The sequence below is a fragment of the Acetivibrio saccincola genome (assembly GCF_002844395.1).
Taxonomy (GTDB): domain Bacteria; phylum Bacillota; class Clostridia; order Acetivibrionales; family Acetivibrionaceae; genus Herbivorax; species Herbivorax saccincola.
In genome coordinates this window covers 1,614,804-2,537,549 of record NZ_CP025197.1, presented here as the reverse complement: position 1 = coordinate 2,537,549, position 922,746 = coordinate 1,614,804, and the positions used below count along the sequence as shown (strand labels likewise).

Here is a 922,746-nt window from a genome sequence, read left to right as displayed (position 1 = left end):
TTTTTAAGTAAGTATGAAGGGCGGTCGTTTGTATTATGAATAATAATTATTTAAAACAATATGTTGGAAGAAGAGTTGTTTTGTATCTTTCCCTTTGGTCAAAAATTTTAAGGCTGGGTACAAGGGGAGTAATAAGTGATTGTAAGGGTGGATGGGTAGAGATAAAAAAGAACAGGAAACTTGAATACATCAATGTGGGCAAAATTTACAGTTTTAGACTTCTTGATTAAAATAAGCCTCTTTATAATAAAACAGAGAATTAATTAAGGTGGAGACTTTGCCCCACCTGTTGTTATAAGAAAGTTTTATCCTTTTTGATATTTTTGTACGGCTGATTATAAAAATTATTTTATTATAAGCCGTTTATTTTATTATAAGCCGTTATTTTTTATAATGTCCCTATATAAATAGCCGCTATTTTTTATTGTTCTTTTAAGGTTTTCACGGTTCACATGTATAATACCGAATTTTTTAGAATAACCAAAACTCCATTCAAAATTATCCATTAAAGACCATAAGTAATAGCCTTTTAAATTTACTCCTTCTTCAATGGCTTTATGCGCTTGTATTAAGTGTTCTTTAATGTAATTCATCCTTTTAACATCGTTAATATTGCCGTTTTCATCTATTTTGTCGTCAAAGGCTGCACCGTTTTCACTTATAATTATATCTATTTTGTTGCAGTCATTATCAAGGCGTAAAAGAAGGTCATACAAGCCTTTTGGATATATAATCCAACCCATTTCGGTTTTTTCAAACTGGGAAAGCTCATTATTTATTTCTACAAAACCATTAACGGGGTGGTGCTTTACAAATTCTGATGTGTAATAATTTATTGCCAAAAAGTCTATATCTGCACCAATTATTTTCATGTCTTCTGGAGGAAAATCAAAATGAGCTCCCCTGTCTCTATAAAACTTAACCACATCCTCCGGATACGTGCCTTTAAATACAGGATATATAAACCATTTATTCAAAACCCCGTCCGCTAATTCACAAGCCTCTATATCTTCTTTTTTATCTGATGCAGGATATTTTGTTGAAAAGTTTGGTGCTATACCGATTTTACCCGGAAGGTTAAGCTGCCTGTATGCGCCAACGGCTTTACCGTGTGAAAGCAGAATATTGTGAAATACCTCCAAAGCGGTTTTTAAATCTTTAATTCCGGGGGCGTGAACACCCATCATGTGACCTAAAAATGCCACTATCCATGGTTCGTTTTGAGTAATCCAATAGGGAACAACATCTCCTAATTTTTCAAATAAAAGACCGGCGTACTCAACAAAATAATCAGTTACATCCCTGTTGGCCCACCCACCAATATCTTGGAGTTTTTGAGGCAAATCCCAGTGATAAAGGGTTACAGAAGGCTTAATACCGTTTTTCAACAGCTCATAAGTAAGCCTTTTATAAAAGTCCAATCCTTTTTCATTATACTGACCCTTTCCCTCAGGAAAAATCCTGGGCCAGGAAATAGAATATCTATAGGATTGGATTCCAATCTCTTTCATTAAAGCAATATCTTCTTTATAACGGTGGTAGTGGTCGCAGGCAACATCACCGTTATCGCCGTTTAGAATTTTTCCTGGTGTATGGGAGAAACGGTCCCATATGGATTCGCCTTTTCCGTCCTCGTCAAAGGCACCTTCAATTTGATAAGATGCAGTAGCACAGCCCCATATAAAATCTTTTGGAAATACAATTCCAGGCATATTTTCACATCCTTACAATATATTTAAAAAAGTTTATATAAAATTGCCTTATTCCACATTATATTTAAGGGATAAGTTAAAAACAAGGGGGTAGTACTAAAATAATTATCGGAAGAATTTATACATATAATTAAAATATCTGTATAAATTATATCACGAAGCATTTACGTAGCTTAGAAATAGACCTCTTGTATGCAAGGATTATTTGTGCTATAATTTATGAAAACTATAAATAAAAAAAGGCAATGATAGAGAGAGTAGGCAGCTTTTAGCTGTTTAAAGAGAGAAAGTACCATGGGCTGAAAGTATTTTCAACATGCCGGCTGTTGAAGTTCACTCTGGAGCCGTATCCTGAACATTGATGATAAGTAGGGATATACCGGTTGCAACCGTTACCTGCAATGAGTGTTTATACATCTTTTGATGTATAAAAAGTTGGGTGGTACCGCGAAATAACCTTTCGTCCCATGTGGGAAGGAAGGTTTTTTATATGCTTACTTTAAAAATATGATATTTTTTCATATACAAAATTTTAATTTCTTGATGTTTAATATCTAAATTATAAGGAGGAGTAAAAGCATGAAAGAGCAGCTAAACGGCATTAGAAGCAAAGCAGAAGCGGAAATTGCAAATATTAAAACCATACCGGATTTGGAAAATGTAAGAGTTAAATACTTAGGAAAAAAGGGAGAACTTACTTCTGTGCTAAGAGGTATGGGATCCCTTGCGCCTGAAGAAAGACCTGTAATAGGTCAGTTGGCAAATGAAATAAGGAATTTTTTAGAAAACAGGATTGCTGAGGTTAAAAAAGAACTTGCAAACAAAGAGAGGGAATTAAAACTTCAGAAGGAAGTTATAGATGTAACCATGCCTGGTAAAAGAAAAAATTTAGGCAGAAAACACCCTCTTACCAATGTTATAGATGAAATTACTGAGGTTTTTGTTGGAATGGGCTATGAAATTGCGGAAGGTCCTGAAATTGAAAGGGATTACTATAATTTTGAAGCGTTAAATATTCCTGAAAATCATCCTGCAAGGGATGTTCAGGACACATTTTATATAAATGGGGATATACTTTTGAGGACTCAAACTTCACCTGTTCAGATAAGGGTTATGGAAAACAAAAAACCTCCCATTAAGATAATTTGCCCTGGAAGGGTTTACCGCTCTGATGCAGTGGATGCAACCCATTCCCCGATATTTCATCAGATAGAAGGTCTTGTGGTGGATAAAGGTGTTACAATGGGGGATTTAATTGGAACATTAAAGGTATTTGCAAAAAGCATATTTGGTGAGAAAACAGATATAAGGTTAAGACCTCACCACTTTCCTTTCACTGAACCTAGTGCAGAGGTTGATGTTTCATGCTGGACTTGCGGTGGAAAGGGATGCAGGGTGTGTAAAGATGAAGGCTGGATTGAAATTTTAGGTGCAGGAATGGTACATCCAAAAGTTTTAGAAATATGCGGCATAGATCCTGCTGTTTACAGTGGTTTTGCCTTTGGGCTCGGGGTTGAAAGGACAGCTATGGGAAGATTTAATATTGATGATTTAAGGCTATTATATGAAAATGATATAAGATTTTTAAAGCAATTCTAAAATAGATTTTGATAAGGAAAAATAGATTTTGAAAGGAGTAATATGGTATGAAAGCACCAATAAGTTGGCTTAAAGATTATGTTGATATAGATATAGAAACTAGAGAATTTGCAAATAAAATGACTATGTCCGGCTCTAAAGTTGAAGGAATTGAGGTACAGGGAGAAGAAATCAACAAGGTTGTAGTTGGTAAAATTTTATCAATAGAAAAGCACCCTGATGCAGATAAGCTCCAGGTTTGTAAAGTGGATGTAGGAAATGAGGTTATTCAAGTTGTGACAGGGGCAGACAACGTAAAAGAACAGGACCTTATACCGGTTGCCCTAAGTGGTGCAACTTTATCAGGAGGAATAAAGATTTCCAAGGGGAAGCTGAGGGGAGTGGTATCAGAAGGTATGATGTGTTCCATAGAGGAGTTGGGATTTACAAAGGAAGATTATCCGGATGCTCCTGAGAACGGCATTTATATTATAAAACAGGATTACCCCCTAGGAACTGATATAAAAGAGGTTTTAGGATTAAATGATACCATTTTGGAGTTTGAAATAACATCCAACAGACCTGATTGCATGAGCATCATTGGTCTTGCAAGGGAGGCGGCTGCGACTCTTGGCAAGGAGTTTAGAAAGCCTGAAATAAAGCTTGAAGAAAAGGGAGATGAGGCAAATAAATATGCTACAGTGGAAATAAAGGACCCTGATCTTTGTCCAAGGTATATAGCAAGGATAGTAAAGGATGTAAAAATTGAGCCTTCCCCTAAATGGATGAGAGACAGGCTTAAAGCAGCAGGGGTAAGACCTATCAACAATATTGTTGATATCACAAACTATGTTATGTTGGAATATGGTCAGCCTATGCATGCTTTTGACCTTAGCTATTTAGAAGGACAAAAGATTATTGTAAGAAGGGCTAGGGACGGTGAAGAAATAACAACTTTAGATGATGTAGAGAGAAAACTTGATTCCTCCATGCTGGTAATTGCAGATGAAAATAAAGCTGTGGCAGTGGCAGGGGTTATGGGTGCAGAAAATTCAGAAATCCGGGAAGATACCAGGACAATTTTATTTGAGTCTGCTAATTTTGAAGGTTCATCAGTGAGAACCACTGCAAAAAAACTTGGACTTAGAACAGAAGCATCAGCAAGATTTGAAAAGGGTTTGGATGTTCAAAATACATTATTGGCTATTAACAGGGCTGCCCAGCTAGTGGAAGAGCTTAATGCAGGTGTTGTGTGTAAAGGCATAATTGACTGCTATGAGAAAAAGCAAAAGGAGAGAGTACTTAAATTTAGCCCTGAAAACATAAATAAACTTTTAGGCACAAATATTCCAACAGAGGAAATGATAAAAATACTTAAATCATTGGAATTTGAAGTTGATGAAGAGAATTTGACTGTAAAGGTGCCAAGCTTCAGGCAGGATGTGGAAAGGGAAGCTGATTTAGCTGAGGAAGTGGCCAGATTTTATGGTTACAACAACATAGAGCCTACCCTTTTATCCGGCAAATCCTCCACATTAGGGAAGAAAACTTTTAAACAAAAGGTAGAAGATATCATTATAGATACAATGATTTCATGCGGGTTATTTGAAATATACACATACTCTTTTACAAGTCCTAAGGTGTTTAATAAGCTTAAACTGCCGGAAGAAAGTCAGCTTCGCAACACCATTGTAATTCAAAATCCTCTTGGGGAAGATTTTAGCATTATGAGGACAACAACCATTCCGGAAATGCTTCAAGTGATTAGCACTAATTACAATAGAAGGGTGGAAGAAGGGGCATTTTTTGAAAAATCCTTTGTATACATTCCAAAGGGACAGCCGGTTGAAGAGCTTCCTGAAGAGAAGCCTGTATTGACACTTGGAATGTACGGGGAAGCAGATTTTTATACCCTTAAAGGTGTTGTAGAAGAACTATTTTCAGTCCTTGGTATAACACAATATGATTTTGCACCGGAAAAAGAAAACCCTGTATTTCATCCTGGAAGGGCTGCAGTTGTAAAAATAAATGGTGAGTATGCAGGTACAATAGGGGAAATTCACCCTGATGTAGTAGAGGAATTTGAATGTCCCCAAAGAACATATATAGGTGTTATTGAAATTGATAAGCTTGTTGAAAATGCATTTTTAAAGCCTGAATACAAACCGCTTCCTAAATACCCGGCGGTGACAAGGGATATTTCAATGCTTGTAAAAGACGAAGTTTTAGTAAAAGAGATAGAGGATATCTTAAAACAAAGGGGTGGCAAAATTTTAGAAAGCATTGAACTTTTTGATGTTTACAAAGGTGAACAGGTACCGGAAGGTATGAAAAGCGTTGCTTATTCCCTGACATTCAGGGCAGCGGACAGAACCCTTACCGATGAAGATGTAAATAAAACAATGAAAAAGATTCTTGACGGACTGAAAAAGAACATTAATGCAGAACTAAGATAAACTTTAGAATTACAAATTTTTCAAAAAATATTATTAATAAGTTGTATTTATAAAGGAGGAGGCTAAAAACCTCCTCTATTTATTGCATTTGCTGTCCAGCCAATTGTTTTTCAGCCATTTCAATCATTCTTTTAACCATCTGACCGCCTATAGGACCGCCTTGTTCACCATTAACCCTTGATGGCAGGTCTCCTTTATAGTGGTCATTATTTTCTTTTACAAATTCTAAACGTCCTATTTCTTCAGCGCACTGCATTTTAAATTTAGTAAGAGCATCTCTGCTTTCAGGTACTAATGGCGTATTTCTTCTAGCCATATCTTTCACCAACCTTTTTAATAAAATGTTTTATTTTGTGTTTCAACATTATTTTTAGCAAAAAACAAAATAAAACACATAGAAATATGCGCTAATTTTATCTAAGTCTTGCAAAAATCTATTTTTTTGACGTATCACTAATTGAGAGTGAATTTTATACAATTAAAAACTTTATCATTCATTCATCTAATAAGAATTCTATTGCACTTAAAGGCATGTTTTGTTAAAATAAAAACAAATTTAATTTTAATTATATTACAAAATAAGGTTATAGAAAATATATGGAGGTTTTGTTGTATGGAAAAAATAAAATTTGACTATTCAAAAGCAGGGGAGTTTGTTAAAGAAAGTGAAATAACATATTTTAAAGACATTGTTAAGACATGCCATGAAATGCTTCACAACAAGACAGGAGCAGGCAATGATTTTTTAGGATGGTTAGACCTTCCTTTAAACTATGACAAAGAAGAATTTGCAAGAATAAAGGCAGCAGCCCAAAAAATAAAATCCGATTCAGATGTATTGGTTGTTATAGGAATCGGAGGATCATATTTAGGGGCTAAGGCAGCCATAGATATGCTTTCACACACATTCTACAACCAACTGCCAAAAGAAAAAAGAAATGCGCCTCAAATTTATTTTGTAGGAAATAATATTAGTTCTACATATATTGCAGACTTATTAGAAGTTATTGAAGGAAAAGATATATCGGTAAATGTTATATCAAAGTCCGGAACTACAACAGAGCCGGCAATAGCCTTTAGAATTTTTAGGGAGTATATGGAAAATAAATATGGAAAAGATGGAGCCAGAAAGAGAATATATGCTACCACTGACAAAGAAAAAGGTGCATTGAAAAAGTTAGCTGATGAAGAGGGCTATGAGACTTTTGTAGTACCTGATGATGTAGGAGGAAGATTTTCTGTTTTGACAGCTGTAGGTTTACTCCCTATTGCCGTATCAGGTGCGGATATTGATAAAATAATGGAAGGAGCAGCTGATGCTTGCAAACTATATAATAATCCTAACTTAGAAGAAAATGACTGTTACAAATATGCAGCTGTGAGAAATGCATTATATAGAAAAAACAAAACCATTGAAATAATGGTAAATTATGAACCGTCATTACATTATTTTACCGAATGGTGGAAGCAGCTTTACGGGGAAAGTGAAGGAAAAGATCAAAAGGGTATTTTCCCGGCAGGTGTTGATTTTACAACAGATCTTCACTCAATGGGACAATATGTACAGGACGGTTTGAGAAATATATTTGAAACTGTTATAAAGGTGGAAAAACCAAGAAAGAACATTGTAATAAAAGAAGACAAGGAAAATCTTGACGGACTTAACTTTATTGCAGGTAAAGATGTTGACTATGTGAACAAAAAAGCATTAGAGGGAACAATGCTTGCTCACAATGACGGGGGTGTTCCTAACCTTCTGATTACTGTACCGGAACTTAGTGAGTATTACTTTGGAAGCTTGGTTTACTTTTTTGAAAAGGCCTGCGGTATCAGCGGCTATATTTTAGGTGTAAATCCTTTTGACCAGCCAGGTGTTGAAGCATACAAGAAAAACATGTTTGCCCTCCTTGGAAAACCAGGATATGAAGAAGAAAGAGAAAAGCTTGAAGAGAGGTTAAAAGAATAAGAAAATGATATTTTTTAAATTCATATCAGGTAGGAAAAATTTCTTACCTGATATTTTTATATAGCAAAGTTTAACTATTCATAACATCAATTACCTTTACCAACAATATCCTCTAGATTTTGGATGTACAAGAGTGTATGATATTTTATAGGGGGTGTTTATTTATGTTTTTTAATTTTAATGATGATTGTGATTTAGTTCCAGTGACTTATTCCATAAGAGGTTATAAAAAAAGAGAATCAACTTTTCTAAAAAAATTTTTAAAATATTTTTTCTATATTTCAACCATTTTGATATTAGGGGTAGTAGCAATCTTAGGGTATATAAAATAATAAAAAATTTATTAAAAAATTTATCTTTTACCTATTGACAAATAGTAAGAAGCCGAGTATAATTATTTTTGTTGTTAAAATTCATATGCGGATGTGGCGGAACTGGCAGACGCGCTAGACTTAGGATCTAGTGTCTCACGGCGTGGGGGTTCGACTCCCTTCATCCGCACCAAAGGGTTTAAGAAACTGAAATTTCTTAAGCCCTTTTTTGTATTTTGTAGAAGAAATCAACTCAAGATAGCCGGTTTGAAATAGTAAAAACACCTTTGAGATAAATTATGAATATTGGACTAATTCGAATAAGAGTGTATAATAAAGGATGATAAGGTTGACCTTAAAGGACCGAAATAACGGTAATTTTTCACACAATTTATTATCAAATTATATTTAGGGAATTGAGTTGGAATATGAAAAAGTTAGTAATTGGTATATTAGCGCATGTGGATGCAGGTAAAACTACATTATCAGAAAGCCTGCTTTATTTAAGTGGGAAAATAAGAAAAATAGGAAGGGTAGACAATAAAGACGCCTTTTTAGATAACTATGAACTAGAAAGAGCGAGAGGTATTACTATTTTCTCCAAACAGGCTGTATTTGAAATAGATGACAGGCAGATTTTTTTATTGGACACCCCGGGACATGTGGATTTTTCGGGAGAAATGGAAAGAACCCTTCAAGTATTGGACTATGCTATTTTAGTGATAAGTGCTGCAGACGGGGTTCAAGGACATACCAAGACATTGTGGAGGCTTCTTAATATATATAATATCCCTGTTTTTTTATTTATAAATAAAATGGACAGGGAGGATGTAGACAAAGACAAATTAATTAAAGAAATAAAAGAACAGTTAGATGACGGATGTATTGATTTTGGAAAGGCTGGTACAGGGGAGTTTTATGAACAATTGGCTATGTGTGATGAAAAAACTATGGAAGCTTATTTAGAGGATGGAAAGATTGAAAACAGCCTCATAAGTAAAGCAGTGGCAAAAAGAAAAGTGTTTCCCTGCTTTTTTGGATCAGCTTTAAAATTAGAAGGTATTGAAGAATTTACAAAAGGCATTATAAAATATTCCATTATTCCTAATTACCCCCATGAATTTGGAGCTAAAATATTTAAAATAACAAGGGACGGGCAGGGCAACCGTCTTACTCACATGAAACTTACAGGGGGGAAGCTTAAAGTCAGGGATGTTTTAACAAATGGTGTATGGGAAGAAAAAGTAAATCAAATCCGCATTTATTCAGGAGAAAAATTTGAGGCGGTAAATGAGGTAGAAGCAGGAGATGTAATTGCAGTAACAGGACTTACTAAGGCAAGACCGGGAGAGGGACTTGGGATAGAGGAGGCTTCAACTTTCCCTGTATTAGAACCTGTACTGCGGTATCAGATTATACTTCCAAATGGCTGTGACCCAAGGGCAATACTACCAAAGCTTCGTGAAATTGAAGAAGAACAGCCGGAGATTCAAATTGTCTGGGATGAACATTTGCAGGAAATCCAGGCAAAGGTTATGGGGGAAGTGCAGATTGAAATTTTGCAAAGCCTTATAAAAGAACGCTTTGATGTTGATGTAGCCTTTGGTGACGGAAAGATTCTCTATAAAGAGACCATTTTAAATACCGTTGAAGGTGTGGGGCATTTTGAACCCCTGAGGCATTATGCAGAAGTTCACCTGTTATTAGAGCCCGGAGAAAGGGGAAGCGGTTTAAAATTTGATACAAAATGCAGTGAAGATATGTTATCTAAAAACTGGCAAAGACTTGCTTTAACTCATTTAAAAGAAAAGGAGCATAAAGGTGTTTTGACAGGTTCGCCAATTACAGATATGAAAATAACTTTGGTTTCAGGTAAAGCCCACAATAAACACACAGAAGGCGGCGATTTCAGGGAAGCCACCTACCGGGCAGTACGCCAGGGATTAAAGGAAGCAGAGAGTATTCTACTTGAGCCGTATTATGATTTTTATCTGGAACTTCCTGAAAAAATGGTAGGAAGGGCCATGACTGATATTGAAAGAATGAACGGCACCTTTGAAATATCCCGGTCAAATGGTAGTATGACAGTTCTTGTGGGCAGTGCCCCTGTTAGCACAATGAGAAATTATCAAAAAGAAGTACTTGCTTATACAAAGGGGCTAGGCAGGCTATTTTGCAGCCTGAAAGGATACGATATATGCCACAATCAGGAAGAGGTAATACAATCCATAGGATATGATTCTGAAAAAGATGCTGAAAACCCAACAGGTTCTATATTTTGTCAGCAGGGAGCAGGTTTTTTTGTAGAGTGGTACAGGGTAAAAGAACATATGCATTTAGAAAGCTATCTTAAAAAAGAAACAAATTTAGAAACAGAAACAGATGAAAGCAAAAAAACGAATTATTCAGAAGAAAAAACAATTAGTTTAGAGGAAATTGACAAAATTATAAATAAAACCTTTTACGCCAACCAGGGAAAAAAGTCCGGGTGGAAAAAAAGAAAAGCACCTACCTATAGTTATTATAAAACATCCAATTATGTGGGTAAAAAGGAAGAGAAAAAGGATGAGTACCTCTTAGTGGATGGATACAATATTATATTTGCATGGCAGGAGTTAAAAGAGCTTGCAGATGAAAACATGGATGGGGCAAAAACTAAATTACTGGACTTACTTAGTAATTATCAGTGGATTAGAAGGTGTGAAATTATTGTAGTGTTTGATGCATACCGTGTTGAAGGGCATCGTGAAGAGGTAATGGATTATTACAACATCCGGGTGGTATACACCAGGGAGGCACAAACAGCAGACGAGTATATAGAAAAATTTGCCCATGACAACAAGAAAAAATATGATATAACAGTTGCCACATCAGATAGTTTGCAGCAAATTATTGTGCAGGGTGAAGGGTGTGCTTTACTTTCTGCAAAAGAGCTTAAAGCCGAGATTATACAAGCTAATAAAAGAATGCAGGAGGAGTACGAAGAAAAGAAGGGTATAGACCGGAATTATCTAATGGATTCACTATCTAAAAAAGCAAAGAAACAAATGGAGGATATGGTCAAAGGGGAGGGGTAAAATTTTTAAGGGCAATTTCTAAAAGCTTTTCTTTTTCATTTAACAAAGGATTTTCAATAACAATGTCCAATAGAGCATGTAAAATATTGCCTATTTCTTTTCCCTCTTTAAAGCCAAGGCTGATTAAATCATTGCCGTTTATAGCCAAGTCCTTTAATTTAAAACACTGCTTATTTTTAATTATATCAAAATAAATTTCTTTAATTTTATTTAACTTTTCAATTCCCTCTTTTGAATACTTGAGATTCTGACCCTTTCTGTCTGCTTCCTGTACTTTTAAAAGGTCTAAAAAAATATCTTCACCAACAATATTCATAGCCTTTTTTACAGATTTGTGGGTAGGTGCAATTACCCTGTCGTGGTGTTTTATAAGGGTTAATACTTTGTATATTGTTTTGTTGTCAAATTTAAACCGTTCAAGGACTTTTTTTGCAATGGAAACGCTTTTTTTACCATGGTTGTAAAAGTGGTCAATTCCCTTGGAATCGGTGGTTTTGGTTACAGCTTTTCCAGTGTCGTGAAGCAGCATTGTCCATCTTAAATGTTTTTTATTTTCGACATTTGAGACGGTGTGCAGAGAATGAATTGCCACATTGTATAAATGATAAGGGTGGTTTTGGGAAGTTTCAAAACATATTTCAAACTCCGGCATTATATATTTTAAAATTCCTGTATCTTTTAGTATTATCATATGAAAAGGATTGTCAGAGCACAGTATTTTTGATACCTCGTCCCTGATTCTTTCAAAACTTACCTGGCTTATAAGATGGCAGTTTTCTTTGATTTCATTTATAGTGCTTTCATCAATTTCAAATTTTAAAGTTGCAGAAAAACGGACGGCTCTCAGCATCCTTAAAGGGTCTTCTAAAAAACGTTCTTTTGCTTTTCCAACAGAGCGTATTGTTGAATTTTTTATATCTTCAATACCTGAAAAAGGGTCAATAAATCCCTCTTTTGGGTGATAAGCTATTGCATTAATTGTAAAATCACGCACCGATAAATCGCCTTTTATGCTTTGTTCTTTTCTGTATGTGGTTATTTCATAATTTTTTTTGTTCAACACCACAGTAACTGTTCCATGTTTTAAACCGGTATCAATTGTTTTTGGAAACAGTTTTTTTATGTCTGATGGTTTTGCATTGGTGCTAATATCCCAATCTGCAGGTTTTCTTCCCATTAAAGAATCCCTGATGCATCCGCCGACCAAATATGCTTCATAATTATTGCTGTTTAGTACATCAATTATGTGTAGAATATCATTGTGTAAAGTTAGAGGTTTTTTTTCCTGCATAGCAACTTTCCTTTTCTTTTAAAATATTTCTTATTTAAATTATTTGAATTATAAATAATTATAATGCATATTTTTACTATTATCAAAATTATCAATAATAAAATCAATGACAAGGGATAATATGGAAATAGATTGTTAAAAAAATGTCCCGTGCATTCCAAGAAGAGACGGGAGAATGCCACGGGATTTAGGGGAGTAACTTTTTAAGAATTGCTATTACTAATAATACAACAAAATATTATATTATGTAACACTCCGTTAAAACTTCTTAAAATTCGACAAAAATTTATAATAAAAGCAACAGACCACTTACTAAAAAACTTTACTTCTCTACTATAAGCTCCCAAAATACTGAGTTTTCCCATCTTGTACCTTTTTTTACAAGGGTAAAATTGTCATTGCTGTATTTTGAAAAGTACAATTTATTGCCTTGTTTATTTAAGTCCCAAAAAAACACTTTTAAGTCATTGTTAAAGTAGTCAACGGATTTTTCGTCTTTAATTCCTACCAGGAAACTGTATGATGGATTAGAGTCCCCCCATATTTTAACTGACATTGACTTTTCCTTTCCAATGAAATTTTCAAATTCATCAGTTGTAAGAGTACTTCCAAATTCGGGAGTGGAGTATACGTTTTGGGAATCCATAAATTTTATGTGTTTTCCATACAGCTTATTTGTTGGCAGCATACATATATAGGATGTCCCCATGTAAATATCCGAAATAAAATCAAAAGTTGTGTCTAAAGTTATTTTTGAAGGTGAAAACAAATAACTTCTTACAACTTTGGCATATATCTCAGATGGTGAATTATTAATGGTAAGGTATGTTTCTTCCACTATTTTCAAACATGATAAATGGTGTTTTTCTTCTTTTTTTAAAAACAGTTCAGTTTCTTTATCAGCATCATAAAATTTTAAACTATTTAATATTTCGTTTTCGTGGTTTCCGCCGGAAAAATAATATTTGCCGGAAGGGTTTTTAGATACCCTAAAAACATATTCCCAGTCAGAAGTCCCATTAGCTAAAGAATAGTACCGGTTTGAAGGGATTTTGTTGTCGGTTATTACGTACCATCCGTTTATATTCCAAGTACCCCAATCTTTTTCGGTAAAACTTGTAAGAAGAATTTTACCATCGGGTAATTTTGAATACATACTTAATGTTTTTTCGTCTTCTAACATTACAATTAGAGATGGGAGGTCAGAGGTTGGAGTGGGATTGGATGTTAGATTAGCGGTAGAAGTTGAAGTTAGATTAGAAGTTGGAGTACAGGTTGAAGTTAGAGTATAGTTAGAAGTTGGACCGGGATTATAAGTTGAAGTATTGCTAAAAGTTTCGGTTGGAGTAGAAGTATAAGCTAAACCGGGAGTTGGAGTAGAAAGCCCTGGTACAGGTGTTGTTTTATTTCCGTTATGCGTCCAAAGGGTTGTAAGTGTGGCAATGGAAACTAAAGCAGCAATTAGTATTGAGAAAATTTTGAGTAATTTCATAGCTACCTCCTGTGAACTGATATGGTAGTAAAATCTTCGGCATAGTTTTCCGGATATATTATATATTTTACCAAGTATTGTGTAAAAAATACCCAAGAGTATGTAAGGGGGGCGGGTTAGCGTAAAGTTATTGTAGGGAATGAGACATAAAATACCATATATAATTGAAAAGAAGATGACATCCTGTTAAGATATTAATTAACCAAAAATAATAAATAGAAAGGATGACATCTTCTATGTATAATAGTATACAACATTTTAATGAATTTGGGGTAAAAAGAATTGAAAAAAAGATAAAAAATTTTATTGAAGAAGGAAAAGACTTAGCTGATCTTGTTCTTGGTCTAAAAGAAGATTTATTTAAACTTGGACGCGATATACTTAAAGAAGTGCTTGAAGATATGGATGAATATTTCCGTAACTGTGAAATAAGGAAACAGTATTGGGAAATTATAAGAAAAGATAAAACAGCTATTTTAACGACATTTGGAACACTAAGTTATAACAGGACATATTTTAAGCATAAGGAAAATGGTAATAGACAACACCTAGTCGACAGGATTGTAGGTGTAGAACCACATGACAGAGTAAGTGCCGATGTTGTAATTAATGCAATAGATGAAGCAGCTGACAGCAGCTACAGAAAGGCAGGAGAAAAGGCGACATATATTGATGAAATCAGCAAACAAGCAGTGATGAATAAAATACATAATATTGAAATAGTTGAGCCTGAAATAAAAGTAGATAAAAAGAGAGAAGTAAAAATATTGTATGTTGAGGCCGATGAGGACCATGTAGCATTACAACAAAAAAGTATATTGAGACAGAATGAGAAGGGCAAGAGAAATACAATTATGCCAAAACTTGTATATGTGCATGAGGGAATTGACTTTGAAAAAAGTAATAAGAAGAGAAAAGTATTAAAGAATGTTCGATATTTTGGGGGAGTGTATAAGAATTCAGAAGATTTGTGGCTTGAAGTATCGGAATACATATATAAACAATATGACGTTGATTTTTTAGAGACGGTGTATATATCAGGAGATGGGGCGTCATGGATAAGGCAAGGAGTTAACTGTCTTTCAAAGAGTAAATTTGTACTTGATAGATACCATCTTCAAAAATACGTAAGAGTTGCGACCACACATTTAAATGATGAAGCAATAAGCCAAGATTTACAGGAGGCTTTGAATTTATCTGATAAAAAAATGCTAACAAAGGTTTTTAAAAAGATAATTGAAAAGACAGGCGATAATGAAAATAAAATAAAGGCTATAAAAAATGCAAAGCGATATATTTTAAATAATTGGGATGGTATAGAAATAAGGTCAAACAGAGGAATAGTGGGTTGTAGTGCTGAAGGTCATGTGAGTCATGTATTTTCATCCCGTTTAAGTTCAAGACCTAAAGGCTGGTCGAGAAAAGGAGTAGAAAAGATGTCAAAGCTAATAATATACAAGAAGAATGGCGGTAAGGTATATGACATAGTTATGGCACAAAAACAAAAAAAGTTAGCATCTAGTAGGCAAGAAATTCAGGAAAAATTAATTAAGGAATTAAAGAAGTCATCAAACAGGTATGAGAGTGTATGGAATAGTAATTTAACTGTTATTCATAAGGGGTGTAAAACTGGTTTATATAAAGAATTAAGGCGTATTATAGGTATATGCGGATAGGGATGAGGTAATAATAAAGCAAAAATTACGGGAAAGTTTACAAGTAAGCCTATCCAATAGGAATTATACATATCTAAAAAAAGACAAAGAAAAAGAAAAAACATAAAAAAAGAAAAAGAAAAGAAAAAAGCAAAACTTTAGTACCATGACCCGCGGAGCCCTACTACTTGTCAAGGCCGGGCTTTGCCCGCTTGTTTTAGCCTTGACAAAATGGAAAATGGTACAATAGAAATACTTTTTTCTTTTAAAAGTAGCGTTAAAATGTGAAGGAACATAGATAACAAAACGTACTAATTTGTCACAAGTATTGAGTAAAATGAATTCTTTATAGAAAGAAAGAGTTATATGGTATAATAGACAATAAGTTAGAGGAATTATAAAAGAAAATAAGGCTCAAAATGATGTAAAACACTTTCGTTACTAAGAGACCGTTATTTGAAATAGTTGCACAAATAAAAAATGGGATGCCATCTACTTTTCTTTTTCCTACAATAAATTGACGCTATCGGGGGGCGGCTAAACTCTTGACCTTTTATAAAAAAGCTGTTATTGTAATTTCAGAAGGAAGAGAAAACATTGTGTAAACTTATGAGGAAGTAGGAGCGTAAGCCGGGCAATGAATAAGAAAATAAAAGATGAAATGACTGACAGGCTGTTTGAAGCAATATTACTCCTTAAAAACATAGATGAATGTTATAGCTTTTTTGAAGATATTTGCACTATATCCGAGATAAAGGCAATGGCACAGAGGCTTGAAGTCGCAAAAATGCTAAGGGAAGGGAAGACATATAGCGATATAAGTGAAAAAACCGGAGCAAGTACAGCGACAATAAGCAGGGTGAACAAGGCCTTGATTTATGGTGCCGATGGATATAAACTCATTTTAGACAGATTGGATAAAGAATAAAGTCCTTTTATTTTAGTATTTTGTATATTGATTAAATTTTGAAAATAAGATATCATTACAGTAATAATATTTCAATATAACGATAATTTTTGTAATATTTTTTAAAACTTTAGGGGAAAGTCTTAGTTAAAGTAGGGAAGATATTAATGTTAAGCAGAATATTTGTCAGTTTGTTGATTTTATCAGCATTGACTTCAGATGGAACGGTAAATTTAACAGAATATTTATTTGGTCCTTATTTATACTCAAATACAGGGCTTGTTGCAGTGTCTGAAAAAAAAGATACATGTTTAGGTAAGGAAAAAAATGATGAATCGTCATTTAGTACAGTTTATGACAGTTCACATATTACAAAGGTAAAAAATAATTATAATAAATTTAATTTTAATGTATTTTGGTTATACTTTAATTATACATTGTACCAAAATATATATACAAATTTCAATTCTGAAATTTCCTATTGGCCTTTATCCTTTAAAAAAGGCAAAAAAATAGTGCTGAATTCATCTGATTTATCCCCTCCAGCAATGTAAACAATAATGTAAAAACATTGATATTTTTCTAAAATGCCGTACCATTTATTTGATTTTGCGGCACAACCTACGAAAATGCTATGCCCTTTTTACAAAGAAGTGAGGTGGAAATATGCTGTATTTGCTAGTCATACTTTTGGCAATTATCCTTGGGGTGCTTTTTGGGACTTTTAAAAGAAAAAAGTTAGATATATCATATATTAGGCTGGAAAAAGTGTGGCTGGCATTTCTTGCCTTTGGAATACAGACCATTACAAGGATTTTTTCAATGAAAGGGGTTTCTTTTCTTGTAAAATACAGCTGGCTGACCCAGGGGGTAGTTTTTGTACTGCTGTTTGTTGCCTTGTGGTATAACAGAAAGCATTTGGGCTTATGGATAATAGCATTGGGCGCTTCGCTGAATGCATTGGTTATGATGGTAAATGGGGGAAGAATGCCGGTATCTTTGGAAAAATTGGTAAAGGTGGATATGCCGGAATTTATAGAATTAATAAAAAGCGGTGCAGATAATAAACATGTTGTTATGAGTGAAGCAACAAAGCTGAATTTTTTGGCAGATATATTTTATTTACCCGGGTTTTTAGGTAAAGGGGCGTATGTGCTTAGCATCGGTGATTATATTGTAGCGGCGGGTCTTTTTATATTTGTATTTGGAATGGTTAGCGGTTCATATAAAAAACATGAAGAGGTAAAAATTTAATTTGGAGGTTTTGGTATGTTAAAGATAATTGAAAAAATTATAGGAAGTTATAGTGATAGAGAGCTAAAAAGAATAATGCCTATTGTTGAAAAAATAGAAAGTTTAGAGGAAAAAATGCAGGCTATGAGTGATGATGAGCTAAAAGCAATGACTCCTCATTTTAAAAAGAGACTTAAAGAAGGCGAAACATTAGATGATATTTTGCCGGAAGCTTTTGCGGTGGTAAGGGAAGCTTCAAAAAGGGTATTGGGAATGAGGCATTTTAAAGTTCAATTGATAGGCGGCATTGTTCTTCACCAGGGAAGAATTGCAGAGATGAAAACAGGAGAGGGTAAAACATTGGTTGCAACCCTTCCGGTTTATCTCAATGCTCTTGAAGGAAAAGGCGTTCATGTGGTTACTGTAAACGATTATCTTGCAAAGCGTGACAGTGAGTGGATGGGAAAGGTATACAATTTTTTAGGACTTAGTGTGGGACTTATTATTCACGGTCTTGACAATGCAACAAGAAGAAAGGCTTATGCATGTGATATAACTTATGGGACAAATAATGAGTTTGGATTTGACTACCTAAGGGATAATATGGTGATTCACAAAGAAGATATGGTTCAAAGGGAGCTAAACTATGCAATAGTTGACGAGGTTGACAGTATTTTAGTGGATGAGGCAAGAACCCCCCTTATTATATCAGGTGCAGGGGATAAATCTACAGAACTCTACACTATGGCGGATACCTTTGTAAGAAGGCTTAAAGCAAAGGTATTTAAAGAAACAGATGATAAACAGCATATGGATGATATTGAAGCAGATTATATTGTGGATGAAAAGGCTAACACAGCTACACTTACAAATGATGGAATAAAAAAAGCAGAAGAGTTTTTTGGAGTGGAAAATTTATCTGACCCTGACAACATGGCTATATCCCATCACGTAAACCAAGCCTTAAGGGCACACGGGCTTATGCACAGGGACAGGGACTATGTTGTAAAGGATGGTCAGGTAATTATTGTTGATGAATTTACCGGGCGTTTGATGTATGGAAGGCGCTACAGCAATGGACTTCACCAGGCAATTGAGGCAAAAGAAGGGGTGAAGGTGGAAAGAGAGAGCAAAACACTTGCTACCATTACATTCCAGAACTATTTTAGAATGTATAAAAAGCTGGCAGGTATGACGGGAACAGCACAGACAGAAGAGCAGGAATTTAGAAGCATTTATAACCTAGATGTAATAGTTATTCCGACAAACCTTCCGGTTGCCAGGGTAGATATGCCTGACTGTGTTTATAAAACTGAGAGAGGTAAGTTTAATGCAGTTATAGATGATGTAGTTGAATGCCATAAAAGAGGTCAGCCTGTACTAATTGGTACAATATCCATTGAAAAGTCAGAAATTTTAAGCCTCATGCTTAAAAGAAGAGGAATACCCCATCAAGTTTTGAATGCAAAATACCATGAAAAAGAGGCTGCCATAATTGCACAGGCAGGTAAATTAGGAGCAGTTACAATTGCCACCAACATGGCGGGGCGTGGTACTGACATTGTTCTTGGTGGTAATCCGGAATATATGGCAAAGCAGGAAATGAAAAAAATGGGCTATGGCGACAATTTAATTAATGAGGCCACCGGATTTAACGACACTAATGATGAAGAAATACTTGAAGCAAGGAAAGTTTTTAGAAAATTATACGATGATTTCAAAAAAGTAACAAGTGCTGAACGTGAAAAGGTGATAGAAGCCGGCGGGCTTTATATAATTGGTACAGAAAGGCATGAGTCAAGACGTATAGATAACCAGCTGAGGGGACGTGCAGGACGTCAGGGTGACCCTGGGATGTCAAGATTTTATATTTCCTTAGAAGATGACTTAATGAGGCTTTTTGGCTCAGACAGGTTAACTAAGGTTGTTGATACCCTTGGGCTTGAAGAGGATCAGGCCATTGAAAACAAAATGCTTACTAATGCCATTGAAAATGCTCAAAAGAGAGTGGAAGGGAAGAACTTCTCAATTAGAAAAAATGTACTTCAATATGACGATGTTATGAACAAGCAAAGGGAAGTTATTTATGCCCAGAGAAGAGAAGTTTTAGACGGCAAAAATATTAAAGACAATTTTATTAAAATGATGAAAGAAATTGCCGATAGAATGGTTACACTGTACTGCAGCGAAAGCCCATACCCTGATTCCTGGGATTGGCAGGGATTAAGGACGTATGCAGAAAAACCTTACCTTTATGAAGGTGCCCTTGAATTTAGCAAAGAAGAACTGGAGAATATGACCCAGGAAAGCCTTAAAGAAAAAATAATTAAAATAATGGTTGAAAAATATGAGGAAAAAGAAAAAGAAATTGGTTCTGAGCTTATGAGGGAACTGGAAAGGGTAATTCTATTAAAGGTTGTTGACCAAAAATGGATGGATCACATAGATGCAATGGACCAGTTGCAGCAGGGTATCAGGCTTAGGGCATTTGGTCAAAAGGACCCTGTAATTGAGTACAAATTTGAAGGATATGAAATGTTTGAAGAGATGGTAAGAAACATCCAGGAAGATGCCGTGAAAGTTATTTTAAATACCCGGGTTGATAAAAACCGTGTGCCGGAACGTCAAAGGGTTGCCCAGCCAATATCTGCATCCCATGGAGATCAGGGAAGGCAGCCGGTTGTAAGAAGCAGTAAAAAAGTAGGAAGGAATGAAAACTGTCCTTGTGGAAGCGGCAAAAAGTACAAAAAGTGCTGCGGAATGAACTAGTAAGAGGGCTTTACATGAGGTGGGTTTTATATGGATTACCAGGAAGCTGTTAATTATGTGAATGAAAGGGCGCTGCTGGGCATTAATCTTGGACTTGATAGGATAAAAACTTTACTGGATTTAATGGGGAATCCTCAAGAAAAACTAAAATGCATACATGTTGCAGGTACAAATGGGAAAGGTTCCGTTATAGCCATGATAAGCAGCATATTAAATGAAGCAGGATACAATGTGGGGGGATTTATTTCTCCCTACATTGAAAGTATAGAGGACTCTATTTTGGTAAATGGCAAAAAAATTTCAAAGGAGGATTTTGTAAAAAGCCTTCAGTATGTAAAAGAAAAAGCCCGGTTAATGGGTAAAGATGGTTATTTTCTTACAGAGTTTGAAATACTTACTGCCACTGGATTTTGGTATTTTTATAATATAAATTGTGATATTGTTCTTTTAGAAGTTGGCCTTGGAGGCCGCCTTGATTCCACCAACGTCATAGAAAGTCCTTTAGTATCGGTAATATCTAATATTGACTATGACCATACTGGACAATTAGGAAACACTTTGACTGAAATTGCTTACGAAAAAGCAGGTATTATAAAAAAAGACTCTTTAGTGGTATTATATCCCCAAAAAGAAGAAGTGGAAAAAGTTATTGAAGAAGTTTGCAAAAAAAATAATGCCTTTTTAATAAAAACTGATTTTAGTAAAATAAATGTTAAAAAATCTTCTATAGAGGGTCAGGAATTTGACTTTGGAAAGAGAAAGTCCATTAAAATAAATTTATTAGGCAAACATCAGATAAATAATGCTGCATTGGTCATAGATACCATAGATGCACTTATAAAAAAAGGCTACAGTATAAGTGAAAATGCTATAAAAAGAGGGCTTTTTCTGGCTAAATGGCCTGGAAGACTGGAAGTTTTGAAAAAAAACCCTTTATTTATTATAGACGGAGCCCATAATCTAAGTGGGGCTAAGGTTTTGAAGGAAAATTTAGAAACATATTTTCCTCATAAAAAAATTATATTTATTACAGGGATTTTTAAAGATAAAGATTATGTTTCAATGATAAAAGAATGTTCTTATATAGCTTCTAAATTTATAATTATAAACTTAGAGAGTAAAAGAGGGCTTGATGCGGAAGAATTAGCAAAAATAGCAAAGCGCTATTGTAATAATGTAGTAATTAGTGATACAATAGAAAGGGCAGTTAGGACGGGTATCAATGATGCATCAGCAGACGATGTTGTCTGCGCCTTTGGTTCCTTAAGTTTTGTTGGAACCATGAGAAGAATGTTTAAAACATAAGGTTTTAAAGGCTGGTCGTTAAGCTAGAGGAGGTGGCGTCGTGGATATTAATAAAGAACTTTTAAACTATCCTCCGTTGGATTTGGATAAACTGTTGGAAACCAACAAAGACATGCCTGATAATATCAAAAATTCCATTGTTCTTTATAATAAGGCTTTGGAGGATTTTAAAGCTAAAAGTGAAGATATTGCAATAATACAGCTTAAAAAAGCCATTTCATTAAACCCTGAATTTCATGAAGCAATAAACCTTTTAGGACTTGTTTATATTTATGCAGGAGATTTAGAAAATGCCGCTGGTGCATTTAAAAAAGTAATAAACAAAGAAAAAAGCTGTATAAAGGCCATTGAGTATTTAAAAGAAATTGACCCGGATTATGAAATTCCATTTAAAAACAAAGACGACACTAAAGGCAGCAGAGTAAAAAAGAAAAGTAAGAGGCAAGATAGCAAAATTAAAGAGAAAAAATACATTTCTAAAGATAAATCACTTGATTTCGAAAATTTAAAAATAAATGATTTTGTTAAAACCGGAGCAGGATTTTTAATTGGAGCTATTTTAACCCTTGTAATAACCCTGGTCATTTATCCTGAGAGGGAAAGCGGCGGCGGGGTTGAAAAAGATGAAAATGTGCCACCTCAAACAATCAGTGAAGATGAAATATACGAAGAAAAATACCATAAGTTAAGTGAAGAATACTCTGTTTTAAGCAGCCAGTTTGAACAACTGAAAAAAGAAAGTGAATACTATTTAAATGCCTACAGGCTGATTGAGGCAGAGAATTTTTTAAAAGAGGAGAAATATGTGGAAGCTGCTGATAATCTTGTCCTTATAAAAAATTTTGAATTTAATGAAAAGGACAGTGAAAAATTTAATAAACTGTACCAAGAAGTTGTTGACAAGGCAGCATGGATTGCATTTAAAGAGGGACGGGATTTTCTAGAGGCTAAAATATACAAAGATGCTTTAGAAAAGTTTCACAAAGTAGAATTATATGTGGATGACTGGGAACACCTTCACTACACTTTCTTTTACATGGGCGTCTGCTATGAAAATCTAAATGATACTCAAAAAGCATTAGAATATTATAAAAAGGCTGTTGAAAAATATCCTGGAAGTCATGGGGCAAATCTTTCACAAGACAGGATAAGGGAAATAGAGAATACTTTTTAGAATTGTCTTTATTTTTAGCCGGATTTATTATATTATTAGATTAGGCATTCTAAATATAGCATTGTGTGCATAAGATAAAATGTTGATTAAAAATAATTGTTACTATGCATGTGATTTTTTTATGCATTTAGAATCTTTATGCACTTAAAAAGAGAAGAGATACTATTCTAATAAGAGTTTAGGAGGAAAAAAAATGTACTATAAGAGTACAAGAGGGGGACTAAATTCAATATCGTCTGCAGAGGCGATAAAAATGGGGATTGCGCCAGACGGGGGATTATTTGTACCTGAAAGGTTGGTAAAGTTTTCTTTAGACCAGATTAATAGTTTAGTTGAATTGGATTATAGAGAGAGGGCTGTTTATATATTAAAAGAGTACTTAACGGATTACTCTTATGACGAGATTGTTGAATGCGTTAATAATGCGTATTCAAGTGATAAATTTGAAAATCCTGAGATAGCCCCGGTGATAAAACTCAATGAAAATGTGAGCATTTTAGAGCTGTGGCACGGTCCTACATGTGCATTTAAAGATATGGCACTTCAAATTTTGCCATGGTTTTTAATAAAGGCAGTCAGAAAGACCAATGATGACAGTGAGATAGTGATTTTAGTTGCTACATCCGGAGATACAGGTAAAGCTGCTTTAGAAGGGTTTAAGGATGTTGGCGGAACAAAAATAATTGTATTTTATCCTCAGGATGGCGTAAGTGAAGTACAAAAAATGCAGATGGTTACCCAGGAAGGTGGTAATGTATTTGTAGTTGGTGTTGAAGGTAATTTTGATGATGCACAAAGTGGTGTAAAAGCTATTTTTACAAATAAATCCCTTATAGAAAAAATGGAGAAAAGTAATTATAAGTTTTCTTCAGCAAATTCAATAAACTGGGGAAGACTGGTGCCTCAGATTGTATACTATTTTTCTTCTTATGCAGATCTTGTGAAAGAAGGAGAAATAAAAACAGGGGACAAAGTTAATTTTGTAGTGCCCACCGGAAATTTTGGAAACATACTTGCTGCATATTATGCAAAGGAAATGGGGCTTCCTGTGAACAAACTCATATGTGCATCAAATGAAAACAATGTTCTTACAGAATTTATAAATACGCGTGTATATAATAAAAACAGAAAATTTGTAAAAACAATATCTCCTTCAATGGATATATTGATTTCCAGCAATTTAGAAAGGCTATTGTATGAATTGACAGGACATGATTCTGATGTTTTAAACAAATGGATGAAAGAGCTTGCAGATGAAGGTGTTTACAGTATAGATATTGCAACCGGCAGAAAGATAACCGAATTATTTTGGGCAGGCTACTCAAATGAAGAGGAAACTTTAAAGACCATTGAATGTATATATGATGAATACAAATATGTTGTTGATCCCCATACTGCCGTTGCAATAGATGTATACGACAAATATGTGATTTCGACAGGGGATATTACCAAAACCGTCATTGCATCTACAGCAAGCCCTTTTAAATTTAATGAGAGTGTAGCAAAGGCAATTTTAGGCGAAGACAAAATAAGAGGAAAAAGTGAATTTGAGCTACTTAAAGTTTTGTCTGATGAATGTTCTTTAAAAATTCCTAAAGGGCTTAGGGATTTAGATAAAAAAACAACCCTTCACAATAATTTCTGCAGTAAATCTGCCATGATGGCTGAAGTGGAAAAGATTCTTAAAATATAAATGTAAATGCTTAAAAAATGTTTAAAAATATAATTGTTTTTTATAAAACAACAAAAATGAGGGAAGAATTTTCTTCCCTTATTTTTTATAAATATTTTTAATTACGGTTTTAATTATATTAAAAAATTTTTTAAAAAGTTAAAACTTTTTTAAATTCTTTGTGTATATATAATCAGACGCTATAAAGTAATTAAAGTGGTGAAGGGCGGTTACACCTTTGGAGGCATCTGAGAAAAAAATTATAAAACTCTGTAAAGAGAACAGGAGAGAGGGGTTTGAACTTCTCTTTAAAAGATTTGAAAACTACATATATAAAATATGTAAAAGTTTTACATACTCAAAAGAGGATGCTTTAGATATTATGCAGGAGGTTTTTTTGAAGATTTATAAATCCTTTGAGTCCTTTGATGCCAAAAAATCATTATCTCCATGGGTGAAAAGAATTACTGTAAATACTTGTATTAATTATAAAAGGGACAACAATAAAAGATATGGTGATGTTTCAATTAATGTAAGTATGGATGATGAAAAGAATACTTTTGAAAATGTCATTTCAGATGACATTAATACAGAAGATATGGCAATTTATACAGATACTAAAAAACTTTTAGAAAATTTAATAAGAAAGCTGCCTGAAGAAGTAAGAATGGCTATAATTTTAAAGCATATAGAAGGCTTAAGTTACGAAAAAATTGCCAAAATCATGAATTGTCCTGAGGGCACTGTAAAGACATATGTATTTAGAGGGAGGAAACTGCTAAAAGAAGGCCTTTTAAAGAAAGGTGCATGGGAGGTATGAAAATTGGAATGTAAAGTTGATTCATATATCATACAAGAATATTTAGAAAAAACTATAGCTCCATTGGAGAAAGTGTTTTTTGAAGAACACCTTAAAAAATGTAAAAAGTGCAGACTTGAGTTAACGCATCTAAAGCTTTTGTTTTTTGAAATGGAAAACTTAAAAGAAACAGAGGATATTCCTAAAGATGTAGAATATGTAAGAAAAGATATATTGGATGAAATCTTTAAAGATTCTTTTGAAGGCTTTAAAATAAGAGAGTTTATTAAAAATCAAAAAGAAATGGTAAGCCTTTCGACAAATTTTACCAACTTTCTGCCCGGCAAAAAACTTGTTAAAAAAGGATTTGAGAAAGCTAATATTTGTATTAAGTCAGCTTCTAAAAAAGGAGTTAAGTTTGGCTTGAGGTATGGGTTAAAATTAATTCAAGAGAGGATATAACAATGTGGGCATTGACTGTTTTAGGATATATTCTTTTAATACTTCTAGTTATTTTATTATTACTTCTTATAGTTCCTGTAAAATATTCTTTTACAGGTGAAAAATATGAAAGTGCTTTTATAAAGGGGAAAGTGTCTTTATTATTAGGTTTTGTAAAGCTTTATTACTATAATGATTTTGAAAAAAAGAATATAGCAAAAATCACTCTTTTAGGTTTTCCGGTGAATATTTCTTATAAGAAGAAAAGAAAGAAGAAGAGACGCCCTAAGAAGGATAAAAGCTATAATTATTTAAATAAAAGGTTTTTAAAATCTTCGCTAAAAACCATTGGGAAGGTAATACTTCATATAAAGCCTAGTAAATTAGAAATATCAGGGAAAATAGGCTTTGATGATCCTTATTATACAGGTCTTATATGCGCTTTTAGAAATATTTTTTATCCAAAGTTTAAAAATGCAAAAATAAATATTGATACCGTGTTTGAAGATGAAATTTTTGAAGGAAGCTTCTTAATCCAGGGGCGGGTAATATTGTTCTATGTAGTATATATGGTTCTAAGGCTTTATTTCCTGGCACCTGATAAAATAAAACACAAAAAAATGAAATTTAAGGAGGTAGCGAATTATGATACCAAAATTTGACTTAAATGAAAATATCAGTACAATATTAGAAAAGCTAGAAAAATTTCTTACATCAAAGACAGTGGTGGGAGAACCTATAGAGATAGGAGATACCAAATTAATCCCATTTATATCAACTAGTTTTGGATTGGGAACAGGTGGTGGAGGTGGGAAAGATGAGAAAGGAAATGACGGGACCGGAAGCGGTGTCGGGCTGGGTGCTAAAATTACTCCGGCAGCTGTTTTGGTAATTAGAAAAGAGGATGTACAGCTAATACCTATTAAAAAGAATTCAGGTATAGAAAAGCTTGTGGAAATGGTACCGGATATTTTGGTAAAGTTGGATAAAGGAAAAAAAGAAAAAGAAGAAAAGTTTTAGAGTATAATTAAATAAAAAAGCAGGGTTCAGTTTATAACCTGCTTTTTTTGTTTAAAATTATTTAAAAATAAATATAATGGGTGTATAATGAATTTGTTTCTTTTATTTAATTTGGGGTAAAAATAATACTATAAAGGGTGAAGTGATTAAAAGAATTTAGGAGGAATAATTATGAAAAATGGAAAAGTAATTACTCTTACAAGAGAAAATTTTGATGAAGAAGTGATCAATTCAAGTGATGTTGTACTGGTGGATTTTTGGGCTCCCTGGTGCGGGCCATGCAGGGCTATAGGTCCTATAATAGATGAATTAGCGGAGGAATATGATGGTAAAGCAAAAATAGCAAAACTAAATGTAGATGATGAGGGGGAACTGGCTGCTAAATATAAAATTATGAGTATTCCTACAATAATAATATTTAAAAATGGTGAGGCGGTAGAAAAACTACTTGGCGCAAGGTCCAAATCAGACCTGTCCCAGCTAATTGATAAGCATATGTAAAATCTACAAATTATACATATATCAATATATTATTACTAATATAGGTAAAGCGGAAAAGGAATGCCTCTGCCTTACCTATATTTTCTACATATTACAGTTAAGAGGTGATTTAATAAAAGTTTTTTAGCGGAAAAGAAGGATTTTGAATTATAAAGTTGAATATAATAAATATTCAGCCTTTTTAGAACATAATATTTGCAAAAGAGCCTGGTTTAAAAAAATAAAGTATAGGAGGAACTGCAAGATGGCTGGGGAAAAGAGGTTTGGTACAGCACTTTTTGGTTTTAAACAATCAGATGTAAACTCTTATATTGAAAAAATTCTCAGGGAATTTGATGATAAATTAAAGGAAAAAGAGAATGAAATAACAGAACTAAAAAATCAGTGCAGGGAACTGAGGATAAAATATGAAGATATGGCAAGAAAGGCAGAACATTTTAATGAAGACAGGGCTAAAATTGCAGATGTTTTAATTAAAGCACAGGAAAAAGCAGAGCTGATTTTACAAGAGGCAAGAAGACAAGCTGATGAGGAAAGAAGAAGACTTTCACAAATGACAGAGCAGGAAAGAGAAAGATTAGTTGACATGAAGGAGGAAATAAAATTATTAAAGAAGGAAATTAGCAACACATTGAGGAAATACGAATCAGATTTGGACAAAGTGGTAGAGTTTGCTGAGAAAAAAGCGAATGGAAGTGACTTTCCAAACTTAAATAAAATTGACAGCCAAAAAGACGATTTATCCGAAGAGATAATTGAAGAAATTATGGAAGAGTATGCAGCAAAAACTGAAGCATCTACAGAAACTGAAGAATGATTTTTTATTTAAGTGCATATATTTATTTTGTAGTTTTTATGGTTTAAGTATAAAATATTTAGTATCTTCCTTCCTTTGCTTTCATGAGTAAGGGATTTTTTGTTATTTAAACAATTAAATTGTATTAAAGTTAGTTTTATTTAATCAGTTTTAATTAATAAATTATATAATAATTTTAATATAATAAATTATTTATAATTTAATTATTTTATAAAAGGAGTGATATTTGTGGAGGAAATTTTAGAAATATTAGAAAACAATAGTAAAGCAACTCCGGAAGAGATAGCTGCAATGACAGGTAAAAATTTAGAAGAGGTTAAAGATGCAATTAAAAAATTTGAAAAAGATAATGTAATATTAAAATATAATACATTGATTAATTGGGAAAAGACAAGCAAGGAAGTTGTTACCGCATTAATAGAGGTTAAGGTAACACCTCAGATGGGAGAAGGATTTGACAAAATTGCAGAAAGAATATATAAATATCCTGAGGTAAAGGACTGCTACCTTATGTCAGGAGGATTTGATTTAACGGTCATTGTTGAAGGGAAATCCATGAAGGAAGTTGCACTGTTTGTTGCAGAGAAGCTTGCACCTCTTGACTCAGTTTTAAGTACATCTACTCACTTTGTTTTGAAAAAATACAAAGATAAAGGAACTATTTTTGAAAAAGGTCCGCAAGATGACAGGGAGGCAATAGTACTATGAATATATCAGACATGATTACACCTTCAGTTAAAAACATACCACCATCGGGAATCAGGAGATTTTTTGACTTAGTTAACGAAATGAAAGATGCAATTTCTTTAAGTATAGGGGAGCCGGATTTTATAACACCTTGGACTGTAAGAGAGGCTGGTATTCATTCTCTGGAAAAAGGCTATACTCACTATTCCCCCAATGCAGGTTTTATTGAATTAAGAAAAGAAATTTGTAATTATTTAAAAAGAAAATATTCTTTAGAATACAACCCCAAAAACCAGGTTATTGTTACTGTAGGGGGAAGCGAGGGTATAGATATAGCATTAAGGACTCTTGTAACAAAAGGGGACGAAGTTATCATACCTCAGCCGAGTTTTGTATCCTATAAACCCTGTACGGTTTTTACAGGCGCAACTCCTGTAATTGTTAACTTAAGACATGAAGACGAGTTCAGGTTAACCCCGGAGCTTTTAGAAAGTGCAATTACAGAGAGGACAAAGGCATTAATTCTTCCTTTTCCCAACAATCCTACCGGCGCAATTATGACCAGAAAGGATTTAGAAGGTATAGTAGAGGTACTTAAGGATAAAAATATAATTGTTATTTCAGATGAAATTTATTCAGAATTGACTTATAACGGAAAGCATGTTTCAATAGCAAACTTTCCGGAGATGAAAGATAAGACAATTCTGATAAATGGTTTTTCCAAGGCTTTTGCCATGACTGGATGGAGACTTGGATATGTATGCGGGCATCCGGAATTGATAGAAGCAATGTACAAGGTGCATCAGTTTGCCATAATGTGTTCACCAACTACAGCACAGTATGCAGCTATAGAAGCCCTTAGAAATGCTGATGCAGATGTGGAGAGGATGGTAAGGGAATATAACAGGAGAAGAAAAGTGCTTTTAAAGGGATTTAGGGAAGCTAGACTTGAGTGTTTTGAAGCACTAGGGGCTTTTTATCTCTTTCCAAGCATTAAGTCAACGGGAATGACTTCTACTGAATTTTGTGAAAAACTTCTTATAGAGGAAAAGGTAGCTGTTGTTCCAGGAGATGCTTTTGGTGAATGTGGGGAAGGATTTGTCCGGGTTTGTTATTCAAGATCCATGGATGATATTGTTGAAGCTGTAAACAGGATAAAGAGATTTGTTAAAAGAAACAAAAAATAAGGTAAAAAAAGATTCGTACTACATTTTTTGTAGTACGAATAGGAAGTTAAATTATATATAAATTTGTGCAGGATGATTTTTATTAAGAACGCAAATATATAATTTGCGCTCAATCAACTATTTAGTGCTAAAAATTGCTAAAAAACATGGGTAAAAATAGTTTATAAGTGCTTTAATTTTATGAAGCGCATGCATCTGGCTTCAATTGTTGTAACATATAGTTGGCAATTAATTTGTCAAGTTCCTGACTTGTAGTTAAAATTTTAATATTATCCCCTGAGTCAAGAACAGAGTGCAATTTTTCCCTGAGGGATTCAATACTCTCCAAAACACCGCCTCCAATTATAAGTTTTTATATAAACAAATCAATAGGTAATTGATTTGTTTTAGTAACTATTACAGATTAATATTTTATTAGCGTAATATTTTAATACTTAAATAAAACTTGTTTATTAGTAAAAAAATATGATAAAATAGATTTTGTCAGGCAGTTCTTATATCCATACTTTATTTTACAGCAACAATCTGTTGCTGTCAATAATAATTCGGAAAAAATGCAAACAATCTGTTGCTTGATATAAAAATATTAAAAAATGGTGTCAAATTGTAGTAATAAGGTGGTATTTTAATGTCTTTCTCAACGATGATAAAACGATTAAGGGAAGAAAAAGGACTTTCACAAAAAGATGTAGCAGAACACTTAGGAATTACCCGTCAGGCAATTGCATCATATGAATTAGCTAAAAGGGAACCGGACTACGAGACACTCCACAAATTAGCTGATTTCTTTGGTGTCTCTGCTGACTATTTATTAGGGCGCTCAGGCAGCAAGGATAAAAATGCTGTAACTGTTGGGAAAAATATCGATTTAATAAAAGGTGACCGTACATATGAGGAGTTGTCCCAAGATATAAGTCGAAAATTAGGAACATTAATATTTCCTGAAATGCTCGAATTGTATGCAAAAGGAGAGAGGATGCCTTTTATAGGTACAATTAAGATTTTGGCTAAATATGCTCAGGTCAGGGATACTTTCTTTTATGAGCACAATACTCCTGAAAGCTATGAAAAGGAAAAACAGCTTTATGCTTTAGAAATGAGTCAGGAGAAACTGGCAGAGGTAACTAAAGAGACGGGATTTGCACTTGAACATGTTAAGGATAAAGAACTAATAATGTGGTTGACTAAAGAAAGCAGCCTTCCTTACATAATGCTTGCTAAACAAATTGAAGAATCAGGATTAACTCCGGAGGCATTAAAACCACTTATAGACAGTATAAACAACTCCAAAAGAATTAATAGTAAATAAGATAAACGAAACAGATTCATAGATAAAAGATACAGATTGAAATGATATAAATGATTATGAAGAAGTTCATTACTTTCAAGACTAATCATAGACATTTACCTATTAATATAGTAGAATTAAAACTGTATTTTAACATTATTTAGAGGGAGTTGATTTATAATGCTTCAAATTGAAGAAATTAAGCATGAGCTTCAAAATTACAAAGACAAATTAGAAGAAATGAGGGTTTCTCTTTGACATTGAAGGAAAAAGCAATGAAATAGAAGAACTTGAACAAAAAACCACAGAACCTGATTTTTGGAATGACCCTCAGAAATCCCAGGATATTTTGCAAAAATTAAAGACATTAAAAAGTCAATTGGAAAAATATAATGAAATCATTTCTAAATGGGATGATTTGTATACTTTATGCCAACTGGCTATTGAAGAAGAGGATGAAGGTGTTATTAGTGAAATAGAAAATGATTTTAAAGAATTTAAAAAAGAGTATGAAGATCTTAAAATACACACCCTTCTGACAGGTCCTTATGATAAAAACAATGCGATACTGACTTTGCATGCCGGAGCAGGAGGCACAGAGGCTCAGGATTGGGCTCAGATGCTTCTTAGAATGTATACCAGATGGGCTGAAAGAAAGGGCTTTAAGGTAACTGTTCTCGATTGCCTTGATGGTGATGAAGCAGGTATAAAAAGTGTTACAATACAAGTTGAAGGTGAAAATGCTTATGGGTATTTAAAAGCAGAAAGAGGTGTACACCGCCTTGTCAGAATTTCACCTTTTGATGCAGGGGGAAGACGGCATACCTCCTTTGCATCCTTAGATGTTATACCGGAATTAAGCGATGAAATAGAAGTAGATATTAATCCTGAGGATATCAGGATAGATACCTACCGTTCAAGCGGTGCAGGAGGTCAGCATGTTAATAAGACAGAATCAGCTGTAAGGATAACTCACTTGCCTACAGGTATTGTGGTTACCTGCCAGAATGAGCGTTCCCAGCATCAAAACAAAGACACCGCTATGAAAATGTTAAAATCAAAACTTATGGCTCTTAAAGAGAGGGAACAAAAGGAAAAAATTGAGGACCTTAAAGGGGTTCAGATGGAAATAGCCTGGGGCAGTCAGATAAGGTCATATGTATTTTGTCCGTATACAATGGTTAAAGACCACCGGACCAATTATGAAGAGTCAAATGTTGATTCTGTAATGGATGGGAATCTTGATGGAATGATAAATTCATATCTTACCAGTATTGCCGGGAAATAATTTTACAATAAATTCTATAGCAAATTCAACAAAAAGTATTTAGTAAAAGTTTTAGTAGAATTTAAAGGGTTCTATTAAAACTTTTACTTTTATTTGTAACCACATTTATTTAGAACCAAAATTAACCTTTTTTATTTGAGAAAATATTTTATTTGGGAAAATATTTCCGGGTATTCTGCAAACAATAAAACAGCAGGATGGGTTAAAATGTCATTTTTTAGATTTAGAAAAGAGGCTTGGCTAATTAATGCATTTGCACATAAAACCTTCCGCAGAGTATCTTTGGTAAAAGCTACTCTGCTGTCTTCTAAAAACACTTCATTTCTTTTAATGTCAAAGGATTGTACAATTGTGTCTAATATATACATAAGCCTGTTGTCAGTATAATCTGTCCCTGGTGCTAAAAAATCATTGATGGATATAAAAAGTGAATACACTTTATTACTGTATATTATATAAGATGAACAAGCCAGCCTGTACCTGTCCCTTTTGTCAAGGTAATTTATTAATTTATTGACAAAGATAGCATCCCCTTCTTTTTTAAAGGTGGTGGTTAATGTTTTATAAGGTCTTCCTTTATAGGGGATATTGTAGCCTTTTAAATATTTATCTAAGGAAGCATCCTCTATGATAAGTTTAAATAAGCTTTCCTGTGAGTGAGTTGGAAAAGGTGCAAATTCCCCTGTAAAAATATCAAGGGTTGTGGAGTATTCACGACTGCTTACATAAAATGCGGCAGAGTCCATAGTTTTTGATTTATTGGTGATAGTCCAGTGGGCAGGGTAGAGGAAAGAATACTCATTTAAATTATTAGTAAATACATTAAATGTAACATTTTCGTTATAAACATCTATTTTATCGGAATTGGTAATTTCAAAGGATGAAACAATTTTTCTAAATATATTAAGTATAGCCTCAGATGCTTCTTTATAATAGCTATTTAAAGAAACTGTAAAGAGTTTTAAATTTTGAATAATATAAACATCTGTCACATACAATGCATCATTATCCATTTCTATTTTATATTTCAAAAAATCATAGTATTCACCGGAGATATTAATTTTTCCGGAGTCCAATACCGTTAATTTATCATTATATAAATACTTTAACTCACCTTTTTTGTAAATTACATATACATCAGCTGGATATGCATGATTAGGGTTTAGAGTTTCAGCAGTAATTGAGTAGTGGGTATTATGGTTTATTTTAAAGCTTACATAATCTAAATTGCTAATAATATTATTTTGAAGGTATGGGATGGATGTGGAAGGATGATAAATTTTGTAATTATGCTTTTGGTTTTTGTATTCAACAAACTCCACATTTGTTTTATCAAAATTAGGGTAAATACCTTGGTTTGCCCTTTTTACTGCCTCTTTGTCTTTAAACACATCCAATGTATCATTGGTATTTGTAGAATTTGGGATGGAAAGTCCCTGAATTAAAAGACTTATTCTATTTATATTCTCCCCGGTAAGAAAACCTTTTTTTCCTGTAATATTAATGGAATATATGGTCATGTTTAGAGATGAGGGAATTGTTATATTTATGTTTGTTTTTTCAGTAAAGGATTGTTTGTCTTCTTCTATGGTGTTAAAAAGAATTATATTGGAGTTTTCCCCAAAAAGTATTTGATTGTGTTCTTCAAATATTTTTATGTAAGTTTCAGATGAAGGATTTACCTGGCTGTCAAAATAGAAATTATTTTTACTGTGTTCAACCAATGCTTTGAAGTGGCTTATTTTATATTCAAATATTTTATAGAAAATTTCTTTGTTGGAAGATGTATTATCCCCTGTAATCTGACGCATATTATTTAAAGCCTGGTTATTAATTATATCCGAAGTTATTAATAAAGTAAACTCCCCTTTTTTATCCACCAGAGTTATTGAATTGTCACTTCCGGTATACTCTTTGCCGTACAAGAAAAAGCCGGCATCCTCTGAAACAGAGAATGAAAAAACATTACTATTATAGTATAAATTTGATTTACTTGCATATGTAAAATTAAAAAACAGGCACCAAAACATTAAGAGTATCCAAAAAAACATATGTATCTTTTTCATAACATACCCCTGTTCCACTATACTATAGTGTTTTATTAATTTATGCTGTGGTATTAAAGTATTATGTCAAGTATTATGTTATCAAAAGGGAAGGGTACAAGCAATAATTGTTACTCTATTGTAAAGCAATTGAAATAAATTTTCTATGAATTGAAGTGTTGCAAAACATATGATATCATTTTATAAAATAATGGCGGCAGGTAATTTTATCTTTTTATATCAATAAAATTATACTTGTGAGAAATTCCTGTAAGAAAGGTGGAATTCTAGGTGAATGTTGGAATAGTGGGTGCAGGTAAAGTTGGCTATGCTTTAGCATTAGCCTTTTATAATAAAAATATTAACATTTCAGGAATATATAGCAAAAGCAGTAAGTCAGCACTGGAGCTGAACAAAAAAATATCAGCTGACTTACCCAATGATATAATTAAAACGGTAAAAAGATCAGAAATTGTGTTTTTGTCTGTATCTGACAATAGCATTAGAAGTGTTGCAGAAGAGATAGCTTCAAAGGTTTCAAAAAAATATATAGAAAATAAAGTTTTCTTTCATTTAAGCGGTGCATTAACTTCAGATGAATTAAAGCCTTTAAAGGATTTAGGGGGACATACCGCCTCACTTCATCCGGCCCAGACCTTTGCATCAAAAGAAGATGGCTGGAAAAAACTTTACAATATATATTTTGGGTTTGAAGGGTGCAATATTTCGAAAGAATATGCAAAGACTATTGTTGAAGGTTTTAATGGTACAATGGTATGTATAGAAAAAGAGGATAAAACCCTTTATCATGCCGCAGCATGTATTATTTCAAACTATACCGTTACCCTTTCTTATATAGCAAGTGAAATATTAAATGGTTTGGGTTTTGGAAAAGAGGCAGCAGGGAAGGTGTTTCTCCCCTTAATAAAAGGTACTGTGGAAAATTTAGAAAGCCGCGGGGTTTTAGATTCCATTACAGGACCTATAGAAAGAGGGGATGACAAAATTATTGCAAAGCATATTGAAAAAATAAAATCTTTTGATAAAGACATTTTGAATATATACAAAATGCTAGGACAAAGAACTTTAAAAATGGTTCAGGAAAAAGGTATATTAGAAAAGGAAAAAGAAATGAAATTAACGGAAGTGTTAAATGTAAATTAAATATATGGAGTTGTTTTAAGTATGGATATGGAGTATTTAAGAGAGCTTTTAAACAACGTAAAAAACGGAAGTGTAAGTGTTGATGACGCCCTTAAAGATTTGAAAAAACTTCCATTTGAAGATATAGGTTTTGCAAAAATTGACCACCACAGAAATATCAGAAACGGCTTTCCGGAAGTGATTTATTCCGAAGGAAAAACCATAGAGCAGATAAAGGAAATTGTTAAAAAGCTGATTGAAAAAAATAATAACATTATGGCAACTAGGGCAGATAAAAAAGTTTATGAAGGTATAAAGGAGATTGTCGGGGATGCAGTATATTATGAGGCGGCAAGGATAGTGGTGGTAAAGAGAAGGGAGATTTTGAAGAGTAAAAAAACCATTGCAGTTGTTTCAGCAGGTACTTCTGATATCCCGGTGGCAGAAGAGGCGGCAGTTACGTGTGAGGTAATGGGAAATGTTGTTGAAAGAGTTTATGATGTAGGTGTTGCAGGTATTCACAGGCTTTTTGCAAAGTCTGATGTGATAATGAAAGCAAATGTTTTGGTGGTGGTTGCAGGTATGGAAGGAGCCCTTGCCAGTGTAGTAAGCGGGCTTGTGGACAGACCGGTTATTGCAGTTCCCACCAGCGTTGGATACGGGGCAAGCTTTAGAGGATTGTCTGCCCTTCTTACCATGTTAAACAGCTGTGCAACAGGTATAGGGGTTGTCAATATAGATAACGGGTTTGGGGCAGGTTATCTGGCAGCTTTGATAAACAGGTGATAATTAAGAATTCAGAAAGGATTGGGAGCAATGAGAGTACTGTATTTTGACTGTTTTTCAGGAGTTAGCGGGGACATGATGCTTGGTGCCCTTTTGGATTTAGGAATAGATCAAAATAAATTTTTGGATGAGCTTAATAAACTGAATTTACCAGGTTATGATATTATTATAGAAAAAAAGGTTATAGACTCCATTACAGTAACAGATGTTAATATTATTGTAGAAGGAATTGAAGATTCCAGCGGTGATCATCATAACCACCAACACAATCATAGTCATGACCACAACCACAGTCATGGGCATAATCACAGCCACAGTCATGACCACAACCACAGTCATGGGCATAATCACAGCCACAGTCATGACCACAACCACAGTCATGGGCATAATCACAGCCACAGTCATGACCACAACCATAATCATGGGCACAGTCATGGCCATAGTGACGGTCATTTTCACCATCATTACCATCCGTCAAGGAACTTAGAAGATATTGAAAAAATCATAGATGAGAGTACTTTAAAACCTAATGTAAAGGAATTTGGAAAAAAGGTTTTTAAAGAAATTGCCAGGGCGGAAGCTAAAGTTCACAATAAAGGGATAAATGAAATACATTTTCATGAAGTGGGAGCTGTTGATTCAATTGTAGACATAATGGGAGTGGCTATTTGTATAGACCTTTTAGGAGTGGACAAAATCTATTCATCTCCCTTAAGGGATGGAAACGGTTTTATAAAATGCCAGCACGGGGTATTGCCGGTTCCCGTACCGGCAGTGATGGAGATGCTTAAAGGAAGTGAAATACCCTACATAACAGAGGATATAGGTACAGAACTGGTAACCCCTACAGGAATAGCCCTTATAAAATGCCTGTGTTCAGAATACGGGGTTACGCCTCCAATTAAAATAGAAAAGACAGGCTATGGTGCCGGAAAGAGAAAAATAGGAAGGCTTAATGCTTTAAGATGTGTCCTTGGCACATTAATGGATGAATCTAAAAGAGATGATGAAATATATGTTTTAGAGACAAATATTGACGATATGAACCCTGAGTTTTTAGGCTATGTAATGGAAATGCTTTTAGAAAACGGGGCACTTGAGGTGTTTTACACCCCTGTTTATATGAAAAAAAACAGGCCCGGGGTGGTGCTTACTGTACTTTCACCTAAAGAAATTGAAGAAAAACTTTCAAATATTATACTAAGGGAAACTTCAACCCTGGGAGTCAGGAAAACTGTTTGCAAAAGACAGACACTTACCAGGGAAGAAAGAACCGTAATGACTAAATACGGGGAAGTAAAAGTCAAAATATCTTTAGTAAATGGCTTAGAAAAAGTAAGTCCTGAATATGAAGATTGTAAAAGGGTAGCTAAGGAAAAAAACATTCCTCTGTGGAAGGTATACGAAGAGGTGAAAAATGCTGTACAATAAATTTTCCCAATACTTAAAAAAAAGGTACAATGCAAAAGTTTACAAGCTTCCTGTAAATTTGCCTGTCACCTGTCCAAACAGGGATGGAAGAATAAGTAAAGAAGGCTGTATTTTTTGTGGAGAAGAAGGGACGGGATTTGAAAATTTACCTAATTATCTTTCGGTTAAAGAACAGCTTTTGCAAAACTTAAAGTACATAAGAAAAAACTACAATTCAGAAAAGTTTATAGCATATTTTCAAAACTATTCAAATACGTACCTTCCTTTGGAAGATTTTAAAAGATATATTGCAGAAGCCTGTATGGACGGTGTAGTGGCTATATATATTTCAACCCGTCCGGACTGTATATGGAAGGAGTATATTGAATATTTAAAAGATATTAAAACTACTAAGGGAATAGATATTGTTATAGAACTTGGTTTGCAGACAGTTAATTACCACACATTAAAAAAGCTAAACAGAGGGCATCTTTTAGCTGAGTTTATACATGCAGTGCTTTTAATAAAGTCATACGGGCTGGAGGTTTGTGCCCACTATATTGTTGACATTCCCATGGATTCGATAGATGATACAATAGAAGGGGCAAGAATACTCTCAGCCCTTAGGGTGGAACAGGTAAAATGTCATTCCCTTTATATTTTAAAGGATACCCCCATAGGAGAGATGTACCAAAGAGGAGAGATTACACCTGTCAGTATGGAAGAATACATTGAAAGGACTATTTCTTTCCTGGAATACCTAAGCCCTGATATAGTTGTACAAAGGCTTATCGGACGGGCACCGGAGGAGCGGACACTTTTTTGCAACTGGGGAAGAAGCTGGTGGAAAGTCCAGGAGCTATTGGAAAAGAAAATGGAAGAGGAAAACAGGTTTCAGGGAAAAAAATATAATTACCTTAGTTCTGTAAGTTTTTTTGACGGTTAAATACACTTGCAAGCAAAATGCTATAAATAAAATACATTACCGGTTTAGTCATATTTCTTAATTTTAATTACTTTAATTATTTTAATTATTGTTCTTTAGATAATTGTCAATTGCTTCGGCAGCTTTTTTACCTGCACCCATTGCCATAATAACCGTTGCTGCACCGGTTACAATATCCCCGCCGGCAAAAACACCTTTTTTACTTGTAGCCCCGGTGTTTTCATCAGTGGCAATGCCGCCCCATTCTTTAGTTTTCAATTCCTTTGTGCTGGATGATATAAGTGGGTTAGGACCTTGTCCGATTGCAATAATTACACTGTCTACGTCTATAATGTGTTCAGTTCCTTCTTTAGGGACAGGTCTTCTTCTGCCTGTTGAATCAGGTTCTCCAAGTTCCATTTTTATGCACTCTATTCCTTTAATCCATCCGTCATCTGTACCAATAATTTTAGTTGGATTTTCCAAAAAATTAAATATAATTCCCTCTTCCTTTGCATGATTTACTTCTTCCAGTCTTGCAGGCATTTCTTCCTTAGAACGCCTGTATATAATATATACATTTTCAGCTCCAAGCCTTTTTGCACTTCTTGCCGCATCCATTGCCACATTCCCGCCTCCCACAACTGCAACGTTTTTGCCAATGTACACGGGAGTGTCATATTCAGGAAATTTATAAGCTTTCATGAGATTTACCCTTGTAAGAAATTCATTTGCCGAATACACTCCGTTGAGGTTTTCGCCGGGTATCCCCAAAAATTTTGGAAGTCCGGCACCGGAGCCTATGAATACGGCATCATAGCCTTCAGCAAGTAATTCATCTATAGAAAAAACTTTTCCAATAACCATGTTGGTCTTTATTTCTACCCCCATATCTTTAAGGGAGTCTATTTCTTTTTTTACTATGCTTTTAGGCAGCCTGAACTCAGGAATACCATATACCAATACACCGCCGGGTTCGTGAAATGCTTCAAAAATGGTGATATTGTATCCCATTTTAGCTAAATCCCCGGCACATGCCAGGCTGGCAGGTCCTGAGCCTATTATTGCAACTCTTTTATCATTTTTCTTTGGCACATCCGGTTTTGAATCCACATTATTTATATACCAATCGGCAACAAAACGTTCTAGTCTTCCAATGCCTACAGATTCGCCTTTTTTCCCTCTCACACAAACCTTTTCACACTGGTTTTCCTGGGGACACACCCTGCCGCAGACAGCAGGAAGGCTGTTGGTTTCTTTTATTTTTTCATATGCCTCCTGAAATTTTCCTTCAGCTACAAGTTTTATAAAATCAGGAATTTTTACATTTACAGGACAGCCTGATACACAAGGTCTGTGTTTGCATTGGAGGCATCTTTGTGCTTCTTCCACAGCCATTTCTTCTGTATAGCCTAAAGCAACTTCCAAAAAATTTTTAATTCTCTCATTAGGATTCTGTTCAGGCATAGGAACTTTTTTAGGTGACATATTAGGCATCGCTACCGCCTCCTAGCTTGCACTGGTGTTTTTTTACAACTTCTGCTTCATGTTTTTTGTACATACTTTGCCTCCGTATAGCCTCATCAAAATCAACTTTATGCCCGTCAAAATCAGGACCGTCTACACATGCAAATTTTATTTCCCCGCCAACTGTTACCCGGCAGCCGCCGCACATTCCGGTCCCGTCAATCATAATAGGATTCATGCTTACAATTGTTTTTATATTATATGGCCTTGTAAGTTCACTTATAGCCTTCATCATCACCAAAGGACCTATTGCAATTACCAGGTTGTATTCATTTCCTTCTTCAATTAATTTCTTTAGTATATCTGTTACAAAACCTTTTGTCCCGTTAGAACCGTCATCAGTGGTAACAAAAAGTTTATTGCTGACTGCTTTCATTTCTTCTTCAAGTATTATAAGTTCTTTATTTCTAAAGCCAATGATGGCATGTACTTCAGCCCCAAGGAAATTTAATTTTTTTGCCTGAGGGTATGCAATTGCTGTACCAAGTCCTCCCCCTATAACAGCAGCTTTTTTTACATTGTCCAGTTTTGAAGGGATACCTAAAGGACCTGCAAAGTCAAGTATAGTATCACCTTCATTCAATGAACCCAATTCCTTGGTTGTTTTCCCCACTTCTTGAAATATTATCGTTACAGTTCCCTTTTCACGGTCAAAATCTGCAATTGTTAAAGGAACCCTTTCACCTTTTTCATTTATCCTTAAAATAATAAATTGCCCTGGCTCAGCTTTTTTTGCAATGTGTGGAGCATATATATCCATTAATTTAACTTGGGAATTCAAAATTCTTTTATTTACAATTTTAAACATATTTATCCCCTTTACAAAAGTGTTGTTATACTAATTCTAATTATTATATTCCTTTTAGTCAATTAGTATACTGATATTGTATACTAATATTTATTATGGAATTGTAATTACCTGACGGACTTATTATTTTTTAAAAAACAAATAAAAAACCATGGACAAAAGAACGTATGTTTGGTATAATTTAAATATAGAATTTTTGTAAGTTTTGTGAGAGGGTGGTTTTATGAACAAAGTGATTTTAATGGGGAGGCTTACCAAGGATCCTGAGCTGAGGTATACTAATGTAAACAATATACCGGTATGCCGTTTTACATTAGCTGTTGACAGAAGGTTTCAAAGACAGGGAGAAGAGAGACAGGCGGATTTTATACCTATAGTTGCCTGGGATAAGCTGGCAGAGTTTTGTTCTAAATATTTTATTAAGGGTCAGCAGGTTGCAGTAACAGGAAGGCTTCAGCTGAGAACTTGGGATGACAATGAGGGCAAGAGGCATTATGTAACTGAAGTTATTGCAGAAGAGGCATATTTTGCAGATAGTAAGAGAGAGTCAGGTACTGACAATATTTCAGATAATTATGTGGCAGAAAATGATGATAGTGACAGCGATATTGATGATGAATTGCCATTTTAATCTGACTTTAAAAAATCTTTTCCTGTACAATAGGGCATAGGATGTGCTTTTTATAAAAAATGTGGTATTATAGGAGCTGTAGTGCTAAGAGATTAGTACGCAGCTTTTTTATTATATTTTAATAATGTTTTTTTCCTGCAGCAAACTGACACTAACTACAGCAAAAATAACAGTTGACACGAATTTGCACAATAATATATAATATAAGGTGTGCTATATTTTAGTTGTTTCCATTTAATCCGTGTTATAGGATATAATTTAGCTATGTAGCACAATTGTTGCCATCGGAGGGAGGGAAATACATGTCTGAAATCAGAGTTAAAGAGAATGAATCTCTTGACAGTGCTCTAAAGAGGTTTAAGAGACAATGTGCCAAGGCAGGCGTATTAGCAGAAGTTAGAAAAAGAGAGCACTATGTAAAACCAAGCGTAAGGAGGAAGAAAAAATCTGAAGCAGCAAGAAAAAGAAAATTTAGATAAGTGTAAATTGTATTTCTAAGGCAATATTTTAAAATGCTGAGAGTTATGATTGTGTGGTAAGTCGGAAGTGCTTCAGGCAGGAGGAAATAAGAACCCTTGATGGTGATTAAAAATTTAATATCTTCCGTATTTCTAAATAAAAGGTACAAAAGGTACTTCCGAATGGCAAACACTGAAAAGGAAAATTTAAAATCATAAAATGAATATAAAAAAGTCCGATGAAAGTCGGGCTTTTTATAATATTGTAAAAGTGTATAGAAATATTGTAAAGTATAAAAAGTAAAGGATTAAAAGGTAACGAAGACATTTATGCAAGGTCGTTTTTGGGGTGATCGGGTGGAAATAAAAAAGATATGGGATACAAGGTATGTCCCCTTTGAAAAAGCTGAGAAGCTGGCATGTGAAGCCGGAATTTCAATTTTTCTGGCAAAGATTTTTTTAAGCAGAAGGATGGACTGTGCTGAAAAAATAGATAAATTTTTAAATTCAACATTAGAGGATTTAAATGACCCTTTTCTTTTAAAAGATATGGATGTTGCTGCAGAAAGGATATCTAAGGCTGTAAGGAAAAGAGAAAAAATATTAATTTATGGCGATTATGATGTAGATGGTGTTACCAGCACCTCTATTTTATATAAGTTTTTAAAATCACAAAATGCCCTTGTAGATTACTATATTCCCAACAGATTTGAAGAAGGGTACGGGTTTTCCCAAAATTCCGTTGAAAAAGTTTTAGACATGGGAGTGGATTTAGTTGTAACTGTTGACTGTGGTACAACCTCCATAGAAGAGACCAGGGAATTGATGGAGAAAGGAATAGATGTGATAGTTACAGACCATCACGAATGTAAAGAAAAATTACCTCAAGTAAAAGCTTTGGTAAACCCCCAAAGACCGGACTGTTTGTATCCTGATAAGAATTTATCCGGGGTAGGGGTTGCTTTTAAACTTGTAAAAGCACTTTCTTTAAAAATGAATGTAGAAATTAAACAATCAGAATATTTAAGCTTAGTGGCCCTTGGAACTGTTGCCGATGTAATGTCCCTTACCGGTGAAAACAGGATTTTGGTTAAGTATGGAATAGAAGAGATAAACAACACTTCAAATTTAGGGCTTAAATCACTCAAGGAGGAAGCAGGTGTTTCAGGAAAAAAAATCACCTCCACCCACATAGGGTATATAATAGCCCCAAGACTTAATGCTGCAGGAAGAATCGGGGATGCAGCAATGGTGGTGAAGCTTTTGACAACTGAGGAAGAGGGGGAGGCAAAAGAAATTGCCTTAAAATTAAATGAATTAAACAAAGAAAGGCAAAAAATAGAAACAGAAATTTTTGAAGAAGTGATAAATAAAATAGAGGCGGAATGTGATATAAAAAAAAGCAGCATTATGGTAGTACCGGGAAGGGATTGGCATCAAGGGGTAATTGGGATTGTTACATCTAAAGTTGTGGAAAAATACAATAAGCCCTGTATATTAATCACTGTGTCTGACGGAACAGGGAGGGGATCTGGAAGAAGTATAGAAGGAATAAACTTATTTAATGCCCTTACCTTTTGCCAGGAGGTTTTGGAAAAGTATGGAGGACACGAAATGGCTGTGGGGCTAACTTTAAAAGAAGAAAAAATTGATGATTTTAGAAGACTTATAAATGAGTATGCTAATTTATTTATTGATGAGTCAAAATTTACACAGAAAATAAAAATAGATACCTCCATAGAAGCACAAGAGATTACTTTAGAAAATGCGCACCAGCTGTCTTTATTAGAACCTTTTGGAGTTGACAACCCGGAGCCGGTATTTAAATTTGAAAATGCAAAAATTGCCGAAATAAATGCAGTGGGAAGTGATAACAGCCACCTGAAGCTTAAAATAGAGAACAATGGTGTTAGAGTGAATGCAATTGCATTTAAAATGGGGCATTTGGCAAAAGTATACAAAAAATCCGATGTATTAGACATTGTATGTACATTAGATATAAATAGCTGGAATGGGGTTAAAAGTGCACAGCTAAAAGTTATAGATATAAAGCCGGCTTTTGAAATTATGCTAAGTAACAAATTCTTTTTTACCCTTGACCGCTCTTTAAGCTTTGAAGAAGATGCATTAGAAGAAAATTTTGAAAATTATATCAATAAAATTCCTTTAATTAAAAAGGAAAAAGATTTAAAAGAATATATATATAATTATAATTTGCAAAAGAAAAGAGCGGTGATTATTTTAAATTCCATTGATTCTGTAAAAGAAATTATAGATTTTGTTAAAAGCTGTGCTTTTGAATTTAATTTTAAATACTCCATGAGCTTTTCAGAAGTAAAAATTAATGACTCTACCCTGCATATACTGGTAAATCCTGACCCCTCTAGACTGGACCTATCAAAATTTGATAAAGTAATAGTACATGGACAGTGGTTTTGTGAGAAATATTTAATTAAAGTATTAAATAGTATTGATTTAAGTAAAATTTATATTTATAATAAAATAAATTTTAATTTTAACAAAGATAGTATTGTTCCTAACAGGCAGGAGATGGTTTTTGTTTATAAACACATTAAAGCAAATTATGGTAATAGTTTTGTTATAGATAATTTATTTGCTTTTTCAGATTCTGTATCAAAAAAGTATGGCATCAATATGAATTATTTTAAAGCAAAAAAAATTATTCAGATTTTTAGTGAATTATCCTTTTTAAAAAGTGAATTGTACGGTAAATACGGAATGACTATAAATATGCCGGATACTCATAAACAAAAGAGAAATATTGAAGATTCATTTCTTTATAGAAGTTTAAATGCTCTTTAAAGAAATGAAAAAATTTGCATAAAATTTATGGTACAAATTTATAGTATAATAAATTTTATTAAATAGATTTATTGGGAGGAAAACTATGGATTTAAAATCAAAATTACGTCAAATTATGAACTTTCCCAAAGAGGGCGTTAATTATGTCGACATTACAACGGTGCTGCAGGATTCAGAGGCTTTAAAAGAATGTATTGATAAAATGAAATATGAAATGGAAAACTTTGGAGAATTTGATGTTATAGTGGGACCTGAATCCAGAGGCTTTATTTTTGGAACCCCTTTAGCATACTTAACAGGAAAGGGGTTTGTACCAATAAGAAGAAGGGTAAACTTCCTTATACAACCATATCTGTGGAATACCAGCTGGAATATGGTACTGATATTTTAGAAATACATAGCGATGCAATATCTAAAGGACAAAAGGTTGTAATTGTGGATGATTTACTTGCAACCGGCGGGACTACAGAAGCCAACATAAAACTTGTAGAGCAGCTGGGGGGCAAAATTGTAGGAATTATATACTTTGTAGAACTTGGATTTTTAAAGGGTAGGGAAAAATTACAAGGTTATAATGTAAAATCAATAGTCCAGTTTTAATTGTGTGAAGGGTTTTTGGAGGAATTTTAATGTGTGATGACATTAACAGGTTAGTGGAAAGGATAAAAAAATATAATTCTAATTGTGATTTTGATCTGCTCAAAAAATCATATGATTTTTCAAAGAAAGCACATGAAGGCCAATGCAGGGTATCTGGAGAGCCATTTTTCACACATCCATTAGAGGTAGCTTTTATTTTAGCGGATCTGGAGCTGGATTGTACTTCAATAATTGCCGGGATTCTTCACGATACCATAGAGGATACTGACCACACTTATGAGGAAATAAAAGAGATGTTTGGTCAGGAAGTGGCAGACCTGGTAGATGGCGTTACAAAACTGGGTAAAATTCCTTATACAACTAAAAGGGAGAGGCAAGCTGAGAATTTGAGAAAAATGTTTCTTGCCATGGCAAAAGACATAAGGGTTATTCTCATTAAACTTGCTGACCGCCTTCACAATATGCGGACTTTAAAATACATGAAAGCTGAAAAACAAGCTGAAAAAGCAAAGGAAACTTTAGAAATTTATGCCCCAATAGCTCACCGGTTGGGGATTTCTAAAATTAAGTGGGAGCTTGAAGATATTTGTTTGAGATATATTGACCCAAAGGGCTATTATGATTTAGTGGAAAAAATAGCCAAAAGAAGGAACGAAAGGGAAGATTATATAGAGAATATTTTAAACGTATTAAGAGAAAAACTGAATGAAATTAGTGTACAAGGTCATCTTGACGGAAGACCTAAGCATTTTTACAGTATATACAGGAAAATGGTAAATCAGAATAAAACATTAGAAGAGATATATGACCTTTTTGCTGTAAGGGTTATTGTGGATACTGTAAAAGATTGTTATGCAGTACTAGGGCTTGTTCATGAAATTTTTAAACCTATGCCCAGAAGGTTTAAAGACTATATTGCAATGCCAAAGCCTAATATGTATCAGTCTTTGCATACAACCGTCATAGGTCCTGAAGGGGTACCTTTTGAAATACAGATAAGAACCTGGGAAATGCACAGGGTGGCAGAAGTGGGGATAGCAGCCCACTGGAGGTATAAAGAGGGTGGCAAAGACAGTGATTTAGATAAAAAACTTGCATGGCTAAGGCAGCTTTTAGAGTGGCAGAAAGATGCCCGGGATGCAGATGAATTCATGGAGAATTTAAAGGTTGACCTCTTTACAGACGAAGTTTTTGTTTTTACACCTAAAGGTGATGTTATAAACCTTCCTGCCGGTTCAACGCCCATTGACTTTGCATATGCAATTCACAGTGCAATTGGGAATAAAATGGCAGGTGCCAAGGTAAACGGTAAAATAACCCCTATTGAATATGAATTAAAAAACGGGGATATAGTAGAAATTATAACATCTTCCAGTGTTCACGGGCCAAGCAGGGATTGGCTGAAAATTGTTAAAAGCTCACAAGCCCGGAATAAAATTAAACAGTGGTTTAAAAAAGAAAAAAGAGAAGAGAATATTATCAGGGGTAAGGAAATGATTGAGAAAGAATTAAAAAAACAATCCCTTACCTTTAACGAGTTGTTTAAACCTGAATGGGTTGAAATTGTACTTAAGAAATATACTTTTCTTTCACTGGATGATCTTTATGCTGCAATAGGTTATGGGACATTAACTGCAAACAAAGTAATTTCGAGGCTTAGGGAAGAGTATAGAAAGACCGTTAAGGCAGAAGAAATTGCAAAAAACATTGCTAAAACAGCTAAAAAATCTAAAGAAGGACAGCGGAAGAAGAAACTGCCTGAAAATGGAGTAATTGTAAAAGGCATAGAAAACTGTTTAGTTAGAATTGCAAAATGCTGTAATCCGGTACCGGGGGATGAGATTGTAGGCTATATTACAAGGGGGAGAGGTGTTTCCGTTCACAGGACCGACTGCCCTAATGTAACCAATACCATAGACGGTGACACAAGGCTTATTGAAGTTTCCTGGCATACTGCCAAAAATGTGTCCTACAATGCAAACATTACAATTATGGCTAATGACAGGACAGCTCTTTTGATGGATATAACAAATGTTATTGCAGATTCAAAAATTCCTCTAAAGGCTATAAATGCAAGAACCACCAAAGACCAGGTTGCAATTATGAGCCTTACATTAGAGATAACAAATACAGAACAGCTTGAAAATATAATTAAAAGAATAAGAAGGGTGCAATCGGTTTTTGAAGTGACGAGAGGCAACAACTGAGGGTAAAGGAGAGTTAATATGCGGGCAGTGGTGCAGAGGGTAACATATTCTAAAGTTACAGTGGAAAATAAGACAGTTGGCGAAATTGGTAAAGGACTTAATGTTCTTTTGGGTATAGGAAAAGAAGACGGACAAAAGGATATTGAGTATCTGGTGGATAAAATAATAAATTTACGTATTTTTGAAGATGAAAACGGTAAAATGAATGTCTCATTAAAAGATATAAACGGCCAGCTTATTGTTGTATCCCAATTTACATTGTACGGGGACTGCAGAAGAGGAAGAAGGCCAGGGTTTGATAGGGCTGCAAGACCGGAGGATGCAGAAAAAATTTATAACCGGTTTATAGAAGAGTGTAAAAAACATGGAGTAAAAGTTGAAACAGGAAAATTTCAGGCTATGATGTCTGTGGAAATACATAATGACGGTCCTGTTACCATACTTTTAGACAGCAAAAAAGAATTCTAATTTTATAGGGAGGTTTTTTTATGCAAATAGAGCGTTTGTCAACAGGAATGTTTGATTCTAATTGTTACATTGTTTATAATAACAACGAAGGAATTATTATAGATGCCGGTGTTAGTGCCGATGAAGTTATGAAGGTTTTAGATGAGAAAAAGATAAAAATAAAATACATTGTCCTCACCCATGTTCATATTGACCATATATGCCATGTGGATGACCTTCGTGAAAAAACGGGAGCTGAAGTTTTAGTTCATGAAAATGACAGTAAAAAGCTTTTACACCCGTCGCTAAACGGCTCTGAATTATACGGGCAGGCTATGTCTTTCAGACCTGCAGACATGGTTTTAAAAGACGGGGATGAAATTAGTGCCGGAGGAATTGATTTCAAAATAATACACACTCCGGGTCACTCCTCAGGGTGTATTTGTATAAAGGCGGGAAACAGCTTATTTACAGGAGATACACTTTTTAAAATGGCAAGGGGGAGGACGGATTTAGGAGATGGGAATGAGGAGGAAATACTTTCATCTATAACAAATAAACTTATGATTTTAGATGATGAGACAATTGTCTACCCAGGTCATGGTCCTGCTACAACCATCGGGGCTGAGAGGGTATTTTATTGATAGAAAACTAATAATTAATTTGGAGGTTAGTAATGTTAACAAAATCGCCAAAAGGAACAAAGGACATATTGCCAAATGAGGTATATAAGTGGCAGTATATAGAAAAAGAAATAGCTAAAGTTTGCGAAAATTTTGGATACAGGGAAATTAGAACCCCTATTTTTGAGCATACAGAACTATTTCAAAGAGGGGTTGGAGATACAACGGATATAGTTCAAAAGGAAATGTATACATTTTTAGATAAAGGGAAAAGAAGCATTACCCTAAGACCTGAAGGAACAGCAGGTGTTGTTAGAAGCTATATTGAACATGGAATGGCTTCTTTGCCCCAGCCAATAAAGCTCTATTACAATATCACTGCTTACAGGTATGAAAATGTACAAAAAGGGCGCTACAGGGAATTTCATCAGTTTGGGGTGGAAGCCTTTGGGTCTGAAGGACCTTCCATAGATGTAGAAGTAATATCAATGATTGATGTTCTTTTAAACAGGTTAGGCATTTCTGATATTGAACTTAATATAAACAGTATCGGGTGTAAAAAGTGCAGAAGTGATTATAATGCTAAGTTAAAGGAGTACATAGAGCCTAAATTGCAAAATTTGTGCAAGACATGCGTGGAGAGATTCGACAGGAATCCTTTAAGGATTATTGACTGCAAAGAAGAGCATTGCAAAGAAATAACAAAGGATGCCCCGGCTCTTGTGGATAATTTATGTGAAGAATGTCATGAGCATTTAGAAGGGGTAAAAAGAGGGTTGGAAAATTTAGGAATTGAATACAATATAGATAAAAATATTGTTCGGGGTCTTGATTATTATACAAAGACGGTTTTTGAATTTGTATCAAAAAATATCGGCTCCCAGGGAACTGTATGCGGAGGAGGCAGGTATGACGGGCTTGTGGAAATTTGTGGCGGTCCGCCAACCCCCGGTATAGGGTTTGCCATTGGTTTAGAAAGACTTCTTATGGTTATGGAAAATCAAGGTATTGAATTTACAGCCCCTAGAAGTACCGATATTTTTATTGCAACCATAGGGGACAAAGCTCAAAATTATGCCCAAAAGCTGGTGTATGATTTAAGGAAAGAGGGAATTAATGCTGAAACTGACCTAATGGGAAAAAGCGTTAAGGCTCAGATGAAATATGCAAATAAACTCGGGGCTTATTATTCCATTGTGTTAGGTGATAATGAAATTGATACAAATAAAGCCTTTTTAAAAAACATGGATACAGGTGAAGAGAAGGAAATCAGTTTAGATACAGTTATTGACAGGCTTAAAAACATAAAAGCAGAATCTGTTATTAAGGAGCCAAACAAAATAGGTCATACTGAAATATAAAAATATGTTTAAATAAAATTTAAAAGAGAATAGAATAGGGAGTGAAAATATGGGAGAATCAATTTGTGGTTTAAAGAGAACTCATTATTGTACTGAAGTTACAGTTAATGATGTAGGTAAAGAAGTTACAGTAATGGGATGGGTTCAAAGAAGAAGGGATTTAGGAAAACTTATATTTGTAAGTTTAAGGGATAGAAGTGGTATTATACAGGTAGTATTCAGCGATGAGACAAAAAAAGAGATATTTGAAAAGGCAGAGAAAATAAGAAGTGAATTTGTACTTGCAATAAGGGGAAAAGTTGTAAAAAGAGCAGATGATGCCATTAACCCTGATATGATTACCGGTGAAATAGAAATATGGGCGGAGGAACTTAGAATATTAAGTACAGCAGAAACACCGCCTATGTATATTGAGGAGAATTTACAGGTAAATGAGGCTTTAAGGCTGAAATACAGGTATCTGGATTTAAGAAGGCCTGATATGCAAAGAAATATTATGTTAAGGCACAGGGTGGCAAAAGTTGCAAGGGATTATTTTGATGCCAATGGTTTTCTTGAAATAGAGACGCCAATGCTTACAAAGAGTACTCCTGAAGGTGCAAGGGATTATCTTGTTCCAAGCAGGGTTCACCCGGGAAAGCTGTACGCACTTCCCCAGTCACCCCAGCTATTTAAACAGCTTTTGATGGCAGCAGGTTTTGACAGATATTTCCAAATAGTAAAATGCTTTAGGGATGAAGATTTAAGGGCTGACAGACAGCCGGAATTTACCCAGATAGATTTGGAAATGTCCTTTGTAGATGTGGAAGATGTAATTAAAATTAACGAAGGATTTATCAAAAAGCTTTTTAAAGAAGTTTTAGATGTAGAGGTAAATTGCCCGTTTGAGAGAATGAGCTATAAAGAAGCAATGGAAAGGTTTGGGACGGACAAACCGGATACAAGATTTGGCTTAGAACTTGTAGATTTATCCCATATAGTTAAAGACTGTGGATTTAGGGTTTTTTCAGATGCAGTGAAAAATGGCGGAAGTGTCAGGGCTATAAATGCAAAGGGATGCGGTGGTAAATTTAGCAGGAAAGAAATAGATGCCTTAGGTGAGTATGTAAAAAATTACAATGCAAAGGGAATGGCCTGGATAGTAGTGGAAGAAGACGGTTTAAAATCACCCATTACAAAGTTTTTAAATGAAGAGGAAATTAGGGCTATACTGGAAAAAGTTCATGCAGAGCCTGGGGATCTTATTTGCTTTGTAGCAGATAAAGACAAAATTGTATTTAGTGCCCTTGGTGAATTGAGACTTGAGATAGCAAGAAAGCTAAATTTAGTTAATGATAAAGAGTTTAAATTTTTGTGGATTACAGAGTTTCCTCTTTTTGAGTATGATGAGGAAGAAGAGCGGTATGTGGCAAAACACCATCCATTTACTGCACCTATGGATGAAGATATAAAATATATTGAAACAGAGCCTGAGAAGGTAAGGTCTAAGGCATACGATTTAGTTCTAAACGGTAATGAAATTGGTGGCGGAAGTGTAAGGATACATGATCAGGAGCTTCAAAAAACAATGTTTAAATGCTTAGGATTTACAGAAGAAGAAGCAAAGGAAAGATTTGGTTTCTTATTAGAAGCATTTAAATACGGAACACCTCCCCATGGGGGAATAGCCTTTGGACTTGACAGGCTGGCAATGCTAATGGCAGGGTGCAGCAGCATCAGGGATGTAATTGCTTTTCCAAAAGTTCAGAATGCCTCCTGTCTTATGACAAATGCTCCTGATGTTGTTGATGAAAAGCAGCTTGAAGAACTTCATGTTAAATTTGACATTAAAGATATAGATAATCAACAGTAAGGGGTATTTCTTTAATGTTAAATTATATTTACATACTTGAAATGTATCTATAAATTATATAGAATTTATATAATATGTACTGTTGCTGTTTATATGCAGGTATTAGTGCACGTCACTGATACAAAACAGTTTACTACAAGTAATACTATAAATAGTATTACTATAAAAAAGGAGGGCTTTGCTACGTCAAAAAAGAGTATTATGAAAGAAGCCTTAGATTGGGCTATTCATATAGCAATAGCAGTACTTTTGGCGGTCTTAATTGTGAACTTTGTTGCACAGGTTACTGTAGTGCAGGGAAGTTCTATGGAAAATACTCTTTCTGAAAAAGACAGGCTTCTTATCGAAAAAATAAGCATAAGATTTGGCAAAATTAAAAGAGGCGATATTGTAACTGTAAATAACCCTGAGGGGGATGATGGTATATATTTAAGAAACAGCCCTATAATAAAAAGGGTTATCGGTATTGAAGGTGATTTGGTAGAAATACGTGATGGAAGCGTCTATGTCAATGGTGAAATTTTAGAAGAAGATTATATAAGAGGCAATGAGACTTATCCAATAAATGAAGAATTTAGCAGTGTCCTGGTTCCTGAAGGCTATGTATATGTGATAGGAGATAACAGGATTATAGGTCAAAGCAGTGACAGCAGGGAATTCGGACCTGTAAAAACCAAGTATATCGGTGGAAAAGCTGTCTTAAGATTTTTTCCTTTTAACAGAATAAGTCTTTTAAGGGATTGACAGATTATTGCTGCGTGTCTTTATGCAGTTTGAAAGGGGCGTGAATGTAGCTTTAGTGAGCTGCTGTCTTATGAATAGGTTATTAAATATGGGATTAGATGTTGGTTCCACTACAGTTAAATTAGTTTTACTTGACCAAAATGATGAAATAGTATTTAGTAAATACAGAAGGCATTATTCCGATATTAAAAACACCATATTTGAGCTTTTAAGCGAAACATGTAAAAAATTCTCAAATAACTATATTACAATAATGGTAACAGGTTCAGGGGGGTTGTCTGTCTCCCGGTGGTTGGAAATCCCTTTTATTCAAGAAGTTATCGCAAGCACAAAGGCAATTCAAAGATTTATACCCCATACAGATGTTGTTATAGAACTAGGTGGAGAAGATGCTAAGATAACATACTTAGGTGAAACTGTTGAGCAGAGGATGAATGGTACTTGTGCCGGCGGGACGGGAGCATTCATAGACCAGATGTCATCTCTTTTAAAGACTGATGCTGAAGGGCTAAACCAACTGGCAAAAGATTATAAAGTTATTTATCCCATTGCGTCCAGGTGCGGTGTTTTTGCCAAAACCGATGTACAGCCTTTGATAAACGAAGGGGCTTCAAAGGAGGATATAGCTGCTTCTGTCTTTCAGGCAGTTGTTAATCAGACAATAAGCGGACTTGCCTGTGGAAAGCCAATTAGGGGTAATGTGGCTTTTTTAGGAGGTCCTCTGCAGTTTTTATCTGAGTTAAGATTAAGATTTGTAGAGACTTTAAAGCTTGAAAAACATCAGGCTATTTTTCCTGAAAATGCCGAGCTCTTTGTTGCATTAGGTGCAGCATTAGAGTCAAAAAATATGAAAGTTATTCCGGTAAAGACATTGGAAAAAAGGCTTGATGCTTTAAAAAATATAGAGGTTCATGAAGTTGAAAGATTACAGCCGCTGTTTGAAAACAGTGAAGAGTTGGAGAAGTTTCAAAAAAGACACAATGTCAATAAATTAAAGAGAAGGGATTTAAAAACTTATGAAGGAGAGTGCTTCCTTGGGCTGGATGCAGGTTCTACAACCACAAAAGCTGTGCTTATTGACAGGGAAGGTGCGCTTTTGTATTCCTTTTATGGAAGCAATAACGGAAGCCCTGTTGCATCAGCTATTAATATTTTGAAAGAAATTTATTCCCTTATGCCAAAAGGGGCTAAAATAGTAAATTCAGCAGTTACAGGGTATGGGGAGGCACTTTTGAAAGCTGCTTTAGGCTTTGATATTGGCGAAATTGAGACAATTGCCCACTATAAAGCTGCTGAGGCTTTTTTGCCAGGGGTGGATTTTATCCTTGACATTGGCGGACAGGATATGAAATGCTTAAAAATCAAGAATGGAGTAATAGACAGCATAATGCTGAATGAAGCCTGCTCTTCAGGCTGTGGTTCTTTTATTGAAACTTTTGCCTATTCTTTAAATATGGACGTGACGGAATTTGCCAAAGCAGCATTGATGGCAGAAAAGCCTGTTGATTTAGGTTCAAGATGCACTGTTTTTATGAATTCTAAAGTGAAACAGGCTCAAAAGGAAGGGGCAACTGTAGGAGATATTTCAGCAGGTCTTTCGTATTCTGTTGTAAAAAATGCCCTTCAAAAAGTAATAAAAATAAGAGACCCAAAGGAAATGGGAGAAAAAATAGTTGTACAGGGCGGTACTTTTTTAAATGATGCAGTGTTAAGGTGTTTTGAAATTGTATCTGAAAAAGAGGTGGTAAGACCTGAAATTGCAGGTCTTATGGGTGCCTATGGTGCTGCCCTTATTGCTTTGGAAAGAAATGTTCCCGGTGAAAAAAGTTCACTTATTACCATGGAAAACCTTGGTGAGTTCAATACCCAGGTGGATATGAAAAGGTGCGGCAAGTGTGGGAACAATTGTCTTCTTACAATTAATACCTTCAATGACGGAAGGAAGTTTATTTCAGGGAACAGATGTGAAAAAGGTGTAGGTTTGGAATCTAAAAATGAAGACATTCCCAATCTATATGATTATAAATACAAGAGACTCTTTTGTTACAAGCCCCTTGGTAAGGAGGAGACTTGCAGGGGTACAGTGGGAATTCCGAGGGTTTTAAATATGTACGAAAACTACCCCTTTTGGTTTACATTCTTTACACATTTAAATTTCAGGGTAGAGCTTTCTCCAAGGACCACAAAAAAGATATATGAGCTTGGAATGGAAACAATTCCTTCTGAGTCTGTTTGTTATCCAGGAAAACTGGTTCATGGGCATATAATGAGTCTTGTAAACAAAAATGTGGACTTTATATTTTACCCCTGTATTCCCTATGAGAGAATAGAGTTTGAGGATGCCACCAACCACTATAACTGTCCTATAGTTACTTCATATCCTGAAGTTATAAAAAACAATATGGATGTATTAAGGGAAAAAAATATAAAATTTAAAAATCCATTTTTGCCTTATGATGATGATTCAAGGCTGATTGAAAGGCTTTATGAGGAGCTTAAAGAGTTTAATATATCAAAGTCAGAAATAAAAAAAGCTGTTATTTTAGCAAGAAAAGAAGATGAGAAAGTTAAAGAGGATATAAGAAAAAAAGGTGAGGAAGTTTTAGAATACCTTAAAAATACAGGTAAGAAAGGTGTGGTTCTGGCAGGGCGCCCATATCACATAGACCCTGAAATTAACCATGGAATCCCAAATATAATAACAGAGTACGAAATGGCTGTTTTAACGGAGGATTCCATAGCACATTTAGGAGAAGAAAAAATCCAATTAAGGGTTGTAGACCAGTGGACTTACCATTCAAGATTATACAGGGCAGCTAATTTTGTTAAAGACAGAGACTTTCTTGAAATTATACAGCTTAATTCCTTTGGCTGCGGTCTTGATGCAGTGACAACTGACCAGGTGGAAGAAATTTTAAATAGCAGTGATAAAATATACACCGTTTTAAAAATAGACGAAATAGACAATTTGGGGGCAGCCAGGATAAGAATAAGATCCCTGAAGGCAGCTGTTGATGAAAGGGATAAAAACAATTTTACCCCGGTTAAAAGGGAGTATAGCTGTAAGAAGGTTTTATTTACAAAAGAGATGAAAAAGACACATACCATTTTAGCACCACAAATGTCGCCTATACACTTTCAATTTTTAGAAGAAGCTTTTAAAGCATCCGGGTATAATGTGGAGGTTTTGCCTTCTGTTGATAAAGAAGCCATTGATGAAGGACTTAAATATGTAAATAATGATGCATGCTATCCTTCAATAATTGTTGTGGGTCAATTGATGAAGGCTATAAAATCCGGGAAATATGATGTTAACAACACCTCCCTTATTATAACCCAGACTGCCGGCGGCTGCCGGGCTACCAATTATATAGCATTTATAAGAAAGGCTTTAAAGGATGCGGGTCTTTCCAATATACCTGTAATTTCTTTGAATTTTGCAGGTCTTGAGAAAAACCCTGGATTTAAATTTACACCGGGGCTTATAAACAAGCTGTTAATAGCTCTTGTTTACGGGGATCTTCTTATGAAAGTTTTATACAGGGTCAGGCCTTATGAAAAAATAAAAGGTTCTGCCAACCTTTTATATAATACATGGGTTGAAAAATGCAAGGAATCTGTGAGGAATGGTAGACATAAGGAATTTAAAGAAAACATTTACAACATTGTAAGGGATTTTGATAATCTTAAAATAACTGATGAAAAGAAGCCAAAGGTTGGTTTGGTTGGGGAGATACTTGTTAAATATCATCCTACAGCCAATAATGATATAGTTGATATTGTTGAAAGGGAAGGGGCAGAGGCTGTTGTTCCCGATTTAATAGGCTTTTTACTGTATGCAGCCTATGGTGCTTCTTTTAGATATTCCCATCTTTCAGGTAAAAAGATTGATGCAGTGCTAAATAACGGGGCGATAAAATTAATTGAATTCTACAGAAGGCATATGAAAAAGGCTCTCTCAGAAAGTAAGCGCTTTCATCCCCCGGTTTCAATAGAAGAATTAGCAGAACTTGCATCCGGTGTATTGTCAATAGGAAATCAGACGGGAGAAGGATGGTATTTGACAGCTGAGATGATTGAGCTTATTTTATCCGGTGCACAAAATATAGTTTGTATGCAGCCTTTTGCATGTTTACCCAACCATGTTACCGGAAAGGGAATGATTAAAGAGCTGAAAAGACGGTATCCAAAGGCAAACATTACAGCGGTGGATTATGACCCGGGTGCTAGCGAGGTAAATCAAATAAACAGAATAAAGCTGATGCTTTCTACTGCATTTGATGAATTCAAGAAAACTCAGGTGCATGATGATGTCAAGTTAAAAAGCATATAAAACCAAACATAAAAAAGGATTGCCTGTTAGTTTATTTTAAAAACAAAGGGGATGGATAAACTACATTGTAATGCCAGGTATGGAGCTTTGTGCAGGCAATCCTTTTGTTATTCAATTTTTTATGTATGGATTTTTATAAAGTTAACAGGCTATCTATACTTTGGATATTAATATATGGATCATTTACATCGTTGCTTTTACAAAATGTAAATTCATTGAGAAGATTTTTGTGCCCGCAGCACTCACATTGAAAATTCAGACCGTTTAGTTTGGAAACTTCAGATTTAGGCAGGTTTAAAATAACAGATTTACAATTGTAGCACATTAAAGATTTGAAATCAAACATGAAAGTTCCTCCTTTAAATGATATGTTATAGATTTATGGAATTTAATAATGGAATTACTACAGAGTTTAAACCGAGATAAAACTATTGTATTACAGATTGACACACAGTTAAAGCAAACGACTATAATAGTTACTAACCGACATAAAATTAAAAGGATATAAACAGTTTGTTGCAATTAAAAATTAAGAAAGTCAAGACTTGAAACACTGTGTTGACATATTCCTCAAAGGCGTATTATCATTATATAACTTTTCTTTTTACAAATCAAGTCCTAGAATTCTAAAATTTTGGTCCTATTTTAGTCCTAGAATAATTTATTTTTAAAAAGAATATATTTTACTGATAAAAATTAATTTAATAAAAATTAATTTAACCAAAAGCCTAAAGAAAATATTTTATGAGTAACGGAGGAGAAAAAATGGCAGAAAAAGCAAAGATACGGTTGGGAACGCTTTCTGTTGTAAAAAAATCCATCCTTTTATTTATTGCATTTTTATTAGCAATTAAAACAGGTATAATTTTTGGGGATTTTTTTTATAATTCAGAAAATGAAAATATTGAAAGGGTGGATGTTGAAACATTCAGAAGTACATTAAACATTACCTTACCTGTCATTGAAACCATATACAATAGCGGAAGTATTAGTCTTTCATTTTCCGGGCAATTGAGAAGCATTATAAAAACTATATTTCATTTTGATTTAGGATACCCTATAACTGTGCTAAATGCCCAGTCCCCGTATTTTCACAGCTTTTACATAAACGGGTATAATGCTTATTTAAACCAAGGTGAAACCTATGAACCGTATGTGTACATTGCTGATTTAGACATAGATGAGAATGAAAGGGAAAATGATTTTCCCAATATAGAAAGCAGCATAACTTATAATTCAGAGGAAGATGAAAATGACAACAAGGGTGACTCTGAAAAAAATGCAGTAACTATAGGAGATATAGCAATTAATAATTATGAAACGGATTTTCATATAGATGTTGAAAAGATAATGGAAACACCTTTAAAACTGAATTCTCATAAAAAAGGACCGAAAGTATTGATTTATCATACCCACACAACAGAAAGCTTCATAACAGAATTAGAACAATTAGAACAAAGCGGTATTCCAAACAGGACTACAGATGCTACAAATAATGTTGTCAGAGTGGGGGAAGAACTGGCACAGATTTTAAGGAAAAAATATAATATTGAAGTTATACATAATTCTACGGTACATAACTATCCAAGTGATACAGGTGCATATGGAAGATCTTTAAATACAGCCTCAAATATTTTAACCAGCTATCCTTCTATACAAATTGTTATAGATATTCACAGGGACGGGATGGACGGGAAAAAACTGCGTACGGTAACTGAAATAGACGGGAAAAAAGCTGCCAAAATAATGTTTGTGGTGGGAACTAATGCTACAGGCTTAGAACATCCTGAATGGAGGGAAAATTTAAAGCTGGCTATAACCCTTCAAAGTATGCTAGATGAAAGATACCCGGGGCTTACAAGACCTATTTATATAAGTAAGAACAGATACAACCAGCATTTATCCAAAGGTGCCTTAATAGTTGAAATAGGAGGGGATGGCAATTTAATAAGTGAGTGCTTAGAGAGTACAAAATACCTTGCTGAAGTAATTAATGAAGTTTTAAACTAATTCTATTTGGTGATAATACTATTATAATATACTGTTATTACAGAATTACTGTAACTTCAGAATAATACTTAAAAATACATAAGAAAAGCCGGTGTGAGGATGAAAAGGTTAGAAAAGTACAGGGCTCTGAGAATTGCACGGAAAAAATGCATATTCATATCTTTATTATGTTTTATTATAATTATTACAGGTATTCTTACAGTGGACTATTCTATAAATGCGTTGATGAATGGTGAAAACGGGATTAAACTTTTTGCCGTTAAAAAAACAGGAGACGGATGCTATCTTATTAAAATTTTTAATAAAGACCTGTATCTTAACATTAATTATATAAAAGAAGATTTTAACAAACTTTTAGAATGGCTAAATATTTCCTGTTCACTTGTTATTTGTTATGCTATAATAGTATGTCGGTATTTAAAATTTTAATTTATACTTCCTAAAACATCAGGAGGATGAATAAATGTCAAATGTAAGACAAGATAAAATTAGAAATTTTTGCATAATTGCACATATTGATCATGGTAAATCCACACTTGCAGACAGAATGTTAGAGATTACAGGCGTTTTAAGTCAAAGGGAGATGGAAGACCAAATATTAGATAATATGGATATAGAAAAGGAAAGAGGTATTACAATAAAAGCCCAGGCGGTAAGAATGTTATACAAGGCAAAAGACGGGGAGGAATATATATTAAACCTTATTGATACGCCAGGGCATGTGGATTTTAATTATGAAGTATCAAGAAGCCTTGCAGCATGTGAAGGTGCAATTCTTGTAGTTGACGCTGCCCAGGGGATAGAGGCGCAAACATTAGCAAATGTTTATCTTGCATTAGAACATGATTTAGAAATAATTCCTGTAATAAATAAAATTGATTTACCGAGTGCAAGACCTGATTTTGTGAAAAAGGAAATAGAAGAGGTAATAGGACTTGATACTTCTGATATTCCTTTAATATCTGCAAAGAATGGAATAAATATAGAAGATGTATTAGAGCAGGTTGTTAAAAAAGTGCCTTCTCCTGCTGAAAGTCCGGATAAGCCTTTAAGGGCATTGATTTTTGATTCTTTTTATGACAGCTACAAAGGTGTAATTGTGTATATCAGGCTAAAAGAAGGAACTATTAAAGTAGGCGATAAAATAAAAATGATGAATACCGGTAAAGATTTTATTGTGACTGAATTAGGCTATTTAAAGCCTGGGGGTATGGCACCATGTGATTCTTTAATAGCCGGTGAAGTAGGCTATGTTGTGGCAAATATTAAAAATGTAAAAGATACAAGGGTGGGGGATACCATTACATTATTGGACAATCCTGCAACCAATCCTTTACCGGGTTATAAGAAAGTCAACCCTATGGTGTTTTGCGGTATCTACCCTGCTGACGGCTCAGAATACGGGGATTTAAGAGAGGCGTTAGAAAAACTTCAATTAAATGATGCATCTCTTATATTTGAACCTGAAACATCGGTTGCATTAGGTTTTGGATTCAGATGTGGTTTTTTAGGACTTTTACATATGGAGATTATCCAGGAGAGATTAGAGCGTGAATTTGATTTTGACTTAGTTACCACAGCTCCTAGCGTTGTCTACAAGGTAAAGAAGAAAAACGGTGAAGTACTTGATATTGATAATCCAACAAACATGCCTCCTTTGACGGAAATTGACTATATGGAAGAGCCAATTGTCAAGGCTTCCATCATGTCACCTTCAGAATTTGTGGGAAATATTATGGAACTTTCCCAGGAGAGAAGAGGAATTTATAAAGATATGTCTTATATAGACGACAATAGAGTGATGCTCACATATGAGATACCTTTAAATGAAATAATATATGATTTCTTTGATGCACTAAAATCAAGGACAAGGGGCTATGCTTCATTGGATTATGATTTAATAGGATATAAAAAGTCAGACCTTGTAAAACTTGACATTATGTTAAACGGTGAAATTGTAGACGCCCTTTCCTTTATAGTTCACAAAGACAAGGCATATTCAAGGGGAAGGAGAATTGCAGAAAAATTAAAAGAAACAATTCCAAGGCAGCAGTTTGAAATACCTATACAGGCATGTATAGGTGGTAAGATAATTGCAAGGGAAACTGTAAAAGCATACAGGAAAGATGTTTTGGCTAAATGTTACGGCGGGGACATTACCCGTAAAAAGAAACTTTTAGAAAAGCAAAAAGAAGGTAAAAAGAGAATGCGTCAGGTAGGAAGCGTGGAAGTGCCCCAGGAGGCATTTATGAGTGTTCTCAAACTGGATACTTAAAATGACAGGCTTTAACAGAAGTGGTGTAAGAGATGAAAAGAAGCGTTAGTTTATATATTCATATACCTTTTTGTAAGTCAAAATGTTTTTATTGTGATTTTAATTCTTTTCCGTGCAGGGATGAACTTATTCCTGCATATTTTAATGCATTAGAAAAGGAATTAATGCAATATGAAAAAAAACTAAAGGATTACAAAATAAGTACTGTTTTTATTGGCGGGGGAACACCTTCTGTAGTTGACCCAAATAATATATATAAATTAATGTCATTATTAAATGAAAATTTTGATGTAGATATAGACTTAGAAGCAACAATTGAGTCTAATCCTGGAACACTTTCGGAGGAGAAACTTGATGCATATATAAAAAGCGGGATTAATAGGCTTAGCATCGGTCTTCAGGCAGTCCAGAAAAACCTTTTAAAAGAACTGGGAAGGGTTCATGAACTGGAAGAGTTTGACATAGGATATAAACTGGCGCTAAAGGTAGGTTTTAAAAATATCAATACAGACCTTATTTTTGGAATACCCTGGCAGACTTTAGAGGATTGGGATGAAACACTGGAATATGTAATAAAATGCAACATTCCTCATTTGTCTTGTTATAGCCTTAAAATTGAAGATGGCACAGTGTTTGGGGACAAACTTAATAGAGGTGAAATAACCCCGGTTAGTGACGAATGGGACAGAAAGATGTATTGGATGGCAATAGAAAAACTTGGCAGAGAAAAATACCACCACTATGAGATATCCAATTTTTCTAAAGAAGGTTTTAAATGCAGGCACAATCTTGTGTATTGGAAATGCTTAGAATATATAGGAATAGGGGCGGGTTCCCATTCCTATTTTGACAATATAAGATATAATAATATAGTAGATTTAGATAAATATATAGATAGAATGAATAAAAATATACCAGTTATAGAGAATGAACAGTTGATACAAAAAGAAGACAGCATTTCAGAATATATGATATTAGGTCTTAGGCTTACAGAAGGTATCTCTTTGGAAGATTTTGAAAACAAGTTTAAAATGGGAATATTTGAGGTATATAATAAAGAGATAGAAAGCCTTATAAAGAGAAATCTTATTAAAATAGAAGACGGCAGGCTAAAACTTACATCTTCAGGTTTGGACTTGGCAAATCAAGTGTTTATGGAATTTTTATAATGGTATAAATTATAAAACATCTTGACAAAAGAAAATTAGGGTGGTATTTTTAAAATAGAATTAGCACTCAACTAAACAGAGTGCTAACAAAGGAGAGATGCAAATGTTTTTGGACGAGAGGAAAAAAAGCATATTGCATGCCATTATAGATGATTACATCAATACTGCAGAGCCTGTTGGGTCAAGAACACTTGCGAGAAAACACGGGCTTGGTTTGAGTTCTGCTACCATAAGGAATGAAATGGCTGATTTAGAAGAAATGGGATATTTAACTCAGCCCCATACTTCAGCCGGCAGGATTCCTTCAGATAAAGGGTACCGTTTTTATGTTGATCAGCTTATGGAGTCCAGTGAGCTTACCGTAGAAGAGATGTACAGTATAGAAGATGCCATGGAAACTCAGATAAATGAATTAAGCCAGCTGTTAAAGCAGGCATCCGGCGTTATGTCGCAAATTACCAAATACACATCCATGGCTGCAACTCCAGGAAAACAAAACAGCATATTAAAAACTGTGCAGGTGGTGCCTGTAGAAAAGGGAAAGGCTCTTATTGTGGTTTTAGCAAATGCAGGGATTATAAAAAATAGTTTGATAAATATTCCTGAAACAGTTCTGCCGGAGCATTTAACAACTGTTTCCAACATATTTAACGATAAGTTAAAAGGACTTACCATAGATAGTATAAATGCCTCTGTTATAAAAGAAATAGAGCTGCTTTTGGGAAATGAAAGAAGTGTTTTACATCCTGTGTTAAACGGAGTGGTTGACTGTATAAATCAAATTGATTGTCCTGAAATTTATCTTGATGGCACAATCAATATGCTTAATTATCCGGAGTTTAGCGATGTTGTAAGGGCAAGGGAATTTTTAAATCTCATGGCTGCTAAAGATGTATTAAGAAAGATTCTTAATAATGTTAATAGGCAGGGGGACTATATTACAGTTACCATTGGAGAAGAGAATAAAATTGTAGAGATGAAAGACTGCAGCCTTGTTACCACCACATACTCCTTAGGGAATGTAGTGGTAGGGACATTAGGAGTAATTGGTCCTACGCGTATGGAATATTCAAAGGTACTGGCAGCTATGAATTATATGAGGAAAAGGGCAAGTGAAGAAATTAAGAAGTTAATTGGAGAAGGTGAAGAAAAAATTTAAAAAATCTTAATATAGGGAGGTGCGGGTATTTAAATGGCTAAAGACAAAGAGCTGTATGACAAAAATGAAGAAGTAAAAAACAATGAAACAAATTTAGAAGAAACTTTAGAAAAGGCAGAAGAAACAGTTGAAGAAACTGTAAAAGAATCAGTTAAAGAAGATTCTACCGCCTGTGATAAATCAGATAATGATAATTTAGATAAGGAAGTTCACCGGTTAAAGGCTGAACTTGATGAAAAATCAAAGCAGTGTGAAGAATATGTAAATATGTTTCAAAGAGTAGCTGCAGAGTTTGACAATTACAAAAAGAGAACTGCAAAGGAAAAAAGTGAAATATATGACAGTGCCTTGATAGATGTAGTAAAGGCTTTTTTGCCTGTTATAGATAATATTGAAAGGGCTGTTGATGCCTTAAATAAAGGAGCAGATTCTAATACATTAGAAGAAGGTATTAATTTAATTTATAAGCAGTTTAAAGAAGTATTAGGAAAACTTGAAGTTACTGAGATAGAAGGTGTGGGAAGTACCTTCGATCCAAACAAGCATAATGCTGTTATGCATGTGGAAGATGAATCTTATGGTGAAAATATAATTGTTGAAGAATTGCAAAAGGGCTATAGATGTAAAGATAAAATAATAAGGTATAGCATGGTTAAAGTTGCCAACTAAATTTACTCAATACTACTATAGAAGGAGGATACAGTTTATGTCGAAAGTAATTGGAATAGATTTAGGAACTACCAACTCATGTGTAGCTGTTATGGAAGGAGGAGAACCTGTCGTCATTCCAAATTCAGAAGGAAGCAGGACAACAGCATCCGTTGTTGCTTTTTCCAAGACAAATGAAAGATTGGTGGGGCAGGTAGCTAAAAGGCAGGCTATAACAAATCCTGACAGAACTATTATGTCTGTAAAAAGAGACATGGGTACCGATAGAAAAATAACTATAGATGATAAAAGTTATACACCCCAGGAAATATCTGCAATGATTTTACAAAAAATAAAAGCAGATGCAGAAAGTTATTTAGGTACAAAGGTAACTAAAGCTGTTATTACAGTACCGGCTTATTTTAGTGACTCACAAAGACAGGCTACCAAGGACGCAGGAAAGATAGCCGGATTAGAAGTGTTGAGGATAATAAATGAGCCAACTGCTGCAGCTTTAGCTTACGGGCTGGATAAGGAAAAGGATCAGAAAATACTGGTATTTGACCTAGGGGGAGGAACTTTTGATGTTTCCATATTAGAAATAGGAGACGGTGTATTTGAGGTATTGGCTACAAGTGGTAATAACAAGCTTGGGGGAGACGATTTTGACGACAGAATAATAAAATATTTAATAGATACTTTTAAGGCGGATACAGGTATTGATTTATCACAGGATAAAATGGCAATGCAAAGGCTTAAGGAAGCAGCTGAAAAAGCAAAAATAGAGCTTTCAGGAGTTACGACAACTAATATCAATCTTCCGTTTATTACAGCGGATTCCACAGGACCAAAGCATTTAGATGCTACTTTGACAAGAGCTAAATTTGAAGAAATAACTGCTGATTTAGTTGAAAAAACTATGGAACCATTAAAAAGGGCGATGAGTGACGCCGGTCTTGAGGCAAATGAAATAGATAAAATACTTTTGGTGGGAGGTTCTACAAGAATACCTGCAGTTCAGGAGGCAGTTAAAAAATATTTTGGAAAAGAACCTTTCAAAGGAATAAACCCGGATGAATGTGTTGCTATAGGAGCTGCCATTCAGGCAGGTGTACTTACCGGCGATGTAAAAGACTTGCTTTTATTAGACGTTACACCGCTGTCTTTAGGTATTGAAACATATGGCGGGGTATTTACAAAACTTATTGAAAGAAACACTACAATACCAACTAAGAAGAGCCAGATTTTCTCAACAGCTGCAGACGGTCAGACAGCGGTAACTATAAGGGTATTCCAAGGTGAAAGGCAAATGGCTGCAGACAACAAACTCCTAGGTGAGTTTAACTTAGACGGTATTCCACCGGCACCAAGGGGAGTGCCTCAAATTGAAGTAACATTTGACATAGATGCCAATGGTATTGTTAATGTTTCAGCAAAAGACAAAGGTACCGGAAAAGAGCAAAAAGTTACCATTACAGCAAGTACCAACCTTTCTGAGGAAGAAATAGACAGAGCCATTAAAGAAGCGCAGAAATTTGAAGAAGAGGACAAAAAGAGAAAAGAAGCTGTTGAGATTAGGAATAATGCAGATTCCATGGTGTTTCAGTCAGAAAAAGTCCTAAATGATTTAGGTGATAAAATAAGCAGTGAAGAAAAATCAAAGATTCAGGGTGAGATTGAAAAAGTAAAAGAGGCATTAAAAGGTGACGATACTGACGCCATCAAAAATGCGACTGAAAGTTTACAAAAAGCCTTTTATGAAATATCCCAGAAAATATATCAGCAAAATCCCCAGGGAGCTCAGCAAGATGCTGGTATGGGAGGAAGCGCAGGAGAAAGCGGGGATGCCGGAGGCGGACAGGAAAATGTGTACGAAGCAGACTATGAAGTTGTAGATGATGAAGATGAGAAAAAGTAAACAGTCTTTAGTACATATATAATCCAAGTTATGAAAATAACTTGGATTATATATGATGAAGGAAGGATTAATTCGGAGGAGTTGATTGGATGGCTCAGAAAAGGGATTACTATGAAGTTTTAGGGGTTGATAGGAATGCATCGGAAGCAGAGATAAAAAAAGCATATAGAAGATTGGCAAAAATGTATCACCCTGATATGAATCCCAATGACAAAACTGCCGAAGCTAAATTTAAAGAAGCTGCAGAAGCGTATGAGGTATTAAGTGATCCCCAAAAGAGAGCCCAATATGACCAGTTTGGCCATGCATTTAGCGATGCAGGCGGGTTTAGCGGGTTTGGCGGTGGTTTTAGCGGCGGCTTTACTGATTTTGATTTTGGAGATATATTTGAAACATTTTTTGGAAGTTCAATGTTTGGAGGAAGAACCAGATCAACAAGAAGAGGTCCCCAAAAAGGGACTGATTTACATTTTGAGATGGAATTGTCTTTTGAAGAGTCGATATTTGGAGTTGAAAAAGAAATTCCTATAAATAAAATGCATGTATGCTCAAAATGTGATGGAAGTGGTTCAAAGCCTGGAAGCAAACCTTCGACATGTCAGCAGTGTGGAGGAGCAGGACAGGTTCAATACAAGCAAAGAACTCCCTTTGGGCAGTTTGTGAACATTAAAACCTGTGATGCCTGTCACGGGGAAGGAAAGATTATTACAAACCCCTGTAGTGAGTGTAATGGAAGGGGAAGGGTGAAAAAGAGCGCAAAAATAAAAATAAAAGTACCGGCGGGAATTTCAGATGGTCAGGTTATTCCACTAAGGGGTGCAGGAGAGCCTGGTTCTAATGGAGGACCTGCGGGGGATATTTATTTTACCATCAGGGTAAAACCCCATCCAATATTTACCCGTGAAGGGAATAATATATTTTGTGAAATACCCATCACTTTTACACAGGCAGCACTGGGGGCAGAAATAGAAGTACCTACTGTTTACGGAAAAGAAAAGTTTGTTATACCTGAAGGGACTCAAACAGGTACAAGGTTTAGACTAAAAGGAAAAGGAGCACCTAATTTAAGAACAAATATAAAGGGAGATCAATATTTTACTGTAAATGTTGAGGTGCCCAGAAAACTTAATGAAAAGCAAAAAAGCGTATTAAGGGAGTTTGCGGAGTTAATCGGGGATGAAGTTCATGAGCAGAGGAAGAGTTTTTTTGATAAAATGAAAAATGCATTGGGTATGTAGTGTTTAAAGATGCTGTTTGGAGGAAAAACAATGAAATGGTACGAAGTTATAATAAAGACAACTGAAGAAGCACAGGATGCAATATGTGAGATGCTATCTTCCATAGGTGCTGCAGGTTCTTCCATTGAAGATCCCAATGAAATAAAAAGGGAAATTTTAAAAAAAGATTCTTTGGACTATGCAGATGAAGAATTTATAAATACTTTGGGAAATACTGTGGTGATTAAATCTTATTTTTCACAGGAAAAAGACATTTCTAAAATTGTGGATTTAATAAATGAAAAATTACTTTTTATAAAAAAATTTCTTGATACAGGTGAAGGTTTTGCAGGATACTTTGAGGTTGATGAAGAGGATTGGAGTACATCGTGGAAAAAGTATTATAAACCCTTTCATATTTCAGACAAAATGGTAATAAAGCCGTCCTGGGAAGTTTATTATAAAAAAGATGATGAAATAGTTATTGAGCTTGACCCAGGTATGGCTTTTGGAACAGGTACCCATGAAACTACAAGTATGTGTGCAATGCTGCTGGAAAAATATACAAATAAGGGAGACAGGGTTATTGATGTGGGATGTGGAAGCGGGATTTTATCAATAATTGCTTCTAAATTAGGTGCATCCCATGTTACAGCCCTTGATATAGATGAAGTGGCAGTAAAAATTACAAAAGAAAATTCTATAATAAATAAAGTTGAAAATGTCCATGCTGTAAAAGGCGTGTTAACTGATATAGAAAAAATAAAATCAGATTTAATAGTGGCCAACATTATTGCCGATGTAATAACAGGACTTTCTTCTGATATACCTTTTTATTTAAAAGAAGGAGGGATTTTTATTACATCGGGTATTATTAAAGAAAGAAAACAGGAAGTAATAGATGAGTACAGGAAAAAAGCATTTACCTTAGAAGAAGTGCTAGAACAAGGAGAATGGGTGGCGATTGTGTTCAGATGTCCAAATTCTTTGTAAAAAGTGAAAACATCTCATCTGATTTAATTACCATAACAGGTGAAGATGTTATTCACATAAAAAAAGTATTGAGATTAAAGAACGGAGATAATATAATAGTATCAGACGGGCTGGGAACTGATTATAATGTTGAGATACATGAAATACATTCACATAAGGTTGAGACAAAAATTATCAGTTCTTATAAAAATATTTCAGAACCGCCTGTAAACACAATTCTTTTCCAAGGCATACCTAAATCTGACAAAATGGATTATATAATACAAAAAGGAGTGGAATTAGGTGTAAACAAAATAGTTCCTGTTGTTACGGAAAGGACAATTGTGAAAATTTCAAAGGATAATTACAAAAAGAAGCATGAAAGATGGAACAGGATTTCCATGGAAGCAGCAAAACAATGCAACAGAGGAATTGTACCTGAAGTAGGATATCCGGTAAACTTTAAAGATGTAGTAGAGACACTACCAGGAGACGCTTTAAAAATATTGCCCTATGAGAAGGAAAAATCTCAAGGAATAAAGGGGATTTTAAAGGAAAAGTCAAATAATAAAGATATATATATTTTTATAGGACCGGAAGGAGGATTTTGCGAAAAGGAAATAGAATTAGCACTTAAAAACGATTTTAATATCATTTCTTTAGGACCAAGAATACTTAGGACAGAAACGGCTGGAATTGTTGTTTTATCAATACTAATGTATGAATTAGGAGATGTGGGTTATGTCTGAACTAAGATTTGTTGTTGTTGATGATGCTGTATTTATGCGTACTCTTTTAAAGAAAATGATAGAAGAAGTGGAAGGCTACAAGGTAGTCGGAGAGGGCTCTAATGGTTATGAAGCCATTGAGCAGGTGAAAATACACAAACCAGATATTATAACACTAGACATTACAATGCCGGAGATGGACGGGATATCTGCTATAAAGGAAATACTAAAATACAGTCCGCACACCGGGATAATAATGGTTTCAGCAATGGGACAGCAATCCATGGTCGTTGAAGCTATAAAGATGGGAGCTAAAGATTTTGTTGTCAAGCCTTTTGAAAAATCCAGGGTTTTACAGGCAATAAAAAATGTTATCGAAGGATAATTTATAGTATTTTTATTTTGTTTGCAGCTTTAAAAAGGTTGTGTTATAATACGTATTGAAAAAATACGTATATATTTTGGAATTTATAAATATCTAAAGACATAGGCAAATATTATTTTGGGTATGTCTATGTACAGCTGTGCCTGTGCATAGGTATACTTATGCATAAATATATCTATGCATAAACATACCCTGGTATTAAGTCCATATAGAAAAGGATGAAAAAAATGGTTCATAGTATGACAGGTTTTGGCCGGGGAAGGTCCCAGGGGGATGGTAAGGAATTCTTAGTTGAAATAAAAACAGTTAACCATAGATATTGTGATTTATATATAAAGATTCCACGGCAAATTTCATTTTTAGAAGATAAGATAAGAGAAAGAGTAGGAAAAGTTATATCAAGGGGAAAAGCAGATATTTACGTAAGCTTTGATGATTTTTCAGAGGAATCTAAAAGCATACTGATAGATGAAGGGCTTGTAAAAGCATACATAAGGAGTATGGAGCTTTTAAGGGATAAATACGAACTAAAGGATGATATAACTGTATCCCTCATTGCAAAGTTTCCGGAGGTTATTAAAGTTGAGAAAGCAGAGCAAGACGAAGAAGAGCTTTGGGAACTTTTATCAAAAGCACTGGATGATGCCCTAAAAACATTAATTGATATGAGAAGGGCTGAGGGAGAGGGATTAAAGGCTGATTTAGTTGAAAGGACATTTTTAATTGAAAATATTATTAATGAAATAAGCATAAGATGCCCGGAAATTGTGAAAGAATATAAGTATAGATTAGAAAACAGAATAAAAGAATTGTTAGGACAGCAGGTAGTTGATGAGAATAGAATGATGATGGAAATTGCTATTTTTGCTGACAGGTGCAATATTGATGAAGAGCTTGTGCGCTTAAAAAGCCATGTTTGTCAGTTTAGGGATACATTAGAAATGGATGTGCCCATTGGAAGAAAGCTTGATTTTTTAGTTCAGGAGATGAACAGGGAGGCAAATACAATTGGCTCAAAGGCAAATGATTTATTTGTATCAAAAAAAGTTATAGAAATAAAAAGCGAGTTGGAAAAAATAAGGGAACAAACACAAAATATAGAGTAGTAACACGGGTAACGGGAGGAGTATCGATGAAATTAATAAATATAGGTTTTGGAAATATTGTTTCTGCTAACAGGCTTGTAGCAATTGTTAGTCCTGAATCAGCACCTATAAAGAGGATAATACAGGAAGCACGGGATAGGGGAATGCTTGTAGATGCTACTTACGGACGCAGGACAAGAGCAGTTATAATAACTGACAGTGACCATATTATATTATCTGCAGTCCAACCGGAGACAGTTGCTCACAGATTAAATGCTAAAGATGCAGAAGTAGCGGATGAAGATATTGATGAGTAAACCTACTCAATCCCACAGTTAAATTTAAAAGTCTCTTTCTTTAAAAAGAGGTAAATTTTAAGCTTAAATAGAATTTACCATAGCTTTTTGTGCTGTATTTTGTATATGTTTATATTTCTATTTTTGTTAATATGAGGGAAGGAGATGTGAGAGCATTATGAAAAAAAACAAGACAATGATTGATCCGCCAATAGGTTCATTGCTTGAAAAAGTGGACAGCAGATATACATTGGTGGTAGCGGCTGCAAAAAGAGCCAGACAGCTGACAGATGGCGCTCCAAAGCTTACAGAATGTGAGTCTGATAAAGCTGTTTCTGTTGCTATTAATGAGATTGATGAAGGGAAGATTACATACATCAGGACAAAGAGCGGGATAAAATAGTTATAATAGTATGTTTTATTACGGGGAGGAGCTGAAACTGTGCTCAAAGGGAAGACTGCAGTTGTTGGAGTTTGCGGTGGTATAGCGGCATATAAAGCTGTTGAAGTTGTGAGCAGGTTAAAAAAACTTGGTTTAGATGTAAATGTTATAATGACAAAGAATGCTGCTGAATTTGTTGATTCTCTTACATTCAGATCTATATCTAATAATCCTGTGACAATAGGGATGTTTGATGAACCTCAATATTGGGATATAGGGCATATTTCCCTTGCCAACAAAGCGGATTTTATTGTTGTGGTGCCTGCAACTGCCAATATTATAGGAAAAGTTGCGGGGGGTATTGCCGACGACATGCTTTCTACAACTATAATGGCAACCCGGGTACCTGTTATTTTTGTGCCTGCAATGAATCACAATATGTATGAAAATCCAATTGTCCAATCTAATATAGAGAAGCTAAAAAATCTTGGCTATGTATTTATGGAGCCGGCATCAGGTCTTATGGCATGCGGGACAAAAGGTAAAGGCCGTTTGCCAGAGCCTTCTGATATTGTAAAATTCATAGTTGATTTTTTTGAATCTGAAAATGCCGGTATAAATGAGCTTAAAAATACCAATGTAAAAAAGGATTTAAAAGATTTAAGTATTTTAGTTACTGCAGGTCCAACCAGAGAAGCCATTGACCCTGTCAGGTACATAACAAACCGTTCTTCAGGTAAAATGGGATATGCTATTGCAGAATGCGCATTAAAAAGGGGTGCAAAGGTAAAAATTGTATCAGGACCTGTAAATATCCCTGTACCTTCCGGGGCAGAAGTGGAAAATGTAATAAGTGCCCGGGAAATGTACCAAAAAGTTATGGAGAGTTATAAAGATTATGATGTTTTAGTAATGGTGGCAGCTGTGGCTGATTACAGATGTGAGGAAATTTCACAAAAGAAAATAAAAAAATCCCAGGAGGAAATGACCATTAAGCTTGTAAAAAATCCTGATATAGCAAAAGAATTAGGTAAAGTAAAAGACAATAGAATTTTAGTAGGGTTTAGTGCTGAGACTGATGATGTAGAGAAAAATGCACTTGAAAAACTTCAATCTAAAAACATGGATATGATAGTTGCCAATGATGTAACACAAGAGGGGGCAGGATTTTCCACCGACACCAATATTGTAAAAATTATAAAAGGAAAAGAATATATAAAGAGCTTTCCTATAATGGATAAAACAAAAGTTGCTGATGTTATTTTAGATGAAATATTATTAATAAGAAGCACCAAGGGGTGTTAAATCTTAACTTACCTTGGTGTTTTAATATAAATTTACACAATAAGACATTGTTGCTGATTGTATTAAGGAGGTATTTGTATATGGAAGTAAAGAAAACCATGGAAAAAATAGTGGCACTGGCTAAAAATAGAGGATTTGTCTATCCAGGTTCAGATATATATGGAGGACTGGCAAATGCCTGGGATTATGGGCCTTTGGGTGTTGAGCTAAAAAACAACATAAAAAATGCCTGGTGGCGTAAATTCATACAGGAAAATCCATACAATGTAGGTGTAGACTGTGCCATATTGATGAATCCACAAGTTTGGGTGGCTTCAGGTCATGTGGGAGGATTCAGTGACCCTTTAATTGACTGCAGGGATTGTAAAACCCGTCACAGGGCTGATGAATTAATCGAGGAATGGAATAAGGCTAATAATGTTAGCGTCAATGTAGATGGTTGGGAAAACCAGCAGCTTATGCAGTATATTAAAGAGAATTCAGTAAAATGCCCAAAGTGCGGTTCAAGTAATTTTACAGACATAAGAAAGTTTAATCTTATGTTCAAAACATTCCAGGGAGTGACTGAAGATTCACAATCTGAATTATATTTAAGACCGGAAACAGCCCAGGGAATATTTGTGAACTTTAAAAATGTTCAAAGAACAACAAGAAAGAAGATTCCCTTTGGAATAGGCCAGATTGGAAAATCCTTTAGAAATGAAATAACACCGCGTAATTTTATATTCAGGACCAGGGAATTTGAACAGATGGAACTGGAATTTTTCTGTGAGCCGGGTGAAGACCTTAAATGGTTTGAGTATTGGAAGGACTTTTGCTATAATTGGCTTGTAAGTTTGGGAATTAAAGAAGAAAACCTTAAAATGCGGGATCATAGTAAAGAAGAATTATCCCATTACAGTAAAGCTACTACAGATATTGAATACAAATTCCCGTTTGGCTGGGGCGAACTTTGGGGAATTGCAGATAGGACAGATTATGATTTAAAGCAGCACAGTGAGCATTCTAAAGAAGATTTGTCCTATTTTGACCCAACAACAAATGAAAAATACATACCTTATTGTGTTGAACCATCGGTAGGAGTAGACAGGGCTTTCCTTACATTCTTATGTGAAGCATATGATGAGGAAGAGTTAGAAGACGGGGATGTAAGGGTTGTTTTAAGATTTCATCCTGTTCTTGCACCTGTAAAAATTGCAGTTCTCCCCCTTTCCAAAAAGCTGGGAGAGGAGGCATGGAAAGTTTATGAGATGCTTTCCAAAAAATATGTATGCCAATACGATGAAACCGGAAGTATTGGTAAAAGATACAGAAGACAGGATGAGATTGGAACACCATACTGCCTGACATATGATTTTGATTCCCAGGAAGATGCAAGTGTAACAATAAGGGACAGGGATACAATGGAGCAGGTAAGAATAAAAATAGATGAATTAAATGAGTATTTTAGCAGCAAATTTGACTTTTAAAGACTTTGTAAATGACAAAAAACTTTTTTAAATTAAAAAAAATAGTGAAATATTATTTTTATATGTTATAATTATATGGGCTGTGGGAAATTATTCTTATTGTAAGATGTATATTTTATAAAGTTCTATGTGCTAAATATATTTAGCTCCAGCTTAAGAAATAAAAGCTTATAAGTTTAAGAAACTTTAGATGAGGCTGTTCTTCATCTGAAAATAAAAGGGGCACTTTTCTAAACAGAAAAAATATATAATAGGAGGTTTTTTATATGGCAAAATACGTATATCTTTTTAGCGAGGGCAATGCATCAATGAGAGAGCTTCTTGGCGGTAAGGGAGCGAATCTTGCTGAGATGACCAGCTTAGGTCTTCCTGTACCAAGAGGTTTTACAGTAACCACAGAAGCATGTACAAGGTATTACGACGATGGTAAAGTAATTGCAAAGGAAATTGAAGAAGAAATATATGCTACAATGGCAAAAACTGAAGAAATAGTTGGGAAAAAATTCGGTGATCCAAACAACCCTCTACTTGTTTCAGTACGTTCTGGTGCAAGAGCATCCATGCCGGGTATGATGGATACAATACTAAATCTTGGTCTTAATGATGAAGTTGCTGAAGGATTGGCAAAGCTTACTAATAACGAAAGATTTGCATATGACAGCTATAGAAGATTTATCCAAATGTTTGGCGAAGTGGTAATGGAAATTGATAAGTCCAAGTTTGATGAAATTTTTGACGGGGTTAAAGAACAAAATGGTATTACACTTGATACAGATTTAACAGCTGAAAACTTAAAAGAAATTGTTAAAAAATACAAAGAGTTATTTAAAAATGAAAAGGGATTTGATTTCCCACAGGATCCAAAAGTTCAGTTAATGGAAGCTATAAAGGCTGTATTCCGTTCATGGGACAACCCAAGAGCTATAGTATATAGAAGGCTAAATGATATACCGGGGGATTGGGGTACTGCAGTAAACGTGCAGGAAATGGTATACGGAAACATGGGTGAAGATTCCGGTACAGGTGTTGCATTTACAAGAAACCCATCCACAGGTGAGAAAAAGCTTTATGGTGAGTTTTTGATGAATGCACAGGGTGAAGACGTTGTTGCAGGTATCAGAACTCCACAGCCGTTAGAACAATTAAAAGAAGTAATGCCCGATGTATACAATCAGTTTGTAGAGATTGCTGAAAAGCTTGAAAAACACTATAGGGACATGCAGGATATGGAGTTTACCATTGAAAGAGGAAAGCTTTTCATGCTCCAGACAAGAAGTGGTAAGAGAACAGCGACAGCTGCATTGAGAATAGCAGTTGAACTTGTGGAAGAAAATATGATTTCCAAAGAAGAAGCTGTTATGCAGGTTGATCCAAAGCAGTTAGATACCTTGCTGCATCCTAATTTTGAGCCAAATGCATTAAAGAATGCGACTCCAGTGGCTAAAGGACTTCCAGCATCTCCAGGGGCAGCTACAGGAAAAGTATATTTTGATGCAGAGTCTGCTGTTAATGCACATAAAAATGGTGAGAAAAACATAATTCTTGTAAGGCTTGAAACATCTCCTGAAGATATTGAAGGTATGCATGTATCAACGGGAATACTTACAGCACGCGGAGGAATGACATCTCACGCAGCTGTTGTGGCAAGAGGTATGGGTACTTGCTGTGTAGCAGGTTGTGGTGAGATAAGAATAAATGAAGAAGAAAAATACTTTACTGACAAAAATGGCAATAAATATCATGAAGGAGACTGGATTTCCCTTGATGGTTCAACAGGTAATGTTTATGGAGAGAAACTTCCAACAGTAGAGCCTGAAATGACAGGATACTTTGCTACTCTTATGGAATGGGCAGACGAAATCAGACAATTAAAAGTAAGGACAAATGCGGATAATCCTGCAGATGCTACTCAGGCAAGAAAGTTTGGTGCTGAAGGTATCGGACTTTGCCGTACAGAGCATATGTTCTTTGAAGCAGACAGAATTCCTGCAATGAGGGAAATGATTGTTTCAAGAACAGAAGAGCAGAGAAGAAAAGCTTTAGACAAACTTCTTCCAATGCAAAGAGGTGACTTTGAAGCACTTTTCGAAGCAATGGAAGGATGTCCTGTGACAATAAGGTTATTGGATCCACCGCTGCATGAGTTCCTTCCACAAGAAGACAGCGATATAGAAAAACTTGCAAAAGAAATGGGTATTTCTTTTGACGAATTAAAGGGAATAATAAATGAACTTCATGAGTTTAACCCAATGATGGGTCACAGAGGATGCCGTTTGGCTGTTACTTATCCAGAAATAGCTGAAATGCAGACCAGGGCTATTATAGAAGCAGCTATAAATGTAAACAAAAAAGGTATGAATGTTGTACCTGAAATTATGATTCCTTTAGTTGGTGAAGTTAAAGAGTTGAAATATGTTAAAGATGTAGTTGTTAACACTGCAAATGAAATTATAGAAAAAGAAGGAGTAGACTTAAAATATCAGGTTGGTACAATGATAGAAATTCCAAGGGCAGCTATTACAGCAGACGAGATAGCAAAAGAAGCAGAATTCTTCTCCTTTGGTACAAATGACCTGACACAAATGACCTTTGGATTTAGCCGTGATGATGCTGCTAAATTCTTAGATGACTACTATAGAAACAAGATATACGAATTTGACCCATTTGAAAGAATTGACCAAAAAGGTGTAGGAAAACTTGTTGAAACAGCAGTTAAACTTGGAAAGCAAACAAGACCTGATATTAAATTAGGTATTTGCGGAGAGCATGGTGGGGATCCTTCCTCTGTTGAATTCTGCCACAGAGCAGGTTTACAATACGTTTCATGTTCACCGTTCAGAGTGCCTATAGCAAGACTTGCAGCAGCTCAGGCTGTTATAAGGGAAAAGAACAGTAAATAAGAATTATAAATAAAAGACAAGGATGTTGTTGCAAAATGCAGCAACATCCTTGTTTTTTTTATTGTTATATACATGACTTATATAAATATGGCATACAACCTAAAGTCTATCACCTTTCTATTCCTTTTGAATAAGATATTAAAGTGATTCTAAATAAACTATCAGATGGGAGAGGTGTTGTATGCGGTATTTTTACGGGGACAAAACTCCGCTAAGAATTTTAGATGAAATAGAACTGTGGAAGCGTCAGGAAAGTGAGCATACCATTGTAATCCGCCAGATTGTACCCAATTTAGAAAGGGATTTTGAAGAAAAACTTAAAAATTGGGAATTAAACCTTTCCAAAACAGCGGCAACTGCAGTGCGCTACATTGAAGAGGTTATCAGATGCAAGGGAATGATTTCTCCTGTTTTATACCAAAGCATTAGAAAATTTACTATTTTTGCCCTTAATCAAAGTTTAAGTTTTGTAGTTTTTCTAAACCTGCTTGTTGCAGAAAGTGAAGCGGTAAGATGTAATGAAATAGCAGTGGCTGTAATTAACCATATCAGGCGGGAATCTGAATATTTTATCGGTATCGCAAAAGCTTCTTTACACTGTTTTTAATAACATTTATAAATATTTTGTGAAATTTTTTATATAGATTTTTTTAAGTGGCGTAAGCTGCTTTTTTTGTTTTTTGCTAAACTATTGAGTATTGGTGCTATTTATAATACTATATTGCTATAGGCATTTTTAAATTTTTATAAAAGCTTTGGAGGAAAAATATATGAAAAGGATATTCTACTTCTTTGTATTAATGGCGTTATTATTAAATTGTGTATTTGTTTTTGCAGAAAATGCTGATAAAGCTCCTCAATTTTATGATATTGCATTTAACGGGGAGTATTATGTTGCAGTAGGGGAGAAGGGGAGTGTTATAACCTCTCGTGATGGGCTGGACTGGTCTTTAGGCAGTGTAGGCAGTGACAAAAACCTGTATGGGGTAACATGGGGGCTGAATAAGTTTGTTGCGGCAGGTGAAGAGGGTGTAATATTTACTTCAGAAGACGGGAAAAACTGGACTAAAAGGGATTCTGGTATATCATCTGATATATATGGAATAGAGGGCAATGGGGACAAATTTATAGCAGTGGGTGATATGGGGAAGATACTTGTATCACCGGATGGAATAAGATGGTCAAGAATAAGGATGGCTACTATGGAGGTACTTAAAAAGGTAAAGTGGGTTAACGGGATTTTTTTAGTAGTTGGGGAGGACAAGATTATTTTATCTTCAGATGACGGTATTTCATGGGAACAAATAAATATAGACCACTCAGATATAGCTTTTAATGATGTTGTGTGGAATGGTAAGGAATACCTGATAGTGGGGAATAAAATGAGCATTTTGACATCTGAAGACGGGGTGAGCTGGGAATATAGTGACCACCTGGAAGTTGCAGATAAAGAACTTACTGATAAAAATTTAAACAGTATTTTGTGGTATAAGGATAAATTTATAGCAGCAGGCCAGGACGGAATTATTATGTTTTCAGTGGATGGAACAACATGGACGGAGGAAATGGAAGTTACCAAAAAGTGCATAATGTCACTTTCTACAGATGGAGACATGCTGGTAGGAGTTGGGAAGGATGGGATCATTGTAGTATCTGAAAACGGGGAGGATTGGGAAAACCTGACTAAATTAACTGCAGGGGAAAAACAGTATACCCTTTTAGAAAATGAAGAGAAATCTTTCCAGGTTTTAATGGAATTTCCCTTTAATATGAATTTGGATATTACCCGATATATAGAGTGGGAAGTCTCTGATGAAAATGTAATAAGATTAGAAAAGGGGAATGTGATAAAAGCTTTAAATGAAGGCAAGTCAAAAATTAAAGTGTTTTATGACGAAAAGACATTAGAAGTGCCGGTAACTGTTGAAAAGCCAAGGGATGATATAAGTGATGCAGGGGAAAATGTAAATAAAGACAGAGAGGAAAAAGATATCCGGCAGCTTCAAAAAGATTTATTAAAAAAAATAATTGAAGTTATTATAAGGCTTACAATAGTTATTATATTGACTTTTATAATTATGCATTTTGTAAGAAAAATCAAGAAAAAATAAGAAAAATTCCAAGGAGGAAAAACTTATGAAAAAAGCCATAAATCCCAATGTTATTGCAGTATTTTTAGTAGTATTAATGCTAACCGTCTGGACTTTTACATTAACTTTTGTCAGTGCTGATAATGAGTCAAATCTGATACTGGAATTTGATAAGACAGAAGCTGAAGTGGGTGAAATTATAAAGGTAACAGCCAGGGTGAATAACATAAAAAAATTAGCAGGTTATCAGATAAATATAAGCTATGACCCTGATGTTGTTGAAGTGGTAAATCCTGATACAGGAAGTACTTCTTCAGTTATTGTTACAGGTGATTTGATAACTGACTCTAGGTTTCTTCCCCTTCCTGTTTTATCAAATGATAAGGATACAGGTTTAATTGCAATAGGCAGGATATATATAAATTTACCAGAGTATCAGGAAAAGGGACAGGTAAAAGAAACCGGTATTTTGTTTGAAACAGGATTTAAAATATTAAAAAAAGAAAAGACAGAAATTAAACTTACAAATGAAAGACTCCCCGGAGGCATAGACGGGACTGTTCTATTTGATTGGGAAGGAAAGCATATAAAAGATTATGAAGTTATAGGGGCTATTCAGGAAATAAATAAGTTAGAAATTCCCACATCAGAGATTACACCGGAACCTACCCCGGATCCAACTCCCCAGGAACCGACGGCAACTCCTTCTTTAGATCCAACTTCTGAACCTTCTTTAAAGCCAACTACAGAGCCTGAAGGTGAGATTTTGCCATTAGCTCCAAAACTGGATAACAGCACAGGGGAGGCAAGTGTTACGGCAGAGATAAAAGATATAATGGAAGCCTTTAACAATGCAAAAACAGAAGAAGGAATTAAAAAGCTTGTTTTAAATGTTGAAAGGGTTTTAGGTGCCAAATCATATGTTATAGAGATTCCTACGGATTTATTATCATATAATGATTTAGTTCACAAAATTTTAATTACCACAGAATTTGGAAACATAGAAATGCCGTCAAACTTTTTTAGTCAAAAAGGAGTTTCTGATAAGATTATAAATAGTGCCACTGTTTCTTTTTCCATCAAAACATCTGATTTGGAAGGATTGGATGAAGATATAAAAAATAAAATAGGTATAAGACCTGTTGTTGAAATTGATATAATGGCTGATGGAGAATTGATTCAGTGGAATAGCCCTCTTATACCCATAAAAGTTTCAATACCTTATATGCCGTTGGAAGAACCGGAAAACTATGAGTTTATTGTGGTATGGCATATCAATAAAGGTACCGGCGGGATAATGCCTGTTACAAGCGGCAAGTATCAGACTTACCCGGTTGGCGCAGTTGAATTTATGACTAATAATTTTGGTAAGTTTGCAGTTGCCTATAATTATAAGACATTTGATGATATAAGTTCATATTCATGGGCTAAAAATCAGATAGAAGTTCTTGCTTCTAAAGGAGTAATAAGCGGGATGTCTGAAACTACATTTGCTCCTGGAGAAGACATAAAAAGAGCTGATTTTATTATTCTTTTGATAAAATCTTTAGGGTTATACTGTGAATTTGAATCTAATTTTAGTGATGTTTCACCTGAAAGTTATTACTATGAATATGTTGGCATGGCCAAGGAACTAGGGATCACCTCCGGTGTTGGAAACAATATGTTTAAGCCTTTGAAAAAAATAACCAGACAGGATATGATGGTACTTACGGCTAATGCTTTAAAAATTGCAGGCAAAATTTCAGATACCGGTAATGAGTCTGATATATCTAAGTTTTCTGACAAGGATAAAATTGCATCTTATGCTGTTGAAGGAGTTGCTACACTGGTTAAAAAGGGTATAGTAGTAGGCAGCGGGAATATAATAAATCCCCTTGGAAATGCTACAAGAGCTGAATTGGCTGCTATAATATACAAAATATATTATATTTAAATTTAAAAAATTAAAAATACCGTTGCATTAATAAAAAAATTGTGTTATAATCTTCTCGTTAAAAGAAGATTGCGGGATTGTGTAATGGTAGCACGAATGACTCTGGATCATTTTGTGAGGGTTCGAATCCTTCTCCCGCAGCCATGAAAAAAGCTTTAAAACTTGTTACGAGTTTTAAAGCTTTTTTGAATTTTAAATCTTTTTTAAATATTATAAAAAGTTATGGCATGATAATTTTATGCATGTCCAAAGCAAAAGTTTACATATCATGAGGGTTTAAAGGAATATCATCAATAAATAATACGGCACTTCCTGCAGGTTCAAAGCCCGATTCAGTAGAAAGGTACAGTGTTATAGTATGTTCACCCTTTGTTTTAAAGTGAACATTTTTCCAAATAAGTATGTTTGAAAAACAATTGTTTTTTACTTCAACAGCGCTTAAACCTGTCTCGTGTATTTTTTCGTTATTTGGGTTGGTAAGCCTGAATTTAAAATTATTTATACCATTTGGTACATTTGCCACAGTGGTGTATGTAACAAATGTTAAAGGTGCAGGAGGTGCCTTTAAGAACGGGTTAAAAAGCAAACTCCGCCCCTGAAGTCTGGTTATTTCACTAAATATAAGGATGTTTACAATTGCCGGTGAAATATAAATGTTAATCGCCACCTTTACATAAATTGATATATTTATTTTACTTTATGAATTGTAATTATTCAAGGATATATATTTTTAAAAAAATAGAATTATTCTACCGATATTCATATTATGATATAATAATATTATTTCCGTTTTGGAAGTTATTTGTTAATCCCTTTATACAAAAACTTACTTTACAAAATAATTAAGATGGGAGAGGTTGCAGTTGAAAAAAACTTTTGTTCTTGATACCAATGTACTTTTGCAAACGCCTTATGCACTGTATTCTTTTGGAGACAATACAATAGTTATACCGGAGGTAGTACTGGAAGAGTTGGACAAATTTAAAAAGGAAAATACAGAACTTGGAGCAAATGCCCGTCATGCTGCAAGAATATTAGATGATTTGAGGGAAAAGGGGAACTTAAATAAAGGTGTAAAATTAGAAAACGGAGGCACATTAAGGATTGAGCTTAATTATAGAAATGTAAAAATACCTGATAGTTGGGATGATTCAAATAATGACAACAGAATATTAAAGCTGTGTAAGGGGCTGCAGGAGGATAAGGAAAATGTCTTTTTGGTTACTAAAGACATATTTGTAAGAATAAAGGCGGATATATTGGGAATTACTGCCCAGGACTTTTTTGCAGAACAAGTTCCGGAGTATGAGAAGCAGTACAGAGGCAGACAGGAAGTATATACCACCAAGGAAAAACTTGATGATTTCTATTCTAAAGGATATATGAACAAAGATGATATCTATGTCTATACCTCCGGCTATACAGAGAAGGTTATCCCGGAGTTAACTGTAAATGAATTTTTGTTGATACACTCAGAGACAAATGAAAAACAAACTGCATTAGGACGCTATGACGGTAAAAATATAGTCCCACTGGCTTTTTTGAAGGAAAGACCATTTGGCGTATGCCCCAGGAATGCTGGACAAAAATTTATGCAGGAAGCACTTATGACGGATGCCGACAAAGCCCCCCTTGTCATTATTAAAGGTCCTGCAGGAACGGCTAAAACTTTTTACTCATTAGCTGTGGGCTTGCATAAAATTATGGTTGAGCAAAATAAAATGTACAGGAAAATTTTAGTATGCAGACCTAATGTAAAGCTGGATGAGGATATAGGATTTCTTCCCGGGACAGAGCAGGAAAAGATAGCTCCGTATTTAAGACCTGTCATTGATAATTTGGAAGTTTTGATTGATAATGATGAAAATGAGAGATATTCCAGTGAAAAGGAACTAAAAGACAAAATTGATGAACTTTTTGACAGGAAAATAATTACTGCTGAAGCAATTGCCTTTATAAGGGGAAGATCCATAGTAAAGCAATGGGTTATAATTGATGAGGCACAGAATTTGACGCCAAAACAGGTTAAGGGAATTATAACCAGGGCAGGAGCCGGCACAAAAATAATACTAATAGGTGATCCGGAACAAATTGACCAGCCTTTTCTGGATATCCGCACCAATGGATTATGTTATGCTTCTGAGAGAATGAAAGGAAGTCACTTGTGCTATCAGTTAACTCTTTTTGATGAAGAATGTGAACGCTCAGAACTGGCATATGAAAGTGCAAGACGCATGTTGTAATTAAGGAGGATTTTTTTTAGATTTGAAGAATTATAAAAGACTTGTGAATATCTTTGGTAAAAAATTTTTACTTTTTCTTTTACTGTTTCTCAATAATATAAACAAATATTGAGTATAATAATGAGTAAGAGCATTTAAAATAATAGATTTTATAAAATACAATTATAATATTTTGTATAGCAAAAAGGGGAGGTTTGGCAGGGTTTGGAGGAGAATATGGAGGAGAATGGTATGAGAGTTTTAATGCTATCATGGGAGTATCCACCCAGGATTGTGGGAGGTATATCAAGGGTTGTGCATGGATTAGCCCAGAAACTGGGTGAGAGAGGAAATGAAGTTCATGTTATTACCTGTTGGGAAATGGGAACAAAGGAATTTGAAAAAGACAAAGATGTATATATCCACAGGGTTCATTCTTATGACGTTACACCTAATAATTTTGTTGACTGGGTGCTACAATTAAATTTTTCTTTATTAGAACATAGTATAAAGCTTATAAATGAAACTGGAAAATTTGATATTATTCATGCTCATGACTGGATAGTTGCATTTGCAGCAAGGGTTTTAAAACATTCTTATTTTATTCCCCTTATTTCTACCATCCATGCAACTGAGTATGGCAGAAATTGCGGAATACATGATGATACCCAGAGATATATAAACAGTGTTGAATGGTGGATGGCTTATGAATCATGGAGAATTATTGTAAACAGTGAGTATATGAAGGAAGAAGTAAAGCATGTCTTCCAGGTGCCTGAAGACAAAATAGACATAATTCCAAATGGAGTTGATTTGGATAAATTTGATGGATATGAAAAGGACATGGATTTTAGAAGAAAATATGCCAGGGATAATGAAAAAATTATATTTTTTGTAGGCAGGCTTGTTAATGAGAAAGGTGTACATGTTTTAATTGATTCTGTTCCTAAAGTTTTACAATATTACAATGATGCTAAATTTGTCATAGCAGGTAAAGGACCGCAGCTTGAACATTTAAAAGCCAAAGCAAATTATATGGGAGTATCCCATAAAGTATACTTTACAGGTTATGTAAGCGATGAAGAACTTTCAAAAATATATAAATGCGCTGATGTTGCAGTTTTTCCAAGCCTTTACGAGCCTTTTGGAATAGTGGCATTAGAAGGGATGGTTGCAAATGTCCCGGTTGTTGTTTCGGATACCGGAGGCTTAAGCGGTATAGTGGAACACGGGGTGGATGGGATGAAATCATATACAGGAAATGCAAATTCCCTTGCAGACAGCATACTGGAGATTCTTCACAAACCCGATAAAGCGGAAAAAATGAAAGAAAATGCATTAAAGAAAGTTCACAGCATTTACAACTGGAAGGTTATTACAGATAAAACCATAGAAGTATATAAGAACATTATAAATGAAAGTAAAAAGGCTAATTGGAGTATGTCTATAATGAAAAACAAATTAGATTAATTATAGTTTTTTCATATATAATGTTGACCTTTTTAATTATATTAGGTAAAATTAAATTGAATGCAGTTGATTAAATTAAATATTTTTATTATTATATATATGTATAAAAATATAAATATATATGCATAAAGATATAAAAATTCTATAAAATTCTAATTTGGAAGTTGGGATTCTAATTTAGATTTATGGGTATATGTTTGCCGGGAAGGTATTTCTTTTCCCCTGTATTGAAAATATCATTTTAATAGATTGTTGGTGAATTAAGTTTACCAAATATAAGAGAACCTTGAAAAGTAAATATATCAAGTTCCTATTAGACGTGGTTGTTTTAGATTATGCGCAGCACTTTATATTTTTGTACACCAATACAATTTTCCTGCGATTCTTTAACAAAAAATCCAGTAATTCAAACCTAACCTTTTTTATCTTATAATCAGTTCTTTATATTCCAAAAGCACTAATGTTACCTTTGTAATTAATTATATGGTACTTATTTAAGAATTATTTTCAGATAAACATAAGCTTTAGACACATAATCTATAAAAGTACTGTTATTTTATAGTGTCTAAATATGCAATTAAGTATGTAATGCGTACTAATGGGAAGGAGATATATTTCTTTTAGGGTCTTTATATTTGTGTAAATTTATATATTAAATTTTATCTATAAAGGAGGAAAAAGGAATGTTAAAAAGATTAACATTGGTAACTGTCCTCATTTTTGCAATGTTAGCTACCCAAGTAGTTACTTTTGCATGGACAGACATTGTTACCAACACAAACTTCAAAGGGGGCGTGGGTCTTCCTTGGCACGTTGTTGAGGACTATCCAGCAAAGGCAGAATTTGACATTTTAGATGGCGAGTACGTAATAAATATAATTGATCCGGGAGAGGCTCAATGGGGTATTCAATTTAGGCACAGAAAAATTCCTATTGAATCAGGAATGCAGTACAGAGTATCATTTACAGTACAGGCTGATAAAAACTGTAAAATCTATTCAAAAATAGGCGAAATGGACGAGCCATACACTGAGTACTGGAATAACAACTGGAATTCTCATGAATTAAGAGCAAACCAGTGGTATACTCATGAGGCACAGTTTACAGGTAATGCTAATAATCCTATAGCAGAGTGGGCTTTCCACCTTGGTGACGGTGAAGGCACACAGTATGATAAGGCTACTGTTAAGGCAGGTACAACTATAAGATTTAAAGAGGTAAGGTTACAGGGTAATGGTTATGTACCTCCACCAACACCTCCACCAACACCAAGAAAACAAATCCGCGTAAATCAGGTGGGTTATTATCCAGATGCTAAAAAAGTTGCTACTTTAATAGGTTCTGCAAGCACATGGGAATTAAAAGACAGCAGCGGAAGAACAGTTAAAAGCGGAAGCACTAAATCATTTGGTTTAGATAAAGACTCAGGGGATACTGTTCAGTTAATTGACTTCTCAGACTTTACACAAGAAGGAACTTACTACTTAGAAGCTGGCGGAGAAACCAGTTATGAGTTTAAGATATCAAAAGATATTTACAGCGACCTAATGTATGACGCATTAAAGTATTTCTACTACAACAGATCTGCACAGCCAATAGAAGCAGCTTACTCACATGATCCAAGCTTTGCGCGTCCGGCAGGACATACTAGGGACGTTGCAAAATGTGTTGAATTTGCTGAGTCAAGTGACAGATATGGAGAAACTTATTCCCTTGATGTTACCGGCGGATGGTATGATGCAGGTGACTACGGAAGGTACGTTGTTAACGGTGGTATATCAGCATGGACACTTTTGAACATGTATGAGCGTGCTCTAGCAAAGGGTACAGCGGATAAATACTACGGAGACAACACAATGAACATTCCTGAAAGCGGCAACAGAATACCTGACATACTTGATGAAGTTCGTCCGGAGTTAGAATTTATGTTAAAAATGCAGACTGACAGAGGTAAGAGAGCAGGTATGGTTCACCACAAAGTTCATGATGACCGTTGGACAGCTTTAGGATTATCACCTGCTGACGATGCTGATAGAGAACGTGTATTAAAGCCACCAACAACAGCTGCAACATTGAATATGGCTGCATGTGCTGCAATGGGTTCACGTCTGTATAAAGACATAGATCCATCATTTGCAAATGAGCTTATAAGCGCTGCAGAAGTAGCATGGGAAGCAGCAGTTAAGAACCCTGCAATTTATGCTCCTTTTATATCAACTATGGGTGGAGGACCTTATGGTGACGACTATGTAGAAGATGAATTCTACTGGGCAGCATGTGAATTATATATAACTACCGGTAAGTCACAATATTATGATTATATTAAGAAATCAAGTCATTTCTTAGAAATGCCTGTTGAATTAACAGGTGGAGAAGCAAAACATGGTTTTGTAGGAGCTTTTGACTGGGGTAACACACAAGGACTAGGAACAATATCACTTCTTCTTAACGAAGATGTATTGTCATCAAGTGAAAGAACTACTTTAAAGAACAACATTAAGAAAGCTGCAGATGCATGGATTGCTATTCAGGAAAAGCAAGGTTATGGAATTACTATAGAGCAAAGACCTATACTTCTTGATGATCCAAGCTTAGTTGGTTATCCATGGGGTTCAAACTCATTTGTAGTGAACCAGTGTATAGTATTTGCATATGCTTATGATATATCTGGAGAGGGTAAATACTATAACGCATTGACAACAGCTATGGACTACATAATGGGACGCAACCCTAATAACCAGTGCTATGTATCAGGTTATGGTTCTGTGCCACTAGAAAATCCTCACCACAGATGGTTTGCGTACCAGCTGGATCCTAAGTTCCCTAAGGCACCTCCAGGATGGTTGTCAGGCGGACCTAACTCAGGATTACAAGACCCATGGGTTAAAGGTATGGGTTGGAAGCCAGGTGGATTCCCACCACAAAAATGCTTCTTAGACAATATTGAGTCCTGGTCAACAAACGAAGTTACAATTAACTGGAACGCTCCTTTAGCTTGGGTAACAGGTTACTTAACAGAATTATCCGATAATGGTCATCCAGGTGGTCCAGGTAGTGGTGTACTTCTAGGTGACCTTAACGGAGACGGGGACAGAAACTCAATGGACGCTACATTAATGTCAAGACTAATACTTGAAATAAATGTAAATGCAGACAGAAAAGCAGCAGACATAAATGGAGATGGAATCATTGACACAATAGACTACTCACTATTATCCAGACACATACTAGAAATTAGTTTTATAAAAGACTAAAAAAAGTTATATAGATTAATACATGGGTAAAGTAAAAAAGAGGAATGGCAGCTGCCATCCTCTTTTTTTAGGTATTTTTATTTATAATATAGGGAAATGCTAAGAACACATGCATTACATATAGTTTATATACACAATATAAGCAAATAATTGTTTATATTTATTAGAAATATGCTATAATAATAAGGTTATTAATTATTTTGTGAGAATTATATACCGGACTTTTTAAAAAGTCTCGCTTTAATACATATATAAAATAAAATGGAGGTTTAGTTGTGGCAAGGAAAAAGAAAAAACTAAGGATTATTCCCCTGGGCGGTTTAGGTGAAATCGGAAAAAACATCACTGTGTTTGAATATGGGGAAGATATCATTATTGTGGACTGTGGAATAGCATTTCCCGAAGATGATATGCTGGGTATTGATTTGGTGATACCTGATGTAACTTATTTAACCAAGAATAAGGAAAAAGTAAAAGGATTTGTTTTAACCCATGGTCATGAGGACCATATAGGGGCACTGCCTTATATACTCAAAGATTTAAATGTGCCTTTGTATGGTACTAAATTAACATTAGGTTTGGTTGAACAAAAACTTGAGGAGCATGGATTATTAGGAAGTGTAAAGCTTAAAACCGTAAAGCAGTCAGATGTGATTCAATTGGGATGTTTTAAGGTGGAATTTATAAGGTCAAGTCATAGCATTGCAGACTCTGTGGCTCTTGCAATATTTACCCCTGAAGGTGTTATTGTGCATACCGGGGACTTTAAAGTGGACTATACGCCTATAGAAGGTGAACCTATTGATTTGGCAAGGTTGGCGGAGTTAGGCAAAAAAGGGGTTTTGCTCCTTATGGCAGACAGTACAAATGTGGAAAGAGAAGGGTATACCATGTCTGAGCGGACAGTAGGGCAGACTTTGGATGAAATTTTTATGAACAGCAAAAGCAGGATATTGGTTGCTACCTTTGCTTCTAATGTACACAGGGTACAGCAAATAATAAATGCTGCAGTAAAGTTTAAAAGAAAAGTTGCCATCTGCGGCAGAAGCATGGTTAATGTGGTAAATGTAGCAATGGAACTTGGGTATATGAATGTTCCGGAGGGCGTGATTATTGATATTGACAATATTAATAAATATCCACCGGAAAAATTAGTTATCATTACAACCGGAAGCCAGGGTGAACCCATGTCAGCACTGTCAAGGATGGCAGCAGGTGAGCATAGAAAAGTTGAAATTGTAGCCGGGGACCAGGTTATTATTTCAGCAACCCCTATACCGGGAAATGAAAAATTTGTTTCAAGGGTTGTAAATGACTTGTTTAAAAAAGGTGCTAAGGTGATATATGAAGCCCTGGCAGATATACATGTGTCCGGACATGCCTGCCAGGAAGAATTAAAGCTTATTCACAGCCTTATAAAGCCTAAGTACTTCATCCCGGTGCATGGGGAGTACAGGCATTTAAAACAACATGGGAACCTTGCCCACGAACTGGGCATGCCAAAAGAAAATATTTTTATAATGGACATAGGCAATGTATTAGAAATAACCGATGGTGTAGCAAAATTAAACGGCAGTGTTCCTTCCGGAAGGGTTTTAGTTGACGGGTTAGGAGTTGGGGATGTTGGGAACATTGTTCTTCGTGACAGAAAACATCTTTCACAGGATGGATTGATTGTGGTTGTAATATCAATTGAAAGCAGTACCGGGGAATTGGTTGCAGGTCCGGACGTTATCTCCAGGGGTTTTGTCTATGTGAGAGAGTCGGAGGACCTTATGGAGGAAATCCGGGAGATTTCCAGAAGAGCATTGTTAAAGTGTGATGAAAGGAAAAAAAGCGATTGGGCAACAAAAAAGAGCATTATAAGAGATGCATTGAGGGATTATTTATATGAAAAAACCAAAAGACGGCCTATGATTCTTCCTATAATCATGGAAGTGTAGCAGATTTAGTGTAATGATTGAAGTGCAAAAATAATTTAACAGAGAAAAAAATAAATATAAATAAACAAGAATAAGCTTCAGGTGGCGGGAAAGGCTGCTGTCTGAAGCTTTTTTATTTAATTTTAGTTAAGAAACAGTCAAAAAACCACAAAAACGAGAATAATAAGCAGAAGGATTTTTGTCTAAAATGTAGAATATATTTTAAACACAAACTTATACATTTGGCAAAATTATTTATCAATTCTAAAGAATCCAAGTGGTAATCCAGGTAATGATAAATTAAATAGCGGGGTTATGGATGTAGATTAAAATGTAAAGAAGGTGCAATGAATGAAATTAAATCTATCATTAGATTTATCTAAGAGAATTACTATTTTTGTAGGTATCCTTGTATTACTTGTATCTTTGTCCATTGGATTAATTTCCATTAAAGTGTCTTCCACAGCTATTGTAAAAGAGGTGGAACAGGCAATGCTTCAATATGCAAATGAAGGTGCCAGCCACATTGAAACGCGTATAAATGTTAATCTGGCTGCTTTGTATGAAGTTGCAAACAGATACAGGACAAAGACAATGGACTTAAGAATTCAAAAAGAATCATTACGGGAAGATGTGGAGAGGTTAGGTTATTTGGATTTGGCAGTGGTAATGCCTGACGGGACGGCACATTATGTTTTAGGTAAAGAAACAGCACAGGTGGGGGACAGGGAATATGTAAAAAAAGCCTTTCAGGGAGAAGCGAATATTTCTAATCCGTTAATAAGCAGGATAACAAACAGTGTAGTGGTTATGTTCGCTGCTCCAATAGAAGTTGATGGAAAGGTGGAGGCTGTTTTAATTGGAAGAAAGGACGGAGCTATATTAAACGATATTACAGATGAGATGGGATTAGGCGACATGGGATTTGCTTTTGTATTAGGACCTGACGGCACCTTTTATTCTCATCCTGACAGGGAATTTGTAATGGAGCAAAAGAATATATTTGAAGACATTGAAGAAGGGGGAAGTCTAAAAAGCTTAGGTGAGGTTGTTAATAATATAGGTATTGGAAACAGCGGCTTGGCAAATCATGAATTTTTAGGAAAGGAATATATAACTGCCATAGCAAAAATTCCAAATTCCAACTGGGTTCTAGGGGTTGCGGCAGACAAAAAAGAGGTTTTGCACAGTGTTACATATTTAAAAAGAATAATATTGCTAATTTTTTTAATTGTGTTCATTTTAGGTATGACAGCTTCTATAGCATTGACCAGGACAATTTCAAATCCAATAAAATATTTAGTTGATATAATTAAAAGAATGTCTGAATATGACCTTACATTTGATGAAAATCATAAAGCTATGAAATATGTAAACAGGTCCGATGAAATAGGGATAATAACAAGGTCAGTGTTAAAGATGCAAAATAATCTTATGACACTTATTAAAAGCATTTCAGAGATGTCTGACAGGCTTACTTCTTCTTCAGAAGAATTGTCATCCAACAGTCAGCAATTATCTTTAGCAGCCGGAGAAATAGCAAAAACAATAGAAGAGATTGCAAGAGGAGCCACCAATCAGGCAAAAGAAAATGAACAAGGTGTGGGTAGCATTTCAGAAATAGGGAGTTATATAGAAGATACCCATACCATAAGAAATAATTTAAATGATGCCATGTTAGCGTAAAGTTATTGTAGGGAATGAGACATAAAATACCATATATAATTGAAAAGAAGATGACATCCTGTTAAGATATTAATTAAGCAAAAATAATAAATAGAAAGGATGACATCTTCTATGTATAATAGTATACAACATTTTAATGAATTTGGGGTAAAAAGAATTGAAAAAAAGATAAAAAATTTTATTGAAGAAGGAAAAGACTTAGCTGATCTTGTTCTTGGTCTAAAAGAAGATTTATTTAAACTTGGACGCGATATACTTAAAGAAGTGCTTGAAGATATGGATGAATATTTCCGTAACTGTGAAATAAGGAAACAGTATTGGGAAATTATAAGAAAAGATAAAACAGCTATTTTAACGACATTTGGAACACTAAGTTATAACAGGACATATTTTAAGCATAAGGAAAATGGTAATAGACAACACCTAGTCGACAGGATTGTAGGTGTAGAACCACATGACAGAGTAAGTGCCGATGTTGTAATTAATGCAATAGATGAAGCAGCTGACAGCAGCTACAGAAAGGCAGGAGAAAAGGCGACATATATTGATGAAATCAGCAAACAAGCAGTGATGAATAAAATACATAATATTGAAATAGTTGAGCCTGAAATAAAAGTAGATAAAAAGAGAGAAGTAAAAATATTGTATGTTGAGGCCGATGAGGACCATGTAGCATTACAACAAAAAAGTATATTGAGACAGAATGAGAAGGGCAAGAGAAATACAATTATGCCAAAACTTGTATATGTGCATGAGGGAATTGACTTTGAAAAAAGTAATAAGAAGAGAAAAGTATTAAAGAATGTTCGATATTTTGGGGGAGTGTATAAGAATTCAGAAGATTTGTGGCTTGAAGTATCGGAATACATATATAAACAATATGACGTTGATTTTTTAGAGACGGTGTATATATCAGGAGATGGGGCGTCATGGATAAGGCAAGGAGTTAACTGTCTTTCAAAAAGTAAATTTGTACTTGATAGATACCATCTTCAAAAATACGTAAGAGTTGCGACCACACATTTAAATGATGAAGCAATAAGCCAAGATTTACAGGAGGCTTTGAATTTATCTGATAAAAAAATGCTAACAAAGGTTTTTAAAAAGATAATTGAAAAGACAGGCGATAATGAAAGTAAAATAAAGGCTATAAAAAATGCAAAGCGATATATTTTAAATAATTGGGATGGTATAGAAATAAGGTCAAACAGAGGAATAGTGGGTTGTAGTGCTGAAGGTCATGTGAGTCATGTATTTTCATCCCGTTTAAGTTCAAGACCTAAAGGCTGGTCGAGAAAAGGTGTAGAAAAGATGTCAAAGCTGATAATATACAAGAAGAATGGCGGTAAGGTATATGACATAGTTATGGCACAAAAACAAAAAAAGTTAGCAGCTAGTAGGCAAGAAATTCAGGAAAAATTAATTAAGGAATTAAAGAAGTCATCAAACAGGTATGAGAGTGTATGGAATAGTAATTTAACTGTTATTCATAAGGGGTGTAAAACTGGTTTATATAAAGAATTAAGGCGTATTATAGGTATATGCGGATAGGGATGAGGTAATAATAAAGCAAAAATTACGGGAAAGTTTACAAGTAAGCCTATCCAATAGGAATTATACATATCTAAAAAAAGACAAAGAAAAAGAAAAAACATAAAAAAAGAAAAAGAAAAGAAAAAAGCAAAACTTTAGTACCATGACCCGCGAAGCCCTACTACTTGTCAAGGCCGGGCTTTGCCCGCTTGTTTTAGCCTTGACAAAATGGAAAATGGTACAATAGAAATACTTTTTTCTTTTAAAAGTAGCGTTAAAATGTGAAGGAACATAGATAACAAAATGTACTGATTTGTGACAATCATTGAGTAAAATGGATTCTTTATAGGAAGAAAGAGTTATATGGTATAATAGAGAATAAGTTAGAGGAGTTATAAAAGAAAATAAGGCTCAAAATGATGTAAAACACTTTCGTTACTAAGAGACCGTTATTTGAAATAGTTGCACAAATAAAAAATGGGATGCCATCTACTTTTCTTTTTCCTACAATAAATTGACGCTATCTGATGCCATAGAGAATGTTGACATTCTTAAAAATGAGGGGATTTATGTATTAGGACATCTGGTGGAAAAGACAGCTGAAAACAGCAAGGCAAGTGAAAGGATAAACAGCGTTGTTTTTGAGACAAATGAAAGCGCAAATAAGATTGAAAAGGCCGGTGAAATGCTAAAGGATATTGCAGCCCAGACTAACATGCTTGCATTAAATGCTTCTATAGAAGCTGCCAGGGCAGGGGAGGCAGGAAAAGGGTTTGCAGTTGTTGCCGGTGAGATTAGAGGGCTGGCAGAGGAGTCAGGAAAAGTTACAAATGAAATTTTAAAAATAATTCAAGAACTTTCTGATAAAAGTAAAAAGGCGGTTGTTTCAATTGAACAGGCAGCGGACATTGTAGAATCACAAAATAAAATTGTTGAAAATACATCTAAAAAATTTGAGGGTATTACTAATGCCATTGAAATAATGAAAAAGGAGCTTAAAGCATTAAATGAGTCCAGTGAAAAAATGGAAAGAAAAAAAGAAGAGATGATGGATGTGATTTCAAACTTAGCTGCAATTTCCCAGGAAAATGCAGCAGGAACCCAGCAAGCTTCTGCCTCAGTGGAGGAACAAACAGCATCTATTATGGAAATTGCAGAATCCACAAACTTTTTAGCTGAATTGGCAAATAAAATGATGGTGGAAATAGAAAAATTTAAATATTAGTTTTAAAATGATTTACATAAATTTTTAGTTTATTCAATTTTAATAATCTTTTGGGTAAATTCTTGCCCGGCTTTTTTATATTCAGGGTTTTTATAGCCCAATACATACAAATCAGTCGAAATACTTTCCAATTCAAGCATCCTTTTTAAAAGAGGGTTGCAGTAGTTTTTAAAATTGGCGGTTTTTTGAATCAAGGGTATGGAGGACTTCTTTTTAATAAGGGACATTAAATATTTGCCGGATTCATTAAACCCAAGTATTCTGGCATATTGTGGACCAAATTGAATAAAATTTTTTATATCATTTGAAGTAATTCCTATCATTATACTCATAAGAATTCTCTGCACTCTTGTAATGGTATACCGTTTTGTGCATATTTTACCTACCAGTTCATTGTATGTACCGGTGTTATCTGCTGCTCTTTTTATTCTGTTTTCCAAACCTTCTTGTACATATGCCGTTTCTTTTATGTAATTTGCAGGCATTTTTCTTATTAATGCAGAAATAACGGGGTAGAAGCAAGAAGCAAAAACAGGTCCCCTGCCGTTAGAAAATTCTTCATCCAGTATTTTAAAGCTGGATTTTGGTAATGTTTCTGAAATATTCTGCAAAGAAAAGTCCTGTGTATTTAGAAGGTGTTTTCTGATAGCTGTGGCGCTTGAAATACTTCCGGTTATTTTTTCAGTATTATAATCATTATTGATTCTTTTTATTGTAAAAGGTACTATTTTACTGTTTAAACGCTTTAAAGCTTTTAAATACTCTATTCCAAGGATGTTATTTGATTTGTCCAATAAATTATCAATGCCTTTATAAAATTTATCTATGTTTTTGTAAAGTTCTTTTTCTGTGTGAAAATATTTTAATAAAGCAAAGTTTTTTGCCGCCGGGTAAGATAAGCCTTTTTTAAGCTCATTTTTTAAAAGTGATTTATATAATAAAGGTTCGTCACAGAGGATGCCGGCAATGTCATCAAGAGGCTTTATTTTCCCTGTTTCACTTCCAAAACACAAATAATCTGTAATACCAATATCATTTAATATTTTTACAGCCCCGTAAGCAAAATATTCAGCACTGGCCAGTGCATAGGGTACAGGAAGTTCAATTACCAAATCTGCACCGCCCAGCAGGGCCATTTTTGTCCTTGCCCATTTGTTTACAATTGCAGGTTCCCCTCTTTGGATGAAATTGCCGCTCATTACACAAACTACATATTCGGCACCGGTGATTTTTTTTGCTTCCTTGATATGATAAAGATGCCCGTTGTGAAAAGGATTATATTCTACAACCAGCCCTAGTACTTTCATATAAAAAATCCTTTCTTTAATGGGGTAGTAACCTTATTATATATCAAATTTTTAACCAAATAAACATTTCTATTTTCTTTTTTCCTCCTTTTCTAAAACATCAATGTTATTTAATGTTACCCTGCCCTTTATACCGGAAAGGGATTTGTTTTTTTCATTTACAACCATTTCAAGTTCATGAATGGAGTAGTCAAGTTTATTTGTCCTTTCAGGCCGGTTTTTTTGTATGGAGGTTTTATAAAAAGCCCAGGAAGCTTTGAGATTTTGCAGGTCTTTTTCTGAATCCTCCCAATTTTCTGTTAGGGCATTTAGCATTACACTTCTGGTATAGTGGCGAAGTCTTTTTATTTCAGGTGAGTAAGGGGTATCAAAGAGAAGGTATAAATCTGGAATGTATGAGTAGAGATTATTTGCAGCCATCAGGGAATTTAGGCGGTCTCTTTTTAAAATCATATTTGTAAGATTGTTTAGCGATACACTAAAATTATCAATAAGTTCCCTGGGTGCATTTATTTCCATGGCAGAAGAGGTAAAATTGTTCCACTGGTAATGTAGGTCATTTATTATGCTGTCAGCATTTTTCCAATCATTTTGCTGATTATTTTTACTTTCTTCTTTTTTCCTCTTTTCATTTTCATCTTCATCTTTATCCTGATTGTTTTTTTCCTCTTCTCCTTCTCCCTTCTTTTCTTCTTTACCGTTATCCTGGTTATTTTCACTTTTTTCTTCCTTTTTATCCTCCTTATCTTTTAAGTCTTTGGTGTCTTTATCCTTTTCAACATTTGAAGCAGGACCCTCTAATGCTAAAAATATTTTTTCAATGCTTTCTTCTATTTTTTCTAAATCTTTAGGGGCCTCCTTTATATTTTTTTCAAAACTTATCTGCTCATGCCTTGACTGCTGACTGTTTGCAGAATTTCCACTGCATCCAGTAAAAGCTGTAAGCATTATGGCAAAGATAATAATAATTTTATTTTTCATTAAAAACATTCCTCCATTTCTATTGATATTTTATAAATATTATTCTCAAAAAACTTTTAAAAAACAAAAGTTTTCAGATGGTATTTTATTATAATGGCTTTTTATTTATAGAAAGGTTTAAGAAAAAATTACATAGAGGATTTTAAATGATATTGTCTAATTTAAAAAGTATTGACGTAAATTATTAAAAATACAATAAAAGGTAATGATTGTAGGATATTTAACAAAAATAGGAGGTAATTAAATGTATGTTACTGTAAACTTATCATCAAGGGAGGCCGGTGAAATTAAATGTTTCTTAGAAAAGTTTTATGAAAAAGAGCTGGATATAGATGATGGAGTGGAACAGTGGATTTATGTTTACAAAAAGCCTTTAGATGCTATTGAAATGATAAGCACCGTCATTGATAACAGCGATAAACACAAAATTTCCGTCTGTGTGCAAGTTGACAAGAACGATGTACATCTGGTAACATATGAGAATTATAATGATATAATTAAAGCATTATTGTATTTATATTATAAAGAAAACGGGGAAATATGAAGAAAGTGCATAAATTTGTTTTGTAAAAAAGATGGTTTTACAATAGAGATATAATATTTAATTTTTTTATTGTTTGAATTTGGGAGGAATAATATGGTGCTAAAAGAAGCAGTGGCATGTATAGGGGATTTAGACAGGGAATTGATGAGTAAGGCAAAAAAAAGGCTGGACAGTCTTACAAAGCCTTTAGGAAGTTTAGGTAGGCTTGAGGAATTGGTACAGCAAATTGTAGGTATAAAAGAGGAAATGTTTCCTGATGTACATAAAAAAACCGTTATAATTATGTGTGCAGATAACGGTGTTGTTGAAGAAGGGGTCAGCTCTTGTCCTAAAAGTGTTACAGCTACGGTAACCCGGAATTTTTTAAGGGGGATTACCGGTATAAATGTTTTTACTAAATTTTTAGATGCAGATATAGCTGTAGTAGATATAGGAGTTGATGACGATATTGAATGTGAGGGGATAATAAAAAGAAAAATAAGAAAAGGAACATGGAATATAGCAAAAGGACCTGCCATGACCAGGGAAGAAGCTGTAAAGGCAATTGAGACAGGTATATCCATAGTTAAGGATTTAAAAGAAAAAGGTGTTGGATTGCTTGGAACAGGTGAAATGGGAATAGGAAATACAACTACAAGCAGTGCTGTTTCAATTGTTCTTACAAAGGCTGAGGCAGAAGAGATGGTGGGTTGTGGTTCGGGTCTTTCCTCTCAAGGCTTAAAAAACAAAATAGAAGTTGTAAAAAAAGCTATCCGGCTAAATAAGCCTGATGCCAGTGATGTAATAGATGTTATTTCTAAAGTTGGGGGATTTGATTTAGCTGGTCTTATCGGCTGTTTTATTGGTGCTGCGGCATACAGGATTCCAATAGTTATAGATGGTTTTATATCTGCTACAGCGGCACTGGCAGCCGTTAAATTAGAGCCAAAGGTTAAAAACTTTATTATTCCTTCCCATGCTTCGGCAGAGCCGGGGTGCAAAAAAGTAATGGAAGAGCTGAAACTAAAGCCAATGCTTCACTTAGGTATGAGACTTGGTGAGGGTACAGGGGCGGCTTTGGCTTTTAATATTATTGAATGCGCTTTGTATGCGTATAAAAATATGGGGACATTTGAAGATGCTAACATAGAGCAGTATGTAGAACAAGTTTGAGGATGTGGTGTTTTTGGAGAGTAAAAAAGAAATTAGAAAAAGGGCACTAGAGCTTAGAAAAGCACTTTTAAAAGAGGAGGTAATTGAAAAAAGCAAAATTATTACAAACAAAATAATAACCCTGGAGGAATTTTTAGAAAGTAAAAATATTATGGCTTATATGGATTTTTCCAATGAAGTTTCAACTAAGTTTTTAATAGAAAAATGTTTTGAAATGGGGAAGAAAGTTTTTTTACCAAAAGTTGCTTATAAGTCAAAAAGGAGATACCTTGAAGTTTATGAAGTAACAGATATAAAAAACCAGTTAAGTAAGGGTACATATGGTATTTTAGAGCCAAATGGGAATTTTACAGGAAAAGTTGATGAAAAAATAATAGATATGGTTGTGGTTCCGGGAGTTGCTTTTGATGAAAAAAGAAACAGAATTGGCTTTGGGGCAGGGTATTATGATTCTTTTTTGAAAAATACAAAAAAAGAATGCCATAAGGTGGGGATTGCCTTTGAAATTCAAATTTGCCCATATATACCTGCAGAAGAACATGATGTACCGCTGGATATGATTGTTACAGAAAAGAGAGTAATAAAATAAAGATTTTTTAAATAAGTTCCTAATTTTTAGGGACAATTTTTATATTAAAAAATTAGTGCATATATTTAATTAGAAAATCATATTATTAAAAGTCGGTATCTATGGAAAATAAAAAATTAAAATGCAAAATTGTTATAAAAAAATATAAGGATAAAAGTAAAGAGAGGGAAATTATCATTAAAAAATTAATAAAGCTTTTAATGGAGTGAGGCACCATATGTGACTTTTATAAAACAGCTATTTATGTAAGGGAAAGCAGGGACGACAGGGGAGAAAATTATGAGACCATTGAAATCCAAAGGGATCTCCTTATAAAATACGTCAAAACCAATAATTTAGGGGAGATAAAGAGGGTATATATAGATGACAATGTATCCGGGGCAGGCTTTGAAAGAGAAGGTATAAAAGCTTTAAAGGAGGATGTATTAAATAAAAATATAAATCTCCTTGTATTAAAAGACTTATCCCGTTTAGGAAGAAATAATGCTAAAACCCTCTTATTCCTTGACTTTTTAGAAGAAAACGGGGTAAGGGTAAAGACTTTTGACGGAAGATATGACAGTTTAAAAGATAATGAGACAGTTGGTATTGAGACTTGGTATAACGAAAGATATATTCAAGACATTTCCAGAAAAATCAGGGCAAGTTTAAGATTTAAAATTGAAAAAGGTGAGTATATTGGAAAGGCTCCTTATGGTTATGAAAAATCCCCCTCCCATAAAAATAAACTAATTGTAAAAAGGGATGAAGCGGTAGTGGTTAAAAAAATATACAGTCTCTATGGGGAAGGTTATGGATATTCTTACATAGCAAATTTTTTAAACAAAGAGGGATGTCCTTCACCAAGCGGGGGAGCTTGGAATGCTACAACAATTAGAAGAATTATTTGCAGTAGTGTCTATGCAGGGGATACTGTACAGGGGATAAGTGAGAAGGTAAGCTTTAAAAGCAAAAAGACAAGAAGGCTTCCGGAGGATAAATGGGTAATAACCAAAAACACTCATGAGCCAATTATTGAAAGAGAAGAATATGCAAGAATACAGGAGATTAGACAAAATAGAAATAAGAGATTAACCCCTCATAAAGGTAAGCTGCATACATTTAAAGGGCTTTTGTACTGTGGGGGATGTGGAAAGCTGATGCATGCAAGAAAGCGGAAAGAAAGGCCTATGGGCTACATCTGCGGAAGCTACAGTAAGCTTGGAAAGTCTTCATGCACCAGCCACCATATAAACGAAAGGGATTTATGTGAAATAGTTTTAAATGATTTAATTGAATTTTTAAAAGATGAAGATGTGATAAAGGTTTTAAGCAAAAACAGAGAAAAAAACGATAAAGATATTTTAATTGATACACTAAAAAAACAAATTGAGCATAAAAAAAGACAGCAGGAAATAATTTACCAAGACAGGCTTGAAGGGAAAATATCTGAAGACTTATTTTTGAGAATTAATAAAAAAACAGAAAACAATATTTTACTTTTAAAAAAGGAAATTGAAAATATAGAGAAGAGAAATATTAAAATTAAGGATATAGATGTTTTTTTAGAATCTATAAAAAATAATCTTTGCCAAAAGGGAATTAACCATGAAATGGCAAAGCTGGTTATTAATAAAATAGTGGTTTTTGAAAAAGGGGAAGAGTATATAGAAAAAATATGGAATTTAAATATTTCAGATGAGGAGAAAAAGTTTATAAGAGAAAGTGGTGCCGTTATAATTGAGTATGCCTTTTAAAAAATCAGCTTTTGTGGGAGTGTAAATAATTTTGTGGGTTTAGATTTTATGTAAATCCTTCTCAGCAAGAAACATTAATTAATTTTAGTTTACAGAATATATAACTGCATTTTGTTTTTCATTATAGAGTTTTGCCAATTATTAAAGTTTTATACATAAATTTTTTAATAATTGGCAATACTTATTTGTCTAGCAAATTTAAAAAAGTAAAAACATAAAAGTACAATGTTAATTTAATTTGCTTTTTGTCAATAATTCTATTGAGGCCCGGCTCTGCCGATACCCTGCAATGCTGGGAAGCAACAGGGAACCTACAACCGGGCTGAAACCATACAAGTTTCAGGGAAGCGTATAAAATCCTATATAAGATTCTATATTTTTTATGATGAAGGAGCTTTGCAGTGTTTAATTTTAGTGCTAACCACATGGTAATGATAAATTGCAAAGAATTAGATAGATACAATATTTTTACAATGAAGGATCTTGACACTAACCGGGTTTATTTACTCTATGACTTCAGGAAAAAACATGTCTTTAAAAGAGACAAAATATATTGTGTTTCCGGAAAAGTCAACTCTGCAGACAAATTATACCTTGTACTTGAAAATTCAAAGGAAGATATTAAACATAGTAAAACCGCCATATAAAGTTTTCAAGGAACACTTAATACTTTATTTGTCTTTCTGTTTTAACTAACATAATTGTCAAGGCGTCCTGGGTATTGAATTATCAGTTGATTCAATACCCTATCCCAATTTTTATAACGTTGGGTCCATTTTTTTATCACATTTTTTGAAGCCATATATAGCATTTTTTCTAAAGAATCATCTGATGGAAACATAGTTTTTGATTTTGTTACCTTACGGTACTGCCGGTGTAATCCTTCAATGACATTAGTTGTATAGATAATCTTTCGGATTTCTTCTGGAAATTTATAGAATGGACTTAGTACATCCCAATTATTTTCCCAGCTCCGTATCGCAAAGGGCTAGCTTTTTCCCCATTTTTCTTTTAATTCATAAAACTTCTCTAAGGCAACCTCTTCATTAATAGCTTTGTAGACATTTTTAAAATCATTACTAAAGGCTTTTATGTCTTTGCAGGATACATACTTAAAGGAATTACGCAGTTGATGTATTATGCATCTTTGTATTTCTGCCATAGGAAACGCAGCATTTATAGCTTCTTTCAGTCCTGTAAGTCCATCCACGCAAAATAGCATTACATCCTGTACACCCCTGTTTTTAAGATCATTCATTACACCAAGCCAGAATTTTGATGATTCATTTCTACAGTTGTCGGTATTTTTTGCACTACGTTCTTCCTTAGCATAACCAAGCTTTTCTTCTAATTCAGCTTCCATAAGCTCTTGTATAATGTCTTTAAAAATGTCTTTAAGATAGTTCGTGACATCAGTCACACTTTGGAAATTATTTCCCTTCACTATTGCTTTTATCTGTTCTTTTGATAATGTTGACATAAAAAATTCCTCCTTAGCTTTTATTGTTTGTAATTCTTGCCAAGAAGGAATTTAATTATTCATTCATACACAAAATTTGTTACATTCTCGCTTTTGTCATTTAAAATAAAATATTTCATAAGCTTATAACCTTCATCAATATAATTATTTGTACTTGCCGCCTGCACCTCGTCATACCCGGTAAGGCCGGATTTTTTACTTTTGGATTTTTGATAAAGTAAATATGGTACAGGCTCTGATGTATGGGTTCTTAGTGATAGTGGGGTAGGATGGTCAGGAAGAATTAAAATTTTATAATCATGGTATTTTTGAAGCCCATTTAAAATTGTGCCAACAACCTCTTCATCTATTAATTCTATAGCTCTTACTTTATTCTCTATTTCATACCTGTGCCCACACTCATCAGGAGCTTCTATGTGAAGGTATACAAAATCACGTCCTGACTCTAACTGTTCCAGTGCTGCTAAAGCTTTACCCTTAAAGTTAGTGTGGATATTTCCTGTAGCTCCTTCCACCTCTACAATATTTAGCCCTGCTAAAATTCCTATTCCTTTAATAAGGTCAACGGCGGATACAACAGAGCCCTGTATTTTGTACATATCATAAAACTTAGGAAGATTAGGTTTTTTACCTTCCCCCCATAGCCATATTGAATTGGCAGGTTTAAGTCCTTTAGAGATTCTCTTTTTGTTTACCGGGTGGTCTTTTAATATATCATAGCTTTTAACCATCATATCCAAAATCATTTTATTTTCAGGAAGGTAGTTTCCTATCTTTTTATCTAATATATCGTGGGGGGGTGTCAAATTTAAATTTGTAAAGCCCCAATCCCAAACCATACAGTGTCTGTAGCTTATTCCAGGGTAAAAGGAAATTTTGTCTGTTTTAAAATGTGTGTTTATTTCTTCTATAAGTATTTTGGCTTCTTCTGAACTTATTTCATCAGAGCTGTAGTCCACCATCACTTTATTTTTATATTCCCCTTCATGGGAAAGGGTAACTAAATTGCACCTTAATGTTACATCAGTAGCGGATAATTTAATTCCCATACTGACAGCTTCTAAAGGTGACCTTCCTGTATAATACATAAGAGGGTTATATCCCATAACCGAAAGGTTGGCTACATCACTTCCGGGAGGTAAGCCTTCCGGCACCGTTTTAACCATGCCAACTTCAGCATTTTGGGCTAAAAAATCAATATTGGGCTTTTTAGCACATTGCAAAGGTGTTTTATTATTTAATTGTTCTATAGGGTAATCTGACATACCATCCCCTAAAATTAATACATATTTCATACATTATCAGTTCCTTTTTAATTATATTTATTAAAAAAATTTTCACATTTTAAAAACATCTATATAAGGCTTATTCCTATATTATTTAGTATGTTTTTGTAATGTGAATACTATTTTATTATAGCAGATTTAAAAATATATGCATAGAAAAAATTGCATACCTTTAAATATTAATTTATAATAGTTTTATAGGCGAATTAAAGGTGAATAATAAAAGTAGCAAAACTGCTATAAGTTTATTAGGAGTGATACAAAAAATGAATTCCATTGATTTTAAAAAAATGCTAAAAGAACGGGGATATAAACTTACACCACAAAGACAGGCAGTTTTGGATATAATAGCAAAACACGATGGTGAGCACCTGAGTCCGGAGGAAATTTATGATCTTGTAAAAGAAACCCAGCCAGAAATAGGTCTTGCAACAGTCTATAGAACACTTCTTCTTTTAGATGATATGGGTCTTGTTTACAAGCTGAATCTCGACGATGGGTTAACAAGATATGAACTTAATAATCAAAAAGAAGATCACCGTCACCATCATCTTATTTGTATGGGTTGTAAAAAAATATTTGAAGTTCAGGAAGATTTATTGGACAATCTTGAAGAACAGATTCTTAGAAAGAACAAATTCAAAGTAGTGGACCACAAAGTTAAATTTTATGGCTACTGTGAAGATTGTTCAAAAGAATAAGAATGATTTTAGTAAGGATATAATATAAAATTTAATACAGAGGCTAAAAATACTTGCTTATGAGGTGATAACATGATAAAAGAAAAAATAGCAGAATGGATTAAAAGGTACAGAATGATTGCAATTGTGAAAGGTGTTGGCAGTTTGTACATTGAAGATACAATAAAAGCCCTTTATGACGGGGGAATAAGGGTGGTGGAGATAACACTTCAAAATGAAGATTCCCTAAAGAGTATCACTAAAATAAGAAAAAGCAATATGGGTGGAAAGATAGTATGTGGTGCAGGTACTGTAATGAATAGCCAGCAGGCTCATAGCGCTGCTGTTGCCGGGGCACAGTTTATAAGCTGTATACATTCAGATGAAGATTTAATAAATGAGATTAAAGGAATTGATAAGGTATGTATTGCGGGAGCACTAACGCCTACAAATATAATATCTGCAAAGGAAAGCGGAGCGGATTTTATTAATATATTTCCAGCGGTATCAGTTACTCCTGACTATTTTAGACAAATTAAAAGCCCTTTTGGAGATCAATTGTTGTTTGCAGTGGGAGGAATAGATTTAAGTAATGCCTACAGCTTTTTAAGGGCAGGAGCCTTTGGAATAGGTGTAGGGAAGAATCTGGTAAACCCACGTTTTATTAAAGAGGGCAATTACCGTGCCATAACAGAGGAAGCTAAAAAATATATTGAAATAATAAACAGCATAGTTTAAACTAAAATAAAAATAAAAAAATCACCTTTTTGCTAAAGTTAAAAAGGTGATTTTTTTAGCTAAACCAAAACGCCTTTTAAAAGTGTTATCTAAAAACAGCTAAGAATATACCTGCGGCTACTGCAGAGCCAATTACCCCTGCTATATTAGGTCCCATGGCATGCATGAGTATGAAGTTTCCAGGGTTTGATTCTGAAGCTACTTTCTGTGATACCCTTGCTGCCATTGGAACTGCAGATACTCCGGCAGAACCAATAAGAGGGTTAACTTTGCCACCGGTAGCATAGTACATGATTTTACCAAATAACACACCAAATGCTGTACTTAAAGAGAATGCAGCCAAGCCTAGGAAAATAACAAACAGAGTCTGACGGTTTAAAAAGTTTTCTGCTGTAGCAGTAGCTCCTACAGAAAGACCTAAGAATATAGTTATAATATTAATTAATTCGTTTTCTGCTGTTTTGCTTATTCTCTCAACTACGCCGCTTTCTCTAAATAAATTTCCAAGCATCAGCATCCCTACAAGAGGAGCAGCATCCGGAAGGAATAAGCAAATAAGAATTGTAACAACTACAGGGAATATAATTTTTTCCCTTTTAGATACAGTCCTCAACTGACCCATCACAGTCTCTCTTTCCTTCTTAGTTGTAAACAGCTTCATAATAGGAGGCTGAATCATAGGAACCAAAGCCATGTATGAATATGCAGCTATGGCTATAGGACCTAACATTTTAGGAGCTAACTGGGTTGTTACATATATTGCTGTTGGACCGTCAGCCCCACCTATAATTGCTATTGCTGCAGCCACTTCTTCGCTAAAACCAAGGAGCAGGGCACAAATAAATGTTACAAAAATACCAATTTGAGCTGCTGCACCCAAAAGTATACTTTTTGGATTTGATAAAAGAGGACCAAAATCAGTCATTGCCCCTATGCCCAAAAATATAAGAGGGGGATAAACTCCAAATTTAACTCCTAAATATAAAAAGTCCAAAAGTCCTCCCTTATTAAAAACTTCAATTAAATCAATTTTGCCGCTTTCAGTAATAAACAGTTCCGGATGGTATAAGTTTGCACCGGGCAAATTGGTTAAAAGCATACCAAAAGCTATTGGAAGCAGTAAAAGCGGCTCATATTCCTTGGCTATAGCAAGGTAAAATAATACGCATGATATAAAAATCATTATAAAATGTCTGTATTCTCCTATTACAAATCCGGATTTTGATATAATATCCCCAATAATATTAATAAAGTCGTTTAACATGTGCAATTCATCCTTTTTTTGTTACTTTTTTTACTTAACTTTTAAAAAACTTATATAAATTTTTTAAAAAAAAATTTTATAATTTATTTGATATATACTCACTTCTGCTTACTGTATTCCAAACCGGAGAGGTTTGGGGAATGCGCTTAAAAGAAGTAACCCTTACTTTTACATCTGAACTGCTTCCCATATATGCCGTAACGGCAGCTGTTAGAACAGCAATTAGAGAATTGTCAGATGAGTAATCAGATGAATCATCAATAAAATCATCTTCTTCAATTTCTAAATAGGAAGATTCATCAGAAATTTCTTCAACGGTATCAGATGTTTTTTTTCTTTTATAATTAAGTAATGGGAAAAAACTCATCAATACACATAGAACTATTAGTGATAAAAAAACAATTGATGTTCCTATAAGAGTTATGGTAAAAGCAAATTTCAATGTTTCCCAATCTGCCAACGCTTAAACACCCCCTAAAATCTAATTTAATAGTCCAATGTTAAAAATAACACAATAAAAGTTTTAAGTCAATATAAAATGTGCCATTTTACTATCCTGCAAAGGTATGAAAGGCATGAATTAAAGGCAACACTAAAAATAAGATTTATTGAAGTAATTTGTGGTATAATAATATTAAATGTATTTACAAAACTTTTTTGTTGTAGTATTATTCAAGCTAAGTGATATATTATTTAAATATTGCATTAATGTCATGTATTAGAAATAAGCTTTAGTTTGGTACAGTAAGTTTTATAAGTTATATTTTCTACATATATCACATATATTGGGGGGTTACAATGATGAAACAACAGGAAAAGACTACACTTAACGAGCTTAAAAAAATGATACAGATTTTAATTGAAGAGAATGAAAAACTTAATGTTGCTGTTAGTGAATTAAAAGAAGAACAGAAAAAAATACAGGAAGAGATAAAAATACAAAATATTGTGTTGAACAGTTTGCCTGTCCGTACAGAAATTCTAAACTAAGCAACTTTATTTATATAGCGGGGTGAGCTAATGCACAGCAAAACAAAGGTTCTTATAATTGATGATGATGTTAACATATGTGAGCTTATAAAATTATATATGGAAAAAGAAGGTTTTGAAGTAGCTACAGTTTATGACGGAATTAAAGCCTTGGAAGTTTTTAAAAGTTTTGCACCTAATATAGTAGTGCTGGATATTATGCTCCCGGGAGCAGATGGATGGCAGGTGTGTCGGGAAATAAGAAAAATAAGCAACATTCCTATAATGATGTTATCAGCAAAAGGAGAGACATTTGACAAGGTGCTGGGCTTAGAACTTGGGGCAGATGACTATTTAGTCAAGCCTTTTGAACCAAAGGAGCTGGTTGCAAGGCTGAAGGCTATATTAAGAAGATACAATAATAAAGATATAGATTCAAAAGAGGTGGTATATCCAAACTTTGTTATTAATAAATCAAATTATACCCTCAAAATAAATGACAAAGAACTGGAACTTCCGCCAAAAGAACTGGAGCTGCTTTTCTTTTTGGCATCGCATCCTAATAAGGTTTTTACCAGGGAGCAGCTTTTAGAGCATGTGTGGGGTTTTGATTTTTATGGGGATTCAAGAACGGTGGATGTTCATATAAAAAGAATAAGGGAGAAAATTGACCAGGAGGGTCAGTGCTGGCAGCTAAAAACTGTATGGGGTGTGGGATATAAATTTGAGGTGAAATAATGTTAAAAACGTTGTTTAGCAAAATAGTGGTAATTTTTATAGTAATTTTGCTTATAAGCACATCCATAACAGGCGTAATGCTGTACTTTTTTTTAGGTAATTTTGTTTCCCAGGAAAAAGAATATGAATTGAATGAAAGTGCCAGCATTATAAATAATTATTTAATTTATGTAAATGAGAATTCAAACACCGGAAATATAGCAATACATAGATTACATAGATACTATTTTGAAGAACTTTTAAAAACTTTTAGCTACAATACAGATTCAATTATATGGATAGTATCCCCTGATGGAAAAATCCTTGAGAGTGTGGGAACAGACAGGCTGGGGGATGAGATAGTAAGTAAGCTGTATGAAGGCGGGATATTCAGGTTGCCTGACGAAAGGCAGTATCACAGGGTTATGCAGGGGAATGAGGATTATATAAGGGAAAGAGGGGATTTTTATGGTTTGTTTAAAGAAACAGGTGTTTCCTGGCTGACAGTTGCAAGACCCTTAATAATTGACGGGGAAGTTGTACTGGCTGTTTATCTTCACACCCCTATTCCTGAAGTTGAACGGGCAAGAACCGTTGTTTTTAATTTTTTTATCTTTTCAGTAATTGTTTCAGTTATCATATCTGTTATTCTTATATACATATTTTCATTGAGATTATCAAGCCCTCTTAAAAAAATTAATGAGGCAGCAAAGCTTATTGCAAACGGGGAATTTGGAAAAAGACTTGATATATCATCAAGTGATGAGATTGGCGAATTGGCTGATAGTTTTAACAATATGGCCAGTGCCTTAGAGAAAATTGAAGAAATGAGAAGAGGTTTTATTGCCAATGTATCTCATGAATTAAGAACCCCCATGACATCTATACGCGGGTTTATAGAAGGGATATTAGACGGTACAATACCGGAAGAAAAACACCGTGATTATCTTAATATTGTAAAAGATGAGACAATGAGGCTTAACAGGCTTACAACGGATCTCCTTGATTTGGCAAGGATGGAATCTGGAGAGATGGAATTGCATATGGTAAGTTTTAACATCAATGAACTTATCAGAAGAAGCATTATAAAAATGCAAAGTCATATAATTAAAAAGAAAATTTTTGTAAAGGCTAATTTTGAAAAGGAAGATATGTTTGCAGAAGGGGATGTGGATTCCATTGAAAGGGTTATATTAAATCTTATTTACAATGCAGTTAAGTTTGTAGCAGAAGAGGGAAGAATAATTTTAACTACAAAATATTATAAAGACAAGATTTTAGTTTCTGTTGAGGATAATGGAATTGGAATAAGTGAAGATGAAATTGATTTAATATGGGAAAGATTTTATAAGTCTGATAAATCAAGGGGCATTGAAAAAAAAGGAACAGGACTGGGACTTGCCATTGTAAAAAACATAATACAAGAACACAAGCAGGAAATCTGGGTTGAAAGTGAATTGGGGGAAGGCACAAAATTTAGTTTTACCCTTAACAGAGGTATTAGTGTAAAGTAGAGAAAACTTAATTATTATTAACAAATTATTCATAGCTTTTTAAAATTCCTTTTATACAATATAATTAGCAAAGTTATTTGGCTAATAATATACAATGAAAGGAGTGTTTAGTTATGGATGATTATATCAGGTACAGTGGCGGGTTTGATGATATGGAAGAAAATAATGAAAACCATTTGAATAAGGACCCTTTGAATGAAAATCATTTAAATGAGAGTTATTTAAAAGAGAATGATGGAGTTTATAGTGAATATGAAAAGTATAATTCCTTTGAAAGTCATTTACAAAAGGAAAGTGAAAAAGAACTAAATGAAAACCATATTGAAGACCATGAAGAGAATAGCAGTGAAGATTATGATGCAAACATTTATAATGCATATGGAAGTTATTTAGAGGAAAACAGTGAAAATAGTCATGCAAATGAAGAATATGGTCATTACAGTTCAGAAGAGCATTTAAAAGAATCTCCTTTTTATAGTGAAAGTTATACCAAGCCTAAAAATAAAAAAAGCCCTGTTTTAATGCAGATGATTGTTGTTGCAATAATTAGTTCCCTTCTTGGAGGAGCAGTATCAGGCTTTGTGTTTACACGGCTTTCTAAAAACCCTGTAAGGCCGGATATAGAATCTATTTTTAGCAGTGGGGACGATACAGCTCAAAGTGCAACAAATTTAGATTTAGATAAAAGGTTAGAGTCAGATTATTATAGAAAGGTCGTTGTTGAAAGCGCTGAATCACCTGTTGTTGCCATAGCAGAAAAGGTAGGACCTTCAGTTGTGGGTATTAGTGTTACTTCACAGAAGCTTCAAGGGGATTTCTGGTTCTTTGGCACAAGGGAGACTACAGAGCAGGGTTCAGGTATCATAATTAGAAGTGATGGCTATATAATGACAAATAACCATGTTATAGAAGGTGCTTTAGAGGGTTCATCAAATGAAATTGCACAGGGTGCTAAAATAGAAGTTATTCTTCCTAATGAAAGGGAAAAAGCTTATCCGGCAAAAGTTGTAGGAAGGGACAGTAAAACGGATTTGGCAGTACTAAAGATTGAAAAGAACAATTTACCTGTAGTTGAATTTGGTAATTCAGATGAAGTAAAAGTAGGTGAGCTTGCAGTTGCAATAGGTAATCCCGGGGGCTTAGAGTACATGGGTTCTGTTACAGTAGGGGTTATTAGCGGGCTTAACAGGACAATACCTATTGCAGATGACAGGTACATGAAACTTATACAGACAGATGCCTCCATTAATCCGGGTAATAGCGGTGGAGCACTTGTAAACTCAAAAGGTCAGCTTATTGGAGTAAATACGGCAAAAATAGGTGGATATGATTATGAAGGATTAGGATTTGCAATACCTGTAAATAAAGCTAAAGAAATTACAGACAGCCTTATTGAGTATAATTATGTAAAAGGAAGACCATTAATAGGAATTATGGTTGAAACCAGATATACAGAAGAAGTTGCAAAGAGAAATAATTTGCCGATGGGAGTTTTGGTAGATGAAGTTACACTATACAGTGCAGCTCATAAAGCCGGAATAAAGAGAATGGACATAATTACCAAATTTAACGGAGTGCGGGTTAAGAGTTTAGAAGAGCTAAATAACGAGAGGGATAAGTATAAGCCGGGTGACATTGTCACAGTTGAAATTTACAGAGATGGCAAGACAATAGAGCTTGAACTGGAAATAGGCGAGGAAAAAGGATGATCTCTTTTTAAAATGGAAAACTAAATATTTAAGCCTTTTTAGCACATATTCTGCTTTATAAAATTGCCCCTTCTTTTTACCTAAGGAAGGGGTTTTTTTTGAAACAATTTATTATGAAGGATTTTGAGAAATTATATAGAATATATATATTGACAATCAAATTATCACATTAAATGTTACATCTTGCAATTCATATCTGGTATTATTATCTTTTATTGGGAGGCAATTCATGAAAAAAAGATTTATAGAATATATAAATTATGTCCTGACGGGCTTAGTTTTAGTTTATGCATTAGTAAAATTTATAAAAACTTCAGACTTTGCATACATTGCCATAGCCTTTGCTGTTTTAGCCACCGGAATTTTTACACTATTATCTGTTAAACCAAGCAATAATAAGTATATAAAAAGCCCCAATATAATATATGAAGTTAAGGATAATGCTTTAACTGCCTACATTAAAGAATTAGACCAGACGAAAAAAGAACTTAATCAAAAAAACGAGGAACTTAAAAAACTTTTTAATGAAATGCAGTATGGATACCTCCAGACGGTGATGTCACTGGCAAATTCCATTGAGGCAATGGATGCGTACACCAGGGGACACTGTCAGAGAGTTATGGAAATATCCTGCGAAGTTGCCAGGGTACTAGGATTGGGTAATGAAGAGATAGAAGATTTAAGATATGCGGCGATACTTCATGATATAGGAAAAATAGGGGTGCCAACTAATATTTTAAATAAAAACGGAAGTTTGACTAAGGAGGAGTTTGAAGAAATAAAGAAACATCCGGAAATTGCATATAATATTCTAAAAGACGTTAAATTTTTAAGTAAAGCTTTAAACGGGATATTACAGCATCATGAGAGGTATGATGGAAAAGGGTATCCAAATGGGTTAAAAGGCGAGGAAATATGTATTTTTGGAAGAATAATGTGTGTAGCAGATGCTTTTGATGCAATGACAAGTGACAGACCTTACAGAAAAGGGATGAAAGTAGAAGATGCAATGGCGGAATTAGAAAGGTGCAAGGGAACCCAATTTGATCCTGATATAGTGGATATGTTTTTATTTTTGATGGATGGTGAGAAAAAAATACAATATGACAATACCGTATATGATAATATCGTAAAAAAACATTGAAACAATAGCGGAAACAATGGAGAAAAGGTATTGAAAGTGCATTTAAATTATGATAATTTATTTGAATAGTAACATATGTTTAAATTAAGGACATTATTTTTGGAGGGGATTATTAAAATAAGTAAAGTGTCCGTTTAAGAATGACATAATGGAGGTAAATAATGAGCCGGAGAAGAAAGAAAAAAATATTATTTGTTTCAGCTGAAGTTTTTCCTTTTGCAAAGGTAGGGGGATTGGCAGATGTAGCAGGTTCTTTGCCTAAGTCTTTGGCTTTGGCGGGATGTGATATAAGGGTGGCTATGCCCCGTTATAAAAATATAGAATCAGGTATGAAATACATTAAGGATTTTCCCGTTGAGATTGGACCAAGGCTTGAGACTTGTATTATAAAAGAGGGGAAAATCAGTTTTAAAAACGGCGGCAAAAATAAAACTATTCCTGTTTATTTTATAGATAATTATCACTACTTTAATAGGCAGAATATATATAGCTATTATGATGATGAAGAGCGCTTTGCCTTTTTTTGCAAAGCTGTTTTGGAAATGCTGCCTGAAATTGGTTTCAAACCTGATATAATACACTGTAATGACTGGCATACAGGACCTATATGTATGCTTTTAAATGAAAAATATAAAAAAGACGAATTTTACAAGGATATAAAGACATTATTTACAATTCATAACCTTCAGTACAGGGGTGATTTTTCTAGGAAAACCTTAACCCTGTTTGGCATGACGGATGAGCTGTTTGTACCGGAAAAAACTGAATTTTACGGTATGTTTAGTTTTATGAAAACAGGGCTGGTATATGCAGATGCTATAAACACTGTAAGTGAAGTATATGCAAAAGAAATCCAGACCCCTGAGTACGGAGAAAAACTTGAAGGACTATTGAGAAGCAGAAAAGAGGATCTTTTCGGTATTCTAAATGGAATAGATTATGAAGTTTTTAATCCTGAAACAGATGAATATATTTATAAAAATTATAATGAAAATACTATAAAATATAAAAAGGATAATAAGTATGCACTGCAAAAAGAGGTAGGCTTACCAAAAAGAGACGTACCTTTGATTGGTTTAATTTCAAGGCTGGTTCATCAAAAGGGACTAGACCTTATAATTGATGTAATTGATGAAATGATGAAAAGTGAACTGCAATTTATACTCCTTGGCTCAGGAGAAAAACGCTATGAAAAGGCATTTTTAGAATTACAGGAAAAATACCCTGAAAAAATGTCAGTGAATATAGGTTTTAATGAAACCCTGGCAAATAAAATCTATGCCGGCAGTGATTTATTCCTGATGCCCTCACGCTTTGAACCCTGTGGTTTGGGTCAGATGATAAGTTTTAGATATGGTACAATTCCAATAGTTAGTGAAACAGGGGGATTGGCGGAGACGGTAATTGATATTGAAAAGGATAAAGAAAAGGGCAATGGTTTTACATTTAAAGAGTTTTGTGCAGAAGAAATGATAAGGACAATTAAAAGAAGTATAAAATTCTATAATGAAAACAAAGAAAAGTGGAATACCCTGGTAGCAAATGCCATGAAACTGGATTTTTCATGGGAAAGATCTGCTAAAAAGTATTTGAAACTATATGAAAATATAATTAATAAAGATAAATAAAATTAAATTTATTTAGTTTTGTTTAATGTATTTATTGGCAAAAACAGATATTATATTTATTAAGTTTTTTGTAAAATACGTAAGGAGAAATTATAGTGGAGAAAAAAGAAAGAGTAAAAAAAATAATGCAAATATTCGATAATGATTATGAAGATGCAAAATGTACCCTGGACTATAAAAATCCTTTACAGCTACTTATATCTACCCAGCTGGCAGCCCAGTGTACAGATGAGAGAGTAAATATTGTAACTGAAAAACTATACAAAAAATATAAAAATGCACATGATTTTGCCAATGCAGATTTAAAAGAGCTGGAAAATGATATAAGGTCCACAGGTTTTTTTAGAAATAAGGCAAAAAACATTAAAGAAACCTGCAGGATTTTAATTGAGAAGCACAATGGTGAAGTACCGGATAATTTAGAGGATTTATTAAAGCTTCCGGGAGTAGGACGGAAAACTGCAAATGTTGTTTTAGGAAATGCATTTGCAATCCCGGGTATTGTTGTTGATACTCATGCAAAGAGGTTAAGCAACAGGATAGGTCTTAGCTGCAATACTGATCCTGAGAAAATTGAATTTGATTTAATGAAAATTGTTCCAAAAGAAAGCTGGACAAAATTCTCACATCAATTGGTGTTTCATGGTCGCAGTGTGTGCAAGGCAAGGAAGCCGGATTGCAAAAACTGTAACATTTTAGAATATTGTAATTTTGGCCAAAGTCAAAAAGAAAATATCCAATAAATAAGATACTTATTAAAAAGCAATGGATTAAAGTCAACTATACAAGGATGTGTATTCATGAATAAAATCAATAAATACGAAAGAGTATATGTTAATTTAACATGGGTTTTTATATTACTTGCATTTATTCAAATGGTAATTAGAGATAATTTTTTAGTAAATGCAAAAATAATTACCCTTAACGGCATATGCTCTATTTGCACTGTTATTTTCTTAATTGCCATATTAATGTTTAATTTATGCAAAATATATCTTTTAAAAAAAGATATGTTTTACAACAGACCTATGTATAATTTACTGAGGCTGCTGGAAATTTCGTATATTTTAGCTTCAGTTATTATTTTTGGTTTTCAGCAGTGGGTGTATATACTACTTGTATTCCCTGTCCTCATAATAACATTGGAAATGGGAAAGGGAAAGGTAAGATATTTTCTGGTATATTCTTTAATATCAGCAGTTGTATTTCAAGGATTAAAAATATATTCTAGCGGTGGAATTGGAATTGGTGGCATTTATTTTTACTTTTCAACAATAGTTTTCTTACATGCTATACTTTTTATATTTTCAGAACTATGCGGGAAAATACATGAAGATAATTATGAAAGCCAGCAGCAAAATAAAATGCTGCTTTCTGAGCTTACCGACAGATATAAGCAGCTGGAAGATGCACAAAAAGAAATAAAAAATCAAAATGAGAAATTAAGGGATACAAATTTAAAGATGGAAGATACAAACAGAAAGCTGACAGAGAGCCTGGCAGAATTATATACTGTACAGCAGATTTCAGAAGTTATAAATTCTATTTTTGATATAGAAAAACTCTTGCAAAATGTTAATGACATAATTATAGGGGTAATGGGAGTAAAGTACTCCACCATTTTGATGTATGATGAAAACAAGAATATATTTAAAATTCACACCACAAATATAATTGACCAAAAGGAGCTTATGATTATAAACGATAACATTAATTGTAAAATTTTATTAGATTCATTAAACAGCGGAAAGCCTGTAATTGAAAATTTTGTAGACCCGGAAGAATATCCTTTTGTTAAAAACAGAGGTATCAATTCATTAATTTGTATACCCCTTATAACAACACCAAAGAAATTTGACAAAACCCAGAATGCTACAGAGACTAAAAAGATGGGACTTGTTTTAATTGAGCATAAATTAGCAAATGCATTTGACAATAATAATTTAAGGCTTATGAATCTTATTGGGAAACAAGTGGGAATAGCATTGGAAAATGCTGCATTATATGAACGGATGAATGAGATAGCTACTTTTGACAACTTAACAAAAATATATAACAGGCTTTCATTCCAGAAAAAGCTTGAAGAAGAGTTTGAAGCTGCAAGAAAAAACAATTACTCACTTTCTCTTGCAATTTTTGATATAGATCATTTTAAAAAATTCAATGATACTTATGGGCATTTATTTGGAGATAAAGTTTTAAAGCATATTGCAGCTGTTATTAAAAACTCTTTGAGAAGCGGGGAAATTTTTGCAAGATTCGGGGGAGAGGAATTTATAATACTGTTTCCTAAAACAGATATAGAAACAGCTGCAGAAACAGTTGAAGAGCTTAGGGAAAAACTTGAAAAAACCACCATCAGGGATGAACTGGTATCTGCATCTGTTACTGTGAGTTTTGGCATATCTTGCTATCCGCATTTTGCCTCCAGTGAATCAGAACTTATAAAAACGGCAGATGATGCATTATATCGTGCAAAAGAGGCAGGCAGGAATTGTGTTAAATTAGCTTGCAGAGAAAAAAGTGAAGTATTATAAATGTCTTAGTGCAGGAGAATCACAAAAAAAAGCTTTTTTGTATATTATGTAGTGATGGGTTTAAATTCCTGTACTAGGAGGAGTGGTGTATGAGAATATTAGTTGTAAAAATGCCAAAGTTTCTTGGTAACATCATAAGGCGGGTATTTAAAATGGACTGATTTATTTATTAGAAATTACAACTTAAAAAAGTGTATCACTTAAAAAAGGATACACTTTTTTAAATTAAAGATTATATTTGTTGATTTCAGGTTATAATACAAGCACTACACAGCTCTTGTAACCTTATTTGAACGCAAGCATTTTGCACATATGTTTATTGTTTTTGAAGTACCCTTATCAACAACTTTTACCTTTCTTATATTTGGTTTCCAAGCCCTGTTAGTCTTCCTGTTTGAGTGACTCACCTTTGAACCAAAATGTTTTCCTTTATCGCATACATCGCATTTAGCCATTTATATTTACACCTCCTTTTAATCCTGGAGAAATATTTATACACTGAATTAAAATAAACCAACACCTATTTTAACATATATTTTGGTTTCACCGCAAGCTTTTTTAAAAAAATCTGGTTCATTTTATTGAAAAGTAGAAGAATATAGTTTAACATTGGTAGTATAAATTAATTATAATAGGAAGAACCTATAAATCCTTTAAATTTAAATTGAAGTTTTGCAACTAAATACCTGATATATTATAATTATAGTTAAAAATAAAGGTATGTGAAAAGTTATGAGTGATATATTGGGTGATATATTCAGTAAGTGTATAACTTCTGTTAAAGGTATAGGGGCTAAACGTGCAAAGCTTTTTAATAAGCTGGGTATTTTTAATGTTGGGGATTTAATATTTTATTTTCCCAGGGATTATGAAGACAGAAGCTGTGTAAAAAAAATTGCCGAATTAGAAGACGGAGAAAGGTGTACTTTTATTGGTATTATAGATTCAAAGGTAAGAGAAAAGCACATTAGAAAAAATCTTAGTATTTATGAGGTCAGTATAGGAGATGATACAGGGAAAATTACGGCAGTTTGGTACAACCAGCATTTTATAAAGAATGTCTTCAGACCAGGCGAAAAATATATTTTCTACGGGACGGTTTTAAAAAAAAATACCGGTCTTGAAATTCAAAATGCCATTTATGAAGAAGAGAATAAAAAAGATAAGTTAATGGGGATTGTGCCTGTTTATCCATCTACAAAAGGGCTGACCCAGAACATCATCCGGTCTTCAATTAAAGCTGCTTTAGAGCAAGCTTTTGGGAAGCTTGAAGAAGTTCTTCCGGAGTGGGTAAAAAGAAAATATAATCTTTTAGATTTAGATTATTCTATTTTTAATATCCATTTTCCAAAAAGCAATGAAGATTTTTTAAAAGCCCGCTACCGACTGGTATTTGAAGAGCTTTTTTTGCTGCAGCTTGCCCTTTTATCTATAAAAAACACATTAGCCAAGGATAAAAAGGCTATTAAATTTAAAGGGTACAGAGAAAAGATAGAAAAATTTATAAATAATATAGGTTTTAATCTTACAAATGCACAAAGAAAAGTGTTTGATGAAATAGAAAGAGATATGGAAAGTGACAAAGTGATGAACAGGCTTGTTCAGGGGGATGTGGGTTCAGGCAAAACCATTGTTGCCGTCATTGCCCTTTATAAAGCAGTGATAAACGGGTATCAGGGAGCATTGATGGTGCCTACGGAAATTTTGGCAAGACAGCATTTTGAAACTATACAGCATTTATTTTTAAAAGAAGGAATAAAGGTTGATTTACTGGTGGGAAGCCAAAGAACAAGGGAAAGGGAAGAAATATTAAAGGATATTGAAGAGGGAAGGACGGATGTGGTTGTAGGTACCCATGCTATTATACAGGACAATGTGAAATTCTCCAGGTTAGGGCTTGTTATAACAGATGAACAGCACCGTTTCGGTGTAAGACAGAGGGCAACGCTTTCAAATAAAGGGGACAACCCTGATATGATTGTAATGACAGCCACACCTATACCAAGAACTTTGGCACTTATTTTGTACGGGGATTTGGATATATCTATTATTGATGAGCTGCCTCCGGGGAGAAAACCTGTTGAAACCTATGTTGTAAATAGCAGTATGAGAGACAGGGTAAATAATTTTATAAGAAAAAAGGTTTTAGAAGGAAGACAAGCTTACATCGTTTGCCCTTTAATTGAAGAGTCTGATTCAATGGATTTAAAATCAGCAGAAAAGTTGGCTGAAAAAATTAAAAAAGAAGATTTTAAGGACTTGAATGTAGGACTCATCCATGGAAAAATCAGCCCAAAACAAAAAGATAGTGTGATGGAGAGTTTTTTAAAAGGAGAAATAGATATATTAGTCAGCACAACTGTTATTGAAGTTGGGGTAAATGTCCCTAATGCGGCGGTAATGGTTATTGAAAATTCTGAAAGGTTTGGTTTGTCCCAGCTCCATCAATTAAGGGGCAGGGTTGGAAGAAGCGAGCACCAGTCCTATTGTATTTTATATAATGAGGGAAAAGGTAAAGTTGCAAAGGAAAGAATGAAGGCAATAAAAGAAAACAATGATGGCTTTGTAATATCCCAAAAAGATTTGGAAATACGGGGGCCTGGTGAGTTTTTTGGAACCAGGCAGCATGGTATTCCCCAGCTTAAAATAGCCAATTTATACAGTGATATGGATATTTTAAAAAAGGCTCAGGAAGCCGCTTTAGAGCTTATAAATAGAGACCCGGACTTTATAATGGAGGAACATTTTTTATTAAAAAAGAAGATAATAAATGAATTTGGGGATAAAATAAATATATTAAGTTTAAATTAAATGTTTTATAATGGTTGACAATGATATATGATAGTATAAAATAACATTATAGAAATGAAAATGGAGGAAAGGGTCATATTAAGGGTAATTTCGGGAAGTGCTAAGGGACATAAATTAAAAACTATTGGCGGAAAAGAGACAAGGCCAACTGCTGACAGAGTTAAGGAATCGGTTTTTAATATAATATCAGGTTTTGTAGCCGGGGCAAGGGTTCTTGATTTATATTCAGGAACCGGTAATTTAGGGATTGAGGCATTAAGCAGGGGGGCAGTTTTTTCCTTGTTTGTTGAAAAAAGCAGGGAATGTATTTTGACAATAAAACACAATCTTCTTCATACTAAACTTAGTGAGAAGTCATCTGTTATGGCTATGGATGTATTTACTGCCCTGGATAAGCTTTCTAAAGAAAGCAGAAAATTTGATATTATATTTTTAGATCCTCCATATAATAAAAATCTTGTAGAGAAAACCTTAAAATGTTTAGTAGAAAGTGATATAATAGAACAGGACGGGATAATTATAGCAGAACATGACTTAAAAGATGAAGTGCCCCAGGAAGCGGGACATTTAAAAAGATTCCGGTATCAAAAGTATGGAGATACCGCTGTATCTTTTTATAGATGACAGCTGATTTTGCTGACAATTTATTTATTACAAAAAAGAATGGAAGGTAATGAAAGTGAGAATATTTGTATATCCGGGGAGTTTTGATCCTATAACAAACGGCCATTTAGATATTATTAAAAGGGCGTCTGAGTTATGTGACAAGCTAATAGTGGCAGTTTTAGTTAATAACAGTAAAAAACCTGTTTTTTCGCTTGAAGAGAGGGTGGAATTAATAGAGTGTGCCGTAGAAGGCATTGACAATGTTGAAGTTGAAAGTTTTACAGGTCTTTTAATAGACTTTATGAAAAAAAAGAATGCCACGGTTATTGTAAAAGGTTTAAGGGCTGTGTCTGATTTTGAATATGAGCTTCAAATGGCTCTTCTGAATAAAAAGCTTGATCATAATGTTGAGACTTTATTTATGATGACAAATATAAATTATTCATTTTTAAGCTCAAGCTCCGTCAGGGAGTTGGCGAAGCATAACGGCAATATTGACGGGCTTGTTCCTGACTGTATAATAGATAAAGTACTAAAAAGACTCAGAAGTAACTGAGAAAAATAGGAGGGACGCAGATGGAGATACTTTCGATTTTGGAAACATTAGAAGACCTCGTGGAAAAGAGTGTATCTGTACCTTTTTCAGGCAAATGTATGATAGACAAAGAAGAAATCCTTGAAATTATCAAGGAGATCAGGCTTAAACTTCCTGATGATATTAAACAGGCTAAATGGGTTAAGGAAGAAAGACAGAGAATTCTTCTTGAAGCCCAGAAGGAAGCTAATGAAATAATTAAAGATGCGGAGAACAAAATTTCATCTTTAGTAGATGAACATGAAATAACAAAAAGGGCATATGAGCAGTCTAATGAGATTGTGTCTAATGCTCAAAAAAATGCCAAAGAAATAAGGCTTGGTACAAGAGAATATGCAGACAGTGTTTTAAATAAAGTGGAGGAAATTTTATTGGAAACTCTTCAAGTGATAAGGTCTAATAGAGAAGAGTTAAAATAATCTTATAGTTCTAAATCTAAATTTTTTAGTAAAGTATCTGTATTAGCATTAAAATTAAAAAATAAAGGTCTTTGTTTGTCATCAAGAACCAGAAGATACGGGCTATCCTCCTTAGAGGGAAATATTACATAAATTTCATTTAAAGTTCCATCAATCCACTTGTTTTTTACAAACACCGATGGTTCTAAGGGTATTCTTATGATGTATCCTTTATTGGGAATTGCATTTACTTTAGGATACATACCTGTTATACTCTTTAAATACTCAATTGCTTCATTGTGAACTATATTGTTTACAGATAGTGATTTAATTACCTGCCCTTTATCTATATCAAAAATTTCAATATTTTTACTTTCTTCATTAAGTGAAATTGCAAAGTTTATAAATGCAAAAGCAGATTGCTTATTAAATCTATTTGTTTTATCTGTATTTACAGCATTATAAATAATTGAAATCATACAAAATACAAATAAAGCAAGAGAAGTATAGATTTTCAGCTGTTTTTTATTAATTTTAAACATGAATAAAATCACCTCTATAGTTATCTATTAAAGAGAGGTGGATTTTATTCCAAATTTTAATTTTTAAATCATTTTAATACGGGGTTATGGAATTTTTCCTGAACATTGATTTAACATTTAATGGTTTTAACCTTTAACATAATATACATGGTTACAATTATTAATATTGCAAAAATTAAAATTTTAGCCCAAAGATAAGGAACAAAAATTATAGTTGAAGTACCTGTCCCAATCCAAAAAAAAGAAATGGATGTTATTTTAGTTTTAAGGGTAAGTCCTTTTTTTTCCATATAATCATTAACATACTTTCCTAATACTTTGTGGTTAATTAACCAATTATAAAATTTTTTTGAGCTTTTCATATAACAAACGGCAGCAACCAACAAAAACGGCGTTGTTGGGAATATAGGCAAGGTAATACCAATTACTCCCAGTACTACGCAAACCGTTCCTATGGCAATTAATATTTTTCTTGATGTACTTTTTATTTTTACCACCCTTTTTACCACATTTGTTTTAGTTATGTTAAAGCTATATTTATATTATACTACATATTTTTCATGGCAAAAACTTTTTTAAAATGGGTAAAATTTCTATTGACCTTTATTATAGCTAACTTATAAGAGTTAAAATACCATAAATGTATTACATTATCAAGATTATTGCTAAAACATTTAATGTGGGATAAAATTAAAAAATAAAGATTGGGTGGAAACTTCAATTAACGGGAGGAGAATAAGTTATGGTTAAGCATATTGTAATGTGGAAACTAAAAGAATATGCTTGTGGAAATACAAAAGAGAAAAACGCACAAATAATAAAAGAAAAACTTGAATCATTAAAAGATAAAATTCCGGGAATTTTAAAAATTGAGGTAGGAATAGATTTTTCAAAAACTGAAAATAGTGCAGATGTAGTTTTGAGACATTTGACTTGCGTTTTCTGAAATTATAGGTGACAGCGAGACAGATTCCGAGCTTTTGAGAAACCACAAGGCACTGCTATTTTCAAAGGATAAGATGATTAAGGCAAATGACATTAAAACTTTAGAGGAAAGAAACAAGCTAATTATACCAGAATAAATTAAAATAACAGGGCTGTTGCAGGAGGGGTTAGACTTTCTGCACAGCCTATTTTTTTAAGTTGAATTGGTTGTAATTTAGGTTAAACAGGAGGAATTACTTAAAAACTTTAGTAAAAATACATCTATAATCTATTTCTAATGCATTTACAACGTCTTCATCCACTATAATATAGTCCTCCAATATTCCGTTAACTTTAAATACTTTATAATAACCTGCCTTTTCCCTGTCGATTTTAAGGGTTTTTAGTGTGCCGTTTTTGTAAAACTCTGAATTTTTAGACAGACAGTTAATTTTATCGGGTACAATCAGCCAATAAAAATGGGATGTCATCTTGTTTACATCCGTCAGACAAACAGGTTTAAAAAATATGCTTTTTACTTTCATTTCATTTAATACTGTCCAAAACCTGTTTGAAATTAAAGGCAGCGGTTCTTCAATAAAATCAGGGTATATTCCCTTATCTTCGATATAAAACACTACAGGATCTGGATCAATAAACTGTAAACGATTTGTTTTCACATAATCAATATTTATAACTTTATTTGTGCCTTTAATTTGTATGGCATCGGATATTCTTTTGTCACTTTTTAAAATATAATAGTCCTTCATATAAACTGCCTCCTGTAAACCCTATAAACCATAATACTCCGGCAATCCTAACAGTTTTATTCCCACCAAACCGGCTCTTTCTATCTTTTCTTTAATTTCTTCACTAACAACCCAAAACCTGTTTAATATGTCTTTTATTTTAAATATTTTATAATTGCCCACCTCTCTGTCGTTTATTACAAAGCTTCCTACAATCTTCTTAAGTCCGGAAAATTCCGATACCGTATGTTTGCTTTTTTCCCATACAACACAGTTTAAGGGTCTTACAAGCATAAGATAATACAGGTGTGTTTCATCGGCATCATTATATAAATAAATTGGTTTATAAAAAACATTGTTTACCCCTGCATCATCTAAAATATCCTTAAGCCTTGCGGAAACAAGGGGTAGATTGTATGTATAAATGTCCGGCATTTCTTTGCCTAATTTTTCAAAATATATAAATTCTTCTTGATCATTTATATACTGCCATTCATCAAATAAGTATGCTCTTTTGTCAATGGCTGTAGGAACAGGTCCAAGCCTTATCTCGGAGTTTCTATCCCACGCATTGGATTCTATTGTATAATATTTTTTCATAGCATTAACCCTTCCCCGTATGGTATTTATAATCTTCTTTTGCCAAAAATCTCTCAACTATCTGTTTGCCGTCCGGCGACGGCTCAAAATCCGTTATATCTGACTTTATTTTTTCCTGTAATTCTTTAAGCTTATTATCTATGAGATTCTTAGCTTCTTCCCTTCCTTCCGGAGTTTGACCCAAACACCCTTCTTTTCTGCTCTTTGCCAAAATCTCATATTCTATTTCAGCTAAATCCTGTACCAGTTTTTTTTCGTAACTGGGAATTCCCTTTTCAGGTTCAAAATCATGATTTCCCTTATGATACTGGATTTTACTTTTTTCAATTGCTGCTGCCGCTATATCATATTTACTCTTGTCCGATAAATCCGAAAAAGCCATGCCGTGTTTTTTCTTAAATGCAACGGGATCAACCGAGGGAGCACTTATCAAGTTGTCGGTGGAATTTATATCAATACCGAAATAGTTTCCCAATCTGTTTATTCTGAGGGTAAAAGCATAAGGACCAACGGATATTAGGTGGTGTATTTCTTCTCCTATATCAATTTCTAATTGATTATTGTCAAATTCCTCCAAAGGCACATTGACGGTAAACCTGTTGGTGCCGTGTTCGGCTTTATAATTCTCAGCATAGTTAGCGCTTCTTTCAGAGGGGGTATTCATTTTTTCCAAATCTTTATCGGTAAATGCTTCTTTTTCTTTTTCACATAAATGTTGCTTCACTCCGTCCGAGCTGCCGAAATTTTCGCCACAAAAGGGACAGAAACTTCCTTCTTCTTTTACCATAATATCTTTCATAATTTTCCTTTCCGCTTGCTTTAAATCTGCATCCGTGTATTTTTTTTCTTCCAATTTATCTATTTTTTCTTCTAGTTCTGCTATTTTCTTTTCATTTTCTTCAACATTAATGCCACTATTAATTTCAAATTATAGTTCAGTAATTATGCCTTCATACGTCTCAACTTTCTCTTTTGCATCGCTGGTCAAATCTGTAAGATTATTTTTCCATTCCTGTATCATCCTAGCTTTTTCTGCTTTAACTCTTTGATACCGTTGTTCAACGGTTTTAATAATATCATCCTTTAAAATAGCTTTCTCAGCTCCGATAACTGCTTTTGATCCACCCACAGCATTACCCCCTACTTAACAACAGTAACTTCTTCTAATTGTTCTTCAGATAGATTAAGACGGTACAAATCCTTTTCATAAACCTTAATTTCTTTTACTTTGTTATTGGCAAACTTAGCATTATCAAATTTAAAGGTTGTAAAATCTATATTAATAAATTCAGTTCCGGTTAAATCTGCATTGGATAGATCTGCGCCTATTAGTTTGGTACGGAAAAAAACCGCTCCCATAAAATTATTTCCACTCAAATCAGCATTCTCAAGATTTGTTTCATAAAATTTAGTATTTGTTAAGAAAGAGTTTTTAAAAGTACAATAGGATAAATCTGAACTATAAAGCTTTGCATTATTCAAATTACAATTCATAAATTGTGCCCTGGCTAAGATTGCAAGTCTTAAACCAGCTTCTTGGAAATTGGAGTTTTCTAATACGGTATCACTAAAATCAGTTTCAGGAAGACTACTTCTATAAAAATTCACACCATTAATAATTGATTTAACAAATACACTTTCAATAAGACTTGCACCCTCAAAATTTGAATCAGACAGGTTGCTGCCGGAAAAATCAGCGTTATGGCAGGTTATTCCTTTATAATTTCCACCTGACAAATCCAGATTTTGAAGAACTGAATAAGAATAATTTTTTTCTCCGTACTCCAGCCATTCCTTTATCTTCTTTGAATCCTTCACCCTTGTATCCATTTTATAAATAATTTCATTATATCCTTTTTCCTGTCCCAGCCTTATTTCCAGTACCTCTTCCTTGTCTAACGCCTTAAATTCTTCAGTCTTTACCGCCTCTTTTATTGCTCTTTTAGTGAAGTTCAAAAGCTTTACGTCACAGTGTATAACACCTTTCTTCCATACTTGATCCATATCCGAAGCGTTTATATTGCTCATATATTTTTTGCTTATTTCAAACAATCTCCCGTAAAAATCGTCCAAAAAGTCATATAACCATCCTACGTTATATGAAATTTTACACTCTTCTCCTTCTTCTAAAAACCATTCGCTTCCGTATGCTTGTACCACGTAATCCCTGCTTTCCTTCTGCAAATTATGTATGTTAAAGGAATAGGTTATATATGCTATCTTTCCCTTTCTGCCTTCTTTTTGCATTTCTTTTATCTTTCTGCACAGTGTACGGAAATTCTCTACAAAAGCTTCCGTCAATTCTTTTCTGTGATCATCTATATATTTTTCTATATTTTTTTTCATCTCCCGAACGTACGGATTGATATATTCCTCTTCAAAATGTTTCAATGCTTCAGACCTTTCCACAATTTTCAACCCCTTTTTAATGAAAATGTTACCATTTATAGCATATCAATATATAAACAGGGTTTCAATTTTTTTCAGAAGATTGATTAACGTAAAAATAGCCGCCAGGTAAAGTGCCGGCGGCCATGAACTTAAAAGTCAAAGTTGTTTGGATCGGGACCCACCCTGTAACCTCTGTCAAGTTTATTTATACTCAACATATCTTCTTTAGAAAGTTCAAAATCAAATATTTCTAAATTAGATTTAATTCTATCTATATTGGCTGACTTAGGAATTGTAATTATACCCATTTGGATATTCCATCTAAGTACAATTTGTGCATGGGTTTTATTATATTTCTTTGCCAGTTTATCAATTAAATCAATATTTAAAATTTCTCCTTTCATAAGAGGGCTCCAGGCTTCGATTTTTATATTTTTCTTATTACAATAATCTAAAAGTTCCGGCTGTATAAGGTAGGGGTGAAATTCCACCTGATTTACCATAGGTGTTATTTTTGTGTTTGGCAGTAAATCTTCTAAATGATTTATTAAAAAATTGCTGACACCTATAGCCCTTATTTTCTTTTCTTCATATAAATATTCAAATGCCTTCCAGGTTTCATTGCTTAATTCTTTAGGCCAGTGAATTAAATATAAATCAAGATAATCTGTTTGAAGTCTTTCTAAAGATTCATTAAATGATTTTATTGTACTGTCATATCCCTGGTCCGGGTTGGCAACTTTTGATACAAGAAAGATTTCTTCTCTTGGAACAGTACTTTTTTTAATGCCTTTTCCAATAGCCTCTTCATTTCCATATGCAGATGCTGTATCAATATGTCTGTATCCAATTTCAAGTGCTTTTACAATTAAATCCGAGGTAGCTTCGCTATTTTCCAGCCTGTAGGTACCTAAACCTATTATAGGCATTTGAACGCCGTTGTGTAGAGTAACTGTTTTCAATTTAATCCTCTCCTTTTAAAAAGTAATGTACTGGCTATTATTGTTACAAAAAAATACTAAAGTATGTATTAAGGTACTGACATGTGGTACTTTGTTATTATATACCCCGTTATATAAATTTAAAAACCAAAAGCAAGATTTAAAAGCAATTATTAAGCAAATTGCGATGTTGAAAACAATTAATAACACAAGCTCATAGAACAGTGCAAAAAAGCCTTCCCCTAAAAAGATGAGAGGAATGCTGATTTGATACACAATAAAAATATGTTACAACGCAATTTGCTTATCATAAGAATCTATTGATTAAGTTAATTTAATCATTTATAATTAAAATGTATTTTTTAAAATGCATTTTGTGAAAAAACATGGCTTGTAATATTTAAAAAAAACTTGTAATATTTAAATAAAAATATGAAAGGTAGTACTCATGTAGTACGGCTTTTTATATAAATATTAATATTTTATAAGGGTAGAATGGAGAGGAAATGAAATGCCTATTACTGAACTACTATCGCGTAATGCTGATATGTATGGAAATGAGACTTGCTTAGTTGAGATAAATTTAGAGCTTCAGGAGAGAGACAATGTAATTTGGAAAGAGTATGAGCTTATAGAAAATAATCCTGCAGGTGAATACCGCCGGGATATGACTTGGCGTGTTTTTGAAGAAAAAGCAAACCGTTTGGCTAATTTACTGATAAAGAGAGGTATTAAAAAAGGGGATAAAGTAGCCATTCTTTTAATGAATTGTTTAGAATGGCTGCCTATTTATTTTGGGATATTAAAATCTGGTGCAGTGGCAGTTCCTTTAAATTTCAGATATACAGCGGAGGAAATAAAATATTGTCTGGAGTTATCAGGATCCTCTGCTTTAATTTTTGGACCTGAATTTATTGGACGTCTAGAGAATATTTATGAGGAAATACCCCAAATAAAACTGCTTCTTTATGCAGGAGAAAACAGACCTTCTTTTGCAGAAAGTTATGACCGCCTTACTGCTAACTGTTCCTCAGAACCTCCACAGGTTGATATAACTGACGCTGATGATGCGGCAATATATTTTTCATCAGGTACTACCGGTTTTCCAAAAGCTATTTTACACAGTCATGGAAGTTTATTGTCAGCATGTTATACAGAACAAAATCATCACCGTCAAACTCGTGAAGATAATTTTTTATGTATACCGCCCCTCTACCATACAGGTGCTAAGATGCACTGGTTTGGGAGTCTGCTTTCAGGCAGCAAAGCTATATTGCTTCGTGGAATTAAACCGGATTGGATATTAAGGACAGTGTCTGAAGAAAAAATCACCATTGTATGGCTTTTAGTTCCCTGGGCACAGGATATTCTTGATGCCATTGAAAGAGGGGATGTAAAGTTGGAGGACTACCAGCTTTCCCAGTGGAGGCTGATGCATATTGGTGCACAGCCGGTTCCGCCAAGTTTGATTCAGCGTTGGAAAAAGTACTTTCCAAATCATGAATATGATACAAACTATGGTCTCAGTGAATCCTGCGGACCTGGATGTGTGCATTTAGGTATAGAAAATATTCATAAAGTCGGGGCTATCGGAAAGCCAGGGTACAACTGGGAGGCCAGAATTGTCAACGAAAAGGGAGAAGATGTGGCACAGGGAGAAGTAGGGGAATTAATAGTTAAAGGGCCAGGTGTAATGAAATGTTATTATAATGATCCAAAAGCAACTGCTGCAATACTGAAAGATGGCTGGCTATATACCGGTGACATGGCAAAAATGGATAAGGATGGATTTATCTACCTGGTGGACAGGAAAAAAGATGTAATTATAAGTGGCGGCGAAAATATATATCCTGTACAAATTGAGGATTTTCTCCGTTCCCATGATGCAATTAAAGATGCAGCGGTTATTGGTCTTCCTGACAAACGCCTTGGTGAAATAGCAACTGCCATTATAGAATTAAAGCCAGGTATGGAGTGTACGGAAGAAGAAATAAATAGTTTTTGCAAGGAATTACCCCGTTATAAACGTCCGAGGAGGATTATTTTTGACAAAGTACCCCGTAATCCTACAGGTAAGATTGAAAAGCCGCGTTTGAGGGAAAAGTATGGTGCAACTTGTTTAGTTGCTGCCCAGGTTGAAATAGAAAAAGCTAAAAAACAATGTAAATAATAAGGGGGCAAATGCCTCCTTATCTCTATTTGCTGCTATAGAAGTTATGTGCTGAAAATTATTACAGCTATCAATAGTAGTTTATTATATGAAAGGATTATAATAAAACAGGGGAGACCTATGGCAAAGATACTTATTGTTGAAGATGACGAAAGTATTGTAATCAATTTAACTGAATACTTATCCGATGAAGGTTATGAAGTGGAATGGGCGGCAGGTCAAAAAGAAGCTATTGAGAAAATAATCAAGAAAAAGTATGATTTGATTTTGCTGGATATATCTTTAAAGGACGGAAACGGTTTTGCCGTTTGTGCAGCTGTAAAGGAAAATACAAGTACTCCGGTTATTTTTTTAACTGCTTCAGATGATGAATACAGTGTAGTGACAGGTCTTGACATGGGAGCGTATGATTACGTGATAAAGCCTTTTCGTCCAAGGGAACTTTTATCCCGTATAAGAAATGTTTTAAGAAGAAGTGGGGAGAGTATACCGGTAGTAAAACTTGATAATATATGCATAGATACAGTTAAAGGTTTAGTTACAAAAAACGGGGAAGAAATTTATCTTTCAGCGTTGGAATATAGATTATTGTTGGTATTTATCAATAACAAGGGTATTGTTTTGTCCCGAAGCAGGCTCATTGAAGAAATTTGGAGCATTGCCGGGGAGTATGTAAACGACAATACATTAACTGTGTATATAAAACGCCTGCGTGAAAAAATAGAAGATGACCCCCAAAATCCAAAAATAATAAAAACCATTCGCGGGCTTGGATACAAGGTTGGTGAGTAATGTGAGTTTTTTTAGGAATCCTGAGATAAAAAAAAGCCTTTTATTTTTTTCTATTCTAACATTCCTTGCTACCGGTATTAGTTTTATATATGGAAATAAGTGCGGCATTTTTACTTTTATTCTATGTTTAATGTTTATTTTAAGCCATTTTATAATTACATATAAAAGATATACAAAAATTGCACAACTAAGCAATAAGATTGATAAAATCCTTCACGGGAAAGATTTTATAGATTTAAATGAATACTCAGAGGGTGAACTTTCAATTTTACAGGATGAAGTACAAAAGCTTATTATAAGATTAAAAGAGCAGGCGGAAATGCTAAAAAAAGAAAAAGTATACCTGGCGGACTCTCTTGCCGACATATCCCACCAAATCAGAACCCCTCTTACATCAATAAATATATTGTTATCTCTTTTATCAAAAAAAGAACTTCCCTATAAAAAAAGGCAGGAGCTTGTAAATGAAACTGAGATGCTGCTTTCAAGGATAGAGTGGCTTATATCTGCACTTCTTAAAATATCGAGATTAGATGCAGGCACTGTTACTCTTCAGCGGAAAACAGTGTTGGTTTCTGAACTGATTAAGCTTTCCATAGCACCCATTGCAATACCTTTAGAACTTAGGGAGCAGCAGATTGAAGTTAATATAAACGGGGACGAGACCTATAAAGGAGACTTGTCCTGGTCTGTTGAAGCCATTGGGAATATAATAAAAAACTGTATGGAAAACACGCAAAAGGGCGGAAAAATAACAATACAGGCAGAAGAAAATCCTATTTATACAGAGATTGTAATAAGTGATAACGGGCCGGGTATAGATAGGGAGGATTTACCACATTTATTTAAACGGTTTTATAAAGGTAAAAATGCCGGCAGCCATAGTGTTGGGATAGGTCTTGCCCTTGCAAGGACAATTATTGCAAATCAAAATGGTACCGTTAAAGCAGAAAACAAAATGGATGGGGGCGCCAAATTTACAGTAAGGTTTTACAAACAAACAATTTAATATACTAATGCTCTAAGTGACATAGGGGAAGAAGAATTGCAAATGCCATAGGTAGTGTCTTTACTATAGTGTTTGTAACAATGGTTTACTCCATGAGAAAAATTAAAAAGGATAATCCTATAGATGCGTTGAGAAATGAAAATATATAATTCCGGAAAGGGAAGTAGCCAGTAGGTATTTAGTATGATATAATTCTTATGAATTTCGGCTAACATTTAAATATAAATAATTTCTTTAACTTTAGGAGGTTATAAATGAAAAAGGTACCATTAGATGAGCTAAAATCCCGCATGGAAAGATTCCGTAAGATAATGGATGAGCAGAATGCCGGCTGGGAAATGGCAGTTATTTTTAGTAAAGTGAACCTTTATTATTTTACCGGCACCATGCCGGAGGGGATGCTTTTAATCCCACGGGACGATGAGGCAACCTTGTGGGTTAGAAGAAGCTTTGAAAGGGCCATGGATGAATCCCTTTTCCCTAACATTAAACCAATGAGAAGTTTTAGGGATGCAGCTCAAAATTTTACAAGCATCCCGGATACCATATACCTTGAGACGGAGTTTGTACCTCTTGGCTTTTATGAGAGGTTTCAAAAGTATTTTCCCTTTAAAAATGTGAAATCTCTAGACAGGCAGATTTCCGGCATACGGTCGGTTAAAAGTCCTTATGAGATGGAAATAATGGAAAGGTGCGGAACTATCCATAAAAAGATACTGGAAGAACGTGTACCTGAAATTCTTGAAGAAGGAATGAGTGAAGTTGAGTTTGCAACGAAATTATATTCAATAATGGTGGAAGAAGGGCATCAGGGAATAGCACGTTTTGGAATGTTTGATACAGAAATACTTATCGGACATATTTGTTTTGGGGAAAGTTCCATTTACCCAACCTACTTTAATGGACCTGGAGGAAATTATGGACTGAGTCCTGCAGTACCACTTTTAGGTAGCCACGAAAGAAAACTTAAAAAAGGTGACTTGGTATTTGTTGACGTTGGCTGTGGTGTGGAAGGTTATCATACAGACAAGACAATGACGTATATGTTCGGCAAACCCCTTCCTGATGAGGTGGTGGCACAGCACAAAACTTGCGTTGATATACAGGACAAAATTGCATCAATGTTAAAGCCAGGGATAGCTCCGGCTGATATTTACAGAGATATAATGGGTAGTCTTTCCGAGGAATTTAAACAAAATTTTATGGGTTTTGAAAAAAGAAGTGTAAAGTTTTTAGGCCATGGAATAGGACTTCATGTTGATGAAATGCCTGTTATTGCAGAAGGTTTTGAAGAGCCTCTCAAAGAGGGTATGGTGCTGGCTTTAGAACCTAAAAAGGGCATTGAAAACGTTGGAATGGTAGGAATTGAAAATACTTTTAAAGTCACCAATGAGGGTGGAATATGTATAACAGGAGATAGCAAAGGTTTGATACCTGTATTTTAGAAACTGCTCCAACAAGCCATATATATCTGTATTTATAAGTCAAAACCTAAATATTTAAAATATTTAGGTTTTGACTTATAAATTTAATTCCTGTTTTAAGTGACGTTTTTGTTATTTTAAAGTCACTGCCCTGTCACTTAAGAAAGATATAATTATGGCATAAACTAAAAATAGGAGATGAATGGCATTATGGAATTGTTGAGAGTAGAAAATCTTACAAAAACATATGGAAAAGGGGAAAATGAAGTAAGGGCATTAGACGGGGTAACATTTTCAGTAAAAAAAGGTGAGTTTATAGCAATCATAGGACCTTCCGGATCGGGAAAATCTACACTATTGCACATTTTAGGCGGGGTGGACAAACCAACCAGCGGAAAGGTTTATGTGGATGGTCAGGATGTCTATGCAAAAAATGATGAACAACTTGCAGTCTTCCGCAGAAGACAAGTTGGACTTATATATCAGTTTTACAATCTTATTCCTGTGCTAAATGTTATAGAAAACATTACCCTGCCTGTGCTTATGGACGGCAGGAAAGTAAATAATGAGAGATTGGAAGAACTTCTTGAGACGCTAAATCTTAAGGGCAGGGAAAATCATCTTCCAAATCAGCTTTCAGGAGGCCAGCAGCAGCGCGTATCCATAGGCAGGGCATTAATAAATGCTCCGGCTGTTGTTCTTGCCGATGAGCCTACAGGGAACCTGGATTCAAAAAACAGTCAGGAGATTATTGAACTTTTAAAACTTTCAAACAAGAAATACAATCAAACTTTGATTATAGTTACACATGATGAGAACATTGCCCTGCAGGCTCAGCGCATTATTGCCATTGAAGATGGAAAAATCACCCGAGATGAGGTGATTGGAAGGTGAATATAATTAATAAAGTAACTCTTCAAATTCTCAAAAGAAATAAAATAAGAACCATTGTAACTATTATAGGGATTATTTTATCTGCATCAATGATTACGGCGGTTACCACTTCGGTGTCAAGCCTACAGAATTTTTTGCTGGATGTGGCCATTTCCCAGGACGGGGATTGGCACGGTGCGGCATATAACGTAAAAAAAGCACAGATTGATGAATTAGAGGAAAACCCCGATGTAGAGTCTTATACATGGCTCCAAAATATCGGTTATGCAAAGCTGGAAGAATCACGGAATGATTATATGCCGTATCTTTTTATCGGGGGAATGGACAAAACCTTTATGGATGTAATGCCCGTTAATTTAATAGAGGGAAGAATGCCGGAAAGCAGGCTAGAGATAATTCTTCCTCAACATTTAGAAACTAATGGCGGTGTAAAATATTCAATAGGCGATGAGCTTTTACTGGATATTGGAAGCAGGATTTCCGATGGCTTTGAACTGGATCAAAGTGTTGGATATCTGAATGGTGAAAATGGCGGAATGGAAGAGACTGAAGAATTGGTGATAAGAGAACAGCGTATATTTACCGTGGTGGGGTTTTATGAACGTCCCAGCTTTGAACCTTATGTTGGTCCCGGATATACCGCTTTGACTTTATCAGATAATGCCGGTGCTGACAATTATGATGTCTATATCAAAGTAAAAAAAATAAAAAATATTTATAATTTTTTAGATGCCAATTTTCCTGAAAACAAAAGAGAAACTAACAGAGATTATCTTATTTTTAGCGGTGTTTCAGATGATATCGGTTTTAATAAGGTATTGTACGGACTTGCCGGGGTTTTAATTGCCCTTATAATGTTTGGCTCAATTTCATTAATATACAATGCTTTTTCCATATCCGTAAGTGAGAGGACAAAGCAGTTCGGCCTTTTATCATCTATAGGTGCAACCAAGAGGCAGCTGTTAAGAAGTGTGCTTTTTGAGGCATTTATCTTAAGCATAATAGGTATACCGCTGGGCATATTATCTGGAATTGCAGGAATAGGGGTAACATTAAAACTTACAAGAAATTTATTTATGTCTTTTTTACAATATAATTCAAATGTGGAACTGCATTTATATGTATCGGCAGGTGCTGTGGTTGCCGCAGTACTGATAGGGTTTATTACAGTGCTGATATCTGCGTATATTCCTGCAAGACGCGCCGTAAAGTTATCTGCCATTGATGCCGTCAGGCAAAATAATGACGTTAAGATTAAGGCAGGAAAGGTGAAAACCTCAAAGCTTACTTACAAGCTGTTTGGATTTGAAGGTATGATTGCTAGGAAGAATTTTAAACGCAACAAGAAAAAGTATCGTGCTACAGTAGTTTCCCTTTTTATGAGTGTGGTTTTGTTTATATCTGCCAGTAGTTTTTGTGCATATCTTACAAAGGGCACCAATTCTGTTATAGATGAGAAAGAATATGATATTATTTATACCTTTACGCCTGACATTAGTGAAAAGTGTTCATTAGAGGAGTTGTTTGAAGAATTATCCGGGGTAAAAGGAGTTAAAGACAGCAGTTATGCATATTTTGAGCATAAAAATATTGAAGTTCCAGTAAATAGTCTAAGTAAAGAATATATAAATTACCGCAAAAAAATATACGGGGAAAACTATCCTTACTACAAGTCAGGACATGAAGAATTTAGTGCTTCAATATATTTTATTGATAATGGCTCGTATGAAAAGTTTCTGAATAAAAATTCATATGATAAAGAATTATATTTAAATTCTGATGAGCCGTTAGCTGTTATTAGGGATTTTACAAAACATAGTAATGAAAGTAAATATTATACATTCCATATATTAGAGGAAGAAATTGGAGAAATTAAATTGAGACAGATTAAAAAAATAGAAGGGTATTATTACAACGGAAAATATACTGATGATGCAGGAGAGACAATTTACTTTTTTAGCAGTGAAAATGCTGAAAATGGGGAAGAGGAGATGAAATTAACCTTTGATGAGGCAACTGAGGAATTAAATTTAAAAATTGGTGTTGTTTCAGATGAAAAACCATTTTGTGTGGATAACAACTTTGGAGATACAATAACATTTATGTACCCCTACAGTGCTATTTCAGCTTACACCGACAGAAATATTGAAAGTGTGGAAGCAATATTGTATTTTAAGGCGGATGATCACAAGTCTGTATATAATAAAATGTGCAGCATTTTAGAGGAAAAGGAATTACCGGTTTCAAGGCTGTATGATGCTGCTGAAAACGGGGAATCTATGAGAGCATTGGTAACCGTTGTTAATGTTTTTTCCTACGGATTTATAATTTTAATATCACTGATAGCACTGGCAAATGTGTTTAATACAATTTCAACAAACATTGCCCTCCGCCGCCGGGAGTTTGCAATGCTAAGGTCTATAGGAATGACCCAAAAGGGATTTAATAAAATGATGAATTATGAATGCCTGCTCTATGGAATTAAGGGGTTGATGTATGGTATTCCTGTATCCTTTGGTGTAACCTATCTTATTTACCGGAGTATCATTGAAGGATGGGAGACGGGATTCTTTGTCCCTTGGTATAGCGTTGTTATTGCCATAGGCAGTGTTTTTGCAGTAGTTTTTGCAACAATGATTTATTCCATGAGAAAAATAAAAGATGATAATCCTATAGATGCTTTAAGAAATGAAAATATATGATTTTTAATGAATTTAACTAATGAGATTTATAAAAGGCCGGTCAATAAAATGACTGGTCTTTTTAAAAAGTTTACAAATGCGTATTATTCTATCTTTCATAATGGCAGGTTTTAAAGTAATTGTTGAAATAGTTAAAAGAAAAATATAGAATAGGTTTAGGCACTTATAAAATACTATATTAATAAATAAAGGAGAGATTATAATTATTTTTTAAGTAAGTATAGTGTATTATACAAAAAAAACATCTTAAGTTCTGGATGTATATGAGCGTTATTTAAATGCAAAACAAAGAAAAGAAAATATTGATATCATGGGCAGACATTGAAGAGAGGTGTTTTATAGTACAAATGAATTTAGAAGAATTATTATTTAATTTTGATTGTTTATCTGTATATAGAAAATTTTTAGAAGACAAGATAATTGAAAAATTATATAAACTCATTGATTATATTAATAATGACCAACCACAATTTAATGTATTTACAAGATTATACAATGAGTTTTTTATTGAACTTATTGCATCAAATTCAACTGCTACACTTAAAGAATATGTAATTGAAAAAATTATATTTGATGAAAATCCCTTTTCTATGCTGGCAGAAAAAGAATGTTTTGAGGATATTGATAAACAATTGGTAAAGGCAGTTTCAAGGGATTTAGACAGTCTTTATGCCATATCTTCTATAACTTCCGGTGAAATTAAAGAATTTGCCTTAAAGAAAATTTCCGGTAGCAGGTTACAAAGAGATGCAATAAATGGCCTTGCTTCTTGGGAGTTTGAGAAGAAAAGTAAGTGCAGCAAAAAAACATTTTCAGTCCAATGCAATGATGTATTTAATGAATTTTATCTGAATAGCACATGGGGAGAAAAGGTGAAAAAACTTGCGGACTTTTATTATAAAAACGGCTGTGGGATATTTGCCAGATACAGTGCTTTTGTATGGGAGCGCAAGGAAAATGGTGGATACCTAAGAGGAATTGAATCCCCTGACCCTATCCGTTTATCAGATTTTATAGGTTATGAGGAGCAGCGCCTTGATGTGATAAAAAACACAGAAAAGTTTGTTAATGGGCTTCCTGCAAACAATGTTTTGTTATATGGGGACAGGGGTACGGGAAAATCATCAACTGTAAAGGCTATAGGAAATGAATATAGTGAATCAGGACTAAGAATTATCGAAGTTTCAAAAAAGCATCTTACGGATTTTCCTGCAATAATAAGACAGGTAAAAAACAGAAAGTGCAAATTTATCATTTTTGTTGATGATCTATCCTTTGAAGATACCGAAGAGAGTTATACCGTTTTAAAGTCAGTCCTTGAGGGAGGGGTAGAGAACAGACCGGACAATGTATTAATTTATGCCACTTCCAACAGAAGGCATCTTATTAAGGAGAAATTCAGTGAGAGAGCGGGCTTAAAGTCTGACAGCCTTGATGATGAAGTAAGGGCCAGAGATACCATACAAGAGAAGCTTTCACTTTCAGAGAGGTTTGGAATTACTGTGATTTTTTCATCACCGGACAAGAAGGAGTTTTTGGAGATTGTGGAGGGTCTTGCAGAAAAAAGGGGCATTAATGTAGACAAAGACTGGCTTCAAAAAGAAGCAATAAAATGGGAACTTATGTACAACGGTAGGTCTGCAAGGACAGCAAAGCAGTTTATTGATTGGTTAGAGGGAAGTGAATTTTTAAATAATTAGATGTGTATTAAGACATAAAAAAACTATGTATTAAAAAAGGAGCTGTGTACAAGCAGTTTTTCAGCTGCTTATACAACAAGCTCCCTTTTTATTTACTTATAAATCCTTATTAGTCTTCTTGCTTATAAAGCTCAACTAATCTCTGTAAGTGCTCATAACGCTCTTTAGCTAAAGCTTCAGATTTATTAAAGAGTTTTTCAGCACGTTCTGGGAATGTGCGTGTCAATCGTGTGAAACGTATTTCGTTGTTTAAGAACTCCTGGTAAGTTCCATCACCCGGTTTGGATGAAAGCGTAAACGGATTTTTGCCTTCAGCCTTAAGAGCAGGGTTGAATGAGAACAGATTCCAGTAACCACTTTGCACAGCTTTCTTCATTGCTGTCTGACAGTGGTTCATTCCACCCTTAATTCCATGAAGTTCACATGGAGCATAGGCAATTATTAATGAAGGTCCGTTGTAAGCTTCAGCTTCAGCAATTACTTTAATAGCCTGAGCTGGGTTCGCTCCAAGAGCAATTTGTGCCACATACACGTATCCGTAAGTCATAGCTATTTCTGCTAGGTTTTTCTTTGGAGTTTCTTTACCTGCAGCAGCAAATTGACAAACTTCACCTATTGTAGATGCTTTAGATGTCTGACCTCCTGTATTTGAATACATTTCTGTATCAAATACCATAACATTTACGTCTTCACCTGTAGCAAGTACATGGTCAAGTCCGCCAAATCCAATGTCATATGCCCAGCCGTCTCCACCAAAGATCCATATGGATTTCTTGGACAGATATTGCTTTTTCTCAAGAACTTCTTTAGCAAGGTTACATCCTGCATTTGCAGCCTTTTCAAGCTCAACAATTAATGCATCTGCTGCAGGCGCGTTATCCCTTGTGTTGTCCTTAGTTTCTAAGAACTTAGCAATAGCAGCTTTAAGTTCATCAGAAGCTTTATCTGAAGCAGCTATTTTTTCCACTTTGGCAATTAATTCTTCACGTATAACTTTTTGTCCAAGGTACATACCAAATCCATGCTCAGCATTATCTTCAAATAATGAGTTTGCCCAAGCCGGACCTTTTTTAGAGTCTTTATTTACTGTATACGGGCTGGTAGCAGCAGGACCTCCCCATATGGAAGAACAACCTGTAGCATTGGATATATACATTTGTTCACCAAATAATTGAGTAACTAAGCGAGCATAGGATGTTTCTGCACAGCCTGCACAGCTTCCTGAGAACTCAAGAAGTGGCTGGTTAAACTGTGATCCTTTAACGGTAGTTGCCGCCGGTACTCCAGGCTTTTTGCTTACATTTGCTACTAAATAATCAAATACTGGCTGTTCATGGGATTGAGATTCCCTAGGTACCATCCTGATAGCATCCTTAGGACAAACAGTGATACACTCGCCGCATCCCATACAGTCCATAGGACTTACACTCATTGTAAATTTATATTCGCTTGCCTTTGGTCTTGTATCAGCAAGTTTTATATTAGATGGGGCAGCTTTTATTTCTTCCTCGTCTAACATAAACGGACGGATTGTAGCGTGTGAACATACATATGCACAGCTGTTACACTGGATACATTTTTCAGGATCCCACTCAGGCACGCTTACTGCAACAGCACGTTTTTCGTATGCAGAAGCGCCAAGTTCAAATTCTCCGTTTGCATAATCCACAAAGGCAGATACCGGTAAATCGTCACCTTTCATCAATGAAATTGGTATCATTAGGTTTTTAACCATCTTAACTGTTTCAGGACGTCCTGTAATTTCAGGAGCAGGAGCGTCTGATTCAGGATTTGACCAGGAAGCCGGTACTTCTACTTTGTGAAGTGCATCTACACCGGCATCAATTGCCTTGTAGTTCATTTCAACAACTGCGTCACCTTTTTTACCATAAGATGCTTTAGCTGCTTCTTTCATGTATCTTACAGCATCCTCGATAGGCAATATATTTGCCAGTTTAAAGAATGCAGATTGAAGGATTGTATTGGTACGTTTACCCATTCCAATTTCAATTGCCTTGTCAATGGCATTTATTGTGTATACCTGAATGTTATTGTCTGCAATGTATTTTTTAGAATCAGCATCTAATTTTTCACCTAATTCTTCATCAGTCCACTGACAGTTAATCAAGAAAGTTCCGCCTGGTTTAACTTCTTGAACCATTCTGAATCCTTTCAATATATATGAAGGATTGTGACAAGCCACAAAGTCAGCCTGATTTATATAGTAAGGACTCTTAATTGGTTTATCTCCAAATCTTAGGTGGGAGATAGTTACACCGCCGGTTTTCTTGGAGTCATACTGGAAGTATGCCTGAACATACTTATCTGTGTGGTCACCAATAATTTTAATGGAGTTGGTGTTTGCACCCACAGTCCCGTCTCCTCCAAGACCCCAGAATTTACACTCAACTGTGCCTTTTGCCGCTGTAATAGGAGCAGGTTTAACTTCCGGTAAACTCAAGTGTGTAACATCGTCTACTATTCCCACTGTAAAGCGTGGTTTAGGTTCATCTTTATTAAGTTCTGTGAAAATGGCAAATACAGAAGATGGTGGAGTATCTTTAGAGCCAAGTCCATAACGTCCGTTTGTAACAACTATGTCATTAAGTCCTGCTTCACGAAGTGTTGTAGCAACGTCAAGGAATAAAGGCTCACCTAATGCTCCGGGTTCTTTTGTACGGTCAAGTACTGCAATCTTTTTAACCGTCTTAGGAAGAACTTTAAGGAAACTATTAGAAACCCAAGGACGGTATAGACGTACCTTTATCAGTCCAACTTTTTCTCCAGCAGCATTTAGATAATCTACCACTTCTTCAACTACATCACAGAAAGAGCCCATTGCAACGATAACACGGTCAGCATCCGGTGCTCCGTAGTAGTTAAATAAATCATAGTTTGTACCAAGTTTTTCATTTACTTTTGCCATGTATTTTTCAACAATAGCAGGTAAATTATTGTAGTAAGGGTTGCATGCTTCACGGTGCTGGAAGAATATATCCCCGTTCTCGTGTGAACCACGCATTTTTGGATTTTCAGGATTTAATGCACTGTTGCGGAAAGCCTTTACAGCTTCCATATTGCACATTTCTTTTAAATCTGAATAATCCCATACTTCAATTTTTTGAATTTCATGGGATGTACGGAAACCGTCAAAGAAGTTGAGGAACGGAACCCTGCTCTCAATTGCAGCTAAGTGTGCAACAGCACTTAAGTCCATAACTTCTTGAGGATTTGATTCAGCAAGCATTGCAAATCCTGTCTGACGGCAAGCATAAACGTCACTGTGGTCGCCAAATATACTCAAAGCATGTGTAGCTACAGCACGTGCTGACACGTGGAATACGCCAGGAAGTAATTCGCCGGCTATTTTGTACATATTTGGAATCATCAACAGAAGCCCCTGTGAAGCTGTAAATGTTGTAGTCAGTGCACCTGCAGCTAAAGAACCGTGAACTGTTCCAGCAGCGCCTGCTTCAGATTGAAGTTCAACAACTTTTACCTGGTTACCGAAAATATTTTCCCTTCCTGCAGCAGACCATTGGTCGACATAATCAGCCATTGGACTTGAAGGTGTGATTGGGTAGATGGCAGCAACTTCAGTAAATGCATAGGCTACGTGTGCAGCAGCGGTGTTGCCATCCATTGTTTGTTTTTTTCTTGCCATTTTTTATTCCCCCTTTTAATAGTTTTACATTTCATACTAAAGATTTTGCTTAAATATTTACTGTAAATTTTGCATACATGATAATGTATACAAAATACATTGTTAAGAATAAAGGTGTGTTTGTTTTTTATTATACCTTCCTTTAAGTATAAAGTTTTTAGGAGATATTTTTAAAGAACATATCAGTACGGCATAATCATATAATGTTATCTTATAAATAAATCATATATGCCCTATATGTTAAATTATAAACAAACCTTTTCTTAACTCATTCTATTTTAGCACTTTTTTAAAAAAAAACAAAGTCTTAATTTGTTGAAAATGAAAAGTACTGTCTTAATTTACCGCAATCTGTCATTAATATTTTATGCACCATTATTTCCCTTATTAACATTGACAATAAAAATGAAAAAAGTATAATTATAATATGCTTTTATTCAATTTTACCATAAATCAATAAAACAATAAAAGCGAAATTTTAAGTAAAGCGAGGGGATAAAAAATGGGTGAAAGCTCTTATAATCCGTATGTAGTTGCACAGACACAGTTTGACACTGTGGCAGATTTAATCGGACTTGATGAACCCACCCGTGAATTGCTGCGCCAGCCAAGCAGGGAATTTCACTTTACAATTCCTGTGAAAATGGATGATGGTTCATGTAAAGTTTTTAAAGGTTACAGGGTACAGCATAATGATGCAAGGGGACCTGCTAAAGGCGGGATACGTTTCCATCCTGATGAGACAATTGATACTGTCCGTGCATTATCTATGTGGATGACATGGAAGTGTGCTGTTGTTGATATACCACTTGGCGGGGGCAAGGGCGGAGTGGTTTGCGATCCGCGTAATTTATCTGAAAGTGAGCAGGAAAGACTCTGCCGTGGATATATAAGACAGCTTGCTAAAAATATAGGTCCAAATAAAGATGTACCTGCTCCTGATGTTATGACAAATGCCCAGCATATGCTTTGGATGATGGACGAATATGAGACACTAACCGGTGCCCATTATCCTGGAGTAATTACCGGAAAACCTGTGGGCATGGGCGGTTCACTAGGACGCAGGGAAGCTACCGGATATGGTGTGATTTATACATTGAGGGAAGCATTAAAAGTCCTTAATATTGATATAACAAAAACAACTGCCAGCATCCAGGGTTTTGGTAATGTTGCAGAGCATGCTGCCCGCCTGTATTCAAAAATGGGTGGAAAAGTTATTGCCATATCATCATGGGACAATGTTGACAAAAAAGCTTATACTTTCCGTAAACTTGATGGATTAGACATTGAAAAGATGGCAGAAATTAAAGATGCTTTTGGTACTATTGATAAAGAAAAAGCAAAAGATTTAGGGTGTGAAGTTTTAGACGGTGGGGAATGGATATCCCAGGATGTTGACATATTGCTTCCATGTGCATTAGAAAACCAGATAATACCAGAGACGGTTGCTAAAATAAGTAGCCAGGTAAAGGTTATTTGTGAAGGTGCTAACGGTCCTACTACACCTGATGCGGATGCATTAATTAAGGAAAGAAATATTTATCTGATCCCTGACTTTTTATGCAATGCCGGTGGTGTTACATGCAGTTATTTTGAACAGGTACAGTGCAATATGAATTATTTCTGGCCAAAGGAAGAAGTTTTAGAAAAGCTTGACCAAAAGATGACATCTGCTTTCCATGCTGTACATAACCTTGCACAGGAAAAAGGTTTGTACATGCGTGATGCAGCATATGTAATTGCCATTAACCGTGTTGCTGAAGCTGTAAAACTCCGCGGATGGGTATAATTAAAACTAGGACGTGTATATTTAAACTTTAAAAAAACAAGGCTTGGATGATCTTAAAAATCATTCAAGCCTTATATTTTAATAAAACCGGCTATACTTTTTAATTGTTTATGGGTTATCTATATATTTGTAGGTTGTGCCATTCCGCCTGCTGCGCTTCCTGCATTATCAAGGATTTGTCTAAACTTGCTGGATGCATTGGAGACTTTTTCGTATAAGTCTACAGCTGGTACCGGGTTTTGTTCTATAGCGGCAAAATACGCTTTTGCCATATTTACAGTTGCCAGAGGATCTATTATTGCTTTATTTAAAGCCCATACAACAAGGGCGATAAACAGCACACCAAAAAAGCCCATATTCAAAGAACTTGCAAACAAGGCAAAAGAAACTATATATAAAATAGCTTTTAATACCCACAGCATAAGAACTGTTTTAACTGCACCAACACCTATAGCTTTCCAGTTTTGAGCATATAAGACAATTCCATCTGCCGAGGTTTTCCATATGTTGGCCTCTGGATTGTTTTCCCTGCTAACAAAAATATATCCTAAAATGCACTCATCAATGTAATTGCATGCTGTTTCTACAACTAAATTAAAAAGACGTATTATAAATGCGGCTCCAGGAATTATAGACAGAAAAGAACCAATAGTGTTAAATATCCGGATTACCTGTCGTACTGCTCCTCTTATTAGAATATCCAAAACTGCAACGGATGCAGCAGCACCGATATTTGATTTAACTTTTTCTATTCCGTATTTAACCTGTCCCTTTTCAGGCATATTGCCTGTTGTTAAGTATTCAGTTATAACTGCAATATGTGCTGCCTTTAAAAAGTATAATACAAAGTGTCCCGCCGCTTTTGTCCCGCCGCTTTTACAATTCCAAAAATACCTGCAATGCCTAGTAAAAATAAAATAGCCGCCACTTGGGGAGAGCCAATTGCGCCGGAGATAAAAATCAATATTCCCAGCCACAGCATTGCAGCTATTGCAGTCACCACATAAATGCCAAATCTAATTCCCAAAAACGGCAAAGTTTTTAGTAAAATACCTACAGTTCCTTTTTTCATAAACAGACCTCCTTGTCTTTTTTCAAAGGAAAGTTTTTGGAATTTGAGATAAAAAAGATAAGTAGTAACTTTAAGACTTGTGCAGTTTAGATTTAGTTAAAAAATGAACTTTCATAAATAATTATATAATAAGTGGAAAGAATTTTCAAGAAAAATTTTCAAAAATAACATTTTATAAGCACAAAAAATACACAGGCTGTAGCCTGTGAGAAATCTTAAGTTTTAGCCTGTGTGAAATTTTAAAGGATTAAAGTATATATCTATAATTAAAGTATATATCTATATATATAATTTATATTATAAACAGCAAGTGTTTATAAAGTTAATTTACAGGCAATTTACTGATTTCTTCTAAAATATATCTTTGTATCAGATTATAATCTATTGAATTAATTTCCCCATCGCAGTTTACATCTGCATTTATTAATCCTTCGGGATAGGGGAAACTGTCTATTATCTCTAAAATATATCTTTTTAAAATGGTCAAATCGCTGGAATTAACAATGTTATCCCCGTTTACGTCTCCATACAGGGTTTCTTTAGATGAATTTTTAAAGAAATCATATACTAAAGTAGTCAATGTATCCCCGCCTTCTTTAGGATGGTCCCCGCTTAACTCCCATATCATAATGCCTCCTAAATTTTTTTCTTCCACATAGTCTAATCTTATTTGAAGAGCTTCTTCATCAATATAGCTGTACATGGTGGAAGAGATGCTGTTCCATATATAAGGAGCTTTGGCATATTCATCCCAAAGTCTTAAAAATGATGAATCAGGTAAATTTAATAAATCTTTTATGTAGTGAAATGGTTTTGTCCCTAAAGGTTCATGAGAGGTACCAAAAAGCCCGTCTGAACTTCCGGTTATATTTGTCCAGCCTGTGGCATAGAAGGGTATTCCTAAGTTTAGTTTGTGTTCAGGAACTCCTAGTTTTAAATATTCATTTACCGTCCAGTCAATATTCCCCCTCTCTTTCCTGTAAGGGGAAGAAGGGTCAGAAGGATTTGTGTAAAGGGGGGACAAATGGTTTGTTGTATTTTCCCAGGAACCGCTGTAGTCATATGTCATAAGGTTTATAAAGTCAAGGTACTGATGAAATTTATCAGGTTCCATATTTCCAATTGCCGAACTTCCGGCAGGTGCTGCTATTGTAAGAAGATAATGCTTTCCATCCTCTTTACCCGCATCGTCAAGTTTTTCCCTTAAAGTTTTTAAAAGAAGGGTAAAATTTTCCTTGTCCTCAGGTCTTGTTATATTTGTAGACATACCTCCGCCTACAGGGTATTCCCAATCAATATCCACTCCGTCAAATTGATACTTTCGTATAAAATCAACACAGCTTTGGGCAAATAGTTCCCTTGATTCATTTGTAAGAGCCACATCTGAAAAATATGTAGAAAGTGTCCAGCCGCCTACTGATATTAAGGTTTTTACGTGGGGGTATTGCTCTTTATATTTCATAAGCTGTCCAAAATGCCCTCTTACAGGGGTTTCCCATGTGTCATCTCCAAAAGGCTTTTCAATGGCAGCCCATGTATCATGTATGGCTATTTTTCCGTCTTCAATTTTGGCAAAGGCATAATTTATATGGGTTATTTTGTCCCACGGGATATGTGAAACTTCGTAATAATTGTCTTCAAGGTATATACCCCATTCAGAAAAATATCCTACTATGTTTTTGGACTGGGCATAAGTTTTAACAGAAAAGAAACTTAAAATTATTAAAGATATAAATAAAACACATAGAAAAAAGTTTTTGTTACCAATAGCTCTCATTTTTATCCTCCCTAAAAAAATGATAAAATCAAAATACCAAAAATTAGGCAGTTTAAACTGATGAGAAATTAAAGTAAATAGAAATGGTGAGAATTGTGCTGCTACCTAAAATAATTATATCATATCCAATGTTTTGAAACAAACAGGATTGTTTTTAAATTTTCATATGTAAAGATTCACATGTACAGATTTTAGCTGCTATATGGTATAATTCTATAGAAAAAATAAGATATTGCTTTTTAAAAATTAAACTTCTGTTTTTTTAAAACTATTTTTTTGAGGTGAAAGAATGCTTGAAGTTTATGCCGTGGAATTAAAAAATGAAGTGGATAAAAATTTATATGAAAAGGCTTTATGCTATATTCCTGAAAAAAAAGAAAAGAAAATAAAGAGATTTTTAAGATATGAAGACTCATTAAAAACCCTGATTGGGGAAGTGTTGATAAGAAAAATAATTATGACAAAGCTTAAATTAGCAAATGATGAAATAATTTTAAAAACCAACGAATTTGGTAAGCCCTACCTTGAGAATTATGATGAGTTTCATTTTAATATATCCCATTCAGGAAAATGGGTTGTATGTGCTGTAAGTGACAAACCTGTAGGAATTGATGTGGAGAAAATAAAGGATATAAATATTAAAATTGCAGACAGGTTTTTTTCAAAGGAAGAGGCGGAAGATTTATACAAAAAAGAAGAGAGTGAAAGGCTTAAATATTTTTTTGATCTCTGGACTTTGAAGGAAAGCTATATAAAGGCAGACGGAAGGGGATTAAACATCCCCCTTGATTCATTTTCCTTTAAAATAAAAGATGAAGAGATAATTTTTGAGACTCAAAATAATTTGAAAAACTGTTTTTTTAAAAGATATAAAATTGACCACCACTATAGATTGTCTATATGTTCTTTAACACCTAAATTTCCTAAAACCATTCAAATGGATGAAGGGGAATATTTACTGTCTGAATTTTTAAGCCTTTGTGAAGATTTTTCTAAAAAGGGTGAAAAACAAAACTATAAAAGCTATCAACGAAATAATGGAAATTGATGCTAAAACATTAAAGAGAGAGATAATAAAGTGCTGATGCCAGGAAAGGGTGCTGCCCGGGTATAAAAAATTAAATACAGGAACGGCGGAAGAAGAAAGACTTATAAATTTTGCCCCAAAGAAAGTATAAATGGCAGCAAAAACTCCTTGAAGAAGTTTTCCAAAGAGGTACGGCTTTAAGCTGATACCTGCTTTACTTATCATGCTGTAAACCTGGAAATGAATAGAAATACCTGCCCAGCCCATAATGAAACTTACACAGATTAATTTCTGGATAAAAGGGCTGCCGGCTTTACTTGCTAAATGCGCCCCGGTTGTAATTTCAAAAAAACCGCTTAAAAGGGCTGTTATTATTTCCTTATTTATACCTGTTGAATACAAAATGGAAAATATAATATTTGATAAATAAGAAATAAAACCCGTTTCAATTAAAATATTTATAAAAACTGAAAAAAAAGTAATAAATCCTCCCACAGTTAAGATAGTCTTAAGTGAGTTTTGGATTGAATCCCCTAAAATTTTAGGAAGGCTTAGGTTGCTTCCGTTTAAAGAATTATTTAATTCTATTTTAAATCTTTGAATTAAATTTTTATTATTTTTATCCCTGTACTTTATCCTTTTGCACTCTAAATCTTTACCATAAAATCTAAACAATATTCCCACAGTAAGGCTTGCTAAAATGTGGCATACAAGAAGGAGGGAGCCAAGACTTTGCATTTTAAACATTCCTACAGCCACAGCACCTGTAATAAAAAGAGGACCTAAATTATTTGTAAATGCCAGAAGTCTTTCAGATTCAACTTTAGTTAAAAGTCTTTCATTCCTTAAACCTGCAGTAAGTTTGGCACCAACAGGAGCGCCGCAGCTAAGTCCCATGGCAAGGGTAAAAGATGCGCATCCGGGGATATTAAAAAGAGGGCGCATTATAGGTTCTAAAAGAATACCTAAACATTTTACAAAACCTGTCTTACTCAAAATATCCGATGCAACTAAAAAGGGAAAAAGGGATGGAAATACAGTTTTAAGCCAAAGGTTCAAACCTTCGCCCGCTGACTCTACAGCTGTATTTGGAAAAACAATAAGAAGAAGTATAAATAAAATACATGCTGCCGGGAGAAAAAAAGATTTAATATATATTATATATGAATTTTTCTTAATAAAAGATAATAAATTCATGAAACACCTGAATTTTAAAATAATCCCTGTATAAGTTTATTTTATTTATTGCAAAATATGCCATATGGTAAGCTTTAAATTTTAAATTAAAATTTATATTTAAAAATAAGGTAAGATTTTAGTGCAAAGAAATGAAGGATTTTTAAAAAATATATAGAAGTATTAATATAAGTAATGCATAAATAATGCCAAAATCCAATGTTTTTCACTCAAAGATTAGTTAATTTTTTGAAGTCTTTATTTAAGCCAATAACCTAACAGCTGATTCTCTAAATTTTAAAATTTTCTAACAAATGTATATTATTACAACAATACATAGCGGGGTATTGAAGTGTCCAATTTTAAATCAGATATTGCAAATTTAGACAGGATAATTAAAAAAACCGTCAGAGCTATAAACAAAAGCAAATCCCAGATATATGATATTGCAGAAGGGGCACGGAAAGAGTGCGGGCGCTTAGAAAATGAGCTTGACGAATTGAAAAAACTTGTATCAGAAACCATGTCAAAAGTAAGCTTTTTAGAAGGTGAATTGCGGGAAAGCAAAAAAAAATTAATGTTTTTAAGCAAAAATCACGATAAATATCCAAAGGAAGAAATCAAAAAGGCATATGAGAAAGCTGATGATTTGAGAGTACAGCTTATTATATTAAAAGAAACCGAGCGCCACTACATTAACAGGAGAAACGAGCTGGAAATAAGACTTAAAGATGCTTACAGGACAGTGAAAAAAGCAGATGGTCTTATTTCTAATATAAGTGTTTCTTTAGAGTGCCTTACAGGGGATTTGCAGAATGTAAGTGTAAAGCTTGAGGATATACGCCAAAGACAGCTGATGGCACTTAAAATAGTAAAGGCCCAGGAAGAAGAAAGACAAAGGATTGCCAGGGACATTCATGACGGGCCGGCACAGCTCATGTCAAACGTGGTTATGAAAGCAGAAATTTGTGAACGCCTGGTGGAAACAGATCCGGTTAAGGCAAAGGACGAAATAAGAGGGCTAAAGTCTGTGGTGAGAAATTCACTTCAAGATATAAGAAGGATAATATATGATTTAAGACCAATGTCATTGGACGATTTAGGTCTTATACCAACACTGCAAAGACATATAGCGGCATATCAGGAAGAATCAAATACCGTTGTGATGTTTAATACCAAAGGTGTCTGTAAAGATTTAAAGCCTGTAATTTCTCTGACGATATTCAGGATTGTCCAGGAGGCAATAAACAATATAAAAAAGCATTCTGATGCTAAAAATGTAGAAATAGATTTGGAATTTTCCGAAAAAGAACTGATGCTTAATATCTCTGATGACGGAAAAGGTTTTGACATATCTTTGATAGATATGAAAAACCATAATATAAATGGCGGCTTTGGTCTTTTAAGTATGAGAGAAAGAGTGGAATTATTGGGAGGGATGTTTGAAATTTCTTCTGGCATCGGAAAGGGAACTGTCCTTAAAATTACTGTACCTTTAATTTCAAAAGAGGAGGTCTCAAATGAATAAAACATTGGAGAAAATACATGTTGCCATAGCAGATGATCATGCCATGGTGAGGGAAGGGCTAAAACAAATATTAGAGCTGGAAGATGATATTGAAGTTATAGCACAGGCATCAAATGGAGAAGAAGCATTGGACATTGCAAGGGAAAAACAGCCAGATGTTATATTAATGGATATTAACATGCCGGGGATGAATGGGTTGCAGGCAATAAAGGAGATAAAAAATGAAAAGGTGCCGTCAAAAATTATTGTTTTAACTATACATGAGGACAGGGAGTATTTGTTTAAAACCCTGCATATGGGTGCAGAGGGGTATGTTTTAAAAGATGCGGATCCTAATATTTTAATAGAGGCTATCCGGAGTGTAAATTCGGGAGAGGCTTATATACAAGGGAATATGACAAAAGAACTGATTAAAGAGTTTAAGAGGATTACTTCAAATACCAAAGAGAAAAGTGAAGACAGCAACTTAACTTCAAGGGAAAAAGAAGTTTTGGCGCTGATAGCAGAAGGACTGATTAACAGGGAAATTGCAAAAAGACTTTATATCAGTGAAAAAACCGTTAAAAACCATGTTTCAAATATATTTAAAAAGCTTAATGTGACAGACAGGACACAGGCTGCAATATATGCTTATAAAAATAACATTACAAGCCAGACAACCCAGGATCACCTTTAGTATTAAAATAAATTTTGTGTAAAACTTCACTATGAAAAATTAAATTTTTTAAAAAAGACCAATATACACCCTTTAAAATCAGGCCATATTGGTCTTTTTTTTGTAAAATATACAGAAACGGTATAGGACAGCCTACTTTAAAATAATGTACGCAACATTATTGTAATATGAATAAAATATGGTATACTAATTATTACTGACAAAAATTCTGATAAAAAAAATTTAAATATGAATATAATATTATTGGTGTGATAGATAGGAGAGATATAGTATGAGAGATAGTGCAAAAATAAATGAAATTTACAAATTCTGGATTGAAAGTGACTACTTTGACCAGGAGACAAAAGAAGAATTACTTGCTATTAAAGACAATCCGGAAGAAATTGAAGAAAGATTTTATAAAGATTTGGAGTTTGGAACCGGCGGACTTAGGGGAATTATAGGTGCTGGAACTAACAGGATTAATATATACACCATAAGAAAGGCTTCCCAAGGTCTGGCAAATTATGCAAAGGATCTTGGAGGAGAAGACAAGGGAATTGTAATTGCATATGACTCCCGCTACAAATCATCAGAATTTGCCATGGAGGCAGCTAAAGTTTTTGCCGGAAACGGCATTAAAGTATATCTTTTTGATGAGTTAAGACCAACACCTGAACTCTCTTTTGCAGTGAGGTACTTAAAGGCTGCCGGCGGGATTGTGATAACTGCCAGCCACAACCCAAAGGAGTATAATGGTTATAAAGTGTATAGTGAAGATGGCGGACAGCTGGCAGTGGAAGGTGCCAACAAAGTTTTTTCTTATATTGAAGAAATTAAAGACATTACAAAAGTAAATATTATGGATGAAAAAGAAGCAATTAAAGAAGGCTTAATTAAAATCATTGGAAAAGAAGTGGATGATGCATATATAAACAGCCTTAAAACCCTTTGCGTTAATGCACAATTGGCAAAGGAAACAGGAAAAGACTTTAAGATAATTTATACTCCTTTGCATGGAGCAGGAAATAAACTTGTAAGAAGAGTTTTAGATGAAATAGGATTTAAGAAAGTGCTGATTGTAAAAGAACAGGAACTTCCTGATCCTCAGTTTTCTACAGTTAAGTATCCAAATCCGGAAGAAATAGACGCTTTTGAGCTGGCTATTGAAATGGCAAAAAAAGAAAATGTAGATATGATTTTTGGAACAGACCCTGATGCTGACAGGGTGGGTGTAATAGTGAGAAACAAAGACGGGGAGTATGTACCCCTTACAGGCAATCAGGTGGGGTGTTTGATGCTTGAATACATACTTTCTCAGAAAAAAGAAAAGGGCGAGCTTCCTGAAAATGCATTTGTGGTTAAAACCATTGTTACCACAGAGCTTGCAAAAGAAATAGCAAAGCATTATGGAGTGGAATTGATAGAAGTTTTAACTGGATTTAAATTTATTGGTGAAAAGATTAAACAGTTAGATGAATATGGTGATAAAAAGTTCATATTTGGCTTTGAAGAAAGCTATGGATATTTAGCAGGTACTTTTGTAAGGGATAAAGATGCGGTTTTAGCATCCATGCTCATTGCTGAAATGGCAGCTTACTATAAATCCAGGGATATGTCATTATATGAAGGACTTTTAGAAGTTTTAGACAAGTATGGTTATACCCTTGAAGGAATTAAATATTTTACCTTGAAAGGTAAAGAAGGGTTGGAGAGAATTAATTCTGCAATGCAGAAATTAAGAGAAGAAAAGGTTACAGAGTTTGGAAAGTACAAAGCTTTAGCTGTAAGAGATTATGAAGTTGGGGAGAGAGTTGAAGTTGAAAGTGGGGTAAGTGAAAAAATCCTACTTCCCCAGTCAAATGTATTGTACTATGAAATGGAAGATAACGCATGGTTCTGCATAAGACCATCGGGTACCGAACCTAAAATAAAAGTATACTTTGGGGTAACAGGAAGCAGTATGGATGAATCTAAAGAAAAGCTGGAAGATTTACAGAATGATGTGCTTTCCGTTATTGAAAAGATGCTTTTTGTTCCCTGTTGTTAATAAAAAGTGCTTTTAGATTAGAAGGAATGATTATCTGTGGGAAAATTTGTGCATTTGCATACGCATACTGAATACAGCCTTCTTGACGGGGCAAATAGAATAAAAGACCTTATACTCCGTACAAAAGAACTTGGTATGGACAGCATTGCAATTACAGACCATGGCGTAATGTACGGAGTTGTAGACTTTTATAAAGAGGCCGTCAAAAACGGTGTAAAGCCTGTTTTAGGCTGCGAAGTTTATACAGCAAGGAGGTCCAGGTTTGACAAAGAAGCAGGTTTAGACTCAGAGCCGGGGCATATGATTCTTCTTGCTAAAAATAATTCAGGATATAAAAATTTAATGAAAATTGTGTCTATAGGGTTTATTGAAGGTTTTTATTACAAGCCCAGAATTGATATGGAAGTTTTAGAAAAGTACGGGGAAGGTCTTATAGCATTAAGCGGGTGTCTTTCAGGGGACATACCCAGGGCACTTTTAAACAATAATTATGAAAGGGCAAAAGAAATTGCCCTAAAGTATAAAAGTATATTTGGAGAGGACAGTTTTTATCTAGAGATTCAAAGTAACGGTATAGAAGAGCAAAGAATTGTAAACTCACAGCTTGTAAAACTAAGCAGGGATACCGGTATTCCCCTAATTGCTACAAATGACGTGCATTATTTAAGAAGGCAGGATGCAAAGGCACATGAAATACTTTTATGTATACAGACGGGAAAGAGTATAAATGATGAAGACCGTATGAGATTTTCCACAGATGATTTTTATCTAAAGTCTCCTGAAGAAATGGCGGAGGAATTTAAAAACATTCCCGAGGCAATTTCAAATACAGTGAAAGTTGCAGATATGTGTAATGTGGAACTGGAATTTGGGAAATTACACCTTCCACATTTTCAGGTTCCGGAAGAACAGGATTCTTTTGAGTACCTGAGAAACCTTTGTTATGACGGTTTAAAGAAATTATATAAAGATGAATGGAATAAAGAAGAAATTATAAAAAGGCTTGAATATGAACTGTCTGTAATAAAACAGATGGGATATGTGGATTATTTCCTTATTGTGGGAGATTTTATAAAATACGCAAAGGACAACAATATAATGGTAGGACCGGGAAGGGGTTCTGCAGCAGGAAGCCTTGTTTCCTACTCTTTAGGCATAACAACCATTGACCCTTTAAAATACAATCTTATTTTTGAAAGGTTTTTAAATCCGGAAAGAATAAGTATGCCGGATATTGACATCGATTTTTGTTATGAGAGAAGGCAGGAAGTTATAGACTATGTTGTAAAAAAGTATGGGGAAGACCGGGTTGCCCAGATAATTACATTTGGAACTATGGCAGCCAGGGCTGTAATAAGAGACGTGGGAAGGGCTTTGGACATTCCATATGGTGATGTGGATAAAATTGCAAAAATGATACCTTTCCAAATAGGAATGAGTATAGAAAAGGCTTTAGAATTAAACCCTGAGCTTAAGAACCACTATAATAATGATGAAAGAACCAAGGAATTAATTGACACTGCAAAACTTTTAGAAGGTATGCCGAGGCATGCCTCTACTCATGCTGCAGGTGTTGTCATATCAAAGGAACCTATCACAGAGTATGTACCCCTTCAAAAAAATGATGAGTGTATCACTACTCAATTCAGCATGGGTCTTTTAGAGGAATTGGGGCTTTTAAAAATGGATTTTTTAGGTCTCAGGACTCTTACGGTAATAAGGGATGCAGTGAACTTAATATATGAAAATTATAATAAAAAAATAGATATAGATAATTTGGACATGAATGATCCCAATGTATATAAACTAATTGGGGAAGGAAGGACATCGGGGGTTTTCCAGCTTGAGAGTTCCGGAATGATCCAGTTTATGAAAGAGCTTAAACCAGCCTCCCTAGAGGATGTTATAGCAGGTATATCCCTTTACAGGCCGGGGCCTATGGATCAAATTCCAAGATATATAAGGAACAAGAATAATCCCGGGGAAATAAAGTACCACCACCCCCTTTTGGAGAATATACTCAATGTTACTTACGGATGCATGGTTTATCAGGAGCAGGTTATGCAAATAGTGCGGGATTTAGCCGGATACTCCATGGGAAGGTCAGACTTGGTGCGTCGTGCAATGGCCAAGAAAAAGGCTGATATAATGGAACAGGAGAGAAAGAATTTTATATACGGGATAAAAGATGAGGACGGGAATGTAATAGTAAAAGGTGCAGTTGCAAACGGGGTTGATGAAGATACCGCCAATAAAATATTTGATGAAATGATGGATTTTGCAAGTTATGCCTTTAATAAATCCCATGCTGCAGCCTATGCAGTCATTGCATATCAGACAGCATGGCTAAAGTGCTATTATCCTGTTGAATTTATGGCTGCACTTTTAAACAGCTTTTTAGGAAGCAGTGATAAAATAGCCCAATATGTCCATGAATGTAAAAATTTAAAAATAGATATTTTACCCCCTGATATTAATGAGAGTAATTTAAAATTTACCGTTGTAAACGGAAAAATCAGATTTGGTCTTACAGCAGTTAAGAATGTAGGGGAAAACCCTGCAAAGGCTATAATTGAAGAGAGAAAAAGAGGGGGAAATTTTAAAAGCCTTATAGATTTTTTAGAAAGAATTGATGGAAAAGACGTAAATAAGAGATGTATAGAGAGTTTAATTAAAAGCGGGGCTTTTGACTGTACTAAAGTCTACAGATCAAAACTTTTGGCTGTTTATGAAAAAACAATGGACGGGATAGCACAAAGAAAGAGAAAAAATATAGAAGGACAGCTTTCCCTCTTTGATTTTTCAAAAGAAAATCCGGATAAAAATAATATTTTAGAGGGCACATTAAAAGATAAAGATATATATCCTGATATAGAGGAGTTTTCAACAAAGGATTTACTTTCCATGGAAAAGGAGATGTTAGGGCTCTATATTTCAGGTCATCCTTTAAAGGATTTTGAAAAGGAAATAAAAGAAAGGGTTACTCTTTTTAGCTCAGATCTTATTGTTAATACTGAAGAGAGTAATGCCGATATACCTTTGAGGGATTGCAAAAAAATAACCGATGGAAAAAATGTATATGTAGGAGGAATAATTACATCAAAGGTTACCAAAACCACTAAAAACGGCAATTTAATGGCCTTTATTACATTGGAAGATTTATTTGGCACCATGGAAATAATTGTTTTCCCAACAACCTTAGAAAGATACATGGGTTTAATAGATGAGGAAAATATTGTCCTTATAAAAGGACGGATAAGCATGAAGGAAGAAGAACAACCTAAGATAATATGTGAAGAAGTAAGTACATTGAGAAAAAAGAAAGTAAAAAAACTGTATTTAAGGATAAAGAATGGCATAGATGATGAGATTATTAACTCTACTTTGAGTTTATTAAAATTTTTCAGTGGCAAGGTTCCGGTGATTTTATACAATGAAGATGAGAAAAAAACAAAAGTTTTAGAAAGAGATTGCTGGATAAATTTAAGCGACACAGTTATATCTGAGCTAAAAGAAAGACTTGGGGATGAAAATGTTAAGCTGGTAAATTGACAGATGTAAAAAACTTTACTTAAAAATTAATATTGATTTTTAATTCAAATTAATATATAGTTATGACGAGGTGGTTCTATTTGGATAGGGAATTAGATAAAATATTAGGAGATTATGTTGTGATAAAAGCTGAAGAAGACGGAGTCAGCATTATCGGTCTTACAAGAGGCAAGGATACAAAGTTTCACCATACAGAAAAGTTGGATAAGGGTGAGTTGCTTATAGCCCAGTTTACCGAGAATACTTCTGCGATAAAAATAAGAGGAAAAGCTAAAGTATTATGTCGGCATGGAGAAATTAGTTCCGGTGAATAATGAAAAAGGGGCGTGTTTATATGTGGACAGTGGTATATATGGCTCAAAGTAAGGAAGTAGCTGATAATATGCAGGACTTGTTGTCAAAGGAAGGTATTTTGGTGAAATTGAGACCTATAAACAAAAACCGTGAGACCAGTGATGACTACTATGAGGTGCTAGTGCCTGAATCGGAGGTAGAAGAGGCACATAGCGTGATTATTGAAAAGGGATATTAAAATTTTATAAATATTTCTTTGCTGTACCCCGTGTTATTAAATTTTATTAACACGGGTTAAATATTTTATGGAGGTGCCGTTATGAGTCAGGTAAGGAAAATAGGAGTACTAACCAGTGGCGGGGACGCACCTGGTATGAATGCAGCAATAAGGTCTGTTGTAAGGGCCGGGCTTTATTACGGTTTCAGGGTTTATGGTATAAGAAAAGGATATGAAGGGCTTATTAACGGTGATGTTGAAGAGTTAAATGCCAGGTCAGTGGGAGACATACTGCATAAAGGTGGTACCATTTTACAAACTGCCAGATCCCCCCGGTTTACAACTGAAGAGGGACAAAAAAAAGCTGTTTCCATGGCCAATGTTTTTGATTTAGACGCCGTTGTTGTGATTGGAGGAGACGGCTCCCATAGGGGTGCGAGGGATCTAAGCAGGCATGGTGTAAATGTAATAGGTATTCCGGGGACAATTGACAATGATATTGGTTCAACGGATTATACCATTGGGTTTGATACTGCCTTAAACACTGTACAGGATGCATTGGACAAGATTCGTGATACTGCATATTCCCATGAAAGATGCAGTATTTTGGAGGTTATGGGAAGGCATGCAGGATATATTGCACTAAATGTTGGAATATCCGGCGGGGCAGAAGCTGTTATTTTGCCGGAAATAGCAGGTTCCCTTGATATTGATAAAGATGTAATAAAACCTATAATTGAAGCCAGGAACAGAGGCAAAAAGCACTATATAGTTATTGTGGCTGAAGGGGCTGAAGGAAAGGCCATTGAAATAGAAAGGGCAGTAACGGAAAAAACAGGATTAGAAGCCAGGGCAACAATATTAGGACATATTCAAAGAGGAGGAAGCCCTACGGTACACGACAGAGTAACTGCCAGCGTTATGGGTGTAAAAGCAGTGGAGGTTTTAATGAATGGCGGGAAAAACAGAGTAATAGCCATAAAGAATGGAAAACTAGTGGATATTGATATAGACGAAGCTTTAGAGATGAAAAAATCCTTAGATGAGGAAATGATTAAAATATGCAAAATCTTATCTTTATAACAAGGATTTACAATATAGTTGATTTTTTACATCATAGTAAATTTTACATTTACAGGACGGTGAAATTTGTTGATTACTGAAACTAATTTAATTGTTAGGTATGCAGAGACAGACCAGATGGGAATAGTGCATCATTCCAACTATCCCATTTGGTTTGAGGCAGCCAGGACAGATTACATAAAAAAAATGGGTCTTCCCTATTCCAAAATAGAGGAAAGGGGATTTTTGCTTCCTTTAATTGAGCTGAATTGTAAGTACAAAAGTGCTGCTAAATATGAAGATGAAATAGTGGTAAAAACCCAATTAAAAAAAATTACATATACAAGAGTTACCTTTTATTATGAAGTGATAAGAAAAAGAGACGGGGAATTGTTGACTACCGGTGAAACCATGCATGTATGGACTGACAAAAATTTAAAACCGGTAAATATAAAAAAGCATGCTTTAGACATATATGAACTCTTGAGCAAAAACAATCAGTGATTGCTTAAAAAAGATGGTTTTGGCACAATATGGATTGACATATTGGTGTTTCTTGACTTTTACATAGAAAATCATGTATAATAATTATATAAGTATACTCCTTGGGACTTCGACACACGATGACTTTTTCTATGTACTATAACGATGCCGTAAGCAATGTTGATTTTCTACAAACCAATCTATTTATATGAAGCTTGAGGAGGTAATTTTATGCGTAAAAAAATATATTTTTGCATTGCAATACAGTTTGTATTATACATTATTCTACAGTCATTTCTGGGGGTTTCTTTGTTCTATGGAGGAAAAGTTTATGCAGCACCGGGAGATCCGGGAATTGAGCTTGTAAAAAATGGGAATTTTGATTTTTATTTTAACCATTGGCGCTTTAAATATAACAGTGTATTAGGTGCAAAAGCATATAATATAATTAGCCCTAAAAACTTTACCAGATCGGCAGTTACAGGTATTTATAATACCGGGCATACAGATTGGGCAATTCAATTTTTTCAGAATGATATTCCTTTAAAAAAATCTTATAAATATGTTCTTACTTTTGATGCTTTTTCTACAATTCCAAGAAAAATAGCAGTTGAATTAAAAAACCCTGTAACCGGTGAAAAATATTTTAGTAAAATTGAAAGTCTTGGTACTAAAAACAAAAAGTATAGAATGGAATTCATAATGGCAAGTACTGATAATCCTGAGGCACAACTGGTATTTAATATGGGAAGTATAGAAGACCAAATAATAAATGAATTTCATGAAGTTACAATTACCCAAATTAGTTTAAAAGAAGAGGAGATGAAAAAGAAAGAAGATATGGATACAGAAGTCCAGTCTAGCCTGGCTTTGTCCCGGACTGTAAAAGAAGAGGTGGAATTTGGGGATACAGAAAACATGAAAATTGCTCAGGAAGGTAGTTTTTTGATACCATTATCCACCAAGACAGAAAATTCAAAAGAAATTGTACTGGCATTGGATAATTCCGGAGCTTTTAACTCATATTATGAAGAAATTAATTCACCTTTTAACTATGGTATTTATGCAAGTGAAAAGCTTAATTTTCAAGGGCTTTTTGCATATGTAAATGGAAATACTTATTCTAAGGATTTTGTTGACCTGACAAATGAAATTACCATTACCGGTACTTGTGCTTCTTTTACTCACTATATAGAAGGAGAATATGATATAAATGAAATAAAAACCATTTCAGAACCTGTTGAAATGCCGCATTTTTTTGGAAGTTTAGTTGAGGAAGCATTAGAAAACGCCCAGGTATTTGATCCTGAGGATTTTCCGGATGATGCAGCTGTGCCGATGCCAGGGCAGCCAGAGGTACATATAAGGTATGAGCCGTCACAAAATAATTTTAGAATAGTGGCAAATAATAAGGCTACGTTTTATATAGATTCCTCAATGTACTTTAAAGCTAATCTTATAATTTCTTTAGATGAGGTTGTTATAAAAAATATCAGTGGTAGTTTCTTAGTTGCTGACGGTGACATTTCCATACAAGGTAATAATCTTTTACCTGCAGGGCCTGATGAGAGGGTATTTGTGTATTCCATAGGAGGAAATATAAGGTTTCAAACATCTTTTTCAACATTATATGGCATTGCATATGCACCCGGAATTGCAGAAAACCCTAATAGTGGAAATGTTATTCTCCAGGGAATTAATAATGATATATATGGTAGTTTGGCAGCTAAAAACATTAGTTTTGAAGGACAAAATACCCAATTTAATTATGGCCTTGAAGGGATAGCTGAAATTATAGAAAGGCATTTTCAAAGTCCTAATAATGCCAATTTAATTAAAAAAGCAGCCAAAGAACTTGTAGACAAGTTTACAGGTACAAAAACAAAGATGGGAATTATTCAGTATACCGGTTCTGCCAATGATAACGATTTTAAACTGTATGATTTAAGTGAAGAATCCAATGCCATGCTTTTAAAAGATAAAATTGACGGATTTGATTTGGGGGCATCAGGAGAAAGCAATATGGGCGATGCTTTAAGAAGGGCCAACTATATGCTGGCTGGTTCAGGAAGTGGAGAAAATAGTTCAAAACAAATAATAGTACTTACAGGTTCAGCACCAAATAAGTGGACCAGCAGTAATGGGGAAAAAACAATACCTAAGCTTGATGACGGACCTGCAGTCCACCTGGCAGGAGACGGGACTTCGGACAGTGACGGAAGTTCGTTGGAATATGCAAAGACTGTTGGAGAAATTGTGAATGAAAATGATATAGAAGCTGTTTTTGTAAACTTTTCACAAGACAGAATTGAAGAAAAAATAGAAAAAATTGCTGTATCAAGTGGGGCAAAAAAGGTATTAAATACAGACAAGCATTTTTATACTGCTGACTCAATAACTGAATTAGGAGACATTTTTGATATAGTATCGTCTTACTTTTCAGAGAATGCAGCAACAGCATTGATATTGGCAGATATTGAATATGAAGCTCTTTTACCTGAAGGAGTTTTTGTAGTGGAAGTACCTGAGAATATGGAAGTTTCCACTGTAAATGTAGACGGGGTTCAAAGAAGCAAAGTAAAAGGAATAATCAAAGATGTTAATCTATCATCTACTGATGGAATAGAGTATAAAATTCCGGAACACTCATTTGATATAAAAGTAAGATTTTTAAAACCTGGTGAAGTTGTATTTTCCGGAGAAGATGAATTGATAAGGTACATATTTAAGTTAGAAGGCGCCGGTGGGGAAGATATGACCAAAACCATTGAAGAGAATTTTGGCGGACTGACTGTATATGTAAAAATGACTATAGATATAAGCTGATTTACATAAAAACAGTAAAAACAAAATAAAGTGAGGGTGGATTATGAAAAAAACGGTAGCAATAGCAACAATAATTGCAGTAGTATTTTTAATTGGTGTAGTAAAGCCGGATACATATGCAAAAAGTGAAATAGGAGTGTATTTAAATCAGGAAGTTCTTGAATTTGATGTAGCCCCCTATATAAAAAACGGAAGGACAATGGTGCCTTTCAGGGTGATATTTGAGGCCATGGAACTGGAAGTCAGCTGGAATGCTGCAACTAAAACAGTTTATGCAAAAAATGACACAACAGAAATTATTTTAGGGATTGGGCAGGATTATTCCTATGTAAACGGGTTTAAAAGAAAATTAGATGTACCTGCTGAGATTATTAATGGAAGAACCTTTGTACCATTGAGATTTGTTGCGGAAAATTCCGGGGCAGAAGTTAAATGGGATGGCGAAACAAGAACAGTTTATATTACTAATGTGTTTAAAAGATACAACTTAGGAGACATGGTGCATTTTGAAGATTTGGAGTTTTCTTTAGAAAGTGTGGATACATCCAAAGAAGGAGGGATCATAACCGTCAGAGGAAAAAGTAACCAGCCTAAAAGAATGATGATAATTGAGGCTTATGACAAGTCAAAAAGAATAGCCAGCGGTATTACCAGTGAGATAAAGGAGGGGGATGCGGGGGAATTTAAAGCAGTTATATATACATCACAGGATTTTAAGCCGGAGTTAATTGTTGTGAAGACATTAAATAAGGACAGGAATGTTGTAAGAATTGCCAAATACAATTTATAACTTATGGTATTACAATTAATAAATTACAACAAATTACAACCAATAAAGCATAATCAATAAAATATAACCGGCAGAACACAATCTATATACTTTAATCTGTAAACTTATATATATAAACTATATATACAAACCATATATAAACTACAATATATAAACAATTAAAAGAATAAATAATGTTTTAAAAAGGGAGTTGTGCTTTAAATGAATAAAAAATTTACAAAAATATGTCTGCTTTATTTAGTGATGGTTGTAGCGCTTACTCAATTAAGTTTTGATTTAGGTGGTATGTCTCTAAATAAAGTTTATGCTGGTGCAGAAAATGAAATTATAAGAAACGGGGATTTTAGCAGTGGCTCTTCCCAGTGGTCACTTTTTGTAGACTGGGCTGCTAGTGCTAATGCATACAGTATTGTTACTGGAGACGGGGGAGGTAACAGTATTTCACGGACAGGGGTGTCAGGTTTAGGAGATTATGACTGGTCAGTTAAGTTATACCAAAACAATATTACCATTGAAAACTCAAATAAGTATTTGCTGTCTTTTGAGGCTTGGGCTTCAGTAAACAGAGAAATAAAAGTCAAGATAGAGAATAGTAGTAACTATACTTCTTATTTTGAAAGAATCATCTACCTGGAGACTTCAAAAAGAGAGTATTCATTTGAGTTTACCATGAATCACCCTACAGACCCGGCAAGCCAGTTGGCATTTAATTTGGGCTATACAAATAGCTTAGAAAATCAATATCATGATATCTATATTGACAATGTCAGCTTAATATTATTAGAAAGTGTACCATCACCAACGCCAACACCGTCATCAACACCAAAACCAACACCAAAACCAAAGCCAAAACCTGTGCCTACACAGCCTTCTGAATCAGATGATATACAGTCTAATATTAATCTTTCAAGGGATACATTAAATAAGGTTGACCTTGGGAGAATAGTGGATGTGGAGTTTGTACAGGAAGGAAGCTTAGTGGTGGAGGGAGTAATTGAGGCACCCAAGGAAATAGTTATGGTTTTGGATAATTCAGGTACATTTAATTCCTACATAAAAAATGTTCCATGGCCGTTGGATTATGGTATATATGCCCATGATACATTATCAGTGGAAGGATACGATGTAAATATAAACGGAAGTACTTATTCAAAAGACTTTGTATGTACATCACACAGCATCAGGATTACCGAAAAATGCTCATCATTTTCCACCTTTATTACAAGCCCGGAAATTGATGTGGGGGAATTTGAAAACCTTACTGTTCCTGTGGACATGCCCCACTTTGATGCCAGATTAACGGAGGATGCCATAGTATTTGATTCCAGTTATTTTGAAGACGGTGTCAGAGAAATACCTATGCCGGGGCAGGAAGGTATTTTATTAAGATATGAAGCAAGTGAAAACAGGTTTGACATTGTTTCAAATGGAAGTAATACTTTTATAATTGACTCTACTATGTATTTTAAAGGGTCACTTAGAATATCTTTAATGGAAACAAAGAATTTAAATGACTGTTTCCTCCTTGCAGACGGGGATATAGTTATTCAAGGAGCTAACTTCAGGCCTTCTGGTCCTGATGATAAATTATTTATATATTCAAGAGAGGGAAATATAAATATTGAAACCATCAACTCAGAAATAAACGGAATAGTTTATGCTCCTGGAAAATCTGACGACCCGGAAACAGGAAGAATTACTTTTTTAGGAGATAACAATATTATAAACGGAAGTTTGGCTGCTAAAAACTTTAATTTCACCGCCCATAACCTGAAGGTTAATAATCCCGGCAATAAATACGAAGAAATTAAAGAAGAATATTTTCAGGGCGTAAACTACCTGTATGCAATAAAAAATGCAGCAAAAAGTTTTGTAGACAGGTTTACAGGAACCAGGACAAAAATAGGAATAATACAGTACTCTGACTCTGCCAATAACAATGACTTTATATTATATGACCTATCTAAACCAGAAAATGCAGAAGTATTAAAGAACAAAATTGACAGCATCGAATCTCCTGTTACAGGGGAAAGCAATATGGGAGACGGTATAAGGAGAGCTAAATATCTATTAAAAGACCCACGCCAGACACTTAAATATGCTTCAAAACATATGGTTGTTTTGGTAGGTTCGGCACCAAATAAATGGACCAGCAAGCATTTACACAATGAAGAATTTATGCTGCAAGATGGAAATGCATCATTCTTAAAAGGAGACGGGACAAAAGATAGTGACGGAAAATCTTTAGAATATGCAAAAAAGGTGGCGGAAGATTTAGCAGATGAAAACATTACTCCTACATTTATTGACTTTTCACCTGAAGACAAGGATATAGAAAGTCAATTAGATGAAATTGCAGCTTCCAGTGGTGCAAAATTTGTAAGTTCAACAGGAAAGCATTTTTATAAAGCTGACTCAATATCTAAGCTTTCAGGGGTATATGACAACATTTATATGAAGACAATATTTGATACAAGTTTAAACAGCGTTATTTTTGAGATGGTGTTTCCAAGTGGTGTTGAAATTATAGATATACCTGAAAGTATGGTTTTAGAGGAAGTAATGGTTGGCGGGAAAGCCAGACAGAAGCTTACCGGAGCAATTAACAATATTTCATTTAATTTTGATGGCTCTAAGTATATTTTAAGCAATATGGGATTTAAGTTGAGAGTAAGATACACTGAAGTTGGAGAAATAATTTACAAAGGTTCAGATGCGAAAATGACTTATATGATTAATTACATTGACGGAAAAGGAAAAGAACAACTAGAAATTCTTGAGGAGTATTTTGAAGATATGATTGTAAATTCTGTATTTGAAATAGACATAAACTAATAATTTAAGAAGTAGTACTAAAAAATAATATTTAAATTAAACTGTTAAAAATGCCCGGCTTTTTTGGGAGCTAGGGCTTTTTTTCTATTTGACACAGAATAGCAAAAGCCTTAGAATTTAAATATAATTAGGCTAGCAATAAAAACAACTAATTGTAGCTAATAAAAAAGTATAAGTTAAAGAAAGGATGGGAAAATATGCAGCAGTACGATTTACCCCTTAGTGAGTTAAAAAAATACAAGCCGGATTTGACAAGGCAAGAGGATTTTGAAGAATTTTGGAAAGACAGTTTAAAAGAACTTCAAAAAACTAAATTAAGTTACCAGCTTTTAGAGTACAAATATCCTGTTAAGGGGATAAAAGTTTATAAAATATTATATAAAGGATTTAATAATGCAGATATAGACGGATGGTTTGTAATTCCGGAAGGAGATGGGAAACACCCGGGTGTTGTAACCTATCATGGATACAACTGGGCTTTTGACGGTAATCTCCACAGGACAGTTGATTTGGCGTTAAAAGGATATGCGGTGCTGCACATGCTTACAAGGGGTCAACAGGGAATGAGTGCCGACAATGTAGTATCAAGTTCCGGATTTCCTGCCGGATGGCTTACAAAGGGCATATTAGATAAAAATGAGTACTACTACAGAGGGGTTTATTTAGATGCAGTGAGGGCTGTGGAAGTATTAGCATCAATGGATGGTGTTGACAGCACAAGGATAGGAGTTATGGGTTCTAGCCAGGGAGGGGCAATAACTTTAGCTGTATCAGCTCTTTCAGATATACCAAAAGTAGCTTTGGCAGAATACCCTTTTCTTTCAAATTTTGAAAGGGCAGTTGAAATTACCCCTACAGGACCTTATTTAGAAATACCGGAGTTCTTTAGAAGAAACAGCGCCCCTGAAATAGAGGAAAAGGCAATGAAAACTTTGACATACTTTGATGTTATGAATTTAGCCCCCTGGATTAAATGTCATACATGGATGTGCATAGGCTTAGTTGATCAAATTACACCTCCTTCTACAGTATTTGCAGCATATAATCATCTTAATTGTAAGAAAGATATTTCTATATTTAAATATTTCGGGCACGAGTACATTCCGGGAGCCGTGGAACCTCAATTAAAACTCTTAATGGATATTTTACAAAAGTAGAGAATTTTCTTTAAATTGAAGTGTTATAACACCACCATTTTTATAAAATGGTGGTTCTTTATTAGTTAATGTTAACAAATTTGAAACATCTATAGTATAAAATTAATTTATACCCTAGAGGAAATACAATTAAACCAGTAAAGTTTTATAACTATAATAAAGAAAAAGCGTTATTGTACCATATACAAAAATTGTTGATAAAGTTACAGGATTTAATTTTGGTGCAGATGACTATATTACAAAGCCCTTTGATGTCCGGGAAGTAATTGCAAGGGTAAAGGCCTCTTTCAGACGGATTAAAGAAATCCAGGGAAAAATGCAGCACCAGGACAAATATACGATAAAAAAAGATACATATATTAATGTTGATGGACGTGAAATAATAAGAAATGACAAAACCATACCTTTAACGACAAAGGAATTTGATTTAATATATTTACTTTTACAAAATAAAGGCAGAGTGTTTTCCAGAGATGAACTTTTAGACAGGGTGTGGGGGTATGATTATGCCATAGGCACCCGGTCTGTAGACATTCATATTCTAAGGCTGAGAAAAAAATAGGGGACTCTGACGGCTCAATAATTAAGACTGTTTTCGGTGTGGGTTATAAGATGGAGTGAGAGGGCTTTAATGAGGTTTTCTATAAGGGATAAGATTCTTTTAAGTTATATATGTATTTTTGGCATTGCATTTTTAATTATGATTTTTTTTATAAACAGTAGAATAATTAAGAGTAATGAAAATGTGATTTTGACTGATTTAGAGAAGGGGGAAAATGATGTTAACATATATTCACGTCAATTTATCCTTATAAAGGATATTTCTGATCCAATAAGTAAATTTCCGCTAATTTCCATGGACTTACTTAAGGATTTAAATGAAAAAATGAATACAGAAGGTGTAATGTACTATAGAGACGGGAGCATTGCCGGTGATGACTGTCATATGAGCATATTGTCAGATGACACCCAAGACATTAAATTTGCACTAAAAGAACAAAGTGCAGTTACAATTTTAGATAATGGGGGAAGAAAGGTAGCGGTATTTTCAATTCCCATTATAATCGAAAACACTTTAATAGGTGTATACAGATTCTCTAAAGATTATTCAGGCTTATATCAGTATGGGTATTCACTTATAAAGTCAATCAGCATCTTTGCTGTTTTTATAGGCGGCGGAATTGTTGTTGTTTCTCTTTTAATTTCCCGTAGTATATTAAATCCTCTTTTAAAACTGAGGGATTATTCAAAGGTTATTGGAAAAGGGGAGTTTCAAGTAAAAGTGGATATCAAATCTAATGATGAAATTGGGGAACTGGCTGAGCAGTTCGTGAAAATGAAAGACCGGATTTACTCTCAAATTCAAGAAATAAAAGAAAGGCACGAAAAATTAAAGGAGATAGAAAGCTATAGAAAACAATTTTTTGACAATGTTACTCACGAATTAAAGACTCCTCTTACAATAATATCCGGTTATGCCCAGATGATAGAGGAATCAAATTTAATTGACAGCCTTCCAAACAAAGGTACCTGTGTAGAAATAACATTGCCCATAAAAAATTAACATCTTTGAAACAACTATATAATATACTCTCTTTAAAGTATGAATTATAAAAAAGGAGAGGTGTAAAATGAATTCAAAAAGAAAATAGCAGAAAACCATAATTTTAATGGCTGTTACATTAATATGTACAACTATTGGAACCTTATTTTTTTGGAATTTGACAAAGGCAGAAGAGAGTAAGACTTTAGTACTGCCGCCAAAAGAGAATGAGCTTTGGAATCCGGTGCTGTCTAAGACTGTTGTAACAGGAGTAAAGACTTTTAAAATGATTCCTAACAAAATATTAGGTTATTTAGAGGAAAACAATATTTTGCTGCGTAATCCAATGGATAAAAGAATTCCGGAACCTATAAGAAATAGAAAGCTCTGTATATATGATGCTTACAATGACGGCTATAAAGATTTATTTTTAAGTGATGACAGTAGAATAGAAGGTGCCGCTGTAGTGGGGATATCTCCGGACCGGACAAAACTTTTAATTTCGGATAAAATTCTCGGTATTCTTTTAAGTGACAAGGATTATATATTTGAGCCCAGTGAAAAAGAAAATAATTGTGAGTTGTATATTTATGATTTAGCCACAGACAGCAGTTATAAAATAACCGAATTTTTGCTAAGATATGCTAAGACATTTAACGGAGTTGGATGGTCAGATGACGGAGGCTATATTACATATTGTTTAAAAAGAGATGAAGAAAAAACATATGATTTTTTTGTTTATGATATAGCTGAGAAAAAAACGGAAAAATATACTTTGTCAGAAGAAGCGGATAAATATAGCTACATTGATTTACCTAAATATTCCAAAGAGGGGCAGTGTATATTTTTTATAGGCGGTGGTAACTCAGGTTCAAAATTATATAAAATTGATTTAACTGAAGAAATACCAAAAGTGGAATGGCTGGCTGATGATGTTGCGTTTTATAACGTATTAAAAGATGAAAAAAACATAGTTTTTCTAAATTCTTTAAGGGAACCCCGTACTTTAAAAAGAGGTGTGTATTTTTTAGATATAGAAACAAAAGAAATAAAAACTTTATCAGAATATCAGACCAAAAACCATTCCGGATATGATATTTCCCCGGACGGCAACAGAATAGTTTACTTTTATGACTGTGAAGGCAGCATTGATGTTAAAGTTGCAACTCTTTCCGGCAAAGGAATAAAGGACAGCACTACCATATATAAAATGGTAAATAATCCAAGTGACATATGGTGGAGGGTTCTTTGGAACGGTAACGGCACTAAGGTTTTGTTGTCATCTAATAAATCCATGGAATCTTCTGATGAATTAGAAAATTATATTATAGAGTTAGAGTATAAGTAGAAGCAATGATATTTAATATTTAGGATAAGGTGTACGAATAGGATAAGGTGACGAAAACGTATAAATTTCCGGTAATATTTTATGGAGAGCTGCTACACTAATAGATAAGTGGGCAGCTTTTTTTAGTTTTTTAATTCTTGACACGGGGTATAATTGCTAGTATAATATTCACTGTTGGTTTATGAGGTGAAGATATGATATTTGATATAAGCGGTATATTAAAAACTGATGGCGGTGAGTTGCCAATTGAAATAAATCAATTGATGGAGGGTTTAAACGCCATCGCAGATGATTTAAGTTTTGAATCACCTGTTAAATTTAAAGGCAGCATTTTGAACAGTGGAGGGGTTTTAAAGCTTAAAGGTAAATTAAGTACTTTGTATAAATCAAAGTGTTCAAGATGCTTAAATGATGTGGAAGCTGAAATAAATACAGACATTAAGGAAGATTTTTTTGAAGAGGGAAAAGGTGAAGAAGAAGCTTATACATATAGGGGTAAATATGTTGAGCTTGAAAAAGTCTTTAAGGACAATATAATATTAAATCTTCCGGCAAAGCAGGTATGCAGAAAAGAGTGCAGGGGGCTTTGTCCTTACTGCGGGGCTAATCTTAATGAAGAAACTTGCAATTGTAAAAACGAAGAAATAGACTTGCGTTTGGAAGCTTTGGGAGATTTTTTTAAGAATCAGGAAAATAATTAATTTTATGTACAAGTGCCTATTGTATGAATATGAGGAGGTGTAATAAATGGCAGTTCAAAAGCGAAAATGGTCTAAGGCAAGGACAGGGAAGAGAAGATCCCAGTGGAAATTATCTGCACCTAATTTAGTAGAATGCCCACATTGCCACGAATTAAAAATGCTTCACAGAGTATGTAAAGAGTGTGGACACTATACAGTAAAACATAAAGGTGAAAAGAAATCAATTGAGGTAATAAGTGTTGAATAGAAAAAAGGCAGCAGGTAAAAACTGCTGCTTTTTTCTTAAGGTAAAAGGATTGGAATTGTTTTTGTAGTATTATAATTTGTAGTATTGTAAAATAAAAAATGATTTTTGTGGACAAAATGTAACTATAACAGGATTTGTACAGCATAGTGTGTTATTTGAGGGAGGTAAGTAAGTTGGCAAAACCTATTGTTGCAATTATTGGAAGACCCAATGTAGGTAAATCTACTTTTTTTAATTATTTAGCAGGAAAAAGAATTTCCATAGTTGAAGATACCCCAGGGGTTACCAGGGACAGGATATACACAGAGGTGGAGTGGAGAGGCAGAAAGTTTACCCTTATTGACACCGGGGGGATAGAGCCTTATGCTCAGGATAAGATAATGCTTGAGATGAGAAATCAGGCTGAAATAGCTATTGAAACAGCTGATGTAATTGTATTTTTAGTTGATTTAAAAGATGGTGTTACCCCTTCAGATAAGGAAGTGGCATCTATGCTAAGGAAAACAAAAAAACCTGTAATTTTAGCAGTAAATAAAGTTGACAATATAGGGGAGCCCCCGGCTGAAATTTATGAGTTTTATAATTTAGGACTTGGGGAATTTATAGCAGTATCTTCAATTCATGGACTGGGTATGGGAGATTTATTGGATGAAATACACAAAAATTTTCCTGAGGAAAAAGAAGAAGAAGCTGATGACGATGTTATTAAAGTTGCTATAGTTGGAAAGCCCAATGTGGGCAAATCCTCCCTTTTAAATAAAATAACAGGGGAAAACAGAGTTATTGTAAGTGATGTTCCGGGAACTACAAGGGATGCTATAGATGTGCATGTGGAAAATGAGAAAGGAAAATTTACCTTCATTGATACTGCAGGAATAAGAAGAAAAAGCAAAATACGCGAAAATATAGAAAAGTATAGTGTTATAAGATCATGGACTGCGGTGGAAAGGTCAGATGTATGTGTTATTATGATAGATGCCCAGGAGGGGGTTGCAGAACAGGATACAAAGATAGCGGGTTTTGCCCATGAACAGGGTAAAGCATCAATAATTGTGGTTAATAAGTGGGATTTAATTGAAAAAGAAACCGGCACTTTAGAAGAATATACAGAGAAAATCCGCAACAAGCTAAGTTTTATGACATATGCACCTGTTTTATTTATATCAGCAAAAACAGGTTTGAGAATTAATAAATTATATGATTTAATTGAATATGTCCACAGTCAGGCATCAGTAAGAATAGCGACGGGAGTTTTAAACGATGTTTTAAATGAAGCTATTGCAATGGTACAACCACCTTCAGATAAAGGCAGGAGGCTTAAAGTATACTACATAACCCAATCTTCTGTAAAACCGCCAACCTTTATTCTTTTTGTAAACAGAGCAGAGCTTATGCACTATTCCTATGAAAGGTATTTAGAAAATCAGCTTAGGAAAAGTTTTGGATTTGAAGGAACTCCCATAAGATTTAAATTAAAACAAAAGGGTGAGGGATAATTTTATGGTTATAAAGGCTGTTTTAACTTTTTTAATAGGTTATCTCCTTGGAAGTGTAAATACGTCTTTAATTGTAGGCAAGTTTTATAAAGTGGATGTAAGGCAGCATGGAAGCGGAAATGCCGGTATGACAAATACATTAAGAACCCTTGGGAAGCTTCCGGCTATCTTTGTTATAATAGGGGATGTATTAAAAGGTGTTTTGGCATGCATAATTGGCAATATTATACTGACTGATGCGGTAGAAATACATGATAGTTTTGGGGCTATGGTAGGAGGAATAGGAGCAATATTAGGACATAACTGGCCGGTGTATTTTGGTTTTAAAGGGGGGAAGGGGGTTCTTACAGCCTTTGCAGTTATAATGACCACAAAGCCTCTCATTGGACTTATACTTTTGGCGTTTTTTATTTTAATAGTGCTTATAACCAGGTATGTTTCTTTAGGCTCAATAGTTGCAGCAATGCTTTTTCCGGCAGTTTCGTTTTTTATGGAGAAGGAATTTATTTATATCATATTTGCAGGTTTGATAGGTTTACTTGTTATTACAAGGCATAAATCAAATATTGAAAGGCTTATAAACGGGAAAGAGTCAAAACTGGGTGCAAAAAAAACATAAGGATTTTTGGCAGGGAGGTTTTTATAAATGAATAAAAATATATCCATGATAGGTGCGGGGAGCTGGGGAACTGCACTTGCAATTCTTCTTGCAAAGTCAGGTTATAAAGTAAAAATGTGGTCTTGCTTTGAAGATGAAATAGATATGATAAATAATTTAAGAGAGCACAAGGAAAAACTTCCAGGAATAAAAATCCCTGAAGGAGTATTTTGTACAGGTGATATAGAAGAGTCTTTGCATGATTCTAAAATAGTGGTGATGGTTGTGCCATCTCATACTATACGGGAAAATGCAAAAAACATATCAAGTTACATAAAAAAAGATACCATCATTGTAAACTGCTCTAAAGGAATTGAAACAGAAACGGGATTGAGATTATCACAGGTAATATGTGAAGAGATACCTGATGCCAATGTAGTTACTTTATCAGGACCAAGTCATGCAGAAGAAGTTGCAAATGGTATTCCTACTACGGTGGTGGCAGCATCTGAGGATATAGGAGCGGCGGAATTTATACAAGATATCTTTATGACCCCTTTATTCAGGGTATATACAAATTCTGATATTGTGGGGGTGGAAATCGGCGGGGCGCTAAAAAATGTTATAGCCCTGTGTGCCGGTATTTCTGATGGATTAGGATTTGGGGATAATACAAAGGCAGCTTTGATGACAAGGGGATTGGCAGAAATATCAAGGCTGGGAATTTCCATGGGGGCAAATCCCCGGACATTTGCAGGGCTTTCAGGAATAGGTGACCTTATTGTTACATGTACCAGTATGCACAGCAGAAACAGAAGAGCCGGGATACTTATAGGACAGGGGAAAACTCCGGAAGAGGCCATGAAAGAAGTTAAAATGGTGGTGGAAGGGGTTACTACCACAAAAGCTGCATACAATCTTGCTAAAAAAAGAAATGTAACCATGCCCATAACCTTTGAGGCATATGAAGTTTTGTTTAACGGAAAAGACCCTGGAAGTACTGTAAATGCCCTTATGATGAGAAATAAAAAAGATGAGATGTTTTAAATTAATAAAAAATAATATTGGTTGTAAATAAGAGATATTTAAAAGAAGGCAGAGAAAATCTGTCTTTTTTTTTTATCCTTTTTGTAATAATAAATGGATATGCACAATATATTTATATTGATAAAGGTACTAGTACTTAAACCTTAAGTTGTTTTTTGGATATTTCTTAAAAAATGCAAAGGTTTTAGGTAGAAAATAACATTACTTTAGATCCAAAATAAAAGTAAGGGGGTTCTATGGGTTGGAAAAGTATAATATATACCAGCAAATATCGGAAAGAACACAGGGTGACATATATATAGGTGTTGTAGGACCGGTCAGGACGGGAAAATCCACATTTATTAAAAGATTTATGGACTTGTTGGTAATACCCAATATTGAAAATGAGTATTCAAAGGGAAGAGCAAAGGATGAATTACCCCAAAGTGCTTCAGGACGCACAATAATGACTACTGAGCCAAAGTTTGTTCCAAATGAAGCAGTGGAAATTGTACTTGATGAAAATATAAAATTTAAGGTAAGACTGGTTGACTGTGTGGGTTATATGGTAAAAGGTGCGGTAGGGCATATGGAAAATGATGCTCCAAGAATGGTTTCCACCCCTTGGTTTGACCATCAGGTTCCATTTGTTGAAGCTGCTGAAGTTGGAACAAAGAAAGTTATAAATGACCATTCTACAATAGGACTGGTAGTAACAACAGATGGAAGTATAACTGATATTGAGAGGGAAGATTATGTTGAAGCAGAGGAACGGGTTATAAATGAATTAAAAGAAATAAACAAGCCTTTTATAGTTCTTTTAAATTCAACAAGCCCGGGGGATGTAGAAACTGAAAGTTTGAGACAAGAACTTGAGGAAAAATATCAAGTTCCTGTAGTTGCAGTAAACTGTGCACAGCTTAAAATAGAGGATTTAAATAATATAATGGAGAGTGTACTCCTTGAATTTCCTATCAGGGAAATTGGCATTAACATTCCAAAATGGATAGAGTCTTTAGAAGATGAGTACTGGCTTAAAGTTGATATGATTAATGCCGTAAGGGATGTATTTGATGGAATTGAGAGAATACGAGAGATAAAAGGGGCAGTAGAAAAATTTGATGAGTATGAGTTTATTAAAAAAGCCTATGTAGACAACATAAATTTAGGAAGTGGAAATGCCTTAGTAGAGATTAATGTTGAAGACGGGCTTTTTTACCGGGTGCTAAGTGAAATGACTGAAATTGAAATTAGCGGTGAACATAAATTAATAAGCCTTATGAAGGATTTGGCCAGGGTGAAAAAAGAGTATGACAAAATTGAGTATGCACTTAATGATGTAAAGCTAAAAGGCTACGGTATAGTGACACCGCAAATTAGTGAACTGACATTGGAACAGCCTGAAATAGTAAAACATGGCAGCAGGTTTGGAGTAAAACTTAGGGCAAGTGCGCCGTCTATTCATATGATAAGGGCTGATATTGAAACTGAGATAGCACCTTTGGTAGGTACGGAAAAACAGTCTGAAGAACTTGTAAATTATCTATTGAAAGAATTTGAGGGAGAACCGGAAAAATTATGGCAGTCCAATATTTTTGGAAAATCCCTTCATGAGCTTGTAAGCGAGGGGCTTCAAAATAAATTAGGCAGAATGCCGGAAGATGCACAGTTAAAACTACAGGAAACCCTTCAAAAAATAATTAATGAGGGAAGCGGAGGCCTTATTTGCATAATACTTTAATTAAAAATATACTTAAAAAGGCACTGATATATTAAATGGCAGTGTCTTTTTTTATCAAATAAAAAAAATTGCCGGACGTGTTATTAAACTTTTAAAAGATATCTTAGTTTTATAATAACTTGTTTAAAAATGGTATGGGTAAAGAGACGGAAATAAATTTATAAATGATTAAAAACCATTGTGCAATAAAAAGGCGTATTGCGCAATGGTTTTTATTTGTATATCATAATATAAGAAACCATTTATAGCAATGAATTCACAAAAAAGATACAATTTTTTTGGAGGATGCTATGTATAAGTATAGTAAAATAGTAGATAAGATTGCAAAAGAGGGAATAAAATATGCAATTGTTGATGTGGACAACACAATAACAAAGTCAAATGTATTGGATTTGTTTTTATTTTTACAAAAAAAGAGACTAAAATCTTTATACAAGCCCTGGGCTGTATTTTTTTGCCTTACAAAAATTCCAATATATCTTTTACTGGATTTCTTTAATAGAGAATTATTTCAAAAAGCCTTTTATAAAAATTATAATAAATACACCCTTAATGATTTAAATAAGGGGGGAAGGGAGCTTTTTAATGAAATACTTAAAAACAGGTTTATACAGGATGTTCATGATTTGATATTTTATTTAAAAGATAATGGAATAAAAGTTATTTTGTTATCCACCTCTATAGAACCGGTGATAAAAGAATATGGAAAATATTTTAATGTCAAATATAAATGCTTAGAGGTATTTGAATCCGGTGGCAGAGCCTTTGTAGATTTAACTCATTTAAAAAATTTTAAAGAAAATTATATAAAAATGTTCAATAAAGATGAAATTATTTCAATTGCAGATTCAAAACATGATAAAAAAATTCTTATGTACTCTAAATATGCTATAATTGTAAATAAAAGAACAAAAAAGTGGATGAACAAAATAAACAGCCTGGCATTTGTAAGGGATGGGTGATTATGACTATAATATTTATATCTTTATGGACGCTTTCAATATTTTTAATATTGAAAGACCCTAAAAATGAAGAAATGAGATGGGCTTCCATAACTGCTTTTATAGGTGGTTCGGGAGCCTTTGGAAGAGCACTTATTGAAAACTTTATTCCTTACTTTCAAAATCACATAAATATACATGAAAATGTTCTGACCGTGTCAGGTTGGATATATGTATGCTGTACTTTACTTAACATTTTGTTTTTGCCGTATGCTTTTTTAAGATTTAGCTTTACATATGTAATAAAGGAAAACAAAATAAAAAGCATTCTAAAATACTTATTTATTCTGCCCCCGGTTTTTGCACTGATAAATACAATAAACAACGGGAATTTGTTTCCAAAACCGAAATACAATTATATTATTATTAATTTATATGCCATACCATATATTTTAATTGGGTTCTTCATTATTGTAAAAAGAATGATTAGACAAAAAAGTCCAGGTGAAAGAAAGCGGTATTCAGTTGTTTTGCTTTTTACAAGTCCGGTGCTTTTTCAAATGTTTTCTGTTTATTTGTCCAGGCTTGTGGGGTATGTAGAAAATTTCAGGTTTAATATGATTTTCTTTGTTATTATGTTGCCATTTTTTGTTTATTTTTTATTAAGTTCAGGAGTATTGGATGTAAGGCTTAAACTTGAAAAAATTCAAAGGGACTATTCATTAAAAGTAATGTCATCCGGGACAATGATTCTTAATCACGCACTTAAAAACAATGTTTTAATTATTTCCACCTGTCTTCACAATTTAAAAAGTGATTATGAAAAATTAAATAAAAATGTGCCTGAAGAAATCGGGATTATTGAAGAAACTTCTCAAAGTATGCTGGAAATTATAAATAGAATAAAGGAAAAAACAGAAGATTTTAAGCTGGTTATGAAAAATAAAAATTTAAAAGAAATGCTGGATGGGGTTATTTTCATTGTAAATAATGAAATTAGCAGTTCCATTGAAGTAGACATAAATTCAAATTGTGAAGATGATATTTTCATTTATTGTGATGATATACACACTAAAGAAGTAATTTATAATATAATTAAAAATGCCGTTGAATCTATTGAAACTAATAAAAAAGGGAAAATCCGTATTAATGTCTTCAAGGACAAAAAATCCATTACCGTTTCTATATCTGATAATGGCAAAGGGATAAGTAAAAGCGAATTAAATTATATTTACAAGCCCTTTTATACCACCAAAAAGTTTAGAAATAATTTAGGATTAGGACTTACCTATTGTGCACATGTTATGCAAAAACACGGCGGTAACATTTTTATAAAAAGTAAAGAAAATCTTGGGACAACTGTATTTCTTACATTTCCTGCAAAAAGGGAATAAGCATATTAAAGGATAAGGAGGGGATGTGGTGATAAAGGTGATTGCTGTTGATGATGAGCAAAACTGGCTTATTGCGATATCTAATCTTTTAAATAAAGAAGATGATATAAGGGTGGTTGGAACTGCTGACAGCAAGGAGTCTGCAGTAAAATTAATAAAGGATAATTTAAGTTTTGATGTAATATTGATGGATATTAGTTTAAGTAGCAATAAATATGACGGGATAGAGGCGGCTTTAGAAATAAAAGAGCTTAAGAAAGATGCTAAAATTATCATGCTGACATCTTTTGAGGAAAAAGAATTAATTATAGATTCATTTACTGCAGGTGCGGTTAAATATGTGAAAAAAACCGATTATAAAACTATAGCAGATGAAATAAGGGAAGTTTATAATGAGAAATCCTCTTATAAAGCATATGAATTATTAATTGCTGATTTTAGTAAATTAAAAAAAGAGGAGCAATTAAAAGATTTAACAAGTGCAGAAAAGGAAGTATTTGAGCTTTTAGAAAAAGGTTATACCAGATCTGAAATACAGGAAAAACTTATAAAAACAGAAAACACAATAAAAACACAGATAAGAAACATATTGAAAAAACTTGGGGTTAAAAATAGCAAAGAAGCAGTAAGAAAAGTACAAACAAAGGGTATTTTAGAAAAGAAAAAGTATAAAAGTGATAATGGATAAGTTTTGCAGGGTGATAAAAAATAACCCTTCTAAATTTAGAAGTAAAAGGATATAATTAAGGTAAAAGAAAAGAGAATTGCCACATGAAGAGCAACATAGGGATATTTGTAGACAACAGTTTTATATAGGGGAGATAACGGGACAGATTTGATTTTTAAGTAACATGATTTGTGCAGGCAGACTGTATAGCCATATAAGGCTGTACAGTCTGTTTGCATTTTATGTACAGAAAATAAATAACCTCTGTTGTTTTTTTAAGATAAAGTATATAATATTATTTATTGGACGTATTATTTTTCGATGAAGGGGGCTTATAGTCAATGCTAAAAAGGATAGTTCTATTTTTAATATCTATATTATTAATTTTTAATTTTACTGCATGCAGCAGTGATATTGTTAATGAAAATAATGAGAATGATGAAGAGGATTCTTTAGAAATAGAAAAAGATGCAAGTCTTGAAGTCTGGATTATGAAAAACAGTAAAAATTCACAGAAGGATTTTATGAATTTAATAAAACCTTTTTTACGCAAAAATCCTCATATTAAAGTTAACACCACGGTAATAGAGTGGAACCAGGCACTTTTAAAAATAACCGATGCTGCTAAAAATGACAAAATGCCTGATGTTGTACAGCTGGATATGGAATGGGTGGCAGCTATATCATCTTTAGATGTTTTAGCTGATGTGTCCGGGGTAATTAATACAGGTGATTTTGTAAAGGCGTCTTTAGATGTAACAAATATAAAAGGGGAAGAAAAAATAACAGCGGTACCATGGTTTTTAGATACAAAAGTACTTTTTTACAGGAAAGATGCTTGTGAGATGGCAGAAGTAGATGCTTCAAGGGATTTTTCCACTTGGAATACTTTTAAAGAATCATTAAAAAAACTTAATAAGCTGGAAATAGGGGATGAAGAAATAGCTGCATTAGGCGCCTTTGGAGGAAAGGATTTAAATCCTGTAGACGACTTTTCATGGTGGATTTACAGTGCCGGCGGGAATTTTTTAAATCCCGACGGAACTAAATCAGCATTTAACAGTCCAAAGGTACTGGAAGGGATAAAATTTTACAGTGAACTTGCATTAGAAGGGTTAATTGACAGGGAGTCATTGGAAAAAACATACGAAGAAGTGGAAGATATGTTTATTGAAGGGAAATACGCTACTGCATTTTTAGCATTATCTGCAGTAAATAAGTTAGAAAGTCTTGTGGAAAAAGAAAGTGATGAGGAGGAGACAGAAGAAGATTCTTTAACTGATAATATAGGTGTTGCCATGGTTCCGGCAGGTCCTGAAGGCAGGGTATCATTTTTAGGGGGAAGCTTTTTGGCTGTGTCCAAATCATCAGAAAATTTAGATGATGCAAAAGAACTTATAAAATTTTTAGCAAGTGAAGATGCCCAGATTGATTATGCTAAAGTGACAGGAAAATTGCCGGCTTTAAAAAAGGCATGTGAAAACCCGTTTATAAAAGACCATCCAATGCGGGGGGTTTTTAAAGAGCAGTTAGAGTATGGAAGGGCATATCCTGCAATACCACTTTGGGGACCTGTAAAGGTTTGTTTAAATGATGCCATTAAAAAGATATGGGACAATGTATTAAATAATAATGAAGATGCTTATAGTTTTAGCCATACGGAGATAATAGCAGAGGATACGGAAAAATTGATAAATATGGTTCTAGGACATGAAGAAGAAATTGAAGAGCCTGAAGAAGAATCTAAAGAAGAATCTAAAGAAGAATCTAAAGAAGAATCTAAAGAAGAATAGTACTATAAAACTTTTTTAAAAAATGTATCAGTGAAAGAGGTACTGTTATGAATGAGAAAACCATTAAAATACTTGAGTTTGATAAAATAATAAATAAATTGGTGGATTTGGCTACATCCAGCCTTGGGAAAGCCTTGGCAAAAGATTTAATGCCTGATACGGATTTTAACAGGGTAAAAGAACTTTTAAAGGAGACATCTGACGGGGTAAGTTTTATTTTTAGGAGAGGAGAGCCTCCTTTAGGCGGAATTTATGATATAAGGGACAGCATAAAAAGGGCAGAGTTAGGTTCTATGTTAACCCCGGGAGAGCTGTTAAAAATATCCGGTGTCCTCCGGGCTGTGAGAAACATGAAAAATTATGCTTCAAAAGACAGGATTGAAGCAGAACAAGACAACGTAGTAAAGGAGCTTATAAGTCTTTTAGAGACAAACAGGCCCTTAGAGGAAAGAATAAGCAACTCAATTATTAGTGAGGAAGAAATTGCAGATACGGCAAGCAGCACATTAAACAATATAAGAAGACAGATAAGAAATGCCCAGGAGTCTATAAAGGACAAATTAAACGATATTATAAAATCCCCTAAATATCAAAAATATATGCAGGAATCAATTGTTACAATGAGGGGGGACAGATATGTTATTCCTGTAAAGCAGGAGTACAGGGGGGAAATCCCGGGTCTTGTGCATGACTCTTCTGCCAGCGGTGCTACCATTTTTATAGAGCCGATGGCGGTTGTTGAGGCAAATAATAAGATAAAAGAACTTAAAATCAAAGAACAGGCTGAAATTGAAAGAATACTAAAGGAAATAACAGAAGAAGTGGCGGGAATGGGAGAAGGGTTAAAATCCAATGTCTCTCTTTTGGCAAAGCTGGACTTTATTTTTGCAAAGTCAAAACTTAGTTTAAATTATAAATGCACATGCCCTAAAATTAATAGTGAGGGTAAAATTGTCATAAAAAAGGGACGCCATCCCCTTCTAGATGTTAAAACCGTGGTGCCTATAGATTTTTGGATTGGGGAGGATTTTGATACCTTAGTTATAACGGGACCTAATACAGGAGGAAAAACCGTTACATTAAAGACGGTGGGACTTTTTACCCTTATGATGCAGGCAGGGCTTCATGTTCCGGCAAATGAGGGAACCAGCCTTAATGTTTTTAATAAAGTTTATGCAGATATTGGAGATGAACAGAGCATTGAGCAAAGTCTCAGTACTTTCTCATCCCATATGAAAAACATTGTAAATATACTAAATAATGTAGATGACAATACACTTGTTTTGTTTGACGAATTAGGTGCAGGGACTGATCCTACAGAAGGGGCGGCCTTAGCAATATCAATACTTGAAAATGTAAGACAAAGGGGTGCTGTTACAGTTGCCACCACCCACTACAGCCAGCTTAAAGTATATGCTTTAACTACAAAGCATGTGGAAAATGCCTGTTGTGAATTTAATGTTGAAACACTGCAGCCTACATACAAGCTGCTTATAGGAGTGCCCGGAAAGAGTAATGCATTTGCCATATCTAAAAGATTAGGTCTTAGGGAAGATGTTATTGAAAGGGCAAAGGAATTTTTAACAAGGGAAGATATTAAATTTGAAGATATGCTCCAGTCCATTGAGAAAAATTTAAGCCAGACGGAAAGCGAAAAACAGATGGCGGAAAAGTACAGGCTTGAAGCAGAAAAACTAAAAAGGGAAATTGAAGAAAAAAAAGAAAAGCTGAATAAAAGCAGGGATAGGTTAATAAAGGAGGCCCGAGAAGAAGCAAGAAAGATTCTTCTTGAAGCTAAGAGGGAATCAGAAGAAATAATTTCTGAGATAAAGAAACTCCAGAAGGAAAGTCAGATTGAATTAAGGCAAAAAAAGGCAGAAGAAATGAGACTGAAGCTTAAAAATAAAATTGATGACATAGAAGGGAAGCTTTCAAGTGAATTAATAAAAAGAAATAAATCATATAAGGTTCCTAAAAATTTAAAACCCGGCGATACAGTTTTAATTGCTGACCTTAACCAAAAGGCAACTGTAATTGCACCTCCTGACAAGGAAGGGGAAGTGTTGGTACAGGCGGGGATAATGAAGGTAAATGTTCATATATCAACTTTAGAGCTTATAGATGAACAAAAGGATGTTATAGAAAAATCAGGGCTAGGTGAAATAGGTACATCAAAGGCTAAAAATATTTCTACGGAAATAGATATAAGAGGTTTAACCTTAGATGAAGCTTTGGATAAAGTTGATAAATATTTGGATGATGCAATTATTGCAGGTCTAAAGGAAGTATCAATAATACATGGTAAAGGGACCGGGGTTTTAAGAAGCGGTATACAAAAGTACTTAAAATCCAACCCCCGTATAAAATCCTTCAGGCTTGGAAAATACGGGGAAGGGGAGTCAGGTGTTACAATTGTTGAAATAAAGGATTAGTGATAAATTTTCCTTCCCATGCATATATAGAGGTATAGATGCTTTACTGCTTTGTTGCATTTTCAGGGAAGCAAAGGGCACAATTTTAAAAAAGGTGCAATTTTATGCAAATTACCAAAAATATAAAATTTGCTTTTACAACTGCTTTATTTTTTTTAGTGGCGGTGCCGGGTACTTTTTTATTTTTTAAAATTTCAATTTATTTAGCGCCGTTTATTATAGCCTTTGTTATATCAACTTCCATTGAGCCGGTAATAAGATTTTTAATGAAAAAAGCCAAAATATCCAGAAAGGCAGCTGCAATTATAACGGTTTTTTCTGTTGTTACGGTAATAGGGGCGGTTTTGGTTTTACTTACAATAAGACTTTATAAAGAAGCGGTGAGCCTTTCTCAAATGTTGCCGGAGTATGCAAATACTTTATACAGGAATATAAATGAATTTGCCGGGAAGTTTTTAAAATTTTACACCACCCTTCCGGAAGAAATAAGTATATCCATAGAAAACATGTTTAAAAATTTTATACAAGCTTTCATGCTATTTCTAAATTCTGTAGCAAAAAATATTTTAAGCATTGCTGTTCTCCTGCCACAGGTCTTTATATTTTTATCAGCGACAATTTTATCTACATATTTTTTTTCAAGTGACAGAACCGGTATATTAAATTTTGTAAGGGAAAATCTTCCTGAAAACTGGATAGATGTTTTATTGAGAATTAAAAAAGATATATTCATGACACTTTGGGGATATGTAAGAGCCCAGATAATTATGGCGGCAATAACTTTTCTGCAGCTTTTTACCGGGTTTTATATAATGGGAATAAAACACTTTATTTTATTGGCATTAATCCTGTCGCTATTAGATGTACTGCCGGTTTTAGGTCCCGGCAGTGTAATGATTCCCTGGGCAATATATGAATTTTTTGCCGGGAATTTAAAAAGATCCGTTGCTATACTGGTGTTATACGGCATAGCTTTAACTGTCAGGCAGTTAATTGAACCTAAAATTCTTTCAAAGGAGATAGGTTTACATCCGTTGGTTGCTTTAATGTCTTTGTATATTGGTTTTTTGGTATTTGGATATATTGGCTTGATAGCAGGTCCTGTTGTGGTTTTGCTTTTTAAAAATGTAGTTTTGAAAAAGAAAAGTATTAAAGAATTTATATCTCAGTCGAAATTATAGTATAATATTATTTGCATTTTATTTTTATTTAAAAAAGCTTTAAGGACGATGACCTAGAGCTTTTTAAGAAAATCTTTTTTTAAAGCTGAATTTCCTTTTTTGGAGCAAAATTATCTTCCATGGTCCATTTTACGGCAATTCCGTTTTTAAGTCTGAATACAACAAATATAATACCTTATTCATCAGCCTTATAAAAAAGCATTCCTCGTACTCTGGGCTGATCCTTGTCTGTTGTTATATATACTATATGGAGCTTACTTTACAAAAATTAAACCCCATGGTATAATCAGTCTAAATTATATGCAAGAGGGGTGAAGTGTTGGTATTTTCATCAATTACATTCCTGTACTATTTCCTACCTATAGTGGTAGTACTATATTTTATTACACCCATGCCAAATGGTTCTCCAAAATTACGAAATATTACTTTACTTGTGGCAAGCATTGTGTTTTATGGATGGGGAGAACCAATATACCTTCTGCTTATGGTAGCAGAAATTTTTATTTTATGGTTCTTTGGGCTTAAAATTGATAAATATAGAGGAAAATTTAAATCCAAGTTATTTTTAATTCTTTCACTGGTTGTAGGGTTAGGAATTCTAGGATTTTTTAAGTATGCGGATTTTTTCTTATATAATGTTAATAGATTCACTCATATAAATATTCCATTATTAAGACTTGCTCTTCCTATTGGAATTAGTTTTTATACATTTCAAACATTATCCTATTCAATTGATTTATATTGGGGTAAAACTAAAGTACAAAAAAATCCTTTGGATTTTGCAACCTATGTGATGCTATTTCCTCAACTAATAGCCGGTCCAATTGTGCGTTACGTCGATGTAGCGGCTAAACTGAAAACCAGAGAACATACTCTTGAGCGTTTCTCATCCGGTTCAAGACGTTTTATTGTCGGTCTTGCAAAAAAAGTTCTCATATCCAACCTGATGGGGGAATTGGCTCAAATAATGTATCAAAGCCAAGAGTCCAGTATGTTGGGTGCATGGATGTATATTATAGCATATACTTTACATATTTATTTTGACTTTTCTGCATATTCAGATATGGCCATAGGTATGGGCCGTATGTTTGGATTTAACTTTTTGGAAAATTTTAACTATCCTTACACTGCAAAAAGCATAACGGAATTTTGGCGTAAATGGCATATATCCCTCTCATCATGGTTCCGTGATTATGTATATATACCACTTGGCGGTAATCGCACGAGTAGGTCAAGGTTTATATTTAATATACTTTTTGTATGGTTTTTGACAGGTTTTTGGCATGGAGCGGGCTGGAATTTTATTTTTTGGGGACTGTACTACGGGATGCTTCTTCTTATAGAAAAGTTTTTCTTAGAGAAGCTACTCAACAAAGCATCTAAATGGCTAAAGCACATCTATGTTATGCTTATAGTAATGGTGGGTTGGGTATTTTTTGACACCCCAAACCTACTAATGGCTAAAAATACACTTGCAAAAATGTTTGGTTTTGGTGCAGATATGATTGCAGGTGAAGAATCCCTGTATTACCTGCGCAGCTATCTGGTTCTTTTCATCATTGCCATAATTGGCTCTACACCATTTCCCAAACGAATTGCTGCTAAATTTGAAAGTATGAAAGCAATGGTAATAATTGAACCTTTATATATCGCTGCATTATTGATTATTTCTACTGCTTTTCTTGTAGACGGTTCATTTAATCCTTTTATTTATTTTAGATTTTAGGGAGGTGTGAGTATTTGAGTTATTATGAGAAAAATATAACAATTAAATCTTTTTTAACTCTCCTGCTAATTGTGGTAATTATTGGTGGTTTATACATATTAAATTTAATTAATAAGCCCCCTGAAGTTTTAAAAAGTGAACGTCGTACACCTTCATCACTGCCTAATTTAACTTTGCAAAATATTTTATCTGCAAAGTATATGGATGAATTTGAAAACTTTGCTGCTGACAATTTTGTATTTCGTGATAAATTTCGAACTGTAAAAGCAGCTGCTGTATTTTACTTGTTCCAACAGACAGATAAGTCTGGGTTATATTATGACGATTTAGTTGGTCTGGGGAAGTTCGAGCAATTAAACGAAAAGTCACTTCGTGAAGTTGCAGCCAAAATAAAAAAAATTTCTACTGGACTTAAAGGGATGAATATTTATTATTCTTTTATTCCGGACAAGGATATTTATGCCGAAAAAAATTACCCTGGTTTTGATGTCAACATGGCTCTGACAATACTGTCAAATGAACTGCAAGAAATGACTTTAATTGACCTAACAGATACTCTCTCGGCCAAAGACTTTTATAAAACGGATTTTCATTGGAACCAAGTGAAGTTAGAAAACGTTGTATTTAAGATGGGTGAAATTATGGGGTTTAATATTGATATCAGTTCATTTAACCCTGTTAAAGCAGGAGAGTTTCAGGGTGTATATTCCGGTCAACTGGCATTACCATTCTATAATGATGAAATGATATACTTAGTACCTAATGACCCTGTGTCTATATATTATCTGGATGAGAAATCTCTTAAATTCCAACAGGGTGATATTTATGACATAAAAGCATTTAACGGGCAGGATCCATATGATATTTTCCTACGGGGAGTTCAACCTCTTATTGTTTTAGAAAACCCTAATTCTGCAACGTCCCGTGAGCTATATTTATTTCGGGATTCATTTTCATCTAGCCTTGCCCCGTTATTGACTTCGGCATATCGGAAAATAACACTGATTGATTTGCGGTATATTGATTTTTCATATTTATTAGATTATATTTCTTTTAAGGAAGGATCAGATATAATGTTTTTATATAGTTCGCTAATATTAAATAATCCGTGGGATTTGCGTATTAGGTAAATTTGCGTATAGGTATAAATATATATTTTACTAAAGGACATATAAAAGGAGGGAGGTAAACTATGATTAGAAGATTAATTTATTTTTCATTTTTGGTGGTAATTTTGTTTGTTGCAAGTACAGCATGTACAACACAAACCCCACCTCAGCCGGAAGCAAGCCAGAGTCCTAAAAGGGAGGAGTCCTTTGAGCCAACAATTGAAAAAGAACCGGAGTGGATAACGGAGGACAATGATTCCTTGCAAATAGAAGAAACACCAACATCAACCCCTTCTGTATCCGATGATAGAGTTAATTATGACGAATATTTTACTAACAGTGTATTTGTAGGGGATTCCGTAATGGAAGGTTTTGCACAATATGTTCGTGCACAGCGCAATTCAGGCGTAGATATGCTTTCTAACGCCCAATTTCTTACATCGCTTATGGGAATAACAGTATACGATGTAGTAAACTACACGACAGGCGCCAAATGCTACTTTACGTATAGGGGTAAGGAACAACCTCTGGAAACTATATTACAAGAAATGGGTGTGAGCCGTGTATTTATAATGCTGGGTATGAATGATATTGCAAATGGATTTTCCACCGTTGATACCACTAATAATTATCGTAAAATGATTGATTTAATTAAGAATACAAACCCGGATTTGGATATCGTTGTACTAACCCCGACTCCCAAAACAGCTTCAAAGTGGTTACCGGATTACACTACTAATAGAAATTTTGGCAGTCCGTTACTTAATGAACTTGCAGATATGCTTAAAGCAATGTGCGAAGAAAACGGAATAAAAGTGGTAGATGTTAATGCTGCAGTTAGAGGACCGGATGGACACTTGCCGGATGAATATAGCAGAGATAATTTTGTACACATCAACAATGAGTGTTCAGCTGTGATACTTGATTTTTTGAGGGAATTTGCTAAGATACAAATGGAGGGATAAAATGTTTAGAAGAATTTTATATTTTAGTGTTTTATGTTTTTTAATTTTATCAGGTTGTACCAAAACAACTGTTGAACTTCCGGCACCTGATATATTATATTCAGATGTAGCAGAAGCAGCAATGCTTTCTGAAATGATAGAACTTACCTCTGAGGAATTGCAAAATCTAGTGGGGATAGATCCGGAAGACTACGTTGAATTTGCGGCATATCAAGCGGGCTGGGGTACTTCAGCAGACGAGATAATTATTATTCAAGCTGTAGACAGTTCAAAGGCCCACGATATTGAGGCAAAATTAAAAGAGCGTGTAGAACATAAACGTAAGTCTGCCGAGTCATATCTTACAGAAAATTTACCTATTATTGACGCTGCTATAGTGCGTTGTGACGGGAATACAGTTTCTATGCTGATAACTGAAAATATAGATGCTGCTAATTCTGTATATGAAAAGTTTTATAAGTAGAATTAAAAAGAAGATGACATCCTTCTTACCGTTGACATGGATTGTGTATAGATATATAATTTTAATATATGTTTTATTCGGCAATGATGAGAAGAGTAGATTGCAGGGATTCTTACCAAGAGAGAAAGCACCATGGGCTGGAAGTGCTTTTGTAAGAAGTGCAATTGAAGACCACCTCAGAGCTGAAGCGTTGATTACGTTATAATCACAATGAGTAACAATTAGGGTGGAACCACGGGCTAAAGTCTCGTCCCTTGCTTTTGGGATGCGGCTTTTTATTTTTGTATCTTTAGTTGTTTTACGGAGAATAAAAAATTAAATGTCATAAGTATTTATATAGGAGGTATGGTTTATGGTTAAAGTTACACTTAAAGACGGCAGTGTTATAGAGTATAAAAAAGGTATTACAGCAAAGGAAGTGGCTGAGAGCATAAGTGCAGGACTTGCAAGAGTTGCCCTTGCAGCTGAAATTAATGGGGAAGTAAAGGATTTGGGCTACCAAATAAATGAAGACTGCAGCTTAAACATACTTACATTTGACAGTGAAGGAGGAAGAGAAGCGTACAGGCATACATCTTCCCATATTCTAGCACAAGCAGTAAAAAGACTTTATCCTGATGCAAAACTTGCAATAGGTCCGGCAATAGATAATGGTTTTTATTATGATTTTGACGTGGATAAACCTTTTACAACTGAAGACCTTGAAAAAATAGAAAATGAAATGCAAAAAATAATTAAAGAGGATTTAAAGCTTGAAAGATTTACCCTTCCAAGGGATGAGGCAATAAAACTCATGGAGGAGAAAGGGGAAAAATATAAAGTAGAATTAATTAATGATTTGCCTGAAGGAGAGACCATTTCTTTTTATAAACAAGGGGAATTTGTTGACCTTTGTGCAGGACCTCATGTTGAGTCCACCGGAAAAGTTAAGGCTTATAAATTATTGTCTGTTGCAGGGGCTTATTGGAGAGGAAGCGAAAAAAATAAAATGCTTCAAAGAATTTACGGTACTTCCTTTACCAAAAAGAGTGAGTTGGATGAATATCTCCACAGGTTGGAAGAAGCAAAGAAGAGAGACCACAGAAGGCTTGGAAGGGAACTGGATTTATTTGATATATACGAAGAAGGACCTGGATTTCCGTTTTTCCTTCCAAAGGGAATGGTATTAAGAAATATACTTGAAGACTACTGGAGAAAAGAACATAAAAAGAATAATTATCAGGAAATAAAAACCCCTATCATTTTAAATGAAGATTTATGGCACCGTTCAGGGCATTGGGACCACTATAAAGAAAATATGTACTTTACAAAGATTGATGAAGGGGATTTTGCCATAAAGCCCATGAACTGTCCCGGAGGAATGCTTGTTTATAAGAGAAAACTTCATTCATACAGGGACTTGCCCCAAAGAATTGCAGAGCTTGGTTTGGTTCACAGGCATGAATTGTCAGGGGCACTTCATGGATTAATGCGTGTAAGATGCTTTACCCAGGACGATGCACATATTTTCATGACTCCTGACCAGGTAAAAGATGAGGTTTTAGGAGTAATAAACATGATAGACAGTTTTTATAAAGTTTTTGGATTTAAATATCATGTAGAACTTTCAACAAGACCTGAAGACTCAATGGGCACTGATGAGCAATGGGATTTAGCTATAAATTCATTGAAGGACGCACTGGAGACAAAAGGAATGGAATATAAAATCAATGAAGGTGACGGGGCATTCTACGGTCCTAAGATAGATTTTCATTTGGAAGATTCCATCGGGCGTACATGGCAGTGCGGTACAATACAGCTTGATTTCCAGATGCCGGAAAGATTTGATTTAACTTATGTGGGACCGGACGGAGAAAGGCACAGGCCTGTTATGATACACAGGGTTGTTTTTGGAAGCATAGAAAGATTTATTGCCATTTTGACAGAGCATTATGCTGGGGCTTTTCCAACCTGGCTGTCCCCTGTTCAGGTAAAGATACTTCCTTTAATTGACAAGCACGTTGAATATGCTTTAAAGGTTCAAAAAGAACTTGAAGATAAGGGAATAAGAGTTGAAGTGGATGCAAGGAATGAAAAAATAGGATATAAGATAAGGGAAGCCCGTCTTGAAAGAGTGCCCTACATGCTTGTAATAGGTGATAAAGAACTTGAAAACAACGCTGTGGCAGTAAGGTCCAGGAAAGACGGGGATATTGGAACTATGCCGGTTTCTGAGTTTATTGAAAAAATATTAGAGGAAGTTGAGGGATTGATATGAGCAGGGCTGACGAGATTTTTATTTCCATGTGCAGGGACATCCTTCAAAACGGGTTTTCTTCTGAAGGACAAAAAGTAAGAGCTAAGTGGGCTGACGGAACGCCGGCCCACACAATTAAAAAATTTGGTGTTGTAAACAGATATGATTTAGAAAAGGAATTTCCCATTTTAACACTAAGACCGACAAATTATAGGGCGGCCATTGATGAACTTTTGTGGATATGGCAGAGAAAGTCCAACAATATAAAGGACTTAAACAGTAAAATATGGGACAGCTGGGCGGATGAAAACGGCTCTATAGGAAAGGCCTACGGTTATCAGCTAAAGATAAAGCATAAATACCCTGAAGGGGAGTTTGACCAGGTTGACAGGGTGATATATGATTTAAAAAACAATCCCTACAGCAGAAGGATTATAGTTAATATGTACAATCATGCGGATTTAAATGAAATGAATTTATACCCCTGTGCCTACAGCATAACTTTTAATGTTACAGGTAACAAGCTCAACGCCGTTTTAAACCAGAGGTCTCAGGATGTTTTGGTTGCAAACAACTGGAATGTATCCCAATATGCTATTTTGGTGCATATGTTTGCAAAGGTATGCGGTTTGAAGGTGGGGGAACTTGTCCATGTTATAGCCGATGCCCATATATACGACAGGCACATACCTTTAATTGAGGAGTTAATAAGCAGGAAAACCTATGATGCACCAAAACTGATAATTAATCCCGATGTAAAGGATTTTTATGATTTTAAAGTAGAGGATTTTGTTTTGGAAGGATATAAGGCAGGACCCCAAATAAAGAATATTCCTGTGGCAATATAAAGAAGCAGGTATAATGGAGGTTTAAACATGAAAGCAATAGTTGCAGTTGATTTAAATTGGGGGATTGGTTATAAGGGAAATCTTTTAAAGCCTATTAAACCTGATCTAAAGCGTTTTAAAGACCTTACAATAAACAAAGTGGTGGTTATGGGGCGGGAAACATTTGAATCCTTGCCTAAAAAACAGCCTTTAAAAGACAGGGTAAATATTGTACTGACTAAAAGAGGTTTAGTTAATGATGAAGGGGTTGTTGTGTGCAGCAGCCTTGAACAGTTATTTAATGAGCTTTTAAAATATAACACAGATGATGTATTTGTAATAGGGGGGGAGTCGGTGTACAAACAACTCCTTCCCTATTGTACAAAAGCTTATGTGACAAAGATACAAAACACATATACTGCAGATAGGTACTTTGAAAATTTAGATGAAAATGACAGTTGGAAACTGGTATATAAAAGTGATTTATATACCTTTGACGGTGTTGGGTTTTATTATACAGAGTATGAAAGGCAAGACAAAGAACAAATGCACCTATGAAGGAAAAATATTCAAGAATAATACTGTCTATTGCAACATAATGCCAATTGTGATACTATTTTATTAAGCAGTTTTCTAAAAACTTCTTAGTAATATCTGGCATTTCAGATTAAAAAAACAGGAGGATAACAATGGAGAGAAAATTATTTAAAGGTATCCTTTCCCTTGCAGTTGTACTTGCCATTTTAATGACTTTTTTAACAACCGGGATCTTTGCTTTATCTGCTAAAGACGGGATTGAAAGCATTATAAATAAAGCACAAAATTCTTCTTTAGAAGAGAGAGATGAATTTGTATATGGTTTAACACAAAGTGAATTGGATGTACTAAGAAGTGAAGTGAAAAAATTTACAAAAGGTCAAAAAAACTCACTTTTACAAAAACTAAACAGAAATGATGATTTTGATGTACTTATGAGAAATATATTACTTGCAGATGAAGAAATACAGTTGGTTTTAGAAGACGTTATTTATAAACTGGAAAACAGGGTAAAAAGCGACCTTGAAAAGTTTGCCAAAGAAGCTGTCTTTCTGACATCTGTAGAGGAAAAAAGCAGAGATGTAATAAGGTTTATTGTAAATGACCTTATAAAAGTAAATGAGGATACATATTTAGAATATGTTGAAAATGTAAAAAACCTTTTTTTGGGCATGAGCGAAGATGAGCTAAAAAGTGCTTTTTTGGAGTTTTCCGACCTTGAAGAGTCTCAAAGGGAAGGGGTTCCCACCATTATAATGATTTTAAACCAGGAAGATTTTGATGTAGACTTAAGTGGATTTCAGTCCATTGCACATGATATGAACAAAATGATAATGAATTGTGAATATGACAGCCTTGGTACAAAGATGCTTTTAAAGATGTTGGAGTATTTTTCAAATATTGGTGCAACATCTGTGGTGCATGATAAAGATGGGGATGTCTACAAAGTTAAACTAAGCCTGGACATACCTTCAAATATAAGAAATGCCATAGACAGGGAACTTAGGACAACTGCTATATTGGGAAAAGACATAAAAACCCTTGATGATTTGCTCATAGAAATAGAAGAGCTAATAAATAAACATGACAATACTGAGATTTATAATTTTAAGAAACTTTTAAAAGAAGAATTTAAAATGGTGTATAGAGGTAATTTGCCGGTTCCTGAAACAGGTGACCCCGGCAGTGACCCAAAAGATCCGTTACCTTCAAAAGATCCTTCTGATGAAAATGAAGATGAAGGTACGACCGGTGATGACAAGGGTGATAAAAATGACGATAAATCGCCAAATGTCACTCCAAAGCCTGAAGAGGTGGAAGAATCAGATGACAAATTGCCCGGTACTGTTACATTCACCGATATTGAAAATCACTGGGCAGAGGAAAATATAATAGGACTTGCCAAATTAGGTATAGTAACCGGTTATACCGACGGCAGCATAAAGCCCAATAACAATATAACAAGGGCGGAAATGGCGGTAATTGTTGTAAAGGCAGCTTCCCTAGAGCCTGCTGATGAGATAAATTTAAGCTTCAAGGATAAGGACGAAATTCCCAACTGGGCTGCAGGATACATTCAAACAGCCGTTGATAATGGAATAATAACGGGATATGAAGATAACACATTTAAGCCTTCTAAAAATTTAACCAGGGAAGAAATGGTTGTATTAATTATTAAAGCATTTGATATTGCAGTTGAGGAAGGTTTACAGCCTCCAAAATTCAAAGACACAGATGAAATAGGCTCATGGGCATTAAATTTTGTAGCAAAATCCGTTGATTTAAATATTGTTTCAGGTTATTTGGACAATACATTTAAGCCTAAGAGAAATGTGACCAGGGCAGAGACATTTACAGTGCTTTATAATATTCTTAAAACCAAGTAGTAATGAGTGAAAAAGCTTTTATAAAGGGTTTATAAAAAAAGAAAACCCCTTCGTGGCAAATGTTATTTTATGTTCATGAAGGGGTGTTTAATTTATTATAATCGGGAGGTTTTTTATGGTTGTTTTAGAATTTGAATCTTATGAAAAAACAATTCCTGAAATTTTAGATAAAATTAAAGCATATGAAATTTTAGAAAAACAAGAAAATATACTAATAAAACCTAATATTGTAAATATGTCTCCTTTTCCAATAACAACTTCACCTGAAATATGCGGTGAAATTATTAAATATATAAGAAAACACAGCAGTGCTGCCATAATAATCTGTGACGGCTGTGGAGAGCCGGATTATACCACATTAGATGCCTTTAATCACTTAGGGTACAAAGAAATCTCAGATAAATATGATGTTAAGCTGGTGGATTTAAACAATGTCCCTTTAAAAAAATACACCAACCCAAATTGCACAGTCCACAAAGAAATGTATCTTCCAAGGTTGATAGAAACCCATTTTATTATTTCCGTCCCTGTTTTAAAAGCCCACTCTTTAGCTCAGATAACAGGGTCTATGAAAAATATGATGGGACTTCTTCCACCAAAGCATTACAAAGGAAGATACGGTATTTGGAATAAAGCAATTTTTCACAACAGAATTCATGAGTCCATTGTTGATTTAAATAAATATGTAAGTCCACATCTTACCATATTAGATGCAACGGTGGGGATGGCAGAGTATCATTTAGGTGGAGCTAAGTGCAGCCCACCGGTAAATAAAATAGTGGTCGGGTTTGATGCTAAAGAAGTGGACAGGAAAGCTGCTGAACTTCTTGGATTTGATTGGAGAGATATAAAGCATTTAAGATAAATGTTAAAATTTAGTACCGGGTAATGCTATGTGGTTTTAAGTAAAATATATAGCCTTACCCGGTATTTTTTTGTGATTTTGTGGCAATAATATTAAATAAACTAAGTATGTACATAGGCGGAAAAGGAAAAATGGGGACTGAAAAGTTTATATATGAGTCTATCAAAAAAAATATAGATATTTTAAAAAGATGTTATGGATGCAATGATGATATAGAGATAACATATTTTAAAATAAAGGGAGAAAGTGATCTTTCTTGTGCAAGTATATATTTTAAAGATTTGGTAGACAAAAAGTTATAAATGACATATCTTTAAAAATTACAAATTTAAAAGATGAAGTTTCTAAAAAGAGAATTAAAGTAGAGGGCGCGGCTATTAAAGAACTAATTGTGGGTTTTAGCTGGGCAAAAGAGGGGAGAAGTTTTGACGATTTATATTCAGAATTGTTATCGGGAAATTGTGTTTTTTAGCTGAAGGGGAGAATAAATTTTACTCTGTTTTTACAAGCCGTATAGAAAGAAGGGGTATTGAAGAGCCTACCACCCAGTCGGTGGTAAGGGGACCAAGGGAGGGTTTTTCTGAGGATATAGCAAAAAACATATTAATTATCAAAAAAAGAATTAACAATAATTCTTTAAGGATGATAAATTTAAATGTGGGAAGAGTATGCAAAACAAAAGTAGCCATAATGTACATAGAGGGAATTGCAAAAAAAGACATTGTCAATGAGGTAAAAAAGAGAATTGAAAAAATTAAAGTTGATGCAGTACATGACAGCAGCTACATAGAAGAGCTTACCAAAGATGACCCCTATTCAGTGTTTCCCACTTATTTAAGCTTGGAAAAATCTGATTCGGTTTCAGCTGCATTACTGCAGGGAAAGGTAGCAATATTAGTGGATGGGACACCCTTTGTACTAACTGTTCCTGCGGTTTTTTTTGATTTTTTGCAAAGTAGTGAAGACTACTACCACCACTATATAGTGGCTTCCATGATGCGTATTATAAGGTTTATAACTTTTTATTTTGTTCTTTTGGTGCCGTCTGCATATGTGGCGATAACCACATATCATCAGGAAATACTGCCTACCGCCTTACTTATAAATATTGCGGCACAAAGGGAGGATGTTCCTTTCCCGGTGCTGTTTGAAACATTTTTAATGGAGTTTACATTTGAAATTCTCTGTGAGGCAGGTATAAGAATACCAAGGGCAATAGGAGCTGCAATTTCAGTGGTGGGGGGAGTGGTAATAGGACAGGTTGCTGTGGAAGCAGGGATAATGTCAGCAGCTGTTGTTATAGTTGTTTCATTTACTGCAATATCAAGTTTTTCCATACCAAACTATGAGATGTCCAGCGCTTTAAGGGCGGTAAGGTTTGTTTTTATGATTTTAGCAGGGGCATTAGGCTTATATGGGCTTTTTATGGGGATAATTATATTGTGGCTGCATCTTTGCAAAATTAAGTCTGTTACAGTACCGTATGTAACACCTTTAACGCCCTTTATTCCCAGAGAAAACAAAGACACTTTAATAAGATTTCCCCTTATGGAAAACAAAAAACAAGACAGTTGGAATTGGAAAGCCTAAATTAACGAAAAAATAAAATTTTTGAAAAAGCCGGGGATAAATGCAAAGTTTCCAGCCAGATTATAAACCTGCGTGCTATTGCAGTTGGTGAAAATGCCAACGAATCTCCTGTTATTTTATTTGAAAAGGAAGGGGTGGATATTGATGAGGCAATGCTGAAAATGACATCTAAATCCTCCAGAAAGCTATTTAATTTGCATTTAAGAATGCTTGTAATAAGTGAGGAAGTGGCAAGACGGGGCATCAAAAATGTAGTAGAGTATTTTCTTAGGAATAATGAATACCGCGGTATGGAAGCAATTTTCTTACCACCCATGCAATGACAGAGGTACCCCCCTATGCCATAAACGCTCTTTTAATTATTGCAGTTGTTATAGCTGTTTTGTATGGTATTGAAACCATTGGTCGTGTTTCAGAATTAATACTGTATTTTGTAAGCGGATTTATTATAATTGTTGTTTTACTTTTACTGCCTAATGTAAAAATAGAAAATATACAGCCTGTATTAGAATATGGCATTATACCTGTATTTGAAGGTTCTATATTTTTGTCCAGCTTTATTACTTTGCCCCTTGTCAATATTTTAATGGTATATCCTAAAAATGTATATAATGTAAAGACAGCTAAAAAAGCCATTATAAAAGGTTATTTATTATCAGCTTTTTTTATATTTATAACATTACTTATGACAATATTAGTGCTAGGCTATGCTATAGCAGCGTCCACCCAGTATCCCACATATCTTTTATTATATTTATAATGACGGAAGTGATTTTTCCCAATGTAATTTATCAAGGATTTATGCTAGAATAATTTTAGTTTATATTTTCCTTGCTTAATTTAAAAAGAGGGGTAGAAAATACAATGCAAAAACTAAAGACGCTGTTTCCTGAAGTTTTTAATGACAGGGAAATAGATATTTCTTTTAAAGATGTTAAAATAGAAAAAATAAATGCATATAAAAAATCCAGGAAACTAGAAATTTTTATTACTTCAGATAAATACATTCCTGCTTTTTGTATTGATAAATTAGAGCAGGGTTTAAAAAACTGTTTTTCATTAGAAGAAATTTATATTAGACCTGTGTTTAGTTTAGATTTAGCTTTAGAAGAAGTTTTAGAATGCTATTGGGATGATATTTTGCATTTTTTAAATAAACATGCAGCCATGTGTAAAGGGATTTTAAAAGACTGCGAGTGGAAGTTAGACGGTAAAGTATTGGAGGTATATCTTAAAACAAAGGGGACAAAGATACTTAAACACAGGAAATGTGATGAAATTTTAGAAAAAATAATAGAAGAATCCTTTGGTGTAGATGTAAAGGTGGAGTTTAAAGATTTTAAAATGGACGAGGAAGAAAAAAAAGAATATATGGAGCTTAAGGAGAAGGAGGAGAGCAGGGTTGTAAGTATTGCTGTTTCTGAAAGACCTGCTGCAAATAATAAAAGTAATTATAAAACCAAGGATGAAAACGTCAAACTTTCCGGTGGTGCAGTTTATGGGAAGGTATTTAAGGAAGCTTCCATTGCCATGTCAGAGATAACCCAGGATTCCGGAAGGGTTGTTATATCCGGGGAGGTTTTCCGGACAGAGGAGAGGGAGCTAAAAAGCGGCAAGATTCTTTACATATTTGATTTAACGGATTATACATCTTCAATTACTGTAAAAATTTTCTTACAAAAGGACAAGCTGGCGGATATAAAGGGGGCAATAAAAGAAGGAGCGAATTTAAAAGTACGGGGGGATGCCCAGTACGATAAATTTTCAAAAGAGCTTACAGTACTTGCAACGGATATTTTAAGCCTTCCAAAAGAAGAAAAACATGATAGCGCAGAGGAAAAAAGAGTTGAGCTTCATCTTCACACCCAGATGAGTGCTTTAGATGCAGTAACTTCAGTTAAGGATGTTATAGAAAGGGCAGCAAAATGGGGGCATAAGGCTATAGCCATTACCGACCACGGGGTGGTTCAGGCATATCCTGATGCATATTATGCCGGGAAGAAAAACAATATAAAAGTATTATATGGTATGGAGGCATATATACTTGGTGATAATGTACCCGTTGCCTACAACGTTAAGGGACAGCCTTTGGACGGGGATTTTGTTGTCTTTGATATAGAAACCACAGGGCTTAATGCCTACACTGAAAAAATTACAGAAATAGGTGCAGTCAAAGTAAGAAATGGCAAGATTATTGAAGAATACAGTTCTTTTGTAAATCCTGAAAAACCTATACCTAAAAAAATTGTTGAATTAACCGGGATTACAGATGAGATGGTAAAAGATGCACCTAAGATTGATAAAGTGCTTCCTGAATTTTTGGAATTTATAAAAGATTCTGTGGTTGTAGCCCACAATGCCTCTTTTGATATGGGCTTTATAAGACATAATTGCAGGGTACTTGGATATAATTTAGATTTTTCTGTAATTGATACATTAGAGCTTTCAAGACAGTTGTTCCCGGAGCTGAAAAGGCACAGACTGAATAATGTTGCAGAGTACCTGGGAGTGAGCCTTGAAAATCATCACAGGGCTTTAGATGATGCAAAGGCATGTGCCGGCATTCTTATAAAATGTATTGAAATATTAAAAGAAAAGGGAGCAGAAAAAACCGATGATATAGAAGAAGCATTAGGAAGCAGTGTAGATTATAAAAAAGCAAAGACGTACCATGCAATAATACTTGCAAAAAACCAAATAGGACTTAAAAATTTATACAAAATTGTATCTAAGTCCCATCTTGAATATTTTCATAAAAGACCCAGAGTGCCTAAAAGCCTTCTAATAGAGCATAGAGAAGGTCTTATACTGGGAAGTGCATGTGAAGCAGGGGAACTTTACAGGGCTATTTTGGAAGGAAAAAGCGAAAGGGAAATTTCACAAATTGTAAAGTTTTATGATTATTTAGAAATCCAGCCTTTGGGAAATAACCAGTTTCTCATTAACAATGGCAGCGTAGGGAGCCAGGAAGAACTAAAAAATATAAACAAAAAAATCGTTGAACTTGGGGAAAAGTATAACAAGCCTGTGGTTGCCACCTGTGATGTTCACTTCTTAGATCCTAAAGATGAGGTTTTCAGAAGAATACTTATGGCAGGCCAGGGCTTTGCTGATGCAGACAACCAAGCTCCCCTTTATTTCAGGACAACTGATGAAATGCTTGAAGAATTCAGCTATCTCGGAGAGGAAAAATGCTATGAAGTGGTTATAAAAAACACCAATAAAATAGCTGATATGTGTGAAGATATTATTCCTGTACCGGAAGGAACATTTCCGCCCAAAATTGAAGGGGCAGAGGAAGAGATAAGAGTTCTTTCTGAATCTAAAGCAAAGGAGATTTATGGTGAAAACCTTCCGGATATAGTGAAAAAGCGTATGGAAAAAGAGTTGAATTCAATTATAAAAAATGGTTTTTCAGTAATGTACATTATATCCCAAAAACTAGTGGCAAAATCATTGGAAGACGGATATCTTGTGGGTTCAAGGGGATCGGTGGGGTCATCTTTTGTTGCATACTTAATTGGGATTACTGAAGTTAATTCACTGCCTCCCCACTATATTTGCGGGGATTGTAAGTATTCTGAGTTTATTCAGGATGGCAGCTACGGGTGCGGTTTTGACCTTCCGGACAAAAATTGTCCAAATTGTGGTAAGTCCTTAAAGAAAGACGGGTATGATATTCCATTTGAAACTTTTTTGGGATTTGACGGGGATAAGGAGCCGGATATAGATTTAAACTTTTCAGGGGAGTACCAGCCTGTAGCTCATAAATACACAGAGGAGCTTTTTGGTGAAGGACATGTTTTCAGGGCAGGTACCATTGGAACTATAGCTGAAAAAACAGCCTTTGGGTTTGTAAAAAACTATCTTGATGACAGGGAGATTGTGGCTACAAATGCGGAGATAAACAGGCTTGTAAAAGGATGTACCGGAGTAAAAAGAACCACTGGGCAGCATCCGGGGGGGATTATGATTGTGCCGGATGATAAAGATATACATGATTTTTGCCCTATTCAAAGACCGGCAGATGATACTTCATCAGAGGTTATAACAACCCATTTTGATTATCATTCAATAAGTGGATGTCTTTTAAAACTTGATATATTAGGTCACGATGACCCTACAGTTATAAGAATGCTGGAAGATTTAACGGGAGTAGATGCCAGAGATATTACCATTGGTGAAAAAAATACAATGGGTATTTTTAGCAGTACAGAGCCTTTAGGAATAAAACCTGAGGATATAAACAGCCAGGTGGGGACTTTTGCAATTCCTGAGTTTGGAACAAAATTTGTAAGGCAGATGCTTGTGGATACCAAACCAACTACATTTGCGGAGCTTATAAGAATATCCGGATTGTCCCACGGTACTGATGTGTGGCTGAATAATGCCCAGGATCTTATTAGAAACAATATTACCACCCTGTCTAATGTTATAAGTACAAGGGATGACATAATGCTGTATCTTATTCAGGCAGGATTAGAGCCTAAAACAGCTTTTAAAATTATGGAAGATGTAAGAAAGGGAAAAGGCTTAAAGGAAGAGTATGAAAAAGAAATGAGGGAAAAAAATGTACCCGCATGGTACATAGATTCATGTAAAAAGATAAAGTATATGTTCCCCAAAGCCCATGCAGCTGCTTATGTAATGATGGCTTTTAGAATTGCCTGGTTTAAAGTAAACTACCCTAAGGAATTTTATGTAACTTATTTTACGGTAAAGGCAGATGATTTTGATGCAGAGCTTATGTGTAACGGCCAGGATAAGGTGCGGAACAAAATAAAAGAGCTTGAACAAATGGGGAATACCCTTACCCAGAAGGAAAAAAATGTGTTGACAATTTTAGAGGTTGTAAATGAAATGTATGCAAGGGGTATTAAATTTTTGCCGGTGGATTTATATAAATCTGATGCAACAAAATTTAAAATAGCTGGTGACGGGATAAGACCGCCTTTAAATTCCCTACAGTGTCTTGGCAATGCAGCTGCACAAAATATCGTTGAGGCAAGAGAAGAAGGGGAGTTTATTTCCATTGATGATTTGAGAATAAGGGCTAAAGTAAGTAAAGCTGTTATAGAAATACTGCAAAAAAACGGATGTTTAAAAGGTTTACCTGAAAGTAACCAAATAAGCTTATTCTCCTAAATAAAGGGAATAAAAAAATAAATATAATAAAATTATTGATAAATACAAATAATAATGGTATAATACATTTGAGCTAAAGCATAATAGGTAGTAGCACAAGGGCAAAGAGTGGGGAAGAACCCACTCTTTCGTATTATTTTGAACCCTTGGGTGTTTGATTTTAAATGAGCTTTATATGGAGGTAGATATGTCTAAAAGGAAAATAGTAGAAATTGCCACTAATTTAGCGGAGCCTGTGGTAAAAAAGCACTTATTTGAATTGGTAGACGTTGAATATGTAAAGGAAGGACCCAATTGGTACTTGAGAATTTACATAGATAAACCAGGTGGGATAACCATTGATGATTGTAAAGTGGTGAGTGAAGAAGTAAGCGATTTACTTGACAAAGAGGACCCGATACCTCAAAGTTATTTTTTAGAGGTTTCTTCACCAGGGCTTGAAAGGCCGTTAAAAAAAGACTCTGATTTTGAAAGATTTAAAGGGGAGTTAGTTGAGGTAAAGCTGTTCAAGGCAATTAATGGCAAAAAGAAATATGTAGGTGAACTAATTGGTTTGATAGATAATAAAATAGTTATAAATCTAGACAGCGGGGAAACAATGGAATTTGAAAGAGAAGAAGTTTCATTGGTAAAGAGAACGATAATATTTTAGTTGTCATATGAAATAAGGCGAGGAGGTTCTAAAATGAGTGCGGATTTAATTCATGCATTAGAACAATTAGAGAAAGAAAAAGGAATTGATAAAGAAACATTAATTGAAGCTATAGAAGCAGCTCTTATATCAGCATATAAAAGAAATTTTGGTTCTTCCCAGAACGTCAGGGTTTTAATTGACCGGGACAGTGGGGAATTTAAAGTATTTGCATTAAAAAAAGTAACCCAAAGTCCAAAGAATATTAATTTTGATATCTCAATTGAGGAAGCTAAAAAAATAAATCCTGACTTTGAAGAAGATGATGTTGTAGAGATAGAAGTAACTCCAAGGAAATTTGGAAGGATAGCAGCCCAGACAGCCAAGCAGGTTGTTGTGCAACGTATAAGAGAGGCTGAAAGGGGAATTATTTTCGACGAATTTGCCAATAAGGAAGGGGAAATAGTTACAGGAATTGTCCAAAGGACAGAGAGAAGAAATGTAATTATAGATTTAGGAAGAGCCGAAGCAATATTAGCGCCGTCAGAGCAGGTACCTGGTGAGGAGTATAAGTTTAATGACAGGATAAAAACGTATATAATAGAAGTTAAAAAGACAACCAAAGGTCCTCAGATTATGGTATCCAGAACCCACCCGGGGCTTGTAAAAAGATTGTTTGAACTTGAAGTGCCTGAAATATACGAAGGAATAGTTGAACTTAAAAGCATTTCAAGGGAACCAGGCTCCAGGACAAAAGTAGCAGTGTATTCAAGGGACGATAATGTTGACCCTGTAGGGGCTTGTGTAGGGCAAAAAGGCACAAGGGTCCAGGCTATTGTTGATGAGCTTAGGGGGGAGAAGATAGACATAATAAACTGGAGCAGTGACCCGAAGGAATATATTTCAAGCAGCTTAAGTCCTGCAAAGGTCATAAGGGTGGATGTGAATGAAGAGGAGAAAAGTGCAAAAGTAACGGTACCGGACTTTCAGCTGTCCTTAGCAATAGGAAAAGAAGGTCAAAATGCAAGGCTTGCTGCCAAACTAACCGGCTGGAAAATTGATATTAAGAGTGAATCCCAGCTTAGGGCAGATATTGAGCAAAAGCTCTTTAATATTAACAGTGAAAGTGCAGGAGATGAATATTCAGAAAGGGACGGCGGGGAAGAAGTTCTAGAAGAAAATTTAAAAGGGGGCGCCGGGGAAGAGGTTCCTGAAGAAGGTTTAGAAGGAGACATCGGGGAAGAAATTCCTAAAGAAGATGTAGAAGCCGGTGATGAAATTTCTGAAGAAGGGACTTCAGAGAGGGATTTAGATGAGAACATTGTTTAAGTGTATAAAAAAGGTTTGAATTTTCTGACCTTTTACTGGTGAAAATGAACATGTAAGTTTAGGAAGTGATACTCTATGAAGAAAAAAAGGATTCCAATGAGAATGTGTATAGGATGTCAGGAAATGAAACCTAAAAAAGAGTTAATCAGGGTGGTAAAGAACAAAGAAAATGAAATATCCATTGACTTTGTTGGCAAGAAGCCTGGCAGAGGAGCCTATATTTGTAAAGACATTGAGTGTTTTGAAAAGGCAAGGAAGAGTAAAGGATTTGAAAGAGCATTTGAAACTTCTATTGAAAGTGAAATATATGAAGCATTAAAAAAAGAATTGGGGACGGAAAATGACAAATAGGATATATTCTTTTATGGGGCTTGCAAGGAAAGCTAACAAATTGGTTTCAGGTGATGAAACATGCGAAAGACTTTTAAAGAGCGGCAAAGTTAAATTAATTGTCGTGGCAGAAGATGCTTCATTTAACACAAAAAAGAAGTATGAAAATGCTTGTTTTCACAGGAGAGTGGAAATGAGAATATTTGGGACAAAAGAATTATTGGGAAAATTTATTGGCAAAGGAATAACTTCGGTGGTGGCCATATTGGACAAAGGGTTTTCCAATAATCTTTTGAAAATGATAGACGATGAAAATAATGCTTGCGGGGGTGAAGATATTGACAAGAAAAAGAGTTTATGAAATTGCCAAAGAGCTGAATACCACCAGTAAAAGGCTGATTGAAAAACTATCTGAAATAAACATAGTTGTTAAAAACCATATGAGTCTTCTAGAAAGTGATGAAATAGATTCTCTATATGACTATATCGGGGTTATAAGACATGATGAGGAAAAAGAAGAAGCTCAAGCCACCAATAAGAAGCCAATACCTATAATTGATGAGGAGTTAAAGGAAGAGCTGAAAAAGGAAGCCAAAAAAGCGCCTAGAATAATACGAAAAGTAGAGATAAATTTAGATTCTGAAGAAGATTTGAATAAGTCCGGAGACAAGGGACAGAAAAAAGATGGAAAAGATAAGCATAAAAAAGCTCCATATGTTAAAGTGGCTACATCTACATCAGGTTTAAGACCAGGACTTGTAAGGGAGACAAAACTTGAGCCCAAAAGACCTGTTACAAAAACTTCTGAGAAGGAAAAGGAAGCTGAAAAGAAAAAGACTGAAAATGAGGTTAAAGACGCTGTGGTAAGTGAAAAGAAGAACGATACTGCTGTTTCTGACAAAGATTTAAAACAAGGGGAACAGAGCAGGGAAAAGCAATTGGATACTGTTAAACCCGTTGAAGCCCCTAATGAAGAAAAACAAAAGAATAAGTCAAAAAAAGCAGAAGAAAGTGAAGATAAAAAACAGGAGGCTGCTGATAAAAAATCCAAAGAAAGCAAAAAAAGCAGCAAAAAGACAGAGAAAGTTAAAGAGCAAAAGGGCAGTAAGGAAAGCGAAAGTCATAAGGCTGACTCTAAAATTAAAGATGAAAGCAAAAAAGATGCAAAAGATACAAAGCCCGCTGCAAAAGTGGCAAAAGAAGATAAAGGTAAAGAAACCAAAGAGACAATTGTAAAAGACAAAACTTCCAGTAAGGAGGCAAAGAAGGCTCAAGAGATGTCAAAAGCTGATTTGAAATCTATACAAAAAGAACAATCAGACACCCGTCAACGTGGGGAAAGACGGGATTTTAAAGAAGGCAGGGAAGGCAGAAGGGATATTAGCAAGACCAAAAAAGCCTATAAAACCAAAAACAAGCCAAATAAAAATATTTTTGCTGCCAAAAAAGAGGTGGCAGGAGTTTTGTCTGATGATGAAATTTTAGACGAGTTTTATGACGAAAAGGTAAAGAAACCTAAAAAAGCAAAGAAAGACAATAAAAAAGACAAGAAAGAAAACCAGGTTCCGCCAAAAGCTGTTCTTACATCTGTGAAGCTGGGCGAGACAATGACAGTTAAAGAGTTTGCAGAAGCCATCAAAAAAACATCTGCCGATGTAATTAAGCGCTTGATGAAATTAGGTGTAATGGCAACGGTGAATCAGGAAATAGATTTTGATACTGCTGCAATAATAGCAGATGAATATGGCATTACTGCTGAAAAAGAAGTTGTTATAACTGAAGAAGATATACTGTTTGATGATTCTGAAGACGATAATGAAGATGAATTGGTACCAAGACCTCCTGTTGTTGTTGTGATGGGGCATGTTGACCATGGTAAAACTTCATTATTGGATGCAATTAAAGAGACAAATGTTACCGAGAAAGAAGCAGGTGGAATCACTCAGCATATTGGTGCATATACAGTTAATATTAATAATAGAAATATAACTTTTCTTGATACACCAGGGCACGAAGCTTTTACAGCTATGAGAGCAAGGGGTGCCCAGGTAACTGACGTAGCAATACTTGTGGTTGCAGCTGACGATGGTGTTATGCCTCAGACCATAGAAGCAATTAACCATGCTAAGGCGGCAAATGTTTCAATAATTGTAGCAATCAACAAGATAGACAGACCTGAGGCTAATCCTGACAGGGTGAAACAGGAATTGGCTGAACATGGACTGCTTATTGAAGAATGGGGTGGAGACACCATTTGTGTAGAGGTTTCAGCTAAAAAGAGAATAAATATAGACTATTTACTTGAAATGGTACTTTTAGTTGCAGATATGCTTGAACTAAAGGCAAACCCAAATAGACAGGCAAAAGGAACTGTAATTGAGGCAAAACTTGATAAGGACAGGGGACCTATAGCCACCATGTTAGTTCAAAGGGGAACGCTGCATCATGGGGATTCAATTGTTACAGGGACATTGGTTGGCAGGATAAGGGCAATGACAGATGATAAGGGTCAGAGAATAATGGAAGCCGGTCCGTCAACACCTGTAGAAATACTCGGACTTCCGGAAGTACCGGAGGCAGGAGAAACCTTTTATGCAATAACTGATGAAAAAATTGCAAAGCAGCTTGTTGAAAAGAGAAAACAAAAGCTTAGGGAACAAATGTTAAATCCTACTGTTAAAGTTTCACTGGATGATTTATTTGAGAGGATTAAAGCAGGTGAAGTAAAAGAACTGAATATAATTGTAAAAGCAGATGTGCAGGGCTCTGTTGAAGCTATTAAACAGTCCTTAGAAAAACTTTCAAATGAGGAAGTAGGAATTAAGATAATCCATGGAGGAGTAGGAGCGGTCACTGAGTCAGACGTAACATTAGCACAAGTATCAAATGCAATTATAATTGGTTTTAATGTGGGAACTGCAGGGAATGTAACAGAAATTGCAAAAGATGCCGGAGTGGATATAAGGCTTTATACAGTTATTTACGATGCAATAGAAGATGTTGAGGCAGCTATGAAGGGATTGCTTGACCCTACTTACAGAGAAGTTATTACCGGTCATGTTGAAATAAGACAGCTGTTTAAAGCTTCCGGTGTTGGTACCATTGGCGGTGGATATGTACTTGACGGGAAAATCATTAGAAATAGCGGTGTAAGGGTACTAAGAAACGGCATTGTTGTCCATGAAGGAAAACTTGCTTCCTTAAAAAGGTTTAAAGATGATGTAAAGGAAGTTGTCCAGGGCTATGAATGCGGACTGTCTTTAGAAAAATACAATGATATAAAGGTAGGGGACGTTATTGAAGCCTACGTTATGGAAGAAGTCAGAGAATAAAAAAGAAAATTACTTTTAGGAGTGTTTGTAATGGACAGAACTATGCGGATTTCAGAAGGGATAAAGAGGGAAATTAGCAATATTATACACACTGAACTTAAAGACCCAAGGCTTTCAAAGCTTATTAGTGTCACCCATGTAAAGGTAACAAAAGATTTGCGCTATGCAAAGGTGTTTGTCAGCATTATGGCAGATGAAGAAGAAAAAAAAGAAGTGTTTAAGGGTTTAGAAAGTGCAGCAGGTTTTATAAGACGGGAGATAGGAAGCAGGCTTCAAATACGTTATTCACCGGAAATTATTTTTGAAATTGATGATTCCATTGAATATGGTGCCAGGATTTCTAAATTGATAGAAGATATAAAAGAAAAAAAAGAAAGTGATTAAGATATTTAACTTTGTTAGTAATTTGAAAGGATTGGGGAGTTGTAATGATGACTAAAAATATCATTATTTCAAAGATAAAAGAAGTAAAAACCCTTGCCATCCTGCCCCATGTGTCTATAGACGGGGATGCACTTGGTTCAAGTATTGCCCTTGCATATGCAGTAAAGGAGCTGGGAATTGAACCGGTAATTTACATTGAAGAGGAAATTCCTTCAAGCTATGGGTTTTTGCCTGGCATAGAATTTACAAAAGTTTACCAAGGTGAAAAAGAAAACTACGACCTTGTACTGGCATTGGATACAGGGGATACCGGCCGCCTTGGAAAGCGAATTGACATTTTTAATGCTGCATCTTATACCATTAATATAGACCATCATATGACAAATACCGAGTTTGCCGATTTGAATTATGTTCAAACCAGTTCGTCGGCTACAGGGGAAATAATATACCAGTTTATAAAAATGATGGGAATTCCATTAACTAAAGAAATATCTACCTGTATTTATGTTGCTATAGCAACAGATACAGGTGGATTCAGATACAGCAATACCACATCAATTACTCACCAGATAATATCAGATTTAATAAATAATGGTGTTGATGTGGCGGAAGTTTCACAGCTTTTATTTGAAACGGTGTCTTTATCTAAGACAAAACTTACAGGAATGGCTGTACAAACTTTGGAAATATTAGAAAATGGAAAAGTAGCTTTTATAACGGTTACGGAAAGTATGATAAAAGATGCAGATGCAAAGGAAGAGGACTGCGACGGCATTGTAAATATTGGAAGAAATATAAAAGGTGTGGAAGTTGCAGTTCTTGTTAGAGAGAAGGAAAATGAAAGTTATAAAATAAACTTAAGGTCTAAAAAGTATGTTGATGTATCCATAATAGCAAATAAACTTGGTGGAGGCGGGCATAAAAATGCTGCCGGGTGTACAATAGAGGGAAATATGGAAGATATAAAACAAATACTTTTAAAGGAGATAAGGGAAGTTTTATAATGAACGGTGTAATTAATGTACTAAAGCCAACTGGCATGACTTCCTTTGATGTGGTTGCATATTTAAGAAGAATACTTAAAATAAAAAAGGTAGGGCACACCGGGACACTGGATCCTTGTGCTGCAGGGGTTCTTCCTGTTTGTTTGGGCAAGGCTACTAAGGCTGTTGAATTTTTAATAGATAAGGACAAAATTTACAGGGCTGGGCTTAAATTGGGTATTTCCACTGATACCCAGGATGCAACAGGTAAAATAATAAAAGAAAGCCCTGTTGATGTTTCAAAAGATGAAATAGAAAGGGCTATAATGTCTTTTGTTGGAAAATACAGCCAGGTACCTCCTATGTATTCTGCCATAAAGGTTAATGGGAAAAAACTATACGACATTGCAAGGGAAGGAAAGGTTATAGACAGAAAGCCCAGAGAAGTGGAAATTTATTCTATTGACATTATACAAATAAAAAAAGATTCAGTTATTTTTGATGTAGAGTGTTCAAAGGGGACTTATATCAGGACTCTTTGCGATGATATAGGGAACAAATTAGGCTGCGGAGGGCATATGTCCTTCCTGCTTAGAAAGAAAGCCGGGGTTTTTGACCTTTCCACTACACTGACTTTGGAAGAAATAAGGGAGCTGGCTGCCCAAGGCACCCTGCAGGAAAAAATAATCCCGGTGGATGAAATATTTAAGGATTATGATAAAATAGTGCTGAATTTAAAGGATACAAAGAAATTTACAAACGGTGCAAAGATAAAAATAAGTGATGAATTCAAAAAAAAGAAAAACCTAAGGGTTTATGGATGGGATGGCAAATTTTTGGCATTTGGCCAAGTGATTAAATTTAACGAAGATATTTTACTAAAGTCAAGAAAAATGTTTATATGATATAAGTTAGGGATGAAAGTATGAAAACAATATATGCTTCAACTTCAGATTACAGTTTTAAAAAACCCACAGGAGTAGGTTTGGGGAACTTTGACGGTTTACATTTAGGACATATGGCACTTATAGATACATTGATAAATGAATCAGATTTGCATTCCTTAGAATCTGTGGTGTATACATTTGTGAAGCATCCGGAGAATATAATCAGGAAAAAGCTTTTTACACCCTTAATAACCACATTGGAAAAAAAGATAGAGATTTTAAGCAAAAGAGGACTTGATTATGTATATTTTGAAAAATTTGACGAGAAATATTCAAGAATCAAGCCTGAGGATTTTGTAGAAGGTATTCTTGTAAAAAAGCTAAAAATGAAGCTTGCGGTGGCAGGCTACGACTACAGGTTTGGCTATAAGGGTGAGGGGGATATAAATCTTTTAAAGGAACTTGGAAAAAGACATGGTTTTAAAGTAATAGTTATACCACCTGTCAAACTAGAGGATGAAATAGTAAGCAGCACCAATATAAGAAAGTACATAAAAAAAGGGGATATGCATAAGGCTTTCTTGCATTTAGGAAGACATTATTCCATAAAAGGGCAGGTGGAAAGAGGAAAGGGAATAGGAAGGACTTTAGGTTTTCCCACAGCAAATATAAGTCCTAAGAGCTATCTGGTTTTTCCTAAAAAGGGAGTGTACATAACTAAAGTAAAAATTGAAGACTGTATTTATCCTAGTGTAACTAACGTGGGGAATAATCCTACTTTTGGAGGAAATAGCTATATAAGTGTAGAAACTTTTATAATGGATTTTAATAAGGATATTTATGGCAAAGAAATAGAGGTCTTTTTTATTGAAAAAATCAGAAATGAGAAAAAGTTTAGCACTATAGAAGAGCTTATTATAGAAATGAAAAAAGATTTATTAAAGGCCAGGAAATATTTTAGGAGTGAATATTGTACATGAAGAGAATTGTAAGTGTAAGTATCGGTTCTTCACTTCGTGATGAGAGTGTAGAGATTGACATTTTAGGGGAGAAGCATCACATCCAAAGAATTGGAACGGACGGGGATATAGAAAAAGCAATTTCCATAATAAAGGAATTAGATGGAAAAGTTGATGCATTTGGTGTAGGAGGAATAGATTTATATCTTACCGGGGTTACCAACAAAAAACATGTAATAAAAGAGGCTATTCCAATAATTAATGCACCCAAAATTACGCCTATATGCGATGGAAGCGGGGTTAAAAATACGCTTGAATACAGGGTTATAAATTACCTGAGGGATAATAATATAATCCCCCTTAAAGACAAAAAAGTATTGGTAACATGTGCTACAGACAGGTTCAGGATGACAGAAGCTTTTATAGAAAATGATTGTAATGTTTTAATAGGGGATTTGATTTTTGCATTAGGTATACCTATGACTATAAAAAAAATAGAGGTTTTTAAGGTACTCCTTAAAATTTTTATACCTCTTATATCAAAACTGCCTTTTAAAATACTGTATCCTACAGGAAGCAAGCAAAGTGAAAATAACCATGAAAAATTTAAAAAGTATTATGAAAATGCAGATATAATAGCAGGGGATTTTCACTATATAAAAAAATATATGCCAAAATCCTTAGAGGGGAAAATAATTATTACAAACACAGTGACATCTAAAGATGTAAGCCTTCTTAAAAGTTTAGGTGTTGATACCCTTGTTACAACCACACCTAACTGGGGTGGAAGGTCTTTTGGTACTAATGTGGTAGAGGCAATAATATTAAGTAATCTTAAAAAGAAATGGGATGATTTAAAGGAAAGTGATTATAACTTAATGATAGATAAATTAGGAATTATGCCAAGAATAGTACGTTTTAAAGAGTCTTAAAAAACACCCTATAAAAGCTTAGTTGGGGAGATTGCCCCAACTAATTTAAAATTAATCAAAACTTTTTTTTAGCATGTATCCTAAAAACATACCTTGGATCAGCGTAAATGCAAGAATTCCCAATACGCTTGGAAGATTTAAGTTAAATTCATGGCTATTATCTTCTGCACTTGATTTTTCATGTGTCCGCGGGTATTTTCTATAATACCTTATCTGATTCATAAAATCCCTCCATTACTACTATTATTTCAATATAAAACTTTTTTATTTATGATAAATAATTTTAAAAAAATTTTAAAAAGATATTTTTTCAAAAAAAATATTGTTATATTACAGTGTTTTTGGGAGAATAGATAATAAGGGAATTTATTATAAATGCAAGAAAAATACATAGAATAAAAGGGAGGATTAATTTAATGTTTAAAGACAGCCAGGCTAAAAAGATAGCATCTTTTAATGGAATAACCCTATTTTGGATACCAACAAATAAGTTTAAAACCAATTCAATAAATATTTTTTTCCACGATAATTTAACAAATGCAAATGCATCAAAAAATGCGTTGATTCCTGCAGTTTTAAGAAGAGGATGTACTAAATATCCTTCCATCCGGGATATTTCCCTTTATTTAGATGAGCTATACGGGACTTCATTTGACTGCGGAGTGACAAAAAAAGGGGAGAATCAGATAATTCAGTTTTATATAGAGTATATTTCAGATAAATACATCAGTGAGAATATTGATATAACTAAAAAGGCTTTTGACTTTTTGATGGAAATTATAACAGAACCTGTTTTAGAAGACGGATGTTTTAAAAATGAATATGTTGCCCAGGAAACAGAGAAAATGAAAGAGTTAATTAAAGGTCGGGTAAACAATAAAATGCACTATGCTGTAGAAAGGTGCTTAGAAGAGGTTTGTAAAGGTGAGCCCTTTGGAATATATGACTATGGAAGCTTGGAAAATTTAGAATCAATAAATTGCAAAGACTTATATGAACACTATTTAAAATTTATAAAAACCCTTCCTATGTATGTTTTTGTATCAGGGGATTTAAAACCTGAAGATATAGACTATATTAAAGATAACTTGTTTAAAATAGACAGGGAAGAAGTAATAGACATAAAGGAAGCAGAAATAGAAATTGCAGTGGACAAGGTAAAAAATGTAACAGAAACTTTTGATGTAAATCAAGGAAAACTCTCACTAGGGTTTAGAACAAATACTTACCCAAATGATGAAGAGTATTATAAATTAATTTTATATAACAGCATATTAGGCGGGGGAGTGCACTCAAAACTATTTCAAAATGTAAGGGAGAAAGAAGGTCTTGCTTATTATGTTTTTTCTCGCCTTGAAAAATTTAAAGGGCTTATGGTTATAAGCAGCGGTATTGAAATTGAAAATAAAGATAAGACAATTGAAATAATAAATAAACAGTTAGAAGATATAGCAAAAGGGAATATTACAGAATATGAATATGAAGCGGCACAAAAAAGCATTGAAACAGGTATAAAATCCATTAAAGACAGCCAGCTTCAATTAGTTGATTTTTACTTAAGTCAGTATATTACAAAATCAGAAGATACTCCGGATATGGTTATTGAGAAGGTAAAAAATGCATCAATAAAAGAGGTGGCTGATATTGCATTAAAGGTAAAACTTGATACAATTTATTTTATTACAAACAATGAGAAGGAAATTTAAACACAAAAAATTTTAAATTAAAAGGAGGATTTATCCGTGGAAATAAAGACAATAAATTATGATAAAATAGATGAAACAATGTATCTTTATCAGCATAAAAGCGGGCTTAAAGTCTTTGTAATACCTAAAAAGGGATATTCTAAAAAATTTGCCGCTTTTGGTACTCATTACGGTTCCATTAACAGTGAGTTTGTGGTAAACGGGGAAAGAGTAAAAGTACCTGACGGGATAGCTCATTTTTTAGAACACAAGCTTTTCGAACAAAAGGACGGAAGTGTTATGGATAAATTTTCAAAGCTTGGCTCTAATCCCAATGCATACACCAGCTTTTCCCAGACGGTTTATCTTTTTTCATGCATAGATAAGTTTTTTGAAAATTTCAATCTTTTATTGGACTATGTGCAAAACCCGTATATTACCGAAGAAAGTGTGGAAAAAGAAAAAGCCATTATTGGCCAGGAAATAAGAATGTATGAAGATAATCCTGACTGGAGGGTGTTTTTTAATCTTTTAGATGCATTTTATAAAGAAAATCCTGTAAAAATTGATATAGCAGGAACCATTGAAAGCATATCCAAAATAGACAGGGAAATTTTATATAAGTGCTATAATACCTTCTATCACCCGTCAAACATGGTAATTGTTGTAGTTGGGGACGTAGAAGTTGAAAAGGTTTTTCAGATGGTGGAAGAAAATATATTTAAAAGTGAAAAGGATATTGAGATTGAAAGGATTTTTCCCAAAGAGCCTGATGAAATTAATAAACATTACAAAGAACAAAAACTTGCCGTTGCAATGCCTCTCTTTCTAATGGGTTTTAAAGATGTTAATTTTGAATCTAAGGGAATTAACTGCTTAAACAGGGAAATTGCAGTAAAAATTCTTCTTGAAATTATTTTAGGAAGAAGTTCGGATTTATACACAGAGCTTTATAATGAAGGTCTTATTAACAACACATTTGATTTTGACTACAGCATTGAAGAAAATTATGCTTTTTCATCTTTTGGAGGGGAATCAAAAGATCCTCTTTTGGTTAAAGAAAAAGTTATTTCTAAGATAGAAGATTTATGCAAAAAAGGTATTGATGAAAAAGATTATCAGCGCATTAAAAAGGCAATGAGGGGAAGATTTATAAGGCAGCTGAACTCTGTTGACAGGATAGCACATATGTTTATGTCTGTGTATTTTAAAGAAGTAAATATTTTTGATTATTTGAATGTATATGACCAAATAACTTTTGACTATGTGGAAAAGGTATTTAGAGAACATTTTAATAAAGAGAGATTAGCTGTTTCTGTAATAAAACCTATTTCATAAATTAAAAAATGCTACCAATAGATACAAAAGAGTAGAAATAGAGTTAACAGGAGGACAAAAATGAATTATGTAAGATTTCCTAATTTATGGGATTTAAAAATACCGGTTAACAGGGTGGCCTTTGAAATATTTGGTATAGAAGTTTTGTGGTATGGAATAATTATTTCTATAGCATTTGTTACAGCTGTTTTTTTGGGAATGAGAAACCGGGAAAGGTTTGGAATAAAGGAAGAGCAGATTTTAGATATTGTGCTTTTGGGGGCACCCTCAGGAATAATAGGGGCAAGGCTTTTTTATGTTATATTTAACTGGGATGAATTTGGAGGGGATATACTAAAAATAATAAATATCAGGACAGGCGGGTTGGCTATATACGGAGGGCTGATTGGTGCAGTATTGTCTTCATACATATACTGTAAGATAAAAAAAGTGGATTTTTTAAATCTTTTAGATCTGGGAGGTCCGTATTTCCTGCTGGCTCAGGCGATTGGGAGATGGGGAAATTTTACTAACAATGAGGCTTTTGGTACTAATACAAATTTACCCTGGGGAATGACAAGTGAAATTATAAAAAGAAGGATAGAGCTGTCAGGCATTCCTGGTATGGATCCTGATTTGCCTGTCCATCCAACTTTTTTATATGAATCTTTGTGGAGTTTTGCAGCTTTTTTGTTTCTTATGTGGTATAGAAAGAAATACAAAGTAAAAGGAGAATTGTTTTTCCTGTATATGATTCTCTATGGAGCAGGGAGATTTTGGATAGAGGGTTTGAGAATAGACAGTCTTTACATAGGGCCTTTCAGAGTGTCCCAATTACTTGCAATATCGTTTGTTGTCGTATTTGGTGTAATTTTTATAATAAGACGTAAAAAATATGGAGTTGTTAGCAGATAATGTTACAGCAGTGTTACAATTTTTTATCAATATTGACATGCTGCTGGTAAATTTCTATAATTAAAAGGAAAGCAAGCCACTAGTTAATAAAAAAACACTATTTGTGTCAAAAAAACTAAGGGTTTGTTGAAATACTAAGAATTAAATATTTTCTACAAAAGATAATGGTGGTGTTAAAATGGTCCAAAGTGAGATTAGACTGCTGCAGGATAAGTTAAACAGCATGATTGACTGTGAAGACGATTATGCAAAGATATATGAAATGAGTGTGCAATTGGATTTACTCATTGCAAAGTATTATGATGAACAGCTAGGCGGCAGACACAAAATATCAGGTGCCGGCTGTAAAAACAAAAACTAAAAATACTAGTAAACATCTTCAAAAAAGGTAGGACAGAAGTCCTATCTTTTATTTTTTTTAGAAAAAATTTTAAATTTCCTCTTGATTATTATGCGTTTATAGACTAAAATTAAATTATAAGTGGTGAGAAGTGGAGTGAAGTGGTGGAATGTGACAAGATGTGAGGTGAAATAGTTGTTTTATGGTGAATACCAACACTCAGTTGACGCAAAAGGCCGGGTTATCATACCATCTAAGTTTAGGGACGGACTTGGGGAAAGTTTTATTCTAACCAAAGGTCTTGATAACTGTTTGTTTGCGTATTCATCAAAAGAGTGGGGAGAACTTGAAGCAAAACTAAGATCACTTCCTTTCACCGATAAAGATGTAAGAGCTTTTGTAAGATTCTTTTTTGCAGGAGCTACTGAATGTGAATTGGATAAACAGGGTAGAATACTAATACCTAACAATTTAAGGCAGCATGCAAAATTGGAAAAGGATGTATATATAATAGGAGTGTCCACCAGGGTTGAAATATGGGACAAGGCTGAATGGGAGAGATACTGTGGAGATGACAATATTAGTCCTGAAAGCATTGCAGAAAAAATGTCTATGCTGGGAATTTAAAAAAGAATTTTTGAAAGGAATAGTTTGATGGAGTTTCATCACAGCCCTGTATTGCTGAAAGAAGTTATAGAAAAACTTAATATTAAGCCTGACGGGATTTATATAGATGGGACTATAGGGGGTGCGGGACACTCTTTAGAGATATATAAGAGGCTAAATAGCAAGGGAATTTTAATTGGGTTAGACCAGGATGAATTTGCTGTAAAAACTTCTGAAATAAGGCTTAAAAGTGCAGGTGGACAGGCAGGAATTATACTTGTAAATACAAATTTTAAAAATATAAAAGATGTTTGCTTTGAAAACAACATTCAAGGTGTGGACGGGATACTTCTAGACCTTGGGGTCTCCTCCCATCAATTGGATGAGGGGGAAAGGGGATTTAGTTATAAAAAAGATGCCCCTTTGGATATGAGGATGGACAGAAGGGGAAGGCTGACAGCAAAGATATTGGTAAATGAGTACAGCAAAGAGCAGCTAAGTGAAATAATACAAAATTACGGCGAAGAAAGATGGGCTAAAAGAATTGCAGAATTTATTGTTGATGCAAGGGAAAAGAAGCCAATTGAAAGTACAGGCGAGCTGGTAGATATTATTAAGGCTGCAATACCAAAAGGGGCAAGGAGGGAAGGACCCCACCCTGCAAAGCGCACTTTCCAGGCTTTAAGAATAGCAGTAAATGATGAATTAGGAGTACTTGAAAAGGCAGTTAGTGATGGAATAGAACTATTAAAGCCGGGGGGAAGATTTTGCATTATATCCTTCCATTCACTAGAGGACAGGATAGTTAAAAACACTTTTTATAACAGAGCAAAACCATGTACATGCCCTCCGGAATTTCCGGTATGTATATGCGGGAAAAAGCCTTTGGTAAAAATTATAGGGAAAAAGACCATCATACCATCAAAGGAGGAGATTGAGAAAAACCCAAGGGCAAGAAGTTCAAAATTGAGAGTGGTTGAAAAAATATAGTATATAATCCTTAGAAAGTTTTTTCTGAGGGTGGAAATAAAACAAAAGAAAAATTAAAAAAACAACAAAAGAAAAAATTATAAAACTACAAAAGAAAAGCAAATGGTAAATTACAAAAGAAGAAAGTTTTTAAAAGACAAAGGAAAAATATTTTAGGAAAACAAAAGAAGAAGTATTAAAAAACAAAAGAAAAGGAAAAAAGACACTTTACAAAAGACAAATTTTCATTAAAGGAAGATAGTAAAGCTAAAAAAGAGCTTAAGTTGTTTTGTTCCGGGGGAAGTGCTTTTTTAAAAAGAAAAGCCAAACCCCTGGATTTATTGTCTGTTGGTAATTTTATACTTTAAAGTGTTATAACCTTCAGGAAGGTGAATAAAATGTTAGATAATAAACAGTATATACACGGAACAGCAGCAAGAAAGCTTGAATATGACGTTTACAAAGAAAATAAGGTGCTAAAATCCAAGAAAAAACAGAGGAACAATAATAAAGTAAAGATTAAGTATGTATTGGTTTTACTGTTTATATCCACTTTAGCGGGTTTTGTAGCTTACAGGTATGCTAAAATTACTGAATTAAATTATATTATAAATCAGCAAATTGTTGAATATAATGAAATTAGGGAAGAAAACAAGAACATAGAACTTGATATAAAAAACAGTATTGATTTAAACAATATAAGGGAAGTTGCAAAAACAAAGCTGGGAATGCAGGAGCCTGACAGGCATCAGATTACATATATAAGTATACCAAGGGATGACTCTACGGTGGTTTTAGATGATGAAAATCAAAATAAAGAAAATCCTGGAGTGCTGGACACCTTGGTGGGAAAAATAAAGAGTGTAAGCAGTTTTATACACTAAGCTTGTTTTTGCATACTTACTAAAGGAGGGGCTTTGGTGAATGGTGCTACATTAATGATGAAGAAGAGGCTATTATTTTTAATGGTAGCTTTTTCTCTTTTTATATTGGGGCTTTTATTTAGAGTGGGTTGGATTCAAATGGTTCGGGGGGAAGAACTTCAGGAAATGGCTTTCCAGCAGCAAAACAGCAATAGGGAAATAACCCCCAAAAGAGGGACTATTTATGATAGAAATGGCAATAAACTTGCAGTTAGTTCAAGTGCTGAAAGGATAGCTGTAAACCCCCAGGATTTGCCAAAAGATAAAAAAGAGCGGGAATTCATTGCAGAAAATCTTGCTTTGATTTTGGAAATGGATAAAGAAGATGTTTTAGAGAAGATGAATAAAAACAACAGATACCAGGAGATAAAAAGGCATGTCAGCAAAGAGGTTGGAAATAAAGTTAGGCAGTTTAGAAGTGAAAATAATATAAAAGGTATTTATATAGATGAAGATTCTAAAAGGGTTTATCCCCACAATAACCTGGCATCCCATATATTGGGTTTTGTAGGATATGACAACCAAGGACTTGACGGTATAGAAAGGGTAATGGATAAATACTTAAAAGGGGTACCGGGAAAGATACTAAGTGAAGTGGATGCCAGGGGAAGGCAGACACCTTTTTACGAGGAGAAGCGCATCGAACCTCAAGACGGTCTGGATGTGGTACTAACCATAGATAAAGACATACAGTATATTGCCACAAGGGAATTGGAAAGGGCAATAGATGATAATAAAGTGCTAAAGGGTGGTATAGTTATTGTAATGGACCCTAGAAACGGGGATATACTTGCTATGGTTTCAAAGCCGGACTATAACCCTAATAACCCCAGGGCGTGCCCGCCAGGTGAAGATCCGGAAACATGGGACGGAACCACCAGTGAAGATATTGAAAAACTTCAGGAGACTGTTTGGAGAAACAGGGGATTGGTTGACACTTATGAGCCGGGTTCCACATTTAAAGCAATTACAGTGGCAGCAGGTCTTGAAGAGGGGATTATAAGCCTTGATGATATTACAAATGATAGTCCTATTGAGGTGCAGGGACATACAATAAGGTGCTGGAGAACTCCCCCCCATGGGGAACAGACTTTAAGGGAAGCTGTGTATAACTCCTGCAACCCCTCCTTTGTAAGGATAGGGGAAAAGCTAGGTATTTCAACTTTTTATGAGTATGTAAGAAGCTTCGGGTTTTATGATAAGACAGGAGTTCCACTGCCCTACGAAGGGGAAAGTAATATTCATAAAAATCCTACTTTGATAAATATGGCAACTACAACCTTTGGTCAAAGATTTACAATAACACCTGTTCATTTGGTTAATGCATATTGTGCCATTGCCAATGGGGGAAATCTTATGAGACCAAGGCTTGTTAAAGAGCTGAGGGACAGTGAAGGGAATATAGTGGAAAAATTTGAGCCTGAAGTTATAAGACAGGTTATTTCCAAAGAAACTTCCAGTGCAATGAGGGAACTTTTAGAAGGTGTTGTTTCAGAAGGTACCGGAAGAAACGCCTATGTAAGGGGCTACAGGGTTGCCGGGAAAACAGGAACTTCAGAAACTCTTGAAGAAGGGGTTTATATAGCGTCCTTTGCAGCATTTGCACCGGCAGATAATCCGGTTATATCTGTTTTGGTTGCACTAAACCATCCTACAGGTCATTCCTATTATGGAGGTCAGATAGCTGCTCCTGTGGCAGGAAGAATTATAGAGGATACTTTGGACTACTTAAATATAGAGAGAAGATATACAGAAAAAGATGAGCAAATGATGGCAGAGGAAGTATTTGTACCGGACATCAGGGATAAAACTTTAAATGAAGCAAAGCTGATACTCAGGGAATATGGTTTAGATTACAGGATTGAAGGGGACAACAGCAGCGGAGACATTGTGGTAAAAGAGCAGACTCCAAAGCCTGGAGCTGTTATATCAAAGCAGTCAACGGTTATAGTTTATACTTACAAACCTGAAACCAAAAAAATGGTGAAGGTGCCTGACCTGACCAACAAAACTGTAGAAGAGGCCACAAGGACATTAAGAGATATGGGGCTTAATATAAAAATAAACGGAATTGGTTCTGCCATAAGCCAGAGTGTTGAACCTGGAGAAGAGGTACAGGAAGGTGAAATAATAGCAGTTGATTTCATAATTCTTGATACCCACTAAAATGCTTTAAACGTATAAAATTTACCATTGATATCACATAAAACAATAAACATTATACTAATGAGTATTGGAGGATTTTATGCTACTGAAAGATATTGTTAAAGGATTGGATATTGCAGGGATAATAGGGGATACTGATATTGAAATTAAAGATATTGTTTATGATTCCAGGAAGGCTAAGGAAGGTTCTTTATTTGTCTGTATAGACGGGTTTAAAACCGACGGGCACAAATTTGTGCCCCAGGCACTGGAAAATGGGACAAAGGCCTTTTTGGTTCAAAAGGATATAGAGGTGCCGGAAGGTACTACTGTGGTAAGGGTAAGGGACACAAGATACGGGCTGGCTCATGTAGCGGCAAATTTTTATAATCACCCTTCAAAGAAGTTTAATTTAATTGGAATTACCGGAACAAAGGGAAAGACAACCAGCACATATATGGTAAAGTCAATTCTTGATGTTTACGGGCACAAAACCGGACTTATTGGGACGATATCCAACAAAATAGGGGAAGAGACTCTCCCGGCAGACAGGACCACACCGGAAAGCAGCGATTTACAGCAGCTTTTTGATGAAATGGTTCAAAAGGATGTTAAGAGTGTGGTGATGGAAGTGTCATCCCATGCATTAGAGCTTTATAGGGTGGCATTAAGTGATTTTGATATAGGTGTTTTTACAAATCTCTCAAAGGACCATTTGGATTTTCATGAAACTTATGAAAATTACTTAAATGCAAAAGTTAAATTGTTTGAAATGTGTAAAAAAGGTCTTGTTAATATAGATAATGAATATGGAAAAGAGGTTTTAAAAAGGGCAGAGTGTGAAGTTTATACCATAGGAATTGACAATGATGCGGATATAAAGGCTGTTGATATTATAAAGCACCCTGACAGGGTAAGTTTTAAAGTTATTACCCCATGGTTTACAGGGGATGTGGAGGTAAATATACCTGGAAAATTCAGCGTATATAATGCATTAGCTGCCATAGGAAGCTGTGCCCTTATTGGAGTTCCCTTTGAATACATAAAGGAAGGTTTAAAGAAAGTTGTAGTTCCGGGGCGGGCTGAAGTGGTAAATATAAACAAGGATTATACAGTTATCATTGACTACGCCCATACCCCTGATAGCTTAGAAAATATCCTTACAACCATAAAAGAGTATGCCAAAGGCAGGGTGGTATGTGTCTTTGGGTGCGGAGGGGACAGGGACAGGAGCAAAAGAGCTGATATGGGAAGGATTTCAGGTGAACTTGCAGATTTTACGATAATTACTTCTGACAACCCGAGGACAGAGAATCCGGAAAAGATAATTGAAGATATAGAAAAAGGCATAAAAGACACAAATGCTGAATATATAAAAATTATAGACAGACGTGAGGCGATAAGGTATGCCCTTTTAAATGCAAAGGCAGATGATGTTATTTTGCTTGCCGGCAAAGGGCATGAAACATACATAATACTAGAGGATAAAACCATTCATTTTGATGAGAGGGAAGTAGTAAAGGAAATACTTAGAGAGTAATTAATACTGGAGGAACAAAAATGCAGCAATTAAAATGTGCAGAAATACTTAATGCTACAGAAGGAAAACTGTTATCAGGAAGGGATGATAGCACTTTTAGCGGAATTTCTACAGATTCAAGAAATATTAAAGAGGGGGATTTATTTATTCCTCTTAAAGGAGAGAGGTTTGACGGCCATGATTATGTAGAAGAGGCTTTAGCTAAAGGTGCATTTGGTGCTTTAACTGAGAAGGATATAGAACCGGATGGGGAAAAAGTTATAATTAAAGTTGACGATACATTAAAGGCACTAAGACTTATAGCAGCTTTCTACAGATCAAAGTTTAACATCCCCTTTATAGGTATTACCGGAAGTGTAGGAAAAACAAGCACTAAAGAAATGGTGTGGAGTGTACTTAGTAAAAAATTCAATGTATTAAAAAACCAGGGAAATTTCAATAATGAAATAGGTGTACCTTTGACGATATTTAGATTAGAGCCCTTTCATGAGGCGGCTGTAGTTGAAATGGGAATGAACAATTTAGGAGAAATAAGCCGTCTTACATCAATGGTAAAGCCTGACATTGCCATAATAACCAATATCGGGGTATCCCATATTGAAAATTTAGGCTCTAAAAAAAATATTTTAAGGGCAAAGATGGAGATTTTAGAGGGCTTAAATAAAAAAGGATTGGTAATACTTAATGGTGATGATAATTTATTATTTGGACTAAAGGGTCTTCTAAATTTCAGGACTGTTTTTTATGGATTTGAAGAAGGTTTAGACTACCAGGCATATAATGTCAGGTCATTAGGAGAGAAGGGTTCGGTATTTGAAATTGAAATTAATAAAAAAGAATATGAAGTAAAAGTCCCGGTACCCGGGATACATAATATTTATAATGCCTTGGCTTCCATAGCGGCGGGGGTTGAACTTATGATACCTGAGGAAGATATAATAAAGGGAATAGAAGAGTTTAGTCCTGCTAAAATGAGGCTTGATATAATTAATAGTAATGGTATAAAAGTAATTAATGATGCCTATAATGCAAGTCCTCAGTCAATGGAGGCGGCATTGGTTGTTTTAAAGGAAGTATCCTCAGGACAAAGGTCAATTGCTGTTTTGGGGGATATGTATGAATTGGGGGAAATGACGGAGGAGGCACATATTCATATTGGGAAATTTGCAGCAGAACAGGGAATAGATTATATTATAGCAGTAGGGGATAATGCAAAAAGCATTTGTAAAGGTGCACTTTCCATGGGTGTGGATAAGGAAAGGGTTTTAAAATTTGAAAACAATAAAGAGACAAGTAAGTTTTTGGGAAGTTTTATTAAAGAAGGTGATGTAATTTTGGTTAAAGGTTCACGGGGAATGAAAATGGAAGAAATAGTAAATAAATTGACATCTTAAATAAAAGAATGTAAATTAATATAGTGTTTTATACAAGAGAAAATTTTCATAATTATTGGGGGAGATGAAATTGAATTTTATACTTACCAGGTTGTCAACCCATGTGATTTTTTTTATCCTGACTTTTATTTTTTCTATTATTTTAGGACCTGTATTTATACCTTTATTGACAAAATTAAAATTTGGTCAGACAGTAAGGGATGACGGACCTAAAAGCCACTACAAAAAAATGGGGACTCCTACTATGGGGGGAGTGATTTTTTTAATACCTGTTTTGATAATGTCACTTTATTATGGGATAAAAAATACTGAAATATTACCCCTTGCATTCGTTACCATTGGATTTGGATTGGTAGGTTTTATTGATGATTTTATAAAAGTTGTAAAAAAGAGAAAAGACGGTCTTTATTGGAAACAAAAAATGCTGGGGTTATTATTGGTTGCTGTTAGTTTTTCTTTTTATATTTACTATAAAGGGATAGGTACTGAAATTATAATACCCTTTTTAGGAATTGACAGAACCATAAATTTGGGATGGTTTTTCATACCATTTACAGTGCTGGTGCTGATATCAGCTACAAATTCCGTAAATATCACCGATGGTTTGGACGGTCTTGCAGCAGGTGTGACTTTGATAATAACGGTATTTTTTACTATAGTTGCTACAGCAAGTAATGAGTGGGAGCATGTTAAAATATTTTCTTCCATTGTATCAGGAGGCTGCTTGGGATTTTTAGCATTTAACGCCCATCCTGCCAGGGTCTTTATGGGGGATACAGGGTCGCTGGCATTAGGGGGGGCAGTGGGTGCTATTTCAATTGCAATGAATATGCCTCTTATATTAATTATTGTCGGAGGTATTTATGTAGTAGAGTCATTATCTGTGCTGTTGCAGGTATCCTATTTTAAAATGACAGGAAGAAGGATATTAAAGATGGCTCCTATACACCATCATTTTGAGCTTTCAGGCTGGAAGGAAACAAAAGTAGTTATGGTATTTTATATTATTACAATTATTTTATGTGTCCTTGGTTTTTTTGCTTTGTAAATTAAAATGCCTTCTACAGGTTCAAGGGGGTATATGATGAATTCTAAAAAACCATTTGATTTTTTAATATTTATGACGGTTTTACTGCTTCTGTCATTAGGAACGATAATGGTGTTTAGCTCAGGTGCTCCACATGCCTACCACCATATGCAGGGGGATACCTACCACTTTTTGAAAAGACAGCTGGTTTATCTTCCCATAGGACTTTTTGCAATGTTTGTGACTATGAATATTGACTATAGAAAGCTTGGGAAACTTTCACCCCTTTTATTAATTGGAAGTATAGGTCTTCTTGTTCTTGTACTTGTTCCGGGGATAGGTGCTGTATACAATGGGGCAAGAAGATGGATTAATATCGGTGGGCAGACTGTTCAGCCTTCTGAATTTGCAAAGCTTGCTGTTATACTGTTTTTCTCGCATAGCCTTTCTAAAAGAAGGGAAAAATTAAAATATTTTTTCAGAGGGCTGTTTCCATATCTTATTTTACTTGGTATATTTGCCGCTTTGTTGATGAAGCAGCCTCACCTTAGTGCTACCCTTGTAATTTGTTCAGTTGCAGCAATAATACTCTTTTGTGCAGGTGCTAAAATCAGGCATTTTGTTTTATTGGGTGTTCCTGCCGTAGCCGGTGTTTTTGCACTGGTGATAACATCCCCGTACAGATATAAAAGACTTGTTTCCTTTTTAGACCCTTGGTCGGATCCCCAAGGCGGAGGGTGGCAGGTTGTTCAATCCCTTTATGCTATAGGGTCAGGTGGTCTTTTTGGAAGAGGCCTTGGGAAGAGTTTGCAGAAATTTTTATACATCCCGGAGCCTTACAATGACTTTATTTTGGCAGTTTTAGCCGAGGAACTGGGGTTTATAGGAGTTTTTACCGTTTTACTTTTATTTTTGATATTCATTTGGAGGGGAATAAAGATTTCGATAAATGCTCCGGATGTTTTTGGATGTTTGTTGGCTGCGGGGATTACTTCATTAATAGCTGTACAGGTTATAATTAATGTGGCTGTTGTTACATCTTCTATGCCTGTAACAGGAATGCCTCTTCCCTTTTTTAGTTATGGGGGAACATCCCTTGTATTTTTACTAAGCGGGATTGGCATTTTGCTAAACATATCAAAGCATTCAAATTATGACAGGGTTTGAGGTGAAAGATTTTGAGAGTACTTATAAGCGGGGGAGGAACTGCAGGGCATATAAACCCTGCCATTTCCATTGCAAAACATATAATGAAAAAAAACAACCAGGCGGAAATTTTATTTGTGGGAACGGAAAAAGGTCTTGAAGCAAAACTGGTTCCTAGGGAAAATTTTTATTTAGAAACCATAAAGGTGAGGGGATTTAAGAGAAAACTTTCTTTAGATACCCTTGTTACGGTAAAGGAACTGTTTCAAGGACTTGTTGAAGCAAGGAAAATAATAAAGGATTATAAACCTGATATTGTCATTGGTACAGGTGGGTATGTATGTGGTCCTGTGGTATTTAATGCTGCAAAGATGAAAATCCCTACGTTAATTCATGAGCAAAATGCATTTCCAGGGGTGACAAACAGAATTTTATCAAGGTTTGTTGACAGGGTAGCAATTAGTTTTAAGGAGGCGGAAAACTACTTCAAAAAAAAAGAAAAGGTTGTATTTACAGGAAATCCTTTAAGAAGTGAAATGCTTGAAGTAGATAAAGCTGCATCCCGCCAAAAGCTTAAAATCAAAAAGGATGAATTTTTTGTAGTGATATTTGGGGGAAGCAGAGGAGCGGAAAAAATAAACCAGGAAGTATCAGAACTTATTAAAGCATATGGAAGAAAAATTGATTTTAAGCTGTTATTTGCAACAGGTGAAAGACAATATGAAAAAATATACGAAAGCCTTAAAAAGTACCTGACAGAAAATATAAATATAGTACCCTATATTTATGATATGGCAAATGTTATGGCTGCTTCAGATTTAGTTGTAGCAAGGGCAGGGGCAATGACATTAAGTGAACTTACTGCACTTAAAATTCCTTCAATACTAATCCCGTCCCCGTATGTTACGGCAAATCACCAGGAACATAATGCCAGGGCTTTAGAAGAAAAAGGGGCGGCAATTGTTATATTGGAAAAAGACCTTACGTCTGATATATTATATAAACAGATATTGAGTTTAGCTCAGGATAAAAACACCTTAAAGAAGATGTCTTCTAATGCAGGGAAGCTTGCTATAACCGATGCGGCAGATAAAATTTATACAATTGTAAGTGAGATTACCAATAAAAAATAGTATAAAAAAGCCTTAAAAAAGAACTCAGAAATGAGTTCTTTTTTAAAGCCTTAGTATAATAAAAGATATGGTAAATACTGGCTTTTTCCTCATAAATGATAAAAGTAACACTTTTGTAAACCACGCATAAAATAGTAATATACTTTATAGTTATAATATTTAAATATAATAAAGAATAACCACCCGGCAGTGGAGGTGCTTATATGAGTAAATTAGTGATAACAGGAGGTCGCAAAATAAAGGGAACATTGTCTGTTGACGGATCAAAAAATGCTGTCTTGCCTATACTTGCTGCTACAGTATTAAACGATGGAATAAGCGTTATAAAAAATTGTCCAAGATTGAGAGATGTGGAAAGAATGCTGGAGATTTTAAGGAAGATAGGTTGCAAGGTCACCTTTGAGGAAGGTGTGGTAACAGTTGATTCTTCAACTATAAACAGCACTGAAGTTCCCGAAGATCTCGCAGTAGAAATGAGGTCTTCAATTATTTTTTTAGGTCCCATTTTATCAAGGTTTAAAAAAGTGACTATTGCCTACCCAGGTGAATGGGTAGGTTTATAGGCACTTTTTACTGATGACTTTATCTATTTTGCGTATAAAGAAACAGCATGATTTTTTTAAAAATTAAATACTGTTTAGAACCCTTATAACCTGTATATTATTAATTCTTTTAATTAAAGGTATACATGATAAGCCAAGAACCAAAACTATGAAAACACTTATTGGCAGCAAAATTATAAATGGAATTTGATACATATAATTACCAATCATTACACTAAAATAGCTATGGAGAATCTTAGTAGATACAATGGACAAAATATATCCCAGCAGTAATCCTACTGTTGTAAGTATGGTTATTTCATATACTATTATATGTTTTAAACTTGAAGGCATTAAACCTATAGCTCTTAACATGGCATATTCTTTTTCTCTCAATTGTATTCTCATAAACACGGTAGTTGCACAATTAATTGCAGTAACTGAAACTGTTATAAAAAATATTAATGCAAATATAATTGGGTTTGTCTAAACCACTCATTACATTAAGCAGTGTACTTTTTCCTGATCCTGATGCTCCGGTAATAGCCACCACTTGCCCTTTATCTATTGATAAATTCATATTTTTTAATGCATCAACACTGTTACTTCCACTGCCATACTTCAAATTTACGTTTTTAAGTTTAATAATATTCATTAACTTACCCCTCTTTCTATTCTGCCAGAATATAAGGACTGTTTATAAATTCATTTACATTTCTTGTATCAAGAATTTTAGTACGTGTTCCAAAAAATTCTGTTTGATAAATTAACTTTAAAGAAATACTTTTTATAAGATCTTTGATTTCCTCTTCTTCTAAACCCCCTACATAAATATAAACATCACAAGGGATAAGTGAATTTCCAAGCCGGTTTACCGACTGAACCATAATACATGAAGCTGAATAAGAGTATAAAAACCTGTCTTTATATTTATCATCAATTTCATATACCATGGAATCAACCTGTACAATATCAAATATGCTTTTGTTTTTTGCCTTTACGTTATAAAATACTTTAACATAATCATTCTTATCATTTGATGGAAGTACTTCTGAATCTGTAAGATATTGTGTATCATTACTGGGGGAATTTTTATACTCTTCAGAATAATGATAATTTATACTATTAAACTCTATATCATCAACGACATACCAATTAGCAGAATTAAGGGAAAAGCTAACCGGTGATAAAAATTGAGTATAAACCAGTATTATTAATGCTATCAAAATAAAAATACTTATTATAACAATTTTGTTTTTAAATACTTGCATATGACCCGCCCTTACAATTTAACAAAATTCTTTAGTCAAACAGGTAAATAGTAACATAATGTTTATTATAAATACATTTACCAACAATACTATAAATACATTTAATACCATACCATTTAATAACTTAAAAATCAATACTTATTTTTGTTTTTTATTCAGAATATGCAAAGTGAAAAATCATATAAAAACTTTGATAATGTATTGACAATCTACAAGTTATAGAGTAAAATATAATTAAAGTTGACATTGAGAATCGTTTTCAATAAGAAAAGAGAGAATAAAGGAGATGGAGAAATGAATACAGTAGTGCTATGCGATATTAAAGAGCCAACTAAATGTGTTATAAAAAAACTACCTGAAATCGGATTATTAAAATCAATGGGTTTTAGAGAAGGGACGGTAATAACTTCAATGACAAGACAGCCTTTTGGAGGTCCTGTAGTGGTAAGACTTGGCAAAAGAAATGTTGCCCTTTCAAGGGATATAGCAAAAAAAATTGAAGTTAAATATGTAAGCTAAGAAATATCATTTAAAATATTTAATTTTCTTTATTTTGTATTCTTGGGATTAATATATTTTAAAGAGATAAAAGCCTTTCGTATTTTTAAAATATGAAAGGATAATTTATTGCTTTAAACAGGTGAGGCGGTGAAATTATATGAGTTGTCATTCAGAAAAAAAATCAAATGCAGCTTTTGATAATGAGTTAAAAGTATTGCTTATGGGGAATCCCAATGTGGGGAAAAGTGTTATATTTTCAAAACTTACAGGAATGAATGTTATAGCATCGAACTATACAGGAACTACCGTCAGTTTTACAAAAGGTGAAATAAATATTAACGGCAGGAAAGCAACTTTAATTGACGTTCCTGGGGTTTATTCATTAAAATCCACTTCTAAAGCTGAAGAAGTGGCGGTAAGTATCCTTGAAAATGAAAATGCAGATGCAATTATCTGTGTTATAGATGCAACAAATTTAGAAAGAAATTTATACCTTGCATTAGAGTTAAAGGAGAAAAATATCCCAATGGTTTTTGCCGTTAACTTAAGTGATGTTGCTGCAAACCAGGGCATAGAAATAGATATTGAGGCTTTAGAAGAGGAACTTGCTGCCCCTGTTATCCCTACTATAGCTATAAGAAATAAGGGGCTTAGGGAGATATTAAATAAAGTATCAGAAGCTATTTACTCCAATAAAAAAACAGATGAAGAAAGAGAAAAGCTTACTGAAGATGAGCTGTGGAAAAGGTCCGAGGATATAGCTAAAAAGGTACAAAAAATAAGAGAGTCTGACCCTACTTTTTTAGAAAAAATGGGAGATCTTATGCTAAAGCCTTTTCCGGGAATACCCATTGCATTTTTGGTTATAGCACTAATGTTAGGTGTAGTAGTTGGAGGGGGAAAAGCCTTAAGAGGCGGGATACTTCTTCCAATTATAAATAATTTATATGCCCCCTTTGTGAAATCTTTAGTTTCAAAATTTGTCTCTGAAGGAATATTGTACAATATTCTGGTAGGTGAATTCGGGGTATTGATAAAAGGTATAGAGTGGCCGTTTGCCCTTGTACTTCCTTACGTATTTTTGTTTTATGTTGCTCTTTCTTTCTTAGAGGACAGCGGCTACTTGCCAAGGTTAGGGGTACTCGTGGATGGTATTTTAAAAAGAATAGGGCTAAATGGTGGAAATATCATCCCGATAATTATGGGATATGGATGTGCAGTGCCGGCTATTTTAGGGAGCAGGGCTGCAACAACTAAAAAAGAAAGAATCATAATAGCTTCTATTGTTTCCCTTTCAGTCCCATGTGTTGCACAGACAGGTGCATTTATATCTCTTTTAGGTGAGCAGTCTGTTTTGGCTTTAATAGCTGTGTATTTAATTTCATTCTTTGCCATGTTTGTAAGCGGGGTTATTGCTAAAAAACTAATTCCGGGAAAATCCGACCCTATACTTTTGGAAATACCAAACCTTTTAATGCCGGATATTAAGGCACTGTTAAAGAAAATATCCATCAGGACAAAACATTTTATGATTGAAGCTGAAATACCTATGGTGATAGCAATAGTTTTTGCGGCTTTGGTAGTTGAAACAGGTGTTTTAAATGCAGCAGCAGGTTTCATTGAACCATTTGTGGGAGGATGGCTGGGTTTACCAAAGGAAGCTACTTTAGGACTGATTTTGGGAGTTTTAAGAAGGGAATTTGCAGTTTTGCCATTACTTGAACTAAATCTTTCTACCATACAGCTTTTGGTAGCATCAGTTGTAGCGCTTTTTTACCTCCCGTGTCTGTCTGTTTTTGCTGTATTAATAAAGGAGTTTGGTGTTAAAACCGCCCTTATAATAAGCAGTTTTACATTTGTTACAGCCCTTGTTGTTGGCGGATTGATTAATCAGATTTCAAATATAATAAGTTTATTATTGTAAGTTTGTTATTATGAATTTACGGAGTGGAGTAGAAAATGAAATTAATACCCTTTATGACTAAAGAACTGGAAAAGATATTTTCAAAAAGCACTGTATTAATGAAATTATACAGCGCTTATTATAAAAAAATTGTAAAAAAAGAAGTGGAGCTGGCAGGGATTGATAACAATGATTCAGTACTTTTTATAGGTGGGGGGTCAATTCCGTGTACAGCCTTGCAAATGGCTTCTATGACAGGGGCAAGGGTGATGATAATTGATGTGGACCCTGTTGCAGTTGAGGGGGCAAATAAAATTATTTCAAAACTTAATCTTTCCCATCGTGTTAAAGCCCGGCTGATATCCGGACAGAAAATAAATGCCGGTGATTTTTCGGTAATTCATATTGCCCGTCAGGCAATGCCCCATGATGAGATAATGGAAAACATTACAAACAAACTTTCAGATGATACCAGGATACTTTTAAGAAGCAATTTGTTTTGCTTTGAAAAGCTGAGAAAAATCCATGTTGATAACTGTAAATATATATATATACAGCAAATTAAACAGGGATTCTTGGGATTAAAATCTACTTTTATGTTTACCATTAAGAAAGACAGGAGAAGTGAAAGTGAAAGTAAAAAGGTTAATTCTTATACTGATAGCTTTAATCCTGATTTTGCCGGTACTCTGGTCAGCTGATTATAAACTTATGTTTGATAATATTACCAAAATAAGCTTAAGAGCACTGAGTGTTATTTGCTTTCTTCAGCTTTTCACAATACTTTTAATTAATTTACAGTGGATACACTTAGCTAAAGCGTCAGGATTAAAAATCAAATTTAAAGATATTTTCCATGTAAATATGTACGGTACCATAGCAGAATCAATAACCCCGTCTGTTAAAGCAGGCGGGGAGTTTTTAAAAGCGTACATTTTAAAGGATAAATTTAATGTACCTTATAGCAAAGGCTCTGCTTTAATTGTTTTACAAAAAACAATAAGTATGATTGTTTTTCTGTTTATGAACATTTTGGCAACTATTTTATTTTTATATTATGTAAGCCATAAAGAGAACCATTTTAAAATATTAATTTTATCCTTGCTTTTTCTTTTTCTATTGATTTTTTTGTTGGTATTTTCAATAATAAATCCAAAGATAATGGTTGGTATAGCTTCTAAAATACCTTTTATAAGAAAAAAACATATTAATAAGCTGGATGGCGGACTTACAACTTTTAAAAATACAATAAAAAAGGCTTTTAAGCAAAAGAGGGTTCTTTTTTATCAATTGGTACTGTCATTAATTATATGGAACTTGTTTCCTTTAAAAGCTTATCTGGTTTGTGTTTATTTATCAATTGATATAAGCTATATTCCCATTTTGGCCATAACTTATTTAACATACATGATAGGGATGGTACCCCTTTTGCCGGGAGGACTTGGAAGCTTTGAAGCATCTGCGGTTTTGTTTTTATCTTCTATGGGTGTTGCAGCTTATGAATCTTTGGCTTTTGCCCTTATTTTCAGGTTTGTAACTTTCTGGTTTGTATTTTTAGCAAGCGGTATTTATGTACTGCTGTACAAAATATCAGGTGCATTATCCCGTTGAATTTTTTCTTTACAGGTTGAGAAGAAATTGTTATTATTATTTGTAAAAGGGTTAGAATCTATATAAAACATATTTATTTTAGCTTGTTTTTAATAAACTAATTAAAGGAGAAAGCAAAATATGAGTCACATTCACATATCAGACGGAGTAATCTCTGCCTTTTGGGGATTGGGAGGTTACTTAATTGTTGGACTTATTATATTTCTTATTTTACGAAAAGTTGAGAAAACAGATTTAAAGAAAAAAATTCCTATGACAGGAGTGGTTGCAGCTTTAATGATTGTAGGAATGTCGGTACCCCTTGGTCCTCTGCCCGTTCATTTGAGCTTAGCTGTTTTGTCGGCTATTATAGCAGGACCGGCACTTGGGTTTATTGCAATATTTGTAGTAAACTTTTTACTTGCTTTTTTTGGGCATGGAGGTATGACAATTGTTGGTCTTAATACAATTATAATAGGTGCTGAAGCTTTTGTGGGAAGTATGCTGTTTAGACTTTTGTCCAAAAAATTGACTCCTTTTAAAAGTGCAAGTATTGCCACTGCAATTGGAGTAATTGTATCTATGACCATGATGATTGGCCTTATAGGCATTACTACCGGAGGGTATGAGGTTTTTTTACATAAGTTTTTAGATCACCATCATGAAGTGGAACACTCTAATGAAGGGGTGCACCAAAAACATGAGGACGGCCACTTGCAGCAGCAACATGGCGGAGAGTATAATGAAGAGGGGCATGATGTAAAAGATGTGAAATTTTTGTTTTTTTCAGGATGGACTGCTATTGTAATAATTTTATTATTGGGAATTTTTACAGAATCAATGGGAACAGGATTAATAGTAAAATTCTTTAATAAGATAAGACCTGATATAACAGGTGAATCAAATACGGCAGTGACTGATAAATAATTATATATAAAAAGGGTTGTTTAAGATAAATAAACTTACAGAGGTATTTTAAAATGCATCATTTAGCAGAAATAGACAATATATCAATTACAGGAAATAGTGTGATTCATAATTTAAAAGCTGTCAGCAAAATGATTTTTGCTCTTTTTATTTTAATATCTATTGTGGTTTCTGACAGCATAGTCCACATAGGGGGGATTATGCTTATTCTTATTGGAATATTGGTATTTTCGAGAATACCTCTTAAAACTGTGGGGGTTTTAGTATTATATCCGGCTTTTTTCAGTCTGGTTTTTGCATTGATAATGATGCAGCAGTCCTTTGAGCATGGTCTGATTGTAATATTTAAGGCAGTGGGGGCGGCACTTAATATGATATTGCTTATAACAACCACATCTTATGTGGATATATTTAGGGTTTTATCTCTTTTTCTACCCAAACTTTTAGTGGATATATTTCTTTTTACATACAGAGCCTTGTTTATATTTATTGATCAAATAGAGAATTTAATTAAAAGTATGAGACTTAGAGGCGGCTACAGGGCTTTTAATATTTTTGCGAATTTAAAAAATGTAGCAGGTGCTATAGGTGTTATGGTTATACATTCAATAGATATGAGCAACCGCATGTATCAGATTTTTTCCTTAAGGGGATACAGCGGCGGGATTATAAACTGGCATGAAGATAAAAAATTCAAACTTTTAGATTTTTTGTATGTACTAATATCTATAATTATTCTAGCGGGAGTGATTGTTTTTTGAATCCTATTGTAAAGGTAAATTGTTTAAAACACTTTTATCCGGATAAAACGGAAGTTCATCTATGCGGCTTGGAGTTTTTGGTAAACCCGGGGGAGAGAGTGGTTATATTAGGTCCTAACGGGGCAGGGAAAACTACTCTTATTTCTCATATTCTTGGCTTACTAAAGGCGGTGGACGGGGAAGTTGAAGTTTTAGGAATGGATCCTTATAAAAATTTTGAGAAGGTTAGAAAGTACATAGGTGTGGTGTTTCAAAATGTGGATGAGCAGATTATAGGGCCTACGGTATATGATGATATAGCTTTTACAATGAGAAATGACAAGGTGGATAAAAATGAAATTGATAAAAGAGTAAGGGAGATAGCTGCTTTATTAAAAATAGAAGATATCTTAAATAAAATTCCCCATTATTTAAGCGGCGGGCAGAAGAAAAAAGTGGCACTGGCAGGTGCCATTGCAAACAAACCTAAAATACTGGTAATGGATGAGCCTTTTAATTCTTTGGATGTTAGTTCAAAAAGTGATATTCTGTTCCTTTTAAACAAAATAAATAAGGAGTTTGGAATAACACTTATTATAACCACCCATGATTTAGATATTGTACCGGAAATAGCAGATAAAATTTACTTAATAAGTGACGGCAAAATAATAAGCGGGGAGGGACCAAGGGAGCTTTTTAGCAATGTTGGAATTTTTGAAGATGTTGGACTTGAGCCCCCTATTTTGTCAAAACTTTTTCACAGCTTAAGAGAAGAAGGGATAAATGTGAAAATACCTGTAAACATAAAAGAGGCAAAGGAACAATTGCTAAGTGTTATAAATTATAAAAAGGTATAGATTATAAAAAGCAATAGCGGTTTTGGTGTCATTATATCAAGGTAAAAAAAGGTAATGAAAGGATAAAAAAAAGACCGTGGCATTCCAAAAAAAATGAGAGGGGAGAATGCACGGTTTTGGGGAGTAATTAGGGGAGTAAATATGTAAATATTAAATTGTTTTTTCATTGTCAGTATACATATCGATAAAAATAAAAAAAAACTTTAGTCTTTTTTAAAAAAATTTTTAAATAATAAAAACTTTTGTTTTGTTATTTGTTACTCATTCAACATAAACTGTAATTGGAACAAATTTAATGAATAATAATGTTTATTACATATTTTTAATGTGAGGTGAAAAAAATGGGATGTCTGGGTAATATTATATGGCTTATATTTGGAGGTTTGGTAGCGGCATTAGTGTGGATGCTGGCAGGGCTGATTATGTGTATAACAATTATTGGTATTCCTTTTGGAATTCAATGCTTTAAAATTGCTTCCTTTGTGCTATGGCCCTTTGGAAAAGAAATAGAAGCCGGTAATTTTGGAATAGGCGGGCTTTTTTTGAACATTATTTGGATAATTTTTTTTGGCTGGGAAATTACATTAATACATCTTCTTATTGGTATAGTATTATGCGTTACAATTATAGGAATACCTTTTGGGATTCAGCATTTTAAACTTGCTAAACTGGGATTTATACCATTTGGTGCTAATATTAAGTGATATATAAAAGTATTCTTATAAATCACATAATCCAGGCATATGCATATTTTATAGTATACTTAATGTTTTTTGGAGGGGTTTATTATGGCAAAAGGCAAAATAAGGCGTATGTTTCCTGGAGGCAATACATCCTATGGTTTTTTTAGCTATTATGACTACATACTACCTCAAGACGAGGCGGAAAGGATATTTTGTATTAAAGGCGGACCAGGAGTTGGAAAATCAACTTTTATGAAAAAAATAGGGGAACAGTTTCTCGATATGGGATATGACGTGGAGTTTATGCACTGTTCAAGTGACAGTGACAGTATAGACGGGGTTGTTATACCTGCAAAAAAAACGGCGCTTTTAGATGGTACAGTGCCACATGTAGTGGATCCTAAAAATCCCGGAGTAGTGGATGAAATTATTCATTTAGGTGACTTTTGGGATGAAGATGGAATAAGGAAAAATAAAGACAAAATAATAAAAGGCAACATGGAAGTTAAAGAAAATTTTAAAAGGGCATACAGGTATATAAAAGCTGCATATTTAATTTATGATGACAGCAGTGAAATGGTAAGAAAATATACTGATATTTCTAAAATCAATAAGATAAGTCAGGAATTTATAAACATTATATTTAATGACATAGAAATATCAGATAGGGTGGGGAGAGAAAGAAAACTTTTTGCAAGCGCTATCACTCCAAAGGGACTTGTGAATTATCTTTCTACAGTATTAGATACAGATAAAATTTATTGTGTCAGCGGAAAGCCAGGTACAGGGACGGAGGTATTCCTTGAAAAAATAAAAACAGCCGCAACAGAAAGAGGATTTGATGTAGAATCTTTTTACTGCGCACTGGATCCTTTTAAACTTGAACATTTAATAATAAGGGAGCTAAATATTTCATTTACAACATCAAATGAATACCATTTTGCAGATGTTGAATTTGAAGAATGTATTGATTTTGATGAATTTACTAATAAGTCTTTCATAAATGAACTGGTACTTGAAGAAAACAAGCAGAATTTTGGTTTTTTGTTGGGGACAGGAATTAAAAATATTGTAAGGGCAAAAAGCATACATGATGATATAGAAGCTTATTATGCACCAAATATGGATTTTGAAGCTGTTAAACTGTGTATGGAATCCACCATGGCAAAAATTACATAAAACTAAAAGGGCAGTTTAACATAATTATAGGCAGGGTTCAATTTATTCCCTGCCTGTACTTTAGTTTTAAAATTAAATGATTTTTTTTAGTACTGCGTTGTGGGCTTTTATCTCAAAACCGTCATTTAGAACCTGGAGGGATACAAAATCTTTATATTTTTGTTTTAGTGCAGTACTTATTAAATGGTCGGTAAGTGAAGGGTTTTTAGGTAGCAGACTTCCATGGGAATATGAGCAGTATACATTTTTATAAACTGCCCCTTCAAAGCCGTCTTCACCATTGTTGCCATGTCCTTTTATGACTTTTCCCAAAGGCTTTACATTTTCGCCAAGATAGGTTTTTCCTGAATGGTTTTCAAAACCGGCTATTTTTCCATCATAGATTTCATTTATCAAAAAATCACATTGAAAAACATAGTTTCCCACCAGCCTTTCTTCCCCTTCTATTGTCCAAAAATCCAATGCCCCTAATAGTTCTGTTTCTCTTTTGTCCTGTGTAACAATATATTTCCCCAAAAACTGGTACCCCCCGCAAATTGCCAGGAATACTTTATCATTATTTATTGCGTTTTTAATTTCATTTCCCTTTTCCTTTATTAAATCATCCAATACAATTTTTTGCTCATAATTTTCCCCGCCGCCTAAAAATATTATGTCATATTCACAAGACTCAAATGCATCACCTAAGGATACATTTGAGATATTTACCTGTATCCCCCTCCAAATACAGCGCTTTTCTAAAGCTATTACATTCCCGCGGTCGCCATAATGATTTAAAATATCAGGGTAAAGGTGACAGATATTTAAATTATACATGTTACTTCCAAAACTCCTTTAATTTAAATTTTTTCTTTAAAAAACCCCTTATATCCAATAATGCAGTATAAGTGGGGAGTATGTAAAAACTATTTCCCTTTTCTGTATTTGAAAGCCCCTTATTAATAAGCTCTTCATAGTCTTTTATAATTTCTATTTTATCACTGTAAATTCCTGCATATTTTAATCTCAGCGCCATGTCTTCAGCCCTGCTTCCGGAAGCATAAAAGCATGAAATATCATCCTGAATCTTTGAAAACTCTTCAAAATCCACATCCCAAAGCCAGGAAACATCTATCCCGTCCCCCGGTTTGTCATTTACTAAAAAGGCTATCTGGTTCTTTTTTGGCTCAGCTAAAAGAAAATTAATTACCTGGTTAAATCCTGCAGGATTTTTTACAAGAATTAATTTTATAGCTTTACCGTCAGTTTTAATTGTTTCCATCCTGCCAAAAGTACTTTCAAAGCTTTTAAGGGAATTTATAATGCTTTCAGGTGTAACCTCCAGGATATGTGCTAAGGAGATTGCTGCAAGGGCGTTGTATACATTATAAAGACCAGGCAGGTTAATTTTGGTCTTGTAATTTTCTTCACCTATTGAAAACTCCATTTCTGTGTATGAACTGTTTAATTCATCAATTTTTAAACAGGTTACATGGGAAGAGGGACGGCTGTAGCCGCAGGAGGTACATGTAAATGTACCTAAATGCCCATAGATCCTGTTTTTGTACTCATATTTACCCATACAATAAATACAAAAAACCACATCAGAAGTTAAAGGATTATCTATGCCTTCATATGCATTTTCATCAAACCCGTAGTAAAATATTTCACCCTTATGCTTTTGAGCCAATGAAACACAAAGAGGGTCATCGGCGTTTAAAATAAGCTTTGCCTCCGGTGATTTTTCTATCCCTGATTTTACATTATTTAAAATTGTATCTAGCTTGCCAAAGCGGTCTAACTGGTCTTTAAAAAAGTTTGTCACCACTAAAATATCCGGTTTTATGTCATTGGTTATTACATTAAAGGCTGCTTCATCAACTTCAATTAGTGCAGTTTTGCATTTACTTTTTCCTTTTAAATTTACAGAGTCAATTAATGTGGTTATTATCCCGCTTACAAGGTTTGCACCTGATTTATTTGTAATATGGTCTATTTTATTTTTATCCATTATTTTACTAATAATGCCTGTTGTAGTGGTTTTTCCATTTGTTCCTGTAACCATTATTATTTTAAGGTATTTTGAAATATGTTTAATTATGCCCGGATAAATTTTTTGAGCAACTTTACCAGGTAAAGTAGTACCACCCCGGTTTAAAATCCGCAGTGAAAAAATTAATAATTTGGTAACCGCTATAGCAAAAGTAAGTCTAAGATTCATTTACATCCCTGCTTTTAGTAAAATTTTTATCTTTAAAGATTATAACACAAACATTTTAATTGTGAACAAGTATTTTTATAGGGAAGTATTTCCCTATAAAAATATTTGATACCTATTTTGTGAAGTGATAAAATATAAAAATAGATATTGAGTGTTTGTGCCGGTAAACTTACCTATACAGGTGGGTGCGAAATAGGTCCAAGGCCTATAGACATGCATATTAAAGCTTTAAGACAAATGGGAGTTAAAGTGCATGATGCGCATCATGGTTTTTTGTACTGTGAAGCTGATAAACTCAGAGGCTGTGATATACAATTAGATTTCCCCAGTGTGGGGGCTACAGAAAACATAATGTTAGCAGCTGTATTTTCAGAAGGTGAGACGGTGATACGTCAGGCAGCAAAGGAACCTGAAATAGTTGACCTTCAAAACTTTTTAATTAAAATGGGAGTTAAAGTTTCAGGAGCAGGAACAAGTGTAATAAGAATTACCGGAAGTAAAAAGAAACTTAATAATGTGGAGCACAGTGTGATACCTGACAGGATTGTAGCAGGTACATATTTGGTAGCAGCGGGAATTACAGGAGGGGATTTAACTTTAAAAAACATTGTGGCAGAGCATATATCTTCTATTGTATCCTACTTAAGGGAAGCAGGCTGTTGCATTGATTTAAAAAGAGATTCATTACATATTTATGGACCAGCAAGACCTAGGTCCATAGATGTGATAAGAACCCTGCCCTATCCGGGTTTTCCTACAGATATGCAGTCCCAGTTTGTATCCCTTTTATCAATTGCAAAAGGAACCAGCATTGTTGTGGAAACTATTTTTGACAACAGATACAAACATGTGGAAGAACTTCTTAGAATGGGAGCGGATATAAAATTAGAAGGTCGGCTTGCGGTGATAAAAGGAGTGGAAAAACTTACCGGGGCAAATGTGTGTGCCAGGGACCTGAGGGGAGGAGCTGCACTGGTTTTAGCCGGTCTTGCAGCTGAAGGGACAACGGTGATAAGTGGTATAAAACACATAGACAGAGGCTATGAAGATATAGAACTGAAGCTTTCTAATGCAGGTGCTTTGATAGAAAGAAAAGATTGAGGGAATACAAATGAAAAGAGAAGAGATTTACACCAAAAAAAAGAAACAAAAGAATAGAAGAATTATTAAAAGACTTTTTATCATTATACTTCTGGCTGCATTGTTGGTTGGTGTTGCCCTGTCGCCACTATTTTATATAAATAGCATTGAAGTTTATGGCAATAAGCATTATAATAGCATTGAAATAATTAATGCATCAAATGTAGTATATGGGGCCAATTGGTTCAGAGAGCTGGTGAAAACCTCTGATATCAAAGGTTTGTTTACATTCAGGTCAACAAAATCAGAGGAAAGCATATTGGACAGATGTTCCTATGTAAAGGATGTTGCAGTACGTATGTTTTATCCAGGCAGGGTAAAGATAACAATTACAGAGAGGGAGCCGGCTGCTGTCGTACCCTATATTAACACAAGTCTTGTAATTGATAATGAAGGATTTGTTGTCGATGCAGGAGATGAAAAACATTGGGAAAACCTACCCATTATCGAAGGCTTGGATGTAAATGGATATAGCTTGGGTAAAATGATTAGTGCAGATAATATAAAAGGTATAGATGCTTTTAATAAAATTTTTGATGTAATAAATTTTACACAAAGAAAAAGCAGTGGCGAAAGTTTTACCAATAAATTAGATGAATATATATGTGAAGTTGATGTTTCGGATCTAGATAATGTATTAATTCTTCTTGACTGGAGGGTAAAAGTTAATTTAGGAGCATATAATCAATTGGATGAATATAAAATTATGCTTTTAAAGGAAATATTTTTTAATAATATTGACGAAAATGAAAAGGGATATTTGGACTTGACAACAGGAGAAAACCCTACTTTTATACCTGAATAAGTTAAGGTGAAAAATAAAAAAATACAATAGAAAAGGGGAAAAATAATGATTCCGCTACTAGGTTTAATAATTGGAATTATATTGGGGATTTTTATTCCTTTTGATATTCCTCCCCAGTATTCAAGCTATGTGGCTATAGCTATACTTGCTGCATTAGACTCGGTTTTTGGAGGGGTTTATTCAAGCCTTAGAGGGACATTTAAAATGAAAATATTTCTTTCGGGTTTTTTTGGAAATGCTTTGCTTGCAGCAGGCTTAGCTTATATTGGGGATAAATTAGGCATACAATTATATTTGGCAGCAGTTTTTGCTTTTGGAAACAGATTGTTTTTGAATTTTGCGGGAATCCGTAGATTTCTATTGAACAAAGACAGAAAAAAAGATAATATAGAAAGTGGTAGTGTTTAAAGATTTTTTATGGAATATAAATTTTCTTTCAATTATATTTGAATATAGATGAAATAGTTTAGGAGGCCTACATAAAGTGTATGATATAATATGTGCTATTGATATCGGCACATCAAAGGTATGTGCTGTAGTGGCTAAAGTGGATAAGTTTGGAAATATTGAAGTTTTAGCTAAATCAATGAAACCTTCCAACTGTGTAAAAAAAGGTGTTATTGTTGATATTGATGAAGCCTCTAGTGTCATAAGAAGCTGTATAGCAGAAATTAAAGCAATTAAAAATATTGAAATAAACTCCGCCTATGTAAATATAATGGGAAATCAAGTTAGCATAATCCCAAACAAAGCCTCAATTGAAACTTCAAGTGCAGGACATGAAATTAGTAAAAGAGACATTTTGAGAGTTTTGTCCGCCGTGGAAAGAGTGGAGCTTTCTAAGGATCGTCAGATTATAGATGTTGTTCCTATACAATACATTGTTGACGGCTGCGATGAAATTGTTGATCCGCTGGGGATGACAGGGCTAAGCCTTGAAGTTGAAGCTGACATTATAGCTGGAAAAATCACCTCTGTTCAAAATATAGTAAAAAGTATGCAAAAAGCCAATGTGGAAGTGGACGGCATTATTGTTGAGGCTTTGGCTATAAGTGAGTTATCCTTAACTTCTCAGGAAAAGGAGATGGGGGTTGTTTTAATTGATGTGGGTGGAAGCATAACAAATATTTCAGTATTTAAAAATGAAAAGGTGGTTTTTAATGATTCCATTCCTGTGGGGGGAGCCCACATAACAAATGATATATCAATAGGGCTTCGGATATCTTTGGATGAAGCTGAAAAGCTAAAGAGGGAATACGAACTTGCCCTTACTTCATTGATTAAAAATGATTATGAAATTACTGTAAATGACATAAATGACAATAAAAAAAGAGAAATAAAAGTATCCCAGGTTATTGAAATAATTGAAGCAAGGGTTCATGAAATTTTTTACTTATGCAAAGAACTACTGGATAAAAATGGCATATTAAATGGTTTTGATGGAACTGTTGTTTTAGCAGGCGGGGGAATTTCATATGTTGACGGCAATATGCAGCTGGCATATGAAGTTTTTGGTTTCCCTGTAAAAGTGGCAACTCATAAAGTGTCCGGCATTTCAAAACCTGAATATCTCACTTGTGCAGGTACAATAAAATATGCAGCTAAGAGAATGAAACTTAGCAAAAAAGAAAGTGAGAATAAAAACAAACTGCCAGAAGAGCCAAAAGAAAAGTTTAAAATTTTAAAAAAGATATACAAATTTTTTACTGGATTATTTTAGCGTTGACACTGTTTTTTTCAATATACTTATTATTGTTTTTAGATTATAATAAATATTATTGATAATGTTGTAATGTTAAAGAAAAATAAGACGATATAGTTTAAAAGTTTGGCAGGTTTGTTTTTTAAATAAGCCTTAATGTAATAAAAGTGTAAAAAAGTGCATCGAAAATTAAAATACAACCTTGCGTAACACTAAATAATAATATATTATTTAATTTGGGAGAATATATGCAAATGGCATTATATGCAAAAAACAGCTTGGAAAATAATAACTTGAGATTTTGTATAAAACAGTTGTATAAAACAGCATGGATGGGTAGTGCAATTACAAATGAGAAGAAGGGGGACTAAAGTTGCTGGAATTTGATGTTGATATGGAACAATTTGCGCAAATCAGGGTTATAGGCGTAGGTGGCGGTGGTAACAACGCTGTTAACAGAATGATTACAGCTGGGCTTCGTGGAGTTGAATTTATATCTATAAATACTGATAAACAAGCTTTGTTTTTATCTAAGGCAAATACCAAAATTCAAATTGGAGAAAAGCTTACAAAAGGCCTTGGGGCAGGAGCTAATCCTGAGATTGGTGAAAAGGCTGCTAATGAAAGCAGGGACGAGATTGCGCAGGCAGTAAAAGGTGCAGACATGGTTTTTGTGACAGCAGGTATGGGTGGGGGAACCGGAACGGGAGCGGCTCCGGTGGTAGCACAAATTGCAAAGGAAATGGGAATTCTTACTGTAGGAGTGGTAACTAAGCCTTTTATGTTTGAAGGCAGAAAGAGAATGCAGCAGGCAGAAAGAGGGGTTGAAGCTTTAAAAAGTACAGTTGATACATTAGTTACAATACCCAATGACAGACTTTTGCAAATTGCCGAGAAGAAAACTTCCATTGTAGAAGCATTTAAAATTGCAGACGATGTATTAAGACAAGGTGTGCAGGGTATATCTGACTTAATTGCCGTACCGGGATTGGTAAACTTAGACTTTGCAGACGTTAAGACTATTATGTTGGATACAGGACTTGCCCATATGGGTATAGGCAGGGCATCAGGGGACAACAGGGCAGAAGAGGCTGCAAAGCAGGCTATTCAAAGTCCTCTTTTAGAAACTTCCATTGAAGGGGCAAGGGGCGTTCTCTTAAATATTACAGGAGGACCTGATTTAGGTCTCTTTGAAGTTAATACTGCTGCTGAATTGGTGCAAAAATCTGCAGACCCGGATGCAAATATCATTTTTGGTGCTGTTATTGATGAAAACTTACAAGATGAGATATTGATTACTGTAATTGCAACGGGATTTGAAAAGTCACCTGTGCTGAAAAAACCTGAAAGTCCTGCATTAGCTAAAGAAGAAAAGTTATATACCGGCATTAACAGGGAAGAGCCGGTGGCAAGCCAGGTGGAAACAGATGAATTAGAAATTCCTACATTCTTAAGGAGAAACAGATTTAAATAACAGCAAAGGGAATAAAATTTAGAAGTTTCAAAACACCTACAAAAAATTAAATTAAAAGTAAGTATTTTAAAAATTATTAAAAAGGCACATGAAAATACATGGGTATTTTACGTGTGCCTTTTTATTTTATATTATTAAAACACATCCACACTTTTTTTAGCACAATCTCATCGAAATTTTTGTATATATTTAGTTTTTTTTCTACAGCTTCCTTTGACAAAATAAATATCATTTTAAATGTATAATTAATAATAAATAAACATGCTTTTGCATATAACTTATTAGGGTACCGTCTTTATATACATAAATTTGTATGTTTATATTTAATGTCTACATTTATATATAGATAAACCTTTTAAAATGAGTTTATATATTTTTCTTTAAGGAGGGTTAAAATGGAAATATACATCGATATATTGATACTGCAAAATGTTGTTATGAACTATTTAATATTGTTCATGACTTCTAAGCTGTCTAAAACTAGAATATCCAATTTACGCTTATTGTTAGGTTCTCTGGTGGGAGCATCTTATGTTGTGTTTTTGCTTTTATTTCCGGAGATGAAAATATATTATACTACAGTAGCAAAAATACTTCTTTCTTTATTTATTGTTGCTGTTACTTTTTATCCTCCTGAATTTAAAAGTTTTATGAGAATATTAGCTATATTTTACATATCGACTTTTATTTTTGCCGGCGCTGCCTTTGCATTTTTGTACTTTAATAAAACAGGCGGGCTGATTCAAAACGGCATATTTTATATTTTTGCTGATTCAAAATGGTCTATGATGTTTTTTTCATCGGTAACAGTTTGTATAATTGTAAAAATATTTTGGGATTTGATACAGGAAAGATTCATAAAAGACAATTTGTGTATACCATTAAAAATTGTATTCGAAAATGGCATCATTGATTTACATGCACTGGTGGATACAGGAAATTCCCTTCATGACCCGTTGACAAATGCTCCTGTTGTGGTAGTTGAGTTTAATGCAATAAAGGATATATTGCCGAAAGATATTCAAAACATATTTGAAGAGTCAAAAGAAGAGGATTTGGTACGTGCTACAGAAATAATTTCAGATTCAAAATGGTTTTCCCGGTTCAGGCTTATACCTTTTACATCTCTTGGAAAAGAAAACGGAATGCTTATAGGCTTTAAACCTGACTATATTGAAATAGGGGAGAATACTGACAAAAAGGGGGTATCCGATGTTATTATAGGCATTTACAACAGGACTTTGTCAAAAAACAATAACTACAATGCACTTTTAAGCCCGGAACTGGTTTAAAACCATATTTAACTAATATTTACACTAAATTATGAAGGGAGAAGCTTAATAATGAATATTTTAAAAAAATTAAAACTTTTTGCAATGATAAAATATATAAATTTTCTAAAAAGGTTTAAATTATACAAAAAACCACCTATTTACTATATAGGAGGAAGTGAAGCCCTTCCGCCACCTCTTAGCAATGATGAAGAAAGTTATCTTTTAAATAAACTTGAAAAAAGGGACTATGGTGTTAAATCCATTTTAATAGAAAGAAATTTAAGACTGGTTGTGTATATAGCCAGAAAATTTGAAAATACAGGTGTAGGGGTAGAAGATTTAATTTCCATTGGAACTATTGGCTTAATAAAAGCTATAAACACCTTTAATCCCTCTAAAAATATAAAATTGGCCACATATGCATCCCGCTGTATTGAAAATGAAATACTAATGTATTTAAGAAAAAATAATAGAATGAAGACAGAAGTATCAATAGATGAGCCTTTAAATATTGACTGGGATGGTAATGAATTGCTTTTATCAGACATTTTAGGTACTGAGAATGATTTAATTCACAGAACCATTGAAGATGAAGTTGACAAAGAATTATTAGAAATTGCAATGAAAAAGCTATCCATGAGAGAAAAGAAAATAGTGGAACTCAGGTTTGGACTTAATAACGGCGGTGTGGAAAAAACCCAAAAAGAAGTGGCTGATATGCTTGGAATATCCCAGTCATACATATCAAGGCTGGAAAAAAAGATTATAAGCAGGTTGAGAAAGGAGATAAGCAGGATGATTTAATCCTTAAAATACCATATTTTTTTAAATGTAGTAATTGCAATTGGTACAAGGTTTGTCAAGGTGTTTAGATGAAATTTTATGCCTTTTTTTACAGTATAAAAACAGCCTCTGTGGTAATAATGATACTGACTTAAATATATTGCCGGGAGGTTATTTATGCTAATCAATAAAGTTGAAATATGCGGAGTAAATACATCTAAACTGCCAGTATTGTCAAATGATGAAAAAAAGGTTCTCTTTGAAAGGATGCATAAAGGAGATGCCACGGCAAGAGAGGAATTTATCCGGGGAAATTTAAGGCTTGTACTAAGTGTTATTCAAAGATTTAACAATAGAGGGGAGTATGTTGACGACCTTTTTCAGGTAGGATGCATAGGTTTAATAAAAGCTATAGATAATTTTGATGTTTCCCAGAATGTGAAGTTTTCCACATATGCTGTTCCTATGATAATAGGAGAAATAAGAAGGTATTTGAGGGACAACAATTCAATCCGGGTAAGCAGATCCCTAAGGGATATTGCGTACAAGGCGCTGCAGGCAAAGGAAAGGCTTACAAACAAAAACTCAAAAGAGCCTACAATAGAAGAAATTGCAAAAGAACTTGGAATACCAAAAGAAGATATTGTATTTGCCCTTGATGCCATACAAGACCCTATTTCACTGTTTGAATCGGTGTACCATGACGGCGGGGACGCCATATACGTTATGGACCAGGTTAAGGATGAAAAAAACCACGATGAAAACTGGCTTGAAGGAATTGCATTAAATGAAGCAATGCGGAAGTTAAACGACAGGGAAAAGCTTATATTAAATTTAAGGTTTTTTGACGGAAGAACCCAGATGGAAGTGGCTGAGGAAATAGGAATTTCCCAGGCCCAGGTTTCACGTTTAGAAAAGACTGCACTAATGCATATGAGAAAATATATATAACCGGTATTTTTTTAAGTGTAAAAGGGGTCAATTTGTATTTGTGAGGTGCTTTATTATGAACAGGACATCGGATTTCAGGCAAAAGGAAGTTATAAATATCAGTGATGGCAAAAGACTTGGTTTTGTATGTGATGTGGAAATTGATTTAAAGAGCGGGAGGTTAGAGTCAATTGTAATCCCAGGTGGCAACAGGCTGTTCGGGATTTTAGGAAAAGACAGTGAGTACATTATACCTTGGGAAAGGATAAAAAAAATAGGAGAAGATATAATTTTGGTGGAAATAGATGAAAGGCTCATTTAAATCCCTTTATTGCGGATTTGTAAAGTATATAGTATAATAGGCTTTGAAGTTGTACTTTACGTTTTTTTAAAACTGTATTTTGGAGGATTGCTATGAAATGCCCGTATTGTGGATTTGATGAAGACAAAGTAATTGATTCAAGGCCTACCGAAGAAAACACTGCCATAAGGAGAAGGAGGGAATGTCTGGGCTGTCAAAAAAGGTTTACCACCTATGAAAAAGTAGAAAGCCTGCCTCTTATGGTTATTAAAAAGGATAAAACAAGACAGGTTTTCAATAGGGATAAGATTATGACAGGGCTTTTGAGGGCCTGCGAAAAAAGGCCTGTGTCCGTTAATGATTTGGAGAAATTAGTGGACAGTATAGAAAGCCAATTTTATAATTCTCTTCAAAGAGAAGTTACTTCAAAAGATATTGGGGAAATGGTAATGGCAAAACTTAAAAAACTTGATGAAGTAGCTTATGTAAGATTCGCTTCTGTTTACAGGCAATTCAAAGATATAAATACATTTATGGAAGAACTGAATAAATTGCTAAATGAGAAGTAGCAAAATAAGTCAAATCTATTTTTTTACTGACAAGCCCTCTTTGATATGGTATAATAATCATGTAAAAAAATATTATAACGAGGTGCATAACTATGAAAAAAATTGCGTTAGGTTTAGTTGCAGGCGTAGTTTTAAGCGCAGGTGTTTTTGCTTTTGCAGCAGCTAATCAATGGGTTGCAGTAAGTCCTAATTTTAAGGTACTTGTACGCGGCGATGTCTTTGAATCAGATCCTCCCCCGGTAGTTATAGAAGGAAGGACGTACTTACCCCTAAGGGCAATGGCTGAAGCTTTAGATGTTGATATTTATTGGGACGGGGATGCAAGGGAAGTACTTGTAGACATGGGCGTTAGCGACAGTGGAAATAAAGAAGAACCTAAAAAAGTTAAATATGAAGACATCAGTATAAAAAGCGATACAATTGAAGCTAAACCTGGAGATACTATAAAAATTCCCGTAAAATTTTCAAATGTACCTTCAGAAGGAATAAACAGCGGTTTTTTGAAGATATTATTTGATAATGATAAACTTGAAGTTTTAGATGTAGTGGGCGGGGAGATAATGAATGCCCCTGAAAAGGATTTTCAATTTAACATAATGAATGATAAGGGTGCAATTACTCTTTTATACGTTGAGGCAGAACAGCAGCGTAAAGGAATGATAACAAAGGACGGCACATTTATAACTATAGAAGCTAAGGTTAAGGAAAATGCATCAGAGGGTTCTGTAAAACTTTCTATAGACTCAGGTAATTTTGAAGATTATGATTTTAACCCTATTGGATTATCACCTTCACTAGGTGAAGTAATAATAAAAAAATAAATACATAAACTTTACACATAAAAAGTGGGGGGAAACACAACGGTTTCCTCCTGCTTTTTTAATATACGGCAAAAATATTATAACTTTTTCTATAATTTGTGATATAATATTCTTAAAGAAAGTCATTTTATCTAAAGAGGCATAATTCTTATTAATATCAAACCTTTTTATATTGTCATTTATATTACATTTAGTAAAAGCCCTACTTATAAAAATCTGGTCTTATGAGGTGAAATATGCTTTCTAAAATTAAAAGTCTGGGTTTAAAGGGTATGGATGGGTATGTTGTTTTAGTGGAAACAGACATATCCAACGGACTTCCGACTTTTGATATGGTGGGTTTAGGAGATACTGCCGTTAAAGAATCAAAAGAACGGGTAAGGGCAGCCATTAAAAATGCAGGATTTAAATTTCATGTAAATAAAATAACGGTGAACTTAGCACCGGCTGACAAAAGAAAAGAGGGTTCTGCCTTTGACCTTCCTATAGCACTGGGGATATTGGCGGCAACGGGACAGGTGAAACTTAGCAATACAGGAAATAGTGCTTTTTTAGGTGAATTGTCTTTAGATGGAGGAATAAAACCTGTTAAAGGAATACTTCCAATGACTATAAGTGCAAAGGAAAATGGGATTGAAAATATATTTTTGCCTGTGGAAAATGCAGATGAAGCGGCAATTGTATCAGGTATAAATGTCTATCCTGCAAAAACCATTAATGATGTTGTGAATCATTTAAACGGAATTGAAAGTATAGAAAAATATGATAGAGACAAGGATAATATTTTTAAATACAATATATCTTATGATGTGGACTTTTCTGACGTAAAGGGGCAGCAGGCTGTAAAGAGAGCCCTTGAAGTAGCGGCCTCCGGAGGGCATAACCTGATTATGGTGGGGGGACCGGGCTGCGGAAAGACCATGATGGCCAGGAGACTTCCAACAATACTTCCTTCTATGACTTTTGAAGAAGCTTTGGAAGTCACTAAAATTTACAGTATTGCAGGAGTGCTGCCGGAAAGGACACCTCTCATAACCCAAAGACCCTTCAGAGCACCTCATTATACCATATCAAGTGCAAGCCTTATAGGCGGGGGAAGAATTCCAAAGCCAGGAGAAATAAGCCTTGCCCACTATGGGGTTTTGTTTTTAGATGAGTTGCCGGAGTTTAATAAAAATGTATTAGAAGCTTTAAGACAGCCTTTAGAAGATGGTATTGTCACAATTTCAAGGGTTAATGCAACTTTAACCTACCCTGCAAGAACCACCTTAATATGTGCGGCAAATCCCTGTAAATGCGGTAATTACCTTGAACCTTCAAAGGAGTGTACCTGTACCCCTAAAGATATTCAGCAGTATTTTGGAAAGATTTCAGGTCCTTTGATGGACAGGATAGACATACATATAGAAGTTTCTTCTGTAAGTTATAAGGAGCTTAACAGTAAAGAAGAAAGTGAAAAATCCGAAGATATTAGAAAGAGGGTTAACAGGGCCAGAAAAATCCAGCAGGAAAGATATAAAGATATTAATATATATTCTAATGCAGAACTTTCCCATTCAATGATTAAGAAGTATTGCAAATTAGACGATAAATGTAAAAGTATATTGGAAAATGCATTTGAAAAATTGGGTTTAAGTGCAAGGGCTCATGGGAAAATACTTAAAGTTGCCCGGACAATAGCTGATATGGAAGAGTCAGAGGATATAAAGGTTAATCATTTGTTGGAAGCTATACAGTATAGAAGCCTTGACAGAAATAATGATATTTATACTTGACTATAAAATAAATACATGATAAATTGATTTGAGTAAATGGACAAAAAAGGCTTCATTTATTTATAAAATAAAGGAGTGCTAAAAGGTGGATGACAAGCTGTATTGGGTATGGCTTAGTTCAATTCCAGGCATTGGAGCAGTTAAATCAAAAAAACTTTTAGAGCATTTCCAAAGTCCTTACAACATCTGGAGAGCAGAGGAAAAACAGCTAATAGAATTGGACTTTCTTACAAACAGGGATGTTCACAATTTAGTAAGCAATAAAATAAAGGAAGATGCAAAGAAGCATTTAGAGAATATTTTTAAAAATGATATAAAAATTTTAACCATTAATGACCAGCTATACCCACCTTATCTTAAGCATATATATGATCCACCTGTTGTACTGTATGTAAAGGGAAGTCTTAAAAAGGACGAAAAATATTTAGCAGTTGTAGGTTCCAGAAGAGCCACTTCATATGGTTTGAGTATGGCTCAGACCATTTCAAGGGAGCTTACAGAGTATGGAATTACAGTTGTAAGCGGAATGGCTCGGGGGGTGGATTCCTATGCCCATAAGGGTGTTATTGGTGCCGGAGGAAGGACTATAGCGGTACTAGGTTGCGGTCTTGATATAGTATATCCTTATGAAAATAAAAATCTTATGCATTCCATTATAGAAAACGGAGCCTGTATATCAGAATATTTACCGGGAACAGCCCCTTTAGCAGGCAATTTTCCTGCACGCAACAGAATAATAAGCGGCATGTCCCTTGGGGTAATAGTAATTGAAGCAGGAGAGCGCAGCGGTTCCCTTATTACAGCTGATTTTGCCCTTGAACAGGGAAGGGAAGTATTTGCACTACCTGGAAATGTGTGCAGTTTAAAAAGTGCGGGAACCAACAGGTTAATTAAAGAAGGGGCAAAAATAATAACAAGTATTGAGGATATTTTAGAAGAAATAAATATAAATTTTAGCGATGAAAATATAGAAGAATTTTTTGAAAAGAATATTTTAGATGAAAAATTTTTCAGAGGACTTAACCAGGAAGAAAGGACGGTTGCATCATGTCTTAAAAATGAGCCTTCTAATATAGATTTAATATCTAAAAAGACAGGCTTTAGTGTTCAGCTTGTCAGTTCTATATTAATTATGTTAGAGTTAAAAGGGATAGTGGAACAGCTTCCTGGGAAGATATACAAATTAAAATATTAATATTTACTTGAGTAATGACAATATATAATATTATAATAATATATTGTTATCGGATATAATTTTAACTGGAGGAAAAAGATGGCTGAAAAATTAGTTATTGTGGAATCACCTGCAAAGGCAAATACCATTAGTAAATTTTTGGGAAAGGGCTACAAAATAGTTGCTTCTGTAGGACATGTGAGGGATCTTCCTAAAAGTCAGATAGGGATTGACATAGAAAAGCAGTTTGAGCCTAAGTACATTACCATAAGAGGAAAGGGAGAAATAATTGCAAAATTAAAAAAAGAAGCCAAAAATGCCAAAAAGATATATCTTGCCACCGACCCGGACCGGGAAGGTGAAGCTATTTCCTGGCATTTAGCCCATTTGCTTAAACTGGACAGTGAAGAAGAATGCAGGATAACTTTTAATGAGATAACAAAAAATGCAGTTAAAAATGCACTAAAATCCCCTAGAAAGATAGATATGTCCTTGGTTAATGCCCAGCAAGCCAGAAGGATATTAGACAGAATAGTGGGATATAAAATAAGTCCTCTTTTATGGAAAAAAGTTAAAAAGGGCTTAAGTGCAGGCAGAGTTCAATCGGTGGCAACAAGACTTATTTGTGACAGGGAAGAAGAAATAGAAAATTTTGTACCGGATGAGTACTGGAGCATAACAGCTGAACTTAAAAAAGAAAAGGACAAAACAACTTTTAATGCAAAGTTTTATGGAGCCGGAAAGAAAAAAATTGAATTAAAAAATGAAGAAGAAGTAAATAAAGTATTAGATGAGATAAAAAAAGAAAAGTTTGTAGTTGGGAAAATTAAAAAGGCTGAAAAGAAAAAGTCACCTGTTGCACCCTTTATAACAAGTACAATGCAGCAGGATGCCTCTAGAAAGCTTGGTTTTACAAGCAAAAAAACCATGATTGTGGCACAGCAGTTGTATGAAGGAATTGATATTAAAGGCATTGGTACAACAGGGCTTATTACTTATATCCGTACAGATTCTACAAGGATATCGGATGAGGCATTAGAGCAGACAAAGAGCTATATAGAAAAAAAATATGGAAAGGAATATTTATCTAATGAAAAGAGGGTATATAAGAGCAAGTCAAAAGCCCAGGATGCCCATGAGTGTATAAGACCCACTGATGTGAATGTACAGCCGGATGACATAAAAGACTCACTGTCAAGGGATCAGTACAGGCTTTATAAGCTTATATGGGAAAGATTTGTTGCAAGCCAAATGGCCTCTGCAATTTATGACACTGTGAGTGTGGATATTAATGCAGGGGAATACTTATTTAAAGGAAGAGGTTCAACAATTAAATTTAAAGGTTTCCTGGTGCTGTACCAGGAGAGCCAGGATAATGAAGAGGAAGAGGAAAATGCTATATTGCCTGAGCTTTCTGAAGGGGAAGTTTTAGAAAAGAAAAATATCATCCCCAAACAGCATTTTACCCAGCCCCCTCCAAGATATACCGAAGCAACACTGGTGAAAGCTTTAGAGGAAAGAGGTATTGGAAGACCCAGTACCTATGCTCCTATAATTTCAACCATTCAATCCAGGGGATATGTGGTAAAAGAATCTAAAGTGCTATTGCCCACAGAACTAGGAAAAATAGTAAATGACATTATGAAAACATGCTTTCCTGAGATAGTTGATATAGAGTTTACAGTGCAAATGGAGAAAAAGTTAGATGATATAGAAGAAGGGGATAAGGAATGGGTAGAAATTATTCAAAATTTTTATAACCAGTTTGTACCGATGCTGAAAGAAGCAGAAGAAAAAATAGGCAATATTGAAGTTCCGGATGAAGTTACAGATGAGATTTGTGAAAAGTGTGGAAGAAATATGGTTATAAAGATGGGACGGTATGGAAAATTTCTTGCCTGTCCGGGTTTTCCTGAATGCAGGAATGCAAAGCCCCTTTTAGAAGATGCAGGGGTAACCTGTCCTAAATGTAAAGGAAAGGTATATGTTAAAAAGACCAAAAAAGGCAAAAAATATTTAGGATGTGAAAACAATCCAAAATGCGATTTTATGACATGGGAAAAACCTGCAGGGGAAAATTGCCCTAAATGCGGTAATTTCTTAACCAAAAAGTATTCAGGGAAAAAAGCCCAGTTTAAATGCAGCAATGAAGAATGTGATTTTACCAAAGTTGGGGAAGATAAAAATAAAAAAGAGTAGGGATTAGGATATGGCTAATTATATAAGCGTAATAGGGGCAGGACTTGCCGGATGTGAAGCTGCCTGGCAAATAGCAAAAAGGGGGATAAAGGTAAAACTGTATGAGATGAAGCCGGTTTCATTTTCTCCGGCTCACAATTTAGATACTTTTGCAGAGCTTGTTTGCAGCAATTCCCTCCGCTCAAACCAGCTGGAGAATGCTGTTGGTCTTTTAAAGGAAGAGATGAGACTTCTTGATTCTTTAATAATGAAATGTGCGGATAAGACAAAAGTTCCGGCAGGTGGTGCCCTTGCTGTGGACAGGGAAGAGTTTTCAAAGCTTGTGACAGAGTATATTAAAAATAACGAAAACATTGAAGTGATACATGAAGAGGTAAAGGAGATTCCTAAAGAGGGAATAACTATAATTGCTACCGGGCCTCTAACTTCAGAGTCCCTTGCAAAGGCCATTGAAAATATGATTGGCAATAACTACCTTTATTATCTTGATGCAGCTGCACCAATTGTTACATTTGATTCCATTGATATGAGCAAGGCTTTTAAGGCGGCAAGGTACGGTAAAGGTACAGACGACTATATAAATTGCCCTATGACAAAGGAAGAATACGAAGCTTTTTGGGAGCAGCTGGTAAATGCCCAGGTGGCAGATGTTAAAGAATTTGAAAAGGATATGGTTTTTGAGGGATGTATGCCGGTAGAGAGGATGGCAAAAAGGGGAATTGACACATTAAGGTTTGGTCCTTTAAAGCCTGTAGGTCTAATTAACCCTTCTACAGGAAAAGAGGCGTATGCTGTTGTGCAATTAAGGCAGGATAATACATCAGGTACTCTTTATAATATGGTGGGTTTTCAGACCCAGTTAAAGTGGCCGGAGCAAAAAAGAGTGTTTAGAATGATACCCGGTCTTGAAAATGCTGAATTTGTAAGGTACGGTGTTATGCACAGGAATACTTTTATAAATTCCCCTAAACTTTTAGACTCTGTTTATCGATTAAAAGATAAACCCAATATATATTTTGCAGGTCAGATTACAGGTGTGGAAGGCTATGTTGAATCTGCATCATCGGGCTTAGTGGCAGGAATAAACGCTTCTATGGATATGTTAAATAAGGATAATGTTGTATTTCCAACAACTACAGCAATAGGAGGTCTTAGCCGTTATATATCGGACAAAAACATACAAAACTTCCAGCCTATGAATGTAAATTTTGGTTTAATGGACGGTCTTGAGGTAAAGATAAGGGATAAAAGGAAGCGGAATTATGAAATTTCAATGAGAGCCCTTAATGTTATTAAAAATATTATTTTAAATTTTACTGTTGAAATTTAAAATAAATTGTGATAATATCATTATAAGGTTGTTATCCTTAAAATTCATAAAATTCATTAAACAGTTCGAACAGTTTAACTTGTAAGGTTAGGATGGCTAAAAAATAAATTGCAGTATTTATACTGGAGGTTATTTTTTAGCTATTCTTTAAGTTTATTCAGTTTAAAGTGCGTTCCTTAAGTCACATTATAGTTATGCAAATTCTTATAATAAACTAAATATTTTGAAGTATTTTATACAGCATTAGCTCTACGTCTAAATATAAAACAAATTTTGCGCAGTCCCTTTAGGATATCTAAGGAGGTGTCTTTGGGTGCTTGAAAGAATACTGTACCGTACTAAGCCACTGGAAAAAACACTAGATGCAGCATTACTTAGGAACGAGGCCATTTCTCAAAACATATCTAATGTTGATACCCCTGATTATAAAAGGAAAACAGTGGTTTTTGAGGAATATCTTAATGATGCTTTGGGAAAAAACAGTATCAGTGGAATAAAAACAGATCACAGGCACATACCTATTGGTGCAAGAAATTTTGATGATATTGAAATAAGGGTAAGTGAAGATAAAAGCAACTTTGATATGAGGCTTGACGGCAATAATGTGGATATAGACAGTGAAATGGTACAACTTGCTAAGAACGCAATTAAGTATGAGGCACTAATTCAAAGAATAAGTTCTGATTTTCGCAGGATAAAATCTGTAATAAACGAAGGGAGAAGATGATAGATGGGTTATTTCAGGTCTCTTGATATAGCAGCATCAGGACTCACAGCTCAAAGACTCAGAATGGATACAATTTCCCAAAACATAGCAAACGTGAATACTACCAGGACTGAAAATGGCGAACCTTACAGAAGAAGAACCGTTATTTTTGAGGAAAAATCTCAAAACACTCCTTTTGCTGAGTATTTAAATGATGCAAATCAAGCAGGGAAAGGCGTAAGGGTTTCGCGGATTGTAGAGGACAATACGCCTTTTAAGAGGATATATGATCCAGGTCATCCAGATGCTGATGAAAATGGATATGTACTTATGCCAAATGTTGATGTTATTACTGAAATGGTGAATATGATATCAGCTACAAGGGCATATGAAGCAAATGTGACTGCAATAAACACTTCAAAAAATATGGCAATGAAAGCTTTAGAAATTGGAAGATAGTAGTTTTGCAGCATCTATTACATAGCCCTAAGGAGGAAGAAAAGTGGATATAAGGATTGTTAACCCTATAGGAAGGGAATTCGGGTCTGTTTCAGGTACAAGTCTTATAGGAAATAAATCCAATGAAAATATAATAGGGGGCTTTGCTGAGTATCTAAATAAAGCCCTTAAAAAAGTAAGTGATCTTGAAAAAGAATCCCAAATGTTAACTGAGGATTTTGCAGCAGGAAGAACTGATAACATTCATCAGGTTATGATTGCTGCAGAAAAATCAGAAATTGCCCTTCAGTTTACAATGCAGATAAGAAATAAGATTTTAGATGCTTATAATGAAATAATGAGAATGCAGATTTAAGACCAGCCTTACTAATGATGATAACCCTTAAAGGTGGTGTACTAATGCCGGAATCTCTCTCAAAGATACAAAATCAAATAAATGAATTATGGCAAAAACTTGACAAGTCTCAAAGAAATAGAATTCTGATAACCTCCGGTATTCTCCTGGTTGTTTTTACGGCAGCTATAATTATGCTTACAAGAACAACCTATGTACCCCTTATGGTGATTGAGGACTACAGGGATGCTCAGGAAATAGAAAGAGTTCTAGAAGAAAAAAACATAAAGTATAAACATGGAGACAGAGGAAGAATACTGGTGGATTCAAAGGATAAAAACAAGGCTGAATTTGCAATTGCATCTTCGGGACTTACTTCTTCAGGGATGACTTTTGAAGACGCCTGGAATTTACTTAGTATAAGTTCTACTGAAAGTGATAAAAAACAGTTGTGGCAAAATTTTAAAAGAAGTAGTTTAGTTGCCAAACTTAAAATGTTTGACAATGTAAAGGATGCTGACGTGGATTTGGCTTTACCTGAAGATTCTATGTTTTTTTCAGGGGACTCACCTAAGGAAGCAACCGCCTTTGTAAGAATTACACCAAAGGGGGAAATTACTCCCGAGCAGGTAAACGGCATTATCCGGGTTGTGGCATCTTCCATTGAAGGATTAGAGCCAAAAAATGTTACAGTTGTAGATAACAATTTTAACATTTTAAATTCTGATATGGAAGAAGGGATTAATGTCCCGTCTACCCAATATAAGCTCACTGCTAAAGTAAAGGAAGATTTAGAGAGAAATATAAGAAAACTCTATTCAGGACGCTCAAACAACTATGATTTTATAAGTGTCGTTGCAAATCCTGTTTTAGATTTTGACCAGGTTTCAACAACGAGGAATGAAATAGAAAAGCCCACAGGTCTTGATGAAGCAATAGTAAGCAGCCAGACAACTAAAGAGACCTTAGAAAACGGTACCGGAGGGAATGCTCCGCCGGGGATGGATTCCAATCCGGGAGTGGGTGAGATACCTGAATATCCTATGGATGGGGGAGAAAATTCTTCATATGAAAAGAAGACTGAAATAATAAACAGAGTATTTACTGAAACTTTAACCAAACAAGAAAAAGCAATAGGGATACTTAATCCTGAAAAATCTTCAATGACTGTAGCCCTTTGGTATGGTCAGAGAGTTCCCGATGACAGTAATATTACTCCTGAGTTTATAGAACAGCTCAGGGAAGATGTGAGCAATGCAACAGGAATACCGGTTTCAAGAATTTCAGTGAGTAAATACCCGTTAGCTCCGGAAGAGGAAGTTGTAGAACCATGGAGTGACAGGATAAAGAGATTTATTGATACATATGGGTTTTTTATATTGATGATTTTGCTTATAATTGCTTTGATGATTGCAGTGATGCCAAGAAAGAAAGAGGATACCGGGCTTGTACCGGAACTTGCTACAGCGGACGGGCCGGACTTGGCAGTACCTGAAGAACAGCTTCCGGAAATCACCCTTGAAGAAAGTTCAGAAGTTAAAAAGCAAATTGAAAGGCTTATCAAAGAAAAGCCAGATGCAGTTGCAAATCTTTTGAGAAATTGGTTTGCCGATGATTATGATTAAGTTTATAGTATTGGCTAATAATTACAGACAAAGTTTGGGGGTAGTACATAGTGGCTCACAGAGGAACAAAAGCGGAACTTACAGGCAGGGAAAAAGCTGCAATGCTGCTTATTGCACTAGGACCGGAAAAGTCAGCAGAGATATTTAAGTATCTTAAAGAAGAAGAAATAGAACAGCTAACTTTGGAAATAGCCAATATAAGAACTGTAAGTCCGGAACAAAAGGAAAAAGTTTTAGAGGAGTTTTACCAGATTTGCCTTGCTCAGGAGTATATAGCTGAAGGCGGGATAAATTATGCAAAGGAAATACTTGAAAAGGCTTTAGGAACACAAAAGGCATTAGATGTCTTAAATAAACTTACGGTGTCCCTTCAAGTCAGACCTTTTGATTTTGTGAGAAAAGCAGATCCTTCACAGCTTCTCAATTTTATTCAAAATGAACATCCTCAGACAATAGCTTTAATTTTAGCTTATCTGAGACCCCAGCAGGCATCTGTGGTACTTGCGGCACTCCCACAGGAAAAGCAGGCAGATGTAACCAGGAGAATTGCCACCATGGACAGGACATCTCCTGAAGTTATAAAAGAAATTGAAAGAGTTTTAGAAAAGAAATTGTCTGCCCTTGTTACAGAAGACTTTACTGCTGCAGGTGGTGTGCAGGCAATTGTTGATATATTAAACAATGTGGATAGGGGAACCGAAAAGAATATAATGGAAACTCTAGAAATTGAAGATACAGAATTGGCAGAAGAAATCAAAAAGAGAATGTTTGTATTTGAAGATATCGTTACACTGGATCCACGTGCAATTCAAAGATTTCTTAGAGAGGTTGAAAATACACAACTTGCAATTGCTCTGAAAGGGCCGGTATCGGAAGGAGTTAAAAACAAAATATATGCTAATATGTCTAAACGTATGGCTGAAATGATTAAAGAGGAAATAGAATTTATGGGTCCTATGAGGCTTAAAGATATTGAAGAAGCACAGCAGAAAATTGTTAACATCATAAGGAAACTTGAGGAAGCAGGCGAAATAGTAATTTCCAGAGGAGGAGGCGACGAAGTCTTTGTATAACAAGATATTCAAAAGTTACCAGATAAGTGTCGGGGTTCCTATACAGATAAAAAGTCCGGTTAATTACAACAATGTTAAAAAAGCAAATAATTTAAAATTTGATGTACTGCCAAATATAGATGATATTAAGGAAGAAGAGGCTTATGAAAAAATTATACACAGGGCAAAAGAAGAAGCAGAGGCCATCATTAAAGAAGCAGAACGTGAGGCGGTTAAGCTTATTGAAGTAGCCCAAATTGAGGGGGACAAATTAAAAAAGTCCATTGAAGATGAGGCAAGGGCAGAGGGTTTTAAAAAAGGTTATGAAGAGGCTAAAAGGCAGTATGAAAGTTTAATAGAGGAAGCAGAAGAAATAAAAAAGAATGCAGAGGAAGAGTACAGGGAACTTTTAAATGGTGTGGAAAGTGATGCTGTAAATGTGATTTTAGATATTGCAAAAAAAGTAATAGGCGAAGAAATTTCTTTAAATAAAGATATTATTTTAGAAGTCTTGAGAAAAGGCTTTGAAAAGTGTTCCAATAAAGATGACATAACAATTAAAGTTTCACCGGAAGACCATGATTTTGCGGTGAAAAACAGGGAAAAAATTCTCTCTTTAGCAGGAGGGGTGGGGAAACTTGACATAAAGAAAGACCCTTCTTTAAATGCAGGGGACTTAATAATTGAAACACCTTATGGTTCTGTGGATGCAGGTATTTCTACAAAACTTAAAAAAATTGAGGACACTTTTACAAAGCTTATAGGGAAAAAATCTTAAAAATACCTTTAAATTAGAAGGAGCTGCTATGTCAGGTATAAATCTTTTAAAGTATCAAAAAGCTTTAGAAAGCAGTGATTTTATAGAGTGCAGCGGAAAAGTATCTAAGGTGGTAGGACTTACAATTGAATCTGTTGGTCCTGAAGTTAATATTGGTGAACTTTGCAAAATAAAAGGGCAAAAAAAGACCATATTGGCAGAGGTGGTAGGGTTTAAAGATAACAAAGTGCTTTTGATGCCCTTAGGAGATATGAGTGGAATTGGTCAGGGTAGTACAGTGATTTCAACAGGAGAATTTTTACGTGTAGAAGTTGGAAAAAACTTAGTGGGAAGAGTTATTGACTGGATGGGAAATCCTATTGATGACAAAGGAGATATTAAAGCAGAGTGCTATTACCCGGTTGACAACCCGCCACCCCTGCCTTTAGAAAGAAACAGGATAAAACAGCCGCTACCTTTGGGGATAAAGTGTATAGATGGTCTTTTGACGGTGGGCAAGGGTCAGAGGGTAGGTATATTTGCAGGAAGCGGTGTGGGTAAAAGTACACTTATGGGTATGATAGCAAGGAATGCAAAGGCTGATGTTAACGTAATTGCTTTAATAGGAGAGCGTGGCAGAGAGGTAAGGGAATTTATAGAAAAGGATTTGCAGAAGGAAGGTTTAAAAAGATCCGTTGTGGTGGTAGCAACTTCTGACCAGCCTGCACTGATAAGACTAAAAGGAGCACTGGTGGCTACAGCTGTTGCGGAATATTTCAGGGATCAGGGAAAAGATGTACTGCTTTTAATGGATTCTTTGACCAGGTTTGCAATGGCTCAGAGGGAAGTGGGGTTGGCAGTAGGAGAGCCCCCGGTATCAAGAGGGTATACACCTTCAGTTTTTGCCGTTCTTCCTAAACTTTTAGAAAGGGCAGGAAACTCAGATAAAGGTTCTATAACAGGTCTATATACAGTTCTTGTTGATGGTGATGATTTAACAGAGCCGGTAACGGACACCGCCAGGGGAATTTTAGATGGGCATATTGTTTTGTCAAGGAGCTTAGCCAACAAAAACCAATACCCTGCAATAGATGTTTTAGCAAGTGTCAGCAGGGTTATGTCTGAAATTGTAACTGATGAACACAAAAAAATTGCTGCGGAAATAAAAAAAGTAATGGCAGTGTACGGCGATGCTGAAGACCTTATAAATATCGGGGCATATGTTAAAGGAAGCAATGAGAAAATTGATTATGCAATAGATGTTATAGACGATATAATAGGCTTTATTGAACAGGAAGTAAATGAAAAATTTGAATACAATGAAGTGATAAATAGGCTAAAAATTATTTTAAAGTAGAAGTTTAGAGGCTGGTGGTGCAAATGGGCTTTGTATTCAGACTGCAGTCAGTTCTAAATATAAAAAAACAAATAGAAGACGGTCTTAAAAATGACTTGGGTAAAGCCATTATTGAATATGAAAACCAGAAAGAAATTTACAATAAAATTGAAGAGGAAAAGAAAAACTATGTAGACTCTGTTAAGACAAAATCCCAGGAAGGTATTAGTGTAGGGGATTTGCAAAAATATGGAAACTACATTGGTTTTTTAAACAATAAAGCTAAAGAGCAGATGGTGAATGTTAAGAATGCACAGGATAATGTCGATAGATATAGAGAAAAACTTATAAAAGCTTCACAAGAAAGGAAAATAATGGACAAATTACGTGAAAAAAAATATACGGAGTATATAAAAGGGCAGTTTAAAAAAGAGCAGCAGATTAGTGAAGAAATTTCAAATTACAAATACGTTGAAAATTTAGGATAATTTTAACTAAAGCAGGAGATAAAAATGGCAAAGAAAATAAAAAATATTTATAAAGGCTTAAATGAAAATAATGAAAAAAATAGTTTTTTATTTGGGCTGTTTGCATTTCTTACAGCATTAGCCGTTGTAATTGTAATAGTTTTAGGAGTTTTAAGTCTTATTATAAAAAGTAATTTTAACGGTATAGCAGATAACAACAGAAATGAAATCAAAAAAATCCCCATTTTAAGGAGGGCTTTGCCAGAAGCTCCTGAGGACTATGATCCCTATGACCCAAAAAACTTGTCTGAAAAAGAGTTGATAGAGGCATATGAAGAGTTTAGAAAAAGAAACGGTGAACTTATAAAAGAGATGGAAGAAATGGAGAAAACCATTTCAGAGCTCAAAAATATAGAGGATGAATATAAAGAGCTGGAAGATAAATATGAAAAATTAAAGAAGGATTTTGAAAGTGAAAAGAGTCGCATCAGCGAAAAAGAGTTAATAGCTGACAGGATACTGGCATCCGGGAATCCGGAAGATTTTAAAGAATACTTTGCAATGATTAATCCTGAAAATGCTCAAAAAATATATGAAGAGATAATTATACAAGAGGCAAAAGATGAAGAAGCTATGGAGTTTGCAAGGATTTATCAAAATATGGATGCCGGTGCAGCAGCTAAAATATTTGAGGAACTTGGGGATGCAAAAATTGATTTGGTTGTTGAAACACTAAAAAATATGAACAATAAAAATGCAGCACTTATATTAGAGGAAATGAATGAAAGCTATGCAGCTAAAGTTACCGGAAAACTTTCAGAAAAGTACAATGTGGTATTGGAATAGCGGTGCTGGAAAAACATAAAGTTTATAAATCCAATGGATAAGACAGTGGCTTATGTCACTGACTTTATAAAAAAACAACCGTAATAAGGAGGTGAGATGATGGTAGAAAGGAGCTTAGCTTCAAGTCTTTTTTCAATATCCTCTGGCAGGGCAGAAGGCTTTTATAAAAAAGCTAATGACAATTCCTTTTCCATGTTCAGCAATGTCTTAAATGATGCCGTTGACAGAAACTTAAATGCCGGTAAAGGCAAAAAGACTGCTTTATCCGGCAGTACTAAAAAGGAAAACATTAGTCTAAAGGCAGATTCAAGTTCTCAAACTGAATCAAAAAAAGAAGCAGTAACAACCAAAAGGACAAACAGCTCTAAAGAATCAGAAACTTTAAAAGACAATGAAAAGAAAGAGGCTATAAAGAAGTATCTGGCAGAAAACTTAGGAATAAGCATCCAGGATTTAGAACTCTTACTTAGGGAATTTCAAATTGACATTTTAAATTTTGATGAAAATCTAGAATCATTTAACAGTTTAAAAGAGTTCTTAGGTCTTGACTTAAGTGAAGAAAAGGCATTGCTAAAACTTATAGGGATGGCAAAAGAAGAAGCTGGAGAACAAGGGGTTTTTATAACAGAGAATTTAGAAGCAAATGAAAGCAGGGAAAACTGGATAGAAATCCAGGGCTTTCAAGTGGAAGTAAAAGAAGATACAGCAAATACTGACATGGAAAAATTAAGCTTTAAAATTAAAGAAAGCTTAAAGGAGTTGTCCGGTAAAGACAATGAGGATCTTTCAGAAAAATTATATGAAAATGAAGAAAAAATCATGGAAAGCACCAAACCTTCAATTGAAAAGGCTGAAGCAGAAGTAAAGAAAGATGAAGTATTAGATGCTAAAGGTTACAACAAGTATGCAGAGACAAAAAAGGTAATTTCACAAAAAAACAATTTAGATACCGATGAAGAAAGCAAGATGGAGGGGCATTTATTTCACCGGGATGACATAGCACCGGAGAAAAAGGATGAAGACTTAAGCCAGATGGAATTTAGAAACTTGTTTTCTGAAAACATAAGTGGTGTTGACCGGCTGAAAGAGACAGCTGTAAGTCAGAAAACAGAAGCCGTTCCCAGAAGGGAAATAGCATTTCAAATTGTAGAAAAAGCAAAAGTCCTTCTAACCGGGGACAAAAGTGAAATGATTATGGATCTAAAGCCTGACCATCTTGGTAAATTGTCATTAAAACTTGTAACAGAAAGAGGAATTGTAGTTGCTAAATTTGTTGCAGAAAACGAAGAAGTACGTGCAGCAATAGAAGCAAATATGGACACATTAAAAGAATCACTGGAAAAGCAAGGATTTTCCATACAGGAATTCAGTGTATCTGTAAATCACAATAAAAGCAGAAACCAGGACGGATACCGTGAAAATCAAAAGGTATTGACAAAACAGGAAAGGGAAGACAGAGGAGCAATAACAGGCAATGTGACCGGCAGGGATGTGGAGATGGAAATTCTTAAAACCAATCCATACCAATTAAATGGAAGCAGTATAAATTTAATTGCCTGAGGAAAGGAGGTCAGATATGGCTGTAAATGGTGTATCACATCAAAAAACCATACAGGATATTATAAATGCAACAGAGAATAAGGCTAAAGAAAGAAATACCGGAAACGGCCTTGGAAAAGATGATTTTTTAAGGCTGTTAATTACCCAGCTTACCCATCAGGACCCTATGAATCCTGTGGACGACAAGGAATTTATCGCCCAAATGGCTCAGTTTAGTGCATTAGAGCAAATGCAGAATATGAGCAGTGATTTTTCTCAAATAAAAGCTTTCAGCATGATTGGAAAAACTGTGACTGCTTCTGTAATCAATAAAGGGACAAATGCGAAAGAGCTGGTACATGGTATAGTTGAAAGCGTAACTATAGAAAACGGCAAGTCGGTTTTAAGTGTTAACGGAAAAGATGTACCGGTTGACAGTATTATTTCCGTTGAAGATGAAAGTATAACATACAATTATGAAGACATATCAAAATATGCAGGTCTTATAGGTCACAAAGTTGAGGGTATTTTATACGACAGTTCCACATCTGACATGATTGGGGTGGCCGGTGTTCTAAAAGAAATTCAAAGAGGAATATATGAAAACTACGGAGTTTTAGACGGAGTATCTGTAAATGTTGCAGCTATAAACACTGAGCATCCGTCAACTGACCCGGATTTTAGGACAAATTATTTAAACAGCAATATAGGACAAAAAGTAAATTTAATTATTTCTGACGGCAAAGGTACTGAAGTTCCTGTCACAGGAATTTTAAACTGCTTTAACGTGGAAGACAGCGGTAGGATAACAGCAGTTTTAGACGGAGTGCAAATATCAGTTGACAGCATTTACAAAATAAAAGAAAGACCGGACAGCATAAATGAAGATACAGCCGGTGAGGGAGGGGAAGCGGGATAATGATTATAAACAATAATTATTATGCCAATGTGGGAAGAATATCCCGTCAAAATAAAGCTGACCTTCCAAAAAGACCTGAGAGCCGGCAGATTGGAAGTTTTGAAGAGATACTTAAAAGCAAGACAGAAGAAAAGCTTAATGTGACATTTTCAAAACATGCAAAAGAAAGGCTTGAAAGCAGGGAAATTAAACTTACCGACGCACAAAAGGAAAAAATATCAAAGGCCATCGAAAAAGCCAGAAACAAAGGAGTAAGGGATTCACTTGTATTGATGGATAATATGGCATTTGTGGTAAGTGTAAAAAACAATGTAGTTATAACCGCCGTAAACAATGAAGAGCTTAAGGAAAATGTATTTACCAATATTGACGGTGCAGTAATAGTATAAAATTATTAATTAAGTCATGCAGCCGGACCCTTTTAGGGAAGCTGCCTATTCCCGATTGACAGAAGGAATAGACTGACTTAAAGGAGGTCGTAAAATTATGATGAGATCCATGTTTTCAGGAGTGTCAGGGCTCCGTACCCACCAAACAAGAATGGACGTTATAGGTAACAATATTGCAAACGTAAACACAGTAGCTTTTAAGTCAGGAAGGGTTACTTTCCAGGAAGTGTTTAATCAAACCCTAAGCGGCGCCAGTGCTCCTGATGCAACCACCGGACGTGGGGGTACAAATCCTATGCAGGTAGGACTGGGTATAGGCATAGGTACTATAGATACCATAACCACAAGAGGAAGTATTGAAAGGACGGACAACCCTACAGACCTTTCCATAGAAGGAGACGGATTCTTTATAGTAAGAGGCGGAAGCAGTGATACATTCCGCTTTACCAGGGCAGGGAATTTCGGAATTGACAAGCATGGAAACCTTGTAACCGGAAACGGGATGAATGTATATGGATGGCAAGCCTATGAAAGGGAAGCAGATGGTACATATACATTTGATACAGAAAACCCTATAGAACCAATAAATCTTTTTTCTGATTCCCATAACGGCAATAAGAGAATGATTGCTGCAAGGGCTACCACCAGTGCGGTATTTGTAGGAAACCTTGACTCATCTTATCCGGCTATAGATCCTGGAGACAGGGATGATACTAATATACAGTTTATGGTTCCAGTTACTGTATACGACTCTCTGGGTAATGACTATAAAATAAATATAAATTTCTGGAAAGAAAGTGTTGCAGGAGGAGAAACAACTTGGTACTGGGAAATACCTTCTAGTGGAGACTTAGATACTGCGGCTAGCGGAAGTATAAGGTTTGACAGCAAAGGTCAAATTATCAAAGATAATGAAGATGAAGTTTTTCCATTAATAACAATTGAGCCGGATGAAAGTGTAGGAAGCGAACCTATAGAAATTAAACTTGATTTTTCAGGGCTTACAATGTATTCAGGAGACAGCTCTGTAAAGCCTATAAGTGTTGACGGATACTCAACAGGATCATTGGTTACTTTCAATATAGGCGCTGATGGAATAATAACTGGAATTTACAGCAATGGCCAGCAGCAGCCTTTAGGTTTAATTGCACTGGCATCCTTTGAAAACCCGGCAGGGTTACAAAAAGTTGGAAACAACATGTATCTTCCAACCACCAACTCAGGTGATTTTACCAAAGCTGTAAGGGCAGGTATGGGAAGTGTAGGAACTTTGAATCCGGGAACTTTAGAAATGTCAAATGTTGACCTCTCTAGAGAGTTTAGTGATATGATTATAACTCAAAGAGGATTCCAGGCAAACAGCAGAATTATAACCACATCAGATGAAATGCTTCAGGAATTGGTTAACTTAAAACGATAGTAAATAAAAAAAGTTAAAAGTTTCTGCTTAAGGTGGGAGGATTTTTCCCACCTTAGGTAGAATAGAATTAAAGACATGAAAATCATAATTTTTTACCACTCAAAATATTTCAAAAAACATATTTAAAGCCTAAAAAACTACAAAGACCAGCATATTTTACATATAAATTTACATTAAAGAATATTTTTCTCATAAAGTTATAAAATTACTATTGAGTTTTTGAGGTAGAGGTATTATGATTAATATAACGAGGTTAGATGGTTCTAAGTTTGTTCTAAATTGTGAATATATCGAAACTCTTGAAAAAACTCCGGATACTGTCATTACTACAACAAATGGCAAGAAAATAGTTGTTGCCGAAAGTGTTGAAGAAATTGTGGAAAAGGTAATACAGTATAAGAGCAGGATTATTTCCCTTATAAAACAACATCAATAGTTATCCTATTACATTGTCATTATGTAAAGTCTGTCTTATTGCCTTGCTGCCCAATATAAAGTCAATTTAAAACATTAAAGGGGGCATAAAATTGGAAAGTAGAGGAAGTTTCATTATTCTTATTAGTATAGTTGCAGTTCTGTCGCTAACTCTTGCACTATTGGCAGGGTATGTGTGGCTTGGGCAGAATTCAAACCCTGTAAGCGCCAAAGATCCTCATAATCAAAATGTCAGGATACCTTCGGAAAAAGAACTCATAAAGGAGAAGCTTTTTGATGAAAAAACTGCCTTCAATTTAAAAAGTGAAGATTCAGGGAAGGCATCTGTTATTGTAGTGAGTGTGGAACTTTCTTACTTTAAGAAAGTCAAAGGGATAAAAAATACAACTGCTAAAATTGAAGCAAATAAAGGAAAACTTCAGGAAATTGTAGGTACATATTTTCAAAAGCTCACCGTTGATGATGTGGCAGATGTGGAGTTTAAAGAAAAAGCACGGGAAGAATTAACAGCATTAATGAATGAGTTTTTATTATCCAATGAAAACAGCAAAGAAAATATAATATATACTATTGTTTTTGAACAATGGTTTTATCAGTAGGAGGTGCTTTTTTTGGGAGACATACTCTCGCAAAGCGAAATAGATGAATTGCTAAAAGCCTTAAACACCGGTGAGATAGATGTATATGAGATAAATAATAAAAAAGAGGAAAAGAAAGTTAAGTTATATGATTTTAGAAGACCAAACAAATTTGCAAAGGATCATATCAAGACTTTAAATATAATACATGATAACTATGCAAGGCTTATAACAAACTTTCTTTCCGGATATTTAAGAACTCTTGTGCAGGTTGAAGTTATTTCAGTTGAGGCGGTTACATACAATGAGTTTAATAACTCAATATCAAACCCTGCATTGCTTGCAGTTATTGATTTTTCGCCATTGCCAGGCTCGATAATATTGGAAATTTCTCCTTCAATTGCATATGCGCTTATAGACAGGATTTTAGGAGGTAAGGGGAATACCTTAGAGAAACTGAGGGATTTTACAGAAGTGGAAATTGCCATTATAGAAAGGATAATTATACAAACTGTAAATTTAATGAGAGAGCCTTGGGAAAATGTTATAGAAATAAAGCCAAGACTTGAAAAAATAGAAACTAACGCACAGTTTGCCCAGATTGTATCTGCCAATGAAATCATAGCTTTAATAACTTTAGGGGCAAAAATTGGTGAAGTAGAAGGAATGATAAATTTATGTATACCTCATATGGTTGTAGAACCTGTGGTTTCTAAATTAAGTACAAGGTTTTGGTTTTCTGATGAGGAAAAGGAAGTTCCAAAAGATATTAAAGAAAATATTGAAAAGAAAATAAGTAATACAAAAGTACCGGTTAAAGCAGTTTTAGGCAGGACTACAATTTCAGTGAATGATTTTCTTGAGCTGCAGTCAGGAGATGTAATTCCTTTGGATACTAATCTAAACAACAATTTGGAAGTATTGGTTGGTGAATTGCTGAAATTCTATGCAACCCCTGGAGTTATGAAAAACAAGATAGCTGTTAAAGTAACTGAAGTTGTAGAAACAGATGGAAAGGAGGAAGTATAAATTGAATGATATGTTATCACAAGCCGAAATTGATGCTCTGCTTAGCGGAGATACAGAATCAGGTGATTTGCAAAATGACCAGGATGCAGGGAAAGATGTGCTGACCCCTGAGGAGATAGATGCATTAGGTGAAATAGGTAACATCAGTATGGGAACATCTGCAACAACACTGCATTCACTACTTGGTCAAAAAGTTTCTATAACTACACCTACTGTTGAAGTTGTGTCATGGGAAGACATGGCTAAACAATACGAGAATTTATATGTTGCCACAAAAGTAGAATACGTTAAAGGTTTACATGGAAGTAATTTAATGCTTCTAAAGGAAAGGGACACAAAAATAATTGCCGATTTAATGATGGGCGGGGATGGCAGCGGTGTAGATGAGCAGGAAATATCAGATTTACACATAAGTGCTATTTCAGAAGCCATGAACCAAATGATAGGCTCGGCAGCTACCTCCATGTCATCTGTTTTTAATAAAAGGATAGATATTTCACCGCCTAAAGCATATTCATTAAGACTTGACTCAGAAAGTCGGGATTCGGTATTTGAAGATTCAGGTAATGTAGTTAAAGTATCTTTTAAAATGGTAGTAGGAGAAATTATAGATAGTGAAATAATGCAGCTTATACCCATTGATTTTGCCAAGGAAATGGTTGCAAACCTTTTAAAGACAAATGCTGAGGAAGAAGAAGCCCTACGGAAACAGTTATCACAAGAACAGCATAAGGAGCCACAGCAAGCGTTGTCAGAGGAGGAAGAGTATAAAGGGGCACAATACCAAATGCCACAGCAGCCCCAAGGACAGCAATACCAGCAACCGCAGCATCAGGCATATATGCATCAAAGTGGAAGTGGCAGCTTTTCAGGTGGTGGTAAGGTGCATGAATCTGTGAATGTGCAGCCGGCTAGTTTTGAAAACTTTAATGAAGATTTTATATCTTTTGAAAGAAAGAATATAAGCCTTATTATGGACGTGCCTTTAGAAGTGACAGTGGAGCTGGGCAGGACAAAAAAATATATAAGGGAAATACTAGAGCTTGGACCGGGTTCTATAATTGAATTGGATAAGCTGGCAGGTGACCCGGTGGATATTTTAGTAAACGGAAAGGTAATAGCAAAGGGTGAAGTTGTAGTAATAGATGAGAATTTTGGAGTAAGGATAACTGACATAATTAATCCTTCAAAGAGAATATAGAAACAGACCATGATTAAGGAGAGGATAATCAATGAGTAAAAAAATACTTATAGTTGATGATGCAGCTTTTATGCGGATGATGATTAAAGACATCCTGACAAAAAACGGGTATGAAGTTGTAGGAGAGGCAGAAAATGGTGCAAAAGCAATTGAAAAATTTAAAGAACTTTCACCTGATCTGGTGATTATGGATATTACAATGCCGGAATTAGACGGCATTGCAGCGGTGAAGGAAATAAAGAAAATTGATGGTGACTCAAAAATTATCATGTGTTCTGCCATGGGGCAGCAGGCAATGGTTATAGAGTCTATCCAGGCAGGGGCAAGGGACTTTATTGTTAAACCATTCCAGGCAGAAAGGGTAGTTGAAGCGGTAAAGAAGGTTTTAGGATAAAATAAGCATTAAAAATTTCATCTAATAGAGAGGAAGTTACAAATGGAAAGCCTTGTTAGCGGAATTGCATTTGTACTTGTCTTTGGTTCAGTACTTTTTTTGGCATATATAGTTACAAAATACATAGGAAAAAAGACAAGTCGTATTATGAAAGGGAAACACATTACTGTAATAGAAACGGTTAGTTTGGGTTTTGACAATAAACTGCATTTAGTGAAAGTAGCTGATGAGTTTATATTAATATCCTGTTCAGGTAAAAATGTTCAAATGCTAAAAACCATTGACATAAATGAGGAAAAAGAAGACATAAAAAAGGATAATTCTAATATTGTAAACTTTAAAGATTTTTTTCAAAAGTGTCTGGGTAATTTTAAAGTAAAAGATGGAAATGAATACAATAAAAATTCACATAAAAATATATCCAAGGGGAATTTTGAGAATTTTAATGGAGAAAAAATTAAAAGAAATTTAAAAAAATTAAAGGAATTTAATTTAGATTTACAGTCAGAAAAAAAGACAGAAGATGGGGATGGATATACAAATGAAAATAAAGCTGAATTATCTTAAGGTAATAATATTGGCAGTATTAGTTTTTGCAATATTTATATCAAATGTCCATGCTGAACCGGAAACAATACAGTTTCCCAGGATAGGACTGACTTTAGATACTTCAGATGATCCTGAAGATGTGACCAATGCGGTACAAATTTTAGTGCTTCTTACCATATTGGCACTGGCACCTTCTATATTAATAATGATGACAAGCTTTACAAGGATTATAATTGTATTGTCCTTTTTGAGGAATGCAATGGGAACCCAACAAATGCCTCCAAATCAGGTTTTGATTGGGTTAGCTTTGTTTTTAAGTTTATTTGTAATGCAGCCGGTACTTAAAGACATAAATGATAATGCGTTAAAGCCCTATGCAAATGAAGAAATTACACAGGAAGCTGCAATAGAAGAAGCTTCTAAGGCAATAAAAGGTTTTATGATAAAGCAGACATCAAAAAAAGATTTAGGACTTTTTGTGTCCTTATCAGGAATGGAAACTCCCATTAATGAAGAAGATATTCCTAATTTGCCGCTTACTATAATAATTCCGGCATTTCTAATCAGTGAATTGGCAATTGCTTTTAAAATTGGTTTTTTAATATACATACCTTTTCTTGTCATTGATATGGTGGTTTCCAGTACATTAATGTCAATGGGTATGATGATGCTTCCACCGGTTATGATATCCCTGCCATTTAAAATACTGCTTTTTATAATGGTAGGCGGCTGGAATCTTATAACCCAGTCCTTAATAAACAGTTTTGCTACTTAAAACTTTTTGGCTTTTAGAAATTGTTACACAAAGGAGGAATTTTAAGTGGATCAGGGTATGGTAATAGATTTGGCGCAAAAGGCTCTTTTGACGGTGATATATGTGGCAGCACCTATGCTGGGAATGAGTTTGATTGTAGGTTTGGCTGTAAGTATTTTTCAGGCAACAACCCAGATTCAGGAGCAGACCCTTACATTTGTTCCTAAGATATTAGCTGTTTTAGGCGGTATTGCAATATTCGGTTCGTGGATGCTTAAAGTGTTGACTGAATTTACCCAGGGAATATATGCAAATATAAATCAGTTTATAAAGTAAAAGTATTGTCCTTTATTAAATTTAGAGTGTTATAAAATAAAGTGTTATAAAAAGATATTGCATAATTATTCACAAGGCTTACTTAAGGTGGGAAATTACAAAAAACGGGGGGCAAAAAATTGTTTATACCACAAGGAGTTTTATTAAACGGCATAGAAATATTTTTGTTAATCTTCGTAAGAATGACCGGGCTTTTTGTAATAGCTCCCATTTTTAGCAGGAGAAACGTTCCTGTTTACCTTAAAATAGGTTTTTCATTTATGTTAGCCCTGATGCTTGTTACTTCCCTAAAAATTGAGGATGAGCTGTATTATTCAAATATTTTTGAGTATTTTCTTCTGGTACTAAAGGAATTTTTGGTAGGAATTACTTTAGGATATGTATCATATGCGATATTTACTGCAATTCATTTAGCAGGCCAGCTTATTGACATGAAAGTAGGGTTTGGGATTGTAAATGTTGTGGATCCTTTAAGCAATATCCAGGTACCCATTACGTCAACTTTTTATTTCATATTTTGCATGTTAATTTTTCTTATATGTAACGGGCACCATGTTTTAATCAGAGCACTTTTTTACAGCTACGATTTTGTTCCCTTAGGAAAGGCTTTATTTAGTGAAGAAGTAATTAATGACGTTATAAGAGTTTTTGGAAATATTTTTATTATATCATTTAAAATCAGCGGACCTGTTGTTGCTGCAGTATTGATTTCAGATGTTGCCTTAGGTATTGTTTCAAAAACTGTACCCCAGCTTAATGTATTTATGGTTGGAATGCCTTTAAAGATTTTCTTAGGATTATCAGTTATGGTGCTTACCATGCCCATTTTTGTATCCCTTTTGGAATACTTGATAAAAGGGATGGATAGAGAAATGTACAACTTTTTAGAAAGTATGACTCCAAAATGAAAAAAAGATATTACTTTATATCACAGTTAATTAAATTAAAAAAAATAAAACCAATATTAGTACCTGTAAATCTCCAGCTTTTTGCAGATAGTGGTGAAAAAACTGAAAAAGCCACACCCAGAAAGCGTAAAAAAGTAAGGGAAGAGGGACAGGTACTTCAAAGCAGGGAAATAACGTCGGCGATACTTTTGCTTTGTATGTTTATTACACTAAGGGTTTTTGGAGGTTATATCTATGAAGGAATTTTAGAGATATTTAAAGTTTTCTTTTCCCAGTGGCAAGGTGTTGAAGACATTTATTCCATAAGGGGAATGGTTAAGCTATATTCACAGGTTAGTTTGATGTTTATAAAAATAATACTCCCGGTACTTGCTGTAGCGCTAATTACAGGACTTGTGGCAGGATATTCACAGGTAGGGTTTTTGTTTACAACCAAAACTTTGCAGATTAAACTAAACAGGCTTAATCCATTAAACGGGCTTAAAAGGATTTTTTCGACAAGATCTTTGACAGAGCTGATAAAGGCAATTTTTAAAATAGTAGTGGTGGGAGCAATAGGTTTTTCCTACCTTAAAGGTGAAGTTTCCAGCATATTAAAAACCATGGATATGGATGTGGTAAGTATAGCTGCTTACATAGGGGTTACCGCTACAAATGTTGCAATAAGAATGTGCATAGTCCTCCTTGCCCTGGGAGTTTTGGATTATGGATACCAGTGGTGGGAATATGAAAAAAACATCAGGATGACAAAACAGGAATTAAAAGAGGAGTATAAACAGACGGAGGGTAATCCTGAAATTAAATCAAAGATAAAGCAAAAGCAAAGGCAAATTTCTTTAAGGAGAATGATGCAGAGTATACCTGAGGCAGATGTTGTTATAACAAACCCTACTCATTATGCGGTTGCCATAAAGTACGACATAAAAATTTCAGATGCCCCTGTTGTTTTGGCAAAGGGGCAGAATTACATGGCTTTAAGGATAAAAGAAAAAGCTAAAGAAAACGGGATAGAAATTGTTGAAAATAAACCTTTGGCAAGAACCCTTTATAATACCGTTGAAGTGGGGGAAAAAATACCCCCGGACCTCTATCAGGCTGTTGCCGAAGTACTGGCCTTTGTATATGGATTAAAAAGTGGTAAGAAAGGAGGGTAATATATGAGATTTGGAGATATGTCAGTTGCCATTTTAATAGTTGTAATTGTTTTGATTATAATAATTCCCATTCCAAGCGGGCTACTTGATGTTTTGCTTGCAATTAATATATCGGCAGCTTTAATAATATTGTTAAATGTTATTTATTCAAAAGAGGCACTGCAAATTTCAATATTTCCATCCCTTTTGCTTTTTACTACAATGTACAGGTTGTCCCTTAATATAAAGTCTACAACTTTAATTTTAGCCAAAGGTGAGGCCGGAAAGGTAATTGAAGGGTTTGGGACTTTTGTAGCCCAGGGAAACCTGGTGGTGGGTTTTATAATATTTTTGATTATTATGATTGTCCAGTTCCTGGTTATAACAAAGGGAACTGAAAGGGTATCAGAGGTTGCAGCAAGATTTACACTAGATGCAATGCCAGGAAAGCAAATGGCTATTGACGCGGATTTAAACGCCGGAATTATAAGTGAGGCGGAGGCAAGGGAAAGAAGAAAAAATGTCCAGAGGGAAGCAGACTTTTATGGTGCTATGGACGGGGCAACAAAGTTTGTAAAAGGGGATGCCATAGCAAGTATTATTACTACCATACTTAATATAATAGGTGGGTTAATAATAGGAATTGTAATAAGAGGGGAAGATTTTAGTTCAGCTTTAGAGACGTATACAATACTTACCATTGGAGATGGTCTGGTAAGCCAGGTTCCGGCTCTTTTGATTTCATTTGCAACGGGGCTTATAGTTACAAGGTCTGCATCAGATGACGGAATAAGCGAAGATTTAAGAAAGCAGATATTATATAACCCAAAAGTGTTTTTTATAGCCGGCGGCTTTTGTATGTTATTGGCTATTCCTCTGGCTACACTGCCATTTATTACACTAGGTACAATATTTATAATTATAGGAATAATACTTACAAAACACATGGAAGAGTTTGAAAAACAAGAGGAAGAACAGATTGAAGAAAGTGAAGTAGAGGAAATAAGAAAACCTGAAAATGTGGTTAACCTCCTTCAAGTTGACCCTATAGAGCTGGAATTTGGGTATGGTATAATCCCTTTGGCAGACGTAAACCAGGGTGGGGATTTACTTGACAGGGTGGTTATGATAAGAAGACAGCTGGCACTGGATTTGGGAATGATAGTTCCTGTAATAAGGCTAAGGGACAATATAGCTTTAAGTCCTAACCAATATGTTATAAAAATTAAGGGGGTTGAGCTGGCAAGCGGGGAATTAATGCTTGACCACTACCTTGCAATGAGCCCTGGAGTGGTGGAAGAAGAGGTAACAGGAATTCACACCACCGAACCGGCTTTTGGTCTTCCGGCTGTGTGGATAGATGAGTCCCAGAGGGACAGGGCAGAAATGCTGGGTTATACTGTGGTGGATCCACCATCTGTCATTGCTACCCACCTTACTGAAATAATTAAAAGACATGCCCATGAACTTACCGGCAGACAGGAAGTCCAGACAATTATAGAAAAAGTGAAGGAAAATTACCCTGCTATAGTGGAAGAACTTGTTCCTAAGGTGATGACAATCGGGGAAATTCAAAAAGTTGTTGCAAACCTCTTAAAAGAGGGTATATCAATAAGAGATATGGTAACAATTCTAGAAACATTAGCAGATTATGCTCCAACAACAAATGACACCGACATATTAACTGAGTATGTAAGGCAGGCCTTAGGAAGGGCTATTTCCAGAAGGTTTATGAAGGAAAAACAATCATCTGTTATAACACTGGATCCGGAACTTGAGCAGGTAATTATGGATTCAGTTCAAAAAACTGAAACAGGTTCATTTATAAATTTAGAACCTGGAATAATTAATACAATTATAAATAATTTGTCAAAGCAGGTTCAAAAGCTTATAAACTTAGGACAGCAGCCTATAGTACTAGCGTCACCAATTGTAAGATTATACTTTAAAAGGCTTGTAGATCAATCTATACCAGGACTTGTAGTGCTATCATATAACGAACTTGATCCTGATATACAGGTTCAAGCTGTTGGGACGGTGAGTATTTAATGAGAATAAGAAGGTATATAGGGAAAGATGCCCAGGAAGCAATGTTAAAAGTAAAAATGGATTTAGGAAGCGAAGCAGTAATATTAAACACCAGGAAGATAAGGCAGAGGGGTTTTTTAAAATTTATGTCAAAGCCCATGATTGAGGTTTTGGCTGCCATTGATGAATATCCCGGTGTGAAATCCAATACAACCTCTTACAGCAGCAATGATAAGAACTGGAATAGTAATAATGAGCCGGTAAGTAAATCAAGAGAAAAAGAGGAAAAAATCATACTGTTGGAGAATAAGGTTAATAGTATGGAAAACATACTTCAAAAAATATATGAAGAAGTCCAGAGACCTGGTAAAAATTTGGACAAGGAGTTAACAAATCAAAAAGTTTCAAAAGTTATAGAACTCTTTCAAAACAACCTTGAAAACAACGAAGTTGACACAAAAATTATCCGCCAGCTATTGGATATGGTGGAGGAAAGGTGCAATTCAAATATAAGTGTTAACAATACTGCGTTAATACTTCATAATCTTATATCCGGGATGCTTGGAAAGCCAGAGACAATAAAACTCAGGGAAGACGGCAAACCTACGGTGGTTATGTTTGTAGGACCTACGGGAGTGGGAAAAACCACTACGTTGGCAAAAATTGCAGCGGACTATGCTTTAAACCACCAGAAAGATGTAGGGCTTATTACGGCAGATACTTACAGGATTGCGGCTGTAGAACAGCTCAGAACCTATGCTGATATACTGGGAATGCCATTAAGTGTGGTATATTCCTTAAATGAAATAAAGGATATAATTGAAGGCTACAGGGACAAAGATATCATATTTATTGACACTGCCGGAAGGAGCAGCAGAAACAAGCCTCATTTTAATGAGTTGAAGGCTTTGGTAAAAGAAGTGGGTGCGGACGAAATATTTTTGGTTTTAAGTACAACTACAAGTATGAATAATTGCAGGGAAATCATTGACAGCTACAGTTTTTTGGGAAATTACAAGCTGATTTTTACTAAGCTGGATGAAACTCCTTCATTAGGGATTATACTTAATGTGAAACAGTATGCCGGCAAAAAGCTATCCTACGTAACAAACGGACAAAATGTACCAGATGATATAGAGTTGGCAGATATCGACAAAATAACAAAAAATCTAATAGGGAGCATTTAGTCAATGATGGATCAAGCAAATAAACTAAGGGAAATTATAGGTAATTTAAAAATTAAAGAACCTGCAGAAAAAGTTGATGATAAAGTTAACCTTAAGTCAGCTAAAGTAATTACTGTAACCAGTGGTAAGGGCGGGGTTGGAAAGACCAATATAACAATAAATCTTGCCATTGCCCTAAGTGAGATGGGAAAAAGAGTTACAGTTATGGATGCGGATTTAGGTTTGGGAAATATAGATGTACTCCTTGGTGTGGTGCCTAAATACACATTGGTGGACGTTATATATAATAATAAAAATATTGTTGAAGTGTTGTCAGAAGGTCCTGGAAACATTAAATTTGTTGCCGGCGGTTCAGGTATTGAGGATTTGGCAAAGCTTGATAATTATCAGATTCAAAAATTTCTAGCCAACATTGCACTTTTGGATAAAATTTCGGACATAATACTTATTGATACAGGTGCAGGGCTTTCTGATAGCGTGATGAATTTTGTCATGGCGGCAGATGAAGTGATTCTTGTTACAACCCCTGAGCCTGCCTCAATTACAGATGCTTATGCAATTATAAAGGCGGTGTCAAAAAGGTACAGCAGCAAAACTGTAAAATTAATTATAAATATGGCTGAAAATGTCACTGAAGCCAAAAATGTTACAAATAAATTTTCAATGGTAACTCAAAAATTTTTAGAAATAGATCTCCAGCCTTTAGGCTTCATACTTCAAGACAACATGGTGATAAAAGCTGTTAAGGCACAGCAGCCTTTTACCATAAGCTTTCCAAAAAGCATGGCAGCAAAGCAAATTAAAGAAATATCCAAAAAGCTTTTAGATATAAATAACAATGCTAATAATAGCGGAGGCAGGACAGGTATAAAAAGTTTTGTAAACAGGTTTGTCAGTATTTTAAGTGGCTAAGTGTGATCTTTTACTGCTTTTTAGCAAAAGAGGTGAAGAAGATGGGTTTTGAACAACTGAAATTAGGAATGAAAGTAGAAATAGTATTAAGTGATGAGGAAGAAAGCCCAAAACTTGTAAGCCAGTTTGAAGGGACTTGCAGTGACGGGACTTATTATGTTTCAGCGCCTATATATGGAGGAAAAATATATCCTATATCAGTGGGCAACATTTTGGATGTATACTTTGTGGAAAAAGAAAATTTTTACAAATTCAAGGCAAAAGTTTTAGACAGGAGCAGAAAATCTGCCATTAGCCTTTTAAAAATAAAGGCATTGGATGAAATTAAAAAAATTCAAAGAAGGGAATTTTTCAGGTTTGAATGCATGATTTCCGTTAATTACAGGGTGGTGGATTCTAAAAAGGCAGTCCAGGATAAAGATAGAAGTTTTAAAAACACAATAACAAAGGACTTAAGCGGCGGGGGATTGTGCATAAAAATAGAAGAAAAACTAAATGTTGGGGATATCATTGAATGTGAATTATTTTTAAATGATTCTTATAAAGTAGTGTTTTTAGGAAAAATAGTAAGGATTACTGAATGCGAGGCTGGCAAAGGAAAATATAAATACGAAGCCGGAGTGCTTTTTCAAAAAATAGATGACAAGTCCAGGGAAAAAATAATAAGCTATATATTTCAAGAACAGAGAAAGCTTATTAAAAAGATTTGATTTTTTGAAGGTTGTGGGAAGAATGTTTAAAATGGGAAGAGTGTTAAATAACGGTACAGAAGTATTGGCGGGAACAAATTTTAGTAAATATGAGGAAGAATTAAAATATATTGTCGTAATAGGAACATCAACAGGTGGTCCTAAAGCACTAAAAGAAGTTATATCTTCAATACCACCGGATGTTAAAGCTGCATTTTTAGTTGTGCAGCACATGCCTCCGGGTTTTACAAAATCTTTAGCAGAGAGGCTTGATTATATAAGCAAAGTTAGGGTAAAGGAAGCAGAAGATAATGAAGTTATAAAAAATGCCCATGTATATATAGCACCAGGAGATTTTCATTTAATGGTTAATAAAAATGCTGACAATGTTCTTAGGTTAAAACTTTCAAAAGATCCGCCTGTAAACGGGCACAGACCGTCGGTGGATGTATTAATGAAGTCTGTATCTGAAACTAAACATAAGAATGTAGTAGGAGTTGTAATGACCGGGATGGGGCGGGATGGAAGTGAAGGAGTAAAAATGCTTAAAGAGCTGAATAAAGCACATATTATTGCACAAGACGAAAAAAGCTCTATAGTATTTGGAATGCCTAAAGAGGCAATTTTAAAAGGTGTGGTGGATGTTGTGGCATCGCTTAACGAAATAGCAGACGAGATTATGAAAATTGTGGGGGTGCATGAATAATGGATATGAGTCAATACTTAGAAATTTTCATTGATGAAAGTAAAGAGCATTTACAGTTGCTTAACCAGTCGCTGCTAAGTTTAGAGCAAAACCCTCAGGATAGAGCTGTTTTAGATGAAATATTCAGGGTTGCCCATACATTAAAAGGTATGTCCGGAACCATGGGGTTTAGCAAAATGACAAAACTTACCCATGACATGGAAAATGTTTTACATGCCATTAGAAACGGTGAATTAAAAATTAACCCTGATTTGCTGGATTTATTGTTTAAATGCCTTGACGCTTTGGAAAATTATACAGAAAACGTTGTAAATACAGGAAGCGAAGGGGATAATGACTATGCCGGTTTAATAGACAGTTTAAATGCTGTATTAGATAAAAAGGCCCAAGGCAGTCAAAAGGCTCCTTCCTTAAAGATTGAGAAAGAAGAAAAAACTGATAAGCCGGTGTATAAGACGGCAAAGTTCAAACTTAGCGAGTTTGAACAAAATGCGGTAAAAAAAGCTTATTCTATGGGCATGAATGTTTTTGAAATAACAGTTGTTTTAAATGAAAGCTGTCTTTTAAAATCAGCCCGTGCATTTATAATTTTTCAAGCCCTTGAAAGACATGGAGAAATTATAAAGTCAGTGCCAAAGGTGGAAGATATTGAGGATGAAAAATTTGATTTTGAATTTACAGTGGTATGCATAGCAAAAGAAGAAGCTTCAACTTTTTCCAAGGAAATAAACCAGATATCAGAAGTTAAAGAAGTAATTATAAAGCCTTTAGATCCTGAAAAGCTTAATGAATCACAGTTAGAAGAAAACGAAGATTTATCCGGAGTAAGTAATTTACAAAGTGATAAAAAAGACGGTGAAGGTGTAAGGGAAGGAAATAAGTCAAAGGTAATGAGCCATAAGACAAAGACAGGGAAAACCGTAAGGGTTGATATTGACAGGCTGGATGTTTTAATGAACCTTGTAAGTGAGCTTATTATTATTAAAACACGTCTTGAAGGGATAGAAGATATTGATGCTTCCAAAAAATATGCAGAGGCTGTTGAATATTTAGAAAGAATAACAACAAGCCTGCACGATTCGGTTATGAAAGTGAGAATGGTGCCGGTTGAGCTGGTTTTCAACAGGTTTCCAAGAATGATAAGGGATATTTCAAGGGAACTTGGAAAAGATATTGTGCTTACTATGACAGGAACAGAGACGGAGTTGGACAGAACGGTTATAGATGAAATTGGTGAACCTTTGATACATCTTATAAGAAATTCTGCAGACCATGGGATAGAACCAAAAGAGGTAAGGGAGAGACTTGGTAAATCTCCTAGCGGACATATTAATTTAAAAGCATACCAGGTTGGGAATAATGTTGTAATTGAGGTGGAGGATGACGGTCAGGGAATTGATTTAGAAAAGGTAAAGCAAAAAGCAGTAGAAAGAGGTCTTTTGAAAAAAGATATGGTAAATAACTTATCCCAAAAAGAGGCTATTGACCTATTATTCAAGCCATCCTTTACCACTTCAGACAAAATAACCGACCTTTCAGGCAGGGGAGTAGGTCTTGATGTTGTGAAGACTAAAATAGAGCAGTTAGGAGGGGCAGTTGAAGTTGAGACTGAAAAAGGGGTGGGAAGTAAATTTATCATAAGGCTTCCCCTTACCCTTGCAATAATACAGGCTCTATTGGTGGTAATCGGGGATGAGAAGTATGCTATACCATTAAACAGCACTAAGGAAATTATAAAAATTACCCCTGAACAAATTAAAATGATTCAAAACCAGGAAGTTATACTGCTTAGAAACATGGTGGTTCCAATTGTAAGGTTGAATAAAATACTGGAAGTGCCTGGAGACCATGATGAGAAAAAGAATATGACGGTTGTTATTGTGAAAAAAGGTGAAAAAACATCAGGATTTTTAGTGGACTCTTTAATCGGCCAGAGGGAAGTGGTAATAAAATCCCTTGGAAAACTGCTTTCAGGTATAAAGTATATTGCAGGGGCAACTATATTAGGGGATGGAAATGTAGCATTAATACTGGATGTGAATTCATTGGCAGTTTAGCTTTTTAAAATTTATGTTGCCGCAAGTGAGGAGGTTTTAAGTTAATGAGTGAGGGTTTTTATATTCAAAACAGGCAGTTTGTTGTATTTAAGCTGGGAACTGAGGAGTATGGTGTGGACATTCAAAATGTTACTACAATTGAAAAAATGCTTCCAATTACAAGAGTACCTAAAGCCCCCCACTATATAAAAGGGGTTATAAACTTAAGAGGTGATATAATTCCGGTAATAGACATAAAGGAAAAACTCGGACTTGGGACTTTTGAAGAAACTGACGAAACCAGAATAATAATACTTCAATTAAAAGATATACCCTTTGGTGTAATAGTTGATGAAGTTGATGAAGTTTTGCAGCTAAGGGAAGAGACTATTGAAAACGTATCAAATTTTACCAATGATCTTTCTTTAGATTATATATCGGGAGTGGGGAAAGTTGATGACAGGATAGTAAGCCTTCTGAATTTCAAAAAGCTTATTGATATAGATGAAACCGGGAGTGAAAAGGATGAAAATTAATTTTGAAAATTTAGACAGTACACATATAGATGTTTTAAGGGAAATAGGGAATATTGGTACAGGCAATGCAATTACGGCTTTAGCTAAAATGTTAAACAGAAAAGTAGATATGGATGTACCTAAGGTAAAGGTAATGAAGTTTAAAGATGTAAGTGAAATTTTAGGTGGGGCAGAAATACCTGTTGTGGGACTACTTTTAAATGTTGAAGGAGATATATCGGGAAGCATTATGTTTATATTAAAAATGGATGCGGCTCATATTTTGGTAAATATGCTAATGAAAAGAAGACTTGAAGAATGTAGGGAATTTGGAGAAATGGAGCTTTCAGCACTGCAGGAAATAGGGAACATTTTAGCAAGTTCATACCTGTCCTCTCTTTCAAGTTTAACCGGGCTTAGCATTATGCCGTCAGTTCCGGAACTTGCAATTGATATGGTCGGGGCAATATTAAGTGTTCCTGCCATACAATTCGGGGAAGTGGGGGATTCAGTTTTGTACATTGAAACCGGGTTTTTTGAGGGAAGCACCAGAGTGGTAGGTGATTTTTTCCTTGTTCCGGATATTGATTCTTATGGAGTACTATTAAAATCATTAGGAGTTATAAGCTAATGGAAAATATTATTAGAGTTGGAATGGCAGATTTAGCTGCTTCTTCACATCCTGCTAAACTAACTACATTAGGTTTAGGGTCATGTATAGGAATTGCTCTTTATGATGTAAAAACTAAAGTAGTGGGGCTTGCACATGCTATGCTCCCGGACAGTACCCAGGCAAGGAATAGGGAAAATATTGCAAAATTTGTAGACACTTCTATTTCCGCTCTTATTAGCGAAATGGAAAAACTAGGCGGGACGAAGGAGAACATCATTGCAAAACTGGCTGGTGGGGCTCAGATGTTTGCATTCAGACAAAGTCTGGATTTAATGAGAATTGGTCACAGAAATGTTGTTGCAGCAAAGGAGATACTCAATAAATTAAAAATACCAATTGTTTCGGAAGACACAGGAGGAAATCATGGCCGTACCATTGTACTTGATTCGGAGACAGGAATACTCCGTATAAAGACAATAGGATATGGTGTTAAGGAAATATAGCTAAAGTGTTAAAAAGAGAGGTAGTGAAATGGATAATATTCACAAAATACCGTTTATTTTGGGCGTTTTCGCATCAATTATAGTGGGCTTGGCTGGTTATAAGTCCGGAGTGGAATATAGGGATATTTACATAAGAATGTCAATTAGTATGATTGTATTTTTTGCGGTGGGATTGTATTTAAAGAAATTTATAATTAAAATTCATGATGAATTAAAGGAAAAAGAAGAGGAAGCTTTAAAAGAAGAACTCTTAAAAGAAGAAGAGCGTTTAAAGGAAGAAAAAGCTTTAAAAGAAGAAGAGGATAGTGCCAAAAGGGAAAAGGGAAGAAAAATTGACATAAAAGTAGAGGAGCATGATGAGCAAGAGTTGTATGACGAAGAATTCAGACCTATGGAAGTAAACACCATTAAACTTAACAATAAAAAATAAAAGTAATGGGGGATTTAAATGTCAACTGTTGATAACAGAAGAAACGAATTATGGATAAAATACAGAGAAACAAATGATCCGGCCCTAAAAGACAAGCTGATTTTAGAGTATGCCCACATAGTTAAATATGTTGCAGGAAGGCTGAGCATATATTTTGGCTCAAATGTTGAATATGACGATTTAATTGGATACGGAATATTCGGGCTTATTGATGCTATTGAAAAGTTTGACATTACCAAAGGTGTTAAATTTGAGACTTATGCATCTTTAAGGATTAGAGGTTCAATAATAGACAGCATTAGGGAACTGGACTGGGTGCCAAGATCTTTAAGACAAAAGAGCAAAGAATTAGAACGGGTGTATATGGAATTGGAGAACATGCTGGGGCGTTCGGCAACAGATGAGGAAGTAGCTAAAAAGCTTGGTATAGGGGTTAAAGATTTAAACAAGCTTTTAAATGAAGTTAATTTATCCTCTTTGGTATCTTTAGAAGAATTTTTAGAACAAAATTATGAAATAGGGACTATAAACTCCAATGTTAATAAGGAAGAGAGACCTGAAGGATATATTGAAGCAGCAGAGGTTAAAAGAATGTTGGCAGATGCAATAGATAAGCTGCCTGAAAAAGAGAAGAAAGTTGTTTCTTTGTATTATTTTAATGATTTAACTCTGAAGGAAATCAGTGCAATAATGAATGTGTCAGAATCTAGGGTTTCCCAGCTGCACACCAAAGCAATTTTGAGATTGAGAGGTAAGCTTGCACGCCACAAAAGTGTCTTAACTAGCTAGAATTAATGAGTATATTAGAAGGCTTTCCATGGGCAGTGGAGGGGAAAGCAGGGAAAGGAGGAATGTGAAGTGAGAGATGCTTATGTAAAAGTTTTTATTACACCGGATAAAATGAAAGCCTCAATATTTTTAACACCTCCGGATGACGGGAGGGAACTTAAATTAGAAGAAATACTAAAAGCCCTAAATGATCATGGGGTAAAGTATGGGCTTGATATGGAAACGCTGGAGAATATATCTAAGTATCCTGTGTACAATGAGAATATATTAGTGGCGGAAGGGGTTCAGCCTGTAAATGGTAAAAACGGCCAGGTAAAATTTCATTTTAACCTGAAGGAAGATAGAAAACCTACAATTACAGATGATGGAAGAGTTGATTTTAGAAATTTAGATCTTATAAAAAATATAAAAGAAGGAGAAATCCTCTGTTCGTTAGAACCACCTTCAAAGGGCATTCCGGGAAAAAATGTATTAGGTGAGGATATACCTGCTAAAGACGGTAAAGATGCTGTTTTGCCAAAAGGAAAAAATACAGAAATAAGCGAGGACGGACAAAATCTTATTGCAGCTATAAATGGGCAAATTAATTATATTGACGGCAAGGTGAATGTTTTTCAAAATTATGAAGTACCTGCCAATGTTGACAATTCAACGGGGAATATAAATTTTATAGGTAATGTTATAGTTAGAGGGAGTGTACTGTCAGGTTTTGTAATCCAAGCAGGTGGAAATGTGGAAGTAGGAGGGGTAGTGGAAGGTGCAACAATTATAGCCGGGGGAGACATAATTTTGAGAAGAGGTATGCAAGGTCATGGAAAAGGTGTGTTAAAAAGTGGTGGGGATATAATTGCAAAATATATAGAAAACAGCAATATAGAAGCTAAAATGGATATAAAAGCTGAAGCTATAATGCACAGCAATGTAAAATGTGGAAACAAATTGGAATTAACAGGTAAAAAAGGACTTTTGGTAGGAGGAACATGTAAAGTTGGAAAAGAGGTATCAGCGAAGGTTATAGGTTCTTATATGTCAACCCCTACGGATATAGAGGTGGGCATAGACCCTTCTCTGAAGGAGCGGTATAAAGAATTAAAGATTGAGATTGAAAAAATTGAAGAAGATTTAAAAAAGACTGAGCAGGCCATAACAATATTAAAAAAATTCCAGATGCTAGGAAAACTCACTCCTGAAAAACAAGAATTGCTGGCTAAAAGTATACGGACAAAAGTTTTTTACACAAACAAAATTGGCCGGCTAAAAGAAGAATCTGTATATATAGAGATGAAGCTGCAGGAGGAAGCCAGCGGGAAAATAAAAGTTTATGGTTATATTTATTCTGGAACTAAAGTTTCAATAGGAACAAGTATGTTATATGTAAAAGACAATTTACAATATTGTACTTTATACAGAGAGGGCTCCGATGTTAAAATTGGTTCTTATAACGATTAAAAATAAGGAGGAGGAATATGTCCATTAAACCTGTTGATTTTCAAATTCTTATTCCAAAGACTTCAGAGGTATCAAAGATACAAAATGATGACCGGCATAAAAATGCCACGGTCCAGCAGCAGCAAACTATTCAAACCCAGCACAAGGCGGAAGATTCTGTCAATATAGTATATTCACAGGAAAAACCTCAGGAAGCTGTAATAAGAGAAAAAGAGAGGGAAAAAAAGAAAAAGAAATTAGACAAAAGAAATACCGGCAGAAAATATAAACACAAAAAAAAATCAAAAGACAGTACCAGTACAATTGATATCAGACTGTAACCGGAGGTGAGGGTTTTGGCGGATTTTCACATAAGCATAATGTTTGTGGGAATACTTCTAATGGCTGTTTCTTTGGTGTGGATAGCCTTTGACAAAAAGAAAGAATCAGATGATAAAGAAGTACTTGAAGAAAAAAAAGAGACATTAGTATCGGTAATATCAGATGCTGAACTAATGATTGAAGAGTTAAATAATATTTCAGATTATTTGGTATCCCATATAGATAAAAAAAGACAAGAAGTTATGGATACAATGAAAGAGGCAAATGAAAAAATTAAAGAAGTAAAAGATAAAAAAATCAGAGAAATTATAGATAAGGAAATTAAAAGTGCAACATCCAAAAAAATAAAAGAAATATTGGACAAAGAAATTAAAACATTAACATCTAAAAAAATTCAAGAAATAATAGATAAAGAAATAAAAGAAATTATAGCTGAAATAGTAAGAGAAATGGCAGAAGAAGAAATTGAATCCATTAATGAAAAAAAGATTGCCAAAAAAACAGGCAAGGTATATTTTACAGAAGCAAAAGAACCTTTAATTGATGATAATAGTGAGATTTTTAGAAATGTACTTTCTGAAGATACCAGCAATGCTCTTTCTGATAAAATTGAAAGGGAAAGAAAAATTGTTTCACTAAATAGCAAATACAAGGAAGTTATAAGTCTTTCACAAAGTGGATTTAATGAAACCCAGATAGCTAAAAAGCTAAATATGGGAAAAGGTGAAATACAGCTTGTTTTAGGCATAAATAAGTAAATATTTAAAAACTTTTCATAAAAAAGGGGGATTTTTAGATTTGAGGAAATTTCACATAAAAAGCATACTTTTAGGAATTGGTATAGGAATAATATTAACTTCATTTGTTGGGATTATATACTCTGCCGGAATGGATAATAAAATTACTAAAGAAGAGATAATAGAAAAGGCAAAGGAACATGGAATGATATTTCCTGAAGAAGTTATAACAGAGGGTGCTAATTAGAATTTATTAGACTAATTTTTATTTAAAAAATATTTTATAAAAAATATTAGATTTATGAAAAAAATATTAGACTTAGTAATACTAAATCTAATATTTTTTTATTTAAAACAAAAAATTGTTAACGTAAATGCCGATGAGTTTTGGGAAATAATTGTAATTACCATCAAATTTATGTTACCATTTATTAATGAGTTTACTTTTTAAAGGGGGAGGGGTGGCCTTGAAGTGCAAAATTTTAATTTTAACAATGGTGTTTTTTATGCTTTGTGGTTGTTCACCTTCAATTAATGAAGTTGGTCCTAAAAAAGAAGTGAGTTGTTATAGCGAGAAATTTTTTGAGTGTGACGGAAAGAAGGAAATTAGCATATACTGTGATTTTGGAAATATTGAGTTTTTTAACTGGGATAAAAAAACAATAAAATTGGAAATTAAAAAAAAATAATTGGAGTTCTTAAAAATGAAAACTTAAATGAAGATTCTGATGACAGGCTAAATGAAAAATTAGATGATTTTAAAATAGAATTAATTGAAGAGAAGGATAAACTCAATTTTGATATTAAATATACAGGAAAGAATGATAGCAGTGTAAATAAAATGGTGGATTTAAAAATTTACCTGCCTGAATTTATAGATGTTTTAAATTTGCATTTAGATGAAGGATGGGTTAAATTTCATGATGATTTAAAGGGAATATTAAATGCGGATACTAATATAGCTGATATAGAAATAAACAAACTCATTGGAAAGGTAAATATAAAAGGGAATATGGGAAATGTAAGCATATTAGAAGGTAGAATATCAAAAAATTCCAGTATAGTAAAAAACATTGGTTCAATAAGTATAAAATCCCAGTTTGAAGAAGGAGGGGATTATATAATTAATACCGGTGCAGGCAATATTGACATTAAGGCATCTAAAGATTCTAAAGTGTCATTTGAAAGTATAGGTGCTGTAGAAAAAAATGATTTTGAGGAATATAATTATCCTACCAAAGTTAAAGTTAACACTTCTATAGGAAAAATTTCAATAAAAGAGTATTAAATATACAATAGGGTATATAATACAAAACTTTATTTAAATTTAAGTGTTATAATAATAAAATGCCATAATAATTTAAGCGCTATAATAGCCTGGATGTTTTTATTGTTATTACGTCATAATATTGAAATGTTATTATTAAAGAAGTGTTATAATTTATAGAGATATAAAAGGATTATGAGGAGGGAAATTATATGAAAAAAACAGGGAGAATCCATTCCTTTGAGTCATTTGGTACGGTAGACGGACCTGGCATCAGGTTTGTGGTTTTTATGCAGGGTTGCCCTTTAAGATGTGTTTATTGTCATAACAGGGATATGTGGGATGTCACAGAGGGAAAAGAATATTTACCTGAAGAAGTTATTGAAGAGGCAAAAAAATATATTAATTACATAAAATTTTCTGGTGGCGGGATAACTGTTACAGGGGGGGAACCACTGCTCCAGCCAGATTTTGTAACTGAGCTTTTTAAAATTGCAAAAAAGATGGACATTCATACCGCTGTTGATACCAGTGGGTTTGCGGATACAGATAATGTGAAAGAATTGTTAGAATATACTGATTTAGTGCTTTTAGATATAAAACATGGGGATGAAAAGAAGCACAAAGAAATTACCGGGGTTGAAAATGAAAAAATTAAAAAATTTGCAAAATATGTTTCTGATATAAATATACCAATTTGGATAAGATATGTTTTAATACCCGGACTTACAGACGGGGAAGAGGACTTAAAAAAGACAGCAGATTTTATAAAAGGGCTTAAAACTGTGAAGAATGTAGAAGTACTTCCATACCACACCATGGGGGTTTATAAATGGGAAGAATTAGGGTGCAAATATCCTCTAAAAGGGGTTAAGGAACCTGATTTAGAGAGCATAGCAAAAGCAAAGGAAATACTGGATATATTATAAAATTTATATTTTTCTTTTAGTTCTTTTATTAAAAGGTTTTATTGTATTAAAGGTCTGTAAATTTAATTTATCAAAAACGCCTTTAAAGATTTTAGAAGTATATTCTGCATCAGTTAAAGCCCTGTGAAAGTTGTCTTTAATGTCAATACCCATTAATTTCAAGGCATTTTCAAGGCTATACCTTTGACCGGGCGGAAGATTAAAAATAGAAGAAAATTGTTTTTGGATATCTATATTTTTTTTGAGCCACTCAGTTTTTATCCGGTTGAACCTGCAATTTAAAGTTAAATTATATATATCATCATGTCCCCAGCTAATTAGTATAAAGTCAGAACCAATCCACTGCCTGAATTTTCTTATTACACTTTTAAAATTGTCAGCATTATTAATATCATCCTGGGTTATTTGTGTTTTTTTCTTAACCAGTGAAAATAACTTTTTAAAATATTTAGGTTTTACAAAAGATTGAAATTTATCTATTTTATTTAAGTTATCGTCCAGTTTAACAGCACCTATTTCAATTATTTCATTTGGAAGATTGCTTTTAAAGGGCTTACTGTTTAGTTCTAAATCATAAATTATATAGTTCATATTTTATCTCTTCCCTGATTGTATTTTTTATTTAGATAATATTTTATGCATTATTGATGTTTTTTATAATTGATGTTTGGTATATAAATTACCTTATCATATTGTATTAAAAAATTCAAATATGTCCCCGGTTTACAAAACACACAATATATAATTCGAAGAGAATTATTTTTTAAGTGTATTTTATTTTTTCTATTAACTTATGCCATTTAATTTGTTACAATAAATATAAACGGTTTTAATTTTATATTTTAGGGGAACAAAAGAGCAGTATTTTAGAGGTGATTTTTTTGTTAAAAAACAATAAACCTCATATTATTTCTATTAATAATGCCATTACTAGAATTAAAAATGGGGATATTGGTCTTAAAGAAGAATTAATTAAAAAATACAAACCATACCTTTTAAAAGTCATATCAAGCACTGTGGGGAGATATATAGATTCAGAAACTAGTGAAGAATATAGCGTAGGGCTAATGGCTTTTAATGAAGCTATTGACAAATTTGATTCGGATAAAAACGGAAACTTTATTAGTTATTGCAATATAGTAATAAATCACAGAATAATTGACCATATAAGAAAAAACAAGAGAGAAAACAAAGCAATACCCTTTTCATATTTTGAAGAAAAAAGCGAATTTGAAGAGAGATATCTTGTATCGGATTCCCATTATCAGTATGAGAAAATTGAAATTAAAGAAGAAATTATGATTTTTGAAAACAAACTTAAAGAATTTGGAATTACATTAGAGGATCTTGTAAAAAAATCCCCAAAACACAAAGATTCCAGAGAACTTTATATAAATATAGCAAGGATTATTTCGGAAAATGAAGAATTATTCAATAAAATGATAAAAAGAAAGGCCATTCCAATATCAGACTTAATGAAATTTGTTACCGTTAGCAGAAAAACCATAGAAAGAAACAGAAAATATATAATAGCTGTCAGTTTAGTTTTAAGAAGCGGTTTAGATGAGATTAAGCAGTATTTCAGGAAAACCAAAAAGGAAGGAGGGAAAGTGAATGGCTAACTTTGGCATAATAATTAAAATTCAAGGGAAAATTGCAATAGTGGTATCTGAAGCAGGTTTATTTGAAATGATAAAATACAGGCAAGGGATGTTTGTAGGACAGAAAGTGGTATACACTGATAAAGATATAATAAGTAAAAATAAGAAACACAGGTACTTTATTTCTGCCATTGCCAGAATAGCCGCTGTGTTTATACTGCTAATGTCGTTTTTTAAGTTTTTTTACAGTGATGAAATATATGCTTACATAGCTTTGGATATAAATCCAAGTTTAGAATTAATGGTAAATGAAGACACCATTGTTATAGATGCGATTGCTTTTAATGAAGAGGGAAAAATGGTTTTAGATGGAATTAAGTATAAGGGAGGACCATTGGAAAAAGTAGTATATAACATAATTAAAAATTCAGAGGAAAAAGGATTTATTAAAGGGCAAGAAAAAGAAATAATTCTAATATCAACGGCTTTTGAAAATAATAAAAGACAAGCGGTGGAAAAAGAATTATTTAATGATAAGCTTATAAATAATTTAAAAAATGAAATGGATAAAGAGCTTGATACTGGTATTGATATACAGTTTGTAGAAGTATCAATTGACAAAAGACGCTTAGCGTCAGAAGTAGAAGTTTCCATGGGTAAATATTTGATTTATGAAAAAGCAAAAGAAAAAGGCAAGGATATTCCTATAGATGTGCTGAAATCATCTAGTTTGAATGAGTTAATAAAAGAAAATGATATAGATATACATCAATTGGCATTAGAAATTACCGGGGATGAAGGAAAGACTACAGCAACGCCGACACCAAAGGCAATGCCTGAACAGGAAAAAGAGGTGACAGCTGAAAGTCCGGGACCGGCTAAAGCACCTGGGGAACCAGGGTTAGATGAGACACCAGCAAAAGAGCCGGCTACGATGCCAGATCCGGAGGCAACACCAACGAAAACGCCGGTTGAGACACCAAGGGAAAGTGAGAAACCAACAAAGACACCAGAAAAGACATCAGTACCTGATGTGGCTCCGACAAAGACACCAGCTGAAACGCCGGATTCAGTAGAGACTCCAAAGAAAGATGAGACACCAAAAAAGGTGCCGGATGATACACCGGTGCCGGATATAACGCCGACAAAAGAGCCGGTTGTAACGCCAGAGCTGGAGGAAACGCCGACAAAAACACCTGTGCCAACAAAAACACCGGTGGAGACACCAAAGGAAAGTGAGAAACCAACAAAGACACCGGTAAAGACACCAGTGCCGGATGTAACACCAACAAAGGCGCCGGTTGTAACGCCAGAGCCGGATATAACGCCGACAAAAGAGCCGGTTGACACACCAGAACCGAGTGTAACACCAACAAAAGCACCAGTTGAGACACCGGTACCAACAACACCGTCACCTAAACCGGAAGAAACGCCTGCTCCAACACCAACAGGGGCACCAAAAGGTGAAAAGAGTATAAAGATACAGACATATAATGATAATGCTGTATCTAAGACAGATTCCATTTACCTAAACATAAGGGTTTATAATACAGGAGATGAAGAAATTGATCTTTCAGATATTAAAGTAAGATACTACTATACTAAGGATGATGATAAAGAGCAAAAATTTATATGCGACTGGTCAACTGTGGGAGTTTCTAATATAAAGGCTGCATTTATTGAAATGCCATCATCAAAGAATGGCGCAGATACCATCCTTGAAATAAGTTTCTCTGATAATGCAGGGATACTTAAACCAGGAAAATTTGTGCGTTTGAAAGTAAGGGTTTATAATAATGATTGGTCCCACTATATCCAATCAAATGATTACTCCTTTAACCAGTCAGCAAATAATTTTGTTGATTGGAAAAAGGTAACAGGATATATTAAGGATACTTTAAGGTGGGGAGAAGAACCGTAAAAAAATTTTTCTCCTACCCACACAAAAATTTATATTAGTGCGCATAGTATAGTAGCGGGACATTTAAGATGCTCTTGCTAACTGTTGCGACAACAGTTAAAATGATAATTTTCAATACATATACCCTACATAATATGTTGAACCCCGTTTTTATAAAAAACGGGTATTTTTTTTTAAAAAAATAAGTCAACTTTTTAATACATTATGTATACTATGATATTAGGAAGTTAATTTTAATCATAGTATAAGGAGTGTTGTAAAATGTCAGAACAAAAAAAGTTTATGCCTGATTGCTGTAAAATTGAATATACTTTTCATGAGGTTTATAAGAAAGATGATGGTTATAAAAAAGATTATGGCTACAAAAAAGACTGCGACTGCAAGAAAGACTATGACTACAAGAAAGATTATGACTACAAGAAAGATGATGACTGCAAGAAGAAATTTGAATTTAAGAAAAAAAGTATAAAGGTACCTGAAGTTATTGGTAGGAATTCAACGCAGGTGTTAATTGAAAGCGTTATTGCTTTTCCAGAGTGTTTTCCTGCTGTGGAAATTAAAGATGTTGTAAAGAAAGTTAAAGACCTATCAGTGCATGTATGCAAGAACAAAGTTCTTATAAATGGTGTACTGCACAAAAATATCAATTATAAAACATTTGAAGGGGAAATAAAATGCGGTAAACTTGACACCTTCTTTGGAGATGTGAAGCATATAGGAGTAGATATGCCTTTTGCAGCTTATATTGATGTACCAGGAGCAAAACCAGGGGATAAATACCAGATTGAATTTGCCGGTGTGGAAGATGGCTGCGAAGTTGACATTTTAGAAGATCCTATTCCTAAATGTTCTGTGAAAGCTTATAAAAAACTTAGAGAAAAAGTTATAGTAAAAATAGATTTAAAAGTACTGCGTGAAGTTCAAATAACGGTATGTCCAGAAAAATGTGACATTTGCCCATAAAGTTTATGGTGAATTCTATTAGAAAAAATATAAATTAATAACATTATTTATAAAAATCCCTCTTAATAAAAGACTTTATTTTTGGGGCGCCCCTCACTTTTCTTTTAAAGAAGAATATAATATTTAGTAGGAATCCATGAATATTTCATATGTTAAGTTATATGCCGGGAAAATATGATTTCACAGTATAAAAACTATCCTAATTATGATTTTTTTAAAGAGAAAATTGAAGAGGAAACTAAAAGTGCGAATAGCAAAAATATGTACAGTGAAAAAAGGTACAATACACGCAATATATTAAAAGAAATAAATGAGATTGTGGAAAGAAAGAGTTTTATAAAATTTTTTGAATATGAAATTCCTTTTCCTTTAAAATATCCTGCCCTTAAAATAAATGAAAGTGTAACAAAGCTGGATAATTTAAAATGTACCATGTTTAAAAGCGGTGTTCTTGTTGAAGGCGATATTAAAAAAGAGATAGTTTTTTTCACCCCTGAAAACAAGTATATGATAAGATATAAAGACAAACATTTGGATACATGTTTTTCTTCTATAAAGTCCATAACTACAAATATACCATTTCAATGTTTTGGCGAGTTTAAAGAAATAGATAAAGAATATGTGGCAGAGGTTGAAAGTGCAAGTGTAGACAGGGAAGATGTGGTGGATATTCTTTCTAAACCTTTTACCTGTTCAATTTGCGGGGAAAAGCTGTTTAGAATGTTAAAGGAAAAGATAGTAATTAAAATTTCTGTTATATTACTTAAAAAAAATTATGTTTATTTGTAAAAAGACTTCAAGCAAGTAAAGGTTTACCTGCTTGAAGTCTTTATAGATTTAGAGCTTTTAAAGAGCTATTACTTGATAAATATTAAATCAGTTAACTGAAGGTCTACAACTATGTCAACAAATGTATTTGTCCTTTCGTTGTAGATATAGAGTATGTTTCTGTTGGAATATGGACTATTTGGGGTTTGATTTCTACCATAAACAATATAATAGTCTCCCTTAGCTTTTATAACATTTTCAGCACTAAAGTTGTTTTTCAGTAGTTTTGAGTTTCTAGAATTAATACAGTAAAATGAAACTGTATTAGTGTCACTGTCCCTACCGGAAGTGAAGACTTTGTTATTAATTTTATTCCAGTAAGATACTTGGAAGTTGCTTAAAAGTTCTTTAAATTCATCACTGTAAAGATATACCTTACTTCTGTTAATATCTGCCTCTGTACCACTTATAACCAATGAGTGGTCTAACTGATCCCATACATTTTTTTGCATGCCCAGAACCAGGTTTCTTACCCTTGCATTTGCACTACTGATATTTGCATCATATAGAATTAGCGCATGTCTGTTTTTTCCGGTGATTCTGTCAATGTCTTCAACTGCTAAAAACATTCTGTTATCTATTGTTTTTGTAGAATGAATTCTAATTACATCGTGAATTACAGATTCTTTATTTTTATCTAGTATATATAATTTATAGTCCCTGCTGGTATTATCCTGAACATGAATAACAAATTTGTCTTCCTCACGGAAAAAACCAAAAAAATTGCAATTACTATAAACGGTTTTTACATTTCTTAAAACAAGATATCTGCTTCCTGTAAGAGTATTATCTTCTCTGATATTTTCAGGAAGACCTGTAGTATAAAACCCGGTTGAAGTTACAATGGATCTGGTATCACTTATAGCTAAGTAAATAAGACCGTTATAGGTTTCCACATCTAACACTCTTACAATTCCCGCATTTGATACGGAAGCTGGAACAAAAAGGTCATAAAGATCATACCTGGATGGATTGGATTTGGAATTTTTAAGAACTACCAAGTGTTCACGACCTCTTCTTTTAGCAACGGTGATGATATTATTAACACCGCTATCGTCTACAAAATGTGTAGTTTTTTCCAGATCTATTTCTAGCTCTGCTCTCAAATCTTTAGGAAGGTCTTTAGTGAGATCCCTTAAAACTTTTCCATCGTATGAAAGGAAAGGTTTACCAGCACCTTCAGAAAGAGTACAGCTCATAAATAAAATATCATCATCAATCATTGAATCTTGTAATATATGTTTATCTTCTAAGAGCTTAGGGTTCCAAGAACCTTTTTCAAAAACAACCAATGAATACTGTCTTGTGTCGGTATATCTGTTTACTATTAACTGATCCTTAAACACAACATAATTACCCATTGCAAAATTATCGGCTATTTTATAAATATCTTTGCCGTCAAACCTGTAAAGAGTATCTTTTTTTTGATTTCTGTCATAACCATGAAGAATGAGGTTATCGTTAAATTCCACCTGGTTTCTTATTTCAAAATTATTTATTAAAGTCTGAAACTTTCCATTTCTAAATGTAACCAGGTTATTTGTATCATTATCTGCATCAAATAATGTAATTAAAAGACCGCCATTGTATGTAATTGTATTTTTAATTTCTTTACCGTGCAGAGGGATTGTTGCTATGGTTTTTCCATCATACACATATACTTGTCGGTTTCTTCCCTTTTGATCATAAAACAGTATGGTACCTGTGTCAAATATTCCTATTCTGTTTATAGTTATAGTTTTATTCTCAGCATTCCAGTCAACAAAAGCACCGGAATTTTCAGCCACAAATCTTAATGGTACCAAAGTCCTGTCCTTTTGTATAGTAGGAGCCACATCAAGTACAACTGTTTTTCCGTTTACAGAAGCATTTGGATTATTGATTTGAAGATTTATTGTTGTTCCCTGGCGGGTAGCAGTGATGCTTTTTGTTGTCCCGTTCCAATTAACATTAAAGCCAAGTTCTTCGAATATTGTCCTGAATGGTACTAAAGTCCTACCATTTTCAATAAAAGGAGCGATTTCCATTTTCTTAACTGCGGTTTTAGATCTGTAATCAACTCTGCCAATGGTAAATTCCAAATCAACAAAATCTGTAGTAACAATTCCGTCAGAGTCACTTGCATATACATTTACACTGTTTGTATAAAGTATTGTTACAAAAGCAGCAATAATAAAAAAAACACTTGTAAATTTCAAAAAATGAGATTTGTACATGTTTTTCCCCCCGTTATAATTTTTTTTATTTATATATATCGGCTGCCAACTAAGTAGAAAACAGCTATAAAAATGATAACATACAGATAGTACCAAGTCAATGATTTAAAGGGACTGTGAAACAATAATGTAACAAAAGAGAAAAAGGGAATTAAAAGTTGCTATAGTTTAATGATAGGAGTATAATGTTCTTTAAGGGTTAAATTAAGGGGGACATGTTATGCGTGCTGTAATAACTGTTATAGGAAAGGATAAAGTGGGTATTATAGCGGGAATAAGCAATACCCTGGCAGTTAGCAATGTAAATATATTGGATATTTCCCAGACAACTATGCAGGATGTTTTTACCATGATAATGCTGGTGGATATCTCTAATATGACAATTTCATTTACAAAACTTTCAGAGGAGTTAGAAAAAAAAGGTGAGGAAATGGGACTTAGTGTAAGAATACAACATGAAGATATATTTAATTCAATGCACAGGATATAGGGGGGATTGTGATGATAAGACCCTTTGAAATTATAGAGACAATAAAAATGATTCAAGAAGAACATCTTGATATAAGAACCATAACAATGGGAATATCTTTAAGAGACTGCTGCAGTTCCAGCAGTAAAGAAGCCAGGGAGAAAATATACAATAAAATTACAAAGTGTGCCAAAGATCTTGTTAAAGTTGGTGAAGATATTGAAAGAGAATTCGGGATTCCTATAATAAATAAAAGAATTTCAGTAACGCCCATTTCTATCATTGCAGAAAGCTCAGATGAGGAGGATTATGTAAAATTTGCGGAGACATTGGATAAGGCAGCAGAAAGTGTTGGGGTAAATTTTATAGGAGGCTTTTCTGCATTAGTTCATAAAGGCTATACAAAAGGAGACAAAAAGCTTATTAACTCTATTCCAGAAGCCCTCAGTACCACCAAAAAAGTATGTTCATCTGTCAATGTTGCCAGTACCAAGTCAGGTATAAATATGGATTGTGTAAAAGAAATGGGGCACATAATAAAAAAGGCAGCAGAACTCACCTCTGACAGTGGGGGAATTGCTTGTGCAAAGCTTGTTATTTTTGCCAATGTCCCTGAAGACAATCCGTTTATGGCAGGTGCTTTCCATGGATTTGGGGAGGCAGAGTGTGTAATTAACGTTGGAGTAAGCGGACCTGGGGTTGTAAAATGTGCACTGGAAAAAGTTAGGGGAGCAGATTTTGAAACTGTATCAGAGACAATTAAAAAAACTGCTTTTAAAATAACAAGAATGGGACAGTTAGTAGCAAGAGAAGCTTCCAAAAGGCTTGGAGTTTCTTTCGGGATTGTTGATTTGTCTTTGGCTCCCACTCCTGCCATGGGGGACAGTGTGGCACATATATTAGAGGAAATGGGACTTGAAAAATGCGGTGCACATGGAACTACGGCAGCTTTGGCCCTTTTAAACGATGCAGTTAAAAAAGGTGGGGTAATGGCATCTTCTTTTGTAGGAGGTTTAAGCGGGGCATTTATACCTGTAAGTGAAGATGCAGGAATGATAGAAGCAGTGCAAAAGGGAGCCCTTTCAATAGAAAAACTGGAGGCAATGACATGTGTTTGCTCTGTAGGCTTGGATATGATAGTGGTTCCCGGTAGTACAAGTGCCGAGACAATATCCGCCATTATTGCAGATGAAGCTGCAATAGGTGTTGTAAACAACAAAACAACGGCTGTAAGGATAATTCCGGCACCTGGTAAAGATGTAGGGGATATGGTTGAATTTGGCGGGCTTTTAGGTAAGGGACCGGTAATGAAATTAAGTGATTATTCCAGTAAAGATTTTATAAACAGGGGTGGAAGAATACCGGCACCTCTTCACAGTCTGAGAAATTAAAAATAAAAGTTTATAATTTTAAAATTGATTCTTTACAGTTAATAGCTGTTGTGTTAGAATGTTTTAAGTAAATAAAACCACTAGCCAGGTTGTAGGGAGCTCCGTCCTATTACTTAGCTATTGGGGGTTTAATAAAGAAAAGGAGGATTTTTTTATGAGAAAAGATTTGAAACAGGAAATTATCAACACTTACAGATTGCACGAAACAGACACTGGCTCCCCGGAGGTGCAGATAGCTATTCTTACAAAGAGAATAGAGCACCTAACGGAACATTTAAAAGTACACAAAAAAGATTTCCACTCAAGAAGAGGTCTTCTTAAAATGGTAGGGCAGAGAAGAGGGCTTTTAAATTACCTGCAAAGAGTGGACATAGAAAGATACCGTGCAATTATTGAAAAATTAAACTTAAGAAAATAGAATGGGCGTACTTTTCGTCCATTCTTTTAAAGTAAATTTATATCTCGTCTTAACTAGTAAGAGATAGATTAAAGAATTACAACCTTCCCTGACAGCTATCTTACAGACATTCATGAGCAAAAATATTATTTAATAAATAAAAAATACAGGGGAATTTCTATATGTACTTACCTTTTGTCTTTTAAAAAAGTAAGTATTGTGCAATTTAAAAAAAGATTGTTTATAAACTTAAAATTTAAAATATATAAATTAAAAATATATAAACATAAATTTTAAAGATATATAACAAAAAAAGATATATAACACTAAAAATTTGGAATACTAAAAACAAAAACTGCAGACGGTAGAAGGTAGATTGTGCAGCACTATTTAAAATTTTTTAGGTCTGCTGTAGAATCTACAAGCTACAGTCTGCGGTTATAAGGAGGAGAAAAAATGAAAAAAACTTTCAGTATTGATATAGCAGGAAGACAGCTGGTTATTGAAACAGGACAACTTGCCCAGCTAGCAAATGGAGCAGTATTGGCTAAATACGGAGATACTGTGATTTTATCAACTGCTACTGCGTCAGCAACTCCAAGAGAAGGAGTGGATTTTTTTCCTTTGAGTGTTGACTATGAAGAAAAACTTTATGCTGTTGGAAAAATTCCTGGAGGATTTATAAAAAGAGAGGGAAAACCGTCAGAGAAAGCCATATTAAATGCAAGGGTTATAGACAGGCCACTAAGACCACTGTTTCCAGAGGACTTGAGAAATGATGTTGCCATTGTAAATACTGTTTTGTCGGTGGAACAGGACAATTCTCCTGAAATAGTAGCCCTTATAGGTTCGTCTATTGCCCTGTCCATATCTGACATACCTTTTAACGGTCCTGTGGGAGGGGTTATATTAGGACTTGTTGACGGGGAGATTGTAATTAATCCAACTGCAGCACAAAGGGAAAAAAGCAAAATGTATGTAAATTTAGTGGGCACCAGGGAAAAAATAGTAATGATAGAAGCAGCTGCAAATGAAGTTTCTGAAGAAGTTATGATTGAGGCAATAATAAAAGGACATGAAGAGATAAAGAGAATTGTGGATTTTATAGATGGGATTGTAAAAGAAGTGGGTAAGCCTAAGTTTGAATATGAATCTTCGGAAGTTCCTGATGAGATTTACACCCCTGTAGAGGAATTTGCATATGAAAAAATGAGAGAAGCTGTATTAGCTGTAGATAAGCAAGTAAGGGATGAGAATGTAAGTAAACTTACAGAAGAAATAATAGAAAGGTTTAAAGATGATTTTCCGGAAATGGAGCAGCAAATAGCTGAAGCCGTTAACAAACTTGAAAGAAAAGTGGTAAGGAAATATATATTGGAGGAAGGCAAAAGAGTTGATGGAAGAACCCTTGATGAAATAAGGCCTTTATCTGCTGAGGTGGGGTTGCTTCCAAGAGTTCACGGTTCAGGGCTTTTTCAAAGGGGCCAGACCCAGGTTCTCACTACAGTTACATTGGGGGCTATGAGTGAGGTGCAGATGCTTGATGGTATCGATCTTGAGGAGACAAAAAGATATATGCACCATTATAATTTCCCAGGATACAGTGTAGGGGAAGCAAGACCTTCTCGGGGTCCCGGAAGAAGGGAAATAGGGCATGGTGCTCTTGCAGAAAAAGCATTAGAACCTGTTATACCTGACCAGGAAGAATTCCCCTATGCAATAAGACTGGTTTCAGAAGTTCTTATGTCAAATGGTTCAACATCCCAGGGAAGTGTGTGTGCCAGCACTTTAGCGTTGATGGATGCAGGGGTACCTATAAAAAAACCTGTGGCAGGAATTTCTGCAGGGCTTGTTGTTGATGAAAATGACAAAGATAGGTTTGTGACCTTTATAGACATTCAGGGAATAGAAGACTTTTTTGGGGACATGGACTTTAAAGTTGCAGGAACTAAAGATGGTATTACAGCAATACAGGTGGATATAAAAATTGACGGGCTGACTTTGGATATTATCAAAGAAGCTCTTGAAATTACTAAAAAGGGACGCTTTAAAATCATTGATGAGGTGATTTTAAAGACTATAGAGGCGCCAAGGTCTGAACTTTCAAAATACGCTCCTAAGGTATTGTCAACAACAATAAGCCCGGATAAGATAAGGGATGTTATAGGACCTGGCGGAAAGATGATAAACAGGATAATTGAAGAAACAGGAGTTAAAATTGACATTGATGATGACGGAAAAGTGTATGTGTTTAGTACTGAAACTGAGGCATGTAAAAGAGCATTGGCAATGATTGAAGGAATTTCAAAAGATGTGGAGCCGGGACAGATATTTCTAGGAAAAGTTATGAGAATAACTTCCTTCGGTGCATTTGTTGAATTCTTGCCTGGAAAAGAAGGACTTGTCCATATATCCAAACTTGACAAAAACAGGGTTGTAAGAGTTGAAGATGTAGTAAGTGTAGGGGAAGAAATACTTGTAAAAGTTTTGGATATTGATAAGCAAGGCCGGGTTAATCTTTCCAGAAAAGATGCAATGGAAGAAAACGAGGAAAAGAAAAATAAGCAGACAAAAAGAAGTAAATATTTTTAAAACAGGGAGATTTTATGTGTAGAAGTATAAAGCTGAAAAACGGTGTAAGGGTAGTGTACGAAGAAATACCATATGTCAGGTCTGTTTCAACAGGGCTTTGGGTTGGAGCAGGTTCTAGAGGTGAAAATACCACTAATAATGGTATTTCTCACTTTATAGAACATATGCTGTTTAAAGGCACTAAAAAAAGAACTGCAAAAGAAATTGCAGAAACCATAGATAATATTGGAGGGCAACTTAATGCATTTACAAGCAAGGAATGTACCTGCTATTACACTAAAACCCTGGATACTTACCTTGATACATCCTTAGATCTCTTATCTGATATGTTTTTTAACTCTAAATTTGATGAAAAGGATATTGAGATTGAGAAAAATGTTATTTTAGAAGAGATAGGTATGTATGAAGACACTCCCGAAGAATTAGTTCATGACATTTTATCTGAAGCAGTGTGGCAGGACGACCCCTTAGGAATGCCTATATTGGGAACAAGCAAGAGTCTTGGCAATATAAACAGGGAACAAATAAAAAAATACATGGAAGAAAATTATTTTCCTGAAAATACCGTTATAGCTATTGCCGGTAACATAGACGGGGACAAAGCAGTTGAAAGTATCAGGGAAAGATTTGAAAACTGGGGGAACAGTAACTGCTGTAAAAATAAAAGTATAGCCCCACCAAAATTTAAAAACAACAAAGTTTACAGGGAAAAAGAAACGGAACAGATACATATGTGTCTTGGCTTCAGGGGTGTGGAGCAGGGCAGTGATGAATTGTATTCACTTCTGGCAGTAAACAATATTTTTGGAGGGGGTATGAGTTCTAGGCTTTTCCAAAAAATAAGAGAGGAAAAAGGGCTTGTTTATTCAATTTACTCATATCCTTCATCCTACAAAAATGCCGGATTGTTTACCATATATGCAGGGATGAATGCTGAACATTTAAACGAAGTACTAAAGCTCATAATAAACGAAATTAATATTTTGGTAAAGAAAGGAATATCCAAAAAGGATATGGCAAAGTCAAAAGAACAGTTAAAGGGAAATTACATTTTAGGTTTAGAAAGTACCAGCAGCAGAATGAACAGCATAGGCAAGTCTGAAATTCTTTTGGGAAAGATATTAACTTCCCGTGAAGTTTTAGATAAAATTGACAGAATTGATTTTGAAAAGGTGGATGCAGTAATAAAGAAAGTTTTTGATTTAAATAATATGGCTATTTCAGTAGTGGGCAACATAAAAGGGGATATTGATTTAAAAAGGATATAGTTTTAAAAAAATACAAGTTCTAAAAAAGCATTAAGATTTATATGTCTTAGTGCTTTTTTTTATGTTTTTTAGGCATAAGCTTTAATGTATACAAGCACTTTAAATTGAAAATATACATAAGATACTTATAAAAGGAGGGATTTATATGAATAAAAAAAGATACGGGGTTTTAGGCGGCGATTTGAGAAGTATAAAACTTGCCGAACTTATCGAAGAAGAAGGAAACCATGTTAACATATATGGTTTTGACAATGTAGGAATTGACATAAATTTCAAAGAAATTAAAAGTATAGATGAATTTATTGAAAATTCAGATATAATAGTAGGACCGCTTCCCTGCTCTTATGACAAAGAAACCTTTAATGCCCCGTATCATTCAGGAAAAATTTATATAAAAGAGATTTTAAAAAAAATAAAAGATAAGCAGTTATTTATAGCGGGAAAATTAGGAGATGAAATAGTAAAGTTTGCTAGTTTAAATAATCTAAGATTTTTTGATTTATTAGAAAGGGAAGAAATGACCGTTTTAAATGCAATTCCAACAGCTGAAGGAGCTATTCAGATAGCAATGGAGGAAATGCCTGTAACCATTCATGGAAGCAAAGCCTTTGTTTTAGGTTTTGGAAGGGTAGGAGAAACACTTGCAAAGATGCTAAATGGAATTGGGGCTAAGACTTATGTGGCAGCAAGGAAGCATTCTGACTTTGCATGGATTAAAAGTTATGGGTATAGTGCCGTTCCAATCAATGAACTAGGTGAGCATATTAAAGACGCAGATGTTATATTTAACACCATTCCACATCTTATATTAGGGAAAGATATATTAAAAAGAGTCAGAAAAGATTGTCTTATAATAGATTTGGCATCTAAACCCGGTGGTGTGGATTTTGAAAAGGCAGAAGAGTACAATATAAAAACCAAATGGGCACTTTCATTGCCGGGAAAAGTAGCACCTTTAACAGCTGCCGGTATATTGAAAGATACAATAAATAATATAGTAAAGGAGCAGGAGGGATTAAAATGACGCTTATGGGACTAAAAGTCGGATTTGCAATTACAGGTTCTTTTTGTACAATAGATAAAGTTATACCTGAAATTAAAAAAATAATAAATGCCGGAGGAAAGGTTGTACCTATAATTTCATATTCTGTTGACAAATTTGACACAAGGTTTGGAAAAGCAGAAAGTTTAAAAAAACAGCTTAGGGAAATTACAGGTGAAGAAATAATAAATACAGTTGTGGGCGCAGAACCTATAGGACCTAAATCACTATTTGACATAATAGTGGTTGCACCATGTACAGGTAATACTTTAGGTAAAATAGTAAACGGAATAACCGATACTCCTGTTACCATGGCATGTAAAGCACAGCTTAGAAATCAAAAACCGGTTTTAATAGCTGTTTCAACAAATGACGCATTGGGAACAAATGCAAAAAACATTGGATTGCTTTTAAATACAAAAAATGTATTTTTTGTTCCCTTTGGTCAGGATGAACCAAAGAGTAAGTCAAATTCTATGGTAGCGGATTTTTCTTTTATAGTGCCAACATTGACTGAAGCAGTAAGAGGTAAACAAATCCAGCCAATTTTTATACAATATTAAAACAAAAAAATGCAAATGACACTTGAGAAATATAAAGAAAAGTGTTAAAATGATTTTAGTACTATAATTAAAAGGTAAAGCTATTGACTTTATACATTTTGTTTTTTATAATTATTTATGTATAATAATTTCAATTTTGAATATTATTATATTAAGACATTATACTAAAGGCGTTACAAAAGTATTTTCATTACACTTTTATCATAAAGCTGTTTCAAAGAAGGTTTTATAATTACATATGATATTTGGGGGTACAAAATGGTTGGAGTAGATACGAGGGGTATTGATGAAATACTTTTAGAGACCGGGGTATTAAAAATAACCGATCTTAAAAGAGCGTGGGACATCCAAAGGGAAAGAGGCAGCAGCATAGAGGACGTGTTATTAGAGCTTGAACTTGTAACACCTACGGATATTATGCGCGCAAATGCCATTAAGATGGGGATTTCCTTTGTAGACCTTTCCAATTATGAGATTAAAGACGAAAGTGTTCCCACATTGATAACCAGAAACATTGCAAACAGGTACAAAGTAATACCCATTGAAAAAGAAAACGGGGTACTTACTGTTGCAATGCAAGATCCTACTGATATTTTCTGCATAGACGATATCCGTCTCGCAACAGCTCTTGAAATAAAGCCGGTGTTTTCCGATCCAAAAGAAATTGAAAAACTAATCAAAAAATATTTTGGTGAAGAGGAAAAACCTAAAAAAGAATTAGCACCAAAATCAGATGAAATCTCCAAAGCTGACTTGTTAAAAGAGCAGGAGTCACTGCTCCTTGAAAGAGATTTTTATAATGACATCACCACTGATTTAGAACCGGCGGATTTGGAGTTTGATTCAAAGGATGATAGCTTTTCCAGTACAGATTTAAACATTCAGGATGATACTTCAGAAAGTGGCATTTTTAAAGATAAAATCGGAAATCTTCTGGTTAAAGCAGGTGTAATAACCCAGGAGCAATTGGATACTGCCTTGGCCATCCAGGCTAAAAAGGGCGGACTTATCGGAAAGATAATGGTTAAGCAGGGTTATTTAGATACAAAATCCCTTTATGAATTTTTACAAAAACAAATGGGAGTTGAGTTTATAGATTTAGAAAATATTGAAATTGAAGAAAGCGTTATAAATTTAGTTACGTGGAATATTGCGAGGATGCATAAATTAATTCCCGTTAAACTTTCAAACGGCTCTTTAAAAGTTGCCATGAGCGACCCTATGAATATATTTTCCATAGATGACTTAAGGCTTACAACAGGTTATAATATAATCCCTTGTCTTGCTGACGAAGATCAAATAATGATAATGCTTGATAAATATTATGACAAAGATGCTATAAAGAAAGAAGAAAGAGATAAAGAAGCCATTGACTTAGAAGAAGAAATCAGAAAAGTAAATGAAAAGATAGCTGTTGAAATAACGGAAGAAGAAGAAGAGGAAGAAGTTGTTGATATAGATGTTTTAGAAAATGCCCCCATTGTCAAAATGGTCAACATAATTTTCCAAAAAGCAGTTGCAAGCAGGGCAAGTGATATACATATAGAGCCTCAGGAAGATTGTGTTCTTATAAGATTCAGAATAGACGGGCAATTAGTTGAAATAATGAAGCACGACAGAAAGATTGTTTCAGCTCTTGTGGCAAGGGTTAAGATTATAAGCGGGCTTAATATAGCAGAGAAGAGAATCCCGCAAGACGGAAGAATAGGTATGAAGATAGACGGCAAAGACTATGACATGCGTGTTTCCATACTGCCTACAATGTTTGGGGAAAAAGTTGTTATAAGAATAGCCGATAAAGAAGGCTTTCAAGTAGATAAAAAAGATTTAGGTTTCTTTGAAGATGATTTAGAGAAATTTGATGATATTATTGCCCACCCTCATGGTATAGTTTTGGTAACAGGGCCTACAGGAAGTGGTAAATCTACCACGTTATACACAGCGCTAAGAGAATTGTGCAAGCCGAATGTAAACCTTCTAACTGTTGAAGATCCTGTTGAGAGCACCATAAAGGGTATTAACCAGGTTCAGGTTAATGTAAAGGCAGGGCTTACATTTGCTACAGCCTTAAGAGCTTTCTTAAGACAAGACCCTGACATAATAATGGTTGGGGAGATAAGGGACAGGGAAACTGCGGAAATAGCAACAAGGGCTGCTATTACTGGTCACTTGGTTTTCAGTACCCTTCACACTAATGATGCTGCTAGTTCCATTACAAGAATGATAGATATGGGAATTGAGCCCTTTATGATGTCTTCATCAGTTGTTGGCGTAATTGCCCAAAGGCTTGTAAGAAGGCTTTGCCAAAAATGTAGGGAAAGAATTGAACCTGATGAATATGCAAAAGAAGCACTTAGTTTAAAAGAGGGTGAAGAAATAGAACTATACAAAGCAGTAGGCTGTGAAGAATGCAATAATACAGGATATAAAGGCAGGATAGCTGTATATGAAATAATGACAATTAACAGGGAAATAAGAAACCTTATAGCAAAGAATGAAAATGCAGATGTAATTAAAGAGGCAGCGTTAAGAAACGGAATGAAAACGCTTAGAATGAATTGTGCAAGATATGTTAAAAAAGGAGTAACAACAATAGATGAAATGCTGCGCATAGCATATTCTGAAGATTAATTAAAAGGGGTGTAGGGGTATGGATATAAATGATTTACTTATAAAGACAGTGGAAGCAGGAGCGTCTGATTTACATATTTGTGCAGGTGTCCCTCCTGTAATAAGGGTTAATGGCGATCTTATTTATTTAAATGAACCCATATTAACCCCCCAGGATTGTGTTCATTTGGCCAAGCAGTGCCTGAACAACAGGCTTTATGAAGTTTTTTTGGAAAAGGGGGAAGTTGACGCTTCTTATACATTGCCAGGAGTTGCAAGGTTCAGGATGAATGTTTTTAAACAAAGGGCAACATGCGCAATAGCTCTAAGGCCAATTCCTACAGAAATACCTATGATTGAAGACCTTGGACTTCCGGGCTTGGTTTATGATTTATCTTTAAAGCAGAGAGGATTGATTTTAATAACAGGACCTACCGGTCATGGTAAATCAACTACTTTAGCTGCAATGATAAATTACATAAACAGCAAAAGGAAATGTCATATAGTGACGATAGAAGATCCTATAGAGTTTTTGCACAGACACAATAAAAGTGTCATTAATCAAAGGGAAATAGGTTCTGATACATTGTCTTATGCAAATGCTTTAAGGGCGGTATTGAGGGAGGACCCGGACGTAATATTAATAGGTGAGATGAGGGACTTAGAGACCATTTCAACTGCTCTTACAGCAGCAGAAACAGGTCACTTAGTACTTTCAACACTGCATACGATAGGTTCTGCAAAGACAATAGACAGGATTATTGACGTTTTCCCTCCGCATCAGCAGGGGCAGATAAGAACCCAGTTATCAACAGTTCTTGTGGGTATCATTTCCCAACAGCTTATGCCCAGGGCAGATGGAAAGGGGCGTATACTGGCAACAGAGACTATGGTTTGGACACCGGCCATTGCAAATCTAATACGAGAAAGCCGTACCCATCAGATTGACACTTGTATCCAGACAGGTTCACAATTTGGCATGTATACTATGGATAGTTGTATTGCGGATTTATACAAACAGGAACTTATAGATTATGATACTGCTTGTCAGTATGCAGTTGACTTGGATAATTTGAGAAAAATAATTTCTATGTAAATTTGAAAAAAGACTAGCATTTTTTGATAAAATGTATTAAAATATATATAGATGTATATACGGTGTTTTAACAAAAATATAAATATCCTATAGTATTTTAGTGAATGATATTACATGGGAGGCACTATAGAAATTTCCAATCCTATCCACACTATCTGCAGTTACACTAATGTTTTCGCTGGAATATTTCTCTATTTTAAAGCGCAATACTACGTAACTTATGTTATAATATAATTATTAATTAATTTTTGAATTTTATTTGTAAGGCTTTTGTATAAAAATACAGCAAGTGAACCGGGGTGCAACAAATAATATTTTGGGGGTTAGGAAATGCCAAATTTCAACTACAAGGTTAAAACCGAGACCGGAAAGGTATTAACCGGAGAAGTAAAAATAGAAAGTGAAGTGGAGTTGCGGAGAATATTAGAGGAAAAAGGCTACAAGGTTGTGGAAATCGTAGAGAAGACTCCGCTTACTGATATTACTGAGATTAAATTTTTTCAAAAAAGAGTAAAAATAAATGATTTAGCTATATTCTGCAGGCAATTTGCCATAGTTTTAGAGGCAGGTGTACCAATAGCACAATGTTTGGAAGTTTTAAAACTGCAAACCACCAATCCCACTCTAAGAAGACGCATCAATGAAATATATGAAGATATACAAAAAGGTATTGCATTATCCAGTGCATTTAGAAAACATGAAGATATTTTTCCACAATTTCTAATAAATATGGTTGAAGCCGGTGAAGTAAGTGGTCAGCTGGATATAGTTTTCCAGAGGGTGGCTAGCTATTTTGAAAAACAGAGTAAATTAAACAGCAAAATAAAGGGTGCCCTCGCGTATCCGGTGGTTGTTTGTATAGTAGCTGTTTTAGTTGTTATAGTTTTAATGGTTGCTGTTGTTCCCCAGTTTGTGGAGATACTCCAGGATCTAGGTGGCGAATTGCCGCTTATTACCAAGATTTTGATAGGCATAAGCAACTTCTTTAGAAGATTCTGGTACTTAATAGGTTTAGCATTAGCAGCGCTAATAATTTTCGTTGCAGCTTATAGAAAAACACCAGAAGGAAGGTTGTTCTTTGGCAAATTATTAATATCTATACCAATTATAAAAAACTTAACCAGAAACATTATAACAGCAAGGCTGACAAGGACATTAGGAACATTAATGGCAAGCGGGGTTTTACTAATACAGTCAATGGAAGTTGTAGCAAAGGTTGTAGGAAATGCAGTGATTGAAAATAAAATTAATGATGCCATTGAAGAGATAAAAAAAGGAAGAGGGCTTACAGCTCCAATTATGGCAATGAGATATTTTTCACCACTATTGATTTCAATGATAAGGATTGGTGAAGAGTCTGGTAACCTTGATTTTGCATTAGATAAAGCAGCAGATTTTTATGACCAGGAGGTTGAAACCTCTGTGCAGCAGTTGACAAGTATAATTGAGCCATTGATTATAGTATTCTTGGCTTTAACAGTTGGTTTTATAGTTTTAAGTGTTCTGTATCCAATGTTCAAGCTATACGACCAATTAATGAATTTGTAATTTTTGCTTACCTGCTTATCTTATTCCAAAAAAGTTTAGGGGGGGATATCAGACTACATACTTCTTAAATGGAATTTGATAAGACAGTAAGCATTAAGGGTAAATACAAAAACTTAATAAACTAAGAATAATAGGAGGGCTAAGTATGAAAAAAATGTTAAAAAATCAAAAAGGTTTTTCATTAGTTGAGTTGCTTATAGTTATTGCTATAATGGGTGTTTTAGCGGCATTAGCATTCAGTATGTTTGCTGGTATACTTGGAAACAGTAGAAGGAGAGCAGACGAGAGAACAGCAGACCAAATAGCAAAAGCGTTAACATCTTATATAGTAGAGTCAGGAGATACTAAACTTGAAATTTTAGATGGTACTAGAAGTGCAGATTATGATGTAACTTATGAAGAGGCAGATGGTTCCCCAGCTAGTAATCCTCCAACTGTTTCAGTTGGTTCTGGTGCAGATGTTTCACAAGAATTGGTTAATGCACTTCAACATGTTATTGTTGTAAAAAATAATAAAACAAAAAGAACAGTTAAATATGGTCCATATTTAACACCAAAAGAAGGTCAGGAAATTGATTGGAAAAACTATGCTCCAACATGGTCTGGTCATGAAGATGGATATAGTATTATAGTATTTTCAGATTTACAAAAAGCTGATGTTGTTCCTGTACCAGACAATGCTGCTACAACTGGAGCTCAGGACTCTGTGGGTGAAGCATTAGAATGTGGAGTTAAGTTAGAACCAAAACCATAATATTTTAGAAATGAATGTTCTATAATTATATGTTTTTGTCCGGCTGGAGTAATGTCCAGCCGGGAAAACTATAAAATCTTATTACAGGGGGGATATTATGCTTAAAAAAATAAATTGTAAGGGAGTATCGCTAATTGAGTTATTAGTTACAATAGCAATTATTTCAATTATTTCCCCCATTGTTTTTATGATTTTTGTAAACGGTCTTCGTAATTTTGCAGGCGGTACTAATTACATTGATCAGCAATATAAAATCCAGGAAGTAATAGCTTCTATACGGGAAGATGTTCAAAAGGCCAAAAAGGTTGAGTTTATAGGTGTAAGAGACAGAAAGGATCCGTTAGTTATATATGAGAGTGTAGAGTTTAATTTTAGTGATGATGAATCTGAGACCAATACTCGGACATGGAAATTTAATGATAATAAGTTAATGTTAAAAATAAATAATGGAGAATATATTACTGTAGTCAGAGATATCGATTCTGACAAAAGTTATTTTGCATATTATTCTGATGGTCGTGATGCTGTTGAACAATTAGTTTTAGGTATAATGCCTTTAAACAATGACAGAATACTAAATAAAGGAAGTAATGTACAAGAATTGATAACAACAGAATTTTCTGTTAGGTATAAAAGAGTAGGTGAAAGTGAATAAGCCGAATAACAGAAATTTCTGTTATTATATATAAAGAACCTGGTTGTACTGCATTAAAAGGATTATGAGGGGGGCTGTGAAAACTGTGAAAGACATAAATCTATTGCCGGAGGAGATTAAAGATACCGAATATATTCAACCTTCCCGAGGTGGCAATACCACGGCAAAAATTCTTGTGGGGTTAATTATCGGTGTCGTTATAATAGCCGTTACATTGGCTGTTCCATTTGCTTACATACGGCAAAAAGAAAAAGAATTGGAATCAATTAAAAACGAAATCGAAAGTGACAAGTATGCAGAAGTAAGAGAGGTTAATGCAGAGTTAGATTCAATAGTGGAAGAGCTTGCTTCAAAGGCAGATGTTATTGACACAATTGATGAATCAAGTACACCTTTAGCAGAAGTTATTGTTGCATTACAAGGTGCAATTCCTGAAGGAGTTGCTTTAACCCAGATAGGTTATACAAATAACAGGCTTAGCGTTATGGGAATAGCACCGGACAGGATTGCAGTAGCAGAGCTTGTCGCTTCAATTGAAAGAATTAGTCTCTTGAACTTATCGGCTGATGTGAATGTAGAAGATGGTACAAATATTTTCAATCTTTCATTAATTGTTGGCAGAGGGGGAAGTTAGCAATGAAGGGCAATGGTGTTAAGATTTTTATATTGTGTTTGATTTTAGCTCTGCTATATGGACTTATATATTATCAGTTTTTATGGACGGCAAGGTTGGATCCTAAGATTGAAGATCTTAATAAACAACTTCAAGAAGTAAAGAGGGAAAAGGAAATTTTAGATAGAGATTTAGCTAATCTTGAAACAATAAAAAGAAATATTGAAATCTTAAATGTACAGGATGAGCGGTTTGATTCATACTTAATGAATGAATCAAATGTTGCAGATAGTATAGAATATATAGATAACCTTGACAGGCTTTTTGGAAACCGTTTTAGAAATGTAACGTTTAAGCGTCCTGTCATGGTAACATCCAAAGAAAAACAAAGGGTATATTATGAATTTGGTCTTAATTTTAATGCTACACTCTCATTAGCTGAAGTAATGAATCTGATAGATTACTTAGAGGGTGCAAGTAAAAAGGTAAGCATACCAAAATTCACCATAAGAGAAAGTACTAACACAAATTTACAGTCTAATGATGAAGAACCGGAAAACAATATTAAAATGTATGATGTAGATATGTCAATTAATCTTTATGCTTTGAATATAGGCAATGCAGATAAAATATATGAATACAGTCAGAAGCGGTTTAACAGGGTGCATGATGAAGATGAAATGATATCTGCCCCGTTCATTGGAATGACCATTGAACCAGGTATTATAGACAGAACCGTAATAGATAGGGTTATAACTCCGGTAGGTGGCAGCAGCACAGCTGCTGCGCCTGCTTTTGTTGAAAATATTAATATTAGTTTGTACAGTTTTTTGTCAGGAGGTCATAATTTCGTTATAACTAATAAACAAGACGGAAAGATAATCAGTTTTAAGACTAAAATAACACCGGATGTAACTTTAACATTTTATGGAGATTATGTAGATGTAAAAGTTGTTGGGGATGCCGGGAACGTAAGAACATTAAATGGTGCTATTACAAGTGATGTTATAAATTTAAGTGTTCTTACTAAATTTCCAACGGATGTGAAGGAAAATGAAAATTTAGGGCTTAGTATTCAGGTAATTAATGATTCACAAAAACCTATAAGAGTCCAGTTAGATGATAAAAGCCGCAGGGCAAAGTTATTAGACAGAAATGGTAACACAATAAAAAGAAATAGCCAAATAGAGAATTTAAGGGTGATATAGTTAAGGGGAGGGAGCTAAAGTGAAATGTTTTTTAAAAAGTAAAAAAGGTATGACGCTTATTGAAGTTATATTAGCTCTTTCTTTATTAGCAATATTTACATTGCCTTTAACTATTGGTTTTATGAATAGTCTTCTTATTTCAAGAAAGATTGAAAGGGAAAATCATGTAAATGCTGTTACAAGCATTATTAAAGAAAGGGTTCAGGATGCCCTGATAGATGAAAACATAGATCTACCTTATGTAAGTGGTGGAACTTTTAATATAATAGATTTTGTATCCAGTAATATAGTAGGGGATGGAGGGGAAAGTGATCCCATAGAAGTTGAATATTCAAGTGATGATGGTGAAAAAAATAATTATAAATTTTTCTATAGATTGAGTTATCATCATGATTCATGTTATGATGAGGAATACGAGACTGTATACCATGTTATTGTATCTGTTTATTTGGTTAATAGGGATTTTAAAGGTACCTTACAAGAGGCTATTACACAAAATAAATATAATTCCGTAAACATATTTAAAGTAGGTGCAGATGTCAGGAAAAAACTACATGCCCATAGTGAGGAACCAGGTGAAGAGCCATAAAGCGCCTTTTAAAAGGAGGGGATTTGTGTGAAACTTTTTCTAAGAAACGATAAAGGAGCTGCACTAGTAACCGTTATAATTATAACTACTGTAATTTTATTATTTGGAACTATATTGGTTGATGTTTCAATACAAGGTCTTAAATTAACTAAGCACAGCAGAAATGTGGATTTTGCGCGTTATGCCGGTGATACTGCTATTGAAAATTGGTTTAATAAGATTGAAGAAAAAGCTAATGATGAAAGCTTTATTAATGCAATTTTTAATGAGCCTAATTATTCCTTACCTTCTAATGATATGGAGGTAAAAAACTTAGCAATTGGAATAGTTAACAAAATAAAAGAAAGTTTAAATAAAAGACAATTTATAGATGTTTCAGCAGTATTAAATAAATCAAACGAAGTAGAAATAAATGGCAGCAAGATAAATAAATTAAATGGGTTACAAGGACTTAACTATAATGCCGGGGATGCCATTACCGGTATTTCTGAAGTAAGAATAGCTACTGTAACTGATGGTGAAGACAATGAAGACATAGCGGTTGAAGCAGTTGCAGCAGAGTTTAATGGTGAAGAAAATACTTTAACAGTGACAATTGGTATAACTGTTAATGCTTTATATACTGATGGAATCTATTCAGCTGACAATAGATTTATTTATGCAGAGAAGGATTTTACTTTTAAATTACCAGAACCAAAGAGTAAATTTGAATTAGAATATGCAATACTTACATTAGGTGATTTATATGCAAATAGAGCCATAGGAAATGTAAAAGGAGATGTGAATGTTTATGGTACTTTTCCAAAGGTTTTAAAAGATCCAAAGCAACATTATTATGGTGGCATATATGCTATTAATGAAGCAGAATTAAATTTAATGGGAAATGCATATACCAGGAGTTTTATAAGAACAGGACCTTATAAGCCAAGGGCACTCCACACAGGTGGACCATATAATGAAACAGACGGAAGTTCAATACATATATATAAAGATGCAATTGCTCAAAACATACAGCTTTTTGGAAATGATACTGAAGTAGCTGTGTATAGAAATGCATATACATTTGTGGATTTAGAAATAAACTCAGAAAATTCCATATTATTTATAAACGGAAGTTATGTTGGTCTTACTAAAGGTCGCACAGCAGTAGGAGAAGAACATCCACCACATGATAATTTAAGTGGTATTGTAAATAGTGCAATAATACATAATTTACTTTCAGAGCCTTCTCAAAAGTCCAGGATATTTATAGGTGGGGATGTTATAGTACCAGGTGGTACAATGAGGATTGATCCTAATACCGGTGAAGCGGAAGGGCAGATAGAAGATGCTTCCACTGCATGGTGGGATTCTGCTGTTGGAAATGGACCTTTTTATAGACTTTATGATATAGATATTACAAAAGAACCTGATAAGTATCATGAAACTTTAATGAACGTTTATACTAATCAGGGTTATTTAGGAGGACACATGAACTTTTTTCAGGTATCTGAATACAGGGTAGATGGTTTTTCAGATTGGTTTAGATCAGGATTTTATACTAACGATAGTTTAAAAAATCAAATAAATGCTAAAATAAATTCACTTAGAAATTTGGAAATAAGTGAAGCTAAACAAGACAAAAAGAAAGCTGGAGAGATTAAAAAGATTTCAGGTGCGTGGACCTACGCTTTAGCAGCTAATGGAGGCTTGTATCAATATAGTAATGAAAGTGGTAATGATTTAAAAAAACTAGAGTTTCTAAAAGATTCTAATTATGTATTGGACAATATATTTGTTAAAAAAAATGGTTCCTTAGTTTTAAAATATGATTCTAGTTATTGGGATCTTGATAATCGGGAAGATTTGGGTCTAGGTACAATTACAGATAATAATGCTAATGAGGCAGTATGGAAGATATTGGATAGTGGTATAGTAGATGATTTATATGATCGTACCCAGCCATTTTTAGTAAGGGAGTATGGAAATGGTATATGGGATACAGGAGCAAGTGATGAAAGATTTGAATTATTCAGGGATATTATAAGAGAAATTGAAGGAATAAAAAGTACATTTAGAACAATAACAACAGAACATGGAGAAAAACGATATTTTATAGAAGTAGAAAACGATTTGGTAATATCAGGAACAGACTTGGCAGGTGAAGATGAATATTATTTTGTTTACAATACTAATCCTTCAAATGATATAATTATAAAGGGAAGCTTTAATGGAATAATTTTTACAACGGGAACTGTTACATTAGAAGGAGGAGCTAATGTTAAAGGTTCTATTATAGCTGCTGGTGGTGGAAAGTATAATGCAGATGGATTATTTGAACCACGGGCTAAATATGGGATAGATATTGATGAAAGTACACTTAATGATTTAGACAGCGGTAAATTTGCAGGAGTTATATTTAAAGATGAGGAAAATGGTGGAACAATAAATGTCGATTTTTATCTAGGTTTAGAACCGAATGATGTATTAGGTGCTGCAGGTGCTGATTTTATAGGCAGATATGAAATGTTAAATAAAGCTGCGAGAATAAATTTACTACAGAAACTTAATGAATGTGGAATTGATTTAAGAAGGGTATTTTAGGTATAATAAATATTTCTAAAAATTATGTATGGGGTGGAGCTAATGAATAAAAAACTTAAATTATTGACTCTTTCAACACTTTTAGCCGTTACTGTGTCGGGGGTAGGTTGTAGTCTTTTTGAAAAGGATATAGAAGAGCCTGATCCTATACCAAGAATAGAATCTCCTGAGACAAGTATTGAGGAAGACAGGGCGGCTCAAGAGTTTATAAAGAATTATTTTGTAGATTTGTTTAGTAAAAGTGCAGAAGAATATACTAAAAATTTCATAGAGGGTTCTATACCAAACGACCCAAATGATCCAAATAGTTTAGCAAAACATATAGCTACCAGGACATTAGAAGAAGGTGACGGCAACCCTGAAGTAGGTATTCATTTTCCAAGGATTGTTGAGTTTGGTGGTCTTGCCATGTTAGATTATAAGGTGATGAGAGATAATGGTGGAAATCCAATGATAGATGCATCATACATAGGTAAAACAGGAGATTCTTTCCTATACTATGTAAAAGTAGATGTTAAAGCAACAGGATTACCTATTAATCTTTTTTATAAATATTATGAGCAGGATGAAAACACATTGATATTCAGCCAAAAAAGTGAGTTTGGTGAAGAAGATATAGGAAATGATGAAAAACAGTTATTAAATAACAGAAAAGAGTTGTTGGATAAACTAGTAGCTGAAAAAGATTATTCGGAAAGGAATAATATAAGGCAAAAAATTCGTGAAATAGAAGAAAAACTAAATTTTGATGAAATAAAAGTCCAGTTAAAATACGATGTTGAAATTGTGAGAGAAGGCAATGCTTATAAAGTGTTGACTCAAAAAGAAGTTGCGTATAAGCCAAGTTTTAAAAACAGAAAGTTTATACTAAATAATGAGTTTATTGACAGATTACCATACCTTGATGTAAATATTCAGGATGAGAATAATATATTTCAGCAAGAGCAAAAAGTTATACAAGACTTCTTTAATGACTTGTTAAAATTGGATAGAGAAAGAATGGCTTTGTTGAGAAATGAATGGGAAGTTAGCCTTGGCAGATTTGAAAGATTTTTAGAGACTGTTGGAATAAATACAAATTTATACATTCTTGAAGAAGAGACATATAAGGATAGATTTAGTATACTGGCTTTTCCATTGCAAGCTGGTTTGTTAAGGTTGACAGGATATGAAAATATAAATGTAACTGTGCATCCGGGATATTCTAAAAACAATAAAGTGTATTTTGTTAAGGCTAGTGCTATTGGGGAAAGTGCAACCGGAATAATAGCAAGTGAGACATTAAAGTCAAGTGGAGTAATAGAAGGAGAAGATATCTATAGTTATGATTATGTGGTAAGACTCGATTATAATAATGAACGCAATTTAGCTGTAAGCAGTATAAAACTTGATGAATTTTTGAAAATTAATTAATTAAAACTATAAAAAAACCTCATGTAATCATGGGGTTTTTTTTAATGCTTGTAGCATATTTTTAAAGAGAATAAATGTATTTTAAAATGCTAATACTATCTAGAGATTCTTTTATAATCTAACGGTTATATAAATTATTATAAATATTCGGGAAGTGGTATGTTGCAAAAGGAAAATAATATGAGCTTTAGTATAACTTCAAAAGTAGAAGAAAAAGCCATGGAAAATCAAAAGAATATGGAAATAAAAGAAATTAAGGAGTTTGGAAAGTCTAGTATTTCAAACTCCAGAGGAAATATACACTGTCTTACTGTTATAGGCCAGATTGAGGGACATGTTGTTTTGCCTCCACAAAATAAGACAACAAAATACGAACATGTAATACCACAATTAATTGCAATTGAAGAAAGTGAAGAAATAGACGGTCTTATGCTTATTTTAAATACCGTTGGCGGGGATGTGGAAGCAGGTCTTGCCATAGCTGAAATGATTGCCAGTATGTCAAAACCAAGTGTTTCTCTGGTATTAGGAGGAGGACATAGTATAGGGGTTCCTATGGCGGTTGCTACAAAGTATTCATTTATAGCACCTTCAGCTACAATGACCATCCACCCTATACGGTTATCCGGGATGGTTATTGGTGTTCCCCAGACTTATGAATACTTTGATAAAATGCAGGAAAGAGTTGTAAAATTTGTTTCAAAAAACTCAAATATATCCCAGGAGGATTTCAGGGAATTAATGCTTAAGACAGGGGAACTTGCCAATGATGTTGGAACTATTCTTTTTGGGGACGAAGCTGTTAAAAAAGGAATAATTAATGAGACTGGCGGTCTTTTTAATGCATTGGAAAAGTTGTATGAATTAATTGAACTTCACAAAAGCGGTAAACTGCCTAGATACAAGGGGGACTTGCAATGATCTTATATTCCATAGTGCCGGTTGAATTTGTATTTGGTAATTTTGGCAATCAGGTTAATGAGAAAAGATATGTTGAACTGGAATATTTAGGAGAAAAAATAATAGCAATCCCTTTGTCAAATAACAAGTATAAAATTGATAGAGTAATAAGCACTTCACCAAAGGCATATTTAAATCCAAATCTCACCCCTGGAACTATTATTGAACAGTAGAATAAATTTAGAAATTAATGGTATTGAATTGACAAGTTACCCTTATATAATTTATTAGCACCATATTAGCAGCAAGAATATTAAAACCATGTTTCATCAATTGCCACATAGCTTTTTAGTTAATGTGGCTTTTTCTGTTTTTGCGTACTTTTTTTATACAAATATGTTGCTATTATATTGCTGTGAAAATTTTATAATACAGTAACACATAGAGTTTACATAACATAATATAGTAATAGATACTAGTTTGTGTTTGCGGAGGTGGATATTTTATGGACAAAAATAAGTCTGACAAATCAAATAGCCATCGTAATTTTTGGACTGAAATGTCAGTAGATGGCTGTGGTAAATGTGAAAAGTGTAACCCAAAGTACAAAAAAGATAAGAAGTGTGACAAAGATATTATTAATTATATTTGTTCTATACTTGAGCAGCAAAAGGAAAATTTGAAGAACACAGAGAAAATTTTGAAGTTGCTCACTAGCTCTAAATATGGATTGAAGGAAATAAAAGAAGAAGTATCAGACATAGAGGAAGCGGTGCTAAGTCCAACATTTGGTTTAGAAGAAATAAAGACAGAAATAGCGATAATAGAAGAGGCAATATTAAGTCCGACTTTTGGTCTGGCAGAAATAAAGTCAGAAGTTGCTGCGATAGAGGAAGTATTACTAGGTGCGACTTTTAATGTAGGTGCCATAGCAGCAGCAGTGTTAAGTCCAACTTTTGGTTTAGAAGAAATAAAGACAGAAATAGCGATAATAGAAGAGGCAATATTAAGTCCGACTTTTGGTCTGGCAGAAATAAAGTCAGAAGTTGCTGCGATAGAGGAAGTATTACTAGGTGCGACTTTTAATGTAGGTGCCATAGCAGCAGCAGTGTTAAGTCCAACCTTTGGTTTAGAGGAGATAAAAACAGAAGTAGCAGCAATAGAGGAGGCAGTGCTAAGTGCGACCTTTGGCTTGGCAGAGATAAAAACAGAAGTAGCAGCGATAGAGGAGGCAGTGTTAAGCCCAACCTTTGGTTTAGCAGAGATAAAGACAGAAGTAGCAGTAATAGAAGAGGCAGTATTAAGTCCAACCTATGGCTTGGCAGAGATAAAAACAGAAGTAGCAGCAATAGAGGCGGCATTACTAAGCCCAACCTTTGGTTTAGCAGAGATAAAGACAGAAGTAGCAGCAATAGAGGCGGCAGTGTTAAGTGCGACCTTTGGCTTAGAGGAGATAAAAACAGAAGTAGCAGCAATAGAGGCGGCAGTGCTAAGTGCGACCTTTGGCTTGGCAGAGATAAAGACAGAAGTAGCAGCAATAGAGGCAGCAGTGTTAAGCCCGACCTTTGGTTTAGCAGAAATAAAAACAGAAGTAGCAGCGATAGAAGCGGCATTACTAAGCCCAACCTTTGGCTTGGAAGAAATAAAAACTGAGATAGTCCAGATACTTGATACTCTAGCCGGCGGTGAAAATTTTACAACAGGAGCATTTGTAGTAGATACCACTGCTAACAGTGTCCTTGTAAATGTACTGAACAGAACTGCAGAAGAAGTGGAAGTAACAGTTACCCGGTTTGTCTTTGATGCCGCTGGAGGAATAGTTGATACTACTAGTGATACTTTAACCATACCTGCTGATGAAACGGCAACGACTGTATTTTCTGTAGATGCTTCTGACCCGGATACGGCACGAGTTGAAATTCAGTTTCAAGGACTGGTTGATGGGGTTTATGGCTGGGTAGGTGCTAGAACAGAAGATGAAAATGCTGATCTGGCTCCATCCACCTTTATTCCTTCAAATATATTTAGCAACCAGAATCTTTCGCCATTATTAACACCATAATAAATGTAATTTATCACAGGAATATAGCTTTTTACAGGAAATTAGTTTATTATGGGTCCATTTCTTTTAAAGAAATGGGCTTATTTTTGTATAAAAATATTTAAAAAAATAAGATTGTTTTTTACATTTAGGTGTTATAATCACAAGTTTAATGATACAACATATATTGGTATTATGTAGAGAATTAAATATTTTGAATTTATTGGAGTGGTTTTATGATTACAATCAGTTTGTGCATGATTGTAAAAAATGAAGAGGATGTTATTGGAAGGTGTCTTGACTGTGTAAAGGACATTGTGGATGAAATAATTATTGTGGATACTGGCTCAACTGACAGGACAAAGGAAATTGTATCAGCTTATACATCCAATATTTACAATTTTGAATGGATTGATGATTTTTCAGCAGCAAGAAATTATTCCTTTTCTAAAGCCACAAAGGATTACATTATGTGGCTGGATGCAGACGATGTTTTACTTCCGGAAGATATTATAAAGTTAAAAAATTTAAAAGAAAATCTTTCCCCTTCCGTTGATGTGGTTATGATGAAGTATAACCTTGGCGTAAAAGAAGATGGAAGCCCTGTTTGTACCTATTATAGGGAAAGACTTTTAAAAAGATCAAAGGGATTTAAATGGATAGGAAATGTACATGAATGCATAGAAGTAAAAGGGAAAATTGTTACTTCAGACATTGCTGTTACTCACAAAAAAAAGAAAGTACCAACTTCCAGAAATTTAGATATATTTGAGAAATTAATAAAGAAGGGAAAAAAATTAAGTCACAGGGAGTTATTTTATTATGCCAGGGAATTGCACAAAAATGGTAGAAGTGACGAAGCCATTAAATATTATAAGAAATTTTTAGATAAAGAAGGTGGTTTACTTTCAAATTATGTAGATGCATGTATCGATTTGTACAATATCTATAAAAAAAGAGAAGAAAACAAAAAAGCATTAAAAAGCCTTTTGAGAAGTTTTGAGCATGGTGCCCCCAGAGCAGAAATATGCTGTATGATAGGTTTTTATTTTAAAGAACAAAAGGATTATGCCAATGCAATTTTTTGGTTTAAATTGGCATACAACATTGAAAAACCCAAAATAAGCTGGGGTTCAATATTGCATGATTTTTATGATTATATACCGTGTATAGAACTTTGTTATTGTTATTTTAAAACAGGTAACATAAAAGAGGCAATTAAATATAATAGTATAGCGGAAAAAATAAGACCAGGTGATAAATTGGTTATGCATAATAAAAAGTTTTTCGAAGATATTTTGAAAAAAGTGGTGATAAAATGAGTGGTGAGTGTGTAAAAAGAAAAAAAGTCCTTTTTATAGCATATGTGTTTCCACCTATTAGTGGATCCGGAGTGCAAAGAAGCTTAAAATTTATCAAATATTTAAGAAATTATGGCTGGGAGCCGGTTGTAGTTACGGTAGGTGATACTAAAGCAGCTTTTTTTGATGAAACACTTTTTTCAGATATTCCCGAAGGAATAGAAATTATACGGATAAACAGACCTGGTATAATTGATGATTTTTATGTAAATGAGCTTTTCAATGTCTATTCAAAAATAGTACCTGTAAATATTTTAAATGAATATATTTCAATTATAAATAAATACAAGCTTATAAATTTAAACTGGCTGCTTCTTCCCGATGTTCATATACCGTGGGCAAATGAAGTTATAAAGGAGATTCACAAATATTGTAATTTTGATGAAATAGATTTGATTTATTCAACATCAGGACCCTATTCAGATCATATTATAGGATACTATTTAAAGAAAGAATATAATAAACCCTGGGTAGCTGATTTCAGGGATGAGTGGACAAATAATCCTATGATTAAACCAAATAAAAAAAATATAGTTTATATTGTATTGCGGGAAATGGAAAAGAAAATTGTGGAATTTGCAGATAAAATTATAACAACTACCGATGGTGCTGCTTCTAATTACAAAAAAATATTTAACTTAAAAGATGATAAGGTAGTTACAATAACTAATGGTTATGATGAAGAAGATTTTAAAGAAATATCATTGGGAAAAAATAAAAGCAATAATAAAGACAATGAAAAAGATCAAAATAAAAGATTTACCATAATACATAATGGTGTCTTGTATGGAAACCGTTCTCCAATACCTTTTATAAATGTTATAAAAAATTTGGTTGATGGAAATAAAATATCTAAAGATAAAATAGTTGTTTATTTTGCTTACACGGATAAAGATGAAGAATACAAAGCGTATATTAAGGAGCGGGGATTAGAAGAATGCATTCAGTTTAGCGGCTATTTAAGTCATAAGGAAAGTCTTAAAAAGGCAAGTAATGCTGATTTGTTATTGCTGATAATAGGCGAGGAGGAAAAATGGAAAACCGTTCATGCAGGGAAAGTTTTTGAGTACTTGAGGTTGTGTAAGCCAATAATGGGTTTGTCTCCTAAAGGAAGTGTTACAGAAGAACTGCTCACAGAGACAGGTAGGGGAAAGAATTTTGATTTTAGTGATTATGAAGGCATGGAAAGTTACATATTAGAAATATATGAAAAATGGCAAGAAGATAAATTAAATGCTTGTATATTAAAAGACTACAAAATAAATGAAGATATTATAAAGTTTGAGAGAAAAAACCTTACAAAAAAACTTGCTGATGTTTTTAATGAATTAATTCACCATAAGAAGTTTTTAGAATCTATTAAGAATAAAATTAAAGAGAAAAAAGCCATAATAGGCATTATCGGGCTAGGTTATGTAGGACTTCCCCTTGCACTGACTTTTGCAGAATCAGGGTATAGAGTAATTGGATTTGATAAAGATGAAAAAAAGATTGTAAAAATAAATGAAGAAAAAGTAAGTTATATAAAGCATATACATGACAGCAGGGTTAAAAACAGTGTAGAAAATGGCCGCCTTTTTGCAACTTCCGATTTGTCAAAAGTAGAAAATTTAGATGCTATAATACTTTGTCTTCCTACACCACTTAATAAATACAGGGAACCCGATTTGTCTTTTGTTATAAATTCAGTGAACGGTATATTGCCATTTTTAAAAAAGGGACAGTTAATAAGTTTAGAAAGCACCACTTATCCTGGTACAACAGAGGAAGAAATTATTCCAAAGATAGAAAAGAGAGGCTTTAAAATCGGCAAAGACTTTTTTGTAGTATATTCTCCTGAAAGGGAGGATCCGGGGAATTTGAATTTTACAACAAAAACTGTTCCAAAGGTTGTAGGAGGGGCTACAAAAACATGTTTAGAAATTGGAGTCAGCCTATATGAAAGCGTAATTGAAGAGGTAGTACCGGTAAATTCCCTTAAGGCTGCAGAATTGACAAAATTATTAGAAAATATTTATAGAGCAGTAAATATAGGACTTGTTAATGAAATGAAAATTGTAGCCGATAAAATGGGTATAGATATTTGGGAAGTGATAAAGGCCGCCTCTACAAAGCCTTTTGGTTTTACACCTTTTTATCCAGGACCCGGACTTGGCGGTCACTGTATTCCAATTGATCCTTTTTATCTTACATGGAAAGCAAAGGAGTATGGAATTTGTACAAAGTTTATTGAATTGGCGGGGGAAGTTAATACTATGATGCCTTTCTGGGTTGTTGATAAAGTAGTTGAAGGTTTGAATAATAGTGAAAAGTCTTTGAAGAATTCTAATATATTGGTTTTAGGACTTTCATATAAAAAAAATATAGACGATACAAGGGAATCGCCATCTGTAGAATTAATAAAGATATTAAAGTCTAAAGGTGCCAATGTTTTTTTCAGTGACCCATATATTAAAAAGTTTCCAAAAAAGAGGAAATGTTTTTTTGACTTAGAATCTATAGAAATAACGGCAGAAAACTTAGAAAAAATGGACTGTGTCCTTATAAGTACAGACCATGATGCATTTGATTTTGATTTTATATTAAGGCATAGTAAACTAATAGTAGATACAAGGGGTGTATACAGAGGAAGTTACGAAAATGTTATAAAAGCATGACTTAATAATCTTATATGAAATTCAATATCATGTTAAATTTTACAGAAAAAACACTTGAAATATTTTTAATTTTGTTTTATGATATTTTTATGCAAAAGTCACGGCTATTTACTCAATATGACTTTTTACTCAATTTAGGGGAGAATTCATATTTTACTTACTAAAGCTTTCTACATCTTTTGGCAAATGAGCAGCTACGGTTGTTATAAATATGTGCTTTTTTCATAACTACTCTATGCAAAAGGTTAGTGCTTTTGCATAAAATTTTATATGGAGGTCAAAAAATGTCATTTGTAAGTTTAGTTATTATTGCTACTGTTTTGGCTTTGTCTTTTGCTGCATTTAACTTTGTAAAAGTAAAGAAACTGGACGAAGGCACTGACAAGATGAAGGAAATTGCAGGTGCAATACGTCTTGGTGCAAACACATTTATTAACTATGAGTACAGGGTTTTATATACCGTGGTTTTAATTGTGGCTGTGATTATGGCTATAACAACTAGTTTGTATTCCGCTGTTGCTTTGATTATCGGTTCCATTATGAGTGGAAGTGCCGGTATGATTGGTATGAAAATTGCTACATATGCCAATGTACGTGTTTCAAATGAAGCCCGTAAAACAAAAGATATAGGGAAAACAGTTAAAGTAGCCTTGTCTGGTGGTTCTGTTATGGGACTATGTGTGGCGGGTTTTGCTCTTTTAGGGCTTATTATTGTCTATATTGTTTTTGGTATAGCTATGGGTCAGTTGAATAATACCGAACTGGTTACCAACTGGATGGGTGTTTCGTTTATACCTTTTGCCATGACTCTTTCAGGCTATGCCCTTGGTTGTTCTATGGTGGCAATGTTTAACCGTGTAGGCGGTGGTATTTATACCAAGGCCGCAGATATGGGAGCTGACCTGGTAGGTAAAACTGAAGCCCATATTCCAGAGGACGATCCCCGTAATCCTGCTACTATAGCAGATAATGTGGGGGACAATGTAGGTGATGTAGCAGGTTTAGGTTCAGATTTGTTGGAAAGCTTTGTAGGTGCTGTTGTTTCATCTATGATTTTAGCATATTATTTAATTCTTTCTGCTCAGTTTAGAGGTGCCAGTGTTCCGGAGGGATTACTGTCAAAGATGATTTTATTCCCTGTAGCATTTGTTTCCGGAGGATTGATTGCCTGCTGTTTAGGTTTAGCAACAGTATTATTTAAGTCTAAGATGTCTGAGAATCCCCATAAGGATTTGAATCTGGCTACTTATATTTCAGCAGGTTTAACCATTGTATCAGGTTTAGCATTGTCTAAACTATTATTTGGCGGCTTTTCTGATCTAAGCGTTGTAAGTTTTTCCCTCGGTTGGGTTTCGCCTTGGATTGCCGCTGCTATTGGTGTGGCAGCAGGAGTTATCATTGGTGCTATTGCTGAGTATTATACTTCTTCAGACTATAAGCCTACTCAAAACTTAGCCCATACATCTTTAGAAGGACCTGCATTGACAATTACTCAGGGGATGGCAGTGGGTATGAAGTCATGTATGGCTCCATGTGTGGTTTTAGGCGCAGGTATTATTATTTCCTATTATGTTTCTGGTATGTTTGGTGTTGCCATGGCTGCAGCAGGTATGCTGTCATTTGTTGCTACAACGGTATCTGTAGATACCTATGGTCCTATTTCTGATAATGCCGGGGGTATTTCAGAAATGTCAGGGTTAGACCACGAAGTCCGCCGCATTACAGATACCCTTGATTCAGTTGGTAACACTACAGCTGCAATAGGTAAAGGATTTGCCATTGGTTCCGGTGCATTGGCAGCTTTAGCTTTGATGATTTCTTACCTCTATTCTTATAATGAAATTGGTACTGATTTGATACTGAATATAGTTGATCCTATGATTCTGGCCGGTGCAATTGCAGGTGGGGCTTTGCCATTTCTCTTTTCGGGAATGCTCATTGAAGCTGTCTCAAAAGCTGCCCGCAAAATGGTTGATGAAGTCCGCCGTCAGTTTAAAGAGATCCCTGGTATTTTGGAAGGTAAAAATAAACCTGACTACAAGACATGTATTGAAATTTCAACTAAAGGGGCTATAGGAGAAATGAAGGTACCATCCCTAATGGCAATAGGAGTGCCGGTATTGTGCGGTTTTATATTCGGTCCTGAATTTGTCGGAGGTTTAATTATTGGCTGTACTATATCTGCTATTATGATTGCCATATTTGCCGGCAATGCTGGTGGTGCTTGGGACAACGGTAAAAAATATATTGAATCCGGTGCTATAGAAGGTTCAGAGAAAGGCTCTCCTGCCCACGAGGCTGCTGTTATAGGTGATACCGTTGGGGATCCTTTGAAGGATACTGTTGGTCCTTGCTTGGACATATTCATTAAAATTATGTCAACTGTATCTTTGGTTGCAGTCTCTGTATTTAGTAAATATAACTTGTGGGATTTGATTCAAAGATTATTCTGAAGCACAAAAATTAAAACATAAATAATAAAATGAAAAAATAGAATGGAATAAATAAAGATATAATTATTAATAATTATATCTTTATTTATTTTAGTTTTTATTGTAGAATAGACTTATAATCAAAAAGGTTTGTAGCAATGAAGTCAGGCAGTATGGTAGGTATTAGAATTTTAAAGTTTTGAGAGGACGGTAGGATATGGATTTAGTAATTAAGCTTATTTTTCTTGGACTTTTTGCTGCTATTATGATAGGCACTGGAATTTACAGCAGAAGGAAAGTAAAGAATGTACAGGATTTTTTATTTGGCGGAAGAAAAATGGGGCCTTGGATTAGTGCTTTTTCTTATGGGACTGCTTATTTTTCAGCAGTTATTTTTATTGGTTATGCAGGAAGGATTGGCTGGCAACATGGTATTTCAGCTACCTGGATAGGTATAGCTAATGCAGTTGTTGGAAGTCTTTTGGCCTGGCTTGTTCTTGCAAAGAGAACCCGAAAAATGACTCACGAATTAAAGGCTTCTACAATGCCGGAATTTTTTGAAAAAAGATATGACAGCAGGGCAATTAAAATTGTTACATCAATAATTATATTTTTCTTTTTAGTGCCTTACTCAGCTTCAGTGTATCAGGGACTAAGCTATCTTTTTACTACAACAATAGGAGAGCCTCTGGGAATTTCATTTAATATGTGTATGCTTGCCATGGCTGTACTTACAGGAATTTATCTTCTCTTAGGCGGATATGTTGCAACTGCAATAAATGATTTTATACAAGGAATTATAATGATAATAGGTCTTTTGATGATGGTTTTCTTTGTTGTTAATCATCCTAATGTTGGAGGACTTGGTGAAGGGCTTTCAAAGCTGGCAGCCATTCCTGAAGTGGGAGACGGGCTAACAAAGGTATTTGGACCAAACCCTGTAAATCTTATATCACTTATTGTTCTTACCAGTGTAGGAACCTGGGGGCTTCCCCAGATGGTGCATAAATTTTATGCAATACGTGATGAAGATGCAATTAAGAAGGGTACAATTGTATCCACTGTTTTTGCATTTTTAATTGCAGGAGGAGCTTATTTTGTAGGGGTTTTTGGAAGGTTATTTGTTGACAGTTCAGAAATAATGGTAAATGGAAGGTTAAATCTTGATAATGTTGTACCCATTATGCTTGAAAGAGCTTTGCCCAGCTACTTAATGGGAATAATTATTGTACTGGTTCTTTCTGCTTCCATGTCAACCCTCGCAGCACTAGTGCTTGTATCAAGTTCTTCCATTTCCTTAGACTTAATAAAAGGGACTTTATTTAAAAATATGGAAGACAAAAAAGTTATGATAATTATGAGGCTTTTATGTGCAGTGTTTGTTGCATTGTCATATATTGTTGCCACAACACCAAGTGCTATTTTAACTTTGATGTCTTTTTCATGGGGAACGGTTGCAGGTTCTTTCTTAGCTCCATTCCTATATGGTTTGTATTGGAAGGGAACTACTAAAGCAGGTGCCTGGGCAGGTATAATAACCGGATTTTCCGTTTCAGTAGGCGGGGCAATTGTTTTAAAAATGAATGCGGCATATGCGCCTACTATCGGTGGCATTGCAATGTTAGCCTCTTTAATTGCGGTTCCTGTGGTAAGCTTAATTACCAGGAAGTTTTCAAAGGAACATATAGAAAGCATATTTAAATATAAAGAGGTAGAACAAAGATTAGATATAGGAGCTTAGAACTATATAAGAAAGTATTATATTAAAAATATAAAGTATTATATAAAAATATGTAGTAAGAAAATATCTTAAATAAATAGAGGCTTATGCAATAAATTTTAGAGGGGGTAAAAACATGGAATACTGGAATCCGGCATACGAATGTATGTCAAGGGAAGAGATGACAAGGGTTCAAACGGAAAGGCTTATAGACACTGTTAAGAGAGTCTTTCACAATGTTCCTCATTATAGGCGAAAGATGCAGGAAAAAGGTATCGAGCCAGGGGATATAAAGTCTTTGGAAGATTTAAAAAAATTGCCTTTTACGTACAAACAAGATTTAAGAGACACATACCCATATGGGCTTTTTGCAAAACCGCTTAGTGAAATAGTGAGAATTCATGCATCTTCTGGAACTACCGGGAAACAAACGGTTGTAGGATATACAAGAAAGGATATTGATACCTGGGCGGAAGTTATGGCAAGAACTTTGTATTGTGCAGGTGCCAATATGAACTCATTTATCCAGGTGGCTTATGGCTATGGTCTTTTTACAGGAGGTCTTGGAGTTCATTACGGAGCGGAAAGAATAGGTGCTTCCGTTATTCCTATATCAGGAGGAAATACAAAAAGGCAAATTCAAATTATGAAGGATTTTGGAACTACCATTTTAGCATGTACACCGTCCTATGCTTTATTTATAGCTGAGGTAATGGAGGAAATGGGAATTAAAAAAGAAGAACTACAGCTTGAAGCAGGGGTATTTGGTGCAGAACCATGGTCTGACAGTATGAGAAAAGAAATTGAAGAAAGGCTTGGAATACTTGCTATTGATATTTATGGTTTGAGTGAAATAATCGGACCGGGTGTTGCCAGTGAGTGTAAGTATAAATGTGGGCTTCATATACAAGAGGACCATTTTATTCCTGAAATTATAGATCCTGTGACAGAAGAAGTACTTCCACCAGGCTCAAAAGGAGAAATTGTATTTACCACAATTACAAAAGAAGGTCTGCCACTTATAAGATACAGAACAAGGGATATTTCCTCTTTAAATTATGAAAAATGTGAATGTGGAAGAACTATTGTCAGAATGAGCAAGGTATCAGGCAGAACAGATGATATGCTTATAATAAGAGGAGTGAATGTGTTCCCGTCCCAGATTGAAAGTGTGCTTTTAGAAATTGGGGAAACAGCACCCCACTATCTATTAATAGTTGACAGGGAAGGCACCCTTGACACCTTAGAAGTATGGGTTGAAATGACTCAAAATATGTTCTCAGATGAAGTTAAAAGAATTGAAGAAATTGAGAAGAGAATACGTGGGGAAATAGAAACTACATTGGGAATCAGTGCAAAAGTTAAATTAGTTGAACCTAAGACAATTGAAAGAAGTGAAGGGAAGGCAAAGCGTGTAATAGATAAGAGACCTAATAGATAACAGAAAGATGTAAAATAACTTCCGGGAGGGATGGTTATGGATGTAAAGCAAATATCAGTTTTTTTAGAAAACAAGTCTGGAAGGCTTGCTGAAGTTACAAAAATTCTCGGGGAAAACAATATTGACATCAGTGCACTATCCATAGCAGACACTACGGATTTTGGGATTTTAAGGCTTATTGTAAATGACCCGGATAAGGCAGAAAAGGTATTAAAGGAAAATGGATTTACTGTGAGCTCTACAAATGTTATAGCTATTGGTGTTGAAGATAAGCCGGGAGGACTTTCAAAAGCACTGGAAATATTAGATGCACAATCCATAGGTATAGAATATATGTATGCTTTTGTGGGCAAAAAATCCGATGAGGCACTTGTTTTATTGAGGGTGGAAAACTCTTCTAAAGCTGTGGAGATACTTACAAAGGGTGGAATACAAGTGCTTTCATCTGACAAGGTGTATAAGCTGTAGTTTTATGAAAGTATTAAATTTAATAATTGAAATAAATGTATCAGGTGGAGTTTTTACTTCACCTGTTTTTTTATTTACATAAAAATATTTTTATAAAAGAATGAACTTTTTTAGTTTTTTTAAGTCATATTATCAAATAAAAAAAGGAGTGAAATTATGTTTGATAATATGACAAATTTAGAAATTCTAAAGCTTTTTCTACCGCTTATTATACTTCAAGTGGGACTTGTATTATACTGTATTATAGACATTCTTAAAAAGGGAGTTGGAAATTTAAATAAAGTTTTGTGGATTATTATAGTGCTTTTTGTAAATACGCTGGGCCCTGTAATTTATCTTGCAGTGGGAAGAAAGAGGTGGGAAGATGATTAAAGTAAAAAACCTCTTTAAAAATTACGGCAGGTATAATGTACTAAAAGGTGTAAATATAGAGGTGAGAGAAGGTGAGGTATACGGCTTTATTGGGGAAAACGGGGCGGGAAAGTCAACTACTTTTAGACGAGCCGTCTTCAGCTCTAGACCCACAGGGAAGAAAGGATGTTGTGGAAATAATAAGGTCAGATGCAGGGAGTGGACTTTAGCGCACTTATTGAGCTTTCCCAAAAAGCGGCTATGGAAAACTATACAAAAGACCTTTTTCAGATTAGTACTTTAATAATTGTACTTTCCCTTATGGGTATAATGTCTAATGAACTAAAAGATAAAACATTAACCATTCCTGTTTCAATGGGATGCAGCATAAAAGGTGTTATAGGCGGCAAAATGCTGGTGTATGGATTATATTTGATGGTTTTAAATGTTGCAGGTATGGTAATAGCATACTGTTATTCAGGCATAATATTTGGATTTACCCATGGAAGTTTTTTGGCAGCGGTTATTTCAGGTTTTATATATGGTGTTTTCTTTATTTTTGTTTTGAGCCTGCTGTTTTTGTTTAGTGCCTTTTTAAAAAAATCATTTGCTGCAGCAATGGCCACACTGGTTTTAACATATTTTATACCATTTTTAAAATTTAGCCAAAAGACATGGGGTATTTTGCCTGGAAAGCTTTTAGAAGAAGCCAATCATTTTAAATTTTTGCCTTCAAAAGAGATGATAGTACCGTTAATTTTTACCGTTTTTCTTATTGTTTTGTTTAGTGTGATTGCAACAGAAAAATTCAAAAAAGCAGAATTTGTGTGACGGCGATGAAGAGAAAGGGGAATATTCTTTTGAGTAAAAAAGCACTTAGTGAGAAGGCACTTATAGAAAAGGCTCAATCAGGAGATAAAAAATCTCTTGAAGTGCTGCTTTATGACAATTATAAAATAGTATACGGGTATCTTTTGAAGCTTACCATGAATGAAGAGATTACAAAGGATATAACCCAGGAAGTTATGGTTAAGGCTATTTTGAATATAAAAAAGTTTAAAGGCAATTCAAAATTTTCAACCTGGCTTATTTCCATTGCCTCAAACATATATAAAGATATGCTTAAAAAAGATAAAAAGGTAAGCAGGGTAGATATTGAAAAAACATTAATCAAAAATACCCAAAGTTTGGAAGATGATATTATAAACAAGGATACGGTAAAAAGAATTGGGGAAGTGCTTTTAAAGCTGCCTGAAGAAAAGAGGATGGTATTTATTTTAAAAAACCATTTTAACTATTCATATAAAGAAATCAGCAAGATACTAAAATGTCCCATTGGGACGGTGCGTTCAAGACTTCATTATTGTATAAAAAAGATAAGGGATTTTATATAAAGACTGACCATTGGTATAGGACAAAAAGGGAAGGGGTTTTAATATGTTTAATAAACATGAAAAAATGCAAAAACGCATTTTAGATGCCTTTTATGGAGAAAAAGAATTAACTGAAGAATTAAAAAATCATATTGGCAATTGTAAAGATTGTTCTGCTTTTTGGGAGAGTATGAATTTATTAAAGGAACATGCGGAAGATGAGCCGTCCATAAAGGGTGAAGATATTGAAGCTTATGAAAGAATAATAGCAGAAGCTTTCAGGGAAGCTGAAAAAATAAAAGAGAAAAATAAAAATATAAGGGACTATATTGTTTTTATTTTAGTTTCAGTAATTTTCTTATCTTCTGCAGGAATGTTTGCATATATGGGATACGGAAAGGTTATTTTAACGGTACAAATTTTTATTATCATGTTTGTGCCCATTTTAGTGCCCTTTTTCATAAAGCACAGGCTTTCAAAGGAGGTGGAGTAATGACACCAACAAAAATTCCGGTATATTTATGGTTTCTTTTAGCAGCGGTTCTTTTTATACAGGCTTCATGGATTTTTTTAGATGCGTCAAAAAGAGGAGAAAACAAGTGGCTTTGGGGGATTTTTGGCCTTTTAAATACACCGGGAAATCTTATTATTTATTTAATTGTGACAAGGTTAATTCAAAAACATCAACCCTGTAAGGCTTGCGGAAAAAATATAAGAAGAAACTATTTATACTGTCCCTATTGCGGGGAAAGGCATAAAAATGACTAAGTATTAGAAAAAAATAAGGAAGGTAAAATAAATACCTTCCTTAAATGTACCTCTAAATTGGTAAATCACGCTTGTTAAATGTTAATATACCTCCGGTATAGAGAATGACTGCAATAACGGTAAATATAAACATTGCGATATATGAAAAACTGCTTCCCTCAATAAGCTTATTTGGATTGAAAAGAGTATATAGTGATAAGTTTTTAAGCCAGCTGAATTTTTCCCCTGCATTTCCTAGCATCTGGAGGACTAAAAAAGTAACAGGAACACCCACTCCTATGCTAAGGCTTAATTTGCTTTCGTTTGCTATACAGGATGCAAAAAAGCCAATGCCTCCTATTGCATAGTACATGAGAAGGGCATATATATTCAGCATAATGAATTTGCCTGTTTCCAAAAGCCCCGGAAACATCACCTCAGAAACAACAATTGCAAAGGAAGTTGTTACAATGAAAAAGAGGGTTATGGAAGCTAACCCGGATACGGCCTGGGTAAAGGCAATTTTTACCCGTGAATTGGGAGTGGAAAGCAAATAGGCCATACTCCCCTTGTCAACATGGGATGCGATTATACGGTGGTTGATGACATTTGTTTTTATATTTACTTTAAATAAACTCCATGACATTTAGTTTTCCTCCTTGTTGTAATAACGTATAAAAATTTCTTCCAATGTCTTTGAGGATGTTTCTAAATCCTTAACATTACATTTAGAAAGGGTTTCAAATAGTTTTTTAAACTCATCACTTATAAATATCTCAAGTCTGTTTTCATCAATTGTTTTAAATTCTAAACCGCCGGATTTGATTTTTTCTATATCCTCATCACTTGATACGGTGACAAAATAACTTTTCTTTGTTTCATTCCCTTTGACATTTTACGGATTTTGCGATTGGCTTCCAATTCAAAAAAACCAATAAGGTAGTCCCTTCTTTTGGAACAGTCCATGCCCCGCATATCAGATATGAAATTTATAAATTGAATACCTGTCATATTATCAAAAAAAGCTGTTTCGCCAGGGATGTAGCCTAGAATTTTTTGAATCCGGGAAGCTTCTTTGCGGCAGTCCATTCCGTTAATGCTGCAGCTTCCCTTTGTGGGGTTTGTAAAGCCTAAAAGATTTCTGATTGTGGTGGTTTTTCCTGCACCGTTAGGGCCTAAAAATCCAAACACTTCGCCTTTTTCCACTTTAAAATTAATATCAAAAACGCCTTTTCCGTTGGAATAAATTTTTGAGAGATCTTTTACTTCTATCACTGCATCAACTCCTTTAAGCTTTTCTAAGAAACTACAGGTTTTGGCTTATTCTTTGAAAAAATTTTCTTTTAAACATGCCGGTTAATTTTTATATGATATAAGAATACAGCAAAATAAAAAGAATGAACTTTTTACTTTAATAAGTTCATATTACACTTTTGCCGCTATTTTGTCAATAGAATTTTGAACTTTATCATTGAATTAGTTCAAAAACTTTGGTATTATAAGATATGCCGGAGGTAAGTAAAGTATGAACGGGTTTGATAAACGCAGGGAAGAGAAAATGAAATGCATTATAGATGCAGCCTTTGAATTGTTTAATGATTATGGGATAAACAATGTGAAAATCACGGATATAGCAAAAAGAGCTAATGTTTCAAAGGTTACTATATATAATTATTTTGAAAGTAAAGAAGGCCTTGTAAGACAGGTGTTTTTTTGTTTTGCAGATAAGCAGCTGGAAAAGGTAAAAAAACTTGTTGATAGTAAATTAACATTTAAAGAAAAGCTTGAGGAGTTTTATAATATAAAAATGAAGGCTGCAGAAATGCTAAGTGAGAAGTTTGTTAATTCCGTTATAAACTCTTATTCTATTGTGCGTGAATATATGGGAAATTATTATGAAGAAAAATTAAAACCTGTTTTTATGTCTCTTATTGCCCAGGGTAAAGAGGAAGGGGACATTGACAAGGGACTTTCAAATGAAGCTATTTTAATGTATATTGAAGCTTTTAAGGATGTTTTATCAAAGCCTATGGATGCAAACTTAAGGACTGATTTAGGAAAATTATTTTATTTCGGTTTTAAAGGAAAATGAAGCATGTGGAAAACTTATGTTTATAGTAACGATTTCTACCAGTAAATTAATTTAAAAAACCTGAAGTGTGTGGAAAATTTTAAAAGAGAATAAAAATTACAGTAGAAAAAAGATTCGGAGAGGATGTTTCTTATGACAGGGAAAAAAGTGCCCCTTGCCCATAGAATGAAGCCTAAGACATTGGAAGAGTTTTTTGGGCAGGAGGAAATAGTGGGAGAGGGAAAGCCCTTATACAGGATGATAAAAGCTGACAGGATAAAATCAATTATATTTTATGGTCCGCCGGGTACGGGGAAGACTTCCCTTGCAAGGATTATTGCAAATATGACAAAATCCAAATTTGAAAAGTTAAATGCCGTTACATCGGGAGTTTCTGATATAAAGAGAATTGTTGCCGATACCCAAAACCCTATTTTTAACCCAAGCGGGAGGACGGTATTATTTATTGACGAGATACACAGGTTTAACAAAGCCCAGCAGGATGCATTGCTGCCCTTTGTGGAAGACGGCACAATAATTCTTATAGGAGCTACGACTGAGAATCCGTATTTTGAAGTGAACAAAGCCTTGATTTCCAGGTCTTCTGTTTTTATGTTAAAGCCATTGGGAAAAGAAGCTATTATAAATATAGTAAAAAATGCTTTAAAAGATAAGGAGCGGGGCTTGGGAAATCTTGATATCCTCATAGATGATGATGCTTTGGATTTTCTTTCAGAAGCGTCAGGCGGTGATGCAAGAATTGCATTAAATGCCGTTGAGCTTGCTGTTTTGACATCTGATTTAGATGCCGATGGAAAGTATCACATTGATATAAACCTAATCCAGGAATGTGTTGGAAAAAAGGCTGTAAGGTTTGATAAGTCAGGGGAAGACCATTATGATAATATCAGTGCATTTATTAAATCCATGAGGGGAAGCGACCCTGATGCTGCTGTATTTTACCTTGCAAGGGCACTTTATGCAGGAGAAGATATTATGTTTTTGGCAAGGAGGATAATAATATGTGCAGCTGAAGATGTGGGTATGGCAAATCCCATGGCACTTCAAATTGCCGTTTCAGCAGCCCAGGCCGTCCATATGGTTGGTATGCCGGAGGCAAGGATAATACTTTCACAGGCGGCTATAGCCGTTGCCACAAGTCCTAAGTCAAATGCAGCATATGTGGCAATAAATAAGGCTTTGCATGATGTGGAAAATAAAAGAACCGGTGAAGTTCCTATGCATCTTAGGAATGCACCGATAAAGGGTATGAAGGATTTAGGGTATGGAAAAGGGTATAAATATGCCCATGATTATGAAGGCAATGTAGTGGATCAGGAGTATTTGCCTGAGGAAATGAGGGGTACAATTTATTATAATCCTACGGAAAACGGATATGAAGCAAGGATAAAAGAGTGGCTGTCAAAGAGAAGGAAAAATAACGCTAAATAAAGAAAAACGACACAATACAAACCAAACCAGATAGACAAAAGTAGATAAAGGATACCAGAAAAAAGTTATTAGATAAACGATACTAAATAAATGATACTAAATAGATACTAAATAGGAAAATACGATGGGGAATTTCAAAAACTAGCTATATAACGTAATAAACTGTAAAGTAATGGGGACCCCTTTTATTGGAGTGTCCTTTGTTTTTAAAATGAGAAGACCTTTTTTAACAGTATAGTTGGTTTCAGGCTGAAGCACCCCGTTTATAAAGAGGTTGTAATAAGACACAAGATTGGGTTCTAGTATCCCCTTATTGCCGTAGCAGGTAATCTCATCCCTGTTTGTGTATACTTTCTTTGTGGTGGAAAAGGTGTTATATTGATAGGACTCTGCTTTTAAAATTCTGCTTTTTTTATCTTTAAGTGTTATAAATTCAACGGTTATGTAAGCCCCTTTTTTGGGAATATCTTTGGTTTTTAATATTAAAAGCCCATTTTTTAAGATATAATTTACTTTAGGCTGCATTATACCGTTAATGAATAAATTATAAAAAGACACTTCTTCAGGATTTAGTATTCCCCTATTGCCGCATGTGCAAAGTTCATCCTTATTTGTAAACACTCTTTTTAATCCGTCAGAAAGGGTGTTGTAATAATAGGTTTCACTCTTTATGAGAGTGCCGTCAATATTTTTAAATGTAACAAAAGGTATTATTATGGGGGAATTTTTTATTGGTATATTTTTGGTATTAAGAGTTAAAAGCCCTTCTTTAATTTTATAATTTGTTTCAGGCTGCAGCACCCCATTGACAAAGAGACTGTAAAAGGAAACTTTTTGAGGGTTTAGAATTCCTTTGTTTCCGTACTCTTTTAGTTCATCAGCATTTGTATATATTTTTTTATTCCCGTCTGATAAAGCATTATACTGGTATACATCTGCCTTTAGCCTTATTTTGTCACATTTAAGTGAGATTTTATTTTTAAAAAATACAGAGTCAAAAACCCTGTCGGCACTGATGCATACCAGGTTAATATCTGAAAAATTTAAATTATTTATGTATTCTTTATTTATATATTCTTTATAAATTATAAAATAATTGTATGAATTTTTTGTCTTTATTTCAGGAACTAAAATATCCACTTTAGATAATGCTTTTACCAATGTTTTTATTTTAATTATAATTTTATGTTCTTCATTTTCTAAATAGTCAAAATCAAATTTACATTCAAAATCTTCCACTTCAAAATATAGCTTGGTAGGAGGTGGGGCATGAAGATACAAATGTTTAATCTGACTGAATTGTATTGGCAATGAATAAATTTTGTCATCTTGCCAAATTGCAACGTAACCTTTAACAAGAACGGTAATCTTATATATTTCCGCCGTTTTTCCGGATTTTAAAAGCATTTGTTTTTCAGGACAGATTTTCCGGCAAAAAAGTTCTTTGTAGCAAATAGCACCGGATGCATATGGATTTAATTTATTGCCGTCTTTATCTGTAAGAAAACAGTTGATGGACTCAAAGGTTGACATAAATTTCACTCCGAAAAAGATTAAAAATAAATTTCATGTTTAAGTATGTGTTTCATTCATTAAAAGTATATCCGGTTTCATATGTTTACTTATTATATGTATTATATGTTTTTATCTGGGTTTAAGTTACCGGTTCTATTAAAAGGTTTTCTTAAATAAAATTTTATTATAGCAATGTTTTGGAGTGATAAAATGAATTTAAAAAATAAAAAAATACTGGTTACAGGGGCAGATGGATTTATAGGGTCTCACCTGGTTGAAAACTTAGTTTTAGAAGGCTATGATGTCAGGGCATTTGTCTACTATAATTCATTTAATTCATGGGGATGGATTGATTATTTTCCAAAAGAAATAAAAAAAAGTTTAGAGATATTTGAAGGAGATATAAGGGATTCTTATTTGGTAAAAAGGGCAATGAAAGGCTGCCAGGTTGTTTTTAATTTGGCGGCGTTGGTTTCTGTCCCGTATTCATATAAAGCACCGAAATTATACATGGATACAAATATAGGAGGACTTTTGAACATTTTAGAAGGGGCAAGGGAGCTTAACACCGAGCGGATTGTCCACACTTCCACCAGTGAAGTTTATGGCACCGCCAAGATTGTGCCTATTTCTGAAACTCATCCTTTAAAAGGCCAGTCTCCTTATGCTGCGTCAAAAACCGGTGCAGACCAGATGGCGCTGGCCTTTTATAATTCTTTTGATATTCCCGTCTCCATAATAAGGCCTTTTAATACTTACGGTCCAAGGCAGTCAGCCAGAGCCGTTATTCCCACAATAATAACGCAAATTGCAGAAGGGGAGAGAAAAATAAAGCTTGGAGCTTTAGAACCCACCAGGGATTTTAATTATGTAAAGGATGTTGTTTGCGGGTTTATTAAGGTAGCAATGTGCGATGAAGCCGTGGGGGATGTGGTTAATATAGGAAGCGGCTATGAAATTTCCATAGGAGATACCGGGAAAATGATTGCAGAAATTATGGGGAAAGAAGTGGAATTTCAGCTGGACAGGGAGCGTTTAAGGCCTTCAAAAAGCGAGGTAAAGCGGCTGGTTGCAGATATTTCCAAAGCGAAAAAGCTTTTAGGTTTTACCCCTTTGTATGGGGGTAAAGAAGGGTTTAGAAAAGGGCTGAAAGAGACGGTAAATTGGTTTTCAAATAAGGAAAATTTAAAATTATATAAATCATACAGGTATAATCTATGAGGGAAGATTTAATTATTTCAAATGTAATTTCTGCTTTAAAGAGTGTTTTAAAACACGATGAAAATAAACCAATTGCCCTAAGCCAGCCCTGGTTTAATGGAAATGAATGGAAATACGTTAAATCCTGTATCGATGAAGGCTGGGTTTCTTCTTCAGGTGAATATGTTGACAGGTTTGAGGCTAATTTAGCGGAGTTTACAGGAGTTAAACACGCAGTAGCTGTTGTCAACGGGACGGCAGCTTTACATATATCGTTGCTGCTTTCAGGTGTAAAGCAGGGAGATGAGGTGCTTATACCGGCACTTACATTTGTGGCAGGGGCAAATGCAATATGCTATTTAAAGGCTGTACCCCATTTTATAGACAGTGATGATAAAAGTCTTGGGGTTGATGCAAATAAGCTCTGCAGTTACTTAAAAGATACAGCCTATATGAAAGGGAATGTTTGCTACAATAAAAAAACCCAAAGACCTATCCGGGCTGTTATAGCCGTCCATACCTTTGGACATCCTGCGGATTTAGATGCCCTTTTGGAGGTGTGCAGAAAATTTAATTTGGAATTAATAGAAGACTGTGCACAAGGGCTGGGTTCCTATTACAAAAATATACATGTGGGAAATTTTGGCAAAGTCTCCGCCTTTAGTTTTAACGGGAACAAAATTATAACTACCGGAGGAGGGGGAGCAGTGGTTACCAATAGTTTAGAGGTGGCAAAAATTGCAAAACACATTACAAAAACTGCAAAAATCCCCCATCCATGGTTTTTTATACACGATAGTATAGGGTATAACTACAGAATGCCCAATATTAATGCTGCACTAGGCTGTGCCCAGCTGGAAAACATAGAAAAATTTCTAAAAAATAAAAGGGCACTTGCAAAAAAGTATCAGGAAGCTTTTGAAAATTTAGAAGGTGTAAGTTTTTTTAAAGAGCCTGAATATGCAAAAAGCAACTATTGGCTAAATACAATTATACTTAATGAAGAGTATTCATTTATAAGGGATTTACTTCTTGTAAAAACAAATTCCCAAAAAATAGGCACAAGGCCTCCTTGGATGCTTTTAAATAAACTTCCCATGTTTAGGGACTGTCCTTCCATGGATTTAAAAACATCAGAATATTTGGAAAAATCCATTATAAATATACCAAGCAGTACTTTTTTAGGAGAAGGCTATGTCAAAGAGTAAAATTTGTGTTGTTACAGGCACCAGGGCAGAATACGGGCTTTTGTACCCTGTAATTAAGGCTATTTCTGAAGATGAAGATTTGCACTTACAGCTGATTGCAACGGGAATGCACTTATCCCATGAGTTTGGTTTGACTTTCAGGGAAATAGAAAAAGACGGGTTTTATATAGATAAAAAAATAGAAATGCTTCTTTCCAGTGATACCCCTGTAGGAACCGTTAAGGCAATGGGGCTTGGGCTAATCGGGTTTGCAGATGCATACTCTGAATTAAAGCCTGATTTATTGGTTGTACTAGGTGACCGGTTTGAGATACTGGCGGCGTGTCAGGCTGCATTAATATTTAAAATACCCATTGCACATATAGGGGGAGGGGATACAACTGAAGGTGCTTTTGATGAAAGCATAAGGCACAGCATAACAAAGATGTCCCACCTGCATTTTGTAACCAATGAAAAAGCCTACATGAGGGTGGTGCAGATGGGGGAAAAAAAAGAAAATGTGTACAATGTGGGAAGTCCCGGGATAGACGTTATTTTAAATACAAAGCTTTTGGCAAAAGAAGCCCTTGAAAAGGAACTTAATTTAAAATTTCATGAAAAAAATTTGCTTATTACTTACCATCCGGAAACTTTAAGCGGTGTACCTTCCTGTCAAAATGTAAAGGAGCTTTTATATGCGTTGGATGGTTTAGGTGAAAATACCGGGCTTATATTTACAAAATCCAATGCAGACCCGGAAGGCCGGGAGATAATAAACTTAGTGGAAGAGTTTGTTAAAGAACATCCCAATGCCTATATTTATCATTCTTTAGGGAGAAAAGTATATTTAAGCGTTATGACACATGTGGATGCGGTGGTGGGGAATTCTTCAAGCGGGCTGTATGAAGCGCCGTCTTTTAAAAAGCCTACGGTAAACATAGGTGATAGGCAAAAGGGAAGACTTATGGCTTCATCGGTTATAAACTGTGCCCCTGAAAGAGGTGAGATATTAAAAGCCATAAAAAAGGCATTTGTAATGGACTGCTCTGATACTGTAAATCCTTATGGGGACGGAAAAAGTTCTAAAAGAATAGTGAAAGTAATAAAATCAATTAAAGAATATAAAGCGCTTTTAAAAAAACGTTTTTATGACTTTTAGGAAATTGTAATTTAAAAGGATAATAAAATATTTTAGAATATTGAAAATTTTAAAATATTGACAAAAATTTTTAAAATAAAGGTGTTGGTTTTTATGGATAAAAAGAGAGTTTATATTATAGCAGAGGCAGGGGTTAATCACAACGGGGATGTAAACATGGCAAAAGAGCTTATTGATGTGGCAAAAAGTGCAGGGGTGGATGGGGTGAAATTTCAGTCATACATAGCAGAACATATGGTTTTGCCCTATGCAGATAAAGCTTTTTATCAAAGGAAGGAAAAAAGTAAAAGCCAGTTGGAAATGCTAAAGGGTTTGGAATTAAGCAAAGAAGAACAATTGGAAATAAAGGAGTATGCAGTAAAAAATAAAATTGATTTTATATCCTCCCCTTTTGATTTGGAAAGTCTTAATTTTTTGGTGGAAGTATTAAATTTGCCGGTAATAAAAATTCCATCCGGTGAAATTACAAATGCGCCTTTAATTCTAAAGGCTGCCATGTCAGGCAGGAAACTTATTATATCAACGGGTATGGCTACACTAGGAGAGATAGAAGATGCCCTCGGGGTTGCCGCATTCGGGTATAAAAAGAGATCCAGTGATGTTGTTTTTCACGGGAGTGATTTTAAAAAAGCCTATTATTCAAAAGAAGGGCAGCAGCTCTTAGAAAAAAACGTTGCACTTTTACACTGCATTAGCAGTTATCCTCCCCCCTTTAATGAAATAAATTTAAAGGCAATAAAGACTTTAAAAAGATGCTTTGGGGTTGTTACAGGGTATTCAGACCATACGGAAGGGACGGCGGTGGCGGTGGCAGCTGTTGCCTTAGGTGCAAAAATTATAGAAAAACACATAACCCTTGACAAAAACCTTCCGGGACCTGACCACAAAATTTCCTTAGAGCCTCATGAGCTTTGCCGGATGGTAAAAGAAATACGCCAGGTGGAAAGTGCTATTGGGGAAAGCTATAAAAAACCTGCCATGTCGGAAGAAGAAAATATCAGGCTTATGAGAAAAAGCATTGTTGCAGCACGGGATATAAAAAAGGGGGAATTTTTCATACATGAAAACCTGACCATGAAAAGACCCCAAAACGGCATATCACCTATGAAATTATGGGAAATCACAGGCAGGAGGGCAACAAGGGATTATAAAAAAGATGAGGTGATTTTAAAGTGAAAATTGCCGTTTTTGGCGCAGGGGGGTTGGCAAAAGAAATACTGGATATAGTAGTGAATTTAAAATTTGAAAATATAGTTTTTATTGATAATAAATTTTACGGCTTTATATGGGATTATCCAATAGTAAATGAAAAAGAGACTTATTTTCTTGCAAAGGAAAATTATAAATTTGTTATTGGAATAGGGGATACCAAGATACGTAAGAAAATAAAAGAAAAGTTTAGTGATATTGAATATATAAATCTCATACACCCTTTTGCAGTGCTTGGCTACAAGCAAAGGGAGGAGGTGGAAAGGAAAAAGGGCAATGTTATATTTGCGGGAGTTAAAATCTCCAACAGCGTAAAAGTCGGCAACTTCGGGATTTACTATTACAACTCTACAGTAGGCCATGACTGTATAATAGAAGACTTTGTAACAATTTGCCCGGGGGCTAACATATCAGGAAACGTTAAGGTTTGCGAAGGGGCTTTTATTGGTGCAAATGCATGTGTACTGCAGGGGGATTTAGCCAATAAAAAAATAATCGGCAGAAATTCCGTTGTGGGTGCAGGGGCGGTAGTAACAAAAAATGTTGCTGAAAATATAATGGTAAAAGGGATTCCTGCAAAATAACAAATTGATTTAAATCGGGGGTAGAAAATGAATAAGTTAAAAAAAAAAGATAATTTAGTTGTGATTATGGCAGGAGGATTGGGAAAAAGATTAAAACCTCTTACAGACAATTGTTCTAAATCAATGCTTAAAATTGGTGATAAACCTATACTTGAAATAATTTTAAATAACTTTATAAAACAGGGATTTTACAATTTTTACATATCAATTAATTACAAAGGGGAGCAAATAAAAAATTATTTTAAAGACGGTGCTAAATGGGGAATTAATATAAATTATATTCATGAGAAAAAGATGATGGGCACTGCTGGTTCTCTAAGCCTTATAAGCTTAAAAGATGATCTTCCGCTGATTGTTATAAACGGGGATGTTCTTACAACCCTTTCCTATGATAAATTAATGGATTTTCATAAAAAAAACTGTGCAAAAATGACGGTTGTGGGCAAAAGCTACTGCGTCAAAATACCCTATGGCGTAATGAAAAAAGAAGGGTTAAGGCTTTTGGACTTTGAAGAAAAACCTGTACATAAAGCTTTAATTAATGCAGGAATATACGTTTTAGAAGCTGAGGCAATAAACAATATACCCAAAAATTCTTACTATAATTTAAATGAACTTATAAAAAAAATGCTTTTTAACGGAGACTTTATTGCTGTATATGAAATGGATGATTACTGGATAGATATTGGGACAAAGGGAGGTCTTTACCAGGCAAAAAAGGATGTTTATGAGGTGTTTTAAATGAATTGTATTGTTGTGGGGTATGGTTCAATTGGAAAAAGGCATGTAAATGTATTAAAGAAATTAAATTGCAAAGTGGCGGTTGTAAGCAGAAGAAAAATTGAGTACCCTTTAACGTACAATTCCATAAGCACCGCTTTAAAAAGTGAAAGGCCTGATTATGTAATAGTTGCTAATGAAACAGCAAAGCACTATGACACATTAAAAGAGCTTTCAGAAAACTCCTTTAATGGTACCGTTATGGTAGAAAAGCCCTTGTTTGAAAAAAGACATGATATGCCCCAAAACAATTTTAAAAATGTCTATGTTGGATATAATTTGAGATTTAATCCTATAATTAAAAAGCTTTACAGAATTATTAAAAATGAAAAAGTGTTGTTTGCCAAGGCATACGCAGGACAGTACCTGCCTTACTGGAGGGTGGGAAGGGATTACACCTTTACATATTCAGCAAAGAAAAATGAAGGCGGGGGAGTTTTACTTGACTTAAGCCATGAACTGGACTATTGTACATGGCTTTTTGGCAACTGGAGTGAAATGACCGCCATTGGGGGAAAATACAGCAGTTTAAAAATTGACAGTGAAGATGTTTTTTGTATCACCATGGCAGCGGAAAAGTGTCCTGTAGTGCAAATAAACTTAAATTATCTAGATAAAATCGGAAGAAGGGAAATAACGGTAATTACAGATAAAAAGACAATTATAGCAGATTTAACAGGGCAAAAAATACAAATAAACAAAAAAGTAATAAGATACAACATTACCAGGGACTACACCTATTACATGCAGCACAAGGCGGTTTTAAAAGGGGAAACCCATTGCTTGTGTACACTTGAGGAAGGTATGAACATTTTGGATATGGTTTTTTATGCAAAAGAAGCATTAAAGAAAAAGGAGTGGGTAAAAAGGTGAAGAGGCTTTGTACAATTTGTGCACGTTCCGGGTCGAAAGGACTTGAAAATAAAAATACCCGGCTCCTTTTAGGAAAACCCCTCATAGCCTACAGCATTGAAAGTGCTTTAAACAGCGGGCTTTTTGACAAAATTGCGGTAAGCAGTGATTGTGAAAAAATTTTAGAAACGGCAAAGGGGTGGAAGGCTGACTGTTTAATAAAAAGACCTATAGAGCTTTCAGAAGATACTTCCCCTAAAATTCCTGCAATAGTACACTGTCTTTTGGAAGTTGAAAGGATGGAAGGGTATACCTTTGATATCATTGTAGATTTAGATGTAACTTCCCCATTAAGGCATGTTTCGGATATAAAAAATGTTGTAGAAATTCTTGAAAAAAGCAGCATTTCCAATGTGGTATCAGGAACATACCCAAACTGTTCTCCATATTTTAATATGGTTGAAATGGATGAAAAGGGAGAGCTAAAGCTTTGTAAAACCATTAAAAAGCCAATACAAAGGCGTCAGGATGCCCCAATATGCTATCAGCTGAATGCCTCTGTTTATGCATGGAAAAGGGAGTTTTTACTAAAAGGTGGTTCAACTCTATTAAATAAAGACACTTTTTTATACGTTATGCCAAGGGAGCGCTCCGTTGATATTGATGATGAACTGGATTTTTTGTTTGTTGAATTTTTGTTAAGTAAAAGAGAGTTATTAAATAAATGAGGCGTTATTTTAAACAGGAAAGGAGGGATTTGGTATTGGAAGAAAATTTTTATAAGAGAAAATTTAGTTTAGAAGGAAAAACTGCCATTGTCACAGGGGCTTTAGGTCTTTTAGGAAAGGAATTTTGCAAAGGTCTTGCGGAATTTGGGGCAAATGTAGTGGTGGTTGATTTAGATGAAAAAAAGGCAAAAGATTTTTCAAAGGAACTCTCTTACAAATATAAAGTAAAATCCTTGGGAATGAAATGCGATGTTTCAAGGGAAGAAGATGTAAATAACATGGTGGAAAGGGTTTTAGAAGAATACACTAAAATAGATATTTTACATAATAATGCTGCTACTAAAACAGATGATTTGGAAGGCTTTTTTGCACCCTTTGAAGAGTACTCACCAGACAACTGGAGAAATGTTATGTCTGTAAATATTGACGGCATGTTTCTTGTGGCTCAGAAAGTGGGGCAGCATATGGCAAAGGTAGGAGGCGGCAGTATAATCCAGACTTCATCAATATACGGGCTGGTGGCGCCGGATATGAGGATTTATAAAGGAGCTGTTTATTTAAATAAAAATATAAACACCCCGGCTGTATATACCGTTTCAAAAGCAGCGGTTATAGGGCTTACAAAGTATTTGGCCGCCTACTGGGGAAATAAAAAAATAAGGGTTAACACTTTGATTTTAGGAGGAAATGAAAGCGGACAAAATGAAATTTTTGTAAAAAATTACTCCCATAAAGTTCCCCTAGGAAGAATGGGATACCCTGATGAAATGGTAGGAGCTTTAATTTATCTTGCATCAGACGCTTCAAGCTATGTTACGGGTCAAAGCATTGTTGTGGACGGGGGATTTAGCATTTGGTAAGAAGGTTTTGGTTTATTTAGCATGGGGAAGAAAGGAAGGAATTTAAAGTGGAGGAAACCTATAAAAAATTGCAAAGTGAGCTTATAAAACTTTTAAGAAAAAGGCTGGATATTTTAGAGCTAAAAGAAATAATAAAAGAAATAAAGTATGAGCTGAAAAATTTAAACAATATAATTTGGACTAAAGAAGACATTAAACTAAAAGATGAATGTGTAAGTTTTTTAGATGCAAGAATGCAGGGGAATGTTTTTTATACAATAAAAAATATTGAAAATTACCAGCATGACGGGTGGAAAGATTTAATGTTTTAAAGGATTGGTTTTCTAAAAGGGGGCTTAAAATGTATGGAAGATAGAAAACAAATTGATGCATTTAAAAAATCAATAGAAAAAACAATTGATTTTTTAAGAAGAGGAAGGGACAGTGAAGGTCTTAAATGTTTTTTAGAAAGTATGGATACTTTAGAAAAAGCATGTGTTTATTTAAAAAAAAGAGACACAATTATGTCCATTTTAAAAAGAATTCATTTAAGCATTAAAAATAATGACATTATATCCATAGCGGATGAACTGGAATTTTCCCTGTATCCTGTTATTAAGCTTGAGTTGGAGGATGTCTTATGATTATAGCTAAAAAAAATGAGAGGGAAATTTTTTTTGAAAAAAATATAAAACTGCTTCCGCCGCCCCTTCAAGAGATTTTACTAAAGGTAGACAAAAAGAAGCTTTGGGAGAAGGTTGATGTAAGATATAATGAGGAAGGGTACCCCCTTTGCATGTACTATGATAACGGGAACGTTTTTAAAATAAACAGTGAAAAGCCCCTACAGGAAGCAAAGAGATGGTATGACGAAATAGAAGAAAAGGGTGCGGGTGCTATATTTTTATACGGCACGGGTTTTGGATATCCCCTTTTTGAAGTACTGTCAAGAAAGCAGCCTCATACACTGGTTTTGGTGTTTGAAGAAAATATCTATCTTTTTTCGGCAATGCTTCATTATTTTGATTTAGAGCCTTTTATAAAAAACCAAAGAGTGGTTTTTTTGATAGGTGAAGAAAGGGATTTTAAAAAAGTTTTACAAGAAATATTTTACAGTATTATACTTACAATGTGCACAAATCCTTCTTTGGCATTTACCCACTGTGCTAAAAGAAATTTTAAAGATAAGTATTTAAAAATTCACAAATATGTTTTTTCTCAAATATCATTGATGGTGTTTTATGTGGGAAATGACCACAAGGACAATTTAACAGGGTTTACCAATTTTATGCATAACGTAAAGATGGTGCTGGAAAACCCGTATCTTAGTTGTCTCAAAGGATATTTTAAAGATTTTCCTGCCTTTATTGTGGCAAACGGTCCGTCCCTTGATAAAAATATAAGCCAGCTAAAAAGAATTCAAGATAAGGGCATTATTATATGTGCAGAGTCTTCGGTGATACCTTTAATAAAAAATAATATAAAAGTAGATGTAATGGCTGTTTTAGAAAGGACAAAATACACTTATGAATACCACTTTAAAAATGTAAAGCATCAGGAGGACATGGTACTTTTGGCTTTAGGGGTTGTTGACAAAAATGTTTTTCCTTCCTTTTCCGGAGCAAAAATCCCGGTATTTAGAAAAAAAGAGGCAATAAGCAGCTGGTTAAACGGTCATATTGGGGACGAAAGCTCATTGGATGCAGGAGCTAATGTTTCCCATATGGCATTTGAACTGGCTGTGCTTTTTGGTGCAAATCCAATTGTATTTGTAGGTCAGGACTATTCTTACGGGGACAAAGGAGTAACTCATAGTAAGGATTCTGTTTACTTAGAGGAAAAGGGGGAAAGGGCACGTAAGATATTGGAATCTAAAAGGGTTATTTATGTGGAAGGAGTTTACGGGGAAAAAGTTCCTTCCAATCAGCTGTGGATTGATTTTAAAAGAGGTTTAGAGGAAAAAATAGAATTAAACCCAAATAAAATAGTAATAGATGCCACAGAGGGAGGAGCAAAAATAAAAGGAACCGTTTGTAAAAAACTTTCAGATGTTATTGATGAGTACTGCAGTAAAAAAATAGAAATAAAGCCTTATGAAATAATAAATGAGAGCAAAAAGAATATTTTAATTTATCAAAGAAAAAACAAATTAGAAAAACTTAAAAAGGATGTTAAAAGTCATATACAGCTTTTTATAAAATTAAAAAAGAGGGCAGTTGAAGGGAAGTTTGACTGCATTGAAATGATTAGGATATGTGATAATGAGGAATATTTAAATCACAAAATTACCTTAGAAGAGACATATAAGAAGAATATAAAAGCTTATCAGATGTTTTTAGAAGATGAAGTTTCCAGGTATTTTTGCCAGCAGGTTTTATTTGTGTATTACTACCTTATGAATAAATTAGGAATTATTGATTCAAAAGAAAAAACAAAAGAAATATTTAAACTCCAGTATGATTTTTTTCACCATTTAGGTGTAGTGTGCCAGGGCGTACTGGTTTCTTTTGAAGATGCTGCAAGGCTTTTAGAGGGTATTGATTTAAAGCTGTAAAAAGGAGAAGCTTTGGTATGAATGAGATGTTTTTAAGTGTGTGCATTGTGGTGCGTGAGGTAAGAAGCTGTATTTTAAAATGTATAGACAGTGTAAAAGATATTGCAGACGAGATAATAATTTTAAACACATGTCCCTATAGAGAAATTCCGGATGAAATTAAAAATATGGATATACCAAAGGACGTTAAAATAAGTGTTTATAAAGCCAAATGGAATAACAGCTACGGGGAAGCTAAAAATTTTTGTTTGGATAAAACAAAGGGAAGGTGGGTACTTTTTATTAACCCGTATGAAGAACTGGAAAAAGTAAATAAGGAAAAACTACATGAGCTTTTAAGGGATCCTAATGTTGAAGGTTATTTTTTACATATTGATAATACTGGTAAAATATTACCCCTGACAGAATTAATACGCCTTTTTAGAAACAGAAGGGAATACAGGTATAAACACAGGGTATTTGAAAGAATTACAGATAAGGGTTTGCATTTTGTAAAAGATTCAGGCATAAAAATTAATAGTAAAAATTCTATAAGGAAGGATGAAAATTATCTTCTTGAACTGGAACTTAATGAAAACCCTAATGACGGGTACATTCAGTATGTTTATGGAATTGATTTAATGAATAAAAAGCTTTATAAAGAAAGCAGCAAATTTTTTAGAAAATCAGAAAAAAATACAAATCCTGAAGAAATTTTTGCTCCTCATTTATATAGATGCTTTATTTTAAGTCTAGTAAATTTAAAAGAGGAAAGGGAAGCTTTTAAAATTTTAGAAAAGGGCATGGAGCTTTTTCCTTTTTATAAGAACTTTCTTAACATAGAAATAATAATGAATGTAATGAATATCTTTTTAGAAAAGCGGGAGTATGAAGAAGCATTAGAATGTACAAAACATTTTGAAAAATATAAAAATTTAGAGAACCAGATAAACAGCATTAAATTTATATGCTATACAATGCTTAAAAAAGAAGAAGAGGCGCTAAAAATTCTAGATTTAATCAACAAAGACAGTGTTTATTATAACTATATGCTGCTTCAAAGGGTGGAGAGCCTTTGGGCCGGTGAAAGGTGGGAAGAAGCAAAAAGCCTTCTTATTAGCGTAAAAAAAACAGATGATAATTTAATCTCCTTGTACAACCTGATTCATGAAGTTTTAACAGGAAAGAAAACAGGAAATATAACTCTTTCTCATAGCCAGTACCAAATTGTGAATATGATTAAAGATGATTTACTTTGGCTTGAAAGTGAAGATAAAGCAAAAATTTTAACGGATAATTTTAATAAGGGGGAATAGGAGGGGAATTAAAAAAAAAGCTTAAGGTTTAGAAGGCACCTGAAGCTATCTGTATTTAAATTCAGAATTTATAAATTTTGTTTTAATATATTTATGATGTTATTACAGTATTTGAAACAGGGGCAAAGTTATTCACAATAAGGGTAATGGGCGCGCTAACAGGAACTGAAGATGCATTTCTTATTTCAAGGCTGGAGCCTTGAGAGCCTACAGTAAATAAGCTGGTTTGCTGTAAAACACCGTTAACAAACAAAAGGTAGTAGCCGTTGTTTGGTGTCGCAGTTGTAAGGTTTGTAGTTAGTGAGTTTCCTTCATCATCAAAAAATTTATCGTATGGAATTGTAATAATGCCACTGTCCCTGTCGGCTTCTTCTAGTTTGTAAAAGTATCTTTCCACTTCAGGATTTGTATCTGTAGTGGTTGTTGCATCCATTACCAGTTTAAATAAAGTTGTAGCCATATATAGACCATCCTCTCTGTATTTAAAATTACATTGGTTTCTATATTATAGTATGTTGCCAGTTTTATTATTGTGATTACATAAACTTTAGCAGGGGTATGATAATAATTTTTGAAAATTAAAAAAAAGGGCTAATGTTATTTTGAATCCGGTACGATATATATTGTGAATCAAGTCAATAATAGTTTTATTATAAATTTACTCCCCTAAACATTCCCATGTATTCTCCCACCTTTCATATAGAATACATGGGTTTTTTTATAATTTTTTGTTAAAAAATATTGGCATTTTATTATATTATATAAATATTCCATCTTTTTATTTTAAATATTATCTCTTTTTTCTCCAAACCCTTATGTAATCAGGGTTTTGTCTCATAAAAGATTATTGTACAATTTCCAATTTACATATTAAAATTAAATTAAGCATGATATTTTTAGCATTATTGCTCATTAAGTTTAAAATTAAAAAAGTCTGTGCTGTTTTGCTGTTATTTGCACTTACATTATCTACCTTTGTGTTTCCAACGCAAATGGTACAGGCAAGGACAATTACTTCCAATGAGATGGGGACTCATGGTGGCTATGACTACGAGTTCTGGAGGGATTCAGGAACAGGAACTATGGTTCTTAAAGACGGCGGGGCATTTAGTTGCCAATGGAGTAATATAAACAATATATTATTCCGCAAAGGCCGAAAATTTGACCAAACTAAGACGCATCAGCAGCTTGGAAATATTGTGGTGGAATACGCAGCTGACTACCGTCCAAATGGAAATTCATATCTATGTATTTACGGTTGGACGGTTGATCCACTGGTAGAGTACTATATCGTTGAAAGCTGGGGAAACTGGCGTCCTCCGGGAGCACAGTCAAAAGGTATGATTACAGTGGACGGCGGTACATACGACATTTATGAAACTACAAGGGTTAATCAGCCTTCCATTATAGGTACTGCAACTTTCACCATCACCATCGCCATCAAATACGCCAATACCGACAGGTTCAGGTGAAATAAGCGTACCTACCGATAATATCAATGTACCGTCTTTTTCACAGCTACAAAATAATCCAAAACTGCCTGATCCATTTACATTCATTAATGGTTCAAAAGTTACAAGCTTAAATGACTGGCCGCTAAGACGTGCAGAAATCAGTGCTTTAGCACAAAGATATATATACGGTGAAAAGCCTAATCCTCCGGAATCTGTAACAGGTTCATATGGAAATGGCAGAATAACTGTAACTGTAAAAGATAAAGGTAAAACAATATCCTTTGATTGTTCAATCCAGTATCCAAGTAAAGGCACGGCTCCTTATCCTGCAATGATCGGGATGGGAATGAATACCCTTAATACAAGTGTAATAAGGGATATGGGAGTTGCACTGATTACTTTACCTGTTGACGAGATTGCACAGCAGTCCGGTACACATACAAGGGGCAGGGGAAAATTCTATGACTTATATGGCAGCAATCACTCAGCCGGTGCATTAATGGCATGGGCCTGGGCTGCAAGCCGTCTTATAGATGCCCTTGAAGTAACTCCAAGTGCCAACATCGATCCTGCAAGAATAGCTGTAACAGGTGGATCCCGTTATGGTAAAGGCGCACTTGCCGCAGGTGCCTTTGATGAAAGAATTGCTCTTACAATACCACAGGAGTCCGGTTGTGGAGGAACATCAAGCTGGCGTGTTGCAGAGGCCCAGAAAGCTTCAGGACAGAATGTTCAGACATTGTCACATATTATTACAGAGCAGCCTTGGCTGTCTAAATCCATTGAACAGTTTGTCAACCAGACAAACAAGCTGCCGGTAGACCAGCACATGATATTGGGTATGTGTGCACCCAGAGGTCTTCTTGTAATTGAAAATACAGGAATGGAATGGCTGGGTAATTTAAGTTGCTATACATCTTCCCAAGCTGCACGTTTGATATATGAAGCCCTTGGTGTAAAAGACCATATGGGATTTTCACAGGTGGGAGGACATATGCACTGTGCATTCCCTGATTCCCAGATACCTGAGTTAAGAGCCTTTATCCAAAAGTTTTTACTTGGAGATAACAGTGCTAATACAAATGTTAACAAGACAGACGGTAACTTCTCATTTGACAAGGCAAGATGGGCTGATTGGTCAGTACCTACATTGAGATAATTAAAGAGAAAATAAGATAAAAAAGGCTGCTGTACTAAGTAATTAGTGCAGCAGCTCCTTTTTTTACTAAGAATTATTATTTTATCTTTATACCCCATATTTGTTGTCCCCTGGTGCCCACTACAATTATATCTTCATATACGGCAGGGGAGCCTTCTACATTTGCATAAAGGGGTATTTGGTCAAGAACTTTGCCTGTGGCACCTTCTATCAAAAACATATTTCCTCCGGAATCACACTGGATAATATAGCATTTTCCATCCTTGGTATAAATATCCACAGGTGAACTCCAGGAGTAAAAGTCCATGTCTAAAACCCAGACTTCTTCACCGGTTTCCTTGTTAAAGGCAATTAATTTACCGCCATTTTGCTTGTTATCTGTCTTTGCCAGAGTGTATATAACCAGATTGCTGATATTGTTTTTACCGATAACAGGGGAAGCTAAAGCCCCGCCGGCAATATCAGGATTGTAAGCGCATTTATATTTTTTTTCCCATATTAATTCCCCTGACAGGGCATTAATTTTCCGGATGTAACTGTATCCCCCCTGGCCTTGTATATCCACTTCATTTGCTGTATAAATAAATACATTGCCGCTGCCCAAGTCCTCTATTGCAGCTGTGCTGTCGGTGTCATCAGTTACATTTCTTATCCAGACAGGGGTAAGGGTATTTAAATCAATACATGTAAAAGTGCCGCTGTTATCTACAAAATAACCGTAGTTTTTATATGCGGCAATGGAGCTTTCTATCCCAAGACGCCTGTTTACAGGGGAAGTGTACCTGTATTTTATAACATCCGGTTCAATGGAAATTTTACCGTTATCTATATCGTAATTTGTATTAAGTTTTATGGAGTATAGAAAACCGTTTTCGCCGCATTCAAATAAAGTGTCAGTTTCTTTATGAATAAGGGGGGTGGAATCAAAAGCACCCCATAATCTATGGGAAGTAGAGTCTATACCGTTAATAAAATACAACATTTTTTGGTCTATAAGACTGAATATTCTAAACCCTATACTGACTCTTTTACCGTTTACTACATCAATTCCCTGACCTGAATACAAAAGAGGGTAACCTCTGGGGTCAACTGTTACGCTTCCCTTTATAGGTATACCTACATTTATTGGATCCCTGGTGTATGAGCCGTCATCTAAGTCTAAAAAGTATATTTTGCCGTCTAAAGTACCGTATATAACTTCTTTTAAATTGTCTTTATTCTTTTTGTCCTGGTATAAGTTCATTTTTTTTCTTAGATTTCCGTCCCAGTTAACTATGGCCGGCTGGCCGTTCCAGCCTACACCTGTCCAAGAATCTAAATATCCTATTTTTACATTCCATATTTTTTCAAGTTTTTCTTCAGTTACATCTGCATATCCGTAGCTTGCAGAGTTTCTGTAATTATTTCCCCTAAAAGTTGTAATACCTTTAATTTCGTTATATTTATTGTAAGAGGGGAATTTAACCTCATCCTTCCTTTTGTAGTTTTCAAGTATTGTATTGTCCTTTAGTACATCCCATGTAAAATTATAATTTGAAGGAAGGGCTTCCGGCACAATCTCAACTTGAATTTCTTCTTCCTTTTCCTCTTCTTCTTCAACTTCATTTTCATTTATTTCATCTTCCTGAGGCAGGCGGGTGTTATCTTCGGTATTATTACCCGGTACAAAAGTAGCTTCAGGTTCCTTGGTGCCTGAATTCTTTTTAGATAAATAACTGTTTAAAACTATAAAGCCTGGTATACATAGAATAAGGATGATAACATTAATGATTATGATTATTTTAGAGGCTCTCATGTATAAACTCCTGTTCATGTAAATGATTTTTTAATTTATGGATACAATGTAAATTTATAAATTTTAGTTACGATAATTATGTATAATTATATAATAAAGTTTTTTTTTGTCAAGATAATGTGGAATCAATGATTATTATAAAAAAATATGGTATAATATTAAGGGATATAAGGACATTTATGTCTAGTTTATTTATGTAAAAAAATTAATAATTAAAGGGAGAGTTTTTACAATATGAGAAGCAGCCTTTTGAGGCAATTTCCTGATGAAATACAAAAGAAAATAATAGACAATACAATTGAAAGTTATGAATTAAGGGATGTTATATCAGAACTTATTGACAAAAACCCTATGTTTATAATAAGGGTGTATTTAAGGACAGATGATTTAAAGGGTATTTTAGAAGAAAAAGATATAGATTATATAAAAAATAAATTAAAGAAAGTTATAAACTATGAATGGATATATTTTAAATTTAAAAAAAGAGTAAAAGAAGATATGGATTTATTTATAAAAGATGTGGCAGAAAATTTTGCACGCATAGTATTATTTGAAAAAAAGTATGAATATAATGACAGTAATAATCAAATTGAGAATAAGGGAAGCTATGACCTTGATAAATATGAGGATCTTGAGGACTTTTTATGTGATTTTGAATTAACTTTAAATGATGAGGATGAACTTTTGGATATTGATAACCATTCTTCATTTCTTGTAAGTATAGCAGAAAACTATATACATGTTACATTAAAAAAAATACTTATGGATATATATGAAAAAAGAAGGGATGATTTTATCAGACTATTTAACTTAGATAAAGAAGCAGAGCTAAGTGACAGGGATTTTGAAGAATTGGAGTATGAAGTATTTGAAATTTTTAATACCGCATTCCCCATTCCGGATGTAAATAACCCTGTTGGAGCCGGAGAATGGTTGGTTCCTGAGGCTTTGAAAATGGATGTAAAGCTTTTGTTTGAATTAGGGAAGGATATAATTTTAAAGGATATTTAAATTTATAAATCTCTCGTTTTTGTTTAGGGGGTTGTGCTGGTAGATGTTGTACAAAAATATAAAAAAATATTTATCACTATTTGTGCTTTTAACTTTTGTTTTTGTGCAATGCAAAACCACTGTTTTAAGCGCATCAGATACTCATGGAAATAAATCCCGTATGCGTGAATTTGTTTCCGGCTATGTTGGTATGGAAATAGAAGACCATGAATGGATAAAAAACAATGTACCAACTATAGAAAAAGTGGCTCCTAATGATTTAGCCATTGAGAGGCTGAAAGAAGAGAAAAAGATGAGGGGTACAGTTTCTGCTTTTAGTGCAGGGACTTTAGATTATGTACTTCCCCGGTATGTGGACAACAGTCTTTTGAAATATTTCCCGCCTATAGGTGATCAAGGTGCTTTAGGGTCTTGTGCCGCTTTTAACACTACATATTATCAATTTACATACACCATTGCCAAGGCAAATGGATGGGATGTAAAAAATGACAGTGATAACACAAAAAAGTTTTCTCCAAAATGGACCTTTAATCTTACAAATTCAGGACGAAACTCTAGTTTTTCCGTTCTTGATTCTTATAGGCTGTTTATGGATTCAGGGGCGGCTAAGTGGAGTGATTTTGAATACATAAGTGATGACAGTGACCCCAGGAATTATCTTGAATGGCCAACAGATGCAAGGATTTGGAGGGAAGCCCTTAATTACCGGATTGAGGACTATGGATACGTGGAAGTTTGGGATGATAATAACCCGGATACACCGGTAAAAAATCCTGATAGTGAAAGTCTGGCAGATATTAAGCAGCTTTTAAGCAACGGACATGTTCTGGTATTTGAGACAAATATTACAGGATGGAGATTTACTACCGTCGGAAATGACCCTTCCACCGGTTATGATGACCCCTTTGAAGGTGAGTATATAGCATATGCCTGTGGAAAATCTAGCTTGCCTGTAGACGGTCATGTTATGACTTTGGTGGGTTATAATGATGATATATGGGTTGATATAAACGGCAATGGTAAAGTTGATTCAGGTGAAAAGGGAGCTTTTAAGGTTGCTAATTCGTGGGGAACGGAAGATGTACTGGAGTTTAGCAATACTGACTTTACATGGTACTCCAATCAAGGTTTTGTGTGGCTTTCATATGATGCTTTAAATAAAGTTTCGGCTGTTGAAGACTGTCCTCCTGTACCGGATAGGCGGTATGTGTGGAGGTACAATAATTATGCTTACTGGATAACTCCAAGGACCGACTACACACCAAAATTTTTAGTTGAATATACCATGAGCACTTCTAACAGATACAACGTTAAAGTAATGTTTGGCTTTTCAAACTCAGACACAAATCACCCTGTGTCATTTTGGGATCCCAATGCAATAAATAAATATTCCCTTACTATTATAGATAAAATGGGTTTTGATGGTACAGAAAATGAATGTGATGCAACCTTTGTATTTGATCTTACCCATTTGTATGAAATGTATGATAACCAAGTGGGAAATTGGTATTTTAGTATTATTGATGAGGGTGCCGGAAATGATGGTGTATTAAAGGAGCTTAAATTTATAGATTTGCATAATGAAAAGGAATATGTATATCAGGAAAATATCCCCTATAAGTTTTATAATGAGTCTGTAACTTTTGGTCCTGTAAAAGTTGAAAAGGACAGTTTAAAATCTTCAGGCTGTATCCTAAACAGGGCTATGCCGTTTTATGAACGGTATTTCCGTACAGTGTCAATAGACGGCAAAATATATACAGTTGGAGGTTATCAGCCTCAACAAGGCTATATTAACACAGTATATGAGTATGATCCTGATGAAGATACATGGGAATTTAAAACTGAATTGCCCGGGGAAACTGCAAGCCTTTTTCATGTTACCCGCCTTAACGAGGAAATATATTTAATGAGAAAGGTTATTGAATACAATGACAGGGATGAGTCAGAAGAAGATGCAGGAGAAGATGTGGAAGGTAGCGCAGAAGAAGTTGTAGGGGAAGAGGCGAAAGATAACGCAGGGGAAAATGCAGGAGATGATGGGACAGACGATTATAAAGACAATGTAGAAATAAAGTGGATTATTGAAAAATATAATCCAATAACGGATACCTGGTCTTTTTTAAGATGTGTTGATTGCGAAAATGTCAGGAATATAGTGGCTTTTAACAATGAGATTTATATTATTGAACACAATGAAGTGGTATCTGAAAAAGATGAAGAATCAGAAGAAGATACTAAAGAGGATAATGAAGAGGATAATGAAGAGGATAATGAAAAAGACACTGAAGAAGACAATAAAAAAATCAGGATTCAAAAATATAATCCCGCTGATAATGCTGTAATAACAATACTGGAAGAGGATTTTAACTGGAGTTATTTTCATACGGTGGTTTTAAATGAAGAAATATATTTTATAGGAGGAAAAAAAGGAAGAGAATTATTGAGTGGGATAGGGGAAGGTTTGGGAGGTTACCGTGTCGATAATGCAAGTATGTCTTATAATCTAATAACCAAAGAGTGGAAGGAAAAAACACCCCTGCCGGAACACAATAGTCCTTTGAATGTTGTGGCATTTAATGATAAAATATATGCAGTTATAAGATATAATAACAATAATAAAATCATGTACTACCACTCAGGTACTGATAAGTGGTATAATAGTGAAATAAAGCTAATGAACAGAAATGGGATCAGGCTGGATGTTTCAGGAAATAAAATGTTTGTTTTAGGAGGTACTAAAAATATTATTTCCTTTATTGTGCCGGATACTCTTTCTGATGCAATAGAAGTTATAAATCTTGACAGCCTTTTGAATTACGGGGATGTAAACCAGGATGGTTTTATAGATTCTATTGATTATACATTAATACGTAGATATGTTTTAGGTATTATTACAGTATTTCCAAAGGATGTTGGAATGCTTGCTGCAGATGTAAACAGAGATGGAGAAATTAATTCCAGTGATTATTTTATTTTAAAAAATTATATTCTTAGAAGCATTGATGGTTTCTAAATGAGTAGAATTAAGAGTCATATTTTAGTGATTAAATTTTATTTATTATAAATAATAAATTTTTAGTTTTGTATTATGAGAAGGTGACTGCATGAAGTATAGCGGAAAAGTAATGAGAATAACGGGTAATGAAGCCATTGTTATGGCAAAAGACTATGAAATTGTACGAATTAAATTGAGGAAAAAAGTAAAAATAGGAGAAGAAATCCAATTCTATGCTGAAGATATCATAGTAGAAAGTTTTAATAACCATGTTAGTTTAAGTGAATTTGAAGTTGATTCACAAGTGGAAGCAGACAGGGAATTTCACGCCAATAATGAAACAAGTTATGAAAAGAAAAAGCAAAATAAATTCTTTAGCGTAGCTGCAATTTCCGCATCTTTTTTGCTGGTTTTTATTTTTGCACATTTTTTTGCAATCCTTAATAAAAAAGAATATGCATATATAGATGTTGATATAAATCCTAGTTTTTCTTTTATTGTAGACAGTAGGGGAAGAATAGAGGGTATAAATTTATTAAATGAGGATGCTGCACACTTTGTAGAAGGTTTAGAGATTAAAAAAGATTCTTTTAAAAATGGTTTAGAATTAATCATAAATAATTATAGAGGTAAATTAGGTTCTCCTGAGCAAGAGACAGTGGTTCTTGTTGCAGCTAACTTTAGCCACAAAAATAGTATCAAAAAGAATTATGAAGCAAAAGAAAAAAAGCTGTTTGATGAATTGAAAAGCTTGAACGAGACTTTTGGAAAAGAAGAAAATATAAAAATTAAAGCTTTTATTGTTGATGAAGAAATAAGAAACAAAGCATTAGAAAACCAAATTTCTATGGGAAAATATGTAATTTACCAGGAGGCAAAAAGTGAGTTGGATATTTCCCTTGATACAGTCCGTGAAAAAAGTGTCCGTGAATTATTGGAAGTTGTAAATATGTATAATGAATACGCAACATATGCCTTAATTGAATTTGATACGCCAGGAGGAGAATTTGCGCTTGAAGATTTATCAGAAGAAGCATTGAGATTAGGACAGGAGTTAGAGGAGCCCCAGGAGATTCCTGGAATTCAGCATCCCCAAGATATGCCGCAGGAGACAACAGAAATCATACAACGGCCGGAAGAAGTGAAAGAGGAGTTTCAATTGACACAGGAGGAAAAGGAGCAGAAAGAGACGCAAAAATCAGGACGGCAGAGAACATCAAGTACACAAAGAACAACAGAGGGCTTAAAAACACCTGCGGTGACACAAAACTCAAGAAAGGATATAAAAGTGCCAACAGCCACATCAGATTCGTCAAAAGATTCAAAAGCACCGACAGTGACGCCAAAATCAATAAATGGTACAAAGACGCCGACAGTGACACAAAAATCATCAAAGAGTTTTGGAGTACCAACAGAAACACAAAGAAAAAGGGAAAATCAAAACGTACCTTCAGCTACACCTAAGGTAAACAACTTACAAAAGATGCCAACATATACACCAAAAATAACAGCTACACCAAAAGCAACACAGCAGCATAAGACGCCAACGTATACACCAAAAATAGCACAGCCTCAAAAGACTTCAACAGCTACACAAAAAACAACGCAGACGCAAAATACTCCAACGGCTACACCAAAATTAGCACAGGAGCAAGAGACGCCGCGAGCTACACCACAAGTTACACCGCAAGCTACACCAAAGGAGGTACATACTCCAAAGGCACCAGAAGGGACGCCTAAATCAATGAAATGGCAAGGCATTCCGGTAGTAACACCGGAACCGGGGCAGCTACCGGAAACGGCAATACCGGATTTAAAAGAAGTGCCAGGAAAAACACCTGCTCAAGAGACGGTTAAAAAGGCAATAAGGGTTTTGGAGGATTGGGAAAACGGGCGAGAGAATAAATGGTACGGTCCTAATCTCAGTGTATCAAAAGACTGGGCAGCTTCCGGGGATTATTCTTTAAGAAGCAGGGTAAATGTTTGGAATAAGTCTAAAATAATACTATTTAATATATGTGATTTGGATTTTACAGGTTATAATACTTTATGTGTAGTGGTAAAAGAAGAAAAGTCTAAACTTTTTGAAGGAAAAATAAAGGCAAGGATTTTTATAAGAACAGGCAATAATTGGGAGTGGTTTATGTCTGATTATAAAAACATAAGTACTTATAAAAACACTACTTTAAAGTTGGATTTAACAGAAGTACCTGATTTAGACGATGTAAAAAGTATAGGTATTGAATTTTATGTTTCATCTAATGAAAAAGGATTGGTTAATTTATACACAGACTACTTATACCTTGAATAATGCACACTTAGTAGTTTTGTTGATAAATCAGTTTAAAAAGGAAAATAGTTCAATTAATAATGAATATTAACGTTGTACTTTTCCAGTTAATTATATATAATTAATTAATGAATTTAAAATGTTATGAGGTATTACATTATGAATATTGGTGTTCTTGTAAACGTTGAAAAAGACGAAGGCTTGAAATATACTAAAATCCTTTTAGACAGTATAAATAAAAACGGAGCAAAATACATTGTTTGTGAGAAAACTGCAAAAAGATTAGGATTTAAAGGAAACTCTTACAGTGAAGTAGAGTTGGTTGAAATGTCAGACATTATTGTCTGCTTAGGAGGAGATGGTTCATTTTTAAAAGCTGCCAGGATGATATTAGAAAAGGATGTACCTATTGTTGGAATTAATCTTGGCAATTTGGGTTTTTTAGCCGATGTAGATAAAAATGAAATTGATATAGCAGTAAAAAAATTAGTTAATAATGATTACAGCATTGAAAAAAGAATGCTTTTAGAAACTGAAATAATAAGGAATAATAACGTCATTGCAAAAGATACTGCCTTAAATGACGTGGTGGTGTCAAGGGGTGCCTTGTCCAGGATTTTGCACCTTAGGACATACGTGGACGATAATTTTATGGATATGTTTCCGGGGGACGGTTTGATAATATCTACCCCTACAGGTTCAACTGCATATACTCTTTCGGCAGGGGGACCAATTGTTCAACCTGATGCCGGGCTTATTATAATTACGCCAATTTGCCCCCATCTTCTTTATTCAAGGTCATATATAGCAACTAAAGATAAAGTAGTTAAAATTATAGTGGATGAAGATTGTGACCATAATGCAATGGTTACCGTTGACGGGCAGGTTGGTTATGAGATAAGAGGCGGGGATTTAATAATAACAAAAGAGTCAACAAAAAGTATTAAAATGATAAAGATAAACAAAAGGCATTTTTTAGAAGTTTTAAGAAGAAAAATTTATGACAGAGGAGAGAAGATGAGGCGTAATGAAGTATAACAGGCAGGCAAAAATTCTTGAAATTATAGAAAATGAAGTTATAGAAACCCAGGATGAATTAGCCGACAGGTTGAAAGAAGCCGGGATGGACGTTACACAGGCTACTATATCCAGGGACATAAAAGAACTCAGACTAATTAAAGTTTTGACACCTGATGGCAGGTACAGATATGCAACTATTTCAAAAGAAGGTAATATACATTCAGACAGGCTGATAACTATATTTTCCAAATCATATGTTTCCAGCGATTATGCCAATAATATTGTGGTTGTAAAAACTCTTCCGGGAATGGCTCAGGCTTGTGCAGCAGCCATTGATTCACTAGGGTGGACGGAAATAGTGGGGACTATAGCAGGTGATGATACTATAATGATTGTATGCCGGGCTGAAAAAATAGCAGAAGAACTGGTGGACAGGTTTACAAGGCTTGCTAAAACAAATTTAGATGATGTATAAAAAGATGATGTATAAAAATTTAGTTGATATAAAAACAAATTATTTCACTGTTTTATAATTTTTTAAAAGTGAGGTATTTCTATGCTTCGGCAATTGGAAATTAAAAACATTGCAATAATAGATAAATTAAGCATTGAATTAGGCCATGGACTTAATGTATTAACGGGTGAAACCGGGGCGGGTAAATCCATTATCATTGATTCAATTAATGCAATTACCGGGCAAAGGCTTTCAAAGGATTTAATAAGAACGGGAGAAGATAAGGCGTTGGTTGAAGCAATTTTTGAAGTGGAAAAAAGCCACTTGTCTGATTTGTATGAATGTTATGGAATTGAGCCGGAAGAAGACGGTGTTTTGGTAATATCCAGGGAGTTTACCAGGTCGGGAAAGAACACCTGTAGAATTAACGGGAAGATATCAACGGTTTCAATGCTTAAAAAATTTGGAGAAAGATTAATTGATGTTCACGGACAGCACGATAATCAATCCCTTTTGCGAAGTGAAAGTCATATTGACTTATTGGATTCTTTTGCTGGTGAGAAAATGCATAAACTAAAAAAAGAATATTCAGTTCACTTGGACAGCTATAAAAAGATAAAGAAGAGAATTTCAGATTTAGAGGGAAATAGCGGCGAAAGAGAGAGAAAAATAGACCTTTTAAAATACCAGATTGATGAAATACAAAGCGCAGGGCTGAAAGCGGATGAAGAGCAGCAGCTGGAAAAGGAAAAGGAAATACTTTTAAATTCAGAAAAAATAATTAAAGTTTTCTCAAATGCATATGAAGTTTTAGGTTTAGGAAGTAAAACCGGGGAGGCAGTTTTAGACAGAATAAATGAGGTTGTTTTTGAGTTAAACAATATTAAAGAATTTGATAAAGCATTTGCTGAAATAGCAAGGAGGCTTGAATCTATAGTTTATGAGCTTGAAGATATTGTTTCTGAAGTAAGGGCAAAAAGAGACGATATTGAATTTGATGCAAATGCACTAGAACAAATAGAAGAGCGGTTAGGTGTTATATACAAACTTAAAAAGAAATATGGAAATTCCATAGAGGAAATATTAAACTTTATGGAAGATGCTCAAAAACAATTGGATGAAATTACTAACAATGAGGAAATATTGGAAAAGCTTAATGGGGATTTAGAAAGGGAAAATGAGATTTTATATAATTTAGCTAAGGAAATGAACGGTGAAAGAAAAAAAGCTGCAAAGCTTATTGAGGATAAAATATGCCATGAATTAGATGTTCTTGAAATGAAAAATGCAAAATTCCGGGTTAAAATTGAGTTTGATGAAAGAGAAAATAAAGATGAAATAAGCTACAAGGAAAACGGACTTGATAAGGTGGAATTTTTGATTTCCACAAATCCGGGGGAACCGTTAAAACCTCTTTCTAAAATAGCTTCAGGCGGGGAAATGTCAAGAATAATGCTTGCCATAAAAACAATACTTGCAAATGTGGATGAAATTCCAACTTTGATATTTGATGAAATTGACATTGGTATAAGCGGAAAAGCAGCTCAAAGAGTGGGGGAGAGGCTTTCTTATATATCAAAAAACCATCAGGTGATTTCTGTAACGCACCTCGCCCAAATAGCCTGTATGGCGGATTATAATTATTATATTGAAAAAGTTACTGAAAAGGAGAAGACTAAAACAAAGGTAACAAGGCTAGAGGGTGATGAGATTAAAAAAGAGATAGCAAGAATTATAGGCGGAGAAAACATTTCGGAGATAACAATAAAGCATGCGGAAGAAATGCTGGAAGCTTCAAGGAAGTATAAAGGACAGTTGTGAAATTAAAATTTTCATTTTTCTGTAATAAATTGATGATATCCCAATACAGTAACAGATATTGTATTGGGATATTTTTTATGTTATAATATTTTACTGGTAATTCTTATGTAAAAAAAGGAAGTTTTATTACCGGAATTTTAAATTATATATAAAATTTGAGGGGAGAGATGTATTTTGAAGAGAAAATTCAGAAGCGTTATTTTGTGTAAATTTTCAAATTAAATTAGATAATATTTTCAAATTATTTTAGGTCAATTTTACCACAAATTAGTGAATATTTTCAAATTAAAATAGGAACGCGATAATCAAATTTTCAAATTCTTCATCTACATGCTTTTGCTTTATTGAACAAGCATACATAAGGCTTGAGGTTGCAAGGCTGTTAACAAGGCGGGGTACGCCTTTTGATGCAGAATAAATAGCTTCAATTGCAGCCTGGGTAAATATATTTTCATGTAAACCGGCAGATTTTAGCCTTGTAAAAAAATGTACCGTCATGGTTAACTTTGCGTTTTACACGTAAAAGAAGCTTTTCTTCTAAAGAGTTTCATCCGGTAATTTCACTTTATGTATTATTTGTCTTAATCCATTTTGTATTGTACTGAGATTTTTAATGAATTTTTTTTTGTAATAATATAGAATTTTCCTTGAAAACTGTACGTTGTTTTTTTAGATTTAGTTGGTTTATAACTGAATTAATGCTACCTTTACGATAAAATAAATTATATATGTATTCAAAAATATGATTTACTGCATTAATAAATCCGGGTAAACAAAAGTTAGGAATATATGATATGGTGCATCCACATAGAGGACATATATAGCGTCTGATTACTATTTTCCCTTTATATTCTTTTGAGTAATAATATCTTTCATAGAAGCCATGTTTGCGGAAACTAACTAATTTATTGCATTTTGCATTGTGACATCTTTTAGTTGGTGGCGGTGTAAAAGGATAATTTCTCCCAAGTTTAATATATTCATGAATTCCTTCATGAACATTGAAGATATATTGCATTTTTACATCACCCTCCGCAATATATTATAAAATATAATCCTACTGTAAAGTGAAAATATTTTTTCAAATTGCGGTAGGGTTAAAAATTTTTTTCACCTATTTTAATGTGATAAAATAAGGGTAGTTTACCAAATTTAAAATGAAAATCTACAGTAGCAGGGAAGCAAATAGTTTTGCTTAATTATAAAAATAAAGTTAAAATAAAATTTTATAGATATATATTATATATCATGTAAAAAATGAAAAATGGGAGGAAATAAAATGAAAAAAATAGTTTTATTTATTACAGTATCAGTTATTATGCTAATGGCTTTTACAACAACATCCTTTGCTCAATTGCCTCTTCGTGTGGTGGTAAACGGCAATAGGGTGAATTTTCCGGATGCAGAGCCGTTTATAGACGACAACGGCAGGACACAGGTACCGGTGAGGTTTGTAAGTGAAGCATTAGGGGCAGAAGTAGGCTGGGAAGGAAGCACAAAGACAGTTACAATATCCCAGGGAGATAAAGAAATAAAGATTGTAATTGGAAAAAAGGACTATACAATAAACGGTGAAAAGAATCTGATGGATACAGAAGCGCTGCTGAAAGAAGACAGGACCTTTGTACCTATAAGGTTTGTAAGTGAGGGGTTAGGTGCAAGAGTGGATTGGGACCCGGCTGTAAGGACTGTTTATATTGATACAAGAGAAAAAGGCGACATAAAGGATGACACACCAAAGGATGGAAGTATTATAGAAGTAGATGGATACTTAGTGCCAAATGATACAAATATAATAATTGTAAAAGCTCAAAGGAGTTACATTGTAGAGACAAGTATAGCTATAAATTTTATGAGACCAAATTTTGAGAAACAAATTGAAGATTTAACATTTGCATTAGAAAATAAGTTTGGCAAAGATATAGCAAATGAAGTGAGAAAACATGTTGAGCAAAAGAAAAGTAGATGGCATTATTTACCTGAAAAATACATATATGTAGAAGAAACTAATCAATACATTTGGATAAGAAAATCAATAGGAGAGGACATACCGATAGAGATTTTGATTCCAGGATATGTACCTGATACAAGTGAATATGATGATGTTGTAGTAGAGTGGGAAAATTAATAACTATAGAACAGAGGGTGTAAAAGGTGAAAAAGTATATAATTAAAATACTGATTATATCTTTACTAATACAGGTGATTAATATTACAGTATCAGCAAGCAGCACTAATATAAAAACGGCCAAAGAATCACTGGATATTGCCAATAAATTTTTAGAAGAAAATGTGTTGGGATTTTACGGTTATTATGGAGAAACGAATATAAATGGAGATAAAATAAATGAAGTATTAGCTGTAAAGGGTACTCCGGCTTTTATTGATATGCCTATTTTTGTATATGGCAGCGAGGAAAAGGCCAGTATTGATGCTGTTAAAGAAGCTGCAATTAAAGTAATTAAAAGACCCGATAAAGAAGGGAATTCCCAATATAGATGTTTGGGTTATACGGTCAATGGAGATTTATTTGCAAATCCTGTATTTCCACCTGATTATCCCCCAACACAGAATGTTAAAACCCTTAACGGAAAATGGGTTAAATATCCTTGGGAACACAAACATCCTTATATTCAACAGTGGATAAATAGAGTAGATTTTAAACCTGACAGATTATTCAGATTAACCGGAAGATATGACTACTTTGCCGCAAATATAGTTGACGGTCCGGAGTCCCAATATTTTTCTGACGGAGGTTCTATTGAAGACTATGTACATATAATCCAGCCCCCTACAATGCATTCATGGGGGCTGGGAATAGGTTTTTATTTTCACAACAACGGTCAAAATTTAAGATACAAAACCTTTCTCCTTATGCCGTTTGAAATGCTAAAAAAAGATATTTCCGTTCAAGCAGAATCCATTCCGGTTGGTGCCGGAGCAGAAAGAAAAAAGTTTTAGTCGGAATAAATATAAAATCCACATTCACCGAGGATGAGACGACAGACTATGAATGGGAAATTATAAAGAAAAGTGATGGCTCTAAAATACCTGTAGAATATTTAGGACATGCAACAAAAGAAAAGGGAGAAATCACCATTCCCGGTGAAAATGAAAGATTGATGTATGCAAGTTTTAGCATGCCTGAAGATGATGTTTTAGTGCGTTTTGTTATAAATGAAGACGGTACAAGCCCTGAAGAAAAATATTTAGGAAACAATGTATTTGAAGCAGAAATAAAGTATGTTGAGAGTATTTTTGAATATGATGAATATGACATTCCTTACAATGTACTCTCAAGAGACTTTAGTTTTAATCTTTCAAAAAGACCTTCCGTGGCTGATTTAGGGTCTGCCAGAGGAAGCTGGAGCGGAAATATAACGGGAGAGTTTAAAATAATAAGAGATCCAAGAGACGGGTTGTTTAGAAAGTATTCTGAACAAAATAATCCTCCTGTCAATGAAGTGAGAAGAAGCAGAGTTGAAAGAAATCCTATTGTAAATTTCACCATTGAAAGAAGGGATTTTGGAGATGACCCTGAAGGTAGGAAATGGCTTGACATAAATCCTTCAACCCCGGTGGTTAAAAATGGCCGGCTTTTCTCTGAAGGCTATATACAAGGATGGGATGTTTATGAGTGCGGTTTTGAAGATTGTGAATTATGCCCTCATAAAGTACTTAGAACTGCACCGTTTAACGAAGTAACAAAAGATTTAACGTTTAATGTTTATGTATACAATGGAATGAAAAACATTCCGTCAAAAAGCTTTAGAAATGAAATAGAAAACAACAGGGTAGATTCTCTTAACAAAAAAATGTATTGGGAAAGTGAGCCGTATAATTTTAATGTAATCAGGTGGATGTGCCGTTTAGACTCCAATGGAAAAGAATACGGCTGGACACCTGTTGACGGAAGATATCAAAGAACTTTTAAGCAGCAAAACAGTGGAGATATACAAATAAAAATAAATAGTCCTATGGAAATTGAATATATGCAGGCAAGGGAAGCAGCAAGGCAAGGTATAAACAGAAAAGACCTGTATGACAAAGCTGTATTTCCAACGGATATAGATCTACAAAGATTTGACTATCCTATAAAGTCAGGATACTACTTTAACCCTGCCGGAAAATATTCTTTTAAAGTGGAGACGGTAACATACAAGCCTGTGCCTTATGATACACAGGAACACAAAGATATTGTAAACGCCGTTATAAATTCATTTAACTACGAAACAGACCTTATGTACATAAATGACTACAGGGAAGCTGTAAATATAAAAGGAGAACTGCTGCCTGAAAGGGGAAGTACTTTCAGTACACGACCGGGCAGGCTGACGGCACGGGATAACATAGGTATAAACGGGATAGAACTTGTGACGGTGTTAGACAGAAATAGCGATGAGTCACGTTATACAAAAAAAGTTGAAGAAATTTACCATGAACATATAAGCGGAGGAAATACACATGAATATTGGAAAATGGTGATGGAAGGATATGAAGAGTCAAATACTTTAAGCAGCAGGGATAATTACAAATACAGAGAGTATGTAAAACCGGGACAAAAAATGTACAAAATAACAGAAACGACAGAGGTGGACATTATTATAAACAAGGACAATATAAACACTTTTACACATGCACATATGCCGGATGGTGAGTATTACATAAGAGTGTGGATGGACAATATTGATTTAGGAAGCAGCAGCCATGCATATAGCTCATTGGGTACATTAAGCGGGGTAATGCTTGATGAAATGTATATTACGGTAAAAGGCTCTATGTATGATGACTAATTAGGTTAATTTTACCACAAATTAGTGAATATTTTCAAATTAAAATAGGAACGCGATAATCAAATTTTCAAATTCCAGTAGGATTCAAAATAAAATTTGGAAAAATAAGTATTACATAACACTTTCAAATTTGTATAATAAAAATGAGCAGATTAACTGCTCTTAAAAATTTTAATCAAAATATTGATAATAGAAAACTTTTAAGTATAAATTCAATAAGTTCACAACATTTATTACTTAAACGGTTGATAACCGTTGTACTAAGGCTGCCGGTTAAAGATAAAAGTATTTTAGATATCAAAATCTTTTTGTCCTTGGTATACAATTTCTTCATCTATATGCTTTTGCTTTATTGAACAAGCATACATAAGGCTTGAGGTTGCAAGGCTGTTAACAAGGCGGGGTACGCCTTTTGATGCAGAATAAATAGCTTCAATTGCAGCCTGGGTAAATATATTTTCATGTAAAGCTGAAGGTCATGTGAGTCATGTATTTTCATCCCGTTTAAGTTCAAGACCTAAAGGCTGGTCGAGAAAAGGTGTAGAAAAGATGTCAAAGCTGATAATATACAAGAAGAATGGCGGTAAGGTATATGACATAGTTATGGCACAAAAAAATACTTTTCTTTTCCTACAATAAATTGACGCTATCCACTTTCATTGTCTTTATTGACATAGTACCAATTTTAGAATAAAATATTAAAAAATAGTAAAAAATAGAAAGAAAAAGTGGAGGTAAATACACCTTTAAGAATTGAACCTATTGGCGACAAAAAGGTTGAAGCAGGACAACTTATAGAATTTACAGTAGTAGCCTTTACCGAAGAAGGTACAGACATAGAGTACTTTGCATATAACCTGCCGGAGGGTGCGGAGTTTGACACTACTACAAATACCTTTAGATGGATTCCTAATTCTTCACAGGCAGGAGTACATACAGTTACATTTAAAGCTAAATCCGGGGATTATACTGCAAGTGAAACCGTTTCAATTACTGTACAAGGAATTGCAAACACACTCCCGGGTGAAAATGTTGAAGTGAAATTTGAAGAAAACTCATCAGTAACATTTGAAAATGTTACCCAGGCAGGGGAAACAAAAATGAGCATACATGACAAATTGCCCGGCGGGACAAGCATTAACGTGAACTTAATTCCAATATACTATGACATCACCACTACAGCACAGTTTGAGGGCAGTGCTAAAATAAAAATATATTTTGACATATCCGGCTTTGAAGATTTTGAAGAGGATTTAAGGCTGTATCAAATAAAAGACGGTGATGTAAAAGACATAACGATTGGTACTTTTACTCCTACAGGTACAAACACAGGCTATATTGAAGGAGAAGTTGACCACTTTTGCTATTTTGCAGTTGGAATTCCAAACAGGCCGCCTGTGGCTGATGCAGGGAAAGACAGGGTAGTTAAAGCCACTTCACCTGAGGGGGCGGAAGTTTTACTGGATGCTTCCTTGTCCTTTGACCCTGATTCTGAACTTAAAAAATTTGCAGCACCAAATACCCCATATGACGGAAGGAGCATAGTAAGGTACAAGTGGTACGGTATATTTGGGGAAGTAGAAGGAATTTCCCCAAAAGTAACCCTGCCGGTTGGCACATGGGAGATAACACTTATAGTTAGTGACGAACTGGTAAATTCATCAGACAAAGTAACCATTACAGTAAAAGAAGAAGCTGAAGTGCCTTTATACGGTGATTTAAACGGAGACGGGGAAATTGACACTGTGGATTTGGCTTTATTAGGAAGGTTTGTGCTTGGAATTATTAATGAGTTTCCTTCTGAGAACGGCGAAATAGCCGCTGATTTAAACGGGGATGGGATTATTGATACTATAGATTATACATTGCTAAAAAGATATATCTTAGTCATAATAGACAAATTTCCGGTAGAAAACATGTAAGTAAAAAAGCACCGCACTGTAAATTTTAATTTGCAAAAATTAAACTAGGTACACAAAAACCAAGTTGATGCCAGCTGATAATAACAATTAATAGACAAATTAATAAACAAATTAACAAATAAACAAATAAATTAATTTATAAAGTCAGTGGTTATACTACTAAAAGTAGTAGCCTGCTGGCTTTTTTTGTTTTAAAAAACTAAACCTAAATCTTATAAAAAACACATACATAGCTCCAAAAAATTCACAAAAACACATCAATGGCGAAAAACTAAAAAAACTAAGATGTAAAGAAGTTATTGGCTGAATAAATAAGATTATAAAAGGTTAACTTAGAAACAATGAAAAGTGAAATGCAGTAGGAGAGTGATGAAATGAGCTATGCCAAATCAGGAAAAAATAAATTTATTTTCTTTTTGTTAACTTGTTTTGTAGTTTTGACTTTAATATATATTAAAACTATTTTTTCCCTCCCTAGTCAGATAACTCTATTTGAAAACAGGGAATATACTTATGATTTTAAAAGTCCCTTTTTGAATATTAAGCCAGATACAGAAGATGTACTGATGCTTGAAAGTAGAGATGTCAGCCTTAATAGCGTCAATTTTAAATTTTCCACCCCTGTAATGTTCAAACCCCAAAAAATGGGGAGAGTAAATTTAAATATGGAATTATTTGGTTTTATACCATTAAAGACGATGCAGGTGGATGTGATACCAGACAGGGAAGTTGTTCCCTGTGGAAATACAATTGGGGTAAAAATAAATATGGAAGGCTTTCTGGTGGTTGCGTTGTCAGAATTTGAAACTATAGACGGCAAAATTCTTGCTCCTGCTAAAGAGGCAGGAATTAAGCCGGGGGATTTAATTGTTGAAATAAATAAAAAACCAGTTGAAAGTATAAGCCAATTAATTAAGTATTTAGATAATTTTGACGGAAAAAGCATTCATGTAATGTATAAAAGGGGAAACAGTTATCACAATGCAATAATAGAACCTGCCATATCCTTAGAAACAAAAAAATATCAATTGGGTATGTGGCTTAGGGACAGTACTGCAGGAATTGGTACATTAACCTTTTACGACCCTGAAACAAAAAAATTTGGAGCCCTTGGTCATGGCATTACTGATGTGGATACAGGTATACTGATGCCTTTAGATGACGGAGAAATAGTAGAATCAAGTATCTTGGCGGTAAAAAAGGGAAAACAGGGGGAGCCTGGGGAATTAAAAGGTATATTAATAGAAGACAAAGAAAAACTGGGGGTTATAAGTAAAAACTGCGACCAAGGTATTTATGGTATTTTAAATGAGAATGCAAAAAATGAATTTCCTGATAAATTATATTCTATAGGGCTTAAAAATGAAATAAAATTAGGGGCAGCTTCCATTATGTCAAATATAGATGGAAAATCTGTAGAAGAGTTTGATATAGAAATTCAAAAAATATCTGAAAGAAATGCAAGCGGCTCAAAGGGAATGATGATTAAAGTTACAGACAAAAGATTATTAGAAGCCACCGGAGGGATTGTCCAGGGAATGTCCGGAAGCCCTATACTTCAAAACGGAAAACTTATAGGTGCTGTGACCCATGTGCTGATAAATGACCCTACAAAGGGATATGGCATCTTTATTGAAAATATGATAAAAAATATAGATACACTTAATACAAATGTTAATACAAATATGAAAAAAGCAAGCTGATAAAATAATATTGAAAACTGACATTAAAAAATATATTTCCCATATAAAACGGGTATTTCCTGAAATAAATAAATTAATATATTTTATTTAATCTGTACCCCTGTAACCTGAAAGTATATTAAAATGCGATATTATAAGGATAAGTAAAAAATACAAAAAGTAATATATTGGAGTATTTGAGTATAAAAAAAATCTTGGCAAATAAAGCCTTGAATTTTTGTCGAATACTCAATATAATAATATTGTAAATACTTGTAACAATTTTAAGGAATAGTTTAAAATCAAAAGTCAATATTTCTAACTAAAGACAAAGGGGGAGTCAAATTGCCACAGAAGAAAATACAAGTTGTAATTGCTGATGATAATAGGGAATTTGGAGATATTTTAAATGAATACCTTAGCAATCAGGCTGATATTGAGGTGGTAGGTATTGCCAGGGACGGAATAGAAGCATGTGAAATTATAAAGTCGAAATTGCCAGATATTGCAATTTTAGACATCATTATGCCTCATTTAGACGGATTGGGTGTATTGGAAAAAGTTAATTCCATGGATATAAGTAAAAGACCTTTATTTATAGTCTTATCAGCTGTAGGGCAGGATAAAATTACCCAGAGAGCTCTAGCCTTAGGTGCAGAATACTATGTTGTGAAGCCTTTTGATATGGAGGTTTTGGTATCCAGGATAAGGCAGCTTAAAAATGTTAACCAATCAAATGTTATAAGATCCGATTATCATGGTCAGGATCTATCCTATAATACTCCAAAGCCGGTAAATATCGAGGCAGAAGTTACAAATATTATGCATGAGATAGGGGTGCCTGCACATATAAAAGGGTATCAGTATTTAAGAGATGCCATAATGATGGTGGTAGAAGACCTTGAAATTATTAATTCCATTACAAAGCAGCTGTACCCGGCAATAGCAAAAGAATATAATACCACCCCCAGCAGGGTGGAAAGGGCTATAAGGCATGCTATTGAAGTTGCATGGAGCAGAGGGCAGATAGATACAATAGATTCTCTTTTTGGATATACAATTAATATTGGAAAGGGTAAGCCCACCAATTCTGAGTTTATAGCAATGGTGGCGGATAAGCTGAGACTTGAGATGAAAGTAGCCAATTAAAATATAAATTTAAAATAAAGTTATCATTAATAACATTAAGTTAACATTAAGATTAAGTAGTCTGTCTTTCTTATTAAAATTTAGAAAGGCAGATTTTATTTTGTATAATTATTTTTATTTTAAAACTTAACTTAATTATTAGCCCTTAAATTTATTATTAACCCTTAATTCATTATCTGACACTTAACTTAATTTTTGATTTTTAGCCTATTTATTTTAGCACTTGATTTTTATTAAATTTAGTACTTGATTTAAATTAAAAAAAATGTAATAATAATTATGTGGTTTTTAAAATACCGTCTAAAATATGAAAATTATTTCTAAATATGAAAAGTTTTTCTAACTTTCAAGTCATAACATAATTTCTTTTGGTTTCTATGGGGAAAGTTTTGGTTTCATTAATGCAATTTAATAATATCAGAAATAACGTAATGGAGTGTGAAAACTATGAAGAGAGTACTTATCGCTGACGATGCAGCTTTTATGAGAACATCTTTGAGGTTAATGCTTGAAAAGAATGGTTATAAAATTGTTGCAGAAGCAGAGAATGGAAATGTTGCTTTTGACAAATATAAAGAAGTATCCCCGGATATAGTTACCATGGATATCACCATGCCGATATGCAACGGAATAGAAGCTGTGAAAAAAATAAAGGAATATGACAAAGATGCTAAAATAATTATGATTTCTTCAATGGGACAGGAGAGCTTTGTCAGGGAAGCAGTTTTAGCAGGTGCAAAGGGTTTTATTGTTAAGCCCTTTAAAGAAGAAACCGTTATAGAAGCCATTAAAAGACTTTAATAGCGAAAAGTAAAAAGTGAAAAGCACTTTATATAAAGATGAAAAGAACTTTGTTAAAAAAAAAGTACTCTGTTTAAAAAATGAAAAGTACTCTGTTTAAAGGAGATGTGTACATTGGTGGACAATAATAATCATGAACCTATGGTGGAGATGTTTGTATTTGAAACTAGCCAATTGATGGATGAACTGGAAGAAACACTAATTAACAGTGAGAAAGAAAGCGGATTCAACTCAACTATAGATGAAATATTCAGAATCATGCATACTGTTAAAGGTTCTGCAGCTATGATGATGTATGACAATATTTCATCTCTGGCCCATTCAATTGAAGATTTATTCTTCTACCTTAGAGAGGAAAAACCGGATAATGTAGATGCATCATCTATTACCGATATGGTTTTAGACGGTGTGGATTTTATAAAAAATGAAGTTTCCAAAATTCAAAACGGGCTTGACTCTGAAGACAGTGCAGATGAGCTTATAGAAAAAATAAATGAATTCCTTGAGTCATTAAAAGCAGAAAACCCAAAGGGAGAGGCACAAGATTCAAAAATTGAAACAAAAACCAAACAGCAGTATTATATAAGTTCTAAAGGAGCTTGCGAAAGTGGCGGAAATTACAGATATGAAGCTCATTTAAAATTTACCGACGGCTGTGAAATGGAAAATATAAGGGCATTTTCTGTAATCCATGATTTAAAAGAAATCGGGGATGTTCTTTATTTTTATCCTGAAAATGTTATTGAAGATGAAGAGGCTAGTGAGATAATCAAAAAAGAAGGTTTTAAAATTGAGTTCAGGACGGATTTAAATTTAGAAGAAGTAAGAGACAGGTTAAACCATACACTTTTTTTAGACAAGCTGGAGGTATATCTTAAGAATGATGATTTTATAGAAGAGTTTGAAAATATGGATAATATAAAAGAAGAAGGTTTAGAAGAAAAAGACTTAAAAGAAGAAAACTCAAAAGAAAAAAATGAAATAATTTTAGATGATTTAGAAGGCGAAGAGAAGAAAGAGTCAAAAAAAGAAGACAACAAAGATAAAAAGGAGCTACAGGAAAAAAGTGATAGAAAAAGTACTGCCAGCAGAAGTGTAGCTTCAGGAAAACAAAGTGTAATTAGTGTAAATATAACAAAACTTGATTCCCTTATGGATTTGGTGGGGGAACTGGTTATTTCAGTGGCCATGGTGACGCAAAATCCTGAACTGAAGGGCCTTCCTTTAAATAATTTTTACAAAGCGGCAAGACAGCTTAACAAAATAACAAATGAATTGCAAGATGTGGTGATGTCAATAAGGATGGTACCTTTAGCAGGGACATTCCATAAAATGAACAGAATAGTACGTGATATGAGCAAAAAGCTAAACAAATCCGTTGAATTAGAAATAGTCGGGGAAGAAACCGAAGTTGACAAAAATATCATTGAAAGAATTTCCGATCCCCTTATTCATCTTATAAGAAACTCCATTGACCACGGTATAGAAGAAGTAGAAGAAAGAAAGAAAAAAGGTAAAGATCCCATTGGAAAGCTTGTTTTAGAGGCGAAAAATGCAGGAGGGGATGTGTGGATAATTATAAAAGATGACGGAAGAGGTCTTGACAGGGAAAAAATACTTGCAAAAGCAAGGGAAAACGGTCTTATTGATAAGCCGGAAGAAGAGCTTACAGATAAGGAAATATATTCATTTATTTTTAAACCTGGTTTTTCAACTAAGGATAATATATCAGAGTTTTCAGGCAGAGGCGTTGGAATGGACATTGTAATGAAAAATATTGAAACTGTAGGCGGAACTGCTTATGTGGACAGTAAACCAGGTGAAGGAACTACCATATCCATTAAATTCCCTCTGACTTTGGCAATCATTGACGGAATAACAGTTAAAGTAGGAGAATCCAGATATACAATACCTACAATATCCATAAAAGAATCTTTTAAAGTAAAAAATGAAGCAATCATAGTAGATGAAAAAGGAAACGAAATGATTATGGTAAGAGGGGAAGCTTACCCTGTTTTGAGATTACACAAATACTATAAAATAAATACAGAAATAACCGATATTAAAGATGGAATAGTTGTTATGGTGGAAAATGATTACAGGACATATTGTATTTTTGCAGATGCCCTTTTAGGGGAACAGCAGGTGGTGGTAAAAGCCCTCCCTAAATATGTTGAAAATGCAAAAGGCATTGCAGGCTGCACCCTCTTAGGTGATGGCAGTATAAGTCTTATATTGGATATCTCAAAGCTTATGAACTAAATGGATTGTAAACTATAACCAGCAAACTAAATGAATTATCAACAAATTGACTTGTGAACTAAATGACTCATGAATTAAATGGTTTATGAACTAAATAGATTATAAATTAAATTGTGAAATTTAAATTAATAAAAATAAGGAGGCTGTAAAATATGACAAAGCTTTTGGAAAAAGATATTTTAGAATATGAAGAGGATACTCAAAAGGGAAAGTATTTAACCTTTGCCATAGCCAATGAGATTTACGGGATAGAAATAAAATATGTAACTGAGATAATTGGGATACAAAAAATAACAGAAATACCTGAGGTACCGGACTATGTTAAGGGAATAATAAATTTAAGAGGAAAAATAATTCCTGTTATGGATGTAAGACTTAGATTTAAAAAAGAGCCTTTAGAGTACAATGACAGGACATGTATAATTGTTGTTGAAATAAAAGATATTTCATTAGGCCTTATTGTAGACAGTGTATCAGAGGTAATATCAATTTCAGAATCTGATATTGTTCTTCCACCTGATTCAAGTACCGGATTTAACAACAAATACATTAAAGGAATTGGCAAAATAGGAGACGATGTAAAACTTCTTATTGATTGTGATAAACTTATCAATGATGAAGATACAGAGATGTTGGGAAATATTTCATAATACAAAACAAACGGTCTGGTGATAATCAATGATAAACATTTCAGACAAAGAGTTTGAGTATTTATCCACATTTGTTAGAAATAACTATGGGATAAATCTAACTGAGAAGAAAAAAAGCCTGGTGGTTGGAAGACTGCAGAATATTTTATTAGAACATAATTTTAAAAATTTTACCCAGTACTATGAATACATCCTCTCCGATACCAGTGGCCAAGCAGTTACGGGTCTTATAAATAAGATAACTACAAATCACACCTATTTTATGAGGGAACCTGAACATTTTAACTTTTTCAAAAATAAGGTACTTCCCTTTTTGGAAAATTCAGTACAGGGTGCAAAGGATTTGAGGATATGGAGTGCCGGCTGTTCCAGCGGGGAAGAACCATATACTTTAGCTATGATTATTTCAGACTATTTTGGAGAAGAAAAGTTGTGGTGGGATACCAGGATACTTGCAACGGATATATCAATGAAAGTGATAAATAAAGCAAAAGCAGGGGTCTATTCTGATGAACAGGTAAATGCTATACCTAAAATTTGGAAACTAAAATATTTTGAAAAAATTGATGAGAATAATTGGAGAATTAAAGAATCAATAAAAAAAGAGGTAATATTCAGGATATTTAATTTAATGAATAAATCATTTCCTTTTAAAAAGAAGTTTCATGTGATATTTTGCAGGAATGTGATGATATATTTTGACAATGAAACTAAAGATAATCTGGTAAATAAATTTTATGAATATACTGAGCCGGGCGGGTATTTATTTATAGGTCATTCAGAGTCATTAAACAAAGAAAAAACAAAATACAAATACATTATGCCAGCAGTATATAGAAAGGAATAGATAATGTGAATCCAATAAAAACCGGTTTAAAGAAAAAAATTAAAGTTTTGATAGTGGATGATTCTTTGGTGTTTAGGGAACGCCTTGCACGGGGTTTGGCTCAAGATTCCGGCATTGAGGTTGTAGGAACGGCTCCTAATGCTTATGTGGCCAGGGATAAAATAATTAAACTGCGTCCGGATGTAATGACTCTCGACGTGGAAATGCCTGGAATGAGTGGAATTGAGTTTTTGAGGCGGCTTATGCCCCAATACCCTATACCGGTAGTGGTGGTAAGTGCTGTAAGTAAAAATGTATTTGACGCTTTAAATGCTGGCGCTGTTGATTTTATTACAAAACCGGATTTGAGAAAGCAAATAAGCAGTGACTTTTTTATAAATGAGTTAATTGTAAAAATAAAAATTGCTTCAACGGCAAAGGTGGGACACTGGAAAAAGGACATTTCACAGGGAGATATTTTAAGAAGTTCAAAAGGAGACATCAAAACAAAAGGAGACATAAAAAATAAAATTATAGCAATAGGTGCTTCTACAGGGGGTACTGAAGCAATAGCAAAGATTATATCCACATTTACAAAGGACATGCCGGGTACCGTTATTGTACAGCATATGCCGGCTGTTTTTACAAAAATGTATGCAGACAGGTTAAATAACTCCTATCTGGTGGATGTGAAAGAAGCGGAAAATGGGGATAATGTTTATCCGGGCAGGGTTTTAATTGCTCCTGGTGAACATCATATGAGGCTTAAAAAAAGAGGAGATACTTATTATGTAGAGTGCTTCAGGGGTCAAAAGGTAAGTGGTCACTGTCCTTCCGTGGATGTATTGTTTTCTTCAGTTGCACAAGTGGCTGGCAAAGATGCTGTAGGTATTATTCTTACAGGTATGGGAAGTGATGGCTCGAAGGGTCTTTTGGAAATGAGGGAAAAAGGGGCAAGAACAATAGGACAGGATGAAAAAAGCTGCGTTGTTTATGGTATGCCTAAAATTGCCTATGAAATTGGTGCAGTTGAAAAACAGGTACCCTTAGACAAAATACCCCAGACTTTACAGAGGATATTGGAGGAATAAGGAGGCTTTTAATGGAGGAATGTTCACATATAAATAAGCTTATAAAAGAAACAGAAAGGTTAAAAATTACCCTGCAGAGTATTGGGGACGGGGTAATTACCACTGATTCTTCAGGCAATATCAGTATGATGAACAGGGCAGCAGAGAATTTGACAGGTTGGACGGCCGGTGAGGCAAAGGGAAAACCCATAGGTGAAGTTTTTGTAATAGTTAACAAAAGCACGGGTAAGCCCTTAGAAAGCCCCTTTACTTATGTATTGAAGGCTAAAAAGCCGGTGGGCTTAAAAAAACACACTGTACTCATTTCAAAAGACGGAAAGGAAAGCTATATTTCTGCAAACAGTGCACCAATTATAAACGATAAAAACCAAATAAGAGGCATTGTAGTTGTATTCAGGGATATAACCAGGATTATAAGGGCAGAAAGGGAACTTGCAAATGAAAAGAAAAATTTAAAATTAATATTTGATTCTGCTCCAATAGGAATGGTTATTGTAAATAAACACTACAAAATAATAAGGACAAATGACTCTTTGTTGGGATTTTCAAATATTGACGGAAGCAATATTATTAATAAAAAGCTTGGAGAAGGGATGTGCTGTGCTAACAGCAGCAAGTTTGACCAACATTTTAAAAACAAAGGAGAATGTAGGGATTGTAAAATTTTAAAAACCATTGATACCGTCTTTGAGACGGGAAAAGCCGTTTACGGGATTGAGGTGGAACAGGCATTTTTAATAAACTCCGAGAAAAAAAGACTGTGGCTTAGGTTAAATGCCGTCCCTTTGGTTTTAGACGGTGAAGAAGTGGTTTTGATTACATTTGACAATATTACCGGTAAAAAGAAAATGGAGTGGGAACTAAAGCGGGCGAAGGAAGAGGCGGAGGCAGCCAACAAGGCTAAAAGTGAATTTTTGGCAAATATGAGTCATGAAATCCGCACCCCTTTAAACGGGATTATAGGAATGACAAAGCTGACTTTGAACACAAACCTTGATGAAGAACAGAGGGAAAATATCAATATAATTAATTCCTGTGCTCATATGCTTTTAAATGTGATAAATGATATTTTGGATTATTCAAAAATAGAAGCCGGAAAAATGACTTTAGAAAGCATTCAGTTTAACATTACCGCTCTTTTAGATGAAGTGTGCAAAGCCCATATGGTAAAAGCAAAAGAAAAAGGTCTTGAATTTAGCTACAGGGTGGACAGGTACTTACCTCAAAATTTAGTTGGAGATCCTAATAAGCTTTCCCAGGTGCTGAATAATTTACTTTCTAACGCAGTAAAGTTTACAGATGTAGGAGAAGTTTCCATAACCGTTGATGTGATGGAGGTTTTTAAAAACAAAATTAAACTTAGATTTGCAGTTTCAGATACAGGTATCGGGATTTCAAAGGAGGATGTTAAAAAACTCTTTAAAAGCTTTAGCCAGGTGGACGGTTCTATTACCAGAAAATACGGTGGCACAGGTTTAGGGCTTGTAATTTCTAAAAGAATTGTTGAGATGATGGGTGGGGACATTTGGCTTGAGAGTGAGCCAGGCAGGGGAAGCACTTTTTATTTTACATGTGAGCTGATTAATGAAAATGGCAGAGAATTTAATGAGGAACGCTGTAAATATGACAATAAGGGTAAACTAAACAAAAAACTCAATGTACTTATTGTTGAAGATGATGAAGTGAATCAAAAGGTTTTATCAAAAGCCGTAAAATGTGAAGGGCATTTAGTTACTACTGCAAATAATGGGGTTGAGGCTTTAGATTTAATTAAAAGAAAAAAATTTGATTTGGTTTTAATGGATGTACAAATGCCTGAAATGGATGGTATAGAAACCACCAGGAAAATAAGGGAGATGGAAGAGGGAACTGAAAATCACGTTCCCATAATAGCAATTACTGCACATGCCTTAAAAGGTGACAGGGAAAAATTTTTACTTTCAGGAATGGACGGATATATAGCCAAACCTGTTAAATTTGAAGAGCTTTTTTCTACTATAAATGATATTTTCGGTGTAAAACAGCATGAGATTGTAAAAAGATATGAAGAAGATACAACTAAAGCCGAGGAAGATTATCAAGATGGAAAGATTAATCAGGACGGACAAGTCTATGAGAAGTATAAGCTAAAAAAAAGCTTTTTAGATAATAAGAGTATAGCTGATTATATAGAGGATTTAGAGAAAGCTCTTAAAAAAAGGGACAAAAAACAAATTGAAATAAATGCAGCAAAAATTAAAAATATAGCAAAAGAAAAAGAAGAAAAAAATATTTCTTTTAAGATACTGTTATTAGCGAGAAAAGGCAGCTACGATGAAATGCACCGGTACATAGATGAGCTGAAGAAATGGTTTTTAAACTAATTTTGCCGTCTAAATTTAAAGGGTTAAACCTATATAAATTCTAAAAAGAAAGGGGAAAATACCATGAGGATTCTTATTGCAGAAGACGATTTTGCCTGCCGGAAGTTTTTATACAAATTTCTTTCTTTATACGGGGACTGTGATATAACAATTGATGGAATTGAAGCTATAGATGCTTATATGATAGCTTTAGATGAAGAAAAGCCTTATGATTTAATTTGCTTAGACATTATGATGCCTAAAATGGATGGGAAGAAAGTTTTAAAGGCAATAAGGGATATAGAAAGACAAAGGGAAATTGAAGAATCCCGCAGGGTAAAAATAATAATGACCACTGCATTAAATGACACAACAAATGTATTTGACTCCTTTGAAAGCGGATGTGAGGCTTATGCAGCAAAGCCAATTGATACTGATAAGTTTATAAAGGTTATGGAAAGATTGGGTTTGATAAACAAAGAGGGATAAGGCAAATAATGCATTATCCCATTATACCTTTTTTAAAACTTTTCTGGTTAATTTTTTAAGGAAACTTCCGCTGTTTTTTTCACGCCACATTGCCAGGGATTTATCAACATTTTGGAAGTGCTTTTCCATTTTACATTCGAACTTCCGCATGTTGTTTTCCATACATGCCCCAAGTTCCAGTTTGGTTTTATAAATTTCAGTTGTAATATCCTCTTTGGCGCTTGTTACTGTAGTTGAAAAACTGTTTACAAGTTTTTCTCCGAAGTCCTGAAAAAATTTTTGAATTTCCAATGCATTATTTTTTTCATCTATAAGGGAAAGAGAATTAGTCTCCTTTTCCTCAAATTGCTGAGATATCATTTCTATTTCAGGCTTTAGTATTTTTTTTATGGCTTTAATTTCTAAACCCTCATCGCGCATGTTTTTTATCTGGTACATTATGTTGGCAAGGTCTGGAGTATAGTACCGCCTTCCCCTTTTATCCTTAGGAACATACATATTAAATTCCTTCTCATAATATCTTAAGGTATGATCTGTAACGCTAAGGCTTTGGCTTAATTCAGTAATGGTGTACCGGTCTTTTAATACTTCCATGAAACCCCTCCTATTGGCTGCATAAAATTTTGAAGCATAAAACAAATACTATAATAGCATTAATTAGAGAATTAAGCCATTATTTTCTCAATATTTCCTTGAGTCTTTCAATGTCGTAAGGCAGGGGAGCAGTGAGTTCTAAAGGTTTTTTATTAATTGGATGGGTAAAAACCACTTTCGATGAGTGAAGGGCTTGTCTTTCAATGAGTACACTGTCTTTTCCGGCAGCGTCTTTTGCGGCAATAATGGGTTGGTTTTTTGGAAATATTTCCTGGTTTTCTAAAGATACAGATGTATTTCCATAAAGGTTATCACCAAAAAGAGGGTGGCCAATAGCCTTACAGTGAACTCTTATTTGATGGGTCCTGCCGGTTTCAAGTACAAAGCTTAAAAAAGTAGCACTTTTGAGGTACTCAATAACTTTGTAATGGGTTATTGAAGGGTACCCGGAGGGTGAAATGCATCTTTCAATGGTACTGTAAGACTTCCTTGCTATTGGAAGGTCAATGGTTCCATGGGATTTTTCAACTAAACCATGTACTATTCCCTGATATTCTCTGTAAAATAAATTATCTTTCATCTGCCTTATCAAAAAATCCTGTGCAAATGAATTTTTGGCAAAAATAATTATGCCGGATGTATCCCGGTCTAATCTCATTACAGGTCTTATTTTAATTGTTAAGCCTTTTTTTAAAAAGTAATGTGAAAGGGCATTTCCCAAAGTGCCGCTAAGGTGGTTCCGTGTAGGATGAACAACCATGTCAGCAGGTTTGTTTAAAGCTATTAAAACATCATCCTCGTATATTATATCTATTGGAATGTCTTCGGGAATAACTCCTTCTGACGTCTCTTCAAAATTTATATCTACTTCTACAATATCATTTTCATTTACAACGGCATTTACAAACACAGGTTTACCATTGCATAAAATCCTGTTTTGGCATTTGAGTTTTCTTATTAAATTTTGAGAAAACATAAGTTTTTCTTTTAAAATATATTTAATTGTTTTGCCGGAAGACTCAGCTTCCACTTTGTATTTTAAAATCATTTTAATCACCGGTTTATAAACATTAGGGAAAATACCCCATTGGTTTTAGCTTAAGGTCAGATATGTTATAATGTTATTATAACAAAAAAACTTTAATTTTGAATTGTTGATATGAAAAAAAAGTTAATATATAATTAATAAGAGTTTTTAATTGGGGTTTTTTTATAAGAATTTTTATAAAGGACGGCATAAATTATTTAATTATGAGGGGATATAATATGTTATCTAAATTTCAGGAATACATAAAAAATGAATTTAAAGTTGATAAAAAGGTTTTGGATTTGGCTGCTTTAGCAGAAAAGCAGGCAGAAGATGAGTTTCACAGGATAGATGAGATAAAAGAGTACAACCAGCTGAAGGTTATAAAAGCCATGCAAAACAACTTCATAGACGATACACATTTTAACGGCACAACAGGATATGGCTATAACGATAAGGGAAGGGAAGCCTTAGAGTCTGTTTTTAAAGAGATTTTTGGTGCAGAGGATGCATTGGTAAGGCATCAGATAGTATCAGGAACCCATGCTTTGAGCATATGCCTTTACGGAAATTTAAGACCCGGGGAAGAAATGCTGTCCATAACAGGAAAGCCTTACGACACCCTTGAAGAGGTAATCGGGATAAGGGGAAAAGGCGGCGGTTCTTTAAAGGAATTTGGGGTTTCCTACAGGCAGGTGGATCTTTTAGAAGACGGGCGTATTGACTTTGATAAAGTTAAAGAGGCAATAAACGAAAAGACCAAACTTGTATTTTTGCAAAAATCCCGTGGTTATGCCTGGAGAAGGTCTTTAACCGTTGATGATATAGAAGAGGCAGTAAAGTTTGTAAAAAGCATAAAAAAAGATGTAGTTGTAATGGTGGACAACTGTTACGGGGAATTTGTTGAAAGCAAGGAACCCACTGAAGTCGGGGTGGATATTATGGCAGGTTCCCTTATAAAAAACCCGGGGGGAGGACTTGTCCCCGCAGGCGGCTACATAGCAGGCACAAAGGAAGCCGTTGAGAGGGCATCATACAGAATGACAGCGCCGGGACTGGGAAGGGAATTGGGGGCATCTTTAGGAAACAACAGACTTATGTTTCAAGGTTTATTTTTTGCACCCCATGTTGTTGCAGAAAGTTTAAAAGGAGCAATATTTTGTGCTTCATTAATGAACATTTTAGGTTTTAAAGTAAGCCCCGGACCTGACGAGAAAAGAGGGGATATAATCCAGGCTGTGGAGTTTGGGAATTCGGAGGCTTTAATTGCCTTTTGCCAGGGAATTCAAAAGGGTTCACCGGTGGATTCCTATGTGCTACCTGAGCCGTGGGAAATGCCGGGTTATGACTGTCCGGTAATAATGGCGGCGGGGGCGTTTATCCAAGGCTCTTCCATTGAACTTAGTGCAGATGCGCCAATAAAACCGCCTTATGCTGTTTTTATGCAGGGAGGTCTGGTTTATGAGCATGTGAAGCTGGCAGTCATTATTGCACTTCAAAAGATGATGGAAAAGGGATTGGTGGATTGCTAGGAGGATAAAAATGAAAAACACCAAAAATACCAAAGATAAAAAAAGCCGGCGGAAGATACTTTTAAGGAATGTTTTCCTTGTTTTGTTTTTGATTCTATATATTCCCTCTCTTGTATCCTGGATTTATGGAAATAATGTAAGCACTGAGTTTATAAGAGAGGGAGAAATTGAAAGTTCTATTAATACAAATGCTTATATTGTAAGGGATGAAATAGTTATCACTTCCCCTGCTGAAGGAAAGTGTATCAGGGAAAAAAGTGAGGGGGAAAGGGTTTCGGTTAACTCCAGGATTGCCACAATAGTGGATAATGCTTCCCTAGAGCTTTTAAATGAATTAAGAAATTTAGATTTAAAAATAATAGAAGCAAAGAGAAAAGAAAGCGAAAAAAGCAATTTATTTTCAAGGGATTTAACCAAAATAGAAAAAATGATTGATGAAAGGCTTATTGACTTAGTGGACTGCATAAATAAAAACAATTTTTCTCTAATTAGCGGTATAAAAGATGAGGTGGATGAGCTAATACTAAAACAGGCTACAATTATCGGTGGGTACGGTGAAAAATCTTCCCATATCCGGTCTTTAGAAATTGAAAGAGATGCCCTGCAAAGTCAAGTTATGAAAAATACAGTGGATATCATTTCAAAACACACAGGAACGGTATCTTATGTAGTTGACGGGTATGAAAACATGTTGACGGAAGATGTAATTGAAAAGCTTACGGTAAAGGATTTAGAAAACATAAAGGTAAGGGAAAGGCAAAAAAATCATGATGATTTAACGGTGTATCTAAATGAGCCTCTTATAAAAATAATAAAGGGTATAGACTACCATATTGTTTTTCCGTTAGACAAAGATGAGGCTGCAAATTTTAATACAGGGGATAAAGTGGAGGTCAGGATAAATGACATAGACAAGATAGTTGATGGGACGATTAGTTATATATCAGAGGGAATGGACGGAAAGTGCATTGTTTCTGTGAATGTAGATAGAAATTTAAAAGAAACTGCATCTTTAAGGAATATAAATATAGATTTAATAAAGGAAAGACATTCAGGGTTTATTGTTCCTTTAGAAAGCCTTGTAAATATCAATGAAAAAAATAAAACTGCAGAAATAATTATAGTGAGGGCAAACCGTGCCAGATTTGTTCCTGTTGTCATTAAAGGTAGGGACGAAAAGTTTGTAGTTATAGAAAATGTGGAAGGGGAAACTTCCACAGGCTGGAAAGTCCAGCGGTATGTACCTTATGTTTTAAATCCAAAAAATATAGAGGAAGGACAGATGATAGAACAATGAATAGGGAGTTTGATTATTTAAGGGGAAATCTTGAAATTATAATGTCTAAAATTGAAAGAGCAGCTTTAAAAAGCGGGAGAAAAGCTGATGATATTCAAATTATTGCAGTTACTAAAACTGTAGAACCTGAAAAAATATCTGCCATAATAGATGAAGGTATAACAGAATTAGGTGAAAATAGGGTTCAGGAACTTGTTAAAAAGTACGATATAATAGATAAGAAATGTAACTGGCATCATATAGGACATCTTCAAACCAATAAAGTAAAATACATAGTGGATAAAGTAAAGCTGATACATTCAGTTGACAGGCTAAGTTTAGCTTTGGAAATTCAAAAGCGGGCAGAAAAAATCAACAGGATTGTAGATGTTCTTATACAAGTGAATGTTTCTAAGGAAGAGAGTAAATTTGGTGTTTATGAAGAAGAGCTTTTTGAACTTTTAGAAAAGGTAAATAAGCTTGGGAATATAAGGGTTAGAGGACTTATGACAATGGCTCCTTATGATGAAAATCCTGAGAATGTACGTCATGTATTTGCAAAACTTAGGGATTTATCTATTGACATTCAGAGCAAAACACTTGATAATGTAAGTATGGAGTTTTTATCCATGGGAATGAGTAATGATTTTGAAGTGGCCATCGAAGAAGGTTCTAACATGGTAAGGATAGGTTCGGCATTGTTTGGCGAAAGAGTTTAATTTTAGACTCTTTTAAACATACAAATTTAAACACACATAAGTTACAAAACACAAAAATTACAAAAGATAAAAGGAGGTAACTAAAATGTCAAGTTTAGTTAACAAAGTACTGAATTTTGTTGGATGGGAAACAGAAGATGAAGAGGAATTTGAAGAAATTGAAGAGCAGGAAGAAGTAAAGGATGAGATTGAAAGACCTCAGTTTATGCAGTCTTTAAACAGGAAAACTCAGAATAAAATAGTAAATATTCATTCTACATCACAGTTTAAAGTTGTGGTTTTGCAGCCTGAGAAATTTGAAGACGCAAAGGATGTATGTGACCATTTAAAAAATAAAAAACCTATTGTTGTGAATTTAAGCAGTGTGCAAAAGGAGCTTGCCCAGAGGATAGTTGACTTTTTAAGTGGTTCTGTTTACGGACTTGACGGGAATATACAAAAAGTATCCAATGATATATTTATTGTAGCACCTCATAATGTGGATATTATGAATTATGTAAAAGAAGATATCACAGGAAAAGCAACTTTCCCATGGTCTAAGTAATGGGAGGTCTTAAATGCTTCATATATTAGTAAGGGCAATTATTTTGCTGCTTGATATATTGATAATGGTTATAGCTGCACGTGCTATATCTTCTTGGCTTCCAATTTCAAAAGAAGGTGCTTTTTTTAGAATACTTTATCAAATTACAGACCCTTTAATTTTGCCAATTAGAAAACAGATGCAAAAAACATCTTTTGGGCAAAATATGACGCTGGATTTTTCTCCTGCAATAGCAATACTAATTATTTATATTTTAAAAAACTTAGTGCTATATATATTATAAAATTAAAAATTATAAATTTTAAATTTTGATGCATTATTGCCATTAATGAGAATTATCTTTATTTAAAAACTTATAAAGGGCAGAAAGAGCAATTGCTGTTTTTCTGTCCTAAGTTTATGCCAATAAAACATTAAACCAGGTATTAAAAGAGAAAAAAATGGATATATTTAAAATGGATGTGTATTAGCATAAAAATGGATTTTATATATTAAAACTGTATATTAAAGAAAGATATGTATTTCACAAAAGAAATTTATATAATGAGGTGCTTTATATGAATTATACCCCTGAAGAATTGCAGAATTTAGTTTTTAAAAAAAGTGTAGTTGGCGGCTATAATGAGGATATGGTTAATGACGTATTAGATAAAATAATAGAAGACTATACAAATTACATACGTGAAAATATTGAGTTAAAAGACAAAATAGCAGCTTTAAATGAAGCTTTGCAGTACTATAAAAATATTGAAGATTCATTAAAAAAAACATTGATGGTGGCTCAAAAAACCAGTGAAGAAATGGAGAAAAACAGCTATCAAAAATCAGAAAATATAATCAAAGAAGCGGAAATTAAAGCCCAGGAAATAATAAATGAGGCAAAGCAGGAAGCTTTAAGAATCAGGCATGAGTATGAAGAAATGAAGAAAAAGTTCCGTGCTTATAAAAGTAAAGCTGAGGCACTTTTAATTTCCCAACAGGAAATTTTGCGCTCCATGGTGGAAGATGAGGAAACAGGCAGTTGATATAATTCCGTTATAGTATTGTTGCACGTAGGATGTATACAAAATATAAGCCATGACTGTAAACATGCGGATAATTAAATTTACAGTCATGGCCGTAAGTTGTACTATATTAGTTGTACTATATTAATTCATATACTGTTAGTTCATAAACTGGGATCTTACTTGCATAATTTCACTTGGTTCAGCTTTTTGAGCCGCATGATAAAATCCTTTTTGTTCTGCCAGCTTGTACAAGTCATACTGAAATGTTTCACAATTATTTCTAATTTGCTGTAAAGTTTGTCTTAACTGTGGGTTAGAAGACTCAGATATTGCATGGGCGTATGTTGTTAAACTGCTTTTTAATTGATTTAATAGGTCATTTACCATTTCTTTTTCTTGCATTTTCAATCCTCCTTATCCTAAAAACGTCATTAATTGATTTTTGGTATTTTGGGCATCCTGAGCAGATTGTTGGAATACCTGTCTTATTTGTGGATCCTGGCATTGAGTAGCATACTCAGATAATTTTTTGTAAGCTACTTCATGAGAACCAATTAGATGTCTTAAATTTTGCAGTTCAATTTGATTTAATTGTGTCATACAAAACACTCCTTTCTTTTTATTCACACTTATTTTTAGTCAAAACATATAAAAATATACAAACAGATTAAATAAATATAACAACAAGGAGGTAAATATACCATGCTAAATAGAACAAATTAGCTATAAAGTACATTGATTTTTTAAAAATATAATATATAATATAATAATACTTAAAAAAATTATGGGAGTTTATGGCCGATGAAAGAAAGGGGAAAACTTAAATATTTTGGGCATATACCTTCAAGGCTTGATGTTGGCATGGTTCTTACCAGGCTTGGGTACAGAAAAACCACCACCGTTATAAGTGAAGAATACAGAAAAAAAATAGATGCAATGATTGAGGAAGGCCTTACACTGTGTAATATCCAAGGTGTCTATGGAAGGTATGAAATAAAATCCCATGAGGAAAACGGAATAAGAATTTTTGATGATATATTTTTAGAAAGTAAAAGTCTTTCAAAGCTTTTACAAAACAGCTTAGAAGTTGTATTTATGGCAACTACGGCAGGAAGCAGCATAATAGAAAGAATACAGCAGGAAATAAAAAATGAAAACGGGGATTTTGCATTAATACTTGACTCTTTAGCATCTCAAATTGTAGATGCCGGGCTTGACTTTATGGTGGAGTTTATTAATAAAGAAATAAGAAGAGAGGGTAAAAAACTTACCCAAAAAAGATACAGCCCTGGATACGGGGATCTTTTACTTACTAATCAAAAAATAATATACGATATTTTAAATTTAAAAAAACTTAGGATAGAGCTTACGGAAAGTTACATGCTTGTTCCGGAAAAATCTGTTATAGCCATTGCAGGAATAGAGGGGATTGAGTAATATGGGAAAAGTGTCATTTAGGGATTTTATCAAAAACAATATAGTTATTTTAGACGGTGCCACAGGAACTGAGCTTCAAAAAAGGGGTATGCCTTTAGGGGTTTCTCCCGAAAAGTGGGCACTGGAAAATCCTAAAATTTTAATGGATATTCAAAAAAGCTACATACAAGCAGGTTCTAATGTTGTGTACACCTGCACCTTTGGCGGGAACAGATTAAAACTTGCTGAGTTTGGATTAGAAGACAAGGTAGTGGAAATAAACAGGGAATTGGCTAAAATTTCAAAGGAGGCAGCAGGGGACAGTGCGTATGTTGCAGGGGATATTTCGGCAACAGGTCAGTTTATAGAGCCCTTTGGGGACATGCCCTTTGAAGAAGCCGTTGAAATATACAAAGAACAGGTAAAAGGGCTTTTAGATGGCGGAGTGGACTTATTTATAATTGAAACAATGGTTGACATCCAGGAGGCAAGGGCGGCTCTTATAGCCGTTAAGGAAAGCTGCAATTTGCCTGTATGTGTCAGCATGACATTTGATGAAAGCAAAAGAACTTTAACGGGAACAGACCCCATAACCGCCCTTATAACCCTTCAAAGCCTTGGGGCGGATGTTGTGGGATGCAACTGTTCAACAGGTCCTGAAGATATGATAGAAGTTATAAAGGAAATGAAGGCATATGCAAAAGTGCCCCTTTTGGCAAAGCCTAATGCCGGTCTTCCAAGGCTTGTAAACGGAAAGACGGAGTTTGACATGGACGCATTGGAATTTTCATCATATGTGAAAGATTTAGTAGAAGCAGGTGTTAACCTTTTAGGGGGCTGCTGCGGCACATCACCCCTATATATAGAAAAAATTAAAGAAAATGCTAAAAACCTTAAACCAAAGGCACCTTGCCCTAAAAAAGTAAGCTGTGTTACATCAGCCAGAAAAACGGTTTTTTCAGGATTTGATGAACCGGTTATTGTGGTAGGGGAAAGGATAAACCCCACAGGAAAGAAGAAGCTTCAGGAAGAGCTTAAAGAGGGGAAGAAAAGCGAAATCAGAAGGTTTGCATTTGAACAGGTTGAAAAGGGTGCAGATATACTTGATGTAAATGTGGGTATGCCGGGAATAGATGAAAAGAAAACCATGGTTGAAACCCTCCAGTTTCTTTCAACTATTGTTGAAGCACCCCTTTGTATTGACTCCTCTTCTTATGAGGTTATAGAGGCGGCACTTAGAGTATACCCCGGAAGGGCCATAATTAACTCTATTTCCGCTGAAAAGAAAAAGATAGAAAAGCTGCTTCCCATAGCTGCCAAATACGGTGCTATGTTTATTCTCCTTCCTTTAAACGATGAAGGAGTGCCTGAGGCTTCTCAAGAAAGATGTAAGATAATTGAGTATGTTTATAAAAGGGCATTGGAATATTGTTTTGAAAAAGAAGATATAATAGTTGACGGCCTTGTTATGACGGTGTCATCAGACCAGAATGCTGCTTTAGAGACGCTGAAGGTAATAGAATGGTGCAGAAATGAATTTGGCATAGGTTCAATTTTAGGTCTTTCCAATGTATCCTTTGGACTTCCGGAAAGAAACTGGATTAATACCGCCTTTCTTTCCATGGCAATAGGAAGAGGTCTTACAATGGCTATAGCAAATCCTTCAAGTGAAATATTAATGAGTATAAAAATGGCCTGTGATGTCCTTATGGTAAAGGACAAAAACAGTGCTAAGTATATAGAAAAGTTTGGCGGCAAAAAAAGTACAAAGGAAAAGGCTGTAGAAAAAGCAGAAGAAAAACCACATTTAAGTACATTGGATAAAATATATAATGCTGTGCTTACAGGGGACAGGGAAAACATAAAAGAACTTATTGATGCTGCAATAAAAGAAGGAAATGAGCCTTCAAAAATAGTTGATGATTATTTAATTCCTGCAATAACAAAAGTGGGGGATTTATACGATAAAAGAGAATATTTTCTTCCACAGCTTATTCAAAGTGCCCAGACAATGAAGGAGGCATTTGGTATTGTAGAGCCCCTTCTTATAAAAGGTGATAGAAAGGAAAATAAAAAATGTGTGGTGCTTGCAACGGTTAAAGGGGATATACACGATATAGGAAAGAACATTGTGGGCCTTATGCTTAGAAACTACGGCTTTAAAGTAATTGATTTGGGAAAGGATGTAATGAGTGAAAAGATAGTTGAGACAGCAAAAAGAGAAAATGCTCACATTATAGGACTTTCTGCCCTCATGACAACCACCATGGTGGAAATGAGGGAAGTTGTAAAACTTGCTAAAAAAGAAGGGGTAAAGGCAAAAATAATGATTGGCGGGGCTGTTGTAGACTCTGATTATGCAAAAGAAATCGGGGCAGACGGGTATTCAGAAGATGCATATGCTGCAGTAAAACTTGCGGAAAAACTTTCAGCTTTTTAAAAAAGTTTATTTTCTATGAAAATTATTCTTGACACTATATGTTGTGTGTGGTATAATTTCCACATCAAGATATAGTGTTTTATTTTTGATGTCTTGAATAATTAATTTTCTAAAATTCATTTCTGGTAACTATTATACAAGAGAAGGAGATGCCTCAATGATTACAAAAATAATAAAAAGAGATGGAAGATATGAGAAGTTTCAGCCTGAAAAAATAACCTGGGCGATTTTTAAAGCTGCCAACGCCTGTGGAGGAAATGATTTTTCTTTAGCGGAAAATTTAAGCAGGCAGGTTGTAAAAATGGCAGAGGAGATTTATAAGGACAGGGAGCCTGAAGTGGAAGAAATTCAGGACATTGTTGAAAAGGTATTGATTGAAAACGGTCATGCCAAAACAGCCAAAGCATACATATTGTACAGGGAAAAAAGAAGAAGTGCCCGCAATTTAAATGCTTTGGTGGGTGCCACAATAGAAATGTTTTCAAATTATCTTGGAGACAGGGATTGGTATATCCAGGAAAATGCAAACACTCAAAAGAGCATCAACGGTTTAAATAATTACGTCAGGGAAAGCTTTACTAAAAAGTACTGGCTTCATGAAATTTATCCTGCAGAAGTAAGGGAAGCCCATGAAAGCGGGGAATGCCACATACATGATTTGGGTTTTTTTGGTCCATATTGTGCCGGCTGGGATTTAAGGCAGCTTCTTTTAGATGGTTTTGGCGGCGTATATGGCAAAGTTGAAAGTAAGCCGGCAAAGCATCTAAGGTCTTTTTTGGGGCAAATAGTAAACTCCACTTTTACAACCCAGGGGGAGACGGCAGGGGCTCAGGCCTGGTCAAGTATTGACACATATTGTGCTCCCTTTATACGTTACGATAATATGACATATGAGCAGGTTAAGCAGTGTATCCAGGAATTTATTTTCAATATAAATGTACCTACAAGGGTAGGGTTCCAGTGCCCTTTTTCCAACCTTACATTTGACATTAAAGTGCCTTCCACATTAAAAGACCATCCTGTGATAATAGGCGGCAAATACATGGATGAAACATACGGTGATTTTCAAGAGGAAATGGATATGTTCAACAAGGCTTTTTGCAGCGTTATGCTTGAAGGGGATGCAAAAGGCAGGGTGTTTACATTTCCAATACCCACTATAAATATAACAAAGGATTTTGATTGGGATAATCCTGTAGTGGATGAGTTTATGAAAATAACCTGTAAGTACGGTATTCCTTACTTTGCCAACTATGTAAATTCAGATTTGTCACCTGAAGATGCGGTATCAATGTGCTGCCGTTTACGCCTTGATACAACTGAACTTCGCAAAAGAGGAGGAGGTCTTTTTGGAAGCAATCCTCTGACAGGTTCTATAGGAGTATTTACAATAAACTTACCTAGAATTGGGTATCTTTCCAAATCTAAAAGCGAGTTTAAAGCAAGGCTTTGGAGAATCGCCAATATAGGCAAGACATCTCTTGAAATAAAGAGAAAAATAATTGAGCAGCAGTCAGAAAAAGGTCTTTATCCTTATTCAACCCACTTTTTAAGAAACATAAAGGAAAGAACCAATGAGTATTGGTACAATCATTTCAGCACCATAGGAATAGTTGGTATGAATGAGGCGCTATTAAATTTCATGGGTAAAGACATAGGTACCAAAGAGGGCTTGGAGTTTGCAACGGAAATTATGAATTACTTAAGGGATATTCTGATTGATTTTCAAAATGAAACAGGGCATTTTTATAATCTTGAAGCAACTCCGGCAGAGAGTACTTCCTACAGGCTGGCAAAGCTTGATAAAGAAAGATATCCAGATATTATAACTGCAGGGTATGATGTGCCATACTATACCAATTCTTCACAGCTTCCTGTAGATTACACTGACGATATTTTTGAAGTGATAGAGCTTCAGGACGAACTGCAGTCACTGTATACAGGTGGGACAGTACAGCACCTTTATTTAGGGGAAAGCATAGAGGATATTGAGGTATGTAAAAATTTAATTAAAAAAGTGTTTACAAACTACAAAATGCCTTATATCTCCATTACACCTACATTCAGCATCTGTAAAAACCATGGATATTTAAAGGGAGAGCAGTTTAAGTGCCCTGTATGCAATGAGGAAACTGAAGTGTGGTCCAGAGTAACCGGGTATTTAAGACCTGTAAAAAACTATAACATAGGCAAAAAAGAGGAATATTTTACAAGGAAAAAGTTTATACTTAAGGAGAAGGTGTCATGAAAATAAAAGCTTTAGAAAAAAACTCATTTGTAGACTATCCCGGTCATTTGTCCTGTGTTGTTTTTACCCAGGGATGCAATATGAATTGTTTTTACTGCCACAACAAGCCTTTAATAAGCAATGAAGAGGTTAAAGATGGCATTGGCTGTGAGGAAGTTTTGGACTTTCTTTCAAAAAGGCAAAAATTTATAGATGCAGTTGTTATAAGTGGCGGTGAACCTACACTGCAAAACGGACTTGAGGATTTTACAAGGGATGTAAGGAAAATGGGTTTTAAGGTAAAGCTTGACACCAATGGCACTAATCCTGAAGTAGTTGAAAATCTTATATCCAAAAAACTTGTTGACTATGTGGCCATGGACATAAAAGCTCCTCTTAAGAGGTATGAGGAATTTTGCAAAGTTAAGACAGATATTAATTGTATAAAAAAAAGTATAGCTATTTTAATGGAGGGTGCTGTGGATTATGAATTCAGGACTACCCTTGCCCCGGGGCTTGGTGTAGCTGATATTCTGGATATATCTGAAGAAATAAAAGGTGCCAAATCATATATAATTCAAAGGTGCAGGATGCCTGACGGTGCCTGGTTTAATCCTGCACCTTTTACTGATGCTATAAAAAGCATTAGTAAAACAGTTAAAAACATTGGTATGAGGGGAATTGAAATTAGTGCCTGAATTAAAAGCCAGGCACATTATTTTGAGGTGATTTTTTTGGAGGAAGTTACAATTTATACAGACGGGGCTTGTCTGGACAATCCCAATGGTCCCGGCGGGTACGGGGCGGTTTTGTTACATGAGAAAAATGGAAAAGTCTACAAAAAAGAACTATCCGGAGGTTTTAAAAACACAACCAATAACAGAATGGAGTTAATGGCAGTAATTGTTGCATTGGAAGCATTAAAAAGGCCTTGTAATGTAAAGGTATACTCTGATTCTAAGTATATTGTTGATGCCATTAACTTAGGCTGGGTGGACAAGTGGAAAAAGTTTGACTGGCATAGAAGTGCAAGTAGAAAGTCAAAGGTAAAAAATATAGATTTGTGGAAAAGGCTGCTTAATGCCATGGACTCTCACAATGTGCAATTCGAATGGGTGAAAGGACATGCGGGCATTGACTTAAATGAAAGATGTGATGAGCTTGCCACAAAAGCTGCAGAGGGTAAAAATTTGCCGGAGGATGTAAGACCTGAAGAGGAGGAAGAACAAGAACAGATAAAAATGGATATATAATAGGCAGGGGAAGCATTTCTCTTAAAAAGCTTCCCCATAATTTTTCTCATATTCCCTTTATCCTATGTTTACTTTTAAGTTTCCCTTAACTTTTAAATTTCACCAACCATTAAATTTTTATATCCTTGGTAGGATAATTTGGATGCTCAAGTACCTTTCCTTCCCAAGTCCTGATTTTCACAGTATTTTTGCCTCTGGATATAACATACTCCGGTGCAATTGGGGTTTTACCATTTCCACCCGGTGCATTCAAAATATAAGTTGGTACTGCAAGACCGGATGTATAGCCCCGTAAGTATTCAATTATTTCAATGCCGTCATCAATTGAAGTGTTAAAGTGCGTTGTTCCGGCAACAGGTTTTGCATGGAAGATATAATAGGGGCGTACCCTGCATTTTAAAAGCTCGTGATTTAAAAGGCGCATAACGTATTTGTCGTTGTTTACACCATTTAAAAGAACCGCTTGGTTCCCTAAAACAATTCCATTATCTGCAAGCTTATCACAAGCTGCCTTTGCCTCTTTAGTAACTTCCAACGGGTGGTTAAAATGAGTATTAAGATAAATAGGGGGGTATTTTTTCAAAATATTAATTAAATCATCTGTAATTCTTTGAGGCATTGTGACTAATGTTCTTGACCCAAGTCTTATGCATTCAACTGTAGGTATTGAATAAACTTCTTCTAAAAGCCTGTCAAGTGCAGAATCAGACAGTGTAAGGGGGTCACCGCCTGTTATCAGAACATCCCTTATTTCAGGGTTGTTTTTAATGTATTCTATTGATTCTTTAAGCAGTTCTTTTGGTGTATGCTTATCTAAAGTGCCGATATTTCTTCTCCTCTGGCAGTGCCTGCAGTACATGGCGCAGACATTGGTGGTGTTTATAATTAACCTGTCCGGATATCTCCTTGTTATAGATCCGGCAGGATTTGTATATTCTTCCCCCATAGGGTCAAAAAGCCCATTGGCAGTGTCTAATTCACAGTAGGAAGGTACTGATTGGAGTTTTACAGGGTTAAGGGGGTTGTCATCTATTAAAGAGGCATAATAAGGAGATATTGCCCATCTGAATTTTTTTTCAACTTTTTTAATAGCTTCAATTTCAGAGTCCTTTAATTTGATGATTTTTGAAAGTAAATCTACATTGCTTATTCTGTTTTTCATTTGCCATTTCCAGTTGTTCCAATCCTCTTCAGTTGCATTTAAAAGAGAGAGGATTTTTTTCTTTTTTTCTAATATTTTTTCTTCCTGGAAAGGAGACATTCCACGAGGTATTGTGTCTTTTACATCATTATAGTCTTTAATACGTTCTTTAAGTTCCTCAGCCCTTTTTAAGGCAAATTCTCTTTTGCTTCTACATTGCATTTCCATTATCAACATCCTTTCACCCCTAAATTTTTATACAACAAATATAATCTCATGTTAATGGGTATAAAAAAGAAAAAGAATATGTTTAAGCCAAAAGATATAAACTATCCTGTTTTTTAAAATTATCTTTTATAAATTAAAATACAAAATGCTGTTTTTATTTGCAGACAATACAGGTTAATTATATATAAACCCTGTATTAACTTTAAGCTAAATAAGTTTACTTTTGGAATATAGACAAAAGTTTTATCCCCAATAACAATAAGATTACATTGCAAATAAAATATATTTTATAATGTATTTTGTTGTACACAATCTATTATATCATAAAATGTAATAATATGACTTGCTTTTTTTAAAAAATTATTGGTCAAACTTGCTAAAAAGCTGGATTTTAAAGTATTATATTATTATAATAAAATTGTTTTAAAAAATTTTGGTCTGTAATTGAAGGTTGGGAAATGGAGGATTTTTCATGAATTATGCAAAAATAGTCATGATGATGGCTGTGGTGGCTTTGTTTTTAGTGAGATATTTAATGTCAGGCACCGAGAAAAAAGCAGCAGTTAAAGATGGTGCTATAGTTTTAAAGATGAATAAAATTTATGGTGTGGCAGGCTTTTTTATTGTTTTAGTTTCTATGGCAATTATTATAATTTCAGGCTTAAAAACCGGAGAATTTAGCGAAGAAATTAAGACCATTGCACTGCCTGTGATATTTTTAATATTAGGGGGGATTCTTTTTTTATTATCGGTTAATGTCTGTATTATGGCAGATGAAGAGAAAATAACTTATTATAATATACTGAGAAGAAAAAAACAAATTATGTGGAAGGATATAAAAAGAGTAATTTTTAACCAAAAAACATTGGAGCTGATTTTATATACCAGTGAAACGGAGATGAAAATTCATATATATCTGGTGGGGTTTTTATCTTTTGTAAAATTAATGAAATCAAAACTTAACTATGAAATATACAAAGATGCAGTTAGCATAATAGACACTTATAAGAGACAGCTTTAGAAAATAAATTTATATTGTTATTACAGATGGTATAATGTAAAATATTTAGAGGTGTTTAAAATCACCTTCAATTTTATAGAGTTTTAAGTTATAAAAGGAGATGTATTATGGAGCTAAAAATATTCAAAGGATATGAAAGGTTTGATGACCTCTATCCTTCTGAACAAGTAAAATATGCTTTAGAACACAAGGATGAAGCAATACCGGAACTTCTATATATACTGGAGTACACTGTAAATAATGCAGAGAAACTATATAAAGATAATAAATACTTAATTCACTTTCCAGCCATTTACTTGCTGGCGTATTTTCGTGAAAAAAGGGCATATAAAGGGATTATACAGCTTCTAAGCTTCAGGGATGAAGTTGTTTACGGGCTGCTTGGGGATATAGTGACAGAGGAGCTGAAAAACATTTTGGCATCGGTGTGTGATGGGGATATAAATCCATTAAAAGGAATAATTGAAAACTCCATGATTGATGAGTTTATCAGATGTGAAGCATTAGAAGCCCTTTTAGTATTGTTAAATGAAGAAGAATTAAAAAGAGAAGAACTGGTTTTTTATTTTAAAGAACTTATGAATGGGAAGCTTGAAAAAGACTACAGTTATATATGGGAAGTTTTACCTTACTGCTGCGGGTTAATTCACCCTAAGGGACTTATTGGCGATATTGAACAGGCAATAAGGGATAGGAAAATAGATGGTTTTTTGGTGGATTGGGATTTATTAGACAATAATTTAAAAAAGACTTCCAGGGAAGTATTAAGGGAGCTTAAAGAGGAAAAAAAATATTTTTTTATTGATAAAGAAGATGTTCTTTCATTGGAAGAATGGATTGGCGGATTTATTTTAAATGATGAGTATGATGATAATGATGAGTATTATGCCAATGATTATTATGATGATGAATTTTATAAATTTTCACAATTCCCGGATGAAGAATGGCTTAGAAATGAAGGAATGCATTATATAGAAGATGAAGAAATTGAGGAAGGCGGATTTGACTGCGGGGAAGAATTTGAAGAAGAGTATTGTGATAAATTAATCAGCATACCTTTTGTTAAATGCAGCAAGGAACAGCTAAATGAGCTGTGTTCTTGCGGAAGTGGTAAAAAGTACAAAAACTGCTGCTTAAGGAGAAGAAAAAATAAGTGATATTTAAAAGGAAATGTCTTCTATTTTACCATTTCCTAATTTAACTAGGTAAACATCCCAATAGGATTTTCCCATTTTATTTGCAAAGTCTTTATCAAATACCGCAAAATCAAACCTATATTTTCCCTTTATGGCGCTTCCGGTGTCCATAGCCACTGTATATCCCAAACCTTTAATATAAAAGATTGTTCCAAAGGGCCAGTATTCTTCATCAATTGCAACGGATATTCCTGGTATTATAGGGTGCCCTGATCTGGTGATACCTTTATTGTTGCCGCATTCTGCTGCACTTGGCGTATAGAAAGTGCCAAGGAATTTTCCTATATACTCCCCTCTTTCTATACTGCCTCTGGTACTTATTCCTTCAAAATTTGTGTAGCTTTGAGGTTTAATGCCAATTGAGGCAGCGGTTTTTAGAGAATTTTGAAGTTCTATATTGTCCTCAACAAGTTCCTTATTGATTTTTTCTAATTCCTCATTTTTATCTTTCAATTCTTGTATAAGTTCTGATATTTCTTCATTTTGCTTTAAAATTTTTTCGTATTCTTTCTTTAAGAGATTGTAGTCATTTTTTAAAGCTTCATTTTCAGCTGTTAAATTGCTGTTTTCATAAGATGCATTCTCCGCCTTTAAAAAAGCTTCCTGATAATTTTTTTTAGTTTCGCTATACCAGCTGTATATACTTAAATTAATTACCGTAAGAATACCTACAGCTGCAAACAAAAAATACGTCAAAAACCTTTTAAAAAACCGGTGCTTTCTACTACGCCTTAGAGGCCCGCTTAATGATGCCTCATCATTTGACATATTATTATCCTCCTTAAAATAGTCTGAATTTCCTATTTTAATTATCAACATATTTTTATAATTTTATTCATTAAAAAATCCAGAAAGTAATTTTAAGGAATTGTCTAACTGATATTTATTTATAATGTTGCAAATTAGGTACAAACTAGGTACAAACGGAAAGGAAAAAGCGTGTTACAAATTCTCTGTAACACGCTTTATCACTGTGGTCGGAGTGACTGGATTTGAACCAGCGACCTCTTGCACCCCAAGCAAGCACTCATACCAAACTGAGCTACACCCCGATGCAATTAGTAATTATAGCACATTTTTTTAAATATGTAAATACGAAAAAGTGTTTTTTTATTAAATTTTAATTTGCATATTTCTGTCCTGATAAATCCATAATATGATTAGTTGCTAAAAAAGCACCTGTTATACATAAAATAACCGTGAAGACGGGAAAAAGGAGTGGAGTGTTTGGCGAATTTAAAAAAATTCCTGCAAAATGTTTTTTTATTTAAAGAACCTGAAGAAAAAGAAGCCTTTATTTTAGAAGAGACAAGGCAAGAAAAAGAAGAACTTATAGAAGAAACAAGGCAAGAAAAAGAAGAACTTAGAAGTACCGATAGTAAAAAAGGGGGAATAATAAGCAGTTTTTTTTCACCTAAAGGCAAAAAAGAAGATGAATCTGATGAATTAGAGGAAGTAAGCAAGGATATAAATAAGAATTTGGAATATATAAAAAAAACGTACAACTATCCTGATAACGGGGATCTTATAATAAGAGAATTTAAAGTGGTGGCAAAGGATAAGAATCTCGATGCATTTATAGTTTTATTTGACGGGATGGTTGATTCAAATATAGTGGATTCTCACATTTTAAAACCCCTTATGCTTCTTTCAAATGTTGAAGTGAAGGGAAAAGAAAAGGATTTGGCCCAGTATATAAATAATCACCTGATTTCTCACAGCCAAGTAAAAATGACAAAAAAAATGAATGATGTCATAGAGGAGGTAAACTTCGGGGGAGCAGGGCTTTTTATCGATGAAATAGACTGTGCCTTTGCATGTGATGTAAAGGGGTGGGTACAGAGGCAGGTGGACAAACCTATAACAGAAATTGTTATAAGAGGTCCTCAGGAAGCATTTACAGAGGGTTTGAGAATAAATACCGCCCTTGTAAGAAAGACTTTGAAGGATGAGAATCTGGTGGTTGAAAATTTTAAAGTTGGCAGAAGAAGTAAAACTCCATGTGCCCTTATGTATATTAAGGATATTGCCAATGAGTCCTTAGTTGAAGAAGCCAGGAGAAGGCTTAATAATATAAATGTAGATTTCATTTTTGATTCAGGAGAGCTAGAACAGCTTTTAGAAGACAGTACATTTTTACCCCAGCCTCAAATGTTGTCAACAGAGAGACCTGACAGAACTGCAAATATGATTGCCCAGGGGAGGCTGGCTATTCTTATGCATGGAAGTCCCTTTGCCCTTATAATGCCTATAACCAACAGTGACCTTCTTCACTCACCGGAAGATGCATATGTAAGGTTTCCCTATTCTAACCTTTTCAGGATTGTAAGATTTGTTGCAGTTATACTGTCCCTGCTTTTACCCGGTCTTTATGTTGCAATAACTAATTTTCACCATGAAATGATTCCAACAGACCTTTTAATTGCTATTGAGTCATCAAGGGAGGCAGTACCCTTTCCCTCTGTTATGGAAATTCTTATAATGGAGTTTGCCTTTGAACTTATAAGAGAGGCGGGTATTAGAATTCCAGGTCCTATAGGTCCTACCCTTGGTATTATCGGTGCATTAATTTTAGGTCAAGCTGCAGTTGCTGCAAATATTGTAAGCCCAATACTTATAATTATAGTTGCTGTTACAGGAATAGGGTCTTTTGCAGTACCTAATTTTGCCCATGCTTTTTCATTCAGGATATTAAGGTTTGTATACATTATATTGGCCGCACTTACAGGATTTTTAGGAATTACTTTGGGCATTTTTGTACATGGGATAATACTGGTGAGTTCAAAATCCTTTGGTGTGCCTTTTATGGCACCACTAGGTCCTAGAACAAGTGACGGGGTTACAGATAAGCTTTTAAGAAGTCCCATTTGGAAACAGGAAAATCGACCGGATTATCTTAATGTACAGAAACAAAGAAAACAGCCTAAAATTTCAAGGGAATGGGCAGAGAGAGAAAAAAAGAAGCGTTAAAGGCATCAAATATATAAGAAAGTGGAGGATTATAGTGGAAAGTAAAATTGTATTTGGGAAAGTAGAAACAACATCACTTTTAATAATTGTAATGACAACTCAGCTGTTTATAAGTTTTCCGCGTTTTGTAGCAGAAAAAGCAGGTACGGCAGGGTGGATTTTAATAGTATATTTAACGGTTCTTTCACTTCTCCTTTTTACAATTATATCAAAAATGTACAAAAATTTTCAGGGAAAAGATATTATAGATATAGGTGAATATGTAGGAGGCAATATAGGAAGAATTTTAATTGGATTGATAATTATAATTGATTATATGTTTATAGCTCCAAGTGTATTAAGGGAGTTTAGCGACAGAGTTAAAATAATTACACTGGATAAAACCCCCATAGGTTTTGTTATGCTTTTTTTTCTTATTGGAATGATAACTGCTGCATTTTATGGAATAGAGCCAATCACCAGGTTTTCTGCTATTATTGTTCCAATTGTAGCAGCGGCTTTTATACTTATAATAATAGGAATAATACCCAACTTTAACTTAACCAATTTATTTCCCCTTATGGGTAGTGGTGTAAATAATATTTTTATAAAAGGAATACCAAATGTATCAATTTTTTCAGGGATCAGCATACTTTTTATTTTGCCGCCTTTTTTAAATAGTTATGATTGTTTTAGAAAAACCGGGTTTTACAGCATACTTTTATCAGGTTTTTTCTTAACCGTAGGTGCATTAATTTATACACTTTCAATCCCATACCCTGCATCCACTGAATTTACCATGCCCATGTACACATTGGCCAGGACCATTGATTGGGGAAGGTTTTTTACAAGAATTGAATCTATTTTTGTATTTGCATGGGTTGCATCTGCCTTTATTTACCTCAGCATTTTGTTATTTTTTATAGTATATGTTTTTAAAAAGACTTTCAGACTAGAGTATTATACACCCCTTATTTTACCTGTGTCTGTACTGGTTTTTACATTTGCTTTAATACCTGAAAGCATGATGAGGGTTTTTCAGTTGGAAAGCCAGATTTTCAGGGCTTATGCCTGGATAGTTACTTTTGGTATGCCAATAATTCTTTTAATGGCTGCATTGTTGATTAAAAAAAAGAAAGGGGCAGTTCCAAATGAAAAGAACAGTTAAAAGTGTAGGTATTATAGTTATTTTAGTAACTTTATTAACCGGAATGACAGGATGTTTTGATGCAAGAGAAGTGGATGACTTAGCTTACCCTATGGCTATTGGATTTGATAAGGGGGATAATAATTTGCTCAAAATGACCCTTCAGCTGGCACTGCCTGTTGCAATAGCCGGAGGAGGCGGTGAAGAAGCTCCCGGGGGAGGTGGCAAAACTTCCAGTATAGTGACATTAGAAGTTCCTGCAATATTCTCAGGGCTTAATATGGCAAATACTTTTATAAGTAAGCAGATAAATCTTTCTCACGTAAAGGTTATTATATTTTCAGAGGAACTTGCAAAGGAAGGAATAGATAAGTATCTTACTGCCATTGCAAGGGGGAGGGAGTTTAGGCCCAGTATGTTTGTAGTGGTTGCAGTAGGTTCGGCAGAAGAATATATACGTGCTGTAGAGCCTGCTTTAGAAACCAACCCCGCAAAGTACTATGAGATGAAGTTAAGGGCATTTGATTATACTGCGTTTACAGCAGACACCAGATTTTATAAATTTTACAACAACCTAAAGAGCACAAGCAGTCAGGCATATGCCGTATTAGCTTCCATAGGTAGGTTTGAAAAATCCAGTGAAATAAGTGATGAAAAGTCCACATACAGGGAAAAGGGAAGGCAAGTTCCCCTAGAGGGTGATTTTATCGCAGGGGATATGCCTAAGACGGGTGATGTAAAGGCAGAGATAATGGGACTTGCTGTTTTTGACGGTGCAAAAATGGTAGGTGTATTAGACGGAGCTGATACTATGGCTCACCTATTAGTTAAAGGTGATTTTAAATACAGCTTTTCCACTTTACCGGATCCAATGAAGGAGGGCTATTTTGTACTTTTAGGTATTGAACAGGGAAGAGCACCTAAAAAGAAAGTTGAAATGGTAGATGGTGTTCCTAACATAAATATAGATATTTTTTTAGAAGGAAATATACAGTCTATACAAAGCGGCATAAACTACGAAGAAGGTGAAAATTTAAAAATTTTAGAAAAGGCAGTAGCAGAGTTTTTTGAAGAAGAAATAATGAGATATCTTAAAAAAACTATAGAATACGGTGTGGATGTAAGTGGGTTCGGGCAATTGATGAAAAGCAAATTCCTTACATGGGATGAGTGGGAAAATTTTGATTGGCTTACCAGGTATAAAGACTCTGTTTTTAATGTAAACGTGGATGTAGTAATAAGAAGATCCGGACTTATAGTAAGGACGGTACCATTTCCAGATTCAGACTAAGGAGGGTTAATTTTGACATTAGACAGAATTATACTAATTATCATACTGCTGTGGGTTTTTATAAGAACTATAAGCTATGGAAAATGGACATGGGATAAAAAGAACAGGCTTGGTGCCATAGTCATATACTTTGTGGCAATCGCCTCATTAATTATTCCTGTATATACTATGTTTTTCAGATATTAAAGGTGGTTGAAAACATATGAACAATGAAATGGTTTTTGGAAGATGGGAAGGTACCTGCCTTCTTATAACGATGATTGCAACCAAAGCTGTATTGGGTTTTCCCAGAGTAATGATGGAAAGTGCAGGTGTTGCCGGATGGATTCTTTCTGCATATATATCTTTCCTTGCATTAATTGGTTTTTGGATAATAAATAAGCTTTATAAAGGTTTTCCCGGTAAAGATATCTTGGATATTGGGGAAAGCCTTGGGGGCAAACCTGTAAAAATTATAACAGGTACAGTAATTTGGGTATATTTAACATTCATGATGATTACTTCATTAAGATTATTTGGTGAACTCATAAAAAGTATGGGTTTTCCAACGACACCGCCAAGTTTTTTAATGCTGTTTTTTTTTGTGGGAGTTTTTTTTGCTGCTTATATAGGAATAGAGTCCATCGTAAGATTCATGGCAATACTTGTACCTGTCTCTGTGGTAAGCTTTTTAATATTTATATTTGCACTGGCACCTTTAGGAGATATAAACAATATTTTTCCCTTGCTTGGCAACGGGGCTTATGAAATTTTTGTTAAAGGTTCATCAAAAGTATCTTGTTTTTCTGAAGTGTTATTTTTATTTTTAATAGCTCCCTTTATGAAAACCCATGAAAATTTTAAAAAAAGCGGACTTATTTCAATTTTTATATCCGGAGTGGTTTTTTTAAGTATCACATTAATTTTTATAAGCATGTACCCGAATCCTGTGGCCAGGGAAGTATTGCTGCCTGCATATCAGTTAGGAAGAACAATTGACTATGGGAGGTTTTTTAAAAGACTTGAATCGATTTTAATAATAACCTGGTCCACAATTGGATTTATGCACCTTAGCACTGTATTTTTCTTTTCTGCCCATGTGTTTAAAAAAACATTTAATTTAAAATATTACAGACCTCTTTTATTCCCTTTAGGTGTTATCTGTTTTAGCATCAGTATAATTCCTGAAAGGCTTATGGATGTAATTAGTTTTGAAGCAAAATACGATAGGAACTGGAGTTGGACCATTTCCTTCGGGCTAACTATAATCTTACTCATTTTTGCAAATATAAAAAGAAAAAAACCTGTTAAAAGACATTGAATAACTAAAACCCCAAGGGCAAAAACCCTTGGGGTTTTTGGCAGGGGCAGCAGGAATCGAACCCGCAACCAACGGTTTTGGAGACCGCTACTCTACCAATTGAGCTATACCCCTTCGGTGTATATTAAACTTGTAGGACACTTGTTAGTATACAACAGGTATTTGTCTATGTCAATGGGTAAGGATAAAATTTTTTAAAATTTAAAAGGATTTTGTTTTAATTTGTGATAATATAGATATTGGCACAAGAAATAAGGAGGAGTTTATATGGATTTAAAGGTAGGTTTTATAGGTGCGGGAAATATGGGATGTGCTATGATAAAAAGCATTGTAAATTCTAAATTTATTAAAAAGGAAGATATTTTTGTTTATGATATTGACAAAGGGAAACTGTCAAATCTTAAATCAGAGACAGGTGTTACCATTCTAAATGACAGTGGAGGGGTTATTGAAAAATCTGATATTATCATCCTGGCTGTAAAACCAAATATGGTTAAAAATGTACTTGAAGCTAATAAAGATGCCTTTGATGATAAAAAAATACTGGTTTCTGTTGCTGTAGGCATTCCTATAAAATTTTATCAAGATATTATAGGAAATGATAAAAAGATAGTCCGTACAATGCCAAATACACCTGCTTTAGTGGGTGAAGGGATGACGCTTATGTGTTATGATGAGAATATTTTATCTGGAGAAGAGTTTTCAAAAGTAAAAAAAATATTTGAATGTTTTGGAAAGGTGGAAGTTTTAGATGAAAAACTTATGAACGAGGTAACGGCGGTTACAGGAAGCAGCCCTGCTTATGTATTTATGTTCATTGAAGCGATGGCAGATGCGGCTGTTTTGTCAGGACTTCCAAGAGACCTTTCCTATAAACTCGCTGCCCAGGCTGTTTTAGGTTCTGCAAAACTGGTTTTGGAAACAGGGAAGCATCCGGGAGAGCTGAAAGACCAGGTTTGCTCCCCTGCAGGTACCACTATAGAGGCAGTAAAAACTTTAGAAAAGCATGGATTCAGGTATGCCATAATAGATGCTATGGAAGAATGCACCAAGAAAGCCAGGAAAATTGGAAAAGGATAAAAAAGGGGGACTTTTAAATGGAGTACGAAGAAAAAACGGTGTCAAAAGAGAATGTATTTGACGGAAATATAATAGGGGTGGATGTACTGAAAGTTTCTCAACCGGACGGGAAAGAGGCTACAAGGGAAATTGTAAGGCATAGCGGTGGTGCCGCCGTAGTACCTATAAATGAAAAAGGAGAAGTTTATTTGGTAAGGCAGTATAGAAAGCCTGTGGAGGCTGAATTATTAGAAATTCCCGCAGGGAAGCTGGATGAGGGGGAAGAGCCTTTAGAATGTGCAAAAAGGGAGCTGAAAGAAGAAACGGGACTTGAAGCAAAGAAAATAAAGCATTTGATAGACTTATACTGTGCCCCCGGCTATTCCAGCGAAAAGATATACATATATGCAGCAACGGATTTGGTGGAAGGAGAGCCATGTGCCGATGAAGGGGAATTTATTACCACAGAGAAAATACACATTAATAAACTTGTAGAAATGGTTATGAATAATGAAATACCTGATGCTAAAACTGTTGTGGGAATTCTTTTAGCAGAAAAAATAGTAAAGGGTGAAATAAAAATATAGAAAGTGAAGGAATTTTAAATATATTTAAATAATAAGTTATAAGTTTACAATATACCCAAGGTATATTGTAATTTTTTTTATTTTTAATGCATAGAATTTATTATAGGGTATACAAGAAATAAATAACATAAAAGTAACAAGAGGGGATAAAAGTGTTTTCTAAAATACGTGAGGTAATTGTAAATCATATTAAAAGCAACATAAACTTATACTTTTTTCTGTTTTTAGCTTTTGTTGCAGGAATTTCGGCAGGAGCATTTACTGTAAACGGGTTAAGCCCCGTTCAAAAAAAAGAATTAAATAATTATTTACATGGATTTTTTCAGCTTTTTGAAAACCAAAAGGTGGATGGAAATGAAATACTGAGATTATCATTAATAGAAAACATGCGGCAAATAGCTATTTTGTGGGGTTTGGGAGTTACCATTATCGGAATACCCTTTATTTACATATTAATAGGAGTAAGGGGTTTTATAACAGGATTTACTTCAGGTTTTATTATTGAATACTTAGGGCTAAGAGGCGTACTTTTTTCGGCTATAACCATTTTACCAAAAGAATTAATAATTATTCCGTGCCTTATAGCCTTAGGAGTAAACGGGATAAATTTTTCCCTTAGTATAATAAAAAACAAATCAAATAAAGATGAGAAGAAAAACAGTTTAAAAATAAATTTTTTTGCATATTGTTTTGTTACTTTAACCTTTTCAACTGTAATATTTTTAGGTATATTTGTTGAATCATATATTATCCCTGTATTTATAAGAATGACATTTACGTAATTTTTATATTTTTAAATAAATATAAATGTATCAATGTGCAATATTTTGTTAACAATTTATATTGAAATATGCATTGCTTTATTGTTATTAATGCACAAAAAAAAGTAAAAATAATTATACAAAGTTACAAACTAATTAACATATAAAGGATAAACGTTGCATAATGTGTAGAAGTTCTTATATAATATGGAGGATTAGATATATTTTTTAAAACAAAATTATATTACTTAAATACTATATATAAAACTTGTTTAATATTTTAATTTTTATAAATATTAAAAATATTATAATAGAAGGAGTAGGTAGAAGGATGGAAGAGTTAATTGTTAAGTTTTTAGACTTTTTAGAAAATGATAAAAAACTGTCTTTAAATACCCTGCAGTCATACAAAAGGGATATTGAGCAATTCATTACATACTTGAAAGAGATGAAAATAAACAACATAACAAGCATCAATAAAACTACGGTTATTGCCTATCTCTTGCATTTGCAAAAGAAGGGAAGGGCCACATCAACTATATCTCGTAATTTGGCTTCTATAAGGTCCTTTTGTCAGTGTTTAACAAAAAACGATATAATTAAACAGGACCCTACAGAACAGCTTGAGTCGCCAAAGGTGGAGAAGAAACTTCCACAGATATTGTCTACAAAAGAAGTTGAATTGCTTTTAGAACAGCCAAAATGTGATGACTTAAAGGGTTACAGGGACAAAGCCATGTTAGAACTTCTTTATGCAACGGGTATAAGGGTTTCAGAGCTTATATGCTTAGATGTTGATGATGTCAACACTGATATGGGCTTTATAAGATGTACCAAAGGTTCAAAAGAGAGAATGGTGCCCCTTGGCTCAATTTCTATTAATGCACTGAATGAGTATTTGACTAAGTCCAGAAAGTATCTTATACAGAAAAAAGATGAAAAGGCGTTATTTGTCAATGTAAATGGAAAAAGATTAACGAGGCAGGGTTTTTGGAAGATAATAAAGCAGTATAAAAATCAGGCTAAAATCAACAAAGATATAACGCCGCATACATTAAGACATTCCTTTGCAGCACATTTACTAGAGAACGGGGCGGATTTGAGATCCATTCAGGAAATGCTTGGGCACTCTGATATATCATCAACACAAATTTATGCCCAGATAGCAAAAAACAGGATAAAGGAAGTGTATAAGAAAACCCACCCAAGGGCATAATGTAAGCAGTTTATTTTTGTAAATTATTATAGTTAAAAATTAGGTTTTATAATATAATTGAAGAGTAAGATATTTATATCTTACTTTTTTTTTAAGATTTTAAGGTCACCTTTAGTTTTTTTAAGTCTATCTATATGGTTCAGCATCTTTATGTTTAGTGTTTTTATTTAGATAAGGAAAGGAATGATGAAAATGAAAAGGGCAATTATAATTGTACTTGACGGTGTAGGAATCGGTGAACTTCCGGATGCTTATAAATACAAGGATGAGGGCAGCAATACCATAGGAAATATTGCAAAAACAGTTAAAAATCTTAATTTACCCAATATGAGAAACATAGGACTTTGGAATATAGACGGTATTTATGGGGGAGAACCTTCAGAAAACCCGTCAGGGTGTTTTGGAAAAATGGCGGAAAAATCCCCGGGGAAAGATACCACCACCGGCCATTGGGAACTGGCAGGTGTAATAATGGAAAGACCTTTTCCTGTGTATCCTAAAGGTTTTCCGGAAGAAATAATAAGTGAATTTGAAAAAAAGATAAACTCCCCTGTTTTGGGAAATTGTCCTGCATCAGGGACGGAAATTATACAGAGGTTAGGGGATGAGCATGTAAAGTCGGGTTATCCCATTGTATATACATCGGCAGACAGTGTATTTCAAATTGCTGCCCATGAGGGGGTTATACCCGTTGAAAGGCTTTATGAAATGTGCAGTATAGCAAGGGAAATACTAAAAGGCGAGCACGGGGTTGGCAGGGTGATAGCAAGGCCTTTTGAAGGCAGCAGCGGAAACTATGTGAGGACAAAAAGAAGAAAGGACTTTTCTTTAGACCCTGTAAAGAAAACCTTGTTAGACTATGCTTGTGAAAAGGGTTATGATGTAATAGGTGTGGGAAAAATACGGGATATCTTTAATAGCAGGGGAATTACAGATTCTGTATCCATTTACGACAACATGGATGGAGTTGATAAGACAATTGAGTTTATTAAAGGTGATTTAGAAGGCATTGTATTTACAAATTTAATTGACTTTGACATGTTATACGGGCATAGGAAAGATGTGGAAGGTTTTAAAAAGGCATTAGAGGATTTTGACGGAAGAATTCCTGAAATAATAGGTGAATTAAAGGAAGATGATATTTTGATTATAACGGCAGACCACGGATGTGACCCTGTTACTGAAGGCACTGATCATACAAGGGAATATGTTCCTTTACTTATTTATGGCAAAAAAATTAGAAGCGGTGTTAATCTTGGCACCAGAAGCACTTTTGCAGATGTGGCGAAAACAGTGGCAGAATACCTTGAAATTCAAGGAGATATTGGAGGCGTAAGTTTTTTGAAAGAAATTTTGCATTAAACAAGGGAGGTTTTGCCAATGAGAATGTATGATATTATCGAAAAAAAAAGAGACGGCGGGGAACTTACCAAAGAAGAAATAAACTTTTTTATAAATGGGTACTGCAATGAAAACATACCTGATTATCAGGTTTCAGCCCTTCTTATGGCTATTTTTTTGAAAGGAATGAATGAAAAAGAGACATCCCTTTTGACAGAGGCTATGGCAAATTCCGGGGATATTGTTGATTTATCTGAGATAGAGGGCTTTAAAGTGGACAAGCACAGTACAGGAGGAGTTGGTGACAAGACCACCTTAATTTTAGCGCCCCTTTGTGCTGCCTGCGGGGTTCCAGTGGCTAAAATGTCAGGAAGGGGACTTGGGCATACCGGGGGGACTATTGACAAACTAGAGTCCATTCCAGGCTTTAAAACAGACATTTCAAAAGAAGAGTTTATTAAAAACGTAAAAGAAATAGGTGTTGCCGTTGTTGGACAGACAGGAAATCTTGCCCCTGCAGACAAAAAATTATATGCTTTAAGGGATGTTACTGCAACTGTCAACAACATTTCCTTAATTGCCAGCAGCATAATGAGCAAGAAAATTGCCAGCGGGGCTGACGGTATTGTTCTGGATGTAAAAACAGGCAGCGGGGCTTTTATGAAAACCGTTGAGGAGTCTGTAAATTTAGCAGAACTAATGGTTAAAATAGGAAAGAATATGGGAAGAAAAACCGTTGCAGTTGTAACTGATATGGATGTACCCCTTGGAAATGCAATAGGAAATTCTTTGGAGGTTATTGAGGCATTAGAGGTATTAAAGGGAAGGGGACCTGATGATTTAAAGGAGCTGTCCTTTGAGTTGGCATCAAAAATGCTTGAAATTTCAGGCTTAGGAGACAAGAATAAATGCATTAAAATGGTACGAAAGGCAGTTGATGAAGGACTAGCCCTTTCAAAATTTAAAGAAATGGTAGAGCGTCAGGGAGGAAATGTAAAGGCGGTAGAAGACTATGATTTATTTAAAAAGGCGCCTTTTAAATACCACTTTAAAAGCAGGGATACAGGCTATATAAAAGAGATGAATACAAATGCCCTTGGAACTGCTTCCATGGTTCTTGGTGCAGGAAGAGAGACAAAAGAAAGCAGCATTGACCACAGTGCTGGCATTGTATTAAATAAGAAAAAGGGAATGAAGGTACAAAAAGGTGAGTTAATTGCCACTCTTTATAGTAGCAGTATGGAAAGGATAAAAGAGGCGGAAAGAATTATAGAAAACAGCATAATTTTTTCCCCATCCCCTGTAAAAAAAAGACCTTTGATTTTAGCAGAGATAAATTAATGGCATATCCTAAGTTTTTTCAGCATACTTTTAACTATACGGTTGTATAGTTAAAAGTATGGAGGTAATCCTTTATGTTTAAAAAAAATGCTGTGTATTTAATGATAATTTTGCTTCTATTTAATTTGTTTTCTTTAAGTACATCTGCCTCAAAAGATACAGTTTTTTCAGATGATGATTTGTACGGGTATGACGAAGAAGTGGTTGAGGCAATGGTGGCAAGTAAAAGTTTTGACAGTTTTGAATCTAAAGCGTATATATTAATTGATGCTGCAACAGGACAGGTGCTTTGTGAGAAAAATTCAAATGAGAGACTTCCCATAGCAAGTGTAACCAAAGTTATGTCCATGTTGTTGATAATGGAGGCCATTGACTCAGGAAAGATAAAATTAGACGATATTGTAACAGCCTCTGAATATGCAGCCGGTATGGGAGGTTCACAGGTATATCTTGAACCCGGGGAACAGTATTCAGTACGGGATGCTCTAAAGGCAGTTGCCATGCACTCAGCAAATGATGTTACTGTATCTTTGGCAGAACTAATTAGTGGAAGTGAAGAAGCCTTTGTTGTTGAGATGAATGAAAAAGCCAAAGAACTAGGTATGAAAAACACCCATTTTCTTGATTGTACCGGACTTACCGATGAAGGTCATTACAGCTGTGCTTATGATGTGGCCATTATGTCAAGGGAACTGGTTACAAAGCACCCAAAGATACTTGAGTATACCTCTATCTGGATGGACAGTTTCAGGGGTGGGGAATTTGAATTAACAAATACAAACAAACTAGTAAGATTCTACAATGGTGCAGACGGTCTGAAAACCGGTTTTACAAGGGCAGCAGGGCACTGTCTTTCAGCAACTGCCACAAGAAATAATATGAGACTTATTTCCGTTGTTTTAGGAGGTTCTGATTCTAACAGCCGCTTTGCCCAGTCCAGAAAACTTTTAGACCATGGATTTGCCAACTATGAGTCAAAAAAGGTAAATGAAAAAGGTGGGGAAGTCAGGGAAGTGGTGATAAAAAAAGGTATTGAAAGTATGGCAATGGCAGTTTATGCTGATGACTTAAATTTGCTTTTATCAAAGGGGAATAAGGACAAAATAAAAAGAGAAATAAGGGTTTTAAAGTCAATAGCTGCCCCGGTTAAAAAGGGTCAAAGGATAGGGGAAGTGATATACAAAGTTGACGGAAATGAAATAGGCAGGATAGATTTAGTCTGCGATAGGGAGGTTGAAAAGGTGTCTTTTATAAAAATGTTTAAAAGGCTGTTTACCAGTTGGTACAATATTGGAAGGAACGTGGATTAAAACTATCTATTGAATTTAATTACATAGTATGATAATTTATAAAAAGAAAAACTGATGTTTTTCTTTTTTTTAATACAAAAGGAGAGGCATTAAGAGAATATGGTTCAAAAAGATAAAGTGTTAAAACCTATGAGAATTTGGGATGTGGCGGATTATTCCATTGAAATTTTTAAAAATAATTTCAAAACTTTTGTATTTATTTCATTGATACTACATATTCCGTGGATTTTTGCAAAGTTTTTAATAGATACCCCTGATGTGAAAGAAGGTTTTGTTTCATTTCTCCGGTATATAGAAGTTACCAACTCTAATTCTACGGATTTATTGGGGGCAGCAGGAAAAAGCTTTGTTGAAGATGTATTTGTTTTACTAAATATAATATACAGCTTAACTATAAAACTTGTTTTCCACGCCGCCATAATGAAAGTTGTATATTATTATGTTGTAGATGATATTTATGATTTTTCTTATAAAAATATATTAAAAATAATAAAAAATGGTTTTAAATACATGTGGAGAATGGCAAGGTATAAAGTGTATTTTTATATTGTTTTATTCGGGGTGTTTATTCTTTCATTTATAGGAGGACTCTTTGGTTTTTCTTTTATTGCATCCATTGTAATCCCATTAGAAGAGATTTTATCAGCTGATTTAACCATTATACTTAGTGTTGTAATAACCCTGATAGTAGGACCGGTCGTGATTTTCTTTCCTGTGGGGGTTATTTGGACAAAAATGATATTAGGCTATAATTTTATTGTAAATGAAGGTTTATCCGTGTCAGAAAGCAGGAAAAGGGCTTTCAGGATGTCAGCAGGTTCTTCCCGGCATATAGGTTTTTCAAGTTTATTTTGTTATATTATTTATATTATAGTTGGAAAGATGTTTACTATAATTTCGTTTTATGTGTATGGCGTATATGAAAACGATATTATTTTTTATATCCTTTATTCATTAGGTACAGTTTTAAGTACAATTTTATATCCCTTTGTTATAGTGTTTATAACGGTTTTATTTATAGATATTAAAGTTAAAAAGGATGGGCTTGATCTAGAGATAAAATTAAATGAGTTGATCGAAAAACAAGAAAATGCAATTAATACAAATAATGGAGAAGTGTAAAATGGTACAAGCTAAAAGGATATTATCTTTTATTCTGGCGGTTTTACTTACAGCGGTTTTACAATCTTATATATTGGCATATTATGATTCACCTCCGGATAATGAGGATGAGATAAGAGAGAAGCTTTCAGGAATTATATCATCAAGTGAGGATAAAACCTCTGACCAAGAAAAGGGTTTTATAGAAGAAACCTTTGACTCGATAGTTGAAATGGTTGATGATAAGTACAGGGAGGTTTTTAAAAAAAAGTGGGAAGAAAATTCAATTATGGATGAAGAAGTTTCTCCGGAGGTTTTTGACTTTTTAAGCTATCTTTCAATAGCTCTTACTGTTTTTATTATTTTTATAATAGTTTTTATTATTTTTAGAAATGCATATATTTCTAAAAAAATAAAGAAAGATGATGAAGAAATTCTGCTGTCAGTTAAAGAGCCTGAAGATATGCTAAAAGTGGTTGATAAACATATACGTAAAGGTGATTACAATAATGCACTTAGATTTTTATACATTGCATCATTAATTAAGCTAAACAATTACAACATAGTAAAGCTAAACAAATCAAAAACTAATAAACAGTATTTGACTGAGATAAAACTTAACAGACCGGATTTGTTTAATATATTCTCAAAATTTACACAGGACTTTAATAAGTACTGTTATGGGGGAAGGGTGATAAGGGCTGATAAATTTCAAAACTGGTATCAGGCGTATTTTGAAATTATCACTAAAGAGAGGAGGGATAAAAATTCATGAGAAAAAAAGAGATTTTTATATTTATACTTGTTTTTCTATTCCTCTCTTTGGTAGGTATTATAATTTTAGATATAGAAATCGAAATGAAAGAATCTACTAATTATTCTACATACAATAACGGGAAAAATGGTACAAGAGTGCTGTATAGGCTTGCAAAGGAAATGGGGTTTAAAGTAGGCCGTTATGAAAAATCTGCACGTTTTTTGCCGGACGGTGTAACAATGGTTGCAATTTCACCAAGAATAAATATTATAAATGGAAGCTTAGAGCGAAAGTATCTTTTGGATTGGATTGAAAGGGGAAATACTTTAATTCTCATTGGCTCTAAAGAACTGCTTATAGGTAATAATTACAAAATACTTGAGGGGCAAGAAGAGTATGCAAAAGTTTTTTCATACTTTGGGGACAACCGGATGTACAATATGGGTAATGGAAAGGTTATATATCTGGATAATTACAGAAGATATACAAATGACTCAATTAAAAATTTGGACCCTGGGGTTGCTTTTATTCATGCCCTTCAGGTAAGCTCTAATGAAATGATTTTGTTTAACGAGTTTTATCATGGCTTAGGAAGGGAAATGCCCCTGTTGGATGTTATAGGTTTTACGGGAAGAATTATTTTAGCCCAGCTGATGCTGGCAATTATTATTTATATTTTTATAAAATCCAGAAGATTTGGGAAGCCTGCGGTTGTGTATAAAATAATAAAGCGTGAGGAAAATGAAAATCTTTATGCCCTTTCTAACATATATATGAAAGCAAAGGCAAACAGCATGGTTTTAGAGATTGTTTATGAAAAGTTTAAAAATGAGCTTGCAGGCTTTTTAGGATATAAAGGAAGAGAGATAAATTATGATGAAGTCTTTAATGAGGCGCAAAAAAACCCATTGTTTAAGGGTATGAATATAAAAGAGCTTGCCGGAAACTGTGAACAATACATTAAAAACAATATTAATGACAAAAGAAAAATGGAAAGTTTATATATTAAATTAGAAGAAATCAGGAGGGTTATTAGAAGATGACTGATTATATTGGTGAAAAGCAAAATTTTAATGGAGAAAACACTTTAGATGAGTGTAAATTTACAAGGGAAAAAAGTGAGGCAATAATACAGGAAATATCAAAAGTTGTAGTAGGGCAGGATGATTTTATAGAGAAACTGGTTATTTGTCTTTTGACAGGGGGACATGTTTTGATTGAGGGAGTGCCTGGACTTGCAAAAACCCTTACTTCTAAGGTTATGTCAAAGGTTGTAAAGGCAGCTTTTAAAAGAGTGCAGTTTACTCCTGACCTTATGCCTGCTGACATAATAGGTACAAAAGTATTTGATGCTAAAAAAGTGGAGTTTTACTTAAAAAAAGGTCCTTTATTTACAAATATATTTTTGGCAGATGAAATAAACCGTACACCTCCAAAGACCCAGGCGGCTCTTCTTGAAGCCATGGAGGAAAGATCCATATCCATAGACGGGGAGACTCATAAATTAGAGGAGCCCTTTATGGTACTTGCCACCCAAAACCCTATTGAATATGAGGGGACGTACCCGCTGCCGGAAGCACAGGTGGACAGGTTTTTAATGAAACTTTTAATTGACCACATCCCACAAAGTGTTGAAAATGAACTTTTAAAAAAGTTTAACACAGGTTTTGACAGCAAAAAAATTGACGAAGAAAATATAAATACCGTATGTACATATGAAGATATTAAGAAGTGCAGGAAGGAAATAGAAAAAGTTTTGGTAAAAGATGAAATCATTAACTACATAACTTCCATTACAAATGCTACAAGAAATTCCCCTGACCTTATAATGGGTGCAAGCCCCAGGGCGTCCATTTCACTTCTTTTAACGTCAAAAACATATGCTGCAATGCAGGGAAGGGGATATGTAATTCCGGAAGACATAAAAGAGCTGGCTTTGCCTGTTTTAAGGCACAGGATTTTGCTAAAACCTGAAGCCGGTATTGACGGTATGAACAATGATGATGTAATAAAAAGTATATTGTCAAAAATTGAAGTACCAAGATAGAAAAAGTTGAAGTACCAACATAGATACTTAAAGTTTAACTACCAGGTAAAAGGAGAGTTAAAATGCCCTTTAGCAAATTTTTTTCTTTGTTAATTGCAATAGGAATAGTTCCCTTGCTTGCCGGAATAATTTCAGGAGTGGAGTTTTATGTCTTTGTAATATATAATTCATTGCTTTTTATTTTACTTATTATAGATTACATAATAACTCCCGGCAAAAAGCATTTTGAGATTAGGAGGATTTGTGACAGTAAATTATCAATGGGCGGGGAAAACCAAATAATTATTTCCATAAGAAATAAAAGCGGCTATCCATTAGATATAATTGCACAGGATGAGATTCCCCTCCACATGGATATAAAAGATGAGTTTGTAAAAATTAAAGTTCCTCCATATAGTGAGGCAGAGGGAAAATATGTTGTTGTCCCTGAAAAAAGAGGGGAGTTTACATTTGGAAAAATACATATTAAATATAACGGTATTTTAAAACTGTGCTCAAAAAAATACTGGTACGATGTTACAGAAAATTATAAAGTTTATCCAAATTTAAAGGATTTGAGTAAATATGGTCTTAAAATTATAAACAAAAACCACCTTATACATGGGGTAAAAAAGGTAAAGAGCCATGGTGGGGGAACGGAGTTTGAGAGTCTTCGTGAATACAGTGAAGGGGATGACTACAGAAAAATAAACTGGCTGGCCACAGCCAGGGCAAATAAGCTTATAGTAAATACATATGAACCTGAAAAAAACCAGCAAGTTATGATTATGTTGGATTCTAGCAGGGTGATGAATTCAGAGATAGAGTATATTAAAAAACTTGACTACTCTATCAATGCTTCTTTCCTTTTAGCAGATGTGGCTATAAGAAAAGGGGATAATGTTGGTGTTATGGTATTTGACAGCAGTGTAAAAAGATATGTTAAGCCCGGGAAGGGAAAGGGGCAGCTCCAGCTAATTGCAGAAAATCTTTACAATGTTGAAGAAAACTTTGTTACAGCAAATTATAAGGGGGCTTTGAGTTATTTAAATCAAAATCAGAAAAGAAGGTGTCTTTTGTGTATTTTTACAGAGCTTTTTAACGTCCAGGAAGCTGTAAGTCTTTCTACTGCACTGAAAAACTTAGCAAGATACCATGTTCCCCTTGTGATAACTATAAAAGATATGAGACTTTATGAAATAGCAAATGGGTTTGCTAAAAACAGTGAAGATATTTATTTAAAGGCGGCTTCCATCAGATTGATAGATGAAAGGGAGAAAATTCAAAAGATATTTCATGATTCGGGAATAAGTGTTATAGATGTTCCGCCTGATAAACTGTCAGTTGAAACTGTCAATAAATATCTTCAAATGAAGGCTTTCATATGATACAATTAGTTAGAGGGTTTTTATGGATTTTAAATAAAATTACAAAAAATAGGATGTTTTGCTATGAAGGAAGAAGGATTTATTAAAGAAAATCATAAGACATGGGAAAGGTTAGAATCCCTTTTAAAGAAGTTTAAGTCCGGTAATATACATAAATTCAGCAAAGATGAGCTGGATGATTTTTTAAATGCATATAATTTAACATGCGGGCATTTATCCTACAGCAGGACATATTACGGGGATACCAGGACTACAGAATATTTAAACAGCCTTGTGGCTTCTGCCCACAGCTATATTTATGCTACCAAAAAATCAAATATCAAAAAAATTTTTAATTTTTTTCTTGTTAAATTTCCTTTGCTAATAATCGACAATATAAAACCCATTATATTGTCTGCATCTGTTTTTTTGTTTGGAGCTTTATTTAGTTTTATTTTAACAATTATTTTAACGGACAATGCAGCGGCTTTCCTGTCTTCACATGAAGTTGAGTTTTATTTAAAAAGAGATTTAAGTGAACATACTGTAAACTGGGATGGTGCAGTGCATTCTAATCATATATTTACCAATAATATAAGGGTTTCCATATTGGTTTTTGTATTTGGAATTACTTTAGGAGTGGGAAGTATTAGTATACTGCTGCAAAACGGGTATATATTGGGAGTTATTGGAGGTTTGTCTTTTATAAAAAGTGAAAGTCTCTACTTTTGGGCTTTAATACTTCCCCATGGTATAATTGAACTAATAGCAATTTTCATTAGCGGGGGTGCCGGGCTTATAATTGGTTATTCCCTCATTAATCCTGGAAAATATTCCAGAAAAGATTCATTTATAATAAACGGAAAAAAAGCGTTAAAGCTTGTGGTGGGTACCATTCCCCTTCTTATAATTGCAGGTTTTATAGAAGGATATTTTACTCCTAGCCAAAAAGTTTCGCCTGTTTCTAAATTGTTATTTTCGGTATTTACTTTGATACTTTTTATATTGTATGTTGCAATTCCGAATGTGAAGTATAAAAATAAACTAAAAGCAAAAAACTTGGACAGGTAGGGAATGAAATATGAGGAAAATTATAAAGTTATTGACACCGGAAAATGTACATATAGAATATGAATTGGCCGGGCTTGGTTCTAGATTTACAGCATTTTTTATTGATTGCTTGATACAAATTTTAGCAATTATATTTATACGCCTTTTAATGCACTTTATGGATTTTGACTTAATATACATAGTGTTAGAACTTGGGATTGTGGATTTTGTATTATTTACTTATACTTTAATTTTATTTTTTCATCTTGCTTATTTTGTATTTTTTGAAACTTTTCAAAAAGGACTGACACCGGGTAAAAGGTGTATGAAACTTAGGGTTATAAAGGGCACCGGTGCGCCAATAGGTATATTTGATGTAATTTTAAGAGGCTTTTTAAGACTGGTTTTTTTACTGCCGGGATTTTTTCTTGTGGATATAATGTTTGTAGTTTTATCAAATAAGTCTCAAAGAATAGGGGATTTTGCTGCAAATACCATTGTTGTTAAGACTGACAGGCAGAAAAAACCTGTTACTTTAAAGGAACTTATTGCTTTAAATAAAGAGGAAGAATCCTCTTCTAATGTGTACCCTGTTGACAACTATGAGTATAATTTGTTAAAGGACTTTTTAGAAAGAAAGCTTGAACTAAGTGAAAGAAGAGAGGTAATTGCGCATAATTTAAACATGTACTTTATGAAAAAATTTAATTTGGAAAAACCTCATGAAAGCCCCTATGATTTTTTTGAAGAGATAATTAATTTAAACAGCAAATAGCATACATTTAATAGTATATATTTACATAAAAAATTTTTTTGTCTTGACTGTTGTTATTATAAGTGTTACCATAATTTAAAAAGTTTAAATAAGGCTTTAAGCATGGCAATGCAAGGTTAATGGAAGGTTGTGAGAAAATGTTTGTATCAAAAGCTGTAAATATAAATGAAAAAAATCATTTGGAAATAGGCGGGTGTGATTGCTTAGATTTGGTCAATACTTATGGTACGCCCCTTTATGTTATGGATGAGGCTCTTTTCAGGGAAAACTGCAGGAGATATAAAAATGCAATTGAGAAATATTATGATGGAAAGGGTTTGGTGGTATATGCCAGCAAAGCCCTTTGTACAACGGCAATTTGCAAAATAATAGAGCAGGAGGGCTTAGGTCTTGATGTGGTATCAGGCGGGGAACTGTATACAGCCATTACAGCGGGTTTTCCAATGGAGAGGGTGTATTTTCACGGCAATAATAAAACATATGAAGAACTTATGTTAGCAATAGAAAATAATGTAGGAAGGATAGTTATAGATAATAAAGAAGAACTTGTAATGGTACATGAAATTGCATATAAATCAGGTAAAAAAGTTAATGTTTCTTTCAGGGTAAAGCCAGGAATAGATACAAATACCCATGAATTTATCAGTACAGGTCAGATTGATTCAAAATTTGGTATGGCTATAGAAAATGGTGAGGCATTTGAAATAATAAGCAAGGCTTTAAAGCTTTCAAATTTAAATGTTATGTCCCTTCACTGCCATATAGGCTCACAGCTGTTTGATTTAGAATTGTTTAAATTAGCAGCTAAAGTTATGCTTGAGTTTGTGGCAGAGCTTAAAGAAAAGCTTAACATAGAAATTGGAGAATTAAATTTAGGCGGAGGGTTTGGTGTAAAATATACCAAAGAGGACGAAGAGATAGACTATGACTCTTTTATAGGTGCTGTATCAGAGGTTGTAAAGGGTGTTTGCAGCCAAAAGGGGATAAAGGTTCCTAAAATAGTTATAGAGCCAGGAAGGTCTATTGCTGCCCCGGCTGGAATTACCCTGTACAGGGTAGGTTCTGTAAAGGAAATTAAAAATGTCAGGAAATATGTGGCGGTTGATGGGGGAATGACTGACAACCCAAGGTATGCCATGTATCAGGCAAAGTATGATGCAGTAATTGTGGACAGGCCGGATGCCCCGAGGACTGAGAAGGTTACAATTGCAGGTAAGTGCTGTGAATCCGGCGACATTCTTATAAAGGACATTATGCTGCCTGAAGTAAAGTCTGGGGATGTTTTGGCAGTTTTTACAACAGGAGCATATAATTATTCAATGTCCAGTAATTACAACAGAATACCAAGACCCCCCATTGTCCTTGTAAAAGACGCAAAGGCAAGGATAATAGTTAAAAGGGAAGACTACGGGGATGTTATCAGAAATGATATTATACCGGAAGATTTATAAAAAATAAAAAAAATGTAGCAATGCTTTGAAATAAATGATATAATAATATAGTATTTTTTGCTAAATTAAATAAGTAAAGGGGAGAGTAATATGAGAAAAGAAGTTAAAAAAAACGCAATGATTAAAAGACTGGTGTTTCTATGTATTTTAGTGGTACTTTCCACTGTTCTGTGGGGGTGCGGGGATGTAAAAAAGCTTTCAAAGGAGGAGTTAAAAGAGCTTACTGAATCAGCTAAGCTGATTGATGAACTCTCTTATAAATTCACCTATAAATCAGATGGTCGGGAAGGGAATTTAAAAGTTATAAGAAAGAAAAAGAATTTTAGGATTGAAATGGATATATCCGGCGAACTTAATACAACCATAATTATAAAAGACGATTATATGTACGCTCTAGATACTGAAGGAAAAAATGCCGTTAAGCTGTCCTCGGGTTCAGAGGATTTGCCAATTTCAGATTTATTTGATGAGATTAATGATTTTGATTGGGATTCAGTTGATTATATTGGTGTGGAAAAGTTTAAAAATTATGATTGTCACGTTGTATTAAAAGATGATGGACAGAATAAAGGAAAAGTATGGCTGGATGCAAAGACAGGATTTCCGGTAAAAATTGAAATTGAAGGTAGCAATCCTGTTTATATGGAAGTTTAAGAACTTAAAACAGATCATGTATCTGACAGTAACTTTGATATACCGGCTGATTATCAAATAATAGATTTCGGGGAAATGTTTAATTTTAGTGATATGTAAATTTATACCAATAAGTATTTGATTTCTAATTTGTAATTTCTATATTTGTACATTGTTTATATATTGATTTTGTATGTTTAGATTAAGGTATGGATTTATTTCTCATATAATAGAGAGGTAAATCCATGATTTTACCTGTATTGAATATTTCTACAAGTTCAATTTAAATGTAGATCATGACAATAAAGGAAATATATTACGAAGTGAGGGTTGAGATGAAATCAATAATTAAGATTTTATATCACAGGATTTCTTTAATAGTGGCTGCTTTATTAGTGCAAATTGCTGTTTTAATAGCAGTATTCTCTGCATTCAGTGATTATTTTGTTACCTATTACTGGGTTAACATAGCACTTAGTATTATTGTGGTGGTTTTGATTATTAACCGCAAGAGCAATCCTTCATATAAAATTATGTGGATTATTCCGGTTTTGATTTTTCCGGTTTTTGGTGCCCTTTTTTATCTATTGCTTGGAGGTAAAAGGCTTAGCAAAAAAGAAAGAAAAAAAATGTCGGTAAACACGGATAAAATATTGGAGACTTTAAAACCCCAGGAAGAAAACCTAAAAGACATCAGGGAGCAGAATGAAGATGCATATGTTATATCAAAATACATTCAGGATTATGGTTTTTACCCGCCTTTTAAAAACACCATAAGTGAATACCTTTCATTGGGAGAAAAGAAGTTTGAAAAATTAAAAGAAGAGCTTAAAAAGGCAAAACATTATATATTCTTAGAGTACTTTATTATAAATGAGGGTGTTATGTGGGACACCATTTTAGATATCCTTCTTGAAAAGGTGAAAGAAGGGGTGGATGTTAGGATTATATATGATGATTTTGGATGTCTTCTCACATTGCCTTATAAGTACAATGAAAAACTTGAGAGGATGGGCATAAAGTGTTGTGTTTTTAATCCCATAATGCCTGTATTATCTACAAAAATTAATAACAGAGACCACCGCAAACTGGTTATTATTGATGGTCATACTGCATTTACCGGAGGTATTAACTTAGCTGATGAATATATAAATGAAATAGAAAAATACGGTCACTGGAAAGATGCTGCCATAATGTTAAAGGGTGAAGCGGTTTTAAACATGACAGTTATGTTTTTGTCATTGTGGGATTATTTAAGGGGAATTGAAGAGGATTACGGAAAGTTTATAGACAACAGAATGTGCATAAAACTTAAAAAGCCCCATGCTTATTACCAGCCTTTTGCAGACAGCCCAATGGATGATGAACCTGTTGGGGAAACTGTTTATTTAAACTCCATTAACAGGGCTAAAAAGTATATCTATATAACAACCCCATATCTTATCATAAGCAATGAGATGATAAAAGCTTTGACATCTGCAGCTAAAGGGGGAATTGATGTAAGGATTATAACCCCATACCTTAGTGATAAGTGGTATGTTCATGCTGTTACAAAGCAAAATTATGAAATTTTAGTAGAAAGCGGGGTAAGAATTTATGAATACTTGCCTGGATTTATCCATTCAAAAAATCTTATAGTGGATGATGAATACGGAGTTATCGGCACAATAAACTTAGATTACAGGAGCTTTTACCTTCATTTTGAATGTGGTGTATGGATGTATAAGAGTCCTAGCTTAATGGAAATGAAGAAGGATTTTTTAGAGACTTTAAAGGAATGCAAAGAAATTAGGATGGAGGATATAGAAAATATGAAGTGGTATGAAACTATAATAGGCTCTTTTTTAAAGGTTTTTTCACCTCTCATGTAATGTAATTTAAAATTTAGTTTTCAGAGTTTTTAGTAAAATTATACCCGCTTAAAGCAATGAGGGTAATTGCAGGTGTATAAAAGATCCATAAAATTAAGTTTAATATGTTTTTACTGTATTCGTTTTCAGTAATTAGTTCAATGCCTACCAGAAAATCACCTACAAAGAATAAAGTTATGCCTGTCACAATAAGCAGTGCATTTTTTTTGGGAAAATTACCTGTAAAATAGTTTACAATACCGGCCCATAGAGAAATTCCAAGGATTATGCCATAGACAATAATTAAGTAAAAAAGATTATCCATACCTAAAGCAGGGTAAAAGATGGCGATAATTAATACAAAAACTATAATTCCTACCAGGATACCTGAAGATATAAGAAGTTTTTTGTTCTTTGCAGAATTAGAAAATCCCGCACAATGCCTTATGATAAGGAAAATCTGGCACAGTACAAAGAAAGCAATGCCAAAAAATAAATTGTCTAAAGCAAAGGAAATTTCAGCGGCTGAAATCATTAAATATGATATTTTAAGTAAAGTGGCATCTTTTTTGTTAATGCTGTCTTTGCCAATTAAAAACACAATGACTGTACATAAAAATGGCATTAGTCTTTTTAAAAACCATGTGTGACTATAAGCAAATGTACTTTTTAGGAAAAATAAATGATATACATTTACAATGATAAAATAAGCTAAAATAATAAGAATAGAAAGTAATGCTGTATTTATAATTTTCTTTTTGGTTGTACTCATATAAAAGTTTCTCCCCTTTTTATATAAGTTTTAGAAGTTTTACTCTATATATATTTCGGATAATATAAAATTATGTTTATATAAATTTTAAATATAGTATTTATTATAACATTTTTGCGGATTTTGTGGAAAGACTTATTAGGTTTTTTATTTAACAATATTCGGAATTAAAGAAGTGAAGCTGTATTATTTTTATAAAGTCCATGAAAAAAATAGTTTTTGCGAACTTATATAGTAAAAATTAAGAGATAAAAAACAGGGGGGAAGTATTGTGACTAAAAAAACATTTATTAAAATGGGGACTGTTGTTGCAACGCTGTCTTTTTTATTTGTTTTGCTGTGCGGAAATATTAACATTTCAGCATCTACAGCATACACAGGTATGAGGGATATTACATCTTTAGAACTTGTAAATGAAATGAGGATTGGATGGAATTTAGGTAATACCCTTGATGCCATTGGAGGGGAAACTAACTGGGGAAATCCTAAAACCACAAAGGAAATGATTGATAAAGTTAAAGAAATGGGCTTTAACACTGTAAGGTTTCCCGTTACCTGGGGAGGTCATGTGGGACCGGCTCCCGATTATAAAATTGATGAAGGCTGGCTGAACAGGGTGGAGGAAGTAGTGAATTATGCACTTTCAAACGATATGTATGCTATAATTAATCTTCACCACGAAAACTCATGGCTTGTTCCTACATATGCCCAGGAAAAAAGAAGTACAGAACAGCTGGTGAAAATATGGGAACAAGTTGCAACCCGCTTTAAAGACTATGGTGACTATTTAATTTTTGAAACGATGAATGAACCCAGGGTAGAAAACTCACCTTATGAATGGTCAGGTGGAACACCTGAAAACCGCCATGTTATAAATAATTTTAATTTGGCTGCTGTAAACACAATCAGAAGTACCGGGGGAAACAATGCAAAAAGGCATATAATGATTCCGGCACATGCTGCATCTGCTATAGATATTGCATTAAATGACCTGGTTATTCCTAATAATGATGACAGGATAATTATATCTGTACATAATTATTCCCCATACTTCTTTGCTATGGATGTCAACGGCACTGCCAGCTGGGGAAGTGATTATGACAAGGCTTCTCTTGCAGCTGAATTGGAGGCACTTTATAATAGATTTATTAAAAATGGAAGAGCAGTTGTCATAGGTGAGTTTGGCAGTATAAATAAGAATAACCTTTCAGACAGGATCCGGCATGCAGAGTTTTTTGCTAAAGAAGCAAGAAAAAGGGGCATAACGGTGATATGGTGGGATAATGGATACAACGAGGGTGGTAAAGCAGAATCCTATGCCCTTTTAGACAGAAGAAACCTTACATGGTACCATCCTGAGATTGCAGAGGCACTTGTAAGAGGGGCAGGGGGAGTACCGGAGCCAACACCGACACCTACTCCAGAGCCAACACCGTCTCCTGGGGAAGATATTCTGTATGGGGATTTAAATGGGGACGGCATTATTAATTCAATTGACTATAATTTATTGAACAGGTATATATTAGAAGTGATAGATGATTTGCCTGTTGAAAATTATAGTAAAGTAGCAGATTTAAACGGTGATGGTGTTATTAACTCAAATGATGCAGTTTTGCTGGGAAGATTTATATTGGAGATTGTAGATAAATTTCCCGTTGATAAATAAGATTAAATAATAAAATCATAAAAAATTTCGAAAAACCTCTTGTCAAATGAGAATAAAGATGTTATAATTTTTAAACGTTGAGTTATATTAGTGCCGAAGTGGTGGAATTGGCAGACGCACTGGACTCAAAATCCAGCGGTAGCAATACCATGTCGGTTCGAGTCCGACCTTCGGCACCAGATTTTTAAAAGCCTTGTAACTATTTGGTTACAGGGTTTTTTGTTTTTCTTATAAAATAAATATTGTTATATGATAATGATTTACAAATAAGTCTGTAGCCTTTTTTTTATACCCTTAAAATAAAAAAAAATATAAAAAACCACCGGCTTAGCTGGTGGTTATAATTTTATATATTAAAATTAATTATCAAAATTACCGTTACCTACTTTACCCATAAAGAGTATTGTGTCATATTCCTCATCTGCAATTACAAATACAAAGGGTCTATTTGCAGTAAAATATGGTCTTGATATTGAAGTTGGGGCTACGGGTATTATTACAACTCCTGCAGCTTCAGTTCCCTTCTCATTTACTTCTATTACAGATTTATGTAAAACATCTTCAACTATAGCGCCAATTTCAGACATACCTGAAAAATCTGCATCATCCTGGAAGGCTTTTTTCATGCCTAATGCTTCTAAAGCTCCTCTTAAGCTTCCACTACCATCTTTAGCATATTCTATTTTAAAACGGGGTAATCTAAGCAATACATCATCTCTTTCTGTTATGCTGTTTTTAATTTCATTCCATTTATGTAAATCCATATTTTGAATAAATTCATTTATAGGTTTATCTTTGTCAGGAAGAATACAGTACATAGCCATTTCCCCGTCACCGTAAGGTAATCTGACTGCTTTATATCCGTCGCCTTCACCGTATTCAAGTTTACCTTCTTTACTCATCATCATAACATTTTCAGTGCTTCCGTCTTCAGCATAAAAAGGTGCAGTATTTGTTTTTTCGTCATCAAATTCTTCTGTCCAAGTTCCTTTAAAATAAGTTGCTGATATAATATATGATAATAAGTCCGCAGGTACTTTATCCAGCATTTTGTCTATTTTTCCTTCTGTAGCTTCAGAAATCCAATTGTTTATTTCATCTGCGATACCTTCATCAGAGAAGTCACGGATTTCAATTAATGCATTAAATACATCTTTATTTGTTGAAATAAAATTTTGTTTAATAATGTTATCCCCTATCAAGGAGTTAATCCAAATGGAGTTGCTATTTTTAAGCTTAACGTCTTCATTAAGCTGGCTGAAGTAATTTAACAAGTACTTATAGCTGTTGTTAACTTCCTTAATATCAAGCCCATCATAACCTAAAACCTTTGCCATCTCTTCCTTAGTATCAGAGCCGGCTCCCTGATAGAGAATGGACAGTGCAGTTGAAACGGTGAAAGGAGAAATGAATATATTTTCGCCCTCTTCGTCTTTACAGACTTCTTTGAAAACATCTAATGCAAATTTAGTGTTTCCTTCAATAAAACCATCAGCTATGTTTTCACTTATATCCTTGTTTTCTACAGGAAATTTATTAATTATGCTAAGAATATAACGGACTAACAAAGCACAGTCAGAGCTGGTTATTTCTCCGTCCCCGTTTAAATCTGCCGCTGTGGTATGATTTTCTCTAAGATTATTTGTTTGACCAAGAATATAACGGCCCATCAAAGTGTAGTCTATGCTGTTTATATACTCGTCCCCGTTCAGGTCACCATAAAGAATGGAACTGCTGGATTGTACGGCATTTCCGGATGCAAATAAATTAGCAGTAAGTAAAAATGAAAATAACATAGTTAAAATAATGACATGGACAACTTTTTTTGACATGATAAATTCCTCCCTTAAAATGGTAATAAATTAAGATTTATAAAAAAATCTTAATTTCTAAAAGGAAACACAACATTGTTTTTATTACGGTGATAATTGTGAAAAAGCAGAAAGGAACAAGAATATACTTTACTGGAACTTATTGCACAAAATAACTGTAATATAATTACTTCTTTTAAGTGTTTATCCTTATATAGTTATATGTTATCATGTATTAAATTAAAATGCAATATATATTTCATTATAATAGCAACAATAGCGATTTGTTTTTTGATAGAATAATTGAATACAAAGTTATTAAATGATATAATTACAAAAAAATGTAATTACAGCTTTTTACTAGTGAATATTGTAATTTATAAAACAGGGGGGGTAATTTATGATAGTAGAAGAGGCGTCAATAAATTATGGAGGATTGGCAGCACTTTTTTTATTTCTTTTATTAATAGCAGGGATATTTATTTTTGTCAGGCACTATAAAAATAATTTAGACGAAATGGGCAAAAAAAAAGTTAAAAAAATAATAAAAATAACAGCAGTTGCTTTTGCCATTATTTTAATAGCAATTTCAGTTAGAAATGTTTTAATGTATAATTATATTAAAAACCAACCTGCCGATATGATTGTCTGCACTCAAAAATCCGGAATGATGATGATAGATAACTACAGATATTATAAAGTAAAGACTGAATACGGCGTTAAAGAAAGCATAAAAGAGTCAGAATACAATGAATTGATAAGTTTATATGGTGAAAGGGAAATTTATAAAGAGGCAAAACAAAAAATTATAAGCACAAATGATAAATATAATGATATTAATATAACAAAGGTATTTCCTTTTAAGGACGATATTTATTACATTTTTGTTGATGAGGATAAAAAAGTTCATACATTTAGATATAATACAAACACAAATAAATCGGAAGAAATTTTTTTCCACTATATAGATGAAGATATAGGAGATTTAGAAGGCAAGGTGATTATTAGTGAATATCCTGACTTATATGATAGTATAAAAGAAAAACTTAATGAAGAAATTTTCTATTTTGGTATTATGTATGCAAATAGAAGAATAATATTTAAAACCATAGATAATAGTCCTAAAAAAAAGAGTTTTACATGCTTATATGAGTACATACCGGAGACTAAAGAAACTAAACTGTTAGTTAAGTTTGATGTTACAAATATACGGGAAATAGCATTTATAGAAGCAAATAAAAATAATTAAAAAATAAATTTTAGGGGAGTTTATATTTTATGAAAAGAAATTTTAAAGTACTGTTTTCGATTATTACAGTAATTGCGGTACTGATGTCAACATTACCTGGAATGACTATTTCAGGATCACAAAACAAATTAAAAGAGAAAGTTGATTTGGCTTTTGTTATTGACACAACTGGTTCAATGGGTCCATACATTGATAATGTAAAGAGAAACATATCAGATTTTGCAGTTTATCTAGAAGAAAAAGGAATAGAGTTGCGAATAGGAATTATAGAGTACCGTGATATTAGTGCGGACGGTATTGATTCAACAAATGTACATAAATTAAAGGGTTCAACATGGCACTATTCAACAAAAGATATGATTGAGACACTTGGTAAATTAAATGTTGATGGTGGAGGGGATACACCGGAGACTGTAATTGACGGTCTGGGTTATCTTGTGGATGACAAGAATACAATGCTTTGGAGTTCTCAAACATATAAATTTGCAGTGGTGCTGACAGATGCAAATTATAAAGTAGCTAATACTCATGGTATAGCTAATATGAATGAAATGATAGATTTATTGGTTAAGAATGATATAAATACATCTGTTATTACAAGAACTTCTTATAAAAATTCATATAATTCTCTTATTGAAAAAACAGGGGGTATTTTTGCAAATATTCTTTCTTCTAATTTTTCTAATGAACTTAAGGTTTTAGCAGATTCAATTTTAAATAGAACAAAAATAAAGAAAGCAATTTATGTTCTTCCGGGATATTTATGTTCTGAATTATATATAAATACAACTGATAATGTACCTATGTGGATGAATGAGTTTGGTGTAATAATTGATGCAGTAAGCTATTACATTTATAAAAGATTTGGAAATCTAGTTTACAAAAAACTTACGGGTGAAAATTATGATGGCCCAATTTTAGGTTTGGATTCTGATGGTTCTGGGGAGAAAGTGTTTGCTAAACCGCCGTATAAAGGGGCGTATGGAGTTTATGATATATATGAGGATTTAATTAAAAAACTTGAAAGTGAGTTTATTTCAACTAATATATATAATGCAGAAGTTTTAAATGATATTTGTGACTTAATCCACAAAGTTAATAAGAATAATTCAGTCCGCTCTTTTTCTAATGAAAGCTTTTTAGATACAAAAATAATGTCTTTCGATGAAAATGAAGATTTGGGTATGTCCAAGTATGTAAAGTTTTATATGGAAAGTCCTCAAAATGTAGAGGTTTTTATTGAAGATAAAGATGGAAATGTTGTTGCCTCAATAAGAAATGTTAAGAATACATTTGTCTTTGATGGTGAAGAATATACTTTTTCCTATGTTGAAACTGAAGGATTTGACAAAGAAGGATTTAGCTTTTATTCTACAGCATCTGATTTTGAAGAAGGGTTAAATGCTATTATTTATATACCTAACGGCGGTTATAAAGTAGTGTTTAAATATTTGGGAGATGAGGATTTACAGTTTGGAACAGAAATATCTACATTAAATAAAGATGGAGAAGTAACAGCATCAGCTACATATTTTAAATATGATAAAGATGAAACCGGTCATGTTATTACTTTAGATATGACAGAAAAAGAAGTAACACCTGAAAATATTGGTTCATTAAGTGAGAAAGAAGCAGATGAAGCGGTTAAATATAATGTTGATTGGGAAATTGATCACAGATTAGACTTAACTAAAATTGGAGAATCTAAAAAAATAAATATTACCGGTGAAGTGGCGTCAAAAGTATCATGGAGTTCTTCAAGCGAAGAGATTGTAACTGTATCAGAAGAAGGAGAAGTTACTGCGAAAGGTTATGGAAGGGCAATTGTTTCTGCGACTGACGGAAATATAATTTTAAAATGTATTGTAACGGTATCCAAAGAAGCAAAATCTATTTATGTAGATGACATAATAATGCAGCCGGGAGAAAGAGTAGTTATTGAGCCAAAATTTGATTCGGATGATGTGATAGAAGAGAAAATTACTTACGAATATGATAAAAATTCGGGAATAATTGAAATAAATGAATACGGCGTAATAACGGGGTTATCTGAGGGAACTGTTCAAGTAACAGCAAAAACTTCAAAAGGGATAAAAACCAAGTTTAATGTTACTGTTGCAAAAAGGGGAATAATATATTATTACCCTTGCAGAAGCCGCAGCTATTATTTATAAATATATCAATAACTGAATTTTAATTTACCTATAATAGCAAAAAGGGTTAGGGAAAAGCAAAAATTCCTTAACCCTTAATTTACACCTGAATTTTAAACTACTCTTTTTTATATTCTTCCCAGCTGACCATTTCAGAAATATCCCGTCTTTTTTTGTTTTCCGGAGCTTTATCAGCAGAATATCCCATAGGAAGAAGTGCGATAACTTCCAGATTTTCCGGAAGGTTTAACACCTCATGGCATTTTTTTGCATCAAAGGCACATACCCAACATGTACCAAGTCCTAAATCAGCAGCAGCAAGAGTCATATGGTCAATTGCAATTGCTGCATCTATATCACAGTGGTCTTTACCGTCATTTCTCTTCCATGACAGGGAATGATCCCCGCACACAACAATAACAACAGGAGCGGTCTTAAACCAATCCCTTGGGTACGTATCTGCTATTTTACTTTTTGTATCTTCATTGGTGACCACAATAAAATGCAGTGGCTGTTTATTTACTGCAGAAGGAGCAACCCTGGCTGCTTCAAGGACTTGTAGAATCTTTTCTATTTCTACAGGCTTGTCTAAATAACTTCTTACAGAGTATCTTTTTTTAGCAAGTTGGATAAATGACATGAATTATTCCTCCTTATACTGTGGTGTTTGAACATTTTTATTTTTGACAAATGTTTTGAATGTTAGACTCTTTATAAATCAAATATATAATAAATAAATTTCATTGTCAAAAATATGGGAAATTTATAAAAATTTAATCAAATAATACAACAAAGAAAAAATAAATTTATTATGGTTTAATAAGAAATGTATTGAAAAGTTTAGAAATTTATTATATTATTAGTTTATAAAATTTAGTTTTATTTGTAAATACAGACAGGAGGTGTATTTGTTTGTTTTAATTTATGCAGTTTTTATGCAGTTTGGAGTGGTTTAGGTTGCATAAACAATTTAGAACGTTAAAAAATTCACAAGGGGGTAATAGTATGTTTAAAAAGGGTACATCTTTATTAGTTGTAGTATGCATTATCATATCTACCGTAGTTACAGGCTTTGGCAAATAAATTGGTAAAGAAACGGCAGAAAGTGGCGGTAAATCAATGGAAGAAGTAAGTTTTAGAAATGCCGGAAAGCTAAAAAAACCCGGTGAGTTAATTGTAAAGTACAAAGAAAAGCCTTCCTTTAGAGCTATGTCAAATGTGGGAAATGGTGAAAAGATATTAAAATCCGGCAAAAACGGATTGGTACTTATTGAAGTTGAGGAAAATGAAGTTACTGAAAAAATTGAGTCTCTAATGAAAGATGAAAATGTTGAATATGTTGTACCAAATTATGTAAGGAAAGCATTTGTATTTCCATTGGAGGCTCCGGATGATCCTGAATTTATAAACCAATGGGGTCTTGCAAATATAAATGCCCCGGATGGGTGGAGAATAATTGATGATTTTGAAAATTTAAATGAAGTGACCGTGGCTGTTATAGATACAGGGATAGATATGTTTCACGAAGATTTAAAAGATGTTATAGTGGGTGGATATGATTTTGTGGATATGGATGATGATCCCATATACGGACCTGTAAAGGAGGAGCATGCATCCCATGTGGCGGGTATTATTGCAGCATTAACCAACAATGGTGTGGGGATTTCCGGAACTTGTGGACAGGCACCTGTGAAGATAATGCCTATAAGAGCTTTAGAAAGCGGATGGGGAGATGATTTTACCATAATTGAATCCATCTACTATGCTGTTGATAATGGTGCGGATATAATAAATATGAGTTTTGGCGGTAATATGGAAAGTGAAGCATTTAATGAAGCGATAGAATATGCCCTTTCGAAAGGTGTGGTACTTGTAGCGGCAGCAGGGAATGAAAGTAAGGATGCATTCAGTATTTATCCGGCGGCTCATCCGGGGGTTATTGCCGTATCAGCTACAGATGAAGAAGAGAAATTAGTCTCTTTTTCAAACTACGGTTCAATTATAGATATAGCGGCACCGGGTGTGAATATTATAAGTACTGTACCTGGAAATAAGTATGATTACTTTAATGGTACATCTTTGTCAACTGCCTTTGTAAGCGCTGCATGTGCTCTGTTGCTTTCTAAAAACCCTTCACTTAACAATATCGAAATACAGCACATCCTTGAAAATTCTGCAAAAGATATTGGCGATGCAGGAAAGGATGAAAAATACGGGTATGGGCTTTTAAATATTGGTGCCGCCCTTATGACGGAAGAAGTCAGACCAAGGCTTGAAATTATGAATTTAATGGATGGTATGGTTGTCTATGATGTAATTGATGTCCAGACAAGGTTTACATATCCTGAAAACATTGAAAAGACTGAACTTTATGTTAATAATAGACTGGTTGATGCAATCTCGGAAAAAACAGATATATTCCATAATTTTAAAATTGACACACAAAAATATAATGACGGACCGCTTACCATAAAGGTGGTGGCTTATGAAGGTGACAGAATTCATCAAAAAGAAGTTACAGTAGAGGTAAGAAATACTGTTTATACAGGTCTTAAGGTTAAATTAACCCACAAAGGGGAGCCTGTTTCTAATGGAATCATTGAAGTATGGAATAAATATACGGCACCTGACGGCAAAACCTATTATAATTTTGTTCACTACGAATTGACGGAAAAAAACGGTGTAGCTGTTGTGCCGGGTTCTGAAGCTCCTAACGGGAATACATATGTAATTATTGCATATTACTTGGTAGAAAGTGAAGGGGATTATTCAAGTGCAATTATTGTAGAAGAGACAATGGCCCCTGATATAGTAGAATTAGACGGGAAAGACCTGGTACCGGTTACCGTTAAAACAGGACTGGAAAATGAAGGGATGGCTGTTTATGGAGCCTATAAATTTGAAGGATCGGAACAATCAATTCTCTTTAATATATTACCTAATACCTCAGGTGAGTTTAAGGCCTTTCTAAATAAAGGAATATATTCTTTTGAAGCTTTCACATATAATCAGGGGGTATCTAAACCTTTATATGCGCTGTGTAAAAAAGATGTGTTAATTGACGGTAGAAATACAGTTGTCAATATACAAAGCGATAAAAAATCCCTTGCCAAAATTAGCATAAATTACAAAAACATATATGGTTTCAGAGCATCCGGCATGTATGTTTATATGAGGGAAAAGGATAGTATGATAAGTAAAGGGTTTTATTTAGAAGATATTAGTTATGTTCCAGAAATATATGCAACTCCCGGTGAATATGTATTTCAATATAATATTAAGGGCAATAAGGGAAAAGACGAGGTCAGCATATTCATGGAGGGGAAGGAAGTTTTATTAAAAAAACGGGATAAAACCAAATTATCAGTCGGAGGTATTTTTACCGGAAAAATGAAAATATTTAAATCTGAATATGTTCCCGGAGAATTTATTAATATTAACCCTGTTATTACTGACAGCCAGGGAAACATGGTTACAGATGCGGTTTATGTGAATAATGACCCCTTTTCGGCATTAAAAAACCAAAACTTCTTATTTTACAGAAAAGATAATAAACATATTTAGAGGATATATGTTCTCCCGGTGAATACAATTTAAATGCGGAAAGCCTTGAAAATGTTAAATTTTCAATAAAAGATGACAATAACAATGGTGCGTGGGAAATTGTTAATTTTAAAGCGGTATTTCCAAGGGATGAAGTGGCAGTTTCAGAATATGAAGGTTCATCAGAACTTTATATATCCAGTTACTATGGTGAAAAAGAGTTTTCATGCTTTGTTTCAAGAGGGGTTTACAATATAGTTGCGGAAGTTTTGGGTGAAGATACCGATGCAGAGTACATTATTTTAAAAGAGGATGTTGAAATAGACGGTGATGATATTGAATTTACCACGGATAATCTAACAGAAGTAAGTTTAGATGACAAATCTGACGGTGATGAAGCTGTTTTGACAATTAGTGACCCTGAAACGGGTTTAAATGTAGTTGCTCTTTTAGGAAGGGATAACTCTTTTAAAATTTCAAAGGGTTTCTATGATGTGGAACTAACATGCGAAAAGGTGGAATATGGAAATGCCTATTCGTATGTTTTAAGTTCCTGGAGGGATTTTTCCAAGGACAGCACCAAAATTATTTTTGGAACAAAGTTTAGTGCATCAATTTATCCGGATAAAATGCAGTATAGAAAAAGAGAAACGTTAAATAGTGAGCATTTTATAATGGACCGTTTTGGTAACAGGCTTATTAGTTCCGGTTCTTTAGATTATTTTTACATTCTGTCAGATACCATAAAAGAACCAAACGGCAAAGCAAAAATAAGGCTAAACGGCGGCAAGTATGAAATTTTTGACAAAAATGAAAAGACATATGTAGAAATTCCATATGACATAAGGGCACCTTTTGTTTATATTATAAATTCAAAAGGGGAAACGGTTTTTTCAAAAAAATCTTCCCTGCATTATACCAATTCCCAGATAAAACTTGAGGGAAGCTGGGCAAAAAAAGGAGACTACAAGGTAAGGCTTACAATTGATATAGATTCTGACGGTAGCCTTTCAGGAGAAGCACCTTTTAAAATAAAATAATGCTGACCAAATAAAATGCAAAGAGGGAATGTCTTGTATCATAGACACTCCCTTTTTTTATACAAAAACCATAAAATTTATAGCATATTATTCCTCATCCGGAATAAAGACTTCTTTACTGTTTATTTCACCCATAATCTCATCATAGGCACCGCTGTCTTTTATTTTTTTGATTAATGTGTTCATTATGTCACGTTTCTGTCTTCCTTCATCGTTCTTTTTAAAGATTATAGCAGTGTCAAAAGAATCAAATTTTTGCCTCTTTATATTCTTTAGATCTAATGTCTTAATTAATTGGTCACACATGCTCATGGTAGCTATGTATCCGTCTATACGGCCGGAGTTAACTTTTTGCAAGCCTGCTTCAGGAGGTGATTCAGGTAAATCCCCAAGATACTCTTTGTGACCTGGTTGAATTTCAACTTTAAATCTCTCGTCTAATACATTTTCAGGTGTAAGACCTTTCACATTTTTATTTGTATAAAGCACAAAAATAACCATTCCAAAGGGTTCGGTGGTATAATAGAACATATTATCGCTGTCAGTAATATTATGATTTTTTATATAAGGACAATGACAGTCTGCACTTCCGCTTATAACGTTCTCTATTGAACGTGCCATTGGAAAAACGTCTAAAGTTATTTCGCCGTCATCATATTCATCCGCCATGGCTTTAACCAGTTCAACTATAGCTCCTGTTTTTTCCTCGGTAATAAGCGGTGGAATAACAGGAAGGGAAACTGATATGTTTGTACCATTTACTGTGCCGGTTTCAGATGTCTCAGATTCTTCAGGTGCTCCAGAATCTTCAGATGCATCAGATTCTTCTACAGATGCTTTTGTTGCCTCAGGAACATCGACTTTATTATTTCCTCCGCTACTAGAATCAACTTCCCGTGTACAGCCGGATATCAAGAGAAATAATAAGAGTAATACCTGTAATAAAGAAAGCATTTTAAAATAAGATTTCATTTTCATATTGGGTTTCCTCCTTAAATGGTTTTAATACATCCTTGTTATTATTTATTTAAATATACTCCTCCTTTTGCGACGTATTTTCTGTTTTAGCTGAGAATATATTGGCTGGTTAATTCGTTTAAGTTTTTGGCTGTTGTAGCAAGTTCCCGGCTTGCATCCCGGATTTTTGACATCATTTCTAATTGTGTTTCAGTATCCGCTGCAACTTCCTCGGAGGTTGCAGCAGTTTCTTCAGATATTGCAGATAAGTCTTCAATCATACTGGTAATTTCCTCCCTTTTAGAATCCATATTTTGACACAGATCAAACAGCTCATTAATCTGTAGTTTTATTTTCACAATTGCATCGGATATTTTATTAAATATTTCTTCTGTGTGAATGACTGATTCAGATTGGTATTTTGTGATACTCTCAATATCTTTAACAATTTCTACGGTATTTTCGGATTTTTTCAAAATATCTGCTACTATTAAATTGATTTCTTTAACTGATTTTGAAGATTGATCAGCTAATTTTCTTATTTCATCGGCTACAACCGCAAATCCTTTTCCTGCCTCACCTGCTCTGGCAGCTTCTATAGCAGCATTTAATGACAAAAGATTAGTCTGTGTAGATATATCAGAAATTACTTGTGTGACAAGATTTATTTTTTCGATACCTTTGTTTGATTCAATTATGGCTTTATATATATTTTCTAAGGCAATACTGCTTCTATGTGTTTTGTTAAGTAAATCGGAAATAATATTAGTACTGCTTTCTTTATAATTTTCTGTTGCTGCTATTTCTTCAGCTAATAGGTTTGAAGAATTAAACACACGCTCAATACAATCTGAAAGTTCTTTCACCTTAATTGCACCGTTGTTGACTTGTTCTGCCTGGTCTACTGCCCCCTGAGCTATATTGCCAACGGCACTTGAAGTGGAGCCGATAATTTCATAATATTTATTTGATACATCCAATAAATTCTCTGATGCCGAAAAAAGTTCTCTTGATGTGTTAATAGACTCAGTAATTAGTTTTGCCAAAGACTGTATCATTGTATTAAGCTGCCTGCATAGAACACCAATTTCATTTTTACTGGTTATATTTACTGTCTTGCTGAGATTGCCTTGTTCAACTTCCCTCATAACTTTTATTATTTTGTCAATGTTTTTAGAAATGGATTTTGAAATTAAAGTAATAACAATAAAAATAATTAATATAACGCCTAAGGAAAGTATTGTATTGCCAATGATTTTATTTATAAGAGCCTTGTTTGTGTAATAAGATGTAAATGCCAATTGAATTTCACCAAGTTTTGTTTCATCTTTTATTACATCACTTGTTTTTGTTGTCAGAAAAGAAGAATTTTGAAATGCAGGTCCTTCTTTTTCTTTTCCGTATATTTCAACTCCATTTTCATTGTTAATACTTACAGCTGCAATTTCAGGAATTTCCATTAATGCATCACCAAGATATTCTATACCGGACATATTATAATTCCATAATGGATCCACTGCTGAATATTCAGCAAGTTTTAGTATATTATTTATTGTTTGTTCTAAAGCCTGTTTTTGTTTGGATTGTTCCATTAAAGAAGTGATAATTGTAAAAGTTGACAATGCAATAAAAACTAAAATAGTAGTTGGTACAATAAAAGAATTAGAAAGTTTTTTAAAGTTAATAAAGTTATTAAATCTGAATCTGGATAATATTTTTTTAAAATTAGAAAGCATCATATTATTAATCCATCCTTTCTGTGACTGTTGCAAATTGTAGTAAAAATTTATCGTAGTAAATATTAAATTGTATATACAAGAAATGCTACTGTGTACTGCTAAACAAAATTATTTGATTTGAATCTAAGTCATTTAAAAAAATCTGAAATAAACATGGTGATTGTATTTAAAACTGATCTAAAGCATAAATAATATGATATAAGTTTATACTTTAAAATAAAAATTATACTTTATCTTACTATTCTACTTAAAAGATTAAAAATCCTTCTTTACATAAAATATTTTATATATAATCTTCTGTAAGTAAAATTTTTATTAATTAATATTAAAAAACAACAATAAGAATATTGACAAAAATAATTTTTCCTTGTATTATTGCATTAAGCGCTTAATACAATAATACAAGGAGTGATGAAATGGCTTGGGACCTTAAATCAGACCGGCCCATTTATACACAGTTGGTGGAACAAATTGAATTAATGATTTGTTCCGGAGTATACCCTGCAGGTTCGAAACTTCCATCAGTCCGGGATTTTGCAAAAGAAGCCGGGGTAAATCCCAATACCATGCAAAGAGCTCTTGCAAAGCTTGAAGAAGATGGTTTGGTGTATACCAACCGTACTAGTGGAAAATTTGTAACGGAGGATAGGAAAATGATTGAACAGGTTAAAAACAGACTTGCTAAAGAGCATATTAAAGATTTTTTAAACAAGATGGCAGAATTGGGTTTTGATAGTAAGGACGTTATTTCCAGTTTATTAAAAATGGCAGAGGAGATGAAAAAATGAGCAATATTTTAGAGTGCAAAAATTTAACTAAGAAATTTGGAGCTAAAACAGCTTTAAATAATGTCAGTATTAGTATTCCCAAGGGAAAAATAGTCGGTCTTTTAGGACCTAATGCAAGTGGAAAAACTACTTTTATTAAAATTTGCAATGAGCTTTTGACACCCACAAGCGGAGAAATATATATTGCCGGAAATAAACCTGGAATAGAAAGCAAAAAAAATTATTTCATATCTTCCGGAAAGGACTTATTTAAATGATTGGATGAAAGTTAGAGATATTATAGATTTTTTTAGTGATTTTTATCAGGATTTTAAAAAAGAAAAAGCTTATGATATGTTAAAAAGGCTTGATATAGATGCTAATGACAAATTAAAAACAATGTCTAAAGGAACAAAGGAAAAAGTTCAGCTTATACTAGTTATGAGCCGTGAAGCACAACTTTACATGTTAGATGAGCCTATAGGGGGAGTTGATCCTGCAGCCAGGGATTATATTTTAGACACCATACTTAGTAACTACAGTGAAGAGGCAACAATTATAATATCAACCCATCTTATTTCAGATATAGAGAAAATTCTGGATTATATTATTTTTACAAAAAATGGTGAAGTGATTCTTACCAAAACAGTTGATGAGATACGGGAAGAGTATAAAATGTCTGTAGACTCATTATTCAGGGAGGTGTTTAAATGTTAGCAAAACTTTTAAAATATGAGTTTAAAGCAACTGCCAGATTATTTATTCCTCTGTATATTGCGTTAATTGTATTTACACTTATAAATAGAGTTGTTAACACTGTGGAAATTGTTCAAAAGTCAATTGGGATAAATATCAAAACATTATTAAGTACTATCAGTATGGTTGGATATGTTGTGTTAATTATTGGAATTTCTGCAATGACTTTAGTTATTATGATTCAAAGGTTTTATAAAAATTTATTGGGCGATGAAGGATATCTTATGTTTACCCTGCCGGTTAAAACATGGCAAAACATTTTAAGCAAACTTATATTAGCGGTTTTTTGGACTATATCAAGTGGTTTGGTGACGATAATTTCCATTATAATTATAAGCGGAGTAGAAGGTGTATCTGAGGGTTTAATTGAAATTAGCAATTATATAAACTATACTTTTGGAATAGCAGGATTTATTTCATTGCCATTATTCTTTATTTTAGGTATCAGTTCAAATATACTTATGTTTTATTCTGCTATTGCCCTTGGGCATCAGTTTAGCAGGCATAAACTTATAGCATCATTAGGGATGTATTGTGTTGTATATTTGATAAATTCCCTTATTTTAGCTGCTCTAATCTTGATGCTTCGTTATATACCAATTTGTCATGAGTTTTTTGAATATCTTTTTGATTATTCAACATCAATGCATTGGAAAACTAATATTATTGTCCTGAAAGCATCTATATATCCTATAATATTAGTTGCCGGTCAGTTTGTATTGATAAACTTTTTATTAAAGAAAAAATTAAATCTAGAGTAATTAATAATAGAATATTTCAGTATTTATTAATTTTACATTTACCCCAAAGCACTATGTAAAAGTAGAACTTTTGGGGGTTTTTTTATATTATTTATGCTAATTAAATAATTGTAAGATGAATAAAAATGTAGTAATATAAATATATAAGGTTAGAATTTAAAAAAGTAAATAGAGTAGCAAAAATAATGGTATAATTCTTTTTACGCAAAATATATATAATAATTTTTAAGACAATGCGAAAATCAAGAAATCTATATTGCAATTCTACATTCTATATATGAAGTTTAATTCCATCTTTTTATTTAAATTATTTAAAAATAAATTTTTATTGCTTTACTTTTAAGATGTAGTAATTACATTTTGTAAAGTATGCAATGGAAATAATTATATTATATAATTTTTAATTAAAGGGGATGATTTTATGATTTAAAAGCATATTTAAAGTAGAATGGCAGTTTTAAGCAATGGTTTTTACTTTAATATGCAAAGATAAGTTTTTCTTAAATTTTAACAAGTTAACAATACAGCTTTTTAGCTGATAATATTTTGGAAAAGGAGAGATACAATGATAAGGAAAAAATTTTCTAACAAAACAAGTGCCTGGATTATAGTTTTTATAGTTCTTGCAACTGTAGTTGTTCCTTTTGGAAACACTGCAAATGTCAGTGCAGAGTTAGAGTTTAACTATGCAAAAGCACTTCAGTATTCCATGTTTATGTACGATGCAAACATGTGCGGGACAGGCGTTGATGAAAACAGTTTGTATAATTGGAGAAGCAACTGTCACGTGTACGATGCAGAACTTCCTCTAGATTCCATAAACACAAATATGTCAGAAAGCTTTATAGAAAAGTACAGACACATACTTGACCCGGACGGGGATGGTACAGTTGACGTTGCAGGAGGATTCCATGACGCAGGTGACCACGTTAAATTTGGAATGCCTCAGGTATATTCTTCAGCAACACTGGCATGGGGATTTTATGAGTTTAGGGATGCATTTGAAGCTACAGGACAAGATGAACATATGAAAACCATTTTAAGATATTTCCATGACTACTACATGAAGGTTACATTCTTAGATGAAAACGGGGACGTTATAGCTCATTGTTATCAGGTTGGAGACGGTGATATCGACCACAAATACTGGAATGCACCTGAGGTAGACGAGATGTTTAGAAGAGGATGGTTTGCTACTCCGGAACTGCCTTCCACCGACTGTATATCCGGAGCTGCGGCTTCACTTGCTGCAAACTATATGGTTTTTAAAGATGAAGACCCTGAGTATGCGGAAGAAAATCTTAAGTACGCAAAAGCTTTATTTAAATTTGCTTATGAACATGATAAGGAAGTTAACACTGACGGACCTAAGGGATATTATACTTCATCAAAATGGGAAGATGACTATGTTTGGGCGGCAGCGTGGCTTTATTTAGCAACAGGGGAAGACTTTTATCTTGAAGAAGCTTTTAAATATTATGACTACTATGCACCTTCATGCTGGACACATTGCTGGAACGATGTATGGGTTGGTGCAGCATGTATTTTAGCAGAGATTAATGATTTGTATGACAAAGACGGACAGGTACTTGAAGACAGGTATAAGGAAGCTACAAATAAGAGCCCTTATGAAGAAATAGATTTTTGGAGCCAGATAGCAAAGCTTGCAGAAGGCTGGATGACCGGCAGAAGTGTTATTATAACACCGGGTGGCTATGCATTTTTAAACCAGTGGGGTTCTGCAAGGTATAATACTGCTACTCAATTTGCAGCATTGGTTTATGACAAGCATAACCATGGCGGGCCATCTACATACAGTGAGTGGGCAAGGGGACAAATGCACTACTTAATGGGAGATAACCCATTGGGACTTTGCTACATAGTGGGATACAACGAAAATTCCGTTAAATTCCCTCACCACAGGGCAGCTTCCGGGCTATCTAAATGTGAAGATCCGGATCCTCACAGATTTGTTTTATATGGAGCATTGGTTGGTGGGCCAGGTGCTAATGACGAGCATATAGACAAGACATGTGACTACATTTACAACGAAGTAACAATTGACTATAATGCTGCATTTGTAGGAGCATGTGCAGGTCTATATGAGTTTTTCGGAGACCCTTCCATGCAGGTTACACCGGATTTCCCGCCTGAGGAAGATTTAGGTGGTGGAGATGAAGATGGCGGAAGTGGAAAATACTGGGTGGAAGCGTTTGCAACAGAAATAATACAGGACGGGGCATATAAGGCTACAGAAGTTACCATATATGTGCGTTCAACTGCTAGAAAACCGTCCAAAAACGTATCAGTCAGATATTTCTTTGATGCTACCGGAATGTCATCCCTTGAACCTAATTATATTGAAATGAGGACACTGTACGACCAGACTGCGGCAGAGACTGACTATGCAGCTGAGTTTACAGGACCTCATCACTATGATGGTAATATTTATTATGTTGAAATAAAGTGGGAAGGTTTTCCAGTAGCAAACTCCCATAAAAAATTCCAGTTTGCATTAGGAACATATGCTTGGGGAAATAGCTGGGACCCAACTGATGACTGGAGTTATCAGAATTTAAAAATTGAGGAATCCAACTATGAAGGAGTGCCTGAAAAGACTGATTATATCTGTGTTTACGATGATGGTGTTCTTGTAGGAGGAATAGAACCGGACGGAACAACTCCTGGTGATGGCGAACCTAAAAAAGATCTCATATATGGAGACATAAATGGAGATGGAATTATAGACTCAATAGATGCTGCATTCTTGTCAAGATATGTGCTTGAAATAGTTGACGGTTTCCCGGTTCCTGCTGAGGCAGCTGACTTAAACGGAGACGGTGATATAAATTCTACTGATTATATGTTGCTGGGAAGGTATTTACTAGAAGTTATAAATAAGTTTCCTGTTGAGTCAAAATAAATGATATTTTTTTAGAAAATATCCCCATGGTCTTGCTATGGGGGTATTTTTCTAAATGTTAAAAGATTGAGGGGGAAAATTTAATGAGAAAGAGATTTATAAAGGGTATTTCATTTTTGCTGCTTTGGGCAATATTTTTATCATTTACGACTGTTTGCAATGCAGGGAATACATCGGCGAAAGAAGAAGCTGTATACCTGTTTAAAGACGGTGTTCTTAAAGGAGCTGAAATTCATACTGATTATTCGGGTGAAAGCGATGAAGGTTCTCCTTTTTTTCTTAGTGGAACGGGAGTTCTTCTTTTGCAAAAAGGAACAAGTGTATCTGTTAACGTAGAGGTGGAAAAGGCAGGGCTTTATGATATTATTGTGTGCTATGCCCAGCCCTTTGACCATAAAAAAGTTCAGTACCTCAATATAAATGGTACAAATCAAGGGGAAGTAAATTTTGCCAGATCTCTTGAATGGAAGGAAATACCTGCAGGTATTGTCAGACTTGATAAAGGAATTAATAATATTGAATTTGAAAGCTATTGGGGATATACCTTCTTTAAGTACTTAATTGTTAAGCCTGCAGATGAAAATATAACAAATCTTAAAGTGGAAAAAACTTTGGTAAATCCTAATGCTACAGATGAAGCCAAAGCCCTTATGAGTTTTTTGGTTGATATATACGGAAAAAATATTTTAGCCGGACAGCAGGAATTATGCGGTTCTCACAATTATGAAGCAGCCTATAAGGAATTTACTTACCTAAAGGAATTAACGGGAGAAATGCCTGCCGTAAGAGGTTTTGATTTTATGAATTACAGGGCAGGCGGACTAGGTTGGGATGATGGATGTGCAGAACGTGTAATTGAGTGGTACAATGAAAAAGGTGGCATACCTACTGTATGCTGGCACTGGTTTTCTCCCGGAGATATTGGGAAAACAGGTGATGGCAGTTTTTATACTGAATATACTTCTTTTAGTATTAGTAAAGCACTTCAGCCGGGAACACCTGAAAACAAAGCTTTACTTGCAGATATTGATTTTATGGCACAAAAGCTAAAACAGGTTCAGGACGCAGGAGTGCCCATACTTTGGAGACCTTTGCATGAAGCGGAAGGAGGCTGGTTTTGGTGGGGTGCGGAAGGACCTGAAGCCTGTGTTGAGCTTTACAGGCTTTTATATGATAAGTTTACAAATGAATATAAAATAAATAATCTTATCTGGGTATGGACTTCTTACGATTATGATACATCAGCGGCCTGGTACCCGGGGGATGATGTGGTGGATATTGTAGGGTATGACAAATATAATGCCAAAGACGGTCTTCCTAATGGAAGTGCAATTTCTTCAACATTTTACAACCTGGTAAAACTTACCGGGGGTAAAAAAATGGTGGCTATGACTGAAAACGATACAATACCAAGGGTGCAAAATCTTATTGATGAAAAGGCCGGCTGGCTTTACTTCTGTCCATGGTATGATTGGTGGATATTGAGCGAACAAAACAATCCTCCTGAATGGGTAAAGGAAATGTATCAAAGTGATTACTGTATTACTTTAGATGAGCTGCCGGATCTTAGGACATACCCTATAACAGGATTTAAACCGCCAGAGCCAAATGATTCACCTGGTGAGCCGGAGATTTTCTATGGTGATTTAAATAACGACAATATTATAAACTCAAGTGATGCTGCATTGCTGTCAAGATATGTACTTGAAATTATTGACAAGTTCCCGGTTCCCGAAGAAACTGCTGATTTAAACGGGGACGGGATTGTAAATTCTGTAGACTATACAATATTACAAAGATATTTGTTAGAAATAATAACCAGGTTTCCGGTAGAGGGTAATTAAGATAATTGTATAAATTATAATATATTCGTAAAATAAGCCCTGGTGTTTATGTTTTTTAGCTAAACATCAGGGCTTTAAATAATTTATAATATGTGTTAGGATATTAAGAAAATAAATTGTAATTTATAGTTATTTTACTTGTATAATGTTAAGTGCTAAAATAGTTTTGTGAATTTGATTATATCAAAGAGGGAGGAAAAGGGATTGGAGAGTAGATTCAGAGAAAATGACGGCATTCTTTATGTAGAAAATAACGGGGTTCAGTTTTTACAGTTTAAAAGCCTTTTAAAATATAAAAACATCACCCATTGTTTTACTACGAGGAACGGGGGAGTAAGCAAAAATGAATATAGTTCATTGAATTTGGCATTTAATAAAAATGATGACAAGAAAAATGTTTATGAAAACTTTAAAAGACTTTCAAAGGCAGTTGGTATTGATATTGAAAATATGGTATTTTCAAATCAGGTACATGATAATAAAATAAAAGTAGTTGGCAGGGAAGACAGAGGCAAGGGGATAGTAAGGGAAAGTGATATTATAGGCATTGACGGTCTTATTACAAATGAAAAAGAAGTAGCCCTGGTTACTTTTTATGCTGACTGCGTGCCGGTATTTTTGTACGATTCGGTGAAGAATGTAATAGGATTAGTCCATTCAGGATGGAGGGGCACAGTAAAGGAAATATCCAAAGTGGCAGTTAGAAAAATGAATGAGTTTTTTCATTGTAATTCTGAAGATATTGAGGTGGTTATTGGACCTTCTATAGGAAAATGCTGTTTTGAAGTTCATGAGAATGTATTTTTAGAGTTTAAAAAAGAGATTAGCTGGAGCAGAGGATATTCGGAAAAAGTTAATTCAAAATGGCATATAGACCTTCAGGGGATTATAAAAAAGTCTCTGATGTCAGAGGGAATAAGGGAGGAAAATATTTATAACAGCGGTATATGTACAAAATGCAATAAAGATTTGTTTTTTTCCCACAGGGGTGACAAGGGCAAAACGGGAACATTGGCAGCCATTATCCAGTTAAAATGAAAGGAAGATACCATTGAAGAAGATACTATTGAAAAATAATGTATTAAAAAAGGCAGTATTAATAATTATGCTGTTTGTGATAAATGTTTATATTACTTCCTGCAATTTCTACATGGACAATATTTATGAAGACATAGACAATGATGATGAGCAGCTGGGTTTTGTAGTGGATGATATAGTAGATATGGGACCTGTGAAGGGAGGGCAGATAAATTTATTTTCCACACCTCCTGATACACTTAACCCTGTCTTAACAAAAAATGCTTATATAAAAGATTATTTAGCATTTGTTTTTGAAAGTTTAGTGGAATTGGATAAAAAGCAAAAGCCGGTGCCGCTGTTGGCAGAAAACTGGGAAGTATCAGAAGACTTGCTGGTATGGACCTTTAGATTAAGGGACAATGTATATTGGCATGATGGTACCCCCTTTACATCAGAGGATGTGAAGTTTACTTTTGATTTAATTTTAAACAGCGGTGATGACAGTATTTACAAAGGCAATATTGAAAATATAGAATCTTATTATGTGGAAAATGATAAAATATTTAAAATAAAGCTTTTTGAACCTGATTCTTTTACCCCGGAAAGATTGATTTTTCCCATTATAAAAAGCGCTGCAAAATTTACCGGAGATATGGGGAATGCAGAGGATTTGGCGGCAGGTGAAGATGAATTAGAAGATAATAATATGGAAGGAGAGGAAATAGCAGCAGGGGAAGGAATTGAGGCAGCAACAGGTATAGATTTTAAACCAATAGGTACAGGACCATATGTTTTTAAAGAATATAAAAAAGATGAGTATATACTTTTAGAGAGTAATGAAAAATGGTGGAAGGGTATTGGAGAAGGGGAAAAAGGAGAAAACCTTCCGTACATTTCCCGAATAAATATAAAAATATTTAAAAAGAACAGTTCAGTGGGGGATGCATTCCAGTCCAATAAAGTTGATGTTGTTCATATGAGCAGGGCTGCATGGATTAGATATAACGGTAGGATGGATATAACCCTTAAAAGATACCCAAGCAATGAATTTGAGTTTATTGCATTTAACCTTTCAAATGATATTTTAAAAGAAACTGAAATAAGAAAGGCTATTGCTTATACAGTTGACAGGACAAAGATAATAAATGACATTATGCCGGGGGAGGCAGTAGCTTCAGAATTTCCTGTTATACCGGATACATGGATGTATGACACAAATGTTATTTCTAATGAGGTAAGTCTTGAAAAAGCAAGGGCCCTTATATCTGAAAGTGGATGGGAAGAAAACAGAAACGGGGTGCTTTCAAAAAGAATCGGATGGAGAAATGTTCCGCTCGAGTTGGAATTACTTGTAAATAACGACAATGATACCAGAATAAAAGTGGCAGAGGAAATAAAAAAACAGCTTAGCAGTGTAGGAATTACCGTTAATATAAATAAAGTGAAGTGGGATGAATTAAATAAAAGAGTAAAAGATGGAAAATTTGATATGGTTTTTTTAGGATGCACCATAACGCCGGTGGCAGATATTTCTTTTTTGTATTCATCAAAAGAGATAGAAGATGGTTTTAATATAGCAGGATATAGCAGGGAAGCTGTAGATAGCTATTTAGAGCTTATTTTAAAAGAAAATGATTACAGCAGGAAAAAAGCTTTTTTTACAAATTTAAGAAATATAATAAATCAGGATGTTCCTTATTTGGGATTATATTTTTATAATGATGCTGCTTTATATAATAAAAAAATAAAAGGGATTTTAAACCCTGGAACATGGACTAAATATGAAGATTATACCAGATGGTATTTATCTTTTTAATAAGTATTGTTTTTGAAAATTAAATTAAAAAAATTATTTCTAAAAAACCGTTTAAAGAGACAAAACGGTTTTTTTGTTGCTTATAGTTGTTTATTTTCAAAAAATTAGGTTGATATTCCAAGAATATATATATATAATATACTTAATATTTAATATTTTGAATTTATTAGATAAAATAAAGTAGCAATTTAGCACAATTTGTAGCTAAATTTTATGCATTTGTGGTTCAAATGTTTAATCAGTTCTTAAAATTCTATATTAATTTAGTTTATCAATTCAGCTAACTTTATAACAAAGTATGTTCTAGTATTGGTAAAATATGTTTGAAAGTAAAAACAAAGATTAAAAGTACCGGCTATTTAAAAAAATAGCGGTATTTTAAAAATATTATACATAAGGATAAGGAGAGTGATTTTGTGGTTAAGTTTAGTAAGCGTTTAGCATTGATTTTAGTAGTATTTCTGGCGTTCCAGTTAGTGTTGCCAGGTAATTTTTTTTGGCAAAATGCTGGAGGTTATTCTGATGAAAGAGATGCTATTGTTGAAAAACAATTAGCAGAGATTATTTCTGACAATGAAAGTAAAGGAGAATTAAAGGAACAAGAAAGGGAAGCAGGACTGGAAGAGTTGGTAGAAGAAAAAGAAGGAAGAGAACAAGGAGTTTTTCCGGAAGAAATAGAGGAGACAGAAGAAGGCGGTTTTATAGAAAAAAACAGAGTGACAGAGCAAGGAGGTTTTCAGGAAGAAAATGAGGAGAAAGAACAATATGAATTAGCAGAAGAAAAAGAGGGCACTGAGGCAGTCGGATTTGATGTGGTTAACTATGATTGTGACGGAAATATAGTTAGCGTGGCCAAAAAAGGGATTTACGTATCCGAAGAAGGCTTTCATGAATATGAATATGTTGAAAACCTGCCGCCTAAAATAATCAGTGAGCCTGTTACTTTTTTTGAAATTGATAAAAGGAAAGGAGAGCTGCAGCTTCTTGATTTGTCAAACTGGAAAGCAATTAACTTAGGCGATGGTCTAAAGGCAAATTGGGTTGTGGATGCTACGGGAACAGAGGTTTTACAAAAGGATGGGGCATCAGTTACATTAAATTGGAATGAATCTTATGACAATATAAAAGTAAGTGGATATAGCATTTACAGAGACGGTAAAATTATTGCTACTGTAGATGCGTCTTCACAAACTTATACTGACATTGTTGAACCGGGTGCATACAGATATTTCGTAACGGCTTTTGACCCTTCCGGAAATGAATCAGGAAGCAGCAATGAAGTAATTTTTGACTGTGAAAAGCCTTCAAGACCCGGAAATGTTGTTAGAACTAATGCTACAGTTTCAACAATTACAATATCCTGGGAACCTTCTTATGACCTTACAGGAGTTAAAGGTTATAAAGTTTACAGGGACGGTGAAATGATAGGTGTTGCAGAGGAAGAATATTTCACCGACAGCGGGTTAGAGCCGGACACTGTATATACTTATGCTGTAAAAGCATTTGACGGCTATGAAAATGAGTCAGAAATTAGCGGGAAATTAACGGCAGCAACAAAAGCGGATACAGAGCCCCCAACCGTTCCGGAAAACTTACGAATTCTACTTCAGACGGGAACATCAATAATTTTTAACTGGAGTGAATCGGAAGATAATTTTAAGGTGGCAGGATATGAAATTTATAGAAATGGTGAGCATGTTGGAAATTCTAATGTTCCAAGCTATACAGATGCAGGTGTTTCTGCAGGTACTACATATACCTATACTGTAAGGGCATTTGACGGGGCAGGTAATTATTCAAATTTCAGCAGTGAACTCATTGGTATTCCTATGATGCCAAAGATTGTAGGTACTGAGCCTTTAGATGAAGAGACGATAGGAGGATTGTCAGAGAAAGTATATGTGTACTTTTTAGACAGTGGTAATATGACAGGATCCAGTGCTTTATTTGAATATTCTAGAGACGGAATCACATGGTCAAAATTTGATAGTGAAGTTCACGGCCCAAATAGAAAGGACCCTGTAACCCTTTATTTTTACAGCAATTGGGATTTGGAGTCTTTAAAGAGCGGGGATTATATGGTAAGGTGCACAGTTTATGATGCAGACGGGAACAGTGACGAAAGAATTGTTTCATACAGAGTGGACCGTACACCCCCTGAAAAGGTTAAAAACCTAAATGCCATATCAGACTCGTCTTCAGTAGTACTTACATGGGATGCTTCTGAGATTGATATTCCTGAAGATGATATTGCTCCTGTTGTTTTGGGAATATCACCTGTTGATGGGACTACCTTTGGCAAGAATGCAAAAATAACAGGTTTATTTGCATCCCCTTACACCACTAATATTATACTCATGTGGAATGATGTGTATGATGATGATTTTGCATACTTTTCGGTGGAACAAAAAGATTCTTTAGATGGTGAGTATAAAAAAGCCGGAACTATAGATAACAGGCTTAGAATGAATACAGTAGACTTTATGAAAGAGGAAAAACTAAAGAAACTCATGGAAGTTACCGCTGTTGGGAATGGATGGGTAAGGCTTAATGATGAAAGTACAAATCTTCCTCAAAATTATAAGGACAGCTTTGAATATGGTACGGAAATAAAACTGACTGCCATACCTGATAGAGATTCAGAGTTTGCATATTGGGAAGATATCAGTAATGGAAGAATGATTTCCACAAATCCTGTTTACAGAACTATAATTACATCGGGAGAAAATATAAAAGCTGTCTTCTATAAAAAGGCAACTGAAGAAACTGAGGTATTTACCGTTGTATTTAAGGACAGGGGCGGCAGGATATTAAAATCCACCAATGTAGCTAAAAATCAACCAGCCATACCGCCAAAAGACCCGGTTATGACAGGATACCAGTTTGTAGGATGGGATAGGGACTTTAGCAGTGTAACTTCAAATATGGTGATTTCCCCTGTATTTAAGAGACTGCCGGATAAGTACATTGTGACAGTTGAAGGAGGAAGGTTAATTACAGGAGAAACAAAGGGAGAATATAAATTTGACATGCCTGTTAAAGTGGTGGCAAATGAAGAGGAAGAAGGAATGAAGTTTAGCCACTGGACTATGGATGGCAGGAAGGTAAGTTTAGAACCTGAATATGTCTTCTTCATGCCAAAAAAAGATATAGTATTAACAGCTGTTTTTGTAGAGGATGCAGAAATTATTGATACAGCACCTTTTATAACATTGTCGGAAGACGTGATTGTAAATAAAGATGACAAAACAATGATTTTTGTAGCAAACAGAAGCGTTGGAGAAGGATATACATTGATAGAAAGCGGGGTTATACTTCTAAAGGCCGGTGCTGATTATGAAGGTGAAATAACTCTGGGGACTGAAAATATTTTAAGGGGTAGGATTCACAATGATTCTACAGACCAGTTCTATGTCCGCAAAATAAATGTGGCAGACGGGGATATATGGTACGGAAGGGCTTATTTGATTTATGAAGACGGGGATGGAAATATATTTACCGTCTACAGTGAAAACACTGCAAAGGGTATTATGAAATAAAGTAAAATCTTAACCTTGAACCTGCCTGGTTTTTCGGGCCGGGACAGGTTCATTTTTTTTATTTTTACGGCTTTTTTATATAAAAGCTTTTCCGCCGCCGGTATTGACAGCTATTTTTAAGACATATATAATTTTAGTGATAATTAAAGAGAGGGTTTTTTGAGATATGATTTGGATTTTGATAGTTGCATTTATAGTTTTACTTGATCAATTTACAAAATATCTGGTAATAAAGGGTATTGAATTTGGAGAAAGTATTAAAGTGATAGATAAATTTTTCTATCTTGTGCATTGGAGAAACAAAGGTGCTGCATGGGGAATTATGCAAAACGGGACGATTTTTTTTATTATAGTGACGATAATTGTATCGGTTTTTTTAGTTTTTTACATGTATAAAAATGACAATAAAATACTGAGATTTGTCCTTTCAATGATTCTTGGAGGGGCAATTGGAAACCTTATTGACAGGGTGCTAAGACCGGAGGGTGTAGTGGACTTTTTAAATTTTTATATTTTTTCGTATAGTTTCCCTGCATTTAATGTGGCGGATTCTTTTATTACCGTTGGGACTTTTATTCTGGCAGTTTATATATTATTTATTTACAAAGAAAATGAAGTTGGTAATGAAGATGAAGCCGGCAGCTAATAATTTTAGGGCGGGATTTGGAACGGGATAGTATGGAAGAAAAAGTTTTTTATTCAGAAGAAAATGGAATAAGGATTGATGTATGGTTATCTGAAAAAATTGGTGATCTGTCAAGGTCATATATTCAAAAACTCTTAAAAGACAAAAATGTTTTGGTGAATGGAAATGCTGTAAAGGCAAATTATAAAATAGCAGAAGGGGATCAGGTAACAGTAAAAATACCAAAAGAAAAAGAGCCTGAGATTGTGGCAGAGGATATAGAAATTCAAATTCTATATGAGGATGAAGATATACTTGTTGTTAATAAACCAAAGGGAATGGTTGTGCATCCTGCAGCAGGGAATTACTCAGGTACTCTGGTAAATGCGCTGATGGCTTACTGTGGGGAAAATTTATCTGATATAAACGGGATAATGCGTTTAGGGATAGTGCACAGAATCGACAAAGACACTTCCGGGATTCTTTTGGTGGCAAAAAACAACACTTCCCATGAAATACTTACTGAAAGGTTTAAAAATCACGATATAAAGAGGGTTTATGAGACTGTAGTCCATGGGGTTTTGAGGGAAGACTTCGGGAAAATTGATGCTCCCATAGGGCGGCATCCTGTCTACAGGAAAAAGATGGCTGTAAACACAAAAAACGGCAAGAGAGCTGTTACTCATTTTAAAGTTATAGAAAGATTTGATAATGCAACCTATGTGAAGGTTACATTAGAAACAGGAAGAACTCATCAGATACGTGTACACATGTCCCATATCGGGCATCCCGTTATAGGGGATGAAGTTTATGGGAGAAAGAAAGAAAAATACCGTATTGAAGGTCAGGCACTTCATGCAAAGGTATTGGGATTTGTACACCCTTTAAAAAATAAATATATGGAGTTTGAAGCACCACTGCCTGAGTATTTTTGTGAGTTGTTAAAAAAAATTAGGGGTTAAATTTATCCTTAAATTCTTTTCAATGGTCAAAAATTATGCTATAATGCTATTTGTAGGTTTTACAGGCAAGAAGCTAATATTAGGCTTTTAAATTGCCGTAATTAGAACAAATACTGTTAATTAAAGCATAGGAGGTATAACATGAAACATATTAAAATTATAAACAACGGCAAACTAAGAGAGAGCATGAAAGACGGTGGATGCGGCGAGTGCCAGACATCTTGTCAGTCTGCTTGCAAAACTTCATGCACAGTAGCAAATCAAAAATGTGAAAAGAGATAATTATAATTTCTCAATTGTAATTTCTCAAAAGTTTTGAAATGAAGAATTTTGAGAAAAATAACATTTTAAGCATATTACATATTGTATTGAACCCACAAATTCTTTTTTTAATATTGTGGGTTCAATAATTGTAATTAGCTATATTTAGAAGTTATGTTTTTAAGAGGGGATAAAAGGATATGATTCACAAATATAAAATGCATGGCAGCAACATGGTTGTTGATGTTAACAGCGGTTCTTTATTTGTTTTTGACGATATTTCATTTGATATATTGGACTACTATAATGAATATTCAAATGAAGATATTATAAAAAAGCTGTCAGACAAATATGATAAGAAGGATATAGAAGAAGCTTTAAATGAAATTTATGAGCTAAAATCCAAAGGACTTCTCTATTCAAAAGACCCATACCAAAACTATGTACCTTCCTTCGAAACTGAACCTGTGGTAAAAGCCCTGTGCCTTCACATAAGTCATGACTGTAATTTAAGGTGCAAATACTGCTTTGCTTCCACCGGGAATTTTGGCGGTGACCGCACCATGATGAATAAAGAAGTGGGGTTTTCTGCTATTGATTTTTTACTGAAAAATTCAAAAGGGCGTAAAAACCTTGAAGTTGATTTTTTTGGCGGCGAACCCATGATTAATTTTGATGTTGTAAAAGAAATTGTGGCATATGGAAGGCAGAAGGAGAAGGAATACAACAAAAACTTCAGGTTTACCATTACAACTAACGGACTTACTCTTAATGAAGAAAATATCCGGTATATAAATGAAAACATGCACAATATTGTTTTAAGCATTGACGGGAGAAAAGAAGTTAATGATAAAATGCGTGTAAGGATAGACGGTACAGGCTGTTATGATGATATATTGCCAAATTACAAAAAAATTGCTAATATGCGCGGGCAGGACAATTACTATGTAAGAGGGACTTTTACAAGTGAAAACCTTGACTTTTCAGAGGATGTTCTGCACCTGGCAGATGAGGGGTTTGAGCAAATCTCCGTAGAGCCTGTTGTATCGAAAGACGGAACAGGTTTTGAACTAAAAGAGGAACATTTGCCTAAACTTTTTTCCGAATATGAAAAATTAGCCCTAGAGTATGTAAAAAGAAGAAGAGACGGCAGATGGTTTAACTTTTTTCACTTTATGATAGATTTATCCCAGGGACCTTGTGTCATAAAAAGAATTACAGGCTGCGGGGCAGGTCATGAGTATTTGGCAATAACTCCCACAGGAGATATATATCCATGCCATCAATTTGTTGGAAATGATAAATTTAAAATGGGCAATGTAAAAGAAGGGAAAGTTGTCAATAATAATATTCAGAATTATTTTAGAAATTCCAACATATATACAAAAGATGAGTGTAAAAAATGTTGGGCAAAGTTTTACTGCAGTGGCGGGTGTGCTGCTAATGCATATAATTTCAATGAGGACATAAATGTTCCTTACAAAGTGGGCTGTGAGCTTGAGAAAAAGAGGGTTGAATGTGCCCTTTGGATAAAAGCACAGGAAATGACGGGACAATAAAGGAGGTATTATGGGGCTTGTAACATTAGAAGATGTAAAAAAATGTGAAGAGGTAGTAACTTTTCTTGAAATTGCGGACAAGCAGCTGGAAAGATTGGGATATACAGAGCATTCTTACAGGCATGTTGAAATTGTTGCTACTGCAGCAGGGGAGATATTAAAAACTTTAAATTACGAAGAGAGAAACGTTGAACTTGCAAAAATTGCAGGGTATCTTCATGATATTGGAAATGCAGTAAACAGGATAGATCATGCCCAATCTGGTGCTATACTTGCCTATAATATATTAACCAAAATGGGTATGAGCTGTTATGAGGCGGGGGAAATTATGCTTGCTATAGGCAACCATGACGAAAACACCGGTACAGCTGTAAGTCCTATATCGGCAGCTTTAATTTTAGCAGATAAGTCCGATGTTCACCGCACAAGGGTGAGAAATAAAGATATCACAACATTTGATATTCATGACAGGGTAAATTATGCGGTAGAGCACTCAGAAATTTATGTTGATGCCTATAAAATGCATGCAATATTGGAACTTGAGATTGATACAAAAATATGTCCTGTAATGGACTATTTTGAGATTTTCTTAGATAGGATGACAATGAACAGGAGGGCGGCAAATTTTTTAGGTTTGGAATTTAAACTTGTAATAAATGGTACCAATTTACTATAAAGAATTAAATTGCCACATATATAACTTATTATATATATTGACTTGTATATTAATATAGTTATATAATAACTTCATATGAACAATTTTAAAAAGGGGGAATTTTACAGATGAAAGCAGGCGATAGAGTTAAAAGCGCCTTAATTGTTTTAATAATAGGTCTTTTAACGTATACGGCAATTATGGGAATTAGCATTCCTGGTATTGACTTTGAAATAAAAAAAGTTAAAGACAGCATAAGATTTGGTATCGATATCAGGGGTGGTGTGCGTACCACACTGGTTCCACCTGAAGGGGTTACTCCTACAGCTGACCAGATGGACACCATAGTCAGAATTATTGAACTTAGGCTGGATAACAAACAGATTTTGGATAGATCAGTTATTCCTGAGAAGAGTTCAGGAAGGGTTATAGTTGAAATTCCTTGGAGAAGGGGAGAAACAACTTTTGATCCCTATGAGGCTTTAGCAGAACTTGGAGATACTGCTTTATTGACATTTCAGGAAGTAGACCCTAGTTTAATTAATGAGGAAACAGGAGAATACCTTCCTACCGGAAAAATTATTATCCAGGGAGACGATGTGGTAGAGGCAAGATCTGCATTAGGACAAGACGGCAGAATGGATGTTGCATTAAAATTAACCGGCGAGGCTGGGAAAAAATTCCAAGAAGCAACAGAAAGACTTATAGGTCAGCCTATAGCCATATTCTTAGATGACCAGTTTATTTCAGCACCCGTGGTTCAGTCTGCCATTCCTGCAGGAAGTGAGCCAAGGATAACGCTGGGGGGTTTTAGGGAAGATACTGTAAAAGAAGCCAGCAGGCTGGCAGGACTTATTTCAGCAGGTGCACTTCCATTTAGCTTAGAATCCGGTGAAGTAAGGCTTATAACTCCGGAGCTGGGTGCCGGTGCATTGGATGTAAGTGTAAAAGCAGGATTAATAGCATTAATTCTTATATGGCTATTTATGATTTTAGTATATAGAATTCCAGGAGTGTCATCTAGTATAGCTCTTTTAGGTCAGATTGTTCTTTTACTATTGGTTGTTGCAATTTCCAATATACCTCTGACTATTTCAGGTATCGGGGGTATTATACTTACCATGGGTATGAGTGTTGATGCTAATGTAATAATTTTTGAGAGAATAAAAGAAGAGTTGAAAACCGGAAAAACCATACAAGGTGCCATTGATATTGGATTTAAAAGGGCAATTACAGCTGTAATAGACGGAAACATCACCACATTAATTGCAGCGGTAGTTTTATATGTACTTGGGACAGGTTCTGTTAAATCATTTGCATTTACACTAGGTGTGGGAGTTGTATTAAACTTTATTACAGCGGTATTTATAACAAAAATTTTACTCCGCACAGCTGCAAGTTTAGGACCGAAAAAATCCCACTGGTTATACGGAGTTAAAGGAGGGACATCAAATGTTTGATTTTTATAGTAAAAGAAAAATATTTATTGCAATACCTTTAGTGATAATTTTAATAGGAATAGTGTTCTTTTTCGTTAATGGCGGGTTTGTATTGGACATCCAGTTTCAAGGCGGAACTTTAATGCAAATTGAATTAAATGATTCTGATTTTGATACAAATAATCCCAATGCTGACCTTGTGAAGGCAGAAGAAATTATAACGGATATTGTTGATAAGAGAGTAACGGTAAGACATACACATAGTATGGCAGGATCAGCTGAGGGTGGCAAAAGAATGGACTATTTAGTTGTAGGTGTTGCAACAGGTGATGAAATGCTGAGTGATGCAGAACAAGGGCAGATTGTTTCAGCACTAAGGGAAGAATTTAACATTAAAGAAGATGCACAAATAGATGCTGAAGGTGTTAATGCTTCAATTAGTAAAGATTTAAGAAGCAAAGGTCTTTTAGCTGTAATAATAGCTTCAATATTAATGCTTGTTTATATCTGGATAAGGTTTAACATAATGTCAGGTCTCCTTGCAGGGCTGACAGCTGTATTGGCACTTATTCACGATATTACCATAATGCTTTCAGTATATGTTATTTTTGGAATACCTTTAAATGAAACATTTATTGCAGCTGTATTAACTATATTAGGTTATTCAATAAATGACACCATAGTATTATATGACAGAATAAGGGAAAATAGCAGGTTATCCAGAAAAGATACCATAGATGAACTTGTAAATAAGAGTATAAACCAGTCCCTGTCAAGGATAATTAGCACTTCAATAACCACATTGATGTCTGTTATAACTGTTTATATATTTGCATCTATTAGCGGTATAACTTCACTAAAAGAATTTTCATTCCCTATTGTAGTAGGGGTTATAGCTGGAACTTATTCTTCCATTTTCATAGCAAGCCCTCTATGGGCAGGCTGGAAAAGCTCCCAGCAGAAAAAACACATTTCACAAAAAGCTTAAAAAAGTTTAAATACAAATTGCATATAAAAGACAAGCTTGTCAAAAGGGACAGGCTTGTTTTTTTATTTACTATCTATTGATTTTTAATTTTGATTGTGCTAATATTTAACTAATGCTTAGGTGGTATCATATTGAACCACACTAATGGGAATACTAAAATTCTAATATACTTTTATAACTGCTTTGAACCTAATTTAGGACAAAGACAGGAAGAGACATAAAAATTGAGCATTTTATGTTAACATATACAGTCAATTCCTGTTGGGTTGACTTTTTTTAAATTAATGGGATTAACAGAGTGTAAAAGATAAGAAAAAGGTGTTTCTAAATTATTTAAAAGAAGGTGCGTTGTATGAACAAAAAATTTACAGTAACGAGCTTTAGGGAGTTTAAAGAAAAAGGGAAAAAAATAAGTATGCTTACAGCTTACGATTACCCTACCGCTAAAATTTTAGATGAATCAGGAGTTCATGCAGTCCTTGTAGGGGATTCAGTTGGAACGGTGGTTTTAGGGTATGAAGATACAATTAAAGTTACAATGGAAGACATGATACACCATATAAAGGCTGTGGCAAGAGGTATTAAAAGAGCTTTTTTGGTGGGGGATTTACCTTTTTTATCTTACCATACAGGTATATATGACAGTGTAAGAAATGCGGGGAGATTAGTACAAGAAGGCGGCTGTAAAGCTGTAAAACTTGAAGGCGGAAGGGAAATTGTAGAGAATGTAAAAGCCATTATAAATGCAGGTATACCTGTTATGGGGCATTTAGGGTATACCCCCCAGTCAATTAATATATTTGGGGGGCATAAATCCCAGGGAAAAACATTTGAAGTGGCAAAAAAAATATACCAGGATGCCCTTATTCTTCAGGAGGCAGGTGTGTTTTCAATAGTTTTAGAATGTGTTCCGTATAAACTTGCAGGCTTTATTGCAAAAAAACTTGATATTCCTGTAATAGGCATAGGTTCAGGACCGGATTGCGACGGACAGGTGCTGGTAATACAAGATGCTTTAGGATTAGATGAGGACTTTAATCCTAGACATGCAAAGAAATATTTTAATTTAGGAAGCGTTTACAGAGAGGTTGTAACTAAGTATATTGATGAGGTTGACAAGGGTATTTTTCCTACTATAGAAAATTCTTTTACCGTTGATGATGAGGTTATAGAAAGACTAGAAAATGATTAAAGGGGAAATTGTTTTATGAGAATTGTAGAAAAAATTGCAGATTTAAAGACCATTATAAGGGCGCAAAAAAGAGAAGGAAAGACAATAGGCTTTGTTCCAACTATGGGATACCTTCACAAAGGTCATTTATCTTTAATAGAGACATCAATACGTCATAACGACTTTACCGTTATCAGTATATTTGTAAATCCAACTCAGTTTGGTCCTAATGAGGACTTTGACAGGTATCCCAGGGATATAGAGGGGGATCTTAAAAAAGCTGAGTCTGTCGGTGTTGATGTAGTATTCATTCCTGCAAAAGAAGAAATGTATCCTCAAGGATATATGACATATGTAAATGTTGAAAAGATAACAGATTCCCTTTGTGGGAAATCCAGACCGGGTCATTTTAGAGGGGTTACTACAATTGTTAACAAGCTTTTTAATATAGTTGAACCTGACAGAGCTTATTTTGGACAAAAGGATGCACAGCAGGCTCTGGTTATAAAGAAAATGGTTGAGGATCTTAATATGAATGTGGAAGTTATCGTCTGTCCCATTGTCCGGGAGGAAGACGGGCTTGCTATGAGCTCAAGGAATGCATATTTAAGTGATGAAGAGAGAAAGTCTGCCGCCATTTTGTATGAATCTTTATTAGAGGCTAAAGAAATGGTGGAAATGGGAGAAAGAGACGGGAAAAAGATAGTTGGGCATATTAAAAATAAAATAGAGTCCAAGACCAACGCTGAAATTGACTATATAGAAGTGGTAAAAGCTTCTACACTTGAAAATGCAGACATACTGGAAGGAGAAATTTTGATAGCTTTGGCTGTAAAATTCGGTCAGACAAGACTCATAGATAATATCACCCTGTCTTGCTGACTTCGGGGGAGGTGTAGCAATTGTTTATTAATATTTTAAAATCAAAAATTCACAGAGCAGTTGTAACCGGAGCAGACCTTAATTATGTAGGAAGTATAACAATAGATGAAGATTTGATGGATGCTGCCGATATAATTGAAAATGAAAAAGTCCAGGTGGTAAATAACAACAATGGGCAAAGGTTTGAGACCTATGTGATACCCGGAGAAAGAGGCAGTAAAATGATATGCTTAAATGGGGCTGCTGCAAGGCTTGTCCAGCCTGGGGATGTAATAATTATAATATCTTATGGGCTTGTTGAAAAGGACAAAGCAAAAGCCTATACTCCTAAGATTATTTTCTTAGATGATGATAATAACATTGTTGAAATAAAGGGAAAGGAAAAACATGGAGAAAGAAGATAGGATTTAAAGTTTCTATCTTCTTCTATTTACATAATCTAACACTAGTCCTCCAATTACTGCCTGTGCAAGAATAGCAAAACTAGCTTTGGATATTTCTATCCCTATAAGCCTCAGATAGCTGTCGTATGGAATTAATCTGTTGTTAGAAACTAATATAATGGTACCTATTAAGAGTAAGCCTAAGGATATTTGAGTCCCGTATTTTATAATTGCTTTAGAATATTTATTGATTTTATCAAATTCTTGTACAATTTTTTTTATATCTTTCTTTGTATACATTTTTGCAATTTCCTTTCATAAGTTGTTTTTTAATAGTTTAGTTTTTTAATGGTTTATAAAGAGTTTAGATGAAAATTTAATATTAAGAATTACTTGTATATATGTTAACATAAAACATTTAATGCATCAATGTAAAAACTTAGATTTGAAAAGGTTTGTTAGCCCATTAGTTAAAATTATGTAAACAATGTTAATCTAAAAAAATACATTTTTCTTTAAAATATGATATAATTTAATTAATTAATTAACTGCAAAAAGTAAATCGGCACTTATAAATCACTAGTTTAAATCACTAATTTTATGTAATGACATGACCCGATATTTTAAATATAGTAAAATAAAAAAACAGGTGATGATATGTTAAAAAAAGAAGTCAGTATATGCGATTTAGTGCCAAATATGAGAATAGCCGAAACGGTATTAAACGATTTTGGCTCTGTAATTATTATGGAAAATACAGTATTAGATGAACATTTAATTAAAAAACTTCAAAACCAGAACATTTCAAAAATTAAAGTCTTTGAAGAAACTAATAAACCTGTGACAAAAGTAAAAGAAGTTTTCCAAAGAAACTATAACCAAGGTATTTATGAAGTAAAAAACATTATATCGGAAATTATAATTGATAAAGATGTAAATATGGAAAAGGTAGAGAAAGTTGTTGATTCTGTTATTGACATGTCAGATGAAAAAATGGATTTAATTAGGTGTTTAAATCAAATAAAAAGTTCAGATGAATATATATATACACATAGTATGAATGTGGCGATGCTGTCAATGCTTATAGGCAAGTGGTCAGGCTATGAAGGTAAAAAACTTCAAATGCTTGTCCAGGCAGCCCTGCTCCACGATATAGGAAAAACAAAGGTACCTCCTGAAATACTTAATAAGCCGGGAAAATTGACTGAAGCAGAGTATGAGGAAATGAAAAAACACTCAACATATGGCTATAGGATGCTTGAAGAAAAAAGAAATGTCAGTATGGATATTTGCCTTGCCGTACTAATGCACCATGAAAGAGAAGATGGAAGCGGTTATCCTATAGGAGCAAAATCTGACCGCATTCACGATTTTGCAAAAATTATTGCCGTTGCAGATATTTATGATGCCATGACCTCTGAAAGGGTTTATAAAGAACGGGAAAGTCCTTTTGAAGTATTTGAACTGATGGAAGAAAAGACTTTAAGCCAGTTGAGTGTAGAAGTTGTTTTTACTTTTTTAAATAATATAGCTTCCTACTATATAGGGGATTTAGTTATGCTAGATAATGGTAAGATAGGTGAAATTGTACACATTAATCCTAGACATGTATCAAAACCAATAATAAAAGTTGATGATAAATATTTAGATTTGACGGTTGAAAAACATGTGAAGATAAAGCATTTACTTTAAAGCTTATTTTTAAGGGGTGACAGATATGTCAATTCGGCAGGAATATGAGCTAATTGAAGAAAAAATACTTTCACCTTATGCTTCCCTTAGCTCTAAATCTAAAGGGAGAAAATTTCCGGAGCCCCAGTGTGAAGTAAGGACTTGTTTTCAAAGGGATAAGGACAGGATCATATACTCAAAAGCATTTAGAAGGCTAAAACATAAAACACAGGTTTTTATTTCCCCTGAGGGTGACCATTACAGGACAAGACTTACCCACACATTGGAAGTTTCACAAATTGCAAGAACTATAGCAAGAAGCCTTAGATTAAATGAAGACCTTACAGAAGCAATTGCATTAGGTCATGATTTAGGACATACGCCCTTTGGGCATGCAGGTGAAACGGTTTTAAATGATATTTGCCCCTTTGGTTTTAAGCACAATGAGCAGAGCCTCAGGGTGGTGGATGTTTTAGAAAGAAAGAACGGTTTAAATCTTACCTGGGAAGTGAGGGACGGTATAAAAAATCACACCGGGGACACCTTACCACAAACTTTAGAGGGGCAGATAATAAGATTTGCTGACAGGATTGCCTATATTAATCACGACATTGATGATGCAATTAGGGGAGGAGTAATTAGTGAGGAATGCCTTCCTAAAGAGTGTGTGAAGGTTTTGGGAGAAACATCCAGCCAAAGAATAAACAATATGATTACAAATATTATTAGAGAGAGTAAAAATTCCAACATTATAAAAATGGATAAGGAATTTCAAGAAGCAACAAATGAAATGAGAAAATTTATGTTTAAAAATGTTTATATAGGTTCAAAGGCCAAAAAAGAAGAAGATAAAGCGAAAAATATAATAAAGGAGCTTTATAACTATTTAAAGAATAAGCCTGAATATTTACCAAAAGAAATTGCAAAAAAACTTGAAACCTCTTCTATTGACAGGGTGGTGTGCGACTATATAGCGGGAATGACAGACAGATATGCAGTGAAAAAATTCCATGAAATTTTTATACCGGAGTCATGGCATTAATTAATAGGCGATTCAAATAAAAATAAAGTGGATTTTCTAAATGTATAAACTGGCAAGAAATGTGAAAGAATATTTTTGTGATTTTGTACTTAAAAAACACAGGTGAAATGGGTTTATAAAATTATTTGTTTTATTTTAGAAGGAAATTTGATTTTTATGTAGAATTATACTTGAGTTATAAATTCCATGAGGAGATAAAATAAATTAAATTAGTAATGAAATAAATTAAATAATTTTGACGAATAAAAGAAGGATTATTAAAAATTATGTCGAACAAATACTTATTGTTGCTAAAAATATCAATAAAAAATTGATAAAAGGAGTTGTGTTTTTAGGAATTAAAAAATGCAGAGATTTTATCCGGATGAATTGATTGAAGAAATAAGAATCAGCAATGACATTATAAGTGTTGTTGGTGAGTATATACAACTGAAAAGAAAAGGAAAGGGATTCTTTGGTCTTTGTCCTTTTCACAGTGAAAAAACCCCGTCATTTCACGTTGACCCTGTAAAACAATTGTACTATTGTTTTGGTTGCGGCAATGGGGGGAGTGTTATTCAGTTTGTAATGGGAGTTGAAAATCTTGATTATATTGAAGCGGTAAAGTTTTTGGCAGATAAAGCAGGAATACTGCTGCCGGAAGGTGAAGATGAGAAGTATAAAGAAATAGCAAGAAAGAAAAAACAAATTTTAAAAATCAATGTGGAAGCAGCAAGATTTTTTTATGAACAAATAGAAGATGAAAAAAACAGTTTTGCAAGAGAATACTTAGCATCAAGGGGAATAAAGAGAAGGACGGTAAGGAAATTCGGAATAGGGTATTCTCTAAAAGATTGGGATGCATTATATAAGCATTTAAAAGCCAAAGGCTATGATGATGATATTCTTTTAGAAAGCGGACTGGTTTTAAAGAATAAAAGTGGTGGTTATTATGACAGGTTTAGGGGGAGAATTATATTTCCTATTTTCGATTTGAGAGGAAATGTATTAGGGTTTGGTGGAAGGGTTTTGGATAACTCAGAGCCTAAGTATATGAATTCTCCGGAAACAATGGTTTATAACAAGAGAAAGCATTTATATGGCCTTAATTTTGCCAAAAATTCATCCCACAAGAGAATAATAGTAGTTGAAGGCTATATGGATGTAATATCTCTTTTTCAGTTTGGTATAATAAATACTGTTGCATCCTTAGGAACTGCTCTGACTGAAAGTCAGGGAAGGCTGCTAAAAAAATACACTGAAGAAATTATTATTTCATTTGATGCTGATACAGCAGGAAAGGCAGCAACCATAAGAGGACTTGATATATTAGACAGCATCGGGTGCAATGTAAAGGTATTAGAAATGCCAGAAGGGGAAGACCCTGATGAGTTTGTTAAAAAATATGGGGCAGATGCCTTTAATAGTTTGATAAATAAATCGCTTTCATTGGTTGAATATAAAATAAAAGCTTTAAAAAGTGAAATTGATACAAATAATACAGAAGGGAAAATTATTTTTTTAAACAAAACTGCAGATGTCCTTTCTAAACTGGACAATGACATAGAAAGGGAAATGTACATTAAAAAAATAGCAAAGGAATATGAGATTAGCCAGGAATCAATATATGCAGAAGTTTTAAAAAGAATAAAACCTAAAAAGGGTTTTAGAGCAGTTGTCACTAATATTAATACTAAAAGCAGGTTTGAAAAAGACAAAGGCAAAGATGAATATCAAAGGGCTATAAAAAATGAAAGGATTTTGCTATCCCTTATTAGTATTGACAACTCGCTGTTTAATTTGGTTAAAGATAAAATTTCACCGGAAAGCTTTGAAGATGAAGACAACAGAAGGATAGCAAAAGCAGTTTTTGAAAGGCTTAATAGCAATAAAGGACTGGTACCTGCAGAACTTATAAATTTAGCTGATAATAAAAATTCAAATATATTTACAAGGTTATTACAGGAGGAATGCAATTTTGAGGATAATAAAAAGGCAATATTGGATATAATTAAAAAAATGGAATTATTCAAACTAACAAAAAGAGAAAGAGAAATCTTGAATGTAATTTCTAATTCAAAAGATAAGACAGCTGAAGAAGTTAGAAATATGAAGCTGGAACTACAACAAATATTATACAAAAAGAAGAGTATATAGAGGTACATTTTAATGAACGGAGGGGCAGTAAGTGAAACCCAATAATGATGTTAAAAAAGCAATTTTATATGATTTGATTGAAAAAGGCAAACAAAAAGGAATGTTGACTTACAAAGAAATAATGGATGCTTTTGAGGAAACAGAGTTGGGGTCTGAGCAAATAGAAAAGATTTATGAGACATTGGAAAATTTGGGTATAGATGTGGTAGGTGATATTGAAGAGGAACTTGAAGACATTCAATTGACAGAAGAGGAACTTGACCTTAGTGTGCCGGAGGGTGTGAGTATAGATGACCCTGTCAGGATGTATTTGAAGGAGATAGGAAAAGTGCCTCTTCTAAGTGCTGAAGAAGAAATTGAGCTGGCCAAAAGGATGGAACAAGGGGATGAAGAGGCCAAAAGGAAGCTTGCAGAGGCAAATTTAAGGCTTGTTGTAAGTATAGCTAAGAGATATGTAGGAAGAGGTATGCTGTTTTTAGATTTGATACAGGAGGGGAATTTAGGACTTATAAAAGCTGTTGAAAAATTTGATTACAGGAAGGGATATAAATTCAGCACATATGCAACATGGTGGATAAGACAGGCAATTACAAGGGCTATTGCAGACCAGGCAAGGACCATAAGGATACCTGTTCATATGGTTGAGACAATAAATAAGCTTATAAGGGTATCAAGGCAGCTTCTGCAGGAGCTGGGGAAAGAACCTCAGCCGGAGGAAATTGCAAGGGAAATGAATATGCCTGTGGAGAAAGTCCGGGATATTATGAAGATTTCCCAGGAGCCTGTATCTTTAGAAACTCCTATAGGAGAAGAAGAAGACAGCCACTTAGGGGATTTCATCCCTGATGATGATGTTCCTGCACCAGCAGATGCAGCAGCATTTACACTTTTAAAAGAACAGCTTATAGATGTTTTAGATACATTGACACCAAGGGAGGAAAAAGTTTTAAGGTTAAGGTTTGGTCTTGACGATGGAAGGGCGAGAACTCTTGAAGAAGTTGGTAAAGAATTTAATGTAACCAGGGAGCGTATACGACAAATAGAAGCTAAGGCATTGAGAAAATTAAGGCATCCAAGCAGAAGTAAAAAATTAAAAGATTATTTAGATTAAAACTCGGTTTATATCGGGTTTTTTGTCTACTTAATTTATTGAAGAGTCTTTTATAGACAAACATATAAATAGACAAACAGACAAACAGAAGGTTTAATTATAAAACCAACTATTTGTCTGTTTGTCTAAATACTGTTCATAATGGATAAAAAGCATCCCGTACATTTAGCAATATAGGCTAAACTACGGGATCTAGGGGAGTATAATAAATATACTAGTTGTATAATAAAACATATAGCAATAAAAATCAATATATTTTAGGGTAAAAATTTAAACTTGTGTTCAACATGCTTAAACACCATTCGTAAAATTTTATAGCATGTTGGACAAAAAATACTATTATTTGTGAATAAATTTATCCTTTTAGATGAACTACATAAAAATGGCTCGAAATCTAAAAACAACTTCCGATTTCTAGAATGAATAATTTAAAAAACTATTGCAAAACTAAGGACATAGTACAATATAGGGTAGGAGATGGTGATAAATGGAATATATGAATAATAATGAACATCATATGAATAATAATGAACATATGAATAATAATGCAGTGGAGTATACCACATACGACAGATTGTTAAGAGCCTGGGAGAATTCTATGGAGCTTGTAAGGGATTATGAAATGTATTCAAAGAGAATTGAAGATGAAAAAATAAAAGAGGTTTTTAAAAGATTTGCAGAGCAAGAAGGAAAGCATGCATCAGAACTTAGGGAATTGCTCTTAGAATATAAAAATAAAAATTCGGAAAATGTAAATTAAATTTTTTTAAAATTTAGCATTGGCATGAAAAATGAAGTATATTTATAAAAAATGATGAAATAGCAAGGTAAATTTAAATAATGCACTTAAAACTATTCTTGACCTGTTATGAGTAGCCATGTATAATAATACTTGTGCCTCATGTGAGGCGTTAACAAAAAGGCGTTCCTCAATAGCTCAGTCGGTAGAGCATGCGGCTGTTAACCGCAGGGTCGTAGGTTCGAGTCCTACTTGAGGAGCCACAAGGGCTTTTAGCTCAGTTGGTTAGAGCAACCGGCTCATAACCGGTAGGTCCGGGGTTCGAGTCCCTGAAGGCCCACCACAGAAAATAAGAAGTCTTATCAGAAAGACTTCTTATTTTTTTTTCGGAAGCATATCAAAAATATCATTGTTTTCTTGTTCTTTTGATACAATGGATGAAGGTATATTAAAATTTAATGTACCGAAACTGTTTGCAATGGGGTTTTTACATATTATCAATGATTCTACAGGACTTTCAGTGTCTTTTATATTTAATACCCTAAAATTTTGAATCATTAAACATTCTCCCTTTTTCTTGTTTGTTTTTTGCAGTTATTTTAGTGTATACTATTATTTGCGCTGTTATTCTAAAAAAATTATACAAAAAACATTAAAAAACCATTATAAAATAAGAAATATATAAAAAACGGAAGGGGAAATTTAGAAATGGAGTTACCAGGCCGCCTGAAATTAATTAGCCACATGGTGCCTGAGTGTAATATTGTCAGTGATATTGGAACAGATCATGCATATATACCAATTTATTTAGTGAATAATAAAAAATGTAAAAGGGCAATTGCATCTGACATAAGACCCGGCCCCATAAATATTGCAAAAGCAAATATAGAGGAATACGGACTTTCAGCAAATATTGAAACCAGGGTAGGAAACGGGCTTGACACCATAGAAGACCATGAAGTGGATGTAATAATAATTGCAGGTATGGGAGGCGTAATTATAAAAGATATTTTAGAAAGGGGCATAGATAAAGCAAAAAAAGCCAATGCGTTAATACTCCAGCCTATGACTGCCGTTGAAGTACTTCATGAGTGGCTATGCAGTAATGGTTTTGAAGTTTATGATGAAAAACTGGTGAGGGAAGAGAATAAGATATATGATGTTATTGCTGCAAGATGGACGGGGAAAATCCTAAGTAAGGATATTTTATACTACTATATTGGGGAAAAGCTGTTTGAAAATAAAGATCCTTTGCTAAAAATACATATTCAAAATAAAATTAACCAGCTTGACAAAATTATAAGCCAAATGGAAAATATGAAGGAAAAAGATTCTAATAAGAGAAAAGAGTATATTAATCTTAGAGAGAAGTACCGAAAAGCTATTACAACAATATGAAGGGAGTTGGATTTTAAATGTCCGTAAAGCTTTCAGAAATTATAAAATATATAGAGAACATTGCCCCAAAAAGCCTTGCAGAAGACTATGACAATTCAGGGCTTATTATAGGCAGGAAAGAAAAGGATATAAAGCGTGTAATGGTTTGTCTTGATGTTACTTCAAAGGTTGTAGAAGAGGCTGTAGAAAAAAATACAGATTTAATTGTATCCCACCATCCGCTTATATTTAAAGGGCTGAAAAGGATAAATTACGATGATGTAAAGGGCAGAATTATATATAACCTGATAAGAAATGATATTGCCGTGTACAGTGCCCATACAAATTTAGATGTGGCTGACGGGGGTGTTAATGAGCATCTTGCTGAAGTTTTAGGTCTTAGTGAATTGGAGAATTTAAAAAGACATAGGACACTAAAGCTTTATAAAGTGGTGGTTTTTGTACCGGAGGAAAACATAGATAATGTAAGGGATGCAATGAGCAGGGCAGGGGCAGGATGGATAGGCAATTACAGTGACTGTTCATTTATGATAAAGGGTACAGGGACATTCAGACCGCTAGAAGGAACAAATCCATACATAGGCTCTAAAGGAAAACTTGAATTTGTAGATGAAATAAGACTTGAAACAGTAGTTCCTCAGGAAAAACTTCATGCAGTAATAGATGAGATGATTAAATCTCATCCTTATGAAGAAGTGGCATATGATGTATATCCCCTTAATATGGAGGGAAAGGTGTACGGTTTAGGAAAGGTAGGAGTTCTTAAAACTCCGGTTACTTTAGATGATTTTATAGCCACTGTGAAAGAAAAGCTAAATGCAAAAAGTGTGCGTGTAATAGGAAGTGCAGACAAAAAAATAGAAAAAGTTGCAGTATTTTGCGGTAGTTTCGATGAAAGCTGTATTAAGGATGTTTTATCTAAGGCGGATATTTTAGTAACCGGGGATGTTAAATACCATACCGCCGTGGAAATAGCTGAAATGGGCATGTGTGTTATTGATGCAGGCCATTTTAATACAGAAAGAATTATTGTTCCTAAATTGGTTAATATATTAAGTGATAAGTTTAAAAATTTAGATGTATTTAGCAATAGTGTGGAAGAAGAACCATTTATAACTTATTGACATTGTTTTTAAAAAAATATACAATTAAGAGTACTGATAAAAAAGAGGTTTATTATTTTTGAGTAAGTCAGATAGTCGCGTGTACAAGTGCCGAAAGGCCGTACATGAGGAAAGTCCGGGCTCCACAGGGCAGGATGCCGGGTAACTCCCGGTGAAGGCGACTTCAAGGAAAGTGCAACAGAAAGATACCGCCTTATTGGAGATGGGAAGCTTCTAACTTCTTACTTCCAAATAAGGTAAGGGTGGAAAGGTGAGGTAAGAGCTCACCAGCGGCATGGCGACTTGCCGGCTATGTAAACCCCATCTGGAGCAACACCGTATAAGAGACATATGGTGGCCCGCCAGTCTCAGGCAGGTGGCTTGAGCTTTACAGAAATGTAAGGCCTAGATAGATGACTATCGAATACAGAACCCGGCTTATAGACTTACTCAATGAAAATATAAAAAAGGAGCTATAGAAAAAGGTTAGAAATTTTTCTACAGCTCCTTTTGTTTTAGCGAAACTAATATAATTTATTATTGCATTTATTTACTTACAATCAAGACCTTTCATATTTATTTTATTTGAATGCCCGGTAATATACTAGGTCGGAAGTTAGTTAAAACTAGAATTAATTTAGTTTATTGCCGTAAATATCGTATTTTACCGGGAATTCAGATATAACCTCTAATACATATCTTTGCATTAACATATAGTCAGTAGAATTTATAACCCCGTCCCCGTTGACATCTGCTATAGGAATTTTAAGATTTTCAACATCTTCATAAGGAAGTTTATCTATAATCTCCAATACATATCTTTGCATTAAAGCTAAATCCAAGGTATTAATAATGCCGTCAAGATTTACATCCCCTATGTCATGCCAGATTAAATCAGGGTCAGGGGTAGGCTTAGGTGAGGAAGTAGGTTGGGGTGGGATAAAGTCACCGTAGTGTTTTATTACAGCAGCTGTAGCACCGACAAAAGCAGCATTGTAGTCAATTGCTACTTCAGTATGTTGAAAGAGGTTTACATCGTCAACAAAATTCCCCTGTGAATCAGGACCGCCCACCAATGCCCCTACAAGAAGGTGCTTTGCAGGATTTGCATTTTCTCCACCTGCGTAAGTATAGCCGTTTGCAGCCCTGTGGTGTGGGTGTTTGGGATAGTTTGAACCAAAACCTATAAGGTATGACATATTATTTTTATTATTTCCCAGTGCATAATCTATCTGGGATTTAGCAAATTCTTTTAATGCAGGGTCTTTTGTCTGTTCGTAGTACAGCATGGCAAGCATAGCTTCAGCAGATGCATATCTTAATGCACCCCAGACGTCTAAATATTTAAGGCCGTCAGGAGTTGTTGTAATTGTGTTCATCCAATAGTCCAAATTATACTCCATAGCATCTATGTATTTTTGTTCCCCTGTCAATTCCGATAACTTACAAAATACCGCCATGTACATATCATCCCAACACATTGTCCATTTGTTTTTAAAAGGGGATTCTCCTAAAAAAGTATTGTGGGAAAGATAGTTGTCTATTTCTGCAAGATATGAACTGTCTTTTTCTATAACATACAGCCAGGTAGCAGCCCATGCCAAATCATCCCAAAAAGAGTGGGAAGCATAAAAGGCAGTTAACTGATACTTACCGGGATTTTCCTTACCCATTTCATAAAGTTCCTTTGCCACCCTTAAGCATTCATTTGCATATTTTGGATCAATGTCTTTGTAATTTAAATACATCTTAGATAAAGCAGCAGATGTAAGTCCTAAAACATCTGATCCCGGATTGGCTTTATCAACAACATAAGGAACCGGTCTGGGACCTGTTTGCTCCTCAGGAGCACCCCAGTATGTATGGTCTAAATCCCCATCACCTACCTGATGATAGAAAGTTCCGGATTTGGGGTAGCATTTTAGAAGGTAATCGGTGAAATATTTTAATGTGGAAAGCATTTTATCAGTGTTTCCTGTATAGTCAAATACATCTTTGTACTCATATAATGCCCATCCTAATATAGATGCAGAGTATGCCTGTGGCAGACCAAATTTAACGTGGTCCCCCGCATCGTGGAAGCCTCCTGTAAGGTCTATTCCTATTTCGCTCCCATCGGTGGTGTGGCAAGGTCCTCTCCAGTCAAAATAGTTGTCATCCCCGGCATTTGGACCGCACTTATTTGCATCATAAAAGTAAATGGAATACTTTAGTGCAGTGGAATAATCAAAATTTTCTTTGGCAGACACATAAAAGGTTTTAAATAGTAGTGTAAATAACATTACCAAAATAGTAAACTTCACACAAAATTTTTTCATATAAATTCCTCCCTATACAAAAATAAAAATAATTAATAAAATTTTAATTTCAATTTTATAAGCGGAGTATTTAAAATGAACTGAAGCTTTCTAACACGTAATGGTGAAAAATAAGGTATGTTGAATTGCTAAATCTATTATAATTATACTAAATTACAGTAAAAACTTCAAATATAACATTTAAAACAACTGGAGCAGTTGTTATTTTCAAAAAACCTGATACAGGGAGTTTTTTGTGTAATTTCAGTATTGCTGCTTTTGGCTGGTATAGGTATTATGTGTAATATACTTCAGATGATAATTCAATCTAGAATAAAATTAATTGCTATTTCTCAAACTTATTGACATCACTTTTTCCGGAAGATGTAAGCGTCTATATGTATGAGACAAAATCCATATTAATTGCCTTGATTTTGTCTATGTAAAAGTAATAGGAAAAACCCCTGATGCCCTGTTAAACAACATTTAAAAAAAATTATGAATAAAACAAAAAGGGACTGTTATTCAGTCCCTTCAGTTTTTCTAACTAGTTTTGTTTTTACTTTAGCAGCTTTACCAACTCTATTACGCAGATAGAATAATTTTGCTCTTCTGACTTTACCTTTTCTTACAACTTCAACACGTTCAACTCTTGGAGAATGTACAGGAAACACTCTTTCTACGCCTACACCGTAAGTAACTCTTCTAACTGTAAATGTTTCTTTTATTCCTGAACCTCTTCTTGCAATTACAGTTCCTTCAAAAATCTGTATTCTCTCTCTATTTCCCTCTTTGATTTTAACATGTACTTTGACGTGATCCCCCACATCAAAATTAGTTAAGTCAGTTTTTAACTGTTCCTGCTCAATAGCTCTGATTACATCCATATTGTCATCCTCCTTCCTTCCTAGACGTTCTTGTATTCTATAACAGCGGACCGTCCGTATTCCACACAGTCACCTATTATACCATAGGTTTATTTTATTGTAAACATATTTTTCAAGAATTCTTTCTAATTTAAGTATATAAACGGGAAGAAAAATTGTTAGCGTAAAGTTATTGTAGGGAATGAGACATAAAATACCATATATAATTGAAAAGAAGATGACATCCTGTTAAGATATTAATTAAGCAAAAATAATAAATAGAAAGGATGACATCTTCTATGTATAATAGTATACAACATTTTAATGAATTTGGGGTAAAAAGAATTGAAAAAAAGATAAAAAATTTTATTGAAGAAGGAAAAGACTTAGCTGATCTTGTTCTTGGTCTAAAAGAAGATTTATTTAAACTTGGACGCGATATACTTAAAGAAGTGCTTGAAGATATGGATGAATATTTCCGTAACTGTGAAATAAGGAAACAGTATTGGGAAATTATAAGAAAAGATAAAACAGCTATTTTAACGACATTTGGAACACTAAGTTATAACAGGACATATTTTAAGCATAAGGAAAATGGTAATAGACAACACCTAGTCGACAGGATTGTAGGTGTAGAACCACATGACAGAGTAAGTGCCGATGTTGTAATTAATGCAATAGATGAAGCAGCTGACAGCAGCTACAGAAAGGCAGGAGAAAAGGCGACATATATTGATGAAATCAGCAAACAAGCAGTGATGAATAAAATACATAATATTGAAATAGTTGAGCCTGAAATAAAAGTAGATAAAAAGAGAGAAGTAAAAATATTGTATGTTGAGGCCGATGAGGACCATGTAGCATTACAACAAAAAAGTATATTGAGACAGAATGAGAAGGGCAAGAGAAATACAATTATGCCAAAACTTGTATATGTGCATGAGGGAATTGACTTTGAAAAAAGTAATAAGAAGAGAAAAGTATTAAAGAATGTTCGATATTTTGGGGGAGTGTATAAGAATTCAGAAGATTTGTGGCTTGAAGTATCGGAATACATATATAAACAATATGACGTTGATTTTTTAGAGACGGTGTATATATCAGGAGATGGGGCGTCATGGATAAGGCAAGGAGTTAACTGTCTTTCAAAAAGTAAATTTGTACTTGATAGATACCATCTTCAAAAATACGTAAGAGTTGCGACCACACATTTAAATGATGAAGCAATAAGCCAAGATTTACAGGAGGCTTTGAATTTATCTGATAAAAAAATGCTAACAAAGGTTTTTAAAAAGATAATTGAAAAGACAGGCGATAATGAAAATAAAATAAAGGCTATAAAAAATGCAAAGCGATATATTTTAAATAATTGGGATGGTATAGAAATAAGGTCAAACAGAGGAATAGTGGGTTGTAGTGCTGAAGGTCATGTGAGTCATGTATTTTCATCCCGTTTAAGTTCAAGACCTAAAGGCTGGTCGAGAAAAGGTGTAGAAAAGATGTCAAAGCTAATAATATACAAGAAGAATGGCGGTAAGGTATATGACATAGTTATGGCACAAAAACAAAAAAAGTTAGCATCTAGTAGGCAAGAAATTCAGGAAAAATTAATTAAGGAATTAAAGAAGTCATCAAACAGGTATGAGAGTGTATGGAATAGTAATTTAACTGTTATTCATAAGGGGTGTAAAACTGGTTTATATAAAGAATTAAGGCGTATTATAGGTATATGCGGATAGGGATGAGGTAATAATAAAGCAAAAATTACGGGAAAGTTTACAAGTAAGCCTATCCAATAGGAATTATACATATCTGGAAAAAAGACAAAAAAAAGAAAAAACATAAAAAAAGAAAAAGAAAAGAAAAAAGCAAAACTTTAGTACCATGACCCGCGGAGCCCTACTACTTGTCAAGGCCGGGCTTTGCCCGCTTGTTTTAGCCTTGACAAAATGGAAAATGGTACAATAGAAATACTTTTTTCTTTTAAAAGTAGCGTTAAAATGTGAAGGAACATAGATAACAAAACGTACTAATTTGTCACAAGTATTGAGTAAAATGAATTCTTTATAGAAAGAAAGAGTTATATGGTATAATAGACAATAAGTTAGAGGAATTATAAAAGAAAATAAGGCTCAAAATGATGTAAAACACTTTCGTTACTAAGAGACCGTTATTTGAAATAGTTGCACAAATAAAAAATGGGATGCCATCTACTTTTCTTTTTCCTACAATAAATTGACGCTATCGAAAAATTTAAGGCACTTTTAATAATGAAAAAAGAGTGATATAATAATAAAATAAGAATAAAAGATTAAAATAAAAATAAAAAATATAAATAATAAATTAAATTAAATTACAGTAAGGACTTAAGGCGATATGGAGTATAATAAGGATCCTTTAAATTTAGATAAAATTCAAAAACAAAAACTAGAAGAAAAATATGGAATTAACCTGAGATTATCCAAGCCAAACTACTTAAAAGAATTTGTCAATTGGTGTGTTGTTATAGTTATGGCTATAATTATAGCACTTATTTTAAGAAACTTTGCTTTTGAATGGGTAGTTGTAAGAGGTCAGTCCATGGAGGATTCTCTTTTTGACAGCCAGATTCTATTTGTAAATAAATTAGGATATATATATTCAGAACCTAAAAGAGGCGATATAGTAATAATGCAATTTAAAAAAGGGGATTGGGATTATTTGCCGTACAGCGAATATTTCCCCTTTTTGACTCTTTTGTTTCCGCCCAAAAATGAAGAGAACTATGTTAAAAGGGTGATAGGTCTGCCGGGGGAACATGTTGATATAAGGGGAGGACATGTATATATAAACGGTGTTTTATTAAATGAGCCATATGCAAAAGGCTTTACCAACCAAAAGAGCGTTCCCTTTCCGCAAATAGTTCCGCCTGATACATTTTTACTCTTAGGTGATAACAGGGAAAATAGTGAAGACAGCAGGCAATTGGGATTTATAGAATTGGAAAGGATAAAGGGAAAAGTGATGTTCAGACTCTATCCCATAAGTGAGTTTGGAGGAGTTTATGATAATTTAGAGTAAATTCAAACAAAAGACTAATTATGGAGGATGAAGACATTGAATATACAGTGGTTTCCGGGGCATATGAATAAAACCAGAAGATTGCTTTCGGAGAATTTAAAAATGGTGGATGTGGTTGTTGAAATTTTAGATGCCAGGATACCTGTTAGCAGCAAAAATCCTGAAATCGATAATATAACCAAAAACAAGCCAAAAATAATAGTTCTAAATAAATGCGATCTCGCTGATAAAGAAATTTCTGAAAGCTGGAAAAAATGGTATAACTCAAAGGGTTATACCAGTATTTTTGTAAATTCCATTGACGGAACAGGTATAAAACAGCTTAAAAACAAAATGAGAGACCTTTTAAAGGAGAGAATTGAAAGGGATAGGCAGCGGGGGAGAATATTCAGACCGGTAAAAGCCATGATTGTAGGGATACCCAATGTGGGAAAGTCATCCCTTATAAACAAAATTGCAGGCAGGGGAAGTGCTGCAACCGGAGACAAGCCCGGTGTAACCAGGGGGAAGCAGTGGATAAATGTAAGTAATGAAATCCAGCTATTAGATACCCCGGGCATTCTCTGGCCTAAATTTGAAGACAGGAGAGTTGGGATAAATCTTGCCATAACAGGTGCAATAAAAGATGAAATTTTAGACATTGTTGAGCTAGCATCAAATTTATTTGAGATACTTTCTGAAAGTTATCCTGAGCACATAATAAAAAGATATAAATTAGATTCAATTGAAAATAAAACCGGTTTTGAAATCTTGGAAGAAGCAGGTAAAAATAGAGGATGTATCGCATCCGGAGGGGAAATTGATATGATGAGAATATCAGCCATAGTGTTGGATGAATTTAGAAGTGCAAAAATAGGAAAAATATCCTTAGAAAAACCAGAAGATATTAAAGAGGTGTGAAATGAAATATACAATAAAGGCAATTGAAGAGTCAATAAGAGGTTTAAGCTTAGATGAAGCGTTAGAAAAGCTGTATTTATTAAAAGATGAATGCGGGGATAAAGTTTTAAAATTAATTGAAAAATATGAAAAGAAAAAGGAAAAAGAACGCTTAGAAATGCTAAGATATGAAAAAATGTGTGAATATGAAAGGGAAGCTTATAAAAAAGGACTTTCTCTTGTAGCAGGTATAGATGAGGCAGGAAGGGGGCCTTTGGCAGGTCCAGTTGTGGGGGCGGCGGTTATACTTCCAAAGGATATTTTTATAAAAGGCCTTAATGATTCAAAAAAACTCAGTGAAAAAAAGAGGGAAGAGCTCTTTGAAGTTATAAAAAAAGAAGCTTTGGATATTGGAATTGGAATGGTGGATCAAAATGAAATTGACAAAATAAATATACTGAATGCAGCTAAAAAAGCTATGGTTTTGGCTGTGAAAAATCTAAAAGTACGTCCGGATATTTTATTTGTCGATGCTGAAAAATTAGAAGAACAGGAAATGGAACAAATCTCCATAGTAAAGGGTGATGCCCTCAGCATATCCATTGCTGCTGCTTCTATAATTGCAAAAGTTACTAGGGACAGGTTAATGGAGGAGATGGATAAAAAATATCCCCAGTACGGTTTTTTAAATCATAAAGGGTATGGTACAAAAGAACATATTAATGCTATAAAGAAATATGGTATTTGTCCGATACATAGAATAAGCTTTACTAAAAAAATTATTTTGTAAATTTCTTTATTTACTGGGTAAATTAGTGAGGGATAAACATTGAAAATAACGGAGTTTTCTTTAGAACAGCTGAATGTACATTTTAAGCCGGATATGCTTTTAAGGCTTAATAAAGGAGATGTTGTAAGGGCAAAGGTTGTTGAAATTTCAGCACATAAGATATCCCTTAAATTACCTGACGGGAATATAATAACTGCTGCACTTATGAGTCCTGTCAGTGCAAAAAAAGGTGAACAGGTAGAGCTTATAGTAAAGGATATTTCAGGTGATAAGATTTTTCTAGAAACCATAAAGACTGATGGTGAAAAGAGTGTTCAATTAGAAAATGAAATAAAAAATTTGCTTATGGATATTGGCGTAAAGCCTGACAAAAAAAGCATGGAAATTGCAAGGGAAATTATAAAAAATGAAATGCCTTTAGAAAAAGAGTTTTTCAACAAAGTAATGGATACTATTAAAGCATACAAAAATATATCAATAGAAAAGGCTGTATTTCTTCTTTCTAAAAATATACTTCCATTAGAAGAAAACATATCTTGTCTAAATCAAATTCTAGAAGAAAAATATAAAATAGGCGATGAGTTAAATAAACTTCTAAATAATCTTATGGCTATTGAAGATGAAAAAGCTAATGAATTGCTGAAAAGTTTTTTAAATGGGGAGGTAAAAAAAGATGCTTTACCTTCCCCTTTAATTTTAGAAGAGTTTGGCAAAGAACTTAAAAGCAGTGGTTTTTCCCCTGAAACTCAAAATATTTTAAAAGAAAAATTCGTAGAATTCGTAAAATTAAAAGGAGACAATATTAGATTTGAGGAGCATGAAAAATTTACAGAGCTTTTAAAAGAAAGCGGCTTAGACAAAGCTTATTTGGATATTGAAAAAGAAAGTATAGAAAAGTTTATAAAAAGTACTTTTGAAAAGATAAATTTTATAAAAAAATTTACAGTTAAAAGCAGCAATGAAGCATTAAAAGAAAATGACAAAAAAGAAATTTTAGAGAAAATTTTTAATAAATTTTTTATTAATATAAATGATTCTGATGATAAAGATATAAGCATCAAGAACACCTATAAAGAAATATACCGGAAAACCCAGCTGATTAAACAGGCTTTAGAACAGGCAGGTTTTTCTAATAAAGGTGAGATTTTTAGAAATATTGAAAATTTGCAAAGTAATCTGAGATTTTTAAATGAACTTAATAATAATGCTGTGTACATCCAGATTCCCCTTAATGTTTTTAATAAAAGCCATACAGGGGAGCTCTACATATTAAAGAAAAAGCCAGGCAAAAAAAACATCAATACAGATGACATTAGTTTATTTATATCCTTAGATACCGTAAACTTAGGACAGGTGGACTCATTGGTAAACATAAAAAAGAAAAACGTAAGTATAAATATAAAGGCAGAGAGTAGGGACGTAATTGATTTTATTAAAAAAAATTACATGAGCCTTTATAATATCCTTTTAGAAAAAGGATACAGGATAATTGATATAAAGTACCGCCTAATTGAAGAAAAAGTTAATATATTAAATATAAATAATATAGAAGAACATAGGGAAAGAAGACAAAATTTTGACTTAAGAGTGTAAAAAGGGTGATTTTTAATAATGGACAAAAAGAAAAAAATAAAGCAGGTTGCAGCGTTAAAATACTCTCCTGACAAAAATGAGGCACCGGAAATAATAGCACTAGGAAAGGGAGAGGTAGCAGAGAAAATCATTGAAAAAGCAAAGGAAAACAATGTTCATATATATGAAGATGAAGAGCTTGCCACAACTTTAAACACTTTTAACATTGGTGATGAAATACCGCCGGAGCTATATGAAGTTGTAGCAGGAATATTTGCTTTTATTAAATCCTTAGACGAAAAATACGGAGAGGGAAAATGATTAATAATAGGGAAATAGGCACAATTGGAGAGGAGATAGCGGCAGAGTTTCTTGAAAAAAACAACTATAAAATTATAGAAAAAAACTTTAGATACAAAAGACTAGGTGAAATTGACATAATTTCCTGGGAAAACGACAGTATCTGCTTTGTTGAGGTTAAGACCAGAAGTACCTTAAAATACGGACTTCCAAGGGAATCAGTAAATTTTAGGAAACGGGAAAACATCAAAAAACTTGCACAAATATACATTAATAGACATAATATGCACGACAAATCCATAAGGTTTGATGTTGTTGAAATATATATAGAAAAAAATCAGGACAAAATTCATTTAAAGGAAATAAATTTAATTAAAAATGCCTTTTAAAAGAGGTGATTTGTTTTGCATACGGGACACAGGAAGAGGCTTAAAAAGAGGTTTTTAGAAGAGGGATTAGATAGTTTTGAGCCACATCAGGTTTTAGAACTTCTTTTGTTTTTTTCCATTCCAAGAAGGGATACAAATGAAATAGCCCATAGGCTTTTAAAGAGATTTGGTTCCCTTTCAGGGGTTTTTGAAGCTGATATAAAGGATTTGATGGAGGTAAATGGTATAGGAGAAAACTCGGCTTTTTTAATCTCAATGATTCCACAGCTTTCAAGAAGGTATCTTAATGACAGGTGGAGGGACAAGCCTCAGCTAAACAGCTCTTCAAAGGCAGGTAACTATGCCGTTTCACTTTTTGCAGGAAGAACATATGAAGTATTTTATGTAATTTGCCTTGATGCACAAAACAGGGTAAACTATGCAGCATTAGTCCATGAAGGGACAATAAATGAAGCGCCAATTTACCCGAGAATTATAGTTGAGACAGCTTTAAGACATAAAGCCAACAGTGTGATACTTGCCCACAACCATCCGGGTGGGAGCCTTAACCCCTCAAGAGGGGATGTTGAAGCTACTAAAGTGATAAAAAATGCATTAGAGTCCATTTCAATAAAAGTAGTTGACCACATAATAGTGTGCGGTGAAAAGTATGTAAGCTTTGCAGAAAGAGGTCTTTTGAGCATTTAGATTAAGACATGTTCAGTCAAAGCTGAAGCCTTTAGCTTTAAGTTTCTTTTCTACATATTCATCAACAAATGCTTTAATTACAGTGAACACCGGTACTCCTAAAAACATACCAGAAGCCCCAAACATTCCTCCTCCCACAATTATGGCAGTTATTATAAGGAGAGGGCTTACGCCTACTTGATCCCCGATGATTTTAGGTCCTAAGTACCACCCGTCAAATTGCTGGAGTAAAAATATTATTATTGCCACCCATATGGCCTGAATAGGATTAATGAACAAAGTTACAACTACTGCAGGAATGGCACCTACAAAAGGTCCTACATATGGAATCATATTGGTTACCCCGACAATTAAGCTGAATAAAAGCGCAAATTTCACCCTGAAAACAGATAGCAGTATAAGGCATAGTATGCCTATGATAAGTGAGTCTAAAGCTTTTCCAAACATGTATTTTGAAAAAATATAATTTGATTTTTTTAAATCGGAAATGAGGTTAAAGGCAGTTTTCTTATTTAACAATGCATATGTTAATTTTTTGGCACCCTTAATTATTTTTTCTTTATCAGCTAAAATATATATGGAAATAATCAGCCCTATTAAAAATTTCAAAATATAAGATGTAAGGCTTATTGTACTCGTAAGTAAAAAATTTACAGGCACATTCACAAAATTATTAATTTTAGAAGAAAATCTTTCTAAATTATTTTTTATATAAGTTTCAACACCGTATTTGTCATAACTTTTTAATTTTTCAATGGTTTCATTTATTTTTGCTTCAGTGGTTTCTATGTAATCCGGAATATCGTTGGCAAGTTGTTTTACACTGCTGGTTATAGCAGGGGTGATAAATGTTATTAAAATTCCTAATGTGGCTATAAAAACCACATATATAATTGAAATGCTAAAAATTCTTCGGATTTTAAGTTTTTTTTCCAATAAAACCATTAGCGGATTTAAAAAGTACGCAATTGCAAATCCCCAGATTATATAAGCAAAGAGGGATGTTATGTATTTTAAAATACCTTTCATTTCTGATAAAACAATAGAAGGGTTATTTATTAATTTATAGAGTAATAATCCAATAATTATAATAGGGATATAATCTGAGTGAGGTATTTTTTTACCTTTAAATAGCAACAACAGACAACTCCTTTTTCATAAAATGAAAAGACAGAAAAATAAATCAAATAAATTATATCACATAGAAATAACAGGTGCAATGAAAAGATTTTGCTCTAAAAAAAGATTTCATTTTAAAAATATGATAATATGTTTTTAAGATATATAAGTTAAGTTGCATATTTCGGGTACATCCGGACACTGATTCCGGCAGCATCCGGACGTCGTTTCGGAATTATCCGGACAGCATAACGGTACATCCGGACACCTTGTCGATTTACTAAAATATAGGTACTCTTTAATCAGAATGATTAAAGGGGGCCAATCGATGAGGAGGCTGGATATGTTAAAAGCAAGAGAAATTTTAAGACTTAAGCATGAAGTAGGACTATCTCTAAGAGAAATTGGTCAAGCTTGTAATTGTGGTAAAACAACAGTGTCAGAGATTCTTAAAAGAGCAGAAAAAGCAAATATAACATGGCCAATCCAACTTAGTGATAAACAGTTAATGTCAATGCTATACCCACCTACAAATAATAGAAAAATCGTTCCAGAGCCTGATATGGAAGAGGAACTGGAGAAGTTTATCAACAGACCATTTCAGAAAATGGAGGGTAACAGAAAGACGGCTTTTAAAAAGATAGATAAACCCTGTCTGCAGCCATTGCCGGCAACAAAATACGAATATTGCGACTGGGTAGAAACAAGAGTTGCATTTAATTATCATGTTGAGTACAAAGGATTTTTCTACAGTGTTCATTACTCCTATGCGAATCATAAATGTTGGATTAGGGCATCATCAAAAACTATAGAAGTATATATAGGGAATGAAAGAATAGCGGTACACACCAGAAACTATGATAAATCTAATCGCTATAAAACATTAGAGGAACATATGCCCGAAGAGCATAAAGCTGTTTATGCATGGAGTTCTGAGCGTTTTCTGTCATGGGCAGAAAAAAACGGTCCTTATACCCGGGAACTAATCAAAAAGATTCTTGAAAGCAGTGATTATCCTGTTCAGTGTTATCGAACTTGTATGGGAATTATGAGACTTGCTAAAAGTTGTTCTGTTGAAATAATAGAAACTGCCAGCAAAGAGGCTATAGATAAAAATGTTTTTTCCTTCAAATATTTCAATATTATCCTTAAGCAAGTCGTCAAGAATTCCACAAAGAAGCAGAATGATACAATTATTCGGCATGAAAATGTAAGAGGAAGCAGTGCTTACTCAGGAGGTGGTATATATGCTAATTAACCCAACTATAGAAAAACTAAGAGATATGAAACTTAAAGTTATGGCCCAACTACTGAGTGATTCAGATCCGGCTTTAAGGGAGTTGTCTTTTGAGGAAAGGTTCGGTATTATGGTTGAAAAAGAATGGGAGTCAAGAAAAAACTCCAGGATTAAAAGATATATACATAAAGCATCTTTTAGTATTAATGCATGCATTGAGGATATAGACTATACTGCGGAACGGAAGATAGATAAAAAGACTATACAAACTAAATGACAAGGTGTCCGGATAATCCGGTTTAATGTCCGGATGTTTCCGGAACTGCCGTCCGGATAATCCGGAATACGCATTAGTATATTAATAAGATATATAAGTATATTTAAAGGATGTGTTTATATGGTTATAGTAGATTCCCACTGCGATACAATAACTAAAATAATGGAAACAAACTCAAACCTTTATGAAAATAAACATCATGTGGATATACAGAGGTTAAAAAAATACAAAAATTTTGTTCAGTTTTTTGCAGCCTTTACAGATAAATGCCTTTATCCAAATACATTAAAAAGGGCGTTAGAAATAATTGATGTATTTTATAAAGAAGTAGAAAGGTATAAAGACCACATAACATTATGTTGTAATTACAGCGAAATTAAAAGAGCTTTTAAAGAAGAGAAAATTGCCGCAGTACTTTCAATTGAAGGTGGTGAAGCACTTCAAGGAGATGTTGGAATGCTAAGGATCTTCTACAGACTTGGGGTGCGCAGCTTATGCCTTACCTGGAACTATAGAAATGAAATAGCAGACGGGGTTTTGGAATCAGAAACAGGGGGTGGACTTACTTCATTTGGAAAAGAGGTTATAAAAGAGATGAATTCTTTAGGAATGCTTATTGATTTGTCCCACATATCTGAAAAAGGATTTTGGGATGTAATGGAATTAAGTCAAAAGCCTGTTATCGCGTCTCATTCAAATGCAAAAAAAATATGCCAGCATATCAGAAACCTTAGTGATGAACAGATAATGGCCATAAAAAATAACGGGGGTGTAATAGGAATAAATTTATGTGCTGAATTTATAAGTGATAAAGATGCAAGTTTAAAGGATGTCATTAAACATATTGAATATATAGGGGATTTGACAGGATTTGACCACATAGGTTTAGGGGCGGATTTTGACGGTGTTGACTTTCTTCCGGAGGGTATAAACGGAGTTGAAGATATTTATAAAATAGCAGATGAGCTTTTAAAGCTTAATTATTCCAATGAAGATGTGGAAAAGTTTTTGGGAAAAAATTTTTTAAGGGTGATAAGAGAAGTATTGTAGAAGTGCTTTAAATAATAAAAGAGCCCGTGATGATCTTCGCTCCGGCTAAATATCAACTACCCTTTTAAGAGAAAGTCAATAAGTAACCTTTGCTCGACTATTACAAGAACAAACAGCCTTTATAAAGCCTATACAAAACACTTTGAGTAGTTGATACTTCATATTAATACTGCATTAAAATACAAGGTATAATACTTCATACAAATACTCAAATTAGTTCTGATTGCTCCTGTAATAATCTTAACTCGAACTGGATACATCTATCTAAATATAGACATATACAGCTCTTTCCGCCGACTAACACCAAGCTTTAGCGTCAACTCACCGGACGAAACCTGATATTAATCTTTGGCCGAATTCTACAAAGCTCATAAAACCTTATAGAACTCTTGGTTCAACCATCACGAACCCTTGTACTAATATTATTGCCGGTATAAAAGAAAATATACATTAAAATTTTAAAAAAATTAAAAAAATAATTTGAAACGAAAAACAATTTGTCTTGCATTTTAAATGAATAATTATAAATGCTGTATTTCTTTTAAGATAGTTAAAAAAATAACATTCTTAAATGCTATTTATATAAAGCTTTTTAATGCATAGATATAAATTATCAGATAATTTTGCATTTTAAATATCATTATCTTGCAAAATAAAATATATTATATTAAAATTAAAATTGTAGATAGAAAAAAATTATTTTTATGCAACATATTTAGAAATAAGTGTGCTAAGCATAAAATAGCTGTAAAATAAAAAATGTGGGACATAAAATGATTTTGGAGGATTGTAAATGGAACTTTCAAGAAGGGCACTTTCAATCAGCCCGTCTTCCACTCTTGTTATTGATGCAAAGGCTAAAAAAATGAGACTGGAAGGAGTGGATGTGATAGGATTTGGAGCAGGAGAGCCAGATTTTGATACACCAATGCATATTAAAGAAGCTGCAATAAAAGCAATAAATGAAGGGTATACAAAATACACTCCTGCCTCGGGAATGTCAGAGCTTAAAGAAGCGGTATGCAGGAAATTAAAAAGAGACAACGGACTTGAGTACAAACCGGAAAATATCGTTATAAGCAACGGAGCAAAGCATTCTCTTGCTAATATTTTTCAAGCCATATGTAATCCGGGTGACGAGGTTATTGTACCCTGCCCCTGCTGGGTGAGCTACCCGGAAATGATTAAAATGGCAGACGGGATACCCGTCATGTTAAAAGCCACAGAAGAAGAAGGTTTCAAGCCTTCTGTTGACAAATTTTTAAATGCTGTTACGGAAAAGACAAAGGCTATTATAATAAATAGCCCCAGCAACCCTACAGGAATGATATATACAGAGGAAGAACTAAGGGAAATAGCCAAAATAGCCGTTGACAAAAAAATATACATTATATCTGATGAAATATATGAAAAATTATTATACGACAATCTAAAACATGTAAGTATAGCATCCTTTAGTGAAGAGATAAAGAATTTGACTATTTTGGTAAACGGGGTTTCAAAATCATATTCCATGACAGGGTGGAGAATAGGATACACTGCGTCAAATGAAAAGATTGCATGTGTTATGACTAATATTCAAAGTCACTTCACTTCAAATCCCAATACAATAGCACAGATGGCAGCATTGGTGGCATTGGATGGAGACAATGGCGTAATAGACGCTATGGTTGCTGAGTTTGCCAAAAGAAGGGATTATATGGTAAAAAGAATAAACTCAATAGAAGGTCTTTCCTGTATTAAACCAAACGGGGCTTTTTATGTTATGATGAATATTTCAAAATTAATAGGGAAAGAAATTAAAGGAGTTAAAATTACAGACTCGGACGTTTTTGCAAATGTTCTTTTAGAAAAGGCAAATGTTGCTTTAGTTCCAGGCTCCGGTTTTGGAACGGATATTCATGTAAGGCTTTCCTATGCAACTTCCTTTGAAAACATAGCGGAAGGTTTAAATAGAATTGAAAAATTTTTAAATGAGTAATATAATTTATTGAGATTGGCATTTAAATTTCAATCTCATATTTATAAATAGCTTAGACGGGATATGTTTTTATAATCCCGTATTTTTTTGTCATAATGGCTGGATTTAAAGTAAATAACAATGTATAATTGTTTTTGGGTATCATAAAGTTAGAAAAATTTTTAGTTAATTTTTAGTAAAAGTTAAAAGATAAAAGATTTTTGGAGGTTGGAAAATTTGAAAAATACATATGAAAATCCCTTAAATACCAGGTATGCAAGCAAAGAAATGCAGGAATTATTTTCTCCTGACATGAAATTTAAAACATGGAGAAGGTTTTGGATAGCTCTTGCAGAAGCTCAAAAAGAGCTTGGTCTCGATATAACGGATGAACAAATTGAGGAACTAAAAAAATACAAAGATGATATAAATTATCAAGTGGCAGAACAAAAAGAAAAAGAATTCCGCCATGATGTTATGGCTCATATTCATGCATACGGGGAGCAGTGTCCTAATGCAAAAAGAATTATTCATTTAGGAGCGACATCCTGTTATGTTGGTGACAATACAGATATTGTCATTATGACTGAAGGTTTAAAATTAATTAGAAAAAAGCTTGTAACCACCATTGAAAAACTGGCAGAGTTTGCATTAAAATACAAAGATATGCCAACACTAGGCTTTACACACTTTCAGCCGGCACAGCTGGTTACAGTTGGGAAAAGGGCATGTCTTTGGATTCAGGATTTGTTAATTGATTTAGAAGATTTAGACTATGTTCTTTCAAATATGAAACTTTTAGGTTCAAAAGGTACCACAGGTACCCAGGCAAGTTTTTTAAAACTTTTTGAAGGTGACCATGAAAAGGTTAAAAAACTTGATATGCTCATACCTGAGAAAATGGGCTTTAAAAGTGTATTTGCAGTGTCCGGGCAGACTTATACAAGAAAACTTGATTCAAGGGTTTTAAATGTGCTTTCCGGCATTGCCCAAAGTGCATATAAATTCAGCAATGACTTAAGGCTTTTACAGAGCTTAAAGGAAATTGAAGAGCCCTTTGAGAAAAAACAAATTGGTTCGTCGGCTATGGCATACAAGAGAAACCCGGTAAGGTCAGAGAGGATTTCAGCCTTAGCAAGATATGTGGTGGTTAATGCCCTAAATCCTGCCATCACCGCTTCCACCCAGTGGTTTGAAAGATCTCTTGATGACTCTGCCAACAGACGGATAAGCATACCTGAAGGGTTTTTAGCAGTGGATGCTATTTTAAACCTATATATAAATATAGCCAGCGGTTTGGTGGTATATCCAAAGGTTATTGAAAAACATGTGCAGGCAGAACTTCCCTTTATGGCAACTGAGAATATATTAATGGAAGCTGTTAAGGCAGGGGGGGACAGGCAGGAACTCCATGAGAAAATAAGGGTTTATTCTATGGAAGCAGCAAGGGAAGTAAAAGAAAAGGGAAATGAAAACGATCTTATAGAGAGAATTGCGAAAGATGAAGCTTTTGGACTTGATATCACCAAATTAAATCAGGTGTTAGACCCTAAAAACTATATTGGCAGGTCTAAAGAGCAGGTGGAAGAATTTATAGAATTCCATGTAAAACCTGTTCTTAAAAATAGTGAAAAAGCTGCTTCGGAAATTGATTTAAAAGTATAGAGGATATTTTATATAAAAGCTTAAAAAATCATCTGAATAGTATGTATCAAATAGCGCATATATTGTTGAAATTTCAATGTTTATGTAGTAAAATTAGATAAGATGTAATGATGATTTGTCGTATGAATGGGGTGGGAAGTAATTTTAAGTCCGGAGGGGAATTTTGTGATTAATAAGTACAGTGATATACCTCTTTATTGTCAACTTAAAAATATAATTATGGCCAATATAGAAAGCGGGGTTTATCCTCCTGATTCTAAAATACCATCAGAGCAAGAGTTTTGTGAGCTTTATAATATAAGCCGCCCGACTGTAAGGCAGGCTATAAGCGAATTGACAAACAATGGCTATTTGTACAAAGAAAAGGGCAAAGGAACTTTTGTATCAAGACCTAAGACCTCGATTGATGTAAAAACATATACAGGTTTTACAGACTCAATTTTAGATAATGAACTTACAGATAACCGGGAGGTACTTTCTGTTGAAACAGTAGAGGGGAAAGAATGTGGAAAGATTCTGGAAATTTTTAAAGCAAATTCTGGACAAAGTACACAGTTTGCAAAAGTGGTTTTTAGGACTAAGCATGATGATGATGTTTTTTCCTTCAACACATCATTCATTCCATTAAATTTATTTCCAGACATAATAGATGATATTAAAAATAAAAAAGCATCCCATGATATATTAAGAGGCAAGTATCCCCTTGTTCCTGTAAAAAGCAGCAGTTCTTTAGAGGTTGTTTTTACTGACTCAAAAGAGGCTCAGTACTTAATGGTACAGCCGGGACATCCTCTTTTAAAAATAACAAACACCATAACTTCAAAAAGCGGTCAGGTAGTAGAATATGTCATATCAAAGTACAGATCTGATAAATGCAGGTTAATATTTGAAAATTATAAAAGGCAAATTTAGAGGATTATAAAGAATATCATTAATTTTTCTATTGTCCAGGACTCCTCCTTGTATAAGGTGGGGTTACTGTTATTTTATCTAAATTTAATAAATAATAAGCGATTGTACATAAAAAGTAGCAAAAAAAGCGTATTTAAATTATATAGACATATTTGCATCACATATATAAAAAAGATATAATTGTAATATAATGATATAATTGTAATATATCCAATATATTATATTCAAATTTTTATAAATTTAGGAGTACATTTAATTTTATGAAATATAAAAATCAAGTAAACAGATGGGGATGTATATGGAACAAATGTCTTTATTTAAGGACGAAAAAAAGAAAAACGATTCTGTTGTATTGAGTGCTTCAAGAATGACTGATATGCCTAAATATTATCCTGACGTACTAATGAAAGAGGTAATGACAAGAATTGAAAAGGGTGTGGATGTACATACCGTTGTATTTTGGACCAAACATCCGGATGCAATTTTAAAAAGTACTATGACTGAATTTATAAACAACCTTTTTAGCTTAGGGATACAGTGCTATCTCCACTGTACTATAACTGGTATGGGCGGGAGGATTGTCGGAAGTGACGGATTATATATGGAGCCTAATGCACCTAAAGCTTCTGATGCTTTAGCAGTGCTGCCTGAAATTGTGGAACTCTTTCGTAACCCTATGAGGGTAATGCTTAGGATAGACCCATTAGTTAAAATAAGGAATAATGTGACAGGTGAGATTTTTTCAAATTTTGACTGTGTAAAATCTATAATTGAAAATTCGGCAAAAGCAGGGATAAAAACATATACTATAAGCTTTTTGCAATCAAATATACATAAAAAAGTTGATAACAGGTTTAAAAAAATAGGGTGGTCCATTGAAAACTTTACAATAAGCCAAAAGAGGGGTTTTTTTGACAGAATAAAGAGTATGGCAGGTAAATTCGGTGGGAAAGTCTATAGCTGTTCTGTTTACGGTCTTGAAGAATCTAGGTGTATAAACGGGTATTTGCTGGAGGAGCTGCACCCGGATAAAAAATATATAAGAAAGGACGAGCCAAGAAAGAGAAATCTGTGTGGCTGTACTCATTCCATTGATATAGGAGGATGGCCTCCTAAAAAGTGCTTTACAGGATGCCAGTATTGCTATGCAAATTCATCATATCATGAACCGTCTATATAAAGCCCCTGTAAGAATCCATGAATAAAAGGTAATTGTTTTTCCTTTATTGACAAAAAGCTGTTTATAATGTATTATAAATTGTCAGGTTTATTTTTACAAAGTATACATTTTTGAATTGAATGAGGTGATTTAGTGAATAAATTAAAAATTGCATTTATATTTATTATTTTGCTACTAATGTGTGCATTTTATACAATTTCATATGCAAATCCGGAAGAGCAGCTTAAAGTTTCCATTAGAGCAGGTTATGACAATACAATCAGGATATTTTCAGAATGTCCCGTTTATATTGAAATAGAAAATACCGGAGAGGACTTTCAAGGTGAAATACAGATTCATGTAGTTACAGGTTATGCAAACAAAACAAACTATGTCCTTCCCTTTGAAATCCCCCAGGGTTCTAAAAAAGAATTTTTTATGAGCATACCCATTACTACTGCATCAAGGGATTTGGAAATAAAGATTGTACAAAATAACGAGGTATTACTTACCAAAGAACATAAGTTTCAAAAGGTAATATCACCTAAAACTACTGTTGTCGGTGTTTTATCTAATGAGGCAAACAGATTGAGAGTTTTGCGTAATGTGAATCTTTTAGAAAAGCCAGTGATTGATAGAAATGGTTTTCTCATGCCAAAATATCCGTCTGTAAATCCTTCGACAGAAGGAGGAAAATTGCCTATTGAGGTAGTAGAACTAAATGAAAATAATTTACCGGATAATGAAGGAATGTTGGAAAATTTCGACTTTTTAATTTTATCAAATTATGATACATCTAATTTAACGCAATCTCAAATAACGGCTATTTCCAATTGGGTAGACAAAGGAAATATATTGATTATAGGAACAGGTGAAAATGCCAGAAAAGTTTATTCAGGACTGAGTGAAGACTTAAAACCATTTAAAATAAACGGCCAGAAAAGAATTGAAATGCCGGAACACTTCGCTGATTTTACTGAAAGGGCTATTTTAAGGCAAGAAATGTACATATCCACGGGAAGTGTAGCAAACGGGGATATAATTATAGGTGATGAAGACACTCCCCTTGCTGTAAATTATAAATATGGAGATGGAAATATAATTATATTAGCATTTGATGTCACAACCAGCCCAATTTCATACTGGCCTTACGTTAAAGACATGTGGGAAGGGCTTTTAGTATACAACAGGCCAGTGTATTATGAAAATACAGATAATTTTACATACGGTTATTCCAGCTATTTAAGCAATATATTTGACCAAGATATTTTTCCCTTTGGGCTTTTATGTATAATTATATTGGTATATATATTTCTGGTAGGGCCGGTTTTATACTGGATTTTAAAATATAAGGACAAGAGGGATTACAGCTGGATTGTTATACCAATAACTGCATTTCTTTTTGTAGGGATTATTTATCTTGGAGGCTATAAAACCAGGTTTAAAGCCTCTGTTATAAGTAATTACTCAATAATCAGGCTGGATTCTGAAAGTGAAAAAATGAATATAAACTCATTTTTTACAATTTACAATAACAAAAGAGGTACTCTAAAAGTAGAGTGCCCGTCAGAATATAATTTTGAGTTTTTCACCAATAGCTATTATGACGATATTTATCACGGTCCAAATGAGGATTTTTATGTAACAAGTAAAATTTTATTTGGGGAGCCGAACAAATATGAAGAATATGGTGTATCTTTGTGGGATTCTGTTAGAGCAAATACTGATTTTATCAGGGAGTATAATGAAAAAATATTACTTGAAGATATTGAGATAAAGGATGAAAAATTGTTTGGAACAGTAATTAATAATACTTCTTTTTCATTGGAAGATTCATATATAATTTTAGATAACCTTTATATCAGCATAGGGGACATTGAGCCAAAATCCCGAAAAGATTTTGCAATTCCGTTATTTGGAAGCGAAGTTAACAGCAATTTTGAATACTTTCTTAATGAGCTTTTTGAAAAGGATGTTTTTCATTACTGGGTTGATAGTGATGAAGAAAGACAACGGCGAAGAAGAAGGGAAGCACATTATATTGCATATTATAACTTTATTCAAATGGCGAATAAAAAGAGAGATTTAAAGGGAAGGCAGATTATTTTTGTTGCACTAAATTATGACGATATTGATTATGATTTAATAGTAAATGGGAAAAAGCCTGATATTTATAATATAAATGTTATTTATACAGATAAAATTATACCTTATGAAAAAGGTGAAAAGATACATTTACCAAAAGGAACTATAAAACCTGTATTGGAGAACCAACAGGCATTTTACAAACAAGATAATATGACATATTATTTTCATAACGATATAGAGGCAATGTTTACCTTTTATATTTTAAAAGGTATAACCGTTGAAGAATTTAAGATTGATTGGACGGAACCGGACTATCGGGATATTTATAATAGAGACGGCAGTGAAAGTAAATTAACCAACTATGATATATACATAAAAAACAACGCAACAGGTGATTGGGAAAAGATAGACGAAATATTTAAAGCCAGTGCCAAAGCAGAGGACTATATAAATAAAAATAGAGAAATAAATATTAAAGCAAATATCACCTTTGATGAGAACCTACGTAGGGATGCTGTATTAATGATGCCTCAAATAGAGATAAAGGGGGTGGCAAACTGATGCTGGTTATAAAAGATCTTGTTAAAAATTATGGTAAATTCAGGGCGGTAGACAATTTGTCTTTGGAGATAGAAAAGGGTCAAATATATGGTTTTGTAGGTGCTAACGGCGCCGGGAAAACCACGACGCTAAAAATTATAGCCGGGCTTTTAAAGCCTACATCGGGGGAAGTTATAGTTGGCGGAATGAATATAAGGGAAAATCCCATTGCATACAAAAGAAAAATAGGATATATGCCTGATTTTTTCGGGGTATACGATGACCTTAAAGTGACAGAGTATATGAATTTTTATTCAGGAATATACGGAATTAAAAAAGAGGAAAGGGATAAAATTTGCGATGAACTCCTTGAGCTGGTTAATTTAAGGGATAAAAAGAATTCCTATGTTGATGAACTTTCCAGAGGTATGAAACAAAGGCTTTGTCTTGCCAGAAGCTTAATTCACAATCCTGAACTTTTAATACTGGATGAGCCTGCATCAGGTTTAGACCCAAAAGCCAGGGTGGAGATGAAGGAGGTATTAAAAGAACTTGGTAACATGGGAAAGACAATAATTATTAGTTCACATATATTACCTGAACTTGCAGAACTGTGTACCGCCATTGGAATAATAGATAAAGGAAAAAAGGTAATTTCAGGTACTGTTGAAAAAATAATGTCCCAGATGTATAGTAACAGAATTATACGTATAAAGGTTTTAGATAAGAAGGAGGCTTTAGAGAAATTTTTAAAAGAGCAGCCATCCGTTCTTTCTATAAAAGTGCATAATGATTATATAGACGCGGAATTTGAAGGAACAAAGGAAGTAATGGCCCATATGCTGAAAAGTGCTATAAATCAGGATATACCGGTAATATCTTTTTATGAAGTTGAGAGGAATTTAGAGTCGGTATTTATGAATTTAGTAGGAAGGGGAGAAGAGAAAAATGCAAATTAACCCTGTTATAGAAAAAGAATTGAAAACAAAAATGAGAGGCTGGAGAGCACCGGCGTTAATAACAGCATATTTAGGCTTTTTGTTTTTTGTGGTATTTATTTACTTTTTAATTTATCAAGAAAACAGGCGATACGGATCACAGGTTTTAATTCCTGAAATTGTAGTAAGCCTGTACAACACCATTGCTTTTATACAGCTTCTTTTAATATTGTTTATTACGCCTATAATAACAGGTGGGGCGATAAGTTCAGAAAGAGAGAGGCAAACATTGGATTTATTATTGTGTACGGATTTTTCGGCTTTAAAGATTATTATTGGGAAAATATTTGTGTCAATAGCTCATATTATGCTTTTGGTAACCGCTTCTTTTCCTATTTTAGGGATAGTGTTTTTATACGGGGGAGTAAGAATATGGGACGTTATTCTTTTGTTTATCTTTTATATAATTATTGCAGTTATGACAGCAAGCATCGGGGTTTTTTACTCAACCGTTTTTAAAAAGAGCATTGTCTCAATTGTCATGACATACTTAACACTGGGTTTTTTTATAGTCGGGACGGCCATAGCATTATTAATATATAGTGAATTAATTTTGGATTACTTATACAGACTAAATTGGTATGATATTATGTTTTTTCTGACTCCAAATCCCTTTTATGGTTTTGGTATAGTTATAGAAGATACCTTAACAGATTACGGCCTTCTTGCTTTGTTTGTGGAAGCAGCTATCTATAGGGGAGGCGTTCCCGTTATAACGGCTTTAGGAGCTAATTCTATATTTAATATTGCTTTATCAATTTGTTTAATAATGCTTAGTGCAAGAAGATTAAGACGCCTAAAATAGCGTAATTTAAACATTGGAGTTTAAAAAGCTTATAAAAAACTATAAAATTTGATGATATAATTAATAAGAGGAACTTTTTAAAAGAAATTAAAGTCTTAATTAAGTAATTAAAGTATTAATATTAATACAGAAAATCACAAGATATAAGTAAAAAGGTGAATGTTTATGTATATAAATGAGATATTCAACGCATTAAGGCCTCTTAAAAAGAGAGTTTATTTAAAAAATATACTGGACTTTTTCTGCTGTTTTTTTATAGGTGCAGGAATATTAGCCTTAGTATTTTCTATAATATCACTATTTGTACCTGTAACTTTTGTAGGTGAAAAAATTTTTGCTATATACCTGGTGCTTATTTTTTTGTCCTTCATTTTTTCAATTATATTTATGCCTAGGAGTTATAAAATTGCAAAAATAGCTGACTCATTAGGTCTTAAAGAAAGGGTTATTACAGCCTGTGAGCTAAAAGACGATGAGTCAGGACTGGCAAAATTACAAAGGGAAGATACATTAAAGGCTGTAAAGGGTGCTGACTTTAAATCTTTATATAAAATACATGTGCCGTATTATAAACTTTTAACCGGGGTATTGCTTTTATGTCTTACTTTAATTGTTTTTACAATACCTACAGAAGCCAGGGAAAAGGCTTCTTTAAAAGAAGAAATAGAAAATGAAACAAAGAATCAGATTGAAAAAATCCAGGAAGAAAGAAAAAATTTAAGTAAAGACCAAAAGGTTTCTGTTGAAAAATCGGATGAAATAGATGAAGTGGTTGACAGCCTTTTAGAAGAACTTAAAAATGTAAAAGATGAGGAGGAGGCAATAAAGGCTCTGTCAAAAGCCAGAAACCAGCTGGAGGAATTAAAAAACGAGGGTTTGGAAGAATTGGAAAATGTATCCCGTAAATTAAAAGAAAACCGGCTTTCAAAAAGTTTGGGTGAAGCTTTGGAAAAAAACGATATGGATGAAGTGAAAAAGCAGCTTGAAAGTTTGGGAGAAAATATTTTAAATGCATCTGATGAAGAGTTAAATGAGTTTTTAGAAAAGCTCCAGGAAGCAATTGAGGGGCTTTCACAAAACCAGGATTTAAAAGATGGGTTGGAAGAGTTAATGAATGCTCTAGAGTCCGGGAGCGGGGAAGATATACAAAAAGTGCTGGAAAAAATGAAGGAATTAATAAATACAATTGATTTAAAGGCACTTGAAAATATGAAAATAGACCAATTGGCATCCATGCTAAACAGCGGTATAAACAGTCTTGCCAAGATGAGCGGAAGCGGCTTTGATTTTTCAGCCTTTGGCGGGGAAAATAGTCAGGGTGGTGGAAATTCCAATGAAAGTGGCGGTGGAGAAGGGCAAGGAGACCAAGGAGAAAAAAAAGGCCAGGGCGGAAGTCAGGATAAAAGCCAGGACGGAGACCAGGGTGAAAGAGAAGGCCAGGGGGGAAGTCAGGGAGAAGGTCAAGACCGAGGACAAGGCCAGGGCCAGGGACAAGGCCAGGGCCAAGGACAGAGTCAGGGAGAAGGCCAAGGAGGAGGCGGAACAGGAACCGGGATGGGAAGCTCAACTTCCAACATGGATACAGGGTACTCCGGTTCATCTACAGGAACTGGCGGTCCTGATGGAAGTTCAGGCAGCCAGGTGAGGGATTATGAGGAAATATATGTTCCCCAAAGGCTTGGTGGGGACTCGGAAATTTCCCAGATTACAGGTACCATAGGAGAAGGTGGCGAAACCCAGGTAATCCAGACAGATGCTCCTCTTTTGAAGGGAAATACAATTCCCTATAATGAAGTTCTTGGTGAATACAAGGAAAAAGGCATGACATCATTAAAAGATGCACCAATACCACAGGGGATGAAGGATATTGTAAGGGATTATTTTTCCACATTAGATGAATGATAAGTGAGGGGAAAAATATGGATATAAATGAAAGCAAAATAAAAAAAGTCATAGATACCGTTTCCAGAATTGAAAGTGAAGTAGCAAAACATATGATAGGACAAAAACCTTTAATAAGGCAGGTTTTGATTTCCATACTGGCAGGGGGCAATGTTCTTTTAGAGGGAGTGCCGGGTCTTGGAAAGACAAGGCTTGTAAAGACTTTTGGTAATGTTATGGATCTTAAGTTTTCAAGGATACAGTTTACTCCGGATTTGATGCCGGCGGATGTGACGGGAACCAATATAATTACCCAAAATGAAAAAGGAAAAGGTGAATTTACTTTTCAAAAAGGACCTGTATTTACTAATATTCTTTTGGCGGATGAAATTAACAGGGCGACGCCTAAAACCCAGAGTGCCCTTTTAGAAGCCATGCAGGAGAAAACTGTTACAGTGGGAAATTCAACCTATGAACTTCCTAAACCTTTCTTTGTTTTAGCTACCCAAAACCCCCTTGAGATGGAGGGAACATATCCTTTGCCGGAAGCGCAGCTGGACAGGTTTTTGTTTAAGCTTACGGTGCCGTTCCCATCACTGGAGGAATTGGTTGATATAGTGTCCATGACTACCGGGAAGGAAGATGAAGACCTTGATACCGTCACCAATGGGGAAGAAATACTGGAAATAAGAAGCATTACAAGGCAGGTGCCTGTGGCAAAGCCTGTTTTGGAATTTGCTTCAAAGCTGATACTGGCGACCCACCCTGAAAGTGAATATGCACCGGAAGTTACCAAAAAATACATACGTTTTGGTTCAAGTCCAAGGGGGGCACAGGCTATCATTTCAACGGCAAAAATAAGGGCATTTTTAGAGGGAAGATATAATGTAGCTTTTGATGATATAAAGTATGTGGCATACCCGGCACTAAGGCACAGGTTTTTCTTAAACTTTGACGGGATGTCAGAAGGCATAACTACAGATGATTTAATTGGTGAAATAATTAAAGAAATAGAAAGACAATAATACAGTATGTATGAAAGGAAACTCTTTTGGTATGGGAAGTCTTTTTGACAGTGATTTTTTAAAAAAACTTGAACAATTTCAGCTCTGGTCTAAAATAATGACGCAGGACGGCGGTGCCGGAAACAGAAAATCACGTGCTAAGGGAAGTTCTGTTGAGTTTTCTGATTACAGGGAATATATTATGGGTGATGATTTTAAAAAAATCGACTGGAACGCTTATGGCAGGTTTAAAAAGCTATTTATAAAACTCTTTATGGAGGAAAGGGAATCACCGGTACAAATATTTTTAGATGTAAGTAAGTCAATGGATTATGGAGAACCTGATAAAAGCATTGCATCAAGAAGACTTGCAGCTGCAATAGCTTATATTAGCCTTTGTAACTATGACAGAGTTTCAATTGCCTGTGTAAATGATAAAATAGATAAATTTAAGTCATCTTTAAGGGGGAAAAATTCTTTCAAAGAAGTGATGAGTTTACTGGAAAACATTGAATACAGCGGCACAACAAATATATATGAGACAATTGCAAAATACCCTTTTAGATTTGGAAAAGGGGTTTCCCTTGTTATTTCTGATTTTTTTTGTGAGGGAAATTATGTAGATATGATAAAATATTTGCAGTTCAAAAAACAACATGTATACGTATGCCATATTTTATCCCCTCAGGAAATATCGCCGGAAATTGGCGAAAGTGTAAGGCTTATAGATTCAGAAACAGGGATGTACAGGGAAGTTGCTGTATCAAAAAACCTGCTTAATATGTATAACAAGGCATATAAAAAATTTATAAATACTTTTGAAGAAAACTCTGCTAAAATGGGTGTGCACTACATGCTTATGGAAACATCCCTTCCTATAGAAGAGCTGATACGGATGGTGGTGAGTAAAGAATGACATTTTATTCACCCTGGGGTTTTTTGGCACTAATTGGTGTGCCTGTAATTATAATATTTTATCTTTTAAAGCAGCGGCATGAAGATTTTACTGTATCAAGCCTGTATCTTTGGGAAGAGGTTATTAAAGATTTAGAGGCAAACACATCCTGGCAAAAACTTAAGAAAAACACATTAATGATTCTTCAGATTATTGCTGTAATTTTGCTGGCATTTGCTTTATCAAAGCCTTATTTAAGCCATCTTGAGTCCAATATTCAAAATGTGGTTGTTGTTATAGACACTTCTATGAGCATGCAGTCTAAAATGGGGAATAAAACCAGGTTTGATGAGGCTAAAGCTAAGGCAAGGGAATATATATCAAATTTAAAGCCCAATACCTATGTTACATTGGTAAGTATGGGAAAGAATATAGTTATAGAAGAAAGTTTAAGTAAAAATAAAAGCAGTCTTTTAAACAGTTTAAATTCCATAGAGGTTACAAATACAGTTTTAAATACAGATGATGCTAAGAGTACAATTTATTCAATTGCAAACCAGCATCCAAATACAAAGGTAGTTTTATTCGGGGATCAGAATTTTTACATAGAAGGAGTGGATATGGAGTTTTCCGCCAGCTTTGATGAGGCTGAAAACTTTGCAATTATAAACCTGTCCCATACAGTAACCGAAAAGGGTATAACAGCTTTAAGTACCATAGCAAATTACACACAGTCAGATGCAAAGATTCCTTTAAGCATTTATTTAGATGGAAAGGTATACGATGCTAAATATGTAGATATAAGTCCGTATGAGACTACAAATGTTTATTGGAATAATTTGCCTGAAAGTACCAATATTATAGAAGTGAGAATTGACAAAGAAGATGCCCTTAATATTGACAATGTTTACTGGAACGTTGTAGAAAAGGGTTTGGGGAATAAAGCATTGTTGGTTTCAGATGGAAATGTATTTATTGAAAAGGCTTTGGCCCTTTCAAATAAAGTAGAGCTTTACAAGACACAGCCTGATGAAAACAGGGAGTTTACAGGATACGACCTTTACATATTTGATGGTTTTTTACCGGAAAACATTCCTGAAAGCGGAAGTATAATGATTTTTAACCCGCCGGAAAACCAGTTGTTTGAAATAAAAGAAACGGTGGAAATTCCGCAAATAAAAGAGCTTAAAGGGGAAGTTTTTAAATATGTAAAAGAGTTTGACTTTTCTGTAGGAGAGTCAAAGATAGTGGAGGTTCCCCTGTGGGCCGAAGAAATTATTGAATATAAAGAAGGCTCCGGTGGGTTTATGGGGGATTTAAATAATCAGAGAATTTTAGTTATAGCCTTTGATATTTTCAAAACAGACATTTCCATAACTCCTGCTTTTCCTATTTTTATAACCAATGCTATGGAATGGCTTTTGCCCTCTGCCATTGAAAATATAGCAGGTGTAAATCCAAAGGACAGCATTATATTTAATTTGCATCCAGGGGCAGAAAAAGCTTTTGTTGAGACTCCTTCCAAAGAGGTTTTTGAAGTAGCGCCTCCTTTTCCTCCAAGGGTTTTTGACAGGACAGAGGAACCGGGGGTTTATACATTGGTTCAAAAAACAAGTGAAGGGGAGATTAAATATAATTTTGCAGTTAATGTCCCGTCAAAGTATGAATCTGATATAAATAAAAAGGTTGCAGTACAAGAAGGCAATGAGGATGTCAGGGAAGGACAAATTGTAAAGACCGGTAGGGACATTCAATCTGTGTTTATATGGATTATTATAATAATTTTACTGATAGAGTGGTGGGTTTATAAAAATGGTGTTTAATTTTAACTATCCTTTGATGCTTATACTATTTCCTGTTTTTATAGTGTATTTGCTTTGTGTATCAAGGGGCCTTACAAGGCTTTCAAAAACAAAAAAAAGAGTAATTTTAGGCCTTAGAATAACAATTTTATTGTTGCTTATATTGTCCCTTGCAGGTTTTGGGCTAAAGATATCTTCTAAATATACCACAACTGTATTTTTAGTTGATTCATCAGACAGTGCAAAGGCTTCTAAAGATATAGCAGAAAAATTTATAAAAGAATCCATAGAAAGCAAGGGAAAAAACGACAAAGTGGGAGTGGCAAGCTTTGGGGCAGATGTGGCTGCCGAACTTACTCCAACACTTAGCCCGCGCTTTTTCAGTTTGCAGGCAAAGATAAACAGTAAATTTACCAATTTTGAAAATGCCCTGAATTATGTTATTTCCATGATTCCGGCTGATGACAACAAAAGGGTTGTTTTAGTCAGTGACGGTGAAGAAAACGCAGGCAATGCATTTTCAGTAGTTAACATATTAAAAGAAAAAGGTATTTCTTTGGATGTTTTTGAACTGGAAAGTATAGTGAAAAATGATGTGCAGATAACATCTATGGATGTGCCAAGATTTGTAAGATTAAACGAGCAATTTGATGTTTTTATAAAAGTTGACAGCAATGTACGGACAGCCGGCACCCTTAAACTATATAGGGACAGTCAGCTGATTTCTAGTACAGATGTGGAGATACAAGCAGGTGAAAATAATTTTGTTTTTCCCCAGACTGCCAAAGAAGGTGGGCTTATAACATATACTGCTGAAATTGAGGCAATAGACGACGGTGTAAGTCAAAACAACGAAAATTCTGCCTTTGTTTATGTAGAAGATGTGGCAAGTATTCTGATTATTGAAGGGGAAGAGGGAGAAGCAAGGGAATTAGAAAAAATACTTGAAGGGGATGTGAAAACAGAAGTTATTTTGCCGGAGGCTGTCCCAAAGGGGATAGAATATTTCCAAAAGTATGATGCTTTTGTTATTTCCAACGTTTCTGCAGAACGTTTAGAAAAAGAGATTATGGAGAATATTGAAAAAAGCGTCCGTAATATGGGAAAAGGTCTTTTAGTAACCGGGGGTGAGGAAAGCTATGCTTTAGGAGGATATAAAGATACACCCTTAGAGGCGGCTCTTCCTGTAAACATGGGTGTGAAAAGTGATGAGGAACATCCAAATTTAGGACTTTTACTGGTACTTGACAAATCGTCAAGTATGTCTTCAGGAGGCTTCGGAATACCTAATATAGAACTTGCAAAAGAAGCGGCAATACGTGCAACTGAGGTTTTAACCCAATATGATTATATTGGTGTCATTGCTTTTGACGAAGCTTCACAGTGGGTGGTAAAAACACAAAAGCTTGATAATTTAAAAAAAGTACAGGATTCAATAGGAACAATAAGGGCAGGTGGAGGAACCAGCATTCTTCCTGCATTAAAGGAAGCAGTGAGGTCTTTAAAAGAAGATACTGATGCAAAATTAAAGCATATAATTCTTCTTACGGATGGTATGGCAGAAAGAAGCGGGTACGGACCTGTAATAAATGAAATGGAAAGGGAAGGTATAACCCTTTCCACCGTTGCTTTAGGAGAGGGGGCAGATACCGGGCTTTTAAGCCTGTTAGCAGAACAGGGCGGGGGAAGGTATTATTATGTGGATGAGTTTACCGATATGCCTAAAATATTTGCAAAAGAAACCACCATCGCAGCAAAGACATATATTAACAACAAACAATTTACCCCTGTTTTAAGGAGTTATTTGCCTATTTTAGATGATATAGAGTCAATTCCGGATCTTTATGGCTACATAAGGACTTCAAAGAAGCCATCTTCAAGGGTTGTTTTTTCAAGTGATGAAGATGAACCAATTTTGGCAACCTGGCATTACGGACTTGGAAGGTCAGCTGCCTGGACTTCCGATATAAAGGGAATGTGGACAGAGGACTGGATGAATTGGGAAGAATCCCCGAGGTTTTGGAAAAACCTTATATCCTGGCTTGTTCAAAAGAAAGTGCATGACGGCTATGTTGTATCAGGGGGTACTGAAGGGGGAAAAGGGTTTATTGAATTTACAATGCCTGTAGAGGAAATTGTTGAAGACGGCAAAGTTGAGGCAATTATAATTGGTCCTTCAGGAGAAGAGGAAGAGACAAAGCTAGAAGTATTCTCTCCGGGAGTTTATAAAGGAGAGTTTTCAGCTGAAGAAACAGGGGTGTACATTGCAAATGTAAGAATTAATAGCGGGGAAGAGACTATAAACACTGTAGTTGGCGGAATTTTAGTGCCCTATTCACCGGAATATAATTTAATAAAAACTAATGGTAAAGAGCTTTTAGAGCGGCTGGTATATGAAAGCGGCGGAAGAGTTATTAAAAATGCCGATGAAGTTTTTTCAGGGGATATAGACACAATTGAAAATATAAATGATATCACAGATATTTTGCTTCTTTTGGCACTGGTGCTTTTTATTATAGATATTGCCATAAGACGCCTTAATATATCTTTTAGAAAACTTGATGCAGTATTAGAAAAGGGAAGAAATGCAGCCTATAAAATTAAAGGAAGCGTAGAAACAAAATTAGCAACAAGTAAACAAATTAAAATGCCAGAAATAAACAAAAAAAATCAGCAATTTGCTGAAGATAAAGTTAAAGATAAAAAAAGAAAAAAAGAAAAGGCGGGGGAAAAGCCTGAAAAAAAAGAAAAACAACATACTGACACATCCCATATATCAAAACTATTAGAAAGTAAAAGAAAAAGAGAATAGAATTTTAAGTGTTAGAACTTTGCAGTTGATAGGATGTATCAGTAAGGGACATACTTTGCCATGCTCGTGATCTCCATCTAAAGAGCATCATAAGTCCTCTGCACCATTCATCACAGCCAAGGGCTATCCACACCCCTATCAGTCCTAAGTTAAATGTAATACCAAGTACAAAGGACAGAAGCACAGCAACGCCCCACATAGAGAAAACACCCATTACCACAGGAAATTTAACGTCACCGGCAGCTCTTAAAGAGTTTATTATAACAACGTTAAATACTCTCCCAGGTTCTAAGAAAATAGATAGAAGCAAAAGTCTGCTGCCTAAATCTATAATAGATTGATCCTCTGTAAATAGTCCAAGTAAGTTTTTTGAAAAGGTAAAAATTATTATGGACATACAAAATACTATAAGCAGTGCAATCCTTAAACTTTTAAGGCATGTCCTGTAAGCCTCTTCTTTTTTGCCTGCCCCCACCAAATGCCCTACTAAAATCTGGGTTCCCTGTCCCACAGCTATCCCAAAAATCATTATAAACATCATAACATTATTTGTGTATACTTTTGTAGTTAGAGCTACAGTCCCCATTTCTGTAATAATGCGGGTGATGGTAAGCTGGGATAGGTGATATGCAGCTCCCTCACCGGCTGAAGGTATGCCGATTTTTAATATATCCTTTATTGTCTGGACAGGTAAAGGTTTTAAATACCTAAAATTAAATCTCATTCTAGGATTTTTCATAATTATAAGCAGCATTACTGAAAATCCAAGAATCTGAGCTGCAACAGTTGAAATTGCAACACCGGTCACCCCAAGCTTTGGTACACCAAAAAGACCAAAGATAAATAGGCTGTTTCCTATTACATTTATGGCGTTCATTCCCATGGTGACATACATTGTTATTCTGGTATGCCCGTAACTTCTAATAATTGAAGATAAAGTGGCAAGCATTGCCTGGGCAACTGAAAATCCCCCTGTAATTCTAAGGTATATAAGGGCATAGCCCATTAGTTCTTCCGGTACATTTAACAGTCGTAGAATAGGCTCACTAAATGCAAATATAAGAGCCCCTACTACCACACCGTATATCAGGGCACTTGAAGTTGCAGTGACGGCAACTTCAGAAGCTTTCCTTTCATTTTTGGCGCCTAAATTTTGGGAAACAAGAACGGCAGTACCTGTGGAAACAACCCAGTAAAGCATAATTAAGATGCTATTAATCTGGTTAACAACTCCCACTGCAGCAACGGCATTGTCTGAGTATCTACTCAGCATTATGGTATCAATATTTCCAAGCATTATTCTAAATAGCATTTCAATAAATATTGGCCATGTAAGTGCTGCAACGGTTAGTTTATTATTTGTTTTGGTGTTAGCCATCATCTACTCTCCTATAGTTTATTATATTTTTTTGGTTCCTTATGATTAATAATTATATCATTTAAAATCCGCGGTATCTACCTTTTTTAGAATGTTGTTAATTAATAAACATATTTTAATTGTATTTCTACAAAAATAAATATTTTTCTTATTGTTTAATTGAACTTACATATGTTATTATAATAACATGTGTTTTTTATTGCTTAAAAAGACATCCTTTATATAATAGTCTTTGAAAGAGGTGCAGAGTATGGAAAGAAATATAAATCTTGAAATGGCAGATGATTTTATAAAGGAAAATAGTGATGAAAATAATGAATTTATTATAGATAATGATGAGAAGGCAGAGTGGGCTTTAAAAAAAATAGCTGAGGAGAGAAAAGAAGCACAGCGCTACATAGATGTTTGCAGGTCAATGATTTTAGAGTATGAAGAAAAAATACGGAAAGAAGAAGAAAGGCTAAATAAAAAAACATCATATCTTGAATCAAAATTACAAGAGTATTTTCTATCTGTTAAACATAAATCAACTAAAACCCAAAAAGTTTACAAACTGCCCAGTGGTACACTCAAGTTAAGATACCGGCAGCCTGAGTTTAAGCGGGATGAAGAAAAACTTTTGAGCTGGCTGAAAGAAAATAAAATGCTTGATTTTATAAATGTCAAAGAAACACCAAACTGGGCTGAATTAAAGAAAAATGTCAAAATATCGGGTAACAGGGCTGTAGCAGAGGATGGGCAAATAGTTGAAGGTGTTGAAGTGATAGAAAGACCTCCGGTATTTGAAATTGATACATAATTTGCAACTGGCACTACAATATTCTTCATAATATGCCAAAATTCCAGGGGAAAATTTTAAAAAATCAAAAATTCGTCTTTAAAATAAAGTGTTTTCATATTATAATATAGTAAAGGACGTTTTTTAAAGGAAATTTTATTTAAAAAGAACTAGTTTCAAATTCATCTGAGAAGTCCGGGTATACGTACCACGTACTAACTTATTCTATTACATACATATATAATTTATATATTTGTATCTTCTACAAAGTTACATGCATTTTATACTTAAGTTACACTTTCGAATGAAGTATTTTTAATAATTAGATAACATAGATAACTAAATAAAATACAAAATGCAAAATACATTATTTTTGGTAAGCTTTCACAAAAACATACAAAAATATGTTTTTGTGTTGAATTATTTAATAAATTTATATAAGGAGGAAATATTATGCGTGTAACAAAAGCTCTAAGAATTGGTGCCGGTATGCTGGCGTTAGCTTTGGTACTGGCATGGTTCATCATCCCTATGAATGAAGCATCTGCAAGAACGTTAAGTTCTAATGAAACAGGTACTCATGGCGGCTACGACTATGAATACTGGAAGGACACCGGAAATGGAACTATGACTTTAAAAGATGGCGGTACATTTAGCTGTCAATGGAGTAATATTAACAACATATTATTCCGTAAAGGCCGTAAATTTAACGAAACCCAGACACACCAGCAAATAGGCAATATAACAGTAGAATATGGTGTGGACTATCGTCCAAATGGAAACTCATATCTATGTGTTTATGGATGGACAGTTGATCCCCTTGTAGAATATTACATTGTTGAAAGCTGGGGAAATTGGCGTCCGCCGGGAGCTTCATCAAAGGGCGTAATTACTGTTGATGGAGGTACATATGACGTATATGAAACAACAAGAGTGCAGCAGCCATCAATAAAGGGTACTGCAACTTTCCAACAGTACTGGAGTGTAAGAACGTCCAAAAAGACCAGCGGTGTAATATCTGTTAGCCAACACTTTGCAGCGTGGGAAAGAATGGGTATGAGAATGGGTAAAATGTATGAAGTTGCATTGACAATAGAAGGCTATCAGAGCAGTGGAAGTGCTGATGTATATAAGAACGTAATTACAATAGGAGGAACACCGCCACAGTCCGGAGGTTCATCAGGAAATTCAAATCCGGCACCTTCAACAAATCCTTCTGCCCCTAATTCAAGAAGTGCATTTACTACAATTCAGGCAGAACAGTATAACAGGTTAAGTTCATCAACTATTGAAGTAATAGGTACAGGAAATAACGGGGAAGGACTAGGTTATATAGAGAATGGCGATTCTGTAACATATAACAACATTGATTTTGGAAATGGTGCATCTTCATTTACTGCACGCGTTGCATCAGGTGCTGATTCACCTACAAATATTGAAATCAGTGCAAATGGAAGACGTATAGGTACGTTAACGGTTCCGTCAACAGGCGGATGGGATAATTACAGGGAGTTGTCCACAACAATTAGCAATGTTACAGGAGTAAATAATTTAGTATTGACTTTCTCAGGTCCGGTAAATATAGACTCATTTGTATTTGAAAGATCAAGCGGTTTACCACAGCAGCCGGGACAGCCGCAGCAACCCGGACAACCACAACAACCAGGGCAGCCAGGCGGCGAGAAAAATGCATTTAATGGAATTTCAGCAAGTGATTTTGATGAAACAAATGCATCAAATATCAGAGTGATAAATACAGATAGCGGCAGCGGAATCGGTTATATTGAAAGTGGAAACACTGTAACATTTAAGAATGTCAACTTTGGAAACGGGGCAACACGCTTTACTGCAAGGGTTGCAACTGAAATGTCATCCACAAACATAGAAATCATTGTAAATGGAAACCGTGTAGGTACTTTAACAGTGCCATCAACAGGCGGATGGAATAATTATAGAGAACTGTCCACAAATATCAGCAGCGTTTCAGGAGTACATGATTTGGTACTAAGATTTTCAGGTGCTGTTAATGTAGGTACATTTGTATTTGGTACAGGCAGCGGTTCACCACAGCAGCCAGGCCAGCCACAGCAACCCGGACAACCACAGCAGCCTTGGCAGCCGCCAGGAGGAAGCGGAAATCTTTCTGTATCTGTTTCTGAGAATACTTGGGGCGGTGGAGCTACAGTAAATGTTACAGTTAAGAATGATGGTTCAACTGCAGTAAACGGATGGGAAGTAAATTTAGGCTTCTCAGGAGATGTAAGAGTAACCAGCAGCTGGAATGGCAGTTTCAGCACAAGTGGCTCTAACATAACTGTAAGCAATGTTGGATGGAATGGATCAATACCACCAGGTGGTTCAGTAACATTTGGATTTAACATTTCTTACAGCGGTTCATACTCTAAACCAACTGCTACCGCTAAAGCAAAATAGATTAATTTTAAAAAATAAAACTTAAAAATATTATAAGCAGCTGCATTATTACCAATGTGGCTGCTTTTTTTTTAATATTTAGATACAAAACAAAGGATAAAAAAAGAGGTTAGCATGGTATGGAAAATTGACTATTTTTCCAATAGATTGTATAATATATAAGGGGGGTATTTAAAGTTGGAAAAATTGATAAGGGTTAATTATTGTGGGTATAACTATTATAACTCTGACTATGACATAATTGACAGACCTAAAGGAAGCGGGGATTATCTGCTTCTTTACTTTCTAACACCAATGAAAGTGCTACTTAAAAATGAGCTGGTTAGGGCGCCAGCAAAAAGTTTTTTACTTTATACGCCCAATCATAGGCAGTGGTATCAGGCGGTAAAAAGATTTGGCAATAGTTTTGTACATTTTGAATGTGATGGAAATTTCATTGAGGAATTATCCATACCTCTAAACCAGATTTTTTATATTGAAAATACATCAAAGATACAAGAATACTTCCGCTGGATTGAAAATGAATTTATAAATAAGACAATTTTTCATGAGTATCAGCAGGATGCCAATGTAAAAAGTCTTTTGATTGAAATTGCCAGGAATTTTAGAAGTGCTGAAACATCGGTAGTCAAAAGTACCAGGCGTCAGGAATTTGAAAAAATCCGCTATAAAATTCTCGGCAATTTAGGCCATCCCTGGACAGCTGAAGAAATGGCAGCTCTTGCTCACATGAGCACGAGCCAGTTTTATGCCATTTATCAAGAAGAGTTTAACCAGACTCCAAAGGCTTCTCTTATTGAAGCCCGAATGGAGTATGCAAAGTATCTTTTGAGAAATAACACTTTAAAAATAAATCAAATAGCCAAAATGATTGGCTATCAGAATGAATATCATTTTATACGCCATTTTAAAAAACGTTTTGGGGTGACCCCGGGTCAGTATAGAAAGTCTTTATAGTTATTATTTTTGACCGTAATAGGCGTTTTTACCGTGTTTTCTAAGGTAGTGTTTGTCCATAAGCTCTTTTTGAATTGGCTGGATTTTAGGGTTGATCATAATATTATGCCATGCCATAAATGCAACTTCCTCCAGCACAACAGCGTTATGCACCGAATCTTCAGGTGTAGCCCCCCAGGAAAAGGGGCCATGTGAGTGTACAAGACAAGAGGGAACTTCTCCTGCACAAATATTTCTTTCCTGTAGTGTTTGAATAATAATATTTCCGGTTTCAAGTTCATAAAAGTTATTAATCATTTCCCCTGGCATCTTTTTGGTGCAGGGGATTTCACCGTAAAAATAATCGGCGTGGGTAGTACCAAGGGGGGGTATACCCATCCCTAATTGAGCAAATATTGTTGCCCAGGGGGAGTGGGTATGTGTAATTCCTCCAATATCTTTAAAAGCCTTATATAAAGCAATATGGGTAGGTGTATCAGAAGAAGGGTTAAGATTACCTTCAACCTTTTCTCCTGAATTTAAATCAACTACAACCATATCTTCAACTCTCATTTTGTCATATTCAACACCTGACGGTTTTATTACCACAAGACCTTTTTCACGGTCAATACCTGAAACATTTCCCCATGTAAATTTAACAAGATTATATTTAGGTAAGAGTAAATTGGCTTTTAAAACCTCATATTTAAGATTTTCAAGCATTAATAGACCTCTCCTTTTTCCATAATTCAATGGCTTCTTTCTCTACTGGCAAATATTTTATGTATGTGTCTAAATATTTTTGAAAACCATCAGTGTCCATTTCAGACGGATGGATGGTACTAATCTCGGATTTATCAAATACTTCCTCTAAAAGGAATTCTTCTAAAGACTTATACTTTTCTTTATTTAACATATAGGATGCAAGTAAAGCCATCCCGAAAGCCCCGCCTTCATCTGCAGTTTCTATTACAGAGACCGGTATACCTAAGGCATCTGCCATAAACTTTTGTGCCACATTTTTTGTTTTAAATAAGCCGCCATGTCCCACAAGCTGTTTTATTTTTGTTTTGTCCTTTTTTAGCATCCTGTCCATGCTTATTTTTAAAGCAGCCATGGATGTATATAGCTGTGAGCGCATAAAGTTTCCAAGGTTAAAATCAGAACCAGGTAAAGGCATAAACATAGGTATACCGCTATCTAAATTCAGGACAGGCTCACCTGAAAGAAAATTATATGATAAAAGCCCGCCGCAGTCACTGCTGCCGTCAAGTGCTTTTTTATAAAGAGCCTCAAATATTTTATTCATGTCTGTTTCTCCGCCTAAAGTATGGGAAACTTCACTAAATAATTTTACCCATGCATTTATGCCGGATGTACAGTTGTTGCAGTGTACCATTGCCACAGGATTACCTGTAGGGGTTGCAACCATGTCAAACTCTTTATTATAGTCCGGAGATGACTTATCCAAAACCACCATTGCAAATATTGACGTTCCGGATGAAATGGAACCTGTATAAGGTGCAACACAATTTGTAGCAGTAAGCCCGGTTCCTGCATCTCCTTCAGGAGGGCAGAGGGGGATTTTGGCCTCTAAGTTTCCATTAGGATCAATAAGTTTAGCTCCCTCCTCGGTTAATTCTCCGGAAAACTCTCCTGCAAGCTTTATTTTAGGGAGTATATCCTGTATCTTCCATGGATATTTTTTACCAGAAATAAGATTATTAAAAATGTCAATTAAGTTTTCATCATAAGAGTAAGTCTGGCTGTCAACAGGGAACATGCCTGAGGCGTCACCTATTCCCAATACTTTTTCGCCGGTTAGCTTCCAGTGGATATAACCTGCCAATGTTGTAATAAAAGAAATATCTTTAACGTGTTCTTCATCATTTAAAATTGCCTGATATAGATGGGCAATGCTCCAGCGCTGGGGTATTCTAAAGGAAAATTTGGATGTTAAAATTTCAGCAGCTTTTTGGGTTGTGGTATTACGCCATGTCCTGAAAGGAACAAGGAGATTACCTTTACTGTCAAAAGCAAGATAACCATGCATCATTGCTGAAAATCCTATGGCAGCAAGTTTTTTAATTTCTACCCCGTATTTGTTTTTTACATCATCACATAGTGAGCTGTATGCCTTTTTAAGTCCTGTCCAGATATCCTGGACAGGATAGGTCCAAAAACCGTTTTCAAAGCGATTTTCCCACTGGAAAAAGCCTTTGGCAACAGGTTTATTTGATGGATCTATTAACACAGCTTTTATCCTTGTTGAACCAAATTCAACACCAAGAACAGCCTTTCCATTTTCAATTATTTCTCTTGTTAAAGTTTTCATATTTCAACCTTCCTTTATTATAAATATAGGAATAAACTTCTAAGGAGTAAACTTTATTTTTTTCCTAGTACAATTACATTCCATGAATGTTTTTTAAGCACTGCACTAAAAATACCGTCATCTATTTTTGCACCTGTTTCAATAGTTGGTGCCACATTATCCGGGTTGTCTTCAGTGTTAACTGCCTTAAGGTCAGGATGGTATAGTACTATGTGTTTTTTTACTTCATAATTTTCATATTGTCTCATATCACAAGTTACTTCCATATCTTCTTCTAAATCTTTATTTACTGCCAGAAGTACAACTTCATCCTTTTCTTCATTTTCTACCATTACGGCATCTAAATAAGGAACATCTGTATAGTTTTTAGAATCATATTTTGGGCTGTATACTAATGTATTTAATACTTTTCCGTTGGCATAGTTTGATGCATGGAAAAACGGATAAAAAATTGTCTGACGCCATGCTCCTGTATCAGAAGTCATAATAGGTCCTATTACATTGACAAGCTGTGCCATACAAGCTATTTTAATACGGTGGCAGTGCCTTAAAAGAGTTATCATCATACTTCCTACCAGCAACGCATCTTCAAAATTATATACATCTTCTAGGCGAGGAGAAATGTATTGCCATTTTTCCAAACTTTTATCAGATTCTAATGTGTGGTACCATACATTCCACTCGTCAAAAGATAAATTAATTTGTTTTTTAGAACGTTTTTTCCCTTTTATAGCATCGCACATTGCTATGACGGAAGTTATAAAGCTTTCCATATCCATAGAGTTGGCGAGGTAATCTGCCGGGTCATTTGCCTGATTACCATAGTAAGCATGAAGGGATATATAATCTATATTGTCATATGCCAAATCCAGTACTGTCATCTCCCAATCACCAAAGGTGGGCATCCCGCGTCCGGAACTTCCACATGCAACTAGCTTTATGTCCGGGTCAATCATCTTCATAACTTTAGCAGTTTCATTTGCAATGCGCCCGTATTCATAGGCAGTTTTGCTTCCAATCTGCCAGTCCCCGTCCATTTCATTTCCCAAACACCATACTTTTATATTGTGAGGCTTTTCATAGCCGTGTTTTTTTCTTAAATCACTCCAATAGGTCCCGCCTTCAAAATTACAGTATTCCAAAAGGTTTCTGGCAGCTTCAATACCTCTTGTTCCAAGGTTCACTGCCATCATGGGCTTGGTATTTACTTTTTTACACCAATCCATAAATTCATTTAAGCCAAACTCATTGGTCTCTATTGTGCTCCAGGCTAATTCCAATCTTGCCGGACGTTCATTTTTTGGACCAACACTGTCTTCCCATATGAACCCGGAGACAAAATTTCCTCCAGGATACCTTATAATGGGGATATTTAACTCTGAAACTAATTTTATAACATCTTTTCTGAATCCATCTTCGTCTGCAAAAGGACTTCCAGGATAGTATATACCTTCGTATATTGAGCGTCCCATTTGCTCAACAAAAGAACCGTAAATATTTCTGTCAATTTTGTCTATAATAAAATGTCTGTCGATAACTATTTTTGATTTTTTCATTTAAACTCAATTCCTTTCTAAAAAATTTTGTATTATATAATTATTATTAATTAGCATAATTTTATACTATAAAACTACTATAAATTGGAATTAAAACTACTATAAATTGGTATAAGGTATAAACAATTAATAAATAATTTGGTAGATGTACATAAAATATAGTTTATTTTACAGAATTTTATGTAATATGCCCTCATATACAATGATATTCTTATCACAAATTAAAAGCTATGATTTTCTTTGAAAAGAAATTGACTTTTTTTATACTTATCATTTTTTAATTATAAATTGTAAAGATAGTCAATTTATCATTAAAAAAAATCATAGTATTTAATTAATATTACCAATATTATAAATATATAAGCCTATATATTAAGACATTTTAAAGAATATTAAATAAGATTTTATACATGATTTTATACATTTATAAAGTGTAACAAGTAATTTGTGACAAATAAAAAGTCAATTTTTTATTTAATTTATTTAAATAATATAAATTAATAAAAGGGAGGAATTATTATGCAGGTAAAAAGAGTTTTAAAAGCAGTTACTTGTGTAATGGTGTTAGCTTTAACGCTGGCTTTTTTTGTGTTTCCAGGCACGGAAGCACAGGCAAGGACAATAACCAGAAATGAAATTGGTACCCACGGAGGGTATGATTTTGAATTCTGGGTGGACAGCGGAAATGGTACTATGACTTTAACTGATGGTGGTACATTTAGTTGTCAGTGGAGTAATATAAACAATATATTATTCCGTAAAGGTAAAAAATTCGACCAAACAAAGACATATCAACAACTTGGAAACATATCCATAAGATATGGTGTGGAGTTCTATCCAAATGGTAACTCATACTTGTGTGTATATGGATGGACAACAGATCCCCTTGTAGAGTACTACATTATAGAAAGCTGGGGAGACTGGAGACCACCGGGAGCACAGTCAAAGGGAAGAATTAATGTAGATGGCGGTACATATGATGTATATGAGACAACAAGAGTTCAACAGCCTTCAATAATAGGAACTGCAACATTCCAGCAGTACTGGAGTGTACGTACAGAAAAGAAAACTAGTGGTGTGGTATCTGTAAGTGAACACTTTGCAGCTTGGGAAAGAATGGGTATGAAAATGGGTAAAATGTATGAAGTTGCACTTACAATAGAAGGATACCGCAGCAGTGGAAGAGCTAATGTTTATACTAATGAGTTAACAATAGGCGGACCTGCTCCAAACCCTGGAAATCAGGAACCACAGCCACAATTGCCAACAAATCCGGGTCCTGATTCAAGAAAAGCTAATTCAAAGATAGAAGCAGAAGAATATAATGCAGTAAGTACTTCAACCATGGAAATAATAGGCACCGGCGATGGCGGAAATGGAATTGGATATATAGAGTCCGGTGACACACTAACATTTAAGAATATAGATTTTGGAAGCGGTGCAAATACTTTCACAGCCCGTGTAGCATCAGGTGCTGATACAGCTACAAATATTGACATCAGATTAAATAGTGCTAACGGAACCCGTTTAGGTACGTTGTCAGTACGTTCAACAGGAGATTGGGATACATATAGGGAACTTTCAACAAATATTAGCAATGTGACAGGTGTAAATGATATAGTTTTAGTATTCTCAGGTCCTGTAAACATTGACTGGTTTACATTTGGATCCGGTGGAAGCCAGCAGCCAGGTGATCCAAGCGGTCCTACTCAGCCAAGTGAGCCGTCACGTACACTAACCAGGAATGAAATTGGTACCCACGGAGGATATGATTTTGAGTACTGGGTGGACAGCGGAAATGGTACCATGGTTTTAAATGCTGGTGGTGCATTTAGTTGTGAGTGGAGTAATATAAACAATATATTATTCCGTAAAGGTAAAAAATTCGACCAAACAAAGACTCACCAACAACTTGGAGAGATATCCATAAGATACGGTGTTGATTACTATCCAAATGGTAACTCATACTTGTGTGTATATGGATGGACAACAGATCCCCTTGTAGAGTACTACATTATAGAAAGCTGGGGTAACTGGAGACCACCGGGAGCACAGTCAAAGGGAAGAATCAATGTAGATGGCGGTACATATGATATATATGAGACAACAAGAGTTCAACAGCCATCAATAATAGGAACTGCAACATTCCAGCAATACTGGAGTGTACGTACAGAAAAGAAAACCAGCGGTGTGGTATCTGTAAGTGAACACTTTAAGGCTTGGGAAAGAATGGGCATGAAAATGGGTAAAATGTACGAAGTTGCACTTACAATAGAAGGATACCAGAGCAGCGGAAGAGCTAATGTACACACTAACGTATTAACAATAGGAGGTTCATCACTGCCAGGAGGTTCTGATCCAGGTACAGATCCGGGTACAGATCCGGGTACAGAGCCACAATTACCAACAAATCCGGGTCCTGATTCAAGAAAAGCTACTTCAAGGATAGAAGCAGAAGAATATAATGCAGTAAGCACTTCAACTATGGAAATAATAGGTACTGGCGATGGTGGAAACGGAATTGGATACATAGAGTCTGGCGATTCACTAACATTTAAGAATGTAGATTTTGGAAGTGGTGCAAATACTTTTACAGCTCGTGTTGCATCAGATGCTGATACACCTACAAATATAGAAATCAGGCTAAACAGCGCTACAGGAACCCGTGTGGGAACATTAACAGTAGCTTCAACAGGTGACTGGGATGCATATGAGGAAATGTCAACAAGCATTAGTAATGTGACAGGTGTAAATGACATAGTTCTAGTGTTCTCAGGTCCTGTAAACATTGACTGGTTTACATTTGGAAACGGAGGAAGCGGTGGCAATAATGACTTAGGCGATATAAATGGTGACGGGGTTATAAACACACTTGATTTGGGACTATTACAAAGACACCTGCTTGAAGTATCTTTCTTGAAACAAGACCAACTTGCAGTAGCTGATTTAAATAAAGACGGCAGGGTAGACTCCATAGATTATGGATTATTGACAAGATATATACTTGAAGTAATTAATTCTTTTTAAGTTAGGTTTAGACATAAGTTAATTGTAAAGTTATAATTGTTAAAGTATTTAAAAGCTGTTCAATTTTTGGACAGCTTTTATTTTTTGTGCTGTATGGTTAGAGAGTGTGAGCCGGTTACAAAAATTCCTGACGTTGTATTATTGGTTAGTCAAAGCTTAGGGATTTAGATGGCATTTATGGTTAAAATATAAAGGCGTTAATTAAGAAATTGCATATACTATTAGAGAAGCTGATGGAAATAAGGTTATAGTTCTTCTTGCTGGGACACGGAAAAATTTTTATGCTCAACTTAAGCGTTATTAAGCGTTAGATAAAAAATTAGATAGAGAAGGCTGAATAGTTAATTATTCAGCCTTAAATTGGGTTTGTAATTTATTTTTGTATAGTAAATTTTTTCTAATTACCTTTCCACAGGGAAAGTTGAAATGATTTCTAATATATGTCTTTGTAGAAGGGAAAGGTCTAAAGTGTTTATTATACCGTCCCCGTTTAAATCAGCAGCTGTTGGATTTTTTAAGGAAGTTGTAATTTCCAGTATGTATCTTGTAAGCAGTGTGTAGTCGCTTGAATCAATAATTCCGTCCTCATTTAAATCACCATATTTAACAACGATTGGTGGCGTAGTTGGTTCAGTTGGTGTGCCTCCGGCTAATTGTTTTAATATATCAATGGTGCTGTTAAACCAAATGGTAGCAACTTTACTGTATCCGGCAGGGCTTAGGTGTAAACGGTCACCGGAAATATCAGTATTATGATTTAAGTTTATATCACTTAGCTTAACAAAATATACGTTTTTTCCGGCGTTGGCTTTTTCCTGAACAACTCCCGGAATGGTAGCATTGTATTGTCTGATTTGATCGGGAACAGGGTAATAGTCAGCTACAAATATTGTAATATCAGGTTTGAATCTTAAAATCTGGTCAATTAAACTACTAAGTCCTGAAGTATTAACCCTTCCATTTAAAAACATATCGTTACCGCCAATCCATAGCAGCACTACATCAGGGTCATAGGTATTTAACCATCTGTCAATATTGCTTGCAATTTGTGGAATTGTCCAGCCTGAGTGTCCTTCATGGTTTCTCTGAGGCAAAGAACTTGGTCCCCCGGTTTGTGAACCTACAAACTGGACGTTTAGTCCGGCATTTGTATAGTGGTGATACAAATCGGTACGGTAACCACCATAACTAGGATCTCCCATACCAGCAGTACATGAGTCACCTACCGGCATAATTTTAATTGGTCTTGACTGGATAGGTGTAGATGTAGGTGCAGGTGAAGTAGTTGGTGTAGGAATAGAACTGTTTTCTGAAAATACAAACCAGTCAATATTTACAGGTCCTGAAAACACCAGTACTATATCATTTTTTCCTGTAACTCTATTTATAGATGTGGACATTTCAATATAGTCATTCCAGCCTCCCGTTGATGAAACCTCTAAAGTACCTAAAAGAGTTCCGGTAGTACTGTTTAGCCTGATATCAATCCTTGTTGGAACTGTGATGCCTGATGCAACATATGCAGTAAATCCGGTAGCGCCATTACCAAAATTTATATTTTTAAATGTCAGCGAATCTCCGTTTTCAATATAGCCAATACCTTTTCCACCTGCTACTGTATTTATTTCTTCCATAGTTGCTGAATTTTTTGAAGTATATTCTTCAGCTTCTATTTTAGAAAATGCACTTCTTTCAGGAACAGGAGTATTGGTTGGTGTAGGAGCTGGGCCGCCTGAATTCCCACCGGCTAATTGTTTTAATATATCAATGGTGCTGTTAAACCAAATGGTAGCAACTTTACTGTATCCGGTAGGGCTTAGGTGTAAACGGTCACCGGAAATATCAGTATTATGATTTAAGTTTATATCACTTAGCTTAACAAAATATACGTTTTTTCCGGCGTTGGCTTTTTCCTGAACAACTCCCGGAATGGTAGCATTGTATTGTCTGATTTGATCGGGAACAGGGTAATAGTCAGCTACAAATATTGTAATATCAGGTTTGAATCTTAAAATCTGGTCAATTAAACTACTAAGTCCTGAAGTATTAACCCTTCCATTTAAAAACATATCGTTACCGCCAATCCATAGCAGCACTACATCAGGGTCATAGGTATTTAACCATCTGTCAATATTGCTTGCAATTTGTGGAATTGTCCAGCCTGAATGTCCTTCATGGTTTCTCTGAGGCAAAGAACTTGGTCCCCCGGTTTGTGAACCTACAAACTGGACGTTTAGTCCGGCATTTGTATAGTGGTGATACAAATCGGTACGGTAACCACCGTTACTGGGGTCTCCTATACCGGCAGTACATGAGTCACCCACCGGCATAATTTTAATTGGTCTTGACTGGGCAAATGATTCGAAAACTGCCCCGTTCATGATGATAGTGGAAATTAATAGTACAAAAATCATAATCTTTCCCACTTGTGTTTTAAATTTGTACATTTAAAAACCTCCTCCTTTATTCATTAACTTTACATAGCATTTATGCCATAATATAACATAAACACTTTATAATCAAAGAAATTTAAAATAAAATATTTAAATAATATTAAAATATTTAAGTGAGTTGTATTTATGAAGGCAACCTTCAAATTTAATATTCGATAGAATTTTTCATTTAAGTCATATAAGTCATTATAATTTTAAAATTATAATAACTTTACTTTTTCTTAATGGAAAAGAACACTTCAGTAACCAGCTCATCAGAGGATTCAACTTGATTTGGATTAACTATATATACTTCATATGGTGATTTAGTTAACTCGTATCCGTTTTCTTCTACCCATTCACTAAGTTTAATATATAGGGCAGACAACTCTGTAAAAGAACCTTTTAACACTGATTTAGCACATAAACCGCCAGGCAAAATCCGTGTCCCGTCCACAGTTTCTTTTATAGGAATTGCAAATTCCAAATCGTTTCCATCAAGGTTAAACTCAGAGTTGTGGTAAATGGTCATTGGTTTGCCGACAGGAGTAAGTCTTTCTAAAGCAATTCTTTCGTACAGTTTACCAAAATAGCTTCCATATCCATCAAAAAAGTCTTCTTTTGTCATTGTTTTTCGTACGTACAGTATATTCATTGCTTCAGTATCAACAAGTTCTACCTTTATATTATCTAAGTAAGACATAATAGGTATATTATTTTGAATATTTGATATGTCATTGTTAAGTTGATTAAGAGAATACTCAAGGGATTTTAATTTATTTTCCATCTCAAGTTTTTTTAATTTTAATTTTGAATAAAGAATTTCTTCAAATTGACCTTTGTCTAATTCCATGATATCTTTTAATTCTTTAATTTCATCAAGGGAAAAGTGATAGGATTTTAAACGGTTGATAAACAGTATATTTTTTAGTTGTTTAATGGAATAGTATCTATAGCCTGTTTCAGAGTTTATTTCATCAGGTTTAATTAATCCTATTTCATCGTAGTAGCGGAGAGTTTTTGTTGAAACCCTACATATTTTAGAAAATTCCCCGATAGACAACAAAGAAAATCACCTCTGTTCTCAAAAATAAGTATCTCTATCTAGATTTTACTATATACCTTCCCCTTAGGGTAAAGTCAATAGTTTTTATAATGCAAATATAAAACATTATATACAAAATAAAACAGTTTATTATTATGAAAATCAAGAATAAAGCAGGTTTCCTTATTTAAAACAATTACTGCAAGGCTAAAGTTCAGGCGTTTTTTTTATAATATTTTAAAAATTTTAGTATATATTATATCAAAAAGAAAGTCAATTATATTATAAAAAAAATCATAGAGTTTAATATACAGGCTTGGTATCATAAATATATAAACTTATAAAAAATGACACAATAAAGAAAAATTATAAAATCTTATTTGTAAGAATTAAAAAATAAAACTCTAGAGGGGAGACGTTTTATGTCCAATAAAAGTCTAAAACCACCAGAAGGTTTTGATAAATATAAAAAAGATATTGAGCATGGGGAATGTAAGGAAGTAGAGTATTTTTCATCTACAACCGGTACTAATCGCAAAGCAATGATTTATACCCCACCAGGATATTCATCCGACAAAAAATATAATGTTCTCTACCTTCTTCACGGCATAGGTGGGGACCATCTTGAATGGTTTAATTGCGGGAATGTTGTAAATATTTTTGACAACTTATATGCAGAAAATAAATTAGAACCTATGATTATAGTAATGCCAAATGGTCGTGCAATGAAGGATGACAGACCAATTGGGGATGTTTTTACAATAGATAAATTTGATGCATTTAATAATTTCCAAAATGATCTACTCAATGCTCTTATTCCTTTTATAGAATCCAATTATTCTGTACTAACCCACCGTGAGAACCGTGCAATTGCAGGAGAATCTATGGGTGGCGGGCAGGCTTTAAATTTCGGGCTGAAGTACTTAGAACACTTTGCTTACATAGGGTCCTTTTCACCGGCACCTAATACTATGCCTCCACGTGTTCTTTTTGCTGAAAAAGAAAAAATTATCTCTGATTTAAAATTGTTATGGATTTCTTGTGGTGACGAAGATGAATTGCTGAATGTTTCAGAAGGTGTACATGAATACTGCGTGCAGGAGAACATTCCCCACACATGGTATTTAAATTCAGGAGGACATGATTTTGTTTTTTGGAAGGATTGTTTATATATATTTTTACAGGAAATATTTAAACCTGTAAATATGCCTTCTAAAAAAGAATAAAAAATTAATTCTGGCAGCTTGCTAAAGGAGGTATTTTTTATGAAAAAGAAAAATTTTTGTACCCTAATAACATTTGTGGTGTTACTCTTTAGCAGTCTGTTTACGGTAACTTCTTATGGGGTAAATTCTCCAACGGCAAAAAAAATAGGAAACTCTAATCCACTAATAGACCACAAACTAGGAGCAGACCCTTATGCATTGGTTTATGATGGAAGGGTATACCTTTATATGTCCAGCGATGCTTATGAATACAGTAATGGAAGAATTGTAGAAAATTCATTTAGCAATTTAAACAAAATACATGTCATATCTTCTGCCGATTTGGTAAACTGGACAGACCATGGTGCAATTCCGGTAGCAGGAGCTAATGGTTTAAACGGTGGAAAAGGAATTGCAAAATGGGCATGGGGTTCATGGGCGCCGTCGGCAACATACAAAATAATTGATGGAAAGCCTAAATTTTTCTTATACTTTGCAAATACAGGAGCCGGTATTGGGGTGCTTACAGCAGACAGTCCAATAGGTCCGTGGAAAGATCCCCTTGGAAAACCTTTAGTGGATCATAATACTCCCGGAATGGCCGGGGTAACTTGGCTTTTTGACCCTGCTGTATTGGTAGATGATGATGGAAGCGGATACCTTTACTGCGGAGGAGGTATACCGGATGACACCAATCCTGCATCTATTGCAAATCCCGGAACAGGCAGGGTTATTAAGTTAGGTGACGATATGATTAGTACAGTGGGCAGCGCTGTAAGGATAGATGCACCGTACTTTTTTGAAGCTGCAGAAATACATAAATACAATGGAAAATATTATTATTCATACTGTATTAACTTTGCAGGTACGCATCCTCCTGAGTATCCTAAAGGAGAAATTGCCTACATGGTAAGCGATAATCCTATGGGACCGTTTACTTATAAAGGGACTTTTTTGAGAAATCCTTCGGTGTTTTTTGGGGTAGGGGGCAATAATCACCATACTACATTTAATTTCAGGGGTGAGTGGTATGTGGCGTATCATTCCCAGACTGTAAGCCTGGCACAGACAGGAGCAGGAAGGGGCTACCGCTCTCCAAACATAAATAAGATGGAGATGAATCCTGACGGGACAATTAAACAAGTACAGGGGGATTACAAAGGGGTTGCTCAGCTTGTAAATCTTGACCCCTATAAGAGAAATGAAGCAGAAACCATTGGATGGAATGCGGGAATATCAACTGAAGACTGTCAGGCTCCGGGTGGACCTTTATACAATCAAAATGTGGCAAATATAAATAACAATGACTGGATAGGCGTTGGAAATGTGGATTTTGGTTCGGTTGGTGCAACTGAATTTATAGCAAATGTGGCGTCTGATACTAAAGGCGGAAGGATAGAAATACGCTTAGGAAGCCCTACAGGTACTCTTGTTGGTACCCTTAATGTTGGAAATACAGGTGGATGGCAGAAATGGGAACTTGTAAAAACCAGTGTCAATAATGTGACAGGTGTCCATGATGTATTCTTTGTTTTTAAAGGTGACGATTCTAACTACCTTTTTAACATTGATTACTGGCAGTTTGTAGAAGGTGAAGGACAGAATGATGACGGCAATGATGATGGAGATGATGATGAAGAGGAAGAAAGTGAAAAAGATGCATTTTCCAGAATAGAAGCAGAAGATTTTAGCAGTTATAACTCGTCAACCCTTGAAGTAATAGGTACTCCAAACAATTCAGAAGGTATAGGATATATAGAAAGAGGGAATTATGTAGTATATAAGAATGTGAACTTTGGCAAAGGTGCAGTATCTTTTAAAGGAATGGTTGCATCTGAACTTGCTACTAATATTGAATTGAGACTAAATAGCCCTACAGGTACTCTTATAGGTACATTGAAGGTGGGAATTACAGAAGGCTGGAATGAGTACGAAGAACAAACTTGCAGTGTTAGCGGGGCTGAAGGGGTAAATGATTTATATCTTGTATTTTCAGGACCTGTAAATATTGACTGGTTTACATTTGAAGGTGAGGAAAAAGACAGGGTAATTTTAGGTGATATAAATGGAGATGGGATAATTAACACAACTGATGCTACATTATTGGGAAGGCACTTACTTGAAATAAGGCCTCTTACAGGAGATGCTCTTTTAAGTGCAGATATAAATAAAGACGGCAATATAGACACATTAGACTATGCTATGCTTACAAGGCATATATTAGAGATTATTTCGCTGAATTAATTAAGATTAAAAGGAGGCTATTTAATTGAAAAAACAGGGATTTAATCCGTATCTTCCGTCATGGGAATACATTCCTGACGCAGAACCATATGTTTTTAATGACAGGGTTTATATTTATGGTTCTCATGACCGCTTTAACGGCTATGCCTATTGTTTAAATGACTATGTATGCTGGTCAGCACCTGTAGATGATCTTTCAGACTGGCGCTACGAAGGAGTTATTTATAAAAAAACCGATGTAGAAAATAATGAGGACGGAGACAGTTGTCTGTATGCCCCTGATGTGACAGTGGGACCTGATGGAAGATATTATTTATACTATGTTGACAGCAAACGCTCTATAGTATCTGTTGCTGTTTGTGACACACCTGCAGGGAGATATAAGTTTCATGGATATGTGCGCTATCCCGATGGTACCATTTTAGGTGAAAGGGAAGGGGATGAGCCTCAATTTGACCCGGCAGTACTTACAGAAGGGGACAGGACGTATCTTTATACTGGTTTTTGTCCTATAGGGGACAGGTCAAGATCCGGGGCTATGGCAACAGTACTTGGACCTGATATGCTTACAATTATTGAAGAGCCTGTTATTGTTGCACCAAGTGAGCCTTATAGTAAAGGCAGCGGTTTTGAAGGTCATGAGTTTTTTGAAGCACCTTCAATCAGAAAAAGAGGGGATACTTATTACTTTATATATTCCTCAATTGTTTATCATGAATTGTGCTATGCTACCAGTAAACATCCTACAAAAGGTTTTAAATTCAGAGGGGTTATTGTAAGCAATAATGATATTCATATAAGTTCCTACAAACCTCCTCAAAAACCTATGTATTATGGAGGCAACAACCACGGCAGTATTGTAGAGATAAACGGCAAATGGTATGTATTTTACCACAGGCATACAAATGGGACTAATTTCAGCAGACAAGGCTGTATGGAAGAAATACAATTTTTAGAAGATGGCACAATACCCCAGGTTGAAATGACTTCCTGTGGTTCTAACAACGGTCCTTTAAGAGGATTAGGAGAGTATCCTGCCTATATAGCCTGCAATTTATTTTGTAATGATGAAGAACCGTATACAGATTTTACAGGAGCTTGGATGGATAAACAGTTTCCTAAAATCACCCAGGACGGAAAAGACGGAGACGAAGAAATAGGTTATATTGCTAATATGAAGGATTCAGCTACCGCAGGCTTTAAGTATTTTGATTGTAAGGGAATAAATAGAGTTAAAATTAAAGTAAGAGGATATTGTAGAGGGCATTTTGAAGTAAAGACATCCTGGAGTGGCGAAGTTCTTGGAAAAATAGAAGTTGGTTTTTCTAATGTATGGAAGGAATATTCAGCTGACATTTCAATTCCCGACGGTATAAATGCGTTGTATTTTACGTATAAAGGAGAAGGCAGTGCAAGCTTGGCTTCTTTTACATTAGAAAAATGATAATTTATGCATAAATTATACAAAAACAAACCTCCTTAGGGTGTATATGGCAAAAAAATATACACCCTGCACATTTTCACTTGAATACGGACTAGTATATGGACTGCAAAAATGTTATAAAAAAAGCATAATTTTAAATTACTTGACAAAATAATCTACATATTTTATAATGAAATTAACGCGCGTTAGTAACTAATGTTGCTACTATATATTAATCAATGTACTTTTATTTGTTGCATTTCAAGATGCATTTCTATATAAAAACCGGCATATCAAAGGTGTGTAAATTTATGTTTTTTAGGGAGGTATAAAATGGTTAAAAAGTCTTTTTCCTCTTTTTTATTGGTGAGTGTACTTTTGTGCACATTTATATTTGCTTTTTCCACAAATGTTTTTTCATCAAAGCCAATGACAACGACATATTTTGAGTCTGACTTTTCAAGGCATGATGCAAATATATGGGAAAAAGCTGATTGGGACAACGGGGACGTATTTAATTGTATGTGGAGACCCAGCCAGGTTACAGTAGGAAATGGTAAAATGATACTTACATTGGATAAGGATTACGACCCAAGCCACGAATACCCGTATAAAAGTGGTGAGTACAGGACTACTTCATATTTTGGATATGGGTATTTTGAAGTGAGAATGAAACCTGCAAAAAATCCAGGTATAGTGTCATCATTTTTTACATATACCGGTCCATGGGATGGGGATCCATGGGATGAAATAGACATTGAGTTTCTTGGAAAAGATACAACTATGGTTCAATTTAACTGGTGGAAGGATGGAAAAGGTGGAAATGAGTATTACCACCATTTAGGTTTTGATGCTTCACAGAGTTTTAATACTTATGGTTTTGACTGGAAACCGGACTCAATTGATTTTTATGTAAACGGGGTTAAGGTATATACAGGCTATGGAAATATACCGCGCACACCGGGTAAAATAATGATGAATTTATGGCCAGGCAGAAATGTTGATGAATGGCTGGCGCCTTATGATGGAAGAACGCCTTTAATGGCTGAGTACGAATATGTAAGATATTATCCGAATGGTTTTCCAGGTAACAACCCAACACCTACTCCGTCACCATCACCAACGCCAACACCAGGCAGTAAAGGGGATATAAACGGTGATGGGGTAATAAATACAAATGATTACGTATTGCTTAAAAGATATATACTTGAAGAAATGGATTTTCCTGATTACAGGCAAAGGCAAATTGCTGATGTAAATAACGATGGTGTAATTAACACATTGGATGCAGCACTCTTGAGCCGTTATATCCTGGAAATTATAAAAAGCTTTTAATTTATACTTTTGAAATACTGTTTAAGGTTATGAAAATCTTCCTCAATTTTTCAAACCTTAAAATAAATAAAATCCAGCCGCCCGGATTAACAAAATGGCGGCTGGATTTATTTTTGTTAAAGATTTAAATATTAATCAGATAATACACTCCTGCAGGATTTTCTTTTTACCATTTTTACATCTATTATTTTTTCTACAGGTTCTATAGCACCCTTTTCAACTGATTCTATAAGTAATCTAGTAGCAGTTTTTGCAATTTCAGACAAACAAATATTAACAGTGGTAAGTGGGGGAGACATATATTCTGATATTTTAATATTATCAAAACCAATTATTGAGATGTCATCAGGAATTTTTAAATTTGACTCCTCAATAGCTTTATATGCTCCTATTGCCATGGTATCGTTGCACACAAACACTGCTGTTGGAAGTTTTGGAGATTGTAAAATACTTTTCATGGCCTGGTATCCGCTAGGTTCTGTAAAATCACCATACCCGATAAAATTATCCGGCAAATCTATATTATAATCCTTTAAGGCTTGTTTAAAACCTTCAAACCTGGTTTTGCCAGAGAGTTTTTCCAAATCCCCTGTCACTATACCAATATTTTTATGTCCAAGTTCAATAAAATGTTTTGCTATATCGTAAGCTGATTGGTAATTGTTTGTATTTATGTATATGGCCTTATCTTTATTGGAGTTTTCTGTTTCAACATCCACAGCAGCTAAAATAAAGTCCTTTTTCATAAGGTCAAGTATTTTTTTATAATCTTCTTTTCCACTTCCAATAACTACACCGGCATCTATTCTTTTTTCACAGAAAGAACTTTGTATTTTCCACAACTCACTAGAAGAGAAAATGGTGGATACCAAAACGTAATAATGCATTTTATTGGCCTGATCAATAAATGCATTGGTAAATGGGGCAAAGAAAGTGTTGTCATATAGCAGTGCCTCATCATTTTGAATAACATGGTGTGGCTTTTCATTATCTTTAATATCAACTATAAAAAGCCCTAGTGTGGAGCTTTTACTTCCAGCAAGTCTCCTGGCTGATGCATTTGGATAATAATTGTATTCCCTTATTGCTTTTAAAACCTTTTCCCTTGTTGCTTCAGGTATATCAGGATAGTTATTGATTACACGGGATACAGTGCTTCTGGATACTCCGGCTATTCTTGCAATGTCTTCACTTGTCATAAATTAACCATTCCTTTATAGCAAATTTAGTTTTTTATAAAAATTAAATTTATATATTCTGTATTTTTTATTTATAGTATATCATATAATTTTTTAATCTCCATAAAAGTTTACGCCATCCTTTATTAGAAAGGATGGCGTAACTTTGAGGGGTATTTCTATTTTATTATTACAGTTGCAATGGATTTTGCAGGTAAAACAAGAGTGTTGTTACCATTTAAGCTTCCAATAAATTCTGCTTTTTCGTTTTCACTTGTTCTGTATATTTCAGAACTGGATGCTGTAAAGTTATTAAAGTCCAGTGCTACTGTTTGGGAATTTGATGATGTATTTAATAAAACAACAGATATAGACTTATTGTCCGGTGAAATATAGGCGGATATCTTTATGTCATCTGAATTTGCCGATGCGTCAACACGGGTATATCCAGGTCTTATAAACTTAGCGTACTGTTTTAAAACATAGTATTTGTCGTCTATAATATATCCACCTGGTGTTGTCCACTGTCCTTTATCCCAAGGGAATTCTATTGTCACAAGACCTCCGCTTTCACCCCAAATGAGATCCCAGTACAAGTACATGGATACATCACCGTTAACAAGACAGTTGTGAATAATCCATGCAGTATTAAATGCATCACCACGGTAAAATTCTGTCTGATATTTAGGTATATTCGGATATTTGTTTTTAATTTTCATTAATTCTTGATTAAATGAATCAGGCTGGTTTTCATCTCCTCCATGATATAGGTGGAAAGCTAAGCCGTCTAAATAGTCGGTATTTATAAGATTCATATATCCGTCAAAATTATTATATCCAATGCCAAGAACTTCAGGACCTAATATTTTAGGAGGGTTATCCATGCTGCTATTGAGTTTTTTATAGACTGCCTCAAGAGCTTTTGCATAAACTGCATTGTTTCCGTTTTCGTCCTTGTCAAAGATACAGGACTCATATCCGGTTTCTATATCAGGCTCATTTTGTATACTGATATAATCAGGAACCACACCGATTTTTTCGTATTCCTTTAATGATTCGTACCAATAGTTGGCAAATTTATCATATACAAATTCACCATTTTCTTTTTTTAGTGTTCCGCCTGCAGCGGAATTATTTGATTTTAAATAAGCAGGGGGAGTCCATGAAGACATCATTATTTTTAATTCTTCACCCACGGATTTCTTAGCTTCACTGACGATTTCTTTTGCATGGTCGTCAAAAGAAGGTTCATTTTCATATGTTATGTACCAGTTATTGAGGCGAAGTACACTAAGACCAAGTTCATTGAATATAACATCATATATTTCTGCTTTATTTGGATGGTCTATAAGCCAATTTTGATAATAAGCAATGGATGCTCCAAAACCTTCAATTACCTGATGTCTTGTACTGGTATCAATGGATGCGTAAACAGCTCCGGTTGAAACAGGGAATTCTTTTATAACACCTAGTATATATCTACTCATGAGTGTGGCATCTAATGAGTTTATTTCATCATCCCCGTTTAAATCAGCTGCTTTCGTATTGCCTACAGGAAATTTATTAATTACGCCTAATGCATATCTTTGTAACAATACATAATCCATTGTATCTACATTTTCATCCCCGTTTAAATCACCATAAAAAATGGAGCTTCCTAAAGTATTATAGCTGATTTTTTTCTCTGTATTAGCAAATACAGAACCTGGTAAATAAAAAGCGGAAAAAATCAGTACACTTACTAAAAGAAATACAAGCTTATTAGTTTTGCAATTTTTCACAATATTACCTCCTTATAAATTTTATATCTTTGTAAATTTTATATTATATTTATCCGATATATTTCTTTAATTTTATGTACACACCCACACTTTAATGATATCTCTTTTCTAGGTGTAGTTCTATGATTTTTTTTATAATATAATTGATATATCTTCTATTGGCAGAGCTTTATTATAGATTGATGAAAAAATCGGCATAACTTAAAAATACTCCTTCTTGAAATATCAGATAAGATATTTCATAGAAAGAGTATTTTTTGAAATTATTAAATTAAATTATTTAGAATTATTTAATTATTGCAGCGTAAATAATGTCCTCAATTTTATCCTCTAAAGCTTCTTTTTCAGCTTTAATCTGATCATTTAAACTTTTTTCTGTTTCTTTTAGTTCTTTTTCAGCATCTTTGTCAACAGGTTTATTTTCTCTTAATGCTTTTAATTCTTCTTTTACTTTTTCTTTCTGTTCTTCTAATTCAGCAATTTTTTCGCCAAATGCAACGTATGCTTCTTCTATTTCTGCTATAACGTCTTCACCGTATTTTGCAACTAGTTTAATTCTATCAATTTTATTATGTAATTCATCTCTTTTTTCTTTTAACTCATCGTGTAGTGCTTTTTCTTCTTCTTTAAGCTCTGCAATTGCTTCTTCATCAACGTTTTCAGCATCTTTTAATTCACGGATTTGTGCTTTAATAGCTTCAATTTGTTCTTTAATAGCCTCTTCTTCTTCTTTAAAATCAGCTTTTAAAGCTTCAATTTCATTAGCAGCTTCTTCGCCAAACTCTCCAACTAATTTTATTCTTTCAATTTTCTTATTCATTGCATCTCTTTTTTCTTTTAATTCATCATGTAGTGCTTTTTCTTCTTCTTTAAGCTCTGCAATTGCTTCTTCATCAACGTTTTCAGCATCTTTTAATTCACGGATTTGTGCTTTAATAGCTTCAATTTGTTCTTTAATAGCCTCTTCTTCTTCTTTAAAATCAGCTTTTAAAGCTTCAATTTCGTTAACAGCGTCTTCACCATATTTTGCAACTTTTTTAATTCTTTCAATTTTCTTATTTACAGCATCTCTTTTTTCTTTTAATTCATCATGTAGTGCTTTTTCTTCTTCTTTAAGCTCTGCAATTGCTTCTTCATCAACGTTTTCAGCATCTTTTAATTCACGGATTTGTGCTTTAATAGCTTCAATTTGTTCTTTAATAGCCTTTTCTTCTTCTTTAAAACCAGCTTTTAAAGCTTCAATTTCATTAGCAGCTTCCTCACCATATTTAACAACCATTTTTACTTTTTCAATAACATTGTGTAATTCATCTTTTTTAGCTTTTAATTTGTCATGTAGTGCTTTTTCTTGCTCTTTAAGCTCTTCAACAGCTTCTTCATCTACTGGATTTACTTTTCTTAAATTTTTAATTCCATTGCGAATAGCTTTTAGACTTTCTTCAATTTCGGCAATTTCTGCTTCATATTTTGCTTTAATTTCTGCTACTTCTTTCTTTTCAACAATAGATTCAACATACTTAGGGTGAATAATTTCACCAATTGATTTGTTTTGAACATCCTTTGAAGCAAAGGTACTGTTTAGAAAAATACCTGCTGATAGTGAAAATACCAATGTTCCTGTTGCTAAAAACCCTACAACTTTCTTCATTTTGCATTCTCCTTTTCTTAATTTTTTTTCTTTCGTCCAAGTCCTTCGGCAATGGAAAATTTTTTTGTTCGGACTGTTTATAAAATTTTTTAGATTTATAATTTTAAAATATTTTAGTACAATCTATATAGACTTACCTAATGGACCAGTCTAACCGAATAAAAATAAAGATGTTATTCGAATACCCTGATATAGGGAGGGAATATTTATTGATAAGTTTTAAACCACGCAATATATTAGGATACGAGAAAGATTCTTTTTTAGAAATTATAAAAAAAATTAAAGATGGAGACGTTGTGCTTAGAAATAAATTCATTGATGATTTTAAACCCTTTATTTTGAAATGTGTTTATCAAATGGTGGGGCAAAAAGATGATTTAGAACAATGTGATGAATATAGTATTGCCTTAATTGCCTTTAACGAAGCTATTGAAGCCTATGATTTAAATAGAAAAACTAAGTTTGTCAGCTTTTCAAAACAGGTAATAAGAAGGCGGCTTATAGATTATTTAAGGAGTACGAAAAGAAACAATGCTACGATACCATTTTCATGTTTCAATGAATACGAGTCTAATAGCTTTGAAGAAATGTACTTACATGATAAAGGGGCAGATTACAGCAGTGATTTTGATTTTAAAGAAGAAATTAAAAATTTAGAGTTAAAAATGTGTGAATATAAAGTAAAACTTGAGGACTTAATTAAATGTTCTCCTAAACATCGTGATACCATATGTTCTTGCCTTAATATAGCGAATCTTATTATAGAGGACAAATCTTTATATGAAAAATTTGCAACAAAAAAAACTCTTCCGTACAAAGAGTTGACAGAGCGTGTTAAACTATGCCGCAGGACTCTTGAAAGAAACAGAAAATTTATTATTGCTATGGTTTTTGTACTTAAAAGTGAACTTGAAGTGTTAAAAAAATATATATATGATACTATAGGACGGTGAAATATTATGTCAAATAAAAAGGGGACTATTTTAAAAATTAAAAATAATTTGGCTATTATAATGACCAGTGATTGTAAAATTGTTTCTATAAGGAAACAACCAGGCATGTATGCAGGTCTGGAAATTTCTTTTAATGAAAAAGAGATTGTGTATAAAAGGAGTAAAATTAATTTTGCATCTGGAATTGTTGCAGGGCTTGCTGCAGTATTTATAATTATGTTTATTTTTTTCAATTCATTTAATAGTTATGGGGCATATGCATATGTCACAATAGATTCTGATACCAGTATAGAATTTGAACTGGATAAAAATAATAAAGTACGAAAAGTTAATTACTTTAATGATGGTGCAAATGAATTATTAAAAGAATCAGAGTTGAAAGATAAATATATAGATGTTGCCATAAGAGAAGTAATTGAAAAATTCAATTTAAGAGAGTCAACTGTGTTAATATCGGCATGTTTAAAAGAGGGAAAAAACAAACCCCATGCCAAAACCAAAAAAGAGTCCCAAAAGTTTAGTAAGTTGATAGATATTTGTAAGAATGCTGTTGAAGACAGTATTAGTGAAGATGCACAGTCAAAAGTAGTGGGTGTTTCTTATGACTACAAAAGATTGGCAGATGCAAACAAAACATCTATAGGCAGGACTATTATCTATGAGAAGGCTAAAGAACAAAAGGTTGATCTTGATATTGAAGAGATAAAAACCAAGAGTATCGGGGAAACTTTAGAGAAGGTTAAAATTGACGATGTGGGTGTTGTTTATGATGTGAAAAAGGTTAAAAAACCTGCTCTAAAACCTGAGAAAAAAGATTCGCTAAAACCAAAACCACATCTAAAAAAGGAGGAAAAAGATCCAAAATCGGTAGTAGAAGCAAAGGACAAGCATCAAGAAAAATTAGATTCAGAAAAAAAGGATAAAGTAGAAGAAAGACCATTACCAAAACCAAAGAATAATGATAAAGAAAAAACAGAACCGGAAGAAAAGGCAGGTCCAAAGGAAAAAGTAAAGGAAAAAGATGAGACAGAACCGGAAGGAAAGGCAGATCCAAAGGAAAAAGAAAAGGGTAAAGAAGAAGAACCAGGAGCAGAAGAAAAGACAGGTCCAAAGGAAAAAGAAAAGGGAAAAGGAGAAGAACCAGGAGTAGAAGAAAAGACAGATCCAAAGGAAAAAGAAAGGGGAAAAGGAGAAGAGCCAGGAGCAGAAGAAAAGACAGATCCAAAGGAAAAAGAAAAGGGTAAAGAAGAAGAGCCAGGAGCAGAAGAAAAGACAGATTCAAAGGAAAAAGAAAAGGGTGAAGGAGAAGAGACAGAAGTAGAAGAAAAGACAGATCCAAAGGAAAAAGAAAAGGATAAAGAAGAAGCACAATCAGAAGAAAAATCAGGTTCAAAGGAAAAGTCAAAGGATAAAGAAGAAGAGATATAGGCAGAAGAAAAGACAGATCCAAAGAAAAAGTCAATAGATAATACTTAAAAAAAGAGAACCAAAAAAGATCAATACAAATAAAGAACCATAAAGTATAAACCTTAATAAAAAAGCAGGCATAACAAGCCTGCTTAAATTATTGGAATTGTATATTATTTACATTAAATACGCATTAAATTTTTGCCGTTTATTTTTTGTCTAAATTGTGATCTTTAATAAATTTTTCTATAACGTCATTAAGATTTGGTTTGGTAACTTCATCCAATTCATAATGTACACGGGTATATGGTTTATTTATATGAATAACCCTGGAAAGGTCTATAGGAGTGCCTATAATAACAGCATCACAATCGGTTTTGTTTATTGTTTCCTCCAGGTCTTTCAGTTGTTGCTCACCATAACCCATGGCAGGCAAGAGTCTTCCAATATTTGGATAGATGTTGAAGGTTTCTTTTAGTTTTCCGACAGTGTATGGACGTGGGTCCACTAATTCTGCCGCTCCGATTCTTTCGGCAGCAACTGTTCCGGCACCTATTTTCATTTCACCATGGGTTAAAGTTGGGCCGTCTTCTACAACTAAAACCCTCTTGCCTTTAATTATATCAGGCTTGTCCACTGTTATTTTTGAGTCAGCTTTAATAATTTGAGCTTTAGGATTAACTTTCTTTATGTTTGCTTCCACTATATCTATTCCTTCTTTGCTGGCACTGTCTATTTTATTTATAACTGCTACATCCGCCATCCTTAAGCAAACTTCTCCCGGATAATAACTTAGCTCATGACCTGGGCGGTGAGGATCCACTATTGTTACAGTTAAGTCTGCATGGTAGAATGAGAAATCATTGTTGCCACCATCCCATAAAATCACATCGCAGCCATCGGGATCATTTTCTGCACTGCGGAGTATAGCTTCATAATCAACACCGGCGTATATAATGTTTCCACGTATTACATGGGGTTCGTATTCTTCCATTTCTTCAATGGTACATTTATGTTTCTTTAAATCTTCAATTGTAGCAAAGCGCTGTACTTTTTGTGCCACCAAGTCACCATAAGGCATAGGGTGTCTTACAGCAACAACTTTAAGATTGTTTTCCATTAAAAGTTCAATTATCTTTCTGGAAGTCTGGCTTTTTCCTGAACCTGTACGAACAGCACAAACTGATATTACCGGTTTTGTACTTTTTAGTGCTGTGTTTTTAGGTCCAAGGAGTGTAAAGTCCGCTCCTGCAGAGTTGACGATAGCGGATATATTCATTATAGTTTGGTAGCTTACATCACTGTAAGCAAAGACACATTCGTCCACATCCAGCTCTTTTATTAATTCTGGCAATCTGTCTTGTGAATAAATGGGTATTCCGTCAGGATATAAGCTGCCTGCTAATTCTGCAGGATACTTTCTATCATCAATATCCGGTATTTGTGCTGCTGTAAAGGCTACCACATTATAGAGTTCATTGTCACGGTAGCACATGTTGAAATTATGAAAATCCCGGCCGGCTGCGCCAATAATAATTATGTTTTTCCTCTTCATAATCATATCCCCTTACTTAAATATCTTTTTTATTGTCATCATTAACAGTATAACAGAAAAAATATCTAATGAAATATTTTTTTTATAATTTTTTCAATTTTTAATGCGGCAATATAAAAAATATTAAATGGCTGTAAATAGAAATGTATAATTTGTAAAATCTATTTACAGCCTTAATTTGATAATTTCAAATAGGTGTAAAACTTTATATAACTGCAACTAATAATTGCTGCTAATATTGGGGATTTAGAGATAGCATCATCTAAAAATTTTATAAGTTCACTATATTTATTGAGATTTAAAAAAATAGCAATCTTATCATTTAATTCTTCCTGTTCATTTGCGTAAGTTAAAATGCTAAATGATGAGATTGACATAAAGGTGTAAACCAGTAGTAAAACCTTGATGAAAAATTTAAATTTTTTTCCCCAATTTTTTTGCCTCCGTTTTGTTTTTGAACAACTAAATAACAAATCCAGTTTAATAATGGCATTATTATTTAATTATACCTTAAGTATTTTAAGTAATTATACCATACTTTGAGAAAAATAAAGTTAGCGTAAAGTTATTGTAGGGAATGAGACATAAAATACCATATATAATTGAAAAGAAGATGACATCCTGTTAAGATATTAATTAACCAAAAATAATAAATAGAAAGGATGACATCTTCTATGTATAATAGTATACAACATTTTAATGAATTTGGGGTAAAAAGAATTGAAAAGATAGCGTCAATTTATTGTAGGAAAAAGAAAAGTAGATGGCATCCCATTTTTTATACAACTATTTCAAATAACGGTCTCTTAGTAACGAGAGTATTTTGCATAATTTGCATGCTGAGCTAATTATTTTCTTTTATAACTCCTCTAACTTATTCTCTATTATACCATATAACTCTTTCTTCCTATAAAGAATCCATTTTACTCAATGATTGTCACAAATCAGTACATTTTGTTATCTATGTTCCTTCACATTTTAACGCTACTTTTAAAAGAAAAAAGTATTTCTATTGTACCATTTTCCATTTTGTCAAGGCTAAAACAAGCGGGCAAAGCCCGGCCTTGACAAGTAGTAGGACTTCGCGGGTCATGGTACTAAAGTTTTGCTTTTTTCTTTTCTTTTTCTTTTTTTATGTTTTTTCTTTTTCTTTGTCTTTTTTCCAGATATGTATAATTCCTATTGGATAGGCTTACTTGTAAACTTTCCCGTAATTTTTGCTTTATTATTACCTCATCCCTATCCGCATATACCTATAATACGCCTTAATTCTTTATATAAACCAGTTTTACACCCCTTATGAATAACAGTTAAATTACTATTCCATACACTCTCATACCTGTTTGATGACTTCTTTAATTCCTTAATTAATTTTTCCTGAATTTCTTGCCTACTAGCTGCTAACTTTTTTTGTTTTTGTGCCATAACTATGTCATATACCTTACCGCCATTCTTCTTGTATATTATCAGCTTTGACATCTTTTCTACACCTTTTCTCGACCAGCCTTTAGGTCTTGAACTTAAACGGGATGAAAATACATGACTCACATGACCTTCAGCACTACAACCCACTATTCTTGTGTTTGACCTTATTTCTATACCATCCCAATTATTTAAAATATATCGCTTTGCACTTTTTATAGCCTTTATTTTACTTTCATTATCGCCTGTCTTTTCGATTATCTTTTTAAAAACCTTTGTTAGCTTTTTTTTATCAGATAAATTCAATGCGTCCTGTAAATCTTGGCTTATTGCTTCATCATTTAAATGTGTGGTTGCAACTCTTACATATTTTTGAAGATGATATCTATCAAGTACAAATTTACTTTTTGAAAGCCAGTTAACTCCTTGCCTTATCCATGACGCCCCATCTCCTGATATATACACCGTCTCTAAAAAATCAACGTCATATTGTTTATATATGTATTCCGATACTTCAAGCCACAAATTTTCTGAATTACTATACACACCCCCAAAATATCGAACATTCTTTAATACTTTTCTCTTCTTATTACTTTTTTCAAAGTCAATTCCCTCATGCACATATACAAGTTTTGGCATAATTGTATTTCTCTTGCCCTTCTCATTCTGTCTTAATGTGCTTTTTTGTTGTAATGCTACATGATCCTCGTCTGCCTCAACATACAATATTTTTACTTTTCTCTTTTTATCTACTTTTATTTCAGGCTCAACTATTTCAATATTATGTATTTTATTCATCACAGCTTGTTTGCTGATTTCATCAATATATGTCGCCTTTTCTCCTGCCTTTCTGTAGCTGCTGTCAGCTGCTTCTTCTATTGCATTAATTACAACATCGGCACTTACTCTGTCATGTGGTTCTACACCTACAATCCTGTCGACCAGGTGTTGTCTATTACCATTTTCCTTATGCTTAAAATATGTCCTGTTATAACTTAGTGTTCCAAATGTCGTTAAAATAGCTGTTTTATCTTTTCTTATAATTTCCCAATACTGTTTCCTTATTTCACAGTTACGTAAATATTCATCCATATCTTCAAGCACTTGTTTTATCTTTTCTTATAATTTCCCAATACTGTTTCCTTATTTCACAGTTACGTAAATATTCATCCATATCTTCAAGCACTTCTTTAAGTATATCGCGTCCAAGTTTAAATAAATCTTCTTTCAGACCAAGAATAAGATCAGCTAAGTCTTTTCCTTCTTCAATAAAATTTTTTATCTTTTTTTCAATTCTTTTTGCCCCAAATTCATTAAAATGTTGTATACTATTATACATAGAAGATGTCATCCTTTCTGTTAGATTTTTTTTTGTATTAATATCTTAACAGGATGTCATCTTCTTTTCAATTTTATATGGTATTTTATGTCTCATTCCCTACAATAACTTTACGCTAACATTGAAAAAAAGATAAAAAATTTTATTGAAGAAGGAAAAGACTTAGCTGATCTTGTTCTTGGTCTAAAAGAAGATTTATTTAAACTTGGACGCGATATACTTAAAGAAGTGCTTGAAGATATGGATCAATATTTCCGTAACTGTGAAATAAGGAAACAGTATTGGGAAATTATAGAAAAGATAAAACAGTATTTTAACGATGTTTAACACTAAGTTAGAAAAGGACATATAAGATAAGGAAATATAATAGAAATATTGGGAAGTATATGTAGGTGTAGAACACATGAAGAGAGTAAGGCAGATGCTGAAAATTTTAGATTAAAAATAAAGCTGCATTAAGAAAAATGCAAGGAGAAATAGGCGAATATAAAGATGAAAAACAAAAAGCTATAGAAAATAAAATACAATTGAAATCGAAGGTTTTCAATGTTTAAGTTCAAGAAAAGGCTATTGGAATAGAAAAAGAAAAGGTGTCGAAAATATAATATACAAGAAGAATGGCGTGGTATATGATATAGTTAACAAAAACAAAAGATCAACGGCAGTATGGCAGAGAAATTCAGGAAAATTAATGGGAATTAAAGAAATCATCAAACAGGCATGAGAGTGTGTACTGTTATATTCAAAGTAATGTAAACTGGTTTATATAAAGAATTAGGCATTATATATATGTATGCGGATAGGGATGAGGTAATAATAAAGCAAAATTACGGAAAGTTTACAAGTAAGCCCATCAATAAATTATACATATCTGGAAAAAGACAAAGAAAACATAAAAAGAAAAGAAAAGAAAAAGCAAACTTAATACCATGACCCGCTACTACTTGTCAGCCGGGCTTTACAACCTGTTCAAAAATGGAAAATGGTACAATAGAAATACTTTTTTCTTTTAAAAGTAGCGATAAAATGTGAAGGAACATAGATAACAAAACGTACTAATTTGTCACAAGTATTGAGTAAAATGAATTCTTTATAGAAAGAAAGAGTTATATGGTATAATAGACAATAAGTTAGAGGAATTATAAAAGAAAATAATTAGCTCAGCATGCAAATTATGCAAAATACTCTCGTTACTAAGAGACCGTTATTTGAAATAGTTGTATAAAAAATGGGATGCCATCTACTTTTCTTTTTCCTACAATAAATTGACGCTATCAAAATAAAAAAGCATTTGACATAGTGGAAAAAACATGTTAGAATACTTCCAAACAATTATATAGGGAATTTGATAGAGGAGCAGTTTTCATTAGTAGGGTTCTTGAAAGGTAAGGGCTTTGATGATAGAATTTGAAAGGGGAAACTGCCGAAGAATATACTGACCCTTATAGGTATATTCTGGTTATATGGTTAACAGCTATATAACTGTCATCATATATTTGATGGAGAGCTATCAGTTCAAAGGAAAAGATGTTATTATTATAAGAGGTATCTTGAAATTTTGAACTGCTGGTTTAAGACCAGCTTTTTTAATTTATTGTTAATTATGTAAAGTTTAGGAGGTAGTTAATATGAAACAGGTAAGCCTGGCGGTTGTAGGTGCAACCGGAATGGTAGGACGGACTATTTTAAAAGTATTAGAAGAAAGAAAACTTCCAATAGAAAAAATATATTTCTTTTCTTCAAAACGATCAGCAGGAACAAAAATAACCTTTAATGGAGAAGAATATATAGTTGAAGAACTGACAGAAGAGTCCTTTGACAGAGGGATAGATATAGCCCTGTTTTCAGCAGGCGGAAGTATAAGTGAGAAGTACGCACCTATTGCAGCGTCAAAAGGATGTGTGGTAGTTGACAACAGCAGTTTTTGGAGAATGGATCCAGAAGTTCCTTTGGTTGTTCCGGAGGTAAATCCCGGGGAAATTTCACGCCATAAAGGCATTATAGCTAACCCGAATTGCTCTACAATACAGGCTGTTGTAGCTTTAAAGCCTTTAGAGGACAAATATAGGATTAAAAGAATAGTATATTCAACATACCAGGCTGTATCAGGTGCCGGAATGGCAGGATACAAGGATTTAGAAGAAGGGCTTAAAGGAAAGGCTCCTGAAAAGTTTCCACATCCAATAGCAGGTAACTGCTTGCCCCATATTGATGTATTTCTTCCTGACGGATATACCAAGGAAGAGAAAAAAATGATTGACGAGACAAAGAAAATATTAGGAAGGGATGATTTAAAAGTCACAGCCACAACTGTTAGGGTGCCTGTATTTAATTCCCACAGTGAGTCCATTAATGTTGAGTTTGAAAAGCCCTTTGATTTAGAAGAGTTAAAAGAGGTACTAAAGAATGCTCCCGGAGTTATCGTTGAAGATGATGTTTCAAATAATATTTATCCTTTGCCTATAAATGCAAGCGGCAAAGATGAGGTATTTGTAGGAAGGATACGCAGGGATGACAGTGTTGAAAGCGGGATAAATTTTTGGGTTGTGGCAGATAATATCAGAAAAGGTGCGGCAACAAATACAGTTCAGATAGCGGAAGAATTAATTAAAATGTGGAATGAACAAAGTGGGGAATAAATAATATAATAAAATTAAAGAAATTAAAAAGGGGTGTTTTCATGAGAAAGCCGGTATTTACAGGATCAGGTGTGGCAATTGTTACTCCGTTTACTGAAGATGGTGTGGATTTTGAAAAATTAGAAGAACTTATAGAATTTCAGATTAAAGAAGGCACTGATGCACTGATTATTTGCGGGACAACTGGAGAAGCATCCACAATGCCTGATGAAGAGCATAAAGAAGTTATAAAATTTGCTGTAGAAAAGGTAAATAAAAGAATACCTGTTGTTGCAGGGACAGGAAGTAACGATACAAAACATGCAATAAGCCTTAGCCAATATGCAGAAGAAGTTGGTGCAGATGCTATATTAAGCGTGACCCCGTATTATAATAAAACAAACCAAATGGGTCTTTACAGGCATTTTAAAGATATTGCAGAGAGCATTAAAATACCTGTTGTTTTATATAATGTACCGGGAAGGACAAATCTTAATATTGCACCTGATACAATAAAAGCATTGTCTGAAATTGACAATATTGTTGCCATTAAAGAGTGTAATATCAATCAGGTTGCAGATATTATCAATCTTTGCGGGGATGATTTTACCGTTTACTCAGGCAATGACGATTTAACTGTGCCTATGCTGTCTTTAGGCGGAAAAGGTGTTATTTCTGTTATGGCTAACATAATTCCTAAAGATACCCATAATATGGTTGTAAGCTTTCTAGAAGGAAATATAGAGGAAGCAAGGAGGCTGCAGCTAAAATACGTTGATTTGATTAAAGCGCTGTTTATGGATGTAAGTCCTATGCCTTTAAAGGCTGCCATGAATCTTATGGGAATGAATGTAGGAAAATGCCGTATGCCTTTGGTGGACTTAGACGAAGAGAAACTTTCTAAGATGAAAAATGTTTTGATGAAATACAATTTGATTTAAATTTGTATAAAAGTAACACATAAAAATTGAAAAAATAATATACTGAAGTTAAAGGAAGTGCGGTTCAAATGATAAAAATATTATTAAGTGGTTGCAATGGTGCCATGGGTCAGGTTATAACCAGGTTAGCTGAAAAAAAAGAAAATTTAAAAATTGTTGCCGGATATGATGTGAATACTTCAATTAAAAATACATATCCGGTGTTTGACAATTTGAAGGAATGCAATGTAGATATTGATGTTATAATTGATTTTTCCCATCCTCAAGCATTAGAAAGCTTACTTGAGTTTGCCCTGGCTAAAAAAATACCATCTGTTTTTGCCACTACCGGACTTGCAAATTCCCAGATAAATGCACTTAAAGCTGCGTCAAAAGACATTCCTGTTTTTTATGCTGCAAACATGTCAATTGGCGTTAATTTATTAATAGATTTGGTAAAGAAGGCGGCAAAGGTCCTTGAAAAAGATTTTGACATAGAAATTGTCGAAAAACACCATAATTTAAAAATTGATGCCCCCAGTGGTACTGCTTTAGCCATTGCAGATGCAGTAAATTCTGTTTTGGATGAAAAACAAAAATATGTTTATGACAGGCATTCAAGCAGGAAAAAGAGAAGCAAAAAAGAAATAGGTATTCATGCAGTAAGGGGCGGAACCATTGTTGGAGAACATTCAGTGATTTTTGCCGGAAATGATGAGATAATTGAAATTAATCATATAGCAATGTCAAAGGAAATATTTGCAGAAGGAGCTTTAAATGCAGCTGTGTTTATGCATGGAAAAGGTGCAGGCATGTATGATATGGATGATTTAATCCAGGGCAAATAGAAACTTCTATTATTTGAGGAGGTATAAAAATGGATAAAAGACCTGTAACAAATATTGATGTCTCCTACAATGTTGCTATGATAACTTTAGGGAATATGCCAGACGACATAAATCTTATTTCAGAAATATTTGCAGTCTTATCAGATGAGGGCATTAATATTGACATGGTTAGCAAGCCGGCACCTTTAAAAGGTACAGTAAGTATATCCTTTACCCTTCCGGCAGATGATATGGTAAAAGCAATTACCCTGCTAAACGACTATAAGAAAAAGATGACGGGAAATTTTTTGGTGGAAGTGGATGCGTACAATTCCAAAGTATCTGTATACGGTGAAGAAATGAAGCATACTCCCGGCGTTGCAGCAAGGGTGTTTAAAGCATTGGCAAAAGAAAATATAGAAGTAAAATTAATTACAACATCAGCAGTTGATATATCCTGCCTGGTTTATGAAAGAAGCATTGATGATGCAGTAAACTCAATTAAAAAGGAGTTTTCCTTAGAGTAAAAACAGCATTATATAAGCTTAGAGTAAAGCTTTGGTTAGTTATAGACAGTTTCTAGATATATTTTAGAAGATATATTTTAGAAGGTTTATAAGACAGTTTTAGACAGAGTATTAAAAGATTTTTAAAAGATATTAAAAAAGATATAGTAAAAAGAGCTGTTAAAACTTAAATACAGCTCTTTTTTAGTACTCTATTCCTTCTCTTGCAGGTATACCGCATTGGAAGGGATGTTTTATGCTTTTTATATCACAAACATAATGGGCTATATCCTGTAATTCTTTTGGTGCGTCCCTTCCTGTTAAAATAATTTCCATTTTTTCAGGTTTGTTCTTTAAAAGCTCTATTACACTACCGGTATCAATAAAATTATTGCTTAAAACCCCCATAATTTCATCTAAAATTAATAAATCGCAATCACAGTTTTTAATGGTATTCTTGATAAACAAAAAAGCAGTGTTTATTTGGGATTTTAACTCTTTTAACTGGCTTTGGGTAAGATTCCACACAAAATCCTTTATTTTTTCAAAACGGAATACTTTAAAATCCGGTTCTAGTTTTTTTAAAGTTGATAATTCCCCTGTACTTTGTCCTTTTAAGAATTGAACCATATATACTTTATTTCCCCTACCGCAGGCACGAATGCCCTGGCCAATTGCAGCCGTTGTTTTTCCCTTACCGTCGCCGGTATAAATATGTATTAATCCTCTTTCCATATGCATCCCACACTTTTTATATAGTTTTCTATTAATTTTAGCATTTAGGATTTACTTTTTCAAATCTAAAAGCAATGGTATATTTTACAATTCCATTACAAAGAAGGTGAAGTTTATTTTTTTGTCGAAATAAAAGATATAATAGATTTAAAAAAATAATTACAAAAGATAAAGCAGGGGGATTAAAATGAGGTTTATTAATTTTACTGAGAGTAAACTATTGAAAAAGTTACTTTTAAGTATAATCACAGTTGTTATTTTTGGTATATGTGCTGTTTTCACCACTGTTGTTACATATGCAAATGTACCTGAAATTGTTAGAATCGGCCTTTATTTTAATGATTCACAGACCGGTCAGTATACCGCCCTTTCAAACTTTAGTATTGATGCAGCAAATGGAGTTCAATTAGGCATTATTAAAGACAATAAATTCAATTTTTTGATTCCGGAAACCTTTAAAAATACCATTACAATTTCAAAAGATTTTGCCAAAAACTCTTTAGAAAGCTATCATGTTAAAATTTGCGGGGGATTTAACAGCTATAACAGTTTAATTGATGAACTTAATAAAATAAAGAAAAGCGGTATTGATGCCTATCCGGTTTATAATGATGAATGGCAAATATGGGAAGGAGTCTATTTAAGCTATGAAGAGGCAGAAAAATCAATTGAGGAAGTTTTAAAACTTAAGCTAAATGGATATAAATGTTCAGTGGTACAGCCTTCTTTAAAAAGAATTGCAGCTTTGTCGGAAAATAATAAAGTGTTATTTATATTTGACAGCAATGAGAGTGTATTTGGAATTTCCCCGTCACCTGAAAACCAGCCTAAAGTTTTCAGGATTAACAAAGATAATGAAAAAAGATTCAGGGGATGTCTTGAAGTAAAGCGTATTGACGGAAGTGACATGACTTTAATAAATGTCCTTCCATTAGAAGAGTATCTTTATGGTGTCGTACCCTATGAAATTCAGGCAAGTTCCCATCCGGAAGCCTTAAAAGCACAGGCAGTGGCAGCAAGGACCTATTCTGTAAACAATTTGGGAAAATACAATAGGCTTAATTTTGATATGTGTGGGACGGTATATTCCCAGGTCTATAAAGGCTATAATGGTGAGACGGCAGCCACCAATAAAGCCGTTGATGATACAAAAGGGGAAATAGTAACTTATAATGGAAAGCCTGCTGCTGTATTTTATTTTAGTTCAAGCGGCGGTAGGACGGAAGATGTGAAAAATGTATGGGGAAGTACCGGTTATCCTTATCTTGTAAGTGTGGAAGATAAATATGAGTCCGGCACTTCATGGCGCTATGAGTGGGAAGTGTCGTATACAGCTAAAAAAATAGCTGAAATAATGGCAAGCAGGGGTTTTGATATTGGAAATATATTAGGAATTGATGTTACAAAAAGATCTCAGGCAGGAAGAGCCATTGAACTGGTTGTCAGGGGAAGTAAAGGTGAAAGGGTATATAAAAACAGCAATACCAGAAGTTTTTTAAATCTAGACAGCCAGTGGTTTTATATTACCACAGATGCAGATGTGTTGGTAAAAACAGGTGAGGATACTTATGAAAAAACACAGCTAGCGGGAAAAAAAGTAATGACAAGTTCAGGACTTACAACAATTAGTGGGGATGTTAGTGTTGTAAGCAGGGGAAATAAAAAAATTAAAATACCTGCCACTCCTACAATTTTCACTTTTACAGGAAGAGGGTGGGGACATGCAGTGGGTATGAGTCAGGAAGGTGCAAAAGGCATGGCAAACAATGGTTATAAATATGATGAAATACTTGGTCACTATTTTCCTGGCACAAAAGTGGAGAAGAAATACTAAATTTAGCCTTGCAGATATATAATTTTTAATGTATATTATTTTACATGTGGAATTTAAATAGAATTAAGAGAGAAATGGTGTTTAAATGAAAGTCAGCGATTTTTATTATGATTTGCCGGAAGAGCTTATTGCCCAGGAGCCATTAAAGGACAGGCACCTGTCAAGGCTTCTTGTGTTAGACAGGGAAACGGGAAATATTGAACATAGAGTTTTTAAAGATATAATTGGGTATTTAAATAAAGGGGACTGTCTTGTTTTAAATGATACAAGGGTGCTTCCTGCAAGACTGTTAGGAAAAAAGGAAGGCACCGGAGGCAAAATAGAATTTGTCCTTTTAAAAAAAATTGAAAAAGATATTTGGGAAGTGATTTTAAAGCCTGGAAAAAGGGCAAAGCCAAAGGCGAGATTTATTTTTGGTGATGGTGAACTTAAAGCTGAAATTTTAGAAATTGTAGAGGAAGGAAACAGGCTTGTAAAGTTTGAATATGATGGTGTTTTTGAAGAGGTTTTAGACAGGGTGGGTATTGTGCCCCTTCCTCCGTATATTACCAAAAAGCTGGATGATTCTGAAAGGTATCAGACAGTTTATTCAAAACACAAAGGTTCCGCTGCAGCTCCCACTGCAGGGCTTCACTTTACAAAAGAGCTTTTGGAAGAAGCGAGGAATAAGGGAGTTGAAATTGCCTTTGTAACCCTTCATGTTGGTCTTGGAACATTCAGACCTGTTAAAGCGGAAGATGTAAAAGAGCATAAAATGCACAGTGAGTATTACTGGATAGATGAAAAAAATTGTAATAGAATTAACAAAGCTAAAAAAGACGGAAAGAAGGTAATTTCCGTTGGCACAACAAGCAGCAGGGTTTTAGAAACCGTTGGGGATGAAAATGGAATGGTAAAGCCCCAAAGAGGATGGACAGATATTTTTATTTATCCGGGATATAATTTTAAAGTGGTGGATGCATTAATTACAAACTTTCACCTTCCCTGTTCTACACTGCTTATGCTTGTAAGCGCTTTAGCAGGCAGGGAAAATATATTAAAGGCTTATAATGAAGCAGTACAAGAAAGATACAGGTTTTTTAGTTTTGGGGATGCTATGTTTATAAAATGACGCAAATTTATAAAAACAGAAAAGTAGGGGAGATATGAGCGCAATAAGATATGAACTTATAAAAAAGTGCAAACAGACTGGGGCAAGGCTGGGAAGGGTTTATACCCCCCATGGGTATTTTGACACTCCCGCATTTATGCCTGTGGGTACCCAGGCAACTGTAAAGGGAATGTCACCGGATGAATTAAAAAGCATTGAAGCAGGTATAATACTTAGCAATACATATCATTTGCACATAAGACCTGGGGAAGATATTATAAAGGAGGCCGGAGGACTCCACAAGTTTATGAATTGGGATAGACCAATTCTAACAGATAGCGGAGGCTTTCAGGTTTTCAGCCTTGGGGATTTCAGAAAGATTGAAGAAGAGGGAGTTACCTTTAAATCCCATGTGGATGGTTCAAAAAAATTTCTTTCTCCGGAGAGTGCAATAAAAATACAAAATAAATTAGGTGCGGATATAATAATGGCATTTGATGAGTGCATTCCATATCCTGCAGAATTTCACTATGTCAAAAAATCCGTAGAGAGAACCACCAGATGGGCTAAAAGATGCATAAAGGCTCATGAAAACCCTGAAACGCAGGCTCTTTTTGGAATTGTACAGGGAGGTATGTATAAAGAACTAAGAAGGCAAAGTGCATATGAGCTTTTAGAACTGGATTTCCCGGGTTATGCAATTGGGGGACTTAGTGTTGGGGAGCCTGCAGAAGAAATGTATGAAATGCTTGAGTGTACAGTACCTCTTCTTCCGGAGGACAAACCCAGGTACCTTATGGGTGTTGGAAGCCCAGATTACCTGGTAGAGGGCGCAATAAGGGGAATAGATATGTTTGACTGCGTTCTTCCGACAAGAATAGGGAGAAACGGCACTGTATTAACAAGCAGGGGAAGAATGATTATAAGAGATGCTTTATATGCAAGGGATCAATCTCCTATAGATCCTGATTGTGACTGCTATGCTTGTAAGAATTTTACCAGATCCTATATAAGGCATCTTATAAAAGCAAAAGAAGTTTTAGGCATACGCCTTACCACTTGGCATAATTTAAGATTTTTATTGAATTTAATGAAAAATGTAAGGGAAGCTATAAAAGAAGACAGGCTTTTAGATTTTAGAAATGAGTTTTTTAAAAATTTTGGGTATAACTAGGCTTTTATGTGCTTTTGTATACAGAAAAAAGCACTAAGAAATATAGATATAGGAGGAGAAAATTATGGGAGGAGAAGCTCCAAATAATGTAGGCGCAGGTGGCAGTATACTCGGTGCCTTGACAATGCCTTTGCTTTTTATTGTATTTATGTATTTTTTGATTATCAGACCCCAGAGGAAAAGGCAGCAGCAGCATCAGGAATTGGTTAATTCAGTAACGGTTGGTGAAACTGTTACAACTTCAGGGGGGATAGTTGGAAAAGTAATCAACATCAAGGATGATGAAGTTGTAATTGAAACAAGTGTAGAAAGAACCCAGATAAAAATAAAAAAATGGGCAATAAGTGATGTTGAAAGACTAGAAGAGGAATAATAAAAAAAGGAACTTAAATTAAGTTCCTTTTTTATCTTAAAATGGGAAGTTTGTAAAGCATATAAAATAAATGATTTAAAGTCAGATAAATGATTGGACATAAAAATTAATTGTGTTAAACTCAAAACCAGGTAAAAAATATTGTTAAATTTATTTAAGGGGTCAGCTAATGAAGAAAATATTGTATACCATTATTTTATTTATTTTTGTACTGGCAGGGTGTAATGATGAATCAGTTGTTAATCATGAGGATGAAATGGGTGCTAATGGAGAAGTGGATATGGATGGGGATGGAAATGAAGAAATCATAAAAGTGACTCTTTTAGAAGGAGAAAAGACCAAAGAAAATAAATATAAATGAAGGGGAAAAAAACATGAATTATTATGATGTGTTTGAAATGCTGTAACATGTGGGATATAATATACTACGTTTAGAAAAGGAGATGATACACTTATGGAAAAAGCATTTAAAAAAACATTGACAGTTATAATTTCAATAGTTTTAATATTAAGTGTTGCAGGATGCAGCGGTGAAAAAAATGAAGAAAAGACCGTAAGGGTAGCTGCATTAAACGGACCGACGGGAATGGGAATGGTTAAACTGATTGAGGACGGCAGTGAGGGAAAAACCAAACTTAATTACGATTTTACATTAACTGGAAGTCCTGAGGATTTAAACGGGAAAATAATTAATGGGGAAGTGGATATTGCAGCAGTTCCCACAAACCTTGCCATGGTTTTACATAACCGTACAGACGGCCAGGTGAAGCTGGCTGCAGTAAATACATTGGGAGTACTGTATCTTTTAGAAAACGGAGACAGTATAAGTACCATAGAAGATTTAAAAGGGAAGACGGTAAATGTGAGCGGGAAGGGTTCTATGCCGGATTTTCTCTTCCGGTACTTATTAGATAAAAATAACCTTAAAGCAGGTGAAGATGTAACTGTTGATTTTACCCTTGAACATGCAGATCTTAGTGCGGCGGTTGCACAAGAAGATGTAGAAATTGCCCTTTTGCCCCAGCCCCATGTAACCACGGCGATGATGAAAAATGAAAATGTTAAAATTGCACTAGATATTACCAAAGAGTGGGAAAAGGCAACCGACGGGAAAGAACTAATAATGGGGGTTATCATTGTTCAAAAAGAGTTTGCAGAAAAAAATAAGGAACTATTGGATAAATTTTTAGATGAGTACAAAGAGTCTGTAAATTTTGTAAACAGTAATACAGATGAAGCGGCGAAGTTAATTGAAAAGTACGGTATTTTACCTAATGCACAGGTTGCAAAAAATGCAATCCCCTATTCTAATATAGTATACAGGGATGCCATTGAGGCAAAAGAGTCATTACAGGAAATATATAAAATACTGTATAGTTTTGAACCTAATTCTGTCGGGGGAAAAATAGCAGATGACGGATTTTACTACAAAAAATAAAAAAAGTATATTAAACAAGATACTTATATTTGTTTTTTGGATGTGTATATGGCAGGCAGTGCATTTAATAATAGGGCGGGACATTTATGTTCCGTCCCCTTTAAGTGTTTTTATCCGCTTAAGTGAGCTGGTATTTTTAAAAAGTTTTTGGCTTTCTGTCCTATATTCTATATACAGGGTTGTTGCAGGTATTCTTCTTTCAATAGTAATCGGTGCAATAACCGCTGTCTTTTCAGCAATTAGTGCCTTTGTATTAAATTTGATTCACCCTTTGATGACAGCCATTAAGTCAACCCCTGTTTTGTCTTTTATAATTATTGCTTTAATTTGGTTTTCATCTGGAAATGTTCCTGTATTTATATGCTTTCTCATGTGTTATCCGGTAATTTGGACAAACCTTGTCACCGGAATTAAAGGTGTTGATAAAAAGCTTTTGGAAATGTCTAAAGTGTATAAAGTTAAAAAAACCGTTGTATTTAAAAAAATATTCATTCCATCTGTGTTGCCGTATTTTACGGCAGCCTGTATTACATGCTTAGGTCTTGGATGGAAGGTAACTGTTGCGGCGGAGGTTTTAAGCCATCCTAAGATTGCCATTGGAAGTAACCTGCACACTGCCAAAGCTTATTTAGATTCCACTGAACTCTTTGCATGGACTTTTGTTGTAATACTTTTAAGTTTTATATTTGAGATTGTATTTTCAAGAATAATAAAAAAACATGGTATGGAGGATAAAATTGGAGCTAACGATAAATAATTTAAAAAAGAGTTTTGGGAATTTAAAAGTTTTAGACAGTTTAAATTTAATTTTTAAGCCAAATAAAGTTTATTGTATATTTGGGCCTTCCGGATGCGGGAAAACCACATTATTTAATATAATAGCCGGCATTTTGCCTGCAGACGGCGGGGAAATTAAGGGATTGGAAGGGAAAAAAATATCCTATGTATTTCAGGAAGACCGCCTTTTGCCTTGGGCAACGGTGGAGGAAAACATTTTATTTGTTTTAGAGAGCCATTATAAAAAAGAAGAGGCCAAAAAGCTTTCTGATAAATACATTTCCCTGGTTAACTTATCAGAATTTAAAAACCACTATCCCCATGAGCTAAGCGGAGGGATGAAACAAAGGGTTTGCATTGCCAGGGCTTTAGCCTTTAGAGGGGATATTCTTATAATGGACGAGCCTTTTAAAGGACTGCATTTAGAGCTGAAAAAAAGTCTTATGGACTATATTATAAATTATTTAAAAGAAAACAATAAAGCTGTTTTTTTTATAACCCATGATATTGACGAAGCTTTGTATTTAGGAGATTGCATATATGTGTTTTCAGGACCGCCCATCAAATTAAAAAAAGAAATTGAAATAAAAATACCACCTGACGAGAGGAAAAAAGATAAAGAATATATGGAAAAATTAAAAGAGGAGATAATAAATTTTGATTTTTAAGGAGTGAGGGGACGACCCCTCACTTTTATGTGCTTTTTTAAAAAACGTGGTTTTCAAAATTATAGTTGTGACCTGAGTTATTGTCCCAGTTTTCAGCATTGTCTTTAAATGCAATATTAATGTTTCCGGGTCTTTTGACGGTAAACATCAGTTCAAATTTATTGTCATCTGATTTAGTCATTTTGTGCTCTTCCACGTCTTCCCATTTTAAGTTATTTCCATAGCCCACTACTGCATAAATTTCTTCTGACCCGTTTTGGGCTAATATACCGTCATAAACTAATTTAAAAGTATTTTGTGCATTTTCCATGTGAACTCCGTTTTGGGAGTAGGAATCATCTTCCCGGTAAAACGGAGATTCAAAATCATTTTCTGCCAAATTTCCTGAAAACTCCTCATTTATTCCTATAAGGTTTGTTGGTTCGGTATCAGCAGGTCCAAAAAGGTTGTTATCTTTCAAGCTGTCTTTTTTGTTTGAGCCGAAGAAAAAATCAAAAAAACCCATAACTGAACCTCCTAAAATTCAACTTAAAATGCACAAAATATTAATATTTTTTTAAAAAAGCACATTGTTATTTTAGGCTATTTAAGCCCATAATATTTTATTAATATATAGGCATTAATGCAAAAAAAGGTTTGTTTAAAATTGTTCTAAATTTAAAAACAAATAAATAAATTATTAATGTGATAAAAAAGATTTATTTATGGAGGTCAATTCAATATGATTAATAAAACCGGTCAGTCAGCAAAAAATATCATGAGTGAGCATGCGAATGCATTGAACATAGCAAAATCAATACTTATATCATATTTAATTACAATACCTGTTTTTGCAATATTTGCATATATTTTAATATTGACTGATTTTCCACAAAAATACATATCCACTTTTGTAATTATTACTACATTGCTAAGTGTAGTTATAGCCGGATGGTCTTCTACAAAGTACATCAAAAGTAAAGGATGGCTAAATGGAGGGATTGTTGGATTTTTTTACATGCTTGTGTTATTTTTATTAAGCAGCAGTTCATATGGGGACTTTAGCATTAATATCCATGTTATAACAATGTTTATCATTGGTACTCTGACAGGGAGTATTGGCGGGATATTGGGCATTAATTTAAGAAAAGAGCCCAGAGTAGGTAAAATAAAAAATTTTTAAATTGTATGAGGAATTTATATAGACAAGGATATTATGTTGTGATAATATAATGGGTGAATAAATCTTTACAAGCTTTATATGTTAGTAGAAAAACCTTTAAAAGAGTCCAGAGAGGCTGGAAAGGTTAGAGTGTAAAAGTTAAACATGGTATTATACTTTTGTACCTTAGCTTCTTGCCGTCTGGCGGGAAGTTTTATTTATGCCAACATGCAGGTTTATATTTAAATGCAGGAATTGAACTACAGTATGGAATTTGAACCACAGCATGGAAATAAAAAAGATACAGAACCTTTTTTTCAAAATGTTTAAGGGGTGTGAAAAATGGCAGTGAAGGCTTTTATAATGGACGAGAGCGGAATAATTAGAGCAGTAACCAGGATAGCCCATGAGATTATAGAGAGAAATAAGGGTGTGGAGGATTTGGCCTTAATTGGAATTCAACGCCGGGGCGTACCCCTTGCTAAAATGATTGCTGAGAAAATTAAAGGTGTTGAGGGAAAAGATATTCCTGTAGGAATTTTAGATATAACTTTGTACAGGGATGATTTAAGCCTTTTAGCTGAGCATCCTATAATAAACGGGACAGATATAGGTTTTCAAATTGACAACAAAAAAATTGTTCTTGTAGATGATGTTATATTTACAGGCAGGACCGTAAGGGCTGCAATTGATGCTTTAATGGATATTGGAAGACCAAAAGCAATTCAACTTGCAGTATTAATTGACAGAGGACACAGGGAACTTCCTATACGTGCTGACTATGTAGGTAAAAATGTTCCTACATCCAAATTTGAAGTTGTAAATGTTAATTTATATGAAATAGACAGAGAAAATTCAGTAACCATATGTGATATGGAAAAGGGAGTCAGCCATTAATATTAGTGGAATTTAATTTGTTTTATTTAAATTTGTTAGTGTTTATTAATTTTGTTTATTAATAAAGAGAAGTAGGGGTTTTTTAAATGGGAAAGTTGTTTGGTTTGGATAAAATAGGGGACAAGTCTCAATTGTGTATAGATTATTTTAAATTAAAGAAAGGTAGTGTTATTTGTCTTTTCTATTTTATCTATTTCATTTTCAAAATTACAATTTGGAAGAATATAGTTTTTAATGGTATAGATATCAAAAATAGTAAGGGGGTTATCCTCTTACTATTTTTTTATTTTCTTTTTATGAACTTAAAACCCATACCACCCCATGGGTTTTATGCCATATATTAATTATAATAGTTTTATTAATAAGTGAGGTGTTGAAATGGCTTTAAGATCAAAAAATCTTTTAGGTTTAAAAGATTTAACAGCAGATGAAATTGAATATATTTTAAACACTGCCAAAACCATGAAGCTTATTCTTAATTCAAAGAATAAGAAGGCTCCGCATTTGCAGGGTAAATCCATTGTTACTTTGTTTTATGAAAACAGTACCAGGACAAGATTATCCTTTGAGCTTGCTGCAAAATACCTAAGTTCCAGTGCTGCTAATATATCAGCTGTAGGAAGCAGTGTTGCAAAGGGTGAATCCCTTATAGACACAGCTAAAACCATTAATATGATGGGAGCAGATGTAATCATACTAAGGCATTCTATGGCAGGGGCACCACATTTGTTGGCAAAAAATGTAGATGCATCTGTTATAAATGCAGGTGACGGAATGAATGAACACCCTACACAGGCATTATTGGACATATTCACCATTTTGGACAAGAAAAAAACTTTAAAAGGCTTAAAAGTTGCCATAATAGGCGATATATATCATAGCAGGGTGGCAAGAAGCAATATATGGGGGATGTCCAAGTTAGGTGCAAACGTTTGTGTTGCAGGTCCTTCAACGCTGATGCCTCCTGAAATAGAAAAAACAGGTGTAAAAGTTTTTACTACAGTTCAGGAAGCTTTAATTGATGCAGATGTGGTTATTGCCCTCAGGATTCAAAAAGAAAGGCAAAAAAGCGGGCTGCTTCCCGGTATAAGGGAGTATTCAAGATTTTTCGGGCTTGATGAAAAACGGCTGAAACTGGCAAAAAAAGATGCCATTATACTGCATCCGGGTCCTGTAAACAGAGGAGTAGAGCTAACCACTTCAGTGGTTGACTGCGACAGGTCATTTATAAATGAACAGGTTACAAACGGTGTGGCTGTCAGGATGGCACTTTTATATCTTTTAACAAGGAGGGACGTTAATTGAAAATATTAATAAAGGGCGGACATGTTGTAGATGCTAAAATGAATTTGGATAAAGTGGCGGATATATTAATAGAAGACGGTAAAATAGCTGAAATAGGCGAGAATATAGAGTTTTCCGGCGGGGATATAATATATGCAGAGGGCAAGTATGTTTTTCCGGGATTTGTTGATGCCCACTGTCATTTAAGGGATCCTGGCTATGAGTACAAAGAAGATATAGAAAGCGGGACAAGGAGTGCTGCTGTAGGAGGTTTTACATCCGTTGCATGTATGCCAAATACAAACCCGGTTATTGATAATCAGTCTGTGATAAAGTACATTATAAACAAATCAAAGCAGGAAGGTATGGTAAATGTATACCCCATTGGGGCAATTTCTAAGGGCTTAGAGGGAAAAGAGCTTTCAGAAATAGGTGAATTAAAATTTGCCGGGGCAGTTGCGCTTTCAGATGATGGGAAACCTTTAGAGGATGCTTCACTAATGAAGAAAGCCATGGAGTATTCATCAATGTTTGACATAACTATAATATCCCATTGTGAAGAACCTAGCCTGTCGGCTGAAGGTGTTATGAATGAAGGGTACCAGTCCACCATATTAGGACTTAAAGGAATACCTTCTGCTGCAGAGGAAATTATGGTGGCAAGGGATATTATACTGTCAGAATATACAAAAGTTCCGGTTCACATTGCCCATGTAAGTACTGAGCTTTCGGTAGAGCTCATTAGACATGCAAAAAAGAGGGGAGTAAAAGTAACCTGCGAAACATGTCCTCATTATTTTGTGCTTACTGACGAGGCTTGCAGTGACTTTAATACTTTTGCAAAGGTAAATCCGCCCCTTAGGACAAAAAAGGATGTGGATGCAATTATAGAAGGGTTAAAGGACGGAACTATTGATATAATTGCAACAGACCATGCACCTCATCATATAGATGAAAAAAATGTTGAGTTTAACATTGCTGCTAACGGAATATCTGGTTTTGAAACGGCTATTCCTTTGGCGATAACTTATCTTGTAAAACCAGGGCATCTTACCTTAAAACAATTAGTTGAAAAGATGTGTGTAAATCCTTCTAATTTATTGGGACTTAGCAAAGGTACTTTAGAGGTGGGGAGTTCTGCAGATATAACCATTGTTGATTTAGATGAAGAATTTCTAGTTGATGTTCAAAAGTTTAAATCAAAAGGTAAAAATTCACCTTTTGATGGGTACAAATTAAGCGGAAGAGTTTACTACACAATTGTAAACGGAAAAATACTTGTAAGGGAAAAAGTTTTACTTTAGATTTTACAGTAAAAATATTCTATAGAGAACAGGAGAGAAGAAATGATGTTTATTGACGTACTAATTAAAAAAATTAAAGAAAAAAACAATCCCTCCGTGGTTGGTTTGGACCCTAAAATTGAATATATACCTTCTTTTATAAAAGAAGAGGCTTTTAAAAAACAAGGTAAAACATTAAAAGGTGCAGCAAATGCAATTTTTACATTTAATAAATACATTATTGATGCTGTATATGATATCGTACCTGCTGTAAAGCCCCAGCTGGCCTATTATGAAATGTATGGTCTTGAAGGCCTTAAGGCTTTTTATGAAACATGCAGGTATGCAAAGGAAAAAGGGCTTTTGGTAATTGCAGATGGAAAAAGAAATGATATAGGTTCTACTGCTGAAAGTTATTCTGCAGCTTTTTTGGGAAAAACAAAAATAGAAGATACAGAGGAAGCTGCCTTTGATGTAGACGCCCTTACCGTTAACCCTTACTTGGGAATAGATGGCATAAAACCCTTTATAGAAGATTGTGATAAATATAACAAAGGTATATTTATTCTTGTAAAAACTTCAAATAAATCCTCTGGCCAGTTTCAGGATATTATTACAGAGACGGGAAAGAGTATGTATGAGATTGTTGCACAGCATATTGAAGAATGGGGAAGGGATTTAAAAGGAGAGTACGGATATAGTAGTGTCGGTGCAGTGGTAGGTGCAACATACCCAAATCAGGCTAAAATACTTAGAAAAATATTAAAAAGTGCATATATTTTAGTTCCGGGCTATGGGGCACAAGGTGGCACTGCAAAAGATGTAGCCAGCTCATTTAACCCGGATGGATTAGGGGCTATAGTAAATGCATCTAGGAGTATTATGTGTGCTTATAAATCAGAAAGATGGAAGGAAAAATATACAGAGGAAAAATTTTATGAGGCTTCAAGGGCTGAAGCATTGAGAATGAAAGAAGATATTAACGGTGTATTAAGTTAAAAGATTTGGTGATTAGCTTAAGTGTTTAGTAATTAATTTAACTGATTTAGGAGGATAATATGTCTAAGATTTTAAATGAAAAGGTGGAGATGGTAGAAAAGTTATCAGAGAGTATTTATAAAATGAGAATTAACTCAGAATATATAGCAGAAAATGCAAAGCCAGGACAGTTTGTCAATATTAAATGCTGCGAAGGGATAAATGCCCTTTTAAGAAGACCTATAAGTATATGTAATGTGGATAAATTAAAAAAAACCGTTGACATTGTATTTCAAATAAAGGGTATTGGTACAGAGTATTTATCAAAAAAATCTAAAGGGGACAAACTAGATTTAATAGGTCCTTTAGGAAATCCTTTTACCATTTTAGAAGAATACAAAAATATAGCTGTTGTGGGCGGGGGCATAGGGATTTTTCCTCTTTTGTACCTTTTAAATGAAGTAAAGGACGCAAAAAAATCAGCTTTTTTAGGTTTTAGAAGCAAGAATTTTGTTGTATTAAAGGATGAATTTAAAAAAGCCTGTGATGGTGTTATTATCTCCACTGATGATGGAAGTGAAGACTATAAGGGACTTATAACGGAGCCTTTAGAAGAGGAAATTAAAAACAATAAATTTGATATAATTTATACATGTGGTCCAACGCCTATGATAAAGAAGGTTGTGGACATTGCAAATAAGAATAATATTAAATGCCAGGTTTCATTAGAACAGAGAATGGGCTGTGGAATAGGTGCCTGCCTTGTATGTGCTTGTAAAACCAAAAGTGACGACGGGTGGAAGTACAGCCATGTGTGCAAGGACGGTCCTGTATTTTGGAGTGATGAGGTGATTTTTGATGATTGATTTAAGTGTTGATATAAATGGGATAAAATTTGACAACCCTGTTATTGCAGCCTCCGGCACCTTTGGGTTTGGAAGGGAGTTTAAAGACTATGTTGACCTTAACATGATAGGAGGCATAGCGGTAAAGGGACTCACTTTAGAGCCAAGGCAAGGAAACAGGCCGCCCAGGATTGCAGAGACTCCGGCGGGTATTTTAAACAGTGTTGGACTTCAAAATCCCGGTGTTGAAGCTTTTATAAGGGATGAAATACCTTTTTTAAGAAAATACAAAACTAAAATTATTGCAAACATTGCAGGAAACACAATAGAAGATTATTGTAAAATGGCAGAGATGCTGTCAGGGGAGGATATTGACGGTATTGAATTAAATGTTTCATGTCCTAATGTAAAAAGGGGTTGTGTTGCCTTTGGTACTACTCCTGAAGGAATAAGTGAAATCACAAAAAGTGTTAAAAAGTACTGCAAAAAACCCCTAATAGTAAAACTTACTCCTAACGTAACGGATATAAAGGAAGTGGCTAAAGCGGCAGAAGATTCAGGGGCGGATGCTATATCACTTATAAATACAATTTTAGGAATGGCAATTGATATACACAAAAAAAGACCAATTCTTGCCAATAATATGGGAGGACTTTCAGGACCTGCGGTAAAGCCAATTGCAGTCAGGATGGTTTATGAAGTGGCACAGACTGTGAATGTGCCTGTAATAGGTATGGGGGGTATTTCCAGCGGAGAGGATGCCGTTGAATTTATGTTAGCAGGGGCCAGTGCAATAATGGTGGGAACATATAATTTTATAAATCCAAAAGCTTGTGAAGATGTTGTAAATGGTATCAAAAAGTATATGGAAACCTATGGATATAAAAGTGTTTATGATATAATCGGAAAGGTCAGCTTGAACTGATTTATTAAAAACAGCATAAATACTTGAATTAAATACTACCTGAATATATAATACTATTGAATATAACTATTAAAAATCTACTTCAAGTAAATGTAATTAAAGTCTTAAAAAACTTATATTACATAATATTAAAATTTTTAATGGAGGTCTGTTATGTTACAAAAAATTGTAGCCAGGGATTTTAAACTATCCCCCGAAAGCATATTGAGAGAGCGCTTTGGATATATGTTAGATGATAACACAATTGTTGATGCGATTTTTGTTAATACTGATTATAAAAGTGCTATAGGAGTTGCCAATCTGCCTTTTAAAGTTCCAGCTGTTTTACAGATCCTTAAAGATAAGGAAATATCAGAATTTATATTAAAAGAATGCGGCAATTCATATTCAATTTTAATATTTTTAGAAAAAGATGATGTAAAAATATACAAGGAAGGCTCTAAAAAAGAAGTATCAGCTCCTTCCCAAATTAAAAAAGGTCTTAAAAAACTATTGGAAAATGTGGATAGATGGGCAGGAACTTTAAATGACAGAGGGGAGCACACCATTGATTTGCGTACTCCGTCACCGGGACCACATTTTTATGTCAATCTCCTGATGGGTAACAGAATAGGCTATGACTATGCCCTCCAGACAACGCCAAAGAGTGTTGTGGACAGGTTTGGAAGAGGTTCCTTCAGATCCCATGCAGATACCCAGGTGTTGGCAACCAGATGGGATATGAGGGCTGAAGAAAATGGTTTTCCTGCAAACCGTCAATTTTACATTGTTGAAGATTTCAAAAAAATATTTTATTCAGCAGATGTAAATGATGAAAATATAGAGTCAGCATTTTGTACCCACTCACAAAACCACAGTATTATAGAATACAGGACAAAATGCGGTCTCGAAATTAAGAGAACTATATTTATATTGCCTCAGTATGAAGGACTTCCACTGGCAACAGAAGTACAGAGGATAGAAATAAAGAATACATCTGGAAAGAAAAGAAATTTAAAAATAGTATATACAGGAATGTTTGGTACAGGAACACCTCATGCAATTTTTGAGGATGTTGTATATACAAATGTTATAATGCAGGCCTCTGTTTTAATGCAAGACGGCGGTGGTATAGCAGCTATATCACCTGACTATTATCCAGAGCAATGCCGTGAAGATTTAAGATTTAGCACATTAATGATTAGAAATGGCAACAATGTAGAGTTTCCAAAAGAATTTTGCTCAAATTACAATGAGTTTGTCGGAAACGGAACATTGGAAAATCCCGAAAATCTTACTAAGCTTAGCAATAATTTATATAGAAAAGGGCCAGGCTTTTTTGCATTAGCAGGAGACTTAACAATTGAGCCGGGAGATGTGGGAGTTGTTGATAATTTTACCGGACTTGTTTCAAGTAAAGCAAATCCTGACTTTGATTATGACAACACCCTTATTGAAGAAGTGTCAAACCTTATTAATAAGTTTATGGACAAGGATGAGGTTTTGAAGGCATTGGATAAAAACATAGAGTTTTATGATAAATATAGGAATTTTGTCCAATTAAACTCAGAAAACCAGGAACTAAATACTTATTTTAACAGGAACCTTCCCTTTCAGATTTTGTATCAGACGTTTGTTTCAAGGTCTTTCTGCCAGACCCAAAAGGGTTATAGGGAAATTGGTTTTAGGGAAATTCAGGACGTTTTTGCCACAATGTATTACTTTGTCAGCATGGGAGAGGCTGATTTTGTCAAACAGCTATTAAAAGAATGGTGTTCAAAGGTATTTGAATTTGGATTTGCTTACCATAATTTCTATTGGGAAGGAAAAGAACCTGGAAAATGGTCTGATGATGCCCTTTGGTTTATACAGGCTGCTTACAGGTATATCAACCTTACCGGGGATATAGGGTTTTTGGACGAAGAAGTTATAGTTGCCGGTAATTCACCTATTTCCACCAGACCTGTTTATGAAACAATCAAAGCAATAATCAGGTATTCCGCTGAAATTTCTATAGGAAAACACAAAATGCCGCTGCTTGATTCTGCAGACTGGAACGACTGTTTAAAGCTTGACAGTGACTATATAGACGGTATTGAAAAGGAAAAGCGGTATAAGGAGCAGCTTAAAAGAACCGGCGGAAAAATGGGTGATCCCTTTGAAAGTAATTACACGGAAAGTGTCATGAATGCTTTCCTTTTAAAAGTTGCAATTGATGAAATGATAGAGCTTTCTGAGGAAAAGGGAGATTTGGAATATAATAAAAAGTTAAAAGAGCTTTCTAAGAATTTATACGATAATATTCAAGAACATGCATGGAAAGAAGTATTTTTTGCAAGAGCCCTGTTTAACAGATATGAAAATGGAGAATTTACATATTTGGGTTCAAAAGGAGATAATTTATCTGCCGACCCTAATATAGACGGCTCATACTTTATAAACTCCTTTAGCTGGTCTGTTCTTGCAGATTGTGCAAATGAAGATCAAATAAGGAGTATGTTAGATGTAATAGACAGCACATTAAAGACCCCGTATGGAATTAAGCTTGTGACGCCTACAGATTTAGGAAAGGTTGCGGATGATACTGCAACGGGACACTACTTCCCGGGAGACAGGGAAAATGGAGCTGTATTTAAGCACGCAACAATGATGGCAACTGCAGCAATGTTTAAAGCGGCTAAAAAAGTAAAAGATAAAGAGCTGGCAGCAAGACTTGCAAATGTTGGCTATTGGATGGTGGATCTTGTACTGCCGTTTAGAACAATGAAAGATCCATTTGTAATATGTGGAAACCCGAGAATTTGTACTCAGTACAACAACAGTGAAACAGGGGAAAATATAGGACCTCTTTTAAGTGGTACGGCTACATGGCTAAATCTTACAATGATATCAGCTATAGGTGTTGAGTACAACATAAACGGCATAATTATAGATCCTATATTAAAAGAAGAACAAGAGTCACTGAACTATATAGTAAACACAGGCAGGGCTTTATACAATGTAAGTATTAGCAAACCTAAAGGTTTTTACCGCCTGGCAGATTGTAATGCAACTATAACCGTTGACGGTAATAAAATAGAAGGCAATTTCATTCCTCTATTTACAGATGGAAATGAACATACTGTAGAAGTGGTATTTGAATAATAAGAAAAAAAGAAGCACGGGGAAGTCCCGTGCTTCTTTTTTAGTTTGGTGTGCCAGGGTATGGCACTAGTCTAGCTAGTGAAAGTCATGTAACTTAAAATCATTAAATGAAAAGCTATAATTTTCTTTGAAAAGAAATCGATTTTTTTATTCTTATACTTTATCAAAATACAACTGTAAAGATAGTCAATTTGACATTTAAAAAAATCATAGAATCTTGGTGATACAAATAATATTATAAGTATATAAAATTATGTAACCAAAGCATTACAAGAAAAATTATCAAAAATTTAAAAATTTTAATAAATAATTTATACAAAATAAAACGTCAATTTTTATGGAAATAATAGAAACCATAGATGGCGGAAAGGGTGTTGGATGCATAGAGTTTAAAGATACTGACATTTAAAAATATAGATTTCGGAAGCGGAGCAAATACTTTTACAGCCCGTGTTGCATCAGATGCTGATAGGACTGTAGATATTGAAATAAGGTCAAACAGTGCCACTGGAACCTGTGTTGGAACATTAACAGTGAATTCAACAGGTGATTGGGATGTATATGAGGAAATGTCAACAAGTATTAGCGATTTAACAGGTGTAAATGATATTGTATTAGTATTTTCAGGTCCTGTGAACATAGATTGGTTTACATTTGGGAAAACAGGAAATGGTGGTTCAGAACCTTTATTAGGTGATATAACCGGTGATGGAGTCATAAATTCAGCTGATGTGGGATTATTAAAAAGACACCTGCTTGAAATTGTTACTCTTGAAGAACCTTCTATAGATGATTTAAACAAAGACGGCGGGGTAGACTCTATAGATTGTGGGTTATTGACAAGATATGTACTTGAAATTATTGATTCTTTTTAATTAATAACTGTAAAGGAATATTTAAAGGAGCTGTTTTACAAAGATTTGCGAGTAGCTTCTTTTTTAGCATGTGTGTCAGGGCATGGCACTAATCTAGCCAGTTTAAAACTTTATTTATAAAAAATAAATATTGTATTTATTTCCGTTACATTGTATAATTGATAGTCAAGTACATTAAAAATTCATATTGAAAGGAGGGAGAAAGAGTGACTGACAGAGAACTGTTAGAACTGATATTTACAGAAATAACAGGCTTAAAAGCAGGGCAAGAAAGACTGGAAGGAGAAATAGTAGGCTTAAGAGCAGGGCAAGAAAGACTGGAAGGAGAAATAGTAGGCTTAAGAGCAGGGCAAGAAAGACTGGAAGAAGGACAACAAAGACTGGAAGCAAGACAACAAAGACTGGAAGCAAGACAACAAAGACTGGAAGCAAGACAACAAAGACTGGAAGCAAGACAACAAAGACTGGAAGACATAGTAACCAGAATAGAAAATGACCACGGACGCAAATTAGAAGCTTTATTTGATGGTTGGAAGCAAAATACAGAACAACTTAAAAGGCATGGTGAAATATTGGAAAGAATAGAGAGTAAACTGGAAAAGCATGAAGTAGAAATAAAAGTTATAAAGGGCAGTAAGAATATCTCAATGTAGTGATACATAAAATATTAGAATCACTAAAAGATATATAAAAAACAGGGTATAAAATTACGAAAATTACCGGTGAAATCCGATATAATATATTTATAAATAGAAATAAACACAGAAAGGAAAATTAAAGAGCCTGTAAATGCTATAGAGTGAAATTTTTAAAAATAGTATTTGCAGGTTCTAATTTATGCATATTAATAATGTTTTTTCTGGCTAAAATAGTGCTTGAAAAAGAATACTAATACCTATAGACTATATAATAAGTATAACTTTGTAGAAAGGAATATATTATGAAAACAACACTAATTTTTGTTCGTCATGCAGAGGCTGAAGGTAATCTTAACAGGGTATTTCATGGTTGGACAGATGCTGACATTACAGAGAAAGGACATATTCAGGCAAAACTTGCAGCAGAAAGCCTTAAAGACAGAAAGATTGATGTGATTTATTCAAGCAGTATGAAGAGAGCTATAAAAACGGCAGAATATATTGCAAAGTCAAAAAACCTTCCAATTATAAGAACGGACAAGTTAAAAGAAATAAACGGAGGGGATTGGGAAGGTAAAAAGTGGGAAGAACTGCCGGAGCTTTGGCCAAAAGAATATGACACATGGGAAAACAGCCCTCATTCCCACAAGATGCCAAATGGCGAAAATATGGTGGAATTTCAAAAAAGACTGATAGATGAAGTGGAATACATTATAAAAAACAATAAAGGCAAAAATATTTGCATAGTTACCCATGGCACAGCAATAAGGACATTGATGTGTTATTTTTTCCGGTGGGACCTTACAGAAATGATAAAAATAAAATGGTACGACAACACTTCCATTACAATTGTTGAACATGACGGGAAAGAGTATAAAGTGGTATTAGAAGGTGATGCTTCCCATCTTGGAAAGGAATACAGCACTATTGAAAATCAAGAGTGGTGGGTTGAATATATAAAAAAATACAATAATATAAAATAATGTGATATAATTATTGACAGATTACCTGCAAAATAATTTACCGAAAGAGAGAAGGCTTATGAAATTTCTTTTTTTTACTGACTCTCATATCAGAGGGACTACTCCTAAAAACAGAAAAGATAATTTTTATGAAACATTAAAAGCCAAATTTTTAGAAATTATAGATATTTCTAAAAAGCTGGATGTGGACTATATACTCCATGGCGGGGATTGGTTTGACAGACCGGATATTTCCCCGTCTATAGTGAGGGAGTTTGCCATTATTATAAAAAAATTTGAAAAGCCAGTTTACACCGTTGCAGGGAATCACGATATTTACGGGCACAATCCTGATACCATCGGAAGAACCATGTTGGGGCTTTTAGACGGTACAGGAATGGTTACTCTTTTAAGGCATGGTGATGAAGTATTATTAAAAAAGAATGGAATAACCGTATGTATTACCGGAAGTTCCTATAATTATGATATTGACAGTGAAGAAAATTATAAAAAATACTACATTGTAAAAAAACCCCCACATGCAGATTATGCCATTAATATCATTCATGGCATGCTTCTTTCAAAGCCCTTCTTTGAAGGAATTCCCTATACACTTCTTGATGATATAAAAGATACAGAGGCTGATATAACCCTTGCAGGTCACTACCACAGCGGTTTTGGAATTAGAAAACAAAATGGTAAATTTTTTATCAACACAGGCAGTATTGTAAGGGTTTCTAATAGTTTAGCTGAAATAGAGAGAAGACCCGGTGTTGTGTTTATAGAAATAAAGGATAAAATTTATGTAGAGGAAATACAACTTAAAACAGCTCTTTTAGGTGAAGAAGTGTTGGACAAGGATAAAATTGAGGTGTCAAAAGACAGGAACTTAAAGCTTCATGAATTTTACCAGGGCATCTCCAATAGCGGGCGGTACAAAAAAGTTGATATTTTGCAAATTATTAATGAAATAGTTTCAGATGAAAATCTTAGCCCCAAAATTAAAGAAGAGGCACTAAGAAGAATAGGAATTGCCCGTGAAAGCCTTTCTAAGGGAGGGGAAGAAGATTATTAGGATAGAAGAGATTATTATAGAAAATTTTCAATCTCACAAAAATACCAAAATCACTTTCAAAGACGGGCTAAACGTTATTATAGGAGCATCGGATCATGGAAAATCCGCTATAATAAGAGCTATTAAATGGGTCTTGTATAATGAACCAAGGGGAAGTGATTATATTAGACAGGGGGCTAATTATGCAAGGGTTACACTAAAGATGAGCAATGGCTACACAATTATAAGGGAGAGAAGTGCCGGCAAAAACAGGTATATTTTAAAAGATAGGCATGAAAATGCCAGTATTTTTGAAGGCTTTGGAAGTGAAGTTCCCTATGAGGTTGTTAAAGCCCATGGAATTCCAAAAGTCATTTTGGACACAGATAAAAAGACATGTCTTAACATTGGGGAGCAGCTAGAAGGCCCTTTTCTTATTTCAGAATCCGGTGCACTGCGGGCAAAGGCCATTGGCAGGATGGTAGGACTTCACATATTGGATAAATCCATAAAAGATACTTCTACAGATTTAAGAAGGGAAAATCAGACAAGGGACAGGTTAAATAGCGAAATAGAAGATATAGATTCTAAACTTTCAGAGTTTAAAGATTTGGACAAGTTAAAAGAAGCCCTAGATGAATCTGAAAACGTTATAAAAAAACTTGAAAACTTAATAAATAAAATTGAAAAGCTGGAAAATAAGAGACTTCAATTAGAATATATCGAGGATAAAAAATTAGAAGTAAATGAAATACTTCTAAAACTCAATAAAATAAACCAAGGGGAAATGGTTTTAAAAACCATTGAGTTGTACATTGAAAAACTAAACAGGTTAGAAAGTGTACAAAAAAGATTTTTAGATGTTAAAAGGGATATAAAAGATATAAATATAATTTTAAATAAAACTGAAAATGTAAACGAGACAGCTGAAATTATCAATATTGCAAATGAAAAAGCTTTAAAATATGAAAAAATAAAAGGTTACAAAACCAATTTAAACGGTATAAAAAAAGAGATTGCTGATAAAAAGATTATTTTAGAAAAGACTTGCAATATAAACGAAGGGATTGAAATTATAAGCTCTGTAAACATAAAAATTTTAAGATACGACAAAGTTAAAAAACATCAAATTAGTTTAAATAATATAAATAAATGGATTGTAAGTGAAGAAGAAATATTAAATAAAACAAAGGATATTCACCATGTTGAGGAATTAGTAAAAAAGATTTATGAGGACAGTTTAAATATAAATATGCTTAATTTATATCAAAATAAATATAATATCTGTAAAAAAGAGATAGCAAATGTTGAAAAACAAATAAAAGAATGTGATAATGTTAATGAAGCAGAGAGTATGGTAATAAAAATTGATGAAATGTTAAAATCAGAAAAAAGGCTTATAGAGCTGAATGAAAAGTACAAAGATTATGAGAAAAGAATAGAAGAAGGGCAAAATTATATTAATGCGAGGAAAGCAGAAATAGAAAAACTTTTGAATGAATATGTAAAAATACTAAAAGACAGTGGGAAATGTCCTTTATGTGACAGCTTAATAGGTGAGAATGTTATAGAAAATATTATCGCTAATTACAGGGAGGAGAACAGGTAATGTCTGAATACGAAAAAAAGATAAATAAAATAAAAGAAAATTTAGACAAAGCTAAAAACCTTAGAATAAGGGCAGAAGCCAGGCTGGAGGATTTGAACAGACAAAAACAGGAGATACTAAAAGAGCTGGATGAACTGGGAATAAAGCCGGAAAATTTAGAAGAGGAAATACAAAAGCTAAAGTCGGAAATAGAGGAGTTGATTTATAAGGCGGAAAATCTTATACCTGAAGATTTAATAAAAAATAATTGACAATTTCTCTATAAAAGTTAATAATGAAATATGTTCATGCTTTCTTATTTTAGCATTTTAAATGTGATTTTTAAGAAGGCTTATAATAAATTAATATTTATTAGAGGTGCAGGATTTGAAGAAAAAGGTAGGACTTGTTTCACTGGGATGCCCGAAAAATTTAGTTGACAGCGAAATAATGCTGGGGAAACTAAAAGAAAATTTTGAAATAACTTCAGATGAAAGGGCAGCTGATATTATAATCGTTAACACTTGTGGATTTATTGATTCTGCAAAGGAAGAGTCAATTAACACTATATTGGAGATGGCAAAATACAAAGATGGTAATTGTGAAGTGCTAATTGTTACAGGATGTCTGGCTCAAAGGTATAAGGATGAAGTAATTAAGGAAATGCCTGAAGTAGATGCTGTAATTGGTACAGGGGAATATGGTGAGATTGATAAAGTAATACAAAATATTTACAATGGAAAAATAAAATGTTATACAAATTTAAATGACAGGGATAATATTAAATATTTAAACGAAGAAAGAGTGCTTTCAACTAAAAATGGATATGCTTATTTAAAAATAGCTGAAGGCTGTGACAACTTTTGTACATATTGTATTATTCCTTCCCTTAGGGGACCTTACAGGAGCAGAAAAATTGAGGATATCAAAAAGGAAGCAGGGATCCTTGCAGAAAAAGGTGCAAAAGAAATTATCCTCATAGCCCAGGATGTTACCAGCTATGGAAAAGATATATATGGAGAGAAAAGACTAGTTAGATTAATAAGGGAAATAAGTGAAATTGACAAAATTGAGTGGATAAGACTTCTTTACTGTTATCCTGAAGAAATTGATGATGCATTGATTGAGGAAATTTCAACCAATAACAAAATAGTAAAATATTTAGATATTCCCATTCAACATGCAAGTGATGATATACTCAAAAAAATGGGAAGAAGAGGAACATCAAGAAATTTTAAAGATGTTCTTGAAAAACTTAAAACCAAAATACCTGAAATTGCCATTAGGACATCATTAATAGCCGGGTTTCCCGGAGAGAGTGAAAAGGACTTTGAAATTTTATGCGACTTTGTTAAAGAAACAGAGTTTGACAGATTAGGGGTATTTACATATTCAAGAGAAGAAGGTACAGCTGCATACAACCTAAAGCCCCAGATTAAAAAAAGCGTCAAAGAATTAAGACGGGCTCATATAATGCAGCTGCAGAGGGAAATTGTGTTAAAGAAAAATAAAAAGAGGTTAAACAAAGTTTATAAAACGCTGGTGGAGGGTGTTGCTGAGGACGGTATCTTTTATTATGGAAGAACGTATAAAGAAGCACCTGAAATAGACGGATATATATTTTTTACAAGTATGCAACCTATAGAAATTGGAAAGTTTGTAAATGTGAGAATATTAAATATTGATGAATATGATTTAATAGGAGATGTTGTGCATGAACCTTCCCAATAAATTAACATTATCCAGAATTATTATGGTACCGATTTTTATGCTTTTAATAATACCAATACCTGATTGGATATTTGAAGTACAAATGCTTAAATTTGCCCATCCTCACCTTAGGGTTATAAATGAGTATATATGGGAGTATGGAAATTATCTTGCTGCCCTTTTATTTCTCATTGCATCAAGTACAGACGGCTTAGACGGTTATATAGCCAGAAAGAGAAAACAGATAACCAGATTTGGGAAATTTTTAGACCCAATTGCAGACAAGCTTCTCATTACCGCAGCATTAGTTGCCCTTGTGGAAAGAAATAATGTTACCTCATGGGCGGCAACGGTTATAATAGGCAGGGAATTTATAATTACCGGTTTAAGGCTGGTGGCAGCAAGTGACGGGATAGTTATAGCGGCAAGTAAGTGGGGAAAGGTAAAAACAATAACACAGATTGTTGCAATATTAGCCGCCCTTTTAAAAAATTATCCCATTAGTTTGTGGGTTGATTTTCCATTAGACAGGTATTTAATGTTTATAGCAGTTGTTATAACCATATATTCAGCCTATGATTACATAATAAAAAATGCAAATGTTATAGACTTTAATAAATAATTTTAAAAAATTTTAAGGAAATTCTTGCACAAAAGATAAAAATATAATATACTCTTTATTATCAGCAATTAGTATCAGGTAATAATTATAATAAAAATATAATATATTTTATATAAATGATAAATTTAATGGATTTAAAACTGTAAATAATGTATTTAGTATTTTTAAAAGTTTAATTTTTGGTGCAATATAGTTTTAAAATATTATATTCACCTTTAGGCATAGTTTAAAAGAGGTGATTTTATGAGCAGGCCGTCCTCTGTAAAAAAGGAAAGACAGTCTGTTTTATTAGAGAAATTAACCCAGGACCCTTTTTTGACTGATGAGGAGCTGGCAGAGATTTTTAAAGTCAGTGTACCAACTATAAGATTAGACAGACTTGAACTGGGTATACCTGAACTAAGGGAAAGAATAAAAAATGTAGCAGAAAAGAATTACACCAAAGTCAAATCACTAAACAGCAAGGAAATAGTGGGGGAACTTTTAGATATTTCTTTAGGTGTTGGGGGAATGTCAATACTTGAAACAGATGACAGTATGGCATTTGAAAGAACTAAAATAATAAGGGGTCATTATATTTATTCCCTTGCAGAGTCCCTGGCAATTGCAGTAATTGATGCTGATGTGGCTTTGGTAGGAGTGGCAAATATAAAGTATAAGACGCCGGTTTATTCAGGAAATAAACTTTTGGCAAAGGCAGAAGTAAAAAAAGTAAGAGATAATAAGTATATAGTTTGGGTAAATATTTCACATAAACAAGTTGAAGTTTTCAGGGGGAAATTTATACTGGTATCCCTTGAAAAAGATTTTTACGACAGTGAAAAATGATTATTTTTCTGGGAGTGAAGGTTTTGGTAATTTTAGTAGATGCAATGGGCGGAGACAGTGCGCCGGAATCCGTTGTTAACGGCTGTATAGATGCCGTTAATGAGGCTGACGGGTTCGAAGTATTGTTATTAGGAGACAAAAATAAAATTACAGAAATATTGAATAAGCGTAATTTTAAAAGCGACCGCATTAAAATCCATGAGACCACTGAAGTTATAACTGTAGAAGATATTCCTACTAAGGCAATTAAGACTAAAAAAGATTCTTCAATGGTAGTAGGTTTTAAAATGCTCAAGGAGAAAAAAGGTGACATATTTGTTTCCTGTGGCAACAGTGGTGCATTGATGGCAGGGGCACTTTTAATTTTAGGAAGAATAAAAGGGGTTGACAGACCTTCCCTTGCTGCAATTATACCTACTAAAACAGGAAAAGGGCTTATAATTGATGCAGGACTCAACACTGTATGTAAACCAATTAACTACTATCAATTTGGCATTATGGGTTCTATATACATAAAAGCAATGCTTGGATTGGAAAAACCCCGGGTTGGTCTTGTAAACATAGGTTCAGAAGAAGGAAAAGGTAATGAAGTTTTAAAACAAGCCCATACTCTACTTTCAAATTCAAAATTAAACTTTGTTGGAAATGTTGAAGGCAATGATGTTATGATGGGAGAAGTTGATGTAATTGTTTGCGACGGGTTTACAGGAAATGTCCTTCTTAAATTTTTAGAAGGGACTGCATCCTTTTTTATGCACTCTTTAAGAAATATATTTAATACCAATTTTAAAACCAAATTATCCGGCTTAATGATAAAAAAACAATTTATGGAATATAGAAGCAAATTAAACCCTGAAGAACATGGAGGGGCTCCTATATTAGGAGTTAACGGACTGGTGTTTAAGAGTCATGGAAATTCCAATGCAAAGACAGTAAAAAACGTTGTGATAAAGGCTAGTAAATTTGCAAGTGATAACGTAATAGAGAGTATAAAAAATGAATTTTCTAATATGGAGGTTGGAGACGTTGAACAAAATTTATAGCTGCGGGATACTAGGACTAGGCAGCAGTCTTCCTGAAAAGGTTTTGACCAATTTTGATTTGGAAAAAATGGTGGATACCTCAGATGAATGGATAGTAAAGAGAACCGGTATCTCAGAAAGAAGGGTACTTAGGGAAGATGAGCCTGCATATAAGCTTGCAGTTGATGCAGGAAGAAAAGCCCTTGATGATGCAGGGATTAGTCCTGAAGAATTGGATTTAATAATTGTGGCAACAGAGACGCCGGACTATTATACACCTTCTATGGCATGTATTGTTCAAAGCAATTTAAATGCAACAAATGCTGCTGCATTTGACTTAAACTCAGCATGTTCAGGGTTTATATATGCATTGACTGTTTCAAGCCAATTTATCCAAAATGGTTATTATAAATATATACTTTTGATTGGATGTGAAGGGCTTTCTAAAATAATTGACTGGAAGGACAGAAATACATGCGTCCTTTTTGGGGACGGCGCAGGCGCAGCTGTAGTAGGAAGGGTAGATGAAGGGTATGGTATTATAGCTACCCATATTGGAGCAGATGGAAGCTTAGGAAGATGCATTACCGCTCCTTCAACTTATGCAAGCCCTGAAGACTTAGAAGTGAGAAAGGGCGATAACAAGAGAGTTTTAGTAATGGATGGAAGTGAAGTTTTTAAATTTGCAGTTAAAGTTATGGAAAGAGGCACTATAGAAGTGTTAGAGCAATCAAATATGACATTAGATGATATAAAACTAATTATTCCACACCAGGCAAATATAAGAATATTAGATAATGCAGCAAAGAGACTAGGAATTTCTAAAGATAAAGTATTTTCAAATCTTTACAAATATGGTAATATTTCCTCTGCATCAATACCGGTGGGATTGGAAGAAGCTTATAAAAACAACTTGTTTTCTAAAGGGGACAATTTAGTTTTAGTTTCCTTTGGTGCAGGATTAACCTGGGCTTCTGCACTCATTAAATGGAGTAAATAACTTAAAATTATTAAATTTTAAAAGAAAACAATGAAATAGTCATAAAGCTACATGAAATAATTATAGATTAGTTAATTAAAAGGAGAATAAAATTTTATAAACTTTAAAAAAAGGAGATGGGTATGGGTAGGATTGCATTTTTGTTCCCGGGTCAGGGGGCTCAATATGTAGGTATGGGTAAAGAAATAGCCAAAGAGTACAAATCAGCTGATATGATATTTGAAGAAGCCTCTGACGCACTTGGGTTTGATACAAAAAAAATGATTTTTGAAAGCGATGATGAAACTCTTAAAATAACTGAGAACACACAACCTGCCATTTTAATTACAAGTATTGCATGTATGCAGCCTTTAAAGGAAGAGGGAATAGTTCCTGAGGTTGTTGCAGGTTTGAGCCTTGGTGAATATTCTGCCCATATAGCGGCGGAGACCATTGAGTTTAAAGATGCTGTCCCTTTGGTGAAAAAAAGGGGAAAATATATGCAAGAAGCCGTACCCTTAGGAAAAGGGACGATGGCAGCTATTTTAGGACTTGAAAGAGATGAAGTATTGAGTATATGTGAAATGGCTTCAAAAGAGGGGATTGTGGAGCCGGCTAACTTTAACTGCCCCGGACAGATTGTTATAGCAGGAGAAACGAGGGCTATAGACAGGGCGATGGAAATTGCAAAAGAAAAAGGGGCAAGACGGGCTATGGTTCTTCCTGTCAGTGCACCTTTTCACTGCAGCATGCTAACGCCTGCCGGAGAAAAGCTAAAAGAAGAACTTGATAAAATTAATTTAAAAGATATGAAAATTCCTGTGGTAACCAATGTAACTGCAGAATATATTTTAGATAAGTCCATGGTAAAGGACTTATTGATAAGGCAGGTAAGCAGCCCGGTTTTGTTTGAAGATTCCATTAGAAATATGCTGGAAAAAGGCATAGATACTTTTGTTGAAATAGGTCCGGGCAAAGTGCTCAGCGGCTTTGTTAAAAAGATAGATAAAGGTGTTAAAATTTTAAATGTCGAAGATATTTCATCTTTACATAAAACCCTGAATGAAATTACCGGATAATTTAATAATAAGTACGAAGGGAGAGGAACTGATGAATAATATGCAATTAAAGGGGAAAACTGCTGTTGTAACAGGTTCAGGCAGAGGTTTGGGAAAGGCTATTGCAAAAAAACTTGGAGAAATGGGGGCAAATATTGTTCTAAATGATATTTCCTCATCTGATTGTTTGGATGATACTGCGAAGGAGCTTAAAGCTTTAGGTATAAATGTAATTGTTACAAAGGGTGATGTAAGAAACCCTGAAGATACAGAAGCGATGATTAAAGCTTGTATCGATGAGTTTGGAAGTATAGATATATTAGTTAACAATGCAGGTATAACCAGGGATATGCCTATAATTAAGATGAAAGAAGAAGATTGGGACGATGTTTTGGATATAAATTTAAAAGGTGCTTTTTTGTGTACCAAGGCTGCGGTAAAATACATGATGAAGCAAAGAAGTGGTAAAATTATCAACATTGCTTCTGTAGCAGGTGTTATGGGAAACCGTGGCCAGGCAAACTATTCTGCTTCAAAGGCAGGATTAATAGGTCTTACAAAATCAACTGCAAAAGAACTTGCATCAAGGAATATCACCTGTAATGCAGTTGCCCCCGGAGTCATTGAAAGTAAAATGACAGAGGTTTTACCTGACAACGTAAAGGAAAATTATTTAAACAACATCCCGTTAAAAAGGTTTGGGACACCTGAAGATGTGGCAAATGTTGTTGCTTTCCTTGCATCTTCTGACTCAGATTATGTTACAGGTCAGGTAATACATATTGACGGAGGACTAGTAATGTAATAATATCATATTGTAATATATATTTTAAACAATATGATTGCACATTAGCTAATAAAACCCCCTTTGGAAGGAGGTGAACCATAGTGCTGGATAAAGTTAAAAAAATTATTATGGAACAGTTAGGTGTTGAAGGAGATGAAATAACTTTAGAATCTTCCTTTATAGATGATTTAGGAGCAGACTCATTGGACATAGTTGAGCTTATTATGGCTTTAGAAGAAGAATTTGACCTTGAAATTCCTGATAGTGAGGCTGAGAAAATTTCTACAGTGGGAGATGTTATTGAGTACATTAAAAATAATTCATAAAAAAAGTCCCTTTGTGGAGGGACTTTTTTTAAAAAAGACAACAGAACTAATCTATCTATATATTAGACAAAAGATAATTTATAGTATTTTTTTATAGTATGTTTTAAATTTGCACTGGAGGTTGAATTATGAAAAAGCGTGTAGTTATTACCGGCATGGGGGTTATTTCTGCATTAGGTAATGAACTGGAGAAATTCTGGGACGCTATAAAAAACGGAGAATGCGGCATATCAACGGTAACATCATTTGATGCATCAAATTTGAGTACTAAAGTAGCAGCTGAAGTAAAGGACTTTGATCCAACATTATACATTGATAAAAAAGAAGTAAGAAGGATGGACAGGTTTACCCAATTTGCCCTGGCAGCTACTAAAATGGCAATTGACATGTCTGGTTTGGACGTTGAAAAGGTGGATAAATATAGGTTTGGAGTTGTTGTAGGTTCCGGGATAGGAGGAATTCAAACATTAGAAACCCAGCACAATGTATTAATTGAAAAGGGACCTGGCAGAATAAGCCCGTTTTTTATCCCTATGATGATATCAAATATGGCAGCGGGACGTATAGCTATCCAATATGGTGCGAAGGGTTTTAATGAATGTGTGATTACTGCATGTGCAACATCTACCAATGCCGTAGGAGATGCATTTAAGGTTATCCAGCGTGGGGATGCTGATGTAATAATTACAGGCGGTGCAGAAGCATCAATTACTCCGTTGTCCTTTGCAGGTTTTTGTTCAATGAAGGCAATGTCCACATGTGAAGACCCAAAAGCTGCCTGCAGACCCTTTGATGCAGAAAGAGACGGTTTTGTAATGGGTGAAGGTGCCGGTATATTGATTATAGAAGAGTTAGAGCATGCCCTAAAGAGGGGTGCAAATATAATAGCTGAAATAATGGGATATGCAGCCACTAATGATGCCTACCACATTACAGCTCCTGACCCTGAGGGAGAAGGCAGTGTCATGTGTATGAAAATGGCCATAAAAGATGCTGATTTAGATGTAGAAGATATTGACTATATAAATGCCCATGGCACATCTACAGAATTCAATGATAAATTTGAAACAAAGGCAATAAAAACAGTATTTGGAGAAAAGGCCTATAAGCTGCCTGTCAGCTCTACAAAATCCATGACCGGTCATTTACTTGGGGCAGCAGGTGCAGTGGAAGCTATAATTTCCACCCTTGCAATCAGGGACGGATTTATACCTCCGACAATAAATTACAAAACACCGGATCCGGAATGTGATTTGGATTATGTGCCAAACAAAGGCAGAAAAGCGGATATTTCTTGTGCACTATCAAATTCATTGGGATTTGGCGGACATAATGCTACAATTATAATAAAAAAATATCAGCCTTAAAGCATTTAATTTGCATGCAGCTTGCTTTAGGAGGTACCATGGAAAAGTTTGAAGATATTACAAATAAGATAAATGAATTTGAAAAAATAATACAGTACACATTTAAAGACAAAAATAACATTATTCTGGCGTTAACTCATAGTTCCTATGCCAATGAATATAAAAATCAAAAGCTTAGAAGCAATGAGAGGCTGGAGTTTTTGGGAGATACCGTTTTAAATATGATTATCAGTGAAGAAATATACACTAAGTATAATGATTTATCCGAAGGGGAAATGACAAAATTCAGATCAAATGTAATATGTGAAGCCTCTCTTGCCGAATGTGCAAAAAACTTGAATATAGGAAAATACCTCCTTTTAGGGAAGGGAGAAGAAAACACAGGCGGAAGACAAAGGGCGTCCATTCTCTCAGATGCAGTGGAGGCATTAATCGGTGCATTATATTTAGATGCAGGGCTTGAGAAGGCCAAAAGTTTTGTTTTGGCCCAAATGGGTGAAATGATTGAAAAATCCATAAAGGGTATAATTTTCATGGATTATAAAACCCAATTGCAGGAAATATTGCAAAGGGGCAGTGAAAAAAAAGTTGCCTATGAAATTATTGATGAGAAGGGGCCGGATCATGATAAAATATTTGTTTCCCAGGTAAAGATAAACGGGAAACCGGCGGGCAAGGGAAAAGGTAAAACTAAAAAGGAAGCAGAACAAATGGCAGCTAAAGAAACCATTAAAACTTTAGAAAATCACATATAACTTAAAGTGTATAAGTAAGGGAGAAGGATGAGTAACAAAAACATAATTATACCAATTTTCATACCTCATAAAGGATGTCCCTTTGATTGTATTTTTTGTAATCAAAAGAATATAAGCGGACAGATAAAGGATATGGACGAAAACCAGATTAGAAATATCATAGAATCCTTTATACATTCAATTCCTAAAGGGAATATAAGTGAAATAGCTTTTTACGGCGGAAGTTTTACAGGCATAGAAAAAGAACAGCAGCTAAAATTCCTTGACATAGCAAATGAATATATAAAAAACGGTTATGTAAAGGGAATCCGCATTTCAACACGCCCTGATTATATAGACCAGGATATTTTGGATTACCTTAAAAGTTATAATGTTACCACAATAGAGTTAGGTGTCCAAAGTTTAGATGAGGAAGTTTTAAAAGCAGCTTTTAGGGGACATGGGGTTAGAGAGGTTTACCATTCTTCAGGGCTTATTAAAAAGAACGGTTTTGTTCTTGGTATTCAAACAATGGTGGGACTACCCAAAGATACTCCTGAAAAAGCTTTATATACCGCCAAAAAAGTAGTTGAAATATCTCCTGATTTGGTAAGGATATACCCTGTATTGGTAATAAGAGATACCTATCTTGAAAAAATGTATTACAGCGGCGAGTATGCTCCTCTAGAATTAAATGAAACTGTTGACCTTTGTTCAAAGTTGGTGAAAATTTACCGTGAGAATAATATAAATGTTATTAGAATCGGACTTCAGACAACTGAAAATATAAATAAAGATGGTGATGTAATAGCAGGGCCTTTTCATCCTGCCTTAAGGCAGTTGGTAGAGTCAAAAATTGCTCTTGATGCAATAGAAAAAGAAATACAAAGAAAAAACCTTAAAGAGAAAGATGTTATTATTATATCTACAAGCAAAGAAAAAATTTCAGATGTAATTGGTCAAAAAAAATCGAATATTATGTATTTAAAGGAAAAATATAAGTATAAAAGAGTATTAGTTAGAATATCAAAAGGAAAACATGAACATTGTGATATAAAATATTAATTTTGTAATATTGTCTGTTTACCAGTAATGTTATAGAATAGAGATGTAACAGGTTATACTAATACCTCTGGTCTACTGATAGATAGATAATATACATATGAAGAATATAGAGATACATATATAAAGAGTAGAGAGATAGATTTATAATAATTTTATAATTTATATAATATTTATTTATATTGAGGAGGATGAATGTATGGAAGTATTAAAGGTATCAGCACAATCTCAGCCGAAGATGGTCGCAGGAGCGTTGGCAGCAATTCTTAGAGGAAAATCAACAGCAGAAATACAAGCAGTGGGAGCAGCAGCAGTGAATCAAGCTATTAAAGCTATTGCAATTACCAGAGGTTTTGTAGCACCTAATGGTATTGACATCGTCACTGTGCCTGCGTTTTCATCAATTAATATTGATGGAGAAGAGAGGACTGCAATCAAGTTTCTTGTTGAACCAAGATAATCTTGGTTTTAAATTTTTGTTTTGTATGAATAATTAATATTAAAAAAGCTGTCTGGATAATGGACAGCTTTTTGTTTTGCATTTTTCTTGATTAAGCATAAAATTGTGTTAAAATAATTAGTGTTAAACAAATTAAAAAGATGCTAAAGAATTGAAAGATGGCAGGAAAATTTCAAGAGGTTTTATATAGAGGTGTTATAAATTGCATTTAAAAAGACTTGAAGTGCAGGGTTTTAAATCATTTGCTGAGAAAATTGTTCTTGAATTTAATTCTGGAATAACAGCAGTGGTAGGTCCAAACGGAAGTGGTAAAAGTAATATTTCAGATGCCATAAGGTGGGTGCTTGGAGAACAAAGTGCCAAAACCTTAAGAGGCGGGAAGATGGAAGATGTTATATTTGCCGGTACTGAACACAGGAAGCCTCTGGGGTTTGCAGAAGTTTCACTGTGTTTTGACAATACAGACAGAACCCTTCCCATTGATTACAGTGAAGTCATTGTAACCAGGCGTGTATACCGTTCCGGGGAAAGTGAATATAAAATTAACAAAACTAACTGCCGCCTTAAGGACATTACTGAACTGTTCCTTGATACAGGGATAGGCAAAGACGGCTATTCAATTATCGGTCAGGGCAGGGTGGATGAAATATTAAGTACAAAATCAGAAGAGAGAAGGCATATATTTGAAGAAGCTTCAGGTATAATGAAATATAAGATAAAGAAGCAGGAAGCAGAAAAAAAGCTTGAGATGACAAGTCAAAACCTTCTTAGGATAAATGACATCATTTTAGAGTTGGAAAGCCAGTTAGAACCTTTGAAAGAGCAGGCTGACAAAGCAAAAAGATACCTTTCTTTAAGGGACGATTTAAAAGAATTGGAAGTCAGTGTATATGTGGAAAACATATCTAAGCTAAAAAGCAAAATGCAGGAGATTGAAAACCACTATACAACCATAAAAAACCACATTGACACTGAAAGTAAAAAATTAGAAGAAATAACAATGCTTAATCAAAAAAAATCCCATACCTTAAAAGATTTAGATGAAAAACTTGAAAGGGCTAAAGAAAAATATTATTCTTTAGAGGGAAATCTTGAAAGGTGTAGTTCAGAAATAAAATTAAATGAAGAAAAGAAAATCAATTTAAAAATTAATATAAACCGTCTGAATGATGAAATAAGTGAAATAAATAAAAGAATAGAAGAATTATGTGATGAGGAAAAAGAGCGGAAAGAAAAGGTTTCTTACTTAAAAGACAGATATTTGGAATTTAATAAAAAGCTAGAGGAGTACAATAAAAAACTTAAGTCTCTTTTGGATAATTTAAGTGAAGATGAAAAATATATTGAAAAATTAAAAGAAAATATTATGAATAAATTTGATCTTCAAGGAGACAAGAAAAGTCAGGCTAATAATGTAAAAAACCATATTGAAATTATACAAAAAAGGCAAAACAGCATTGAAAATGAATTAAAAGGGCTTTCTTTAGAAAAAGATGGGGAATGTATAAAGTTAAAGGATTTAAAAGAAAGCATTTCTAATACTGAAAATTTGATTATTAACTTAAGAGAAAAGATAAATGATTATAAAAATAAAAAGACAAGTGTAAATAATGAGCTGGAAAAGCTTAAAGAAAAGCAAAACAATTTAAGGTCTGAGATACATGTAAAGGTTTCAAGACATAAAATGCTAAGCAACATGGAAAGTAACTTAGAAGGCTATACCAGAAGTGTTAAAATGGTACTGAAGGCATGTAAAGAGTCATCAGAATTCGGACAAGGTATCCATGGTGCATTGGTCCAGCTCATAAATGTTGAAAAGAGGTATGAGACAGCCATTGAAATGTCTCTTGGCGGGGCACTTCAAAATATAGTTACAAGCACTGAGGAAGATGCCAAAAGGGCAATTGGATTTTTAAAGAAAAACCAGATTGGAAGGGCAACCTTTCTTCCCATTTCTTCAGTAAAGGGAAGGTATTTTGATGAAAGGGTTTTAGATGAACTAAAAAGGCAGGAGGGATTTATTGGCGTTGCTTCTGATTTGGTAAATGTTGATTCTTTGTATAGAGGAATTATATTAAGCTTTTTAGGCAGGGTTGTGGTGGTTGATAATCTCGATTCAGGAATAAAAATTGCCAGAAGATTTAATTATGCTTTCAAGATAGTGACATTAGACGGGGACATTATAAGCAGTACAGGTTCTATGTCAGGAGGAAGCAAGAACACTAAAGAGTCCGGGATTTTAAGCAGGAACAGGGAAATTGCAGAACTTAAAGAAGTTATAGAAAAGTTAAAGGAAGATGAAAAAAATTTAGAAAACAAAATTACCGGGCTTTCTAAAATTCTAAATACTTTAATTGAGGATATATCCATTGAAGAGGAAAATTTAAGAAATAAAGAGCATTTAAAAATAAGGGACGAAAGCCACCTTATGCAAATTGAAGAAAATATTAAAAGAATTGAGTCAAAAGAGGATATGCTAAAACAAGAAATTGTGCAGCTTAAAAAACAGGAGGAAAATACCCAAAAAGAGCTTTATAAATACTTAGAAGAATTAAAAGAAATAGAAGAAGATATTAAAAATACAAAGGAAATAGTGGCGGAATATGAGGTAAAGCACAAAGAAAACCAGTATTTCAAGGATTTAATAAATGAAGACATCACCCAGTGCAAAATATCCATAAATTCAATAAAAGATAACATTCAAGGGGTTGAAGATGCTTTAGAACGGATTTTAAAAGAAAAGGATAATTTAAAAAACAGCATTGAAATGAAAAGTTTAGAAAAGGAAAACAGTTACAAGGAAATTCAATCTTTAGATGAAAAAAATGAAGGGTTGAGAAATTTAATAAAGGGGTATGAGGAAGAGAAAACAGGTAAAACCCTTGAAATTGACAGGATAATTGAAGAGAAGAAAGTTTTAGAAGAAGAGTCTTCAGATATAATAGAAAAAATAGCCAAAATCAATAAAGATATTATAAGTTTAAAAGAAGAATATGGAAGACTAGAAGTCAGGAAGGCAAAGATTGAGTCAGAAATGGAAGCTATGCAAAACAGGATGTGGGATGAATATGAACTTACCTATACAAATGCATTAGAGATTAAAAAAGATGTGGATAATATAAATAAAGCCCAAAAAAGGATAAATGAATTGAGAAACGAAATTAAAGAACTTGGATATGTTAATGTGGCAGCTATAGAGGAGTATATAAAGACAAAAGAACGGTATGAATTTATGTCAGTCCAAAGGGATGACATGGAAAATGCCAAAGAGAAGCTGCAGAAGGTTATAAATGAAATGGTATCAATTATGAAGCGTCAATTTATGGAACAGTTTAAACGCATTAACGAAAGCTTTAACACTGTATTTAGGGAGCTGTTTGACGGTGGACATGCAGAGCTTATTTTAGTGGATAAAGAAAATGTTTTAGAAAGCGGTATAGAAATAGAAGTGCAGCCTCCGGGGAAAAAACTTCAGAATCTTATGTTGCTTTCCGGGGGTGAAAAGGCATTTACAGCAATAGCGCTGCTTTTTGCAATACTAAGGTTAAACCCTACCCCTTTTTGTGTATTGGATGAGATTGAAGCAGCCTTAGATGATGCCAATGTGTATAAATTTGCCCAATATTTAAAGAAGTACTCAACTTCAACTCAGTTTGCAGTTATTACACACAGAAAGGGGACAATGGAAATTGCGGATACCCTTTACGGCGTTACAATGGAAGAACAAGGGGTGTCAAAAGTAGTTTCTCTTAAAATGGGAGATACTATAAACTGATGCATCTTTTAAATTTAAGGTTTTTATAAACAGTGTTTTTATAAATATGGTTGTGATAAAAAAACAAATTTAAATACAAAATGTAATAAGAATTGGAGGAAAGAAAATGGGTTTTTTTGATAAACTAAAGAGAGGCTTAAAGAAAACAAAAAATACAATTACAGAAAGGATAGATCAGGTACTTGTTTCCTTTGGAAAAATTGATGAGGAACTTTTTGAAGAATTAGAAGAAATACTTATAACTTCAGACGTAGGAATTGAAACCAGTATGAAAATTATTGAGGATTTAAAAAAGAAGGTAAAGGAAACAAAGACAACTGATCCTAAGGGAGTAAAAAAATTATTAAAGGAAGAGCTTAGTGAAATTTTAGGCACAAGTAACTCAAAGTTAAATATAGAAACCAAACCTTCTGTCATTATTGTAGTTGGTGTAAATGGTGTAGGAAAGACCACTTCAATCGGAAAAATAGCCAATGTTTTAAAATCCCAAAACAAAAAGGTGGTTTTAGCTGCAGCAGACACCTTCAGGGCAGCTGCCATAGACCAGCTTGAAATATGGGCAGAAAGGGTTGGGGTTGATATAATAAAACACAGTGAAGGTGCAGACCCAGGTGCTGTGGTTTATGATGCCGTACAGGCGGTAAAGTCCAGAAATGCAGATGTTTTAATATGTGACACTGCAGGAAGGCTTCATACCAAAAAGAATTTAATGGAAGAGCTTAAAAAAATATTTAGGATAATAGACAGAGAGCTTCCAGAATGTTCAAAAGAGACTTTGCTGGTTTTAGATGCCACAACAGGACAAAATGCCATATCCCAGGCTAAGACATTTGGAGAGGCTGTAGGGGTGACCGGTATAGTTCTTACCAAACTTGACGGTACAGCTAAAGGGGGAATAGTAATAGCAATTTCTTCAGAGCTTAATATCCCTGTTAAGTTCATTGGTGTAGGTGAACAGGCGGATGATTTACAGCCATTTAATTCAACGGAATTTGTGGAGGCTTTATTCTCAAATAATGATGACTAAAGACCTATGTCTATAAAAAAATAAGTTTTAAATTATCCTCTATTTAAGGGGATAATTTTTTAATGTAAATTATTAAATTTGTATAAATTATTTTTTTGACAGTACAAACTTTGTAAATTATAATGTATAATCCTTATATATGCACATGAATCCGGGAGGGTTTAATTATTCCTTGGAGGTGAGGATGTGGGTGAAAAGGAAAAGTGTGAGAAGCAGCTGATAAAAGAAGCTAAATCAGGAAGTGTAGAAGCCTTTGAAGAACTTATTAAACAGTGTCAAAAGAAGGTTTTTAACATTGCTTATAAAATGACAGGTAGTTATGATGATGCAAATGAGCTGGCCCAAGAGGCTTTTATCAGGGCGTATAAATCCATAAATAAATTTAAAGGGGATTCCCTTTTTTCCACATGGATATACAGGATTACTACAAATGTATGTTTAGATGAGCTTAGGAAAAGGAAAAACCAAAAGGTAATTTCTATAAATGAAGATATAAAATACAATGATGAGGAGCTTAAACCTCAGATAAAAGATGAAAGTCCCGGACCTGAAAAAATATATGAAAGAAAGGAATTTAAAAGCCTTGTAAAAGAGTGTATAGAATCCTTACCCCCTGACTATAAGACTGTTATAGTATTAAGGGATATTGAAGGTTTTAGTTATGAGGAGATAGCTAAAATAATTAATTGTCCGGAAGGTACCGTTAAATCCCGTATAAACAGGGCAAGAAAAGCTTTAAGGGAAATTTTCAAAAATAAAAAGGAACTTTTTAATGAGGAATACGTCAAATAAGTATAGGAAGGAGGGTTAGATGTGAAAAAGTGTGAAGAGATAATGGAACTAATTTCATTATATATTGATGATGATTTAAATGAAACTGAAAAACATCAGTTTGAAGAGCATATAAATTCATGTATAAAGTGCAGGGAAGAACTTGACTTGCAGATGGAAATTATTAATTTGTGCCAGGACATGGAGGAAGTTGAGCTTCCAGAGGATTTTAACAGACAACTTAATCAAAAGCTTGTGGAAGAAGAACAAAGAAGAAGCCCTCTTTTCCGGATGCATTCTAAATATATTAAATTGGTACCATCTGTTGCAGCAGTATTTTTATTAATTTTTATGACTTCAGCGTTTCTTTTAATAAATAAATTTAACATGAGTAAGTCTGATGATAGTCCACATGACGGGATGCTTTATGTTAGGGGAAACTCTAAAAAAGAATCTTTAAAAGATGCTGATGGTCTTCCAAATGAGGATGTATTAAATGAAATTGCAATATCTGTCAGAGAACAGGATGAAGCTGATTTATTTTCTGCAAAGAATGATGTAGTAAGCAAAGAAGAAGGTGGTGAGGATACTTATCACCGTACTGTAAGTCCTGATATTTACTATGATGATATGAAAGAAACGGGTTCATCCGGAGCCGGCATGACTGAGGAGGCCGGGGATATTGCCGTGGGGGGTGGAATGTCTTCTTATGCCGGGGAAGTTGAACCGGCGTACGGCGCTGAGGCATCATATACCATTGTAAGGGCAACTGTTATAAACAAGTCCCGGGAGCCGGAATATATGGCGTATGTTGTGGACACTGCCAATAAACTTGAAATTGAATTTATTGAAGATAAATCTAATGATTTAGTAAGATTTGAAGCGGAAATAAACAAATACCACAAATTCTTAGAACAATTAGAAAGTAGTTTTACAAACTTAAAGGTTAACATTACGGCAGATGGAGGAACAGAAATAACAGTTGAAATATTAATAGAGTAGTTAAATAAAAAACCAAATTACTGTAGATATAAAAAGCAAAGGGTAAAGGACTCTTTGCTTTTTTAAAATCTTATTGCCCGGTATCCTTTACTTAGGCTTTTTTTTTGTGTAAAATGTTTCTTGTACGGCTTTTAACAATAGGGAAAAGTGGCAATTATTTTGATTATAAAAGCTGTATTTGATAAAATAAAACGGTAAGATTTAAAAATTTAAATTTTGAGAAAGGATTGCTATGGATAAACAAAAAATAATGATTATAGACGGAAACAGCATATTAAACAGGGCTTTTTACGGTGTAGAGCTGCTTTCAACTTCTGACGGCTTACATACAAATGCAATATATGGTTTTTTAAATATTATGTACAAATATATTGAGGAAGAGAATCCCCAGTATATTTGCGTGGCATTTGACCTTAAAGCCCCTACTTTCAGGCACAGGCAATATGAGGGATATAAGGCAAAAAGAAAAGGAATGCCTGATGAACTTAGTGAGCAGGTTCCTTATATGAAGGAAGTATTAGATGCAATGAGAATAAAAAGGCTTGAGTTGGAAGGTTTTGAAGCAGATGACATATTAGGCTCTGTTTCCTTATGTGCGGAGCAAAGGGGATTGGAGGTAGTTATAGTTACAGGGGACAGGGATTCCCTTCAGCTTGCGGGGAAAACTACAAGGATAAAAATTCCAAGAACAAAGGCAGGGAATACCGAGACTGAGGAATATGATTATGACAGGATAGTAGAGGAATATGGAATAAAACCCCATCAGTTTATAGATGTAAAGGGCTTGATGGGAGATAGTTCAGACAATATTCCCGGCGTTCCCGGAATTGGTGAAAAAACTGCTTTAAAACTTATTAAAGAATATGGGAATTTGGAAAACTTGTATAAAAACATTGATGAAATAACCCAGAAAAGAGTAAAAGAAAATCTTATGACTTATAAAGAACAGGCATTTTTAAGCAGGGATTTATCCAGAATTGAAAGAAATATGCCAAGTCTTTGCGAGTTTGAAGAATTTAAATACCAGGAATATGACAGCGAAAAGCTTTTTAGTATTTTTGAAAGGTTAGAGTTTAATAGCTTTATTGACAAGTTTGCTCTTAGAAGTTCAGTTGCTTTAGATGAAATTGACGTAAATATAAAGAGGGTTGAAAATATAGGTGAGCTTAAATCTATAAAGACAAAAATACTTATGTCAGGTAAATTGTATTTTTATTATTTAATTGACAGAGAAGGCAAATTTTCAAAAAAACTTTCTTCATTGGCCTTTTCATCCGGAGATGAAGAGGTTTGGTATGTTGATTTTGCCAAAAGTATAAATGAGAAAGAATTTTTCCTTGAGTACAAGGATGTTTTTGAAGATGAAAATGTTAAAAAATATTCCCATGATGTAAAGAATTTTATTGTTTATTTAAAGCAGAATGATATTGTATTAAAGGGTTTGGCATTTGACACAATGATAGCAGCCTATATTTTGGATCCTTCCAGGGAATCTTATATAATATCAGACCTTGCCAGGGAATATATAAACTTGAGAATAAGTTCAATAGAGGAGATGGCAGGGAAGGGGAAAAAGGCTGTACTTTATAAAGATATGCCGGCAGAAGAAGTGGCTGATGTCATAGGGCGTTATCCACATGTGATGACAAAACTAAAGGAAAAATTTGAAAAACTTTTAGAAGAAAACAACCAAAAAGAACTTTATTATGATATAGAACTTACTTTAATTAGTGTTTTAGCGGATATGGAATACCATGGCTTTAAAGTTAATACTGAGGAATTGCTTAACTTTTCTAAAGAACTTCAAAGTAAAATTGATTCTGTCAAAACCAGAATTTTTGATTTAGCCGGGGAAAAATTTAATATTAATTCCCCAAAACAGCTGGGCGTAATACTTTTTGAAAAGCTTGAGCTTCCAATCATTAAAAAGACCAAAACCGGCTATTCAACAGCTGCTGAAGTACTAGAAGAGCTTAAGGACAGGCATGAAATTATTAAAGAGATTTTAGAATACAGGCAGCTGGTAAAGCTTAATTCCACATATGTAGAGGGACTTTTGGGGGTTATAAATGAAAATACAGGTAAAATTCATTCAAGTTTTAACCAGACTGTCACTGTAACGGGCAGAATAAGCAGCACTGAGCCAAACCTTCAAAATATACCTATAAAGCTTGAAATGGGGAGGAAAATAAGAAAGGTTTTTGTTCCATCTGATGAAAACTATATTCTTTTAGATGCAGATTATTCACAGATAGAGCTGAGGGTTTTAGCCCATATAACAAATGATGAAAACATGATAGAAGCATTTTTAAATAATGAAGATATACATACCTCTACAGCATCTAAGGTATTTGGTGTTTCAAAAAGTGAAGTTACACCCCTTTTAAGGTCAAGGGCAAAGGCTGTAAATTTTGGAATTGTATACGGTATTGGTGATTTTAGTCTTTCTAAAGACTTAGGAATAACCAAAAAAGAAGCAGGAAATTATATAGAGGAGTATTTGGAGAAGTATCCTAAAGTTAGAGAATATATGACAAACATAAAAAAAGAAGCAAGGGAGAAAGGCTTTGTCACCACTCTGTTTAACAGAAGAAGGTATATACCTGAGATAAAATCAAATAATTTTAATATAAGGTCCTTTGGGGAAAGGGTGGCGCTAAACACCCCTATACAGGGAAGTGCTGCAGATATTATTAAAATAGCAATGGTAAATGTATATAAAGAGCTTAGTAAAAGAAATTTAAAATCTAAGCTTATCCTCCAGGTGCATGACGAACTTATATTGGAGGTACATAAAGAAGAAATAAACCAGGTTAAAAAAATAGTTGAAGAGAGCATGAAAAATGCAGCATCACTAAAAGTGCCTTTAGAAATTGACATAAACTTAGGAAAAAACTGGTATGAGACAAAATAAATTTATAATATTTATAAAGGGTGTATGAGATTTGAAAGTAATAGGTGTTACAGGTGGAATAGGAAGCGGGAAAACCACCGTTTCCGGTATTCTTTCTTCTTTAGGGGCAAAAGTAATTGAAGCAGATAAAATTTCAAGGGAGATAATGAAAAAAGGGCATAAAGTTTTTGATGAAGTTGTAGATTTTTTTGGGGAAGATATTTTAGATGAAAAAGGGGAGATTATAAGGGCAAAATTAAGGGATATAGCTTTTGAAAGTGAAGAGAAGGTAAAGGCATTAAATGATATTACCCATAAATATATTTCCATAGAAATTAAAAATAAAATTAAAAAATGCGCCAAAGAAGACACTGTAGTGGTGGATGCTGCAATTCCACTTGAAAACGGGTTTTTAGATGTATCACATGAAATATGGTTTGTTACTGCAGACATAGATACAAGAATAAAGAGGGTTATGAAAAGAAATAATTTAACATATAGTGAAGTAATGGATATAATAAAAATGCAGCCGGATGATAATTATTATATTTCCATTTCAAATATAATCATATATAATAATGGCAGCTATAAAGAACTAGAAGAAAGAGTAAAAAATATATATATAAAAAGTGCGTATAAATAAAGGTGGTAGCTTTTGTGGTAAAAAAAATAAAAAAGAGAATAAAAAATATTCTATTTTTCGTCTTTATAATTTTAATAATAGCTTTTACAGCCAAAACAGCTTTAGAATATCTATATCCTTTAAAGTATAAAGAATATGTTTTTAAATATTCTTCCCTCTATGACAATTTAGACCCTTATTTGGTTTTTTCAATTATCAAGGCAGAGAGCGGTTTTAACCCTGATGCAACATCCTATAAAAATGCCAGGGGACTTATGCAGATAACAGATGATACTTCAATTTGGATAGCTGAAAGAATGAAAATAGAGAATTTTAAAGTGGAAAATTTATATGACCCTGAAACCAATATAAAAATGGGATGCTGGTACCTTAACAACCTTATGCAGGAGTTTATGTATGAGGATGGCGTTTATGTAATTGAAGAAGAGGACGAAAGAAAAAAGCTGGTTTTAGCAGCGTATAATGCAGGAAGAGGCAATGTAGCCTTGTGGTTAAAAGATAAAAAGTTCAGCAGTTCAGGAAAAAAACTGGAAGTCATACCGTTTAAGGAAACTGAAAGGTATGTGGAAAAAGTACAGAATTATTATTTAATATACCAAATACTATACAAAGATGGAATTTTAAAAAAGGATGTTTCTGAGTGAATGTTATAGTAAATGTTAAAGTAAATAGCTAAGATGACTTGAAATTTATAGTCTTTGAATAATTGCCTGTGTACACTGATTTATACCTACGGTGATAGGCATTTGTATAGCACAAACTACAGTATCTGCCTGAGCGGATTGATTTATTGCAAACTTCGCAAAACAGAAAGTGATTATCAGCTTCCACTATCTCAAGCCTGTTTTCACGCAAATACCGTTTTATTTTTTTTAAAGGCATATCAAGGGCACTTACAACTTCAAATATTTTAGCCTGCGGGTTTTCTTCTAAATAGACTTTAATTCTGTTAAAATCAGATTCGTCCCGTTGAAAACAGGTAGGGCATACTTTGTGAAAACCATTTGAGGTGTAAATTTTCCCACACACTTCACAGTTTCTTAGCTCGAGCATATTATTCACCTCTTAAAAAACATCCATTATACCGGATACATCTACGATATAAGGTATAATTATATTATACAACAAAAAAAGGTTTATGTTAATGGTTAAAAAGCATTATATTAAAAACAGTACTAGTACTAAAGTCCTATTTTAATTTTAAAAGGGAGGATAAGAATTTTGAAAAAGAATGGGTTTGGCTATTTATTTTTGCTAAATACGGTTATATTATTTAGTACCTATGAAGTTGTAAGTAAAATAATTATAGACAGGATAAGTCCTTTTCAAATTAATTTTTTGAGGTTTTTTTTAGGAGGATTATTTCTCTTTCTGTTTAGTTTAATCAAGAGGGATTATAAAGTTGAAAAAAAGCACCTTAAAATGCTGGCTGTACTTGGTGTGATAAATGTTGTTTTATCCATGAATTTATTGCAGCTAAGTTTAAGTATGGAGAATGCAAAGGCGGCACTGGTTGCAGTTATTTTTAGCAGTAATCCCATATTTGTTACTCTTTTTTCATCTGTAATTGAAAAAGAAAAAATACATACATACAAAAAGGCAGGGCTTATTCTTGGCTTAACGGGTGTAATGGTTATGTCAATTAATGAACTGAGTATAGATGCGGTAAATATATTAAGTCCTGTTTTAGCACTTTTTTCTGCGGTGTTATACGGCCTTTATACCGTTTTTGGAAGAAAAGTATCTAAAGATATAGGCAGCCTTAAAATGAATTCATATTCTTTTTTAATAGGAAGTATATTGCTGCTTCCCTTTTTACTGTTATTTAAAATTCCGGCATTTCACATTAACCCCTCAATAACCGGGCATATAATATATTTATCCGTTTTAACAACAGGGGTAGGATATTTGACTTATTTCATAGGTCTTTCCATTGTAGGGGCATCTAAAGGTTCTATGGTTTTCTTTTTAAAACCGGTTTTAGCAAGTATTTTTGCAGTGATTATTTTAAAAGAAAGTGTCGGGATTTACTTTTTGCTGGGTACTTTTTTAGTGGTTTTAGGTGTAACGGTAATTTTTTACTGGGAAGACTTTATGGGCTGGATTAAAACCGCAAAAGATAGATAATTGACAAATTTTAAAAAAGAATATAAAATAAATGGCAAAGGAGCAAAGCAAATAAATCTCTTTTAGAAATATTATCTATTAATTAAAAAAACAAAAATGTTTGGGGGAAAAATAAGACAAAATGGATATAATTAATGATTCAGTCATAGAGAAAAAACTAAAAAGTATAGAGCCAAAGAAAGGTTATGTTTTTGTCAGATGGGGTTTATTGCTTTTAATAATTCCGATTTTCCTGATTGTATCAGATAAACCTTTTTTATATGTAAGGTTTTGGTTTGTTTTTGCCTTTGCATCTGTATATAATGTTGTTTTTTCCATTTTATATTTAAAAAGCAAACTGGCAGGTAAAAATTTTGGGTTTATATTTTATGCAGATATATTGTTAGTTAGTATTTTCTCATACTTTTTAGGTGGTTTGCAGTCAGACATATATGTTCTCTTATTTTTCATCATTGCCTACTATGGAACTAGCAGGGATGTTTCTTCTATAACAAAAATAAGTATATTTACCATAATAACCTATTGTGTTTTAAGTCTTTTATCTGAAGGGGGTAATTTAGCCGGTTTTAATTTTTTAAAGCTTGCCATAAGGGGAATGTTCATCATCTTTACAGCTTACGGCATATCCAGTATTATTATTCAGGTCAAAATATATGATGAGATGCATAAAAGGGAGTTTAAACGTGCCAGGACAGATAAGCTTACCGGTCTTGCCAACAGGCATTATTTTGACCAAAAATTAGAGGAAGAAGCGTTATATGCAGAGTATTCCGGAAAACCTCTAAATGTTTTGATGTTTGATATTGATAATTTTAAAGTGTATAACGACAGTTACGGACATATTGAAGGGGATAAACTGCTCTCCCTTTTTGGAAATATTATACTTCAAAGCATAAGAAAAACCGATATACCTGTAAGGTACGGGGGAGAAGAGTTTATAATATTAATAAGGGATCTTGATCTTGAAATGGCGAAAAATGTTGGCGACAGAATAAGAAACCAGTTAGAAAAAGAAAATATGAGTTTAGAAAACAAGAAAGACAGCGTAAAAGTCACTGTAAGCTGTGGTATAGCACAATTTCCAAAGCACTCTGACAATATTAAAAAAGTGGTGGAATATGCAGATAAGGCACTTTATCACGCAAAAAGAACAGGGAAAAACAAAGTTGTGTGCTATGATGAAGTGCTGCAGCTAGAACATGAGTTAGAAGTAAATAAAGCTAAAACCAGTTAAATAAAGTTATATAAATAAAAGCTTTTAAATAAGTTTTTTAAAAACCACGGGACAATGCCCGTGGTTTTAAATTTGGATTATTCAAAGTACTTAAATTTGGATTATTCAAAGTACTATAATGTTCTTCCGACTGCTTCGGCAACTTTCCTAAGCTCCTCCATAACTTGGGAAAACTTAGAAGGTTTTAATGATTGGGGTCCATCGCACAGTGCGCAGTTAGGGTCTGAATGAACTTCAATTATAAGCCCGTCTGCACCGGTGGCAACAGCTCCCTTAGACAGGGCACTTACATACTTCCATGTTCCTGTTGCATGGCTGGGGTCTACAATTACAGGCAGATGTGAAAATTCTTTTACAACAGGTATGGCACTTAAATCAATGGTATTTCTTGTAGCGGTTTCAAAAGTTCTTATACCCCGCTCGCATAAAATTACATTTTGGTTTCCTTCTGAGATGATGTATTCAGCTGCCATAAGCCATTCTTCAATTGTTGCAGACAGACCTCTTTTTAAAAGTACAGGTTTTTTATAAAGTCCCACTTCTTTTAAGAGTCTAAAGTTTTGCATATTTCTTGCACCAATCTGAATGATGTCTGTGTAGGAGGCTACCAGCTCAACATCCCTAGTATCCACCACCTCAGTTACAAGTTTTAAACCGGTGATTTCTCTGGCTTCTGCCATTATTTTAAGTCCGTCTTCTTCTAACCCCTGGAAGGAATAAGGGGAGGTTCTGGGCTTAAATGCGCCGCCACGTAGGATATCTGCACCGGCTTCCTTTACTTTTTTGGCAGTGTCTATATAGATTTCTTTGTTTTCAATGGCACAAGGGCCTGCCATCACTACAATTTTATCCCCGCCAATTTCCACACCTCCAACATTGACAATGGTTGGGGTCTGTTTAAACTCCCGGCTTGTAAGCTTATACGGCTTCATAATAGGGACAATGCTTTCAACTCCAGGCATTGTGGATATTTCCTGTGTATTTAGAAGTCTTTTATCGCCTATGGCTCCTATTACTGTTTTAATATCCCCGAATATGGGGTGGGTTCTAAAACCAAGCTGCGACAATTTTCTTTCAACATTATTAATATCTTCCCTTGAAGCGCTTTGACTCATAACAATAATCATAATTATTACCTCCCTTATATGAAAGTCTTATTACTTTGCTTATAAAACTAAAAAACTCTTCATCCCTTTAGTCTTAAGGGACGAAGAGCTATAATCTCCACGCGGTACCACCCAAATTTGGCAAATGTGCCCACTCATTAAATGTACAGGAAATACTTCCGAAAGAAATACTTCCGATACACTCTTTCTGAGATAACGGTGAAAGTTCCGGTTAAGCCTACTTGAGCAATATTATTGCTTTTCAGCCAACAGCTCAAAGGGGAACTTCAATTATACTCCTTTTTTAGGCTTCCACCATCCCTAAATCGCTTTGAAAGTCCGTATAACCTACTTTCCCTTGTCATTGCTTTTTAAAAATATATACTTTAAAAAAATATATGGTATAATCCATATTATCACATACAAATGTAGTAGTCAATAATATTTTTTAAGCAAATTTTATAAGTCACCGACGGTATTTAAGAATCTTAAAAAACAACCCCTGATTATCCTAACCTGACGGTTCAAACATACCTCTTTCCCTGTGCATAGATATACTCATTACAACCCCAACTGCTATATAGTATGTTACCATTGCACTTCCCCCGGCGCTTACAAAGGGTAAGGGGACACCTGATACAGGCAGAAGGGCTATATTCATTCCTATATTTTGAATAAAATTAAATGCCAGCATGGCGGTAATTCCAATTGAAACATATGCCCCATATATATCTTTTGATTTCCATGATATATATATGCATCTGAATAAAATCAAAAGAATCAGAGATATAAGCAGTACAGAGCCTATAAATCCCAACTCTTCAGCTATAACGGTAAATATAAAATCTGACTCTTTAACAGGAACACCTTCTAAACTTTGTGACTGGGTACCGTTAAAAAGCCCTTGTCCCCAGATTTGACCTGAGCCAACAGTCATTTCTGCCCTGTTAACCTGGTAAGCTGCCCCTTGGGGGTCTAAGCTGGGGTCTAAAAAGGATAAAATTCTTATTTTGTGATAATCCTTTAAAACAAACTTCCATACAAGGGGAAGTGAGGCTATGGCAGCAGGAATACCTGCAAAAATATATTTATATGGTATTCCATGTACAAAAGTTATGACAAATAATATAAATAAATAAGTTAAAGCCATACCGCCGTCCGGCTGGCGGAAAATAAGAAGAACAGGAATAACGGTAAAAACAAATATTTTTATAATGGTTTTTTTATTAAATTCCTTTGAAAGCTTTTCAAAATGCTTTGAAATAAATAGTATATAAAATATTTTTGTCAATTCAGAAGGTTGAAAACTCATATTAATAACAGGAATTATAAGCCAACGCCTACTTCCTAAAATATCCGTACCAAACCTTAAAACTGCCACCAGCAGCAAAATACCAAATATATACAAAAGAGTGCTTAAACTTTTGAAGATGTTGTAATCTAAAAAGTTTAACACAACACAAATTCCAATACCTAAAATCATGCTGGCAATTTGCACCATTACCATTCTGCTTCCACTTGGATTTGTTGCTGTTGCACTGCATAGGACAATAATGCCAAATATGGATAACATAAACACAGAACAAAAAAGTATATAGTCAAATTTAAATTTCTTTTTTTTCTTTTTATCCGATAATGAGTACATGGCAACACCTTTTATTATTTTTTTAAAAAATCATTTATTTTTCAGTTTATCACAAAACATTCAAATAATCTACATGAAAGATTTTGGATTTATTAATTGAAATGGTATACTATTTTATGATATCATTATAATTAGAAACTTTTCAATGATAAATTCTTAAAAAAGAAAGGTATCTCTTGTATTTACAGTACCAGATTTAAAATTCAAAATGCCAAGTTTTACAGCAGTTATTCTAAAAACGAGGAGGTATTATTGTGAAAGAAATGCAGATTGTGGTATTCACATTAAACGGAGAGATTTGTGGAGTGGATGCATCTCAAGTTAAAGAAATTGTCAAATTTGAAGGACTTGCCAAAATGCCCAAGATGCCTAAATTCATTGAAGGAATAATAAATTTAAGGGGTATGGTTATACCCGTAGTAAACCTTAGTAAAAGATTTTCCTTAGGAGAACTTGAGGTTACAAAGAAAACAAAAATTATAATTATAGAGGCGGGGGAAAAGTTAATAGGATTTATTGTGGATGATGTAACTGAAATTTTAAAATTATCCTCTCAAAATATTGAAGCCACACCGGATATAATTCAAAAAAGCTACAATCATTATCTTGAATATGTAGGTAAAAAAGGCGAAAAGTTAATTTCTATTTTAAATCTAGCCAATATTCTGACTGATGCAGAATTAGATAAACTTGACAATGGAGAATTTGAAAGTTGTGAGAATTGTTAAAATGTTTTCTTGCATTGGCAGTTCATATAATATATAATTTATTTTGATTTTAACACAAAAGCTATAAACTCATTTTAAACTCATTAGAAAGAAAGGGAAGATTTTTAAATGAAGTTAGGAATAGTAGGACTGCCAAATGTAGGTAAAAGCACACTTTTTAATGCTCTCACAAAGGCCGGGGCGGAAGCAGCAAATTATCCTTTTTGCACCATAGAGCCTAATGTCGGGATAGTACCGGTTCCGGATGAGAGGCTTGATGTACTTGCAAAAATGTACAACCCTGAGAAGGTTACACCTACCACAATTGAATTTGTGGACATTGCAGGGCTGGTAAAGGGTGCAAGTAAAGGTGAAGGACTAGGTAATAAATTTTTATCCCATATAAGGGAAGTTGATGCCATAGTGCATGTGGTAAGGTGTTTTGAGGACAGTGATATAGTTCATGTTGATGGTTCAATAAGCCCTGTAAGAGATATTGAAACCATTGAGACTGAGCTTATATTAGCTGATTTGGAAGTTATGGAAAGAAGGGTTGAAAAAACCCGCAAAATGCTTAAATCCGGTGATAAAAAGTATAAAATTGAATTGGACGTTTATGAAAGGATATTAAAGACGTTGGAAGAAGGAAAAACCGTAAGATCAATGGATTTTGACCAAGATGAAAAGAAAATTGCTGATGAGCTTTTTTTAATTACATCAAAACCTGTATTATATGCAGCAAATGTGTCAGAGGAAGATATAAGCTCAGAAAAGGACAATGCTCTTTTAAAAGAATTGTCTGATTATTCCAATAAAGAAGGTTCAGAGGTAATGACGGTATGTGCAAAAATAGAAGAGGAAATTGCGCAGCTTGATGAAGGGGAGAGGGAAGAGTTTTTAAAAGGTTTAGGATTGTCAGAGTCAGGACTTAGTAAACTTATAAAGAAAAGTTACAGGCTTTTAGGACTTATAAGTTTTTTAACTGCAGGTCCTAAAGAAGTGCGGGCATGGACTATTTCTGAAGGTTTAAAAGCCCCTCAGGCAGCAGGTAAAATTCATTCGGATTTTGAAAGGGGTTTTATACGTGCCGAGGTGATTTCCTTTGAAGAACTTGTAGAGTGTGGAAGCTACAATGCAGCAAAGGAAAAAGGATTAGTCCGTTCTGAAGGAAAGGACTATGTTATAAAAGACGGGGATGTAGTTCTTTTTAGGTTTAATGTATAGTTACAAAAGTTATACATAAACAAAATGCAATATATAAAAAGGAGGGAGAATATCCCTCTTTTTATTTTATTTTTATTTTATTTTGAATCCTTGGTAAAATAAAATTTAATACTCTTACTATAACATATGCCACTCCCATACCGTATATGGGGTGCAAGGGGAATACATACCTGGAATTTCCCTCAAGTACAAACATCATGGCATTAAAGTACAGGAAAACCAGCAAAATAAATGTGTTAAAATCTACTTTTTTATGACGTATAAATCTAACGGCAGCATACAGAATATAGGCAAAAAGAACTAAATAATAGGGTCTGTATAAAAGTTTTTGAAGTTTTATAAATTTTGTATGAATTGGGTGCCACTCATTGATGCCGGTTTCTTCCTTTATGGTAAATGCCCACTTTATTTCTTCCGTTTGCCACCAGTATGAGTTTGCAAGCCTTAAAAATGCAAGTCTTAGAAATTCTTTTGGATTTTCCTTTATCCACTCTACAGCAAGCTCTTTTCCCAGCTTGTGTATAGCCATTTCATCAAACCATTCATCTGTCCTGTATTGTAAAAAGGGACTGTCGGGATACTTATAAGGGTCGCTCCAGCCGCCTATGGCATAATCATTGTTGTTTACGTATATTACATAGCCCCCGTTGGTGGAAAAGACAGGCTCCCCAAAAACTTTATAGTTTCTTATAATCCAAGGGGAAACTGCCAAAGCAAAAAATACACCAAATAAAAGTACGTATTTAAATTTTTCCTTTAAGAGCATATCTTTTTTTATAAATATAAAGAAAATGAATATTGCAGGAATAAACATTCCAATAGGTCTTATAAGTGTTAAATATCCTATAAGTAAACCCAGTAAAACAGGGTTGTTTTTTACAAAGAACAAATAAATTGAAAGCATAAGCACTGCTGAAAAAAGTATTTCAGAACCTAAAACACTGTTATAACAAATGGTAAGGGGTGATAGTGCAAAAATAAGCAGTGTAAAAAAAGCAACCTTTTCATTAAAAAATTTTAAAGCCAGTTTATATGTTAAAAACATAATTAAAGCTGAAAGTAAAACATTGAATAATTTTCCCACCAGAAAATTTATCCCGAAAAAATAATATAAAATGGCTAAAGTTCCCGGATAGCCAATGGGTCTGAAGGCAGTAGGCAATCCCGGATTTCCTGTGTAATAGGGGTATATGCCGTTTAAAAAGCCTTTACCTTGGGAAATTTCCACTGCTTTAACATGGTACCACATAAAATCAGTATAAGGATATGTATCCATTATCAGCACCCATATCAGTCTTAAAAGAACGCCAATGGTAAATAAAATTATGAAATTGTATTTTTTTATAAAATTCATAATTTTTGAATTCATATTATCTCCTTCTATAAAAGTTTAATTTTTAAATGGTTCACTGTACATTTTACTTATCATAAAAGTGGTATGTCAATAGGAATTTAATATAAAAGCCTTTTAATTTGTGATAAAATTATATATAATTGATATATATTTAAATATAGAAAATAAAAAATACTAAAGAAGAGGAAAAATAATATGGTGGAAATTTTTTATTATACATATGTTATTATTGTAGGACTTTTAATTGGTTCATTTCTAAATGTTTGCATATGCAGAATACCTAAAGGCGAGTCAATAGTAACACCTTCTTCCCACTGTGTAAAATGTGACCATAAATTAAAGTGGTTTGAACTAATCCCTGTTTTTAGTTATTTATTTTTAAAAGGTAAATGCAGAAAATGCGGCGAGAAAATTTCACTAAGATATGCTTTGGTTGAAATGCTTACAGCACTTATTTTTGTAATATTGTTTCATAAATACGGTATAGAAAAAATCGGGGATTTTATTGCTGCAGCTTTTTTCATGTCGGTTATGATTGTTGTGTTTTTCATTGATTTAGAGCATATGATAATCCCAAATGGTGTTGTTGTAACCGGTATAATTGGGGGTATGGCAGCAGGCATTTACAGTGCTTTTATAAATCCATTGGAGATTTATGGGGATGATAAGTGGTGGAATCCTTTCTTAGGTGCTGTTATTGGATTTGGAGTCCTCCTACTTATAGCCCTTTTAGGATATCTTGTATATCGTACTGAGGATGTAATGGGCGGAGGAGATATAAAGATATTTGCCCCCATCGGGCTGTTTTTAGGATGGAAAATGGCTCTTATGACATTTTTTATTTCTGTTATTCTTGCAGGAATTGTTAGTGTTATTCTGATACTTTTAAAAATAAAAGACAGAAAAAGTGGCATACCTTTTGGACCTTTTATTGTAGCAGGTACTTTTTTGACATACTTATTCGGCTGGGACTTACTTAACTGGTATATAGAGAGGGTTTTTGGTTAGTAAAACTTAGTGTATTGAATTTTGCCAATGTGAGAGGGTATTAAATAACGGAAGGGTGATATAAGTGCCGCAGTTAAAAAATTATATGGAAGATGTAGTTATATTGGTGATAAAAGATATTATTAAAGATATGGAGGTATGTACCTGTGAAAAATGTTCATTGGATATTGCAGCAATTGCCTTAAATACTTTACCTCCTAAGTATATAGTAAGTGAAAAAGGGGAATTATACTCTAGAATAGATGCATTAAGACAGCAATTTGAAGTGGATGTTATGACAGCGGTTACAAAAGCTGCCTCCATAGTAAAAAATAATCCAAGGCATGAATAACTTTTTTATTTTGTTTTAAAAACCCGTTTAATTAGCTATAATAGTGTTATACCTTGTTTGGTATAATACTTTTTTATGGGTGATTATATTGACAAGATTTGGACCGTCGGGAAATCCGGAAAGTTTTTACAATGCAGGATATAAATCTTCTGTCGATATGCCAAAATGGCTCAGCAACATGGGGCTTAGTGCATATGAATACCAGTGCAACAGGGGAGTCAGGATAGGGAAGGAATTGGCAGAAAGAATTGGTAAAGAAGCTTTGAAATATGATATTTTTCTCAGCATACATGCTCCTTATTATATAAATTTAGCAAGTCCTGAAAAAGAAAAGAGAAAAAAATCAATAAATTATATTATAGAAACTTTAAAAGCTGCAAAGTGGATGGGAGCAAAAAGAATTGTAGTGCATACCGGATCTTACAGTAAAGTTGATAAAAAATGGGCTTTAGATACAGTCAAAAAAGAACTTTCCCATGTGATAAAAGAGGCAGATGCTTCAGGGTATAGTGATATAACCATTTGCCCTGAGATATTGGGAAAAAACAATCAATTAGGTTCTTTAGAAGAGATACTGGATTTGTGCAGTATTGATGAAAGGCTTATTCCTACAGTTGATTTTGCCCACTTGCATGCACGGGGGCAGGGAAGCCTCAATTCCCCTGCTGAATTTGAAAAGGTGTGGTATATATTGGAAAACTCATTAGGAAGAGAAAGGGTAAAAAACATTCACTGTCATTTTAGCAGGGTTGAGTTTACAAAAGGGGGGGAAAAGAAACACTGGACTTTGAAGGATACAGAATTTGGACCTGAGTTTTCCCACCTTGCAGAAATTATTTTAAAAAAGAATATAGAGCCGGTTATAATATGTGAGTCCAGGGAAATGATGGCGGAAGATGCTTTGGAAATGAAGAAAATATACCAAAAGCTAAAGGGAGGAGTTTAAAATGAAAAAAATACTTCTTATAAATGGTCCCAATTTAAATTTATTAGGTACCAGAGAAAAGGACATTTACGGGACGGAAACCCTTGAAGATATAGCCAGAAAAGCAAATGCAGAGGCTTTAAAGCACAATATGGATTTAACCTTTATCCAGACAAATCATGAAGGGGAAATAATTGATAAGATACATGAAGCAAAGGGAAATATTGATGTTATAATAATAAATCCGGGAGCATATACCCACTACAGCATAGCCATAAGGGATGCCATAAAAGCTGTAGAAATACCCACTATAGAAATTCACCTGTCCAATATATATAACAGGGAAGAATTTCGAAAAGAATCAGTAATTGCCCCTGTTTGTGTAGGACAAATAAGCGGTTTTGGAAGCAACAGCTATATACTTGCAATAAATGCAGCAGCTTTAATTTAAGATAAAATTAATGCTCTAAGGAGATTTTAATATGACAGGAAAAAGACTTGAAAAATTAAGACAAAAACTAAAAGAAAAAGATTTGGATGGAATTTTAATTGTAAAAAGAGAAAATTATATGTATATTTCTGGTTTTACAGGCACATATGCCTACCTTGTAATTTCACAGGAGGATGCTGTTTTGCTGACTGATTTCAGATACAGCAAACAGGCAAAAGAAGAGGCGGAAATTTTTGAAGTTATAGAATATGAAGGAAGGCTTTTAAATGCATTAAATGACGTTATTGTGTCTAAAGGCATTAAAAGACTCGGGTTTGAAGAAAATGTGGTTACATATAAGACATATACCGAAATGAAAAAGCTTTTAAAAGTAGAAAAGCTAGTGCCTGTTGACGGAATGGTGGAAGATATAAGGGCGGTAAAAGATGATGAGGAAATAGAAATTATAAAAAAAGCAGTGGAAATTGCAGACCATGCCTTTTCACATATATTAAACTATATAAAGCCGGGGGTAAGTGAATATGAAATAGCCTTAGAGTTAGAGCACTATATGAAAAAGAAAGGGGCTAAGGGTACATCCTTTGAAACCATTGTGGCATCCGGTTACCGTTCTTTTTTTCCCCACGGTACGGCAAGCAGCAAAAAAATTGAAAATAATGAAGCGGTAACATTAGACTTTGGGGCTGTGTATAAAAACTACTGCTCTGACATGACCAGGACTGTATTTGTTGGAAAGCCAGATGATAAGCTCTTTAAAATATACGATATTGTACTAAAGGCACAAAAAAGTGCAATAGAGGCGGCAAAAAAAGGTTTTACAGGAAAGGAAATTGACTCTGTAGCAAGAAATATCATTGAGGAAAACGGATATGGAAAGAATTTCGGTCATGGTTTAGGTCACGGGGTAGGTCTTGAAGTTCATGAAAAGCCCACTTTATCCAAAAGAGGGGATGTGAAAATGGAAAACGGCATGGTTGTCACCATTGAGCCGGGGATTTATTTGGAGAATTTAGGAGGGGTAAGAATAGAAGATATAGTAGTCATAAATGATGATTTTCCTGTAGTTTTGACTAAGTCACCTAAAGAAATAATAGTGCTGTAGATTTTTAGTTTATTAAATATATGAAAATTTTTCTTGAATTATAGCTGATTTTAATTTAATATTAACTTATGAATTAATTAATAAAAAGAATTTTAAAAAGCAAATAATTAAATGTATATAAACATCTTTAACTGATGTTAACAATAGATGATTTGATAAGATGAAAATTTTGGAGGGATAAAAAATGATATCAGCCGGTGATTTTAGAAACGGAGTAACTTTTGAGATGGATGGCAGCATATACCAGGTAATTGAGTTTTTACATGTTAAGCCTGGGAAAGGTGCAGCTTTTGTGAGAACTAAGCTTAAAAATATAGTCACAGGAGCTACAATTGAAAAAACTTTTAACCCGACAGATAAGCTGCCTAAAGCTCATATTGAAAGAAAAGATATGCAGTATTTGTACAATGATGGAAGTCTTTACTATTTCATGGACTTGGAAAATTATGAACAAATACCACTTGGAAGTGATATAATAGGTGATTCATTTAAATTTATAAAAGAAAATGAAATTGTAAAACTTCTGTCTCATAAGGGCAATGTATTTGGAGTTGAGCCTCCTAACTTTGTTGAACTTGAGGTAACAGAGACTGAACCAGGGTTTAAAGGTGATACAGCCACAGGCGCAACTAAACCTGCAACAGTTGAAACAGGTGCAACAATAAAGGTACCTTTATTTATTGATATAGGAGATGTTATCAGGATTGATACCAGGACAGGAGAGTATATAGAAAGAGTATAGGGGTTATACTAATATTATATTTTGTATTAAAAACAGGAGGTATTTTATGGGATATGTAAAAGAGAGGGTTGCCTATCTTAAAGGGCTTGTTGCAGGTATGAATATTGATGAAGCAACAAATGAAGGTAAGCTTTTTAAAGAAATAATAGGGGTTTTAGACGATATTGCAGATTCGTTAACGGATATTGAAGAAACCCAGGAATACTTAGGAGAGCAGGTTGACAGCATTGATGAAGACCTTGGGGCATTAGAAAGCATGTTGTATGATGATTGTGATGATGACGGGGTAATTGCAGAAATTGAGTGCCCTCACTGTCATGACATCATTGAACTTACTGAAGATATGCTGGATGATGAAGCAGGTTCTTTTAAATGCACTTCCTGTGGAAAGGACATAATGGTTGAGTGGGACTGCAATTGTGATGAGTGCAGTGATGAAGGGGAAGAATCATAAGTACTTATTATTTTAAGAAGTTATAGCAATATAAATTTGTAATTTCCAAAAGTTTAGAACAAAAAAGCAGTATGTGTATCTTTTGATGCATGTACTGCTTTTTTTGTATTTATTTTTAGTCATAAATTTGGACAAAGGGAATACATATAAAACAGATAAAAAAAGGAGGGACAAAAAATGCTTACCAAAGACAAGCATATTGTTAAAATGGCGGATATACAGTCTTTTGAAAGGGAAATTTTAAAATTTTTATCCTACGGGTTAAAGGAAGTTCTAAAAAAAGTAAATCCCCTAGAACTTGTTAATTTAGAAGAGATAAGAATACGGGCTTTAAAGCCTGTTATGCTGCAAAACAGAAGGGGTAGGTTTTTTTTAAACTGTGACGGCAAATTGACAAATAATAAGTTTAATCTTTTTTATATGGATCAGGAACAAATTTTAAAAACTTTAACTCTAATAAGCGAAAATTCCATTTATGCATATCAGGATGAAATAAAAAACGGCTTTTTAACTTTAAAAGGGGGACACAGGGTTGGAATAGCAGGAAGGGTTGTTTTAGAGGGAGAAAGGATAAAAAACATAAAGGACATATCCAGTCTTAATATAAGAATCTCTAAGGAAATTACAGACTGTTCTTTAAAAATAATAAAATACATAATAAATGACAAAAATGAAGTTTACAATACCCTTATTATTTCACCTCCCGGATGTGGTAAAACAACCATGCTAAGGGATATAACAAGAAACTTAAGCGACGGGATTGAAAAATTAGGATTTAAAGGTGTAAAGGTGGGTCTTATTGATGAACGGTCTGAAATAGCCGCCTGCTACAGGGGGGTGCCTCAAAAAAAGGTGGGAGTTCAGACTGATGTATTGGATGCTTGCCCAAAACAATTAGGAATGACAATAATGCTAAGGTCTATGTCTCCGGATGTCATTGTGACTGATGAAATAGGGGGAAGGGGAGACAAAGATTCAATAATAGAAGTTTTAAATGCAGGGATAAAAATTATAACCACTGCCCATGGGTATAATATTTCCCAGCTAAAAACAAGAAAAGAAGTTTTAAGCCTTATGGAGGAAAAGGTTTTTGAAAGATTTATTGTGCTAAGCGGTGAGGAAGGTCCTGGCACTGTAGAAGAAATAGTTGACGGAAAAAGTATGGATGTTATTTACAGGAGGGGGAAAAGTGGCAGTTAAGCTTTTTGGATGTTTCATTGTATTTATGTCAAGCAGTTTATTAGGATATATTTATTCAAGAAAATGTGCTAAAAGGCCTGAAGAACTAAGAAGCCTACAGGGTATGCTTCAGATGTTTGAAAATGAAATCAGCTTTTTATCAAATAAACTAACAGATGCCTTTTATAAAATATACAGCCAAAGTGACAGTCCCGTTTCAAATTTCTTTAAACACGCAGCGGAAATTTTGCAAAAAAAACCTGAATTAAGCGCATACGAGGCATGGAAAAGAGCTGTAAAGCTAAATATAAATGACACTTCTTTAGACAAAGAAGATGAAAAGGTGATAGTATCCTTTGGCAAAATGCTTGGAAGCTCTGATTTAGAAGGGCAGATAAAAAACATAAGGCTTACTTTAAACCAGCTGAAGCTGCAAGAACAAAAGGCTGAAGAATTCAGAAAGAAAAATGAGGCCATGTACAGAAACTTAGGGATACTAGGGGGATTGGCAATTATAATTATACTGTTTTAAATTTTTTTTAGAATATTTTTGTACCAAACATGAATATACTTGTACAAATGGTAAGTGTAAAAAATACATAAGGGGAAAGAAGAGTATATGGATATAGATTTAATTTTTAGAATAGCAGCAATAGGAATTTTAGTTTCTGTTTTAAATGCAGTATTAACCAAGTCAGGCCGTGAGGAGCAGGCCATGATGACTACTTTGGCAGGGCTTATAGTGGTACTTATGATGATTGTTAAGGAAATTGCATATTTATTTGAAACTGTAAAAACCATATTCCAGTTTTAAAGAAGTTAATTTTAAAGAAGGTGGTGTTAATATGGAAATATTTCAAATAGTTATACTAGCTGTAGTAGCCACCTTAATAATTATGGTACTGAAGGTTCAAAGACCTGAAATTGCGCTGCAAATAAGCATCATCACAGGGGTAATTATTTTCTTTGTAGTTTTAGGAAAAACATCTGCTGTAATTGAGCTTCTAAAAACTTATGCAGACAAAGCAAATATAGATACAGTGTATTTTTCCACACTTCTAAAAATCATTGGCATTGCATACATTGCAGAATTCGGGTCAGAAATTTGCAAAGACGCCGGCGAAAGCGCCATTGCTTCAAAAGTTGAACTTGCAGGAAAGGTTATCATAATAGTGCTGGCTGTTCCTATTGTGACATCTTTGCTGGATCTGGTAATAGAAATTATGCCTTGAGTAAATCAAAAGTAAAAATGGGGAAAGTAATCATGAAAAACAAAAGATATTTAAAGCTAACAAAGAAAATACTTTGTCTCATTGTTGGTATATGTTGTATGAATTTCTGCCATATAAAAGCAGAAGAAGACATAAAGGAAAGAATTATTGAAAGCCAGACTAAAACAGAAGAAATTACAAAGATAAAAGAAAGCCTCAAAGAGTATGCCGGTGAAAATATTGATGAAATTATACCCGGATATGACCCGGAAAATATAATTTCTGATGTTTCTAAGGGGAATTTTAAGTTTGATTTTATGGGAATTATAAATGGCATATTGAGGTTTCTTTTTAAAGAAATATATTTAAATATATACATACTTGCAAGATTAATGGTATTGGTGGTTTTGTGTGCAATACTTAAAAATTTGCAAAGCTCATTTTTAAGTAAAAGCACAGGAGAGCTGGCTTTTTATACATGCTATATAGTTTTGGTATCAATACTTTTGGTTAGCTTTAATACAGCTGTAGAGGCAGGGATAGGAATAATAAATGCAATGGTAAACTTCATGCACCTTTCCCTGCCTGTTTTGGCAGCACTTCTTACGGCTTCCGGCAATGTTACCACAGGGGCAGGAATGCAGCCAATGCTTATTATGATGGTTCAGGTTTTTGCAGCTATAATAAAAAACATATTAATCCCAATTGTAATATTATCCACCATTGTATCGGTAATTGATAATATATCGGAAAAAATACAAATATCAAGGCTTTCTGGATTTTTGAAAAGCTTGGCAGGATGGCTTTTGGGACTTATACTGACTGTTTTTATAGCAATAGTTAGCCTTCAAGGTGTAATAGGGGCGGTGGCAGACGGTGTTGGAAGCAAAACTGCAAAATTTGCAATAGGTGTTTTTGTACCGGTGGCGGGAAAATACCTGGCAGATGCAGCAGATGCAGTTATGGGATGTACATTGCTTATAAAAAATGCAGTAGGGGTATCCATGCTTATAGGCATTGCTTCTATATGTATTTTGCCAATATTAAAAATAATTGCAGTTGTAGTTTTATATAAGCTGACGGTAATTTTATTAGAACCTGTGGCAGATGACCGGATTATAAAGTGCATAAACTCTATTTCAGATTCAATGTCTGTAATTTCTGGAATTATGGCATCAGTTGCATTTATGTTTTTAATTACAATTACAGCCCTTGTTGCAGCTGCAAATATAAGTGCAATGATAAGATAAAACAAAATTACGCGGGGGATAAAAATGGTTTTTTTAAAGAAATGGGTTTTAAACATTGTTTCATTGTCTCTTTTTGTGTTACTTATAGAAATACTCATTCCATCAGGAAGAATTAAGAAAGTGGTAAATATGGTTACAGGCTTTATATTGGTAATTGCCCTTATTAACCCTGTACTAAAGCTTCTAAAAATGGATATAGATTTGGAAGAATTTCAAATTGAATCGGGTAATTTTATAAATTCAAAAGAAATATCTATAAATAGTGATGTTTTAAAAGAAGAGCAGATAAAACTTATGACGGGGGTGTATAGGGAAAAAATAATTGACCAGTTGGAATATTTAGCAAAAAAAAACAATAAAGTAAAAGATGTAAAAGCTGATGTGATAATAAATGAAGATTACAATAGTGAAAATTACGGAGAGGTTGAGAGGGTATATTTGTATTTGGCCACGGATTATGAGGAAAACACCATAAAGCCCATATTAAGTATTAAAAAAATAAAAATCGGAAAGATCGGGGATTCAGAAGAAGAAAATCAGGAAGAAACTTCTTCAGATAAAATAGAAGCTGAAATTGAAGAAGAACTAAAAGAGAAAATCCATGAACTCTTTAAAATACAAAAAGAAAATATAATAATTTCTTCTTTAAAATGACAGGAGGTTAAAAAATGGATAAAGTACGCAAAATGATTAAAAAATTTATAGGCACATTTGGAAAAGATAACAAAAAACTAGGAGAAAATCTGGTAATAATGATAATTGTAGGTATGATAATTATTATAGCAGGGGGGAGTTTGTTTGGGGGAGATAAAAAAAAACAACCGGAAACGGAAGATACCAAACCTGAAAAATCAGAAGCTTTCGGATTCAATGATGGACTAGAGGAAAAGACTGAATTGGAAGTAAAGGTGGAAAAAATACTTTCCCAAATAAACGGCGCAGGGGAAGTAAAGGTGATGATAACCTATGAGTCAGGGACTGAAATTGTGCCTTTTACAGATGTAAAAAGAAGTGATGATGTTATTGATGAAAGAGATAGTGCGGGGGGAATTAGAAAGACAAATCAGACAAGTTATGAAAGCAGTATTGTATATGAGGAAGGGAACGGTGTAAAAAAGCCAATTATAGTTAAAGAGGTGTATCCTAAGGTAAAAGGGGTTGTTGTTGTTGCTGACGGCGGGGGGGATTTGACTGTAAGGGAAAACCTTTTAAGGGCTGTACAGGTTTTGTTGGATGTTCCCGTTCACAAAGTACAGGTTTATGAGAGGAAAAAATAATTTAAAGCTATTCCTAAAAAAAAGATATAAATTAAAGGGAAATATAATATATATGATAGTAAAAATAAAGACAATCCGGTTTTGAAGGGAGGGATTTTTAAAAGAAAATATTTATTTTTAAGAAATTTGATTTCACATAAAAAACACTGGGATTAAAGGGGGAACATCAATGATGGTATTAAAAAGAAAACAAGTGGTTGTATTGTCTTTAATTTTAATGATAATAGTGGCAGGTATTTTACAGTACACATACAACAAAAGCGGCTCATCTTCTGATGGGTTGGATGATATTTCAGCCGGCAACATTTATGAAAACATGGTACTTGATGAAGAGGGTGATGAAGATGTACGCCTTGGGGAAGCTGTGTATGTAGATAGTGAGTTAATGGATGATGATATTTTTGTTAAAAAAGAAGACGGGGAAGATAAAGATGAAGAGGGTGAAAAGGCTTTAGAGGCTTCTAAGGAAGCAAATGATTTTTTTGCTCAGGCAAAGATAAACAGGGAAGTAACCAGAAGCAGGGATCAGGATGTACTGAAAGAAATTACCCAGGATGCTACATCTAGTGAAGAACTTAAAAAAAGTGCACAGGAATTGATGATGCAGATAATAGAAAATTCAGAAAAGGAAATGAGAATTGAGACACTGATTAAGGAAAAGGGTTATAAAGACGTTGTTGTATTATTTGGCAGCGACGGTAGTGTGGATGTGGTGGTTAAAGCTCCAAGCCTTACTTCAGTGCAAGTTGCTCAGATAGCTGATATAGCCTCAAGGCATGCTGATGTGGATATAAAAGATGTTTATGTACGGCAAAAGTTTTAGTATAATATTGATATCACATTTTTGAAATGATATAATTATTTATAATTATTTATGGTTAACTCTCAAGGGTTATTATAAAAATTCCCTTTTTTAAATATCTAAAGCGTTAAGATTGCTTAGGTACTTAAAAAAGGGAGTATTTAAACTCTTGGCTTGTTTCTTATAAAAGGAGGTTTTAATATGGAAGGAACAGAACAAAACAGCATACAAAGCAAGCTGAATGAAGTAGGGGAAATAAAGATTTCCGAAGAGGTAGTTGCAATAATTGCAGGTATTGCTGCTATGGATGTTCCCGGTGTTGCAGGTATGAGCGGCGGGATTGCAGGCGGTATTGCCGAAATGCTGGGGAGAAAAAATTTGTCTAAAGGTGTAAAGGTGGAAGTGGGTGACAAAGAAGCAGCAATTGACCTTTATATTATCGTTGAATATGGGTGCAGGATACCGGATGTTTCATGGGATATTCAAGAAAGGGTAAAAGAAGCTGTTGAGACAATGACCGGGCTTGATGTTGTAGAAGTTAATATTCACATACAAGGTGTCAATATAGAAAAGGACTTCAAAAAAGATTTGGCAGAAGAAGTTGCAAGGGTTAAGTAATTATATAACAGGTATGTTAAAAATGTTTATTGGAAAAAATAAAATAATAACCCCTGTAGGGTTTATTTTTTTTCTAAAATAAAATATAATGTAAGTGGGTATTGGAAACATAAGATAAAAAAGGGGTGGTAGTAAGCCTATGAATATTTTTTTCAGGATTTTGCTTGCTTTTTATGCTTTTTGTCTCACAGTTATTTCTCTCATTTTAATGATTGTGACTCTAAATAAAGAAATGTTTATAAATATCACAAATTTTTTAGAAAAAACTGTTTTAAGCAATAAGGCGTCGGTTATCCTGCTCTTTATAGTAGAACTGATATTTTTTGGTTTAAGCCTTATGTTTTTACTTTCAGGAGTGAGAAGTGAGAGAAACAGAAAGTCTATAACAAGGTTTAATAAAATAGGAGAGGTAAAAATATCACTAAACACCATTGAAAATATAGCCCTTGCAGCATCAAGGAGAAATAATGGTGTAAGGGATTCAAAAGCTTATGTAAAGAGAACAGGTGAAAATGTTTCTGTACATATAAGGGTAGTTGTAATGCCTGACATTAACATTCCGGCCCTTCTGGAGGATATACAAAAAAGAGTTAAAAAGTCTGTTGAAGAGACTTCAGGTATTTTGGTAGATGATGTAAAGGTGTTTGTGGAAAATATATATACAGGTTATAGATCAAGAGTTGAATAATGGAGGCATGGGCAGTGAATAAGGAGAAAATTTTAGCTTTTTACCGTTCACATTTCGGAGAGATAAATGGCGCTCTTGGAGGTTTGATTTTTTCGGTAACTGTATTGTTAGTTGGATTTTTAAAAACAATTTTTATTGCAATATGTGTTCTGGCAGGTTATTATATAGGAAAAAAGATTTCCAATGATAAGGATTACATAAAAAATCTTTTAGACCGCATACTACCACCAGGTACATATAGATAATACAAGATACATAAAGGTTTATTTTAAAATACAGTTTTGGGGAGGTATAAAAACTGTTAATAGGAAGAAGAGCTGCAAGAGAAATGGCTATGAAGCTTTTATATCAGTTTGAAATAAGGAAGGAACCTATAGAAGGGCAAGTTGAAGATTTTTTAGCCCGGCATAAATTTAAAAAGGAAAACTTAGAGTATATAACTGATGTGCTATATGGAGTACACAGGAATAAAGAAAAAATAGACAGGGCTATTGAAAAATATTCAAAAGGGTGGAAACTGTCCAGAATATCTAAAGTTGATTTGTCAATTTTAAGGCTTGCAATTTATGAAATTGTTTTCAGGGATGACATACCCCTTAATGTATCCATAAATGAAGCTGTTGAACTTGCAAAAAACTACAGCGGGGAAGAAAGTGGTGCATTTGTAAACGGGATTTTAGGAAGGTTCCAAAAAAACAGCCCTTTGCCTGTTGGGAGCAAAGAGAATGAGGAAAATTAAGCTAAGGTGAAATTATATGAATTTACTTCATACCCAAAATAACAATATTTTAACTGTCACGGCAATAAACAGGTATATAAAGGAACTTGTTTCAAAGGATTTTATACTTTCAAATCTCTGGATCAGAGGTGAAATATCCAATTTTAAACATCATTCTTCGGGACATATGTATTTTACCCTGAAGGATGAAAACAGCCTTCTAAAATGTGTAATGTTCAGAAGCTGCAATTCAAGTCTTAAATTCATACCTGAAGATGGAATGAAAGTCATAATAAGAGGCTATATTTCTGTTTTTGAAAGGGACGGGCAGTACCAGCTGTACGCCCAGGAAATGCAGAATGACGGTACCGGCAATTTACATATAGCTTTTGAACAGCTTAAGAAAAAGTTGTTTAATGAAGGGCTGTTTGATGAGAAAATCAAAAAAAGAATACCTTTTTTGCCTCAAAATATAGGAGTGGTGACATCCTCCACAGGTTCTGTAATACGGGATATAATTAATGTATTAGACAGAAGGTTTTATAATACCAGTGTAAAGATATATCCTGTAAGGGTGCAGGGAGAAGGGGCAGAAAAGGAGATTAGCAAAGGTATATTAAGGTTTAACCAGCTAAAATGTGTGGATGTGATAATAATTGCAAGGGGTGGGGGTTCATTAGAAGAATTATGGCCTTTTAATACCGAGGAAGTTGCAAGGAGTATTTTTGAGTCTTCTATACCAATTATATCTGCAGTGGGACATGAGACTGATTATACAATTGCGGATTTTGTTGCAGATGTGAGGGCACCAACCCCTTCAGCTGCAGCGGAGCTGGTTATTCCGGAAAGAATTGCAATTGAAAACAGGATAAAGGAGCTGAATTTAAGGCTTGGTAACTCCCTTAAAGGTAATTTGAAATTAAAAAGGGAGCGGCTTTTAAAAATTCAAAATTCACCTGCATTAAGGCAGCCCTATGACAGGATATACCAGGAGAGAATGAAGCTGGACATATTAAACAGGGATTTAAGGAAGGCTGTCTTGACTAAACATGAAAGATTAAAAGCAAAATTTAGTCTCTTAGTTGGAAAGCTTGATACATTAAGCCCTTTGGCGGTATTGTCAAAAGGTTATGGTCTTTTAAAGTCTAATGAAAAAAGAAGCTTTATAAAATCAATTGAAGATGTGGATATTGGAGATGAAATTGAAATTAGTCTAAAAGACGGAAAGATAATTTCAAAGGTTCTTTCAAAAGAGTAATTTTTTCCTTTATAATTTTTTGGAAGGTGAATAAATATATGGGTAAAGAAAAGAAGACTTTTGAACAGTCAATGAATGAATTGGAAAAAATCGTAGAAGATTTGGAAAAGGGTGAAATGCCTTTAGAGACCTCCATTGAAGTTTTTCAAAAGGGTGTGGAGCTTTCAAAAAACTTAAGTAAAATTCTTGATGAAATGGAAAGAAAAATAACAATATTAATAGAAAAAGAGGACGGTTCAATAAAAGAAGAGAATTTTGAAAATTGAGATTATATGTCAGTTGCGAGAAATATTTAAATGTGATATAATTCTTTTCACACAAAGTTTAGGGACAAACAGGATGGAGCAGTATTCTAGTCAGTACTGCCGGTTTCGAAGACGGGGCTAAAAATCCGTTAAGGGCACATCGATGAAGTTCCTGGTGTTGGCTTGTTACGCCCAGTGATGGGCTGATGCTGGGAGTTAAGGTTTAGGGGCACTCTGCAAGGGCATGCGGATGCTGTCCCCTCTACCGTGGAGACCCTATGCCGTGGGATAAACAAATAAATTTGTTGCCTACGGGTAGGGAGTAAACCTGTTTTGCGGTACGTAAAGTGCTGTGAACAGCGTAGCCTGCCTTGAGTGGTGTTGGCGGATAACCGTCAGGTGCGTAAGTATTGGCCGGTACTTATGCGCTAATGCAGTTTGAAACCAACATTGCAAAAGAGGCTAGAACCGGTAAGACTGTTGAGGAAATCTCCTAGACTGTTCTTAAAAGAGGTATGCTGGGGATTGAAGTGTGGACTAAGTGGTAGTCAGGCCCCATATTTGGAAACAATATGGCTGGACCCTTAAAGGGAAACCGCTGAACTGGCGACATTCAGTGGGTCCTGTGGAAATCAAGCTTGACCTAAGCCGCAAAATTTACCCAGCATATTTCCATCCTGTTATCTACATAAATTTACATTAGGAGGAAGGCAGTTTAAGTGGATGAACACAGTAGAAACACTAATAGCACTAGAAATTCTAATAACAGTAAAAATTCCAATAAAGCAACTAAAGCCAATAATAAAAAAATAAAGTTCAAACCAAATGCTTCAACTGTTTCTAAAAAGGAAAACGCCAAGTGGGTTACATTCATCGTCTTACTAACTTTTTTTCTATCTGCAACATTATCTAACATTTCTTCCACTATATTGGAAAGTGCGGGACTTGCCAGTTCTTTTTTAATATTATTAATTATAATAATAATAGGGATAATTTTTGATATAATAGGTATAGCAATAACAACTGCAGAAGAAGCCCCCTTTCATTCTATGGCGTCTAGAAAACTTTATGGTGCAAAACAGGCAATTAAACTTATAAGAAGTGCAAATAAAGCCTCCACCATCTGCAATGATGTTATAGGGGATATTTGCGGTGTTATAAGCGGGGCTGCAAGTAGTTACATTATCATAACCATATCTAAAACGGCAAGTTTGACAACAGCGGCTGTTGCAGGATTTAGTTTGACAGGTCTTGTAGCAGCGGCTACAATAGGAGGTAAGGCAATTGGGAAAACTTTTGCATTAAAATACAACAATTACATCACATACAAAGTGGCTATAGCCTTAAGTGTTTTATCCGGAAGGAAATCATAAAAATTTTTAAATTTATATACTAACTTTTAAAAATTAAAAAATAAATTTTAAAAGTTTGAAAGTGAGATGAAAGCTAGTTGGAAAATATATTGGATTGTGTAAATTCTCCTGAAGATTTGAAAAGTCTTAATTATGAACAGTTAAAAGGACTTGCTTCTTCAATAAGGTCTTTTTTAATAGAGAAGATATCAAAAACAGGAGGACATTTAGCACCTAATTTAGGAGTAGTTGAGCTTACCCTGGCTCTTCACAGGGTGTTTGATACACCCCGTGATAAGATTATATGGGATGTGGGTCATCAGTGCTATGTACATAAAATTATTACCGGGAGAAAAAATAAGTTTGATACCATGCGGAAGTTAAACGGGCTGTCGGGTTTTCCTAAAGTAAACGAAAGCCCTCACGATGCTTTTAATACAGGCCACAGCAGCACATCTATTTCCGCTGCTTTGGGGATTGCAAAGGCCAGGGATATAAAAAAAGAAAAGTATTCAGTTATTGCAGTGATAGGTGATGGTGCCCTTACAGGGGGTATGGCATTTGAAGCCTTAAATGACGCAGGAAGATCCTTTAACGACCTTATTGTTGTACTAAACGACAATGAAATGTCCATATCTAAAAATGTAGGGGGTCTTTCAAAATATTTAAGTAAAATAAGAACAGAGCCTTTTTACTACAAAGTAAAAGAGGATATTGACATTATATTAAACAAAATTCCGGCAATAGGGAAAAGTGCAGTAAAAGCTCTTGACAGGGTTAAGGGCTCTATAAAATATATGATAATGCCGGGAATAATTTTTGAAGAACTTGGATTTAAGTACATAGGACCAATTGACGGTCATAATATAGAAGAACTGGAAAATGTATTTAAAAAAGCAAAAAGTATTAAGGGACCGGTTTTTATACATGTTTGTACTCAAAAAGGCAAGGGATATAACCATGCAGAGGAAAATCCGGATATATTCCACGGGATTGCACCTTTTGAAATAGAATCAGGAGAAGTTATTTCCAATGGAGGACCTGGATATTCTAATATTTTTGGGGAAGAATTAGTTGAAATTGCAGAGAAAAATAAAAAGGTTGTCGCTATTACCGCTGCAATGCCAAACGGGACAGGTTTGGATGCATTTTCTAAAAAGTTTCCTGAAAGATTTTTTGATGTGGGGATTGCCGAGCAGCATGCAGTGACATTTGCAGCAGGGCTTGCCAGAAATGGCTTGGTGCCTGTGTTTGCCGTATATTCGTCTTTTTTACAAAGGGCATATGACCAGGTACTTCACGATGTGGCAATTCAAAAATTACATGTTGTTTTTGCCATTGACAGGGCAGGTATTGTAGGAGAGGATGGGGAAACCCACCAGGGTATATATGACATATCTTTTTTAAGGCATATTCCCAATATGACCATTATGGCACCATGTGATTACAATGAGCTTAGAAAGATGATGAAATTTGCCATAGAAGACTTTGACGGACCTATAGCAATAAGGTATCCCAGAGGGAGTGGGTCTCATAAATTATTTGAAAGTCCCGGTATTGAATTAGGGCAGTCCCTTATTTTAAGGGAAGGGAAGGATGTTTCAATAATAGCTGTGGGAAATAAAGTGGAAGTTGCCATGGAAGTTGCGGCTTTGCTGGAAAAAATGGATTTATCGGCAGATGTTATCTATTCACGGTTTATAAAACCTGTTAATCCAAAGCCCATAATTAATTCTGCAATTAAAACGGGAAAGATTGTAACCATTGAAGACAATACCGTTGAAGGTGGTTTTGGAAGCAGAATACTTGAGATTATAAATGAAAGCGGCATAAATGTTAAAACAAAAATATTTGGATACCCTGACAGGTTTATTTGCCATGGTTCTAAAAAAGAATTGGAAAAAATGTTCGGACTGGATGCAAAATCAATTTTTAACTCTGTGATGAAAATGTTTAACAGGTACAGTGTAAAAGATATAGTTGTGGAGGGAATTTAATTTGAAAAAGGAGAGGCTGGATGTACTCCTTGTTCAAAAAGGGTACTTTGACAGCAGGGAAAAAGCCAGAAGTTCAATAATGGCGGGTGTAGTATTTGTAGACGGTGAAAAGGTAGATAAACCTGGTACTAAGGTTGGTATAGATTCTAAAATTTTTATAAAAGAAAATGTCCATCCTTATGTAAGCAGGGGCGGGCTGAAATTAGAAAAGGCAATAAAAGTTTTTAAAATAGATTTAAATGAAAAAGTTGCCATTGATATAGGGGCTTCAACAGGCGGGTTTACCGACTGTATGCTGAAAAACGGTGCAAAAAAAGTATTTGCCGTTGATGTAGGCTACGGTCAGCTTGCCTGGGAACTTAGAAATGATGAACGTGTAGTGTGTATGGAAAGAACAAATATAAGATATGTAACAAGGGACCAAATAGGGGTTTTAGCAGATTTCGCAGCAATAGATGTATCCTTTATCTCTTTAAAAAAAGTGATACCTGTGGCAGTGGATCTTTTAAAAGAAGACGGGGAAATATTATGCCTTATAAAGCCTCAGTTTGAAGCAGGAAAGGACAAGGTAGGAAAAAACGGGGTGGTAAAGGATAAGGATACCCATAGGGAAGTTATAGAGGATATTTTAGGTTTTTCCATAGAATGCGGCCTTAAAATAAAAGGTCTTGACTTTTCCCCAATTAAAGGTCCTGAGGGGAATATTGAGTTTTTAGCATACCTTTCTAAAACAGAAGGAACCACTTCTTTTGATGCTAAAAACATTGTAGAAAAATCCCATGAAGATTTAAATTTAAAATGATAAAATATAAAAAATATATTTATAAAAAAAATATATTTACCCTGTTATTTTTTGAATAATTTATTGTGAATTAGCAGTATTTATGGTACAATAAAAACATAAGACAGGATTTTGTACCAATGATAGGTTGTAAAATCAAAAAACTACTTCTTTTTTTGTCTCACTAGAAAATTTTTGTCTAAAAGTTTTAGTTTGTATTCCAAGGGGTAAGTATAAGCTATATCAAGGGGTAATTATATTGTATTTAAGGAGGATGATTCACTATGACAAAGCAGCAGGAAAGCAATTCCATTCTTTCAGAAGTGTACAATCCGGGTGTGAATGCGCCAAAGAAAAATAGAAAGGTTTTAAAAACCGTTTTATTTGTTTTATTGGTTATTGTACTTATGGGAGGAACAGTTTTAGCAACAACTTTTTATTATGAAAATTACCTTATAGAAGGTGACAGAGCAACTACCGCAATTGTAGAACCTGATACTGCAGACTATCCAGGGTTTATTGCAGTTAAGGTTAAGGACGGAAAAATCGGAATAGACGAGGTTGAAGATTTTTTTGATGAAGGCAATGTATCTGTCATTAAAAAGAAGGCAGGTCTTATTGATTTTTCAGACGAAAACTTAGAAAATAAAATCAGGGAAAAAATAAACAAAAAAACAGGGGTTATATTTGATACTGATGTATCCCAAATAAAAGCTTTAGATTTTAGCAATTCTTCAATCCAAAATCTTGATGGCTTAGAGTTCTTTACAAACTTAGAAAAACTGGATTTAAGCAACAACTACATAAGGGATTTAAGCCCAATTAGAAAGCTGACCAATTTAACATACATAAATTTATCCCAAAATCAAATTACAAATATAGGTGCTTTAGAAGAAATGGCCAATTTAAAAGAGCTGGATTTAAGTTATAACTTTATTGACGATATAGAAGCCATTGGTAAGTTAACTTCTTTAGAAAATCTAAATCTTAAAGGAAACCGGATTAAAAACATTACTCCTTTAGGCGGACTAATTTCTTTAAAGACTTTAGTTCTTGCGGAAAACGACATTGTAGATGTAAGTTCCCTTAGCAATTTATCCAATTTAGTTACCCTTGAGCTAAATGACAACCAGATAACTGATATTTATGGTTTAGAGGGTTTAACCAATGTTTATGAACTTTCACTTCACAATAATAAGATTTTGGATATAAGTCCTTTAGAGGGATTTACAAATTTAAGAAAACTAGATATATATAACAATTTAGTTTCGGACATAAGTATTTTAGATAATTTTACTTCATTAGAAGAAGTACGGGTTGACCGAAACCCTATAAGCGATTTTGAAAGATTGGAAAAGTACAGGAAAATGGCACCAAAAGAAGATGTTGAAGAGAATAATGTAAATGAAGTAAGTGAAGTTAATAAAGTTAATGAATCCCATGAAGAAAATGTAGTTGAAACAAATGAAGAAAATGGAGCAAATGAAATAACAGATGTGGATGGAACAAATGAGACTTAATTAAAATACAATGTGTTATACATAAAAGACAGGTATTATAATGTACCTGTCTTTTATAATATAATAAAAATACAGAAGCTTTATATAATATGATACATATAATTAATATAACCACTATATATTAACAACTACTTTATATTTCTTTAAAATACTCATTTATAGACTCTTTACATACCCTTACTATAAAGTCAATATCTTTATTTTCTACAACATAAGGGGGCATAAAATATATTATGTTTCCCAGAGGTCTTAAAATAACGCCTTTTTTAAGAGCTTTTTTATATATATTGTATCCAACCCTTTTTTCAGACTCAAAAGGCTCTTTCGTTTTTCTGTCTTTTACAAGTTCAATTGCACCTATCATACCCATTTGCCGGTATTCTCCAACGTATGGGATATTTAGGAGCTCTTTTTCCGCCTTATTTTTAAGATAAGCTTGTTTTTGGCTGTTTTTTTCCAGTATTTTTTCATCCTCAAATATATTTAAAGATTCAATTGCAACAGCACATCCTAAAGGATTGCCGCTGTAGCTGTGACTGTGTAAAAATGCCTTCATTTTGAGGTAGTCGTCATAAAAGGCATTGTATATTTCATCTGTCATAACCACTAAGGAAAGAGGCATGTAACCTGCTGTAAGACCTTTAGAAAGGCATATTATATCCGGGGAAATTCCGGCATGTTCACATGCAAACATTTTGCCTGTCCGCCCAAATCCAACGGCTATTTCATCTGCAATAAGGTTAATGTGGTATTTATCACAAAGTGCCCTAAGCTTTTTAAGGTATACGGGAGGGTATATTTTCATTCCTGCAGCACACTGAACTAAAGGTTCTACAATAATGGCGCTTATTTCTTCATGCATTTTCTTAACATCTTCTTCAATAAATGTAAAGCATTCTGCACTGCAGCTTTCTCTGTGTTTATTAAATTTGCAGCGGTAGCAGTCAGGACCAGTGGAACGTATGACATCAAGTAATAAAGGTTTATAGATTTTACTGTATAAATCAATCCCTCCCACAGAAAGAGCCCCTATTGTTTCACCATGGTAGGCATCAGTTAAGGCTAAAAAGCGCACTTTTTTTGTTTTCCCGGTTTGCTGGTGGTATTGAAAACTTAGCTTTAATGCAATTTCAACGGCGGAAGAACCGTTATCCCCAAAAAACACTTTGTTAAGGCCTTCAGGAAGAATATTTACAATTCTTTCAGAAAGTTCAATAGCCGGCTCATGGCTGAAATTTGCAAAAATCACATGTTCCAATTTGTTTGCCTGCCTGTACAAAGCCTCATTAATGCGCTTGTTGGAGTGGCCAAAAAGGTTTACCCACCAGGATGACACTGCGTCTAAATACCTTTTTCCGTTTATATCTTCTAAATAAGCACCTTCCCCTCTTTTAATTACAATAGGGGGGAACTCCTCATAGTCTTTCATCTGGGAGCAGGGGTGCCATATGTATTTTAAGTCCTTTTCCTGTAAACTCTTCATTTCATCCATTTTAAAATCATTCCTTTTCTTTTAAAATTTACATCTTAAAATCTTCATCAAAAACATAAGCTTATTATTTTATCTAATTCAATATGTTTTTTATAGTAGCTTTTTAAGTGAGAAAAATCATATACATTTATCTGAGGCATTACAGAAACTATAGGAATTCCTGTAGCTTTTTCAATTATATCTATATTATCTTTTTCACAAAATGTATTGGTATAGCCGTTTATAATTATTCCTTTAATTTTGATGCCAGTGTTTTTTGCAAATTCACAAGAAAGGACCGTGTGGTTTATTGTTCCCACACCTGCCCTTGCCACAAGTAAAACAGGCAGATTTAAATCTTTTATAAGGTGGTACATATAATATTTATCCCTTATTATGGGGACAATTAAGCCTCCGGCACCTTCCACCAGTGTATAGTTATATTTTTCTTTTAAATAATTAAAGCTTTCCAATAACTTATTTGTGTCAATTTCAACACCTTCTAATTCAGCGGCTAAATGTGGCGAAACTTCTTCCTTCAGGCAGTAGCAGTTTAATTTTTCATAAGGTTCATCAATACCGGTTAGTTTTTTTACAAATTCTATATCCCCTGGTATAAGGGAGCCGTTTTTTTCTATTCCTCCTGACTGTACAGGCTTAAAAGAGCAGCATTTATAGTTTGCCTTTTGAAAACAATAGTTTAAGCCTGCAGTGATGAAGGTTTTTCCAACACCTGTATCAGTTCCTGCAATGAATATGCCTTTTCCCATTTTTAAATCTCCTTTTTTATAGTTTGGATTTTATAATTAATATAAATCCTGTTATAAATATAAATTTAATAATACTATAACCCTGATAAAAGTCTGAATTTGATAATTGCTATAAACTTTATCCAAACTTAGATTGATAATTTCTATATTGATAATTTCTATATAGTAAATCCTGCCTCCATTATCATGGCTTTATCCTTTTTTACATCACTTCCTGTTGTAGTGAGGTAGTTGCCGGTAAGTGCTGCATTTATTCCGGCTTTAAAGCCAAGGGCTTGCTTGTCTTTTAGTGCCATTCTGCCTCCTGCATACCTGATGTAGCAGTCAGGGAGTATAAATCTGTAAACAGCCATGGTTTTTAAAACTTCCATAGGCGACAATACTTCTAAATTTTCAAGAGGGGTTCCTTTAATGGGGGTCAGGACATTTACAGGTACTGATTTTATACCAAGGCTTTTTATTTCAAAGGCCATATTTATCCTGTCTTCTAAGCTTTCACCCATTCCTATTATCCCGCCGCAGCATACGTGCAGCCCTGCTTTTTTGGCATTTTCTATTGTTTTTACCCTGTCTTCATAGGTATGGGTGGTGCATATGTTTTTATAATGGTTTTTGCTTGTTTCCACATTGTGGTGGTAGGTAATAACTCCTGCCTCTTTAAGTGTTTTTGCCTGCCGGTAGGTTAAAATGCCATGGGATGCACAAAGTTCTATACCTACGTCCTTTGAAAGCCTTTCATATATTTTAGCTAGCTTTTCAATATCCTCATCTTTATCAACCCCTTTTCCGCTGGTAACTAGTGAAAACCTGTGGACACCGTTTTCTTTAGCTTCCAAAGCTTTTTCCAAAACTTCGGAGTATTCCAAAAGATCATATTCTAAAACCCCTGTGTTGTAATGGGCGGATTGGGCACAGAATTTGCAGTTTTCAGAGCATCTTCCTGATTTGGCATTTAAAATTATACAAAGGTCAGCTTTTTTTCCCACCAAATTTTCACGTATTTCATTGGCAGATTCAAATAAAACATTAAGGGAACAGGTGTCATTTTCATCTATTTTTATAAGTTTTAAAGCTTCATCAAAAGCAATGCTTTCACCTTTTAGTATTCTATCCTTTAGATTTAAAATAAACTCTTTCATAATTTGTACCTCCAAATACATTTAATTTAAAATATTTTTAAGCTTTATACTGCATTTTTAGAAATAAAAACAAACAAGCTGTGATATGTTGCTGCAACTTTGCCGTCTTTTTTAAAGTCCTTATCATATATGTCAATTACTTTGTCAATAAAGTCCAGAGGGACTTTTATTATGTTTTTTTGGCTGTTATTTGCACCTATTTTTTTAATTGAGTAAAGAAAGTCTTTGCAGCAGTTAAAATACTCATATTCATAGGTCTCCATAAAAGAAAGGGTAAATTTTTCATTAAATATACTGCTGCATATTTTTTTGTAGTCCTCAAGGGATAAAAAGGGCTGGCTTGAGTAAATGGTATCTTTTATGCCAAAGTATACACTTGCCTTTTGGTAGCACTTTTTAAGCTCTGTAAAAGTGTTTTTCCCAAAGGTTGAAAAGCACATAAAGCCACCAGGAGCCAGAGTATCTGCCAGCTTTTTTAAAGTGTTTTCTAAATTATTAAACCACTGGAATGTGGCATTTGATATAATAAGGTCATATTTTTTATCAAAATCCATTTCTTCTGCATCGGCACAGATAAATTCTACTCTTTTATCTAATAATTTGGATTTTACGTGGTTTATCATGCCTGGTGCAATGTCAACGGCGGTTATATTTGAGTCTTTAAAAAGCTCAAATAAAGCCGTTGTAACATATCCTGTCCCACAGCCTATTTCAAGTATGTTTTTGTACCGGCATTTGGTGGATTTTATTTTTTCAATTAAAACATCCCCCATCTTTTTTTGTACTTTTGCATATTTATCATATTGATTTGCATTTCTGCTAAACCTTCTTTTTAATTTTTCCTTATCAATCATAATTCTCTGACCTCTTAATGTCTTTTTATTATTTCATAAAGCTTACTAGGGTCGGTATAAAAGGGTATGTGCCCTGTATTTTGCAATGTTACCAATTTTGCATTTTTAAATTTTTCTTTTATGTACTCACTTGATTTGTACGGACAAATAACGTCCCTGTCCCCGTGTATAACAAGAGGGGAGAGGGGAAGGGAAATTTCCCTTAAATCCGTGTTTTTAAGATATTCAAGGCCGCATATAAGTGAATTTATATTGCAGCAAGGTTTATGAAATTTTATTTCTTTCATAAATCTTTCATAATGTCCGTCTCTTTTTTCAGTTTTAGAAAAAAAGTTTTTGTAAAATTTATTTAAAGTGCTGTCTTTATCGCTTTTTAGCATATAAATCATTTTATCTATGGTATCTTTTGACCAAAGGGCGGTATAAATGTCGTCTTTATCATTTACAAATTTTAAAGTGCCGCTTATCAATATTAAATTATCAATTCTTTTATAAAGAATTTGTGCAATTTCCACTGCTACCATAGAGCCTAAGGACCAGCCCATAAGGGTAAAATTTTTACCGCCTTTTATTTTATCATCTATTATGTGTAGGACTTTTTTCTTAAAACCATCTATTGAAAAAACGTCATCCCAGTCCACAAATGTAATTTCAAAATGTTTTTCCAAAAGGCCAAATAAAGTTTTCCAGGGAAATTTACCTACAGCCCAACCTGTAAGCACAACCATATGTCTTGTCATCTTAAATCAACCCCAGCTTTCTGCCTGTAGTTTTAAGCCTTTCTATCACATACTCCAAATCCTCCCAGGCATGGGCTGCAGTAATTGAAATCCTGAGCCTGCTGCTTCCTTTTGGCACCGTAGGAGGTCTTATTGCAGGAATGTATATCCTGTCATATAAAAGCTGCCGGGAAAATTCCAGTGTCTTTTCTTCATCTCCCACAATTACGGGTATTATGGGGGTTACTGTGTCCGGGATTTTAAATCCTAAATTTTTAAGCTCCATTTTAAACCGGTGTGAGTTTTCCAAAAGCCGCTGCCTTCTTAAAGGTTCGTTTTTTATAATATCCAGGGCTTTAATGGAGGCTGCAACGGATGAAGGAGGAAGCGCCGTTGAGAAAATAAAACTTCTGGAGAAATTTTTAAAGTACTCAATAAAGTATTCTTCTGAAGCGGCATAGCCTCCTATTGAGCCTACAGCCTTGCTTAATGTTCCCATGTGAATATGAATTTCACTGTTTACTCCAAAATATGAGGCAGTCCCTGCCCCGTCTTTTCCTAAAACCCCAAATCCATGGGCATCGTCTACCATTATAACGGCGTTGTGCTTTTTTGAAATTTCCACAATTTTATCTAAAGGGGCAATATCACCGTCCATGCTGAATACCCCGTCTGTAACAATTAAGTTGCACTTTCCTTTAAAATTTTCCAGCTTATAAGACAAATCATCCATATCACAGTGCCTGTATCTTAAAAACTTGGCCCCGCTTAAAAGGCAGCCGTCTAAAATGCTTGCATGATTATATTTATCGCAAAATATAACCCAGTCTTTATTGCAAAGGGCTTGTATAATTCCTAAATTGGCCATGTAGCCGGTATTAAACACCAATGCTTTTTGGGTGCCTTTAATATCTTTGATTTTTTCCTCCAGCATACTATGGAGTGTGTATGAACCTGTTGTAAGCCTTGATCCTCCTGCACCCACCCCATACTTTTCTATTGCTTCCATAGAGGCTTTTTTTACTTCTTTGTGGTCACAAAGACCTAAATAATTGTTAGAACCAAGTAGAATTATTTCCCTTCCGTCTATAACAACTTTTTCTTTTTGGGGTGACTGAAGTTTTTTAAATTCTCCCCTGTATTTATTGTTTTTCTTTAAATTAGATAAAATCTCATTAATATACTCCAAAAAAATCCTCCTAAATAAAATAGCACTAGTATAAAGAGCGACAATTATAAAATATAACAATAAAAAAAGATTGTCAACCAAAAACTAAAAATAGGTTGACAATATAATATACTTTAAAGATAATATAGTTTAGGCAAATATAGTTTAGACAGAAGATGATGTTAAATTTAAAGTATAAAATTAAAAAGTATAAAATTAAAATGCATTATTTATAAGTTGGTTTAGATATAAAGCACTTTATATAGAGAAGTTTAAATAAATAAGATTAAATGTAAAAGCAGGAGGTTTTTTTATATGGTATTTGATGAAGTTAAAAAAATATTAATAGATGTTATGGGATTGCCGGAAGATGAGGTTTCATTAAAGAGCCATCTTTATGATGAATTGGATGCTGATTCCCTTGACATATCCCAGGTAGTTTTGTCGCTGGATAATAAGTACAAAATAGACATTGACCAGCAGGATGTTTTAAATTTTGAAACTGTTGAGGATATAGTAAAATACGTAGAAGGACAAATTAAATGTGCGAAAGGGCAGGTTAAATGAAACGAAGGGTTGTTGTAACAGGTGTTGGTGCAGTTACTCCCATTGGAAACAATGCAGAGGATTTTTGGAACAGTGTTAAAAAAGGTGTTTGTGGCATTGACTATCCTACTCTTTTTGACGTAAAAAATACAAAGGCAAAACTTTTTGCAGAAGTAAAAGATTTAAAGCTTGAAGACCATTTTAGCAAAAAGCAGATATTAAGAAGCGACCGTTTTTGTCAATTTGGAATAATTGCGGCAAGAGAAGCCTTTATTGACGCAGGTCTTTCTCCTTCTGATATTGATAAAAGAAGACTTGGTGTTGTAATGGGAAACGGGGTTGGCGGAATAAACACAATAGTAAAAGAGACAATTAATTTACACACCGGCGGGATGAACATGGTTTCACCTCTTTTGATTCCAAAATCCCTTTCAAATATTTTAGCAGGAAGCATAGCAATAGAATTTGGTGCAAAAGGAATATGCAATGCAATTATAACAGCCTGTGCAGCGGGGGCAAATGCAATTGGTGAAGCAATGAGGAGTATACAGTACGGTTATGCGGATATAGTTATATGCGGGGGAAGTGAAGCATGCATAAACCCTCTTATGGCGGCGGGCTTTACAAACATGAATGCACTTACTTTAAGTGAAGATAAATCCAGGGCTTCCATACCCTTTGACAGGGAAAGAAGCGGTTTTGTAATGGGGGAAGGGGCAGGGGTCTTGATACTGGAAGAATATTCCCATGCGCTAAGGAGAAATGCAAAAATATATGCGGAAGTTGCAGGTTACGGGTTTACCTCTGATGCATATCACCTTACAGCTCCTGCGCCTTTGGGGGAAGGTGCTGCAAGGGCAATGGAATTAGCTCTTTCGGACGCCTCAATGAGTCCTTGTGACATTTCATATATAAATGCCCACGGCACCTCTACCGTTTTAAATGATAAGTATGAGACAATGGCGATAAAAGAAGTTTTTGGGGATTTGGCATACAGCATCCCGGTAAACTCCACCAAGTCCATGATAGGCCACCTTTTAGGGGCGGCAGGTGCCGTGGAAGCCGTAGTGTGTGTAAAATCAATAGAAGACGGTTTTATTCATGAGACTTTAGGCTATAGGGAAAAGGATTCGGAATGTGATTTGGACTATGTAGAAAATAGGGGAAGGGAAGAGAAAGTAAAGGCTGTTTTATCAAATTCTTTTGGATTTGGAGGACACAACGCTTCCATTATATTTAAAAAAGTATAATAAAAAATCAAACTAATGGTTAAACTATTTTTATCTTTTATTAATAAAAATGGCAGGTGTTTTTTAAAATAATACAAAATATTTTTAAAGGAGATAAAAATGGAAACCATTAGGCATGAGTATCAAAGTGATTATTTAAAATTTAATTTTAATACAAAAACCATTCCTGAAATTCAGTTGATAGAGCTTGAACTTATAAATGTCCTTTCAGACAGCAGAGGGAAAATAAGGGATATGTGCACAAGCATTTTAAATGCAGGTGGAAACAGAATAAGGCCTTTACTTACCATGTACAGTGGTAAAATACGGTACTACTTTCTCCTTCTTTTACAATGCTTGTACTTACTTTTTTATTGTGTTTTTGAAAGGCTTTTTTATCTGATAAATACATGGCAAGAAGGCCTTTTACCACTGTTTTGTGAAATAGAGGGTATTTTAAAGTGCTGCACATTTCTAAAGATTTTTTTAAGAAAAATATTATCCTCTCTTCGCATAATTTTATGTCTTTATAATAAAAAGTGAAGTTTAGCTGCTTTTCTTCTAAATCTTCCATATAGTCAATGTAGTAATCCAGTAAAATGTGAAGACCGCAAATCCAGGGAAAATAAGCTTTGTCCAAAGATGAAAAATCTTCTTCTTTAAAAAAAGGGTCGTAGGATGCTGCATACATAGCAAAAATACCTAAAGTTGATCCGGTTGCAGCTAAAATTTCCATATACTTATTTCAGGATAGTTAATTAAATGTTTTTTGCCCCAGTTTATTAAGTATTTTTCCCTTACATCAATAGAGAGGTGTTTAAAGGTTTGCAAATTTGAATAGAAGTTTACGTATTTTTTTATGTAGGGGAGTGCTTTTTCATATGAATGTAAGTTTAAAAGGGAAGACCTGCACTCTGAAACAAGGTAATGAAGGTATTTGCTGTCTTCTTTTATGGGATAGTATTTATAATAATCCCCAAAAAAAGATGAAGTATCTGTAGCATCTAAAAGGGATAAATGAAGATGGCGGAATGCCTTTTCATCTGAAATTTTGGTTTTGTCACAAAGGTTGTCAAGATAGTCGCTTATTGTCTGTAATGCGCAAATAAATTGTATAGAAGAGCTAAAGTCAGCATCCGGGTACAAGGCATAAATGCTTCCTCCTATACAGTGAAAACTTTTTGTATGTATACTGGATAATGCCTGTTTTTTAAGCTCATTGTCATTGGTGGTTTTTAATTTATTTTTATACTTTTTAAGCTTTTCTTTTACTTTAGGAGACACATATATTACATATTTTAAAATCAGATTTAGTCCGCTGTTATATTTAGTTTTGATTTAAATTAACCTCCCTTGTAACTGGTATTATATTTTTACTTTTCCCATATTTTATGCATTTTATTATTGTATTTAAGAATATAAATAAATAGAATTTTTGTAAAAAGGACGGACTTATTAAAATGGTAATGAATTTATCAAAGCATAGGGCAAAAGTTTTCTTTTGTATAATTGGAATAATATCATTATCCTTTGGCTTTTCTACGGCTTTTAGCCGAAAAGTGCTAAATGACAGTGAGGGGAAAATCTTAGACACTGAATTCAGTTTATATGAAAGAACTATGAAAAGGGATATTTTGTCCTTGATGATGGCCTATCCTGAACATATAGAAGGTGTAAGAAAAAAGGATGACGGGAATGTTTACATTGTGATGAAGTCAGGTAATGAAATTATTTATGATGACAGAGGGGAAAAAAGCTTTAGCGAGAAAATTTATAACGGAGATCTTCAGGATATGCTAGAGGATATATACCCTTTATGGGATACCTATGAGATAATGGAAAAAAATATAGACCCGGGGCGCATCAGGGTATATCCTTTACTTAAGGAGGTTTATGGCAGTTCGGAAAAAGAGGTAAGTTCAAATCTTGAAAATGTGTTTATAGGGGGAAGTGCCTTTGCATTCAATAAAAATAATAATGCTTCAAAAGCACTTAAAAAAGCCATTGATGAAGTTTATCAACTGCTTAAGGTAAAGCCTGAAATATACCAGCATGTATTTCCCGTAAACGGCACTTACAACTATCGTTTTATAGCAGGTACCAATTTATTAAGCCCCCATGCCTTTGCAATTGCAGTGGATTTAAAAAGCGACAGCAGGGATTACTGGAAGTGGGCAACACCGGAACAGGCTCAGGAAAGACTTGATAGTTACCCTAGGGATGTTGTAAAAATATTTGAGAATAACAATTTTATATGGGGAGGTAAATGGTCTCATTCTGACATACTTCATTTTGAATACAGACCTGAAATAATAATAAAATCAAAATATTTTGTGGAATCCCACGAGGCAGTTGACCCCTGGTATTATGGCTTTCCTACAGATGATGAAAATGTACGGCAATACATAAAAATAATTGAAGAAGCTTTAGATTAAAATTTTTAAAATTATGATTTATTTCTAAATTTAACTGAAAAATAAATCCAAAAAGCAATATTTGCCACTGCCCATATGAGGAACATAATTACCCATAGTAGAAGTACTCTGGACAACTGATCGGTAAAATTGTTGGTATAAATTTTTATAGTGTAACTAAACCCAAATGTAGCCAAGTCAAATAAAAAATTAAAAATTACTATAGCTATAACTATAAATAGGGAAACATAAAACGGCTTAATAACAAAAAGTTTGAGTACCCCGTTTTCCTTCATGTACTGCCAATGTTCTTCATCACTCATGAAAATAGGAAATTTACGCATATTCTACCTTCCAATAAAAAAATAATAATTACATATATATATTTTAACACTAAGTAGCGGTGTTTTGTCAATAGCTTAAATTGTTTACAAATTATTTTGGCATTATAGCTTGTTATATTGTCAAAAAAAAATTATACTAGAAGGTGAAACATTTTTAAAGGATTATTTAATAGCTAATATAAAAAGTGGTGATTTATAAAATGAGGGGACTAATTTGTTATTGTTCAAATACGGGAAATACTGAACTTACAAGTAGATATATTGATAAAAATATAAGCAATGCCCAATTTGACTTTTATAATATTTCAGAAGGCGGGTATTTTAATTTAGATGAATATGATATTATAGGTTTTGGTACATATACTCATTGGTGGGGGATGCCTGAGGTTTTTGAAAGCTTTATAAATTCTTTAAATAAGCAAGAAAATAAAAATGCTTTTATATTTAATACGTATTCCCATTTTAGTGGAAATACCCAGAAGTGTATGTATACCAAATTAAGAGAAAAGGGATTTAAAATAATAGCTGCCCATTCCCTGCGCGTTCCTACCAGTTATCCGCCTAAGAGGGCGAGAAAGAAGAAAAAGATTAAAGACTCTCCAAACTTTAAAGAGTTTTGGAAATTTAACTGTTTTATAAACAAGTTAGACGGGTATATTGACAGGATCTCAAAGGAGAGAAGTGTAGATGAAGTTAAAATAAGAACCAATGTAATTGGATTTTTGCTTTCTAAGTATATAAAACCTAAAATGAAAGATATTACAGGGAAAAAATATGTGGATGCAAAGTTATGTACCCAATGTGGTGAATGTGGGAGAGTATGTACCTACGGTGCTGTTGTTTTTAAAAAAGATAAAGTTACTTTTAACAAGTCTAAATGCAGGAATTGCTGGGCATGTTTTAACAACTGCCCACAGCAGGCAATATATACAGAAAATGTTAAGGGAGCTGCACAGTACAGAGGACCATGTAAACAACTGGCTATGAAATTAAAATAGTATTAAAAAATAAACTTTAGGAGGATTTAATATGAGATATGAATATATATTCTTTGATTTAGACGGGACAATTATAGACTCTTCAGAAGGTGTGACAAGTTCCGTTGCCTATGCACTTGAAAAATATAATATTAAAGTCAGTGACAAAAAAGAATTGTATAAATTTATCGGTCCCCCTATAATAGAATCTTTCCAAAACTTTTATGGTTTTTCAAAAGAGAAAGCAGGTGAAGCACTAAAATACTACCGTGAGCACTACAAGGAAAAGGGTGTATTTCAAAACACACTCTATCCGGGGATTGAAGATTTAATAAAAGCATTAAAGGATGATAACAGAACTCTTATAATTGCAACATCCAAACCTGAAGTATATGCAAAACAAATATTAGAGGATTTTGGCATTGCTAAGTTTTTTACCCACATTGCAGGAAGCACCCTTGACGGAACAAGGCTTACCAAATCCGATGTTATGAAGTATGCAGTTGAAATTTCTGATATTAAAGACTTTTCAAAGGCAGTAATGATTGGTGACAGGGAGTATGATGTTTTAGGCGCAAAGGAAATGGGCTTAAGTTCCATTGGTGTCTTGTATGGATTTGGCAGCAAGGAAGAGCTAGAAAAAGCAGGTGCAGATTTCATTGCAGCCTCAGCTCAGGATATCGGAAAGATTTTGTTGGGATGATGTGGTATACTATTAGTCTAATTTTATGTTTGTAAATAAATACAGCGTATTATTTTCTGAATCGTCATAATAACGTTTGGAAAAAATGAATTTTCATCCCAGCCAATGACATCATAATATGGATGCTCTGTTGGAGTTTCCTTAATGCTATAAAAATCGCCTGTAAAACATATACGGGAATTGAGGAATACCAATCCTCAATAATACCGAAATTTCCAAACAAGATATTTTGCATGTACATATTGGATAAATCTACTTCATTTACGTATTTATATTTTTTTTGCCCGTCTTCTGATATAACATACAATTTTTTATCCCGGTAAGACTTATTTAAAATTATTAACTTGTTGTTCATTATGCGTGTTTTCTGATTCATTATTTTTCAGGCTGCAACCTGACAGTAAAATGATAACCAGTATAAGTAATAGTTTTGTTATTTTTTACCTCCTTTAGGAGAATACCTCTAATTAATAATAATTTCCGGAACAAACAAATCCTTCATATTTAATACATCAGGAGTCTCAATACCACTAGGGCTGCAGTCCCCTGATAAAACCATTGTGCCGTCGGATTTTAAACCTATGGCAAAATATTCACCGGCTGCAATGGCTACAATATCAGTCCAGTCACTTACATCTATTTTTCTTTCGGTGGCACCTTCAGTTATAACCACAGTACCGTCTCTTTTTAAACCCATTGTATAAATATCACAGCTGGATATGGCAATTATGTCTTTCCAGGTGGATACTTCTCCTCTTCCAAATTTGTTTGTACCGGCAGATACAACGGTTCCGTCTTTTTTTAAACCGATAAGGTCGCCGCCTGCAGATATAGAAACAATGTTTTTCCACTTTGATGTTTTTATTTTTCCGGGATAAGAAAAAACACGACATTCAACAGTACCGTTTTTTTTAAGACCCGCTATATAACCCATTCCGTCTGCAATTGATACTATATTTTTCCACTTAGAAATTGCTTTAACATCTTTTTTACCGAGGAAAGGATAAGCTGTATAAACAAATCCGTCATTGGTAACTGCAACAGCAGATTGAGGATAGTTTGCCTTAAATGCTTTTATATTGTCCCAACTGGATACTTCTTCAATAACATTGGCTATTTCCCTGGTTATGTCAGATTTAAAGTTCAACAATGCTTCTTTTGAAATGGTACTTGTTGTTATTACTTTTCCGTCCTTTGTAAGAGCCTCAACAGAATTACCGCCCATACATATGGCTTTTATATTATTCAATGATTCTGTACCGGTATATTTGTTATTATCACCTTTATAGGCTATTTGCACCCTGCCGTCTTTTGTAATGGCTCCCACGGCCCAAGTACCGTTACATATATAAGAACCTTCAATTAAATACCGTATTTGTTCCAATAAATTTTCAGAGTCTTTATAATCTCCCAGCTTCATTAAAATACCCATTGCCTGGGGGTATGCTTTTTCTTTTATATGGTTAATTGCCTCAGTATATAATTCCTCATTTGATTTTTTTGAAAAAAAACACCCTGTAACCAGATTGAATATAAGTATCAGGCATAAACACAAGGTTGTTTTTTTAGGGCTTGTTTTCCACATATCTTACTTAAACCTCCGCTTTTATAAAAAAACTCAATTAATTTCATTATACAGCCAATTTATTATTATTTCAAACTATAGATATAAATTATATTATTAATTTTTGAAAAAAATCCATTGACAAAAGAGTGTTATATGAATTATACTGTATATATACGGTATAAACAGTAATAACTTTTGGAAAGGAGCCAAAATGAACATTATTATTTCAAACTCCTCTGAAAAGCCCATTTATGAGCAAATAATTTCGCAGATAAAGGACCATATCATAAAGGGTGTACTAAAAGAGGCTGATGCTCTTCCGTCTATAAGGAGCCTGGCAAAGGAGTTAAAAATAAGTGTGATTACAACCAAAAGAGCATATGATGAATTGCAAAAAGAAGGGTTTATAACCGTTGTTCCCGGAAAGGGCACTTATGTTGCCGCACAAAATAAGGACCTATTAAGGGAGTCAAGGCTCAGGATTGTTGAAGAAAAGCTTTTGGAGGCAGTAAATGCTGCAAAATCCATAGACCTGTCCTTTGATGAACTTTTGGAAATGTTAAAACTATTTTATGAGGAGGATTATTGACATGGCACCCATTCTTGAAATAAAAAACTTAAGGAAAGAGTTTAAGGGTTTTTGTTTAAAGAACATAAACATTACTCTCGAAAGAGGATTTATAATGGGATTTATCGGTCCTAACGGTGCCGGTAAAAGTACCACCATTAAACTTATATTAAATCTTATAAACAGGGATGGCGGAGAGATAAATATATTTGGGAAAGACAACATTAAATATGAAGTGGAAGTGAAAAACAAGATTGGGTTTGTATTGGATGAAAGTTACTATTATGATGAAATTACCGTTAAGGAAATGAAGAGTATAATTGCCCCTTTTTACAGTGATTGGGATGAGGACACTTTTAATAAATATGTTAAGGATTTTGGCCTTCCCGTTAATAAAAAAATAAAGGAACTTTCTAAAGGAATGAAAATGAAATTTTCACTGGCTGTTGCACTGTCACATAATGCAGAACTTTTAATTATGGATGAACCTACATCAGGACTTGATCCGGTGATAAGAAGTGAACTTTTGGATATACTGAGTGATTTAATTCAGGACGAGAACAAAGGGGTTTTCTTCTCTACTCATATTACTTCAGACCTGGATAAAATTGCTGACTATATTACATTTATAAATGACGGAGAGATAGTTTTTAGCACTTCTAAAGATGATATACTGGATAACTTTGGTCTGGTGAAGGGGCCGAAGGAATTAGTTTCTGAAAGTAATTTAGGCGAATTCATAGGAATTAAGAAAAATCAATATGGTTTTGAAGCCCTTGTACAAGACAAGGAAAAAATCAAAAAATTATATGGTGACAAAGTCATCATTGAAAAACCTGCGTTGGAAGATATTATGATTTATTATACAAGGAGGGGTAAAAATGCTTAGACTTGTAATTAAAGATATACTTATACAAAAGAAAACCTTTATTGGTGCACTTATCTATTTGATATTTGTTATTTTTGCATTTCAGGGTCTGGAAGGGAATGCCTATACCGCTGCAATTGTTGCTTTTTCATATTTGATGGTAATGGGAGCATTTGGCCATGATGATAAAAATAAATCGGATATTATGTTAAACAGTCTTCCTATTAAGAGAAAAAATATAGTAATGGCAAAGTATATATCATTATTTGCCTATATTACCATTGGAACATTAGCGTTTATTGCTGTTAATTCACTAGTTTCAGTATCTAATATCAATATAAAAACATATCCTGTGACTCTTGAATCGATAATTAGTGCTATTTTTGCCATCAGTTTATTAAATTCAATATCTTTTCCGCTGATGTTCAAATTAGGTTTCACTAAATCAAGGGTTTTTAACATGATATTGTTTCTTTCAATATTCTTTGCCGCTCCTTATGTAGTTAAGTTTTTTTCAAAACCGGAAAGTGCATTTGCCGTGAAAATTATTAATTTTTTAAAAAACCAGTCTGACATTGCAATAGTGTCAGGATTACTGGCTGCATCCTTTATAATTCTATTAATTTCATACCTGATTTCAGTTAAAATGTATAAAGGAAGGGAATTTTAAGTAAATTAAATTATGGAGGCCGGAATGTTTAATTCTAAATATACCGTGATACAAACAGCCAATGTAAATGTTCATGTTTAAATCCCTTTAGGGTTGTATAGATAAACTGTATGTAAGCTTTTTACTATATATAATTTAAAAAAGGATAGCAATTAAAATGATAATATGGTAAAATAAAATAAATGTAAAAATAAATTAATAATTTATAACTCTAAGAGGAGTGAATTAGGGTTTGGATGAAAAAATTTATGAATTGATAACAAAAATGTATTCAGACATTACAAAAAGGTTAGACGGAATTGATGAAAGGTTAGGCGGGGTAGACAATAGGTTAGACGGAATTGATGAAAGGTTAGACGGGGTAGACAATAGGTTAGACGGAATTGATGAAAGGTTAGACGGGGTAGACAATAGGTTAGACGGAATTGATGAAAGGTTAGACGGGGTAGACAATAGGTTAGACGGAATTGATGAAAGGTTAGACGGGGTAGACAATAGGTTAGACGGAATTGATGAAAGGTTAGACGGGGTAGACAATAGGTTAGACGGAATTGATGAAAGGTTAGGCGGGGTAGATAATAGGTTAGACGGAATTGATGAAAAGTTAGGCGGGGTAGATAATAGATTAGATGGAATAGACCTTAGATTAGATGGGCTTGATGCAGATGTTAAAAAATTAGGTAATCAGCTTACAAAATTAGAAGTGGAATTAAAAGACGACATAAAAGCATTATATGACGGATATAAGCAAACCTATGAAAAAGTTACTTTCCTTGAGAGTAAACTCGATAAACAAGAAGTAGAAATCAGGGTTGTTAAAGGCGGAAAATGATTTTAAAAAGTTAAGATACCAAAAGCCAGGCAATATTTGAAGGTTATTAAGTATATATGGGGAGTTTGAAAACGGGCAATTAATATTTAGGGGGGTTAATATTCATTATGAAAAAAACATTTAAAGTCAGCTTCATTATTTTTTTCATTGTATTTTTATTGCTTGCTTTAAATGTTAATGCAAATGAAAGTGAAAATTCAGATGTTTTCTATAAAGATTCAATTAAATTTAGTGATGAAAACGGAAAATTTTTATTAGAGTCTGATTTGTATAAATTTATCTATAAATATGGTCTTCCAGGTATTATGAGCAAAAGAATCATAAATCCGGTTATTGTTATTGCAAAGGAACATGATTTTGTGTTATCAAATAAAAATATTGCCGGCAGCGTACAAATAAGCACATATGAAGAAGAAAAAGATACGCAGGAAGAAGGAACGGCAACTGATGCAATTAATGAAACAGAAAGAATTTTATCTTTAGTTAAAGAATCCACAGTATATGGGGAGATTATTGAAGATACAAATTATTATCAACATCGTGGAAGCGGCCTTATTGGAACATTTCTAAAGGGAGAAACAGTAGAAATTTTAAGAGATTACAGTGAAATATGGTATCAGGTAAAATCAGGAGATAAGGTAGGATGGGTGAGAGAAACAGCATTGAGTATTCCGGAAGAACCCAAAACAAATGAACATAGGATGACGAAAGAAGAAATAGAATTTTTTGTAAACCATATTGGACTTTCAAGCGATACCCACTACCTTGTATGGGTTGATATTGACAGACAGTTAACCCATGTTTTTCTTGGTACTAAAGGAAAGTGAGGGCTTATAAGGACCATGGTTTGTGCAACAGGAAAAAATAATTCTCCGACTATAAGAGGTACATATAAAATCCAGGACAGAGGTACTTGGTTTTACTCACACAGATTAGGAAGCGGGGCAAAATACTGGGTAAGATTTTCTGGAGATTATCTTTTTCACAGTATATCAATGGATATTAATCAAAATATTATAGACGATACACTGGGAAAAAGGGCTTCAGCAGGATGTGTCAGGCTTTCTCTGGAAGATAGTAAATGGTTTTATGATTATGTATCTCAAGGAACTACTGTATTTATAAATTAATAAAAGGGAAGCAAAAGAATTAATTTTGAAAAATTATAAAAGATTGGGACAGGGGATATACTTGTCTCATTTTTTTTTTTTTTCAATTTGATGCTTTATGCCGGATATTATATAATATAATTACAATATATATTTAACAATAATTTATATGAGGTATCAATCATGAAAAAGTTTTCATCCTTTCTATTAATTGTTTTCCTAATTATCTTCCTGCTAGCTGAAGGATATTTTGTCACTGCCATAAACACGCCGGAAGAGTACATATGGAATCCCGGAGTGGAGGGAGGAATCCCTGATGTACCTAATGTGGTAAATGTTCTGGATTTCGGTGCTAAAGGTGATGGGGTAACAGATGACTACGAAGCCTTTAAAGCTGCTGTTTCAGCCGTTACTGAAGGCGGCGGGGTTTTTATACCGGAAGGAAACTACCTGATAAAATCCCCACTAACCTTTAATAAGCCTGTTGTGCTCCGGGGAGAGGGTACGGATAAAACCCATCTTCTAATAGATCATAATTCAAATGCTTTTGAAATTATAACTTACAAAAGAGGTGCCTGGCAAAAACTTGCCGGCGGGTTTACAATGGGCTCAAACAGGCTACTGGTGGAAGGCGGGTCATCCTTTAAGCCGGGACAGTACGTGGAAATACAGCAGGAAAATAATCCGGATGTCATGTATACTTTGCCGGAGTGGAATGTGAACTGGGCAGAAGGTGCAATTGGACAAATTGCCAAAATAGTTTCCGTTGAAGGAAATACCATAATAATAGACAATCCTTTAAAGCATGATTATAAACAAAATTTAAATCCTGTAATCAGAACCCAGGGGTTTGTAGAATATGTGGGTTTTGAAGATTTTTCAGTGGAAAGGCTTGATAGAAGCGACACAAGCATATTTTATTTTAAAAATACTGCCAACTGCTGGGTGAAAAATGTTCACAGTAAGCTTGCAAGAAAATGCCATGTGCATGTAAATACAGGGTACCGCATAGAAATAAGGGACAGTTTTTTTGATGACGCCACCGACTGGAGCGGCGGAGGACATGGGTACGGTGTCCAGCTGTGGTTTCATTCTACAAACTGCCTTATTGAAAATAATATATTTAAGCATTTAAGGCATTCCATGATGGCACAGCTAGGTTCAAACGGCAATGTTTTTGGATATAACTATTCTATAGAGCCTTATCAAAGCGAAGGAGGCAACTGGACGCCTGCAGATATTTCACTCCACGGGCATTACCCCCATGCTAATCTTTTTGAGGGAAATATAGTTCAGAAAATAACCGTGTCAGACTATTGGGGACCTTCAGGAGCAAATACTTTTTTGCGCAACAGGATAGAGACTGAAGGAATCAGGATTGAAGATTCTTCAAACTATCAGGTATTTTTAGGTAATGAACTGGTAAAGGGTAGTTTGTTGTGGGATACAGACAGCCGATACCCTCATTTAATAGATCCTTCCACTTTTTTAATACATGGAAATTATATCAACGGCTCAATTGAATGGGATGAAAGAGTTTCCGGTCACATCATACCGGTTTCATATTATCATAATTCAAAGCCATCTTTTTACAAGTCTTTAGAATGGCCTTCAATAGGTGCAGACAGGTTAAACGGAACAATTCCTGCGAAAGAACGGTATTTAAATCAGGGTATATTATATGGGGATTTAAATGGTGATAATACAGTTAATTCACTTGACTGCGTGCTGCTTGGAAGATATCTTTTGGAAATTATCAACGAATTTCCAAACCTTAATGGTATAAATACAGCGGATTTAAATAGGGATGGAATAATAAACACTTTAGATTATGCCTTGTTAAATAGGTATGTTTTAGGAGTTATTGATGGTCTGTAAATCTAAACATCATTTTATAAAAATGATATTTATAGCATAATTTAAATTAAAAAGATGCTTAATATATAAATTTAGTGGAAAATAAAAAGCAGGTATAATATTAGTAAAAACGGAGGAACCGTGGTGAAAAAAGACGATATTCAATTTAGCAATTCCCAAGCAAAAAAAATTGCCATGAAAGTATCTAAAATAACCATTATTATGAATCTCATATTATTTATTTTAAAACTTTTTGCAGGTATATTTGCAAAGTCGGGGGCAATGGTTTCAGATGCTATACATACGGCTTCTGATGTATTTAGTACTTTCATAGTAATTATAGGTGTTAACATTTCACACAAAAAAGCTGACAGCACTCATCAATACGGGCATGAAAGGCTGGAATCCGTTGCATCCATTGTGCTTTCAGTTATGCTGGCTGTTACGGGAATGTTTATCGGATTAAATGGATTAGAAAAAATATTTGGCGGAAATTATGGAGAACTTGAAATTCCGGGGGTATTGGCACTTATTGCAGCTGTTTTATCAATTGCTGTTAAAGAGTGGATGTATTGGTATACCAGAAGTGCAGCAAAGAAAATCAACTCAGGTTCACTTATGGCAGATGCCTGGCACCACCGCTCGGATTCACTGTCATCAATAGGTGCATTTATAGGAATTTTAGGGGCACGTATAGGATTTCCCATACTTGATCCGGTTGCCGGTTTAGTAATATGTATATTTATAGGCAAAGCAGCCTTTGATATTTTTAGAGAGTCCGTTGATAAACTGGTAGATAAATCCTGTGATGAAGAAATATTAGAGAAAATCAGGAATGTAATAAAGGCCCAGGAAGGGGTGCTGCATATTGATGAAATTAAAACCAGATTATTTGGGAATAAAATGTATGTTGATGTGGAAATTGTTGCGGATGGCTCTAAATCATTAAATGAAGCCCATGAAGTTGCTGAAAGGGTGCATGATGCAATTGAAAGAGAGTTTGAAATGGTAAAACACTGTATGGTACATGTAAATCCTAAATAGCAGGGAAGTATGATAAAAGCATTAAAGGATGTATCATTATAAAAAAGAAAAAGTATATGGGGTGAGAGTATAAAAAAGGGGAGAACCGGAAAAAAGTAAACTTAAAAGAATTAAATTCAAAAAATAAATTAAAATAAATTAATTAAAAAAGAAAGCTGTGGCAAAAGGTTTACCCTTGCCACAGCTAAATTTCAACTTTTTACGCTAAATTTCATCAATTTTACCATAGTCATGCATTGGGATATCCAGTTCTTTATAATTCATACACTATAAAGTGGTGGTCTGTTTTTTTGGAAAGCTCTATATATATTTGTCCTAGCATTTCCTCGCTTGTTCTGTAGTAAGCTTTTCCTTTAGCACTTGGGTATGCAATATCTAATAGTTTATACTTTCTGTTTTTCTTAATAGCCTTTCTGAATTTTTTCGGCAGTTCAACAGCGCCAATTTGTTTTTCGTCAGTAAGGTTTGAGACCACAATTTCCAGTACAGGGGTACCTTCTTTACCGTGCTTTAGTTCATCCCATTTTTTAGTTACAGGGTTTTGATATATTATTTTTCTTCCAGGTGTTATGTTTGCAATCCATGTAAAAAATGTACCATGTTCAATGAGTCTTTCAGGGTAGTCAAAGGGCTGGCTTTCCCTGTTAAAAATCTTTGTAAGCTGCTTTTTAAAAGGCTCAAGTTTTTGAATAGGGGGCAAAATCCTGCAGAAATTTTTATTTTGGTTTTCAATACTGCAGGAAGTGCCGGCAATATTTATATTAAAATACTCTTTTATACCCACTTCCTCAGGATATAGAAGTGCAAAAATATCCTGCAGGGGAATGGTTACAGTTTGGGCAGAAGACGTCACAAAGGCTTCCAACATGGCAATACCCATTTGGGAGGTTATGTCTTCAGGATTTAAAGGCGTTTGATTCGGGGTTGTCAAAATTCCAAACTGCTGGCTTAAAAAGTTGGCTATTTTGTGCTCCGGGTACCTGAAGTCCCACAAATCAATATCCCCTCTTTTACCGCAGAGAATTTGGATAATGGTAGGTAAATCGTGGGTGGTTAAAAACAACTCTATATCCTCAGGCAGTTTTTGAGGATTTGAATACTGGCCTCCCAAACTCTTATGAGGGGCAACATACATTTCTGCAATGGGGTGTCCTTCCTTTTTCATTTTCCTGATGGCTTCTTCAACAGCACTTTGTCTTGGAGCGTCCCCAAGAGTTTCCCCTCCAACTTCAAGTCCGTGTTTTAGGGCAATTTTAATGATTCTCTTAACATTCTTAATTTTTTGTGCCCTGTTGGAAGGGTCAATTTCATACCTTCCCGGGTCATTTGGCACTCCTTTTTTTATGATGTACTGGGTGGCATAGCCGCACATATGGTCTAAAAATATAACGTCGATATATTGGGCCAGGTATTTTATTCTCTGTTCCATCAATTCATAGTAAGCTTCGCTTTCTGTGATATACGGCGGGATGCACCAGTTTTGACCGTTGTCAGTCCCAAGCTCATATTCAATATTAAACGCCTTTCCTTGAAGTGCCCACACATCCCCGCTGGCAGAGGGGTCAATTCCAAATGCAATATTTACTTCCCGCTTAAGTCCAAGCTCATTGTATAATTCTTTTATAAAAAGCTGCTGTTCGTGCATACAAAACTGGCTGTATTTATAAATTTCAATTTCTTCAGAATGAAGGGATGCCAATATCTTTACTTCTTCGCTTTCCGGATTTTGATACCTTTCCGGCCAGGTTCTGAAATCAGGCATTGCATCCATATAAGTATTTAGCACTTTACTTTGCACAATGGAGAATATAGCATTTATCTCTAAGTTTTCCTTATAGGTGTTAACATATTCCTCATATTCCTTAGCCCGTTCAGATTGTGGATCTTTGGAAATTTTATCAACAAATTTTTTATATGCCTTAGCTAATATCCCTTTACGTATTTCACGGTGCATGGCAAAATCACAGACCATATCCTTTTCATAAGAAGCAGGCCTTTTAGGAATCATAGCTAAAAGCTCAGGACTTTCCTGTACTTCAGGAACCAACTCTAAAACCAAATAATCCAGTTCCAATCCAAAAGATGATGAAGAAAAAGGACTTGTTGTACTTTGGTGTTTTTGGGTAAATGGAAGTTCTGCAATACCGGAAACACCAATGTCTTTTAAAAAGTGCATAATATATATTAGATCTTCAAGATTTCCAGAAAAGTCCCGTCTTGTAAGAAGGTTCAAAGCGGTTTTTATGGCAGCCATTTTAAAAAACGGGTCAAAATCTATTTTCTCTAAAATTTTTTCTGACTCATTATTTCCTGAGTAATATATTTCGGGAAACACTGTAAGAAGTATTTTAATCACGTCATTTAACCGGGTAAAACTTGAGGATGAATTGGCGGCGAATACTGGTACGATAACCTTTGATTTTTTTACATATGACTTTTTCATTATATACCCCCTACATCTTTGCTATATAATATTTTAATACCCATTAAATATTATTATATATCGGATTAAATCCTTTAAACATAAAGACTTCCTTTATTCATAAAAAATTCATTAAGAATTCATTTAGATATAAAGATTTCATCTTGTTACAGGAAGTAAGTTGCAATGGAATTAATTAGTAATCAATTCTGTGCAAAGGGTTAAATATTTTTTATTATAACATGATAAATATTATATTTCCCAGGTAGTTTCGACCAATACAATTTTATTTTACCAAAAGATTTTATTTTACATTTAGTTTAAAAAAATCTTTTTAGCATCTTTTTATACTATAGTGTGTTAATATTTTTACAAAGGAATGTCGATAAAACTATAAAAACAGTTTATCAGGGGGATTTATATGTTGAAGTTCAGGTCTTCAGTAATCATCCTATACATTGTCTTTACACTAACTTCATTTTATTCATATGCACAGCAAAATGTGAACATAGCTTCAAACAGTGCAGCTTACATATTAATTGATGCAAATTCCGACAAAGTAATTTTAGAAAAGAATGCTGATACGAAATTGCATCCTGCAAGTGTATCCAAAATTATGACAGCAATACTGGCCATTGAACTTGGTGATTTTTCAAAACCCTGCACTGCAAGTAGTTTTGCAGTAAAATCTATAGGACTTGGCGGTTCTAACGTTGGAATACAGCCCGGAGAACAAATATACTAAAATGACCTTTTACATATGTTAATGCTTGCATCTGCAAATGATGCCGCCAATGTTATTGCTGAAAATATTGCAGGGAGCATTAATGGTTTTGTAAACCTCATGAATAAAAAGGCAAGGGAAATCGGTGCTAAAAACACCAACTTTTCAAATCCCATAGGTTTGGATGTGGAAGACGGCTTTCCTGATAACAAAACAACTGCCAGGGATTTGGCATGTATAACCCGCTATGCCATGTCTAATGCAAAATTCAGGGAGATTGTATTAAAAAGTGAATACGTTGCCCCGGCTATAAACACCTTTACACAGTAAACGGCGTTAAAACAGGAAACACCAAAGCAGCTTTAAACACAGGTGTATTTTCTGCAAGAAACAATGAAGGAGCAGAATTAATATGTGTTGTTTTGAAAATCCTGACAGGACAAATATGTTTGAGGAAGTAAGAGAGCTTTTTGACTACGGTTTTACACAAAACACAGTTGAACTTCAAAAAAGTTTTTATGATATAAGATTTAGATGGTCTAGGGTTCAAATAGACTCATTTTTACAAAAAGGGTATATCCGGGGGTACGAAGACGGTTCTTTCAGACCTTGTAATGAAGCTACAAAAGAGGAGTTTATAAGCCTTCTTATGAAAATAAAGGGAATTGAGCCTTATGAACAGCAGGAATACTGGTCTAAAGGATACATTGATGAAGCAGTAAAGAGAGGTTTTATTGATGATTCGTGGCATGAAAGAAGAAAGGAAACAATAAGCCGTTTAGAATCCTTTCTTGTACTTTCTAAAGCATTAGACTATGATTTTGACATAAACATGTTAAGTAAAGAAAATTATTTATTAGTGTCTAAAGGTGAAAACACTTTTTCTAATGTATCCAGTGGCATTCCGGAAGACATTATAAAATTATATAATTATGGAATAATCAGTGGTTATAATGGAGATTTATTTCTAGACAAGCTTTCAACAAGGGAAGAGATGGTGGCAATGATTAATAATTATTTAAATTTTAAACTGGGAGTTCAATTAAGTGCTCACTGACTTTTTAAAAATTTTATAGGTTGTGGCACTGGTTTTTAAATGCCACAGCCTTAAAAAATATTACAAAGCCCAAAAAATATTTTAATCTCCGGTCACAATTGGGATTTTGTTGTCTGTAGCGAATTTAGAAATTTCTTTTTTGTATTGCTCAAAATTATCCCAATCCATTAACTTAGTTAAAATAATAGGTTTTTTTGCCCCTTTGACAACGATTTCTATTTTTTCAGTTGTTTTTTTAGAAAATAGTTTTGTTATGGTATAGTAGCCAATTCTGATTTCTTGTATTTGTGAATAATCCAGAAAAACACGCTTACCGTTTTTTGTTGTTACAGTAATTCCTGTCCATTCCCTGTTACAAGCTATTAGTCTGTCGCCCTTTCTCATTCCCATTTCCCTCCCTGCAACAAATTGAATTGTTTTATAGAAACTGATAAGTTGGTATTATATTAATTAAGTTGGTATTATATTAATATTGCAAAAGAAAAAAGTTAAGTACTGTATGCCTTAAGTTGTGAATTTTAAAATAAAAATACCGTTTACATTTCATGATTATTATATATAATATTACATAAGATTTATATTTTGATTTATATTTAACGGGATTTTAAATTAGTTATATTGCTATAATTACATTATAACATATCATAGTGGTGGCTGCAATTAATGTGACGCCTTATGCTACATAAGATATGAAATTTTAAACCGGAGGGAGTAACAATGAAAAACAGCAATAATTTTCTAAACTGGATTTTTGAAACTTGTGCAATTAGAATAAGTTCTCACCAAAAGCCATTTTGGTATACTTCAGGTACAATTGGTCCTTATTATATAAATACTCATTTTCTTTATGGCAGTGAGGAAAAGGCTATAGATTTATTGGGTTTTATAGACAGGGAAAAGGGGAATAAACTAACCTTGCCTGAAAAGCTTTTTTCTGAAACATATAAAAATTACCAAAGCAATGACATCTATAAGGGCGTAATTGATGAAATGTGTAATTTTATTAAAAGCAATATAGATTTAGATGAGGTTGGCTACATATCAGGGGGAGAGAGAAGGGATTGGTTTTTTTCCATACCCGTGTCTAAAATATTAGAAAAACCTCACATAACAATATATAAAGATTTGGACACTGTTATAACCTGTAACGGCAAAACCGAGTATTTAAAAAATCTAAATGGGGGAAAAGTACTGCATATAGCAGACCTTATAACTGAAGCTTCAAGCTATGAGAGGGCATGGATACCTGCAATTAAAGAAAAGGGCGGTAAAATTTTTTGGAGTGTTGTAGTTGTAGACAGAATGCAGGGGGGAAGGGAACTTCTTGAGAAAAACGGGATTAAGTCTTTTTCCATGATAAATATAGATGTCAGCTTTTTTAAAGAAGTTTTGGCAATGGGTATTATTAACCAGGAACAATTTGATTTGATAAGTAAGTATTTAGAGAATCCTAAAGAGTCAATGGCTTTATTTTTAAAAAACAATCCTGACTTTTTAAGAGAATCCCTTGAATCTGACGGTAAAGACAGGGAAAGAGCAAGACTTTGTATTGAAAAAGATATTTACGGGCTAAAAGGCTTGGAATTTTAATTTGTAGCTTTAAAAGGAGGAAGGATTTTGGAAAGAAGAGACAGCCATGTTCTAGAAGAAGAGTTAGAGAGGCAAAAGGAATTTATACAGCTGGTTGCAGACAGAAATGACGGGAAAATTCCCAAATATTACCTGAATACTTTTGGGTGCCAGATGAATGAGCATGATTCTGAAAAGCTTGCAGGAATGCTTTCTAATATGGGATATGTTGAAACTGATGATGTGGATGAATCTGACCTTATTATATACAATACCTGCTGTGTCAGGGAACATGCAGAACAAAAGGTATACGGTCATTTAGGCTCTTTAAAGAGGCTAAAAGAGGAAAAACCGGAACTTAAAATTGCAATATGCGGATGTATGATGCAGCAAAAGGAAGTGGTCAGTCATATCGAGAAGACGTATAGACATGTTGACCTGATTTTTGGGACCCACAATCTTCATAAATTCCCGGAACTTCTTTATAAATCCTTTGACAGGGACAAAATGATTATTGATGTATTGTATGCAGACGGGCAAATAGTGGAAAACATTCCTGTTAAGAGGAAAGACAATATAAAAGCATGGATTACAGTTATGTACGGGTGCAATAATTTCTGCTCATACTGTATTGTCCCATATGTACGGGGAAGAGAGAGAAGCAGGGAAGTAAAAGATATAAAAGAAGAGGTAATGATGTTAGGACGTCAAGGGTTTAAGGAGATAACACTTCTTGGCCAGAATGTAAACTCCTACGGTAAGGATTTGTCTGTTAAAGTTACCTTTGCAGAGCTTTTATATCAATTGAATGAAGTTCCTGGTATTGAAAGAATCAGGTTTTTAACTTCCCATCCAAAGGATTTGTCAGATGAACTTATATTTGCAATGAGGGATTTAGATAAGGTTTGCGAACACTTGCATCTTCCTTTTCAGGCCGGAAGTACAAAGGTTTTAAAGGAAATGAACAGGGGTTATACAAAGGAAGAGTATTTAGAACTTGTTATGAAGGTAAAGGAAAACATACCGGGTATTTCACTTACAACGGACATAATTGTGGGATTTCCGGGAGAGACGGATGAGGATTTTGAAGATACTTTAGACATTATAAGAAAAGTACGTTTTGATTCTGCTTACACATTTTTATACTCAAAAAGAACAGGTACACCTGCTGCAAAAAGTAAAAACCAGGTTCCGGATGAAGTGAAAAAAGAAAGATTTGAAAGACTTCTAACCCTGCAAAATTCAATAAGCAGGGAGATTAATGAAACTTTTTTAGGGAAAAAAGTAGAAATTCTTGTTGAGGGAATTAGTAAAACTAACGATAATATATATACAGGAAGAACAAGGGGGAATAAAATAGTGAATTATAAGGGAAGTGAAGATGATATTGGCAAATTAAAAAATGTTTTAATAGAAGAAGTTAAGACTTGGTCATTAGAAGGAAGGCTAATTAAGGAATGTTAATTAAGAAAAGTTAAATACAGGGGGTATCTTATTAATGAAAAAGTTTGCTACAGTTGCCGTAATAGTTGTATTTCTTTTTACATTTAGTGCTGTAAATGTACATGGAAATGATGACATTAAAGTTACCATAAACGGGTTTTTAATAAAATTTGAAGATGTAAAGCCAATTATTATAGATGGCAGGACTATGGTTCCTGTAAGAGGAGTTTTTGAAAATTTAAATGCACGGGTAAGGTGGTTTCCTGAGGAAAAAGCGGTTCTCATTATGAAGGAAACCCTTCAGATATACTTCCGCATTAATGACAAAAAGGTTAGCGTAAGCCAGGAGGGGGACTTTTTACTGGATGTCCCTGCCACCATAGTAAATGGTAGGACTATGGTTCCCTTAAGGTTTATTGCGGAAACATTAGGTGCAAATGTATCCTGGGACGCAAAAAACAGGACTGTAGAAATAAATATCCCACACTACCCTTTTGCCTATATTGAAGAAATTGGGTTAGAGCTTTTGGCTGAAAAATACCAGGACAACATAGAATGGCTTATGGGTGCTCCATTAGAGTATGTTGAGCATATACTTGGGAAACCGGACAGAATAGATTTAAGCAGGTATGGGTTTGACTGGTATGTTTACAATTCCGATTTGGAAAAATACCTTATGGTGGGTATAAAAAATAAAGTTGTAGTGGGTATTTATACTAATTCTTTGCACTATAAAATAAATGGAACCATTGGTTATAATTCATCAATAGAAGAAGTGCGTGAATTTTTTGGAAGACCTGCACCGCCTACTATTATAAAGGGTAATAAAAGATATGTGACAAGTGAAATAAACAGTGACGGAAAAACTGAATTTCAAACCTATGATGTTGAAAAAAGATATTATGCCACTATTTTTCACGACATACACAATGAAGAAAGGGTAACTTCCTTTATGCTTATAGACTATGCAACGGAACATTCGCTACACGGGTATTACGGAAAGCCTTCAAAAGAATTGGTGGAAAGTTATGAAAGACAGTTATTTGATCTGGCAAACACAGTTAGGAAAAGGTATAATAAGCCTCTTTTGACTTTTGATGAAAAGGCTTCTGCCGCAGCAAGGATGCACAGCATAGATATGACACAGAATAACTTTTTTGACCATATGAACCTTAGAGGGCAAAGCCCCTTTGACAGATTAAAAAATGCAGGGATCAATTATAGAAATGCAGCTGAAAATATTGCCACAGGTCAAATGTGTGCAATATTTGCCCACGAAGCCTTAATGAATTCAAAAAAAGGACATAGGGATAATATCCTGGGAAATTTTACACATATAGGCATAGGAGTTTCTTTGGACTCTGACGGAACTCCCATGTATACACAAAAATTTTATACTCCTTTAAAAAGCAAAATATCCTTTTTTAAAATTTATAATTGAATTAATAAGCCGGTAAATTTATAAGAAGGCTTTTAAAAATTTATTGTTAATTTTTAAGCTGTTTTATGATAAAATTATATAAAAAATTATATAAAGCATTAGCTAAAATGTACACTCAATATCTTTTCAACACAGCAATGTACAAAATATATTTAAAAGGGTGATAATATGGATATATTGGAAAAAGCAAAAGAACTTGGTGAAATGATTGGATCATCAGAACAGATGCTTACATTCAAAAAGTGGGAAGCTGACCTTGAAAGAGACCATAAAGCAAGGGCTATACTCCGTGAGTACCAAACGCTGCAGACTGAGATGATGCGGGCAGCTCATGAAGATGCAGAAAAGGAAGTACTAGATGAAATAAAACAAAAACTTTCACTTAAATTTGATGAAGTCAATAAATGCGACATAACCAGAAATTACCTTGAATCCAAGGACAGGCTGGACAGCCTTATAAAAAAGGTAAATGATGTGCTTATATACTCTATTACAGGTGAAGAACAGTGCATGCCGGAAAAATGCGGCTCTTCCTGTGGCAGGGGATGCAGATAAATTACGGGTTAATTTAATATATTCACGCAAATTATATATGTTTATATAAATTAAGGGGTATATATAAGTTGTATTTTGATTATATTTTTTATTATATGATATGATATATCTTATATTATATGATGCATTTTATATTATATGATGGCTTTGACATCTATGTGACAAATTATAGAGAAGAGGTAAGATAAAATGGCAACACTGACACCTATGATGCGGCAGTATGTTGATATAAAGGAACAGTATAAGGATTGCATTCTTTTTTTTAGATTAGGGGATTTCTATGAAATGTTTTTTGAAGATGCAAAAATAGCGTCTCGGGAGCTTGAAATAACCCTAACTAGCAGGGAATGCGGATTGGATGAAAAGGCTCATATGTGTGGGGTGCCTTTTCATTCCGCCGACTCCTACATTGCAAAGCTGGTGAATAAAGGCTACAAAGTGGCTATTTGTGAGCAGGTGGAAGACCCGGCACAGGCTAAGGGGTTGGTAAAAAGGGATGTGGTGCGGGTTGTTACGCCTGGTACAATAACAGAATCCCCAATGATTGAAGAGAAGAAAAACAATTACTTAATGTCCATATACAAATTAAAAAGCTATTTCGGACTTGCTGTAACAGACCTTTCCACCGGTGAGTTTTTGGCCACATCCATAACACTTGGCAACACCAAAGGAAAGCTTTTTGATGAAATAGCAAAGTTTTCCCCTTCTGAAATTGTAGTAAACGGGGAGTTTGAAAAGGATATAGATTTGGTTAAATTTATAAGGGACAGATTTAATGTTTATATATCCAAAGCAGATGATGAACTATTTTCCAGTGATTTTTCATGTGAGAAATTAAATAGTTATTTTAAAGACTATAAATTTGAAAACAATGATTTTAGTTTATATGTAAATGCATCTGGTGCCCTTATAGGCTATTTGGAACAGACACAGAAAATAAATTTAAGTCATATTCAAAATTTCACCAAGTACGAAATAGAAGAATATATGATTTTGGATATTTCTACAAGAAGAAATTTAGAGCTTACCGAAACAATGCGGGAAAAGTCCAGGAAAGGCTCCCTTCTGTGGGTTTTAGACAGGACAGTGACATCTATGGGGGGAAGAACTTTAAGAAAGTGGATTGAACAGCCCTTAATAAACATATATGATATAAATGACAGGCTAAAAAGTGTAAATGAATTAAAAGAAAAGTTTATGATAAGGATGGAAATAAGGGAGCTTCTAAAAAGGGTTTATGATATAGAAAGGCTTATGGGTAAAGTTATTTTAGGGAGTGCAAATTGCAGGGATTTAGTTGCAATTAAAAATTCCATAGCCCAAATCCCCTACATTAAAGAACTTTTAAAAGACCTTAGTGAAAACCTTAATGTTAAATACTATGATGAACTTGACCCTCTTTTGGATGTACATGATTTATTAGAGAGGGCAATTATTGACGATCCTCCTGTTACAGTAAAAGAAGGGGGGATTATAAAAGAAGGCTTTAATGAGGAAGTGGATAAATACAGGGAAGCCTCAAGAGAAGGTAAAAATTGGATTGCATCTTTGGAAAGCAAAGAACGTGAAAGAACAGGCATTAAAAATTTAAAAATAGGATATAACAAGGTTTTTGGCTATTATATTGAAGTTACCAAGTCATACTACTCCCAGGTTCCTAAAGAATATGTGAGAAAGCAGACTCTTGCTAACTGCGAAAGATACATAACGGAGGAGTTAAAGGAAATTGAGGACACCGTTTTAGGTGCCCAGGAAAGGCTTGTTGAGCTGGAGTATAATTTGTTTACAAAGGTGAGGGATGAGATTTCAAAAGAGGTAAACAGAATAAAGGCAACGGCAAAAGCCCTTGCAAACATTGATGTTTTGTGTACTTTAGCAGAGGTTGCGGACAGGGAAAACTATGTAATGCCAAATATTACAAATGAAGACGTTATAGAAATTGTTGACGGGCGCCATCCGGTGGTTGAAAAAATGATTGATGAAGGCGAATTTGTGCCTAATGATACATTCTTAGACAGAGGGGAAAATTTAGTTTCCATTATTACAGGACCTAATATGTCTGGTAAATCAACATATATGAGACAGGTTGCATTAATTGTGCTTATGGCACAGATTGGAAGCTTTGTTCCTGCCACAAGTGCTAAAATTGGAATTGTAGACAGGATATTTACCCGTGTGGGTGCATCAGATGATTTGGCATCAGGGCAGAGTACTTTTATGGTGGAAATGACGGAGGTTGCAAATATATTAAACAACGCAACTTGTAAAAGTCTTTTGATTTTAGACGAAATAGGCAGGGGAACCAGTACCTATGACGGTCTTAGCATTGCCTGGTCTGTTATTGAATATGTGGCTAATAAAGAAAAACTTGGGGCGAGGACGCTTTTTGCAACCCACTACCACGAGCTTACAGAGCTGGAGAAGAATTTAGACGGTATTAAAAACTACTGTATTGCCGTTGAGAAAAAAGGTGACGATGTTATATTTTTAAGAAAAATTAAAAGGGGCGGTGCAGACGACAGCTACGGAATTGAAGTTGCCCAGCTTGCCGGGGTGCCTCTTCCTGTAATAAACAGGGCAAAAGAGATATTGAAGGAATTGGAAAGTGCAGATATAAGCAAAAAGGACAGGAGCAAAAAAGCTAAAAAGCCCATTGGAGGTCAGATTGATATTTTTTCATTTAATGCTGCCCAGAGAAATACCAATGAGGTTTTAACGGATTTAAAGGAAATGGACATTAGTACTCTTACCCCGCTAGATGCACTAAATGCATTATATAATCTGCAAAAGAAGGTAAGGGACTGCAGCTGAATAAATTGTTAAAACAATTAAAATACTTAAATTATTTATAAAAAGTTAAGATTTTAAAAGCTTTTAGATAGGGTTTAGCATTGAATTTTGGTATGAAGCTTTAAAATAAGTATTAGGAAAGGTTTTATTTATGGGACAAATTGTAATACTTGACGAAAATACATCCAATCAAATAGCAGCCGGTGAAGTTGTGGAAAATCCTGCATCGGTTGTAAAGGAGCTTGTGGAAAACTCCATTGATGCAGGGAGCACAAATATAACGGTGGAAATTCAAAAAGGCGGTATAACCTTTATTAAAGTAATTGACAATGGCTGCGGAATGGAAGAAGACGATGTTTTAATTGCTTTTGAAAGGCATGCAACAAGTAAAATCAGAAGCTCCAATGATTTAGAGGGAATTTTGACATTAGGTTTCAGAGGAGAAGCCTTAGCAAGCATAGCATCGGTGTCTGTTGTTGAGCTTACAACCAGGACCAAAGACAAACCCTATGGAAGCTATGTCAGGGTAAAAGGCGGTACAGTGGAAGAAGTTAGGGAAGCAGGATGCCCTGTAGGGACAACTTTTGTGGTAAGGGATTTGTTTTTTAACACCCCTGCAAGGTTTAAATTTTTAAAAAAAGACTCTACTGAGGCAGGATATATTTCAGATATATTAAATAGAATAGCATTAGGAAACCCCCATATATCTTTTAAACTTGTAAATAATAAAAAAACAGTTGTACATACACCGGGAAATAAAGACCTTCTTAGTACAATATTCAGCATATACGGAAGGGAGACCGCAAAAGAGTGTATTAAAATTACTTATAAAGACGAAATGTTTGAGATAGAGGGATATGCAGGGAAGCCTTCCATAGCAAGGTCTAACAGGAACTGGCAGTCCATTTATATAAACGGAAGATATATTAAAAATAAAACAATAACCGCTGCCATTGATGAGGCTTATAAAACAAGCCTTATGAAAAACAAATTTCCCTTTGTCGTTTTAAACATAAAGATTAACCCGGTTTTAGTTGATGTAAATGTGCATCCTACAAAAATGGAAGTGCGGTTTACAAATGAACAGGATGTGTTCAGGGCTGTGTATTATGCTATAAACAACGCCCTTTTAAGTGAGTCCCTTGTAAAAAATATTGAAATTGAGAGTAAGAATAATATTTTTAAGTACGAAATAAATTCCAAAAAGGATGAATATATCCAAGAGAGAATTGGCAATATAAAAAGTGGGTCTCAAATGTCTAAGCCTGAAAAAGCTGAATCAAAAATAACCGGATGTGAAACAGCTGAACTTAAAGAAGCTGAGATTAATGAAGGTGAACCAAAAGCAGAAGAAAAAAGAAAATCCGTATCTGAAACAATTGAACTTAAATCTGCTAAAATTAAAGAAACTGAATCTATAGCTAAACTTAAAATAACTGAACCTGAAATAACCGAAACAAAAATAACTAAACATGAAGCAGCTGAACCTGAAATAATTAAGCCCGAAATAGCAGAACCGGAGGCAGCAAAGCATGAAATAGCAGAATCAAAGAGAGAAAAGAATGAAATAACAGAGCCGAAAGCAGTAAAGCATGGAATAACAGAAACTGAAACAGTAAAAAATGAAATAGCAGGGATAGAAGCAGCAAAACCTATTAAAGCTAAGCAAAAAGCATCCGGACCTCTACTGAAAGAAGAGCCGCAAGGGGTGGAAGACATAACCCTTGAAGCAAAAGAGGATATATTCACTGACTATAGAATAATTGGACAGGTTTTTTCAACATATATTATACTTCAAAAGGGTGAAAATTTAGTTTTAATAGACCAGCATGCAGCCCATGAAAGGATTGTTTTTGAAGAATTAAAAGAAAAGTACTACAAGGAAGAAAATTTAGCCCAGTACCTTTTAGAGCCTGTTGTTATAGAGCTTACAAGCCAGGAGGCAGAATTTATAAATGACAAAAGTGAAATGCTTAATAAGTTAGGTTTTATTACTGAAAATTTTGGCGATAATTCTATTATACTAAGATCGGTTCCTGCAAACAGTGAAGGCGGCAGTATAAGGGAAGCTTTTTTGGATGTTTTGGATTTTCTAATGTCGGAAAATAAAAAAGACAATGTTTATATAGCAGAGGAAGTACTTTATAAAATGGCGTGTAAAGGAGCAGTTAAAGCCAATGAAAAGCTTGGGGACATTGAAATCAGAAATATTATAAAGAAGCTTTCACAGCTTAAAAATCCTTATACCTGTCCCCACGGCAGGCCAACAATTATAAAAATTACAAAATATGAATTAGAAAAGATGTTTAAAAGGATAGTTTAAGGATATGGATAATGTAGTAGTTATTATAGGACCTACAGCTTCTGGGAAAACAAAGGTTTCAATAGAACTTGCAAAGGAAATACAGGGGGAAATAATTTCTGCCGATTCAATGCAAGTGTATAAATATATGAATATAGGGACAGCAAAGCCCACTAAAGAAGAAATGGCAGGAATAAAGCACTACCTTATAGACGAAGTAGAGCCCTCTGAAGAATTTAATGTTGTAAAATATCAAAAACTTGCATACAAATATACTGAAGAAATTTTAAAAAAAGGGAAAGTCCCGATAGTATGCGGCGGTACAGGACTTTATATAAATTCACTTGTTTATAATATTGAATTTGCCGATACTATTTGTGACTGGGATTTGAGAGAAAGACTTGCAAAAGAAGCGAAAAAATATGGAAATGAGTACGTTTATAACAAGTTAAAAGCTATCGACCCAAAAGCTGCAGAGAAAATACATATGAACAATGTTAAAAGAGTAATAAGGGCTATAGAGGTTTATACCCATACCAAAAAGCCAATTTCTCTCCATCAGGAGGAATCTTTAAATAATCCTCCCAAATATAATTATATTATTATAGGTCTTACCAAAGAGAGAGAAAAGCTTTATGAAGATATAGAAAAAAGAGTTGATCTTATGATGGAACAGGGGTTGGTAGAAGAAGTTAAGAATTTAATGGAAATGGGGTATGATAAAAATACCATAGCTATGCAGGGATTAGGTTATAAAGAGATAATATCATATTTAAAAGGGGAAATATCCAAAGAAGAAGCAGTATATATATTAAAAAGGGACACAAGAAGGTATGCAAAAAGACAGATTACCTGGTTTAAAAAATTAAAAAATGTTTACTGGATTAAAGTAGATGAGATAAAAAAAGAAAAAGAAATTATAGAAAAAATCAAATATCATATTGCAAGACATGGAATTATCTTGTAGAATATAAATTATAGTATACACTATCAATTGAAATAATTATTTATGTTTTTAATAAAAGAAAGAAATAAAGAAAGAAAATAAAGAGAGAAAAAGAGGAGGATTACTTGTGTCTAAGAGTACTATTAATTTACAAGATGTCTTTTTAAATCAGGTAAGGAAGGAACATATTCCTGTTACTGTCTATCTTACCAATGGCTTTCAATTAAAAGGGCTGGTAAAAGGGTTTGATAATTTTACCGTTGTTTTAGACAGCGACGGTAGACAGCAGCTAATTTACAAACATGCTATTTCCACAATTAGCCCAATGAAATTGGTTAGTCTTATTTTTAATGACTCCAGGGGTTCTGCCGAATAAGATTAAAAACAGCAAAGGGTAAAAGTATTAAATGCCTTGTCCTTTAAAATTGTTTTACAAATTTTAAAAAAGGTAATCTATATTTAATTTAAGTTCTTGTAGTTCCTTTAAATATGGTATACGGGCAAAAAAAGAGACTTCCGGTTTAAGTGAAGTCTCTTTTAGCCATATTCCTAAAACTTTACCCCTCAACTTTATTCCTTAACTACTTTACATCAAAACTTTATCCCTAAGTTTTTTACCTCTATACTCTAAATTACATTTTTCTAAAAACGCCTATAACTTTACCTAGAATGGTTAAATCCTCTTTTACTATAATGGGGTCTAAATATTTGTTTTCCGGCTGAAGTCTTATATGTTCTTTTTCTCGGTAAAAAGTTTTAACAGTTGCTTCGTCTCCAATGAGCGCCACCACTATATCCCCGTTTACAGCGGTGGACTGCTGCCTTACCAGTATATAGTCATTGTCTAAAATACCTGCTTCTATCATGCTGTCCCCACTTACTTTAAGCATAAATGCAGAAGAATTTTGAACAAAATCCAAAGGCAGTGGGAAAGTATCTTCTATATTTTCAACTGCAAGTATAGGCTGACCTGCAGTAACTTTTCCAACTATAGGCACTTCAACAAGTTCTTTTTTACTATAGTAATCCTTTTTATGATTATCATTTTTATTATCATCAAAATTTTTATTGGAATTTTCTAAATTTTCACCTTTACTTCCTTTTACAACCCTAAGAGCCCGTGATTTAGCAGGACCTTTTACTATATAGCCTTTCTCTTCTAATTTGGTAAGGTAACTGTGTACTGTGGATGTGGATTTAAGACCGACGGCTTTGCATATTTCCCTTACTGAAGGGGGGTAGCCTTTAGCTTCTATTTCTTTATTTAAAAAATCGAGAATTTCCTGTTGTTTTTTCGTAAGTTTATTTTTCATTTTTTCACCTCTTGAAAATATTAGTCTTTATTTATCCTAATGATATTATATCACATTATTTTTCAAAAAACAAACTAATGTTCGGCAAAAGTATTGACATAAGAACTTTTGTTCGGTATAATTCTTTATAAGAACGCATGTTTCTTAGATCATTTGTTTGGGAGTTGGTTTTATGAAAAAAAGATACGTTTTAAAAAATAAAAAGAGATTTATTTTCTTTATGGCTTTTGTCATAACTTCAATGTTTATAATAATATCAATGGTAAATATCTATGGATATAAAGAAGAGTGTTATGAAATAATTAAAATAAACAGCGGTGATACTCTGTGGGATATTGCAGAGCGCTACAATAAAAAAGGTGATATAAGGGAATACATACATAGAATAATGGAGATAAATGATTTAGAAAACAGTGAGATTAAAGCCGGAGACGAACTTGTAATAATTGTTGAATGATTATTAAAATTTATTGCCTAAAACTCTTTTAAAAAAATCATTCTTCTGATAAAATGTTTATGCAAAAATCAGTTTTTAAAAACTGATTTTTGCATAAATATGATATGTTAAGGAGAAGCATTATGACAGGATGGCTTGTTGTAAATCATTTTGTTAAGTCAAAAAAATTTATGGAAATTTTTAATATGCTTCAGGAAGCGGCAGAAAGACAACAAGTTAATTTAATTAAAAAAACAAATGTTGAATTAATGTGTGGTTTATTTGATTACGATAACATTAGCATTTTTGAAAAACCAAGCTTTATTTTGTTTTGGGATAAGGATATAAGACTTGCAAATTTTCTTGAAGAAAAGGGATTCAGGCTATTTAACACGGCATCAGCAATTGAAATATGTGATGACAAATCACTATCACATATTAAGCTTTCCCAACAAGGTATAAAAACACCTAAAACCATTGTATCACCTAAAATTTACTGGGATGTGGATTATGAAAAAGAAGAATATATTGACATGGTAATAGAAACATTAGGATTTCCCTTAATAGTAAAGGAGTGCTTTGGCTCCTTTGGGCGGCAAGTTTATTTGGTACAAAACAAAGATGAATTAATAGAGCTTCTTAAATCTTTGGGAGTAAGACCTATTCTCTTTCAAGAATTTATTGAGTCCAGTAAGGGCAGGGATGTTAGAATACACATTGTCGGCGGGAAAATGGTGACATCAATGTACCGCTATAATGATAATGATTTCAGGGCTAATATAACAAATGGAGGAAAAATGAAAGAATATACCCCCGCTGATGCCCAGATTGAACTTGCTGTTAAAGTATGTGATGCTCTTGGTTTGGATTTTGCCGGAGTAGATATATTGTTTGGCGAAAATGATGAGCCGGTTTTTTGTGAAGTGAATTCAAATGCACATTTTAAAAATATATATGATTGCACGGGGGTTAATGTGGCAGATTACATTATAAGACATATTATAGATGAAATAAACGGGTTTAACTTAGACATGAAGCTTTATGCCAACTAAAACTTAGAAAGTTTTTGTACGGAAAAGTACAGTTTTATAAGTAGAGTTTTATTAAAAGAGCAGTTTTTATAAATTAATTTTTATAAAATTAATTTGATGGAAAAGCTTAAAATTTTTTAAAAGCAATTTTAAGTAAGATTTAAAATAAATCATTTTTAAAAGTTTTTTAGTTAAGTTTTAAATTAAGCATAAAGAATGTTGCGTGAAAATTGCATAAGCTACGGTTAAGTTTTAGATTATGAGAAAAGGGGAGCTAAAGGAATAAAATAATGGAAGCATGGCTACTTTACGACAAGTCCAGGGTTGACAGAAATATACACTATATCAATATATATTTTAAAGAGTGTAGAAAAAGAAATATAAAACTTAAACTTATTTTAATTGAAGATATTGAATTTGGTATAAAGGATAATAAATGTGCACTCTTTTATAAGGAGGAAGAGTGCAGTCTTCCTCAATTTGTTATCATGAGAACCATTAATCCTCTTTTAAGCAAACAATTTGAGAATATGGGGGTACCTGTTTTTAATAACAGCTTTGTAAGTTATATATGCAATGACAAACAAAAAACTTATCAATACGTTTCTAAAGCAAATGTTAAAATTATGGACACGCTTTTTTTAAAAAAAGGCGCCTCAGTTTCCATAGAATACCCTTCAATTGTAAAGCCTTCCTTTGGCAGTGGCGGGGAAAATGTTTTTTTAGTTAAAAATGAAGAACAATTTAAAAAGGCTGTAGACCTGATTCCTGATGAAAATATAGTAATTCAAAAACCTGCCGGTGATTTGGGGAAAGATTTAAGGGTTTATGTATTAAAGGACAAAATAATAGCCTCAATTTTAAGGGTTTCTGATTCTGATTTTAGAAGCAATTACTCTTTAGGAGGCTCTGCAAAAGTTTATAGTTTAAGCCCTGAAGAAAAATCTACAGTATATAAAATAATTGAGCTTTTTGATTTTGGACTTGTAGGTATAGACTTTGTATTTGACGGAGGAAAAATGGTTTTTAACGAAATTGAAGATGTTGTAGGGGCAAGAATGCTGTATTCAACAACTGATATAAATATTGTATCTTTATATTTAGATTTTATTATAAATGAACTAAAAAATAAAAAATTTAAAAAAACTCTTGACTAATGCTTTAAATTGAAATAAAATGGGGTGTAAAGTGTTTTACTTTACAGGTGAATAAAATATGGATGATGTTTATAAAATGTCAATGCTTTTGGATTTTTACGGACAGATACTTACTGAAAGACAGTATGAGATTATGGATTTACACTTTAACAGCGACTACTCCTTAGGTGAAATAGCCCAGCACCTTAATATAAGCAGGCAGGGCGTTTATGACAATATAAAGAGGTGCAAAGCAATACTTAAAGATATGGAAGATAAGCTTGGGCTTATAAATAAATTTGCAGTACAAAAAGACAAAGAAAAAAAGATACTAAAGTATTTAGAGGATATAGATAAAAGCAATATGAAAGAAGAAGATATTTCTATTTTGAAAATGGTAGAGGAAGAAATACGGAAGATAATTGAAAGTTAAGGATATCGAAAATGAGGTGTCTTATATTATGGTTTTTGAAGGGTTATCCAGTAAGCTTCAGGAGACTATAAAGAAGTTTAGGGGAAAAGGAAGAGTTACAGAAAAAGATGTAAAACAAATGATGCGTGAAATAAAGCTTGCTCTTTTAGAGGCTGACGTTAACTTTAAAGTGGTAAAGGACTTTATTGACAAGGTTTCTGAAAGGGCTGTTGGTCAGGATGTTTTAGAAAGCCTGACTCCAGGACAGCAGGTTATAAAAATAGTAAATGAAGAAATGATTGACCTTATGGGCTCAAGCCAGAGTAAGGTAACTTTTTCTTCTAAGCCGCCAACTGTATATATGATGGTAGGGCTTCAGGGTTCTGGTAAAACAACCACCACCGGAAAGCTTGCCAATCTTTTAAGAAAACAGGGGAAAAAACCCCTACTGGTGGCATGTGACGTTTACAGACCTGCGGCTATAAAGCAGCTCCAGGTTGTTGGAGGCCAGCTTGATATTGATGTTTTTGCGATAGAAAACAGCAAAAAACCTGTTGATATAGCAAAGGCAGCTGTTGAACATGCCATTTCAAACCAGTTTGATTTAGTCATAATAGATACTGCCGGAAGGCTTCACATAGATGAAGAGCTTATGAATGAGTTAGAAAACATAAAGATGGCGGTAATGCCCCAGGAAATCCTGCTTGTTGTAGACTCTATGACAGGTCAGGATGCTGTTAATGTGGCAAAAACCTTTAATGAAAAATTAGGAATAGATGGAATCATACTTACTAAACTTGATGGCGACACAAGAGGCGGTGCTGCTCTATCTGTAAAAGCAGTTACCGGAAAGCCTATAAAGTTTATAGGTACCGGGGAAAAACTAAATGAAATAGAACCGTTTTTCCCTGACAGGATGGCATCTAGAATCCTTGGGATGGGGGATGTTTTAAGTCTCATTGAAAAAGCCCAGGAAGCGTTTGATGAGAAAAAGGCCATGGAATTAGAGAAAAAAATGCGCACACAGCAGTTTACATTGGATGATTTCCTAGAGCAAATGCAGCAGATTAGAAAAATGGGACCTTTAAATCAATTGTTAGGAATGATTCCGGGTCTTAACGCCAATGCACTTAAAAATGTAGAAATTGATGAAAAAAAGATGGTTCATATTGAAGCTATAATACAGTCAATGACCAAAGAGGAAAGATTAAACCCATCAATTATAAACGGCAGCAGGAGAAAGAGGATTGCCAGGGGCAGCGGCACTACAGTACAGCAGGTTAACAGGCTTTTAAAAGATTTTGAAAACATGAAAAAAATGTTCAAATCCATGTCTGAAATGACTAAATTTGGCAAACGTGGCAAAAAGGGATTTGGAAAATTCCGAATGCCATTTTAATAAAAAATCAGTTTATTTTAAAGTCGGGAGGTGAAAAAATGGCAGTTAAAATAAGATTAAGAAGAATGGGTGCAAAAAAAAGTCCTTTCTATAGAGTTGTTGTAGCTGATTCAAGATCTCCAAGAGACGGTAGGTTTATTGAGGAAATAGGATTTTACAATCCTATGACTGACCCGCCTGAAGTTAAAATTGATGTTGAAAAGGCGCAAAAATGGATTAAAAATGGAGCACAACCTACAGATAAAGTAAAAGCCCTTTTAAAAAAGGTTGAGGAAGCTTAAAATAATGGGTAAAATAATACGGGAGGCAGGAATATGAAAGAACTTCTCGAAACACTTGCTAAAGCATTAGTAGATAACCCAGATGAAGTATCTGTTAATGAAGTAGAGGGTGAAAAATCCGTTATACTTGAGTTAAAAGTAGCAAAAGATGATATGGGTAAAGTAATAGGCAAACAGGGCAGAATAGCAAAAGCGATAAGGACTGTTATGAAAGCTGCCGCTGTAAAAGAAGACAAAAGAGTGTCTGTAGAAATACTACAGTAAAATATTGCTTTAGCAAAATTATATGGGGATTTTATTCCTTGTAATTTTAAATATTTTGATACTTATATGATGTTTATATAAAAGATGTGGACAAATTTTTGTCCACATCTTTTATATAACAGGACAGGCTGTATAATGAAAAATACTTTTTGGTGGTGTTTCTATTATGATAAAATTCTTGCAAATAGGAAAAATTGTAAATACCCATGGTATAAGAGGGGAACTTAAAATTATACCCTTAACTGACGATCCAAAAAGATTTGATAAATTAAAACAGGCGTATATTTCTCCTGATATATCAGGGAATATGGAAAAATACAATGTGGAAAAAGTAAGGTATCATAAGAATTTTGTGTATATAAAATTTAAAGAAATAACCAATATAAATGATGCAGAAAAGTTTAAAAATTCATATGTGATAATTGATAGAAAAGATGCTGTAGACCTTCCTGAAGATTCCTTTTTTATATGTGATTTAATAGGAATGGATGTGTATGAGGAATCAGGGGAGGTTGTTGGAAAATTAAAAGATGTCCTCAAGACAGGCAGCAATGATGTTTATATTGTAAAGAGGAAAAAAGGAAAAGATATACTGATACCTGCATTAAAGTCGGTTGTTAAAGATGTTTCAATTGAAAATAAAAAGATGGTGGTAAGTTTACCTGAAGGGCTGGTGGACGATGAGATTTGATGTTTTAACTCTTTTTCCGGATATATTTCATGCAGTGATGAAAGAAAGCATAATAGGAAGGGCACAGGAAAAAAACATAATTGAAATAAATGCAATAAATATAAGGGATTTTTCTAAGGACAAACATAAGAAGGTGGACGATTACCCATATGGCGGCGGGGGAGGTATGGTAATGACGCCCCAGCCCATTTATGATGCATATTTATCAATTGTAAAAGATCTTCCCCATAAGCCTAAGGTAATTTATTTGAGCCCTCAGGGGAAGGTTCTGAATCAGAAAAAAGTAGTGGAATTGTCAAAGGAAAAACACTTAATTCTTCTTTGCGGGCATTACGAAGGTGTTGATGAGAGGATTATTGAAGAAATTGTTGATGAGGAAATTTCAATAGGGGACTATGTACTAACCGGCGGAGAAATTCCTGCAATGGTACTAATAGATTCTGTAAGCAGGCTGGTTCCTGATGTACTTCCAAGTGAAGATGCATATAAAAATGAATCCCACTACAATGGGCTTCTTGAATACCCCCAATATACAAGGCCTTATGAATTTATGGGCAGGAAAGTACCTGATATTTTGCTCTCAGGACATCATGCCAAAATAGAGGAGTGGAGAAAAGAACAGTCGTTAAAAAGAACTTTAGAAAAAAGACCTGACCTTTTGAAAAAAAGAGATTAATCAAAAAAATGAGTCTAAATAAAGAATGAAAAAATAAATCTAATTAAAAAATAAGCATTAAAAGCAGGAAAAAAGATTTTTATTTAGAAGAATATATAATATAGACAATTATTTTGTGGCAGGAAGATTTTAATGGAGATTTTAATATAGAGATTGAAGATTATAACATAAGGGTTTTAAATAGAAAGGGGAAATATTGTGGTTTTTGATAATGTTGAAGATAGAATTAAAGTTATTAAAGGTGACATAACAAAAATAGAAACCGATGCAATAGTTAACGCCGCAAATAACAGTTTGCTTGGTGGCGGTGGTGTAGATGGTGCAATACATAGGGCAGGCGGAAAAGAAATATTGGAAGAGTGTATAAAGATAAGAGAAAAACAAGGGGGATGCAGGACAGGAGAAGCAGTTATAACAACGGCAGGTAAATTAAAAGCAAAATATGTTATACACACAGTGGGACCTGTTTGGAAAGGCGGGGAAAATAACGAAAAGGAACTTCTTAGAAAGTGCTATTACAACAGTTTAAAATTAGCTGTTGAAAATAATGTAAAAAGAATTGCTTTTCCAAACATCAGTACAGGTGTGTACAGGTTTCCAAAGGATTTAGCAGCTGAAATTGCCATTAATGAGGTTGTAAATTTCCTGCAAAAAGATACAAGTATAACAGAGGTTATATTTGTCTGCTTTGATGATGAAAATTACAAAATATATTTAGACTATATTTAAGGTGGTTGCAGTAAAGTCCTTGTAATAATAAATAATAAAAAGGTGGCGTAATTATGGATTTAGTAGAAGCAATAGTCAGCAATCCTCAATGCAAAATCTTTGAAGTTTTAAGCAGCGGTGATGAAGGATTTTATTCATGGAAGGTGGAGCCATTAAAAGAAGAGATATTGCCGGAAAGAGAAGGATTTTACATCATAAAGGCCAAAAATATTATTACAAAGGATAAAGTTGTTGATTGCTACATTGATATTTCAATGACTGAAAGGATTAGCGACTGTACATATTTTGTTGAAAAGGATAATATATTTTGCAAATGCACTCATGAATGGGAAGGGGATGTTATTTCTGCAGTCCCCATTGCATGTTTTGGAAACTATGAATTGTTTTACTCTAAAATCAACCCTAAAATTGGCATAGATATTTTGAAAGAGGGATTTTCAAAATCAAATAATGTTTTTATTGCTGAAGATTTAGCATATATCCTCCGGGATGAAGGACTAAATGAGGAAGCCATAAAATATTTTGAATTTTCAGTAAATAACGGACCTTCTTCCGAGTATATTTATTCTGAGCTGGCACAACTATATAAATTAGAAAATAACATTGAAAAGTATAAATATTATAATTCTTTATTTAATGAGAAGTCTAAGTAGAGCTGTATTAATTTAAATTTAAAATTTAAAAAGCTAAATTTTAATTCAGTGCTTTTAAAAAGAGAAGGACGTGTAGTCTTCTTTTATGTAAAGAATGTGGGGGTTTTAAATGAAAATTTCCTTTGATTTGGATGATACGTTAATATTGACAGATAAAGACGCAGTATATGAAAAGCCTGTTAAACATTTCAAGGCTTTTTTCTTTAAAGAAAAGCTTCGGGAAGGAATAAGAGAATTATGTAAAGAATTGAAATATTTGGGGTATAAAATTTGTGTTTACACAACTTCCGAAAGAAGTATCAGATATATTAAAAGCCTTTTTGATGTTTACGGTATAAAGCTACATAGTGTAATAAACCTTCAGGTTCACATGAAAGTTGTCCAGGGAAACAGAAAAGAAATTATGCCGTCAAAGGTTCCTTCAAGGTTTGGGATAGATTTACATATTGTAAATTTTCAAATTAAATTAGATAATATTTTCAAATTATTTTAGGTCAATTTTACCACAAATTAGTGAATATTTTCAAATTAAAATAGGAACGCGATAATCAAATTTTCAAATGCCAGTAGGATTCAAAATAAAATTTGGAAAAATAAGTATTGCATAACACTTTCAAATTTGTATAATAAAAATGAGCAGATTAACTGCTCTTAAAATTTTAATCAAAATATTGATAATAGAAAACTTTTAAGTATAAATTCAATAAGTTTACAACATTTATTACTTAAACGGTTTATAACCGTTGTACTAAGGCTGCCGGTTAAAGATAAAAGTATTTTAGATATCAAAGTCTTTTTGTCCTTGGTATACGATTTCTTCATCTACATGCTTTTGCTTTATTGAACAAGCATACATAAGGCTTGAGGTTGCAAGACTGTTAACAAGGCGGGGTACGCCTTTTGATGCAGAATAAATAGCTTCAATTGCAGCCTGGGTAAATATATTTTCATGTAAACCGGCAGACTTTAGCCTTGTAAAAATATAGTCTGAAAGTTCCTCAGGCTTTAACCCCTGCATTACGTATTTTACGGCTATACGCTGCTTTAAAGGTGCATTTACCGCTAACTGTAATTTGTTCCTGATTTGCGATTGCCCCGACAATATTAATATAAAAGGATTTTCAGAGTCCATTTTAAAGTTAAATAAAAGCCTTAATTCTTCAAGTATGCTGTTTGACAGCATCTGTACCTCGTCAAGGATAATAACCGGAGTAATTTTTTGATTATAGTACAAAGACATTATTGCTTGTTGTATCTGATGAAACATTGTAACCTTCTTATGTGAAGGCACTTCTCCTAAAGATATTAAAAGACCCCGGTAAAAATCCATAACGGTAACTGTTGAGAGAGAAAAATAGCAGGGTTTGTAAAGTCCCGGATTTAACCCGGCTGAAAATTTTCTTAAGGCGGTGGATTTTCCCATTCCCGGTTCACCGACTAAAAGAAACATTCCCCGGATGTTTTGAATATATTTAAATCTTGAATTTAATTCCTTAATATCTTCACTTTCATAAACATCAGAAATATCAATTTCTTTTCCAAAAGGATTGTATTTTAGTCCAAAAAACTGTCTGAACATAATTATTTCTCTCCTTCCATAATTGTTTTAAATGAAATTGTTTGTTTTGATTTAGGCATGTCAGCATGTGTTACAGATACTTCGTTATTTTGTAAATCCACTATTAACTCAGAATTTTTAGGTCTGCCCCTTCGTTTCATATGGGCATTGTCATGAAAATTAACCTGCAAGGCTTCACCGATTTTCTTGCCTTCATGGTATATGAATACCGGCTCTTCCAAACTCTTAATTTTATTCATATTAAGTTGGGATAAAAATCTTTTTCTAACTGTTAAAAAGAACCTTTCTATTTTTCCCCGGCTATGTGCAACAAAGGGTTTCGAATGTATAAGAGCGCATCCTACGTCCGCGCACATAAATTCAAACTGCTGTGAACGGTAAATCTTCCCATTGTCCGTATAGAGCAGGGAAGGTATGCCTCTTCCTGTATGTAAGGTCCATACATTAAATCCCCATACCACAACTCATTTATATATTGATGTGCAAATCTTTTAATTTCTTTTTTCTCTTCAGTTTCATAAATGCTTTCATGATTTGAAAATTTTAAAAACCTGTATAGTGTGGTAAGTGATATTTGCCCTTCTTTTAATATGCCTTTTTTTATTAGTTTATCATAGATGATTGTAGTAGGCGCTTTAGGATATTTTCTTTTCGTCTCAAGGATTTTTTCAGCAAGTTCTGTATCTATTTTTCTACAATTACCCCTGTCTTTCCGGTATCCGGGTTTTAATGCATCCAATCCTCCACGCATGTAATCACAGTACCAGGACTCTATTGTTTTAGGTGAATATTTTCTTATGCCATAGTGTGGCATTTCTACGGGTTTTGATGAAATTTGAGCATAATAGTCCTTACGATTATTCACTTGTCCATTTAGGATCGGACTTATCAGTGAAAATCTTTTTAACGCAATGGCATTTCTTACCTCTTCACTTAACATATTTCTGACCTCCTGTTGCATTTTTAGGAAGCCATGACCGGTCAGGCTGTTCTTTACCACGGATGTTACCATAGTTATTTGCTCAAGTAAAGGAAAATATGGTGTTGCGGTTGATTTCATTAAAAATTTTTCATAAGACGCTTTTTAAAATCCTATTTTAATGTTATAATCATGCTGCAAGAAATGTTTTAGCGGTAGCTTGATAGTATTTTTGAGAGAATAGTTGAATGTTGGGGAATTCTCTTACTACTATTGCTAAAACGTTTCTTGCTTTTTCTGTGTTTCCAAGAGTTTCATCCGGTAATTTCACTTTGTGTATTATTTGTCTTAATCCATTTTGTATTGTATTGAGATTTTTAATGAATTTTTTTCTGTAATAGTATAGAATTTGCCTTGAAAACTGTACGTTGTTTTTTAGATTTAGTTGTTTTATAACTGAATTAATACTACCTTTACGATAAAATAAATTATATATGTATTCAAAAATATGATTTATTGCATTAATAAATCCGGGTAAACAAAAGTTAGGAATATATGATATGGTGCATCCACATAGAGGACATATATAGCGTCTGATTACTATTTTCCCTTTATATTCTTTTGAGTAATAATATCTTTCATAGAAGCCATGTTTGCGGAAACTAACTAATTTATTGCATTTTGGATTGTGACATCTTTTAGTTGGTGGCGGTGGAAAAGGATAATTTCTCCCAAGTTTAATATATTCATGAATTCCTTCATGAACATTGAAGATATATTGCATTTTTACATCACCCTCCGCAATATATTATAAAAAATAATCCTACTGTAAAGTGAAAATATTTTTTCAAATTGCGGTAGGGTTAAAAATTTTTTTCACCTATTTTAATGTGATAAAATAAGGGTAGATTTACCTAAATTAAAATGAAAATCTACATATAATGAATTTAGATGGAACAGGAAAAGAATTAATCTATAATGATTATGCTGATGGTTATTCTATTAATTGGATTATAAAATAAATATTTTAAATGGATTTTCATTCATGGACAATGTGAGTTAAAAATAAATTTTAAGGGGGAAGTGAGAATATTAATATACTGCTAAAAGTAAAGAATAAAATAAATTTATTTATTGGATTACTGATTGGATTATTAATGATTGTTTCCTCAAAATATATAATTTCTATAGATCCAATGGCATTTGAGCCTAAAAGATTTTATATATACCTATTTACAATAATACCGGGTTTAGTAATAATTATTTTAAGTTATTTCCATTTAATAGAAAACTAAGTAAAATCATTGTGCCTATATGTATAGTAGTTTATATTTTGGGATTAATTAGAGGCTATATGGGATTAAGTTGGGAAACATCAGGACCATTTACCGATATCAAATACTATAAGCAAATATTAGAAGAAAACAATTATCCTCATTCACCATATATTAAACATTTCCCTGCTGAAATTCCTGAAAGTGCTTCTAACATTAAAATAGAGTACTTTAGAGGTTTTTTGCAAGGGAAAAATTTTTACGACTGTCTATGACCCTTAGCGATTCGGATTTTGAGAGCACTTTAGAAAAATTTGGAGTGGACAAAGAAGAATTATTTACAGAAATAAAATATGTTACCACAAGTGAAATGGCAGCCTTAAAAGCACAAAGTGAGATTCTAAAACATAAGTATTATATGAGTTTTATAACGGAAGACTATTATATTTATCCGGATGACTTCATTTTTTTTGGCTGGAGTTGCTTTTAGTCTGCCAAGAAAACAAGTTGTATATTGGTATTAATATTTAGTGAAGATTTATAAAGGAGAGATGAATATATGAAATTTAAGTATCATCCTGAACCGTTAAAAACAGGTACTTTTATAAATTTTCACTTGCAAAAACAATTATTTTAAGTTATTTTAATATACAAGTAAAAAAAATTACAGCAATGCTGAGAATTTAATGAGTACATAGATAATATTTAAAAAAGTGGGGTATTTAATTGGATTTTGAAGAAAAAATAGTTTATGTTATTTCAGGTTCCTGTGGCGTAGGAAAGTCCACCATATCCAGAAAAATTGCAGAAAAATACAGTTTGAGTGTTCACTTAAACGTTGATTACATTTATGAAATGTATGTTGGCGGGTATGTTAGTCCATGGAAAGATGATGGGAGCCGATTAAAATTATTATTGAAAAATATAAAAGACATGATTAAAAATTATATAGACAGTAACTATACCGTAGTAATTGATTATGTTCTTTTCCCGGAAGATTTAAATAATATCGTTTATAAAGACATAAAACTCAAATATGTTGTTTTAACCGCAAGTGAGGAAACAGTTATCCGGAGGGATTTGTCAAGACCTGCCGATGAAATTATGGGAAACAGGGCAGTTGAGCTGCTTAATGAATTTAAAGAAAAAGATATTGATAAGAGGTTTATATTGGATACAACGAATTTGTCAGTGGATGATGCTGTTGATATTATTTTAAAAGACAGTAGATTTTTGTTGCAAAAAAGGAAATGACTTGAATAACCGGGGGTCTTTTTATGATTATTGAAAATGCACTTATATCGGATTTAGAGGAGATTTTAGCATTACAGAAGTTAGCTTATTTAAGTGAGGCAGAAATTTGCAATGACTTTTCAATTCCTCCCTTGCTTCAAACCATTGAAGATATTAAAAGTGAATATGCTTATAAAACATTTTTAAAAGCTGTTGATTCAGGGAAAATAATTGGGTCGGTCAGGGCTAATTTGCAGGACGGTACTTGTTATATTGGAAAACTCATTGTTCATCCTGATTTTCAAAACAGGGGAATTGGAACTGCATTAATGAACAGCATAGAAAATTGCTTTAAAGGCTGTAAGAGGTATGATCTGTTTACAGGGAAAAAGAGTGTAAAGAACATATATTTATATAATAAGCTTGGATACAGGATTTTTAAAGAAGAAAAAATATCAGAAAAATTAACATTAGTAAGCTTGGAAAAAATTGTTGCAAATTAGTGTAGCTCATTTCAATTTATTATTGTTAAGGAGAAGTTTAATGAATATTGTTGTGATTAACGGCACAGAAATAAAAGGCTGCACATACCAAATTAAGGAAACATTTTTATCTGTGCTGAGGGATGGAAATGAAATAGTCGAGTATTATTTTCCGAAGGATATGCCACATTTTTGCACCGGGTGCAAGACATGTTTTTTCAAAGATGAAAAACTATGCCCCCATGCAGAATATACAATGCCTGTTTGGAATGCAATGCTTAAGGCCGACCTGCTTGTTTTTGCCGCTCCGGTATATGCTTTGCGCACCCCGGGTCAAATGAAAGCGTTGCTTGATCACTTTTGCTGCCACTGGATGGTTCATCGTCCCGATAAAGCAATGTTTACAAAGCGTGCCGTTATTCTTACAAACAGCATCGGTGCTTCAAACAGGGAAGCGCAGAAGGATATTGCAACCAGTCTTCAATGGTTGGGAATTTCCGATGTAAGGTGTCTTGGATTTGGGCTGATGGAGGGCGTAAATTGGAAAGAATTATCCGATAAGCGGAAAAATAAAATTAAGCGAAAGGTTACTAATCTTGCCAAAAAATACGTTCTGTTCAAACACGGACACATGGGACTTAAGGTAAGAGTTCTGTTTAATATATGTAGAATGATTCACAAGGTACTCTTGAAGAAAGAAGAAACTCCTTCTGCCGATAATCAGCATTGGATTAATAACGGATGGATATAATAAAAAAAGCGAAGGAATAGGGGTCAATAAGAATTACCGTAAGTAGACTTGGTAGAAAGAAGGCTTAGAAAATTTTTAAAATTATAAAGAAGGTGATACTATGAAGCTATATAGGCCGGTAGGATTAAAAGAGTTAAAGAAGATAATAGAATTGGGATTTAGAGGTTTTCCGCCACGGTTACCACAGCAACCGATTTTTTATCCTGTATTAAATCAGGGGTATGCAGAGGAAATAGCATCTCAATGGAATACCAACGACCATTTTTCAGGTTTTGTAGGTTATGTTTTGGAATTGGAACCTAGTCTCAAAAAAGAGCTGATTTATTGATTCCGTAGGGTACTAAATCATATTTAGTCTTCAAGTGGAGTTAAATCTCCACCCGAAGTCCTCCAATTGATTTTTGAAGAGCATGTAGAAAACACTTAAATAGTGTATTTGCCTTACGGGAGGTAAAATATGGAAGTATACATATTAGAGAATAAAAAGGACTTTTTAGATTTATCACTAATAACCGGTGAGCAGGAAGATTTGAAGAAAGAATTCTGAAAGAAGAATAAAGGTGGACAAGTAAAATGAAAAAACTTTCTGAAATGAGCAATGAGGAGCTATGGAGGTTATTTCCTATAATAATTACTGAATACAATAAAGATTGGCCCAGGCTTTATAGCGAGGAAAAATTACATATTGAAAAAGCAATTGGGGCTGAAAAGATATTCAGAATAAACCATTTTGGTAGTACGTCAATTTCCGGAATGCTTGCAAAGCCTACTATTGATATCTTGCTTGAAGTATTTGAATATGTTGAGAATGACTACATAATAAGAAAGATGGAGGAGATTGGATATATCTATAGTCCCCAGGTTGATAACCCTCCTCCCCATATAATGTTTCTAAAGGGATATACTCCGGAAGGATTTAAAGGACAGGCTTATCATGTCCATGTCAGATATCCCGGAGATTGGGATGAATTATATTTTAGAGATTATTTGATCAGTAATCCTGATTTGGCAAAAAGGTACGGTGAGCTCAAGCTAGAGCTAAAAAAGATATACGAATTTAATCGTGATGGATATACAAAAGCAAAATCTGAATTTATAAAAGAAGTAACACAGATGGCGAAAAACAAATTAAAAGGAAAGTATGTACCTGTATTTTAATTTATGAAAGCAGTGATGGTACGTAAAATTCAGAGAAATGAGAATTTGTAGGGTTTGCCATAGAAAGGATGGGATAGATGTATGGACATTTTAAACATTCTCAATGATAAAGCAATAAAAGCAATTGAAAAGAGAAAACATATTATCAAAGCTTTTAATGAAAGTTTCAAGACATTTGCTATGTGGTTTATTGTGGCATGGGGAATTTGGTTAGTACCAATTTTATTGGAGCAATTATATTATTTAAACACTTAGTATGTTGCAAAAAAAATGTTATTATGCTAAAATTATGATTGTTAATTTTGAATTATAAGTAATTAAAACTATATTTATGTAAAGGAGCGATTGAATGAGAAAAGGTATTGTTTATGTATTGGTTTTAATTCTACTTTTCAGTACAAATTTAAAAGCTTTTTCGTTAGAGGATGAAGACATTTATGAAGGCATTTATATTGATAACAAATTAAAAGATAAAATAATTGTATTTATTGGAAGTGACAAATGTTATGTTGATGGATTTTTTGACAGAATAGATATTTCAAATTCGTCAGTTACACCAATTGTTATTGATGGAAGAACGTTGTTGCCGGTAAGATTCTTTGTTGAGAATTTTGGTGGAAATATAAAATGGGACGGAAGCAACAAAAGAATAGATATAAGTATTAATAACAGCGAATTAACAATGTATATAGGCAATAATAAAGTTATTTTAAACAACACTGAAAGAGAAATAGATGTTCCTCCGCAATTAATTAATAACAGAACTTACTTGCCTTTGAGGTTCTTCGTTGAAGAACTCTTAAAAAAAGACATACTTTATTATAATGGATTAGTATCGGTTTCAGATAAAAATTGCAATTTATCTGAAGTTGAAGATAAAGAGTTGATGGACAGATTAATACGTGATTTAAACCAAAAGTTAGGAAATACGGCCGGAAACATAAGACAATGGGGAATAGTAGCTGAGGACAATGACGGAACCATATTTTATGTAGAGCGAAATAGGCTTAAGAGGCAAGATAAGTTATATAGAATGGATGTAAATGGAGGTAATAAAAAGTTATTATTAACAAGCGAAATTATATATGACTTGAATTTAGTTGGTGATTGGATTTACTTCTTAAAAGACTTTGGAGACAAAAAAATCCATCATTCATATGCTATCTATAAAATAAAAAAAGATGGCACTAACCTTACAAAAGTAACAAATAAAGTAAATGAAGAAGCTAGATATATGTTGGTAGTAGACGATTGGATATATTTTGATGATTGGAATAATGATAACTATACCCGCACATTAAAGAGAATTGATTTAGATGGCAGCAATGAAACGATGATAAACAATGAACAATCACTATGGGCTTTTTGTGTGGAAGGCAATAATTTGTATTTTGCAAGTACATATAATCAAAAACCTTATATTTGGACAGATTTAAACGGCAGCAAGGAAAGAAATCCGTTATTGCCAAAGCTTTTTGCTATTGATACGCCTCTTACACATAACGGAGTGGTTTATTATGCATACGAGTCACCAAGGTTTGTCTATAATATTATAGGTTATGATCTAAGAACTATGACTAAAAAAGTTATTCTTGAAGGTTTAGATGAAGTACCTGAATTTAACATATATGAAGATAGAATATATTATTCACAAAAGTTAAAGCTGTACAGCGTGAAATTAGACGGAACCGATAACAAGTTTATTAGAGAGTTTACAATTGATAATTCGGCCATAGATGGTGGTATCGGAAATATTTTTGTTACCAAAAACAAGGTGGCAGTTGAAGTTTTGCAATGGTGGACAAGAGATTCTCAAGCAGATATTCGGCTTGTATTTATGAATAAATAAGCCTTGAGGACATATAGTTATTGTCACTGACTGCGATTAAAAGTATAACCGTTTTGTTAAAAGAGGGATAACTTATGAAACTGGAATTAGGTATTGAAAAACCAAAGGCTCTTACACAGAAATGGGAGGGTCAGTATGATATATTTTCTTGGATGGAATATGTAAGTGCTATTCCTCAGCCGTTATTTTTAGTAACAACATATAAAGATAACGATAAACCTAATGCTTGCTTTCATGCTTGGTCAACGTTTACAGGTGAAGGTGAAAATTACTATTGCATTTTATCAATGTTAAGTCATCAGCATACTTACAAAAACATAAAAGAGCGCAAAGACTTTTGTGTGAACTTTCCAGATGTAACAAACCTTGAAAAGTGTTACTCAACTATAAAGAATAATGATTACTCTGATGACGAAATAAAAAAATCCGGTTTTACACTAGAGGCTGCAAAAGTAGTAAGTGCACCGAGAATTAAAGAGTGCTTTTTAAATTTAGAATGCAGCCTTGAATGGGAAAAATCACTTTTTGAAGGAAGTAAATGGATTATACTCTGCGGGAAAGTAAAGCATTTTGCCATCGATGAGGATAAAGTTAAAAACGGTATTAAAGGTAGATACGGCAGTTTTGGTTATATGTACAATATTCATTCTCCAATGAATCCAATGGATGGGTCTGAAGAAGAGAGTAAGGTTGGAATTATAGAGATATTGAAATAGAAATTTCCAATAATTTCAAGTAAAGTTCCGTTTCCAAAAGCAATAAACAGGTTTGCAAAATCTACTTTTGGGAGGACGGGGTTTTATATTATTCGGACAATGCAAATTATGGAATTAAAAGGATTGACTCGACTTACTTTATATGATAAAATATATTTACCTTTGAGGGAGTAGTCAGCGCGAAAGCGTTGCAAGCCAACATACTGGTTTGTGAAAATCACGAACCTGGTTTTGCATTAAATGACGAGACTCGAGTATAGCGTGGCTGTACCCGGGTTTCGTAAATATAGGAAGTTAACGGATACAGCGACGTATCCGTTTTTTTTTATGCTTTTTAACATGACAAAGGGGGATAGTGAATGAGAATTAAAGTAAATGATGTTCACAAATTTTACGGCGAAGGAGATTCTAAAGTTGAAGTGTTAAGGGGGGTAAACTGCGAGATTAAGGACGGAGAAATATGTGTATTGCTTGGACCGTCAGGTTCAGGAAAATCCACGCTTCTAAACATCATTGGAGGAATTGAAACGGCAGATTCCGGATGTGTAGATATAGGGGAAAGCTGCACAAAATACATGAATGAAAAGGAACTTACCCAATACAGGAGAAACCATTTAGGGTTTGTATTCCAGTTTTATAATCTGGTTCCCAACCTTACCCTGAAGGAAAATATTGAGGTATGTGCATACCTTAGCAAGAATCCTTTGGAAATAGATGAATTATTGAAAACCCTTGGTCTATATGAACATAAGGATAAACTGCCTTCTCAATTGTCCGGCGGACAGCAGCAGCGTTGTGCCATTGGAAGAGCCCTGGTTAAGAACCCGTCCGTTCTTTTGTGTGATGAACCAACGGGAGCTCTTGACTACCAGACATCAAAAGAAATTTTAAGCCTTATAGAGGAAATAAATAAAAAATACAGCAATACAATTATCATTGTGACCCATAATGATGCAATTAAAAATATAGCCAACCATGTACTAAGAATGCGGGATGGTGTCATTGTCTCAGACTATGTAAATGAAAATCCCATACCTGCCGGCCTGTTAGAGTGGTAGGAGGTGACCGGCATGAGAAATCCGTTAAGCAAACGTTATTTACGCGAACTCAAAAAAAATGTGGGAAGATATATATGTACGTTTTTGCTTTTGGTCACTACCATCATTTTAGAATCCGGATTTTTGTGTGTGATGGAGAGTGCTAAGTATTCATTGGATGAATACCTGATTGAAAATAAGGTAGAAGACGGATATTTTGAAGCAGCGTTTCCGTTAGAAGATAAAATAAAAAGCAAGCTGGAGGAAGAAGACATTGTCCTTTGCGATAATTTTTACAGCACGGCGGAGGAATTCAACGGAGGGACAAAGGTATATATTTTTAATGAAAGAAGTGAAATGAATATCCCGGCTCTTTTTGAAGGTTCACTTCCGGCCGATAAAAATGAGATTGCAGTGGACCGGTTATTTGCCGAAAACCATAATATTAAGGTGGGGGATTCTCTTGAACTGAACAAAATTATATTTACCGTTTCAGGGACAATTTCTTTGCCTGATTATAGTTCCCTGTTTTTGAGTAACCAGGACCTGGTTATGAATACCACCGGGTTTGGTGTGTGTGTGGTATCAAATGAAGGCTTTGCAGGGTTTGAGGAAAGTACCGTTACATACCGCTACAGTTACCGCCACAATGATCGGAATCTCTCTGATAAAGAGAAGGTGGAAGCCGCCAACAGAATCCGTAAGATTCTTGTGGGTAACGGTGTGAATGTCCAGGATTTCTTAATTGCAAAAGATAATCAAAGTATCAGTTTCCTTCCTAATGATATGGGAAAAGACGGACCTATAATGGAAGTATTAATCTATATTCTGGTGGTAATTATTGCCTTTGTATTTGCAGTACTTTCTGCACATACCATTGAGGAAGAAGCTTCAATCATCGGCACCCTTCGTTCGATGGGATATAAAAAAGCCGAACTGGTTCTTCACTACATAGCTCTGCCTATCATTGTTACATTTCTTGCATTGGTAGCGGGAAATGCTTTGGGGTATACGGTGATGATTGAACCGTTTAAGCGGATTTACTATAAATCATACTGCCTGCCGCCTTTGACCGTCAAATTTAATCAGGTAGCATTTATAAAAACCACAATAATTCCTATAGTTATTATGATTGTGATAAATCTTTTGCTCCTTGTAAATAAAATGTCCCTGTCACCTCATCGTTTTCTTAGAAAGGATCTTAAGAAGAGAAAGCAAAAAAAGGCAGCAAAGCTTCCGAACTTCAAATTTATAAACCGCTTTAGGATTCGTGTGATTCTTCAAAATAAAGGAAGCTATCTGGTACTGTTTTTTGGCATCTTTTTATCCAGCTTTTTATTGATGTTTGGAATAGGCTTAAAGCCCCTCATGGATTATTATGTGGATACCATTGACGACACCATTCCGTATGAGTATCAGTATATATTAAAAGTTCCTGTAGAAGCGAAAGGGGGAGAAAAGGTATTAATTTATTCCTTAGAGACGGAGTACTACCTGACTAAGGATAATGTGAAAGTAACTTTTTACGGTGTACAAGAAGACAGTGATATTTTTAATGACTTTAAGATACCTAGAGAAGAAAACCACATTATAGTATCCGATTCCTTTGCAAAAAAGCTAAAGGTTAATGTAGGTGATGAGATTATTTTTGAGGATACCGTTTATGAGAAAAAATATTCTTTGGTGGTGGATGAAATTTGCCCGTATACCAATAATCTTGGAGTTTATATGAGCATAAATAATTTGTGCAGGCTTCTTGAAAAGGATACAGGTACCTTTAACAGTTATGTGTCACAGAAAAAACTTGATATTGACGATGCTTATATTGCCAAATTCATGAACAGAAGTGATTTCCTTGGGGTGGCAAAACAGGTGATGATTTCCTTTGGAAATGTTATTGCTATTATAAATGTGTTTTCTGTATTTGCCTATTTAGTATTGATGTACCTATTGACTAAAATTGTAATTGATAAGAATTCCCTTTATATTTCCTTTATGAAGGTATTCGGGTACGAAAAAAAAGAAATAAGGAAACTATATTTGGATACTTCCGCAATTGTGGTTTTGATATCATTGTTGGTTTGTCTGCCTCTGGAGGCAAATTTATTTAAAATGATTCTGGTATATATATCCTCATTAATTGAGGGGTATATGGATTTTTACCTGCCGGTGTCGGTTTATGTGAAAATTGTTTTAGTCGGGGTTATAGCTTACTTTGGGATTAATGCATTGCATCTTGGTAAAGTTAGGAGAATACCAATGAATGAGGCTTTAAAAAACAGGGAATAAGATACAAAGAATTTTTTGGAGTAAAAAATATGTGCGAGTTATCTTTTTTAGTATATAATTAAAAAAGACATAAATAGTAAATTTTAAGGTGAAATAAACAGAATGGGCTTAGGGGGAAGAATATATATGAGTAAGTATTATAAATTTGGTGTCTTTGATAATGAGATGATAGAAACAGAATATTACTATCAGAATAATTGGACTCTTGAGCAATATCCAAATTTTGAAAGAATTGTTGTTGCTCCTAAAAACAATCAGATTATGTTGATCAAAGATATAGTAAAGGATTTTGAGCCTCCATATTATATTTTATATGTATTAATAGTATCTAGGTGCGAAAATGAACTTGGAAGATATCAGTGTCCATATCCATTAAATAATGCTGAGGTCAATGATTTTTTAGATAAATTTAAAGACTATTTTGAAAAAGATGGGCGACATCATATTTGGATTGGTTCAATAAAAACCAAGCAATTAGCTGTTTACGATAATCATAATCTTATTTACATCTATGGAGATGTAAGTAAGAACCAAAAGAAATTAAATGATTTAGGTTTTATAGAAGGAGCTGTTAAGATACCTGCACCACACTCACACAGATATAATGTAGAAAATGATAATTACGAAATTGAAATTATGAATTATTGGGAATGGGTTAAATTTCCTTTATGTGAGCAAGACACCCCATAAACTTACTGGTAAGTAATTTAAATTATGTTAGTAAATGAGGCAGAAAAGCAGGAGGAGAAAGGTAAATGATTATAAGAAAAATGACAATTGATGACTATGACAGTGTATATAATTTGTGGATGAATACTCCGGGAATAGGACTTAATGATTTGGACGACTCAAGAGAGGGGATTGAAAGATATTTAAAACGAAATCCAAAAACATGTTTTGTAGCCGAAAAAGATAATAAGATTATCGGTACAATTTTATGCGGGAATGACGGAAGGCGGGGATTTATTTATCATGCTGCGGTATCCCCGGAAGAACGCAATAACGGAGTTGGAAGTGCTTTAGTTGAAGCGGCTTTGAATGCACTGAAAAAAGAAGGGATTAACAAAGTGGCACTGGTTGTTTTTTCAGATAACCAAATTGGGAATTCCTTTTGGGAAAAAAGAGGTTTTACCGCTAGGGAAGATTTGGTGTACAGAAATAAGATTATAAATGAGTAGTTTATCAAAGAGAGGATTTGTGTTGTGAAAAATATGCAATATTTGATTTCTTTGATTTTAGGTACCCGGGTTTTGGATTTTTATTTTAAATTGGATGGTTTTTTGGCAGGGGTATATTAAACGTAAGCCTGCTCCTTCCTGGATTCCGTTTTTATCAGGATGCCTTATTTGTGCGGCTTTTTTGATTTTCCCGTCTAATCCGTATCGCAGGTTGTGGTGGGTAGCTTTTATATTTGATTGGGGTTCCCTGCCTGGAATAGGTTTTTCTGCATGGCAAATTTTAAAAAGAAATAACGGAAATTGATAAAATAACTCAATGAAAAAATGACAATTTTAAAATTTCCTATAAATGAGAAGGTTGTTGATGCAATTATTAATAATGCTTTTAAGGGTATGGACGGAAGTGAAATGGATACCCTTATATACAACGGCCGTTCTTATGTACCGTAACGGGCAGTAGCAGAAGCCCTTGGAGTAGAAGTTGATTGGAATAAAGTAATGATGGGAATATAAAAGCTTTATCCCATCAAGCTACAATTCTTCCAAAAAAAAACACTCCTAATATTACTCAAAATCCTTTAAGTACTGATTTCCCAAAATTAAATCATACTCAATCATTTCATAGTCTTTTATATATTGGTTTTCCCTATCTATATCCTTACTTAAAATCTGGTGCAAAAAGGCATGATCCTTTTTTAGCCCGTCTAATATATTAAAATAGCTTGGGTATTCAACTCCCGAATCCTTTAATATTTCAAGTGCTATATGAGCCGGAGAAACTGGCAGGTGGAAGGATGTGGTTTCTTTAAAGTTGGACCAGGATGCATATGGCGTTACATAGTATCTGAATTCTCTTTTGTACGGGTCTTCCTCAGGATTTAAGCGGTCATAAATTTCGTACATTTTTTCTAAGCTGCCCATCCTTGGCAGGTGGTCGCCAAAAAAGTACACAAGGGTTGGAGTTGACGAGTTTTCTAATTTGCTAATAAGTTTATCTAAAGAATTTGCACCATCCCTTACCCCTTCTGCATATGTGCTTAAAATGATTTTTTCTTCATCATTAAGTTTGTCCGATGTTACTGACACCTCTAATTTATCATATTTATCCACATAAGGGTCATGATTTTGCATTGTAAGAACCCAAATGAATTTTGGTTCATCATCTTTTTTTGATAAAATTTCAAGTACTTTGTCTATAAGCCTGTCATCTGATACATATGGTCCCTTTAAATCAGTATCAGCATTGAAACTATCTAATGAAATAAATTCATCAAAGCCCAAAAATTTATACACCTTGTCCCGGTTATACATTTCAGCCTTGTAGGGATGAATTGCAATTGTATTGTATCCGTTATCATTTAAAACTGAGACAATGCCAGGGGTATCCCTTCTAAAGTATACATTGTATGCCAGCACCCCGGGACCTAAAAAATAAGTGCTAAGCCCGGTTAAAGCTTCAAATTCAACGTTTGAAGTTCCTCCGCCTATGGCAGGGGAGACTATTTCCCCCTTTTTATATTTATTAAAATTTTTCATAATATCCTCACTAAAATGTACGCCCTTTAATACCGTAGGATCCCAAAAGCTTTCACACATAATTAGTACTATATCAGGCTTTATATCTGATTTAGTACTTTTAGGAAACTCTTTAGAGAGCCTGTCATTTATTTCTTTAATTTTTTCCATGGAATATCCAGAAGGTTCACTTAAAACATACTTGTCATAATTTTTTAAATACATATAATTTTGCACAAATAACCCGTTTGCAAGCATTTCCACTTTCCCTATATACCACGATTTAACTATCCAGAATTTTGAAACCTGTCCCGGTGTATTTATTATAAATCCGTTTATTATAAGAAGGGAAGCAGCTAAAGGGCATAATTTTTTTATGAATTTTGGTTTAAAAAAGCTGCGAACTCTTTTGTTAAAAATTAAAAGAATAATAAATGCAATTATAAATATTAAAATGCCGATAAGAATTAGAGGAAGATTCACATATTCCTTTGATATAATAATACCTTCTTTGAGAATATATGTATCCCAAGGATAAAAGGGCTCATCAAAATATTTAAATTTTACGTAATTTGCCACAACCAAAACAGCCGTTATTAAAAAGAGGGTTATTGAGGACAATACCCTTCCCATTAATGCTGTAAGACATAAGTAAATTGTTAAAATAAAGATTAAATTAAATACTATAGAGGGCTTGAAAACTGTGGTAACGGTATCTTTTAAATCCCCCCTTATGGTGTATTCAGTTATAAAAATTAAAACACATGCAAATAATATAAAACTTAAAAAGTTAAATGCTTGTCTGGATAATTTTTTAAAAATCTCTTCAAATTTATTTGATGTGGGATTTACTTCTTCATCTATATTTATTTTTTCTCTGAAAAAATACTTTATAAAGAGGCAAATACTTGTTGTAATCCAAAGTAAAAGTATTCCCCAAAAAGGATGATAAGCTGATGTTTCATAAGGTGAATTTAAATTTACAAGTCTTAAGTCACCTGTAGCAAAATACGGTTTGGTTTTTAGAAGGAATAAAAACATTACAAGAGAAGATGCAAAAATATTTAAGATTAAAATAAAATAGCCATACCTTACCTTGGTTACTTTCACATTTTTAAATTTATATCCCAGTAAGTAAAAAGGGTACATGGTGATGGGAAACAGCGTGAACATCATATTGGAAAAAGGAATCAAATAAGATAATATCAATAATGCCGGAAGAAATACGCTGTAAAATCTTTTAAATTTAATAACATAAGGTGTTATTATATACCACAGAGTATATGAAAGCATCAATATATTGAAAATATATATTCTTGTTTTTATTGACAGTATCAATATTGGCAAATTTACTGCCAGTACAGCAAAAACAGCCTTCTTTCCCATTTTAAAATTTGATTGGGCTGCAAAAAATATACAAGCTGAAATAATCAGCATTATAAGAGCAGAGGTTTTCTGCCCGTACAAAATTATATAATCTACCAATGATGCCAATAAAAGAAATATAATTATCAAAATTGTACTTATATGATTTTTTATTTTTAAAAATATCCTTGAAAATTTTGAATGTTTCATTTTCCCGTCTCACTTCTTTCCGTTGCTTTTATTTTTAGTTTGTTATTCTTGCATATATTTTTGCCGGAATAAGATTTTTAAACTTGTCAGGCATTTCAATTAAATCATCTTTAGAAATCCCCTTAAAGAGTATCATTGAAAGCCCGTATACTGCAACACCGGCAGTTACTGATATAATTACGGCAATTACATTTGAAAAGAACTCTCCTATAAAAAGATTAAAAAACAAATATGAAAGTTTGTACAAAACAAAAACCATTAACCCCATTGTTATTGATGAAAAAAGGGGCTTTATAGTGTTTTTAAATAAATATATTTTAACCTTCAAGTGTTTTTGAATTGTAATTGTATTTAACATAAGGGGGACACAAAAGCCCACTATACTTCCTATTATAGCCCCGTATATATTGATGCGGGGGATTGAAATTAAAAAGTAATTTGTAACTATCTTTGCTATAATTCCTATAATAACATTTCTTGTAGCGGTGTAGAGAAGCCCGGCGCTTTGTAAAATAGTTGTCTGTATCTGCACTAATGACATAAATACCAGTACAACAGCACCGTATTTCATAAGTTCATAGCCACCGCCAAACTTTAAAAAGGAATAAATTGGACCACTTAATATGGAAAAACCAACTGCTGAAGGAACAACTACGAATATACAAAGCCTTAGGGCATACCGGAGTTTTTTCTCAAACTCTTCTTTATCATTTACTGCCATAGAGCCTGAGAGAGAAGGCAAGACAGCAGCGGCAAGGGCTGCCACAATGGATACAGGCACATTCATTAACTGCTGGTATTTAGTCAAAAAACCATATAGTATAGTTGCCGCCTCTTCAGCATACCCCCCGGCCATAAGTCTTATTTTTGTGTTGGCCATGTCCACAAGGTTTCCTGCATATGTGGCGCCTACAGATATTGTTATAGGTACGCTGTAGTGTATGATTCTTTTTGCCAATTCTTTATAAGTGTATCTTTTTACATCCTTTCTCACTTTGTCTTTTGGTATTATGGAATTTCTGTTTTTATAGAACATGGCAGTCATAAAAATCATTGCAGTTAAAGCCCCTAATGAAGTCCCTACAGTTCCTCCTGCACAAGCTGCTTCAACTCCGTATTTCATTAAAAGCAGAGCAAATATAAGTGTAAATGCTACATTTGTAATTTGCTCTAACACTTGTGAAATAGCAGTGTATGTCATATTGCCCCTTCCCTGAAAGTAGCCCCTGTAGGCTGATGCAACAGCGGTTATAAAAATTGTAGGGGAGAGGGCTAAAATTGCAAGGTAAGATTTTTCAAAATGCAAAACCTTTGATATAGGTCCTGCAAGCACAAACATACCTGTTGCCAGCACTGCCCCTATGACAATAAGATAAGAACGTGCTATCTTAAAAGTCCTCAGTGCATCTTTATAGTTGCCCATATAGGTAAGTTCTGATATGGATTTTGATATTGCCACAGGAATACCTGAGTTTGCTATTACATATATAAATGTGTAAGCCTGATAGGCTGCTCCATATACCCCATAGCCTTCATCACCTAAAATACCTCTTAAAAAAGGAATATATAAGACAGACAGCACTTTTACAAACATGCTTGCTGCTGTCAAAAGCATAAAACCCTTTGCTATAGATTGTTTCTTCATTTTCTATCCCCTTTAAAATTACTAGCAATGTACTATTATACAATTTACTATTATACAACTTATTATTATACAACTAAAGGGGAGAGGATAAAAGTATAACTTTTAAAAGCTGTTTTAAAAGTAAACTCTATTTAAAACTTCTTTCAAAAAAATCTTAATTTTAATGGACTGATTTGGATATTATCTGATATAATGTAGGATAATTGTTTTTTTGGAGTGATGTTTTTGGAAATAAAAGAATTTATGAGCTTTCCTGTAAAGACCATTACTGATACTACAACTATAGATGAAGCAAATGAAATCTTGCAAAGATATGGTCATTCTGCCCTTCCTGTTTTAGAAGGAGGAAAGCTTGCAGGAATCATTTCAAGAAGAGATGTTGAAAAAGCTTTTATGCATGGCTTTGGAAAATTCCATGTTAAAGAATATATGACCAAAGATGTCATTACCGTTAGTGAAAATGCAAGTACAGAGGATATCCTCTCTATTTTTGCCGCCTGTAATATAGGAAGGGTTTTAGTAATTAAAGACGGTGAAATTACAGGAATAATTACCCGTTCTGACGTTATATCCATGCTTTATAATAAATTAGATTTAAAGGGCGATAATTTAAAAAATAAAATTGACTCAATGCCCTTAAAAGTAAAAAATTTACTCTACAGTGCCGGGGAAATAGCTGACGGGCTGGGATATAGCATTTATGTTGTAGGAGGATTTGTAAGGGATTTAATTTTGGGAAAAAGCACATTTGATATAGATTTGGTTGTAGTGGGGGATGCGCATACCTTTGCGAAGAAGTTTTCTAAGTGCCATAAAGGAAAAGTTACAAAACACGAAAAATTTCAGACAGCAACCGTCAAATTAGATGATGATTTTTATATAGATGTTGTAACCGCCAGAAAAGAATACTATGAATACCCCGGGGCACTTCCTACAGTTGAAAGGGGTACTATAAAAGATGACCTTTTCAGGAGGGATTTTACAGTAAACAGCATGGCAATCAGGCTAAACAGCGGATATTTTGGTGAGCTGGTTGATTTTTACGGCGGTAAAAAAGACATTAAAAATAAACAAATAAGAATTCTTCACAATTTAAGTTTTATTGAAGACCCTACCAGGATAATCAGGGCAGTGAGATTTGAAAAAAGATATGGTTTTAAAATTGAAAAAAGGACAGAAGAATTTTTAAAAAATGCAGTTTTTTCAAATTTTTTATCCAGAGTGAGTGTTGAGCGTATTAATCATGAGGTCTTTGCCATTTTAAAAGAAAAAAAGCCATGGGAAATTGTAGCAAGGATGCATGAACTGGGGATTTTAGAAAAAATATATCCGGAAATCAATTACAACAATGAACTTATAAATCTTTTTGAAAAGTGTTTTGAAAGAATTAATGAATTTAAAAATAACTTGAATACTTATAAAAATATTGATAAAATCCTCTTATGTCTTTTAGTGCTTTATTCTAATATGAAATATGATAAAATAACGGCTTTAATGGAAAGAATGAGGCTTAAAAAGGAAACAAGATGTGAAATAAAAAGATTTATAAAAGCTAAAGACACTTTAAAGACAGTAGATATAAGAAATATAGACAATTATCAGGCTTATAATATTTTTAAAAATCTTTCCCTTGAATGTCTGTATGTTTTAACATTGATATTTAACAATGAGGATTTTTACAATAAATCACTGGAATATATTAACAAACAAAAAAACATAAAGCTTAACATTACAGGCAATAAATTAAAAGAAATGGGTATCGAGCCTGGTTCAAGATATAAAAGGATATTAGATGAAATATTGAAAGAAAAACTAAATGGAAATTTAGAAACATTAGAAGATGAGGTGGAATTTGTTAAAAAATTGCTTTCGGAAATTTAAAAGTTATTGTAAAATAGTTTTAAAGGGAGAGTGAAATTATGTATATTCTTAATTTAGGGATAGCTGCGGCTTTATATTATTTTATTGTTTTTTCATTTTCTATTTCCATACATGAATCTGCTCACGCTCTTGCAGCATACTATCTGGGCGACAGTACAGGGAAAGATTTAGGCAGGATTACCATAAACCCAATGAAGCATTTGGACCCGGTTGGAACTATTTTGTTGTTTATGGCAGGGTTTGGCTGGGCAAAACCTGTACCTTTTAACCCATCAAATTTTAAAAACCGTAAAACTGGAACTGCGTTGGTTAGCCTGGCAGGACCATTATCTAATTTTATATTAGCAATTATTTTTGCTTTTACATTCTTATTTTTTGTATTGAAGTTTGATGTTTCTCCTGATTTTAATTCTACAGACCCTTTGGTTATAATCACAAATTTTGGTTTAATAGGCCTAAATTTAAATATAGTCCTGACTGTTTTTAATCTTTTGCCTTTTCCGCCATTAGACGGTTCAAAAATATTAGCATTCTTTTTGCCACAGCATTATTATTTTAAATTTATACAAAACCAGTATGCAACTTTTATAGTTTTTATTATTTTAATTATGACGGGTGTACTGAACACAATACTTACTCTGGCCTATGAACATGTTTCAAATTTTATATTTTTTATTTTGGAACCGCTTAAAAACCTGATTGCTTGAAGGAAAATTATAACATATATAATAAAAATGTCTACATATATTTAATTGGACTTTGAATAAAAAAAAAGTTATAATTTATTTTGTATAACACTATAAAATAAAATTTATAAATGTAAAATTTGCACATAAAAGGCTTATAAAAGTGTATAAATAGCTTATAAAAGTAAAACTAAATGAATTACAAATTAATTATATTTTATAATATTATAAAATTTATATATTAGAAAATATTTTAAAAAATAGATAAATTTTACTTAGGAGAGTGAATTATTTGTGAAAAAAGGTACAATCTTAAGTGGCATGAGACCAACAGGGGCACTGCATCTTGGCAATTATTTTGGAGCATTGGAAAATTGGGTAAAACTCCAGGATGAATATAATTGTTATTTTTTTGTAGCAGACTGGCATGCCCTTACAACAGGATATGAAGATACAACACAAGTCAAAAAAAATATAAATGACCTTGTTGTGGACTGGATAAGCGCAGGCCTTGACCCGGAAAAATGTGTTATATTCCTTCAGTCATCGGTGCTTGAGCATGCAGAGCTGCATCTGCTTTTTTCCATGACAACACCTTTGTCATGGCTGTACCGCTGTCCAACTTACAAAGATCAGCTGAATCAAATGAAGGACAAGAATATAACCACCTATGGCTTTTTGGGATATCCATGCCTTCAGGCTGCAGATATATTAATATATAAGGCGGACTATGTACCGGTAGGGGAGGACCAGCTGCCCCACTTAGAACTTACACGGGAAATAGCAAGACGCTTTAACCACATGTATGGTGAGGTTTTTCCGGAGCCTGAAGCTATTTTAACAAAAGCTAAGGTACTTCCGGGAACTGACGGAAGAAAAATGAGCAAAAGCTATAACAACACAATAGCTTTGTCAGACAGCCCTGATGAAATCAGGCGTAAGGTTAAAACAATGGTTACAGACCCTGCAAGAATAAGAAAAGATGACCCGGGACATCCGGAAGTTTGTACGGTTTTTTCATTCCACAAAATTTTTAATGAAAGTGAAGTTCCTGAAATAGAAGAACAGTGCAGAGGCGGTAAAATAGGATGTGTTCAGTGTAAAAAGAAGCTGGCTGATAAAATGATTGAGTATTTAGGTCCTATTTATGAAAGAAGGCAGGATATTTTAAAGAAACCTGATATGATAAAAGAAGTAATTTGTATGGGAAACAAAAAAGCCAAAGAAGTTTCCCAAAAAACAATGGAAGAAGTTAGAAGGGCAATGAAAATAGATTTTATTTAAAACATAACTTATTTAAAACAAAATTTATTTATGACTTATTTTACGATTCATTTAAGGTTTTTTAGGTTAATTTTTAAGATTAGCTTTTATTTATGTTAATTCTCATATTAATTGGTGGTGTATTTTGTGGAGAGTGTTTTATCAAATGCCTGTACAATAAAAATTCAAAATTTTGAGGGACCATTGGATTTGTTATTTCATCTTATAGAAAAAAATAAAATTGACATATATGATATTCCCATAGATGAAATAACCGATCAATATATGGACTACCTTTTTAAAATGCAGGAAATGGATTTGGAAATTGCCAGTGAATTTTTGGTAATGGCAGCAACATTGCTTCACATAAAATCAAAACTACTTCTTCCTAATCCTAAAAAAGAAGAGGGGGAAGAACAGGTAGACCCAAGGGAAGAGCTTATATTAAGGCTTGCAGAGTATAGGAAATATAAAAAGTTTTCTGAAATTTTAAGGGCTCGTGAAGAAGAATACAGGAAAATATATTATAAACCACCAGAAGAAATAGATATAAAAGAGGAAGACCAGCCTATAGAGCTTTCATATGATGAGCTTACCAGGGTTTATATTGAGCTGATGGAGCGGAATGAGAAGAAAAGGAATAAAAACACAAAAAACATGACACAGATACTGCAGCGTGAAAAGGTATCTTTAAAAAGTAAAATACGTGAAGTTGTAAGGACGCTCCTAAACAGAACTTTTTTTAAATTTTCTGATGTATTTTCAGCTAAAACAAAATCAAAACTTGAAATTGTAACCGGGTTTTTGGCTATATTAGAACTTGCAAAATTAAAAAAATTAATCATTAAACAAAATAAAAATTTTTCTGAAATTTTTGTCTACAGACGTGAGGGTACTGACCTTGAAGATATTAATGATGAAAAGATAGCGGCGGAAAACTAAAGCCGGAGGGGATCTGACATTATGAATTTAAAAAAATACCAGCAGATTATAGAAGGGCTTCTTTTTGCAGCAGGGGACAGGGTTTCTATTGAAAAAATCTGTGAGGTTATTGGTACAGATAAAAAAACAGCCAGGCTTGTTTTAAATAATATGATTGTTAACTATGACAGCGACCCTTCCCGAGGGATAACCATAAGAGAAATAAACAAAGGTTATCAAATGTGTTCAAAGCCTGAGTTGTACCAATATATAAAAATACTGTTTGAACCCCGCCAAAAAAGCGGTTTATCTCAGGCGGCCCTTGAAACCCTTGCAATTATAGCCTTTAACAGACCTATTACAAAGGCAAGAATAGAAAAAATCAGAGGGGTTAATTCAGACAGCTCAATTGAAAAACTTTTAGAAAAAAATCTAATAAGGGAATGTGGAAGGCTTGATGCCCCAGGAAGACCCCTTCTTTATGAAACTACTGAAGAGTTTTTCAGGTGTTTTGGGTTTAAATCAGATTCAGATCTTCCAATATTTGAATTTAATGAAATAAAACAAAAGGATGCTGAACAAACTTACGAAGATGTACAAGTAAATGCAAATCCAAATACAAGTGTAAATGAACAAGTAAATACCGATGAACAAGGAAATAAAGATGATAGAGAAAATAAAGATGAAAATGAAAAGTAAGTCAATAAGTAAAGACAGAAGGTAAATACACAAGAATAAAGAAAATTTTACTAAAAAAATACACTAAATAAGTGTATTTTTTTATTTTTGGGGAAAAATACCTAATTGAGGTGATATAATGACCCGGTTTTTTTTTATTATTATTTTAACTGCCTTAGCAGTAATTATGTTATTAATAATTATATTATTATCCAAAATAAATATTGTAATTGAGTACAAAAGAAAATCCAAAGATGAAATCTTTATATTGTCTTTTTTTATGTATAAAGGCTTAATAAAGTACAAATATGAAATTCCAAAGATTGATACTGAAAAGAAGGGTATTTTTTATAGACTGAAAAAAGAAAAAGATGAAAAAAAGCGTGAAAAATACATAAAGTATACAAGTATTATGCATAGGATTGAGAGGGGAAGGGTTTTTTATTTAAAGCACTGCTCACTTATAAAAAGAATACAAAATTTTTTAAAATGTAAAATAACACTTAAAAATTTAAGTTTCAAAATGAATTTCGGGACAGGAAATGCTTGTCACACCTCTATATTAACTGGGCTTTTATGGACTTTTTGCGGCATAATTATCTCTTTTTTACACCGGTTTATGAAAGTAGAAAAAAAGCAAGTGGTTATAAAACCAAATTATACAGAAAAAAATATAAATTTAGAATTATACTGTATATTTAATATTAGAATTGTCTATATTATTGTTATAGGATTTATGATTTTAACACATTTTACAAAAAACAAGCGTGCTTTATTTAAGGCTGAAAAATGTGTTAGTGGCTAAAATGTTTAAAAAAGTATTAGGATAATAACAAAAGGCGGTGATTATTGTGGAGCAACATCCTATTGAAGGCTTGATGACAACAGCCATGGAAAGCATAAAGGATATGGTGGATGTCAACACTATTGTAGGAGATGCTGTTCAGGCTCCTGACGGGACTGTAATAATTCCGGTCTCAAAGGTATCCTTCGGGTTTGCAGCAGGGGGCGGGGAATACAATTCCTGCTGTAGTGCAAATACCGGGGAAAGTTCTGATGATGAAGGGGAAACAAGTGGAGGAACTTCTTCTAAATACCCCTTTGCAGGCGGCAGCGGTGCCGGGGTTAGTATAAATCCTGTTGCTTTTATGGTTGTAGGTCAAGGTCAGATAAGGCTTTTACCTGTTACAATAAATTCTTCTTTGGAAAAAATACTTGATATGGTACCTGATATTATAGAAAAGGCAAACCAGTCAATAAAGAAAAAAATTAAGGTGAGAAGAACCATTAAAGAACTTGATGATGAAGAAGTTTAATGCTTGTGTATTTATTGTCTGCAGTAGTATAATGTAGGGTAGGATGATGATTTGGAAGTGGGATGTGAAAAGTGAAATATAAAAAAATACGGCTGCAGAAATATTTAGCTGATTGTGGGGTTGCTTCAAGAAGAAAAGCAGAAGAGCTTATTTTGCAAGGCAGGATTTCGGTAAATGGCACTGTGGTCACTGAATTAGGGACAAAAGTAGATTATAATGACATAGTATGTTTTGACGGCAAAAGACTAAAGAGAAAAGAGGATAAGGTTTATATTTTATTAAATAAACCGGTTGGATATGTGACCACTGTAAAGGACCAGTTTCAAAGACCAACGGTTATTGATTTGGTGGATGTACCTGAGAGGATTTTTCCTGTCGGGAGGCTTGATTACGATACATCAGGTCTATTAATTTTAACCAACGATGGAAGTCTTACATACAGACTCACCCATCCTAAGTTTAAAATAAAGAAAGTTTACAGGGCAGTGATAAAGGGGATTCCTTCTAAGGAAAAAATAGAGAAGTTTGAAAAAGGCATAGAAATAGAAGATTACGTTACAGCACCCGCAAAACTTAAAATAATCAAAAGTTTTAAAAATACTTCTACTGTTGAAATAACCATATATGAGGGCAAAAACAGACAAGTCAGGAAAATGTGTAAAAACATAGGACATCCTGTTTTAGAACTTAAAAGAGTTGGTTTTGGACATCTTAGTTTAGGGGATTTACCAGAGGGTAAGTGGAGAAAGCTTAATAAGAATGAAATTTCTAAGTTATTAGAGTGAAGGTTCTTGTAATAAGCGTTACAAGAACCTTATATTTATTTTGTCATGATTTTATTGAAGTTGTGTTATAAATTATTGCAAGTCTTTTCTACAGGTTTTAATAATTACTTCTTATTTTTCTTAGGTTTGTAGCTTGCACAAAGTGTTTCATCATAAGGGGCGCCACTGTCTGAATTTGCACCGGCACTTACCTGTATAGCATCCAGGTTACACAAGTTTTCACTAAATTCGTTAAACATACAGCTTGAAACTGAGCACTGTATTTTTTGACATTTATTCATACTGATTTCCTCCATTTTTTTAGGATTCACAATTATTATTTGAGTTTTTAATAATAATATAATAGGTATGTTATTGTAATTAGATATGTTTTTTAAACTAAATAATCTTTCAGAAGATCACTTGATAAATGTTGATGTAAATGGTAGAATAATTAAATAAAAATACATATTTTTATTTAATTAATGTTTATATTGCTAACATTTTAATTTTTTACTTATGTGTTCTTTATTTATGTATTCATTGCTTATGTGATTATTATTTTTGCAATTATTATTTATTCTAATTATTATTTATGTGTTCATTACTAATTAAACTATTATTTATGTACTCATTATTAATTTAATTATAGTATTTTATTTACATTCTTTGTATTATTTTGAATTCAAGTTCTGGAGTTTTAAGGTGTTAATAAAAAAATAAAGTTTAGGGGGTTGTATAAATGATTAATTTTAAAAAAAAGGCTAAGTGTTATTACTTTATTATGCCTGCTTTTTACACTTCTTTTTAATTTCACAGTTTCAAAAGTATATGGAACTAATGAAGAAGTAAAATATGGTGATGTCAATAGTGACGGTTATATTAACCTTGAAGAAGCTGTAAAAGAAAGTTCAAAGCCTTTTATCCTTGAAGGTGTTTCTTATAGTGCCAGCGGTGCCGTTGGAAATTATTCCTGTTGAGGTATATAAAGATTCAATTTACTGGTCAACAAGTGATGAAAATGTGGTGAAAGTAAAAGACGGCGTAATTACAGCACAAAAAGAAGGGGTGGCTATTATAGCTGCACAGCCTATGTTTGATCCGCTTTTTAGAACCAGTCTTTTCTGTGTAGTGCGTGTAATAAAGAATGAATAAGATGGGTCAACGGCTCAAAATATTTAAAAACAGAAAGTTGAAGTTCCCGTACATTTTAGAGGAAGTCCTAATGAATTTGCTTTAGAAAAAAGGGTAGTTTATGATGTAAGTGGGAAAAACAAAAAAATAGCTGATGCTTCTTCTATAAAACAAAACTGCTATACATATGCACTTGGTTTATACACCTTTCATGACGGTACTGAATTTGAAGAAGGTGGTGCTGACCCGGCAGAGATAGCAGATAGATATCTTAAAAGTAAAGGATATCTTAAAGATTACTCGGAAAAAGATAGAGAAATATATTACTTACATGGTTATATTGACGGCTATATAGATGAATTTGTAAATTCTGTTATTGCAGATGGAATGGCTGTGGGATGGATTATCAGGGAAATGGATAAAAAAGATGACCCTATTCCTCTTGGAGCATTCAGGATAATGTCTGTTTTTAGGGATAAAAGGGATAAATACGGAACGGTGGATTATCATTTTTATAGGGAAGATAAAGATGGAAATTGGTCATCAAAAGCCGGCTATAAAGGGGATATTTTAGAACATGGAAAAGAACCTGAAGATAATTCTAAACATTATATAGACTATAATACAGACAGAAGGTATTATTATGTTATCAAACTAAAAAAAGGAGATAAATGCTGTGGAGGAATTTAGAATAGAAAAATATGATAATTATTCTATAGGCATTACAGGTAATCAAAAAAAAAAATAAATATGCAATAATATCTTTTGTTTTATCAAACATAGGCGTTATTCTGTCGCCTATGTTTTTGTTTCAAATTTTGGGAATTATATTTGGGGTTATGGGCTTAAGTTCAAAAAAAAGAGAGTTGTCTAAAAAAGGGATATTAATAAGTGTTGTGACTGTTTTTTTAGGAATTCTGGTTGTTTTAATGCATAAACATTCACACAGTTTATCATTTGATTATCATTACTTATCAAAATTTTGGATAATTGTATCTCCTGTATTTGGATTATTTTTAATTCAAACTATAGGATTTGCGTTTGGAATTATTGGAACTGGTGTAAGAACGGAAAAAAGAAATATTTCTGTGAAAAATATATTAGTTAGCATTGTATCAATTTTTTCAGGCATTTTCCTTGTATCAGTTTTAATTTATTTAAACTATCAAATGGGGATTATAGACTTTCAACGAGTAGGAATTCCACCTGATTATTTTGATTTGTCTGTTATTGGGATTATTTTATCTCCTGTATTTTTAATATTTTTATTTCAATTTATAAAATTTTTGTTTAAAGTTAATAATTTTAATTTTGAAAAAAGAAAGTTATATGTAAAAAAAATATTTATTAGTTTTACAACTGTTTTTTTAGGAATTTTTATTATTTCAATTATAGTGCGTTTAAACCATATGATAGAACGAGAGAGATTTTCATATGATTACTATGTTGCCAGCCGCATTGAATCCGGTATACGCTTTTATATGATGGATACAGAGGACTATGAATTAAAATTCATTACTGATGAAAGTCTTGATGTTGAAATATTATTAGCTAATTTATATGAAAAGTGTCATGAATATAATAGACCATATATAAGGCAAAAATTTACTTTAAATATTTTTCCGGCATCAAAACTACATAAAGGATGGGATATATTTGTGGACAGTGAAAATATTATTGTAGAAGTTAATCCTTCACAGGAGGGACATTCCCTTGTTATAAAATAAAGTTTTAAAAAACCAATTTAAAAAGGAAAAGAAATAATGAAAAAATTGTTGGTTATTAATTTATTAGCTGCTGTTTTTTTACAGTCATTATAAAGGTATCCGGAGCTTGTATTGTTGCTTTTCATTATGTAATTTACAATAATAAAATTTAAGAAACTGTCCTTGAAACTGTCAAGAAATCAGTTTGTGTTAGTATTTTTGAGCCTGTTTATAGTAATTAGTTCAATTACTATAACTGCTTTTTAAAGGGAGGAATATATTAAAGTTGGTAACTTATTTGAATTTTCTCCCTCACCTGATGGTTATAAATCTGCAAGTATTGATGAATCTAAAACAGGTTTATTATATGCAATATTTTAGACGCCGTATGGATTTCGGAACACTTAATTCATCTTATCATAAAATACGTGAAAGATATATGTTGAAAAAGTATTTAAAGAAGGAACGATAAATATCGGTTCAAAGATTATTACAAAGAAATAGAAAAAAAGAAAAGTCAGGACTGATTCGATAATATCTAATTTATATCATATTATAATATAAAATTAAATTGCTAATAGGTTATTTATATAATTTAATCTGTTTTTTTACCTGTATTGAATAAACATATCAAAATATGATACAATATATACGAAGGGAGGAATTAAAATGGTTGATGCTGCACAAAATTTATTTGTACAAAATTTAAATAAGTATATTAGCCATTATAAAATAAAACAATCATTTATAGCAAAACGTGCAGGAATTGAAAAGAATAAATTATCCAGAATTCTTAATAGTGTTCAGCCGATTACCTATGAAGATATGCATTCTATATCTGATGCTTTGGATAAGGATATAAAATACTTTTTGCAGGAAAAATTGGATTTGCTGGCTCCTGATTATAAAGATTCAGCTTCAATAGCGTTTTATATGGGAACTGCAGATGAAAACAAAGAAAGGTTAGCCAATCAGGTTTTTGATTTATTAGAGCATATAGATGCAATTATTGGAATTCGCAAAAAAATGCAAAAAGAGGCTTTAGAGGTTTGGGATTATGAATTTTAGCAGATTTAAAGAAATTGTTATTAAAAACAGGGCATATGCCGGCAGTGTCAAAGAGACGCTGAAAGTTTTCCAAGACAGGGTCCGGTGGGATGGAGATATACCCAAAATAATAAAAGAAATTGGAGAAAAACTGGATGTGTTGGTTTTCCAGGTTCCGATGGCTGACAGTGATTTTGGGGCTGTTTTTTTAGATACAGGCTACAGTAAATATATGTTGCTTAATTCAAGCCAACCAAGGAACAAAATGTATTTTTCTTTTTGTCATGATATATACCATATTATTTGCGGAGTGCCGGACTACATTAATGAAAAAAGAGAGGTTCATTTTAATCAGGATTATGATTCCAATGATAATGAGCGCAAGGCAAACCTTTTTGCGGCAAACTTGTTGATGCCGGAATTAGAGTTTAAAAAAATGTATGAATTATATAAGGATGATAATAAAGATATTGAAAAAATAGTTGCAAAACTTATGAATTATTTTAGTTCTCCCTTTGTTGCTGTTTTAATACGCCTTTATGAATTAGAGATATTGGAAAGGATAGAAGATGTAAAAGAAATATTGGAATATGGGGACAATCAAATCAGGGAATTATTTGATTCTTTGTGGCTGGACCGGGATATACTTGAACCAACTTACAAAGATGAAATGCCTTTTATATTGGAAATGATAAAAACTGAAGGAGCTGATTTAATAGAGAAGCAACTACTGTCTGAATACAATTATAACCGAATTGTTGAAGGAATAAAAAAAATATATTCCGACATAAGGAAAAAAGATTAGTATGGGCAAGAAATATCAGGAAACACCTTTAAATTTCAGCTCCTTTAAAAATTATATGATATATAAAAAAGAGGAAGTTGTTGATACTATTTCGAAGGCACACAGGTATTTTTTTTATGATACTTGTTCTATTCTGCATCATTCAAATTCATCTAACAGGCAGGCCATTATTAATTATTTGAAGAGCAAGGGGGATGTAATAATTGTATCCCGGACGGCATTAATGGAACTTACTGCCAATTCATTTGAGTTGCATCCCGTTCAGATTCAATATTTCAGCGAACTTAACAGCAGTGGCTTTAAAGTCGTTCTTTTTGACGAAGAAGTAATTTATAATTGTTTAAAGGATGCTTTAAATATCAGTACTGAAGAAGCTAATAGACTGCTTGGGTATGCCGTTAAAGAGGTATGCAGATACAAAACAAAAACAAGTGAAATTATTGAAAGTATGGACAAGCATATGTCTGTTAAGCTTAAAAGTACAAACCCGGGAAATAGGGAGTTGTTCAGCACTTTCTTCCGGTATGCCAGGACTTTAAAAAGAAAAGGGGACAGTATTGCAGAGGAATTAATTCTTATATGCATAATAGTGCTGACAAGAATTCCTTTAGGACGCTATTTTTTGATAAGTGATGATATGCGGATAAAACCACAGATAATAAGTGTTAATGATTATATTTTAAAACATCACGGAAGAAGAGAACCATATCAGCTGACGACAGCGGCATTGGTATATAAAATGTACAGGGATAACGTGCTGACTAACAGGAATGATATGATTGAAATTATGAAAGCAGCTTATAAAGGAAATATTAATGTATTTTTTGTCGGTGAATATGATATACAGCAAAGATATGAGTCTTTTAAATGTGAAGACTTAATTGACAGGATTTTAAATGAGAAAGATTTTAGGATAATATATTAATTTTGATTTGACATAGAAATGGTTTAGCATTCCAGGCTGAACCATCGGAATCCAAAAAGAAATAAATGTGATATAATATCTTTCATATTAACAATTTTAGGAGTTATTTTGTTTCTATTTTTATTGATGTATATGGTGAGGTGATTAAAAAATGGGAATAAATAAAAGATATTTGGCAGCTTTTTTTATTTTTTTAACTATAGAAATAATAATTGCCCTTTTTATAAGAGATAATATCATAAGACCGTATGTAGGGGATATACTGGTTGTTATTTTGCTATACACCTTTATAAAATCTTTTATAAGAAAGCCAATAAAATTTTTACCCCTATATATTTTTATCTTTTCTGTAATGGTAGAGATTTTGCAGTACTTAAATATTGTAGAAATTTTAAATATACAAGGTAATAAAGTACTGTCCACTATTGTTGGAGCTACCTTTGATATAAAAGATATTTTTTGCTACCTGGTTGGATGCATTATTTTAATAATCTGGGAAGTACATTTTATTGACAAGACATGTTTTGGGGATTAAAATATTAATGGCTAATTAATAATGCCTATAAATATTGGTTTAATCCATCACAAGGAGTGAATTTTAATGGAGCTTTGGTATACAGAATATCAAACAAAAAATGTAGGAATAACATGCAAAGTTAAACAAACATACCACACTGAAAAAACACAGTATCAGGACATTGCATTGATTGATACAGAGCAATTTGGCAAGATGCTTGTTTTAGACGGAACTGTGCAAACTACAATAGAGGATGAATTTGTTTATCATGAAATGATATCACATGTTCCTTTGGCTACTCATAAAAATCCTAAAAAAGCCCTTGTAATTGGCGGAGGGGACGGAGGGGCAATCAGGGAAATCATTAAGCATCCTACCATCGAAAAAGCAGTGCTTTGCGAAATAGACGGACGAGTAATTGAAATTGCAAAGGAATATTTGCCTGAAATAAGCTGTGCCTTAACTGACGAGAAGGTAGAGGTCATTGTTGATGACGGGATAAAATATGTAAACCAGCATAAAAACGAATTTGATGTAATAATGATTGACTCAACTGACCCGGTAGGTCCTGCTGTAGGACTTTTTTCAAAGGAATTTTATAAAGCCATATATGAATGTCTAAAAGAAGACGGAATATTTGTTGCTCAAACTGAATCACCTTTTTTTCATAAAGATCTAATTAGAAATGCATTTAAAAATGTAGAATCAATATTTCCTATAGCAAGGCTTTATACATGTGCAATACCTACTTATCCAAGTGGTTATTGGAGTTTTACAATGGGTTCTAAAAAATATGACCCGTTAGAAACAGATTTAGACAGTATACCAAAATTAGATACAAAATATTACTGCCCTCAAATACACAAAGCAGTTTTTGCACTGCCAAAATTTGTATCAGACATTATTAAATAATAAAAAATCATTATTTATAAATGTAAAATAAATATAAACAAAATAATATTAAATACAACAAGAAGTATTAAAACAAGAATCATTAAATACAAACAAAAGTTTTTAAATATGAACATAATCTGTGAATAAAGGAGAATTATATGAGTTTAAAAAGCGGAAAACTTACTGTTCCTTTAAGATTTATGGGAAGTTCTGATAACTATACAGAGTCTTCAATAATTTTAGTTGGTGTACCAATGGACTTTACATGTAGCTTTAAACCTGGTACACGATTTGGACCTCAAAAAATAAGGGAAGTGTCAATTGGCATTGAAGAATACAGTATATATATGGACAAGTCATTAGAAGATGCTTCCTTTTTTGATGCAGGCGACTTGGACCTTCCTATTGGAAATCCGGAAAAAAGCCTTGAAATAATTGAAGAGGCAGCGGGGGAAATTTTAAAGGACGGCAAGTTTCCACTTTTTATTGGAGGCGAACACCTTATAAGCGTACCCATTATAAAAAAAGTTTACGAAAAGTACAAAGATGAACTGGTGTTGATACACTTTGACGCCCATGCAGACTTAAGGGAGGATTATTTAGGCTGCCCACTGTCCCATGCTTCTGCAATAAGGCGTGTAATTGATTTTATGCCATCTAAAAATATATATCAGTTTGGAATAAGATCAGGTACAAAAGAGGAATTTAAGTTTGCTTCTTTAAATACCAACATGTTTACCTTAGAGGTGTATGAACCCCTAAAGGCTGTAATTGATAAATTTAAAGACAAGCCAATATATGTAACCCTTGATATAGATGTTTTAGACCCGGCATATGCAAATGGGACCGGCACACCGGAGCCCGGCGGCATAAGCTCAAATGAACTTATAAAATCCATGGGGCTTTTAAAGGATTTAAACATTGTAGGGTTTGATATTGTAGAGGTTTCACCTCCTTACGATTTATCAGACAGGACAGCCATTTTTGCTGCTAAAATAATAAGAGATGTAATACTTATGGTGAGTGATTATGAAAATAATTAAAAATTCTCTAAAACAATCCCACGAGTATATAAAAGGTTATGTTAATGAAGGAGATATTGTTGTTGATGCCACCTGCGGCAACGGCAACGATACAGTGTTTTTAGCACAGCTTGTAGGGGAGAGGGGAAGGGTTTTTGGCTTTGACATACAAGATGCAGCTATAGAAAATACAGCCGGAAAGTTAGAAGAACTAAAGCTTTCAGAAAGAGTAACCCTTATAAAAGACGGTCATGAAAACATGGGTAATTACGTAAACGAAAATATAAAGGCTGTAATGTTCAACTTAGGCTATCTTCCGGGAAGTGACCACAGTGTATCCACAAAGGCAGATACCACAATTTCTGCAATAGAAAAATCCATGGAACTTTTAGTTACAGGAGGCATTATTACAATAGTAATTTATTATGGAAAGGACAATGGGACAGAAGAGAAAGAAAAAGTTTTAGACTTTTTAAAAACCGTTGACCAAAAAAAATTTGCCGTGATGAAAACAGAGTTTATAAACCAGCGGAATTGTCCTCCTATACTTGTATGCATTGAAAAGCTATAGAGCTTCATTTGTGAAAAAGAAGAAAATAACAACAAATATAAAAATCACAGATATGGTGTAGATGGAATACTTTAACATATTAAAAATTCTCCATTCGTGTGCAATATTATTTTTTTCTTCTTCAAGGAAATTGATTAGCTCAGCTAAAAGAACATTATTTTCTTCGTCAATTTCCAGTATTTCTATACCATATGTCAGTTCACTGTTTCCTGCACTTTCTTTTCTAACTGTTTTTCCTATAAAATTAATGGTTAATGTTGCTGATATAAATATACTGATGCATACTATTGAATGGTCATCAATTTCCGCATCTGTAAAAAGCATCCCGCCTCCTAAACTGATATCGGAAAGTATGGCTATATATTCCTTATCCCCGTAAGTAATTTTACAAGGATAGTTTAAATAAAATCTTTCAAACCTACGTTTGTTGTGATAGCTCATTACCTTGTCTATATTGACGGTTATTGCCTGCTTTCTTATGGAAATTACCTTTTTGGTGATGCTTGCGGAAAATAAAGTTTCGTTATTGTTATCAAAAGATTTTATAAGTATTTTTTGACCTTCCTTTAAATGATTTTTGAAATAACGGGCAGAAAGAAATATCTCGGCAATTTTTTTTTCCAAGTTTATATAAGTTATTATGCCATGAATCCATGTTGCATCATTATCGATGGATACTTTACAAAAAGTTATACCCCTATTTTGCTCGGGTTTGATTTTTCTCAAAATAAATCACCCTTAGAAAATATATTATTTTAAGCCAGGTTGCAAAAACAGCACTAGGTAAAAAAAGTGGTATTCGGTATATGTATCGGAAGTTTTTCAATTCTACATTAATAAGAAAAATTTATCATAAGAAAAATTATAAATTTTCAAAATCATCTTGATTTAACTTGCAAGTAATTTCATATAGTATTATAATCTAGGATAGGTGTCTTTATTATAATATATCTATGTAGCAATTGCAATTAAAATATAATAGGGTATTTAAGGAAATTATTTTTTTGTATTTCAAATTATTTTACATTTGAAATGGTAAATTTAGATTAAAAACTATAAATAAAAAACATGAGGTGGAGCATAAAATGGATAACCAAAGCAGAATGGCCCTTTTGAACGAAAAGAGGTCTCAAGTAAACCTTGGGGGAGGAGAAGAAAAAATTAAAAAACAGCATGAAGCCGGCAAGAAAACTGCCAGGGAAAGGATAAATGCTTTATTAGACGAAAATAGTTTTGTTGAATTAAATGCATTTGCCGAGACAAGAAGTATTGATTTTGATATGCAGAAAAAGAAAGTACCCGGCGATGGCGTAGTGACTGGATATGGTTCTATTAATGGTAGGCTTGTTTTTGTATCTTCCCAGGATTTTACTGTTATTGGCGGGTCATTGGGAGAAATGCACGCTAAAAAAATTACAAATGTCATGGACATGGCAATTAAAACAGGCGCACCTTTTATAAGCATAAATGACTCAGGCGGTGCAAGAATTGAAGAGGGTATTGATGCATTAAAGGGTTTTGGTGAGATATTCACCAGAAACACCCACGCTTCAGGAGTAATTCCCCAGATTTCTGTAATAATGGGTCCTTGTGCAGGAGGGGCGGTATATTCTCCGGCCATTACAGACTTTGTTTTTATGGTTGAAAACACAAGCCAGATGTTTATAACCGGTCCACAAGTAATTAAAGCAGTTACAGGGGAAGATGTGACCTTTAATGAACTTGGCGGTGCAGATGCCCACAATTCAAAAAGCGGTGTTGCTCACTTTAAGAGTGAAAATGAAGACGAATGCATAGAAAAAATTAGAAAATTAATAAGCTTCCTCCCGGATAATAATTTATCAGATGTACCTTACTTAGAAACCAATGATGATGTAAACAGAATAGCTGATAATCTCATTGATATAATTCCGGATGACTCAAATAAGCCCTATGATGCTATGGAAATAATCACTTCTGTAGTTGATAACGGGGATTTCTTTGAAGTACAAGAGCATTTCGCAAAAAATATCATAGTGGGTTTTGGAAGAATGAACGGCAAAACTATAGGAATAGTGGCAAACCAGCCGAGATTTTTAGCAGGGGTTTTAGATGTGGATTCATCAGATAAGGCAGCAAGATTTGTAAGATTTTGTGATTCTTTTAACATACCTATAGTTAGCTTTACAGATGTACCGGGATATTTGCCGGGTGTAAACCAGGAACACAGTGGGATTATAAGACACGGTGCTAAATTATTATATGCTTTTGCAGAAGCTACAGTGCCTAAAATAAATGTTATTCTCAGAAAAGCATATGGCGGTGCATATATAGCCATGAACAGCAAACATTTAGGTGCTGATATGGTTTTTGCATGGCCCACTGCAGAAATAGCAGTAATGGGTCCTGAAGGTGCCGCTAATATTATTTTTAGAAAAGAAATTGGAAATTCTGATGACCCGGTTGCTACAAGAAACAAGCTAATTAACGAATACAAGGAGAAATTCTCCAATCCATATATTGCAGCGGCAAGAGGTTATGTTGATGATGTTATCGAGCCTGAATCTACAAGAATCCGTATAATTAGTGCGTTGGAAATGCTTGCAGGCAAGAGGGAAAGAAGACCTGCAAAAAAACATGGGAATATACCTTTATAATTCTCTTTATTTAATTTATACTTGTGCTTATAATTATCTTTAAATGTGATAAATTTAACATTATGTTTAAAATTTTTAAGGAGGATAAATATGAAAAAGTTTTTGATAAAAGTTAACGGCCAGCAATATGAAGTTGAGGTGGAAGAAATAAAGAACGGGGCTTCTCCTTCAGGTCCGGCAGTAACAGTAAGTGAGCCGGCTGCTGCTCCTGCACCTGCTCCAAAACCACCTGCTCCTCAAAAGGCAGCTAAAGCCGGTGGCGGTGCAGTTAAAGTTAATGCTCCAATGCCTGGAACTATACTTTCAGTTAATGTTAAACCAGGTGATTCTGTTAAAAAAGGGCAGGTACTTGTAATTTTAGAAGCTATGAAGATGGAAAACGAAATTTTAGCCCCCCAGGACGGAACAGTTGCCTCTGTGGATGTATCTAGTGGTGCCTCTGTGGATTCAGGAGATTTACTCCTTACCCTGAATTAATTTACTATTATTTAGTTTTGAGTTTTAAAAGAAGGGGTAAGAATAATTAAGGAGGTTAAATATATGGCTAAAATAACTGAAACTGTTCTAAGGGATGCCCATCAATCACTAATTGCCACACGCATGAAAATTGATGAAATGGCTCCTATATTAGAAAAGCTTGATGATATAGGGTATCATTCACTGGAAGCTTGGGGAGGGGCAACATTTGACTCTTGCTTAAGATTTTTAAATGAAGATCCTTGGGAAAGATTAAGGACAATTAGAAAACATGTTAAGAAAACAAAGCTTCAAATGCTTTTAAGAGGTCAGAACCTTTTAGGTTATAAGCATTATGCAGATGATGTAGTAGAATATTTTGTCCAAAAGGCAATAGCAAACGGAATTGACATAATAAGAATTTTTGATGCTTTAAATGATGTAAGAAATATTGAAACTGCCATTAAAGCATGTAAAAAAGAAGGAGGGCATGCACAAGCTGCTGTATGCTATACCACAAGCCCGGTTCACAATTTAGACCTTTTTGTAAAAGATGCAAAGAGACTTGTGGACATGGGGGCAGACTCTATATGCATAAAGGATATGGCAGGTTTAATGCTTCCTTATGCAGCATATGACTTGGTAAAAGCACTGAAGGAAAATGTAAAAGTACCTATACAAATTCACACCCACTATACAAGCGGTGTTGCATCAATGACATATCTAAAGGCTATAGAAGCAGGATGTGACGTGGTGGACTGTGCAATATCACCTTTAGCTCTTGGAACTTCACAGCCACCTACAGAATCAGTTGTTGCAACTTTAAAAGGTACTGAATACGACACAGGTCTTGACATAAACAAATTAAATGAAATTGCAGAGTATTTCAAACCTTTAAGAGAGGAATACCTAAACAGCGGGCTTTTAGATGCAAAAGTGCTGGGAGTTGATATTAATACATTAATATACCAGGTTCCCGGTGGAATGCTTTCAAACCTTGTATCACAACTTAAGCAATCAAATGCCCTTGATAAATTTGAAGAAGTTTTAAAAGAAATACCAAAGGTAAGGGAAGACTTTGGTTTTCCTCCTCTGGTAACTCCTACAAGCCAGATTGTAGGTACACAGGCTGTTTTGAATGTATTGATGGGTGAGAGATATAAGATGGTTCCAAAGGAATCAAAGGCGCTGGTAAAAGGAGAGTATGGCAAAACACCGGCACCTGTTAATCCTGAAATACAAAAGAAAATTTTAAACGGTGAAAAACCTATTACTAAAAGACCTGCTGACTTTATAAAGCCTGAGCTTAAAAATATAAAAAATGAAATGAAAGAGTATTTAGAACAGGATGAAGATGTGCTGTCTTATGCACTATTCCCATCCGTTGCAAAAAAATATTTTGAGTTCAGGAAAGCAGAGAAATACGGGATAGACCCTGATATGGTGGATTATGAAAACAGGGTACACCCAGTGTAATACAATATAAAAAGCAAATAAAAAGCACTTCAGCAAATTTCAAAAAAGAAGTGCTTTTTAAATGTTTTCATTTATTTTAACTAAATCTTATAAATTTATAATGACAAAATGTATTTTTACTGGTATTCTTATATTGATAAATATTGAATATAGATAATATTGCTTTATTTTTTTAAAAATAGGAGGTCATGTCAATGGAATGTAATAATTGTGGAAAAGTATTACAAGAAGGTGAAAACTGCTTATGCAGCGGTGAGACTTCAGCAGCGGTGCCTGAGGGATCTTCAGGAGATGAAGTAAATAAAGGAGTTATGCTAGCAAAGCCTGAAGAAAATAAAGGTGAGGGACAAGAAGGCAATAAAATAAATCTTGCAAAAGATTCAGGCGAAAATAGCAGTGCTAATGCCTCAAGTGGAGCCGGTACTGAGCCGGGGGAAAACAATAGCGGTTTAAGTGGAAACAATAATGCACAAGGCGCTAGAGAAGAAAGCTTTTTTTCATCTGAAAAAACAAAAGAAGTTATAAACAACACATCAAATTACTTAAAAGATATGCTTAAATTTTCAAAAGACTTTATTAAAAAGCCTGTAATCTCAATGAAGTACTATGCTGTTAACCATGATTTTAAAAAAGGTTTGTTTTTTGCAGTACTGCAATCTTTACTATTTGCTGTTATGATTCTTATTATGACATCCAAAACCCTCAACAAAGGGAATAGTTTCTTTGGACTTAAGATAAAGATACCATATTTTAAGCTGTTTTTACAATCATTAGTTTTTTGTTTTGTATCATTTTTACTAATTCCTGTATCACATTTTATTACATCAAAAATCTTTAAATTTAAAACAGACATTAAAGCACTTATAACTATTTCAGGTATATCAATTATTCCAACAATCATAGCATCATTAGTTCTAGTAGTTGGGATGTTAATTACTCCGTATTTTTCAGTTCTGTTAACCGGAGCAGCTATTTTTTCAATTATACTAACTTACATAGGCTTAAGCGAGTTGGTATCCGAAAATATGGAAAAAGTTGCATATTGGATTGTAACAGGATACACTTTGTTCCCAATATTATTATCTTTAGTGTTAAAAATAGTTAATCCTTTTAAATCCATGCTATCATCAATAAGTATATTTTAACGGTAGTTTTAAATAGCAAAAGAATAGCCGGTAAAATAAGAGCCAGGGCACATAAGATTTTTCCCTGGCTCTTATTTTAGAATTTACTTCTTAAAGATAATACTTCTTAAACTATTTATATGGCAGTTTATCTATTATTTCAAGTACGTATCTGCTTAAAATAGCGGAGTCTGCTGAATTTATAATACCGTCGCCGTTTAAGTCCGCAGCATCTAAGTTCACATTTTGAACAGGGATTTCTAAAATAACCCTTCCAAGAAGCATATAGTCTATGGAGTCTACAATTTCATCCCCGTTAAGGTCACCATATATAATATCAGTTCCTGGAGGTGTTGGTTCAGTGTCATCCGGACCTTTTGGAGGCTCTTCACCCCAAAGTAATACACCATCATCATATATGGGAACTAAAGGTGTCATGCCGGCAAAGGATATATTATCATAGTCAGGATTATCATGTATTCCTGCATATGACCAGTCATTTTCATGGCTTCCAATACCGTCTTTGTAGCTAATGGACACATTGGCTTCCTTTTGACAGAGTTTCCACTCTGCAGGCATAATAGGGGTGCCTGTAAAATCAACTGTAAAATAATATATATTGCCATAATAGTGTTCCAAACCATGAAGTGTTGCACCTTCGTGGGCACCAAGCTTAATTTCCACAGCATCTAAACCGCGACCTGCCTCAAAGACTTCAGTTAAGTCCATGAAGTAGCGGGCAGAAAGTTTATCCTTTACTGTCGGCGGTCTTGCAGAGCGGTTGTTAACTTGGAAAAGCACATTTACCGTTCCATAACCTTCATACATTCTCCAAACCCTTACAAAGTACTCTTCCAAATCATCTTCAGGTGCCCTGAAGTCTTCAGGCTGAGGCCAGTTTTCAAGTATTTCCCCTCCATACATGTCAACCATTTTAGCAAGGGCGCCAACAAAACCTGCATTGTAGTCAATTGCCACTTCATTCATTATATAGTCATCTATATTATCTTCCCAGTAGTCAGTTGCATCGGGACCGCCAACTAATGCACCATATAGTATATGCCTGCTAAAAGGAGGTGCATCTGTCATGCTTACCCATGAACCATGTGCAGTCCTGTGGTGAGGATGCTTAGGAGAATTTTCCCCAAAACCTACTACATAACTTCCACCCCTTGGATTGTCGCCTAATATGTAATTTATCTGTCTTTCAGCAAATTTTCTATACTCATCTTTTTTAGACAGTGTTCCAACGGTTTTGTCATCAGACCATACAAAAGCTAAAAATGCTGCTGTGCTGGCATAACGCAGAGAACCCCATTGAGAAAGCCATGCAAGTCCTCCCGGGCTGTAAGTTATACCTCCGCCTGGCAGGAAGAAGTCTAAATTTCTTTCCACCATATAAGCATATTCTTCATCCTTTGTCACCTGGGCAATTTTAATTGCTGCACCATAGCTTACATCATCCCAGCAATGGGTGTGGTATCCGCCTATTGTTTTAACAGGCATAATTGAAATGGACTTGTCTAAATAGTGCTGTTCCCCTGTTCTTATATAAAGCCATATAGCGCCCCATGCAAGGTCGTCCACATAGCTGCCGGATGGGTATAAAATATCTAATGGGTTTTTGCCTTGGTATGTATAAGCAAAATCAAAAATTCTCTCTGCATGCATCTGGCATTTTTGTGAATATTCAGGATCTGTCTCTTCAAATATTAATGAAGCTATAGCCAGTGCTGCTGCAGTCATACCTGCAACGTCAGAACCTGGCGTTGACGGGTCAAGCCTGAATGATTTTCTGTCTGTTACATAATCTAAAAACTCATGAGGAACCCATACCGAGTGGTCAGACTCTCCATATCCGCACATATAGTAGAGTACATTAGGCTCCGGATTGGCTTTAATCAAAAAGTCCGTTCCCCATTTTATTTCGTCTAATATTTCCTCTAACAAACCCAGTTTTTTAAATGCATCCCTGTATTCATATACAGCCCACCCCAGTTGTGCTGCAGCATATGAGATGGTGTGGGTAAATTTTATTCCGTCACCGGCATCAGCCCAGCCGCCGGTTAAGTCAAGACCGACGTCCTGACCGTCTGTCATTGCTGCATCTGCCCTGTAAGGTAAGATGTAATCGTCCGGCAGGTCACCAAGCCTGTTTGCCTTATAAAACAAAATAGCCTTTTGCAATGCTTCACCATAGTTGTAATACCGATCTCCTTCTCTTGGAGAAGAGCTGGCAAAACTTACCGGCTGCATTACAAAAGAAGGTAATAGTAAAGATACCAGCATTATAAATGCCGTTAGAAAAGTTAGTTTTTTGCGTAACTTTACACCTCTTTTTTTTAGCATAACATATACTCTCCTTTATTAATTTATTTTAATTAAAAATTTTTTTATCATTTTAATAAAAGATTTCTAAACCTTAATTTCATCTCTCTCTTCTCATTTTCAGCTTCCAACCTTCCACTTCCAACATCTAACATCTAACTTCTAACTTCTAACTTCTCAATTCCCACCTCTAACTTAATTATATAATGTTACTTCTTGTATGTACAGAAAATAATATTATAATTTAGTTATTAAATTTAAACTAATTTTATTTTTATAGCGTCAAGATATGGTGTATAATTAAAATATGAAAAAAAGGGGGGAGGAAAAATGTACAAAAGGATTACTTCTTTACTTATCATTACGTGTTTAATTTTAACAGCATGCATTTCTGTGTCTGCATCAGGAAGGGCTGCATATCCGCGTAATGGTTTCCGCTTAGTACCTTTAAAGTCCGACCACACCGGTATTGCTGTTGACACTGAATTTTTACTTGAAACGGAAGAAGATTTTTCACTGGAAGAGGTAAAAAAGGCCTTTTCAATTGACGGGGAGCCGGACCCGGTTATTAAAGAACTGGACAAAAACTTTTTTAGCATTCAGTTGTCAAGACCCCTTATTGAAGACAGCATTTATACTTTTAGAATGAAGACGGAAACTGAGACAACCTGGGTTTTTCAAACTCAAACACAATTTAAAATTATAGGTGCATTTCCCGGGAATGAAACTGTGGGAGTTCCTGTAAATACGGCAATTGAAGTTGTATTTAGCCACGAAAACTTTAGCAGTATTGAGAACCACTTTGAAATTACACCAAGCGTTCCCGGAAGATTTCAAGTGTATAACGGCAAGACAGCTGTATTTATTCCAGACGACAATTTAGAATATGAGACAATTTACACAGTAAGAATTAAAAAAGGTATCAGAATTATCAATACGGACAGAATTATAGAGGATGATTATGTATTTTCATTTGAAACAATTGAAGAACCTAAGCCAACCCCTCCAAAAGGAGAACCGGTGATATCAATTAATTACAATAGACAAATTATTGATTTTTCCACTGAAAGTAAAATCCAACTCCCTTTATACTTTCTATATTAGCAATACCGATTATACAAAGCTTCTGAACTTAAATACAAGTGTTTATGCATACAAAGATTTTGAATCTTTTTATGAAGCCGTTATGATGAGAAACAGACACCCGGACTGGGCACAAATAAACTACAGAAACAACCTTTTACCTGTTGACGGATTGAAAAAAATACTTGAATTTGATCAATTACTAAATGAAGACGGGAGAAGGTCCGGAAATGCAATCATTACAATTCCTGAGAACCTTCCATTGGGCTATTATATTGTAGACAGCTATTGTGAAGATAAAAGGGCACAAATATTTCTTCAAATAACAAATACAAGTGCTTACATAACCAAAGCCACATCGGATACTTTGGTATGGCTTAATGACATAAAAACAAAGAAACCTTTAAAAGGTGCTTTAATTGGTTTTTCAGATAATGATAACACATTTATAACAGATGATAACGGAATTTCGGTATTTAGTACTCAACTAATTGACCCTGTAAATAAAGAAGGGAAATATTCTGGTAACAATTATTTTTATGATGAATATTACAATGGAAATTATTATTGGCCGGATTCTGTTTATAATAAACAATTTCTCTTTATAACAACAGCAGACGGCAATAAATCCCTTTTAGAAACCAGTTCATACAGCCGTGGAAGCGGTGATTATTACTGGAGGTATTTCTTTACAGACAGGGAAATGTACAAGTCAAATGACACTGTAAATATATGGGGATTTATAAAGAACAGGTATGAAGATGAAGATATTGACTACATTACTTTGGAATTATACCAGGGCTATTATTACGACTATTATGATTACTACTATTATGACTACTATGGCTTGAGGGGAAATGAAAAACTCCCTGTTATTAAAAAGAATATAGGTGTAAAAGATAATTTCTTTGAAGATAAAATTGAGCTTCCTAATTTACCTACGGGCTATTATACAATAAGGCTTAAAAAAGGCAATTCAGTTATTGTAACAAAGATTATTGAAATTAAGGAATATATAAAGCCTTCTTATAAAATGGAAATTGATAAAGATAAATCTGCAGTTTTTGTGGGGGAAGAGGTAAATTTCCAACTTAATGCTAAATTTTTTGAAGGCACAGGTGTATCAAATTTAAATACAATTTATACAATATCAACCTCTGTACTGACAGGTGATACAATAGAGGGAACTGCAACAACGGATGCTTCCGGTAAATTAAATATAAAATATGTTCCTGAGGTAACTAGGAATATCCAAGGGGTTTACACAATTTCACTAAATGCCAGATCCCTTTTACCTGAAGCAGGGGATATCCGGGCTTCTAATTCAGTGAGGGTTTTTGTCAATGATATTGAAGTTAAAGGAAACGGAAAAATAGAGGATGAAAAAGGATATGTAGAGGCAGAAGTTTACAAAATTGTACTAGACCGCCTGAATGATGGAACAGCCAGCGGATATAATGACTATTTAGGTGATGCTGTAGAAGGCAAAAGCATAACAGGTAAAATTTATCTAAATACATGGGTTAAAGAAAAAAAAGGAACATACTATGACCCTATAAGCAAGGTTACTTATAATACATACACATCAAAACTTGAGACCAAGCCGATAAAGGATTTTTCAATGATTACAGGAAAAGACGGAAAAGCCAGGTATGTTTTTGATGCTCCTGAAATTAAAGATTCATACTATACAGCAGAAATATATTGCAAAGACAGCTCAGGAAGGAATATCTCCCATATGGTATACATAGGAAAAAGAATAAGCTATTCTCCCGGTGTAAACAACAGGTATACTTTAACATGCGATAAAGAAAAATACGGCATAGGTGAAGAGGTAAAGCTGGATTTTACATTTGCAAATGATAATCTTCCATTTAATAATTACATCTATATTCTGACTCAAAATGGATTTTTACATTATCATGTATCTGATTCTTCAACACATTCTTTTGAATTTTTAAATGAATATATTCCAAATGTTTATGCTACGGCAGTTGCCTTTACAGGCATTTCATATGTTACTGCAAGGAAAAATATTGTCTATGATATAAATGAGAAAGAAATTACCATTGAAGGAAAAACAGACAAAGATTCCTACAGACCCGGGGATACAGTAAATTTAAATGTATATGTAAAGGACAAGGACGGAAATCCTGTTAAATCAACTGTAAATATAAGCATTGTTGATGAAGCTTTCTTCGCATTAAAGAATCAACGGGTAAATGTACTCAGTGACTTGTTTATTCATGTAAATTCAGGAATATATTTTGACAAAAAATCCCACAATATAGAAGATGAAATGCGGGAAAGGGCTGCTGAACCGCCTGTTTGGGGCGCACCCCCTGAAGAAGCTGACGGCATAAATAAATCAGATTTAAGATCTGATTTTAGGGATACTGCAACCTTTTTAAGCATAGAAACGGGGGATGACGGAAAAGGCACAGCTTCTTTTAAACTTCCTGACAATATTACTTCATGGAGAATAACCATGTCTGCAATATCAAAAGAGCTTCATGCCGGAAGTGAAATAAAGAATGTGACAGTGACACTGCCATTTTTCGTAAACTATTCATTTAATACATCTTACCTTAAAGGCGACAAGCCTGTAATAGGTGTAAATGCATATGGAACAGGCATTACAGAAGATGATACCGTTTATTTTGAAGTATACGATGAAGAAAACCCTGACACTAAAGTTATTGTAAAAGGCAAAGCTTTTGAAAGAATAAACATACCTCTTTGGACCTTTGAAGAAGGGTATTATAATTTAATAATAAGGGCATATACTGAAAGCGGGCTTTCCGATGCTGTCATGCACCCTGTAAATGTATATGATTCCTATTACCAAATTGAAAGAGCTGAATTTATGGACGTTACACCTAATATGGAGATAAAAGGGGGAGAACAGGGTTTTACCAGCCTTGTATTCCAGGACAGAAGCAATGGGTTATATTATAAAGATTTAGTAAACTTATATTATGCCTTAGGAAACAGATTAGATCAAATTACTTCCAGATATTTAGCATCACAATTAATAGAAGAATATTTTGATGAAAACTGGTATCTGCCTAAAGTGATAAAACCCGATATTTCAGACTACCAGAAAACCGCAGGAGGATTGTCACTTTTCCCTTATTCAGATGCCGATTTTAATTTGACTGTTAAATTTGCTGTTTTTGCAAAAGACATGGCTAATACAGAAAAGTTAAAAGAGTACTTCAGAAGAAATGCTAATATTCATAGCAATAGGGTAAAGGCTTTATACGGGCTTTCTGTGTTAGGTGAACCTGTCCTTTTAGAACTTAATCAAATAGAAAACATTGATAATTTAAGCATAACAGATACTATATATTTAGCTTTAGCCTATTATAAACTAGGTGACATATCAAAAGCTTCTGAGATATACAATGAAAGGATTACCCCGTATATTGAAAAATTAACACCATACTACAGGATTAATGCAAAGACTTCTAAAGACGATATTATAGAGGCTACTGCCCTTTGTGCATATTTAGCGGCACTGCTTGAAAGACCTGAAGGGAACGGCTTGTATGAGTACTTTACAGTCTCCGCTTCCGGTGAAGTACTAATGAACATTGAAAAACTTCTGTTTATCTCTGAAGATATTAAAAACTTAAGCCCTGAAGATGTAGAGTTTACTTACAGCTACAACGGAGAAGAAAAAACTGTATATTTAGAAAAAGGAAAGAGTTTTTCCATAAAACTATTGCCAATACAGCTTAAAAATTTCAAAATAACCAGTGTAAAAGGGGATGTTTCTTTAGTATCGGTTTTTAAAGAAAATGTATTTGATATAAAAGAAAAAAGTGATGAAATTTCCATTAGCCGCTCATACCACCATTTAGACGGAACCCCTCTATATTCAAACACTTTGAAGCAGGGGGATATTATAAGAGTTACTCTTACTTGGAAAGTAAATGATACGGTATTTGACGGTGTTTATGCAATAACAGACTATCTTCCTTCAGGATTAAAACCTTATCATTCATGGCATGACACAGGAAGTCAAGAGATAACTTTCTATGTTTATAACAGCCAGCATTGGAAATCCAACACAACCATTAAATACCTTGCAAGGGTTGTAAGCCCTGGTGTATACACTGCCCAAGGTCCTGTAATTCAAAGCACAAGTTCCCGGGATATTATAAACTCAGGCAAAACACAAACAGTAACTATAGAGACTGACGAGTTAATTTCAACTCCTATTGACCCGCCGCCTGTTATACCTGAGCCTGAAAAAATCCTTTACGGGGATATAGACGGCGACGGGGAAATAAGCTCAATAGACTACTCAGTACTTATGAGATATCTTCTTGAAATTATTAAAGAACTTCCTGTACAAAAAGAAGCTGCTGATTTAAACGGGGACGGGATTATTGACTCTTTAGACTTAACCCTTTTAAGAAGGTATTTACTGGTCTATATAGACAAATTTCCGGTGGAAGAAAGATAAAAATAAATAAAAAGGCTCCGGGTAAGCTTTTTCCCGGAGCTTTTTTATTTAAGGGATGCTTGATTTTTTTCTTTTTAATATGTAATAATAGAAATGATAATATAATTTGGAGGAATAGTATGAGTTCAGAAGAGAAACTTGATTTAAAATCTGTATTGGAATTGGATTCTAATATGGATTTATACAAAGTGGTAGATTTTCTAAACAAAAATCTTAAAGACAAAAACCTTTTATTTGGTTTGACTATGAACAACAACAAAATGAGGATTTCTATTTATGAAACAGCATAATCAGATATAAAATCAGGCATAAGGGGATTTATGATGAAGAATAAAAATTCTGACTTAATAACCATGATTGAAAATAACATGGAAAATTTTAGCAAGGGACAAAAACTAATAGCCAATTTTATAATAAATCACTACGACAAAGCCAGCTTCATGACCGCTGCCAAACTTGGTGCAGAAGTAGGGGTCAGTGAATCCACTGTGGTGAGGTTTGCAAATGAAATTGGATTTGACGGTTACCCTGCTCTTCAAAAGGAGCTTAATAAACTTGTTAAAAGTAAACTAACCTCCATTCAAAGGATGGAGATTTCTTCTGCACGGATTAAGGACAGCAATGTTTTAAAAAGTGTCCTTTTATCAGATATGGAGAAAATAAAAGCAACTTTGGAGGAAATTGATTTAGAAAGTTTTGATAATGTAGTGGAAAGCATTTTAAAAGCAAAGAAAATATACATACTAGGGGTGAGAAGCTCTGCACCACTGGCTAGTTTTTTAGGGTTTTACTTTAATCTTATATTCAACAATGTAAGGCTTGTACATACCACCAGTGTAAGTGAAACCTTTGAGCAGATAATTTATGCTTCTAAAGGGGATGTGGTAATCGGGATAAGCTTTCCCAGGTACTCAATGAGAACCATTAATGCAATGAAATTTGCAAAGAAAAAGGGTGCAACGGTTATAGCCATTACAGACAGCAATGATTCCCCTTTGACGGAAAACTCCCATCATACCCTTACTGCCAGAAGTGACATGGCCTCTTTTGTGGATTCCCTTGTTGCACCTCTTAGCGTTATAAATGCTTTAATTCTTGCAATTGCCATGAGGAAAAAAGAACATGTGTATAGTATATTTGAAAATTTGGAAAAAATATGGGATGAATATGGTGTTTATGAAAGCAAGGATAAAGGTCAAAGATATAAATAAAGCAAAAACATAAAATAATAAATTATAAAAATAATAAATTATAAATAAAAACAGGGGATTTAATATGAAAAAGAAAATTGTAGTTATAGGAGCCGGTCCGGCAGGGATAATGGCTGCCGGAAAAGCTGCTGAAAACGGCAACCAAGTTATACTTGTTGAAAAAAACAACAGAATAGGTAGGAAAATTTTAATATCAGGTAAAGGTAGGTGCAATATAACAAATAACACCGATATAGAGGGTCTTATTGAAAACACTCCTGGGAACGGGTGTTTTTTATATTCTGCCTTTTATACCTTTTCAAACACAGATTTAATAGATTTTTTCAATAAATACGGTCTGAAGACAAAAGTAGAAAGAGGCGGCAGAGTATTTCCTGTCTCTGATAATGCAAAGGATGTAGTTGATACTTTAAATGCTTTTTTAAAAAAGAAAAGAGTTGACTTATGGCTGAATTCCCCTGTAGAAAAGATATTAACTGAAGATAAAAAAGTAACCGGTATTATGCTAAAATCAGGCAAAATAATTTCTTGTGACATGGTTGTGCTGGCAACGGGAGGTGCCTCTTATCCCGGTACCGGTTCAACAGGGGATGGTTACAAAATGGCAAAGGAACTAGGACATACTATAGTTCCCTTAAAGCCTTCTTTAGTGCCTTTGATCACAAAAGAAGAGTGGGTTAAAGATTTGCAGGGACTCTCTTTAAAAAACGTTTCAATAACCTTAGTGGATAATAAAGGCAAAAAAATATACAGTGATTTTGGGGAAATGCTTTTTACGCATTTTGGTGTTTCAGGTCCTATAATACTAAGTGCAAGCCGGCATATATTAGATTATGATTATAAAGGGGTAAAGCTAATAATTGATTTAAAACCTGCCCTTGCAGAAGAAAAGTTAGATGAGAGAATTCAGAGGGATTTTTTAAAATTTTCCAGAAAACAGTTTAAAAATTCCTTAGATGAACTTCTTCCTCAAAAATTAATCCCTGTTATTGTGAGGCTTTCAAAAATAGATTCTGCAAAGACTGTAAACCAGATTACAAAAGAGGAGAGAAGGTTCCTCGTAAAGCTTTTAAAAAACCTTACATTGACAATTAACGGGGCAAGACCAATAGAGGAGGCCATAGTGACTTCCGGCGGGGTATCGGTGGATGAAATCAATCCCTCTACAATGGAATCTAAATTAATAAAGGGGCTTTTTTTTGCCGGGGAAGTTATAGATTTAGATGCTTATACAGGAGGGTTCAATTTAACCATTGCCTTTTCCACAGGATATTTGGCTGGCATGAATTGTAAGTAAAAAAGGAATGTGTATTTTTTAAAAAATATGTGCATATTATTCATATAGTAAATATTCCCTAAAAAACCTGTGGAGTGAATGATATGAAAATAATTATATTTAATGCAGGTAGAAAACAAAGAAAATACCGGAATAAAAAAATATTTTCAGTATATATTTTTGAAAAATTTTTATTTTTTACCTTTGTAATTGTGTTTTTAAGCCTGGTTATTGTTCAGGCTGCAATGATGAATCCAAAACTAAGGGCGGTTTTTGTAAGTGAAAACAGTTTAGAAGGAAATCTTCTAAAAGATGAGGAGTACCTTTATAAAAGAGGGGAAATTTTTATTTCGCTAAAAAGTGAGAATACAAATAAAAAGGTTAAAGTACTTTTAAATGGTGAAAAAGTTGCTTCATTTGTTTCAAATGTTGTAAAAATAAATGTTAAAGACGGGGATGTGGTGGAGATTGATTCTACCATGGCAGGGGATGCTGAAGTAGAAATAATTTCTGCCAGCAGCAATATTATAGACAGGTATAAAGGTACAAAAGTAAAACTTGATTCTGAAATAAAAAGGCTGGCTAAAATACAAATTGATTAATTTTTTATTGTTTTAATTTTGTTATTACAGTATAATATAATAGTAATTTAATAACTATGCATATTAACTTTTAAAAATTTGCGGGGATATTATGGACAAGAATACTTTAAAATCCAGAGCTTATAGCAGCAAGGAAATTGCTTCTGCAGCAATTAAAATTGCCCTTACATCGCAAAGAGAGGAAGAAAAAAGGTATCAGGCAGATTTTTTAAAACAGGGCATCAAAACCGTTGCCGTAGACTTTGGTGGTGAATTTATCACCTCAGTTATGAAAATAATTGAAAGAGCTGTTGTAGCTTCAAAGAGGGAAAACGTTATTTCGGATAACCATGTAGAAGAGGGTGCAGTGGCCGGAGCTACAAGAGAGGCTCTGTCTCAAATAATGCCTAAGGCATTAGGTTTAAATGTAGGAGGAAAAATAGGTATTGCCCGCTACAAAAATCACATTAGTGTGGCAATATTCTTTGGTATTGGTTTGCTTCATCTAAATGAAGTTTCCATTGGGTTAGGACACAGGGTTGTCTGATTTCCTTTTATGTAAAGGGGTAGTATGGCAGAATGGAGGAAATTAAATTATGGTAAGAGCTATAAGAGGGGCTACCACTGTATTAAATAACGAAAAAACAGAAATTTTAAATGAAACAAAAAAGCTCCTCAAAGAGATTATTGAAAAAAACAATCTTGAAAAAGATGATATTATAAGCATTATTTTTACCGCCACAAAAGACTTAAATGCAGTTTTCCCGGCTGTAGCAGCAAGGGAAATGGGTCTTAATGATGTGGCACTTATGTGTATGAATGAAATTGATGTTCCGGACGGCCTTAAAAAATGCATAAGGGTAATGCTGCATATTAATACAAGTCTTGAGAAAGACCGGATTAAACATGTGTACCTTAACGGGGCAAAAGTTTTAAGGCCTGACTTAAGCTAAGAACTTATTTAAGCTAAAAATACTAAATAAACTACTTTGGGAGAGTAATATGGGTGACAGAAAAATTTCAATTGCCATTGACGGTCCTGCGGGTGCAGGAAAAAGTACAATAGCAAAAATTATATCAAAAAAACTGGGGATTTTATACCTGGATACCGGGGCTATGTATAGGGCAGTGGCACTAAAAGCAATCAATGAAAACATTGATACATTAGATAAAGAAAAGCTGTCTAAACTTGTAGAAAATATCGATATTGAAATTGTTTATGCCAATGATGAGCAAAAGATCTTCTTAGATGGTAAAGATGTCAGCTCTCTTATAAGAACACCTGAAGTTTCAATAGGTGCATCAAATGTTGCAACCATTCCTGATGTGAGAATAAAAATGGTTGAGCTCCAGAGAAAAATTGCCTCAGAAAACAGTGTAGTAATGGATGGAAGGGATATAGGTTCTTATGTGCTGCCTGATGCAGAAGTTAAAATCTTCTTAAATGCAGACGTAAGAGAGAGAGCCAAAAGAAGATATTTAGAAGAGAAGGCTAAAAATACCAAAGATATAACATTTGAAGAGGTTTTAAAAGATATTGAATACAGGGACAAAAATGACAGCAGCAGAAGCTTTGCACCCCTTACCAAAGCTCTGGATGCCATAGAGGTAGATACCACAAATATGTCTGTTGATGAGGTTGTAAATACAATTTTAGGGCATGTGAAAAATTATGGGTAAAGAGATACTAAGGTTTATAATAGCAGTATTCTTCTCCGTTTTTTACAGAGTACAAATTATAGGCATAGAAAATATACCCAAAGAAGGTGCCGCTATTTTGTGCAGCAACCATATAAGCGAATTAGACATGTTTTTCATTGGGTACAGGATAAAACGCCTGGTCAGGTATATGGCAAAGGAAGAGCTTTTTAAAAATCCTCTTTTAAGATTTTTTATTACAAGATTAGGAGCCTTTCCTGTAAAAAGAGGGAAAGGGGATGTGGGAGCTATCAAAACCTCACTAAGGCTTTTATCCGAAGGACATATTGTTGGTATTTTCCCTGAAGGCACAAGGAAGAAAACTGCCGATAAAAAAAATAAAAAGATAAAAGTAAAAGCAGGAGCTGCACTTTTAGCTCAAAAATCCCAGGCACCCATACTGCCTGTTTTGATAGATGCAAGCTACAAACCATTTAGCAAAGTCAGAATAATTTTCGGAAAACCTTTTACTCTTGATTTAGATAAAAATAAGAAATATACTAATAGTGAGTTATTATTGGAAAGTGAAAAAATCATGAAAAGAATTTACTCTCTTATGGAGGAATAGAATTGGAAATAATTGTAGCAAAGTCAGCGGGCTTCTGTTTTGGAGTGGACAATGCTGTAAAAAAAGTTTATCAACTGTTAGATACAAATAACGAGCGGATATTTACATTTGGTCCTGTCATTCACAACGACCAGGTGGTAAACTACCTGAAACGAAAAGGTGTAAAAATAGTAAATGATATAGATGAAGTTAATGAAAAAGGTCATATTGTTATAAGAGCACATGGTGTTACACCAGTTATATATAAAAAGATTAAAGATAAGGGGTTGATTTTGGAAGATGCAACATGTCCATATGTGAAAAAAATACACAATCTTGTAGAACAAAAAAGCAGTGAAGGCTACAGGATAATTATAGTGGGTGACAAAAATCATCCTGAAGTAATAGGAATTAATGGCTGGTGTAACGATAATGCCTATATAGTAAACAGTGCTGATGATGTAGAAAAACTAAAAAAAAGTGATGAAAAAATTTGTGTTGTTGCACAAACCACCATCACAAAGGAAAAATGGCACGAAGTAAATGAAGCATTAAAAGAAAAATTTGAAAATATCTTAAAATTTGATACAATATGTAGTGCCACTACAAAAAGGCAGAGTGAAGTAGAGGAAATATCAAAAGTTGTAGATTTAATGATAATAATGGGGGATAAGAAGAGTTCAAACACTCAAAAACTTTGCGATATTTCCCGAAAACACTGTCCTTTGACTTTTAAAGTAGAGACATCTTTGGATTTGCCACAAATTGATGTTGAAAAAATAAAAAAAATAGGAATTTCTGCCGGGGCTTCGACACCGGACTGGGTAATTGAGGAGGTTATTAGAAAAATGAGTGAATTAAACAATCAAGAAGTAACTAAAAATGAAGTAAATCAAGAAGATTTTAATTTTGCTGATGCTTTAGAAGAATCCTTTGTGAGAATCCGGCCAGGGGAGATTATAAAAGGAAAGGTAATTGGTTTTAACGCCAATGAGGTTTATGTAGACCTAGGCTACAAAGCTGATGGCATAATACCTCTTGAAGAGTACACCGATATACCTGACTTCCAGATTGAAAAGGAAGTAAAGGTGGGGGATGAAATTGAAGTTTTTGTACAGCAAATCAATGACGGAGAAGGAAATGTAAGACTTTCTAAGAAACAGGTTGATATAAACAAAGCCTGGGAAGATGTAGAAAAAGCTTATAATGATAAAACTCCTTTAAAAGCCGTTGTAGTTGAAGTTGTAAATGGCGGGGTAGTAGCAAGCTACAGGGGAGTTAGAATTTTTGTACCTGGCTCTCAGTTAAGCGACAGATATGTAAAGGATTTAAAAGACTTCTTAAAGAGAACTATAGAAGTAAGACTAATTGATTTCAATCAAAAAAGGCGCAAACTTGTGGGATCTGCAAGGGTAATTCTTGAAGAGAGAAAGGAAAAAGCTTCAAAAGAAATTTGGGAAACCATAGAAGTTGGCAAAACTTACAACGGGGTTGTAAAAAGCCTTACCGATTTTGGTGCATTTGTTGATATTGGCGGTGTAGATGGTCTTATCCACGTTTCTGAGCTATCCTGGTCCAGGGTTAATCACCCTTCTGAAGTTCTAAAGGTTGGGGATACTGTAGAAGTACATGTATTGGAATTTGACAAAGATAAGAAAAAAATCTCCTTAGGCTACAGAAAAGAAGAGGATAACCCATGGGTTAAAGTGGGACAGATGTACAAAGAAGGGGTTATTGTTACTGTAAAAGTTTTAAGAATGACACCTTTTGGAGCATTTGTTGAGGTAATAGAAGGGGTGGACGGTCTTGTTCACATTTCACAAATATCAAATAAAAGAATTACAAAAGTTGAAGATGTTTTAGAAGTTGGAATGAAGGTTGATGCTAAAATAATTGAAATGGACCTTGAAAACAAAAAAATCAACCTCAGCATTAAAGAAGTAAAACCAATAGACCCGCCGGATAATAATGCAAAAGAGACAGGAGAAAACAAAGAAGAGCCTGAAATAACAGAACACAAAGAAGAGATGGAAGTTACACTTGCGGATGTTATAAAAACTTCAGAAGAGGTTAAATCCTAAAACTTAGTTGATTAAAATATAAAATATAAAAAACATTGGGAGAATAAAATATTCCCAATGTTTTTTTATTTAGCACCTTTTTAAAACAAAGAATTTTGAAAATTTAATGAGTATAATTGAGGATATGCAACATAAATTAATACAAATAATAAATATATATAATTATGCTAAAAAACTATTGACTTTTAAGTGAAAAGTGCTAAAATAGTTTTTGTTGAAATTCGTTTGTAAATTTCAAAAAAAAGAAAGGTTGGGATATTATTTATTAAAGGAGGAAACTAATATGAATGCATTAGGACGTCATATTCTAGCAGAAATTTACGGTTGCAGCGCCGATATGCTCAACAATGCGGATATTATTGAAAAATGTATGGTAGAAGCTGCGTTGAGAGCTGGAGCTGAGGTAAGAGAGGTGGCATTTCACAAATTTAGCCCACAGGGAGTTAGTGGTGTGGTAGTTATTTCAGAATCTCATTTAACCATTCACACGTGGCCGGAACTAGGTTACGCCGCCGTGGATGTTTTTACATGTGGCGATACCGTTAATCCGTGGGATGCCTGTAATTATTTAGGTGAAATGCTGAAGGCCAAGGACATGACGGCAACCGAGGTGAAAAGAGGCATTTTCAATGAACCGGTTAAAGTGGCAAATTATTAATATTTATATAGATTCTTTAGGAATGTATTAAAAGAGCCTAAGCCATTGCCAGTTTGGTTTAGGCTCTTTTAAAAATCAAGCTTTTATTCTTTATTTTTTAAAGATATTATGCTAAAATATACTTGGATATATTTATTATTTCTATTATTTTTTCATTAAATTCCTTTTATACATTGTAATAGTTGATTTATAATTTATCAAAAATCACCAACAATAGTTATAATAATAGAAGGAGCAGATATGGAAAGAACTTTGGTTATTTTAAAACCCGATTCAGTAAAAAGAAAATTAATTGGCGAAATTATTTCAAGATTTGAAAAAAAAAATTTCACAATAACCCACATGAAAATGATGACTATAGATGAAGAAACTGCAAGTTTACATTATTCTCACGTAAAAGGTGAACCTTTTTTTAACGACCTTATAAAATATATGACTTCTGGTCCTGTTGTAGCCATTATTCTTTCAGGAAACAAAGTTATATCAACTGTCCGGAATATGATTGGAAAGACAAGTTCTTTTGATTCTTTACCTGGTACCATAAGAGGGGATTATGGTTCTCATGATTTTGAAAACTTGATACATGCATCTGATTCTGTTGAAAGCGCAGAACAAGAAATAAAAAGATTCTTTCCTGAGCTTACATATTAATTTTTAGATGATATGAATTTTTTTAAGGAGAAGTACAATGTCTATGAATTATGAAGGATTTAAAAAAGAGATTTTTAAATTAACAGGAATTGATCTTAATTCTTACAAGGAAAGACAGATGAAAAGAAGACTTAATTCACTTATAAGCAAAAGGGGGTTTGAAGGATACCAGCAGTATGTTGAGGCGTTAAAAAAAGATTTTAGGCTGTATGAGGAGTTTATGTCCTATATCACCATAAATGTATCTGAATTTTACAGAAATCCTGACCAGTGGGTTAAACTAAAAGAAATTATTCTTCCAATGATCATAAAGGAAAACAAAAGATTAAAGGTATGGAGTGCAGCATGTTCCAGCGGGGAAGAACCCTATACCATTGCAATGATATTAAATGAATTTTTTCCTTTAGAAGAGATAAAAATTTTTGCAACTGACTTGGACAAGGAGATATTGGAAAAAGCCAAAAAAGGAGTTTACAACGAAAAAAGTGTAGCAAATCTCCCAAAAGCTTATTTGCAAAAATACTTTATACGGGATGGCAACACCTACCATATAAAAGACCAGTTAAAAAAATGCATTGAGTTTAAACAGCATAATTTATTGTCTGACGAATACCCGTCCAACTGTGATTTAATTGTATGCAGGAATGTTTTGATTTATTTTACAGAAGAGGCTAAAATAGAAATATATAAAAAATTTAACAGGGCTTTAGCTCCATCAGGAGTGCTTTTTGTAGGAAGTACAGAGCAGATACTTCTTTATACCAATTATAATTTTAGACCTGTACAAACATTTTTTTACCAAAAAGAAAGAGATCTCTAAACTATATAAAAAAGAATATATAGACTTTTTCCGGTAATAATAATTATTGGAGGTGGTCTTTTTGGTTGTTGCTATCCAAAGGGGACTTGAAGATATAAAAAACCAACTTGAACAAAGAGGTTTTGATGTTGTCTGTATTGAAAATTATAATTATCCTGTTGATGCCATTATATATAAAGGGAACTCATTTAATATTTCATGTGTATCCAGAAATAACATGCCTGAATTTACTATGGGGAAAAGAGCCCAATACGGTGTTTTTATGATTAATTCCCAGGGAAAAACAATTGATGAAATTGAAGAAATGTTAAAGAACAGATGTTATACTCCTTTATTTTAATTTTTTTTAAAATTTTAATTCCATTATAAAGCACAAAAACCAATATAATATATAATGTATATTTAAGTTTCAAAACAGTATGACAATAATTTCACAAAGTACGGAAAAAATATTGACAATCATATCCTGTAGTGCTAATCTAGTTAATGTAAATATTCAATAAAGTAGTTTTAACTATTTGTTTTGGGGAATAAATAAATAAGAAATCAGTTTAAAATATAAGGGGTAATAATTATGGACAGAAAAACAATATATTTTGATCATGCAGCGACAACACCTGTAAGCTCTGAAGTTTTAGAAAAGATGTTGCCGTACTTAAAGGGTAATTTTGGTAACCCTTCATCGATATATTTTCTTGGAAGAGAAAGCAAAAAGGCCATAGAAGAAGCCCGTGAAAAAGTGGCTAATGCTATTGGAGCCAATCCAAGGGAAATATTTTTTACAGGCTCAGGAACTGAAGCAGATAACTGGGCTATAAAGGGAGTTGCCTACTCTAACAGGAACAAGGGCAACCATATAATTACCACAAGTATAGAGCATCACGCTGTTCTTCATGCATGCCACTATTTAGAAAGTGACGGTTTTGAAGTAACATACCTTCCGGTTGATGAAAACGGGCTTGTTTCGCCGGAGGATGTGCTAAAAGAAATTAAGCCCGGTACAATACTTATTTCAGTTATGTTTGCCAATAATGAAATAGGTACAATCCAGCCTATAAAGGAAATAGGCAAAATTGCAAAAGATAGGGGTATAATTTTTCACACAGATGCTGTACAGGCAGTGGGAAGTGTACCTATAGATGTTAATGATTTAAATGTTGATCTACTATCCATGTCAGCCCACAAGCTTTACGGTCCTAAGGGAGTTGGGGCCCTTTATATCAGAAAAGGTGTGAAAATATCATCTTTTATCCATGGGGGAGCCCAGGAAAGAGGCAGAAGGGCAAGCACGGAAAACGTTGCCGGAATAGTGGGACTTGGAGAAGCCATTAAAATTGCAACAGAAAACATGGAAGAAAACAATAAAAAACTAATGAGTTTAAGGGACAGGACCATAGAAGAAGTGCTGGAAAAAATCCCTTATACAAGACTTAACGGGGACAGGTACAAAAGGCTTCCGGGAAATGTGAATTTTTCATTTGAATTTATTGAGGGAGAATCTCTCCTTCTGATGCTTGACATGAAAGGCATTGCAGCATCAAGCGGATCTGCCTGCACATCAGGTTCTTTAGATCCTTCCCATGTGCTTCTTGCAATTGGTCTTCCTCACGAGATAGCTCATGGCTCACTTAGAATTACTTTTGGAAAAGACAACACCCATGAGGATATAGATGCGCTTATGGATGTATTGCCTGAAATTGTTGGGAGACTTAGAGAAATGTCCCCATTATATGAAAAAGTGAAAAGAGGGAATCAATATGTATAGTGAGAAAGTTATGGATCATTTCATGAATCCGAGAAATGTAGGAGAAATAGAAAATGCAGATGGCATTGGGGAAGTTGGAAATGCCAAATGCGGGGATATAATGAAAATGTATCTTAAAATTGAAAACGATGTAATAGTTGATGCTAAGTTTAAAACATTTGGTTGTGGAGCCGCTGTTGCTACCAGCAGTATTTCCACAGAGCTTATAATAGGCAAGACTGTAGACGAAGCCCTGAAAATAACCAATAAAGCAGTAGCAGAGGCTTTAGACGGTCTTCCTCCTGCTAAAATGCATTGTTCCAATTTGGCGGAAGAAGCTATAAGGGCTGCTATACAGGACTACAGAAGCAAAAACGGCATGTCTCAAAAAGAATCTTCTGAGAAAGAAGATTATATTACATGCTGCAAAAGATGTGAAGATATAAATCACGACATAGACTGACGAAGGGTGAATTATAAAAAATGCCGAAAAAGAAAGTCATGATAGGTATGAGCGGTGGTGTCGATAGTTCGGTGGCCGCCGCTGTGCTTTTAGAAAAAGGTTATGAAGTTATAGGGGTTACCATGAAAATATGGCCTGAAACAGGTGAAGAAACAAGGGTGGTTGAAGGAGGGTGCTGTTCTCTTTCAGCTGTGGACGATGCCAGAAGTGTTGCGTATAAACTGGGAATCCCCTATTATGTTATGAATTTTCAGGATGTCTTTAATGACAGGGTGATTGATTATTTTAAAAATGAGTATTTAAATGGAAGAACACCTAATCCCTGTATTGCCTGCAACAGGTATGTTAAATTCGAAGCCATGCTTAATAAGGCGGTGTCCATGGGGATAGACTATGTGGCTACAGGGCATTATGCAATTATTGAATACGACGAAAATTTAAAAAGATATTTACTTAAAAAATCAGCAACTGAAAAAAAAGACCAGACATATGTATTGTATAATTTAACTCAGGAGCAGCTTTCTAAAATATTAATGCCTATAGGAAGCTATACAAAGGATGAAGTAAGGGAAATTGCAAAAAAAATAGATCTTAATGTGGCATCAAAGCCTGACAGTCAGGAAATTTGCTTTGTACAGGACAATGATTATGCAAAATTTATACGGGAAAATACAAATGAAGAAATTAAGCCCGGATACTTTGTTGACACAAAAGGAAATATATTAGGAAAGCACAAAGGGATAATCCACTACACCGTAGGTCAGAGAAAAGGTCTTGGGATAGCTTTGGGAAAACCTATGTATGTGGTGGGAATAGACACTGAAAACAACAATGTAATACTTGGTAAAAGCTATGAAACCTTATCTAAATCCCTTATTGCAGATGATATAAACTATATAATGATTGATAAATTAGAAAAGCCCATGGATGTTAAAGCAAAAATCCGCTATTCTGCAAAGGAAGCAGATGCAACCATTTATCCTTTAGAGGACGGTAAAGTAGAAGTTGTGTTTAAAGAACCCCAGCGGGCCGTAACCCCGGGACAGTCAGTTGTGTTTTACAGCGGCGATATAGTTGTAGGCGGGGGAACGATAACATAAAACAATTTTTTTATTGTAAATGTTCTTAATTTGTGTTAAAATACTAAAAAGCATGCAAAACTTAAGCATGTTAAAATTTAAAACTGCAAAAGACGTTGAAGGAGACTTAAGTAGCTTTCTATGGTTACATCCCAGAGAATAGCCCGTTTTGGTGGGAGGGCTTATGAACATGGAAGGACGAATTACACTCCGGAGTCTCACACTGAAACCATGGATTATTCTCCATTCAGTAGGTGTACGACGGTTGCCGGCCGTTATACCGGCTATGTAAAATGAGGCATATCTATATATAAAGGTATGTTTATAATGTATGTTTATATAGATATGTGAATTAAGGTGGTACCACGGGAACTTTCCCGTCCTTAAAACAGGACGTGAAAGTTTTTTTATTGTAGGTTTAAATATAAAAATATATGAACATAATGTTTAAAACATAATTATGAACTTAAATATTTAAAGCATAAATTAGGAGGAATTTGTTATGAGTGTATTTCAAACTTTAAAGGAAAGAGGGTTTATTGCCCAGCTTACCCACGAAGAAACTATAAAAAAAATATTGGAAAACGAAAAAATTACTTTTTATATCGGATTTGACCCCACTGCAGACAGCCTGCATGTAGGGCACTTTCTTCAAATGCTTGTAATGTCCCATATGCAAAAAGCCGGTCACAGACCCATTGCCATTATAGGCGGGGGAACCACCATGGTAGGAGACCCTACGGGAAAAACAGATATGAGAAGAATGATGACCAGGGAAGAGATACAAAAAAATGCTGAAAACTTTAAAAAGCAGCTTTCAAGATTCATTGATTTTTCTGACGGCAAAGCACTGATGCTTGACAATGCAGACTGGATTTTGGAATTAAAATATGTTGATTTTTTAAGGGAAATCGGTGTGCATTTTTCAGTTAACAGAATGCTTACCGCAGAGTGTTTTAAAACAAGGCTGGAAAGAGGGCTTTCATTTATTGAGTTTAACTATATGCTTATGCAAAGCTATGATTTTTTAAAGCTTTTCCAGGAATATAACTGCGTTATGCAATTAGGCGGGGATGACCAGTGGTCAAATATATTAGGGGGAATTGACCTTATAAGAAGGGTTGAAGGAAAAGAAGCATATGGCATGACATTTACCCTTCTTACAAACAGTGAAGGGGTTAAAATGGGCAAAACTGAAAAGGGTGCCGTTTGGCTGGATCCTGACAAAACTCCTCCATATGATTTTTACCAGTACTGGAGAAACATAGACGACAAAGACGTCATTAAATGCATGAAGCTTCTAACATTTTTGCCTATGGAAGAAATAGAAAAATACTCTAAATTAGAGGGGCAGGAAATAAATGAGGCAAAGAAAGTGCTGGCATACGAGGTTACAAAGCTAATTCACGGGGAAGAAGAAGCATTAAAAGCTCAAAATGCAGCCGAAGCCCTTTTTGGAAAAGGTGTAAGTGCTGCTGATATGCCTACAACTGAAATTACACCTGATGAGATAAAGAATGGAATAAACATAATTGATTTACTTGTAAAAACCAAGCTTGTTCCTTCAAAAGGAGAGGGAAGGCGCCTTATACAGCAGGGCGGGATATATGTAGAAAATGAAAGAATTAAAGAATTTGATTTTACAGTTAAAGCAGATGATTTTAAAGATAATGAGCTTATAATTAAAAAAGGAAAAAAAGTATATCATAAAGTTAAGCTGGTTTAAGTTTTCTGCTTTGTAATTTAATACAAAAAAGCTCCATTACCCATATTTAAGTTTATAATTTTATAAGTAATGGAGCTTTTTATAATGCTTTATTTTAAATAGAACTTTTTCTTTAAATAAAACTTTTTAGTAAAACCTTTCTTATTTTACAGGCAAAAAAACCGGTTTTCTGTTTTCAAAATAAGAAACATATTTAAACCCTGCCTTTTCAATGAGTTCATTTATATATGAAAATTTATAAGCTATATAATCCGGTGTGTGGGCATCAGAGCTTGTACATATTATTTCCCCGCCTAATTCCCTGTAGCGTTTAATAATATCAAAATCAGGCATAGGAGACCCTAAGTTGTACCTATATCCTGACGTGTTTACCTCCAGACCTTTCCCTGAAGATATTAATTTATTTAATATGGCATCAATATGGTCAGGAAAATCTTCATATCTTAATGTATTGACATCATAACATCCATACCTCCTTATGAGGTCTATATGCCCTAATATGTCAAAGTTTTTAAAGCTTGATATACTTTCTAATACAGCCTCAAGGTACCTTTCATATGCTTCTCTTCTAGTTTTACCTTTACAAAAATCCCCGTTATGAAGGTCTAATTTGTCCACCACATGGGTTGAAACTATTACAATATCAAAATCATACTTTTCAACAACCTCTAAAGAATCATCTAAAACATGTGGCTGTATTCCCACTTCAATACCTTTTAATACTATTAGCTTTTTATTATATTCCTCTTTAATTTTGTCCATAAATTCAGAATACTCATCAAAATCAATCATAAAAACATCGTCATAATCAGGGTAATCATAATCTAAATGGTCTGTAAATGCTATTCCCTTTAAGCCTATATCCTGTGCTTTTTCTAAAGCTGAATGGCAGTCCATCTCACTGTCCCCTGAGAAGTTGCTGTGAACGTGGCAATCAAACATTTTTGTCCTCCTAAAATTTTTTCTTAAAGTAAAATAATAGTTGTTAAAATTAAATGTGGAACACCAAAAATTGATGTCCCATAAGCATAAATTATCCTGAATAATGTTTGTTAACCAAAAAAACAGACAGTAGGTAATTATATGCTTAATAATAGTTTAAATCTAAAACAGATAGATTTCAAGACATCAGAGATAATTATTTAATTTCCTGTGCAAACTTTGGTGTTTTAAAAAGTGTTTGGGTTTCCACTGACAAATTTTTTTAAAAGATTTGAATATATCTTATTTATGAAGTATAATTATACTTAGGTCAACTAACCACCATATGTTTAAAATTTGTTCTGAATATTTCAAAATATTATAGAAAAACAATTTTTTTTTGCTATAATAAGTGTTAGGTGTTTTTACATTCTAGAAAAGAAAGGGAAAATGTTGTGGGTAAAAGAGAAACACAGTTTTTCAGTCTGGGAGATTTATTTTTAGGAAATACCAAAACAAAGAAGAAATTTTTAGATGCAAATGCTGCATCGGCAGATTTATATTATTTTGACGATATTAATTCCAAGCCATGGAGCCATAAATTAAAAACCATGGTAAATAAACTATTTCTAATTACCACAATAGTTTACCTGATAATTGTGCTTATTCAGGCTTCCGGACGTTTAAGTGTGGAGTACAGGGGGCTTTTGGCAATATTAGAAGTAGGACTTTCCATTTTCATTTCATACCGATTTGCTTATTTAGGAATGTCCATATCTGTTGTTACAAATACCATAGCATCTGTACATTTTTTCAGGTCTTCCATGCTTTTGTCGGGATATATTTTTAAAAACGCTCACCAAATTCCGGATAATATGATGTACGGAGCATCATTTGCACCGCCGCTCTTGATAAATTTAGCATTTATGAGAATATCCCTGGTTGTAGTATCTGTTTTAGTTGCATACATATCTACTCAAAACAGCAAACAAATTCACAAACTAGAAAGAATAGCTTTTATTGACGGTTTAACAGGTCTTTATAATCACAGGTATTTCCATACACTAATTGAGGAAAAAATTGAAGTTGCAGATAGCAGAAACAGTTCATTAGGAATGATAATGATTGACATTGACAATTTTAAAAACTTCAATAATACCCACGGGCGCAATGAAGGGGACAGACTTTTGGTCAAAACTGCACAAGTATTATTTAACGAATCAAAAAAAAGTGATGTTGTTTCCAGGTACGGTGGGGATGATTTTGCAGTTCTTATTTCTGAAACCAATAAAAATGATATTTTATGGGTTATTGAACGTATAAAAAAATCCTACAAAGAAATGACAGAAATGCAGAGATTCCCTGAAGATACCACCATTTCTATTGGATATTCAATATACCCTGATTTTGCAAACAACAAAGAAGACCTAATAACCCAGGCCAACAGTGCCCTTTACCAGGCAAAAAACAAAGGAAAAAACAATGTACAATTATACCGGAATATTTTTAAAGAAATAAGGGCTTTCTTTAATTCAGATGAGAATCAGCTGTTTGGAGGTATTATGGTTCTTTTAAGCACGGTTTATGCTAAAGACAGGTACACATTTAATCATTCTGAAAGGGTAATGGAATATAGTGTAAAAACAGGAGAAGCCCTTGGTTTTGATGAAAACAGGCTGCGTGAATTAAAAATAGCTGCTTTGCTCCACGATATAGGGAAAGTGGAAGTTCCTGAGGAAATACTAAATAAGTCTGAACCACTGACCGGTTCAGAACGTAGTCTTTTACGACAACATCCAAATTACAGCATTAATATTTTAGAACCTTTAGCAGATAAGAAATCTTTGATTGACACCATTAAATACCACCACGAAAGGTATGACGGCAAAGGATATCCACATGGAATTAAGGGGGATGAAATTCCCCTTGAAGCAAGAATTCTTTGTGTTGCTGATGCATACGATGCTATGTTATCAAACAGACCGTACAGAAAAGGAATGAAAAAGGAAGAGGCAATTGAAGAGTTATTGGCAAAATCTGGCACCCAATTTGATCCTCTTATAGTGGATACATTTATAAATATTTTATTGAATGAAAAAAATTAGCCTTCTAAAAATAATTGCATATGTTATTAAAATCATGTAAAATGTAAATAAGTTGTCTTTTCAATTCTTACACTATATTTTTCTTTTATTAAACGGGGAGCATTAAAATAACGTTGAAGCAAGTATACAGGGGAAGTATTTGCTGCTTAAGGAGGATTTTTATATGCGTAAAAGGCTTACCAGGATAAGCATGGATTATAAAATTCTTGTACTAGACGACGAAGAAGGCATAATTAATACAATAAAAATAATGCTCAACCGGAATGGATATTATTGCAAAGGTATTACAGACCCAATTGAAGCTATTGATGTGCTTAAAAATGAAAACTTTGATATGCTTATACTGGATTATATTATGACTCCCATAAATGGCGATGAGGTTGTATCAAGGTTAAGACAGTTTAACAAAGATATTTATATATTAATGCTTACAGGTCACAAAGATCTGACTCCTCCTCTTGACACAATAAAGGTTCTTGATATTCAGGGGTACTGCGAAAAAAGTGACCGTTTTGACCAGCTATTGCTTTTGATTGAGTCTGGAATAAAATCAATATCACAAATGAGAACAATAAAGCAGTTTAAAGACGGTTTGAATAAAATACTCCAAACTGTGCCCAAGATATACCAACTGCAGCCTATTACCACTATTATGGAAGAAATTTTAAAGGGTCTCATGCCTTTAGTAAACAGCGAAAGTGCTTTTATTTTAATTGATGATTTTAATAATAATACCAATGAAAAGAAAGTAATATTTAAAGGTGTGGGTACATATGACATTCCTACTGAGGATTTAATTGAAAAATTAAGTCCGTATTTAATGGAGCAAATAGGCAAGAGTAGGGAAATGAATGAGGTTTTATCATTAGAATCCGGTATGATTTACCCTTTGCACAATGAATACAATACTTCCATGGGTGTTATTTACATTGAAAGCAAGGATTTTAAAGAGGGAAAGGCATTAATTGAAATATATGCAAGACAGGCTGCATCCTCTATAAACAATGCCCATTTACATTCTCTTATAAACATGAAAAAAGAGGAGTTAGACTGGACATATAAGGAATTAAAAAAGAGGTATTTAGATACAATTGAGGCTTTAAGGCTTACCGTTGATGCAAAAGATATCTATACAAGAGGTCATTCTGACAGGGTTGCATACTATGCCATGAAACTAGGAAGGGCTTTTAATCTTCCGGAAGATCAGATTGAGCTTTTAAGACTTGCAGGAATATTCCACGATATAGGAAAAATTGGTACTGCAGATGATATCTTATTTAAGACAGACAAATTAGAATATGATGAATACGAAGAGATAAAAAAACACCCTCTAAAAGGTGCTTATATATTGTCTGCAATATCAATGTTCCAGGATGTTGTACCATTAGTAAAATACCATCATGAAAGAATTGACGGGAAAGGGTACCCTGAAGGCTTAAAAGGCGATGAAATTCCTTTTTTAGCAAGAATACTAAGTGTGGCAGATGCCTTTGACGCGATGACAACTGATAGGAAATACAGGTCTAAGCTTAATATTGAAGACGCTATTTTGCAATTTAAAATGAACGCAGGTACCCAGTTTGATGCGGAAGTTGTTGATATGCTTATAAAAATTTTAGATGATTTTGAGACAATGAAGAAAGAATTGGATGAAACCTTTAAAACATAAGAAACACGTCTTATGCAGGTAATGGAGTGGTTCTTCAAAAATACACAGGTTCCCGGGGAAAGGCAGGAGCAAGCGATGCAAGTGCTGAATTTACAGGAAAGGTTAGAAAACTTTTTAATGATAACGGGATTATATGGCAGAGTGCAGAATTAGGCAAGGTTGACCAGGGCGGAGGAGGCACAATTGCTCAATACATAGCCAATATGAATATGGATGTCATTGATTCCAGAGTGGCAGTACTTTCTATGCATGCACCTTTTGAAGTAACCAGGTAAAGCGGATATTTACATGACCTATAAGGCATATAAATTGTTTTTGGAAAAAATGTAGAAAATTTTTAAAATATTAAAATTATAAATACAAATAAAAATCCGGTAGAAGACAAAATTTATATTCTACCGGATTTTTGCTATATTTTTATCCTCCGGAACTTTCAATTTAGTTATTCATTTATTCCATTAAATATTCATTAAACTTAATTACTAATTAGAACTTAATTCACGCTTATATTTTTAATTCACGCCTTTATTTAAACTTAATTCCCGGTCAGAATCTTCAGAATCTTCTGTGGGCTCAACAGACTCAACAGGTTCTTTTATCTCAACTGTTTCTACAACAAAATAGTCATCAATAAGCTTCATGGTTTCTATTTTATCTATAATATAATAGGACAATTCCTGCTGAACAGGCCTTCCCGGCAGCGTGAAAAAATTTATATTTTCAGCATTTATCTTGTCTAAATTCATGCTCAATTTTAAAACTTCACTTACACTAAGGTTTGTTTCAAGCCTGTTAAAAACAACATCTAATATTTCATTTATTCTTGTTATATAGTAAAGGTTTGCCTTTTGCTTTATAAGTTCTTTTACAAAGTTTTGCTGGGCTTTTATTCTTTTTAAATCACTTCCGTCATAGTATTCATTAGCCCTTCCGTCACTATACTGCCTGAACCTCATAAATTCTTCTGCTTTTTTACCGTCAAAATGCTGTTTTCCTGCCTGTATATTTATAGTGAGGTTTTGTAAAGGATCCCTGTAGTACATATCCACCGGGACATCGTAAACCACCCCTCCTAATATGTCAATAATCTCCCTAAAGGCAGGAAGTCCTACATGAACATAGTATTCAATATCCGTCTGGAGAATTTCGCTCAATCTCTGCACTGCAAATTCTCCGCCGCCGTTTTGATACAGTTCATTTATTTTTGCATTCCTGTTGTTTAGTCTTATTTGTGTATCTCTGGGGATGGAAAGCACATTAATCTGAGCGGTTTTAGGATTATAGTTTATCACCATCATGGTGTCGGTAAGATTGGCTGCCTGATCCCCACCGCAGATAAAAACATTAACGCTCTTCATCCGGGTTACTTTAAAAGGATCAAGCAAATCACCTATTAAACTGCCGCTTTTTTCTGAATTATTTAAATTTTCCTGATTACCGTAAACATCTGTTACATTAATGTAAACAAGCATTAAAACCCCTAAGGTAAACATAAAAACCGATAATACAGAGCACACTATAAAGTAAAATTTCCTGAAATTCATAACCCATCTCCATAAATATTATTTTTGTAATAAGTTTATATAAAGGCTCATCTATATTGAAAACGTACTTATTTTTATAATATAGATGATTTTCTTCATAAAAATAATATAACTCATTTTTTTTATAAATGCAAAGAAAAACAGCAAATTTTTATATATTTTTAAGATTCCTCATTTTCAGGGGTTATTTCTGATAAAGGGTTGCTTTCAAGTGCAGTTTTAAGCCTCTCACTGTTAACATGGGTGTATATTTCTGTTGTGGCAACGCTTTCATGTCCTAATATCTCCTGTAATACCCTTACATCCACATTTCCATGCCTGTACATAAGAGTGGCGGCAGTGTGGCGCAGTTTATGGACTGAATACCTTTCGGTATCAAGACCTGCAGCTTTTAAATATTTTTTCACAATATGCTGGACAGTCTTGGTGCTTATTCTCTGTTTTCTCTTACTTAAAAAAAGTGCATTTTTATCCTTTACGCCATCAGAAGGGCGTACCTTTAAATATGCCTCTATGGCACCAACGCAGGCTTTGTTAAGGTGTATAGCCCTTTCCTTTCCGCCCTTTCCCACCACAGTTAATACATTATTTTTTATTTTGTTCATATTGATGTTAACAAGTTCTGAAAGCCTGAGACCGCAGTTTAAAAAAAGGGTTATAATGGCATAATCCCTTTCCTTATTTTCGCCGTCTATAACCTCTAAAAGCCTTTTGCTTTCCTCAATATTTAAATATCTTGGAAGCTTTTTTAATATTTTCGGCGACTCTAGCTCGTTTGCAGGGTTGTAATCTAAAAGTTTGGCTTTATTTGTTATGTATTTAAAAAATGACCTTATGCTTGCTACTTTCCTTGCCCTGGAGCTGGAACTATTATCCCTTTCCCTGCTTAAAAAAGACATATAGGAATAGAGGTCGCTTAAAGTAATTTGCTTTATTAAATTAATATCAACATCAGATATATCGATTTTGTCAAATTCACATTCTTCTTCTAAAAGTCCTTTGTGAATTTTCATAAACCGGAAAAAAAGCCTCAAATCATAATAATATTCTTTAATGGTATTTTGGGATTTGCCTTTAATTGTCTCCATATAGTTAAGAAAATCTTTTACAATTGGTGGAATATCCTTCATTTTCATTCTCCTAAGAATAAAGATTTATCCTGTCTCATTTATTATACTAGATTTATATAAATTAATAAATATTAAAAAGTAATTGGAGATTTTTAAATTTACATGTATAATACTTATTAATAACAGAACTTATTAATTTAGGCTATGTTTTTTTATTATTAAGCCTTATAATAAAGACTATCTACTTTTATAGTGAGGGGAATGGTATGAAAAATATTGTGCTTATTGGAATGCCCAGTTCAGGGAAAACAACTGTTGGAAAGCCCCTTTCTAAAAAAATGGGCATGGGGTTTGTTGATACAGATAAATTAATTTTAGACAGGGAAAAGAAACCCCTTAGGGATATAGTTATAGAAGACGGGCTGGACAAATTTTTAAGTATACAAGAAAAAATTGTATTAGACTTAAATGTAGAAAACCATGTAATTTCAACAGGTGGAAGTATTGTTTACAACGAAAAAGCTATGGAGCATTTAAAAAAATTTGGGTTTATTGTGTATTTAAAACTGGGTATAGATGAATTAGAAAAAAGAATAACCACAGAAAGAAGATTTGCTAGAAATAAAGAACAAAGTTTTTTAGATATTTACAATGAAAGAACTCCTCTTTATGAAAAGTATGCAAATGTGGTGATAGAATGTGACGGTAAAAAAGTAGATACAATTGTAAATGAAATTGGTACAATTTATAAAAACAATGTAAAAAGGGAGATGATGTAGCATGGTAGGAAATACTTTCGGGAGGATATTCAGGGTAACCACTTGCGGTGAGTCGTATGCAGGAGCCTTTCGTAAAAACCTTGATATTCCAAAGGAACTATTTGGGGGATTAATGACAATTGTTGACGGTGTCCCTCCGGGAATTAAACTTACGGCAGAATTTGTTCAGAATGAACTGGATAAAAGAAGGCCGGGGGTAGGACGGCTTGATACTCCCAGAAAAGAGAGGGATAAAGTTTACATTTTTTCCGGTGTTATGGAGGATGATATTACAACAGGAGCACCTGTAGGCATGATAATTCCAAATGGTGTAATAGAAGATGAGCACTTGAATAAACATAAAAGCTATAAAGAATTAATAAGACCGGGACAAGCAGGGTACACCTTTTTCAAAAAATACGGCCAGTATGCAGATAATATAGGCGCAGGCCGTGCTTCCGGACGTGAAACTGCAGCCCGTGTGGCGGCAGGGGCTGTTGCAAAAGCTGTTTTAGATGATATGGGGATAGATGTAATTGCATTTGTTACTGAAATACACGGCATTAAAGCCGGAAATATAGATTATGAAACAGCTAAGGCAAATTATAGAAAAAATGAAGTGAACTGTCCCGACCTTGAGGCCGCTGAACTAATGATAAAGGAACTGGAAAAAATAAAAGCACAAGGAGATTCCTGCGGAGGGGTTGTGGAGGTAATTGCAAGGGGAGTACCTGCCGGGCTTGGAGAGCCTGTTTTTGATAAACTTGAGGCAACTTTGGCTCATGCGTTAATGTCTATAGGTGCTGTTAAAGGAATAGAATTTGGTGCAGGTTTTGAACATGCAAGAATGAAGGGGTCCGAGTCAAATGACACACCCTATTATGACGAAAGTTCAGGCAGGGTAAGATTTAAAACAAACAGGGCAGGGGGCATACTTGGAGGAATTTCCAACGGGGAAGACATAAGAATAAGACTTGCTGTAAAGCCAACCCCAACCATTAATATAACCCAGGATACTGTCAATATGTATAAATTAACCAATGTTAAAGAAAGTTTTAATACAAGAAATGACCCGTGTATATGCACCAGGATATACCCAGTATGCGAAGCCATGGTAAGAATTGCCCTTTTAGATGCTTTATTTATGGCAAAAGGCTATAGGGCTCTTTCAAGGAATATAGATGGAAGATGGGATAAATTATAAATTAAAAAGCCCTCGGTTTTAACTTTAGAGGGCTTTTTTTTATTATATATTAATTCATAATGTTAATTCATAATGGACTTTGTCATAAGTCTCTTTTTATGTACGTTAAAATCGTATTTTAACCTGTCCAGGGCACTTTCCTGATCCATCTTTAAATACAGTAGGCAGCTTTCCAAATTTTCTACAAATTCCTCTCCAACCGACTCAAAAACCAGACCGTATTCAAATCCCAGCTTTCCAGGTTTCTTCCACATTATTTTTGCATCAAATATAAGTTCTTTATTTTCTATAATTGTCTGGACATTTATTATATCACCCTTGTTTTTTTCTAATTTAGAACATATTGATAAACCGTCAAGACTTATATTTCTGATATATGCAAATGATTTCTCATTGTGGTTAGTTATATATGCGCTTAAGGATACCGGAAATCTTTGAGTAATTCTTTTATTTGTAAGCGTCTGGATATTTTTTATATTGACAGATATGGTGTTTTTGTTATAGTCGATGTCTGTTACAACAGCCTCACAGATACTAACTATATTTTCATTTTCATAGCCTAAAACAAGTGGATCATCTATAAAGTAGCTATAAATTAAAAAGTCTTTTTCAGGTCTTACTACAACGTTGTTGCTTTCTACATCGCTTATCAACCCCTTGTTTATTTTTTTCCCTGAGTAGTGCTTTAGCGTAACGATTTCTCCAACTTTAAGCTTCAACTTAAATCAACCCCTCTTAAAATATTGTTTTGAAGGACATTGGTACATAGTTTGTTAGCAAATAAGTTTTAGTTGAATGGCAATTGTAGGAACATAAGAAATGTCAAAAATAAGAAAAACTTTTGGTGACTACTTAAAAACAAATTAACTACATTCATTATAGCATATTTTAGAAGAAATTTTAAGTATATTTAAGTATATTTTAAATATTTTTTTGGATAAACAAAAACAAATATAAATATACAAAAATTTGAAATGAAAGAGATGCACCAATAATCTTGCAAAAAAGTGTTGTAATTTTAATATTTATATGTTAATATATTAACAAAATGCAAGTTAGGTATTCATAAAGTTTTATATTATTTTTTATTTTTTCAAATAATAGTTTGGCAAACTGGCAAAAATCTATTTAAAAAGGGGGATTTAAAAGGGGATGCTAAATGAATCTGAATTTGGTTACCAGAACTTTGATATTTTCATATCTTTGTTTATGGGCTTAAAATAATGTTCAACCAATTTTATAATATAGAGAAGGAGATTTTGTTATGGATAAAACAATATTGAAAAAATTTATTTTTTCTAAAGAATTGCAAGAAATTGTAGAAGGAGCTTCAAAAGTTGTAGTTCCTGAAAGCAGGAAGCAACTTTTAGACATGGCTCTTGGAAATGATGAGAATATTGATTTATTTGAAGTTGCCTATGACATTCCCGGAAAGGGCAGGGTAGTTGAAGCAACTGTTGCCCGCTGCAACAACGGTGCTGTTGTAAATTATGAAGATGTTTATATGAGGCGCCGTGACCCTGATTGTCTGGTGGTAGCTGATAATAAGGATACAGATAAGCCGCGTTACGGGGAGCTTTACGGTGGGGATTTTGAACCAATCAGGCAGGAGACCTTTGAATGGTTTAAAGGAAAAGAACTTATAATTATGCCTTTTATGTCCGGAAGTGATGAACTTGGCTATCCATCAATTTTAGTAGCCCCAATGAATGCTGCTTTCTTTGCTGCTTCCCTTGCAGACCTTCAAGGTTTTATTCCTAAAGATGAAATACCTAATAATTTCAAACCTAAAGCTGCAATTTACTTAGCACCTACTTTCAGGCACACTCATTTTGACGGTAAGCAGGTTGTGGTTCACAACAGAAGAAGTGAAATACACGAACTGTTCTCATACAACCTGTACCCGGGACCAAGTGCAAAGAAGGGGATTTACGGTGTTCTCATTCATATAGGGGAACTGGAGGGCTGGGTAACCCTGCATGCTTCTTCTGTAAAAGTTATAACCCCTTATGATAACGTAATAACCATAATGCATGAGGGGGCAAGCGGCGGCGGTAAAAGTGAAATGTTAGAGCCTATTCACAAACAGCCGGACGGAAGCATAGTTCTTTGTGAAAATATTTTAACCGGTGAAGCAACACATATGGTGCTAAAGGAAACTTGTGAACTTCATCCGGTTACAGACGATATGGCACTTTGCCACCCATCCCTTCAAAATGACAGCGGAAAGCTTGTGGTTAAAGACGCAGAAAACGGATGGTTCCTAAGAATTAACCACATAACTGAATATGGTACTGACCCTCACTATGAAAAGCTCACAATACATCCAAAAGAGCCGTTGATATTTTTAAACCTTAGGGGTGTTCCAGGCTCCACATGCCTCATTTGGGAGCACACTATGGATGCACCTGATGTGCCTTGTCCAAACCCAAGGGTTATAATGCCAAGACGGTTTGTACCACAGATTGTAGATGAACCTGTAGAAATAGATGTACGCAGTTTTGGTGTCAGAACACCGCCTTGCACAAAAGAAAATCCTACGTACGGGATTATAGGTATGCTGCATGTATTGCCGCCTAGTATTGCATGGCTGTGGCGTTTGGTTGCACCAAGAGGACATGGCAACCCAAGTATTATAGATACAGAAGGTATGACAAGTGAAGGAGTGGGCTCATACTGGCCTTTTGCAACAGGCAGGATGGTTGACCAGGCAAACCTTCTTTTAGAGCAAATAGTTAATACTCCTAATACAAGATATATTTTAGTTCCAAACCAGAATATAGGAGCATATAAAGTGGACTTCATGCCTGAATGGATAGCAAGGGAATATGTGGCAAGAAGGGGAAGTGCTAAATTCAGACCGGAACAATTAACAGAGTCCAGGTGCCCGCTATTAGGATATGCACTAAACTCACTAAAAGTTGATGGAAACAAGATACCAAAAGGATTGTTGCAAACTCATATGCAGCCTGAAGTTGGAATTGAAGGATACGATAAGGGAGCTAAAATATTAACTGACTTCTTCAAAAAAGAACTAAAACAATTTTTATCTGATGATTTAAACCCTCTAGGCAGAAAGATTATTGAGTGCTGCTTATCCGACGGGTCATTTGAAGACTACCTGGATTTAATTAAAATTAAACTATAAAAATTAAACTATTTTTTAAAAAGTTTTCTATAGATGAAAAACATATGAAGTCTCTATTTACTTTAAAAAACTATAAGGGAAGATTAAAACCTTCCCTTATAGTTTTACCCAAATCATACCATATATTGCCTTAACCAGCTAAAAAAATTGCTTTTATACTTTAATTGTGTTAACATTTATTCGTATAATTAAATCTTAATTATTAATAACTTATGTTATATTTGTATTATGTTATGCTATACTTATATTATGTTATATTTGTATTATGTTATGCTATACTTATTAAGTAAAGTATAATTTAATGCAAAAATAAGAAACTTATTTTATGCTAAAGGGGGCACAAAAGTGCAAACATGTAATTATAAAGTTAAACCCGGTCCAGAAGGGTTTGTAATTTCATCTGCTGCTATGAAAGGAGTAGTTTTACCTGAAAAAGGTGAGTCTTTGGTAGAAGGGTGTGTTCTGCCTGAAACAGATGGAATGAAAAAGGCGGCAGAAAAGCTGTTATCCGCTAAAAATCCGGTTTTTGTTCCTGGACCGCTTATTTTATGGAATTGGATGGATGGTGTTGAGGAAAAAGCAAAAGCTTTTATAGAACTTGCAAATACTGTAGGGGCAAAGATAATACCTATGCCTGACTACAGACCTAAGTATCCTAAAATTGAACCTGAAGTGGAATTAAATCCCATTCATTCTAATTTAACAATTATGCACCATAATATAGATGTTTGTGTTTTTGCGGGTGTTCATTCCCATTACGCAAACATTGCATTAAAACTTATCAGGGGCGGCACCAGCTGTTATACCATTTCACTTTCTACTGAAACGGGAAATGAAGATGCCATGATCTCAATAAGGGATGTGGATGCTGCAAAAATCAGACAACTTACTGAGATTACCAAAAATATGAAGTGCCAGCAAGGAGGTAAGCATTGTGAGTAAAACAACCAAAATAAGGCTATCTGGATTAGGAGGCCAGGGTGTAGTGACAGCTGCCCACATCCTTGGATTTGCTGCAACAAGAGATGGTAAACAAAGTACCGTAAACCCGTTTTTTGGTGCAGAAAAGAGGCTGGCTCCTGCTGATAGCTATGTGCGTATTTCATCTGAAAGAATATATGAGAGGGGAGAAATTCACGACCCGAATATAGTTATGGTATTTCATCCCCATGTAATTACCCAGGGCAAATGTTACTCAGTTCCGTTTTTTGAAGGGCTTATGCCTGACGGTACAATAATAATAAACTCTGATGAAGATTTACCGTTTAGTGATGAAGAAGTTAAAGAACTTAAAAATTTAAATGCAAAAATAGCATATGTGCCTGCAACAAAAATATCCGTTGAAGTAGCCGGAACTGAACTGGCTACAAATATGTCCATGCTTGGGGCACTTCTTGAGGTTACAGGCATTGTTTCAGATGAATCTTTAGAAGCTGCACTGATTGACAGGTTTGGCGGGGGAAAATTTGTTGCTTCTGGTACTACAGCGGCTTTAGATGATGCATTAAAAGAAAAATATAATAAGATAACTCAATTAATTGAAACAAATATGAAAGTTGTGAGAGAATCCAGGAAACATGTTAAAGTGGTTTCCATTTAAGGGGGGCAAAAGAATATGTATTTTTCTGTTAAAGTTGATGAGGAAAAGTGTATAGGATGTAAAATATGCATTTTTACCTGCCCTGAACCAAATGCAATAATGCTTACCGAAAATAAAAAGGTTTGTATTGATACAAACCGCTGTAAAGGATGTTTCCTATGTGTATCGGTCTGTCCTAAAAAAGCATTGGAAAGAGGCAGTGTAGAATAGTATAGTTAGAATAGTGTAGAAATAGCATACAATATAAAATTGTGTAGAAAATCTAAAATAAAAATTTTAGTTCGAGGAGATATATATGATGGCAAAGGAACAATGTGTTAAAAACCCAGAGTACATTTTTTTTGAAGCACCAAGAGAGAAAGCTTTTATAACAGGAAGTGAAGCTGTTGCTGAGGCTGTTAAAAGGGCAAATGTGGATATGGCAATAGCTTATCCTATAACACCACAAAGTGAAAGTATGCATTTAATTGGTGATTTGTACGCAAAAGGGTATTTAAAAGATTATTACCGTGCTGAAAATGAGTTTGCCGTTATGGCTGCAATACACGGTGCGTCTTTAGGTGGGGGACGTGTTTTCACTGCCACAAGCGGTCCTGGTACTTTAAGGGCTATGGAAATGTTTCCGGTCTGGGCAGGTTCACGCCAGCCAATAGTAAGTGCTTTTATGTGCAGGGGAGTTTCACTTCCACCGTCAATACAGCCTGAAAACATTGAAATGGCATTTCTCTTGGACACCGGAATGCTGATGTTTCATGCTGAAGACGCTCAGGACTATTTTGACATGATTTTAAAGGCATATGTTATAGCGGAACAACCTGAAGTTCATTTACCGGTGGGGGTTTTTGCAGACGGGTTTTTTGTTACTCATACCCGTGATTTGGTAATGCTTCCTCCGGATGATATCAAGCTGCCGGAGTATGATCCAAAGTCTGCACCTGTTCCGGCTTTTGATATGGAAACTCCACCTATACGTGTTACAAGGGATCCTCTGCTAAATAAGAGCAACTATACAAGCTATGCAGCCAATGCAACATGGCACCAGGAAATACTTGCAGCAGCAGAACGTGCTAAAAAACATATAGACCGTTATTTAGGAGGAATGATTGAAGTTACCAACCCTAACGCCAAAGTTTTAATTGCAGCATCAGGTACTGCTGTTTCACAGTCAAGGGAGGCTATAAGGGCTTTAGAAAAAGAGGGAATAGAAGTAGGATTAATTAAGATTAAATCAATCCGTCCATTCCCTACACAGGAAATAATAAAAGCTACAGAAAAGGCAGATATCATAGTGGTGCCTGAATTTAATGCAGGGGGATGGCTCTGCAGGGAAATTAAAGCTGCTATTGATAACAACAGCAGGGTTATTGAAGGTCCAAGGGTCTACGGTGGCATGACAATGCCAAAGGAAATCATCATGAATGAAATTAAAAAAGCAATTGGCAAAAACAAATAAAAAAGGCAGGTGGAGAAAATATGTCATTAAGAGCAATAACTCCTGTTAAGGAATTTGAAGATATATTACCGCAAGAATATAAAGAACTTGTAAATAACGGGCCATATGGTAAAAATAAAAGCGTTGATGACTTGGGAACTTTTAAAGAAATAATAGAACAGCATCCTCACTGTGCAGGCTGCGGTGTTTCTTCAGGAATCCGTTTAGCAATTGCATCACTGCCAAATCCTGAAGACTCCATTGTAATAGGGACGCCCGGGTGTTCATTTTTTGCCCTTTCACAAAGCGGTCTCAATTACTCCAACACAGCCTTTGGAAATCAAAACTCAGTTGCATCAGGTTTAAAGAGAATGCTTAAAGTGCGTCATCCTGATAAAACAAAAGACGTTATTGTTATGGTGGGGGATGGCGGTATTGCAGATATCGGCTTGGATATGACCCTTCACTCCTGGTTCCGCAGGGAAAACATAACAACCATTATGCTGGACAATGAAGTATACGGAAATACCGGCGGTCAGGAAAGTGGTATGACAAGAAAGGGAACAGTCATAAACATGGCCCCTAAGGGAAAGAATTTTGAAAAAATACCTGTATTTGAACTTGCAAAGACATCCGGCTGTGACTATGTTGCAAAGGTTACTGTTGCAAGTCTAAGAAAACTTGGCCAGGCTGTAAGAAAAGCAGTACTTGTAGCAAGGGAAATAGGTCCTACCTATGTACAGATTTATACACCTTGCCCTACTAACATGAAGTTTCCGCCTGACCACACTGTTAAAATTGCAAAAGAAGCAGAAAAGGATATATATTCTTTTGAAGAGTATATGTCCAATGAGGCAGCTGAATATTTAAAAAATCTAAAGTAAGTTAAGGAAGGTAGTACTTGTGGCTATAAGAGATATAAATCCATTAATGCCCCCGGCAAAAATCGGGATTGTAGGCGGCGGGCAGCTTGGCAGAATGCTCAGTTATGAAGCAAAAAGAATGGGATACCATGTATCGGTATTAGATCCCACACCTTCTTGTCCTGCAGGACAAGTTTCAGACAACCAGATAGTTGCATCTTTTACTGACTACAATGCAATCAGGAAACTTGCTGAATCCACCCATGTACTGACTTATGAATTTGAACACATTAATGCGGATGTACTATGTGAATTAGAGTCAGAAGGATATAAAATATATCCTTCCGGAAGGACACTAAAAAAAATACAGGATAAATTAATACAAAAACAAATTTTAAAAGAATCAGGGCTTCCTGTACCGTCATTTAAAAAGGTGGAAAGTAAAGAAGATATTTTAAATATAATAGAAAGCTACGGTCTTCCTGTTTTGCTCAAAACCTGCCATGGCGGGTATGACGGCAAAGGAAATATGCTCATTAAGAATATAGAAGATGTAGATAAAGCTTATGAAGCATTTAAAGACAGAAAGCTTATGGTAGAGGAATTTATAGACTTTAAATGCGAATTGTCAATAATTGTGGGACGTGGATTAGATGGCAGCATAACAACTTTTCCCGTAGTGGAAAATGTACACAGGGACAATATATTAATTTTAACAAAAGTACCTGCCCAAATTGATGATACAATTAAAGATAAGGTTGAATATGTGGGCAGGAAAGTTGTTGACGTTCTTGACGATTATGGTATATTTTGCATTGAAATGTTTCTTGACCAAAAGGGAGAGGTATATATAAATGAGATAGCTCCAAGACCCCACAATTCAGGACACTACACCATAGAAGCCTGTGAGACGTCCCAGTACGAGCAGCTTTTAAGGATACTTACAGGACTTCCCCAGGGGTCAACAAAATTACTTTCTCCTTGTGCAATGGTTAATATTTTAGGGAATAATGAAGTTTTTGGTGAATATACTTTTAGTGGGTTTGAAAATGCTTTGCAAGAAGAGAATGTTTATATCCACATTTATGGGAAAAAGTTTACTCAAAATTTAAAGAAAATCGGACATATAACTGTTTTGGATAAGTCAAGGGATACAGCCATAGCTAAAGCCCGTGAAGCATTAAATAAAATTAAAATAAAACCTTTAATTTAAATTTTGAAAGGATGCGGTATCTGTGGATGATAATAGAAAAAGAGTCGGAATTATTATGGGAAGCGATTCAGACCTTCCCGTTATGAAAAATGCTGCTGCCATTTTAGACGAGCTGAAGATAGGGTATGAAATAAGCATTGTATCTGCCCACCGGACTCCTGACAAGATGTACCGGTATGCTAAAACAGCAGAAGAAAGAGGACTTGATGTGATAATTGCAGGGGCCGGCGGTTCTGCCCATTTACCCGGGATGGTAGCTGCAATAACTCATCTGCCTGTTATAGGAGTTCCTATTAAATCCAGAAGTTTAGACGGGCTTGATTCGCTGCTTTCAATTGTGCAAATGCCTGCAGGGGTACCTGTAGCAACTGTTCCTGTTAATGCTGCTGAAAATGCGGCTCTTTTGGCTGCAAAAATCATTGCATTAGATGATCCAAATGTACAGAGAACCATAAACTCCTATTTCAGGTTTAGAGATATCGTTTCATAAAATACCGCTAAAAATTCTATAAAATATTAAATAAAAGAAAGTTAACGGGTGTTTTACCTTAACTTTCTTTTGTTATGTCAATTTTTAATGATATTTCTTTTTTTATTCTGCAATTTATTATATAATTAATATAGAAAATATTATTGTATTATAAATATTTCATTATAAATATAAAATTGCACTATGAATAAAAACTTTTTTTTAATATGGGAAAAATTTAATAAAATTTAATTCAAAAATAAAGATAGATTAAAGACAGAAATGCTTTGTGCTGTTTATTTTGAGAATCTTAAGGAATCTCATTTTTGAGGTTTATTATAAATTTTTAATAAGGGGGAAAAATGTATGAAAAAAACCGTAAAGATTTTGGCTGTGGTTGCATTGCTGCTAAACCTGATACTTCCTGCCGGAAGTGTTTGGGCTGCATCTGACTCGCCTAATCTTCTTATCAACCCGGACTTTGAAACCGGTGATGAAACAGGGTGGTACCCATATGGGGAAAACCATTCAATTAAAATTGTAAGTGATGACCCGCAAAGCGGAAACTACTGTGCTTACGTTTATGACAGGACAGATGAATGGAACGGTATAGCCCAAGATGTAACTGACATTATTGAAGTAGGTAAGGCATATGAGTTTTCAGCATGGGTAAAAGTTGATGCTCCGGGAGAACATGAAGTAAAAATAACAATGAAAAGAGTTGAAGGCAACAACGAACCTGAATTTGACACAATAACTGTTATGAACATGACAGGTAATGTTTGGACCCGTTTTAGCGGCTCTTATTCTATAACAAAACCTGCTACACTATTGGAAGTATATGTTGAAGGACCACAACCTCAGTATAGTTTTTATGTAGACAATATAGTGATGACAGAGATGTATATGAACGCCGGAAACTGGAGAGAGATTGCAGACCAAAGAATTGAACAATACAGAAAAAGAGATGCGTCAATAAAAGTTGTAGATAAAAACGGTAACCCTGTGAGTGGTGCCACTGTTGAAGTTAAACAGACTAGAAACCATTTTGCATTTGGTTCAGCTCTTAGAAGAAGTGCAATGTATGATGAACGTTACACTAAGTTTTTTAAAGAAAATTTTGAATGGGCTGTGTTTGAAAACGAAGCTAAATGGTATCATACTGAAACCAGCAGGGGTAATGTAAACTACACTGATGCTGATTATATGTATGAGTGGTGTAAAGAAAATGACATTATTGTACGCGGTCACTGTATATTCTGGGAAGTTGAGGACTATGTGCCGTCCTGGGTGAGAAGCCTTTCAAATACTGAACTTAAAAAAGCAATAGATGACAGGCTTGAAAGTGTAGTACCTCATTTTAGAGGGAAATTTGTTGACTGGGACGTAAATAACGAAATGCTGCACGGAAGCTTTTTTAAAGACAGGCTAGGACAAGATATCTGGCTATATATGTTTAACAGAACAAAAGAATTAGATCCTGACACCAAATTATTTGTCAATGACTACAATATTATCACTGAGGCTGAAACTGATGCATATGTACAGCAAATTAACTGGTTTTTAGAAAACGGTGTTGATTTATACGGTATAGGAGTTCAAGGTCACTTTTCACAGGACAAGGTTGTAGACCCTGTTGTAGTTGAAAGCAGGCTTAATACATTGGCTTCAACGGGATTGCCAATATGGATAACAGAATATGATTCAACAACCCAGGATGTAAAATTACGTGCTGACAACCTTGAAAATTTATACCGCATTGCTTTTTCACATCCAAGTGTGGAAGGTATATTAATGTGGGGATTCCATGCAGATTCTCACTGGAGAGGTCCTGATGCAGCAATAGTTAACCATGACTGGACTGTAAATGAAGCAGGTTTAAGATATCAGGCTCTAAGAGAAGAGTGGAGGACAAATGATTCCGGTACTACCAATAGCAGTGGAAATTATACTTTCAGAGGTTTCCACGGCAAATATGATGTGACAATATCCGCTCCAGGTAGCGCTCCTGTTTCAGTAAGTATTTATTTAGAACCAGGGGAAGGAACGGCTTCATATAAGATTTCACTTGACGGAACAGTTGAAGAGTTGCCTCCTGAAAAAATAAAATACGGGGATTTAAACAATGACGGTACCATAGATTCAATTGACGCAGCTATTCTTGTAAAATACATACTGGAAATTGATGATATCCGTGTACCGGTACCTCAGCCACCAACTGTATGGAAACCTGCAGATTTAAACGGAGACGGCTTTGTTGACACAATAGATTTAGCAATTTTACAAAGATACATTTTAGAAATTATCGTTTCTTTTCCTGTAGAATAAAAGTAAATATGAATTACATTAAGTTTTAAAATATATGATTTAAAAAAACCGGCTGTTGTACTAAATTTGTACAACAGCCGGTTTTAGGTTTTATTAATAATTTAACATTTTTAGGGTAAATATCCTCAATATTTTTAGAGCCTTGAAATTTTCATAAATAGATGATAAAATTGCTATAGATAACCACAATAGTTTTAATTAAAAACCCACGTTAAGCATACATTTATTCAATGTATGCAACGAATATTAGGGGAGATTTTAAGTGTTGAAGTTTAAAAAAATTATTATTATTTTAGTTTTAGTTTTTTTTATTTGGTGTGCAAACCAGGTGTCTTTTGCAAGCCTGCTTTCTAAAGGAATGACGGGGAATACCATATACCCTTTAAATAATAATAATATACGTCTTGAAACCCAGGTTATAAATATTAACTACAACATTTCTAAGAATAAATCACATAACTTCCACGAGATAGAAGTTATTTTTAATTTACATAATACAGGTGAAGCTGCACAAATTAAAATGGGCTTTCCAAATGCAGCAAACCACGAAGAAAATCTAAAGGATTTTGAAGTTTTATCTTATCCTGATTTAACACCTTTTGATGTAAACCTTAATTTAAAAGAAGGGATGATTTTGACAGGAATAGAGGATTACTATCATTATTCATACTATTCATGGACTGTGGATTTTGAGAAAAATGAAAGAAAATCCCTTCTTGTAAGATACAAATTAAAAAGCCCTGATGGTATTAGATATATCTTAAAGACTGGAGCCCTGTGGAAAGGTCGTATTGACGAAATAAATGTTAATGTGGAGTTTTCAGAACCTGTATCTTCTTTAGAAATAGATGCTGTGCCTGAAAACTATTATTACAGCGGAAAGGGGATACAGTGGCAGTTTAAAAACATAGAACCTTCTTTTGATTTATATATTAAATATGTACCTGTACCAGAGTTTTACCAACTAAAGAATAAGTTTCACGCCCCGTATCAAAGGGAATCTGACGGTTATAAATGGGATAAAAAACTTTTCTATATTGGTACAATGCTTGAGGACTTTGACGGATATCTTTTTGAATGCACTGACGAAGAACTGGTTCTTTCTGAAATTAAAAAAAGATTGGATGTATGTGAATTAATCCGCAATGAAATTTATGCAAGAAACGGCTATATCTTTTCAGAAGAAAAATGGGATGATTTTTTTACAATACAAAGCTGGTATGAACCGGATGTCTTCTTTGAATACGCAAAATTAAACGAAATTGAAAAAATAAATATAAAGCAAATATTAGAATTTGAAGATGCAATGAAAGATTTTGAAAATAAAACTTATGATGAAGTTATAAAAGCTCTTAAAGAATATTCCTTAAAATATGATGATGAACAAAAAATATCCTATACAAAGAAAAGCTCTTCTGAAATAAATACCACCTATTCAGAAATTACAGCCTGGCAGGAACGTATAGAAAAAAACCGTAAAAGCTTTAAAGAATTAATCCGGCTTCCTGAAAAGTTCACTGAATTTAAGACAAATTGCAATTCTGATGGTTTACCATCCACTGATATAAACGATTTAAATATGTCAAATATGTACGCTTATACCAATGGGATTATTAAAGTTTCCAATGGCAATTCAGATACATTATTTATAGATAAGGATGATTCCATTTTCAGGCTTACAAATTTAGAATCAATGAAACTAAAATGCATAAGTCCTGACGGAAAATATGTTATTATGGCAGGCAGCAGCATTCCAGGCTTTATAGAAGACGATATATATCTTATATCTACTCTAAATGGGACTTCCTACTTAATAGGCAGCGGAAACTGGGAAGATTATCAATTCATATGGTCTTATGATGATTCTCTTCAATACAGGAGTTTAAAGAAGGATACAAATATAATTTATCATTTTAATCCTAAGGACGGCACTTTTTTAACTTTGGTTATACCTATTAATGATTTTGAAAACTTTTATGTATATGAAGACAATTCAGTGGTCCTGCAGTCCGGAAACATTATTTACCACATGGACAGCAAGGAACAGTCAATAAAGAAAATAATTGAAGACGGAAACCTTATGGGCTTTTATCCGTCCGATAATAAAATTTTATATTACAAAGGCTCAGAAATATACGAATATAATCTTTCTGACGGCACTACAGCAAAAAAAGTATCTTTAGATGAGCCTATATGGAAAACCCAGTTAATACACAATAATATGTATATAATCTACAGCGGGTCTCAAGTAATTTTTTGCTACAACTACAATACAAATTCTTTAAATAAGTTTTCTAATATAGAAAATGCCAAAGATATTAAATTTTCTTATGAAGGTGACAAGCTTTTATACCACAGGATGAACTATTCAAAGCCATATGAATCAAATTCATATATAGTGTACAAAGACGGCGGTTTAAAAGTGCCGTTAAATGTTGAAAGTGCCAATTGCATATGGATAGATAATGATAACTTTGTAAATTACTCATATGACCAGGATGCAAAAGATATAATAAAAACCAACACCTGTGTGACGGAAAATACAACTGAGTATTACAATACATATTCAAAATCAATTAATAATAAAGTAAATCCGGCTTTTGATTTTAATAAATTATTTATTTGTGTATGTTTTGTTCTTTTAATAACTCTATGTATAATTTACTGGCTGTATAAAAAGAAAATGAAAGCTTTTAATTAAGGCATTTTAGAATGCCTTATTATTTTTTTGTTTTATCCCTCTCCCATTAGACAAAATTATTATTTTGTCTAATGGCATATATTTTTTATTCCCTGCTAAAATATATACTAAAAGACCTTAATACATATTAAAAAAGACTTTGTATTTTTTTTGTTAAAAAACTCGAAATATATGTTATAATATATAGGTATGTTTAATTCAAATTAATATAATATTAAAAAGGTAGGATTTTTTATGGTGTTTTTCGATTATTTATCAGAAGAACAAAAAAAAGATTTTTTTTATATTCCCCCAAAGCCATTTAATAAATATACCAAAAGAGATGTTCTGGCTTATTGTCTTGGGGCTACTTTGTACATGCCTGCAACAAGGACTACAATAGCTGAAGATATATTAAGCAAAAAACATAAGGGTCTCTCTTCCCTTGTTATATGCTTAGAAGACGCTATCGGGGATAAATCTTTAGAATACGCCAACGGCATCCTTGAGTCAACTGTAGAGAAATTATTTTTTCATATTGAATCAGGTAAAATATCATATGATGATATTCCTCTTATATTCATAAGACCTAGAAATGAATCTCATATGGTCAGTATATTTGAAAGAATATCACCTTATATTTCTGTTATTACAGGGTTTGTGTTTCCTAAAATTACCTGCGCCAATGCAAGAACATATTTTGAAAGCTTGGAAAAAATCAATAAAGGGCTTGATACTTCCCTTTATGCAATGCCTATTTTGGAAACTGAGGATTTTATTTACCACGAAAAGCGCTCTCACTCTTTAAAATACATTGGAGAAATATTTGAAGAATATAAAAATTATATCCTTAATATAAGAATAGGCGCTACTGACTTTTGTAGTTTGTTTGGAATAAGAAGAAACGAAGATACAACCATATATGATATAGCTGTTATAAGAAATTGTATTGAATTAATTATAAACCAGTTTTTAAGAAAAGGAAGCGGCTTTGTTTTGTCAGGTCCTGTCTGGGAGTATTTTTCCAGCGGTGAAAGACTTTTAAAACCACAGCTTAGGCTCAGTCCTTTTACTGAGCACGGCAGTTTTGGTATAAAACTGAGGGAAAAATTAATCAATAAATCCCTTGACGGTTTAATAAGGGAAGTTTTACTTGACAAAGCAAATGGCATCATAGGAAAAACAATCATCCACCCTACTCACATAATTCCTGTAGAAGCGCTTTATGTTGTAAGCCATGAGGAATATACCGATGCATGCAATATAATTGACAATAACGGTGGTGAAAAGGGTGTTTTTAAAAGCAGCTACTCTAATAAAATGAATGAAATAAAGCCACATTTAAGCTGGGCTTATAATATAATCAAAAGATCAGAAGTATACGGGGTGTTCCATGAAAACAAATCTTTTACAGACCTTCTTGCAGAAGAAGAAATTTGAAATTGTAAACGGGCTGACAATTGATATAGATGTTAGCAAAAATCCGTATAATATACCTATTGAAAATTTATTCTCAATGGCAATGAGGATAAATACAAAAAGAAGATTTCTTTTTGTAAGCAGTGTTTTGGGAAAACACTTGGCTGTTGACCCTTTTATACCCATGCTTACAGGCACTGCCCTTGCTATTAGGTTTTTAAAGAAAATTTATAATATAGAATCTTTGGTGGAAAAAGACGTTATAGAAGCTCTTAAAACCGGACAAAACCTAAAAGAAACCTATAAAAAGGTTATCTCCTCTAGAATTGTGCCCCCTGAAAAGTTGATTTTTGTTGGCTTTGCTGAAACAGCCACTGCACTGGGGCATTCCATGTTTGAGTTTTTCTCAGACAACAGTTTTTATATTCACACTACAAGGGAAAATATACAGGACATTAACCCTTCCATAAGCTTTGAGGAGGAACATTCCCACGCCACCTCCCATAGGCTTTATGACTGTAGTGATGTATTAAAGTCCTCAAAAGGATCTGTTATTATTGTAGATGACGAAATTACTACAGGAAAAACACTGTACAATATTATAAGTTCAATGGATAAATACAGCAAGAGAAAAAAATATATTATTGCAAGTATTTTGGACTGGCGCTCTGAAGAAAGTAAAAAATTATTTTATCATTTAGAGAAAAAGCTGGGTATTGAAATTACTTTTATCTCCCTCCTGTCTGGAGAATTTTCTGTAAATGAAGATTTATATGCTATAAATGCATTTATAGATGAAATTAACTTAAAAAACCCTGATGCAAAATCAGATAGCAATGATATTAATCATAGCATTAATAAAGTAAATTTTATAGATGAGCCTGAGATTATTAAATTATCTTTAAAAGACTTTAAACTTGATACCCTGAATTATACATCAACTCATTCCTATGAAGAGAACAATAATTCCTGCTATTTAAGCTCCACAGGAAGATTTGGCATTGTCTCTTCCCTATGGAATGATACAGAGGAAAAAATTAAAAAAGCTGGTGGCTACTTAAAAAGCATACGCAAAGGAAAAAGGATTCTGTGCCTTGGCACTGAAGAGTTTATGCATATTCCAATGAAAATTGCATCTTATATGGGAGATGGGGTAAAGTTTCATTCCACCACCAGAAGCCCTATTTACCCAATAAATAAAGAAAACTATGCTATAAAAAGTGCAATTAAGTTTAAAAGCCCCAATGAAGTTGGTGTACCAAATTATATTTACAACATACCTGTAAATTATTATGATGAACTCTATATATTTTTTGAAAGAAATTTTGATGACAAAACATTGGAACCATTGCTTACTAAACTAAAACTCACCAAAATTCCAAGGATTTATGTTGTGAATTTGGTATAGAGTTAACCATTAAATAAAAATTACTAATGTAAGAAAATTATTAAAGTCAGGTGTAGAAAATGAACGGAATATTAGAAAATATAAAAATACAAGAGCCTTCACCCATAGGCAGTTATTCAAAGGAAGATGTTGTATTTTTACTTAAAGATATAAGCAATCTGGTACAGGAAGATAATACAGCCACAAGGGAAAAGATTATTCAATCAGGTGGGCACTACTCTGAAATGCTGCCCATTGAATACAAACCTTCAAAGGAATACATGCATCTTTTTTATTCATCTTTAGATGAGTCTTCTAGAAAGCTTGCTATATCCGTTGGCGTAGTATCAAATTTAATAATGAAAAAAAGAAACAAAAACTTAGTACTTGTATCCCTTGCAAGGGCCGGAACCCCTGTGGGGATACTAATAAAAAGGTATATTAAATTTAAATATAATTTAAATCTTCCCCACTACAGCATTTCCATCATCAGGGGAAAAGGAATAGATGAAAATGCCCTTTTGTACATTTTAAAAAACCATCCGGGCTGTGATATCCAGTTTATCGACGGCTGGACAGGCAAAGGGGCGATAAAAATAGTTTTAGATGAGGCTTTGAAAAATTTTGAAAACAAATATAAAATAAAATTAAATGGTGATTTGGCTGTACTTGCCGACCCAGGCTACTGTGCAGAAATTTTTGGAACCCGGGAAGATTTTCTCATTCCCAGTGCCTGCCTCAACTCCACCGTTTCAGGACTTGTAAGCAGGACGTTTCACAGATGTGATATAATTAAAGAAAATGATTTCCATGGGGCTAAATACTACAAGGAGCTTGAAAAAGAAGATGTGTCATATGTTTTCATTGATGCCGTGGTAAAGGAATTTTCCCATGTGGAATATGAAGTGGAGGAAGAAACTAAAAAATTGGAAAACACCTCCCCTAACCTTTCCTGGCTGGGTTTAAAGAGCATAGAAAAAATTCAGAAAACCTTTGGTATAAAGGATATAAATTTAATAAAGCCGGGTGTGGGAGAAACAACAAGGGTTTTGTTAAGGCGTGTCCCCTGGAAAGTCCTTGTTAGGGATTTAAACAGTAAAAATTTAAAACATATTCTTCTTTTAGCCTCTGAAAAAAATGTTTCCGTTGAGGTAAATACCGATCTTATATATGAGTGCTGCGGAATAATAAAGCCCCTTTAATTGAGGTGATAAAATGCTTTTTGCAAGTGATTTGGACAGGACTCTTATATATTCTAAAAGATTTTTAAAAAATTATAAAAATAACCCTGTACTCATTGAAAAAAAAGAAGACAAAGAAATATCCTATATGACGGAAGCTTCCATTAATATTTTAAAAAAAATTGCTGACAGGGTGCTATTTGTCCCTGTTACCACAAGGACCATTGAGCAGTATAAAAGAATTTCTTTATTAAAAAATATCATTATTCCCGAATATGCAATTGTTAGTAACGGAGGTAACATACTTATAAATGGGGAAACAGACAGCTACTGGGCTAAAATTATTTCATTTAAAATTAAATCAGAATGTATATCTTCTAAAAAAGTTTTAGAGCGGTTTAATGAAATAAAAAACAGTGAGTGGGTTTATAAAGAAAGACAAGCGGACAATCTTTTTTATTACTTTATTATTGACAAAGACAATATACCCTTAGATGAAATCAATGATTTTAAAAAGTGGATTTTAAAATATGGGTGGAATATATCCATCCAGGGAAGAAAACTTTATTTAGTTCCTGAATTTATAAATAAATCCTCTGCTTTAAACTACATTAAAAATAAAACCGGGAAAAAGATAATAATTGCATCCGGTGACTCCATACTGGATTTACCCATGCTAAAATATGCTGATATAGCATTTTGCCCATCCCACGGGGAAATATACAATTCGTACAAAAAAGGTTCTTTAAAAGTTCCAAAACACATTACTTTTACAGACAGCCAGGGATTGCCTGCCTCTGAAGAGATACTAAAAGAAGTGGAAAGGTTAACAAAAGGCATCAAGCTTATAAGTTAGAGAGCCAATTTAAACAGCCAGTCTAAACTTATTAGCTGCTGGTAAAATAAACTACCAAATAAAGTACTAAGTTAAACTACCGGTAAAACAGCAAAACAAAAGGGCTGCTACTTATTCAGTAAAGACAGCCCCTTTTATTTTTATCCGGTTTTACATTTAGTTTTTTATAAACAGTTTCTGGCTCCATCTTACCAATGCTCCTACCACTAAGGTCAGTGAGCTTACCAGAATTATTTTACCCCACATGTAAAGGGGCAGAGCCTGGGTATTGAAAAAAGCTCCTCCAAACTGTGTTATAATTACCTGTACCACAACTATTACCGTAAATATCGCCATGAAACTTTTACTCTTGGTTAAATTCTCAAATATTGATGCTCCGGGCTTTAGACTTCTTGAATTTAAAAGATTAAACAGCTGCATAAATACGTAGGTTGTAAAAAGTACAGAAGACGTACCTTTATCTCCAAGCTTAGAAGCACCCATAAAGTCAAATGCCTGAAGTAAAAGTATAAATACCGTAAAGTAAAGTCCTGTTGTCAGTATGCTGAAAGACATATTTTTAGTAAGGAAGGACTCTTCCCTTCTCTTTGGCTTTTCTTTCATTATTCCATCCCTTGGTGGCTCTAAGCCTAATGCTAACGCCGCCAAAGTGTCCATCACAAGGTTTATCCACAAAAGCTGCAGTACGGTAAGAGGTATGGTCTGGAAGTTGGCACTTGGGAAAATCATTTCCAAAATAGGACTTAAAAATGCAATGGCCAATGCTGATACGTTTATAGTCAATTGGAACTGCAAGAATTTTTGAACGTTTTCATAAAGGGTTCTGCCCCAATGCACTGCTTTAACGATACTTCCAAAGTTGTCGTCAGTAAGGACTATATCACTGGCTTCTTTTGCAACGTCTGTTCCTTTAAGTCCCATGGAAATACCCACATCCGCCTTTTTAAGGGCAGGCGCGTCATTGGTACCGTCCCCTGTTACCGCAACAACTTCCTTTGTCCTTTGGATTAAGGATACAAGGCGCTCTTTGTCAGAAGGTGTTGCCCTTGCCAATACCCTTAATTTCTTTAGTATTGACAGTATTTCTTCGTCGGATTTTTCTTTAAACTCACTACCCTCCATTACAATGCTGTCTTCTTCTAAAAGGTTAATTTCCCTTGCAATTGCCCTGGCAGTGTTCACATTATCTCCTGTAACCATTATTACATTTATACCTGCCTCTTTTGCCACATTAATTGCATGAGGTACATCTTCCCTTACAGGATCTGTTATACCTAAAAGTCCTGCAAATACTAAATCTTTTTCAATGGAGTCCTTATCCAGTACTTCATCCTCAGCTACAACTTTATATGCAAGGGCAATAGTCCTCATTGCTTTATCAGACAGACCTAAAAGTTTATTGTTAATATCGTCTTTGTGCTTTTCAAAGCTTTCAATTTTATCTCCAATGCTTACTCCTGTACATAAGCTTAAAATTCTCTCCGGAGCCCCTTTAGCCAATACAACCTTGCAGCTTTTTATTGTTTGTGAATCCTTGTCCTTATTCTCATTAAAATTAAACAAATCACTATTTTCCAAGCCGGTAACCGTTGACATCATTTTTCTATCTGCATTAAATGAAAGCCTGTCATAAACCGGCATGTTTTCACGTATGTCCAAAATAGTGTTGAAATTAACTCCTAGTTCGTTTAACCAAGTGAGCATAGCCCCTTCAGTGGTGTTACCCACTATTTCTATATTCCCGTCCTTATCCTTTGTAACGTTGGCAGTGGAGTTGGCTGCAAGTAATATTTTTATAACTTCAAACATTGGATTTTGGGTTAATTCATTAAAATTACTGCTGTCAAAGTGTTTACCATTGAAATATACTTCCCTTACCTGCATCTGGTTTTTTGTAAGAGTACCTGTCTTGTCACTGCATATTACATTTACAGAACCAATGGTTTCTGTAGCAAGCATTTTTCTCACTAAGTTATTGTCACGTCTTATTTTTCTCATACTTAGTGCAAGACTGATTGTAACCGCCATGGGAAGTCCTTCAGGTACAGCCACCACAATAATTGTTACCGCTACAATGAAAAAGTCAAGTATGCTTTTTGCACTTTCAATGGCATCTGCCGGTTTCCCAATTGCAAAAGCAACGTATAATAAGCCAATTGCTGCAATAAGAGGTCCTAAAACAGTTGCTATTCTTTTTATCTTCTTATTACCTTTAATTAGCAATACGCCGGTTATTACAGCTATTGCAGCTAAAAATACAACGGTACCTGTTTTGACGCTATTGCTAAGTACCCCGAAATTACCGGTCAAAACTGAGTTGGCAAACAGAGCAAAGAATATCAATACTGCCGCAACTGTACCAACTACACTTATAAGACCTGCCAGCTTTGCAAGCTTATATTGAAGGGGAGTCTGTTCCTGAGTCTGGTCAGCAAGGGATCTTAAAATTGAGCCCATCTCCATGTTGTCCCCCACATTTGTAACAACAGCCCTTGCAGAGCCTGTTACCACCATTGTTCCCCCTATTAACTTAGTGTTGTCAGGTCCCTTTTCTACAGGTACCGATTCACCGGTCATTAAAGATTCATCAACCAATAAATCGATACAGTTTAAAACCACTGCATCCGCCGGAATTTTATCACCGTTTTCCAGCTCAATAATGTCACCCACTACCAGCTCCTTTGTGGAAATAACCTTTAAGCTGCCGTCCCTGATGACTTTAACATCAATATTTTCATTATCTTCTTTCAGTGTCTCAAAGGCTTTATCCGCTTTGTATTCGCTCCAAAATCCAACCCCCGTTGCAATAATGATGGCAATAAATATACCAATACCATCCCACGGAAATTCACCTTGGTAAATACCTATTGCTGTAGATACAAGCGCACAGATACATAAAATTATAATGGTAGGATCTTTAAAGTGTTCTAAAAATTGTTTCCACACAGGAACCTTTTCACTTGGTGTGATTTCGTTTTTTCCATACTTTTCCCTATTTCTTTTTACACCTTCTTCACTAAGGCCGTTGTGAGCATCAGACCCGAAATCTTTAATTAACTTTTCTGCCTCTTTGAATATTTTTTTGTTCTTCTCCATATCTCGTCTCCTATTCTCTAGTTCTTTATATTTTTAAAAGAAAATTTTTGTATCTGTATTAGTATCTTTTAACAATTTCTCTTAATGATGTATCATTAGTTGCTTCACCAATAGCAGCAAATTTCCATTCATTATTATACCTGTAAATTTCACCGGCAAAAAGTGTAGTTTTCCCGTGGTAATTATCTGAAAGGTTGAACCTTATCAATTCTTGATTATTTGAAGCATTCACCACCCGGATAAAGGCATTTTTAATCATGCCAAAATGCTGGTTTCTTCTAACACAATCATAAATATTTACAAGAAAAACAAGTCTGTGAATATGAGGAGGAATTTTGTTAATTTCTACAATTATTACCTCATCATCCCCTTCTCCTTCTCCAGTAAGGTTGTCCCCGGTGTGTACTACACTTCCGCACATGCTTCGTAAATTTCCAAAATAAATTAAATCTTCTTTTCTTGTAAGTTTCCCATTTTCGTTAAGCATAAGTACTGAGGCATCACAGTCAATAGGAGGAGGGGGTGAGCTAAAAAGGCTTGCAAAAAAACCTCCTTTTCCGGTTTTTTCGGCTTCATCCCATCCAAGACCAACCATCAGCTTTGTCAATCCTGCATTTCCCTTTGTAAGGTCAACTCTTTGTCCTTTTTGTAAGTTAACTGCCATATATCAAATCCTCCTTTTCCCGTGTCAATAGAATACCTGCCGGGTAAGCCGACAGGTATTCTTCTATCATACCCTGTATAAAACCTAAGTAGCTTTCTTATTTATACATTTACTCCAAAGTTTCTGCAAAGGGCAGCCAGTCCTCCCTGGAACCCGCTTCCTATAGCGTTAAATTTCCATTCTCCACCATGGCGGTATAATTCACCAACCACCACAGCTGTTTCGATACTAAAGTCTTCTCCTAAGTCGTACCTTATTAGCTCTATTCCTGTAGCTTCATTTACAACTCTTATAAATGCATTGGATACCTGACCGAAATTTTGTCCTCTTACGTCTGCATCATGTATTGTAACTGTAAATGCAATTTTTGATATGTTTTGAGGTACTAAACTTAAATCAACCAGTATTTGTTCGTCATCCCCCTCGCCTTCTCCTGTTAGGTTGTCCCCTTGATGGACAACAGAGCCGGAAGGATGTTGCAGATTATTATAAAATACAAAATCCAAATCACTGGTTACCCTGCCATTTTCATCAGTTAAAAAAGCTGCAGCATCTAAGTCAAAATCATGTCCGCCATCGTATTTGTTAGTATCCCATCCTAATCCTACCATAATCTTTGTAAGACCAGGATTCCCTTTTGTTAAATCAACTTTTTGTCCCTTTTGTAAACTTACTGCCATTTTCAATTCTCCTTTCTATTTTTTTATAGGTTTTATTGTAATTCTTTACTATGTACATCCTAGATAAACTTAGGATGAAATATAAAGAAATTTTTCCAATTTAATAAACTTTTGCATTGTATATATTGTTTAGTACACCCAGAAGGTTTTCATCTGAATAATTATTTACAGTGTTAAACCTCCATGTGTCTTTGTATCTGTAAACCTCACCTAAAACCAAAGTTTCTTTCCCATTTGCAGGTATACTGCCCTTTAGGGTAAAAATCTTTAAACCAGTGGTTTTATTTACTGCACTAAAAGTAAATCCTGTTTCTTTATCTTTATCAGCGTGGTGTAAATTTCTATATAAAGTTGCCGCCATTACAATTTTATCTGTAGCTTCAGGTAAAAGCCGGATGTCTAAGTCTATTTTTTTTTCAAATATTTCATAATCATAAACCTCACTATACAAAATGCTTTTTCCAATGTCTTTTACATTGTTGTAAAAAACGATGTTTTCTTTGTTTGCAATTGCATTTTTTTCTATATTAACGGCAAATAAATCCATATCAAATGTCCCTTTGAACCTATTCTCAATTTCCATTTTAAATATAAATTTACTTGCACTTTCTAAAGACTCAGTTAATATAACTTTTTGCCCGCTAACTACTTGAATTCCCACCTATCTACCCCCCGGTCTTAAAATCATAATTAAATTTTACAAGCACCAGAGCATTTTCTTTTACTGCCTTTTCTATCACATCATATACACATACCTTAGGATAGCTGTTTACTTTTGCATTTTGTGCCTCAACTAAAATATAATTTTTCACATTATAAGCGTTATTTATAATGCAAATATTTCTGATATAAACTTCAGAAAGTATATTAATTAAAAACATTTTTACATATTCAGAACATTTTGAATTTAATTTTATAAAATTAGATACATACTTCTTAGTCAAATTCCTATTTAGTACCATTTCCCTAAGTTCTTCCTGAGAATAGGATGAAATCTCTAAGTACATATCCTCTTTAAATTTATTAAAATCAAAAGCGCCCTCTTTTGTCTTCTTCCTATTATGGTGTTCTAGTGCGTTTTCAACACTTCCTGTTGCAAAATAAATTTTTAAAAACTCACTGTTTTGGTACACATAGTAAAAGTATTCTCCCAAATCGGTGCATAATTTACTTACTCCTTCAAACATAGTTTCTGCTGCAGAAGTCACAGGAACTATTTTAAAATACCCGCTAAAGAGGGTCTCAAACTCAGCTCTTATAAAATATATATCAAATACAATATCATCGCTTATATTTTTTGATTTTGCAGTAGCTATTTTGATATCATTAATTCCTTTAAAATTACTTCTGTAATAGAAAATTCTACTTTGCATTAAAAAGTCAGGATTTTTAAGCCATAATATATCGGTATTCAACTTAAAAAACTTTTCCATATATTTTATGCAATTATTTTTGTCCAAAAAATCACCTTGAATTTCTTATTGATAGTAACTTCTGTTTTTGGGTTTCTTCAAGCTGGGTTAATTCTTTTTCTACCGCATTTCTCTTTTGTTTTCCTTCCTGATAGATTTTCATTGATTCTTCAATTGTTTCAATGAGTTTTTTATGAGTTTCTTTTAATGTTTCAAGACTGATTACTCCCCTCTCACTTTCTTTTGCAATTTCTATTGTATTTGTCTTTAATAGTTCTGCATTTTGCCTTAATAAATTCTCAGTGGTATCTGTTACCTTTTTTTGAATTTCCAACGCTGTTTTTTGCTTGTTTAACGATATCGTAAGAGCTATCTGGTTTTTCCATATAGGTATTGTAGTAAGTATACTTGCTTGAATTTTATTGGCAAGAACCTTATCATTACCTTGAATAATACGAATTTGCGGAAGGGTTTGAATGGCAATTTCCCTGCTGAGCTTTAAATCATGTATCCTCTTTTCCATCTCATTTAGCATCTGGGCAAAATCATTGTATTTTTGAATGTCAAGCATGTCTTTTGTCTGTTCTGCTTTATTTTTAAGCTCTGCCAATACCGTTTTCCTAAGCTCATCCAACTTTAACTCTCCTGCCGCAATATGCATTTCCAACTCTTTTAAATATTCTAAATTTTTATCATATAAAGAATCCAATATATTTATATCACGTATTAATTCTTTTTTGGCTTTGTCTAAAGAAACTACAATTCTATCAATTGTTTCGGTAACTTCTTCAAGTTTTATCTTGTAGCCAGAAATATTGTTGGAGATTTTCCTTAAAAAAGGAATTTTTCTCTTAATACCTTCCTTTTCCTGTAGTTTGTCCATATCAATACCCTGCATTGTCGTAAGAAGCAAACTTAAATTCTCACCCACTTCACCTGTGTCCTTTGTTTTGACACCGCTTAAAATCCCATCTGCAAATTTTGCAATGCTTCTTTGCACATCAGAGCCAAAAAAAGCTATACTATTAGAATTTGAAACATCTATACTATCTTTTATTTTATTAACCTGGGCAATTTGATTGGAATCAAATTTAGATAAATCAACGGTTATTTCTGTATCACTTTTCTTTAATTCAACTAAGCCGGTGCTGTTTACAGGCAGGTTTTCATTTGTGTTATTTGCCTCTTCATTATTTTCAATGCTGTTTAATAAATCTTCAAAACCCAATATCAATCCCTCCTTTAAAAGTCTGATTTTATCAAATCCTGTAAGGTTTTCAAATCTATATCCAACTCAAAATCACTTTTTTCATTTATATCCTTACAAGTAGTATATAACTTTTCATTTATAATATGAAGTGTTTTTTTTAGTTCTTTTCTGTATTTAATATCGTCATTCGAATTTTTTAAATTAACTAAAATTTCCTCAAGCATATCTATATATTTTAAAAGCATTAATTCTTTGACAGAAATAATTTTTTCAATATTTTTGTTGTAAAAATTAATTATATAATAATAATACGATAAAAATGATAAAAGGTCTGAAAAAATATTATGATCTTTAATATCTAAAAGTTTTTCTTCAATTCTGATTAGTGATTTTTTAGATGCATTTAAAGTCTCCCTGACCTGATGTTTTTCGTCATTATGTTTAACTTCAGGCTCTCTTATTTCTTCTTTTTTTCTTTTAAATATCCTAAAAATAAAAATCACTACTTTCTTTTTAATAAATTACACTATTTATAATATTACAAAAAATATTATTAATACTAGCTAATCTACTTTAAAATCAATAATATTAATTTTATTAATATTATATCAAATTTTTTTAAATTTGAAATAGTTTTTTGTTAATTTTTTAATTATTTATTTTTTTGATATGGCAAATATTAAATTTTTCTTTAAAACTATTGACATGAAAAATATATACTAGTATAATTTAATATGCTTAATTGATAAATTATTTTGTTTTAATGAACTTTCACCGTGCGGTCGTGGTGGAACTGGCAGACACGTACGTTTGAGGGGCGTATGCGAAAGCATGTGGGTTCAAGTCCCACCGTCCGCACCAAAAAAGGCTGGTAAAATATTTTTTGTATTTTATCAGCCTTCTTGTGTTTTATAACTTAAATTTTTATAATCCATAATTTATATGGATTATATATTTTAAATAAATTAAATTTAAAAAAATCAGACTTTATAGGATTTTAAGTGTATAAAAACAGAGGACTTCAGTAAGTTTTAAATTCTTACTGAAGTCCAATAAAGTGAATCTATGTTAAAAAGGCTAAGTCTAAATTAGTATGATACATCTAAAAGTATCTTACCCACCTCAGGGGCAATTATACATCCTCCAACATATTCACCATTGACTTCCCCTGAAAGTATAACATGCTCTTCATTTCCATAGCTTGTCAAAGTAAGCATTTCCCCGGTATTTAGTTTCATTTTAATGTTGTTTCCCGCCAGCATTGCAATATATACACCTGTGTATGTTTTGCTTGAGTTTAATATATCTATTATTTTTTCTGTTTCTTCTTTTGTAAATGTTTTTATTTCTTCGTCAAAAAGAGTATATAATTTCATTTCTTTAACAAGCTCAACAGGTATAGCCTTTCCCATTTCCATTAAGGATTCGCCCGTTTCATCCTTAATTGGTTCTTTATTGTATTTGTTGTCAACTATTTCACCTTCTACTAATACTATATCATTTTTATCGAATTTAATCAATACATTTGGATATGTAAATGCCATAGTAACAATACTATACATATCTGGTGAAATCAACCTTGCATATACATATGCTGTATCAGAAGATGTTTTAACTACACTGTCCACCTCTACATTGTATCCACCGGTATTTTTTTCTCCTGCAGCAACAAGTACATACATCCATTCCCCATCTGCTATTGAATATATGCCCTTTTCTTTATAATTATTCTCATACCATTTTGACAATGTTTCATTTTCACTTATTTCTTTTGCATTTACTATTTCATATTCAATTATCTGACCGCTTTCATATTCCGGCTCAGCATCTTTTTTTGTATTTATAACCATAGCGCGTATTTCAGGCTTCCAATTAACATCTGCCCCAATAGTTTCAGTTACAAAACGTCCCGGAATAAATGTCCTGTCATTCACAATCATTGCAGGAACATCTAGTTTAATTTTTTCTTCCTTTACACCTTCCCTTGTTACTACTGCAACATCGCTTCCTATAGTAAGTTTAATGCTAATATCTTCTTTGTCAACTGTAACAACCCTATCCTTTGCGTTCCAGCCAACAACAGCCCCAAGACCTTCCATTACGCCTCGCACCGGAATCAAAGTCCGGTCATTTTCGATAAATGGCTCTACATCCAGCTTAAGTTCTTTACCGTTTAGAATAATTGTAACACCTTTCTTCTGACTGTTACCCATCATCCCCCATACAATGCTTGTAGCCACTACTGTACAAAAAACAGCTATGGCAATTATTTTTTTGAGTTTAGTCATATAAATCAACCTCCATATAAGTTTTATTTATATCATTAGACGCATATTATTTATAATTTGTTCCCGCCATAGCATCTCTTTGTTCTGCATACCTTGCCATCCGGTTTATCAGCCGGCTCATGGATTTTTTCCTTTAAGCTTCTCGTTCCAAAATAAAACCATATACCCGTTATCAGTGCCGAAAGAAAGTCCGCAAAAGGTGCTGCATGAAGAAGTCCTTTTATTCCCCAGAACCTTGGGAAAATAATAATTGCAGGAATTAAAAGTATAATCTGTCTCGTGAGGGTCAAAAAAGTTGCAGTCTTTGGCCTTCCAACGGCCTGAAAAAAGTTTGAGGCAATAACCTGAAAGCCAATGACAGGAGCACATAAAAACCACGTAACCAGTGCATAACTTCCAAACTCCAGTACATCCGCCTCTTTATTAAAGACTCCTATTATTGCTTCCGGAAATGCCCTGATTATTATATATCCTGTAACTACAACCAGTGTGGACGCTAGTATGGCAAGCTTAACAGCTTCTTTTGCACGGTTGTATTTTTTTGCCCCGAAATTAAAGCTTATAATAGGCATAACACCCTGCTTGATACCTATAACAGGCAGGACAAGGAGGGATTGGACGCTATTTACTATACCCATTCCTGCAACATTTCCGCCGTAAAAGAGAAGGCTTTTATTCAGGACAGCATTTAATAAACTGTTAGCCAGCTGCAGCAAAAAACCCGGTATTCCAAGGGAAAAAATAGTGGTTACTATTTTAAATTCCAGTTTCATATTTTTAAATTTAAGCTTTACCATACTCTTTTTACTGCCTATAAAGTAGTAAACTGCCCATATAACTGCAGCCAGTTGGGCTAAAATGGTGGCAAGGGCTGCCCCTGCCATTCCCATCTTGAATATAAAAATAAAGACATAATCCAATACAATATTTATCCCCGCTCCTAAAAACATGGATACCATCGCATAATTAGGGCTTCCGTCAGCCCGGATAAAATTATTTAAGCCCATGCCCAATATTTGAAAGACAGCCCCAAAAAATATAATTCTCATATATTCTACCGCATAGGGCATTATTTCCTCCTTAGCGCCAAATACAGATAACAAAGGTAGCAGAAAAGCCTGTCCCAAAAACATAAATATAAGTCCGGATATAATAAGGAGTAAAACCCCGTGCCCAAGGACTTTTTCTGCTTCATCCTGTTTTTTCTCACCCAGCCTTATGGAAAATAAGGTAGATCCACCTACCCCAAATAAAATAGCTATTGCCATAAGTATAAAAGTTATGGGAAGGGTTATAGTAATGGCCTCAAGACCCTTTGATGCCAAGTCACTGCTTCTTCCTATAAACATCCTGTCTACAATATTGTACAGGGCATTTACCACCATGCCCACAATGGCAGGTATAGAAAACTTCATAAGAAGAGTGAATATTTTCTCTTTCTCCAATGGATTAGCTTGTTTCATTAAAAACCTCCGTATTTTTAAAAGATAATTATTAAGATAAATTATTAATTTATCATGTCCTAAAGCAATTTAAAAAATAGCCCGCATTCAATACTATATAATATATTTTAAAAGTTGGCAAAACAATAAAGGCCTTAAAGATAATGTACCACTTTAAAGCCTTTTTTAAAATTAATTATATTAATCTAATTATATTAATCAGAGTAAAGAGTGGTTGAAAGATACCTTTCTCCTGTATCAGGCAGGAGAACAACTATATTTTTCCCTTTATTTTCAGGTCTTTTTGCCAGCACCGTACCCGCATATAAAGCTGCACCTGATGATATTCCAACCAAAAGCCCTTCGGTTTTAGAGATGTTTCTTGAAGCTTCAAAGGCATCTTCATCTTTTACTCTTATAACTTCATCAATTATATCCCTGTTTAATATCTTAGGAACAAATCCTGCGCCTATTCCCTGTATTTTGTGGGGACCGGGTTTTCCTCCTGAAAGTACGGGAGAACTATCAGGCTCAACGGCTACAATTTTAACAGAAGGTTTTCTTTCCTTTAATACCTCTCCTATACCTGTAATTGTACCTCCTGTTCCAACACCGGCTACAAATATATCTACTTCTCCACCGGTGTCCCTCCATATTTCTTCTGCCGTTGTCTCCCTGTGAATTTTAGGATTTGCCTCATTGTCAAACTGCTGCGGGATAAATGAATTAGGGATTTCCTCCGCCAGCTGGTAAGCTTTTTCAATGGCTCCCTTCATGCCGTCAATTCCAGGTGTTAGAACAACTTCCGCACCCAAGGCTTTTAGAAGATTTCTTCTTTCTATACTCATGGTGTCCGGCATTGTAAGGATAAGCCTGTATCCTTTAGCTGCAGATACAAGGGCCAGGGCAATCCCTGTATTCCCGCTTGTTGGCTCTATAATTACCGTTTCGCTGTTAATAAGCCCTCGCTCTTCCCCGTCTTTTATCATTGCATATCCGATTCTGTCCTTAACACTGCCCCCAGGGTTAAAATATTCAAGTTTTCCAATAAGCTTTCCCTCAAGTTTATTTATTTTATTATAATTGGTTAATTCCAGCATAGGTGTGTTTCCTATAAGTTGTGTAATGTCTTGGGCTATTTTTCTCATTCCCATTGTAAAACCTCCTGTCTTCTTTAAATATAATACATATAAGACTGATTGGTGTTAATTTTCCTGTACTCCTGCAACAAATCTTCTAAAGTCATTGAATCCACTACAGCATTTATACTTTCGTTCATTTTATTCCATACATTAAGCTGTAAACAGTATTCAAAATTATTGTCCTTTAAAATTTCATTGTTTTTTTCATCAACTACCAAAAGGTCACCTTCTAAAACCCTCAAAATATCCCCCACTTTTATTTTTGAAGGTTCCATCCCTAATGTATATCCACCCTGGGGACCTTTAATGCTTTTAACAAGCCCGGCTTTTCTAAGAAGGGAAAAAACCTGCTCTAAGTAGTTTTCAGAGATATTTTGCCTTGCAGCTATACTGTTTAATGAAACATGTTCTCCTCTTGCATTTACCGCCAAATCCAGCATAGCCCTAAGACCATATCTTCCTTTTGTAGAAATTTTCATATCATCACCTATAACCTAGTATTCCTATATGTTTTATTCGCCTTGTTTTTATCATACTATATTTAGCTATCAATGTCAATAGATATAAAAAAAAAGAGCATATTTATAATGCATCTTAATTATAAAAAAATTATATATTTATTTAAGGAAATTTCTTACCGGTTACAAACCTGTATACTATATATGCGGCGATAATTACAACGGCAACCGGGAAAAGTACAGCCACTATCTTCCCAATTACCTTTACGGCAATAACCACTAAAGCAATTAAAATCAAAATAACTATGATATTCCTTATTGTTTTATCATTCATATAACCCACTCCCAAAAAATTTTCCTCTATTAATTATACTATAGATGGTATAAAAAAATCCACCACCTGTTAAAATACCCGGATTTAAAGAAAACTTTCCGGTTTGCGGGAAAATTTTCTTAAACCAAAGAAGTTTAGCATTAAAAAAGCACCAATAAACTTCAGGTACTTTTCATATATATTTATTAGAGGTTTTGCACTTACATGTAAATATAATCTAAAACACTATTTATTAAAGGGAGATTCCTACAGAGTTGATTAAGTAATTAAGCTTTTCTCTGTCAAGATTCTTTCTTAGTTCAACACCCTTTAAATTAAGAAGTCCTATGGGATATACCGGAACTTTAAACACTGAATATAAGTATTGATCCAAACCACTTAACTGCGAGCCTCCACCAATGATAAAAATCTTGGAAATTGGTGAACCATAGCATCTTTCAATGTAAAATTCAAAACACTTGGCAATCTGCCTTACAAGTCTTTCTATAAAACTACTCACTTTGCCGTAAGTTATAACGTGATCCCTTTTAGAAACACTGGTAGGCCGTGTCATTCCATAGGTCTTCTTTAGCCTTTCTGCTTCCTGAAGACTAATGTTCATCTCATTTGCTATATGGTTGTCTATATTGGAACTGCCAGATAGAATAACTTTATTAAATTCTAATATTCTATCCTTCAAAAAATTAACTATTGTTGTCTCTGAACCAAAATCCAGCACTGCAAAAGTATCACTTTCAACATTTTTATGTCTGTTTCTTCTCTTCGAGTAGTATTCGTCCATGTCCTTTGTATAAATTTCCCTGTTGAAGAATTTAGCGGTACTGTTTGCAGGTATATCAACAGCTAGAGGCTTTAAATCAAGACCTTGCAAAACTTCTATATAGCTTTCCAGGATTTTGCGAGGTACAGCGGTAACAAAGACTTTATATTTTTCCTTGTTGTTTTCTCTGACAGTTTGAAGGACCTTATAGTCCACTCGGTAATTATTAATATCAACAGGAAGAAAATTGGGCATACTATTTTTAATTGTAAAGTCTTCACTTTCACCTTCTTGTTTGTCTATCATGTAAATTCGGGTAATAATATTGGTACCAGACATAATTATTTTAGCATTTTTTGCTTTCATACCTTCTTCTCTTATAACGGATTTTATAACTCTTAAAACCCTTTCCACGTCATATATTGCACCATTCTTAATACAGTCTGGAGGAGTTGATACTATCCCGTAATTTTCGATAAAAATATTATTGTTTTTTCTTACCGATACCTCAACTACCTTAATGTTCCTATACCCTACATCAATACAAACCATTGAAGTTTTCCTGAAAAACAAATCCCAAAACATTTACATATCCCCCTTAAGTGCAAAACATATGTGTTTTAAACATAAACTGTATATAATTATACTTTATAATAACATAGGGCACAACATATTTATTATATAATTTTTATAAAATTTATAACTTTTTTATATAATATAGATATGCCACTTTTAAATAAACTTGTATGCTTTTTTAATTATAGCATATAAATAATTTTAATACTAGTATATTTACTTTTATAGGTACATTATTTTTTATAATTTATTTTTATTAGAGCAAAAACTGGAAAAATATTTTTTTTAATAAATTTATGCGAATAATTTATGTCTACCAGCACTTATATAGTATTGTCGGAAATTTCCTTCAAAAACTTTAAAACTATTTTTACTTCTTCTAAAGTATTAAAGCATCCCACACTAATCCTTACTGCACCGGTTTTTATTGTTTTTAATTTAGTGTGTGCCAAAGGTGAACAGTGAAGCCCGGAACGGGTGGCTACATTGTACACTTTATCCAGTACATAGCTCACTTCATTTGATTCCACATCATCAAAATTAAAAGCAATAATCCCGGAGTTTTTTGAAATTTCCGGTCTGCTGTATATTTTGACATTTCTAAGCTCTGATAAACCTTCATAAATTGTTTTTACAAGTTTATGTTTTAATATGTTAATATTGTCCAGTCCCATTCTGTTGATATACTCAATCCCATAGCCTAACCCAACTATTCCGGGAGTATTTATTGTACCGCTTTCAAATATATCAGGAAATGTTTCAGGTTGCATAAAACTTTCAGAATTACTGCCTGTTCCACCAAGAATCAAGGGATTAATTTTTATTCCCTCCCTGACATAAAGCCCTCCTGTCCCCTGAGGTCCTAAAAGACCTTTATGACCTGGAAATGCCAGCATGTCAATATTTAATTCCTCTACATCTATTTTTATACTTCCGGCTCCCTGGGCTGCATCAACTAAAAACAAAACCCCCTTTTCCTTTGCAATGGAGCCAATATCCTTAACCGGCATTATAATACCGTTTACATTTGATGACAGAGTGCTTACAATAAGCCTAGTATTACCTTTTATAGCCCTTCTAATGTCTTCTGCGTCTACTTCGCCAAATTCATCCCCCGGCACAATGGTAAGTTCTATAATATTTTCTTTTTCCAAGGCCTTTAGGGGTCTTATTACAGAATTATGCTCCATGCAAGTGGTTATTACATGGTCCCCTTCCTTTAACACGCCTTTTATTGCAATGTTAATTGCCTCTGTGGCGTTTTTGGTAAATACAACCTGCATGGGGTTTTTTATATTAAAAAAGTCTGAAATAATCTCTCTTACTTTAAGTACTGCCCTTCCTGATTCAAGGGACATTTTATGTCCACCCCTGCCAGGGTTTGCACAATATTTTTCCATACACCAAAGCATTTCCTCATAAACTCTTTTAGGCTTTGGAAATGAAGTTGCAGCATTGTCAAAATATATCATAGTAACCCACCCTCTATTAATCAGTCTTAAATACATTTTAGAAAAATTTAAAACACTTCAGGAAATTTTAAAGCTTCAGGTATTTTGGAAGTTCTAAACCTGCTTTTTTAGCTGCATAAATAGCAGAATCAATGTCCACCATATTTTTATCATTGTAAATCATATAATTTGTTCTGTATTTTGCCGGTGTATTAATTAGCATAATGGTATTTGCCCCTGCCTTTAAAGCCCTGATCTGGGCATCTTTACTTAAAGATGCCAATGCTGTAGTCGAAGGTATGTATACTTTTTTGCACACAATTCTTGTAACCGCCATAGTTCTTATAGTAAGGTCAATATCACCAGGGGGCATATTTTCAAAGACGGTACCTTTTGCAGGAATAAAAGGTCCTATTCCTATCATATTAATACCCATTTCTTTAAAATAAAGTATATCCCGGGCAATATCCTCTATAGTCTGACCGGGAATTCCAATAATGTTTCCCGAACCATTTATGTAGCCTAATTCCTTTAGCCACCTAGAACATTTAAGCCTTGAATCAAAATCCCCGTCCGGATGAATTGTCTTAAAAAGCTTTCTGTTTGTTGTCTCGATTTTTAAAAGGTAATTGTCTGCACCCGCTAATTTTAAACTTTCATACTCTTCAAAGGATTTTTCCCCCACACTCAGGGTTATTCTCATGCCGGTTTCTTTTTTTATCCTCTTTATAAGCTGTATAAGTCTTTCCGTTCCCCAGTGAGGGTCTTCCCCTGACTGGAGTATCACTGTTCTTAAGCCAATTTTATTCAGATACCCCACTACTTCCATTATTTCTTCTTCATTCATTCTATACCTTTCAATTTTGTTTTGTGAATTTATACCGCAGTATTTGCACTTTTTACAGCAGTAATTGGAAAACTCAATGGCACCCCTTATTTCCAGCACATTTCCCACAGTCTCTCTCTTTATCCTGTCAGCTGCAGCATAAATACTTTCAATTTCTTTTATGTCTTTCGTTGAAAGAAGGTATACAATTTCTTTTTCTAAAAGTTCGTCCCCGTCTTCAATCTTTTTTAAAATATCCAAAAATTCCTTTGATACAGAAGCCCCAAGTTTTTTATCAATAAGCCCCTGAAGCTTCATTTTTTTGTCTTCATATATGCCTCTTACTTCAATCTGATTTTCAAAAAGTATATTTTTAGCCTTTTCAAGGTTTACACCCTGTATTTTTATAGCTATAGCACATACTGTACCTGATTCCGGCGGGGAGGGAACTAAATCCGTCTCTATTCCGTTTTCCCTTAATAGCTTGTTTATTAAAAGCATCTGGGCACTATTTTTTGCCAGTATTAAATAAAATTTTTCCTCCACATATACACATCCTTTCAAAAAAGTCCCTTGGACTTCCCCCCTTATCTTTGACTTTCCTTGTCTCATAAAACTCCTGTCTCATAAAACTATAAAACTCCTTAAGACTTTTTTATTTAGTATTAAAGAGTTTTTATATAATTTTAATAAGTAATGGCAACCTTTGCCTTTACACCATTGATGTTTCCCAACTTACCGGCCAGCGCCCCTATTTCGTCATTGGTACCGTCTACAATAATGGATATAACCGATATACCCTTTTCCTTATAGGGAATGCCCATCCTCCCTACAATTATATGACCAAAATCACTTAGTATATTATTTATTTTTCTGGAAGTTTCCTCGCGGTTGTTAACCACTATTCCTAAAACAGCCACTCTGTTTTTCTCCATATAAAAACCCCTTGCATGTTAAAATGTTTAATTGTCTAGACTTTCAATAGCCTTTTTAATTAAATTCTCATCCTCTAATGTACACTGGACTACTTCCCCTATTTTTTTCCTTGGCAAGATAAATTTCAGTTTATCCCCTACTATTTTTTTATCGTAAAACATCTGGTTATATACTTTTTCCACATCAATACCTTTTAGGGAAACAGGCAGGTTTATTTTTTCTAAAGTTTCTTTAACTTTTTGGGTTGCGTAATCATCTATAAGGTCAAGATAATTTGCCAAGTTAAAAACAGCTACCATTCCTAAAGAAACACACTCGCCGTGAAGTAGTTTAAAATCCATCACTGTTTCAATTGCATGACCTATGGTATGGCCAAAGTTAAGAATTGCCCGAAGTCCACTCTCCCTCTCGTCTTTTTCAACAACACTGCCTTTAATAGAGCAGTTCACCTTTACAATATACTGCAGAACCCTTTCATCTAAATTCATAATCTTCTCGGCATTTTCATCAATATACTCATAAAATTCTTCATCTTTTATGATACCATGTTTTACAACTTCCGCAAGTCCGGAGGAAAGATCCCTTTTAGGAAGGGTTTTGAGGGAATTAACATTTATATATACCAGTTTTGGCTGGTAAAAGGAGCCAATTATGTTTTTGTGTCCTTTAAAATCCACCCCCACTTTTCCTCCCACACTGCTGTCAGACTGTGCAAGAAGGGTTGTGGGGATTTGTACAAAATTAATCCCCCTAAGAAAAGTAGAGGCTACAAATCCTGCAATGTCTCCCACTACTCCCCCGCCTAATGCTATAATTGTAGCATTTCTATCTAGTTTAAGGGTAATTAGAAAGTCATAAATTTGTCTTACCGTATCAAGGTTTTTGTTGCTTTCACCCGCTTCAATAACAAACTTCTTAACATCTAAACCGACACTTTCAAAAGCTTTCATACACTCATCTGCCTGATATTTGTCCACATTGGTATCGGTTATCATAACATACTTTCCTTTAAGTGCCGCATCATCAATAGCCTTCCCTATGCCGTTATAATCAGTTGTTATATAAATTGGATAACTTCTCTCACCTAAATTGATATTTAGTTTAGTCATTGACACTCCACCTTTATAAAAAAATATGTCCAATATGTATATATCCAATATGACCACATTTTTAACATGTGGCCATATTGTTTATATAAAAACATCTGCTATTCAATTACAGCTCTGCACCTTTCACAAATTGAAGGATGCTTTTCATCTTCTCCTACCGTCTTGCTAATCATCCAGCATCTTTCACATTTTTCCCCTTCTGCCTGGGATACTACAACCTTTAATCCTTCAAATTCTTCATCTTCATAGAACTTTCCTTCTACTTTTTCTGAATTTACAATTTCTACATCGGACACTATAAAAATTGTAACTAAGTCTTTTTCTATTGACTTTAAGAAATCGTAGTGGGATTCATTTGTGTATATGTTTACTTTGGCATTTAATGAGTGCCCTATTAGCTTTTCTGTCCTTGCAATTTCTAAAGCCTTTGAAACCACTTGACGGATTCTTATTATTTTTGCCCACTTTTCTTCTAACTCTTTATTATCATATGTTTCATTTATAACAGGCCAGTAGTTTAGCTGCACGCTTTCAGCGTCGTCCCCTTCTTTGTGGGGCATGTGCTGCCATATTTCCTCAGTTGTAAAAGCAAGTACAGGAGTCAGCATCTTAACCAAAGCATCTAATATTTCAAACATAGCAGTCTGTGCAGCCCTTCTTCCTATAGAATCTGCCTTTGAAGTATAAAGTCTGTCTTTTATTATATCAAGATAGAAGTTACTCATATCTATAACACAGAAATTGTGTATTGCATGGAACATTAGGTGGAACTCATACCGGCTGTATGCGTCATCCACCACTCTTATCAGCTTGTTAAGCTTCATAAGAGCCCATTTATCAAGTTCGTATAATTTGTCATATTCCACACTGTCCTTATTAGGGTCATAATCATTTATATTTCCAAGGATAAACCTGCATGTATTCCTGATTTTTCTATAAACCTCAGAAAGCTGTTTTAGTATGTCTTTTGAAATTCTAATATCGCTCTTATAATCTGAAGACGCAACCCAAAGCCTTAAAATATCAGCTCCATACTCTTTTATAACATCTTCAGGGTCAATCCCGTTTCCTAAAGATTTAGACATTTTCCTTCCTTCACCATCAACAACATATCCATGGGTCAGGACAATTTTATAAGGTGCCCTTCCCCTGGTTGCAACGGAAGTAAGAAGGGAAGACTGGAACCAACCTCTGTGCTGGTCACTTCCTTCTAAATACATATCAGCAGGTGAATACAATCCCTCAATAGTTTCTAAAACCGCTGCATGGGTAGAACCTGAGTCAAACCACACATCCATTATATCCTGTTCTTTTTCAAATTCACTGCATCCACATTCACACTTAGTGCCTTCAGGTAGAATGTCCTTTGTATCCACCTCATACCATGCATTAGAGCCTCTTTCCTTAAAGAGGTTTGCCACCGCTTCTATTGTTTGATCATTTATAAGCTCTTTATTACATTCTTTGCAGTAAAATATAGGAATTGGAACTCCCCATATTCTCTGTCTAGAAATACACCAGTCCCCTCTGTCTCTAACCATTGCTGTTATCCTGTCTTTTCCCCATTCAGGAACCCACTTAACTGTGTCAATAGCTTTAATTGCCTCATCCCTGAAACCTTCCACAGATGCAAACCACTGCTCTGTAGCCCTGAAAATTATTGGTTCTTTACATCTCCAGCAATGAGGGTATTGGTGATCTATTTTTTCAGATGTCAGAAGATGCCCTGTTTCTTTTAGCTGTTCAATAATGGCAGCATTTGATTTTTCGTAGAAAAGACCTGCAAACTGTCCTGCCTCCTCTGTCAGATATCCTTTATCGTCAACAGGTACAATTACAGGAATATCGTATTTTTTACACACTTCAAAGTCCTCTGCACCATGACCCGGAGCAGTGTGAACACAACCGGTACCCGCTTCTAAAGTTACATGGTCACCTGTTATTATCACCGAATCCCTGTCAAGGAAAGGATGCCTGCACAAAATTCCTTCCAATTCCTCTCCTTTAAACCTTTCCACCACTTGATATTCTTCAATTTCTGCTGTTTTCATAACATTTTCTATTAATTCTTCTGCCACTACATAGTACTCATTACCGGCTTTTACTACAGCATAATCAAATTCTGCATTTAAACATATAGCTAAGTTTCCAGGGAGCGTCCAGGTAGTTGTAGTCCATATTACAAAATAAATATCATTTACATTATCAGTTATTGATTTAAATTTACCTTTGTCATCTTTTACGTTAAATTTAACATATATAGATAAAGTGGTATCCTCTAAATACTCTATTTCAGCCTCTGCAAGTGCTGTTTCACACTGAGGACACCAGTATACAGGTCTCAATCCCTTATAAATATATCCTTTTTTTGCCATTTCTCCAAATACTTCAATTTGTTTAGCTTCAAATTCAGGCTCTAAAGTTACATAAGGGTTATTCCAATCACCGCGTACTCCAAGCCTTTTAAAAGCATTTCTTTGTATATCCAGGTACTTTAGGGCAAAATCCCTGCAGGCATTCCTGAACTTTACAGGTCCTACTTCGTGCCTCTTTAAGCCCAGTTCTTTTATTGCCCTTTGTTCAATGGGAAGACCGTGAGTATCCCAGCCTGGAACATAAGGGGTTTTGTATCCTTTCATACTGTAGTACTTTATAACTATGTCCTTTAGTATTTTGTTTAAAGAAGTTCCAAGATGTATTCCCCCGTTTGCATAGGGAGGTCCGTCATGTAGGATAAAAACAGGCTTTCCTTCATTTTTCGCAAGCTGTTTTTTATAAATATCCATATCTTCCCATTTCTTCAAAAACTCCGGTTCCCTTTGAGGAAGATTCCCTCTCATGGGAAAATCGGTTTTTGGTAAATTTAGTGTTTTTCCATAATCAACTGACATATTTATACCTCCATTTATAATTTAAACTTTTATGTTGTTTTCAAAAATATTATTTATAATCAAAAAGCCCTCATCCTGAAAAAAGGGACGAGAGCTTTAACTCACGCGGTACCACCCACTTTATTTATTAATATATAAACCCAGCGGCATTTATTACCAAGGCAGCATTAATGCCATTTGAATATAGCCTGATTTATATATTAAATAAATCACTCAATTAACATAACGGGTTACCCGGCTTTGCTTAGTGGAAATTTCTTTCTTTCGGCAAAGCAACTCCTAGATGATTTTCGAAAATTACCTTTACAGGTTCGCACCAGCCACCTGCTCTCTTAAAAAGAATAATTTTCTACTCCTTCTATTCATCGTTTTTAACGCTATTAAAGTTTTGGTCATTTAAGAGAAATTATACAATATGGTATATTTTAATGTCAAGGGAGGATTTTTAATTTATTTTTTGAACTCCCACAACTTCATAACTTGAAAGCCTGTTGCCATCCCAGTTAAACAGCATTGTACCCTGTTTTCCCGTAGGCATGGCTTCACCGTTTTCAAAACCAATTACAGTGGTTTCTTTTTTTAATATTTTAAAGCCTATTACAGCCAAAACACCGCTTTTTTCAGCTACACCTGAAGCTTTATAATCCGGATAGTTGGTATAGGTAGTTCCGAAATTTAAAATCCCGTTTGCTATATCATTATCTACAAGATTCATTGGAAGATATTCCTGGTTTGTAAGTATTGTAGCCCCGGGTGGCCTTGTCCCTTTATCAAATGGCTCATGTGTTTCGTAGTTTACAGCCTGCAGCACCTCCGGGTCGTATTTTAAATTTAGCTGGTAGCCTGCAAAATTAGCTGCAAGGTTTATGCTGATTTCTGCCTTTATAACATCCCCTACTTCTCCCTGGTTTTTATCAACCTTTAAATATATGTAATTGCTTGTTGAAGGTTCATTGGGAACAGGTATGCTTTCTATATTTACATCCTTTACCAATCTTTTGTCTTCTTCAGTTGTTTTTGGGGCAACACCTATGCTGTCTTCCTCCCCGCCAGGGCTTTTACCGTTAGTTTCCCCGTTATCACCTGTAATATTATCTTTTCCTCCTTCATTGCCGCCTTGTTCCGCACTTTGGTCTTTCCTTGAAATGTCAGAATCTGTGACAACAGGGTCATCTCCTTGTTTGTCCTTGTCTTTATTTGAGCTGCATCCGGTTAAAACAGAAAAAATCATAAAAATTGATGCCAAAAGCAAAATTATTTTTTTATTATTGTACAATAATATCATCTCCTAAAATAAAGTTATTTACACTATTCCTTGAATTCTTTTATAACACAATATTAACTAAAATTCAATTGTTTTTATCACATTTTAACAAAAGAAAAAAGCCACAAAATAATGTATAAATCATTATATGCGGCTTTTATATTAAATTATAAATTTATAATATATATTTAAAATATTAATTAGTTGATTACAACCGATTTAGTTGATTACAACCGATTCCTGCACTTTGCAATCAGGTATTTCATAACCGTCCCAGTTAAAGATCATTACTCCTAAAGTAGTACCTGATGCTGAAGGTCTTCTTTCAAATGTAATTTCCGTTCTTTCTTCTTTTAACACTTTAAATGAAATTTCTGCTAAAACACCGCCGTCTTCACTATAACCACTGCTTCTTAAAGAAGTCATATCCACATATAATTTTCCAAAAGCCAATCTTCCTGCTTCTAAATCATTGGAAACAACTGATATTGGTAAGAATTCTTCGTTATTAATAACGGTGCTGCCTCCTGGCATTGTGCGCTTACCGTAAACCTCACCTGATGGCTGTACAGGAACTAAAACTTCAGGGTCATATTGTACATTTAGCTGGTAACCTGCAAAATTTTCAACACCTTTGAGTAAGAATGTTGCTGTTATTATTTCCCCTGCTTTAGCACTGCTTTTATCCACCACTATAGATACATTATTTTCTGAAACACTTGAAGAAGCATTTATTGTTTCCGGTTGGATTATTCTGTAATTTGTAAGTCTTTCACCATACCAGTTGCTGAGGTACGTGCCTGAAATGCCGTTTGGCATTGTACTTGTGTTTTCAAACCTGATATTTGTGCTTTCCTCTCTTAGCACTTTAAAGCCTATTACCCCGATAGTTCCTGATTCCTCAGGTTTTCCACTCAGTCTATACTCTTCCATATAGCTATATGCTTTACCAAAATTAAGTATTCCCTTTGATAAATTGTTACTAGCCATGGATATAATGCCAAATTCCTGATTCATTAATACATCCCCGTTACTTGGTGACGTATTTTCACGGAAAGGTTGCCCTGTATTAACATCAACCGGCTCCAGTACATTAGCATCATATTCTATATTTAGCTGATAAGCTGCAAGGTTAGGTATACCGTTTACATTAATATAAGCTTTTATAATTTCCCCTGCCTTAGCTGATGTTTTGTCTAATTTAATTTCTATATATCCAGGTTCCTCCGGACTTGGAGTTTCCACCGGGCCATCATCTGACTGGGATATGATGATAATTTCCGGCTGTATTACCGAATAATTTGTAATTTTGTTCCCATACCAGTCATATAGCATTGTACCTGAAATGCTGTTTGGCATTGTAATTGTATCTTCAAAACTAATACTTGTATTTCCTTCTTTTAATACTTTAAATCCGATTGTACCTAAAGTACCTGTACTACCTTCTCCTTGTCCGCTTAATCGGTAATCATTAAGCAGTGAGTAGGATTTTCCAAAATTTAATATTCCTTTTTCAGCATCATTTGCTGCAATTTTAAAAGGCATGTATTCTTCGTTTACCACAAGTGTACCGCCTTCCGGCACTGTGCCTGCCTTAAATGGCTCTAATGTATCAGGGTTAACAGGCTGCAAAAATTCAGGATCGTATTTTATATTGAGCTGAAAAGCTGATAAATAATTGATATTGTCAACTTTTATGACAGCTTCTATAACATCCCCAACCTCAGCATAAGTTTTATCTAACTCCAGGGAAAGGCTGCCGTATGTATCATTTCCATCCTCTGAATCTTTTTCATTAATTGTGAAAGGCTGTGATGTGGTATAATTGGTAATCCTGTTACCTTTCCAATCATAGAGTAAAGTTCCTGATATGCCACCTGGCATTGTAACTGTATCTTCAAATCCGACAGAAACGGGTTCTTCTTTTAATACTTTAAACCCGATTACAGCTAAAGTACCGGTATTTTCACCATTACCTGATTTCCTGTACTCATCAAAAAATGTATATGTCTTTCCAAAATTTAAAATTCCCTCTTCAATATTATTTGAGGCCATTGTCAAAACTTTGTAGTTGTCATTAACTAAAATATCCCCATCTTTAGGGAAAGTTTTTCTTTTCATTGGAGTACCTGTATCAGGGTCTACTGCTTCTAAGATTTCAGGATCATATTTTATATTAATCTGAAATCCTGCTAAATTGTCAATACTATATGCATTGACCTTTGCTAATATTATTTCACCAACCTGTGCCTTTTCTTTGTCAAACTCCAAAGAAAGATAATTTTCTATTGTCTTGGCATTTACAGAACCGTTTTTGGAACCGGATATTGAGCTAAAAGCGTCTAAAACAGAGTCTAAATTAGAAATAGCAAACACCGATGTCAGCAAAAGCGCGACAACTAAAACCCTACAAATATTTTTTTTCATGTTAAAATCTCATCTCCTCCCAAAAAATTCGTAGATAACCGGCATGCCGTATATATGTCAAAATGTCAGTAATAATTATTTTACCTCCCTTCCTTCATATTTGACATATAAAGTATTTAGCATGCTATTGTATTTAATTGTTATATAAAAATAAATATTAATAAACTATTCCAAATAATCACATAAATGGCAATGCTTAAAAGCACAAAATCACAGGGAAGATAGCAGAATTTTCATATCAGGAATATTAGGTAAAAGGCTGGTATGTTTTAAAACTGACGTATTTACTGACAATAGCTAATAATTAGCATATACCCTACATATTTTTATTTTCATAATTTTATATATATAATTTAAAATTATTAGCCTGTATAATTAACACAAACTTTTTTAATAGTTTTAAAGGAGCATTAAGTTTCAAGTTAACTGTGTATTAATAAGCATTCTCCTTAATATAATTATATGATAATTCTGCCCATCTTTCAACAATGATTTATACTAGCAGAAGGCTTTTAAAAAGTCAATACAAACGTATTTTATTACACCAAAAAATTAATTTTGTAAGGTTTTTTAGAATAAAATATGTAAAAAAACACATCTTTATTGAATACTATTACATATTTACAAATAATATAATAAAATAAAATCAGGATGTATATATATACATCCTGATTTTTGTTTTTATAAAATCTGCATTTATATTTACTTTTTTGCTTTATTCAGCTACTGTATTTAAGGAATATACATATCCTAGTACATACGCCAGTGGTGAGTTCCAGTAAATACAGATTTCGTTGGTAGCATAACTTCCAGTTACGTCTGCATAACGCCTTGCCGGTGGTGTATTTTCATCTACCATCTGGGAAACAGGATCCCATATTTCATTCATTATTTCTGCATTAGGACCACCTACAAGCATACCCGGTACAGTGGTTTCAAGTACAGCTGAAGGTCTGTGGTGAGGATTTTGTGCGCTCTTTTCCCCGAATGCTGTTACATAGCTTATATCGTTTGCATTTCTTCCAAGGAAATAATGTATCTGGTCTAAAACAGCTTCTTTATATCTTGGATCCGGCTCTATCATATCTGCAAATATCAGCATCATAGCCCGGTCAGCTAAATCTTTATTGCTGCCCCATACATAATAGTCTAATGCAACTTTGTATCCGTCTTTTTCCCATATTTTTAATATACTTTGTGCATTGTTTATAAATGCATTCTTAGTTTTTTGATACAATTCGGTGTCTTCTTCAATTAAAGGATTAGTGAGTATTGCCACATGTGCATAAGAGCCCATTTCTACCCATCCAAAACCTGGTTTTGGAAGATAGTTGTCTTCCATATATTTCAGATATTTCTCGTCTCCGGTGGTTTTATATAGTTCTGCTGCTGCCCAGTAGCGTTCGTCCGTCGCACTGACATCATTGTATGTTCCGGTTGTGAAGAATGACGGATCAGTGTACCTGTTTACAGTTGGATTTTCTTCCAGCCATTCCCATGCAAATATTGCTGCATCCAGACACTGATTTGCAAATTCTTCATCAATATCTTTGTACATTCTGTATGCATATGCCATAACTGCTGCAAAGTCCCCTGTTGCCTGTGCTGATACAGGTGACAAATACAATGGTGATTTATCCTCATGAGGTAAAATAGTCATAGGTGCATGGTCTTTTGCAGTAACTTTGTGGTATACACCGCCTGTTTCAGGATTTTGCATTTTTAGCATCCATTCCAGTTCGTATCTTATTTCACCCAGTAGTTTTTCCGGTCCTCCAAAATCAATTTCCTGTGTAGTTGGGAAATGTTCTGCAGTCAATAACAAGTCTGCAACCGCTTTTGATGCAGGAGTGATATATCTTCCAAAATCACCCGCATCGTACCATCCGCCGTGTACATCTATTTCCACATCTCCATATACAGGGTCATCCGGATCATAGTAGGAAGCTTTTTGAGTATGACCTGCTTCACGTGCAAACAGTTCACCTACATATTCTGCTTCCAATTCACCGCTTCTTTGATAGTAGAACATCTTTAACACTGCTTTAGTTACTTCATCATATACATCCTCAGCTATACCAAATACCGGTGATACATCATTTCTTACTTTCACGTAGTAGTTTCCGTTGTAGTCAAAAGAAGTAAAGTCAGCTGCACGTGTAATATCACCGCTATTAGGGTCTACAACCGGATTACCGTCTTTATCTTTGCTGTATAATGAAAGGTTTCCGGTAAACACAAGCTGGTCATCTTCTGTATAGAGCCTGAATGTACGCTCATCTGAAATTACAAATGCAACTTTGTTATCTTCCGGACGGTACCCAATTTGATTTAAGCGTATAGGATTTTCCTTTTCCTCTTCCGGAAGGGTACCTTCTGTCATAACAAGGTTGAAATCATCAAAGTAGAAATACTCGTCAACTTCAGTCGGCTCTCCGTACACTCCTAAATTGAAGCAGAAGCGTGCAAGTGTATCGTCTTCATACATCATGGTAAACTCTTTTTCATAAGTCTGCCATTCTTCAGACATTCTTATTCTGTCTTCAAGGTAGCCTATATAGAATCCTCCGTTTTCCTGAATACGTACTTGTACACTCCGGTCCACATTTCCTTTATACCTGAAGGAAAGCTTGTACTTATTTCCTTCATAAAGTTTTACACCGTCTTGGTAGAACTGAATTGAATAATCTTCAGTACCTGTATTAGTAATATGTATTACTGCTTCTTCATCCTCAACTTTGAATGTTGCCTCTGCATCAGCCATTGTAAATAGTCCCCAATTTCTGGTTCCTGATGAAAAGTCCGCATTTCTTATCATATTTCCTTCAGGGTCTTCTTTCTTTGTTCCGGTACCATAGTCAATATAGTAAACTTCTACATTGTCAAGGTATACAAAATATGTTTCTCCTTCTTCACCAAAACCACCAAGCTGGAATTGTAAAAGTACGTCAATTTCTTCAGGCACCTCAAAATCGTCAAATACTACATTCTTAAATTCTTCGCCTGCAGCTATTTCAAATACTTTTCTATATATTTCATTTTCCTCATCAGGTTTTGAAGGGTCAACAATCTGGAATATTGCTGTTTTATCTATATCAGATGCTATATCAAAGGAAATTGTATATGTTCTTCCAGGTTCTACAATGAAAGCACGCCAGTTACCCATCATTACATCCCATGGGTTTTCATGACCGCCTTCAATTTCTATTGAAGCATAACCGTTATCTGCTGTTAAAACACATGTATCAGAAGCCCACCATGCATTTGTCCTTCCTGTAAAGCTTCCATTGGCAACATCTGCATAAACAATGTTCGGTATTTCTTTTATTTCAACATTATCTACATAGATGTTGTATACTTCTCCTTCTTCGCCAAATGAACCCAGTTGGAATGCAAATTTTGCACCAAAATCATCAATTGGTTCAAAGTCATCAAATGTAAATGTAACAAGTTCACTTCCTGCAGGAACTGTAATAGTTTTTCCAAATACTTCTGCATCTTTTTCGTCAGCATTTACTATCTGGAACCTTATATTTTGCTCAATCTCACTTGCTATATCAAATGAAACCTGGTAATTTACTCCGCCTTCCAGCTGGAATACCTGATAATAGCCAATCATAACATCCCACGGATCCACTGAACCGCCTTCAAGTTCAACTACACCGACGCCATCTTCAACTGTAAGGGTACATTCATTGCTCCACCAGCCGTTTATTCCTTTTGAGAAATCACCGTTAGGAACCCTGTTTTTAAAGCGGTCTGGATCAATAACTACTTCACCCGGATCACTTGGGTCTTGATAGTCTCCTGTTCTTTCAATAGCAAGATTACTTACTTTTACAGCATGATACCCTATAAATTCATCTTGGTCAAAATATCCTAAACGTATGGAAAATTTTGCAGGTACGTCTTCAGCAACTGCAAAAGGAATCTCAACGGACTCCGGAGTTTCAGCTAATGTAACAGGTACCACCTGATCTAAAATAACTTCCCCGTTTATATCATCTTTTTCTAAAACAACGCGTACACTGCGGAGTTTTTCAGAAAAATCAGGTGAGCCTCCAAGGGAAACGGATAAATTGTACTCTCCTTTATCCAGTTCAAAAAGATCCTCGTATATAAGCTGTATGTCATCCTCTGAAGTTCCTGTATCATAAATTCTTACTTCTGCTCCAGTTAGTTTTGAAGCTTTCATTTCAGCACTTGTATGGGACAGAGTATACAAAGTCCATCCGGCAACGGTATCGGTTTTTTCCGTTATAACTTTTGGCTCATCCGGATCTTCTTCTTTATCTTCAGCAGGAAACTTACTTATCACTTCAAGTATATACCTGCTTACCAATGCTGCGTCAATAGTATCAACTAAATTGTCTCCGCTTACATCTGCAACTTTAAATTGCCAGGAACCAGGCAATAATCTTTCTTCATATAAAATGTGTTTCATAATTATTGAGTAGTCAATGCTTGTAACTTTTTCATCCCCATCTAAGTCACCGTACATGAACTCAGGCAGTACTAAAGCTTCTGAGTCATCCCCTTCTCCGGCTCCTGTCGCCAGTACTTGCGGTGTCAAAAGAGTCAAAACCATAGCAAGTACCAAAAATAGTGTCAAGCTTTTTTTGGCCATTACTTTACCACTCCTTTTTGATAATTTTTATTTTAAATAAGTAAAATTATTGTACACCAAAAACTAAATAATCTGCTTTTTATAGTAGTATTTGGCACATTTAGTGGTGTAATAAAGATTTTTATAACAGATATATGGAATGTTAGATGAATGTTAGATAAAGTTTAGAAGAAGTTTGTCCAATGTTTAGATAAGGTTTTTAATGAAACTTACATAAAGTTTAATACGTTAATTATTGCGTTTGGTTAATTGCCTTATTTATTTAGTTTGGTTATACAAATGATTTTACTTAAATAATAAAATACAATTATATAAAGCGTATAGGTGCATCTTTCTTGTTATTTTTATTTTAATATTCTTTTTTAACAGTACATCTTATATATCTATATTTATAATACCACATATTCTAATTTTTTGGATATATGAATATAAATTTTTCGACTACCTTTAAATATATGCGCATACTCTCAAATTTTTGGGTACTTAGTTTTTATTTTTATGTACTTAAAATAAAAATATTATCGAATTACCTATTGTTTTCCCTTGTTTACAGTCTTTTAATACAAAAAACGCAGGTTTTTACCCGCGTTGTTTTTACTCACATTTTTTGTGTAAAACCTATATGTCTTAAAACCACCTTTTTTTACGGAAGTTGATTTTTATACTGTTCATTAGATATATTACCCATAGGATCCACTATTCCTTGTCTGTCCAATTTATTTGTATAGAATTCTTCATAGTCTTCATATCCGCCCATATCCTGGGGAGTGTCTGCTGAACCCTGTTTTAAAAGATCATTTAACTGGTCTATTCCTTCAAATTCATCATCTTCCCTTGAATTAAGATACTTTCTTCCTATAGGTATATCTATAACCTTTTCCTCTACAGGTCTCTGATTCTTTAAAGTTGCCATTTTTTCCTCCCTATCTTTTTCACAATCAATGCAAAGCCTGGAATAAGGCAGTGCTTCAAGCCTTTCATATGAAATTTCTTCATCACAAATCTCACATTTTCCATATTTACCATTATCTATTTTGTCCAAAGCTTCATTTATTTCCTGTAACAGATGCTCTTCATGTACTTTAAGGGCATTATTTAGCTCAAACTGAAATAATTCCGTTGCAATTTCTGCAGGATGGTTATCATAATTAGACAGTTCACCGGGAGAATCCACATCTTGTTCTGCAATCTTATGGTTTTTCATATTATTTATTGTATTTTCAATTTCTTCTTTTTGCTTATGAAGTAATTGCTTTAATGTATCTATTTTCAATTCATTTATATTATTGGTTATATTGCTTTGTGCGCTGTTATCTATATTATTATCCATCATTTTTTCCTCCTTATTTAAACTCATATTTTTATAAAACTTATAAAGAATAAAAAAGTATTAATTAATTTATACAAAGGATAACTTTTTATTTGATGTTTATTATGGAAGAAAAAAAATGACGGTTTAATATTATGTTGAAACTTTTACTATTTACAAATATAATAAAGCTATGTTTAGTAAAGCTGTATTATTTTTAAAACAGGAGGAACAAATATGGACTACAAAGTTGATATAGGTGTATTCGGCGGTTCAGGATTTTATTCTTTTTTATCAAATGTAGTGGAAATAGAAGTTGATACTCCTTATGGAAAACCCAGCGACAAAATAGCCATTGCTGATTATGCAGGAAAGAAAATTGCTTTTTTGCCCCGCCACGGCAAGGCACATCAATTCCCACCGCATATGATTCCATACAGGGCCAATCTTTATGCAATGAAAATGTTGGGGGCAAAAAAAATACTTGCACCTACGGCTTCAGGGAGTTTAAAGCCTGAAATAAAGCCTGGGGATTTTGTGATATGCGATCAGTTTGTCGACAGGACAACAGGACGTAAAGACACCTTTTTTGACGGTCCTGTAACTAAGCATATCAGTTCTGCCCATCCCTATTGTTCTGAACTTAGACAAATTGCTATAAATGCAGGAAAAGATTTAGGAATTACAACTCATGAAAAGGGAACTGTAGTTGTTATTCAGGGACCTAGGTTTTCAACAGTTGCCGAAAGCAGATGGTTTAGTAAAATGGGCTGGGATGTAATAAATATGACTCAATACCCCGAAGTTTACCTTGCAAAAGAACTGGGAATATGCTATGCAAATATAGCCCTTATCACAGATTATGATGCAGGACTTGAAGGACGTGACGATATAGCGCCTGTTACTGAAGAGGAAGTTTTAAAGGTATTTGACGAAAATAATGAAAAAGTTAAAAAAATGCTGTTTGAAATTATTAAAAGAATTGACACAGACTCAAAAAACTGTGACTGCCCTGAGTTTGACTTAAAGGAATTGTCTTTACCGTAAACTTTTAAATTTAAAATAGATAGACAAATAGATGACTCTTTTTTATTGATACTCTTGTTAAATAATTTAAATATACTGTACTTATAAAAGAGCTGGCAAATGCCAGCTCTTTTATGAGTTTAAACTGTAAGTAACCTAACTGCTGTAAACATCTTTATACTTTCTAATAATGTCTAAAACTTCTACCGGAAAAGATAATTCCGGCGATACCTATTATTTTGTTCATGTATTTAATTCCAAATAATAACCTGCTGCTGGAAAACACATAGACTGATGTCGCAGTCATTATAATACTGAGTAATACATATAATAACTGTTTTGATGTGCTTTGCTTTATAACTATCTTTTTTTCATTCATTGTAATAAACCTCTTTTAAGTAAATTATAATGATTTAAATTAAATTTAGGTGATTTCTTTCTCTTGTAGACAGGACAATAGGACGTAAAGAGAACATCCCTATTGATTATAAACTTCTTTGTAATTTTTAATAATTTCTAAAACCTTCTCCGGTTTATAGCTAGTTGATCCAAGTGTTATTGACACCGGCGGGGCTCCTGTTTTTAAATTCCTCTTTATCATGTTTTTTTTAAATGAAGATAAACCTTTTAGTTTTTCTTCTATATTTTCAACATCAATACAAATAAAAGACTCATTAAGCACATCTTTAATGTAGACTGATTTTATATCATGCCATGGAATAAAACCAATACTAACAGCACTGGAGTTATCTGTAATACCATTCCGGTCAATAACAAGGACAGCTTTAGGTTTTATAAAGCATTTAATTATATAAATTGAAGCAGCTCCAAAAAATATAATTCCAGCAGCTCCTATTATTTTACTAACAAAAGTAATACCAAATATAGGCATGTTGATAAAAAACACAAAAACTGATGATACAACCATTATAATACTGAGTAATAGCAGCGAAAACTGTTTTAATTGATTCTGTTTAATAACTATCTTATCCATTTCTAAATCCCCTTCTCAATCTATATTAGTTTATATGTTAATTTTACCATAATAATCAAATAAAATCAATTATTTTTAATTATTTTTATTTAAAGAAATACATTTGAATAAAAATAATATACTATAATCTTTGTATAGCTTGTATTTACTTTTCCATTATGCTATTATTAATAAAAATTAAATAATAAACACACACGGGGTGCTGGTTTTCCGGCTGAGAGCGGAGTTTTCCGCAACCCGCATAACCTGATCTGGATAATACCAGCGTAGGGATAGAGTAAATAGCATTTTACCGCCTATGTTGGGCGGTTTTTTGTTAATTTGAATAATAAAATATTGATTTGTCTAATGTTAGTTTATGAAATATTAGTTTATGTAATTAAAAAAATATAATATGGATTTCAAATAGGAAAGGAGCTTTAAAAATATGGCAAATATAAATGTATCACTTCAGGTTTTGCCAAGTGTACCTGAAGAAAGGGTTTATCCTGTTGTGGACAAGGTAATTGAAATGATAAAAGAAAGCGGTGTCAAATATGAAGTAGGTCCAATGGAAACAACTATGGAAGGGGACTTGGACACCCTTTTGGAAATTGTCAAAAAGGCACAAAAAATCTGTACGCAGGAAGGGGCAAAAAGGGTTGTATCTGTAGTTAAAATTGACTACAAAGAGGAAGGCGTGACCATGGATGAAAAGATTTCCAAGTACAGGTAATCCCATTTATCCGTCCATAGCCCTTGTACTTTTTGTCATTTTGTGGGAAGTGGTTGTAAAAGTAAAAGATATAAAAGAATATGTCCTGCCGGCACCTTCGGCTATTTTAAATGAGTTTATAAAGTCTAAGGATTTACTCCTTTCCCACTCAATTACAACAATAACCGAAACTGTTTTAGGCTTTATATTAGGTGTAATATTGGCGGTTTTATTGTCTGTAATAATGAGCAATTTTAAAATTATACGCAGCATCTTTTACCCTTTTATGGTGCTTTCTCAAACCGTACCAATAATTGTAATTGCCCCATTAATTACAATTTGGTTTGGGATAGGTATTGTGTCAAAATTAATTGTCTGTGTGCTGGTGGTTTTCTTCCCTGTGGCTCTTAGCCTTACGGAAGGATTAAACTCATATGACAGAGACTTTGAAGAACTTCTTAAATGCATGAATGCAAGCAGGATGCAGATTTTTACCAAAGTAAAACTCCCCTCAGCATTGGTCCACTTCTTTTCAGGACTAAAGCTTGCAGCGGCATATGCCGTAATGGGGACTGTAATGTCTGAGTGGACCGGGGCACAAAAGGGACTAGGTATTTTCCTCACCCGCTCAATGAAATCCTTTAAAACTGCTGCAATGTTTGCAGATATTGTGATAATTTCACTTTTTAGTATTTTATTATTTGCAATTATAAGCATAATAGAAAAGAAAACAATAAAATGGGAGTTAAAAGGATGATTAACATGAAAAAAAATATACTAAAGCTATTATTTACATTGATTATTATTAGCCTGTCTTTGACAAGTCTTCTGTCAGGCTGTACAAAGCAGGAAACTGTAGAGCCGGAGGATACCATACCTTCAAAAGGGAGTACTGATAATTTAGACAGTACTGATAATTTGCAAGATGTAACATTTGTATTAGACTGGACTCCCAATACAAATCACACCGGGGTTTATGTGGCAAAGGTAAAGGGTTTTTTTGAAAAAGAAGGTCTTAATGTTTCTATAATACAGCCCGGTGAATCTTCCGCCGACCAGCTTGTGGCATCAAATACCGCCCAGTTTGGTATAAGTTATCAAGAAGGAGTTACATTTGCACGTTCTGCAGATATACCTATAGTTTCAATTGCAGCTGTAATCCAGCACAACACCTCCGGATTTGGCTCACTGAAGTCAAAGGGAATAAATTCCCCTAAGGATTTTGAAGGTAAAAAGTACGGCGGTTGGGGTTCTGAAGTTGAAACTGCAATGGTAAAGCAAATTGTAAAAGATGCCGGAGGGGATCCGGAAAAGGTTGAAATACTTACTACAGGTACTTTGGACTTCTTAACCGCCAGTGAAACAGGTCAAATTGACTTTGCCTGGATTTTTGAAGGTTGGGATTATATAAATGCCACAAATAAAGGAGCAGAAATCAACTATATTTCCCTAAGGGAGCTTTCAGACATCTTTGACTACTACACTCCTGTAATAATAACAAACGAAAACAATATCAACAACAACCCTGAACTTGTTAAAAGCTTTATGAGGGCTGTACAGGAAGGTTATAAATTTGCAATGGAAAATCCTGACGAGGCCGCAGAATGCCTTTTAGAACTTGCACCGGAGCTTGACAGGGAACTTGTTGTAAAAAGCCAAAAGTATCTTGCTTCAAAGTACCAGGATGACGCTCCATACTGGGGTATGCAAAAAAAAGAAGTGTGGGAAAGGTATATGAACTGGCTTTACCAAAATGAATTCATCCCTTCCCCTATTGATGTGGAAAAAGCATTTACCAATGAGTTTTTGCAAGGAGAGTAAATTAATTAATGAGTACTAAAATTGAACTTAAAAATTTAAGCAAAACATTTATACATAATAACAAACCCCTTGAGGTGTTAAAGAATATAAATATAACCCTCAAGGAAAACCAATTTGTGTCTTTAATAGGTCCCAGTGGCTGCGGCAAAAGCACAATACTTAGAATTTTAGTTGGTTTGGAAAAAGACTTTACCGGGGACATTTTAGTCTCCGGCAGAAAACTTTCCAAAACTTCAGCACAATTTGCCTACATGCCTCAAAAGGACCTCTTAATGCCCTGGCGCACTGTGTACAAAAACATCACTCTTGCACCTGAGATTAGTGGAAAGCTTGATAAATTACAGGATTTAAACTTATCAAGATTAATTAAGGAATTTGGACTTGAGGGGTTTGAAAATTTCTACCCCTCTGAAATATCAGGTGGAATGAGACAGCGTGCAAACCTCCTTAGAACCTTTTTAATGAACAGCGATATAATGCTTTTGGACGAACCCTTTGGCGCATTAGATGCAATAACCCGCATGGAAATGCAGGAATGGCTGTTAGGGGTACTTAATGAACACAAAAAAACCGTGCTCTTTATCACCCATGACATTGACGAAGCTGTTATTCTCTCAGACAGGGTTTATGTACTGTCTAAAAGACCAGCTTCCGTCACTGCCACAGTGGATATCGGTCTTAAAAGACCCAGGACACGGGAAATTCTTACAACACAGGAGTTTTTAAATTATAAAAACATTATATTAAAGGCACTTAAATAAAATCATATAAACATAATCAAAAATATAATCATTTAAATAAAATCAAAGTGAAGGTATAACCCCGAGTATAAATCTTATCATCAATGAATAATCCCTTGAATCTATAACCCCGTCACCGGTAACATCAGCATTAAAGTGTACCTTCTCTGAAAGTTCGGTTATGTTTAATAAATGTCTTGTCAACATGGCACAGTCCCTTGAATCCACTTCCCCGTCCCCGTTGATGTCGCCTTTTATACCTGTTTGCATTTCATTTATAATCTTTGCACTTACCTTTATTTGGGATACCACCTTCCCGTCCGGAGCCGGTATGCCAAAATAAGGGGTGCCATCAGGATTCCAGTATAGTTTCTGTATACGGGTATGCCTGCCTGCATCGTAAAGGGGTTCATAATTGTTGCTTATATACCTTTCTTCTCTCCTTGCATGGTACACAATAATATCATCCACACCGTCTTCTGAAACTGTAAATGAATTATGCCCGGGACCGTATTGACCCGTTGATGCATTAGACCACATAATAGGTTCAGGTTTTTTTACCCATGAATCAGGGTTTAATAAATTGCTGTTTTCATCAGCTGTTAAAAGCCCGACACAGTAAGATGCATCTGTAGCACTGGCAGAGTAAGTGAGAAATATTTTGCCGTTTCTCTTAATTACAGCTGCTCCCTCATTTACTTGGTGTCCCTGCTTTTCCCAATCGTAAACAGGTTCGGCGATTTTTACTGCATTATCAATGGTTATAGGATCCACCATCCTGGCAATATACAAATTAGAGTAAGGGTCATTTTGAGCCCAAACCAAATATCTTACGCCCTTATGTTCAAAAACCGTTGCATCCAGTGAAAAACCTCTAAAGGCCATATCTGAAGGATTTACCTTTCTCATCTGACCCAAGTCCTGCCAATTTGATTTTACCATTGGATCCAAATTCCCCGGACACTTTAACACATGGGGGCGTATTTGCCATACATCGGTATTGGATGCCGTAGTTGCATAATAAATATACCAATCCCCGTCAATAAAGTGTATTTCCGGCGCCCAGACATGGGGACTTTTGTTTCCTTCCAACGGAGCTTTTGTATATATTACTTTTTCCTCTGCAGAAGAAAGGCCTTCAATGGTTTTTGCCCTTCTTATTACAATCCGGTCATACTGGTACATACCCACATTATTGCGTCCGGAAGAGGCGTCCATATATGATGCGGTAAAGTAATAGTAGCCGTCAGTATGTCTGTATATGAAAGGGTCCGCCCTGTTTAATATGAGAGGATTATTATATTCATTGTTATATAAAGTCCCTTCCACCGTTATACTGCCTGAATTGAGAAGCTCTTTTTCATCAAATGAATCCCATACCACCCTGGCAGTACCGGAAGTTCCGTTGCTGTATTTTACATTTACCCTTGAAGGAAGCTTAATCTCTTCTCCCTTATTTATTTTTATCACAACATCTTCTGCACTTATTATTTTTATGGCTTCATTTTTAATGCCAAATTCCTTTTCAATTTCTTCTTGTGAAAGAGCACGGTTGTATACCTTCACATTATCAAAATATCCTTTAAAATAAAGATCTGCTGAATAAAAGGATTTTCCTAAATACGCCAATAAATCAGAGCCTAAATTTGAAACTGAAATGGATATATTGTTGTTTTTCCCAAGAAGATAGCCGTCTTTATAAATTGCCATGGTTCTTGGTGTAATTACAAGCTTTATATTCATCCACTTATTTGCTATAGGGGCTGTAGTTATTTTTGCATCCTGTTCACTGCCGTAGGAATTTAATGTAATGGCATTTCTTATTTCAGTATCCCTTGTTCTTAAAAACATGTATTTTACATTGTCTTTTCCTATGGTAAAGGTGAAAAAATTACCTGAAACAGTAACAGGCTTTATATCCATTGAAATTGTCATTGTACTCATCCCGTCAAAAAAGCCCTGGGGAAAAGCAGCAAATGTACCTGAGGTACCGTCTAAATACAAAACTTGTGAATTTTTCTTCCTGTCCATTACATAGGTTGCATTACCGTTTAAAGTGCCTGTGTTGTTGTTTCCTGAAGTATCGACAATAGTCCTGCCGGATAATCTTTCATCAAATTTATATTCAAGTACCGGATCTTTTTGGGGTTTTTGCCTTCCGGCCCATTTTTCCATAACAGCATCATATTCAGATTGGGTAATTTGAATCACTGTTCCGTGCCGTGGCGCTGAAGGCAGGGAATATTGTGACGGGGAGAGTTTTGTAAATTCCCCTGTGGAAATGTCGTGAGTGACCATTGGAAAATATCCGCTTCCACCGTAATCATCCAGTAAAAGACACCATTTATTTTCCCCGTTAAATTTAAAAACAGCCGGTCCTTCAACACCACTTAAGCTGCCCACACTTTGCGAAAAAACCTGTTGGTAGTTGTTACTGAGGAACTGACTTGCCTTTTCTATAAAAATGGTTTTATTTGATTCATTTTTTGAAAACCTGTAATACATTCCATTATGCTTTATTACAGTGGTATCAATTACATCATGGGATTTTTCTATCCACAAAACAGGTTCTGTGAAAGTGTAGAAATCTCTGGTTTTAGCCATATATATCCTTTGTTTTGCATAATTGTCCTGTGCCACCCTTGACGCCCAAAAAAGTACATACTCCCCTGTTATGTCGTCATATACAATTTCAGGAGCCCATGTACACCCTGCATCGTCCCTTGCCACCTTAACAAGTCTTTCTTTTGACCAGTTTACCAGGTCATTTGACTCCCACACAACAACACATTTGCTTCCTGAACGCTGTGCCGCAGTCCATCCTGCCCCGTTTGCAATTCTAAGGTCTGTTGCAACCATGTAGAATTTATCTCCTTCCGGGGAACGAATAATAAACGGGTCTCTTACTCCTTTGTCCCCCACATTTGAAACCAGTACAGGATTGTTCTTGTTAAGTTCCGTCCAGAAGAGGCCGTCCTCACTTGCAGCAAAATAAATTTGTTCTGCATCCGGCCTGTTGGCACCGCTAAAATATGCAAATAAATATCCTTTATAGTCTGATTCTTTAACCGGTACAGGTTTTGCCTTTACTTTAACTTTTATATTCACCGTGCCGGTTGACATTCCATAGGAAAGAAAGGCAGTTAAAGTTACATCTGTATCAGCTGCCTGCCTTGTTACAACACCCGGCGGGGTACTGTAGTAGTTTGAATTTTGAATTTCATTGGTATTTATCACATGGGGTTTGTCGCTTGTCCATGAAATGTTTACTATATTTCCGTTGACATTAAGCTTTGTAGGCAGTGTAATATTTCCCCGGATATCATTTGAATTAGGAATTGTTAACATGCTTTTGGCAGTTTCTATAATCTGGTCTTCATAACCTAAAATAGTTACGCCGCTGCCCGTTGCACTAAGGAATGGTCCTCCTATAATTATCCACACAACTATTGATATAAGCAATAAAATAGACAGCTTTTTTTTCACAATTATAACCCCCCCGTTTTATTTATATCATCCTATTTACATAGGGCTTTTTTTACTTTTTCTCCTAAGTAATTTTGGGCTATTTTAAGCAATTTGGGGAGACAGCGTAATTTCATCGCCAAAGAAATCAATTATTTTTTCTTGACATATACTCCATAATATCAGGTGTGATAACTATATTCTGACTGTAAGGATTAATAACAAAACCCATTATTCCATCTGATGACATTAGCATGGCTTTTAAATCTTCATAGGTAGAAATCAGTGTCTGTTCATTGTTTTTTGACCACTTTCCGGATTTGTTACAGGCTTATTTACATCAATCATGCGGCACCCCCAAAAATATAAAAATCTAATACACTTCATATTTTATCAAGTTTTTCCTTGTCTGTCTATCTCTCAATTTAAATTGTTACATTTTGTTTTAATTACCAAATAGTTATTAAACGATTTTTCTTAACTCTGTAATGGTATTTTGTCCTAAGAAAAAAAGCTGACTAAATTCATCTCTCTGACTAACCATATCCTTTTCCAAACCATCATACTTATATACTCCATCTGTAGTTACGACATAAAAACAAACATGACCATTTTCCGGAAGTTTAAAATCACTGTCTTTTTTCATCCGGCTTAAATATTTCTCCGATGCTTCACGGAAAGCAGAACTGGCTTCAACAACATTTTGATGTCCTCCACCACCTATTATTCCCCCACCTGTGCTCAAGTAAAGGCTTGTAGAACCATCAATTACTGAAACCAGGGTTGCAACAGAACCGGATATTTCCCATTCCATTACAGTACATAGGGATATACCGGATTTTACAACTTCCAGTCCTAAAGTTCCTACATTTAATGAAAACACCATTTTTCTTAAATCATAAAATGGGTTATCATTATTTGACTGTTTTAGATTAGTTTTTGTTGATCTTGACATAATTACAGCCTCCTCTTATCTCTCCAATTTACTCTTGATGCAGTATTCATCTCCAGACTTCTTGTAATGTTTCTCTAAATAACCTGTCTAAATGCTCCACATTTTTGCTTGTATCACTGTCTAATTGTTTGACATATTCGTTAAAATAGAGTATCTTCTCTTCTAAAAACTCATTTATTACATCAATTCTATATCCTTCATCCATTTCTTTACTTATTCTTTTTTGTCTTAGTAAATTATTAATCTCTTTTAAAAGAACAGGATCTGTAATCAATGAGTTAAGCAGTGTTTCAAAAAGCATAGGAGGCTGCGTTTTATATTTTTCTACCCACATACAGGCCATTATTGGCCTAAGCACATAAAAATACTTTTTTAATTTTACAAGATCGCCTTTTAAATATTCCCTATAATTGCCCTCAGCCATATGCAAATAATGATATACACACGAAGCCGATCTGAAATATTCTTCTTGTAATGTTTTAAGTGCTTCTATAAAATTACCGCTTTGCTTATAAATAATGGAAGAAGTCAGCCATTCTAAAAGGGTAGGATTTGATTTACTAAATAGCACCAATGTTTTTCTTATATCCCAACCGTTAATATCCAACAAATCATTAATAGGAAGTTCTATAACATCCTTTCTACTTTGTATTGACAAATACCAATCAGGTTTATGAATATAAATAAAACGAACATCATAATCACTGTCAGGAGATTCAAATCCCCAGCCCCGGCTGCCGGATTCAACGGCATAAAGGATCTTAACGTCATTTTCCCTTTCTATTTCTTCAAGTTTTTTAATTATTGTATCCCTCAACCTAAGTCTCACCCCTATGAAAATTATTATAGTGTAAAAATTCTAATTAAATTCTAACTTAAAATATATATTTTGCCGGTTTTTACAAAGTCTTATCCAGCTATCTGGAAATTCAAAATCCCTTTATTAGATTTTACCATAATAATCTGTCCATTTCTACGACAATTGCCTTAACTGCTTTTCTGAAATTAACTTTACTTTACATATCACGATTTCTTTCATTCCATATTCAAGTTGAAATAACATTTCTATTTATCCTAATTAAAACTATGTATTATGCATTTTATAATAGACACAAACATATCAAAAAACTATTTATCAATAACTAAATTTTTCATAAGTCTTGATATCCTATATGTACAGTCCTTTACCCTCAATTCTTTTTTACGCCATGAATTAGATAAAGGAAATCTAACACCGTCTTTCACAGTTGTTCCCATATCCCAGTATCCCTCACCTTCCTTTTGAGTGTTCAGCCATTCAACTACAAACATAAGCTTTTCTTTGCATCCCGGGTTTTTGTATTCTGACAATAGCTCAATAGCCGCAATGTACTTGCTTGCTTCTTTTGATTTAAACACTTCCGGCAATATAGATAATTGTCTGTCATAGATATAATAAATACCTGTCTTTTTATGCAAAATGTAATCCATTAACGCTGAAGCAGTTTTATCCTCTAAATTATCTGAAACTAATGAAATCTGATAAAAATTTGAAAAATCCAGCAGACGCCCGCCTTTAGGTGGTAGGCCATAGATTTTTTTATATGTATCTGAATACACGTTATGGTCGTATACACCCTTTTCAAATGCACAGCAAATTATTTCAGTCCATTTTTTTGCAATATTACTTGCGTTTCCAAATAATTTTGTAGACATATATAATTTAGAAATTGGAACAAAACTTATAACTGTTAATACATATAGCAGTATTAATAAAACAAATCCATCAAACCCCTCTACAATGCTTCCATCATCACTTATTCCTGATTTTAACTTCTTTTCAGCTGAATATACAGGAACTCTTTCTTTTTTTAAATCCCCGTTCCCACCCTCACTAAAACATCAGACCAGTACATGGTAGTAACTTTAACAATAAATTGTGCCCCTGTTACATTACAAGGCATAACAATAAAAGTAGGAGTCGAACCTACATAGCGTGGCCCCTCACGCTGACCATCATCCTACTTTACCCAGTAGGCGGGTTGTACTCGCTTCTAATGTTCCAGTTACCATCTATATCCATAAATTTTCTTTCACTATTAATCTTCTTTTAACTCAATTTTCCAATTGTTTTCCTGAATTTTTGTATCAATTTCCCTGTATTCCTTAGACAACGTATCTATTTCTTTTTGTATTTTTGCCACATCTACTGTACTGAAATATTTCACTTCTGATTTACTATACCTGTCAAGTTTAATTGTTGTCGCATTTATCAAGGACTCCAGAATGCTTCTTTTTTGAGAAATTGAATCTCTTTTTGCTAATAAGTCCGTGATGGTTTTCCCATTTTCTACTATAGTTAATGAATTAGTTCTATTAATTTTTTGTACAATATCAGTAAGTTTATTTATAAGGTCATTCATTTCATTCAATAAATCATAGGGATTTTCTGAAGGTTTTTCTCCTTCCTGAACTTTAGCGTTTCTAATTAATCTTTCCCGGATTTGTTCAAGCCTCTTCTGATAATCTGCTCTTAATATCAGTGCTTCTGCAAGTTTCATTCCATCTCCTCCAAACTTCAAAATATAGTACCAAAACAGCATCTCTTAAATTAACTTTTCTTCTTTTATCATATCTTTACTTTGTTTTGAATTCAAGTTAAATTATATTTTTCTTTAAAGTTGTTTTTACTTTTTTATCAATATGTCTTTCATTTTTCCTCCAAGTTAATCTGATAGAAAATTTTTTTAAGAATATCCTGACGGCTAACAATATCTTCCGTACCAGAATCTCTTGTTTCCTGCCCGTAATAATAAACGGCAGAATTACCAAGAATCATAACTTCACAACTATCGGTGGCTATCTGTAAATTAATTAACTTTCCGTCCTTACGGGTAAGATAAATGGAAGCGGTAAAAGGGCAACCTGTTAAACCGTTATATTTTGCATTTGAGAACAATAAGAGTACTAGTATCACAGTTTGTTTTTTCAATACTGTCAAGCTTTTCTTTCATGCCTTTTATAAGGGTTTCTTCCAAAAGAACATACTCATTTATACTGATACCGTCAATAATCATTGTTACTGCAATTTGTGGATATACTTCCAATTCAAATAAGGAATTTCCCCTCTTTATTACTTCCTTTGCATTCTTAATATATTTGTGATTTCCTGAAAGCTGAAATCTTTTAATCGTTATAATCTGATCTATATTTGGTGTTGTTTCACCCACTGCTATAAAAAGAATGTCTTTGTTATTGTAATAGTTTGCATATATACCCTTAGAAAAACGGCCAATTTCTTTCCCTTGGGAATCCTCTAAAACCCATTCATTTATATCGTTAAAGCTTGTTTGATAAAGGCTTGTGTATTCCGGCAGCCTCTTCCCGCCGCTTTTACAGGTAAGCAAAACATACCCGCTACCGTTATTATCTGTACGCCCCACACCATGGTAATTGTCACGTATAATTTCAGGCAAGGTATTTAATATTTCCTCCATTTCCTCATCAGTCATGTACCGAAAACCGCTGTTTACCAAAAGTTCTTCCATGGCAGCAACATGTGCTTTAAGTTCACTGATTTTATCCCCTTCATTAATTGTATTTTTTCATTGGTAGTATAGTCACCGTTGTTTTTCGCCGTATCAGTTAAATTTGTATTATCAACCGTCGCTGACATACCCTCATTAACATCCCTGTTTTACCGTTTGTTAGTTTGTTAAAAGTATAAGCCCAAGAATAACAAGCATAAAAAACACAAAAATACTCATCCATACCCCGTATTTTTTAAATTTCATTATTCCCTTGATTCTATCCTTGACATTACTTTCTCCAAATCCAAGAAATCCTCCATACATTAAGGCATTTTGTTTTGCAGCAATATTTAACTGTCACATCTATTAGCAAGAAAATCAGGAAGTATTATCCGTACATTTGCAATACCAGCTACAATAGGCGTAATCTATTCTTTCAGAAATAAAAACATTTATTTTTCGTTTAAAATTCAGCTTGCTGCCACACTCTTTAACCAATCCGTCATCATTATATAGAACGGCTGTTTTTAGTCTTTTAGAAGCTTTCAAATATGCATATATGCCAAAACTTAGCAGCACCAAAGAAATCAACAGCCATATGTAAGAAATTATAGAAATTGTACTGAGTTTTTCAATATTATAACAGCAGCTATTATTTCATCATCGGTGAGTTTTTCTTTTTTAAGAAATGTAGAGAAAAAAAGCTTTAATGAACCATCATGGAACTTATTAATATGTTCTTCACTTTCTGAGCGTATAACCTGTTCCCGTTCAATTAACGGATAAACTATGGAATTTTCATTTTTACTTCATTTATAACAGGTTTTTCAACCGAAACAACGTTAACAATATGATCTAAACACACAATTCCATAGTGTTCAAAATGCCCCGGATAATCATCACATGCAAATGTATGTACTTTTATAAAATCCAAATACCGGGATCTCTTATAAATCCTAAAAGCCTTTCCCTCGAATTCCTCATAATCATCCCAAGAGGTAAAAGATTCATTAGTTACTGAGTATGCAATATAGCTGTCAAAGTCCATCTGTATAACTGGCATCTTCTCATCCTCTATAATTGGATATAGATTTTCTATAATATGTTTATTAATAATTAAATTTTCTGATTTGCCACTGATTTTACATTTTTTAAAATATAACCTTAATGAATTGGCTTCCGGCTCAGTTAAACCAACTAATTCTACATAAACCAGATCCATAAGTTTCCTGTAATCCATTCATATTTTCCTTTCACAAAATTTTTTATGTAATTCTTGCGCCAAAGCTCTTAGGTATCACATAATCTTCAAATTCCCTGTTGAAGTAATCATCAGTCATGCCTGCAATAAAATCAACCACTTCTCGCCCTCTAAAAATTTTTTAAATACAATAGTTAACATCGCTTTACTTTATTTAAAAATTTAGAATGAATGGCATACTTTTTTACATATACCATTCATTCTAATTATCCTGTCAGTAATTTATATTCATACTTTATTTAAGTTATTTACATCATACTTTTTAGAACAAATTTATATTCAACCTTTATCAACAACTTAACAAGCTTATTTAATGTAAACTGCCTACTTCCATATTCTATAATTTCCGCTTAGTGCCAACAGCGCAAAGAGATACAGGCAATTGTCATAATAACGCCTGTTGCCTGTCCTTAATGGTGTATTCCAAAATAAATCAACACATTCTTTTCTGTATTTCCCCTTAGCAGCTAAAGAGGCCTGGGCATTTGTAGCAATAATTGCAACAGGATGCAGTGCTTTTTCATCAATAATTGTCCCGTCTATTTCGTACACCATGTCTATTTTACCTTCAACGGTTTCACAGAAAAACCTTTGTATATTATCAGCACATGTGCATTGCCAGTCATCTACACCAAACCATTCATAATCCAGACCGATGTTGGCAGCTACACGGTAGGAATCACTATAGTACCTTTGCCTGTTATCTTTCATGTAAGGTGTCCCGTCATAATGTGCATACTCCGGTGCAAGACCTGTAACAGGATGACAGGCTTTCTTTAAGTACTCCCTGCTGGCTTTGGCAGCTTCTTTCCAAAACTCCCTGTCTTCTTCATCCGCCCACAGGGCAAATAATTCATAAAAATGAGGCAAATGATACGATGGATCTGTAATCTCCATACCCGGAACAAACTTAATAAGCTTGTTATTTGGATTCCACATTGGATGTCCCGGTTTCCCGTCTTCTCCTTTATGTAAGCATTCTCTTAATATATCCCTGGCTTCTTTGGAATATTCAAAAATACCTTCACCGTCACCCCAGCGCTTCCACGCAAAAAACAACGCCATGGCAAAGTACTCTTCCCCGTCAGGTGCCGGGCCGTAGGAGTTTTTTGTCCCGTCAGGTGCTACAGACCATGCAAAGTAGCCGGCATTTTCCCCTTCTTCCATCCACATATATTTTTTAGCCCACTTCCAAAGGCAGTCAAATTCCTTTCTCCAATTTCTTTGTACACACATCATCATGGCATATGACATTCCCTCAGTTCTCACATCATTATTCCCGGTATCTAAAAAATATGACATATCGTCCCCAACTTGATGGTACAATCTCTCATCATCTGAACCATAGAAAATTGTATTATACGCATCTTCAATCTTTTTCTCAATTTCCTTTTCAGAATAGCCAAATTCTTTAAATATGTTTCTGTATTTTCCTGTGTAAAATGCTCCCTTCATATTAAGCTCCTTTCTTTTTCTTTTATTTTTTTCTTTTGATTTTTTCTGTTAAGTTTTATTTTCAATAAATTCTAAATAAAATATCAAAGCAAACTTCCAAATTTGCTTTTTTAAAATTGACTTAAATTCCATTTGATAACCTAATTCTATATTGATATAACCCTCTTGTCAAACCTTATATTTATATAATACTCATACCTATATTCATACTCGTATTTCATATTTATATTAATACATTAATATGACACTTGTTCCTTCTCCTTAGGTGATTAATTTTATTTTTTTACATATATTTCTTGGTAAATTGTCAGAATTTGCTGTATAATTTAATATATATATATTTTTTAAATAAAGGGGGGTATTTATTTGAAGCCCAAAAGATTTATTTTTTTTATCATCATTTTGGTGTTTTTATCGTCTAGTCTTACATTAAGTGCAAATCCGGAGTTTGATAAAAACACAAGAACACGGCTAATTGACCACATTGAAGGACAGCTTGTTGTCTGCATAGAAGACAGAAACGTTTTTTCTGCCCAAAGTACAAATAATTCAATACCGGATGCCATTTCAATTATGAAATTAAACGGATTTAATGTAGTAGACTCCCTTGACAATGATATATATACTCACCACCATACTCAAAATTATACTTTCTCAATTCAAAACTATGACAGCCATTTTAATTACGATAATCTTTTAAATTATGATAAATCTTTCAAAATTCAAAGTTATGACGGACATTTCAAAGAAAAAATTCTTCAAAATATAGGTAATGTTATGTTGGTGGAATACCCCGATAAATATCAATCTATAGAAACCGCCATTAAAAATCTTGAAAAGATTCTTACCGAAAACCATTACAATGTCAAATACATTGAACCAAACTATATCCTGAAAGCACTGGCAGAGGATACAACAAGTATGCACAGCTATCAAAAATGGTACTTAAACATGATTAACATTCCTGATGCATGGAACATATCAACCGGTCATGAAGATGTTAAAATTGCTGTTTTAGATTCCGGAATAGACTATAATCATGAAAGTCTTAAAAACCTGGTAAACACAGACTTGGCAAAAACTTATATAGGGAACGGCATAATGGATGAAGGAGCACATGGAACACATGTTGCTAGTGTCATTGCAAGTTATGGCAAAATTTCAGGTGTTATGAAAAAAGCAACAATTATCCCTATAAAGGTTTTAAACAAAGACGGTTTAGGGTCATCTTATGATATTCAGAAAGCTATATTATACGCTTCCGGCATAAATGCAGACGTTATAAATATGTCTTTTGGAGGAGAGTTTTTTTCCAGAGGGCTTAATGCTGCCTGTGAATTTGCATTTTCAAATGGCTCCATTTTAGTATCGGCAACCGGAAATGACAACAAAGATGAGGTTATGTATCCGGCAGCTTATGATACTGTTATTGCTGTAGGCGCTGTAGACATGAATATGAATAAGGCGGATTTTTCTAACTATGGTGATAAAATTGATATAGTAGCCCCGGGTACATTTATATACGGCGCAATACCGGGCAATAAATACGCGCATTTTTCAGGAACATCCAGCTCTGCCCCTCAGGTTTCAGCAGTTGCAGGTCTTATAAGATCCTTAGACAAAGACATATCCCCAGAAGATGTACGCAGGATTTTAACGGAAACTGCCCGGGATTTAGGCAATAAGAATTATTTTGGTCATGGCTTGCTGGATGCACATGCTGCTTTACTGGCTGTAAAAAATACTGATGACACCAATCCTCACTCATATACTTTAGGGGATGTAAACAGGGACGGCTCCATTAACTCAGCTGATTTAACTTTAATATCTAGATATATTTTAGAAGTGATAGATGATTTCCCTTCCATAGAAGGAAAAAATGCTGCAGATATAAATAATGACGGCGAAATCAATTCTTTTGATTATACCCTGCTTCAAATGCACATTTTGGAAATTATAGACATTTATTCTTTGAAAAAATAAAAGCTAAATAAATATCCAGGATATTAGCAGGTATTTTACTTCTGCTAATATCCTGGATATTGCTCTTTTAATATACAAACTTTCTCTTCTAACATATACCCCCCATATCATATATCATGACAAATATAACTTAAAATACAGGCATTTAAAAAATTTATTTTAATAGTCAGGTTCTGCTTTCATGGACAATGTAATATTTAAATTTCCATTTCTGCACCTTAATTCATCAATAAATTCTTTTTCGTTTACATCTTCCCTCATTGTAATTATATAAACAAGTTCATAAAGGGTGCCTAAATCCGTCGTCTTAACCCTCCTTAATTCATGACTTGAAGTATATTTTAAAAGCACATCATCAAAAACACCCTTATAGTCTAAATCTTCCGGTATAACAATTTTAAGCTGTTTGGTGTATATCTTTTTGTCTCCAAAATTAATTATACTTATAACATACATAAATCCACATATTATAAGAGTGAACAATATTGAATATGTCCACAACCCAATACCACATGCAAGTCCTGCCCCTGCTGAAAAAAGTATATAAGAAATATCCTTTGGATCTCCCGGGGCACTTCTGAATCTTATAATTGAGAATATACCCATTAAGCTGAAAGCTCTTGCAAAGTTACTTCCAACAAACAATATTATAATTGCAATGACAGCCGGAACCATAAGCAATGTATGTGTAAAGTTTTGTGAGTAGCGGCCCCTTGCATGTGTTATTATATAAGTTAGCGCAATTATAATTCCTGATAGAAACGCAAATACCAGCGTCCATATTACCTTAGAAATAGATATATCCATTCCCATTTCTTCTACTGCAGGATTTATTATATTGCCTATATTTGCAATTATCCTGCCTGCATTTGAATTTGCAACAACCTCACCTATATTTGCAATTGCGGAGTTGCAAAAGTATATCTTTGATGATAAAGCTGTGGTATATAAAATTGTTTCAAACACTCAACTCTTTCCCCCTCAGAAACTTTTTGAACTATTGTTTTCTTGTACTCAGTACCATACTTAGAAAAACTTGTTCTGTAAATTTTAAATTCACTAAGCATTTTAGACACCCATACAGGGATGGTTTTTTCTGCTTTTATCTCCATAAGGTACACATTATCGTCTAAAAGTTTTTCTCCATGGTCACCAAGTTCAAGCCTTAAATCCGTTCTTCTTGTCCTTATATTTGTGTCAAATGTTATTCTCAAATCTCTGTTATCAATTCCAAAAAATGCCCTCCTGTCATATGCAATATAAATCCTTGGCACAAGATTATATAGTTTTAGAAAATAGTCAATTTCATTTAAAACTTGTTTGTTCATATATTCTTTGTATTCGGGCATTATTGAAGTAAAAAGATAATTGTAGGCTTCTTTTAATACCAGCCTTGTTCTTCTTTTATTAACCAGCCCGTTTACCTTCTTTTTGATTTCTAAATAGACCTTATCTTCTAAAGAAGGTATTCCATAACCTCTTAATCTTAATTTTTCTTTGTACTTAGGTTTTGAAATTGACTTTCTGATAAGCTCATTATTCATCGTATCATAATATATGTTGCAAATAGTGTAATACGGATGTTTTTTGTTGTATTCGTCAAGCTCCATGTATTTACTTAGTACACGTTGAACATCTTCGTATATTTCGGCTCTAACTAAATACTTTTTTTCATACCTGTTAAATACCTCTATTGCCATGGCTTTATACCACCCCCTTATTATTTTGACTTTTGCAAAAACAGACAACATCAGATAATGGCTATATAATACACCACTCCTTTCCCACAACTTTTACATTTAAACATTACAATATTAAAATACGAAGGCAATAAAAATTTTGATGCATCTTTTCATTTTTTTAAAACACTTGCCTTTATTCTTATACTTCGGATTAAAAAAATTTTTGGGTCAGTAAAGATAGTCTTTGCCATGGCACTTTTGTGCCATGGCATTAAAAATTAAACTTATTAATCATTTATGTGGTAATGATGTGATTATATTTAAAACATATCTTTGTAAAATTGCACAATCTATGGAGTTGATTTCTCCATCTTCATATAAATCAGTAATGGCATATTTATCTTCTAATTTCAAATCTGAAATATTTAAAATATATCTTTGCAAAAGTACATAATCTGAAGAATTTATTACATTATCTCCGTTTATGTCACCCATCATACGCCCTCCTGATGAGGTCTTTTTAAAGACAGCTTTTATACTCAAATTGTTTTGAGGATTAATTGTAATTGTATCATTATACTTTATATCTTCATTGACTCCTTCCCATCTTTCAAACTGATAACCTTCATTCGGAATTGCTTTGATGGTAACGGGAACCCCTCCAAAATACACTCCGTTCCAGTTAGCAGGATCTTTAACCCCGGGGGTTTTTTCGTTTATATCTATTGAATTTATCCTGATATAACCCTTTTCAATATCAGTGCTGAGATTTATAGATGCACTTTGACTTACCCCGTTATTTCTAAATCTGTTAACTATATGATTTATAACGAAAGAAGGTCTTCTGTTGGCAAAATCCCTTAGTATATTAACTTCCTTGTTCCAATCCTCAATTTTATTCCAGCGCCTGTTGTGTTCATCTATAATATGAGCTATATCTCCACTTTTTTTGTCAATCATCTCATTTACCCTTTCTGGGACAAAAGCAGTATTTATATGATCTGCAAAGCGGTTTATAAACTTATTTCTAAAATCGTCATTTTCTAAAAGAGTTTTAAATAAAAATACCGACCAGGCAGGGGGAGCTCCAAAACCTCTTCCCTCAGTTGAAGCATATGATAATGTATCGTGATTTACCTGACCGCCGTATGCAAGACCAAAACCAAAGTCAGTATCTCTTATAGCCCATCTCCATCTGCCGTCCTGTCCTTTAGGGGCATTAGGATTGTACTCCCGATTATCTGTCTTGTATTTCCATAAAGTCTGATTGTTTGCAGGCCAGTCTGTGTTTGCAAAATAAATATGGGTAATGAGATAATCAATATAGCTGTCCAAATCCAGCTTTGTATTGACATACTCATATGTACTACTGTCTTTAATATTATTTTGCCTGATATAGTTTATAATATTTCTGTAATCCTGGGCATCCTCTTCCGTCCCTTCATCCACTTCAATTGATTCTGCCGTGGTACCTGCGATACTCAAAAGTGCAACTTTATCCCTGTCAAGGTCGTAGTGGATTTGAAAATACCTGTCATCGTATCGCTCCCTGACATTGTATATTCCCCAAAATTCGCCGTTTAAAAACAATACCGATGCCCTGAAAGCCTGGGTATCCACATTGAAATGGGAAACTAAATCCTGCATAAGCCCGTCCCTGAACATTGTATACTGGGAATCATTACCAGACATTCTCAGAACCAGACGCTTAAACTTTTCTATACTCTCCCCGGTACCTTTAGCTTTTAAACCGGGAAAAATCTCATGTTCAAACCATTTTTTTTCATCGTACTCTTCCCTGGCATACAGCCTGAAGGATTTTTGGGCATATTTTCTTGTATACCCGCCATGTATTCTGATTCCGGCATTTTGAGAAAAAGCAAGGGTATTGTCAGCTTCAAAAAACTCCACATGGACAGGTCTTTCCCATTCTTTCCCTCTCATTTCATAATTTCCATTCACATATATTCCAATTTGATTATCAAAAAGGTTATCCCTGTCAGTTACTATAGAAATTACAGGTAGTTTATACCTTTGAATCCCATTAGGATCTACAAAATATGACCGGGTAACCACATCACTTGCAATTCCCTGTTGGTTTACAGCAATTGCCCTTATGACAGTTCCTTTAAAAAGCTGTCCTTTCGGCTCTATCCAGCCCTGAAACATGTCGTTTGATACATTTCTTATCATTGACAAATCATTAGGTTCATCTGTTCTGTTTCTAATCAATATTCCGCCTGAATACTCAAAAGTCCCCTCAGAACCGGGAACAGGCACTGAGCCGTCTAAAGTATAAAAAATGCGTGTATTTGGTTCCTGGACACTTAAATACAACTCAAAAGGCTGTGTATAAAAGCCTCCCTGATGTGAAAAAACCGGTCTTAGGGCCTTGTTTGACTGCGCAAAAACATTAAGCCCTGTTAATGCAGATAACAGAACTGCAAAAATTAGTAAAGCACATATTTTTTTCCTCAAATCTAAACCCTCCTAAAAAAAATTATATAAAACTAAAAACAGATTCTTTTTAATTTAAAAAATCTCTTTTTAGTTAAAATCTTATTAACTAAAAAAATTTAAACCAGTTCTGAAACTTAACTCTGAGACTTAAAAAAAAGAATATCTAAAATGAATACTATAAATCTGCTTTTCGTTGAATAATTTCCATTGAATGCTTTTCATTGAATATAAATAGATTGAATATAAATAGGATATTGAAACGGTAATACCATATTCATTTATAATTTAATGCCGGTTTTTAAAATACAACTATAAAAACAAACTATAAATATTAAAAGTGCTTACTTATTATATTATACCCACATAGCAATGATTATTTCAACACCTTAAGATACCCTTAGTATTACTATTCGGTGTTTTTAAAATTTTTATTACTTATTTTATTATAATTTTCTTAAAGGAACTATAAACCTCATTAATATGCTCCTGTGAAAGTTTAACCCCTGTCCATATTTCATATGCCTTAATTCCCTGATAAAAAAGCATACCCAGTCCGTTTATTGTTTTACAGCCCTTCTTTTTTGCATCTTTTAATAATTTTGTCTCAAGGGGTGTGTATATTACATCATAAACAATCTGGCTGTCATTAAAATAATCCCCGCTTATAGGACTCTTTCCAACATCAGGGGTCATTCCCACAGAAGTAGTGTTTATAATTATATCACTTTCTTCAACAGCCATTTTAAATGTTTTATCTTCAAAATTATAAACTTGTACAATTTCCCTCACATTTTCATTTACAGTTTCCGCTAGTTCTATAGCCTTTTCTTTAGTCCTGTTTACAAGGCTTATTTTTTCTGCCCCTTCAGAGGCAATTTTTACCGCTATAGGGCGTGCTACTCCACCAGCCCCGATTAAGACAACTTTTTTCCCTTCAAAAGAAGTACCGGCTTCTTCTTTAAATGACCTTAAAAACCCCTCTGCATCCGTGTTGTAGCCATATAATTTTCCGTCAATTTTTTTAACTGTATTTACAGCTCCCATTAAAATGGCTTCTATGCTGTTTTCGTCAATGTATTTCATTATTTCTTTTTTATATGGAATAGTAACATTAAATCCTACAAAATCCAAAGATTTTAGTGCCTTAACTACAAGGGATAAATCTTCCTTTTCTACCTTTAACGGCACATATACATAATCCAAACCCAAAAGAGAACTTAGAGTATTGTGTAATATAGGCGAAATAGAATGTCCCACAGGATTTCCAATAAGCCCTAGTAATTTTGTCTTTCCTGTAACCCTTGCATCAATATTCATGCTGCTATCCCCTCTATTCTTAATTTTTTAAGTTCTTTTTTGATTACTTTTTGCATGTTTTGCCAAAACAAATTTTTCTGCTAATCTTTTTATCCTTACCAGAATAAATTCTTTAGTGGCTATGGGTTTTACCAGTATTGTAAACATATTAAGCTTATTTCCTCCATATATATCGGTAAAAATCTGATCTCCTATAACAGCAGTTTCTTCTGCTTTTATACCCATGATTTTTATTGCCCTTAAAAAAGACTTCTTGCCAGGCTTTGAGGCCCTGGAGATTGCATCAACCCCCAACTTTTCATTAAATTTTAAAACTCTCTTTTGGGTGGCATTTGAAACTATACAAACTTTAAACCCCATTTTTTTTACTTTATCCACCCACTTTATAATATCATCCCCTGCCTCTTCAACATAGTCAGGCACAAGAGTATTGTCAATATCAAGGATAAGACCTTTTATATTATTTTCAAGTAAATAATTTAAATCTATTTTTTTTACATTATCCGCTATTAAATCAGGATAAAACTTTTTAATCATCTTCCCCTCCAAAATTTCAATTTTAAAACTTTTATAATTTTTTTTATCCATAATTAAAACCATAATTATAGAATAACAGTACAGAAGGATAATATCAACAATATAAAAATATAAATTTTTTATTTTGCTTTTTTTATATCAAATATTTAAAAGTACTGGATTTTTTAATAAAAAAGTAGCATAATAGAATATATGCTATTTCTAATTCACATCACAACACTATACTATGATAAAATATGATAATATATATTTATTAGATTTTTTATTGAAAGGGGTTATTTTAAATGTCATTAGTAATAAGCGTAGAAAAAACTCAGAATCCTAAAGAAAAACCAGATCCATCAAGTTTAGGTTTCGGACAAGTTTTTACAGACCATATGTTTGTAATGGACTACACAGAAGGCAAGGGTTGGCATGATCCCAAAATTGTTCCTTACGGACCTATGGAATTTGAGCCTTCAACAATGATTTTTCACTATGGCCAGGCAATTTTTGAAGGCCTTAAAGCATACAAAACCAAAGAGGGAAAAGTACTTCTTTTCAGACCTCAGAAAAACATGGAAAGAATAAATATTTCAAATGAGAGACTGTGCATACCTGAAATAGACACAGATTTTGCACTGGAGGCTTTAAAAGCCCTTATTAAACTCGAAAAGGACTGGATTCCTGAAGCTGAGGGCACTTCCCTTTATATACGCCCGTTTATCATAGCGACAGATCCGTTTTTAGGTGTAAGACCCTCATTAACTTACAAATTTATAATAATCCTTTCACCGGTTGGTGCATACTATAAAGAGGGAATAAATCCTGTAAAAATATATGTTGAAAGTGACTATGTGCGTGCCGTAAGGGGAGGTATAGGATATGCCAAAACTCCCGGAAACTATGCATGCAGCTTAAAATCCCAGGTGGAAGCAAATAAAAAAGGCTATACACAGGTACTATGGCTGGACGGTGTAGAGAAAAAATATGTTGAAGAAGTTGGAACAATGAATGTATTTTTCAACATAGATAATGAAGTAATCACCCCATCTTTGGAAGGAAGTATTTTAGCAGGCGTAACAAGGGATTCCACCATTGAACTTTTAAAATCCTGGGGCGTAAAAGTTACAGAAAGAAAAATTACAATTGAAGAATTATATGATGCCCATGCAAAGGGTACCCTTATAGAAGCTTTTGGAACCGGTACCGCTGCTGTCATTTCACCAATTGGAGAGCTTAGCTGGAATGACAATGTTATAAAAATAAATGATGGCAAAATCGGCTCACTTTCTTCTAAAATATATGAAACACTAACAGGTATCCAGTACGGAAAAGTAGAAGACAAATTTGGCTGGACAGTAGAAGTATAGTAATAATAGCAGTAATATAAAGCAGTAATATTTAAATATTAGTAATCCAATAATAAACTAAAAAATTTATTATTGGATTACTTACAAAAAAACAAAATATGAAAGGAGCAATGTTTATGCCGCCATTTGTAATTCTAATTCTAGTAATAGGTGGAGCAGTTATCTTGCTGTCTGTTCTCTTGTCTTTTATTCCTGTAGGTCTTTGGATTTCTGCTTTTGCTGCCGATGTAAAAATCGGTATTTTCACACTTGTAGGTATGAGATTAAGAAGAGTTGTACCTTCAAGGGTGGTAAATCCCCTTATTAAGGCGACAAAAGCAGGCTTAAAGCTTACAATTGACAAGCTGGAAGCTCACTACTTAGCAGGGGGAAATGTTGACAGGGTTGTAAATGCCCTTATTGCCGCTCAAAGAGCAAATATCCCTCTTGAATTTGAAAAAGCTGCTGCCATTGACTTAGCAGGAAGAAATGTTCTTGAAGCCGTTCAAATGAGTGTAAATCCCAGAGTTATTGAAACTCCTGTTGTTTCCGCAATTGCAAAGGACGGTATAGAGCTTAGTGCCAAAGCAAAGGTTACGGTAAGGGCAAACATCAACCGCTTAGTGGGAGGAGCCGGAGAGCAGACAATTATAGCACGTGTTGGTGAAGGTGTGGTTACCACCGTTGGTTCTGCTGAAAGCCACAAGGAAGTTTTAGAAAACCCTGATGCAATCTCTAAAACCGTATTGGAAAAAGGTCTTGACGCCGGTACGGCATTTGAAATACTTTCCATTGACATTGCGGACATTGATGTTGGCAGAAACGTAGGCGCCCAGCTTCAAACTGACCAGGCAGAAGCTGATAAGCGTATAGCACAGGCAAAGGCCGAAGAGAGAAGGGCTATGGCGGTAGCTACCGAGCAGGAAATGAAAGCTAGAGTCCAGGAAATGAGAGCTAAGGTTGTGGAAGCTGAAGCAGAAGTTCCAAAAGCCATGGCTGCAGCTTTACGTGAAGGTAAAATCGGCGTTATGGATTATTACAATATGCAAAATATAATTTCAGATACCCAAATGAGACTAAGCCTTTCAAAAGCAACTCAGAGTGATGATGAAAAGCAACATGATAAAAAATAGTTTTTATAATTTTAAGGAGTTTTATTTATGAGTGAATTTCTATTTGATATTTTTGAAAATATTGTGGATGTAATTGACACTGTGGTAGATGAAGTTCAAAAAAAGTCTGATAAAAATAAATATTCGCAAAGGACAGCTGAAGGCAATATAGAAACAATTAAGGGTCTTTCCCCTTCTGCAAGGCGTCCTGTTAATGTAAAAGAAAATGTTATCATTTCAAATTATACTAATACTGATGATAAATCTGGTGCTTTAAGAGAAGCTAATAGTGGTACTGTAAAAGAAAATGTTGCAACTCCAAAGATAAAAGAACATGCTAACCCTTCAGTAAAGAAAAACCGAAACAGTGACATTATACCTAATTTTTCAAATTTATCCGGTAATGATGTTTTAAAAGGACTAATATTTTCTGAAATACTTGGAAAACCTAAATCTTTAAGAAGATACAGACAGTACTTATAAAAATAAGCCGGGACTTTATAGTTCCGGCTTATTTTTATAATGATTTTTACTTTTAAAAATTTTATATTAATAATTTTCCATGAAAACTTCAAAATGTGCTTGTGGGTGTATACATGCAGGACATAGTTCTGGAGCTGTGTCTCCCTCGTGAACATATCCGCAGTTACGGCATCTCCAAACGATTTTTTGATCTTTTTTGAATACTTTATTTTCTTTAACATTTTCAGCAAGTTTTCTATATCTTATTTCATGCTGTTCTTCAGATTTAGAAATCATTCTGAAAGCTGCTGCAATTTCAGGGAATCCTTCTTCTTCAGCTACATCAGCAAAAGCAGGGTATAATTTTGCCCACTCTTCATTTTCCCCGTCTGCTGCTGCAAGAAGGTTGTCAAGTGTTGTACCCTGAGCAACAGGATAAGTAGCATTTACTTCTAATATAGCTGGAAGCTCTCCCTCTAAACCTTCTAATAAAAATTTATAAAATCTTTTTGCGTGCTCTTTTTCATGGTCAGCAGTTTCTAGGAAAATCGCTTCAATCTGCTTATACCCTTCTTTTCTTGCTACGCTGGCATAATAAGTATATCTGTTTCTTGCCTGCGATTCTCCTGCAAATGCTTTCATTAAGTTTTCAACTGTTTTTGTACCTTTTAAACTTTTCATCTTATTATAACCTCCTATATTATTATTTTATTTTAGTCAATACTACCCATATATATACCATTGTTATTATATATTAAAACATAATTTTTTAAAATTGTTTTAAAAAAAAAATTATTTTGTGTGACAATATTACAATATATTTAAGTTTAGTTTAAAAAAATCATTTTTTTTCTAAAAATCAAAAAAATATGATAAAATATTATGTAGTATACATTTTACAAAAGAAAAATAAAATATAGGGGTAATTGTGATGAATTTTAAAAAATCTATATTTATATGGGGTTTTGTATTTTTTGTAGTGGGAAGTTTAATATTTATCCTGGCTAAGGCAGGTTTTAGCGGGACTTATGACCCAATTAACCCTGATACATATGGCGGGAATGCTCCGGATATAAATCCTGGTAATTTCTTTAATTCTTACTTAAATAAAAAATCAACCAATACACCGGAACCTGAAGAAGAAATAGACTATGATGCCATCCCTGGTTTAACCAATGGTCCCAGATACCAAGAACAGCTTGTTTCCCCAAACAGCATAAATATATTATTTACAGGCTCTGACGCTTTATCTGGCCTTAATGATACTATAGGTATATTTAGTATAGATAAAGAAAGCAAAAAGTTAAAAATCATTATGATACCCAGGGATTTGTATATAGATTATAATTTAAAAGTCAGGCACTATCTTGATTTAAATAACAGAAACCGTCCTGACTACTATAAAATTAACAGTGCCCATCAAATTGGCCCCTTTTTGTCCTATGAGGGTAAGTTTAGTGCATACTCTGTTAATTTTCTTGCTGATGTAATATATGAAGTTTTTAACATAAAAATAGACGATTATGTAAGCGTAAACCCTAAAGGCTTTAGAGAAGTGGTGGATTTGTTTGGAGGGGTTAGCATATATGTTCCTTACGATATGTTCTATGAAGATCCATTCCAGGACCTTTCAATTGCCCTTGAAAAGGGCACCAGGTGGCTAAACGGAGAGGAAGCAGAAGGTTTTGTACGGTTCAGACAGTACTATGATGAAGAAGGAAACCTTGTCAACCTGGGTGATTATGAAAGAAAAAGAAATCAGATAAACTTCATAAAAGCCTTTATAGAACAGCATGGTACAATATCAAATATTGACAAAATACCCGGACTTATAAGTACATTGAGCAAAAATGTCCGCCACAGCATCGGGGTTGGGAATATTCTCACCTCATATATAGGTATTGCTAAAGATGTAATCACCAACGACTATCAGCTGGAAACAATGACTGTTACAGGTACCGGAAAAATCATAAACAGGACATATTATGTTGTTATAGAGTAAATTAAATTATATCAGAAATATATTATATAAAATTATTATATCAAATAAATAAATCTAACATTTTAATTATTCATATATAAACTAAGCATATAAATGAAATAAATAAGCCTGCATATTAATCACATTTTATGCAGGCTTTTAAATAAACCTTTAAAACTTTTAAGCAAATTCCCTTATCATATCATTAATTTTTTCTTTAGATACAGGTTCCTGATAAACAAGGGGCTCCTTATTTTTTAGAAAATCCACTTTATCATGGTACGTCTCCATCTCTTTTTTAAATATTATACCTATTGGGATTTTATCCCCCCACTCCATGGCTTTTTCCATGGCTTTTAGCTTATCGGTGCAATCATAGGAGTCATCAAGTTTATAAACTCTTTTGCTGTACCAGGAAAAAGTATTTATTTTGTTAAAACTTACGCAGGGCTGGAGTATATCAACTAAAGCATACCCCCTATACTTTATTGCCTCTTCCATAATAGAAGTCAAATGTTCCAACTCTCCGCTAAAGGCTCTTGCAACAAACCCCGCTCCGAGGGATATGGCTGTAAGGACAGGATTTATTGGAAAATTTATGGAACCTTCAGGCTGGACTGCTGTCCTGTGCCCTAAATCAGTGGTGGGGGACGCCTGACCCTTTGTAAGACCGTATATCTGATTATTGTGTACAAAATGTGTAATGTCCACATTTCTTCTTATGTTATGGATGAAATGGTTTCCTCCTTCCCCATAAGTATCCCCGTCCCCTGTATTTATAATTACCGTCAAATTTTTATTTGCTATTTTAGCTGCAGCAGCAGGAGGTATGGCTCTGCCGTGAAGCCCGCAAAATCCATTGGTATTTATATATTGCGCTGTTTTTGCCGCCTGTCCTATACCTCCCACTACCAAAACTTCATGAGGCTTCTTTTTAAGGCTTATAAGGGCATTTTTTAAAGCCTCCAATATATTAAAATCACCACATCCCGGACACCAGGCTGTTTCAAATGTTTTATAAGTGCACTTATCCATATTAATTTACCTCCATAAGCTTATTGTATATTTCATCCCTGCTAATTGGTCTTCCATCGTACTTTAAAATGCTTCTGTGGCATGTAATACCTGTTTCTGCCCTGATAATAGAGGCCAGCTGCCCTGTTGCATTTTGCTCAACATTTATAATGGTCTTAGCTTTTTTGTGCATCTCATTTAACATTTTTACAGGAAGGGGCCATATGTCCCCAAAAACCAACGCAGCATACTTTTTACCTGTATTTTTATTTAATAGCCCCACTGCTTCCCTCATAGGACCATCAAGGGAACCCCATCCTAAAAGCAAAACATCAGGCTCATCTTCTCCATAAAATGAAGGCTCAATAAGTTCTTCTTTTAAAAGTTCCATTTTCCTTAGCCGCTTTTCACACATATTCTTCCTGACTTCAGCTGATTCTGTTATCAGTCCGTATTCATCATGTTCATCACTGTCTGCTAAAACCCTGGTACCTTCTATTTTCCCTGGAATTATCCTGGGTGAGATACCACTTTTATTTATCTCATATGTTTTAAATTCTTTTTTGCCGTCCATATAATCTTTATGGTTAAAATACCTTTTAATCTCCACTTTTGACAAGTCAAAGGGTTTTATGGTTGTGGTATAATCCGCCAAATACTGATCTCCTAAAATAACAACCGGGATTCTGTATTTATCAGCTATATTAAATGCCCTGACAGTCTGATAAAAAGAGTCTTCAGGATTTTTAAGGGCTATAACCATTCTGGGAAATTCACCATGGGATGCGGAAATTACAAATTTTAAATCTGACTGTTCTGTTCTTGTGGGAAGTCCCGTTGCAGGACCGGGTCTTTGAATTTCTGCAATCACCAGGGGTATTTCCTGCATTCCCGCAAGCCCTAGGGCTTCCACCATAAGGGAAAAACCTCCTCCTGAAGTACCTGTCATAGCCCTTACTCCTGCATAAGACGCACCTATCGCCATATTTATTGCTGCTATTTCATCCTCTGCCTGCTCTACAACAATACCTGCCTCATGCATTTTGCCCGCCAGGTAGTTCATAATGCTTGTGGAAGGGGTCATAGGGTATGCAGAATAAAATTTACATCCTGCTGCTATAATCCCAAGGGCTATGGCGTCATTGCCGTTTATAAGTATATTCTCATCCTTTTTAGGTAAGCTGATGCTATAGAGGGAATCAACCAAAGCATATCCCCTCTTTACCGCCTCTATGTTTAAGGATGCTATCTCCTCCCTGAAGGTTTCCTTTAAAACCTCTTCTAAAAAAGATATGTCAATATTAAAAAGCTTAAAAAGGGCTCCCGCCGCAACACTTCCAAAAACCCTTACGTTTCCTGTTTCCTTTGCCGTTTCCATCAGGGGAAGTTTCTTAAGACGCGCATCTTCAAATTCAACACTTTCATCAGATATGATAAAACCATGATTTTCCAGTCTTTTAATGTGATATGAAATGGTTTTGGCATTAAATGCTATAATCCCGCTAAGCTTGTCCCTGTGGGAAGTAATTTTTTCTTCACTAAAGCGGATTTGGGTAAAATTATGTCCTCCTCTTACCCTTGACATATAATCCCTAATGGTGAAAATCTCAAAACCGGCTCTTTTTAATGCCTTTTCAATTATGGAGGTAATGGTTTCCATTCCCTGCCCTGCCGCCCCGCCAATTAAAATGTTGTAATCCATTATCTCACCTCTTATGTTTTTTATTTTTACTACTTCTAAATCTTTGTTAATATAAATTTTTTAAAATTTTACATAAAAAATAACTATTAACTTACAATTTTATATTTACCACCAAATAAAATAAAAAACAATTAATAAATATAAATTTTCACTTATTTATTGCTTATTCTTGACATTGCAATATTTGTCTTAATAAATTATAATATTTTGTGTAAATTATATAGTAGAGATATTGTAGTAGATAACTTTTTTCAAGGAGGTTTTTTATGCACTTCCATATGCATAAATATAAATTTGAAAGTAAAGAATCTAATTATCACAAACACAAAATACTTGGCTACACACAACACACAGTAGGAACAAGCTCCTTGCACTTTCATACATTTTATGGTGTATCTTCACATAAAGACCACACTCACTATTTTTCGGGCTTTACAGGCTTACCTGTTAAAACCCCTAACGGTCATGTCCATAAAATTGAAGAGATTTTAGAGGAAAACCAACATCATGAGCATGCCTTTTCCGGCTACACTGATGAAGAAATTGCATATGTAAAAGGGAAAAAGCCAATCCAGGCATTCATTTAAAATCCTGGATTTTTAAAATAAAAACTTGCTTTTTTATAAAAAAACGTTTACTATATATAGTATGTAGATTACCATATGTAGTATTTATTATGTGCTATATTTAATGTAGAATTGTAATAAATTTTAGAAAGAGAACTTACATGAAAGGCGTTTCACAATTGTATTGGTACGTCTTTTTGTTTTTTTGGTATGTTTTATCTTGAAAGGAGATTCAAAATGTATAAAGATCAAAAGGAGCAGACCTACTCATTGAGTAATGTATTTGGTTCTAATGTATTTGATGATACTGCCATGAGGGAACGCCTCCCTAAACTTACTTATAAAGCTTTAAAACAGACAATTGATGAGGGTATTCCTCTTAATCCCCAGGTTGCTGAAATAGTGGCAAATGCAATGAAGGACTGGGCAATAGAAAAAGGAGCTACCCATTACTCACACTGGTTTCAGCCTATGACAGGAATTACCGCAGAAAAACACGACTCCTTTATCTCCCGCACATCTGACGGGAAAGTAATAATGGAGTTTTCAGGGAAAGAACTTATAAAGGGTGAACCTGATGCATCCTCCTTTCCTTCAGGAGGTCTCAGGGCAACTTTTGAAGCCAGGGGATATACTGCCTGGGACTGCACTTCTCCGGCATTTGTTAAGGATAGTACCCTTTATATTCCAACTGCCTTTTGTTCTTATAACGGGGAAGTATTAGACAAAAAAACCCCCCTCTTACGTTCTATGGAGGCTTTATCAAAACAAGCCCTGCGGATTCTCAGGATTTTTGGAAATACAACAGCCAAAAAAGTTATAACAACTGTAGGGGCTGAACAGGAATATTTTCTTATAGATAAGGATCTTTACCTGAAAAGAAAGGATCTTATATTTACCGGCAGAACCCTCTTTGGAGCAAAACCCTCAAAGGGACAGGAGTTGGGAGATCATTATTTTGGGGCTATAAAAGAGAGAATATCCCTTTTTATGAAGGAATTAGATCAGGAACTTTGGAAGCTTGGTGTTTTATCAAAGACTAAGCATAATGAAGTTGCCCCTGCACAGCATGAAATAGCACCTATTTACACCACTGCAAATATTGCTACCGACCAAAACCACATTATTATGGATACACTAAAAAAAGTTGCACTAAGGCATAATTTAGTGTGTCTTTTACACGAAAAACCCTTTGCAGGTCTCAACGGCTCCGGTAAGCACAATAACTGGTCCCTTTGCACTGATGACGGCCAGAATTTATTAGACCCGGGAAAAACTCCCCATGAAAATGCACAGTTTCTGGTGTTTTTGTGTGCAGTAATTAAAGGGGTGGATGAATATGCAAACCTTTTAAGGCTGTCTGCTGCTACTCCCGGAAACGACCACCGTTTAGGAATCAGTGAAGCCCCCCCTGCTATAATATCCATCTTTTTAGGGGAACAGCTTACTGATATTATGCATCAAATAGAAAACGGCAATGGCGGGGCAACCTCCTGTAAAAAAGGCGGTAAACTTAAAATAGGAGTATCAACAATCCCAAACCTTCCTAAGGACACAACAGACAGAAACAGGACTTCACCTTTTGCCTTTACAGGTAACAAATTTGAGTTTAGGATGGTTCCTTCATCTGCTTCCATTGCAGGAGCAAATTTTATGCTAAATACCATTGTTGCTGAAATGCTTTGCCAGATAGCAGACAGATTAGAAAAAGCAGAGGATGTAACTTCAGAAGTACAACATATTTTAAAAGAAATTGTGACTAATCATAAAAGAATAATTTTTAACGGAAATAATTATTCTGAAGAATGGATTAAAGAGGCTGAAAGAAGAGGGCTTCCAAATATAAAATCAACCGTTGAAGCGGCAAATGCATTGGTTGAAGAAAAAAATGTAAGATTATTTGAAAAACATAATATACTAACAAGGCATGAACTTGAATCCCGCCGTGAAATTCTTTTGGAACACTATATAAAAACCATTAACATAGAAGCCTCTACCACAATTGAAATTGTAAACCGTCAAATTATACCTGCTGTTATAAAATACATCACCATTGTTGCAGACTCTGTAAATGCCGTAATAAAAACGGGTCTTGATGCAGATACCTATGCCCAAAATGAAATTTTAAAGGAAGTGTCTTCACTCCTTGCTTTACTGAAGAAAAATGTATATGATTTGGAAAACTCCCTAAAAGAAGCATCAGAATTGTCTGTTGACACCTACGGTATGGCGATGTTTTATAAAGACAACGTGTATGTTAAGATGTCTAAGGTAAGGGAAGTTGCCGACAAATTAGAAACTTTAGTGGATGAAAAAATGTGGCCATTCCCCACTTACGGTGAGTTACTGTTTAACATATAAAATAATAAAAAAGGCATATAGTTTCTACACTAATGCCTTTTTTATATATTATTCTTTGTACTCTATTCCGTATTTAAGGGCTTCCATCTCCGCCGGTATTAAATGATGTTTATTCTGTGACAGAATTTTATATAAAGCATTCTCAAAATTATCCTCTGAAACTATTCCTGTTTCACCTATAAGCTTTCCTAAAAGAATAATATTTGCAAATGCAGCATTCCCCATTTCGAAAGCCTTATTTGTCGCAGGTACATAGCACACTTTTATATCCTTACGAGAAGGTTTTTTGTCAACCAGTGAACTGTCAGCAATAATAATGCCGCCTTCCTCAACTACACTTTCAAACTTCTCTAAAGAAGGATTGTTCATAGCTATTAAAGCCGTTGCACTGTTTAAAACCGGTGAACCAAAGTCTTCATCAGAAACAATTACATGGCAGTTTGCCGTTCCCCCCCTCATTTCAGGGCCATAGGAAGGCAAGCATGAAACCTTTTTATCTTCAATCATACCGCAATATGCAAGTATCCTGCCAGCTGATACCACACCTTGTCCGCCAAAACCGGAAATAATAACTCTATGCTGCATTAATTACACCTCCAAATCCTGACCCTTAAAATTTCCCAATGGATATGCTTCAATCATTTTCTCTTCAACCCATTCTAAAGCTTTTAGAGGGTTCATTCCCCAGTTAGTTGGGCATGTGGATAAAACTTCAACCATTGAGAAACCTTTGTTTGCCATCTGAACTTTAAATGCCTTTTCAATGGCTTTTTTGGTATTTCTTATATTTTTAATGTCATGAACGGAAGTTCTCTCAATATAAACCGCCCCGTCTAAAGTGCTGAGAAGCTCACAAACCCTTATTGGGTAACCTTCTGTCTCCGGCTTTCTTCCAAAAGGTGAAGTAGTGGTAACCTGGTTTATCAATGTGGTGGGAGCCATCTGACCTGATGTCATCCCGTATATAGCATTATTTATAAATATTGTGGTTATCTTTTCACCCCTGGTGGCTGCATGAACTATTTCAGCTGTTCCTATAGCTGCCAAATCACCGTCTCCCTGATAGGTAAATACCACTTTGTCAGGAAGAGCCCTTTTTACCCCGGTACCTACTGCAGGTGCCCTGCCGTGAGCCGCCTGTATCATGTCACAATTAAAGTATTCATAATTGTTATATGAACAACCCACAGGTGATATACCAATGGTTTTGCCTTCAATACCCAATTCATCTATTACTTCAGCTATAATCCTGTGAACAATTCCATGAGTACATCCAGGACAGTAGTGCATAGGTACATCTGCCAACGCATGTGGTCTTTTAAAAACTATAGCCATTTTCACTACCCCTTCCAAAAGTAAATTCTAAAAAATTCTTGTTATTTCAATATTTCCTTTATTTTGTCCAAAATCTCCGCTTCCTTAGGTATCATTCCGCCCATTCTTCCGTAAAAATAAACAGGTTTTCTACCATTTACTGCCAACCTCACATCTTCCACCATCTGTCCTGCATTTAGCTCTACAGTTAAAAAGGCTTTTGGCACCTTTGCATACTTTTCAAACTCTTCCTTTGGAAATGGCCACAAAGTAATAGGTCTTATAAGTCCTACTTTGATTCCTTCCTTCTCTGCCTGCTTTATAACATTACTTACTATCCTGGCTATTGTTCCAAATGCCACAACAATAATATCAGCATCTTCACAATTGTAGCTTTCAACCCTGACTTCATTTTCCTCTATCATTTTGTATTTAGCTTGAAGTTTTAAGTTGTGCTGTTCTAAAACTTCCGGTTCTATATATATGGAGGTTACAACATTTTTGTCCCTTTCCATATTTGTCCCTGTAGTAGCCCAGGATTTATCTCCCCGTACAATGTTTTCCTCTTCTTTAAACTCAACCATTTCCATCATTTGACCTAGTATACCGTCGCCCATTATCATGGTGAGAATCCTGTACTTATCAGCAATATTAAAAGCTTCAACTGTAAGTTCATATAGTTCCTGTACACTTAACGGCGCCAAAACAACCATTTTATAGTCCCCATGGCCTCCGCCTTTTACAGCTTGAAAATAGTCTCCCTGTGCCGGAAGTATTCCTCCTAATCCTGGTCCGCATCTTACAATATTCACAATAACTGCAGGAAGTTCAGCACAGGAAATATAGGATATTCCTTCTTGTTTTAAGCTTATTCCGGGACTTGAAGATGAAGTCATAACCCTCACACCGGTGGATGCAGCTCCATAAACCATATTTATAGCAGCTGTTTCACTTTCAGCCTGAACGAAACTTCCACCCACCTTTGGCATTTTTTTTGCCATATAATGTGCTATTTCCGTCTGTGGTGTTATAGGATATCCGAAGTAACACCTGCATCCCGCTCTTAAAGCTGCTTCTGCAATAGCTTCATTTCCTTTCATTAAATATCTTTCACCCATTTAAATAACCCCTTTTACTTTTTCTAATATATCTTATATCATGTTGTAAAATATCTTAATCTTATGATGTTAAATATTGTAATGTTTTTTGGCAGGTACTGTGTCTATTTCTCAACTTCAATAACGCAATCAGGACACATCATTGCACAAAAAGCACAGCCAATGCATTTTTCCATGTCTGAAATACCTACAGGATGAAAACCTTTTGAGTTTAACTTGTCCTGTACTATAATAATTTTTTTTGGACATACAGAAATGCAAAGCTTACATCCTTTGCACCTGTTTTCATTGATAGTAACTTTTGCCATTTAAATCCCCCATTATCTTTTTCTTGCTATTTATTGTATTTGCTGTGTTTAGACCAAAAGCCATCTTGTCTATTATAAATCTCATTATCCTTTTTTTCAAGTCTATTAATAAATCCTTCTAAAGCATTTCTATCCTCTTTATCAATATGTGTAATTTCAACCCCGTATTTTTTGCCTTTTTCACTTGGACTTTGTCCCTTTATCACACCTTCAAAACAAACTTTTTTCCGGGATGTTATATAAAGTTCAAAAAAGAGCATGTCCCCCTTTTCCAACGTCCCTTTTTTACTTAACTGTTTTTCCAAATCTTCATTTACAACAAAGGCCAATCCTATATTGCTAAGGTTAACTACTATAGCAAATACTCCTTTTTTGTCATCTTTATTTTTTTTGATTATTGAGCATAGATATACATCATATCTGTAGCTTTTTCTGTTATTTAAGAATCTCTCTATCTCGTGTATCTTTATCGTTATGCTCTGTGGATGTTCTAATTTTATTCTGCTTACCCACCCTGTCATGGTGTATTCAAAAGCATCAGTGGAGTACTTACATCTCATGGTGTCCCCGATCATAATTATGTTTTCAATATAATCCTTTTCAAGCCCTATATCTATCTCTATGCTGTCATTATTAAAAGAATACACCAGATTGTTTACCCAGTTGTTGGAGTTATAGTGTTTTGTCTTTATTACCTTACCTACATCAAGAAATTCACTTAACATAATTTTATCTGCCATAAGCATATCCTCCATTTAATCCCACGGCAACTTTATATATTTATTTAAAAACAAAACTTTGTTCCCTATAATATCCTCTATTCCCTTTAAATAGTCATAAAAACCGCTTACAAAGGAAATAGGTACTCCAAGCTCTTCTGATGCTTCCTTTATTATAACATGACCTTCAACAACATCGTCAATGGTGGTGTTTTTTAGTAAATTTGTATTGTTTACAAGACCGGTTATATTAAGCCTTGATGCTTCTTCTATTTCTTTTGCCATTTTTATTATTTTGCTTACTGTATCAGTATCCTGCCTTTTGGTATTTACAACTAAATACATTTCATATCCTTCATTTATAAGCTCTTCATTATACCTGGCCAAGGCCTTAGCCCCTAAGTCATCCCCTCCTACATCCAAAACCACATTGTAGCTTTTGTCCTCAAACAATGCATTTATTTCTGGAGTAAGAGCCGGGACGTCTACATTTGTATTTGCATACATAGGAGACACTACTTTTATATTGCTTTCTGATAATAGCTTTTTTGCGTCAACGGCACGGAAATACGGGTTAACTATGTCCAAATCAACAAGTGCTACTTTGTTTTTAACTTGTGGCAGTTTTAATGCAAAATTTACAGAAACCTCTGATTTACCACTGCCAAAATGTCCTGTAAAAATACTTATTCTCTTTTCTGTCATATACACACCTTACTTTGTTAAAAAATTTTTAGATACCTAATTTTGGATACCCAATATTAAGCATCCTATTATTTATTATACCCTATTAAATCCTTGATTACCTCACCTGCAGCAATAAAGCCAACTACAGGAGGTACGAAGGATACACTTCCGGGTACCCGTTTTTTAATTACGCTTTTTTTGCCTGCTGCCTCATTAGCTGCATCCTTTGGAGATTCATCCCTCTTATCCGGGAAACCGGCATCACCGTTAATGCATATACCTTCAGGACTTGCAGGCTTTACAGGTTCTTCTGTTGAATACACAACTTTCAGTGAGTGTATGTTTCTTTTCCGGAGTTCTTTTCTCATTACTTTTGCCAATGGACATACTGAAGTTTCATAAATATCCGCCACTGTAAATTTTGATGGGTCAAGCTTGTTGCCTGCACCCATGCTGGATATTATTGGTATGCCCATTTCCTTTGCCTTGACAACAAGCCCGATTTTACCCGTTACTGTATCTATTGCGTCTATAATATAGTCATAGTCCTCCCGGATAAGATTACCCCCTGTCTCCGGTAAAAAAAACTCCTGATAGGTGGTAACTTCTACCTTTGGATTAATTTCCATTATTCTTTCCTTCATAACTTCTACTTTAGGCTTTCCAACCGTTTTGTGATTGGCATGAATCTGCCTGTTTATATTTGTAACACATACACAATCACTATCCACAAGAACAAGCTTTCCTACACCTGCCCTCACCAGTGCCTCCACTGCAAAAGAACCCACACCGCCAACTCCAAAAACCGCCACTTTTGAATTGCCTAATTTATTCAACGCTTCTTTACCAATTAATAATTCTGTCCTTGAAAATTCGTAAAGCATAAATACACCCTATTATTTATTTTTTTCTAATTTATTGCAAATATCAAATATTCTTTTTGCCAGTATTTCTGCCCTCTTTACTGCAAACTCGTCATTTTCCGCAGGGTTGTGGGCACATACACCATGATGTCCGCAGTCATCTTCAAAATACCCGTCCCCTACAATGGTCATCCCATGGACAAGCATAATATCATGAAGTGCTCTTATAGTTGTTTCCTGCCCGCCATATTTTGAACCGCCTACTGTAACTCCTGCCCCCACTTTGTTGTAAAGGGCCTTTTCTCCCCTAAGCTTTCTCGTCTTGTCAAAAAAGGCTTTCAATTGCCCACTTACAGTTCCAAAATAAGAGGGACTTCCAAATACAATGGCATCAGCCTTTTTCATTACTTCAAAAGCCTCTTCAAGCTTTGAATCCTTATAGCATATGCCGGAACATGGCGAACTGCAGACAACACAAAAACTGTGCTTTGCACTGTTTAAAAGTTCCTGTACATCGTAGACAACTGTTTCTGCCCCCAATTCTTTTACTTTGTTAAGGACAGTGTCAAGTAAAAACTTTGTGCTGCCGTTTTTTCTCGGACTTCCGTTAAGACCTACAACTAACAATTTAATCACTCCCATTTTAAATATATTATCATATTGAAATAAAAGCTGCAAATTCACTTTTTAAAAATTACAAAAACATATTGTAATAATATTTGTGAAAGGCAATTTATATAACCTATTTTATTTTACTTTATTATGAGATTTGAAACAAGAGAAAAAGGCTGTACACTTACCTATTAGTGTAACAGCCTTTTATTTTTTTGCTTATCCTGTTTAAATTTATACCTATTAATAAATTTATTATATACATTACATTAAATTTTTTCTTTTTAATTTTTTTAATTTTTTGTGTTATTTAAATATCTATTAGCTTTTCAAGTTCTTGTCTTGTATTTTTAATATTATATACTATAATTTACATGTTTTCAATGCTTTTATAATTCTTATAATACTTTTATAATTCTTTTTTATAATACTTTAATGTTATTAGCTCCTGGCTTTATAGATAAAGTCCCTTATTTTATCCCCGTCCTTATACCCGGAAGTCTCAACACCACTACTTACATCCACCCCAAAAGGTGCCAGCTTATCTATAGCCTCTTTTACATTTTCTATATTTAGGCCTCCTGCAAGAATTATTTTTCCATATTCTTTAGCCTTAGAGGCCAGTTCCCAGTCAAAAGTCTTTCCCCCTCCCCCATAGGCACCTTCAATGTAGGCGTCTAGAACAAAGGCATCCACATTGTATTCTGACATTTTTTCTATAGAATCCCCGTCCTTTACCCTTATAGCTTTCCAAATCTCAATTTTTCTTTCACCTTTTAGTTTTTCTTTTAAAGCCTCTATATACATGGAAGATTCGTCACCGTGAATCTGCACACAGTCAAGGGAGAGCCTCTTTATAGTTTCTAAAAGGCTCTCTAAATCTTCATTTACAAAAACACCAACGGTTTTAATTTCAGGTGAAAGATTTTTTTTTTAAACTTTCTGCCAATTCAACTGAAACCCTTCTTTTGCTTTCGGCAAAAACAAAACCTATATAATCAGGCAAATACTTGTTTACATATTCTATATCTTCTTTTCTTTTTAGACCGCAAATTTTAACCTTTGTCATACACTCACCATTCTAAGTTCTTTTATTTTTTCATCTATAGATTCGGCTCTCATAAATGTTTCACCAATTAAAACTGCATTAACTCCCAAATCCTTCAAATACTTCATATCCTCATGAGTTTTTATACCGCTTTCACTTACAACCAGCCTGTCATGAGGTATATAGTTCATTAATTTTTCCGTGGTTTTTAAATCCACTTCAAATGTTTTTAAATTTCTGTTGTTGATGCCAATTATTTTTGCCCCCGACTCTAAAGCCCTTTCAAGCTCTTCCCTGTCGTGTACCTCAACTAAACACTGCATTCCAAGTATCTCCGCCACAACCTGGAATTTCTTCAGTTCCTCATCGCTTAATACAGACACTATCAAAAGTATGGCATCTGCACCTAAGTATCTTGACTGGTAAACCTGCCACAAATCTATTATAAAATCCTTTCTCAAAATAGGCAGGGTGACAGACTGCCTTATTTTTACAAGATAGCTGTCATCACCTAGAAAAAAGTTTTTTTCTGTAAGGACAGATATTGCCTGTACATCCCCTTCACTATATTTTCTGGCAATTTTTATAGGGTCAAAATCCTCTTTTATAATACCCTTTGAAGGGGAAGCTTTTTTAACCTCAGCTATTATAGAGATTTCATTTTCTCTTTTTAATGCACTGTAAAAATCTATGGTTTTATGAAGACCCGGTCTTGAAATCCTTTCTTTCCAACCCTCTATAGAAATTTCACTCATCTCTTTTTTAAGCTGCACTCTTTTTTCATTAACAATTTTATCTAATATCATTTTGCCCTCCTTAAATCCTCCTTAAAATTCCCCTGTATAACACTATCCATTTAACGCAACTTTGCAGTTAAAATAATTTAAATCCAAATAATTTTTTAATTCATATACTTTTTCCATTGCTTTTTTAGAATCAATTATTTCAGCAGCCATCTCTATTCCCTCTTTAATGGTTTTTGCAACTTTTCCAACATATAGTGCCGCTGCTGAATTTAAAAGTATAATATCTCTCTTTTTACCCTTCTCACCATTAAATATAGAATATATAATATCTGCGTTTTCCTTTGCATCCCCGCCTATAAGTTCTTCCTTTTCAGCCAATGAAAAACCGTACTCCTCAGGATCTATATAGTAATTTATAATGCTGCCGTCCCTTACTTCTGATACTTTTGTCCTGGTGGTTGTAGTTATTTCATCCATACCGTCCAACCCATGTATAACCATTGCTTTTTCCACACCAAGATTTAAAAGAACATTTGCCACCGGCTCTGTAAGCCTTTCATCAAAAACACCCAGTACCTGCCCCTTTGCATTGGCTGGATTTGTCAATGGTCCTAATATATTGAATATTGTCCTTATACCCAGTTCTTTTCTAGGCCCTGCTGCATACCTCATGGATTTATGAAAATGAGGTGCAAACATAAATCCTATTCCTACTTTTTCGATACAATCTTTTACCATCTCCGGCGGAATTTCTATATTTATACCCAAGCTCTCTAAAACATCTGCACTACCGCTTCTGCTGGACACAGACCTGTTCCCGTGTTTTGCAACGGCAACTCCTCCTGCAGCTGCCACAAAAGCCGTTGCCGTGGATATGTTAAAAGTATTTGAACCATCACCGCCGGTACCGCAGGTATCGATATAGTAACCAACTTCCGGATTTATTCTGTAAGCCTTTTCCCTCATCACTTTTGCACACCCGGTAATTTCCTCTATGGTCTCGCCTTTAATCCTAAGGGCTGTAATAAAACTTCCTATTTGTGCATCAGTTGCCTTGCCGCTCATAATACAGTCTAAGGAGCTTATTGCTTCCTCCTCATTTAAATTTTTCCCCTCAACTAATTTTGCTATTGCCTCTTTTAACATAATAATTCTCCTCTCTTCTCATCTCAATTTTTGAATTTTTTTAACATTGAACTGTCCTTTATTAATTTCCTGCAAGCTGTAATTTTTTTAAGCCTTTATAGTCAGAATAAAATTCCCCTGTTTCCTCCAGAGCTTTTAAAAGTGCACCTAATTTATTTATAGTTTCCTGGTATTCATTTTCCGGGACTGAATCTGCAACTATACCGGCTCCCGCCTGGATATAAGCCTTCCCGTCTTTAAATATAATGGTCCTTATGGTTATACAGCTGTCTAAGTTTCCGTTAAAGCTAAGATATCCTATAGCCCCGCCATAAGGTCCCCTTTTTACATTTTCAAGCTCATATATAATTTCCATAGCCCTTACCTTTGGAGCACCTGACAGGGTACCTGCCGGCATAATGGACATAAGGGCATCAAATGCAGTTTTGTCCTCCCTAAGTTCCCCTGTAATATTGGAAACTATATGCATTACATGGGAGTATTTTTCTATATGCATTAAGCTGTTTGTTTTTACCGTACCTTCTTTAGCAACCTTTTTAACATCACTAATTCCTAAGTCCACCAGCATAACATGCTCTGACAGTTCTTTTTTATCTGATAAAAGTTCCTTTTCAAGCTGTTCATCCTCTTCCTTTGTCTTTCCCCTTTTCCGCGTTCCTGCAATAGGGCAGGTTTCAACAATACCATCCTCTACCCTTGCAAGCATTTCAGGGGATGACCCTACTATTTTGTAATCGTCAAACTTCAGATAATACATGTAAGGTGAAGGATTTATAACTCTCAAAACCCTGTACACATTAAAAGGGTGCTCTTCTGTCTCCACACACAAACGCCGGGAAAGTACAACCTGGGAAACTTCCCCTCTGCTAATATACTCTTTTGCCTTTAATACATTCCGGCAAAACAACTCTTTTGATATATTGGATGTATACTTTAAAGTCTTAGGTTCCTTGACAGAGTCTTTATCAAAACTTGGAATGAAATCATCAAATACCTTCCATCTTGTATCAAGAATTTCTTTATAAATGCTCTTTATTCTATCAGCTGCACTATTGTAATCCCTTTCTATATTTCCTCCCACATGTAAATTTACAATTATGTGAATCTTCTGCTTAAGATGGTCAAAAACCAAAACTTCATCTGTAAAGAGAAAATGGCACTCCGGAAGTTCTAAATCATCTTCCGGGACGTTTGGGAGGTTTTCATAGTACCTTATAAGGTCATACCCGAAAAAGCCCACTGCTCCTCCATTAAACCTTGGCAAATCAGGAATATCTGCACCCTTATATTTATTCATAAGCTCTCTTATAATTTCAACAGGGTTGCCCTTTTCCTCTTTTACAGCACCATTTTTATCTTGGATAATTGTGCTGTCTTTATAGCTTTTAACTATTAAGAAGGGATTTTTGCCAATAATGGAGTAACGTGCCCACTTTTCTCCCCCCTCAACGCTCTCTAGTAAAAAACAGTACTTGCTGTTTTCAAATCTTTTGAAAAGACTTATTGGCGTTTCCATATCAGCATAAACCTCCATGGAAACAGGGATTACATTGTGATTTTTGGCTAATTTTTTAACCTCTTCAAGACTTGGATACAACATAAAAAATGCCCCCTTCTTTTTTGAAGGAAGACATGAGACTTGACTAAAATAAAAACCCGAGTATAGGACTTGGAACTTTAAAGCTAAAATTAAATTGTACTGCACCGTCTCATCTCTTCTCTTCTAAAACTCATCTCTTCTTAAACTTTTAAACTCAACTCTTCTTACCTGACACCTGTAGTTTAAATACCTTCTAAGGTGTACAAACTAAGGTGTACAAAGCAGCCTCACTTTTAGTATCACTGTTACAAATCAACTAATCTTATGACAATTATAACACAGTGAATATCTAAAAAGCAACAGTAAATTGAATTTTTATTCCAAAATAAATTAAAAAGTAAATTCAAAAGGTTTTATACAGCTTATTATTGTGCTAAAATAGATGAAGTATTTTATTTTTGGGGAGGATGGAAATGAAAAAATCAGCTCTTAAATTAAAAAATGACAGACTAAAAGTTGAGATAGACTATCCGGGAAACAGCTACAACGGTTCCCGCTTTGACTGGACAGGCTTTATTACAGATGTATGCCTTGATGACAAATATTCTTTTTGCACTAAAGAATCACTTATCCCGGGTAAAGGCTCCGGAGGAGTTGGACTTTGCAACGAATTTGGAATTCACACTCCTATAGGATATGATTTGGCAAAGCCTGGGGAAAAATTTCTCAAATTAGGAGTTGGGCTTTTAACACGCCCTGATGAATCTGATTACTTTTTCTTTGATAAATACCAAGTGTCCCCTTTTGAGGTTGTAGTAAAAGAAGAAGATGACAGCATTACATTTATACTTAATCATTTAGATTGCAATGGATATTCTGCTAAAATGACAAAAAAGCTTTCAATAAAAGACAACACCCTTACAATTGATTACCAGCTTGAAAACACCGGCAAGAAAACCATTGTTACAGAAGAATACTGTCACAACTTTATATCAATTAATGAAAATCCAATTGATAAAGGATATATATTGAGATTCCCATATAACATAAATATAAAAGAAGTGCCTGAGGTTTTAACCTTTAAGGATAATGAAATAAAAATTATTAAAAATCCAAAAAATGATTTTCACTGCATCATTGAAGGATATGATTCTATTGACAACCATTATTGGGAATTGGTTTTTGAGCCGTTAAAGGCAGGTGTCAGGGAATACAGTAATTTCAATGTAAAATCCCTCGCTCTTTGGGGAACTACCCATGTAATAAGCCCTGAAGTTTTTATAGATGTGAATATACAGCCTGGAAAAATACAAAAGTGGGCAAGAAAATATGAATTTTTCACATATTAAAATATAAAGTAAATAAATTTTAAATAAAAAAGTCTGTATACCCGTAAAGTTTTCAACAAAAAGGCATACAGACTTTTTTTAAATTTTTTTAATTGCATAATTTTTTAAAATCCTGTATTTTTAAATCCTTGGATTTTCTAAATACCTGTATGAATTTTCATATTCCTTTGCTTCTTTGGTCCTTGCCTTTTAAGACTCTTGATGTTTTAAATTTTATGCTTCTTTATTGGCAATTTTTGACCATGTATCTTTCAATGACACCGTTCTGTTAAATACCGGTGCATCCTCCGTTGAATCCACCCTGTCAACGCAAAAATACCCCAATCTTATAAACTGGAACATATCCCCCGGTTTTGCATCTTTAAGCCCAGGTTCAAGTTTACAGGATTTTAGCACTTTAAGTGAATCCGGATTAATTAAATCTGTAAAATCCCCGTCTTTATATGAATCCGGGTCAGGAACACTAAACAGGTGGTCATATAAGCGGACTTCTGCTTCCACAGCGTGCTTTTCAGACACCCAGTGTATTGTTCCCCTTACTTTTCTTCCATCAGGTGAATTACCGCCCCTTGATTCAGGATCGTAAGTGCAGTGTACCTCCAGTATTTCCCCTGTGTTTTCATCCTTCACCACATCAGTACACTTTATAAAGTAGGCACCCATTAACCTTACTTCCCTTCCTGGAGCCAGCCTGAAATACTTCTTTGGCGGATTCTCACAAAAATCATCCCTCTCTATATACACAACCTTTGAAAAAGGAACTTTTCTTTTTCCTGCCTCAGGGTCCTCAGGATTATTGGTAACTTCAAATTCTTCCACCAAATCTTCAGGATAGTTGTCTATAACCACTTTTAGAGGGTCTAAAACAGCCATAACCCTTTTTGCTTTTGCATTTAATTCTTCTCTTATACAATGCTCCAAAAGAGCTATATCCACCATACTGTTGTTTTTTGCAACACCAATTCTGGAACAAAACTCCCTTATTGAAGAAGGGGTATAGCCTCTTCTTCTAAGACCTGATATTGTAGGCATCCTAGGGTCGTCCCACCCATTTACATAACCCTCTTTAACAAGCCTTAAAAGCTTTCTCTTGCTCATTACAGTGTGAGTTAGATTAAGCCTTGCAAACTCAATCTGTCTTGATTTGCACTCTAAATCCAGTGTCTCCAAAAACCAGTTGTACAAAGGTCTGTGATCCTCAAACTCCAGTGTACAAATAGAATGGGTAATACCCTCAAAGGAGTCAGAAAGGGGATGTGCAAAATCATACATTGGATATATGCACCACTTATTCCCTGTCCTGTGATGTTCCACTTTCATTATTCTGTAAATAACAGGATCCCTCATATTAAGGTTTGGGGATGCCATATCTATTTTTGCCCTTAAAACTTTGGAACCTTCTTCAAATTCACCATTTTTCATTCTGGTAAACAGGTCTAAGTTTTCCTCTACAGAACGGTCTCTGTACGGGCTGTTTTTCCCAGGCTCAGTTAATGTACCCCTGTACTCCCTAATTTCTTCAGGGCTTAAATCACAAACATACGCCTTGCCCATTTTTATCAGCTGTACAGCACATTCATAAAACCTGTCAAAATAATCTGAGGCATAGTACAGTCTGTCTTCCCAATCAGCTCCAAGCCATTTCACATCTTCAATTATAGATTCCACATATTCAACTTCTTCTTTGCTAGGATTGGTATCATCAAATCTTAAATTAAATTTACCATTATTATATACAGCTATACCGTAGTTTAAGCAAATTGATTTAGCATGCCCGATATGAAGATACCCGTTAGGCTCAGGCGGGAACCTGGTATGTACCCTCTTGCCATATCTGTTCTCTTCAGTATCTTTATCAATAATATCCTGAATAAAATTAGATATCTTCTCCTTCTTTTCAGAGGTGTCTAAATTGTTGTTTTCTTTATTGGTCATATTTTTTATTCTCCTCCCGTAAAAATCTAGTATCTCTGATTTAATATCCTTTTGTACAATACTTTTATACTCTTAATATACATTTAATATTATACCTTTACATTATACAATATTTAAACTGAAATTTTAATCATTTTCTACATAACATAAACTTTCTACTAATAGTTTAACTGCATTTTCTATATCCGTCAAACTTGCCGTCTCAACAGGGCTGTGCACGTACCTGCAGGGTATTGAAATGACACCTGAAGGAACTCCTCCCGCGGATATATGAATAGCCCCTGAGTCAGTTCCCCCAAATTCAAGTATCTCAAATTGATAGGGAATATTTATTTTGTTTGCCGCCTTTTCCAATAAATTTTTCACTTTAGGGTGGCAAATTATAGATCTGTCTTTTATTTTTATAGCAGGACCATTCCCACACTTTACTTCCATAGGACGGCATTTTGGAGTATCACCTGTTGCAGTAACATCAACAGCAATGGCTAAATCCGGCTTAATCTGGTAAGCTGCTGTTTTAGCCCCCCTAAGACCTAGTTCTTCTTGCACGGTAAACACAAAATATATTTCATTTTCAGTTTCCTTCATATTTTTTATAGCTTGTATAACCACTGCACATCCGCATCTGTCGTCTAATGCTTTTGATATAATCATATCCCCCTGCCTTACTGCATCACCTACAAAACATGCCACATCTCCTATATTGACGCTTTTTAACGCTTCTTCCCTGTCTTTTGCCCCTATATCTATATACATTTTTGACAAATCTAAATTTTTAATGTCATCTATTTTCTCTTCATAGTAAACAGCGCCTATTGTACCGTTGCCAAACTTCACCTTTTGTCCTATTGCATTGTATTTTGACACCCCGCCTATATTAGAAAATCTTATAAATCCATTGTCGTCTATATAGGTTGCTATAACACCAATTTCATCCATATGCGCTGCAACCATGATTCTTTTCCCGCTTCCCTTTTTTACAGCTATAAGGTTTCCTAAAGTATCAACAGTTATTTCATCCACTTTATCTTTTATTTCTTCTATTATGACATTTCTTATCTCTTCTTCATTTCCGGATACACCTGTTATTTGTGTCAGTTTTTTTAATAAATCAAACATATTTCCTCCTCCATGTGTCATTATTTGTATAAAATTATTTGTATAAAATTATTTGTATAAAACTATTTTATAAAACTATTTTATAAAACTATTTTATAAAACCATTTTTATAAAATCATTTCTACCGAATTATATAGAATTATTTAAAAATATTCTTTATTTATTTTACTTTAAAATTCACTTAAACAAATGTTTTTTTATTTAAATGAGTCAATAAGTCCAGGATTTTTATCAAACTCATCTAAAGCCATTTTCACTAATTTATAGCAGCTGTCAAAATCATTTTTACTCATTAAAGAAACAGGAGAATGAATGTATCTGCATGGAACGGAAACAGAAGCTACCACAACCCCTCCCTTTGCAGTTTGAATCTTTCCTGCATCATTTCCTCCTGTAGTGGTTGTTTTATACTGTACCGGTATATTGTTCTTCTTTCCGTTGGTGTACAAAAATTCCACCAGCTTTTTATTGGAATATGCCCCCCTGTCCATAATTGTAAGGGCGGCGCCACCGCCTAATATAGTTGACTGCTGGTGTTCTTCCACATCTAAAACATCTGAACAGGTGGTTCCTTCCACAACTAAAGCAATGTCCGGATTTATGCTGTAGGACAACACTTCTGCACCCCTTAGCCCCACCTCTTCCTGAACTGTAAAACAGGCATAAAGGTCAAAATTATTGTATTTTTCATCCTTTAGTATGTCAAGTAAAATAGCACATCCAACCCTGTCATCTAAGGCTTTTGCTTTAATTACATCTTTGCCGAGATTGGTATAGCTGCTGTAAAATGCCGCATACTCTCCCACTGAAATCAGCTTTTCCGCCTCTTCCTTGGTATCTGCCCCAATATCTATATACATATTTTTTATATTAATATTACTCTTTCTTTCTGCCGCACTTTGAAGATGAATGGGCTTTCCACCTATTACCCCGGGAAGCTTTTTATCTCCTACAACAAGCCTTTTTCCCAAAAGTATCCTGCTGTCAATACCTCCCACAGTGGCAAATTTTAAAACCCCGCCATCCCCATATCCTGTTATCATAAATCCAACTTCGTCCATATGTGCAGAAATCATAAGCTTATGTTTAGCATTATTGCCTTTTTTTACACATACCAAATTCCCCATAGAGTCAACTTTTATTTCATCTGAATACTTTTCTGCCTTTGATTTAATAAACTCCCTTACTTCTTTCTCATTTCCAGATACTCCATAAAGTTCCGTTAATTCTTTTAACAACATAATATCCCCCCTATCTCACCTTCAATGGATAAAATAAATTTTAAAACAAGTTTTCCTGAATACTTTATATCATTTAAATGGAGAGTTTCCACAGTTGTGTGCATATATTTAAGGGGTACAGACACTAAAACCGTTGGAATGCCGGATCTTGAAACCTGTATAGCCCACGCATCAGTACCTGTATTTCCTGGGGATGGCTCAATTTGATAAGGAATGTTTTCTTCTTTTGCAATGTCAATTAACTTTTTTGTAAGATCTCCATGTAAATTAGGTCCTACGGCAATGGCAGGTCCCTTTCCAAGTTTAAAAACCAAGTCCTTTGCCATTTCCGGAATAGCACCATGGCATGCATCAATAACAACTGCAACATCAGGTCTTATATTATATGCTGCCACAGTAGCTCCCCTAAGCCCTACTTCTTCCTGGGATGTGGCAACAAAATACACATCGCATTCATGTTGAATTTTTTTAAGCTTTTCCATAATATCAATTAAAACCGCCACTCCCCCACGGTTATCAAGGGATTTGGAACTTATTTTTTTGTTTTTTAGCAAAAAAGGCTCTGCTTTAAATGTTACAAAATCCCCGATTGATATATACTCTTTAACTTCCTCTTCTGAAAGTCCGGTATCTATGGAAAGATCCTGTATTTTAACCGCCTTTTTGGCATCTGTATCCTTTAGCAGATGGGGAGGCTTTGCACCAATAACGCCGATTATATCTTTCTTTCCATGCACTACAACTTCCTGGGCTAAAAGAATTTTAGGGTCAATTCCCCCTATATTTGAAAACCTTAAAAATCCCTTTTTCTCAATGCCGGTTACCACCATACCTATTTCATCTAAATGGGCTGCAATCATGATTTTTTTGCTTTTTTCAGAAGACCCTTTTTTTATCCCGATAACATTATAAAAGCTGTCAATTATAGTTTCATCACAGTACTTATCAAATATTCCTTTTATATATTTTGAAAAACTCTCTTCTCTTCCCGAAATACCAGGATAAGTACTTATATCTTTTAATATATTTGTGTAGTCCACTTAAATATCACCTCTTTAAAACTTTGTTTTGTACACATTTATTGCATCTTTAATTGCTTTTTTAAAACTTATTACAAAAAACTCTTGACTAAAAAGTCTTTTTTTATTATACTATTCATTGTTGTGCTAAAACAAGGGCTTTTAGCTCAGTTGGTTAGAGCAACCGGCTCATAACCGGTAGGTCCGGGGTTCGAGTCCCTGAAGGCCCACCAATAAATTTATTTTGTTTGCCCAGATAGCTCAGTCGGTAGAGCAGTGGACTGAAAATCCTCGTGTCGGTGGTTCGATTCCGCCTCTGGGCACCAAATTTAATATTTGTGGAGGAGTTCCCGAGTGGTCAAAGGGGGCAGACTGTAAATCTGTTGGCAAAGCCTTCGATGGTTCAAATCCGTCCTCCTCCACCAAAAAGAGTTGATACTTCAACTCTTTTTATTTTAATTTTCCTGTAATTTAAACCAGCCTGTATTATCTGTCTTTTTTACTGTTTAGGCTTTTTTAAGTAAAATTTAAATTTCCGTTAACTAATAAGTTAAGTATTTAAAATATCTTTAACAATTCCCTTGAACTTTTTTCCTCTTTCATCAAAATTTTTAAACATATCAAAACTTGCACTTGCCGGTGACATTAGAATTATATCACCGCAGAAAGCACTATCATATGCTTTTTTTACAGCCTCTTCTAATGTTTCACACTTGCATACAAATATATCTTTTCCTCTTCCTGTGCGGTTTATTTCATCCTTTAATGAGTTATGTATTTTATCTGCCGTCTGTCCGATTAAAAACATAGATTTGACTCTCTTTGCAATATGTGGTCCCATTTCATCATAAGGTATATTTTTGTCATAGCCCCCTGCAATTAAAATAACTTTCCGGTCAAAAGACAAAAGGCCTGCAATGGTTCTTGAGGGACTGCTTGCTATGGAGTCATTGTAAAACAATATGCCGTTTTTTTCTCCAACAAACTCTAGTCTGTGTTCTACACCCTTAAATTCCTTTGCAACTTTTTGTATTGTCTTTACATCCACATAATCTATTACAGCACAAATTGCCGCCATATAGTTTTCAATATTATGTACACCAGGTATTGAAATAGATTTTGTATTAACAACTTCTATTTCCCTGTCCCCGTCTTTATAAAAAATACAGCTGTTTTTTAAACCGGCACCTTTATCAGGCTCTTGTTGCCTGCTAAAATATAAAACCTTCCCCTTTGCCTCTTTTTTAAACTCCCTGGTTATATCGTTGTCATAGTTTAAAATCAGTTTGTCTTCTTCACACTGAAAATTAAAAATATTTTTCTTAGCATCCACATATTCATCCATGGATTTATGAAAATCCAGATGATTCGGAGAAAGATTTGTAACTACTGCCACATCAGGGCTTTTTGTCATTGTGTGAAGCTGAAAACTGCTAAGTTCTAAAACCACCATATCTGTCTCTTTTATTTCATCAATTTTGCTTAAAAGGGGCGTTCCTATATTGCCCCCCAGCCAGCAGTTGTACCCTTGTTTTTTAAGAATTTTGTATATAAGTGTAGATGTGGTAGTCTTACCGTCACTTCCTGTAACAGCAAATATCCGGGCCGGACATACATCAAAGAAAACTTCCATTTCAGAAGTAATCTCTGCCCCTTCCTCTTTAGCAGAAAGAATTTCCGGTAAATCATATCTCATGCCCGGAGTTCTGAAAATAACATCAAATCCTTTTAAATTTTTTAAATAGCCGTCCCCTAAACTATATTTTATGTCCAGACCCTTAAACTGGTCTATGACACAGCATAAATCATCTTTACAGCATTTATCAAAAGCTGTTACATCTACACCCAGACTGTATAAGTATTTAATTAACGGTATGTTACTAACTCCAATCCCTAATACAGCAACCTTTTTATTTTTTATGTATGTCTTAAATTCATTTAGCTTATTATTCAAGTCCAAATCCTCCAAAACTTTCCTTTAGCAGATATTTTAACAGTTATATTTTAGCATATTTATTAATAAGTTTTATTAAATTCTTTAAGTTTTATAAAGTCATATCATAATATAAATCTCTTATTATATAAGTCATGTATTATAAAGCATATATTGCATAAGTTATATCATATATTAACAGTCTATATTAATTGTTATTTAGATATATTAGTTGTAATAGATTATTAGTCGTAATAGATATATTAGTTATATTAGCTATATTAATGTTGTTATATTAGTTATATCAATTATATTAATTTGTGTTATATTAATTATCAATATATTCCTCTTCTCCTTCTATTGTGATACCTGAACTGCATAAGTATTCTTTCCCATTTTCTCTCCCATTTTTCAGAGCCAAATAATTTTGAAAACTCAACACACTGGGATAAAAAAATTTCTTCACTCTTTCTATTATTATTAGGTAACCTATCCCGGATGGATAAAAATGTACCATATTTATCATATAAAATTACATTTTCCCTACATATCATATATAAAAATGTACCCACAATCTCGTCTTCATAAAGTATTTCCTCAAATATTCCCGGTGTATAAAAAAGAAGTTTTACATTTATATATTTCTCTTTTAAAAGTGCGAGCTTTAAATTCTCACCAAATGAAATAAATTTTTTAAGAGGAGTATCATCGGCAAGAAGTATTAAAAGCTCATAGTCGCTATTAGAAGTATTATCCCCTCTTGCCCTGGAACCATACAAAACAATGCTCATAACTTCAACAGAGATGCTTTCTGAATACTCTTCAAGTAGTGCTTTGACCCGGTTTATTATTCTATTGTTTGCAAAATTAATCCTATTCACTGTATACATCCCCTTTAACATATTTATATACTGCCCCTTAGAATATAAAATAAATTAGTAAAATTAATTGCTATTTAAAATCCTGAATAAATAATTGTATTAAATAAACAATAAATAATTGTGATCAATATTTTAGATATTTAAATGTCAAACAACAAATGTCAAACACCAAGAAAAGTTTTTATTGGGCTGTCAACCATTTTTCTATTTTACGGAAATACTTTAAATAATTTTTTATTATATTTTTGTAACAATTTACTACCTTTTATTAAAAACAATATATCATATTTTTTGAGTTATGCATAGTGTAGATTTTCATTTTAATTTAGGTAAATCTACCCTTATTTTATCACATTAAAATAGGTGAAAAAAATTTTTAACCCTACCGCAATTTGAAAAAATATTTTCACTTTACAGTAGGATTATTTTTTATAATATATTGCGGAGGGTGATGTAAAAATGCAATATATCTTCAATGTTCATGAAGGAATTCATGAATATATTAAACTTGGGAGAAATTATCCTTTTCCACCGCCACCAACTAAAAGATGTCACAATCCAAAATGCAATAAATTAGTTAGTTTCCGCAAACATTATCAAGCTACCGCTAAAACATTTCTTGCAGCATGATTATAACATTAAAATAGGATTTTAAAAAGCGTCTTATGAAAAATTTTTAATGAAATCAACCGCAACACCATATTTTCCTTTACTTGAGCAAATAACTATGGTAACATCCGTGGTAAAGAACAGCCTGACCGGTCATGGCTTCCTAAAAATGCAACAGGAGGTCAGGAATATGTTAAGTGAAGAGGTAAGAAATGCCATTGCGTTAAAAAGATTTTCACTGATAAGTCCGATCCTAAATGGACAAGTGAATAATCGTAAGGACTATTATGCTCAAATTTCATCAAAACCCGTAGAAATGCCACACTATGGCATAAGAAAATATTCACCTAAAACAATAGAGTCCTGGTACTGTGATTACATGCGTGGAGGATTGGATGCATTAAAACCCGGATACCGGAAAGACAGGGGTAATTGTAGAAAAATAGATACAGAACTTGCTGAAAAAATCCTTGAGACGAAAAGAAAATATCCTAAAGCGCCTACTACAATCATCTATGATAAACTAATAAAAAAAGGCATATTAAAAGAAGGGCAAATATCACTTACCACACTATACAGGTTTTTAAAATTTTCAAATCATGAAAGCATTTATGAAACTGAAGAGAAAAAAGAAATTAAAAGATTTGCACATCAATATATAAATGAGTTGTGGTATGGGGATTTAATGTATGGACCTTACATACAGGAAGAGGCATACCTTCCCTGCTCTATACGGACAATGGGAAGATTTACCGTTCACAGCAGTTTGAATTTATGTGCGCGGACGTAGGATGCGCTCTTATACATTCGAAACCCTTTGTTGCACATAGCCGGGGAAAAATAGAAAGGTTCTTTTTAACAGTTAGAAAAAGATTTTTATCCCAACTTAATATGAATAAAATTAAGAGTTTAGAAGAGCCGGTATTCATATACTATGAAGGCAAGAAAATCGGTGAAGCCTTGCAGGTTAATTTTCATGACAATGCCCATATGAAACGAAGGGGCAGACCTAAAAATTCTGAGTTAATAGTGGATTTACAAAATAACGAAGTATCTGTAACACATGCTGACATGCCTAAATCAAAACAAACAATTTCATTTAAAACAATTATGGAAGGAGAGAAATAATTATGTTCAGACAGTTTTTTGGACTAAAATACAATCCTTTTGGAAAAGAAATTGATATTTCTGATGTTTATGAAAGTGAAGATATTAAGGAATTAAATTCAAGATTTAAATATATTCAAAACATCCGGGGAATGTTTCTTTTAGTCGGTGAACCGGGAATGGGAAAATCCACCGCCTTAAGAAAATTTTCAGCCGGGTTAAATCCGGGACTTTACAAACCCTGCTATTTTTCTCTCTCAACAGTTACCGTTATGGATTTTTACCGGGGTCTTTTAATATCTTTAGGAGAAGTGCCTTCACATAAGAAGGTTACAATGTTTCATCAGATACAACAAGCAATAATGTCTTTGTACTATATACCCAGGCTGCAATTGAAGCTATTTATTCTGCATCAAAAGGCGTACCCCGCCTTGTTAACAGTCTTGCAACCTCAAGCCTTATGTATGCTTGTTCAATAAAGCAAAAGCATGTAGATGAAGAAATCGTATACCAAGGACAAAAAGACTTTGATATCTCTAAAATACTTTTATCTTTAACCGGCAGCCTTAGTACAACGGTTATAAACCGTTTAAGTAATAAATGTTGTAAACTTATTGAATTTATACTTAAAAGTTTTCTATTATCAATATTTTGATTAAAATTTTAAGAGCAGTTAATCTGCTCATTTTTATTGTACAAATTTGAAAGTGTTATGCAATACTTATTTTTCCAGATTTTATTTTGAATCCTACTGGAATTTGAAAATTTGATTATCGCGTTCCTATTTTAATTTGAAAATATTCACTAATTTGTGGTAAAATTGACCTAAAATAATTTGAAAATATTATCTAATTTAATTTGAAAATTTACAGCATAGGTCTTTTAGCAAAAAAGATTTAATATTCATAAAAATATTTATATTTTTTTATAAAAACTTTATAAAAATTTACATAAAACACTTGATATTTTTTGATTTTTTTAGTAAAATGTATCCGGATTTATCTTGAATATTGTTTTGAGTTTTTTGTATAGTTTTTTGCATTTTTTGTAATTATTTTGTGGGTCGTGCATTGTTTTCTTCTTTTATGTTAATCACAGTAAAAGACTTTATTAATTTTTAGTTTATTATTTTGAGTCTTCATATTTCTAAATAAACGGATTATAAGTATTGACACTGCTTATAACCGTTAAATTACGTAAAGTAAATAAACTTTCTTATCAAACTTTTCATGAAGTTTAGTAAGTTAGTTTGTTTAGCTGTTATTAAATTTTATATGTTTATATTCTGCCTTAATGAGGAATATAATATAAAAACAGGCTTTGCTTAGCTAAACAAAAAATTGTGTTCTAAAAGTGCTTTAACACTTGTGTTATATACATTTTTACTAAACATTTTCTAACATAAGCATTAATATTTTTAGCAATATTAGCATAACTGGACTAAAATCAATCCGCAATAAATATTATATTAGAGAACTAATTTTATAAAATTATATTAATAAAGGGTGATTATAATGTTCAAGTCAAGAAGGAAAAATAAAAAACCTTATAAGTTGGTAAGTCCTGGTGATGAGGTTCTTGCTCCATGCGCTCAAGATGTTTACAGAAAAGCAATAGTTATATCTTACCAAGAAGTACGCAATAATCCAACCCTTAGAATAAAGTTTAAATCCGGCAATATGAACTTCGTTTCTGCACAATTATGCTATAAAATAGTTAAAGGAATCGCTGTACCTTTAGAAAAACCAAAGACAAGAGTTCAAAAGCTATGCTTATGGTTTTTAAGAAGATTTGGACTGGCTGAAGTATAATACGCACTATAATCCCCACACTACTCTACATTCTTCCCAACTCACCACTTTTGTTTAACACAAGTAAATAAGAAGACTTCTTATTAAGAAGGCTCTTAAAAAATACAATTTTTTAGATTTATTTTTATAAATCTTTTTCTTCTTTTATGATTTTGTTTATGACTCTTTTGACATCTTCAAAATTAAAGCCTCTATGCATCAGAAATGAATATGCCTTCTTAGCAATTTTAGAATCAGCCAGGTTGTATTTCCCAAATTTTTTTCTAAGAAGCCTTTCTATAACGGCATCTTCATCATATTCAATGCTGTTTAATACACAATCAATAATGTCTTTGGGGATACCTTTGTTCTCAAGTTCAAATCTAAGAGCCTTCTTAGACTTAGGTTTTAACTTTATTCTTTCATGAACAAATTTTTGGGCGTATATCATGTCATTTATATAGCCCATGGATTTAAGCTCTTCTATAGCCATACTCACTATGTCTTCATCGTATCCCTTTGCAACTAATTTTAAAAAAAGTTCTTTTTCACTCAGCAATTTATATGTAATTAATTTGATTCCACTTGATTTTACATTCCTTAAAGCAATACTCTTTTTTATTTCCTCTATTTCTTCCTCTGATATAGATGTTTTTTCATATAAATTTAAACGTAAATACTCTTCTTCCGGAATAGAAAAAGAATATACATTATCAACATATACAGATAGCATTTTATCGTTTTTTTTATTCTTTTCAACAGAAGTTATTTTCAACGTAATCACCAAATTACAGCCAATATCCAGCTAAAGTACTTTTATTACTTCAGATGAAATTTACATCTTTTATGAAATCCCACCTGAAGTAATACCATTTAAAAGTCAGTCATTTTCTTTATTCTTCAGAATCATCTTCATCATCTTTTTCAACATGAGCATCTATACTATTTAAAAAAGCTTGATTGTAATTATCTCTTATTTTAGTTTCAATCTCTTTTAAAATCTCAGGATTTTCCCTTAAGAAGTTTTTAGCATTTTCCCTTCCCTGTCCGATTTTTTGTCCGTTATATGAAAACCAGGCACCACTTTTATTTATAATATCAAGATTTACCCCAACATCTAATATATTGCCTTCTTTAGAAATACCCTGTCCGTATATAATATCAAATTCTGCTTCTTTAAAAGGAGGAGCAACTTTATTTTTTACAACTTTAACCCTGGTTCTGTTTCCTATTACTTCATTAGCCTGCTTTATTGACTCTATTCTTCTTACATCAAGTCTTACAGAAGAATAAAATTTAAGAGCTCTTCCTCCCGGCGTTGTTTCAGGGTTTCCAAACATAACACCAACCTTTTCCCTTAACTGGTTTATAAATATTGCTGTTGTCCTGGACTTATTTATTACCCCGGATAATTTCCTAAGTGCCTGGGACATAAGTCTTGCCTGAAGACCCACATGAGCATCTCCCATTTCCCCGTCAATCTCTGCCTTTGGAACTAAGGCTGCAACTGAGTCTATAACAATTACATCTATTGCACCACTTCTAACCAGTGTTTCTGCTATTTCCAGCGCCTGCTCACCTGTATCCGGCTGTGAAACTATTAGATTATTAATATTTACTCCCAAATTCCTGGCATATATAGGGTCTAAAGCATGTTCTGCATCTATAAACGCAGCTTCTCCACCGGCTTTTTGTGCTTCTGCAATTATATGCAAAGCTACAGTTGTCTTACCGGATGATTCGGGACCAAATATCTCTACTATCCTTCCCCTTGGCACACCTCCGACACCTAAGGCTATATCTAAACCTAAAGCCCCTGTTGGAATAGTTTCAACATTTAAATGAGAGCTTTCTCCTAATTTCATTATAGCGCCTTTACCAAACTGCTTTTCTATTTGCCCAAAGGCCATTTCCAATGCTTTTTGTTTGTCCAAATTAATCACCTCATTATTTTACTGTGTACGTCCCTTGCGAACATGCGTTCTGTTTTTATTATACATCAATATCTATTGTTTAGTCAATAGATTTTTTATTTTAGTTAGTGTCAAGTTTTTGTCTTTCAACAAACATTATACAGGATAATTTATGCTTTTTAGGACATCATTTTTTGATGTCCCTAATTTAATTTTGCTAACTATTATTTTACTCAAAGTTTATTTTATAGATTTTGTTTTATATTTTACTAACTAACCTTTTTTAAACTTTTTTAATATTATATCCTTTACATAAGAAACTTCTTCAACTTTAAACAGTAAAGCAAATGCAAAATATACTGCTATTCCAACAGCTACAACCCCTGCTAAATAAGTATATTGCATAATTTTTGACTCTAATGGAGGCACAGCTGTATTTATAAAATATATTACAACCCCCATTATAAAAGAAGCCGGGAAAATTTTAAACAGAAATTTCAAAAGACTTTTAAGGTACATCCCATTCATTTTTTTATTTAAAATAGTTAAAAGCAGAAAGGCATTTACTATACTTACCAAAGAATAGGATAAAGCCATGCCAGCAACTCCAAGATTGGTTGTCTTTATAAAAGTTAAACTTAAGGTAAAATTTAAAACAATTGCAATTATACCTGCAATTAAAGGTGTTATGGTATCTTTTGCCGCATAGTATGCCCTGTTTAAAACATTTACAATTGACTGGCTAAAAAGGGATATGGAAAAAAACATAAGTACCCTGCCGGCAAGGGCTATGCTTTCCGGCGCAAAACCGGTAATATCAAATAAAGTCTTTATAACCTCTTCCCTCAGCACTATAAAGCCTGCTGCAGAAGGAATTGTAAATAACAAAACTGTTTTAATGCACTTTATAAGTGTAACTTTATATTCTTTGAATTCCTCCCTGGAAAAGTATGTAGACAATGTAGGAAGCATTGCAATACCCATGCCCTGTGCAAATATCCCGTAGGGCATCTGCCATGTCCTGTCTGCCATATTAAGAATTATCATGCTCCCAGGTTCAAAAAAAGTGGCAAAAAAACTTGCAATCATAACATTTACCTGCACAACGGAAGAGGCCATCAAAGAAGGTATTGCAAGTTTAATAAGCTTAATAAATCCCGGATGCTTAATATATATTTTAAATCTATAATGCTTCAAATGTTTAAACACAAAACTTAATTGGAATAAAAAATATACCAATGAACTTGCCATAACCCCATAGGCAACACTTGTAGGACCTCCCTTTTTACTTAAAAATATCAAACTTATAATACTTCCAATGTTGTAAATTGAAGGTCCATAAGCTGCCGCTGCAAATCTTTGATAGGAATTTAATATTCCGTTAGACAGCCCGGCAAGCATCAAAAATCCAACAGAAGGAAAGAGGATTCTTGCTATATCAGCTGTAAGTTTTATTTGCTCTTCTCCTTCAAATCCAGAAAACATTCTTATAAGCTGGGGTGTAAAAAACATACCCAATATACAGACAAAGGACATTATGATTATTATTATATTGATAAAGGTACCTACTGCCTTCCATCCGTTTTCTTCATCTTTATTGGAAATATATCCTGTCAAAACCGGTATAATAGCTGCTGCAATTGCCCCTCCAACCAGTAAATCATACATAAGTCCTGTTATTCTGAAGGCATATGAATACGCATCGCCTACATTTCCCAACCCAAAAACATTAGGAGTTATCATCTCTCTTATGTAGCCTGTTATTCTGCTGACAACAATAGATGACATAACAATAGCTGCAGCCCCACCTAATTTTTTATTACTCAAATTTCAATTCCTCCAATTTGTCTTCTTATTAAGTCTAATACATGCAGTGAAGCTACATTTATTATTCTTTCCCTATCCCCGGATAAATTTAATTTTTTACACACTGTATTGCCTTTATAGGCTAAAGCCATGTACATAAGACCTACGGGTTTTTCAGCCGTTCCTCCTTCAGGACCTGCAATTCCGGTAATAGAAACCCCTATATCGGTACCGGCTATTCTTTTTACTCCTTCTGCCATTTCAATTGCCGTTTGAGTGCTTACAGCACCATATTTTTTAATTGTATCCTCATTTACACCCAAATCTTGAACCTTCGAGTCATTGCTATAGGATATAATCCCCCTGTTAAAAACTTTCGATACCCCGCTTACAGAAACAAGCTTAGAACAAATCAACCCGCCGGTGCATGACTCTGCAATGGCAATTGTAAGGTTGTTTTCTAAAAGCATTTTTGTAACTACTTTTTCCAAATTTTCATTTTCAGTGCTATATACATAAGAACCTAATCTTTTTACTATCTCATCCTCAAAAGGACATATTTTATCAAACCCTTCTTCGGATAACGGGCACTTACAAGTAAGCCTTACTGTAACCTCCCCCATTTTTGCATAAGTTGCAATTGTCACATCTTCCTGTTTATCAACCAGATCCATTATCATCTCTTCAAGCTTTGATTCGCCAATTCCAAAGGTCCTTATATATTTTGATACAATTTTATAACCTGAATCTTTCTGAAGATATGGCATTACACTTTCATCAAACATAGGCTGCATCTCCCGTGGAGGGCCCGGCAATATTACAACAAATTTATTATCACTTTCAATAATGCACCCCGGGGCAGTACCCTTGTTATTTTCAATAACTATACTGCCTTCAGGAAAATAAGCCTGTTTTGCATTATTGTCAGTCATTTCCCTGCCAAGTTTTACAAAATAATCTTTTATTCTTTTAAGACTCTCCTCATGTAAAACCATCCTTTTCCCAAAGACTTCAGCAACTTTTTCCTTTGTTATATCGTCTTTTGTAGGACCTAACCCTCCGGTTATTACAACCAAATCAGATCTTTCCAGTGCTAACTTTATGCTGCTTTCAAGTCTTTTAGGATTGTCTCCCACAACACTGTGGAAATATACATTTATGCCAATGCTGTTTAGTCTTTCTGATATGTATTGGGCATTTGTATTTACTATCTGCCCCATTAAAAGTTCTGTGCCTACTGCCAAAATTTCTGCATTCATCTTTGAAGTCTCCTCTATTAAACTTTTTGATAGTTATTTTATTATCCAATACATTCACGTTTTTTGTCTTTTTTATCAGAATGCTATAAAAAAGACCTTGCTTTTTTGCTGGGATAAAACCCGCAAAGTTTTTTAATAAAAATATGGTGCGAGAGAAGGGATTTGAACCCTCACAACCTTGCGGCCACTAGATCCTGAATCTAGCGCGTCTGCCGATTCCGCCACTCTCGCACATCAAATGCAATAAATATTTTACTCCAAAAATTATAATATTGCAAGGTACAACAAAAAAGCTAATTGGTTTGAAAATAGCTGAACATCAATATTCCTGTGCTTTTATAACTTTTTTACACTACCAAATATTTTATATACTGTTATAATACAATTAATTTTAAAAATCAAACAAATACATACTACTTTTCCCGATAAAAACTTAGAAAATTATATATAATATTTTTATATTTTATATATTTAAAAATAGAAAAATTTAAATAAACCTCTTTTATATAATTCTCTTTCAAATATATGTTTACTTTTTTAATTTTAAGGTATATTATAATAGACAACCAGTATAACAGGAGGGGATAATATGCTGTGTAAAGTAATAAATAAAATAACAGTTATCGGAGCAGGCTTTGTAGGTTCAACAACTGCGTACACATTAATGATAAGCGGGCTTGTTTCTGAAATTGTGTTAATTGATATAAATGAAAAAAAAGCAGAAGGCGAAGTTATGGATATGAACCATGGAATACCTTTTGTAAGACCTGTTAAACTATACAGCGGAACTTACAAAGATTGTGCTGACTCTGACATTATAATTATCACTGCGGGTGCAAATCAAAAAGAAGGTGAAACCAGACTTGATTTAGTTAAAAAGAATACAGAAGTGTTTAAAAGCATAATAACTGAAATTGTAAAATACAACAAAGATGCAATCCTTTTAGTTGTAACAAACCCTGTGGACATACTTACATATGTAACGTACAAGCTGTCAGGGTTTCCTAAAAACAAAGTAATTGGTTCGGGAACAGTTTTAGATACTGCAAGGTTCAGATACTTAATAGGGGATCATGTGGGAATAGATACAAGAAATGTCCATGCATATATATTAGGTGAACATGGGGATACAGAAGTTGCTACCTGGAGTCTTACTAATATAGCCGGAATACCTATGGAACAGTTTTGTCAAGATTGTCAAAAATGCGAAGAAGGCAGAACCAGAAAACAAATATATGAAGATGTGAAAAATGCAGCATATCACATAATAGAAAGAAAAGGAGCTACTTACTATGCCATAGCTCTTGCAGTTAAAAGAATAGTTGAAACTATTGTTAGGGATGAAAATTCCATTTTTACCGTATCTAGTCTTCTCGAAGGTCAATATGGGATTTCAGATGTTTGCCTAAGTGTTCCCACTCTTGTTAACAAGGACGGTGTAGACAGAATTCTCACTGTTCCTATTAGTGATGATGAACATAAAAAATTGTTAGAATCAGCTAATACTTTAAAAGAAGTTATTAAATCCATTGAAATATAATGCAATATATTACTGAAATATAATGCAATTAATATTGATTTATTTTTAAATTCCTTTATAATTCTTTTGTAAAGGAATTTTTTTTTAAAACAGTATTAAAATTTAAATACACAACTTTTTGATTTTAATATTTTTAGTATTCTCTTTATAAAAGGGGGATTCTTTTTAAATGAAAGATTTAAAACTTACAAATTATATAACTAAATTGTTACTCTCATTATTAATGAGTTTTAGCCTTATTTACCCGCTTACCACTACATTACTGTTTCCATATAAACACTATGAAATTGCAGGAATATCGCTTATTGTCCTTTTAGTATTGTCTGTTATAACTATAAATAAAAAAGTTTTTAAAATATCATTAGTTTGCATTTTTTTATTCATTGTTATAGCTCTTATTTACTTATTTAAAAACAACCTATTGTTTTATGTTTACCAGCCAATTGCATGGTTAATTGATTATATAAAAGATGTTCAGCCTTTTAACAACCCTTATTCTTACATTATTACCGTTTTATTATGTGCCGGTTTATCAATCTTTGTTTTTATATTTACATTTATAAAATTTAATTTTCTAATGATTGCTGTAAGCGGCATTGGCCTCTTTTCAGGTCAGTGGATATTAGATTACTTTGCGGATAAAGCATACATAGCTTTCTACACTTTTTGTGTTTCAGTTTTAATATATTACTTTCTCCATATCTATTATAAAAAGTCAAAACAAAATACAAATGAAATTGTAAAACTCTCCGGCCTTTTTGCATTTGCACTTCCAATATGTATATTGATAATTTTTTTAACTAATTTAATACCAGTAAGTTCAAAACCCATTGAATGGAAATGGATGGACAGAAAAATACAAAAAGTATATGAGGATCTTACCCTTAAATTTGGAAACAAAGGCAAATTTGAAGATGTCCAGGATATAGGGGTATTTTCTTTAGCATCCATCGGATTTGGAGATGGTAGTTCTTTAGGCGGAAATTTAAAATTAGACGAGACCAAGGTATTAGAAGTTGAATCTGAAAAAAGAATATATTTAAGGGGCCGTTCAAAAAACCGCTATGAAGATAATAGTTGGAGTTTGGTTTATGAAACTGAAATGGAGGATTATCCAGAAGCTGAATTAGGATATACCAGTCAAAGATATTATTATACTCACCCTAAGAATTACTACACCATGATGTATGATGTCCTTTTTGACATGGCTTATCCGAATTCTAATGAACAGCGCCCTGAACTTTTAAGTGACATTACATCCTATCTTAAAATAAAGATTACTTATGACAATATAAAAACACCTACTATTTTTGCACCTTTAAATGCAGATATTTTTGAATTTGGTGATGCAAACATACATAAAGACTGGATTTTTTGTGATACAGAAGATACGCTAACTTACCTTGTATCCCTTGAAAAGAATTTTTCTTATACATTAGACACTTTGTTTTTTAATACAGATAAAGAAGTTTTTAAAAATATGTTAAGACAAAGCCATTCTGATCTTTACGTCACTGAACTTAGAAAAGTATTAAAAGAAATGAGTGACTATATTACAAAAAACATTTGTAAGGAATTATCTGATTATTTTGAAGGAAATACCGATTTATACATAGAAGAAACTCTTCTGGATTATTACCTTAATACCTTCCCTCAAGACTTTGACTATACTAAACCTACATACCAGGATAATTTAGAAAGATACAAATCAAGTAATGATGTGGTTTTAAAATACATTAATCCAGAGGAGATGTCTCATCTGGAATTATTAATAGCTTCTTCCTTTATAAATACAGACTCTAATAATGGTTACTTAAGTAGTCCTGGTATTATATACAATCATACATTTACACTAAATCTTCAGAATTATTTATTCTCAGAATTTAGTGAATATAAATATGGTATTACCTTCTTTTTACAGTATGCCATAGATGCAAACAATGAGTTGGAAAAACTACTGGATAAATACTTTTTCTTAAGGTTTGCGTTGATTTATACTGATTTTGTTTATGACAATTATACATTTGTCCCTGACAGCGTTCCGGAAAGAGTTTACCTACTTGCACATGAAATAACCGAAAATGAAAATAATAATTTTGATAAAGTAAAGGCAATAGAAACCTATCTTTCACAATATTACTACTACACACTAACTCCGGGGGATGTTCCGGAGGGGCGAGATTTTGTAGATTACTTTCTTTTTGACAAAAGAGAAGGGTATTGTACTTACTTTGCAACAGCCATGGCTATCCTCACAAGGTGTATAGGCATACCCTCCAGGTATATAGAAGGCTACAAACTTCCCTTTAGTCCTACAGATGGGAATTTATATGAAGTAAAAAATTCCGACGCTCATGCATGGGTGGAAGTATTTTTTGAGGGAATTGGATGGGTTCCTTTTGAGCCAACTGCCATTTTTAACTATTCTTATTACAACCCCGGTTCAACCCCTCCTCCTTATTTATATAACCAGATGCAGTATGGTTACAACCCCGGAGGCTACCTACCCGGAAATTTTACCGGTACAGGCAATCCCCTCTTGCCCAATAATGAAGGAATAGGTAAAAAACTGCTGAATTTACGCCTTATTTTAACAGTATTATTCGTTTTGGCAATATTTCCTCTTACTATTGGCTTGAACCTTCTGATACGGAAAATAAAACTTAGAAGAATATATAAATTAAATCCCAGGGAATGTACAATCAAACTGTTTGAAAAATACCTGAAACATCTTAAAATACTTAAAAAACCTGTAATGGACGGGGAAACACCCTATGAATATGCAAAAAGAATAGACGATTATGGATGTTTTCACCCATACAGTTTCAGCGATGTTGCAAATATATTTGTAAAAGCCAGATACAGCCGCCTTGAAATAACCGAGGAAGAAAAAGAGCTGGTGTATAATTTCCACAAACATATTTTGGAGGCAACCCGAAAAAAATTAAAGCTATTATATTATTTCACAACATTTTAGCTTTTACAAATTTTAAATTTAATTTTAAATATTATAACTTTTAAATTTTATAGCTTTGCATATAAAAAATATTTAAATTGTTATTTATGTTGATTTATTTACGTATACTTTTATAATTGTATTATAAACTTTTATTTATAAAAAATTCTTTATTAAATAAATCTTTTATGTTTATTAAAGGAGGCCATAATGGAAAAATCAATTGATATATTAAATAATATTGTGACAAATGTGGAAAAAGTAATTGTGGGTAAAAGAAAGACCATTGAACTTATACTTATGTCATTAATATGTGATGGACATGTTCTGATAGAGGATGTCCCCGGAGTGGGAAAAACCAGTATAGTTTCATGCATTGCAAAATCCATAAACGCTTCATTTAAAAGGATACAATTTACACCTGATGTCCTTCCTTCTGACATTACAGGCTTTACAATGTACAATCAAAAAAAAGGGGAGTTTGTATTTCATCCCGGAAGTGTCATGAGCCAAATAATACTTGCAGACGAAATTAACAGGACTTCACCTAAAACCCAGGCAAGCCTTTTGGAAGTAATGGAAGAAAAGCAGGTTACCGTTGACGGGGTTACCTATGACATGCCAAAGCCCTTTATGGTTTTAGCTACCCAAAACCCAGTAGAGTATCTTGGTACATATCCTCTTCCTGAAGCACAGCTTGACAGGTTTTTAATGAAAGTTTCCATAGGATATCCTGACAAAGGGGAGGAAAGCTATATACTCTCCCGTTTTCAAAAAACAAATCCTTTAGATGAATTGGAACCTGTTGCTCAAAGTGAAGATATTATTAAAATTCAAGACAAAGTAAAAAATATATATTCAGATAAAATTATAAATGATTATATTGTTGAAATAGTTAATGAAACCAGAACCCATCCGGATATATATTTAGGTGCAAGCCCCAGGGGTTCTTTAGCGCTGTTTAGGGCTGCACAGGCATGGGCTCTTTATAATAACAGAACTTATGTAATACCTGAAGATGTAAAATTTATGGCTGTACCGGTTTTGTCCCACAGAATTGTTATGAAACAAGAAGCAAAATTAAAAAAATTAACCCCTGAAGAAATAATTGATTCCATTTTACAATCAATAAGGGTACCAATGGTGGATGATTATGAAAAGAAATAGAATTTTATATTTTAGCCTTTTTACATTAGCTTTATTATTTATATACTTTTATGGCGGCAAAATCCCATACATGTTTTTTTATGCTGTTGTAATTACGCCGCTAATTTCTATACTGCTTACCACTTTGGCTTTTCTAAGGTTTACTTATGTTGAAGAAATAGACAAAATAAGCATTGTAAAAGGCGAAGAATTCAATTACAGTTTAATTATACACAATGAAGATTTTTTTCTTTACCCTTATATCAATGTTACTTTTTCTGCTGGAAATGTTTTTTTAGGAAAACAACTTGAAAAAGAAAGTCTCTCTTTGCCCCCTTTTTCAAAAAAGACTTTCCAGTTTAAAGCCGTAGCTAAATACAGGGGTGAATATGAAATAGGCATAAAATCCATAGAATTTGAGGATTACCTGGGAATTTTCAAATTAACTCACAGACCTAAGAGCCCAAAGGTTATAAAAGTGTATCCCCGTATTGTGGAATTAAGCGGTGTGAAATTAAAACCTATGCTTCTTTCTGAATCCCATTCAATACCGACGTCTTTATATGAAAATACAAACACCATTTCAGATATCAGGGAATATATATATGGGGACAGTATCAGAAGGATTCACTGGAAACTTTCTTCTAAAATGAATAAACTACTGGTGAAAAAATTTGACGCTACATCCAGGGCAAACTCTGCCATCATACTGGATTTAACAAAACCCGGATATTCTGATGAGGAAAATCTTTTAATTGAAGACACCATTATTGAATGTGCTGTATCATTCACATACTACCTTTTAGGCAGCCGGGCAAGCGTAAGTTTAATTTATTATAAAGACAGCTACACAGAAATTAAAGCAGAAAACATCCTTCAGTTTCAAAACATATACGACATCCTTGCTAAAATAAAATTTAACCAGGATATAGAAACTAAAGATTTGCTCTCTGTGTACGTTGAAAACAATATTTTAAAAAAATCAAATATCCTTCTTTTTACATCATCTGTCAGCAGCGCATTGTTTGAAGAATTATACAAAGCAACTTTAGCCGGATTTGATGTAAGCTTAATATATGTATCCAATAATAACAAAAACGAGCCTTTGGATGAAGAAAAAACCAAAATGTTAAAAGAACTCCCCGAATTAGGTGTTGCTGCCTATAAAATAAGTGTGGAAGACAATATAAAAGAAGTATTTTGTTCATAAAAATTTTTGATAAAATTTTGCCAGTTTAAACCTAAAAATAACCAAAAAAGCACCAGATAAAAATTCTGGTACTTTTTTGGGTTGTAATATATATAAAAATTAATATAGGGGATATTTTTTACACAAAACTCCTACTCTCTCTTTTATATTTTCTTTTGAGTTGTCAAAATCAGTGAGAGTAAGGTTTATAAGTTCTGCTATCTCCCTCATATCTTCTTCCTTCATTCCCCTTGTCGTAACTGCCGGGGTACCCAGCCTGATTCCACTTGTAATAAAGGGACTTTGGGTGTCAAAAGGAATTCCGTTTTTATTTACAGTAATATGAACCTCGTCCAACATGTTTTGAGCGTCTTTTCCTGTAATGCCTTTATTCCTCAAATCTACAAGCATTAAATGGTTGTCCGTTCCTCCGGATACAATATCCATGCCTTTTTCCATTAATGCATCAGCCAGTGCCTTTGCATTTTTAACTACTTGTTCCTGATACTTTTTAAATTCATCTGTCATTACTTCTTTAAATCCAACAGCCTTTGCTGCTATAATGTGCATTAACGGACCACCTTGTATTCCCGGGAAAACTGCCTTGTTAACTTTTTTTGCAAATTCTTCTTTACAAAGGATCAAACCGCCCCTTGGACCTCTAAGGGTCTTATGTGTAGTAGTTGTTACAAAGTGGGCATATGGTACAGGATTAGGATGAAGTCCTGCTGCAACAAGACCTGCAATATGTGCCATATCAACAAGCAAATATGCTCCAACTTCATCTGCTATTTCCCTGAACTTTTTAAAATCCAGTATTCTAGGATAAGCACTTGCCCCGGCAACTATCAGTTTTGGTTTATTCTCTAAAGCTAACTTTCTTACTTCTTCATAATCTATTCTATAGTCATCCTTACTTACACCGTAGGATACCACATTAAAATATTTACCCGACATATTCACGGGACTTCCGTGGGTTAAATGACCACCATGGGAAAGATCCATTCCTAAAATTGTGTCTCCCGGATTTAAAACAGAGAAAAATACTGCCATGTTGGCCTGTGCTCCTGAATGCGGCTGTACATTGGCATGTTCTGCTCCGAATATCTCTTTTGCCCTTTCAATTGCTATATCCTCAATAACATCTACGTATTCACAGCCGCCATAATATCTTTTCCCAGGATAGCCTTCAGCATATTTATTTGTAAGAGGTGTCCCCATTGCCTCCATAACCGCACAGCTTACAAAGTTCTCAGATGCTATAAGTTCTATGTTGTTTCTCTGGCGCATAATCTCTTTTTCAATCTCCCCTGCAACCTGAGGGTCAATCTTTTTTATTTCACTTAAACTATACATAATAAAAAACCTCCTGTAAAAATAAAAGCTTAAAGGGCATCAAGAAAAAAACCACCAAAGTGGATTTTCTTCAAAATAACACTAGATTAATAATAATAATAATTCATGCCAATGTCAACTTTCTTTTTGCTCTCTTGTAAGATAATATTGTTCCCTTGCCATTTCCAAAACAACTTTATTTTGTCTTGCCTCCTGGGAGCTTATTAGTCTGTTAAACCACTTGATGGCTTCATCATAATTTTCAAGACGCCTGTTAAGCTCTGCTATCATATACATACATGTAAACTCGTCCATTTTGCCTACAGGAAGTTCTTCTTTTTCATATACTTCATAATAAAAGTGCAATGCGTGTTCTAAAAACTTCTTTTCCCTTTCGTCTTTTAACATCCTGTAAATCCAGGCTATCCTTAAGCATATCTTAGCAAAATCACTTGGTCTTGAATCTATTGTCTGGACATTATAAAGTGCAAGTTTAAAAGCCTCCAGTGCCTTTTCCGGACTTCTTACCCCTGTAAAACTTCTTTTTTTCCACCGGGGGCTAATTTCTTTAATGACCTTCTCTGCATCCCGTGAAGAAATTTCCTCAAATCTGTCAGACTGGGCGGCATATCCACAAAATTCACACACCCATGCATCATAAAACATAGGATTTACAGTTTTGTAATAAACACAAAAATCAGTATCCCTGGAGGATACAATACAGCTTCTGGACTTAACCCTGGTTACTTCAATTTTTTTACCACACACAGGACATGTGATGCTTTTGTTGTATAGAGCTTCTTCCATAAATATAACCTCACCCATTATTTATTTATCTTCTGATATGTCCTACCCTGATGCGTCCCTTTACAGGTCTATATAAATCTTCAGATATTTTTTCCCTTTCTATAAGTTTATACTTCTCATCATATGTCTCCCTATAAACTGCAACCCTCAAACCCTCTACCGGGCGCTTTTCAACCACCATTTCCCCTTCTGCCAGTGACCAGTCATGTATTACTTCACTTGCACCCGGGCTTATTCTCTCGATTATAACAGACTTTAAAGTCACATTATACTTTACAGGCTCTTTTTTTCCTATAAGCCTTATAATTATTTGTCCACCGGATACTTCTGCATTTAATAATATCGGATATTCTTTGTTATTCTTAAATTTAAAATCAATATACCCTTCGGCAATTGTGGCATCCTGACCTGGCTCAACATAACCTAAGGGAATGGAGTGGTTTACCCTTTCTACCACACCTAATTTTGCTTTAAGTACTGCTACATACAAAGTTGAAGTAACCTGACAAACCCCGCCGCCGACTCCCTCTATAAGCTGGTTTTTTATAATTACAGGGGCGTTTTTATAGCCATTCTCTTTCGTCCTGGTCCCTAGTGCTTTATCCATAGAAAAAACTTGATTTGGCATAATCAGACTGTTGTTTATTCTTTCACAAGCCAGTTTGATGTTATAAGTCCGGTTGACATTATTAGGATTAAAAGATGTAGAAAATGAAGCAATAACCTCTTGGATGTGAGAAATATCCTTTAATTGAATTTCAGGGGTCACCTCTTTAACCTGCAAATCTATAGCTGAAAAATCCCTTCTTAATATTCTATTTTCTATCATTTCAACATTTTTGTCAACATCCATAATCTTGCCAATAACCTCTTTATCATGCTTTACCCGCCCATTTTCATATTCAGCTTTGGCATTCTTTTCTTTTCTGTCTATTTGGTTTTTAATATCTGAAAGTATCTCTAAAAGCTCTTGTTTAGAATAAGTTGAATCTACCAGGACATTTTTGCCATAGTACATAAGGTTAATAAGCTCCCCTGTCCTAGCAAAAACCCCGCCTTCCCTTCCAAGCTTATAGGCATCTATAAGTGTATTTTCCAAAAGAAATCTATAGGAAATATCCTCTAAAGGAATTTCCCACACCTTGTCTTCATACCTTAATCTTATACTATTTGAACTTATAAAATTATCAAGCTTTTTTCCCACTACTTCCCTGGCACCATTTATATCAAGACCGGAAACATCTATACCTTCTATAAGCACGCCCTTATAGAAAGTTTTCTTGTTTAAAAATTTAAAAGCGCCAAAAAACAATGCTGAAGCAATAACTATAAAAATAATTAATGTAACCTTTGTCTTTTTTTGGGATAAAAAATTAAGCAACATTTACCTACCTTCTACCACTTAATAATTTTAAATATATTATATAATTATTGTTGCTTAATTATATATTATTACACACAATTAAATTTATCTAATAATTAAATAAAATGTAATGTTAATCCCTGGTTATTATAAGTTTTTCAGTGTCTTCTACAGCCTTTTCAATTAAATTATCCAAATCAGCCTTTTTTTCTGACATAATTATCCTTTCTAATTTAGGTTTTGTATTGGGGTGTTTTGGCACAAAAACAGTACAGCAGTCTTCGTATGGAAGTATTGAAGTTTCATAAGTACCTATTTTTTTGGCTAAAATAACCACTTCATTTTTGTCCATTCCTATAAGAGGCCTGAAAACCGGCATATCCACTGATGCATTTGTCACAGCAAGGCTTTCTATAGTCTGGCTTGCCACCTGTCCTAAACTTTCTCCCGTTACAAGACCAACTGCTCCTGTCTTTTGAGCTATTTTCTCTGCAATTTTCATCATGGCTCTTCTCATTATTATAGTGGACTGTTCATGGGGACATTTATCATTTATTTCTAACTGTACATCTGTAAAGGGAACTATATAAAGGTCAATTTTGTGGCAATAATCACATAAAATTTTAGCAAGATCAATTACTTTTTCCTTTGCCCTCTCACTGGTGTAAGGATAGCTGTGAAAGTGAACTGCCTCTATTTCAACTCCTCTTTTACCTACCATCCAGCCTGCAACGGGACTGTCAATCCCCCCCGACAAAAGAAGCATGGCCTTTCCATTGGTGCCAATGGGCATTCCCCCGGCAGCGGGAATTATCTCTGAATATATGTATGTGTATTCCCTTACTTCAATATATAAAACAAATGAAGGGTTGTTTACATCAACGCTGAGTTTTGGGGTTTTGGATAAAATATAGCCTCCTACTTTCCCGTTAATTTCAGGTGAAGTTAAAGGAAATTTTTTGTTACCCCTTTTTGTTTCAACTTTAAATGTGGTATATCCCTTTTCTTCAACTAATTTAGAAGCCATCTTCAAAGCACTTTCCCTGATTACATCAATATCGGATTCCACCTTCCACACAACACTTACAGATACAATTCCAAATACTTTTGTAAGGATATTTACACATTCATCAAAATCATAATCAGAACTTTCAGGCTCCACATAAATCCTGCCCTGGGCTTTTCTAACCTCAGCTTTTCCTAAGCCTGCAACCGCCCTTTTAATATTATCAACAAGTTTTTTTTCAAAAGCAGGTCTGTTTAAACCTTTAAGCATTATTTCACCGCATCTTATTAAAATTACCTTTTCCATCCTCTTCCTCCACTTCTAATACTTATTCTAGGTAGAATACTTTTTAGGGCATCCACTGTCTCCTCTACATCTTCCACTGTATTGGTATGGGAAAAGCTAAACCTTATAGCCCCCTCAATACAGCCCGGTGGTAAGCCCAAAGCCTTTAGCACATGGCTGTGAATGTTTTTTCTTGAAGAACAGGCAGCTCCTGTTGATACAAATATATTTCTTTCTTCTAAATGATGAAGAAGCACTTCCCCACGTATATTTTCAAATGACGCATTTAATATATAGGGTAAAGAATCCCCCGGTGATATAATCTTTACACCTTCAATTTCAGATTTAAGCTTTTCAACTAATAAATTCTTTAATTTTTTACATTTATTATAATTTTCTTCAATGTTATCAAAAGTTATACGTGCTGCGGTGGCAAAACCGTATATCCCTGAAACATTTTCTGTCCCGGATCTTATAAGGCTTTCCTGCCCTCCCCCTAATAGTATTGGACTTAATCTTACATTTTTATTTTTATAAATTGCTCCCACGCCCTTAGGTCCATGAATTTTGTGAGAGCTTATTGTCATTAAATCAATCCCCAGTTTCTTAGGTATTATTTTAAACTTCCCGTACCCCTGTACAGCGTCCACATGAAGTACTGCATCTTTTTTTATTTTTGCAATTTTTTCAATTGGCTGTATGGTTCCAATTTCATTATTTACATAAATTATACTGATTAATGAGGTTTCTTCACATACTTTTTCTTCAATGTCTTTAACATCTACCTGCCCGTTTTGGTCAACATCTATAAAGTCCACTCTGTAACCTTCCGTGGATAAAAATTTAAATACCTCCAAAACTGAAGGATGCTCAATCTTAGTGGTTATAACATGTTTACCCTTCCTGGGATTAGCTCGTAAATACCCTAAAATAGCAAGGTTATTCCCTTCAGTCCCTCCTGAAGTAAAGTAGATTTCATCATTTTCAGCCATAAGGGTTTTAGCTATAATCTCCCTTGAATTTTTAATGATTTTTTCCGCTTCAATCCCTTTTGTATGCAAAGAAGACGGATTACCGTATATATTTCTATTTATATCACTGATAACCTCAACAACCTCATCATATGGCTTTGTAGTTGCACTGTTGTCTAAATATATTTCCCTTCTCAATTACATCCCTCCAAATTATACATAAACATTTTAACACATTAAATTTATTTTAACCACAAAAAATAAATAAAAGCTTAAAGGAGCATTAAACCCTAAGCTTTTATTTATTTCTAAAATTTATTAAATTTAACTATATGTCAATTTTAAATATTTAATGTATTGCATATTTCGGGTACATCCGGACACTGATTCCGGCAGCATCCGGACGTCGTTTCGGAATTATCCGGACAGCATAACGGTACATCCGGACACCTTGTCGATTTACTAAAATATAGGTACTCTTTAATCAGAATGATTAAAGGGGGCCAATCGATGAGGAGGCTGGATATGTTAAAAGCAAGAGAAATTTTAAGACTTAAGCATGAAGTAGGACTATCTCTAAGAGAAATTGGTCAAGCTTGTAATTGTGGTAAAACAACAGTGTCAGAGATTCTTAAAAGAGCAGAAAAAGCAAATATAACATGGCCAATCCAACTTAGTGATAAACAGTTAATGTCAATGCTATACCCACCTACAAATAATAGAAAAATCGTTCCAGAGCCTGATATGGAAGAGGAACTGGAGAAGTTTATCAACAGACCATTTCAGAAAATGGAGGGTAACAGAAAGACGGCTTTTAAAAAGATAGATAAACCCTGTCTGCAGCCATTGCCGGCAACAAAATACGAATATTGCGACTGGGTAGAAACAAGAGTTGCATTTAATTATCATGTTGAGTACAAAGGATTTTTCTACAGTGTTCATTACTCCTATGCGAATCATAAATGTTGGATTAGGGCATCATCAAAAACTATAGAAGTATATATAGGGAATGAAAGAATAGCGGTACACACCAGAAACTATGATAAATCTAATCGCTATAAAACATTAGAGGAACATATGCCCGAAGAGCATAAAGCTGTTTATGCATGGAGTTCTGAGCGTTTTCTGTCATGGGCAGAAAAAAACGGTCCTTATACCCGGGAACTAATCAAAAAGATTCTTGAAAGCAGTGATTATCCTGTTCAGTGTTATCGAACTTGTATGGGAATTATGAGACTTGCTAAAAGTTGTTCTGTTGAAATAATAGAAACTGTCAGCAAAGAGGCTATAGATAAAAATGTTTTTTCCTTCAAATATTTCAATATTATCCTTAAGCAAGTCGTCAAGAATTCCACAAAGAAGCAGAATGATACAATTATTCGGCATGAAAATGTAAGAGGAAGCAGTGCTTACTCAGGAGGTGGTATATATGCTAATTAACCCAACTATAGAAAAACTAAGAGATATGAAACTTAAAGTTATGGCCCAACTACTGAGTGATTCAGATCCGGCTTTAAGGGAGTTGTCTTTTGAGGAAAGGTTCGGTATTATGGTTGAAAAAGAATGGGAGTCAAGAAAAAACTCCAGGATTAAAAGATATATACATAAAGCATCTTTTAGTATTAATGCATGCATTGAGGATATAGACTATACTGCGGAACGGAAGATAGATAAAAAGACTATACAAACTCTTTCTACCTGTACCTACATTATTCAGAAATTAAATATCGTGATTACAGGAAAAACCGGAAGCGGAAAGACATTTTTGGCATGTGCATTTGGTAACAGTGCTTGTCGTCATGGCTATACCGTTAAATACTACCGTATTCCGGAACTTTTACTTGATTTTCAGGACAGGTTCCCCATACTCATTGGTATAACCTGTTTCCTGACCCTACAATAGCAGATGCAATTATGGACAGGATAATTCATAATGCATATATCCTTGCTCTGGACTCAAAAAAATCTATGAGAGAGGTAATGGCAGAAAAGGTAATTAGAGAAACAAAACATGATGAATAATAAAAAATATTGTAAATGAGAAAAGTTCGGTATAATTATGGCATGAAAGTTAGTACATAGGCAAAAGGGAGAGCTAATCATTTTAATAAAATACTTGAAGGGTATAAGTATAAACTTTAATACAATGTTAGAAAGAATTGTGTTAAGTACAAATTTATTATAAAATCAAATTAAATGACAAGGTGTCCGGATAATCCGGTTTAATTTCCGGATGTTTCCGGAACTGCCGTCCGGATAATCCGGAATACGCAATGTATTTACTGTACTCTGGATTTCCTTATTTTCTTACTTATCAATGATATGTATCAAAATAGTATTTACCATACTAAATATAGTCAGAATTTAACCATTTCATATAGTGGTATAAGCATTTTAAATTAGACTCTGATATTCCTATTATTTCTATGCCATATTCATAATAATCTTTTATTTTGGCTTTTCTTACGATTTTGCCATTAAAATTTAATTTATTTGTCCTGTCTAAAATCACTTCAACTTCTATTACATCATCATAAATTAGTACATCTTTGCAATAAATCTTTACACCGCCTGAACTGATATTTTTAACAACTGCAAAAATAGGTGTAATAAATCCAGAAACATTTATGGTGGCAGTTAAACTAACGTAGTATCTCTGATGTTTTCTCATATCTTTAAATTTTTCAATCCCGTTAACAGAAACACTAAATTTTAAAGGGGAAACAGTGTATATATAATTTATTATACCTGACATAACATAAAGCTCTTTATTGTTGGAATAATTTATTACCACATGGTCATCAGGAAAAAACAAAGGTTCTTTTATGCTGTCCCTCACTTTTAAAATTAATTCATCTTCCGTTCTATCTAAAATGGTAGCGTTTTCAAATTCAAACATTCTAAAATGCTTTAAATCAGCAGGACTGTTCGTTTTAATTATTTTATTTAAAGACTTAGTATTTAAAAAGCTTAGAATACCCATTCTTTTGTCTAAATCATACTTTGACATAATCCCACCCCTTTAGTTTTAATGCACTGCCAAAATTTATCTGAAACTTGTATGTCTAAAAACATGTAGAGATTAAACCAGGAAGATATGACTTTCATGTATTTAAGTGGTCAATCATCAAAGTTTGAAGATAATTTAATTATATCACAAAAACAAAAAATCTACATGTATTTTTGGTTTTTTCCTTTATTTTATTCCCGGCTTTTACTTTCTTTTTTTAAATAATTGTGCTATAATAGATATTGATAGCACAATATTTCCTCCCTAATGGTATAAGGAGATAAACGGTGACTTATGAAACAGGGCAAAATCACTGAAAGGTGATGACGCAAAGCTTTGGGTCTAAGGTTTTTTATTTTATTTAAAAAACGATGATCGCCAAGCTGCCATTAAAAGTTCTGTTTATTCTCTTTAAATATATGTATAAGAGGCAATAGTCAGTCTATTTCCTTATACCACTCTTTTTTTAAAACTTAAATGCCTTCTTTATGTGACTTGAGACATTTTAAAAAGTCCATTTTTTTATAGTCTTTTTCCAACTGTCTTTTTAAATATATTTTTGATACTCTTCTTATTTCATCTAAAACGTCACAGGACGCTTCAAAATTAAATATATTTTGCATATTACTGTAAACTATATAAAATATAGCTTTTGCTGCACCTTCTGAAAGCCTTACGGCACTTTTATCAGCAGCGGTACAATCTTTACAAATAAAACCGCATTTTACAAAACTAAAAGATATATTTTCAAACTCCTTCTTTCCGCAATTTACGCATCCATTTACCCATGGTGCAAATCCTAAAATGGAAAGAAGCTTTATTTCAAATATGGAAACCACCTGTAAAACCGGTCTTTTAGAATTTGAAATCATATATAAAGAATTTAAAAAAAGTTTCAGTACATCTATGGAAGGCTGGTTTTCCTGAGCTATGTCATTTATTATATCCGTCATATGTGCTGCACAAGTCAGCTTCTCAATACTGTTTCTTATATCATAGAAAGGCTCAATAACATCACAGCTGTTGATGGAATACATTTCTTTACCTTTAAAAAGTACAAAATCACTGTAACACAAAAGCTGTGTCCCTGCAATAAGCCGACTCCTGGGCCTTCTTGCACCTTTAGCAGAAGCTGTGATTTTACCTAAATTTCTAGTAAATATAGTTAAAATTTTATCCGCCTCACCGGTATGAACTTCTTTTATAACAATCCCAGTTGTTTTTACATAACTCATGCTTTTTTACATAATTCCCCCTGTATCCCGCTTTTCATTTCATACCAAAAGACTTATACCAAAAAACCCGGGTCTTGGAATTTTTCCTAAAAATCAAGGAGTTAACCGCAATGTATTGCTGTTGAACTGATAACAACCTCATCCTTTATCCTTTTTGCTTCTTCAATGATTCTCTGCTTCTCTTCAATTTCTTTTAAAAACATATAAATTGTTATGTCACCTGTATTTTCAAACGCTTTCCACGCAAAATCTTTTAGCATAAATGCAGTTCCCCCTCTTTTTTCTTCTTAATAATTAGGGTACACTTATTTTGTTTTTGTATACCAGAAAATTTTTTACTACAATTAAAATGTATTCATTTTTGGTATCCTAATGCTTTTAACATAAAATCACTGTTTCTCCAATCTTTCTTCACCTTAACCCACAGTTCTAAAAAGACCTTGGTTCCTAAAAAATTCTCAATTTCCATTCTTGAAAGAGTACCTATTTTTTTGAGCATATTTCCGTTTTTTCCTATTAAAATAGCTTTGTGGGTAGGTTTTTCACAGTAAATGTTGGCCTGAATATCAACTATATCTTTACCTTCCCTGTTTTTAAAACTCATTACTTCAACACCAACGCCATGTGGAACTTCATCACTTACAAGCTCTAATACTTTTTCTCTTATAAACTCCGCCACAATTATTTTTTCCGGTTGGTCTGTAATCATATCATCGGAAAAATATTTAGGACCTTTAGGCAAATTTTTCTTAAGTTGGTCAATGATCAGATCTTCACAGGCATCACTTGTAGCAGATATAGGTATTATTTCTTTATACTCATAAGTATCTTTATACTCATCTATCACATTTAATAAATCAGGCTTTGAAATCAGGTCAATTTTATTAATGATTAAAAATACAGGTGTTTTAACTTTTTTTAACTGCTCTATTATATATAAATCTCCGGGACCTGGTTTTAAATGATGTGCTTCAACTAAAAATAAAACTACATCCACTTCATTTAATGAACCCACTGCCACATCTACCATGTAATTTCCAAGTTTCGTCTTCGGCTTATGTATTCCGGGTGTATCTATAAAAACTATCTGATAATCTTCCCCTGTTACAATTGCTTTTATTGTATTTCTTGTAGTTTGCGGTTTGTCTGACATAATGGCTATTTTTTCACCTGAAATTTTATTTAAAAGTGTGGATTTTCCCACATTAGGTCTTCCAATTATTGATACAAATCCTGATTTAAACTCCATATTTACATCACCTCACTGTATACTGCTCTATACTTTATTATAACCTACTATTTAATAATCCAAAACAAAAATCTATATTTTCTATTTAAAATTTTGTAAATGCATAGGGCAAAAGTTCTTCTAAAGTAAATACTTTGTAATCACCTTTTTTATTAGCACAAATAATTTTTGTATCTTTATCCCCAAATTCCAAAATTACCTGTCTGCATATACCGCAGGGAAGCGTAATGCTTTCACTGTCCCCACAGACTGCCACAGCCTTTATTTTTAATTCACCTTCTGAAACCGCCTTAAATACCGCTGTTCTCTCTGCACAATTTGTTGCCCCGAAACTGACATTTTCAACATTGACACCAGTATAAACCTTTCCGCTGTCTGTTAAAAGGGCTGCCCCCACCGAAAATTTTGAATAAGGTGAATAGGAATTTTTCCTTACATCCATCGCCATTTCAATAAGCTTTTTCTCATCCATTGCCCTGCCTCCTTTATACTATGCACAAAACCTTTAAAATTCCTTTAAATCTATAGTTTAAAAAAAATCTATGGTTTATGAAAAATGCTAAACAAAAACAATGTCACAATAAATCCAATAATAGTTCCCACAAATACTTCCATAAAATTATGTATTTTTGATTCTATCCGGCTTTGTACAACAAGAAATAATAAGATTAAACACAGTATAGTTAAGTTTATATTTGAAGACCACAAAGCTACTGCAGTGGTAATTGAAGATGCAATTGCCGCATGCCCGCTTGGCATACCGCCTTTTAAAGGCGTGTATTTAGGAGAAAAAGACTTTATAACCAATACTATTACTATTGTTATTACAGATGCAATAACAGCAATGTGCATTGGATACTGGCGTATTCTTTCAACGCCTATTTCTAATCCTGTGCTCACCCTGTCAAAAAATATAAAATACCCTATAATAAGTGAAATAAAGGAGGCTACCAATACACCGCCTGCTGCAACATCTTTAATAATCCTTATTTTAGGGTGGTAGCCTGTTGTTATTAAATCCACAATCTCCTCAATGGCAGTATTAAATATCTCGGCGGTCATCACCATCCCTATTGAAAAACAAATAACTATAAATTCAAGTTTTGTAAGGTCTAAAAACAAACTCATAAAAAGAACCAGTATTGAAACGGCAACATGTATCTTCATGTTGCGTTCACTTTTAATGACATAAATTATGCCCTTTATTGCATTATTAAAACTGTCAGAAAGATTTTTATTCTTCATAAGACATACACGCTCTTTTTAATCCCATTTTATTTAAAACGGCATTTTGTTTCCCAAGCATTTTTTCCTCTCTTTCTTCATTATCATGGTCATATCCAAGCAAATGATACACCCCGTGGGTTAGTAAAAATATCATTTCCCTTTCTAAAGAATGACCATATTCTAAAGCCTGCTCCACGGCCTTTTCAATGGAAATTACAATATCACCTAAAATAATTGCCCCGTCATCTTCATCTATATCCCCAAGACTTGACTTTATTTCCCCGTCATACATGTTCACAATAGGAAAAGACAGTACATCCGTTGGCTTGTCAATATTTCTGTGCTGTAAGTTTATTTCCCTTATTTTTTCATTATCAACAATCATAACATCTATACTATATTCATCGGTAAAATTTTCATTTCCCATAATAATTTCTACCGACTCATACATAAGCTTTATAATCTCATCATTTATATTAACTTTATCCTGTAAATTTTCAATATATACTCCCATTATACATCTCCTCTTTTGATTTTACTCTTTTGTTGCAGCAGTTTCCTCAAAGCTTTTAACCTTTTCTTTTTTTTGTACTTCTTTTTTGATTTCAGGATACTCTTCCCTATTATGGAAATATCCACCAAAAACTTTCATAAAGGATTTTGCAATGCTGTCTAAATCTTTAAGGGTTAAATCGCAATGGTCAAACTGACCGTCCTCTAATTTATCTTTAATAATTTTCCGGATTAAACCTTCAATTTTTCCTTCCGTCTTATCAGGCATAGACCTTACAGCAGCTTCCACAGAATCTGCAAGCATTACAACCGCCGCTTCCTTAGACCTGGGCTTTTTCCCTTCATACCTGAATTTAGACTCATCCACTTCTTCCCCTTTTTCAGAATTCTTTGCTTTGTGATAAAAATACGCAACTAAAGTAGTACCATGATGCTGGAGTATTATATCAATTATGGCAAGGGGTATCTTGTATTTCTTTGCAAGTTCAACACCATCTGTAACATGGGATGTAATAACTAAAGCACTTAAATTTGGGGTCATTTTGTCATGAGGGTTTTCCGACATCTGGTTCTCTGTAAAAAAACCCGGTCTTTTAAGTTTACCCACGTCGTGAAAATAAGCCCCTACCCTTGCAAGAAGTGGATTTCCGCCTATTGCTTCCGCCCCTGCCTCCGCCAGGTTACCCACCATCAAACTATGGTGATATGTCCCCGGTGCTTCTGTAAGCAGCCTTTTTAAAAGGGGATGATTTGGATTACCCAGCTCTAAAAGGCGCATAGGAGTTATCACATTAAAGGTGCTTTCTAATGTGGGCAAAAGCCCTATGGTAAATACTGTAGAGAAAAAACCATTAATCAGCACAACTGCCCCGTTTTCTAAAATGGTCCTCCACCCGGCTTTGTTCATTAAATTTATAGGAATAACAACCAAAACATTTATAAGCCCTATAATGGCACCGGCAACTGTAAGCTTGTTTCTTTGATTAGCCTTTGAAACAAGAAAAATTGAAAAAGTACCGCTTATAAGAGCCATAAATATAAATTTAATTTCCCCGTTTGTCATAATTGAAATTGCAATGGTTAAAACTAAGTTTACCATCAGAGCAAGTTTTACATCTAAAAGTATCGATACCAGAATAACTGCTAAAAATACAGGAATTAATAAGGTGGTATACTCTTTTATCCATCTTGCCAAAAAAAGTGTAGTTATAATTAGAATTGACAATAGTATCAGGTCATTTCTATTGTACAAAACTTTTTTGCAAAAGTAGTTCATATAAAGAACCAGCAAAAAGGAAAGCATAACAAGGATAATGAGTATCGCCCCGGCAAGGGAGTAGTCAAACCTGCTTTTTGTCTCTAAAAGGTTTAAATCTTCAAGAACTTTAAGCTTGTCCTTTGTTACAGTATCTCCTACACTTAATATCCTCTGCCCCTTTTCAATTATAACGGTATTGGCAGGATCATTATATGCCTTCTCCTTTTTCAGTTTAGTGGCCTCATCGTCAATTTTCCTGTTGGGTTCTAAAATATAGTTAGATACAATAATTCCTATATTTTTAAGTTCTTGATTTAAATTGCTGTCAGATATATCGTTTTGAAGCTCAACAATTCTTGCTGCTATATTATCTTTTGTAACGTCTTTTACCATGATGCCGCTGACCAATTCCAACATTACATTTTCAAATTCATTAATCTCTTCATCTTCAGCCTCTGAAATTATATAAATAATCTGCTCTTCAGAAAACTCATAGCCTGTGTTTTCATTACTCTCCTTTAGTAATGAAGCAGCTTTTTCAAGTTCTTGTTGAAAAAGCTCATGGTAGTCTTCCTCCGACCCTGCTTCTATAGAATTTACACCCTTATTAAAACTATTTCTCGTCCTGTTAACTAAGGATAAAAAATTAGTTAATTTATTTATCACCTTTATAGAGGCATCTCTTATTTCTTTCATAACAGGTTCTTCAGCTTCTGCTGCTGCAATGGCATTTTGCTCTGTCAGTATTGTATTAACTACATCCCTTGGAGCAGTTATATCGTATTCCGATTTAGAATCTAAAGTAAGCCTGTACTTTTTAGGAGTAGCTCCCTGTAACAGAATGATAAATGCAATAGTAAGAGTAAAAAAAGCTATTAAGATTCTTTGTATTTTTGTATTTTTTAAATTAAACTTTGTACTACTTAAAGAACTTTTTTTCTTTTCTTTAGTCATTTTTACTTACACTCCTTCTTTGTAAAGAAGTTAGTGGCGCTTGTTTTTTGCTTTTTCATACTTTTCATAAGCCTGTATTATTCTTTGAACAAGTTCATGCCTTACTACATCCTTGTCCGATAAATAAACAAACTCCAAGCCTTTAATATTTTTTAAAATATTTATAACATCTTTTAAACCAGACTTTTTATCCTTTGGTAAATCTATCTGGGTTATGTCACCTGTTACAACAACTTTAGAGCCAAACCCTATACGGGTTAAAAACATTTTCATTTGCTCAGGCGTTGTATTTTGCGCTTCATCCATTATTATAAAGGAATTGTCCAAAGTCCTTCCTCTCATATACGCCAAAGGCACAACTTCAATCATACCTTTTTCAAGATAATTCTGGTACGCATCAAAACCCATCATCTCATAAAGTGAATCATATAAAGGCCTTAGGTACGGGTCTACTTTGTGCTGCAAATCCCCTGGCAAAAAACCAAGCTTTTCCCCTGCTTCCACAGCCGGTCTTGTAAGCACAATCTTGTCCACTTCCTTCTTTTTAAAAGCGGTTACCGCCATGGCTACAGCCAGAAAAGTTTTCCCTGTCCCGGCAGGTCCAATGCCAAAAACCACATCGTTATTTTTTATTGCTTCCACGTACTTTTTCTGACCATGGGTTTTGCATTTAATCTGCCTGCCCCTTGCTGTAACACAAACATAATCAGCGCAAAAACCATTAACCATTTTCATTTCATTATCATTTGCCAGCTGCACCAAATAACTAACACTTTGCTTTGTTATAATATCACCTTCTGTAACAAGATTTATCAAACGTTTAATTACAGTTTCTGCCTTTACAACTCCTTCACTAGAACCTGATATTTTTATTTTATTGTCCCTTGAAATTATTTTTACATCAAAGGCTTCTTCTATAATCTGTATATTTTTGTCGAAGTCTCCGAACAACTCCATAATGTGTTCTACTCTATCAACTTCTAGTGTTGTTTCTATAAAACTTTCCAATCAATTTCCTCCAATCTTTTTTGCAATTCCAATATTTTCTATACATTCAATTATAACATTTGCATACATGATACCGTTACTGTCTTCAAAAAAGTCTATCCGGGTATCTTTAATTTGTGAATCTTCCGGCATTAAACTTAAAATTTCTTCATAGGCTGCATCAATAGCAGCTTCCTTTGCCTCCTCAATAGATACCTTTCCTTCAACAACTCTGTTTTCATGATATCTTTCCACGATAATTCCAAATGGCAATACCAAATTTTCGCCTATTGACAATTGCTTTTTTATTTCTTCTTTGTCATATTCTTCATAGCTCACTTTTTTATGAAAAAAAGGTATTGTTTTTTTAAAAAATAAAAAGGTTACATTATTTTTGGTATTACCTGTCTTTATTTTTTCTTTAACATTTAAATGTATTTGCTGTCTGCTTTCATACCAGGTTCTTGCCATTACTTCTCCCATTGCATGAACAGTCCTGAAACTGTCTTCATTTAAAATTGGTATGGAACCTGATATTAACACATCACCTTCTTTTACAGTATCTCCTTCCTTTACCAAGGAATACCCATCTTTTACAATCAGCGATTCAATAACGCCGTCTTTAGCTGCCACCACATCGCAGGGTATATCTTTAGGAACTATCTCAGGTACCTCTGTTCTTTCTGCCACATTAACCTTTAACTTGGTACCCTTTACTGTAACACTTACCCAGGACAACTGGTTTATCCCGATTACAACGTTGTTGGCAACTTTTTCTGTATTAATGCGGTATTTTAATATCCCAGGTCTTATTCCTATTTTATCTAAATAATCAATTATAACCTGTGTCTCTACATTTTCATTTCCTGTAATCTCAATTGTCCACACAAAGGACAGCATAATATAAAAAAGAACAACAAATACTGCCAATCCAAGTACAAAAGTTTTTCTTTCTTTATACCTGCTTACAATAAAAGGCAGTCCTCTTTTTTCAACAATTCTCACCCTGCATCTGGTTTTTCTCGCAACAGGTCTTAAATGCTTAAAACCTTTTATACTTATTTTTAGACTTATTTTGCTGTTTTTTAGTTTCCTGATATCCCATAAATATATCTGTCTTTTTGTACATATATTAACAAACTTCTCTAAAAAATATCCCTCAACAATTATAATAACATATCCTTTGATATAATTCCACAATCTTAATAATAACATTTTGTTTCACCCATTTGCAAATAAAGTTTTTTCCCTTAAAAAAAATTAAGTTTTTACTTTAAAAATTCTATAGATGTAATATCTCCGTAAATCAACAAGTCTTCTGATGTTATTTCTTTTATAAAAAGCTTATTCCCCATAACTTTTATAATTCCGTCTTTGGTATTTATCCTCAACCTGTCATTTTCGTATTCTATAATGCCCTTGTAATTTTCAATAAGCATATTGTTATTGGCGTACATGGTGATTTTTGAAATATCCAGCACAATTTCCTTTGGAAGTTCCAAAAATTCACTCATTTTTTCCTTTATGCTACGCTTACCTTTTTCTGCTTTTCTTTCTTTTTTCTTTTTCCCCGGCATAAACTCTCTCCCCGCAACATTTTTTTGTACAGTTAAATTGTGCACTTAAACCAGTGTGTTTTTATTTATTTGAAATTCTTATATTTTATGTTTTTATGGTTAAAATACTTTAAAGACATTACTAAAGCTCATTTACATCCCCAAATTCAAATCCTCTTTCCCTGGCTCCTTTAATAATCATATCTAATGCATCAGCGTTGTCTTTTGAAACAGCGTGAAGTAAAATCACCGCACCGTTATGAAGGTTGTTCATAACCTTTTCATAGGCATACTCCTTGCCCCTCACTCTGTCCCTGTGCCAGTCATCATACGCAAAACTCCAAAAAAGATTTGTATAGCCAAGTTGTTTTGTAATGGCCAGTGTCCTCTCGCTGTATTCCCCTTTAGGAGGTCTAAGGTATTTCATTTTCTTACCGAAAATTTCATAAAAAGCTTTATCCAGCTCTAAAATTTCCTCCTCTATTTTTTTGTCATCAAGGCTTGGAAGACTAGGATGGTGTACAGTATGATTTCCAACTTCGTGACCTTCCTCCACCATTCTTCTTACTAAATCTTCATGTTCTTTTAAGTAAGGTCCTGTTATAAAAAATATGGCATTCACATTATTTTCTTTTAATACATCCAGTATTTTGGCGGTATACCCGTTTTCATAGCCTTCATCAAAAGTAAGGTATATTTTGTTTTGGGATGTATCCCCTAAATACACCCCCCCGTATTTTCTTAAAAGCTCAGGGGCACCCGGGTCTGCATCAGGTATTTCGTTATACCCTCTTCTTGAAATCCCCCATCGTAAGAGTTCATTGCTATAAGAAACAGTGCTGAAGGCTTCTACAAAAATATCCTCATATTCGGGTATCTCATCTATTACACCTTCGTTTAAGATGCCTGTAATTTCATTGCTAAAATCTATATTTTCAAGACCAACGGAATACGATGTTTCTAAATCTTCAGACCACTTTTCTTCTGGCTTATTTTCCCCCATCCTTAATACTATATTTATTGCAATAAGAACAATTACTGCTATGCAAAATATTACACCCTGTTTTTTCATATTTGTCCTCCAAATAAATCAGATTATATATATACCTACAATATTTATATAGTTTATTAGCATAAAAAATAACCTGTTTGAAAAACTATGGAATATAACTTTAGATAAAAAAACTGCACCGGCAAAAATCCGATACAGTTTTTTTTAGTCATTTACGAAATTCGTGATAATTCTGTTACTTACCCGACAATATCTCTTTATACTTAATTACTAATTCTAAATACACCTTTTTTTAGTTTTAGCAAACTGCCATTTTTTTCAGATACTATACTTCCCGGAACAAAACACAGACTAAATGCTTCCTCATCCTTATCTTTAATTCCTTCGGGAATTGCCTTTGTGTAATCCAATTGTACAACAGTTTCAACTTTGCCCTTTAGTAATTTAGCCCCACGGACGTCTACATAATTAGCTACTGAATTCCCGTTATTTCTGAAATATCCATTTTTATTCATATTCCAAGCTTCAAGCTCACTTTTCCCAATTTCTTTTATTGATTCCAATCTTAATCGTCCTAACCCATACTTTACATCTCCACCAACAATAATTTCAAGACCTTTACATAAAAAATTCCTATAGCTGGAATCACGTAACCCTATCAGCCCTCTCCAATAAACTTGATTAATATTATTGATACCGCAGATGTTAGTATTGTACTTGCTCCTATTGAGAAAAACCTCAATTTCATGGAGGGACTCATCTCTGGCAGCTTTATTAGCAGGTGAAACTGCCGTGGAAACACATGTATCGGTAAACGTTACCTTTATTTCTTGTTCTGAGTATCTTTTTTCATTGGAACAAGATGCATAAAACAGTTGGCCTGCACAAAATTTAGGGAAATATATATCACCGTTCAAAACGGGATAAAAGCATGTAGTGTATTCAAATTTCTTCTTTGCATCAGTATAAATTTCATCTGTTGCACCATTTTTTAACCCATAGGCATTTACCAATGCTCCCCACATTGTAAAACCTGGGATAAAAATTCTGCTTTCTGAAATAACTCCGTAATTATACTTACCGATATGAATGGGTGTAATCTGAGCAAAGGTTAATTCCAGCCACTTAATATTATTCATCATTCATCCCCCAATGTTTTTAGATGATATCTTGCATAAATTAAAGCTTTCTCCAGCATCTCTCTAAAAAATAATAAGTCATGCAAATTCTTCGATAATTCTTGGAAAAACTCTTCTGCGTCAGGATTACTATATGAGGGCAAAAATTCTTTTAATGAACTAATAGGAATATTAAGTTAATTTAAGAACTTGCAAACAATGATATATGTATATTTTATTGGACATAGAAAATTAAATCAACCCAAAAGTTCATACATGCTTGCACCTTATGGAAAAAAATAAAGGTTGACACTTATCATGCCAACCCCTATTCTAAAAAGCAAACTCAGAACATGGGGGATATGATAATGTATTTGAATAAAAAAGTAAAGAGGTTTTGGCTTAGTAATATAAGGAAAGAAGTTAGGCAAGCTATTGAAAAACTTTCAACCCAGCTAAAAGTTGAATTTCCTAAAGAACCCGAAAGACTACTCTCAAGTTATGTGTACAGAGAATTTAAGATTCATATTGATAAAGACGGAAGTATTAAAGGTGGTTTATTACGTCTATTGTTTAGTTTGATAGATTTTACATTTGTGAGAAGTCTGATAGCTGATTGTTATAGTGTTGAAGGTGGAAATTGTTATGACCCAGTTTCACTAATACTCTTAGAAGTAATAAAAATATGGGAAAGGTATCAATACTACCCAGATTTCTTGAAGGACTTAGAGGATAAGGAAAAAGGTGCTCAATACAGATATTATACAGGCATTGATGCTGAAAATGTTCCAACTGATGCCACTCTTCACAACTTTAGAGACAGGTTGGGAGAAGAAAAATTCAAGGATATAATGAATTTTTTAGTACAGATATTTACAATGGTAGAAATCATATCAGGTAAAATACTCTGCACTGACGGAACTCTGTTAAAAGCATTTGCAAGATACAGAGGGTGTAATTATATGGAAGACTGCTGTAAATGTATTTCTTGTCCTGAAAGTATAGTTGATGACGTAAATACAAGCATAAACGGAGCAGTTAAAGAGATAGAAGAAAAGGATAAAAAATCAGCTGTAGCAGTAATGAAAATGCAGCGTCCAAGAACTGAAATAATACAAAAAATAATTGAAATGGTTAAGAAAAAAGACAAGGATGCATTAATAGAAAATATAGGGACTTTTTCAATAATAAAGCTCCGTGTTATTAAAGGAACTATATCTGAATTTAAAGCACACAGTAAATATCTTCGCAGTATATTTGGAGAAAGTTTCAAATCACCTGATGGATATAGTCTTGAAGTAATATCCTGTGCTATTAGACTTGATCAAAATGAAAAATTGATATTTAAATGTCCCAAATCATGTAAAGATGTATCTGCAAGAATAGGATATAGGCGTAGTAAAGATAATCCAAGCAAGACAGAAAAAGTATTTGGATATAAGGCGGTAATAATTACAAGTATAGAAGCTGAATTTAATCTTGAAATACCAGTTGCAGTAATAACAGGTTCGGGAAATATCAGTGAGGCACAAACATTTGTTAACCTGCATCAAGAGCTTAAAAGGCATGTAAGCTTTAAAACAGAGTATCAAGTGTTAGACAGTGGCTATGATTACGAGTATGTATATTCATATATACGCAATGGCAATGGAAAACCTATAATAGACTACAACAAAAGACGTGAAAAGCTTGATGAGAAAAGCATGAAAAAAAGAGGATATAACCAAAATGGTTATCCATATGCTCCCTGCGGCAGAGTATGTACACCTAATGGATTTGATTCTTCTAGAAATGCATTAAAGAACACATGTAATAAGCAGTGTTTGAAAAGTAAGGATTTAGACAAACTTTGTAAATGTAGTTATAGAAAAAACAAGTGTGGGTATACAAAATGGATGACAATAAAGGAACTGCCTCGATTAATACTTGAAATTCCAAGGGGCACAAAGAAGTATAAAAAGATAAAGGCATTGAGGACATCATCTGAGAGAACTAATGGTTATGGTAAAGAATGGACAGGTATGTCCAATTTAAGGCTTCGAACTTTAGAAGCGTATGCTGCAAGAGTTACATTGTGCTGTATTGTTATAATGTTGAAAAAAATTATGGGTTTAATTTTACAAGCAACTATTGAACATAGGAATCCTTCTTTAGCAAAAAAGCTTTATAACAAAAAAGCAACCTCTAAACTCAAAGATTCTGCTTGAGATTATATACATTGAAAGGAGTGAAGTGAAGTTTTTGCCAAAAACTGATTTGCAAAATTTAATCTCTACATTAGCACCATATTTTAGAATGAAACTTCCGAACTGTAGAGGTCTAGTAGTAGTTATTTGGTTTTAGAATTGGATTATTTATACTCAATACCCATGGACAAAAATACTAATAATGTTTTGCCCATAAGTATTGATTTGTAATTACTGGAATAAAGAACTTAGTTCTTAAATTAACTTAACTTAACTTAATAACATAATGAATAAATTAAAGAATTTTATATCTTCATCATTTTTTATTACCTTATATTCAAAACAATTTTTAAATAATATTTACCGCCTTCATTTTCAAAAATAGCCCATGTACCGTCAAATTCCGAATATGTTTCTGCAAGAACTATTTTTTTAGAACCAATAACAAATATCTGAGGAGTACCATCCAAAGAATTAGGCAGCATACTACACTTATCTATAAGATTATATGTTGAAATTTCCTGAAGATCAAAAACATCTGAATCTTTAAAAAAGCTGAATTCATCCAAATTTAATACAGGAATTTCATCTAATCCGTATTCAGCGGCCTTTTGAAATAAATAACACAAGTCTATAGGAGTTTCATCAGCCACTTCAAATTGAAAATTATCAGGGATTTCAGCAAATAAATATTTATTTCTTACATCTTTACCCCTGTTCCCAAAACCGGAAGAAAAATTCCTTATAACTATAATTCCTGAGGATGAGATATTGTCTTTTATTTCACTTACATTTTTATTTTTTAAAGCTGAAATAAAATTTTCTACCGCCCTTAATGATTCTTCATCTCTTGTACCGGTTTTTTCCCCTTCATCACTTTCATCATTACTGATTATGTTAAATTTTGTAAGTATTTCTCTAGTTTCTTCCGTACTTTTTACCCCATTCCTTTTTAATACTCTATAATATTCTTTTATGAGCTGGTAGTATCTTGAATTAGGGTAATTATCCAGAAATCTTTCATAACTTCGAAGAATATCTTCAGCCCTGTCCGTTTCGCCGCGCATATCTGAAAAACTCATCAAATCTATACTGGTATATAGATAAATGTAAAAATCAATATTTTTATTTACCATCTCACCTATCCAGTCAACATTAGGATATTTCTTCAGGTAGTTCTCCCAGTCAATTATAAGATCACATAATTCATCCCTTCCTATAGACAACAACGCATCCGTTACCAAAAAACCCCCTCTTATATTCTTATCCTTACTATCAAGAAGAATAAATTCTTTTATTTCTTCCGACACATATTGTGTAAAATTATCTTTTAAATAATCGGGGTGGCTGAAAATATATTTTCCTTCCTCAAAAGATAAAGAAACAAATCCATTCCGCTTTAAATCCTCTTCTTCTATATATCCTCCGCTGCTAAAAGTATCAAAAATTTCATAATTTACCTCTTGGTATAACCGGTAAAAACTTTTAAACATTGCATCATTTTCAAGTTTGTCTTCAGATGCAAGCTCTTTGAATTTTTCAAAGGCTTTACTGACAGAATTATAGTCCTTTTTAGAAAGGGAACTTATATAATTTTTATATTCAAGGGTTTTATTTTCAAAGGTTCTTTTTACATCACCGGAATTCACTTTTGTACTCCAGACATATTCCCCGTCTTTATTTATGTATCCCCAATCCAAACCATCACCTTTGACTTTTGCAAGACCGTTGGAAAAATTCCCGGAAGTCACATAATGAGCAGCTTTTTGATGTTCAAAACCAGGCTCTATTACCACTTTTCCTTCTTTGTTAATATATCCCCATCCCAAATCCTCATCATTTATTTTGACCAGTGATAATCCTTCCGAAAACTCAAGACCGTCATAAAAGACAGGTTCTATTGCAAAATTCCCGTCTTTATCTATATATCCAAACTTTCCTTCAACAAAAACTCCTGCTAAGCCCTCACTAAATGAAAGTGCATACTCATATTCAGGCTCAATTGCAAACTTTCCTTCTTTGTCAATATATCCAAATTTTCCATTGCTTTTTACACATGCCAAACCTTCCGAAAAACTAAAAACCATTTCATATTCAGGCTCAATTACAAATTTCCCTTTTGTATTAATATAGCCTCCCTGCTCCTCGCCGTTCTTATTTACAGTTACTGCTGCCAAACCTTCTGAAAAGCCTTCGGCAAACACAAAAGCAGGATTTATAACCATATTACCCTTCTTGTCAATATAACCGTAATTGCCGTCTATTATAACCGGGGCTAAGTCCTCAGAAAATCCAAAGGCATGGTCATAAGAAGAGTCAATTACTACTTTCCCGTTAATGTCTATATATCCATATTTATTGTTCTCTCCGTCATATACAGGAGCCATTCCTTCAGAAAAAGCATACCCTGTATACTTTTTGTCCAATTCAAATACTTCCCTGCCTGATGCATCTATATATATGGTTTTTCCGCCTTTTCTCACCGGCGCCAAACCTTCTTTAAATTCCCCGGCCAAATCATATTGTTCTTCTACAATAACCTCTCCCTTTTTATTTATGTAGCCATATTTAGAATCAGGTGCATAGGGATTAAAAATACTGAATAAAGTTTCATTAACTATAGTTTGATTTTCTTTTGCAGCAGAATGTTCCTTATCTTTTTTTTCAATATTTTTACTGCATCCACACAGCAATAATACGGAAATCACTAAAATTAAATAATACTTCTTTTTTAACATTTTGTTCTCCCCTTTAAATTATATTTTTTTAATTATGGTTATAATTATACTTTAAAACAAATTATTCTTCTACAGGTTTTAATAAATTATACTTTAAAACCGAACCGTCATCCCTTACAGCCGGGATAATAATTTCATCTTTCTTTTCAACACTGATTCTATATCCGCTCCTTCTTAACACCTCCAAAATCCCACCTATCATATGCAGGGAATTATCAAGCTTATCAGGATCCCCAATGGCTTTTATGGTAAATGGCGGACTAAAATTCCTGCCATTTATAATCCACTTATTTACGTTGTGTATTTCACTTATATCTATTATCTTTATTTCAGTCATGGCAACAATTCTTTCATCCTGGATGGATATAGCCTGGGCTTCGGCTGCCTTTAACTCATTTATTAAGTCAATAAGCCCTCCCGGACGCCTTGCCCAAACACTAACGTCACCATCAATTGTCACAACAACCCCGGCTCCTTTTACATCCACCAATCCTGCAATGAGTTCTGCCCTTTCCTTTTCCCTTATAATGGTCTGTTCTAATTTTTCAATATCGTCTATAGCCTCTTTATATTCAGAAAGCTGGGCTTGCAACTCTTCATTCCTGTTTCTCAAACCTTCATTTATTTTTCTCTCCTCAATAAGCTGGCTTCTTACGTCTTCAAGCCTTTCATTTTGAATGGCTGTAGAAGCTTTGCTGCTGCTAATGCTTTTATACTGCCAGGACAACATGGTCCCTAATATTAAGCACACTATAGTTAAAGATATACTTCTGGCAACTCTTTTCATATTAAGCCTCCAATTTCCTCTTGCTATCCTGTTTTTGCTGTTTGCATTTTTTATTTATATTTTTTATAATTTTTATTTGAATTTTCTTATATTTTCTTATTTAATGTTTTCAATTTAATTGTTTCTATTAGCGCTTTATTGTACTAATAAACATATTTTAATAAAGACCCTTCATCTTTAATTTTAGGGATAATTATCTCCTCTTTTACTTCAATTTTTACTTCAAAATACATTTCCTTTTCAGCTATATTTTTTATCATATAAACTAAATAATCTATATTTTCAGGAGGTAAAACAGCTTTAATAACATAGGGAATTGTGTAATACATTCCGTTTATCTTATACCTGTCTCCTTCTGTCAGTTCAAACTCCGTCAAAGCTGTAACCCTTTCCCCGTTTACCGATATTGCCTGTGCTTCCCAAGCCCTAAGCTGGTTAATAATGTTTAAAATATCCACCTCGAATACTTTCCCATAAATAGAATCTATAACAATTTCAACTCCTTTGCCTTTTACATCAACTAACCCGGCTAAAATCTGTGCTTCTCTCATTTCCTTTTTTATTGTCCTATCTATTTTTCCCATATCATCCATGGCATAGGAATAATACTCTATCTCCTTATTTACCTCCTTGAGTCTTTCCTCTAACTCTTCATTCACTCTCTGCTGCTCTATAAGCTCCTCTTGCAAAGCTTCAATACTTGTTCTCTGAAAAACTAATAACTGGTTATTATTGGCAATGCTTTTGTACTGCCAGGATATCATTATTCCTATTGAGAAACACACAAGGGTCATGGTAATAATTCTCACAACATTTTTCATTCTTCAACAACCTCCACAGCATTGGTTAAAACATCAATCCTGCCGCTGTACTTTGGTATAACAATATCTTTTTCTTCCTTTATCTGAAACCTTATGTTATTTGGGATAAATTCAAATACCACTATAGAACTGTTTAAGAAAACCTCACGGATTTTCTTGGAATCCCCAATAACTTTTATTTCATAAGGCACAGCATACCTGTTTCTATTAATTCTTGTGGTAGGTCCTGCACAAACTATTTCAGTGGTGGAAATTATTCTTTCACCGTTTACAGATATAGCAACAGGTTGTGCTTTTTTTATTTCATTTAGTACTTCATACAAACTGGAGTCATGCAAAAGAGGGTCACTTACGCCACTTACTACCTCACTTGCATCATTTAAAGTTATAACAACACCGTCTCCTACCACTTCCGTAAGACCTGCTAAAATCCTTGCCCTTTCCCACTCTTCATTAATATCCTCACTGCCCCTCTCTTCCACTATATTTCTAAGTATTGTATCTCTCTCTACTATACTTTCTTCCAATTCTTTCTTTAAAATTTCTCCAATAGTCTTTTCCCGTTCTAGCTCTTTCTTTAAAGATTCAATGGTCTGGGCAGTTGAAACTGCATCCTTAGAAGTATTGCTCATTACACTTCTAAATTGCAATGCCAGTAAAAAGCCTAAAACCATAAATACAAATAACAATATGTTTCTTTTATCGCTTTTTCCCATATTAATACTTCCCTTTTCAATTTTTTATTATCTTATTTAAATATCCTGTTATAATAATCTTACACCAAAATAACCTTATTTCAAGTTAGTTAATAAATTTTTAAAAATAGTTTTTATACAGTAAAACACTAGCTTAATTATACTTTTTTAACTAGACACTGGCAAGATGTTAAAAAAACAGGATGAAAATTTAAATTATATCAATTTTCATCCTGTTTGAATTTACATTTATTTAAATGTATAATCCAGCTATTTTTTCTGGCTGTTTTCTATCTGGCTTTTTTATGTTTTTTGTGCTACCACCTGTCAGCTTTTACTTATTTCCCTTACTTTATTTACAAATGTATTGGTGAGTTCTTCTGCAAATTCAGCGGAAAAACTTTCGCTTTTTATCCTGCAGACAGGCTGTTCTGCATCAGGTAGAACCAAAACCCATCCCCCGTCTTTGAATATTTTTACACCTTCTAAAGTCTCTATGCTTTCACTTTCATTTTCCTGTATTATCTGGCGGATAACCTTTCCTTTGTCATTCCATGAGCACTCAACTTCTTTTTCATATATATGAATATCCGGTATCATTTCCACTAAATCAGACAAGCTGTAATTGTTTATTTTCATAAAGTCCAATATTTTTACAATCCCGGCTATAGCATCAAAATTGAGTATAAACTGATCATATACCTGTTCTTTTACATCAATTGTTAAAATCTTATTCATTAAATCCTGGTGAGAGGTTTTTGTTCTTATTACTTTTCCATTGTTTGCATCTGCCAGCTGTTCAATCACATGGCTGGTTGAAACCGGTACCACCACCGTCCCCCCTTCAACGGTGCGGAACATAATAAGTGAAATAAGGGCAGTAAACATATCATCTGTCACAATCCGACCTCTATTGTCCACCAGCATCATCTTTTCCGATGTCTCCTCAATGGAAACACCCAAATCAAAATCCCCCATGCTGACCATTTTAGCAAAGTATTCCCTGTTCTTTGAATTTACTTCTTTATTTCCATAACCAATATCAATATTTACTTTTTCTATAGAGCATCCTAAACTTGTCAATAAATCTGTTACACATTTTAATATAGACTCTGACGGGGAATTTAGAGCAATTTTAAAATCCAGTTTTTCAGATTTAACATTATTGATGATGTTTCTAATGTAAAATTTGGTGTAATCAGGTATAACTTCAACTTCTTTTATAGATCTTCCTTCGCATCTGGAAAAGTCTTCTCTCTGAAACATGGTTTCTATTTTTCTTTCTGTGTTCCTGTCTATATTGCTTCCGTTTTTATCTATGAAATCAATTTTTAATTTACCTATATTTTTACTGGAAGTACTAATATGAATACCCCCGTCTACGCCATAAAATCTCACTGCTGATCTCATAACCGGCAAATGTAAAACTTCAAAATCCAAAACCTTCAATCCTGCTGATATTAAACCTGCTATAAAGGAAATTTTAAGCATCTTTGCCGGATTTGACTCGTCTGAGCCAACTGCTATTTTACCCTTTCCTTTAAAAAGGGAGCCATAAGCAGCACCCAGCTTTGACGCATACTCCGGGGTTATGTCCACATTTATTTCCCCCGCCATTCCCCTGAATCCAAAAATGGAGCGTATAAATTTAGAACCCCATACAAGATTTGAACTTACTTCTGTTCCCTCTTCTACTATTTTATCAGGCCATATTTTTATATTAGGCTTTACAATTGCATTTTCTTTTATAATGGTGCTGTCTCCAACAACAGAATTTTCAAAACAAGATACATTTTGTTTTAACTTAACCTTATCACAAATAACAGTTCCCCTTAACTGCACATTATTTTCCAATATTGTATTTCTCCAAAGAATACTTCTTTTAATCCCACTTCTTTCACCAATTATATTGTTTTCTCCCAAAACGCTGAACTTACCTATCACAGCACCTTTTTTCACTTTTGTATTTGTTCCTATTATGCATGGTCCTTCTATTGATGCACCATCATCAATAATGCAGTTTTCCCCAACCCATACTCCGTCCTCAATTTCCTTTCCGGGTATGCTTACCTTTACCCGCTTTTCCAATATGTCTTGATGCGCCTGGCTGTATGCCTTTAAATCCCCAATATCACACCAGTAATCATCACTAATATACCCATACATTGGTTTGTCTTGCCTTAGCAAAAGAGGAAAAAGGTCTTTGCTAAAATCAAATATTTCATTTTTGTTATAATATTTTAAAACTTCTGGTGAGAGAATATATATACCTGTATTTACCGTATCGCTAAAAACCTCACCCCAGCTGGGCTTTTCTAAGAATCTGGTTATCCTTCCGTCTTCATCCGTCACTACTACACCGTACTCCAGTGGGATTTCGACTTTTTTAAGAACCAGGGTTGCCATTGATTTTTTGCTAAAATGAAAATCTATTGCCTTTTTCAAATCAATATCTGTAAGAGCATCACCACTTATAACAACAAAGGTGTCGTCTAAAAAATCCTCCGCATTCTTAACACTTCCAGCCGTACCCATTGGCTTATCTTCAACATAATACCTTAAATTTACATCAAATTCCCTTCCATCACTAAAATAATTTTTAATGATATTAGGCAGATATTGCAATGTAACGGCAATATCCGTAAGGTTATATTTTCTCAGTAGTTCTATAATGTGCTCCATAACAGGTTTGTTCACTACCGGTACCATAGGTTTTGGAATGTTGCACGTAAGTGGCCTCAGCCTGGTACCTTCGCCTCCCGCCATGATAACTGATTTCATTTTATTCATCCTTTCATTAATTTCTTATTTAAAAGACAAAGAAATATCTATATAACCATTTTTGTTTTACTCAAATTTTGTTTGCCCAGTCATAAACTCTTTATAAAATCATAATTTCTTAAAAAGATATTCACCCCTAACAATAGTTTTTAAGAAATTACATACAAAAAAGTATAGAATTTCAAAACATAATAAGATTAATTTTTATATTTAAAGCTTTTGTAATATTGATAATTTTAATTCCTTTTAAAATTACTCAAGTTTGTTAATTTATGCTTTAACAATATTTACACCACTATCATATATAAACATTTATCTTTAAAAATATGTTTTTAATCTTTTTTAGTATCCTTTTTAATCTTCATAAGTAACATTTTATTTTGCAAAAAAATATAATAATGCAAAGGAGGAATAATTATGTTTTTTTACAATAGAAGATTTATCCCGCAACAACCCAAAATAGAGTATAAAGAGCAAATACCTAAACAAACAATTGACATATTAAGTCTTAAAAATGCTGTTTTAAGAAGCCTAGAACACCTGTCTGACAATATTGATGAAATTAAAAAAACAATTAATGAACTTAAGAAAAAAATAGACAATATTGAAGCAAAACAAATTCATTTAGAAAACCAGTTTGACTCAGAAAACTTTTCAGAAGACAGAATTTCCCAATCTGATTTACTGGAGATTAAAGCAGAGCTTGATATGCTAAAAAAAGAAGGATTAATTAATAACAATTTCCCGGTCCAAAACACCAATAACTACTTAAAATCAACTGGTGAAAGCTATTCGGATTCAGATAACCAACCTATTATGCCCGGTTCAGGCTTTTCCAGCATTACAGCAGAGTATTTAAAAAACATCCATAAAAAATAAAGTACTTTCATATTTTAGTAACATAAGATAAACAAATAAATATTATGTAAAAAGAGTGGTGTGTAATCTAATAATTATTATTAAGAAAGGAGAATCATTATGAAGTTTCAACAGGATTTTGTTGGCTCAAAAGCTGAATTTGCTGATTTTATTAAAAAAATCATACCGGATCTTTTTGCCGGAAAACTTAGCGTAGAAGGACGGAACGTGGTACTACCGGGGGACAGGGAATTAGATTATAAAATAAAATTTACTGAAGAGGAAGACGGCGGTGCTTTCAACTTGAAAGTTTCATGGGAAAACACAGTTGAAGAAGAAGAGGATGATGAATTACAATTAGAAGTCGATTAGTAAGTTTTTCTATATTGTTCAGGGGATGGTTTTAACTTTCCCCTGGAACATTTAAATAAAGAGGAGGAAATATAACATGGTTTCTATATCCAGAGAGCCTCTTGAATATGTGCTGGGGAAATACAATATAGATGTAATAAAAATAAGAAATGAATCCTATAAAGAAAAAAAAGGGGTATGGTGGGTACATACCTCAGATGACTTTAAAGTTTTAAAAAAGGTTTCAAACTCTGAAGACACTTTAAAATATATAATTAGTGCCATCTACCACCTATGTGATAATGGTATTAAAATCCCTTCAATAAATAAAACCAAAGACGGAAAGGATTATGTAAAGGTAAATGACAGCTGCTACATACTGTCTGATGCAGCTAAGGGAAAAAATCCTTCATATAAAACAGATAATGAGTTTAAAATTGTTGTTACAGAACTTGCAAAATTTCACAAAGCATCCCAAAATTTTCATCCAAAAGCAGGTACAAAGCCTAAAGTGCACCTTGGAAAATGGATTGATGAGTATACAAAGAGACTGGAGGATATGAATAACTTTTACAAAAGGGATTTAAACAAAAATCAAAGCGGGGAAATTGGAGAAATAATCATAAAGGAATTCCCCTTTTTTTATAACAGGGCTAAGGAAGCTATATCAGGTCTTAAAGGAAAAGAATATAAGGACTGGGTGGATAAAGTGGAAAAGGTCGGGGGGCTTTGTCATCAGGATTTTGCCGCAGGAAATCTCTTACTTTCGCCAACCGGGGATGTTTATGTATTAGACACTGATTCCCTTACAATAGACATTCCTGCAAGGGATATAAGAAAGCTTTTAAATAAAATAATGAGGAAAAACGGCAAGTGGAGTTTAGAGCTCCTAAAGACATTTATCAATACCTATCAAATTACCAATCCCCTTTCTTATTCAGAATGGAAAGTTGTAAAACTGGACTTAATGTTTCCTCATTTGTTCTTAGGAGCCATGAGCAAATTTTACTATCAAAGGGACAAAGAATGGGGCTTTGATAAATACCTTAAAAAAATAAAAGAAATTTGTGAGTTTGAAAAAACCTTTTCCCCTGTACTAGATAGTTTTGATTCATTAATACCAGGCTTATAACACTCTTAATTAGATTTTTTTAGACAAACAGTAAAAATGAAAGGATGTAGTGTATGGAAAGCAAAAAAAACCACCTGCACCAGCTGGCAAAGAGGGTGCTAAAGGAATATAACATAATAGCTGGTGAAATCAATATAGTTCAAAGTGGAAATATAAAAACAGTGTGGAAAGTTAAGACAAATAATAATTTATTTTGTCTAAAAAGATTAAAACATACTTATGATGCTTACGATAAAGCTTTGTTTTCTGTAAATGCTCAAAACTATATCAAAAAGTCCGGTGGAAATGTCCCTGGTATAATAAAGGACAAAAATAATAATCTTATTGTAAAAACAGATGGCCAGCTTTTTGTATTATATGAGTGGCTGTACGGCAAGGATCTTAACTTTAATAATTTAAATGATTTAGAAAAGGCTATAACAGGGCTTGCAAAATTCCATGTGTATTCAAAAGGGTATGTACCTCCTGCTGATTCTAAAATATCTACTAAACTTGGCAAACGCCCCGGTCAATATGCATCTATGAGGAAAAAAATAGTATCATGGAAAAGCATTGCAAAGGAAAAACAAGAAATATCAAGCTACAATACATTTCTTAAATATTGTGACGATATAGCCAAACTATCGGATAAGGCTTTGGAACTTTTAGAATCATCATATTACAAACAATTAACATCTGAAAAATCAGACAGCATAGTGCTGTGTCATCAGGACTATGGAAAAGGAAACGCTCTATTAACCCAAGATGGCGTATATGTCATTGACTTAGACGGAGTTACTTTTGATATTCCCTGCAGGGACCTTAGAAAAATAATAGGTAAAACATCAGAAAACAGAGGGCAATGGGATAAGTCCATTGTTTTAGATATTTTAAAATGGTATTCAAAAGTAAATCCCCTTACACCTGAAGAAATGAAAATTCTTTTTATTGATCTTTTATACCCTCACTGGTTTTATGGAATTGTTAAAAACATTTTTAAAAACAATAAAGTTGAAAACTCCGGCAAAATAGAAAAAATCGCAAAACTTGAATTGTCAAAAGTTCCTTTGCTTGAATCTTTAATAAAAAGAGGTGAATAAAATGAAAATTGCTTTAATTTGTACAGAGAAACTTCCTGTTCCCCCTGTTGCAGGCGGGGCAGTTCAGCTATATATATCAGAAATACTGCCGTATATATCCAAAGAACACGATATAACGGTTTTTAGTTTAAGTCACCCCAGCCTTCCTATGGAGGAAACTGTGGACGGGGTTAAGTTTATTAGGGTAAATGCAAAAATCCCTGCTGGTTATTATAAAAAAATAAAAGAATTGTTAGAAAATCTAGACTTTGACTTGGTACACGTTTTTAACCGACCGAGGTGGGTTCCTTTTTTAAGTGAAAATCTCCCTAAGACAGGATTTAGCTTAAGTCTTCACAATGAAATGTTTCATCCTGATAAAATATCTGAATTTAAAGCAAAACAGTGTATAAAAAGAGTGGAATTTATAAACACTGTAAGTAAATTTATAGCTGACGGGGTAAAAAAGCTGTATCCTGAATCAGCTGACAAACTAAATGTGGTTTATTCCGGTGTAAATGTGGAAAAATACAGCCCAAACTGGTCTTCCACCGGGATGGCAAATAAATTAATTTTAAAAAAGCAATATAATTTATTGGATAAAAAAGTAATTCTTCATGTTACCAGATTAAGCCCAAAAAAGGGTACTCATATTGTTATATCTGCAATGAAAAAAGTACTAAAAACATATCCTGACACCGCCCTTGTTGTTGTAGGCAGCAAATGGTACGGAAAAAATGAAGAGGATGAATACGGAATATACTGCAGAAACCTTTGCAATGACATTTCTGACAATGTAGTTTTTACAGGATTTATACCTCCTTCTGAAATGCCCCAGTATTATAATTTAGGAGATATATTTGTATGTGCCTCCCAGTGGGAAGAACCTTTAGCCAGGGTACACTATGAAGCAATGGCTGCCGGTCTTCCAATTATAACAACTGACAGGGGCGGAAACGGGGAAATATTTGAAGAGGAAGTAAACGGGCTTCTCATTAAAGACTACAACAACCCTAACTCTTTTTCCCATTATATAAATTATCTTTTATCAAGACCTAATGTGGCAGAAGAACTTGGCTTAAATGCAAGAAAAACAGCATTAGAGAAATACACCTGGCAAAGGGTGGCAGAGGAGGTATTTGCTCCTATAAAAAATACCGACCCTGATACCTTCCCAAACAGAGGAGAAATTACAGCCCTTGCTTTAGAAGCAGAAAATAGAAATGAACCTTCCGCCAATAATGGTTTTTTCCCAAGTAATTTTTAATACATAGGGAATAAACTTTATGCACTTATCTTAAAGGATGTGGTTAAAATGAGAGTTTTGCTTGTAACAGGAGGCGCAGGCTTTATAGGCAGCAATTTTATAAAATTTTTTATTCGCAGGAATAAAAATTTTCTTATTATAAATATGGATAATCTTGGTCCTTCATCTAATCTTAACAATCTTAAAGAACTAGAAAGGTCGCCAAGATATCATTTTGTAAATGGGAGCATTTGTAATCAAGAGCTTGTTAACTATGTAATAAAAAGACACAGACCAGATGTAATAATTAATTTTGCTGCAGAAACAAACGTCAACAAAAGCCTTGCAAATCCTATTGCATTTTCACAAACCAATGTACTTGGCACCCTCACCCTATTAGAGAGCGCCAGATATTTTTGGAGCAAACAGAATTTTAAAGGAAAACTTTTTATCCAGCCATCTACCTATCAGGTATATGGAAGTACTTACAATGATGGTGTATTTTTTATAGAGGATTCTAACATATCCCCCCAAAATCCTTATGCAGCATCAAAGGCCAGTGCTGACCTCATTGTAAAATCCTCTTATGACTCCTATGGTTTTCCAGCAATAATAGCAAGAAGCTGCCAAAACTATGGACCTTTCCAAAATATAAATGAATTTATTCCGTCTTGTATTTATAATATTTTAAATAACACGGAAATTCCTATTAAAAAGGATGCTTCTGTAAGAAGGGAATGGATTCATGTTTTAGATAATTGTGTAGCTTTAATAAGAATATTGTTTTATGGAAAAGTGGGTGAAATTTACAATATAGGTTCCGGATATGAGCTTTCAGACTATGAAATAGCCCAGGAACTTTTAAGGCTTTCAGGAAAACCATATGACAAAACAAAAGCTGAAAACATAAGCCGCTGTGTTTTAAACAGTTACAAATTAAAAAACAATTTAAACTGGGGCACAAAATTCTCACTAACAGACGGACTCATAGACACCATTCACTGGTACAAAGGATATTTTTCTAAAAGTAAATAAATATTTTTTTACCATAGGTAAATAAATATTAGGTGGTAAATTTTTTATATAATAAAAAATTCCCTGAACTTATAAAATAAATTATATAAGATAGTTCAGGGAATTTTTGTATATCTTATTCCTTTTAAATTTTATATGGATTTTTATATCTAAGTCTATTAACTAAATATATAAAAAGCAAAAAAAGGAGCTGTGAAAAGGAGATTTTAAGCTGCCTTTAAATCACAGCCCTTTGTGGGGGTACATAGGGGTGTTTTTAAAACCTATACATGAATATCATAGTAATATAACCTGTCAGGTGTTACTACTTCTTTGTATAATTTACATCCTGGCAATCCTAAGTGTCTTATTATATCAATTGCTTTTCTAAGATTTTCATGTTGAAATCTAACTCCCAGATTACAAAGGTCTGTCATTAACTCCCGGGGCATGTAAGTTATTTCACACTTTATACCTTCATCCTTCAGTCTCCTCTCAAGTATAAAAGCATGAGACCTTATTTCTACACCTGCATAATAGTATTCCATAAACTCACCCCGGATTTAGTCTTCTGAATACTCCCTCTTTTGGTCTAATGGATTCCATTTTTGTTCTGGGAAAAATCTAGTAGGAAATGGTGTTTTCTTTCTGTCAACAAATGTCTTGCAGTTTTGAGAATGGGTTACATTCTGTTCCGGAGGCACTGGGCAATATCCGTATGAAGGTATTAATAATTGTACAACACATTCACATTTAACAATAAAGAATACTCCTATATCAATGGTTAACATTCCTGTAGCCTGGTTAAGCATATCGTTAAAAGCTTCTGCTAATGCTTCTACTTTTATGATGGAACCTTCTGCTTCACGTTTTTTCTTCTTCCTGCCATCATCCCAGAAATTGTCACATGTTTTTGCAGACCCTGACTGGGATATGCAATTTGGACAGTAAATCTCATTTACTGTCAGGTTAAAAGCAGCTTCATCAACCTGTTCTAATTGTTCTGAACCGTCAGAATAGTGAATTGTATATCTTATTTTAACAAACAGCTTTAGTTTTTTATAGCCTGGTTTTGTAAGTGAATCTGTTTTTGATATAACTTTGACTTCAACAATTGTAAAATCAGTAGCTCCTTCAAAGGTAAATGACGGATGACATACATCACCGCCTTTTTTAAGGACAACTGTCCTGGTAATGCAATCTCTCAATGCAACCTGGTCAAATACTTTTGGAACTTGTATACATACCAGCTCATTAGGTGGTGGGAAACAACTTGGATTTAAAATCTGACCAGCTTCAATTCTAGGACCACGTTCGCTAGACATAAAAAAACCTCCTTTTTACATAATACCTCAAAAAATTCCTCATACCTTCTGTAATTTATCCATTTTTTTATCTGTGCTAATCTTTGAGTTCTATTGATATAATCATCTACACTATCATTATATTAGGTATTATTAAAAAGGTTACACTTTAGGAGGTTTATGGAGAAAAAAATTTACATAATGAAATAAATCATTTACTTTTTAAATCCAAAGTTTGGTTCATGCTGCCTGTTCTATATCCTTTTAAATCCAGAGCTGTATATATAAAACCGATTTTGCTAAATTTATCTGATATGTCGTCCATTAATTTTTCATTTAAAAGTTTCAGTCTTTCATTTGGAGCCACCTCAATGCGGGCTATATCACCATGATGCCTTACTCTTACCTGCCTGAAGCCTAAATCTAACAGATATTCCTCTGCCTCCTCCACCATTTTCAGCTTTTCAGCCGTTATTTTATGACCATAGGGAAACCTTGAAGACAGGCAGGCAAAGGAAGGCTTATCCCATGTTGGTAAATTCATCTCCCTTGACAATTCCCTTATATCATCTTTCTTAAATCCAGCCATTTTTAAAGGACTTAATACTTTAAGTTCTTCTATTGCCCTAAGTCCCGGCCTGTAATCTGATAAATCATCTACATTTGAACCTTCCAAAAGATATTTAATGTTTTTAAGTTTTAAAACTTCAAACATTTTAGAAAAAGTTTCATATTTGCAATAATAGCACCTGTCAACGGAATTATTATAAACTTCTTCTTTTTCAAGCTCTTTAGAATCTATTACTATATGCTTTATTCCATGCTTCTTTGTAAACTCTACAGTTTCCCGGTATTCCCTTTCAGGAAAACTTAAAGACCTGGCTGTTATAGCAACAGCACCATCCCCTAATACATCATGGGCAACCTTCAGTAAAAAAGTACTGTCCACCCCTCCTGAAAAGGCTACCGCCACTTTTTCCATATCTTTTAATATTTCTTTTAATCTATTTAGTTTTTCCCGGATTTCCATCATTATCACCTGCTTTTTAATTAATTTTATTAATCCTCATCAAATTCAGCATTCTTTTTATTTAAAAGAGTTGCCGCCGCAACTGCAGTAAGGGGCACAGTTATCACCAATCCTATACTGCTTGATAAAGCCCTCACTATCTCACTTGCTACAACTTCCCAGTTTACCATCTCAATAAATGAAACCTTGTATGCCATAGCAAGTAATAAAAGAGGAATTGATGCGCTTGTATATGCTAAAATCAAGGTATTTGACATAGAGCCTAATATGTCCCGCCCCACATTCATACCTGATTTTATCAAATCCTTTGTACTTATATCTTCTTTTGCTGCAGCTATCTCTGTTAAAGAAGAGGCAATTGAAATACCAACGTCCATAATGGCTCCCATAGCACCTATTAAAATCCCTGCAAAGAGAAGCCCTTTAAAATTAAATTTTATATCTAACGGTGTAAATTGAAGCATTTGAGCCTCTTCACTTCCCAGTCCCGTCATATTTGTAAAATACCCCATTAAAAGGGCAATTACACCTGCAATGATAACTCCCCCTGCTGTACCAATAATTGCAGCAAAGGATTTTTTATTAAAACCGCTTACCAGTAAAAGGGTTATAACTATAACTCCTACGCATACAGGCACAGAAACAATTATAGGATTATAACCTTTTAAAAGTAAGGGAAGCATAATATAAATAACTGCAATACAAGTAATGGCAAGGGAAATCAGTGCTTTAAACCCTTTCATTCTGCCAACTACAAGCATTGACAATATAAAAGCCATTAGAAGGTATAAAATATACTTATCCCTGACTATTTCAGCAACATAAGCACTTTCTATAGAACCGTCTTCCGCCTCATTAATATAAACAAAAACCTCTTGTCCTCGTGAAATTGTTATATTATATGCATCATTAAAACTATTTAGTGAGTTCTGAGCCTTTATAATTTTACCTTTATGAGGACCTTTGAGTATTTTTACTTCTAGCATCTGGGTTTTTATTTCTAAAATCCCACCTGAATACTCCTTTTCCTCATTTTCCACCTGATATGCGTTTAAAACCACTGCCCGCACTTGTTTTGGCAGTTTATCTTCTTCTTGCATTATTTCCCCCACTTCTTCTGCAAAGACAGCGGAATTTAAAAAGAAAAAAACAAAACATAAAACCATTAAAAATACAAATGTAAATCCCCTTATTCTCACAAAATTCAATCCTTTCCTCTGCCGGTATAGTTACCTCATTTATAATTACATTGTTTTAAAGTTCCTGAATATACCATTTGTCTTTTATCTGCTATTTACTAATCTAACTTATTATTTCTCCAAGGTCAATGACTATTTTTTTAAATCTTCTGCATTTGCCAGCCTCTTATTAAATTGCCGACTTTTATTATCAGTTTTTAAGCATAAAAAAGACCAAACCTAAAGATTTTAATGATAATCTCCAGGTTTGGTCTTTTAAGTTTACGTCTGACTATTTCCTCGGCTCAACAATAAGCCTTATTGCGGTCTTCTCCTGTCCATCAATCTCAACTTCTGTGAAGGCCGGAATACAAACCAGCTCAATTCCAAGTGGGGCAACAAAACCTCTTGCTATGGCGATTGCTTTTATCGCTTGGTTTAATGCTCCTGCTCCAACTGCTTGAATCTCAGCTGTTCCCTCTTCTTTGATGAATCCTGTTAACGCTCCTGCTATAGAGTTTGGACTGGATTTTGCTGAAACTTTTAAGATGCTCATGGTTCTTCTACCCCCTTTTTTGGTTTACGGATAATTGCACATTCACAAAGTTTGTTGACATGCTGGCAATAAGTGCATAATTTATTACTATATAATATTAATATTCTACAAAAACTTTAAAAATCCTCTTTTTACTATGTCACACTTCTAAAACTTTGAAAATCCTCTCTATATTAAGGGTTTTACCCGTATTGTCATCAATTTCAAGATATACAGCATTAAACTGTACTTTTCCTTGTGCCACTTCAAACCTTGCCGGCATATGTGTTATGAATTTATCTATAATTGTATCTTTTTTTACTCCAATGACCCCTTCATAAGGTCCTGTCATTCCAACATCGGTAATATAACCTGTTCCTGATGGCAATATTTTTTCATCTGCAGTTTGAACATGGGTATGAGTACCCAAAACGCAACTTACTTTTCCATCCAAAAACCATCCAAGGGCATATTTTTCTGAAGTTGCCTCCGCATGCATATCTACAACAATAACTTTAACGGATTCTTTTAAATGGGCAATTTCCCTCTCAGCTGCTTTAAAAGGACAATCTATGCTGTTCATATATACCCTTCCCATAAGGTTAAGCAGCCCTACCTTGCCCTTTATTATTGTAGAACCGCTGCCTGGAAGTTCCGGCGGGTAATTAGCCGGTCTTACCATACATTTATCTGTGGAAATAAAGTTTACAATTTCTTTTTTGGACCATGTATGATTCCCTAGTGTTATGCCGTCAATTCCAGCGCTATATAATTCCTGGGCAACAACGTATGTAATCCCGCTGCCCCCTGCTGCATTTTCACCGTTGGCAAAGAAAAAATCTATCTCTCTTTCTTTTTTTAGCCTCCTAATCATTTCTTTTGTCACTTTTCTGCCTGGATTTCCAAAAATATCTCCAATAAACAGTATGTTCAATGTACATCCTCCATTTCTACGCTTAAACCGCATTTCCTCCCTGATTTATTTTTTTAATACTCCTGGATTTATTTTTGCACACTTCCAAATACTTGATTTTCTTATGCTAATTATTTTTAAAATTTTAGGTGGAGTAAAACTCCACCTAAAATTTTATTTTACTAATTATAACCTATTTATTTAGCATACTCAATGTGTCTGGTTTCTCTTATAACATTTACTTTTATTTGACCTGGATAGTCAAGTTCTTGTTCAATCTTTTCAACTATTTCTCTTGCAAGTAAAGGAATTCCCTGGTCAGTAACCTCATCTGCTTTAACCATTATTCGTACTTCCCTACCGGCCTGAATAGCAAAAGACTTGTCAACTAATTCATGAGAATTGGCTATTTCCTCTAGTCTTTCCACTCTCTTAATATAAGACTCCAGTGTCTCCCTTCTTGCGCCAGGTCTTGCTGCTGAAATTGAGTCAGCAGCCTGGATTAAAACAGCTACTAAAGTAGTTGCATCTGTATCCCCATGATGTGATGCAATGGCATTTACCACTTCCGGGCTTTCCCTGTACTTCTTAGCTAAATCAGCTCCAATGGTTACATGGGAACCTTCCACTTCATGGTCAACAGCTTTTCCTATATCATGAAGTAATCCGGCTCTCTTTGCTAAGTTTACATCCATTCCAAGCTCAGCGGCCATTATACCTGCTAAATGAGCCACCTCAATGGAGTGAGTCAGTACATTTTGACCGTAACTGGTTCTAAATTTAAGCTTTCCTAAAAGCTTAACTAATTCAGGATGTAAACCATGTACCCCAGTTTCAAAAGTGGCATTTTCTCCTTCCTGCCTGATGGAGTTTTCCACTTCTTTCTTGGCCTTATCCACCATTTCTTCAATTCTTGCAGGATGTATCCTACCATCGAGAATGAGTTTTTCAAGGGCAATCCTTGCAACCTCTCTCTTAATGGGATCAAATCCTGACAATATAACTGCCTCTGGCGTATCGTCAATGATAAGATCAATTCCCGTAAGTGTTTCTAAAGTCCTGATATTTCTACCTTCCCTACCTATTATTCTCCCCTTCATTTCATCATTTGGTAGCGGAACAACAGAAACAGTAACTTCTGAAACGTGATCGGCAGAACACTTTTGAATTGCCATGGCAATTATTTCCTTTGCCTTTGCATCTGCTTCATCTTTTGCCTTGTTTTCAATCTCCTTGACAAGAGCGGCCATATCATGTCTAACTTCACTTTCGACTTTTTTCAAAAGGACTTCTTTAGCTTCATCAACTGAAAGCCCTGATATTCTCTCCAGCTCTTCAATCTGCTTATTCTGAAGCTCCAGAGTCTTTTCTTCCAGTTCTTGAATTTCCTTTGTTTTCTTATTTAAATGCTCTTCCTTTTGCTCTATCATGTCAAGCTTTCTGTCTAAGGTCTCTTCTTTTTGAACCAGACGTCTCTCTTGTCTCTGAAGCTCATTCCTTCTGTCCTTTATTTCCCTGTCAAGTTCAACCCTGCTTTTATGAACTTCTTCCTTGGCCTCAAGCAGCACTTCCCTTTTTTTGGCTTCAGCTACTTTTTCAGCTTCGCTGATTATCCTTTTTGCCTCTTCTTCAGCACTGCCTATTTCGGCCTCTGCTTTTTTCTTCCTGAATTCAATTCCTTTTTTAAAACTTATTCCTGAAGCAATAATTGAAGCAATTACTGCAATTACTATGCCAATGCCTAATCCAATAAAAAAATTTATAGCACACACCTCCTTATTCAGTTTTCAATGGACAAGCTTATGTGTAAAAAAAAATTACACATGCATACTTTTTCATTTTAAACTTTTTTAATTTTTATGTCAAGAATCAATTGCCTTACACTCTTATATTTTGTACATTTTGTTCTAAAAATGTACTTCTGTATCCTCTGTTTTCACTATACTTATACCATCAACCATTTCAACTTTATACCAATTATCTGCCATTTCTTTCAAATGATTGTTATGAGTAACCATTATTACCTGTCTATTAAACATCAATGCAACTTGTTTTAAAAATTCAGAGACCTGTACAATATATTCATCGCTGACATGCTTTGCAGGCTCATCTAAAATAACAGGCCCTTTAATTTCATCAACACTGCATTCCAGCATGGCAATCCTGATTGCCAATGATATAATATCTACCACTCCTCCTCCCCTTGCATCCTGAGGTTTTGTCTTTATAACCTGTCCTGTATAATTACTGATGACAAAAAACTCCGCCTCCGGTCTTCCTCTTACTTCATTAATTTCAATCCTAAACTCCAAATTAGTATCAAAAATAAACTGGAGACAGTTTGTAACCAGTGACTCTATCTGAACCCTGGCTTGTTCCCTTGCAAATTCCGAAACCCGACCTAAAAGTATCCTGACTTTATCCAAAAGCTCTATATTGTCAATACACCTTTGAAGCATTTTTTCAAGCTTTGAACGCTGCTCTGACAACTGCTCTTTTTTTCCCTTTTGCTGATAATAATAATTTTTGCTTTTCTCATATTTCTTTTTGATACTTTGAAGCTGGTCCTGATATTTTAAAATACTGTCCTTTAGCAATGCTTAAATACCCTCTTTCTGAAATACAGCCGCCTTTACTGTGTTCTTCATAAGCATGGCAATGGTCATAGGCCCAACCCCTCCCGGAACCGGGGTTATTGCTGATGCAACTTCCTTTGCTGTTTCAAATTCCACATCACCTACAAGTTTTTTGCCCTCTAATCTATTTATACCCACATCTATTACAATTGCACCAGGTTTAATAAAATTTCCTTTTATAAATTCAGGTTTACCCACAGCCGCAACTATAATATCGGCATTTTTAATTTTTTCCTCTAAATTGGCAGTTTTAGAATGACAAACTGTAACAGTCCCGTTTTGAGACAGCAAAAGCACTGCCATGGGTTTTCCAACAATATTGCTTCTTCCGATAACTACACATTCTTTCCCTGTAATGTCAATCCCGCTTTCTTTTATTAACTCCATAACACCTGCCGGAGTACAAGGTAAAAATACCGGGTTTCCAGTCATAAGTTTTCCTACATTCACAGGATGAAAAGCATCCACATCTTTTTTAGGGTCAATTGAATTAATCACTTTATCCTCATTAATTTGCTTTGGAAGCGGCAATTGTACCAGTATCCCATTAACTTTATCATCCTTATTTAATTTATTTATTAATCCAATTAACTCCTCTTCACCGGTATCTTCATCTAATGCATATTCAAAAGATTGTATCCCAATCTCTTCACATGCCTTCTTTTTTGAATTAACATATACCCTTGATGCCGGGTCATTTCCAACAATTATTACAGCAAGCCCTGGAAATATCCCCTTCTTTTTAAGTGCCTCCACTTCTGATTTTAATTCACTTTTTATTCTTGTTGCCAATTCTCTTCCATTTAATACCTTACATCCCATTTTTCCTGCTCCTCTTATATTTTAAAAATTTTTTAAAAAATTCTTTAAACCCTCTTAATTTTATTTCATTCTGCCTGTATTGTCAATTTTGCTTTACTTTCCGTCCCGCATTTCCAACTCCTGAAGCTGCTGTTTGGTAATTAAAACCTGTCTTGGTTTGCTGCCTTCAAAACCTCCCACAATGCCCCTCTCTTCCATCTGATCCACAATTCTGGCAGCCCTTGCATATCCTACTTTAAACTTTCTCTGTATCATGGATACAGAGGCCTGTCCCGCTTCAACGACAAGCTCTATTGCCTGGGGCAATAATTCATCCGCATCATCAGAAGCTCCGTCCATTACTTCACGTTCTGTGTTAATTTCCTCTATTATGTCCTCATCATATTCTGCATCACCCTGGGATTTAATATATTCCACAACCCTTTCCACTTCCTGGTCAGACACAAAGGCTCCTTTTACCCTCACAGGTTTTGGCGCCCCCACCGGATAAAAAAGCATATCCCCTTTTCCAAGAAGTTTTTCAGCCCCTGCCATGTCAATTATAGTCCTTGAATCCACCTGGGAAGTAACGGCAAAAGCAATCCTGGACGGTATATTTGCCTTTATAACACCTGTTATTACATTTACCGACGGTCTTTGTGTGGCAATTACAAGATGCATCCCTGCGGCACGTGCCATTTGAGCCAGCCTGCATATTGCATCTTCCACATCACCGGGTGCAACCATCATTAAATCTGCAAGTTCATCTATAATTATAACTATCTGGGGCAGGGTTTCTTCCCCTTCATCTGCATTTACCGCAGCATTATACCCTTTGATATCCCTGACACCTTTTTTGGCAAAAAGCTTATACCTTTCCTCCATCTCCTGAACAGCCCAGTTTAATGCCCCGGCTGCTTTTTTAGGATCTGTAACAACAGGTATTAAAAGATGTGGAATTCCATTATATATCCCCAATTCAACCACTTTAGGGTCAATCATCAAAAGCTTTACTTCATTTGGGGAGGATTTGTAAAGAAGGCTTATGATAAGACTGTTTATACAGACACTTTTACCTGAACCTGTAGCACCGGCTATCAGAAGGTGAGGCATTTTGGCTATATCTGCCACAGTGTTATGTCCCGTAATATCCTTTCCTAGTGCAAAAGCAAGATTGGAAGGGAAATTTTTAAATTCTTTAGATTCTATAACCTCCCTCAAAAATACAGGAATTACTTCCTTGTTGGGCACTTCAATTCCAATGGCCGCCTTCCCTGGAATGGGAGCCTCTATCCTCACCCCTGAGGCTGCAAGATTTAAACATATATCATCGGACAACCCCACTATTTTGCTCACTTTAACACCTGCACTTGGCTGCAGCTCATACCTTGTAACAGCAGGTCCCACACTTACATTTATCACCCTTGCATCTACTCCAAAGCTCTTTAGCGTCTCTTCAAGCTTTTTAGCTCCTTTTAGTGCAGTTTTCCTGTAGTTTATTGCATCACTATTTATTCCCGGACTGTTATTTAATAGGCTTATATCAGGATATTTATATTCAATGCTAATTTTTACTTTTGATTGTATCTCCTCACTTACGCTGTCCGCCATTTCCTCTACAGTCTCTTGAGAACTCTCGCTTTTTTTAATATCTTCCACTATAAAACCCACTTCTTCACTTTCAACATCCACTTTTTCCAATACTTGTTCTTCTGTGTAAAGGGTTTTCTTTTGCTTTCCTCTGCCATCTTTTTCTTTAAGTACGTTAAAATCAATTACTTTAGGGAGTTTCTCACCATTCATAACAATATCAGGCTCATTATAATCTTCAATAAGCTCATCTTTTATTTCCTTATCACTTAGTTTGAATTTATTTTCTAACTTATTAAAGAACCCCAATACAGCATCTTTAACTTTAATTATTGCCCCTGCAATGGACACATTTGTAATAAGTATAATATCTATTATTGCTGCAGAAGTAAGAATAATTATTGTCCCTAAACCTTTAAACATCAAAAGAAAAGGAATGCTTATAAGTCCTCCTGACACTCCTCCCCCTGCTAAAGCTTTCCCGTCTAAATAAAACTTTTTTATGCAGGAAATTGCGCTCTTTCCAACATAATCATCTTCTTTATAAAAACCTGCCTGGACTAAAGCAGATAATATCAGTATAAGTACAAATATATATATAAATTTTAAATTCATGTCAGGATTATTTCTTTTGAAAATAAGCAAACCAGAATAAACTATAGCTAAAATAGGTATCAAAAACCCCGGTGCCCCCATAAGTCCTAATGTTATGTTTTTCATATATGAACCAAAAGGCCCCATTGAGTTTTCAAAAAAAATACTTGAAAACAATATAAGACCTGCAGCCAGCATCAATATGCCTGCTATTTCATTATTGTACTTCTTTATCCCTCTTTTCTTTTGTTGTTTCTTAAGCTTTTGTTGCTTTTTTTTCTTTTGTACATTTTTTGATTTCACCTATTGCACCTCCGGAAAATAAAGCACTGCTTCTATTTAGATTATCAATTCTATTATCAAAAAGCAAGAAAAAACCCAGGTTTTTTCTTGCTTTTTTTATCATCTAAAAGTATATTTTAGTATAAATTCTAAAATTGGTTATTCCATTACATGGTAACAGTGCTGGCTATAGCTTTAATATCTGAATAGAAAAAGCTGACAAAAAACATAGCACACACAATGGAAAAAACAAAAATTAAAACCCCCAGCCAGGCATATGAAGGTGTAGCAGCCTGCTTTTTTCCTTTATACAAATTTAATTCTTTTGCCAGTGCCACCTGTTCACTATATGTCTTAAGCCCTCTTCTCTTCATCTCTTCAAATAAATCCACACTGGGGTCTCTATTGGTGGTACGGACAACACGTCTTTTTTTTCTCTGCATAACAATTGTATCTGCCGCTATATCGTGTACTGCCTGCTTGTTTGCTGTGAATATGGACAAAATAAAAAATATAACCGGTACTATTTGAGTTAAAGTAGCCACAACTTTGATACAGGACCTGATTAATGCATCAAAAATAGTGCTCTTTTTACAGGAAATAACCTGAAGATTCAAAATCAGCTTCCCTGGAGTGGTTGAAAAATTTGAAGATAAAAAAGCCACTTCATAAAATAAATACAACAATCCAAAAGTCAGATACATCAGTGCTAAATCGTTGGGATTTCTCTCTATAACCCCTTTAATTGGTATGTCCTTCCCCAATGCATGTAAAACCACTAAAATGCCTGCATAAATGCCTGTCACAATAATGATGTCAAAAAGATATGCCCAAACTCTTTTGGACAGTTTGCCTACCTCCATAATACTCCTCCTTACCCCTAAAAATGTATATAAATAAATTTTATTTATTAACCAAACTTATCAACCAATTCATATATATTTTTATGTTACATAACACATTTATTTTTTATGTTGATAATTATATTTTATCAGATATCATTTAGAGTTGTCCATTGTTTTAGCAGGGTTAATTTATGAAACTATTATGGAGGATTTTTTGCCATTTAAAACCTTTCTAAATTATATCTGTTATATATATAATACCATAGATTTTTAAAAGTATCCAACCAGCAAATAGGACTGTCATGAGTTGGTAAATAAGCTTCTCCTGACAGTCCTTAATAAAGATTTAAGTATTAATTACCGTTTTTTATCAGTCTCACAGTTTCCCTCGCAATAGCAAGTTCTTCATTTGTTGGTATAACAAGAGTTCTTACTTTTGCATCCGGAGTACTTATGTCCATTTCTTCTCCTCTGACTTTATTTTTCTCTTCATCTATTTTTATTCCAAAAAAGTCCATATCAGTTAATATTTTGCTTCTCACATAATCATTGTTTTCCCCGATACCTGCAGTAAATACTACAGCGTCAACACCGTTCATAATAGCTGCATAGTCCCCTATAAAGCCTTTTACCCTGTAGCAGAATATATCCAATGCAAGTTGTGCCCTGTCATTTCCGTTTTCAGCTGCTTCCTGTATATCCCTAAAATCGCTGCTGACCCCTGATACCCCAAGAACTCCGGACTTTTTATTTAAAAAGTCACTTATGTCTTTAACCGTCATCTTCTCCTTTTCCATTAAAAAGGATATTACCGCCGGGTCAATGGTACCACTGCGTGTTCCCATACACAAACCTTGAAGAGGGGTAAATCCCATGGAAGTTTCAACTGATTTTCCGTATTTAACAGCACAAATGCTGGCCCCGTTACCTAAATGGCATGTAATAATTTTTAGCTCCTCTATCGGTCTGTTTAACATCTGGGCAGCTCTTTCTGAAACATATTTATGGGATGTCCCGTGAAATCCATATCTTCTTAAGCGGTATTTTTCATATATTTCATATGGAAGGGCATAAATATAGGCATGTCTTGGCATTGTTTGATGAAATGCAGTGTCAAAAACCGCAACCATGGGAACATCAGGCATTATTTGCTTGCACGCCTCTATTCCTACAATGTTTGAAGGATTGTGAAGGGGAGCAAGCTCAGAACACTCTTCTATTGCTTTCTTTACTTCATCATCAATTATTACAGATTGATAAAATTTTTCTCCCCCGTGTACAACACGGTGACCTACAGCGGATATTTCACTCATATCTTTAATTACACCGATTTTATCGTCAGTTAATGCATTTATAACCTCTTTTATGGCTAATCTGTGGTTATACAAATCTTTTTCAATAACAACGGCATTTTCACCTATTTTTGAATGTTTTAAAAAAGACTGTTCAAGACCAATCCTTTCGCATACTCCTTTTGCAAGTACATTTTCATTGGTCATATCAATTAATTGGTATTTTAGTGATGAACTTCCGGTATTAATAACCAGTACTTTCATTTTATTTAACTCCTCTCTTTATAGTTTTATTCTAATTAATTTCTTCACTTATAATTTTTAAAATTCCCTGTTTTATTTAAAAATAAAGCCCTTTACTAAGGTTAAGGTGGAGTTTACAGTAGTATTTTTGCACTCACTCCACCTAAAAACCTTTTACATTTAACTATAAATAATTTATCCCTAAGCCTGGATAGCAGTAATTGCCACCACTCCAACAATATCTTCTGCACTACAGCCTCTTGAAAGGTCATTTACAGGTTTTGCAATTCCCTGGGTAATAGGTCCGTAAGCTTCTGCTTTTCCTAATCTCTCTGTCAGTTTATATGCAATATTCCCACAGTTTAAATCAGGGAAAATAAGTACATTTGCACATCCTGCCACATTACTTCCCGGTGCTTTTTTCTTTGCTATAGCAGGTACTAATGCCGCATCCGCTTGTAATTCACCATCAATGGCAATATCAGGTGCTTTTTCTTGTGCAAGTTTCGTTGCATTTATTACTTTTTCAGTTAATTCACTTTTAGCACTGCCGTAACTGGAATAGGAAAGCATTGCAACTTTAGGTTCTTCTTGTACAAGGGTTTTGAAAGATTTGGCGGAAGCTATTGCAATCTCTGACAATTGTTCTGCATCAGGGTTTTCCACCAACCCGCAATCGGCAAAAATAAATGTACCATCTTTTCCATACTCACAATCTGGTACCACCATTACAAAAAATGCTGAAACTAATTTTGTTCCCGGTGCGGTCTTTAGTATTTGAAGTGCAGGTCTTAGTGTGTCTGCTGTTGAGTTGGCAGCCCCTGCCACCATTCCGTCTGCATCTCCGTTTTTCACCATCATTACTCCAAAATAGAGAGGGTTTTTCATAAATTCTGCAGCCTGTTCTAAAGAAATGCCTTTAGATTTTCTCAGCTCATAAAAAATTTTTGAATACTCTTCTGTCTTATCTGACTTTAACGGGTTTTCTATCTTTATACCTGAAAGATCTAAACCATCAGCTAATTTTAAAATCTCATCCTCGTCTCCTACAAGTACAACGTTGGCAATTCCCTGCTCTTTAATCATAGATGCAGCTTGTACAACTCTTTTGTCTGTACCTTCAGGTAATACAATTGTTTTGACATCAGATTTTGCACGTTCAATTAATTTTTCAATAAAACTCATAAACTCTACCCCTTTCAAAGTAAACAAATAACCTTATTAATTATATAACAAAATGTTTATTGTATACAAGATTCAGTATTTCATTAGTTCTACAGTAAAATTCATTTTAATTAAGATATTGCCAATTTTTTAGCTTTTTTGCGCATTTATTGCTCTCTTGCTATAATATCCTCTATTTCCTTTATGTGTTTTTCTATGTCTGATTTTGTCAAGTTGCTCAAAAAAGACAAATTAAAATTATCTGCTTTTTTCATATTTTCCAAAGCTTCATTAAACCTTCCGAGTTTTTTTAAAAGGAGACTGTAATTGTAATAGGCCTCTGGAAACTGAGGGTTTAACTTCATCAATTCTTTATACATTTCTTCTGATTTAGAAAGATTACCTGCTAAATAGTAAGCATTCCCTAAATTATCAAGTATAATAGGGTCAGAATCATTGTAATTATATGCTTTCTCATTAAATTCGACAGCCTTTTCTAAATCTCCTTTTAAAATATAAAGATATCCTAAACTTCCATACACAACTGTACTGGTATACTCTGACAAAACTTCTTCTAAAAGATTAATTGCACCGTCTATGTCGCCACTTTTCCACAATACCAGGGCATAATTGGATTTTGCCTTCATCTTGCTGTCTATATCAATATCAGAGTCAATCATTTCTTTAAATACCTGGGATGATTTTTCAATGTCTCCCGTTTTGAGTAATAAGTAGCCGTAAGTTATCTTAGGTCTTGGGTTTTGAGTTGTCTTTGCTGCCTTTTCAAAAAGACCTAATGCTTTTTCTAATTGATTATTCTTATATGCTTTAGTTGCAGAAATTTCATAAAAAATATTTCTGTTAGAAAAAAGCATATACAGAATAAATACACCTAATACCACCTTTCCAAGGGTAGCATTATATAAAAATGAGAAAAAAACCACTGCTATATAAAATATTAATTTTACCGGAAATTTCTTTTTCATGACCATCAAACCTTTCATTGGCATCTTATTATAATTAACTTCTATTTTATCTGATTAACTTCATCTAATTAACTTCTGGTTTTATATATTCTAATTAACAGCTTATTTTAATCAGCACTTTTTTCTAATTCTTTTTTTAAAACTTCATTTACAATTTTAGGATCTGCCTTTCCTCCCGTCTCCTTCATAACCTGTCCCACTAAAAAACCAAAAGCTCTCTTTTTTCCGTTTTTATAATCTTCAACGGATTTAGAATTTTTCTTTAAAACTTCAGAAACAATATTAAATATTTGCCCCTCATCATTTATAACTTTAAGACCTTTTTCCTCCACTATAGTTTCAGGATTTTTCCCGCTTTTGAACATTTCTTCAAAAACCGTTTTTCCAATAGTCCCGCTAATTACCCCTTTATCAATTAATATTATAAGTTCTGCAAGGTACTTTGGAGGAAAAGGTATTTCTTCAACTTCCATTTGTTTTTCTTTCAAAACCCTCAAAACTTCTCCCATTATCCAATTGCTTGCCGCCTTTGCATTATTGCTTTTTTTTGCTGTTTCTTCAAAAAAATCCGCCAGCTTTTTTGAACCGGTGATAATAGATGCATCATATTGAGGAAGTGAAAAATCATTAATGTATCTCTTCATCCTGTCCCTCGGAAGTTCAGGAAGGCTGTTTTTAATTTCTTCCTTCCACTTTGCATCAACTACAACAGGCACTAAATCAGGTTCGGGAAAAAACCTGTAATCTTGAGCTTCTTCCTTACTTCTCATGGAAAAACTCATATTTTTCCCTTCATCCCAGCGTCTTGTCTCCTGCACAATTTCCCTTCCTGCTTTAATTTCTTCAATCTGGCGTGCTGCTTCATATTCAATGGCTCTTACAACAGCCCTGAATGAACTTAAGTTTTTCATTTCAGTCCTGGTACCAAGTTTACTTTCACCTTTTTTTCTTACAGAAAGGTTTACATCTGCCCTAAAGGATCCTTCCTGCATTTTGCAGTCAGATACATTGATATATTCAAGTATAGCCTTTAATGATTCTAAATATGCTTTTGCTTCTTCAGCTGAACGCATATCAGGTTCTGACACAATTTCTATTAGTGGAACACCGCTTCTGTTATAGTCTATGAAAGATGCTTCTCCTTTATCATCGTGCATAAGTTTTCCTGCATCTTCCTCAATATGTATCCTGGTAATACCTATTCTTTTTTCCCTGCCATTTATATCTATGTCAATATATCCACCATGGCAAATTGGTATGTCATACTGGGATATTTGATAGGCTTTTGGAGTGTCAGGATAATAATAGTTTTTTCTGTCCAGCTTGCTGTATTCAGAAATACTGCAATTTGTAGCCAGACCTGCACGTACTGCATATTCCACCACTTTTTTATTTAAAACCGGAAGAGTACCGGGCATACCTGTACAAACCGGACAAATATGGGTATTAACATCCCCTCCAAACTCTGTTGTACAAGAACAAAATATTTTAGATTTTGTAGAAAGCTCCGCATGAACTTCAAGACCTATAACAACTTCATATTCCATTTAGTCTTCACCTCAAATCCTGGCCCTGTTTTTATGAAAATTTGTGTTTTGTTCAAAAGTATATGCAAGTTTTAGCAAGGTACTTTCTCCAAAAGGCTTTGCAACAAGATGTAAACCTATGGGAAGACCATCCTTATCCACACCGCAGGGTATGGACATACCAGGAAGCCCTGCAATATTTGCCGGTACGGTATACATATAATCTTTATTAAAAGGCTCTTTTGTTTTCCTCTCTGATTTATAAGCTGTCGTCGGTACTGTGGGTGCAATTATAACATCATATTTATCAAAGGCTTTTATAAAAGCTTCAATTATAAGAGTTCTCATCTTCAGAGCCTTTTTATAGTACTTGTCATAGTATTCAGAGCTTAGTACAAAGGTACCAAGCACAATTCTTTTTTTAACTTCTTTTCCAAAGCCTTCACTTCTGCTTTTTTTATATAAATCCAAAAGGTCTTTATACTCTTTTGCCCTATAACCGTATTTTATCCCGTCATACCTGGCAAGGTTAGAACTTGCCTCCGCAGAAGAAATAATATAATACACAGAAGCTGCGTATTCGGCGACAGGCAAAGAAAACTCCTCACACTCCGCCCCAAGACTTGTTAAAATTTTAACTGAATTTAAAACAGCTTTTTTTACCTCAGGGTCAACTTCCCCGGTAATATACTCTTTTGGTATCCCGATTGACATACCTTTAATGTCGTTAACCAAAGCTCTGGTATAGTCAGTATAACCTTTATTTACAGATGTAGAATCCCTTTTATCATACCCCTGTATTGCATTTAAAACCAAAGCACAATCAGTTACATCTTTGGTTACAGATCCTATTTGCTCCAAAGAAGGTGCAGAGGCAATTAAACCATAGCGTGAAACCAAACCGTATGTAGGTTTTAATGCTAACACTCCACAAAATGAAGCAGGCCGCCTTATTGAGCCATCCATGTCGGAGGCTAAAGCAAAACCTGCCAAACCTGCTGCCACCGCTGCCGCTCCCCCACCATTTGAGTCTCCTGCCACCCTGTAAGTATTCCAGGGGTTTTTGTATTGTTTGTAATAGGAATTCCCTGTGGTATCTCCCATTGAAAACTCACCTGTATTGAGCTTTCCCATAAGTACTGTGTCTTCTGAAAGAAGTTTATCATATACAGTTGCACTGTATGGCGGCGTAAAATTTTCCAGCATTTTGGATGCACAGCTTGTTTTTATTCCTTTGGTGCATATATTATCTGCCAAAGCCATTGGAATACCTGCAAGAGGCGACTTGGCAGTTCCTTTATTGATTTTTTCCTGGATTTTTTCAGATTGTTTAATTGCATCTTCTTCTAATACAGTTATATAACTTCCAATATTGCCGTCAATTTTTTTAATTCTGTCAATTATGGCTTTGGTAAGTTCCGCCACACCAAGTTTTTTGCTTTTAATTAAATCACTCAGCTGGTACACCGTCAGGTCATATAACTCCACCGTATATCCTCCCGTTTATTCAAGAATTTTAGGAACTTTAAAACATCCGGATCCTTTCTCCGGTGCATTTTTTAACATCTCGTCCCTGTCAAAAGAATTTTCCACTTCATCTTCTCTAAATACATTATTTAGCGGTATTATGTGTTCTGTAGCTTTAACATATGAAGTGTCTAATTCATCTAGTTTATCTAAATGTGAAATGATTTTTTCCATGTATAAAGCCAGCTCTTCTTTTTCTTCTTCTGTAAATTCAAGCCTTGCAAGCTCTGCAATGTGTTCTATGGTACCTTTTGTAAACTTCAACTCCACTCCCTCCTACCCCTACCTTATTATATAAAACCACATACCTAACGTCAATGATTGTTCCACATTGGAACAATTAAAGCGCGTTTTTTGAAAGTTTGTGAAATTTCACCCATTAGACTGCGCCCATGCCGGGCGCACTAAAAAAGGCTGGACACTAATTTTTTAGTGCCACAGCCCCTTTTATAGATGATTCTTTCTTTATGATTCTTTCTTTATGATTCTTTCTTTATGATTCTTTCTTTTACTCTTCCCACAGAGGTATTTCCACAAACACCTTAAATAAATCCCCGTCTATTTCTATATTGAATTTTCCTTATCATAATATGAAGGCTCATTTCACACATTTTCATTAATTTCATCAATGGAAAACACTTTACCCATATTCTTCATGAGAAATAAAACAATACCATATTCCGTTGCCGTCAGCTGCACCACTTCTCCGTCAACTCTCAACTCCTTTGCCTCCACGTCAAGCTCCAACCCTCCGGTTTTTAATATCCCTCTTCTCTCTTCTGCTCCTCCCAGGAGAGTATACCGTCTTAGCTGGAATTTTACCCTTGCAATAAGCTCCAAAGGATTAAAAGGCTTAGTTCATAGTCGTCGGCGCCAAAGTTAAGACCTGTTATTTTGTCTGTGTCCTCCGACTTTGCAGACAATATTATTATGGGTATATTCATCTCTTTGCGTATTTTTACCGTTGCAGTAAGTCCGTCCAGTTCAGGCATCATCACATCCATTATGACCAGATGGATTTTTTCCTGTTCCAAAACATTAAGTGCCTGCTTTCCAGTATTAGCCTTAAAAACATTTTAATTTTCCTGAGTTAAGTAAATTTCCAGTGCATTAACTATCCCCTCGTCATCATCGCACACCAAAATATTGTATTTATCCATTATTTAAACCTCCTGTACCATTTAAAAAAAATACATGCCAATTCACCTGCTTTTTTTCTTATATCATATCAGGCAGATTTTACAAAACACTTAATAAAATTCTTAAGATTTTATTAAAAATTAAATGCCACTGAAATTATACCTCTTTGCAGTGGCTTTTTAAATTCCATTGTAACTTACTTATTTTTATAGAATAATGTAGATGCACCAGAAACGCTAGCATCAATTATTAAAGATGCATAGCACTTGACTGGATAAAAGTATATTTGTAAAAGAAAGTAATAAACCGGGAATTGAATAACCAAAAATACGACAAATTCTTTTAATTTTTTTCAAAATTTTTTACCCCAAATCCATTAAAATGTTGTATACTATTATACATAGAAGATATCATCCTTTCATTCTATATTATTGAACGGTTATATTATAACAGGATGTCATCTTCTTTCCTAATTTGGTGGCTTTACATTCCTCTGTAGCTGTAAGATAGGTTGAGGAATAAAAGGAGGTAATGTTCTGACGTATGGTTTTAAAAGAATACGGGCCAATCATTGAAGACACTATTGCACAGTTGTCTAAAAATTCACGTTTTTCACAAACAACTAAATATATGCAGCATGGGAAAACAAGCGTATATGAGCACTGTATCAAAGTGGCATATATGAGCTGTTGGATTGCATCTAAGCTACGACTTAATGTGGACTATGCATCTTTGATAAGAGGGGCTTTGCTTCACGATTACTTTTTATACGATTGGCATGACAAAAATAAAGGACATCGCCTGCATGGCTTTTTTCATCCAAGAAAAGCCTTGCAAAATGCCCGTGAAGATCTTGAACTGACACCAAAAGAGGAAAACATCATCTTAAGGCATATGTTTCCGCTAACACCCATACCACCATATTATTTAGAAAGCTGGATTGTATGTATTGCTGACAAATTTTGTGCTATAAATGAAATATTTCGAATAAATGTTATACAGCAAAAAATGCATAAAAGAATACCAGGCAGGAGGATATCCGTTTAGTTTTAAGTAGATATTTTGTTATAAAAAAAATATAAAAAGGAAAGGGAGTATAAATATGCTTTGGGATGTAGTTTTATATTTCTCAATATATTCTTTCCTGGGGTGGGTAATGGAAACAGCTTATGCCAGTATAAATCAAAAAAAATTCATAAACAGGGGGTTTTTGACCGGACCCTTTACACCAATCTATGGTTTTGGTGCAATATTGATTATCCGGTCTTTAAAGTGGATCGAAAATCTTTATGGTAATAATTACATATCAGTATTAATGTGCATAGTCATTTCTACTTTGTTGGTTACCATTTTAGAATTTATCACCGGGTTAGCATTAGAAAAAATATTCAAAACTAAATGGTGGGATTACAGCGATGACGCTATGAATATAATGGGATATATCTGCTTAAAATATTCCCTTCTGTGGGGTATGCTGGCATTTTTGTTAATACAAATAGTACACCCTGTTATTGTACAATTTATTTACCCGGTACCTGTATTGGCTAAAGTAATTGTTTCATCTTTATTGATTTTGTATTTCCTTTATGACACCGTTAAATCGGTAGCCGGCATGTTAGATTTGAGAAAAGCAATTATAAACTATTCTGATTTGTCTATTAGTAAATATAAAGAAATAATAATAAAATACAAAAGATTTTTCCTTGCGTTCCCACGTCTGTTATTTTTAAATGCCGGTATTTTAAACCGGGATGTAAGGAGTATTTTAAACGAAAGAATCAGTATCATAAATGATAGAATTAATAAAATAAAAGTTGAAATTAAGAGCAGGTTTCAAACTTAAAATAATAATATTAAAAAATAAATAAAAAAATAAATAAAAAAACAAATAAAAAGTATCATAAAATCATTTTTTTAAATTCATTTTCATCAATTATTTTTATTCCAAGTTCCCTTGCCTTTGTAAGTTTGCTGCCTGCTTCTTCTCCTGCTAAAACATAATCCGTCTTTTTTGAAACGCTGCCGGAAACTTTTCCGCCAAAACTCCTTATTATTTCTGCTGCCTCATTCCTTTTATAGCTTTCTAAAGTACCCGTTAAAACAAAGGTAAGGCCTTCAAACCTGTTATCACTATGCTTTGCCCTGCTCCTGCTCTTTAAATTTACCCCTGCACTCCTTAGCTTATTTATTGTATCCTCAGTTTGCTCCTGCTTAAAGAAAATAACAAGGCTTTCTGCCATCTTTTCACCAAATTCAGGTATCTTTATAAAGTCTTCAAAAGAAGCATTTTTAATTTCATCTATAGATTCAAAATTTTCACTTAAAAGCTGGGCAGCCCTAAGACCTATATGCCTTATTCCAAAACCGTTTATAAGCCTGTCAATATTGTTATCCTTAGTTCTTTCAATTGAATTTAAAAGATTTTCTACAGATTTTTCTCCCATTCTGTCCAATTTTAAAAGCTCATCCTTATAATCTTTTAAATAGTATAAATCCGCTATTCCCTTAATAAAGCCTTTTTTTAGCAGCACTTCAATTATAGCAGGTCCTAAACCCTCAATATTCATTGCATCCCTTGAAGCAAAGTGTATAATGCTTCTATAAAGCTGGGCAGGACACTCTATACCTGTACACCTGTGGGCAACTTCTCCTTCTTCTCTTACCACATCTGCCCCGCATTCCGGACATTTCTCCGGCATAATAAAAGGTCGTTCATTCCCACTTCTTTTCTCAGGTATGGATTCTACAATCTCAGGAATTATATCCCCTGCTTTTCTTATCTTCACCCAGTCTCCAATACGAATATCCCTTTCTTCAATATAGTCCATATTGTGAAGAGTCGCCCTGCTTACAGTTGTACCTGCAATTTGCACAGGTTCTAAAAGAGCATTGGGAGTAAGAACACCTGTCCTTCCCACATTAACCCATATATCCTTAATTACAGTTTCTTTTATTTCTGCAGGATATTTATAGGCTATTGCCCATTTGGGTACCTTTGAAGTACTTCCTAAAAGATTTCTCTGTTCTAAAGAATTTACTTTTACCACAGCCCCGTCAATTTCAAAAGGCAATTTCTCTCTTTCTTTACCAATCCTGTCTATTTCCTCTATAACCTCTTTTATGTTTTTGCAAACCTTATACCCGGGACTGATTTTAAGCCCTGCTTCTTTCATAAATTCTAAAGATTCACTGTGAGTTTTAAAGGTTTTTCCTTGTACATCCTGTACATTAAAAATAAATATATCCAATTTCCTAAGACTTGCAATCTTAGGGTCAAGTTGCCTAAGTGACCCTGCAGCGGCATTTCTGGGGTTGGCAAAAAGCATCTGCCCATCCTTTTTTTGCTGTTCATTTATTTTTTCAAAATTTTCTTTGGATATAAAAACCTCTCCCCTGACTTCCAATAAAGGTAATTTCTCCTTTAACACCAAGGGAATTGATCTTATGGTTTTTAAATTTGATGTTACATCTTCTCCCACAAAACCATCACCCCGGGTAGCCCCTCTTACAAACACCCCGTTTTCATATCTTAAAGCAACAGAAAGACCGTCTATTTTTTTCTCAACAACGTATTCCACGTTATTTCCTACAACTTCCCTGACCCTTCTGTCAAAGGCATATAATTCTTCATTACTAAAGGCATCTGAAAGGCTTTGCATATGTACATTGTGCTGGACTTTTTCAAATCCCGACAAAGGCTCCCCCCCCACCCTTTGGGTAGGCGAATCCGGCGTAATTAAATCCGGTCTTTGGCTTTCAAGTTCTTCCAGTTCCCTGTACAATTTATCATATTCATAATCGCTTATTTCAGGTGAATCCTCAACATAATACTTATGGTTGTGATAATTGATTATATCCCTTAATTTTTGTATTCTCTCTTCTATTTTCAAAAAAACTCCCTCCATTTAAAAAACTTAAACTAAACTTATCTTCTTAAATATCTTGATGATTTTATCAGTAGCATATGAAATAATAATATACTTATGACAAGCCATATTATTGCCCACACCAAAGCCGGCAGCGGAGTTATTTCGCTTAATTTTACAAGATAAGCCGGCGGGGCACTTCTCCAGCTATTTATTATATTAAATTTTTCATTAATGGTAAACAGGATGGTATCAACAAATGTATCATAAATAATATATGCTATAGCTGATATGCCTGCTATATCAATTATCCACTCTTCCAGTGAACTTTTCTTAACCATGTACAGAATGATAACAATACTGACAAAAAAGATTATATACACCCAGGTAAATTGAAGTGCCGGGTTGATAACAGAAATAAACATATATACAATTGCTATAATCCCGAGTAAATACTTTTTAGCACCGGTTTTTTTAAGACCGGTTATTATTACAAAAAACAATGCACTGCTTATATATCCTCCATTTAAGACAAAAAAGGAAGAAAACCAGCCCGGGACATTTAATATAGTAACCCCTAAGTTTTCAAATGCGGCTGAAAATGCTTCCTTGCCATATCCAAAAAGAAAGGCTATAAAAGAGTATCCTATTTTATGGATAAATATGGATAATATCCTTATAGGTCTTAGTATAAACTGATTCCATAATATAATTATAGCAGTAAGTATAAATATATATCTCCATAAATGTTTCATATTAAAACCTCAAAATATAGACTTTAAAATATTAACATGTCTATTATATACTATATAGCTAAAAGTGGCAACAAATCAGAAGATTTTAAAATCACTTTTTTATTTTCCAAACACCTTCTTCATCTTTTTCTGCACCCATTACCTCAAGAGCCTCAAAAACTGAATCAGCCAAGGCATGGGCTGCTTTTTGCCTAAACTCTTCCTGTTTTAATAATTCCCTGTCCTGAGCATTGGAAAGATATGCAATTTCAGCTATAACCGCAGGCATCTTGGTTTTTCTAAGCACAACTAAATTAGGTCTTTCTATTATGCCATTGTCAATGGTACTTAGTGTACTCACTAAATTCCTCTGTACAATGGCAGCAAGCTTTTTCCCGTCCATATTATCATATACCGGGTTTTGTGAAGGACAATAAAGAGTCTCCGTCCCCTTGTAGTTTGGATTATCAGGCATTGAATTGTTGTGGACACTTATAAATAAAGTAGCATCCAAATCATTTGCCATAAAAGCCCTTTCTTCAAGTCCTACATCCTTGTCTTCGGTCCTGGTATATACTACCTTTATCCCTGCTTCCTCCACTATAGAACCCATCCTGAGGGATATATCCAAATTTAAATCTTTTTCAAGTATATTTCCATAATATGTGCCAAAATCTTCCCCACCATGCCCCGAGTCAATTACAACAATAACTTCCCTTTCTACAGGTCCTTTTTCTGTTTCTTCCTTAGATTCACTGTTCCCATGATTTTTTTCTGCTAAGCTGTTTTTGTCTTTATTTTCTTGAAATGCATTGCTTTTACTTTCGATAGTGTCTTTATTGCTTCTAAATGCACTTCCAAGTACAAAACCCAAAGTAAATACAAGTATAAAAATTATAGTTTTTTTGGCACCGGATAATTTTAAATACCGGGCATGTAGTCTGTTTAAAAATATCTTAAGATCCATAATAGCCCCCTGTTAATAAAATAAAATACATAAAACAAACTATTTCTCATATACTTATTATCAAATAATTCTGGCCTTTTGTCCATATTCTATTTCTTTCAGGATAGCGTCAATTTATTGTAGGAAAAAGAAAAGTAGATGGCATCCCATTTTTTATACAACTATTTCAAATAACGGTCTCTTAGTAACGAGAGTATTTTGCATAATTTGCATGCTGAGCTAATTATTTTCTTTTATAACTCCTCTAACTTATTCTCTATTATACCATATAACTCTTTCTTCCTATAAAGAATCCATTTTACTCAATGATTGTCACAAATCAGTACATTTTGTTATCTATGTTCCTTCACATTTTAACGCTACTTTTAAAAGAAAAAAGTATTTCTATTGTACCATTTTCCATTTTGTCAAGGCTAAAACAAGCGGGCAAAGCCCGGCCTTGACAAGTAGTAGGGCTTCGCGGGTCATGGTACTAAAGTTTTGCTTTTTTCTTTTCTTTTTCTTTTTTTATGTTTTTTCTTTTTCTTTGTCTTTTTTTAGATATGTATAATTCCTATTGGATAGGCTTACTTGTAAACTTTCCCGTAATTTTTGCTTTATTATTACCTCATCCCTATCCGCATATACCTATAATACGCCTTAATTCTTTATATAAACCAGTTTTACACCCCTTATGAATAACAGTTAAATTACTATTCCATACACTCTCATACCTGTTTGATGACTTCTTTAATTCCTTAATTAATTTTTCCTGAATTTCTTGCCTACTAGCTGCTAACTTTTTTTGTTTTTGTGCCATAACTATGTCATATACCTTACCGCCATTCTTCTTGTATATTATCAGCTTTGACATCTTTTCTACACCTTTTCTCGACCAGCCTTTAGGTCTTGAACTTAAACGGGATGAAAATACATGACTCACATGACCTTCAGCACTACAACCCACTATTCCTCTGTTTGACCTTATTTCTATACCATCCCAATTATTTAAAATATATCGCTTTGCATTTTTTATAGCCTTTATTTTACTTTCATTATCGCCTGTCTTTTCGATTATCTTTTTAAAAACCTTTGTTAGCTTTTTTTTATCAGATAAATTCAATGCGTCCTGTAAATCTTGGCTTATTGCTTCATCATTTAAATGTGTGGTTGCAACTCTTACGTATTTTTGAAGATGGTATCTATCAAGTACAAATTTACTTTTTGAAAGCCAGTTAACTCCTTGCCTTATCCATGACGCCCCATCTCCTAATATATACACCGTCTCTAAAAAATCAACGTCATATTGTTTATATATGTATTCCGATACTTCAAGCCACAAATTTTCTGAATTATTATACACACCCCCAAAATATCGAACATTCTTTAATACTTTTCTCTTCTTATTACTTTTTTCAAAGTCAATTCCCTCATGCACATATACAAGTTTTGGCATAATTGTATTTCTCTTGCCCTTCTCATTCTGTCTCAATATACTTTTTTGTTGTAATGCTACATGATCCTCGTCTGCCTCAACATACAATATTTTTACTTTTCTCTTTTTATCTACTTTTATTTCAGGCTCAACTATTTCAATATTATGTATTTTATTCATCACAGCTTGTTTGCTGATTTCATCAATATATGTCGCCTTTTCTCCTGCCTTTCTGTAGCTGCTGTCAGCTGCTTCTTCTATTGCATTAATTACAACATCGGCACTTACTCTGTCATGTGGTTCTACACCTACAATCCTGTCGACCAGGTGTTGTCTATTACCATTTTCCTTATGCTTAAAATATGTCCTGTTATAACTTAGTGTTCCAAATGTCGTTAAAATAGATGTTTTATCTTTTCTTATAATTTCCCAATACTGTTTCCTTATTTCACAGTTACGTAAATATTCATCCATATCTTCAAGCACTTCTTTAAGTATATCGCGTCCAAGTTTAAATAAATCTTCTTTCAGACCAAGAATAAGATCAGCTAAGTCTTTTCCTTCTTCAATAAAATTTTTTATCTTTTTTTCAATTCTTTTTGCCCCAAATTCATTAAAATGTTGTATACTATTATACATAGAAGATGTCATCCTTTCTGTTAGATTTTTTTTGTATTAATATCTTAACAGGATGTCATCTTCTTTTCAATTTTATATGGTATTTTATGTCTCATTCCCTACAATAACTTTACGCTAACTTCTTTCAGAATTTTTTATTTTTTCTATTTAGTCGGTTCATTTGTTTTAATGTCAGTCCCCCCATTTGTTTTAGAGTTAGCCCACCTATTTATTTTAGTGTCAGCCCGCCTATTTGTTTTAGAGTCAGTCCACCTATTTGTTTTAGAGTCAGTCCACCTATTTGTTTTAGAGTCAGTCCACCTATTTGTTTTAGAGTCAGTCCACCTATTTGTTTTAGAGTCAGTCCACCTATTTGTTTTAGAGTCAGTCCACCTATTTGTTTTAGAGTCAGTCCACCTATTTGTTTTAGAGTCAGTCCACCTATTTTTTTAGAGTTAGTACGCCCTTTGTCTTAGATTTCCCCGGCTGGCTTTTTAATTAAAAACATTTACTGCAGGTACCTGTTTACATCATTTAAAGTTATGCCCTGATGAAGTGCAATATTTAATCCGTTTGCTATTACTTTTGCAATTCTGTCAACAACATCGTCAATTTCTTTAGGTGTTACAATAAGGTTTCCCACATAGGGCTGTAAGACTTCCTGTATCAACTGGTACTTTTCCCCTCTGTCTATATTCTTTAACATATTATAAAAATCCTTTTCTTCTTTAGCTTCATTTATAAGGCTGTCTATTACTTTATCAATTGTGTCATTGGCCATTGTTGCCGCATCAACAACGGTAGGAACTCCCACCGCTATAACAGGCACTCCTAAAGTCTCTTTAGAAAGCGCCATCCGTTTGTTACCCACTCCTGACCCTGGGGAAATACCTGTATCTGCTATCTGAATGGTGGTATTAACACGTTCCATACGCCTTGAAGCAAGTGCATCAATTGCTATAACCACATCAGGCTTTATCTTATCTACTATCCCCCTTATAATTTCACCTGTCTCAATACCTGTAATTCCCAATACTCCCGGTGCAATTGCACATACAGGTCTTACACCTTCATCAACTTCTTTAGGGACATATTCCAAAAGATGCCTTGTAACCATAAGTTGTGATAATGTTTTTGGACCTAAAGCATCAGGGGTAACATTCCAATTTCCCAGTCCAACCACCAATACTGTGGATTTTTCATCTAAATTTAATATTCTTTCAAATTCCTTTGCCAAGGCTTTACATGTATTTTCATATAAGGTCTGGTCATTTTCTTTTAGCCTCGGAACTTCCAGTGTAATATAATTGCCCATTGGCTTGCCTATCGCTTTTTCCCCTTCAGGGGATACAACCTTAACCCTTGTTATCCTTATTTCTTCGTCCCCGCTGGTTTCCACTTCCACCCCCGGCGGGTCCCTTCTTTCACTAAATTCATTTTCCTTTATCAGCTCATGTGCCTCTAAAACCAAATCAGTTCTTACATCCCTGCTCAAAAAAAACTCTCCTTCCTTAAATAACTTGTAAATTCCCAATATTTGTCTGTAAGCTATAAATTTTTTTATAAAAAAAGTGCTATAATCAACTATTATTTTTCCATATAATCTAGAAAAAATACCTTGTTTAAATCAACTAAAGAAAAATAAACAAATTCCCTTGCAATTTAATTCTATTCATGATAAAATACATTTTGTTAATTAACTCGCAGGAGGTGAAAGGGATGCCAAATGTAAGATCAGCCATGAAAAGAGTGCGTTCAACAAAACGTAAAACACTTAGAAACAATATTAGAAGATCAGTTTTAAAAACAACATTGAAAAAATCCAGGGAAGCTATCGCTAATAAAGATTCAAATGCTCAAGAGGCTTTCAGGAACGCTGTAAAAGTTATAGACAGGTCAGTGGCTAAAAACATACTTCATAAAAACACTGCTGCGAGAATGAAGTCTAAGCTTGCAAAGGCTTTAAATGCCTCTAAATAAGAAAAAAGACGTACATAAGTACGTTTTTTTTTTATCTTTTTTATCTTAATTTACTCTGCCAGTTTATAGATGAGGATTTCTGCTGCAATCCTGTCATTTATCCTGCCTGTCTTTATTGCTAAATCAAGCTCCATTGCCTCTTTTATGACATCTTTAATCTTTTCAACAGAAAAATTTTTAGCCTGGTTATATACTTTGCTCCCCACATAAGGTGTTATATTCAGCTTAGCACATGCTTCATTTTTGCCCAAACCTTCATTACACAAAACCTTCATCTGGAGTATAAGCCTTAACTGCCTTGCAATTAACAAAAGTATTTTAGGTAAAGGCTCTTTTAATATTATCATGTCATTTAAAAGTTTTAAAGCTACACTTATTCTTTTTTCAGCAACTGCATCCACCAAATCAAATACCCTGCTTTTAACTGACTTTGTACAAACTTTATTTATATCGTCTATTTCAACCTTTTCCCTTTCTCCCAGAAAAGATACCAGCTTTTCAATTTCATTTAATATTTCAGTCATCCCCGGTTCACTTATACTGACTAAATAAGAGGCAGCATTTACATCAATTATCTTTTTATATGATTTAAATGTTTTTATAACCCATTTAACAAGTTCTGGCTGCTTTAAATACTGAAATTCAACTAAAAGACCGTTATTTTTAATACCTTTAACAATTTTAAGCCTTTTGTCAATGGTATCTTCATAAAATACCAGACAAATATATTTGGGTATGTTTTCTACATACTTTATAAATTCTTCTTCATTTTTTTTAGATTTTGCACTGCCTTTACTGTTAAACCTATCTGAATTTTTTACCACAACAAGCTTTCTCTCTGAAAAAAAAGGCATGGTTTCACAGGCTTCAATGATTTTTTCATCCTCTACTTTTCCATCTAATACTATTTTATTGAGACTTTTGAAATTATCATCTAAGATAGTTTCTTCAATTTTGTCTATATAATATTTTTTTAAATATTCCTCTTCCCCATAAAAAACATAAATATTTTTTAAACTGTTATTTTTTAAATCCTCTTTTAGTATTTTAATACTCATATAAAAAACATACCTGCCTTTATTTTTATTGTCTTTACAAGTATTATTGCCTGTAATTTGATATTTTTGATTTTTTACCCTTTGATTTTACTATAACAGCGCCGTCCATGTCAGTCCTCAAAACAAGGACGCCTTCTTTTTCTAAAAGCTCTAAAACCTCATTTGAAGGATGTCCGAAATTATTCCTTCCTACACTTATAACAGCAACTGATGGATTTACCCTTTGTAAAAATTCCAATGTTGTGGAAGTTGCAGCACCGTGGTGGGCAACCTTTAATATATCTGCACCAATCGGCGCTTCATCATCTAAAAGCATCATCTCTGCTTCTTTTTCAATATCCCCTGTAAATAATATGCTAACATCTTCATAATACAATTTTAACACTAAGGAGTTATTATTTAAAGGCGATTCATAAATATAAAAACCACCTTTAGGATGCAAAACCTCAAAATAAGTTTTTTTATCCAGATAAATTATATCACCTTTTTTGCACCTTTCAACATTGATGCCTACTTCCCCCGCTACCCTTAAAAGTTCTTCAAGCCCATCTAACACCGGCACATCAGGAATTATAAAGTTTGAAACTTTAAAGCTTTCAAGAACCGGTTTTAAACCTTGGGCATGGTCAGCATGTCCATGGGTTACAGCAACAACATCTATTTTTGTAATACCATAGTCCAGAAGAAATGGTATAACTATGTCGTCCCCTGTATTGGAATCATCGTCCCTGTTTATATAGCCTCCCCCGTCAATTAACATGGTTTTCCCCTCCTGGGTTCTTATAAATGCACAATCCCCCTGCCCCACATCCAAAAAAACAACTTCCAAACCTTTTGGAATAAATAATTTTATTAAAACTATAAAAAGTAAACTTACCCAAATTATAATATTTTGCTTTGGTAGCAGCTTTACTTTGTGCTTTGGTTTGTACCAGAAAAAATATAGTATAAAAATATAGTAAATCACTACAAACAATATAGAAGGAGTTATAACCCTTACAGCTGCAAAGGGAAGATCGGAAGTTTTATCAGAAACAAAAAGCACAAAACTAAGAAGAGTGTTATTGCAAAGCCCGGTCAATTGGGATAATAATATATGTATCTGACCCAAAACAGCCATAACAAGACCTAAAATTGTGATAATGCCAATTACAGGTGCAACCAGTACATTAGAAACAACCCCCACCAAAGATATTTCATTAAAATAAAATGCAGTGACAGGCAGCACCCCTAATTGGGCAGACAGGGTAAGGGAAGCAACATCAGTAAGGTATTGTGGAAGCATTCTCATACTTAGAAGTTCTTTTAAATTTTTATAAAACAATATTATTGAAATTGTGGAAATAAAAGATAATTGAAACCCCACATTAAAAAGAAGGGCAGGATTAAATAAAAGAATTAAAAAAGCAGAAAATGAAATGCTGTTTATTACATCAGGTTCCCTTTTTATTATCTCCCCTGCCAAAACCATTGAAGCCATAATAACAGCACGCAAGACAGAAGGACCAAATCCTGTTATCAGTGCATACCCCCACAAAGCCAATATTGTTATTATATTTGCAAAAGGTCTTTTTACCCCCAGCTTTCTAAAAAACACTATAAATCCCAAGAGAATATACCCTACATGCATTCCTGAAACCACAATAACATGTGCCAGCCCTGCACCTCTGAACATTTTTTCTATATTTTCCCCCAAGCCGCTTTTATAGCCTAATAAAATTGCATTTAGAAGTGAGGCCTGGGAAGGCGGCAGGCTTTTATTTATAACCTCCATTATCCTGTCCCTTAAAGCCAGCCCGTATTTAACTGCAAAATTCCCCTTATACCCATCTTTAACCTTTATATTTTCCCCTTTGGCAAATACCACCGCTGATATTTTAGACTGAATTAAATAATTTCTATAGTCAAATGCACCGGGATTTGTTTTTCCTTTTGGAATGTTTAGACGGCCATATATTTTTACTTCCTTTCCATACGGAATAAAATCAGTATCATTTAATGTAGAAAGCCTTATCCTGCCATTGATTTTTCTTATATCACCTTTTAAAATTATTTCTTCTGTACTTATTACATAGTAAACCCTGTTTTCTTTAATTTCAGGATCAGAAATAACATAACCTTTTATGGTTACATATTCCTGGTCAAATTCAATATATTTATTAATGTTGCTGTTATAGCCGTATAGAAAATTAAACCCGCCTATAAAATAAAATAAGGCTGTTCCAACTATAATAAAATTTTCTCTTTTTTCATTTGCAAATATAGCAAATAAAATTAATAAAATTGTAAGGGATGAAAAAAATATGAAAAGATATGATTTTGTAAGATATGATATCGTTATGCCAAATATAAGTGCCAAGGAAAAAAGAGTAAGAGGTCTTTTCATAAACACCTCACACTAAATGTTTAATTTTGAATTAAAACCCAATTTTAGTTCTATATTAAAGCCTTAATATTGAAATTTATATATTCAGGTGAGGAAAATCCTGATTTTTCCCCACCTGAAAGCTTTACTATTTTTTAAAAAACATTTCTGGCAGTCATATACGTTCTTTGATAAAACCCAGTGGTTAAGTCACTTATTATAACGCGTCTTGCACTGCTTCCGGAAGATGCATGGATAAACATCCCGTCACCTATATAAATTCCAACATGGTTTATATAGCTGCTGGTACCCCTGGTATCAAAAAACACCAAATCCCCGGGAACAAGGTTTTCCTTTGCCACCCATGTACCCTGCTTTGCCTGGTCTGCAGCCACCCTGTTTAAACTAATGCCGTGATTTTTAAATACATACCATACAAGACCGGAACAGTCAAACCCGCTTGGGCTGCTTCCACCATATACATATGGTACTCCTAAATACTTTTTAGCTTCTTCTATTATTTGAGTCCTGAGTTTTAGAATATCCTTTTCCCCTTGATTTGAAGAAGAATTCCCTTCCCTGGTTGCAATATTTTGCTGGTAGGTTTGCTGATGCGAAGGAACGGAAACATAAGAACTGTATACCCAGCCTTTTGTACCTGAAGATGTGATGATATTGTACCAGCCATTATCCTGTCCTATTATTGTTACCGTTTCATTTCTGTCTAAAACATCTATTTTGTTAAAACCTGTTCCCGCACCTGCCCTTACATTTAATGCAGAAGCGGTAACCACCCCTGTTTGTTTTTCAGTCCCGGCTGTGTTTCCTGTATTTTCAGTGTTCCCTTTTGCTGCACTTTCTGTGTTCTCTTCAGCTACAACTACTTCAGATTCTCTTTTTTCTAAAACTGCCTTTGCAATCATATTGCTATATGCTGCTTTATATAATTCCTTAAAATTTGTTGGTAAGCCAATTGAGTTTTTATTTAAAAATTTAATCAAATTGTCGTCAGGTTGTTCTTTTTTAAAGACATTTGCAGTGGTAATCACTTGTGATTCTTTGGTTTGATTCTGAGCGTGTGACAGGGTTGTCCACGTAGACATCAGACAGACGAGAGAGGTTACGTACAAAAACACACTTTTAAACTTTAACATCAATAAAGCCTCCTAATCCTTTGTACTTAAGGCTTACAAAAACACATGCCCAAGCTTAGGGGATATGTCCTTGTAAGGCTCTTTTGCACAACTTTCTAAAGCTCCCAATTAAAATTCATTATAACCCTATGATTTTTCTTTGTCAAATACATTTTCTCTATATAATAATTATCGGTACTTTCCATATACTATTAAAGCCTTTGTCTTTCCTAATTAATTTGTATTTAATTAATTTGTATTTTAAATTTATCTTTTCAAATTAAATCTTAATAACCTAAAATTTTTTTCTTTTAAATTAAAATACTTCTTTATATTTTCAACCTCTTCAAAGCCTTGTTTTTTCCAAAAAGCATAAGCCCCGCTATTTCCTTTATGGACGGTAAGATATATGCTTTTTGCTTTATTTTTTTTTATAAAATAATCCTTCAATAACCCTACCGCCTTTTTTCCATAGCCTTTTTTCTGAAATCCGGTTTTAATTATAAAAACCTTTATCCACACAATTTTTTTCTCTTCAATAAAGTTGCCTTTTATAACACCCACCATTTCATTTGAAATATTATATAAACTTATAAAAAACTCCTCCGGGGATGACAGCACTTTATAATACTCCTTCAAAATATCCTGAAAGGATACAGGATTTTCAACTCCTGTGGCAAAACCATATTCCTTTATATTGTTGTACCACT

At 34.2% G+C, this 922,746-nt stretch carries 821 protein-coding genes, 12 tRNA genes, 1 other RNA gene, 20 pseudogenes, 3 riboswitches and 4 other annotated features (1 of these 861 cut by a window edge); of the genes and pseudogenes, 630 read left to right on the top strand and 224 right to left on the bottom strand.

Annotation, left to right across the window (positions count from 1 at the left end):
* The first annotated feature begins 35 nt into the window (after positions 1 to 35).
* The gene (locus HVS_RS11375; protein ID WP_101302469.1) at positions 36 to 230 is read left to right on the top strand and encodes a DUF6897 domain-containing protein; all 195 of its coding nucleotides are present in this window, start codon (positions 36 to 38) and stop codon (positions 228 to 230) included.
* A 141-nt stretch (positions 231 to 371) separates the two neighbouring features.
* On the opposite strand, the gene HVS_RS11370 is transcribed toward HVS_RS11375, so the two are convergent.
* Positions 372 to 1,712: a GH1 family beta-glucosidase gene (locus HVS_RS11370; RefSeq protein WP_101302467.1), complete on the bottom strand. Its 1,341-nt coding sequence runs from the start codon at positions 1,710 to 1,712 to the stop codon at positions 372 to 374.
* A gap of 236 nt (positions 1,713 to 1,948) precedes the next feature.
* Positions 1,949 to 2,183 (top strand) — a binding site (T-box leader).
* 108 nt (positions 2,184 to 2,291) lie between these two features.
* Between HVS_RS11370 and pheS the strand changes: the two genes are divergently transcribed.
* Together pheS and pheT are read left to right on the top strand one after the other, a co-directional pair.
* A complete protein-coding gene (gene pheS, locus HVS_RS11365; protein ID WP_101302465.1) occupies positions 2,292 to 3,311 on the top strand; it encodes a phenylalanine--tRNA ligase subunit alpha in 1,020 nt (339 codons plus the stop codon).
* Between the two features lie 47 nt (positions 3,312 to 3,358).
* Positions 3,359 to 5,746, top strand: coding sequence for a phenylalanine--tRNA ligase subunit beta (gene pheT / locus HVS_RS11360; protein WP_101302463.1), 2,388 nt, complete (start codon positions 3,359 to 3,361; stop codon positions 5,744 to 5,746).
* Between the two features lie 79 nt (positions 5,747 to 5,825).
* Here pheT and HVS_RS11355 read toward each other — a convergent pair whose 3' ends face one another.
* On the bottom strand, positions 5,826 to 6,062 hold the full coding sequence (locus HVS_RS11355) for an alpha/beta-type small acid-soluble spore protein (RefSeq protein ID WP_101302459.1): 237 nt from the start codon (positions 6,060 to 6,062) through the stop codon (positions 5,826 to 5,828).
* 297 nt (positions 6,063 to 6,359) lie between these two features.
* Here HVS_RS11355 and HVS_RS11350 point away from each other — a divergent pair, with 297 nt between their 5' ends.
* The 3 genes from HVS_RS11350 to HVS_RS11340 all read left to right on the top strand — a co-directional run bounded on the left by HVS_RS11350 (position 6,360) and on the right by HVS_RS11340 (position 11,100).
* Positions 6,360 to 7,712, top strand: a complete 1,353-nt coding sequence (locus HVS_RS11350) for a glucose-6-phosphate isomerase (RefSeq protein ID WP_101302456.1) — start codon at positions 6,360 to 6,362, stop codon at positions 7,710 to 7,712.
* Between the two features lie 419 nt (positions 7,713 to 8,131).
* A tRNA-Leu gene (locus HVS_RS11345) sits at positions 8,132 to 8,216 on the top strand.
* Between the two features lie 235 nt (positions 8,217 to 8,451).
* The gene (locus tag HVS_RS11340; RefSeq protein WP_101302453.1) at positions 8,452 to 11,100 is read left to right on the top strand and encodes a translation factor GTPase family protein; all 2,649 of its coding nucleotides are present in this window, start codon (positions 8,452 to 8,454) and stop codon (positions 11,098 to 11,100) included.
* On the opposite strand, the gene HVS_RS11335 is transcribed toward HVS_RS11340, so the two are convergent.
* Both HVS_RS11335 and HVS_RS11330 read right to left on the bottom strand, forming a co-directional pair.
* On the bottom strand, positions 11,084 to 12,391 hold the full coding sequence (locus HVS_RS11335) for a CCA tRNA nucleotidyltransferase (protein ID WP_101302447.1): 1,308 nt from the start codon (positions 12,389 to 12,391) through the stop codon (positions 11,084 to 11,086). The genes HVS_RS11340 and HVS_RS11335 overlap by 17 nt on opposite strands.
* Positions 12,392 to 12,713: 322 nt before the next feature.
* Positions 12,714 to 13,883: a hypothetical protein gene (locus tag HVS_RS11330; protein WP_101302444.1), complete on the bottom strand. Its 1,170-nt coding sequence runs from the start codon at positions 13,881 to 13,883 to the stop codon at positions 12,714 to 12,716.
* A gap of 236 nt (positions 13,884 to 14,119) precedes the next feature.
* Here HVS_RS11330 and HVS_RS11325 point away from each other — a divergent pair, with 236 nt between their 5' ends.
* The 16 genes from HVS_RS11325 to HVS_RS11250 all read left to right on the top strand — a co-directional run bounded on the left by HVS_RS11325 (position 14,120) and on the right by HVS_RS11250 (position 30,050).
* A complete protein-coding gene (locus tag HVS_RS11325; protein ID WP_235827484.1) occupies positions 14,120 to 15,559 on the top strand; it encodes an ISLre2 family transposase in 1,440 nt (479 codons plus the stop codon).
* 616 nt (positions 15,560 to 16,175) lie between these two features.
* Complete coding sequence (locus HVS_RS11320; RefSeq protein WP_101302441.1) at positions 16,176 to 16,466, top strand: YerC/YecD family TrpR-related protein; 291 nt, start codon at positions 16,176 to 16,178, stop codon at positions 16,464 to 16,466.
* 146 nt (positions 16,467 to 16,612) lie between these two features.
* Positions 16,613 to 16,999: a hypothetical protein gene (locus HVS_RS11315; protein WP_101302439.1), complete on the top strand. Its 387-nt coding sequence runs from the start codon at positions 16,613 to 16,615 to the stop codon at positions 16,997 to 16,999.
* A 112-nt stretch (positions 17,000 to 17,111) separates the two neighbouring features.
* On the top strand, positions 17,112 to 17,699 hold the full coding sequence (locus HVS_RS11310) for a DUF5317 domain-containing protein (RefSeq protein WP_101302436.1): 588 nt from the start codon (positions 17,112 to 17,114) through the stop codon (positions 17,697 to 17,699).
* A gap of 15 nt (positions 17,700 to 17,714) precedes the next feature.
* The gene (gene secA, locus HVS_RS11305; protein ID WP_101302434.1) at positions 17,715 to 20,447 is read left to right on the top strand and encodes a preprotein translocase subunit SecA; all 2,733 of its coding nucleotides are present in this window, start codon (positions 17,715 to 17,717) and stop codon (positions 20,445 to 20,447) included.
* A 30-nt stretch (positions 20,448 to 20,477) separates the two neighbouring features.
* A complete protein-coding gene (locus HVS_RS11300; protein ID WP_101302431.1) occupies positions 20,478 to 21,752 on the top strand; it encodes a bifunctional folylpolyglutamate synthase/dihydrofolate synthase in 1,275 nt (424 codons plus the stop codon).
* 40 nt (positions 21,753 to 21,792) lie between these two features.
* Positions 21,793 to 22,926: a tetratricopeptide repeat protein gene (locus tag HVS_RS11295; RefSeq protein WP_101302429.1), complete on the top strand. Its 1,134-nt coding sequence runs from the start codon at positions 21,793 to 21,795 to the stop codon at positions 22,924 to 22,926.
* A gap of 193 nt (positions 22,927 to 23,119) precedes the next feature.
* Positions 23,120 to 24,619 (top strand): threonine synthase, encoded by a 1,500-nt coding sequence (gene thrC / locus HVS_RS11290; protein ID WP_101302427.1) that lies wholly within the window; start codon positions 23,120 to 23,122, stop codon positions 24,617 to 24,619.
* Between the two features lie 217 nt (positions 24,620 to 24,836).
* Entirely contained in the window at positions 24,837 to 25,418 is a 582-nt protein-coding gene (locus HVS_RS11285; protein ID WP_101302425.1) for an RNA polymerase sigma factor, read from the top strand.
* Between the two features lie 3 nt (positions 25,419 to 25,421).
* Entirely contained in the window at positions 25,422 to 25,859 is a 438-nt protein-coding gene (locus HVS_RS11280) for a zf-HC2 domain-containing protein (RefSeq protein ID WP_101302423.1), read from the top strand.
* A 2-nt stretch (positions 25,860 to 25,861) separates the two neighbouring features.
* Positions 25,862 to 26,500, top strand: coding sequence for a DUF2953 domain-containing protein (locus HVS_RS11275; RefSeq protein WP_101302421.1), 639 nt, complete (start codon positions 25,862 to 25,864; stop codon positions 26,498 to 26,500).
* Positions 26,484 to 26,858 (top strand): GerW family sporulation protein, encoded by a 375-nt coding sequence (locus HVS_RS11270; protein ID WP_101302419.1) that lies wholly within the window; start codon positions 26,484 to 26,486, stop codon positions 26,856 to 26,858. Before HVS_RS11275 ends, HVS_RS11270 begins: the two co-directional genes overlap by 17 nt.
* Before the next feature lie 171 nt (positions 26,859 to 27,029).
* On the top strand, positions 27,030 to 27,359 hold the full coding sequence (trxA, locus tag HVS_RS11265) for a thioredoxin (protein ID WP_101302416.1): 330 nt from the start codon (positions 27,030 to 27,032) through the stop codon (positions 27,357 to 27,359).
* A 244-nt stretch (positions 27,360 to 27,603) separates the two neighbouring features.
* The gene (locus tag HVS_RS11260; protein WP_101302414.1) at positions 27,604 to 28,176 is read left to right on the top strand and encodes a hypothetical protein; all 573 of its coding nucleotides are present in this window, start codon (positions 27,604 to 27,606) and stop codon (positions 28,174 to 28,176) included.
* Between the two features lie 228 nt (positions 28,177 to 28,404).
* Entirely contained in the window at positions 28,405 to 28,884 is a 480-nt protein-coding gene (locus HVS_RS11255; protein ID WP_101302411.1) for an Lrp/AsnC family transcriptional regulator, read from the top strand.
* Positions 28,881 to 30,050 (top strand): pyridoxal phosphate-dependent aminotransferase, encoded by a 1,170-nt coding sequence (locus HVS_RS11250; RefSeq protein ID WP_101302409.1) that lies wholly within the window; start codon positions 28,881 to 28,883, stop codon positions 30,048 to 30,050. The genes HVS_RS11255 and HVS_RS11250 overlap by 4 nt, the downstream gene beginning before the upstream one ends.
* Before the next feature lie 178 nt (positions 30,051 to 30,228).
* Here HVS_RS11250 and HVS_RS11245 read toward each other — a convergent pair whose 3' ends face one another.
* A complete protein-coding gene (locus HVS_RS11245; protein ID WP_101302407.1) occupies positions 30,229 to 30,378 on the bottom strand; it encodes an aspartyl-phosphate phosphatase Spo0E family protein in 150 nt (49 codons plus the stop codon).
* A gap of 300 nt (positions 30,379 to 30,678) precedes the next feature.
* Here HVS_RS11245 and HVS_RS11240 point away from each other — a divergent pair, with 300 nt between their 5' ends.
* Positions 30,679 to 31,359 (top strand): helix-turn-helix domain-containing protein, encoded by a 681-nt coding sequence (locus HVS_RS11240; RefSeq protein WP_101302405.1) that lies wholly within the window; start codon positions 30,679 to 30,681, stop codon positions 31,357 to 31,359.
* Positions 31,360 to 31,518: 159 nt separating this feature from the next.
* A protein-coding gene (gene prfB / locus HVS_RS11235; protein ID WP_101302402.1) for a peptide chain release factor 2 occupies positions 31,519 to 32,626 on the top strand; the annotation gives its coding sequence in 2 pieces (ribosomal slippage) (positions 31,519 to 31,593 and positions 31,595 to 32,626; 1,107 coding nt in all).
* Between the two features lie 131 nt (positions 32,627 to 32,757).
* On the opposite strand, the gene HVS_RS11230 is transcribed toward prfB, so the two are convergent.
* The gene (locus HVS_RS11230; protein ID WP_101302400.1) at positions 32,758 to 34,692 is read right to left on the bottom strand and encodes a hypothetical protein; all 1,935 of its coding nucleotides are present in this window, start codon (positions 34,690 to 34,692) and stop codon (positions 32,758 to 32,760) included.
* Positions 34,693 to 34,962: 270 nt separating this feature from the next.
* Here HVS_RS11230 and HVS_RS11225 point away from each other — a divergent pair, with 270 nt between their 5' ends.
* The 4 genes from HVS_RS11225 to mnmL are packed head-to-tail and all read left to right on the top strand — an operon-like array spanning position 34,963 to position 38,956.
* Positions 34,963 to 35,835 carry a Rossmann-like and DUF2520 domain-containing protein gene (locus tag HVS_RS11225; RefSeq protein WP_101302397.1) on the top strand — a complete coding sequence of 291 codons (873 nt, stop codon included), beginning with the start codon at positions 34,963 to 34,965 and terminating at the stop codon, positions 35,833 to 35,835.
* Between the two features lie 21 nt (positions 35,836 to 35,856).
* Complete coding sequence (gene larB, locus HVS_RS11220; RefSeq protein ID WP_101302395.1) at positions 35,857 to 36,600, top strand: nickel pincer cofactor biosynthesis protein LarB; 744 nt, start codon at positions 35,857 to 35,859, stop codon at positions 36,598 to 36,600.
* Positions 36,601 to 36,630: 30 nt separating this feature from the next.
* Entirely contained in the window at positions 36,631 to 38,031 is a 1,401-nt protein-coding gene (gene larC, locus HVS_RS11215; protein WP_101302393.1) for a nickel pincer cofactor biosynthesis protein LarC, read from the top strand.
* On the top strand, positions 38,018 to 38,956 hold the full coding sequence (mnmL, locus tag HVS_RS11210) for a tRNA modification radical SAM protein MnmL/YtqA (RefSeq protein ID WP_101302390.1): 939 nt from the start codon (positions 38,018 to 38,020) through the stop codon (positions 38,954 to 38,956). The genes larC and mnmL overlap by 14 nt, the downstream gene beginning before the upstream one ends.
* 81 nt (positions 38,957 to 39,037) lie before the next feature.
* Here the strand turns inward: mnmL and gltA are convergent, their stop codons facing one another.
* Together gltA and HVS_RS11200 are read right to left on the bottom strand one after the other, a co-directional pair.
* A complete protein-coding gene (gene gltA, locus HVS_RS11205; protein ID WP_101302388.1) occupies positions 39,038 to 40,432 on the bottom strand; it encodes an NADPH-dependent glutamate synthase in 1,395 nt (464 codons plus the stop codon).
* Entirely contained in the window at positions 40,425 to 41,270 is an 846-nt protein-coding gene (locus HVS_RS11200) for a sulfide/dihydroorotate dehydrogenase-like FAD/NAD-binding protein (protein WP_101302386.1), read from the bottom strand. The genes gltA and HVS_RS11200 overlap by 8 nt, the downstream gene beginning before the upstream one ends.
* A gap of 223 nt (positions 41,271 to 41,493) precedes the next feature.
* Between HVS_RS11200 and HVS_RS11195 the strand changes: the two genes are divergently transcribed.
* The 11 genes and pseudogenes from HVS_RS11195 to HVS_RS11145 all read left to right on the top strand — a co-directional run bounded on the left by HVS_RS11195 (position 41,494) and on the right by HVS_RS11145 (position 57,349).
* Positions 41,494 to 41,901: a single-stranded DNA-binding protein gene (locus HVS_RS11195; protein ID WP_101302384.1), complete on the top strand. Its 408-nt coding sequence runs from the start codon at positions 41,494 to 41,496 to the stop codon at positions 41,899 to 41,901.
* 302 nt (positions 41,902 to 42,203) lie between these two features.
* A complete protein-coding gene (gene rpsU, locus HVS_RS11190) occupies positions 42,204 to 42,380 on the top strand; it encodes a 30S ribosomal protein S21 (protein ID WP_101302382.1) in 177 nt (58 codons plus the stop codon).
* Positions 42,381 to 42,716: 336 nt separating this feature from the next.
* The gene (gene recJ, locus HVS_RS11185) at positions 42,717 to 45,182 is read left to right on the top strand and encodes a single-stranded-DNA-specific exonuclease RecJ (protein ID WP_157943022.1); all 2,466 of its coding nucleotides are present in this window, start codon (positions 42,717 to 42,719) and stop codon (positions 45,180 to 45,182) included.
* A gap of 85 nt (positions 45,183 to 45,267) precedes the next feature.
* Positions 45,268 to 45,782, top strand: a pseudogene (locus tag HVS_RS11180) (adenine phosphoribosyltransferase).
* Between the two features lie 29 nt (positions 45,783 to 45,811).
* Positions 45,812 to 47,989 carry a RelA/SpoT family protein gene (locus HVS_RS11175; protein WP_101302378.1) on the top strand — a complete coding sequence of 726 codons (2,178 nt, stop codon included), beginning with the start codon at positions 45,812 to 45,814 and terminating at the stop codon, positions 47,987 to 47,989.
* 18 nt (positions 47,990 to 48,007) lie between these two features.
* The gene (gene dtd, locus HVS_RS11170; protein ID WP_101302376.1) at positions 48,008 to 48,457 is read left to right on the top strand and encodes a D-aminoacyl-tRNA deacylase; all 450 of its coding nucleotides are present in this window, start codon (positions 48,008 to 48,010) and stop codon (positions 48,455 to 48,457) included.
* Positions 48,458 to 48,477: 20 nt separating this feature from the next.
* Positions 48,478 to 49,080, top strand: coding sequence for an MBL fold metallo-hydrolase (locus tag HVS_RS11165; protein ID WP_101302373.1), 603 nt, complete (start codon positions 48,478 to 48,480; stop codon positions 49,078 to 49,080).
* 32 nt (positions 49,081 to 49,112) lie between these two features.
* Positions 49,113 to 50,420 carry a histidine--tRNA ligase gene (hisS, locus tag HVS_RS11160; RefSeq protein WP_101302371.1) on the top strand — a complete coding sequence of 436 codons (1,308 nt, stop codon included), beginning with the start codon at positions 49,113 to 49,115 and terminating at the stop codon, positions 50,418 to 50,420.
* 49 nt (positions 50,421 to 50,469) lie between these two features.
* The gene (gene aspS / locus HVS_RS11155; protein ID WP_101302369.1) at positions 50,470 to 52,272 is read left to right on the top strand and encodes an aspartate--tRNA ligase; all 1,803 of its coding nucleotides are present in this window, start codon (positions 50,470 to 50,472) and stop codon (positions 52,270 to 52,272) included.
* A 201-nt stretch (positions 52,273 to 52,473) separates the two neighbouring features.
* Positions 52,474 to 53,016: a signal peptidase I gene (gene lepB, locus HVS_RS11150; protein ID WP_101302367.1), complete on the top strand. Its 543-nt coding sequence runs from the start codon at positions 52,474 to 52,476 to the stop codon at positions 53,014 to 53,016.
* Between the two features lie 70 nt (positions 53,017 to 53,086).
* Complete coding sequence (locus HVS_RS11145; RefSeq protein WP_101302364.1) at positions 53,087 to 57,349, top strand: 2-hydroxyacyl-CoA dehydratase; 4,263 nt, start codon at positions 53,087 to 53,089, stop codon at positions 57,347 to 57,349.
* A gap of 133 nt (positions 57,350 to 57,482) precedes the next feature.
* Here HVS_RS11145 and HVS_RS11140 read toward each other — a convergent pair whose 3' ends face one another.
* Positions 57,483 to 57,695, bottom strand: a complete 213-nt coding sequence (locus HVS_RS11140; protein WP_101302361.1) for a hypothetical protein — start codon at positions 57,693 to 57,695, stop codon at positions 57,483 to 57,485.
* Between the two features lie 419 nt (positions 57,696 to 58,114).
* Here HVS_RS11140 and spoIIP point away from each other — a divergent pair, with 419 nt between their 5' ends.
* The 21 genes from spoIIP (at position 58,115) to HVS_RS11035 (ending at position 81,437) form a co-directional block, all read left to right on the top strand.
* Positions 58,115 to 59,359, top strand: a complete 1,245-nt coding sequence (gene spoIIP, locus HVS_RS11135) for a stage II sporulation protein P (protein WP_101302359.1) — start codon at positions 58,115 to 58,117, stop codon at positions 59,357 to 59,359.
* A gap of 99 nt (positions 59,360 to 59,458) precedes the next feature.
* Positions 59,459 to 59,788 (top strand): hypothetical protein, encoded by a 330-nt coding sequence (locus HVS_RS11130; RefSeq protein WP_101302357.1) that lies wholly within the window; start codon positions 59,459 to 59,461, stop codon positions 59,786 to 59,788.
* Between the two features lie 34 nt (positions 59,789 to 59,822).
* Complete coding sequence (gene lepA, locus HVS_RS11125) at positions 59,823 to 61,634, top strand: translation elongation factor 4 (RefSeq protein WP_101302354.1); 1,812 nt, start codon at positions 59,823 to 59,825, stop codon at positions 61,632 to 61,634.
* 32 nt (positions 61,635 to 61,666) lie between these two features.
* A complete protein-coding gene (gene hemW, locus HVS_RS11120) occupies positions 61,667 to 62,803 on the top strand; it encodes a radical SAM family heme chaperone HemW (RefSeq protein ID WP_101302352.1) in 1,137 nt (378 codons plus the stop codon).
* A 103-nt stretch (positions 62,804 to 62,906) separates the two neighbouring features.
* Positions 62,907 to 63,962 (top strand): heat-inducible transcriptional repressor HrcA, encoded by a 1,056-nt coding sequence (hrcA, locus tag HVS_RS11115; protein ID WP_101302349.1) that lies wholly within the window; start codon positions 62,907 to 62,909, stop codon positions 63,960 to 63,962.
* Between the two features lie 33 nt (positions 63,963 to 63,995).
* The gene (grpE, locus tag HVS_RS11110) at positions 63,996 to 64,631 is read left to right on the top strand and encodes a nucleotide exchange factor GrpE (RefSeq protein WP_101302347.1); all 636 of its coding nucleotides are present in this window, start codon (positions 63,996 to 63,998) and stop codon (positions 64,629 to 64,631) included.
* A 37-nt stretch (positions 64,632 to 64,668) separates the two neighbouring features.
* Entirely contained in the window at positions 64,669 to 66,528 is a 1,860-nt protein-coding gene (gene dnaK, locus HVS_RS11105) for a molecular chaperone DnaK (protein WP_101302345.1), read from the top strand.
* 89 nt (positions 66,529 to 66,617) lie between these two features.
* Entirely contained in the window at positions 66,618 to 67,766 is a 1,149-nt protein-coding gene (dnaJ, locus tag HVS_RS11100) for a molecular chaperone DnaJ (RefSeq protein WP_101302343.1), read from the top strand.
* A 30-nt stretch (positions 67,767 to 67,796) separates the two neighbouring features.
* Positions 67,797 to 68,738, top strand: coding sequence for a 50S ribosomal protein L11 methyltransferase (gene prmA / locus HVS_RS11095; RefSeq protein WP_101302341.1), 942 nt, complete (start codon positions 67,797 to 67,799; stop codon positions 68,736 to 68,738).
* Positions 68,720 to 69,466 carry a 16S rRNA (uracil(1498)-N(3))-methyltransferase gene (locus tag HVS_RS11090; RefSeq protein ID WP_101302339.1) on the top strand — a complete coding sequence of 249 codons (747 nt, stop codon included), beginning with the start codon at positions 68,720 to 68,722 and terminating at the stop codon, positions 69,464 to 69,466. The genes prmA and HVS_RS11090 overlap by 19 nt, the downstream gene beginning before the upstream one ends.
* On the top strand, positions 69,459 to 69,830 hold the full coding sequence (locus tag HVS_RS11085) for a response regulator (RefSeq protein ID WP_101302337.1): 372 nt from the start codon (positions 69,459 to 69,461) through the stop codon (positions 69,828 to 69,830). Before HVS_RS11090 ends, HVS_RS11085 begins: the two co-directional genes overlap by 8 nt.
* Positions 69,831 to 70,057: 227 nt before the next feature.
* Entirely contained in the window at positions 70,058 to 70,936 is an 879-nt protein-coding gene (locus HVS_RS11080) for a YicC/YloC family endoribonuclease (protein ID WP_101302335.1), read from the top strand.
* Between the two features lie 26 nt (positions 70,937 to 70,962).
* On the top strand, positions 70,963 to 71,232 hold the full coding sequence (gene remA, locus HVS_RS11075; RefSeq protein WP_101302333.1) for an extracellular matrix/biofilm regulator RemA: 270 nt from the start codon (positions 70,963 to 70,965) through the stop codon (positions 71,230 to 71,232).
* Positions 71,233 to 71,407: 175 nt separating this feature from the next.
* Entirely contained in the window at positions 71,408 to 71,614 is a 207-nt protein-coding gene (gene rpoZ, locus HVS_RS11070; protein WP_169926556.1) for a DNA-directed RNA polymerase subunit omega, read from the top strand.
* A 39-nt stretch (positions 71,615 to 71,653) separates the two neighbouring features.
* Positions 71,654 to 72,898: a bifunctional phosphopantothenoylcysteine decarboxylase/phosphopantothenate--cysteine ligase CoaBC gene (coaBC, locus tag HVS_RS11065; protein ID WP_101302329.1), complete on the top strand. Its 1,245-nt coding sequence runs from the start codon at positions 71,654 to 71,656 to the stop codon at positions 72,896 to 72,898.
* An 80-nt stretch (positions 72,899 to 72,978) separates the two neighbouring features.
* Positions 72,979 to 74,367 (top strand): glycine--tRNA ligase, encoded by a 1,389-nt coding sequence (locus tag HVS_RS11060; protein WP_101302326.1) that lies wholly within the window; start codon positions 72,979 to 72,981, stop codon positions 74,365 to 74,367.
* Positions 74,368 to 74,633: 266 nt separating this feature from the next.
* Positions 74,634 to 77,267: a pyruvate, phosphate dikinase gene (gene ppdK, locus HVS_RS11055; RefSeq protein ID WP_101302324.1), complete on the top strand. Its 2,634-nt coding sequence runs from the start codon at positions 74,634 to 74,636 to the stop codon at positions 77,265 to 77,267.
* Between the two features lie 181 nt (positions 77,268 to 77,448).
* Positions 77,449 to 77,874 (top strand): DUF2935 domain-containing protein, encoded by a 426-nt coding sequence (locus tag HVS_RS11050; protein ID WP_101302322.1) that lies wholly within the window; start codon positions 77,449 to 77,451, stop codon positions 77,872 to 77,874.
* A gap of 163 nt (positions 77,875 to 78,037) precedes the next feature.
* Complete coding sequence (locus tag HVS_RS11045) at positions 78,038 to 79,378, top strand: WD40/YVTN/BNR-like repeat-containing protein (RefSeq protein WP_101302320.1); 1,341 nt, start codon at positions 78,038 to 78,040, stop codon at positions 79,376 to 79,378.
* A gap of 25 nt (positions 79,379 to 79,403) precedes the next feature.
* Positions 79,404 to 81,293 carry an S-layer homology domain-containing protein gene (locus tag HVS_RS11040; protein WP_101302318.1) on the top strand — a complete coding sequence of 630 codons (1,890 nt, stop codon included), beginning with the start codon at positions 79,404 to 79,406 and terminating at the stop codon, positions 81,291 to 81,293.
* A 70-nt stretch (positions 81,294 to 81,363) separates the two neighbouring features.
* A tRNA-Gln gene (locus tag HVS_RS11035) sits at positions 81,364 to 81,437 on the top strand.
* A 115-nt stretch (positions 81,438 to 81,552) separates the two neighbouring features.
* On the opposite strand, the gene HVS_RS11030 is transcribed toward HVS_RS11035, so the two are convergent.
* Entirely contained in the window at positions 81,553 to 81,960 is a 408-nt protein-coding gene (locus HVS_RS11030) for a hypothetical protein (RefSeq protein WP_101302316.1), read from the bottom strand.
* A gap of 196 nt (positions 81,961 to 82,156) precedes the next feature.
* On the opposite strand from HVS_RS11030, the gene HVS_RS11025 reads away from it, so the two are divergent.
* From HVS_RS11025 to HVS_RS10995, 7 genes are all read left to right on the top strand, one after another.
* Complete coding sequence (locus HVS_RS11025) at positions 82,157 to 83,536, top strand: PhoH family protein (RefSeq protein WP_101302313.1); 1,380 nt, start codon at positions 82,157 to 82,159, stop codon at positions 83,534 to 83,536.
* Positions 83,537 to 83,767: 231 nt separating this feature from the next.
* A complete protein-coding gene (locus HVS_RS11020) occupies positions 83,768 to 84,985 on the top strand; it encodes a glycosyltransferase family 4 protein (RefSeq protein WP_101302311.1) in 1,218 nt (405 codons plus the stop codon).
* A gap of 683 nt (positions 84,986 to 85,668) precedes the next feature.
* Positions 85,669 to 88,239, top strand: a complete 2,571-nt coding sequence (locus HVS_RS11015) for a glycoside hydrolase family 9 protein (protein WP_101302308.1) — start codon at positions 85,669 to 85,671, stop codon at positions 88,237 to 88,239.
* 275 nt (positions 88,240 to 88,514) lie between these two features.
* Positions 88,515 to 90,182 (top strand): ribonuclease J, encoded by a 1,668-nt coding sequence (locus tag HVS_RS11010; protein ID WP_101302306.1) that lies wholly within the window; start codon positions 88,515 to 88,517, stop codon positions 90,180 to 90,182.
* A 330-nt stretch (positions 90,183 to 90,512) separates the two neighbouring features.
* On the top strand, positions 90,513 to 91,847 hold the full coding sequence (locus HVS_RS11005) for a HAMP domain-containing protein (protein WP_101302304.1): 1,335 nt from the start codon (positions 90,513 to 90,515) through the stop codon (positions 91,845 to 91,847).
* A 111-nt stretch (positions 91,848 to 91,958) separates the two neighbouring features.
* Entirely contained in the window at positions 91,959 to 93,398 is a 1,440-nt protein-coding gene (locus HVS_RS11000) for an ISLre2 family transposase (RefSeq protein WP_242971550.1), read from the top strand.
* A gap of 496 nt (positions 93,399 to 93,894) precedes the next feature.
* Entirely contained in the window at positions 93,895 to 94,605 is a 711-nt protein-coding gene (locus HVS_RS10995) for a methyl-accepting chemotaxis protein (RefSeq protein WP_159063449.1), read from the top strand.
* Positions 94,606 to 94,634: 29 nt separating this feature from the next.
* Here HVS_RS10995 and HVS_RS10990 read toward each other — a convergent pair whose 3' ends face one another.
* Together HVS_RS10990 and HVS_RS10985 are read right to left on the bottom strand one after the other, a co-directional pair.
* Positions 94,635 to 95,912, bottom strand: a complete 1,278-nt coding sequence (locus HVS_RS10990) for a nucleotidyltransferase (protein WP_101302298.1) — start codon at positions 95,910 to 95,912, stop codon at positions 94,635 to 94,637.
* Between the two features lie 69 nt (positions 95,913 to 95,981).
* Positions 95,982 to 96,893, bottom strand: a complete 912-nt coding sequence (locus tag HVS_RS10985; protein ID WP_101302296.1) for a hypothetical protein — start codon at positions 96,891 to 96,893, stop codon at positions 95,982 to 95,984.
* A gap of 244 nt (positions 96,894 to 97,137) precedes the next feature.
* Here HVS_RS10985 and HVS_RS10980 point away from each other — a divergent pair, with 244 nt between their 5' ends.
* The 6 genes and pseudogenes from HVS_RS10980 to HVS_RS10960 all read left to right on the top strand — a co-directional run bounded on the left by HVS_RS10980 (position 97,138) and on the right by HVS_RS10960 (position 101,561).
* A complete protein-coding gene (locus HVS_RS10980) occupies positions 97,138 to 97,437 on the top strand; it encodes a hypothetical protein (RefSeq protein WP_101302294.1) in 300 nt (99 codons plus the stop codon).
* A gap of 93 nt (positions 97,438 to 97,530) precedes the next feature.
* Positions 97,531 to 98,589, top strand: a complete 1,059-nt coding sequence (gene cobT / locus HVS_RS10975; protein WP_101302292.1) for a nicotinate-nucleotide--dimethylbenzimidazole phosphoribosyltransferase — start codon at positions 97,531 to 97,533, stop codon at positions 98,587 to 98,589.
* 13 nt (positions 98,590 to 98,602) lie between these two features.
* Positions 98,603 to 99,178 carry a 5-formyltetrahydrofolate cyclo-ligase gene (locus tag HVS_RS10970; protein WP_101302290.1) on the top strand — a complete coding sequence of 192 codons (576 nt, stop codon included), beginning with the start codon at positions 98,603 to 98,605 and terminating at the stop codon, positions 99,176 to 99,178.
* A 215-nt stretch (positions 99,179 to 99,393) separates the two neighbouring features.
* A pseudogene (locus HVS_RS17235) lies at positions 99,394 to 99,792 on the top strand (recombinase family protein); the annotation flags it as partial.
* 141 nt (positions 99,793 to 99,933) lie between these two features.
* The gene (locus HVS_RS17230) at positions 99,934 to 100,914 is read left to right on the top strand and encodes a recombinase family protein (RefSeq protein WP_242971549.1); all 981 of its coding nucleotides are present in this window, start codon (positions 99,934 to 99,936) and stop codon (positions 100,912 to 100,914) included.
* A gap of 401 nt (positions 100,915 to 101,315) precedes the next feature.
* The gene (locus tag HVS_RS10960) at positions 101,316 to 101,561 is read left to right on the top strand and encodes a hypothetical protein (protein ID WP_101298598.1); all 246 of its coding nucleotides are present in this window, start codon (positions 101,316 to 101,318) and stop codon (positions 101,559 to 101,561) included.
* Between the two features lie 41 nt (positions 101,562 to 101,602).
* Here HVS_RS10960 and HVS_RS10955 read toward each other — a convergent pair.
* From HVS_RS10955 to HVS_RS10950, 3 genes and pseudogenes are all read right to left on the bottom strand, one after another.
* Positions 101,603 to 102,202: pseudogene (locus tag HVS_RS10955) on the bottom strand (IS256 family transposase); the annotation flags it as partial.
* Between the two features lie 60 nt (positions 102,203 to 102,262).
* A pseudogene (locus tag HVS_RS17855) lies at positions 102,263 to 102,394 on the bottom strand (IS256 family transposase); the annotation flags it as partial.
* A 59-nt stretch (positions 102,395 to 102,453) separates the two neighbouring features.
* Positions 102,454 to 103,689: a cofactor-independent phosphoglycerate mutase gene (locus tag HVS_RS10950; protein ID WP_101302286.1), complete on the bottom strand. Its 1,236-nt coding sequence runs from the start codon at positions 103,687 to 103,689 to the stop codon at positions 102,454 to 102,456.
* Between the two features lie 257 nt (positions 103,690 to 103,946).
* On the opposite strand from HVS_RS10950, the gene HVS_RS10945 reads away from it, so the two are divergent.
* Positions 103,947 to 104,381: a Fur family transcriptional regulator gene (locus tag HVS_RS10945; RefSeq protein ID WP_101302284.1), complete on the top strand. Its 435-nt coding sequence runs from the start codon at positions 103,947 to 103,949 to the stop codon at positions 104,379 to 104,381.
* Between the two features lie 72 nt (positions 104,382 to 104,453).
* Complete coding sequence (locus HVS_RS10940; RefSeq protein ID WP_101302281.1) at positions 104,454 to 105,098, top strand: bifunctional 4-hydroxy-2-oxoglutarate aldolase/2-dehydro-3-deoxy-phosphogluconate aldolase; 645 nt, start codon at positions 104,454 to 104,456, stop codon at positions 105,096 to 105,098.
* A gap of 85 nt (positions 105,099 to 105,183) precedes the next feature.
* Here HVS_RS10940 and HVS_RS10935 read toward each other — a convergent pair whose 3' ends face one another.
* Both HVS_RS10935 and HVS_RS10930 read right to left on the bottom strand, forming a co-directional pair.
* On the bottom strand, positions 105,184 to 106,362 hold the full coding sequence (locus HVS_RS10935) for a sodium ion-translocating decarboxylase subunit beta (RefSeq protein ID WP_101302279.1): 1,179 nt from the start codon (positions 106,360 to 106,362) through the stop codon (positions 105,184 to 105,186).
* Positions 106,363 to 106,438: 76 nt separating this feature from the next.
* Positions 106,439 to 106,822, bottom strand: a complete 384-nt coding sequence (locus HVS_RS10930; protein ID WP_101302276.1) for an OadG family protein — start codon at positions 106,820 to 106,822, stop codon at positions 106,439 to 106,441.
* A 341-nt stretch (positions 106,823 to 107,163) separates the two neighbouring features.
* Here HVS_RS10930 and HVS_RS10925 point away from each other — a divergent pair, with 341 nt between their 5' ends.
* The 8 genes from HVS_RS10925 (at position 107,164) to HVS_RS10890 (ending at position 116,580) form a co-directional block, all read left to right on the top strand.
* On the top strand, positions 107,164 to 107,352 hold the full coding sequence (locus tag HVS_RS10925) for a hypothetical protein (protein ID WP_101302274.1): 189 nt from the start codon (positions 107,164 to 107,166) through the stop codon (positions 107,350 to 107,352).
* A gap of 30 nt (positions 107,353 to 107,382) precedes the next feature.
* Entirely contained in the window at positions 107,383 to 108,069 is a 687-nt protein-coding gene (locus tag HVS_RS10920; RefSeq protein ID WP_101302272.1) for a response regulator transcription factor, read from the top strand.
* Positions 108,069 to 109,562, top strand: coding sequence for a sensor histidine kinase (locus tag HVS_RS10915; RefSeq protein ID WP_101302269.1), 1,494 nt, complete (start codon positions 108,069 to 108,071; stop codon positions 109,560 to 109,562). The genes HVS_RS10920 and HVS_RS10915 overlap by 1 nt, the downstream gene beginning before the upstream one ends.
* Before the next feature lie 113 nt (positions 109,563 to 109,675).
* Positions 109,676 to 111,271 (top strand): S1C family serine protease, encoded by a 1,596-nt coding sequence (locus tag HVS_RS10910; protein WP_235827693.1) that lies wholly within the window; start codon positions 109,676 to 109,678, stop codon positions 111,269 to 111,271.
* 229 nt (positions 111,272 to 111,500) lie between these two features.
* Positions 111,501 to 112,415, top strand: coding sequence for an HD-GYP domain-containing protein (locus HVS_RS10905; protein WP_101302267.1), 915 nt, complete (start codon positions 111,501 to 111,503; stop codon positions 112,413 to 112,415).
* A 161-nt stretch (positions 112,416 to 112,576) separates the two neighbouring features.
* Positions 112,577 to 114,043 (top strand): glycogen synthase GlgA, encoded by a 1,467-nt coding sequence (glgA, locus tag HVS_RS10900; protein ID WP_101302265.1) that lies wholly within the window; start codon positions 112,577 to 112,579, stop codon positions 114,041 to 114,043.
* Positions 114,044 to 114,135: 92 nt separating this feature from the next.
* Complete coding sequence (nth, locus tag HVS_RS10895) at positions 114,136 to 114,786, top strand: endonuclease III (protein WP_101302263.1); 651 nt, start codon at positions 114,136 to 114,138, stop codon at positions 114,784 to 114,786.
* A 57-nt stretch (positions 114,787 to 114,843) separates the two neighbouring features.
* Positions 114,844 to 116,580 (top strand): sensor domain-containing diguanylate cyclase, encoded by a 1,737-nt coding sequence (locus HVS_RS10890; RefSeq protein WP_101302261.1) that lies wholly within the window; start codon positions 114,844 to 114,846, stop codon positions 116,578 to 116,580.
* 266 nt (positions 116,581 to 116,846) lie between these two features.
* Here the strand turns inward: HVS_RS10890 and rpmB are convergent, their stop codons facing one another.
* Positions 116,847 to 117,035 carry a 50S ribosomal protein L28 gene (gene rpmB / locus HVS_RS10885; protein ID WP_101302259.1) on the bottom strand — a complete coding sequence of 63 codons (189 nt, stop codon included), beginning with the start codon at positions 117,033 to 117,035 and terminating at the stop codon, positions 116,847 to 116,849.
* A gap of 277 nt (positions 117,036 to 117,312) precedes the next feature.
* On the opposite strand from rpmB, the gene recG reads away from it, so the two are divergent.
* Genes recG through HVS_RS10865 form a run of 4 tightly spaced genes read left to right on the top strand, consistent with a single transcriptional unit; the run spans position 117,313 to position 121,011 of the window.
* A complete protein-coding gene (gene recG / locus HVS_RS10880; protein ID WP_101302256.1) occupies positions 117,313 to 119,391 on the top strand; it encodes an ATP-dependent DNA helicase RecG in 2,079 nt (692 codons plus the stop codon).
* A 60-nt stretch (positions 119,392 to 119,451) separates the two neighbouring features.
* Positions 119,452 to 120,015, top strand: coding sequence for a 16S rRNA (guanine(966)-N(2))-methyltransferase RsmD (gene rsmD / locus HVS_RS10875; RefSeq protein WP_101304246.1), 564 nt, complete (start codon positions 119,452 to 119,454; stop codon positions 120,013 to 120,015).
* A gap of 55 nt (positions 120,016 to 120,070) precedes the next feature.
* On the top strand, positions 120,071 to 120,553 hold the full coding sequence (coaD, locus tag HVS_RS10870) for a pantetheine-phosphate adenylyltransferase (protein WP_101302254.1): 483 nt from the start codon (positions 120,071 to 120,073) through the stop codon (positions 120,551 to 120,553).
* 20 nt (positions 120,554 to 120,573) lie between these two features.
* Positions 120,574 to 121,011, top strand: coding sequence for an ATPase (locus HVS_RS10865; protein WP_101302252.1), 438 nt, complete (start codon positions 120,574 to 120,576; stop codon positions 121,009 to 121,011).
* A gap of 2 nt (positions 121,012 to 121,013) precedes the next feature.
* Here HVS_RS10865 and HVS_RS10860 read toward each other — a convergent pair whose 3' ends face one another.
* Together HVS_RS10860 and HVS_RS10855 are read right to left on the bottom strand one after the other, a co-directional pair.
* Positions 121,014 to 121,532 (bottom strand): hypothetical protein, encoded by a 519-nt coding sequence (locus HVS_RS10860; protein WP_101302250.1) that lies wholly within the window; start codon positions 121,530 to 121,532, stop codon positions 121,014 to 121,016.
* Positions 121,533 to 121,642: 110 nt separating this feature from the next.
* The gene (locus HVS_RS10855; protein ID WP_101302248.1) at positions 121,643 to 122,029 is read right to left on the bottom strand and encodes a YbaN family protein; all 387 of its coding nucleotides are present in this window, start codon (positions 122,027 to 122,029) and stop codon (positions 121,643 to 121,645) included.
* A 245-nt stretch (positions 122,030 to 122,274) separates the two neighbouring features.
* Here HVS_RS10855 and HVS_RS10850 point away from each other — a divergent pair.
* Positions 122,275 to 122,454: pseudogene (locus HVS_RS10850) on the top strand (Dabb family protein); the annotation flags it as partial.
* A gap of 16 nt (positions 122,455 to 122,470) precedes the next feature.
* A pseudogene (locus HVS_RS17850) lies at positions 122,471 to 122,555 on the top strand (hypothetical protein); the annotation flags it as partial.
* Between the two features lie 155 nt (positions 122,556 to 122,710).
* On the opposite strand, the gene HVS_RS10845 reads toward HVS_RS17850, so the two are convergent.
* From HVS_RS10845 to HVS_RS10820, 6 genes are all read right to left on the bottom strand, one after another.
* A complete protein-coding gene (locus HVS_RS10845) occupies positions 122,711 to 123,226 on the bottom strand; it encodes a hypothetical protein (RefSeq protein ID WP_101302243.1) in 516 nt (171 codons plus the stop codon).
* A 21-nt stretch (positions 123,227 to 123,247) separates the two neighbouring features.
* The gene (locus tag HVS_RS10840; RefSeq protein ID WP_101302241.1) at positions 123,248 to 123,805 is read right to left on the bottom strand and encodes an imm11 family protein; all 558 of its coding nucleotides are present in this window, start codon (positions 123,803 to 123,805) and stop codon (positions 123,248 to 123,250) included.
* A 4-nt stretch (positions 123,806 to 123,809) separates the two neighbouring features.
* Positions 123,810 to 124,604 (bottom strand): AHH domain-containing protein, encoded by a 795-nt coding sequence (locus tag HVS_RS10835; RefSeq protein ID WP_207654771.1) that lies wholly within the window; start codon positions 124,602 to 124,604, stop codon positions 123,810 to 123,812.
* A 129-nt stretch (positions 124,605 to 124,733) separates the two neighbouring features.
* Entirely contained in the window at positions 124,734 to 124,934 is a 201-nt protein-coding gene (locus tag HVS_RS10830; protein ID WP_101302235.1) for a hypothetical protein, read from the bottom strand.
* A gap of 11 nt (positions 124,935 to 124,945) precedes the next feature.
* Positions 124,946 to 126,214 (bottom strand): pentapeptide repeat-containing protein, encoded by a 1,269-nt coding sequence (locus tag HVS_RS10825; RefSeq protein ID WP_101302233.1) that lies wholly within the window; start codon positions 126,212 to 126,214, stop codon positions 124,946 to 124,948.
* Positions 126,215 to 126,345: 131 nt separating this feature from the next.
* Positions 126,346 to 127,125, bottom strand: coding sequence for an aldo/keto reductase (locus HVS_RS10820; RefSeq protein ID WP_101304244.1), 780 nt, complete (start codon positions 127,123 to 127,125; stop codon positions 126,346 to 126,348).
* Positions 127,126 to 127,648: 523 nt separating this feature from the next.
* Between HVS_RS10820 and HVS_RS10815 the strand changes: the two genes are divergently transcribed.
* The 7 genes from HVS_RS10815 to HVS_RS10785 all read left to right on the top strand — a co-directional run bounded on the left by HVS_RS10815 (position 127,649) and on the right by HVS_RS10785 (position 137,828).
* Positions 127,649 to 129,307, top strand: coding sequence for a class I adenylate-forming enzyme family protein (locus HVS_RS10815; protein WP_101302230.1), 1,659 nt, complete (start codon positions 127,649 to 127,651; stop codon positions 129,305 to 129,307).
* 120 nt (positions 129,308 to 129,427) lie between these two features.
* The gene (locus HVS_RS10810; protein ID WP_101302228.1) at positions 129,428 to 130,099 is read left to right on the top strand and encodes a response regulator transcription factor; all 672 of its coding nucleotides are present in this window, start codon (positions 129,428 to 129,430) and stop codon (positions 130,097 to 130,099) included.
* Between the two features lie 130 nt (positions 130,100 to 130,229).
* Positions 130,230 to 131,108, top strand: a complete 879-nt coding sequence (locus tag HVS_RS10805; RefSeq protein WP_242971548.1) for a sensor histidine kinase — start codon at positions 130,230 to 130,232, stop codon at positions 131,106 to 131,108.
* 254 nt (positions 131,109 to 131,362) lie between these two features.
* Positions 131,363 to 132,553 carry a M24 family metallopeptidase gene (locus HVS_RS10800; RefSeq protein ID WP_101302224.1) on the top strand — a complete coding sequence of 397 codons (1,191 nt, stop codon included), beginning with the start codon at positions 131,363 to 131,365 and terminating at the stop codon, positions 132,551 to 132,553.
* Between the two features lie 189 nt (positions 132,554 to 132,742).
* Positions 132,743 to 133,426 (top strand): ABC transporter ATP-binding protein, encoded by a 684-nt coding sequence (locus HVS_RS10795; RefSeq protein ID WP_101302222.1) that lies wholly within the window; start codon positions 132,743 to 132,745, stop codon positions 133,424 to 133,426.
* Positions 133,423 to 136,128: an ABC transporter permease gene (locus HVS_RS10790; RefSeq protein ID WP_101302220.1), complete on the top strand. Its 2,706-nt coding sequence runs from the start codon at positions 133,423 to 133,425 to the stop codon at positions 136,126 to 136,128. The genes HVS_RS10795 and HVS_RS10790 overlap by 4 nt, the downstream gene beginning before the upstream one ends.
* 278 nt (positions 136,129 to 136,406) lie before the next feature.
* Positions 136,407 to 137,828 (top strand): ATP-binding protein, encoded by a 1,422-nt coding sequence (locus HVS_RS10785; RefSeq protein WP_235827691.1) that lies wholly within the window; start codon positions 136,407 to 136,409, stop codon positions 137,826 to 137,828.
* 109 nt (positions 137,829 to 137,937) lie between these two features.
* Here HVS_RS10785 and nifJ read toward each other — a convergent pair whose 3' ends face one another.
* The gene (gene nifJ / locus HVS_RS10780; RefSeq protein ID WP_101302218.1) at positions 137,938 to 141,492 is read right to left on the bottom strand and encodes a pyruvate:ferredoxin (flavodoxin) oxidoreductase; all 3,555 of its coding nucleotides are present in this window, start codon (positions 141,490 to 141,492) and stop codon (positions 137,938 to 137,940) included.
* 502 nt (positions 141,493 to 141,994) lie between these two features.
* Between nifJ and HVS_RS10775 the strand changes: the two genes are divergently transcribed.
* Positions 141,995 to 143,281 carry a Glu/Leu/Phe/Val family dehydrogenase gene (locus HVS_RS10775; RefSeq protein ID WP_101302216.1) on the top strand — a complete coding sequence of 429 codons (1,287 nt, stop codon included), beginning with the start codon at positions 141,995 to 141,997 and terminating at the stop codon, positions 143,279 to 143,281.
* Positions 143,282 to 143,400: 119 nt separating this feature from the next.
* On the opposite strand, the gene HVS_RS10770 is transcribed toward HVS_RS10775, so the two are convergent.
* From HVS_RS10770 to HVS_RS10760, 3 genes are all read right to left on the bottom strand, one after another.
* Positions 143,401 to 144,063, bottom strand: coding sequence for a hypothetical protein (locus tag HVS_RS10770; RefSeq protein WP_101302214.1), 663 nt, complete (start codon positions 144,061 to 144,063; stop codon positions 143,401 to 143,403).
* Positions 144,064 to 144,110: 47 nt separating this feature from the next.
* Positions 144,111 to 144,353, bottom strand: a complete 243-nt coding sequence (locus tag HVS_RS10765) for a hypothetical protein (RefSeq protein WP_101302212.1) — start codon at positions 144,351 to 144,353, stop codon at positions 144,111 to 144,113.
* A gap of 322 nt (positions 144,354 to 144,675) precedes the next feature.
* Positions 144,676 to 146,130: a glycosyl hydrolase family 18 protein gene (locus HVS_RS10760; RefSeq protein WP_101302210.1), complete on the bottom strand. Its 1,455-nt coding sequence runs from the start codon at positions 146,128 to 146,130 to the stop codon at positions 144,676 to 144,678.
* 289 nt (positions 146,131 to 146,419) lie between these two features.
* On the opposite strand from HVS_RS10760, the gene HVS_RS10755 reads away from it, so the two are divergent.
* Positions 146,420 to 147,178 carry a 4'-phosphopantetheinyl transferase family protein gene (locus tag HVS_RS10755; protein ID WP_101302207.1) on the top strand — a complete coding sequence of 253 codons (759 nt, stop codon included), beginning with the start codon at positions 146,420 to 146,422 and terminating at the stop codon, positions 147,176 to 147,178.
* Here the strand turns inward: HVS_RS10755 and ylbJ are convergent.
* Positions 147,101 to 148,354 carry a sporulation integral membrane protein YlbJ gene (ylbJ, locus tag HVS_RS10750; protein ID WP_101302205.1) on the bottom strand — a complete coding sequence of 418 codons (1,254 nt, stop codon included), beginning with the start codon at positions 148,352 to 148,354 and terminating at the stop codon, positions 147,101 to 147,103. The genes HVS_RS10755 and ylbJ overlap by 78 nt on opposite strands.
* Positions 148,355 to 148,685: 331 nt before the next feature.
* On the opposite strand from ylbJ, the gene HVS_RS10745 reads away from it, so the two are divergent.
* From HVS_RS10745 to HVS_RS10495, 51 genes are all read left to right on the top strand, one after another.
* Positions 148,686 to 149,861: a sensor histidine kinase gene (locus tag HVS_RS10745; protein WP_101302202.1), complete on the top strand. Its 1,176-nt coding sequence runs from the start codon at positions 148,686 to 148,688 to the stop codon at positions 149,859 to 149,861.
* Positions 149,862 to 149,865: 4 nt separating this feature from the next.
* On the top strand, positions 149,866 to 150,537 hold the full coding sequence (locus tag HVS_RS10740; protein ID WP_101304240.1) for a response regulator: 672 nt from the start codon (positions 149,866 to 149,868) through the stop codon (positions 150,535 to 150,537).
* Positions 150,538 to 150,808: 271 nt separating this feature from the next.
* Positions 150,809 to 152,566 (top strand): phospho-sugar mutase, encoded by a 1,758-nt coding sequence (locus HVS_RS10735; protein ID WP_101302199.1) that lies wholly within the window; start codon positions 150,809 to 150,811, stop codon positions 152,564 to 152,566.
* Between the two features lie 36 nt (positions 152,567 to 152,602).
* Positions 152,603 to 156,118, top strand: a complete 3,516-nt coding sequence (locus HVS_RS10730) for a DNA polymerase III subunit alpha (RefSeq protein WP_101302197.1) — start codon at positions 152,603 to 152,605, stop codon at positions 156,116 to 156,118.
* Between the two features lie 80 nt (positions 156,119 to 156,198).
* On the top strand, positions 156,199 to 156,432 hold the full coding sequence (mtrB, locus tag HVS_RS10725) for a trp RNA-binding attenuation protein MtrB (protein ID WP_101302194.1): 234 nt from the start codon (positions 156,199 to 156,201) through the stop codon (positions 156,430 to 156,432).
* A gap of 20 nt (positions 156,433 to 156,452) precedes the next feature.
* Complete coding sequence (locus HVS_RS10720) at positions 156,453 to 156,650, top strand: hypothetical protein (RefSeq protein ID WP_101302191.1); 198 nt, start codon at positions 156,453 to 156,455, stop codon at positions 156,648 to 156,650.
* Positions 156,651 to 156,731: 81 nt separating this feature from the next.
* On the top strand, positions 156,732 to 157,712 hold the full coding sequence (gene pfkA / locus HVS_RS10715; RefSeq protein ID WP_101302188.1) for a 6-phosphofructokinase: 981 nt from the start codon (positions 156,732 to 156,734) through the stop codon (positions 157,710 to 157,712).
* A 66-nt stretch (positions 157,713 to 157,778) separates the two neighbouring features.
* Positions 157,779 to 158,195, top strand: a complete 417-nt coding sequence (locus tag HVS_RS10710; RefSeq protein ID WP_101302186.1) for an acyl-CoA thioesterase — start codon at positions 157,779 to 157,781, stop codon at positions 158,193 to 158,195.
* Positions 158,196 to 158,405: 210 nt separating this feature from the next.
* Positions 158,406 to 161,000, top strand: a complete 2,595-nt coding sequence (locus tag HVS_RS10705) for a VWA domain-containing protein (protein WP_101302184.1) — start codon at positions 158,406 to 158,408, stop codon at positions 160,998 to 161,000.
* Between the two features lie 43 nt (positions 161,001 to 161,043).
* On the top strand, positions 161,044 to 161,790 hold the full coding sequence (locus HVS_RS10700) for a copper amine oxidase N-terminal domain-containing protein (protein WP_101302182.1): 747 nt from the start codon (positions 161,044 to 161,046) through the stop codon (positions 161,788 to 161,790).
* A 201-nt stretch (positions 161,791 to 161,991) separates the two neighbouring features.
* On the top strand, positions 161,992 to 164,625 hold the full coding sequence (locus tag HVS_RS10695) for a carbohydrate binding domain-containing protein (protein ID WP_101302180.1): 2,634 nt from the start codon (positions 161,992 to 161,994) through the stop codon (positions 164,623 to 164,625).
* Positions 164,626 to 164,822: 197 nt separating this feature from the next.
* Positions 164,823 to 165,782, top strand: coding sequence for an acetylxylan esterase (locus HVS_RS10690; protein WP_101302177.1), 960 nt, complete (start codon positions 164,823 to 164,825; stop codon positions 165,780 to 165,782).
* A gap of 316 nt (positions 165,783 to 166,098) precedes the next feature.
* A complete protein-coding gene (locus tag HVS_RS10685; RefSeq protein ID WP_101302174.1) occupies positions 166,099 to 166,344 on the top strand; it encodes a winged helix-turn-helix domain-containing protein in 246 nt (81 codons plus the stop codon).
* A gap of 69 nt (positions 166,345 to 166,413) precedes the next feature.
* Positions 166,414 to 167,346: a HAMP domain-containing protein gene (locus HVS_RS10680; RefSeq protein WP_101302172.1), complete on the top strand. Its 933-nt coding sequence runs from the start codon at positions 166,414 to 166,416 to the stop codon at positions 167,344 to 167,346.
* A gap of 157 nt (positions 167,347 to 167,503) precedes the next feature.
* Positions 167,504 to 168,673 carry a TolB family protein gene (locus HVS_RS10675; RefSeq protein WP_159063448.1) on the top strand — a complete coding sequence of 390 codons (1,170 nt, stop codon included), beginning with the start codon at positions 167,504 to 167,506 and terminating at the stop codon, positions 168,671 to 168,673.
* Positions 168,674 to 168,867: 194 nt separating this feature from the next.
* Positions 168,868 to 169,374 carry a YceD family protein gene (locus HVS_RS10670; RefSeq protein WP_101302167.1) on the top strand — a complete coding sequence of 169 codons (507 nt, stop codon included), beginning with the start codon at positions 168,868 to 168,870 and terminating at the stop codon, positions 169,372 to 169,374.
* A gap of 46 nt (positions 169,375 to 169,420) precedes the next feature.
* Positions 169,421 to 169,621 (top strand): 50S ribosomal protein L32, encoded by a 201-nt coding sequence (gene rpmF / locus HVS_RS10665; RefSeq protein ID WP_101302165.1) that lies wholly within the window; start codon positions 169,421 to 169,423, stop codon positions 169,619 to 169,621.
* Between the two features lie 173 nt (positions 169,622 to 169,794).
* Positions 169,795 to 171,117: a ribosome biogenesis GTPase Der gene (gene der / locus HVS_RS10660; RefSeq protein ID WP_101302162.1), complete on the top strand. Its 1,323-nt coding sequence runs from the start codon at positions 169,795 to 169,797 to the stop codon at positions 171,115 to 171,117.
* Positions 171,118 to 171,121: 4 nt separating this feature from the next.
* On the top strand, positions 171,122 to 171,736 hold the full coding sequence (gene plsY, locus HVS_RS10655; RefSeq protein WP_101302160.1) for a glycerol-3-phosphate 1-O-acyltransferase PlsY: 615 nt from the start codon (positions 171,122 to 171,124) through the stop codon (positions 171,734 to 171,736).
* A 27-nt stretch (positions 171,737 to 171,763) separates the two neighbouring features.
* Positions 171,764 to 172,762, top strand: a complete 999-nt coding sequence (locus HVS_RS10650; protein WP_101302157.1) for an NAD(P)H-dependent glycerol-3-phosphate dehydrogenase — start codon at positions 171,764 to 171,766, stop codon at positions 172,760 to 172,762.
* A 241-nt stretch (positions 172,763 to 173,003) separates the two neighbouring features.
* Positions 173,004 to 174,482, top strand: a complete 1,479-nt coding sequence (spoIVA, locus tag HVS_RS10645) for a stage IV sporulation protein A (protein ID WP_101302155.1) — start codon at positions 173,004 to 173,006, stop codon at positions 174,480 to 174,482.
* 290 nt (positions 174,483 to 174,772) lie between these two features.
* The gene (locus tag HVS_RS10640) at positions 174,773 to 175,444 is read left to right on the top strand and encodes an HAD family hydrolase (protein WP_101302152.1); all 672 of its coding nucleotides are present in this window, start codon (positions 174,773 to 174,775) and stop codon (positions 175,442 to 175,444) included.
* A 2-nt stretch (positions 175,445 to 175,446) separates the two neighbouring features.
* Positions 175,447 to 176,817, top strand: coding sequence for a sensor histidine kinase (locus HVS_RS10635; RefSeq protein WP_101302149.1), 1,371 nt, complete (start codon positions 175,447 to 175,449; stop codon positions 176,815 to 176,817).
* A 28-nt stretch (positions 176,818 to 176,845) separates the two neighbouring features.
* Positions 176,846 to 177,505, top strand: a complete 660-nt coding sequence (locus HVS_RS10630; protein WP_235827690.1) for a response regulator transcription factor — start codon at positions 176,846 to 176,848, stop codon at positions 177,503 to 177,505.
* A gap of 320 nt (positions 177,506 to 177,825) precedes the next feature.
* Entirely contained in the window at positions 177,826 to 179,277 is a 1,452-nt protein-coding gene (locus HVS_RS10625) for an extracellular solute-binding protein (protein WP_101302145.1), read from the top strand.
* A 47-nt stretch (positions 179,278 to 179,324) separates the two neighbouring features.
* Positions 179,325 to 181,709 (top strand): endonuclease MutS2, encoded by a 2,385-nt coding sequence (locus HVS_RS10620; RefSeq protein ID WP_101302143.1) that lies wholly within the window; start codon positions 179,325 to 179,327, stop codon positions 181,707 to 181,709.
* A 104-nt stretch (positions 181,710 to 181,813) separates the two neighbouring features.
* Entirely contained in the window at positions 181,814 to 182,890 is a 1,077-nt protein-coding gene (gene ytvI, locus HVS_RS10615) for a sporulation integral membrane protein YtvI (RefSeq protein WP_101302140.1), read from the top strand.
* A gap of 391 nt (positions 182,891 to 183,281) precedes the next feature.
* Entirely contained in the window at positions 183,282 to 184,616 is a 1,335-nt protein-coding gene (locus HVS_RS10610; protein ID WP_338076907.1) for an MBOAT family O-acyltransferase, read from the top strand.
* A 14-nt stretch (positions 184,617 to 184,630) separates the two neighbouring features.
* Complete coding sequence (locus HVS_RS10605) at positions 184,631 to 185,746, top strand: alginate O-acetyltransferase AlgX-related protein (RefSeq protein WP_101302137.1); 1,116 nt, start codon at positions 184,631 to 184,633, stop codon at positions 185,744 to 185,746.
* Between the two features lie 62 nt (positions 185,747 to 185,808).
* Positions 185,809 to 186,690 carry an SGNH/GDSL hydrolase family protein gene (locus HVS_RS10600; protein WP_101302135.1) on the top strand — a complete coding sequence of 294 codons (882 nt, stop codon included), beginning with the start codon at positions 185,809 to 185,811 and terminating at the stop codon, positions 186,688 to 186,690.
* Between the two features lies 1 nt (position 186,691).
* Complete coding sequence (locus HVS_RS10595) at positions 186,692 to 187,153, top strand: DUF4358 domain-containing protein (RefSeq protein ID WP_101302132.1); 462 nt, start codon at positions 186,692 to 186,694, stop codon at positions 187,151 to 187,153.
* A 352-nt stretch (positions 187,154 to 187,505) separates the two neighbouring features.
* Entirely contained in the window at positions 187,506 to 189,410 is a 1,905-nt protein-coding gene (gene thrS / locus HVS_RS10585) for a threonine--tRNA ligase (protein WP_101302127.1), read from the top strand.
* Positions 189,407 to 190,237 carry a thymidylate synthase gene (thyA, locus tag HVS_RS10580; RefSeq protein ID WP_101302125.1) on the top strand — a complete coding sequence of 277 codons (831 nt, stop codon included), beginning with the start codon at positions 189,407 to 189,409 and terminating at the stop codon, positions 190,235 to 190,237. The genes thrS and thyA overlap by 4 nt, the downstream gene beginning before the upstream one ends.
* A gap of 27 nt (positions 190,238 to 190,264) precedes the next feature.
* A complete protein-coding gene (locus HVS_RS10575; RefSeq protein ID WP_101302123.1) occupies positions 190,265 to 190,774 on the top strand; it encodes a dihydrofolate reductase in 510 nt (169 codons plus the stop codon).
* Between the two features lie 131 nt (positions 190,775 to 190,905).
* Positions 190,906 to 192,639, top strand: coding sequence for an S-layer homology domain-containing protein (locus HVS_RS10570; RefSeq protein WP_101302121.1), 1,734 nt, complete (start codon positions 190,906 to 190,908; stop codon positions 192,637 to 192,639).
* Positions 192,640 to 192,754: 115 nt separating this feature from the next.
* Positions 192,755 to 193,504, top strand: coding sequence for a DUF362 domain-containing protein (locus HVS_RS10565; protein ID WP_101302119.1), 750 nt, complete (start codon positions 192,755 to 192,757; stop codon positions 193,502 to 193,504).
* Between the two features lie 80 nt (positions 193,505 to 193,584).
* Positions 193,585 to 193,806, top strand: a complete 222-nt coding sequence (locus HVS_RS16575) for a hypothetical protein (RefSeq protein ID WP_159063447.1) — start codon at positions 193,585 to 193,587, stop codon at positions 193,804 to 193,806.
* A gap of 157 nt (positions 193,807 to 193,963) precedes the next feature.
* Positions 193,964 to 195,094, top strand: coding sequence for a spore germination protein (locus HVS_RS10560; RefSeq protein ID WP_159063446.1), 1,131 nt, complete (start codon positions 193,964 to 193,966; stop codon positions 195,092 to 195,094).
* A gap of 17 nt (positions 195,095 to 195,111) precedes the next feature.
* On the top strand, positions 195,112 to 195,417 hold the full coding sequence (locus HVS_RS17845) for a Ger(x)C family spore germination protein (RefSeq protein WP_479715009.1): 306 nt from the start codon (positions 195,112 to 195,114) through the stop codon (positions 195,415 to 195,417).
* Positions 195,414 to 195,854 (top strand): GerAB/ArcD/ProY family transporter, encoded by a 441-nt coding sequence (locus tag HVS_RS10550; protein WP_101302112.1) that lies wholly within the window; start codon positions 195,414 to 195,416, stop codon positions 195,852 to 195,854. The genes HVS_RS17845 and HVS_RS10550 overlap by 4 nt, the downstream gene beginning before the upstream one ends.
* A gap of 104 nt (positions 195,855 to 195,958) precedes the next feature.
* Positions 195,959 to 200,239 (top strand): PolC-type DNA polymerase III, encoded by a 4,281-nt coding sequence (locus tag HVS_RS10545; RefSeq protein WP_101302109.1) that lies wholly within the window; start codon positions 195,959 to 195,961, stop codon positions 200,237 to 200,239.
* Between the two features lie 187 nt (positions 200,240 to 200,426).
* On the top strand, positions 200,427 to 200,891 hold the full coding sequence (gene rimP, locus HVS_RS10540) for a ribosome maturation factor RimP (protein WP_101302106.1): 465 nt from the start codon (positions 200,427 to 200,429) through the stop codon (positions 200,889 to 200,891).
* Positions 200,892 to 200,924: 33 nt separating this feature from the next.
* Positions 200,925 to 202,199 carry a transcription termination factor NusA gene (gene nusA, locus HVS_RS10535; RefSeq protein WP_101302103.1) on the top strand — a complete coding sequence of 425 codons (1,275 nt, stop codon included), beginning with the start codon at positions 200,925 to 200,927 and terminating at the stop codon, positions 202,197 to 202,199.
* Positions 202,200 to 202,274: 75 nt separating this feature from the next.
* A complete protein-coding gene (rnpM, locus tag HVS_RS10530; RefSeq protein ID WP_101302100.1) occupies positions 202,275 to 202,550 on the top strand; it encodes an RNase P modulator RnpM in 276 nt (91 codons plus the stop codon).
* A complete protein-coding gene (locus HVS_RS10525; RefSeq protein WP_101302098.1) occupies positions 202,540 to 202,890 on the top strand; it encodes a L7Ae/L30e/S12e/Gadd45 family ribosomal protein in 351 nt (116 codons plus the stop codon). Before rnpM ends, HVS_RS10525 begins: the two co-directional genes overlap by 11 nt.
* Positions 202,868 to 205,861: a translation initiation factor IF-2 gene (infB, locus tag HVS_RS10520; protein WP_242971547.1), complete on the top strand. Its 2,994-nt coding sequence runs from the start codon at positions 202,868 to 202,870 to the stop codon at positions 205,859 to 205,861. Before HVS_RS10525 ends, infB begins: the two co-directional genes overlap by 23 nt.
* A gap of 30 nt (positions 205,862 to 205,891) precedes the next feature.
* Positions 205,892 to 206,245, top strand: coding sequence for a 30S ribosome-binding factor RbfA (gene rbfA, locus HVS_RS10515; protein WP_101302096.1), 354 nt, complete (start codon positions 205,892 to 205,894; stop codon positions 206,243 to 206,245).
* Between the two features lie 47 nt (positions 206,246 to 206,292).
* Positions 206,293 to 207,249, top strand: coding sequence for a DHH family phosphoesterase (locus HVS_RS10510; protein ID WP_101302094.1), 957 nt, complete (start codon positions 206,293 to 206,295; stop codon positions 207,247 to 207,249).
* Entirely contained in the window at positions 207,249 to 208,133 is an 885-nt protein-coding gene (gene truB, locus HVS_RS10505; RefSeq protein WP_101304233.1) for a tRNA pseudouridine(55) synthase TruB, read from the top strand. Before HVS_RS10510 ends, truB begins: the two co-directional genes overlap by 1 nt.
* A 20-nt stretch (positions 208,134 to 208,153) precedes the next feature.
* On the top strand, positions 208,154 to 209,095 hold the full coding sequence (locus HVS_RS10500) for a bifunctional riboflavin kinase/FAD synthetase (RefSeq protein WP_101302092.1): 942 nt from the start codon (positions 208,154 to 208,156) through the stop codon (positions 209,093 to 209,095).
* Positions 209,092 to 210,006 (top strand): quinate 5-dehydrogenase, encoded by a 915-nt coding sequence (locus HVS_RS10495; protein WP_101302089.1) that lies wholly within the window; start codon positions 209,092 to 209,094, stop codon positions 210,004 to 210,006. Before HVS_RS10500 ends, HVS_RS10495 begins: the two co-directional genes overlap by 4 nt.
* A gap of 51 nt (positions 210,007 to 210,057) precedes the next feature.
* Here the strand turns inward: HVS_RS10495 and HVS_RS16705 are convergent, their stop codons facing one another.
* Complete coding sequence (locus HVS_RS16705) at positions 210,058 to 210,228, bottom strand: hypothetical protein (RefSeq protein ID WP_169926542.1); 171 nt, start codon at positions 210,226 to 210,228, stop codon at positions 210,058 to 210,060.
* A 194-nt stretch (positions 210,229 to 210,422) separates the two neighbouring features.
* Here HVS_RS16705 and yfmF point away from each other — a divergent pair, with 194 nt between their 5' ends.
* The 14 genes from yfmF to HVS_RS10425 all read left to right on the top strand — a co-directional run bounded on the left by yfmF (position 210,423) and on the right by HVS_RS10425 (position 225,709).
* Positions 210,423 to 211,712: an EF-P 5-aminopentanol modification-associated protein YfmF gene (yfmF, locus tag HVS_RS10490; RefSeq protein ID WP_423230868.1), complete on the top strand. Its 1,290-nt coding sequence runs from the start codon at positions 210,423 to 210,425 to the stop codon at positions 211,710 to 211,712.
* A 36-nt stretch (positions 211,713 to 211,748) separates the two neighbouring features.
* The gene (gene yfmH, locus HVS_RS10485) at positions 211,749 to 213,029 is read left to right on the top strand and encodes an EF-P 5-aminopentanol modification-associated protein YfmH (protein WP_412779132.1); all 1,281 of its coding nucleotides are present in this window, start codon (positions 211,749 to 211,751) and stop codon (positions 213,027 to 213,029) included.
* A gap of 60 nt (positions 213,030 to 213,089) precedes the next feature.
* Positions 213,090 to 213,923, top strand: coding sequence for a prolipoprotein diacylglyceryl transferase (lgt, locus tag HVS_RS10480; protein ID WP_101302085.1), 834 nt, complete (start codon positions 213,090 to 213,092; stop codon positions 213,921 to 213,923).
* Positions 213,924 to 214,101: 178 nt separating this feature from the next.
* Positions 214,102 to 214,284, top strand: coding sequence for a Spo0E family sporulation regulatory protein-aspartic acid phosphatase (locus HVS_RS10475; protein ID WP_101302082.1), 183 nt, complete (start codon positions 214,102 to 214,104; stop codon positions 214,282 to 214,284).
* A 174-nt stretch (positions 214,285 to 214,458) separates the two neighbouring features.
* On the top strand, positions 214,459 to 214,890 hold the full coding sequence (gene mraZ / locus HVS_RS10470; RefSeq protein WP_101302080.1) for a division/cell wall cluster transcriptional repressor MraZ: 432 nt from the start codon (positions 214,459 to 214,461) through the stop codon (positions 214,888 to 214,890).
* 27 nt (positions 214,891 to 214,917) lie between these two features.
* Positions 214,918 to 215,859 (top strand): 16S rRNA (cytosine(1402)-N(4))-methyltransferase RsmH, encoded by a 942-nt coding sequence (rsmH, locus tag HVS_RS10465; RefSeq protein WP_101302078.1) that lies wholly within the window; start codon positions 214,918 to 214,920, stop codon positions 215,857 to 215,859.
* A 377-nt stretch (positions 215,860 to 216,236) separates the two neighbouring features.
* Positions 216,237 to 216,722, top strand: a complete 486-nt coding sequence (locus HVS_RS10460; protein ID WP_101302075.1) for a cell division protein FtsL — start codon at positions 216,237 to 216,239, stop codon at positions 216,720 to 216,722.
* Between the two features lie 36 nt (positions 216,723 to 216,758).
* The gene (locus HVS_RS10455; protein WP_101302073.1) at positions 216,759 to 218,927 is read left to right on the top strand and encodes a PASTA domain-containing penicillin-binding protein; all 2,169 of its coding nucleotides are present in this window, start codon (positions 216,759 to 216,761) and stop codon (positions 218,925 to 218,927) included.
* Between the two features lie 79 nt (positions 218,928 to 219,006).
* Positions 219,007 to 220,446: a UDP-N-acetylmuramoyl-L-alanyl-D-glutamate--2,6-diaminopimelate ligase gene (locus tag HVS_RS10450; protein WP_101302070.1), complete on the top strand. Its 1,440-nt coding sequence runs from the start codon at positions 219,007 to 219,009 to the stop codon at positions 220,444 to 220,446.
* A 20-nt stretch (positions 220,447 to 220,466) separates the two neighbouring features.
* Positions 220,467 to 221,840, top strand: a complete 1,374-nt coding sequence (locus tag HVS_RS10445) for a UDP-N-acetylmuramoyl-tripeptide--D-alanyl-D-alanine ligase (RefSeq protein ID WP_101302068.1) — start codon at positions 220,467 to 220,469, stop codon at positions 221,838 to 221,840.
* Between the two features lie 64 nt (positions 221,841 to 221,904).
* On the top strand, positions 221,905 to 222,888 hold the full coding sequence (gene mraY, locus HVS_RS10440) for a phospho-N-acetylmuramoyl-pentapeptide-transferase (RefSeq protein WP_101302065.1): 984 nt from the start codon (positions 221,905 to 221,907) through the stop codon (positions 222,886 to 222,888).
* Between the two features lie 33 nt (positions 222,889 to 222,921).
* A complete protein-coding gene (gene spoVE, locus HVS_RS10435) occupies positions 222,922 to 224,034 on the top strand; it encodes a stage V sporulation protein E (RefSeq protein WP_101302063.1) in 1,113 nt (370 codons plus the stop codon).
* 11 nt (positions 224,035 to 224,045) lie between these two features.
* Positions 224,046 to 225,146: an undecaprenyldiphospho-muramoylpentapeptide beta-N-acetylglucosaminyltransferase gene (gene murG, locus HVS_RS10430; protein WP_101302061.1), complete on the top strand. Its 1,101-nt coding sequence runs from the start codon at positions 224,046 to 224,048 to the stop codon at positions 225,144 to 225,146.
* Positions 225,147 to 225,349: 203 nt separating this feature from the next.
* A complete protein-coding gene (locus tag HVS_RS10425; protein WP_101302058.1) occupies positions 225,350 to 225,709 on the top strand; it encodes a hypothetical protein in 360 nt (119 codons plus the stop codon).
* A gap of 63 nt (positions 225,710 to 225,772) precedes the next feature.
* Here HVS_RS10425 and HVS_RS10420 read toward each other — a convergent pair whose 3' ends face one another.
* Genes HVS_RS10420 through HVS_RS10410 form a run of 3 tightly spaced genes read right to left on the bottom strand, consistent with a single transcriptional unit; the run spans position 225,773 to position 226,959 of the window.
* Complete coding sequence (locus HVS_RS10420; RefSeq protein ID WP_242971728.1) at positions 225,773 to 226,096, bottom strand: FtsX-like permease family protein; 324 nt, start codon at positions 226,094 to 226,096, stop codon at positions 225,773 to 225,775.
* A 19-nt stretch (positions 226,097 to 226,115) separates the two neighbouring features.
* Entirely contained in the window at positions 226,116 to 226,343 is a 228-nt protein-coding gene (locus tag HVS_RS10415; RefSeq protein WP_101302053.1) for an ATP-binding cassette domain-containing protein, read from the bottom strand.
* Between the two features lie 16 nt (positions 226,344 to 226,359).
* Positions 226,360 to 226,959 carry a hypothetical protein gene (locus HVS_RS10410; protein WP_101302051.1) on the bottom strand — a complete coding sequence of 200 codons (600 nt, stop codon included), beginning with the start codon at positions 226,957 to 226,959 and terminating at the stop codon, positions 226,360 to 226,362.
* A gap of 294 nt (positions 226,960 to 227,253) precedes the next feature.
* Here HVS_RS10410 and HVS_RS10405 point away from each other — a divergent pair, with 294 nt between their 5' ends.
* From HVS_RS10405 to HVS_RS10365, 9 genes are all read left to right on the top strand, one after another.
* Entirely contained in the window at positions 227,254 to 227,478 is a 225-nt protein-coding gene (locus HVS_RS10405; RefSeq protein WP_101302048.1) for a FeoA family protein, read from the top strand.
* A 139-nt stretch (positions 227,479 to 227,617) separates the two neighbouring features.
* Positions 227,618 to 229,384 carry a ferrous iron transporter B gene (locus tag HVS_RS10400; protein ID WP_101302046.1) on the top strand — a complete coding sequence of 589 codons (1,767 nt, stop codon included), beginning with the start codon at positions 227,618 to 227,620 and terminating at the stop codon, positions 229,382 to 229,384.
* A gap of 35 nt (positions 229,385 to 229,419) precedes the next feature.
* Positions 229,420 to 230,064 carry a nicotianamine synthase family protein gene (locus tag HVS_RS10395; protein WP_101302043.1) on the top strand — a complete coding sequence of 215 codons (645 nt, stop codon included), beginning with the start codon at positions 229,420 to 229,422 and terminating at the stop codon, positions 230,062 to 230,064.
* On the top strand, positions 229,994 to 230,974 hold the full coding sequence (locus tag HVS_RS10390) for a lysylphosphatidylglycerol synthase transmembrane domain-containing protein (protein ID WP_157943017.1): 981 nt from the start codon (positions 229,994 to 229,996) through the stop codon (positions 230,972 to 230,974). The genes HVS_RS10395 and HVS_RS10390 overlap by 71 nt, the downstream gene beginning before the upstream one ends.
* Positions 230,975 to 231,094: 120 nt before the next feature.
* Positions 231,095 to 231,880: an energy-coupling factor ABC transporter permease gene (locus tag HVS_RS10385; protein ID WP_101302038.1), complete on the top strand. Its 786-nt coding sequence runs from the start codon at positions 231,095 to 231,097 to the stop codon at positions 231,878 to 231,880.
* A gap of 53 nt (positions 231,881 to 231,933) precedes the next feature.
* Positions 231,934 to 232,641, top strand: coding sequence for an energy-coupling factor transporter transmembrane component T family protein (locus tag HVS_RS10380; RefSeq protein WP_101302036.1), 708 nt, complete (start codon positions 231,934 to 231,936; stop codon positions 232,639 to 232,641).
* A complete protein-coding gene (locus tag HVS_RS10375; protein WP_101302034.1) occupies positions 232,638 to 233,477 on the top strand; it encodes an energy-coupling factor ABC transporter ATP-binding protein in 840 nt (279 codons plus the stop codon). Before HVS_RS10380 ends, HVS_RS10375 begins: the two co-directional genes overlap by 4 nt.
* A gap of 341 nt (positions 233,478 to 233,818) precedes the next feature.
* The gene (locus tag HVS_RS10370; protein WP_101302032.1) at positions 233,819 to 234,181 is read left to right on the top strand and encodes a YccF domain-containing protein; all 363 of its coding nucleotides are present in this window, start codon (positions 233,819 to 233,821) and stop codon (positions 234,179 to 234,181) included.
* 84 nt (positions 234,182 to 234,265) lie between these two features.
* Positions 234,266 to 235,339: a PRK06851 family protein gene (locus HVS_RS10365; protein ID WP_101302030.1), complete on the top strand. Its 1,074-nt coding sequence runs from the start codon at positions 234,266 to 234,268 to the stop codon at positions 235,337 to 235,339.
* A 72-nt stretch (positions 235,340 to 235,411) separates the two neighbouring features.
* On the opposite strand, the gene HVS_RS10360 is transcribed toward HVS_RS10365, so the two are convergent.
* Together HVS_RS10360 and HVS_RS10355 are read right to left on the bottom strand one after the other, a co-directional pair.
* Positions 235,412 to 236,155, bottom strand: a complete 744-nt coding sequence (locus tag HVS_RS10360; protein WP_101302028.1) for a type 1 glutamine amidotransferase — start codon at positions 236,153 to 236,155, stop codon at positions 235,412 to 235,414.
* A gap of 1 nt (position 236,156) precedes the next feature.
* Complete coding sequence (locus HVS_RS10355; protein WP_101302026.1) at positions 236,157 to 237,539, bottom strand: Mur ligase family protein; 1,383 nt, start codon at positions 237,537 to 237,539, stop codon at positions 236,157 to 236,159.
* Between the two features lie 147 nt (positions 237,540 to 237,686).
* Here HVS_RS10355 and murA point away from each other — a divergent pair, with 147 nt between their 5' ends.
* From murA to pflA, 56 genes are all read left to right on the top strand, one after another.
* Positions 237,687 to 238,640 (top strand): UDP-N-acetylglucosamine 1-carboxyvinyltransferase, encoded by a 954-nt coding sequence (murA, locus tag HVS_RS10350; protein WP_101302024.1) that lies wholly within the window; start codon positions 237,687 to 237,689, stop codon positions 238,638 to 238,640.
* A 10-nt stretch (positions 238,641 to 238,650) separates the two neighbouring features.
* A complete protein-coding gene (locus HVS_RS10345) occupies positions 238,651 to 239,484 on the top strand; it encodes a cell division protein FtsQ/DivIB (protein WP_101302022.1) in 834 nt (277 codons plus the stop codon).
* 45 nt (positions 239,485 to 239,529) lie between these two features.
* Positions 239,530 to 239,892: a small basic family protein gene (locus HVS_RS10340; RefSeq protein ID WP_101302020.1), complete on the top strand. Its 363-nt coding sequence runs from the start codon at positions 239,530 to 239,532 to the stop codon at positions 239,890 to 239,892.
* A 76-nt stretch (positions 239,893 to 239,968) separates the two neighbouring features.
* Positions 239,969 to 241,204: a cell division protein FtsA gene (gene ftsA / locus HVS_RS10335; RefSeq protein ID WP_101302018.1), complete on the top strand. Its 1,236-nt coding sequence runs from the start codon at positions 239,969 to 239,971 to the stop codon at positions 241,202 to 241,204.
* Positions 241,205 to 241,559: 355 nt separating this feature from the next.
* Complete coding sequence (gene ftsZ, locus HVS_RS10330) at positions 241,560 to 242,660, top strand: cell division protein FtsZ (RefSeq protein ID WP_101302015.1); 1,101 nt, start codon at positions 241,560 to 241,562, stop codon at positions 242,658 to 242,660.
* Positions 242,661 to 243,055: 395 nt separating this feature from the next.
* On the top strand, positions 243,056 to 243,952 hold the full coding sequence (gene spoIIGA, locus HVS_RS10325; RefSeq protein WP_101302013.1) for a sigma-E processing peptidase SpoIIGA: 897 nt from the start codon (positions 243,056 to 243,058) through the stop codon (positions 243,950 to 243,952).
* A 51-nt stretch (positions 243,953 to 244,003) separates the two neighbouring features.
* Positions 244,004 to 244,738: an RNA polymerase sporulation sigma factor SigE gene (gene sigE / locus HVS_RS10320; RefSeq protein WP_101302010.1), complete on the top strand. Its 735-nt coding sequence runs from the start codon at positions 244,004 to 244,006 to the stop codon at positions 244,736 to 244,738.
* A 156-nt stretch (positions 244,739 to 244,894) separates the two neighbouring features.
* Entirely contained in the window at positions 244,895 to 245,668 is a 774-nt protein-coding gene (gene sigG, locus HVS_RS10315) for an RNA polymerase sporulation sigma factor SigG (protein ID WP_101302008.1), read from the top strand.
* Positions 245,669 to 245,723: 55 nt separating this feature from the next.
* Positions 245,724 to 245,969, top strand: coding sequence for a YlmC/YmxH family sporulation protein (locus HVS_RS10310; protein ID WP_101302006.1), 246 nt, complete (start codon positions 245,724 to 245,726; stop codon positions 245,967 to 245,969).
* A 92-nt stretch (positions 245,970 to 246,061) separates the two neighbouring features.
* The gene (nrdR, locus tag HVS_RS10305; RefSeq protein WP_101302003.1) at positions 246,062 to 246,517 is read left to right on the top strand and encodes a transcriptional regulator NrdR; all 456 of its coding nucleotides are present in this window, start codon (positions 246,062 to 246,064) and stop codon (positions 246,515 to 246,517) included.
* 92 nt (positions 246,518 to 246,609) lie between these two features.
* Positions 246,610 to 247,338 (top strand): cohesin domain-containing protein, encoded by a 729-nt coding sequence (locus tag HVS_RS10300; protein ID WP_101302001.1) that lies wholly within the window; start codon positions 246,610 to 246,612, stop codon positions 247,336 to 247,338.
* Positions 247,339 to 247,574: 236 nt separating this feature from the next.
* Positions 247,575 to 249,113: a YifB family Mg chelatase-like AAA ATPase gene (locus HVS_RS10295; RefSeq protein ID WP_101301999.1), complete on the top strand. Its 1,539-nt coding sequence runs from the start codon at positions 247,575 to 247,577 to the stop codon at positions 249,111 to 249,113.
* Between the two features lie 85 nt (positions 249,114 to 249,198).
* Positions 249,199 to 250,308, top strand: a complete 1,110-nt coding sequence (gene dprA, locus HVS_RS10290; protein WP_101301995.1) for a DNA-processing protein DprA — start codon at positions 249,199 to 249,201, stop codon at positions 250,306 to 250,308.
* A 78-nt stretch (positions 250,309 to 250,386) separates the two neighbouring features.
* Positions 250,387 to 252,486, top strand: a complete 2,100-nt coding sequence (topA, locus tag HVS_RS10285; RefSeq protein ID WP_101301993.1) for a type I DNA topoisomerase — start codon at positions 250,387 to 250,389, stop codon at positions 252,484 to 252,486.
* Positions 252,487 to 252,496: 10 nt separating this feature from the next.
* Positions 252,497 to 253,816, top strand: a complete 1,320-nt coding sequence (trmFO, locus tag HVS_RS10280; protein ID WP_101301990.1) for a methylenetetrahydrofolate--tRNA-(uracil(54)-C(5))-methyltransferase (FADH(2)-oxidizing) TrmFO — start codon at positions 252,497 to 252,499, stop codon at positions 253,814 to 253,816.
* Positions 253,817 to 254,129: 313 nt separating this feature from the next.
* Positions 254,130 to 254,543: a flagellar basal body rod protein FlgB gene (gene flgB, locus HVS_RS10275; RefSeq protein ID WP_101301988.1), complete on the top strand. Its 414-nt coding sequence runs from the start codon at positions 254,130 to 254,132 to the stop codon at positions 254,541 to 254,543.
* A gap of 3 nt (positions 254,544 to 254,546) precedes the next feature.
* Positions 254,547 to 254,981, top strand: coding sequence for a flagellar basal body rod protein FlgC (gene flgC, locus HVS_RS10270; RefSeq protein WP_101301985.1), 435 nt, complete (start codon positions 254,547 to 254,549; stop codon positions 254,979 to 254,981).
* A 106-nt stretch (positions 254,982 to 255,087) separates the two neighbouring features.
* Positions 255,088 to 255,336 carry a flagellar hook-basal body complex protein FliE gene (fliE, locus tag HVS_RS10265; protein WP_235827779.1) on the top strand — a complete coding sequence of 83 codons (249 nt, stop codon included), beginning with the start codon at positions 255,088 to 255,090 and terminating at the stop codon, positions 255,334 to 255,336.
* A 44-nt stretch (positions 255,337 to 255,380) separates the two neighbouring features.
* A complete protein-coding gene (fliF, locus tag HVS_RS10260; RefSeq protein WP_101301982.1) occupies positions 255,381 to 256,940 on the top strand; it encodes a flagellar basal-body MS-ring/collar protein FliF in 1,560 nt (519 codons plus the stop codon).
* A gap of 101 nt (positions 256,941 to 257,041) precedes the next feature.
* A complete protein-coding gene (fliG, locus tag HVS_RS10255) occupies positions 257,042 to 258,013 on the top strand; it encodes a flagellar motor switch protein FliG (protein WP_479715008.1) in 972 nt (323 codons plus the stop codon).
* Positions 258,006 to 258,770 (top strand): FliH/SctL family protein, encoded by a 765-nt coding sequence (locus tag HVS_RS10250; protein ID WP_101301978.1) that lies wholly within the window; start codon positions 258,006 to 258,008, stop codon positions 258,768 to 258,770. Before fliG ends, HVS_RS10250 begins: the two co-directional genes overlap by 8 nt.
* Positions 258,771 to 258,798: 28 nt before the next feature.
* Positions 258,799 to 260,106 (top strand): flagellar protein export ATPase FliI, encoded by a 1,308-nt coding sequence (gene fliI / locus HVS_RS10245; protein ID WP_101301975.1) that lies wholly within the window; start codon positions 258,799 to 258,801, stop codon positions 260,104 to 260,106.
* A 23-nt stretch (positions 260,107 to 260,129) separates the two neighbouring features.
* Positions 260,130 to 260,573, top strand: a complete 444-nt coding sequence (gene fliJ / locus HVS_RS10240; protein WP_235827686.1) for a flagellar export protein FliJ — start codon at positions 260,130 to 260,132, stop codon at positions 260,571 to 260,573.
* A 24-nt stretch (positions 260,574 to 260,597) separates the two neighbouring features.
* Entirely contained in the window at positions 260,598 to 261,398 is an 801-nt protein-coding gene (locus HVS_RS10235) for a MotE family protein (protein ID WP_101301970.1), read from the top strand.
* Between the two features lie 99 nt (positions 261,399 to 261,497).
* Positions 261,498 to 262,958: a flagellar hook-length control protein FliK gene (locus tag HVS_RS10230; RefSeq protein ID WP_159063444.1), complete on the top strand. Its 1,461-nt coding sequence runs from the start codon at positions 261,498 to 261,500 to the stop codon at positions 262,956 to 262,958.
* Positions 262,959 to 262,974: 16 nt separating this feature from the next.
* Positions 262,975 to 263,856, top strand: coding sequence for a flagellar hook capping FlgD N-terminal domain-containing protein (locus HVS_RS10225; RefSeq protein WP_101301966.1), 882 nt, complete (start codon positions 262,975 to 262,977; stop codon positions 263,854 to 263,856).
* On the top strand, positions 263,856 to 264,245 hold the full coding sequence (locus HVS_RS10220; RefSeq protein WP_101301963.1) for a TIGR02530 family flagellar biosynthesis protein: 390 nt from the start codon (positions 263,856 to 263,858) through the stop codon (positions 264,243 to 264,245). Before HVS_RS10225 ends, HVS_RS10220 begins: the two co-directional genes overlap by 1 nt.
* Before the next feature lie 97 nt (positions 264,246 to 264,342).
* On the top strand, positions 264,343 to 265,665 hold the full coding sequence (locus tag HVS_RS10215) for a flagellar hook protein FlgE (RefSeq protein WP_101301960.1): 1,323 nt from the start codon (positions 264,343 to 264,345) through the stop codon (positions 265,663 to 265,665).
* Between the two features lie 235 nt (positions 265,666 to 265,900).
* Positions 265,901 to 266,101 (top strand): flagellar FlbD family protein, encoded by a 201-nt coding sequence (locus tag HVS_RS10210; protein WP_101301957.1) that lies wholly within the window; start codon positions 265,901 to 265,903, stop codon positions 266,099 to 266,101.
* Positions 266,102 to 266,192: 91 nt separating this feature from the next.
* The gene (locus HVS_RS10205) at positions 266,193 to 266,699 is read left to right on the top strand and encodes a flagellar basal body-associated FliL family protein (RefSeq protein ID WP_101301955.1); all 507 of its coding nucleotides are present in this window, start codon (positions 266,193 to 266,195) and stop codon (positions 266,697 to 266,699) included.
* Between the two features lie 12 nt (positions 266,700 to 266,711).
* Positions 266,712 to 267,707 (top strand): flagellar motor switch protein FliM, encoded by a 996-nt coding sequence (gene fliM / locus HVS_RS10200; protein ID WP_101301953.1) that lies wholly within the window; start codon positions 266,712 to 266,714, stop codon positions 267,705 to 267,707.
* A 1-nt stretch (position 267,708) separates the two neighbouring features.
* Positions 267,709 to 268,908, top strand: coding sequence for a flagellar motor switch phosphatase FliY (fliY, locus tag HVS_RS10195; protein ID WP_101301950.1), 1,200 nt, complete (start codon positions 267,709 to 267,711; stop codon positions 268,906 to 268,908).
* Positions 268,909 to 268,939: 31 nt separating this feature from the next.
* Positions 268,940 to 269,302: a response regulator gene (locus tag HVS_RS10190; RefSeq protein WP_101301947.1), complete on the top strand. Its 363-nt coding sequence runs from the start codon at positions 268,940 to 268,942 to the stop codon at positions 269,300 to 269,302.
* 42 nt (positions 269,303 to 269,344) lie between these two features.
* Positions 269,345 to 269,869, top strand: coding sequence for a flagellar biosynthetic protein FliO (fliO, locus tag HVS_RS10185; RefSeq protein ID WP_101301945.1), 525 nt, complete (start codon positions 269,345 to 269,347; stop codon positions 269,867 to 269,869).
* Complete coding sequence (gene fliP, locus HVS_RS10180) at positions 269,844 to 270,626, top strand: flagellar type III secretion system pore protein FliP (RefSeq protein ID WP_101301943.1); 783 nt, start codon at positions 269,844 to 269,846, stop codon at positions 270,624 to 270,626. The genes fliO and fliP overlap by 26 nt, the downstream gene beginning before the upstream one ends.
* Before the next feature lie 45 nt (positions 270,627 to 270,671).
* Entirely contained in the window at positions 270,672 to 270,941 is a 270-nt protein-coding gene (gene fliQ, locus HVS_RS10175; RefSeq protein ID WP_101301941.1) for a flagellar biosynthesis protein FliQ, read from the top strand.
* 119 nt (positions 270,942 to 271,060) lie between these two features.
* On the top strand, positions 271,061 to 271,849 hold the full coding sequence (gene fliR, locus HVS_RS10170) for a flagellar biosynthetic protein FliR (protein ID WP_101301939.1): 789 nt from the start codon (positions 271,061 to 271,063) through the stop codon (positions 271,847 to 271,849).
* On the top strand, positions 271,846 to 273,003 hold the full coding sequence (gene flhB, locus HVS_RS10165) for a flagellar biosynthesis protein FlhB (RefSeq protein ID WP_101301937.1): 1,158 nt from the start codon (positions 271,846 to 271,848) through the stop codon (positions 273,001 to 273,003). Before fliR ends, flhB begins: the two co-directional genes overlap by 4 nt.
* A gap of 3 nt (positions 273,004 to 273,006) precedes the next feature.
* Positions 273,007 to 275,031: a flagellar biosynthesis protein FlhA gene (gene flhA / locus HVS_RS10160; RefSeq protein WP_101301934.1), complete on the top strand. Its 2,025-nt coding sequence runs from the start codon at positions 273,007 to 273,009 to the stop codon at positions 275,029 to 275,031.
* Entirely contained in the window at positions 275,031 to 276,197 is a 1,167-nt protein-coding gene (gene flhF / locus HVS_RS10155) for a flagellar biosynthesis GTPase FlhF (RefSeq protein ID WP_101301931.1), read from the top strand. Before flhA ends, flhF begins: the two co-directional genes overlap by 1 nt.
* Positions 276,198 to 276,200: 3 nt before the next feature.
* A complete protein-coding gene (locus HVS_RS10150) occupies positions 276,201 to 277,109 on the top strand; it encodes a MinD/ParA family protein (RefSeq protein ID WP_101301929.1) in 909 nt (302 codons plus the stop codon).
* A 41-nt stretch (positions 277,110 to 277,150) separates the two neighbouring features.
* Positions 277,151 to 277,819 carry a flagellar brake protein gene (locus HVS_RS10145; protein ID WP_101301927.1) on the top strand — a complete coding sequence of 223 codons (669 nt, stop codon included), beginning with the start codon at positions 277,151 to 277,153 and terminating at the stop codon, positions 277,817 to 277,819.
* 22 nt (positions 277,820 to 277,841) lie between these two features.
* Entirely contained in the window at positions 277,842 to 278,504 is a 663-nt protein-coding gene (locus HVS_RS10140; protein ID WP_101301924.1) for a CheB methylesterase domain-containing protein, read from the top strand.
* Complete coding sequence (locus HVS_RS10135) at positions 278,504 to 280,561, top strand: chemotaxis protein CheA (protein WP_101301923.1); 2,058 nt, start codon at positions 278,504 to 278,506, stop codon at positions 280,559 to 280,561. Before HVS_RS10140 ends, HVS_RS10135 begins: the two co-directional genes overlap by 1 nt.
* 44 nt (positions 280,562 to 280,605) lie before the next feature.
* Complete coding sequence (locus tag HVS_RS10130) at positions 280,606 to 281,076, top strand: chemotaxis protein CheW (RefSeq protein ID WP_101301920.1); 471 nt, start codon at positions 280,606 to 280,608, stop codon at positions 281,074 to 281,076.
* The gene (locus HVS_RS10125) at positions 281,066 to 281,686 is read left to right on the top strand and encodes a chemotaxis protein CheC (protein ID WP_101301918.1); all 621 of its coding nucleotides are present in this window, start codon (positions 281,066 to 281,068) and stop codon (positions 281,684 to 281,686) included. Before HVS_RS10130 ends, HVS_RS10125 begins: the two co-directional genes overlap by 11 nt.
* A complete protein-coding gene (locus HVS_RS10120; protein WP_101301916.1) occupies positions 281,686 to 282,171 on the top strand; it encodes a chemotaxis protein CheD in 486 nt (161 codons plus the stop codon). Before HVS_RS10125 ends, HVS_RS10120 begins: the two co-directional genes overlap by 1 nt.
* Positions 282,172 to 282,199: 28 nt before the next feature.
* Positions 282,200 to 282,601 (top strand): hypothetical protein, encoded by a 402-nt coding sequence (locus HVS_RS10115; protein WP_101301914.1) that lies wholly within the window; start codon positions 282,200 to 282,202, stop codon positions 282,599 to 282,601.
* A gap of 18 nt (positions 282,602 to 282,619) precedes the next feature.
* The gene (locus HVS_RS10110; RefSeq protein ID WP_101301912.1) at positions 282,620 to 283,390 is read left to right on the top strand and encodes a FliA/WhiG family RNA polymerase sigma factor; all 771 of its coding nucleotides are present in this window, start codon (positions 282,620 to 282,622) and stop codon (positions 283,388 to 283,390) included.
* A gap of 111 nt (positions 283,391 to 283,501) precedes the next feature.
* The gene (locus tag HVS_RS10105; RefSeq protein WP_101304227.1) at positions 283,502 to 284,839 is read left to right on the top strand and encodes a DUF342 domain-containing protein; all 1,338 of its coding nucleotides are present in this window, start codon (positions 283,502 to 283,504) and stop codon (positions 284,837 to 284,839) included.
* Between the two features lie 17 nt (positions 284,840 to 284,856).
* Positions 284,857 to 285,159, top strand: coding sequence for a hypothetical protein (locus tag HVS_RS10100; protein ID WP_101301907.1), 303 nt, complete (start codon positions 284,857 to 284,859; stop codon positions 285,157 to 285,159).
* Positions 285,160 to 285,174: 15 nt separating this feature from the next.
* Positions 285,175 to 285,918, top strand: coding sequence for a DUF6115 domain-containing protein (locus HVS_RS10095; protein ID WP_101301904.1), 744 nt, complete (start codon positions 285,175 to 285,177; stop codon positions 285,916 to 285,918).
* A 40-nt stretch (positions 285,919 to 285,958) separates the two neighbouring features.
* Positions 285,959 to 286,144 (top strand): hypothetical protein, encoded by a 186-nt coding sequence (locus HVS_RS10090; RefSeq protein WP_101301900.1) that lies wholly within the window; start codon positions 285,959 to 285,961, stop codon positions 286,142 to 286,144.
* A 220-nt stretch (positions 286,145 to 286,364) separates the two neighbouring features.
* Entirely contained in the window at positions 286,365 to 286,586 is a 222-nt protein-coding gene (locus HVS_RS10085; RefSeq protein WP_101301898.1) for a hypothetical protein, read from the top strand.
* A 152-nt stretch (positions 286,587 to 286,738) separates the two neighbouring features.
* Positions 286,739 to 287,185 (top strand): hypothetical protein, encoded by a 447-nt coding sequence (locus HVS_RS10080; RefSeq protein ID WP_101301896.1) that lies wholly within the window; start codon positions 286,739 to 286,741, stop codon positions 287,183 to 287,185.
* Positions 287,186 to 287,376: 191 nt separating this feature from the next.
* Positions 287,377 to 288,093, top strand: coding sequence for a pyruvate formate-lyase-activating protein (pflA, locus tag HVS_RS10075; protein ID WP_101301894.1), 717 nt, complete (start codon positions 287,377 to 287,379; stop codon positions 288,091 to 288,093).
* A 3-nt stretch (positions 288,094 to 288,096) separates the two neighbouring features.
* On the opposite strand, the gene HVS_RS10070 is transcribed toward pflA, so the two are convergent.
* Positions 288,097 to 288,684, bottom strand: coding sequence for a 3'-5' exonuclease (locus tag HVS_RS10070; RefSeq protein WP_101301892.1), 588 nt, complete (start codon positions 288,682 to 288,684; stop codon positions 288,097 to 288,099).
* Between the two features lie 281 nt (positions 288,685 to 288,965).
* On the opposite strand from HVS_RS10070, the gene sigI (HVS_RS10065) reads away from it, so the two are divergent.
* The 4 genes from sigI (HVS_RS10065) (at position 288,966) to HVS_RS10050 (ending at position 293,367) form a co-directional block, all read left to right on the top strand.
* Positions 288,966 to 289,715, top strand: a complete 750-nt coding sequence (gene sigI, locus HVS_RS10065; RefSeq protein WP_169926541.1) for an RNA polymerase sigma-I factor — start codon at positions 288,966 to 288,968, stop codon at positions 289,713 to 289,715.
* Positions 289,708 to 291,615 carry an anti-sigma-I factor RsgI family protein gene (locus HVS_RS10060; protein WP_101301887.1) on the top strand — a complete coding sequence of 636 codons (1,908 nt, stop codon included), beginning with the start codon at positions 289,708 to 289,710 and terminating at the stop codon, positions 291,613 to 291,615. The genes sigI (HVS_RS10065) and HVS_RS10060 overlap by 8 nt, the downstream gene beginning before the upstream one ends.
* Before the next feature lie 261 nt (positions 291,616 to 291,876).
* A complete protein-coding gene (locus tag HVS_RS10055; RefSeq protein ID WP_242971546.1) occupies positions 291,877 to 292,578 on the top strand; it encodes a DUF3794 domain-containing protein in 702 nt (233 codons plus the stop codon).
* Positions 292,579 to 292,752: 174 nt separating this feature from the next.
* The gene (locus HVS_RS10050; protein WP_101301885.1) at positions 292,753 to 293,367 is read left to right on the top strand and encodes a hypothetical protein; all 615 of its coding nucleotides are present in this window, start codon (positions 292,753 to 292,755) and stop codon (positions 293,365 to 293,367) included.
* 68 nt (positions 293,368 to 293,435) lie between these two features.
* Here HVS_RS10050 and HVS_RS10045 read toward each other — a convergent pair whose 3' ends face one another.
* On the bottom strand, positions 293,436 to 295,622 hold the full coding sequence (locus HVS_RS10045) for a stalk domain-containing protein (protein WP_101301883.1): 2,187 nt from the start codon (positions 295,620 to 295,622) through the stop codon (positions 293,436 to 293,438).
* A 220-nt stretch (positions 295,623 to 295,842) separates the two neighbouring features.
* Between HVS_RS10045 and HVS_RS10040 the strand changes: the two genes are divergently transcribed.
* From HVS_RS10040 to HVS_RS09885, 33 genes and pseudogenes are all read left to right on the top strand, one after another.
* Positions 295,843 to 296,112, top strand: a complete 270-nt coding sequence (locus HVS_RS10040) for an ACT domain-containing protein (RefSeq protein ID WP_101301881.1) — start codon at positions 295,843 to 295,845, stop codon at positions 296,110 to 296,112.
* An 11-nt stretch (positions 296,113 to 296,123) separates the two neighbouring features.
* Positions 296,124 to 297,482: a PFL family protein gene (locus HVS_RS10035; RefSeq protein WP_101301879.1), complete on the top strand. Its 1,359-nt coding sequence runs from the start codon at positions 296,124 to 296,126 to the stop codon at positions 297,480 to 297,482.
* A 154-nt stretch (positions 297,483 to 297,636) separates the two neighbouring features.
* The gene (gene rpsO, locus HVS_RS10030) at positions 297,637 to 297,900 is read left to right on the top strand and encodes a 30S ribosomal protein S15 (protein ID WP_101301877.1); all 264 of its coding nucleotides are present in this window, start codon (positions 297,637 to 297,639) and stop codon (positions 297,898 to 297,900) included.
* A gap of 435 nt (positions 297,901 to 298,335) precedes the next feature.
* Complete coding sequence (locus HVS_RS10025) at positions 298,336 to 300,471, top strand: polyribonucleotide nucleotidyltransferase (RefSeq protein WP_101301875.1); 2,136 nt, start codon at positions 298,336 to 298,338, stop codon at positions 300,469 to 300,471.
* Positions 300,472 to 300,485: 14 nt separating this feature from the next.
* On the top strand, positions 300,486 to 301,739 hold the full coding sequence (locus HVS_RS10020; RefSeq protein WP_101301872.1) for a M16 family metallopeptidase: 1,254 nt from the start codon (positions 300,486 to 300,488) through the stop codon (positions 301,737 to 301,739).
* Positions 301,740 to 301,884: 145 nt separating this feature from the next.
* Positions 301,885 to 302,763, top strand: coding sequence for a dipicolinate synthase subunit DpsA (gene dpsA, locus HVS_RS10015; RefSeq protein WP_101301870.1), 879 nt, complete (start codon positions 301,885 to 301,887; stop codon positions 302,761 to 302,763).
* Positions 302,760 to 303,344: a dipicolinate synthase subunit B gene (locus HVS_RS10010; protein ID WP_101301868.1), complete on the top strand. Its 585-nt coding sequence runs from the start codon at positions 302,760 to 302,762 to the stop codon at positions 303,342 to 303,344. The genes dpsA and HVS_RS10010 overlap by 4 nt, the downstream gene beginning before the upstream one ends.
* A 258-nt stretch (positions 303,345 to 303,602) precedes the next feature.
* Positions 303,603 to 305,975 (top strand): ATPase, T2SS/T4P/T4SS family, encoded by a 2,373-nt coding sequence (locus tag HVS_RS10005; protein ID WP_101301866.1) that lies wholly within the window; start codon positions 303,603 to 303,605, stop codon positions 305,973 to 305,975.
* 19 nt (positions 305,976 to 305,994) lie between these two features.
* The gene (locus HVS_RS10000; RefSeq protein WP_101301864.1) at positions 305,995 to 307,050 is read left to right on the top strand and encodes a type IV pilus twitching motility protein PilT; all 1,056 of its coding nucleotides are present in this window, start codon (positions 305,995 to 305,997) and stop codon (positions 307,048 to 307,050) included.
* Positions 307,051 to 307,380: 330 nt separating this feature from the next.
* On the top strand, positions 307,381 to 308,598 hold the full coding sequence (locus tag HVS_RS09995) for a type II secretion system F family protein (RefSeq protein ID WP_101301862.1): 1,218 nt from the start codon (positions 307,381 to 307,383) through the stop codon (positions 308,596 to 308,598).
* A 145-nt stretch (positions 308,599 to 308,743) separates the two neighbouring features.
* Positions 308,744 to 309,352 carry a type II secretion system protein gene (locus tag HVS_RS09990; protein WP_101301859.1) on the top strand — a complete coding sequence of 203 codons (609 nt, stop codon included), beginning with the start codon at positions 308,744 to 308,746 and terminating at the stop codon, positions 309,350 to 309,352.
* A 97-nt stretch (positions 309,353 to 309,449) separates the two neighbouring features.
* Positions 309,450 to 310,007, top strand: a complete 558-nt coding sequence (locus HVS_RS09985; protein ID WP_101301857.1) for a prepilin-type N-terminal cleavage/methylation domain-containing protein — start codon at positions 309,450 to 309,452, stop codon at positions 310,005 to 310,007.
* 85 nt (positions 310,008 to 310,092) lie between these two features.
* Entirely contained in the window at positions 310,093 to 310,641 is a 549-nt protein-coding gene (locus tag HVS_RS09980) for a PilN domain-containing protein (protein ID WP_101301855.1), read from the top strand.
* Between the two features lie 2 nt (positions 310,642 to 310,643).
* On the top strand, positions 310,644 to 311,828 hold the full coding sequence (locus tag HVS_RS09975; RefSeq protein ID WP_101301853.1) for a hypothetical protein: 1,185 nt from the start codon (positions 310,644 to 310,646) through the stop codon (positions 311,826 to 311,828).
* A gap of 19 nt (positions 311,829 to 311,847) precedes the next feature.
* Positions 311,848 to 312,417: a PulJ/GspJ family protein gene (locus tag HVS_RS09970; protein ID WP_242971545.1), complete on the top strand. Its 570-nt coding sequence runs from the start codon at positions 311,848 to 311,850 to the stop codon at positions 312,415 to 312,417.
* A 27-nt stretch (positions 312,418 to 312,444) separates the two neighbouring features.
* Positions 312,445 to 315,000: a hypothetical protein gene (locus tag HVS_RS09965; protein WP_101301851.1), complete on the top strand. Its 2,556-nt coding sequence runs from the start codon at positions 312,445 to 312,447 to the stop codon at positions 314,998 to 315,000.
* Positions 315,001 to 315,042: 42 nt separating this feature from the next.
* Positions 315,043 to 316,413: a hypothetical protein gene (locus HVS_RS09960; protein ID WP_101301849.1), complete on the top strand. Its 1,371-nt coding sequence runs from the start codon at positions 315,043 to 315,045 to the stop codon at positions 316,411 to 316,413.
* A 180-nt stretch (positions 316,414 to 316,593) separates the two neighbouring features.
* Positions 316,594 to 317,334, top strand: coding sequence for a ClpP family protease (locus HVS_RS09955; RefSeq protein ID WP_192876561.1), 741 nt, complete (start codon positions 316,594 to 316,596; stop codon positions 317,332 to 317,334).
* Positions 317,331 to 317,546, top strand: coding sequence for a YlzJ-like family protein (locus tag HVS_RS09950; protein ID WP_101301845.1), 216 nt, complete (start codon positions 317,331 to 317,333; stop codon positions 317,544 to 317,546). Before HVS_RS09955 ends, HVS_RS09950 begins: the two co-directional genes overlap by 4 nt.
* Before the next feature lie 272 nt (positions 317,547 to 317,818).
* Complete coding sequence (locus HVS_RS16570; protein WP_159063443.1) at positions 317,819 to 319,375, top strand: coiled-coil domain-containing protein; 1,557 nt, start codon at positions 317,819 to 317,821, stop codon at positions 319,373 to 319,375.
* A gap of 215 nt (positions 319,376 to 319,590) precedes the next feature.
* Positions 319,591 to 320,676, top strand: coding sequence for a tetratricopeptide repeat-containing glycosyltransferase family 2 protein (locus tag HVS_RS09940; RefSeq protein WP_101301843.1), 1,086 nt, complete (start codon positions 319,591 to 319,593; stop codon positions 320,674 to 320,676).
* Positions 320,673 to 321,341 (top strand): annotated as a pseudogene (locus tag HVS_RS17840) (glycosyltransferase family protein); the annotation flags it as partial. The gene HVS_RS09940 and the pseudogene HVS_RS17840, both read left to right, overlap by 4 nt.
* A gap of 705 nt (positions 321,342 to 322,046) precedes the next feature.
* Positions 322,047 to 323,372 (top strand): nucleotide sugar dehydrogenase, encoded by a 1,326-nt coding sequence (locus HVS_RS17835; protein WP_235827777.1) that lies wholly within the window; start codon positions 322,047 to 322,049, stop codon positions 323,370 to 323,372.
* 284 nt (positions 323,373 to 323,656) lie between these two features.
* On the top strand, positions 323,657 to 325,825 hold the full coding sequence (locus tag HVS_RS09930; protein WP_101301841.1) for a sodium-translocating pyrophosphatase: 2,169 nt from the start codon (positions 323,657 to 323,659) through the stop codon (positions 325,823 to 325,825).
* A 196-nt stretch (positions 325,826 to 326,021) separates the two neighbouring features.
* A complete protein-coding gene (locus HVS_RS09925) occupies positions 326,022 to 327,545 on the top strand; it encodes a sodium:solute symporter family protein (RefSeq protein ID WP_101301839.1) in 1,524 nt (507 codons plus the stop codon).
* A gap of 115 nt (positions 327,546 to 327,660) precedes the next feature.
* The gene (locus HVS_RS09920; protein WP_101301837.1) at positions 327,661 to 328,965 is read left to right on the top strand and encodes a phenylacetate--CoA ligase family protein; all 1,305 of its coding nucleotides are present in this window, start codon (positions 327,661 to 327,663) and stop codon (positions 328,963 to 328,965) included.
* A 36-nt stretch (positions 328,966 to 329,001) separates the two neighbouring features.
* Complete coding sequence (locus tag HVS_RS09915) at positions 329,002 to 329,433, top strand: ACT domain-containing protein (RefSeq protein ID WP_101301835.1); 432 nt, start codon at positions 329,002 to 329,004, stop codon at positions 329,431 to 329,433.
* Between the two features lie 156 nt (positions 329,434 to 329,589).
* Complete coding sequence (locus HVS_RS09910) at positions 329,590 to 329,805, top strand: PLDc N-terminal domain-containing protein (protein ID WP_101301833.1); 216 nt, start codon at positions 329,590 to 329,592, stop codon at positions 329,803 to 329,805.
* Positions 329,798 to 330,088 (top strand): ATP-binding cassette domain-containing protein, encoded by a 291-nt coding sequence (locus tag HVS_RS09905; protein ID WP_101301831.1) that lies wholly within the window; start codon positions 329,798 to 329,800, stop codon positions 330,086 to 330,088. Before HVS_RS09910 ends, HVS_RS09905 begins: the two co-directional genes overlap by 8 nt.
* On the top strand, positions 330,004 to 330,615 hold the full coding sequence (locus HVS_RS09900) for a hypothetical protein (RefSeq protein WP_159063442.1): 612 nt from the start codon (positions 330,004 to 330,006) through the stop codon (positions 330,613 to 330,615). The genes HVS_RS09905 and HVS_RS09900 overlap by 85 nt, the downstream gene beginning before the upstream one ends.
* A 29-nt stretch (positions 330,616 to 330,644) precedes the next feature.
* On the top strand, positions 330,645 to 331,178 hold the full coding sequence (locus tag HVS_RS09895; protein ID WP_235827681.1) for a sigma-70 family RNA polymerase sigma factor: 534 nt from the start codon (positions 330,645 to 330,647) through the stop codon (positions 331,176 to 331,178).
* 43 nt (positions 331,179 to 331,221) lie between these two features.
* Positions 331,222 to 331,650 (top strand): hypothetical protein, encoded by a 429-nt coding sequence (locus tag HVS_RS09890; protein ID WP_101301827.1) that lies wholly within the window; start codon positions 331,222 to 331,224, stop codon positions 331,648 to 331,650.
* Complete coding sequence (locus tag HVS_RS09885) at positions 331,650 to 331,925, top strand: zinc ribbon domain-containing protein (protein WP_101301825.1); 276 nt, start codon at positions 331,650 to 331,652, stop codon at positions 331,923 to 331,925. The genes HVS_RS09890 and HVS_RS09885 overlap by 1 nt, the downstream gene beginning before the upstream one ends.
* 52 nt (positions 331,926 to 331,977) lie before the next feature.
* On the opposite strand, the gene HVS_RS09880 is transcribed toward HVS_RS09885, so the two are convergent.
* Complete coding sequence (locus HVS_RS09880) at positions 331,978 to 332,550, bottom strand: ABC transporter permease subunit (RefSeq protein WP_101301823.1); 573 nt, start codon at positions 332,548 to 332,550, stop codon at positions 331,978 to 331,980.
* Between the two features lie 185 nt (positions 332,551 to 332,735).
* Positions 332,736 to 333,179: an ATP-binding cassette domain-containing protein gene (locus tag HVS_RS09875; RefSeq protein ID WP_101301821.1), complete on the bottom strand. Its 444-nt coding sequence runs from the start codon at positions 333,177 to 333,179 to the stop codon at positions 332,736 to 332,738.
* Between the two features lie 250 nt (positions 333,180 to 333,429).
* Here HVS_RS09875 and HVS_RS09870 point away from each other — a divergent pair, with 250 nt between their 5' ends.
* Positions 333,430 to 333,996, top strand: a complete 567-nt coding sequence (locus HVS_RS09870; RefSeq protein WP_101301818.1) for a TetR/AcrR family transcriptional regulator — start codon at positions 333,430 to 333,432, stop codon at positions 333,994 to 333,996.
* Between the two features lie 132 nt (positions 333,997 to 334,128).
* Complete coding sequence (locus HVS_RS09865; RefSeq protein ID WP_101301816.1) at positions 334,129 to 335,427, top strand: replication-associated recombination protein A; 1,299 nt, start codon at positions 334,129 to 334,131, stop codon at positions 335,425 to 335,427.
* A gap of 141 nt (positions 335,428 to 335,568) precedes the next feature.
* On the opposite strand, the gene HVS_RS16565 is transcribed toward HVS_RS09865, so the two are convergent.
* Entirely contained in the window at positions 335,569 to 336,960 is a 1,392-nt protein-coding gene (locus HVS_RS16565; protein ID WP_159063441.1) for a DUF4183 domain-containing protein, read from the bottom strand.
* 192 nt (positions 336,961 to 337,152) lie between these two features.
* On the opposite strand from HVS_RS16565, the gene HVS_RS09850 reads away from it, so the two are divergent.
* From HVS_RS09850 to HVS_RS09790, 13 genes are all read left to right on the top strand, one after another.
* A complete protein-coding gene (locus tag HVS_RS09850) occupies positions 337,153 to 338,163 on the top strand; it encodes an NAD-dependent 4,6-dehydratase LegB (protein ID WP_101301813.1) in 1,011 nt (336 codons plus the stop codon).
* On the top strand, positions 338,160 to 339,350 hold the full coding sequence (locus HVS_RS09845; protein WP_101301811.1) for a LegC family aminotransferase: 1,191 nt from the start codon (positions 338,160 to 338,162) through the stop codon (positions 339,348 to 339,350). Before HVS_RS09850 ends, HVS_RS09845 begins: the two co-directional genes overlap by 4 nt.
* Positions 339,337 to 340,488 carry a UDP-N-acetylglucosamine 2-epimerase gene (gene neuC / locus HVS_RS09840; protein ID WP_101301809.1) on the top strand — a complete coding sequence of 384 codons (1,152 nt, stop codon included), beginning with the start codon at positions 339,337 to 339,339 and terminating at the stop codon, positions 340,486 to 340,488. The genes HVS_RS09845 and neuC overlap by 14 nt, the downstream gene beginning before the upstream one ends.
* Before the next feature lie 93 nt (positions 340,489 to 340,581).
* Positions 340,582 to 341,664, top strand: coding sequence for an N-acetylneuraminate synthase (gene neuB, locus HVS_RS09835; RefSeq protein ID WP_101301804.1), 1,083 nt, complete (start codon positions 340,582 to 340,584; stop codon positions 341,662 to 341,664).
* Positions 341,661 to 342,281, top strand: coding sequence for an acetyltransferase (locus tag HVS_RS09830; RefSeq protein WP_101301802.1), 621 nt, complete (start codon positions 341,661 to 341,663; stop codon positions 342,279 to 342,281). Before neuB ends, HVS_RS09830 begins: the two co-directional genes overlap by 4 nt.
* 27 nt (positions 342,282 to 342,308) lie before the next feature.
* Entirely contained in the window at positions 342,309 to 343,022 is a 714-nt protein-coding gene (locus HVS_RS09825; RefSeq protein WP_101301800.1) for a nucleotidyltransferase family protein, read from the top strand.
* Positions 343,023 to 343,934 (top strand): Gfo/Idh/MocA family protein, encoded by a 912-nt coding sequence (locus tag HVS_RS09820; RefSeq protein ID WP_101301797.1) that lies wholly within the window; start codon positions 343,023 to 343,025, stop codon positions 343,932 to 343,934. It abuts the gene before it with no gap.
* Entirely contained in the window at positions 343,919 to 344,641 is a 723-nt protein-coding gene (locus HVS_RS09815) for an acylneuraminate cytidylyltransferase family protein (RefSeq protein ID WP_207654770.1), read from the top strand. The genes HVS_RS09820 and HVS_RS09815 overlap by 16 nt, the downstream gene beginning before the upstream one ends.
* A gap of 35 nt (positions 344,642 to 344,676) precedes the next feature.
* Positions 344,677 to 345,501, top strand: coding sequence for an SDR family oxidoreductase (locus tag HVS_RS09810; protein ID WP_202861500.1), 825 nt, complete (start codon positions 344,677 to 344,679; stop codon positions 345,499 to 345,501).
* A gap of 47 nt (positions 345,502 to 345,548) precedes the next feature.
* Positions 345,549 to 345,812 carry a hypothetical protein gene (locus HVS_RS09805; protein WP_101301793.1) on the top strand — a complete coding sequence of 88 codons (264 nt, stop codon included), beginning with the start codon at positions 345,549 to 345,551 and terminating at the stop codon, positions 345,810 to 345,812.
* A gap of 33 nt (positions 345,813 to 345,845) precedes the next feature.
* The gene (locus HVS_RS09800) at positions 345,846 to 346,124 is read left to right on the top strand and encodes a hypothetical protein (protein ID WP_101301791.1); all 279 of its coding nucleotides are present in this window, start codon (positions 345,846 to 345,848) and stop codon (positions 346,122 to 346,124) included.
* Positions 346,121 to 348,034, top strand: a complete 1,914-nt coding sequence (locus HVS_RS09795; protein ID WP_101301789.1) for a motility associated factor glycosyltransferase family protein — start codon at positions 346,121 to 346,123, stop codon at positions 348,032 to 348,034. The genes HVS_RS09800 and HVS_RS09795 overlap by 4 nt, the downstream gene beginning before the upstream one ends.
* A gap of 17 nt (positions 348,035 to 348,051) precedes the next feature.
* Positions 348,052 to 349,329: a glycosyltransferase gene (locus HVS_RS09790; RefSeq protein ID WP_101301787.1), complete on the top strand. Its 1,278-nt coding sequence runs from the start codon at positions 348,052 to 348,054 to the stop codon at positions 349,327 to 349,329.
* A 91-nt stretch (positions 349,330 to 349,420) separates the two neighbouring features.
* On the opposite strand, the gene HVS_RS09785 is transcribed toward HVS_RS09790, so the two are convergent.
* A complete protein-coding gene (locus HVS_RS09785; RefSeq protein WP_101301785.1) occupies positions 349,421 to 349,789 on the bottom strand; it encodes a DUF4183 domain-containing protein in 369 nt (122 codons plus the stop codon).
* A gap of 550 nt (positions 349,790 to 350,339) precedes the next feature.
* On the opposite strand from HVS_RS09785, the pseudogene HVS_RS09780 reads away from it, so the two are divergent.
* Positions 350,340 to 350,753: pseudogene (locus HVS_RS09780) on the top strand (glycoside hydrolase family 11 protein); the annotation flags it as partial.
* Positions 350,743 to 351,942: a glucuronyl esterase domain-containing protein gene (locus HVS_RS09775; protein ID WP_423230882.1), complete on the top strand. Its 1,200-nt coding sequence runs from the start codon at positions 350,743 to 350,745 to the stop codon at positions 351,940 to 351,942. The pseudogene HVS_RS09780 and the gene HVS_RS09775, both read left to right, overlap by 11 nt.
* A gap of 76 nt (positions 351,943 to 352,018) precedes the next feature.
* On the opposite strand, the gene HVS_RS09770 is transcribed toward HVS_RS09775, so the two are convergent.
* Positions 352,019 to 353,737, bottom strand: coding sequence for an outer membrane protein assembly factor BamB family protein (locus HVS_RS09770; RefSeq protein ID WP_108593944.1), 1,719 nt, complete (start codon positions 353,735 to 353,737; stop codon positions 352,019 to 352,021).
* A gap of 234 nt (positions 353,738 to 353,971) precedes the next feature.
* Here HVS_RS09770 and HVS_RS09765 point away from each other — a divergent pair, with 234 nt between their 5' ends.
* From HVS_RS09765 to recN, 6 genes are all read left to right on the top strand, one after another.
* The gene (locus HVS_RS09765; protein WP_101301774.1) at positions 353,972 to 354,748 is read left to right on the top strand and encodes a hypothetical protein; all 777 of its coding nucleotides are present in this window, start codon (positions 353,972 to 353,974) and stop codon (positions 354,746 to 354,748) included.
* Between the two features lie 43 nt (positions 354,749 to 354,791).
* Complete coding sequence (locus tag HVS_RS09760) at positions 354,792 to 357,764, top strand: dockerin type I domain-containing protein (protein WP_101301772.1); 2,973 nt, start codon at positions 354,792 to 354,794, stop codon at positions 357,762 to 357,764.
* 91 nt (positions 357,765 to 357,855) lie between these two features.
* Positions 357,856 to 360,057 (top strand): anti-sigma-I factor RsgI family protein, encoded by a 2,202-nt coding sequence (locus tag HVS_RS09755; RefSeq protein ID WP_101301770.1) that lies wholly within the window; start codon positions 357,856 to 357,858, stop codon positions 360,055 to 360,057.
* 135 nt (positions 360,058 to 360,192) lie between these two features.
* Complete coding sequence (locus tag HVS_RS09750) at positions 360,193 to 361,074, top strand: NAD(+)/NADH kinase (RefSeq protein WP_101304211.1); 882 nt, start codon at positions 360,193 to 360,195, stop codon at positions 361,072 to 361,074.
* Positions 361,064 to 361,531, top strand: coding sequence for an arginine repressor (locus HVS_RS09745; protein WP_101301768.1), 468 nt, complete (start codon positions 361,064 to 361,066; stop codon positions 361,529 to 361,531). Before HVS_RS09750 ends, HVS_RS09745 begins: the two co-directional genes overlap by 11 nt.
* Before the next feature lie 81 nt (positions 361,532 to 361,612).
* Complete coding sequence (gene recN / locus HVS_RS09740; protein WP_101301766.1) at positions 361,613 to 363,331, top strand: DNA repair protein RecN; 1,719 nt, start codon at positions 361,613 to 361,615, stop codon at positions 363,329 to 363,331.
* Positions 363,332 to 363,616: 285 nt separating this feature from the next.
* Here the strand turns inward: recN and HVS_RS09735 are convergent, their stop codons facing one another.
* Together HVS_RS09735 and HVS_RS09730 are read right to left on the bottom strand one after the other, a co-directional pair.
* Entirely contained in the window at positions 363,617 to 363,829 is a 213-nt protein-coding gene (locus HVS_RS09735; protein WP_101301763.1) for an AAA family ATPase, read from the bottom strand.
* Positions 363,830 to 363,941: 112 nt separating this feature from the next.
* Entirely contained in the window at positions 363,942 to 364,349 is a 408-nt protein-coding gene (locus HVS_RS09730) for a hypothetical protein (protein WP_101301761.1), read from the bottom strand.
* Positions 364,350 to 364,610: 261 nt separating this feature from the next.
* Here HVS_RS09730 and HVS_RS09725 point away from each other — a divergent pair, with 261 nt between their 5' ends.
* The 14 genes and pseudogenes from HVS_RS09725 to HVS_RS09665 all read left to right on the top strand — a co-directional run bounded on the left by HVS_RS09725 (position 364,611) and on the right by HVS_RS09665 (position 381,338).
* Positions 364,611 to 365,459: a copper amine oxidase N-terminal domain-containing protein gene (locus tag HVS_RS09725; RefSeq protein WP_157943015.1), complete on the top strand. Its 849-nt coding sequence runs from the start codon at positions 364,611 to 364,613 to the stop codon at positions 365,457 to 365,459.
* A gap of 26 nt (positions 365,460 to 365,485) precedes the next feature.
* The gene (locus HVS_RS09720) at positions 365,486 to 366,292 is read left to right on the top strand and encodes an Athe_2463 domain-containing protein (protein WP_101301756.1); all 807 of its coding nucleotides are present in this window, start codon (positions 365,486 to 365,488) and stop codon (positions 366,290 to 366,292) included.
* A 161-nt stretch (positions 366,293 to 366,453) separates the two neighbouring features.
* Complete coding sequence (locus tag HVS_RS09715; protein WP_101301754.1) at positions 366,454 to 368,124, top strand: hypothetical protein; 1,671 nt, start codon at positions 366,454 to 366,456, stop codon at positions 368,122 to 368,124.
* A 459-nt stretch (positions 368,125 to 368,583) separates the two neighbouring features.
* Positions 368,584 to 368,715 (top strand): annotated as a pseudogene (locus HVS_RS16290) (UPF0236 family transposase-like protein); the annotation flags it as partial.
* A 137-nt stretch (positions 368,716 to 368,852) separates the two neighbouring features.
* A complete protein-coding gene (locus HVS_RS09710) occupies positions 368,853 to 370,046 on the top strand; it encodes a dockerin type I domain-containing protein (RefSeq protein ID WP_101301752.1) in 1,194 nt (397 codons plus the stop codon).
* Positions 370,047 to 370,420: 374 nt separating this feature from the next.
* Entirely contained in the window at positions 370,421 to 371,749 is a 1,329-nt protein-coding gene (gene spoIVB, locus HVS_RS09705; protein WP_101301750.1) for a SpoIVB peptidase, read from the top strand.
* A 324-nt stretch (positions 371,750 to 372,073) separates the two neighbouring features.
* A complete protein-coding gene (gene spo0A / locus HVS_RS09700; protein WP_101301748.1) occupies positions 372,074 to 372,877 on the top strand; it encodes a sporulation transcription factor Spo0A in 804 nt (267 codons plus the stop codon).
* A 447-nt stretch (positions 372,878 to 373,324) separates the two neighbouring features.
* Positions 373,325 to 373,678 (top strand): response regulator, encoded by a 354-nt coding sequence (locus HVS_RS09695; protein ID WP_101301745.1) that lies wholly within the window; start codon positions 373,325 to 373,327, stop codon positions 373,676 to 373,678.
* A 114-nt stretch (positions 373,679 to 373,792) separates the two neighbouring features.
* Positions 373,793 to 375,940, top strand: coding sequence for a chemotaxis protein CheA (locus HVS_RS09690; protein ID WP_101301743.1), 2,148 nt, complete (start codon positions 373,793 to 373,795; stop codon positions 375,938 to 375,940).
* Between the two features lie 152 nt (positions 375,941 to 376,092).
* Positions 376,093 to 376,590, top strand: coding sequence for a chemotaxis protein CheW (locus HVS_RS09685; RefSeq protein WP_101301741.1), 498 nt, complete (start codon positions 376,093 to 376,095; stop codon positions 376,588 to 376,590).
* Between the two features lie 28 nt (positions 376,591 to 376,618).
* Positions 376,619 to 377,437, top strand: coding sequence for a CheR family methyltransferase (locus HVS_RS09680; protein ID WP_101301739.1), 819 nt, complete (start codon positions 376,619 to 376,621; stop codon positions 377,435 to 377,437).
* A 5-nt stretch (positions 377,438 to 377,442) separates the two neighbouring features.
* Positions 377,443 to 378,507, top strand: a complete 1,065-nt coding sequence (locus tag HVS_RS09675) for a protein-glutamate methylesterase/protein-glutamine glutaminase (protein ID WP_423230867.1) — start codon at positions 377,443 to 377,445, stop codon at positions 378,505 to 378,507.
* A gap of 11 nt (positions 378,508 to 378,518) precedes the next feature.
* Positions 378,519 to 380,870 carry a PAS domain-containing hybrid sensor histidine kinase/response regulator gene (locus HVS_RS09670; RefSeq protein WP_101301736.1) on the top strand — a complete coding sequence of 784 codons (2,352 nt, stop codon included), beginning with the start codon at positions 378,519 to 378,521 and terminating at the stop codon, positions 380,868 to 380,870.
* A 63-nt stretch (positions 380,871 to 380,933) separates the two neighbouring features.
* Complete coding sequence (locus HVS_RS09665) at positions 380,934 to 381,338, top strand: response regulator (protein WP_101301734.1); 405 nt, start codon at positions 380,934 to 380,936, stop codon at positions 381,336 to 381,338.
* Positions 381,339 to 381,359: 21 nt separating this feature from the next.
* Here the strand turns inward: HVS_RS09665 and HVS_RS09660 are convergent, their stop codons facing one another.
* Positions 381,360 to 381,932 (bottom strand): MerR family transcriptional regulator, encoded by a 573-nt coding sequence (locus HVS_RS09660; RefSeq protein WP_101301731.1) that lies wholly within the window; start codon positions 381,930 to 381,932, stop codon positions 381,360 to 381,362.
* 79 nt (positions 381,933 to 382,011) lie between these two features.
* On the bottom strand, positions 382,012 to 382,980 hold the full coding sequence (locus HVS_RS09655) for an RluA family pseudouridine synthase (RefSeq protein WP_101301729.1): 969 nt from the start codon (positions 382,978 to 382,980) through the stop codon (positions 382,012 to 382,014).
* 218 nt (positions 382,981 to 383,198) lie between these two features.
* Between HVS_RS09655 and HVS_RS09650 the strand changes: the two genes are divergently transcribed.
* The 6 genes from HVS_RS09650 to HVS_RS09625 all read left to right on the top strand — a co-directional run bounded on the left by HVS_RS09650 (position 383,199) and on the right by HVS_RS09625 (position 388,055).
* Positions 383,199 to 384,491: a methionine gamma-lyase family protein gene (locus HVS_RS09650; protein WP_101301727.1), complete on the top strand. Its 1,293-nt coding sequence runs from the start codon at positions 383,199 to 383,201 to the stop codon at positions 384,489 to 384,491.
* A 10-nt stretch (positions 384,492 to 384,501) separates the two neighbouring features.
* Positions 384,502 to 385,788: a biotin/lipoyl attachment domain-containing protein gene (locus HVS_RS09645; protein WP_101301725.1), complete on the top strand. Its 1,287-nt coding sequence runs from the start codon at positions 384,502 to 384,504 to the stop codon at positions 385,786 to 385,788.
* The gene (locus HVS_RS09640) at positions 385,785 to 386,486 is read left to right on the top strand and encodes a YggS family pyridoxal phosphate-dependent enzyme (protein ID WP_101301723.1); all 702 of its coding nucleotides are present in this window, start codon (positions 385,785 to 385,787) and stop codon (positions 386,484 to 386,486) included. Before HVS_RS09645 ends, HVS_RS09640 begins: the two co-directional genes overlap by 4 nt.
* Positions 386,487 to 386,571: 85 nt before the next feature.
* Entirely contained in the window at positions 386,572 to 387,030 is a 459-nt protein-coding gene (locus HVS_RS09635) for a cell division protein SepF (RefSeq protein ID WP_101301720.1), read from the top strand.
* A gap of 13 nt (positions 387,031 to 387,043) precedes the next feature.
* Positions 387,044 to 387,313 (top strand): YggT family protein, encoded by a 270-nt coding sequence (locus tag HVS_RS09630; RefSeq protein ID WP_101301718.1) that lies wholly within the window; start codon positions 387,044 to 387,046, stop codon positions 387,311 to 387,313.
* Positions 387,314 to 387,587: 274 nt separating this feature from the next.
* Positions 387,588 to 388,055 (top strand): DivIVA domain-containing protein, encoded by a 468-nt coding sequence (locus HVS_RS09625; protein WP_101301716.1) that lies wholly within the window; start codon positions 387,588 to 387,590, stop codon positions 388,053 to 388,055.
* Positions 388,056 to 388,193: 138 nt separating this feature from the next.
* Here the strand turns inward: HVS_RS09625 and HVS_RS09620 are convergent, their stop codons facing one another.
* Complete coding sequence (locus tag HVS_RS09620; RefSeq protein ID WP_101301714.1) at positions 388,194 to 388,439, bottom strand: spore coat protein; 246 nt, start codon at positions 388,437 to 388,439, stop codon at positions 388,194 to 388,196.
* Between the two features lie 12 nt (positions 388,440 to 388,451).
* A complete protein-coding gene (locus tag HVS_RS09615) occupies positions 388,452 to 388,637 on the bottom strand; it encodes a spore coat protein (protein ID WP_101301712.1) in 186 nt (61 codons plus the stop codon).
* A 201-nt stretch (positions 388,638 to 388,838) separates the two neighbouring features.
* Here HVS_RS09615 and HVS_RS09610 point away from each other — a divergent pair, with 201 nt between their 5' ends.
* From HVS_RS09610 to rnhA, 5 genes are all read left to right on the top strand, one after another.
* Positions 388,839 to 389,474, top strand: a complete 636-nt coding sequence (locus HVS_RS09610; protein ID WP_101301710.1) for a vitamin B12 dependent-methionine synthase activation domain-containing protein — start codon at positions 388,839 to 388,841, stop codon at positions 389,472 to 389,474.
* A gap of 1 nt (position 389,475) precedes the next feature.
* Positions 389,476 to 391,893, top strand: coding sequence for a homocysteine S-methyltransferase family protein (locus HVS_RS09605; protein ID WP_101301707.1), 2,418 nt, complete (start codon positions 389,476 to 389,478; stop codon positions 391,891 to 391,893).
* 157 nt (positions 391,894 to 392,050) lie between these two features.
* On the top strand, positions 392,051 to 394,141 hold the full coding sequence (locus HVS_RS09600; protein ID WP_101301704.1) for a ribonucleoside triphosphate reductase: 2,091 nt from the start codon (positions 392,051 to 392,053) through the stop codon (positions 394,139 to 394,141).
* Positions 394,138 to 394,818 carry an anaerobic ribonucleoside-triphosphate reductase activating protein gene (locus tag HVS_RS09595; RefSeq protein WP_101301701.1) on the top strand — a complete coding sequence of 227 codons (681 nt, stop codon included), beginning with the start codon at positions 394,138 to 394,140 and terminating at the stop codon, positions 394,816 to 394,818. The genes HVS_RS09600 and HVS_RS09595 overlap by 4 nt, the downstream gene beginning before the upstream one ends.
* Before the next feature lie 36 nt (positions 394,819 to 394,854).
* Positions 394,855 to 395,373 (top strand): ribonuclease HI, encoded by a 519-nt coding sequence (gene rnhA / locus HVS_RS09590; RefSeq protein ID WP_101301694.1) that lies wholly within the window; start codon positions 394,855 to 394,857, stop codon positions 395,371 to 395,373.
* Positions 395,374 to 395,482: 109 nt separating this feature from the next.
* Here rnhA and eam read toward each other — a convergent pair whose 3' ends face one another.
* Positions 395,483 to 396,736, bottom strand: a complete 1,254-nt coding sequence (gene eam, locus HVS_RS09585) for a glutamate 2,3-aminomutase (RefSeq protein ID WP_101304207.1) — start codon at positions 396,734 to 396,736, stop codon at positions 395,483 to 395,485.
* Between the two features lie 478 nt (positions 396,737 to 397,214).
* On the opposite strand from eam, the gene HVS_RS09580 reads away from it, so the two are divergent.
* Together HVS_RS09580 and HVS_RS09575 are read left to right on the top strand one after the other, a co-directional pair.
* The gene (locus HVS_RS09580; protein ID WP_101301690.1) at positions 397,215 to 397,763 is read left to right on the top strand and encodes a hypothetical protein; all 549 of its coding nucleotides are present in this window, start codon (positions 397,215 to 397,217) and stop codon (positions 397,761 to 397,763) included.
* Positions 397,764 to 397,870: 107 nt separating this feature from the next.
* Positions 397,871 to 398,920 carry a DUF1186 domain-containing protein gene (locus HVS_RS09575; RefSeq protein ID WP_101304205.1) on the top strand — a complete coding sequence of 350 codons (1,050 nt, stop codon included), beginning with the start codon at positions 397,871 to 397,873 and terminating at the stop codon, positions 398,918 to 398,920.
* Positions 398,921 to 398,923: 3 nt separating this feature from the next.
* Here the strand turns inward: HVS_RS09575 and HVS_RS09570 are convergent, their stop codons facing one another.
* Positions 398,924 to 399,727 (bottom strand): 3D domain-containing protein, encoded by an 804-nt coding sequence (locus tag HVS_RS09570; protein WP_101301685.1) that lies wholly within the window; start codon positions 399,725 to 399,727, stop codon positions 398,924 to 398,926.
* 206 nt (positions 399,728 to 399,933) lie between these two features.
* Positions 399,934 to 400,011, bottom strand: a tRNA-Pro gene (locus tag HVS_RS09565).
* 175 nt (positions 400,012 to 400,186) lie between these two features.
* Between HVS_RS09565 and HVS_RS09560 the strand changes: the two genes are divergently transcribed.
* The 5 genes from HVS_RS09560 to HVS_RS09545 are packed head-to-tail and all read left to right on the top strand — an operon-like array spanning position 400,187 to position 405,646.
* The gene (locus tag HVS_RS09560) at positions 400,187 to 401,929 is read left to right on the top strand and encodes a spore germination protein (RefSeq protein ID WP_101301681.1); all 1,743 of its coding nucleotides are present in this window, start codon (positions 400,187 to 400,189) and stop codon (positions 401,927 to 401,929) included.
* A 34-nt stretch (positions 401,930 to 401,963) separates the two neighbouring features.
* On the top strand, positions 401,964 to 403,076 hold the full coding sequence (locus HVS_RS09555) for a GerAB/ArcD/ProY family transporter (RefSeq protein ID WP_101304203.1): 1,113 nt from the start codon (positions 401,964 to 401,966) through the stop codon (positions 403,074 to 403,076).
* Complete coding sequence (locus HVS_RS09550) at positions 403,060 to 404,346, top strand: Ger(x)C family spore germination protein (RefSeq protein ID WP_101301679.1); 1,287 nt, start codon at positions 403,060 to 403,062, stop codon at positions 404,344 to 404,346. Before HVS_RS09555 ends, HVS_RS09550 begins: the two co-directional genes overlap by 17 nt.
* 12 nt (positions 404,347 to 404,358) lie before the next feature.
* Entirely contained in the window at positions 404,359 to 404,532 is a 174-nt protein-coding gene (locus HVS_RS16560; protein WP_159063439.1) for a hypothetical protein, read from the top strand.
* Between the two features lie 16 nt (positions 404,533 to 404,548).
* A complete protein-coding gene (locus HVS_RS09545) occupies positions 404,549 to 405,646 on the top strand; it encodes a GerAB/ArcD/ProY family transporter (RefSeq protein ID WP_101301677.1) in 1,098 nt (365 codons plus the stop codon).
* A 38-nt stretch (positions 405,647 to 405,684) separates the two neighbouring features.
* On the opposite strand, the gene HVS_RS09540 is transcribed toward HVS_RS09545, so the two are convergent.
* Positions 405,685 to 405,760: transfer RNA gene (locus HVS_RS09540), tRNA-Trp, on the bottom strand.
* A 153-nt stretch (positions 405,761 to 405,913) separates the two neighbouring features.
* Here HVS_RS09540 and proC point away from each other — a divergent pair.
* From proC to cls, 17 genes are all read left to right on the top strand, one after another.
* On the top strand, positions 405,914 to 406,726 hold the full coding sequence (gene proC, locus HVS_RS09535) for a pyrroline-5-carboxylate reductase (protein WP_101301675.1): 813 nt from the start codon (positions 405,914 to 405,916) through the stop codon (positions 406,724 to 406,726).
* A gap of 17 nt (positions 406,727 to 406,743) precedes the next feature.
* Positions 406,744 to 407,292 carry an NUDIX domain-containing protein gene (locus HVS_RS09530; protein ID WP_101301671.1) on the top strand — a complete coding sequence of 183 codons (549 nt, stop codon included), beginning with the start codon at positions 406,744 to 406,746 and terminating at the stop codon, positions 407,290 to 407,292.
* Between the two features lie 152 nt (positions 407,293 to 407,444).
* On the top strand, positions 407,445 to 408,074 hold the full coding sequence (gene spoIIM / locus HVS_RS09525) for a stage II sporulation protein M (RefSeq protein WP_101301669.1): 630 nt from the start codon (positions 407,445 to 407,447) through the stop codon (positions 408,072 to 408,074).
* A 310-nt stretch (positions 408,075 to 408,384) separates the two neighbouring features.
* Entirely contained in the window at positions 408,385 to 409,269 is an 885-nt protein-coding gene (xerD, locus tag HVS_RS09520; protein ID WP_101301667.1) for a site-specific tyrosine recombinase XerD, read from the top strand.
* Positions 409,270 to 409,461: 192 nt separating this feature from the next.
* Positions 409,462 to 410,631 carry a phosphopentomutase gene (locus tag HVS_RS09515; RefSeq protein ID WP_101304201.1) on the top strand — a complete coding sequence of 390 codons (1,170 nt, stop codon included), beginning with the start codon at positions 409,462 to 409,464 and terminating at the stop codon, positions 410,629 to 410,631.
* 18 nt (positions 410,632 to 410,649) lie between these two features.
* A complete protein-coding gene (locus HVS_RS09510) occupies positions 410,650 to 411,951 on the top strand; it encodes a pyrimidine-nucleoside phosphorylase (RefSeq protein WP_101301665.1) in 1,302 nt (433 codons plus the stop codon).
* Positions 411,952 to 412,025: 74 nt separating this feature from the next.
* Positions 412,026 to 413,261 (top strand): D-alanyl-D-alanine carboxypeptidase family protein, encoded by a 1,236-nt coding sequence (locus HVS_RS09505; RefSeq protein WP_101301662.1) that lies wholly within the window; start codon positions 412,026 to 412,028, stop codon positions 413,259 to 413,261.
* Between the two features lie 99 nt (positions 413,262 to 413,360).
* Complete coding sequence (locus HVS_RS09500) at positions 413,361 to 414,383, top strand: hypothetical protein (RefSeq protein WP_101301659.1); 1,023 nt, start codon at positions 413,361 to 413,363, stop codon at positions 414,381 to 414,383.
* A gap of 1 nt (position 414,384) precedes the next feature.
* A complete protein-coding gene (locus HVS_RS09495; protein ID WP_101301656.1) occupies positions 414,385 to 415,137 on the top strand; it encodes a hypothetical protein in 753 nt (250 codons plus the stop codon).
* Positions 415,134 to 416,162 (top strand): DUF4350 domain-containing protein, encoded by a 1,029-nt coding sequence (locus tag HVS_RS09490; RefSeq protein ID WP_101301654.1) that lies wholly within the window; start codon positions 415,134 to 415,136, stop codon positions 416,160 to 416,162. The genes HVS_RS09495 and HVS_RS09490 overlap by 4 nt, the downstream gene beginning before the upstream one ends.
* On the top strand, positions 416,159 to 417,166 hold the full coding sequence (locus HVS_RS09485) for an AAA family ATPase (protein ID WP_101301650.1): 1,008 nt from the start codon (positions 416,159 to 416,161) through the stop codon (positions 417,164 to 417,166). Before HVS_RS09490 ends, HVS_RS09485 begins: the two co-directional genes overlap by 4 nt.
* A 62-nt stretch (positions 417,167 to 417,228) precedes the next feature.
* Positions 417,229 to 418,533, top strand: coding sequence for a DUF58 domain-containing protein (locus HVS_RS09480; RefSeq protein WP_101301647.1), 1,305 nt, complete (start codon positions 417,229 to 417,231; stop codon positions 418,531 to 418,533).
* 63 nt (positions 418,534 to 418,596) lie between these two features.
* Positions 418,597 to 419,583 carry a stage II sporulation protein M gene (locus tag HVS_RS09475; protein ID WP_101301643.1) on the top strand — a complete coding sequence of 329 codons (987 nt, stop codon included), beginning with the start codon at positions 418,597 to 418,599 and terminating at the stop codon, positions 419,581 to 419,583.
* A gap of 10 nt (positions 419,584 to 419,593) precedes the next feature.
* Entirely contained in the window at positions 419,594 to 420,337 is a 744-nt protein-coding gene (locus HVS_RS09470) for an RDD family protein (protein ID WP_101301639.1), read from the top strand.
* A 137-nt stretch (positions 420,338 to 420,474) separates the two neighbouring features.
* On the top strand, positions 420,475 to 421,788 hold the full coding sequence (gene lysA / locus HVS_RS09465; protein ID WP_101301635.1) for a diaminopimelate decarboxylase: 1,314 nt from the start codon (positions 420,475 to 420,477) through the stop codon (positions 421,786 to 421,788).
* Positions 421,789 to 421,878: 90 nt separating this feature from the next.
* Positions 421,879 to 422,442: a DUF4412 domain-containing protein gene (locus tag HVS_RS09460; protein ID WP_101301632.1), complete on the top strand. Its 564-nt coding sequence runs from the start codon at positions 421,879 to 421,881 to the stop codon at positions 422,440 to 422,442.
* A 314-nt stretch (positions 422,443 to 422,756) separates the two neighbouring features.
* Positions 422,757 to 424,292 carry a cardiolipin synthase gene (gene cls, locus HVS_RS09455; protein ID WP_101301629.1) on the top strand — a complete coding sequence of 512 codons (1,536 nt, stop codon included), beginning with the start codon at positions 422,757 to 422,759 and terminating at the stop codon, positions 424,290 to 424,292.
* 13 nt (positions 424,293 to 424,305) lie between these two features.
* Here the strand turns inward: cls and HVS_RS16555 are convergent, their stop codons facing one another.
* Positions 424,306 to 424,596: a lysoplasmalogenase family protein gene (locus HVS_RS16555; RefSeq protein ID WP_159063438.1), complete on the bottom strand. Its 291-nt coding sequence runs from the start codon at positions 424,594 to 424,596 to the stop codon at positions 424,306 to 424,308.
* A gap of 19 nt (positions 424,597 to 424,615) precedes the next feature.
* Here HVS_RS16555 and HVS_RS16550 point away from each other — a divergent pair, with 19 nt between their 5' ends.
* The 3 genes from HVS_RS16550 to HVS_RS09440 all read left to right on the top strand — a co-directional run bounded on the left by HVS_RS16550 (position 424,616) and on the right by HVS_RS09440 (position 426,888).
* Positions 424,616 to 424,921 (top strand): hypothetical protein, encoded by a 306-nt coding sequence (locus HVS_RS16550; protein ID WP_159063437.1) that lies wholly within the window; start codon positions 424,616 to 424,618, stop codon positions 424,919 to 424,921.
* A gap of 417 nt (positions 424,922 to 425,338) precedes the next feature.
* Positions 425,339 to 426,709 (top strand): cellulase family glycosylhydrolase, encoded by a 1,371-nt coding sequence (locus HVS_RS09445; RefSeq protein WP_101304199.1) that lies wholly within the window; start codon positions 425,339 to 425,341, stop codon positions 426,707 to 426,709.
* Between the two features lie 92 nt (positions 426,710 to 426,801).
* Positions 426,802 to 426,888 (top strand) — tRNA-Leu (locus HVS_RS09440).
* A 180-nt stretch (positions 426,889 to 427,068) separates the two neighbouring features.
* On the opposite strand, the gene HVS_RS09435 is transcribed toward HVS_RS09440, so the two are convergent.
* On the bottom strand, positions 427,069 to 428,541 hold the full coding sequence (locus tag HVS_RS09435; RefSeq protein ID WP_101301624.1) for a serpin family protein: 1,473 nt from the start codon (positions 428,539 to 428,541) through the stop codon (positions 427,069 to 427,071).
* 379 nt (positions 428,542 to 428,920) lie between these two features.
* On the opposite strand from HVS_RS09435, the gene HVS_RS09430 reads away from it, so the two are divergent.
* Both HVS_RS09430 and HVS_RS09425 read left to right on the top strand, forming a co-directional pair.
* Positions 428,921 to 429,769, top strand: a complete 849-nt coding sequence (locus HVS_RS09430; protein ID WP_101301621.1) for a hypothetical protein — start codon at positions 428,921 to 428,923, stop codon at positions 429,767 to 429,769.
* A gap of 29 nt (positions 429,770 to 429,798) precedes the next feature.
* Entirely contained in the window at positions 429,799 to 431,943 is a 2,145-nt protein-coding gene (locus HVS_RS09425; protein ID WP_101301618.1) for a vWA domain-containing protein, read from the top strand.
* Between the two features lie 97 nt (positions 431,944 to 432,040).
* On the opposite strand, the gene HVS_RS09420 is transcribed toward HVS_RS09425, so the two are convergent.
* Complete coding sequence (locus HVS_RS09420; RefSeq protein WP_101301614.1) at positions 432,041 to 432,562, bottom strand: nitroreductase family protein; 522 nt, start codon at positions 432,560 to 432,562, stop codon at positions 432,041 to 432,043.
* A 479-nt stretch (positions 432,563 to 433,041) separates the two neighbouring features.
* Here HVS_RS09420 and HVS_RS09415 point away from each other — a divergent pair, with 479 nt between their 5' ends.
* Complete coding sequence (locus HVS_RS09415; protein WP_101301610.1) at positions 433,042 to 435,486, top strand: S8 family peptidase; 2,445 nt, start codon at positions 433,042 to 433,044, stop codon at positions 435,484 to 435,486.
* 134 nt (positions 435,487 to 435,620) lie between these two features.
* The gene (locus HVS_RS09410; RefSeq protein ID WP_101301608.1) at positions 435,621 to 436,505 is read left to right on the top strand and encodes a hypothetical protein; all 885 of its coding nucleotides are present in this window, start codon (positions 435,621 to 435,623) and stop codon (positions 436,503 to 436,505) included.
* Between the two features lie 87 nt (positions 436,506 to 436,592).
* Here the strand turns inward: HVS_RS09410 and HVS_RS09405 are convergent, their stop codons facing one another.
* Both HVS_RS09405 and HVS_RS09400 read right to left on the bottom strand, forming a co-directional pair.
* Positions 436,593 to 437,483 carry a substrate-binding periplasmic protein gene (locus HVS_RS09405; RefSeq protein ID WP_101301603.1) on the bottom strand — a complete coding sequence of 297 codons (891 nt, stop codon included), beginning with the start codon at positions 437,481 to 437,483 and terminating at the stop codon, positions 436,593 to 436,595.
* Positions 437,484 to 437,569: 86 nt separating this feature from the next.
* Positions 437,570 to 439,201, bottom strand: coding sequence for a methyl-accepting chemotaxis protein (locus HVS_RS09400; RefSeq protein WP_101301601.1), 1,632 nt, complete (start codon positions 439,199 to 439,201; stop codon positions 437,570 to 437,572).
* 416 nt (positions 439,202 to 439,617) lie between these two features.
* Here HVS_RS09400 and HVS_RS09395 point away from each other — a divergent pair, with 416 nt between their 5' ends.
* From HVS_RS09395 to panD, 18 genes and pseudogenes are all read left to right on the top strand, one after another.
* Complete coding sequence (locus tag HVS_RS09395; protein WP_101301598.1) at positions 439,618 to 439,989, top strand: GntR family transcriptional regulator; 372 nt, start codon at positions 439,618 to 439,620, stop codon at positions 439,987 to 439,989.
* Positions 439,986 to 440,685: pseudogene (locus tag HVS_RS09390) on the top strand (ABC transporter ATP-binding protein). Before HVS_RS09395 ends, HVS_RS09390 begins: the two are co-directional and overlap by 4 nt.
* Positions 440,679 to 441,485 (top strand): ABC transporter permease, encoded by an 807-nt coding sequence (locus HVS_RS09385; RefSeq protein ID WP_101301596.1) that lies wholly within the window; start codon positions 440,679 to 440,681, stop codon positions 441,483 to 441,485. The pseudogene HVS_RS09390 and the gene HVS_RS09385 overlap by 7 nt, the downstream one beginning before the upstream one ends.
* A 565-nt stretch (positions 441,486 to 442,050) precedes the next feature.
* Positions 442,051 to 444,408: a glycoside hydrolase family 9 protein gene (locus HVS_RS09380; RefSeq protein WP_101301594.1), complete on the top strand. Its 2,358-nt coding sequence runs from the start codon at positions 442,051 to 442,053 to the stop codon at positions 444,406 to 444,408.
* 83 nt (positions 444,409 to 444,491) lie between these two features.
* Positions 444,492 to 446,252 (top strand): glycosyl hydrolase, encoded by a 1,761-nt coding sequence (locus HVS_RS09375; protein WP_101301592.1) that lies wholly within the window; start codon positions 444,492 to 444,494, stop codon positions 446,250 to 446,252.
* Between the two features lie 204 nt (positions 446,253 to 446,456).
* Positions 446,457 to 447,290, top strand: a complete 834-nt coding sequence (gene pgeF, locus HVS_RS09370) for a peptidoglycan editing factor PgeF (protein ID WP_101301590.1) — start codon at positions 446,457 to 446,459, stop codon at positions 447,288 to 447,290.
* A 13-nt stretch (positions 447,291 to 447,303) separates the two neighbouring features.
* Positions 447,304 to 449,088: a peptide ABC transporter substrate-binding protein gene (locus tag HVS_RS09365; protein ID WP_242971542.1), complete on the top strand. Its 1,785-nt coding sequence runs from the start codon at positions 447,304 to 447,306 to the stop codon at positions 449,086 to 449,088.
* Positions 449,089 to 449,504: 416 nt separating this feature from the next.
* Complete coding sequence (locus HVS_RS09360) at positions 449,505 to 452,627, top strand: fibronectin type III domain-containing protein (protein WP_101301587.1); 3,123 nt, start codon at positions 449,505 to 449,507, stop codon at positions 452,625 to 452,627.
* Positions 452,628 to 452,793: 166 nt separating this feature from the next.
* Positions 452,794 to 453,273: a signal peptidase II gene (gene lspA / locus HVS_RS09355; protein WP_101301585.1), complete on the top strand. Its 480-nt coding sequence runs from the start codon at positions 452,794 to 452,796 to the stop codon at positions 453,271 to 453,273.
* A 32-nt stretch (positions 453,274 to 453,305) separates the two neighbouring features.
* Complete coding sequence (locus HVS_RS09350) at positions 453,306 to 454,214, top strand: RluA family pseudouridine synthase (protein WP_101301582.1); 909 nt, start codon at positions 453,306 to 453,308, stop codon at positions 454,212 to 454,214.
* A gap of 141 nt (positions 454,215 to 454,355) precedes the next feature.
* Positions 454,356 to 454,496: a six-cysteine ranthipeptide SCIFF gene (gene scfA / locus HVS_RS09345; protein WP_101301580.1), complete on the top strand. Its 141-nt coding sequence runs from the start codon at positions 454,356 to 454,358 to the stop codon at positions 454,494 to 454,496.
* Positions 454,497 to 454,675: 179 nt separating this feature from the next.
* Positions 454,676 to 456,034 carry a thioether cross-link-forming SCIFF peptide maturase gene (gene scfB / locus HVS_RS09340; RefSeq protein WP_101301578.1) on the top strand — a complete coding sequence of 453 codons (1,359 nt, stop codon included), beginning with the start codon at positions 454,676 to 454,678 and terminating at the stop codon, positions 456,032 to 456,034.
* A 10-nt stretch (positions 456,035 to 456,044) separates the two neighbouring features.
* Positions 456,045 to 456,710: an HD domain-containing protein gene (locus HVS_RS09335; protein ID WP_101301576.1), complete on the top strand. Its 666-nt coding sequence runs from the start codon at positions 456,045 to 456,047 to the stop codon at positions 456,708 to 456,710.
* 107 nt (positions 456,711 to 456,817) lie between these two features.
* On the top strand, positions 456,818 to 458,149 hold the full coding sequence (gene secD / locus HVS_RS09330; RefSeq protein WP_101301573.1) for a protein translocase subunit SecD: 1,332 nt from the start codon (positions 456,818 to 456,820) through the stop codon (positions 458,147 to 458,149).
* Complete coding sequence (secF, locus tag HVS_RS09325; RefSeq protein ID WP_101301571.1) at positions 458,142 to 459,116, top strand: protein translocase subunit SecF; 975 nt, start codon at positions 458,142 to 458,144, stop codon at positions 459,114 to 459,116. Before secD ends, secF begins: the two co-directional genes overlap by 8 nt.
* Before the next feature lie 352 nt (positions 459,117 to 459,468).
* Positions 459,469 to 460,308 (top strand): 3-methyl-2-oxobutanoate hydroxymethyltransferase, encoded by an 840-nt coding sequence (gene panB / locus HVS_RS09320; protein WP_101301569.1) that lies wholly within the window; start codon positions 459,469 to 459,471, stop codon positions 460,306 to 460,308.
* A gap of 15 nt (positions 460,309 to 460,323) precedes the next feature.
* Positions 460,324 to 461,169, top strand: coding sequence for a pantoate--beta-alanine ligase (gene panC, locus HVS_RS09315; RefSeq protein WP_101301567.1), 846 nt, complete (start codon positions 460,324 to 460,326; stop codon positions 461,167 to 461,169).
* 20 nt (positions 461,170 to 461,189) lie between these two features.
* The gene (gene panD, locus HVS_RS09310) at positions 461,190 to 461,573 is read left to right on the top strand and encodes an aspartate 1-decarboxylase (protein ID WP_101301565.1); all 384 of its coding nucleotides are present in this window, start codon (positions 461,190 to 461,192) and stop codon (positions 461,571 to 461,573) included.
* Positions 461,574 to 461,585: 12 nt separating this feature from the next.
* On the opposite strand, the gene HVS_RS09305 is transcribed toward panD, so the two are convergent.
* Positions 461,586 to 461,852 (bottom strand): hypothetical protein, encoded by a 267-nt coding sequence (locus HVS_RS09305; RefSeq protein WP_101301563.1) that lies wholly within the window; start codon positions 461,850 to 461,852, stop codon positions 461,586 to 461,588.
* Between the two features lie 357 nt (positions 461,853 to 462,209).
* On the opposite strand from HVS_RS09305, the gene HVS_RS09300 reads away from it, so the two are divergent.
* From HVS_RS09300 to HVS_RS09270, 7 genes are all read left to right on the top strand, one after another.
* On the top strand, positions 462,210 to 463,244 hold the full coding sequence (locus tag HVS_RS09300; protein ID WP_101301561.1) for an HD-GYP domain-containing protein: 1,035 nt from the start codon (positions 462,210 to 462,212) through the stop codon (positions 463,242 to 463,244).
* A 25-nt stretch (positions 463,245 to 463,269) separates the two neighbouring features.
* On the top strand, positions 463,270 to 464,265 hold the full coding sequence (locus HVS_RS09295; protein WP_101301559.1) for a deoxyguanosinetriphosphate triphosphohydrolase: 996 nt from the start codon (positions 463,270 to 463,272) through the stop codon (positions 464,263 to 464,265).
* 345 nt (positions 464,266 to 464,610) lie between these two features.
* Complete coding sequence (gene dnaG, locus HVS_RS09290; RefSeq protein ID WP_101301556.1) at positions 464,611 to 466,401, top strand: DNA primase; 1,791 nt, start codon at positions 464,611 to 464,613, stop codon at positions 466,399 to 466,401.
* 31 nt (positions 466,402 to 466,432) lie between these two features.
* Positions 466,433 to 467,512: an RNA polymerase sigma factor RpoD gene (gene rpoD / locus HVS_RS09285; RefSeq protein WP_101301554.1), complete on the top strand. Its 1,080-nt coding sequence runs from the start codon at positions 466,433 to 466,435 to the stop codon at positions 467,510 to 467,512.
* 535 nt (positions 467,513 to 468,047) lie between these two features.
* Complete coding sequence (locus tag HVS_RS09280) at positions 468,048 to 468,272, top strand: ferritin family protein (RefSeq protein ID WP_101304195.1); 225 nt, start codon at positions 468,048 to 468,050, stop codon at positions 468,270 to 468,272.
* A 166-nt stretch (positions 468,273 to 468,438) separates the two neighbouring features.
* Positions 468,439 to 468,514: transfer RNA gene (locus tag HVS_RS09275), tRNA-Asn, on the top strand.
* A gap of 3 nt (positions 468,515 to 468,517) precedes the next feature.
* Positions 468,518 to 468,594, top strand: a tRNA-Ile gene (locus tag HVS_RS09270).
* A 32-nt stretch (positions 468,595 to 468,626) separates the two neighbouring features.
* On the opposite strand, the gene HVS_RS09265 is transcribed toward HVS_RS09270, so the two are convergent.
* The gene (locus HVS_RS09265) at positions 468,627 to 468,809 is read right to left on the bottom strand and encodes a hypothetical protein (protein ID WP_101301552.1); all 183 of its coding nucleotides are present in this window, start codon (positions 468,807 to 468,809) and stop codon (positions 468,627 to 468,629) included.
* Positions 468,810 to 468,959: 150 nt separating this feature from the next.
* Between HVS_RS09265 and HVS_RS09260 the strand changes: the two genes are divergently transcribed.
* The 3 genes from HVS_RS09260 (at position 468,960) to rnpB (ending at position 471,209) form a co-directional block, all read left to right on the top strand.
* Positions 468,960 to 469,649 (top strand): tRNA (adenine(22)-N(1))-methyltransferase, encoded by a 690-nt coding sequence (locus HVS_RS09260; protein WP_101301550.1) that lies wholly within the window; start codon positions 468,960 to 468,962, stop codon positions 469,647 to 469,649.
* A 17-nt stretch (positions 469,650 to 469,666) separates the two neighbouring features.
* A complete protein-coding gene (locus tag HVS_RS09255; protein ID WP_101301548.1) occupies positions 469,667 to 470,773 on the top strand; it encodes a Nif3-like dinuclear metal center hexameric protein in 1,107 nt (368 codons plus the stop codon).
* 59 nt (positions 470,774 to 470,832) lie between these two features.
* Positions 470,833 to 471,209, top strand: an RNA gene (rnpB, locus tag HVS_RS09250) — RNase P RNA component class A.
* Positions 471,210 to 471,384: 175 nt separating this feature from the next.
* Here rnpB and HVS_RS09245 read toward each other — a convergent pair.
* Both HVS_RS09245 and rplS read right to left on the bottom strand, forming a co-directional pair.
* Positions 471,385 to 473,070, bottom strand: a complete 1,686-nt coding sequence (locus tag HVS_RS09245) for a glycoside hydrolase family 9 protein (RefSeq protein WP_101301546.1) — start codon at positions 473,068 to 473,070, stop codon at positions 471,385 to 471,387.
* 500 nt (positions 473,071 to 473,570) lie between these two features.
* Positions 473,571 to 473,936 carry a 50S ribosomal protein L19 gene (rplS, locus tag HVS_RS09240; protein WP_101301543.1) on the bottom strand — a complete coding sequence of 122 codons (366 nt, stop codon included), beginning with the start codon at positions 473,934 to 473,936 and terminating at the stop codon, positions 473,571 to 473,573.
* Positions 473,937 to 474,214: 278 nt separating this feature from the next.
* On the opposite strand from rplS, the gene HVS_RS09235 reads away from it, so the two are divergent.
* The 8 genes from HVS_RS09235 (at position 474,215) to radC (ending at position 481,592) form a co-directional block, all read left to right on the top strand.
* Positions 474,215 to 475,654 carry an ISLre2 family transposase gene (locus HVS_RS09235; protein ID WP_235827484.1) on the top strand — a complete coding sequence of 480 codons (1,440 nt, stop codon included), beginning with the start codon at positions 474,215 to 474,217 and terminating at the stop codon, positions 475,652 to 475,654.
* A 637-nt stretch (positions 475,655 to 476,291) separates the two neighbouring features.
* A complete protein-coding gene (gene lepB, locus HVS_RS09230) occupies positions 476,292 to 476,975 on the top strand; it encodes a signal peptidase I (RefSeq protein ID WP_101301541.1) in 684 nt (227 codons plus the stop codon).
* A 36-nt stretch (positions 476,976 to 477,011) separates the two neighbouring features.
* Positions 477,012 to 477,875 (top strand): ribosome biogenesis GTPase YlqF, encoded by an 864-nt coding sequence (gene ylqF, locus HVS_RS09225; RefSeq protein WP_101301538.1) that lies wholly within the window; start codon positions 477,012 to 477,014, stop codon positions 477,873 to 477,875.
* Position 477,876: 1 nt separating this feature from the next.
* Entirely contained in the window at positions 477,877 to 478,644 is a 768-nt protein-coding gene (locus HVS_RS09220) for a ribonuclease HII (protein ID WP_101301535.1), read from the top strand.
* A 39-nt stretch (positions 478,645 to 478,683) separates the two neighbouring features.
* Complete coding sequence (gene fliK / locus HVS_RS09215) at positions 478,684 to 480,237, top strand: flagellar hook-length control protein FliK (RefSeq protein ID WP_101301534.1); 1,554 nt, start codon at positions 478,684 to 478,686, stop codon at positions 480,235 to 480,237.
* A gap of 18 nt (positions 480,238 to 480,255) precedes the next feature.
* Positions 480,256 to 480,537 (top strand): EscU/YscU/HrcU family type III secretion system export apparatus switch protein, encoded by a 282-nt coding sequence (locus tag HVS_RS09210; RefSeq protein WP_101301531.1) that lies wholly within the window; start codon positions 480,256 to 480,258, stop codon positions 480,535 to 480,537.
* On the top strand, positions 480,534 to 480,905 hold the full coding sequence (locus HVS_RS09205) for a YraN family protein (RefSeq protein WP_101301529.1): 372 nt from the start codon (positions 480,534 to 480,536) through the stop codon (positions 480,903 to 480,905). The genes HVS_RS09210 and HVS_RS09205 overlap by 4 nt, the downstream gene beginning before the upstream one ends.
* A gap of 15 nt (positions 480,906 to 480,920) precedes the next feature.
* On the top strand, positions 480,921 to 481,592 hold the full coding sequence (gene radC / locus HVS_RS09200; RefSeq protein ID WP_101301526.1) for a RadC family protein: 672 nt from the start codon (positions 480,921 to 480,923) through the stop codon (positions 481,590 to 481,592).
* Between the two features lie 12 nt (positions 481,593 to 481,604).
* On the opposite strand, the gene HVS_RS09195 is transcribed toward radC, so the two are convergent.
* Positions 481,605 to 482,729 (bottom strand): AI-2E family transporter, encoded by a 1,125-nt coding sequence (locus HVS_RS09195; RefSeq protein WP_101301523.1) that lies wholly within the window; start codon positions 482,727 to 482,729, stop codon positions 481,605 to 481,607.
* Between the two features lie 310 nt (positions 482,730 to 483,039).
* Between HVS_RS09195 and HVS_RS09190 the strand changes: the two genes are divergently transcribed.
* The 10 genes from HVS_RS09190 (at position 483,040) to HVS_RS09145 (ending at position 495,402) form a co-directional block, all read left to right on the top strand.
* Positions 483,040 to 483,969 (top strand): Mu transposase domain-containing protein, encoded by a 930-nt coding sequence (locus tag HVS_RS09190; protein WP_101301521.1) that lies wholly within the window; start codon positions 483,040 to 483,042, stop codon positions 483,967 to 483,969.
* Positions 483,959 to 484,225 carry an ATP-binding protein gene (locus HVS_RS09185; RefSeq protein WP_101301519.1) on the top strand — a complete coding sequence of 89 codons (267 nt, stop codon included), beginning with the start codon at positions 483,959 to 483,961 and terminating at the stop codon, positions 484,223 to 484,225. The genes HVS_RS09190 and HVS_RS09185 overlap by 11 nt, the downstream gene beginning before the upstream one ends.
* A gap of 120 nt (positions 484,226 to 484,345) precedes the next feature.
* On the top strand, positions 484,346 to 485,275 hold the full coding sequence (locus HVS_RS09180) for a dipeptidase (RefSeq protein WP_101301517.1): 930 nt from the start codon (positions 484,346 to 484,348) through the stop codon (positions 485,273 to 485,275).
* 793 nt (positions 485,276 to 486,068) lie between these two features.
* Entirely contained in the window at positions 486,069 to 487,256 is a 1,188-nt protein-coding gene (locus HVS_RS09175) for a pyridoxal phosphate-dependent aminotransferase (RefSeq protein WP_101301515.1), read from the top strand.
* Positions 487,257 to 487,472: 216 nt separating this feature from the next.
* Positions 487,473 to 488,900 carry an adenylosuccinate lyase gene (gene purB, locus HVS_RS09170; protein ID WP_101301510.1) on the top strand — a complete coding sequence of 476 codons (1,428 nt, stop codon included), beginning with the start codon at positions 487,473 to 487,475 and terminating at the stop codon, positions 488,898 to 488,900.
* Positions 488,901 to 489,065: 165 nt separating this feature from the next.
* Positions 489,066 to 489,812 (top strand): GntR family transcriptional regulator, encoded by a 747-nt coding sequence (locus tag HVS_RS09165; protein WP_101304193.1) that lies wholly within the window; start codon positions 489,066 to 489,068, stop codon positions 489,810 to 489,812.
* Positions 489,813 to 490,119: 307 nt separating this feature from the next.
* Positions 490,120 to 490,992, top strand: a complete 873-nt coding sequence (locus tag HVS_RS09160) for a DUF1848 family protein (protein ID WP_157943010.1) — start codon at positions 490,120 to 490,122, stop codon at positions 490,990 to 490,992.
* Between the two features lie 132 nt (positions 490,993 to 491,124).
* A complete protein-coding gene (locus tag HVS_RS09155) occupies positions 491,125 to 493,620 on the top strand; it encodes a hypothetical protein (RefSeq protein WP_101301505.1) in 2,496 nt (831 codons plus the stop codon).
* Positions 493,620 to 494,558 carry an ABC transporter ATP-binding protein gene (locus HVS_RS09150; protein ID WP_101301502.1) on the top strand — a complete coding sequence of 313 codons (939 nt, stop codon included), beginning with the start codon at positions 493,620 to 493,622 and terminating at the stop codon, positions 494,556 to 494,558. Before HVS_RS09155 ends, HVS_RS09150 begins: the two co-directional genes overlap by 1 nt.
* Positions 494,548 to 495,402: an ABC transporter permease gene (locus HVS_RS09145; RefSeq protein ID WP_101301499.1), complete on the top strand. Its 855-nt coding sequence runs from the start codon at positions 494,548 to 494,550 to the stop codon at positions 495,400 to 495,402. The genes HVS_RS09150 and HVS_RS09145 overlap by 11 nt, the downstream gene beginning before the upstream one ends.
* A gap of 215 nt (positions 495,403 to 495,617) precedes the next feature.
* Here HVS_RS09145 and HVS_RS16545 read toward each other — a convergent pair whose 3' ends face one another.
* Entirely contained in the window at positions 495,618 to 495,773 is a 156-nt protein-coding gene (locus HVS_RS16545) for a hypothetical protein (protein ID WP_159063436.1), read from the bottom strand.
* Positions 495,774 to 495,789: 16 nt separating this feature from the next.
* Here HVS_RS16545 and HVS_RS09140 point away from each other — a divergent pair, with 16 nt between their 5' ends.
* The 5 genes from HVS_RS09140 to HVS_RS09120 are packed head-to-tail and all read left to right on the top strand — an operon-like array spanning position 495,790 to position 503,796.
* Positions 495,790 to 497,304: a hypothetical protein gene (locus HVS_RS09140; RefSeq protein ID WP_159063435.1), complete on the top strand. Its 1,515-nt coding sequence runs from the start codon at positions 495,790 to 495,792 to the stop codon at positions 497,302 to 497,304.
* 17 nt (positions 497,305 to 497,321) lie between these two features.
* Positions 497,322 to 498,308, top strand: coding sequence for an AAA family ATPase (locus HVS_RS09135; protein WP_101304191.1), 987 nt, complete (start codon positions 497,322 to 497,324; stop codon positions 498,306 to 498,308).
* 31 nt (positions 498,309 to 498,339) lie between these two features.
* A complete protein-coding gene (locus HVS_RS09130; protein ID WP_159063434.1) occupies positions 498,340 to 499,203 on the top strand; it encodes a DUF58 domain-containing protein in 864 nt (287 codons plus the stop codon).
* Entirely contained in the window at positions 499,200 to 501,005 is a 1,806-nt protein-coding gene (locus HVS_RS09125) for a vWA domain-containing protein (RefSeq protein WP_101301493.1), read from the top strand. The genes HVS_RS09130 and HVS_RS09125 overlap by 4 nt, the downstream gene beginning before the upstream one ends.
* Entirely contained in the window at positions 500,995 to 503,796 is a 2,802-nt protein-coding gene (locus HVS_RS09120; protein WP_101301491.1) for a VWA domain-containing protein, read from the top strand. The genes HVS_RS09125 and HVS_RS09120 overlap by 11 nt, the downstream gene beginning before the upstream one ends.
* Positions 503,797 to 503,800: 4 nt before the next feature.
* On the opposite strand, the gene HVS_RS09115 is transcribed toward HVS_RS09120, so the two are convergent.
* Positions 503,801 to 505,177: an MATE family efflux transporter gene (locus HVS_RS09115; RefSeq protein ID WP_101301489.1), complete on the bottom strand. Its 1,377-nt coding sequence runs from the start codon at positions 505,175 to 505,177 to the stop codon at positions 503,801 to 503,803.
* Positions 505,178 to 505,424: 247 nt separating this feature from the next.
* Here HVS_RS09115 and HVS_RS09110 point away from each other — a divergent pair, with 247 nt between their 5' ends.
* The 3 genes from HVS_RS09110 to HVS_RS09100 all read left to right on the top strand — a co-directional run bounded on the left by HVS_RS09110 (position 505,425) and on the right by HVS_RS09100 (position 509,342).
* Complete coding sequence (locus tag HVS_RS09110) at positions 505,425 to 505,973, top strand: host-nuclease inhibitor Gam family protein (RefSeq protein ID WP_101301485.1); 549 nt, start codon at positions 505,425 to 505,427, stop codon at positions 505,971 to 505,973.
* Between the two features lie 432 nt (positions 505,974 to 506,405).
* Positions 506,406 to 508,385, top strand: a complete 1,980-nt coding sequence (locus HVS_RS09105) for a glycoside hydrolase family 11 protein (RefSeq protein WP_101301481.1) — start codon at positions 506,406 to 506,408, stop codon at positions 508,383 to 508,385.
* Between the two features lie 177 nt (positions 508,386 to 508,562).
* The gene (locus HVS_RS09100; protein WP_101301477.1) at positions 508,563 to 509,342 is read left to right on the top strand and encodes a helix-turn-helix transcriptional regulator; all 780 of its coding nucleotides are present in this window, start codon (positions 508,563 to 508,565) and stop codon (positions 509,340 to 509,342) included.
* Between the two features lie 3 nt (positions 509,343 to 509,345).
* Here the strand turns inward: HVS_RS09100 and HVS_RS09095 are convergent, their stop codons facing one another.
* From HVS_RS09095 to arfA, 3 genes are read right to left on the bottom strand one after another with little or no spacing between them, the layout of a single operon-like run.
* On the bottom strand, positions 509,346 to 510,044 hold the full coding sequence (locus HVS_RS09095) for an L-ribulose-5-phosphate 4-epimerase (protein ID WP_101301475.1): 699 nt from the start codon (positions 510,042 to 510,044) through the stop codon (positions 509,346 to 509,348).
* Positions 510,037 to 511,656, bottom strand: coding sequence for a xylulokinase (locus tag HVS_RS09090; protein ID WP_101301471.1), 1,620 nt, complete (start codon positions 511,654 to 511,656; stop codon positions 510,037 to 510,039). The genes HVS_RS09095 and HVS_RS09090 overlap by 8 nt, the downstream gene beginning before the upstream one ends.
* Positions 511,657 to 511,709: 53 nt before the next feature.
* Entirely contained in the window at positions 511,710 to 513,212 is a 1,503-nt protein-coding gene (gene arfA, locus HVS_RS09085) for an arabinosylfuranosidase ArfA (RefSeq protein WP_101301469.1), read from the bottom strand.
* 519 nt (positions 513,213 to 513,731) lie between these two features.
* Between arfA and HVS_RS17215 the strand changes: the two are divergent.
* Positions 513,732 to 516,236 (top strand): annotated as a pseudogene (locus HVS_RS17215) (glycoside hydrolase family 11 protein); the annotation flags it as partial.
* Between the two features lie 404 nt (positions 516,237 to 516,640).
* On the opposite strand, the gene HVS_RS17210 reads toward HVS_RS17215, so the two are convergent.
* Entirely contained in the window at positions 516,641 to 518,686 is a 2,046-nt protein-coding gene (locus HVS_RS17210) for a GDSL-type esterase/lipase family protein (protein WP_242971539.1), read from the bottom strand.
* A 217-nt stretch (positions 518,687 to 518,903) separates the two neighbouring features.
* Complete coding sequence (locus tag HVS_RS09055; RefSeq protein ID WP_101301467.1) at positions 518,904 to 519,737, bottom strand: MerR family transcriptional regulator; 834 nt, start codon at positions 519,735 to 519,737, stop codon at positions 518,904 to 518,906.
* 401 nt (positions 519,738 to 520,138) lie between these two features.
* Here HVS_RS09055 and HVS_RS09050 point away from each other — a divergent pair, with 401 nt between their 5' ends.
* The 4 genes from HVS_RS09050 (at position 520,139) to bglS (ending at position 525,923) form a co-directional block, all read left to right on the top strand.
* Complete coding sequence (locus HVS_RS09050) at positions 520,139 to 520,942, top strand: alpha/beta hydrolase (RefSeq protein WP_101301465.1); 804 nt, start codon at positions 520,139 to 520,141, stop codon at positions 520,940 to 520,942.
* Positions 520,943 to 520,981: 39 nt separating this feature from the next.
* Positions 520,982 to 523,165 (top strand): carbohydrate-binding protein, encoded by a 2,184-nt coding sequence (locus tag HVS_RS09045; RefSeq protein ID WP_101301462.1) that lies wholly within the window; start codon positions 520,982 to 520,984, stop codon positions 523,163 to 523,165.
* Between the two features lie 25 nt (positions 523,166 to 523,190).
* The gene (locus HVS_RS09040) at positions 523,191 to 524,609 is read left to right on the top strand and encodes a family 43 glycosylhydrolase (protein WP_101301460.1); all 1,419 of its coding nucleotides are present in this window, start codon (positions 523,191 to 523,193) and stop codon (positions 524,607 to 524,609) included.
* A 312-nt stretch (positions 524,610 to 524,921) separates the two neighbouring features.
* A complete protein-coding gene (gene bglS / locus HVS_RS09035) occupies positions 524,922 to 525,923 on the top strand; it encodes a beta-glucanase (RefSeq protein ID WP_101301458.1) in 1,002 nt (333 codons plus the stop codon).
* A 131-nt stretch (positions 525,924 to 526,054) separates the two neighbouring features.
* On the opposite strand, the gene HVS_RS09030 is transcribed toward bglS, so the two are convergent.
* The 3 genes from HVS_RS09030 to HVS_RS09020 all read right to left on the bottom strand — a co-directional run bounded on the left by HVS_RS09030 (position 526,055) and on the right by HVS_RS09020 (position 530,530).
* Positions 526,055 to 527,122 carry a LacI family DNA-binding transcriptional regulator gene (locus tag HVS_RS09030; RefSeq protein WP_101301456.1) on the bottom strand — a complete coding sequence of 356 codons (1,068 nt, stop codon included), beginning with the start codon at positions 527,120 to 527,122 and terminating at the stop codon, positions 526,055 to 526,057.
* 158 nt (positions 527,123 to 527,280) lie between these two features.
* On the bottom strand, positions 527,281 to 528,882 hold the full coding sequence (locus HVS_RS09025) for a dockerin type I domain-containing protein (RefSeq protein ID WP_101301454.1): 1,602 nt from the start codon (positions 528,880 to 528,882) through the stop codon (positions 527,281 to 527,283).
* A 286-nt stretch (positions 528,883 to 529,168) separates the two neighbouring features.
* Positions 529,169 to 530,530 (bottom strand): coiled-coil domain-containing protein, encoded by a 1,362-nt coding sequence (locus tag HVS_RS09020; RefSeq protein ID WP_101301451.1) that lies wholly within the window; start codon positions 530,528 to 530,530, stop codon positions 529,169 to 529,171.
* Between the two features lie 209 nt (positions 530,531 to 530,739).
* Between HVS_RS09020 and sigI (HVS_RS09015) the strand changes: the two genes are divergently transcribed.
* Both sigI (HVS_RS09015) and HVS_RS16775 read left to right on the top strand, forming a co-directional pair.
* On the top strand, positions 530,740 to 531,483 hold the full coding sequence (sigI, locus tag HVS_RS09015) for an RNA polymerase sigma-I factor (protein WP_235827670.1): 744 nt from the start codon (positions 530,740 to 530,742) through the stop codon (positions 531,481 to 531,483).
* 6 nt (positions 531,484 to 531,489) lie between these two features.
* Positions 531,490 to 532,911 (top strand): anti-sigma factor domain-containing protein, encoded by a 1,422-nt coding sequence (locus HVS_RS16775; RefSeq protein ID WP_242971538.1) that lies wholly within the window; start codon positions 531,490 to 531,492, stop codon positions 532,909 to 532,911.
* 187 nt (positions 532,912 to 533,098) lie between these two features.
* Here HVS_RS16775 and HVS_RS09005 read toward each other — a convergent pair whose 3' ends face one another.
* From HVS_RS09005 to HVS_RS17200, 3 genes are all read right to left on the bottom strand, one after another.
* A complete protein-coding gene (locus tag HVS_RS09005) occupies positions 533,099 to 534,445 on the bottom strand; it encodes a cyclic 2,3-diphosphoglycerate synthase (RefSeq protein WP_101301446.1) in 1,347 nt (448 codons plus the stop codon).
* Between the two features lie 1,239 nt (positions 534,446 to 535,684).
* Positions 535,685 to 536,971 carry an ISLre2 family transposase gene (locus tag HVS_RS09000; RefSeq protein ID WP_242971537.1) on the bottom strand — a complete coding sequence of 429 codons (1,287 nt, stop codon included), beginning with the start codon at positions 536,969 to 536,971 and terminating at the stop codon, positions 535,685 to 535,687.
* The gene (locus HVS_RS17200) at positions 536,964 to 537,206 is read right to left on the bottom strand and encodes a hypothetical protein (RefSeq protein WP_242971536.1); all 243 of its coding nucleotides are present in this window, start codon (positions 537,204 to 537,206) and stop codon (positions 536,964 to 536,966) included. The genes HVS_RS09000 and HVS_RS17200 overlap by 8 nt, the downstream gene beginning before the upstream one ends.
* Positions 537,207 to 537,995: 789 nt before the next feature.
* Between HVS_RS17200 and HVS_RS16540 the strand changes: the two genes are divergently transcribed.
* The 5 genes from HVS_RS16540 to HVS_RS08980 all read left to right on the top strand — a co-directional run bounded on the left by HVS_RS16540 (position 537,996) and on the right by HVS_RS08980 (position 542,098).
* The gene (locus HVS_RS16540; protein ID WP_159063433.1) at positions 537,996 to 538,139 is read left to right on the top strand and encodes a hypothetical protein; all 144 of its coding nucleotides are present in this window, start codon (positions 537,996 to 537,998) and stop codon (positions 538,137 to 538,139) included.
* 408 nt (positions 538,140 to 538,547) lie between these two features.
* A riboswitch (Lysine riboswitch) is annotated at positions 538,548 to 538,724 on the top strand.
* A gap of 110 nt (positions 538,725 to 538,834) precedes the next feature.
* Entirely contained in the window at positions 538,835 to 539,845 is a 1,011-nt protein-coding gene (locus HVS_RS08995; RefSeq protein ID WP_101301444.1) for an aspartate-semialdehyde dehydrogenase, read from the top strand.
* Positions 539,846 to 539,886: 41 nt separating this feature from the next.
* Positions 539,887 to 540,765 carry a 4-hydroxy-tetrahydrodipicolinate synthase gene (dapA, locus tag HVS_RS08990; RefSeq protein ID WP_101301441.1) on the top strand — a complete coding sequence of 293 codons (879 nt, stop codon included), beginning with the start codon at positions 539,887 to 539,889 and terminating at the stop codon, positions 540,763 to 540,765.
* Positions 540,766 to 540,833: 68 nt separating this feature from the next.
* Positions 540,834 to 541,592 carry a 4-hydroxy-tetrahydrodipicolinate reductase gene (gene dapB, locus HVS_RS08985; RefSeq protein WP_101301438.1) on the top strand — a complete coding sequence of 253 codons (759 nt, stop codon included), beginning with the start codon at positions 540,834 to 540,836 and terminating at the stop codon, positions 541,590 to 541,592.
* 29 nt (positions 541,593 to 541,621) lie between these two features.
* A complete protein-coding gene (locus HVS_RS08980) occupies positions 541,622 to 542,098 on the top strand; it encodes an ACT domain-containing protein (protein ID WP_101301435.1) in 477 nt (158 codons plus the stop codon).
* 183 nt (positions 542,099 to 542,281) lie between these two features.
* Here HVS_RS08980 and HVS_RS08975 read toward each other — a convergent pair whose 3' ends face one another.
* Positions 542,282 to 542,812: a cob(I)yrinic acid a,c-diamide adenosyltransferase gene (locus HVS_RS08975; protein ID WP_101301433.1), complete on the bottom strand. Its 531-nt coding sequence runs from the start codon at positions 542,810 to 542,812 to the stop codon at positions 542,282 to 542,284.
* Positions 542,813 to 542,999: 187 nt separating this feature from the next.
* Between HVS_RS08975 and HVS_RS08970 the strand changes: the two genes are divergently transcribed.
* From HVS_RS08970 to HVS_RS08935, 8 genes are all read left to right on the top strand, one after another.
* Positions 543,000 to 544,646, top strand: a complete 1,647-nt coding sequence (locus tag HVS_RS08970; protein WP_101301431.1) for a SpoIID/LytB domain-containing protein — start codon at positions 543,000 to 543,002, stop codon at positions 544,644 to 544,646.
* 85 nt (positions 544,647 to 544,731) lie between these two features.
* A complete protein-coding gene (gene queA, locus HVS_RS08965) occupies positions 544,732 to 545,757 on the top strand; it encodes a tRNA preQ1(34) S-adenosylmethionine ribosyltransferase-isomerase QueA (RefSeq protein WP_101301429.1) in 1,026 nt (341 codons plus the stop codon).
* Between the two features lie 34 nt (positions 545,758 to 545,791).
* Complete coding sequence (tgt, locus tag HVS_RS08960; protein WP_101301427.1) at positions 545,792 to 546,910, top strand: tRNA guanosine(34) transglycosylase Tgt; 1,119 nt, start codon at positions 545,792 to 545,794, stop codon at positions 546,908 to 546,910.
* Between the two features lie 64 nt (positions 546,911 to 546,974).
* Entirely contained in the window at positions 546,975 to 547,283 is a 309-nt protein-coding gene (gene yajC / locus HVS_RS08955; protein WP_101301425.1) for a preprotein translocase subunit YajC, read from the top strand.
* A 169-nt stretch (positions 547,284 to 547,452) separates the two neighbouring features.
* Entirely contained in the window at positions 547,453 to 547,644 is a 192-nt protein-coding gene (locus tag HVS_RS08950; protein WP_101301423.1) for a membrane lipoprotein lipid attachment site-containing protein, read from the top strand.
* 93 nt (positions 547,645 to 547,737) lie between these two features.
* Complete coding sequence (locus HVS_RS08945; RefSeq protein ID WP_101301421.1) at positions 547,738 to 548,721, top strand: ABC transporter substrate-binding protein; 984 nt, start codon at positions 547,738 to 547,740, stop codon at positions 548,719 to 548,721.
* A complete protein-coding gene (locus HVS_RS08940) occupies positions 548,696 to 549,478 on the top strand; it encodes an ABC transporter permease (protein WP_101301418.1) in 783 nt (260 codons plus the stop codon). The genes HVS_RS08945 and HVS_RS08940 overlap by 26 nt, the downstream gene beginning before the upstream one ends.
* Positions 549,459 to 550,166 (top strand): ABC transporter ATP-binding protein, encoded by a 708-nt coding sequence (locus HVS_RS08935; RefSeq protein ID WP_235827668.1) that lies wholly within the window; start codon positions 549,459 to 549,461, stop codon positions 550,164 to 550,166. Before HVS_RS08940 ends, HVS_RS08935 begins: the two co-directional genes overlap by 20 nt.
* Positions 550,167 to 550,203: 37 nt before the next feature.
* Here HVS_RS08935 and HVS_RS08930 read toward each other — a convergent pair whose 3' ends face one another.
* A complete protein-coding gene (locus HVS_RS08930; RefSeq protein ID WP_101301413.1) occupies positions 550,204 to 550,671 on the bottom strand; it encodes a carbohydrate-binding protein in 468 nt (155 codons plus the stop codon).
* A gap of 216 nt (positions 550,672 to 550,887) precedes the next feature.
* On the opposite strand from HVS_RS08930, the gene HVS_RS08925 reads away from it, so the two are divergent.
* From HVS_RS08925 to HVS_RS08760, 33 genes are all read left to right on the top strand, one after another.
* Positions 550,888 to 551,328, top strand: a complete 441-nt coding sequence (locus HVS_RS08925; protein WP_101301411.1) for a TIGR04086 family membrane protein — start codon at positions 550,888 to 550,890, stop codon at positions 551,326 to 551,328.
* Between the two features lie 321 nt (positions 551,329 to 551,649).
* On the top strand, positions 551,650 to 552,204 hold the full coding sequence (gene pyrR, locus HVS_RS08920; protein ID WP_101301408.1) for a bifunctional pyr operon transcriptional regulator/uracil phosphoribosyltransferase PyrR: 555 nt from the start codon (positions 551,650 to 551,652) through the stop codon (positions 552,202 to 552,204).
* Positions 552,205 to 552,582: 378 nt separating this feature from the next.
* A complete protein-coding gene (locus HVS_RS08910; RefSeq protein WP_101301404.1) occupies positions 552,583 to 553,509 on the top strand; it encodes an aspartate carbamoyltransferase catalytic subunit in 927 nt (308 codons plus the stop codon).
* A complete protein-coding gene (locus HVS_RS08905) occupies positions 553,506 to 554,792 on the top strand; it encodes a dihydroorotase (protein ID WP_101301402.1) in 1,287 nt (428 codons plus the stop codon). The genes HVS_RS08910 and HVS_RS08905 overlap by 4 nt, the downstream gene beginning before the upstream one ends.
* A gap of 45 nt (positions 554,793 to 554,837) precedes the next feature.
* Positions 554,838 to 555,770: an orotidine-5'-phosphate decarboxylase gene (pyrF, locus tag HVS_RS08900; RefSeq protein ID WP_101301400.1), complete on the top strand. Its 933-nt coding sequence runs from the start codon at positions 554,838 to 554,840 to the stop codon at positions 555,768 to 555,770.
* A 59-nt stretch (positions 555,771 to 555,829) separates the two neighbouring features.
* A complete protein-coding gene (locus HVS_RS08895) occupies positions 555,830 to 556,615 on the top strand; it encodes a dihydroorotate dehydrogenase electron transfer subunit (protein WP_101301398.1) in 786 nt (261 codons plus the stop codon).
* A complete protein-coding gene (locus HVS_RS08890; RefSeq protein WP_101301396.1) occupies positions 556,608 to 557,519 on the top strand; it encodes a dihydroorotate dehydrogenase in 912 nt (303 codons plus the stop codon). The genes HVS_RS08895 and HVS_RS08890 overlap by 8 nt, the downstream gene beginning before the upstream one ends.
* Positions 557,520 to 557,672: 153 nt before the next feature.
* Positions 557,673 to 560,642, top strand: coding sequence for a GH36-type glycosyl hydrolase domain-containing protein (locus tag HVS_RS08885; protein ID WP_101301394.1), 2,970 nt, complete (start codon positions 557,673 to 557,675; stop codon positions 560,640 to 560,642).
* Positions 560,643 to 561,037: 395 nt separating this feature from the next.
* A complete protein-coding gene (locus tag HVS_RS08880; RefSeq protein ID WP_101301392.1) occupies positions 561,038 to 561,517 on the top strand; it encodes a carbohydrate-binding protein in 480 nt (159 codons plus the stop codon).
* A 206-nt stretch (positions 561,518 to 561,723) separates the two neighbouring features.
* Positions 561,724 to 562,170 (top strand): hypothetical protein, encoded by a 447-nt coding sequence (locus tag HVS_RS08875; RefSeq protein ID WP_101301390.1) that lies wholly within the window; start codon positions 561,724 to 561,726, stop codon positions 562,168 to 562,170.
* Positions 562,171 to 562,457: 287 nt separating this feature from the next.
* Positions 562,458 to 563,138: a histidine phosphatase family protein gene (locus tag HVS_RS08870; protein WP_101301387.1), complete on the top strand. Its 681-nt coding sequence runs from the start codon at positions 562,458 to 562,460 to the stop codon at positions 563,136 to 563,138.
* Positions 563,139 to 563,196: 58 nt separating this feature from the next.
* A complete protein-coding gene (locus HVS_RS08865; protein WP_101301385.1) occupies positions 563,197 to 564,192 on the top strand; it encodes a metallophosphoesterase family protein in 996 nt (331 codons plus the stop codon).
* On the top strand, positions 564,155 to 565,780 hold the full coding sequence (locus HVS_RS08860; RefSeq protein ID WP_159063432.1) for an AAA family ATPase: 1,626 nt from the start codon (positions 564,155 to 564,157) through the stop codon (positions 565,778 to 565,780). Before HVS_RS08865 ends, HVS_RS08860 begins: the two co-directional genes overlap by 38 nt.
* Entirely contained in the window at positions 565,780 to 566,031 is a 252-nt protein-coding gene (locus tag HVS_RS08855; protein WP_101301381.1) for a hypothetical protein, read from the top strand. Before HVS_RS08860 ends, HVS_RS08855 begins: the two co-directional genes overlap by 1 nt.
* A gap of 115 nt (positions 566,032 to 566,146) precedes the next feature.
* Positions 566,147 to 567,490: a 30S ribosomal protein S12 methylthiotransferase RimO gene (gene rimO / locus HVS_RS08850; protein ID WP_101301379.1), complete on the top strand. Its 1,344-nt coding sequence runs from the start codon at positions 566,147 to 566,149 to the stop codon at positions 567,488 to 567,490.
* The gene (pgsA, locus tag HVS_RS08845) at positions 567,474 to 568,091 is read left to right on the top strand and encodes a CDP-diacylglycerol--glycerol-3-phosphate 3-phosphatidyltransferase (protein ID WP_101301376.1); all 618 of its coding nucleotides are present in this window, start codon (positions 567,474 to 567,476) and stop codon (positions 568,089 to 568,091) included. Before rimO ends, pgsA begins: the two co-directional genes overlap by 17 nt.
* Before the next feature lie 243 nt (positions 568,092 to 568,334).
* Positions 568,335 to 568,919: a transcription factor FapR gene (gene fapR / locus HVS_RS08840; RefSeq protein WP_101301374.1), complete on the top strand. Its 585-nt coding sequence runs from the start codon at positions 568,335 to 568,337 to the stop codon at positions 568,917 to 568,919.
* A 23-nt stretch (positions 568,920 to 568,942) separates the two neighbouring features.
* The gene (plsX, locus tag HVS_RS08835; protein WP_101301372.1) at positions 568,943 to 569,962 is read left to right on the top strand and encodes a phosphate acyltransferase PlsX; all 1,020 of its coding nucleotides are present in this window, start codon (positions 568,943 to 568,945) and stop codon (positions 569,960 to 569,962) included.
* Complete coding sequence (locus HVS_RS08830; protein WP_101301370.1) at positions 569,946 to 570,941, top strand: beta-ketoacyl-ACP synthase III; 996 nt, start codon at positions 569,946 to 569,948, stop codon at positions 570,939 to 570,941. The genes plsX and HVS_RS08830 overlap by 17 nt, the downstream gene beginning before the upstream one ends.
* Positions 570,942 to 571,063: 122 nt before the next feature.
* Complete coding sequence (gene fabD / locus HVS_RS08825) at positions 571,064 to 571,999, top strand: ACP S-malonyltransferase (protein WP_101301367.1); 936 nt, start codon at positions 571,064 to 571,066, stop codon at positions 571,997 to 571,999.
* Positions 572,000 to 572,039: 40 nt separating this feature from the next.
* Positions 572,040 to 572,783: a 3-oxoacyl-[acyl-carrier-protein] reductase gene (gene fabG, locus HVS_RS08820; protein WP_101304184.1), complete on the top strand. Its 744-nt coding sequence runs from the start codon at positions 572,040 to 572,042 to the stop codon at positions 572,781 to 572,783.
* 110 nt (positions 572,784 to 572,893) lie between these two features.
* On the top strand, positions 572,894 to 573,091 hold the full coding sequence (gene acpP, locus HVS_RS08815) for an acyl carrier protein (RefSeq protein ID WP_235827774.1): 198 nt from the start codon (positions 572,894 to 572,896) through the stop codon (positions 573,089 to 573,091).
* Between the two features lie 128 nt (positions 573,092 to 573,219).
* On the top strand, positions 573,220 to 574,458 hold the full coding sequence (fabF, locus tag HVS_RS08810) for a beta-ketoacyl-ACP synthase II (RefSeq protein ID WP_101301362.1): 1,239 nt from the start codon (positions 573,220 to 573,222) through the stop codon (positions 574,456 to 574,458).
* Positions 574,459 to 574,496: 38 nt separating this feature from the next.
* A complete protein-coding gene (rnc, locus tag HVS_RS08805; RefSeq protein WP_101301360.1) occupies positions 574,497 to 575,213 on the top strand; it encodes a ribonuclease III in 717 nt (238 codons plus the stop codon).
* Between the two features lie 27 nt (positions 575,214 to 575,240).
* Positions 575,241 to 576,257, top strand: a complete 1,017-nt coding sequence (locus HVS_RS08800) for an elongator complex protein 3 (RefSeq protein WP_101301358.1) — start codon at positions 575,241 to 575,243, stop codon at positions 576,255 to 576,257.
* Positions 576,258 to 576,453: 196 nt separating this feature from the next.
* Positions 576,454 to 576,714: a stage V sporulation protein S gene (locus HVS_RS08795; RefSeq protein WP_101301355.1), complete on the top strand. Its 261-nt coding sequence runs from the start codon at positions 576,454 to 576,456 to the stop codon at positions 576,712 to 576,714.
* A gap of 202 nt (positions 576,715 to 576,916) precedes the next feature.
* Positions 576,917 to 580,489 (top strand): chromosome segregation protein SMC, encoded by a 3,573-nt coding sequence (gene smc, locus HVS_RS08790; RefSeq protein ID WP_101301352.1) that lies wholly within the window; start codon positions 576,917 to 576,919, stop codon positions 580,487 to 580,489.
* A gap of 106 nt (positions 580,490 to 580,595) precedes the next feature.
* A complete protein-coding gene (ftsY, locus tag HVS_RS08785) occupies positions 580,596 to 581,516 on the top strand; it encodes a signal recognition particle-docking protein FtsY (protein ID WP_101301350.1) in 921 nt (306 codons plus the stop codon).
* Positions 581,517 to 581,702: 186 nt separating this feature from the next.
* Positions 581,703 to 582,308 (top strand): RNA polymerase sigma factor, encoded by a 606-nt coding sequence (locus tag HVS_RS08780; protein WP_101301347.1) that lies wholly within the window; start codon positions 581,703 to 581,705, stop codon positions 582,306 to 582,308.
* A 21-nt stretch (positions 582,309 to 582,329) separates the two neighbouring features.
* Positions 582,330 to 583,289 (top strand): anti-sigma factor family protein, encoded by a 960-nt coding sequence (locus HVS_RS08775; protein ID WP_101301345.1) that lies wholly within the window; start codon positions 582,330 to 582,332, stop codon positions 583,287 to 583,289.
* A 232-nt stretch (positions 583,290 to 583,521) separates the two neighbouring features.
* Positions 583,522 to 586,203 carry a DNA polymerase I gene (polA, locus tag HVS_RS08770; protein WP_101301342.1) on the top strand — a complete coding sequence of 894 codons (2,682 nt, stop codon included), beginning with the start codon at positions 583,522 to 583,524 and terminating at the stop codon, positions 586,201 to 586,203.
* 31 nt (positions 586,204 to 586,234) lie between these two features.
* A complete protein-coding gene (gene coaE / locus HVS_RS08765) occupies positions 586,235 to 586,825 on the top strand; it encodes a dephospho-CoA kinase (RefSeq protein WP_101301340.1) in 591 nt (196 codons plus the stop codon).
* Between the two features lie 14 nt (positions 586,826 to 586,839).
* Positions 586,840 to 587,469, top strand: a complete 630-nt coding sequence (locus tag HVS_RS08760; RefSeq protein ID WP_101301338.1) for a lytic transglycosylase domain-containing protein — start codon at positions 586,840 to 586,842, stop codon at positions 587,467 to 587,469.
* A 28-nt stretch (positions 587,470 to 587,497) separates the two neighbouring features.
* Here the strand turns inward: HVS_RS08760 and HVS_RS08755 are convergent, their stop codons facing one another.
* Complete coding sequence (locus HVS_RS08755) at positions 587,498 to 587,878, bottom strand: flagellar protein (RefSeq protein WP_101301335.1); 381 nt, start codon at positions 587,876 to 587,878, stop codon at positions 587,498 to 587,500.
* A 168-nt stretch (positions 587,879 to 588,046) separates the two neighbouring features.
* Between HVS_RS08755 and HVS_RS08750 the strand changes: the two genes are divergently transcribed.
* Positions 588,047 to 588,952, top strand: coding sequence for a DMT family transporter (locus HVS_RS08750; protein ID WP_101301333.1), 906 nt, complete (start codon positions 588,047 to 588,049; stop codon positions 588,950 to 588,952).
* Positions 588,953 to 589,073: 121 nt separating this feature from the next.
* Positions 589,074 to 590,186, top strand: a complete 1,113-nt coding sequence (locus HVS_RS08745; protein WP_101301330.1) for a GGDEF domain-containing protein — start codon at positions 589,074 to 589,076, stop codon at positions 590,184 to 590,186.
* Between the two features lie 113 nt (positions 590,187 to 590,299).
* Here the strand turns inward: HVS_RS08745 and aroF are convergent, their stop codons facing one another.
* Together aroF and rodA are read right to left on the bottom strand one after the other, a co-directional pair.
* Positions 590,300 to 591,313, bottom strand: a complete 1,014-nt coding sequence (aroF, locus tag HVS_RS08740; protein ID WP_101301325.1) for a 3-deoxy-7-phosphoheptulonate synthase — start codon at positions 591,311 to 591,313, stop codon at positions 590,300 to 590,302.
* Positions 591,314 to 591,386: 73 nt separating this feature from the next.
* Positions 591,387 to 591,666: a binding site (T-box leader), on the bottom strand.
* Between the two features lie 137 nt (positions 591,667 to 591,803).
* The gene (rodA, locus tag HVS_RS08735; protein ID WP_101301317.1) at positions 591,804 to 592,937 is read right to left on the bottom strand and encodes a rod shape-determining protein RodA; all 1,134 of its coding nucleotides are present in this window, start codon (positions 592,935 to 592,937) and stop codon (positions 591,804 to 591,806) included.
* Positions 592,938 to 593,200: 263 nt separating this feature from the next.
* Between rodA and HVS_RS08730 the strand changes: the two genes are divergently transcribed.
* Entirely contained in the window at positions 593,201 to 593,665 is a 465-nt protein-coding gene (locus tag HVS_RS08730) for a chemotaxis protein CheW (protein WP_235827773.1), read from the top strand.
* A gap of 108 nt (positions 593,666 to 593,773) precedes the next feature.
* Entirely contained in the window at positions 593,774 to 594,868 is a 1,095-nt protein-coding gene (ychF, locus tag HVS_RS08725) for a redox-regulated ATPase YchF (protein ID WP_101301313.1), read from the top strand.
* Positions 594,869 to 594,929: 61 nt separating this feature from the next.
* Here the strand turns inward: ychF and HVS_RS08720 are convergent, their stop codons facing one another.
* On the bottom strand, positions 594,930 to 596,237 hold the full coding sequence (locus HVS_RS08720; protein WP_101301311.1) for an ArnT family glycosyltransferase: 1,308 nt from the start codon (positions 596,235 to 596,237) through the stop codon (positions 594,930 to 594,932).
* A 180-nt stretch (positions 596,238 to 596,417) separates the two neighbouring features.
* Here HVS_RS08720 and HVS_RS08715 point away from each other — a divergent pair, with 180 nt between their 5' ends.
* The 25 genes from HVS_RS08715 to HVS_RS08595 all read left to right on the top strand — a co-directional run bounded on the left by HVS_RS08715 (position 596,418) and on the right by HVS_RS08595 (position 616,131).
* Positions 596,418 to 597,230: a prepilin peptidase gene (locus tag HVS_RS08715; protein ID WP_101301308.1), complete on the top strand. Its 813-nt coding sequence runs from the start codon at positions 596,418 to 596,420 to the stop codon at positions 597,228 to 597,230.
* 64 nt (positions 597,231 to 597,294) lie between these two features.
* Complete coding sequence (locus HVS_RS08710; protein WP_101301306.1) at positions 597,295 to 597,561, top strand: late competence development ComFB family protein; 267 nt, start codon at positions 597,295 to 597,297, stop codon at positions 597,559 to 597,561.
* 88 nt (positions 597,562 to 597,649) lie between these two features.
* Entirely contained in the window at positions 597,650 to 598,507 is an 858-nt protein-coding gene (locus HVS_RS08705) for a TIM barrel protein (RefSeq protein ID WP_235827667.1), read from the top strand.
* Between the two features lies 1 nt (position 598,508).
* On the top strand, positions 598,509 to 598,937 hold the full coding sequence (gene aroQ / locus HVS_RS08700) for a type II 3-dehydroquinate dehydratase (RefSeq protein WP_101301304.1): 429 nt from the start codon (positions 598,509 to 598,511) through the stop codon (positions 598,935 to 598,937).
* A 31-nt stretch (positions 598,938 to 598,968) separates the two neighbouring features.
* The gene (locus HVS_RS08695) at positions 598,969 to 600,039 is read left to right on the top strand and encodes a M24 family metallopeptidase (protein WP_101301302.1); all 1,071 of its coding nucleotides are present in this window, start codon (positions 598,969 to 598,971) and stop codon (positions 600,037 to 600,039) included.
* Between the two features lie 184 nt (positions 600,040 to 600,223).
* On the top strand, positions 600,224 to 600,781 hold the full coding sequence (efp, locus tag HVS_RS08690) for an elongation factor P (RefSeq protein ID WP_101301300.1): 558 nt from the start codon (positions 600,224 to 600,226) through the stop codon (positions 600,779 to 600,781).
* 46 nt (positions 600,782 to 600,827) lie between these two features.
* Positions 600,828 to 601,235, top strand: coding sequence for a CD1247 N-terminal domain-containing protein (locus HVS_RS08685; RefSeq protein WP_101301297.1), 408 nt, complete (start codon positions 600,828 to 600,830; stop codon positions 601,233 to 601,235).
* A gap of 177 nt (positions 601,236 to 601,412) precedes the next feature.
* A complete protein-coding gene (gene spoIIIAA / locus HVS_RS08680) occupies positions 601,413 to 602,435 on the top strand; it encodes a stage III sporulation protein AA (RefSeq protein ID WP_101301295.1) in 1,023 nt (340 codons plus the stop codon).
* Positions 602,425 to 602,946: a stage III sporulation protein SpoIIIAB gene (gene spoIIIAB, locus HVS_RS08675; protein ID WP_101301291.1), complete on the top strand. Its 522-nt coding sequence runs from the start codon at positions 602,425 to 602,427 to the stop codon at positions 602,944 to 602,946. The genes spoIIIAA and spoIIIAB overlap by 11 nt, the downstream gene beginning before the upstream one ends.
* Before the next feature lie 87 nt (positions 602,947 to 603,033).
* Positions 603,034 to 603,228 (top strand): stage III sporulation protein AC, encoded by a 195-nt coding sequence (gene spoIIIAC / locus HVS_RS08670; protein WP_101301289.1) that lies wholly within the window; start codon positions 603,034 to 603,036, stop codon positions 603,226 to 603,228.
* A gap of 31 nt (positions 603,229 to 603,259) precedes the next feature.
* Positions 603,260 to 603,646 carry a stage III sporulation protein AD gene (spoIIIAD, locus tag HVS_RS08665; RefSeq protein ID WP_101301286.1) on the top strand — a complete coding sequence of 129 codons (387 nt, stop codon included), beginning with the start codon at positions 603,260 to 603,262 and terminating at the stop codon, positions 603,644 to 603,646.
* A 32-nt stretch (positions 603,647 to 603,678) separates the two neighbouring features.
* Positions 603,679 to 604,875 (top strand): stage III sporulation protein AE, encoded by a 1,197-nt coding sequence (spoIIIAE, locus tag HVS_RS08660; RefSeq protein ID WP_235827666.1) that lies wholly within the window; start codon positions 603,679 to 603,681, stop codon positions 604,873 to 604,875.
* 24 nt (positions 604,876 to 604,899) lie between these two features.
* Positions 604,900 to 605,529, top strand: a complete 630-nt coding sequence (gene spoIIIAF / locus HVS_RS08655) for a stage III sporulation protein AF (RefSeq protein ID WP_101301284.1) — start codon at positions 604,900 to 604,902, stop codon at positions 605,527 to 605,529.
* A gap of 14 nt (positions 605,530 to 605,543) precedes the next feature.
* On the top strand, positions 605,544 to 606,152 hold the full coding sequence (locus HVS_RS08650) for a stage III sporulation protein AG (RefSeq protein WP_101301282.1): 609 nt from the start codon (positions 605,544 to 605,546) through the stop codon (positions 606,150 to 606,152).
* A gap of 169 nt (positions 606,153 to 606,321) precedes the next feature.
* The gene (locus HVS_RS08645) at positions 606,322 to 606,975 is read left to right on the top strand and encodes a SpoIIIAH-like family protein (RefSeq protein ID WP_101301280.1); all 654 of its coding nucleotides are present in this window, start codon (positions 606,322 to 606,324) and stop codon (positions 606,973 to 606,975) included.
* 180 nt (positions 606,976 to 607,155) lie between these two features.
* Positions 607,156 to 607,572, top strand: a complete 417-nt coding sequence (locus tag HVS_RS08640; RefSeq protein ID WP_101301277.1) for an Asp23/Gls24 family envelope stress response protein — start codon at positions 607,156 to 607,158, stop codon at positions 607,570 to 607,572.
* 139 nt (positions 607,573 to 607,711) lie between these two features.
* Positions 607,712 to 608,260 (top strand): alkaline shock response membrane anchor protein AmaP, encoded by a 549-nt coding sequence (gene amaP / locus HVS_RS08635; RefSeq protein WP_101301274.1) that lies wholly within the window; start codon positions 607,712 to 607,714, stop codon positions 608,258 to 608,260.
* 14 nt (positions 608,261 to 608,274) lie between these two features.
* Positions 608,275 to 608,505 (top strand): DUF2273 domain-containing protein, encoded by a 231-nt coding sequence (locus HVS_RS08630; protein WP_169926540.1) that lies wholly within the window; start codon positions 608,275 to 608,277, stop codon positions 608,503 to 608,505.
* A 59-nt stretch (positions 608,506 to 608,564) separates the two neighbouring features.
* Entirely contained in the window at positions 608,565 to 608,999 is a 435-nt protein-coding gene (gene nusB, locus HVS_RS08625; protein WP_101301269.1) for a transcription antitermination factor NusB, read from the top strand.
* A gap of 16 nt (positions 609,000 to 609,015) precedes the next feature.
* Complete coding sequence (gene xseA / locus HVS_RS08620) at positions 609,016 to 610,236, top strand: exodeoxyribonuclease VII large subunit (RefSeq protein ID WP_101301267.1); 1,221 nt, start codon at positions 609,016 to 609,018, stop codon at positions 610,234 to 610,236.
* Positions 610,237 to 610,274: 38 nt separating this feature from the next.
* Positions 610,275 to 610,502: an exodeoxyribonuclease VII small subunit gene (gene xseB, locus HVS_RS08615; RefSeq protein WP_101301265.1), complete on the top strand. Its 228-nt coding sequence runs from the start codon at positions 610,275 to 610,277 to the stop codon at positions 610,500 to 610,502.
* Between the two features lie 698 nt (positions 610,503 to 611,200).
* Positions 611,201 to 611,854, top strand: a complete 654-nt coding sequence (locus HVS_RS08610) for an Mg2+ and Co2+ transporter CorB (RefSeq protein WP_242971535.1) — start codon at positions 611,201 to 611,203, stop codon at positions 611,852 to 611,854.
* An 89-nt stretch (positions 611,855 to 611,943) separates the two neighbouring features.
* Positions 611,944 to 613,830 (top strand): 1-deoxy-D-xylulose-5-phosphate synthase, encoded by a 1,887-nt coding sequence (dxs, locus tag HVS_RS08605; RefSeq protein WP_101304176.1) that lies wholly within the window; start codon positions 611,944 to 611,946, stop codon positions 613,828 to 613,830.
* 1 nt (position 613,831) lies between these two features.
* The gene (locus HVS_RS08600) at positions 613,832 to 614,632 is read left to right on the top strand and encodes a TlyA family RNA methyltransferase (RefSeq protein WP_101301263.1); all 801 of its coding nucleotides are present in this window, start codon (positions 613,832 to 613,834) and stop codon (positions 614,630 to 614,632) included.
* A gap of 263 nt (positions 614,633 to 614,895) precedes the next feature.
* Positions 614,896 to 616,131, top strand: a complete 1,236-nt coding sequence (locus tag HVS_RS08595) for a leucine-rich repeat domain-containing protein (protein WP_101301261.1) — start codon at positions 614,896 to 614,898, stop codon at positions 616,129 to 616,131.
* A gap of 133 nt (positions 616,132 to 616,264) precedes the next feature.
* On the opposite strand, the gene bioA is transcribed toward HVS_RS08595, so the two are convergent.
* From bioA to bioF, 6 genes are all read right to left on the bottom strand, one after another.
* Positions 616,265 to 617,614 carry an adenosylmethionine--8-amino-7-oxononanoate transaminase gene (gene bioA / locus HVS_RS08590; RefSeq protein ID WP_101304174.1) on the bottom strand — a complete coding sequence of 450 codons (1,350 nt, stop codon included), beginning with the start codon at positions 617,612 to 617,614 and terminating at the stop codon, positions 616,265 to 616,267.
* 56 nt (positions 617,615 to 617,670) lie between these two features.
* Positions 617,671 to 618,372, bottom strand: a complete 702-nt coding sequence (bioD, locus tag HVS_RS08585; protein ID WP_101301259.1) for a dethiobiotin synthase — start codon at positions 618,370 to 618,372, stop codon at positions 617,671 to 617,673.
* Positions 618,373 to 618,530: 158 nt separating this feature from the next.
* The gene (gene bioB / locus HVS_RS08580) at positions 618,531 to 619,511 is read right to left on the bottom strand and encodes a biotin synthase BioB (protein WP_101301256.1); all 981 of its coding nucleotides are present in this window, start codon (positions 619,509 to 619,511) and stop codon (positions 618,531 to 618,533) included.
* 44 nt (positions 619,512 to 619,555) lie between these two features.
* Positions 619,556 to 620,365 carry a malonyl-ACP O-methyltransferase BioC gene (bioC, locus tag HVS_RS08575; RefSeq protein ID WP_101301254.1) on the bottom strand — a complete coding sequence of 270 codons (810 nt, stop codon included), beginning with the start codon at positions 620,363 to 620,365 and terminating at the stop codon, positions 619,556 to 619,558.
* A gap of 14 nt (positions 620,366 to 620,379) precedes the next feature.
* Positions 620,380 to 621,105 (bottom strand): alpha/beta fold hydrolase, encoded by a 726-nt coding sequence (locus tag HVS_RS08570; protein WP_101301251.1) that lies wholly within the window; start codon positions 621,103 to 621,105, stop codon positions 620,380 to 620,382.
* Between the two features lies 1 nt (position 621,106).
* Positions 621,107 to 622,273, bottom strand: a complete 1,167-nt coding sequence (gene bioF / locus HVS_RS08565) for an 8-amino-7-oxononanoate synthase (RefSeq protein ID WP_101301247.1) — start codon at positions 622,271 to 622,273, stop codon at positions 621,107 to 621,109.
* A 294-nt stretch (positions 622,274 to 622,567) separates the two neighbouring features.
* Between bioF and HVS_RS08560 the strand changes: the two genes are divergently transcribed.
* Together HVS_RS08560 and fabF (HVS_RS08555) are read left to right on the top strand one after the other, a co-directional pair.
* On the top strand, positions 622,568 to 622,819 hold the full coding sequence (locus HVS_RS08560) for an acyl carrier protein (protein WP_101301242.1): 252 nt from the start codon (positions 622,568 to 622,570) through the stop codon (positions 622,817 to 622,819).
* Positions 622,816 to 624,048, top strand: a complete 1,233-nt coding sequence (fabF, locus tag HVS_RS08555) for a beta-ketoacyl-ACP synthase II (protein WP_101301238.1) — start codon at positions 622,816 to 622,818, stop codon at positions 624,046 to 624,048. The genes HVS_RS08560 and fabF (HVS_RS08555) overlap by 4 nt, the downstream gene beginning before the upstream one ends.
* Positions 624,049 to 624,331: 283 nt before the next feature.
* Here fabF (HVS_RS08555) and HVS_RS17195 read toward each other — a convergent pair.
* Positions 624,332 to 625,311: pseudogene (locus tag HVS_RS17195) on the bottom strand (tetraprenyl-beta-curcumene synthase family protein).
* A gap of 182 nt (positions 625,312 to 625,493) precedes the next feature.
* Between HVS_RS17195 and HVS_RS08540 the strand changes: the two are divergent.
* Positions 625,494 to 626,462 carry a M15 family metallopeptidase gene (locus HVS_RS08540; protein WP_101304172.1) on the top strand — a complete coding sequence of 323 codons (969 nt, stop codon included), beginning with the start codon at positions 625,494 to 625,496 and terminating at the stop codon, positions 626,460 to 626,462.
* A gap of 11 nt (positions 626,463 to 626,473) precedes the next feature.
* On the opposite strand, the gene HVS_RS08535 is transcribed toward HVS_RS08540, so the two are convergent.
* The gene (locus HVS_RS08535) at positions 626,474 to 626,785 is read right to left on the bottom strand and encodes a hypothetical protein (protein WP_101301228.1); all 312 of its coding nucleotides are present in this window, start codon (positions 626,783 to 626,785) and stop codon (positions 626,474 to 626,476) included.
* A gap of 200 nt (positions 626,786 to 626,985) precedes the next feature.
* Between HVS_RS08535 and HVS_RS08530 the strand changes: the two genes are divergently transcribed.
* Both HVS_RS08530 and HVS_RS08525 read left to right on the top strand, forming a co-directional pair.
* Positions 626,986 to 627,783, top strand: coding sequence for an EFR1 family ferrodoxin (locus HVS_RS08530; protein ID WP_101301224.1), 798 nt, complete (start codon positions 626,986 to 626,988; stop codon positions 627,781 to 627,783).
* 31 nt (positions 627,784 to 627,814) lie between these two features.
* Positions 627,815 to 628,465, top strand: coding sequence for an HAD family hydrolase (locus HVS_RS08525; protein WP_101301221.1), 651 nt, complete (start codon positions 627,815 to 627,817; stop codon positions 628,463 to 628,465).
* Positions 628,466 to 628,928: 463 nt separating this feature from the next.
* On the opposite strand, the gene HVS_RS08515 is transcribed toward HVS_RS08525, so the two are convergent.
* On the bottom strand, positions 628,929 to 630,050 hold the full coding sequence (locus HVS_RS08515; RefSeq protein ID WP_101301217.1) for an RCC1 domain-containing protein: 1,122 nt from the start codon (positions 630,048 to 630,050) through the stop codon (positions 628,929 to 628,931).
* 193 nt (positions 630,051 to 630,243) lie between these two features.
* On the opposite strand from HVS_RS08515, the gene HVS_RS08510 reads away from it, so the two are divergent.
* The 8 genes from HVS_RS08510 to HVS_RS08475 all read left to right on the top strand — a co-directional run bounded on the left by HVS_RS08510 (position 630,244) and on the right by HVS_RS08475 (position 636,980).
* A complete protein-coding gene (locus HVS_RS08510) occupies positions 630,244 to 630,621 on the top strand; it encodes a GntR family transcriptional regulator (RefSeq protein WP_101301215.1) in 378 nt (125 codons plus the stop codon).
* Position 630,622: 1 nt separating this feature from the next.
* A complete protein-coding gene (locus HVS_RS08505) occupies positions 630,623 to 631,489 on the top strand; it encodes an ABC transporter ATP-binding protein (RefSeq protein ID WP_101301213.1) in 867 nt (288 codons plus the stop codon).
* Entirely contained in the window at positions 631,482 to 632,138 is a 657-nt protein-coding gene (locus HVS_RS08500) for an ABC-2 transporter permease (protein ID WP_101301211.1), read from the top strand. Before HVS_RS08505 ends, HVS_RS08500 begins: the two co-directional genes overlap by 8 nt.
* 232 nt (positions 632,139 to 632,370) lie before the next feature.
* Positions 632,371 to 632,970, top strand: coding sequence for a GumC domain-containing protein (locus tag HVS_RS16770; protein WP_207654769.1), 600 nt, complete (start codon positions 632,371 to 632,373; stop codon positions 632,968 to 632,970).
* 107 nt (positions 632,971 to 633,077) lie between these two features.
* A complete protein-coding gene (locus tag HVS_RS08490) occupies positions 633,078 to 633,797 on the top strand; it encodes an SH3 domain-containing protein (protein ID WP_101301209.1) in 720 nt (239 codons plus the stop codon).
* A 15-nt stretch (positions 633,798 to 633,812) separates the two neighbouring features.
* Positions 633,813 to 634,100: a L,D-transpeptidase gene (locus HVS_RS08485; protein WP_101301207.1), complete on the top strand. Its 288-nt coding sequence runs from the start codon at positions 633,813 to 633,815 to the stop codon at positions 634,098 to 634,100.
* A gap of 162 nt (positions 634,101 to 634,262) precedes the next feature.
* Entirely contained in the window at positions 634,263 to 635,957 is a 1,695-nt protein-coding gene (locus tag HVS_RS08480; RefSeq protein ID WP_101301205.1) for a glycosyl hydrolase family 28-related protein, read from the top strand.
* Between the two features lie 174 nt (positions 635,958 to 636,131).
* Entirely contained in the window at positions 636,132 to 636,980 is an 849-nt protein-coding gene (locus HVS_RS08475; protein ID WP_101304170.1) for a cation diffusion facilitator family transporter, read from the top strand.
* A 253-nt stretch (positions 636,981 to 637,233) separates the two neighbouring features.
* Here the strand turns inward: HVS_RS08475 and HVS_RS08470 are convergent, their stop codons facing one another.
* Positions 637,234 to 639,423, bottom strand: a complete 2,190-nt coding sequence (locus HVS_RS08470; RefSeq protein WP_101301203.1) for a 4-alpha-glucanotransferase — start codon at positions 639,421 to 639,423, stop codon at positions 637,234 to 637,236.
* A 400-nt stretch (positions 639,424 to 639,823) separates the two neighbouring features.
* On the opposite strand from HVS_RS08470, the pseudogene HVS_RS17190 reads away from it, so the two are divergent.
* Positions 639,824 to 640,456 (top strand): annotated as a pseudogene (locus HVS_RS17190) (D-alanyl-D-alanine carboxypeptidase family protein).
* Positions 640,457 to 640,538: 82 nt separating this feature from the next.
* Positions 640,539 to 641,183: an S-layer homology domain-containing protein gene (locus HVS_RS08455; protein WP_101301196.1), complete on the top strand. Its 645-nt coding sequence runs from the start codon at positions 640,539 to 640,541 to the stop codon at positions 641,181 to 641,183.
* An 81-nt stretch (positions 641,184 to 641,264) separates the two neighbouring features.
* On the opposite strand, the gene HVS_RS08450 is transcribed toward HVS_RS08455, so the two are convergent.
* Positions 641,265 to 641,567, bottom strand: coding sequence for a hypothetical protein (locus tag HVS_RS08450; protein ID WP_101301193.1), 303 nt, complete (start codon positions 641,565 to 641,567; stop codon positions 641,265 to 641,267).
* Between the two features lie 333 nt (positions 641,568 to 641,900).
* Here HVS_RS08450 and HVS_RS08445 point away from each other — a divergent pair, with 333 nt between their 5' ends.
* The 8 genes from HVS_RS08445 to hfq all read left to right on the top strand — a co-directional run bounded on the left by HVS_RS08445 (position 641,901) and on the right by hfq (position 652,605).
* On the top strand, positions 641,901 to 642,773 hold the full coding sequence (locus HVS_RS08445) for an orotate phosphoribosyltransferase (protein WP_101301191.1): 873 nt from the start codon (positions 641,901 to 641,903) through the stop codon (positions 642,771 to 642,773).
* Between the two features lie 24 nt (positions 642,774 to 642,797).
* Positions 642,798 to 644,216 carry a tRNA (N6-isopentenyl adenosine(37)-C2)-methylthiotransferase MiaB gene (miaB, locus tag HVS_RS08440; protein WP_101301189.1) on the top strand — a complete coding sequence of 473 codons (1,419 nt, stop codon included), beginning with the start codon at positions 642,798 to 642,800 and terminating at the stop codon, positions 644,214 to 644,216.
* A gap of 34 nt (positions 644,217 to 644,250) precedes the next feature.
* Entirely contained in the window at positions 644,251 to 645,636 is a 1,386-nt protein-coding gene (locus tag HVS_RS08435) for a stalk domain-containing protein (protein ID WP_101301187.1), read from the top strand.
* A gap of 168 nt (positions 645,637 to 645,804) precedes the next feature.
* Entirely contained in the window at positions 645,805 to 646,191 is a 387-nt protein-coding gene (locus HVS_RS08430) for a YlbF/YmcA family competence regulator (protein WP_101301185.1), read from the top strand.
* Between the two features lie 189 nt (positions 646,192 to 646,380).
* Entirely contained in the window at positions 646,381 to 649,002 is a 2,622-nt protein-coding gene (gene mutS, locus HVS_RS08425) for a DNA mismatch repair protein MutS (protein ID WP_101301183.1), read from the top strand.
* Between the two features lie 130 nt (positions 649,003 to 649,132).
* A complete protein-coding gene (gene mutL / locus HVS_RS08420; RefSeq protein ID WP_101301181.1) occupies positions 649,133 to 651,304 on the top strand; it encodes a DNA mismatch repair endonuclease MutL in 2,172 nt (723 codons plus the stop codon).
* Between the two features lie 4 nt (positions 651,305 to 651,308).
* On the top strand, positions 651,309 to 652,250 hold the full coding sequence (miaA, locus tag HVS_RS08415; protein WP_101301179.1) for a tRNA (adenosine(37)-N6)-dimethylallyltransferase MiaA: 942 nt from the start codon (positions 651,309 to 651,311) through the stop codon (positions 652,248 to 652,250).
* 106 nt (positions 652,251 to 652,356) lie between these two features.
* Positions 652,357 to 652,605 carry an RNA chaperone Hfq gene (gene hfq, locus HVS_RS08410; RefSeq protein ID WP_101301177.1) on the top strand — a complete coding sequence of 83 codons (249 nt, stop codon included), beginning with the start codon at positions 652,357 to 652,359 and terminating at the stop codon, positions 652,603 to 652,605.
* 256 nt (positions 652,606 to 652,861) lie between these two features.
* On the opposite strand, the gene lexA is transcribed toward hfq, so the two are convergent.
* On the bottom strand, positions 652,862 to 653,542 hold the full coding sequence (lexA, locus tag HVS_RS08405) for a transcriptional repressor LexA (protein WP_101301174.1): 681 nt from the start codon (positions 653,540 to 653,542) through the stop codon (positions 652,862 to 652,864).
* A 172-nt stretch (positions 653,543 to 653,714) separates the two neighbouring features.
* On the opposite strand from lexA, the gene yneA reads away from it, so the two are divergent.
* The 12 genes from yneA (at position 653,715) to HVS_RS08345 (ending at position 661,743) form a co-directional block, all read left to right on the top strand.
* Positions 653,715 to 653,999 carry a cell division suppressor protein YneA gene (gene yneA, locus HVS_RS08400; RefSeq protein WP_101301171.1) on the top strand — a complete coding sequence of 95 codons (285 nt, stop codon included), beginning with the start codon at positions 653,715 to 653,717 and terminating at the stop codon, positions 653,997 to 653,999.
* A 104-nt stretch (positions 654,000 to 654,103) separates the two neighbouring features.
* On the top strand, positions 654,104 to 655,030 hold the full coding sequence (locus HVS_RS08395; RefSeq protein WP_101301169.1) for an ATP-grasp domain-containing protein: 927 nt from the start codon (positions 654,104 to 654,106) through the stop codon (positions 655,028 to 655,030).
* Between the two features lie 269 nt (positions 655,031 to 655,299).
* The gene (locus tag HVS_RS08390) at positions 655,300 to 656,166 is read left to right on the top strand and encodes an ATP-grasp domain-containing protein (RefSeq protein WP_101301165.1); all 867 of its coding nucleotides are present in this window, start codon (positions 655,300 to 655,302) and stop codon (positions 656,164 to 656,166) included.
* Between the two features lie 58 nt (positions 656,167 to 656,224).
* On the top strand, positions 656,225 to 656,578 hold the full coding sequence (locus tag HVS_RS08385; RefSeq protein WP_101301160.1) for a putative DNA-binding protein: 354 nt from the start codon (positions 656,225 to 656,227) through the stop codon (positions 656,576 to 656,578).
* A 28-nt stretch (positions 656,579 to 656,606) separates the two neighbouring features.
* Positions 656,607 to 657,956, top strand: coding sequence for a signal recognition particle protein (gene ffh, locus HVS_RS08380; RefSeq protein ID WP_101304167.1), 1,350 nt, complete (start codon positions 656,607 to 656,609; stop codon positions 657,954 to 657,956).
* Between the two features lie 38 nt (positions 657,957 to 657,994).
* On the top strand, positions 657,995 to 658,237 hold the full coding sequence (gene rpsP, locus HVS_RS08375) for a 30S ribosomal protein S16 (RefSeq protein ID WP_101301158.1): 243 nt from the start codon (positions 657,995 to 657,997) through the stop codon (positions 658,235 to 658,237).
* Positions 658,238 to 658,270: 33 nt separating this feature from the next.
* Entirely contained in the window at positions 658,271 to 658,501 is a 231-nt protein-coding gene (locus HVS_RS08370; RefSeq protein WP_101301156.1) for a KH domain-containing protein, read from the top strand.
* A gap of 166 nt (positions 658,502 to 658,667) precedes the next feature.
* The gene (gene rimM / locus HVS_RS08365) at positions 658,668 to 659,192 is read left to right on the top strand and encodes a ribosome maturation factor RimM (RefSeq protein ID WP_101301153.1); all 525 of its coding nucleotides are present in this window, start codon (positions 658,668 to 658,670) and stop codon (positions 659,190 to 659,192) included.
* Positions 659,182 to 659,868 carry a tRNA (guanosine(37)-N1)-methyltransferase TrmD gene (gene trmD / locus HVS_RS08360; RefSeq protein ID WP_101301149.1) on the top strand — a complete coding sequence of 229 codons (687 nt, stop codon included), beginning with the start codon at positions 659,182 to 659,184 and terminating at the stop codon, positions 659,866 to 659,868. The genes rimM and trmD overlap by 11 nt, the downstream gene beginning before the upstream one ends.
* A 198-nt stretch (positions 659,869 to 660,066) precedes the next feature.
* Entirely contained in the window at positions 660,067 to 660,597 is a 531-nt protein-coding gene (locus tag HVS_RS08355) for an O-acetyl-ADP-ribose deacetylase (protein WP_202861499.1), read from the top strand.
* 53 nt (positions 660,598 to 660,650) lie between these two features.
* Entirely contained in the window at positions 660,651 to 661,250 is a 600-nt protein-coding gene (locus HVS_RS08350) for a tetratricopeptide repeat protein (RefSeq protein WP_101301147.1), read from the top strand.
* A 109-nt stretch (positions 661,251 to 661,359) separates the two neighbouring features.
* Complete coding sequence (locus HVS_RS08345; RefSeq protein WP_101301145.1) at positions 661,360 to 661,743, top strand: HAD family hydrolase; 384 nt, start codon at positions 661,360 to 661,362, stop codon at positions 661,741 to 661,743.
* 285 nt (positions 661,744 to 662,028) lie between these two features.
* Here HVS_RS08345 and HVS_RS08340 read toward each other — a convergent pair whose 3' ends face one another.
* The 3 genes and pseudogenes from HVS_RS08340 to HVS_RS08330 form a co-directional block, all read right to left on the bottom strand.
* Positions 662,029 to 662,829, bottom strand: coding sequence for an ExeA family protein (locus HVS_RS08340; protein ID WP_101299048.1), 801 nt, complete (start codon positions 662,827 to 662,829; stop codon positions 662,029 to 662,031).
* A 2-nt stretch (positions 662,830 to 662,831) separates the two neighbouring features.
* Positions 662,832 to 663,769 (bottom strand): annotated as a pseudogene (locus HVS_RS17830) (transposase family protein).
* Positions 663,770 to 663,938: 169 nt separating this feature from the next.
* Complete coding sequence (locus HVS_RS08330; RefSeq protein WP_101298571.1) at positions 663,939 to 664,532, bottom strand: hypothetical protein; 594 nt, start codon at positions 664,530 to 664,532, stop codon at positions 663,939 to 663,941.
* A gap of 570 nt (positions 664,533 to 665,102) precedes the next feature.
* Here HVS_RS08330 and HVS_RS08325 point away from each other — a divergent pair.
* The 15 genes and pseudogenes from HVS_RS08325 (at position 665,103) to HVS_RS17550 (ending at position 676,165) form a co-directional block, all read left to right on the top strand.
* A complete protein-coding gene (locus HVS_RS08325; protein ID WP_101301143.1) occupies positions 665,103 to 665,297 on the top strand; it encodes a hypothetical protein in 195 nt (64 codons plus the stop codon).
* Complete coding sequence (locus HVS_RS08320; RefSeq protein WP_101301141.1) at positions 665,294 to 665,512, top strand: hypothetical protein; 219 nt, start codon at positions 665,294 to 665,296, stop codon at positions 665,510 to 665,512. Before HVS_RS08325 ends, HVS_RS08320 begins: the two co-directional genes overlap by 4 nt.
* 236 nt (positions 665,513 to 665,748) lie before the next feature.
* Complete coding sequence (locus HVS_RS08315; protein WP_101301139.1) at positions 665,749 to 666,276, top strand: P-loop nucleotide/nucleoside kinase family protein; 528 nt, start codon at positions 665,749 to 665,751, stop codon at positions 666,274 to 666,276.
* 23 nt (positions 666,277 to 666,299) lie between these two features.
* Positions 666,300 to 666,758, top strand: coding sequence for a GNAT family N-acetyltransferase (locus HVS_RS08310; RefSeq protein WP_101301136.1), 459 nt, complete (start codon positions 666,300 to 666,302; stop codon positions 666,756 to 666,758).
* A gap of 40 nt (positions 666,759 to 666,798) precedes the next feature.
* Positions 666,799 to 667,488, top strand: coding sequence for a flavodoxin family protein (locus tag HVS_RS08305; RefSeq protein ID WP_101301134.1), 690 nt, complete (start codon positions 666,799 to 666,801; stop codon positions 667,486 to 667,488).
* Between the two features lie 100 nt (positions 667,489 to 667,588).
* A pseudogene (locus HVS_RS08300) lies at positions 667,589 to 667,792 on the top strand (SMI1/KNR4 family protein); the annotation flags it as partial.
* Positions 667,793 to 668,061: 269 nt separating this feature from the next.
* Positions 668,062 to 668,646 carry a GrpB family protein gene (locus HVS_RS08295; protein ID WP_101301130.1) on the top strand — a complete coding sequence of 195 codons (585 nt, stop codon included), beginning with the start codon at positions 668,062 to 668,064 and terminating at the stop codon, positions 668,644 to 668,646.
* An 81-nt stretch (positions 668,647 to 668,727) separates the two neighbouring features.
* Positions 668,728 to 668,901: a hypothetical protein gene (locus tag HVS_RS16535; RefSeq protein ID WP_159063430.1), complete on the top strand. Its 174-nt coding sequence runs from the start codon at positions 668,728 to 668,730 to the stop codon at positions 668,899 to 668,901.
* A 118-nt stretch (positions 668,902 to 669,019) separates the two neighbouring features.
* A complete protein-coding gene (locus HVS_RS08290; RefSeq protein ID WP_159063429.1) occupies positions 669,020 to 670,495 on the top strand; it encodes a DUF5050 domain-containing protein in 1,476 nt (491 codons plus the stop codon).
* 74 nt (positions 670,496 to 670,569) lie between these two features.
* Complete coding sequence (locus HVS_RS08285; RefSeq protein ID WP_101301126.1) at positions 670,570 to 671,211, top strand: flavin reductase family protein; 642 nt, start codon at positions 670,570 to 670,572, stop codon at positions 671,209 to 671,211.
* A 359-nt stretch (positions 671,212 to 671,570) separates the two neighbouring features.
* Complete coding sequence (locus HVS_RS08280) at positions 671,571 to 672,269, top strand: ABC transporter ATP-binding protein (protein WP_101301124.1); 699 nt, start codon at positions 671,571 to 671,573, stop codon at positions 672,267 to 672,269.
* 12 nt (positions 672,270 to 672,281) lie between these two features.
* Positions 672,282 to 674,537 (top strand): FtsX-like permease family protein, encoded by a 2,256-nt coding sequence (locus HVS_RS08275; protein ID WP_101301121.1) that lies wholly within the window; start codon positions 672,282 to 672,284, stop codon positions 674,535 to 674,537.
* A 126-nt stretch (positions 674,538 to 674,663) separates the two neighbouring features.
* Positions 674,664 to 675,227, top strand: a complete 564-nt coding sequence (locus HVS_RS08270; protein WP_101301119.1) for a hypothetical protein — start codon at positions 674,664 to 674,666, stop codon at positions 675,225 to 675,227.
* Between the two features lie 65 nt (positions 675,228 to 675,292).
* Positions 675,293 to 675,715: a GNAT family N-acetyltransferase gene (locus HVS_RS08265; protein ID WP_101301117.1), complete on the top strand. Its 423-nt coding sequence runs from the start codon at positions 675,293 to 675,295 to the stop codon at positions 675,713 to 675,715.
* Between the two features lie 324 nt (positions 675,716 to 676,039).
* Positions 676,040 to 676,165 (top strand): hypothetical protein, encoded by a 126-nt coding sequence (locus HVS_RS17550; RefSeq protein ID WP_268876589.1) that lies wholly within the window; start codon positions 676,040 to 676,042, stop codon positions 676,163 to 676,165.
* 114 nt (positions 676,166 to 676,279) lie between these two features.
* Here the strand turns inward: HVS_RS17550 and HVS_RS08260 are convergent, their stop codons facing one another.
* Complete coding sequence (locus tag HVS_RS08260; RefSeq protein ID WP_207654768.1) at positions 676,280 to 678,667, bottom strand: LTA synthase family protein; 2,388 nt, start codon at positions 678,665 to 678,667, stop codon at positions 676,280 to 676,282.
* A 172-nt stretch (positions 678,668 to 678,839) separates the two neighbouring features.
* Positions 678,840 to 680,450: a putative polysaccharide biosynthesis protein gene (locus HVS_RS08255; RefSeq protein ID WP_101301112.1), complete on the bottom strand. Its 1,611-nt coding sequence runs from the start codon at positions 680,448 to 680,450 to the stop codon at positions 678,840 to 678,842.
* Positions 680,451 to 680,675: 225 nt separating this feature from the next.
* On the opposite strand from HVS_RS08255, the gene HVS_RS08250 reads away from it, so the two are divergent.
* From HVS_RS08250 to HVS_RS08215, 9 genes and pseudogenes are all read left to right on the top strand, one after another.
* Positions 680,676 to 682,331, top strand: coding sequence for a CBS domain-containing protein (locus HVS_RS08250; RefSeq protein WP_159063426.1), 1,656 nt, complete (start codon positions 680,676 to 680,678; stop codon positions 682,329 to 682,331).
* A 38-nt stretch (positions 682,332 to 682,369) separates the two neighbouring features.
* Entirely contained in the window at positions 682,370 to 683,038 is a 669-nt protein-coding gene (locus HVS_RS08245) for a site-2 protease family protein (protein WP_192876531.1), read from the top strand.
* A gap of 300 nt (positions 683,039 to 683,338) precedes the next feature.
* Complete coding sequence (trpS, locus tag HVS_RS08240; RefSeq protein ID WP_479715007.1) at positions 683,339 to 684,301, top strand: tryptophan--tRNA ligase; 963 nt, start codon at positions 683,339 to 683,341, stop codon at positions 684,299 to 684,301.
* A 126-nt stretch (positions 684,302 to 684,427) separates the two neighbouring features.
* Entirely contained in the window at positions 684,428 to 685,222 is a 795-nt protein-coding gene (locus tag HVS_RS08235) for a segregation and condensation protein A (RefSeq protein ID WP_101301105.1), read from the top strand.
* Positions 685,223 to 685,243: 21 nt separating this feature from the next.
* Positions 685,244 to 685,900, top strand: coding sequence for an SMC-Scp complex subunit ScpB (gene scpB / locus HVS_RS08230; RefSeq protein ID WP_101301103.1), 657 nt, complete (start codon positions 685,244 to 685,246; stop codon positions 685,898 to 685,900).
* 118 nt (positions 685,901 to 686,018) lie between these two features.
* Positions 686,019 to 686,489 (top strand): annotated as a pseudogene (locus HVS_RS17760) (DUF2953 domain-containing protein); the annotation flags it as partial.
* A 9-nt stretch (positions 686,490 to 686,498) separates the two neighbouring features.
* Positions 686,499 to 686,684 (top strand): hypothetical protein, encoded by a 186-nt coding sequence (locus HVS_RS17175; protein ID WP_242971533.1) that lies wholly within the window; start codon positions 686,499 to 686,501, stop codon positions 686,682 to 686,684.
* 46 nt (positions 686,685 to 686,730) lie between these two features.
* Complete coding sequence (ytfJ, locus tag HVS_RS08220; protein ID WP_101301095.1) at positions 686,731 to 687,195, top strand: GerW family sporulation protein; 465 nt, start codon at positions 686,731 to 686,733, stop codon at positions 687,193 to 687,195.
* Positions 687,196 to 687,266: 71 nt separating this feature from the next.
* Entirely contained in the window at positions 687,267 to 687,980 is a 714-nt protein-coding gene (locus tag HVS_RS08215) for a pseudouridine synthase (protein ID WP_242971532.1), read from the top strand.
* A gap of 104 nt (positions 687,981 to 688,084) precedes the next feature.
* Here HVS_RS08215 and HVS_RS08210 read toward each other — a convergent pair whose 3' ends face one another.
* Positions 688,085 to 688,261, bottom strand: coding sequence for a DUF1540 domain-containing protein (locus HVS_RS08210; protein WP_157943007.1), 177 nt, complete (start codon positions 688,259 to 688,261; stop codon positions 688,085 to 688,087).
* Between the two features lie 652 nt (positions 688,262 to 688,913).
* On the opposite strand from HVS_RS08210, the gene HVS_RS08205 reads away from it, so the two are divergent.
* From HVS_RS08205 to mnmM, 10 genes are all read left to right on the top strand, one after another.
* On the top strand, positions 688,914 to 689,114 hold the full coding sequence (locus tag HVS_RS08205) for a hypothetical protein (RefSeq protein ID WP_159063424.1): 201 nt from the start codon (positions 688,914 to 688,916) through the stop codon (positions 689,112 to 689,114).
* 393 nt (positions 689,115 to 689,507) lie between these two features.
* Positions 689,508 to 689,783: a hypothetical protein gene (locus HVS_RS08200; RefSeq protein ID WP_159063423.1), complete on the top strand. Its 276-nt coding sequence runs from the start codon at positions 689,508 to 689,510 to the stop codon at positions 689,781 to 689,783.
* Between the two features lie 110 nt (positions 689,784 to 689,893).
* Positions 689,894 to 690,820: a hypothetical protein gene (locus HVS_RS08195; RefSeq protein ID WP_101301084.1), complete on the top strand. Its 927-nt coding sequence runs from the start codon at positions 689,894 to 689,896 to the stop codon at positions 690,818 to 690,820.
* Positions 690,821 to 691,468: 648 nt separating this feature from the next.
* Positions 691,469 to 691,867 carry a helix-turn-helix domain-containing protein gene (locus tag HVS_RS08185; protein WP_101301080.1) on the top strand — a complete coding sequence of 133 codons (399 nt, stop codon included), beginning with the start codon at positions 691,469 to 691,471 and terminating at the stop codon, positions 691,865 to 691,867.
* Positions 691,857 to 692,651: an ImmA/IrrE family metallo-endopeptidase gene (locus tag HVS_RS08180; protein ID WP_101301078.1), complete on the top strand. Its 795-nt coding sequence runs from the start codon at positions 691,857 to 691,859 to the stop codon at positions 692,649 to 692,651. Before HVS_RS08185 ends, HVS_RS08180 begins: the two co-directional genes overlap by 11 nt.
* 55 nt (positions 692,652 to 692,706) lie before the next feature.
* The gene (locus HVS_RS08175) at positions 692,707 to 693,576 is read left to right on the top strand and encodes a transposase (RefSeq protein WP_242971531.1); all 870 of its coding nucleotides are present in this window, start codon (positions 692,707 to 692,709) and stop codon (positions 693,574 to 693,576) included.
* A 151-nt stretch (positions 693,577 to 693,727) separates the two neighbouring features.
* Positions 693,728 to 694,111 (top strand): ribosomal maturation YjgA family protein, encoded by a 384-nt coding sequence (locus HVS_RS08170; protein ID WP_101301074.1) that lies wholly within the window; start codon positions 693,728 to 693,730, stop codon positions 694,109 to 694,111.
* Between the two features lie 66 nt (positions 694,112 to 694,177).
* Positions 694,178 to 695,005 carry a polyamine aminopropyltransferase gene (speE, locus tag HVS_RS08165; RefSeq protein WP_101301071.1) on the top strand — a complete coding sequence of 276 codons (828 nt, stop codon included), beginning with the start codon at positions 694,178 to 694,180 and terminating at the stop codon, positions 695,003 to 695,005.
* Positions 695,006 to 695,145: 140 nt separating this feature from the next.
* A complete protein-coding gene (gene speB, locus HVS_RS08160; RefSeq protein WP_101301069.1) occupies positions 695,146 to 696,030 on the top strand; it encodes an agmatinase in 885 nt (294 codons plus the stop codon).
* Positions 696,017 to 696,580, top strand: coding sequence for a tRNA 5-(aminomethyl)-2-thiouridylate-methyltransferase MnmM (mnmM, locus tag HVS_RS08155; RefSeq protein WP_101301064.1), 564 nt, complete (start codon positions 696,017 to 696,019; stop codon positions 696,578 to 696,580). Before speB ends, mnmM begins: the two co-directional genes overlap by 14 nt.
* Here mnmM and HVS_RS08150 read toward each other — a convergent pair.
* The gene (locus tag HVS_RS08150) at positions 696,575 to 697,306 is read right to left on the bottom strand and encodes a PilZ domain-containing protein (RefSeq protein WP_101301061.1); all 732 of its coding nucleotides are present in this window, start codon (positions 697,304 to 697,306) and stop codon (positions 696,575 to 696,577) included. The genes mnmM and HVS_RS08150 overlap by 6 nt on opposite strands.
* Positions 697,307 to 697,665: 359 nt before the next feature.
* Between HVS_RS08150 and HVS_RS08145 the strand changes: the two genes are divergently transcribed.
* The 4 genes from HVS_RS08145 to HVS_RS08130 all read left to right on the top strand — a co-directional run bounded on the left by HVS_RS08145 (position 697,666) and on the right by HVS_RS08130 (position 702,293).
* Entirely contained in the window at positions 697,666 to 699,216 is a 1,551-nt protein-coding gene (locus HVS_RS08145) for an acyl-CoA carboxylase subunit beta (RefSeq protein ID WP_101301059.1), read from the top strand.
* Positions 699,217 to 699,306: 90 nt separating this feature from the next.
* Complete coding sequence (locus HVS_RS08140) at positions 699,307 to 699,693, top strand: biotin/lipoyl-containing protein (protein WP_101301055.1); 387 nt, start codon at positions 699,307 to 699,309, stop codon at positions 699,691 to 699,693.
* A gap of 63 nt (positions 699,694 to 699,756) precedes the next feature.
* On the top strand, positions 699,757 to 701,148 hold the full coding sequence (locus tag HVS_RS08135; protein ID WP_101301053.1) for an oxaloacetate decarboxylase subunit alpha: 1,392 nt from the start codon (positions 699,757 to 699,759) through the stop codon (positions 701,146 to 701,148).
* A 194-nt stretch (positions 701,149 to 701,342) separates the two neighbouring features.
* Positions 701,343 to 702,293, top strand: coding sequence for a Yip1 family protein (locus HVS_RS08130; protein WP_101301051.1), 951 nt, complete (start codon positions 701,343 to 701,345; stop codon positions 702,291 to 702,293).
* Between the two features lie 111 nt (positions 702,294 to 702,404).
* Here HVS_RS08130 and HVS_RS08125 read toward each other — a convergent pair whose 3' ends face one another.
* Positions 702,405 to 704,621, bottom strand: a complete 2,217-nt coding sequence (locus HVS_RS08125; protein ID WP_101301048.1) for a glycoside hydrolase family 9 protein — start codon at positions 704,619 to 704,621, stop codon at positions 702,405 to 702,407.
* Between the two features lie 309 nt (positions 704,622 to 704,930).
* On the opposite strand from HVS_RS08125, the gene HVS_RS17170 reads away from it, so the two are divergent.
* The 19 genes from HVS_RS17170 to tyrS all read left to right on the top strand — a co-directional run bounded on the left by HVS_RS17170 (position 704,931) and on the right by tyrS (position 724,692).
* Positions 704,931 to 705,704 (top strand): Ig-like domain-containing domain, encoded by a 774-nt coding sequence (locus tag HVS_RS17170; protein WP_242971530.1) that lies wholly within the window; start codon positions 704,931 to 704,933, stop codon positions 705,702 to 705,704.
* An 85-nt stretch (positions 705,705 to 705,789) separates the two neighbouring features.
* A complete protein-coding gene (locus HVS_RS08120) occupies positions 705,790 to 710,157 on the top strand; it encodes a dockerin type I domain-containing protein (protein ID WP_242971529.1) in 4,368 nt (1,455 codons plus the stop codon).
* A gap of 119 nt (positions 710,158 to 710,276) precedes the next feature.
* Positions 710,277 to 710,447: a DUF4264 family protein gene (locus HVS_RS08115; RefSeq protein ID WP_101301045.1), complete on the top strand. Its 171-nt coding sequence runs from the start codon at positions 710,277 to 710,279 to the stop codon at positions 710,445 to 710,447.
* Between the two features lie 33 nt (positions 710,448 to 710,480).
* Positions 710,481 to 711,368 (top strand): MurR/RpiR family transcriptional regulator, encoded by an 888-nt coding sequence (locus HVS_RS08110; RefSeq protein ID WP_101301042.1) that lies wholly within the window; start codon positions 710,481 to 710,483, stop codon positions 711,366 to 711,368.
* A gap of 64 nt (positions 711,369 to 711,432) precedes the next feature.
* Positions 711,433 to 712,665 (top strand): BaiN/RdsA family NAD(P)/FAD-dependent oxidoreductase, encoded by a 1,233-nt coding sequence (locus HVS_RS08105; RefSeq protein WP_101301040.1) that lies wholly within the window; start codon positions 711,433 to 711,435, stop codon positions 712,663 to 712,665.
* Between the two features lie 83 nt (positions 712,666 to 712,748).
* A complete protein-coding gene (locus HVS_RS08100) occupies positions 712,749 to 713,246 on the top strand; it encodes a hypothetical protein (protein WP_101301038.1) in 498 nt (165 codons plus the stop codon).
* Between the two features lie 91 nt (positions 713,247 to 713,337).
* The gene (locus HVS_RS08095) at positions 713,338 to 713,772 is read left to right on the top strand and encodes a HutP family protein (protein ID WP_101301035.1); all 435 of its coding nucleotides are present in this window, start codon (positions 713,338 to 713,340) and stop codon (positions 713,770 to 713,772) included.
* A 49-nt stretch (positions 713,773 to 713,821) separates the two neighbouring features.
* On the top strand, positions 713,822 to 714,178 hold the full coding sequence (gene aroH, locus HVS_RS08090; RefSeq protein ID WP_101301033.1) for a chorismate mutase: 357 nt from the start codon (positions 713,822 to 713,824) through the stop codon (positions 714,176 to 714,178).
* 49 nt (positions 714,179 to 714,227) lie between these two features.
* Positions 714,228 to 714,905, top strand: a complete 678-nt coding sequence (gene cmk / locus HVS_RS08085; protein ID WP_101301031.1) for a (d)CMP kinase — start codon at positions 714,228 to 714,230, stop codon at positions 714,903 to 714,905.
* Positions 714,898 to 715,491, top strand: a complete 594-nt coding sequence (locus HVS_RS08080; RefSeq protein ID WP_101301026.1) for a lysophospholipid acyltransferase family protein — start codon at positions 714,898 to 714,900, stop codon at positions 715,489 to 715,491. The genes cmk and HVS_RS08080 overlap by 8 nt, the downstream gene beginning before the upstream one ends.
* 2 nt (positions 715,492 to 715,493) lie before the next feature.
* Positions 715,494 to 717,551, top strand: a complete 2,058-nt coding sequence (locus HVS_RS08075) for a bifunctional 4-hydroxy-3-methylbut-2-enyl diphosphate reductase/30S ribosomal protein S1 (protein WP_101301024.1) — start codon at positions 715,494 to 715,496, stop codon at positions 717,549 to 717,551.
* Positions 717,552 to 717,834: 283 nt separating this feature from the next.
* Positions 717,835 to 718,209: an adenosylmethionine decarboxylase gene (gene speD, locus HVS_RS08070; protein ID WP_101301022.1), complete on the top strand. Its 375-nt coding sequence runs from the start codon at positions 717,835 to 717,837 to the stop codon at positions 718,207 to 718,209.
* Between the two features lie 240 nt (positions 718,210 to 718,449).
* On the top strand, positions 718,450 to 718,860 hold the full coding sequence (gene ndk / locus HVS_RS08065; RefSeq protein ID WP_101301020.1) for a nucleoside-diphosphate kinase: 411 nt from the start codon (positions 718,450 to 718,452) through the stop codon (positions 718,858 to 718,860).
* A 37-nt stretch (positions 718,861 to 718,897) separates the two neighbouring features.
* On the top strand, positions 718,898 to 719,680 hold the full coding sequence (locus tag HVS_RS08060; protein ID WP_101301018.1) for a CheR family methyltransferase: 783 nt from the start codon (positions 718,898 to 718,900) through the stop codon (positions 719,678 to 719,680).
* 52 nt (positions 719,681 to 719,732) lie between these two features.
* Positions 719,733 to 720,020 carry a YkuS family protein gene (locus HVS_RS08055; RefSeq protein WP_101304161.1) on the top strand — a complete coding sequence of 96 codons (288 nt, stop codon included), beginning with the start codon at positions 719,733 to 719,735 and terminating at the stop codon, positions 720,018 to 720,020.
* A gap of 234 nt (positions 720,021 to 720,254) precedes the next feature.
* Positions 720,255 to 721,445 (top strand): cysteine desulfurase NifS, encoded by a 1,191-nt coding sequence (gene nifS, locus HVS_RS08050; protein WP_101301017.1) that lies wholly within the window; start codon positions 720,255 to 720,257, stop codon positions 721,443 to 721,445.
* Positions 721,438 to 721,887, top strand: a complete 450-nt coding sequence (gene nifU, locus HVS_RS08045) for a Fe-S cluster assembly scaffold protein NifU (protein WP_101301015.1) — start codon at positions 721,438 to 721,440, stop codon at positions 721,885 to 721,887. The genes nifS and nifU overlap by 8 nt, the downstream gene beginning before the upstream one ends.
* Positions 721,888 to 721,907: 20 nt before the next feature.
* Complete coding sequence (gene mnmA, locus HVS_RS08040) at positions 721,908 to 722,987, top strand: tRNA 2-thiouridine(34) synthase MnmA (protein ID WP_101301014.1); 1,080 nt, start codon at positions 721,908 to 721,910, stop codon at positions 722,985 to 722,987.
* Positions 722,988 to 723,073: 86 nt separating this feature from the next.
* Positions 723,074 to 723,354 (top strand) — a binding site (T-box leader).
* Positions 723,355 to 723,468: 114 nt separating this feature from the next.
* Complete coding sequence (tyrS, locus tag HVS_RS08035) at positions 723,469 to 724,692, top strand: tyrosine--tRNA ligase (RefSeq protein ID WP_101301012.1); 1,224 nt, start codon at positions 723,469 to 723,471, stop codon at positions 724,690 to 724,692.
* Positions 724,693 to 724,833: 141 nt separating this feature from the next.
* Here tyrS and HVS_RS08030 read toward each other — a convergent pair whose 3' ends face one another.
* A complete protein-coding gene (locus HVS_RS08030) occupies positions 724,834 to 725,634 on the bottom strand; it encodes a histidinol-phosphatase HisJ family protein (RefSeq protein WP_101301010.1) in 801 nt (266 codons plus the stop codon).
* A gap of 398 nt (positions 725,635 to 726,032) precedes the next feature.
* On the opposite strand from HVS_RS08030, the gene HVS_RS08025 reads away from it, so the two are divergent.
* From HVS_RS08025 to HVS_RS08015, 3 genes and pseudogenes are all read left to right on the top strand, one after another.
* Complete coding sequence (locus HVS_RS08025) at positions 726,033 to 727,718, top strand: bifunctional diguanylate cyclase/phosphohydrolase (RefSeq protein ID WP_242971528.1); 1,686 nt, start codon at positions 726,033 to 726,035, stop codon at positions 727,716 to 727,718.
* Positions 727,719 to 727,881: 163 nt separating this feature from the next.
* Entirely contained in the window at positions 727,882 to 729,387 is a 1,506-nt protein-coding gene (locus HVS_RS08020) for an HD domain-containing response regulator (RefSeq protein ID WP_101301008.1), read from the top strand.
* Positions 729,387 to 729,717 (top strand): annotated as a pseudogene (locus tag HVS_RS08015) (aminopeptidase); the annotation flags it as partial. The gene HVS_RS08020 and the pseudogene HVS_RS08015, both read left to right, overlap by 1 nt.
* A gap of 182 nt (positions 729,718 to 729,899) precedes the next feature.
* On the opposite strand, the gene HVS_RS08010 reads toward HVS_RS08015, so the two are convergent.
* Together HVS_RS08010 and HVS_RS08005 are read right to left on the bottom strand one after the other, a co-directional pair.
* Positions 729,900 to 730,859 carry an LCP family protein gene (locus HVS_RS08010; protein WP_235827659.1) on the bottom strand — a complete coding sequence of 320 codons (960 nt, stop codon included), beginning with the start codon at positions 730,857 to 730,859 and terminating at the stop codon, positions 729,900 to 729,902.
* A 233-nt stretch (positions 730,860 to 731,092) separates the two neighbouring features.
* The gene (locus tag HVS_RS08005; protein WP_101301001.1) at positions 731,093 to 732,061 is read right to left on the bottom strand and encodes a tyrosine recombinase XerC; all 969 of its coding nucleotides are present in this window, start codon (positions 732,059 to 732,061) and stop codon (positions 731,093 to 731,095) included.
* A 206-nt stretch (positions 732,062 to 732,267) separates the two neighbouring features.
* On the opposite strand from HVS_RS08005, the gene HVS_RS08000 reads away from it, so the two are divergent.
* A complete protein-coding gene (locus HVS_RS08000) occupies positions 732,268 to 732,780 on the top strand; it encodes a shikimate kinase (protein ID WP_101300999.1) in 513 nt (170 codons plus the stop codon).
* A 1-nt stretch (position 732,781) separates the two neighbouring features.
* Positions 732,782 to 733,963 carry a chorismate synthase gene (aroC, locus tag HVS_RS07995; RefSeq protein WP_101300994.1) on the top strand — a complete coding sequence of 394 codons (1,182 nt, stop codon included), beginning with the start codon at positions 732,782 to 732,784 and terminating at the stop codon, positions 733,961 to 733,963.
* A 62-nt stretch (positions 733,964 to 734,025) separates the two neighbouring features.
* On the opposite strand, the gene HVS_RS07990 is transcribed toward aroC, so the two are convergent.
* Positions 734,026 to 734,682, bottom strand: coding sequence for a PilZ domain-containing protein (locus tag HVS_RS07990; RefSeq protein WP_101300990.1), 657 nt, complete (start codon positions 734,680 to 734,682; stop codon positions 734,026 to 734,028).
* A gap of 545 nt (positions 734,683 to 735,227) precedes the next feature.
* On the opposite strand from HVS_RS07990, the gene HVS_RS07985 reads away from it, so the two are divergent.
* The 14 genes and pseudogenes from HVS_RS07985 (at position 735,228) to HVS_RS07920 (ending at position 752,539) form a co-directional block, all read left to right on the top strand.
* The gene (locus tag HVS_RS07985) at positions 735,228 to 737,111 is read left to right on the top strand and encodes a DUF4914 family protein (protein WP_101300986.1); all 1,884 of its coding nucleotides are present in this window, start codon (positions 735,228 to 735,230) and stop codon (positions 737,109 to 737,111) included.
* 345 nt (positions 737,112 to 737,456) lie between these two features.
* On the top strand, positions 737,457 to 738,053 hold the full coding sequence (locus HVS_RS07980) for a carbon monoxide dehydrogenase beta subunit family protein (RefSeq protein WP_235827658.1): 597 nt from the start codon (positions 737,457 to 737,459) through the stop codon (positions 738,051 to 738,053).
* Complete coding sequence (locus HVS_RS07975; protein ID WP_101300984.1) at positions 738,046 to 738,711, top strand: 2-oxoacid:acceptor oxidoreductase family protein; 666 nt, start codon at positions 738,046 to 738,048, stop codon at positions 738,709 to 738,711. Before HVS_RS07980 ends, HVS_RS07975 begins: the two co-directional genes overlap by 8 nt.
* Before the next feature lie 15 nt (positions 738,712 to 738,726).
* Positions 738,727 to 738,921: a 4Fe-4S dicluster-binding protein gene (locus HVS_RS07970; RefSeq protein WP_101300981.1), complete on the top strand. Its 195-nt coding sequence runs from the start codon at positions 738,727 to 738,729 to the stop codon at positions 738,919 to 738,921.
* Between the two features lie 88 nt (positions 738,922 to 739,009).
* Entirely contained in the window at positions 739,010 to 740,164 is a 1,155-nt protein-coding gene (locus HVS_RS07965) for a transketolase C-terminal domain-containing protein (RefSeq protein ID WP_101300979.1), read from the top strand.
* 20 nt (positions 740,165 to 740,184) lie between these two features.
* The gene (locus HVS_RS07960) at positions 740,185 to 741,027 is read left to right on the top strand and encodes a thiamine pyrophosphate-dependent enzyme (RefSeq protein WP_101300977.1); all 843 of its coding nucleotides are present in this window, start codon (positions 740,185 to 740,187) and stop codon (positions 741,025 to 741,027) included.
* A 19-nt stretch (positions 741,028 to 741,046) separates the two neighbouring features.
* Positions 741,047 to 742,219 carry a 5-(carboxyamino)imidazole ribonucleotide synthase gene (locus HVS_RS07955; protein ID WP_101300974.1) on the top strand — a complete coding sequence of 391 codons (1,173 nt, stop codon included), beginning with the start codon at positions 741,047 to 741,049 and terminating at the stop codon, positions 742,217 to 742,219.
* Positions 742,220 to 742,274: 55 nt separating this feature from the next.
* A pseudogene (gene purE, locus HVS_RS07950) lies at positions 742,275 to 742,682 on the top strand (5-(carboxyamino)imidazole ribonucleotide mutase); the annotation flags it as partial.
* Positions 742,683 to 743,054: 372 nt separating this feature from the next.
* Positions 743,055 to 745,016: an endo-1,4-beta-xylanase gene (locus HVS_RS07945; RefSeq protein WP_101300972.1), complete on the top strand. Its 1,962-nt coding sequence runs from the start codon at positions 743,055 to 743,057 to the stop codon at positions 745,014 to 745,016.
* A 262-nt stretch (positions 745,017 to 745,278) separates the two neighbouring features.
* Positions 745,279 to 747,717 (top strand): YARHG domain-containing protein, encoded by a 2,439-nt coding sequence (locus HVS_RS07940; protein WP_133161649.1) that lies wholly within the window; start codon positions 745,279 to 745,281, stop codon positions 747,715 to 747,717.
* 234 nt (positions 747,718 to 747,951) lie between these two features.
* On the top strand, positions 747,952 to 749,136 hold the full coding sequence (locus tag HVS_RS07935; protein WP_101300967.1) for an HpcH/HpaI aldolase/citrate lyase family protein: 1,185 nt from the start codon (positions 747,952 to 747,954) through the stop codon (positions 749,134 to 749,136).
* Positions 749,090 to 750,523 (top strand): phosphoribosyltransferase family protein, encoded by a 1,434-nt coding sequence (locus HVS_RS07930; protein ID WP_101300965.1) that lies wholly within the window; start codon positions 749,090 to 749,092, stop codon positions 750,521 to 750,523. The genes HVS_RS07935 and HVS_RS07930 overlap by 47 nt, the downstream gene beginning before the upstream one ends.
* 59 nt (positions 750,524 to 750,582) lie before the next feature.
* Entirely contained in the window at positions 750,583 to 751,704 is a 1,122-nt protein-coding gene (locus tag HVS_RS07925; RefSeq protein WP_101300957.1) for a cysteine protease StiP family protein, read from the top strand.
* 13 nt (positions 751,705 to 751,717) lie between these two features.
* The gene (locus tag HVS_RS07920; RefSeq protein ID WP_101300955.1) at positions 751,718 to 752,539 is read left to right on the top strand and encodes an HAD family hydrolase; all 822 of its coding nucleotides are present in this window, start codon (positions 751,718 to 751,720) and stop codon (positions 752,537 to 752,539) included.
* 156 nt (positions 752,540 to 752,695) lie between these two features.
* Here HVS_RS07920 and HVS_RS07915 read toward each other — a convergent pair whose 3' ends face one another.
* The 7 genes from HVS_RS07915 to HVS_RS07885 all read right to left on the bottom strand — a co-directional run bounded on the left by HVS_RS07915 (position 752,696) and on the right by HVS_RS07885 (position 760,104).
* Positions 752,696 to 755,635 (bottom strand): calcium-translocating P-type ATPase, PMCA-type, encoded by a 2,940-nt coding sequence (locus HVS_RS07915; RefSeq protein WP_101300953.1) that lies wholly within the window; start codon positions 755,633 to 755,635, stop codon positions 752,696 to 752,698.
* Between the two features lie 58 nt (positions 755,636 to 755,693).
* Positions 755,694 to 756,299, bottom strand: coding sequence for a TerD family protein (locus HVS_RS07910; protein WP_101300951.1), 606 nt, complete (start codon positions 756,297 to 756,299; stop codon positions 755,694 to 755,696).
* A 101-nt stretch (positions 756,300 to 756,400) separates the two neighbouring features.
* The gene (locus tag HVS_RS07905) at positions 756,401 to 756,979 is read right to left on the bottom strand and encodes a TerD family protein (protein ID WP_101300949.1); all 579 of its coding nucleotides are present in this window, start codon (positions 756,977 to 756,979) and stop codon (positions 756,401 to 756,403) included.
* Positions 756,980 to 757,079: 100 nt separating this feature from the next.
* A complete protein-coding gene (locus HVS_RS07900) occupies positions 757,080 to 757,640 on the bottom strand; it encodes a TerD family protein (RefSeq protein ID WP_101300947.1) in 561 nt (186 codons plus the stop codon).
* Between the two features lie 4 nt (positions 757,641 to 757,644).
* Positions 757,645 to 758,352 (bottom strand): hypothetical protein, encoded by a 708-nt coding sequence (locus tag HVS_RS07895; protein ID WP_159063422.1) that lies wholly within the window; start codon positions 758,350 to 758,352, stop codon positions 757,645 to 757,647.
* A gap of 91 nt (positions 758,353 to 758,443) precedes the next feature.
* Complete coding sequence (locus HVS_RS07890) at positions 758,444 to 759,619, bottom strand: toxic anion resistance protein (RefSeq protein WP_159063421.1); 1,176 nt, start codon at positions 759,617 to 759,619, stop codon at positions 758,444 to 758,446.
* A gap of 14 nt (positions 759,620 to 759,633) precedes the next feature.
* Positions 759,634 to 760,104: a hypothetical protein gene (locus HVS_RS07885; protein ID WP_101300940.1), complete on the bottom strand. Its 471-nt coding sequence runs from the start codon at positions 760,102 to 760,104 to the stop codon at positions 759,634 to 759,636.
* Positions 760,105 to 760,379: 275 nt separating this feature from the next.
* Here HVS_RS07885 and HVS_RS07880 point away from each other — a divergent pair.
* Positions 760,380 to 760,462, top strand: a tRNA-Leu gene (locus HVS_RS07880).
* Positions 760,463 to 760,689: 227 nt separating this feature from the next.
* Here HVS_RS07880 and HVS_RS07875 read toward each other — a convergent pair.
* From HVS_RS07875 to HVS_RS07810, 15 genes are all read right to left on the bottom strand, one after another.
* Positions 760,690 to 761,889 (bottom strand): stalk domain-containing protein, encoded by a 1,200-nt coding sequence (locus HVS_RS07875; protein ID WP_101300938.1) that lies wholly within the window; start codon positions 761,887 to 761,889, stop codon positions 760,690 to 760,692.
* Positions 761,890 to 761,939: 50 nt separating this feature from the next.
* On the bottom strand, positions 761,940 to 763,352 hold the full coding sequence (locus HVS_RS07870) for an MATE family efflux transporter (protein ID WP_101300936.1): 1,413 nt from the start codon (positions 763,350 to 763,352) through the stop codon (positions 761,940 to 761,942).
* Between the two features lie 194 nt (positions 763,353 to 763,546).
* Positions 763,547 to 764,479 carry a cysteine synthase A gene (gene cysK, locus HVS_RS07865; RefSeq protein WP_101304152.1) on the bottom strand — a complete coding sequence of 311 codons (933 nt, stop codon included), beginning with the start codon at positions 764,477 to 764,479 and terminating at the stop codon, positions 763,547 to 763,549.
* Between the two features lie 26 nt (positions 764,480 to 764,505).
* Positions 764,506 to 764,952, bottom strand: a complete 447-nt coding sequence (locus tag HVS_RS07860; protein ID WP_101300933.1) for an RrF2 family transcriptional regulator — start codon at positions 764,950 to 764,952, stop codon at positions 764,506 to 764,508.
* Between the two features lie 142 nt (positions 764,953 to 765,094).
* A complete protein-coding gene (locus tag HVS_RS16700; protein WP_169926539.1) occupies positions 765,095 to 765,265 on the bottom strand; it encodes a hypothetical protein in 171 nt (56 codons plus the stop codon).
* A gap of 232 nt (positions 765,266 to 765,497) precedes the next feature.
* The gene (gene pilM / locus HVS_RS07855) at positions 765,498 to 766,610 is read right to left on the bottom strand and encodes a pilus assembly protein PilM (RefSeq protein ID WP_101300931.1); all 1,113 of its coding nucleotides are present in this window, start codon (positions 766,608 to 766,610) and stop codon (positions 765,498 to 765,500) included.
* 314 nt (positions 766,611 to 766,924) lie between these two features.
* Entirely contained in the window at positions 766,925 to 768,073 is a 1,149-nt protein-coding gene (locus tag HVS_RS07850; RefSeq protein ID WP_101300929.1) for an aminotransferase class V-fold PLP-dependent enzyme, read from the bottom strand.
* 67 nt (positions 768,074 to 768,140) lie between these two features.
* Positions 768,141 to 769,424 carry a [FeFe] hydrogenase H-cluster radical SAM maturase HydE gene (hydE, locus tag HVS_RS07845; protein ID WP_242971709.1) on the bottom strand — a complete coding sequence of 428 codons (1,284 nt, stop codon included), beginning with the start codon at positions 769,422 to 769,424 and terminating at the stop codon, positions 768,141 to 768,143.
* A 140-nt stretch (positions 769,425 to 769,564) separates the two neighbouring features.
* Entirely contained in the window at positions 769,565 to 769,813 is a 249-nt protein-coding gene (locus tag HVS_RS07840; protein ID WP_101300924.1) for a TM1266 family iron-only hydrogenase system putative regulator, read from the bottom strand.
* A gap of 27 nt (positions 769,814 to 769,840) precedes the next feature.
* A complete protein-coding gene (gene aroB, locus HVS_RS07835; RefSeq protein WP_101300922.1) occupies positions 769,841 to 770,923 on the bottom strand; it encodes a 3-dehydroquinate synthase in 1,083 nt (360 codons plus the stop codon).
* Positions 770,924 to 771,021: 98 nt separating this feature from the next.
* On the bottom strand, positions 771,022 to 773,814 hold the full coding sequence (gene ileS, locus HVS_RS07830) for an isoleucine--tRNA ligase (protein ID WP_101300920.1): 2,793 nt from the start codon (positions 773,812 to 773,814) through the stop codon (positions 771,022 to 771,024).
* Positions 773,815 to 773,894: 80 nt separating this feature from the next.
* Positions 773,895 to 774,189 (bottom strand) — a binding site (T-box leader).
* A gap of 70 nt (positions 774,190 to 774,259) precedes the next feature.
* Positions 774,260 to 775,090, bottom strand: a complete 831-nt coding sequence (locus tag HVS_RS07825; RefSeq protein WP_157943005.1) for a cohesin domain-containing protein — start codon at positions 775,088 to 775,090, stop codon at positions 774,260 to 774,262.
* Between the two features lie 207 nt (positions 775,091 to 775,297).
* Positions 775,298 to 777,505: a cohesin domain-containing protein gene (locus tag HVS_RS07820; protein ID WP_101300916.1), complete on the bottom strand. Its 2,208-nt coding sequence runs from the start codon at positions 777,503 to 777,505 to the stop codon at positions 775,298 to 775,300.
* A gap of 715 nt (positions 777,506 to 778,220) precedes the next feature.
* Positions 778,221 to 782,132 (bottom strand): glycoside hydrolase family 9 protein, encoded by a 3,912-nt coding sequence (locus HVS_RS07815; protein ID WP_101300914.1) that lies wholly within the window; start codon positions 782,130 to 782,132, stop codon positions 778,221 to 778,223.
* Positions 782,133 to 782,775: 643 nt separating this feature from the next.
* Positions 782,776 to 783,462, bottom strand: a complete 687-nt coding sequence (locus HVS_RS07810) for a TraR/DksA C4-type zinc finger protein (RefSeq protein ID WP_101300912.1) — start codon at positions 783,460 to 783,462, stop codon at positions 782,776 to 782,778.
* Between the two features lie 216 nt (positions 783,463 to 783,678).
* Between HVS_RS07810 and HVS_RS07805 the strand changes: the two genes are divergently transcribed.
* Complete coding sequence (locus HVS_RS07805; RefSeq protein WP_101300910.1) at positions 783,679 to 784,488, top strand: S-methyl-5'-thioadenosine phosphorylase; 810 nt, start codon at positions 783,679 to 783,681, stop codon at positions 784,486 to 784,488.
* 457 nt (positions 784,489 to 784,945) lie between these two features.
* Here the strand turns inward: HVS_RS07805 and HVS_RS07795 are convergent, their stop codons facing one another.
* Positions 784,946 to 785,461: an STM3941 family protein gene (locus HVS_RS07795; protein WP_101300906.1), complete on the bottom strand. Its 516-nt coding sequence runs from the start codon at positions 785,459 to 785,461 to the stop codon at positions 784,946 to 784,948.
* A 185-nt stretch (positions 785,462 to 785,646) separates the two neighbouring features.
* Positions 785,647 to 785,752: riboswitch (TPP riboswitch) on the top strand.
* 136 nt (positions 785,753 to 785,888) lie between these two features.
* Between HVS_RS07795 and HVS_RS07790 the strand changes: the two genes are divergently transcribed.
* From HVS_RS07790 to HVS_RS07775, 4 genes are read left to right on the top strand one after another with little or no spacing between them, the layout of a single operon-like run.
* Positions 785,889 to 786,176 (top strand): MTH1187 family thiamine-binding protein, encoded by a 288-nt coding sequence (locus tag HVS_RS07790; RefSeq protein ID WP_101300904.1) that lies wholly within the window; start codon positions 785,889 to 785,891, stop codon positions 786,174 to 786,176.
* Positions 786,151 to 786,912, top strand: a complete 762-nt coding sequence (locus HVS_RS07785) for an ABC transporter permease (RefSeq protein ID WP_101300902.1) — start codon at positions 786,151 to 786,153, stop codon at positions 786,910 to 786,912. Before HVS_RS07790 ends, HVS_RS07785 begins: the two co-directional genes overlap by 26 nt.
* A gap of 5 nt (positions 786,913 to 786,917) precedes the next feature.
* Positions 786,918 to 787,976 carry an ABC transporter substrate-binding protein gene (locus HVS_RS07780; RefSeq protein WP_101304150.1) on the top strand — a complete coding sequence of 353 codons (1,059 nt, stop codon included), beginning with the start codon at positions 786,918 to 786,920 and terminating at the stop codon, positions 787,974 to 787,976.
* An 8-nt stretch (positions 787,977 to 787,984) separates the two neighbouring features.
* Positions 787,985 to 788,737, top strand: coding sequence for an ABC transporter ATP-binding protein (locus HVS_RS07775; RefSeq protein ID WP_101300900.1), 753 nt, complete (start codon positions 787,985 to 787,987; stop codon positions 788,735 to 788,737).
* Between the two features lie 42 nt (positions 788,738 to 788,779).
* On the opposite strand, the gene HVS_RS07770 is transcribed toward HVS_RS07775, so the two are convergent.
* The 12 genes from HVS_RS07770 to HVS_RS07725 form a co-directional block, all read right to left on the bottom strand.
* Complete coding sequence (locus HVS_RS07770; protein WP_101300898.1) at positions 788,780 to 792,202, bottom strand: family 43 glycosylhydrolase; 3,423 nt, start codon at positions 792,200 to 792,202, stop codon at positions 788,780 to 788,782.
* 442 nt (positions 792,203 to 792,644) lie between these two features.
* Positions 792,645 to 793,136, bottom strand: a complete 492-nt coding sequence (locus HVS_RS07765; RefSeq protein ID WP_101300896.1) for a hypothetical protein — start codon at positions 793,134 to 793,136, stop codon at positions 792,645 to 792,647.
* Positions 793,137 to 793,182: 46 nt separating this feature from the next.
* Positions 793,183 to 793,953: a nucleotidyltransferase domain-containing protein gene (locus HVS_RS07760; RefSeq protein ID WP_101300894.1), complete on the bottom strand. Its 771-nt coding sequence runs from the start codon at positions 793,951 to 793,953 to the stop codon at positions 793,183 to 793,185.
* Between the two features lie 311 nt (positions 793,954 to 794,264).
* The gene (locus HVS_RS07755) at positions 794,265 to 794,831 is read right to left on the bottom strand and encodes a hypothetical protein (protein ID WP_101300891.1); all 567 of its coding nucleotides are present in this window, start codon (positions 794,829 to 794,831) and stop codon (positions 794,265 to 794,267) included.
* 383 nt (positions 794,832 to 795,214) lie between these two features.
* On the bottom strand, positions 795,215 to 795,676 hold the full coding sequence (locus tag HVS_RS07750) for a DIP1984 family protein (protein ID WP_101300889.1): 462 nt from the start codon (positions 795,674 to 795,676) through the stop codon (positions 795,215 to 795,217).
* A 149-nt stretch (positions 795,677 to 795,825) separates the two neighbouring features.
* On the bottom strand, positions 795,826 to 796,074 hold the full coding sequence (locus HVS_RS07745; RefSeq protein ID WP_101300882.1) for a hypothetical protein: 249 nt from the start codon (positions 796,072 to 796,074) through the stop codon (positions 795,826 to 795,828).
* Positions 796,052 to 796,663, bottom strand: coding sequence for a hypothetical protein (locus HVS_RS07740; protein WP_101300880.1), 612 nt, complete (start codon positions 796,661 to 796,663; stop codon positions 796,052 to 796,054). Before HVS_RS07740 ends, HVS_RS07745 begins: the two co-directional genes overlap by 23 nt.
* Entirely contained in the window at positions 796,645 to 796,791 is a 147-nt protein-coding gene (locus tag HVS_RS16525) for a hypothetical protein (RefSeq protein ID WP_159063420.1), read from the bottom strand. Before HVS_RS16525 ends, HVS_RS07740 begins: the two co-directional genes overlap by 19 nt.
* A 462-nt stretch (positions 796,792 to 797,253) precedes the next feature.
* The gene (locus HVS_RS07735) at positions 797,254 to 797,379 is read right to left on the bottom strand and encodes a hypothetical protein (RefSeq protein ID WP_235827772.1); all 126 of its coding nucleotides are present in this window, start codon (positions 797,377 to 797,379) and stop codon (positions 797,254 to 797,256) included.
* 53 nt (positions 797,380 to 797,432) lie between these two features.
* Complete coding sequence (locus tag HVS_RS07730; RefSeq protein ID WP_101300878.1) at positions 797,433 to 797,885, bottom strand: hypothetical protein; 453 nt, start codon at positions 797,883 to 797,885, stop codon at positions 797,433 to 797,435.
* A gap of 25 nt (positions 797,886 to 797,910) precedes the next feature.
* The gene (locus tag HVS_RS16280; protein ID WP_235827656.1) at positions 797,911 to 798,006 is read right to left on the bottom strand and encodes a hypothetical protein; all 96 of its coding nucleotides are present in this window, start codon (positions 798,004 to 798,006) and stop codon (positions 797,911 to 797,913) included.
* A gap of 224 nt (positions 798,007 to 798,230) precedes the next feature.
* Complete coding sequence (locus HVS_RS07725; RefSeq protein WP_101300876.1) at positions 798,231 to 799,361, bottom strand: family 8 glycosyl hydrolase; 1,131 nt, start codon at positions 799,359 to 799,361, stop codon at positions 798,231 to 798,233.
* Between the two features lie 366 nt (positions 799,362 to 799,727).
* Between HVS_RS07725 and HVS_RS07720 the strand changes: the two genes are divergently transcribed.
* Positions 799,728 to 801,344 carry a S8 family serine peptidase gene (locus HVS_RS07720; protein WP_101300874.1) on the top strand — a complete coding sequence of 539 codons (1,617 nt, stop codon included), beginning with the start codon at positions 799,728 to 799,730 and terminating at the stop codon, positions 801,342 to 801,344.
* A gap of 159 nt (positions 801,345 to 801,503) precedes the next feature.
* Here HVS_RS07720 and HVS_RS07715 read toward each other — a convergent pair whose 3' ends face one another.
* From HVS_RS07715 to HVS_RS07695, 5 genes are all read right to left on the bottom strand, one after another.
* A complete protein-coding gene (locus HVS_RS07715; protein ID WP_101304145.1) occupies positions 801,504 to 802,157 on the bottom strand; it encodes a DUF4956 domain-containing protein in 654 nt (217 codons plus the stop codon).
* A 77-nt stretch (positions 802,158 to 802,234) separates the two neighbouring features.
* Positions 802,235 to 803,044 carry a polyphosphate polymerase domain-containing protein gene (locus HVS_RS07710; protein ID WP_101304143.1) on the bottom strand — a complete coding sequence of 270 codons (810 nt, stop codon included), beginning with the start codon at positions 803,042 to 803,044 and terminating at the stop codon, positions 802,235 to 802,237.
* Between the two features lie 273 nt (positions 803,045 to 803,317).
* A complete protein-coding gene (locus HVS_RS07705; protein ID WP_101300871.1) occupies positions 803,318 to 805,504 on the bottom strand; it encodes a CotH kinase family protein in 2,187 nt (728 codons plus the stop codon).
* A gap of 417 nt (positions 805,505 to 805,921) precedes the next feature.
* Positions 805,922 to 806,803: a shikimate dehydrogenase gene (locus HVS_RS07700; protein WP_101300869.1), complete on the bottom strand. Its 882-nt coding sequence runs from the start codon at positions 806,801 to 806,803 to the stop codon at positions 805,922 to 805,924.
* Between the two features lie 27 nt (positions 806,804 to 806,830).
* Positions 806,831 to 807,340, bottom strand: a complete 510-nt coding sequence (locus HVS_RS07695; protein WP_235827655.1) for a YqeG family HAD IIIA-type phosphatase — start codon at positions 807,338 to 807,340, stop codon at positions 806,831 to 806,833.
* Positions 807,341 to 807,624: 284 nt separating this feature from the next.
* Here HVS_RS07695 and HVS_RS07690 point away from each other — a divergent pair, with 284 nt between their 5' ends.
* The 3 genes from HVS_RS07690 (at position 807,625) to HVS_RS07680 (ending at position 810,266) form a co-directional block, all read left to right on the top strand.
* Positions 807,625 to 808,692, top strand: a complete 1,068-nt coding sequence (locus tag HVS_RS07690; RefSeq protein ID WP_101300865.1) for a branched-chain amino acid aminotransferase — start codon at positions 807,625 to 807,627, stop codon at positions 808,690 to 808,692.
* A gap of 116 nt (positions 808,693 to 808,808) precedes the next feature.
* Complete coding sequence (gene floA, locus HVS_RS07685) at positions 808,809 to 809,804, top strand: flotillin-like protein FloA (RefSeq protein WP_101300863.1); 996 nt, start codon at positions 808,809 to 808,811, stop codon at positions 809,802 to 809,804.
* A 27-nt stretch (positions 809,805 to 809,831) separates the two neighbouring features.
* Positions 809,832 to 810,266 carry a hypothetical protein gene (locus HVS_RS07680; protein WP_101300860.1) on the top strand — a complete coding sequence of 145 codons (435 nt, stop codon included), beginning with the start codon at positions 809,832 to 809,834 and terminating at the stop codon, positions 810,264 to 810,266.
* Positions 810,267 to 810,332: 66 nt separating this feature from the next.
* Here the strand turns inward: HVS_RS07680 and rbr are convergent, their stop codons facing one another.
* A complete protein-coding gene (gene rbr, locus HVS_RS07675) occupies positions 810,333 to 810,926 on the bottom strand; it encodes a rubrerythrin (RefSeq protein WP_101300858.1) in 594 nt (197 codons plus the stop codon).
* 250 nt (positions 810,927 to 811,176) lie between these two features.
* On the opposite strand from rbr, the gene HVS_RS07670 reads away from it, so the two are divergent.
* Positions 811,177 to 812,247, top strand: coding sequence for an LCP family protein (locus HVS_RS07670; RefSeq protein ID WP_101300856.1), 1,071 nt, complete (start codon positions 811,177 to 811,179; stop codon positions 812,245 to 812,247).
* A 159-nt stretch (positions 812,248 to 812,406) separates the two neighbouring features.
* Here HVS_RS07670 and HVS_RS07665 read toward each other — a convergent pair whose 3' ends face one another.
* Together HVS_RS07665 and HVS_RS07660 are read right to left on the bottom strand one after the other, a co-directional pair.
* On the bottom strand, positions 812,407 to 813,261 hold the full coding sequence (locus HVS_RS07665; protein ID WP_101300854.1) for a thiamine pyrophosphate-dependent enzyme: 855 nt from the start codon (positions 813,259 to 813,261) through the stop codon (positions 812,407 to 812,409).
* A gap of 1 nt (position 813,262) precedes the next feature.
* Positions 813,263 to 814,942 carry a 2-oxoacid:acceptor oxidoreductase subunit alpha gene (locus HVS_RS07660; protein ID WP_101300852.1) on the bottom strand — a complete coding sequence of 560 codons (1,680 nt, stop codon included), beginning with the start codon at positions 814,940 to 814,942 and terminating at the stop codon, positions 813,263 to 813,265.
* Between the two features lie 266 nt (positions 814,943 to 815,208).
* Between HVS_RS07660 and HVS_RS07655 the strand changes: the two genes are divergently transcribed.
* Together HVS_RS07655 and HVS_RS07650 are read left to right on the top strand one after the other, a co-directional pair.
* Entirely contained in the window at positions 815,209 to 815,529 is a 321-nt protein-coding gene (locus tag HVS_RS07655) for a YmaF family protein (RefSeq protein ID WP_101300850.1), read from the top strand.
* A gap of 216 nt (positions 815,530 to 815,745) precedes the next feature.
* Entirely contained in the window at positions 815,746 to 817,869 is a 2,124-nt protein-coding gene (locus tag HVS_RS07650) for a glutamine synthetase III family protein (protein ID WP_101300847.1), read from the top strand.
* Positions 817,870 to 817,917: 48 nt separating this feature from the next.
* Here the strand turns inward: HVS_RS07650 and HVS_RS07645 are convergent, their stop codons facing one another.
* The 12 genes and pseudogenes from HVS_RS07645 to trpE form a co-directional block, all read right to left on the bottom strand.
* Complete coding sequence (locus HVS_RS07645; protein ID WP_101300845.1) at positions 817,918 to 818,454, bottom strand: 2-oxoacid:acceptor oxidoreductase family protein; 537 nt, start codon at positions 818,452 to 818,454, stop codon at positions 817,918 to 817,920.
* 3 nt (positions 818,455 to 818,457) lie between these two features.
* Positions 818,458 to 819,204 (bottom strand): thiamine pyrophosphate-dependent enzyme, encoded by a 747-nt coding sequence (locus tag HVS_RS07640; protein WP_101300843.1) that lies wholly within the window; start codon positions 819,202 to 819,204, stop codon positions 818,458 to 818,460.
* Between the two features lie 41 nt (positions 819,205 to 819,245).
* A complete protein-coding gene (locus tag HVS_RS07635) occupies positions 819,246 to 820,301 on the bottom strand; it encodes a 3-methyl-2-oxobutanoate dehydrogenase subunit VorB (RefSeq protein ID WP_101300841.1) in 1,056 nt (351 codons plus the stop codon).
* 104 nt (positions 820,302 to 820,405) lie between these two features.
* Positions 820,406 to 820,609, bottom strand: coding sequence for a 4Fe-4S dicluster domain-containing protein (locus HVS_RS07630; RefSeq protein WP_101300839.1), 204 nt, complete (start codon positions 820,607 to 820,609; stop codon positions 820,406 to 820,408).
* Between the two features lie 26 nt (positions 820,610 to 820,635).
* A complete protein-coding gene (locus HVS_RS07625) occupies positions 820,636 to 821,349 on the bottom strand; it encodes a PilZ domain-containing protein (protein WP_101300837.1) in 714 nt (237 codons plus the stop codon).
* Between the two features lie 15 nt (positions 821,350 to 821,364).
* Positions 821,365 to 822,033: a P-loop NTPase gene (locus HVS_RS07620; RefSeq protein WP_101300835.1), complete on the bottom strand. Its 669-nt coding sequence runs from the start codon at positions 822,031 to 822,033 to the stop codon at positions 821,365 to 821,367.
* A 68-nt stretch (positions 822,034 to 822,101) separates the two neighbouring features.
* Positions 822,102 to 822,899 carry a tRNA threonylcarbamoyladenosine dehydratase gene (locus tag HVS_RS07615; RefSeq protein WP_101300833.1) on the bottom strand — a complete coding sequence of 266 codons (798 nt, stop codon included), beginning with the start codon at positions 822,897 to 822,899 and terminating at the stop codon, positions 822,102 to 822,104.
* A 12-nt stretch (positions 822,900 to 822,911) separates the two neighbouring features.
* Complete coding sequence (locus HVS_RS07610) at positions 822,912 to 823,505, bottom strand: flavodoxin family protein (RefSeq protein WP_101300831.1); 594 nt, start codon at positions 823,503 to 823,505, stop codon at positions 822,912 to 822,914.
* 426 nt (positions 823,506 to 823,931) lie between these two features.
* Positions 823,932 to 824,559 (bottom strand): annotated as a pseudogene (locus HVS_RS07605) (phosphoribosylanthranilate isomerase).
* Positions 824,556 to 825,344, bottom strand: a complete 789-nt coding sequence (trpC, locus tag HVS_RS07600; RefSeq protein WP_101300829.1) for an indole-3-glycerol phosphate synthase TrpC — start codon at positions 825,342 to 825,344, stop codon at positions 824,556 to 824,558. Before trpC ends, HVS_RS07605 begins: the two are co-directional and overlap by 4 nt.
* A 42-nt stretch (positions 825,345 to 825,386) precedes the next feature.
* Positions 825,387 to 826,430 (bottom strand): anthranilate phosphoribosyltransferase, encoded by a 1,044-nt coding sequence (gene trpD / locus HVS_RS07595; RefSeq protein ID WP_101300826.1) that lies wholly within the window; start codon positions 826,428 to 826,430, stop codon positions 825,387 to 825,389.
* 61 nt (positions 826,431 to 826,491) lie between these two features.
* A complete protein-coding gene (gene trpE / locus HVS_RS07590; protein ID WP_101300824.1) occupies positions 826,492 to 828,030 on the bottom strand; it encodes an anthranilate synthase component I in 1,539 nt (512 codons plus the stop codon).
* A gap of 413 nt (positions 828,031 to 828,443) precedes the next feature.
* Between trpE and HVS_RS07585 the strand changes: the two genes are divergently transcribed.
* Positions 828,444 to 829,319 (top strand): hypothetical protein, encoded by an 876-nt coding sequence (locus tag HVS_RS07585; RefSeq protein WP_235827654.1) that lies wholly within the window; start codon positions 828,444 to 828,446, stop codon positions 829,317 to 829,319.
* 213 nt (positions 829,320 to 829,532) lie between these two features.
* On the opposite strand, the gene HVS_RS07580 is transcribed toward HVS_RS07585, so the two are convergent.
* The 4 genes from HVS_RS07580 to HVS_RS07565 form a co-directional block, all read right to left on the bottom strand.
* On the bottom strand, positions 829,533 to 831,254 hold the full coding sequence (locus HVS_RS07580) for a glutamine--tRNA ligase/YqeY domain fusion protein (protein WP_101300818.1): 1,722 nt from the start codon (positions 831,252 to 831,254) through the stop codon (positions 829,533 to 829,535).
* A 126-nt stretch (positions 831,255 to 831,380) separates the two neighbouring features.
* Positions 831,381 to 832,373, bottom strand: coding sequence for a M42 family metallopeptidase (locus HVS_RS07575; RefSeq protein WP_101300815.1), 993 nt, complete (start codon positions 832,371 to 832,373; stop codon positions 831,381 to 831,383).
* A gap of 197 nt (positions 832,374 to 832,570) precedes the next feature.
* Positions 832,571 to 833,614, bottom strand: a complete 1,044-nt coding sequence (locus HVS_RS07570; RefSeq protein ID WP_101300813.1) for a M42 family metallopeptidase — start codon at positions 833,612 to 833,614, stop codon at positions 832,571 to 832,573.
* Positions 833,605 to 834,654, bottom strand: coding sequence for a M42 family metallopeptidase (locus HVS_RS07565; RefSeq protein WP_101300811.1), 1,050 nt, complete (start codon positions 834,652 to 834,654; stop codon positions 833,605 to 833,607). The genes HVS_RS07570 and HVS_RS07565 overlap by 10 nt, the downstream gene beginning before the upstream one ends.
* Positions 834,655 to 834,789: 135 nt before the next feature.
* Between HVS_RS07565 and HVS_RS07560 the strand changes: the two genes are divergently transcribed.
* The 3 genes from HVS_RS07560 to HVS_RS07550 all read left to right on the top strand — a co-directional run bounded on the left by HVS_RS07560 (position 834,790) and on the right by HVS_RS07550 (position 835,058).
* A tRNA-Ile gene (locus HVS_RS07560) sits at positions 834,790 to 834,866 on the top strand.
* 17 nt (positions 834,867 to 834,883) lie between these two features.
* Positions 834,884 to 834,959: transfer RNA gene (locus tag HVS_RS07555), tRNA-Phe, on the top strand.
* Between the two features lie 14 nt (positions 834,960 to 834,973).
* Positions 834,974 to 835,058 (top strand) — tRNA-Tyr (locus tag HVS_RS07550).
* 125 nt (positions 835,059 to 835,183) lie between these two features.
* On the opposite strand, the gene murD is transcribed toward HVS_RS07550, so the two are convergent.
* Together murD and HVS_RS07540 are read right to left on the bottom strand one after the other, a co-directional pair.
* On the bottom strand, positions 835,184 to 836,587 hold the full coding sequence (murD, locus tag HVS_RS07545; protein WP_101300809.1) for a UDP-N-acetylmuramoyl-L-alanine--D-glutamate ligase: 1,404 nt from the start codon (positions 836,585 to 836,587) through the stop codon (positions 835,184 to 835,186).
* 314 nt (positions 836,588 to 836,901) lie between these two features.
* A complete protein-coding gene (locus HVS_RS07540; protein WP_101304141.1) occupies positions 836,902 to 837,447 on the bottom strand; it encodes a nucleotidyltransferase domain-containing protein in 546 nt (181 codons plus the stop codon).
* Positions 837,448 to 837,906: 459 nt separating this feature from the next.
* Between HVS_RS07540 and HVS_RS16520 the strand changes: the two genes are divergently transcribed.
* The 5 genes from HVS_RS16520 to HVS_RS07525 all read left to right on the top strand — a co-directional run bounded on the left by HVS_RS16520 (position 837,907) and on the right by HVS_RS07525 (position 840,974).
* Entirely contained in the window at positions 837,907 to 838,077 is a 171-nt protein-coding gene (locus HVS_RS16520; RefSeq protein WP_157942959.1) for a hypothetical protein, read from the top strand.
* A 49-nt stretch (positions 838,078 to 838,126) separates the two neighbouring features.
* The gene (locus HVS_RS17165) at positions 838,127 to 838,846 is read left to right on the top strand and encodes a hypothetical protein (protein ID WP_235827417.1); all 720 of its coding nucleotides are present in this window, start codon (positions 838,127 to 838,129) and stop codon (positions 838,844 to 838,846) included.
* A 101-nt stretch (positions 838,847 to 838,947) separates the two neighbouring features.
* A complete protein-coding gene (locus HVS_RS17160; protein WP_242971601.1) occupies positions 838,948 to 839,184 on the top strand; it encodes a hypothetical protein in 237 nt (78 codons plus the stop codon).
* Positions 839,185 to 839,186: 2 nt separating this feature from the next.
* Complete coding sequence (locus tag HVS_RS07530; protein ID WP_242971630.1) at positions 839,187 to 839,642, top strand: ATP-binding protein; 456 nt, start codon at positions 839,187 to 839,189, stop codon at positions 839,640 to 839,642.
* Positions 839,643 to 840,677: 1,035 nt separating this feature from the next.
* On the top strand, positions 840,678 to 840,974 hold the full coding sequence (locus HVS_RS07525; RefSeq protein WP_101300805.1) for a hypothetical protein: 297 nt from the start codon (positions 840,678 to 840,680) through the stop codon (positions 840,972 to 840,974).
* A 124-nt stretch (positions 840,975 to 841,098) separates the two neighbouring features.
* On the opposite strand, the gene HVS_RS07520 is transcribed toward HVS_RS07525, so the two are convergent.
* The 5 genes from HVS_RS07520 to HVS_RS07500 form a co-directional block, all read right to left on the bottom strand.
* The gene (locus HVS_RS07520) at positions 841,099 to 841,737 is read right to left on the bottom strand and encodes a regulatory protein RecX (protein WP_242971708.1); all 639 of its coding nucleotides are present in this window, start codon (positions 841,735 to 841,737) and stop codon (positions 841,099 to 841,101) included.
* Between the two features lie 109 nt (positions 841,738 to 841,846).
* Entirely contained in the window at positions 841,847 to 842,863 is a 1,017-nt protein-coding gene (gene recA / locus HVS_RS07515; protein ID WP_235827771.1) for a recombinase RecA, read from the bottom strand.
* A gap of 276 nt (positions 842,864 to 843,139) precedes the next feature.
* A complete protein-coding gene (gene murJ, locus HVS_RS07510) occupies positions 843,140 to 844,693 on the bottom strand; it encodes a murein biosynthesis integral membrane protein MurJ (RefSeq protein WP_235827652.1) in 1,554 nt (517 codons plus the stop codon).
* Positions 844,690 to 845,931 (bottom strand): competence/damage-inducible protein A, encoded by a 1,242-nt coding sequence (locus tag HVS_RS07505; RefSeq protein WP_101300799.1) that lies wholly within the window; start codon positions 845,929 to 845,931, stop codon positions 844,690 to 844,692. Before HVS_RS07505 ends, murJ begins: the two co-directional genes overlap by 4 nt.
* Positions 845,932 to 846,075: 144 nt before the next feature.
* Positions 846,076 to 846,162 (bottom strand) — tRNA-Leu (locus tag HVS_RS07500).
* Positions 846,163 to 846,520: 358 nt separating this feature from the next.
* Between HVS_RS07500 and HVS_RS07495 the strand changes: the two genes are divergently transcribed.
* The 4 genes from HVS_RS07495 to HVS_RS07480 all read left to right on the top strand — a co-directional run bounded on the left by HVS_RS07495 (position 846,521) and on the right by HVS_RS07480 (position 852,783).
* The gene (locus tag HVS_RS07495) at positions 846,521 to 847,471 is read left to right on the top strand and encodes an L-lactate dehydrogenase (protein ID WP_101300797.1); all 951 of its coding nucleotides are present in this window, start codon (positions 846,521 to 846,523) and stop codon (positions 847,469 to 847,471) included.
* A 169-nt stretch (positions 847,472 to 847,640) separates the two neighbouring features.
* Positions 847,641 to 850,448, top strand: coding sequence for a DUF4129 domain-containing transglutaminase family protein (locus tag HVS_RS07490; RefSeq protein WP_101300794.1), 2,808 nt, complete (start codon positions 847,641 to 847,643; stop codon positions 850,446 to 850,448).
* 189 nt (positions 850,449 to 850,637) lie between these two features.
* Complete coding sequence (locus HVS_RS07485; RefSeq protein ID WP_101300792.1) at positions 850,638 to 851,594, top strand: AAA family ATPase; 957 nt, start codon at positions 850,638 to 850,640, stop codon at positions 851,592 to 851,594.
* Positions 851,581 to 852,783: a DUF58 domain-containing protein gene (locus HVS_RS07480; RefSeq protein WP_101300789.1), complete on the top strand. Its 1,203-nt coding sequence runs from the start codon at positions 851,581 to 851,583 to the stop codon at positions 852,781 to 852,783. The genes HVS_RS07485 and HVS_RS07480 overlap by 14 nt, the downstream gene beginning before the upstream one ends.
* Before the next feature lie 99 nt (positions 852,784 to 852,882).
* Here the strand turns inward: HVS_RS07480 and HVS_RS07475 are convergent, their stop codons facing one another.
* The 5 genes from HVS_RS07475 to HVS_RS07455 all read right to left on the bottom strand — a co-directional run bounded on the left by HVS_RS07475 (position 852,883) and on the right by HVS_RS07455 (position 858,727).
* Entirely contained in the window at positions 852,883 to 854,118 is a 1,236-nt protein-coding gene (locus HVS_RS07475) for a serine hydroxymethyltransferase (RefSeq protein WP_101300786.1), read from the bottom strand.
* Positions 854,119 to 854,232: 114 nt separating this feature from the next.
* Positions 854,233 to 854,904, bottom strand: a complete 672-nt coding sequence (locus HVS_RS07470; RefSeq protein ID WP_101304137.1) for a DUF2225 domain-containing protein — start codon at positions 854,902 to 854,904, stop codon at positions 854,233 to 854,235.
* Between the two features lie 25 nt (positions 854,905 to 854,929).
* Entirely contained in the window at positions 854,930 to 856,288 is a 1,359-nt protein-coding gene (locus HVS_RS07465) for a VanW family protein (protein WP_101300782.1), read from the bottom strand.
* A gap of 112 nt (positions 856,289 to 856,400) precedes the next feature.
* On the bottom strand, positions 856,401 to 857,579 hold the full coding sequence (gene thiI, locus HVS_RS07460; protein WP_101300778.1) for a tRNA uracil 4-sulfurtransferase ThiI: 1,179 nt from the start codon (positions 857,577 to 857,579) through the stop codon (positions 856,401 to 856,403).
* The gene (locus tag HVS_RS07455; RefSeq protein ID WP_101300775.1) at positions 857,567 to 858,727 is read right to left on the bottom strand and encodes a cysteine desulfurase family protein; all 1,161 of its coding nucleotides are present in this window, start codon (positions 858,725 to 858,727) and stop codon (positions 857,567 to 857,569) included. The genes thiI and HVS_RS07455 overlap by 13 nt, the downstream gene beginning before the upstream one ends.
* A 312-nt stretch (positions 858,728 to 859,039) precedes the next feature.
* Between HVS_RS07455 and HVS_RS07450 the strand changes: the two genes are divergently transcribed.
* The 3 genes from HVS_RS07450 to HVS_RS17155 are packed head-to-tail and all read left to right on the top strand — an operon-like array spanning position 859,040 to position 860,551.
* A complete protein-coding gene (locus HVS_RS07450) occupies positions 859,040 to 859,969 on the top strand; it encodes a Mu transposase domain-containing protein (RefSeq protein ID WP_101300770.1) in 930 nt (309 codons plus the stop codon).
* Positions 859,959 to 860,432 (top strand): ATP-binding protein, encoded by a 474-nt coding sequence (locus tag HVS_RS07445; protein WP_242971564.1) that lies wholly within the window; start codon positions 859,959 to 859,961, stop codon positions 860,430 to 860,432. The genes HVS_RS07450 and HVS_RS07445 overlap by 11 nt, the downstream gene beginning before the upstream one ends.
* Positions 860,411 to 860,551 carry a hypothetical protein gene (locus HVS_RS17155; RefSeq protein ID WP_341456972.1) on the top strand — a complete coding sequence of 47 codons (141 nt, stop codon included), beginning with the start codon at positions 860,411 to 860,413 and terminating at the stop codon, positions 860,549 to 860,551. The genes HVS_RS07445 and HVS_RS17155 overlap by 22 nt, the downstream gene beginning before the upstream one ends.
* Positions 860,552 to 860,876: 325 nt before the next feature.
* On the opposite strand, the gene HVS_RS07440 is transcribed toward HVS_RS17155, so the two are convergent.
* The 13 genes from HVS_RS07440 to HVS_RS07380 form a co-directional block, all read right to left on the bottom strand.
* A complete protein-coding gene (locus HVS_RS07440) occupies positions 860,877 to 861,539 on the bottom strand; it encodes a PilZ domain-containing protein (protein WP_101300766.1) in 663 nt (220 codons plus the stop codon).
* A 293-nt stretch (positions 861,540 to 861,832) separates the two neighbouring features.
* Positions 861,833 to 861,930, top strand: a riboswitch (cyclic di-GMP riboswitch).
* An 82-nt stretch (positions 861,931 to 862,012) separates the two neighbouring features.
* Positions 862,013 to 862,774 carry a DNA repair protein RecO gene (gene recO, locus HVS_RS07435; RefSeq protein WP_101300762.1) on the bottom strand — a complete coding sequence of 254 codons (762 nt, stop codon included), beginning with the start codon at positions 862,772 to 862,774 and terminating at the stop codon, positions 862,013 to 862,015.
* A 101-nt stretch (positions 862,775 to 862,875) separates the two neighbouring features.
* A complete protein-coding gene (locus HVS_RS07430) occupies positions 862,876 to 863,034 on the bottom strand; it encodes a YqzL family protein (protein WP_101300760.1) in 159 nt (52 codons plus the stop codon).
* 95 nt (positions 863,035 to 863,129) lie between these two features.
* Positions 863,130 to 864,023 (bottom strand): GTPase Era, encoded by an 894-nt coding sequence (era, locus tag HVS_RS07425; protein WP_101300757.1) that lies wholly within the window; start codon positions 864,021 to 864,023, stop codon positions 863,130 to 863,132.
* 85 nt (positions 864,024 to 864,108) lie between these two features.
* Positions 864,109 to 864,495: a cytidine deaminase gene (locus tag HVS_RS07420; protein WP_101300753.1), complete on the bottom strand. Its 387-nt coding sequence runs from the start codon at positions 864,493 to 864,495 to the stop codon at positions 864,109 to 864,111.
* 68 nt (positions 864,496 to 864,563) lie between these two features.
* Positions 864,564 to 865,268 (bottom strand): diacylglycerol kinase, encoded by a 705-nt coding sequence (locus HVS_RS07415; protein ID WP_101300752.1) that lies wholly within the window; start codon positions 865,266 to 865,268, stop codon positions 864,564 to 864,566.
* Positions 865,258 to 865,764: an rRNA maturation RNase YbeY gene (gene ybeY / locus HVS_RS07410; RefSeq protein WP_101300751.1), complete on the bottom strand. Its 507-nt coding sequence runs from the start codon at positions 865,762 to 865,764 to the stop codon at positions 865,258 to 865,260. The genes HVS_RS07415 and ybeY overlap by 11 nt, the downstream gene beginning before the upstream one ends.
* Before the next feature lie 21 nt (positions 865,765 to 865,785).
* Positions 865,786 to 867,975, bottom strand: a complete 2,190-nt coding sequence (locus HVS_RS07405) for an HD family phosphohydrolase (protein WP_101300750.1) — start codon at positions 867,973 to 867,975, stop codon at positions 865,786 to 865,788.
* 30 nt (positions 867,976 to 868,005) lie between these two features.
* Entirely contained in the window at positions 868,006 to 868,983 is a 978-nt protein-coding gene (locus tag HVS_RS07400; protein ID WP_192876528.1) for a PhoH family protein, read from the bottom strand.
* Positions 868,984 to 870,177: a sporulation protein YqfD gene (gene yqfD / locus HVS_RS07395; RefSeq protein WP_101300749.1), complete on the bottom strand. Its 1,194-nt coding sequence runs from the start codon at positions 870,175 to 870,177 to the stop codon at positions 868,984 to 868,986.
* Between the two features lie 53 nt (positions 870,178 to 870,230).
* The gene (gene yqfC, locus HVS_RS07390; protein ID WP_101300748.1) at positions 870,231 to 870,539 is read right to left on the bottom strand and encodes a sporulation protein YqfC; all 309 of its coding nucleotides are present in this window, start codon (positions 870,537 to 870,539) and stop codon (positions 870,231 to 870,233) included.
* Between the two features lie 121 nt (positions 870,540 to 870,660).
* A complete protein-coding gene (gene pdaA, locus HVS_RS07385) occupies positions 870,661 to 871,590 on the bottom strand; it encodes a delta-lactam-biosynthetic de-N-acetylase (protein WP_101300747.1) in 930 nt (309 codons plus the stop codon).
* Between the two features lie 203 nt (positions 871,591 to 871,793).
* Positions 871,794 to 872,669 carry a hypothetical protein gene (locus HVS_RS07380; protein WP_101300746.1) on the bottom strand — a complete coding sequence of 292 codons (876 nt, stop codon included), beginning with the start codon at positions 872,667 to 872,669 and terminating at the stop codon, positions 871,794 to 871,796.
* Positions 872,670 to 873,016: 347 nt separating this feature from the next.
* On the opposite strand from HVS_RS07380, the gene HVS_RS07375 reads away from it, so the two are divergent.
* The gene (locus HVS_RS07375; protein ID WP_159063419.1) at positions 873,017 to 874,855 is read left to right on the top strand and encodes a transposase; all 1,839 of its coding nucleotides are present in this window, start codon (positions 873,017 to 873,019) and stop codon (positions 874,853 to 874,855) included.
* A gap of 305 nt (positions 874,856 to 875,160) precedes the next feature.
* Here HVS_RS07375 and HVS_RS07370 read toward each other — a convergent pair whose 3' ends face one another.
* The 5 genes from HVS_RS07370 to HVS_RS07350 form a co-directional block, all read right to left on the bottom strand.
* Positions 875,161 to 877,572 (bottom strand): WG repeat-containing protein, encoded by a 2,412-nt coding sequence (locus tag HVS_RS07370; protein WP_101300744.1) that lies wholly within the window; start codon positions 877,570 to 877,572, stop codon positions 875,161 to 875,163.
* A gap of 61 nt (positions 877,573 to 877,633) precedes the next feature.
* The gene (locus HVS_RS07365) at positions 877,634 to 878,359 is read right to left on the bottom strand and encodes a DUF881 domain-containing protein (RefSeq protein WP_101300743.1); all 726 of its coding nucleotides are present in this window, start codon (positions 878,357 to 878,359) and stop codon (positions 877,634 to 877,636) included.
* 143 nt (positions 878,360 to 878,502) lie between these two features.
* Positions 878,503 to 879,180, bottom strand: a complete 678-nt coding sequence (locus tag HVS_RS07360) for a DUF881 domain-containing protein (RefSeq protein ID WP_101300742.1) — start codon at positions 879,178 to 879,180, stop codon at positions 878,503 to 878,505.
* Positions 879,177 to 879,896 (bottom strand): DUF881 domain-containing protein, encoded by a 720-nt coding sequence (locus HVS_RS07355; RefSeq protein ID WP_101300741.1) that lies wholly within the window; start codon positions 879,894 to 879,896, stop codon positions 879,177 to 879,179. The genes HVS_RS07360 and HVS_RS07355 overlap by 4 nt, the downstream gene beginning before the upstream one ends.
* A 306-nt stretch (positions 879,897 to 880,202) precedes the next feature.
* The gene (locus HVS_RS07350) at positions 880,203 to 882,656 is read right to left on the bottom strand and encodes a mannose-1-phosphate guanyltransferase (RefSeq protein WP_101300740.1); all 2,454 of its coding nucleotides are present in this window, start codon (positions 882,654 to 882,656) and stop codon (positions 880,203 to 880,205) included.
* 417 nt (positions 882,657 to 883,073) lie between these two features.
* Here HVS_RS07350 and HVS_RS07345 point away from each other — a divergent pair, with 417 nt between their 5' ends.
* The 6 genes from HVS_RS07345 to HVS_RS07320 all read left to right on the top strand — a co-directional run bounded on the left by HVS_RS07345 (position 883,074) and on the right by HVS_RS07320 (position 888,336).
* Complete coding sequence (locus tag HVS_RS07345) at positions 883,074 to 883,535, top strand: hypothetical protein (protein WP_101300739.1); 462 nt, start codon at positions 883,074 to 883,076, stop codon at positions 883,533 to 883,535.
* A 99-nt stretch (positions 883,536 to 883,634) separates the two neighbouring features.
* A complete protein-coding gene (locus HVS_RS07340) occupies positions 883,635 to 883,886 on the top strand; it encodes an amphi-Trp domain-containing protein (RefSeq protein ID WP_101300738.1) in 252 nt (83 codons plus the stop codon).
* Between the two features lie 76 nt (positions 883,887 to 883,962).
* Entirely contained in the window at positions 883,963 to 884,997 is a 1,035-nt protein-coding gene (locus HVS_RS07335) for a CotS family spore coat protein (RefSeq protein WP_101300737.1), read from the top strand.
* Positions 884,998 to 885,050: 53 nt separating this feature from the next.
* Entirely contained in the window at positions 885,051 to 886,076 is a 1,026-nt protein-coding gene (locus tag HVS_RS07330; protein ID WP_101300736.1) for a CotS family spore coat protein, read from the top strand.
* A 1-nt stretch (position 886,077) separates the two neighbouring features.
* Entirely contained in the window at positions 886,078 to 887,322 is a 1,245-nt protein-coding gene (locus HVS_RS07325; RefSeq protein WP_101300735.1) for a glycosyltransferase family 4 protein, read from the top strand.
* Between the two features lie 48 nt (positions 887,323 to 887,370).
* Positions 887,371 to 888,336: a dTDP-glucose 4,6-dehydratase gene (locus tag HVS_RS07320; protein ID WP_101300732.1), complete on the top strand. Its 966-nt coding sequence runs from the start codon at positions 887,371 to 887,373 to the stop codon at positions 888,334 to 888,336.
* 263 nt (positions 888,337 to 888,599) lie between these two features.
* Here the strand turns inward: HVS_RS07320 and HVS_RS07315 are convergent, their stop codons facing one another.
* The 19 genes and pseudogenes from HVS_RS07315 to HVS_RS07230 form a co-directional block, all read right to left on the bottom strand.
* Positions 888,600 to 888,863 (bottom strand): putative Se/S carrier protein, encoded by a 264-nt coding sequence (locus HVS_RS07315; protein ID WP_101300729.1) that lies wholly within the window; start codon positions 888,861 to 888,863, stop codon positions 888,600 to 888,602.
* Between the two features lie 15 nt (positions 888,864 to 888,878).
* Complete coding sequence (locus HVS_RS07310; RefSeq protein ID WP_101300727.1) at positions 888,879 to 889,640, bottom strand: hypothetical protein; 762 nt, start codon at positions 889,638 to 889,640, stop codon at positions 888,879 to 888,881.
* A 190-nt stretch (positions 889,641 to 889,830) separates the two neighbouring features.
* Positions 889,831 to 890,649 carry an ATP-dependent sacrificial sulfur transferase LarE gene (gene larE, locus HVS_RS07305; protein ID WP_101300724.1) on the bottom strand — a complete coding sequence of 273 codons (819 nt, stop codon included), beginning with the start codon at positions 890,647 to 890,649 and terminating at the stop codon, positions 889,831 to 889,833.
* 29 nt (positions 890,650 to 890,678) lie between these two features.
* Complete coding sequence (locus HVS_RS07300; protein ID WP_235827770.1) at positions 890,679 to 891,848, bottom strand: YibE/F family protein; 1,170 nt, start codon at positions 891,846 to 891,848, stop codon at positions 890,679 to 890,681.
* Between the two features lie 271 nt (positions 891,849 to 892,119).
* Positions 892,120 to 892,383, bottom strand: a complete 264-nt coding sequence (locus tag HVS_RS07295) for a stage V sporulation protein S (protein ID WP_101300720.1) — start codon at positions 892,381 to 892,383, stop codon at positions 892,120 to 892,122.
* A 139-nt stretch (positions 892,384 to 892,522) separates the two neighbouring features.
* Entirely contained in the window at positions 892,523 to 893,296 is a 774-nt protein-coding gene (locus HVS_RS07290; RefSeq protein WP_101300718.1) for a TIGR00282 family metallophosphoesterase, read from the bottom strand.
* A 176-nt stretch (positions 893,297 to 893,472) separates the two neighbouring features.
* The gene (gene rny / locus HVS_RS07285; RefSeq protein ID WP_101300716.1) at positions 893,473 to 895,047 is read right to left on the bottom strand and encodes a ribonuclease Y; all 1,575 of its coding nucleotides are present in this window, start codon (positions 895,045 to 895,047) and stop codon (positions 893,473 to 893,475) included.
* Between the two features lie 135 nt (positions 895,048 to 895,182).
* Complete coding sequence (locus tag HVS_RS07280) at positions 895,183 to 895,872, bottom strand: ATPase (RefSeq protein ID WP_101300713.1); 690 nt, start codon at positions 895,870 to 895,872, stop codon at positions 895,183 to 895,185.
* A 3-nt stretch (positions 895,873 to 895,875) separates the two neighbouring features.
* Complete coding sequence (folD, locus tag HVS_RS07275) at positions 895,876 to 896,733, bottom strand: bifunctional methylenetetrahydrofolate dehydrogenase/methenyltetrahydrofolate cyclohydrolase FolD (RefSeq protein WP_101300711.1); 858 nt, start codon at positions 896,731 to 896,733, stop codon at positions 895,876 to 895,878.
* Positions 896,734 to 896,826: 93 nt separating this feature from the next.
* Complete coding sequence (locus HVS_RS07270; RefSeq protein WP_235827651.1) at positions 896,827 to 899,199, bottom strand: FtsK/SpoIIIE family DNA translocase; 2,373 nt, start codon at positions 899,197 to 899,199, stop codon at positions 896,827 to 896,829.
* The gene (locus tag HVS_RS16515) at positions 899,153 to 899,302 is read right to left on the bottom strand and encodes a hypothetical protein (protein ID WP_159063418.1); all 150 of its coding nucleotides are present in this window, start codon (positions 899,300 to 899,302) and stop codon (positions 899,153 to 899,155) included. The genes HVS_RS07270 and HVS_RS16515 overlap by 47 nt, the downstream gene beginning before the upstream one ends.
* 43 nt (positions 899,303 to 899,345) lie before the next feature.
* Entirely contained in the window at positions 899,346 to 900,041 is a 696-nt protein-coding gene (locus HVS_RS07265) for an RDD family protein (RefSeq protein ID WP_101300709.1), read from the bottom strand.
* 335 nt (positions 900,042 to 900,376) lie between these two features.
* Positions 900,377 to 901,579 carry an acetate kinase gene (locus tag HVS_RS07260; protein ID WP_101300706.1) on the bottom strand — a complete coding sequence of 401 codons (1,203 nt, stop codon included), beginning with the start codon at positions 901,577 to 901,579 and terminating at the stop codon, positions 900,377 to 900,379.
* Between the two features lie 180 nt (positions 901,580 to 901,759).
* Entirely contained in the window at positions 901,760 to 902,743 is a 984-nt protein-coding gene (pta, locus tag HVS_RS07255) for a phosphate acetyltransferase (RefSeq protein WP_101300704.1), read from the bottom strand.
* Positions 902,744 to 902,889: 146 nt separating this feature from the next.
* Positions 902,890 to 903,708 (bottom strand): tetratricopeptide repeat protein, encoded by an 819-nt coding sequence (locus HVS_RS07250; protein ID WP_159063417.1) that lies wholly within the window; start codon positions 903,706 to 903,708, stop codon positions 902,890 to 902,892.
* Between the two features lie 107 nt (positions 903,709 to 903,815).
* Entirely contained in the window at positions 903,816 to 905,255 is a 1,440-nt protein-coding gene (gene gatB / locus HVS_RS07245; RefSeq protein ID WP_101300698.1) for an Asp-tRNA(Asn)/Glu-tRNA(Gln) amidotransferase subunit GatB, read from the bottom strand.
* 12 nt (positions 905,256 to 905,267) lie between these two features.
* Entirely contained in the window at positions 905,268 to 906,722 is a 1,455-nt protein-coding gene (gene gatA / locus HVS_RS07240) for an Asp-tRNA(Asn)/Glu-tRNA(Gln) amidotransferase subunit GatA (RefSeq protein ID WP_101300696.1), read from the bottom strand.
* A 15-nt stretch (positions 906,723 to 906,737) separates the two neighbouring features.
* Positions 906,738 to 907,025: an Asp-tRNA(Asn)/Glu-tRNA(Gln) amidotransferase subunit GatC gene (gene gatC / locus HVS_RS07235; protein WP_101300694.1), complete on the bottom strand. Its 288-nt coding sequence runs from the start codon at positions 907,023 to 907,025 to the stop codon at positions 906,738 to 906,740.
* Positions 907,026 to 907,367: 342 nt separating this feature from the next.
* Positions 907,368 to 907,921 (bottom strand): annotated as a pseudogene (locus HVS_RS07230) (response regulator transcription factor); the annotation flags it as partial.
* Between the two features lie 523 nt (positions 907,922 to 908,444).
* Here HVS_RS07230 and HVS_RS07225 point away from each other — a divergent pair.
* Together HVS_RS07225 and HVS_RS07220 are read left to right on the top strand one after the other, a co-directional pair.
* Positions 908,445 to 908,948: an HD domain-containing protein gene (locus HVS_RS07225; protein WP_101300692.1), complete on the top strand. Its 504-nt coding sequence runs from the start codon at positions 908,445 to 908,447 to the stop codon at positions 908,946 to 908,948.
* A gap of 55 nt (positions 908,949 to 909,003) precedes the next feature.
* Positions 909,004 to 909,744, top strand: coding sequence for a putative ABC transporter permease (locus tag HVS_RS07220; protein ID WP_101300690.1), 741 nt, complete (start codon positions 909,004 to 909,006; stop codon positions 909,742 to 909,744).
* Between the two features lie 55 nt (positions 909,745 to 909,799).
* Here HVS_RS07220 and ligA read toward each other — a convergent pair whose 3' ends face one another.
* The 5 genes from ligA to gpr all read right to left on the bottom strand — a co-directional run bounded on the left by ligA (position 909,800) and on the right by gpr (position 916,995).
* Entirely contained in the window at positions 909,800 to 911,791 is a 1,992-nt protein-coding gene (gene ligA, locus HVS_RS07215) for an NAD-dependent DNA ligase LigA (protein WP_101300688.1), read from the bottom strand.
* A gap of 35 nt (positions 911,792 to 911,826) precedes the next feature.
* The gene (locus HVS_RS07210; RefSeq protein ID WP_101300685.1) at positions 911,827 to 912,522 is read right to left on the bottom strand and encodes a M50 family metallopeptidase; all 696 of its coding nucleotides are present in this window, start codon (positions 912,520 to 912,522) and stop codon (positions 911,827 to 911,829) included.
* 91 nt (positions 912,523 to 912,613) lie between these two features.
* Entirely contained in the window at positions 912,614 to 913,468 is an 855-nt protein-coding gene (locus HVS_RS07205; protein ID WP_101300683.1) for an N-acetylmuramoyl-L-alanine amidase family protein, read from the bottom strand.
* Positions 913,469 to 914,081: 613 nt separating this feature from the next.
* Positions 914,082 to 915,521, bottom strand: coding sequence for an ISLre2 family transposase (locus HVS_RS07200; RefSeq protein ID WP_242971560.1), 1,440 nt, complete (start codon positions 915,519 to 915,521; stop codon positions 914,082 to 914,084).
* A gap of 487 nt (positions 915,522 to 916,008) precedes the next feature.
* Positions 916,009 to 916,995: a GPR endopeptidase gene (gene gpr / locus HVS_RS07195; protein ID WP_101300680.1), complete on the bottom strand. Its 987-nt coding sequence runs from the start codon at positions 916,993 to 916,995 to the stop codon at positions 916,009 to 916,011.
* A 224-nt stretch (positions 916,996 to 917,219) separates the two neighbouring features.
* On the opposite strand from gpr, the gene rpsT reads away from it, so the two are divergent.
* Positions 917,220 to 917,480, top strand: coding sequence for a 30S ribosomal protein S20 (gene rpsT, locus HVS_RS07190; protein ID WP_101300678.1), 261 nt, complete (start codon positions 917,220 to 917,222; stop codon positions 917,478 to 917,480).
* Between the two features lie 50 nt (positions 917,481 to 917,530).
* Here rpsT and holA read toward each other — a convergent pair whose 3' ends face one another.
* The 4 genes from holA to HVS_RS07170 all read right to left on the bottom strand — a co-directional run.
* Entirely contained in the window at positions 917,531 to 918,538 is a 1,008-nt protein-coding gene (gene holA, locus HVS_RS07185; RefSeq protein WP_101300676.1) for a DNA polymerase III subunit delta, read from the bottom strand.
* Between the two features lie 43 nt (positions 918,539 to 918,581).
* On the bottom strand, positions 918,582 to 920,924 hold the full coding sequence (locus HVS_RS07180; protein WP_101300674.1) for a DNA internalization-related competence protein ComEC/Rec2: 2,343 nt from the start codon (positions 920,922 to 920,924) through the stop codon (positions 918,582 to 918,584).
* A gap of 134 nt (positions 920,925 to 921,058) precedes the next feature.
* Positions 921,059 to 922,057, bottom strand: a complete 999-nt coding sequence (locus HVS_RS16765; protein WP_101300672.1) for a C40 family peptidase — start codon at positions 922,055 to 922,057, stop codon at positions 921,059 to 921,061.
* Positions 922,058 to 922,303: 246 nt separating this feature from the next.
* On the bottom strand, positions 922,304 to 922,746 hold the 3' portion of the coding sequence (locus tag HVS_RS07170; protein ID WP_101300670.1) for a GNAT family N-acetyltransferase. It continues 76 nt past the right edge of the window; 443 of the gene's 519 nt are visible here — the last part of the coding sequence; its start codon lies beyond the right edge, outside the window — the gene reads right to left on this strand; its stop codon occupies positions 922,304 to 922,306.

Bases quoted from the DNA above. Each gene is read 5' to 3' on its own strand.
- panB (WP_101301569.1), top strand. From the start codon at position 459,469: ATGAACAAAAAATTTACAGTAACGAGCTTTAGGGAGTTTAAAGAAAAA.
- HVS_RS07925 (WP_101300957.1), top strand. From the start codon at position 750,583: ATGAACGGAATATTAGAAAATATAAAAATACAAGAGCCTTCACCCATA.
- hisS (WP_101302371.1), top strand. From the start codon at position 49,113: ATGTTAACAAAATCGCCAAAAGGAACAAAGGACATATTGCCAAATGAG.
- HVS_RS10125 (WP_101301918.1), top strand. From the start codon at position 281,066: ATGAAAATTAATTTTGAAAATTTAGACAGTACACATATAGATGTTTTA.
- eam (WP_101304207.1), bottom strand. From the start codon at position 396,736: ATGCAATGTAGAAGCAAAAGAGAATTTGCCTTAAAAAGGGCTGAGGAA.
- tgt (WP_101301427.1), top strand. From the start codon at position 545,792: ATGAGCGCAATAAGATATGAACTTATAAAAAAGTGCAAACAGACTGGG.
- HVS_RS10215 (WP_101301960.1), top strand. From the start codon at position 264,343: ATGATGAGATCCATGTTTTCAGGAGTGTCAGGGCTCCGTACCCACCAA.
- rpmF (WP_101302165.1), top strand. From the start codon at position 169,421: ATGGCAGTTCAAAAGCGAAAATGGTCTAAGGCAAGGACAGGGAAGAGA.
- HVS_RS09145 (WP_101301499.1), top strand. From the start codon at position 494,548: ATGCAAATTAACCCTGTTATAGAAAAAGAATTGAAAACAAAAATGAGA.
- HVS_RS07415 (WP_101300752.1), bottom strand. From the start codon at position 865,268: ATGAAGAATAAAAATCTTTCTGACAGTTTTAATAATGCAATAAAGGGC.
- miaA (WP_101301179.1), top strand. From the start codon at position 651,309: ATGGATAATGTAGTAGTTATTATAGGACCTACAGCTTCTGGGAAAACA.
- grpE (WP_101302347.1), top strand. From the start codon at position 63,996: ATGGCTAAAGACAAAGAGCTGTATGACAAAAATGAAGAAGTAAAAAAC.
- HVS_RS08275 (WP_101301121.1), top strand. From the start codon at position 672,282: ATGAGAAATCCGTTAAGCAAACGTTATTTACGCGAACTCAAAAAAAAT.
- HVS_RS10055 (WP_242971546.1), top strand. From the start codon at position 291,877: ATGTCAGAACAAAAAAAGTTTATGCCTGATTGCTGTAAAATTGAATAT.
- flhB (WP_101301937.1), top strand. From the start codon at position 271,846: ATGAAAAAAAGATATTACTTTATATCACAGTTAATTAAATTAAAAAAA.
- HVS_RS07755 (WP_101300891.1), bottom strand. From the start codon at position 794,831: ATGTCTACAAAATTATTTGGAAACGCAAGTAATATTGCAAAAAAATGG.
- HVS_RS10415 (WP_101302053.1), bottom strand. From the start codon at position 226,343: ATGAATATTATTAAACTTAAAAACGTAAATTTGAAGTATGGCAGTGGA.
- ylbJ (WP_101302205.1), bottom strand. From the start codon at position 148,354: ATGAATTTATTATCTTTTATTAAGAAAAATTCATATATAATATATATT.
- HVS_RS10460 (WP_101302075.1), top strand. From the start codon at position 216,237: ATGTTAGATAATAAACAGTATATACACGGAACAGCAGCAAGAAAGCTT.
- HVS_RS09575 (WP_101304205.1), top strand. From the start codon at position 397,871: ATGGAGCTAAAAATATTCAAAGGATATGAAAGGTTTGATGACCTCTAT.
- acpP (WP_235827774.1), top strand. From the start codon at position 572,894: ATGGAACAGTTAGGTGTTGAAGGAGATGAAATAACTTTAGAATCTTCC.
- aroQ (WP_101301304.1), top strand. From the start codon at position 598,509: ATGAAAAAAATACTTCTTATAAATGGTCCCAATTTAAATTTATTAGGT.
- HVS_RS09570 (WP_101301685.1), bottom strand. From the start codon at position 399,727: ATGTCAAATGATGAGGCATCATTAAGCGGGCCTCTAAGGCGTAGTAGA.
- ychF (WP_101301313.1), top strand. From the start codon at position 593,774: ATGAAGTTAGGAATAGTAGGACTGCCAAATGTAGGTAAAAGCACACTT.
- HVS_RS11310 (WP_101302436.1), top strand. From the start codon at position 17,112: ATGCTGTATTTGCTAGTCATACTTTTGGCAATTATCCTTGGGGTGCTT.
- pta (WP_101300704.1), bottom strand. From the start codon at position 902,743: ATGAGTTTTATTGAAAAATTAATTGAACGTGCAAAATCTGATGTCAAA.
- dnaG (WP_101301556.1), top strand. From the start codon at position 464,611: ATGCAGAGATTTTATCCGGATGAATTGATTGAAGAAATAAGAATCAGC.
- HVS_RS09050 (WP_101301465.1), top strand. From the start codon at position 520,139: ATGTCCAATAAAAGTCTAAAACCACCAGAAGGTTTTGATAAATATAAA.
- lexA (WP_101301174.1), bottom strand. From the start codon at position 653,542: ATGAAAAATAAACTTACGAAAAAACAACAGGAAATTCTCGATTTTTTA.
- HVS_RS08200 (WP_159063423.1), top strand. From the start codon at position 689,508: ATGGATAAAAAAGATGACCCTATTCCTCTTGGAGCATTCAGGATAATG.
- spoIIIAA (WP_101301295.1), top strand. From the start codon at position 601,413: ATGCTTACCAAAGACAAGCATATTGTTAAAATGGCGGATATACAGTCT.
- HVS_RS11355 (WP_101302459.1), bottom strand. From the start codon at position 6,062: ATGGCTAGAAGAAATACGCCATTAGTACCTGAAAGCAGAGATGCTCTT.
- HVS_RS07985 (WP_101300986.1), top strand. From the start codon at position 735,228: ATGGATAAAACAATATTGAAAAAATTTATTTTTTCTAAAGAATTGCAA.
- HVS_RS16765 (WP_101300672.1), bottom strand. From the start codon at position 922,057: ATGTTAAAGTTTAAAAGTGTGTTTTTGTACGTAACCTCTCTCGTCTGT.
- HVS_RS07710 (WP_101304143.1), bottom strand. From the start codon at position 803,044: ATGGCAATAGAGGTATTTAACAGGTATGAAAAAAAGTATTTAGTTAGA.
- HVS_RS09140 (WP_159063435.1), top strand. From the start codon at position 495,790: ATGCCTAGGAGTTATAAAATTGCAAAAATAGCTGACTCATTAGGTCTT.
- ybeY (WP_101300751.1), bottom strand. From the start codon at position 865,764: ATGGGAGTATATATTGAAAATTTACAGGATAAAGTTAATATAAATGAT.
- HVS_RS07445 (WP_242971564.1), top strand. From the start codon at position 859,959: ATGCTAATTAACCCAACTATAGAAAAACTAAGAGATATGAAACTTAAA.
- HVS_RS07805 (WP_101300910.1), top strand. From the start codon at position 783,679: ATGGACTACAAAGTTGATATAGGTGTATTCGGCGGTTCAGGATTTTAT.
- HVS_RS16520 (WP_157942959.1), top strand. From the start codon at position 837,907: ATGCAATATATCTTCAATGTTCATGAAGGAATTCATGAATATATTAAA.
- HVS_RS07265 (WP_101300709.1), bottom strand. From the start codon at position 900,041: ATGGAGGTAGGCAAACTGTCCAAAAGAGTTTGGGCATATCTTTTTGAC.
- HVS_RS09950 (WP_101301845.1), top strand. From the start codon at position 317,331: ATGATCTTATATTCCATAGTGCCGGTTGAATTTGTATTTGGTAATTTT.
- HVS_RS08180 (WP_101301078.1), top strand. From the start codon at position 691,857: ATGAATTTTAGCAGATTTAAAGAAATTGTTATTAAAAACAGGGCATAT.
- HVS_RS11060 (WP_101302326.1), top strand. From the start codon at position 72,979: ATGGAAGTAAAGAAAACCATGGAAAAAATAGTGGCACTGGCTAAAAAT.
- HVS_RS08260 (WP_207654768.1), bottom strand. From the start codon at position 678,667: ATGCTGATTATTTCAGCTTGTATATTTTTTGCAGCCCAATCAAATTTT.
- HVS_RS11015 (WP_101302308.1), top strand. From the start codon at position 85,669: ATGTTAAAAAGATTAACATTGGTAACTGTCCTCATTTTTGCAATGTTA.
- HVS_RS10935 (WP_101302279.1), bottom strand. From the start codon at position 106,362: ATGTTAAACGACTTTATTAATATTATTGGGGATATTATATCAAAATCC.
- rnpM (WP_101302100.1), top strand. From the start codon at position 202,275: ATGAAGAAAAAAAGGATTCCAATGAGAATGTGTATAGGATGTCAGGAA.
- HVS_RS17175 (WP_242971533.1), top strand. From the start codon at position 686,499: ATGAAAGTAGAAAAAAAGCAAGTGGTTATAAAACCAAATTATACAGAA.
- HVS_RS09445 (WP_101304199.1), top strand. From the start codon at position 425,339: ATGGGGACTGTTGTTGCAACGCTGTCTTTTTTATTTGTTTTGCTGTGC.
- HVS_RS11340 (WP_101302453.1), top strand. From the start codon at position 8,452: ATGAAAAAGTTAGTAATTGGTATATTAGCGCATGTGGATGCAGGTAAA.
- HVS_RS07960 (WP_101300977.1), top strand. From the start codon at position 740,185: ATGTCATTAAGAGCAATAACTCCTGTTAAGGAATTTGAAGATATATTA.
- HVS_RS07840 (WP_101300924.1), bottom strand. From the start codon at position 769,813: ATGGAGAAAAACAGAGTGGCTGTTTTAGGAATAGTGGTTAACAACCGC.
- rpsO (WP_101301877.1), top strand. From the start codon at position 297,637: ATGAGAAAAGATTTGAAACAGGAAATTATCAACACTTACAGATTGCAC.
- HVS_RS10210 (WP_101301957.1), top strand. From the start codon at position 265,901: ATGATTAATATAACGAGGTTAGATGGTTCTAAGTTTGTTCTAAATTGT.
- HVS_RS09210 (WP_101301531.1), top strand. From the start codon at position 480,256: ATGGACAAAAAGAAAAAAATAAAGCAGGTTGCAGCGTTAAAATACTCT.
- HVS_RS09405 (WP_101301603.1), bottom strand. From the start codon at position 437,483: ATGAAAATGAAATCTTATTTTAAAATGCTTTCTTTATTACAGGTATTA.
- HVS_RS07310 (WP_101300727.1), bottom strand. From the start codon at position 889,640: ATGTCTAGCGAACGTGGTCCTAGAATTGAAGCTGGTCAGATTTTAAAT.
- HVS_RS07580 (WP_101300818.1), bottom strand. From the start codon at position 831,254: ATGACCAATAAAGAAAACAACAATTTAGACACCTCTGAAAAGAAGGAG.
- HVS_RS10905 (WP_101302267.1), top strand. From the start codon at position 111,501: ATGAAAAAAAGATTTATAGAATATATAAATTATGTCCTGACGGGCTTA.
- HVS_RS09205 (WP_101301529.1), top strand. From the start codon at position 480,534: ATGATTAATAATAGGGAAATAGGCACAATTGGAGAGGAGATAGCGGCA.
- HVS_RS09770 (WP_108593944.1), bottom strand. From the start codon at position 353,737: ATGAGAGCCTCTAAAATAATCATAATCATTAATGTTATCATCCTTATT.
- rnc (WP_101301360.1), top strand. From the start codon at position 574,497: ATGGAAAAGTTTGAAGATATTACAAATAAGATAAATGAATTTGAAAAA.
- HVS_RS11250 (WP_101302409.1), top strand. From the start codon at position 28,881: ATGAATATATCAGACATGATTACACCTTCAGTTAAAAACATACCACCA.
- fliO (WP_101301945.1), top strand. From the start codon at position 269,345: ATGGAAAGCCTTGTTAGCGGAATTGCATTTGTACTTGTCTTTGGTTCA.
- HVS_RS09640 (WP_101301723.1), top strand. From the start codon at position 385,785: ATGAATAGGGAGTTTGATTATTTAAGGGGAAATCTTGAAATTATAATG.
- HVS_RS09020 (WP_101301451.1), bottom strand. From the start codon at position 530,530: ATGAAGAAAGTTGTAGGGTTTTTAGCAACAGGAACATTGGTATTTTCA.
- HVS_RS07485 (WP_101300792.1), top strand. From the start codon at position 850,638: ATGGAAAAATCAATTGATATATTAAATAATATTGTGACAAATGTGGAA.
- mutL (WP_101301181.1), top strand. From the start codon at position 649,133: ATGGGACAAATTGTAATACTTGACGAAAATACATCCAATCAAATAGCA.
- HVS_RS07330 (WP_101300736.1), top strand. From the start codon at position 885,051: ATGGAAAGCAAAAAAAACCACCTGCACCAGCTGGCAAAGAGGGTGCTA.
- lepB (WP_101302367.1), top strand. From the start codon at position 52,474: ATGAAAGAAGCCTTAGATTGGGCTATTCATATAGCAATAGCAGTACTT.
- HVS_RS07440 (WP_101300766.1), bottom strand. From the start codon at position 861,539: ATGTCAAAGTATGATTTAGACAAAAGAATGGGTATTCTAAGCTTTTTA.
- HVS_RS10420 (WP_242971728.1), bottom strand. From the start codon at position 226,096: ATGAGAATACAATTGAGAGAAAAAGAATATGCCATGTTAAGAGCTATA.
- HVS_RS10370 (WP_101302032.1), top strand. From the start codon at position 233,819: ATGGGATGTCTGGGTAATATTATATGGCTTATATTTGGAGGTTTGGTA.
- fabF (WP_101301238.1), top strand. From the start codon at position 622,816: ATGAAACGAAGGGTTGTTGTAACAGGTGTTGGTGCAGTTACTCCCATT.
- HVS_RS07815 (WP_101300914.1), bottom strand. From the start codon at position 782,132: ATGGCCAAAAAAAGCTTGACACTATTTTTGGTACTTGCTATGGTTTTG.
- HVS_RS10805 (WP_242971548.1), top strand. From the start codon at position 130,230: ATGTTTATTTTAAGCCATTTTATAATTACATATAAAAGATATACAAAA.
- HVS_RS16545 (WP_159063436.1), bottom strand. From the start codon at position 495,773: ATGAAGGACAAAAAAATAAGCACCAGGTATATAGCAAAAATTTTTTCA.
- HVS_RS10140 (WP_101301924.1), top strand. From the start codon at position 277,842: ATGTTTAAAATGGGAAGAGTGTTAAATAACGGTACAGAAGTATTGGCG.
- ndk (WP_101301020.1), top strand. From the start codon at position 718,450: ATGGAAAGAACTTTGGTTATTTTAAAACCCGATTCAGTAAAAAGAAAA.
- HVS_RS07665 (WP_101300854.1), bottom strand. From the start codon at position 813,261: ATGGATAAGTGCACTTATAAAACATTTGAAACAGCCTGGTGTCCGGGA.
- HVS_RS09335 (WP_101301576.1), top strand. From the start codon at position 456,045: ATGGGGCTTGTAACATTAGAAGATGTAAAAAAATGTGAAGAGGTAGTA.
- HVS_RS10950 (WP_101302286.1), bottom strand. From the start codon at position 103,689: ATGAAATATGTATTAATTTTAGGGGATGGTATGTCAGATTACCCTATA.
- HVS_RS07775 (WP_101300900.1), top strand. From the start codon at position 787,985: ATGAGTACTAAAATTGAACTTAAAAATTTAAGCAAAACATTTATACAT.
- bioD (WP_101301259.1), bottom strand. From the start codon at position 618,372: ATGGGAAAAGGCATATTCATTGCAGGAACTGATACAGGTGTTGGAAAA.
- HVS_RS09505 (WP_101301662.1), top strand. From the start codon at position 412,026: ATGTTTAAAAAAAATGCTGTGTATTTAATGATAATTTTGCTTCTATTT.
- HVS_RS08430 (WP_101301185.1), top strand. From the start codon at position 645,805: ATGGATATATTGGAAAAAGCAAAAGAACTTGGTGAAATGATTGGATCA.
- HVS_RS09790 (WP_101301787.1), top strand. From the start codon at position 348,052: ATGAATGAGATGTTTTTAAGTGTGTGCATTGTGGTGCGTGAGGTAAGA.
- HVS_RS10820 (WP_101304244.1), bottom strand. From the start codon at position 127,125: ATGCCTATAATAGGTTTAGGTACCTACAGGCTGGAAAATAGCGAAGCT.
- HVS_RS10600 (WP_101302135.1), top strand. From the start codon at position 185,809: ATGATTAGAAGATTAATTTATTTTTCATTTTTGGTGGTAATTTTGTTT.
- HVS_RS07470 (WP_101304137.1), bottom strand. From the start codon at position 854,904: ATGGAAGAAGCTCTATACAACAAAAGCATCACATGTCCTGTGTGTGGT.
- HVS_RS07905 (WP_101300949.1), bottom strand. From the start codon at position 756,979: ATGGCAGTAAGTTTACAAAAGGGACAAAAAGTTGATTTAACAAAAGGG.
- cls (WP_101301629.1), top strand. From the start codon at position 422,757: ATGAAATCAATAATTAAGATTTTATATCACAGGATTTCTTTAATAGTG.
- HVS_RS10110 (WP_101301912.1), top strand. From the start codon at position 282,620: ATGTCAACTGTTGATAACAGAAGAAACGAATTATGGATAAAATACAGA.
- rpsT (WP_101300678.1), top strand. From the start codon at position 917,220: ATGCCAAATGTAAGATCAGCCATGAAAAGAGTGCGTTCAACAAAACGT.
- HVS_RS11090 (WP_101302339.1), top strand. From the start codon at position 68,720: ATGTCCAAATTCTTTGTAAAAAGTGAAAACATCTCATCTGATTTAATT.
- secA (WP_101302434.1), top strand. From the start codon at position 17,715: ATGTTAAAGATAATTGAAAAAATTATAGGAAGTTATAGTGATAGAGAG.
- HVS_RS07820 (WP_101300916.1), bottom strand. From the start codon at position 777,505: ATGAAAAAAAATATTTGTAGGGTTTTAGTTGTCGCGCTTTTGCTGACA.
- HVS_RS08115 (WP_101301045.1), top strand. From the start codon at position 710,277: ATGAGTTCAGAAGAGAAACTTGATTTAAAATCTGTATTGGAATTGGAT.
- HVS_RS09915 (WP_101301835.1), top strand. From the start codon at position 329,002: ATGGATGTAAAGCAAATATCAGTTTTTTTAGAAAACAAGTCTGGAAGG.
- HVS_RS10785 (WP_235827691.1), top strand. From the start codon at position 136,407: ATGCAAAACAAAGAAAAGAAAATATTGATATCATGGGCAGACATTGAA.
- HVS_RS08480 (WP_101301205.1), top strand. From the start codon at position 634,263: ATGAAAAAGTTTTCATCCTTTCTATTAATTGTTTTCCTAATTATCTTC.
- HVS_RS09385 (WP_101301596.1), top strand. From the start codon at position 440,679: ATGTTAGCAAAACTTTTAAAATATGAGTTTAAAGCAACTGCCAGATTA.
- HVS_RS10990 (WP_101302298.1), bottom strand. From the start codon at position 95,912: ATGAAAGTACTAGGGCTGGTTGTAGAATATAATCCTTTTCACAACGGG.
- HVS_RS08530 (WP_101301224.1), top strand. From the start codon at position 626,986: ATGAGGGGACTAATTTGTTATTGTTCAAATACGGGAAATACTGAACTT.
- HVS_RS07380 (WP_101300746.1), bottom strand. From the start codon at position 872,669: ATGAATAATATTAAGTGGCTGGAATTAACCTTTGCTCAGATTACACCC.
- HVS_RS07780 (WP_101304150.1), top strand. From the start codon at position 786,918: ATGAAAAAAAATATACTAAAGCTATTATTTACATTGATTATTATTAGC.
- sigG (WP_101302008.1), top strand. From the start codon at position 244,895: ATGCTAATCAATAAAGTTGAAATATGCGGAGTAAATACATCTAAACTG.
- panC (WP_101301567.1), top strand. From the start codon at position 460,324: ATGAGAATTGTAGAAAAAATTGCAGATTTAAAGACCATTATAAGGGCG.
- HVS_RS17210 (WP_242971539.1), bottom strand. From the start codon at position 518,686: ATGTACAAATTTAAAACACAAGTGGGAAAGATTATGATTTTTGTACTA.
- pyrR (WP_101301408.1), top strand. From the start codon at position 551,650: ATGGCAGTGAAGGCTTTTATAATGGACGAGAGCGGAATAATTAGAGCA.
- HVS_RS10190 (WP_101301947.1), top strand. From the start codon at position 268,940: ATGAGTAAAAAAATACTTATAGTTGATGATGCAGCTTTTATGCGGATG.
- HVS_RS11080 (WP_101302335.1), top strand. From the start codon at position 70,058: ATGGTTCATAGTATGACAGGTTTTGGCCGGGGAAGGTCCCAGGGGGAT.
- HVS_RS07295 (WP_101300720.1), bottom strand. From the start codon at position 892,383: ATGAGCATCTTAAAAGTTTCAGCAAAATCCAGTCCAAACTCTATAGCA.
- HVS_RS10340 (WP_101302020.1), top strand. From the start codon at position 239,530: ATGATTCCGCTACTAGGTTTAATAATTGGAATTATATTGGGGATTTTT.
- HVS_RS09660 (WP_101301731.1), bottom strand. From the start codon at position 381,932: ATGGAAGTATTAAAAGACCGGTACACCATTACTGAATTAAGCCAAAGC.
- HVS_RS10135 (WP_101301923.1), top strand. From the start codon at position 278,504: ATGGATATGAGTCAATACTTAGAAATTTTCATTGATGAAAGTAAAGAG.
- HVS_RS10425 (WP_101302058.1), top strand. From the start codon at position 225,350: ATGAGTAAATTAGTGATAACAGGAGGTCGCAAAATAAAGGGAACATTG.
- HVS_RS10100 (WP_101301907.1), top strand. From the start codon at position 284,857: ATGTCCATTAAACCTGTTGATTTTCAAATTCTTATTCCAAAGACTTCA.
- HVS_RS07725 (WP_101300876.1), bottom strand. From the start codon at position 799,361: ATGAAGGGAGCATTTTACACAGGAAAATACAGAAACATATTTAAAGAA.
- aroF (WP_101301325.1), bottom strand. From the start codon at position 591,313: ATGATTATTGTTATGAGTCAAAGCGCTTCAAGGGAAGATATTAATAAT.
- HVS_RS16570 (WP_159063443.1), top strand. From the start codon at position 317,819: ATGGACAAAAATAAGTCTGACAAATCAAATAGCCATCGTAATTTTTGG.
- HVS_RS09845 (WP_101301811.1), top strand. From the start codon at position 338,160: ATGAGGGAAGATTTAATTATTTCAAATGTAATTTCTGCTTTAAAGAGT.
- HVS_RS11300 (WP_101302431.1), top strand. From the start codon at position 20,478: ATGGATTACCAGGAAGCTGTTAATTATGTGAATGAAAGGGCGCTGCTG.
- aroB (WP_101300922.1), bottom strand. From the start codon at position 770,923: ATGACTAAACTAAATATCAATTTAGGTGAGAGAAGTTATCCAATTTAT.
- HVS_RS10405 (WP_101302048.1), top strand. From the start codon at position 227,254: ATGAATACAGTAGTGCTATGCGATATTAAAGAGCCAACTAAATGTGTT.
- HVS_RS07405 (WP_101300750.1), bottom strand. From the start codon at position 867,975: ATGACTAAAGAAAAGAAAAAAAGTTCTTTAAGTAGTACAAAGTTTAAT.
- HVS_RS09725 (WP_157943015.1), top strand. From the start codon at position 364,611: ATGAAAAAAATAGTTTTATTTATTACAGTATCAGTTATTATGCTAATG.
- HVS_RS08595 (WP_101301261.1), top strand. From the start codon at position 614,896: ATGACAAAGCAGCAGGAAAGCAATTCCATTCTTTCAGAAGTGTACAAT.
- spoIIGA (WP_101302013.1), top strand. From the start codon at position 243,056: ATGGAAATATACATCGATATATTGATACTGCAAAATGTTGTTATGAAC.
- HVS_RS09955 (WP_192876561.1), top strand. From the start codon at position 316,594: ATGAGCTTTAGTATAACTTCAAAAGTAGAAGAAAAAGCCATGGAAAAT.
- dapA (WP_101301441.1), top strand. From the start codon at position 539,887: ATGAGAAAGCCGGTATTTACAGGATCAGGTGTGGCAATTGTTACTCCG.
- HVS_RS09820 (WP_101301797.1), top strand. From the start codon at position 343,023: ATGAATTGTATTGTTGTGGGGTATGGTTCAATTGGAAAAAGGCATGTA.
- gatB (WP_101300698.1), bottom strand. From the start codon at position 905,255: ATGGAATATGAAGTTGTTATAGGTCTTGAAGTTCATGCGGAGCTTTCT.
- HVS_RS07325 (WP_101300735.1), top strand. From the start codon at position 886,078: ATGAAAATTGCTTTAATTTGTACAGAGAAACTTCCTGTTCCCCCTGTT.
- HVS_RS10115 (WP_101301914.1), top strand. From the start codon at position 282,200: ATGGATAATATTCACAAAATACCGTTTATTTTGGGCGTTTTCGCATCA.
- HVS_RS11375 (WP_101302469.1), top strand. From the start codon at position 36: ATGAATAATAATTATTTAAAACAATATGTTGGAAGAAGAGTTGTTTTG.
- HVS_RS11240 (WP_101302405.1), top strand. From the start codon at position 30,679: ATGTCTTTCTCAACGATGATAAAACGATTAAGGGAAGAAAAAGGACTT.
- HVS_RS09500 (WP_101301659.1), top strand. From the start codon at position 413,361: ATGGTTCAAAAAGATAAAGTGTTAAAACCTATGAGAATTTGGGATGTG.
- HVS_RS08170 (WP_101301074.1), top strand. From the start codon at position 693,728: ATGGGAATAAATAAAAGATATTTGGCAGCTTTTTTTATTTTTTTAACT.
- trpD (WP_101300826.1), bottom strand. From the start codon at position 826,430: ATGTTAAAAGAGGCAATAGCAAAATTAGTTGAGGGGAAAAATTTAAAT.
- scpB (WP_101301103.1), top strand. From the start codon at position 685,244: ATGAATTTAAAAAAATACCAGCAGATTATAGAAGGGCTTCTTTTTGCA.
- HVS_RS08120 (WP_242971529.1), top strand. From the start codon at position 705,790: ATGAGAAACAGACACCCGGACTGGGCACAAATAAACTACAGAAACAAC.
- HVS_RS09130 (WP_159063434.1), top strand. From the start codon at position 498,340: ATGGGAAGTCTTTTTGACAGTGATTTTTTAAAAAAACTTGAACAATTT.
- HVS_RS10920 (WP_101302272.1), top strand. From the start codon at position 107,383: ATGCACAGCAAAACAAAGGTTCTTATAATTGATGATGATGTTAACATA.
- nifU (WP_101301015.1), top strand. From the start codon at position 721,438: ATGTATAGTGAGAAAGTTATGGATCATTTCATGAATCCGAGAAATGTA.
- HVS_RS07965 (WP_101300979.1), top strand. From the start codon at position 739,010: ATGGCAAAGGAACAATGTGTTAAAAACCCAGAGTACATTTTTTTTGAA.
- mnmM (WP_101301064.1), top strand. From the start codon at position 696,017: ATGAAAATAATTAAAAATTCTCTAAAACAATCCCACGAGTATATAAAA.
- HVS_RS11270 (WP_101302419.1), top strand. From the start codon at position 26,484: ATGATACCAAAATTTGACTTAAATGAAAATATCAGTACAATATTAGAA.
- HVS_RS08645 (WP_101301280.1), top strand. From the start codon at position 606,322: ATGATGGTATTAAAAAGAAAACAAGTGGTTGTATTGTCTTTAATTTTA.
- HVS_RS09665 (WP_101301734.1), top strand. From the start codon at position 380,934: ATGAGGATTCTTATTGCAGAAGACGATTTTGCCTGCCGGAAGTTTTTA.
- recN (WP_101301766.1), top strand. From the start codon at position 361,613: ATGCTTCGGCAATTGGAAATTAAAAACATTGCAATAATAGATAAATTA.
- dnaJ (WP_101302343.1), top strand. From the start codon at position 66,618: ATGGCTCAGAAAAGGGATTACTATGAAGTTTTAGGGGTTGATAGGAAT.
- HVS_RS07200 (WP_242971560.1), bottom strand. From the start codon at position 915,521: ATGTATAATAGTATACAACATTTTAATGAATTTGGGGCAAAAAGAATT.
- HVS_RS08525 (WP_101301221.1), top strand. From the start codon at position 627,815: ATGAGATATGAATATATATTCTTTGATTTAGACGGGACAATTATAGAC.
- rimP (WP_101302106.1), top strand. From the start codon at position 200,427: ATGTCTAAAAGGAAAATAGTAGAAATTGCCACTAATTTAGCGGAGCCT.
- HVS_RS08330 (WP_101298571.1), bottom strand. From the start codon at position 664,532: ATGCAATATATCTTCAATGTTCATGAAGGAATTCATGAATATATTAAA.
- HVS_RS10050 (WP_101301885.1), top strand. From the start codon at position 292,753: ATGATTTCACAGTATAAAAACTATCCTAATTATGATTTTTTTAAAGAG.
- HVS_RS10860 (WP_101302250.1), bottom strand. From the start codon at position 121,532: ATGTTTAAAATTAATAAAAAACAGCTGAAAATCTATACTTCTCTTGCT.
- HVS_RS08135 (WP_101301053.1), top strand. From the start codon at position 699,757: ATGGCTAAAATAACTGAAACTGTTCTAAGGGATGCCCATCAATCACTA.
- HVS_RS11005 (WP_101302304.1), top strand. From the start codon at position 90,513: ATGAAATTAAATCTATCATTAGATTTATCTAAGAGAATTACTATTTTT.
- HVS_RS08100 (WP_101301038.1), top strand. From the start codon at position 712,749: ATGAAAATAATTATATTTAATGCAGGTAGAAAACAAAGAAAATACCGG.
- larC (WP_101302393.1), top strand. From the start codon at position 36,631: ATGAGAGTACTGTATTTTGACTGTTTTTCAGGAGTTAGCGGGGACATG.
- HVS_RS10410 (WP_101302051.1), bottom strand. From the start codon at position 226,959: ATGCAAGTATTTAAAAACAAAATTGTTATAATAAGTATTTTTATTTTG.
- HVS_RS10020 (WP_101301872.1), top strand. From the start codon at position 300,486: ATGTGTAGAAGTATAAAGCTGAAAAACGGTGTAAGGGTAGTGTACGAA.
- HVS_RS08350 (WP_101301147.1), top strand. From the start codon at position 660,651: ATGGATTTAGTAGAAGCAATAGTCAGCAATCCTCAATGCAAAATCTTT.
- HVS_RS08745 (WP_101301330.1), top strand. From the start codon at position 589,074: ATGGATATAATTAATGATTCAGTCATAGAGAAAAAACTAAAAAGTATA.
- HVS_RS10890 (WP_101302261.1), top strand. From the start codon at position 114,844: ATGAATAAAATCAATAAATACGAAAGAGTATATGTTAATTTAACATGG.
- HVS_RS09655 (WP_101301729.1), bottom strand. From the start codon at position 382,980: ATGATTTTAAAATACAAAGTGGAAGCTGAGTCTTCCGGCAAAACAATT.
- flgC (WP_101301985.1), top strand. From the start codon at position 254,547: ATGGGTTATTTCAGGTCTCTTGATATAGCAGCATCAGGACTCACAGCT.
- HVS_RS09865 (WP_101301816.1), top strand. From the start codon at position 334,129: ATGACAGGGAAAAAAGTGCCCCTTGCCCATAGAATGAAGCCTAAGACA.
- HVS_RS07935 (WP_101300967.1), top strand. From the start codon at position 747,952: ATGGTGTTTTTCGATTATTTATCAGAAGAACAAAAAAAAGATTTTTTT.
- HVS_RS09045 (WP_101301462.1), top strand. From the start codon at position 520,982: ATGAAAAAGAAAAATTTTTGTACCCTAATAACATTTGTGGTGTTACTC.
- HVS_RS09350 (WP_101301582.1), top strand. From the start codon at position 453,306: ATGGAAGAAAAAGTTTTTTATTCAGAAGAAAATGGAATAAGGATTGAT.
- HVS_RS11275 (WP_101302421.1), top strand. From the start codon at position 25,862: ATGTGGGCATTGACTGTTTTAGGATATATTCTTTTAATACTTCTAGTT.
- thiI (WP_101300778.1), bottom strand. From the start codon at position 857,579: ATGGAAAAGGTAATTTTAATAAGATGCGGTGAAATAATGCTTAAAGGT.
- fabF (WP_101301362.1), top strand. From the start codon at position 573,220: ATGAAAAAGCGTGTAGTTATTACCGGCATGGGGGTTATTTCTGCATTA.
- spoIIP (WP_101302359.1), top strand. From the start codon at position 58,115: ATGGCAGAAAAAGCAAAGATACGGTTGGGAACGCTTTCTGTTGTAAAA.
- HVS_RS10705 (WP_101302184.1), top strand. From the start codon at position 158,406: ATGCGTAAAAAAATATATTTTTGCATTGCAATACAGTTTGTATTATAC.
- mnmL (WP_101302390.1), top strand. From the start codon at position 38,018: ATGCTGTACAATAAATTTTCCCAATACTTAAAAAAAAGGTACAATGCA.
- HVS_RS07870 (WP_101300936.1), bottom strand. From the start codon at position 763,352: ATGAAACAAGCTAATCCATTGGAGAAAGAGAAAATATTCACTCTTCTT.
- HVS_RS07630 (WP_101300839.1), bottom strand. From the start codon at position 820,609: ATGGCAAAAGTTACTATCAATGAAAACAGGTGCAAAGGATGTAAGCTT.
- HVS_RS09190 (WP_101301521.1), top strand. From the start codon at position 483,040: ATGAGGAGGCTGGATATGTTAAAAGCAAGAGAAATTTTAAGACTTAAG.
- HVS_RS08185 (WP_101301080.1), top strand. From the start codon at position 691,469: ATGGTTGATGCTGCACAAAATTTATTTGTACAAAATTTAAATAAGTAT.
- HVS_RS10495 (WP_101302089.1), top strand. From the start codon at position 209,092: ATGAAGAGAATTGTAAGTGTAAGTATCGGTTCTTCACTTCGTGATGAG.
- HVS_RS11085 (WP_101302337.1), top strand. From the start codon at position 69,459: ATGTCTGAACTAAGATTTGTTGTTGTTGATGATGCTGTATTTATGCGT.
- HVS_RS07945 (WP_101300972.1), top strand. From the start codon at position 743,055: ATGAAAAAAACCGTAAAGATTTTGGCTGTGGTTGCATTGCTGCTAAAC.
- HVS_RS10525 (WP_101302098.1), top strand. From the start codon at position 202,540: ATGACAAATAGGATATATTCTTTTATGGGGCTTGCAAGGAAAGCTAAC.
- HVS_RS07970 (WP_101300981.1), top strand. From the start codon at position 738,727: ATGTATTTTTCTGTTAAAGTTGATGAGGAAAAGTGTATAGGATGTAAA.
- HVS_RS10765 (WP_101302212.1), bottom strand. From the start codon at position 144,353: ATGAAAAAAGGAACTGTAGGTATTTTACTAAAAACTTTGCCGTTTTTG.
- yfmF (WP_423230868.1), top strand. From the start codon at position 210,423: ATGTTTAAAGACAGCCAGGCTAAAAAGATAGCATCTTTTAATGGAATA.
- rodA (WP_101301317.1), bottom strand. From the start codon at position 592,937: ATGTACTCATTATCGGATAAAAAGAAAAAAAAGAAATTTAAATTTGAC.
- HVS_RS07875 (WP_101300938.1), bottom strand. From the start codon at position 761,889: ATGACTAAACTCAAAAAAATAATTGCCATAGCTGTTTTTTGTACAGTA.
- HVS_RS08470 (WP_101301203.1), bottom strand. From the start codon at position 639,423: ATGAAAAAGTCATATGTAAAAAAATCAAAGGTTATCGTACCAGTATTC.
- pdaA (WP_101300747.1), bottom strand. From the start codon at position 871,590: ATGAAAAAACAGGGTGTAATATTTTGCATAGCAGTAATTGTTCTTATT.
- spoIIIAE (WP_235827666.1), top strand. From the start codon at position 603,679: ATGAAAAACAAAAGATATTTAAAGCTAACAAAGAAAATACTTTGTCTC.
- HVS_RS07465 (WP_101300782.1), bottom strand. From the start codon at position 856,288: ATGTTGCTTAATTTTTTATCCCAAAAAAAGACAAAGGTTACATTAATT.
- HVS_RS09890 (WP_101301827.1), top strand. From the start codon at position 331,222: ATGTTTAATAAACATGAAAAAATGCAAAAACGCATTTTAGATGCCTTT.
- HVS_RS09150 (WP_101301502.1), top strand. From the start codon at position 493,620: ATGCTGGTTATAAAAGATCTTGTTAAAAATTATGGTAAATTCAGGGCG.
- xerD (WP_101301667.1), top strand. From the start codon at position 408,385: ATGGAAGAGTTAATTGTTAAGTTTTTAGACTTTTTAGAAAATGATAAA.
- HVS_RS08795 (WP_101301355.1), top strand. From the start codon at position 576,454: ATGGAAGTATTAAAGGTATCAGCACAATCTCAGCCGAAGATGGTCGCA.
- yneA (WP_101301171.1), top strand. From the start codon at position 653,715: ATGAAAAAAAGATACGTTTTAAAAAATAAAAAGAGATTTATTTTCTTT.
- HVS_RS08895 (WP_101301398.1), top strand. From the start codon at position 555,830: ATGTCTAAGATTTTAAATGAAAAGGTGGAGATGGTAGAAAAGTTATCA.
- HVS_RS08000 (WP_101300999.1), top strand. From the start codon at position 732,268: ATGAAAAATATTGTGCTTATTGGAATGCCCAGTTCAGGGAAAACAACT.
- HVS_RS07365 (WP_101300743.1), bottom strand. From the start codon at position 878,359: ATGAAAAGAGTTGCCAGAAGTATATCTTTAACTATAGTGTGCTTAATA.
- HVS_RS08510 (WP_101301215.1), top strand. From the start codon at position 630,244: ATGAACATTATTATTTCAAACTCCTCTGAAAAGCCCATTTATGAGCAA.
- HVS_RS08755 (WP_101301335.1), bottom strand. From the start codon at position 587,878: ATGCTCGAGCTAAGAAACTGTGAAGTGTGTGGGAAAATTTACACCTCA.
- HVS_RS07315 (WP_101300729.1), bottom strand. From the start codon at position 888,863: ATGGAATACTATTATGCAGGTGTAGAAATAAGGTCTCATGCTTTTATA.
- HVS_RS09460 (WP_101301632.1), top strand. From the start codon at position 421,879: ATGAGAAAAGAAGTTAAAAAAAACGCAATGATTAAAAGACTGGTGTTT.
- HVS_RS07205 (WP_101300683.1), bottom strand. From the start codon at position 913,468: ATGGATCTTAAGATATTTTTAAACAGACTACATGCCCGGTATTTAAAA.
- HVS_RS09380 (WP_101301594.1), top strand. From the start codon at position 442,051: ATGATAAGGAAAAAATTTTCTAACAAAACAAGTGCCTGGATTATAGTT.
- aroC (WP_101300994.1), top strand. From the start codon at position 732,782: ATGGTAGGAAATACTTTCGGGAGGATATTCAGGGTAACCACTTGCGGT.
- amaP (WP_101301274.1), top strand. From the start codon at position 607,712: ATGAATATTTTTTTCAGGATTTTGCTTGCTTTTTATGCTTTTTGTCTC.
- HVS_RS09580 (WP_101301690.1), top strand. From the start codon at position 397,215: ATGAATTATGCAAAAATAGTCATGATGATGGCTGTGGTGGCTTTGTTT.
- yqfC (WP_101300748.1), bottom strand. From the start codon at position 870,539: ATGCCGGGGAAAAAGAAAAAAGAAAGAAAAGCAGAAAAAGGTAAGCGT.
- HVS_RS07640 (WP_101300843.1), bottom strand. From the start codon at position 819,204: ATGGCTATAGTTTTTAAAAGACCACATGCGTTGGCAGATGTACCTATG.
- prmA (WP_101302341.1), top strand. From the start codon at position 67,797: ATGAAATGGTACGAAGTTATAATAAAGACAACTGAAGAAGCACAGGAT.
- HVS_RS07345 (WP_101300739.1), top strand. From the start codon at position 883,074: ATGTTTTTTTACAATAGAAGATTTATCCCGCAACAACCCAAAATAGAG.
- HVS_RS09030 (WP_101301456.1), bottom strand. From the start codon at position 527,122: ATGACAAGTGAAGACATTGCAAGAATAGCCGGAGTATCCAGAAGCACT.
- HVS_RS09645 (WP_101301725.1), top strand. From the start codon at position 384,502: ATGAAAAACACCAAAAATACCAAAGATAAAAAAAGCCGGCGGAAGATA.
- HVS_RS09515 (WP_101304201.1), top strand. From the start codon at position 409,462: ATGAAAAGGGCAATTATAATTGTACTTGACGGTGTAGGAATCGGTGAA.
- yajC (WP_101301425.1), top strand. From the start codon at position 546,975: ATGGGAGGAGAAGCTCCAAATAATGTAGGCGCAGGTGGCAGTATACTC.
- HVS_RS07795 (WP_101300906.1), bottom strand. From the start codon at position 785,461: ATGGATAAGATAGTTATTAAACAGAATCAATTAAAACAGTTTTCGCTG.
- HVS_RS07495 (WP_101300797.1), top strand. From the start codon at position 846,521: ATGCTGTGTAAAGTAATAAATAAAATAACAGTTATCGGAGCAGGCTTT.
- HVS_RS09595 (WP_101301701.1), top strand. From the start codon at position 394,138: ATGAAAATAAAAGCTTTAGAAAAAAACTCATTTGTAGACTATCCCGGT.
- HVS_RS07785 (WP_101300902.1), top strand. From the start codon at position 786,151: ATGAAAAGATTTCCAAGTACAGGTAATCCCATTTATCCGTCCATAGCC.
- HVS_RS08485 (WP_101301207.1), top strand. From the start codon at position 633,813: ATGGTTTGTGCAACAGGAAAAAATAATTCTCCGACTATAAGAGGTACA.
- queA (WP_101301429.1), top strand. From the start codon at position 544,732: ATGAAAGTCAGCGATTTTTATTATGATTTGCCGGAAGAGCTTATTGCC.
- HVS_RS10940 (WP_101302281.1), top strand. From the start codon at position 104,454: ATGATAAAAGAAAAAATAGCAGAATGGATTAAAAGGTACAGAATGATT.
- neuB (WP_101301804.1), top strand. From the start codon at position 340,582: ATGGATAAAAAGAGAGTTTATATTATAGCAGAGGCAGGGGTTAATCAC.
- ppdK (WP_101302324.1), top strand. From the start codon at position 74,634: ATGGCAAAATACGTATATCTTTTTAGCGAGGGCAATGCATCAATGAGA.
- HVS_RS10000 (WP_101301864.1), top strand. From the start codon at position 305,995: ATGGATATAAATGATTTACTTATAAAGACAGTGGAAGCAGGAGCGTCT.
- rbr (WP_101300858.1), bottom strand. From the start codon at position 810,926: ATGAAAAGTTTAAAAGGTACAAAAACAGTTGAAAACTTAATGAAAGCA.
- yqfD (WP_101300749.1), bottom strand. From the start codon at position 870,177: ATGTTATTATTAAGATTGTGGAATTATATCAAAGGATATGTTATTATA.
- pgsA (WP_101301376.1), top strand. From the start codon at position 567,474: ATGAACCTTCCCAATAAATTAACATTATCCAGAATTATTATGGTACCG.
- HVS_RS09120 (WP_101301491.1), top strand. From the start codon at position 500,995: ATGGTGTTTAATTTTAACTATCCTTTGATGCTTATACTATTTCCTGTT.
- HVS_RS07860 (WP_101300933.1), bottom strand. From the start codon at position 764,952: ATGAAAATTTCTACAAAAGGAAGATATGGTCTTAGGGCTATGCTGGAT.
- HVS_RS08125 (WP_101301048.1), bottom strand. From the start codon at position 704,621: ATGCTAAAAAAAAGAGGTGTAAAGTTACGCAAAAAACTAACTTTTCTA.
- hemW (WP_101302352.1), top strand. From the start codon at position 61,667: ATGAAAAGAAGCGTTAGTTTATATATTCATATACCTTTTTGTAAGTCA.
- HVS_RS10835 (WP_207654771.1), bottom strand. From the start codon at position 124,604: ATGAAAGATATTATGGTAAAAGAAGAAGGAAGTTTCTGTCCCTTTTGT.
- HVS_RS08455 (WP_101301196.1), top strand. From the start codon at position 640,539: ATGTGTTGTTTTGAAAATCCTGACAGGACAAATATGTTTGAGGAAGTA.
- tyrS (WP_101301012.1), top strand. From the start codon at position 723,469: ATGAGTGTATTTCAAACTTTAAAGGAAAGAGGGTTTATTGCCCAGCTT.
- HVS_RS09510 (WP_101301665.1), top strand. From the start codon at position 410,650: ATGAGAATGTATGATATTATCGAAAAAAAAAGAGACGGCGGGGAACTT.
- mutS (WP_101301183.1), top strand. From the start codon at position 646,381: ATGGCAACACTGACACCTATGATGCGGCAGTATGTTGATATAAAGGAA.
- HVS_RS08435 (WP_101301187.1), top strand. From the start codon at position 644,251: ATGAAAAAGTTTGCTACAGTTGCCGTAATAGTTGTATTTCTTTTTACA.
- HVS_RS10720 (WP_101302191.1), top strand. From the start codon at position 156,453: ATGTGGACAGTGGTATATATGGCTCAAAGTAAGGAAGTAGCTGATAAT.
- topA (WP_101301993.1), top strand. From the start codon at position 250,387: ATGGCTGAAAAATTAGTTATTGTGGAATCACCTGCAAAGGCAAATACC.
- HVS_RS09910 (WP_101301833.1), top strand. From the start codon at position 329,590: ATGTTTGATAATATGACAAATTTAGAAATTCTAAAGCTTTTTCTACCG.
- HVS_RS09940 (WP_101301843.1), top strand. From the start codon at position 319,591: ATGATTACAATCAGTTTGTGCATGATTGTAAAAAATGAAGAGGATGTT.
- HVS_RS10500 (WP_101302092.1), top strand. From the start codon at position 208,154: ATGAAAACAATATATGCTTCAACTTCAGATTACAGTTTTAAAAAACCC.
- HVS_RS09255 (WP_101301548.1), top strand. From the start codon at position 469,667: ATGTCCGTAAAGCTTTCAGAAATTATAAAATATATAGAGAACATTGCC.
- HVS_RS08030 (WP_101301010.1), bottom strand. From the start codon at position 725,634: ATGTTTGATTGCCACGTTCACAGCAACTTCTCAGGGGACAGTGAGATG.
- HVS_RS09680 (WP_101301739.1), top strand. From the start codon at position 376,619: ATGATAAACATTTCAGACAAAGAGTTTGAGTATTTATCCACATTTGTT.
- folD (WP_101300711.1), bottom strand. From the start codon at position 896,733: ATGGGATGTAAGGTATTAAATGGAAGAGAATTGGCAACAAGAATAAAA.
- HVS_RS08870 (WP_101301387.1), top strand. From the start codon at position 562,458: ATGAAAACAACACTAATTTTTGTTCGTCATGCAGAGGCTGAAGGTAAT.
- HVS_RS08970 (WP_101301431.1), top strand. From the start codon at position 543,000: ATGAGGTTTATTAATTTTACTGAGAGTAAACTATTGAAAAAGTTACTT.
- HVS_RS09745 (WP_101301768.1), top strand. From the start codon at position 361,064: ATGAAGTATAACAGGCAGGCAAAAATTCTTGAAATTATAGAAAATGAA.
- HVS_RS09485 (WP_101301650.1), top strand. From the start codon at position 416,159: ATGACTGATTATATTGGTGAAAAGCAAAATTTTAATGGAGAAAACACT.
- spoVE (WP_101302063.1), top strand. From the start codon at position 222,922: ATGATGAATTCTAAAAAACCATTTGATTTTTTAATATTTATGACGGTT.
- HVS_RS10865 (WP_101302252.1), top strand. From the start codon at position 120,574: ATGGAGATACTTTCGATTTTGGAAACATTAGAAGACCTCGTGGAAAAG.
- HVS_RS07340 (WP_101300738.1), top strand. From the start codon at position 883,635: ATGAAGTTTCAACAGGATTTTGTTGGCTCAAAAGCTGAATTTGCTGAT.
- mraY (WP_101302065.1), top strand. From the start codon at position 221,905: ATGAAATTGAATTTTATACTTACCAGGTTGTCAACCCATGTGATTTTT.
- HVS_RS09220 (WP_101301535.1), top strand. From the start codon at position 477,877: ATGAAATATACAATAAAGGCAATTGAAGAGTCAATAAGAGGTTTAAGC.
- thrC (WP_101302427.1), top strand. From the start codon at position 23,120: ATGTACTATAAGAGTACAAGAGGGGGACTAAATTCAATATCGTCTGCA.
- HVS_RS08080 (WP_101301026.1), top strand. From the start codon at position 714,898: ATGGGTAAAGAGATACTAAGGTTTATAATAGCAGTATTCTTCTCCGTT.
- HVS_RS10080 (WP_101301896.1), top strand. From the start codon at position 286,739: ATGGTGGATTTAAAAATTTACCTGCCTGAATTTATAGATGTTTTAAAT.
- HVS_RS09760 (WP_101301772.1), top strand. From the start codon at position 354,792: ATGTTGTACAAAAATATAAAAAAATATTTATCACTATTTGTGCTTTTA.
- HVS_RS07530 (WP_242971630.1), top strand. From the start codon at position 839,187: ATGTTCAGACAGTTTTTTGGACTAAAATACAATCCTTTTGGAAAAGAA.
- HVS_RS08345 (WP_101301145.1), top strand. From the start codon at position 661,360: ATGAAAATTTCCTTTGATTTGGATGATACGTTAATATTGACAGATAAA.
- HVS_RS08995 (WP_101301444.1), top strand. From the start codon at position 538,835: ATGAAACAGGTAAGCCTGGCGGTTGTAGGTGCAACCGGAATGGTAGGA.
- HVS_RS09005 (WP_101301446.1), bottom strand. From the start codon at position 534,445: ATGAAGAGGAAAAACATAATTATTATTGGCGCAGCCGGCCGGGATTTT.
- trmFO (WP_101301990.1), top strand. From the start codon at position 252,497: ATGGCTAATTATATAAGCGTAATAGGGGCAGGACTTGCCGGATGTGAA.
- HVS_RS10010 (WP_101301868.1), top strand. From the start codon at position 302,760: ATGACGCTTATGGGACTAAAAGTCGGATTTGCAATTACAGGTTCTTTT.
- rsmH (WP_101302078.1), top strand. From the start codon at position 214,918: ATGGAGTTTCATCACAGCCCTGTATTGCTGAAAGAAGTTATAGAAAAA.
- HVS_RS11175 (WP_101302378.1), top strand. From the start codon at position 45,812: ATGTGTGATGACATTAACAGGTTAGTGGAAAGGATAAAAAAATATAAT.
- HVS_RS07225 (WP_101300692.1), top strand. From the start codon at position 908,445: ATGGTTTTAAAAGAATACGGGCCAATCATTGAAGACACTATTGCACAG.
- HVS_RS08395 (WP_101301169.1), top strand. From the start codon at position 654,104: ATGTTAAGGAGAAGCATTATGACAGGATGGCTTGTTGTAAATCATTTT.
- HVS_RS07480 (WP_101300789.1), top strand. From the start codon at position 851,581: ATGAAAAGAAATAGAATTTTATATTTTAGCCTTTTTACATTAGCTTTA.
- HVS_RS10475 (WP_101302082.1), top strand. From the start codon at position 214,102: ATGGTCCAAAGTGAGATTAGACTGCTGCAGGATAAGTTAAACAGCATG.
- HVS_RS09755 (WP_101301770.1), top strand. From the start codon at position 357,856: ATGAAGTATAGCGGAAAAGTAATGAGAATAACGGGTAATGAAGCCATT.
- HVS_RS07335 (WP_101300737.1), top strand. From the start codon at position 883,963: ATGGTTTCTATATCCAGAGAGCCTCTTGAATATGTGCTGGGGAAATAC.
- HVS_RS09785 (WP_101301785.1), bottom strand. From the start codon at position 349,789: ATGGCTACAACTTTATTTAAACTGGTAATGGATGCAACAACCACTACA.
- HVS_RS09300 (WP_101301561.1), top strand. From the start codon at position 462,210: ATGTTAAAAAAAGAAGTCAGTATATGCGATTTAGTGCCAAATATGAGA.
- HVS_RS09990 (WP_101301859.1), top strand. From the start codon at position 308,744: ATGAAAAAAATGTTAAAAAATCAAAAAGGTTTTTCATTAGTTGAGTTG.
- lspA (WP_101301585.1), top strand. From the start codon at position 452,794: ATGATTTGGATTTTGATAGTTGCATTTATAGTTTTACTTGATCAATTT.
- HVS_RS08020 (WP_101301008.1), top strand. From the start codon at position 727,882: ATGCGTAAAAGGCTTACCAGGATAAGCATGGATTATAAAATTCTTGTA.
- HVS_RS08445 (WP_101301191.1), top strand. From the start codon at position 641,901: ATGAAAAACAGCAATAATTTTCTAAACTGGATTTTTGAAACTTGTGCA.
- nusA (WP_101302103.1), top strand. From the start codon at position 200,925: ATGAGTGCGGATTTAATTCATGCATTAGAACAATTAGAGAAAGAAAAA.
- rpsU (WP_101302382.1), top strand. From the start codon at position 42,204: ATGTCTGAAATCAGAGTTAAAGAGAATGAATCTCTTGACAGTGCTCTA.
- HVS_RS11045 (WP_101302320.1), top strand. From the start codon at position 78,038: ATGAAAAGGATATTCTACTTCTTTGTATTAATGGCGTTATTATTAAAT.
- hrcA (WP_101302349.1), top strand. From the start codon at position 62,907: ATGTTTTTGGACGAGAGGAAAAAAAGCATATTGCATGCCATTATAGAT.
- HVS_RS08320 (WP_101301141.1), top strand. From the start codon at position 665,294: ATGACCCTTAGCGATTCGGATTTTGAGAGCACTTTAGAAAAATTTGGA.
- HVS_RS10120 (WP_101301916.1), top strand. From the start codon at position 281,686: ATGGAAAATATTATTAGAGTTGGAATGGCAGATTTAGCTGCTTCTTCA.
- HVS_RS16550 (WP_159063437.1), top strand. From the start codon at position 424,616: ATGGCGATAATTAATACAAAAACTATAATTCCTACCAGGATACCTGAA.
- HVS_RS08800 (WP_101301358.1), top strand. From the start codon at position 575,241: ATGAGTAACAAAAACATAATTATACCAATTTTCATACCTCATAAAGGA.
- HVS_RS10035 (WP_101301879.1), top strand. From the start codon at position 296,124: ATGATAAGACCCTTTGAAATTATAGAGACAATAAAAATGATTCAAGAA.
- spoIVB (WP_101301750.1), top strand. From the start codon at position 370,421: ATGAGCTATGCCAAATCAGGAAAAAATAAATTTATTTTCTTTTTGTTA.
- HVS_RS11200 (WP_101302386.1), bottom strand. From the start codon at position 41,270: ATGTTTAAAATTGTAAATAAAAGAATTTTGAATTCCCAAGTTAAATTA.
- HVS_RS10235 (WP_101301970.1), top strand. From the start codon at position 260,598: ATGGCAAAGAAAATAAAAAATATTTATAAAGGCTTAAATGAAAATAAT.
- rimM (WP_101301153.1), top strand. From the start codon at position 658,668: ATGATAAAATTCTTGCAAATAGGAAAAATTGTAAATACCCATGGTATA.
- pilM (WP_101300931.1), bottom strand. From the start codon at position 766,610: ATGTTTTGGGATTTGTTTTTCAGGAAAACTTCAATGGTTTGTATTGAT.
- HVS_RS10310 (WP_101302006.1), top strand. From the start codon at position 245,724: ATGAACAGGACATCGGATTTCAGGCAAAAGGAAGTTATAAATATCAGT.
- HVS_RS08370 (WP_101301156.1), top strand. From the start codon at position 658,271: ATGAAAGAACTTCTCGAAACACTTGCTAAAGCATTAGTAGATAACCCA.
- gltA (WP_101302388.1), bottom strand. From the start codon at position 40,432: ATGCCTAATATGTCACCTAAAAAAGTTCCTATGCCTGAACAGAATCCT.
- HVS_RS07450 (WP_101300770.1), top strand. From the start codon at position 859,040: ATGAGGAGGCTGGATATGTTAAAAGCAAGAGAAATTTTAAGACTTAAG.
- nifS (WP_101301017.1), top strand. From the start codon at position 720,255: ATGGACAGAAAAACAATATATTTTGATCATGCAGCGACAACACCTGTA.
- HVS_RS11330 (WP_101302444.1), bottom strand. From the start codon at position 13,883: ATGAAATTACTCAAAATTTTCTCAATACTAATTGCTGCTTTAGTTTCC.
- secF (WP_101301571.1), top strand. From the start codon at position 458,142: ATGTTTGATTTTTATAGTAAAAGAAAAATATTTATTGCAATACCTTTA.
- spoIIIAF (WP_101301284.1), top strand. From the start codon at position 604,900: ATGGTTTTTTTAAAGAAATGGGTTTTAAACATTGTTTCATTGTCTCTT.
- HVS_RS10550 (WP_101302112.1), top strand. From the start codon at position 195,414: ATGACAGAGGTACCCCCCTATGCCATAAACGCTCTTTTAATTATTGCA.
- HVS_RS07370 (WP_101300744.1), bottom strand. From the start codon at position 877,572: ATGTTAAAAAAGAAGTATTATTTAATTTTAGTGATTTCCGTATTATTG.
- HVS_RS07915 (WP_101300953.1), bottom strand. From the start codon at position 755,635: ATGGAGAAGAACAAAAAAATATTCAAAGAGGCAGAAAAGTTAATTAAA.
- HVS_RS09180 (WP_101301517.1), top strand. From the start codon at position 484,346: ATGGTTATAGTAGATTCCCACTGCGATACAATAACTAAAATAATGGAA.
- bioC (WP_101301254.1), bottom strand. From the start codon at position 620,365: ATGATTGATAAGGAAAAATTAAAAAGAAGGTTTAGCAGAAATGCAAAT.
- HVS_RS09400 (WP_101301601.1), bottom strand. From the start codon at position 439,201: ATGATGCTTTCTAATTTTAAAAAAATATTATCCAGATTCAGATTTAAT.
- HVS_RS11260 (WP_101302414.1), top strand. From the start codon at position 27,604: ATGGCTGGGGAAAAGAGGTTTGGTACAGCACTTTTTGGTTTTAAACAA.
- rpoZ (WP_169926556.1), top strand. From the start codon at position 71,408: ATGATTGATCCGCCAATAGGTTCATTGCTTGAAAAAGTGGACAGCAGA.
- HVS_RS09870 (WP_101301818.1), top strand. From the start codon at position 333,430: ATGAACGGGTTTGATAAACGCAGGGAAGAGAAAATGAAATGCATTATA.
- HVS_RS07930 (WP_101300965.1), top strand. From the start codon at position 749,090: ATGAAAACAAATCTTTTACAGACCTTCTTGCAGAAGAAGAAATTTGAA.
- HVS_RS11350 (WP_101302456.1), top strand. From the start codon at position 6,360: ATGGAAAAAATAAAATTTGACTATTCAAAAGCAGGGGAGTTTGTTAAA.
- dtd (WP_101302376.1), top strand. From the start codon at position 48,008: ATGCGGGCAGTGGTGCAGAGGGTAACATATTCTAAAGTTACAGTGGAA.
- xseA (WP_101301267.1), top strand. From the start codon at position 609,016: ATGAATTTACTTCATACCCAAAATAACAATATTTTAACTGTCACGGCA.
- HVS_RS10755 (WP_101302207.1), top strand. From the start codon at position 146,420: ATGCTTGAAGTTTATGCCGTGGAATTAAAAAATGAAGTGGATAAAAAT.
- rsmD (WP_101304246.1), top strand. From the start codon at position 119,452: ATGGAGGAAAGGGTCATATTAAGGGTAATTTCGGGAAGTGCTAAGGGA.
- speD (WP_101301022.1), top strand. From the start codon at position 717,835: ATGAATGCATTAGGACGTCATATTCTAGCAGAAATTTACGGTTGCAGC.
- HVS_RS11040 (WP_101302318.1), top strand. From the start codon at position 79,404: ATGAAAAAAGCCATAAATCCCAATGTTATTGCAGTATTTTTAGTAGTA.
- HVS_RS09430 (WP_101301621.1), top strand. From the start codon at position 428,921: ATGATAGTAGAAGAGGCGTCAATAAATTATGGAGGATTGGCAGCACTT.
- HVS_RS07360 (WP_101300742.1), bottom strand. From the start codon at position 879,180: ATGAAAAATGTTGTGAGAATTATTACCATGACCCTTGTGTGTTTCTCA.
- HVS_RS08195 (WP_101301084.1), top strand. From the start codon at position 689,894: ATGTTTTTGTTTCAAATTTTGGGAATTATATTTGGGGTTATGGGCTTA.
- pfkA (WP_101302188.1), top strand. From the start codon at position 156,732: ATGAGTCAGGTAAGGAAAATAGGAGTACTAACCAGTGGCGGGGACGCA.
- secD (WP_101301573.1), top strand. From the start codon at position 456,818: ATGAAAGCAGGCGATAGAGTTAAAAGCGCCTTAATTGTTTTAATAATA.
- HVS_RS16515 (WP_159063418.1), bottom strand. From the start codon at position 899,302: ATGATAAAAAAAGCAAGAAAAAACCTGGGTTTTTTCTTGCTTTTTGAT.
- nifJ (WP_101302218.1), bottom strand. From the start codon at position 141,492: ATGGCAAGAAAAAAACAAACAATGGATGGCAACACCGCTGCTGCACAC.
- HVS_RS10045 (WP_101301883.1), bottom strand. From the start codon at position 295,622: ATGTACAAATCTCATTTTTTGAAATTTACAAGTGTTTTTTTTATTATT.
- fapR (WP_101301374.1), top strand. From the start codon at position 568,335: ATGAGCAGGCCGTCCTCTGTAAAAAAGGAAAGACAGTCTGTTTTATTA.
- HVS_RS08540 (WP_101304172.1), top strand. From the start codon at position 625,494: ATGAATTTATCAAAGCATAGGGCAAAAGTTTTCTTTTGTATAATTGGA.
- HVS_RS07355 (WP_101300741.1), bottom strand. From the start codon at position 879,896: ATGGGAAAAAGCGATAAAAGAAACATATTGTTATTTGTATTTATGGTT.
- xseB (WP_101301265.1), top strand. From the start codon at position 610,275: ATGGGTAAAGAAAAGAAGACTTTTGAACAGTCAATGAATGAATTGGAA.
- HVS_RS07575 (WP_101300815.1), bottom strand. From the start codon at position 832,373: ATGTTTGATTTATTAAAAAAACTGACACAAATAACAGGTGTATCCGGA.
- HVS_RS10385 (WP_101302038.1), top strand. From the start codon at position 231,095: ATGAGTCACATTCACATATCAGACGGAGTAATCTCTGCCTTTTGGGGA.
- HVS_RS10005 (WP_101301866.1), top strand. From the start codon at position 303,603: ATGGTTGGAGTAGATACGAGGGGTATTGATGAAATACTTTTAGAGACC.
- HVS_RS09685 (WP_101301741.1), top strand. From the start codon at position 376,093: ATGACAAAGCTTTTGGAAAAAGATATTTTAGAATATGAAGAGGATACT.
- spoIIIAC (WP_101301289.1), top strand. From the start codon at position 603,034: ATGGATATAGATTTAATTTTTAGAATAGCAGCAATAGGAATTTTAGTT.
- HVS_RS10450 (WP_101302070.1), top strand. From the start codon at position 219,007: ATGCTACTGAAAGATATTGTTAAAGGATTGGATATTGCAGGGATAATA.
- HVS_RS10295 (WP_101301999.1), top strand. From the start codon at position 247,575: ATGCTTTCTAAAATTAAAAGTCTGGGTTTAAAGGGTATGGATGGGTAT.
- HVS_RS07690 (WP_101300865.1), top strand. From the start codon at position 807,625: ATGTCATTAGTAATAAGCGTAGAAAAAACTCAGAATCCTAAAGAAAAA.
- HVS_RS09670 (WP_101301736.1), top strand. From the start codon at position 378,519: ATGGAGGAATGTTCACATATAAATAAGCTTATAAAAGAAACAGAAAGG.
- polA (WP_101301342.1), top strand. From the start codon at position 583,522: ATGGATAAACAAAAAATAATGATTATAGACGGAAACAGCATATTAAAC.
- HVS_RS17170 (WP_242971530.1), top strand. From the start codon at position 704,931: ATGTACAAAAGGATTACTTCTTTACTTATCATTACGTGTTTAATTTTA.
- HVS_RS07350 (WP_101300740.1), bottom strand. From the start codon at position 882,656: ATGAAATCAGTTATCATGGCGGGAGGCGAAGGTACCAGGCTGAGGCCA.
- HVS_RS10230 (WP_159063444.1), top strand. From the start codon at position 261,498: ATGGTAGAAAGGAGCTTAGCTTCAAGTCTTTTTTCAATATCCTCTGGC.
- HVS_RS07620 (WP_101300835.1), bottom strand. From the start codon at position 822,033: ATGACAGAAAAGAGAATAAGTATTTTTACAGGACATTTTGGCAGTGGT.
- HVS_RS10150 (WP_101301929.1), top strand. From the start codon at position 276,201: ATGATGGATCAAGCAAATAAACTAAGGGAAATTATAGGTAATTTAAAA.
- HVS_RS09920 (WP_101301837.1), top strand. From the start codon at position 327,661: ATGGAATACTGGAATCCGGCATACGAATGTATGTCAAGGGAAGAGATG.
- HVS_RS10130 (WP_101301920.1), top strand. From the start codon at position 280,606: ATGAGTGAGGGTTTTTATATTCAAAACAGGCAGTTTGTTGTATTTAAG.
- HVS_RS09090 (WP_101301471.1), bottom strand. From the start codon at position 511,656: ATGAAAACTTTAACAAGAGAAATAATTGAAAATGGAAAGGCTGTTCTT.
- HVS_RS10770 (WP_101302214.1), bottom strand. From the start codon at position 144,063: ATGCCTGAAAAGGGACAGGTTAAATACGGAATAGAAAAAGTTAAATCA.
- HVS_RS10700 (WP_101302182.1), top strand. From the start codon at position 161,044: ATGAAAAAAACGGTAGCAATAGCAACAATAATTGCAGTAGTATTTTTA.
- HVS_RS08310 (WP_101301136.1), top strand. From the start codon at position 666,300: ATGATTATTGAAAATGCACTTATATCGGATTTAGAGGAGATTTTAGCA.
- HVS_RS09475 (WP_101301643.1), top strand. From the start codon at position 418,597: ATGAAGGAAGAAGGATTTATTAAAGAAAATCATAAGACATGGGAAAGG.
- HVS_RS10640 (WP_101302152.1), top strand. From the start codon at position 174,773: ATGTATAAGTATAGTAAAATAGTAGATAAGATTGCAAAAGAGGGAATA.
- HVS_RS08500 (WP_101301211.1), top strand. From the start codon at position 631,482: ATGCTTAGACTTGTAATTAAAGATATACTTATACAAAAGAAAACCTTT.
- HVS_RS09395 (WP_101301598.1), top strand. From the start codon at position 439,618: ATGGCTTGGGACCTTAAATCAGACCGGCCCATTTATACACAGTTGGTG.
- HVS_RS11145 (WP_101302364.1), top strand. From the start codon at position 53,087: ATGAATAGGTTATTAAATATGGGATTAGATGTTGGTTCCACTACAGTT.
- HVS_RS10445 (WP_101302068.1), top strand. From the start codon at position 220,467: ATGCAGCAATTAAAATGTGCAGAAATACTTAATGCTACAGAAGGAAAA.
- HVS_RS10300 (WP_101302001.1), top strand. From the start codon at position 246,610: ATGAAAAAAATTGCGTTAGGTTTAGTTGCAGGCGTAGTTTTAAGCGCA.
- HVS_RS09630 (WP_101301718.1), top strand. From the start codon at position 387,044: ATGCTTCATATATTAGTAAGGGCAATTATTTTGCTGCTTGATATATTG.
- HVS_RS08390 (WP_101301165.1), top strand. From the start codon at position 655,300: ATGGAAGCATGGCTACTTTACGACAAGTCCAGGGTTGACAGAAATATA.
- HVS_RS16525 (WP_159063420.1), bottom strand. From the start codon at position 796,791: ATGTCAGCGACGGTTGATAATACAAATTTAACTGATACGGCGAAAAAC.
- HVS_RS08325 (WP_101301143.1), top strand. From the start codon at position 665,103: ATGGGATTAAGTTGGGAAACATCAGGACCATTTACCGATATCAAATAC.
- pflA (WP_101301894.1), top strand. From the start codon at position 287,377: ATGAAAAAAACAGGGAGAATCCATTCCTTTGAGTCATTTGGTACGGTA.
- cysK (WP_101304152.1), bottom strand. From the start codon at position 764,479: ATGAGAAAAATAGCCCAAGACATTACACAACTTATAGGAAACACACCT.
- HVS_RS09280 (WP_101304195.1), top strand. From the start codon at position 468,048: ATGAATAATAATGCAGTGGAGTATACCACATACGACAGATTGTTAAGA.
- HVS_RS10775 (WP_101302216.1), top strand. From the start codon at position 141,995: ATGGGTGAAAGCTCTTATAATCCGTATGTAGTTGCACAGACACAGTTT.
- trpC (WP_101300829.1), bottom strand. From the start codon at position 825,344: ATGATATTAGATAAAATTGTTAATGAAAAAAGAGTGCAGCTTAAAAAA.
- HVS_RS10545 (WP_101302109.1), top strand. From the start codon at position 195,959: ATGCAAAAACTAAAGACGCTGTTTCCTGAAGTTTTTAATGACAGGGAA.
- HVS_RS07765 (WP_101300896.1), bottom strand. From the start codon at position 793,136: ATGTCAAGATCAACAAAAACTAATCTAAAACAGTCAAATAATGATAAC.
- HVS_RS08340 (WP_101299048.1), bottom strand. From the start codon at position 662,829: ATGTTCAGACAGTTTTTTGGACTAAAATACAATCCTTTTGGAAAAGAA.
- HVS_RS08535 (WP_101301228.1), bottom strand. From the start codon at position 626,785: ATGCGTAAATTTCCTATTTTCATGAGTGATGAAGAACATTGGCAGTAC.
- HVS_RS10670 (WP_101302167.1), top strand. From the start codon at position 168,868: ATGATATTTGATATAAGCGGTATATTAAAAACTGATGGCGGTGAGTTG.
- scfA (WP_101301580.1), top strand. From the start codon at position 454,356: ATGAAACATATTAAAATTATAAACAACGGCAAACTAAGAGAGAGCATG.
- HVS_RS10355 (WP_101302026.1), bottom strand. From the start codon at position 237,539: ATGAATCTTAGACTTACTTTTGCTATAGCGGTTACCAAATTATTAATT.
- HVS_RS10800 (WP_101302224.1), top strand. From the start codon at position 131,363: ATGAAAAAGGTACCATTAGATGAGCTAAAATCCCGCATGGAAAGATTC.
- HVS_RS08265 (WP_101301117.1), top strand. From the start codon at position 675,293: ATGATTATAAGAAAAATGACAATTGATGACTATGACAGTGTATATAAT.
- HVS_RS08490 (WP_101301209.1), top strand. From the start codon at position 633,078: ATGAAAAAAACATTTAAAGTCAGCTTCATTATTTTTTTCATTGTATTT.
- HVS_RS10040 (WP_101301881.1), top strand. From the start codon at position 295,843: ATGCGTGCTGTAATAACTGTTATAGGAAAGGATAAAGTGGGTATTATA.
- HVS_RS08730 (WP_235827773.1), top strand. From the start codon at position 593,201: ATGCAGATTGTGGTATTCACATTAAACGGAGAGATTTGTGGAGTGGAT.
- nrdR (WP_101302003.1), top strand. From the start codon at position 246,062: ATGAAATGCCCGTATTGTGGATTTGATGAAGACAAAGTAATTGATTCA.
- flhF (WP_101301931.1), top strand. From the start codon at position 275,031: ATGAGAATAAGAAGGTATATAGGGAAAGATGCCCAGGAAGCAATGTTA.
- plsY (WP_101302160.1), top strand. From the start codon at position 171,122: ATGGTTATAAAGGCTGTTTTAACTTTTTTAATAGGTTATCTCCTTGGA.
- HVS_RS10570 (WP_101302121.1), top strand. From the start codon at position 190,906: ATGGAGAGAAAATTATTTAAAGGTATCCTTTCCCTTGCAGTTGTACTT.
- HVS_RS09695 (WP_101301745.1), top strand. From the start codon at position 373,325: ATGAAGAGAGTACTTATCGCTGACGATGCAGCTTTTATGAGAACATCT.
- HVS_RS07740 (WP_101300880.1), bottom strand. From the start codon at position 796,663: ATGGAAGAACTTTTGGTAAACAGCGGTTTTCGGTACATGACTGATGAG.
- HVS_RS09490 (WP_101301654.1), top strand. From the start codon at position 415,134: ATGAGAAAAAAAGAGATTTTTATATTTATACTTGTTTTTCTATTCCTC.
- HVS_RS10400 (WP_101302046.1), top strand. From the start codon at position 227,618: ATGAGTTGTCATTCAGAAAAAAAATCAAATGCAGCTTTTGATAATGAG.
- HVS_RS09470 (WP_101301639.1), top strand. From the start codon at position 419,594: ATGAGGAAAATTATAAAGTTATTGACACCGGAAAATGTACATATAGAA.
- HVS_RS09375 (WP_101301592.1), top strand. From the start codon at position 444,492: ATGAGAAAGAGATTTATAAAGGGTATTTCATTTTTGCTGCTTTGGGCA.
- HVS_RS08280 (WP_101301124.1), top strand. From the start codon at position 671,571: ATGAGAATTAAAGTAAATGATGTTCACAAATTTTACGGCGAAGGAGAT.
- mnmA (WP_101301014.1), top strand. From the start codon at position 721,908: ATGCCGAAAAAGAAAGTCATGATAGGTATGAGCGGTGGTGTCGATAGT.
- HVS_RS09550 (WP_101301679.1), top strand. From the start codon at position 403,060: ATGAAAAGAACAGTTAAAAGTGTAGGTATTATAGTTATTTTAGTAACT.
- HVS_RS10380 (WP_101302036.1), top strand. From the start codon at position 231,934: ATGCATCATTTAGCAGAAATAGACAATATATCAATTACAGGAAATAGT.
- HVS_RS08255 (WP_101301112.1), bottom strand. From the start codon at position 680,450: ATGAAGAAACAATCTATAGCAAAGGGTTTTATGCTTTTGACAGCAGCA.
- lysA (WP_101301635.1), top strand. From the start codon at position 420,475: ATGTTTGTATCAAAAGCTGTAAATATAAATGAAAAAAATCATTTGGAA.
- HVS_RS07910 (WP_101300951.1), bottom strand. From the start codon at position 756,299: ATGGCAGTTAACTTACAAAAAGGACAAAGAGTTGACCTTACAAAGGGA.
- speE (WP_101301071.1), top strand. From the start codon at position 694,178: ATGGAGCTTTGGTATACAGAATATCAAACAAAAAATGTAGGAATAACA.
- HVS_RS09480 (WP_101301647.1), top strand. From the start codon at position 417,229: ATGCCCTTTAGCAAATTTTTTTCTTTGTTAATTGCAATAGGAATAGTT.
- HVS_RS08005 (WP_101301001.1), bottom strand. From the start codon at position 732,061: ATGAAGGATATTCCACCAATTGTAAAAGATTTTCTTAACTATATGGAG.
- trpE (WP_101300824.1), bottom strand. From the start codon at position 828,030: ATGTTGTATCCAAGTCTTGAAGAGGTTAAAAAATTAGCCAAAAATCAC.
- efp (WP_101301300.1), top strand. From the start codon at position 600,224: ATGATATCAGCCGGTGATTTTAGAAACGGAGTAACTTTTGAGATGGAT.
- HVS_RS09115 (WP_101301489.1), bottom strand. From the start codon at position 505,177: ATGATGGCTAACACCAAAACAAATAATAAACTAACCGTTGCAGCACTT.
- HVS_RS08650 (WP_101301282.1), top strand. From the start codon at position 605,544: ATGGATAAAGTACGCAAAATGATTAAAAAATTTATAGGCACATTTGGA.
- HVS_RS07655 (WP_101300850.1), top strand. From the start codon at position 815,209: ATGCACTTCCATATGCATAAATATAAATTTGAAAGTAAAGAATCTAAT.
- era (WP_101300757.1), bottom strand. From the start codon at position 864,023: ATGGAGTTTAAATCAGGATTTGTATCAATAATTGGAAGACCTAATGTG.
- HVS_RS08560 (WP_101301242.1), top strand. From the start codon at position 622,568: ATGGTATTTGATGAAGTTAAAAAAATATTAATAGATGTTATGGGATTG.
- HVS_RS11165 (WP_101302373.1), top strand. From the start codon at position 48,478: ATGCAAATAGAGCGTTTGTCAACAGGAATGTTTGATTCTAATTGTTAC.
- HVS_RS09110 (WP_101301485.1), top strand. From the start codon at position 505,425: ATGGAAAGAAATATAAATCTTGAAATGGCAGATGATTTTATAAAGGAA.
- HVS_RS10360 (WP_101302028.1), bottom strand. From the start codon at position 236,155: ATGTATAATTTAAATATCTGTCACCTTTACCCTGATATTTTAAATCAT.
- HVS_RS09545 (WP_101301677.1), top strand. From the start codon at position 404,549: ATGAACAATGAAATGGTTTTTGGAAGATGGGAAGGTACCTGCCTTCTT.
- HVS_RS08295 (WP_101301130.1), top strand. From the start codon at position 668,062: ATGAAAAAACTTTCTGAAATGAGCAATGAGGAGCTATGGAGGTTATTT.
- HVS_RS17160 (WP_242971601.1), top strand. From the start codon at position 838,948: ATGAATAAAATTAAGAGTTTAGAAGAGCCGGTATTCATATACTATGAA.
- HVS_RS09495 (WP_101301656.1), top strand. From the start codon at position 414,385: ATGGTACAAGCTAAAAGGATATTATCTTTTATTCTGGCGGTTTTACTT.
- HVS_RS10650 (WP_101302157.1), top strand. From the start codon at position 171,764: ATGAATAAAAATATATCCATGATAGGTGCGGGGAGCTGGGGAACTGCA.
- HVS_RS08095 (WP_101301035.1), top strand. From the start codon at position 713,338: ATGGACAAGAATACTTTAAAATCCAGAGCTTATAGCAGCAAGGAAATT.
- lepA (WP_101302354.1), top strand. From the start codon at position 59,823: ATGTCAAATGTAAGACAAGATAAAATTAGAAATTTTTGCATAATTGCA.
- HVS_RS11230 (WP_101302400.1), bottom strand. From the start codon at position 34,692: ATGAAAAAGATACATATGTTTTTTTGGATACTCTTAATGTTTTGGTGC.
- dnaK (WP_101302345.1), top strand. From the start codon at position 64,669: ATGTCGAAAGTAATTGGAATAGATTTAGGAACTACCAACTCATGTGTA.
- HVS_RS07250 (WP_159063417.1), bottom strand. From the start codon at position 903,708: ATGAAAAAGAAATTTCCGGTAAAATTAATATTTTATATAGCAGTGGTT.
- HVS_RS10220 (WP_101301963.1), top strand. From the start codon at position 263,856: ATGATTATAAACAATAATTATTATGCCAATGTGGGAAGAATATCCCGT.
- HVS_RS08940 (WP_101301418.1), top strand. From the start codon at position 548,696: ATGACGGATTTTACTACAAAAAATAAAAAAAGTATATTAAACAAGATA.
- fliF (WP_101301982.1), top strand. From the start codon at position 255,381: ATGCCGGAATCTCTCTCAAAGATACAAAATCAAATAAATGAATTATGG.
- pyrF (WP_101301400.1), top strand. From the start codon at position 554,838: ATGTTTATTGACGTACTAATTAAAAAAATTAAAGAAAAAAACAATCCC.
- HVS_RS08570 (WP_101301251.1), bottom strand. From the start codon at position 621,105: ATGACAAGACATATGGTTGTGCTTACAGGTTGGGCTGTAGGTAAATTT.
- HVS_RS08105 (WP_101301040.1), top strand. From the start codon at position 711,433: ATGAAAAAGAAAATTGTAGTTATAGGAGCCGGTCCGGCAGGGATAATG.
- HVS_RS10145 (WP_101301927.1), top strand. From the start codon at position 277,151: ATGGGTTTTGAACAACTGAAATTAGGAATGAAAGTAGAAATAGTATTA.
- HVS_RS09105 (WP_101301481.1), top strand. From the start codon at position 506,406: ATGCGTGTAACAAAAGCTCTAAGAATTGGTGCCGGTATGCTGGCGTTA.
- HVS_RS09975 (WP_101301853.1), top strand. From the start codon at position 310,644: ATGAAGGGCAATGGTGTTAAGATTTTTATATTGTGTTTGATTTTAGCT.
- HVS_RS09435 (WP_101301624.1), bottom strand. From the start codon at position 428,541: ATGTCAAAAAAAGTTGTCCATGTCATTATTTTAACTATGTTATTTTCA.
- HVS_RS08475 (WP_101304170.1), top strand. From the start codon at position 636,132: ATGAAAGTATCTAAAATAACCATTATTATGAATCTCATATTATTTATT.
- HVS_RS16700 (WP_169926539.1), bottom strand. From the start codon at position 765,265: ATGAATGATAAAACAATAAGGAATATCATAGTTATTTTGATTTTAATT.
- ffh (WP_101304167.1), top strand. From the start codon at position 656,607: ATGGTTTTTGAAGGGTTATCCAGTAAGCTTCAGGAGACTATAAAGAAG.
- pheS (WP_101302465.1), top strand. From the start codon at position 2,292: ATGAAAGAGCAGCTAAACGGCATTAGAAGCAAAGCAGAAGCGGAAATT.
- HVS_RS08505 (WP_101301213.1), top strand. From the start codon at position 630,623: ATGGCACCCATTCTTGAAATAAAAAACTTAAGGAAAGAGTTTAAGGGT.
- trpS (WP_479715007.1), top strand. From the start codon at position 683,339: ATGAGACCAACAGGGGCACTGCATCTTGGCAATTATTTTGGAGCATTG.
- HVS_RS09825 (WP_101301800.1), top strand. From the start codon at position 342,309: ATGAATAAGTTAAAAAAAAAAGATAATTTAGTTGTGATTATGGCAGGA.
- HVS_RS08945 (WP_101301421.1), top strand. From the start codon at position 547,738: ATGGAAAAAGCATTTAAAAAAACATTGACAGTTATAATTTCAATAGTT.
- HVS_RS08950 (WP_101301423.1), top strand. From the start codon at position 547,453: ATGAAGAAAATATTGTATACCATTATTTTATTTATTTTTGTACTGGCA.
- HVS_RS07615 (WP_101300833.1), bottom strand. From the start codon at position 822,899: ATGCTTTACGAATTTTCAAGGACAGAATTATTAATTGGTAAAGAAGCG.
- recG (WP_101302256.1), top strand. From the start codon at position 117,313: ATGAGTGATATATTGGGTGATATATTCAGTAAGTGTATAACTTCTGTT.
- HVS_RS11050 (WP_101302322.1), top strand. From the start codon at position 77,449: ATGCGGTATTTTTACGGGGACAAAACTCCGCTAAGAATTTTAGATGAA.
- HVS_RS09650 (WP_101301727.1), top strand. From the start codon at position 383,199: ATGTTATCTAAATTTCAGGAATACATAAAAAATGAATTTAAAGTTGAT.
- HVS_RS07420 (WP_101300753.1), bottom strand. From the start codon at position 864,495: ATGGATGAGAAAAAGCTTATTGAAATGGCGATGGATGTAAGGAAAAAT.
- HVS_RS16565 (WP_159063441.1), bottom strand. From the start codon at position 336,960: ATGTCAACCTTTGAGTCCATCAACTGTTTTCTTACAGATAAAGACGGC.
- HVS_RS07260 (WP_101300706.1), bottom strand. From the start codon at position 901,579: ATGAAAGTACTGGTTATTAATACCGGAAGTTCATCACTAAAATACCAA.
- HVS_RS17550 (WP_268876589.1), top strand. From the start codon at position 676,040: ATGACAATTTTAAAATTTCCTATAAATGAGAAGGTTGTTGATGCAATT.
- HVS_RS09800 (WP_101301791.1), top strand. From the start codon at position 345,846: ATGGAAGATAGAAAACAAATTGATGCATTTAAAAAATCAATAGAAAAA.
- HVS_RS08715 (WP_101301308.1), top strand. From the start codon at position 596,418: ATGGTGGAAATTTTTTATTATACATATGTTATTATTGTAGGACTTTTA.
- HVS_RS07680 (WP_101300860.1), top strand. From the start codon at position 809,832: ATGAGTGAATTTCTATTTGATATTTTTGAAAATATTGTGGATGTAATT.
- proC (WP_101301675.1), top strand. From the start codon at position 405,914: ATGGATTTAAAGGTAGGTTTTATAGGTGCGGGAAATATGGGATGTGCT.
- HVS_RS17200 (WP_242971536.1), bottom strand. From the start codon at position 537,206: ATGTATAATAGTATACAACATTTTAATGAATTTGGGGCAAAAAGAATT.
- HVS_RS10810 (WP_101302228.1), top strand. From the start codon at position 129,428: ATGGCAAAGATACTTATTGTTGAAGATGACGAAAGTATTGTAATCAAT.
- HVS_RS09260 (WP_101301550.1), top strand. From the start codon at position 468,960: ATGGAGTTACCAGGCCGCCTGAAATTAATTAGCCACATGGTGCCTGAG.
- HVS_RS09600 (WP_101301704.1), top strand. From the start codon at position 392,051: ATGATTACAAAAATAATAAAAAGAGATGGAAGATATGAGAAGTTTCAG.
- truB (WP_101304233.1), top strand. From the start codon at position 207,249: ATGAACGGTGTAATTAATGTACTAAAGCCAACTGGCATGACTTCCTTT.
- HVS_RS09930 (WP_101301841.1), top strand. From the start codon at position 323,657: ATGTCATTTGTAAGTTTAGTTATTATTGCTACTGTTTTGGCTTTGTCT.
- HVS_RS11320 (WP_101302441.1), top strand. From the start codon at position 16,176: ATGAATAAGAAAATAAAAGATGAAATGACTGACAGGCTGTTTGAAGCA.
- thyA (WP_101302125.1), top strand. From the start codon at position 189,407: ATGAGCAGGGCTGACGAGATTTTTATTTCCATGTGCAGGGACATCCTT.
- larB (WP_101302395.1), top strand. From the start codon at position 35,857: ATGGATATGGAGTATTTAAGAGAGCTTTTAAACAACGTAAAAAACGGA.
- HVS_RS07730 (WP_101300878.1), bottom strand. From the start codon at position 797,885: ATGGATTACAGGAAACTTATGGATCTGGTTTATGTAGAATTAGTTGGT.
- HVS_RS08110 (WP_101301042.1), top strand. From the start codon at position 710,481: ATGAAGAATAAAAATTCTGACTTAATAACCATGATTGAAAATAACATG.
- HVS_RS09620 (WP_101301714.1), bottom strand. From the start codon at position 388,439: ATGCAAGAAAAAGAAATGGTAAATGACCTATTAAATCAATTAAAAAGC.
- HVS_RS09615 (WP_101301712.1), bottom strand. From the start codon at position 388,637: ATGACACAATTAAATCAAATTGAACTGCAAAATTTAAGACATCTAATT.
- HVS_RS08385 (WP_101301160.1), top strand. From the start codon at position 656,225: ATGGATGATGTTTATAAAATGTCAATGCTTTTGGATTTTTACGGACAG.
- fliI (WP_101301975.1), top strand. From the start codon at position 258,799: ATGTCAGGTATAAATCTTTTAAAGTATCAAAAAGCTTTAGAAAGCAGT.
- HVS_RS09125 (WP_101301493.1), top strand. From the start codon at position 499,200: ATGACATTTTATTCACCCTGGGGTTTTTTGGCACTAATTGGTGTGCCT.
- trxA (WP_101302416.1), top strand. From the start codon at position 27,030: ATGAAAAATGGAAAAGTAATTACTCTTACAAGAGAAAATTTTGATGAA.
- HVS_RS08910 (WP_101301404.1), top strand. From the start codon at position 552,583: ATGGCTTTAAGATCAAAAAATCTTTTAGGTTTAAAAGATTTAACAGCA.
- floA (WP_101300863.1), top strand. From the start codon at position 808,809: ATGCCGCCATTTGTAATTCTAATTCTAGTAATAGGTGGAGCAGTTATC.
- HVS_RS09715 (WP_101301754.1), top strand. From the start codon at position 366,454: ATGTATGCAAGTTTTAGCATGCCTGAAGATGATGTTTTAGTGCGTTTT.
- HVS_RS10980 (WP_101302294.1), top strand. From the start codon at position 97,138: ATGTATGTTACTGTAAACTTATCATCAAGGGAGGCCGGTGAAATTAAA.
- HVS_RS11000 (WP_242971550.1), top strand. From the start codon at position 91,959: ATGTATAATAGTATACAACATTTTAATGAATTTGGGGTAAAAAGAATT.
- HVS_RS11315 (WP_101302439.1), top strand. From the start codon at position 16,613: ATGTTAAGCAGAATATTTGTCAGTTTGTTGATTTTATCAGCATTGACT.
- HVS_RS07670 (WP_101300856.1), top strand. From the start codon at position 811,177: ATGAATTTTAAAAAATCTATATTTATATGGGGTTTTGTATTTTTTGTA.
- arfA (WP_101301469.1), bottom strand. From the start codon at position 513,212: ATGAAAAAATCAAAAATAGTTATCGACAGACATTTTATTATAGACAAA.
- HVS_RS07475 (WP_101300786.1), bottom strand. From the start codon at position 854,118: ATGTATAGTTTAAGTGAAATAAAAAAGATTGACCCTCAGGTTGCAGGG.
- cmk (WP_101301031.1), top strand. From the start codon at position 714,228: ATGGGTGACAGAAAAATTTCAATTGCCATTGACGGTCCTGCGGGTGCA.
- HVS_RS07850 (WP_101300929.1), bottom strand. From the start codon at position 768,073: ATGATATATTTTGACAATGCTGCAACTTCATTTCCAAAGCCTAAAAGA.
- HVS_RS09625 (WP_101301716.1), top strand. From the start codon at position 387,588: ATGAATTATACCCCTGAAGAATTGCAGAATTTAGTTTTTAAAAAAAGT.
- HVS_RS08695 (WP_101301302.1), top strand. From the start codon at position 598,969: ATGACAGGAAAAAGACTTGAAAAATTAAGACAAAAACTAAAAGAAAAA.
- HVS_RS10760 (WP_101302210.1), bottom strand. From the start codon at position 146,130: ATGAGAGCTATTGGTAACAAAAACTTTTTTCTATGTGTTTTATTTATA.
- HVS_RS08175 (WP_242971531.1), top strand. From the start codon at position 692,707: ATGATATATAAAAAAGAGGAAGTTGTTGATACTATTTCGAAGGCACAC.
- speB (WP_101301069.1), top strand. From the start codon at position 695,146: ATGAGTTTAAAAAGCGGAAAACTTACTGTTCCTTTAAGATTTATGGGA.
- HVS_RS09185 (WP_101301519.1), top strand. From the start codon at position 483,959: ATGCTAATTAACCCAACTATAGAAAAACTAAGAGATATGAAACTTAAA.
- HVS_RS08010 (WP_235827659.1), bottom strand. From the start codon at position 730,859: ATGCTTGTTTACATTAATGTAACAGATGTTTACGGTAATCAGGAAAAT.
- thrS (WP_101302127.1), top strand. From the start codon at position 187,506: ATGGTTAAAGTTACACTTAAAGACGGCAGTGTTATAGAGTATAAAAAA.
- HVS_RS10945 (WP_101302284.1), top strand. From the start codon at position 103,947: ATGAATTCCATTGATTTTAAAAAAATGCTAAAAGAACGGGGATATAAA.
- HVS_RS07490 (WP_101300794.1), top strand. From the start codon at position 847,641: ATGAAAGATTTAAAACTTACAAATTATATAACTAAATTGTTACTCTCA.
- HVS_RS09235 (WP_235827484.1), top strand. From the start codon at position 474,215: ATGTATAATAGTATACAACATTTTAATGAATTTGGGGTAAAAAGAATT.
- HVS_RS09765 (WP_101301774.1), top strand. From the start codon at position 353,972: ATGAGAAGCAGCCTTTTGAGGCAATTTCCTGATGAAATACAAAAGAAA.
- HVS_RS07430 (WP_101300760.1), bottom strand. From the start codon at position 863,034: ATGCTAAAAGATTTTGCGTGGAAAGCGTTTGAAAATACAGGTGACATA.
- HVS_RS08685 (WP_101301297.1), top strand. From the start codon at position 600,828: ATGGGATATGTAAAAGAGAGGGTTGCCTATCTTAAAGGGCTTGTTGCA.
- HVS_RS10025 (WP_101301875.1), top strand. From the start codon at position 298,336: ATGAAAAAAACTTTCAGTATTGATATAGCAGGAAGACAGCTGGTTATT.
- HVS_RS09295 (WP_101301559.1), top strand. From the start codon at position 463,270: ATGTCAATTCGGCAGGAATATGAGCTAATTGAAGAAAAAATACTTTCA.
- HVS_RS07645 (WP_101300845.1), bottom strand. From the start codon at position 818,454: ATGCAGCATAGAGTTATTATTTCCGGTTTTGGCGGACAAGGTGTGGTA.
- HVS_RS07790 (WP_101300904.1), top strand. From the start codon at position 785,889: ATGGCAAATATAAATGTATCACTTCAGGTTTTGCCAAGTGTACCTGAA.
- sigE (WP_101302010.1), top strand. From the start codon at position 244,004: ATGAATATTTTAAAAAAATTAAAACTTTTTGCAATGATAAAATATATA.
- HVS_RS08720 (WP_101301311.1), bottom strand. From the start codon at position 596,237: ATGAATTCAAAAATTATGAATTTTATAAAAAAATACAATTTCATAATT.
- HVS_RS07320 (WP_101300732.1), top strand. From the start codon at position 887,371: ATGAGAGTTTTGCTTGTAACAGGAGGCGCAGGCTTTATAGGCAGCAAT.
- HVS_RS07650 (WP_101300847.1), top strand. From the start codon at position 815,746: ATGTATAAAGATCAAAAGGAGCAGACCTACTCATTGAGTAATGTATTT.
- HVS_RS09735 (WP_101301763.1), bottom strand. From the start codon at position 363,829: ATGACGGTACATTTTTTTACAAGGCTAAAATCTGCCGGTTTACATGAA.
- rplS (WP_101301543.1), bottom strand. From the start codon at position 473,936: ATGGATGTAATCAGAGCTATTGAGCAGGAACAGTTAAAAACTGACTTA.
- HVS_RS11335 (WP_101302447.1), bottom strand. From the start codon at position 12,391: ATGCAGGAAAAAAAACCTCTAACTTTACACAATGATATTCTACACATA.
- HVS_RS07210 (WP_101300685.1), bottom strand. From the start codon at position 912,522: ATGAAACATTTATGGAGATATATATTTATACTTACTGCTATAATTATA.
- HVS_RS11370 (WP_101302467.1), bottom strand. From the start codon at position 1,712: ATGCCTGGAATTGTATTTCCAAAAGATTTTATATGGGGCTGTGCTACT.
- cobT (WP_101302292.1), top strand. From the start codon at position 97,531: ATGGTGCTAAAAGAAGCAGTGGCATGTATAGGGGATTTAGACAGGGAA.
- HVS_RS07895 (WP_159063422.1), bottom strand. From the start codon at position 758,352: ATGCAAAGTAGAATTTTCTATTACAGAAGTAATTTTAAAGGAATTAAT.
- HVS_RS08145 (WP_101301059.1), top strand. From the start codon at position 697,666: ATGGATAACCAAAGCAGAATGGCCCTTTTGAACGAAAAGAGGTCTCAA.
- HVS_RS08640 (WP_101301277.1), top strand. From the start codon at position 607,156: ATGGAAGGAACAGAACAAAACAGCATACAAAGCAAGCTGAATGAAGTA.
- HVS_RS16540 (WP_159063433.1), top strand. From the start codon at position 537,996: ATGTATGCGGATAGGGATGAGGTAATAATAAAGCAAAATTACGGAAAG.
- recO (WP_101300762.1), bottom strand. From the start codon at position 862,774: ATGAGTTATGTAAAAACAACTGGGATTGTTATAAAAGAAGTTCATACC.
- HVS_RS10735 (WP_101302199.1), top strand. From the start codon at position 150,809: ATGAGAGATAGTGCAAAAATAAATGAAATTTACAAATTCTGGATTGAA.
- fabG (WP_101304184.1), top strand. From the start codon at position 572,040: ATGCAATTAAAGGGGAAAACTGCTGTTGTAACAGGTTCAGGCAGAGGT.
- HVS_RS10625 (WP_101302145.1), top strand. From the start codon at position 177,826: ATGCTAAAAAGGATAGTTCTATTTTTAATATCTATATTATTAATTTTT.
- HVS_RS09880 (WP_101301823.1), bottom strand. From the start codon at position 332,550: ATGTCATGGAGTTTATTTAAAGTAAATATAAAAACAAATGTCATCAAC.
- HVS_RS09425 (WP_101301618.1), top strand. From the start codon at position 429,799: ATGAAAAGAAATTTTAAAGTACTGTTTTCGATTATTACAGTAATTGCG.
- HVS_RS08975 (WP_101301433.1), bottom strand. From the start codon at position 542,812: ATGGAAAGAGGATTAATACATATTTATACCGGCGACGGTAAGGGAAAA.
- HVS_RS07505 (WP_101300799.1), bottom strand. From the start codon at position 845,931: ATGAATGCAGAAATTTTGGCAGTAGGCACAGAACTTTTAATGGGGCAG.
- HVS_RS10985 (WP_101302296.1), bottom strand. From the start codon at position 96,893: ATGAAAAATAAAATTATTATTATCTTTGCCATAATGCTTACAGCTTTT.
- HVS_RS09605 (WP_101301707.1), top strand. From the start codon at position 389,476: ATGGGAAAAGTGTCATTTAGGGATTTTATCAAAAACAATATAGTTATT.
- HVS_RS11020 (WP_101302311.1), top strand. From the start codon at position 83,768: ATGAGAGTTTTAATGCTATCATGGGAGTATCCACCCAGGATTGTGGGA.
- fliJ (WP_235827686.1), top strand. From the start codon at position 260,130: ATGGGCTTTGTATTCAGACTGCAGTCAGTTCTAAATATAAAAAAACAA.
- HVS_RS09160 (WP_157943010.1), top strand. From the start codon at position 490,120: ATGTCTTTATTTAAGGACGAAAAAAAGAAAAACGATTCTGTTGTATTG.
- HVS_RS09135 (WP_101304191.1), top strand. From the start codon at position 497,322: ATGGATATAAATGAAAGCAAAATAAAAAAAGTCATAGATACCGTTTCC.
- HVS_RS10510 (WP_101302094.1), top strand. From the start codon at position 206,293: ATGACTAAAAATATCATTATTTCAAAGATAAAAGAAGTAAAAACCCTT.
- HVS_RS08890 (WP_101301396.1), top strand. From the start codon at position 556,608: ATGATTGATTTAAGTGTTGATATAAATGGGATAAAATTTGACAACCCT.
- fabD (WP_101301367.1), top strand. From the start codon at position 571,064: ATGGGTAGGATTGCATTTTTGTTCCCGGGTCAGGGGGCTCAATATGTA.
- HVS_RS09730 (WP_101301761.1), bottom strand. From the start codon at position 364,349: ATGCAATATATCTTCAATGTTCATGAAGGAATTCATGAATATATTAAA.
- HVS_RS08060 (WP_101301018.1), top strand. From the start codon at position 718,898: ATGTCTATGAATTATGAAGGATTTAAAAAAGAGATTTTTAAATTAACA.
- HVS_RS10925 (WP_101302274.1), top strand. From the start codon at position 107,164: ATGAAACAACAGGAAAAGACTACACTTAACGAGCTTAAAAAAATGATA.
- bglS (WP_101301458.1), top strand. From the start codon at position 524,922: ATGGTTAAAAAGTCTTTTTCCTCTTTTTTATTGGTGAGTGTACTTTTG.
- HVS_RS07750 (WP_101300889.1), bottom strand. From the start codon at position 795,676: ATGAAACTTGCAGAAGCACTGATATTAAGAGCAGATTATCAGAAGAGG.
- HVS_RS08245 (WP_192876531.1), top strand. From the start codon at position 682,370: ATGTATATTCTTAATTTAGGGATAGCTGCGGCTTTATATTATTTTATT.
- HVS_RS10690 (WP_101302177.1), top strand. From the start codon at position 164,823: ATGCAGCAGTACGATTTACCCCTTAGTGAGTTAAAAAAATACAAGCCG.
- scfB (WP_101301578.1), top strand. From the start codon at position 454,676: ATGATTCACAAATATAAAATGCATGGCAGCAACATGGTTGTTGATGTT.
- HVS_RS16535 (WP_159063430.1), top strand. From the start codon at position 668,728: ATGGACATTTTAAACATTCTCAATGATAAAGCAATAAAAGCAATTGAA.
- HVS_RS08130 (WP_101301051.1), top strand. From the start codon at position 701,343: ATGGAATGTAATAATTGTGGAAAAGTATTACAAGAAGGTGAAAACTGC.
- HVS_RS09420 (WP_101301614.1), bottom strand. From the start codon at position 432,562: ATGTCATTTATCCAACTTGCTAAAAAAAGATACTCTGTAAGAAGTTAT.
- ileS (WP_101300920.1), bottom strand. From the start codon at position 773,814: ATGTCAGTTGATTATGGAAAAACACTAAATTTACCAAAAACCGATTTT.
- HVS_RS07525 (WP_101300805.1), top strand. From the start codon at position 840,678: ATGTTCAAGTCAAGAAGGAAAAATAAAAAACCTTATAAGTTGGTAAGT.
- spoIIIAD (WP_101301286.1), top strand. From the start codon at position 603,260: ATGGAAATATTTCAAATAGTTATACTAGCTGTAGTAGCCACCTTAATA.
- HVS_RS10620 (WP_101302143.1), top strand. From the start codon at position 179,325: ATGAATGAGAAAACCATTAAAATACTTGAGTTTGATAAAATAATAAAT.
- HVS_RS10225 (WP_101301966.1), top strand. From the start codon at position 262,975: ATGGCTGTAAATGGTGTATCACATCAAAAAACCATACAGGATATTATA.
- HVS_RS09095 (WP_101301475.1), bottom strand. From the start codon at position 510,044: ATGCTTGAAAATCTTAAATATGAGGTTTTAAAAGCCAATTTACTCTTA.
- rpmB (WP_101302259.1), bottom strand. From the start codon at position 117,035: ATGGCTAAATGCGATGTATGCGATAAAGGAAAACATTTTGGTTCAAAG.
- HVS_RS10840 (WP_101302241.1), bottom strand. From the start codon at position 123,805: ATGAAAAAATATTATACAATAGAATCCAATGCGTGGGATAGAAACTCC.
- HVS_RS08305 (WP_101301134.1), top strand. From the start codon at position 666,799: ATGAATATTGTTGTGATTAACGGCACAGAAATAAAAGGCTGCACATAC.
- HVS_RS10595 (WP_101302132.1), top strand. From the start codon at position 186,692: ATGTTTAGAAGAATTTTATATTTTAGTGTTTTATGTTTTTTAATTTTA.
- HVS_RS08210 (WP_157943007.1), bottom strand. From the start codon at position 688,261: ATGAATAAATGTCAAAAAATACAGTGCTCAGTTTCAAGCTGTATGTTT.
- aspS (WP_101302369.1), top strand. From the start codon at position 50,470: ATGGGAGAATCAATTTGTGGTTTAAAGAGAACTCATTATTGTACTGAA.
- HVS_RS07585 (WP_235827654.1), top strand. From the start codon at position 828,444: ATGAAAAAATCAGCTCTTAAATTAAAAAATGACAGACTAAAAGTTGAG.
- HVS_RS09795 (WP_101301789.1), top strand. From the start codon at position 346,121: ATGATTATAGCTAAAAAAAATGAGAGGGAAATTTTTTTTGAAAAAAAT.
- HVS_RS10395 (WP_101302043.1), top strand. From the start codon at position 229,420: ATGAAATTAATACCCTTTATGACTAAAGAACTGGAAAAGATATTTTCA.
- HVS_RS10910 (WP_235827693.1), top strand. From the start codon at position 109,676: ATGGATGATTATATCAGGTACAGTGGCGGGTTTGATGATATGGAAGAA.
- HVS_RS10105 (WP_101304227.1), top strand. From the start codon at position 283,502: ATGAAAGCCTCAATATTTTTAACACCTCCGGATGACGGGAGGGAACTT.
- HVS_RS09175 (WP_101301515.1), top strand. From the start codon at position 486,069: ATGGAACTTTCAAGAAGGGCACTTTCAATCAGCCCGTCTTCCACTCTT.
- HVS_RS09530 (WP_101301671.1), top strand. From the start codon at position 406,744: ATGGAGTACGAAGAAAAAACGGTGTCAAAAGAGAATGTATTTGACGGA.
- flhA (WP_101301934.1), top strand. From the start codon at position 273,007: ATGAGATTTGGAGATATGTCAGTTGCCATTTTAATAGTTGTAATTGTT.
- HVS_RS08140 (WP_101301055.1), top strand. From the start codon at position 699,307: ATGAAAAAGTTTTTGATAAAAGTTAACGGCCAGCAATATGAAGTTGAG.
- HVS_RS08515 (WP_101301217.1), bottom strand. From the start codon at position 630,050: ATGTGGAAAACAAGCCCTAAAAAAACAACCTTGTGTTTATGCCTGATA.
- HVS_RS11195 (WP_101302384.1), top strand. From the start codon at position 41,494: ATGAACAAAGTGATTTTAATGGGGAGGCTTACCAAGGATCCTGAGCTG.
- HVS_RS09885 (WP_101301825.1), top strand. From the start codon at position 331,650: ATGACACCAACAAAAATTCCGGTATATTTATGGTTTCTTTTAGCAGCG.
- HVS_RS17165 (WP_235827417.1), top strand. From the start codon at position 838,127: ATGAAATCAACCGCAACACCATATTTTCCTTTACTTGAGCAAATAACT.
- pheT (WP_101302463.1), top strand. From the start codon at position 3,359: ATGAAAGCACCAATAAGTTGGCTTAAAGATTATGTTGATATAGATATA.
- HVS_RS09985 (WP_101301857.1), top strand. From the start codon at position 309,450: ATGCTTAAAAAAATAAATTGTAAGGGAGTATCGCTAATTGAGTTATTA.
- HVS_RS08980 (WP_101301435.1), top strand. From the start codon at position 541,622: ATGGATAAAAGACCTGTAACAAATATTGATGTCTCCTACAATGTTGCT.
- HVS_RS07660 (WP_101300852.1), bottom strand. From the start codon at position 814,942: ATGGATTACAACATTTTAATTGGCGGGGCGGCAGGGCAGGGAATGGAA.
- HVS_RS09245 (WP_101301546.1), bottom strand. From the start codon at position 473,070: ATGAAAAAATTTTGTGTGAAGTTTACTATTTTGGTAATGTTATTTACA.
- HVS_RS11130 (WP_101302357.1), top strand. From the start codon at position 59,459: ATGAAAAGGTTAGAAAAGTACAGGGCTCTGAGAATTGCACGGAAAAAA.
- HVS_RS09610 (WP_101301710.1), top strand. From the start codon at position 388,839: ATGAAAGAAAGGGGAAAACTTAAATATTTTGGGCATATACCTTCAAGG.
- HVS_RS10680 (WP_101302172.1), top strand. From the start codon at position 166,414: ATGAGGTTTTCTATAAGGGATAAGATTCTTTTAAGTTATATATGTATT.
- HVS_RS08925 (WP_101301411.1), top strand. From the start codon at position 550,888: ATGATTAATAAAACCGGTCAGTCAGCAAAAAATATCATGAGTGAGCAT.
- HVS_RS11325 (WP_235827484.1), top strand. From the start codon at position 14,120: ATGTATAATAGTATACAACATTTTAATGAATTTGGGGTAAAAAGAATT.
- HVS_RS10845 (WP_101302243.1), bottom strand. From the start codon at position 123,226: ATGAAGGACTATTATATTTTAAAAAGTGACAAAAGAATATCCGATGCC.
- HVS_RS07700 (WP_101300869.1), bottom strand. From the start codon at position 806,803: ATGAATATTGATGCAAGGGTTACAGGAAAGACAAAATTACTAGGGCTT.
- glgA (WP_101302265.1), top strand. From the start codon at position 112,577: ATGAGCCGGAGAAGAAAGAAAAAAATATTATTTGTTTCAGCTGAAGTT.
- HVS_RS10695 (WP_101302180.1), top strand. From the start codon at position 161,992: ATGAATAAAAAATTTACAAAAATATGTCTGCTTTATTTAGTGATGGTT.
- HVS_RS16555 (WP_159063438.1), bottom strand. From the start codon at position 424,596: ATGGATAATCTTTTTTACTTAATTATTGTCTATGGCATAATCCTTGGA.
- HVS_RS09995 (WP_101301862.1), top strand. From the start codon at position 307,381: ATGCCAAATTTCAACTACAAGGTTAAAACCGAGACCGGAAAGGTATTA.
- HVS_RS09415 (WP_101301610.1), top strand. From the start codon at position 433,042: ATGGAAGAAGTAAGTTTTAGAAATGCCGGAAAGCTAAAAAAACCCGGT.
- HVS_RS10070 (WP_101301892.1), bottom strand. From the start codon at position 288,684: ATGAACTATATAATTTATGATTTAGAACTAAACAGTAAGCCCTTTAAA.
- fliP (WP_101301943.1), top strand. From the start codon at position 269,844: ATGAAAATAAAGCTGAATTATCTTAAGGTAATAATATTGGCAGTATTA.
- ftsY (WP_101301350.1), top strand. From the start codon at position 580,596: ATGGGTTTTTTTGATAAACTAAAGAGAGGCTTAAAGAAAACAAAAAAT.
- HVS_RS07375 (WP_159063419.1), top strand. From the start codon at position 873,017: ATGTATTTGAATAAAAAAGTAAAGAGGTTTTGGCTTAGTAATATAAGG.
- dapB (WP_101301438.1), top strand. From the start codon at position 540,834: ATGATAAAAATATTATTAAGTGGTTGCAATGGTGCCATGGGTCAGGTT.
- HVS_RS09850 (WP_101301813.1), top strand. From the start codon at position 337,153: ATGAATTTAAAAAATAAAAAAATACTGGTTACAGGGGCAGATGGATTT.
- HVS_RS08930 (WP_101301413.1), bottom strand. From the start codon at position 550,671: ATGGGTTTTTTTGATTTTTTCTTCGGCTCAAACAAAAAAGACAGCTTG.
- HVS_RS09960 (WP_101301849.1), top strand. From the start codon at position 315,043: ATGAATAAAAAACTTAAATTATTGACTCTTTCAACACTTTTAGCCGTT.
- HVS_RS16775 (WP_242971538.1), top strand. From the start codon at position 531,490: ATGTCAAATAAAAAGGGGACTATTTTAAAAATTAAAAATAATTTGGCT.
- larE (WP_101300724.1), bottom strand. From the start codon at position 890,649: ATGGAAATCCGGGAAAAACTAAATAGATTAAAAGAAATATTAAAAGAT.
- bioA (WP_101304174.1), bottom strand. From the start codon at position 617,614: ATGAAGAGTTTACAGGAAAAGGACTTAAAATACATATGGCACCCCTGC.
- HVS_RS08450 (WP_101301193.1), bottom strand. From the start codon at position 641,567: ATGAGAAAGGGCGACAGACTAATAGCTTGTAACAGGGAATGGACAGGA.
- HVS_RS10795 (WP_101302222.1), top strand. From the start codon at position 132,743: ATGGAATTGTTGAGAGTAGAAAATCTTACAAAAACATATGGAAAAGGG.
- HVS_RS10575 (WP_101302123.1), top strand. From the start codon at position 190,265: ATGAAAGCAATAGTTGCAGTTGATTTAAATTGGGGGATTGGTTATAAG.
- HVS_RS07920 (WP_101300955.1), top strand. From the start codon at position 751,718: ATGCTTTTTGCAAGTGATTTGGACAGGACTCTTATATATTCTAAAAGA.
- HVS_RS07695 (WP_235827655.1), bottom strand. From the start codon at position 807,340: ATGATTAAAAAGTTTTATCCTGATTTAATAGCGGATAATGTAAAAAAA.
- HVS_RS10365 (WP_101302030.1), top strand. From the start codon at position 234,266: ATGGCAAAAGGCAAAATAAGGCGTATGTTTCCTGGAGGCAATACATCC.
- HVS_RS07220 (WP_101300690.1), top strand. From the start codon at position 909,004: ATGCTTTGGGATGTAGTTTTATATTTCTCAATATATTCTTTCCTGGGG.
- HVS_RS10685 (WP_101302174.1), top strand. From the start codon at position 166,099: ATGCAGCACCAGGACAAATATACGATAAAAAAAGATACATATATTAAT.
- HVS_RS07635 (WP_101300841.1), bottom strand. From the start codon at position 820,301: ATGGGTGAAAGATATTTAATGAAAGGAAATGAAGCTATTGCAGAAGCA.
- bioB (WP_101301256.1), bottom strand. From the start codon at position 619,511: ATGAAAGAGTTTATTTTAAATCTAAAGGATAGAATACTAAAAGGTGAA.
- rpsP (WP_101301158.1), top strand. From the start codon at position 657,995: ATGGCAGTTAAAATAAGATTAAGAAGAATGGGTGCAAAAAAAAGTCCT.
- HVS_RS09925 (WP_101301839.1), top strand. From the start codon at position 326,022: ATGGATTTAGTAATTAAGCTTATTTTTCTTGGACTTTTTGCTGCTATT.
- lepB (WP_101301541.1), top strand. From the start codon at position 476,292: ATGGAGTATAATAAGGATCCTTTAAATTTAGATAAAATTCAAAAACAA.
- HVS_RS16705 (WP_169926542.1), bottom strand. From the start codon at position 210,228: ATGAATCAGATAAGGTATTATAGAAAATACCCGCGGACACATGAAAAA.
- HVS_RS10635 (WP_101302149.1), top strand. From the start codon at position 175,447: ATGACTATAATATTTATATCTTTATGGACGCTTTCAATATTTTTAATA.
- HVS_RS08855 (WP_101301381.1), top strand. From the start codon at position 565,780: ATGTCTGAATACGAAAAAAAGATAAATAAAATAAAAGAAAATTTAGAC.
- HVS_RS09265 (WP_101301552.1), bottom strand. From the start codon at position 468,809: ATGATTCAAAATTTTAGGGTATTAAATATAAAAGACACTGAAAGTCCT.
- aroH (WP_101301033.1), top strand. From the start codon at position 713,822: ATGGTAAGAGCTATAAGAGGGGCTACCACTGTATTAAATAACGAAAAA.
- HVS_RS10915 (WP_101302269.1), top strand. From the start codon at position 108,069: ATGTTAAAAACGTTGTTTAGCAAAATAGTGGTAATTTTTATAGTAATT.
- trmD (WP_101301149.1), top strand. From the start codon at position 659,182: ATGAGATTTGATGTTTTAACTCTTTTTCCGGATATATTTCATGCAGTG.
- HVS_RS07570 (WP_101300813.1), bottom strand. From the start codon at position 833,614: ATGTTGTTAAAAGAATTAACGGAACTTTATGGAGTATCTGGAAATGAG.
- HVS_RS09905 (WP_101301831.1), top strand. From the start codon at position 329,798: ATGATTAAAGTAAAAAACCTCTTTAAAAATTACGGCAGGTATAATGTA.
- HVS_RS10815 (WP_101302230.1), top strand. From the start codon at position 127,649: ATGCCTATTACTGAACTACTATCGCGTAATGCTGATATGTATGGAAAT.
- HVS_RS09305 (WP_101301563.1), bottom strand. From the start codon at position 461,852: ATGTATACAAAGAAAGATATAAAAAAAATTGTACAAGAATTTGATAAA.
- HVS_RS10610 (WP_338076907.1), top strand. From the start codon at position 183,282: ATGCCAAATGGTTCTCCAAAATTACGAAATATTACTTTACTTGTGGCA.
- recA (WP_235827771.1), bottom strand. From the start codon at position 842,863: ATGGCCTTTGGGCAAATAGAAAAGCAGTTTGGTAAAGGCGCTATAATG.
- HVS_RS07810 (WP_101300912.1), bottom strand. From the start codon at position 783,462: ATGGATAATAATATAGATAACAGCGCACAAAGCAATATAACCAATAAT.
- HVS_RS08885 (WP_101301394.1), top strand. From the start codon at position 557,673: ATGTTACAAAAAATTGTAGCCAGGGATTTTAAACTATCCCCCGAAAGC.
- HVS_RS08285 (WP_101301126.1), top strand. From the start codon at position 670,570: ATGAAACTGGAATTAGGTATTGAAAAACCAAAGGCTCTTACACAGAAA.
- HVS_RS10565 (WP_101302119.1), top strand. From the start codon at position 192,755: ATGGTTGTTTTAGAATTTGAATCTTATGAAAAAACAATTCCTGAAATT.
- fliG (WP_479715008.1), top strand. From the start codon at position 257,042: ATGCTGCTTATTGCACTAGGACCGGAAAAGTCAGCAGAGATATTTAAG.
- HVS_RS10345 (WP_101302022.1), top strand. From the start codon at position 238,651: ATGAAAAGAGAAGAGATTTACACCAAAAAAAAGAAACAAAAGAATAGA.
- HVS_RS07715 (WP_101304145.1), bottom strand. From the start codon at position 802,157: ATGGGAATGGATATATCTATTTCTAAGGTAATATGGACGCTGGTATTT.
- HVS_RS08865 (WP_101301385.1), top strand. From the start codon at position 563,197: ATGAAATTTCTTTTTTTTACTGACTCTCATATCAGAGGGACTACTCCT.
- dpsA (WP_101301870.1), top strand. From the start codon at position 301,885: ATGAATAAAAAAAGATACGGGGTTTTAGGCGGCGATTTGAGAAGTATA.
- ytvI (WP_101302140.1), top strand. From the start codon at position 181,814: ATGCAAATTACCAAAAATATAAAATTTGCTTTTACAACTGCTTTATTT.
- HVS_RS08270 (WP_101301119.1), top strand. From the start codon at position 674,664: ATGAGTAAGTATTATAAATTTGGTGTCTTTGATAATGAGATGATAGAA.
- HVS_RS07625 (WP_101300837.1), bottom strand. From the start codon at position 821,349: ATGGCAGATAAAATTATGTTAAGTGAATTTCTTGATGTAGGTAAGGTA.
- HVS_RS11140 (WP_101302361.1), bottom strand. From the start codon at position 57,695: ATGTTTGATTTCAAATCTTTAATGTGCTACAATTGTAAATCTGTTATT.
- HVS_RS07180 (WP_101300674.1), bottom strand. From the start codon at position 920,924: ATGAAAAGACCTCTTACTCTTTTTTCCTTGGCACTTATATTTGGCATA.
- remA (WP_101302333.1), top strand. From the start codon at position 70,963: ATGAAATTAATAAATATAGGTTTTGGAAATATTGTTTCTGCTAACAGG.
- neuC (WP_101301809.1), top strand. From the start codon at position 339,337: ATGTCAAAGAGTAAAATTTGTGTTGTTACAGGCACCAGGGCAGAATAC.
- holA (WP_101300676.1), bottom strand. From the start codon at position 918,538: ATGAGTATTAAAATACTAAAAGAGGATTTAAAAAATAACAGTTTAAAA.
- HVS_RS09635 (WP_101301720.1), top strand. From the start codon at position 386,572: ATGTCAAGTTTAGTTAACAAAGTACTGAATTTTGTTGGATGGGAAACA.
- HVS_RS10060 (WP_101301887.1), top strand. From the start codon at position 289,708: ATGGCTAACTTTGGCATAATAATTAAAATTCAAGGGAAAATTGCAATA.
- lgt (WP_101302085.1), top strand. From the start codon at position 213,090: ATGAATTATGTAAGATTTCCTAATTTATGGGATTTAAAAATACCGGTT.
- rbfA (WP_101302096.1), top strand. From the start codon at position 205,892: ATGGACAGAACTATGCGGATTTCAGAAGGGATAAAGAGGGAAATTAGC.